At 39.3% G+C, this 922746-nt stretch carries 838 protein-coding genes, 8 tRNA genes, 13 pseudogenes, 4 riboswitches and 4 other annotated features (1 of these 867 cut by a window edge); of the genes and pseudogenes, 186 read left to right on the top strand and 673 right to left on the bottom strand.

The window, feature by feature from the left end:
• The 4 genes from AC1TO5_RS00350 to AC1TO5_RS00365 all read left to right on the top strand — a co-directional run.
• On the top strand, window positions 1-174 hold the final stretch of the coding sequence (locus AC1TO5_RS00350; RefSeq protein ID WP_482060805.1) for a hypothetical protein. The gene continues 402 nt to the left of window position 1, outside the view; the window shows 174 of its 576 coding nt (coding positions 403-576); its start codon lies off the left edge, out of view; its stop codon occupies window positions 172-174.
• Window positions 175-288: 114 nt separating this feature from the next.
• Window positions 289-2340, top strand: coding sequence for a catalase (locus tag AC1TO5_RS00355; protein ID WP_482060806.1), 2052 nt, complete (start codon window positions 289-291; stop codon window positions 2338-2340).
• A 117-nt stretch (window positions 2341-2457) separates the two neighbouring features.
• Window positions 2458-2889, top strand: coding sequence for a MarR family winged helix-turn-helix transcriptional regulator (locus AC1TO5_RS00360; RefSeq protein ID WP_482060807.1), 432 nt, complete (start codon window positions 2458-2460; stop codon window positions 2887-2889).
• A gap of 131 nt (window positions 2890-3020) precedes the next feature.
• Window positions 3021-4043: an NADH:flavin oxidoreductase/NADH oxidase gene (locus AC1TO5_RS00365; RefSeq protein ID WP_482060808.1), complete on the top strand. Its 1023-nt coding sequence runs from the start codon at window positions 3021-3023 to the stop codon at window positions 4041-4043.
• A gap of 192 nt (window positions 4044-4235) precedes the next feature.
• Here the strand turns inward: AC1TO5_RS00365 and AC1TO5_RS00370 are convergent, their stop codons facing one another.
• A complete protein-coding gene (locus AC1TO5_RS00370) occupies window positions 4236-4592 on the bottom strand; it encodes a nucleotide excision repair endonuclease (protein ID WP_482060809.1) in 357 nt (118 codons plus the stop codon).
• A gap of 126 nt (window positions 4593-4718) precedes the next feature.
• Between AC1TO5_RS00370 and AC1TO5_RS00375 the strand changes: the two genes are divergently transcribed.
• From AC1TO5_RS00375 to nadE, 15 genes are all read left to right on the top strand, one after another.
• Window positions 4719-5114, top strand: coding sequence for a DUF6985 domain-containing protein (locus AC1TO5_RS00375; RefSeq protein ID WP_482060810.1), 396 nt, complete (start codon window positions 4719-4721; stop codon window positions 5112-5114).
• Between the two features lie 318 nt (window positions 5115-5432).
• A complete protein-coding gene (locus tag AC1TO5_RS00380) occupies window positions 5433-6002 on the top strand; it encodes a hypothetical protein (protein WP_482060811.1) in 570 nt (189 codons plus the stop codon).
• A 76-nt stretch (window positions 6003-6078) separates the two neighbouring features.
• A complete protein-coding gene (locus AC1TO5_RS00385) occupies window positions 6079-7662 on the top strand; it encodes an alkaline phosphatase family protein (protein WP_482060812.1) in 1584 nt (527 codons plus the stop codon).
• Between the two features lie 115 nt (window positions 7663-7777).
• On the top strand, window positions 7778-8491 hold the full coding sequence (locus tag AC1TO5_RS00390) for a hypothetical protein (RefSeq protein WP_482060813.1): 714 nt from the start codon (window positions 7778-7780) through the stop codon (window positions 8489-8491).
• A gap of 102 nt (window positions 8492-8593) precedes the next feature.
• Complete coding sequence (locus tag AC1TO5_RS00395; RefSeq protein ID WP_482060814.1) at window positions 8594-9439, top strand: STM4015 family protein; 846 nt, start codon at window positions 8594-8596, stop codon at window positions 9437-9439.
• A 2-nt stretch (window positions 9440-9441) separates the two neighbouring features.
• The gene (locus tag AC1TO5_RS00400) at window positions 9442-10656 is read left to right on the top strand and encodes an STM4014 family protein (RefSeq protein WP_482060815.1); all 1215 of its coding nucleotides are present in this window, start codon (window positions 9442-9444) and stop codon (window positions 10654-10656) included.
• Window positions 10657-10675: 19 nt separating this feature from the next.
• Complete coding sequence (locus AC1TO5_RS00405; RefSeq protein WP_482061785.1) at window positions 10676-11461, top strand: STM4013/SEN3800 family hydrolase; 786 nt, start codon at window positions 10676-10678, stop codon at window positions 11459-11461.
• Window positions 11462-11548: 87 nt separating this feature from the next.
• Window positions 11549-12925, top strand: coding sequence for an STM4012 family radical SAM protein (locus AC1TO5_RS00410; RefSeq protein WP_482060816.1), 1377 nt, complete (start codon window positions 11549-11551; stop codon window positions 12923-12925).
• Window positions 12922-13770: an STM4011 family radical SAM protein gene (locus tag AC1TO5_RS00415; RefSeq protein WP_482060817.1), complete on the top strand. Its 849-nt coding sequence runs from the start codon at window positions 12922-12924 to the stop codon at window positions 13768-13770. The genes AC1TO5_RS00410 and AC1TO5_RS00415 overlap by 4 nt, the downstream gene beginning before the upstream one ends.
• 14 nt (window positions 13771-13784) lie before the next feature.
• Window positions 13785-14312 carry an adenylyl-sulfate kinase gene (gene cysC, locus AC1TO5_RS00420; RefSeq protein WP_482060818.1) on the top strand — a complete coding sequence of 176 codons (528 nt, stop codon included), beginning with the start codon at window positions 13785-13787 and terminating at the stop codon, window positions 14310-14312.
• A 199-nt stretch (window positions 14313-14511) separates the two neighbouring features.
• Window positions 14512-15294, top strand: a complete 783-nt coding sequence (locus AC1TO5_RS00425; protein ID WP_482060819.1) for an NUDIX hydrolase — start codon at window positions 14512-14514, stop codon at window positions 15292-15294.
• Window positions 15295-15370: 76 nt separating this feature from the next.
• Entirely contained in the window at window positions 15371-15919 is a 549-nt protein-coding gene (locus tag AC1TO5_RS00430) for a cysteine hydrolase family protein (RefSeq protein WP_482060820.1), read from the top strand.
• A 32-nt stretch (window positions 15920-15951) separates the two neighbouring features.
• Window positions 15952-17406 carry a nicotinate phosphoribosyltransferase gene (locus tag AC1TO5_RS00435; RefSeq protein WP_482060821.1) on the top strand — a complete coding sequence of 485 codons (1455 nt, stop codon included), beginning with the start codon at window positions 15952-15954 and terminating at the stop codon, window positions 17404-17406.
• Window positions 17407-17414: 8 nt separating this feature from the next.
• Window positions 17415-17786 (top strand): nicotinate-nicotinamide nucleotide adenylyltransferase, encoded by a 372-nt coding sequence (locus AC1TO5_RS00440; protein WP_482060822.1) that lies wholly within the window; start codon window positions 17415-17417, stop codon window positions 17784-17786.
• 32 nt (window positions 17787-17818) lie between these two features.
• Complete coding sequence (gene nadE / locus AC1TO5_RS00445) at window positions 17819-18637, top strand: ammonia-dependent NAD(+) synthetase (protein ID WP_482060823.1); 819 nt, start codon at window positions 17819-17821, stop codon at window positions 18635-18637.
• Between the two features lie 32 nt (window positions 18638-18669).
• On the opposite strand, the pseudogene AC1TO5_RS00450 reads toward nadE, so the two are convergent.
• Window positions 18670-18903 (bottom strand): annotated as a pseudogene (locus AC1TO5_RS00450) (catalase); the annotation flags it as partial.
• Between the two features lie 183 nt (window positions 18904-19086).
• Here AC1TO5_RS00450 and AC1TO5_RS00455 point away from each other — a divergent pair.
• The 3 genes from AC1TO5_RS00455 (at window position 19087) to AC1TO5_RS00465 (ending at window position 22633) form a co-directional block, all read left to right on the top strand.
• Window positions 19087-20400 carry a Spo0B domain-containing protein gene (locus tag AC1TO5_RS00455; RefSeq protein WP_482060824.1) on the top strand — a complete coding sequence of 438 codons (1314 nt, stop codon included), beginning with the start codon at window positions 19087-19089 and terminating at the stop codon, window positions 20398-20400.
• 167 nt (window positions 20401-20567) lie between these two features.
• The gene (locus tag AC1TO5_RS00460; RefSeq protein WP_482060825.1) at window positions 20568-21056 is read left to right on the top strand and encodes a hypothetical protein; all 489 of its coding nucleotides are present in this window, start codon (window positions 20568-20570) and stop codon (window positions 21054-21056) included.
• Window positions 21057-21388: 332 nt separating this feature from the next.
• The gene (locus AC1TO5_RS00465) at window positions 21389-22633 is read left to right on the top strand and encodes an MFS transporter (RefSeq protein ID WP_482061786.1); all 1245 of its coding nucleotides are present in this window, start codon (window positions 21389-21391) and stop codon (window positions 22631-22633) included.
• A gap of 133 nt (window positions 22634-22766) precedes the next feature.
• On the opposite strand, the gene AC1TO5_RS00470 is transcribed toward AC1TO5_RS00465, so the two are convergent.
• Both AC1TO5_RS00470 and AC1TO5_RS00475 read right to left on the bottom strand, forming a co-directional pair.
• A complete protein-coding gene (locus tag AC1TO5_RS00470) occupies window positions 22767-23003 on the bottom strand; it encodes a hypothetical protein (RefSeq protein WP_482060826.1) in 237 nt (78 codons plus the stop codon).
• 246 nt (window positions 23004-23249) lie between these two features.
• Window positions 23250-24443: an MFS transporter gene (locus tag AC1TO5_RS00475; RefSeq protein WP_482060827.1), complete on the bottom strand. Its 1194-nt coding sequence runs from the start codon at window positions 24441-24443 to the stop codon at window positions 23250-23252.
• Between the two features lie 274 nt (window positions 24444-24717).
• Between AC1TO5_RS00475 and AC1TO5_RS00480 the strand changes: the two genes are divergently transcribed.
• From AC1TO5_RS00480 to AC1TO5_RS00565, 18 genes and pseudogenes are all read left to right on the top strand, one after another.
• Entirely contained in the window at window positions 24718-26061 is a 1344-nt protein-coding gene (locus tag AC1TO5_RS00480) for an FAD-binding oxidoreductase (protein WP_482060828.1), read from the top strand.
• Window positions 26062-26511: 450 nt separating this feature from the next.
• The gene (gene ehuB / locus AC1TO5_RS00485) at window positions 26512-27405 is read left to right on the top strand and encodes an ectoine/hydroxyectoine ABC transporter substrate-binding protein EhuB (RefSeq protein ID WP_482060829.1); all 894 of its coding nucleotides are present in this window, start codon (window positions 26512-26514) and stop codon (window positions 27403-27405) included.
• Window positions 27405-28064 (top strand): ectoine/hydroxyectoine ABC transporter permease subunit EhuC, encoded by a 660-nt coding sequence (gene ehuC, locus AC1TO5_RS00490; RefSeq protein ID WP_482060830.1) that lies wholly within the window; start codon window positions 27405-27407, stop codon window positions 28062-28064. The genes ehuB and ehuC overlap by 1 nt, the downstream gene beginning before the upstream one ends.
• A complete protein-coding gene (ehuD, locus tag AC1TO5_RS00495; RefSeq protein WP_482060831.1) occupies window positions 28064-28738 on the top strand; it encodes an ectoine/hydroxyectoine ABC transporter permease subunit EhuD in 675 nt (224 codons plus the stop codon). Before ehuC ends, ehuD begins: the two co-directional genes overlap by 1 nt.
• Window positions 28735-29577 carry an ectoine/hydroxyectoine ABC transporter ATP-binding protein EhuA gene (ehuA, locus tag AC1TO5_RS00500; RefSeq protein WP_482060832.1) on the top strand — a complete coding sequence of 281 codons (843 nt, stop codon included), beginning with the start codon at window positions 28735-28737 and terminating at the stop codon, window positions 29575-29577. Before ehuD ends, ehuA begins: the two co-directional genes overlap by 4 nt.
• On the top strand, window positions 29574-30098 hold the full coding sequence (gene ectA, locus AC1TO5_RS00505; RefSeq protein WP_482060833.1) for a diaminobutyrate acetyltransferase: 525 nt from the start codon (window positions 29574-29576) through the stop codon (window positions 30096-30098). The genes ehuA and ectA overlap by 4 nt, the downstream gene beginning before the upstream one ends.
• Window positions 30099-30104: 6 nt before the next feature.
• On the top strand, window positions 30105-31394 hold the full coding sequence (gene ectB, locus AC1TO5_RS00510) for a diaminobutyrate--2-oxoglutarate transaminase (protein ID WP_482060834.1): 1290 nt from the start codon (window positions 30105-30107) through the stop codon (window positions 31392-31394).
• Window positions 31395-31408: 14 nt separating this feature from the next.
• A complete protein-coding gene (locus AC1TO5_RS00515; protein WP_482060835.1) occupies window positions 31409-31801 on the top strand; it encodes an ectoine synthase in 393 nt (130 codons plus the stop codon).
• A 21-nt stretch (window positions 31802-31822) separates the two neighbouring features.
• Complete coding sequence (gene thpD, locus AC1TO5_RS00520) at window positions 31823-32701, top strand: ectoine hydroxylase (protein ID WP_482060836.1); 879 nt, start codon at window positions 31823-31825, stop codon at window positions 32699-32701.
• Between the two features lie 193 nt (window positions 32702-32894).
• Entirely contained in the window at window positions 32895-34079 is a 1185-nt protein-coding gene (locus AC1TO5_RS00525; protein WP_482060837.1) for a cation:proton antiporter, read from the top strand.
• 146 nt (window positions 34080-34225) lie between these two features.
• A pseudogene (locus tag AC1TO5_RS00530) lies at window positions 34226-34297 on the top strand (23S rRNA pseudouridine synthase F); the annotation flags it as partial.
• Window positions 34298-34564: 267 nt separating this feature from the next.
• Complete coding sequence (locus AC1TO5_RS00535; protein WP_482060838.1) at window positions 34565-35374, top strand: hypothetical protein; 810 nt, start codon at window positions 34565-34567, stop codon at window positions 35372-35374.
• 197 nt (window positions 35375-35571) lie between these two features.
• Window positions 35572-36150 (top strand): TetR/AcrR family transcriptional regulator, encoded by a 579-nt coding sequence (locus AC1TO5_RS00540; protein ID WP_482060839.1) that lies wholly within the window; start codon window positions 35572-35574, stop codon window positions 36148-36150.
• 250 nt (window positions 36151-36400) lie between these two features.
• Window positions 36401-37099 (top strand): SDR family oxidoreductase, encoded by a 699-nt coding sequence (locus AC1TO5_RS00545; protein WP_482060840.1) that lies wholly within the window; start codon window positions 36401-36403, stop codon window positions 37097-37099.
• A 34-nt stretch (window positions 37100-37133) separates the two neighbouring features.
• The gene (locus AC1TO5_RS00550; RefSeq protein ID WP_482060841.1) at window positions 37134-38213 is read left to right on the top strand and encodes an alkene reductase; all 1080 of its coding nucleotides are present in this window, start codon (window positions 37134-37136) and stop codon (window positions 38211-38213) included.
• Window positions 38214-38329: 116 nt separating this feature from the next.
• Window positions 38330-39328 (top strand): NADP-dependent oxidoreductase, encoded by a 999-nt coding sequence (locus AC1TO5_RS00555; RefSeq protein WP_482060842.1) that lies wholly within the window; start codon window positions 38330-38332, stop codon window positions 39326-39328.
• 62 nt (window positions 39329-39390) lie between these two features.
• A pseudogene (locus AC1TO5_RS00560) lies at window positions 39391-39821 on the top strand (MFS transporter); the annotation flags it as partial.
• Between the two features lie 125 nt (window positions 39822-39946).
• A pseudogene (locus AC1TO5_RS00565) lies at window positions 39947-40276 on the top strand (S4 domain-containing protein); the annotation flags it as partial.
• Window positions 40277-40309: 33 nt separating this feature from the next.
• Here AC1TO5_RS00565 and AC1TO5_RS00570 read toward each other — a convergent pair.
• Both AC1TO5_RS00570 and AC1TO5_RS00575 read right to left on the bottom strand, forming a co-directional pair.
• Window positions 40310-41914: a hypothetical protein gene (locus AC1TO5_RS00570; protein ID WP_482060843.1), complete on the bottom strand. Its 1605-nt coding sequence runs from the start codon at window positions 41912-41914 to the stop codon at window positions 40310-40312.
• Window positions 41898-42605 carry an ABC transporter ATP-binding protein gene (locus AC1TO5_RS00575; RefSeq protein ID WP_482061787.1) on the bottom strand — a complete coding sequence of 236 codons (708 nt, stop codon included), beginning with the start codon at window positions 42603-42605 and terminating at the stop codon, window positions 41898-41900. Before AC1TO5_RS00575 ends, AC1TO5_RS00570 begins: the two co-directional genes overlap by 17 nt.
• A 388-nt stretch (window positions 42606-42993) precedes the next feature.
• On the opposite strand from AC1TO5_RS00575, the gene AC1TO5_RS00580 reads away from it, so the two are divergent.
• The 6 genes from AC1TO5_RS00580 to AC1TO5_RS00605 all read left to right on the top strand — a co-directional run bounded on the left by AC1TO5_RS00580 (window position 42994) and on the right by AC1TO5_RS00605 (window position 49732).
• Window positions 42994-44124: a DUF2515 family protein gene (locus tag AC1TO5_RS00580; protein WP_482061788.1), complete on the top strand. Its 1131-nt coding sequence runs from the start codon at window positions 42994-42996 to the stop codon at window positions 44122-44124.
• A 175-nt stretch (window positions 44125-44299) separates the two neighbouring features.
• Complete coding sequence (locus AC1TO5_RS00585; protein WP_482060844.1) at window positions 44300-45175, top strand: type II toxin-antitoxin system SpoIISA family toxin; 876 nt, start codon at window positions 44300-44302, stop codon at window positions 45173-45175.
• Window positions 45176-45880: 705 nt separating this feature from the next.
• Window positions 45881-46306 carry a MarR family winged helix-turn-helix transcriptional regulator gene (locus AC1TO5_RS00590; RefSeq protein ID WP_482060845.1) on the top strand — a complete coding sequence of 142 codons (426 nt, stop codon included), beginning with the start codon at window positions 45881-45883 and terminating at the stop codon, window positions 46304-46306.
• A gap of 106 nt (window positions 46307-46412) precedes the next feature.
• Complete coding sequence (locus tag AC1TO5_RS00595) at window positions 46413-47453, top strand: LLM class flavin-dependent oxidoreductase (RefSeq protein ID WP_482060846.1); 1041 nt, start codon at window positions 46413-46415, stop codon at window positions 47451-47453.
• Window positions 47443-48579: an NtaA/DmoA family FMN-dependent monooxygenase gene (locus AC1TO5_RS00600; protein ID WP_482060847.1), complete on the top strand. Its 1137-nt coding sequence runs from the start codon at window positions 47443-47445 to the stop codon at window positions 48577-48579. The genes AC1TO5_RS00595 and AC1TO5_RS00600 overlap by 11 nt, the downstream gene beginning before the upstream one ends.
• A gap of 43 nt (window positions 48580-48622) precedes the next feature.
• Window positions 48623-49732, top strand: a complete 1110-nt coding sequence (locus AC1TO5_RS00605) for a Gfo/Idh/MocA family protein (protein WP_482060848.1) — start codon at window positions 48623-48625, stop codon at window positions 49730-49732.
• Between the two features lie 198 nt (window positions 49733-49930).
• Here AC1TO5_RS00605 and AC1TO5_RS00610 read toward each other — a convergent pair whose 3' ends face one another.
• From AC1TO5_RS00610 to AC1TO5_RS00625, 4 genes are all read right to left on the bottom strand, one after another.
• Entirely contained in the window at window positions 49931-50362 is a 432-nt protein-coding gene (locus AC1TO5_RS00610; RefSeq protein ID WP_482060849.1) for a protein-tyrosine phosphatase family protein, read from the bottom strand.
• A gap of 28 nt (window positions 50363-50390) precedes the next feature.
• Window positions 50391-50813 (bottom strand): arsenate reductase (thioredoxin), encoded by a 423-nt coding sequence (gene arsC / locus AC1TO5_RS00615; RefSeq protein WP_482060850.1) that lies wholly within the window; start codon window positions 50811-50813, stop codon window positions 50391-50393.
• A 25-nt stretch (window positions 50814-50838) separates the two neighbouring features.
• The gene (locus AC1TO5_RS00620) at window positions 50839-52131 is read right to left on the bottom strand and encodes an arsenic transporter (RefSeq protein WP_482060851.1); all 1293 of its coding nucleotides are present in this window, start codon (window positions 52129-52131) and stop codon (window positions 50839-50841) included.
• A gap of 80 nt (window positions 52132-52211) precedes the next feature.
• The gene (locus AC1TO5_RS00625; protein WP_482061789.1) at window positions 52212-52496 is read right to left on the bottom strand and encodes an ArsR/SmtB family transcription factor; all 285 of its coding nucleotides are present in this window, start codon (window positions 52494-52496) and stop codon (window positions 52212-52214) included.
• Between the two features lie 978 nt (window positions 52497-53474).
• Between AC1TO5_RS00625 and AC1TO5_RS00630 the strand changes: the two genes are divergently transcribed.
• The 6 genes from AC1TO5_RS00630 (at window position 53475) to AC1TO5_RS00655 (ending at window position 59291) form a co-directional block, all read left to right on the top strand.
• Window positions 53475-53900 carry a MarR family winged helix-turn-helix transcriptional regulator gene (locus AC1TO5_RS00630; protein ID WP_482060852.1) on the top strand — a complete coding sequence of 142 codons (426 nt, stop codon included), beginning with the start codon at window positions 53475-53477 and terminating at the stop codon, window positions 53898-53900.
• Window positions 53901-54057: 157 nt separating this feature from the next.
• A complete protein-coding gene (locus tag AC1TO5_RS00635; protein ID WP_482060853.1) occupies window positions 54058-55404 on the top strand; it encodes an NtaA/DmoA family FMN-dependent monooxygenase in 1347 nt (448 codons plus the stop codon).
• A 14-nt stretch (window positions 55405-55418) separates the two neighbouring features.
• On the top strand, window positions 55419-56159 hold the full coding sequence (gene nfsA, locus AC1TO5_RS00640; RefSeq protein ID WP_482061790.1) for an oxygen-insensitive NADPH nitroreductase: 741 nt from the start codon (window positions 55419-55421) through the stop codon (window positions 56157-56159).
• Window positions 56160-56248: 89 nt separating this feature from the next.
• Window positions 56249-56980, top strand: a complete 732-nt coding sequence (locus tag AC1TO5_RS00645) for an NADPH-dependent F420 reductase (protein ID WP_482060854.1) — start codon at window positions 56249-56251, stop codon at window positions 56978-56980.
• A 219-nt stretch (window positions 56981-57199) separates the two neighbouring features.
• Complete coding sequence (locus AC1TO5_RS00650; RefSeq protein ID WP_482060855.1) at window positions 57200-57649, top strand: MarR family winged helix-turn-helix transcriptional regulator; 450 nt, start codon at window positions 57200-57202, stop codon at window positions 57647-57649.
• 238 nt (window positions 57650-57887) lie between these two features.
• A complete protein-coding gene (locus tag AC1TO5_RS00655; RefSeq protein WP_482060856.1) occupies window positions 57888-59291 on the top strand; it encodes an NAD(P)-binding domain-containing protein in 1404 nt (467 codons plus the stop codon).
• 236 nt (window positions 59292-59527) lie between these two features.
• Here the strand turns inward: AC1TO5_RS00655 and AC1TO5_RS00660 are convergent, their stop codons facing one another.
• Window positions 59528-60109, bottom strand: coding sequence for an HD domain-containing protein (locus tag AC1TO5_RS00660; RefSeq protein WP_482060857.1), 582 nt, complete (start codon window positions 60107-60109; stop codon window positions 59528-59530).
• 213 nt (window positions 60110-60322) lie between these two features.
• Entirely contained in the window at window positions 60323-60673 is a 351-nt protein-coding gene (locus tag AC1TO5_RS00665) for a winged helix-turn-helix transcriptional regulator (RefSeq protein WP_482060858.1), read from the bottom strand.
• A gap of 191 nt (window positions 60674-60864) precedes the next feature.
• Here AC1TO5_RS00665 and AC1TO5_RS00670 point away from each other — a divergent pair, with 191 nt between their 5' ends.
• The gene (locus AC1TO5_RS00670; protein ID WP_482060859.1) at window positions 60865-61740 is read left to right on the top strand and encodes an SIR2 family NAD-dependent protein deacylase; all 876 of its coding nucleotides are present in this window, start codon (window positions 60865-60867) and stop codon (window positions 61738-61740) included.
• Window positions 61741-61788: 48 nt separating this feature from the next.
• The gene (locus AC1TO5_RS00675) at window positions 61789-62640 is read left to right on the top strand and encodes a Sir2 family NAD-dependent protein deacetylase (RefSeq protein ID WP_482060860.1); all 852 of its coding nucleotides are present in this window, start codon (window positions 61789-61791) and stop codon (window positions 62638-62640) included.
• 83 nt (window positions 62641-62723) lie between these two features.
• On the opposite strand, the gene AC1TO5_RS00680 is transcribed toward AC1TO5_RS00675, so the two are convergent.
• Window positions 62724-63275, bottom strand: a complete 552-nt coding sequence (locus tag AC1TO5_RS00680; protein ID WP_482060861.1) for a cysteine hydrolase family protein — start codon at window positions 63273-63275, stop codon at window positions 62724-62726.
• Between the two features lie 131 nt (window positions 63276-63406).
• On the opposite strand from AC1TO5_RS00680, the gene AC1TO5_RS00685 reads away from it, so the two are divergent.
• The 4 genes from AC1TO5_RS00685 to AC1TO5_RS00700 all read left to right on the top strand — a co-directional run bounded on the left by AC1TO5_RS00685 (window position 63407) and on the right by AC1TO5_RS00700 (window position 66594).
• Window positions 63407-63856, top strand: coding sequence for an Lrp/AsnC family transcriptional regulator (locus tag AC1TO5_RS00685; RefSeq protein ID WP_482060862.1), 450 nt, complete (start codon window positions 63407-63409; stop codon window positions 63854-63856).
• A gap of 581 nt (window positions 63857-64437) precedes the next feature.
• Window positions 64438-64968, top strand: a complete 531-nt coding sequence (gene sigY, locus AC1TO5_RS00690) for an RNA polymerase sigma factor SigY (protein ID WP_482060863.1) — start codon at window positions 64438-64440, stop codon at window positions 64966-64968.
• A complete protein-coding gene (locus AC1TO5_RS00695) occupies window positions 64955-65299 on the top strand; it encodes a YxlC family protein (RefSeq protein WP_482060864.1) in 345 nt (114 codons plus the stop codon). Before sigY ends, AC1TO5_RS00695 begins: the two co-directional genes overlap by 14 nt.
• 305 nt (window positions 65300-65604) lie before the next feature.
• Window positions 65605-66594, top strand: coding sequence for an alpha/beta fold hydrolase (locus AC1TO5_RS00700; protein ID WP_482060865.1), 990 nt, complete (start codon window positions 65605-65607; stop codon window positions 66592-66594).
• A 1842-nt stretch (window positions 66595-68436) separates the two neighbouring features.
• Here the strand turns inward: AC1TO5_RS00700 and AC1TO5_RS00705 are convergent.
• The 4 genes from AC1TO5_RS00705 to aroC form a co-directional block, all read right to left on the bottom strand.
• A complete protein-coding gene (locus AC1TO5_RS00705) occupies window positions 68437-70296 on the bottom strand; it encodes an ABC transporter ATP-binding protein (RefSeq protein WP_482060866.1) in 1860 nt (619 codons plus the stop codon).
• A complete protein-coding gene (locus AC1TO5_RS00710) occupies window positions 70280-72034 on the bottom strand; it encodes an ABC transporter ATP-binding protein (protein WP_482060867.1) in 1755 nt (584 codons plus the stop codon). The genes AC1TO5_RS00705 and AC1TO5_RS00710 overlap by 17 nt, the downstream gene beginning before the upstream one ends.
• Before the next feature lie 118 nt (window positions 72035-72152).
• On the bottom strand, window positions 72153-73988 hold the full coding sequence (locus tag AC1TO5_RS00715) for a hypothetical protein (protein WP_482060868.1): 1836 nt from the start codon (window positions 73986-73988) through the stop codon (window positions 72153-72155).
• Between the two features lie 278 nt (window positions 73989-74266).
• On the bottom strand, window positions 74267-75322 hold the full coding sequence (gene aroC / locus AC1TO5_RS00720) for a chorismate synthase (protein ID WP_482060869.1): 1056 nt from the start codon (window positions 75320-75322) through the stop codon (window positions 74267-74269).
• A gap of 205 nt (window positions 75323-75527) precedes the next feature.
• Between aroC and AC1TO5_RS00725 the strand changes: the two genes are divergently transcribed.
• The gene (locus AC1TO5_RS00725) at window positions 75528-76424 is read left to right on the top strand and encodes a LysR family transcriptional regulator (protein ID WP_482060870.1); all 897 of its coding nucleotides are present in this window, start codon (window positions 75528-75530) and stop codon (window positions 76422-76424) included.
• Between the two features lie 127 nt (window positions 76425-76551).
• Here AC1TO5_RS00725 and AC1TO5_RS00730 read toward each other — a convergent pair whose 3' ends face one another.
• Together AC1TO5_RS00730 and AC1TO5_RS00735 are read right to left on the bottom strand one after the other, a co-directional pair.
• Window positions 76552-77166 carry a flavin reductase family protein gene (locus AC1TO5_RS00730; protein ID WP_482060871.1) on the bottom strand — a complete coding sequence of 205 codons (615 nt, stop codon included), beginning with the start codon at window positions 77164-77166 and terminating at the stop codon, window positions 76552-76554.
• 68 nt (window positions 77167-77234) lie between these two features.
• Entirely contained in the window at window positions 77235-78218 is a 984-nt protein-coding gene (locus tag AC1TO5_RS00735; protein WP_482060872.1) for a ring-cleaving dioxygenase, read from the bottom strand.
• Between the two features lie 411 nt (window positions 78219-78629).
• On the opposite strand from AC1TO5_RS00735, the gene AC1TO5_RS00740 reads away from it, so the two are divergent.
• Entirely contained in the window at window positions 78630-79205 is a 576-nt protein-coding gene (locus AC1TO5_RS00740) for a MepB family protein (protein ID WP_482060873.1), read from the top strand.
• A 284-nt stretch (window positions 79206-79489) separates the two neighbouring features.
• Here AC1TO5_RS00740 and larC2 read toward each other — a convergent pair whose 3' ends face one another.
• From larC2 to AC1TO5_RS00790, 10 genes are all read right to left on the bottom strand, one after another.
• On the bottom strand, window positions 79490-79960 hold the full coding sequence (larC2, locus tag AC1TO5_RS00745; protein ID WP_482060874.1) for a nickel pincer cofactor biosynthesis protein LarC2: 471 nt from the start codon (window positions 79958-79960) through the stop codon (window positions 79490-79492).
• A gap of 35 nt (window positions 79961-79995) precedes the next feature.
• Window positions 79996-80910, bottom strand: a complete 915-nt coding sequence (gene larC, locus AC1TO5_RS00750) for a nickel pincer cofactor biosynthesis protein LarC (protein WP_482060875.1) — start codon at window positions 80908-80910, stop codon at window positions 79996-79998.
• The gene (gene larB / locus AC1TO5_RS00755) at window positions 80891-81661 is read right to left on the bottom strand and encodes a nickel pincer cofactor biosynthesis protein LarB (protein ID WP_482061791.1); all 771 of its coding nucleotides are present in this window, start codon (window positions 81659-81661) and stop codon (window positions 80891-80893) included. Before larB ends, larC begins: the two co-directional genes overlap by 20 nt.
• Before the next feature lie 204 nt (window positions 81662-81865).
• The gene (locus AC1TO5_RS00760) at window positions 81866-83338 is read right to left on the bottom strand and encodes a gluconokinase (RefSeq protein WP_482060876.1); all 1473 of its coding nucleotides are present in this window, start codon (window positions 83336-83338) and stop codon (window positions 81866-81868) included.
• Between the two features lie 94 nt (window positions 83339-83432).
• Window positions 83433-84236: an ATP-dependent sacrificial sulfur transferase LarE gene (gene larE / locus AC1TO5_RS00765; protein ID WP_482061792.1), complete on the bottom strand. Its 804-nt coding sequence runs from the start codon at window positions 84234-84236 to the stop codon at window positions 83433-83435.
• Window positions 84237-84342: 106 nt separating this feature from the next.
• Window positions 84343-85113, bottom strand: coding sequence for an SDR family oxidoreductase (locus AC1TO5_RS00770; protein WP_482060877.1), 771 nt, complete (start codon window positions 85111-85113; stop codon window positions 84343-84345).
• A gap of 28 nt (window positions 85114-85141) precedes the next feature.
• The gene (locus AC1TO5_RS00775; RefSeq protein ID WP_482060878.1) at window positions 85142-86410 is read right to left on the bottom strand and encodes a nickel pincer cofactor-dependent isomerase, group 22; all 1269 of its coding nucleotides are present in this window, start codon (window positions 86408-86410) and stop codon (window positions 85142-85144) included.
• Between the two features lie 252 nt (window positions 86411-86662).
• Complete coding sequence (locus tag AC1TO5_RS00780; RefSeq protein WP_482060879.1) at window positions 86663-87523, bottom strand: sugar phosphate isomerase/epimerase family protein; 861 nt, start codon at window positions 87521-87523, stop codon at window positions 86663-86665.
• Window positions 87524-87544: 21 nt separating this feature from the next.
• Window positions 87545-88687: a Gfo/Idh/MocA family protein gene (locus AC1TO5_RS00785; RefSeq protein ID WP_482060880.1), complete on the bottom strand. Its 1143-nt coding sequence runs from the start codon at window positions 88685-88687 to the stop codon at window positions 87545-87547.
• Window position 88688: 1 nt separating this feature from the next.
• Window positions 88689-89579 (bottom strand): sugar phosphate isomerase/epimerase family protein, encoded by an 891-nt coding sequence (locus AC1TO5_RS00790; protein WP_482060881.1) that lies wholly within the window; start codon window positions 89577-89579, stop codon window positions 88689-88691.
• Between the two features lie 199 nt (window positions 89580-89778).
• Here AC1TO5_RS00790 and AC1TO5_RS00795 point away from each other — a divergent pair, with 199 nt between their 5' ends.
• Window positions 89779-91014 carry a helix-turn-helix domain-containing protein gene (locus AC1TO5_RS00795; RefSeq protein ID WP_482060882.1) on the top strand — a complete coding sequence of 412 codons (1236 nt, stop codon included), beginning with the start codon at window positions 89779-89781 and terminating at the stop codon, window positions 91012-91014.
• A gap of 151 nt (window positions 91015-91165) precedes the next feature.
• On the opposite strand, the gene gndA (AC1TO5_RS00800) is transcribed toward AC1TO5_RS00795, so the two are convergent.
• A complete protein-coding gene (gene gndA / locus AC1TO5_RS00800) occupies window positions 91166-92578 on the bottom strand; it encodes an NADP-dependent phosphogluconate dehydrogenase (RefSeq protein ID WP_482060883.1) in 1413 nt (470 codons plus the stop codon).
• 89 nt (window positions 92579-92667) lie between these two features.
• Window positions 92668-94071 carry a glucuronate isomerase gene (uxaC, locus tag AC1TO5_RS00805; RefSeq protein WP_482060884.1) on the bottom strand — a complete coding sequence of 468 codons (1404 nt, stop codon included), beginning with the start codon at window positions 94069-94071 and terminating at the stop codon, window positions 92668-92670.
• A 321-nt stretch (window positions 94072-94392) separates the two neighbouring features.
• Between uxaC and AC1TO5_RS00810 the strand changes: the two genes are divergently transcribed.
• The gene (locus AC1TO5_RS00810) at window positions 94393-95565 is read left to right on the top strand and encodes an ROK family protein (RefSeq protein ID WP_482060885.1); all 1173 of its coding nucleotides are present in this window, start codon (window positions 94393-94395) and stop codon (window positions 95563-95565) included.
• 61 nt (window positions 95566-95626) lie between these two features.
• On the opposite strand, the gene AC1TO5_RS00815 is transcribed toward AC1TO5_RS00810, so the two are convergent.
• The 6 genes from AC1TO5_RS00815 to AC1TO5_RS00840 form a co-directional block, all read right to left on the bottom strand.
• Complete coding sequence (locus AC1TO5_RS00815) at window positions 95627-97036, bottom strand: MFS transporter (protein ID WP_482060886.1); 1410 nt, start codon at window positions 97034-97036, stop codon at window positions 95627-95629.
• Window positions 97037-97483: 447 nt separating this feature from the next.
• Entirely contained in the window at window positions 97484-98215 is a 732-nt protein-coding gene (locus AC1TO5_RS00820) for a ZIP family metal transporter (protein ID WP_482060887.1), read from the bottom strand.
• A gap of 39 nt (window positions 98216-98254) precedes the next feature.
• Window positions 98255-100198, bottom strand: a complete 1944-nt coding sequence (locus tag AC1TO5_RS00825) for a GTP-binding protein (RefSeq protein ID WP_482060888.1) — start codon at window positions 100196-100198, stop codon at window positions 98255-98257.
• Window positions 100199-100341: 143 nt separating this feature from the next.
• Complete coding sequence (locus tag AC1TO5_RS00830) at window positions 100342-102057, bottom strand: hypothetical protein (protein WP_482060889.1); 1716 nt, start codon at window positions 102055-102057, stop codon at window positions 100342-100344.
• 106 nt (window positions 102058-102163) lie between these two features.
• Entirely contained in the window at window positions 102164-102907 is a 744-nt protein-coding gene (gene hisA / locus AC1TO5_RS00835; protein ID WP_482060890.1) for a phosphoribosylformimino-5-aminoimidazole carboxamide ribotide isomerase, read from the bottom strand.
• Between the two features lie 119 nt (window positions 102908-103026).
• Window positions 103027-104475, bottom strand: coding sequence for an MFS transporter (locus tag AC1TO5_RS00840; protein WP_482060891.1), 1449 nt, complete (start codon window positions 104473-104475; stop codon window positions 103027-103029).
• Window positions 104476-104579: 104 nt separating this feature from the next.
• Here AC1TO5_RS00840 and AC1TO5_RS00845 point away from each other — a divergent pair, with 104 nt between their 5' ends.
• On the top strand, window positions 104580-105200 hold the full coding sequence (locus AC1TO5_RS00845; RefSeq protein WP_482060892.1) for a DedA family protein: 621 nt from the start codon (window positions 104580-104582) through the stop codon (window positions 105198-105200).
• A 110-nt stretch (window positions 105201-105310) separates the two neighbouring features.
• Here AC1TO5_RS00845 and AC1TO5_RS00850 read toward each other — a convergent pair whose 3' ends face one another.
• The 5 genes from AC1TO5_RS00850 to AC1TO5_RS00870 form a co-directional block, all read right to left on the bottom strand.
• Window positions 105311-105580 (bottom strand): hypothetical protein, encoded by a 270-nt coding sequence (locus tag AC1TO5_RS00850; protein WP_482060893.1) that lies wholly within the window; start codon window positions 105578-105580, stop codon window positions 105311-105313.
• Window positions 105581-105823: 243 nt separating this feature from the next.
• Window positions 105824-106480, bottom strand: a complete 657-nt coding sequence (locus AC1TO5_RS00855; RefSeq protein WP_482060894.1) for a hypothetical protein — start codon at window positions 106478-106480, stop codon at window positions 105824-105826.
• A 79-nt stretch (window positions 106481-106559) separates the two neighbouring features.
• Window positions 106560-107294: a hypothetical protein gene (locus AC1TO5_RS00860; protein ID WP_482060895.1), complete on the bottom strand. Its 735-nt coding sequence runs from the start codon at window positions 107292-107294 to the stop codon at window positions 106560-106562.
• A gap of 79 nt (window positions 107295-107373) precedes the next feature.
• Window positions 107374-108054, bottom strand: coding sequence for a hypothetical protein (locus AC1TO5_RS00865; RefSeq protein WP_482060896.1), 681 nt, complete (start codon window positions 108052-108054; stop codon window positions 107374-107376).
• Between the two features lie 105 nt (window positions 108055-108159).
• A complete protein-coding gene (locus tag AC1TO5_RS00870; RefSeq protein WP_482060897.1) occupies window positions 108160-110316 on the bottom strand; it encodes an MMPL family transporter in 2157 nt (718 codons plus the stop codon).
• A 126-nt stretch (window positions 110317-110442) separates the two neighbouring features.
• On the opposite strand from AC1TO5_RS00870, the gene AC1TO5_RS00875 reads away from it, so the two are divergent.
• On the top strand, window positions 110443-111090 hold the full coding sequence (locus tag AC1TO5_RS00875) for a TetR/AcrR family transcriptional regulator (RefSeq protein WP_482060898.1): 648 nt from the start codon (window positions 110443-110445) through the stop codon (window positions 111088-111090).
• 35 nt (window positions 111091-111125) lie between these two features.
• On the opposite strand, the gene AC1TO5_RS00880 is transcribed toward AC1TO5_RS00875, so the two are convergent.
• The 4 genes from AC1TO5_RS00880 to AC1TO5_RS00895 all read right to left on the bottom strand — a co-directional run bounded on the left by AC1TO5_RS00880 (window position 111126) and on the right by AC1TO5_RS00895 (window position 114789).
• Window positions 111126-111908, bottom strand: a complete 783-nt coding sequence (locus AC1TO5_RS00880; protein ID WP_482060899.1) for an undecaprenyl-diphosphate phosphatase — start codon at window positions 111906-111908, stop codon at window positions 111126-111128.
• Window positions 111909-111975: 67 nt separating this feature from the next.
• Window positions 111976-113295: a hemolysin family protein gene (locus AC1TO5_RS00885; RefSeq protein ID WP_482060900.1), complete on the bottom strand. Its 1320-nt coding sequence runs from the start codon at window positions 113293-113295 to the stop codon at window positions 111976-111978.
• A 70-nt stretch (window positions 113296-113365) separates the two neighbouring features.
• On the bottom strand, window positions 113366-114511 hold the full coding sequence (locus tag AC1TO5_RS00890) for a DUF3900 domain-containing protein (protein WP_482060901.1): 1146 nt from the start codon (window positions 114509-114511) through the stop codon (window positions 113366-113368).
• Window positions 114511-114789, bottom strand: coding sequence for a DUF1294 domain-containing protein (locus tag AC1TO5_RS00895; RefSeq protein WP_482060902.1), 279 nt, complete (start codon window positions 114787-114789; stop codon window positions 114511-114513). The genes AC1TO5_RS00890 and AC1TO5_RS00895 overlap by 1 nt, the downstream gene beginning before the upstream one ends.
• A gap of 216 nt (window positions 114790-115005) precedes the next feature.
• Between AC1TO5_RS00895 and AC1TO5_RS00900 the strand changes: the two genes are divergently transcribed.
• Complete coding sequence (locus AC1TO5_RS00900; protein WP_482060903.1) at window positions 115006-115443, top strand: hypothetical protein; 438 nt, start codon at window positions 115006-115008, stop codon at window positions 115441-115443.
• A 12-nt stretch (window positions 115444-115455) separates the two neighbouring features.
• Here AC1TO5_RS00900 and AC1TO5_RS00905 read toward each other — a convergent pair whose 3' ends face one another.
• The 10 genes from AC1TO5_RS00905 to AC1TO5_RS00950 form a co-directional block, all read right to left on the bottom strand.
• On the bottom strand, window positions 115456-116793 hold the full coding sequence (locus AC1TO5_RS00905; RefSeq protein ID WP_482060904.1) for a copper amine oxidase N-terminal domain-containing protein: 1338 nt from the start codon (window positions 116791-116793) through the stop codon (window positions 115456-115458).
• 80 nt (window positions 116794-116873) lie between these two features.
• On the bottom strand, window positions 116874-117626 hold the full coding sequence (locus AC1TO5_RS00910; RefSeq protein WP_482060905.1) for an adenosylcobinamide amidohydrolase: 753 nt from the start codon (window positions 117624-117626) through the stop codon (window positions 116874-116876).
• Window positions 117613-118725: a threonine-phosphate decarboxylase CobD gene (gene cobD, locus AC1TO5_RS00915; protein WP_482060906.1), complete on the bottom strand. Its 1113-nt coding sequence runs from the start codon at window positions 118723-118725 to the stop codon at window positions 117613-117615. The genes AC1TO5_RS00910 and cobD overlap by 14 nt, the downstream gene beginning before the upstream one ends.
• Before the next feature lie 302 nt (window positions 118726-119027).
• Window positions 119028-119873, bottom strand: coding sequence for an adenosylcobinamide-GDP ribazoletransferase (gene cobS, locus AC1TO5_RS00920; RefSeq protein ID WP_482060907.1), 846 nt, complete (start codon window positions 119871-119873; stop codon window positions 119028-119030).
• On the bottom strand, window positions 119846-120832 hold the full coding sequence (gene cbiB / locus AC1TO5_RS00925) for an adenosylcobinamide-phosphate synthase CbiB (protein WP_482060908.1): 987 nt from the start codon (window positions 120830-120832) through the stop codon (window positions 119846-119848). The genes cobS and cbiB overlap by 28 nt, the downstream gene beginning before the upstream one ends.
• Complete coding sequence (cobU, locus tag AC1TO5_RS00930; protein ID WP_482060909.1) at window positions 120832-121416, bottom strand: bifunctional adenosylcobinamide kinase/adenosylcobinamide-phosphate guanylyltransferase; 585 nt, start codon at window positions 121414-121416, stop codon at window positions 120832-120834. The genes cbiB and cobU overlap by 1 nt, the downstream gene beginning before the upstream one ends.
• Before the next feature lie 4 nt (window positions 121417-121420).
• Window positions 121421-122491: a nicotinate-nucleotide--dimethylbenzimidazole phosphoribosyltransferase gene (gene cobT, locus AC1TO5_RS00935; RefSeq protein ID WP_482060910.1), complete on the bottom strand. Its 1071-nt coding sequence runs from the start codon at window positions 122489-122491 to the stop codon at window positions 121421-121423.
• Between the two features lie 21 nt (window positions 122492-122512).
• Entirely contained in the window at window positions 122513-123280 is a 768-nt protein-coding gene (locus AC1TO5_RS00940) for an ABC transporter ATP-binding protein (RefSeq protein ID WP_482060911.1), read from the bottom strand.
• Window positions 123277-124284, bottom strand: a complete 1008-nt coding sequence (locus AC1TO5_RS00945) for a FecCD family ABC transporter permease (protein WP_482060912.1) — start codon at window positions 124282-124284, stop codon at window positions 123277-123279. The genes AC1TO5_RS00940 and AC1TO5_RS00945 overlap by 4 nt, the downstream gene beginning before the upstream one ends.
• A gap of 38 nt (window positions 124285-124322) precedes the next feature.
• Entirely contained in the window at window positions 124323-125327 is a 1005-nt protein-coding gene (locus tag AC1TO5_RS00950; RefSeq protein ID WP_482060913.1) for an ABC transporter substrate-binding protein, read from the bottom strand.
• 144 nt (window positions 125328-125471) lie between these two features.
• Window positions 125472-125680: riboswitch (cobalamin riboswitch) on the bottom strand.
• 207 nt (window positions 125681-125887) lie between these two features.
• Here AC1TO5_RS00950 and AC1TO5_RS00955 point away from each other — a divergent pair.
• On the top strand, window positions 125888-126400 hold the full coding sequence (locus AC1TO5_RS00955) for a hypothetical protein (protein WP_482060914.1): 513 nt from the start codon (window positions 125888-125890) through the stop codon (window positions 126398-126400).
• A gap of 80 nt (window positions 126401-126480) precedes the next feature.
• On the opposite strand, the gene AC1TO5_RS00960 is transcribed toward AC1TO5_RS00955, so the two are convergent.
• Together AC1TO5_RS00960 and melA (AC1TO5_RS00965) are read right to left on the bottom strand one after the other, a co-directional pair.
• Window positions 126481-127539, bottom strand: a complete 1059-nt coding sequence (locus AC1TO5_RS00960) for a phosphotransferase (protein ID WP_482060915.1) — start codon at window positions 127537-127539, stop codon at window positions 126481-126483.
• 224 nt (window positions 127540-127763) lie between these two features.
• Window positions 127764-129062: an alpha-galactosidase gene (gene melA / locus AC1TO5_RS00965; RefSeq protein ID WP_482060916.1), complete on the bottom strand. Its 1299-nt coding sequence runs from the start codon at window positions 129060-129062 to the stop codon at window positions 127764-127766.
• A 199-nt stretch (window positions 129063-129261) separates the two neighbouring features.
• On the opposite strand from melA (AC1TO5_RS00965), the gene AC1TO5_RS00970 reads away from it, so the two are divergent.
• Together AC1TO5_RS00970 and AC1TO5_RS00975 are read left to right on the top strand one after the other, a co-directional pair.
• Window positions 129262-130104, top strand: coding sequence for an AraC family transcriptional regulator (locus AC1TO5_RS00970; protein ID WP_482060917.1), 843 nt, complete (start codon window positions 129262-129264; stop codon window positions 130102-130104).
• 91 nt (window positions 130105-130195) lie between these two features.
• The gene (locus AC1TO5_RS00975; RefSeq protein ID WP_482060918.1) at window positions 130196-130642 is read left to right on the top strand and encodes an AraC family transcriptional regulator; all 447 of its coding nucleotides are present in this window, start codon (window positions 130196-130198) and stop codon (window positions 130640-130642) included.
• A gap of 218 nt (window positions 130643-130860) precedes the next feature.
• Here AC1TO5_RS00975 and AC1TO5_RS00980 read toward each other — a convergent pair whose 3' ends face one another.
• On the bottom strand, window positions 130861-131724 hold the full coding sequence (locus AC1TO5_RS00980) for an alpha/beta fold hydrolase (protein WP_482060919.1): 864 nt from the start codon (window positions 131722-131724) through the stop codon (window positions 130861-130863).
• A 471-nt stretch (window positions 131725-132195) separates the two neighbouring features.
• On the opposite strand from AC1TO5_RS00980, the gene AC1TO5_RS00985 reads away from it, so the two are divergent.
• On the top strand, window positions 132196-132591 hold the full coding sequence (locus AC1TO5_RS00985) for a hypothetical protein (protein ID WP_482060920.1): 396 nt from the start codon (window positions 132196-132198) through the stop codon (window positions 132589-132591).
• A 107-nt stretch (window positions 132592-132698) separates the two neighbouring features.
• Here the strand turns inward: AC1TO5_RS00985 and AC1TO5_RS00990 are convergent, their stop codons facing one another.
• From AC1TO5_RS00990 to add, 4 genes are all read right to left on the bottom strand, one after another.
• Window positions 132699-133382 carry a sulfite exporter TauE/SafE family protein gene (locus tag AC1TO5_RS00990; RefSeq protein WP_482060921.1) on the bottom strand — a complete coding sequence of 228 codons (684 nt, stop codon included), beginning with the start codon at window positions 133380-133382 and terminating at the stop codon, window positions 132699-132701.
• Window positions 133376-135667, bottom strand: a complete 2292-nt coding sequence (locus AC1TO5_RS00995) for a heavy metal translocating P-type ATPase (RefSeq protein ID WP_482060922.1) — start codon at window positions 135665-135667, stop codon at window positions 133376-133378. The genes AC1TO5_RS00990 and AC1TO5_RS00995 overlap by 7 nt, the downstream gene beginning before the upstream one ends.
• Window positions 135668-135808: 141 nt before the next feature.
• Window positions 135809-137134 (bottom strand): deoxyguanosinetriphosphate triphosphohydrolase family protein, encoded by a 1326-nt coding sequence (locus tag AC1TO5_RS01000; RefSeq protein WP_482060923.1) that lies wholly within the window; start codon window positions 137132-137134, stop codon window positions 135809-135811.
• Between the two features lie 141 nt (window positions 137135-137275).
• Window positions 137276-138322, bottom strand: coding sequence for an adenosine deaminase (gene add, locus AC1TO5_RS01005; RefSeq protein ID WP_482060924.1), 1047 nt, complete (start codon window positions 138320-138322; stop codon window positions 137276-137278).
• A gap of 330 nt (window positions 138323-138652) precedes the next feature.
• Here add and AC1TO5_RS01010 point away from each other — a divergent pair, with 330 nt between their 5' ends.
• The gene (locus AC1TO5_RS01010; protein WP_482061793.1) at window positions 138653-138796 is read left to right on the top strand and encodes a DUF3953 domain-containing protein; all 144 of its coding nucleotides are present in this window, start codon (window positions 138653-138655) and stop codon (window positions 138794-138796) included.
• 135 nt (window positions 138797-138931) lie between these two features.
• Here AC1TO5_RS01010 and AC1TO5_RS01015 read toward each other — a convergent pair whose 3' ends face one another.
• The 12 genes from AC1TO5_RS01015 to AC1TO5_RS01070 form a co-directional block, all read right to left on the bottom strand.
• Window positions 138932-139243 carry a rhodanese-like domain-containing protein gene (locus tag AC1TO5_RS01015; RefSeq protein ID WP_482060925.1) on the bottom strand — a complete coding sequence of 104 codons (312 nt, stop codon included), beginning with the start codon at window positions 139241-139243 and terminating at the stop codon, window positions 138932-138934.
• Window positions 139244-139358: 115 nt separating this feature from the next.
• Window positions 139359-142385 (bottom strand): VWA domain-containing protein, encoded by a 3027-nt coding sequence (locus AC1TO5_RS01020; RefSeq protein ID WP_482060926.1) that lies wholly within the window; start codon window positions 142383-142385, stop codon window positions 139359-139361.
• Window positions 142375-144297 (bottom strand): vWA domain-containing protein, encoded by a 1923-nt coding sequence (locus tag AC1TO5_RS01025; protein ID WP_482060927.1) that lies wholly within the window; start codon window positions 144295-144297, stop codon window positions 142375-142377. Before AC1TO5_RS01025 ends, AC1TO5_RS01020 begins: the two co-directional genes overlap by 11 nt.
• Window positions 144298-144408: 111 nt before the next feature.
• The gene (locus AC1TO5_RS01030) at window positions 144409-145206 is read right to left on the bottom strand and encodes a phosphodiester glycosidase family protein (RefSeq protein WP_482060928.1); all 798 of its coding nucleotides are present in this window, start codon (window positions 145204-145206) and stop codon (window positions 144409-144411) included.
• Between the two features lie 74 nt (window positions 145207-145280).
• Window positions 145281-145784 carry an NUDIX hydrolase gene (locus tag AC1TO5_RS01035; RefSeq protein ID WP_482060929.1) on the bottom strand — a complete coding sequence of 168 codons (504 nt, stop codon included), beginning with the start codon at window positions 145782-145784 and terminating at the stop codon, window positions 145281-145283.
• 1 nt (window position 145785) lies between these two features.
• The gene (locus AC1TO5_RS01040) at window positions 145786-146514 is read right to left on the bottom strand and encodes a hypothetical protein (protein WP_482060930.1); all 729 of its coding nucleotides are present in this window, start codon (window positions 146512-146514) and stop codon (window positions 145786-145788) included.
• A 133-nt stretch (window positions 146515-146647) separates the two neighbouring features.
• Complete coding sequence (locus AC1TO5_RS01045; protein ID WP_482060931.1) at window positions 146648-147715, bottom strand: DUF58 domain-containing protein; 1068 nt, start codon at window positions 147713-147715, stop codon at window positions 146648-146650.
• Window positions 147716-147731: 16 nt separating this feature from the next.
• Window positions 147732-148694, bottom strand: a complete 963-nt coding sequence (locus tag AC1TO5_RS01050) for an AAA family ATPase (protein WP_482061794.1) — start codon at window positions 148692-148694, stop codon at window positions 147732-147734.
• Window positions 148695-149041: 347 nt separating this feature from the next.
• Entirely contained in the window at window positions 149042-150685 is a 1644-nt protein-coding gene (locus AC1TO5_RS01055; protein WP_482060932.1) for a hypothetical protein, read from the bottom strand.
• 127 nt (window positions 150686-150812) lie between these two features.
• Entirely contained in the window at window positions 150813-151724 is a 912-nt protein-coding gene (locus AC1TO5_RS01060; protein ID WP_482060933.1) for an ABC transporter permease, read from the bottom strand.
• On the bottom strand, window positions 151721-152653 hold the full coding sequence (locus tag AC1TO5_RS01065) for an ABC transporter ATP-binding protein (protein WP_482061795.1): 933 nt from the start codon (window positions 152651-152653) through the stop codon (window positions 151721-151723). Before AC1TO5_RS01065 ends, AC1TO5_RS01060 begins: the two co-directional genes overlap by 4 nt.
• A gap of 35 nt (window positions 152654-152688) precedes the next feature.
• Window positions 152689-155058 carry a DUF7408 domain-containing protein gene (locus AC1TO5_RS01070; RefSeq protein ID WP_482060934.1) on the bottom strand — a complete coding sequence of 790 codons (2370 nt, stop codon included), beginning with the start codon at window positions 155056-155058 and terminating at the stop codon, window positions 152689-152691.
• 241 nt (window positions 155059-155299) lie between these two features.
• Between AC1TO5_RS01070 and AC1TO5_RS01075 the strand changes: the two genes are divergently transcribed.
• The gene (locus tag AC1TO5_RS01075; protein ID WP_482060935.1) at window positions 155300-156481 is read left to right on the top strand and encodes an MFS transporter; all 1182 of its coding nucleotides are present in this window, start codon (window positions 155300-155302) and stop codon (window positions 156479-156481) included.
• A gap of 53 nt (window positions 156482-156534) precedes the next feature.
• On the top strand, window positions 156535-157137 hold the full coding sequence (locus tag AC1TO5_RS01080) for an HAD family hydrolase (RefSeq protein ID WP_482060936.1): 603 nt from the start codon (window positions 156535-156537) through the stop codon (window positions 157135-157137).
• Here AC1TO5_RS01080 and AC1TO5_RS01085 read toward each other — a convergent pair.
• Together AC1TO5_RS01085 and AC1TO5_RS01090 are read right to left on the bottom strand one after the other, a co-directional pair.
• Entirely contained in the window at window positions 157088-158725 is a 1638-nt protein-coding gene (locus tag AC1TO5_RS01085) for an ATP-binding cassette domain-containing protein (RefSeq protein ID WP_482060937.1), read from the bottom strand. The genes AC1TO5_RS01080 and AC1TO5_RS01085 overlap by 50 nt on opposite strands.
• On the bottom strand, window positions 158718-159560 hold the full coding sequence (locus tag AC1TO5_RS01090; protein ID WP_482060938.1) for an ATP-binding cassette domain-containing protein: 843 nt from the start codon (window positions 159558-159560) through the stop codon (window positions 158718-158720). Before AC1TO5_RS01090 ends, AC1TO5_RS01085 begins: the two co-directional genes overlap by 8 nt.
• Before the next feature lie 98 nt (window positions 159561-159658).
• On the opposite strand from AC1TO5_RS01090, the gene AC1TO5_RS01095 reads away from it, so the two are divergent.
• Entirely contained in the window at window positions 159659-160237 is a 579-nt protein-coding gene (locus AC1TO5_RS01095) for a biotin transporter BioY (protein ID WP_482060939.1), read from the top strand.
• Window positions 160238-160736: 499 nt separating this feature from the next.
• Here AC1TO5_RS01095 and AC1TO5_RS01100 read toward each other — a convergent pair whose 3' ends face one another.
• From AC1TO5_RS01100 to AC1TO5_RS01110, 3 genes are all read right to left on the bottom strand, one after another.
• A complete protein-coding gene (locus tag AC1TO5_RS01100; protein WP_482060940.1) occupies window positions 160737-161630 on the bottom strand; it encodes a response regulator in 894 nt (297 codons plus the stop codon).
• A gap of 357 nt (window positions 161631-161987) precedes the next feature.
• Entirely contained in the window at window positions 161988-162218 is a 231-nt protein-coding gene (locus AC1TO5_RS01105; RefSeq protein ID WP_482060941.1) for a DUF6199 family natural product biosynthesis protein, read from the bottom strand.
• A 76-nt stretch (window positions 162219-162294) separates the two neighbouring features.
• The gene (locus AC1TO5_RS01110; RefSeq protein WP_482060942.1) at window positions 162295-162630 is read right to left on the bottom strand and encodes a hypothetical protein; all 336 of its coding nucleotides are present in this window, start codon (window positions 162628-162630) and stop codon (window positions 162295-162297) included.
• Window positions 162631-163264: 634 nt separating this feature from the next.
• Between AC1TO5_RS01110 and AC1TO5_RS01115 the strand changes: the two genes are divergently transcribed.
• Entirely contained in the window at window positions 163265-164257 is a 993-nt protein-coding gene (locus AC1TO5_RS01115; protein WP_482060943.1) for a S41 family peptidase, read from the top strand.
• A 277-nt stretch (window positions 164258-164534) separates the two neighbouring features.
• Window positions 164535-165317, top strand: coding sequence for a DeoR/GlpR family DNA-binding transcription regulator (locus tag AC1TO5_RS01120; RefSeq protein ID WP_482060944.1), 783 nt, complete (start codon window positions 164535-164537; stop codon window positions 165315-165317).
• 152 nt (window positions 165318-165469) lie between these two features.
• Here the strand turns inward: AC1TO5_RS01120 and AC1TO5_RS01125 are convergent, their stop codons facing one another.
• The 106 genes from AC1TO5_RS01125 to sucC form a co-directional block, all read right to left on the bottom strand.
• Entirely contained in the window at window positions 165470-165814 is a 345-nt protein-coding gene (locus AC1TO5_RS01125) for a tyrosine-type recombinase/integrase (protein ID WP_482060945.1), read from the bottom strand.
• A 162-nt stretch (window positions 165815-165976) separates the two neighbouring features.
• Window positions 165977-166255 carry a hypothetical protein gene (locus AC1TO5_RS01130; RefSeq protein ID WP_482060946.1) on the bottom strand — a complete coding sequence of 93 codons (279 nt, stop codon included), beginning with the start codon at window positions 166253-166255 and terminating at the stop codon, window positions 165977-165979.
• Between the two features lie 105 nt (window positions 166256-166360).
• Window positions 166361-167167, bottom strand: a complete 807-nt coding sequence (locus tag AC1TO5_RS01135; protein WP_482060947.1) for a hypothetical protein — start codon at window positions 167165-167167, stop codon at window positions 166361-166363.
• Between the two features lie 143 nt (window positions 167168-167310).
• Window positions 167311-168894, bottom strand: coding sequence for a class I adenylate-forming enzyme family protein (locus AC1TO5_RS01140; protein ID WP_482060948.1), 1584 nt, complete (start codon window positions 168892-168894; stop codon window positions 167311-167313).
• A gap of 259 nt (window positions 168895-169153) precedes the next feature.
• A complete protein-coding gene (locus tag AC1TO5_RS01145; RefSeq protein WP_482060949.1) occupies window positions 169154-169324 on the bottom strand; it encodes a DUF3885 domain-containing protein in 171 nt (56 codons plus the stop codon).
• Between the two features lie 350 nt (window positions 169325-169674).
• Window positions 169675-170412 carry a type I methionyl aminopeptidase gene (map, locus tag AC1TO5_RS01150; RefSeq protein WP_482060950.1) on the bottom strand — a complete coding sequence of 246 codons (738 nt, stop codon included), beginning with the start codon at window positions 170410-170412 and terminating at the stop codon, window positions 169675-169677.
• Between the two features lie 90 nt (window positions 170413-170502).
• A complete protein-coding gene (locus tag AC1TO5_RS01155; RefSeq protein WP_482060951.1) occupies window positions 170503-171402 on the bottom strand; it encodes a phosphatase PAP2 family protein in 900 nt (299 codons plus the stop codon).
• A 22-nt stretch (window positions 171403-171424) separates the two neighbouring features.
• Window positions 171425-171625 carry a hypothetical protein gene (locus tag AC1TO5_RS01160; RefSeq protein WP_482060952.1) on the bottom strand — a complete coding sequence of 67 codons (201 nt, stop codon included), beginning with the start codon at window positions 171623-171625 and terminating at the stop codon, window positions 171425-171427.
• A gap of 166 nt (window positions 171626-171791) precedes the next feature.
• Window positions 171792-172301: a YlbF/YmcA family competence regulator gene (locus AC1TO5_RS01165; protein ID WP_482060953.1), complete on the bottom strand. Its 510-nt coding sequence runs from the start codon at window positions 172299-172301 to the stop codon at window positions 171792-171794.
• Between the two features lie 22 nt (window positions 172302-172323).
• Window positions 172324-173874: a tRNA (N6-isopentenyl adenosine(37)-C2)-methylthiotransferase MiaB gene (gene miaB, locus AC1TO5_RS01170; protein ID WP_482060954.1), complete on the bottom strand. Its 1551-nt coding sequence runs from the start codon at window positions 173872-173874 to the stop codon at window positions 172324-172326.
• A gap of 222 nt (window positions 173875-174096) precedes the next feature.
• Window positions 174097-174669, bottom strand: coding sequence for a phosphate propanoyltransferase (pduL, locus tag AC1TO5_RS01175; protein ID WP_482060955.1), 573 nt, complete (start codon window positions 174667-174669; stop codon window positions 174097-174099).
• Window positions 174670-174833: 164 nt separating this feature from the next.
• The gene (locus tag AC1TO5_RS01180) at window positions 174834-175769 is read right to left on the bottom strand and encodes a dipeptidase (RefSeq protein WP_482060956.1); all 936 of its coding nucleotides are present in this window, start codon (window positions 175767-175769) and stop codon (window positions 174834-174836) included.
• Between the two features lie 396 nt (window positions 175770-176165).
• A complete protein-coding gene (locus AC1TO5_RS01185; protein WP_068534754.1) occupies window positions 176166-176426 on the bottom strand; it encodes a stage V sporulation protein S in 261 nt (86 codons plus the stop codon).
• 248 nt (window positions 176427-176674) lie between these two features.
• Window positions 176675-177472, bottom strand: coding sequence for a TIGR00282 family metallophosphoesterase (locus tag AC1TO5_RS01190; RefSeq protein WP_482060957.1), 798 nt, complete (start codon window positions 177470-177472; stop codon window positions 176675-176677).
• A gap of 89 nt (window positions 177473-177561) precedes the next feature.
• Window positions 177562-179103 carry a ribonuclease Y gene (gene rny, locus AC1TO5_RS01195; protein ID WP_482060958.1) on the bottom strand — a complete coding sequence of 514 codons (1542 nt, stop codon included), beginning with the start codon at window positions 179101-179103 and terminating at the stop codon, window positions 177562-177564.
• A gap of 208 nt (window positions 179104-179311) precedes the next feature.
• Window positions 179312-179983, bottom strand: coding sequence for a regulatory protein RecX (locus AC1TO5_RS01200; protein ID WP_482060959.1), 672 nt, complete (start codon window positions 179981-179983; stop codon window positions 179312-179314).
• A 262-nt stretch (window positions 179984-180245) separates the two neighbouring features.
• Entirely contained in the window at window positions 180246-181295 is a 1050-nt protein-coding gene (recA, locus tag AC1TO5_RS01205) for a recombinase RecA (RefSeq protein WP_482060960.1), read from the bottom strand.
• 281 nt (window positions 181296-181576) lie between these two features.
• Window positions 181577-182824: a competence/damage-inducible protein A gene (locus tag AC1TO5_RS01210; protein ID WP_482060961.1), complete on the bottom strand. Its 1248-nt coding sequence runs from the start codon at window positions 182822-182824 to the stop codon at window positions 181577-181579.
• Between the two features lie 86 nt (window positions 182825-182910).
• A complete protein-coding gene (gene pgsA / locus AC1TO5_RS01215; RefSeq protein ID WP_482060962.1) occupies window positions 182911-183486 on the bottom strand; it encodes a CDP-diacylglycerol--glycerol-3-phosphate 3-phosphatidyltransferase in 576 nt (191 codons plus the stop codon).
• A gap of 83 nt (window positions 183487-183569) precedes the next feature.
• The gene (locus AC1TO5_RS01220) at window positions 183570-184061 is read right to left on the bottom strand and encodes a YajQ family cyclic di-GMP-binding protein (RefSeq protein ID WP_482060963.1); all 492 of its coding nucleotides are present in this window, start codon (window positions 184059-184061) and stop codon (window positions 183570-183572) included.
• A 34-nt stretch (window positions 184062-184095) separates the two neighbouring features.
• Entirely contained in the window at window positions 184096-184959 is an 864-nt protein-coding gene (locus tag AC1TO5_RS01225; RefSeq protein ID WP_482060964.1) for a helix-turn-helix domain-containing protein, read from the bottom strand.
• 20 nt (window positions 184960-184979) lie between these two features.
• Complete coding sequence (locus AC1TO5_RS01230) at window positions 184980-185747, bottom strand: DUF3388 domain-containing protein (protein WP_482060965.1); 768 nt, start codon at window positions 185745-185747, stop codon at window positions 184980-184982.
• 152 nt (window positions 185748-185899) lie between these two features.
• Window positions 185900-186151 carry a DUF3243 family protein gene (locus tag AC1TO5_RS01235; RefSeq protein ID WP_482060966.1) on the bottom strand — a complete coding sequence of 84 codons (252 nt, stop codon included), beginning with the start codon at window positions 186149-186151 and terminating at the stop codon, window positions 185900-185902.
• A gap of 106 nt (window positions 186152-186257) precedes the next feature.
• Window positions 186258-186986 carry an elongation factor P 5-aminopentanone reductase gene (gene ymfI, locus AC1TO5_RS01240; RefSeq protein ID WP_482060967.1) on the bottom strand — a complete coding sequence of 243 codons (729 nt, stop codon included), beginning with the start codon at window positions 186984-186986 and terminating at the stop codon, window positions 186258-186260.
• A gap of 20 nt (window positions 186987-187006) precedes the next feature.
• Window positions 187007-188293 (bottom strand): EF-P 5-aminopentanol modification-associated protein YfmH, encoded by a 1287-nt coding sequence (gene yfmH / locus AC1TO5_RS01245; RefSeq protein ID WP_482060968.1) that lies wholly within the window; start codon window positions 188291-188293, stop codon window positions 187007-187009.
• Window positions 188294-188295: 2 nt separating this feature from the next.
• On the bottom strand, window positions 188296-189567 hold the full coding sequence (gene yfmF, locus AC1TO5_RS01250; protein WP_482060969.1) for an EF-P 5-aminopentanol modification-associated protein YfmF: 1272 nt from the start codon (window positions 189565-189567) through the stop codon (window positions 188296-188298).
• A gap of 110 nt (window positions 189568-189677) precedes the next feature.
• Window positions 189678-190451 carry a spore cortex-lytic enzyme gene (sleB, locus tag AC1TO5_RS01255; RefSeq protein WP_482060970.1) on the bottom strand — a complete coding sequence of 258 codons (774 nt, stop codon included), beginning with the start codon at window positions 190449-190451 and terminating at the stop codon, window positions 189678-189680.
• Window positions 190452-190553: 102 nt separating this feature from the next.
• Entirely contained in the window at window positions 190554-193238 is a 2685-nt protein-coding gene (locus AC1TO5_RS01260; protein WP_482060971.1) for a DNA translocase FtsK, read from the bottom strand.
• Window positions 193239-193686: 448 nt separating this feature from the next.
• Window positions 193687-193893, bottom strand: a complete 207-nt coding sequence (locus tag AC1TO5_RS01265; RefSeq protein WP_482060972.1) for a YlzJ-like family protein — start codon at window positions 193891-193893, stop codon at window positions 193687-193689.
• Window positions 193894-194017: 124 nt separating this feature from the next.
• The gene (locus AC1TO5_RS01270) at window positions 194018-194764 is read right to left on the bottom strand and encodes a ClpP family protease (protein ID WP_482061796.1); all 747 of its coding nucleotides are present in this window, start codon (window positions 194762-194764) and stop codon (window positions 194018-194020) included.
• 297 nt (window positions 194765-195061) lie between these two features.
• Complete coding sequence (locus AC1TO5_RS01275; RefSeq protein ID WP_482060973.1) at window positions 195062-196486, bottom strand: CAP domain-containing protein; 1425 nt, start codon at window positions 196484-196486, stop codon at window positions 195062-195064.
• A gap of 226 nt (window positions 196487-196712) precedes the next feature.
• The gene (locus tag AC1TO5_RS01280; protein WP_482060974.1) at window positions 196713-198392 is read right to left on the bottom strand and encodes a ribonuclease J; all 1680 of its coding nucleotides are present in this window, start codon (window positions 198390-198392) and stop codon (window positions 196713-196715) included.
• 262 nt (window positions 198393-198654) lie between these two features.
• Complete coding sequence (gene dapA / locus AC1TO5_RS01285; RefSeq protein ID WP_482060975.1) at window positions 198655-199548, bottom strand: 4-hydroxy-tetrahydrodipicolinate synthase; 894 nt, start codon at window positions 199546-199548, stop codon at window positions 198655-198657.
• Window positions 199549-199634: 86 nt separating this feature from the next.
• Entirely contained in the window at window positions 199635-200849 is a 1215-nt protein-coding gene (gene dapG / locus AC1TO5_RS01290) for an aspartate kinase (RefSeq protein WP_482060976.1), read from the bottom strand.
• A 52-nt stretch (window positions 200850-200901) separates the two neighbouring features.
• On the bottom strand, window positions 200902-201936 hold the full coding sequence (locus AC1TO5_RS01295; protein ID WP_482060977.1) for an aspartate-semialdehyde dehydrogenase: 1035 nt from the start codon (window positions 201934-201936) through the stop codon (window positions 200902-200904).
• Window positions 201937-201972: 36 nt separating this feature from the next.
• The gene (locus tag AC1TO5_RS01300) at window positions 201973-202560 is read right to left on the bottom strand and encodes a dipicolinate synthase subunit B (protein WP_482060978.1); all 588 of its coding nucleotides are present in this window, start codon (window positions 202558-202560) and stop codon (window positions 201973-201975) included.
• Window positions 202557-203456, bottom strand: a complete 900-nt coding sequence (gene dpsA / locus AC1TO5_RS01305) for a dipicolinate synthase subunit DpsA (RefSeq protein WP_482060979.1) — start codon at window positions 203454-203456, stop codon at window positions 202557-202559. The genes AC1TO5_RS01300 and dpsA overlap by 4 nt, the downstream gene beginning before the upstream one ends.
• Window positions 203457-203794: 338 nt before the next feature.
• Window positions 203795-204238, bottom strand: a complete 444-nt coding sequence (gene dut / locus AC1TO5_RS01310; protein WP_482060980.1) for a dUTP diphosphatase — start codon at window positions 204236-204238, stop codon at window positions 203795-203797.
• Window positions 204219-205487 (bottom strand): M16 family metallopeptidase, encoded by a 1269-nt coding sequence (locus AC1TO5_RS01315; RefSeq protein WP_482060981.1) that lies wholly within the window; start codon window positions 205485-205487, stop codon window positions 204219-204221. Before AC1TO5_RS01315 ends, dut begins: the two co-directional genes overlap by 20 nt.
• 223 nt (window positions 205488-205710) lie before the next feature.
• The gene (locus AC1TO5_RS01320) at window positions 205711-206721 is read right to left on the bottom strand and encodes a polysaccharide deacetylase family protein (protein ID WP_482060982.1); all 1011 of its coding nucleotides are present in this window, start codon (window positions 206719-206721) and stop codon (window positions 205711-205713) included.
• Between the two features lie 153 nt (window positions 206722-206874).
• Complete coding sequence (pnp, locus tag AC1TO5_RS01325) at window positions 206875-208977, bottom strand: polyribonucleotide nucleotidyltransferase (RefSeq protein WP_482060983.1); 2103 nt, start codon at window positions 208975-208977, stop codon at window positions 206875-206877.
• A gap of 100 nt (window positions 208978-209077) precedes the next feature.
• On the bottom strand, window positions 209078-209347 hold the full coding sequence (rpsO, locus tag AC1TO5_RS01330; protein ID WP_482060984.1) for a 30S ribosomal protein S15: 270 nt from the start codon (window positions 209345-209347) through the stop codon (window positions 209078-209080).
• Window positions 209348-209489: 142 nt separating this feature from the next.
• Window positions 209490-210449, bottom strand: coding sequence for a bifunctional riboflavin kinase/FAD synthetase (locus AC1TO5_RS01335; protein WP_482060985.1), 960 nt, complete (start codon window positions 210447-210449; stop codon window positions 209490-209492).
• 37 nt (window positions 210450-210486) lie between these two features.
• A complete protein-coding gene (truB, locus tag AC1TO5_RS01340; protein ID WP_482060986.1) occupies window positions 210487-211395 on the bottom strand; it encodes a tRNA pseudouridine(55) synthase TruB in 909 nt (302 codons plus the stop codon).
• Window position 211396: 1 nt separating this feature from the next.
• On the bottom strand, window positions 211397-212386 hold the full coding sequence (locus AC1TO5_RS01345; RefSeq protein ID WP_482061797.1) for a DHH family phosphoesterase: 990 nt from the start codon (window positions 212384-212386) through the stop codon (window positions 211397-211399).
• Window positions 212386-212739 carry a 30S ribosome-binding factor RbfA gene (gene rbfA / locus AC1TO5_RS01350; RefSeq protein ID WP_482060987.1) on the bottom strand — a complete coding sequence of 118 codons (354 nt, stop codon included), beginning with the start codon at window positions 212737-212739 and terminating at the stop codon, window positions 212386-212388. The genes AC1TO5_RS01345 and rbfA overlap by 1 nt, the downstream gene beginning before the upstream one ends.
• 7 nt (window positions 212740-212746) lie before the next feature.
• Window positions 212747-215539 carry a translation initiation factor IF-2 gene (infB, locus tag AC1TO5_RS01355; protein WP_482060988.1) on the bottom strand — a complete coding sequence of 931 codons (2793 nt, stop codon included), beginning with the start codon at window positions 215537-215539 and terminating at the stop codon, window positions 212747-212749.
• Entirely contained in the window at window positions 215536-215862 is a 327-nt protein-coding gene (locus tag AC1TO5_RS01360; protein ID WP_482060989.1) for a L7Ae/L30e/S12e/Gadd45 family ribosomal protein, read from the bottom strand. The genes infB and AC1TO5_RS01360 overlap by 4 nt, the downstream gene beginning before the upstream one ends.
• The gene (rnpM, locus tag AC1TO5_RS01365; protein ID WP_482060990.1) at window positions 215859-216164 is read right to left on the bottom strand and encodes an RNase P modulator RnpM; all 306 of its coding nucleotides are present in this window, start codon (window positions 216162-216164) and stop codon (window positions 215859-215861) included. The genes AC1TO5_RS01360 and rnpM overlap by 4 nt, the downstream gene beginning before the upstream one ends.
• Window positions 216165-216192: 28 nt before the next feature.
• Complete coding sequence (gene nusA, locus AC1TO5_RS01370) at window positions 216193-217290, bottom strand: transcription termination factor NusA (RefSeq protein WP_482060991.1); 1098 nt, start codon at window positions 217288-217290, stop codon at window positions 216193-216195.
• Between the two features lie 33 nt (window positions 217291-217323).
• Window positions 217324-217785 (bottom strand): ribosome maturation factor RimP, encoded by a 462-nt coding sequence (gene rimP, locus AC1TO5_RS01375; protein WP_482060992.1) that lies wholly within the window; start codon window positions 217783-217785, stop codon window positions 217324-217326.
• A 451-nt stretch (window positions 217786-218236) separates the two neighbouring features.
• Complete coding sequence (locus tag AC1TO5_RS01380) at window positions 218237-222556, bottom strand: PolC-type DNA polymerase III (RefSeq protein ID WP_482061798.1); 4320 nt, start codon at window positions 222554-222556, stop codon at window positions 218237-218239.
• Window positions 222557-222590: 34 nt separating this feature from the next.
• A complete protein-coding gene (gene proS, locus AC1TO5_RS01385; protein ID WP_482060993.1) occupies window positions 222591-224039 on the bottom strand; it encodes a proline--tRNA ligase in 1449 nt (482 codons plus the stop codon).
• Between the two features lie 9 nt (window positions 224040-224048).
• Entirely contained in the window at window positions 224049-225314 is a 1266-nt protein-coding gene (gene rseP, locus AC1TO5_RS01390; RefSeq protein ID WP_482060994.1) for an RIP metalloprotease RseP, read from the bottom strand.
• Window positions 225315-225399: 85 nt separating this feature from the next.
• A complete protein-coding gene (locus AC1TO5_RS01395) occupies window positions 225400-226539 on the bottom strand; it encodes a 1-deoxy-D-xylulose-5-phosphate reductoisomerase (RefSeq protein WP_482060995.1) in 1140 nt (379 codons plus the stop codon).
• Between the two features lie 15 nt (window positions 226540-226554).
• Window positions 226555-227349, bottom strand: a complete 795-nt coding sequence (locus tag AC1TO5_RS01400; RefSeq protein ID WP_482060996.1) for a phosphatidate cytidylyltransferase — start codon at window positions 227347-227349, stop codon at window positions 226555-226557.
• Window positions 227350-227376: 27 nt separating this feature from the next.
• Window positions 227377-228141: an isoprenyl transferase gene (locus tag AC1TO5_RS01405; protein WP_482060997.1), complete on the bottom strand. Its 765-nt coding sequence runs from the start codon at window positions 228139-228141 to the stop codon at window positions 227377-227379.
• Window positions 228142-228219: 78 nt separating this feature from the next.
• Window positions 228220-228774 carry a ribosome recycling factor gene (frr, locus tag AC1TO5_RS01410; RefSeq protein ID WP_482060998.1) on the bottom strand — a complete coding sequence of 185 codons (555 nt, stop codon included), beginning with the start codon at window positions 228772-228774 and terminating at the stop codon, window positions 228220-228222.
• A complete protein-coding gene (gene pyrH, locus AC1TO5_RS01415; RefSeq protein WP_482060999.1) occupies window positions 228774-229502 on the bottom strand; it encodes a UMP kinase in 729 nt (242 codons plus the stop codon). The genes frr and pyrH overlap by 1 nt, the downstream gene beginning before the upstream one ends.
• Window positions 229503-229607: 105 nt before the next feature.
• Window positions 229608-230258 (bottom strand): translation elongation factor Ts, encoded by a 651-nt coding sequence (tsf, locus tag AC1TO5_RS01420; protein ID WP_482061000.1) that lies wholly within the window; start codon window positions 230256-230258, stop codon window positions 229608-229610.
• Between the two features lie 115 nt (window positions 230259-230373).
• Window positions 230374-231072 carry a 30S ribosomal protein S2 gene (gene rpsB / locus AC1TO5_RS01425; protein WP_482061001.1) on the bottom strand — a complete coding sequence of 233 codons (699 nt, stop codon included), beginning with the start codon at window positions 231070-231072 and terminating at the stop codon, window positions 230374-230376.
• Between the two features lie 180 nt (window positions 231073-231252).
• On the bottom strand, window positions 231253-231825 hold the full coding sequence (locus AC1TO5_RS01430) for a hypothetical protein (RefSeq protein WP_482061002.1): 573 nt from the start codon (window positions 231823-231825) through the stop codon (window positions 231253-231255).
• On the bottom strand, window positions 231818-232408 hold the full coding sequence (locus AC1TO5_RS01435) for a DUF6115 domain-containing protein (RefSeq protein WP_482061003.1): 591 nt from the start codon (window positions 232406-232408) through the stop codon (window positions 231818-231820). The genes AC1TO5_RS01430 and AC1TO5_RS01435 overlap by 8 nt, the downstream gene beginning before the upstream one ends.
• A gap of 27 nt (window positions 232409-232435) precedes the next feature.
• A complete protein-coding gene (locus AC1TO5_RS01440) occupies window positions 232436-232756 on the bottom strand; it encodes a hypothetical protein (protein WP_482061004.1) in 321 nt (106 codons plus the stop codon).
• Window positions 232757-232786: 30 nt separating this feature from the next.
• A complete protein-coding gene (locus tag AC1TO5_RS01445) occupies window positions 232787-234190 on the bottom strand; it encodes a DUF342 domain-containing protein (RefSeq protein ID WP_482061005.1) in 1404 nt (467 codons plus the stop codon).
• Between the two features lie 14 nt (window positions 234191-234204).
• Entirely contained in the window at window positions 234205-234990 is a 786-nt protein-coding gene (locus tag AC1TO5_RS01450) for a FliA/WhiG family RNA polymerase sigma factor (protein WP_482061006.1), read from the bottom strand.
• A gap of 4 nt (window positions 234991-234994) precedes the next feature.
• A complete protein-coding gene (locus AC1TO5_RS01455; protein ID WP_482061007.1) occupies window positions 234995-235450 on the bottom strand; it encodes a hypothetical protein in 456 nt (151 codons plus the stop codon).
• Window position 235451: 1 nt separating this feature from the next.
• Window positions 235452-235946: a chemotaxis protein CheD gene (locus AC1TO5_RS01460; protein WP_482061008.1), complete on the bottom strand. Its 495-nt coding sequence runs from the start codon at window positions 235944-235946 to the stop codon at window positions 235452-235454.
• Window positions 235943-236563, bottom strand: a complete 621-nt coding sequence (locus AC1TO5_RS01465) for a chemotaxis protein CheC (protein WP_482061009.1) — start codon at window positions 236561-236563, stop codon at window positions 235943-235945. The genes AC1TO5_RS01460 and AC1TO5_RS01465 overlap by 4 nt, the downstream gene beginning before the upstream one ends.
• A gap of 3 nt (window positions 236564-236566) precedes the next feature.
• Window positions 236567-237028 carry a chemotaxis protein CheW gene (locus tag AC1TO5_RS01470; protein WP_482061010.1) on the bottom strand — a complete coding sequence of 154 codons (462 nt, stop codon included), beginning with the start codon at window positions 237026-237028 and terminating at the stop codon, window positions 236567-236569.
• A 202-nt stretch (window positions 237029-237230) separates the two neighbouring features.
• Window positions 237231-239297 carry a chemotaxis protein CheW gene (locus AC1TO5_RS01475; protein ID WP_482061011.1) on the bottom strand — a complete coding sequence of 689 codons (2067 nt, stop codon included), beginning with the start codon at window positions 239295-239297 and terminating at the stop codon, window positions 237231-237233.
• Between the two features lie 40 nt (window positions 239298-239337).
• Complete coding sequence (locus AC1TO5_RS01480) at window positions 239338-240615, bottom strand: protein-glutamate methylesterase/protein-glutamine glutaminase (protein ID WP_482061012.1); 1278 nt, start codon at window positions 240613-240615, stop codon at window positions 239338-239340.
• A 23-nt stretch (window positions 240616-240638) separates the two neighbouring features.
• Entirely contained in the window at window positions 240639-241505 is an 867-nt protein-coding gene (locus tag AC1TO5_RS01485) for a MinD/ParA family protein (protein ID WP_482061013.1), read from the bottom strand.
• Entirely contained in the window at window positions 241498-242925 is a 1428-nt protein-coding gene (gene flhF / locus AC1TO5_RS01490) for a flagellar biosynthesis GTPase FlhF (protein WP_482061014.1), read from the bottom strand. The genes AC1TO5_RS01485 and flhF overlap by 8 nt, the downstream gene beginning before the upstream one ends.
• On the bottom strand, window positions 242922-244952 hold the full coding sequence (flhA, locus tag AC1TO5_RS01495; RefSeq protein ID WP_482061015.1) for a flagellar biosynthesis protein FlhA: 2031 nt from the start codon (window positions 244950-244952) through the stop codon (window positions 242922-242924). The genes flhF and flhA overlap by 4 nt, the downstream gene beginning before the upstream one ends.
• Window positions 244953-244970: 18 nt before the next feature.
• A complete protein-coding gene (flhB, locus tag AC1TO5_RS01500; protein ID WP_482061016.1) occupies window positions 244971-246071 on the bottom strand; it encodes a flagellar biosynthesis protein FlhB in 1101 nt (366 codons plus the stop codon).
• A gap of 15 nt (window positions 246072-246086) precedes the next feature.
• Entirely contained in the window at window positions 246087-246878 is a 792-nt protein-coding gene (fliR, locus tag AC1TO5_RS01505; RefSeq protein ID WP_482061017.1) for a flagellar biosynthetic protein FliR, read from the bottom strand.
• Window positions 246879-246890: 12 nt separating this feature from the next.
• Window positions 246891-247160, bottom strand: coding sequence for a flagellar biosynthesis protein FliQ (fliQ, locus tag AC1TO5_RS01510; protein ID WP_482061018.1), 270 nt, complete (start codon window positions 247158-247160; stop codon window positions 246891-246893).
• Window positions 247161-247181: 21 nt separating this feature from the next.
• Window positions 247182-247937: a flagellar type III secretion system pore protein FliP gene (gene fliP / locus AC1TO5_RS01515; protein ID WP_482061019.1), complete on the bottom strand. Its 756-nt coding sequence runs from the start codon at window positions 247935-247937 to the stop codon at window positions 247182-247184.
• Between the two features lie 14 nt (window positions 247938-247951).
• On the bottom strand, window positions 247952-248572 hold the full coding sequence (locus AC1TO5_RS01520) for a flagellar biosynthetic protein FliO (protein WP_482061020.1): 621 nt from the start codon (window positions 248570-248572) through the stop codon (window positions 247952-247954).
• Window positions 248573-248588: 16 nt separating this feature from the next.
• Window positions 248589-248951 carry a response regulator gene (locus tag AC1TO5_RS01525; RefSeq protein WP_482061021.1) on the bottom strand — a complete coding sequence of 121 codons (363 nt, stop codon included), beginning with the start codon at window positions 248949-248951 and terminating at the stop codon, window positions 248589-248591.
• A 21-nt stretch (window positions 248952-248972) separates the two neighbouring features.
• Window positions 248973-250214, bottom strand: coding sequence for a flagellar motor switch phosphatase FliY (fliY, locus tag AC1TO5_RS01530; protein ID WP_482061022.1), 1242 nt, complete (start codon window positions 250212-250214; stop codon window positions 248973-248975).
• Complete coding sequence (fliM, locus tag AC1TO5_RS01535; RefSeq protein ID WP_482061023.1) at window positions 250204-251205, bottom strand: flagellar motor switch protein FliM; 1002 nt, start codon at window positions 251203-251205, stop codon at window positions 250204-250206. Before fliM ends, fliY begins: the two co-directional genes overlap by 11 nt.
• A gap of 34 nt (window positions 251206-251239) precedes the next feature.
• Entirely contained in the window at window positions 251240-251704 is a 465-nt protein-coding gene (locus AC1TO5_RS01540; protein WP_482061024.1) for a flagellar basal body-associated FliL family protein, read from the bottom strand.
• On the bottom strand, window positions 251701-251928 hold the full coding sequence (locus AC1TO5_RS01545; protein WP_482061025.1) for a flagellar FlbD family protein: 228 nt from the start codon (window positions 251926-251928) through the stop codon (window positions 251701-251703). Before AC1TO5_RS01545 ends, AC1TO5_RS01540 begins: the two co-directional genes overlap by 4 nt.
• Window positions 251929-251985: 57 nt before the next feature.
• The gene (gene flgG, locus AC1TO5_RS01550) at window positions 251986-252798 is read right to left on the bottom strand and encodes a flagellar basal body rod protein FlgG (protein ID WP_482061026.1); all 813 of its coding nucleotides are present in this window, start codon (window positions 252796-252798) and stop codon (window positions 251986-251988) included.
• Between the two features lie 76 nt (window positions 252799-252874).
• A complete protein-coding gene (locus AC1TO5_RS01555) occupies window positions 252875-253255 on the bottom strand; it encodes a TIGR02530 family flagellar biosynthesis protein (RefSeq protein ID WP_482061027.1) in 381 nt (126 codons plus the stop codon).
• A complete protein-coding gene (locus AC1TO5_RS01560) occupies window positions 253255-253788 on the bottom strand; it encodes a flagellar hook capping FlgD N-terminal domain-containing protein (RefSeq protein ID WP_482061028.1) in 534 nt (177 codons plus the stop codon). Before AC1TO5_RS01560 ends, AC1TO5_RS01555 begins: the two co-directional genes overlap by 1 nt.
• Window positions 253789-253819: 31 nt before the next feature.
• The gene (locus AC1TO5_RS01565; RefSeq protein ID WP_482061029.1) at window positions 253820-255145 is read right to left on the bottom strand and encodes a flagellar hook-length control protein FliK; all 1326 of its coding nucleotides are present in this window, start codon (window positions 255143-255145) and stop codon (window positions 253820-253822) included.
• 27 nt (window positions 255146-255172) lie between these two features.
• Window positions 255173-256078 (bottom strand): MotE family protein, encoded by a 906-nt coding sequence (locus AC1TO5_RS01570; protein ID WP_482061030.1) that lies wholly within the window; start codon window positions 256076-256078, stop codon window positions 255173-255175.
• A gap of 32 nt (window positions 256079-256110) precedes the next feature.
• On the bottom strand, window positions 256111-256557 hold the full coding sequence (fliJ, locus tag AC1TO5_RS01575) for a flagellar export protein FliJ (protein ID WP_482061031.1): 447 nt from the start codon (window positions 256555-256557) through the stop codon (window positions 256111-256113).
• 7 nt (window positions 256558-256564) lie between these two features.
• Entirely contained in the window at window positions 256565-257890 is a 1326-nt protein-coding gene (fliI, locus tag AC1TO5_RS01580; RefSeq protein ID WP_482061032.1) for a flagellar protein export ATPase FliI, read from the bottom strand.
• Window positions 257877-258722 (bottom strand): FliH/SctL family protein, encoded by an 846-nt coding sequence (locus AC1TO5_RS01585; RefSeq protein ID WP_482061033.1) that lies wholly within the window; start codon window positions 258720-258722, stop codon window positions 257877-257879. Before AC1TO5_RS01585 ends, fliI begins: the two co-directional genes overlap by 14 nt.
• Entirely contained in the window at window positions 258715-259728 is a 1014-nt protein-coding gene (gene fliG / locus AC1TO5_RS01590; protein WP_482061034.1) for a flagellar motor switch protein FliG, read from the bottom strand. Before fliG ends, AC1TO5_RS01585 begins: the two co-directional genes overlap by 8 nt.
• A gap of 11 nt (window positions 259729-259739) precedes the next feature.
• Window positions 259740-261323: a flagellar basal-body MS-ring/collar protein FliF gene (gene fliF, locus AC1TO5_RS01595; protein WP_482061035.1), complete on the bottom strand. Its 1584-nt coding sequence runs from the start codon at window positions 261321-261323 to the stop codon at window positions 259740-259742.
• Between the two features lie 40 nt (window positions 261324-261363).
• The gene (gene fliE, locus AC1TO5_RS01600) at window positions 261364-261666 is read right to left on the bottom strand and encodes a flagellar hook-basal body complex protein FliE (protein WP_482061036.1); all 303 of its coding nucleotides are present in this window, start codon (window positions 261664-261666) and stop codon (window positions 261364-261366) included.
• 26 nt (window positions 261667-261692) lie between these two features.
• Window positions 261693-262151, bottom strand: a complete 459-nt coding sequence (flgC, locus tag AC1TO5_RS01605) for a flagellar basal body rod protein FlgC (protein ID WP_482061037.1) — start codon at window positions 262149-262151, stop codon at window positions 261693-261695.
• Window positions 262152-262154: 3 nt separating this feature from the next.
• On the bottom strand, window positions 262155-262574 hold the full coding sequence (gene flgB / locus AC1TO5_RS01610) for a flagellar basal body rod protein FlgB (RefSeq protein ID WP_482061038.1): 420 nt from the start codon (window positions 262572-262574) through the stop codon (window positions 262155-262157).
• Window positions 262575-262787: 213 nt separating this feature from the next.
• Window positions 262788-263555, bottom strand: coding sequence for a GTP-sensing pleiotropic transcriptional regulator CodY (gene codY, locus AC1TO5_RS01615; protein ID WP_482061039.1), 768 nt, complete (start codon window positions 263553-263555; stop codon window positions 262788-262790).
• 28 nt (window positions 263556-263583) lie between these two features.
• Window positions 263584-264987 carry an ATP-dependent protease ATPase subunit HslU gene (gene hslU / locus AC1TO5_RS01620; protein WP_482061040.1) on the bottom strand — a complete coding sequence of 468 codons (1404 nt, stop codon included), beginning with the start codon at window positions 264985-264987 and terminating at the stop codon, window positions 263584-263586.
• Between the two features lie 20 nt (window positions 264988-265007).
• Window positions 265008-265553 carry an ATP-dependent protease subunit HslV gene (gene hslV, locus AC1TO5_RS01625; RefSeq protein ID WP_482061041.1) on the bottom strand — a complete coding sequence of 182 codons (546 nt, stop codon included), beginning with the start codon at window positions 265551-265553 and terminating at the stop codon, window positions 265008-265010.
• Between the two features lie 84 nt (window positions 265554-265637).
• Window positions 265638-266957 (bottom strand): FADH(2)-oxidizing methylenetetrahydrofolate--tRNA-(uracil(54)-C(5))-methyltransferase TrmFO, encoded by a 1320-nt coding sequence (gene trmFO, locus AC1TO5_RS01630; RefSeq protein ID WP_482061042.1) that lies wholly within the window; start codon window positions 266955-266957, stop codon window positions 265638-265640.
• 117 nt (window positions 266958-267074) lie between these two features.
• A complete protein-coding gene (topA, locus tag AC1TO5_RS01635; RefSeq protein ID WP_482061043.1) occupies window positions 267075-269165 on the bottom strand; it encodes a type I DNA topoisomerase in 2091 nt (696 codons plus the stop codon).
• 28 nt (window positions 269166-269193) lie between these two features.
• The gene (dprA, locus tag AC1TO5_RS01640; RefSeq protein WP_482061044.1) at window positions 269194-270318 is read right to left on the bottom strand and encodes a DNA-processing protein DprA; all 1125 of its coding nucleotides are present in this window, start codon (window positions 270316-270318) and stop codon (window positions 269194-269196) included.
• 184 nt (window positions 270319-270502) lie between these two features.
• Window positions 270503-271435, bottom strand: coding sequence for a succinate--CoA ligase subunit alpha (gene sucD / locus AC1TO5_RS01645; RefSeq protein ID WP_482061045.1), 933 nt, complete (start codon window positions 271433-271435; stop codon window positions 270503-270505).
• 51 nt (window positions 271436-271486) lie between these two features.
• Window positions 271487-272647: an ADP-forming succinate--CoA ligase subunit beta gene (gene sucC / locus AC1TO5_RS01650; RefSeq protein WP_482061046.1), complete on the bottom strand. Its 1161-nt coding sequence runs from the start codon at window positions 272645-272647 to the stop codon at window positions 271487-271489.
• Window positions 272648-273018: 371 nt separating this feature from the next.
• On the opposite strand from sucC, the gene AC1TO5_RS01655 reads away from it, so the two are divergent.
• Window positions 273019-274566 (top strand): YifB family Mg chelatase-like AAA ATPase, encoded by a 1548-nt coding sequence (locus tag AC1TO5_RS01655; protein ID WP_482061047.1) that lies wholly within the window; start codon window positions 273019-273021, stop codon window positions 274564-274566.
• A 32-nt stretch (window positions 274567-274598) separates the two neighbouring features.
• On the opposite strand, the gene AC1TO5_RS01660 is transcribed toward AC1TO5_RS01655, so the two are convergent.
• The 6 genes from AC1TO5_RS01660 to AC1TO5_RS01685 form a co-directional block, all read right to left on the bottom strand.
• On the bottom strand, window positions 274599-275252 hold the full coding sequence (locus tag AC1TO5_RS01660; RefSeq protein WP_482061048.1) for a carboxylesterase family protein: 654 nt from the start codon (window positions 275250-275252) through the stop codon (window positions 274599-274601).
• Window positions 275249-275725, bottom strand: coding sequence for a hypothetical protein (locus AC1TO5_RS01665; RefSeq protein WP_482061049.1), 477 nt, complete (start codon window positions 275723-275725; stop codon window positions 275249-275251). The genes AC1TO5_RS01660 and AC1TO5_RS01665 overlap by 4 nt, the downstream gene beginning before the upstream one ends.
• A gap of 59 nt (window positions 275726-275784) precedes the next feature.
• Window positions 275785-276489 (bottom strand): class I SAM-dependent methyltransferase, encoded by a 705-nt coding sequence (locus tag AC1TO5_RS01670; protein WP_482061050.1) that lies wholly within the window; start codon window positions 276487-276489, stop codon window positions 275785-275787.
• 220 nt (window positions 276490-276709) lie between these two features.
• Window positions 276710-277102: a hypothetical protein gene (locus tag AC1TO5_RS01675; protein ID WP_482061051.1), complete on the bottom strand. Its 393-nt coding sequence runs from the start codon at window positions 277100-277102 to the stop codon at window positions 276710-276712.
• 213 nt (window positions 277103-277315) lie between these two features.
• The gene (locus AC1TO5_RS01680) at window positions 277316-277789 is read right to left on the bottom strand and encodes a VanZ family protein (protein ID WP_482061799.1); all 474 of its coding nucleotides are present in this window, start codon (window positions 277787-277789) and stop codon (window positions 277316-277318) included.
• Window positions 277790-278053: 264 nt separating this feature from the next.
• Window positions 278054-279184 (bottom strand): glycerate kinase family protein, encoded by a 1131-nt coding sequence (locus AC1TO5_RS01685; protein ID WP_482061052.1) that lies wholly within the window; start codon window positions 279182-279184, stop codon window positions 278054-278056.
• A gap of 120 nt (window positions 279185-279304) precedes the next feature.
• Here AC1TO5_RS01685 and AC1TO5_RS01690 point away from each other — a divergent pair, with 120 nt between their 5' ends.
• Complete coding sequence (locus AC1TO5_RS01690) at window positions 279305-281191, top strand: terpene cyclase/mutase family protein (protein ID WP_482061053.1); 1887 nt, start codon at window positions 279305-279307, stop codon at window positions 281189-281191.
• Between the two features lie 229 nt (window positions 281192-281420).
• Here AC1TO5_RS01690 and rbsB read toward each other — a convergent pair whose 3' ends face one another.
• The 10 genes from rbsB to AC1TO5_RS01740 all read right to left on the bottom strand — a co-directional run bounded on the left by rbsB (window position 281421) and on the right by AC1TO5_RS01740 (window position 289626).
• On the bottom strand, window positions 281421-282338 hold the full coding sequence (gene rbsB / locus AC1TO5_RS01695; RefSeq protein ID WP_482061054.1) for a ribose ABC transporter substrate-binding protein RbsB: 918 nt from the start codon (window positions 282336-282338) through the stop codon (window positions 281421-281423).
• A gap of 15 nt (window positions 282339-282353) precedes the next feature.
• On the bottom strand, window positions 282354-283322 hold the full coding sequence (locus tag AC1TO5_RS01700) for an ABC transporter permease subunit (RefSeq protein ID WP_482061055.1): 969 nt from the start codon (window positions 283320-283322) through the stop codon (window positions 282354-282356).
• A complete protein-coding gene (locus AC1TO5_RS01705) occupies window positions 283303-284805 on the bottom strand; it encodes a sugar ABC transporter ATP-binding protein (RefSeq protein WP_482061056.1) in 1503 nt (500 codons plus the stop codon). The genes AC1TO5_RS01700 and AC1TO5_RS01705 overlap by 20 nt, the downstream gene beginning before the upstream one ends.
• Window positions 284806-284823: 18 nt before the next feature.
• Complete coding sequence (gene rbsD / locus AC1TO5_RS01710; RefSeq protein ID WP_482061057.1) at window positions 284824-285222, bottom strand: D-ribose pyranase; 399 nt, start codon at window positions 285220-285222, stop codon at window positions 284824-284826.
• 2 nt (window positions 285223-285224) lie between these two features.
• Entirely contained in the window at window positions 285225-286103 is an 879-nt protein-coding gene (rbsK, locus tag AC1TO5_RS01715) for a ribokinase (RefSeq protein WP_482061800.1), read from the bottom strand.
• A gap of 371 nt (window positions 286104-286474) precedes the next feature.
• On the bottom strand, window positions 286475-286936 hold the full coding sequence (locus AC1TO5_RS01720) for a hypothetical protein (protein WP_482061058.1): 462 nt from the start codon (window positions 286934-286936) through the stop codon (window positions 286475-286477).
• Window positions 286937-286982: 46 nt separating this feature from the next.
• Window positions 286983-287246, bottom strand: coding sequence for a hypothetical protein (locus AC1TO5_RS01725; RefSeq protein ID WP_482061059.1), 264 nt, complete (start codon window positions 287244-287246; stop codon window positions 286983-286985).
• Between the two features lie 355 nt (window positions 287247-287601).
• Window positions 287602-288057, bottom strand: coding sequence for a hypothetical protein (locus tag AC1TO5_RS01730; RefSeq protein WP_482061060.1), 456 nt, complete (start codon window positions 288055-288057; stop codon window positions 287602-287604).
• 169 nt (window positions 288058-288226) lie between these two features.
• Window positions 288227-288793: a hypothetical protein gene (locus tag AC1TO5_RS01735; RefSeq protein ID WP_482061061.1), complete on the bottom strand. Its 567-nt coding sequence runs from the start codon at window positions 288791-288793 to the stop codon at window positions 288227-288229.
• A 365-nt stretch (window positions 288794-289158) separates the two neighbouring features.
• On the bottom strand, window positions 289159-289626 hold the full coding sequence (locus AC1TO5_RS01740; protein ID WP_482061062.1) for a GNAT family N-acetyltransferase: 468 nt from the start codon (window positions 289624-289626) through the stop codon (window positions 289159-289161).
• A gap of 269 nt (window positions 289627-289895) precedes the next feature.
• On the opposite strand from AC1TO5_RS01740, the gene AC1TO5_RS01745 reads away from it, so the two are divergent.
• Window positions 289896-290132, top strand: coding sequence for a hypothetical protein (locus AC1TO5_RS01745; RefSeq protein ID WP_482061063.1), 237 nt, complete (start codon window positions 289896-289898; stop codon window positions 290130-290132).
• Complete coding sequence (locus AC1TO5_RS01750) at window positions 290116-290379, top strand: type II toxin-antitoxin system RelE family toxin (protein ID WP_482061064.1); 264 nt, start codon at window positions 290116-290118, stop codon at window positions 290377-290379. The genes AC1TO5_RS01745 and AC1TO5_RS01750 overlap by 17 nt, the downstream gene beginning before the upstream one ends.
• Window positions 290380-290977: 598 nt before the next feature.
• Here the strand turns inward: AC1TO5_RS01750 and AC1TO5_RS01755 are convergent.
• The 26 genes from AC1TO5_RS01755 to AC1TO5_RS01880 form a co-directional block, all read right to left on the bottom strand.
• Window positions 290978-291355, bottom strand: a complete 378-nt coding sequence (locus AC1TO5_RS01755) for a YraN family protein (RefSeq protein WP_482061065.1) — start codon at window positions 291353-291355, stop codon at window positions 290978-290980.
• A complete protein-coding gene (locus tag AC1TO5_RS01760; protein ID WP_482061066.1) occupies window positions 291352-291645 on the bottom strand; it encodes an EscU/YscU/HrcU family type III secretion system export apparatus switch protein in 294 nt (97 codons plus the stop codon). The genes AC1TO5_RS01755 and AC1TO5_RS01760 overlap by 4 nt, the downstream gene beginning before the upstream one ends.
• Window positions 291642-293708 carry a hypothetical protein gene (locus tag AC1TO5_RS01765; protein WP_482061067.1) on the bottom strand — a complete coding sequence of 689 codons (2067 nt, stop codon included), beginning with the start codon at window positions 293706-293708 and terminating at the stop codon, window positions 291642-291644. Before AC1TO5_RS01765 ends, AC1TO5_RS01760 begins: the two co-directional genes overlap by 4 nt.
• A gap of 191 nt (window positions 293709-293899) precedes the next feature.
• Window positions 293900-294541 (bottom strand): ribonuclease HII, encoded by a 642-nt coding sequence (locus AC1TO5_RS01770; RefSeq protein ID WP_482061068.1) that lies wholly within the window; start codon window positions 294539-294541, stop codon window positions 293900-293902.
• The gene (gene ylqF, locus AC1TO5_RS01775) at window positions 294542-295438 is read right to left on the bottom strand and encodes a ribosome biogenesis GTPase YlqF (RefSeq protein ID WP_482061069.1); all 897 of its coding nucleotides are present in this window, start codon (window positions 295436-295438) and stop codon (window positions 294542-294544) included.
• Window positions 295439-295452: 14 nt separating this feature from the next.
• Window positions 295453-296166: a signal peptidase I gene (lepB, locus tag AC1TO5_RS01780; protein ID WP_482061070.1), complete on the bottom strand. Its 714-nt coding sequence runs from the start codon at window positions 296164-296166 to the stop codon at window positions 295453-295455.
• A gap of 82 nt (window positions 296167-296248) precedes the next feature.
• The gene (gene rplS / locus AC1TO5_RS01785) at window positions 296249-296590 is read right to left on the bottom strand and encodes a 50S ribosomal protein L19 (RefSeq protein WP_482061071.1); all 342 of its coding nucleotides are present in this window, start codon (window positions 296588-296590) and stop codon (window positions 296249-296251) included.
• A gap of 174 nt (window positions 296591-296764) precedes the next feature.
• Window positions 296765-297511, bottom strand: coding sequence for a tRNA (guanosine(37)-N1)-methyltransferase TrmD (gene trmD / locus AC1TO5_RS01790; protein ID WP_482061072.1), 747 nt, complete (start codon window positions 297509-297511; stop codon window positions 296765-296767).
• Window position 297512: 1 nt separating this feature from the next.
• On the bottom strand, window positions 297513-298037 hold the full coding sequence (rimM, locus tag AC1TO5_RS01795; protein WP_482061073.1) for a ribosome maturation factor RimM: 525 nt from the start codon (window positions 298035-298037) through the stop codon (window positions 297513-297515).
• 91 nt (window positions 298038-298128) lie between these two features.
• Window positions 298129-298356: a KH domain-containing protein gene (locus tag AC1TO5_RS01800; protein WP_258199625.1), complete on the bottom strand. Its 228-nt coding sequence runs from the start codon at window positions 298354-298356 to the stop codon at window positions 298129-298131.
• A gap of 42 nt (window positions 298357-298398) precedes the next feature.
• Entirely contained in the window at window positions 298399-298671 is a 273-nt protein-coding gene (gene rpsP / locus AC1TO5_RS01805) for a 30S ribosomal protein S16 (protein WP_482061074.1), read from the bottom strand.
• 57 nt (window positions 298672-298728) lie between these two features.
• Entirely contained in the window at window positions 298729-300126 is a 1398-nt protein-coding gene (ffh, locus tag AC1TO5_RS01810) for a signal recognition particle protein (protein ID WP_482061075.1), read from the bottom strand.
• Window positions 300113-300514, bottom strand: coding sequence for a YlxM family DNA-binding protein (ylxM, locus tag AC1TO5_RS01815; RefSeq protein ID WP_482061076.1), 402 nt, complete (start codon window positions 300512-300514; stop codon window positions 300113-300115). The genes ffh and ylxM overlap by 14 nt, the downstream gene beginning before the upstream one ends.
• Window positions 300515-300758: 244 nt before the next feature.
• Window positions 300759-301289 (bottom strand): hypothetical protein, encoded by a 531-nt coding sequence (locus AC1TO5_RS01820; RefSeq protein ID WP_482061077.1) that lies wholly within the window; start codon window positions 301287-301289, stop codon window positions 300759-300761.
• A gap of 164 nt (window positions 301290-301453) precedes the next feature.
• Window positions 301454-302452, bottom strand: a complete 999-nt coding sequence (gene ftsY, locus AC1TO5_RS01825; RefSeq protein WP_482061078.1) for a signal recognition particle-docking protein FtsY — start codon at window positions 302450-302452, stop codon at window positions 301454-301456.
• Between the two features lie 120 nt (window positions 302453-302572).
• Window positions 302573-306157, bottom strand: a complete 3585-nt coding sequence (gene smc / locus AC1TO5_RS01830; RefSeq protein ID WP_482061079.1) for a chromosome segregation protein SMC — start codon at window positions 306155-306157, stop codon at window positions 302573-302575.
• Between the two features lie 153 nt (window positions 306158-306310).
• Window positions 306311-307024, bottom strand: coding sequence for a ribonuclease III (gene rnc / locus AC1TO5_RS01835; protein WP_482061080.1), 714 nt, complete (start codon window positions 307022-307024; stop codon window positions 306311-306313).
• A complete protein-coding gene (gene fabF, locus AC1TO5_RS01840; protein WP_482061081.1) occupies window positions 307014-308255 on the bottom strand; it encodes a beta-ketoacyl-ACP synthase II in 1242 nt (413 codons plus the stop codon). Before fabF ends, rnc begins: the two co-directional genes overlap by 11 nt.
• A gap of 145 nt (window positions 308256-308400) precedes the next feature.
• A complete protein-coding gene (locus AC1TO5_RS01845) occupies window positions 308401-308634 on the bottom strand; it encodes an acyl carrier protein (RefSeq protein WP_482061082.1) in 234 nt (77 codons plus the stop codon).
• 420 nt (window positions 308635-309054) lie between these two features.
• On the bottom strand, window positions 309055-309804 hold the full coding sequence (gene fabG / locus AC1TO5_RS01850; protein WP_482061083.1) for a 3-oxoacyl-[acyl-carrier-protein] reductase: 750 nt from the start codon (window positions 309802-309804) through the stop codon (window positions 309055-309057).
• Between the two features lie 313 nt (window positions 309805-310117).
• The gene (fabD, locus tag AC1TO5_RS01855; protein ID WP_482061084.1) at window positions 310118-311062 is read right to left on the bottom strand and encodes an ACP S-malonyltransferase; all 945 of its coding nucleotides are present in this window, start codon (window positions 311060-311062) and stop codon (window positions 310118-310120) included.
• Between the two features lie 258 nt (window positions 311063-311320).
• Window positions 311321-312304, bottom strand: coding sequence for a beta-ketoacyl-ACP synthase III (locus tag AC1TO5_RS01860; RefSeq protein ID WP_482061085.1), 984 nt, complete (start codon window positions 312302-312304; stop codon window positions 311321-311323).
• Window positions 312305-312312: 8 nt separating this feature from the next.
• Window positions 312313-313302, bottom strand: coding sequence for a phosphate acyltransferase PlsX (gene plsX, locus AC1TO5_RS01865; protein WP_482061086.1), 990 nt, complete (start codon window positions 313300-313302; stop codon window positions 312313-312315).
• A gap of 14 nt (window positions 313303-313316) precedes the next feature.
• Window positions 313317-313889, bottom strand: a complete 573-nt coding sequence (gene fapR / locus AC1TO5_RS01870; RefSeq protein WP_482061087.1) for a transcription factor FapR — start codon at window positions 313887-313889, stop codon at window positions 313317-313319.
• 202 nt (window positions 313890-314091) lie between these two features.
• Entirely contained in the window at window positions 314092-314265 is a 174-nt protein-coding gene (gene rpmF, locus AC1TO5_RS01875) for a 50S ribosomal protein L32 (RefSeq protein WP_482061088.1), read from the bottom strand.
• A 32-nt stretch (window positions 314266-314297) separates the two neighbouring features.
• Complete coding sequence (locus AC1TO5_RS01880) at window positions 314298-314816, bottom strand: YceD family protein (RefSeq protein ID WP_482061089.1); 519 nt, start codon at window positions 314814-314816, stop codon at window positions 314298-314300.
• A 162-nt stretch (window positions 314817-314978) separates the two neighbouring features.
• Between AC1TO5_RS01880 and AC1TO5_RS01885 the strand changes: the two genes are divergently transcribed.
• A complete protein-coding gene (locus AC1TO5_RS01885) occupies window positions 314979-316232 on the top strand; it encodes a nucleotidyltransferase (protein ID WP_482061090.1) in 1254 nt (417 codons plus the stop codon).
• On the opposite strand, the gene AC1TO5_RS01890 is transcribed toward AC1TO5_RS01885, so the two are convergent.
• Window positions 316219-317328: a S16 family serine protease gene (locus tag AC1TO5_RS01890; RefSeq protein WP_482061091.1), complete on the bottom strand. Its 1110-nt coding sequence runs from the start codon at window positions 317326-317328 to the stop codon at window positions 316219-316221. The genes AC1TO5_RS01885 and AC1TO5_RS01890 overlap by 14 nt on opposite strands.
• Before the next feature lie 96 nt (window positions 317329-317424).
• Between AC1TO5_RS01890 and AC1TO5_RS01895 the strand changes: the two genes are divergently transcribed.
• The gene (locus tag AC1TO5_RS01895; RefSeq protein WP_482061092.1) at window positions 317425-318615 is read left to right on the top strand and encodes a hypothetical protein; all 1191 of its coding nucleotides are present in this window, start codon (window positions 317425-317427) and stop codon (window positions 318613-318615) included.
• 16 nt (window positions 318616-318631) lie between these two features.
• On the opposite strand, the gene coaD is transcribed toward AC1TO5_RS01895, so the two are convergent.
• Both coaD and rsmD read right to left on the bottom strand, forming a co-directional pair.
• On the bottom strand, window positions 318632-319144 hold the full coding sequence (coaD, locus tag AC1TO5_RS01900; protein WP_482061093.1) for a pantetheine-phosphate adenylyltransferase: 513 nt from the start codon (window positions 319142-319144) through the stop codon (window positions 318632-318634).
• An 86-nt stretch (window positions 319145-319230) separates the two neighbouring features.
• Window positions 319231-319848 (bottom strand): 16S rRNA (guanine(966)-N(2))-methyltransferase RsmD, encoded by a 618-nt coding sequence (gene rsmD, locus AC1TO5_RS01905; RefSeq protein ID WP_482061094.1) that lies wholly within the window; start codon window positions 319846-319848, stop codon window positions 319231-319233.
• A gap of 670 nt (window positions 319849-320518) precedes the next feature.
• Between rsmD and AC1TO5_RS01910 the strand changes: the two genes are divergently transcribed.
• Complete coding sequence (locus tag AC1TO5_RS01910) at window positions 320519-321181, top strand: HAD family hydrolase (protein ID WP_482061095.1); 663 nt, start codon at window positions 320519-320521, stop codon at window positions 321179-321181.
• 91 nt (window positions 321182-321272) lie between these two features.
• Here the strand turns inward: AC1TO5_RS01910 and AC1TO5_RS01915 are convergent, their stop codons facing one another.
• The 7 genes from AC1TO5_RS01915 to AC1TO5_RS01945 all read right to left on the bottom strand — a co-directional run bounded on the left by AC1TO5_RS01915 (window position 321273) and on the right by AC1TO5_RS01945 (window position 326801).
• Window positions 321273-322079, bottom strand: a complete 807-nt coding sequence (locus tag AC1TO5_RS01915) for a peptidoglycan recognition protein family protein (protein ID WP_482061096.1) — start codon at window positions 322077-322079, stop codon at window positions 321273-321275.
• Window positions 322054-322824 (bottom strand): glucosaminidase domain-containing protein, encoded by a 771-nt coding sequence (locus tag AC1TO5_RS01920; RefSeq protein ID WP_482061097.1) that lies wholly within the window; start codon window positions 322822-322824, stop codon window positions 322054-322056. Before AC1TO5_RS01920 ends, AC1TO5_RS01915 begins: the two co-directional genes overlap by 26 nt.
• 137 nt (window positions 322825-322961) lie before the next feature.
• Window positions 322962-323795 carry a TatD family hydrolase gene (locus AC1TO5_RS01925; RefSeq protein WP_482061098.1) on the bottom strand — a complete coding sequence of 278 codons (834 nt, stop codon included), beginning with the start codon at window positions 323793-323795 and terminating at the stop codon, window positions 322962-322964.
• Between the two features lie 135 nt (window positions 323796-323930).
• Entirely contained in the window at window positions 323931-324683 is a 753-nt protein-coding gene (locus tag AC1TO5_RS01930) for an ABC transporter ATP-binding protein (protein ID WP_482061099.1), read from the bottom strand.
• Window positions 324683-325459: an ABC transporter permease gene (locus AC1TO5_RS01935; protein WP_482061100.1), complete on the bottom strand. Its 777-nt coding sequence runs from the start codon at window positions 325457-325459 to the stop codon at window positions 324683-324685. The genes AC1TO5_RS01930 and AC1TO5_RS01935 overlap by 1 nt, the downstream gene beginning before the upstream one ends.
• Window positions 325449-325751: an MTH1187 family thiamine-binding protein gene (locus AC1TO5_RS01940; protein ID WP_482061101.1), complete on the bottom strand. Its 303-nt coding sequence runs from the start codon at window positions 325749-325751 to the stop codon at window positions 325449-325451. The genes AC1TO5_RS01935 and AC1TO5_RS01940 overlap by 11 nt, the downstream gene beginning before the upstream one ends.
• A 24-nt stretch (window positions 325752-325775) precedes the next feature.
• Window positions 325776-326801 carry an ABC transporter substrate-binding protein gene (locus tag AC1TO5_RS01945; RefSeq protein ID WP_482061102.1) on the bottom strand — a complete coding sequence of 342 codons (1026 nt, stop codon included), beginning with the start codon at window positions 326799-326801 and terminating at the stop codon, window positions 325776-325778.
• A gap of 171 nt (window positions 326802-326972) precedes the next feature.
• Window positions 326973-327079, bottom strand: a riboswitch (TPP riboswitch).
• 79 nt (window positions 327080-327158) lie between these two features.
• Between AC1TO5_RS01945 and AC1TO5_RS01950 the strand changes: the two genes are divergently transcribed.
• Complete coding sequence (locus tag AC1TO5_RS01950) at window positions 327159-328238, top strand: glycosyltransferase family 2 protein (protein ID WP_482061103.1); 1080 nt, start codon at window positions 327159-327161, stop codon at window positions 328236-328238.
• Here AC1TO5_RS01950 and AC1TO5_RS01955 read toward each other — a convergent pair.
• Together AC1TO5_RS01955 and AC1TO5_RS01960 are read right to left on the bottom strand one after the other, a co-directional pair.
• On the bottom strand, window positions 328214-329236 hold the full coding sequence (locus AC1TO5_RS01955; protein ID WP_482061104.1) for an NADPH:quinone oxidoreductase family protein: 1023 nt from the start codon (window positions 329234-329236) through the stop codon (window positions 328214-328216). The genes AC1TO5_RS01950 and AC1TO5_RS01955 overlap by 25 nt on opposite strands.
• A gap of 258 nt (window positions 329237-329494) precedes the next feature.
• Complete coding sequence (locus AC1TO5_RS01960; protein WP_482061105.1) at window positions 329495-331129, bottom strand: glycosyl hydrolase family 18 protein; 1635 nt, start codon at window positions 331127-331129, stop codon at window positions 329495-329497.
• A 272-nt stretch (window positions 331130-331401) separates the two neighbouring features.
• On the opposite strand from AC1TO5_RS01960, the gene AC1TO5_RS01965 reads away from it, so the two are divergent.
• Window positions 331402-331812, top strand: coding sequence for a hypothetical protein (locus AC1TO5_RS01965; protein ID WP_482061106.1), 411 nt, complete (start codon window positions 331402-331404; stop codon window positions 331810-331812).
• 121 nt (window positions 331813-331933) lie between these two features.
• Here AC1TO5_RS01965 and AC1TO5_RS01970 read toward each other — a convergent pair whose 3' ends face one another.
• The 3 genes from AC1TO5_RS01970 to AC1TO5_RS01980 form a co-directional block, all read right to left on the bottom strand.
• Window positions 331934-332950, bottom strand: coding sequence for an HAAS signaling domain-containing protein (locus tag AC1TO5_RS01970; protein WP_482061107.1), 1017 nt, complete (start codon window positions 332948-332950; stop codon window positions 331934-331936).
• 14 nt (window positions 332951-332964) lie between these two features.
• Window positions 332965-333300: a PadR family transcriptional regulator gene (locus AC1TO5_RS01975; RefSeq protein WP_482061108.1), complete on the bottom strand. Its 336-nt coding sequence runs from the start codon at window positions 333298-333300 to the stop codon at window positions 332965-332967.
• Between the two features lie 608 nt (window positions 333301-333908).
• A complete protein-coding gene (locus AC1TO5_RS01980) occupies window positions 333909-334058 on the bottom strand; it encodes a hypothetical protein (protein WP_482061109.1) in 150 nt (49 codons plus the stop codon).
• Between the two features lie 196 nt (window positions 334059-334254).
• Here AC1TO5_RS01980 and AC1TO5_RS01985 point away from each other — a divergent pair, with 196 nt between their 5' ends.
• Together AC1TO5_RS01985 and AC1TO5_RS01990 are read left to right on the top strand one after the other, a co-directional pair.
• Window positions 334255-334845: a TetR/AcrR family transcriptional regulator gene (locus tag AC1TO5_RS01985; RefSeq protein WP_482061110.1), complete on the top strand. Its 591-nt coding sequence runs from the start codon at window positions 334255-334257 to the stop codon at window positions 334843-334845.
• A gap of 25 nt (window positions 334846-334870) precedes the next feature.
• Window positions 334871-336073, top strand: coding sequence for an MFS transporter (locus tag AC1TO5_RS01990; RefSeq protein WP_482061111.1), 1203 nt, complete (start codon window positions 334871-334873; stop codon window positions 336071-336073).
• A 154-nt stretch (window positions 336074-336227) separates the two neighbouring features.
• On the opposite strand, the gene AC1TO5_RS01995 is transcribed toward AC1TO5_RS01990, so the two are convergent.
• Both AC1TO5_RS01995 and AC1TO5_RS02000 read right to left on the bottom strand, forming a co-directional pair.
• Window positions 336228-337004 carry a substrate-binding domain-containing protein gene (locus AC1TO5_RS01995; protein WP_482061801.1) on the bottom strand — a complete coding sequence of 259 codons (777 nt, stop codon included), beginning with the start codon at window positions 337002-337004 and terminating at the stop codon, window positions 336228-336230.
• 114 nt (window positions 337005-337118) lie between these two features.
• A pseudogene (locus tag AC1TO5_RS02000) lies at window positions 337119-337361 on the bottom strand (LacI family DNA-binding transcriptional regulator); the annotation flags it as partial.
• 173 nt (window positions 337362-337534) lie between these two features.
• Between AC1TO5_RS02000 and AC1TO5_RS02005 the strand changes: the two are divergent.
• The 5 genes from AC1TO5_RS02005 to AC1TO5_RS02025 all read left to right on the top strand — a co-directional run bounded on the left by AC1TO5_RS02005 (window position 337535) and on the right by AC1TO5_RS02025 (window position 345269).
• Window positions 337535-339607 (top strand): sugar-binding protein, encoded by a 2073-nt coding sequence (locus AC1TO5_RS02005; protein ID WP_482061112.1) that lies wholly within the window; start codon window positions 337535-337537, stop codon window positions 339605-339607.
• Between the two features lie 413 nt (window positions 339608-340020).
• Window positions 340021-340941 carry an ABC transporter permease subunit gene (locus tag AC1TO5_RS02010; RefSeq protein ID WP_482061113.1) on the top strand — a complete coding sequence of 307 codons (921 nt, stop codon included), beginning with the start codon at window positions 340021-340023 and terminating at the stop codon, window positions 340939-340941.
• The gene (locus AC1TO5_RS02015) at window positions 340938-341843 is read left to right on the top strand and encodes a carbohydrate ABC transporter permease (RefSeq protein ID WP_482061114.1); all 906 of its coding nucleotides are present in this window, start codon (window positions 340938-340940) and stop codon (window positions 341841-341843) included. Before AC1TO5_RS02010 ends, AC1TO5_RS02015 begins: the two co-directional genes overlap by 4 nt.
• Before the next feature lie 41 nt (window positions 341844-341884).
• Window positions 341885-343636, top strand: a complete 1752-nt coding sequence (locus AC1TO5_RS02020) for a type 2 periplasmic-binding domain-containing protein (protein WP_482061115.1) — start codon at window positions 341885-341887, stop codon at window positions 343634-343636.
• A gap of 115 nt (window positions 343637-343751) precedes the next feature.
• The gene (locus AC1TO5_RS02025; protein WP_482061116.1) at window positions 343752-345269 is read left to right on the top strand and encodes a carboxylesterase/lipase family protein; all 1518 of its coding nucleotides are present in this window, start codon (window positions 343752-343754) and stop codon (window positions 345267-345269) included.
• Window positions 345270-345320: 51 nt separating this feature from the next.
• Here the strand turns inward: AC1TO5_RS02025 and AC1TO5_RS02030 are convergent, their stop codons facing one another.
• From AC1TO5_RS02030 to AC1TO5_RS02075, 10 genes are all read right to left on the bottom strand, one after another.
• The gene (locus AC1TO5_RS02030; RefSeq protein ID WP_482061117.1) at window positions 345321-346097 is read right to left on the bottom strand and encodes a helix-turn-helix transcriptional regulator; all 777 of its coding nucleotides are present in this window, start codon (window positions 346095-346097) and stop codon (window positions 345321-345323) included.
• Between the two features lie 160 nt (window positions 346098-346257).
• Entirely contained in the window at window positions 346258-347124 is an 867-nt protein-coding gene (locus AC1TO5_RS02035; RefSeq protein ID WP_482061118.1) for a DUF6612 family protein, read from the bottom strand.
• Between the two features lie 348 nt (window positions 347125-347472).
• On the bottom strand, window positions 347473-348513 hold the full coding sequence (locus tag AC1TO5_RS02040) for an alpha/beta hydrolase (RefSeq protein WP_482061119.1): 1041 nt from the start codon (window positions 348511-348513) through the stop codon (window positions 347473-347475).
• A gap of 34 nt (window positions 348514-348547) precedes the next feature.
• Complete coding sequence (locus tag AC1TO5_RS02045) at window positions 348548-349621, bottom strand: protein-glutamate methylesterase/protein-glutamine glutaminase (protein WP_482061120.1); 1074 nt, start codon at window positions 349619-349621, stop codon at window positions 348548-348550.
• 13 nt (window positions 349622-349634) lie between these two features.
• Window positions 349635-351650, bottom strand: a complete 2016-nt coding sequence (locus tag AC1TO5_RS02050) for a chemotaxis protein CheW (protein ID WP_482061121.1) — start codon at window positions 351648-351650, stop codon at window positions 349635-349637.
• Between the two features lie 7 nt (window positions 351651-351657).
• Window positions 351658-352092, bottom strand: a complete 435-nt coding sequence (locus AC1TO5_RS02055) for a chemotaxis protein CheW (protein ID WP_482061122.1) — start codon at window positions 352090-352092, stop codon at window positions 351658-351660.
• A gap of 21 nt (window positions 352093-352113) precedes the next feature.
• Window positions 352114-353967 carry a methyl-accepting chemotaxis protein gene (locus tag AC1TO5_RS02060; protein ID WP_482061123.1) on the bottom strand — a complete coding sequence of 618 codons (1854 nt, stop codon included), beginning with the start codon at window positions 353965-353967 and terminating at the stop codon, window positions 352114-352116.
• A 40-nt stretch (window positions 353968-354007) separates the two neighbouring features.
• The gene (locus tag AC1TO5_RS02065; protein WP_482061124.1) at window positions 354008-355606 is read right to left on the bottom strand and encodes a methyl-accepting chemotaxis protein; all 1599 of its coding nucleotides are present in this window, start codon (window positions 355604-355606) and stop codon (window positions 354008-354010) included.
• A gap of 240 nt (window positions 355607-355846) precedes the next feature.
• Complete coding sequence (locus tag AC1TO5_RS02070) at window positions 355847-356503, bottom strand: response regulator (protein ID WP_482061125.1); 657 nt, start codon at window positions 356501-356503, stop codon at window positions 355847-355849.
• Window positions 356504-356553: 50 nt separating this feature from the next.
• Window positions 356554-359847 carry a PAS domain S-box protein gene (locus AC1TO5_RS02075; protein ID WP_482061126.1) on the bottom strand — a complete coding sequence of 1098 codons (3294 nt, stop codon included), beginning with the start codon at window positions 359845-359847 and terminating at the stop codon, window positions 356554-356556.
• A gap of 348 nt (window positions 359848-360195) precedes the next feature.
• On the opposite strand from AC1TO5_RS02075, the gene AC1TO5_RS02080 reads away from it, so the two are divergent.
• On the top strand, window positions 360196-360507 hold the full coding sequence (locus AC1TO5_RS02080; protein ID WP_482061127.1) for a hypothetical protein: 312 nt from the start codon (window positions 360196-360198) through the stop codon (window positions 360505-360507).
• 658 nt (window positions 360508-361165) lie between these two features.
• Here AC1TO5_RS02080 and AC1TO5_RS02085 read toward each other — a convergent pair.
• From AC1TO5_RS02085 to AC1TO5_RS02095, 3 genes are all read right to left on the bottom strand, one after another.
• Window positions 361166-367117 carry an endo-1,4-beta-xylanase gene (locus tag AC1TO5_RS02085; protein ID WP_482061128.1) on the bottom strand — a complete coding sequence of 1984 codons (5952 nt, stop codon included), beginning with the start codon at window positions 367115-367117 and terminating at the stop codon, window positions 361166-361168.
• Between the two features lie 139 nt (window positions 367118-367256).
• A complete protein-coding gene (locus tag AC1TO5_RS02090) occupies window positions 367257-368240 on the bottom strand; it encodes an S-layer homology domain-containing protein (RefSeq protein ID WP_482061129.1) in 984 nt (327 codons plus the stop codon).
• Between the two features lie 79 nt (window positions 368241-368319).
• Window positions 368320-372492: a carbohydrate-binding protein gene (locus AC1TO5_RS02095; protein ID WP_482061130.1), complete on the bottom strand. Its 4173-nt coding sequence runs from the start codon at window positions 372490-372492 to the stop codon at window positions 368320-368322.
• A gap of 222 nt (window positions 372493-372714) precedes the next feature.
• On the opposite strand from AC1TO5_RS02095, the gene AC1TO5_RS02100 reads away from it, so the two are divergent.
• A complete protein-coding gene (locus AC1TO5_RS02100; protein ID WP_482061131.1) occupies window positions 372715-373503 on the top strand; it encodes an AraC family transcriptional regulator in 789 nt (262 codons plus the stop codon).
• Between the two features lie 131 nt (window positions 373504-373634).
• Here AC1TO5_RS02100 and AC1TO5_RS02105 read toward each other — a convergent pair whose 3' ends face one another.
• From AC1TO5_RS02105 to AC1TO5_RS02145, 9 genes are all read right to left on the bottom strand, one after another.
• Window positions 373635-373817: a transposase gene (locus tag AC1TO5_RS02105; protein WP_482061132.1), complete on the bottom strand. Its 183-nt coding sequence runs from the start codon at window positions 373815-373817 to the stop codon at window positions 373635-373637.
• 60 nt (window positions 373818-373877) lie between these two features.
• Window positions 373878-374066 carry a hypothetical protein gene (locus AC1TO5_RS02110; protein WP_482061133.1) on the bottom strand — a complete coding sequence of 63 codons (189 nt, stop codon included), beginning with the start codon at window positions 374064-374066 and terminating at the stop codon, window positions 373878-373880.
• Between the two features lie 412 nt (window positions 374067-374478).
• Complete coding sequence (locus AC1TO5_RS02115; RefSeq protein WP_482061134.1) at window positions 374479-375000, bottom strand: LptM family lipoprotein; 522 nt, start codon at window positions 374998-375000, stop codon at window positions 374479-374481.
• Window positions 375001-375345: 345 nt separating this feature from the next.
• A complete protein-coding gene (locus tag AC1TO5_RS02120) occupies window positions 375346-376359 on the bottom strand; it encodes an SPFH domain-containing protein (protein WP_482061135.1) in 1014 nt (337 codons plus the stop codon).
• A 149-nt stretch (window positions 376360-376508) separates the two neighbouring features.
• Window positions 376509-377297 (bottom strand): TPM domain-containing protein, encoded by a 789-nt coding sequence (locus AC1TO5_RS02125; protein ID WP_482061136.1) that lies wholly within the window; start codon window positions 377295-377297, stop codon window positions 376509-376511.
• Window positions 377294-378325 carry a TFIIB-type zinc ribbon-containing protein gene (locus tag AC1TO5_RS02130; RefSeq protein ID WP_482061137.1) on the bottom strand — a complete coding sequence of 344 codons (1032 nt, stop codon included), beginning with the start codon at window positions 378323-378325 and terminating at the stop codon, window positions 377294-377296. The genes AC1TO5_RS02125 and AC1TO5_RS02130 overlap by 4 nt, the downstream gene beginning before the upstream one ends.
• 28 nt (window positions 378326-378353) lie before the next feature.
• Window positions 378354-379016, bottom strand: a complete 663-nt coding sequence (locus AC1TO5_RS02135) for a PspA/IM30 family protein (RefSeq protein ID WP_482061138.1) — start codon at window positions 379014-379016, stop codon at window positions 378354-378356.
• A 149-nt stretch (window positions 379017-379165) separates the two neighbouring features.
• Window positions 379166-379951 (bottom strand): sensor domain-containing protein, encoded by a 786-nt coding sequence (locus AC1TO5_RS02140; protein ID WP_482061139.1) that lies wholly within the window; start codon window positions 379949-379951, stop codon window positions 379166-379168.
• 179 nt (window positions 379952-380130) lie between these two features.
• Window positions 380131-380691 carry a TetR/AcrR family transcriptional regulator gene (locus AC1TO5_RS02145; protein ID WP_482061140.1) on the bottom strand — a complete coding sequence of 187 codons (561 nt, stop codon included), beginning with the start codon at window positions 380689-380691 and terminating at the stop codon, window positions 380131-380133.
• A gap of 141 nt (window positions 380692-380832) precedes the next feature.
• Between AC1TO5_RS02145 and AC1TO5_RS02150 the strand changes: the two genes are divergently transcribed.
• From AC1TO5_RS02150 to AC1TO5_RS02160, 3 genes are all read left to right on the top strand, one after another.
• Window positions 380833-381762: a DsbA family protein gene (locus AC1TO5_RS02150; RefSeq protein ID WP_482061141.1), complete on the top strand. Its 930-nt coding sequence runs from the start codon at window positions 380833-380835 to the stop codon at window positions 381760-381762.
• A 19-nt stretch (window positions 381763-381781) separates the two neighbouring features.
• Window positions 381782-381964, top strand: coding sequence for a YdhR family protein (locus tag AC1TO5_RS02155; protein ID WP_482061142.1), 183 nt, complete (start codon window positions 381782-381784; stop codon window positions 381962-381964).
• A gap of 134 nt (window positions 381965-382098) precedes the next feature.
• Window positions 382099-382368: a hypothetical protein gene (locus AC1TO5_RS02160; RefSeq protein WP_482061143.1), complete on the top strand. Its 270-nt coding sequence runs from the start codon at window positions 382099-382101 to the stop codon at window positions 382366-382368.
• On the opposite strand, the gene AC1TO5_RS02165 is transcribed toward AC1TO5_RS02160, so the two are convergent.
• From AC1TO5_RS02165 to AC1TO5_RS02220, 12 genes are all read right to left on the bottom strand, one after another.
• A complete protein-coding gene (locus AC1TO5_RS02165) occupies window positions 382329-382493 on the bottom strand; it encodes an MgtC/SapB family protein (RefSeq protein ID WP_482061144.1) in 165 nt (54 codons plus the stop codon). The two genes, AC1TO5_RS02160 and AC1TO5_RS02165, sit on opposite strands and share 40 nt — an antisense overlap.
• 35 nt (window positions 382494-382528) lie before the next feature.
• On the bottom strand, window positions 382529-383146 hold the full coding sequence (locus AC1TO5_RS02170; RefSeq protein ID WP_482061145.1) for a glycerol-3-phosphate responsive antiterminator: 618 nt from the start codon (window positions 383144-383146) through the stop codon (window positions 382529-382531).
• Window positions 383147-383179: 33 nt separating this feature from the next.
• A complete protein-coding gene (locus tag AC1TO5_RS02175; protein ID WP_482061146.1) occupies window positions 383180-383851 on the bottom strand; it encodes an HAD-IIA family hydrolase in 672 nt (223 codons plus the stop codon).
• A 36-nt stretch (window positions 383852-383887) separates the two neighbouring features.
• Window positions 383888-384646 carry an MBL fold metallo-hydrolase gene (locus tag AC1TO5_RS02180; RefSeq protein ID WP_482061147.1) on the bottom strand — a complete coding sequence of 253 codons (759 nt, stop codon included), beginning with the start codon at window positions 384644-384646 and terminating at the stop codon, window positions 383888-383890.
• A gap of 9 nt (window positions 384647-384655) precedes the next feature.
• Window positions 384656-385468 (bottom strand): carbohydrate ABC transporter permease, encoded by an 813-nt coding sequence (locus AC1TO5_RS02185; RefSeq protein WP_482061148.1) that lies wholly within the window; start codon window positions 385466-385468, stop codon window positions 384656-384658.
• Window positions 385469-385487: 19 nt separating this feature from the next.
• Window positions 385488-386384: a carbohydrate ABC transporter permease gene (locus AC1TO5_RS02190; protein ID WP_482061149.1), complete on the bottom strand. Its 897-nt coding sequence runs from the start codon at window positions 386382-386384 to the stop codon at window positions 385488-385490.
• Window positions 386385-386537: 153 nt separating this feature from the next.
• On the bottom strand, window positions 386538-387824 hold the full coding sequence (locus AC1TO5_RS02195; protein ID WP_482061802.1) for an ABC transporter substrate-binding protein: 1287 nt from the start codon (window positions 387822-387824) through the stop codon (window positions 386538-386540).
• A 495-nt stretch (window positions 387825-388319) separates the two neighbouring features.
• Entirely contained in the window at window positions 388320-388607 is a 288-nt protein-coding gene (locus tag AC1TO5_RS02200; protein ID WP_482061150.1) for a stage VI sporulation protein F, read from the bottom strand.
• 71 nt (window positions 388608-388678) lie between these two features.
• A complete protein-coding gene (recG, locus tag AC1TO5_RS02205; protein WP_482061151.1) occupies window positions 388679-390736 on the bottom strand; it encodes an ATP-dependent DNA helicase RecG in 2058 nt (685 codons plus the stop codon).
• 7 nt (window positions 390737-390743) lie between these two features.
• Window positions 390744-391601 (bottom strand): DegV family protein, encoded by an 858-nt coding sequence (locus AC1TO5_RS02210; protein WP_482061152.1) that lies wholly within the window; start codon window positions 391599-391601, stop codon window positions 390744-390746.
• 37 nt (window positions 391602-391638) lie between these two features.
• The gene (locus AC1TO5_RS02215; protein WP_482061803.1) at window positions 391639-393345 is read right to left on the bottom strand and encodes a DAK2 domain-containing protein; all 1707 of its coding nucleotides are present in this window, start codon (window positions 393343-393345) and stop codon (window positions 391639-391641) included.
• A gap of 56 nt (window positions 393346-393401) precedes the next feature.
• The gene (locus AC1TO5_RS02220) at window positions 393402-393761 is read right to left on the bottom strand and encodes an Asp23/Gls24 family envelope stress response protein (protein WP_482061153.1); all 360 of its coding nucleotides are present in this window, start codon (window positions 393759-393761) and stop codon (window positions 393402-393404) included.
• A gap of 266 nt (window positions 393762-394027) precedes the next feature.
• On the opposite strand from AC1TO5_RS02220, the gene rpmB reads away from it, so the two are divergent.
• On the top strand, window positions 394028-394216 hold the full coding sequence (gene rpmB / locus AC1TO5_RS02225) for a 50S ribosomal protein L28 (RefSeq protein WP_482061154.1): 189 nt from the start codon (window positions 394028-394030) through the stop codon (window positions 394214-394216).
• Between the two features lie 99 nt (window positions 394217-394315).
• Here rpmB and spoVM read toward each other — a convergent pair whose 3' ends face one another.
• The 19 genes from spoVM to AC1TO5_RS02320 all read right to left on the bottom strand — a co-directional run bounded on the left by spoVM (window position 394316) and on the right by AC1TO5_RS02320 (window position 415387).
• Window positions 394316-394396 carry a stage V sporulation protein SpoVM gene (gene spoVM, locus AC1TO5_RS02230; RefSeq protein WP_258200341.1) on the bottom strand — a complete coding sequence of 27 codons (81 nt, stop codon included), beginning with the start codon at window positions 394394-394396 and terminating at the stop codon, window positions 394316-394318.
• A 132-nt stretch (window positions 394397-394528) separates the two neighbouring features.
• Window positions 394529-394801 carry a hypothetical protein gene (locus AC1TO5_RS02235; protein WP_482061155.1) on the bottom strand — a complete coding sequence of 91 codons (273 nt, stop codon included), beginning with the start codon at window positions 394799-394801 and terminating at the stop codon, window positions 394529-394531.
• Between the two features lie 18 nt (window positions 394802-394819).
• A complete protein-coding gene (rpe, locus tag AC1TO5_RS02240) occupies window positions 394820-395464 on the bottom strand; it encodes a ribulose-phosphate 3-epimerase (RefSeq protein ID WP_482061156.1) in 645 nt (214 codons plus the stop codon).
• Window positions 395465-395469: 5 nt separating this feature from the next.
• Entirely contained in the window at window positions 395470-396462 is a 993-nt protein-coding gene (gene rsgA / locus AC1TO5_RS02245) for a ribosome small subunit-dependent GTPase A (protein ID WP_482061157.1), read from the bottom strand.
• Window positions 396419-398608 carry a Stk1 family PASTA domain-containing Ser/Thr kinase gene (gene pknB, locus AC1TO5_RS02250; RefSeq protein ID WP_482061158.1) on the bottom strand — a complete coding sequence of 730 codons (2190 nt, stop codon included), beginning with the start codon at window positions 398606-398608 and terminating at the stop codon, window positions 396419-396421. Before pknB ends, rsgA begins: the two co-directional genes overlap by 44 nt.
• On the bottom strand, window positions 398605-399366 hold the full coding sequence (locus AC1TO5_RS02255) for a Stp1/IreP family PP2C-type Ser/Thr phosphatase (protein ID WP_482061804.1): 762 nt from the start codon (window positions 399364-399366) through the stop codon (window positions 398605-398607). Before AC1TO5_RS02255 ends, pknB begins: the two co-directional genes overlap by 4 nt.
• A 12-nt stretch (window positions 399367-399378) precedes the next feature.
• Window positions 399379-400425, bottom strand: a complete 1047-nt coding sequence (gene rlmN, locus AC1TO5_RS02260) for a dual-specificity RNA methyltransferase RlmN (protein WP_482061159.1) — start codon at window positions 400423-400425, stop codon at window positions 399379-399381.
• A 147-nt stretch (window positions 400426-400572) separates the two neighbouring features.
• Window positions 400573-402045, bottom strand: a complete 1473-nt coding sequence (rsmB, locus tag AC1TO5_RS02265) for a 16S rRNA (cytosine(967)-C(5))-methyltransferase RsmB (protein ID WP_482061160.1) — start codon at window positions 402043-402045, stop codon at window positions 400573-400575.
• Between the two features lie 3 nt (window positions 402046-402048).
• Complete coding sequence (gene fmt, locus AC1TO5_RS02270; protein ID WP_482061161.1) at window positions 402049-402993, bottom strand: methionyl-tRNA formyltransferase; 945 nt, start codon at window positions 402991-402993, stop codon at window positions 402049-402051.
• Window position 402994: 1 nt separating this feature from the next.
• Window positions 402995-403483 (bottom strand): peptide deformylase, encoded by a 489-nt coding sequence (def, locus tag AC1TO5_RS02275; protein WP_482061162.1) that lies wholly within the window; start codon window positions 403481-403483, stop codon window positions 402995-402997.
• 66 nt (window positions 403484-403549) lie between these two features.
• Window positions 403550-406033, bottom strand: a complete 2484-nt coding sequence (gene priA, locus AC1TO5_RS02280) for a primosomal protein N' (RefSeq protein ID WP_482061163.1) — start codon at window positions 406031-406033, stop codon at window positions 403550-403552.
• On the bottom strand, window positions 406023-407243 hold the full coding sequence (coaBC, locus tag AC1TO5_RS02285) for a bifunctional phosphopantothenoylcysteine decarboxylase/phosphopantothenate--cysteine ligase CoaBC (RefSeq protein ID WP_482061164.1): 1221 nt from the start codon (window positions 407241-407243) through the stop codon (window positions 406023-406025). The genes priA and coaBC overlap by 11 nt, the downstream gene beginning before the upstream one ends.
• Before the next feature lie 404 nt (window positions 407244-407647).
• On the bottom strand, window positions 407648-408172 hold the full coding sequence (locus AC1TO5_RS02290; RefSeq protein ID WP_482061165.1) for a YfiT family bacillithiol transferase: 525 nt from the start codon (window positions 408170-408172) through the stop codon (window positions 407648-407650).
• Between the two features lie 207 nt (window positions 408173-408379).
• Window positions 408380-408637, bottom strand: coding sequence for a DNA-directed RNA polymerase subunit omega (gene rpoZ, locus AC1TO5_RS02295; RefSeq protein WP_482061166.1), 258 nt, complete (start codon window positions 408635-408637; stop codon window positions 408380-408382).
• 16 nt (window positions 408638-408653) lie between these two features.
• On the bottom strand, window positions 408654-409265 hold the full coding sequence (gene gmk, locus AC1TO5_RS02300) for a guanylate kinase (RefSeq protein WP_482061167.1): 612 nt from the start codon (window positions 409263-409265) through the stop codon (window positions 408654-408656).
• Between the two features lie 19 nt (window positions 409266-409284).
• Window positions 409285-409545, bottom strand: coding sequence for an extracellular matrix/biofilm regulator RemA (gene remA / locus AC1TO5_RS02305; protein ID WP_005548256.1), 261 nt, complete (start codon window positions 409543-409545; stop codon window positions 409285-409287).
• A gap of 257 nt (window positions 409546-409802) precedes the next feature.
• Window positions 409803-411662: a bifunctional homocysteine S-methyltransferase/methylenetetrahydrofolate reductase gene (locus AC1TO5_RS02310; protein ID WP_482061168.1), complete on the bottom strand. Its 1860-nt coding sequence runs from the start codon at window positions 411660-411662 to the stop codon at window positions 409803-409805.
• A gap of 24 nt (window positions 411663-411686) precedes the next feature.
• The gene (gene dapF / locus AC1TO5_RS02315; protein ID WP_482061169.1) at window positions 411687-412520 is read right to left on the bottom strand and encodes a diaminopimelate epimerase; all 834 of its coding nucleotides are present in this window, start codon (window positions 412518-412520) and stop codon (window positions 411687-411689) included.
• Window positions 412521-412627: 107 nt separating this feature from the next.
• Window positions 412628-415387, bottom strand: coding sequence for a calcium-translocating P-type ATPase, SERCA-type (locus AC1TO5_RS02320; RefSeq protein ID WP_482061170.1), 2760 nt, complete (start codon window positions 415385-415387; stop codon window positions 412628-412630).
• Between the two features lie 154 nt (window positions 415388-415541).
• Between AC1TO5_RS02320 and AC1TO5_RS02325 the strand changes: the two genes are divergently transcribed.
• Window positions 415542-417353 (top strand): Rqc2 family fibronectin-binding protein, encoded by a 1812-nt coding sequence (locus AC1TO5_RS02325; protein ID WP_482061171.1) that lies wholly within the window; start codon window positions 415542-415544, stop codon window positions 417351-417353.
• A 154-nt stretch (window positions 417354-417507) separates the two neighbouring features.
• Here the strand turns inward: AC1TO5_RS02325 and AC1TO5_RS02330 are convergent, their stop codons facing one another.
• Both AC1TO5_RS02330 and AC1TO5_RS02335 read right to left on the bottom strand, forming a co-directional pair.
• Window positions 417508-418380: a PHP domain-containing protein gene (locus AC1TO5_RS02330; RefSeq protein ID WP_482061172.1), complete on the bottom strand. Its 873-nt coding sequence runs from the start codon at window positions 418378-418380 to the stop codon at window positions 417508-417510.
• Window positions 418371-419282, bottom strand: coding sequence for a selenium metabolism-associated LysR family transcriptional regulator (locus tag AC1TO5_RS02335; RefSeq protein ID WP_482061173.1), 912 nt, complete (start codon window positions 419280-419282; stop codon window positions 418371-418373). Before AC1TO5_RS02335 ends, AC1TO5_RS02330 begins: the two co-directional genes overlap by 10 nt.
• Window positions 419283-419464: 182 nt before the next feature.
• Between AC1TO5_RS02335 and AC1TO5_RS02340 the strand changes: the two genes are divergently transcribed.
• Window positions 419465-419872 (top strand): hypothetical protein, encoded by a 408-nt coding sequence (locus AC1TO5_RS02340; RefSeq protein WP_482061174.1) that lies wholly within the window; start codon window positions 419465-419467, stop codon window positions 419870-419872.
• 234 nt (window positions 419873-420106) lie between these two features.
• On the opposite strand, the gene AC1TO5_RS02345 is transcribed toward AC1TO5_RS02340, so the two are convergent.
• The 4 genes from AC1TO5_RS02345 to AC1TO5_RS02360 all read right to left on the bottom strand — a co-directional run bounded on the left by AC1TO5_RS02345 (window position 420107) and on the right by AC1TO5_RS02360 (window position 424724).
• A complete protein-coding gene (locus AC1TO5_RS02345) occupies window positions 420107-420370 on the bottom strand; it encodes a YlbG family protein (protein ID WP_482061175.1) in 264 nt (87 codons plus the stop codon).
• Between the two features lie 272 nt (window positions 420371-420642).
• Window positions 420643-421128, bottom strand: coding sequence for a YlbF/YmcA family competence regulator (locus AC1TO5_RS02350; RefSeq protein ID WP_482061176.1), 486 nt, complete (start codon window positions 421126-421128; stop codon window positions 420643-420645).
• A gap of 111 nt (window positions 421129-421239) precedes the next feature.
• Window positions 421240-423057 carry a hypothetical protein gene (locus tag AC1TO5_RS02355; RefSeq protein WP_482061177.1) on the bottom strand — a complete coding sequence of 606 codons (1818 nt, stop codon included), beginning with the start codon at window positions 423055-423057 and terminating at the stop codon, window positions 421240-421242.
• Window positions 423054-424724, bottom strand: coding sequence for a DNA repair helicase XPB (locus tag AC1TO5_RS02360; RefSeq protein ID WP_482061178.1), 1671 nt, complete (start codon window positions 424722-424724; stop codon window positions 423054-423056). Before AC1TO5_RS02360 ends, AC1TO5_RS02355 begins: the two co-directional genes overlap by 4 nt.
• Window positions 424725-424903: 179 nt before the next feature.
• Here AC1TO5_RS02360 and AC1TO5_RS02365 point away from each other — a divergent pair, with 179 nt between their 5' ends.
• A complete protein-coding gene (locus AC1TO5_RS02365; protein WP_482061179.1) occupies window positions 424904-425734 on the top strand; it encodes a thermonuclease family protein in 831 nt (276 codons plus the stop codon).
• 24 nt (window positions 425735-425758) lie between these two features.
• On the opposite strand, the gene AC1TO5_RS02370 is transcribed toward AC1TO5_RS02365, so the two are convergent.
• Window positions 425759-426937 (bottom strand): amidohydrolase, encoded by a 1179-nt coding sequence (locus tag AC1TO5_RS02370; RefSeq protein ID WP_482061180.1) that lies wholly within the window; start codon window positions 426935-426937, stop codon window positions 425759-425761.
• 326 nt (window positions 426938-427263) lie between these two features.
• Here AC1TO5_RS02370 and AC1TO5_RS02375 point away from each other — a divergent pair, with 326 nt between their 5' ends.
• Window positions 427264-427608, top strand: coding sequence for a YugN family protein (locus AC1TO5_RS02375; protein ID WP_482061181.1), 345 nt, complete (start codon window positions 427264-427266; stop codon window positions 427606-427608).
• Window positions 427609-427624: 16 nt separating this feature from the next.
• Window positions 427625-428827: a putative lipid II flippase FtsW gene (gene ftsW, locus AC1TO5_RS02380; RefSeq protein ID WP_482061182.1), complete on the top strand. Its 1203-nt coding sequence runs from the start codon at window positions 427625-427627 to the stop codon at window positions 428825-428827.
• A 27-nt stretch (window positions 428828-428854) separates the two neighbouring features.
• On the opposite strand, the gene AC1TO5_RS02385 is transcribed toward ftsW, so the two are convergent.
• From AC1TO5_RS02385 to AC1TO5_RS02410, 6 genes are all read right to left on the bottom strand, one after another.
• On the bottom strand, window positions 428855-429235 hold the full coding sequence (locus AC1TO5_RS02385) for an Asp23/Gls24 family envelope stress response protein (protein ID WP_482061183.1): 381 nt from the start codon (window positions 429233-429235) through the stop codon (window positions 428855-428857).
• A 100-nt stretch (window positions 429236-429335) separates the two neighbouring features.
• Window positions 429336-429632 carry an Fpa/YlaN family protein gene (locus tag AC1TO5_RS02390; protein ID WP_482061184.1) on the bottom strand — a complete coding sequence of 99 codons (297 nt, stop codon included), beginning with the start codon at window positions 429630-429632 and terminating at the stop codon, window positions 429336-429338.
• A 136-nt stretch (window positions 429633-429768) separates the two neighbouring features.
• Window positions 429769-430011: an HPr family phosphocarrier protein gene (locus AC1TO5_RS02395; RefSeq protein ID WP_482061185.1), complete on the bottom strand. Its 243-nt coding sequence runs from the start codon at window positions 430009-430011 to the stop codon at window positions 429769-429771.
• A 100-nt stretch (window positions 430012-430111) separates the two neighbouring features.
• The gene (locus tag AC1TO5_RS02400; protein WP_482061186.1) at window positions 430112-431236 is read right to left on the bottom strand and encodes an aminopeptidase; all 1125 of its coding nucleotides are present in this window, start codon (window positions 431234-431236) and stop codon (window positions 430112-430114) included.
• A gap of 226 nt (window positions 431237-431462) precedes the next feature.
• The gene (locus AC1TO5_RS02405) at window positions 431463-432179 is read right to left on the bottom strand and encodes a hypothetical protein (protein WP_482061187.1); all 717 of its coding nucleotides are present in this window, start codon (window positions 432177-432179) and stop codon (window positions 431463-431465) included.
• Window positions 432180-432336: 157 nt separating this feature from the next.
• Window positions 432337-434235, bottom strand: a complete 1899-nt coding sequence (locus AC1TO5_RS02410) for a sensor domain-containing diguanylate cyclase (protein WP_482061188.1) — start codon at window positions 434233-434235, stop codon at window positions 432337-432339.
• A 375-nt stretch (window positions 434236-434610) separates the two neighbouring features.
• Here AC1TO5_RS02410 and rpsD point away from each other — a divergent pair, with 375 nt between their 5' ends.
• Window positions 434611-435210 (top strand): 30S ribosomal protein S4, encoded by a 600-nt coding sequence (rpsD, locus tag AC1TO5_RS02415; RefSeq protein WP_482061189.1) that lies wholly within the window; start codon window positions 434611-434613, stop codon window positions 435208-435210.
• 342 nt (window positions 435211-435552) lie between these two features.
• Here rpsD and AC1TO5_RS02420 read toward each other — a convergent pair whose 3' ends face one another.
• From AC1TO5_RS02420 to AC1TO5_RS02430, 3 genes are read right to left on the bottom strand one after another with little or no spacing between them, the layout of a single operon-like run.
• The gene (locus tag AC1TO5_RS02420; RefSeq protein WP_482061190.1) at window positions 435553-436122 is read right to left on the bottom strand and encodes a manganese catalase family protein; all 570 of its coding nucleotides are present in this window, start codon (window positions 436120-436122) and stop codon (window positions 435553-435555) included.
• Window positions 436123-436145: 23 nt separating this feature from the next.
• Window positions 436146-436409, bottom strand: coding sequence for a spore coat protein CotJB (locus AC1TO5_RS02425; RefSeq protein ID WP_482061191.1), 264 nt, complete (start codon window positions 436407-436409; stop codon window positions 436146-436148).
• On the bottom strand, window positions 436406-436627 hold the full coding sequence (locus AC1TO5_RS02430) for a spore coat associated protein CotJA (RefSeq protein ID WP_482061192.1): 222 nt from the start codon (window positions 436625-436627) through the stop codon (window positions 436406-436408). Before AC1TO5_RS02430 ends, AC1TO5_RS02425 begins: the two co-directional genes overlap by 4 nt.
• 243 nt (window positions 436628-436870) lie before the next feature.
• On the opposite strand from AC1TO5_RS02430, the gene AC1TO5_RS02435 reads away from it, so the two are divergent.
• Window positions 436871-437536, top strand: a complete 666-nt coding sequence (locus AC1TO5_RS02435; RefSeq protein ID WP_482061193.1) for a hypothetical protein — start codon at window positions 436871-436873, stop codon at window positions 437534-437536.
• Between the two features lie 176 nt (window positions 437537-437712).
• On the opposite strand, the gene AC1TO5_RS02440 is transcribed toward AC1TO5_RS02435, so the two are convergent.
• Both AC1TO5_RS02440 and AC1TO5_RS02445 read right to left on the bottom strand, forming a co-directional pair.
• Window positions 437713-439245: a flotillin family protein gene (locus AC1TO5_RS02440; RefSeq protein WP_482061194.1), complete on the bottom strand. Its 1533-nt coding sequence runs from the start codon at window positions 439243-439245 to the stop codon at window positions 437713-437715.
• Window positions 439246-439375: 130 nt separating this feature from the next.
• Entirely contained in the window at window positions 439376-439903 is a 528-nt protein-coding gene (locus AC1TO5_RS02445) for an NfeD family membrane protein (protein WP_482061195.1), read from the bottom strand.
• Between the two features lie 240 nt (window positions 439904-440143).
• Between AC1TO5_RS02445 and AC1TO5_RS02450 the strand changes: the two genes are divergently transcribed.
• Window positions 440144-443230 carry a transglycosylase domain-containing protein gene (locus tag AC1TO5_RS02450; protein WP_482061196.1) on the top strand — a complete coding sequence of 1029 codons (3087 nt, stop codon included), beginning with the start codon at window positions 440144-440146 and terminating at the stop codon, window positions 443228-443230.
• Window positions 443231-443302: 72 nt separating this feature from the next.
• On the opposite strand, the gene acsA is transcribed toward AC1TO5_RS02450, so the two are convergent.
• Window positions 443303-445027, bottom strand: coding sequence for an acetate--CoA ligase (gene acsA / locus AC1TO5_RS02455; RefSeq protein WP_482061197.1), 1725 nt, complete (start codon window positions 445025-445027; stop codon window positions 443303-443305).
• 178 nt (window positions 445028-445205) lie between these two features.
• Between acsA and AC1TO5_RS02460 the strand changes: the two genes are divergently transcribed.
• Together AC1TO5_RS02460 and AC1TO5_RS02465 are read left to right on the top strand one after the other, a co-directional pair.
• Window positions 445206-445844 (top strand): GNAT family N-acetyltransferase, encoded by a 639-nt coding sequence (locus AC1TO5_RS02460; RefSeq protein ID WP_482061198.1) that lies wholly within the window; start codon window positions 445206-445208, stop codon window positions 445842-445844.
• A gap of 39 nt (window positions 445845-445883) precedes the next feature.
• A complete protein-coding gene (locus AC1TO5_RS02465) occupies window positions 445884-447065 on the top strand; it encodes an acetoin utilization protein AcuC (protein ID WP_482061199.1) in 1182 nt (393 codons plus the stop codon).
• Window positions 447066-447146: 81 nt separating this feature from the next.
• Here AC1TO5_RS02465 and AC1TO5_RS02470 read toward each other — a convergent pair whose 3' ends face one another.
• From AC1TO5_RS02470 to AC1TO5_RS02485, 4 genes are all read right to left on the bottom strand, one after another.
• Entirely contained in the window at window positions 447147-447851 is a 705-nt protein-coding gene (locus AC1TO5_RS02470) for a 5'-methylthioadenosine/adenosylhomocysteine nucleosidase (RefSeq protein ID WP_482061200.1), read from the bottom strand.
• 4 nt (window positions 447852-447855) lie between these two features.
• Window positions 447856-448860, bottom strand: coding sequence for a catabolite control protein A (ccpA, locus tag AC1TO5_RS02475; protein WP_482061201.1), 1005 nt, complete (start codon window positions 448858-448860; stop codon window positions 447856-447858).
• A 94-nt stretch (window positions 448861-448954) separates the two neighbouring features.
• Window positions 448955-449374: a hypothetical protein gene (locus tag AC1TO5_RS02480; RefSeq protein WP_482061202.1), complete on the bottom strand. Its 420-nt coding sequence runs from the start codon at window positions 449372-449374 to the stop codon at window positions 448955-448957.
• 91 nt (window positions 449375-449465) lie between these two features.
• Window positions 449466-449870: a VanZ family protein gene (locus AC1TO5_RS02485; RefSeq protein ID WP_482061203.1), complete on the bottom strand. Its 405-nt coding sequence runs from the start codon at window positions 449868-449870 to the stop codon at window positions 449466-449468.
• Between the two features lie 288 nt (window positions 449871-450158).
• Between AC1TO5_RS02485 and AC1TO5_RS02490 the strand changes: the two genes are divergently transcribed.
• Window positions 450159-450689 carry a type 1 glutamine amidotransferase domain-containing protein gene (locus AC1TO5_RS02490; RefSeq protein WP_482061204.1) on the top strand — a complete coding sequence of 177 codons (531 nt, stop codon included), beginning with the start codon at window positions 450159-450161 and terminating at the stop codon, window positions 450687-450689.
• On the opposite strand, the gene ptsP is transcribed toward AC1TO5_RS02490, so the two are convergent.
• The 6 genes from ptsP to AC1TO5_RS02520 all read right to left on the bottom strand — a co-directional run bounded on the left by ptsP (window position 450686) and on the right by AC1TO5_RS02520 (window position 457733).
• The gene (ptsP, locus tag AC1TO5_RS02495; protein ID WP_482061205.1) at window positions 450686-452425 is read right to left on the bottom strand and encodes a phosphoenolpyruvate--protein phosphotransferase; all 1740 of its coding nucleotides are present in this window, start codon (window positions 452423-452425) and stop codon (window positions 450686-450688) included. The two genes, AC1TO5_RS02490 and ptsP, sit on opposite strands and share 4 nt — an antisense overlap.
• Window positions 452422-454308 carry a glucose PTS transporter subunit IIA gene (locus AC1TO5_RS02500; protein WP_482061206.1) on the bottom strand — a complete coding sequence of 629 codons (1887 nt, stop codon included), beginning with the start codon at window positions 454306-454308 and terminating at the stop codon, window positions 452422-452424. The genes ptsP and AC1TO5_RS02500 overlap by 4 nt, the downstream gene beginning before the upstream one ends.
• Before the next feature lie 141 nt (window positions 454309-454449).
• Complete coding sequence (locus AC1TO5_RS02505) at window positions 454450-455046, bottom strand: YdcF family protein (RefSeq protein WP_482061207.1); 597 nt, start codon at window positions 455044-455046, stop codon at window positions 454450-454452.
• A 279-nt stretch (window positions 455047-455325) separates the two neighbouring features.
• A complete protein-coding gene (locus tag AC1TO5_RS02510) occupies window positions 455326-455751 on the bottom strand; it encodes a CoA-binding protein (protein WP_482061208.1) in 426 nt (141 codons plus the stop codon).
• A 129-nt stretch (window positions 455752-455880) separates the two neighbouring features.
• Complete coding sequence (aroA, locus tag AC1TO5_RS02515; protein WP_482061209.1) at window positions 455881-457176, bottom strand: 3-phosphoshikimate 1-carboxyvinyltransferase; 1296 nt, start codon at window positions 457174-457176, stop codon at window positions 455881-455883.
• A gap of 23 nt (window positions 457177-457199) precedes the next feature.
• Window positions 457200-457733, bottom strand: coding sequence for a shikimate kinase (locus tag AC1TO5_RS02520; RefSeq protein ID WP_482061210.1), 534 nt, complete (start codon window positions 457731-457733; stop codon window positions 457200-457202).
• 154 nt (window positions 457734-457887) lie between these two features.
• Between AC1TO5_RS02520 and AC1TO5_RS02525 the strand changes: the two genes are divergently transcribed.
• The gene (locus AC1TO5_RS02525) at window positions 457888-458187 is read left to right on the top strand and encodes a hypothetical protein (protein WP_482061211.1); all 300 of its coding nucleotides are present in this window, start codon (window positions 457888-457890) and stop codon (window positions 458185-458187) included.
• A gap of 4 nt (window positions 458188-458191) precedes the next feature.
• Here the strand turns inward: AC1TO5_RS02525 and gndA (AC1TO5_RS02530) are convergent, their stop codons facing one another.
• Window positions 458192-459604 carry an NADP-dependent phosphogluconate dehydrogenase gene (gene gndA, locus AC1TO5_RS02530; RefSeq protein ID WP_482061212.1) on the bottom strand — a complete coding sequence of 471 codons (1413 nt, stop codon included), beginning with the start codon at window positions 459602-459604 and terminating at the stop codon, window positions 458192-458194.
• Between the two features lie 228 nt (window positions 459605-459832).
• Window positions 459833-460429, bottom strand: coding sequence for a hypothetical protein (locus AC1TO5_RS02535; protein ID WP_482061213.1), 597 nt, complete (start codon window positions 460427-460429; stop codon window positions 459833-459835).
• Between the two features lie 354 nt (window positions 460430-460783).
• Between AC1TO5_RS02535 and AC1TO5_RS02540 the strand changes: the two genes are divergently transcribed.
• Complete coding sequence (locus tag AC1TO5_RS02540) at window positions 460784-461425, top strand: YktB family protein (RefSeq protein WP_482061214.1); 642 nt, start codon at window positions 460784-460786, stop codon at window positions 461423-461425.
• Window positions 461426-461551: 126 nt separating this feature from the next.
• Here the strand turns inward: AC1TO5_RS02540 and AC1TO5_RS02545 are convergent, their stop codons facing one another.
• Window positions 461552-462727: an MFS transporter gene (locus tag AC1TO5_RS02545; protein WP_482061215.1), complete on the bottom strand. Its 1176-nt coding sequence runs from the start codon at window positions 462725-462727 to the stop codon at window positions 461552-461554.
• A gap of 187 nt (window positions 462728-462914) precedes the next feature.
• Between AC1TO5_RS02545 and AC1TO5_RS02550 the strand changes: the two genes are divergently transcribed.
• Entirely contained in the window at window positions 462915-464384 is a 1470-nt protein-coding gene (locus AC1TO5_RS02550; RefSeq protein WP_482061216.1) for an aminotransferase class I/II-fold pyridoxal phosphate-dependent enzyme, read from the top strand.
• 138 nt (window positions 464385-464522) lie between these two features.
• Here AC1TO5_RS02550 and AC1TO5_RS02555 read toward each other — a convergent pair whose 3' ends face one another.
• Entirely contained in the window at window positions 464523-464831 is a 309-nt protein-coding gene (locus tag AC1TO5_RS02555; RefSeq protein WP_482061217.1) for a DUF1292 domain-containing protein, read from the bottom strand.
• A 77-nt stretch (window positions 464832-464908) separates the two neighbouring features.
• Window positions 464909-465490: a stalk domain-containing protein gene (locus AC1TO5_RS02560; protein ID WP_482061218.1), complete on the bottom strand. Its 582-nt coding sequence runs from the start codon at window positions 465488-465490 to the stop codon at window positions 464909-464911.
• Between the two features lie 315 nt (window positions 465491-465805).
• Here AC1TO5_RS02560 and AC1TO5_RS02565 point away from each other — a divergent pair, with 315 nt between their 5' ends.
• Both AC1TO5_RS02565 and AC1TO5_RS02570 read left to right on the top strand, forming a co-directional pair.
• Window positions 465806-466519: an MBL fold metallo-hydrolase gene (locus AC1TO5_RS02565; RefSeq protein ID WP_482061805.1), complete on the top strand. Its 714-nt coding sequence runs from the start codon at window positions 465806-465808 to the stop codon at window positions 466517-466519.
• A gap of 17 nt (window positions 466520-466536) precedes the next feature.
• Window positions 466537-466767, top strand: a complete 231-nt coding sequence (locus AC1TO5_RS02570) for a DUF3892 domain-containing protein (protein WP_482061219.1) — start codon at window positions 466537-466539, stop codon at window positions 466765-466767.
• Window positions 466768-466837: 70 nt separating this feature from the next.
• Here AC1TO5_RS02570 and AC1TO5_RS02575 read toward each other — a convergent pair whose 3' ends face one another.
• Window positions 466838-468283, bottom strand: coding sequence for a nicotinate phosphoribosyltransferase (locus AC1TO5_RS02575; RefSeq protein WP_482061220.1), 1446 nt, complete (start codon window positions 468281-468283; stop codon window positions 466838-466840).
• A 204-nt stretch (window positions 468284-468487) separates the two neighbouring features.
• Complete coding sequence (locus tag AC1TO5_RS02580) at window positions 468488-469429, bottom strand: S-layer homology domain-containing protein (RefSeq protein ID WP_482061221.1); 942 nt, start codon at window positions 469427-469429, stop codon at window positions 468488-468490.
• Between the two features lie 235 nt (window positions 469430-469664).
• Here AC1TO5_RS02580 and AC1TO5_RS02585 point away from each other — a divergent pair.
• Together AC1TO5_RS02585 and AC1TO5_RS02590 are read left to right on the top strand one after the other, a co-directional pair.
• Window positions 469665-469739, top strand: a tRNA-Val gene (locus AC1TO5_RS02585).
• A 670-nt stretch (window positions 469740-470409) separates the two neighbouring features.
• Window positions 470410-471249, top strand: coding sequence for a malate synthase (locus AC1TO5_RS02590; protein WP_482061222.1), 840 nt, complete (start codon window positions 470410-470412; stop codon window positions 471247-471249).
• A gap of 434 nt (window positions 471250-471683) precedes the next feature.
• On the opposite strand, the gene AC1TO5_RS02595 is transcribed toward AC1TO5_RS02590, so the two are convergent.
• From AC1TO5_RS02595 to pyrR, 23 genes and pseudogenes are all read right to left on the bottom strand, one after another.
• Window positions 471684-471998: a type II toxin-antitoxin system PemK/MazF family toxin gene (locus AC1TO5_RS02595; protein ID WP_482061223.1), complete on the bottom strand. Its 315-nt coding sequence runs from the start codon at window positions 471996-471998 to the stop codon at window positions 471684-471686.
• A gap of 7 nt (window positions 471999-472005) precedes the next feature.
• Entirely contained in the window at window positions 472006-472212 is a 207-nt protein-coding gene (locus AC1TO5_RS02600; protein WP_482061224.1) for a DUF2281 domain-containing protein, read from the bottom strand.
• 247 nt (window positions 472213-472459) lie between these two features.
• Complete coding sequence (locus tag AC1TO5_RS02605) at window positions 472460-472609, bottom strand: hypothetical protein (protein WP_482061225.1); 150 nt, start codon at window positions 472607-472609, stop codon at window positions 472460-472462.
• A gap of 22 nt (window positions 472610-472631) precedes the next feature.
• Window positions 472632-472760 carry a hypothetical protein gene (locus AC1TO5_RS02610; RefSeq protein ID WP_482061226.1) on the bottom strand — a complete coding sequence of 43 codons (129 nt, stop codon included), beginning with the start codon at window positions 472758-472760 and terminating at the stop codon, window positions 472632-472634.
• Between the two features lie 317 nt (window positions 472761-473077).
• A complete protein-coding gene (locus AC1TO5_RS02615; protein ID WP_482061227.1) occupies window positions 473078-473458 on the bottom strand; it encodes an S-layer homology domain-containing protein in 381 nt (126 codons plus the stop codon).
• A gap of 33 nt (window positions 473459-473491) precedes the next feature.
• Window positions 473492-473566 (bottom strand): annotated as a pseudogene (locus AC1TO5_RS02620) (S-layer homology domain-containing protein); the annotation flags it as partial.
• Between the two features lie 11 nt (window positions 473567-473577).
• On the bottom strand, window positions 473578-474195 hold the full coding sequence (locus tag AC1TO5_RS02625) for a hypothetical protein (RefSeq protein WP_482061228.1): 618 nt from the start codon (window positions 474193-474195) through the stop codon (window positions 473578-473580).
• Window positions 474196-474616: 421 nt separating this feature from the next.
• Window positions 474617-474705: transfer RNA gene (locus AC1TO5_RS02630), tRNA-Leu, on the bottom strand.
• A 53-nt stretch (window positions 474706-474758) separates the two neighbouring features.
• Window positions 474759-474847 (bottom strand) — tRNA-Leu (locus AC1TO5_RS02635).
• Window positions 474848-474863: 16 nt separating this feature from the next.
• Window positions 474864-474940 (bottom strand) — tRNA-Ile (locus AC1TO5_RS02640).
• Window positions 474941-474976: 36 nt separating this feature from the next.
• Window positions 474977-475052: transfer RNA gene (locus AC1TO5_RS02645), tRNA-Met, on the bottom strand.
• Window positions 475053-475219: 167 nt separating this feature from the next.
• The gene (locus tag AC1TO5_RS02650) at window positions 475220-475402 is read right to left on the bottom strand and encodes a hypothetical protein (protein ID WP_482061229.1); all 183 of its coding nucleotides are present in this window, start codon (window positions 475400-475402) and stop codon (window positions 475220-475222) included.
• A gap of 230 nt (window positions 475403-475632) precedes the next feature.
• Window positions 475633-476526 (bottom strand): ABC transporter ATP-binding protein, encoded by an 894-nt coding sequence (locus tag AC1TO5_RS02655; protein ID WP_482061230.1) that lies wholly within the window; start codon window positions 476524-476526, stop codon window positions 475633-475635.
• A 3-nt stretch (window positions 476527-476529) separates the two neighbouring features.
• Window positions 476530-479439 carry an ABC transporter permease gene (locus AC1TO5_RS02660; RefSeq protein WP_482061231.1) on the bottom strand — a complete coding sequence of 970 codons (2910 nt, stop codon included), beginning with the start codon at window positions 479437-479439 and terminating at the stop codon, window positions 476530-476532.
• Window positions 479440-479442: 3 nt separating this feature from the next.
• A complete protein-coding gene (locus AC1TO5_RS02665) occupies window positions 479443-480513 on the bottom strand; it encodes an efflux RND transporter periplasmic adaptor subunit (RefSeq protein ID WP_482061232.1) in 1071 nt (356 codons plus the stop codon).
• The gene (locus tag AC1TO5_RS02670) at window positions 480476-481195 is read right to left on the bottom strand and encodes an ABC transporter ATP-binding protein (RefSeq protein WP_482061233.1); all 720 of its coding nucleotides are present in this window, start codon (window positions 481193-481195) and stop codon (window positions 480476-480478) included. Before AC1TO5_RS02670 ends, AC1TO5_RS02665 begins: the two co-directional genes overlap by 38 nt.
• A 229-nt stretch (window positions 481196-481424) precedes the next feature.
• Entirely contained in the window at window positions 481425-482072 is a 648-nt protein-coding gene (gene pyrE, locus AC1TO5_RS02675; protein ID WP_482061234.1) for an orotate phosphoribosyltransferase, read from the bottom strand.
• Complete coding sequence (gene pyrF, locus AC1TO5_RS02680; protein WP_482061235.1) at window positions 482065-482796, bottom strand: orotidine-5'-phosphate decarboxylase; 732 nt, start codon at window positions 482794-482796, stop codon at window positions 482065-482067. The genes pyrE and pyrF overlap by 8 nt, the downstream gene beginning before the upstream one ends.
• A gap of 153 nt (window positions 482797-482949) precedes the next feature.
• Window positions 482950-486171 carry a carbamoyl-phosphate synthase large subunit gene (gene carB / locus AC1TO5_RS02685; RefSeq protein ID WP_482061236.1) on the bottom strand — a complete coding sequence of 1074 codons (3222 nt, stop codon included), beginning with the start codon at window positions 486169-486171 and terminating at the stop codon, window positions 482950-482952.
• Window positions 486164-487303: a glutamine-hydrolyzing carbamoyl-phosphate synthase small subunit gene (gene carA / locus AC1TO5_RS02690; protein ID WP_482061237.1), complete on the bottom strand. Its 1140-nt coding sequence runs from the start codon at window positions 487301-487303 to the stop codon at window positions 486164-486166. The genes carB and carA overlap by 8 nt, the downstream gene beginning before the upstream one ends.
• A 28-nt stretch (window positions 487304-487331) precedes the next feature.
• Window positions 487332-488618 (bottom strand): dihydroorotase, encoded by a 1287-nt coding sequence (locus AC1TO5_RS02695; protein WP_482061238.1) that lies wholly within the window; start codon window positions 488616-488618, stop codon window positions 487332-487334.
• Window positions 488619-488767: 149 nt separating this feature from the next.
• Window positions 488768-489667 carry an aspartate carbamoyltransferase catalytic subunit gene (locus tag AC1TO5_RS02700; protein WP_482061239.1) on the bottom strand — a complete coding sequence of 300 codons (900 nt, stop codon included), beginning with the start codon at window positions 489665-489667 and terminating at the stop codon, window positions 488768-488770.
• A gap of 12 nt (window positions 489668-489679) precedes the next feature.
• Window positions 489680-490210 carry a bifunctional pyr operon transcriptional regulator/uracil phosphoribosyltransferase PyrR gene (gene pyrR, locus AC1TO5_RS02705; protein WP_482061806.1) on the bottom strand — a complete coding sequence of 177 codons (531 nt, stop codon included), beginning with the start codon at window positions 490208-490210 and terminating at the stop codon, window positions 489680-489682.
• A 395-nt stretch (window positions 490211-490605) separates the two neighbouring features.
• Between pyrR and AC1TO5_RS02710 the strand changes: the two genes are divergently transcribed.
• Window positions 490606-491040: an SRPBCC family protein gene (locus tag AC1TO5_RS02710; protein WP_482061240.1), complete on the top strand. Its 435-nt coding sequence runs from the start codon at window positions 490606-490608 to the stop codon at window positions 491038-491040.
• A 220-nt stretch (window positions 491041-491260) separates the two neighbouring features.
• Here the strand turns inward: AC1TO5_RS02710 and AC1TO5_RS02715 are convergent, their stop codons facing one another.
• The 3 genes from AC1TO5_RS02715 to lspA form a co-directional block, all read right to left on the bottom strand.
• Window positions 491261-492493, bottom strand: coding sequence for an LL-diaminopimelate aminotransferase (locus tag AC1TO5_RS02715; protein WP_482061241.1), 1233 nt, complete (start codon window positions 492491-492493; stop codon window positions 491261-491263).
• A gap of 256 nt (window positions 492494-492749) precedes the next feature.
• A complete protein-coding gene (locus tag AC1TO5_RS02720) occupies window positions 492750-493691 on the bottom strand; it encodes an RluA family pseudouridine synthase (RefSeq protein WP_482061242.1) in 942 nt (313 codons plus the stop codon).
• Window positions 493684-494175 (bottom strand): signal peptidase II, encoded by a 492-nt coding sequence (gene lspA, locus AC1TO5_RS02725; protein ID WP_482061243.1) that lies wholly within the window; start codon window positions 494173-494175, stop codon window positions 493684-493686. The genes AC1TO5_RS02720 and lspA overlap by 8 nt, the downstream gene beginning before the upstream one ends.
• A 258-nt stretch (window positions 494176-494433) precedes the next feature.
• Here lspA and AC1TO5_RS02730 point away from each other — a divergent pair, with 258 nt between their 5' ends.
• On the top strand, window positions 494434-495129 hold the full coding sequence (locus AC1TO5_RS02730) for a TraR/DksA C4-type zinc finger protein (RefSeq protein ID WP_482061244.1): 696 nt from the start codon (window positions 494434-494436) through the stop codon (window positions 495127-495129).
• A gap of 10 nt (window positions 495130-495139) precedes the next feature.
• Here AC1TO5_RS02730 and AC1TO5_RS02735 read toward each other — a convergent pair whose 3' ends face one another.
• The 33 genes from AC1TO5_RS02735 to AC1TO5_RS02895 all read right to left on the bottom strand — a co-directional run bounded on the left by AC1TO5_RS02735 (window position 495140) and on the right by AC1TO5_RS02895 (window position 532232).
• Entirely contained in the window at window positions 495140-495460 is a 321-nt protein-coding gene (locus AC1TO5_RS02735; protein ID WP_482061245.1) for a DUF5665 domain-containing protein, read from the bottom strand.
• A gap of 94 nt (window positions 495461-495554) precedes the next feature.
• Complete coding sequence (ileS, locus tag AC1TO5_RS02740) at window positions 495555-498647, bottom strand: isoleucine--tRNA ligase (RefSeq protein ID WP_482061246.1); 3093 nt, start codon at window positions 498645-498647, stop codon at window positions 495555-495557.
• A 56-nt stretch (window positions 498648-498703) separates the two neighbouring features.
• Window positions 498704-498977, bottom strand: a binding site (T-box leader).
• 98 nt (window positions 498978-499075) lie between these two features.
• Window positions 499076-499564, bottom strand: coding sequence for a DivIVA domain-containing protein (locus AC1TO5_RS02745; protein ID WP_482061247.1), 489 nt, complete (start codon window positions 499562-499564; stop codon window positions 499076-499078).
• A gap of 228 nt (window positions 499565-499792) precedes the next feature.
• Window positions 499793-500575 (bottom strand): YlmH family RNA-binding protein, encoded by a 783-nt coding sequence (locus AC1TO5_RS02750; protein ID WP_482061248.1) that lies wholly within the window; start codon window positions 500573-500575, stop codon window positions 499793-499795.
• Window positions 500576-500587: 12 nt separating this feature from the next.
• Complete coding sequence (locus AC1TO5_RS02755) at window positions 500588-500863, bottom strand: YggT family protein (RefSeq protein WP_482061249.1); 276 nt, start codon at window positions 500861-500863, stop codon at window positions 500588-500590.
• Window positions 500864-500890: 27 nt separating this feature from the next.
• Window positions 500891-501343: a cell division protein SepF gene (locus tag AC1TO5_RS02760; RefSeq protein ID WP_482061250.1), complete on the bottom strand. Its 453-nt coding sequence runs from the start codon at window positions 501341-501343 to the stop codon at window positions 500891-500893.
• 12 nt (window positions 501344-501355) lie between these two features.
• Window positions 501356-502057: a YggS family pyridoxal phosphate-dependent enzyme gene (locus AC1TO5_RS02765; RefSeq protein WP_482061251.1), complete on the bottom strand. Its 702-nt coding sequence runs from the start codon at window positions 502055-502057 to the stop codon at window positions 501356-501358.
• Window positions 502054-502908: a peptidoglycan editing factor PgeF gene (gene pgeF, locus AC1TO5_RS02770; RefSeq protein WP_482061252.1), complete on the bottom strand. Its 855-nt coding sequence runs from the start codon at window positions 502906-502908 to the stop codon at window positions 502054-502056. Before pgeF ends, AC1TO5_RS02765 begins: the two co-directional genes overlap by 4 nt.
• Before the next feature lie 301 nt (window positions 502909-503209).
• A complete protein-coding gene (locus tag AC1TO5_RS02775) occupies window positions 503210-503491 on the bottom strand; it encodes a YlmC/YmxH family sporulation protein (RefSeq protein WP_482061253.1) in 282 nt (93 codons plus the stop codon).
• A 240-nt stretch (window positions 503492-503731) separates the two neighbouring features.
• A complete protein-coding gene (gene sigG, locus AC1TO5_RS02780) occupies window positions 503732-504514 on the bottom strand; it encodes an RNA polymerase sporulation sigma factor SigG (RefSeq protein WP_482061254.1) in 783 nt (260 codons plus the stop codon).
• A 130-nt stretch (window positions 504515-504644) separates the two neighbouring features.
• Window positions 504645-505025: a hypothetical protein gene (locus AC1TO5_RS02785; RefSeq protein ID WP_482061255.1), complete on the bottom strand. Its 381-nt coding sequence runs from the start codon at window positions 505023-505025 to the stop codon at window positions 504645-504647.
• 150 nt (window positions 505026-505175) lie between these two features.
• The gene (gene sigE / locus AC1TO5_RS02790; RefSeq protein WP_482061256.1) at window positions 505176-505898 is read right to left on the bottom strand and encodes an RNA polymerase sporulation sigma factor SigE; all 723 of its coding nucleotides are present in this window, start codon (window positions 505896-505898) and stop codon (window positions 505176-505178) included.
• 285 nt (window positions 505899-506183) lie between these two features.
• Window positions 506184-507110, bottom strand: a complete 927-nt coding sequence (gene spoIIGA / locus AC1TO5_RS02795) for a sigma-E processing peptidase SpoIIGA (protein WP_482061257.1) — start codon at window positions 507108-507110, stop codon at window positions 506184-506186.
• 259 nt (window positions 507111-507369) lie between these two features.
• Complete coding sequence (ftsZ, locus tag AC1TO5_RS02800; RefSeq protein WP_482061258.1) at window positions 507370-508461, bottom strand: cell division protein FtsZ; 1092 nt, start codon at window positions 508459-508461, stop codon at window positions 507370-507372.
• Window positions 508462-508477: 16 nt separating this feature from the next.
• On the bottom strand, window positions 508478-509719 hold the full coding sequence (gene ftsA, locus AC1TO5_RS02805) for a cell division protein FtsA (protein ID WP_482061259.1): 1242 nt from the start codon (window positions 509717-509719) through the stop codon (window positions 508478-508480).
• A gap of 288 nt (window positions 509720-510007) precedes the next feature.
• A complete protein-coding gene (locus tag AC1TO5_RS02810; protein WP_482061260.1) occupies window positions 510008-510760 on the bottom strand; it encodes a cell division protein FtsQ/DivIB in 753 nt (250 codons plus the stop codon).
• A 71-nt stretch (window positions 510761-510831) separates the two neighbouring features.
• Entirely contained in the window at window positions 510832-512115 is a 1284-nt protein-coding gene (gene murA, locus AC1TO5_RS02815) for a UDP-N-acetylglucosamine 1-carboxyvinyltransferase (protein WP_482061261.1), read from the bottom strand.
• A 15-nt stretch (window positions 512116-512130) separates the two neighbouring features.
• Window positions 512131-513036, bottom strand: coding sequence for a UDP-N-acetylmuramate dehydrogenase (murB, locus tag AC1TO5_RS02820; RefSeq protein ID WP_482061262.1), 906 nt, complete (start codon window positions 513034-513036; stop codon window positions 512131-512133).
• A 154-nt stretch (window positions 513037-513190) separates the two neighbouring features.
• Entirely contained in the window at window positions 513191-514306 is a 1116-nt protein-coding gene (gene murG / locus AC1TO5_RS02825; RefSeq protein ID WP_482061263.1) for an undecaprenyldiphospho-muramoylpentapeptide beta-N-acetylglucosaminyltransferase, read from the bottom strand.
• Between the two features lie 5 nt (window positions 514307-514311).
• The gene (spoVE, locus tag AC1TO5_RS02830) at window positions 514312-515409 is read right to left on the bottom strand and encodes a stage V sporulation protein E (protein WP_482061264.1); all 1098 of its coding nucleotides are present in this window, start codon (window positions 515407-515409) and stop codon (window positions 514312-514314) included.
• 44 nt (window positions 515410-515453) lie between these two features.
• Entirely contained in the window at window positions 515454-516905 is a 1452-nt protein-coding gene (gene murD, locus AC1TO5_RS02835) for a UDP-N-acetylmuramoyl-L-alanine--D-glutamate ligase (protein WP_482061265.1), read from the bottom strand.
• Between the two features lie 435 nt (window positions 516906-517340).
• Window positions 517341-518297, bottom strand: a complete 957-nt coding sequence (gene mraY, locus AC1TO5_RS02840) for a phospho-N-acetylmuramoyl-pentapeptide-transferase (protein ID WP_482061266.1) — start codon at window positions 518295-518297, stop codon at window positions 517341-517343.
• A 4-nt stretch (window positions 518298-518301) separates the two neighbouring features.
• Window positions 518302-519702, bottom strand: coding sequence for a UDP-N-acetylmuramoyl-tripeptide--D-alanyl-D-alanine ligase (locus AC1TO5_RS02845; protein WP_482061267.1), 1401 nt, complete (start codon window positions 519700-519702; stop codon window positions 518302-518304).
• Window positions 519703-520269: 567 nt separating this feature from the next.
• On the bottom strand, window positions 520270-522222 hold the full coding sequence (locus tag AC1TO5_RS02850) for a stage V sporulation protein D (protein WP_482061268.1): 1953 nt from the start codon (window positions 522220-522222) through the stop codon (window positions 520270-520272).
• A gap of 169 nt (window positions 522223-522391) precedes the next feature.
• The gene (locus AC1TO5_RS02855; RefSeq protein ID WP_482061269.1) at window positions 522392-524683 is read right to left on the bottom strand and encodes a penicillin-binding protein; all 2292 of its coding nucleotides are present in this window, start codon (window positions 524681-524683) and stop codon (window positions 522392-522394) included.
• Between the two features lie 12 nt (window positions 524684-524695).
• Entirely contained in the window at window positions 524696-525097 is a 402-nt protein-coding gene (ftsL2, locus tag AC1TO5_RS02860; RefSeq protein ID WP_482061270.1) for a cell division protein FtsL, read from the bottom strand.
• A gap of 12 nt (window positions 525098-525109) precedes the next feature.
• On the bottom strand, window positions 525110-526060 hold the full coding sequence (rsmH, locus tag AC1TO5_RS02865) for a 16S rRNA (cytosine(1402)-N(4))-methyltransferase RsmH (RefSeq protein ID WP_482061271.1): 951 nt from the start codon (window positions 526058-526060) through the stop codon (window positions 525110-525112).
• A 28-nt stretch (window positions 526061-526088) separates the two neighbouring features.
• Entirely contained in the window at window positions 526089-526526 is a 438-nt protein-coding gene (mraZ, locus tag AC1TO5_RS02870; RefSeq protein ID WP_482061272.1) for a division/cell wall cluster transcriptional repressor MraZ, read from the bottom strand.
• A gap of 131 nt (window positions 526527-526657) precedes the next feature.
• Window positions 526658-527914, bottom strand: a complete 1257-nt coding sequence (locus AC1TO5_RS02875; RefSeq protein ID WP_482061273.1) for an adenosylhomocysteinase — start codon at window positions 527912-527914, stop codon at window positions 526658-526660.
• Window positions 527915-528313: 399 nt separating this feature from the next.
• Window positions 528314-529957, bottom strand: a complete 1644-nt coding sequence (bshC, locus tag AC1TO5_RS02880; protein ID WP_482061274.1) for a bacillithiol biosynthesis cysteine-adding enzyme BshC — start codon at window positions 529955-529957, stop codon at window positions 528314-528316.
• A gap of 148 nt (window positions 529958-530105) precedes the next feature.
• Window positions 530106-530495 carry a DUF3397 domain-containing protein gene (locus AC1TO5_RS02885; RefSeq protein WP_482061275.1) on the bottom strand — a complete coding sequence of 130 codons (390 nt, stop codon included), beginning with the start codon at window positions 530493-530495 and terminating at the stop codon, window positions 530106-530108.
• A gap of 21 nt (window positions 530496-530516) precedes the next feature.
• Window positions 530517-531476, bottom strand: coding sequence for a ketopantoate reductase family protein (locus tag AC1TO5_RS02890; RefSeq protein ID WP_482061276.1), 960 nt, complete (start codon window positions 531474-531476; stop codon window positions 530517-530519).
• Window positions 531477-531584: 108 nt separating this feature from the next.
• Window positions 531585-532232, bottom strand: coding sequence for an RsfA family transcriptional regulator (locus AC1TO5_RS02895; protein WP_482061277.1), 648 nt, complete (start codon window positions 532230-532232; stop codon window positions 531585-531587).
• 268 nt (window positions 532233-532500) lie between these two features.
• On the opposite strand from AC1TO5_RS02895, the gene AC1TO5_RS02900 reads away from it, so the two are divergent.
• On the top strand, window positions 532501-532737 hold the full coding sequence (locus AC1TO5_RS02900) for a DUF2626 family protein (protein ID WP_482061278.1): 237 nt from the start codon (window positions 532501-532503) through the stop codon (window positions 532735-532737).
• A gap of 522 nt (window positions 532738-533259) precedes the next feature.
• A complete protein-coding gene (locus AC1TO5_RS02905; protein WP_482061279.1) occupies window positions 533260-534381 on the top strand; it encodes a coiled-coil domain-containing protein in 1122 nt (373 codons plus the stop codon).
• A gap of 141 nt (window positions 534382-534522) precedes the next feature.
• On the opposite strand, the gene AC1TO5_RS02910 is transcribed toward AC1TO5_RS02905, so the two are convergent.
• Together AC1TO5_RS02910 and AC1TO5_RS02915 are read right to left on the bottom strand one after the other, a co-directional pair.
• Window positions 534523-535860 carry a hypothetical protein gene (locus AC1TO5_RS02910; protein ID WP_482061280.1) on the bottom strand — a complete coding sequence of 446 codons (1338 nt, stop codon included), beginning with the start codon at window positions 535858-535860 and terminating at the stop codon, window positions 534523-534525.
• A 532-nt stretch (window positions 535861-536392) separates the two neighbouring features.
• Complete coding sequence (locus tag AC1TO5_RS02915; protein WP_482061281.1) at window positions 536393-537730, bottom strand: PhoH family protein; 1338 nt, start codon at window positions 537728-537730, stop codon at window positions 536393-536395.
• Window positions 537731-537828: 98 nt separating this feature from the next.
• Here AC1TO5_RS02915 and AC1TO5_RS02920 point away from each other — a divergent pair, with 98 nt between their 5' ends.
• Window positions 537829-538419 (top strand): YhcN/YlaJ family sporulation lipoprotein, encoded by a 591-nt coding sequence (locus AC1TO5_RS02920; protein WP_482061282.1) that lies wholly within the window; start codon window positions 537829-537831, stop codon window positions 538417-538419.
• 165 nt (window positions 538420-538584) lie between these two features.
• On the opposite strand, the gene AC1TO5_RS02925 is transcribed toward AC1TO5_RS02920, so the two are convergent.
• The 5 genes from AC1TO5_RS02925 to AC1TO5_RS02945 all read right to left on the bottom strand — a co-directional run bounded on the left by AC1TO5_RS02925 (window position 538585) and on the right by AC1TO5_RS02945 (window position 543323).
• Window positions 538585-539655 carry an LCP family protein gene (locus tag AC1TO5_RS02925; protein WP_482061283.1) on the bottom strand — a complete coding sequence of 357 codons (1071 nt, stop codon included), beginning with the start codon at window positions 539653-539655 and terminating at the stop codon, window positions 538585-538587.
• Between the two features lie 101 nt (window positions 539656-539756).
• Window positions 539757-540065 (bottom strand): YlaH-like family protein, encoded by a 309-nt coding sequence (locus AC1TO5_RS02930; protein WP_482061284.1) that lies wholly within the window; start codon window positions 540063-540065, stop codon window positions 539757-539759.
• Window positions 540066-540132: 67 nt separating this feature from the next.
• Window positions 540133-541980, bottom strand: coding sequence for a translational GTPase TypA (typA, locus tag AC1TO5_RS02935; RefSeq protein WP_482061285.1), 1848 nt, complete (start codon window positions 541978-541980; stop codon window positions 540133-540135).
• Window positions 541981-542021: 41 nt separating this feature from the next.
• Window positions 542022-542501: a hypothetical protein gene (locus AC1TO5_RS02940; RefSeq protein ID WP_482061286.1), complete on the bottom strand. Its 480-nt coding sequence runs from the start codon at window positions 542499-542501 to the stop codon at window positions 542022-542024.
• 156 nt (window positions 542502-542657) lie between these two features.
• Window positions 542658-543323, bottom strand: coding sequence for a TerC family protein (locus AC1TO5_RS02945; protein WP_482061287.1), 666 nt, complete (start codon window positions 543321-543323; stop codon window positions 542658-542660).
• A 77-nt stretch (window positions 543324-543400) separates the two neighbouring features.
• On the opposite strand from AC1TO5_RS02945, the gene AC1TO5_RS02950 reads away from it, so the two are divergent.
• The gene (locus tag AC1TO5_RS02950) at window positions 543401-544087 is read left to right on the top strand and encodes a TerC family protein (RefSeq protein ID WP_482061288.1); all 687 of its coding nucleotides are present in this window, start codon (window positions 543401-543403) and stop codon (window positions 544085-544087) included.
• Between the two features lie 92 nt (window positions 544088-544179).
• Here the strand turns inward: AC1TO5_RS02950 and thiI are convergent, their stop codons facing one another.
• The 3 genes from thiI to AC1TO5_RS02965 form a co-directional block, all read right to left on the bottom strand.
• Entirely contained in the window at window positions 544180-545409 is a 1230-nt protein-coding gene (gene thiI / locus AC1TO5_RS02955) for a tRNA uracil 4-sulfurtransferase ThiI (RefSeq protein WP_482061289.1), read from the bottom strand.
• The gene (locus AC1TO5_RS02960) at window positions 545406-546557 is read right to left on the bottom strand and encodes a cysteine desulfurase family protein (protein WP_482061290.1); all 1152 of its coding nucleotides are present in this window, start codon (window positions 546555-546557) and stop codon (window positions 545406-545408) included. The genes thiI and AC1TO5_RS02960 overlap by 4 nt, the downstream gene beginning before the upstream one ends.
• 146 nt (window positions 546558-546703) lie before the next feature.
• The gene (locus AC1TO5_RS02965) at window positions 546704-547420 is read right to left on the bottom strand and encodes a lytic transglycosylase domain-containing protein (protein ID WP_482061291.1); all 717 of its coding nucleotides are present in this window, start codon (window positions 547418-547420) and stop codon (window positions 546704-546706) included.
• A gap of 395 nt (window positions 547421-547815) precedes the next feature.
• Here AC1TO5_RS02965 and AC1TO5_RS02970 point away from each other — a divergent pair, with 395 nt between their 5' ends.
• The 3 genes from AC1TO5_RS02970 (at window position 547816) to AC1TO5_RS02980 (ending at window position 549470) form a co-directional block, all read left to right on the top strand.
• The gene (locus tag AC1TO5_RS02970; protein ID WP_482061292.1) at window positions 547816-549135 is read left to right on the top strand and encodes a hemolysin family protein; all 1320 of its coding nucleotides are present in this window, start codon (window positions 547816-547818) and stop codon (window positions 549133-549135) included.
• Between the two features lie 153 nt (window positions 549136-549288).
• Window positions 549289-549364: transfer RNA gene (locus AC1TO5_RS02975), tRNA-Thr, on the top strand.
• Between the two features lie 30 nt (window positions 549365-549394).
• Window positions 549395-549470: transfer RNA gene (locus AC1TO5_RS02980), tRNA-Thr, on the top strand.
• A 106-nt stretch (window positions 549471-549576) separates the two neighbouring features.
• Here AC1TO5_RS02980 and AC1TO5_RS02985 read toward each other — a convergent pair.
• On the bottom strand, window positions 549577-549699 hold the full coding sequence (locus AC1TO5_RS02985; RefSeq protein WP_482061293.1) for a hypothetical protein: 123 nt from the start codon (window positions 549697-549699) through the stop codon (window positions 549577-549579).
• A gap of 181 nt (window positions 549700-549880) precedes the next feature.
• On the opposite strand from AC1TO5_RS02985, the gene AC1TO5_RS02990 reads away from it, so the two are divergent.
• The gene (locus AC1TO5_RS02990; protein ID WP_482061294.1) at window positions 549881-550090 is read left to right on the top strand and encodes a YrzA family protein; all 210 of its coding nucleotides are present in this window, start codon (window positions 549881-549883) and stop codon (window positions 550088-550090) included.
• A gap of 285 nt (window positions 550091-550375) precedes the next feature.
• Here AC1TO5_RS02990 and AC1TO5_RS02995 read toward each other — a convergent pair.
• The 7 genes and pseudogenes from AC1TO5_RS02995 to AC1TO5_RS03025 form a co-directional block, all read right to left on the bottom strand.
• Window positions 550376-551435 (bottom strand): annotated as a pseudogene (locus AC1TO5_RS02995) (MFS transporter).
• A 136-nt stretch (window positions 551436-551571) separates the two neighbouring features.
• Window positions 551572-551991, bottom strand: coding sequence for a riboflavin kinase (locus tag AC1TO5_RS03000; RefSeq protein WP_482061295.1), 420 nt, complete (start codon window positions 551989-551991; stop codon window positions 551572-551574).
• A gap of 212 nt (window positions 551992-552203) precedes the next feature.
• Entirely contained in the window at window positions 552204-552602 is a 399-nt protein-coding gene (locus tag AC1TO5_RS03005) for an RDD family protein (protein ID WP_482061296.1), read from the bottom strand.
• A gap of 62 nt (window positions 552603-552664) precedes the next feature.
• Window positions 552665-553558, bottom strand: coding sequence for a TIGR01777 family oxidoreductase (locus tag AC1TO5_RS03010; protein ID WP_482061297.1), 894 nt, complete (start codon window positions 553556-553558; stop codon window positions 552665-552667).
• A 192-nt stretch (window positions 553559-553750) separates the two neighbouring features.
• Entirely contained in the window at window positions 553751-554437 is a 687-nt protein-coding gene (locus AC1TO5_RS03015; protein ID WP_482061298.1) for a metal-dependent hydrolase, read from the bottom strand.
• A 224-nt stretch (window positions 554438-554661) separates the two neighbouring features.
• Window positions 554662-556206: an ABC-F family ATP-binding cassette domain-containing protein gene (locus AC1TO5_RS03020; protein ID WP_482061299.1), complete on the bottom strand. Its 1545-nt coding sequence runs from the start codon at window positions 556204-556206 to the stop codon at window positions 554662-554664.
• 215 nt (window positions 556207-556421) lie between these two features.
• Window positions 556422-556817, bottom strand: coding sequence for a hypothetical protein (locus AC1TO5_RS03025; RefSeq protein ID WP_482061300.1), 396 nt, complete (start codon window positions 556815-556817; stop codon window positions 556422-556424).
• Window positions 556818-557204: 387 nt separating this feature from the next.
• On the opposite strand from AC1TO5_RS03025, the gene AC1TO5_RS03030 reads away from it, so the two are divergent.
• Genes AC1TO5_RS03030 through AC1TO5_RS03040 form a run of 3 tightly spaced genes read left to right on the top strand, consistent with a single transcriptional unit; the run spans window position 557205 to window position 559857 of the window.
• Entirely contained in the window at window positions 557205-558212 is a 1008-nt protein-coding gene (locus AC1TO5_RS03030) for a methionine ABC transporter ATP-binding protein (protein ID WP_482061301.1), read from the top strand.
• Window positions 558209-558928 (top strand): methionine ABC transporter permease, encoded by a 720-nt coding sequence (locus AC1TO5_RS03035; protein WP_482061302.1) that lies wholly within the window; start codon window positions 558209-558211, stop codon window positions 558926-558928. Before AC1TO5_RS03030 ends, AC1TO5_RS03035 begins: the two co-directional genes overlap by 4 nt.
• Before the next feature lie 38 nt (window positions 558929-558966).
• Complete coding sequence (locus tag AC1TO5_RS03040; protein ID WP_482061303.1) at window positions 558967-559857, top strand: MetQ/NlpA family ABC transporter substrate-binding protein; 891 nt, start codon at window positions 558967-558969, stop codon at window positions 559855-559857.
• A gap of 218 nt (window positions 559858-560075) precedes the next feature.
• Here AC1TO5_RS03040 and AC1TO5_RS03045 read toward each other — a convergent pair whose 3' ends face one another.
• From AC1TO5_RS03045 to AC1TO5_RS03085, 9 genes are all read right to left on the bottom strand, one after another.
• The gene (locus tag AC1TO5_RS03045; RefSeq protein WP_482061304.1) at window positions 560076-561431 is read right to left on the bottom strand and encodes a hypothetical protein; all 1356 of its coding nucleotides are present in this window, start codon (window positions 561429-561431) and stop codon (window positions 560076-560078) included.
• A gap of 369 nt (window positions 561432-561800) precedes the next feature.
• Window positions 561801-562568 (bottom strand): hypothetical protein, encoded by a 768-nt coding sequence (locus tag AC1TO5_RS03050; RefSeq protein WP_482061305.1) that lies wholly within the window; start codon window positions 562566-562568, stop codon window positions 561801-561803.
• Between the two features lie 762 nt (window positions 562569-563330).
• Window positions 563331-563714: a hypothetical protein gene (locus AC1TO5_RS03055; protein WP_482061306.1), complete on the bottom strand. Its 384-nt coding sequence runs from the start codon at window positions 563712-563714 to the stop codon at window positions 563331-563333.
• Between the two features lie 237 nt (window positions 563715-563951).
• Window positions 563952-564506, bottom strand: coding sequence for a DUF4240 domain-containing protein (locus AC1TO5_RS03060; RefSeq protein WP_482061307.1), 555 nt, complete (start codon window positions 564504-564506; stop codon window positions 563952-563954).
• Between the two features lie 399 nt (window positions 564507-564905).
• On the bottom strand, window positions 564906-566414 hold the full coding sequence (melA, locus tag AC1TO5_RS03065) for an alpha-galactosidase (protein WP_482061308.1): 1509 nt from the start codon (window positions 566412-566414) through the stop codon (window positions 564906-564908).
• A 136-nt stretch (window positions 566415-566550) separates the two neighbouring features.
• Window positions 566551-567435 carry an AraC family transcriptional regulator gene (locus AC1TO5_RS03070; protein WP_482061309.1) on the bottom strand — a complete coding sequence of 295 codons (885 nt, stop codon included), beginning with the start codon at window positions 567433-567435 and terminating at the stop codon, window positions 566551-566553.
• A 40-nt stretch (window positions 567436-567475) separates the two neighbouring features.
• Window positions 567476-567565, bottom strand: a complete 90-nt coding sequence (locus AC1TO5_RS03075) for a DUF4180 domain-containing protein (RefSeq protein ID WP_482061310.1) — start codon at window positions 567563-567565, stop codon at window positions 567476-567478.
• Between the two features lie 772 nt (window positions 567566-568337).
• The gene (locus AC1TO5_RS03080) at window positions 568338-569459 is read right to left on the bottom strand and encodes a PQQ-dependent sugar dehydrogenase (RefSeq protein ID WP_482061311.1); all 1122 of its coding nucleotides are present in this window, start codon (window positions 569457-569459) and stop codon (window positions 568338-568340) included.
• Window positions 569460-569523: 64 nt separating this feature from the next.
• Window positions 569524-570105, bottom strand: coding sequence for a DapH/DapD/GlmU-related protein (locus AC1TO5_RS03085; protein WP_482061312.1), 582 nt, complete (start codon window positions 570103-570105; stop codon window positions 569524-569526).
• Between the two features lie 96 nt (window positions 570106-570201).
• Here AC1TO5_RS03085 and AC1TO5_RS03090 point away from each other — a divergent pair.
• Window positions 570202-570294 (top strand): annotated as a pseudogene (locus tag AC1TO5_RS03090) (LysR family transcriptional regulator); the annotation flags it as partial.
• A gap of 118 nt (window positions 570295-570412) precedes the next feature.
• Here the strand turns inward: AC1TO5_RS03090 and tnpB are convergent.
• From tnpB to AC1TO5_RS03150, 12 genes and pseudogenes are all read right to left on the bottom strand, one after another.
• Window positions 570413-571495 carry an IS200/IS605 family element RNA-guided endonuclease TnpB gene (tnpB, locus tag AC1TO5_RS03095; protein ID WP_482061313.1) on the bottom strand — a complete coding sequence of 361 codons (1083 nt, stop codon included), beginning with the start codon at window positions 571493-571495 and terminating at the stop codon, window positions 570413-570415.
• Window positions 571479-571820 (bottom strand): annotated as a pseudogene (gene tnpA / locus AC1TO5_RS03100) (IS200/IS605 family transposase). Before tnpA ends, tnpB begins: the two are co-directional and overlap by 17 nt.
• Before the next feature lie 44 nt (window positions 571821-571864).
• Complete coding sequence (locus AC1TO5_RS03105) at window positions 571865-572527, bottom strand: histidine kinase dimerization/phospho-acceptor domain-containing protein (protein ID WP_482061807.1); 663 nt, start codon at window positions 572525-572527, stop codon at window positions 571865-571867.
• Between the two features lie 39 nt (window positions 572528-572566).
• Window positions 572567-572683, bottom strand: a pseudogene (locus tag AC1TO5_RS03110) (DNA-binding response regulator); the annotation flags it as partial.
• 20 nt (window positions 572684-572703) lie between these two features.
• The gene (locus tag AC1TO5_RS03115; protein ID WP_482061314.1) at window positions 572704-573339 is read right to left on the bottom strand and encodes a DUF6944 family repetitive protein; all 636 of its coding nucleotides are present in this window, start codon (window positions 573337-573339) and stop codon (window positions 572704-572706) included.
• A 788-nt stretch (window positions 573340-574127) separates the two neighbouring features.
• Window positions 574128-576695 carry a DEAD/DEAH box helicase gene (locus tag AC1TO5_RS03120; protein WP_482061315.1) on the bottom strand — a complete coding sequence of 856 codons (2568 nt, stop codon included), beginning with the start codon at window positions 576693-576695 and terminating at the stop codon, window positions 574128-574130.
• A complete protein-coding gene (locus AC1TO5_RS03125) occupies window positions 576692-577603 on the bottom strand; it encodes a HamA C-terminal domain-containing protein (protein ID WP_482061316.1) in 912 nt (303 codons plus the stop codon). Before AC1TO5_RS03125 ends, AC1TO5_RS03120 begins: the two co-directional genes overlap by 4 nt.
• Before the next feature lie 241 nt (window positions 577604-577844).
• Complete coding sequence (locus AC1TO5_RS03130; protein WP_482061317.1) at window positions 577845-578561, bottom strand: GIY-YIG nuclease family protein; 717 nt, start codon at window positions 578559-578561, stop codon at window positions 577845-577847.
• A gap of 194 nt (window positions 578562-578755) precedes the next feature.
• A complete protein-coding gene (locus AC1TO5_RS03135) occupies window positions 578756-579460 on the bottom strand; it encodes a hypothetical protein (RefSeq protein WP_482061318.1) in 705 nt (234 codons plus the stop codon).
• 178 nt (window positions 579461-579638) lie between these two features.
• Complete coding sequence (locus AC1TO5_RS03140) at window positions 579639-580136, bottom strand: hypothetical protein (protein ID WP_482061319.1); 498 nt, start codon at window positions 580134-580136, stop codon at window positions 579639-579641.
• A gap of 189 nt (window positions 580137-580325) precedes the next feature.
• Window positions 580326-580856: a P-loop nucleotide/nucleoside kinase family protein gene (locus tag AC1TO5_RS03145; RefSeq protein ID WP_482061320.1), complete on the bottom strand. Its 531-nt coding sequence runs from the start codon at window positions 580854-580856 to the stop codon at window positions 580326-580328.
• 357 nt (window positions 580857-581213) lie between these two features.
• Window positions 581214-582953: a TniQ family protein gene (locus AC1TO5_RS03150; RefSeq protein ID WP_482061321.1), complete on the bottom strand. Its 1740-nt coding sequence runs from the start codon at window positions 582951-582953 to the stop codon at window positions 581214-581216.
• Window positions 582954-583171: 218 nt separating this feature from the next.
• Here AC1TO5_RS03150 and AC1TO5_RS03155 point away from each other — a divergent pair, with 218 nt between their 5' ends.
• Window positions 583172-583645, top strand: a complete 474-nt coding sequence (locus AC1TO5_RS03155; RefSeq protein ID WP_482061322.1) for a hypothetical protein — start codon at window positions 583172-583174, stop codon at window positions 583643-583645.
• 281 nt (window positions 583646-583926) lie between these two features.
• Here the strand turns inward: AC1TO5_RS03155 and AC1TO5_RS03160 are convergent, their stop codons facing one another.
• The 5 genes from AC1TO5_RS03160 to AC1TO5_RS03180 form a co-directional block, all read right to left on the bottom strand.
• Entirely contained in the window at window positions 583927-584931 is a 1005-nt protein-coding gene (locus AC1TO5_RS03160) for a TniB family NTP-binding protein (RefSeq protein WP_482061323.1), read from the bottom strand.
• Between the two features lie 17 nt (window positions 584932-584948).
• Window positions 584949-587042 (bottom strand): Mu transposase C-terminal domain-containing protein, encoded by a 2094-nt coding sequence (locus AC1TO5_RS03165; protein ID WP_482061324.1) that lies wholly within the window; start codon window positions 587040-587042, stop codon window positions 584949-584951.
• Between the two features lie 5 nt (window positions 587043-587047).
• The gene (locus tag AC1TO5_RS03170) at window positions 587048-587680 is read right to left on the bottom strand and encodes a TnsA endonuclease N-terminal domain-containing protein (protein WP_482061325.1); all 633 of its coding nucleotides are present in this window, start codon (window positions 587678-587680) and stop codon (window positions 587048-587050) included.
• Window positions 587670-589523 carry a TniQ family protein gene (locus AC1TO5_RS03175; protein WP_482061326.1) on the bottom strand — a complete coding sequence of 618 codons (1854 nt, stop codon included), beginning with the start codon at window positions 589521-589523 and terminating at the stop codon, window positions 587670-587672. The genes AC1TO5_RS03170 and AC1TO5_RS03175 overlap by 11 nt, the downstream gene beginning before the upstream one ends.
• A gap of 317 nt (window positions 589524-589840) precedes the next feature.
• Window positions 589841-592471, bottom strand: coding sequence for an adenosylcobalamin-dependent ribonucleoside-diphosphate reductase (locus tag AC1TO5_RS03180; RefSeq protein ID WP_482061327.1), 2631 nt, complete (start codon window positions 592469-592471; stop codon window positions 589841-589843).
• Window positions 592472-592700: 229 nt separating this feature from the next.
• On the opposite strand from AC1TO5_RS03180, the gene AC1TO5_RS03185 reads away from it, so the two are divergent.
• The 3 genes from AC1TO5_RS03185 (at window position 592701) to AC1TO5_RS03195 (ending at window position 596470) form a co-directional block, all read left to right on the top strand.
• On the top strand, window positions 592701-594425 hold the full coding sequence (locus AC1TO5_RS03185) for a DEAD/DEAH box helicase (RefSeq protein ID WP_482061328.1): 1725 nt from the start codon (window positions 592701-592703) through the stop codon (window positions 594423-594425).
• 144 nt (window positions 594426-594569) lie between these two features.
• A complete protein-coding gene (locus tag AC1TO5_RS03190; protein ID WP_482061329.1) occupies window positions 594570-595496 on the top strand; it encodes a YqhG family protein in 927 nt (308 codons plus the stop codon).
• Between the two features lie 122 nt (window positions 595497-595618).
• Window positions 595619-596470, top strand: coding sequence for a hypothetical protein (locus AC1TO5_RS03195; protein ID WP_482061330.1), 852 nt, complete (start codon window positions 595619-595621; stop codon window positions 596468-596470).
• An 8-nt stretch (window positions 596471-596478) separates the two neighbouring features.
• Here the strand turns inward: AC1TO5_RS03195 and AC1TO5_RS03200 are convergent, their stop codons facing one another.
• Window positions 596479-596670 carry a YqzE family protein gene (locus tag AC1TO5_RS03200; RefSeq protein ID WP_482061331.1) on the bottom strand — a complete coding sequence of 64 codons (192 nt, stop codon included), beginning with the start codon at window positions 596668-596670 and terminating at the stop codon, window positions 596479-596481.
• A gap of 137 nt (window positions 596671-596807) precedes the next feature.
• Between AC1TO5_RS03200 and AC1TO5_RS03205 the strand changes: the two genes are divergently transcribed.
• Complete coding sequence (locus AC1TO5_RS03205; protein WP_482061332.1) at window positions 596808-597512, top strand: N-acetylmuramoyl-L-alanine amidase family protein; 705 nt, start codon at window positions 596808-596810, stop codon at window positions 597510-597512.
• Here AC1TO5_RS03205 and AC1TO5_RS03210 read toward each other — a convergent pair.
• The 5 genes from AC1TO5_RS03210 to AC1TO5_RS03230 all read right to left on the bottom strand — a co-directional run bounded on the left by AC1TO5_RS03210 (window position 597489) and on the right by AC1TO5_RS03230 (window position 600370).
• Complete coding sequence (locus tag AC1TO5_RS03210; RefSeq protein ID WP_482061333.1) at window positions 597489-598292, bottom strand: divergent polysaccharide deacetylase family protein; 804 nt, start codon at window positions 598290-598292, stop codon at window positions 597489-597491. The two genes, AC1TO5_RS03205 and AC1TO5_RS03210, sit on opposite strands and share 24 nt — an antisense overlap.
• A 174-nt stretch (window positions 598293-598466) precedes the next feature.
• The gene (locus tag AC1TO5_RS03215) at window positions 598467-598931 is read right to left on the bottom strand and encodes a TFIIB-type zinc ribbon-containing protein (protein ID WP_482061334.1); all 465 of its coding nucleotides are present in this window, start codon (window positions 598929-598931) and stop codon (window positions 598467-598469) included.
• Between the two features lie 153 nt (window positions 598932-599084).
• Complete coding sequence (locus AC1TO5_RS03220; protein ID WP_482061335.1) at window positions 599085-599300, bottom strand: hypothetical protein; 216 nt, start codon at window positions 599298-599300, stop codon at window positions 599085-599087.
• A gap of 94 nt (window positions 599301-599394) precedes the next feature.
• The gene (locus AC1TO5_RS03225) at window positions 599395-599721 is read right to left on the bottom strand and encodes a hypothetical protein (RefSeq protein ID WP_482061336.1); all 327 of its coding nucleotides are present in this window, start codon (window positions 599719-599721) and stop codon (window positions 599395-599397) included.
• Between the two features lie 76 nt (window positions 599722-599797).
• A complete protein-coding gene (locus AC1TO5_RS03230) occupies window positions 599798-600370 on the bottom strand; it encodes a xanthine phosphoribosyltransferase (protein WP_482061337.1) in 573 nt (190 codons plus the stop codon).
• A gap of 211 nt (window positions 600371-600581) precedes the next feature.
• Here AC1TO5_RS03230 and AC1TO5_RS03235 point away from each other — a divergent pair, with 211 nt between their 5' ends.
• Window positions 600582-601619, top strand: a complete 1038-nt coding sequence (locus AC1TO5_RS03235; RefSeq protein WP_482061338.1) for a YkvI family membrane protein — start codon at window positions 600582-600584, stop codon at window positions 601617-601619.
• Between the two features lie 14 nt (window positions 601620-601633).
• Here the strand turns inward: AC1TO5_RS03235 and AC1TO5_RS03240 are convergent, their stop codons facing one another.
• The 3 genes from AC1TO5_RS03240 to AC1TO5_RS03250 are packed head-to-tail and all read right to left on the bottom strand — an operon-like array spanning window position 601634 to window position 607329.
• Window positions 601634-604879: an AAA family ATPase gene (locus AC1TO5_RS03240; RefSeq protein ID WP_482061339.1), complete on the bottom strand. Its 3246-nt coding sequence runs from the start codon at window positions 604877-604879 to the stop codon at window positions 601634-601636.
• Window positions 604876-606180 (bottom strand): metallophosphoesterase family protein, encoded by a 1305-nt coding sequence (locus AC1TO5_RS03245; protein ID WP_482061340.1) that lies wholly within the window; start codon window positions 606178-606180, stop codon window positions 604876-604878. The genes AC1TO5_RS03240 and AC1TO5_RS03245 overlap by 4 nt, the downstream gene beginning before the upstream one ends.
• A gap of 24 nt (window positions 606181-606204) precedes the next feature.
• The gene (locus tag AC1TO5_RS03250) at window positions 606205-607329 is read right to left on the bottom strand and encodes a glycosyltransferase family 4 protein (RefSeq protein WP_482061808.1); all 1125 of its coding nucleotides are present in this window, start codon (window positions 607327-607329) and stop codon (window positions 606205-606207) included.
• A 173-nt stretch (window positions 607330-607502) separates the two neighbouring features.
• Between AC1TO5_RS03250 and AC1TO5_RS03255 the strand changes: the two genes are divergently transcribed.
• Window positions 607503-608663: a GGDEF domain-containing protein gene (locus AC1TO5_RS03255; RefSeq protein WP_482061341.1), complete on the top strand. Its 1161-nt coding sequence runs from the start codon at window positions 607503-607505 to the stop codon at window positions 608661-608663.
• Between the two features lie 474 nt (window positions 608664-609137).
• Here the strand turns inward: AC1TO5_RS03255 and AC1TO5_RS03260 are convergent, their stop codons facing one another.
• The 6 genes from AC1TO5_RS03260 to nrdI form a co-directional block, all read right to left on the bottom strand.
• Window positions 609138-609941, bottom strand: coding sequence for a PhzF family phenazine biosynthesis protein (locus AC1TO5_RS03260; protein ID WP_482061342.1), 804 nt, complete (start codon window positions 609939-609941; stop codon window positions 609138-609140).
• Between the two features lie 35 nt (window positions 609942-609976).
• Window positions 609977-610438 carry an effector binding domain-containing protein gene (locus AC1TO5_RS03265; protein WP_482061343.1) on the bottom strand — a complete coding sequence of 154 codons (462 nt, stop codon included), beginning with the start codon at window positions 610436-610438 and terminating at the stop codon, window positions 609977-609979.
• A gap of 91 nt (window positions 610439-610529) precedes the next feature.
• Window positions 610530-611438, bottom strand: a complete 909-nt coding sequence (gene hprK, locus AC1TO5_RS03270; RefSeq protein ID WP_482061344.1) for an HPr(Ser) kinase/phosphatase — start codon at window positions 611436-611438, stop codon at window positions 610530-610532.
• Between the two features lie 114 nt (window positions 611439-611552).
• Window positions 611553-612509, bottom strand: coding sequence for a class 1b ribonucleoside-diphosphate reductase subunit beta (gene nrdF / locus AC1TO5_RS03275; protein ID WP_482061345.1), 957 nt, complete (start codon window positions 612507-612509; stop codon window positions 611553-611555).
• Window positions 612510-612552: 43 nt separating this feature from the next.
• Complete coding sequence (nrdE, locus tag AC1TO5_RS03280) at window positions 612553-614637, bottom strand: class 1b ribonucleoside-diphosphate reductase subunit alpha (RefSeq protein ID WP_482061346.1); 2085 nt, start codon at window positions 614635-614637, stop codon at window positions 612553-612555.
• Window positions 614624-614983 (bottom strand): class Ib ribonucleoside-diphosphate reductase assembly flavoprotein NrdI, encoded by a 360-nt coding sequence (gene nrdI / locus AC1TO5_RS03285; protein WP_482061347.1) that lies wholly within the window; start codon window positions 614981-614983, stop codon window positions 614624-614626. Before nrdI ends, nrdE begins: the two co-directional genes overlap by 14 nt.
• Before the next feature lie 332 nt (window positions 614984-615315).
• Here nrdI and AC1TO5_RS03290 point away from each other — a divergent pair, with 332 nt between their 5' ends.
• Window positions 615316-615537, top strand: coding sequence for a hypothetical protein (locus AC1TO5_RS03290; RefSeq protein ID WP_482061348.1), 222 nt, complete (start codon window positions 615316-615318; stop codon window positions 615535-615537).
• A gap of 459 nt (window positions 615538-615996) precedes the next feature.
• On the opposite strand, the gene AC1TO5_RS03295 is transcribed toward AC1TO5_RS03290, so the two are convergent.
• From AC1TO5_RS03295 to AC1TO5_RS03350, 12 genes are all read right to left on the bottom strand, one after another.
• Window positions 615997-616746 carry a class I SAM-dependent DNA methyltransferase gene (locus AC1TO5_RS03295; protein ID WP_482061809.1) on the bottom strand — a complete coding sequence of 250 codons (750 nt, stop codon included), beginning with the start codon at window positions 616744-616746 and terminating at the stop codon, window positions 615997-615999.
• A gap of 2 nt (window positions 616747-616748) precedes the next feature.
• The gene (locus AC1TO5_RS03300) at window positions 616749-617672 is read right to left on the bottom strand and encodes a CvfB family protein (RefSeq protein WP_482061349.1); all 924 of its coding nucleotides are present in this window, start codon (window positions 617670-617672) and stop codon (window positions 616749-616751) included.
• Entirely contained in the window at window positions 617669-618022 is a 354-nt protein-coding gene (gene rsfS / locus AC1TO5_RS03305) for a ribosome silencing factor (protein WP_482061350.1), read from the bottom strand. The genes AC1TO5_RS03300 and rsfS overlap by 4 nt, the downstream gene beginning before the upstream one ends.
• A 117-nt stretch (window positions 618023-618139) precedes the next feature.
• Window positions 618140-618709, bottom strand: a complete 570-nt coding sequence (gene yqeK, locus AC1TO5_RS03310; protein ID WP_482061351.1) for a bis(5'-nucleosyl)-tetraphosphatase (symmetrical) YqeK — start codon at window positions 618707-618709, stop codon at window positions 618140-618142.
• A complete protein-coding gene (nadD, locus tag AC1TO5_RS03315) occupies window positions 618702-619289 on the bottom strand; it encodes a nicotinate-nucleotide adenylyltransferase (RefSeq protein WP_482061352.1) in 588 nt (195 codons plus the stop codon). The genes yqeK and nadD overlap by 8 nt, the downstream gene beginning before the upstream one ends.
• 36 nt (window positions 619290-619325) lie before the next feature.
• Window positions 619326-619619 carry a ribosome assembly RNA-binding protein YhbY gene (yhbY, locus tag AC1TO5_RS03320; RefSeq protein WP_482061353.1) on the bottom strand — a complete coding sequence of 98 codons (294 nt, stop codon included), beginning with the start codon at window positions 619617-619619 and terminating at the stop codon, window positions 619326-619328.
• Between the two features lie 58 nt (window positions 619620-619677).
• Entirely contained in the window at window positions 619678-620553 is an 876-nt protein-coding gene (gene aroE, locus AC1TO5_RS03325) for a shikimate dehydrogenase (protein WP_482061354.1), read from the bottom strand.
• A 29-nt stretch (window positions 620554-620582) separates the two neighbouring features.
• Window positions 620583-621719, bottom strand: coding sequence for a ribosome biogenesis GTPase YqeH (yqeH, locus tag AC1TO5_RS03330; RefSeq protein ID WP_482061355.1), 1137 nt, complete (start codon window positions 621717-621719; stop codon window positions 620583-620585).
• On the bottom strand, window positions 621719-622243 hold the full coding sequence (locus tag AC1TO5_RS03335) for a YqeG family HAD IIIA-type phosphatase (protein WP_482061356.1): 525 nt from the start codon (window positions 622241-622243) through the stop codon (window positions 621719-621721). The genes yqeH and AC1TO5_RS03335 overlap by 1 nt, the downstream gene beginning before the upstream one ends.
• Window positions 622244-622420: 177 nt before the next feature.
• The gene (locus AC1TO5_RS03340; RefSeq protein WP_482061810.1) at window positions 622421-624745 is read right to left on the bottom strand and encodes a transglutaminase-like domain-containing protein; all 2325 of its coding nucleotides are present in this window, start codon (window positions 624743-624745) and stop codon (window positions 622421-622423) included.
• Entirely contained in the window at window positions 624745-625986 is a 1242-nt protein-coding gene (locus AC1TO5_RS03345) for a DUF58 domain-containing protein (RefSeq protein WP_482061357.1), read from the bottom strand. The genes AC1TO5_RS03340 and AC1TO5_RS03345 overlap by 1 nt, the downstream gene beginning before the upstream one ends.
• Before the next feature lie 11 nt (window positions 625987-625997).
• Window positions 625998-626954, bottom strand: a complete 957-nt coding sequence (locus AC1TO5_RS03350) for an AAA family ATPase (protein WP_482061358.1) — start codon at window positions 626952-626954, stop codon at window positions 625998-626000.
• 475 nt (window positions 626955-627429) lie between these two features.
• Here AC1TO5_RS03350 and AC1TO5_RS03355 point away from each other — a divergent pair, with 475 nt between their 5' ends.
• Window positions 627430-628533 carry a hypothetical protein gene (locus AC1TO5_RS03355; RefSeq protein WP_482061359.1) on the top strand — a complete coding sequence of 368 codons (1104 nt, stop codon included), beginning with the start codon at window positions 627430-627432 and terminating at the stop codon, window positions 628531-628533.
• Between the two features lie 72 nt (window positions 628534-628605).
• On the opposite strand, the gene spoVAE is transcribed toward AC1TO5_RS03355, so the two are convergent.
• The 10 genes from spoVAE to AC1TO5_RS03405 all read right to left on the bottom strand — a co-directional run bounded on the left by spoVAE (window position 628606) and on the right by AC1TO5_RS03405 (window position 643590).
• A complete protein-coding gene (gene spoVAE / locus AC1TO5_RS03360; protein ID WP_482061360.1) occupies window positions 628606-628956 on the bottom strand; it encodes a stage V sporulation protein AE in 351 nt (116 codons plus the stop codon).
• Window positions 628957-629973: a stage V sporulation protein AD gene (gene spoVAD, locus AC1TO5_RS03365; RefSeq protein ID WP_482061361.1), complete on the bottom strand. Its 1017-nt coding sequence runs from the start codon at window positions 629971-629973 to the stop codon at window positions 628957-628959.
• Between the two features lies 1 nt (window position 629974).
• The gene (gene spoVAC, locus AC1TO5_RS03370) at window positions 629975-630469 is read right to left on the bottom strand and encodes a stage V sporulation protein AC (RefSeq protein WP_482061362.1); all 495 of its coding nucleotides are present in this window, start codon (window positions 630467-630469) and stop codon (window positions 629975-629977) included.
• Window positions 630470-630938: 469 nt separating this feature from the next.
• Window positions 630939-632642 carry an ABC transporter substrate-binding protein gene (locus AC1TO5_RS03375; RefSeq protein WP_482061363.1) on the bottom strand — a complete coding sequence of 568 codons (1704 nt, stop codon included), beginning with the start codon at window positions 632640-632642 and terminating at the stop codon, window positions 630939-630941.
• 90 nt (window positions 632643-632732) lie between these two features.
• Window positions 632733-633638, bottom strand: coding sequence for a carbohydrate ABC transporter permease (locus tag AC1TO5_RS03380; protein ID WP_482061364.1), 906 nt, complete (start codon window positions 633636-633638; stop codon window positions 632733-632735).
• 15 nt (window positions 633639-633653) lie between these two features.
• On the bottom strand, window positions 633654-634547 hold the full coding sequence (locus tag AC1TO5_RS03385; RefSeq protein WP_482061811.1) for an ABC transporter permease: 894 nt from the start codon (window positions 634545-634547) through the stop codon (window positions 633654-633656).
• A 302-nt stretch (window positions 634548-634849) separates the two neighbouring features.
• Complete coding sequence (locus AC1TO5_RS03390) at window positions 634850-636424, bottom strand: response regulator transcription factor (RefSeq protein ID WP_482061365.1); 1575 nt, start codon at window positions 636422-636424, stop codon at window positions 634850-634852.
• On the bottom strand, window positions 636425-638209 hold the full coding sequence (locus AC1TO5_RS03395; RefSeq protein ID WP_482061366.1) for a cache domain-containing sensor histidine kinase: 1785 nt from the start codon (window positions 638207-638209) through the stop codon (window positions 636425-636427).
• 199 nt (window positions 638210-638408) lie between these two features.
• Complete coding sequence (locus tag AC1TO5_RS03400; RefSeq protein ID WP_482061367.1) at window positions 638409-641219, bottom strand: glycoside hydrolase family 3 C-terminal domain-containing protein; 2811 nt, start codon at window positions 641217-641219, stop codon at window positions 638409-638411.
• A gap of 28 nt (window positions 641220-641247) precedes the next feature.
• A complete protein-coding gene (locus AC1TO5_RS03405) occupies window positions 641248-643590 on the bottom strand; it encodes a glycoside hydrolase family 95 protein (protein ID WP_482061368.1) in 2343 nt (780 codons plus the stop codon).
• A 264-nt stretch (window positions 643591-643854) separates the two neighbouring features.
• On the opposite strand from AC1TO5_RS03405, the gene AC1TO5_RS03410 reads away from it, so the two are divergent.
• Window positions 643855-645060, top strand: coding sequence for an MFS transporter (locus AC1TO5_RS03410; RefSeq protein ID WP_482061369.1), 1206 nt, complete (start codon window positions 643855-643857; stop codon window positions 645058-645060).
• 89 nt (window positions 645061-645149) lie between these two features.
• Here AC1TO5_RS03410 and AC1TO5_RS03415 read toward each other — a convergent pair whose 3' ends face one another.
• The 9 genes from AC1TO5_RS03415 to AC1TO5_RS03455 form a co-directional block, all read right to left on the bottom strand.
• A complete protein-coding gene (locus tag AC1TO5_RS03415) occupies window positions 645150-645458 on the bottom strand; it encodes a phage holin family protein (protein WP_482061370.1) in 309 nt (102 codons plus the stop codon).
• Window positions 645459-645561: 103 nt separating this feature from the next.
• Window positions 645562-645810: a hypothetical protein gene (locus AC1TO5_RS03420; RefSeq protein WP_482061371.1), complete on the bottom strand. Its 249-nt coding sequence runs from the start codon at window positions 645808-645810 to the stop codon at window positions 645562-645564.
• A gap of 46 nt (window positions 645811-645856) precedes the next feature.
• Window positions 645857-648586 (bottom strand): glycoside hydrolase family 2 protein, encoded by a 2730-nt coding sequence (locus AC1TO5_RS03425; RefSeq protein ID WP_482061372.1) that lies wholly within the window; start codon window positions 648584-648586, stop codon window positions 645857-645859.
• Window positions 648587-648597: 11 nt separating this feature from the next.
• The gene (locus AC1TO5_RS03430; protein ID WP_482061373.1) at window positions 648598-649365 is read right to left on the bottom strand and encodes a carbohydrate ABC transporter permease; all 768 of its coding nucleotides are present in this window, start codon (window positions 649363-649365) and stop codon (window positions 648598-648600) included.
• Window positions 649366-649457: 92 nt separating this feature from the next.
• Entirely contained in the window at window positions 649458-650333 is an 876-nt protein-coding gene (locus AC1TO5_RS03435) for a carbohydrate ABC transporter permease (protein ID WP_482061374.1), read from the bottom strand.
• Between the two features lie 69 nt (window positions 650334-650402).
• Window positions 650403-651707 carry an ABC transporter substrate-binding protein gene (locus AC1TO5_RS03440; protein WP_482061375.1) on the bottom strand — a complete coding sequence of 435 codons (1305 nt, stop codon included), beginning with the start codon at window positions 651705-651707 and terminating at the stop codon, window positions 650403-650405.
• 231 nt (window positions 651708-651938) lie between these two features.
• A complete protein-coding gene (locus tag AC1TO5_RS03445; RefSeq protein ID WP_482061376.1) occupies window positions 651939-652853 on the bottom strand; it encodes an ArsR/SmtB family transcription factor in 915 nt (304 codons plus the stop codon).
• A gap of 176 nt (window positions 652854-653029) precedes the next feature.
• On the bottom strand, window positions 653030-653590 hold the full coding sequence (locus AC1TO5_RS03450; protein ID WP_482061377.1) for a YhcN/YlaJ family sporulation lipoprotein: 561 nt from the start codon (window positions 653588-653590) through the stop codon (window positions 653030-653032).
• Between the two features lie 217 nt (window positions 653591-653807).
• Window positions 653808-654149, bottom strand: a complete 342-nt coding sequence (locus AC1TO5_RS03455) for a hypothetical protein (RefSeq protein ID WP_482061378.1) — start codon at window positions 654147-654149, stop codon at window positions 653808-653810.
• Window positions 654150-654604: 455 nt separating this feature from the next.
• On the opposite strand from AC1TO5_RS03455, the pseudogene AC1TO5_RS03460 reads away from it, so the two are divergent.
• Window positions 654605-654808, top strand: a pseudogene (locus tag AC1TO5_RS03460) (RNA polymerase subunit sigma-70); the annotation flags it as partial.
• On the opposite strand, the gene AC1TO5_RS03465 reads toward AC1TO5_RS03460, so the two are convergent.
• The 15 genes from AC1TO5_RS03465 to AC1TO5_RS03535 all read right to left on the bottom strand — a co-directional run bounded on the left by AC1TO5_RS03465 (window position 654785) and on the right by AC1TO5_RS03535 (window position 671152).
• Complete coding sequence (locus AC1TO5_RS03465; RefSeq protein WP_482061379.1) at window positions 654785-656461, bottom strand: recombinase family protein; 1677 nt, start codon at window positions 656459-656461, stop codon at window positions 654785-654787. The pseudogene AC1TO5_RS03460 and the gene AC1TO5_RS03465 sit on opposite strands and share 24 nt — an antisense overlap.
• A gap of 76 nt (window positions 656462-656537) precedes the next feature.
• Window positions 656538-656801 (bottom strand): hypothetical protein, encoded by a 264-nt coding sequence (locus AC1TO5_RS03470; protein WP_482061380.1) that lies wholly within the window; start codon window positions 656799-656801, stop codon window positions 656538-656540.
• 233 nt (window positions 656802-657034) lie between these two features.
• A complete protein-coding gene (locus AC1TO5_RS03475) occupies window positions 657035-657478 on the bottom strand; it encodes a recombinase family protein (protein ID WP_482061381.1) in 444 nt (147 codons plus the stop codon).
• 723 nt (window positions 657479-658201) lie between these two features.
• Window positions 658202-658792 carry a recombinase family protein gene (locus AC1TO5_RS03480; RefSeq protein ID WP_482061382.1) on the bottom strand — a complete coding sequence of 197 codons (591 nt, stop codon included), beginning with the start codon at window positions 658790-658792 and terminating at the stop codon, window positions 658202-658204.
• A 511-nt stretch (window positions 658793-659303) separates the two neighbouring features.
• Window positions 659304-660080 carry a hypothetical protein gene (locus AC1TO5_RS03485; protein ID WP_482061383.1) on the bottom strand — a complete coding sequence of 259 codons (777 nt, stop codon included), beginning with the start codon at window positions 660078-660080 and terminating at the stop codon, window positions 659304-659306.
• Window positions 660081-660757: 677 nt separating this feature from the next.
• Window positions 660758-661684 (bottom strand): DNA adenine methylase, encoded by a 927-nt coding sequence (locus AC1TO5_RS03490; RefSeq protein WP_482061384.1) that lies wholly within the window; start codon window positions 661682-661684, stop codon window positions 660758-660760.
• Window positions 661671-662405, bottom strand: coding sequence for a hypothetical protein (locus AC1TO5_RS03495; RefSeq protein ID WP_482061385.1), 735 nt, complete (start codon window positions 662403-662405; stop codon window positions 661671-661673). Before AC1TO5_RS03495 ends, AC1TO5_RS03490 begins: the two co-directional genes overlap by 14 nt.
• A gap of 252 nt (window positions 662406-662657) precedes the next feature.
• The gene (locus AC1TO5_RS03500) at window positions 662658-662810 is read right to left on the bottom strand and encodes a hypothetical protein (RefSeq protein ID WP_482061386.1); all 153 of its coding nucleotides are present in this window, start codon (window positions 662808-662810) and stop codon (window positions 662658-662660) included.
• Window positions 662811-664005: 1195 nt separating this feature from the next.
• Window positions 664006-665244, bottom strand: a complete 1239-nt coding sequence (locus AC1TO5_RS03505) for a copper amine oxidase N-terminal domain-containing protein (RefSeq protein WP_482061387.1) — start codon at window positions 665242-665244, stop codon at window positions 664006-664008.
• A gap of 812 nt (window positions 665245-666056) precedes the next feature.
• On the bottom strand, window positions 666057-666350 hold the full coding sequence (locus tag AC1TO5_RS03510; RefSeq protein WP_482061388.1) for a hypothetical protein: 294 nt from the start codon (window positions 666348-666350) through the stop codon (window positions 666057-666059).
• Window positions 666351-667080: 730 nt separating this feature from the next.
• A complete protein-coding gene (locus AC1TO5_RS03515; protein WP_482061389.1) occupies window positions 667081-667572 on the bottom strand; it encodes a hypothetical protein in 492 nt (163 codons plus the stop codon).
• A complete protein-coding gene (locus AC1TO5_RS03520; protein WP_482061390.1) occupies window positions 667562-668449 on the bottom strand; it encodes a hypothetical protein in 888 nt (295 codons plus the stop codon). Before AC1TO5_RS03520 ends, AC1TO5_RS03515 begins: the two co-directional genes overlap by 11 nt.
• 33 nt (window positions 668450-668482) lie before the next feature.
• Complete coding sequence (locus AC1TO5_RS03525; protein ID WP_482061391.1) at window positions 668483-668857, bottom strand: hypothetical protein; 375 nt, start codon at window positions 668855-668857, stop codon at window positions 668483-668485.
• Between the two features lie 8 nt (window positions 668858-668865).
• On the bottom strand, window positions 668866-669636 hold the full coding sequence (locus tag AC1TO5_RS03530; RefSeq protein WP_482061392.1) for a DNA methyltransferase: 771 nt from the start codon (window positions 669634-669636) through the stop codon (window positions 668866-668868).
• Window positions 669629-671152 carry an Eco57I restriction-modification methylase domain-containing protein gene (locus AC1TO5_RS03535; RefSeq protein ID WP_482061393.1) on the bottom strand — a complete coding sequence of 508 codons (1524 nt, stop codon included), beginning with the start codon at window positions 671150-671152 and terminating at the stop codon, window positions 669629-669631. Before AC1TO5_RS03535 ends, AC1TO5_RS03530 begins: the two co-directional genes overlap by 8 nt.
• A gap of 121 nt (window positions 671153-671273) precedes the next feature.
• Between AC1TO5_RS03535 and AC1TO5_RS03540 the strand changes: the two genes are divergently transcribed.
• Both AC1TO5_RS03540 and sigK read left to right on the top strand, forming a co-directional pair.
• Complete coding sequence (locus tag AC1TO5_RS03540) at window positions 671274-671963, top strand: hypothetical protein (RefSeq protein WP_482061394.1); 690 nt, start codon at window positions 671274-671276, stop codon at window positions 671961-671963.
• A 78-nt stretch (window positions 671964-672041) separates the two neighbouring features.
• Entirely contained in the window at window positions 672042-672584 is a 543-nt protein-coding gene (gene sigK, locus AC1TO5_RS03545) for an RNA polymerase sporulation sigma factor SigK (protein WP_482061812.1), read from the top strand.
• 317 nt (window positions 672585-672901) lie between these two features.
• Here the strand turns inward: sigK and AC1TO5_RS03550 are convergent, their stop codons facing one another.
• Window positions 672902-674989: a transglycosylase domain-containing protein gene (locus AC1TO5_RS03550; protein WP_482061395.1), complete on the bottom strand. Its 2088-nt coding sequence runs from the start codon at window positions 674987-674989 to the stop codon at window positions 672902-672904.
• 279 nt (window positions 674990-675268) lie between these two features.
• Here AC1TO5_RS03550 and AC1TO5_RS03555 point away from each other — a divergent pair, with 279 nt between their 5' ends.
• The 5 genes from AC1TO5_RS03555 (at window position 675269) to AC1TO5_RS03575 (ending at window position 681572) form a co-directional block, all read left to right on the top strand.
• Window positions 675269-677770 carry a glycoside hydrolase family 9 protein gene (locus tag AC1TO5_RS03555; RefSeq protein WP_482061396.1) on the top strand — a complete coding sequence of 834 codons (2502 nt, stop codon included), beginning with the start codon at window positions 675269-675271 and terminating at the stop codon, window positions 677768-677770.
• A gap of 63 nt (window positions 677771-677833) precedes the next feature.
• Window positions 677834-678406, top strand: a complete 573-nt coding sequence (locus AC1TO5_RS03560) for an LOG family protein (RefSeq protein WP_482061397.1) — start codon at window positions 677834-677836, stop codon at window positions 678404-678406.
• A gap of 81 nt (window positions 678407-678487) precedes the next feature.
• Window positions 678488-678598, top strand: a riboswitch (TPP riboswitch).
• Window positions 678599-678673: 75 nt separating this feature from the next.
• A complete protein-coding gene (locus AC1TO5_RS03565; RefSeq protein WP_482061398.1) occupies window positions 678674-679246 on the top strand; it encodes an ECF transporter S component in 573 nt (190 codons plus the stop codon).
• A 39-nt stretch (window positions 679247-679285) separates the two neighbouring features.
• A complete protein-coding gene (locus tag AC1TO5_RS03570; RefSeq protein WP_482061399.1) occupies window positions 679286-680842 on the top strand; it encodes an ATP-binding cassette domain-containing protein in 1557 nt (518 codons plus the stop codon).
• Window positions 680808-681572 (top strand): energy-coupling factor transporter transmembrane component T family protein, encoded by a 765-nt coding sequence (locus tag AC1TO5_RS03575; RefSeq protein WP_482061400.1) that lies wholly within the window; start codon window positions 680808-680810, stop codon window positions 681570-681572. Before AC1TO5_RS03570 ends, AC1TO5_RS03575 begins: the two co-directional genes overlap by 35 nt.
• Here the strand turns inward: AC1TO5_RS03575 and AC1TO5_RS03580 are convergent.
• Both AC1TO5_RS03580 and AC1TO5_RS03585 read right to left on the bottom strand, forming a co-directional pair.
• Window positions 681565-682554 (bottom strand): TRM11 family SAM-dependent methyltransferase, encoded by a 990-nt coding sequence (locus AC1TO5_RS03580; protein WP_482061401.1) that lies wholly within the window; start codon window positions 682552-682554, stop codon window positions 681565-681567. The genes AC1TO5_RS03575 and AC1TO5_RS03580 overlap by 8 nt on opposite strands.
• A gap of 4 nt (window positions 682555-682558) precedes the next feature.
• Window positions 682559-682990 carry a zinc ribbon domain-containing protein gene (locus tag AC1TO5_RS03585; RefSeq protein ID WP_482061402.1) on the bottom strand — a complete coding sequence of 144 codons (432 nt, stop codon included), beginning with the start codon at window positions 682988-682990 and terminating at the stop codon, window positions 682559-682561.
• 173 nt (window positions 682991-683163) lie between these two features.
• Between AC1TO5_RS03585 and AC1TO5_RS03590 the strand changes: the two genes are divergently transcribed.
• Window positions 683164-683829, top strand: a complete 666-nt coding sequence (locus AC1TO5_RS03590; RefSeq protein ID WP_482061403.1) for a uracil-DNA glycosylase — start codon at window positions 683164-683166, stop codon at window positions 683827-683829.
• Here the strand turns inward: AC1TO5_RS03590 and AC1TO5_RS03595 are convergent, their stop codons facing one another.
• The 10 genes from AC1TO5_RS03595 to AC1TO5_RS03640 form a co-directional block, all read right to left on the bottom strand.
• Window positions 683830-684195: a response regulator gene (locus tag AC1TO5_RS03595; protein WP_482061404.1), complete on the bottom strand. Its 366-nt coding sequence runs from the start codon at window positions 684193-684195 to the stop codon at window positions 683830-683832. It abuts the gene before it with no gap.
• A 345-nt stretch (window positions 684196-684540) separates the two neighbouring features.
• Entirely contained in the window at window positions 684541-686175 is a 1635-nt protein-coding gene (locus AC1TO5_RS03600; RefSeq protein WP_482061405.1) for a type 2 periplasmic-binding domain-containing protein, read from the bottom strand.
• A gap of 5 nt (window positions 686176-686180) precedes the next feature.
• On the bottom strand, window positions 686181-687572 hold the full coding sequence (locus AC1TO5_RS03605) for a response regulator (protein WP_482061406.1): 1392 nt from the start codon (window positions 687570-687572) through the stop codon (window positions 686181-686183).
• A complete protein-coding gene (locus AC1TO5_RS03610; RefSeq protein ID WP_482061407.1) occupies window positions 687565-689316 on the bottom strand; it encodes a sensor histidine kinase in 1752 nt (583 codons plus the stop codon). Before AC1TO5_RS03610 ends, AC1TO5_RS03605 begins: the two co-directional genes overlap by 8 nt.
• Before the next feature lie 128 nt (window positions 689317-689444).
• On the bottom strand, window positions 689445-691232 hold the full coding sequence (locus AC1TO5_RS03615; protein WP_482061408.1) for a type 2 periplasmic-binding domain-containing protein: 1788 nt from the start codon (window positions 691230-691232) through the stop codon (window positions 689445-689447).
• A 128-nt stretch (window positions 691233-691360) separates the two neighbouring features.
• On the bottom strand, window positions 691361-692257 hold the full coding sequence (locus AC1TO5_RS03620) for a carbohydrate ABC transporter permease (protein ID WP_482061409.1): 897 nt from the start codon (window positions 692255-692257) through the stop codon (window positions 691361-691363).
• Window positions 692258-692287: 30 nt separating this feature from the next.
• On the bottom strand, window positions 692288-693232 hold the full coding sequence (locus tag AC1TO5_RS03625; protein ID WP_482061410.1) for an ABC transporter permease: 945 nt from the start codon (window positions 693230-693232) through the stop codon (window positions 692288-692290).
• Window positions 693233-693663: 431 nt separating this feature from the next.
• Window positions 693664-694011 (bottom strand): hypothetical protein, encoded by a 348-nt coding sequence (locus AC1TO5_RS03630; RefSeq protein ID WP_482061411.1) that lies wholly within the window; start codon window positions 694009-694011, stop codon window positions 693664-693666.
• Window positions 694012-694055: 44 nt separating this feature from the next.
• Window positions 694056-695387 (bottom strand): DUF445 domain-containing protein, encoded by a 1332-nt coding sequence (locus AC1TO5_RS03635; protein ID WP_482061412.1) that lies wholly within the window; start codon window positions 695385-695387, stop codon window positions 694056-694058.
• The gene (locus AC1TO5_RS03640) at window positions 695384-696673 is read right to left on the bottom strand and encodes a DUF445 family protein (protein ID WP_482061413.1); all 1290 of its coding nucleotides are present in this window, start codon (window positions 696671-696673) and stop codon (window positions 695384-695386) included. The genes AC1TO5_RS03635 and AC1TO5_RS03640 overlap by 4 nt, the downstream gene beginning before the upstream one ends.
• A 176-nt stretch (window positions 696674-696849) precedes the next feature.
• Between AC1TO5_RS03640 and AC1TO5_RS03645 the strand changes: the two genes are divergently transcribed.
• Both AC1TO5_RS03645 and AC1TO5_RS03650 read left to right on the top strand, forming a co-directional pair.
• On the top strand, window positions 696850-697533 hold the full coding sequence (locus AC1TO5_RS03645) for a response regulator transcription factor (RefSeq protein ID WP_482061414.1): 684 nt from the start codon (window positions 696850-696852) through the stop codon (window positions 697531-697533).
• Window positions 697533-699017, top strand: a complete 1485-nt coding sequence (locus tag AC1TO5_RS03650) for a sensor histidine kinase (protein WP_482061415.1) — start codon at window positions 697533-697535, stop codon at window positions 699015-699017. Before AC1TO5_RS03645 ends, AC1TO5_RS03650 begins: the two co-directional genes overlap by 1 nt.
• 171 nt (window positions 699018-699188) lie before the next feature.
• On the opposite strand, the gene AC1TO5_RS03655 is transcribed toward AC1TO5_RS03650, so the two are convergent.
• From AC1TO5_RS03655 to AC1TO5_RS03670, 4 genes are all read right to left on the bottom strand, one after another.
• Window positions 699189-699947 carry a helix-turn-helix domain-containing protein gene (locus AC1TO5_RS03655; RefSeq protein WP_482061416.1) on the bottom strand — a complete coding sequence of 253 codons (759 nt, stop codon included), beginning with the start codon at window positions 699945-699947 and terminating at the stop codon, window positions 699189-699191.
• Window positions 699948-700114: 167 nt separating this feature from the next.
• Entirely contained in the window at window positions 700115-700585 is a 471-nt protein-coding gene (locus AC1TO5_RS03660) for a GNAT family N-acetyltransferase (protein WP_482061417.1), read from the bottom strand.
• A 65-nt stretch (window positions 700586-700650) separates the two neighbouring features.
• Window positions 700651-701265 carry a DJ-1/PfpI family protein gene (locus AC1TO5_RS03665; RefSeq protein WP_482061418.1) on the bottom strand — a complete coding sequence of 205 codons (615 nt, stop codon included), beginning with the start codon at window positions 701263-701265 and terminating at the stop codon, window positions 700651-700653.
• 59 nt (window positions 701266-701324) lie between these two features.
• Window positions 701325-701403: riboswitch (ZMP/ZTP riboswitch) on the bottom strand.
• Window positions 701404-701601: 198 nt separating this feature from the next.
• Complete coding sequence (locus AC1TO5_RS03670) at window positions 701602-702819, bottom strand: purple acid phosphatase family protein (RefSeq protein ID WP_482061419.1); 1218 nt, start codon at window positions 702817-702819, stop codon at window positions 701602-701604.
• A gap of 158 nt (window positions 702820-702977) precedes the next feature.
• Between AC1TO5_RS03670 and AC1TO5_RS03675 the strand changes: the two genes are divergently transcribed.
• Genes AC1TO5_RS03675 through AC1TO5_RS03685 form a run of 3 tightly spaced genes read left to right on the top strand, consistent with a single transcriptional unit; the run spans window position 702978 to window position 705927 of the window.
• Window positions 702978-703691 (top strand): polyphosphate polymerase domain-containing protein, encoded by a 714-nt coding sequence (locus tag AC1TO5_RS03675; protein WP_482061420.1) that lies wholly within the window; start codon window positions 702978-702980, stop codon window positions 703689-703691.
• On the top strand, window positions 703691-704419 hold the full coding sequence (locus AC1TO5_RS03680) for a DUF4956 domain-containing protein (protein ID WP_482061421.1): 729 nt from the start codon (window positions 703691-703693) through the stop codon (window positions 704417-704419). Before AC1TO5_RS03675 ends, AC1TO5_RS03680 begins: the two co-directional genes overlap by 1 nt.
• 14 nt (window positions 704420-704433) lie before the next feature.
• Window positions 704434-705927: a CotH kinase family protein gene (locus AC1TO5_RS03685; protein WP_482061422.1), complete on the top strand. Its 1494-nt coding sequence runs from the start codon at window positions 704434-704436 to the stop codon at window positions 705925-705927.
• A gap of 74 nt (window positions 705928-706001) precedes the next feature.
• Here AC1TO5_RS03685 and AC1TO5_RS03690 read toward each other — a convergent pair whose 3' ends face one another.
• The 8 genes from AC1TO5_RS03690 to AC1TO5_RS03725 form a co-directional block, all read right to left on the bottom strand.
• Complete coding sequence (locus AC1TO5_RS03690; protein ID WP_482061423.1) at window positions 706002-707279, bottom strand: MFS transporter; 1278 nt, start codon at window positions 707277-707279, stop codon at window positions 706002-706004.
• 326 nt (window positions 707280-707605) lie between these two features.
• On the bottom strand, window positions 707606-708325 hold the full coding sequence (locus AC1TO5_RS03695) for a nucleoside phosphorylase (protein WP_482061424.1): 720 nt from the start codon (window positions 708323-708325) through the stop codon (window positions 707606-707608).
• Window positions 708326-709000 carry a sulfite oxidase-like oxidoreductase gene (locus tag AC1TO5_RS03700; protein ID WP_482061425.1) on the bottom strand — a complete coding sequence of 225 codons (675 nt, stop codon included), beginning with the start codon at window positions 708998-709000 and terminating at the stop codon, window positions 708326-708328. It lies immediately after the preceding gene.
• A 96-nt stretch (window positions 709001-709096) separates the two neighbouring features.
• Window positions 709097-710020 (bottom strand): ABC transporter permease, encoded by a 924-nt coding sequence (locus tag AC1TO5_RS03705; protein ID WP_482061426.1) that lies wholly within the window; start codon window positions 710018-710020, stop codon window positions 709097-709099.
• Window positions 710004-711071 carry an ABC transporter permease gene (locus AC1TO5_RS03710; protein ID WP_482061427.1) on the bottom strand — a complete coding sequence of 356 codons (1068 nt, stop codon included), beginning with the start codon at window positions 711069-711071 and terminating at the stop codon, window positions 710004-710006. Before AC1TO5_RS03710 ends, AC1TO5_RS03705 begins: the two co-directional genes overlap by 17 nt.
• Window positions 711064-712563 (bottom strand): ABC transporter ATP-binding protein, encoded by a 1500-nt coding sequence (locus AC1TO5_RS03715; RefSeq protein ID WP_482061428.1) that lies wholly within the window; start codon window positions 712561-712563, stop codon window positions 711064-711066. Before AC1TO5_RS03715 ends, AC1TO5_RS03710 begins: the two co-directional genes overlap by 8 nt.
• Window positions 712564-712633: 70 nt before the next feature.
• The gene (locus tag AC1TO5_RS03720) at window positions 712634-713689 is read right to left on the bottom strand and encodes a BMP family lipoprotein (RefSeq protein WP_482061429.1); all 1056 of its coding nucleotides are present in this window, start codon (window positions 713687-713689) and stop codon (window positions 712634-712636) included.
• Between the two features lie 207 nt (window positions 713690-713896).
• Window positions 713897-714361, bottom strand: coding sequence for a MarR family winged helix-turn-helix transcriptional regulator (locus tag AC1TO5_RS03725; protein ID WP_482061430.1), 465 nt, complete (start codon window positions 714359-714361; stop codon window positions 713897-713899).
• A 248-nt stretch (window positions 714362-714609) separates the two neighbouring features.
• Between AC1TO5_RS03725 and ilvD the strand changes: the two genes are divergently transcribed.
• Complete coding sequence (ilvD, locus tag AC1TO5_RS03730) at window positions 714610-716295, top strand: dihydroxy-acid dehydratase (RefSeq protein ID WP_482061431.1); 1686 nt, start codon at window positions 714610-714612, stop codon at window positions 716293-716295.
• A 266-nt stretch (window positions 716296-716561) separates the two neighbouring features.
• On the opposite strand, the gene AC1TO5_RS03735 is transcribed toward ilvD, so the two are convergent.
• Window positions 716562-717929, bottom strand: coding sequence for a polysaccharide deacetylase family protein (locus tag AC1TO5_RS03735; RefSeq protein WP_482061432.1), 1368 nt, complete (start codon window positions 717927-717929; stop codon window positions 716562-716564).
• 182 nt (window positions 717930-718111) lie between these two features.
• Between AC1TO5_RS03735 and ytvI the strand changes: the two genes are divergently transcribed.
• Window positions 718112-719236, top strand: a complete 1125-nt coding sequence (ytvI, locus tag AC1TO5_RS03740; protein ID WP_482061433.1) for a sporulation integral membrane protein YtvI — start codon at window positions 718112-718114, stop codon at window positions 719234-719236.
• A gap of 108 nt (window positions 719237-719344) precedes the next feature.
• On the opposite strand, the gene AC1TO5_RS03745 is transcribed toward ytvI, so the two are convergent.
• The 3 genes from AC1TO5_RS03745 to AC1TO5_RS03755 all read right to left on the bottom strand — a co-directional run bounded on the left by AC1TO5_RS03745 (window position 719345) and on the right by AC1TO5_RS03755 (window position 725845).
• Window positions 719345-721150 (bottom strand): peptidoglycan D,D-transpeptidase FtsI family protein, encoded by a 1806-nt coding sequence (locus AC1TO5_RS03745; RefSeq protein ID WP_482061434.1) that lies wholly within the window; start codon window positions 721148-721150, stop codon window positions 719345-719347.
• 134 nt (window positions 721151-721284) lie between these two features.
• Window positions 721285-723483, bottom strand: coding sequence for a methyl-accepting chemotaxis protein (locus AC1TO5_RS03750; protein WP_482061435.1), 2199 nt, complete (start codon window positions 723481-723483; stop codon window positions 721285-721287).
• Between the two features lie 262 nt (window positions 723484-723745).
• Complete coding sequence (locus AC1TO5_RS03755) at window positions 723746-725845, bottom strand: methyl-accepting chemotaxis protein (RefSeq protein ID WP_482061436.1); 2100 nt, start codon at window positions 725843-725845, stop codon at window positions 723746-723748.
• A gap of 307 nt (window positions 725846-726152) precedes the next feature.
• Between AC1TO5_RS03755 and AC1TO5_RS03760 the strand changes: the two genes are divergently transcribed.
• Window positions 726153-726425: a hypothetical protein gene (locus AC1TO5_RS03760; protein WP_482061437.1), complete on the top strand. Its 273-nt coding sequence runs from the start codon at window positions 726153-726155 to the stop codon at window positions 726423-726425.
• 99 nt (window positions 726426-726524) lie between these two features.
• Here the strand turns inward: AC1TO5_RS03760 and AC1TO5_RS03765 are convergent, their stop codons facing one another.
• The 15 genes from AC1TO5_RS03765 to cymR all read right to left on the bottom strand — a co-directional run bounded on the left by AC1TO5_RS03765 (window position 726525) and on the right by cymR (window position 740372).
• The gene (locus AC1TO5_RS03765) at window positions 726525-727781 is read right to left on the bottom strand and encodes a peptidase U32 family protein (RefSeq protein WP_482061438.1); all 1257 of its coding nucleotides are present in this window, start codon (window positions 727779-727781) and stop codon (window positions 726525-726527) included.
• Between the two features lie 14 nt (window positions 727782-727795).
• Window positions 727796-728728: a peptidase U32 family protein gene (locus tag AC1TO5_RS03770; protein ID WP_482061439.1), complete on the bottom strand. Its 933-nt coding sequence runs from the start codon at window positions 728726-728728 to the stop codon at window positions 727796-727798.
• Between the two features lie 31 nt (window positions 728729-728759).
• The gene (gene mltG / locus AC1TO5_RS03775; RefSeq protein ID WP_482061440.1) at window positions 728760-729887 is read right to left on the bottom strand and encodes an endolytic transglycosylase MltG; all 1128 of its coding nucleotides are present in this window, start codon (window positions 729885-729887) and stop codon (window positions 728760-728762) included.
• 108 nt (window positions 729888-729995) lie between these two features.
• Window positions 729996-730310: a DUF1292 domain-containing protein gene (locus AC1TO5_RS03780; protein ID WP_482061441.1), complete on the bottom strand. Its 315-nt coding sequence runs from the start codon at window positions 730308-730310 to the stop codon at window positions 729996-729998.
• A gap of 5 nt (window positions 730311-730315) precedes the next feature.
• On the bottom strand, window positions 730316-730606 hold the full coding sequence (locus AC1TO5_RS03785; RefSeq protein WP_482061442.1) for a DUF1292 domain-containing protein: 291 nt from the start codon (window positions 730604-730606) through the stop codon (window positions 730316-730318).
• A 16-nt stretch (window positions 730607-730622) separates the two neighbouring features.
• The gene (gene ruvX, locus AC1TO5_RS03790; RefSeq protein ID WP_482061443.1) at window positions 730623-731030 is read right to left on the bottom strand and encodes a Holliday junction resolvase RuvX; all 408 of its coding nucleotides are present in this window, start codon (window positions 731028-731030) and stop codon (window positions 730623-730625) included.
• Between the two features lie 18 nt (window positions 731031-731048).
• Complete coding sequence (locus AC1TO5_RS03795) at window positions 731049-731309, bottom strand: IreB family regulatory phosphoprotein (RefSeq protein ID WP_482061444.1); 261 nt, start codon at window positions 731307-731309, stop codon at window positions 731049-731051.
• Window positions 731310-731357: 48 nt separating this feature from the next.
• Entirely contained in the window at window positions 731358-733991 is a 2634-nt protein-coding gene (alaS, locus tag AC1TO5_RS03800; RefSeq protein WP_482061445.1) for an alanine--tRNA ligase, read from the bottom strand.
• A 460-nt stretch (window positions 733992-734451) separates the two neighbouring features.
• On the bottom strand, window positions 734452-735522 hold the full coding sequence (locus AC1TO5_RS03805) for an AI-2E family transporter (protein ID WP_482061446.1): 1071 nt from the start codon (window positions 735520-735522) through the stop codon (window positions 734452-734454).
• Window positions 735523-735685: 163 nt separating this feature from the next.
• The gene (locus AC1TO5_RS03810) at window positions 735686-736234 is read right to left on the bottom strand and encodes a hypothetical protein (protein WP_482061447.1); all 549 of its coding nucleotides are present in this window, start codon (window positions 736232-736234) and stop codon (window positions 735686-735688) included.
• Window positions 736235-736300: 66 nt separating this feature from the next.
• Window positions 736301-737671 (bottom strand): hypothetical protein, encoded by a 1371-nt coding sequence (locus AC1TO5_RS03815; RefSeq protein ID WP_482061448.1) that lies wholly within the window; start codon window positions 737669-737671, stop codon window positions 736301-736303.
• A gap of 225 nt (window positions 737672-737896) precedes the next feature.
• Entirely contained in the window at window positions 737897-738097 is a 201-nt protein-coding gene (locus AC1TO5_RS03820; RefSeq protein WP_482061449.1) for a hypothetical protein, read from the bottom strand.
• 12 nt (window positions 738098-738109) lie between these two features.
• Window positions 738110-738646: a PRC-barrel domain-containing protein gene (locus AC1TO5_RS03825; RefSeq protein ID WP_482061813.1), complete on the bottom strand. Its 537-nt coding sequence runs from the start codon at window positions 738644-738646 to the stop codon at window positions 738110-738112.
• Between the two features lie 125 nt (window positions 738647-738771).
• On the bottom strand, window positions 738772-739923 hold the full coding sequence (locus AC1TO5_RS03830; RefSeq protein WP_482061450.1) for a cysteine desulfurase family protein: 1152 nt from the start codon (window positions 739921-739923) through the stop codon (window positions 738772-738774).
• 20 nt (window positions 739924-739943) lie between these two features.
• Entirely contained in the window at window positions 739944-740372 is a 429-nt protein-coding gene (cymR, locus tag AC1TO5_RS03835) for a cysteine metabolism transcriptional regulator CymR (RefSeq protein ID WP_482061451.1), read from the bottom strand.
• Window positions 740373-740529: 157 nt separating this feature from the next.
• On the opposite strand from cymR, the gene mnmA reads away from it, so the two are divergent.
• Window positions 740530-741633 carry a tRNA 2-thiouridine(34) synthase MnmA gene (mnmA, locus tag AC1TO5_RS03840; RefSeq protein ID WP_482061452.1) on the top strand — a complete coding sequence of 368 codons (1104 nt, stop codon included), beginning with the start codon at window positions 740530-740532 and terminating at the stop codon, window positions 741631-741633.
• Between the two features lie 141 nt (window positions 741634-741774).
• Here mnmA and AC1TO5_RS03845 read toward each other — a convergent pair whose 3' ends face one another.
• Window positions 741775-742611: a hemolysin family protein gene (locus AC1TO5_RS03845; RefSeq protein ID WP_482061814.1), complete on the bottom strand. Its 837-nt coding sequence runs from the start codon at window positions 742609-742611 to the stop codon at window positions 741775-741777.
• A 370-nt stretch (window positions 742612-742981) separates the two neighbouring features.
• Here AC1TO5_RS03845 and AC1TO5_RS03850 point away from each other — a divergent pair, with 370 nt between their 5' ends.
• Complete coding sequence (locus AC1TO5_RS03850) at window positions 742982-743545, top strand: copper resistance CopC family protein (RefSeq protein ID WP_482061453.1); 564 nt, start codon at window positions 742982-742984, stop codon at window positions 743543-743545.
• A 64-nt stretch (window positions 743546-743609) separates the two neighbouring features.
• Entirely contained in the window at window positions 743610-744638 is a 1029-nt protein-coding gene (locus tag AC1TO5_RS03855) for a copper resistance D family protein (protein ID WP_482061454.1), read from the top strand.
• A gap of 124 nt (window positions 744639-744762) precedes the next feature.
• Here AC1TO5_RS03855 and AC1TO5_RS03860 read toward each other — a convergent pair whose 3' ends face one another.
• The 13 genes from AC1TO5_RS03860 to AC1TO5_RS03920 all read right to left on the bottom strand — a co-directional run bounded on the left by AC1TO5_RS03860 (window position 744763) and on the right by AC1TO5_RS03920 (window position 760781).
• The gene (locus AC1TO5_RS03860) at window positions 744763-746076 is read right to left on the bottom strand and encodes a replication-associated recombination protein A (RefSeq protein WP_482061455.1); all 1314 of its coding nucleotides are present in this window, start codon (window positions 746074-746076) and stop codon (window positions 744763-744765) included.
• Between the two features lie 35 nt (window positions 746077-746111).
• Window positions 746112-746942 (bottom strand): class I SAM-dependent methyltransferase, encoded by an 831-nt coding sequence (locus AC1TO5_RS03865; RefSeq protein WP_482061456.1) that lies wholly within the window; start codon window positions 746940-746942, stop codon window positions 746112-746114.
• A gap of 228 nt (window positions 746943-747170) precedes the next feature.
• Window positions 747171-747929, bottom strand: coding sequence for a tRNA threonylcarbamoyladenosine dehydratase (locus AC1TO5_RS03870; protein WP_482061457.1), 759 nt, complete (start codon window positions 747927-747929; stop codon window positions 747171-747173).
• Window positions 747930-747958: 29 nt separating this feature from the next.
• Complete coding sequence (gene aspS, locus AC1TO5_RS03875; RefSeq protein WP_482061815.1) at window positions 747959-749764, bottom strand: aspartate--tRNA ligase; 1806 nt, start codon at window positions 749762-749764, stop codon at window positions 747959-747961.
• Between the two features lie 45 nt (window positions 749765-749809).
• On the bottom strand, window positions 749810-751057 hold the full coding sequence (gene hisS / locus AC1TO5_RS03880) for a histidine--tRNA ligase (RefSeq protein WP_482061458.1): 1248 nt from the start codon (window positions 751055-751057) through the stop codon (window positions 749810-749812).
• A 142-nt stretch (window positions 751058-751199) separates the two neighbouring features.
• Window positions 751200-751474: a binding site (T-box leader), on the bottom strand.
• Window positions 751475-751746: 272 nt separating this feature from the next.
• A complete protein-coding gene (gene dtd / locus AC1TO5_RS03885) occupies window positions 751747-752193 on the bottom strand; it encodes a D-aminoacyl-tRNA deacylase (protein ID WP_482061459.1) in 447 nt (148 codons plus the stop codon).
• A 71-nt stretch (window positions 752194-752264) separates the two neighbouring features.
• On the bottom strand, window positions 752265-754451 hold the full coding sequence (locus AC1TO5_RS03890; protein WP_482061460.1) for a RelA/SpoT family protein: 2187 nt from the start codon (window positions 754449-754451) through the stop codon (window positions 752265-752267).
• 188 nt (window positions 754452-754639) lie between these two features.
• On the bottom strand, window positions 754640-755152 hold the full coding sequence (locus tag AC1TO5_RS03895) for an adenine phosphoribosyltransferase (RefSeq protein WP_482061816.1): 513 nt from the start codon (window positions 755150-755152) through the stop codon (window positions 754640-754642).
• Between the two features lie 53 nt (window positions 755153-755205).
• Complete coding sequence (recJ, locus tag AC1TO5_RS03900) at window positions 755206-757209, bottom strand: single-stranded-DNA-specific exonuclease RecJ (RefSeq protein WP_482061461.1); 2004 nt, start codon at window positions 757207-757209, stop codon at window positions 755206-755208.
• A 246-nt stretch (window positions 757210-757455) separates the two neighbouring features.
• Window positions 757456-757848 (bottom strand): cation transporter dimerization domain-containing protein, encoded by a 393-nt coding sequence (locus tag AC1TO5_RS03905; RefSeq protein WP_482061462.1) that lies wholly within the window; start codon window positions 757846-757848, stop codon window positions 757456-757458.
• Window positions 757849-758291: 443 nt separating this feature from the next.
• Window positions 758292-759227: a protein translocase subunit SecF gene (gene secF, locus AC1TO5_RS03910; RefSeq protein WP_482061463.1), complete on the bottom strand. Its 936-nt coding sequence runs from the start codon at window positions 759225-759227 to the stop codon at window positions 758292-758294.
• Window positions 759217-760452 (bottom strand): protein translocase subunit SecD, encoded by a 1236-nt coding sequence (gene secD, locus AC1TO5_RS03915; RefSeq protein WP_482061464.1) that lies wholly within the window; start codon window positions 760450-760452, stop codon window positions 759217-759219. Before secD ends, secF begins: the two co-directional genes overlap by 11 nt.
• Window positions 760453-760538: 86 nt before the next feature.
• Window positions 760539-760781 carry a post-transcriptional regulator gene (locus AC1TO5_RS03920; RefSeq protein ID WP_482061465.1) on the bottom strand — a complete coding sequence of 81 codons (243 nt, stop codon included), beginning with the start codon at window positions 760779-760781 and terminating at the stop codon, window positions 760539-760541.
• Between the two features lie 290 nt (window positions 760782-761071).
• Between AC1TO5_RS03920 and spoVB the strand changes: the two genes are divergently transcribed.
• On the top strand, window positions 761072-762673 hold the full coding sequence (gene spoVB / locus AC1TO5_RS03925) for a stage V sporulation protein B (RefSeq protein ID WP_482061466.1): 1602 nt from the start codon (window positions 761072-761074) through the stop codon (window positions 762671-762673).
• Between the two features lies 1 nt (window position 762674).
• On the opposite strand, the gene AC1TO5_RS03930 is transcribed toward spoVB, so the two are convergent.
• Window positions 762675-763445: a DUF421 domain-containing protein gene (locus AC1TO5_RS03930; protein ID WP_482061817.1), complete on the bottom strand. Its 771-nt coding sequence runs from the start codon at window positions 763443-763445 to the stop codon at window positions 762675-762677.
• Window positions 763446-763636: 191 nt separating this feature from the next.
• Here AC1TO5_RS03930 and AC1TO5_RS03935 point away from each other — a divergent pair, with 191 nt between their 5' ends.
• The gene (locus tag AC1TO5_RS03935; RefSeq protein WP_482061467.1) at window positions 763637-764017 is read left to right on the top strand and encodes a TIGR04086 family membrane protein; all 381 of its coding nucleotides are present in this window, start codon (window positions 763637-763639) and stop codon (window positions 764015-764017) included.
• Between the two features lie 51 nt (window positions 764018-764068).
• Here the strand turns inward: AC1TO5_RS03935 and yajC are convergent, their stop codons facing one another.
• The 55 genes from yajC to AC1TO5_RS04210 form a co-directional block, all read right to left on the bottom strand.
• Complete coding sequence (gene yajC / locus AC1TO5_RS03940) at window positions 764069-764380, bottom strand: preprotein translocase subunit YajC (protein WP_482061468.1); 312 nt, start codon at window positions 764378-764380, stop codon at window positions 764069-764071.
• A 14-nt stretch (window positions 764381-764394) separates the two neighbouring features.
• Window positions 764395-765531, bottom strand: a complete 1137-nt coding sequence (gene tgt / locus AC1TO5_RS03945; protein WP_482061469.1) for a tRNA guanosine(34) transglycosylase Tgt — start codon at window positions 765529-765531, stop codon at window positions 764395-764397.
• 38 nt (window positions 765532-765569) lie between these two features.
• A complete protein-coding gene (queA, locus tag AC1TO5_RS03950; RefSeq protein ID WP_482061470.1) occupies window positions 765570-766616 on the bottom strand; it encodes a tRNA preQ1(34) S-adenosylmethionine ribosyltransferase-isomerase QueA in 1047 nt (348 codons plus the stop codon).
• A gap of 3 nt (window positions 766617-766619) precedes the next feature.
• Entirely contained in the window at window positions 766620-768722 is a 2103-nt protein-coding gene (locus tag AC1TO5_RS03955) for a SpoIID/LytB domain-containing protein (RefSeq protein ID WP_482061471.1), read from the bottom strand.
• A gap of 354 nt (window positions 768723-769076) precedes the next feature.
• Complete coding sequence (gene ruvB / locus AC1TO5_RS03960; protein ID WP_482061472.1) at window positions 769077-770078, bottom strand: Holliday junction branch migration DNA helicase RuvB; 1002 nt, start codon at window positions 770076-770078, stop codon at window positions 769077-769079.
• Window positions 770079-770098: 20 nt separating this feature from the next.
• On the bottom strand, window positions 770099-770734 hold the full coding sequence (gene ruvA, locus AC1TO5_RS03965; RefSeq protein ID WP_482061473.1) for a Holliday junction branch migration protein RuvA: 636 nt from the start codon (window positions 770732-770734) through the stop codon (window positions 770099-770101).
• Complete coding sequence (gene ruvC / locus AC1TO5_RS03970) at window positions 770731-771234, bottom strand: crossover junction endodeoxyribonuclease RuvC (protein WP_482061474.1); 504 nt, start codon at window positions 771232-771234, stop codon at window positions 770731-770733. Before ruvC ends, ruvA begins: the two co-directional genes overlap by 4 nt.
• 189 nt (window positions 771235-771423) lie before the next feature.
• Window positions 771424-772104: a BofC C-terminal domain-containing protein gene (locus AC1TO5_RS03975; protein WP_482061475.1), complete on the bottom strand. Its 681-nt coding sequence runs from the start codon at window positions 772102-772104 to the stop codon at window positions 771424-771426.
• Between the two features lie 360 nt (window positions 772105-772464).
• The gene (locus AC1TO5_RS03980) at window positions 772465-775044 is read right to left on the bottom strand and encodes a LysM peptidoglycan-binding domain-containing protein (RefSeq protein ID WP_482061476.1); all 2580 of its coding nucleotides are present in this window, start codon (window positions 775042-775044) and stop codon (window positions 772465-772467) included.
• A 793-nt stretch (window positions 775045-775837) separates the two neighbouring features.
• Window positions 775838-776710 carry a prephenate dehydratase gene (pheA, locus tag AC1TO5_RS03985; protein WP_482061477.1) on the bottom strand — a complete coding sequence of 291 codons (873 nt, stop codon included), beginning with the start codon at window positions 776708-776710 and terminating at the stop codon, window positions 775838-775840.
• Window positions 776710-777693 (bottom strand): homoserine kinase, encoded by a 984-nt coding sequence (gene thrB, locus AC1TO5_RS03990; RefSeq protein ID WP_482061478.1) that lies wholly within the window; start codon window positions 777691-777693, stop codon window positions 776710-776712. Before thrB ends, pheA begins: the two co-directional genes overlap by 1 nt.
• Window positions 777694-777697: 4 nt before the next feature.
• Window positions 777698-778984: a homoserine dehydrogenase gene (locus AC1TO5_RS03995; RefSeq protein ID WP_482061479.1), complete on the bottom strand. Its 1287-nt coding sequence runs from the start codon at window positions 778982-778984 to the stop codon at window positions 777698-777700.
• A 49-nt stretch (window positions 778985-779033) separates the two neighbouring features.
• Window positions 779034-779471, bottom strand: coding sequence for an ACT domain-containing protein (locus AC1TO5_RS04000; RefSeq protein WP_482061818.1), 438 nt, complete (start codon window positions 779469-779471; stop codon window positions 779034-779036).
• Window positions 779472-779585: 114 nt separating this feature from the next.
• The gene (gene obgE / locus AC1TO5_RS04005) at window positions 779586-780926 is read right to left on the bottom strand and encodes a GTPase ObgE (protein ID WP_482061480.1); all 1341 of its coding nucleotides are present in this window, start codon (window positions 780924-780926) and stop codon (window positions 779586-779588) included.
• Window positions 780927-780939: 13 nt separating this feature from the next.
• On the bottom strand, window positions 780940-781674 hold the full coding sequence (locus AC1TO5_RS04010) for a Spo0B domain-containing protein (protein ID WP_482061481.1): 735 nt from the start codon (window positions 781672-781674) through the stop codon (window positions 780940-780942).
• A gap of 150 nt (window positions 781675-781824) precedes the next feature.
• The gene (rpmA, locus tag AC1TO5_RS04015; protein ID WP_482061482.1) at window positions 781825-782136 is read right to left on the bottom strand and encodes a 50S ribosomal protein L27; all 312 of its coding nucleotides are present in this window, start codon (window positions 782134-782136) and stop codon (window positions 781825-781827) included.
• 16 nt (window positions 782137-782152) lie between these two features.
• Window positions 782153-782497: a ribosomal-processing cysteine protease Prp gene (locus AC1TO5_RS04020; RefSeq protein ID WP_482061483.1), complete on the bottom strand. Its 345-nt coding sequence runs from the start codon at window positions 782495-782497 to the stop codon at window positions 782153-782155.
• A gap of 11 nt (window positions 782498-782508) precedes the next feature.
• On the bottom strand, window positions 782509-782820 hold the full coding sequence (gene rplU, locus AC1TO5_RS04025; RefSeq protein ID WP_482061484.1) for a 50S ribosomal protein L21: 312 nt from the start codon (window positions 782818-782820) through the stop codon (window positions 782509-782511).
• Window positions 782821-782836: 16 nt separating this feature from the next.
• Window positions 782837-782918: a sequence feature (ribosomal protein L21 leader region), on the bottom strand.
• Window positions 782919-782962: 44 nt separating this feature from the next.
• Complete coding sequence (locus AC1TO5_RS04030; RefSeq protein ID WP_482061485.1) at window positions 782963-784174, bottom strand: Rne/Rng family ribonuclease; 1212 nt, start codon at window positions 784172-784174, stop codon at window positions 782963-782965.
• Between the two features lie 33 nt (window positions 784175-784207).
• On the bottom strand, window positions 784208-785089 hold the full coding sequence (locus AC1TO5_RS04035; RefSeq protein WP_482061486.1) for a M50 family metallopeptidase: 882 nt from the start codon (window positions 785087-785089) through the stop codon (window positions 784208-784210).
• The gene (locus tag AC1TO5_RS04040; RefSeq protein ID WP_482061487.1) at window positions 785082-785831 is read right to left on the bottom strand and encodes a peptidoglycan DD-metalloendopeptidase family protein; all 750 of its coding nucleotides are present in this window, start codon (window positions 785829-785831) and stop codon (window positions 785082-785084) included. Before AC1TO5_RS04040 ends, AC1TO5_RS04035 begins: the two co-directional genes overlap by 8 nt.
• A gap of 664 nt (window positions 785832-786495) precedes the next feature.
• Window positions 786496-787641, bottom strand: a complete 1146-nt coding sequence (locus tag AC1TO5_RS04045) for an FtsW/RodA/SpoVE family cell cycle protein (RefSeq protein WP_482061488.1) — start codon at window positions 787639-787641, stop codon at window positions 786496-786498.
• 5 nt (window positions 787642-787646) lie between these two features.
• Entirely contained in the window at window positions 787647-788438 is a 792-nt protein-coding gene (gene minD / locus AC1TO5_RS04050) for a septum site-determining protein MinD (protein ID WP_482061489.1), read from the bottom strand.
• Between the two features lie 4 nt (window positions 788439-788442).
• A complete protein-coding gene (locus AC1TO5_RS04055) occupies window positions 788443-789105 on the bottom strand; it encodes a septum site-determining protein MinC (protein ID WP_482061490.1) in 663 nt (220 codons plus the stop codon).
• 58 nt (window positions 789106-789163) lie between these two features.
• Window positions 789164-789694, bottom strand: coding sequence for a rod shape-determining protein MreD (gene mreD / locus AC1TO5_RS04060; protein WP_482061491.1), 531 nt, complete (start codon window positions 789692-789694; stop codon window positions 789164-789166).
• Window positions 789691-790575, bottom strand: coding sequence for a rod shape-determining protein MreC (mreC, locus tag AC1TO5_RS04065; RefSeq protein ID WP_482061492.1), 885 nt, complete (start codon window positions 790573-790575; stop codon window positions 789691-789693). The genes mreD and mreC overlap by 4 nt, the downstream gene beginning before the upstream one ends.
• Before the next feature lie 39 nt (window positions 790576-790614).
• Window positions 790615-791640, bottom strand: coding sequence for a rod shape-determining protein (locus AC1TO5_RS04070; protein ID WP_482061493.1), 1026 nt, complete (start codon window positions 791638-791640; stop codon window positions 790615-790617).
• Between the two features lie 41 nt (window positions 791641-791681).
• The gene (radC, locus tag AC1TO5_RS04075; RefSeq protein ID WP_482061494.1) at window positions 791682-792371 is read right to left on the bottom strand and encodes a RadC family protein; all 690 of its coding nucleotides are present in this window, start codon (window positions 792369-792371) and stop codon (window positions 791682-791684) included.
• Window positions 792372-792401: 30 nt separating this feature from the next.
• A complete protein-coding gene (locus AC1TO5_RS04080; RefSeq protein WP_482061495.1) occupies window positions 792402-793055 on the bottom strand; it encodes a Maf family protein in 654 nt (217 codons plus the stop codon).
• A gap of 73 nt (window positions 793056-793128) precedes the next feature.
• Window positions 793129-793371, bottom strand: coding sequence for a DUF4321 domain-containing protein (locus tag AC1TO5_RS04085; protein ID WP_482061496.1), 243 nt, complete (start codon window positions 793369-793371; stop codon window positions 793129-793131).
• 58 nt (window positions 793372-793429) lie between these two features.
• Window positions 793430-794728, bottom strand: a complete 1299-nt coding sequence (locus AC1TO5_RS04090; RefSeq protein ID WP_482061497.1) for a hypothetical protein — start codon at window positions 794726-794728, stop codon at window positions 793430-793432.
• Window positions 794729-795222: 494 nt separating this feature from the next.
• Window positions 795223-796614, bottom strand: a complete 1392-nt coding sequence (gene murC, locus AC1TO5_RS04095) for a UDP-N-acetylmuramate--L-alanine ligase (protein WP_482061498.1) — start codon at window positions 796612-796614, stop codon at window positions 795223-795225.
• 7 nt (window positions 796615-796621) lie between these two features.
• Window positions 796622-798004: a bifunctional folylpolyglutamate synthase/dihydrofolate synthase gene (locus AC1TO5_RS04100; RefSeq protein ID WP_482061499.1), complete on the bottom strand. Its 1383-nt coding sequence runs from the start codon at window positions 798002-798004 to the stop codon at window positions 796622-796624.
• A gap of 23 nt (window positions 798005-798027) precedes the next feature.
• Window positions 798028-800673 carry a valine--tRNA ligase gene (locus AC1TO5_RS04105; protein ID WP_482061500.1) on the bottom strand — a complete coding sequence of 882 codons (2646 nt, stop codon included), beginning with the start codon at window positions 800671-800673 and terminating at the stop codon, window positions 798028-798030.
• Between the two features lie 117 nt (window positions 800674-800790).
• Window positions 800791-801027: a binding site (T-box leader), on the bottom strand.
• 60 nt (window positions 801028-801087) lie between these two features.
• Window positions 801088-802821 (bottom strand): methyl-accepting chemotaxis protein, encoded by a 1734-nt coding sequence (locus tag AC1TO5_RS04110; RefSeq protein ID WP_482061501.1) that lies wholly within the window; start codon window positions 802819-802821, stop codon window positions 801088-801090.
• A 197-nt stretch (window positions 802822-803018) separates the two neighbouring features.
• A complete protein-coding gene (locus AC1TO5_RS04115) occupies window positions 803019-804383 on the bottom strand; it encodes a LysM peptidoglycan-binding domain-containing protein (protein WP_482061502.1) in 1365 nt (454 codons plus the stop codon).
• Window positions 804384-804468: 85 nt separating this feature from the next.
• Window positions 804469-805434: an RluA family pseudouridine synthase gene (locus AC1TO5_RS04120; protein WP_482061503.1), complete on the bottom strand. Its 966-nt coding sequence runs from the start codon at window positions 805432-805434 to the stop codon at window positions 804469-804471.
• 206 nt (window positions 805435-805640) lie between these two features.
• A complete protein-coding gene (hemL, locus tag AC1TO5_RS04125; protein ID WP_482061504.1) occupies window positions 805641-806939 on the bottom strand; it encodes a glutamate-1-semialdehyde 2,1-aminomutase in 1299 nt (432 codons plus the stop codon).
• Window positions 806940-806944: 5 nt separating this feature from the next.
• Complete coding sequence (hemB, locus tag AC1TO5_RS04130) at window positions 806945-807940, bottom strand: porphobilinogen synthase (RefSeq protein ID WP_482061505.1); 996 nt, start codon at window positions 807938-807940, stop codon at window positions 806945-806947.
• Between the two features lie 14 nt (window positions 807941-807954).
• Window positions 807955-809505 carry a uroporphyrinogen-III C-methyltransferase gene (gene cobA / locus AC1TO5_RS04135; protein WP_482061506.1) on the bottom strand — a complete coding sequence of 517 codons (1551 nt, stop codon included), beginning with the start codon at window positions 809503-809505 and terminating at the stop codon, window positions 807955-807957.
• Between the two features lie 4 nt (window positions 809506-809509).
• Entirely contained in the window at window positions 809510-810457 is a 948-nt protein-coding gene (gene hemC, locus AC1TO5_RS04140) for a hydroxymethylbilane synthase (RefSeq protein WP_482061507.1), read from the bottom strand.
• Window positions 810458-810573: 116 nt separating this feature from the next.
• The gene (locus AC1TO5_RS04145) at window positions 810574-811203 is read right to left on the bottom strand and encodes a precorrin-2 dehydrogenase/sirohydrochlorin ferrochelatase family protein (protein ID WP_482061508.1); all 630 of its coding nucleotides are present in this window, start codon (window positions 811201-811203) and stop codon (window positions 810574-810576) included.
• A 20-nt stretch (window positions 811204-811223) separates the two neighbouring features.
• A complete protein-coding gene (locus AC1TO5_RS04150; protein WP_482061509.1) occupies window positions 811224-812042 on the bottom strand; it encodes a cytochrome C assembly family protein in 819 nt (272 codons plus the stop codon).
• Window positions 812043-812106: 64 nt separating this feature from the next.
• Complete coding sequence (gene hemA, locus AC1TO5_RS04155) at window positions 812107-813480, bottom strand: glutamyl-tRNA reductase (protein WP_482061510.1); 1374 nt, start codon at window positions 813478-813480, stop codon at window positions 812107-812109.
• 187 nt (window positions 813481-813667) lie between these two features.
• Window positions 813668-814066, bottom strand: a complete 399-nt coding sequence (speD, locus tag AC1TO5_RS04160) for an adenosylmethionine decarboxylase (protein ID WP_482061511.1) — start codon at window positions 814064-814066, stop codon at window positions 813668-813670.
• 405 nt (window positions 814067-814471) lie between these two features.
• On the bottom strand, window positions 814472-815065 hold the full coding sequence (locus AC1TO5_RS04165; protein WP_482061512.1) for a non-ribosomal peptide synthetase module: 594 nt from the start codon (window positions 815063-815065) through the stop codon (window positions 814472-814474).
• A gap of 285 nt (window positions 815066-815350) precedes the next feature.
• Complete coding sequence (gene yihA, locus AC1TO5_RS04170) at window positions 815351-816037, bottom strand: ribosome biogenesis GTP-binding protein YihA/YsxC (RefSeq protein ID WP_482061819.1); 687 nt, start codon at window positions 816035-816037, stop codon at window positions 815351-815353.
• Between the two features lie 4 nt (window positions 816038-816041).
• Complete coding sequence (lon, locus tag AC1TO5_RS04175; protein ID WP_482061513.1) at window positions 816042-818384, bottom strand: endopeptidase La; 2343 nt, start codon at window positions 818382-818384, stop codon at window positions 816042-816044.
• 37 nt (window positions 818385-818421) lie between these two features.
• Window positions 818422-820128 (bottom strand): ATP-dependent protease LonB, encoded by a 1707-nt coding sequence (lonB, locus tag AC1TO5_RS04180; RefSeq protein ID WP_482061514.1) that lies wholly within the window; start codon window positions 820126-820128, stop codon window positions 818422-818424.
• Window positions 820129-820378: 250 nt separating this feature from the next.
• The gene (locus AC1TO5_RS04185) at window positions 820379-820816 is read right to left on the bottom strand and encodes a hypothetical protein (protein WP_482061515.1); all 438 of its coding nucleotides are present in this window, start codon (window positions 820814-820816) and stop codon (window positions 820379-820381) included.
• A gap of 182 nt (window positions 820817-820998) precedes the next feature.
• Complete coding sequence (ispG, locus tag AC1TO5_RS04190) at window positions 820999-822108, bottom strand: flavodoxin-dependent (E)-4-hydroxy-3-methylbut-2-enyl-diphosphate synthase (RefSeq protein WP_482061516.1); 1110 nt, start codon at window positions 822106-822108, stop codon at window positions 820999-821001.
• 88 nt (window positions 822109-822196) lie between these two features.
• A complete protein-coding gene (gene clpX, locus AC1TO5_RS04195) occupies window positions 822197-823459 on the bottom strand; it encodes an ATP-dependent protease ATP-binding subunit ClpX (RefSeq protein ID WP_482061517.1) in 1263 nt (420 codons plus the stop codon).
• A gap of 23 nt (window positions 823460-823482) precedes the next feature.
• The gene (gene clpP, locus AC1TO5_RS04200; protein WP_482061518.1) at window positions 823483-824070 is read right to left on the bottom strand and encodes an ATP-dependent Clp endopeptidase proteolytic subunit ClpP; all 588 of its coding nucleotides are present in this window, start codon (window positions 824068-824070) and stop codon (window positions 823483-823485) included.
• Between the two features lie 248 nt (window positions 824071-824318).
• The gene (tig, locus tag AC1TO5_RS04205; RefSeq protein WP_482061519.1) at window positions 824319-825608 is read right to left on the bottom strand and encodes a trigger factor; all 1290 of its coding nucleotides are present in this window, start codon (window positions 825606-825608) and stop codon (window positions 824319-824321) included.
• A 99-nt stretch (window positions 825609-825707) separates the two neighbouring features.
• The gene (locus AC1TO5_RS04210) at window positions 825708-826568 is read right to left on the bottom strand and encodes a hypothetical protein (protein ID WP_482061520.1); all 861 of its coding nucleotides are present in this window, start codon (window positions 826566-826568) and stop codon (window positions 825708-825710) included.
• A 237-nt stretch (window positions 826569-826805) separates the two neighbouring features.
• Between AC1TO5_RS04210 and AC1TO5_RS04215 the strand changes: the two genes are divergently transcribed.
• The gene (locus AC1TO5_RS04215) at window positions 826806-827918 is read left to right on the top strand and encodes an HD domain-containing phosphohydrolase (protein WP_482061521.1); all 1113 of its coding nucleotides are present in this window, start codon (window positions 826806-826808) and stop codon (window positions 827916-827918) included.
• A gap of 141 nt (window positions 827919-828059) precedes the next feature.
• Here the strand turns inward: AC1TO5_RS04215 and AC1TO5_RS04220 are convergent.
• The 4 genes from AC1TO5_RS04220 to AC1TO5_RS04235 form a co-directional block, all read right to left on the bottom strand.
• Window positions 828060-828136 (bottom strand) — tRNA-Arg (locus tag AC1TO5_RS04220).
• Window positions 828137-828246: 110 nt separating this feature from the next.
• On the bottom strand, window positions 828247-828495 hold the full coding sequence (locus AC1TO5_RS04225) for a YolD-like family protein (RefSeq protein ID WP_482061522.1): 249 nt from the start codon (window positions 828493-828495) through the stop codon (window positions 828247-828249).
• A 15-nt stretch (window positions 828496-828510) separates the two neighbouring features.
• Window positions 828511-828984, bottom strand: coding sequence for a YhjD family protein (locus AC1TO5_RS04230; RefSeq protein WP_482061523.1), 474 nt, complete (start codon window positions 828982-828984; stop codon window positions 828511-828513).
• A complete protein-coding gene (locus AC1TO5_RS04235; protein WP_482061524.1) occupies window positions 828981-830243 on the bottom strand; it encodes a DNA polymerase IV in 1263 nt (420 codons plus the stop codon). Before AC1TO5_RS04235 ends, AC1TO5_RS04230 begins: the two co-directional genes overlap by 4 nt.
• A gap of 191 nt (window positions 830244-830434) precedes the next feature.
• Here AC1TO5_RS04235 and AC1TO5_RS04240 point away from each other — a divergent pair, with 191 nt between their 5' ends.
• Window positions 830435-831232 carry a DUF2935 domain-containing protein gene (locus AC1TO5_RS04240; RefSeq protein WP_482061525.1) on the top strand — a complete coding sequence of 266 codons (798 nt, stop codon included), beginning with the start codon at window positions 830435-830437 and terminating at the stop codon, window positions 831230-831232.
• 83 nt (window positions 831233-831315) lie between these two features.
• Here the strand turns inward: AC1TO5_RS04240 and pdxR are convergent, their stop codons facing one another.
• Window positions 831316-832812: a MocR-like pyridoxine biosynthesis transcription factor PdxR gene (gene pdxR / locus AC1TO5_RS04245; RefSeq protein ID WP_482061526.1), complete on the bottom strand. Its 1497-nt coding sequence runs from the start codon at window positions 832810-832812 to the stop codon at window positions 831316-831318.
• Window positions 832813-832922: 110 nt separating this feature from the next.
• Between pdxR and AC1TO5_RS04250 the strand changes: the two genes are divergently transcribed.
• Both AC1TO5_RS04250 and AC1TO5_RS04255 read left to right on the top strand, forming a co-directional pair.
• Complete coding sequence (locus AC1TO5_RS04250) at window positions 832923-833555, top strand: pyridoxamine 5'-phosphate oxidase family protein (protein ID WP_482061527.1); 633 nt, start codon at window positions 832923-832925, stop codon at window positions 833553-833555.
• Window positions 833556-833828: 273 nt separating this feature from the next.
• The gene (locus AC1TO5_RS04255; protein WP_482061528.1) at window positions 833829-834302 is read left to right on the top strand and encodes a hypothetical protein; all 474 of its coding nucleotides are present in this window, start codon (window positions 833829-833831) and stop codon (window positions 834300-834302) included.
• A gap of 103 nt (window positions 834303-834405) precedes the next feature.
• Here AC1TO5_RS04255 and AC1TO5_RS04260 read toward each other — a convergent pair whose 3' ends face one another.
• Window positions 834406-835242: a sugar phosphate isomerase/epimerase family protein gene (locus tag AC1TO5_RS04260; protein ID WP_482061529.1), complete on the bottom strand. Its 837-nt coding sequence runs from the start codon at window positions 835240-835242 to the stop codon at window positions 834406-834408.
• Window positions 835243-835266: 24 nt separating this feature from the next.
• Complete coding sequence (locus tag AC1TO5_RS04265) at window positions 835267-836346, bottom strand: Gfo/Idh/MocA family protein (RefSeq protein ID WP_482061530.1); 1080 nt, start codon at window positions 836344-836346, stop codon at window positions 835267-835269.
• Window positions 836347-836554: 208 nt separating this feature from the next.
• Here AC1TO5_RS04265 and AC1TO5_RS04270 point away from each other — a divergent pair, with 208 nt between their 5' ends.
• Window positions 836555-837421 (top strand): AraC family transcriptional regulator, encoded by an 867-nt coding sequence (locus tag AC1TO5_RS04270; protein WP_482061531.1) that lies wholly within the window; start codon window positions 836555-836557, stop codon window positions 837419-837421.
• Between the two features lie 203 nt (window positions 837422-837624).
• Here the strand turns inward: AC1TO5_RS04270 and AC1TO5_RS04275 are convergent, their stop codons facing one another.
• From AC1TO5_RS04275 to AC1TO5_RS04310, 8 genes and pseudogenes are all read right to left on the bottom strand, one after another.
• Window positions 837625-838224: a P-loop nucleotide/nucleoside kinase family protein gene (locus tag AC1TO5_RS04275; RefSeq protein ID WP_482061532.1), complete on the bottom strand. Its 600-nt coding sequence runs from the start codon at window positions 838222-838224 to the stop codon at window positions 837625-837627.
• 175 nt (window positions 838225-838399) lie between these two features.
• Complete coding sequence (locus tag AC1TO5_RS04280; protein WP_482061533.1) at window positions 838400-838741, bottom strand: hypothetical protein; 342 nt, start codon at window positions 838739-838741, stop codon at window positions 838400-838402.
• A 216-nt stretch (window positions 838742-838957) separates the two neighbouring features.
• Window positions 838958-841162: a stalk domain-containing protein gene (locus AC1TO5_RS04285; protein WP_482061534.1), complete on the bottom strand. Its 2205-nt coding sequence runs from the start codon at window positions 841160-841162 to the stop codon at window positions 838958-838960.
• 586 nt (window positions 841163-841748) lie between these two features.
• Window positions 841749-842549, bottom strand: a complete 801-nt coding sequence (locus AC1TO5_RS04290; RefSeq protein ID WP_482061535.1) for a hypothetical protein — start codon at window positions 842547-842549, stop codon at window positions 841749-841751.
• 274 nt (window positions 842550-842823) lie between these two features.
• Entirely contained in the window at window positions 842824-843519 is a 696-nt protein-coding gene (locus AC1TO5_RS04295) for a site-specific integrase (protein ID WP_482061536.1), read from the bottom strand.
• 81 nt (window positions 843520-843600) lie between these two features.
• A pseudogene (locus AC1TO5_RS04300) lies at window positions 843601-843690 on the bottom strand (tyrosine-type recombinase/integrase); the annotation flags it as partial.
• 221 nt (window positions 843691-843911) lie between these two features.
• Window positions 843912-845315, bottom strand: a complete 1404-nt coding sequence (locus AC1TO5_RS04305) for a stalk domain-containing protein (protein ID WP_482061537.1) — start codon at window positions 845313-845315, stop codon at window positions 843912-843914.
• Between the two features lie 1025 nt (window positions 845316-846340).
• Entirely contained in the window at window positions 846341-847213 is an 873-nt protein-coding gene (locus AC1TO5_RS04310; protein ID WP_482061538.1) for a GIY-YIG nuclease family protein, read from the bottom strand.
• 528 nt (window positions 847214-847741) lie between these two features.
• Here AC1TO5_RS04310 and asnB point away from each other — a divergent pair.
• Window positions 847742-849586: an asparagine synthase (glutamine-hydrolyzing) gene (gene asnB / locus AC1TO5_RS04315; RefSeq protein ID WP_482061539.1), complete on the top strand. Its 1845-nt coding sequence runs from the start codon at window positions 847742-847744 to the stop codon at window positions 849584-849586.
• A 94-nt stretch (window positions 849587-849680) separates the two neighbouring features.
• Here the strand turns inward: asnB and AC1TO5_RS04320 are convergent, their stop codons facing one another.
• Window positions 849681-850331 (bottom strand): XTP/dITP diphosphatase, encoded by a 651-nt coding sequence (locus tag AC1TO5_RS04320; RefSeq protein WP_482061540.1) that lies wholly within the window; start codon window positions 850329-850331, stop codon window positions 849681-849683.
• Window positions 850332-851072: a ribonuclease PH gene (rph, locus tag AC1TO5_RS04325; protein WP_482061541.1), complete on the bottom strand. Its 741-nt coding sequence runs from the start codon at window positions 851070-851072 to the stop codon at window positions 850332-850334. It abuts the gene before it with no gap.
• Window positions 851073-851390: 318 nt separating this feature from the next.
• Between rph and AC1TO5_RS04330 the strand changes: the two genes are divergently transcribed.
• A complete protein-coding gene (locus AC1TO5_RS04330; RefSeq protein ID WP_482061542.1) occupies window positions 851391-851831 on the top strand; it encodes an S-layer homology domain-containing protein in 441 nt (146 codons plus the stop codon).
• Window positions 851832-852019: 188 nt separating this feature from the next.
• Here the strand turns inward: AC1TO5_RS04330 and AC1TO5_RS04335 are convergent, their stop codons facing one another.
• Complete coding sequence (locus AC1TO5_RS04335; protein WP_482061543.1) at window positions 852020-853072, bottom strand: GerMN domain-containing protein; 1053 nt, start codon at window positions 853070-853072, stop codon at window positions 852020-852022.
• Window positions 853073-853378: 306 nt separating this feature from the next.
• Here AC1TO5_RS04335 and AC1TO5_RS04340 point away from each other — a divergent pair, with 306 nt between their 5' ends.
• A complete protein-coding gene (locus AC1TO5_RS04340; protein WP_482061544.1) occupies window positions 853379-853918 on the top strand; it encodes a phosphatidylglycerophosphatase A family protein in 540 nt (179 codons plus the stop codon).
• A 148-nt stretch (window positions 853919-854066) separates the two neighbouring features.
• On the opposite strand, the gene AC1TO5_RS04345 is transcribed toward AC1TO5_RS04340, so the two are convergent.
• Window positions 854067-855062 carry an MBL fold metallo-hydrolase gene (locus AC1TO5_RS04345; protein ID WP_482061545.1) on the bottom strand — a complete coding sequence of 332 codons (996 nt, stop codon included), beginning with the start codon at window positions 855060-855062 and terminating at the stop codon, window positions 854067-854069.
• A 117-nt stretch (window positions 855063-855179) separates the two neighbouring features.
• Here AC1TO5_RS04345 and AC1TO5_RS04350 point away from each other — a divergent pair, with 117 nt between their 5' ends.
• From AC1TO5_RS04350 to AC1TO5_RS04360, 3 genes are read left to right on the top strand one after another with little or no spacing between them, the layout of a single operon-like run.
• The gene (locus AC1TO5_RS04350) at window positions 855180-856517 is read left to right on the top strand and encodes a spore germination protein (RefSeq protein WP_482061546.1); all 1338 of its coding nucleotides are present in this window, start codon (window positions 855180-855182) and stop codon (window positions 856515-856517) included.
• Window positions 856517-857620 (top strand): GerAB/ArcD/ProY family transporter, encoded by a 1104-nt coding sequence (locus AC1TO5_RS04355; RefSeq protein WP_482061547.1) that lies wholly within the window; start codon window positions 856517-856519, stop codon window positions 857618-857620. Before AC1TO5_RS04350 ends, AC1TO5_RS04355 begins: the two co-directional genes overlap by 1 nt.
• On the top strand, window positions 857613-858710 hold the full coding sequence (locus AC1TO5_RS04360) for a Ger(x)C family spore germination protein (protein WP_482061548.1): 1098 nt from the start codon (window positions 857613-857615) through the stop codon (window positions 858708-858710). Before AC1TO5_RS04355 ends, AC1TO5_RS04360 begins: the two co-directional genes overlap by 8 nt.
• Window positions 858711-858737: 27 nt before the next feature.
• On the opposite strand, the gene fni is transcribed toward AC1TO5_RS04360, so the two are convergent.
• The 6 genes from fni to citZ form a co-directional block, all read right to left on the bottom strand.
• Window positions 858738-859820: a type 2 isopentenyl-diphosphate Delta-isomerase gene (gene fni / locus AC1TO5_RS04365; RefSeq protein ID WP_482061549.1), complete on the bottom strand. Its 1083-nt coding sequence runs from the start codon at window positions 859818-859820 to the stop codon at window positions 858738-858740.
• A gap of 519 nt (window positions 859821-860339) precedes the next feature.
• Complete coding sequence (locus tag AC1TO5_RS04370) at window positions 860340-861296, bottom strand: sugar kinase (protein WP_482061550.1); 957 nt, start codon at window positions 861294-861296, stop codon at window positions 860340-860342.
• A gap of 119 nt (window positions 861297-861415) precedes the next feature.
• Window positions 861416-863557, bottom strand: coding sequence for a DNA helicase RecQ (gene recQ, locus AC1TO5_RS04375; protein WP_482061551.1), 2142 nt, complete (start codon window positions 863555-863557; stop codon window positions 861416-861418).
• A gap of 132 nt (window positions 863558-863689) precedes the next feature.
• On the bottom strand, window positions 863690-864643 hold the full coding sequence (mdh, locus tag AC1TO5_RS04380; protein ID WP_482061552.1) for a malate dehydrogenase: 954 nt from the start codon (window positions 864641-864643) through the stop codon (window positions 863690-863692).
• Between the two features lie 371 nt (window positions 864644-865014).
• On the bottom strand, window positions 865015-866310 hold the full coding sequence (icd, locus tag AC1TO5_RS04385) for an NADP-dependent isocitrate dehydrogenase (RefSeq protein WP_482061553.1): 1296 nt from the start codon (window positions 866308-866310) through the stop codon (window positions 865015-865017).
• A 244-nt stretch (window positions 866311-866554) separates the two neighbouring features.
• The gene (citZ, locus tag AC1TO5_RS04390) at window positions 866555-867667 is read right to left on the bottom strand and encodes a citrate synthase (protein WP_482061554.1); all 1113 of its coding nucleotides are present in this window, start codon (window positions 867665-867667) and stop codon (window positions 866555-866557) included.
• Window positions 867668-867937: 270 nt separating this feature from the next.
• On the opposite strand from citZ, the gene AC1TO5_RS04395 reads away from it, so the two are divergent.
• Window positions 867938-869485 (top strand): Ppx/GppA phosphatase family protein, encoded by a 1548-nt coding sequence (locus AC1TO5_RS04395; protein ID WP_482061555.1) that lies wholly within the window; start codon window positions 867938-867940, stop codon window positions 869483-869485.
• Window positions 869486-869857: 372 nt separating this feature from the next.
• Here AC1TO5_RS04395 and ppk1 read toward each other — a convergent pair whose 3' ends face one another.
• From ppk1 to AC1TO5_RS04440, 9 genes are all read right to left on the bottom strand, one after another.
• The gene (gene ppk1, locus AC1TO5_RS04400; protein ID WP_482061556.1) at window positions 869858-871918 is read right to left on the bottom strand and encodes a polyphosphate kinase 1; all 2061 of its coding nucleotides are present in this window, start codon (window positions 871916-871918) and stop codon (window positions 869858-869860) included.
• Between the two features lie 117 nt (window positions 871919-872035).
• On the bottom strand, window positions 872036-872428 hold the full coding sequence (locus AC1TO5_RS04405) for an FxsA family protein (protein ID WP_482061557.1): 393 nt from the start codon (window positions 872426-872428) through the stop codon (window positions 872036-872038).
• 14 nt (window positions 872429-872442) lie between these two features.
• Window positions 872443-872904, bottom strand: a complete 462-nt coding sequence (locus tag AC1TO5_RS04410; protein ID WP_482061558.1) for an acyl-CoA thioesterase — start codon at window positions 872902-872904, stop codon at window positions 872443-872445.
• 165 nt (window positions 872905-873069) lie between these two features.
• Window positions 873070-874824, bottom strand: a complete 1755-nt coding sequence (gene pyk, locus AC1TO5_RS04415; RefSeq protein WP_482061559.1) for a pyruvate kinase — start codon at window positions 874822-874824, stop codon at window positions 873070-873072.
• Between the two features lie 188 nt (window positions 874825-875012).
• Entirely contained in the window at window positions 875013-875996 is a 984-nt protein-coding gene (locus tag AC1TO5_RS04420) for an acetyl-CoA carboxylase carboxyltransferase subunit alpha (RefSeq protein ID WP_482061820.1), read from the bottom strand.
• Complete coding sequence (gene accD / locus AC1TO5_RS04425; RefSeq protein WP_482061560.1) at window positions 875986-876852, bottom strand: acetyl-CoA carboxylase, carboxyltransferase subunit beta; 867 nt, start codon at window positions 876850-876852, stop codon at window positions 875986-875988. The genes AC1TO5_RS04420 and accD overlap by 11 nt, the downstream gene beginning before the upstream one ends.
• A 38-nt stretch (window positions 876853-876890) precedes the next feature.
• Entirely contained in the window at window positions 876891-877079 is a 189-nt protein-coding gene (locus tag AC1TO5_RS04430) for a glutamate decarboxylase (protein ID WP_482061561.1), read from the bottom strand.
• Window positions 877080-877174: 95 nt separating this feature from the next.
• Entirely contained in the window at window positions 877175-877666 is a 492-nt protein-coding gene (locus AC1TO5_RS04435; RefSeq protein WP_482061562.1) for a phosphatidylglycerophosphatase A family protein, read from the bottom strand.
• Window positions 877667-877734: 68 nt separating this feature from the next.
• The gene (locus AC1TO5_RS04440) at window positions 877735-881394 is read right to left on the bottom strand and encodes a DNA polymerase III subunit alpha (RefSeq protein ID WP_482061563.1); all 3660 of its coding nucleotides are present in this window, start codon (window positions 881392-881394) and stop codon (window positions 877735-877737) included.
• Between the two features lie 251 nt (window positions 881395-881645).
• On the opposite strand from AC1TO5_RS04440, the gene AC1TO5_RS04445 reads away from it, so the two are divergent.
• Together AC1TO5_RS04445 and AC1TO5_RS04450 are read left to right on the top strand one after the other, a co-directional pair.
• A complete protein-coding gene (locus AC1TO5_RS04445; RefSeq protein WP_482061564.1) occupies window positions 881646-881975 on the top strand; it encodes a YtrH family sporulation protein in 330 nt (109 codons plus the stop codon).
• Window positions 881975-882487, top strand: coding sequence for a sporulation membrane protein YtrI (locus tag AC1TO5_RS04450; RefSeq protein ID WP_482061565.1), 513 nt, complete (start codon window positions 881975-881977; stop codon window positions 882485-882487). The genes AC1TO5_RS04445 and AC1TO5_RS04450 overlap by 1 nt, the downstream gene beginning before the upstream one ends.
• A gap of 225 nt (window positions 882488-882712) precedes the next feature.
• Here the strand turns inward: AC1TO5_RS04450 and AC1TO5_RS04455 are convergent, their stop codons facing one another.
• Window positions 882713-882934 (bottom strand): hypothetical protein, encoded by a 222-nt coding sequence (locus AC1TO5_RS04455; protein WP_482061821.1) that lies wholly within the window; start codon window positions 882932-882934, stop codon window positions 882713-882715.
• Between the two features lie 30 nt (window positions 882935-882964).
• Window positions 882965-883081: pseudogene (locus AC1TO5_RS04460) on the bottom strand (hypothetical protein); the annotation flags it as partial.
• A gap of 333 nt (window positions 883082-883414) precedes the next feature.
• Here AC1TO5_RS04460 and AC1TO5_RS04465 point away from each other — a divergent pair.
• On the top strand, window positions 883415-883723 hold the full coding sequence (locus AC1TO5_RS04465) for a YtpI family protein (RefSeq protein ID WP_482061566.1): 309 nt from the start codon (window positions 883415-883417) through the stop codon (window positions 883721-883723).
• Window positions 883724-883729: 6 nt separating this feature from the next.
• On the opposite strand, the gene AC1TO5_RS04470 is transcribed toward AC1TO5_RS04465, so the two are convergent.
• Together AC1TO5_RS04470 and AC1TO5_RS04475 are read right to left on the bottom strand one after the other, a co-directional pair.
• On the bottom strand, window positions 883730-885106 hold the full coding sequence (locus tag AC1TO5_RS04470) for a DRTGG domain-containing protein (RefSeq protein WP_482061567.1): 1377 nt from the start codon (window positions 885104-885106) through the stop codon (window positions 883730-883732).
• Between the two features lie 134 nt (window positions 885107-885240).
• Entirely contained in the window at window positions 885241-885549 is a 309-nt protein-coding gene (locus AC1TO5_RS04475; protein ID WP_482061568.1) for a hypothetical protein, read from the bottom strand.
• 182 nt (window positions 885550-885731) lie between these two features.
• Here AC1TO5_RS04475 and AC1TO5_RS04480 point away from each other — a divergent pair, with 182 nt between their 5' ends.
• The 7 genes from AC1TO5_RS04480 to asd all read left to right on the top strand — a co-directional run bounded on the left by AC1TO5_RS04480 (window position 885732) and on the right by asd (window position 893484).
• Window positions 885732-887174: a YheC/YheD family endospore coat-associated protein gene (locus AC1TO5_RS04480; protein WP_482061569.1), complete on the top strand. Its 1443-nt coding sequence runs from the start codon at window positions 885732-885734 to the stop codon at window positions 887172-887174.
• Window positions 887134-888276 (top strand): YheC/YheD family endospore coat-associated protein, encoded by a 1143-nt coding sequence (locus AC1TO5_RS04485; RefSeq protein WP_482061570.1) that lies wholly within the window; start codon window positions 887134-887136, stop codon window positions 888274-888276. The genes AC1TO5_RS04480 and AC1TO5_RS04485 overlap by 41 nt, the downstream gene beginning before the upstream one ends.
• Window positions 888277-888432: 156 nt before the next feature.
• Complete coding sequence (locus AC1TO5_RS04490) at window positions 888433-889809, top strand: YheC/YheD family endospore coat-associated protein (protein WP_482061571.1); 1377 nt, start codon at window positions 888433-888435, stop codon at window positions 889807-889809.
• On the top strand, window positions 889806-890933 hold the full coding sequence (locus tag AC1TO5_RS04495) for a YheC/YheD family endospore coat-associated protein (RefSeq protein ID WP_482061572.1): 1128 nt from the start codon (window positions 889806-889808) through the stop codon (window positions 890931-890933). Before AC1TO5_RS04490 ends, AC1TO5_RS04495 begins: the two co-directional genes overlap by 4 nt.
• A gap of 24 nt (window positions 890934-890957) precedes the next feature.
• Complete coding sequence (locus tag AC1TO5_RS04500) at window positions 890958-891455, top strand: hypothetical protein (RefSeq protein ID WP_482061573.1); 498 nt, start codon at window positions 890958-890960, stop codon at window positions 891453-891455.
• On the top strand, window positions 891412-892512 hold the full coding sequence (locus AC1TO5_RS04505; RefSeq protein ID WP_482061574.1) for a YheC/YheD family endospore coat-associated protein: 1101 nt from the start codon (window positions 891412-891414) through the stop codon (window positions 892510-892512). Before AC1TO5_RS04500 ends, AC1TO5_RS04505 begins: the two co-directional genes overlap by 44 nt.
• A gap of 180 nt (window positions 892513-892692) precedes the next feature.
• Window positions 892693-893484, top strand: coding sequence for an archaetidylserine decarboxylase (gene asd, locus AC1TO5_RS04510; protein WP_482061575.1), 792 nt, complete (start codon window positions 892693-892695; stop codon window positions 893482-893484).
• A 61-nt stretch (window positions 893485-893545) separates the two neighbouring features.
• Here asd and AC1TO5_RS04515 read toward each other — a convergent pair whose 3' ends face one another.
• Window positions 893546-894331 (bottom strand): helix-turn-helix domain-containing protein, encoded by a 786-nt coding sequence (locus AC1TO5_RS04515; protein WP_482061576.1) that lies wholly within the window; start codon window positions 894329-894331, stop codon window positions 893546-893548.
• Window positions 894332-894588: 257 nt separating this feature from the next.
• Between AC1TO5_RS04515 and AC1TO5_RS04520 the strand changes: the two genes are divergently transcribed.
• Complete coding sequence (locus tag AC1TO5_RS04520; RefSeq protein ID WP_482061822.1) at window positions 894589-895896, top strand: aminotransferase class I/II-fold pyridoxal phosphate-dependent enzyme; 1308 nt, start codon at window positions 894589-894591, stop codon at window positions 895894-895896.
• Window positions 895897-895982: 86 nt separating this feature from the next.
• Here AC1TO5_RS04520 and AC1TO5_RS04525 read toward each other — a convergent pair whose 3' ends face one another.
• The 19 genes from AC1TO5_RS04525 to AC1TO5_RS04615 all read right to left on the bottom strand — a co-directional run bounded on the left by AC1TO5_RS04525 (window position 895983) and on the right by AC1TO5_RS04615 (window position 914835).
• Window positions 895983-897218 (bottom strand): ABC transporter permease, encoded by a 1236-nt coding sequence (locus AC1TO5_RS04525; protein ID WP_482061577.1) that lies wholly within the window; start codon window positions 897216-897218, stop codon window positions 895983-895985.
• Window positions 897218-897970, bottom strand: a complete 753-nt coding sequence (locus tag AC1TO5_RS04530; protein ID WP_482061578.1) for an ABC transporter ATP-binding protein — start codon at window positions 897968-897970, stop codon at window positions 897218-897220. The genes AC1TO5_RS04525 and AC1TO5_RS04530 overlap by 1 nt, the downstream gene beginning before the upstream one ends.
• A gap of 141 nt (window positions 897971-898111) precedes the next feature.
• Entirely contained in the window at window positions 898112-899626 is a 1515-nt protein-coding gene (locus tag AC1TO5_RS04535; RefSeq protein WP_482061579.1) for a DEAD/DEAH box helicase, read from the bottom strand.
• Between the two features lie 38 nt (window positions 899627-899664).
• Window positions 899665-900438 carry an SDR family NAD(P)-dependent oxidoreductase gene (locus tag AC1TO5_RS04540; RefSeq protein WP_482061580.1) on the bottom strand — a complete coding sequence of 258 codons (774 nt, stop codon included), beginning with the start codon at window positions 900436-900438 and terminating at the stop codon, window positions 899665-899667.
• 158 nt (window positions 900439-900596) lie between these two features.
• Complete coding sequence (locus AC1TO5_RS04545) at window positions 900597-901055, bottom strand: chemotaxis protein CheX (protein WP_482061581.1); 459 nt, start codon at window positions 901053-901055, stop codon at window positions 900597-900599.
• Between the two features lie 360 nt (window positions 901056-901415).
• Entirely contained in the window at window positions 901416-902309 is an 894-nt protein-coding gene (locus AC1TO5_RS04550; protein ID WP_482061582.1) for a 5'-3' exonuclease, read from the bottom strand.
• Window positions 902310-902374: 65 nt separating this feature from the next.
• Window positions 902375-903598, bottom strand: a complete 1224-nt coding sequence (locus AC1TO5_RS04555; protein WP_482061583.1) for an aminotransferase class I/II-fold pyridoxal phosphate-dependent enzyme — start codon at window positions 903596-903598, stop codon at window positions 902375-902377.
• A complete protein-coding gene (locus tag AC1TO5_RS04560; protein WP_482061584.1) occupies window positions 903598-903966 on the bottom strand; it encodes an arsenate reductase family protein in 369 nt (122 codons plus the stop codon). The genes AC1TO5_RS04555 and AC1TO5_RS04560 overlap by 1 nt, the downstream gene beginning before the upstream one ends.
• Window positions 903959-905113 carry an RluA family pseudouridine synthase gene (locus tag AC1TO5_RS04565; RefSeq protein ID WP_482061585.1) on the bottom strand — a complete coding sequence of 385 codons (1155 nt, stop codon included), beginning with the start codon at window positions 905111-905113 and terminating at the stop codon, window positions 903959-903961. The genes AC1TO5_RS04560 and AC1TO5_RS04565 overlap by 8 nt, the downstream gene beginning before the upstream one ends.
• Window positions 905113-905685: a cob(I)yrinic acid a,c-diamide adenosyltransferase gene (locus AC1TO5_RS04570; RefSeq protein ID WP_482061586.1), complete on the bottom strand. Its 573-nt coding sequence runs from the start codon at window positions 905683-905685 to the stop codon at window positions 905113-905115. The genes AC1TO5_RS04565 and AC1TO5_RS04570 overlap by 1 nt, the downstream gene beginning before the upstream one ends.
• A 273-nt stretch (window positions 905686-905958) precedes the next feature.
• Window positions 905959-907119, bottom strand: a complete 1161-nt coding sequence (locus tag AC1TO5_RS04575) for an aminotransferase class I/II-fold pyridoxal phosphate-dependent enzyme (protein ID WP_482061823.1) — start codon at window positions 907117-907119, stop codon at window positions 905959-905961.
• A gap of 65 nt (window positions 907120-907184) precedes the next feature.
• Complete coding sequence (locus AC1TO5_RS04580; RefSeq protein WP_482061587.1) at window positions 907185-907685, bottom strand: Lrp/AsnC family transcriptional regulator; 501 nt, start codon at window positions 907683-907685, stop codon at window positions 907185-907187.
• Window positions 907686-907834: 149 nt separating this feature from the next.
• Entirely contained in the window at window positions 907835-908194 is a 360-nt protein-coding gene (locus AC1TO5_RS04585) for a spore coat protein (protein WP_482061588.1), read from the bottom strand.
• A 40-nt stretch (window positions 908195-908234) separates the two neighbouring features.
• Window positions 908235-908453 carry a hypothetical protein gene (locus AC1TO5_RS04590; protein ID WP_482061589.1) on the bottom strand — a complete coding sequence of 73 codons (219 nt, stop codon included), beginning with the start codon at window positions 908451-908453 and terminating at the stop codon, window positions 908235-908237.
• A 314-nt stretch (window positions 908454-908767) separates the two neighbouring features.
• Window positions 908768-909685, bottom strand: a complete 918-nt coding sequence (gene cysK / locus AC1TO5_RS04595) for a cysteine synthase A (RefSeq protein ID WP_482061590.1) — start codon at window positions 909683-909685, stop codon at window positions 908768-908770.
• Window positions 909686-909723: 38 nt separating this feature from the next.
• Complete coding sequence (locus AC1TO5_RS04600) at window positions 909724-910941, bottom strand: MFS transporter (RefSeq protein ID WP_482061591.1); 1218 nt, start codon at window positions 910939-910941, stop codon at window positions 909724-909726.
• Window positions 910942-911038: 97 nt separating this feature from the next.
• Window positions 911039-911533, bottom strand: coding sequence for a hypothetical protein (locus AC1TO5_RS04605; protein ID WP_482061592.1), 495 nt, complete (start codon window positions 911531-911533; stop codon window positions 911039-911041).
• A gap of 128 nt (window positions 911534-911661) precedes the next feature.
• Complete coding sequence (locus AC1TO5_RS04610) at window positions 911662-912084, bottom strand: DUF350 domain-containing protein (protein ID WP_482061593.1); 423 nt, start codon at window positions 912082-912084, stop codon at window positions 911662-911664.
• 390 nt (window positions 912085-912474) lie between these two features.
• A complete protein-coding gene (locus AC1TO5_RS04615) occupies window positions 912475-914835 on the bottom strand; it encodes an endonuclease MutS2 (protein ID WP_482061594.1) in 2361 nt (786 codons plus the stop codon).
• 209 nt (window positions 914836-915044) lie between these two features.
• Between AC1TO5_RS04615 and AC1TO5_RS04620 the strand changes: the two genes are divergently transcribed.
• Both AC1TO5_RS04620 and AC1TO5_RS04625 read left to right on the top strand, forming a co-directional pair.
• Entirely contained in the window at window positions 915045-915404 is a 360-nt protein-coding gene (locus tag AC1TO5_RS04620; RefSeq protein WP_482061595.1) for a phage holin family protein, read from the top strand.
• 157 nt (window positions 915405-915561) lie between these two features.
• Complete coding sequence (locus AC1TO5_RS04625; RefSeq protein WP_482061596.1) at window positions 915562-915948, top strand: cupredoxin domain-containing protein; 387 nt, start codon at window positions 915562-915564, stop codon at window positions 915946-915948.
• Between the two features lie 67 nt (window positions 915949-916015).
• Here AC1TO5_RS04625 and zapA read toward each other — a convergent pair whose 3' ends face one another.
• The 3 genes from zapA to pheS form a co-directional block, all read right to left on the bottom strand.
• Window positions 916016-918994, bottom strand: coding sequence for a cell division protein ZapA (gene zapA, locus AC1TO5_RS04630; RefSeq protein WP_482061597.1), 2979 nt, complete (start codon window positions 918992-918994; stop codon window positions 916016-916018).
• 108 nt (window positions 918995-919102) lie between these two features.
• Window positions 919103-921544, bottom strand: a complete 2442-nt coding sequence (gene pheT, locus AC1TO5_RS04635; protein ID WP_482061598.1) for a phenylalanine--tRNA ligase subunit beta — start codon at window positions 921542-921544, stop codon at window positions 919103-919105.
• Between the two features lie 114 nt (window positions 921545-921658).
• Window positions 921659-922693, bottom strand: a complete 1035-nt coding sequence (gene pheS, locus AC1TO5_RS04640) for a phenylalanine--tRNA ligase subunit alpha (protein ID WP_482061599.1) — start codon at window positions 922691-922693, stop codon at window positions 921659-921661.
• Window positions 922694-922746 lie beyond the last annotated feature (53 nt).

Raw genomic sequence — 922746 nt, forward strand, 5'->3', positions numbered from 1 at the left:
AGATTAAGCATTAAGGAAGAATATAGTGGTGAGGACGAGAACTTAAAAGATTGGAACAGAGAATATATTTTCAATCAAAACGAAGAGGGAGAATGGGAATTCCATGGATTTTCTGGAATATTGAATTTCTTGGGAGAAGAATATAATATGCATTATTTACAGTTAAAACTTTAGTTAAATAGCTTTTAAGCAACCAGCTATCGAAAAATATTCGGTGGCTGGTTTTTTGTTATTCTAGTATATTCCTCTGGATATATTCATAAGTTTTATCGATAGGAGGGGTAACTTATGAATGATGATGAGCGTAATGTCAATGAAAATAGTAAGAATGAACAGCTAGAACCATTTCGAGTCGATGATGAAGGCACGTTCCTGACTACTAACCAGGGATTAAAGGTATCTGAAGATGAGTTTTCGTTAAAAGCTGGTGATCGTGGCCCTACATTAATGGAAGATTTTCATTTTCGTGAGAAATTAACGCATTTTGATCATGAACGTATACCAGAAAGAGTTGTTCATGCACGTGGTTTTGCTGCACATGGAGTGTTCGAGTTATACGAGGACATGAAGGATTTTACTAGAGCAAAATTTTTACAAGATACATCTGCAAAAACACCTGTATTTGTTCGATTTTCTACAGTGAATGGAGCACGAGGCTCGTCTGATTCCGTTCGAGATGCAAGAGGTTTTGCCACAAAGTTTTATACCGAAGAAGGAAATTACGACTTAGTCGGTAATAATATTCCAGTCTTTTTCATTCAAGATGCTATTAAGTTTCCAGATCTTGTTCACGCATTTAAACCAGAGCCTAATAATGATATTCCGCAAGCTTCAACTGCGCATGATACCTTTTGGGATTTCGTAGCGAACAACCAGGAATCTGCCCATATGATTATGTGGATTATGTCTGACCGAGCGATACCAAGAAGCTTTCGAATGATGGAAGGATTCGGTGTACATACGTTTAGATTTGTCAATGCTCAAGGGAAGGCACACTTTGTAAAATTCCATTGGAAGCCTTTACTAGGGGTACATTCACTTGTTTGGGATGAGTCTCATATTCTTGCAGGCATCGATCCTGATTTTCATCGTAATGATTTGTGGCATGCCATTGAGAACGGATTCTATCCTGAATACGAATTAGGGGTTCAAATTCTTGATGAGCAGGATGAATTTAACCTTGGCGTCGATATTTTGGACGCGACAAAACTATGGCCAGAGGAAATAGTCCCTGTTAGAATTATAGGAAAGATGACATTAAATCGTAATGTAGATAACTTTTTCGCAGAAACTGAGCAAGTTGCTTTCCATCTAGGTAATGTTGTCCCAGGAATCGATTTTACGAATGATCCATTACTACAAGGTCGATTATTTTCTTATCTCGATACACAGTTAATCCGTCTAGGCGGACCTAATTTTCATGAAATTCCAATCAATAGACCGGTTGTACCTTTCCATAATAATCAACGTGAAGGATATCATCGTCAAACGATTAATTTGGGTAAAGTAAGTTATCATCGAAATTCATTAGCAGGAAATACCCCTAGACCTGCCAGCCCAGCTGAAGGTGGATATGAAACCTATCAAGAAAAAGTGGAAGGCAAAAAAATCCGTGCTAGAAGCGAAAGCTTTAAGGATCATTTTTCTCAAGCAACTTTATTTTGGAATAGTATGAGCCCAACTGAGAAAAAACATATCGTTGATGCATTCAGCTTTGAGCTTTCTAATGTTAGGAGTCAATCTGTCAAACAGCAGGTTGTCGATATGTTTGCGAACGTAAGTCTAGAATTAGTTAATTCCTTCACCCATATTATAGGTGCAAATCCTCCAACATCAGGCGGTTCAAATGTCACACAATCTTCGCCAGCACTCAGTATGGAAAATACGATAGATAGTCCAAAAACACTTACAGTCGCTGTCATTGTTACAGATGGATTCAACGGACCGAATCTCAAATATGTGTTGAACCGTTTGACAGCAGAAGGGGTAATGCCTAAAATCATCAGTGAAAACATTGGTGTAGTGGAAGGGACCAACGGAATAGCATTAGAAGCAGAATATACATTTTTAACAGCAAAGTCAGTCCTATTTGACTCCGTTTATCTAGTAAGAGCTAGCAATGACAGCCAAAAATTCAATCAAAATGCTGCTAATTTTATTGATCAAGCATTTTCTCATTATAAACCGATTGGTGCAAATGCAGAGGTAAAGAATTGGATGGAGACAAACCATTTTGCAGGACAACCTGGAGTAGTCATAGAGGATGATATGACACAATTCACCAATGAATTTATTAATGCGATTTCAAAACAGCGCTTTTGGAAGAGGATTGTTATTTAATAAAAACGCTGGTTTCGCCACACAATAAAGGTTATACTATTTCTGAACAAAATATCGAAAGTTCAAGATAATCGACCAATCGACAAAATATTATATAACAGAACAGGTGAATACTTGATGCATAATAATAAACTTTTAAATAATTGGTTGTCTCTCACAGACATCCAAACAAGCATTAATAATAAATTGGAAACTGTTTTACAAGAGAAATATAGCTTATCATTAAAAGAATTTTATGTTCTTTATTTTCTATCTCAAACTAGTGAAAAAAAATTAAGGCTGCAGCAATTACAAGAAATGGTAGGTTTAAGCCAAAGTGCAATTTCAAGACTGGTGGGCAGGATGGAAGCCAACAATTGTGGTGCTCTGCAGCGTAGTATCTGTGAAGATGATCGAAGAGGTATTTATACCCGATTAACAGAGTTAGGCGAGGATAAATGTAAAATGGCATTAGTTACTGTTAACGAAATTTTCAAAGAAATTCAATTACAAGAGGGATTCCAAAAAGAACTCCAAACATTAATTCAACAATTTCAAAGTACAGAATAAGTCATGTCAAATTAGAAAAGCAACGCGATGGAGATTCCGCGTTGCTTTTCTAATTTGACAAATAAAAATTCATTGTGTTATTATAAATGCATGCGCAAGCATGTAATTATGAATTTAAAGGAGTTTTTACGATGATCAATTTATTTACCCCTTACAAGTATAAAGGTATGGAGTTGAAAAACCGTATTATTATGCCACCTATGTGCCAATATTCGGTCGATAAAAAAGACGGGATCGCAACGGAATGGCATTATTTGCATTATGTGAGTCGAGCTGTTGGTGGGACAGGTATGATTATAATTGAAATGACTGATGTTGAACCTGATGGCCGAATCTCTGATTATGATCTTGGATTATGGTCTGACGAGCAAATTCTTCCGCTAAAAAGAATAGTGGACGCTTGTCACGCATACGGTGCTAAAGTAGGAATTCAGATCGCTCATGCTGGACGTAAAGCAGAAGATGCTATTGTTCCTGTAGCTCCTTCTGCAATTCCTTTCGATGAAAATTCCAAAACACCAAGAGCACTTTCAACCGAAGAAGTAAAAGGAATGGTAGAGAAATTCCGTAGTGCAGCGAGAAGAGCTGTTGAAGCTGGATTTGATACCATTGAAATTCACGGGGCACATGGTTATCTGATCCATCAATTCCATTCACCACTTACCAATAAAAGGGATGATGAGTACGGTCAAGATTTAACTAAATTTGGTAAGGAAATTATCGAAGCAGTTAAATCAGAAATGCCTGAAGATATGCCTCTAATTATGCGAATCTCTGCAAAGGAATATGTAGATGGTGGCTATGGTATTGACGAAAGTATCCAATTTTCTCGAGTATATCAAGATGCTGGTGTTGACATGTTTGATGTTTCGTCCGGAGGAGAAGGCCAAATCGCCGCGTGGGGAAGACCAGGTACACATGTAGCTTACCAAGTACCATTAGCTAGACAGATCAAAGAAGCGCTACAAGTTCCAGTTATCGCAGTTGGTAGACTAGATGATCCGATGCTAGCTAATTCTATCGTTGGAAACGAGGATGCTGATCTTGTAGCTGTAGGAAGAGGTATGCTGAGAAATCCATACTGGTCATTAGAAGCTGCAAAGCAACTAAGAATTGAAAAGACTGTACCGAAACAATATACTTTTGGTTTTTAAGCGGAACACATTTAGTTAGAGCTTCATCTGAAAGGTCTATCTAGAATGATGTACGGGAGAAGAACATACACGATTTAGAAGTCGCCATCTGGCGACTTTTTTATTGTTATGAATTAAGTTCATATGAGATAGGAACTTATCAGAAATAGGGATTGAGGAGGTACTCTCAATCCCTGCGCGTCTTCTTGTCCCTTATTTGTAATATACTTTATCCATATTATATCTCGCTCTACGGCGATTGATAATGAATGTCTCATAGATTTCCCGTTCAACGGCATCCTCTACCAAGCAAACCTCGATTTTGAACACCTCGTCGCGTTTCTCTTTCATAACGGATACCGAGTCTTCGAAATGCTTCTTGATGCGAGGGCGTAGCTTACGTGCCTTTCCAACGAACAATAGCTCATCCTGCTCGTTGTAGAACATGAAAATGCCGCCTTGATCGCGCGAAATAAGATGGAAATCGGTAAACCCGTAAATATGGCTAAGCTCTGGATTTTCTTGTTTCGTAATGGTAACATCAGGACTTGGTACAGTAATCTGGATCAATCGTATTCACTTCCTCTTTTGGTATACATAAAATCCTATCATAAATCGGACAAGAATACATCCAATATCGCGCCTCCGCACAAAAAATAAACAAACTTAAATTTTAATAGAGAGGAGAGAACTAGTGTGACTGAAAGATTTCAATTAGAACGCGTTGGAGTAGATGAATCTTTAGATGAAAATGCTATGTCTGGATTTGGTTTGCTTGCGTTATTCCAATGTCATGTTGAATATCGCTTTAGTACCGAAGACATGAGTTTGGAGGAAGCGGAGTTTTATATTCAAAATATGTTGTATAATTTTCCGGATGAGACCATTAATGAAATATGCAATAAAGCATGTGAATGGAAAACCGACAAAATGTCCAGTGATACGGTAGACTATCCTAGCCGCTTGTCTCAAGCTCAAGGTAGAGATATTTTGGATTTTATGTCCGTAGGGGAAGTTGATCTTTACCGAAATCCTTATGATAGAAACGATAATACATTTGGAGTAATTCTGGGCGGAGGCACAGATACATAAATAATCCGCACGTTGTTCAAATCATAAAAATCTTTATCATAAATAAAGGATTCTAACATTAAATATATTGCACTTGGTAACCATATGGAAGACGTGTCCCCTGATGAAAGTTATGAATTAAGTTTGGAGGATGTGAAATAAAATATGGATAGTTATCAATTGAAAGAAGTCGTTAATCATTATGTTTTATTTGTTGTTGATGAGTATACAGAAGATACATGGACAATTAGGGGGTTTGACGAAAATGGAGCCTTAATTGCGGACCAAAGATACCTCGGACAACCCAGATATTTAAACTGACATAGGTAAGGAGTTAATATGAAAAAAATTATTATAATAGTTTTTGTAATAGCTTTAATGGCTTGGGCTCTATTTACTATAATCAATTTTTATCCCAAGGAAGTTAATGTCAATGCACAAGGCATAAAATATAGATTAGGAACTGAGCTTGTAGAGTCAGAAAAACTAGTACAAGTACAAATTGAAGGAAAGTTAAATAAAAGCATCACAGGTGAGAGGAAGTTTGAAGGTACGATCAACATAGAAGATGAAGATATACCTGTTCCATTAGATCAGAGAAAACTAACAATACTCATTTCAGATGATGGCTGGGGAGCTATTGTATTTCCTTATTATAAGTATCAAAAAAACAATGGTGCAATCAAAAGTGTTCACCATTTCCAGTATGGAACAATTGTGATAAATAATGATTTTACTAAAGCAACTATATTTGTTTTCGATCAAAATGAATTAGAGGATAATAACGGAATTGTATCGGATTCAGAAAGTGGTCAAATGATAACAGTGCCAGCTAATAGCAGAACAGAAGCAATTCAAATATCTAACGAGATTGCAGCAAAATTTCTAAGAGGAATTATATTAAAGTGAAACGACGGCATAAATACACAATATAATGGTAAAACTAACGATCTTAATGGAATCTATTAGGAGGATTAATTTACCCATGAGTAAAAAAATTACGCTGTTCATGCTAACCATTTCTCTATTGATCATGACAATAGGCTGCTCCGCTCAAAAAAATAATGATAAAGAACAAGATCTACTACAGGTAAAATCAATTCAAAGTAATCAGAAGAAAAAAGTTATTTATCTACTTGTCGACTCTTTAATGGCTCAATCCATAGATAGAGGAATTCAGCAAGACATCCTTCCCACCATGAAATATTTAATTGAACATGGTCAATATTATAAGAATATGGTCAGTTCTTTCCCTACGATGTCCGTTACCATTGATAGCTCACTTTTTACAGGGGCATATCCAGACGAACATCGTGTTCCTGGCTTAACATGGTATTCTACAAACGAAAAAAGACTAATTAATTACGGAACGGGGCCCATTGAGTCTATGAGGCTTGGAGTAGACTCCGTATTAGAAAACATTCTGCTGAATTTAAACGGTGTTCACTTAAACCGACAGTTACCAACCATTCATGAGGATTTACATGCATTAGGCTTGAAATCAAGCAGTATTAACGGTTTAATTTATCGCGGTAATATCGATCATGCTTTAACGATACCTCCACTTGTTGACGTTGCCACTTCCTTGCCAAGATCAATGACTGTACAAGGACCCGATTACTTAACTTTAGGTGCGTTATCCGATCCGCTAAAAGATAAAGAACTACTCCCTGATGGGATAACAGATCGTATAGGATTAAACAATGACTTTTCCATATTAAATATCAATTATTTAATAAGAGAAAATAAATTGCCTGATTTCTCTTTTGTTTATTTACCTGATTTAGATCAAAAGCTTCATAAAAATGGTCCAACCGATCTGGAAGGACTCAAAGATCTAGATCGTCAAATCGCCTCCGTATTAGAAAGCTTTGGGTCTGCGGATGAAGCTCTTGATAAGGCTGTTTTTATTATTACTGGAGATAGTGGAATGAGTCAGATTAAATCTGCTGAATATGAACCTACAATCGAGCTGACTTCCTTTTTCAATGACTATAATGTGTTAAAGCCAGACGAAGCAGTGAAGGATGACACTCAAATCGTCCTTGCAGTCAACGAAACGATGGCATATGTCTATTCATTACAAATGGACAAGTTAAGAGGCATAGCCAATTTATTAAGAGCTGATCCCCGTGTTGATATCATTTCATGGAAGGAAAATGATTGGATATACGTCATTCAATCATGCTCTACCAAAGAGCTAAGATTTCAGGCTAATGGAAAGATGCAAGATTATTACCAGCAAATATGGACGGTAGAAGGGGATCCAGATGTATTAGATTTGAAAATGGATAAACAGTCAATAGAATATGGTAAGTATCCTGATGGATTGCAACGATTGTCTGGTGCATTGCACTCACATCCCGGAAACTATTTAGTTGTGACTGCCAAGTCAGGCTATGAATTCTCTGGCAATAGTTCACCAACACATACAGGCGGAGGTGGGCACGGTTCTCTTGATCAAGAAGTGTCGCTTGTACCACTTATTATTAGTGGGTCAGATCAAAGACCACAATACTTACGTATTGTCGATTTAAAGTCGTTTATATTACAGGTACTTGCAGACTAAGCAAATTGTAATGGATGGAACTAAAGATATAGGCCATTGCTCATATTAGAGAGATGGCTTTTTTATGATATACTTAGAAAGTAATTATTATCCAATTAAGAAGAAGGGAGGAAGTATGAGAAAATTTATTTATATTATAAGTTTGCTTTCTATAGTAACCATGTTGACTGCTTGCGGTAATAATAAAATTAATAATAATGTATCAATGAATGAAGCAGAAGATGAAGCAGTTCATCAGCAAGCAGAAATTAAAGATTTAGAAGTAATAGAATACGGGTATGAGCGTAATTCAGATGGTTATTTGCAAGTAGCCGGCATATTTAAAAACCCAAATCGTGTACATACAGCTCAATATGCTAAAATTAATTGGACAATTGTCGATGATAATGGCGTAGTTATATCAGAACCAAATAGAGTTATAACTATACGACCTGGTGAAACCATTGTACATAGCTTTCCAGCAATTCAACATAAGGAATTTGCAGAAATTAGTGTGGAGCTTGAAATGAAAGAAGAAGACTGGATCATCGAGGAAAAATCTCCGGTTACTCAAGCTGACTTATCTTTAAGTGAGCTGACAGTGGAGAGAAATGCTTTACAATCTTATGTAGTCCAGGGATTTATCGAAAATACAAGTGCAGTTGATATAGCTTCATATACTATTGGAATTGTCTTTAGAAAAGATGGTAAAATTGTTGGAGGCTCTTCATTGGAATCTAGCTCAACATTGAGTGCTGGAAAAAAATATGAATATAAGCAGGGTTCAAGTATTGCATTTCCAGAGATGGACGATTTTGAACTTTATATTTATCGTGTTGAAGCACAATAAGTAGTCCTATATTTTCAAATATAAAGCAGATGTAGAAAAACTAATCCGAGGGCTGAAGCCTTGTTTCACACTAAATTTATTATAATAGGGGGAGGTATTTTTATGTCCGAATGTAAACTATCTGTCGATTATGATCAATACGAGAATGGAATCAAAATAGTAGATTTAATCGAGGAGCTTGCCGGCAAGGATGAGAGCTTACAGCTTGAAAGCCTTATCATCGGTGACTGGGGCGGCGCATACGAGAATGATTCAAGTGAAATTGTTGAAGCTCTTGTTCGCTTGAAAGACCGTTTTCCACAGCTGTGTAGCTTGTATATTGGCGATATGTCCTTTGAAGAATGTGAAGTCTCTTGGATTAATCAATCCAACCTGGGACCGATTCTTTCTGCTTATCCCGAGCTTAGATCATTGACGATTAAAGGAAGCACAGAGCTTAGTCTTGATCCCGCTCATCATGACAAGCTGAAGGAGCTTACTATTATTTGCGGCGGACTTGGAAAAGACGTCATTACTAGTATTAGCGAGGGCAGTTTTAAAAACCTGAAAAAGCTGGAGCTTTATTTAGGAGTTGAGGATTACGGATTTGATGGCAGTCTCGAAGATATTCTTCCGCTGATCGAGCCTGGAAAATTTCCTAAGCTTACCTATCTTGGTCTAAAAGATAGTGAAATTCAAGATGAAATTGCTATTGCTGTAGCTAATGCACCGATTGTTGATCAATTACATACATTGGATCTTTCTTTGGGAACGTTGACGGATGAGGGAGCTCAAGCACTTATTCAAAGTGAGAAGATAAAGAAACTGGAACTGCTTGATTTAAACTATCATTATATGTCGGATGAAATGATGAATCGTTGGAAGCAGTCAGGCTTGAAGGTAGATATCGGCGATCGGCAGGATTCTGATGATGACGACGATTATCGCTATCCTTCCTTGACGGAATAACGATGAAATCGATGATTATTATTGGTAATTCCGGTAACAGAAGAACAGCAGGACTGCAAGCGGCAAGAGCTGGGCTGGGGTTATCCCCAGCCCTTGTTTTGAATTATCTCGATGTGCTGCAGGGAAGAGCTTCCTTAAGTTCGATTATACAAAGCCTGGGGCAAGCAATGAATGAACCACCCTTGCTACGGATCGATGCACCAGGGGAGGATTTTGAAGTAGAACGCGAGCTTATTGCACTTGGCGCAGCTGATACAGCCAACACTCATATAGACGAGCGTTGGCTTAAGTATAACAACACCGCTCCGCCTATTTCGGCAAGGATGGCCCGAAGCATGAAGGAAGTCAACGGTAAGCTGTATCATCCTTCCCAGTGGTTTCACGGATATTGCAGACTGTTGTCGCAACTGGACCGGGAGGCCATTCAACTATGGAATACACCACGATGGATGAATGCTCCTGAGGATATAGCGGCTATGTTCGATAAAAGGTATACACACGAACTATTATCAGCAGCTGGATTGCCAGTCGCTAGAAGATTAGCAGCACCAGAGGCTATTCCTGATTATGAAACGCTCCGTGAAGCTATGGCTAGTGAGCGAACATACCGTCTATTTATTAAGTTAGCAGCAGGTTCTGGCGCATGCGGTGTCATTGCGTATCAAGTCAATCCCGTTACAGGAGCAGAATCGGCTGTAACTACAATAGGTGTGGAGAACTATCAAAACAGACCTCCATTATTTTATAACGTAAAAAAGCTAGTGAACTACAAAGAACACCGTACTATACGCCAAATCATCAACTGGTTATTAGGACATGGCGCTCATGTGGAGCAATGGATTCCGAAAGCTTCTTATGAGAATCGCACATTCGATATTCGTCAGCTAGTCGTAGCAGGCAAGGCTTGTCACAGCATTGCTAGAGCAAGCAGAACACCCATAACGAATCTGCATCTTGATAGCGACCGCTTGAGCATGAAGGAGATTGGCTTATCTGACAAGCTTCAAGCTGCCGTGCAACAATGTGCCGAACAAACGTTATCGGTCTTTCCGCGTTCTACCGTTGCCGGCATAGATGTATTATTGAGCAGCGGCTCCTATCGCCCTTATATATTGGATGTTAACCCGTTCGGAGATTTACTATATGATAGTCATTATGAAGGATATACCCCCTATGAATGGGAGATGAGAATGATCGAACGCCCTTCGACTATCTAAATGGAAGGGGAACACTATGTTGTTTAATATGAATGAAATTGTCGGAACTCATGACATTCTCATGATTACACTAGATACGCTGCGCTATGATGTCGCTGTAATGGAGGAAGAAAACTGCCCGAATTTATGCGGTGACGGACATTGGGAATTGCGGCACACGCCAGGTAGCTTCACTTATGCGGCACATCATGCTTTCTTTGGTGGATTTCTGCCGACGCCCGCTACAACAAACAAGTCAGAGCATGTTCGATTATTTCACTCGAAAAACACGGGATTCAAGACACATCCGTATACATGGCAATTTGATACAACAGATATAGTCTCTGGTCTTCAGGCTGAGGGCTACCGTACCATTTGTATTGGCGGAGTGATCTTTTTCACGAAAAAAGTTCCGCTGGCAAAAGTGCTTCCTAGCTATTTTCAGGAAAGCTATTGGAGAATGACCTTTGGTGTGACAAATCCACGCTCTACAGAGCATCAGGTAAACCATGCACTCAAGCTGCTGCAAAATGCAGATAAGTCGGAACGCCTCTTTCTGTTTATGAATGTCTCAGCGATTCATGGACCGAATCATTATTTCGTACCAGGAGCAAAGAAAGACTCAGTAGAGACGCAGCGTGCGGCACTTCGCTATGTAGACGGCGAGCTTGGACGATTGTTTGAGGCTTTCAGGGAACGGGAAAGACCCGTATTTTGTATGGTGTTCTCTGATCATGGCACCGCCTTCGGTGAAGATGGCTACGACGGACACCGCCTTGCACACGAGGTCGTATGGAATGTGCCTTATCGCGAATTTATTTTGTAAGATGCAGTGTATGCTTTCGATGTGACTTTTTTGTTTATCGTAAGGCGTATTCAATGATGTAGCAAAAAAGTTTAGGAGGAAATGATTATGAGTTATACGGTGGACAGTAATTATTTGGACATCATTCAAAATCCGGATAGTATGCGTAGTTGGAAGGACAGCCTAGCATCAGATCCTTACCGATCTTATCTGTACTCATATCCGCACAAAACTTCCTATCGAAAATTGGAGACGAAGCTGCCGCTTTCCGAGCTGTGGAGCAAGGAATTGGCAGACACATTCTTTTTATATATGCATATCCCATTTTGTGGGGCTCGCTGCGGATTTTGTAATTTATTTACATTGCCTGACAAGAGAGCTGATGTACATACCGAATATGTCGATGCTTTGGAAAGACAAGCCCAGCAGTGGGCTCCATTCATTCAGAATAAGCCGATTGCTAGATTTGCTATCGGAGGTGGAACGCCGACTTTACTTGCACCTGCTCAGCTTGATCGGTTATTTCAAATTGCGCACAATGTAATGGGTATGGATCCAGTCCAAGCTTCAATCTCGGTAGAGACCTCTCCCGAAACGATTAACTCCGAGCGGCTAGATATTTTAAAAAGCAGGCAAGTAGATCGGATTAGCATGGGGATTCAAAGCTTCATAGAAGCGGAAGCGGAAGCGATCTTCCGTCCGCAAAAACCGCAGGAAGTTGAGAGAGCGCTGAAACAGCTTAAGCAGTACCAATTTCCGATCCTTAATTTGGATTTAATTTATGGACTTCCCGGTCAAACTCTTGAATCATGGATATATTCGCTAGATAAGGCACTTTCTTATGAGCCAGAGGAGATATTTATTTATCCGCTATATACTCGTGAGCACACGATTGTAAAACCAGAGCAAATAAGGCAAAGTGGTGAGGATCAGAGACTAAAGCTTTATAGTGCAGCGCAGGAACGGTTGTTTGCCAATGGGTATACTCAGTATTCTATGCGTAGATTTGCCAAGGCGGAAGCCGGTTCGGAGAAACCATTGCTTCCTTATGGCTGTCACGATGAAGGCATGATCGGACTCGGCTGCGGCGCACGCTCTTATACTAACTCCGTCCATTATTCCTCACGCTACAGCGTAGGGCGTGCAGCTACAGCAAGCATCATTGCCGACTATGTAGCTACAACTGATTACACATTTGCAGATTACGGCATTGTGCTGAGTAAGGACGATCAGCAGCGCCGCTTTATTCTAAAATCGTTGCTGCATACGGAAGGATTGTCACTAGGTAGCTATGTGGAGCGGTTCGCAACGTCAGCTCTCGTCGACTATCCCGAGCTGAATCTACTGCTGCATACGGAGCTTGCTGTTATCGAAGATGAGGTGCTGCGCCTGACGAAAGAAGGGCTGATGTATTCGGATGCTGTTGGAGATTGGTTCATTTCTCCAGAGATACGGGCTCATATGGAAAGCTGTGTGATCTCATGAAGACAACGATCTATTTTCGCGGCAGCTTAAGCTCATGCAATTACGATTGCCCATACTGTCCTTTCAGCAAAAACACGGATAGCCTAGAGACATTGGCTAAAGATCAGCTGCAGGTGCGGAATTTTGTCGATTGGGTAAAGAATCAAGCGGACCAGCTGTCCGTGTTTTTTAATCCTTATGGTGAAGGACTTACGCATCGTTGGTATAGGGAAGCCTTGGTTGAGCTATCCCATATGCCACATGTAATTAAAGTAGCTATACAAACTAATTTATCCGTTAAGCTCGATTGGACAAGCGATTTAAATCCAGTGACGGCTGCCTTCTGGGCAACCTACCATCCTGGGCAGACGAAGGAAGAGCGATTTTTAGAGCAATGCGGCAAGCTCTATGCTCAAAAAATTCCGCTTAGTGTAGGCTGTGTCGGTGTCAAAAGTGCGTTCAACTCCATTGCTTCCCTCAGGAAGGCATTACCTGAAGATATTTATATGTGGGTGAACTCTTTCAAAGATAAACCGAATTACTATTCTGACGAGGATATAGAGTTTTTGACCAAAATGGACCCCCATTTTGTCCTTAATGCTAAAGATTATGACAGTATGGGTAAGCCATGTCGTGCTGGGCAAAATGTGTTTTATGTCCAAGGTGACGGCCGTGTTAAGCGCTGCTATAAGGATCGTCAAGTAATTGGAAACCTGTATAAGGATGGGCTGGAAGGAATTTCTCAAGAACGCCCATGCCGTATGAAGCAATGTGATTGTTATATCGGCTACATCCATATGGAGGAGCTGCAGTTAGAGCCTATTTATGGAGATCGCTTACTTGAACGAATCGCATTTATTCAGTAAAGGGGAACAGCATATTGAGTACATTGAGCGGAACCGCAATATGGTTAACAGGACTTCCAAGCTCCGGGAAAACGACAACAGCATTAGCACTGACAACTGCTCTTCGGGAAAGTGGAGTTAAGGTCGAATGCTTGGATGGCGATGAGCTTAGACGTGAAATAGGACGAGAGCTTGGGTTCAGTAAAGAAGATCGGCTGGAAAACATTCGCCGTGCTGTCTATATAAGCAATCTCTTGAACCGCAATGGTGTTACGACGGTCATCTCTATGATTGCGCCTTATTTGGAAATGCGAGACTATGCGCGAGCAGAACTGGAGTCATATATCGAAGTATATGTACATTGTCCATTGGAGGAATGTGTACGTAGAGATGTAAAAGGCTTATATGCAAAAGCGATAACAGGTGAGATCGCAGCATTTACTGGTATTTCTGATAACTATGAGACACCAGTACATCCAGAAATCACAATAAACACGCATATGAACAGTTTGGAGTCAAATGTGCGCCAGATTTTGGACTTTTTAACGACTTATTCTGTATAAACAGAACAAGTCGTTAAAAAACAGCAAGGTAGTAAATTAAGAGTTGACAAAAGATGAAAAGAATAGTTTAATTAGTTCAAGGATATTAATTAACAGTTTGTTAATTGTAAATATATAAGTTTAAGCGTATGCTTTCGATGCTACTTTTTATGACAAGCAGCATTTCGAGAAGTACACAAAAAGTTTTAGGAGGGTAGATATGAGCAGCAAGCAAAATAAAGCCGCACTTGAGCAATACAGTGTTAAAGATTATCGCACGCCTGATGGATATACAGCAGATATTGCGGTATTTACAATCGTTCCAATTGAGCAAAAGCCATTTTCTCCACCTATTATGGATTTGCAAATGATGCTAATTCAGCGCAGTATGCAGAACTCTGAAGGCAAACCGAATATCGAAGCAGGTAAATGGGCGATCGCAGGAGGATTTATCGATGAGTCAGAAACGAGTTATATGGCTGCACATCGAGAGCTGGAAGAAGAGACTGGTGTAAAGGATCTCCATATCGAGCATTTCAGTGTGTATGATAAGCCAGGACGTGATCCACGTGGTTGGATTATAAGTAATGCATTTTATGCAATTGTTCCCCATCATAAGCTTTCGAATCGAAAAGCAGGGGATGATGCTTCCGATGTTCGGATGTTTTCGGCGAAGGAAGTTCTTTCGTTGGATTTAGCCTTTGACCACAAGCAAATTATTCAAGATTCTATTGCTGTCATCTCGCAGAAGCTGCTACAAACGACAACGGCAAAAGAGTTTTTACCGGCAGAATTTACGTATTCTGAATTACAGGCAGTACTTGCAACGGTAACGGACGATCCAGTGATTATGTCTAATCCATCCTTTATTCGTAAGATGAAGCAACTTCCGTTCATTGAAGCGATAGAGGGCAAAACAGTTACACGGACTTCCAAAAGAAAGACACAATTGTACCGCTTTAAGGAAGTACCTATTAATTATTCGATTTACCACATGAGCTAATCAGGTGGTACTTTCTTTCAAATTAAATAGTTAACAGTTCAATAATTATAAATTATATTAATAAGAGGTGTTTACGATGAATAGAGCGTTATTGAATATTGATTATACGAATGATTTTGTTGCTACAAATGGGACTTTAAATTGTGGAGAAGCAGGTCAAAGCATCGAAGCCGCGGTTCTCACTATAACGAAGACATTTATCGAAAACGGTGAAGATATTATTTTTGCTATCGACGTACACGATGAAGGAGATGCTTACCACCCTGAAACGAAATTATTTCCACCGCATAACCTGCGGAATACGAATGGAAGATTGCTCTATGGACAATTGCAGGAGGTATATGAAGAAAGTCGAGACGAACCCAATGTACATTGGCTAGATAAGACGCGTTACAGTGCCTTTGCAGGAACAACTCTCGATATAATGCTTCGTGCGAGAGGAATTGAAGAGGTTTACTTAGTTGGAGTATGTACCGATATTTGTATTCTGCACACTGCTGTAGATCTGTACAATCTTGGTTATCGCATCGTTATTGTGAAGGATGCAGTCGCTTCATTTAATCAAGTGGGTCATGAATGGGCGTTAGCACATTTCCAGCATACATTAGGCGCAAAGATAATTTAATACAAGTTACGAGGGCAAAAGGAGCGATTATAATGAGATACAACATGCAGGACGATAGTTTAACACTTCACACTGATCGATACCAAATTAATATGGCAGAGGTGTACTGGAGAGAGAATGAACACCAAAAACGAGCGATTTTCGAAGTGTATTTCCGCAAGCTACCATTTGACAATGGTTATGCAGTTTTTGCTGGACTTGAGCGGGTTGTTCACTATTTACAAGACTTCAAATTTAGCGAAACGGATCTTCAATACTTGCGTGAAGAGGGCTATCAAGATGATTTCCTTACGTTTTTGGAAACGATTCGTTTTACTGGGAAGCTGCGAAGTGTTCATGAAGGTGAAGTAGTATTTGCCAATGAACCGTTAATGGTTATTGACGCGCCATTGGTGGAAGCTCAATTGATCGAAACAGCGATTCTCAATATTGTAAATTATCAAACATTGATCGCAACGAAGGCTAGTCGATTGAAAAATATAATAGGTAATCAAACTGCAATGGAGTTTGGTACACGTCGTGCACAAGAAATGGATGCAGCGATATGGGGAACTCGTGCAGCCTACCTTGCGGGCTTTGATGCAACTTCTAATGTAAGAGCGGGAAAGCTATTTGGTATTCCAATTGCTGGAACTCATGCTCATTCAATGGTTCAAGTGTACCGTGATGAATATATTGCGTTCAAGAAATATGCTCAGACGCATCGAGATTGCGTTTTCCTAGTAGATACGTACGATACACTCAAATCAGGTGTTCCTACTGCAATTAAAGTAGCCAATGAAATGAAGGAAAACATCAATTTTGTAGGTATTCGCTTAGATAGTGGAGACTTAGCATATTTATCCAAAGAAGCACGTAAAATGCTTGATGACGCAGGTTATAAGCAAACTAAGATTTACGCGTCTAATGATCTAGATGAAGTGACAATACTTTCTCTTAAGCGTGAAGGGGCTTGTATTGATGTGTGGGGAATTGGTACTAAGCTTATAACAGCTTATACGCAGCCTGCACTCGGAGCAGTTTATAAGCTTGTACAAATTGAAGACGATGGACAAATGATCGATACGATTAAAATTAGTAGCAATCCCGATAAGATTTCTAATCCTGGTAATAAGCAAATGTGGAGAATAATTAATAAGGAAACAGGCATCGCAGAGGGCGATTATATTACATTGCACAATGAAGATTTACCGCAGGATCAGATCCGATTAGTTCATCCACTGCATAGCCATATGATGAAAACGATCAAGAACTTTGAAGCCATTCAGCTGCAGGTAGATGTAATGGTTAAAGGACTATTAGTGTATGATCTTCCTACTCTAGACCATAATAGGAAATATGCAAAAGAGAGTCTAGCACTTTTCTGGGAGGAATATCGCCGTTTACTCAATCCACCTATCTATCCAGTAACGTTAAGCGATGCTTGCTGGAACAACAAACGACAGCTCATAGAAAGAGCATTAGATCAAGCACGTGAGGAGAGATAAGATGAAGATTGGAATCTACGGTTCTTCCTTTGATCCAGTTAGCTTTAGCGGGAAATGATAAATTTGAAGTTGATGATTACGAATTTCAGCAACTAGGCTGGGAGATAGCAACCTACCAAACACTTCGTCACTTTACAACGAAATATGCTGACGATGACATTTATTTCATCATGGGCGCAGATTTACTCGTTGATATTGGTCGCTCGCCAATATTGCGTCAGGTTGATGATGGTCAAACCTTTCATCTTGTTGATAAGGGCCTCACCATGGAGATTAGCTCAACGTATGTGCGGGAGGAATTTAAGCTAGGCGGTGAAGCGCGTTATCTTATTCCTGAAAGTGTGTACGCCTACTTGAAGAAACACCAATTGTACAGATAAAGGAGATTATATAGATAGGGGAGAGAAAAGATTTGAAAACTAAAGAAGAAATTATTACGGATCTCCATGTCAGTCCAACTATTGATATACAAGCTGAAATTCAAAAGCGCGTTAATTTCTTAGTAGAGTACAGTGTGAAAACAAACACAAATGGATTCGTGCTAGGCATTAGCGGAGGGGCAGATTCAACACTCGCCGGAAAGCTCGCACAGCTTGCCATAGATCAAATGAACGAGCGTGGTGATAACAAAAAGTTTATCGCTGTTCGCCTGCCTTATGGGGGACAAAAGGATGAAGAGGACGCCCAAAGAGCACTTGCCTTTATCAAGCCGACGGAAAATGTGACGTTCAATATTGCGGCTGGGGTAGATGAACTTACGGAAACCTATGAGCAGAGTGTAGGGAACGCTATTTCAGATTTTCATAAAGGTAATATAAAGGCACGGGTTAGAATGCTTACGCAATACGCCATTGCAGGAGAAAAAAACATGCTAGTCATTGGCTCAGATCATGCTGCCGAGGCTGTCACAGGATTTTTCACGAAATACGGAGACGGCGGTGCAGATATCTTGCCTTTGAGCGGCTTAGTTAAATCGCAAGTAAGAATGCTTCTACAAGCATTAGGTGCAGAAAAGATTGTTTATGAAAAGCCAGCTACAGCAGATTTGTTAGACGATAAGCCACAACAACTAGATGAATCTGAACTTGGAATAAGTTATGACATAATTGATCAATTCCTTACCAATCAGCCGATTTCTGAAACCACCGATCACCAAATTCGTGAGCGTTACATGACAACAGCTCACAAAAGAGAGCTACCTGTAACGATATTCGATACGTGGTGGAAGTAGAAGGGGTTCCCTTAGGTGCAGCACTCTCAAAGTTAGAGACTACAATCTAACTTTGGGAGTGTTTTTATTATCATGTAATTACAATTATCCTTGTTGAAGCATTTGAATTTGGTTAGCAACTCGTTCTGACCTCGAATGTGACGAAAACTCTTAACTGTACCGTAATCTGAATAAAGCCACACAAGAAAGTTTGTTGCTTCTGGTGCTCTGGCAATAAAGCTCCAGAACCGTTCTGGGTCTATTAAATTATTGACAGGGGATGGAAGGATGACTCATTATGACAATATAGAGTTCGAATTATAATAATCATGCAACTATATAAATTTTCTAATAAGCTAATAAAATATTATCTTATTCGGTTTTCCTAAATTATGTATACATTTTTTTCTCAACTATCTATATAATAAAATAGCAAACACATAATATATCAACGGAATAGGAACTGAACATTGAAACTTAGAATAAAGTATCCCACTAAAAGAATTATTATTTTTATGCTTATCTCCATTGTTATATTGAGCATTCTGACAGGTTCAAAATTACTTATTTCATACTATTCAACCGAAAATTCAGCGCGAATTACTTTGGCAAAACATTACATTAAAATCGCAAATAATATTGCAGATGAATTAGATAAAAAAGCTTATGAACAGTTTTTAGAAAATCCGCACGAAGACGATCTAAATCGAGTACAAATAAAACAGTATTTGGAACTGTATCACAAGAAAATAAATTCACTTTTTACTTACATTTTATTATTAGATGAAAGTAATATATCAAAAGTGATGATAGCAGCAATTCCAGATGGTATAGCTGAAATACCAATTGGAGCAGTATGTACTGTTCCTGAATTTCAGATTATACAAGCCAAGAACGGGCAGGAGTACTTCACAAAAATACTAGATGGTGAACATAACACTTCATATTTCTCGGTTGGTGTTCCATTTTATGACGATCATGGCGAAATTTTAGGTGTTGTTGGCATTGATATAGACGCCAAGGAGCTAGAGCAAGTCAGCCATCAAGTAGTAATAAATAATAAAATTACTTTCTTCATTGATATATTATTTGCTATCGTACTGATCATCGCTGTGTACCTATTACATAAATGGTATAAACACAAATTACAACAGGATCAAAGAGAAATTGAAAAAATGTATATATCCGAGCTAGGTAAAATAGTAGGTACGCTAAAATCAAGCCGACACGATCTCATGAATCATATTCAAGTTCTTAATGGACTGATTTATTTGAAACAATATGAAAAAGCTGGAGAGTATCTAAAACAGCTTACTGTTGACTCAAAAGCATTAGATGTATCCCTTCGGATTCAAAATCCAGCATTGATGGTCATATTGCAAAGCAAATGGGAACTGGCTCAATCCAAAGATATACATATTCAATTGGAAGTAGACCAAAGTAATTTCAGTCGAATTGAATCTATGGATGTTGTCAAAATCCTCTCCAATCTATTAGATAATGCCATTGAAGCTGTTGAAGTATATACAGGTACGGAACCCAAGATAATAAGCGTTATTTGTAAGACGATTGGTGAAAAGTATATATTCACTGTCGAAAATCCTACTCTGCTTTCCAGCAAGGAGTATAAGAGCCTATTTCAAAATGGATATACTTCAAAAGTGAATAATGATGGGTTAAGAGGAAATGGCTTAGGTATAATAAGAAGAGTAACGATGAAGTATCAAGGGGATATCTTTATTCATTATGAGCAAGAAAAACTTACTATCCAAATTACAATGTAGTTTAAACAGAAACTATTTGAGCAATGGACACATTCCTTAGTGGTGTGTCCATTTTTATTGATTTATACTGAACGTTTGTTCTATAATAATTATATCTTGTTATTACTGTCTATCCGTAATATTCAGATTAGAAAAACATATTCGATTGGATACTTGGAGGATGGGTTTTGTATCCGCAGCAATTGATGAGTTCGATGAAAGCACCATATTTCTTGGCACTAATTGTATTACTTGTTCTTGGGTTTGCTCTTTCAAACTTTGAAACAGTCTTCGGACTATTTTTGGATGTTGGGCATAATTCTGGCCCGAAAGATATCGTACTGATTATGACAGTCGGGGCAATTGCGGGAATAAGTATTCTTGCTATTCTGCTAGTCAATAGCTTCTGGTTACTACTAATAGTTACTATTGTTATATTCGCAGCATGTGATCTTTTACGACCTGCAGCAGGAACATTCTTGTCCAAATTAGCGGGTGAAGACCAGGGTTATGTAGCCGGACTTAATTCTGCGTATACTAGCCTTGGTACAATTTTGGGCGCCAGCTTAGCAGGAATGTTGTATGACGTTTTTTTGTTCGAGTTGTTTGTTGCTGCTTCTTATTCATCATATCACTCCAAAACTTTGCTCACGAACTGTCCGTATCCATTACACTAGTGTTAATTATACATGAAGCAACATCATTTTGCGAAAGAGAGTTGTGCACAATCGATGTAAAGAGATAGAGAAGAGAGAAATACTTATTCAGCAATTTTTCGTAAATTGAAGACGGCAGAAATGTCGTCTTTTTGTCGTTCACTGGTTGTGAAGTGTTTGAAATTATTCGGCTACAAAGATTGACTTTAACCATGTAGATAAGCTGTTATAATGAAGTTAGAACGTAAATGGTAAGAGCTTAATTGTATCTAGAAAGGTGGTTCTAAGTGATGACGCAGGAACCCGAGCGTACAATAAATAGTAGTAATCGTATTTCCCTCGATACCGCAGATATGCAACGGAAGCTATATAAAAGATCGTTACTCATAATAGTCCTTTCACAAATTTTTGGAGGAGCGGGATTAGCTGCCGGGGTTACGGTAGGTGCATTACTTGTTCAGGATATGTTGGGGTCGGAAAGCTATGCAGGTATACCAACCGCATTACTTACCTTTGGCTCTGCTGTGGCTTCTTTGCTAGTGGGACGACTTTCACAACGGCATGGGCGACGGTTCGGGCTTGCCGGTGGATTTTTAGTAGGTGGCCTTGGAGCGATCGGTGTCGTAATCGCAGCGCAATTGAATAGTATAATGCTATTGTTCGTATCGCTGCTTATCTATGGAGCAGGAACGGCAGCGAACTTGCAAGCGCGATATGCAGGAACAGATTTGGCAATGCCTAACCAGCGCGCCAAAGCGATTAGTATTGCGATGGTATCGACTACATTCGGAGCAGTTGCTGGTCCAAATACGGTTGAAGTTACGGGGCGATTTGCCACGGTAATTGGTTTTCCAGCACTTACTGGTCCGTTTCTTTTAGCTGCTTCGGCATTCATCTTGGCAGGTTTGATTTTATTGATTTTTCTCCGTCCCGATCCATTGCTTGTAGCAAGAGAACTAGCAAAGAAAACTGCACAGCGTGCGCCGGCATTCGACAATAAAAAAATGCATAATAACAACAGAGGACTCGTTGTAGGAGCAACAGTAATGGTATTGACACAAATCGTCATGGTCGCGATTATGACGATGACGCCGATACATATGAAACATCATGGTCATAGTCTAGGAGACATAGGACTAGTTATCGGCATCCATATAGGTTCGATGTATTTACCCTCACTTATAACAGGAATTTTAGTAGACAAGATTGGTCGTATTACCATGTCAATTGCTTCAGGAGTAGTTCTATTTTTTGCAGGTATTGTAGCTGCAATGGCTCCTCCAGATTCGATAATGGTACTGATTGTTGCACTTTCATTGCTGGGAATTGGTTGGAATTTCGGCTTAATTAGCGGTACCGCAATCATTGTAGATGCAACTGATCCAACAACCCGTGCCAAAACTCAGGGAACTATTGATGTGTTAATTGCATTAGCTGGGGCAGCAGGTGGAGCTCTATCCGGTATGGTTGTAGCACACTCAAGTTTTGCAACCCTTTCATTTGTTGGAGGTGGACTTGCACTGCTTCTTATTCCAGTAGTTATATGGTCACTAAGTAAACGGAATGTACCCGAATCACAAAATATTCCTTTTAACTAAGTGGTACGTATAATTTATATTAGCTAGTCCAAGTCATGTACATACTTGAAAGGTGGAGATGGTATGCATTAATATAGCTTCTTTCACTCAAGCTAGCGAACCTCATTCAGTTCCACAATCATTGGTAACTTAGCTACAACAAATCATTAGCAAACCTTTTATCACCATCGTAATTAAACCCTTTAGACAATGGTCTGTAGTAACCGATCGACTCAAACTGCGATTCCACCAAATTCCACAATTGACTTTTTACAATATTGCTCCAGGTATTTACATAGAAGATCACATTAATGAACGATTTAATCCACCACCAGTATTTGACACGAAATAACTTGTTGTACGGCGTTAGTAGCAATAGCAATCCTGCCATAAGTCCGTGCTCAGCAGTAACATTAATGATAAATTCTAAAGAGAGTGATATCGATTCAAATGACGATGAATGAAGGACCAAATAAATGGTGAACTAGTCATATCGAATGTAGACGGCATTAGTGCCGTCTTTTTGTCGTCCATACATATACTCTCTTAGTGTCCAACTTCGTTCGTGAATGAAATTATAACAAAAGGGTCATCCTGTTACATTAGAGGTAGTATTGTAAAGGTGGTTCGTTCAGGATCATTTTTCCTTATTAGCTATAAATGTTACCCTTTTCTTGCTCCCAATTAGATACAATAACAAAATAACAATCATAAAAACGGAAGAATAACTAAAAGTCATGCCGTACCCAACACTCTTTGCTAAAATTCCAAGTCCTACTGATCCAATGGCCAGACCAAAATCTATAAAAATAAGAAGCATAGAATTGACTGTTGCTTTTTTCTCGGGTTCAACAAGAGTTAATGCCCAAGCTTGGATAATTGGATGAATTATGGCAAAAGCTATTCCGAATAATACCCCTGATAACAAAACCAGCCCCATACTAGAAGAGAACCCTAATATGATCAAACCTCCAGCCCCTGAAATAGAACCTGGAATAATAAGGATTCTGTGACCGAATTTATCAAAAATTTTACCGGAGAAAGCCCGAATTGATACCATTGCAATCCCTTGCGCGATGAAAAACTGTGAAATACTACCACCAACATTGATCTCTTTACCAAACGCCCCCATAAAGTTAACAATTCCTGCAATTGCCATATAATTGAACGATACCAAAATACATGGGAGAAGGACACGCTTATCGAACATGTACTTATAGAAAGGTTCTTTAGTTGACTCCTGTGGTCTTTCTGCTTCTTTTTTAACCGTATTTTTCGTAAAAAAACTACACACAAATGAAAAAAACATAAGACTCAGTGTTAACATCATCATCGACCGGAATGAATATTTTGTAAGATAAGAAATAGCTATTAGTGGTCCCAAAGTTGTCCCAACGCTTGTAGACATTGCGAAAAAAACAATGCCTTCACCTAACCTAGATTTAGGAACAATATTACTTGATATCGTAAAGACTAAACTCGTAAGCATACAAAATCCAATACCTTGTAATGCTCTAATAAATATTAAAAATCCGACGGAATTGTTTAAAAAAGTAAGTCCGATTGTGCCCAAAAAATAAAGGAGGGAAATAATAAGGAGTAATTTCATATTAACTTTTTGGATAATTATACTTGCAAAGAAGCGCGTAATTAATGAGGCTAACATTAAGGTCGTCGTCATGATTCCTGCAATCGCAGGATTATCGCTAATGGTCGATACAAAAATTGGGAAACCTGCTGTAATCATATAAAAAGAAGAGAACATTACTAAAGACAATAATATAATAATTAAATATTGGTTTGTCCATAGTTTAACTTTTCCTTTATCCATGCTAAATAAGACCGCCTTTCAAGGCTATATCTAAAATTAGTGATGATTTATGCGTGAAATCTTTTCAAAATCATCACTAATTTATATTTACCATTTTATTTAAAAAATATGTAGATTTTTTAAATAAAAGAAATTAATTATAAAAATTTAGAAGGACCTGTAAGTTCAAATATATTTTACGCCCATACTCTATACAAGCATTCCTCATAGAATGTGATACATGTGTATTTTAATAATATGCAAATTGGTCATTTACTCATGAGGAGATGAATGTGTGAATTCGAAACTTAGACTTACTGGTCGAGTAATATTTAAAGGAGAACGCGGTTATGAAGCTGCACGTAGAAACTGGGATCCACATACGGACCGATATCCGAAAGTATTTGTATTTGCTAAATGTACTAAAGATGTAGTAAATGCTATAAGGTGGGCACGAAAAAATAGTGTTCCTATTCGACCAAGAAGTGGAAGACATGCTCTGGAAAGCAATCTTTCACAGGTTGACGGCGGACTAGTCATCGATGTAAGTCAAATGAAGAGCATAAAATTAAATAAAAAGCATGGAACTGCTGTTGTAGAAACAGGAAATAATGTGGGAGAAATCGTTTATACGTTAGCCAAACGAGGCTATATGGCACCTTTTGGAGACAGCCCTTCAGTAGGAATCGGTGGCATTACACTCGGGGGCGGAATTGGTCCGGTTCAGCGGACAACAGGACTCATTAGTGATAATCTACTAGAAGTCGAAATGGTTGATGCCAAAGGCAGAGTCATTCATGCTAGCAGAAAAAGAAACAACGATCTTCTATGGGCATCTCGTGGAGGCGGCGGCGGTAACTTCGGCGTTTATACGAAATACAAGTTTAAAGTACGACGAGCTCCAGAGAAAGCAACCGTATTTCAGATCACTTGGCCATGGAATCAATTTGAAAAGGTACTCAGAGTCTGGCAAAAATGGGCTCCGTCCGTTAATAACAAATTAGGTAGTGAACTGTCCATCGGTCCTAAAGTTGGCGGCAATGTTACGATGTTAGGGCTATACCTTGGGTCAAAAAGGGAAGCACTTCGTCTATTAGAGCCTATAATAAAGATCGGAACCCCTACACAAAAGATTGTTCGCTTACTACCTTATACCAAAGTGTTAGATTTTATGTTAGCTCCTGATCCAGTGCTTACTCAAAGATTCAGCAACCAGTTCTCAAGTGGTTTTGGTCGACGTCCATTTACTAAAAAGGCTATAAAAGCGATGCGTGAGTTTTTAGAAAAGGCGGAAGGGAATACTACTGCTGGTTTCTACTTCCTCAATTGGGGGGGTGCAGTGAGTCGCGTATCACCTACCGCTACTGCATTCTACTGGCGAAAAGCGAAATTTTATGTGGAGTGGAATAGCTCATGGACTAAGCAATCGAATGCTGCTAAAAATATAGCATTAGTTCGACAAACACGTCGAAAACTTCAACCCTATATCGTAGGTTCCTATATTAATGTGCCAGACCAAGGAATTAAAAATGCTGGACCGGTTTATTATGGGAAGAATTATGCTAGATTGCGTAAAGTAAAAGCGAAATATGATCCGAACAATGTATTTAACAACCCTCAAAGTATTCCACCTGCTTAAGTAAAACCTTTTCAAATTAATAGACCGGCACAATCACTATATAGTGATTGTGCCGGTCTATTAATTTATAGTCATATTCTTTTTATGATGTTCTTGTTGTATGCCTTAGTAATTCCACTATACAAACCGGAGCAGTATCAGCTCATCTTTTTGTCGTTTCTCGGCGAAAAATGGCAAAATACCCTCATTTAACACCATTTTATTAATAAAAATTAATGTTTTCTTTTATTTTCTTTCATTTGCTTAATAGGAAGCGATTTATCTGATTTTTCAATAGGGGAGCATAAGGGAGGAATTGGCAGGAAAAAGCTGGAAGGGGCAGGTCAACTTTCCTCATCCTTGCTTAGGGCAGGTGAGCCGCTGAGAGCGTCTATTATCGGGGGTGAGCTTAATTGGATAACTATGTTACGCTTATAACCGTGTTAATCAAATCGAAGGGAGTACGAGGAAATGAGAAAGTATATTCACGCTGGACTTTGCCTGATGTTATTTTGCTTGTTACTAATTGGATGTGGCAACAATGAGGAGACTGAATCCGATCAGACAAAAAGCACGAATTCTGAAACGACATTAGCCAAAGCTCAACGAGAGGGGTCCATAACGGTTGGATTTGCCAACGAGAGACCTTATGCGTATTCAACACCTGATGGAACAATAACAGGGGAAGCAGTTGAAATTGCTCGCACAATCTTATCTAATCTTGGTATTGAACAAATGGACGGTGTTCTAACAGAATTTGGATCACTTATACCAGGCTTGAATGCTGATCGATTTGATCTAATCACTGCAGGAATGTTCATTACAAAAGAACGCGCTGAACAGGTTGCCTTTGCTAACCCAGAATATAGTATCGGAGAAGCTATTGCAGTATTAGCGGGCAACCCGTTGGACCTGCATAGCTATGAAGATATTAAAGCGAATCCTAATGCAAAAGTAGCTGTTATGGTCGGTGCAATTGAAGTGGGTTATCTTGAAAGTGTAGGGGTCGAGGAATCTCAAATTGTAAAGGTACCAGATCAGCCTTCTGCTATTTCTGCGTTGCAATCAGGACGTGTTGATGCGATCACGATGACAGGTCCTTCACTACAGGCGATGCTGGAGTCCGCAAAGGATGATGAGATAGAAAGAGTTATGGACTTCGAACAGCCCGTCATCGATGGAGAAAGTGTTAGGGGCTATGGGGCAGCTGTTTTCAGACATGAAGATGACGATTTTAGAGAAGCCTTTAACTTAGAATTGAAAAAACTACAAGATTCAGGACAATTACTTGAAATTTTGCAATCATTCGGGTTCACAGAGCAAGAGCTTCCAGGTGACATAACGACGGAAGAGTTGTTAAAGTAATGGATTTTTTATCACTTGATTTATTACCGACCTTGTTCAAGGGATTTAAAATAACACTTCTCTTAACGGTGTACAGTATTGCAGTCGCGCTGTTCATCGCTTTGATTACAGGACTTGCCCGATTATCACCTTTTCGAGTAATACGAATTCTCGCTACCGTTTATGTTGAGATATTTCGAGGGACATCGCTTCTAGTACAGCTCGTCTGGATGTACTTTGCCTTACCAGTACTGCTAGACATTCATTTGTCAGCGATGAGTGCTGCTGTCATCGCGTTAGGGCTAAATTATGGAGCATATGGATCTGAAGTAGTTAGAAGTTCCATACTCGCTGTACCCAAAGGGCAAATTGAAGCGTCAATTGCGCTAAACTTAACGCCTTTTCAGCGCATGAGAAGAATAATTTTGCCTCAAGCATGGGTAATGATGCTACCTGGATTTGGAAATCTACAAATTGAATTATTAAAAGGGACTTCGCTTGCTTATTTGATTACATTAATGGATTTAACTTATCAGGGTATGATGCTGCGATCGTATGATATGTCGCAGACAACAGCGATATTTATCTGGCTTCTCATCCTTTACTTTGTAACGTCTTATCTGTTAACGCTCATTATTCGTTTTGCGGAACGCAGAGCCGTTGTAGGGAGGGGATTATAATGTGGGACTGGGAGTATACATGGTCAATTCTACCAAAGCTACTAGAAGCCATCCCCATTACTTTAGCGATTACTTTTGCTGGATTTATTATTGCTTGTCTGCTAGGATTACCTATCGCTCTAGCAAAACGATCCAAAAGTAAATGGATCACATTACCCGTTGGAGGCTTAACTGCATTTATTCGCAATACACCACTCATTATACAATTATTCGTATTGGTTTTCGTATTGCCAAAGGCTTTTGGAATAACGTTATCACCAATTGTAGCAGGTATTGTTGGACTGGGTATTCACTACAGTACCTATCTAGCAGAAGTGTATCGATCTGGCATTGAATCTGTTCCAAAAGGACAATGGGAAGCAGCCAAAGCTCTGAATTTTAGTAAAAAGACTACATGGCTCAGAATTGTGTTTCCGCAATCTATTCCGCCAACTATTCCTGTGATGGGAAATTATCTGATCATCATGTTCAAGGAAATACCAACGATGTCAGCGATTACGGTAGTAGAACTACTAATGACAGCAAAAGAACTCGGCTCTCAATCTTTCAATTATCTTGAGCCACTAACGCTAGTAGGTGTTATATTTTTAGCACTTAGTTATCCCTCTTCCCTTCTAGTCAGAGGCGTGGAGCGTCATATGAAACAAAAGGAAAGGAGTGGATTGGCTAAATGAGTCAGAATATTCCGTTAACTATAAGTGAACCAATTGTTAAATATCGAAGGGTAACAAAGTCATTCGGAGACCATACCGTCCTTAAAGAATTGGATTTAGATATTCTTCCAGGCGAGGTCATTGCTCTTATCGGCCCAAGTGGTTCTGGAAAAACGACAATAGCACGACTGTTAATGACGTTAGAAAAGCCTTCATCAGGCACGATTGAGGTCAATGGTGAAATGCTTTGGCATGAAGAGAAACATGGGAAATTGGTTTCAGCAAATGAAAAGCACTTACATCGAGTGCGAAGTAGTATTGGGATGGTCTTTCAACATTTCAACTTGTTCCCACATATGACGATACTGCGCAATGTTATGGAAGGACTTATTCAAGTTCATAAGATTCCTAAGGAGAAGGCTGAGCATCAAGCATTGGAAATGTTGAGTCGTGTAGGTTTGCAAGATCATATTCTGCATTTTCCTGTGCAGTTGTCAGGAGGACAAAAGCAGAGGGTTGCTATAGCAAGAGCGCTTGTTATGCAGCCACAAATTATGTTATTTGATGAAGTGACCTCGGCACTTGATCCTGAGTTAGTAGAAGAAGTGCTGGATGTAATAAAAGGTATAGCCGCGGAAGGAAACATGGCAATGATGCTTATTACTCATGAAATGGATTTTGCGAAGGATATAGCCGATCGCGTACTTTTCACCGATGGAGGTATCATTGTTGAGCAAGGGACACCCCAGCAAATATTTGAAGATCCTCAAAGTCCACGCCTTCAAGCATTTTTGACTCGATTCCTGAAAGGACGCACGGACATCGGCATGAATGATCAAGTTGCAGCGGGTGCCAAATGAAAGATACCTCTATCGTTACAGCTCTAGACATTCGTTCGCCTAACAGCTTAGATGGTGCAAAAATATGGGCATTGGTTAAAGACAGCAGAAAGCTAGACTTGAATTCATCGTATTTTTACGTAGCTATGAGTCATTGGTTCTCAGATAGCTGCAAGGTTGCATTTGATACAGAGAACAGTCAGTTAATTGGCGCAGTGATTGGATTTCGATTACCGTCGAATAAGGATACGCTCTTCATCTGGCAAATAGCTGTTGATGAACAATACAGAGGACAAAGCATTGCAATGAGATTATTAGAGGAAGTCGCTGCTAGCTCAGAAATCCGTTATGTAGAAGCAACCATTGCTCCTAGCAATCTTTCTTCTCAACGTTTATTCGACAAATGGTCTGCAACACATAAGACAAATATGATTGTATCGGACGGATTCGGGTTGAATTGTTTCCCTAATCAGCAGCATGAACAAGAAAATCTCTATCGGATCGGACCGTTAGATTGGAACAAAACGATCAAAGGAGAATGAATATATATGAATACAATGGATGAGTTACAGGTTTTCAAACAGTTAGAGTCGGATGTTAGAAGCTACAGTCGTTCTTTTCCCACTAAATTTCACAAAGCTTCAGGTTATCGATTATGGAATACTGAAGGTAAGTCTTATATTGATTTCTTTGCAGGGGCAGGAGCCTTGAATTACGGACATAATCATCCGACTATGAAGACTAAACTCATTGATTATCTTGTGAACGATGGAATTATTCACAGTTTAGATATGGCTACAGAGGCCAAAGAAAGATTCTTGACAAAGTTCCATGAAGTCATTCTCAAGCCTAGAAATATGGATTATAAGATTATGTTTCCTGGACCTACTGGAACGAATGCCGTTGAAAGCGCATTGAAGCTTGTCCGTAAGGCAACTGGACGTCAAACTGTGATGAGCTTTACAAATGCATTTCACGGTATGACTTTAGGGTCACTTGCTGTTACAGGCAATAAATTCAAAAGAAGTGGTGCTGGTGTCCCTTTACACCATGCCATATCAATGCCATTTGACGGGTACATGGGTAAGGATGTCAATACATTAGATTACATTGAAAACTTTTTGAAAGACAGCGGTAGCGGGATATCTCTTCCTGCAGCAGTAATTGTTGAGACCCTTCAAGGAGAAGGTGGAATAAATGTCGCTAGCACAGAGTGGTTAAACGGATTAGGGGAAGTGTGTAAACGATATAAAATGCTACTTATTGTCGACGATGTACAGATGGGCTGTGGAAGAACTGGACCATTTTTCAGCTTTGAACGAAGTGATCTGACACCAGACATCATATGCTTGTCTAAATCAATTGGTGGGTATGGACTACCGATGGCACTTACGTTAATAAAGCCAGAGCTCGATCTGTTTAGCCCAGGAGAGCATAATGGAACGTTCCGTGGCAATAATGCTGCTTTTATAACAGCTACAGAAGCACTCAATTATTGGGAGAATAATCGTTTTACTGAAGAAATCGAGAAAAAGTCTGTTATTGTACATCATGCACTTGAGGAGATTGTTCATCGATTCCCAAAATTAGAAGGGGAACGAAGAGGAATTGGCTTAATGCAAGGAATTGCTTTTGCACCTGGTATTGCCGAAAAAATATCGATGTTAGCTTTCCAACAAGGACTAATTATGGAAACTTCGGGAACTGATAGTGAAGTTATTAAATTAATGCCTCCACTTACGATCGATTTGGAAGGCTTGAATAAAGGACTCCAACTATTAAATGAATGTATAGATGATGTAGCAGCAGAATTAAAGACACCAGTAGCCCAATTGTAGAGGAGTGAATGTAGATGATCGTCAGGTATTTGGAGGAACGCATCGGTACCCCTAATGATGTGGATACCCCAACATGGAATAGTCGTAGATTGTTGTTAAAAGAGGATGGTGTCGGTTTTTCCTTACATGATACTCGGATTAAAGCAGGTACTGAGACAATGATCTGGTATAAGCACCATATCGAAGCTGTCTATTGCATTGAGGGAGAAGGGGAAATCGAATTAATTGACACGAAGGAAAAATTCCCTATTCGAGAAGGAATGCTGTATGTGCTTAATGGTCATGAGAAGCATTTGTTGCGAGGAACCACGGAAATGAGAATGGTGTGTATTTTCAATCCTCCTTGTACAGGGCAAGAGGTACATGATGAAGAGGGAGTATATGCGGATTATTCCGAAACAAACTAATAAAAAGGGAGTTTTTTTAATATGATTACAGATCAAAGATTGGATGATTATCCTACACGCAAGTATGCTGCCCCTCGGTTATTAGAACGAAAGGATCCTGTCGTGCACAATATGGTGCTTCAGCAAAAGGAGATTGGTGTTGCAGAGCTTGCTTCTTATGAAGAAAACGGCTATCTTTTCCTAGAGAATTTTTTTGGCGCAGATGAAGTGGAAAAAATCCAAGTGGAAATGAAACAACTACTACTTGATAGTCACGGCTCAAAAAAATCCGAAGTTATTCTTGAACCAGAGAGCGAAGAAGTGAGATCCATATTCGCGGTACATGAGAATAATGATTGTTTCAGGGAGTTAGCAGCTTCTCCACGATTATTGGCTATCATCGAACAAATTCTAGGTAGTGAGGTCTATATCCATCAATCAAGAATTAATTTCAAGCCAGGTTTCAAAGGTAAAGAGTTTTATTGGCATTCGGATTTTGAGACTTGGCATGCTGAAGATGGAATGCCGCGAATGCGGGCACTAAGCTGTTCCATCGCACTTGAAGATAATACGCTATACAATGGAGCGTTAATGGTTATTCCTGGTTCTCATCGTGTATTTGTTAGCTGTACAGGTGAAACGCCGGATGATCACTATAAAGACTCTCTCAGACGACAGGAATACGGGGTTCCCGATGAAGAGAGTTTAACTAAGCTTGTTAATCAATCCGGGATACAAATGCCAGTTGGTAAAGCCGGATCCGTTCTATTATTTGATTGTAACCTGATGCATGGTTCCAGCGGCAACATTTCCCCGTACCCACGAAGCAATGCATTCTATGTCTATAATAGTGTCGAGAATAGACTTCAAGATCCATATTCTACAGGTACACCAAGACCTGGCTTTATTGCTACTCGCTAAAAATGTATTAGAAGTTGCACATAAGCCGTTCTATACAGTATAATTGATTCAACTTAATAAATCACGATCTCGGAGGAGCCTGTCACCAAGGGTGTGCTATGCGGTTTTTTAGCAAAGCAACTGTTGGTATGACAGGCTCTTTTTGTGTTTTATTGATTCAGGTTAATTAATGACAAAAGAAGGGAAGAGTTAGATGGAGTTTATTTTATATTTAGTATTGATTCTATTTTTCACAAAGATTGCAGGAGATATATCCGTAAGACTAGGTCAACCATCTGTTCTAGGTAAGCTAATTGTAGGAATAATATTAGGTCCAGCGGTTCTAGGTTGGGTTGAAAGTAATGATTTCATTCATTATGTATCAGAGATAGGCGTAATACTACTTATGTTCATTGCAGGGCTAGAAACTGATTTGGAACAGTTGCGTAAAAATTGGAAATCAGCTTTTTCAGTTGCAGTAGCTGGAATTATACTTCCATTTATAGGTGGGTATGGTGTAGCAGTACTGTTCGGCTTGAATCATATTTCCGCCTTATTTATGGGTGTATTATTCAGTGCAACATCGGTAAGCATTTCTGTTCAAGTCTTAAAGGACATGGATCGACTGAATTCACGGGAAGGGACAACCATTTTAGGAGCAGCAGTAGTAGATGATGTATTAGTTGTTTTACTCTTGGCTATCATGATGAGCTTTCTTGGGACAGGTGAAGAGATATCATTAGGATTGATTATTGGGAAAAAGCTTATATTTTTTGTTGTGATTGTTGCAGTAGGATGGTTAGTAGTTCCAAGATTCTTGAAATTATTATCTAATCTTAAAGTAACGGAAGCTGTTATAACAATGGCGTTAATGATATGTTTTGCCTTTGCATATTTTGCTGACTTAATGGGTATGGCAGGTATTATAGGTGCTTTTGCAGCTGGTATTGCTATTTCTCAAACTTCATTTAAACATGCAGTTGAAACTAAGATCGAACCTATTGCATATTCCATTTTTGTTCCCGTATTTTTCGTGAGCATTGGGTTAAACGTATCCTTTGAAGGAATAGGACAACAGATTGCTTTTGTGATTGTACTAACAGTAGTCGCTATTCTTACCAAGTTAATTGGTGGTGCGTTGGGAGCGCGAATAACAGGATTCGATAATCGTTCTTCTTGGGCAATTGGCTCTGGAATGATATCTAGAGGGGAAGTTGCGTTAATCATTGCTTCCACGGGCTTACAAGCTGGATTACTAATGCCTGAATATTTCACTTCGGTTGTTCTTGTTGTAATTGCCACAACTCTAGTTGCTCCGCCAATGCTAAAAATATTTTTCAAGGAACCTGCTAAACCAATTTATAATAAATACGATAAAGAACTTGAACGAAGTTTTTAAAATTAGAATAATCTCCAACAACTTTGTTAAACGTAAAATGGAGCAGTTGTATTCAGCAGCTGCTCCTTTTAATGTTGAGTATAAAGACGCCGCTACAAAGAAAGCTTTGTAGTTTTCATAATAGTATGAAAGAAAGTAGGTTAAGCATGAGAATCAATAAGTACATAAGTGAAACTGGATGTTGTTCGAGGCGGGAAACTGATCATTTAATTGAAGCAAAAATAATATATGGTGACAGTGGAGAGAATTAGAAAACGATGAATTAAAAGCACTCTTTGCTCAGCTATAGTAAACATATCTAAGAGATTGCACCACTAACCGTTTTTTGCAGTAAACATTCCATCAGATTAGACGCAACTAACAGACAGAACATTTCCAATATGTGGTGTAGCTTATTTATACCACACTTGTGGATTTCGCAGATTCTGGCTACGCAAACGGAGTGCTGGACGGAATGCCCGGCGTGCAGAGAGAAGCAGACGGCGATGACCAATGAAATGGTGGAGGGCAGCCTGCTTCAACCTTCAGAAGATCAGCCCACCCTTATGAATCACGATCTCGCTGCGAAGAGAGTGTTAAAACGAATTAAGCGAAGATGGACTCTTAGCGCGGCGGTTCTTCTGTTACTCGTACCGTTCATATGGTTGGGCGTGAATCAGTATCGGGGTGAAGGGATTTCTTACAAGAATCTTTATGATCATTACAGCGCGTCCAGGTTTTTTCATACTATAAAAGAAGGAGACTATGAGGAAGCCTTTACTTATGTGTATGTGAAATATTATTACGAGGATTTGCAAGAAAGTTTGCCACTCGTTGCGAAGGAGCTCCGCAAGGAAGATTTCCAATACGAGAAGCTTAAGGATGATAAGTTTTATTATACGAACGAAAGTACGAAGATTTCCGAAGAGGACATCGATGAATGGTTGAGGGATCGGAATGAATACTATAACAAAAACAAAGATTTGACGTATGAGCAGTTCTATGAGATTAGTAAAAGAAATTTTATAAGGAATCTGCAGCAGTGGAAAGAAAACGGATACCAGATTACAAGATTTAGCTGGGATTCCTCCTATTCCACAGATGTAGTACACCGTGATGATCTCAATCATATTGATTTCAATGTCCATGTCCGGAATCGCGACCAAACGACGAGGACAGGCGAAATAAGTCTCGTTGGAAACGACAAAGGAAAATTTTTGTTCACTGGAGGTTCTTATAAATCTGGCGATGAGAAGAGAGAACTCCTAATCGGGAGCCTAATCTCGGCAATATCGATTTCGGATTCAGATAGTTGATAACGTATAAATAGATCACAATTCTTCGCTAGCGCGTTTTATTGTTTTATTGATTTATAGATATAAGTTCTTGTCTTTTTCTCCGAACAAGAACTTATATCTGTAGCCAATAATGGACAAGAACATATATAGTGAATTACGTTTCTTTACTGATCGTTCTCAATATGTTATATTATCGATGGGAGGAGGAGAACAGAGTGGCAAGAAGCAAAGAATTCGAAGAGAACGTAGTATTAGATAAGGCGATGAAACTCTTTTGGGAACAAGGTTATGAGAAGTCATCTATGACAGATCTGGTCGAGCATATGGGGATCCATCGCAGAAGTTTGTATGACACATTTGGCGACAAACATACGCTGTTTTTGAAGGCTATGGATCGATTCCGCGATAAGGTGAATGCTGAGATTGCAGGACAAGTTAAACGCTCTAAGACTGCAACAGAGGCACTAGAATTTATTTTTGATTTTATGATAAATGGTGAAGAGGATTCGCCTTCAGGCTGTTTAATGGTGAATTCAGCGGTGGAGTTGGCACTACGCGATGCCGATGTGGATTCAAAGTCAACTGAATCGTTCACATTATCAGAGCAGCTATTCACGGATATTATTCTGTGGGGGCAGCAAAATGGGGAATTTAACTCAGATTGCAATGCCAACGAACTTGCGGAACAATTGCATGCAGTATGTGTTGGGTTAAGGGTAATGACAAGAACCTCCATGCCGAAAGAAAAAATACAACGCATAGCAAGTTTTTCTATAAAACTATTAGATAAGTAACTATTTTATATTTAGGATGACTGTTCCTGTTCCTGTTCCTATTTTAGTAAGCCCGTAGTTACTTATCATAAGAAAGATGTAAGGGTAATGTTCACTATGTACATTTTAGAATGATCGTTCTCGAATTTGTTTCTAAGCTTGCTTGAAGTTTTCTCTATGTAACCCATTCTTATGCGTTTTCTAGAATGATCATTCCCGAATAGGTGCAGTACAAAAATGAAATAATACATGATAAAAGGAGTAGTTACTATTGAAAATTTCTGAACAAGTCGCATTTGTCACTGGAGCAAACCGCGGCTTAGGTCGCCAACTAGCTCTTGAACTTCTATCAAGAGGGGCTAAGGTTTATGCTGGTGCAAGAAATCCGGAAACCATTGACATTCCAGGTGTAATACCTGTGAAGCTGGACATTACGAACCCTCAAGAAGTAGCTGCTGCGGCTAAGGTCGCTAAGGATACTACACTTTTAATCAACAATGCTGGTTCGTCTACAGGAGCTTCCTTACTAGACGGGGATCTTGATAAAATACAATTGGAGTTTAATACACATTTCTTTGGCACGCTTTCCATGGTTCGTGCTTTCGCACCGATTATTACAAATAACGGAGGAGGATCGATTCTCAATATTCTTTCCGCCTTGTCTTGGGTTAGTTCCGGATCTGTTGGGGCATATACTGCTGCAAAAGCGGCTGAATGGGCATTAACGAACGACCTACGTTTAAATCTGTATCCTCAAAATGTGAAAGTAATAGGATTACATGTGGGGTATATGGACACAGATATGTTTAAAGGGTTAGAAGCTTCCAAATCCAATCCAAAGGATATTGCCAAAATAGCTATTGATGGTATAGAAGCCGACCACTTTGAAATTATTGCTGATGAAATAAGTCGAAACATACAAAGCGCACTTGCAGGTGGGGTTTCTGCGATATATCCACATTTATCTTAATACAAATGACAAATTTTAAATAGGAGTGTAATAAATGGATAAAATATGGAGCAAAACAAAAGTCGGGAATTTGGAATTATCTCATCGCCTAGCAATGGCACCAATGACACGTAGTAGATCGAATGAAGATGGTACACCGGGAGAATTAACAGCCCTTTACTATACTCAACGAGCGTCAATGGGACTCATAATTACAGAAGGTACACAACCTTCTGATGATGGTCAAGGATACTTATTGTCACCTGGAATATATACGGATAAGCATATTGAAGGATGGAAAAAGGTTACCAATGCAGTGCATGAAGCAGGTGGATATATATATATTCAATTAATGCATGCTGGTCGCATGTCGCACCCAGACAATACACCACATCATCGTCAACCTGTTGCGCCATCTGCAATCGCACCAGGTGCTGAAATGTTTACCGCTAAAGGTAAGCAGGACATCCCTGTTCCGCGTGAATTAAGTATAGGGGATATTCAAACGACCATTGCTGACTTCCGAAAAGCAGCAGCTGCGGCAATTAAAGCAGGTGCGGATGGCGTTGAAATTCACGGAGCAAATGGGTATCTGATTAATCAATTTATCGGTGAAAATTCAAATACACGGACAGATGAATATGGCGGATCTATAGAAAATCGTACTCGCTTCGCGATTGAAGTAACAAAAGCAATCGTCGAAGAAATTGGAGCAGAAAGAACAGGTTTCCGTATTTCGCCAGGAACACCTCTTGGTGGGATACAAGATGGTGAACATGGCCCTGAACTTTATCGTTATCTTGTAAAAGAATTAGCTCAATTGGATTTAGCTTATCTTCATATCATGCATCTCGGGAACGAAGAGTTGCTCCAAGACATTCGCTCAATCTGGACGAATCCTATGTTAGTCAATCGTGCCGGACGAGCTCTAGAAGATTTAAGTATCGATCTTGATAATGGTCTTGCTGACCTAGTACCCGTCGGTGCATGGTCATTAGCTAATCCGGATTTAGTAGAACGGCTGAAAAAAGGTACTCCATTAAATTCAGCAGACCCTACAACATTTTACGGTGGCGGAAGCAAAGGTTATACGGATTATCCAACGATGAAAGATTTGGAACAAGAGAGTAAATAGCTTGTATTGAAAAAATGGCGTACATCTAATGATTGTACGCCATAAATTTATCTGGAATAATCATTGCACTTTAATAAAGCGAGTGCTACAAGACTGCAGAGGAAGAGGATGAAAACATGAAAGCCGCTCAAATGTTGAAATATTCTAAAGAAATACAAGTGGTAATTAATGATGTTAAAATGCCGGAAATCAAAAACGATCAGGTTCTTATTAAAGTGAAAGCTGCTGGTGTAAATCCATTAGATATACTAATTCTAAATGGCAGTGTTCGCATGGTAACTGATTATAATTTCCCACTAACTTTAGGGAATGAACTTTCCGGTGTTATTGAGGCTGTTGGAAAAGATGTTGTAAACTTTCAAGTTGGTAACCACGTATATACGAGGTTACCAGTGAATCAAATAGGTGCTTTTGCTGAATATGCGGCGGTCAATGCAGATGCTATATCTATCATGCCTAAAAATCTATCGTTTAATGAAGCGGCAGCAGTACCTCTCACTGCTTTGACTGCGTATCAAGCATTAAATGAGGTACTCCATGCTCAACCTGACCAAAAGCTATTTATTCCTGGCGGTACTGGCGGATTTGGTGCCATGGCAATCCCTATCGCTAAATCAATGGGGTTATATGTCATTACAAGTGGAAGTGAACGAGGTAGATCACGTACATTGTCAATTGGCGCAGATCAATTCATCAATTATCATGAGGAAAACTATGCTGATATTTTATCTGATATAGATTATGTGATCGATACGTTGGGAACGCAAGAAATAAAAGCTGAACTAGGTATTTTAAAACCCCATGGAAAATTAGTCTCATTGAAAGCCGTACCTAATTATCGCTTTGCGGTTGACAATAATTTTCCCATGTGGAAAAAATTATTGTTTGGCTTGGTCGGTGCACGCATTGATGCTTTAGCACGTAAACATAACAATGAATATCATTTTTTATTTGTACAAGCCAATGGAAGTCAATTACAAGAAATCACTACACTTGTTGAAAAAGAAGATATTAAACCCTCTATAGACTCAACTTATTTGTTTGCTGACATAAACAAGGCATTAACAAAAGTTGCTACTGGTCACTCCCAAGGCAAAGTTATTGTAACCTTTTAAGTTATATACGATCATACTTATAATAGTCGAAATTATTACTTTTATTAAGTAAATAACATCGATGTGTACTACGCTTCATAGCTGGATTCTGCCTTGGCGGTGAACTGCCCGTCGCGACTAAGCTCGTATCAGAGTCGGTACCTATAAAAGATAGAGGACGTGCGGTTGTTCTACTTGAAAGTTTTTGGGCATTTGGTTGGATTGCTGCGGCACTGATCGCTTACTTTGTTATTCCTGAATATGGCTGGCGTATGGCCTTTGTAATCGGTGCATTTCCAGATTTCTACGCGTTATATCTTAGGAGAGCTATTCAAGACTCGCCAATCTTTAATAAACTGCAAAGTCGAAAGTTTACTTTTAAGGCTAGGATAGCGACTGTCTGGTCCGTAAAACACCGTAAGTCGACGATTACTTTGTGGATCTTATGGTGATCATAACACTGGCACAGATTCCGGGCTATTTTACTGCGGCATACTTTATTGAGAAATTCGGAGACGGAAGGAATATTAATTGCGTCTGGAATTTGTCTATCCTTCGACAGTACGCGCGACCGGTGTTGGACTGGCTGTAACAGAGATAGCTTAGTTGTCTTCATAATAGTAGGAAAGTAGGCTCATCATGAGAATCAATAAATACATAAGTGAAACTGGATTTTGTTCGAGACGGGAAACTGATCGTCTAATTGAAGCAAAAAGAATTACGATAAATGGTGTTATATGTGAGGCAGGGGCCGATGTAAATCCGAGTGATGTCGTACTTATAGATGGAGCTCCGATAGCTAGTAAAGCGGAGCCCGTCTATCTTGCACTCAATAAACCAATTGGGGTTACTTGCACGGCATCAAAAGAAGTGGCAGGGAATATTATCGACTTTGTAAATTTTCCTACTCGGATCTTTGCTATCGGCAGATTGGATAAAGCATCAATGGGTCTAATTCTATTAACGAGCTAAATGAACGATCGCCATGCTCTTTCTATAGATTTATTTGATACGGAATGTACGCAAACCATATTTTCTAACGAGAATAAGGGAAAGGATTAAATAAGCCAGTGTAGCAATAATTACGCTAGCTGTAAAAATATCAGCTGGAGCTCTTAAGAATAGACAGAATCCACTAATTGCCGAAATTAATATATTTATAACATAATACATCGGGTTTTTCATATTAAGTTCCGTAGAGTAAGGCTGAAAAATATAATACATAAATAAATGATGAATGGAGAAAAAGACTGACAAAAAGATGACAGATACCCACAGCAAGAGTAATTCCGTATTCCACCATTCAGCTCCAGCCACGATCATTAAAACCGTCAAACCTGTAGCTAATGTAGCTGCGATTAGTAAATTTAGACTGACAATTTTGATCAATCGTATACAAAAATGTTCAAATACCGAATTTCGATAGAAACTGTATCGCAGTAAACTTAAATCACAATTATAGAACATAGCTCTACTTATTGTTTCTCCAACAGACAAGAGAAACATAACTGCAAATAAAATCGGATAGATAGTTCCGAGTGCGGCAGTTATTAACTCTCCCTGTTCAGGGAGTGCAATAATAGTACCGAATCCTACAGCGATGAGTATACAGATAATCGCTATTCTTATGTATATCGGTTTTCTAATTAAGCTACGATGTCGAGAGAAGAAAATAGTGTTCAAATAGTTGTAACCTTGCTTAGATTCAACCATTTGCTGTTTGTCGTTTATGGAATAATCGCTTATCTTTGACTCAACGCTCGTTTTTTGCGCTTCAGACATCATACGTCCTATATCTAATAGAGGATCATCTTTCTTAGTTGCTGCATCAACAATTCCACTGTAATCGGAATATTGTGCAAGTTTAACGGCAGCGAAAATACCAGTTATGAAGAATATGATATAGGCAGGTACGCTTAGAATGAGAGAAGCGGTTATCGGTAGCACATCGAGAAGAAGTGGTAGATAAGCTAATGCATAGCCAATTCCGATTGTCATCCATACTATCACCATATTTTTTATTAAGACTATACCGGTTTTAGTAAAAAGTTTAAGGTGGAGATACTCTGTTAGAATCCGCCAAAGAGTTAGAGATAGTGTTAGTACAATTGCATCTAAGATAGAAGCTTCTAATAATGTAGAGAATATTATGATTGATGGTACTAAATACATCAAAAAAGTAATATAACGATAACCTAATGAAGCTAGCATATATGTTGCAGAAGATAACCTCATTAATTTTATTGCAACATATTTCTCACGTTTAGGCTCTAATATGGTGGCAACCCCGACAGCTCCGATAATAAAACTAAGAAAGAAAAAAATATGAATAAAATGTTGAAGTTGATCTGCTGTAGAGAGTGTTTTACCTAATATAATAACAGGTAAGAAGATAAACAATCCTACATAAGCAAATCTCAGCATAAAGCCCCACAGTAGACTTAAAATAAATACGACAATCGCAACAGCCTTTTTCATATTTAAATTGGCGTAAACGCGATCTGGTATGTGCTTGCCTAAAAATGGAAGATTCTGTATGTAATATAGAAATAAATTACTTAGAGTAGAAGTACGAATGTTAAGAAGCGTTTTAAGTGTTGTCAACATGACCATCATCCTTCAACAGATTTATAATACTTTGTTCGAATTCAGTACTATGTAGCAGCTCAGTTGATACAGAGGATAATTTACCATTGTTCAGTACGACTAGCTCATCACATAAATCGGATGCAAGCTGTAAAATATGGGTGGAGAAAATTAAAATATGATCGTTTTTCATTTCTCTGAGCATATTTTTCATTTCGATAGCAACAATAACATCAAAGGAAGTAAGTGGTTCATCGAGTAAAATGATAGGCGGTTTCGTTATTAAAAATAGTAGCATTTGAATTTTGTTCTTCATTCCATGTGAATAGCCTTTTATGAGTCGATGTTTATCCTCATTTGTAATAGTCATCATGTTAAAGTAATCATCAATACTTCGATCCATCTGTACTTTATTTTTATTAATATCCATAAAGAACTTTACAAATTCATAGCCAGTCAAGAACTCGGGCAGAATCGGAAGGGAGTATACATAACCAATATCCTCGTGATTTAACTCCCTAACAACTCCATTCTCATCAAGCAAAACTCGTCCGCCATCGAAAGACATTTCCCCGCTTAGGCAGTTAAACAATGTCGTCTTACCAACACCATTGCGCCCAAGAAGTCCGTAAATTTTCCCTTTTTCAAATGTAAAACTAGCTCCTTGGAGAACCTTTTTATCATCAAATTGTTTGACGATATCTTCGATCACCAGATGCAACTACAACTCCTCCATTCGTTGAAAACATTAGTTAATATGGTGTTACGTAATAGATAAACTAAATGTTTCAATTGATAAATTCGACAATACATAGAGTATTTTCTATTTAAGTTAGCAATGAGAATTAACACATACAGGGTAATCTCTTCGGACAGCGCAAAGCTTAGGGCGACTGGGGAGAATGAAATAAAAGGAATAGTAAAAATATTGGTTGTGGAAGATGATAATGAAATTAATAAATTACTGCACTGGCCCGGCCAACGAGCGGAGCAGTCAGCTTGTTTGGAGAAAGCAGGTGATTGATTCCCTGTCATTAATTTCTAAAGTCCTTAATAAAATAATCATATAGACATCGGTTTCCATAGGGGAGTGGGTTAATATCTTTTCCACCAGAAAACGCCAAACAACACCACTTGAAACGATTCGCAAGGAATTAAAGAAAAAAATGAAACACTCCACTTCCATTTCGAATAAGCTAACGTTTTCAGAGCAAGAGCTTTTGAATAAAATTAGACGGATGACCCAAGAGCACAATCTAAATAATGTGACCCGAACCAAGGCCTATCTCGAGGTTTATCTTCGGCATCCTGAAATCCACTGGGCATTTTTAGGACATATGGTATCACGGAACGGCGGATGGAATATGACCGATCTCAAGGGAGAGTTTCTATCCAAACTACTCTCACGGAAGGAGCAGGAATCATTTTTTCATTTTTTAGAACGCGGCAACTGGCTGATTTTCCAAGATATATACCCGCAATTTCTGCTTTACGATGAGAGTTTAAGGCATAATAGACCCATGTTTTATCTACTCCCTCAACTAAATATTTCTATGTTTATGGAGACGGTTTGGAACTATTTTTGGAGAGTTCGAGATACGTATATTCTTTGTATAGCGTTAGTCATCAATGAACAAAGCTACTTGGAACAAAGGGTCGTTCAAAATCCCCATTATCAAAAAGAAATATTCAACAACATCGGATTTCATCTTCAGAACTGGCTGCCACTGAATTACATTGTTTTCCCTTCGGAGGGTAACAATGTTAAGGGGCAGACTCTTCAACAATTCCAGTCTCTCCATGAGCGAATTTCACTTGGCAAAAGGCTGTATGCCGTTTTATTTAAAAATACAGATTTTCATAGACAGGCCCTTGGTTGGGCGAAATATCATCCGCATACTGGATCAAGGAAAGATTATTGGCCGCATTTATTCAATAATGTAAATGAAGCTATACCGGGAAAAACTTATCCATTAAGGTTAAAATCGTGCCGGCTTCGCAAGGGAGCCAGGAGAATTTACAGCCCAAAACTTGAACATTCTTGGAAAAATGTCAGCCCGCCGGAAGCAGAACCGGGTGATTGGTTTCAAGATGTAAGCGTGGTGGATTATTTAGAGGATGACCTAGATATGATAGACGGAGAGATTAAGAATGAATACTGTAAAACATTGGAACTGCTCGAGGTTGCCGCACTTGGCAAAAAAACAATTAACTTCTTTGAACTAAAATAATTTAATATGTGCAGTAATCAAAATTAACAAATAAGAATAAGTGGGTGTCAAAGGCTGATCATCAGATTATTGATGATCAGCCTTTGGCATATTCGGCAGCCCGATCTTGAGAAAAAATGAATAGTGAAGGAGTAAAGATTATGAAGTATAATGGAAAAAGAAAGGAGGTATACGATTGGTAGCAACTTGGTATATGGTTTTAATATTCATCATATTTTTGGTGGGGATCGCATTCAGCATAGGTCTATACATTTGGAATCGAGAGTTTTATCTGAAGCATCGCGTAGCTATTCGAAAGATATATTACGGTGTGGTTGTTGTCTCGTCCTTCTTTTTATGGTTATTTGGCGTATTTCCCGATGTGGGAGAAAACCTTCAGCATTTGATCACTCTAGTGATAAGTGTAGTTATCATTGATCTATTCGTCTTTCAAACACCTGATATTACGAAGTTCATGTCGAATGAATTAAAGCAAGAAGGGTTAGTTGATAGTATCAATAAAAATCGGGGAACGTTTATTGAGTTAAGTGAAAAACTCATTAAAGTAAATCAAATAGTGCCAAAAAATATGTCTGACTGGCATATGGATGAGTTTCAATTCACTTCTGAAAAATATGAAGAATCAGTTCTCGCATATTTAAGAAGCTTTGCATCATCGTTCCAGTTTGATGTCTATTCTTATATCGTAGAGTCTTCTCCTATTGAGAGGGAGTTTAAAGAGAATGTAACAGCTGCCTACAATGAAATTATGAAGGATCACAACCTCTCTTTAAGGGGAGTTGGCATGAGAAGTAGTCAGGGTATCAAGACGATTCTTGAAGGAGAAAACATCGAAATAATTGAAAGTGATTGCTCCTCTGTGTTATTCCCTTACTTTGGGGAGTATTACAATTTGATCTTTCTTGTTAGTTCGAGGAAAAAAAGTGAGGTAACAGGCGCAGATGCTTCTCTAATGTTAAATCTGTTATACACGTTCGATTTGTGGTTAAAAGCAAACGAAGATGATTTATTGTCTCATGATGTTGAAATCGATGATGAGTCAGAGTCATGAGAATAAGTTGGAAATCCATTGATACATATGATATGATAAGGTCAACAGTGAAAGGAGAGTGGAAGATATGTCAGTTGAGTCACCTTTAAAACCACAACGGAATAAACAAACAAACCAGGCTTCCCGTCACAGCACTGTGCCTCCTAGAAATCCAAATAAACGACCAACAACCATTAACATGGAACGCTCAATTGGACGAATGAAATCAAACGACATGGACGTAATTAGACAAGCTAAATAAAATAAATTAAAAAGAGAAAGCGATTGTATTATTGCTTTCTCTTTTTTTTGGTTACTTTTCCGATTTTTCGCATAAACTATTGAAAACAATCGGAAAAGGTGTGTTCTAAGTTATGGAGAAAAATCAAAAAAGATTAGCGCCTAAGAATCCAAATAAGCGAGCATGTGTAGCAAAAAATATCACTTTCACGGTTCAAAAGGAAAATGAGAACTGGATCCGTCTTCTGTCTAAAAAATCACCGCTTTAAAAATAATGCACCTGCTAAATATGATGATTAATAGCCAAGTGAAATAGAAGGTACTTTTCTCCGACAAATGTTTTTGGCTTTTTCTCAGGGATTTGTAATTTCTTTTTCAGATATTATACGGAGCTATAAGTTTAAATTCTGAAGTATGTTGACTCATAAATTTGACTGTGATATATTTAGCTTACTAAATAAATTATAACTATTTGAGGGTTGCCACATGAGCGATAAAGTTGATTGTGATATTCGTGAGTTGTTTGATAAAATATCAGCTCGCACGCGTCGAGATTATAGCGAAAGTCTTAGAGATCTTAATCTTTATGTAGGCCAGGATAATTTACTTTATCGATTGTGGTCAGGTGATGGCGTTACACAAATGCAGCTATGTGAACACTTAAAATGTGAACCACCTACTGTATCTAATATGGTTAAATCTCTTGAACAAAATGGATTTATTTATCGAAAACGTGATGAAAAAGACGCAAGGGTTGTGCGAATCTTTCTAACTCAACAGGGTAAAGAACTAGAAGAACCCATAGCTATCAAGTGGAGACAGCAGCAAGACAAATTACTTCAATCGATTTCACCAGATGAACGCTTATTACTAAGACGACTTATGCAGCAAATGGAGAGTAACTTATTTTAAGTTCTCTTTAATTGAAACTTATTTAGCAAGCTAACTAAATGTTTAGCAAGCTAAATAAATCTGAAAGTACCACTATCAATTAATTCGTTATAAAGGAGTAAATCCCATGAATCCAACTTTGAAAGAACCAACGTTAAGATTATCGATATTAGATTTCGTACATGTATACAAGCACTCTAACCCTAAGGAAAGTCTTGAAAATACTACTGAGGTAGTCAAGTTAGCTGATCAACTAGGTTATACGAGATATTGGTTTACTGAACATCACAATACATCAAGTCAAATCAGCACGTCGCCAGATTTGCTAAGTCTACATGCAGCATCCCATAGCCAACACATTCGTGTAGGTTCAGGAGGGATAATGTTGCCTAACTATAGTCCATTGAAAGTGGTTGAGAACTTTAGCCTACTTGAAGCTCTTCACCCAGGAAGGGTTGATCTTGGAATAGGTAGAGCTTCAGGAACAGATGGTCTAACAGCAAGGGCATTACAAGTATCACGTGATGATTTTTCAGTTCAATTAGACCAATTGCTTTCCTTCTTTTCGCGAAGTTTTCCTGACAATCATCCATATCGTAATATTAATCCTCCTGGAGATGCATCTTTGATCCCCGATCTATATATGTTGGGATCAAGTCAGGGAGGTGTGCAGTTTGCAATTGAAAAAGGGCTCGGGTTTGCATTTGCTGCACATATATCCCCAAAATTGGCAATACCAGTTTTGAGAGCGTATCGCGAGAATTTCACACCTTCATTGTATATGAATGAACCTAAAAGTATGTTGGCTATCGCAGTTATTACTGCGGAAACTGAAGAAGAAGCAAAATATTTGAGTGGTCCGGTAGAACTCATGTGGGCAAGAATGGTTACTGGGTCACCTAATTTAACCTTCCCTAGCTTAGAAGAAGCAGCAACACATGTCTATACTCCTGATGAAGAAAGAGCTAGAGAATATAATCGAGATAGATTTGTTATCGGAAGTATTGAAAGTGTAGCCGGCCAACTAAGAAAAATGGTAAAAGAAGCTTGGGTTGATGAAATTATGATCGCAGATTTTTATCCCGAACAGACTGCACGACTAAAAGCATATCAATTATTGGCTAAAGAATTTAACCTTAACAGAAAAGTGGGACATCATGCGAAATAAAAAACAACTTAAAATAGGCGCAATTGTCGATGGCCTAGGTTGGAGTCATACAGCATGGCGTCATCCTGATATGCCTACCAATGCAAGCGAGAATATAGAGTTTTATGTAACTAAAGCCCAAAGATTAGAAGCAGGTAAATTTGATATGATCTTTTTAGCTGATGTAAGTCATGTTGGACCTGGAATGATACCACACTATTTAAGCATGTTTGAAGGTATTTCGATTCTGTCGGCACTTAGTATGGTAACTAGTCATATTGGACTTGTCGCAACCATTGCAACGTCTTATGCAGACCCATTTACAGTAGCTAGACAAATAGCATCACTCGATAAAATAAGCAAAGGGAGAGCTGGTTGGAATGCCATTACTTCAAATCCAGGAGGGTTGGCTAACTATAGTAGGAGACATCTTTCGAAGTCTGATCTTTATCCGATGAAAGAGGAGTTTCTGGAAGTTGTTGAAGGACTCTGGGATTCTTATGAAGATGATGCTTTTATTCGGGATAAAAAAAGTGGGATCTTTTTGAATCCCAATAAGATGCATCCCTTGAATTATAGAGGAAAGTACTTTTCAGTTGATGGTCCATTAAATATTAGTCGTTCTGCTCAAGGTAGACCTGTGATCTTCCAAGCTGGAACTTCATACGAATTTATGGATATCGCTTCTAAACATGCGGAAGGCGTGCTTGTAAATGGGGATGATTTTCATTATGCCAAGCAATTCAGTCATGAGTTAAAAAGAAGAGTATCTACTGCAGGAAGAGCAACCGATGACTTCCTCATTATGCCTACGCAAAGTCCTATTGTAGGAAGAACAGAAGCAGAAGCAAATGAAAAATTTCAAGAGTTAGAACGTTTAATGCCCCCAGGCTATCGCTTACCGAAGCCATTATTTTTCGGGTCAGCGGACGATGTCGCTGATCAAATTGAACATTGGCATGAAGAGGGAGCAATGGATCTACTGTTACTTAGACAGGAGCATCCTTCAGGTTTTGATGACTTTATTGATTTAGTAATTCCTATACTACAGAAAAAAGGTATCTTCCGCACAGAGTATGAATCCTCTACATTACGCGGAAACTTAGAACTTCCCTACATTGCTAATAGATACGCTATGAAGAAGTAATTCTAACACAATCTTATAAATTGAAATTAAGGAGCTGTTTTTCATGAGTAAAAAATTACGAGTAGGTATTATAGGTGGTTCTATTAATAACGGATGGGCTAGAGGGACACACATTCCAGCAATTGAGCACCTGAATGAGCTTGAACTCACGGCAGTTGGGACGAGCAATATGGAGAGTGCCAAGCAAAGCGCTGATGCCTTCAAGGCAAGTCATGCTTTTGATACAGTGGAAGATTTGGCTCAACATTCCGATGTGGATATAGTGGTCGTCAGCATCAACGTAAAGGAACATTATGACGCAGTAAAAGCTATTATTCCTGCCGGAAAACCAATTTATTGTGAATGGCCTCTGGGATCTAATACGGCTGAAGCGCTCGAAATGAAGGAATGGGTGGAGTCCCGACAATTGCCAAATGCGATTGGATTGCAGTCAAGACAGGCCCCAGCAATCAATTATGTGAAAGATTTATTGGCGGAAGGCTATGTTGGAAAACTTCTGTCGGCCAATTTAAAGATCTCTATTGATGGAATGGGTGGAGTGGCTGACAAGGCTACTGCTTACCTATTTGATCGGAAGATAGGGGGGAACTTACTCACTATTGTAGGCGGACATAATCTTGATGCATTTACCTACATGCTTGGAGAGTTTAAAGAACTTTCAGCCGTCACTGCGCAACAATTCCCAGAAGTCGAATTGGTGGATATTCAAAAAGTCATTAAAAAAACGACAGATGATCAAATACTGATTACAGGAAAATTGACCAACGGCGCAACAGCCAGTGTTCATATACAAGGGGGAGTTAAGCACCACACCGGGCTTACTCTTGAAATTTTTGGAGACAAGGGAACCATCGTACTCAATGCGCCTGCTTCCATTCAATTTGGATCACACCAATTATGGGGTGCAGGTCATAATGATAAAGAGCTTCATGAATTAACAATCCCAGATTCTTATTATTGGGTACCAGATTCCCTTAAAAACGATGCAGGGTTTGTTCTGAATGTCGCTCAGGCGTACAGTAAGTTTGCTAAAGATATACAAGAAGCAACATCCCTAACACCTAGTTTTGCGGATGCGGTAAAACTGCATCAACTTCTTGATGCAGTGGAAAAAGCAGCACAAACTGGAGAACGTCAGTACCTTTTGAATTAATATCATGTGTTGTTGTGCTAACTGGAAACAGTATTTTAACAACACATGGGTAGCTGACAAGAGAATCAGCTCTTTCGTGTAAACTTATTAAGTTATTAAATTGTTGAACATGAAAATCAAGTATGATCACACTATTAATATAAGTTCATGTAGAAAAGGAACGTTTACCGGCAATCTGCCTTGCAAACGTTCCTTTTATTATGAATATATGGCTTCTAATGATTTTCGCTGCGCTGGCTTAATATTTAATATAGAGCGGATACTTTTGGCTTGCTGCTCAGCTTCTTCAATGGTATTGGCTAATCCTAACTCGAGGAGAGTTCCAAAAGCAACGGTCCCTGTACGACCTTTACCACCTCCGCAATGAAAAGCGACCTTTTTTCCTTCTCTGTAGGAATCTACTACAGCTTTAATGGCTGATCGTAGTAATTCAACCTGTGGAGCATTAGCTTCATCTCCCAATGGCACCTTGATCCATTCTAATCCTTCACGACTCGCAGCACACTGCTCAGCTTCTTCTCTTAAATCAACAACAACCTCAACATCTTCATTATTCACCATTGTTTGTACGTCTTGGGCACCGCCCATATATATTCGACCAGGTATTAATTCATGATATACTTTGTTCATTTTCCACTCCGCCTTTTACAAATATTTTCTATTTTCCTTCTTTCACAAAGGTTTCGATACGCGACTTAATTGCATCTCGAACGTTACGGAATTGTGCCATAATTTCTTCTTCTGTACCCGTAGCTTTGGCAGGGTCATCGAAGCCCCAATGCCATTTCACTACATTAGGATTAGAAACAACAGGACAATGCTCATCAGCATGACCACAAAGCGTGATGACATAATGAGCGCGATTCAAAACTTCCGGATCGATCACATTAGATGTGTTTTGGCTAATATCAACGCCTGCTTCAGCCATGACTTGAACTGCTCTTGGATTCAAACCGTGAGCTTCCAGACCAGCACTTTTCACTTCGTATTGATCACTTCCGAGAGCATTAAGAAATCCATCCGCAATTTGACTTCGACAAGAGTTACCCGTACATAAGAAATAAACCAGTTTCTTTTCCATTTTTAAGATCTCCTTTGAAATTCAATTAGTGTATAATACTAAGCCATAAGTAAAGGCCTAATAGTGTAATAAATAGTACAGGAAGTGTTAAAACGATTCCGATCTTAAAGTAATAACCCCAAGTAATTTTTACACCTTTTTTGGATAGTACATGAAGCCACAACAAGGTAGCTAATGAACCAATTGGAGTAATTTTAGGGCCTAAATCAGAACCAATCACATTCGCATAAATTAAAGCTTCTCTTATCACACCACTTGTATCGGTGCCTTGAATAGCCAGAGCATCAATCATAACCGTAGGCATATTGTTCATAAGTGAAGAGAGTATAGCGGCAATGAAGCCCGTTCCAATCGTTGCCACAAATAAACCTTGATCCGCTGTCCATTGAAATACTTTTCCAAGCTGATCCGTAAGACCAACATTACGAAGCCCATAAACCACAACATACATACCGATAGAAAAGACGACAACTGACCAAGGTGCTCCTTTGATCACTTTACCTGTTTGAACAATCGAACTTTTACGTGCTGCAATAATAAATATAATTGCTGCTATACCTGCAATAATGGATACAGGAATATGGATAAACTCACTTATTACATAAGCAATTAATAGAGCCGCTAATACAATCCATGATAGCTTAAACATGCGCATATCTTTAATCGCGTTACGAGGGAGTTTTAGCTGGTTTAGATCATAGGTTTTAGGAATACTCTTCCTGAATAGCAAGAATAAAACGAGTAAACTAGCACCAACAGCGAAGATATTCGGAACAATCATTCGACTTGCATACTCTGCAAATCCAATTCCGAAGAAATCGGATGAAACGATATTAACCAAGTTACTGACAACAAGTGGGAGAGAGGCAGTATCTGATATAAATCCACTGGCCATAATGAACGGCAGTATCATTCGATCGTCAAATTTTAATGCCCTAACCATAGCAAGCACGATGGGAGTTAAGATCAGTGCAGCTCCATCGTTCGCGAAGAAAGCTGCAACAGCTGCCCCCAGCAAAACCACATAAGTGAACATAAGATAGCCGTTCCCTTTAGCAAACCGTGCCATATGAAGAGCAGACCATTCAAAAAAACCAATCTCGTCAAGGATGAGTGAAATAAGAATAACTGCCACAAATGCAAGTGTTGCATTCCATACGATGCCGGTGACATCCCAAACGTCCTGAAGATCGACGACCCCAAATAGAAGGGCAAGGACGGCACCGCCAAGAGCAGAATAACCGATGTTTAGACCTTTAGGCTGCCAGATGACGAAAATGAGTGTAATAATAAATATAATAGCCGCAATAACTAACATACGAACCTCCTAAAACTTTTTGTAGCTTTCTTTTACACATCTTAGAAAACAAAAAGTAACTTCGAAAGCATAAGCTTCTTTTAATTACAACATTCCGGATTTAACTTATTTAATTGATTCTTCATGGAAGGAAGCTCTTCAATAATACCCTTTAGATAGGGCTTATCATCTACATTCAATGAATAATAAATCCATTGGCTACGCCTAGTTTCTGAGACAAGTCCACCTGTTTTTAATTTTCTTAAGTGCTGACTTATGTTTGGCTGCGTTGTTTCTAGAATGTCTACGATATCGCATACACACAATTCTTTCTCTTTAAGGAGAGCAAGTATGTTTAAGCGTGTTCTATCGGCTAGTAACTTCATTGTCTCTACAAGTGTTTCTGTGTTTTTCGTCAAAAAATTTCACTCCTTTACTTTATCTCGAGATTAGCTGTAGGAGTAACCACACTCCATACCGTTCCTTTACAGTTTTTATTATACACATTCTTGTATATAAGTAAACAGTTATATTAGTGTTTGATTATATACAAACCCCTCCTTCAAAAATACCTGCATATTGCAAGTATTGAAGTTATAACTAATTAAGATGTGAGTGTTGTGGTTTATAGATATTATTCAAAAGCTATCATTACCAGAGGATGAAGGGTGTATATTCTGCATTTACCAACTGAAGGAATAGATCAATAAAACAATCCTGTTATGAAACTGTTGAAAATCCGGCTAAAGAAAAAACAGCGAACATTGGCTGTCCACCTATATCAAGTACAACTGCAACATCATCGTGTTACGGATGAAAAAAATCAAAGCAAGCAAATAAATAGCCGTAGTAAGCCTGTCATCTTACTTGCGCTAATCGTATAGCATAATTGTTCTCCTTACTAATTGAAGGAACAACAAACATGCTATACGGATGGGCACAAGGCTTCGTTTTTCGGCTCATTTTAAGGTGCATCTGGGGGATAGCATGGTCAATACTTCGTCGATTCTTGTGGTTTTATTGGGAAAATAAAGTATTGGACTGAGAAATAACGTGTTAGACTGTCGCTACTTCGTTAAGCGGGGCGGGCAGTTTACGTTAATGACATTCAAAATAATACACTCACAAAATCGCTAGACTTAGAGTGTATTCTAGTCAATGATATCGAATTTCAGGCTTTAAAGAGAATAAAATCAGTGGGAATTTGAGACGTTAATTAAATGGAATATGCGAAACTTGGAAATAATGACTTCGCGCTGCCCTGACTGTATGAGCTTTGGTGTACCAAGTCATGTTGACACAAGGATATCACCGTGATATATTTAGTGGGCTAACTATAATTTGACTGCTGAGGAGATATATTAATGTCTAATACATTGGATTGCGATATTCGTCAGTCGTTAGATAGAATTTCCTCTCAAATGCGTCGAGATTATAGCGAATCTCTAAGAGAAATTAACCTTTATGTAGGCCAGGATAATTTACTTTCTCGTCTGTGGTTAGGCGATGGAGTAACGCAAATGCAACTATGTGAACATTTAAATTGCGAGCCGCCGACGGTAACAAATATGGTTAAATCATTGGAGCAAAACGGATTTATATACCGTAAACGCGATATACATGACGCAAGGGTTATGCGAATTTATCTGACGGAAAAAGGAAAAGAATCAGAGAAGCCGGTTGATTTCAAATGGAAACAGCAGCAAGAAAAATTACTGAATTCCATTTTACCAACAGAGCGCTTATTGTTAAGGCGGCTTTTGAAACAAATGGAGAGTAACTTATTATAAGTTTTCTCTTGCATCTTAGTTAGCATACTAACTAAAATACTTTACTTAGCATACTAACTTATTTTTAGTTATTTAGCTTGCTAAGTAAAGTATTTTGCATAGATATTATAAGTTTTTTGCTGAGTTGGCATATTTGAAAATAAAGGAGAAGACATATATGAAAAATGTAAAAGAGATGCAACTTGCATTACAAATGATTTCGGGATACGGAGCCGAATTCAGCGCTTGGAGAATGCCTGGCACTGACCCCAAAGCTTACACAAATATAGATAGTTATGTGGAACGCGCTAAATTAGCTGAAAAAGGGAAATTTCAAATGATCTTCATCGCAGATACACCTGCATTATACAATGACTTAGGTCCTCAGACTCCTATGTTCCCTATGGATCCTATGTTAGCACTAATGGCTGTAGCCAGAGAAACGAAACATATTGGGCTTGTTGCTACCCTCTCCACGACATTCAATTATCCTTATAACATCGCACGTCAGTTCAAAGCACTGGATGTTATAAGTCATGGCCGTGTAGGATGGAATGCTGTCACCTCATCTCAGCCGCTTGCGGCTGCAAACTTTGGTGCTGAGGTTGCCAATCGCAAAGAACGATATGACATGGCTCACGAATCCATACAAATTGTTCAAGCATTGTGGGGCAGTTGGGAATCAGACGCTTGGACATTAGATGTAGAAGGTGGAAAGTTTGCCGACATGGACAAACTTCGACCTATAAACCTTAAAGGGCGATATTATGCATCTCGTGGTCCTTTGCCCATCCCTCCCTCAGAGCAGGGTCAGCCCGTTATTTTCCAAGCAGGCGGAGGGGATGAAGGATTGGAATTGGCTGGGAGGTACGCTTCTGGTGTCTATGCAAATCCTTATGATATAGAGTCTGCTCGTCAACACAGGCAAGCGCTTCGACATAGTGCTGCTCGTTTTGGTAGAAATCCCGATGACATTAAGATGTATGCAGGTTTTATGTTTTCCATAGCTTCAACCGAAGAAGAAGCTTTGGAACGGCGAAGACAGCTAATGAGTTTTAATCCTGAAGAGATACCAAGTAGGGTTAGTTACCTTGGTTCTATGATCGGTTTACAGCTATCTGTTAACTCGGTCGACATTAATGAGCCTATAGCAACTAACTTGTTGAAGAATGCATACGCTAATCCACAGGATCCACGTTCACCTAGAGCTTTAAAGCTACTGAAACAAGGGCTATCGATTCGAGATGTTCTTGCCCATGGCGTCATTAACTATCATCCGGTAGTTGCAGGTACCCCCGTACAAGTTGCTGACTTTTTGGAAGAATGGTTTTTGGCCGGTGCATGTGACGGCTTCTCGGTAGTTCCGGATATATCTTATGATGGAGTTTCTGATTTTGTAGACTTAGTTATCCCAATTTTGCAGGAGCGTGGTTTGTTCCACAGGGAATATGAGGGGAAAACACTGCGCGAGAATATGGGGGTTCCTTATCAATACGGAAATGCTGAAATAGTAAATAACGAATAAAGGAGAAGATATAAATAAATAATACCCTTGAATTGCTTCATAATCATACATCTGTTCGTTCTTATACAAATCAACCACTGACAGAGGAACAAGTTAATGCAATCTTTAAAGCAGCTAATCAATCTTCATCTTTTAGCCTTCTTCAGGCAGTTTCTATTATTAGAATCACAGATCCGGATCTTCGAAAAAAAGTAATGCGACTCTCTGTCAATCAACCGTATATCGAAGAAGCAGCAGAGTTTTGGATTTTTTGTGCAGACTTTAACCGGAATCATCAAATTGCCCCAGATGTGGATATTGAATATATTGAATTTCTATTAATCGGTTCATTCGACGCTGGGCTGATGGCACAAAATGCGTTAACTGCGGCCGAATCCATGGGTCTTGGCGGTGTATTTATTGGTGGGGTTAGAGCAAATATTACCGAAATATCTGATGTATTGAATTTACCTAAATATGTGATTCCTTTAGTGGGATTATGTATTGGTATTCCAGTTGGAGATAAACCTGATCTCAAGCCGCGACTGCCCCAATCCATGGTTTTACTTGAAAACCAGTATCAATCATTGGATACAGAGAAATTAGCCATCTACGATGAAAACATGCTGAAATATTATGAAAGTCGCCCCATTAAAGCCCCGTTTACAGTGAAAAAAGTAAAAGGATGGAGTGACCATATCCAGGATCATCTCCAAAGAAGTATTCAGCCTCAAATGATGGACTATTTAAACAAACAAGGATTTGCTAAAAAATAAACTATTATTAATTAAATTGATTTACAAGGAGATATAGAAATAAAGAAGCAATAGCTCTCAGAATATGATCATAATTAGGTGGAAAGAAAATGAAAATTGGAATTATAGGTGCAGGACCAATCGGGTCAAATATTTCAAAAAAATTAACTGAAAATGGACATGATGTGAAAATTGCAGATGCTCGAGGAATTAGACATTTGGAAGGGAAAAATCTTACAGGAACACCTGTGAGTGTAGAAGACGTCATTACAAATATAGATGTTCTTATAACATCGATCCCTTTCCACGCGGTACCAAGCATTCGCAACATTATAGATAAAGTTGGGGAGGAAGTAGTCGTTGTAGACACTTCAAATTATTATCCTCAAATGAGCGGTAAAATCGATGAAATTGAGAACGGGATGGTTGAAAGTGTTTGGGTATCCAAACATTTAGGTAGACCTATCATTAAAGCTTTCAACAATTTCTTAGCCTATACGTTAGAACATCATGGAACTCCCGAAGGGACTCATGGACGCATTGCCATAGCGATTGCTGGTGATGACCTATCCCATAAACAAATAATTATGGGTGTCGCAAACGATCTAGGCTTCGACGCTGTAGATAGTGGTTCTTTAAGCGATTCGTGGAGACAACAGCCAGGAACCCCTGCGTACTGCACCGAACTTACAAAAGAGCAACTAACCATAGCCTTAACTAAAGCGAATAAAGAAAAAGCCCCATTTCTGCGCGATAAGGTGATGGAAAAGCTGGTAGCTTCAGGTGGTACATTTTCCATTCATGATGTTGTTAAAGCAAATAGAGAAGTATTCAATTCATAAATTACGAATCCATGTACCTTCATTGAACTAACGAGGAACGTTAGTTCAATAAAACAGCGACAGTCTAGGACTTTATTTTCTCGTCCTTTACTGCCGCTGTTTCAATTTCTAGGGTCAGTATAATATTACATTTTCTGCTGACAATTGAATTATCACTATTAGAAAAATACTTGCAAACTGCAAGTTTGTGTTTTACACTAATAGTAAGAGGTGAAGACGATGGAGAACAATCCTAGAGAATTGCTACAAATCATGGCTCGGCGCTTTGGTTTGCTTAATAAAAACTGTTGTAGCATAGGGAATAACGATATTTCATTAATTCAAAGTCATATTCTTTATGAGATTGATCGTCAGAGTCAACCATCCATGCAACAGGTCGCTGAGACACTAGGAATGGATATCACTACGTTCAGTAGACAAGTTCAAACTTTAATTAAAAAAAGCCTTGTTAAGAAGACAGCTCTACCTGAAGATAGAAGAGTCTATATATTAAACTTAACCGTTGAAGGTAAGTTTATTGCAGGTGCCATCGATCATATGATGGATGATTATTTAGAAGACGTATTTTCATTCATGAATGATAGTGATAAGGAAAACGTAATGCATTCCCTAAAACTACTCAACGAAAGTATGCTAAAGTCCAAAATGTGTTGTACACCAATGGGGTGATGTCGACATTACTCCATTTATTTTTCGATTTTACTTGCAAAATGCAAGTAAAAGTGCTTCTGCAACCATCCGAGGAACAGGGGGGGATGCTAAGATTATTGCAAAAAAAATCATTCGTAAAATTTGCAACTAAGTAATTGGAGATAGATACTTCATAAAAAAATATAACAACCTGTTATTATGGTACTTATATAAAGCTTATAACGAAAAATAACGATTATACTGGAGGAATAACAAAATGAAAAACATCGAACTTAAACAAACAGAATCTTGCTGTGCATCGCCTTCCATTAAGCAAGAGATTAATATACAACCTACAACAGAATCGAATCAATTACCCGTTGCAATCATTGGAGCAGGTCCAATTGGTTTAGCTGCAGCAGCGAATTTAGTGGAGCGCGGGGAGAAGTTCATCTTGTTAGAATCAGGCACACATGTAGGAAACAACATATCGGATTGGGGGCATGTACGTTTATTTTCTCCGTGGCAATACAATGTGGATAAAGCAGCAGCAAGGTTATTGTCCCAACAAGGTTGGAGTGCTCCTTCTCCTGATGAATTACCTACGGGGCAAGAATTATTGGAGCAATATTTGCTTCCTTTAGCTAATCTTGAGGAAATTAAGTCTCAACTTATTCTAAATACTAAAGTAATAGGCATAAGCAGAAAAGACACAGATAAAATGAAATCTCAACTTCGAGATAGCAATCCCTTCGTGATTTATGCTGATGAGAAGGGTACAATACAACGTTATGAAGCCAAAGCAGTAATCGATGCAACAGGCACGTGGGGACACTCCAATCCCCTCTATGCAAGTGGTATCTTGACGAATGAAGAACAATCTCTGAGTTCGAATATTTATTATGGCATCCCAAATGTACAAGGAAAAGATAAGGAAAGATTTATAGGGAAAAGCATAGCGGTAGTCGGTGGTGGTCATTCTGCTTTAAATACATTATTAGACCTTGCTCAGTTAAAAGAGACTAATCCAGAAATGAATATCATGTGGATTATGAGGAAGAACAGAGTAGAGGACGCATATGGTGGAGAAGCGAATGATCAACTTGAAGCAAGAGGGGAGCTAGGAAGTCGAATTCATCAATTGGTTAATTCCGAACAAATCCAGGTAGTTACACCATTTAAAATCCAAAAGCTAAGTCGAGAAGCTGGTAAAATGACTATTCATGGTGCATACAAAACAGAGAGTAGGGACTTACAAGGGATTGATGAGATTATTGTCAATACAGGTAGTCGACCGGACTTCTCATTCTTGCGAGAGCTTCGACTTAATATAGATCAAGCAACAGAAAGCATAGAGACTCTTGCGCCGCTTATTGATCCAAATGTTCATAGTTGTGGTACAGTTCGACCTCACGGTGAAAGAGAACTGCGACATTCAGAAAAGGACTTTTACATTGTAGGTATGAAAAGTTATGGTCGTGCTCCAACATTCCTTATGGCAACCGGTTATGAACAAGTAAGATCTGTTGTAGCATATCTTTCGGGGGATTATGAGGCTGCAGAGAAAGTCGAACTTGATTTACCAGAGACAGGTGTTTGTAGTATTAATAATTCACCAAAGAAAAAGGAAGAAAGCTGTTGTACGACTATTCCAACAACAACTTCTTCTTGCTGCAGTTAGTTATATATTTACGATTAGTAACCACACAGGACACAGCAATCATTTATTTGATGGCTGTGTCCTGTGACTATTTTTAGGACAGTTATTCTTTAATTAATTTCTTTTTTAAGCGTTAGTATATGTCGGAGGACAAGAACATATATCGATAACTATCCGCGCCTGAAGTGGAGGTTTTTACTTGATAATTAAACCATTAGAAAAGAGAGAGAGGAGTTCAGTAATCTTACTCTCAATATTTACGAATTATTCGTTTCATTACTTTTCTGTAAGAGATATTTTGAAAAGCTAACAAGTTGACGTGCTTCTTCAGTCCGAAGAAAATTTACATCCAAAGCATCAGGACCCAAACGGAAACGATCAAGTGCGTCAGCATCCTTGAAAATTTGATACAGCAGTATTCCCCGTTCATTGAGCGCAGGGGACTTTTGGATTTCTGACAAACCAAGCGTATCATCCTGGTCATGGTAATAAGTAATGTAATAGCTTTGTATATCATAGGACAAATCATGCGTATGACAATAATCTTTGTAATACTTTGCTGCACGACTACCATGACCTTTATCAATCCCATCATCAAGGCGTCGAGAATCATGGAACACTGCTGCCATTCCGAGTGCATCTTTTTCTTCGTTACTCAGACCTTTTTGATGTCCGATGAGAAGTGCCAGCAACAGCACCCTAGCACAATGGCTTTTCGTATGCCATTCGCTATCCGGCAACCAAAATTCTACATGTAGCTCCATGAACATATACCATCGTTCATAATGTTTTTTTATAGGTCGGTAATCAGAATCATCCAATACATTTGCTAGAAACATCTTCAAATCCTCCTTTTCTAAACAAAGGCTACATTAGTAAAGCATAAATTTCCAGTGCCAAAAATGACTTTTATTTTTGCTTTTCAATAGCTTCTAATTCTATCTCAATGAAGTATATATTCACATACATCATTAAACAAGTATGCACTTTAATGACGCATACTATCTAAGGGGATAGTATGCGTCATTCGATTCGTCTTAGTATCGTACCTTTTAGTCATGATTATGTTCGCCCCACTGGCACATTTCTTGAAGAATAGGCCAAAGAGTTTTTCCTTTATTCGTAAGGCTATATTCAACTTTTGGTGGGATTTGTGGATATTCTTTACGATATACTAATCCATCACTTTGCATCTCTTTTAACGTTGTGCTTAACGTTTTATAAGTGATTTTCCCAATCATTCGTTGTAATTCGTTATACCGTACTGCGACATTTTTAGATAAGTAATAAATGATTAGTAACTTCCATTTACCACTAATAATAGAAAGGGTGTAACCAAAATAAGGCTCTTGGTGATCAGCTGATTTGTCTTTTTCTTCAAGTAGATCATCGTTTAATTTCATAGTTACACTATCCTCCAAGATAGTATGCGTCAATAAAGTGCATACTTGTTTATAGATGTATGTAAATATATACTTCATTCAGTAAGAAGTAAAGGCTATTGAAAAACAGAACTAAAATTAGTTTACTAAAATTTTTAAGTAACGTTTTAATATAAGCCTTTTTTATAAATAAATTAAACCGGAGGAAAAATATGTTAAACCAACAATATCAAGATAATATAAATGAATTATTAACGAAAATAGAAGAAGCTGAGGTGATTGTAGTAGGTGGCGCTGCAGGTATGTCGGAAGCGGCGGGCTACAGCTTTTATCAAACAGGACCGTTATTTTTAAATTACTTCGGTAAATTTGCAGAGAAATACGGTATTACAAATATTTTTGATGGCTTTTATTATCCTTTTCCAACGAAAGAAGAGCGATGGGCGTATTTAGCTACTCAAATCAAATCTATTTACGATTTGGCTCCAGGTGCTCCTTACCTGGACCTTTCAAAAATCCTTAAGGATAAAGATTTTTTTGTGGTGACAACAAACCAAGACACACAATTTACTAAAGTTTTCCCTGAAGACCAAGTGGCCTCAATCCAAGGCGATTTACGTTATTTTCAATGTGCAGAGCGTTGTCATGATGAGGTTTATTATAATGAAAAACACATTAAAGATATGTATAGACAAATTGAGGGAACGGCTATTCCAACTGAATTAATTCCACAATGTCTGAAATGTGGAGGGGACATGGAGCCCTGGGTACGCTCTTATGTATTTTTAGAAGGGAAAGCGTTTAAGAAGGAATTGATGAAATACAATAAGTACCTTACGAATAATAAATTCAAGAAAATTCTATTTTTAGAGCTAGGTGTTGGTCAAATGACGCCAATGTTTATAAAAGAACCGTTTTGGAATATGACATATACTTTTCCAGATGCTTATTATATTACAGTTAACCCTAAAGACGCGCTACTTCCAAGAGAGCTAACTGGAAAAGGGTTGGCTATTCAAGAGGATATCGCACAATTTTTCCAAAATGTTGTAAATGAGAAAACTAAAAGAGATAGCAATCACAAATAAATCAAGAAAAATTGGGCTGACCGACATTTTTCGATTGAGAGGACTTTTATGAAAGACGAGTATCAAGAAATAATAAAACAGATGAATGAAGCAGATGCTGTTCTAATTGGTGCGAGTAATGGGCTTTCAATTTCTGAAGGTTTCCATATCTTCGCAGAAAATGATGTTTTTTTAGAGTACTTTAGTGAATTTCGTGATAAATATGGGATTTGTAATATTGTCCAAGGGGCCTTTTTCCGGTTTCCTACCATTGAAGAAAAATGGGCATTTTCTAGTAGCATCTATGCCTACTTTTCAAGAGAGAAGGAAATAAGTAATGTCATGAAGAGTCTTTATGAACTTCTGAAAGATAAAAATTATTTTATGGTTACATCTAATACAGATGGGCATTTAATGATGGCAGGATTCGAAAAGGAACGCCTTTTTGAAATAGAAGGAAATAGTAATCATCTGCAATGTAAACATGCCTGTCATGATCATATTTATGCAGGCGAAGAAGTATTAAGTGAAATGTATCAACAAAAGGAATGTGGACGTATCCCATCGGAACTTATACCGAAATGTCCAAAATGTGGTGGAGAGATGCAAGTCCATGTAGAAGTCGATCGGGATTTTCTAAAGGGCCAGGCATGGCAAGCTAGCTTTCAAGCTTATCAGGATTTTATCAAGCAGGCCAGTGGTAAGAAATTAATCCTACTGGAATTAGGTGTAGGGGCAAGAAATCAATTAATTAAAGCCCCATTTATGGAATTGGCATATCATGAGAAAAATGCGACTTATATTACATTGAATAAAGGACAAGTGTATATTCCTGAGATAATTTCATCTAAATCGATCGGTGTTGACGGAGATATGGCTGAGGTATTAGAGCAGCTTGTTCAAATTAGCAAAATAATGTAACAAAATAGAGCATTTGAAGATTAATTATAGGTAACAAGATAAAAAGACTGGAAGCTTAATCCCAGTCTTTTTATCTTGCAATATTAGTTTTGGTTTAAAAAGGCTTCTGTTGAAATAACCTGTGCAAAAATGTTATGAATGCCAGCTATATATGAAAAGTGAACTTGTTCAGCAGTTAGTTCGATATTGTTATAGCTTAAAGCTCTTGTTGTACATGCATCTTCTAGAAGTGTAACTTCAAAACCTAAATCAGCAGCAGCGCGAACTGTACTATCGATACACATATGTGTCATCATACCAACTACAACTAATTTTGTAATCTCTTTTTCTTTTAGCTTTATTTCTAAATCCGTATTAAAAAAACTATTCGGTGCATATTTAATTGTAATGTCTTCAGAATCTAAAGGTGCTACACTTGAATGAATTTCAGCACCATCTGTATCCGGTAGGAAGAAGCCTACAGAAGGGTCATGTGCAATATGTTGAATATGAAAAATATTGTCTTTATTATTTTGTCTGAACCAATTTAAAACTTTTGCAGCATTTGTTGCAGCTTGTTCAGGATTGTTTAACTCCATTTTCCCATTAGGAAAATAATCATTTTGAATATCAATGATAATTAATGCAGTATTCATCAAATCACCTCATTTTATTATTGTTATAGTAAACTATAACTGTAATGTAATTATACAAAATAATAGAATAAGTATCGATAAGTTCGTGAAAGTGTTTAAGACAACCCTGTTTCACAATGAAAGGAGTTACTATGAAATTAGATAATATTGATTTTCAAATCCTTCAACTACTTACGAAAAACGCTCGCATTCAGTGGAAAGATCTCGGCGAAATGATTCACATGTCAGGCCAAGCGGTAGGGAATCGGATCAAAAAGTTAGAAGATAGTGGTATTATTAAGAATTATACTATCATGGTAGATGAAATAGAGCTGGGACTCACTTATACCGCATTTATCATTATTTATATGAAAACTACGAACCATGAGGTATTTAAACAATTCATAAGTAGTCAAAAAGAAGTAATTGAAGCATATCGTATTTCAGGTGGGGGATGCTACCATCTAAAAGTAAAAGTAGCTGTGCAAGAATCATTAAATGCATTATTAGATAGAATTCTAGAATTTGGGAACTACGAATTATTCTTATCCATTAATGAAATCAAGCACACGCATCCAATTAATGCAATGCTAGAGGGTTAAATTACAACACTAAGGTAAACATAAAGAAACCTCGTACTGGATTAAGACTTCGGTATGAGGTCTGGTATATGTATTGATTATTATGGTGAGGGGAATTTGCTTGGCATTAAAACAAGGATCGGAGAAAGATAAAAAAGCAGTAGAAATACAACATATCAAATTAATAAGATATGTCGGAGGACAACAACATATATGGATAAGAAGTCTTGCATAGCAAGGCTTTTTTTATTTAACCATACAAGTTCTTGTCTTTTGCTCAGGACAAGAACTTGTATGGTTAGCTGCGTAGGGAGAACAACGTTCTCCCTTTCTTCAACTGACGGGGCAGGTCAGTTAAAGAAGACATACTTAAACAAATCATGTGAGTAGTTTGATATACTATAATAATTAAACAAGTATTTTGAACTCGTTGAATGAGCAACAATACTTTGGTTTTTGGTCAAATATATAACTTTCAAGTAAACTTAATAAATATTAATAGGTGGCTAAACGTTTTTGTTGCGATTCTTTATTTTGAAAATGAACGATTTTTCCCAGTTAGTCGTATTACATATAGATCATAATTGTATGGAGTAGATTTCATGGATGAAAAGGACTTAATTCGAAAGGCGAAAAAAGGAGATACATTGGCTCTTTCGAAACTGCTACAACAAAATTATTCGTTCCTTGTAAAGTATTTAATGAAAGTTACCCTTCATCCACAAATCGCAGAAGATTTAACACAAGAGACGATGATGAAGTGTATTGAAAAAATCCAACTATATAATGGTGAATCCAAGTTTTCCTCATGGCTCATCACAATCGCAACGAACCTTTTTATCGATCAACAGCGTAGAAAGAAGCTGGAGAGAAAATGGCTAGAGCAGGAACAAGCGCTCCGAAAAGTGAAATGGAATGCAGCCAATATGAACGAAGAATGGACTGATGTACTTGATGTACTTGCTCAAATTAATGAAGAAATACGTATGCCAATCGTGTTAAAGCATTATTACGGATATTCATATGAGGAAATTGGAAAAATGATGGGTATTGCAGAAGGAACAGTAAAATCTCGAGTTTCTAATGGTCTAAAACGTGTACGAAAGGAGATGGCTGAACTTGAAGGAGTATGATTCTAAAAATAGTAATTCTATGTTGGATGATGAAGACGAATTAACGGTTAAGCAATTAAGAGATGGATTAGAAAAACTGGATCAATGGAATCCAGTATCTACTCCAAACTTACAATGGTTTCAACAGAATGTTGAATTAGAGAAAAATAGAATACGAAAAAAACAATGGAAAGACCTCTTCGCTTTTATTTCTGTTGCAGTATTTGTGCTTTCGGTTTTGATAGCTGTCGTTTATCGTCAGCCAGTTATTTTTCTTTATTTTCAGCTTGTGGGAATTATCTTATTACCCTTAGCTCTTAACAAAAGCAGAAAGAAGGTCAGTAATGAATGAACTTAAACGAACTAAGTAGCACACCTCTTCCGTTATTTGTCGTGATTGCATTCATTCTGATTTGCCAGAGCTCATGGATGTTTTGGGATGCACGGAAGAGGGGACACAATGCTTGGCTATGGGGCTTTCTAGGCCTTATTCAATTTCCAACGTATCTTATTATCTATCTTATTTTTGTAAGAAAAATATTTAATAGAAAAATCTCAGGATCAAATTCCTGAGATTTTTTTTATTTATTTTTTTGTGAGTGAACGATTAGACGAACGTAATCGTATTAAGGGTAAATAAACAAAAGGAGTAATCATATGAGTAAAATTAAAAAGAAAAAAGGTAAAAAGATAATGTATGTTTTTGCATGGATCTTAGGAATAATTGTTTGTCTGAATATAATAGGATTTGCAATCAACAAAATATTCTTTTCAAATGAGCTAGAAGCGATCTCGCCTTACGGAGAAATGGTAGAAGTAAACAATCAGAACATGCATGTCTATTCAATGGGACAGGGAGAGAAAACCATTGTTTTGTTACCGGGTACCGGGGCGCCTTTGCCAAGTGCAGATTTTGGTCCTTTAATGAGAGAACTCTCGAAAGACTATACTGTAGTGACTGTTGAATATTTTGGAATTGGGTTTAGTGACGAAACAGATACACCGCGAACAAATGAAAATTATATGGAAGAAATCAGAACAGCATTATCACAGGCTGATATGAAGCCGCCGTATGTCTTAATGCCGCATTCTGCGTCCGGAGTTTATAGCGAATATTATGCATCAAAATATCCTGAAGAAGTCTCTGCAATTATTATGCTGGACACAACTCCAACAGTGAAAATGGAATCTAAATTATATTCTTTCGTATATGACCCCAAAACTTTAAAAATCATGTATGGTTTTAGTACGTTACTGCAAGAGACTGGATTAAGTCGAATCATCATTGGATTGCAACCTTCTACTCAAACAGTTGAAAATGGCTATACTGAAAAAGAAATCAGGGATCATCAATTATTTTCTTATCATGTACTCAACGATACGATCAATAATCAGATTCTGAGTTCAAATGACAACATCAATGAGGTAAACAGCATCGTCTTCCCTTCAGAAGTGCCTGTACTGAAACTAATATCCTCATACGCTCAAAAACAAGTGAAAAATGGAGAAGAGCTCCAAAAAGATCACTTGAATCGACTTGGTGCAAATGCTGAGTCCCAAATTATTGACGGCTCTCATGTATTCTATCAAACTCATGTTACAGATATCAGTGATGCCACAAGTAATTTCCTTAAAAAAATCAACTAAGGACTTGTTACAAACACAGACTAAAGGGAGCTAGAAATATAATCTCAGCTCCCTTTTTATCTTTAGATATGAATGTACTTCAACTAACGAAGCATTTAGGAGGAAATGTATGGAAACATTAAAAAAAACAATCGAATTCCTAAATAGAATGAAAGTCATCGACATATAGGGGACAGAAAGAGGGCTTATCCAATGATGACAAAGAATATATTGATGGAGAAACAACTCAAAACCCTTATGGTCTTATAGGATTGATGTTGGGTGGAATTGCGTTAACTATTGGACCTCAGTATGGCTTTATTCCTGTTATTACCCTTATCTTTTGCATAGTTAGTTGAAGATGAAAGGGCATAACATATTTTATATGACTAATGTACTAGGAGATATTAATGCGCAGTACGATGCTATCAGGCTACATAATGAATACTAAGTTGTATAAAGGAGAGACTAATAATGAGCATTAAATTAAATTAAATTGGGAACCAGAAAAGGGTAAGTGCTCTTTTTGCAAAATGAATTAATAGAGAATGAAATCGCACATAAAGAAAAATGTCCTGTAGATAGAAAGTATATTAAAAAACATGTTATTGACACTAAATGAAATTCTCTAAAAACCATATAAATCTTTATGTATAAAGGGATTAAGTTGATTCATATACATATGTACAAAATACGAGTTTTGTGCAAAAGTAGTGTCACTAAAAGATATAGCTTCATTAAATATGTTTTCTTGGTCTCGTTATATGTGTAAATGTCTCTATCACATTTCTTTTATCTATATATTTGATTGCTGTGTCTCACCTTACTTTATTCATTTCAATCAACGATATTTGTAATTGGATTTCGTTTAACTATTGTCTTTGTTCATTTAATTATTATTTTACTATTCAAATCCTTTAGTACAATGCTTTCAGAATTTCATATAGTTATTTTGTATTGAAATTTCATCGTAATTGTATTTCTCGTTAATTTAAATTTACAACCTTCACTGTAATCCATCGCTTTCTAAATATATTAATTACCAAATTTCAGAACTTAATACTGTGGACTATAGTCAATTTTAGATATCACATTACCACACTATTTCGCATTATGATTACATATTCGTTTTGTATGAGTTTGCCTATTCTACCCCAAACTATGTATCCGCTGCAGCATCGACTAATCCTTCTGATTCTGGCCAAAGTTCTGTCATTCAACCTTCTGTAACATTCGGTAATTTAACATTCTACGGAAAAAACGGTTATACTTTCGACACGTACTTCTGGTGAGCAGACTTAATGACTCGCTATATATCAGTTAATAGTTTTCTGCCACCTACCTCGGTACCTACATATAATAATCATAAATCATTCTTGGGTGCTAGTATGGTAGCTGGTTTCACTATCAAAAATCATCATTCCAATCATGTGCAATGCCGATAAGACTTGAAGTTATGCTTTTTATGCATGAATTAACTTTGGATATGATGAGCAAAATTATTACAAGCAACTTTAGATTAGTTTTTATCATTACTTTCCACAAAACAGAACAAATGTTCTTATAGATCCAAAATAATTTTTAATCGCATTACTTCCATATTAATGAAAATAAACTTAATACTACATCTTATTATACCTTTCAACGTATATTTTTCGTAATCTGACGATATTCACTCTATGAAAAATGCCCTTTTTAACGACACAGAACATATGTTCTGCGTCGAGACACAACAAATTATCATTACATCACATATACCTCTTCATAAAAAAATCCTTTCGTCAGTTAATTGGCGAAAGGATTCAGTATGTTAGTTTCTTTACTGCAAAGCTTAGCTTAGTTAGGGATAATGATGTACGGTCCTTATCTACTTGCATCTATCAAAACTTTAGCCGCTGGCTTAATTCCCTCTATCTTCGCATCATTTTGTGAATGACGATACAATTCCTCATAGAAACCTTGAATTTCAAGTAGTTCCTTATGTGTACCTGACTCGACGATCTCACCATGACGCATCACTATAATCCGATCGGCATGCATAATTGTCGATAACCGATGTGCAATGACCATCGTTGTTCTCCCTTCAGAGACTACATGTAATGCACGTTGAATAAGTTGCTCAGTCTGTGAATCAAGGTTTGCAGTTGCTTCATCCAGAATAAGGATCTTTGGACGGAAAACAATGATACGAGCAAATGACAATAGTTGCCGTTCGCCTGCTGACAACCCACTCCCCCGCTCTGACAATTTCGTATCGTAACCATCGCTCATTCGATGTATCATTGGATCAGCACCAACGAATTCACATGCCATTATTACCGCTTCTCGAGAGATGGTTTCGTCGAACATACGCACATTATCAATGATACTTCCGGCATACAAATAAGGCTCTTGTTGTACTAGACCGACAATTCGGTGTAGCTGCGCTTGTCGCATCCTTCGAATATCAATACCGTCAATGTGGATACTACCCTCTTGCACATCATAGAACCTGCACAATAGACTCATAAGCGAGCTTTTACCTGCACCAGTTGTACCAACGATGCCTATCATCTCGCTTGGACGGATATGTAGATCAAGTCCATGAAAGACCGGCGAACCGTTTCCATACGCAAAAGTGATATGGTTGAAATCAATGCGACCTTGTACTGATTCCATTTCAACTTGATTAGGCTGCGGATGATCCATGATATCTGGCTTCAGATCGAGCACTCCCCATATCCGATTCACTGCAACCGTTGCCGACTGTAATGTATTCCATTGTTGGGTAATCGCATTGATCGGCTGGAAGAACTGGCGAATATAGGTTATGAAAGCATATAGAACCCCAAATTCTAGTGTTTGGCCAAGGACTGCATTACCACCCATCCATGTCACGAATGCGATACTTAGGTTACTTAGAAGATCAAAAGTTTTATTGAAAACAACATGTGTACGTATCTCACGAATATTAGATTTGAAATACGCGTCATTTCGTTCCTCGAACTGCTCTGCCTGTGCTCTCTGTTGTTGAAATACTTGAATCAAGTTCATTCCTGATAAATTTTCTGCTACGAACGCAATCAGACGGGATAGTCGTGTGCGTGCCATCTGATACGTTTTGCGCATAAAGGAACGAAATGAAATCGCAATAATTGCAATGATCGGCAGCAAAACTAGACAATACATTGCTAGAGTTGCATCTAACTGAAACATCATAATCAAAATGAAAATCAACGTAAGACCGTCACGTAGCAATGTGTGCAACACTTGACTAAAAAATTGGTTCACGGCTTCGGTATCACTTGAGACATGTGTGATCAGACTGCCACTCGGCGTTTTATCGAAATAAGACATGGATAGCTTTGTAATATGTTCGAACAATTGCTTTCTAATCTTCGCGACAATACTTTGTCCTGCGAACTGTAATAGATTATTTTGCAAATAGGTGAATATAAATCCACATATCGACAATCCGAAGTAGATCAAGCAGATGACAAGTATACTACCCCATTCATTCTTACCTGACATCAGATTATCATCGATCACTACTTTAACTAAGTAAGGTTGGAATAATTCCGAAGCAATAGCAATTATGGTACAGATTACGACCAAGAAAAATGTGAACCTATGAGGTACCACATAGGAACCCAAAATCCGAAAGGCAGATCGATATTGTTGCTTTGGCTTCTTGCTTTGTTCCGAAATATGTTCCTTATCTCGCTGCTTAGATGAATGTGGCATGCGTACTTCCCTCCTCTTGAATCGCATGAAGCGTAGCGTATTGTCCTGGCTCCGCTAGTAGTTCTTCATGCTTGCCTCGTTGAATGATTCGCCCTTCTTCCATAACGATGATAAGGTCTGCATGCTTCAAAGAACTGATTCGGTTCGCAATAATAATGGTTGTCTTACCGTGGCGTTCTTCTTGAATCGTCTGTAAAATTTCATTCTCAGTGACTGAATCTACAGCACTGACACTATCATCTAATATGATGAGTGGAGCCTGTTTGATGAATCCTCGCGCAAGACTCGTTCTCTGACGTTGTCCACCCGACAAGGTAACACCACGTTCCCCTAACTTCGTCTCAAAGCGATCAGGAAACTCCATAATATTGTTATACATTTGTGCTTGTTGTGCGGCTACTTCTATCTCGGCTTGCTTGGCTTGTCGTTTGGCGAAAGCAATATTTTCTCCAATCGTTGTGCTGAAGAGAAATCCATCTTGTGGTACATAAGCTATTTGACTGCGCAAACTATTAAGCTTAATGTTGCGAATGTCCGTTCCTCCAATCTGGATTGAACGCTCAGTTGCTTCATAGGTTCTCAGCAGCAGCTTGACAAGCGTTGTCTTGCCACTACCAGTACGACCAACGATGCCAAGTGTCATACCAGGCTCAATGACAAGATTGATCTCCCGCAAAGCAGGCTGAGAAGCTGCTGGATATGAAAATGTGAGATCTTGGATCTGTACTGGGAATCGATCTAACTCGACATCTACAGCTTCTTCTGATTCAACAATATCCGGTTGAACAGCGACCAATTCGTTCAGCCGTTGCAATGACGCACGTGATCTTTGCACAACATTAATGACATTACCAATTTGCTGCAGTGGTGTCATCAGCATACGTACATATAGCGTTAAAGCAACAAAATTTCCGAGTGTGATCTTTCCAGTAATCGTTAAATAACCTCCGAGCATTAACGCAATAATTAAGGACATTGAGCCTAAAAAGGGTATGATCGCTTGGAAAAGTGAGGACATGCGTACAAGTGATAGTTGATTATCACGAATCCGGTCGACCGTTGCTTCAAAGCGCTTGATCATGAGAGGCTCAACCGCAAATTTCTTTGTAACCCGAATACCACCGAACTGCTCCTCGGCTGACTCCGTCATTGCAGCAAGCGATTGCTGCACTTTCAGTGATCGCTGGCGAATTGCGGGACCAATACGTGTCACAATCCATGGAATTAGAAATAATGGCCCGACAGTTGCTGCTATTAGATAGATCGGAATATCACTGAGGAGCATCGCACCTATACATGAAAATAAAAGCATTGTTCCCGTAGCAAGCTGGTTAACACCCATAGAGATAGATTCCCTAACTCCTGTAACATCATTCATAAAATAGCTCAGCATCTTGCCCGTACCATTTTTGGAATAATAGTGCTCGCTCAGCTCAGAGAAATGGGAGAACAGTCTACGCCTAGTCATATATTCAAACAGTCGGCCAACATACATGATGAGATATTGTCCGTAACCCCCGATGAGTACGTGACCTGCACCTATAAGCAGTAGTAATAAGCTATACCGCATAATATCATGTGATATTAAACCTCCTGACGATAGTTGATCCGCGAATTCTCCGAGTACTTTAGGGAAACAAGCGAATATGATACTAGCCATTGCATGTAATAAAACTGACGATAAGTAAATGCGCCACGTCTCTTTAAAATATGGTTTTAATATACTTTGTTCCTTCAACTTCAACATTTCCCCTTTGCAGTTTGTATACAAATGCATACACCAACAACCCTGTATACAGGGTTGTTGGTGTATGTCAAGAATATTATGTATTTTGATCATTTGGTTGGTCATTACTTTATCTCTTCTGTTTTTTAGTCGACTGATTCACCGATCTATAGCCTTCCATATAAGCTAAGTTATCACTCTGGGGTTCGTATCTGAACTCAGCATCTTCCTTACCCTGTTCGTTCATCTTGTGTCTCATATTTATAATTTTTTCATCAACATTTTCATAATCATCTAGCATCCGGTGAAGTAACATTCTATCATAACAGCCATATACATTTTTACATAGCCATTGTTTTTCACCCTCTTGAAAATCATTATACAAATCGATGACGCTCGTTAAGTTATCGAGCAAATCAGAAATTACATCTTTCTTTTTACTAAGCTCATTTGTAATATGGTTCCAAATACCGACCTTGCTAAAGTTGCTACCTTGTATATCCCCCGCCGTCTGCTTACCGTCACTAGAATCCAAAACGATCGCTTGAAAAACCAAACTCAGATTACTCGATGTAACTCTATTCAAGTTAGGTCCAATTAATTGAGCTAATTTAGAATAGATGATTTGATCCTTCGTAATATATTGCTTAAACTCTTCAAAAAATTCTATAATTCCATCTGCCACTTCTGGAATTACGGTATCATAACCTTTCTCACCCTTATCTTTCGTTACGGATAGCTCAACTAACCTTTTATCAACTATTTTTTTGTGAGAATTATCTGGATCATTAACTCCACGTAATGTTGTTTCTTGCTTATCTGCTACCACACTATGAACAGCATGCTCCGACTTAATAATACGATTAATATAACGCTTCGACTTAGAGCGACTACCGTCTACAGAAAGTACATATGCTTCGCAATGCAACTCAGCATCTACAAAGTTGTTTGCATCATCATATATTGATACATCCAAAGTTTCTCGGATATTTTTCACTTCGACATGGTAATATACAAAATATCCTAAGTTATTGACCCAATCTTTTACCTCACTCTCCACATAGGACTCATGATCCTTGTTCGCTCTTTCTGTAATTGGGAACATATTCTGTTCGAGACCTGGTCCACCAAGACTGTCATTAAGTAAATGACCGCGAATATATCTATTCTCAAGACCAGGATGGTTTTTACGGTTAGTAGGTAAATGCCGCATTAATGCACGTTGTTCCGTAGGACCGAAGCCTTGAGGATGATTAGGACCTAGTTGGTTAGCAATCATCTCAGTTGCCCATGTATGTCCTGAGGAGCTTACTCCAGTTTTGAACTTTACGTCCTGTTTCTCAGGCAAGTTATAAGATTCACCTTTATTCAAAACAATCTCACCAGCATTCGATAATATACAAGCCGCCTTAGGATTAATCTCCATAGCAACTTGTGCAACAGGTGTGCCTGCTCCTTGTAGCTCTATGTTTTTCAATCCAAACCGCAATTGCAGCAGCGGAAAATAGGAGCTAACCTCATCTAAACTCGTACTTTCTGCAATTACTTTGTCTACAGTTAACTGGGCAAGCCGAATATCTCGTTCCATTTCATCACGCGATCTAGTTGAAGAAGCAGGAGCCATCGCTAATATATCCGATATTGACTTAGCTTCCAAATGATTCTCTTGGCTCTCTTGGTCCTCTTCTTCTAACTTAGTTATTCTCCTCAGTACGTTCTCTGGAGTAGAATCCTGTTCATTCATCTCATCTAGTACTTTATCGGACTCTGTGTCATTACTTTCTGAGAACATACTTTGTAGCATATGCTGCATCGCCGTATTCCCCATACTTTGTTGCAGACGCATCATCATGTTAGTGTCAAATGATGGGGTGATTGTATGCTCTTGCTGCTCTTGAGAATGATATGGACTTGTTAGACTTTTCAAGTTACTTGCATCTTTGGATTGCAATTTTTCGTACATCATTGGATACTCCTCTTTATTGATACTTGTAGTTCAAAGGTATCTCGTATTGAAAAAGCAGTCATTATATCATCAAACAGCAATTACAGAGCATACGTCCCACGAACGGTGAATCATCATTCCATCTAATTATTACCATTTTATACTATATCATCACTTATTAACATTGTATTTTACGAATCAACTCTTTATTCTAGCCAGTTCAATGGACAAAAATGCCTATATCCGCAACGGGACATAGGCATTCAAAGAATATTACACAATCTTATACTTTGCGATTTCTAGTAGCGTACTGCCGCTTGACGCTTGTACAGATCCTCTACTACGAGACATGCCATTGCTTCAACGACAGGCACAATTCTCGGGCAAATACATGGATCATGTCTGCCCTCAGTTTTAATCTCAATTTCTTCGCCACGCTCGTTCATCGTTTGCTGTGTTACAGAAATTGATGAAGTTGGCTTAACGCTAATACGTAAAACGATTTCTTGACCAGTACTAATTCCTCCGACAATACCACCAGAATTGTTTGTTAAGAAACCATCTTTATTCATTGCATCATTATGCTCACTACCTAGCATACTAGCTGCAGCAAAGCCTGCGCCGAACTCGATTCCTTTAACCGCACCGATAGAAAGCATTGCCTTAGCTAATTCTGCATCTAATTTATCAAATGCTGGTTCACCAAGTCCTGCATCCACACCGCGAATACGGCATTCTACAATACCACCACAGCTATCACCAACTGAAGCGAGATGCTCGATTTTACTAATCATTTGCTGAGCTGCTTCAGGATCACAAGTACGTACCGGGTTTTGCTCGATAAACTCTTCATTGAATGAGTTTGCTTTAATATCACCGATCTGAATCGTATAGGCTACAACTTGTACACCACGATTTTCAAGCAACTTACGAGCAATTGCACCACCCGCTACACGACCAGCTGTTTCTCTACCCGACGCTCTCCCGCTTCCACGATGATCACGAATGCCGTACTTTTGTAAATATGTAAAGTCTGCGTGACCTGGTCGGAATGAATGTTGAATTTCGCTGTATGCTTCTGATTTCATATCATGATTGTGAAGCATAATTGCAAGCGGCGCTCCTGTTGTTTTACCTTCAAACACTCCCGATTGAATTTGAATGATATCATATTCTTTACGTGGAGTAGTAACAGAAGACTGACCTGGCTTTCTTCTGTCCATTTGTTTTTGAATATAAGCTTCATCTATTTCTACCCCAGGTGTTACGCCGTCAACGATAACCCCTACTGATTTACCATGTGATTCCCCAAATGTTGTAATTCTAAAATTTTCTCCAAATGTGTTCCCAGCCATTGTTTATTCCTCCCAAAAACTTTTTGTAACTTCCTCTGAATAAGCTTCTTTTGCAACAAAAAGTTACTTCGAAAGCATCTGCTCTACTTTTTGATTAGCTTCTTGATTGACTACTGTAATGTTGATATATCCTTATTATAATGAGATACTTGAAATAAGTGAAATCACAATTTAGCCATCCTGTCATAGAGGGGTTCTATATCAAATGATTAATTTAGAATGGTATCGAATTTTCATGTATACTGCGCAGCATAAAAATCTAACGAAGGCCGCACAGCAGCTTCATATTACACAGCCATCTGTAAGCTATGCTATTAAGCAGATGGAAGAAGCTTTAGATGTTAAATTATTTCATCGGCTTTCTAAAGGGGTAGAGTTAACCGAAGAAGGACAAGCTTTACTGAAATATGTCGAGCAATCGTTTGCAATGCTTGATTCTGGGCAGAAGCATCTTCAAAATCTCAAACAGCTTAATGTAGGTGAAATTCGAATTGGTGCAAGTGATTCGCTAATTAAGCATCTGCTCCTTCCACAGCTGAATACGTTTCATCATCAATATCCTACAATTAGAATTCGTTTATCACGTGGGAAAACTCCCGAAATTACGAAACGGGTAAAAGAAGGTGAAATTGATTTTGCACTAGTCCATATGCCGATTGATGATCCAGAATTGAATATTCAAACGCTGGTGGAGCTTGAAGATATTTTTGTCGTCGGCGAAGCTTATCAACAATGGTCCACTCGTTTAATTACGATACAAGAGCTTGCTGAGATCCCCTTAATTCTATTATCCCCTGGTAGCAGTACTAGAATTTTCATCGATCAGTGGTTTGCCGCTAAAGGGCTGTCTGTTACTCCTGATATTGAGTTAGGCAGTATCGAGTTATTATCAGAATTTGCGCGATTAGGCTATGGGGCTACCTTTATCAGTCGTTCATTTGTGCAGGAAGAATTGCAAAGAGGAACGTTATTCGAACTTAAAGTAAAGAGTTCATTGCCTTCTCGTAGTATTGGTTTTGCTGTCCGTGAACATACTAAGCTATCTATAGCTGCTGAGACTTTCATGCGGCATCTGCGTCTGCGTAATGAATCTACGAATTAGTATACGAAAGAAGCTCTTGCGATTAGCAAGAGCTTCTTAACTGTTATTATATTAATCCAGATGCGTTCAAAGTACATTTTAATATTTTCTCCATTTGAGCAGGATTAGTATAGATGTTGAATCTGATTCATTGGGGTCTTTCAATAGTGAAGATTTCACCAACTTTAGCATAATTAGCTCCTGCTAATCTACTCACAGCTTTCAATGAAGCGGCATCAATTCTACCTTCTTCAAAAATTCCTTCTGCAACGTGGAACATGACGACTTCACCGATGAATAGATCCGAACCTGCTATTCCTTCTTGATTACCCCCAAGTGGAATCGCTTGAACGAGCTTACACTCCATTCGAACTTTTGCTTCCTTAATACCCGGCACATTAACAACGCGACTAGCAACAACTGATAATCCAGCGAGCTCTATTTCACTTTCGTCTGGAGGTAGCGAAGCTGCAGTTGTATTAATCGTTGCAACATTGTCTTCATCAACGATATGAACAACGAACTCTTTGCGATCATAGATATTCCGAGCTGTATCCTTTAACCGTCCGTCTGGTCGTTGTACAGCAATAGACACCATAGGCGGATTAGATGAGACAATATTGAAATAGCTGAACGGAGCACCATTAACTATTCCTGCATCTGATAATGTCGTTACAAATGCGATTGGTCTTGGAATAATCGATCCAACTAACAGTTTATAATTATCTCGTTCACTTTGATCCTTTGGCTGAATAGTAATCATGAGCTCCACTCCTTTATACAATGAACACTAACTATCGTTGTCCCTCTAAACAAAGCGAATATATATTATCACTCGTATTCTTTCGTAAATTCGATCGTGCTTCTTATCGTATTAATCGGTCTTACTAACTTTTCAATCTGCTCACGGTTACCTTCAAGGAATGGCGGTAAAGAAAGTTTTTCTCCTACTGTTTCATATTCCTCATCACCCATAAAGCCTGGACCATCCGTTGCGAATTCGAACAAGATTTGCGGTGCTACACGTACATACAATGATTCGAAGAAATGACGATCGACATAACCAGATGTGTGGAAACCAAAATTAGCAAAACGTTCAGTCCATTCATCCAGTACTTCACGATCCGCTACACGGAATGCAGCATGATGGACCGTACCGAAACCTTGACGAGATGGTGGAAGTATTACATTATGCTCAATAATAACTTGAGCACCATTACCACCCTCACCAACTTCAAATAAGTGATTCGATCCTTCTGAAGCAATTTCCTCGAATAACATTACTTTTTCTAACATTTTTTTGAAGTGATCGAAATCGTTAATTCTTACGAAAACAGGTCCTAATCCGGTGATTGCAAATTCTAGAGGAATAGGTCCTTTTATCCAAGGAGTACCTGACTCTACTCCACTATTGTACTCATCTGAGATCAATTGATACTGTTGATCATCAAAGTCGACAAATGATAAAGTCTTTTTACCAAATTGTTCAGTAATTCCGGAATGCTTCACTTTCAACCGATCAAAACGTTTTATCCAATAATCGATAGCAGCATCTGTTGGCACACGGAATGAAGTTTTGAAGATTTCATTGTTACCGTGTACTCCCTTTTGAATGTTAGGAAAATCAAAGAAAGTCATGTCTGTACCAGCAGAACCTTTATCATCTGCGAAAAATAAATGGTAAGTTTTGATATCATCTTGGTTAACTGTTTTCTTAACAAGTCTCATTCCTAATACATAAGTGAAAAACTCGTAGTTTTTCTCTGCACTACTTGTTATTGCGGTTACGTGGTGAATACCTTTTAGTTGATTCATAATTAATTCCTCCAATATTTCTATTTTGTTTGTCTTGTGAATTATCAATTGCCTTAGTATAAGTAATGCTTTATAATCTTAAAATTAAGATATACATCCTGTAAAACGAATAATGCTGTTCTATCACTGATCTTAAAGTAATGATACTATTGAACAATCGTGTTAAAATGTGTATCTTTCATATCGCTGCTACAATGTTGTATTCTTCATCAAGTTATTATCTTAACTTTAAGATAATATTATACGATCTCTATTCGTTTGTCAATCCCTACTTAACAATCATCTGAATTTAGACAACGATGTTGAGTTTTATTATGATAGTTTGAAGAGTGCGAACTTATGTTCTATAATAAAAGTGTAATTATAAATAAGTAAATTATATTTGATATGATTATGTGGAGGAATGCATCAATGATAGAATTAGACTCAAGCTCTTCGAACCCCAACACCATCATTCATAACGAAATAACGCTTTCTACCACATTGCACAGTGATCTTATAGAAGTGATCGAACGTATCTACGTAACGCCTGAATTACGATGCACTCAACTTCTAGCAGAACCACATAACGCCGAGTATGGCTCGTATTACGTTAAACTTAACTCATTTAACATCAGATTTCGTATCGCAAAGATCACGCCTACCAAAGTCGGACAATTCGTAACGATTTGGGAGCGTAATGATAATGGAACAATACAGCCTTATGATATTTCTGAAGAGATTAGTTTCTATGTCATTTGTGCTCGCGAAGGCAACAACTTTGGTCAATTTGTTTTTCCATCTTCTGTATTACGTGATAAGGACATTTTATCACATCAAGGTGTTGGTGGAAAAAGAGCAATACGGATCTATCCCCCTTGGGTTGTTCCAACTAGTCGTCAAGCACAAAACACACAAAAATGGCAATTACCTTATTTCTTAAACTTATCTCTACATATTCCTATAGATGAAGAACGTGTTCGTCAATTGTATTCACCACAGCGTTAAAGCAACTTCGGTGAAACTAGATGAACCTAGATGATACGAACAATAAAAATAGATAGGCAAAGCACAGTTTTATGTCAACAAAATGATTAGAAGAACAATAAAAGGAGTTGTTAACTGCTAATAACAGCCTATTCACGCTTCGGGCATTTGTAGCAAAAACCACTAGTTCTAGCCCAGCATGCTGAGTTAGAACTAGTGGTTCACATCCATTACTATTGTTTGATACAGACAGCCTATCAAGGTCATTGCGATCGCTAATAATGATGACTACTCGCTTTCACCCTTTAACGGGTTTCATGCCTTCTAACAGCTGCATACACATCTTTTAGCGGGATTCGATATGATGCCGCAATCGCTCTACAATCTTCGTATTCAGGAGCCCACTGAACGAGTTGTCCGTTGTGAAATCCTTTCTTGACATTGATTGTACCCCACTCCGTTTCTACTTGTTCATACGCGCGTTCTAAGCGATGTACTGTTAACGGGTAATAGCGGATGCCAAGCGTTGTTGTTTCGCGAAACAATATATCTTTCATAGCTTCTAATTTATCTACAGCGCAAAGAAGTTGTAATAATGTACCTGGCCTATTTTTCTTCATAAATATCGGTGTGTAGTACACATCATTCGCTCCACTATTAAGAAGTAAATCCATCACATAGCCTAGCCATTCACCAGGAATATCATCTAGGTTGACTTCTAACTTATACATTTGGTCATCGACATGCTCATGCGATGGTGGATGATTATTATCCATCCTATTCACTCCCTTCATATACGACAAATGATCCACTACTCTCCAATAATTACTCTAAGTACATTAGGGTGCTTAGGGAATGTTTTTGTACCCGCACCATAACCAACGGTTTGAACCTTCATCGACGGTAGATTACAAAATTCATTAACAAGTACAGCAACAAAAGCAGCACCAGTCGGCGTCGTCAATTCCGAACGAATATCTGACTGCTCAATAGGAATGCCACGCATGATCTCTAGTGTAGCAGGAGCGGGAACTGGATATATACCATGATCAATATGAATCTTGCCGTTGCCAACTGGAACAGAGGACGATTTGATAACCTCAATCTGAAGTTGTTCTAGTAATATTGCTGCACCAACAATATCAATGATCGAATCTACAGCACCTACTTCATGGAAATGAACCTTGTCCAATGGAAGTCCGTGAATTAATCCTTCTGCCTCACCAATTTTGCGGAACAAACGTAAGGATGTATCTTTCACAACTTCAGACAATTGCGACTGTTCGATCATATGCACGATATCCTTGTAGGAGCGATGGTCATGACTGTGGTCGTGAGTATGTCCATGATCATGACCGTGATCATGATCATGTGAGTGCTCATGGGTGTGGCTATGTCCGTGGTCATGTGAGTGTTCATGCGTGTGACTATGTCCGTGGTCATGTGAGTGCTCATGCGTGTGACTATGTCCATGGTCATGTGAATTCTCATGCGTGTGACTATGTCCGTGATCATGTGTATGCTCATGTACCAAATTCACATTAAATTTGGTACCCGTAATACCATTTTTTATTACTTTTACCCAAGACAATGTATACTCGTCTTGTATATTAAGCTTTTTTAATTCTTCTTGCATGAATGCCGCGTCAGCGCCAGCATCAATTAACGCTCCAATAAACATATCTCCGCTGATGCCAGTTATACAATCAAGATAAAGTGTTTTCATTATGTTGACCTCTCTCGCTCAGTTTGTGAATTAAAGCGGCATTATATCCACCACCAAAACCGTTATCTATATTAACTACACTAATACCGGAAGCGCAAGAATTTAACATCGTTAACAATGCGGATAATCCATTAAAATTAGCACCATAACCAACACTAGTTGGTACGGCAATAACAGGATGTGATACTAATCCTCCAACAACACTGGGCAAAGCGCCTTCCATGCCAGCAACGACAACGGACGCTACCGCATTTTGAATCTCTTCCGCATGGAACAATAAGCGATGAATGCCAGCGACGCCAACATCGTATATCCGATGAACTGGGCAACCAAGCACCTCAGCTGTAACAGCAGCTTCTTCTGCTACAGCTATATCAGATGTACCTGCTGCAATAATGGCAATATATTGTTGCGACTGATCTTTTTTGTGGAAATCTTGCACCCAATATAGAATCCGTGCTTGCTCATGGTAGACCAACTGCGGAATGGAATGCTGCACTTCACTCGCTTTATCGACAGATATACGTGTAATAAGTACTTGATCATTGCGTTGTAGCATCGCATTAGCTATTGCAATAATCTGTTCGGACGATTTGCCTTCTCCGTAGATAACCTCAGGGAATCCTTGTCTTTTCTTGCGGTCATGGTCAACTTTAGCAAAACCCAAATCTTCGAAGGCACTTAATTGTTGCTTCGCTGCATCAACGGATAGTTCGCCATTCTGTACTTTTTTCAATATATCCTCTAGCAACATCATCACTCCTAAAACTTTTTATTAACTATTTAATAAAAAGTAGCTACGAAAGCATATACTAAAACTTTTCATATTGCTTTCAATTATACTTCGTGTTAATGAAAAGTACTTCGGAAGCATATACTAAAACTTTTCATATAGCTTTCAATTATACTTCGTGTTAATGAAAAGCACTTCGGAAGCATTAACATATTTCCCTTATTAAAATAGTTGTGCAACGACTTGCTGTACAGAAATGTACTTTTCATAAATCGCTTTATATTTCTCGCTATTCTCAGCAATCGGAACGACTGGTTCATTCATAGGTATATAGTTTTTAATATCCTCGAATGAAGAAGCATATCCCAGTGCAACTAAAGCTGTCCATGAAGCGCCCCAAGCAGCTCCATTATGACTTTCTGAAACATAAATATTGGCATTGAATATATCTGCTAGCATTTGCAGCCATACTGAAGAGCGTGCCAAACCACCATTAACAAACACTTTATGCGCAGGTCCAATCGATTGTTCAAGCGCATTACCTATTTGATATAGATTTAACGTAATTCCTTCTAATACAGCTCTAATGAGATGTTCACGACGATGGGAGATAGATAAGCCATAGAAATTACCTTTTGCATCCTGATTCCATACTGGCGCGCGTTCTCCATTGAGATAAGGTAGAAATACAAGACCCTCTGAACCGATCTCTGATTTTTCTGCTTCTGCAATAAATGCAGCAAACTCACCCTCATATTGCAATAAATCCTTTGTCCATTGCAATACTACACCGCCATTGTTTGTCGGTCCACCAACGATGTAAGTATCACTGCTGAAAGAATAGCAAAATGTAGATTGTGCCTCACTTACTTGGAAAGTTGAAGTGAATTGACGGATAGCACCACTCGTACCTACAGAAATAGCAACTTCACCTGGCAAAATTGCCCCACTGCCTAGATTGGCAAGTTGTCCATCTGCCGAACCAATGACGAACGGTACATCTCTAGAAATCCCAGCTTCTTGTGCTACTTCTGTACTTATTCCGGTAAGTATTGTAGTCGGTTCAACGATCGTTGATAATTGATCACTAGTGATATTCGTTAATTGTAGTAATGTAGGCTCCCATTGCAATGTAACAGGATTAAATAGCCCCGTAGCTGATGCCATTGCATAATCAATCAAACGTTTACCAAACCATTTATAAATAATAAATTCCTTTGCTGACATAAAATATTTCGCTTCATTATAAGGAGCATAGTTTGTTTCTTTCATCCACAGTAACTTCGTAAAAGGTGTCATCGGATGTATAGGTGTTCCAGTTAACTCATAATAATGTTGTTTGTCCTGTTCGGATAAAGCACGTACTTGTGCTACACTTCGACCATCTGCCCATGTTAGGAGCGGGGAAATCGCCTTACCTGAAGGATCGACGCATACTAGAGAATGCATCGCAGCAGAGAAGGAAACAGCCAGAAGCTCCCCATCGATAATATTAGCTTTTTCAATTAATCGCTTTAGTGCTAATACGGCAGAACGTTCAATATGTTCAACATCTTGCAGGGCATATCCTTGCTTGGGATATTCCGTCTTATTCATCTCTTCTACTTCAGCTATAGTATGACCGTCGGTCTGAAATGCACATGCTTTAACACTCGTGGTCCCTAGATCAATTCCTATTACTAGTTGCCTTACCATTGTTAATCTTCCTTTCAGATATGCATCTATGAACAAGAACAATACAAACCCTAGCTAATCGTGGTTTCTATCATTGCTCACAACGTTTTAAGCGTCAGAGAGCAAGCACTTTGTTCATACTGCCACTTTGGTAACCGAATAAATCCATTGTGACATATTTATATCCATAATGCTGCAATTGCGCAACGATTACCGCATGATTTTCGAGCAGAATAGGCATATCCGCTAATTCTACTTCAATTCTGGCAATCTCCTGATGGGTACGAACGCGTACTTGGCGAATACCCAATGACTTCAAATATCGTTCAGAAGCATCAACTTTTTGTAATTTCTCATTCGTAATCTGTTCACCGTATGCGATACGCGATGAGAGACAAGCGAAAGAAGGCTTAGACCAAGTGGGCAGATTAACAGATTGGGATAACTCCCTTATCTCTGTTTTGTAAAGATCAGCTTCCAGTAATGGACCTCTGACGCCACGTTCTTTAGCAGCTTGCATACCTGGGCGATGCTCATTCTGATCATCAGCAATGACACCGTAAATAATGTTTTTATAATTTTTTTCTTCAAGAATTGGTAATATATGATCAAATAAACTACTTTTACAGAAGTAACATCTATTTTTATTATTCTCTGAATATCCTGGAATTGCTAATTCGGAAGTTTCAATGACGATATGTGTAGCGCCAATAAGAGAAGCAAGCTCTCTCGCTTCTTCTAATTCACTCGAAGGATATGTTTCGGAATCCGCCGTAACAGCGATAACATGATCAGTACCTAATGTATCTATCGCTGCCTTTAACAAAAATGTACTATCTACTCCACCAGAAAATGCAACCACTACACTTTGCATTTCTCGCAAAATAGATTGTAACTTTTCATATTTCGCTGTCAGCATCATTTTTCCCCCTTAAACTTTTCATAATCTACTTGGTAAACCTCTCTTGTAATGAAAAGTACGTCGTAAGCATGATCTCGAACTTTTCATAATCAACTCTAACCATTTAGATGGTCATACTACCGAAACCGCCATCTACTCGAATCAGCGCACCTGTAACAAAGCTAGATGCTTGTTCTGAAGCAAGCCAGACCGCAGCACCTTGCAATTCCTCAGGAGTTCCAAAACGTTGCATTGGTGTATGCTTCATTATTGATTCTATGCGATCAGGGCTCAAAATTTTACGGTTTTGTTCCGCTGGGAAGAAACCAGGAATAATAGCATTAACACGAATACCATGAAGGGCAAACTCTCTCGCCAAATATTGTGTAACACTGTTCAATGCCGCTTTAGAAACGGAATACGTAAACACTTTAGAAAGTGGTGTTGTTGACGATACTGAAGATATATTAATAATACTACCTGAACGCTGTTGCTCAATATTTTTCTGAGCGAAAATTTGACAAGCTTGAACGATACCCTTCAAATTTACATCCATAATATCATCGAATTCTTCCATTTCAAGTTCAAGAAAAGGAGTACTGCTGTTTTTACCTGGTGCATTCAATAAAATATCCCAACCACCTGACCATGCTTCGATGTCAGATACTGCTTGTAGTAAAGATTCACGGTCACTAACATTCGCTTGAAAAGCTTTTGCTTCACCGCCATTAGCAATAATGGCTTGTACAACGTCTTCAGCCTTTTCCATATTACGTCCAACGATTGCAAGTTTGGCACCGTGCTCAGCTAATCCGTGAGCGATAGAAGACCCAAGCACACTATTTCCTCCAATAGCAACTGCTGTTTTACCTGTTAAGTCAAATAATTTACTCATATCCATCTCTCCTTAGTTGTAATATTTTCTACCACAAATTCCCGTTTTCAGCGAAAGGTATCTCATACAACGACGATACGATTTCCATCTGCGGATGTTGATTAACATATTCTATAAGTGCTTCTGACACTTCAATTTCGCTTAATACTAATGTGTTTTTAATGCGAACCATTTTCACTTCAGTAAAATCAAGAATATTACTTGTCTTAATCGCAGCTTGAATCGTTTCCTTATCATTAGCTAAAGTCGTAGCAATCTTGGTAGGAGCAACTACAGTCGAAGTCAGTCCATTCGCATAGGTTACTTCAAGATTCATCTTGTCCACTAGACGTTGTGTTGTGAAATCTGCGGTACCTACGCCATTGGCATTCCCTTCTGTTGCTTCAGTCAAATCTAGCACGACCATTTTATTAACATCTGGTCCGCCATGGGCATACGGAGTAGGATAGCGCCCTGTAATGTTAGGATCCATACCGTCACCGCTAATATTCTTTCCGATTTGATCAATCACTAGCACTTCTAATTGTTCGAAAAACAACTTCGGTAGCAATGATTTGGCTTGTGTTTGCAAACTAGCTTCTTTCTCAATAATTTCTACTGGAGTCAATGTTTCCACGACCGCGACTTTATCAAAAGCATTTTCAACTGTCGCAACACCGAATAAAATAGGCTTTTCAGCCATAATCATTTTCGCCATTGCGGGGACATTTTCAGCCATATACTTGAAACCAAGCTGATGACACGCTTCCGCACCTTTTTGCTTGCCAAGTCCAATACTGATCATTTTCATAATACCGCTTTCAACTGGACCACGGAAAGCGGTATGTGGCTTAATACGGTTAATAACAACGATTCCATCAGCACTTGCAGCATATTGATCTACATAGACAGGCAGACCATTGGGTAGTTCACCTAGCTTCACAACTTCCATGGATGAGCGGATTTCACAACCAACCGATTCCTCTGTTACGCCAAGATGTGCAAGCACTTCACGCTGTCCTTCAGCTGTAGCACCACCATGACTGCCCATGCTAGGCACGATAAATGGTTTAGCCCCAAGATCTTGCAAAAACCTCACAGTGCATTGCGTTAATTCAACAAGACGATCAAGTCCACGACTACCAACCGCAATAGCAATTTCCATGCCAGGCTTAATCTGTTGAACAATTTCATCACGATCTAATTTCAATAATAATTGTTCACTCAAATTTTCAATATGACTGTTATCAAAAGTAACCTTTACTTTTGCCATTTTTGGAACAGGAATATCTTTAACAAGCTCTTGAAGAATACCCATCAACATTCACTCCATTTCATATACGTTGTATATAATTTTACCAAATAAATTAGATTTCATGTGAGAAAGAAAAGAATAACTCTACCTTTAATTAGTATAGTAAACTAATTAATTAAATGATATCATTGCTCTACCTAAACGTCAACGCGATAATTCCCGTTTTCGGCATCATTATTTAGTTATGATAATAGCATAAAAGTATGTGAATGCTAACTTACTAGCTTCCACATACTTTATTTGCATTTTTATTAATTAGATCCAGTCACCATATCCTTGACGAACTAAATATTGCTTAGAATCTTCTAGACAATCAAACGGATCTCTTCCATTCGTATCATCCTGTTCTATGAAGAAGTGTTTCACACCACTTTCTAACCCTGCATCGATAATTGCCGGAATATCCAAAGACCCTTGTCCTAATTCTGCAAACTCAATAATATTAGTGAACTTCTGCATAAATTTAGACATATCCTTAAGATCATCTTCGCCTACAGTTAATCTGCCAACACGATAATCCTTCAAGTGTAATAATCCGATTCGACCTTTGAAGCGATTAATAACCGCAACAGGATTTTCTCCACCACGCTGAATCCAGTGAACATCAAGTTCAAAGCCTAGCTTAGTTGTATGATTACGCATCATATCAATTAGATACTCTCCATCATATTTCTCAAATTCTACATGATGATTATGATAATAAAGTTCTAATCCATGTTCAGCAAGTCGATTCGCCATAGCTTCAGCATCCGCAATATATTGCATCACTTGGTCTTTATGTCCCATAATCGCAAGAGGCATCATTCCAATGCGAATATATTGACAACTAAGCTGTTTGCAATCATCGACAATTTTATCAAAATGAGTCGTTAAAGACTCACCTGGATCGTTTTCACCTTTGCTTAATGGAGCAGATACCGCTGCGATTTGAATGCCAAAATCTTCACTAGCTTTTTTCAATTGTGCTACATTTTCTGCTGTCATCGCTATTTGTGTCACTTCAACGGAATGAAATCCCATTTCATGTAGCTTCTCTAGTGTCGCATATACACCTAGCTCTTCAACTTTTTGTTTCAAATTGAACATTTGAACGCCTATTTTTGATTGCTTCGTCATCTCTTATTCACTCCATTCGTTTTATTGTTCAGCTGCGATCTTCTTATTCAATTCAGACAAATACAACTCTGGATCTATTGGTAATTCCACTTCTTTGTTCAACCAACTAGACAGAAGAATCGCATTCGCTAATTCCACGCCATGAATACCGTCGCTGCCTGGAGCTAACAATGGCGCACCTTCAAGAATATGGGCTGCAAAGTTTTCGAATACTGCAATATGCTGTGCTCCCCATACGCTTTCAAATTCAATAACTTCCTCAGAGTAGATATCAGCTGTACTACCGCCCATAAAGATATTCATAACATCTGCCATACTCATCGTGTCACTCATCTCGCGCTCAGGTTTAGTTAGACGTTTAATTGTGATTTTCTTACTATCATCAACAACGATCTTACCTTTATCACCAAGAATTTCAAAACGATCTGTTCCGACAATATCATGCGTACATGTAACAAATACGCCCGTTGCCCCATTCGCATATTCCATCATTACCGTCACTTCATCTTCAACCGAGATGTTACGCTGGTAACCATATTTCACATTGGAATATACTTTTGTAGGCATGCCTGCAATCCATTGTAATAGATCAAGCTGATGTGGCGCTTGATTAACAAGTACTCCGCCGCCTTCACCTTTCCAAGTCGCTCTCCATTCACTTTGATCATAGTAGCCCTGCGGTCTCCACCATGTTGTAATCATCCAATTCGTACGACGAATATCTCCAATTTCGCCATCATCGATTAATTTTTTCAATGTTTGATAAAGAGGATTCGTCCGTTGATTGAACATAATGCCAAAAGCAACATTCGGCTTAGTTTGTGCAAACTCATTCAACTCTTTCACTTGCTTTGTATATACACCTGCCGGTTTTTCAAGTAATGCATGAATATCTCGTTGCAAAGCTGCAATACCCATCTCTGGGTGTAAGTAATGTGGTACACATGTAACGATTGCATCAACCGTTCCACTATCAAGCATCTCAATGTAATTATCGAAAAATGGTACTTCAGGAAAGTTTTCTTGTGCCCATTGCTTTTTAGCAGGATCTGTATCGCAAATTGCACCTAGCTCCGTATTTTTCACTTTACCTTCAGTAATAAATTTAACGTAAGCTCCACCTTGCGCACCGATACCGATAATTCCCATTTTTAGATTTGTCATCTTATTCAGCCTCTTTCTCAATAGATTGGAGTAAATCAACTAAAGCATGAAATTGTAACGCATAGGCTTCCTCACCTGTCATACCTTTGTCGTCTTTAATAATATCTTCAGCAGCTTCTAACTCGAGGTCTTTCAAGGAATCGAACAATACTAGATGCGGCTCTAATGTCAAATATCCTTCATAGCCATTAGCGATCACATCGGTTAATATTTCCTTGATCTTCCCCTCTCCTGTGCCACAAACAACATTTTGCTGGCTAGTAGAAACTGCATCTTTAATATGGATGTATTCAATATGAGGCTTCAGTAACTGATAGCATTCCCATGTATCTTCACCGCATTGTACAAAATTCGCAAAATCGAATATTGCTTTGAAATAAGGAGAATGAACAGCCTCTAGCATCTCGTGGCAACGTCTTGCGATATCACCAAAAATATCTTTTTCATTCTCATGAAGCAAGATCACATTATATTTAGCAGCGATTGCAGCAATTTGGCTTATTTGTGAGATAACTTTATTATGGTATTGATCTGCATCCTCGCCTTTAGGAATGTAAAAGCTAAAAATACGAATGTATTTACAATTCAACACATTTGAAATTTGACATAAACGATCTAGCATAGTAAGTTGCTGTGCAAAACCTTCATCATCAGTAATGAAGATTTTCCCAATCGGTGCTCCTATTGATGAGACAGCAATCTCATATTCATTTAACTTCGGCAACACTGTTTGTTGAATCTCTTCAAGTGTGTATTCTCCAATATTTCGTCCATCAATGCCACGTAATGATAAATATTTCATGCCAAGCTTACTAACAACTTGCAATTGAGTTACAAAATCAGATGAGATTTCATCCGAAAATCCAGATATGTGTAGTTTGTCATTGTACAACTCCATCTCTCCTATAACTTTTTATTTTAATGAAAAAGCAACTTGAAATATAACGAAAATTAAAAGTAGCTTCAAAAGCAAGATTTACTATCGAACAATTTCAGTTTACAAGAAAACGCTTTATTCATCTCGTATATTATTGCGATTAATAGTAAAATGTTGATATAATTATTACAACCTCTACAAAGGAATGAGTACAATGAACAATGCACAAGTGCAGCAATTAAATCAACTTCTAAAATTCACTTATACATTTTCCGGAGTCGAAACCATCTATATGGATGATCATCAAAAGATGGTATTTGCTTATGGACCAATGCATATTCCTGAAACATTGCAGTCTTTATTTGAAGCTATTCGCGCCAATATTTTAGAACATACGAACAAAACAAAACATCATATTCAAGTCCATGCCACCACACAGCAATTGATATATATTTCAGTCAATATTAAAGGGGATTATCGCAATGAGGGTACGGTAATCATTGGTCCTTTTCTGCAAATAGATCCTTCGACAATTCAAGTTCAAGATATATTATTTCAGCATCATTGGTCACTTTCGTTATTGCCAATCGTCCAACAATATTATTTATCCTTACCATTAATAAGCGATGAAAAGCTCAATCATATTATCGAGTTCATTCAATACATATTTCAGCATTCATCTCTTTCGTCTACTTCACATATAGCGATCGAGAGTAAAAACTATATTAGCGCACATCTCTCCTTATTTCCTCCTGTTGAGAATATTGAGAAAATACATATTGTGGAGGAGCGATATCGTAACGAGAATACATTAATGAACGCAGTCCAGCAAGGTAATTTATCATTAGTGGAGCAACTATTAATTACAGATGAGCATCCTAAATACCCCTTGGCTGATCGTTTTCCGCATGATCCATTGCGCTCTAGAAAAAATCTAACCTTTGTGAGAAATACGTTACTTCGTAAAGCAGTTGAAAACGGTGGAGTGCATCCCGTATATATTGATAGTATTTCCGAAAAATTTGCGATTCAAATCGAAAAGACTACCAATATTAAGCAGCTCGAAGCACTTCAAAATAAAATGTGTTTGGAATATTGTAAATTAGTACAACAGTTATCGCTGCTCTCCTACTCACCGTACATCCGTAAAGCTTTAGAGTTTATAAGATGGCATCTTGCCGAAGATATAACACTTGCAAAGGTTGCCCATGAAATAGGTATTAACAAATATGAGCTGTCTAGATCATTTAAAAAGGAAACAGGTTTAACCTTCCCAGACTATATTCACCATATACGACTGAAGGAAGCACTACAGCTGATGAACAATGAAAACCTCTCAATCACTGATATCTCATATATGGTTGGCTATAATGATGTGAATTACTTTATTAAGGTGTTTAAGAGGCACTATGATGTTACTCCCCATCAATATCGTCAACAAGAGAGGTAGTTCAAAATCACTGACTGTGATCACGCGGTAATGCGCTGGAGTTTAGTCTGCTTCGAATATATTGAACCTTATTTAAATAAGTAGAGCCAGTTCAAAAGTATTAAAACTTTGAACTGGCTCTAGGTAATGCTATCTAAACTCTACTTCATTTTTATTTCATCCATTGCGTATGGAAAGTACCTTCTTTATCTTTGCGCTCATACGTATGTGCGCCAAAGTAATCACGTTGTGCTTGAATTAAGTTTGCTGGCAACGTCTCTGCACGATAACTATCATAGTAGTTAATTGCACTAGCAAATCCAGGAACAGGAATACCTCTTTGGATTGCAATTGATACGACATTACGTAATGCTGCTTGATAATTCGCTGCGATTTCATTGAAATATGGATCAAGTAGCAAGTTTGCTAGTGCTGGCTCGGCATCATATGCATCTTTAATTTGTTGCAGGAATTGCGCGCGGATAATACATCCACCACGGAAGATCATTGCAATATCCCCGTAACGAAGATTCCAATCATATTCCTCAGAAGCAGTACGCATTTGAGCAAAACCTTGTGCATATGAACAAATTTTACTCAAGAACAGTGCTTTACGAACTTGTTCAATCAAAGCATCGCGCTCTCCGTCAAATGGAGTAACTTCTGGGCCAGTAAGTTTTTGACTAGCTATAATACGCTCATCTTTAAGTGCGGAGATGTAGCGGGCAAATACAGACTCCGTAATAATCGGAAGTGGCACCCCAAGGTCAAGTGCATTTTGACTTGTCCATTTCCCTGTTCCCTTTTGCCCCGCTTTATCAAGAATAACATCTACTAACGGTTGACCTGTTTCTTCGTCCTTTTTGCGGAAGATATCAGCTGTGATTTCAATAAGATAACTATCTAATTCACCTTTATTCCAATCATGGAATACATCCGCTAGCTCATCAGCATTCAAGTTCAACACGTTTTTCAAAATATAATAGGCTTCAGAGATTAGTTGCATATCGCCATATTCAATTCCGTTATGCACCATCTTCACGTAGTGGCCAGCGCCGTTTGGTCCAATATACGTGCAACAAGCATCAGAACCTACTTTAGCGGAAATGGCTTCTAATATTGGACGTACGAGTTCATATGCTTCCTCTTTACCACCTGGCATAATAGAAGGACCTTTCAATGCACCTTCCTCACCACCAGAAACACCTGTGCCGATGAAATTGAAGCCTAGTTCTTGTAATTCTGAATTACGTCTAATCGTATCCTGGAAATAAGTATTACCACCATCGATAATAATATCTCCTTGATCAAGTAATGGCTTCAATGCATCAATCGTTGCATCCGTTGCTTTTCCTGCTTGCACCATTAATAAAATTTTGCGTGGTGTTTCCAAGGAAGCTACGAATTGTTCCATCGTCTTGGCACCGACGAACGCTTTCCCTTTCGCTTCTTCCTGGAGAAATTGCTCTGTTTTACCGTAAGAGCGGTTGAATACGGCAACGGTGTACCCTCTACTCTCAATATTCAAAGCCAAGTTTTTCCCCATTACTGCCAAACCAATAACACCAATTTGTTGCTTCGACATGTTAGCACTCTCCTTTTTGCTGTTATTTTAATTAAAGTCAGAAATGTTGAACGGGATCTTATCCTCTAATATTCTCCACTGCTACGTAATTATCTATTTAAGAAATATTGATGAGCATTGTCATAACATATGGCTGCTACGATTTTATTATTGAAGTCAGCATTATCAGGAATTAACCCTTCTTCTACCCATTGACCGAGCATATTACACAATATTCTGCGGAAATACTCATGCCTGGTATAAGATAGGAAGCTACGAGAATCGGTTAACATTCCGACGAAGTGAGCTAGCAAGCCAACATTGGCGAGATCTCGCATCTGTTTCTCCATCCCATCAATATGATCGTTGAACCACCAACCTGAACCAAATTGTACTTTACCTGCAATACCTTCCTCATAGAAATTGCCTAACATTCCAGTTAGAACAGCATTATCTTTCGGATTCAAGTTATACAGTATCGTTCTAGGCAGTGCGTCATGCACATCTAATCCGTCTAGTAATTTGGAAACTCCTTCAGCGAAATTACTTTCACCAACAGAATCGAATCCAGCGTCTTTGCCTATTTGACGGAATAACTTCGTATTGTTGTTACGAATCGCCCCCATATGGAGCTGCATCACCCATTGCTTCTCAGCATACATTTTGCCTAATTCCGTTAACAAGTAAGCACGATATGAGATGATTTCTTCTTCTAGCAATGGTGATCCTTGCAGTCGTTTGATAAAAATAGCTTCTGCTTCAATCTCCTCTACCTTACGATAGATTAAGAATGGAATATCGTGATCGGATGCTCTTCCGCCATGCTCGTGAAAATAATTCACTCGTTCCTTTAATGCGCTTACAAAGTTAGCAAGTGACGTCATACTCTTTCCTGTTACTTGCTCTAACTGTTTCACCCATGTCGAGAATGTAGGCGCATCAATGTTCAGTGCACCATCAGGACGAAATGTTGGCGCAATAATCGTATCGAACGTGGAATCCTCAGCTAATAGAATATGATATTGCAAATCGGATAATGGGTCATCGGTTGTACCGATAAATTTCACATTAGACTTTTCTATAAATGATCTTGCTCTATATTGTTCTTGTTCAAGCTTCGCATTACATTCATTCCATATCTTTTCTGCAGTCTCTGGACTTAATAATTCTTCAATACCAAAGTAATTTTTCAATTCCAAATGAGTCCAATGATATAGTGGATTTCCTAGTAAATAGGGTACAGTCTGTGCCCACGCTTGAAATTTCTCCCAATCAGACGCATCACCTGTAATAAATCTTTCACCAATTCCATGCATGCGCATAGCACGCCATTTATAATGGTCTCCAGCTAGCCAAAGCTCTGTCATATTACGATACGATTTATTTTCCCAAACTTCCTGCGCATCTAAGTGACAATGAAAATCAAATATTGGAGCGTTTTTAGCTGCATTATGATACAACTGCTTGGCAGTTTCATTAGATAGCATGAAATGTTCATTCATAAAATTACTCACTGTTATATCCTCCTCAGTTGAATTATTGGTCCGTTGTTGAAATAAAAAACAATTAGTTTGTTTAGTAACCTAATTAATTATATAATAAATTTATCAATTCTATTTCTTTTTGTCAAATGAATCTTTCAACTGTATAATGATTGATAACTACAACGCTTAGGACGGATTTATGTTACACAAGAGATTATGCTTCCGAAGTAACTTTTCATTAACGAGAAGTAGAACGAGAAGTAATATGAAAAGTTTAGCTTATGCTTACGTTGTAACTTTTCATCGCAGGAAGTATAAATAGAAGATATGAAAAGTTTTAGGAGGTTTTCCATGATTACCGGTGATGCTTCATATATAAAAAAAATTAATCGCTCATTAATTATTAAAGAAATTGTTAATAAAGGAATGATTTCCCGAGCTGAACTTGCCAAAGAGGTCGATTTGACACGTGCCACGATATCGGTACAGGTTGCTGATTTATTAGAGGAAGGATTAGTTATTGAAACTCATCTTGAGCATAATGCTGTTGGACGCAAACCGATTATGCTCTCGCTTAATGCCGAGGCAGGTTATGCACTTGGTATTGACTTAGATTATAAACAAATCACATATACACTTACTAATTTATTAGGAACGATGATCGCCCATGAAAATGTTGCTTTACACACAAGCAACTATGAAGAAGTTATAGAGATTCTAGTTGCAAATATCAAGCGCTACTCAGAGCAATATAATAATACTCAACATGGAATTGTTGGCGTATGTATTGCGGTTCATGGTCTTGTAGGCAATGATGAGATTGTGCACTTCGTCCCTCAATTAGGTTGGAGTGACGTTAAGCTTAAGACTGATTTGGAGAAATATATTGACTTGACTATTCATATTGAAAACAATGCGAATCTAAGTGCTTTTTCCGAACGGATCTTTACACATCATGATACTGAAAATCTTTTGTCCGCAACTTTCTACTCAGGAATTGGTCTTGGCATGATTATGAATAACAAATTCGTAAGAGGCCATGACGGATTTGCTGGAGAAATCGGTCATATGATTCTGTTTCCAGGTGGTAAAGACTGTGCATGCGGTAACAAAGGCTGCTGGGAACGTTATGCTTCGGATCAGATCATTATGGATCACATTGCTGAAATTAAAGGTCAATCCGGTTTAACCTATGAGCAAGTAGCACAATGGATTACTAATGAAGATGAACAAGTTATGGAAATACTACATCAATTTATTTTCTATGTATCGATCGGATTGAACAATATGATTAACATCTATAATCCCGAGGTTATTGTCGTTGATAGTGAATTATTACAACTATATCCCGATGCTACGAAAGCCATTCATGAAAATCTACATTCTAAAATCAGTCACTATCGTGAATTATCTATTTCAATAATGGGTCGTAAATCATGTGTTCTTGGTGCTTGTGCACTTGCTATACAATCATTTTTAGATGTTTCTGTGTTGAATTTACCGTACGATATTAATCAAGATTAGATCTGATCACAGCAAAAAGGAGCGACTTCAACGTAAATGAAGTCGCTCCTTTTTTGTTACACTACATCGTATTCTTATTCTGTCTACGTGCTGCTAAATCTTCCGCTAATTTCTTTGTACGCTGCTTTGTTAGAGGGTACAAGGATAACATAACTAAAAAAATAATAAAGTAGATTATGGAAGGAACTATCGTTGCAAGATTGTGAATCCCTTTAAGTGCTTCCTCACTTTGAACAGCAGCATCAGATTGATAACCAACAAGCGTTAATGCAAATCCACCAATACCACCCGCAATCGCTTGACCGATTTTTCTCGAGAAGGAATAAACCGAATAAACCGTACCATCCTCCCTCATATCCATTAGATACTCATGATAATCAATAACATCTGTCACAAACGCCCAAACCACTAGGTTGAAGAAAGAATATCCGAACATACCAATTGCTGCAATTCCAATGTATTGCATAACAGATATGTCAGGCAACAGGAAGAGAATAAAATAGACGATAGATGCGAGTAACATCCCTACCGACGCTACTTCTTTCTTACCAAAACGATGGACTAACGGTTTAGATATAGGTATAGCTATAAACACCATCGCTACTTGCATAAATCCACTTATACTTAACGCCTTAGCCGCACTGCTGAAATAATCTTTGAATAAATATACGTTAACCGCGCCTAATAGCATCGTACACATCATGAAGAGTAATGAAGCAAGCAACATAGAAAGCAATGGTTTGTTTTTCAAGAAACTTTTCAATGTTTTGTTGATATCAGCTTTTACCTCTGTATTTTTCACTTGCGTAATACGTTCTGTGGAAAGACTGTAACACCCGATATAACAAGCTATTGATAATATTCCAAATAATATTGCAGCTAATGTGAACCGCCCTGCTACCGCTTGATTGTCTACGAAAATAATAAATGGTCCGCCTACTGTAATAATTAAGCTCGCAAGCATTGCTCCCATTGTACGATACGTTGATAGCGTTGTACGTTCCATAACATCGCTAGTAATGACGGATGCCATTGATCCGTATGGAATATTTACAGTACTGTATAGAGTTCCCCATAACAGATAAGTTACAAAAGCATATACCAGATAGAATGTATTGCCCATACCAGGGATATGAATAAACATTAATACGCCAGAAAAAACTAATGGAAATGACATTCTTAATATCCATGGCTTGAATTTACCATGCTTTCCTGCTTTTCGAGAATCAATAAATCTTCCCCAAGCTACATCAGCAAATGCATCCCATACTCTTGCAATAAGAAATAGAATACCTACATGGGCTGCATTAAGATGAAAAATATCCGTGTAATACACCATAAGAAATGATGATACTAATAGAAAAAAGAAATCGTTTCCGAAATCACCAAACATATAACCAAGTTTGTCTCTCATTCCAAAAGCTTTAGTTGGTCTGTTATCGTCAATGTTTTGTTCGTGCTGTGCAGACATTGTCATTCCCCCGTAAAATATAAAATTAATAACTTTTAATTAGTTAGTTTAGTATACTAATTAAAAATAATATATCATCATTCTTTGTAAGCGTCAACAAAATTAATGAATTCAATATGCCTTATGATTATATAACAATCAGCAATTTCTTATAGTATCCTTCCCCAAATAGAAAAAGATATATGATCGAATTCCCTGATAGCTTTGGCAATCTGTTTACTATAAAAACGTGATTCTCTGGTTATATTTGAGTTTTGATGTTGACTTTATTTTTTTGATTGTTATTTTCCGTTATACCATTTCTTTTCAAACCAATTAAGTTTACATAACTATATTTACGTATAGTACTAAAACCCAATAAAAATATCCTATAAGCTAGACTTTTATCGAGTCTAAACATTATAGGATACGTTGAAAGTTATTTTTCAATTAAGTTATCTTACTCTTCTAGCTAAAGAAATAACTAATGTAGATCATAATAAGCAGACCAATAATAAAGGAATATGTAGCCGGTCTTTCATATCCATGCCCATGTGTTTCAGGTATTAATTCTTTATATACGATAAATAACATGGCACCCGCTGCAAATGATAAACCAAAGCCAATTAATGATTCAATATAAGTCGCTGTGAAAAATCCAATAATAGCCGATACAACCTCTACTAAACCTGTAATGGTTACAATAGCTAATGCCTTTAACTTGCTAACATTAGATTGTAATAGAAACACTGCTAATATTAGTCCTTCAGGGACGTTCTGTGCTCCTATAGCGATTGCGATCATCGGGCCTAGACCTTCATTCACACTTGCATAACCAAATCCAGTACTCAGCCCTTCAGGGATGTTGTGAATAAATAACGCAATAATAACGAGTAATGATTTGGAGTCAAATGATTTGACACTTTTTCCACGCTCTACATCTATGTGAGGTATATTTTTTTCTAATACATCAAGAACGACAATACCGAATAACAAACCTAATGACATCACAAGTAAATTCGTTTCATTTAACGCCTGTGGTATTAAGCCAAACGTTGTTGCAGACACCATTATACCTGCTGTAAATGCAATAATTATATCTTTCCATTTTTCTGACAACCGTTTCATGAATAGTAACGGCACTGCCCCTAATACGGTAGCCATTGCTGATATAAAGCTTCCTATTATAGCACTGAGCATAATCGTGTAATCTCCTTTATGTTATCCAGATCATTTCAGTTACAAACAATGCATCATCTTCTCAGCTTCATCCCATTTTACAGTGAAGCCAGTCCCCTTCGCACAAAATACCGACGAAGAACTATATTCAGGATCAGCATTTTTATCGTAATTGATGCGCTCAATAATCTCTCGTTCATTGTGGCACGGATAATAACCTGCAAACGTTAGATTAATTCTTCCTTTACCTTGTGTAAACGAGGCAAGGGTGGAGCTATAGTCCATGAAAGTATCGACCGGAACCTTACCAACCAATATTGCTTTATCTCCATCCGTCATAGGTGGATCAAAGCTTCCATAAGCGGATTGAATATCAGATAATACTCTACCCATTTGCTCGATATGTACAATAATCTTAAATTGATAAAAAGGTTCAAGTAGTATATTGTCAACCTTTTCTAAGCCTTGTCGCAACGCACGTAAAGTCGCCTCACGAAAATCGCCACCATGCGTATGCTTATTATGATCTCTTCCTGTTAATAGCGTTATGTTCAGATCCGTAAGTGCAGAACCTGTTAATAAGCCATGATGTTCTTTTTCTAATAGATGCTGCCCGATTAAGTTTTGTATTCCGGACGTTAGATCATCAGCATGGCATCGACTTTCAAAGCTTAGTCCACTATTCCGCTTTGCAGGTTCTATTCTCAAATGTACCTCGGCATAATGACGAAGTGGCTCAAAATGACCATATCCTATCGTTTCCGCCGTAATTGTTTCCTTATAAATAATTTCTGGTTTTTCAAAAGTTACTTGAAGTCCAAATCTAGCCAATATAACTTGCTCCAACACTTCTAACTGAATATTCCCCATCACATGCAGCTGAATTTGTTGCAGCTTTTCTTCCCAGATGACATTAAGTGATGGATCCTCTGCTTCTAAAACCCGAAAATATTTCAATGACTCTTTGACATTAATCGCTGATTCAAACACTACTTTAGAACGTAATAGCGGAAACATTTCATAGATTGCCTTCTCCTGTAATACGCCTAATCCATCACCAACAACCGCTTTAGTCAATCCAGTAATAGCGACGATTTCTCCAGCAGCAGCTTGATTGATTTGTTGAAATTGCTTTCCATTATAACGACGTATTTGCGTAACTTTCTCTTGTTCTCCATCACCATAATCAATTTCATCTCGGACATTCAATACTCCACTTAATACTTTAATATAGGTTACTCTCGTTCCGCTCTCATCATAACGAATTTTATATACCCGACCAGCAAAAGCATGCTCCATACGATAGTCCGTAACCGTTAAAAATTCGAAGTTTTCTATAAACTCCTGGACTCCTATATCCTGTAGAGCTGAACCACTAAAGCATGGATAGATTTCACCAGATCGAATCTTCTGCCTTAAGTTATTCGTCCACGCTCCCCATTCATACCCTTGCTCCATATATCGGTCTAGTAAAGCTTCATCACGCTCAGCTATCCATTCAATAACATCTTCCGTCATCGTACCTGTTGCTATAGAGTCAGATATAACACATACATTTCCCGTTAAATGATGACGTATCTCATCGATGACATCTGCAACATTAGCACCTGTTCTATCAATTTTATTGATGAAGAAAAAGGTTGGAACTTTGTGCTTTTGCAGCAGCTCCCAAACAGTTTCCGTATGTGCTTCTATCCCTTCAACTGCACTGATAACGATAATTGCAGCATCCATCACTTGAATCGCTCTTTCCATTTCTGGGGAGAAGTCGACATGTCCAGGTGTATCAATGAGATAATAGGTTGAATCTTCATAATCTAAAATAGCTTGATCGGCAAAAATAGTGATCCCTCGCTGCTTTTCAAGTTCATGACTATCAAGAAAACTACTTTGATGATCGACTCGGCCACGCTCTTTAATGCTATTAGTATAATATAGTAACTGCTCTGAAAAGGTCGTCTTGCCAGCATCGACATGCGCTAGTACTCCAATTGTTTTGTTCATATGTAGTATACGACCTCCATTATGTAATATTCTCGAATATCATGCTCTAAACTCGTTTTCATTATTATAGCATGGGAATTGAAATAACCTTAGTTCGAAATAATATCGAACTAAGGTTATTCATAAGTAACTTACTATCTTATTTACTGAATAGGGATCGCGTAGAAGGTACGCTTATTATTATCATTGGTATACCAAACTACTTTATTATCAAATACTATAGGTTGAACGGTGGATTGATTAAAGTATTTCACAGACTGTACATCACCTAATTTATTACCTTCTCCATCGATGTAGACATATTTCAAATGCCCTCTTCCGAGATTTGAATATGTATCATCCGGAATGCCCTCATATTGCTGCCACATCACCATAAATTTATTATCCGTAACTTTAACAAGCTGTGGGATCGATGCCATCTTCTTCGTTCCAACGTAGCTACCTAATACAACTTGTTTGATCTTGCCAGTTTCAATATTAGATTTTGGAACGACTGCAATCATAACATCGCGCTGATCAATATCGATACCTTCTATGCCAAAGCTTGTATATCTCTTAGCTTTAGAATGATCAATCGTATTATAAGCGACGAGATAAGAGCTCGATGACATTTCAAATCCACCTATTGATACACCAGTCGCATTCGCACCAATTGAACCTGGAATATTAACAACATCTCTTTCTACATAGCTGAAGCCATCGCCTTTATTCAATACGATTGAGCGTGGAAAAGCATCGCCATGATCTAGTAGAACATGCTCATCTCCATCAAATAGCACATATTGATCGAAGGAGTGACTTACATGATTCCCTTGGAATCTTCCAGTATCGTTCACAATTTTCATTGTTGTTGTGTCAACAATTAATGTAAGCTGGGATTGATGATTCAATCCATCCTCTGTTAAGTAGCGTTCTCTGGAAGTATGATACACCAATGTGTCACCATGCTCTGCAATGCGACCAGCTGCTACATCAAACGGAGTAACCGTATAGCCAGCTCCACCTAGCAACGATGCACTAGAAATTTTGTTAAATTGCTTATCATATTTTACGATACGAATAATTTCTTTATTATCATTTTCCTCTTTATTCGTTTGCCCAAACGCAATATAGTTATATTTCTCTCCACTATAAAAAGCACCAAAAATAGGTAGCTCATATTTTACTATAGCTGAAGATACCAATTTGTAATTAGCATCATATGTAGCTATATTGATCGTTTCATTCGCTTCTAGCGCCGTCATTGTTTGATCGTTATTATGATAGAGATAGGAATCAACGGTTCTCTTCCATCTTGGAAAATATACAATCGATTTATGGTCGATCAACTTAGCAGAAGCTTTAGCAGAAAATGCATTACTCGGATTTGGTGAAGTAATGTGAATCTCATTCTGTTTACTAACAAATTGAACATCAAATCCAGCGAATTTACCCAAATCTCTTAATTGGAAATAATTGGCATCGTCAATCGTATATACTTTCGTATCCATTGATTGACCATCGACAATAATTTCGGATGATGATGCTACTGCATTTTGCGTTGTATAAAAATAGTTATAGTAATCATCTGTAACGCCACCAGTATACGTTACACCTTTTTTAAGTTCAATCGCATTCGACGCCTTATTCCACGCAACATTAAACTCACCAGCTGTTCCCGCTAAGCTCGCCGCAACATCACGTAATTTGAAATAATTAGAGCCATCAATGTTAAAGCCTGTTATTCTAACATCGCTACCATCTACGATGACATCACTTGCTGTCCAGGTCGCCTTCTTCTTATTCGTTGCCGCACCCGCAGTGCTAGCAATAGTTAATAGCAAAACAATAGATAAGATGTACACGATAATTTTTCTCAAATTATTTTCCCCAATCTTTATAAATTAATAAACAATGCATATCATAGACTCGAATGATATGCATTGCTTTCTAACAATTACTTGTTAACCTTATTTAAGTCTATTTTTACTTAAACGCAGCCAATGCCGTTTCATACGGCAAAGCACCACCAAAAATAGATAAGGCACTACCGATCGTCAAATCTAGTTTGGACTCGCTAATTTGCGCAAACAACTCGATATCTGCAAGCGATCTCGCCCCACCAGCATAGGTTGTTGGAATCGTCGTCCACTGGGCTAGATCACGAACTAAACTTTGTTGAATGCCTGACTGCTTACCTTCAACATCAACCGCATGTACCAAAAATTCATCACAATATTTCTCAAGCTCAGTAATATTTTGTTGATTCACTTCAAAGTCACTGAATTGCTCCCATTGATTCGTAACAACATACCACTTGCCATTTTTAGACTTACAGCTTAAATCGATCACTAATCGATCTTTACCTACTGTATCAACGATTGTATGTAAATGATCCCAATTCAAAGCTCCGTCTTTGAAAATATATGAAGTAACGATAATATGAGAAGCTCCTGCCTCCAAGTATTGAAGCGCATTACTTGCAGTAATACCTCCCCCCACTTGCAGTCCACCCGGATAAGCGCTTAAAGCTTCCTTAGCTGCAGCTTCATTATTAGGTCCTAGCATAATGACATGTCCCCCGCGCAACTTATCCTTCTGGAATAACTTTGCATAGTAGCTAGAAGAATATTCAGACACAAAATTTTCAACAAGTTGATGATTTAACGTTTCCCCTACAATTTGTTTCACTTTTCCATCGTGCAAATCAATACAAGGTCTGAATTTCAAGCTACATTCTCCTATTCTAATTGTAGTGACTGTTTTGAACTACCTCTTTAATTGTAGTGACTGTTTTGAACTACCTCTTTAACTGTTAGTTATCAGATTACCATATCAAACTATCTCTCTCAACCTCTATCTGCCGATACTTGAGCTGCATGCTTAACTTTAGTTGTTTTTGCTTCACCTGCAAAATTGTATAAAGCTAACAGTTCCTTGTTACGTAATACCCAACCAATGTATAGCGCCAATAGTAACGATATAATCGCAATTACACCAAAGATTTGCCGTATGCTTAGCTCTAATAGACTAATATAGTTTGGCGATTTAGTTTGACTATAAAGCAACATACCGAAGACTACTAGACCAACAGCTTGTCCGAGTGAACGGAATAATTGCAAAGCTGATAGCCCCGCTCCTCTAACTTTTTCACTTGCAACTGCCGATGCTAGAAACGAGAATGAAGATAATAAAATACCAAACGCCATTCCCGAAATTAATATATAGAGCATAATAAGAATTGGCGAAGTATCCGCTGTAATGGTTGCCATACATCCACTACCTATAACTAAAAATATAGAACCGATTAATCCCATTTTTTTCATACCATAACGAAACGCATATTGACCTGCAAGAATTGAACCTAATGGCCATGTAATCGAAAGCGGAATCATAATTAAACCTGAGCCGGTAGCTGAGAAGCCTTTCACATCCTGCATCAATAAAGGAATATAGAATATAATCGCAACCGTTATTGCAGATATTAGAAAACCTGATATTAACGTAAATCTAAACATTTTATTCGTAAAGATTACTAATGGGATAAATGGATCACTCACTTTTTTCTCTACCTTCACAAAAGTATAGAGACAGATCAATGCAATGAACATTAAAGTAGCATATATCCATTTAGCTGTAATCTCATCGTTTTCAACAAATCCATTTAAGCCATAGAGTAACAATAAAATTCCGACTGAGAATGTTGTAATCCCTTTTCCGTCAATACCACGCACTGTTTTCGTATAGTGATTGGGCAGAAATTTATGGATAAGTACTAAAGCAATACATGCAAACGGTACATTCAAATAGAAAATAGAATGCCATGATACATAATCCACTAATAAACCACCTGTTAATGGACCTAGTATGCCCGCTACTCCCCATATGCTTGAAAGCCAGCCTTGTATTTTATAACGTTGTTCATCTTGAAATAGATCCGTAATAATAACCAATGGTAATGTCAGTAAGCTTGCACCACCTAAACCTTGAATCGCTCGGAATAAAATTAGACTTGGCATGCTCCAAGCAACACCCGAAAGTACTGAACCGAGAATAAAAATAATAATACCGATACTGATTAATAACTTGCGACCATAGATATCTGAAAGTTTACCATAAAGTGGTGTTGCAACGACCATCGCTAACAAATAAATCGTATTAACCCAACTGAATAATGAAGCACCCTCCAAATCATCGATAATAATTGGCATTGCAGTAGACACGATTGTCCCTTCTATTGCAGCCAGAAAAGTAGTCATATATAAAGCGATTACTACTTTCAAACTAGACGGTTTCAAAAAACATACTCCCTTTCGTCCGAAACTTTAATGATAATTAAACTTTTTGGATGTTAGTTATGATACAATTAATTGATATAGATTTTGAATCAAGGAGAATGAATGTGGGGTATGATTTACTATTAGAGATTATCGAGACTATAGGTCCTATCGCACTTTTTCTCGTTCTTTGTCTCGGATTAATCGGTTTACCAATTCCAAATGAAGCTGTTGTGTTAACGGCAGGGGCGCTTTCTGAAGCAAATGTGATCGATACTGCGATTGCTTTTGCTATGGTTACTCTCGGTATTTGCTCAGCAATGACTTTCAACTATAGCTTAGGTCGCTTTACCAGCAGTAGACTTGCGAAATGGTTTTCTAAGAAACAACAATTCGAAAAGTTTATTAAGAAGTCTGATCATCTTATTGATAAATACGGTTTATATGCGATTCCAATTAGTGCATTTTTCCCATTTCTTAGACATGCAACACCTTATGTAATGGGAATGAACAACATGAAATTCTCGAAATTCTCACTTATTGCTTTTCCAGCTGCAACACTGTGGACTTCGATTTATTTCACTCTTGGTCACTTCGTAGGTGACCGTATCCCGGAAATCATTGTACTAACTAATCAATATGAAGCATTATTTCTTACACTAGGTGCCATTATTATTAGTATACTTTTCTTACGCGGAGTTCGTCGATATAAATTGAAGCATTCAAACAATAATCAAGCAAAATAAAGTTATCATATTCACTGTATCGCATACGATGCCTACTTTCGACAACAAGAAGCCGTATCAAAAGGTAATCCTTTGATACGGCTTCTTAATGTCTTATTGCTTATCAGCTATTATTGCTCCAATGTCGCCATCGCCGCTTCGACCAATTGATCGTACAATTCATCATTTTCTTCAAGTTCATCTTCGACTTCCAGTAATAGATCCTCATCACCTGAACCCGCTAAAAAGAACAATCCATAGCCCCACTCTTTAGCTTTTCTACTTTTATGTAATGCCATCTCATAAGGTTTCGGATGACCTTCCACTTGAAAATGAACAGCCCCTACATGACCATTGTCTTTCGTGAACGTCATTGTAGCATGTAATATTTGTACATTCATTATGTTTCCTCCTACAATTTTTCTGGGCTTCATAGCTAGGCTTCCTTGTACAGAAAAATACATCGGAAGCATAAGCTAAACTTTTTGTTGCTTCATGATTCACTTCTAGTTAACAAAAAGTCACTTCGGAAGCATAAGCTAAACTTTTTGTGTAAACAATAGCATACACTTAGTTCAATGTATATTTCAACTATTATATCTCTTCGCTAGTAGCATTAACAACAATATTCATTCATAACATCATTATTTTCTCATCATTCTACGAATAAGTATGAAAGCACCAACGATGAATAGTAATGCTACGCCTACGAACACAACCATTAACACCGTTTTTCGATCTTGAATACTTTGCTTCACTTCTTCCTCCGTAGCAATTTTCACGATAGAATCCGGCGAGCTAGGATCCATCGCTACATCCTCGCTGATATCAGCTGTAGGTGGAACATTAACCTCGAATTTATATGGTCCTAACTCGGTGAATATGTCTGAGTTATCAGCTATAATCGATGTTTTGCTGCATGAAGAGACTTCTATTGTGCCGTCCATATCTCTTGCAAATACTGCGTAACGACCTCCTACTTTAAATTCATAGCCACAGCTCTTAGAAGATTCAGCTGAATTGACCTTCACTACTTCAGTGACTTCACCTTTCCAGGAACCATTCACTTGAAAAGTCCATTCTACTGGACCTGATGAATTTTTGATTCCCAATAGTGAGCTTTTTTCTTTCTTATTGGTGACAACACCGTCAAATACATAGTCGCTCTTTTCTAATTCCTCTTCATAACTCCCAGGCTCTACACAAGTACAGGCATATGCGCTATTTTGTTCAGCTACCATTAACCCACTCAGTAGTAAAATGACAATAACAAACAGATGTACGACATTTTTTCGTTTCACGCTCAAGTAACTCCCCTCTATCTCTTACTCTTCGAATGAACAAGTAACGTAAGCATTATGTTGAAAAGCACTTATTATACTATTTCCTGTTTTTTCTGTACATTAGCATTCCAGCAAGCACAAGTAATAAAACAATTACAATCACAAATGTAATAATACCAATTTGGTTAACTTTTTCAATAGTATTTATTTGTGATATTCCGTCCGTATAAGCGGGATCTATCTGCTCAGTAGTTGTTTGTATCGCAACCGCATACGCTTCCCGTTCATGGAATACGTTCGAATTATGCTCGTCGGATGAATTGGGAAATATCCCGATATCATCTGCGAGATCACCTATAGATGGCACACCAAATTCATCTTTATATGGTCCTAATTCGCTGAAAATAGTAGAGTTAGCAGTTATCATCGAAGTTTTACTACAATAGGAGACCTCAATGGTATCGTCGATATTTCTTGCAAAAACTGCGTAACGCGTTCCTTTGTTAAATTCATACCCACAACTAATAGTAGATGCGGCTGAATAAACCGTCATTGCTTCAGTAACTTCACCCTTCCAAGAACCATTCACTTGGAACTTCCATTCTACTGGATAAGCGCTACTTTGCGTTTCTGATATCGAACTTTCTCCTATCATGTTCGTAACTACACCGTCAAATACATAATCACTATTTGCTAGCTCATCTTCAAAACTTCCTGAGCCCATAGCACAGCTACATGCATAGGCATATTTTTGTTCACCAACTATGACTCCACTTAACAGTAATACAACAATTACAAACAGATGTACAGCTTGTCTTCGTTTCTTGTTCATGTCCTCCATCTCCTACTTATCACATGATCAGCTATGGTCGAAGCAATAAAGCTATTTTTTTTGATCTGCACTTCGTATATTATTTCCTGATTTTTCTGAGAATTAATAGTCCGACTAGTACACTACATAGTGTAACCACAATCAATACAATAACGAATGTATTGATACCCGGTTGGTTTGCTTTCTCAATAGTGTTAGCTTTATCAATAGTATTTGTTGATGTTGTTCCGTTGTTTTCGGGTTGATCTATTTGAGTTGTTCCCTCAGCATGGGGTGATTCTACCTTATCTGTAACCGTTGTGAGCGTAACCGTATACTCGCCCAGTTCATCGAATATTTTGGAGTTGTCTGCAATTACTCTAGTTCCACTACATGAAGAGACACTAATATTGTCAATGTTACTTGTTGCAAATACTGCATAGCGCTTACCTAACTCGAATTCATAGCCGCAGCTTACAGAATGTGACTTAGACACAACCACAATTTCTTCAGTAACCTCGCCCTTCCATGCACCATTTACTTGAAATGTCCATTCAACTGGCTCGGCTGAGCTTATAATAGCTTGTGTATCCATGTTCTTATTCGTACCGATAACTACACCCTCGAAAACGACGTCGTACTTCTCAAGCCCTTCCGTAAAATTTCCCGGTATGTCACAATCGCAAGCATAGGTAGCTTTACGCTCACCGAGCATTAGCATACTAACCAACAATAAAAAGACGATCGAAACTTTACCAATGGAATTCATATTAATTCGCATAAAAAATCCCCCTAATATCGTTATCTAATAGATAGAACGGTATTAGGAGGAAAAATGTTACAATAAAGGTTCAAAATGCTGGCTTTCGCAAGTCGGGAGTCTGAACTACCTCTTGCTTGGCCAGAATGCCCACTTCCCACACACCACCGTCAGCGCTGGGACAAGAAACGGCCGAACGATAAATGTATCAAGCAATACACCAATCGCAGTAATGACTCCGAACTGCAGTAATATTGTAATCGGAACTTGAGTTAGGACAAAGAATGTGCCAGCTAGAATTAATCCAGCTGATGAAATAACTTCCCCCGTCTCTGCTACCCCTTCTTTAACGGCTTGCTTCAATGGCATTGTTTTCGCTTTTTTCCAAATGCCCGAGATCATAAAGATATTATAATCTTCACCTAGAGCAATTAAGAATACAAATGCGTATAACGGAATAGCAGCTTGTATCGCATCCACACCAAGACCATAGTGAAGTATAATCCACCCAAGTCCAAGTGCTGCTAGGAATGAAACTAGAACCGTAACAACGAGATATATTGTGGCAATGATGGAACGAAGGTAAGCTAATAGCAAGATAACAATTAACAATATGACAATTGGCATAACAACGCTATTATCTCGTGCATTAATTTGTTTGTTATCATATTGACCTGCTGTCTGACCTGCGATCCAGAAGCTTTCTGCGTTACCTAACTCCGCAGTTAACTGCTCTTCTAATACAGGAATATAAGCCATTGCCTCGGTAGAGTAAGGATCAATATCGAGCACAACTTCAAATGAGCTATATGTCGAATCTACTTCACTGATAACAGCTTCTGTAACATTGTTAACCAGTTCATGAGTTGCAACTTTATTTACAATGTCATTTACATCAGTATTATCCTTCACAATGACTGTAATTGGTGCAAGTTCACCTGGAGTATACGTCTGCCCGATAATTGTAAATCCTTCTCTTGATTCCATATCATCAGGGAACGAAGATAATAGATCATATTTATATTTCGTTTGTGTCGAGAATAGAGCAAATACAATTAACACGATCATTGTAATAGAAATAACTAACCAAGGTTTTTCAGTAACAAATGTACCGATCTTACCCCATAGTCTATGTTGAGTTTTTAGTTTTTTCACTGGTTTATTGCGTTTAATTGCTCTTTCTTGTTCCATTTCTTCAGTACGAGGAATGAATGGGAAGAATGACACTCGACCTAGAATGGCTAATATAGCTGGAACAAGTGTTAAGCTTGCGATTCCCATAATTAAGATTGAGAGCGAGAATGGAATTGCAAAACGGTGAGATGAGCCGTATTGAGCGAATAACAACGCAAGTAATGCAATCACTACAGTAAATCCACTCATTGCAATCGCACCAGACGCATTTTGAAACGCGTGAATTAATGCCGTTCTTGGATTTTTCTCATGTCGCAAATCATCACGATAGCGAGTAATTAAAAACAGACAATAATCCGTTCCTGCACCAAACAATAGCACAGTCATAATACTTATCGCTTGTGAATCTACCGTGATCCAACCATTTCCAGCTAACCAGCCCAGTATCGGACTTGTTACAAGGTAAGCAAAGCCTACTCCAACTAATGGAATGAGTGCCAGTATCGGAGAGCGATAAATAAGTAATAATAGAACTAGCACGAGCAACACTGTTGCGATTAGCAATATAATGTCCGCATTCAAGAATAGATCTGTCGCATCTACAGAAATCCCTACTGGACCTGTAAATCGTGCTGACAATCCATTTGTAATATCAGCTTCAAATATATCTGCTCCAGCTTGTTCATTAATGTATTCTCTCAACTGAATAAGATTTTCTTTCAACACGTCAGTCTCAGTCTCACCAGTAAATGTAATCGGTAAGATAAGAGTACTACCATCTTCTGACGTTAATACTTCAATTGGAATGCCCAAATGCAATGGAATAATTGCTTCTTGTGCAGGTAACGGGTTATTCGTTAATTCCTCAGATAAATTACGTACAATAGAGAAATCTTCTTCGGTTAATCCCGTGTCACGATGCCATACTAATAAGGCAGGTACGCCTGTTGAATTTGGAAAAAACTCTTGAATAACTTGAGCTGCTTGCACAGACTGCGCATCACTCGGTAAGTTAGCAGCATTATTTTGTACCTTGTCCCCTACACTAGGTAATGTTAAGGTTAAGATTAGCGCAAGTAATATCCATACTAGCACTGTAACCCACTTGCTGATCTTGCCTGTAAAGCAAGCTGCAATACGTTGAATCATAAATTCTTCCTCCATTTCGCATTTAACAATTAATTTACTATACCATTCGGTTAATTAATTATATATACTAGTTAGTAAATAAATCAATATATTATTTTATGAATTTTTGATGAAGGGAAGCTCGGTATGAACACAAACCAACCTAACTCTATACCAAAGCGTAAACCAGGTAGACCTAAAGTTGAACAATCACCTACGAAAATGAGCATTTTAAGAACTGGTGCTTTTTTATTTATGGAGGTCGGATATGAAAAAGTATCATTAGAATCCGTTGCGAAATCATGTGGAATTACGAAGGCTAGTGTCTATTACTACTTTAATAATAAATCAGAACTATTTACAGAATGTCTTGTTGCGGTTATGACCATCGCACATCAAGCAACAGCCAAAATATTAACTGAACAAATTACTTTGAAAGACAAATTAATAAAAATTGCCATTCGTCAAATGAGTAATACCAATCTTGATTTTGAATCTATGATGAGAGATGCCACTGCTGAATTATCTGATGAACAGACTATTACTATTCGAAAATCTGAAAAAAAATTACATGATGTTGTCCATAATGCTTTCCAAAATGCAATCGATAGTCGTGAAATATCAAATCACCACTCACCTATCATACTTGCACATACCTTTGTAGCATTATTGACGATGAAAAACCATCTTAATCTAAAGCAGCAAAAAATTCCTATCGAACAACTTGTAGAACAAATGATTGATATTTTGTGGACAGGTATACAAAAAGAGGGACAATCCGCTACGACTATATAATAGACGTAGTGATTGTCCCTCTTGTTATCACGAACTTATAAAATAATAATTGCAAATACTGCTGCCAGTACGAAACGATAGTAGGCAAACCATGATAATTTTAGCTTTTTCATCAAATTAACGAAGGTTACCACTGCCAACATCCCAACGATGAACGAAGCACATAATCCTACAAGGAATAATGGCAGATCAGTCGATGTTAATCCAGCACGATTGTCTATAAGATCAAGTAAGCTCGCTGCCCCCATAATCGGTACTGATACAATAAACGTAAATTCAGCAGCTGCTTTTTGACTTGTACCCGCTAAGATACCACCTGAGATTGTAGATCCAGAACGTGAAAATCCTGGCCATAACGCTAATATTTGAAAACAACCGATGATGAACGCTTGTTTGTAGCTAATATCATCTATTTCTTCAGCCGTCACCTCTCGCTTGCTTCTTTCTGCGACAATCATCAGAATACCACCAAGCACTAGACCGATCAATACAGTAGATGGTCCGAACAAATATTGTTTAATTACAGAATGTAGTAGCAAACCAATCATGCTTGCAGGTAACATAGCAATTAATATATGTATGAAGTTCAACCCTTGATTTAATTTGAATTGTAATACTTTCATAAATGTTTTGAAATATAATACGAGCACTGCTAGTACTGCACCAAATTGAATAACTACTTCAAACGTCTTAGCACGCTCACCTTCGAATCCTAACAAATGACCAACTAAAATCAAATGGCCTGTAGAGGAAACCGGTAAAAACTCTGTCAGCCCCTCCACAATACCCATAATCATTGCTTTGATTAAATCCAACACCTAGACACACTCCTTCTCGACTTTAGAATGAGAATCTGTACAAACCTTCTGCTTGTACATTACTATTCTATGCATGACCGAGTCCAGACATTTCTGGTTCTTGTGCCTCAACAATAATTTCTATACTGCGAATGCGATTTTCATCTCGCTCACGAATAATAAAAGTGGCATCGGCATATTCCCATTCTATATTTTCATCTAGATCTGGTTGCAATTGATACAACCAGCCTCCAATCGTATGCGTTTCACCAACATCCAAATCCAAGCCTGTCATCTCATTCACATCAGTAATTAGTGCGCGACCTTCAACAAGAAAGCGCCGTTCATCGATGCGATCTATTTCTTCTCGTTCATCTGTATCGAACTCATCGCGTATTTCCCCCACGATTTCTTCGATAATGTCTTCAATTGTAATTAATCCTGATGTACCGCCGTATTCATCAAGTAAAATTGCCATATGAATTTGTTCACGTTGCATTATGGTCAACAGCTTACGAATAGCTATCGTATCGGGTACTGACAACACATTTTGCATCATGTCCATAATATTAGGTTGCTCTTCTACGTTTGTAATATGCTGAAATAAAAATACTTTTGTATTAAGCAATCCGATAATATTATCTTTATCGCCTTGAGCGACAGGAAAGCGCGTATATCGTTCACTCATAATGGTATCCACATTGTCTTCTCTGCTGTTTTCTACAAAAATACATACCATATCTGTTCGTGGCACCATTATATCTCGTGCCAAAGTATCATCAAAATCAAAAATGTTGGTCATAAACCCTAATTCACTTTTATTGATTTTGCCATTCTCATAGCTATCATTCAATATTAGACGTATCTCTTCCTCACTGTGAGCTTCTGTTTCGTTCATTAATGAATAGCCCATCAGCTTCACTAGCGCATTGGCCGAACCATTGAGCACCCATATAAATGGGTATGCAATCTTATGAAACCAAATAATTGGCGGTGCAAGCTTCAACGCCATTGCTTCTGATTTAATGATGGCAACACTTTTCGGTGCAAGTTCACCAAATACGACATGGAGAAATGTTACAAACAGAAAGGCGATTATAAAAGTAATAATATCACTAATCTCAGTAGATAATGGCAATTGAACAAACAAGGGATGAAGTAGCTTTGCTACAGTTGGTTCACCTAACCAACCGAGCCCTAATGCAGTAATCGTAATACCAAGCTGGCATGCGGAAAGATAGCCATCAAGCTCCTTCGTTACGATTTCTACTGCTTTTGCATTTTTAATGTTTTCCGCGACCATTTGCTGAACTCGGCTAGGCCTAACCCGTATAATAGAAAATTCCGTCGCAACGAAAAAAGCCGTTAGTATTAATAACACAAGAAATACAATTAAGTTCAAAATCATCTCTGCAGAGCTCCCCTCGCGTACTATATACCGAGATAGATTCTCCTTAGAGATGAGTTATTATGCATTACTAGTACGGTATATCGTCAGTTGATTCCACCGACTGAACGTTTTCATCCGATGAATCAGTCTCATTGGCTGTATCCTTTACTTTCGTACCAATGATCTCCATTATGTCTTCCAAGGGCGGAGGTGCTAGCAGTTCAACAGGAGACATCCCTTTCTCAAATTGCAGTGCATCACCTTCAATGACCGCTACGTAACGATCATTATGTTTGGCGATATGTACCGTTACCCCATAATCTGCTAATAGCCCTTTAATAGACACATTACCTACTTTAAAAGCCATCGTTAAGTCTTCCTTCTGTTGGATAAGCGAATAATTGGCTTCCTCCACTTGCTGCGGTGTCCACCATTCCTGCAACTCCCGCTTCTCACTAGCAGCCCATACCTCTACTGCATTTTCTTCCTGCGACCGTTCACTACTTTCCGTGTCCTGCCATTTTTCCTCAATATACTGATGAACCATTTCAACCACTTGCTCACTAACAACTTCTGGTATCGGCTTTTCATAGCTTACATACTTCAGAAAATCTTCAAAGTACCTTGCATGTGATGCTTGATGGATTTTCAGTTCCCATCGCTCGAGAATGCCGTCTTGCTCCATATGAGGATATTGAATTGACTTAATACTCCGCGCACTAAATGCCATCTCTACTTGCGCAATTAAGCTTCTCTCATCCGAGATTCGTGCAATTTTCGGCTCAAAGTCACATTTTAAAATGAACAGAAAAGGCTCGTCAAAGAGCATATTCAACGTGCAAAGTGCAACGATAAATGCACCACCGCGAACAGCTGAAGTATCCATATAGACGCGTACTAATTCATCGCTTAAGCTATGAAATCGTTCCTTATCGCCTGCTTCACGAATACGTTGAAACAAATTATAATTCCCATTGCTGCCTAGCTCATAGCCTGGTTCCACCATAAACATCCCCACTTTAGTTGGAGCATTGGGAGTGTTAGGATGACGCTCGACTTTACGCTTAACAATTTTCACAAATTCTTCATCGAGAAATGATTTCAATGCGCTATCTGCGTACTCTTCACCATCCATCGTTTGATAATGCTTGAATGCTTTGTAGCTACCTACCGAGCCCTTTTCACTTTCCGATTGGATAACGAAAAATGATAAGTAGTTCATACGAAAGTCCATTAATTCAACGCTCCTACTAGTAATATAACAAGTATACTCTGAATGATAATAATAGCTGGAATACCAATCTTAAAGCTACGATGTTTTGTTTTATGACGGAAATGATACATCGCCATATAAGTGCCTACTGCTCCGCCTAATGCGCTAAATATAAAAATATGACGTTCAGGAATACGAGCTGTATTGCGACGTGCACTTTCTTTATCCTTACCCATTATCCAATACAGATACACATTTAGAAACAGTACATAACCTATCACCCAATATAAAGGCTCCATGCAATCGTCTCCCTCATCGATCTCAATTCTGTGCTATTTTTTTAGTCTAGTATATATTCTACTACAGTCCATCCCCACTTTGCACCTAAATTGAAATTCACTAGCTTATAGCTTGCTCTGTAATGAATATCGCCCGACTCACCATTCGTATCATTATGTTTATCGTTAGTATTACGGTATACTCTACTATACAACATAAAAGGAGGTTGATGATCTGTGAGAAACGCAAACAAGGAAGCAATCTATGCGTTATGTGACTTTATTAATCAGAATTTCAAGAAAGTGTTCAAGTCTCCTTATAGCAAAAGCTTCTATAATAAGGAAGTGGACTGGGGATACAAGCCTGAAGGTGTTATTCGTATATCTGATCATTGGAACTTCCTGAGCAATAACGAGATTCACTGCTCCACTCATCAAGAGATTGATAACCATTCACAATGTATTGGCATATTTGAAGGTGATAAATTCAATATTATAGAAAGCTATAATGCTGAATATGCTTCCTCTGCCACTGTAGGTGATCGAGTGTATAAGCTTTATATTGATGAGAATGGATCGTTCGTAACAGATGTAGTGATTGGGCAAGAGCCCCTCTATGCTCCAGGAATAGAAGACCGCAGAATTACTTCTTACTTTCTATTATCTGGATATTAATTTCCAATCAACCTACTTCATCAGATCTATTCTTGCATCTAACGGATAGAAGATAAGCTGCAGCGGGAATGAAGATCCTGCTGGAGGAATAAATTCAATCGTCAATTTCTTGTCTTTCTTCGATGTTTGTCCAAGTGATACGAACCCATCCATTGGTGCTAACACACCAGATATTGGAACTCGTACAAATTGTCCATTCATTTTGAACGCTCCTTTGAAGGAACCTCCTCTAGCCATTAATAGTACGGCCATATTATGAGGATTATGTATCGTTATATGGTAAACTGCGCCATAATTGCCCGATAGCTTCGTCGCTACATCACGCTGCACATCGTATCCATTAACGAATGGATCGGCATTACCATCACCGATAACAAGTCTTTGTAATTTCTTAGTGCCTACTTTTGACATATTCAATTCCCGATGAATAGCAGAAGCCTCAAATGTCCCTCTAACATGCCCTTCATATGCTAATTTCGAAAGTGAAAGCATATTCGTACTTGCTGCTGTATCTGCTGCAAATGTCATTTGTAATTGCCCCGTCGCTTCCACATCAAATATCGCATTAATGCCATACTCCGGAAAAAGTGTTGGGAACTGACGGTAGATGATCGTCTCTCCTGGTTGAACGACGAATTCTTCTGTAGTCTCGTTGTTCATTAAGAAATCGATAGCAGTTTCACTACCAAGTAGCATCGCATATTTCGATGGGAGTACTTCACCGACATTCTTCGTTGCCAATATAACTGGCTCAGATCCATTATTCGTCGCTAATATAGCCAACTGAATATTTCCACCTGATTTATTAACATGGTTCGCATAAAGACGTGCTTTCCCATTAATATGATCTTGATATAATATCCCTGATGTTCTAATATTTTCGGGGCTATCACTTACAAGTAGCTTACGAGTAGTATCGTATGTCGTTTTGTGGGCGGATTGGGGGATTTGTAACAGTTGCGAATTGAATACGGAATCTGACGCTTTAATATAAGAGCCCGCTTCCGCAAAATATACACCATATTCGAATTCAGTAAACATAACGCGATCAGTTACTTCGATTTCCTTAGTATACGCTTCACTTACATTACCATTTTTGTCAGTTGCAACGAGTGATACTTCATGCGTTCCCGCTTCAAAGAAAGCCTCTTGCTTCCCAGTCCATGATAAGAAAACAGACTCTGAATCTGGATCGTAGCTTAAATTCGTATACGTAATCGTTTCACCAATATGATACGTTTCCTTATCGACAGCAAACTTCGCAACAGGAGTTGAATCAACTTCTGTATCAAATGCCGTACAAGCTAGAATACAAGTACTACAAATAAGCGCTACCCATTTTTTATGCATTGTTAGCCTCCACATGCTTTCCATTATCTGCTCAATACGCTTCACTTTCCCGAAAGCCGTACTGGAGGTGGATATTGTAATTACTCATGTTGCGATGAAACAGCCTTGTATACTGCTTGATATACAAGCTCTGCAAGCTGGCAGCCTAATTCTGTCGCCGTTCCTGCGTACAAATGCTCGTGAATATAACATTCTCGTTGCGTTGAAGCGATGACCATTGCATCCGTCGTTGTTCCTGTTGCAATAAGTCCATTACTTTGCTCTGTTATGCCATAATCGGCAAGGGCCGCGCATTTGGCTTCTGTCGCTGTTATTAGACTATTAATAATCGCCGCTTCACTCAATCTCCCATCGATCATAACAAATATGTTAATCGTTCCTGCATGATATGCCGGATACGTCTGACGAGGCTGCCCGGCTCGCGCCGCATTAGATGTACCCGATGTAACGAGTACAAGTAAACTATAGTCCTCATGGTGGCACTCTCCGATAACTGCGTCACATAAGTTCGCCGCTGTCATTAGACCAACGGTTTTATTTTCCGCAAGCTGTTCCTTAGTAATAAGCTCAACCATGTCATGGATTGGGTCATTACTTTCATAATGAAGTGGCACTCGATAATTAATAAACGCCTGTGCAGTGCTTATACCACCGTTCCATACAGCGCTACTTATTACTTTTAAAGGCAGGTTACTTTCGATCACAATATAATGATGACGATATCTTATAGACAGATGCTGCTGAAACTGTGAAGTAAACGGGGTGATCTCAGATTGAAATGGCTGCGTGATCGAATATCGCGCTTGCTCACTTCCATTTTCATTGCAATTCATCACCAGCATCCTTTCTATACGATGCTAGATTAGCTGCTAATACACGTAGACATTCGATGTTTTGCTGGCGTGACTTTATTGCCAATCTTATATATGACGCCCCTAATCCTCTAAATGTACTCGCATCACGAATTAATACACCTTGCATACCCATTAGATGTTGCAAAGCTGCAGCTGTTATATTATAGCCATAAGAAAGATCAACTAATATATAATTGGTTACTGTGCGAAAAGGCTTTAGCTGTAGTCCCTGAAGCTGATCATACATCCACTGCGCTTCCTCAATTAACCACGCCTTTGTTTGACTAGCAAATGAATGCTCTTGCAACACAGCATGCCCAATAAATTGCGCTAATGAATTTACGCTCCATGGATACTGCATATGCTTCATTTCTTGTAGCGAATGAGCGGGGCCGACGATATAACCAAGTCGTATTCCTGGGATCGAATAAAATTTCGTCATCGACCGAATAACAAAGAGATTACTGTACGTATCAATGTTTGATATCCAGCTAAGCTCATCCTCGTCTTGATGAAAATCTAGAAATGCTTCATCTAGCACAACAATTGCCCCTGATTGCAGAAGATTAGTCACCGTCTGTTCACGAAGCAATTGCCCCGTAGGATTATTCGGATGTCCGAGCATATAGAGCTCGATAGATTGTTGCTTAATAAGTTCGTCTATCTGTTGTTCATTAGGCGTAAATCCATCTTCTGCGTTACTTTCAATATATGTAATTTCACAGCCAGCTTTTTGTAGCGCTTGCTCGTATTCAATAAAAGAAGGCGCGACAATTGCCGCAGTTTTCGGTTCGTAATAACGAACAATAAGATCGATTAATTCCGCTGCACCATTACCTACCAGTACCTCTTCCGAATGAATCTGGTGCCTACTCGCTATCGTTTCTCTTAACTGACGACTCGCTGGGTCAGGATACTTTGTAATATGCTGCATATATTGCGATAATATTTCCGCTACAACTTGTGGCGGACCTAATGGATTCATATTGGAGCTGAAGTCTAATAAGCGATCTTCTTCCATACCATATAATTCAGTGGCAGAACGCAAATCACCGCCATGTCCATATCTTTCAAGCAATTATATTCCTCCTCTCATTATTCCCATCCGAAGCAAAAGCGAAACATTTATATTTGATGTCGAATACGCAACGAAGCCAATCATCGTTATCAAAGTCCGCTTTTTGAACTTCCAATTCCAATAAAGGTTCAAAAAGCGGGCTTTCAGAATCGAGAAGATGAAGCGCTACTTGAGAAAGGCGGAAGCGCAAGTGTACGTGGTTGGTACACGCGAACCGTACTTTCCAAGTTCGTTTCATATTCGATGTCGAGTAAGCTCCTGCGTGTTACTTCGTTATCAAAGTCCGCTTTTTGAACTACCTCTTATAGGACAGTGTGGATAAACATGACGGCGATTACAAGAGTCACTGCTTCAATCAACTCTGTCATCGCACCATAAGTATCCCCGGTTAACCCACCTAATTTGGCTTTCATCCATTTCGCTGCAACCCAGCCAACGATTGCCGATAACATCGGAATAAGCAGTGCTAACCAGAAAAAATCGTTATTTAGCGGAACGTTAATGGCATAAATCATTAATGACATTAAATATATAAATAAAGTAGTCGTCGTTGCTGCACTTACATATTGGCGCCTTATTCCATGAAACATCGATGCTAGCCCATTACTTCGCGCTGGCTTCCAGCTCGAAACTGCAATAACCATCCACCATCTACTCCACATCGCTGTGCCTACAATAATTAATACTAACCAAGCGATAGATATTTGCTTAGTAGCAACTTCTTGTAGCAAATAGGCTAGCGCTGACCATTTCAGCGCTATAATTACAATCGCGCTAATAACACCAAAAGCTCCTACTCTACTATCCTTCATAATATCAAGCATTTGATCCTTGTTTCTCCGACTTAATAATCCATCCGTGCTATCCATCAGTCCATCTAGATGTAAACCGCCAGTTAGTACAATCCACACAATAACGAGTAATAACGCTCCGAGATTAGCCGGTACCGCATAGCTAACACCCCAGCCAAATAAACTAATGATTAATCCTAGTAATACACCTACAACAGGGAAAAAGATCACACTTTTATGTAGAATGTTTTTTTCAAACTCAATATGCATACGAATAGGCAATATCGTTAAAAACTGAATTGCTGCTACACATCCATATATATACTGTTTTATTTGTTGACGGTCATCATTATCCATGCTGCGCTCACCCCTATTAAAATCCAAATCCGTACACCGTTTAATACGTTAATACTCATCTTAATATGAAGCGCCTGTAATGGTTGCAGCGGCCATCCTAGTCGAGCGCGTTCATGCCACTCGCCAAAGTAACGATTGCGTCCTCCTAATTCAATATGAAGTGCTCCCGCAACTGCTGATTCGGGAATGCCACTGTTAGGACTAGGATGTCGCTTGGCAAAAGTGAACAAAGCTTGATAGCTTTTACGTCCATCAAGCTTTGGATGCAACCATGCGATCATCACAATAATGAAGCCAGTCAATCTCGCCGGAATATAATTAAGTATATCATCTAACCGAGCCGAACACTTTCCGTAATATTCATACTTTTCATTACGGTAACCAACCATAGAATCAAGTGTATTCGTTGCGCGATAGACCATCGCCAGTGGTGCACCACCAATAAACGCCCAAAATATTGGTGAGACGAATGCATCTACAATATTTTCGGCAATCGTTTCCACTGTAGCCCTCGTCATATCGCCCTCATCCATTACTTCACTGTCACGACTAACAATATAGCCAACATAACGGCGAGCGCTATCCATATCTCCACTAATTAATGGTTCGTAAACTAGATTACCAGCATCCTTCAACCCTTTAACAGCAATCGTTGTCGATAGCAACCAGGCCGAGACAATATAGGATAGCCATGGATGAATAGCATAGGTCAGTGCATGGATGCTGACCATCAGGACTCCAACAAGTACAATCGTACTTACTGTAAGGATCATTCCTCGATATAGTAGTGAGCGATCACTATAGCTTCGCTCCGCTTGATACAACTTCCCTTGTAGCCAACTAATCCATCGTCCCATCCAAATAACGGGGTGAGTTGGCCATTTCGGATCTCCAATTACCCAATCGATTAGAATCGCTGCAACGATAATAAGCAGCCATTCTTGCAAACTATACCACATCACTGTCCCTCCAGCTTGAAAGCGAGTGACTTCAATTCAAGCGGAATGCCAGCTGTAACAAGAAACACTTTATCTGCTAACATAGCAATACGCTGATTAAGACGACCTGCTTCATCGCGATACACTCTACTTAGCTTGTTCATCGGTACAATACCACTCCCGACCTCATTACTAACGATAACGACCGAGTATGGATACTGTTGCAAATATTGCAGAAATGTATTGATCACTTCAAGCAACTTATCAGTTCCCGAATGTTCCACATCTAACTCCATAAACCAATTACTTAACCATAATGTCATACAATCAATTAATAGGACTGGTTCTTCAAAGGCTTCTCGATCTAACATATGATTACGAATACTTTCAAGACATTGTGTAAGTTGTAATGGCGCTTCCCATGTTACCCATTGAAAAGTCTCATCGTCCCGTTGTTTGCGATGTAATGCGATCCGCTCATTCATCTCTTGGTCAAATGCTTGCGCAGTTGCAATATAGATGCCATGTGTTGCTAGCGAACTTGCAAACTTTTCCGCGAAATGACTTTTGCCACTACGGGCGCCGCCGGTAACGAGTGTAATCATCTACTTACTCCTCTCGACCATCAATACCAGCACTTGCAAAGGTCGCCATTTCTTGCATCAAACTTAATGCAGCATCGATGAAGTGGAAACATAATACTGCACCCGTTCCTTCACCCACACGTAAATCTAATTGAATCATCGGTTGTAGACCAATCGAAGCTAGCGCATGTACATGACCTTGCTCTTGCGATTGATGTGAAGCAATCATATATCGAGCTGCATTTGCACTTAACTTAGCAGCAATTAACGCAGCGGCCGTTGAAATATATCCATCAATAATAACTGGGCAACGATTTCTAGCTGCTCCGATCATTACACCAACTAGTCCTGCAATTTCTAGACCACCAATTTTAGCTAATACATCAAGCGGATCATCCTCATTAGGTGCATTCACTACGATTGAACGTTCAATAATATTAATTTTTTGCTGAAGCATCGCATCATTAATACCTGTCCCTCTACCTGCTGCTGCAGTTGCATCTAACTTAGCTAATACACTTACAATCGCAGCACTTGCCGTCGTATTACCAATTCCCATCTCACCAGTAGCAAACATGCGGACACCTTGTCCATATTGCTCTTCTACTACTTCGATTCCTACTTGAATAGCTTGAATTGCTTCCTCACGCGACATCGCTGCACCTATTGCCATGTTTGCTGTGCCGTACCTAATTTTGTGAGAACGTAATTGAGGATGTTCAAGATCAGCTGCTACGCCAATATCTACACAGACAACATCAGCATGAGCGCCTCTTGCCAGTACATTAACGGCAGCTCCACCACTTAAGAAATTAAGAACCATTTGCGGGGTTACCGATTGTGGAAATGCACTAATTCCTTCGTCGCATACGCCATGATCACCAGCCATAATGATGACCGTGCGTTTACTAAGATCTGGCCATAGTTTTCCAGTTATAGCCGCTAATTGTGCCGTAATAACTTCAAGCTTTCCTAGACTTCCAGGAGGTTTCGTTAATTGATCAGAATGTTCTCTTGCTTGCTGAGCAAATTGTTCTTCAGGTAACTGAATACGCGAAATGTATTGTTGTAATTGTTGTTCTGTCCACTTTTCCATAAATAATCATTCTCCTTTAGTTTACGATAACAATAACTGTGGTGATTGGTTGACTGGATGTTGAATGATAACAGTAGATGCATTATACATTTCTTTCATTCTATCTGCAGTAAGTACTTGCTCCGGTGTCCCTGAAGCGATGATTTGCCCATTATGCAAAGCTAGTAATTGATCGCAGTACAATGCAGATACATTCAGATCATGCATAACGGCGATAACTAACAATTGTTTTTGTTGCTGCCAGCTTTTCACTACATCCATAATAATTTGCTGATAGCCAATATCTAGATACGTTGTTGGCTCATCTAATAAAATAATTTCCGGTTGCTGTACAATTAATTTGGCTAAAGCGACTCGCTGACGTTCACCACCGCTTAATTGATCTAATTTACGATGAACTAGATTAGTTAACCCCGTTAATTGTATCGCTTCATTAATAATACCATCTATATTAGTCTTTTCACCACCGAGCCAACTCTGATAAGGAAATCGCCCCATCTCAATGACTTCACGCACCCTAAAACCAAGCGGCGGCAGACCCCCTTGTTGTAACACAGCAACCTTCTGAGCTATCATTTTACGTGGGAGACGATGAATAGGTTGCTCTTGAAACAGTACAGAACCGCTTGTTGGCTTTCTTACTCCAGCTAGCAGTTGAAGTAATGTTGATTTACCCGCTCCATTAGGACCAATAATGCCATAAAAGCGATTCATTTCGAAGGAAAAGTTCAAATCCCGAAAAATATCAATCGAGTCATACCGATAGCTTAATGACTGTGCTTCAATCATAAGGATTGAACACCGCCTTCCTTACGGTTTTTCTTTGTTAGTAAGTAAGCGAAGATTGGGGCGCCAATTAATGCCGTAATAACACCCAGTGGCAATTCCTTCGGACTTAGCGCTAATCTAGCGATCGTATCTGCCATGATCATATAGATTCCACCGCCGATAGCTGATAATGGGATAAGAATACGATAATCTGGACCTACTATCAATCTTATGAGATGAGGCACAACAAGTCCAACAAAACCTATGACGCCAGACACAGATACAGCCGCAGCTGTTAACAATGTGCAAACAATAAGTACGATAATTTTACTACGCTCAACATTGACGCCCATATAAGCAGCTTCGCGTTCGCCAAGTGCTAGTAAATTCAATATTTGACCAAAGTACATAAGAATCGGCACTGCAATAATTAAAAATGGGAAGAGCATATAGACATGTTCCCAACTTTTCATAGAAATTGAACCCATAATCCAGAACAATATTTCATTCACGACGCCGTTTGACATCGATACCATTAATGATACAAATGAACCTAGAAAAGATTGAATAATAACTCCAGCAAGCACAAGTGTCTGAATTTGCATCGATCCTTGAGATTTGGCTAATGCAATGACTCCGAACAATGTGACAATCCCTGTGCAAAAAGCAATCAGTGGGATCGTCCATAGACCTAGTAGCATCTGATAACCCATTAATATAATAAATGCTGCACCTACAGAACTTCCGGAAGCAACACCTAATGTATAGGGATCAGCTAATGGGTTACGAAGTACACCTTGGAAACCAACGCCCGCTAATGCTAAGCAAGCTCCTACTAAAGCTGCAAGTAGTACACGGGAAAGCCTAACTTGCGTTACGATTGCTATTTCACCTTTCGAATAGTAAGCTTGAGCATCATCATTAAAAGGCAGTGAATGCCACAATATCCCCCACACATCAGCTAATGTGATGCCTGATGAGCCGAGGGATATCGCTGTAATGATCGTTATTAAAAGAAGGAGCATTGCTGCTCCTCCATATCCAATTAGTTTTTTATTCATATTTATTGAAATAGCTCGGGATGAATGGCAGCTGCAATTTCAGATAATCCTTGCGCTAGGCGCGGACCTACACGAACTAGCGGATCATTAGTAACTTTAACCACTTCATTATTTTTCACAGCATCAATCGCATCCCAACCTGGGCGCGCCTGAATACTTGCTAGAATAGAGCTTTGCTCCTCTCCAAAATCAGGATAAATAATAACTGCTGGATTTTCAATAATAACCGCCTCAGCATTAACCTCATACCAACTTGGTTGGCTATTAGCTACATTAATACCACCTGCAATCGTTACAAGATCATCTAAAAATGTGCCAGAACCAACAGTGTATCCAACGTCAAACTCTAAGTAAACTTTACGAGCATCAACATTCGCTACTTTCGCCACAATGTCGTCTTTCACCTTATTCATCTCAGCTGCAACTTCACCAGCTTGAGCCTGTGCATCTAATAATACTCCTAGTTCATTCGTATGAGCAATTACTTCATCGTAAGTTAATGGATCGGATGCGTACACGACAATACCTAGCTCGCGTAACTTCGTGATCGCTTCACTATTCATACTAGATGAAGCGATCACGATATCTGGTTCCAGCGCCATTACTGCTTCTATATTAGTAGTGGAATCTCCTACTTTTTCAATCTCAGCTGTTTCTTCTGGATAATTACTATACCCATCCACACCTACAACTTTATTACCCAAACCGATTGCAAATAAAATTTCTGTTTCACTTGGTACGATTGACACGATTGCTTTAGGACTTTCTGTAAGCGTTACTTCTGTATTGCTTGCATCAGTCACTGTCATCGGATAGACAGATGCAGAAGCCCCAGTACCCGTTGTATCTTCAACGATAGTTTGATTTTGATTCGTAGCTCCTTGATTCTGATTGTTACCGTTTACTCCATTATTACCGCCACATGCAGTAAGTGCCAACATCATAGCTAGCATCATAATTAGTAAAACCTTATTACCTTGTATAGCTTTCTTGAAATTCGATAGCATTGTTCCAATCCCCTTTTTCTTTATTTAATTTCATATACATGTGCAACACAATAAAGCGTCCTCCGATGTTGGAGACGCCGTTACTTAAACGATAAGTTCATAAAGTTTAAGTTTATCCAACACCTCCTAAGTCCACGTAGGAATATGCTTGTATTTCCTTAGGCAGGTCTCCTGACTTGAATGAATTGTAATATTGTCTTCCCAGATTATTGTTATCCAGTGACATTTAATATTACTTTGATATACAACGTATATCCATTCTTACAGTGGCGGGTCCGCGCTGGAATTTCACCAGCTTCCCTTTTCATCTATCATGCGATATGCAGAATAGAACCTAAGTACACGCTATTCAATTAGTTTACTGTCTTACTATACACGATATTACTATATGATGTCACCTATGCATAAAGAGCAAGCATCTCTACATATAACATATTAGTTACAATATTGTCTCAACAAGAGTTATGTAACGAACGAATTATAAATTAGTACTGCCTACGCCGCTGTTCATCTCCATAGATGATATAAAAGAAAAAACGCAAATTATGGGAGGAAATCTTGTGACCAAATGGAAAACCAGACTATTCACCTTGCTCATACTCGTACTATTATTCGGTGTAGGGTATAGCTATATTGTGGCACAAGGGACTACTGTACGAGATCAATCACTCCTGAAACTAACCGCAACCAGTGCAACATCAATTGGGACATTACAATTTGAAATAGATCATGATAACGCTGTTGCTCTCACTAATAGTCCGTTCACATTACAGCTACTGCCAGGTTCAAATGTAGGTACAAATTCGGATTCAGAAGCAGATCTAAACAGATTGGATCAACTAAATACCGATAATTCGCTGCCATCACATACTAAAGTTACGGTTAATCTTAATATGTTGACGATGGATTGTGGTACGATCCAATTTACGATGACACCTGATGAGCACGGTATCTACCACGGCGAAGGAATTCCTGTGATGTCTGGACTTTGGGTGGCTACAGCAACAGTTACGTATGATGATCAACCCCAAGACGAAGCGATACAATTAGCTTTCACATTCGATGTATCTTAAACCGTACTTTCAATGATTATTAGCTTTCATATTCGATGTCCAGTAATCCTTGCTCGTATCAGATGAAGCTCACATAGTGGTTATCCCGCGTAAAGGCTCATATACTCTGAGTAGGCACGCAGATGAATCTCTTTAGCCCGCTTTTGAGTTATTTCTTTCAGTTCAGGTATTTCCTCTACTTCAATGTAGTCAGCAAGTACATCAATGACATCATCCAATAGTTTTGCACGGAAATAGTATTGTAACCTTTCGCAAAGTTCGCTACCTGCCAACGTTAAAACTAATTCGCTCCAATATGACCACTCTTTCTTATTATATTTCGGCCATAATAGGACGGAATAATCCATTGCAGCATCACCGCTTACCGTTAAGTCATCCCAATCAATAATCCAACAATTATTATTATTGTCTACTAATACATTCTCCCAATTAATATCGTTATGAACGATATCTGAAGCTTTATGCTGAAATGAAGGTGCAGAACGTACTAGTTGTTCTAATGCTTCTACTTCATTCTCGAACCAAGTGATTGAATCTGATGTCACGAAATCAAGCAAATGTTGCTGAGATCTAATGATATCTAGATCTTCTTGGAATCGAGTGATATATTCCTCTGTGAATGCATCTGCATAAGAGTAGACTTGCACATTGTCTTCTACAACGTCTTGTATATCGTTTTGCTCAAACTCTTGTACATTGTTTTGCTCATCGGTTCGAATCATTTGTTGAATCTGTTTATCTATATGTAATTGATGTAGTGAATGCAATACATTCTCAACGATTGGTTTTGAATTAGAAATGGAACTTAATGATTTCCCTTCAATAAATTGAAACACTAAACCATAAGTGTAGCCCTCTATTATTTCCTCTGTTATCTCTCCTATCAATCTAGGAGCCTTATATTGTGTAGACAAATGCTCGCTTATTGATGCCCACTGCTTGAGACGGTAGGCTTTTTCAGTTCGTGCTAGTTTAATATGTATAGTTGTTTCGCCATCAGATACACGGTAGGACTGATTAACAAAACCGCCTGGATTATAAATATAACGAACATCAAACTTTGAGCCGTCTAATCCTAATGATTGAACGTTTCTTGCGACCCATAGCTTGATCTGATTCTCATTGAAATTCAGCTCCATCGTCATTCATCCCCTTTTTATAATTGGTCTCGTAGATTGTACATTTCTGTTTATAGAATAACATTCTGCTCTATATAGATTCAAACTTATTGCACACAGGTAAAGACACCTCCAAGTAATACGAAGCGATATGCTAATCGTATATTTAGAGGTGTCTTCAATTTGCTATATTAATCTACTCCAAAGAGTTTGTTGTGTATATTAACTGAACTTCAAATTCAAACTTACTTATACGTCGGTAACCAGCTACCATGTGCTTCGATCAAATCATCACATAGCGCAACAATATGATCCATCGACAATTCCGCAGACGTATGAGGATCAAGTAAAGCTGCGTGATAAATATGTTCCCTCTTGCCAGTAATCGCTGCTTCAATCGTTAATAATTGTGTGTTAATATTCGTACGGTTCAATGCAGCAAGCTGTGGAGGAAGATCACCAATAAATGTTGGTTGAACGCCATTCGCATCAACTAGACATGGTACTTCTACACAAGCTTCTCTCGGTAAATTCGTAATTAGCCCCGTGTTCATGACGTTTCCACCAATTTTGATAGGAATATTCGTCTCAATTGCTTCCATAATATAGGATCCGTATTCATGTGTGCGAGAATGTTCTAGATGAGCATCATTCATAATCTCATCCCGCTTCTGCTTCCACTCATTAATCTGACCGATGCAACGTCGAGGATATTCATCCAATGGAATATTGAAGCGCTCAATTAGCTCAGGGTATTGCGACTTAATAAAGTAAGGATGATATTCAGCATTATGTTCACTTGATTCCGTAATGTAGTAACCAAACTTGTCCATCAGTTCATAACGTACCATATCATGATGTTTTTCTTCTTGTTTCAATCTAGCAAGTCGCTTTATTTCCGGATAAATATCTTGACCATCCTTCGTTATTTCTAGCAGCCACGCCATATGATTAATTCCAGCTATTTTAGATTTAATGCCGCTATTGTCTATTTCCAAATGCTTCAGCAAATCTTGTACACATACTTGTACACTATGGCAAAGACCTACTGTGTTAACTCCGCCTTGTGTAGTCATCACATTCGTTAATACTGCCATTGGATTAGTATAGTTTAAGAACAATGCATCTGGACAAACCTCATTAATATCTCTTGCAAAATCCATCATCACTGGAATGGTACGCAGATTTCTGAACAAGCCGCCGATGCCAATCGTATCCGCAATCGTTTGACGAAGACCATATTTCTTCGGAATTTCAAAGTCTGTAATTGTACATGGGTCGTAGCCGCCTACTTGAATCGCATTAACAATATAAGATGCACCCTTCAATGCTTCTTTACGATTAGAATACGCTACAATGCGGCATGAACTACCTGCCGTTTCACAGATGTTTTTCAATATAATTTCGGATTCTTTCAAACGAGTTGGATCAATATCGAATAACGCCAATTCAAAGCCTTGTAATGCAGGAGTTAACATGACATCACCTAGTACATTTCTTGCAAATATTGTGCTTCCCGCACCGAGAAAAGTAATTTTAGACATGGATAATTACCTACCTTTCAAATTGTAAATTAGCTGTTGTTATAAGCATTCTTCCTTTATAATATATCTATTAATTGTAATAACGCATATAGATTTTTCGAATCGTTATATGGACATTTGTAGTTTTTTTATTTTTCATCAAATATATTAGAGTCTGAATCTCGTAAGGAGATAACAATACAAATGTGGGGTGCTATCGATGAGTGAAACGATCGAGTTATTTGGAATTCATACAAGCTTCGATCCTCAGATTGACGATATACTTTTTGCTGGACAAGCTCAGACGAATGCCTTGCACAATATGGGTCCATTAATTCATCCGTACTATATAGTCCATTATGTTATAGCGGGTAAAGGTGAGTTGAAGGTTGGAGGAAATACCTACTCTTTATCTAGTGGCGATAGTTTTTTTATTTTTCCAGGGGAGTCTGTGCAATATACCGCTCATAAACATGAACCATGGAAATATTGCTGGATTGGATTCAAAGGTAACCGCTTCAAATACATTTTGCAGCGTAGTCGCATCTCAATTAATTATCCTGTCGTTCAAGCTTTAGCTACTGAGGAAATCTTTCCGTTCTTTGAACGCATTATTTCACTGCTCGCTTCTAATGAAAACTATTCTTCGCTTGAAGCTAGTGGTTATTTCCAATTGTTATTGGCTAAGTATTGCCAGGCCAATGCACCTTTCCAACTACGCCAATTCGATCATAAAAAAATTTCGCAACGACAAATTGAAGAAGCAATTGCTTATATCGATTTTCATTATCCACAGCCAATTACCATTGAAGAGCTTGCCGAGCGCGTCGGATACCACCGTAGCCATCTCTGTAAATTGTTCAGACAGACAATAGGCATATCACCATTAGCTTATCTTATTAAGGTGAGACTAGAACAAGCTCAGTTATTGCTTGCTCAGCATATTCCAGTGAAACAAGTTGCTCATGCAGTTGGTTTTAACGACGCCCTCTATTTCTCGAAGCTGTTCAAACGTCACAATGGCATGTCGCCAACAGAATATGAGAAGAAATATGGACATTAAGCATTTTCCAAAAAAAGTAATTGATTATATTTTTATATCATAATAGTATTCAATTTGTAGTAACAATTTACTGATAAGGGAGAAGATGACTATGAATCATACCGTAGAAACTCTGCCACAATCTCGCATTGCATATGTGCGACAAGTTGGTCCATATGGTCCTGCTAATATTCAAGCAATGGAGAAGTTGAAAAATTGGGCCAAGGAGAAAAATCTTTACACATCGGGAATTATATTTGGAATTTCGCTAGATAATCCAGAAACAACACTTCCAGAAATTTGTAGATATGATGCTTGTATTGTAATTTCAGAGGATGTTCAAATTGATGATTCCATTTGTGAAGGTGAGCTTTCCGGAGGGGATTATTTTATTTACAGAGTCAAACACACAACAGAGGATATTCAAAAAGCGTGGGCTGAAATCTTCCCTGCTTTGCATAACATTGGCTATCAGATTGATAATAGGCCGATATTAGAAAGATACATTAGTGAGATGACTGAAAATGATTATTGTGATATATGTATACCTGTAAAATAGTTCGAGTGTACAATTAGCTGCTACAATCGACTTTTGTTCAAGGATTTGTTGGAAGTCAATTTAAGTTGTAAATCCTTGAACAAGGTCGTATGCCATCGCTTATCCACATCAACTGTTAGTCCGCCGTCAATATTTCCTAATTAATTCTTATAAATCCTAACCTAAATATAAGAAGTTATCCTTCTTCCCTCCTTCTTAGAGCATTTTTCATATTAGTATTACGAGTAGCCTAGAAAGGTCAATGTTGCTTTATTAACGACATTAGGTTGCTCAAATATAAAGGAGTGGTTTGCTCCGGCAACTAGAAGTAACTGGGCATGAGGTAATACTTTACGTGCATAATCCATCGCTTTATTAGCAGGATAGAGTAATTCCGTCTCCCCGATCATAATTAGGACAGGAAGACTTAACTTTTCAAATTCCTCCTCGTCTATTTTCACAGGATACAAACGAAACAGCGGCATCGAATGTTGAAATCCAGCAATAATTTGCTGACGAAATACTTCATTGAGCGGCTTATTGTGCGAGGATAGTGAACCAAAGGCTCGATCAATCCATTTTTCAGTATGAAACAGAAAGCCTGGAAATGCATAATAAAAAAACTTCAAGCTTAGCCGATGAAAAGATGCTGCCGGGGCATAAAGCACTAATTTAATAATTCGAGACTGATGAGTTAGTGCATATCGCAATGCAATATAACCTCCAATAGAATGCCCTGCCAAGTACACTTTATCGAGCTGTAAATGATCCAGCACTTCATGCAGCCATGCTACAACTTGCTCTGTATGCAAGATTACTTGATTGGCGATGCTTTTACCAATATCTCCGATGATATCAATCGCATATACAGCATATTGCTTTGCAAAGGCAGGTACATTCGGGTACCATATCGCTGAGCTCATGGCATAACCATGAATAAGGACAAGTGGTGGTAGCTTCGGATCACCGAACTGCAACACATGTGTTTGCCCGTAAGTCGTCCCAATATTGAGCGAATTAGCAGGAATTCCAAAAAGCTTCAAACTCTCATCATAGCATTTCTCGTATTGCTCACGATTCTCTGCATCACTGAAAACATCCACCCTACCGCCTCCTCACTGTATTTTCATAGAATCCATAAACGAGACAATAATAAACAACGAGATAATGAAAACTATAGATGAAGAACTCCTTTAATAACAATAAGATTTAGCTCTCTATGTACATACAGGTAATATTAGATCTTCTCTATATGGTTATCGTTCCAAATATTTGAAACATTATTCAGCTTGGTTTCGTTATATAGTCATTAAGGAATTAAACATTTATCATAACTCTCATCCTGCAATTACAAATGCAATACAAACGGTTCAATTTTGGGATCAATACCAAGAACGTAATGTTAAGTGGGCTAAGGCTCTTGAAATTAACTGCGGTCGCTTTTCTATACTGAAAATATTATCTGTCCATATAATGAAGGAGTATAGTTGTGGACGATTGAGGTCAAATTCCATAAAGTTCTTGTGTATAAGCTTGATACTAAGTAAACTTTATATTAATAGAGGAGGTTTACTATGGAAAAAACATGGAGTATTCGCTTAATCCGTTTTGCTGCAATCTTTGGTGTTATCGGTACATTTATCGGATCACAAATGGCTGGTGAAATGGACTATACATTGCGCCCTATTCATGCGCATATCTTATTAGTTGGTTGGCTATCTGTGTTCGCATTTGGTATTTTCTATCAAGTGTTTACCGTGAAGTATAAGTGGATGGTTACTGCACAAAGCATTCTCGCTTTGACAGGTGCATTTGGATTAACGTTCGGGATGTGGATGTATAACTTAAATCCATTTAATCTAAATGATACTTTTGTTATGATTTTCTTTATTGTCGGAGGTTCGTTACTTCTACTAGCATTCTTCCTTTTTACTGTCATTACATTTTTTACAAATAAAAAAAACGCATAGCAGCAAAGAAAATCCTCACATGCTAAGATGTGAGGATTTTCTTTGTGTTCTTGAAAGGAATAATAACCTTTTAATCGAATATTTCACTTAAGGTTACAATTAATATATTACCATAACCAATGATGGATAGATGGCACAATTCCCCCAGCCGCCAAACCTCGCAGTATAGAGATAATACCAATAATAACAGCAGTCCAAGTTCCTAGTTGACGCATCACTTTGCGCCATTTCTTACTTGCAACGATAGAGACCGAAGCCGCTAGCAGAAGCGCTGGAAATGTCCCTACAGCAAATAACAACATTGTAAGTCCTCCCGTATACCAGTGACCAGTCGCAGCAGCTTCAATGCCCATCGCATACGTAAGTCCGCATGGTAAGAAACCGAATGCAACGCCTGTTGCCAGAACATACCACTGCTGCCCACCCCGCATATATTTAACACCATTAAATAAATTTTTATGTAGCTTTGCTGACAACTTGCTCATTCCGGGAATTTGAAATTTACGCCAAACCCATAATAATAGAAAGCAGCCTCCAACAATTGATGCGATCCCCTTTATTCCTGCTAATTGACCTGCTACTTCAACAAATGAACCGACTGTACCAAGTATAATCCCGAACAACGTATAGGAAAATGCCCGACCAGCATGATAGAGCAGTGTTGTCTTCGTCGCTGAAAGTGGCGATTGCAGCGTAACTGCTGTAACGATCCCCCCGCACATACCGATACAATGTGCAGCACTTAGTAGACCAGTCATCACGACTAAGATCATGCTACTCATCGTCAGCATACAGATTCCCCCGCTCTCTCGGCATGATTCAGACGAACATGCAATGACAGTGCGTTGAACACAACGCAAACTGAACTTAGTGCCATCGCAATACCTGCCATCCACGGCTGAAGAAATCCTAGTGCTGCAAAGGGAAGCATAATGCTATTATAAATTAATGCAAATCCAAGATTTTGCTTAATATTACGGACTGTCATCCGGCTCATCTCGATCGAGATCGGAATGCTCGTTAGCTGTGAATATAATAATGTCATATGCCCTGCATGCAGGGCTGCTTCCGTACTATTGCTCATCGCGATCCCAATATGCGCACTTGCTAGCGCAGGAGCATCATTCCATCCGTCACCAACCATTGCGATAGTCGAACCATTGGCTTGTAGCTTTTGTAGCAGCTCTAGCTTTTGTTCTGGTAACAGCTTCGCATTCACATCAGTGATGCCTACTTCTCTTGCAATCCGATATGCTGGCGCAGGATGATCGCCAGTCGCCATAATGGTATGAACACCTAGCTTCTGCAGAAGTAAAATACTTTTCTTAGCGGTCCGCTTCAGGCCATCCGATAGACCAATCAAGCCGACACAGCGCTCATTTTGGATACAATATATGAGTGTTTCACCGTGCATCAATCGTTCTGTAGCTATCTCAACAATATGGGCTGATAACTTAATATGGTGCTGCTCTAGTAAGCGCTCATTGCCAACGATGAATTGCTTGTTAGCAATATAGCCCGTCACACCTCTCCCTGGGTAAGATATTACTCGTTCAACATCTATTGCAAATTCAGTTTCCCAATTGTCTCGAACAGCTTGTGACCGCAATTCCATTTGAATAGCGTGGGCAATAGGATGTTCCTCCTTCTTCTCTAATGCACCTACGTAAGTTAACAGCTGACTCCGTGACATATTAAAGCTTTTCATATAACTAATACTTAGCTTTCCTTCCGTTAGCGTGCCTGTCTTGTCAAATATAACAGCATCGACCTCTGCAAGACGCTCTAACACGCTAGCATCTTTCACGATTAATCCATGCTTTACAAGTCTACTACTCGTAATCGACAGTGAGATCGGTGCAGCTAATCCTAGTGCACAAGGACATGCTACCAATAGTACAGCGAGCGCACTGAATACACCTTCACTTAATGTACCCGCTTCTCCCCAAATGACCCAGCAAAGCAATGTGCTTACAGCTAGTACAAGAATCGCCGGAACAAACCAACGTATCACTTTATCAACTTGACGTTGTATGCTTGTCTTTGAACGTTGCCCTTGCCTTACCAGTTCCCGGATTCGATTCAGCATCGTCTGATGCCCTGTTGCTGTAGTTAGCAAAACGAGATTGCCCTGCGCTTGGAATGTCCCTGCCCATAAGCGGTCGCCGACGCCTTTACTAATTAGCCCTTGTTCACCTGTAAGCAAAGCTTCTTCGACATAAGCCTCACCACGTTGTACAATACCATCGACAGGTATATATTGCTGCTCATGCACATGAACTAGATCATCGACTTTAACAAATTCAGTACGAATAGATTGTAGCTGACCGTCTCGTTCTACTAATGACTCATTAACCTCTAGCTTAGCAAATGCATCATGCTCCTGCTGTAGCTTAAGTGAAGCGTTCAATTCAATATATTTCCCTAATAAAACGGCGGTAATGACGACGGCGGAACTTTCAAAATAGAGCGCTGCCGTTTCATAGCTTGCATATTGCCAGATCCCATCAAGCCCATTACGCAATACCTCGTAATGACTATACAAATATGCCGATGTCGTGCCAATGACAACAAGTACATCCATATTCGCAAGCTTTTCTCTGATTGCATGATAAGCACTAATATAAAAAGGAACACCAATAATAAACTGTACGATCGTTGCCAAAATTAGCTGTAGCCACGGGGCGAAAAGCCAGTGTGGCAGCACATTTATCAAACTATGCAACGGAGCAAAATGTTGAATCATCGAACATATTAACGGCATAGTAAAAACGCCTGCCCACAATAATCTTCGCTGTAGCAAACGTTTCTCTTGTTTCATATCTTCAATCGTTGATAGATGAATATGTGCTATAAAACCAAGCTGCTCTATTAATTGCATCACCTGCTTGGCATCGATTTCTCTACTAGAAGATTGAATCCATGCGGTCCTAAGTGGATAACTAACGGCAACTTCTGCAACACCTGGCATACGTATCAATTTACGCTCTATTCGAGTTGCACAAGCGGAGCAACTCATCCCCTGAACCGATAATACGATTTCCTCTAAAAATTCATGGTCAAGCTTCTGCTCCATAAATGCGCCTCCGATCGGCAAGTAGTAAGACCTTCATTCGAAAGTTTGATTTTGGAACTTCCTCTTAAATGATGGTTGTCTTATACAGTATGATCGAAAGCTGCTATTCATGCTTCATTGGTGCGTTATTCATGCTTATAGTTAGTCCCGCTCATAGATGGAACCACTACGACTCGCAAATAATTCGGTATATACTTTCTCGGCGTAATGATCAGTCATTCCTGCAATATAGTCGGTAATTAATTTTTCCCACGGCCATTCTTGTTCTTGACGATCATAAGATTCTATCCAATCTGGCGGAAGAATAAGTCTTCCAGCAGCTTCATCCTCTAAGCTTTCCCAAAGCTTATGCAGCATATTTTCACTACGCTTTTGGAGGCGCTGTACACGAAAATCTTTGATCATCGTTACCCATGCTAGCTTCTTCAATATTTCCATCGTCCGGAGTGTATAGACATCCTCGACGCCATCCTTAACAAACGTTACTTTCTTCCAACCAATCGTATGCGGATCATCAATTATGCCTACGAGCGAAGCAAAGTGATTCACCCATTGTGCCTTCATCTCACGGCGGGAACGAGAAACTTCTCGACCATACTTGTCATAAATTCGTTTCCACTGCAAGTAGTATTCATCCAGAACATCGCTAACCATTTGACGAATATCGATATTAGCCCAATGGAATGCCGACATACTCGCAGGATCATTTACAATTTCTAGTACAACATTATCAATTAATCTTGCATCTAACAAAAAGTCTTCAGTTAATTGAATTTTCCCTGCTCGGATACCATCCTCAATATCATGCGTCGAATAGGCGATATCATCACATAGATCCATCAATTGCGCTTCAAGAGTACGGCATCCTTCAGGAATTTTCCATAAGTCTCGTAAGTAAGAAATACCTGCCCACTCCGCTTTGTATACTCCTTTTTGCTTACCGTTCTCGCCAATCAGATAAGGATATTTATTAATAGCGAGTAGTGCCGCAGCCGTTAGATCAAGTCCTTTATCGCTACCTGCTCGTTTCTCCAGAAACATTAGAATGCGAAAGTTCTGAGCATTACCTTCATATTGTGTCCCATACTTTGCTTGTAAAAGCTCATTCAACACTTCCTCACCTTTATGTCCGAACGGAGGATGACCAAGATCATGAGCAAGTGATGCTATTTCTACTACCTCTGGAACGAGCTTTAATCCTGGATGAATATCTTGATTGAGGAACGGATATAATTTACCCAATTTCCGCGAAACTTCACGCGCAATTTGCGATACTTCGATAGAATGGGTTAAACGAGTACGATAATAATCACCCGAACCAGCGCCAAAAACTTGCGATTTCCCTTGTAAGCGACGAAAAGCTGGAGATTGAATTAATCTTGCATAATCTTTTTCGTACTCTTCACGATCTTCACTAGATTTAATATGATCGACATCATTCAGACGATATTTACGAATACTTTTCATTGCTGTCCCTCCTTCTCTTGTTGTACAACAATTGTTATTTTACGATGACACTTCTGTGATCTAACATTATAGCTTAAAATTGGATGTCTATGATCGTAATGGTGGATCGCATATGCTATTACAACTTCGATCAGTGAATAATCAGCTCTCTATCTTCGTTTTCCAAGCGCTAAGCTCCGCATCCATTTTCTCGATAAATGTATCTTTCACCGATTTTTCTAAAAACACAGCATGTACAGCATTATATTGAAGCTGCAGTAGTTGTTCTAATGATAGTGATAATTTCTGCTGAAGCGTCCACAATTCTTTAGTCAGATTCGTATTCGAGACCGTAAGATTATCCGTATTGACCGTAACTATGATGCCTGCATCCAAGTATTGTACTAGCGGATATTGCTCCCAACTCTCAATGGCTTTCGTCTGTAAATTACTTATCGGACAAAATTCAAGTGGTATATGTAGATTGTTAATGTCATTAAATATATGCGAGTCTTCTTGTAAGCGAACGCCATGTCCAATACGCGATGCACCCAACTCATGAACAGATACATCAATATTTTGAGCGCCTCCAGCTTCTCCCGCATGAATCGTTATAGGGAGGTTAAGCTGCACCGCTCTAGCAAAAATATCACGATAGAGCGCTGGTGGATAAAGTGCCTCCGCCCCTGCAAGATCAACCGCAACGAGACCTTTGCCGATAAATGTGGCTGCTTCCTCAATTACCTCCATATTTTGCTCGGCACTATGACCTCGCAAGCAAATACCAATACAGCGTGCGACAACGCCAAACTGTTGTTCACCACGTTGTAGCCCAGCGATGACATGTCGATATGTATCAGCTACCGTTAACCCTTTGTTAACATGTAATTGCGGTGCAAAGCGCACTTCAACATATCGAACATTTTGCTCTGCACATTGCTGGAGAATTTCATACGCGATTCGTTCGAGTGCTTCGGCAGATTGAGTGAATGGTAACACAAAATCAAAAGTGCTTAAATATTGATTCAAATCTTCACATTGTTCAGGAACAGTCATATAGGATCGGAGCTCGGATATATCCGTCGTTGGCAATGACATATTCTGCTCGGCAGCTAATTCAATTAATGTTGCAGGCAATATGCTTCCATCAAGATGAAGATGGAGTTCTACTTTCGGCATTTGTTGTAATTGTTCATATGTTAATGTCATTGTTCACAGCTCACTTTCATTACGAATTAGATGATCAATACTATTTTTGTTAGCTAATATAACACGAAATGGCATGGAATACTATGGGGATACAACCATGATGTTACTTTCGTTAGGTTTCTACAACGAGCCATAAACTATTCTTTTCTACATATATACCAAAACTTAATATATAATGTATATATAGGAAAATAAGGAGGTAATATCATGTTGAGAATATTAAAATTTATATTTAGGTCAATTGCTCTTATTTTGGTAATATACAATCTAATCGTTCTTATTTTTTACTATGATAATAAAACCACATTTAAATTTGAAACAATTCCTTTTATGATTTTCTTCACGGGATTGTTCTACTTAGTCACAGGTTTTTCTGAACTCCAGTCAGAAAGAAAGAGAAATGCTTATATGTATTTTATTTTATCAGTAGGTTACATTTCCCTTTCAATTTACAGCTATCCTGTCTACTCCTAACGAGTTTCCGTAGAATCAAAAGCAAATCAAGTCAAGGACTACAACGTGGTATTATCCCCTTCAAGTAAACAATATAAAAAAACCGTTCAAATGTAGTCTTATCACCACATTTGAACGGTTTACTCATACTATTGATTATTGCCCTAGAACGACTGGACCATGCCAGCCAAGATTGCCATCACTTACATTTGTCACATCAAAACCTTGCAAACGCATAAATTCACATACACGTCCACTACGAGCTCCGCTACGACAGATAAAGATGACTTCACCTTCAACTGTATGAACCTCATCGGCACGCGCATTGAATTCGGATAATGGAATAAGACGAGCTTGCTCGATATGTCCTGCTTCCCATTCATCTGGTTCTCTAACATCTATAAGGTTAATCAATTCTCCCGCTTCAAGTTTCGCTTGTAATTCATCTGCTGTAATTTCATTCAACATACTTTTAAGTTCATCCTCTCAATACAATATTAGCTTATGATCAAATTTTACATAACGTAAGCGTCGATGTCCAATCTTTTGTGAACGGTATATACTTGATCATCTCATCAATCCATTACTTCTTGCGATTTTTCGCAGCTAATAGTCGATTCATATGATCTGTTCTTGACTGCTCCTTGGTCGCTTGATCTACAATTTTGCTTTGTTCTACCTTGCTTTGATCAACTTGATTGCTATTGGTAGCATTATTGGAAATTGGCGATGTAGATAGATCCGGCCGCTTATTGACCTTAATATCTTCGCTATTTTCCCTCGTTAATTTAGCAGTCGACACCTTAGTAGCATTGTGCTCAACATTCGAAGTCGTATGAACGGAATCGCGTTTCGCAGCACTAGAATCTGTAGCCTGCTGCTTATTAGTCTTCGGCTCATCATCCCAAGTTGACTGCTGCCCTTGACTTGTCTCCTTCATACTCGCATACCATTGCTCTTTGGAACTTTTTCGTTCCGATAGACGAGACATCGTCTCACTTTTCGTCGCTTGCAGCACCGATTGTGTCTTGCGTTGTATTTGAACAATAGCTAATCCACGATTGAACCAAAGCTTCCAAGGCAATGATAAGCGACGGTAACCAATATCAACTAGCCATAATAAGAGAATGATCATCAGAAGCATTTTATTCCAATCGATAATCTGCTTCACTTGTGTCGGTTCAAATTGGAATACATCAGCAGCATCCTCCGGAGATAGAACACGTCCTCCTGTAAGTTCTGCTAATGCTGTCAAAGACTCTACTCCAATCGTTGAATCCATATTCAATTGGTATTCTGCTGAGTAAGGAACGACAAAGCCAGTCGTCACACCATTTTGAATCGTATTGCTGCCATCAACTGAGGTTAATTCACCAATTTGCGTGAAGTAAACACCACTTGCTAATACGCCGGAATCGACCTCATACTGACCATTGCTTACAGGAATAAGTGGATACACCTGTTCACTTTCTCCATCGCGTACAACTATGCCTAGATCACCGCGAGACAAGCCATCATGACCAGTAACAAGTAATGAATCACTGTTACTACCATCAATCGTATAAGGCGCAGACACGAATTGCGGATAGGTCCATTTCACCCATTCAACAAATACATTGGGAAACTCACTCCAATTAATCCATGAGCTAGCCCATTCTCCATTGACATCAGTCGTCAGCGCAACCGTTTTTCCTGCACCGACATTCCATCTTGCTAGCAGTGGATCTTCCATATGAGTATATAAAGATACTTCAGCCAAATCTTTCGCACTTGTTGCTACGTATGCATCTACTTCTGGAACACCATTACGCCATAGTTGACTCCACGACCCAGCGTGACCAATAATCGGTTCAAATGTTTTGTCTACAATATAAGAACGTGTCATTAACGCTGTCTCTCTACTGAAAATAGCAGGGAGCGTAGATTGATCCTCCGTATAATAATAACGACCACCCGCATTAGTCGCCAAGCTTTCTAATAGTTGCGTAGCTGAATCACTACCAACTGCGACGGTAGATAATGTCATCATATTGCTAAGCATATCGTCTGTTAATTGCTTATAGTTATCGTTCGTTCCCGACTGTCCATCAGTAAGTAGAATAATATGTTTACGTTCACTATTAAGCGTCAGCATTTCTTGATACGCTGACTGAAGTGCAGGATAAATACTTGTACCACCTGCAGCGTTAATCGAACTTATCGACGAAATAATATCTTCCTTCTCGCTTACTTTCGTTGGAGATACAACCCAAGTTGGCATATCATCAAAGGCAATAACACCTACCGTATCCTCAGGACGCAGCAGCTCAACCGTACGAATTGCTGCTTCTTTCGCTAATTCAAGCTTATCGCCACTCATACTCCCTGAATGGTCGATTACTAGAATAAGACCTAACTTCGGTAGTTGTCGCTTACCGGTTAGCTCCATATCGACTGGTAAAATCCGCTCAATGGGCGTATCAAAGTATCCACCTAACCCGTAGCTGTTACTACCACCAAGCATCATAAAGCCAACACCATAGTTTCTTACAGCTGTTTCGATATATTCCATTTTAGTTTGCGGTAAATCAACCGCATTTACATTATTGAAAATAATGCTGTCATATTGTACGTATTCCGCTAGCTCATAGCTTAACTCATCGACAATAATCGTTCGATAACCAATATACGAAGCGGATAAAGCATTTTCAATATTAATAGAGCTGCCTTGTTTTCCTTCGACAATGAGTACGCCAGCAGGGCCATCTACTCTACTTAGACCATATGCCGTATTATTAATCGGTTCATGATCATTCGATGTTTGTACTACTGCACGATATTGATGTAACCCCGCTTCTGTCGCAAGCTGATCCAGCAAAAACGTATTCTCACCTTGTAGTAGTGACACATCATATTGATTCATCAATTCGTCATCTTCATAAATGTACAATACCGCATTCGTAGCTGACGTACTGTCAAGGGAGATCGATAGTTGATACTTCTCTCCAGCTTTAAGCTGACCGGGTACTTTGAAGGCAGATATGGCAACATCTTGCTCTTGCTGTGATGCTAGCGCAACGACATCAACTGCAATATTCAATGATTGCAATAACTGTGCTTCCCGCAGCATATTGCCGTTCGTTTCATTCCCATCACTTATTAGAACGATGCGACCGCCACCTTGCTGGCTTAACATTCCACTTGCTTGACGCAATGCATTAGATATTTGCGTGCCATCTTCGGCTACCGTCGTCCGAAATTGAGTTAACGATTGTAATGGCGTTAACGTTCGATCGATGGCAATGCCATTAGCAAAGGAAAGAATAGCTTGATAACTCTTATCATCCCCTGCAGCAATGGCATCATTAACAACGCTCCGTGCGATATCGTTATTACTAATTGAAGCAGAGCGGTCAACTGCAAACACAATATTTTTACGATCACTACTACGGTAAGGCATAATTTCTGCAATCAAACAAACAATCAGTAATAATATTAATGAGCGCACTGCAATCGCAGTAATTTTACGAGCTCCTACTAATCGAGTTGTGAATCTAATCATGAACCATATATACAATGGAATAAGCAACAGTAATACTAACCACCACGGCTGTTCTACATTAAAGCCCACGACGGTACACCTCCCATTCCAGCACAAGACAACCTAATAGAAGCATAGCAAGCCAAGGAATGATCGTCTGTAATCCTTTCGCTTCACCCACATCGCTTAATTGCAACTGCTCTTGTGATAGCTCCGAAAGCTGCTTATTCATAGAATAAGAGTACTCAGAAAGCTCCGCATGAACAACAGCCGTTCTCACTTGTACACGCTCATTGTTACGATCTAGCTCGACTAACTGATACACCCCTGGAATAGATGGCACTAATAAAGTTTGATCATAGCTAGTCGTATTACTTTTCTCCCGGGTGCCATTATCACTCATTGCTTGCCAATAGCTACTTGCAGTATTCGTTGATAGTGTAATAGCTGGTTCACTGCCAACTATATAATTACCCAATTGGTCAGCCGTTCCTTTAACCATATATTGCAGAGATTGCATCATCAGAATAGGAAATTCTGCACGTAATGGGAGATCCGTATCCTGCAATGAAAATGTAAACCGGATTCTAGGTTTTTGCATGTCATAGCCAGCTATAATAGCAGGTAAGCCACCATATTTCACAACGACAGTTCCGAAATTCAGCTCTGCATTCGTTAATTTCCTCATTTGCGAAATATACGTATCTTGGAAAGTAATATATTGTGTAATTTCATGATCGGTCACAATAACCTCTTGCGAAGCGGGTACTGATGAGCTTATGTCCGCTTTCTTCGGATGATCGATAATCCACAACGGTAGCTTGTCCATATAGTCACGCCAAGCGGGATCAGCTACTAATTGATCGTAGCTGCCATCTACAATGATTAATTGATAAGGATTAGACTTCGAATCTACAGGAGGCGCACTGTTTGGTGCAAGCTTAGTAATGTCAGCATTCATAAGCTGTAGCGCCTTTTCAAGAAATAGATTCCCATCAGCTATAAGGAGTACATCGTATTCAGATGGTTGTGCTAGCACTTGAAACATCAGATTATCACTCGCATTATGATCTCCAGCTGTTAGTTTTAATTCCGCTTTATAATAAGTACCTAGCGGGAGTTTATCCATTACAATCGTCGTATATTGTAAGGAACTCGCTACTTGTTGTTTCGTTACAGATGAGATAACTTTATTGTTATGATCGTATGCCGTAATCATTAAATCGAGCGACTGCCCAAAATGAAGTGGATGAGCAATCGTCACAAACCCTTCTGCTTCATCCTTGTCATCAGCATTAACTGTAAAGCTTCGAATATTCACATTACGTTGCACTTCGTCATTACCAATAATGTTCCAGTACTCTCTACTTGAACTCGCTTGACCCGCATCCTTCTGGATTGTGGTCGCCTTAAAGCTTTGATCCACATACAGACTAATGATTTGTTGTTCGTCCTCTGTAACTAAAGCTCTCGCTAACGATAATGTTGTTTCATCATCAGATACACCATAGTACGGTTGTAATTCATTAATGGCATTAACAACTTTATCAACCTGCTTTTCTCTACTTGTAATAATTTGTGGATATTCGCCATTTACAATAAGTGTAATTGGACTGCCAGCTAGCTCCGCTTTCAACCAATCTATCATTCGATCCTTAGCTAATTGGAAATAGCTCTCACCGCTCGCTGAAGTCGTCGCTACCATACTTGCCGAACGATCAAGTACAATAATGACATGTTCATCTTTCGCGATAAGCTTCTCGATAACCGGTTCCATAAGCGCAATTACGATACATAAAGCTATCAATAATTGCAGCCATAATAACAGGCGTTTCTTCAACTTTTGCCAAGGTTTGTTCGCTTCTTGTTCCTGTAGTGCTCGGCGCCATAAGATATGACTCGATATCATCCGCGGCTGATAACTCTTTTTCAAGATGTACATCGCAACAATAACGAGTAAAGAAATGCCAAACCAAGCTGATGATGCCGAAAGCCATTGCAAACAGAACCACCTCCTACTGTGATATATAATGGGAATGTCTTCTTTGATTATTTATTAACTAGTTCCGCGTTTGATCTTCTCTACATACATAAGACGCGACGATAAACATTTCTAGCGACTTGCCTCGTCTATCACGATCATCTGCACTATCGTTCGACCATCACCCTTCAGTTGGACATCACCAGCGAGTAGTTGTGAGGAACCGTCCCCATCTAGAAATATAGCCTCATCCAATTTCCCTACCGCAATTTGCTCCTTAATTGCAGTACGAAATTGTTCAGCCGTACATTTGTTAGAAGTTACGATCAGGTAGATCTCCCCAGAACTATCATAGGCCATTCCACTGCGAAGCCGATTTTCGTCTGGGTAGGGTAACGCTTCTTCTTTAACCGCTACATTATACCAATTACTATCATCTCTTAAATTCATACTGACTCCGCCCTGAGCCCAGAACATCGTACCATCTGTCATTTGCAAATCGTCGACACTTGCAGCTCGTTGCACATTAACAACCTTTAAAACTCGATCGTACACGATAGTCCCTCGTGCATACTTGGCGTTAAACCAACCTGAGCCATAATCATTAACATTTCCGTTTGTCGGCACACCATCCATAACCGCGATGCTTAGCAAGTTATTGTCCCAAAAGAATCCACCATTAATTCCGTTTATTCCTGATCGCACGACGTTGTCATTTATACTAGTAAGCGAAATGCTATTCGGTTCCGTCTGCAACACATGTAGAATAACCCCGTTGTCAGCAATTATTTGAGAGTAATTAACAGCTGCTGAACTATCGTCTTTACTTAATTGCCAAACAGTTACACTCCCCACAATTAGCATGAAAGCACATAAGTAAATCTGAAAATAACGTCTTAAAGTGGTGAATCTTTCATGTTCTTTTCCCACCACATCCATCCCATCTCACTACCTTCATTTTGGGAATTCGTTCCTTAATTTTCAAGAGAATTTTCTTTATACCACTATCTGAGTTGATTAATATGCGCCTGATTCTTGTTCTCATTCACGATCCAATCATCAAAGATCAAGCTTATCATTTCAAATTTATTAGTTACAATGTACTCTTTAGCTGCTACAACTAATGGTGAAGAGTTTTCTTTTGTAATATCTTCTAGATTAATCCACTCTGATCCGGAAGTATCATCAGATATTACTGAATTTTCAATGGACGACTCAATACTCACTTTAAGGAATATCGCTATATGTTGAACATGGGTACTTTCGCTTATGTTATATCTAACAATGAATTCTGAAGTACCGATATTGTGGTCTACATTAATGATTAATCCAGTTTCCTCTTGAAATTCACGATAAATGGCTTGAATAATTGATTCGTCAGGTTCTATAGTACCACCAGGTAAATCAAACCTATTCCTATATGGTCCTCTTGTTTTATGGACAACTAGTAATTGATTATCATGACAACAGATTCCATATACCCCCAAGTGCCGACGATACTTAGTCAATTTACATCATCCTCACTGAATCCACAGTTTCATTTACAATTCGCACCATTGCGTCCACGCCGTCGATCGGACAATGATACTCGATTCGGAAAATATGTTTATCAAACTCGTAGAAAAAAACGCCCGAAAAGACAGAATCATCTTTATATTGATTGTGATTCCCATTCAGTCCGCCTTTCGATATAGTCTCGATAAACTCACCGTTGAAAACACCATCGTGCTCTTGTTGCTCCTTAGCTACTGCTTCATTCAAAGTCGTATTGGCCATCACTCCATACGATATCGTTGCCACTATTGACAAATCTACCGACAAATCTTGCGAGAAAACGATTCTCTCTTCTTCAACAACAGGTTCCCCCATTGCAGTTGTCAACGCGAAGGTCACGCCATATGGCTCGATGGTGTATTCCGTTCCATCGGACGTCACTGGTACGTGCTCCAATAAAGTTTCCAACTTGACGGCGTTACCGACCACAATCGATAACTTCGGAGCTTCAGATGCAGGAGCACCGGACTCAAGCGAAGGTTTTTCTTCCTTAACCTCAGCATCCTCCCTATTGTTATCAACGCCCTCCGCGTCAATCACTTCATTGACTGTATCCTCATTCCCAACATTAGTTACAGGCCTATGTTGTAGCGTTTGTTCGGCTGAGTTTGTTGGCCCCATACAGCCGGCTACCACCATTACGATTACGCCAGCAAGCAGCGTCGTTACCCATCTATTTTCCATCGCTCATGTCTCCTCTTCGTCCATTAATTATTCAATAATAATCATATCCATAGACGTTGGAAACGGATGGAAAGTTTCTCCATTTGACTCTTCTTCAAAAATAGGCTTCGTTGAGCTGAATTAACCAAGCAATTTATTTGTAGCTGATCGTTTCTCCACTACTCAATAGTCCGATAAATTGCTCCATAAATGGAAGACTACTATTCATGCCATAATAGGCAATGCCGCGAGATTCGCATAGTTGCTTCAATGTTAGTTGGAATTGTGCCACACCTTGCTCATATTTACTTAAAATCGCTGGTGTAATTGCAACTTCTGTCTTGCGGTTCGTTTCAATATCGATGAGCTTCAATTCACCTTCTAAATGTGGAGTCCATTCTTCTGCATGTAAAATATGAACAAAAACAACCTCTTGACCTCTTGCTTGTAATTGACTGAGCAAGCTTTCAAGTCCTTCATCATACAATCCGTCACTAAACAGCCAAGTAACGCCTGCTCGTCTCGGTAATGACACGCCTGTTTGAAAAGCACGCATCATATCGCTCCAATCCGCTTGCATATCAGGGTCAGAAGCAGCTGAATTCATATCTACTCGTAACCCTTCACCATTTCTTCCTATAATATCAGCAATCGATTGACCATCTTCATTACGATAATGGTGTATGAGTTGACCGAGATGTTTGAATAATGTGAACTTGGCATGCTTGCCATACAACGAAGGAAGCGGATCAATCATTTCTAGTTCATTGAATAAATTAATTTGCACTCGATCTTCACATATTAATGACAAATATCCAACACTAGCAGCAAGTCGTAAAGAGAATAGCCACTTATTGCTATCTCCACGACCAAAACTACTCATTGATTTCGAGCTATCTACATATAGATTGAACGAACGTTCCTGTTCATCCCAATATTGACGAATATAAGCTTTGGACGTTCGACCGTATAAATTCCAATCAATTCTCCGCACATCATCGCCACTAACATAAGGACGGTAATCTGCAAATTCAAGAGAACTACCTAGTTGACTCGATCTCCGCTTGCCAGCTAGCATTCCTTTAACACGAGAATTAGAGCGAATAATCATCCCATCAAGCGTCGATAACCAACTCTGATCGGGAAACAATAATTGAAGTAACTGCATAGCGTCTTGTTGATGACTACCATTTCCTTGACTTTCTTGTAAGTCATTAGACATGATTATTCCTCACCTCTCACTTCATCCGATCCTTTTCCAATGAACTAATTACAGTTGCGACAATATCATCCCCAGCTATTCCTTGCGCTTGCGCCTCGTAGCTAAGTCCAATACGATGACGCAGTACTGGAGCCGCCACCGTAATTAGATCATTCCATGATACATGAGCTCTACCTTGCGATAAAGCTCTTACTCTACTTATTGCAACCAATGATTGCAGGGCACGTGGTCCCGCTCCGTATCTCACAAATTGCTTAACTTCTTGTGGAGCATCCTCTTCATGACGATGAGTTCGCATCGTAATACTAACAGCCGCATCAAGCATCTCCTCGGAAATAACGATCTGCTTAGCAAGTGCTTGTAATGCTTGTAATTGCTCGCCTGACATCACAACTTGCGCTTGTGGCGCTTTCATCCCTGTCGTTCTACGCACGATTTCTTTCAATTCATCACGATTCGGATATTCAATTCCGATTTTCAATAAAAAGCGGTCTAATTGCGCTTCTGGAAGTGGATATGTTCCTTCCTGCTCAATTGGATTTTGTGTCGCTAATACGAAAAACGGCTTAGGCAAGGCGTAGCTTTCTCCACCTGCCGTAACAGTACCTTCTTGCATAGCTTCGAGTAACGCACTTTGTGTTTTTGGTGTTGCACGGTTTATCTCATCTGCTAGCACCAAATTGCCGAAAATCGGACCTTTGCCAAATCTTTGCGACGTAATGCCTTGTACACCAAAATCTATTAATGTCGTCCCTGTAATATCTGCTGGCATTAGATCAGGTGTAAATTGTATACGAGAAAACTGTAGCGAAAGCACATCGGAAAGTGTGCGAACGAGCATCGTTTTACCTAGTCCTGGAATACCTTCTAGTAACACATGCCCACCCGCAATAACAGACCAGATTAACTGCTCGACAACCTGCTTCTGTCCTACAATAACTTTTCCGATCTCATCTTGTAGTTGTATAATTTGTTTCATTGCTTCATCTATTTGCTGCTTAGCTTCCAATTGAACCCCTCCTAAAACTTTTCATATACTTCCGACTAACTACCTCGAAAGCATAATTCCGTCCATATTCGATATTGAATATGTTATTTTGCACTTCAATATTTCGAACTTTAATCTTTTGAAATAACTTTAAATGAAGGTTCAAAAAGTGGGCTTTCGCAAGCCGAGAAGATGAAGTGCTACTTGAGAAAGGCGGAAGCGCAAATGTACGTTATTGGTACATGCGAACCGTACTTTCCAAGTTCGCTTCATATTCGATGCCGAGTAAGCTTCGATAGCATAATCATCGTTATCAAAGTCCACTTTTTGAACTTCCTCTAAGGCTGTATTGCGTCAAAGTATTGCTTTACCTTGCCTTGTACATGGTCAGGTAATGTCGTACGAGTTAAGGAGTCTTTCGCTTCTGTCTCATATTCACGAAACACTTCAGCATAATCTCCTTGAGCCCCTTCGATCGTAGGGGCTGTGCCGCCCGAGATAATATCCCCACCAGTTGTCGGTCCGCCATCAATGCTCGGCTCACTTGATCCTGCAAATTTACGCGGAGTCGTTATCGTCGAATGATTGCCAGAACCTGTTCCAGCTCCCCCACCGGTGCCACTTCCTTGACCTTGTCCTTGTCCTTGGCCTTGACCCTGTCCTTGGCCCTGTCCTTGACCTTGACCCTGACCTTGTCCTTGTCCTTGACCTTGACCTTGTCCTTGTCCTTGTCCTTGTCCTTGTCCTTGACCTTGTCCTTGTCCTTGGTTATTACCAGTAGGGGGTTGACCTTGAGATCCACTATTAGCATTATTTTGCGCGATAGCATTCGCTAATTGATCACTTATAGCTTGATTAGATGATCCAATATTTTCACTTAATGCACCCATGCCTTGTTGCATTTGCTGACTTAGCTGCGATGCTAATGCAGCTATTTGCTCCGCGGAAAGCTGCTCTGACAATTGTTCACTGAACTCATTCATCGCTTGCTCAGTCAACTCTCCACTTTGTGCTTGCTCTGCTAATTGCTGCATCGCTTCGGCAAGCTCATTATTTTGCTCTGCCAGCTGCGCCATTGCTTCTGCTAAAGCTTTAGCAGTTTCACTGTCAAGGCTTTGCATCGCTTGCTTCATGCCTTCCTCACGCTGAGCTTGAGGTTTATTGAGACTTTCATTGAATGCTTTCTGAAATTCTTCTAATTGAGGCTCATTAGCTAATGCTTGCTCTAGCTGATCAAGTTCCTCCATTTTCGCTAATGACTCTTGCTTCAGTTGCTCAAGTTCTTCCAGTGACTGTGCCAGTTCATCAGCATTTTCTAACGTTAAACCTTCCTTCATATCAAGCTCATTCAACAGTTCATCGAGCGAAGCGAGCAATTGCTCCTTCGTCGCTTCATCAATCTGGGATTGTTCTACTGTTTCTTTCATCTCGGTGATCTGCTCTTCAACCTGCTCAATCACTTTCTTATTACTTACGATTTGCTTTGCTTTATCATTTTGCATATTAGGAATTAGAGTCAATAATAATAGCACGACGATAGTTAATGACATTAAGGAAATCCATTTCCGAACATTCCAACCATACGACATTGGTAGTCTTAGCTTCAAATCTTGCTCATACTTCGTCGTTGCGTTCGTTGCTTGCTCTAAGATCACCGTTTGAAATAGATTCGGTTGTCTTGCTTCTTCCAGCTCCAAAGCAGTAATGACCGCATCCTGTCCTAGTTCAGCATCTACTAGTCTAGCAGCAGCCTTCACATTGCTCCGATGGCGCCATTTCATCGCCAGTACGATCATTATCGCTACTAGCCACAAGCCTATAGCAATCCATTCATTATATAAAATAGGTATGAACCGACTTACTATAAGCAGCAATAGCGGAAGGACGCTTCCTATCACAATACCTTTTACAAGTGAGGCAATTAGAAACACTTTATTCCATCTCGCTTGAATCCGTCTTAATAACGTAATGAGCGTAGTCATTTCTTCACTCCCCTCTATACGTAATAACAGAAATGGAGCCCCTAATTCAGACTCCATTTCTACCTAATAATAATTTCGTTCACTTCATATTCGCTGCCAAGTAACCTACGTTAGCCAATCATCGTTATCAAAGTCCGCGTCTTGAACGACCTCTAATAGGTCTGAGCTTCCTAATCGCCTGCCACAGACATACAACAAGAATAACAGTATAAATCAACATATACTCTAACCACATTGGTACATAATCATAAAAACCTTTTTGCGTTGTAGTTGTTCTATTAACCATCTCTTTAAACATTTCTGGTTCAAATATGCTAAGTAATGCACATGCCGGATTAAATGCAAGAATATGAATAATCCATTCAACAAAAGCAGGTGTATTAGTAGAGCCATTATAAATATATTCTTGTAGTGCAGTAAAGCAGATCAAAAATATGACGCCTGTCCCTGCGAACATGAACAAAACAATACCATACGTCACAATAACCGCTAGCATCGTACGTTTGAACAATGTTGAAAATAAAATTCCAAATCCACCGAATATAAGCATATTAAATAGGAAGAAACCGAACACAGCAAGTAGCTGTGAAGGTGATACTCCACCATATAGAAATACAATTCCATAGATCGGCAATGTACTAAACACGATGAGGAACATAAAACTTAAGCTAGAAACTAATTTACTAATAATAATGGATGAAGAACTTTGCTGTGTTGTTAGTAATAAGTTAAGTGTCTGTTTCTCGCGTTCTCCACTGATGACGCCAGCCGTTAGTCCAGGGGCCATAAATGCAATTAATCCTAGCTGAGCAAAACTCATCACAATAAATAGTATTTCATTATATTCGTTCGTATAAATACCTGCTCCATTAGAATCAATGCCGACAATAAAAAAGGTTGCTGTTGCAAACAAACCAATCGCAAGTAAATAACTTAGTAACGTCCACATCGATTTGGCTGAGCGCATTCTTAAGCGATATTCTTTATCAAGAACTGGATTAATAAACAACTGCTTCATATTTGCTATCATGTTACTCATTGTTCGGATGCTCCTCCTCTCGTAATAGCTAGGAATATATCTTCTAGATCTGTTTGTGCTTCATGGAACGAAACAACAGGATAGCCCGCTTCAATAATCGAACGCAGCAGATTAGTTTGATCCTCATCATTCCCGGAAAATTGCACTTGTACAGACGCTCCATCTACAAACATACCTTGTACTAGAGAATGATCACCCAAAAATGCTTTAAGTTGATCTTGACCGTTAGCTAGCTTTATTGTAATTAGACGCTTAGCCATTAATTGCTGCTGAATATTGCTAATATTACCAACCGCAATCATTTCCCCATGCTCGATAACGCCAATCTCATCAACCATCTCGGCAAGCTCAGGCAATATATGCGAGGAAATAATAATCGTCTTACCCATACTTTTCAATTCTTTCAATATTTCACGCATTTCTATACGAGCACGCGGGTCTAAGCCAGAAGCTGGCTCATCAAGAATAAGTAATTCTGGATCATGAACTAAGCTTCTTGCTAAGCAAAGTCTTTGCTTCATCCCACGCGACAATGAATCAACATAGGCCTCTCGCTTATCTGATAAATTAACTAGCTCTAGCAGCTGCGGAATAAGTGCATCTCGTTCCGGTTTCGTTAGCCCATAACTCGCACCATAGAAATGTAAGTACTCATTCGTTTTCAATTGATCGTATACACCGAAAAAGTCCGGCATATACCCTATTTTTTTTCTAACAAGATGTGGATGCTCTGTAACATCAAGCCCATCTACTTTTGCATATCCTGCTGATGGCAGCATTAAAGTAGCCAAAATCGACATCGTCGTTGATTTACCAGCTCCATTTGGACCAACAAATCCGAAGACTGTACCTTTCTTTATCGAAAGATCGATTCCTTTCAACGCTTGAAAGTTGCCGAATGATTTACTAAGACCTTTAATCTCGATCATTAACTGTTCTTGTTCATGTTCTTGTTCGATATTCATTAGCGTGATTCCCCTTCCACAAGCAGTGTTGGAATAACACTCTCTCCACCGTGTATCGTTTCCATTCTAAGGACAACAGCGTTATTGGCATTGATGTAGTCTGCTAAATTAATCGCTGATTCACCTTTATAGATATCCCAAGCTTGCGTAGACTCGTTAAACAATGACATATTAAAATTATTGAAGTAATACTGGTCATTCACCGGTTGGAACGAAGCGTTCGTCTGAGCTGACGCCATTTCTTTCAATGAATAGGTTAGCAGAATAGCTCCATTGTTCAGATAGAAATTATTTTTCCCTTGCATTTCAAGATGAGCATTCTCTTCAGTCGTTACGACAGGTTCGATTAGATATGACTCTGGCATTTGCTCAAGAATAAGATCTACAAGATTAACATTCCACATCGTTAATTGATCTGTTTTCACTTTTTTCTCGTTAACTTGATATAATGACTGCTCACTATAGCTAAATGCTACTAGTCTAAGTGAATCGCCTATTGAAGTTCGATTGTCAATTAGTGCAGCTTCACGTGCATATTCTTCCCAATAATTCGAACTCTGAGGGAATATTTGACCGCCGTAGGAATATCCATATTGATTACCGTTATTTGTAAATTGAAGTGTTGATGTCAATGGTAATTCTGTACTTTCACCATTAGCTAGTTGCCCAATAAGCTCCGCATTCCCACCATTTATGAACGCAAGATGAGAAATATCTACACCAGTATTATTCTGTATCATCAATATGAATTGGTCATTTCGTTTTTCGATAGAAACGTCGATTTGTTCGAATTCATCTTTTCCATATGCTGCAGGTGATTTCAAGAAACTACGTGTTGTCCAATATTTATTCGCGTTCCATTGTAGCTCTTTATGATCCCCATCATATCGAATCACAAATTCTTTATTACTTTTCAACGTATCATAATTACCATTGCTATTGTTCGGTGATAGCCGTACATACTGTTTGTTAGGAACATTAATCGATATATCTTTGTTACTTGCCAGAAACACCGATCCAATTCCACTTACGATCGTTGTATCTCCTGATTGCTGAACAATATCAACATTGTGAACATAATTTTCTGTTTTGTTCATGGCGCCTGCATAGATTACGATAATCGTTGTCAGCACTGCACTTGCTGGAATCATCCACCACGCCCATTCTCGCTTGTCCACACGCTTCAATATCATATATAAAATTGGCGCGACTAGAAAGACATAGATTGCGAAAACTAGCATTAGTAGCATTACAGGAGGAGCTTCTAGTCTTGGAAAATATTGAATTGCCTGCTGTAATGTCCAATTCATATCTTCATTATAGTAGTTTCCAGACATCGCTGCCGGCATCAAACTTTCAGATAAAAGTGTTTGGATAAAGGAAGTTCTGCCTTCCCATACCGAAAATGGTTTTAAGCCCAAATCAAATGCGGTATATATTACTTTGCCTAGCCCTACATTATGTTGAGCAATGATTGGCGTGTCATTACTCGTTAAGATCGACTGACCACGAATTAATGATCCTTGTGTAATTTGAATGGGATCAAGCGGGTTTTCTGATAGAGCAAATTGCTCAATTACCGAAGTATCTGTTAACGTCGTTGTGCCTTGACCACTTACCGGTACAATATCTGTAATAGCTTTCATCGTTTCGCCGTAGTTTGCACCACCGCCAACTAATAACGTTCCACCTTTGGCAACCCAATCTGTTAGAGCCTCTACTTTCTGCTCTGACCATGTACTTGTAATCACATCATTCAGTACGAGTACTTTGAACATATCGAGTGATTCCGCTGTTTCAGCAACAAAATCCTCTTCAATTATTACTGTCGTAAGATCATAGCCTTGGCCTTTGAGTAATAGCAGAAAATTCAAAGTATCAGGATCGGCTGCAATAATTCCAACCAATGCTGTTGATCCGACACTGTTCCCTACGAGGTTAATATCTCCTGTTACTGCCAGCTGATCTCCCTTTTCCATATGTCCTTCAAAAAATTGAAAAGAATTAAACTTAGCATTGAAATTGCCATCAACAACCATGTTCAATTGAATTTCACTACCACTGACAATTTCAACAGGAACGACATGCGAAACAGTGTTAGCTTGGTCAGTACTAATATTTAGCACCAATTCCCCTGTAATATCACGATCAAAGTTATTTTTCAACGTAACAAATACAGGTGTTGGCATACCCTCTTGATACTGTCCATCGTACCCAACCTTAGCTCCAATATGGATACTTTTTTTCTCCTTGTTGTCTACTGCTGCACCGAATACTACGGATGATGAGTTCATTAACGACCAGAGCGTTAACGGGATCAGCATAATGAGTACATATAGCAATATTTTTCGTTTATTTACATTCAACACAATGTTTCCCCTTTCGTTTCCACTAATTAATGATATTACTATGTACTATTGGGCACTATTTCGTCTAGCATATACATCATTAACGTCATATTTAATGAAATAGTTGCATTCGAGCTAGACAGCCTCGCCTCCTTCAAAACATCCATATTATATAGACGAACGAAACTAGGTTAACCACTGCAAAATAATAATGTGACAAAGTGAATGGTTTCAATTACATTATTGTAGGGAGGGATTTCTAATGAACCATCTACAATCTAGAAAAATTCAATCCGTTATCTTTCTATTCGTAACGCTATTTTTCTGGATATCCATGTACATCTATGTACCTATCTTAACACCACATTTATCCAATTTGAATTATTCTTTACAATTTATTGGAGTTGTTTTAGCTACATATGGATTAATCCAACTATTATTTCGCTTTCCACTAGGCATTCTATCTGACCATTTACAAAGAAGAAAACCGTTTATCATTATCGGTATGCTTTGCAGTGTGTGTAGCTGTCTCTTATTTCTAGTACCTGACATCTGGATCTTCCCAGTGCTTGGGCGAGCGTTAGCAGGAATATGTGCTTCGACTTGGGTAGCGTTTACAATTATGTATGCTAACAATTTCAAGCAGGAGGAAATGCCAAAGGCAATGGCGCAAATTAGCTTGTACACCGTCATTGGCCAATTTATCGGAATGATCGCTTCAGGCTGGTTATCCGATCTGTATCAATATCGCATAACATTTATCGTTGGCGCAATCATTGGTGCAATTGGCTTGTTGCTTTCCTTTCTATTATACGAACAGCCGCCAGCAAGTAAGCAAAAGGGAATGTCCTTTAAGCTCGTTGGATCGGTACTCCATTCACGGCGCGTCTTGTTTGCCTCGCTGCTCTCAATTCTCGCTCATGGCGTTCTTTTCATTACGATGTTCGGCTTCACGCCACTTAAAGCGATTGAGCTTGGAGCAACGGGTACTCAGCTGACCATTCTAATCGCTTGCTTTATGATTCCACATGCGATTGCTGCCACAGTAGCTTATCCAATTATGCTAAAGCTGCATCATCGCGGTACATTTGCCATTAGTTTTTTCATAAGTGGACTATGTACGTTAGCTTTAATATTCGTCGATTCATTACCACTCATGTATATAACGCAAATATTGAATGGCTTTGCACAAGGACTTCATCTACCATTATTGCTTTCGTTTGCTATATCCCGAGTGGAAAGTAATGTTAGAGCAACAGCGATGGGGCTCTATCAAGCATTGTATTCTGTAGGTATGTTCTCTGGCCCGCTAATTGCAGGTATGCTCAATGAAAGCTATGGGATCAATAGTGGCTTTCTGTTCGGAAGTATACTAGCCTTCATCGCACTACTCGTAATTCCATGGTCGCTTTATGTAGATTTCAAAAACAATAAGGTTCAATAAGCAGACTTTCAGAACCGAGAAGCTGGAGCGCTACTTGTTAAAGGGGGAGCATCATGAAAAACATTCTAGTACTCGACGTCGGCGGCGTCCTCGCAGCCAACCTTACGCCACAGCTTTGGCAGAACTTAGCCAATGTAGCGAATACATCTATCGATACGCTGTACACATCCTATAAAAAAGAAATTAGTAAGAGGCTTTGGATCGGAGAGTATACAGAGGGGCAGTTTTGGCAATGGTTAGAGCGATATGGCATTCAGCTCACGATTGATCGGCAACGTGAGCTCATTGCCCAAGCGTTACAGCCATTGCCTGCGCTCCAGTACCTTCAGCAATGGTCACAACTAGCAGAAATCCATATCATGAGCAATCATCTTAGCGATTGGCTTCAGCCTCTGCTAGCCCCTTATGAAATGTATATTGAACGTATTCATGTATCAGATCAAGTTCGTCTTAGCAAGCCGAATCCACAATGGTTTACGCTGCTTCATGAACAATTTAACGACGCTACATCGATCTGGTTCGTAGATGACAGCGACCATAATGTAGCAGCAGCCGATTTAATTGGCTGGAATACCCTCTTAGCCGATCAATCGCATAGCTGGATTGCTACATTAAGCGAACAACTGCAATTAGCAAGCAATAGCCTACCACAGTAATTAACAATATAGTATCCTGCTTTCGCCACTTTACTTTATAGACTACGCGCTGACCGAGCTTAGAGACGACGAAACCTCTAAGTTCAAGGCTTGTAGCAAGTTGGTCTGCAAGCTTTAAGCTGCCTCTCATAAATGGCATCATGAGCATAACGATGCCATTCCACGATATCGCTGCATGAATATTCAATTTCGCTCTTGCAATGACATTAGTTCTCTGCCATTTGGCCGCTAAATTAGGAATGAGTCGAAAGATTAATGATATTAGCATCGTGTATTGATAGATCGGTATGCGGATCAACGATAGCCACCCAAAGCTTTGCTCTAAAGCCCGCTGCAACCGAAACGGCGTTAGTAGCTCCATAATCGGTAGCGCTATGCCAATCATTACAATTAATTGCGTCATCCGCAGCATGACACCACTCGCTTTTTCTAGATCAAAGCCAAACGGTGCCAGTTGGAGCCCCCCTACTATTGTGAATAGTAGTGCCATCATGATGAACGGTAGCAATATAGACAACCACTTTTGCCACTGACGATGAAAGATACTAATGACGATGATCGCCATTATACCGAAAGCTAGCGTTGACAACCAATCATTCCATAGCACAATCGCTGAACTGCATAGCAATAGACTTACGAGAATCGTTCTCGGATCAAATATCTGATTCCAGAAGGGTCTACTACGTCCGCTAGCCTTGTCAAAGCTTCGATCAATGTCTGTTTCCCCATTAAATTTGTCAAAGCTTCGATCCATTCCAGGTTTTCCATCTAATATTTCCCCAGCTCTTTGCGTTTCGACTTTACTTACAACCGTGTCGCTTTCCGTTGTTTGCTTATCTATTAATTGTTCATACCAAAGCTGTTCAATGCTGTTCGCATGTAACTGCCATTGTGCTATTTGCTGCTCCACTAGTCCAGTTTCATCGAGTGTAATAAGGTGGTCTAATAACGGTAGCAATTCCCCCCATTGGTGGCTAATAATGATCGTACCGAGACCATGCTCATTACGTTGTTTAATGGCCGTTATTAATTGCTGTTGTCCTTCATAATCCAATGCCGCAAGCGGTTCATCCAATAGAAGCCACGGAGTTTCGCTTGTAAATGCGAGTGCTAATGCCGCTTTTTTCTGCTGTCCAATACTAAGCTGCTGTACATTAACGTGCAGCATATCTTCGCTCACACCAAATAATTGAAAATAATGTGTAGCTACTTGCCCCTTGCCCTTAGCCATTGTTTCAAGCTTATCCTTACGAATCGCTTTATTGATTAACGAAAGCTCTTGCGCTACCGTCTCACAAAGCCAACTCTCTTCCACATGCTGTATTTGGATCGTGGTCGCTTGAAGCGCCTGCTTATTCCACTTTTTCCGTCGTATTCGCACAAGCTGTAGCTGCTCTGTTCCGATCAATATATGTCCATCTACGACTGCTCTCATTCCAGCAATCGCTTCTAGTAAAGTCGTCTTGCCAGCTCCATTACTACCAGAAATCCCGTAGCATCGCCCCGCTGCAAACGTATAATCTAGCTGCTGCAGTTGATCCTCATAGAAGCGAACGCGCTCCAATCTAATATCAGCTCGCTCACTCAACAGTATGCACCTCCTTCACAAGCTGCTCAATATTGAAGGGCAGCTGTGTGATGGAATGACCTAATCCGATTAACTCCCTAGCTTTTTGCACAGCCCATGGAATTGGCAAATGAAGTCGCTCTGCTTCGCTAGTACCTGCCTCTTCTTCAAATAACTGCTGGGCACTCCCAACAAAACGGAGTGCCAGCTTGTCCATTACCCATACCGTATCGCTATGTTGTAATTCATCTAATTGCTGCGTAATCCAGATGACCGCAATATTTCGCTCTGCACAATAAGCTCTGATCTGCTTCATAACGATCTGCTTCGCACGAGGCGCTAGCATCGACGTAATCTCATCTAAAATGAGCAATGGTGTCTCCATCATTAAACAACCTGCGATCGCTACTAGCTGACGCTCACCGCCTGATAGCTGCTCGATCGGTAGATGTAGTAAATGATCGATATGTAAAGCAGAAGCAATCTGCTCAATCGCTTCTGCATATTCGATATGATGCGAACCGAATTGCTCATAGGAAATAACCAGATCCTCATACGGTGTTGATCCTAACAAATATTCACTTGTCGTCTGCGTAATAATAGGCAGTGTATCGGTAAAGTTTCGCTGCTCGAGCCCTTCAATATGTAGACGATCATGCTCATGTCCCGATATATATTTGGCTAATGTACTTTTGCCTGAACCATTATGACCTATTATGTTAATCCACTGCCCGCAACATATAGTAACCGTGAACGGCTGCAATAAAATATGCTGATCTAACTTTGATGTGACTGTTAATGCTTCCGCTTTATATATCATTTCACGAACTTGAATAATTTTATTTCCCCCCTTCACAACAATAATAATTTATGCTAAACTGCTGTTTGTTAACCTAAATAACATAATAATAGGTTTACAATGAATATGCAATACTATTTGAAAGGTGGACCACTATGAAAGTTGTATCTATGCGCTCGCTCGTCTACATCGCTTTATTCAGTGCACTCTTTATTGTTTTTACTACATTACAAATCAAGCTCTCATTCTCGCCCGTCCCGATTACATTGCAAACATTGGCGTTCGTTCTAGCCGGTATCTTTCTCAAGCCTAGAGCTGCTTTTCTCAGTATTTTTATCGTTATTATATTAGGAGCAATCGGCTTGCCTGTATTCGCTGGAAAAAGTGGATTAGCTTATATTTTCGGACCTACTGGCGGATTCCTCTTCTACTTCCCTGTTGGATCTCTTATTATTAGCTATCTCACTCAACTAGGTTTGAACTTTAATTTTAACAAACAAACAAAACTATTGTCGATTACATATTTCGCTGCTGTATTTATCGTCTTCGGCCTAATAATGCCTTACGCAATAGGTATTCCCTGGTTTATGGCGGTACTTGATATGAGCTTTACAAAAGCAATGACGCTAGCATGTTACCCTTATTTATTATTTGATTTCATAAAAATGGCCATTGCCGTAGCAATAGTGATGACGATGAAAAAAGGTATTCAGTATATGCGACTACAGCAATAGGCGCGCTCCGAGAACCAATTGATCTACTCTACGAAGATTGAGTTTACTATTCTTAATTCTTACTCAAAGGAGTAATCAGTACTTAAAGAGACAAAGCTTCACTTGAGCGGACACATAAGCCCTTATTTGTAGTTTCTTGGGCCGAATGGAAATCTGACGGACTCAGAATCCGCTATTTGTCCGAAATGGAGTCCGAATGCATCTATTGGTGTGGAATAAGTGCGTCTGTGTCCGGTAATGTTCGAAAATAGAGGCATGTACAGCAAATAAGGTTTCTTGTATCCGCTATCCATCGAATTCAAAATCAAAATCAACCTTGATTGATATTCAAGCACTGATTTTGGTTTTGAGCCATATTTTCGGTTTGCCCCCTCAATATGTTTCCACCCGAAAAAATCCACCTTTTGAAAAGGAGGATTTTTAACTATAGTTATCCGTTAGTTGAGCAAATAATCAATTGAAGGAAGTCCCCCTACTCGATAGAATAGAGGATTGTTATTTAGGACTGATACTGCATTATCTCTATTATTTCTTCACGAGTGCGTTCGTCATACTCCCGAGTGCAAAGATGAAGCACTTTTGAAATCATTTCTTGTGACATTGCTTCTTTATTTATGTTGTCTTCTCCGAATTCTTTTTTTATTGCTTTGAATGTTTGTTTGTTAAAAGTAACATTACCATCATCTATTTTAATTAAGGCATCAAGAATGTTTTCTTCTTGGAATGGTTTTACTACAAAGTCCCTCGCTCCTTGTTCGAGAATCTCAAAGATTACAGGCAAGAAGCCTTTAGCGGATAAAACTAGAATCTTTGCGTCTTTGTCGATCTCCTTTATTTTTTCCGTTGCAGTTATACCATCCATTACAGGCATATTAATATCCATGATAATAAAATCTGGTTTTTCATCAGAAAACTTCTCAATAGCTTGTAGACCGTTCTCCGCCGTCAGAACGAGATAACCATGCTTTACTAGGATTTCACCCAGAATTTGTCGCATAAAAGCCACATCATCAACTATCAAAATCTTTTTCACACTCATTCCCTTTTCATCCCTTTCTATCTCGTTTATTCTTCGATGAACAGAAGCGATTTTTTTCTCAATAGTATTTTTATCAATCTCAAGTTGTTGGAGCCTTGCACTTAGGGCTATTTTTAACCTTTGTTTGTCCAAATACGCCTCTGTATGTAGCAGTTCCCTAATGGCATCTAAACTGAACCCGTATTGTTTAAGTTCAATTATTAATAATAAATGGCTAACTTGTTCTTTCGAATAATACCTGTAACGGTTGCTCTCTTCAACGTGTATCGGCTTTAGCAAGCTAATTTCGTCGTAATACCTTAGTGCATCGACTGATGTTTTAACGATTTTCGATATTTCTCCAATGGTATACACAAAGCCCCTCCTTTTCAGATGTTCCTCATTAACCATGATAAACCCTCGGGTAACTCCAAGGTCAAGTTCATATTTCTTGATATTCTTAGAAGGTTTTTTTTCGTATCAATTCTTCCTAAAGGCGACTTAATAAGTGTCACCATCCTACGTTCAACTGCCCGTTACTTCAATGTTCAAGTGATATTAAGCTCGGTGATTGCCATATCTTATTCCCATATCTAACCCAATACTTCTCTCCAACTGCAATTACACCACTAATATTCAAGGATGTTGATACGCTGGTTATCCTCCTACTTTCATTTTCTAAGGAAATTGAGGTATCACGAGAATCAAAAAAAGTAAAATTGGATGTTAATGCTAACTAAAAGTTACGACCCCCAATATAATAGTCAGCACCACAATAGCTACCAATGAGGATACTTTCGTATAACGAATTGCCCCTTCAGATAGTTCAGGTTCTTCTTTATACATCCATCGTTTCCCCCATAATAAACTTTCCTCAGGACAAAAATAAGTCCATATTAATATTCCGTATAAAGGAATAATAAAAACAATAAACATTACAATAATTTCAGCTATATTTTCCACTGCATCAGCTCCCTTTACCATGCCCCAGTTCAATCAACCTTTTTTTATTTATAATATCGGGATATGTATTATTCAACTATCGTTCTCGGTTTGATTTTCCTTGTGTAGAAATATAGATAATAAGATTGATTATCCCAATACCTGTAATTGCTAAAAATAAAAAAAACGATACAGGGTCTCCACCTAATCCAATCTCATCAACGATGATTCCACTATAGTATAATAGTTGACCAGAAACTAAAATAGCGATAGCTGACAAACTAAGGACAGTAAAACCGTTAATCAGTTCATTTTTTAATTTAGGGATTATAATTATAAAAAATAAAAGTAGAGATATCACCAAAATAGTGATGAAGATAGGTCTTAGCAAAATGAAGGCACCTAAAGTTTCAAAAGATTTTTCTGTGTACAATTCTACTTCTCCTCCAATGTATATTCTTATAATTCTATATGCTCTTATTAATCTATACTGCCCATTAGTGGAATACCGAAAACTAGCTAATATATTGAAGAATTAACTGATATAGTGCTATGCAGAGCCCTAAAATACTCGCTTTCATTTTAGATAGATGGTATCTTTTACTGCCAAACAAGTAGAAGAAAACTACTATAAAACCCAACGGAATCCATAGTTGAAAGACCCCTTCTTTTTTATAGAGTTAATTTTCACAGTCCCAATATACAATTTTCATTTACACCCTATACGGAAACCCTAAGAGATTTGTTGCACATAACTACTCGTTAGTGCGGAACATCTTTTACAATTTTTTCTTCCATCCACGTAACTTAATGTAATAGTAGGTCGGTAATACTGCGCACAAAATTATTAGGACTGCCATAAGGAATTTCATATAGCTACACCCCTCCAGTTGGTGATTATTCTGAACAAAATACAACACTACATATACACTAATAACATAAATATTTCCAATCGTTATTACTCAACTATCGTTCCCAGTTAGCTCAATGAATAGCTGGACAAAATTTACATTAACACTTATTCTATAACTGATATTGAAACTTGATGTGTAGAGAGGATGTTCTTATTGTCCCATTCCGAACTGAGCAACGATTTAATAAAAGACACGATTGAATCTCTAGCAAACCTGTTGGAGGAATTTTATGTTTTTCCAGAGACAGCAGTAAAAATTCGAGTCGATCTTTTTGAAAAGCTTTCTGAAGGTGAATATAGAGAAGCAGTTAATGGGCATGCCCTATCCGAAGTCATAACAAATCAAATGCAGAAAATAAGCAATGACCTCCATTTAAATTTATCCTTTAGTGAAGACGTATTACCCTCAAAGTCCAATGATTTTGGGAGCAGTGAGTATACGGAACTACGACTAAAACTAAATAACTACGGGTTTGAGAGGGTGGAGAGATTACCAGGAAATATCGGATATCTAGTATTAAATGAGTTTGCACCTCCTGAGCTTGCAGGTGAAACAGCAGCAAACGCTATGAGTTTTGTGGGAAATACAAGTGGATTAATAGTAGATCTTAGAAATAATTCAGGTGGAACCTCTTTTATGGTCGCATTCATCTCCAGTTATCTGTTGGATAATTCTTCACCCGTGCATTTGAACGATCTTTATTGGCGCTCTTTTAATGTCACACAATCATTTTGGAGTTTACCTTTCGTCCCTGGAAAACGATTTGGTGGAGACAAGCCTATTTGCATATTGACTAGTAACATAACCTGTTCGGCGGCTGAGGAGTTCGCCTATAGTTTACAAGCCCTTGATAGAGCACAAATTATCGGAGAAAAAACTAGAGGGGGTGCAAATCCAGGTGGCATCCATCGAATTAACGACCATTTTCAAGCATTTATTCCGAATGGTCGTGCGATTAATCCAATTACAAAAGATAATTGGGAAGGGAGCGGCGTTATTCCCGACTTAAAGGTTGCTAGTGAAGAGGCTTTTGATATAGCCTATAAGACACTTCTTAATAAAGTTCTAGAGAACTATTCAAAACATCCGTATCAGGGAGAAGAGCAACTAATAGCAGAGATCAAAACCAAATTAACATTGCTTTAATCGTTACTTCAAGCCATTTAAATAAAATCAATTCACAGATCAAAAAGCTGCCGTTGTAATTCGGCAGCTTTTTGAGTTCAGCTAATGTATCTCGTTAGTTGAATAAATGCTTTGATATGCACCCTAAAATAGTGTTGTAATAAGGACAATAATCACAAACCTTCACACAACAGAATAAAACGGAATAAACACGAAATAAATCATTGACAAAGCTGAACAAACGCGAATATAATGAAGTCATCACCGGTTAAATTTTTCCATTTTGGAGGCGACTAAATTGTTCTCAGAAGAAAGGCGCGACAAAATCATTGAGCTTCTTAACAACGATGGGCGAGTATTGGCAAAAGATTTAGCGGATATGTTTGACTTATCGATCGATTCGATCCGCAGGGATTTATCCATCATGGAAGAGAAAGGATTACTGAAGAGAACACATGGCGGAGCAATACCTGCTTCTAAAGTGCGTAGCACTCCTTTACCTACGTCGGAACGGTACCAGGAAAGCGCACCACATCAAGATGCCATTTCAAAATTAGCGGCATCTTTTATTAAAGAAAAAGATACAGTTTTTATTGGTGGAGCAGGTATTCATTACGGCATGTTAAGGTTTCTTCCCGAAATCCCCTTAACAATTCTCACTAATTCAATGAATATTGCTGAATCTTTGAAGGAAAGGAAACTAATTGATACGTATCTTATTGGCGGTAAAGTAAAGCCATCCGGTAATATAACTGATACACTGGCTAACGACTTCATACGGCAATTTTCAATTGATATTTGCTTTATGACTGGTGGAGGAGTTTCAAAGAATGGGATAAGTACCTCGACTCCTGAAGTAGCTAGCTTTGGCAGAGCTGTTAGTGAAGTTTCTAGAAGAACAATATGTTTAGCCCCTCATGAGAAACTGGGTGTTGACTTCTTTGCTAAGCAATGTCCAATCACACAAATTGATGTTCTTATCACTGACGATCAAGGTAGTATTGACGTAATTGAAGAAATTGAAAGTAAAGGTATCAAAGTGTTGATCGCTAGCACAATTACAACAGAAATAAAGGAATAGATCAGTCCATTTGCACTGGTGATCTATTCCCTCTTATGAGAGTCGCTTATGGGCGACTCTTTTTATTATAATCTAATACTGATTTTTCAACTATCCTGCCCGTTCGTTGAATAGCGGAGGATCACTAAAGGCGAGTCCACCGCTATTTCGTGCTAAAAAAATCGCCGATAAAGTTCTCTCCGGCGCTCACCACGGAGCTGAGCATAGATTTGCGTGGTTGATGCTTTTTCATGCCCCAGCATACCTTGGATGAAATCAAATGGTGCACCGTTATCAAGTAGTTGGCATGCATAGGTATGTCTACTAGGCTTTAATCGATCTGCTTGTTTGGCCAAGTACTCCTTCAGCATTGTTAACGTGATCTCTGATATTTCGAGATCGCCAAGTTCCAACATCAGCATTTTGTGCTGGAGGACATAAGCTTTTAATGTTTTCGGACTAAATCCTTGAATACGTTTGTCAGCCTCGTACAACCGCCACAAAACACTCAAGTTCATAACAAAACCTCCCTTTAGAAGCTATTAATCTAGTTTGCTTCTAAGTAGAGGTTTTAAACTACGTACCTTTTGAACTAGCGAACGTTAGCTTAATAGTTTAATCAAGAACAAAGAAGTCATCAAAAGATTGACCCTCTAATGTATAAAGCATTTTATAAATACCTAGTCTTCGTCCTTGTAGACAATCGGTATATAGGATACTACATAATCGAAACCATAAGAGATGTATTCATACTCTTTGGTCTCATCCCACTTGTCTATAAATAACGCTATACTTTTCATTTCAACCGTTAGTAGCTTAGCATTAAAATCATCACCAAATACTTGTAGAAACTCCTCCGGGTCTTCTTGTATGTAATTATTAAAGCAAAACCAAAAACCAGAAATGGATGTTTTTTCAATATCTTTTTTTACAGCCCATAGTCGTAATTCTTTGTCCATCAATCAGTCACCTCTATGCTATTACCCTTTAGTTGATAAAAGGTTGCCTTTATAGCATTGAACGATCGTTCCCCTTTAGCGCAATCCCGACAGATACGGAAAGCTTTACTCACTAACCTCACCCGCTTTCTTTTTAAGATCGTTAATCCAGTGATAAATATCCATCTTCCATACCTTATCTTCTTTTTGCAAGCCTAATAGCAGGGAATGTGTCATGATTCCTACTCCCGCTGTAACAACTAAGGTGACTTTATTCTCCTCTGCGGTATTTTCATCAATTTCTATGGATTCATAATATCGGTAATGAACTGCTATGTCTGAATCATGATTCGACGCATATTCAAAATATTCATTGCGGAACGTATCCTTATCTGGCAACAGACCCACATTATAAGTGATCGCATAGATCACATCAGGATCACCAATGGAGAGGGAATGTAGATAAACCAGTATCATGTCCTCTGGGGTAAAATCGTAAAGATAATGCAACTCTCTATCCGCTCTAAATTTCACAAATGCTTCCTGCTTCGCCACTGACAACTGTTCCAAATAAGAAAACCTTTCACCGTTCTCATCATTAATACTTTCGATGTTACCATTAGTATCAAATAGTTCCTCGTCAAAGTGAGAGTCTGAAGGTTTGATGCTTTTTAAAAAAGGAGATCGAAGTTTATTACTATAAGAAGTAATAAAATAACGCTTACCCACTTCAATTAATGGTAGTCCTAATTCTGTTGTTTTAATTTTTTCTATTGTTCCATTTCCCTTCTCAATCATGATAAAACTATTTCCTTTTTCTGTAACGGTGGCAACTGAAATACTTCGGGCAAATATATTATAATAATAAAATATTCCAGCTATACATATGATGATTGCCAAGGATAACACTATCCCTGTTGATATTTTTGACACTATGAATACCTCCTTATATTTCTTATCCATGAAATTAACCTTCATACCTTAATCACCAATTTGATTTATTTTCCGTTTCCCCTCAATTATCCTGCCCGTTACTTCAATGGAAAAGCTGAGCTCCCATGTTGCAAGCCCCTCCACTATCTTTCTCCGTTAGCTGAACTCTTAGAAATTAAAGATAATTGCATGCGCAGACTTTTTTTATCAACCTTATCTACTGCAGTTCGAGGGAGAGTATCGAGAATAAAAATCTTAGTAGGCCATTTATATCGTGCAAGGTTAGGTTCACAAAACTCCCACAACTGTTCCAGTTCTAAGTTACCGTCTTCTCGAAGAACTATACAAGCAACGAGTTCCTCTCCTTCACTAGGTAGAGGAAGCCCAATAACAGCTGCTTCCGCAACCTGTTCATTGGTCACTATCACTTGTTCCACTTCAGGACAGAATACGTTAGAACCACCTACAATGACCATATCCTTGAGACGGTCTAATACATATAGATATCCTTCCGCATCCAGACAACCCCCGTCGCCTGTTCGAATCCACCCTTCGCTCATTGTTTCAATAGAAGTCTCTGGTTGGCGCCAATACCCTAACATCATTTGAGCACCTCGAACAACTATTTCACCAGGCTCATTTTCCGCTGCCTCCCGTCCCTCAGAGGTGATAACTCGAACCTGGAAGGCTTGTTCTCCCTGAACGGCTAGGTCGGCGGGACGTCCTACTGATCGAAGACGAATCGGATCATCTAAATGATGTATTGGTAGTAGTCGACTGATTGCCATCCCACATTCTGCTTGTGAATAGTTGTTGACGATCAACGCTCCTGGAAACTGTGCAACCGCGTTCTCTAGAGTAGCCGGTGAGATGACGGAGCCACCACAACCTATTATCTTAAGGCTTTGCAAATCTTTACCGGTAGCGGAAACCTCGTTTGTCAGGTCACGAAGAATTTGTCCGACCGTGCTGAGGTGCGTAATTTGTTCGCGTTCGACTGCAGCAACTATACGCTGAACGTTAGCCGGATATTCGTCGAGAAAGACCAGACACCCCCCAGCCGCCATAGTCGCCCATAGTTGAAATTGCCCGACAAGGTGCGATAGGTTAAGCACTAGCACTCGACGTCCAATATCGTATCCGAACCCCGCGGAAGGAGTAAATTGATTCCAGGCTGCCATTCCACGATGTGAATGCATTACCCCCTTCGGTCTGCCTGTCGTTCCTCCTGTATAAATAAGTACGGCTGTATCATCAATTTTACGGTCACTCTTGCCAATTGGAGGTGATGCAAGATCCTTTTGTAAAAGGGATCTCAACGAATTAGAACTCGAACCTTCTTCAGTGGTAAATATTTTCAGAGAGCTCGAGAGAAGTTTTACAGCGGAGTAAGTGGTTTCGGCGTGACGATTGTCATGGATTAGAAAGTTCGGTTCAGCGTCATCAAGAATAGCTGCAATTTCTGGAGGGCTTAGCAACGGTGATATCGTAATTGGTATGACACCAATCCCAACAGCAGCGTAGAGAGCAACAACCATTTGGGGATCAGGATCCCCAAGAATCGCGAGTCGATCACCTGGCCGGAGACCCTCCATATAAAGGGCACTCCCGAGCTTTTCAGCGAGATGATGAAGCTCCCCATATGTAATAGTCTGCCCATATCGTAAAAGTGCTGGCGCATCAGAAAACAAACTTGCTGCCAATGGTAGTCGTTCAAAGAGAAACAATGCATTACCCCCTTAATCTGATTTGAAAACTAGGATTAGGGAGAGTATACCATATTATTGGAAATACTAGGAATAACACTTTTCAATTACCTTCATTAGCTTACCTAATAATTCACTGAATTAATCTGCCTGTTAGTTCAATGTTCAATTGATATTAAGCTCGGTGATTGACAAAGCGGTATAACTCCAATCCGTCATTTTCCTCATCATAAAGATGCAGTTTTTTTGCAGCTTAGATTGCGAATAACCTTAGTATTTTTCAATGAATGATCAAATGCTTTTTTTCTGACAGGACAGATATATTTTTATTTAGGTATTGGTAAAGAACTATTAAAATACCATCATTCTCCTGATGCGTCTCTTTGAATAATTTAGTTGCTCGATGATGAACTTGTTCGTTATATTCTTCGAGATACTTATCTAGCGACAATTTCGAATTTATTTTTTCCAGTTCAAATCATCCCGATCCACCTAATATTCCCGTTAGTTTTTTTGAACCCATTTGTAATGTACGCCTTCCATTTATGTTATTGCTTAGTTTTTATTTAATAGGGTAGCGTCAGAAAAATGCGTATTTACAACGATAAGGGTATTTCTATACATAAAAATCCCGACTTATCTATGAAATAAAGAGATAAGTCGGGATTTATTTTGAAAGGTAAAAAAGTATATTCCTTGATTATAGTCGGAAAGACTGTTAATGAATTCTATATGTACAAGTTGTTATAAACGTTATGAAAACACCTTTTAATTAAGCTGCTTTCATTATTATTAGTGCTCTTACAATGTAGTAATAATCGGTCCATCCTTCGTAACAATAATCGTATGTTCGTATTGAGCTACAAAACTTTTTTCTGTAACAAAGGTCCCGTCTTCTTTTCGGGATACTTCTTCTTCAAAGGTCGAGATAAATGGTTCGAATGCGATAACCATCCCCTCCTTTAATAATTCATCGTCCCCTGTTTCATTATAATTATAAATGTGATCAGGTGCTTCGTGTATTGTACGTCCAATACCATGCCCTGTAAGATTTTTAATAACAGTTAATCCATTCTCTCTCGCTGTTTGGAATACTGCTTTTCCGATTCTACTTTTTTTTGAACCAGGTTTTGCTTTCTTAAGCCCTGCTTCAAAGGCTTTTTTAGCTACATCGCATATTTTAGTTAATACTTCTTCTCCTTCGCCTACTACAATCGAGATTCCTGTATCTGCGAAATACCCGTTTTTGGAACCAGAAACATCTATATTTACTAAATCCCCTTCTTCAATAACCCGATGACCCGGAATACCATGTGCTACTTCTTCATTAACACTAATGCAAGTATAGCCAGGAAAATCATATTCACTTTTTGGGGCTGAAATTGCACCTACTTTTTCTAAAAGCTCTCCGGCTATATCATCAAGTTCTTTCGTCGTTATGCCAGGAATGGTTCTTTGTACCAATTCATCTCTAATGGAAGCAACAATTTTCCCTATTTCCTTCAAACCATTAAAATCTTCTTCTGTTTTTGCAATCATCGTATATCCTCACTTTTTAACGTATCTTATGATTAGTAATCCATTTAGAGTATAGCATAAACGGAACGGCTATTTCTTCAACTATCATGCCTACCGTTTCACAGTAGCGAGTCGGAATTTCACGAAAACAAGTGGGGCAATGGCTATTGTCCATAATCCGATCATTCCGTATCTGAAAAAGTCAGCGATCACCGACTCTGGTAAAAACAGCTTGAAGCCTTCTTTAATAGCAATGACCCCAATCAAACCAATAACGCAGGCAATGATCTTTGGTCCCCATGACTTAGCTATTATAAATTTAATCTGCTCACGTTCCCATACATATCCCAGTATCGAGAAGGCCAATAGTCCGCAAGCCTGATAAGCCCCTTCTTCATCTAATCTACCGTTAGTAATTCCATGATATAGCGGAAGTAGCACAATCGGAATGATAATCGCTATCGCAACGCATATTAGACTTGAAAGTCTAGTTAGCCATTGCTTCCGTATTACAATTAACGTAACGAGCACGATAATAGCTCCTAACAGCCAGCCGAACATAACATCCTTTGGAAAATGAACGCCAGAATACAGTCTCGCAAAACCTACAGCGATAATAGCAACGATTGCAAATAGATAAAATGCTCGCCTCCGTATAACAGCAGCTAGAAATGTCCACACCGCGAAGCTATGCTGCGAATGACCACTAGGAAAAGAATATCCACCTTGATCAACTAACGAATTAATGCGATCAGCATGCAGCTGAAAAGGGCGCAACCATTCCAACAGATCCTTCATTAATACATTCACATAATAACTAACGAAAAGCACGATAGCTAGCTGGAATCCGACTCGTTTGGACACTAGCCAATAAATAATTGGCAGCAATATAGAAAAGAATGTCACATCTCCAGTAAAGTTAATGATTTTAACGATACTATCTACCAATGATCCGCGTAGTTCCATAAGCCTTTCTAACAACTCAACTTCCCATTCTAAAAACGTCGACACGAAGTTAATTCCCCCCTTCAAACTATTGATTAATCTTCGAATACAACAAAGTAACAACCCCGATTGTTGCAACGATAGCACATATTACAAATACAATATAACCAAACTTTGTCTTGGTCACAGTGTGTTTATCGTAAAAATTAGAGTTTCGACTGAAAAATCCAGTCCATAGCTCTCCGACTAAATTCAGAACAACAAGAGTGAAGCTTTTAAGAAGTTTCATAATTTGAACACCTCATTTTCTCCCTATTCTATTCAAATTACAGCGTGAATACCTAGATGATTTTACAATAATCGTACCGTTACAGTTAAAACCGTCTAATACAAAAAAAAGCACATAAAGTTGACGGTCTCCTGTCATCACCTTATGTGCTAATCTATGTCCTATATTAATCCATACAGTCTTCTGCTTCTTCTGCAGGTTTGGCATCTTCCATGTTGATTTTGTCTGTTAATGAATCCCTAACAATTGAAATCACAAGTTGCAGTAAATAGTTGATGTCTGATTGGCTTTGTTGGAATACATTCACAACAGGTATGCCATCTAATTCATCTTGTAAACTAGCTATTTCCGCTTCAATTTTCGCCACCATATCTGCGTTTTTGAACGATTCAAAGGCAACTGCTTCTTTTTGCTTCTTCTTAACTGTAGTTATGATTTGTTGCACACGCTCATGATTTTGAATTTTCGCTTCTGCTTGACGATATTGTGTAACCTCTTCTGATTGAGCTAATAAGTCAGCAAGCTCTCTAGCCTTTGCTTGAATATCTTCCTTCACTCGTAAATCTGTAATCGTGTGAGTTGGAATATCCCCTTTAGGTCCATTATGACTACATGATCCACCTGCGTCACCGCCGTGCTGGAACATTTTTGCATCGAATTGTTTATCAAAATTCATTGTGTAAATTCTCTCCTATCGGTTATTGTATAAGTTGCGGTTCAGCTATTGGCTCTGCCTTAATATAATACGTTTGGGCTACGGTAACTTTTGCCTCAATAAGTGATCCAATCCATGCCCTCGGACCTTCTATATGTACTAGCTTATTCGATCTTGTGCGACCAGACAAGACATTTTCATTATTTTTACTTACACCTTCGATTAAAACTTCGATTTGCTGCCCTAATAATTGCTCATGACGTTCAAGTGAGATCAATCCCAGCAACTCATTCAGCTTATATAACCGACGTTTTTTCTCTTCCATCGGAACATTATCTTCCATCGACGCGGCAGGCGTACCCTCTCTTGCTGAATAAATAAAACTATAAGCAAAATCAAATCCGACTTCTTTCACTAATGAATAGGTATCTTGAAACTGTTCTTCCGTTTCTCCTGGAAAACCAACAATAATGTCCGTCGTCAATACAACATTAGGGATCGCTTGCTTAATTTTACGAACGAGCTCCAAATATTGTTCGCGAGTATATTTACGACTCATTAATTTCAACATAGCAGTACTTCCCGATTGAACTGGCAAATGAATATGCTCAACTAGATTTCCACCTTTGGCAAGTACAGCAATAAGATGATCGTCAAAATCTCGTGGATGACTCGTTGTAAAACGAATGCGAGGAATATCAATTTTTGAAATATCATCCATCAAATCGCCAAAGCGGTAATTCAGATCGTCAAAATCTTTACCATAGGCGTTGACATTTTGCCCTAATAACGTCACTTCTTTATAGCCTTCAGCAGCAAGCTGTCGAACTTCAGCAATAACATCCGCAGGGCGTCTACTCCGTTCCTTACCTCTTGTAAATGGTACGATGCAGTACGTACAAAATTTATCACAACCATACATAATGTTAACCCAAGCTCGCATACCATCACGTTTTTTAGGCATATTTTCAATAATATCGCCTTCTTTAGACCATACCTCTACGACTAACTCTTTGCTAAAATAAGCTTCTTGTAATAATTGAGGCAAGCGATGAATATTATGTGTGCCAAATACGAGATCAACAAATGAGTGCTTTTGCAGTATACGATTAACAACAGATTCTTCTTGCGACATACAACCACAAACACCTAATATAAGTTCTGGATTTTTAAGTTTTAATGACTTCAAATGACCGAGCTCACCAAATACCTTATCCTCAGCATTTTCACGAATTGCACAAGTATTAAGGAGAATAACATCTGCTTCAGCACGGCTTTCTGTAGCAGTATACCCCATTTGCTCGAACATACCCTTCATCACTTCTGTATCATGTTCATTCATCTGACATCCATATGTATAAATAAGATAATGCCTACCAGCACCGATTGACTTCAATTCATCGGGAATTGAAAAGTCATAATGTACTTTAATATCTTCTTTACCTCGTTTTTTACCATCTGTGTACACTGGAGCTGCATGTAATTGAATATTGCGTCCTTTTATACGGATCGTTTGTGTTCCGTCTTTTTCGCTGATGAGTTTTGCATTAGAAAAGTCAAAATACTGTGAGTAATCCTTCGGTTCTTTGGACATTAACAATCACTCCCTCTTCGCCATCAGAATTTCAAATAGATATAAATCCTTAATTATAGATTATATCACTTTAATAGATAGGAAGCTATTTTGTGCGGCATTATGAGATAATAAAAACACCTTCAAGCAAGGCGAGTAGATACGCCACTTGAAGGTGCTCCTTGGATGATCGGCATTCATTGACAATGCCGATCTTCTGTCTATTCCTAATACTTTATAATGTTAGTCAATAATATCAGCAATATCTCCGTTATTAACAGCTGCTGCATTAGCTTCATCAGTATCAATATGCATATCTAGTGCAAAGTCAGGTGATACTCGAGCAATGACGTTTTCAAATATAACGCCACGGTCTCCACCAACGCGAACACGTAGCTTTTGTTTGTCAGCGATGCCCCATTTTTCAGCATCCGATGTATGGAAGTGAATATGACGTGCAGCAATAATTACGCCTTCTTCAATGGTTACTTCACCAGCAGGTCCTTGAATTGTAATTCCTGCAGAACCAGCAGTATCTCCCGATTCACGTAATGGAGCTTTTACTCCAAGTGCGAAAGAATCTGTACGAGAAACTTCCAATTGTGTTGCTTTACGAGCAGGTCCTAATATTCTTACCTTTGGAAATGATCCTTTTGCTCCAACTACTGCAACTGTCTCATTCGCAGCAAATTGTCCAGGTTGAGATAATGGTTTAAACTCAGTTAGCTGATAACCTTTACCGAATAACACCTCTACGTGTTCTTGGGATAGATGAATATGTCTTGCTGATACGCCTACAGATATTTTTTTTTCCATTTCTCTTGCACACTCCAATATTATGTTTTTCTCTCTCATGCTCTACGCAATAAGAAAGACATACGACTATTACCGTACGCCTTTATCATAACACTTATCCGTTTAACGGAACAAGTCATAGCAGCAATCTGTTGAAAATTTGTAAATATTGGATCATTATGCGATTACCATATCTTCATCAAAAATTGATATGCATTTCTCCACATCATCTTTTCAACTAATTCATGATCGTAATGCTGATGAAGCAACTCCTCAAGATGAACCATATGTGACGGATTCATTAGACCATCGATATATTTATCAATACCATCGAAATCAGAGCCAAACATCAGATGATTTGCACCGCCAAGCTGTAAAATATGATCAATATGAGGAATGAGATCTTCGATCGTAGCCATCTCGTCTTCAATAACAAACCACGGCACAAAGGTTAAGCCAATTAGTCCGTCCCGCTCAATAATCGCTTTAATTTGTTCATCGGTTAAATTACGTGGATGATTACAGATCGCCCTTACATTAGAATGCGATGCAATGATTGGCTCTGTACTCGTGCGATAAACATCCCAAAAACTTTTCTCAGAAAGATGCGACACATCAATCGTTATCCCTATTTGATTACATTTGCTCACAAAATCACGACCTAAGCTGGAAAGTCCTGACCCTTGCGGCTCTAATACTCCATCTGCAGCCCAGTTCATAGCATTCCATGTAAGACCAGCAAAGCGCACGCCTAGACGTTGGAGAATGGGAGCTAGATAGATATGCCCCTGCAAGCCGTCTACGCCCTCTATCGACAGTATAGCGCCTACTTTATTAGTAGCCTTACATCGCTCTACATCAATGGCCGAATCCACAAAAATAACATTAGGATGACTAATAATTTTCTCGTAAAATATTTCCACACATTTAAGTATCGTTAATATATCTTTATTTCGTTCAGATGGAATATAGATTGCAAAAACTTGAAGCATATAGTCTGATTGCAGTAGTCGATCCAATGTCACATCTATTTTTGCTGAGAAATCATTCTCGTCAAATTCAATCGTCTGATCCAGCAGCATTTTACTAAGTACATCACAATGAAAATCAATCTTCCTCACATCGCGCCCTCCTAAAACTTTTCATATACGTCTTGATTTCACTTCTTAGCTATGGAAAGTTACTTCGGAAGCATACCTTAACTTTTCATTTACGTCTTGATTCCACTTCCCAATATCGCCTCTATAATAGCAAATAACCTGTTTACATAGTAAACAGGTCCAATTACAATGAAGGTTCAAAAAGTGGACTTTCGAAAGCCGAGCAGGTGGAGCGTTACTTGAGAACGGCGGAAGCGCAAGTGTACGTTATTGGTACACGCGAACCGTACTTTCCAAGTTCGCTTCAGATGCGACGCCGAATACGCTACGTTAGCCTAATCATCGTTATCAAAGTGCACTTCTTTGAACTACCTTAATAGCTCATAAGTATTTTCCGTATGGACCGTTACAACTGTACTATCTCGGTTCTACAATAAGTTTAATAGCGGTACGGTCCTCTCCATCAATTACAATATCTGTAAAAGCAGGTATGCAAATTAAGTCAACTCCACTTGGAGCTACGAACCCTCTAGCAATTGCTACAGCTTTTACTGCCTGGTTCAACGCACCAGCACCAATCGCTTGTAGCTCGGCTACACCACGTTCTCTTAATACACCAGCAAGCGCACCTGCCACTGAATTAGGATTAGATTTCGCTGATACTTTTAATACATCCATGATAAGTACCTCCCCTAGAATGTTTGAAAGACTCTACTTTATTAATACTATTCGAGTATGAGCGAATAATACCTCCCTAAATAATTTTATCATTCTAAATATTCAGACTTTTCATTAAGGGTTTAAGTTGCTATTGAACTACTTCTTCCTATAAGGGTTCAAAAAGCGGGCTTTCGAATAACCTACGTTAGCCTAATCATCGTTATCAAAGTCCGCTTTTTGAACTTCCTTTAAAGGGAAAAAGCTGCTTATTGCATAAGCAGCCATGATTCTTCTGTTAAGCGAATCTTCTCGATTTTGATAGCTTTCCCCGTTTGATCATCAAGCTCAGCGATGATCCCATGCAGATGCCACTTTCCTTCATCTACAACAAAACGAGTAGGCATTTGCGTTAAGAAACGATGCAAGACAGCTTCCTTCTCCATGCCTAGTACCCCTTCTTTGGATCCTACCATACCAACATCTGTTAAATAAGCTGTACCTTGCGGTAAGATCGTATCGTCGTTTGTTTGAACATGAGTATGCGTACCAACGACAATGGAAGCTTGACCATCTAAATACCAGCCCATTGCAATTTTTTCAGACGTTACTTCAGCATGGAAATCGACGAGTATATGGGGAGTAATTTCTTTTGCTTCTTCAATTAATGCATCTGCCGTACGGAATGGACAATCGATTGGCGGTAAGAATGTACGTCCTTGGATATTTATAATTGCAAGCTTTTTGCCATGTACATTGATAATTGTCATCCCTCTACCTGGAGCTACTTCTGAAAAGTTAGCTGGTCGTACAATACGAGGCTCATCATCAATCCACTCAAAAATATTTTTATTATCCCAAGTGTGATTACCCATCGTAATGCCATGAATTCCCCAATTAAAGAAGTCATTCGCAATAGGGCGAGTAATCCCTCTGCCTGCAGCAGCATTTTCACCATTAGCGATGATAATATGGGGATTGTACTTATCTCTTAGCGCAGGTAACACTTGTCTTACCGCTTCTCTTCCTACACTTCCTACTATGTCGCCGATAAATAAAACTTTCATTGTGTACCTACCTTTGTTGTTCATTTTAATAATAAGCTGAAAAATAGAGAAGTGGCTGGAATCAGCCACTTCTCTATTACAATTCATCGTTATTTTGCATATTCAACGGCACGTGTTTCACGAATAACCGTTACTTTAATATGTCCTGGATAATCTAGCTCACTCTCGATCTTTTTCGTTATATCGCGAGCAAGACGGAATGCTTCTGTATCATCAATCTTCTCAGGCTGTACCATGACACGAACTTCACGACCAGCTTGAATTGCGTAAGATTTCTCAACACCTTCGAAGGATTCAGTAATATCTTCTAGTTTTTCCAAACGCTTAATATACGTTTCTAATGTTTCACGACGTGCACCTGGTCTTGCAGCTGATAATGCATCTGCAGCACCAACTAGCATTGCAATTACGGATGTCGCTTCAGTATCTCCATGATGAGAAGCAATACTGTTAATAACAACTGGATGCTCTTTGTACTTCTTAGCTAACTCAACACCAATTTCAACGTGTGAGCCTTCTACTTCATGGTCAAGCGCTTTACCGATATCATGTAATAGTCCAGCACGTTTCGCAAGCGTAATGTCTTCACCTAACTCAGCAGCCATTAGACCAGCTAAGTAAGCAACTTCCATTGAATGCTTCAGTACATTTTGACCATAGCTTGTACGATATTTCAAGCGACCAAGAATTTTGATCAAATCAGGGTGTAAGCCATGAACACCAACTTCAAATGTAGCTTGTTCACCGTATTCGCGAACACGATCGTCGATTTCTTTACGAGATTTTTCGACCATTTCTTCGATACGAGCAGGATGGATACGACCATCTGCGACAAGTTTCTCAAGAGCAGTGCGAGCAATTTCACGTCTGATAGGGTCAAAGCCAGACAAAATGACCGCTTCCGGTGTATCGTCGATAATTAGATCGATACCAGTCAATGTTTCTAGTGCACGGATATTACGACCTTCTCGACCGATAATCCGCCCCTTCATTTCCTCATTCGGAAGTGTTACTACAGATACCGTCGTTTCAGCGACGTGATCGGCAGCACAACGTTGAATAGCAAGAGAAATGATGTTACGAGCTTTCTTATCTGCTTCGTCTTTAGCCTGTTGTTCAATATCCTTAATCATTTGTGCTGTTTCATGTCGTACCTCTTGTTCAACATTAGATAGAATAATTGCTTTCGCATCTTCCATCGTTAAGTTGGAAATACGTTCTAATTCACTGAGCTGTTGCTTGTAGAGCGAATCGATTTGTTCCTGTGTTTCCTCAATTCGTTTCTCCTTGCTGACTACAGTTTCTTCTTTGCGTTCAAGTGCTTCTAACTTTTTATCAAGAGATTCTTCTTTTTGAAGTAATCTTCTTTCTAAACGTTGTGTTTCGTTACGACGCTCACGAATGTCCTTATCAGCCTCTGAACGCACCTTATGGACTTCATCTTTTGCTTCTAGCACCGTTTCTTTTTTGACAGCTTCCGCATCTTTTTTAGCTTGTTCGACAATTTGAACTGCGGCTTGCTCTGCACTAGAAATTTTAGCTTCAGCAATCGACTTTCGTAACTTGTAACCAATCCCAAAGAAAATTGCGCCAACAAGGATAACAATCAAGATCCAGATGATCTCATTCATCTTGTTCACCTCCTTGTTGCATACACCAAGGCATTGCTTGGGATGTTATTGTGTTTTAATCGGTTCCATACCGTCTCAATTACGTCATTTGACGAATAAATAAACATTTTGCATCAACTCTTGGAAGTTAGATTGAAACAAAATTTGAAGGAATACTACTTCATTTTATCTGTTCGCAAATTCAATTGTCAAGCAATTCCCTATTAATCTATTCTTCACTATTACTTTTCTGCTCAATTTCTACGAAGTTCATCACTTTTCTGATTAATGTACTCGTATTTCCTTTGCGTAGAAGAAAAAGTTGCAGCTTTCTTCTTACTTCGCGTTCCTCACCCGACAAACTTCGAAGTTTCTTAACTGCTACGCGACATGCAGCTTCAAATTCTTCCTCTTCATCAAGCTCAGACAATGCCATTTGGATAGCACTTTGTGAAATTCCTCTATTTTTCAAATCATGAGCAATTTTAACTCGTCCACTGCCCTGAATTCTAGTTTTCGATTGTACGTAAGCAATAGCATATTGCTCATCATTCACATAGCCGTCCTTTTGCAAACGTTCTAGTGCATGCGAAATATGTTCGTCGTTAAATTCTTGTCGTTTCAAATAGTCTGCAATTTGTCTACTTGATCGTGCTTTTATTCCAAGATAACGAATAGCTTTAATATATGCCATATATTTTCCATTCACTTCTATAATCTCGGCAATTAATGAAGATGTTAAACATTGTCCCTTCATTAATCGATACTTTATGAACATATCCTCGTGTACGACAATTGGTTCCTCTATATGTTCTATGGAGAGTATATACTCTTTATTCTTTTTACGATCTACTTTCACAGCAGTAATAATATGCTCCAGAGCAGAATGTATTTCGCTCATCTATAACAAAACCTCCTAAAACTTTTCATTTGCTACTTGATTTATCTTCTCGCTAATGAAAAGTTACTTCGTAAGCATATACCAAACTTTTCATTTGCTACTTGATTTATCTTCTCGCTAATGAAAAGTTACTTCGTAAGCATATACCAAACTTTTCATTTGCTACTTGATTCATCTTCTCGCTAATGAAAAGTTACTTCGTAAGCTCATTCAATATAAAAATCGCCGCTCTATATTAGAACGGCGATTCCATTAATTATGGTTAAATTTCCTCATCAAAATCGTCGTCTTCATTTTTACCGTGAGCTAAATCCATATTAGGATTTTTATTAAGATCGTACGTTGCACGGATTTGAGTTTCAATCGTTTGCGATACTTCAGGATGATCCTTCAAATATTGCTTCGCATTTTCACGACCTTGTCCCAAGCGTTCCCCACTATAAGAGAACCATGCTCCACTCTTCTGTACAATATCCATATCTACACCGATATCGATAATACTTCCTACTTTAGAGATACCTTCACCATACATAATATCAACTTCTGCTTGTTTGAACGGTGGAGCTACTTTGTTTTTAACAACTTTTATACGAGTACGGTTACCAACGATATCGTTACCTTGTTTCAATGATTCGACACGACGAACTTCAAGACGAACACTGGAATAGAACTTCAAGGCACGTCCACCAGGAGTTGTCTCTGGGTTACCGAACATTACGCCAATTTTCTCACGAACTTGGTTAATGAAAATAGCAATTGTTTTGGATTTAGAAATTGCACCTGAAAGCTTACGAAGAGCCTGTGACATTAAACGCGCTTGTAAACCCATATGTGAATCACCCATATCGCCTTCGATCTCTGCTTTCGGTACTAGCGCAGCTACCGAGTCGATAACGATAATATCAACTGCACCACTGCGAACAAGCGCTTCAGCAATTTCTAACGCTTGCTCACCAGTGTCTGGTTGGGAAAGTAATAGCTCATCAATGTTAACACCAAGTTTGCTAGCATATAAAGGGTCAAGAGCATGCTCAGCATCGATAAATGCTGCTTGTCCACCAACTTTTTGCACTTCTGCAATCGCGTGTAGTGCAACCGTTGTTTTACCAGAAGACTCAGGACCGTAAACTTCAATAACACGACCACGAGGATAACCACCGATTCCTAAAGCAATATCAAGAGCAAGTGCACCACTTGATATAGTCTCTACTTGCATATGTGTAGATTCACCTAACTTCATAATAGAGCCTTTGCCAAATTGCTTTTCAATTTGACGTAAAGCGTTATCTAACGCTGCACGACGATCACTCACTAGATCCACATCCTTCAATATTTATAATATTATGATACCCTTTTTCTGCTCGCTTGCCAACACTTTTTTTCGAACATACATTCGTGTTTTTCCCACCTCGCTTTCTAAAGCCACTTCTTCTGCTCCGAATAACGAAAAAGAACCGTGGCAAAGAGTGATCTTTGCTACGGTTCTTCCATAACTAACTTCATTATAATCGTTAACAGATTTTGGAACAAGCTAATTTTCACAATAACTTTTAATTATATTGCATGTTCAAAAAACGGGCTGTTTGAACTACCCTATTCCTTAATCGCTTGCCATAGTCGGTACTGTAAGCTCTTCACCGTTTTCAATTGAATGGAGCTTCGATCACCACTCAAAGATAATTGAAACACCTTCGTTTCCTTGCCTCGTGCCGCTATCCCAATGAAAACCATACCGACAGGCTTGCCTTCCGCAGTTCCAGGACCCGCTACGCCCGTCGTAGACACGCCGTAATCACTATCCAACAGTTCGCGTACACGCTCCGCCATTAGTTGCGCAGTCGAAGTACTAACCGCTCCTGGTGCAGACTCTCCTTCTAGATGTTCCATTGGTATCCCTAACAATCTTTGCTTCATATCATTCGTATACGTTACAATGCCACCATCAAAACAATCGGAGCTTGTTGGCACTTTCGTCATCAGTAAAGAGAATAATCCACCTGTACAGCTTTCAGCAGAAGCAATCGTCAACTTCTTAGATTGCAGAAGATGTACGATTTCTACTTCCATCGGAATATCCTCTTGTGCGTATAGATGCGCCCCTACGAGTTTATCAATTGCGACAACGGTCTCATCGATTTTACGGTTTGCTTCATCCAAGCTATTAGCCTTAGTTGATACGCGAATAGAAACTTCGCCTTCTTTCGCATATGGGGCAAGCGTGGGATCAACTTGAGTCTCAATTAAAGGCAACAGTACTGCTTCAAGATTAGATTCGCCAATACCTGCGAATTTCAGAAGGCGACTATATAAAGGCTTCTCATCGGTCATAACGGTACGTAACCAATCGACAACAGGACCATTCAACATTGTCCGCATTTCTTTAGGCGGACCTGGCAACAACACATACAGCGTATGATCTTGAGCTAAAGCATTGCCGACAGCAAGACCCGCTGCATTATGCAATGGCGTCGCTCCAATGATGGAATGCGCTTGGCGCACATTACTTTGTACCATATCTAGACCACGCGATGAAAACAAATGTTCAATCGTTTCCATTGATGGAGAATGTATTTCAAGCTCTCTACCTAAATATTGTGCGAGGATATCCTTCGTAATATCATCCTGAGTAGGACCAAGCCCCCCTGTAAACAGTAGTAGATCAGCACGCGAGCGACCGATTTCTATTGCTGCACGAATTCTGTCGGCATTATCTCCTACAACCGTTTGATAATACACATCTATTCCCAATTCCGCTAATTTCAACGAAATATCTCTCGCATTCGTATTTACAATTTGCCCCATTAACATTTCCGTGCCTACTGCAATAATTTCAGCCTTCATCAATACACCTCTTCATCTGTTTGTTCGGATAATCGTACACAAATCTAATAATGCACCCCTTCTATATTCCGAAGAGGTGCATTACATTATTCCACTGGAATTAATGATTTGTTTTTTATAAAATAGTCGATACCTGAATAGAGCGTAATTGCAGCTGCAACCCATGAAATAATAACATCAAATGGGAAGTCTATAAGTGCAAATGGGAAGTTATTCAAAAGAATGGAAATAATCATTGTAATTTGAATGGCCGTTTTCCATTTACCCCACGTACTTGCAGCAACAACTTTACCTTCCAGTAAAGCAATTTGTCTGAGACCAGTAACCGCAAATTCACGACTTATAATAATAATAGCAATTAGGGCGCTTAACTTATCCATTTCAACTAAAGCAATTAATACAGAGGCAACTAATAGTTTATCAGCTAAAGGATCAAGCAACTTACCCAAATTAGTAACGATCTTGTTTTTGCGGGCAATGTAACCATCTACGCCATCCGTACTTGCTGCAATAATAAAGATGAGCACAGCAATAACTTGCGCATACGTAATCGTGAAATCCGATAAAACAAAGGATCCAAAATTAACATTAACTAACAAGAAAAACAGAATGATAGGCACCAAAAATATTCTAGCTATCGTAATTTTATTAGCTAAATTCAAAAAAATTCCTCCCATCGGCGCCACGTAGTTCTCATATCGTAGGCCAAGCTTCATGATGACTACTATGTATGTGGTTTTATTATCTATCGAAAATTAGTAAATTGCAAATCTATAGGCAATTCAGCACCACGTAATAAATTCATTACAGCTTGCAGATCATTTTTGCTTTTTCCGGTAATACGTAGTTGATCACCTTGAATTTGACTCTTCACTTTAAGCTTCGAATCTTTAATTAAATTGTTGATCTTTTTGGAAATATCTTGTTCAATACCTTGACGAATTTTAATCGTTTGACGAACAGCTCCACCAGATGCACCTTCTACTTTACCATAGTCCATATTTTTCGTCGGTACACTACGTTTCACCATTTTGTCGATTAAAATATCGATCGTATTTTTAAGTCTATTGTCATCATCACTCAAAATCGATAATTCTTCTTTTTCGATCGTAATTTTCGTTTTACTGCCTTTGAAGTCAAAACGTGTTCCAATCTCACGCTCAGCTTGTGTCACTGCATTATTCAATTCTTGTAAATCAACTTTGGATACGATATCAAATGAACTTTCGTTACTCATAATAATCCCCTCTCATTATCAAGCAAGACGACAGCTACTGAGCTGTCGTCGTATTTTCTACAGCAGCTGTGTCTAATTTTAATAGTATGCGTGTATTTCCACTGTTCCCATCGCCATCTTCGATCAAGACGTCATCCATCGTCGCTTCAATATAGCTCGCATAACGCATTACGATATAAACATCTTTGGAAACATTATAGTTAACGGTGTCTCCATCTGCCATTGTAGCGTAATGAATTCGCGTTCCATTTTTTCCGCCTTCATATATTTCGATCCAGCTAGCACCACCGGATGCGACTAGTTGTAAGGAGTATGCGTCTTTCATAGGACTGATCTTAAACACATCATCTTTACCAACTTTTTCAACAAACGATATCGTTACTGGTTCAACAGTAGGAATAGGCGTTGGTGTTAACGTAGGCACTATAGTTGGTGTCGGTGTAATTTTAGCAATATCAGAATCTTCGGTAATCCCCTTAAGATTGTTATTATCGGCAGGTTCACTTTCCTTATTAAAAGCATAATACCAAATGACGAAAACAATTAATCCAAGAAAACACCACATCAACGCTGTAAATCCGATTTTTCCGAACTTTTCCGATGAGGCAGAACGCATTCTCTTCGGCTTACGTGCAGGGATCGGTTCATTAACAACCTCATCTGTCGTAGGCACTTCATCGTGATAATATTTTAATACTTCCTCGGCATCTAATTCAACGACATCAGCATAATTTTTAATAAATGCGCGAATATAGAACTTTCCGGGTAATACATTATAATCTCCTGATTCTAATGCTTCTAAATAACGCTTTCTGATTTTGGTTACATCTTGTAAATCATCAAGCGACAATCCCTTTTCTAATCTAGCCTTTTTTAATACTTCACCTAATTCAGACACATGTTATCCTCCCTTCAAAATTAATATTCTTCTGTATAATGTGTAGTAAATGTTTCATACGTTATTTCTTCATCTGGAGTACTTCTTAATTCAACAATAATATCGAAATGACTATAATCGTAATTGGATTCCCGTATAAAAATGTCTGGATGCTCAATCACTTTCGTGGATGGCAATGACATAATTTCCTGAATTAAAGAATAATGACGTTCATTAGATCGAATGGTCGAGACGATCCCATCAATAATAAATATATTGTTAGGGTCCATTTCTTGTTCCGAAAGTTGGCTGCGCACCGTTTGCCTTAATAGTGTAGAGGACACAAACGTCCATCGTTTATTAGAGCAAACACTTCCTGCAATAATTGATTCTGTCTTCCCCACTCGAGGCATACCGCGTAATCCGATGACATAATTTCCATCTCGCTTGAATACTTCTCCTAGAAAATCAACTAATAAACCTAACTCATTGCGAGTAAATCTAAATGTTTTGCGATCATCTGAATCTCGTTCAATATATCGCCCATGACGAACTGCCAAAATGTCAACAATGGTTGGAGCTCTTAATTTATTAACAGTGATGTCATCGACCTTCGTTAATAGCTTACCCAAAAGCTCGATTTTTTCCTCATCGTCTGTTTGTAGAAGTAAGCCTCGAGTATGATGATCTACACCGTTAATTGTTAAAATATTCACTTCGAGCATCCCTAACAAAGAAGCAATATCACCGAGTAAACCTGGTCTGTTCTTATGTATTGTATACTCCATATACCATTGTTTGTGTTCCAAAACTGTCACCACCCTATACCTATAAGAAAAAATATTTACAACCTATTATTTATTCTACAAAATTCAACACTTTCCTGCAAACTTTATTACAACATCACAGAAAAGCCTCCAATTGGGGAGGCTTTTCGCAAATCTTAACTGTGAAGTTAACGTTAGGATTTTTCTGCTAATTTGACCATCAATTTGGCGATAGAATGACGATCAGATTCGTCACCGACATCCCATAATTGCTTCAGCACCGCTTGTTCATCATTTTTGGGATCGACACGTTCATCGAGAAATGAACCAATCTCATAAGCAAGATTAGAAATCGTTTCTTCAGACAATCCTAAAGTTTTACCTTGTGCTACGCGATCCTTCAAAAAATCTTTCCAAGACTCAAACTGATCAAGTACTGATGACATTCAATCGCCTCCTAAATTCATTGATTGTTCTCTAGCTGTATTATTGTGTGTAATTGCACAATAAGTATGCTGATCAAACAATGTCAACATAGGAAGTTATAAACAGTTACGTTAACCAGCCACCGTTAGGGCTAATAATTTGGCCTGTAATATAAGAAGATTCAGGTAAGGAAAGGAAATATACAAGGGAAGCAATTTCATCGGTCGATCCAAAACGACCAATCGGTATTTCTTGCTCCAATGCTTCTTTTTCCTCGATATTGAAATCCTTCATCATGTCAGTCTCTACTACTCCAGGTGCAACCGCATTAACCGTAATTCCCGAAGGTGCAAGCTCTTTCGCTAATGCTTTAGTAAAGGCATTCATGCCACCTTTTGTTGTGGAGTATAGCACTTCACAAGCTGCACCCGTCATCCCCCATACAGAAGAAACATTAATAACGCGACCGTATTTATTAGCAATCATATGTGGCATGAAGAGCTGCGTACAAAGAAACATCCCTTTCAAATTCACATTCATGACGTAATCCCATTGCTCCTCCGTTACATCCATTAACATTCCATAATGAGATATACCGCCATTATTGACAATAATATCGGGCAAGACATTCATGCTGTCTAACTTCTCTTTCATGCGTTGCAACTGCTCTTTGGAGCTAAGATCAGCTGCTATCGTGACAACTTTTGCTCCGAGCGCCATACATTCACGTGCTGTTTCATTGGCTTGTTCATGTGAATTAAGATAATGGATAACGATCTGATAACCTTCCTTAGCAAAGCGCTTCGCAATAGCGGCGCCAATACCACGGCTTCCCCCGGTTATCATCACTGTCATTTCTTGAAATGCTCGATTCATTAAGCCTTAGGAGATTCCACGATTGAAACAGCCAATTGATCAAAGTCAAAATGATCAACTAAACGTTGATTAACGTCAGCTAACGTGCATTCCTCATAATATTTAAGCACATTAAACATATCACAATTACGGAAGCGGAATTTAGTAAATTCACTAGCAATTGCTTCAGGGGAATTGAGCATTCTTAAATAGCTACCGATTTTTTTCCGTTTAATTCGATTGAAGTTCTGTTCATTGATACCTGTTTTCAATGTTTCTTTCACATATTGTGAAATTTCTTCGATTAGTATATCTGGCTTCGGTGTGTCTCCGCCAATGACCGAAAATGCATATTGTTCGGAGCAGTTATATTCAAAACCGAACGAATCATAGATCAGCTGTTGATCATACAATCGTTGGTAAAATGCTGAACTGCTACCAAAAAGTACATCAAGCATTACTTTACTAACTACTTCTTGCTTCACAAGCTCTTCACCTGATAATGTCACTTGAGGTTCTTTGAAGCCTAACATTACTTTTGGTAATGAAACGGGCAATTGAATAATTTTTTTACGCTCTTTGATTGGACCTGGCTCGGGCTCAAAGAAGCGATTAATCGGTTCAATAGGCGTGAAGCTTTTACTTGCTTGATTAGATCGAACTAATTCCATCATTTGCTCCGCATCCACCCCACCGACAATAAATAATAGCATATTAGACGGATGGTAAAATGTGTTATAGCAACGATATAATGTATCTTTATCGATTTTGTAGATGGATTCGACCGTTCCAGCAATATCTATCGCAATCGGATGTGTTTGATACAACGCTTCAAATAGTCCGTAATAGACACGCCAATCCGCGTTATCACTATACATATTAATTTCCTGTTCAATAATTCCTTTTTCTTTATCTACATTTTGCTCTGTAAAATAAGGATTTTGTACGAAATCAATTAATGTCGTTAAATTCTCATTAATTTGCTCTGTCGCTGAGAACAAATAAACCGTTCTATCGAATGATGTAAAGGCATTTGCGGAAGCCCCTTGTTTAGCAAAGGTCGCAAATACATCCCCTTCTGGTTCTTCGAACATTTTATGTTCAAGGAAATGAGCGATGCCGTCTGGCACTTTAAGTGGCGGCTCGCTGCCAACTGAGAAATGGTTATCAATCGAACCATATTTCGTAGCAAAGGTCGCATACGTTTTCTGAAAGCCCGGCTTAGGCAGTACAATGACTTCTAATCCATTAGGAAGTATTTCACGGTATAATGTTTCCTCAACTGCATCGTATTGTAATATATCCATTCCTACACCCCCTGACGATCTCTTAAGAAGTAGATCGTATCCAGTTCAACTTGCTGCGCAACAGCTTGCACATCACTAATCGAGATCGCTTGCACTTCCGTTAACAATTGATCAATGGTCCGGTTCGTATTAGCATAGCGATTATTAAAGTCAAAGCCAAGCATCTCATTCGCATTATCAAACATTTCACGTAGTGAATTTGAAAGCATCGCAATCGTCTGCGACAATTCAACATCTGTAATGTTACCAGCTCTCATCTCCGCTAATTGCTGCTCAATAATATTCAATGCTTTCTCATAATTGGCAAATTCAATACCTGATTGAATCGACAGGATGCCTTTATGTCCATCTAATCGGGAAGCGCAATAGTAAGCCAAGCTTTCCTTCTCACGCACATTAACAAATAATTTAGAATGAGGGTAGCCACCGAATATTCCATTGTATACTAATGCCGCTGCATAATTAGATGATGCATAGCCAGTGTTCATGCGAAGTCCGAGATTCAACTTTCCTTGATTCACATCTAGCTGTTCAACTATTGTTTTCACGGCATCTACACTGTGAACAACATCAGCACGCTCATACGGCTTCGGTGAACGCTCTGGCAATACGAAGCTTTGCTCAATATAGCCCATCACTTCCTCAAGCGTAGTATCACCTACGACATACAAATCAAGTTGTGCTTCAGATAACCACTGCTGATAACGCTCATATAATGTTAGTGCATCGACCTGCGGCAAATCTTCTAGACGACCGGCTGCATTAAGACGATATGGTTCATTCGCACACATTTCCTCCATACAACGTTCAGATGCATAGCGAATTTTATCGTTAATGACCGATTCCAATTGCTTTTGTAATGTCTGTTTTTCTGCCTCTACATAAGCTGGACGGAATTCACCATTTTCGATTAATGGCTGTGTAACCATTTGACCGATATATTTGATCGCTTCCGACAATAAAGAAACCTCGCTCTTCACAAAGCGGTCATTAATGACATCCATCCGAAATTGTACAAATTGTGTGTTGCCACGCTTCGTAATATTGAAACCAAAGCCCGCACCATACAATTCATCTAACTGCTCCCGTAGCGCAATCGTTTCTGGCTTAATAGCCGTTCCTCTACGTAATACATATGGAATAAGTGCAGTTGACGTTACCGTCTCTTCCTGCAATGGTGTACCTGCAAATAACGTAATCGTAAACGTTTTGAATCGATTGGTTGGCAATACATGCACATTGAAACTTTGCACTGTTCCTTTTTGAAAATTCATAATTATTATGGCTCCTTTCTATAGTAGCCTTCCTTATTATTCTAACTTATGCGAAATGGAAGAAGCAACCACCAGACAAGCTCTGAATGATTGCTTCTTTTTTCCCATAATTATTTACAAAAAATATGTTTCCCGATCGTCATAATCTGCTGTCTAGTCCAAATCCAAGCTGAAGTTGCAGTATCAGGGTTAAAATAATAAATACAACCATATGTAGGGTCCCAGCCATTAATGGCCTCCCTAACAGCTTTCTTTGCATTTTCATTAGGCGTAAGATAGATCTGACCATCAGCTACTGCGGTAAATGCTCTCGGTTCAAAAATGACGCCATAAACCGTATCAGGAAAATCCGGATGCTTTACACGATTCAAAATAACAGCGGCTACTGCAACTTGACCCTCGTAAGACTCTCCTCGAGCTTCACCATATACAGCATTCGCCATCAACTGTATATCATTCTCTGATAATCCCAATAAATTTGATTGCCCTGTACTGTTTGAATTAGAATTATCACTATTACTTGAACCTGATCCTGATTCTGGTCTGGTAGTCATAGATGCATTCCATTTCGCTGTTGCTTTGACGAGTTTTTGCTTCGTACTTTTGCCAACAACTCCATCAGATGTTAGACCGAATTCCCATTGAAACCATGTTACAGCACTTTTCGTCTGTGACCCGAATGCTCCATCAACTTCACCGTTAAAGTAACCCAAATACTTCAATCGACCTTGTAGCTCACTTACATCCGAGCCGTATGATCCGACCTTCAATGTTGCAGAACTGAAAGTCGGTACAGTACTCTCATCCGTAAACTTGTTATACATGTAAAGAGTCGAAAAAAGCATTACTACAATAACAAATACAGTTAGTTTACGTAATCTCATGTTAATTGCGCCTTTCTCCTACTGCGTAATCAATAGTCATTGTTGACCTGCACATAGTATGAGAAAAGGAGTTGATTAATATACACATTTAACATTTTCCTATTATTTAGCATTCCATTGCTCAATAGAAACGAGCACAATACGCGGCTTACTGCCTTCATATGGACCAATAATTGACTTTCCTTCTAGCTGATCAATGATTCTAGCGGCACGTGTGTAACCAATTCGCATACGCCGCTGTAACAACGAGACTGACGCCTGTCCACTCTCTATTACAATTTTGGCAGCATCATCGAATAAATCATCATATACTTCATCATAATCATTTAATTCATCGTCAAGCTCTGGTACGATATCTTCATTATATTTAACTTCCCCTTGACTACTTACATAAGCAACAAGCGCTTCAACCTCTTCATCTGACAAAAATGCACCTTGTACACGAATCGGTTTGTTCATACCCATTGGCAAGAAGAGCATATCGCCACGGCCGAGTAACTTCTCAGCACCCGCAACGTCAAGAATGGTACGTGAATCTACTTGCGATGATACCCCAAAAGCTATTCTTGATGGAATATTCGCTTTAATAACACCAGTAATAACATCTACAGAAGGTCTCTGCGTTGCAATAATTAAGTGAATACCTGCTGCACGAGCCATTTGCGCAAGCCTAGCAATGGCATCCTCGACATCATTGGAAGCAACCATCATCAAATCAGCCAATTCATCGACAATAACGACGATATACGGTAAAAATAACGTAGGATCATCCTTTACAAGTTGATTATATCCTTCGATATTACGTGTACCAGATTTCGAGAATAGCTCATACCGTTTTTCCATTTCCACTACGATTTTCTTTAACGCAAGTGAAGCACGCTTTGGATTGGTCACTACAGGAGCAAGCAGATGTGGTATACCATTGTACATATTTAATTCAACCATTTTCGGGTCAATCATAAGAAATTTCACTTCATCAGGATTCGCTTTGTACAAAATACTTGCAATAATCCCGTTAATACAAACTGATTTACCAGAGCCCGTTGCACCAGCAACGAGTAAATGCGGCATTTTCGCTAAATTACCGACAATACTTTGTCCAGAAATATCACGACCGAATGCAATCGACAATTTCGATGCCGCATTCATAAATACTGGAGTTTCCATTACTTCACGCATCGTAACGACAGAAACCTCGCCATTAGGTACTTCAATTCCAATCGCAGACTTACCCGGAATTGGAGCTTCCATTCTGACATCTTTAGCTGCCAAAGCAAGTGCGATATCATCTGTTAAGCCAACAATGCGACTAACCTTCACACCAGTAGCGGGCTGAACTTCGTATCTTGTGACCGCTGGACCTCTCACGACATCTAATACCTTCGCACGCACACCAAAGCTCTCTAATGTAGCTTCTAGCTTACGACGCGAGTCATACATTTCTACCCCGTCTGATCCCTTTTGTGTATTAACTGGTTTATTAAGTATTGTGAATGGTGGCATCTGGTATGGAATCGCAGTAGGCTGTACATTGGCCTCGATTTTCCCCGCTTCATCTCCATTGTTATGCTCCGTTATGAATACATCTGAAGTGACGGCTTGTCCCTCAGGATAATCGTAATCATCATTGCTTTCATTGCTGACATTACTATCACTATTTTCATTATGTTCATTGCTGTTGATCGTATGTAATGGTTCATCTTGCTCAGCTTGCTCTTCAGATTCGTCTAATATCGCTGAGCCTACTTCAGCTTGAGAATGGTCTCCATTAAGAACTGGCGGCTCCGTCTGCTCTGTTAATTGCCATTCCGTATCCTCATGTTGTAACAGTTGCTCCTGATGCTGCTCCAAAGAATCTTGGTCAGCTCTATCGTTAAACGGTAGCTGTGAATGCTGCGCAACAACCTCAGTTTGCTCTTCGACAATCTCTTCATAATGCTCAAGGACATGATCATTAGCGGCAAGTGATTCTTGATGATTCAACTCCCATTCATCATCTGGTTCCTCTGTACGATCATGATTCCATTGGAAGAAATAAGATTTACGCTTAGGCTTTGTAATCTCAACTTGTACATCTTCATGATCTTCATCATCATCAATGTAATGAACATCTTTGCTGACTTTTGCCAAAGCTTTCCGTCTAGCTTGAATGATACCGACCTTCGCAACGACTAATTTAATAAGACGAGATAACTTCACTTTCAGGAAACGAAGCATCTCCACATATGATTTACCGGTTATTAACAATATCGAGATGAGATACATTACAATATTAACAATTAAAGCACCATAATAGCCAAATAGCATAAATAATAGCGAATATTGAATCGCCCCTACATAGCCACCACTGATCGAGAGATCACGAATGGAACTATCTTGAGACAATTGTGTATCAAATAACTGAGAACGAATCTCCTTATCCAACGTTTTCATAATAACCGATCCAGTAATTGAACTATTATCAAGGCCCATATACCTTGCATTAATATGAGAGATCGAACTGCTTAACGTTAGTGCTAATATCGCTATAATTAGACCAGTTTTTCTTGTACTCCATCCACTCGGCCATGCACGCTTAATCATAACGGTTAATCCAACGACGATACCTGCAATCGCAAGTGCAAAGTAAAATTTCCCTAGAATAACACCGAACAATTTCGATAGAGCTTGACCAACAGTCGCTTCCCCTGAGAGAGCAATCATCGATATTGTAATAATAAGAATACCATATACTTCATATTTCAATTGAGATCCAAACGATCTCTTCTTTTTACGTCTTTTGGCCAATAAGCTCCCCTCCGACTTCCATTATATCACATGAAAATATTGTGATCTACGAGCAAAGAGGGAGAAGCTTAATAAGATATTCTAATTATCAGCAATTTTCGCACGCAAAAAAGACTGAGCCATCCATTCTCAGTCTTTAAAAGGTTTATCCTATAACTAAAAGTTCGTCCATATTCGACGTCGAATATGTTGTTTTGAACTAAAATCCTTTGAACTTTAATCCTTTGAACTTTAATCTTTCGAACTTCAATCTTTTGAAATAACTTCAAATAGAAGTTCAAAAAGCGGGCTTTCGAAAGCCGAGAAGATGGAGCGCTACTTGAGAAAGGCGGAAGCGCAAATGTACGTTATTGGTACATGCGAACCGTACTTTCCAAGTTCGCTTCATATTCGACGTCGAATAACCTACGTCAGCATCCCCATCGTTATCAAAGCCCGCTTTTTGAAGTTACCTATAAGGGATGATGCTGCCTGGCGCGTAGTTCTCGTCTAAGTAACAATCCAGCGGTGGATTAATTAGACGAACGATCATAGCGTTGCCTGATACTAACGGCTTAACCTCCATTAACATCCCTTGATACACATAATCTTGACAATGATCGTCACGCTTTTGTTCCCCATAAACGTATTCAACAGGTACAACGGAATATAACATTACACTTGGTCCTCCTAAAATTTTTTATGATACATTCTGGAATTACTCTCTGCGAATAAAAAATCACTTCGGAAGCATACGATAACTTTTTGAGCTTCATATGTCGCTTCTTAGTGACAAGAAGTCACTTCGGAAGCATATCCTTATGATCGTTAATTAGATTACGTAGTTGTTGTAGAGCATCCCCTATTCCACCCACTTTATCAATAAGACCGTGACTTACTGCATCCGCACCAATGACGGTAGTACCAATATCTCTTGCTAGCTCCCCGGTTTTAAACATTAGTCCTTTGAACGTTTCTTCCGTAATTCGCGAATGTGCGATAACGAAGCGAGTTACTCTTTCCTGCATCTTGTCCAAATATTCAAATGACTGTGGCACACCAATAACTAGTCCATTCATCCGAATCGGATGAATCGTCATCGTAGCTGTCTCAGCAATAAAGCTTACATCACCAGAAACAGCTATTGGAACTCCTATAGAATGTCCACCGCCTAATACAAGCGTAACCTTTGGCTTAGACATTGTGCTGATCATCTCTGCAATAGCAAGACCTGCCTCAACATCTCCACCTACTGTATTAAGAATAATAAGCAAACCTTCAATTTTACTATTTTGCTCAGCAGCAACGAGCTGAGGAATAATATGCTCATACTTCGTCGTTTTATTTTGTGGTGGTAAGATCATATGACCTTCAATCTGCCCGATAATCGTTATACAATGAATATTACTTTCTTGAGTGCTCGGTACGCTGGCCACCCCTAATTGTTGTATAGCCTGCAAGGTTTGATCGACTGTTGACCTTGTTTCTTCTGACTTATTCGGTTCATTAGGTAATTGATCACCAGTCAAATTCGGATAAGAATCCATCATATGCCTCCTAAACTTTTTGTAGCTTCGTGTAATAACTTCTCATGTAGACAAAAAGTCACTTCGAAAGCATAGACTAACTTTTTGTAGCTTCGTGTAATAACTTCTCCTGTAGACAAAAAGTCACTTCGAGAGATTAACTTTATTATTTATATGATTAGTATGGAGTATTATGCTCAACTTATCCGAAAACTACTTAATAACAAAAAATACCCATAGCCGAAACACCATTTTCAAAGTGTCCAGTCTATGGGTACCTTACTCTTATCTCTCATTTCAGAAAACTATGACCTATTACTAGTTATAGGGCAGTACAAAATCTTGCGTGTAATAGGTTTTATAAGCACCTACTCCAAGCTCCTTATATTCGGGATACAGCATATTTTCTCGATGTCCCAATGAATTAATCCAGCCTACATAAACAGCAAATCCATTTTCATAGCCGTAAGCGATATTTTCACCACCGCCAAAATTAGTTAGTCCCGCCGCCTTCATCCGAGCTTGTGGATCTAATCCTGCTTTATTAATATGATCAAGATATTTGTGCGTATACATATCTTTACTATGCAAATACGCTGCCTTCGCTGCTTTCTCATTCCAAGATAACATATTTTCAAGATTATGTTTGTTACGGAAAACATTAGTGAAATCTAGAATTTGCTGTTCATAACTTGAATCGATTTGTTCTTGTCCAGCTGTACCTTTCCCGCTGTATGTTGCATCATATTGCAAGATTCCATCTACAGCATTATCGGAAAACTTATCTACGTAATAATTTGTTATGATTCCATCTTGTTTAGATTGATAATAACTAAATAGGTTTAATGTAACTTCCTTGCCGATATATTTGTTTAAACTAGTGTAGCTAGAACCTACTAATATATCATTTTGTTGTCCCCATACATTTCTAGCATTCGAATATAGTGCAACAACTTTATTTTCATTAGAAATACCATACATTGCAAAGCTATTATAATCTTTATTATAAATGTACCATGTAAAATTAAATTCAGAAGCGTCTTTACGATTGGGCTTACCTAGCTTACTAACTAACGCTGCCTCCGTATCACCGAGAACTACATCACGCAAACCGGTAGAATAGCTTACACTTTTGCCAATATATTGTTTCACAGAAGGATATTGCTGCTTCAAGCGTTTAATAAAGACGATCGCTTCCGCTCTATTCAAATTCTCATATGGCGCGTATCCTTCAATAGTAGCACTGACTTTACCTGTTGATAACTTGGTGTCTAATAAAAACTGAATAGATACTACATCACTTTCATAACTACCTTGCAGCATTGAATAAACAATATTGGCTACTTGACTTCTTTGATAAACCGAGTTTTGTCCACTAAAGTGCCAAAAATTATCGGTAGCAAGATCAAAGTAGGGAATATACCATTTTTCGCCTGACTCTGCTTTACGAACCACGAAATCGTTATTATATGAACGCATAACCATCGCTAGAAATTCTGGTTCGGTAACATTATCATTAGGATTAAAGTTACCATTAGCATCGCCTTTAACAATACCTTCTTTGTAGCCCCAATGAATAGCTTCCATCGCCCAATGACTATTAGCGACATCCTTAAAAATAACACCGTTTTTACTTGTCGTTGCTGCATTCACATATTGAGCACTTACTGGAATAACAGTACAGAATAAAACAATTACTGCAACAAAAATATTAAGCAGTTTATTTCCCCTCATTGTCTCCATGTCTCCACCTCGATTGTAATAGTTTTGAGTCAATAAACTAACAGGTCTACTCTTATCGTTTTATTGATTGGATAATACTCCCTGTCCATACTCTATTATATGCAATACAAGTAGATATTCAATTCAATAATGAACAATTGGGGCTAAAGACATAAAAAAAACTAGCTAATACCTACTCACATATGAGTAATATTAGCTAGTTAATTTAGGTGAATGGAATATAAAATTATACTTCCATAATAATTGGTAAAATCATCGGGCGACGACGAGTTTGTTCGTATAGGAATCTACCTAGAGAGTCTTTCACATTTGTTTTCAATGAAGCCCACTCATTAACTTTATCGTTCATTAGTTTAGTAAGTGTAGAAGTTACGATACGGTTTGCTTCGTCAAGAAGTCCTTCGGACTCACGAACGTAGACAAAACCACGAGAAATAATATCTGGGCCAGATAGAATCGTGCCATCAGCCTTGCTAAGTGTTACAACAACAACGAGAATACCATCTTGGGAAAGCAGCTTACGATCACGTAGTACAATATTACCTACGTCGCCAACTCCTAGTCCGTCGATTAGTACACGACCTGCTTGAACTTTAGGTCCACGAGCGGCTTGACCACCTTGGAACTCAACAGTGTCACCATTGTCTAGTACAAAAATATTTTCTGGAGCAATACCAACCTCTTCACCTAGACCAGCATGAAGACGAAGCATACGATATTCACCGTGAATAGGAATAAAGTATTTAGGCTTAACAAGGTTAAGCATAAGTTTTAATTCTTCTTGACTACCATGACCAGATACGTGAACACCAGATACTGATCCTGGTCCGTAGATCACATGTGCTCCAAGACGGAACAACTCATCTACTGTTCTACCTACATAGCGTTCATTACCAGGGATAGGCGTCGCGGCAATGATCACCGTATCACCAGGCAATATATCTACTTTACGATGTGTTGAACGTGCCATACGAGTAAGTGCGGACATTGGTTCGCCTTGACTACCCGTACATAAAATAACGACACGATCAGCTGTCATACGATTAACTTCTTCTGGCTCAATAATCATTCCTTCTGGAATATTCAAGTAGCCAAGTTCACTAGCAATCGTAACGACATTGACCATACTACGTCCTACGACTGCAATTTTGCGGCGTGTTGCAATCGAAGCATTAATTACTTGCTGAATACGATGTACATTTGAAGCAAATGTAGCTACAACAACACGCTGCGTTGATTTACGGAAAATATCTTCAAGTTCATTACCAACATTACTTTCAGATGGTGTATATCCTGGACGTTCAGCATTTGTCGAATCAGATAGAAGTGCTAATACACCTTTGCTACCGATTGCTGCAATACGCTGCAAGTCTGCAAATTGATCATTAACAGGTGTATGATCGAATTTGAAATCACCTGTATGAACAATTGTACCTTCTGGTGTATCTAAACATACACCGACAGAATCTGGAATACTATGATTCGTTTTGAAGAAGCTTGCAGTAATTGTTCCCAGTTGGATTTCACTATCGGCACTAATAAGAATACGTTTCGTATCTCCTAGTATGCCTGCTTCTTTCAATTTTACTTCGATTAATCCTAATGTTAGCTTAGTAGCATACACAGGAACATTTAAGCTTTTCAATACATAGGATAAGCCGCCGATATGATCTTCATGTCCGTGAGTAATGATGATTCCGCGCACTTTATCTTTGTTTTCAACGAGATAGCCCACATCTGGAATGACGATGTCAATTCCAAGCATGTCCTCCTCAGGGAATTTCAAGCCTGCATCTACAACTACAATATCGTCGTTATATTGAACGACATACATATTTTTACCGATTTCGCCGACTCCGCCTAATGCAAAGACCAGCAACTTATCTTGGTTATTCTTTTTAGACAAGTGAATCTATACCTCCTAAAGGTTATACCTTATTTAATTTTTGTTCTACTCAAACAATCTATTAACAAAAAACGTCAGATGCCGCTCTGACGGAATGTTCAAATTCAATATTTAATTGCCGCACCCATTCACTTAATTCCATTATACATGATTAAAAAGCGATTACACAAGTCAAAGGCAATATTTTCGCTTTGTTTTCAAAATATATGTAGTAACAACAAAAGCCGATGCCTATTTCGCAACGGCTTCCGCAGGTTTTCTATTACGAAATTATATTTTTAATTTGTTTCAAATTTCGTACGAATTCAGCCTCAGAATCTGTAATCGGTGCTAAAGGCAAACGAACTGAGCCTACAGCAATACCGATTGCTTCTAGCGCATATTTCACTGGAACTGGATTAGACATCGGATGTGGACAGGCAAACATGCCTTTGAAGAATGGTAATAATTCACCATGATACTTAGCCGCTGTTGTTACATCACCAGCCAAATATGATTGAATCATTGTTCTCATTTCTTGTCCTATGATATGAGCAGAAACGCTGATAACCCCATATGCTCCTACTGCAAGCGCCGGTAACGTCACACTATCATCACCTGTGTACACTCTGAAGCCTTCAGGTGCACTACTAATAATTGCAGTAAGTTGGTCAAGATTAGCACAATCCTTTGTTGCAACTACATTAGTAATTTGCGCTAGTCTAAGTGTCGTATCAACAGACAAATTAGTGCCCGTGCGGCCTTCAACATTATATAAAAATACCGGAAGCGTAGTACTTTCTGCAATCGCTTTGAAATGCAAATATAGACCTTCTTGGCTTGGTTTATTGTAATAAGGTACAACAAGCAATAAGCCATCAACTCCGCATTGCTGCGCGCGCTGTGATAAGTTAATTGAAGATTTTGTATTATTACTGCCTGTTCCTGCAATAATACGTGCTCTACCTGCAGATTTCTGAACAGCAAACGTAAACAATTGTAATTTTTCTTCTTCTGATAAGGTTGGTGACTCCCCAGTAGTCCCGGCAATAACAATGCTATCATTTTGCTGATCAACAATTAAATGTTCGATAAGCTGTTCAGCAATTGCCCAATCAATATTACCTTCTGCATCGAAAGGGGTTACCATTGCGGTAATCAATCTTCCGAACTCCATCCGAAACTCCTCCTACCATTTCAGTAATATTTTTATTTATCAATCTATTTATTTGTAAAATAAAATACTTTGTTTTTGTAAAACGTTTAACGATTCAGGTCAAACGTTGAATGTAATGCGATAATTCCCTTTACCATATGCTGCTCCTTCACTAATACCCATATTGCCGCATTAGAGTCTGCTGATTGCAGAATAGGAACATCATGATCTGATAATGCTGTAATAATATTAGCCATCACACCAGGCTGCCCATTCATGCCGCCGCCAATAATTGAAATTTTCGCACAGCTTGATTCAAGCTTCACTACTAATTCTTGAGCTTCAAGCAATTGTTTTGCCTCATTTGCCTGCTCGGAATGAACAGTAAAAACTGCACCATTTAGCGTTACATTAATAAAATCCACACTAATGCCATGGTGAGCTAGTGTCTGAAACAATAATTGCGGAGCACGATGATCCGCATCTGAACTATGGACAGTAAGCTGCGTAATTCCTGCTACGTGGGCAATTCCTGTTACATGCCGATCAAGAACGGCATGTTCATTATGTTCCCATGCTGCATCTTTCACAAGAGTACCTTCTTCATCGGAAAAAGTAGAACGAACACGGACGGGTATACGAGCTTGTTGCGCAATTTCAACAGCACGAGGATGAACAACTTTAGCGCCTTCTCTTGCCATATGACAAATTTCAGCGTAGCTCAATGTAGCGATTGGTTTCGCATCAGTAACAACTCTAGGATCAGCAGTTAATACACCATTAACATCGGTATATATATCAACGGACTCGGCATGTAGCGCTGCACCAAGTGCCGTTGCCGTCGTATCACTGCCACCTCTTCCTAATGTCGTAACATCACTGTTACGAGTTCTACCTTGAAACCCAGTTACAACTACCACTTTACTTTGCATCAATGCTTGGATTATTTTCTCCGGTTTGATCGAAGTGATTTTCGCAGAGCCAAATTGTTCATCCGTCTCTATTCCCGCTTCTGCCGCAGTATATACAATTGCTGGGATACCCGCAGCACGCACTTGAGCGGCTAACAGCGTGGCAGAAATAACTTCGCCACAACTTATTAACAAATCCTTCTCACGCGCGTCTACGCCGCCCTGATGAGCGCCTAACAATTCTAATAAGGTGTCAGTTGCATATGGTTCACCACGTCTACCTATCGCAGATACAACGATGACAACGGCATAGCCGTTGTCTCGTTCGCGCTTGATATGATGAATCACACGTTCAGTTGCTTTTGTTGTCGCTAATGAAGTGCCGCCGAATTTTTGAACTAATATTCGCATAGCTTCGCCTCCGAAATACATCAAGCCTGACTAAGATGTTGAGAGAGATAGCTTAACCTTTTGCAATATACTCAGCAATTTGTACTGCATTCCATGCAGCACCTTTTAGTAGATTATCAGAAACAATCCACATATTAAGACCTTTTTCACCTGTAATATCGCGTCTAATGCGACCTACAAATACATCTGGTTTACCAGCTGAATCTGTAGCAAGTGGGTATAGTTGATTCGTTGGATCATCTACTAATGTAATGCCTGGAGCATTAGCAAGTAATGATTTCACTTCTTCAACATCAAATTCATTGTTGAATTCTACATAAACAGACTCAGAATGTCCGTAAATTACCGGGACACGAACGCAAGTAGCAGATACTTCAATTGACTCGTCGCCCATAATTTTTTTCGTTTCATTCGTCATTTTCATTTCTTCATAGGTGTAACCATTGTCAGTGAATTTATCAATTTGCGGAATCGCATTAAAAGCAATTTGATGCTTAACTGGTAGTCCGCCTACTGGCAATACGTCTGGATTAACTTCCACTTGGTCAAGCACTGCTTTTGTTTGACGAAGCGTTTCTTTAATTGCGCTAACACCAGCACCTGAAACGGCTTGGTAAGTAGACACAATAACGCGTTTAATGCTATAGCGATCGTGTAATGGTTTCAATGCTACAACCATTTGCGTTGTAGAACAGTTTGGATTAGCAATAATACCATTATGCGCCTTAATTTGTTCAGGATTAACCTCAGGAACAACAAGTGGCGTATTTGGGTCCATACGGAATGCACTCGTATTATCGATACAAACAACGCCGCGTTTTGCAGCTTCTGGAGCTAATACTCTAGATACATCGCCACCAGCACTGAACAAAGCGATTTCTACACCATCAAAGCTATCTGGTGTTGCCTCTTCAATAACATATTCATGACCTTTAAACGTTAGTTTCTTACCAGCCGAACGAGCTGAAGATAGAAATTTGATTTCATTGATAGGGAAGTCTCTTGTCTCTAACAACTTAATAATTTGTTCCCCTACTGCTCCCGTTGCTCCGACTACTGCTAAATTATACAATTTTTGGTTTGACATATGATGTCTTCTCCCCTCTATACTGTGGCTAATATATTAATGCCGTTCGATTAGCATTGGTTGTAATTGCTTACCTTGTAAGGCTGACTCACAAGCTTCCATAACCAGATCCATTCTAGCAACTAATGAATTAGGTTTATTAATAGGATCATCTTGACCGAACGGCACAAAATAAATATTTTTCGTAACTAACAGCTTCGCTATGTTTGCGGCATTCAATCCTAGACCATCGTTAGTAGAGACAGCAATGACGATTGGACGACCGTTACGCATTTGCGACTTTGCTGCCATAAGCACTGCACTATCCGTAATCGCGTTCGCTAAGCGACTTGTCGTATTACCTGTGCATGGTGCAATAGTTAGCACATCGATTTTTTTCGATGGTCCCAGTGGCTCTGCTTGCACAATCGTTGAAATAATCTCATTACCGGTAATCCGGATCAATTCACTGCGCCACTTCTCCGCTGTACCAAAACGTGTATCCGTTGTTAGCAATGTATTGGAAACAATCGGTATTACGTTAGCACCAGCATCGATAAATCGCTGTATTTGAGGCATTATTTCTTCTAATGTACAATGTGAACCAGATAAAGCATAACCTACTGTTAATCCATCCCAATTCATCGTAAATCCCTCCGCATCGTCAATTCCGTGTGAATCAATTGACTTAAGCAATCTGCTAGTAGTAAACCTGCAGTTCTGGGGGCTACGATGCCAGGCAAGCCTGGTGCAAGTATAGCTTTCAGGCCTCGTTCTTCTGCAAAGTGGAAATCCGTTCCACCTGGCTTAGTCGCGAGATCAATAATAACCGTACTTTTTTGTAGTTTTTCGATTATTTGCGCTGTGATTATCATAGTCGGAATTGTGTTAAAAAGCAAGTCAATATTACCTACAAACTGCTCAAGATCCTTTGTATAAAAAGGATTGAAGCCCATTTCATACGCTCTTGCATATTGCTCAGAACGCCTTACACCCAAATAAACATTTGACCCTAATGCTTGTAATGTTCTTGCCATTGTGACCCCAGTCCGACCAAATCCTAACACCATCGAGTTCGATCGATGAATCGTAATATCCGTATGCTGAATCGCCATCATTAGAGCACCTTCAGCTGTAGGAATAGAGTTATATATAGCTACATCATCACGTTCAAACAACTCTACTAGCCGGTAATTACTATCATTACATAATTGTTTCAAGTAGCTTTTGGCTATTCCAGTATAAATGGTGCAATGATTAGGTAACGCTAGCAAATACTCCTTCGTTAGCTGCAAGTTCTCACTACTGAAAACAGTATGAATAAAGCCATCATCATCCGTACCAACTGCTGGCAGGATTAATGCATCAAGATCCTCGAACGATCTAATATCTAATTCTACAGCAACTGCACGTGGATGTAGTTCTTTCTTCTGATCAAATCCACAAATGGTAACTTGAGCATTCAGTTCACAAAGCTTATGAATCACTTCAAGTTGCCTAGCATCGCCGCCAAGTAGAAGTACTTTTACGCCTGTTAACATCAGGCACACTCCTTTCTGGCTCAAAAATATAAGTTATTGTATGCTTCGACTCGCTAATGGGTGATTATCCATGCCCGATCGTTTTCTAGGGTTTTATAATTTAAGCGGACACCAAAGACTTTATTATCACGTTTACGTACCATTCCTACCCGAAAACTAGTGATTAAGAGCTTAATTTCGGAGCGAAGCTTACACAATTCCCCTAATCATATAAAAGTGAAATTCCAGCCACCTAACGTCACAATATTCCATTAAAACCAAAAAAAGCATCTCCACGCTACTAGTTAAGTAGCATAGAGATGCTTAGAAAGCTTTACATTATAAGTCCGATTAATAATTTAGACACCAGTATGTCCGAAACCGCCAGCTCCACGCAATGTATCAGGAAGCTCGTCCGCTTCAATGATCGTTACGTTAGGGACAACTTGGAATAGCATCTGCGCGATGCGTTCGCCACGTTCAATTGTGAACGGAGCTTGACCATGATTGATCAATAATACTTTAACCTCACCGCGGTAGTCGGCATCGATCGTACCAGGTGAATTAAGGCATGTAATACCATGCTTATAAGCTAGTCCACTGCGTGGACGAATTTGTGCTTCTAACTCAATGGGCATCGCCATCGCAAAGCCGGTCGGAATAAGTTGGCGCTCACCTGGAGCTAGAACAACTGGCTCCGCTACTGCAGCTTGCAGGTCAAAACCTGCCGAGCCTTCTGTCATCCGTTTTGGAATAAGCAAATCTTCATTACCTTCTAGTCGTTTAAATAACACTTGAAACAAGCTGATCCCTCCTAAGTTTCGCAATTGCTTTATCATCAGTACCTACCATCGACACCGCAAACGGAGTTGACAACATAATCTTTGTTACTTCTCTAATCTCGTCCATTGTAATATTATCAATGTGAGTCAGTAAAGTATCTAATGAATTATGCTTACCCTGCATCAGCTCATGTTTACCATTACGATTCATACGACTGCTTGTACTTTCAAGATTCAAAATTAATGAACCTTTCAATTGTTCTTTTCCTCTGGCAACCTCTGCATCAGTTAATCCCTTTTGACCTACCTCGTGCATCAGTTCCATCGTAAGATCAAGAACATCCTTTGTTTGCTTCGGCGCTGTACCTGCATAGATCGTGAATAAACCAGAATCAGCAGCAGAACTATGATAGGAATATACAGAGTATGCTAATCCTTTTTCCTCACGAATAACTTGGAACAATCTTGAACTCATGCCGCCGCCTAATGCGTTATTAAGCAGGATCATTGCATTTTGCAATGGGTCACCTAATGCACAGCCAGGGAATGACATACAAATATGATTCTGTTCTGTTTTCTTTTGGAAGAACGAGTATTCACCAATAAATTGAGGAACGACGATGCTATCTGTTAACGGCTCATTATTTTGATAATGACCGAAATATGTTTCTAATAAATCCAGTAACGCTTTTTCCTCTACATTACCCGCTACACTAAGGACAATATTGTCAATCGCATAACGTTCCTTCATAAAGTCTCGCAATGTTTGCGAGTTCATACTTGCTAATGTTTGCTGTGTTCCAAGTATAGAATAAGCTAATGGATCATTGCCGTATGCAGCTTTAGCAGCTTCATCGTGAACACGATCGTCCGGCGTATCCTCATACATTGATATTTCTTCTAAAATAACATTACGTTCCTTCGCAAGTTCTTCTTCATCCATTTGCGAATGGAAGAACATATCTGAAAGCGCGTCTACAGCTAACGGTAGATGCTGATCCAAAACTTTAGCGAAATAGCAAGTATATTCTCGTGAAGTGAATGCATTTACGTTACCACCAATTCCGTCGAATAAATCAGCAATATCGCGCGCACTTCTTTGCTCCGTACCTTTGAACATCATATGTTCGATAAAATGTGAAATTCCGTTATTAAGTTCTGTCTCATTACGCGAACCATTTTTTACCCAAATACCAATTGAGACGGATCTAACCGTAGGAATTTTTTCGACAACGACACGCATGCCGTTGCTAAGCTTGAACTTTTCCACCAAGCAACCTCCTAAAACTTTTCGTATCTTCTTGATTGACTTTCTAGTAACGAAAAGTCACTTCGAAAGCATGAACTAAAACTTTTCGTATCTTCTTGATTGACTTACCAGTAACGAAAAGTTACTTCGTAAGCATTATCCAACTTTTCGTATCTTCTTGATTGACTTTCCAGTAACGAAAAGTTACTAGGAAGCACATAAATTATTGAATCATTCAACTATATCAGAATAAATCTACTCCCTCAACTGTATCCTTTAATCGTTCGGAAGATAATGTATTACTCACTGTGCCGATAGAGTAGCCTTGTTCTTTAATAATTTTGATCATTTCAGGCATTGCTTTAGCTGTTGAGATCGTTGGATGCATTAATATTAATGCGCCTGGCTCTAATTTCGTCGTCACACGTGTTACAACCGTTGCTGCCGGTGGTCGCCTCCAATCAATCGTATCAATCGTCCATAGTACCGTCAATAAACCTTGATCTCGCGCAACTTGTATCGTTGCCTGATTGAAAGAACCAGATGGTGGTGCGAACCATTTGTTCTCTACATTCAGTTCTTTCAATAATTGTTCTGTGCGTGTAATTTGTCTCTCTTGTTCAGAGCGAGATAGCTTCGCCATATCTGGATGAGAATATGCATGATTGGATAACTCATGACCAGCATTTTGAATCTTTATAGCTAATTCTTTATTGTCACGAAGCCATGTTCCATCCAGAAAAAATGTAGCATATACTTGCTCTTGCTCTAGCGTACTAAGTATAGATTCTATATATTCATTGCCCCATGCGACATTGATCATGAACCCAATTATTTTCTTATTAGCATTACCTTTGTAGATCGGATGGTTCCCCAAATCTTCAAGCTTAACCACAGGTTCTGTATTTTTGTAGATGAACCTTATTTTCTCTCCACGTACCATCTGCAAATTATATTCATATGTTTTCTCGATATCTACTTCTATTCCATTGTAGCCAGGGATCGCATGAAAAACTCTATCTATTCTTGCATTGATCGGTTCAATCTTATGCTTACCCACTTCTGCTTCGATTTGAGCATATAATTCCTTTTTCTCAGCCTCTGAACGATTCACTTGCATGAAGGTATATACCGCATCCTGTTCTTGAACATGATGAATGAAGCTAGACAGATTTCCATTAAATTTTATGAATACGACAAGCGCTAATGTACTTGCCACGATAAAGGAAGCTTTTTTCCACCATTGGATTCTCACGTTTCTCACTCCTGCACCATTTACTGCATACACCTGTACAAGCGTATCTGTAGTACATGTTATGAGTGAACGCCTTCAATTATGTGTGAAACGCAAAAAAAGAGACAGATCTAATCTGACTCTTCATCGCATTGCTATTCAACTATCATTCAATTAAGCTTTTGGAGTTTCTTCAGCAACGAGTACCGCTTTACGAGATAGGTTAATACGACCTTGTTGGTCGATTTCTGTTACTTTAACAGTGATTTGATCACCAATAGCAACAACATCTTCGCATTTCGCTACACGGTCAGATGACAGTTGTGAAATATGAACTAGTCCATCTTTACCAGGTAGAATTTCTACGAAGCAACCAAATTTCTCGATACGTTTCACTGTACCTAAGTAAATTTCGCCAATAACGACAACTTTGACAATACCTTCGATAATCTCTTTTGCTTTTTGGATCATTTCTTCATCAGATGAAGCGATGAATACTGAACCATCTTGCTCAATATCGATTTTCACGCCAGTATCTTCAATGATTTTGTTGATGATTTTACCACCAGCACCAATAACATCACGAATTTTGTCAGGATTGATTTTCATACTAATAATTTTCGGAGCATATTTAGACAATTTTGGACGAGAGGCAGTGATAACTTCCGCCATTTTACCTAAAATAAATAATCGTCCTTCTTTAGCTTGATCAAGTGCTTGAGTTAAAATCTCACGATTGATACCAGAAATTTTGATATCCATTTGGATAGCCGTAATTCCTTCAGCAGTACCCGCAACTTTGAAGTCCATATCGCCAAGATGATCTTCCATCCCTTGAATATCAGAAAGAACTGAGAAGTGATCTCCGTCTTTGATCAGACCCATTGCAATTCCTGCAACTGGAGCTTTTATCGGCACGCCTGCATCCATCATCGCTAACGTACTTGCACAAATACTTGCTTGCGAAGATGAACCATTAGATTCAAGAACTTCGGATACAAGACGAATTGTGTAAGGGAATTCTGCTTCAGAAGGAATAACTTTAGCTAATGCACGTTCTCCTAATGCACCGTGACCGATTTCGCGACGTCCTGGAGGACGAAGTGGTCTAGCTTCACCAACACTGAATGGCGGGAAGTTATAGTGATGCATGAAACGTTTTGTTGTTTCAACTGAGATACCATCTAAAATTTGAATATCACCCATCGCACCTAGCGTACAAACACTTAATGCTTGAGTTTGCCCACGAGTAAATAGTCCAGTACCGTGCGTACGAGGCAATATCGCAACATCACACTCGATTGGACGAATCTCACCTAAAGCACGACCATCTGGACGAACTTTATCATGAGTAATTAGACGACGAACTTCTTCCTTCACGATATCGTAAAGAATTTCTTTCACGTCAGCAATTAATTCTGGAGTTTCAGCATATACTTCTTCGAAGTGAGCAACGGTTTCGCTGTTAACTACATCGATTGCCTCTTGACGAGCATGCTTCTCAACAGTTTTCACCGCTTCAACAAGACGTGCACTTGCATAGGCACGAACAGCTTCGTTGGCTTTCTCATCAACAGCATGAAGAACAACTTCCATTTTTTCTTTACCTGCAAGAACGCGGAACTCTTCGATTGCTTTAATAAGTTCTTTGATTGCATCATGACCGAACATGATTGCTTCAAGAATAACCGTCTCAGACACTTCATTAGCTTCAGCTTCTACCATCATAATTGCATCTTTTGTACCGGATACAACAAGATAAATATCAGATTCTTCTGATTGAGCAATCGTCGGGTTAATAATGAATTCACCATTAATTCTACCAACGATGACTCCACCAACTGGACCATCAAATGGTACATCTGATATCGTTAATGCCGCTGAAGTACCAATCATAGCTGCAATTTCAGGTGCGTTATCTTGGTCTACAGACATAACAATATTAGCAACTTGTACATCATTACGGAAACCTTCTGGGAATAATGGACGAATTGGACGGTCAGTTAGACGGCTAGATAGTATAGCTTTCTCACTTGGTCTACCTTCACGCTTAATAAATCCTCCAGGGATTTTACCTACTGCATACATACGTTCTTCATAGTTTACCGTCAGTGGGAAGAAATCCAAATCCTTTGGTCCAGTTGAAGCCGTTACAGTACAAAGTACTGCAGTATCTCCGTATGTTACCATTACAGCAGCATTGGCTTGCTTCGCCAAACGACCTGTTTCTAGCACTAGCGTTCTTCCACCTAGCGTCGTTTCAACACGATGTTGCATTCAAACCCTCCTTTTCTATTACAAAAAGCAACCCGTAGCCTCAACGATCCAATAATGGACCTGCTAAAGGACTGTCAGGTTGCTTTTCATTACACTGATCTTAACGGCGTAAGCCTAGTTTTTCAATCAATGCGCTATAACGTCTAACATCTTTGTTTTTAAGGTATGCAAGTAATTTACGACGTTGACCTACCATTTTCAACAAACCACGACGTGAGTGATGATCTTTCTTGTGAGTACGAAGATGATCTGTCAAAGTCACGATGTTTTCCGTTAGGATAGCTACTTGTACTTCTGGAGACCCCGTATCACTTGCGTGAGTTTTGTGCGCCTCAATAATTTCATTTTTACGTTCTTGTGTAATTGCCATCCATGTTCACCTCCTTATCATAATCGCCATTAGCCTCGTTATCGGCGGTGAGCTCGATAACCATGCCAAGGTTCAGTTACTGCTGCTTGTACACGCTAAATGTGCAAGTGCAATATCAGTACATAGTATAGCATAGATGAATTTAGTTTGTCGAGATTATGTTTGCAGTAACAGCTGTAGCTTGCTTAGCATCAAGCTTCAACTGTTCAATCAAAGCAGCAATCCCCTCAAATTTACGCTCTGAACGTAAATATTGGACAAGCTCAATCGTCATCGTCTCACCGTAAATATCTTCTGAAAAATTGAACAAGTGTGCTTCCATAACTGGAACAATATCTTGTTCATAGAACGTCGGCTTCATTCCATGATTCATAACACCATAATACGTTTTATTGCCGAGATGCGCGATAATCGCATATACACCTAAGCGGACCGTAACGTATGGAGCATGAAGCCGAAGATTTGCTGTAGGAAAACCAATCGTACGTCCGCGCTGATCGCCTTGAACGACCGTTCCCTCAACTTCAAAATAACGACCTAATAAATGGTTAGCTCGCTTAATATCTCCACTTTCCAACCACTCTCTTATTGCAGTACTACTAACTTTCACTTCATCAATAAGATAAGCCTCAATAACGTCCACTTGAATCGCTGGTTCGCATAATTTCTTCATAATATCCGGATTTCCGGAACCACCTACACCAAAGCGGAAGTCGAAACCGATCACAACATTGACGACATGAAGTGTTTGTAAAATGTTAGTAACAAATTCATAAGGAGTAATCTTTGAAAAATTACTATCAAATTTGACGATAAACACATAATCAACGCCAAGTTTTTCAAACAATCTAGTTTTCGTGAATAATGGAGTAATGCATTGAACGTATTGTTCACCTTGACCTAAAATCGCTTTGGGATGAGGATCAAATGTCATGACTGCCGACGCTTGCCCATTAGCTTTTGCAGTAGAAACTGCTTTAGAAATAACTTGCTGATGCCCTTTGTGAACACCATCAAAATGTCCTATTGCAATCGATAATGATTGATCATTCAACTCTATCTCACTAAGTGATATAGGGTAAGTCAAAGTTATGATTTTCAAAGTTGACACACCTACATTTCATCATTAACATTTTCGATCAAGAAAATACTTTAATTGGTTTCACAACATGATTTTGTTTATCAAGTTCGAAAATACCCAAAAAAACATCTTCTTCATCAAAGACACGAACCAAGGAATGATCCGCTAACAACTGATGTCCTGTTATATCCGTCCAATAAAGCTTTTGGCCTTGGATCGCATATCTCCGCTTGATGCTTTGTACTGTCGTAGCAGGAAGATGATCAATAGCAAGCTCTGGCGCAACAAGTAGCTGCTGGAGTGTACCATTGTTCATATGTTCTTCCACTTGCTCTAGTGTTAAGCATTGAGACTTCGTTATGCCTCCTGACATCGTACGAATTAATGATGCCATCGTAGCAGGTACACCTAATGCCTTTCCAATATCAACACATAATGTACGAATATATGTACCTTTTGAGCATTGTACGGAAAAGCTGAATTGTGGATGCTCCCCATCTAGATCAAGATGAAGTAGGTCAATCGAGTAGATCGTCACTTTACGTGATTTACGCTCTACCGTCTTGCCTTCACGAGCAAGCTCGTACAAACGTTTTCCATCTACTTTGAGAGCAGAAAACATAGGCGGAATTTGATCTATTTCACCAAGAAAGCTATGGAGCACCTCATGTATTTGTTGTTCCTTTATAACAGATACTTCAGCAGTTTCAATGACTACGCCTGTAATATCTTCCGTATCCGTCGCTACTCCCAAACGAATTGTTGCTTCATAAGCCTTCGGACGTTCTTGAATATATTCAACCACTCGAGTGCCTCTGCCTAAACATAACGGAAGTACACCCGTCACCATAGGATCAAGTGTACCCGCATGCCCAATTCGTTTCATTCCAAGTAGGCGGCGAGCTTTCGCCACTACATCATGTGATGTCCAACCTTCAGCCTTCCAAATGGCTAGTACGCCGTCCATCTTATGTCAACGCCTTTCGTATCGCTCCAACTAAATCTTCAATACTACTATTCATATCAGCATTCAATTTACAGCCAGCAGCTCTAACATGACCACCGCCACCAAAGCTATGTGCTACAGCTGCAACATCAACTTTTCCAGCAGAACGAATACTTGCTTTCACAAACCCTGATTCCGATTCCTTGAAGAGAATCCCAACCTCAACACTATCGACATTCAAAACATAGTTGACAATACCTTCAAGATCTTCTGGAACAGCACCACAAGTAGCTAAGTCATCATGCATAACAGATACCCAGCCAATTCGATGATCTTCACTGAAGGAAATTCGCGCTAATAATGTTTGAAGTAAGCGAAGTCTTGCATACGTCATTTTTTCTAGTAAATGATCTGCAAGCTCATAAGCAGAAACACCAAGAGCTAGAAGCTCTGATGCCATTGCCATCACTTCTGGAGATGTGTTGGAATATCGAAATCCGCCAGTATCCGTCAATAACCCCGTATACAGCGCAATGGCGCAAGGTAAGTTCGGAGTTAGGTTAGCGTATTTAATAAGATCATATATTATTTCAACTGTTGCTGCGGCATGTGAACGTACAATATTCAATGTACCAAATTCATTATTAGTAGGATGATGATCAATATTGAGCAGTGGAGTAATTCCAGTAGTAAACAATGTTCTTACTTCACCAAGACGAGAATAATCTGCACAATCAAGGGCAATCACCGCATCAAATTGCAACGAGGCTTCACGATTGAATCGCTTTATATTATCGTATTGATACAAATAGCTAAGGCGACCAGGTAATTCGCTCTCATTAATAATAATTACCTGCTTGTTATATTGCTCAAGCAACCAAGTCATTGCTGAACATGAACTAATCGCATCACCATCTGGTTGTTCATGAGCAATAACTAGAAAGGAATTATAGCGTTCTATAAACGCTATAGCTCCTTCTAGTTGCTCATTATAAGAATGAGATGTAATCATCACTCTTTTGAATCCTGATTAATTTCTGTAAGAAGATTTTCGATACGACTTCCATACTCAATGCTGTTGTCAAACTTAAAGTGTAATTCTGGAGTATGTCGGAACTTAATTCGCTTACCTAGCTCAGAGCGAAGATAGCCGGTAGCTTTAGAAAGTGCTTTTAGAGTTTCTTCTTTCTGTTCATCGTTACCCAGTACACTCAAGTAGATTTTAGCTTGTGAAAGATCATTTGTCGTTTCAACACCAGTGACTGTAATAAAGCCAATACGAGGGTCTTTTAATTCAGTCTGTATTAAATGACTAATTTCTTTCTTGATTTGCTCACTAACACGACCTACACGAATTTTAGCCATTACTTATTCACCTCTCAACTGTCTCCATAACAAATGACTCGATAATGTCTGATTCTTTAATATCGTTAAAGCGATCAAGTGTAATACCACATTCGAAGCCTTGTGTAACTTCTTTGGCATCATCTTTGAATCGTTTCAAAGTATCGATTTTACCAGTGTAGACTACAATACCGTCACGAATAACGCGTGCTTCTCCGTTACGAACCATTTTACCATCAACAACCATACAACCAGCAATTGATCCTACTTTTGTAACTTTGAAGATATTACGAACTTCTGCATGACCAGTAATAACTTCTTTGTAGATTGGATCTAGAAGACCCTTCATCGCTTGCTCGATTTCATCGATAATTTTATAGATAACTGAGTGTAAACGAACATCTACTTTTTCTTGTTCAATCGCATATTCAGCTTGTGGTTCTGGACGAACGTTAAAACCGATTACGATAGCATTAGAAGCAGATGCCAAGTTAACATCAGATTCAGTGATCGCACCTGCGCCACTATGAATGATTTTAACGCGAACACCTTCAACGTCAATTTTCGCAAGAGAACCTTTCAATGCTTCTCCAGAACCTTGAACATCGGATTTAATGATAACGTGAAGATCTTTCATCTCGCCATCTTTAATTTGGTTGTACAAATCATCAAGTGTTACACGAGTGTTTGCACCGATTTCAGACTGACGATGTTTGATCGAACGACGATCAGCGATTGCACGTGCTTTACGCTCATCTTCGAACACCATAAACGGATCACCAGCAAGTGGAACTTCCGTTAAACCTGTAATTTCAACAGGAGTAGAAGGACCCGCTTCTTTTAAGCGACGACCACGGTCATTGACCATTGCTCTTACACGACCGAAACAGTTACCTGCAACGAATGCATCCCCTACTCTTAACGTACCATGTTGGACTAGAATACGTACAACTGGACCTTTACCTTTATCAAGTTCAGCCTCAATGACAGTAGCACGAGCACGTTTGTTAGGGTTTGCTTTAAATTCATTCATTTCTGCAACTAATAAAATCATTTCAAGCAGATTTTCAATACCCATACGTTGTTTCGCAGAAACTTCTACGAAGATTGTATCGCCGCCCCATTCTTCTGGAACTAGCTCATATTCAGTCATTTCTTGCTTGATTTTATCAATATTTGCTTCAGGTTTATCGATTTTGTTAACAGCAACGATAATTGGCACACCAGCAGCTTTCGCATGGCTGATTGCTTCAACAGTTTGAGGCATAATACCGTCATCTGCTGCAACAACGATAATCGTAATATCAGTTACTTGTGCTCCACGAGCACGCATTAATGTAAACGCTTCGTGACCTGGTGTATCAAGGAATGTAATTTTCTTGTTGTTGATTTCAACTTGGTAAGCACCGATATGTTGGGTAATACCGCCTGCTTCGCCTGTCGTAACATTCGTTTTGCGGATAGAGTCAAGTAGTGTTGTTTTACCATGGTCAACGTGACCCATAATCGTAACAACTGCCGGACGAGTTACTAGATCAGCAGCTTCATCTACTTCATCAACCGTTTCGAAGTTATCTTCTTCAACTGGAATTTTCACTTCTACTTCAATGCCGTATTCTGTTGCAATTAGCATAATCGCGTCCATATCAACCTCTTGGTTAATCGTAGCCATTACACCTAAGAATAGAAGCTTTTTGATAACTTCCGAAGCATCTTTATGAAGTATCTTAGCCAGTTCACCAACTGTTAATGTACCGCGAACGATAATTTTCTTCGGTGTATTATCAATTTTTTCACGAGGTGGTTGGTTTTGATAATTATTTCTGCCACCGCGACCTTTATTATTGCGATTATTTCTGGAGTTAGATCCGGATTTCCCATCCTCAAAACGATTGCTGCTATTTCTACCTTTGTAATTTGAATTTGAATTCGAATTCGAATTACGATCACCAGTAGTTGTACGTGCACTGTCAAAACGAGACTCAAATGCACGAGATGGTGCAGGTGAAGTCGAGCTAGTTGAACGATTTTGACCACCGCTAGTAGGACGGTTAGATGAAGATTGACCACCTTGACCGCCACCTTGTGGACGACCTCCAGAAGATTGACCACCGGAATTATTGTAAGGACGAGATTGGCCGCCTTGACCACTACCTTGTGGACGATTGAATCCGCCTGATTGACCTTGTGGACGACTTTGGCTACTTCCTTGACCCTGTGGACGAGATTGACCGCCACCTTGGCCTTGCGGACGACTACTAGATTGACCTTGTGGACGACTTGAACTGCTACCTTGTCCTTGAGGGCGAGACTGACCGCTACTTTGTGGACGACTTCCACTTTGACTACTTTGTGGTCTACTTTGGCTAGAGCTTTGCGTTCTTGGTTGTTGCTCTCTAGCCCCTTGACTACTTGCAGTTGTTGATTGTGTTGAACGTGTAGGAGTATTCGTTACTTCCTGTTTTTCCTCACGGTTCTGATTTTCGTTAGTATTAATAGAATTCCTTGTCTCCTGTCTGTTCTCTTGCGAGATTTCCTTTTTCTCTTGTGTTGCTTCCGTACTTGTAGTAGCTGATTTTACCTTCGTAGCTGATGATTCAGCATTCGATCGTTTCACTGCTGCATTTTCTTTGATTTCACGGAAGAAACCTTCAACTTTAGAAACCATTTGGTTTTCCATTACACTCATATGGTTGTTCACAGGTAAATCCAGCCTCTTAAGAATGGTGATAACTTCCTTGCTGCTCATATCTACCGATTTTGCATATTCGTATACGCGCAGCTTGTCTTTATTTTCCTTACCCTCTATATTATTACTCAAGTAAGATCCACCTCCGTTTTTTGGCTTAAATGACCCACAATTAATTTAGCAAATTGCACGTCAGTAACTGCAATAATTACACGATCTGGCTTTCCAATTGCTCTGCCTAAGCTTTCTCGATCATAAGCTTCGACAAGTTTCACATTGTAAGTGCCACACTTATCTGAAAATTTCTTTTTCGTGTTTTCGGAAGCATCTCCAGCAACAATAACTAGCTTTGCTTTTCCAGCACGAACGGCCTTCAGAACAATTTCATCGCCAGTCGCTAACTTTCCGGCTCTCATCGCCATTCCTAGCGCAGATAAGGCTTTATTTATTTTCATTCAATTGTTAGCTCCTTATTCGCAAAGAACTCATCTTCTAGCTTAATAAAATCTTGTTCTAATTGATCGTATATTTCTTCTCCAACCGGCTGCTTTAATGCACGATCAAGCGCTTTGCTCTTTTTAGCTAGCTTAAAGCAAGTTACTTTCCCGCATAGATAAGCACCTCGGCCTGATTTTTTACCGCTTAGGTCAATCAGAACTTCATCATTCGGTGTCCGTACGACCCGAATCAGTTCCTTCTTCGACATCATCTCTTGACAAGCAACGCATTTGCGAAGCGGTACTTTTCTTGGTCTCATCGCACACCCTCCATTCATTCTGATTCAATTAATCGATAGAAACCGAATCTTGATGCATAACGTCTTGTGTCGTTTTTGGACGTCCGTATTCTTGCTCTGCTTGAGTTTCTGACTTAATGTCAATTTTCCAACCAGTTAGTTTTGCTGCAAGACGAGCGTTCTGACCTTTAATTCCTATTGCCAATGACAACTGGTAATCTGGTACGATAACACGTGCCATTTTTTCTTGTTCAAATACGTTAACTTCAATGACTTTCGATGGACTAAGTGCATTCGCAACATATTCCGCAACATCATCGGACCAACGTACAATATCGATTTTCTCACCTTTTAGCTCGTTCACGATCGTTTGAACACGTAGACCTTTAGGTCCTACACAAGATCCTACAGGATCTACTTCATGATTGCGTGAGAACACAGCAATTTTGGATCTAAAGCCTGCTTCGCGAGCCACAGAGCGAATTTCAACAACACCATCATATATTTCTGGCACTTCAAGTTCGAACAGACGCTTCAGAAGACCTGGATGTGTACGAGAAAGAATAATTTGCGGACCCTTAGTCGTATTTTCCACCTTCGTAATAAAAGCCTTCACACGATCAAGATGCTTGAATTTATCTGTCGGCATTAATTCTGTCAGCGGCAATACTGCCTCAACTTTACCTAAATCAACAAATAAATTACGTGTATCTTGTCTCTGTACAAGGCCCGTTACGATATCTTCCTCTTTATCAATAAATGCGTTATAGATTAGTCCACGCTCAGCTTCACGAATACGTTGGGTAACGACTTGTTTGGCTGTTTGGGCAGCAATACGACCAAAATCACGAGGCGTAACCTCGATCTCAGCAATATCATCTAATTGATAATGCGGGTTAACTTCACGCGCTGCATCTATTGCAATTTCTAATCTAGAGTCAAGTACATCCTCTACTACATTTTTACGAGCATATACTTTAATAATACCATTATGACGATTGATTTCTACTCTAACGTTCTGTGCCGTGTTAAAGTTTCGTTTATAACTTGAAATAAGTGCTGCTTCAATTGCATCTAAAAGCACTTCTTGGGAGATACCTTTATCTCTTGCAATCTCTTGTAGCGCCTCAATAAAATCCATACTCATTGGAAACTTGTTCCCCCTTTCATCTAATAAACGTTAGAATATAATAGCAAGACGTGCGCTTGCAACTTTAGCATAAGGTACTGTGTACTCTTTCGTGCCTACACGCACTGTAACTTCTTCACCATCAAATGCAGTAAGTTCACCTTCAAATTCCTTCATACCGTTAAGCGATTCATAGGTTGTTATGAAGACATTTTTACCTACTGATTTTTGTATATCCTCAGGTTTCTTAAGTGGTCTCTCCGCACCAGGAGAAGATACTTCAAGGAAATAAGCGCCTGATATTGGTTCTTTCGCATCAAGTTGCTCACTTACATATTCGCTAATTCGAACGCATTCATCAATATCAATGCCGCCCTCTTTATCTACAAATATGCGCAGAAACCAATTACTACCTTCCTTTATGTATTCAATATCGACCAATTCAAATCCATGTTCATTGAGAAAAGGTGATATCATAGCCTCAATTGCGGTGTTGATCGCTGATGTACTCAAATTGTGTTCCTCCTAAAACTTTTCATATCTACTGTGATATACATTCCTGCAATGAAAAGTACATCGTAAGACTAAATTTAACTTTTCATATCTACTGTGAAATGCTTCTTGCAATGAAAAGTACTTCGTAAGTTAATACTTAACTTTTCATATCTACTGTGATATACATTCCTGCAATGAAAAGTACATCGTAAGCTTATTTTCATCTATAATCTAATATGACTTCCGAAAATACAGCATGTCGAAAGTTATACTACAATTACGCGAATAAATGATTTTTGGGTTAAACAACACATAAAGAGTGGGTTTCCCCACTCTTTGATCATTAAAGCCCTATCAACATCATTGCCACAAAAATTATATCATAATCGTATACTAGTGACAAGAAATGATTTCTAGTTGCTTACAGTGCATGTCCAAAACATTCGCTTTGCGACCGATGAATGGCAGCTTAAAATAGTGAAAGTTGGTTGGATTCTGGCATCCCTCTAAAACATCCCATCGCAGTTAATAGCTCGATAATCGTCTTAGAAGCTTTTGTTCTCATCTGAAAATCTTCAATAGATAAGTACTCCCCATCATCTTTTGCTGCTGCAATATTACGTGCAGCATTTATGCCAATACCGCCTACCGCCGCAAAAGGAGGGATTAATGCTTCACCCTCTATTTGGAATTTTTCCGCGTCTGAACGATAAATGTCGATCGGTTTGTACGTAAAGCCACGTGCAGTCATTTCAAGAGACATTTCTAGCTGAGACAGCATACTTTTCTCTTTTGGTGTTGCACTGAAGCCCTTACCTTCAATCTCTTCAATCTTCTTGTAGATAGCCTCATAACCTTGACATAGCAGCTCAAGATCAAAATCATCCGCACGAACTGTAAAGTATGTCGCATAAAATTCAGCAGGGTAATAAAGCTTGAAAAATGCAGTACGAACTGCAGATATAACATATGCTGCCGCATGTGCTTTCGGGAACATGTATTCAATACGTAGACAAGAATCGATATACCACTGTGGCACCTTACAATCCTTCATATCTTGAATCCATTCAGGTGTTAATCCTTTACCTTTACGTACGCTTTCCGTAATTTTGAACGCCAATGACGCATCCATATCTGCTTTATATATTAAGTATAACATAATATCATCACGACATCCGATAACCGTCTTAATGTTACATGTGCCATTTTTAATTAATTCTTGAGCATTCCCTAACCAAACCCCAGTACCGTGAGATAAGCCTGAGATTTGCAGCAGATCGGCAAAGCTTGATGGTTGTGTCTCATGAAGCATTTGACGAACGAACTTCGTTCCCATTTCCGGTACACCATAAGTAGCAACCGCAGAACGTATTTGTTTTGCGGTTACGCCCAGTGCATCCGTCGAGTTGAATAGACTCATAACCTTCTGATCATTCATCGGAATCGTCGTCGGATCAACACCGGTAAGATCTTGCAGCATCCGCATCATTGTAGGATCATCATGACCCAAAATATCGAGCTTCAATAAGTTTTCATCAAACGCATGATAATCGAAATGAGTAGTTTTCCATTCCGCATTCACATCATCTGCTGGGAATTGTACCGGTGTAACATCCTCAACTTCCATATAATCAGGAACAACGACGATTCCCCCTGGATGCTGACCAGTACTTCGCTTAACTCCAGTGCAACCACTAGCTAATCGAACAATTTCCGCATTGCGCCATTTTTTACCATGCTCTTCTTCATATTTCTTTGCAAAACCATAGGCTGTTTTATCGGCAACTGTACCAATTGTGCCCGCACGAAACACATTTTTTTCGCCAAACAGCTCTTTTGTATAGTTATGAGCAATAGGCTGGTAATCACCTGAGAAGTTAAGATCGATATCGGGTACTTTATCCCCTTTAAATCCTAAAAACGTTTCAAACGGGATATCATGGCCTTCACCTTTCATCGGTTTACCGCATTGAGGACAGTCCTTATTAATCAAGTCAAAACCACTCGGTATGCTGCCATCTAAAAACCAATCGCTATGTCTACAGTCTGAATTCAAACATAAATAGTGCGATGGCAATGGATTAACCTCGGAAATACCAAGGAACATCGCAACGACTGATGAACCAACTGAACCTCGTGATCCTACAAGATAGCCATCTGCATTTGATTTTTTAACTAATTTCATCGAAATTAAATAGTTGGCCGAAAATTTAAATTTGATAATTGGAACAAGCTCTTTCTCAAGGCGATCAATGACAACTTGCGGCAGCTGCTCACCGTACATTGATTTGGCAGTATCGTAGCATATATTACGAATATCCTCATCTGCACCTTCAAGAATCGGTGTAAACAACTCACTAGGAAACATATCATATGCTTCAAAGCGCTCAGCCAATTCATTCGTATTCGTAATGACGACTTCATAAGCAATTTCTTCACCTAGAAAAGCAAATTCCTTCAGCATTTCATCGGTTGTTCGGAAATGTGCATCTGGCTTGCGCATACTTTTCAGTGGACTAAATCCAGTAATACCTAGTATTGTAATCTCGCGATATATTTTATCCATTGGGTTAAGATAATGAACGTTGCCGGTAGCAATAACTGGTTTATTCAATTTAATACCAATTTGATACACTCTTCTCAGTGCCTGTTCTATATCCGCACGCGAGCCAACTAATCCTTTATCAACTAAATGCATATAGAAATCTATCGGTTGAATTTCTAACACATCATAGAACTGTGCAACCTCTTCCGCTTCCTCTTGCGATTTATTGAGCACCGTCTCAAAAAACTCACCCTTTTCACAGCCAGATATAACTAGTAGCCCTTCACGATGAGCCATTAGTTTACTTTTGGGAATGGTAGCTACTTTTTTGAAATGCTCTGTATGAGAAAGTGAAATTAGCTTGAACAAATTTTTCTTCCCTACTGCATTAAGCGCGTAGACGGAGGAATGGAATGGTCTTGCATTAGAAAGATCAAGACCTACGTAATCATTAAGCTGAGTTAGTTTAATAATATTTCGCTCTGTTGCATCTTTTATTAGCCCATTCAATATTCCACCAAGTGCAATCGTATCGTCGATGGCACGGTGATGATTATCAAGACTAACTTTATATTTATCAGCTAACGTATTCAACCGATGATTTTTCATAGTTGGGTAAATTAAACGGGCTAGTTCAAGCGTGTCTAGCACAGGATTTTTCACTTCTGGAAAACCTAATGTTTTACAATTCGCTTGAATAAATCCAATATCGAAGCGAGCATTATGGGCAACTAGCACATCATCGCCTATATATTCAATAAACGCCTTCAATGTAGGTTCAAGCTCTGGAGCATCAACAACCATGTCATCGGTTATATTGGTTAATTGCTGAATATTGTATGGAATTCTCTGATGGGGATTTATGAACGATGTAAAACGATCAATTTCTTCTCCATCTTTCATTCGTATACCAGCAATTTCAATGATTTTATTGTTAATGACAGATAGCCCAGTAGTCTCGAGATCGAATACGACGTAAGTTGTATCTACTAATGATAATGGTTGTGCATTAAGGACAATCGGAACTGCATCATTAACTAAGTTCGCTTCCAAGCCGAACATGACTTTCATATCATGTTTCTTAGCTGCTTTCACAGCGTCTGGGTAGCATTGTATATTGCTATGATCTGTTACAGCGATCGCTTTATGACCCCATTTGGCAGCCATCGCTACATAATCGCTAATATGTGTGACCGCATCCATCGTACTCATCGTCGTATGAAGATGGAATTCCACACGTTTTTCCTTCGCATAGTCCATCCGACTTGGCGGAGCATTTACTTCATGAAGATCATTAGGAATCATGACAAGCTCAGGCTCTTGCATAAAGCGATCGTACTCTACTTTTCCGCGAGCTTTGATCCACTTACCATTTTTCAGTTTACTTAAAATCTTAACATCATCTTTCGTCTTAGCAAAAACTTTCATCGACAAAGAGTCCGTAAAATCAGTCAAATAAAACGTAAATAATGTACTTCCGTTACGTAATTCTTTCTTATCCAGTGAGAAAACTGAGCCTTGTACAGCAATTTTCTTTTCTTCATCGACAATATTCATAAGTGGAATAGCTTCATCACGAATATCATAGCCAATCGCAAGACGGATGACTTCTTCATTGCTCGGAGTCTCTTCTTCATCAACTTCAACAGGCACTTCAGCCATAAGTTGTGATATCGCTTCGCTATCTTCTTGCTGAATTTCATCGCGGAATTGCTCATAAATTTCTTGCTTACTTTCAGAAAGAATAAGTTTAACCGTGATGTCTCGTGAGAAATAATTTTGATAGAAATTACTCACTTCTTCATCTATTTTTTTCTTCTTTGCTAGCTCTAATCCTGTATGATCCATTAATCCAATCGTTAGTAACTTGTCGGCAACTACAATATCCGCTCTTTGCATCCAACCATTAACTGATGCAACATTTTTCTGGGCCCACTCGAGAAACACCGGCCAATATTGCATCACAATATTTTCAGTTTCTACGATCGACTCATAATTAAATCTAAACGATGTGCTCGCGATATGAGCAAACTTTTTACGAACTTGATGTGTTAAGCCATTATATGCCTGTAAAGGAACTAAAGACGTCTTGCGTATGCAAAACGTCCAGTCATTGTTGAGCTTATTGACGATGACTTGATCAATGTACCCATCTTCAAAATAAGCTTGAATGAGTTCCTGCGGCAGCCCTGACTGTTCTAACAACATCTCAAAGCGCTGACGCTTACCGTCGGCATGGTTCATCATTATCCACTCCTGACGTTAGATCATTTTATTACTAATAAGCTCTGGCGAAGATTACTGTATGTTTCGCTTCATCATTACACACAAGGCAACTAGATTTCGGAGTATCCGGCTCGAATGGAATGTTACGACTCGTCGCACCCGTCTCATCTTTTACCGTTTTCTCACAAGCGGCAGAACCACACCAGCCAGCTTCAACAAATCCACGTTTTTTCTCCATAGCTGCTTTCATCTCATCTAGCGTATCTACTGAATAAGAATTTTCTTGACGGAATGCTAGCGCACGATCGTACATCTCTTGTTGTGTTTCTGCAAGAAGCTTCTCTACTTCAGCAACTAGATCTGTTTGAAGTACTGCACGTTTCTCACCAGTTATACGGGAAACAAGCATAACTTGTCCATTATCCATATCGCGAGGACCAAGTTCAAGACGAACTGGGATTCCACGCATTTCATATTCATTGAATTTCCAGCCTGGACTAACATCAGAACGATCATCTACACGAACGCGAATTCCTGCTTTTTTCAGTTCAGTATACAATTCATCAACACGTCCAACGACAGCATCTCTCGTTTTGGCAGGTCCAATTGGAAGCATAATAACTTGAGTCGGAGCAATCTTAGGCGGCAATGCAAGACCACGATCATCACCGTGAACCATAATTAATGCACCAATCAACCTTGTACTTACACCCCAAGATGTTGTATGACAATATTGCAATTCATTGTTGCGATCCAAATATTTAATATCAAAGGCAACAGCGAACTTTTCACCAAGATAATGCGATGTACCTGCTTGTACTGCTTTACCATCCTTCATCATTGCCTCTATGGAATAAGTATCCACAGCACCAGCAAAGCGCTCAGATGGCGTTTTTTCGCCTTTAATAACAGGAATCGCTAGAAATTCCTCTACAAAATCTGTATAAATATCAAGCATTTGGCGTGTTTCTTGACGTGCTTCTTCTTCGTTTTCATGCGCAGTATGTCCTTCTTGCCATAGGAACTCACTTGTACGAAGAAATGGAAGTGTTCTTTTCTCCCAACGAACAACGTTTGCCCACTGGTTAATTAGAACAGGTAGATCACGATAAGATTGAATCCATTTGGAATACATATGTCCGAACATCGTTTCAGAAGTAGGGCGAATCGCTAGACGTTCCTCTAGCACTTCACCTGCCGCTTCTGTTACCCATGGCAATTCAGGGTTGAAGCCTTCAACATGTTCCTTCTCCTTTTGGAAGAAGCTCTCTGGAATGAACAATGGAAAATAAGCATTTCTATGTCCTGTTTCTTTGAAACGACGGTCAAGATCCTTCTGGATATTTTCCCATATCTCATAACCCTCAGGTCTGAAAATGATACAACCACGGACTGGAGAATAATCCATTAATTCCGCCTTTTTAATTACATCGATATACCATTTAGAAAAGTCCTCAGATTGAGGTGTAATCTCTGTTACAAATTGTTTATCCTTAGCCATATGCTAGAATTACTCCCCTCTAATTAATCTCAAAATATCATTATATGTGACGACAAGCATTAATAACATGAGCATTGCAAAACCAATAAAGTGAACAAATGCTTCTTTGTTCGGGTTAATCGGCTTACGACGAATCGCTTCAAGTCCGATAAATAACAATCTACTACCGTCTAGTGCTGGGACAGGCAATAAATTAAATATTCCTAAGTATAGACTAAGCACTGCAGTCCAACTCGTCAACTGTACAATACCTTGGCGAGCAATTTGACTCGTAATTTCAGCAGTACGAACTGGTCCACCAAGATCATCTAGCTTAAACTGACCTGTAACTAGCATTTTTAAGCCGTCAAAGATCATTATTGTCATATCCTTCATTAATGTACCAGCCTCGGTAAATGTCTCCGCAAAACCTGCTGTGCGTGTACCATAACTTGCTGCAACACCGATTTTACCGTCTCCTGCATCATCAGGAAGCGGAGTGACGCTAATGCTTTGTGCTACACCTTCACGCTCAATATTAATTTCGATCGATTTATCAGGATTTTCAGCAATGATATCAATCATTCTTCCAAAATCAGTACCGATTGCTTCACCATTAACAGTTACGATTTTATCTCCGACCTGCAAATTCGCCACAGCGGCTGGCGATTGTTGATTAGGAATTTCACCAACTAAAATACTATCCTTAATTCCAGCCATCTGAATATAGACTAGGAACAAGACAAAAGCCAATATAAAGTTCATTAGCGGACCAGCAAAAATTGCCATTGCCCGTTTGCCAACCGATTTACTAGAAAAATGACGATCGATTGGAGCGATCTGAGTTTCATTCCCTCTAGCTATAACTAAAGCCTGTGGATGAATACTATATTTTTCCACTTCACCATCGATATCAAGATCGATATGTAATTGGCGTTCTAAATCTACGGAGACCACTTCACCACGGATCGATTCACTACGTTCATCGAGACGATCCAAATAGATCCGATGTACAACCCCATCCTTTAACCTTACAGCTATCGTCTGTCCCGTCTGTACTTCGACGATTTCTGGATCTTCGCCAGCCATCCGCACGTAACCACCTGCTGGAACTAAACGAAGCGTAAACTTCGTCTCACCACGCTTGAACGAGAACAGTTTGGGTCCAAAACCAATTGCGAATTCCCTTACAAGAATACCCGCTCGCTTGGCGAAGTAATAATGACCCCATTCATGGATCGTAACAATTACGAAGAATACTAATACCGTTAATAGCACTGTTTGAATCATTTGCATACTTTCTCATAGCCTCCCGTTGTTACGGCCTGTACATAGATTATCATTATTCTACTGCGAGACACAAGAGAACTACCCTTTACAATTAAATTCGAGCGGCAATTGTTCTTGCTTCTTGATCGACAGCAATGATGGCCTCAATACTATCAACTTTGCAGCTATGATGTTGCGAGAGAACAGACTCTACAACATTTTCGATGGCTAAAAATGATATTTCACCACGTAAAAATCGTTCAACAGCAATTTCATTGGCAGCATTGAACACTGTAGGAGCAGACAAACCTACTCTTCCACATTCAAAAGCCAATCTCAACATTGGATATCGCTCGAAATCCATATGACGGAAATTAAGTTTGCTAATAGAAGCTAAATCTAATCGATCCGTACGTGTTGCAATTCGCTCAGGATATGTTAATGCGTATTGAATCGGCACTCTCATATCAGGCATTCCAAGCTGAGCAATTACACTACGATCGTTGAATTCAACATACGAATGAATAATACTTTCCGGATGTATAATCACTTTGATCTGATCATAGCTGAGATTGAACAACCAATGAGCTTCGATTACTTCAAGACCTTTATTCGCCATAGTAGCCGAATCTATCGTTATCTTCGCGCCCATCGACCAATTGGGATGGTTCAATGCTTGCTCTACCGTAACATTCGCTAATTGCTCTCTAGAATAATCACGGAACGAACCGCCCGAGGCAGTTAATGTAATATGATCAATGCTACTTATCGATTCACCGTTAAGGCATTGAAAAATAGCAGAATGTTCGCTATCGATCGGTAAGATCGCAACTTGTTTCTTTCTAGCTCGCTCCATAACGATATGTCCTGCCGTTACAAGCGTTTCTTTGTTAGCTAGTCCGATTGTCTTACCTTCGTCGATCGCTGCTAATGTAGCAGGCAACCCACGGCTTCCTAGTATTGCGGTAACAACGATGTCGGCATCTGAAACAGTCGCCACTTCGATTAAGCCTTCTTCTCCATATACAACATTAATATCAGGAGGAATATGTAATTTTAATTGCTCTGCAAGTTCTTTTGTTGCAACGCTTATGACTTGAGGTTTATACTTTTGCGCTTGCTGTATTAATCTTTCAATATTACTACCAGCGGAAAGTGCAACTACTTCAAATTTATCAGGATGCTGATCAACGACATCTAATGTTTGCGTACCTATTGATCCTGTTGACCCTAGCAGTGAAATTTTTTTCAAGATATACCCTCCACCTTAGACAGGAATAAGCCCAGTTAACACTAATATTGGAAAAACAATGATCCAACTATCTGTGCGATCAATTATCCCGCCATGACCAGGCATTATATTACCCATGTCTTTAATTCCACGTACGCGCTTGTAAGCGGATTGAATTAAATCACCGAATTGTCCTGCTACAGCAGCAACCATACCAATCACGATTGCACGCCACATTTCAATTAGATCAGGAGCAAATAGTGCAAAAATGACAGCAACAATAACGGAACTAACAACCCCGCCAATTGCACCTTCTATCGTCTTGTTAGGACTTATTAATGGCCATAGTTTATGTTTTCCAAATGCACGCCCAGAGAAATACGCACCAATATCCGATGCCCATATGACACAAAATGCTAGTATACTCCACCATAAACCATGCTGTTCAAGTAGGCGAACATCGATCATCGACGCAAAGCCGATACCTATATACACTGTGCCCAAATAACTTACAGCTACTTCATCAATCGTATACTTATTTTTGGATAATACCGTAAACGCAAATAGCACAAACATAAGTAACCATATCATCGTTTGATCAGTAATCCACTTCAAGCCATAATGCTCATAAGGAAATACAAGCGCTAATAATCCGACGACCGAAATGATATGTATCGGATTACTCCAGCTTAATTTATTCATACGAGTAAATTCAAACAATCCAATAATCGCCATTAGAAGTACTAATACTGAATATAGTGGACCCCCGACAATTAATAAACCAATAAAAAAAGCACCAAATAATAGACCAGTAACCATTCTTTGCTTCATTACAAAATTTCACCTCGAATGATGAGACTATACACCGCCGAAACGGCGAGCTCGCCGCTGATATTCTTCTATCGCTGCAGTGAAATGCTCTTCAGAGAATTCAGGCCAGTATACATCTGTGAAATAAAATTCGCTGTACGCTAATTGCCAGAGCATAAAGTTACTTAATCTAACCTCACCACTAGTACGAATTAGCAAATCTGGATCTGGCATTTGCTCTGATTGCATATATGAGGATAGTAATTCCTCATCGATATCGTCTAATTGAATTTGCTGTTGTGCGACTTGAGATGCAATAAGTTTAACGGCTTCAATAATTTCCAATCTTCCCCCATAATTCAAGGCGAAATTCAGAACAAGCCCAGTGTTTTTAGCTGTTTTTCTCATCGCTACTTCTACAGCAGCTCTAGTATGAGCAGGAAGGTTTTCAATGTCGCCCATCATACGTACTTGAACATTATTTTCCATTAACTCATCAATTTCCATTTCGAGAAATTGTTGCGGTAACTTCATTAGAAAGTCAACTTCTTCTTTTGGGCGTTTCCAATTTTCAGTTGAAAAAGCATACATTGTTAAATACTTCACACCTAGATGACTAGCAGCCATCGTAATTCTCTTCACTGTTTTCATACCGGAACGATGTCCCGCAATCCGAGGAAGCCCCTTTTTCTTAGCCCATCGTCCATTACCATCCATTATAATTGCAATATGAACTGGAATGTTGTCAGATTTCAAGGTTTGTTCTGAAACAGATAATTTCTCATTTTTTCTGGACCAAAGACGCTTAATCAATTAGCTCTCCCCCCGACAAAATCAAAGAATATTGTCCATTTATTGAAAGAACCCCACCTTATGGAGGGGCACTAATCATTAAACTTCCAATATTTCTTTTTCTTTTGTAGCTAATACTTTATCGCTTTCAGCAATGAATTTATCAGTTAGTTTCTGAACATCATCTTGAAAACGTTTGGATTCATCTTCAGAAATCTCAGATTTCTCAAGTTTTTTAATGCTATCATTAGCATCGCGACGAACATTACGAATGGCTACTTTTGCTTCTTCAGCAATTTTTTTCGCTGTTTTCACAAGCTCCATACGACGTTCTTCCGTAAGCATTGGTACAGACAAACGAATCGTACCACCATCATTAGATGGTGTCATGCCTACATCCGATTTCATAATCGCACGTTCTATCTCACTTACAGAGGATTTATCCCATGGTTGAATAATTATTGTTCTAGAATCCGGAGTTGTAATATTTGCTAATTGATTCAACGGTGTTGTTGCACCATAGTATTCAACTTGAATACGATCCAAAAGAGCTGGACTAGCTTTACCAGCACGTAGCGTAGCAAATTCACGCTTCAATGAACTGATCGCTTTTTCCATTCTCTCTTCAGCAGATGTCTTAATTTCTTGTGACATTACTTCCCACTCCCTTTTACAATAGTACCAATCTTTTCACCTAATACGACACGTTTAATATTGCCGTTTTCGGTGATCGAAAATACGATAAGAGGAATATTATTATCCATACATAAAGATGTTGAAGTAGAATCCATAACACCTAGATTACGATTCAACACTTCCATGTACGTCAATTCTTCAAATTTCTCAGCTGTTTCATCTATGAATGGATCAGCAGAGTATACACCATCAACTTTATTTTTCGCCATTAGGATAACTTCTGCTTCAATTTCAGCAGCACGAAGCGCAGCTGTTGTATCTGTAGAGAAGAATGGGTTACCTGTACCAGCTGCGAAAATAACGACGCGGCCTTTTTCAAGGTGACGAATAGCGCGGCGGCGAATGTAAGGCTCAGCAATTTGTTGCATTGCGATTGAGGTTTGTACACGTGTTGGCACATCAATTTGTTCTAATGCGTCTTGAAGAGCTAAGGAATTCATAACTGTCGCTAACATTCCCATATAATCAGCTGTTGCACGATCAATACCTTTCGCAGTACCAGCGATACCACGCCAAATATTTCCACCACCAACTACGATTGCTACTTCTACACCAAGTGCGATTACTTCTTTAACTTGGCTTGCAATAGAAGAAATGACTGTTGCTTCAATTCCATATCCTTCTTGACCTGCTAGTGACTCACCACTAACTTTCAATACGATGCGTTTAAATACTGGATGCTCCAACTTTTATACCTCCATCTTACACCTCTTTAACGAGGTCTTCAATTATATTGCGATGATACAAGTAAGGCGGGGCAGACGCCCCGCCCCTCTATCCTTGAGTTCGGATTAATTATTGATTTGAGCCATTACTTCTTCAGCGAAGTTTTCAACTTTTTTCTCTAAACCTTCACCTAGTTCGAAACGAACGAAACGACGGATTGAGATATTTTCACCGATTGTGTTAATTTTTTCATTAACAAGCGCCGCGATCGTTTTGTCTGGATCTTTGATGAATGACTGTTCAAGCAAACAGAATTCCTCATAGTATTTAGAAATACGACCTTCAACCATTTTTTCAACGATTTTAGCAGGTTTGCCTTCATTAAGAGCTTGAGCAGTAAGAATTTCTTTTTCTTTCTCAATTTCTTCCGCAGAAACTTCTTCACGGCTTACGAATTTCGGGTTAGAAGCAGCAATGTGCAATGCAATATCTCTTACGAATTCCTTGAACTGATCTGTTTTTGCAACGAAGTCAGTTTCACAGTTAACTTCAACTAGAACACCGATACGACCATTACTGTGGATATAAGACTCAACTAGACCGTCAGAAGCAAGACGACCTGCTTTGTTTGCTGCAGCTGAAAGCCCTTTCTCACGTAGGAAATCAATCGCTTTATCGATATTATTGTCTGTTGCTTCTAGGGCTTTCTTGCAATCAAGCATTCCTGCCCCTGTTCTTTCACGTAATTCTTTAACTGCCTTCGCATCTACTGCCATCTAAAAAACCTCCTAAAGTTGTTTATCATATTTTAGTTCAAAAAAAAGGATGGTGAGAGGTTTTCACCATCTGACCACCCTTTGTTGTTTATATGGTTATACCCAAAACCTGCAATTAAGCAGTTGTTTGCTCACCTTGGTTAGCTTCAACGATAGCATCAGCCATTTTAGCAGTAAGCAATTTAACAGCGCGAATTGCATCGTCATTACCAGGAATAACGTAGTCAATTTCGTCTGGATCACAGTTTGTATCAACGATACCAACAATTGGGATACCCAATTTGCGAGCTTCTGCAACAGCAATACGCTCTTTACGTGGATCGATTACAAACAATGCGCTTGGTAGTTTTTTCATGTTTTTGATACCGCCAAGGAACTTCTCTAGACGATCTTGCTCTTTCTTAAGAAGAATAACTTCTTTCTTAGGAAGAACATCATAAGTACCATCTTGCTCCCACTTCTCAAGCTGTTTCAAACGATCAATACGTTTTTGAATAGTTTGGAAGTTAGTAAGTGTACCACCCAACCAACGTTGGTTGATAAAGAAGTTACCACAACGCTCAGCTTCTTCTTTAACAGAATCTTGAGCTTGTTTCTTAGTACCTACGAAAAGAACAGTACCGCCATCAGCAGCGATTGATTTGACAAAGTTATAAGCTTCATCAACTTTTTTCACTGTTTTTTGTAAATCGATAATGTAAATCCCGTTTCTTTCTGTGAAGATATAACGATCCATCTTAGGGTTCCAACGACGAGTTTGGTGACCAAAGTGCACACCAGCTTCTAGTAGTTGTTTCATGGAAATAACCGCCATATTCAACACCTCCTGTTTGGTTTTTTTATTGTGTCCGCCGCTAATCGCATTTCTCATTATCACTTTTGCATAGCAAAAGCACCAATAACAAGATTGATAAGCGTGTGTTTTTAACACCGAAAATTAATATACCATATCGTGGTTACAGAATCAACCTAAATTGTACAGCAATCGTTGATTTTATTCGATTAACGTTAATTTTTCGACATTAATTAAGTTTTTGCTCTCTTTTTCAGTTAATGGAATGCCCGATAGCAGCTTACGAATTTGCTCATCAGTACTCCCTTCCTCTACTAAAAAGAAACCAGCTCTAATTCCCGTATCACGATCTTTCAAATGTGCAGCAAAAGAAGTTGCACTTTCAATAATACTATAGCTTACAAGCAATTTCGCTGTTTTGTTCACCGATGCACCTGGATGAACACGCAATACATACCGCTTAGCAGGCTCAACAGCTACGATAGGCGGCTCTGATGACTCAATGGTATCGTCCAGTCCTGCTTGCCCCTCAACAACGGCTGCAGCAGTTGTACTAGGTGTCTGGGCCTCTAGATCAGTTTCATCATCCATCTCTAGTTCAATCTTATTCGAAGGGGTTGGTTCAATCAGGTCTCCGCCTGTCGTATTATTGATTTCATTGCTTATCTGATTAAGCTGCTTTTGACTATCTGAACCTAGATTATAAAGCTGGAGTAGCAAAGCGCCAATAATTATTCCAATTCCTACGCCGATTAATAAAGAACGCTTATGCATGACGAGCATTCTCCTCTTGCTTCGCGAGCTGTAATATTAATTGTACTTCACCTTTGTTTTTCCCAAGTTTTTTGGCAATAGCTTCTACCGATTTTCCATTTTCATACAATTCAAACAATTCTGTATATCTGCTATGTATACTGTTTTCCGGCACAATACTTTGCTTCAATTGTTCAATCTGTACGTCAAATGAAGATTGTTGCATAACATGTGTCGAACTTTCACCTGAAAAAGCAGAATTTCCAGCCAATATTGATACTTTTGCATCAAAAGCTGCATTGGCATGCGAAAGGGAAGATAGTCGCTCTTCTAATTCTGAGCACTTCTTCTCCAGTCGCATCATTTGATCTGTCTTCAAGCGATCTTCTTCGCGCATTGTTTGCAAAGAGTTTGTGAGCATTTTGACCAATCCATCATGCTCTTTCTCCATATTTTCCATAAACTGTTCGAATGACATTTCTAGTTGTTCGAATTGGGCATGATTTGAACTAGAAGTCGCTTGATTCTTCTTGTTCTTTGGTAATATCGCTGCTGTAACCGCAATAACTGCCCCTAATAAAGCGATATATTGCCAAGATTGCATAGAGTATCCCGCCTTGATTAATCTGAATTATAGTCGAATATCAAATCTATGCCCTTTATATGGATGCTTGCTGTCATCATTAAGCTCCTGGTCAAGAGCGTTATCGGTTTGTGTGCGCTTCTTAGATTTTTGTTCTTGTTGATTACCATTTTCCTGATCACGAATAAGTGCTTTATCCGTTTCCTCAACCGATTGGGCTACAGATCTTAATTCGTCAGTATGCTTCAATGCATTTGAAGCTAATATTGTCTGTTCAGTTACTGGTCTTTGCATTGCCTGCTGTTGAAGAGAACTCATCTCAGGAGTTCGCGGAACAGATAGCTGGAGATTTAATGGATTAATGCCCATATCTTGCCCCCCCAATTCATATCGTTCTAATTAATAAATTGGTACCATAACAATTTCGCCGTCTTCATACTTGAATATGATATTCGATGTGCTATCTTTGATATACCTAGTATATCGTCCAATAACGATCTTGACACCACCATATACCGTGTTTTTAACACTTACACTAGCATTTTCACTATTTTCTAGCTGCTTCTCTATTTCAAATAAGCGGTCCTTGAACTCAGTAATTGAAGTAACCGTCTGTTGCTTCGTATTAATTAGCTTTTGTCTCATAGCTAAGCGATCAGGCGTTAATTTTCCTGCTGCTGCCATTTGATCTAGAATAACAAGTGCTTTCTCGGTCCGATCCAAGTTTTCTGTATGCTCTTTCATTCCATGACGCAGTTGAACTTGTTCTTCACGCAAAGTCGGATTAACACCTACTTCAATAACTGTGTTTGTAGACATAGAATTACCTATTGTTCTTGCCGATACGCCTTCTCCTGCTTGAATCGTTCCGCCGACGATGAGTCCTTTGGAGCTACTGCATTCTACGGAATGTCCAGCTCGTACGATAGAATGCATAATGCTTTGAGATACAATAATATTATTACCTGCAATAAGAGTAGCATCTTGAATAAAGGAACACTTAATATTATTTTTGGCTTTAACCTGTCCTTTACCTGAAGCCATTATTCCGCTAGTCACTTCAATAGAGCCCTCTGACTCCAAGTCTGCACCCTCTACTCCACCAATAACGCGAATATCACCTACTGCTTTAATCTTGAAGCCTGTAAGTACATTACCACGTATTACAACTGTTCCGACAAAATCAATATTTCCAACGCGATAATCAACGTCACCATTTACTTCAAACACTGGAAACACATTAATTCTTTCTTGGTCGGTAATCGAGATCAATCCATCAATTGCAGCATATAATGCATTTCCTTCAACGTTCTTCACTACATTTTTGCCTACTTTAAATCGTGCAGACTTTCCAAGTGTAGCAGTTATTGGATCATCGGTTACACTAATACCTGCTGTTCCGTAAGTTGGAGCAATTAATTGTGCAATAAGTTGACCTCTATTAACATTATCAAGTTTCGAAATTTGTTTGAAATCAATCGTTTCTGATTCATTCGTTTCACCGATTGACACTTTGTTACTTATTTTACTTACAAAATCGACCTTACCATCTATGCCTTTACCAGGAGGAGTTCCCTTTGCGATCTCTATCTTTTGTTTCATATAAACAAGGGGATCTTTAGCTATTAATCGTAAATTGTCGTACAGTATTCCATGGACAATACCTTTTGATCTAATATATTCGTCTAGGTCTGCCACTTCATAGGATACTTGATCGGAAATATAATGAAAATTAAACAAAGCGGTTAGCTTATCAGCAGAAATTTCGATATTAATGTTGGAATCAAAAATTTGTTTGTCCATATCTATTCACCTCTCTACGATTGAAATAATTGATCTTTGTACTGCTCTAGCACTCCACGTAATCTTTGTATAGCTTTTGAATGGAGCTGAGAGATCCGTGAAGGCGACAAAGACATTACTTCAGCAATTTCACTTAACGACAAATCCTCGAAGTAAAACAACGAAACAACCGTTCGTTCTTTCTCCGTTAGTCGATCAATACCCTTCACCAAGCTTTGTTCTAAAAAGACATCATCAACTGTTGATTCCGGTCTTTTAGCGGCTGGATCTATTAAAAGAGACATTCGAGTCTCTGACTCTTCTTCGCGAAGTGGTTCCTCTAGTGAAAATATCGTAGTTACAGAAATATCCTGAACCATACTGGAAAACTCTTTTTCACTAATATCTAGATACTCACATACTTCCATATCAGTAATCGAACGCATATGACGTTGTTCTAATACTTGATACGCTTCTTCAATCTTTTTGGCCTTTTCTCTAACTGAACGAGGGACCCAATCCGCTTGACGTAATCCATCAATAATTGAACCTCGAATACGCCATGAGGCATAGGTTTCAAATTGCAAACCTCTTAAATAATCAAACTTCTCAATCGCATCAATTAAGCCCATTATACCATGACTTGCCAAATCTTCCTTAATAACATTTTTCGGCAAACCAATTGCCATTCTATTCGTAACATATTCTACTAACGGTAAATATTGTTCAATCAAATCTTTTTTGGCGTCTATCTCACCTTGTTCTCGCCATGCTCGCCACAATTCAATGTTAGTCAAATGAGGCACTTTTTGCTCGTTCATCGACTCACTCTCCTGTTAGATGACGTATTACTTTTGTCAATTCCTCAGATTCCATACTATCAGTATTTACAAGCTGAGTGGGTTTCAATGGTTGAAATTGTTCACTCAGATCTTGTGAAACTTTTACTTCATCCTTTGGAGTAGACGATTTTGTTTGTGTGATTTGTGCTCTCAAAACTTCGTTCAAGTCCTCATCTTCATCAGGTGTAACGAAATTAACATTTGTTCCTTTAAGTGATTGATCTGCTTCCGCTTCCGTAACAGCCTCCACTTCCTGACTCGGATTGATGATTACACCACATACAAAACGCACAGGAAAAGCTAGTAGAAAAAAAGTAATAAAAGCATAGGTACCTCTAATAAGAGATGTGATAAGTGGATTATTAGTTAGAGAGAACAGCATTATCAAGAAAAAACCAAATATCCCAAAACTGAGATTCCAACGCCAAGTACCAAACATTTTAAAGCTCCTTTGTTCCAAACTGTACACTACGGACGGAAAGAATACCGTTATCACTGTTAATTTCGATTGTACGTCCAAAATTACCACCAGTATCTTGTGCCAGCAATGGGATTTTATATTCCTCTAATAATAGTAAACAAGATTCTACATTACGAGGACCAATTCTTAACGTATCATTCTGTCCAGGTAAAGTAAACATTTGAGAGCCTCCAGCCATTTTCGCTCGAAGTGCATTCATACTTGCACCATTTTTCAATAGTAGCTCAATCAATCTAGGAATTGCAGTATCCGCGTATTTTGCAATATTCATGGGATTTTCTCTGGCAATGCTTGAGGAAGGCAGCATGACATGTGCCATACCAGCAAGATGCTTTCTCGGATCATAAAGTGTTAACCCTACACATGAACCAAGTCCAGTAGTCTTTAACACTTCGCCATGACTTGCGATATTCAAATCTGCCATACCGACTTTGATTAGTTTATCGCTTATCATGAACTACCTACCCCTAGAGATTGAAAGATTTTCTGGAACGAATCTGGATCTGGAATTAGAAAAAATTGACCTTCCATCGTTTTACAATCTTCAATAAATTTAGTTTCAATGAGTAATGCTGAGTCGCCCATCTGACCATAATGCATAATCCCATAGCTTAGAATAGCACCCGCCATGTCATGAGCGACAATTGGAACTGATGGCATCATTTGTAGTTTTGTGAAATCTGCCAATGATGATAAATACGATCCCACAAGAATATTACCAATTTCACATAATACAGATAACTCCATTTCGGAATACACACCATCGTTAACATGCTGTAATGGTATAAGTTGTTCCATTAAATGCTGCGCATATTCCTCTTGAATAATAAAAAACATATTACTAGGAACATCGCCTTCAACACGCAAAAACACAGCAACGACAACTTGTTCAGATCCGCCTACACGATCAGCAATTTCTTCAAAAGGCATGAGTCTTACACTTGGAACAGACATATCGACCGGCTTGTTCAATAACGTAGACAAGGCTGTAGCCGCATTACCTGCTCCTATATTGCCTACCTCCTTCAATACATCTAGTTCAAATGCTTCAAACCGGTTAAAATTTGTCACTCTCTACACCTCTAGCTGTTCAAGTTGAACAAGCTCTGAACGATTCAAAACTTCTGATAGATTCAACATAATAAGTAGTCTATCTTCCCCTATTTTTGCGATACCGTCTAAATATTTTGCTTGAATGCCCCCAACAATTTCAGGTGGCGAATTAATAGTATCTGTATCGATATCAATAACATCATTCGCGGAATCTACAATAAAGCCAACTTCCATTTCATTAACAGCTACTACAATAATACGAGTATGCTCTGTTATTTCAGTTTCCGGAAGATTGAATCGACCACTAAGGTTAAGAACTGGAACAACAATTCCACGTAAATTAATTACGCCTTTAATAAATGGAGGAGTTTTGGGAACCCTTGTGATCGGTGACATTCTTTCAATCGTTTTTACTTTGTCAACCTCAATCCCATACTCCTCGTTACCTAGACCAAATACGATTACTTTCAATTCCTCTGCCATATTTACCCCTCCTAAAACTTTTCATAATTCTCGATACACTTCCCAGTAATGAAAAGTAACATCGGAAGCATCAACTAAAACTTTTCATAAGTCTCGATATACTTCCCAGTAATGAAAAGTAACATCGGAAGCATCAACTAAAACTTTTCATAATTCTCGATACACTCCCATTAAATTGAAAATTAGCATCGGAAGCTTAAGCTTATTTAATTAAAGCGTTTGGATCGATAATAAGTGCAACTTGACCATCACCAAGAATAGTTGCGCCGGAAATACCTGAAATATTTTTCATATATTTGCCGAGTGACTTCAATACGATTTCACTTTGCCCGATAAATTCATCAATAATAATAGCTGCCCATTTCTCGCCTTTATGAATGACGATAATTTCATGTTCATTCTCAAGTTGCTCATCGAAACTAGTAGAATCAAACAAATTTGATAGAGAAATAAGTGGAATAACAGCATTCCTGAATTTAATCATTGGATTACCGTGAACAGTTAAGACGCTAGATTTGGGAATGATTGCTGTCTCCACGATTGAGCTTAGTGGAACCGCATATTTCTCGTCCCCTAGCTTAATAAGCATCGCAGAAATAATCGAAAGTGTTAATGGTAACTGAACCGAGAACTTCGTCCCTTTTCCTTGGACGGATGTAACAGAGACATTACCACCTAATGAAGTAATCTTCGTACGCACAACATCTAAGCCCACACCACGACCAGAAATATCTGAAATCGAATCAGCAGTACTGAAACCAGCTGCAAAAATTAACATATGAATTTCATCATCTGATAGTTTGCTAGCATCCTCTGGCTTCACAACACCTTTGCTAATTGCTTTTTCTAATATTTTTTGTTTATTAATTCCTTTACCATCTTCTTCAACTTCAATAAACACATGGTTTCCACTATGGAATGCACGTAAATGTACAGTACCCATTTCTGACTTACCAGCTGCGATACGTTCACTTACTGTTTCGATACCATGGTCTGCTGAATTACGTAATAAATGTACGAGTGGATCCCCAATTTCATCAATAACCGTACGGTCAAGTTCCGTTTCCGCACCAGTAATAATGAGATCAATCTTTTTATCAAGTGATTTGGCAATATCACGGATCATACGTGGGAAACGGTTAAATACGGTGTCAACGGGAACCATTCTTAGTTTCAACACAATATTTTGCAAATCAGAACTAACACGAGCCATATGCTCGACAGTTTCCGACAAATCACTACGTTTAATCTCACTAGCTAATTGTTCCAAACGTACACGGTCAATTAACATTTCACTGAATAAATTCATCAATGAATCCAATCGATCAATATCAACACGAATGGTACGATTTGCTACAGCCGCTTGTGAACTTGGCTTCGCATTTTTCTTCTCTTCTAAGTGTGCTACTTGCGCTTCCGCTGGACTAGTAGTTGCTCCAGTAGATTCAGATGCTAGATTTTTATTAGTAGGTGTATCAGAATATGAAAGCGATGTTAGTGATTCTTCATCAATTATAGATACTTCTACACTCTCTATTTCCGAAATTTTATTAATTTTAGCTACAATTTCCTCTGAGCTTACTTGTGAAATTATAAATACTACAAAGGATCTATCGAATTTTTCTTGTTCCAGTGCTTCTACAGATGGCTCCGACTTTACGATTTCTCCGGAACTTTCTAGTACATCGAATACCATGTATGAACGAGCTGCTTTCAGCACACAACTCTCCGTTAAAGTAATCTTCACATGAAATACTTGATGACCACTTTCAATCGATTGCTTCAATACTGATGACTGAAACTGGTCTAGCATTGCATTACTATTATTCGTTGTTACTGAAGAAGTTTGAGCGGTTGCAGAAATATCTGCTGCACCATCTATTTTATGATCACCTTTGACGATTTTCACAAGATCGGCTACAATCGCAGACACATCTGCCTTACCCGTTCCACCTTGTACAATATCCTGCACCATCGTTTCAAGTGCATCTAAACCTTTGAATAAAGTATCAAAAATAAAACTGTCCATTTTCAGTTTAACGTTACGAACCAGATCAAGGACATTTTCCATCTCATGAGTTAACGATGCAAGATCTTCGTACCCCATCGTTGCAGACATTCCCTTAAGTGTATGCGCAGAGCGGAAAATATCTTGTACAATTGATATATCCTCAGGGTCGCTTTCTAGTTTCATTAAGTTATCATTTAACGCTTGCAGGTGATCATTCGATTCGTCAATAAACATTGATAAATAAGCATTCATATCCATTACATGACACCTCCTATTAGTTTGCACTGCACTTTGGAGCTTACCTCATTACAGCATTAACAATTTCAGGTGCAATCTGTGTCAATGGAAGCACCTTAGTCGCAGCTCCTAGCTCCACTGCTGATCTTGGCATGCCGTACACGATACAGCTTTCCTCTGCCTCAGCAATTGTCGAGGTTACTCCATGCTCAAAGAGTTGCTTCATCCCTTGAGCTCCATCACTCCCCATACCTGTCATAATAACAATATGTCTCTCCAATTCATCAAATGGTAGCAATGAATCAAATAAAGTATCAACAGAAGGGCGATGACCATTTCTTGCAGGAGCACTCGTTAAATTAATTTCATAATGATGATTAACCATAACAACTTCCATATGGTATCCGCCTGGAGCAACATAGGCTTTACCATTTTCCAGCCTAACACCATGAATCGCTTCCATGACGGTTAGTTCACTAAAACTATCAAGTCTTTGTGCCAATGAATTCGTAAATCGTGGCGGCATATGCTGAACGATGACAACGGGAGCTTTTAAGTTGCCAGGTAAAGCAGTCAACACTTCGTGTAATGCCCTCGGACCCCCAGTGGATGTCCCAATTGCAACAATCTGCGTAACCACCTGATCGTTTTTACGCACACGTGAAACTACTTCACGAACCGCAACAGGTTCAACGATACGTTTGGGCTTTATCGTCGGCTTAAGAGACATGTCAGTTAAAGGATTCGTAACGATTGGTTTCTTTTTCTTGTCTACTATATTCGACTGACTAGTTACTAGTGAGCTACTCTTTTGTATACGACTAATGTTATCATTTTTTAATAGATTTGACGTTGTTTCTAGACGATTTTGTAATAATTTATTACTTTCCTTCAAAGACTCTGTTACCGGTTTGAAAACATCCAACTTTCGGCGAGTAAGAACAGCTATTTTCAGCTTTTCTACAATCATTTCTCCAACGGCAATAATATCCTGTGACTGGGAACCTACGCCTGTTGGCTTCCGAATAAAGTCAAAGGCACCAAACTGCAAAGCTTTAATTGTGTCACGGGTATTCGCTTCACTTATTCCAGATAACATGATAATTGGAATCTTATGCTTTTTCAAAATATGCTGAAGCGCATCAATACCATTCATAAGCGGCATTTCTAGATCTAATGTGATAACATCGGGATTGAGTCTATTTGCACTAGCAACTGCCTCAATACCATTAACAGCAGTCCCGATAACCGTAAATTGCGGGTCTTTTTCAATAAGATCGGTTATTATTTTACGCATAAAGGCTGAATCATCAACGACTAATACACGATAAGGGTCCATTACTGTTCCTCCATTCTCAAGGATTATCTAGTACGTCTAAATAATTTATGTAAAAATCCTTTCACACCAGAAGAAGTGCCTGTATGTGGTATATTCAAAAAATCTTTAGCAATCAGCATAATTCCTTTTGCTGCTTCCGAATCTGGAAATAGCATTAATAATGGAACTTGCTTCTTCACCGATTTCGATACATGCACATCGTCAGAAATATAACCTAGCACTGGTAATTCAATATTAAGAAATCGCTTAGTAACGCTACTAATATTATTAGCTGTCATTTCACCTTCTTGTCGATCCATCGAGCGATTAACAACAAGTCTGAATTTAACATCTGAATCTAAAGAGTTAACCATTTTAATTAAAGCATATCCATCGGTGATCGAAGTCGGTTCAGGAGTGGTAACGACAATCGTTTCATCAGACGATGTAATAAATTGTGCTGTTTCTTTCGAAAGTCCTGCTCCAGTATCAAAAATAATGTAATCGTACTGACCTTGAAGCTTTAATATTTCGCGCCCAAAACGTTCAATCTCTAGCTCTGTTAAGCGTATTAGATCTAATAACCCGGAACCGCCTGCTATATAATGCAATCCTTCAGGTCCTACACTAATAATATCCCAAATTGTTTTTTCGTTTTTGATTAGATGATATAGATTATACTGAGAAGAGGTTCCCATAAGCACATCGATATTTGCCATCCCGATATCAGCATCCAGTACTAGTACTTTCATCCCTAGCCTTTGCAGCGCTAGACTAAAATTCAAGCTGAAATTAGATTTACCAACTCCACCTTTTCCACTAGTAACAGAAAGAAATCTCGTCTCCTTCTGTTTTTGCGTATCGGAATGTTGCTTTACTAATTGTCGCAGCGCTTCTGCTTGGTCATTCATGATGTGGATCTCCTAGCAATAGTTCTATATAACCTTCTACAGAAAATACTTCAATATCATCTGGTACATTTTGACCACTTGTTACAAAGAGAGGCTGCAAGCCATACATCATAATCATATTAAAGATCGAGCCATATACATTAGCTTCATCAAGCTTCGTGAAGACGACTTTTCTAACACCATATTTACTGAATTTCTCTGCAACGATATTCATATCTTGCGTTCTACTCGTTAGACTAAGAACTAGAATAGCCTCACTTGTTTCATCATTTTGTAGTAAACTATTCACTTCTGATACATGAATATCACTCTTAAAGTTTCGTCCAGCAGTATCCATGAAAATAAGTTCAGCCTGCTCTAACTGACCGTAAGCACGCTGCAAATCTAAAGGAGAAAATACAACTTCTAAAGGAATATTCAAAATATTAGCATACGTTCGGAGCTGCTCGACTGCTGCAATACGATAAGTATCCGCTGTAATTAGACCGAGCTTCTTCCCCTCTTTTATGGAATAATTGGCCGAAAGCTTTGCGATTGTCGTTGTCTTTCCAACACCTGTAGGACCTACAAATTGGACAACTCTCGAGCTTTGATTGATTTCTGCCAATTGATATGGAGATAGCCATTCAAGAAATTTTTGTTTTGAAAAATCCCAAACGGCATCAGTAGATAATAACTCATTATTTTGAAGTTCTAGTTCATTCAGCTCATCACTGATGACTTCGATCCATTGCTTAAATATTTCTTGTTCACCTAATCTTTGCTTCATCGCTTCGATAGCTGGAGATTCCAAGCTAAGATCACTAGAATCAGTTGATAATCTTTGCATCTCGTGACGCAAGCTTTTTAATTCATTTACAATAAATAACTCCGTTTTCGAAAATTCATTCGATCGCGATTGTACTGGTGCTTCGACTGAATGATGAGCCCCATTAGATGTGCTCACCGCATCAGTTATCACAGTATCACTCCCCTGTGATGAATTCGCACGAATCGGTTCTTTTGCAGATTCTCGCTCGGTATTAGAATCACCTGAAGATGATCCACCGTATAATTTCGAAGCGAATGATGCAGCATTAGGTGTATCTAATAATTTATTAATATTTGCTTGAATATCTAGTGGAGACGATGAACGTAGCCCATCTTCCTCCTCTTTAGCTGATTCTTTACCACGTTGACTTGCCTTTAATATTTGTTCAACAACATAATCAACCTGATCGCTAGATATCTTTTTCGACTTTTTTTGAGCATCTGGCTCAACTGCTGCCATCACTTCTATTTTACGCTTACGAAACATACCAAGAAATCCACCTATTTTTATCTCTTTCGTTTCTAAAATGACTGCGTCCGTTCCCATCTCGTCACGGATGAGAGCAACGGCATCAGGTAATGTATCGACTACATATCGTTTGACTCTCATAGATTAACCACCCCAACGCTTTGAACTTCTACACTCGGTTCTAATTCACTATATGACAAAATAGGAATATCCTGCAATGTACGAGCAACAATTTGGCGCAAATACATCCGAATCGTAGGTGAAGTAAGAATGATCGGTTGCTGTCCCGATTGTAGTAAACGATTCACTTGCTCTGTTAATCGCTGATAAATTTGTTGTGAAGACACTGGGTCGAGTGATACATAGCTTCCTTGATCATTTTGTTGAACAGAATCGATAATTTTCTTCTCCAGCTGTGCGCCTAAAGTAATAACACGTAACGATTGACCAGCTGCTGAATATTGCAATGTAATTTGACGAGATAATGATTGTCGAACATATTCCGTTAATATATCTGGATCTTTAGAATATTGACCATAATCAGCCAATGTTTCAAATATTGTCACGAGGTCGCGAATCGATACCTTCTCTTGCAGTAATTTCGTTAATACTTTTTGAACATCACCTATTGACATGATACTAGGAATAAGTTCATCCACAAGTGCCGGATAGCTCGTCTTAACATTTTCAACAAGTGCCTTTGTTTCTTGACGACCAAGTAATTCATGTGCGTGTCGCTTCACAATTTCTGTTAAATGTGTAGCAACAACAGATGGGGGATCGACAACCGTGTAGCCGGATAGTTCAGCACGTTCTTTGGTCATCTCATCAATCCAGATTGCAGGTAAACCAAATGCCGGCTCGGTTGTTTCAATACCATGAATCGTATCATCTTCAAAGCCTGGACTCATAGCGAGATAATGATTCAATAATAACTCTCCGCCTGCGACCGTATTACCTTTAATTTTAATGACATATTCATTGGGCTTAAGTTGAATATTATCTCGTATTCGAATAACTGGAACGACTAGACCTAATTCTAGAGCGCATTGCCGGCGAATCATAATAATTCGATCTAGTAAATCTCCACCTTGCTGTGTATCAGCTAGCGGTATTAAACCATAACCAAATTCAAACTCAATCGGATCGACCTGTAATAAACTAATGACACTTTCTGGACTCCGTACCTCTTCTATCTGTTGCTCTTCTACAAGTAATTCATCTTGAGCAGCTTTCTTCGTTTGTGAATTTTGAATTAAGTACGCACCAATCCCAATACCAATTGCAAACGGCCATGTACGCATAATTCCAATTGGAGTTAATCCCAAAAGTGCAATTGTACCAGCAGCTACATATAGTAATTTCGGATATTTGAACAATTGAGCAGTAATATCTTCTGCTAGATTTCCATCAGAAGCAGAACGAGTTACAATTAGACCCGATGCAGTAGAGATTAGTAATGCTGGAATCTGGGCAACTAGTCCGTCACCAATCGTAAGAATCGTAAACTTATTAAGTGATTCTCCGAAAGATAAATCCCAGTTCACCATACCAATAATGAAACCACCAACTAGATTGATAATCATCATCACGATTGTGGCAATCGCATCACCTTTAATGAACTTACTTGCACCATCCATCGCTCCGAAGAAATTCGATTCGCGTTCGATGGTAGAACGTCGTTCTTTCGCTTCAAATTCATTTATAATGCCAGAGTTTAAGTCAGCATCAATACTCATCTGTTTACCTGGCATTGCATCTAGTGTAAATCTCGCTGCAACCTCTGCCACACGCTCAGAACCTTTAGTAATAACGATAAATTGAACGACTACTAAGATTAAGAAGACGACAAAGCCGATAATTACGTCTCCGCCACCAACCCATTGACCAAATGTTTCAATTACTTCTCCGCCTTCAGCCTTAGATAAAATACTTCTTGTCGTAGAAATACTTAGTGCTAGCCTAAATATTGTCGTGACCAACAATATTGCTGGGAATATAGCGAAATCAAGTGCTGACCTCGTATTCATCGCAACGAGCAGAATCGTAAGTGCTATCGTAATATTCACAATTAAAAGTAAGTCAATAAGCAATGTAGGGATTGGCACGATCATCATGAGAATAATTCCGATGATTCCGCAAGTAATAATGAGCTCTTTCAGCTTCATGATGGTCCCACCCCCTAGTTACTTCTTATTTGGTTTGTTGCCTTTAAGCTTATATACATATGCCAATACTTCAGCTACAGCTTGGAATAAGTCAGCTGGTACAGAGTCTCCTATTTCAGCTTGACTGTACAGTGCTCTAGCTAGCGGCTTATTTTCCATTGTAATAACACCATGCTCGTTTGCAATCTCACGAATTTTGAGAGCGAGATGATCCATTCCTTTAGCGATAACCTTTGGTGCATCCATATTGGAAGAATCATATTTGAGTACAACGGCAAAGTGTGTCGGGTTGGTAATAACAACGTCAGCATTGGGAATTTCTTGCATCATACGAGAAATTGCCATTCTTAATTGCTTCTCTCGAATTTTACTTTTAATTAAAGGGTCACCTTCTGATTTTTTGTGTTCCTCTTTAATATCTTGCTTGGACATTTTCAAACTTTTTGCATGTTCGTACTTTTGATACATGAAATCTAGTAATGCTAGCACGATAAGTATTGAACCGATTGTAATACCTAGACGAAGTACTAGTGAAGCAGCATATGAAAAGACCATATCAAGCGGCTGCAATGCCAAACCTTGAATTGTTGTCCATTCCCCTATAACAATAGTGTAAACCATTACCCCAATAATTGTTACTTTCAATAAACTTTTCGCAAACTCAACAAGACTTCGCATTGAAAAAATCCGTTTGAATCCTTCAATCGGATTCAATTTACTAAATTTCGGCTTTAGAGGCTCTCCTGTCAACAGAAAACCGAATTGCACGACATTACCGACAACGCCAACGATCAGCACAATGGCGAATACTGGTGCTAATAGAATTAATATTTCTAACATAATGGATACAAAGAAATCTCCCAAATTACCAGCTGTTAACTCTAGCATTAACCAATTTTCAAATAGATTAGTGAATAAACCTATAAAATGTGTTTTATAATAGCCACCGATCATCATAAACGATGCAAATACTAAAGTAAGAATTAGTGCCGCCGGTAATTCCTGTGATTTGGCAACTTGACCTTTCTTACGTTCATCAAAAACTTTCTTGGGAGTAGCTTTCTCTGTTTTCTCTTGATTGAATAATTGTAAGTCAAGCTGTAATGCATATTTTCGCACGAAATTGCCTCCAATCTATGCAGGCGGACCGCTAACTATTCCGAAGAATTGTTCTAAATTATTAAACATAATCGAGAATACTTTTTCGAAAATAAGACTCATACCAGGTAGCATTAACATAACTAACAGCAACCCCAGCATAATTTTAACTGGAAAACCAATAACAAAAACATTGAATTGAGGTGCTGTCTTTGCTAAAAATCCAAGCCCAACATCCGTCAAGAACATCGCGACCATAATCGGTATAGCAATTTGAATTCCAATGATAATACTCAGTACCACTGCATTGGTCATAAATTCAGCTATACTACCATCTGCCATTTTAGCAAACCAGTTATTTTCGATCGGCATCCATTGATAGCTATCCATTAGTCCCGTTAGTAAGTAATGGTGTCCATTCATCATTAGAAATACGACTAGCATCAATAAATATTTGAAATTACCTAGCAAAGGAACAGATGTACCCGATACAGGATCAATAATATTCGCCATGGCAAAACCTATTTGCATGTCAATAATACCACCTGCTGTGTGCATCAAAGCAAAAAATAAATAGACGATAAATCCCATCATTAATCCAATTAATACTTCGCGAATAATGAGCATTACATATTGTAAGTCTAGCACCATCGCTTGATTATCAGCATGCATTGAAAAGACAAACACTGAGATAAAAAAGGCTAATCCAATCTTAAACGTCGCTGGCACATTACTATGAGAAAAAATCGGCGTTACGACGAAAAACGCTGTTACTCGACAAAATATAAGCAAAAAAATAGGAACTGCATTCATAAATACTTCTGTCATCGAATTCACAGCCTAACCGATATATTGATGTAGATTGCTAAATATCGTATACGTGAAGTCAACAACCGTATTCAGTATCCATGGTCCAAAGACAATAACAGCCAATAGTACCGCAACAATTTTCGGTACAAAGGCTAACGTCTGTTCTTGAATTTGGGTTGTTGCCTGAAAGACACTCACTATTAATCCTGTGACTAATGCTAGCACTAGCATGGGTGCGGCGGCTTTCAAGACAGTGAATACGGCTTCTCCTGCAAGACCAATTATGAAGTCTGCACTCAATGTCTTCCCTCCTCACAAGCTTTATGGGCTAAAGCTTAGTAGTAGTGATCGAACGATCAAATACCACCCATCAACTAATATGAATAATAAAATTTTAAATGGTAAAGAAATCATAATCGGTGGTAGCATCATCATCCCCATTGCCATCAACGTACTTGCTACAATCATATCAATGACGAGGAACGGAATGAAAATCATAAATCCCATCTGAAATGCCGTTTTTAGTTCACTTATCGCATAGGCTGGAATTAATGTTGTAATAGGAATATCATCATATGTAGCTGGTTTCTCAGTTTGAGTATAGTTCAAAAACAACAACAAATCCTTCTCGCGAGTATGCTTGAACATAAATTCTTTCATAGGTTTACCTGCTTCTTCAAGCGCTACTTCTTGTGTTATTTCACCTTGAAGATAAGGTTGCAACGCTACTTCATTGATCTGATTAAATGTTGGAGCCATAATAAAGAAGGTTAGAAACAGTGCTAAACCAACTAAAACTTGCGACGGCGGCACAGTATTTGTACCCATTGAGGTTTTTACGAAACCTAGTACAATGACAATTCTAGTAAAACTCGTCATAAGAACTAATATTGCTGGTGCAATACTCAAAACCGTAATTAATAGTAGTATCGTCATTGTGCCTGTACCTGAACTTTCACCATCAGAACCACCAACGTTAATGGAGATATCAGGAAGTGTTTCAGCGTGAGCATACGGTACCAGCGTTATGAATAGAAACAGTAACAGCGGTACGATAAGCATCCACTTTTTTTTCATTGTCCATCAACCATTCATTTATTATTATCTTTCAAAAGTGACTCTAACTCCTGCTTACGTTCCGCTTGTTTATCGAGCTTACTTTGCAGCAAGTCTTCAAAAGAACTAGACTCATTCCACATGTTAGTTTCTGTTTCTTGGAAGCCCTTTTTCGAACGTTTATTAGAATTAGATGATAGCCAATCCTTCATCGTAGCAAAAGTAATCATCGGTTGTTCTTTCAGTTCGAGCGCTGCAATGATCTGCTCTACTGTGTCCGGATCATCCATTTTGTCGAGTAGTGTTACTTGCTCACCAACACCAACAACATAGATTCGATTAGCTATCTCAATAATTTGCATAGAGGAATTCTGACCAAGACTGATACCACCTAATGAACGAAGACCGCGCCCAGTCCCCCATGCACGATTACGCTTTGAAAGAAATTTAATTGTGAAAATTAATAGAGTAAGTACAATAGCAAGAGCTACGAATACCCAGATAACCTCGCCCATAAATCCTGTATCCATTTTTTCAATTTCATTACTCAAGCCAACCCCTGACTCGCTGTTACCATCAGTAGCAACAGCGATATAAGGAAGAGACATTGTAAGTAAAGTTGTTAATGCCGATATTTTCCAACCTAACTTCAACATGTTAAGCCTTCTCTCATTAACCAAGCGTCTTTTTAATTGCTTCAATAACACGATCAGCTTGGAATGGTTTTACGATAAAGTCTTTTGCACCTGCTTGAATGGCATCAATAACCATTGCTTGTTGCCCCATAGCGGAGCACATAATTACTTTAGCGTTTGGATCAATTTTACGAATTTCTTTCAATGCAGATATACCATCCATCTCAGGCATTGTAATATCCATTGTTACTAAATCAGGTTTTACTTCTTTAAATTTCTCAATAGCTTGGGCACCATCTGGTGCTTCCCCTACTACTTCATAACCATTTTTGCTTAAAATATCTCGGATCATCATTCTCATAAATGCAGCATCATCAACAATTAGAATACGGTTTGCCATGTTTCTTCCTCCTAGAGATCACTATTGTAGTTTTTGAATTCTGTCCCATTGACTTACGATATCCGTTACGCGCACACCAAAGTTTTCATCGATGACAACGACTTCACCCTTAGCGATTAGTTTGTTATTCACAAGAATATCAACTGGCTCACCGGCTAGCTTGTCCAACTCGATGATAGAACCTTGAGATAACTCAAGAATATCTTTAATTTGCTTTTGGGTTCTTCCTAATTCTACAGTGACCTTCAATGGTATGTCGAGTAGTAAATTTAGATTAGTTCCATCAACCTGCGGTAAATTATCTTGATTAAAGTTTGCGAATTGCACGGGCTGAACATTAACATTACGATTTAAGTTCATGTTATTATTCGACATATCATACCCCATCGCTGGCTGACCGTACATATCTTGAGATTGCGGTGAAGCAATCGGCGGTACGTTCGCCATAGGCTGTTGTTGCACTTCCTGATATTGCGGAGCTGGTGCAACCGGTGGCGCAACATGCTCGACTTGTGCCGGAGCAGTAGGTGCTGAAGGTACTGGTGCAGCTACTTCCTCAGTCGTATCTCCCATAAGCGTCGCTACCATTTCTTTGGCAAATGAGATCGGCAACAATTGCATAATCGTTGAATCAATAAGATCACCAATTCTTAGATGGAATGCAATTTTGATAAACATATCATCTGATGGAAGATGATCCAAACCATCGCCACTTGCTACATCTAATATATCAATACCAGGTGGTGAAATATTAACTAATCGATTGAAAATCGTCGACATGGACGTTGCAGATGAACCCATCATCTGGTTCATCGCCTCTTGAACTGCAGAAATATGAATATCATTCAATTCCTCATTTAGTACATTTCCTTCACCACCAAGCATCAGATCAGCAATGACTTGAGCATCTTTCGTGTGAATAACCAATGAGTTAATACCTTCAAAACCATCAACATATTCAACACTTACTGCAACATGAGGTTTAGGGAAAATATCTCCAAGTTCGCTTTTGCGCACTAGTGATACTGTAGGTGTCGTAATATCCACTTTGCGACCAAGTAATGTAGAGAGAGCTGTTGCCGCACTACCAAATGTAATATTTCCAATTTCACCCAGCGCATCCTGTTCCATCGCCGTAAGGAAACTTTCCAGAGCTACCTCTGAAGTTGCTTCTGTTACTACTGCCGTTTCTTCAGGTTCGCTTGAGGATTGACGAAGCAACGCATCGATTTCCTCTTGAGACAAATAATCTTTACTCGTCATAATCTTCTTCCGCTCCTTCATTCAAAATCTCATCAATTTGAATCGCTATACGATCTTTAATTGACCCTGGACTTCCGATGAATTTAATCTTTTCTCCAACTCTTATTTTAAGCCCTTCATCAACAGGTTTATTTAATGTTAGAACATCACCTTGAGCAAGACCTAAAAATTCTTGTATTGTAATCGATGCTTCACCAAGCTCAGCAATTATTGGCAACTTAGTTTTCTTAACTCGATGCTCAAGCATCTCAACTTCCTCTGGTATACGTTCTTTTTTCTGTGACACAAACCAATGATGTACAGACAATCTTGGCATAATTGGTTCCAATACGACATGCGGTATACATAAGTTAATCATCCCAGTTGTATCCCCAATTTTCGTACTGAATGAAATTAATGCAATAGTTTCATTGGGTGAAACCACTTGCATAAATTGTGGATTAGTCTCAAGCGCTTCTAGTCTTGGCTTAATATCAATAATTGTTTTCCAAGCCTCTTGTAAGCTATCGAATGCTCTTGAAAAAACTTTTTCCATAACAATAGTTTCAATTTCAGTGAGAGAATTCATTTTCGCTGGTGCTGTACCTGGTCCACCGAGCAAACGATCAAGCATTGCATACGCTACATTTGGATTTACTTCTAGAACCATACGACCTTCCAATGGATCAGCCTCAAAAATATTCAGTATTGTCATTTTTGGGATAGATCGAATGAACTCGTCATAAGGTAATTGTTCTACGTCAACTACATTAATTTGAACAAAAGTTCTAAGTTGAGCAGAGAAGTAAGTTGTCAAGTATCTTGCAAAGTTTTCATGAATTCTTGTTAAACTTCTAATGTGATCCTTCGAGAATCGAACGGCACGCTTAAAATCATACACACGTACTTTTTTCGTTACTTCTTCTTTTTTCAAGTCCTCTGCATCCATCTCACCTGATGATAATGCTGCTAATAATGCATCAATCTCATTTTGAGATAAAATATCAACCATGTCTCTCACCTCCTTAGAGGAAATTCTCTAGTAGCTAGATTTTGGCAATCATAAAGTCAGTAATTTCAACTTTTACTAGTTTTCCTTTTGGTAAAATCGGATTAATAAGATTTAATAACTTAGCTTCTAGGTTATCTTCACCTTGTGAACCATTCAGATCTTCGGCAGTCATATCAGCCAAAGTTCTACTGATAATTGGTTTAATTTCAATTTCTAATAGTTGATCGAAGCTCTCTTTTGTCTTCTTATCATCTAATTGGAAAGCAAAACTAATAATTACCATATCCTTCGGTTCTTTCAGATTCCTTCTAAATTCAGTTAACGTAGATGTTACTTCAACACGTTTTTCTGCACTTAACACTTGAACTTCCACTGGTTCATTTTCAGCAGTTTTAGTAGAGTCATCTACAAACATTGTTTTGTATACAACTACACCAACAACTGCAATTAATGTAATGGACAAAAGTATGGTAATTAACCATGGCAGCATCTTTTTCATCGCAAAGGCTCCTTTGTATGTTCAATCTTTTGGGCCGCAGCAACAAGGCCAATTGTTTGAAGAAACTGCTGATTAAGACTGACAATGTCAGCTGTCTTTTCTTTCACTACGATTTTATTACCCGTTGTTAACGTAATAACGCTATCAGCAGCCTCTTCAACCAACTCAATAAGTAGCGCGTTAACCGTCACTTTTTGACCATTAATTCGCGTCAATGTAATCATATGCACCCCTCCTGTAGATAGGGAGATCGTTAGACCCCCCTATTAACTATTAAGTGATTATCGTTTCAAGTTAACGACCTCTTGTAAGATTTCATCGGAAGTAGTGATGATTCTTGAGTTAGCCTGGAAACCACGTTGTGCTATAATCATTTCTGCAAATTCAGATGTTAGATCGACGTTAGACATTTCTAATTGACCTGCAATAATTGCACCTGTACCTAGCTCAGCATCATTAGGTGCGATAATTTCCATCTCACCGTCTGGGTTAGCATTCACTGTCATACGGTACAAACTACCACCAAGCTTCTCTAAGCCACCTGGATTCACTACTTTAACAACACCAATCTGAGCAACTTCTACTTGACCATCAGCAGTTACACCGATAACAGTACCATCTTGAGCAATAGAGAAAGCTGTAATTTCTTCATCTAGAACAATTGGCGCGCCATCTGATCCAAGCACGAATAGTCCATCGCCATTAACAAGTTGACGATTACCATCAAGTACGAAGTTACCTGCACGAGTTAGCATCTGCTCTGTTCCATCGCCAGCAGAAACAACGAAGAACCCATCGCCATCAATCCGCAAATCTGTTGGTTGATTCGTCGTCATCGCACTACCAGGACTATGAATCGTGTCGATAGCAGAGATCGTAACGCCTAGACCGACCTGCTTCGCATTAACACCACCACTTGCTCCTTCTTCCGGAGCGGTAACACCACTAATTGATTGACTCAAAATATCTGAGAACATGACGCGACCAGCTTTGAATCCTACAGTATTTACGTTAGCAATATTGTTACCAATGACATCAAGTTTTGTTTGAAAGCCTTTCATTCCTGAAACACCAGAGTACATCGATCTTAGCATTTTTATAATCCTCCCAAGTTCTTATTATTAGCTGTATCAATCGGTCAACAGCTAGAGGCTCCCTTATCGGTCCAGCCTAGTTCAAGATGATCGCACTATCTATCTGGGTAAACACATTGCTTTTAAGTTGTCCGCCATCTAGCGCCGTCACAACCGTTCTAGTTGGCACATTCACGATCATCGCGATATCGCGATAGACGATCAATGAATCTTTGGCACCTTTTTGAGCTGCCGAATCTACTGCTTGGCTAATTTGCGTTAAACCTTCACTTGGCAGTTTAATGCCTCTTTGTGCCATTCGTAGTTCAGCATGATGACTGAACTTCAACATCGCACCATCCAATACATCAGAAAACTTCGTCGTATCAGCGGATTGTTGTCCACGAGCACTATTTGATAATGCAGTTGGATTAACCTGCATCGGGTATAAATGACCTACTTTAATAACATCACTCATTATGGTGTCACCTCTCCGTTAGAAGAGTCATCCTCAGGTGTTTCAATAGAACCGTCTTCAGGAACTTCAGGAGTTTCTTCTGTAGATTCATCGGGCTCAACTGTATCAGGTTTTGTCTCTGAAATTTGACCGACAAAGTCGATACCAATACGTGCACCACCGACTTCAACATACAGTAAACTATCTTGTGAAATAATCGAATCTACTACGCCACTCCTTTGAATTACTTTGCCTGTTTCATCAAATTCATTCCAAGTAACTGTTTTTCCAATTAAGCTAGAAGCAGATCCAATGTTCTGACGGATCAACGCAAGTTCGCCTGCCATATTCGATAGCTGCTCAACAGATGTAAATTGAGCCATCTGGGCAATAAAATCTGTATCACTCATCGGATTCATAGGATCTTGGTTGCGTAGTTGTGCAACTAGAATACTTAGAAACTGATCTTTACCCATTTCATTCGATTTTGCAGCCGCTTTACTTACATTAGATTTATCATAGTTTGGCCATACTGACGTAACTGAACTTGTCATTATTTTCACCTCCATTCAACAATTGGGTGTATTACACCATTTCATTGACTGCACGACCGTAGCCTAGTTCTCGATGTGACGCATTCGTAACCAACTCTTCTTCAAAGTTTTCATCGCCATGATTACGTTGCTGACTACTCTGATCTTGTAAATGCTGTTGACTACCTTGCTTCTGCTGTTGCGATAGCTGCGCTGCAAATGCCCCTTGCGTTACTTCAATTTTCTCAACCGCAATTCCTTGAGACGCTAGAGAAGCACGTAATTGCACCATTTGATTTTCCAATGCATCTTTACCCATCGCTGTTTCAGCCTGGAATATTGCCGTCAAAATACCATTTTGCATAGATATTCTAACATCAACATGACCTAAATTTTCAGGCGTTAGCATTAGTCTAGCTTCTGTCACACCATTCAACGAAGAGATGTTAAACTTCTCTACAATAAGACCTTTCATCGTGTCAGTAAACTCACTAGCTAGTACGAATGCAGATGGTGTTGATGCTCCAGTTTTCGCTAACTGAGGCAAGAATTCTTTCACATTATCAGCTTTCAACATCGCTAATGCTGTTGTTGGTTGACTTTGTACTTCATCGCCCTCAGCTTGAGTAGTTACCTCCGTCTGATTCGTTACAGATGTCGTTATATTTGTATATCCGACTTCCTGTGACAATCGCTGTAGATGAGATAATGCACTGTCCGCTTTCACTGCAGCTACGAATGGAGAAGTAATGGCTTGGCTAGCTTCGCCTTGCTTCGCGTTCAATTGCTTGACTAGGTCATCAAGAGATGTTTTCAACTGCTGAAGTTGATTCGTAATAACAACCTCTGGTTGCTTCCCTTGAAGCATCTTCGTCGAACCTTCTTGCAATGCTTGCTGCAACAATAATAGCTGATCTTGAAGCTTTGTAATTGCATCATATTGCATAGTAGATTGAGTAGTTGCAATAAGCGTTGAATTTACATTCGCATCGAATGATATCGCAGGCTGCTCATTTTGAAGCGTAATAACTTGTAAAAGCGCTGCAAGCTGTTGCATTAACCCGTCCAACATATTAAGTTGATCGCCAGTTAGCTCGGCATCTTTCAATGTCTCCAACTGATCTAACAAATTTTCAACAAGCTGATCTAACTCTTGCGTCGTTAATGTCTCTTCTACTAGTACAGGCACGCTACTTACTAATTGAGTTAATGGTCCAGTGGTCATTGCTCCTTCAGTCGCTCCAGCATTTGCAGCTTGACCGTTAACGATTTGCACTAGTTGATTTTGAAAGGTTGTTCCCTCTACTGACGTTGCTGCCTGAGAAGGATTAACCGTCCCCATCACTGCGCCCGTAGTAAGTACATTTAACAGTTCCAATTTTTCACCTCCTTCCACATAAAAGGATTATGAATCTTGCATAAGTTTGGTTGCGAGATTTGCTGCTGTGTTTTTATTCACTGCCGATATTTCCTCTAAAATAGCAGATCGAGCACTACTACTGCTTGCCTTCAAAATACGTAGCACTTTGCTTGAGCTAATATCCATCATTTTCACTAGCATATCAGCTGCAGCTTTAGGCTCCATTGCTGAGAATGTAGCAGCAAGCTCGGCATCAGTTACTTGTGAATCTGTCGCCGTCGATGCTGTCGATGCTTGAAGTTTCTTCACTTGTGACTGAAGTGCCGCAAGTTCCATATTCAACACAGAATCATTGTCTTTCAGCCTTAATGTAACATCAGCTGCGATTTGTGGCGTCATTTTCTCCATAATACGAACGCGATCCTCTGCACGCATTTGACTGAATAACAATGCCATTTCATCAAGTGACATACTTTGCATAATTGGTGCTGCTTTACTAGGTGTCATCTTAGCAAACATACTAGCTAGCTCAACAATACGGGCAGTATAATCTTCATCCGTAAGCTTTGATTCTGCTACGCTTTGCTTCAAAAGATCATTTTCCGCTTGTAACGATGTAATTGTACTTTCTTGTGATGTCTGCTCAGTTGTAGTCTCAGCAAATTGTGTTCTTGCTGTAGCAAGTTCCGCTTCTAGCGCAGTAATCTTTTCAGTTAACTTATCATTACGTACGCTATTATCTGATCCAGTAGATCCCTCTGTTGGTTCAGGTAAGAAATTACGTATAATCGGAATATCCTGACCTACTTTAATTGCACCATTACGAAAATCAATATTAAATAACGTCAACACTACACCTATTAGCACAATTAAAAATATAATTGGAAGTAAGAAAAACATTAATCGTTCGATAAAACTAGTTTCTTGCTTTTCCTCATCTATGGCTGCCAATTCCATTCACTCCCTTTACAGGCGTTTCTCTCTTATGAGGTTGGTGACATAAAACGGATGGAAGCCATCTCGTCTAATTCATTTTGTTCCTTCAACTGAGTTTCGTACTTAAACTTGTCGAAAGCATGTTCTTTTGCTTTATCCCAAACCTTTTCTTCCTTCATCTTTGATGCAAGTTCTTGACGTTTCTGGAATACTTTCCGTTCGGCATTCATAATATCTTGTTGCTTAAGCTTAATACTTTCCGCGCAGTACTCAATATATTGATTTATAATAAGTACTTCTGATAAAGGTATAGCTGTGAGCACAGATTGCTCTAACTTCAATTCCCAACTTTTTTTCTCTTGCAAGTATTGTTCAAGAAGTGCTTGCTGGGCTCTAAGTTCTGCTAGCGCGTCTGACAAAATCCATTCAGCCTGCGTTTTTTCACTACTTTTCAAATCTACTATCTTTTGAAAAGTATATTTAAAGAATGCCATTGATTAATCAACTCCTACCAAAGTTAGCAATTAATTTCTCTTGAGTTTCTTCTAACGTAATTTTGTCATTCGTACGTTGTCTCGTAAACTCGTTGATTGAATCAATATATTCAATGGCCATATCAATATTTTGATTTGAGCCTTTTTGGTACGCACCAATATTTATTAAATCCTCTGATTCACGATAGATTGCTAGAAGCCTCTTCAACTCATTCGCAGCATCTAACTGTTCATCTGTAACAATTTCATTCATAACACGACTGACAGATTGTAAGACATCTAAAGCAGGATAATGCCCCTTATGAGCAAGTTGACGACTTAATACGATATGACCATCTAAAATTCCACGTACGGCATCGGCAATTGGTTCATTCATATCATCACCATCTACTAGAACAGTGTAGAAGGCGGTAATAGAACCCTTCTTACCTGTCCCTGCTCGTTCCAACAACTTAGGTAATGCGGCAAATACAGAAGGTGTATAGCCCCTTGTAGCTGGCGGTTCACCTATTGCTAGACCGACTTCACGCATAGCCATTGCATAACGTGTTACAGAGTCCATCATCAACATCACGTTCAAACCACGATCACGGAAATATTCAGCTATTGATGTAGCAATCATTGCACCCTTCATTCGAATCAATGCAGGTTGATCAGATGTCGCCACAATAACAACCGAACGTGCTAGCCCTTCTGGACCTAGATCCTTCTCTATGAACTCTAGCACTTCACGTCCACGCTCACCGATTAAGGCGATTACATTGACATCGGCTGTAGTATTTCTAGCAATCATACCAAGTAGTGTACTTTTCCCTACTCCTGAACCAGCAAATATACCAACACGTTGTCCTACACCAACGGTCAACAAACCGTCAATTGCCTTAACACCGATACCAAGTGGCTTAGATACACGAGGTCTCGCTAGTGGATTATTAGGCGGACTATGCGTGGAATAGTTAGGCATTCTACTAGGCAAAAAACTACCATCCAATGGATTACCTAAGCCATCTAACACTTTCCCTAATAGTTCTGAGCCGACTTTAACGGTAAGCGGCTTACCGGTTCCTACCACATCGCAGCCAGGACTAATCGCATGTAATTCACCTAAAGGCATAAGAATAACCTTATTTTCTCTAAATCCAACGACCTCTGCCTTCAACGGCTTCGATGATTTTGTAGGATAGATATAACATAGATCTCCAATACTAGCGTCGGGACCTTGTGATTCTACTGTGAGGCCGATAACTTGAGTAACTTTACCGTTAATACGAACTGGATCGATATTTTTCAGATGATCTCGATACTTATCCATTTCCAAATTAATCGGTGTCATTAGTTTGACCTCTTTCTTCAATGCTCTGATGTGCGACCAAAAGTAATTCTCTCTTAATCTCTGAAAGTTGAGTATCGATTCTAGCATCTATACTACCGAACTTAGAACGTATAACACAGCCTTCATCTTTTACCGATGAATCTGGAATAATGACTAATTCTGCTTGAGAATCAATTGTTGCATTCAGTTCTTCACGCGCTGCTTGCACAAAAGATAAGTTCGCAGGCGATACACATAATGTAATTTCACCCTGCTCACGTCTACGTGAAAGTGTTCTCGTTATAATCTCTAATACCATCTCTGGTTCTAGCGTAAGCTGTTTGCCAATGATTTTCTCAGCAATACTACAACTTAATTCAACGATAAATGGTTCGGCCTCTTGGATAATTTGCTCTCTCGTTCGATAAGCATCCTTCAATATCGTAGAAGCTTCTTCAAGATTCTGTTCCCATTCTGTTCTCACTTCTTGCTGTGCTTGTACCATACCGGACTGATAACCTTGTTGATGTCCTTCTGCCTGATGCTGCTCTTTAATTGCTTCATCCTCATTGCGTTTCTCAAGCCACCATACTTCGATCTGTGCATTAGCATCCTCAAGCAACTTTTCACATTCAACAGCTGCTTCACTTATGCGTGCTTCTGCTGTAGCCATGGCATCAGAAACGATTTGATCACGCAAAGATATCGTAGCCTCATCTGGTCCCTCTTCAACTGGTTCAATTGTCTCTTCTCTATCAGTTTCTTCATGTTGCGGAAAATGTTGATTATTCCAGCGCAACTTTTTAAGTTCATCCAACGTCATAACATGAGAAGACTTGATTAGATTAGACAATGATATCATCCCCTCCGCCGCGAGCAATAATAATTTCACCAGATTCCTCTAGTCTTCTTATAATTGCAACGATGCGTGTTTGTGCTTCTTCAACGTCACGCAAACGAACAGGTCCCATGAATTCCATTTCTTCTTGGAAGGTCTCAGCCATACGTTTGGACATATTGCGGAAAATTGCTTCACGTACTTCTTCACTAGATACTTTAAGTGCAAGTTGTAGGTCTCCATTTTCCACATCACGAATAATTCTTTGAATGGAACGATTGTCGATACTAACAATATCTTCAAATACAAACATACGTTTTTTGATATCTTCAGCAAGTTCAGGATCTTGAATTTCAAGCGCATCAAGAATAGTACGTTCGGTACCACGGTCAACACCATTCAATATTTGAACAATAGAATCGATACCACCGGCATTTGTATAATCCTGAGTAACTGTTGAAGATAGTTTTTGCTCTAATATATGTTCAATTTGAGTAATCACTTCAGGTGAAGTACTATCCATCATCGCAATTCGTTTCGCTACATCCGCTTGCTTGTCTTGCGGTAGTGACGATAGAATCGTTGATGCTTGTTCAGACTGAAGATACGATAGCACTAAGGCAATCGTCTGTGTATTCTCATTTTGAATAAAGTTTAAAATTTGAGCCGGATCAGCTTTTCGTGCAAAGTCGAAAGGTCTAACTTGAAGTGTCGCTGTTAAGCGTGTCAATACTTCTTTCGCTTTGTCTTCGCCTAATGCCTTGTCCAAAATTTCCTTCGCATATGCGATACCGCCTTGAGAAATATACTCTTGAGCCATGCATATTTGATTAAATTCGGTCAATATATTATCTCTATCAGTACTATCAACTTTCCTAACATTAGCGATTTCAAGCGTTAATTGCTCAATTTCATCATCACGTAGATGCTTGAAAATTTGTGCGGACACTTCTGGTCCTAGTGTGATTAATAAAATCGCTGCCTTTTGACGACCAGACAATCCTTGAGAAAATTTCGACAATTACAGCACCTCTATTCATCTACTAGCCAGGTACGAAGCAAGTTGACGAAATCGTCAGGTTTGCGTTTGGCAAGTGTCTCTAGATTTTTACGAGCTTGACTATCATTTTGTAACGTATCAAAATCAATGGCTTCAAATGCAGGTCTTTCTGGAATGTCGTCGAATACTTGTTCTTCTTCTCTAGCCGCTTTACGACGACGAGAAACTACGACTACTAAAGCAACAATAGCAGCTAACGCAAGCAAACCAATACCGATCAACCAACCAAGAGATATTCCAGCCCCTGAAGTTTCAACTTCCGTGGTAGTGAAATTACGTGCAATAAGCGTCACTTTTTTGTTCAAAATTTCATCATTTTCCACGTTTTGGCCTGAATTCGCTAATTGACTTCTTACAAAGCTAGTTAAATAGCTTGTAATTGCAGCTTGTTCCGCTGCGTCAGCTAACTCTGAAGTCTCAAAGCCTACACTAATGGATAGATCTTTAACGACATAAGGCGCAGACTCTATAATACTATCTACTCTATTAACTTCATAATTTGTAATGCTAGAGTTAGATTCCGAACTACTTTCACCATCATTGGTAGATGTTTGATAAGTTGGAACATCCGTTTCACCCGTACCAACTACTCCACCTGATGTACCACTTGTGTTAGTAGAAGAACTTGAATTATTTTCTTCGCTAATAATAATACCGTTATTATTATTGTTCTCAAGAGGTAAAACAAGACTTTCTTGACTAGATTTCTTATCGAAATTCAAGCTACTAGAAATACTAACAACAATATTGTCTACTCCGTAAATTTGGCTTAAGTATTGCTGAACGCTAGTTTTCACATCTTGCTCATACATTTTTTGCACTTTAAATTGTGTTTCTATTAAATTCGAGCTGCTACTTAACAAGTCATTAGTAGCTGATGACGTCAGCTCTCCTAATTGTTGACTATTGATATTAATAGCACTTACTTCAAGTCCTGCTACTGATGACTTTACCAAATTGAAATATCCATCGATTTCAGCTTGTGTAGGGCGGTAGCCAGTTGCAAAATTAAGTACGATCGCTGCTGAAGGCTTACTTTGCTCATCCGTAGTCAGGAAAACACTCTCTTTCGGTACATTAATGAGTACTTTAGAGCTTTGAACACCTTGAAGTCCATTTAATAACTTTTGAACTTCTCCATTAACCGCATTTTGATATTTTACATTAAATTCATTTTCCGTTGTGCCAAGTGTAGAGCTACCAATTCCGAACGATTCAGTAAATCCAATTGATCCATTTTGAATCATACCTTCAGAACCAATTGCAATTTTTGCTTTAACAGCATCTTTCGTAGGAACAGAGATGGACGTTCCCATCGCATCTAGCTTATAAGGGATAGCTGCTGATTCCAAATATGTAATAATTGCAGCTGAATCCGTTGCATCCAAGTTATTGAAAGCAACCTCGTATTCAGTCCTCGTGAAAATAACAGTCGCAAGCACGATCGCTACGACCAAACCGGCTAGCGAAGCACCTAGCCATATTTTTTGTTTTCTACCCATTTGTTGAAAAGCACTTTTAGCCTTATTAATATACTGGGCGATTCTTTCGTTCACGTTTTCACCTCATCTGAGTTCTATGCTAGTCTCAACAAACTTAGATTTGGATCCGCATAATTTCTTGATACGCAGTTACTGCTTTATCGCGGATCTGTGAGGTTAATTGTAAACTTAGCTGAGCTTGACTCGCAGAAATCAATACTTCAGTAGCATCCACTTTACCCGCTAGATACAAATCATTTTTAGCATGTACTTCTGCTTCTTGCGCAGACACACTTTCTAATGCATCATTCAGAAACTGTCCAAAAGACTTCGTAATTTCAGCAGTACTCTTTTCAGTAGGCGCTGCATTTATACTTTTAATTTGTTGCAAACTTATACTGGAAATTGAATCAATCATGTTTTGCCTCCATTCTTAGTGTGAACCTATCTTCCAATTTCAAGAGCTTTCATAAACATTGATTTCGTAGCATTAAGAGCAGTTACGTTCGATTCATAAGCCCGATAAGCAGCTATCATATCAACCATCTCCGTCGCTGTATCAACATTAGGCATATTAACATAGCCATCTGCATTAGCATCAGGATGTGTCGGATTATAAACTAACTTAGTTGGCGAAGAGTCTTCTATGATTTTTGTCACAGTTACACCACTTAACATTTTGCTTGCTTGCTTTCCATTCAATGTATTATTAAGGACGGACGCAAATGATGACGCATTTGAATCCATAACCACCATTTTCCTCTTGTATGGAACATATTCACCATTTACAAAGCTACCTCTTGTTGTTTGTGCATTAGCAACATTTGATGAAATAACATCCATTCTCATGCGGTTTGCTGTTAAAGCGGACGCACTAATGTCAAAGCCATTAGAGATTTTCACCTATTATCTCCCCCCTGTGATCGCAATTCTCATCATTGAAAACTGATGATTAAGCTGCTGAACGTACATATTATAATTTAATTGATTTTTGGCAAGTAAAGTCATTTCCGCATCATGATCAACATTATTATTCGTGGTTGCATTCATTGCTGTAGTCGTATCTGTTACGAGCTTAGGAGTTGGTAAACCAAGCTTCCCACCGTTAATGGCAATATGACGTTCGTTAGTTGTTTGACCTTGCAAGGATCGTCCAGTGTCAGTACCCATTGCATCTGCAATTAACTCTTCGAAAAGAAGCTCTGATCTTTTGAAGTTTGGAGTTTCTGAATTGGCGATGTTATTAGAAATTACACGTTGCCTTGCTTCAGCAGAATATAGTGCTGATTCCATTCTTTGAAAGGAGGTACTATTCAATAATTTCATTCATTTCACCACTTTCCTAATTGCTCATCCTCTTCTCATTCCACGCACATATGTCAAATTCCTCTATTTAACAACAAAAAATATTAAAATTTTATAATATTTCGTCGAAAGATGTATCTATAATAATCTAGAATTATTCATTATTTTTCAATAAGAAAAAAGCCCTATTTTATAAATTCAGTAGGGCTTTTGGAATGGTTAATACACAAATCATTATTTATTCTTTTTTAGTTCCTGTAACAATTGTATATTTAATATTTTAATGTAAGTACCTTTCATTCCCAAAGAGCGGGTTTCAATAACTCCTGCACTTTCTAACTTGCGGAGTGCATTGACAATAACAGAGCGTGTAATGCCTACGCGGTCAGCTATTTTGGATGCTACAAGTAGCCCTTCTTTCCCGTCAAGCTCTTCAAAAATATGTTCAACAGCTTCCAATTCGCTATAGGATAATGAACCAATTGCAACAGCAACAACTGCTCTGCTACGTGCTTCTTGTTCAATTTCTTCACTTCGTTCTCGCAATATTTCCATTCCAACTATTGTACTACCATACTCCGCAAGAACTAGATCATCGTCTGTAAACTGCGCACTCACTCGCGTGAGCAATAATGTACCGAGACGATCCCCTCCACCAATAATAGGGACAATAGTCATGTTTTCTTGCTCGCCGATTCTGAGAATTATCTCAGAATCCATTTTTTCCATTGAAGCATTGGTGTTTGTTTCTTCGACTTTTAAGAACAATTTATTCATTTCATTAGAAAATCTTAGTTCATCAGAGTTAAGCGCTCTTAAATAATCATGGGCATAAATATCCAATGCAGCACAACCAAGCACTTTACCGCGACGACTAACAACGAACACGTTAGACTGAATCGTTGTGCAAAGCACTTCAGCCATCTCTCTAAAATTAACTGATTTACCAGCTGCACGTTGTAATAACCGATTCAAGGTTCGTGTCTTATTCAATAAACTCATTACTGATTGCCTCCCAAATCTATTACTGCTACAAAATGTATTGACTCAAATCACGATCTTTTGCAATATCCCCTAGCTTGGCTCTAACATATTCAGGAGTAATCTGCATATGCTCCAACGTTAATTCTGGAGCTTCAAATGAAAGATCTTCCAATAACTTCTCCAGAATAGTATGCAATCTTCTAGCACCAATATTTTCCATATTACGATTGACATCTGCCGCGATTTTAGCTATTTCTTTAATCGCATCTTCTGTAAAATCAATTTTAATACCTTCAGTTTCCAACAGCGCTGTATACTGCTTTGTTAAAGCATTTTTCGGTTCCGTCAAAATGTTAACGAAATCTTCTTCCGTCAGTGAAGTTAATTCGACACGAATCGGGAAACGTCCTTGTAGCTCCGGAATTAGATCTGAAGGTTTGGCAATATGGAATGCACCAGCTGCAACAAACAGCACATAGTCCGTTCTAACAGGGCCATACTTCGTCATAATCGTTGAACCTTCCACGATTGGAAGTATATCCCTTTGAACGCCTTCGCGTGACACATCCGGTCCTGAGCCACGGGACGGCGCAGCAATTTTATCAATTTCATCGATAAAAATAATACCACTTTGCTCTGCGCGAATAACGGATTCTGAAATAACTTCATCCATATCGATCAGCTTAGTAGCCTCTTCTTGAATGAGTACTTTTCTTGCTTCCTTTACAGGTAGCTTTCGCTTTTTAGGTTTCTTCGGCATTAATGAACCTAAAATATCTTGCATATTCATTCCTGAGTTCTCCAACCCTTGACCATTTAACATATCCATCATATTAGGCGAATTATCTTCAACTTCAATTGTAATTTGCTCATTCTCAAGCTTGCCTGCTGCAAGATCAGCTTTTACATTGGCACGTCGTTCTGCCAATCCATGATCGACCTCTGAATCGTTGTCATTGGCAGAATCATCAGAATTATTACCACCGAACAACATTTCAAATGGATTTTTGTTAGCCTTAGGCTTTGCTTGTGAAGGAGCCAACAGTTCGACGATACGCTCATTAGCAAGTTTTTCAGCTTCCGCTTTAACAACTTCTGTTTTTTCAACTTTCACCATACGAATGGCAACTTCAACCAAATCACGGACCATCGACTCAACATCACGACCAACATACCCAACTTCAGTAAATTTAGTCGCTTCCACTTTTACGAACGGTGCCTTCACTAATTTCGCAAGACGTCTTGCGATTTCTGTCTTACCTACTCCTGTTGGACCGATCATTAGAATGTTTTTCGGCACAATCTCATCTCGCAGACTTTCATCTAACATACTTCTGCGATATCGATTACGCAATGCTACCGCTACTGAACGTTTTGCATCCTTCTGAGCTACAATATACTTATCTAGTTCCGCAACAATTTGACGCGGTGTCAGAGCTTGTGTTTCCATACCTCATCGCCTCCGCTACTCTATAATATTTCTTCTACCACAATATTGTGATTAGTATACACACATATTTCTGCTGCAATCTCTAAAGCTCCATGAGCAATATCCTTCGCTTCCATATCAGGAGCATGACGTTTCATCGCTCTTGCAGCCGATAACGCAAAGGATCCTCCTGATCCAATAGCAATGACATCGTCATCAGGTTCAATGATCTCACCATTCCCTGAAATCAATAACATTCCACTTTTGTCCATTACGATCATCATCGCTTCCAATTTGCGAAGGACACGATCTGAACGCCATTCTTTAGCAAGTTCAACCGCTGCACGCTGCAAATTACCATGATGTTCTTCCAGCTTAGCTTCAAACTTCTCAAACAATGTAATCGCATCTGCAACAGAACCAGCAAAACCTGATACCACTTGACCACGATACAAACGACGAACCTTCTTTGCCGTTCCCTTCATGATCATAGAATTACCAAATGTCACCTGACCATCACCTGCAATAGCGCCTTTGCCATTGTGTCTTACCGCACAAATCGTTGTCGCATGAAATTGCATTTCCATCTTTTACGCCTCCTTCAAACTTTTTGTGTGCTTCCAGAATATCTTCTCGATTACGAAAAGTTACTTCGAAAGCATTGACTGGGATTATCTACCTAAATGCTCATCCTTAAACTGTTGAATATACTCTAATGCACGATTTGCAATCGCCTCATTTTTTTCCTTCTTATTTCGAATTTTATTCTCAAGTGGTGGAAACAGACCAAAGTTTGCGTTCATTGGTTGAAAATGTTTGAAATCTGCCGTTGTAATGTACTCGGCCATGCTTCCAAGTGCAGATTGGACAGGCAATTGAACTAATGGTTCGCCTTTTGCTAGCTTAGCCGCATTAATTCCGGCGATTAATCCTGATGCTGCAGATTCAACATATCCTTCGACACCAGTCATCTGACCTGCAAAGAATAAATTTTCTCTTTGCTTCGTTTGGTATGTAGCTTTCATAAGACTCGGTGAATTAATAAATGTATTTCGGTGCATAACACCAAAGCGGACAAACTCCGCATTTTCAAGTCCTGGGATCATGGAGAAGACGCGTTTTTGCTCTCCCCATTTCAAATGCGTTTGGAAGCCAACCATATTATATAATGTTCCTGCTGCATTATCTTGACGAAGTTGAATAACAGCATGTGGTAATTTACCTGTATGAGGATTTACAAGACCTACTGGCTTAAGTGCTCCAAATAACAATGTTTGTCTACCACGAGTCGCCAATACCTCGACAGGCATACAACCTTCGAAGTATACTTCTTTCTCAAATTCCTTTAACTCAGCAACTTCAGCCGTTATCAATGCATCATAGAAAGCATTGAACTCATCCTCCGTCATCGGACAATTCAGATACGCTGCTTCACCTTTATCATAGCGCGACGCCAAATATACTTTATCCATATCAATCGAATCTTTGTCAATGATTGGAGCTGCCGCATCATAAAAGTAGAAGTATTCCTCACCAAGTAATCCTTGGATTTGCTTAGACAATGATTCTGCTGTTAATGGCCCCGTAGCGATAACAACGATTCCATCTTCAGGAATTTCTGTCACTTCTTCATTACGAACTTCGATAAGCGGATGATTACGTAGACGATTCGTAATTTCACCAGAAAAACCATCACGGTCAACAGCTAATGCACCACCAGCTGGTACTGCATGTTGATCAGCACTACTTATAATAATGGAATCAAGCATACGCATTTCTTCCTTCAATACACCAACCGCATTGCTTAATCCATTCGCACGCAAACTATTACTACATACTAACTCTGCAAATTGATTGGTATGGTGCGCAGGAGTTTTTGTTACTGGGCGCATCTCGTATAAAATCACTTCAACACCTTGCTCCGCGATTTGCCAAGCCGCTTCACTACCTGCAAGACCTGCACCCACAACAATGACTTTCTGATTACTCAATCTATTTCATCCTCTCAGATCACATTTTCAAATTTCAAGTGTAGAAAGACAATATCCTCCCAATACATGGGAGGACAATGACGTTACATATAGATCTTATATATAACGATATTATAGTTAGTCGTTATCATCCTCGATAATTTCTTCCGAGAAATCACAACTGACGCATTTCAATTTAGCGCCGCTTCGGTTGCGTTTTTCGACAACCACCTCGTTGCAATTGGGACAAGGTTTATTCGTTGGTTTATCCCAAGAAACATAATCGCACTCTGGATAGGTGACACAACCGAAGAAGATTCTTCCCTTTTTGCTCCGTCTCTCGACAATATGTCCTTTATTACATTTCGGACATGTAATCCCTATATCTTTCACGATTGGTTTAGTATTTCTACAATCTGGGAATCCAGAACAAGCTAAAAATCGTCCAAATCGTCCCATTTTATATACTAAAAACTTACCACATTTCTCACATATTTCTTCGGATACTTCATCTTGAATTTCTATTTCTTTCATTTCTTCTTCTGCCACTTCTAATCGCTTCTCAAAAGTTTCATAAAAGTCAGCTAATATTTTGATCCAATCTTCCGTTCCTTCTTCTACATGGTCAAGATTACCTTCCATATTGGCAGTGAACTCGACATTCAAAATTTCAGGGAAAAACTCTTCCATCAATTGAATGACTAATTCGCCTAGTTCCGTAGGGAAGAACTTTTTCTCCTCCATTACCACGTAGCCACGCTTTTGGACTGTTTCTAATGTAGGAGCGTACGTACTAGGACGACCAATTCCCAATTCTTCCAGCGTTTTAACCAATCGCGCTTCCGTATATCTTGGAGGTGGTTGCGTAAAATGCTGCTTCGGATCAATCACTTCTGGTGCAAGCTTGTCTCCAACAGCTAGAGCAGGTAGAAAAGTGTACTCTTCTACCGTATCATCATCATTACCTTCCACATATACTTTCATAAAGCCTGCGAATTTAATTTTAGAGCCTGTTGCACGGAACGTTGCTGAACCACTATTAAAATCAACGGTCATCGTATCTAACACAGCTGAAGACATCTGACTTGCAGCAAAACGATCCCATACGAGTTTGTATAATCTAAATTGATCACGTGACAAGAAAGGCTTCATCGTCTCTGGATCACGAAGGATCGAAGTAGGTCGAATCGCTTCATGGGCATCTTGGGCATTGCTATTTTTCTTCAAATATTGCCTTGGCTCATCCGGCATGAATGTAGCACCGTATTTGTTAGTCACGTATTCGCGAGCCTCTTCTTGAGCGATTGGAGAGATACGAGTAGAATCCGTTCTCATATACGTAATCAAACCGACTGTACCTTCCTTACCAAGCTCCACACCTTCGTAAAGCTGTTGTGCAACACTCATCGTCTTAGAAGCTCGGAAACCAAGCTTACGGGCCGCTTCCTGTTGCAATGAACTCGTGATGAAAGGTGGCGAAGGATTTCTTAAGCGCTCTTTCTCTTTCACTTCAGCTACAGTAAACTGATCAGCTGTCATCACATTCAGCACTTCATCTACATCATCCCGATTGGCAAGTTCTTTCTTCTTACCGTTCAAACCATAGAACTTCGCTTCGAATTTTTGCTTCTGATGTTCAAGCTTTGCCGTAATCGACCAATATTCTTCAGGAATAAAAGCATCAATCTCATGCTCTCGATCGAGAATCATCTTCACTGTAACGGATTGCACACGTCCAGCTGAAAGCCCTTTTTTTACTTTTTTCCACAATAGCGGACTAATTTTGTAACCTACTAATCTGTCAAGAATACGTCTAGCCTGCTGTGCATTCACTAAGTCCATATTAATAGCGCGTGGCGTCTTGAAAGCATCCTTGACTGCCTGCTTTGTAATTTCATTGAATACTACACGACAAGGTTCCGTCTCATCGATATTCAAATAATGAGCCAAATGCCATGCAATCGCTTCTCCTTCGCGATCGGGATCGGCTGCGAGATAGACTTTTTTCACTTTTTTACTTGCATCTTTCAATTCCTTCAATACACTACCTTTACCGCGAATCGTAATGTATTTCGGGTTAAAATCATTCTCCACTTCAACACCAATTTGACTTTTAGGTAAGTCACGAATATGTCCCATAGACGCTTTTACAATATATTTACTACCTAAATACTTACCAATCGTTTTGGCTTTGGCGGGTGATTCTACAATGACTAACGAATCTGCCATACGAGGTGCCTCCTCTGTTAGATACAAATTACAGTGCAATATATATTGAACCTGGATGTTGTTCTATCAATTGTTTTATACATAAATTTAGCAGAAGAACGTTCAAATGTCCAAACGGAATGTTAGTAAGGTTAGAAATTTCATTAATCGAGAGCGAATTTTCTCTCAGCAATGTAACAATTTTAACTTCATCCTCGGACAATTCATCTAATAATTTGCTCTTCGTAAGTTGCTTCATTTCATTTGCATTTTGACTATTCACATTATCTTTCAACCATGATAGCTCCTCAAACAATTGTTGTGAGGACAATAGCATTCTAGCATATCCATTCTGAATAAGAAAGTTTGGCCCTTCACTTTTAGCTGAATGAATAGGTCCAGGTACAGCAAATAATTCTCGATCCATATCAAGTGCATGCCTCGCTGTAATCATCGAGCCACTTTTACGTTCTCCTTCTATTATAATAGAAGCGAGACTTAATCCGGCTATAATTCGATTACGCTGATGAAACTGACCAGGATGAATAGGTGAAGCATGTACACTTTCAGAAATAAGCAAGCCTTCTTCTCCAACTCGCTCATATAGTTCATAATTATTAGCAGGATAGCATTGTGTTATTGCTGTCGGTAATATGGCAATCGTTGAACTACTGTAAGACAAAGCTGCTTTATGGGCAATCGTATCTACACCATTGGCAAAACCACTTACAATCGTTAAACCTTGCTCTGCAAACTGTCCACTGAAAAGCTTTGTACACTGCTTTCCATAGCTCGTAGGATATCTAGTGCCAACAATAGCTAATGATCGCCTCTGAAGCAATTCTAGCCGTCCACGTACATATAGAATCCAAGGTGGCTGTGCAATTTGTTTCAAAGCTTCAGGATATTGTTCATCCCAGTACGTAATACAATAATAACGATGCTTTTGTTGATGAACTTCACGCTCTGCAATTTCCCCATACGTATAGCCACTCCGAAATTGCTGTAATCGCTCCGCTATTTGTGCCTTTACGCCAAGCTTCCGTAATTGTTCAATAGACCATTCATCTTCCGCATGGAGATCATTATCTATAATTAGCTTCATAGTATGCCAACCAACACCTACGATTTCAGAAAGCTCGATCATAAAGTGCTTATATTGATCATTGTTCATATAAATACTCCTCTTCTATGAACAAGATCTTGCACTAGTACTCTCATATTGTGCCTTAATATAGAGGCAGATTGCAAGTCTTGCTCGATAAATTGCTTAAATTTTCTAAAAACTTCATTAAAAAAGCAGCCTTACCCCTTTCAATTGAAAGAGATAAGGCTGCTTGCCTTACAGATTTATATGTTTATTTCACAGTTGTACATTTTTCAAGTAGACCTTGTTCTTCTAGTACAGATACTAGAGTTGAACCCATCTCCGATGGTGTAGGAGCTACTTTAACTCCACATGCTTCAAGCGTAGTGATTTTTTCAGCAGCAGTTCCTTTACCACCTGAAATAATCGCACCTGCATGTCCCATACGCTTCCCTGGAGGAGCAGTTGCACCACCAATGAAACCAACTACTGGCTTCGTCATATTCGCTTTGATCCACTCAGCCGCTTCTTCTTCTGCAGTTCCACCGATCTCACCGATCATAATAACTGCATAAGTGTCAGGATCATCGTTAAAGCGACTCAAAATATCGATAAATTCAGATCCTTTAACAGGGTCTCCACCGATACCAATCGCGGAGGATTGACCAATACCGCGAGTCGTTAATTGATGAACAGCCTCATAAGTAAGTGTTCCAGAACGAGACACTACACCTACATGACCAGGAGTATGAATATAACCTGGCATAATGCCGATTTTGCACTCGCCTGGAGTAATAACGCCTGGGCAGTTAGGACCGATCAATACGGAATCCTTACCTTCCATATAACGTTTTACATTAACCATATCAAGTACAGGAATACCTTCTGTAATACAGATAACAAGCTCAACACCTGCATCAACAGCCTCAATAATCGCTTCGGCAGCGAAAGCAGGCGGTACGTAGATAACTGATGCTGTAGCACCAGTAGCTTCAACCGCTTGTGATACCGTATTGAATACAGGCAATGTAGCTACATCACCATTCTCAAGTGTTATCTCAACTGATGTGCCACCTTTACCAGGTGTAACGCCACCAACCATTTGTGTGCCATAGTCTAATGCACCTTTTGCATGGAATAGACCAGTAGCACCAGTGATACCTTGAGTAATAACTTTTGTATCTTTATTAACCAAAATAGCCACTTATCTCACATCCTCTGAATGTTTTCGTGTAATTTATCGAGAAATGTAGTTCTATTTCACTAGAGCTACAATTTTTTGCGCGCCATCTGCCATCGAATCAGCCGCAACAATATTCAGACCAGACTCATTAAGAATCTGCTTTCCTAGTTCCACATTCGTTCCTTCTAAGCGAACAACAAGTGGACGATCTAGGCCGATTTGCTTAGCCGCTTCAACCACACCGTTTGCGATAACATCACAACGCATAATGCCGCCAAAAATGTTCACGAAAATACCTTTAACTTTTTCATCAGACAGAATGATTTTGAACGCTTCTGTTACTTTTTCAGTAGTCGCACCGCCCCCTACATCTAGGAAGTTAGCCGGGTCTCCACCGTAATGTTTAATAATATCCATTGTCGCCATCGCAAGACCTGCGCCATTAACCATACAACCGATGTCGCCATCAAGTGCAATATAGCTAAGGTCATACTTGGAAGCTTCAATTTCCTTAGAATCTTCTTCTTCAAGATCACGAAGTTCTAAAATGTCTTTATGACGGTACAAAGCGTTGGAATCGAAATTCAATTTCGCATCCAATGCCATTACGTTACCATCACCTGTAACAACTAGAGGGTTTATTTCAGCAATAGAGCAATCTTTTTCCACGAAAGCGCTGTATAAACTAAGCATGAATTTCGCCGCTTTGTTAACTAGCTCGTTCGGAATATTGATTGCATATGCTAATTTACGAGCTTGGAAAGCTTGTAAACCAATTGCTGGATCAACCACTTCTTTGAAAATCTTCTCTGGATTACTGGCAGCAACCTCTTCAATCTCAGTACCGCCTTCTTCTGAAGCCATAAATGTTACGCGACCTGTCGTATTATCAAGAACTACACCAATATAGTACTCTTTCTTGATGTCACAGCCTTCTTCAATTAGAAGACGCTTAACTTCTTTACCTTCTGGACCAGTTTGATGAGTAACTAGCACCTTGCCTAAAATTTCACTTGCATAAGCTCTAACTTCGTCAAGATTTTTTGCTACTTTAACTCCACCGGCTTTACCGCGGCCACCTGCATGAATTTGGGCTTTAACGACAATTACCGAAGTCCCTAGCTCTTGCGCAGCTTGTACAGCTTCATCAACTGTGAAAGCTACTTTCCCTTTGGGAACGGATACGCCATATTGTTGAAGCAGAGCTTTACCTTGATACTCATGGATATTCATGTTGAAATCCTCCATTTCACTGACTATGACAGTAATATGTACAAAGAAACTGCTTACATTGTAACATCTTTCTCCATGATAAGCTCTCATTTATAAAAAAATAGTAAGCTTATTTTGCTATCAATATGATCTCTTTTTGATATCATTGTATTTTTATTACTGTTATATCCTTTTTTTCAGTTAATTCCCATGATTTAATTGCATTTTAAGTAAGGTGCTTTAACTTCGTAAGTTTTCCATTCAGACAACCATTGATCTTGAGCAATTCCCCCTTTCAACCTTTAATTGACAAACTCTGTTGTGCTATTTATTATTATGTTAATAGATAACTTGAGGAAGCACCTCCAATCTAACCATTGGGGGTGCTTTTTATGTATACATCGCTTGCTAGTGCTATTGTTATCGGGGTCAATGGACGCGGTATAACGGTCGAGGTCGATATTACGAGCGGGATCCCGCAAATCAGCGTGGTCGGATTGCCAGACTCCGCGATCCGCGAATCGGTCGAGCGCGTTAGATCCGCGATTCGAAATAGTAATTATCAGTTTCCATTAGAAAGAATAACGATCAATCTCGCACCTGCTGATCTTAGAAAAGAAGGTGCCGGGCTAGATCTGGCTATTGCAGCGGGCATACTGAAAGCATCAAAGCAAATTAAATGCGAACTAGTAGCAACATTAGTTGTCGGTGAGTTATCTCTCGATGGTCATATTAGACCAGTTCAAGGCATTCTTGCCATGCTTGAATATGCTAAGGCAGCAGGTATTACACAAATCATACTACCTCATGTCAATACCTATGAAGCTTCACTTATTTCTGGGCTGTTGCTATGTCCTATTACTAATTTACGAGAATTAGAGAATATTAATTATATACCATCAACGGAATTACTAGCTTTGCATGAGCAAGAACGAGGTCTCGCTTCATCTACTAGAACCTATAGGCAAGATATTGATATTAGTGATGTGGTGGGACAACAAGAAGCAAAGCGCGCATTATTAATTGCAGCTGCGGGTCGCCATAATATTATTATATCGGGCCCTCCAGGCGTTGGTAAAACGATGTTGATCCGGCGATTACCAAGTATTATGCCACCGCTACAAGAAGCTGAAGCACTTGAAGTTACCAAAATCTACAGTGTTGCAGGTAAATTATTACCGAACACCGCTGCCTTCATTAGCGCTCCACCATTCCGTTCTCCGCATCATTCTATTTCAGTCGGAGGTCTCATCGGAGGCGGCAGTATTCCAAAGCCTGGCGAGGTGACTCTCTCTCATCATGGTGTGCTCTTTCTTGATGAGCTACCCGAGTTTTCCAGGCAGGTACTTGAGTTGCTTCGCCAGCCGATGGAGGAGCATACAGTCTCGATCTCTAGAGCAAGAAATCATGTTACCTTTCCCGCTTCATTTCTGTTAGCAGCTTCATATAATCCGTGTCCTTGTGGGTTTTATGGATTTGAACGTGAAGGAAAAAGCTGCACTTGCACACAGGCGATGATTCATCGCTATCGAGCCAAGCTATCTGGACCACTGCTTGATCGGATCGATCTACAGATCGACGTTGCGCGCCCTACTTCGCTCATCCCATCGAAAGAAGATCTTGCTATGACCTCGCTGCAAATGAGAGAGCTAGTCGAGCAAGCAGTTAAGCTACAGCAGCATCGTTATCGTAAATACGCATTTAACTATAATAGTGAGTTGACGACGCAAGGAATTAAGCAATTAGTAAAGTTGCCTAAGGAAGCTCATGAATTGATTGAAAATGCCTTTCAAGCACTAGGGATGAGTATGCGCGGTTATGATCGAATTATAAAAATCGCTCGTACGATCGCTGATCTTGTAAATAGCGAGGAAGTGCAGTTAGAGCATGTTGCGGAGGCTATTCAGTATAGAAAACTGGACATTCAGCTACAACTGTAGATGAATGTCCAGTTTGAGGTGGTCTTATCATTTTATTTTCTGTTTTTTCTATGAGTTAGTAACCACTCGTACAGCTCTCTATTTTCTAATACTCTATACATAACATCATGTTTGACGTCTTTATATCTACTGAACTTAACGTCGGATTTACTTGTTGTAAGTTGACTCATTATTGTTTCAGATCCACTGATAGATACCACTTCATCATCTTCACCGTGGAAATTCCAAATCGGCATATCGTTCAACTTATTAATATCTGTGCCTTCATACCAACCAGCTATCGGTGCTATGGCTGCAAATAAGTCAGGCTCAGTCACCGCTATTTCCCATGTTCCATTGCCACCCATACTGAAACCAGATAGATATACTCTGTTTTCATCGATTGGGAATGTAGCTCTTAACTGTTTCAACATTCGAATTACAAGCTTTTTTTCTTCATTCCAAGAGCTATCATTTCGACATTGTGGGGTAATTACGATGAATTTCATATCTTTAATCATTTCGCAATACCTATTAATCCCATACTCATCTAAGATGGATAAGTCTGTTCCTCTTCTTCCGGTTCCATGCAAAAAAAGTATCGTTGGGTATTTTTGCATGGAATGCGCATCATAATCTTCTGGAATTAGAATTTGATAACCTATATCCGATAATTCATCTGTAAATTCCCCATAAGTTCTTTTCATTTTATCCCCTCTATGATCATTCTAGCTATCTCTTTTGCTTCAATTGCAGTACTAGCTGGACCCGCTACATAACCATAACCTTCTGACAAAGAGTATCGCTCATTTATATCATCCAATTGGATCCATATCTTATCTAAATCATGAGAAACATCAACTGAACCAATGGTTATAGTATTTTTATTTGAATCCTTCGTAATAATAGTGCCTGCGTAACGATTACCGTCCTCGGTCAGTTTGACATTGTACTTCAAATCTTCATCTACGCTCAATTCACCTAGAAACATACCGTTCCCTATTCGACTGTTATATCGATCTCCTTTCATAGAGGCCACAATCGATTTTTCGAAATTACTGTCAATTGAATAGATAACACTGTTGAAACTTAACTCTACATATCGCGGACGATGATAATCATATAAAGCGGATATCAATACAATTACGATAATGCTACTCACTATCCATTTTTTCTTCATATTATCATCCTGTCATTTCTAGTTGATATCACTTACTTATTCCATACTCTGATATTCAATCAGCTTTTACTGACGATCCACGTTACAACATCACCTTTCAACAAAACCTGATCGTCGTTTCGATTAATTTCAACTTCGTAAGGCTTAATATCATGTCTAATCACATTCCAACTTGCATATTTGCCATTTAAAATGTCTAGTAGTTGTTGTGTTTCAAATAAAATCTCATAGCTTGGTTCTAGAAAAGTATTGGTTGTTAAAGAATACTCCGTTATATTGGTGCTTATTATAAATGCATTTATTCCTTTAGTTCTTGTTCCTTCGATAATACGGTCTATAACCTCTTCAAATACTTCTATACTTTCAATATGTTCAAGACTTGATACTGCAAAAATATAATTATAATCATCTTTAACTATATCGAAATTACTTATATCTGACACAACCGTTTCGATCTTATCTTCCACAGAGTATAGCTTTGCATATTGATCTGCAAAATGTTTCGCTGATTCTATTAAATCTACACCAATTATTTTCTCAATCTGATGACCATAATATTGTGCAATAGGTATACTATTTCTTCCTACACCACTACCCAAATCTAATATTTTCAGATGATCTTGTCCTTCAAAGGAATCCATTACATCAATCACATTTTTAGCGGGTTTACCTAACCATGATCCTTCTTCAAAAAGTTTGTTTTGACTGTAACAATGATCATGATAAACCTTCTCATTCAATCTTATCTCTTCAAGCTGCTTCATTATATTCAGCTCCATCATATTATTCTTTTAATCTCTGTCACAAACTAATATGAAACGATATCAATGAAATCTTCTTCATGTTTAATAATCCACTTATTCATTAGATCAATTGTATTCTCGGACAGTACTCTGTATCTATCGAAATACACTTTAACTTTTGATACATTTCCAACTCAATTGAATGTTTTGAAGTTCTTCTTTTTTTGAATTACTACTTAAATCAATCTCTTTGTTTATACATAAATTCTTTAACACTACTTGAAAACATTAAAACAATACTTGTAATAATAGAGACACATAACATAATTATTGTCGCAATATTAAGAAATGCTGGAGCTTTAGATAATACTTGACCAAACATTAAAGCACCGAATAAAGAAATTATGTTTAATGAATTAATAACTATATATATCCACTTCGCTATACTGCCACCTTTATAAATAAACAGACAAAGAATTATCATTATGATTAAACCTATCATGTTCTTAAAAATGCCATTCATCATACTCAGTACTAGAATTAAAGAGAACAAAATCAAGTTAATTACAATTAGAGATTGAAGAATTTTCTTTCCCTTATTCTCCTGTTTTTGAATATAATCTTCGATTTTCATCTTTATGACATCCCCTTTTCACATCGACATTGCAAAACGTTCTCCTATTCATGAACCAGAAATCATTATGTGTAACGTTCAGGCTTACATGAACTTGCGTAGCAAGTTGTCACATAAATCCGCTACCTCTGCCCAAAGCATTAACGTGACCAAGTGCGGCTGCCCGCCGTGTAAATACTGTGTTAGATGATGCGTGACTTTTATATGAATTACTTACATTGACTCTGTAAATTTCTTTACGAACTTCAATGATAATAGGACCCTCAGAATAATATATGCGATCATAGCACCTGAACTATTCAAGATTAGATCATCCACATCAAAGCTACCAAATCCGGAGAAGTATTGAAACACTTCAATTCCAAGATTAAACACTAATAAGCACACTATAAATATTTTTGTCTTTCTAAGCATTGAAAATAACAACGGCATTAATATACTAAAAGGAACCAACATAATCATATTCCCAAATAAATTCAATGCCCAAGTATTAAAATTATAATTATCCTTATGTAATAAATAAGCTCCTATTGACTTTAATGGGTACAAATTGAAATTTCTTCCTACGTGATTTTGGTATATCATTCTATCTAATATTAAAAATTTAATTAGTACAAAGCCATATGCAATTAATAGAATCCATAATATAATTTTAGATACTTTCGATATGATATTAGTCCCCTCCAGTTAAAGCTAGACCTAACCAATTATCACCTAATTTATCGTAGTAATTCATCAAAAAAATTACATATAAAATAAAGGTATCCATTATGAAATTTATGAAACAGAATGCTTCTATAAACTCTCTTCCATAAACATACTATCTAGCAACATACAATTCAACCACTATTTACCTTCATTCACTATCCGACTACTATGTAAAGTGAGAATTATTCTTAATATAAATATCCTCTTTATCGGCTTGAAATCTATTCGATAATAATAGAAATCTTACTTGCAGTATCTAATCCGCATCAATTGCTCTGTCGTTTGCTCCAGCAATTCCTGCGCGCGCAACATTGCTTCTTCCAGTGACATCGGACCATTTACGATACTATGTATGCTTTGGATTCCAATCTCGTTCAGTTGTTCAATTCCTTCTCCAATAGAACCTGCTAATGCAATAACAGGTACTTTCCATCGATTTGCTACCTCCGCAATACCCATCACTGTTTTGCCTGAAGCTGTCTGATAATCAACGCACCCCTCACCTGTAATAACCAAGTCTGCATCATGTAAATGATCAAGTAGCGACGAATGCTCAATCACGACATGAATACCTCGTTGCATTTCAACTGGGAAAAATGCGAGAAATGCTCCGCCAACTCCACCTGCTGCACCCGCTCCTGCTTGATCATGTAGATGTATCCCATTATACTTTTCGATTATATTAGCCCAATGAACCATATTATCGTCCAATTGCTTCACCATTTGAGGTGTCGCACCTTTTTGCGGTCCGTAAACATATGATGCTCCATTAGATCCGACGAATGGATTTTGCACATCTGTGGCAAGTATAAACTCTGATTGTGCGATTTTCGTATTCCACTTGCTATCTTCGATCGCTACAATCTTATGTAAAAAGCCCCCTCCATAAGGTACGTCATTACCATCCTCATCGAGTAACCGCATCCCCAGCGCCTGCAACATTCCCGCCCCACCATCATTCGTTGCACTTCCACCAATTGCAATAATAAATTTACGATAACCGGCATCTAGTGCATGTGCAATTAACTGTCCAGTTCCAAATGTTGTTGTAATAAGCGGATTTCTATCTGCTTCACCTAGTAATTCAATTCCCGAAGCTCTTGCCATTTCTATGATAGCAAGTTGATCTGATGCGATTACACCGTATTCCGCTACTAGCTCGTTGCCAAGCGGATTTGTCACGGTAGCAGTCACAATCTCCCCACCTCTTGAAGCTATAAGACAGTCTAATGTTCCTTCTCCTCCATCAGCTAATGGGATCACAATCGTTTCAGCTTCTGGCATATAGTTGTGAACCCCTTTTTGAATCGCACGCGATGCCTCAATAGCGGATACACTTCCTTTAAATGAATCCGGTGCAATAATAATTTTCAAACCGTCCACCTACTTTCTAAAAATTGGAAACAATGAATAATAACAGTCAATTTACAAAAACGATCATGATTACTTTTTCACTTCTATATACTAATAAAAAGGTATTGGAGGTGACGATTCATGCCATCACGTAATGAAAAGGTGACGACTGAAATTTCTAATCTTGCAAACTATCTAATAAATGAGCAAAAATCAGATGGTTCCTGGCGATATTGTTTTGAAAATGGAACAATCATCGATTCCTATATGATTATACTGTTACGATCTTTAGGTTCTGCTAATGAGATCATTATACAACAATTGTATAATCGCATTGTAGCACAGCAGCATCCTAATGGTTATTGGTGTTTGTATAGAGATGAAGAGCAGGGAAATTTATCTGCAACGATCGATGCCTATTATGCTCTACTGTATTCAGGCTACAGTCAATCAACAGATAAATCACTACGCCTTGCTAAGCAATATATTATCGCACAAGGTGGGCTGAACGCTTCGAAGGGTGTATTAAGTAACGCTATTCTTGCTGCAACAGGTCAGATCAAATGGCCAAAACCCATCAAATCTATCCCACTAGAAATCATTCTTCTACCTAACATACTACCTATAAACTTATTTGAATTCTCGGGTTATTCCAGAGTTCATCTACTCCCCATGCTCATTATGGCAAATCGAAATTTTTCGATTAAAACGGATAACATGCCTGATCTCAATGATCTTTACACTAGTCGAATGGATGAGGGTGAACCCGATTCTGAGGAATTTTCACAAATGATCGAGATGATTGAACTAGGACGTAATAGATTGATTGGTAGCGCTCGTTCTCTTCATGATATAGCTACTTCAAAGATCGAGCAGTTTATGCTAGATCGAATCGAAGCAGATGGTACATTATATAGCTACGCTAGTAGTACTATTTTAATGGTGTTTTCTTTACTTGCACTTGGATACGACAAGCAACATCCAACAATTATGAGAGCTGTGCAGGGCTTGCTTAATATGCAATGTAATAGTAACGGTATAACAACGATACAAAATTCACCGTCCACCGTTTGGGATACGGCATTAATTTCCTATGCGCTACAAGAAGCGGGAATAAGGGATGACCATCTTTCGATTCATAGAGCCGGACAATATTTACTTTCAAAACAGCAGCATAACAAAGCCGATTGGAGCGTTCATAATGCAAACACAACTCCTGGAGGTTGGGGGTTCTCAGAGACAAATACTCTGAATCCAGATGTTGACGATACTACTGCTGCTCTTCGCGTAATTGAGAGCTTGGGTCGGAATAACACCACCTACAAAAAATCTATTGATCTCGGACTTGATTGGACATTATCGATGCAAAATAATGACGGTGGCTGGCCAGCATTTGAGAAAAATACGAATAATAAAATGCTAACATGGCTTGCACTAGATGGTGCGAAATCAGCAGCTATTGATCCTTCAGAGGCTGATCTTACTGGGCGAACGTTAGAGTATCTCGGTAATTTTAGAGGGCTTAATTATAAGAATAGCAGTGTTAAGAAGGGCGTAGATTGGCTTTTAGCACATCAAGAGCATAACGGATCTTGGTATGGCAGATGGGGTATTTGCTACATTTATGGTACATGGGCAGCATTAACAGGATTAATGGCTACGGGCTCGTCTGCGAATCATAAAGCAATCCAAAAAGGAGTGAAATGGCTTTTGAGTATTCAAAACAGTGATGGCGGCTGGGGCGAATCTTGTAGCAGCGATATTGTTCGCTTCTATGTTCCACTCCGCGAAAGCACACCCTCACAAACGGCTTGGGCATTAGATGCTCTAATCGCCGTACATGATCAGCCAATTCCCGCAATTAAGAGAGGGATCGATAGACTGCTTACATCGGTACAGGAAAATAACTGGCTTACTACTTATCCGACGGGCGCAGGTCTGCCAGGGAATTTCTATAATCACTATCATAGCTATCGGTACATCTGGCCTCTTGCGACGTTAGCTCATTATAAGAGGAAGTTTGGATAGGATAACGATGAACACGCTCTCGAAGCTTAGTCGACATCGAAACTGAAGCGAACTTGGGAAGTTTAGCATAAGCTTCCGATGTCTGTTTCTTGCAGAAGCATCGTAGGTACGCGTGTATCAATTACGTACACTTGCGTTTCCTCCGTCCTCAAGTAGCGCTCCATCTTCTCGACTTGCGAAAGCTCACTTTTTGAACCGTTGTAGACTTAACATTCAAATTGCTATGTTCTTATTCTTTAATAACCAGTTTAAGTGGTGCTGCAATTAATTTTTCCACCGTTTTTCCATCTAACACATCTTTTGCAGCTCGGACAGCTAGTTGTCCGATTAAATTTGGTTGTTGGGCAATTGTTCCTGTCAATTTTCCCGCTTCGATAGAATTAAGTGCATCTTCATTTCCATCAAAACCTATTATAGGAATGTTTTTTCCTGAGCTTTGAATCGCTTCTATAGCTCCAAGTGCCATCTCATCATTGTGAGCAAAAACAGCTTGTACGCCTGGATTTCCTTGTAAGAGGTTCTCCATAACCGTTAAGCCTTTCGTTCGATCGAAATCGGCAGTTTGCTTAGCAATAACATTTAGCTGAGTATCTGCAATTTCATGGAAACCTTTACCGCGTTCACGAGTGGCAGAAGCTCCTGGTGAACCTTCCAGCTCAATTACTTTTGCACCTTTTCCAATTTGTTCTACAATATATTGCGCCGCCATAGATCCGCCTTTTACGTTATCAGATGCTACTAACGCTTGCACATCACCTTTCTCAGCGGAACGATCCAAGGTTACCACTGGAATAGCTAAACTATTGGCAGTCTGTACTACAGTCGAGATCGCAGATGAATCTACAGGGTTAATTAATAGCGCGTTAACACCTTTTTGCATTAAATCTTCCACATCATTACTTTGTTTCGCTGAATCATTCTGAGCATCAATAACAATCACTTCTATTCCCAGCTTCTTAGCCTCAGCTACTACACCATCTTTGATAGAAACAAAAAACGGATTATTCAATGTAGATATCGACAACCCAACTTTTATATTACCCAATTCCCCACTCCTGTTGGGCTTTGCCCAAGCTGGTGGCTCTAATGAACAGCCTGTCATGAGTACTACTAAGATGGAAATCAGAATTAACGTTATTTTTTTCATGTTAGTATCCCCCTCTTATACGGATTTCTTACGGTCTAATAGTACAGCAATTGCAATAACAATCCCTTTTACTACCATTTGGTAAAAAGAAGATACTCCTAGCAAGTTCAGACCATTATTCAATATTCCGATGATGAGCGCTCCAATTAATGTACCTACAATACGTCCACGTCCACCAGTTAAGCTTGTCCCTCCAAGTACTACTGCGGCTATAGCATCTAACTCATATGAAGTTCCCGCTGTTGGTTGTGCCGAGTTCAATCTTGAGGTCAGGATTGCTCCTGCTAAAGCCGATAACATCCCTACTAATGAATAAATCATAATTTTGACTCGATCTACTTTAATACCAGAAATAATCGATGCTTTTTCATTACCACCTATAGCATAGGTTTTTCGGCCAAATGGTGTTTTGTGAAGTACAACCCACAAAACTGCAAATACGATGATCATTGAAATAGCAGGAACAGGAATACCTAGAAAATAACCGCGCCCAAATAATTGAAACATTAAGCTATCTCCAAGACCTGTGATTGGATTACCGTTCGTATATACAAGCGTTAATCCTCGATAAATAGTCATTGTCGCTAATGTCGCAATAAAGGGAGCCATTCTTCCCTTAGTAATTAGAACACCGTTAACAGCCCCCATTACTCCACCTAATATACAACCTGCAATGATTGCTAATATCGGGTCCCATCCAGATAGCATCAGGTTTGCCATGATCGCACTCGAGAGTGCAAGAATTGATCCGACTGATAAATCAATCCCACCTGTCAAAATAACAAAAGTCATTCCGAAAGCAATTAGCGCATTAATCGCTACTTGCCTAAGCAAATTGAGTATATTAAGTGGCTCCATAAAACTTGGATTTAGTACAGTTACAATAATAATTAGGATAATCAACCCTAGTAATGGTCCAAGTTTCTGTGTAAATTGTCCAAGTTGTAACCCTTTCGGTTCTCTCTCATCCTTGATTGTCGTCATCACTATTACCCCCTGTAGCTAACCTCATAATGTGCTCTTGCGATGCTTCCTGCTTAGAAAGTTCTCCACTAATTTTCCCTTCATGAACAACGAAGATACGATCACTCATTCCTAATACTTCAGGAAGTTCTGAAGATACCATAATAATCGCTACACCTCGCTCAGTTAATTCATTCATAAGCTGATATATTTCTCTTTTTGCTCCTACGTCGACGCCACGTGTAGGTTCATCTAATATGAGAACACTCAGACCGATGCTAATCCATTTGGCAATGACGACTTTCTGTTGATTACCACCAGATAAATTACGAACTAAAGTTGAAGAGGAGTGTGTTTTAATGTGCAGTCGTTTAATAAGGAGGTCGACAAATTCTTGTTCTTTCTTCCTATTGATTATGCCCCTAGGTGCGAAACTATATAAATTGGTTAGTACCATATTGTCTTTGACCGAGAAATCAAGCACCAAACCTTCATCTTTTCGATCCTCCGTAACAAACCCAATGCCCGCTTTCATCGCATCATTCGGATTGCGAATGATAACTTTTTTTCCCTTCACCCAAATCTCACCACGGTCTAGAGCATCTAGTCCGAAAATCGTTCGCATCATTTCGGTACGTCCAGCCCCCATTAATCCTGAGAAGCCAATAATTTCACCTGATCGGACAGAAAAATTAACATCTCGGAACTGTCCTTTCTTCATTGCATTTTTAACCTCAAGCACAACTTCCCCTGGTTCAGCTTGACTAGTAGGGAAGCGATCTGTTAATTCTCGTCCAACCATCTTTCTTACCACATCATCAAAATTCGTTTCTGAAATTGGTTTTGTATCTACTGTTTTCCCATCACGCATGACGGTTATTCGATCACATATCGCGAAGATTTCTTCCATGCGATGTGAAATATAGACGATCGATACTCCTTCTTTTTTTAGTGACGCGATAACTTCAAACAACTTCTCTATTTCACGCTCTGTTAATGCCGCTGTTGGCTCATCCATAACGATCACCTTAGCATTGGTCATAAGAGCTTTGGCAATTTCAATCATCTGTTTTTCTCCAACAGAACATTCTCCTGCATCTTGGTTCAACGGTATTGTTACCGAAAGCTTTCGAAATTGTTCATTCGCGAGCTTTCTCATCTCTTTTATATTAAGTAAACCGATACTTGAAGACAGTTCTTTGCCAATAAAAAGATTAGCTAGCACAGTCAAATCCCGCCATACATTCAACTCTTGATGGATAAAAGTAATGCCGCTGTCTTCTGCTTCTTTCGGGTTTGCAAAGTATGTTTCCTGACCATCTATAATTATTGTTCCTTGATCACGCTTGTGTAAACCAATCAAAATATTCATCAAAGTAGATTTACCAGCACCATTCTCTCCCATAAGTGCATGGACCTCACCTTCACGAAGTTCAAAATTCACACCTTCTAATACACGGTTAGCACCAAATGACTTATAAATATCATTCATTTCAACGTGCATATTGTTAGAACCCCCTCATTATCCAAAATTAACTCCTGATTGAAGTATGCAGTTTGCATATGGCTTTGCCTCACCCGTTCGAATAATGACTTTAGCATGCTGAGTTAGTAACTTAAATTGTTCATGTGAAATCTCTTCTATATCAATTTCCTTAAATCGATCGTTTAAGTATTGGGATGTTTCTTTATTATTTGCTGCAAGTTCTTCAGCTATCATTATTTTTTCTATCACCATATCTTCTGCGATAGTGTTTACTACATCTTGGAAGCTTGGAACACCTAATTTAAGAGCTAAGTCAATCTTAGGAATATCTTTCGGAATAGGTAGCCCTACATCTGCAATAACAATCGTATCCGTATGACCCAAGTCAGCAAGGATTTTACTAATATGACTGTTTAATATTCCTTGTTTTTTCATAATTATAAGTTCACCTCTACTTCAGATCTTGTTGGCATGCCACCTTGAGCACCAAATTTTGTTACAGATAAAGAAGCAGCACGATTAGCAAACTTCAGACTTGCTTGAATTGAGTTTCCTTCGGCCAATGCAACGGCTAGTGCTGCATTGAACGTATCTCCCGCTCCAGTCGTATCTATAGCATCCACTTTATACGTTGGAACAAGTATTTCTTGATTCCCATCGTAATATCGAACCCCACTACTCCCCTCAGTAATAAATAACTTATTGGGGTATTTTCGTAATGCTTCGCTTGTCGTGTACTGGGGAAATAGAATTGCACATTCATGTTCATTCGGTGTTAAATAATTAGCATTTTCAATAATTGTTTCACTAATAAAGCGAGCCGGTGCTGGATTAAGTAACAACGGCACTTCGAATTTATGGCAAATGTCACTTACGTAAGATACCGTCTCCTCTGGTATTTCTTGCTGTACTAGAACGATATCAACCGACCTTATCGTATCCAGTGCTTGTTCAACTAAAGATGGGTTAACATGATCATTCGCTCCTTTGACAACGATAATACTATTGTCACCTTCAGCTAAAATGATATGCGCTGTTCCACTATCCACATCTGATTTTGAGTCTACAAACGTAACATTAACGTTATTACTTATTAAATTATCAATAATTGCTTTACCATAGATATCCTTTCCAATACAGCCAATCATCGTAACATCTGCACCTAGTCGTGCCGCCGCGATAGCTTGATTCGCACCTTTCCCCCCCGGAACAGTTGAGAAATGTTCCCCAAGAACGGTTTCACCTGCACGAGGCCGTTTCGTTGACGTTACCACCAAATCCATAGCACAACTTCCGATGACACAAACTTTAACCATTTTCATCAACCTTTCTACTGGCTTTATCTGATTTTCTTCACATTTTTTCTAAACTCTAAGTACAAAAAAAAATCTGAAAGTTATTTTCTTTCACCTTATCTTGTTCAATTTACTTACTAAGTAATCAAAAACTATACTAAAATGTTGTAACTCAATTTACTGATGGCAAAGCATAAAAAGATCCCATCGCTTTTCGTTAATTCAACGTTAGCGAAAAGTGACGAAATTCTTTACAACACAAAAAAGCACACCACAACTTCGGCGCGCTTTATACTATTGATCGTATAAATTACGTTCATTCTATGGGCCACTGTTTCAAAATTATTAGTTAGTGTATGTACTTTATTGTTTCTAGCATCCTCTCAAATTCATTACAGCCATCTCGAGAATGAACCTTTTTTTATCTTAATTTGTTTTTGTTGTGCCCAGTTTTCTAATTCATCTATCCCGGTATCCTGATCATCCAAGTAACGATAACATAGATGCAGAGGTACAATTAGTTTTCCTTTTGGTTTAATTCCAATGACCTGTTTTTTATGTAAACTTATCATAATCACCTTTATCTCATCTGCTCTAATAACTCTACCTCTAATATGTATACTTTCATTATCAATTCGCATCTTGCTAGGTTTCAATATATACGTTCTTACAATTATAACGATCAATACAACAAAAGCGAAGACTGATATTACTATTACACAATAAAATAAGATGTCTCTATCGTCTTTCTGGTAGATAAGCTTAAAGGTCTGGGAAGCTATAATTAAAAGCATTGCCACTATAGTATTGATTGCGGATGGATTTACGACTGCATATGTCTTATTATTGTTCATCTGATCTCCTATCGACTTAATTGTAGTTTCTTGATCGTAATTTCCTCTAACTATTAAAGAGATTAACTAAAGAAAAGATCTGAAGTACCATGAATGATGCTACCCCGACAATAATAATGATTTTTACAATCTTTCTTAACCTTTTAGGCAACTGCTCTAGCCTCTTTGGTGATTGATGTCCATTAACTGCATCATAATGGTTAATTACATCGTTGAATCCTTTCCTTTCATCTATTGATTTTGGAAGGTCTTGTTGATTAGAGTGTAATGTATCGTCATCGTAGGGATTATATTTATCACTTTTGTTCATCGTAACACCTGCTTTCGAGGCTTTGATTATTTCACCTAACGTGTAACAATCTACGAACTTGTGCTGTACTACATTTTCCCTTGCTTAATCCAACTGTAAATTCGGTATGAACCAAATAATGCTATACTTAACAACAGAAACAACATGAATGACCACATACCCAGCCGATTTATTTCCCTAAGTCCATCTACATTAACAAATACAAAAGCTCCAAACCCTATGAACATTAAATATAAGGATATGTTTGGAATGATAAAAGCTAATCTAAGCTTCATATTTTTATTATTCAATAATCCCACCGCCGCACGAATACAATCTTATCAAATGCCTGTTACTTCTTGTTTTATCTATATGTTTATATCCTACTATAAACTGTTCCTTTCACTACTTTAATTCCATTATCCTCTGCCCATCGTTCCCATTCTTTCAACTGTCTTTCTTCATTTTCCTTAAATCTAAAATGCAGGTTTGTTGGCACAAATCTTTGCCCTTTCCGTTTAATTCCAATACTTTGTCTAAAGTATCCTTCTATTGTTATTTTCTCTATTTCCTTTAAAGGAAGTTCAATATTTTTCGCTTTAATACTATTGTCTGTAATCTCTATTTCATCTCCAAATCGTGTAAATAGAATTGCTTGGAGTACAATGATAAATAAAACAATTATCGAAGTAACCCATGACAATAAACTAACTAAATACGATGGGTTGCCTAAGCTCAAATTAGTGGTTACATGAAAAATAAGAAGTATTAATATAAATATAATTTGAGGGTGACTTCTATGTGGTAATCTAATTTCATATCTTTTACTCATTCTAAATATCACCTCATCTACTGGTTTCCGATATCGTTCAGGTTTTCACGAATCTTGCGTATTCAAGGTTATCAACAGCAATTATATCCTTGAATTTCCACTTCTAATGATGTCTTGATTTGTGCTTCTTATGATGAATATAAGCTTAAGCTCTGTTAGATTAGGGTATTTATTGAAACATAACCAATCTATACGATGGAACACTTTGTTTGTATTCCATACTACTGGAGAGTAATGATTTCATAACTACATTGAAAGTTAAAGCATTGTCGTTGGTTAAAACAACAACTCGACTATTTTTTGCTGGGCTTCCAAATTGCCCTTCTAATATTAATAAATACGAAAAAGGTTGCATATTTTGCTTGTCAGAACTGCTGTCAAAAAGATAGTAATAACCGTCTTTGAAAAAGATATCACTAAAATATGGACTGGTGTTGTCTTCTGTTGAGAAACTAGCTATACGAACGCTTGAATTGTTGTCTAGTGTTGCGGTTTCCACAAAATTAACCCAAGCTTCATTGTTAGCAATTACTACTGAATCTTGCTTAACAACATATCCATTTTCCTTTGCATCTTCAACAGTATCAGTCATGTGCAGATTTGAAAATCCTGTGTAGTTCCGATCAGTATCAAATGAAAATGCTAACTTTGCTGTATTGTTACTCTTTTCACTGCACGCTGTTAGCAATCCAACAATACAAGCAACTGTTAAAAGTAATACAATAATATTCTTCATAGATACCCCCAATTAATCCATTGTCCTTCTCAAGCTAAGTGACCAGATCATAATGCAAAAACTTGGTTGTAACGCCTTAGAAGTGGTCAATGTAAACTATTAAACTTAACATAGCCTAATCTTAATTTCTCTTCTAACATTGCCTTTGATTTTTTTCACTTCCAATGTTGCTTTTATTTGCACTTGAACTCGGAAGTTTCAGCTAACGTTCTTGTGTTCACGACGTCCATTCCCCTTAGATAGCTCTTATCTTAGGGGATTTGATCCGCTTCATCGAAACTCTTCGGGCAGACCGAGCGGCGATAGTCGCGAAGCTGGAACACGTTGTTATACGCTGCCCTTGCCCTCTACGAATAGCCCCACGATTATAATGTTAATACTGCGCGAACTTCACCACACGCCCATTTTTCACCTGTTTCCATAAAACCAAGAGAGTCATAAATCCTCTTCGCAACAACATTCTCGGGTTTATATGTAAGTTCAATAACTTTAGCTTCCCCGCGAGGAAGAGTCCTCGCATATTCAATCGCTTTTACCACCATCTCTTTACCATACCCCTTACCCTGGTAATGCTTATCGATCATCATCTTAAATATGCCGTAACTATTGTAATCAAAGTTTCCATCCCCGTCATCATAGTACATTGAAATGAAGCCTACCATGCTATTTTCTTTATAGACTGCAAATGTATTAATTACCTGACCCTCATCGGAGGCAATATATGCTTCGGCAAGAGCATGTTGATTTGAGGAGATAAATCTTTGTTGTTCATTAGCCACACGTAGCTCAATGCATTCAATAAAATTATCCCAAGTTATTTTTCTGAATTCCATTAAGACGACCTCCTTTTGAATTTGTATATTTTCTTGCTAGGGTTGCGTATAACGTTCAGGTATTCACGAACTTCCGTAGGAAGTTGTCACTTGAATCTACTACTCTGCCAATAGCATCTAATTGACCAAGGCGTAGCCGCCGCGTGAATACTGTGTTATGGGATGTTGCTGCCTTCTTCGAATAAACATACAATTTCTACAAACCGCTTAATACTAATTTAGTTTCGTGTTATAATGATAAATAAAGTCTTTTTAGGAGTTGATCTTGAATGGCAGTTTCAAAAGATCATTTGAATAAATTAATTCAACTATTACCTGATGATGCCCTTCCAACCGCAGCTGATTTCCTGCAAAAATTGGCAGCTAATCACAACTACAGATATATTCCATGGGACGATGAACCTACTACAAAAGAAGATCTTGATGACATAGCCCAAGCAAAAAAATCGATCGCTCGGAGTGAAGGTATTAAATTAAAGGATATTGTCGATGACCTACTCAATTGAATTCTATAAGGATGCATTAAAATATTTACAAAGACTTGACAAGCCAACACGAACTCGAATTGTACAACATTTAGAAACTTTATCTGAGAATCCCTACCATCCTGAACTTGATATTAAAAGGATGAAAGGTACTTTAGAAGATTTTAGATTACGAGTTGGCTCTTATAGAATTATTTACACAGTTGAAAACACTCGATTAATCATTTATGTCTTAAAAGTCGGTTCTCGTGGTGATGACTATAAATAATTAGTTACCAAACCATCTATAAGTAGATGGTTTTTTTCGGCTTGTAGCAATTTCCCATAACGCATTATTTACGAACTACTCTTCCCTCTAACACAAATTAATAAATCCACGCATAATTTGTTCATTTCACATTTTTCCGACTCCTACTACAACCTAACTCAAATATAACAACCAACTCCACATTTTTCAACCAAATAATCCATATTAATCCAACTTAAAACAATTAAGAAAAACCGTCATGAAAATTAATTCGCCTGACGGTCCTTTTTAGGTTTTGCGTATGTCCGTAATTTTTCACTCGTATCCACGAGACGATTTTCCTGTTTTTTCGCACTATAAACTATAATTTTATAGTCCATGAGCGAATTTAAGTGCTTTCAATTCTATCCACTCTTTTACTTTACTTACCTTATTCATCGTCTCGTTATTATTGCACTTTCATACGCTTTATACCATTCGCTTTTCCATTTAATTATTACTAGCTACCCGTCTTATAAAGCGAACTTGAAAAGGGGAAAGCCTTCGTCCCCTCCAAAAACTTATTCTTTCTATTATGTCAAAAAGCTAGTCCGTCCTACTTTCGTAGTCTGATCTAGCTTCAAAATGCATGCTTAATATGATTGATCGTGTAATGTTCGCCACTGCGCTCGACTAGCACGACATCGAAGCGGAGCGAGATGTTGCGCAACTTCTTCTGATAGAGATAGATCTCTGCTAGACGACGTAGCTGCATTTGCTTACGCGGAGTGATCGCTTCTAGCACTGAGCCGTAACGATTCACTCCTGTCCCTTGTGCATACACCGTTCTTGTTCGTACTTCGATGAATACAAGTTGCTCATCTTCGCGTGCTATAATGTCTAATTCTCCTGAACTACAGCGCCAGTTTCGTTCAACAATGATGTAGCCTTGCTCTTGTAAATATAAACTTGCACGCTCTTCACCTTCTGCACCTAGCTGCTTACGATTCAGGGTCATAGTGGCCATTCCCTCGCTTTTCGATCCGCCCGATATACAAAGCTCAATATTTCCGCAACTACGGCAAATAGCTCTGGTGGAATCTCTTGATCGACATCTAATTTAGACAACACTTCGACTAATGACTGATCCTCTTGTATCGGCACTCCATTTTCTTTTGCTGTAGCTAGTATCCGGTCCGCCAACTCACCCTGCCCTTTCGCTATTAACGTAGGAGCGGTAGTGTTCAGCGGATCATATTTCATAGCAACTGCTTTGCGCAATTTCGTAACTGGTTGTTGTTCATTCATACTTTAAAGTCGACTCCTTTATAGCGCGTCGAATTAATCTGTTCGACATCTGGCGGAAGCATTCTCTGCTTCAAATCCTCTAGCTGTTCATTCTCTACCTCTGCTGTTGGTATCGGAGTAGTTCTTACGGAAGATAGCATATAGCCTGTTGAATATAATGCTTCGCTTATTTCTGGCTTCATCGCATCGATAACTGTACTAATCGCGGGATGATCGTTCCATAGATTCAAGCTAACGATTTTATTCGTAATATTAACATCAACCATCGTCGGTCCAATCGCATTCATATTAAGATCGAATACAATCCGACAATTTTCTGAATCTAGCTCACCTTTACGATCTCGACGAGTTTGGATATGAACAGCAGCCGTTTGACCACCGTCTTGATCCTGCAGTGGAATAAACATCGTCACATGTGAGAATACAGAGTGATTACGCTCAGTAGATAACATCAATTGCTGACCCGTTATCGCATTCAATAGCTGCTGAGCAGTTTCTTTCACCGCTGGCGGCGTATCCGCACTTTGCACCAATTGCATAATGGTAGATTTCAAGCTTTCCTGATTGATTGACGCTTGATTAGATTGTGCCGCTGCTGCATTTGCTTGTGGCTGCAAAACATCAGATTGCTGACTTGCTGTCAATGGATTTTGATGAACGGTTGCTTGATTATGAACGATATCACTTTGGACATTCGCTTGTATTGCCCCTTGTAAATGAACAGCTTGTTGAACCGGAACATGTTGCTGTGTAGCTGGTTGCGCTGACTGAGCATTACTTGCATTCACTAGTTGTGAGCTTGCTTGATTGCTAGTCACTTCTGCACTTTGACTCGATACTACTGATTGCTGGAAAGCCGTTACAGATGCCGGCGCTGCTGCTGTAGTCGGTGTTGGAACGACATTCGCACTTAAATTACCCGCTGTATTCACTGCTGCAGGTTGAGCTTGGCTACCTACAATCGGCTGCTGCCCTGCAGTTGGCCCTGCACCATTTCCTAATACAACAGATGAGTTCGTTATATTACCTTGTGCCGTATTCATATTTCCACTTTGTAGATTAGTATTTGCTGGATTTATCTGTGTTGCTTGCACCGAAGATTGATTCGTCTGCGGCTGAGCATTAACTGGCTGCTGAGTTAACAACTGTTTACCGAGTACTGTTTCATGATTGACACCGAGCCATTTCATGAGCAGTCCAAGGTTTCCTTGTGAAACTGTGGAGCTAGCTCCACCTTGTGATTGCGCAGCCGCTTGCGTTTGTCCTTGTTGCGCTACCATCTGTCCATCTTTAGCTACTTCTGCGCCCCCATTTAATACGTTAGCGGCTGGATTACTCGCTCCAGTTGATGCTGGATTTTGCGTTGTTGCCCCATTTGTTGCCAGAGAACGTAATAATGTTGAACCTTCATCTAATAACGTTGCAAGCTGATTCATTAGTACCGTTGTTTGAGCACTTGTAGATGTACCCCCAGTATTAGCTTGCAATAGCGTGGACAACTGACTTTTCAACTGATCGATTAATCCATGTAAAGGCGTTCCCGATTGCAACTGATGGAAAGCAGAAATCGTTGCTTGTGTCATCGGTAATCCACGTTTAAATGCGCTAGCCGCCGCTTGCATCCATTGCTCTGGGTTAACTCCTGCTGGTATTAACTGCGCTGCCTTCTGAAACGCTGCCGCAGTTTCCTTATTCAACGGAAAGCCTTCTTTACGCAAGTCCTTAATAATATCATTCGCCCATGCTTTATCTGGCATGTTGAGTGCTTTCAATATATCCTTCATTGGGTCATTCATCCCAAGTGTCGTAGGATCAACTTGCTTTAGTAAAATATATGCACCTTTTGAATCTGGCTGAACTTGTAGTAATGAAGCTTGACCCTCCATTAGCGGAATATCTAGCTTTGCTCTTACTTGCACTCCATTTATATTAACTAATGCTTCATTATTAGCATATTGTTGTAAAACAACGCCACGAACAACTTGACCGATCTTCAATTCCATTGTTCTTACATCATTGCTTACTGCATCGCCCAGCATACCTTTAATATTTCCGATACTCATGCGCGCTGTCCACCTCATTTCATTCACATATAGTATTTATCGGTTATTGCGCGCTTTTATTTGACTACTTATCGTATGATCTATGAAATTTTCATACTTCTCATATAAAAAGCGACCTGCATCCCATCCATTAAGTTAGGGCACACGTCGCTTCTATTATTTATACTATACATTTAATCATTGCTAGTTAATTATTGCTTGGGCCATACGCTTTCTAATTGCTCACCAAGTAGCTTCTTCAAAAATGTTTTACGATGCATTATTGTAGGTCCATATTGCAAAATTGCGGCATTATGTACTTTCGTACCATAGCCTTTATGCTTCGCTAGTTCATATTGCGGATATAAGTCATTCCACTCTTGTTCACAAAGACGATCACGAGTTACTTTCGCTAATATCGATGCGGCTCCGATCGATTGACTACGAGCATCACCTTTCACAATACCTTCTTGCGGAATATCGAGATCAATGACCTCGGCATCGACGAGTAAAAATTGCGCGGCAACCTGTAGACCTTCAATTGCTTGCTTCATCGCTAGACGCGAAGCTTGCTTAATATTCAGTTCATCAATGATTGGTGCTGGAATGCGCGCGATGCAATAAGCTACTGCTTGTTCAGTAATCTCTGAATATAACATCTCACGTTTCTTTTCCGTAAGTTTTTTGGAATCATTGATCCCCTCGATGATGCAACCAGGCGGTAAGATGACCGCTGCAGCAACGACATCACCGAACAGACAGCCCCTGCCTACCTCGTCCACACCAGCAATATGTTCAATCCCTTGTGACCATAACGCCTTTTCAAAGTCTAACAAATCGATGACATCAGACATCTATTTCTTGACCTCTCTAATCGGCATATCATCAAATGGAGCTTCTAACGTAATCCGTCCTAGCTTAGCAGCACGAAGATCACGTAATATAATGCCTGATGCTTTATCAAGATCAACTCGATTACCACTCATCAAGCAACCACGTTTGCGGCCGATTTCCTCCATAACACGAACGATCTCTTCGTTGTCATTAAGATCTTTCGGAGCTTCGATCGTTAAGCTGTAACGTTCAGCAATCGTATCCCAATATCTTCCTGCCAATGTTTTGATCGCATAATAGCCGACCTCATCAATATTCAATATTTGCTCACGAATCGCACCAGTCATCGCTAGACGATATCCGACAACTTGATCATCAAATCTCGGCCATAATATCCCTGGTGTATCTAGTAGTTCTAGCTCGCCACCTGCTTTAATCCATTGTTGACCTTTTGTAACCCCTGGCTTGTCACCAGTGATCGCAATATTACGGCCAGCAAGACGATTAATTAGTGTCGATTTCCCTACGTTCGGAATACCGACAATGAGCCCTCGATTCGGTCGTGGATTCATGCCTTTAGCAATTTGACGATCGATCTTATCTTTCAATATTTGCTTCGTCAAAATTGGTATTTCATTGACACGCGTACCTGTATTAGAATCTACAATGGCAACGGTATGACCTTCGTTCTCAAAATATTTCTTCCATTGTTCATTCATGACAGGATCAGCCAAATCAGATTTATTCAAAATAATGAGTCTTGGCTTACCTTGTAAAACATCATCGATCATTGGATTACGACTAGAAATTGGCACTCGTGCATCTAGCAGTTCAATCGCAATATCAATTAATTTCAGCTTTTCTTGTATTTGACGCTTGGCACGGGTCATATGCCCTGGGAACCATTGAATCGCCATATAAGTCACCTCATCTAGTTGTAATGCTTAACCAACTCTAATTTATTTAATGGCCACATCACGACATCAGCACGTCCGATAATTTCGTCTTCTGATACGTAACCTATAGCTCTACTATCCTTACTATAACCTCGATTGTCGCCCATCACATAATACATTCCTTCAGGGACAACATTATCTGGGTATCTTTCATTAGGGAAACTGAACGAATCTCCAATCCCATTATATGTTAATCCGTCAGCCATGCTCTCTCCAATAACTTTTGTAAGATAAGGCTCAATAATCAATTGATCATTAATATACAATTGATCACCTTCAACTTTTATAGTGTCACCTGGTACACCAATAATACGCTTAATGAAACGTCTATCCTCTTCAGGTACATCGAATACGACAACATCACCATATTCAGGCTTGCTAATATTATATATAAGTAAATTTACAATGACACGTTCATGAGTATGGAAGTTTGGTTCCATTGAATCACCATCAACAATAAACGGTGAAAACAGAAAAATACGTACAATGGCAACAAGTACAATAGCGATCGCAATCGATTTAATCCAATCGATAATCTCTTTGTACGTCTTTTCTTTTTGTTGTTTCCTACTTGATCTTGTAGAGCCGGATGCCAATACACTATCTTCATTTTGAGAGCTTCCATTCTGCTCAGCTACATTTTCTTTCGAAGCTTTTTGTTGATCGGGTAACTCATCTTTAGGTTCCATTGTACAGCCCTCCTCTTGACTCTGCAGATGTAAAAAAAACGAAAAGGAGCTTGATAGAACAAGCTCCTCTTGATGATTCATTTTAGCGAATTTCTTTAATTCTCGCAGCTTTACCACGAAGGTCACGAAGGTAGTACAACTTAGCGCGGCGAACTTTACCACGACGAGCTACTTCGATTTTTTCAAGCTTTGGTGAATTAAGAGGGAAAGTTCTTTCCACACCAACACCATAAGAAATTTTACGTACAGTAAAAGTTTCACTAATTCCGCCACCGCGACGTTTAATTACTACGCCTTCGAATAACTGAACACGTTCACGAGTTCCCTCGATTACTTTTACATATACTTTTAGCGTGTCACCAGGACGGAAATTAGGTGTGTCTTGGCGAAGATTTTCCTGAGCAATTGCTTGTAGGATATTCAAAATATTCAACTCCTTTCACCATAGATGTTCTTATAAACTTCCTATTCCTTTGAATAGATCATCATTTATAGCGGACCACCCGTTATACGAACAACATTTACTATTTTATCATATAAAGAGTACCAATACAATGATAACTTATAGGCTTGTCCTAATTGTTGAGCAACAACCCGCTTATGGATTGTTGCTCAACAATTCGCGTTGCTGGGCTAGCCATTGCTTCTCTTTCTTGGACAACTCAATATGCTCAAGCAGATCCGGCCGACGTTGTAGTGTACGTAATAGCGATTGTTCACGTCTCCACTTCTCGATATTAGCATGATGCCCAGATAACAATTCATCTGGAACCGACCATTCGCGGAATTGAGCGGGTCTTGTATAGTGAGGATATTCCAGTAATCCAGTACTGAAAGAATCCGTAATTGCACTTGTCTCATTGCCAAGTACACCTGGCAATAGCCTTACCACACTATCGATCACCGTCATCGCAGGAATTTCTCCACCTGTGAGCACATAATCGCCTACAGATATTTCATCTGTAACTAGATGCTGACGAATACGCTCATCATACCCCTCATAATGACCGCAAATGAAAACGAGATGACTAGACGTACTTAATTCCTCTGCTTTACGCTGTGTGAAACTTTCCCCTTGCGGACACATCAATATGACACGTGGCGGTTCTATCGCCTGAGCTTGTAATTCCTCGACAGCAGCAAATACAGGTTCAGCCTTCAAGATCATACCACCGCCACCGCCGTAAGGATAATCGTCTACTGTATTATGCTTATTATTGGCATATTTACGAAAATTAATCGCGTTAAGCTCAACAATTCCTTTTTGGTGAGCTTTCCCCAAAATGCTACTATTAAATACACCAGTAAACATCTCGGGAAATAAAGTTAACACATCAATTTTCATATTAGACCAATCCTTCTAGCAAATGAACAGTAATTCGCTTACTTGCCACATCAACATTAAGCACGACAGGATCAATAACTGGCAATAAAATCTGCTTGCCTTTGCCTTTTTCCGGTTCTACAACCCACACATCATTCGCACCTGGAGATAGAATTTCTGTTACTACGCCAAGCATTTCATTCTCATCGCTGTATACTTCACAGCCGATAATTTGATGATAAAAATATTCGCCATCATCTAATGAGCCTTGATCTTCAGCAGCTACTTTAATAAGCCAGCCCTTAAATTTCTCGACTTCATTAATGTCGTTATAACCTTTTAACTTAATAAAGTACATTCCCTTTTGCTCACGTGAGTTGACAACCTCAATGTTTAGTGACTGCCCTGTTTCTTCATTGAACATAACGAGCTTGCTACCTACAGCAAAGCGCTCCTCTGGGAAGTCTGTACGTGACATTACTTTCAGGTCACCTTTTAGCCCGTGTGTATTCACAATTTGACCAACGTTATACCAAGTTCCACTCATTTTATCATCCCTTACTTAGCAATCTTTTTCGCATTTCCATGCCAAAAGAGGGTCAGGATTTTCATCCTAACCCTCCTGACGGCGCATTCACTTATGATTGAATGTTAACGATCACACGCTCGTTAGACTTAGTTGCAGCCGAGTTCACCACAGTCCGTATCGCTTTCGCAATACGACCTTGCTTACCGATAATTTTACCGACATCAGATGGATGAACCGAAAGCTCGTAAATCGTACTGCGTTCATCTTTAACATGAACGCGCACATCTTCCGGATGATCCACTAAAGCCTTCGCTATGACAAGAATTAATTCCTTCATCAACAAAGCCCTCCGCTTCTCAACAGTAATAACTAAAAGCTATTACTTCTGTTGTTTAAGCTCATGGAATTTTTTCATTACACCCGCTCTTGAAAGCAAGTCACGAACTGTATCAGATGCTTGAGCACCTGTTTGTAGCCATTTCAACGCTTTTTCTTCGTTGATAGTTACTACTGCAGGTTGCGCAATTGGATTATAAGTACCGATTTCTTCAATAAAACGACCATCACGTGGAGAACGAGAATCAGATACTACTACACGGTAGAATGGAGCTTTATGAGCACCCACACGTTTCAAACGAATACGAACTGCCATTAGAAATTCACCTCCTTCGATAAATTAAACTATGTTTTGCTTTAGTACTACTTATAGTTAGAATGGAAACTTCATGTTCTTGCCTAGAAGTCCTTTCATGCCCTTCATTCCTTTTTTACCACCTTTAAGACCTTTAGGTCCATTCGGGCCCATCATCGAACTAAATTGTTTCATCATTTTACGCATATCATCAAACTGCTTGATTAGTCGATTAACTTCAACAATAGAAGCACCACTACCAGTAGCAATACGCTTACGACGGCTATGGTTAAGCAATTCTGGCTTTTGTTTCTCTGCCTTTGTCATCGATTTGACAATGGCTTCCACGCGATCCAGTTGCTTTTCATCAACCTTCATATCTTTCATATTACCTTTCATCTTACCCATGCCTGGCAACATATCCATAATTTGATCCAAAGGACCCATTTTCTTGACTTGCTCCATTTGCTCTAGGAAATCATCAAAGGTAAATTCCGCATTACGCATTTTACGTTCCATCTCAGCAGCTTTATCTGCATCGATTCCCGATTGCGCCTTCTCGATTAGAGAAAGCATATCACCCATACCAAGGATACGAGAGGCCATACGTTCAGGATGGAATGGCTCCAAAGAATCAATCTTCTCGCCCATTGCCGCAAACTTGATAGGTTGTCCAGTTACAGCTTTTACAGAAAGCGCCGCACCACCACGTGTATCCCCATCGAGCTTAGTTAGAACGACACCTGTAAGCTCCAATTGTTCATGGAAGCTTTGTGCGACGTTAACTGCGTCCTGTCCAGTCATTGCATCAACGACTAAGAGCACTTCATCAGGCTTAACAATGGCATGAATATCTTTCAACTCACCCATTAAAGCTTCATCGATATGTAATCGACCAGCTGTATCGAAAATAACATAATCATTACCGTTATCTTTGGCTTGTTGCAAACCGTTACGAGCAATTTCAACAGGAGATACTTGATCACCCATTGCAAATACTGGCGCATTGATCTGCTCACCTAGAACTTGAAGTTGTTTAATCGCCGCAGGACGGTAAATATCACAAGCAACAAGTAATGGTTTATGGTTTCCCTTTTGCAATAACCTTGCAAGCTTACCAGAGGATGTTGTTTTACCTGCCCCCTGTAAACCGACCATCATAATAACTGTTGGAGGTTTATTAGCTTTTGCAAGCTTCGCTTGAGTTCCACCCATAAGCTCAGTAAGTTCTTTATTAACAATATCAATAATGACCATGCCTGGCGTAAAGCTTTTTGATACATCGAGTCCAATAGCTTGCTCTTTCACCTTGGCTATAAAGTCTTTCACGACTTTGAAGTTAACGTCCGCCTCAAGTAGAGCAAGTCGTACTTCACGCATCGCTTCAGCGACATCATTTTCTGAAACTTTTCCTTTGCCCTTCAGCTTGCTGAAAACATTCTGCAGCCGACTCGACAAACTCTCAAATGCTGCCATCCTTTATCGCCTCCATTTGTGTCATAATTTCTATAGAACGTAGCTGTTCAACGACAGTTTGTAAATGTTGTCGTTGCGCGAGCGGAAGCTGTAGTTGATCTAGCTGATCCTCTAATTGCTCCGTTAGGAGAACTGTTTGCTCATGTCGAGTTAGCAGTCCCAGCTTTCGTTCATACGATTCCAGCGACTGCTGGGCACGTTTTATATTATCATACACTGCTTGGCGACTAATGCCAAATTCAGTAGCGATTTCACCCAATGAAAAATCATCATGGTAATAATAGATTACAATAGTACGTTGCTTATCTGTTAATAACTCTTCATAGAAATCTAACAGCAAATTAATGCGTGTTGTTTTGGCTAGGGCATCTGGCTCTATATGTTGCATTCCATTCCCCTCCATTACTTCCTTTGAAGCATGTACCAATAGGCTTTCACTGTAAAGTAGATTACCTTTACACCTGGCAACGAATATTATCATAACGCAATCACATTCATGTGTCAAGTAGTTTTACTTGTCACTATTTCACTTTTGCAATAATGGCCACCGTTGCGAAATATTGCCCATTCTCAGCTGCAATAAATTCTCGATCACCAACACATACACTATCACCCCATATTTGTATTTAATTTCATATAGAAATGCTCTCTAGTTGATCAATGCCCCGCTTCGCACGAATATTAAGTGACCTCTTATCCGTTAATTGATGAAGATTCAATTCATGACCAGGGTCAACGACTAATTGCCCCTTCATTACATTATCAAATAGTAGTAGCGTCTTCTTGATCGCATCAATCAGCTGCTCCTTCATTAATACATCTTTCATTACAATAATAATATGACTCATATATTCTGCATATTTGAGCTTAACAATACTATCAGCGCTGTTCAAATGTTTCGAAGAAAACAACAAAATATTTGTAATAATAGTACTATCCTTATAATTGTTTGCGATTACGTCTAGATGATGCACAGCATTCCAATCTCGAATAGATAATTGAGCCGAATAGTGCTCAATTAATTGTTTAATCCACTCAGTCTCTTGCTCTAGTGCAATATTGTAATCTTTGTATTCATCAAGTTGACCTTCACGGAACATTTGTAGCTTATTCCCATAATGATGATCAAACAGTTCTTTCGCTCGTAACTGTTCTTCTAGCATAACATCACCTTCTATTTCTCATTACTGTATGCAGCTTTGTAATCAACCAACCATATTGTGTTCGTCGTATGAAGAAAAGCCACCTAGCAGAACATGTAATCCGGAATCCCAGACAACACCTCTTCTAGGTGGCTTTCTATCTTATATAGTAGTTAATTAATTTTCTACGCTTCTTCTAGATCTGCTTCCTTCTGAATGAGACCAGCGAATAACGCATGTACAAACTGATCGGAATCGAATTCTTGAAGATCGCCCATTTTCTCACCTAATCCAACAAGCTTTACTGGAATATTCAATTCATTGCGAATCGCAATAACGATACCACCTTTAGCTGTACCATCAAGCTTCGTTAGGACAAGTCCCGTTACGCCACTTTTTTCACCGAACAATTTTGCTTGGCTAAGCGCATTTTGACCCGTCGTTGCATCAAGCACTAGTAGTACTTCATGAGGAGCTGTCGGCAATTCACGCTGAATAACACGGAATATTTTATTCAATTCTTCCATTAAATTCGATTTATTTTGCAAGCGACCAGCAGTATCACAGATCAACACATCTACTTGACGTTGCTTTGCAGCTTTAACGGCATCAAAGATTACAGCAGCAGGATCAGAACCAGAAGATTGCTTGATCACATCAACACCAACACGTTCTCCCCATACTTCAAGCTGTTCAATCGCCCCAGCACGGAATGTATCGCCGGCAGCTAGTAGTACGTTTTTACCTTCGCTTTTCAGCTTATGTGCTAGCTTACCGATCGTCGTTGTTTTACCTACTCCATTGACACCGACAAATAGGTAGACCGTAATTTCGCCAGCAGGTGCAACGTTTAGATATGAAATCCCATCACCTTTTAGCATTCCCACAAGCTTCTCAGATAATATAGGTTGCAACTCTACAGCACTTTCAATTTTACGTTTTTTCACTTCCGCACGTAGCTCATCGATTAATTGCATAACTGTAGTTACACCTACATCAGCGCCGATTAGAATCTCTTCAAGCTCCTCATAGAACTCTTCATCGATTTTTTTGCGGCGAGTAATTAGTTCTTCAACCTTCTCCACAAGAGCTGTTCTAGTTTTAGCCAGCCCTTCCTTAAATACATTAGTTACCGCTTCTGTTTTCGAAGCAATCGTTTCTTTCAACTTTTTGAAAAAACTCATAATTGTATACATCCTCTCAAAACTTTTCATTACATACTCGATTGACTTCCTCGCTGATGAAAAGTTGCGTTAGCATACCCATCGCTATCAAAGTCCGCTGTTTGAAGCATCCTCTCAAGCCTATGCCGTTACGCCGTCTAGCTCGCGACTCTCTTCAAGACGGACAGACACTAGCTTAGATACGCCGCCTTCCTCCATCGTCACACCATACAGCACATCAGCTTCTTCCATTGTACCTTTACGATGTGTTACGACAATGAATTGCGTCAGCTCAGAAAATTCACGTAAGTACTGAGCAAAGCGCGTTACGTTAGCTTCATCAAGCGCTGCTTCTACCTCATCCAATACACAGAATGGAACAGGCTTCACTTGTAAAATTGCGAACAAAAGTGCAATAGCAGTTAAAGCACGCTCTCCACCGGAAAGCAATTGTAAATTTTGCAGCTTTTTACCTGGTGGCTGAGCAACGATATCGATCCCTGTCTCCAAAATATTGCTAGTGTCAACTAGAATGAGATCCGCGCGACCGCCGCCGAATAATTTACTAAACACAACGATAAAATGTTTACGAATTTCATCAAATGTCGATTTGAACCGTTTCGACATTTCATCATCCATCTCTTTAATAACTTCATATAATGTAGTTTTGGCTTCCATCAGATCATCCTTTTGTTCCGATAAGAAGTCAAAACGCTCTTTTACTCGCTCATATTCTTCGATTGCACCTAGATTAATATCACCTAATGAGCTAATTTGACGTTTCAGATCTTTCACATCAAGCTGCATCGGCGCGATCTCTTCTGGTGGAGGATATTGTTCTTTCGCCATTTCATAGCTATAGCTATATTCCTCACTTAGCTTACGAATCGTATGATCTAATTCAACATCTTGGCGGTTAAGCACGATTTCTGTTTGACGCATTTGCTCTTCAATATTACGAAGACTGATGCGTTGATCCTTCGTCTCGCTTTCCCCTTGTTCCAAGCCTGTTGATTTCTGAGATCGTTGCATACGATAATGATCGGTCTTATCGCTACATTGCAGCTTAGCATCTTTCAAATTAACAAGTTGCTCTGCCTGTTCAATAGCTTCATGATCCAAATTAGCTCGAGCTTCAGTTAGTTGAGTCTCCTGTTGTTGCTGTTGACGAAGCTCATGCTTAGTCCGAGCGATCTCATCTCTAAGACGACCAGCTTGATCCTCATAATTACTATACTCTTGATCAAGCTTAGCAACAGCAATTTTCAGATCAGTCAGTTGAACTTGCAGTTCTTCTTTCTGACTTTCATTCACTTTACGCGTCTGTTCAGCAAGTCTAATCGCTTCTTGCAGTATTTTATCCCGCATCGATAATTGCTCTAACTGTTGCTCTGCAACCTTAATTGACTGCTCGGCAGCTACACTCTCGGAAGTTTGAGAATTTTTATCGGAGGAAGATAATGCTTGCTGCTCATTCAAAAACTTCATCTCTTGCTGAAGCTGTTGAAGTTCACCTTTAAACTGCTGCTCTTCGACTCGTTTCTGCTCAAGCTTCTCACGCGCTTGCTCAGCATTTTGTGTGCGAATTGATATTTCTTTGCGATTGTCTACGATTTGTGCGCGCAATTGCTCTATTTGTTGTTTCGTTTGTGCAATGACTTCATCGAGCTGTTCGATCTGACGATGTCTACCGAGTAAGCTTGCGCCTTTCTTCTGCTGACTACCACCTGTCATCGAACCACCAGCATTAACAACATCGCCTTCGAGCGTTACGATACGATAGCGATACTGACAGCGCGAAGCAATACGGTTAGCTTGTTCCAAATTCTCAGCTAAAAGCACATTACCCAATAGGCTATAGACAATCTCCTCATACTGCCCCTCACTTTTTACTAGATCAGCAGCAATACCAACAAATCCTTCGAGTTCATTGATCATACGCTTATCAGATTCATTCAAGCGTCGACCACGAATAACATCAAGTGGTAAAAATGTTGCACGACCTAATTGACGCTGCTTCAAATATGAAATAGCAGTACGCGCACTTCGCTCATCTTGCATAACGATATGTTGCAGCGCTCCACCTAATGCTGTTTCTATAGCTGTTTCAATGCGCTGTGGTACTTGAATCAGCTCTGCAACAGCACCATGTACGCCGCCCACACCTGATTGCTGACTGCGAGATGCTTTCAAAATTTCTTTGACACCATGCATGAATCCGTCCATCGCATCTTGCATTTCTTTCATCGTATCTCTACGAGACAGGTCACTATCTATTTTTTGTTCTAATTTTCGTAAATTAGCACTTTCTTGCTCAAGTGAAACATTCAGCTTGCGAGCTTCGTCAGCTTCCGTAAGCATTTTCGTACGCAGCTTATTAATATCAGCAACAACAACTGCTAATGACTGATTCAGCTCGTACTCCTTCGCTACTAACGTACGTTGCTGCCCAGTCCATTTCACTTCATCTTCTTGGATACGTTCCATACGACGCTGTAATGATTGTTGTTGTTGCTGTGTATAACGCACTTCATTACGAAGCTGTGCCATTGAGCTGAAAACGTCCAGTAATTCACCTTTCAAACGTTCTTCTTCATCTTGGGCACTACCACTCGTCACGCCTTGCATCCGAATTTCTTCAGCAGCAAGCTTAATCCGATACTCATTCAATTGTTCTTCGATTTCCGCTGCCTTACTGCGAAGAGAAACTTCCTCTTGCGATAAAGACATAATTTTCGCATCCGTTACCTGAATAGATTGAGTTACCGTCAGCTTTGTTGCCTCGTTATGAAGAATACGTTCTTTAATAATCTCGCCATAGCTTTCGCATTTTTCAACATCTTCACTAATTTGTAGCATCCCTTGATGTAGTTCATCGAGCTGAGCTTCTATTTCACGTAATTGCAAGCGATCACTTTCTAATACAGCGTCATGCTTACTTACGACAGATGACAGTTTAAGTTGTTCTTCTTGTAGCTTTTCTAACTTATTTGTCGATTCAGACCATGCACTATGTAGCGTTTCAATCTGATGCACATAAAGCGAAATCTCTTTGGATTTCAATTGTTCCTTAAGCTGCTTAAAATGAATAGCTACTTCAGATTGCTTGCGCAGAGGCTCTACTTGATCCTCGAGCTCCGTAACTAGATCGTGAATACGTAACAAGTTTTGCTCCGTATCGTCTAACTTGCGTTTTGCTTCTTTCTTGCGAGACTTATACTTAACAATACCCGCTGCTTCTTCAAATATCCCCCGTCGATCTTCAGAACGAGTACTTAATATTTCTTCAATACGGCCTTGTCCAATAATCGAGTAAGCTTCTTTACCGATTCCTGTGTCCATGAACAACTCTGTAATATCCTTTAAGCGACAAGCTTGCTTGTTGATCATATACTCGCTATCACCACTACGATGAACACGACGAGTAACGGTTACTTCACTATATTCGAGCGGCAAGGCACCATCGGAGTTATCCAACGTTAAGCTGACTTCTCCATAGTTCACTGCACGCCTGGCATCGCTACCCGCAAAGATGATATCTTCCATCTTGCCGCCACGGAGACTTTTCGCGCTTTGCTCCCCAAGAACCCAACGGATTCCGTCTGATATATTACTTTTACCAGATCCATTAGGTCCAACAACGGCTGTAATACCGTTCACAAATTCTAACTCAGTTTTGTCAGCGAAAGATTTAAATCCCGCTAATTCGATTCTTTTCAAGAACATAGTTTGGCTTTCACCTCCCGAATATTGTACCACATTTTAAGTTGTCTCGATATGACATTGCTAGAAATTCACCACATACAAAAAGCATCCCTTTGGACAATCCAGTCCACCGGAATGCTTTTTGTATGTACGAGCTCTAAGATGCTACCAGCCTTACGCGTTTCTCATTTCCTGCTCAGCTAGTTTACTCCATGCCTCTGCAGCTGCACGTTGTTCGGCCTCTTTCTTAGAACGCCCAACACCTACACCATAACATGTATCATCTAGTACAACTTCGATTACAAATTCACGATCATGCGCTGGTCCACGTTCTTCGATAATGCGATAATCGATTGCTCCAAGACCAATATGTTGTGCACGCTCTTGTAATTTCGATTTTGCATCTTTCATTAGCAAACCATAATTATTCGAATCAATGTAAGGGAACATATACTGTTCTAGAAATTGCTTTGTCACTTCAATTCCTGCATCCAAATACAATGAACCAACAAATGATTCAAATAGATCAGCTAGTAACGCTTGACGCTGACGACCACCAAGCTGTTCTTCCCCGCGTCCCAACAATACATATCTACCAAAATCTAATCGTTCTGCAAAATGAGCTAATGACGGCTCACAAACAACGGAGGCACGCATACGCGTTAATTCGCCTTCAGGTCGTTTGGTGTACGTTTTGTACAAGTATTCCGATACGAGTAATTGCAATACCGCATCACCCAAAAATTCAAGCCGCTCATTATCCTGGACTGAGCCGCGCTTGTGTTCGTTCACATAAGAAGTATGTGTAAATGCTTGGCGTAGAAGTTTCACCCTTGTAAAATTGAGCTGCAGCTTAAGCTGCAGCTCATCAAATAAATCATGCTTCATATTTTCTCATCATGATGGATGCATTATGTCCACCAAAACCGAATGAGTTAGATAATGCGACCTTAACATCCGCTTTACGAGGCGTATTAGGCACATAATCCAGATCAAGTTCTGGATCTAGGTTGTCAAGGTTGATTGTTGGGATAATTATTCCATTTTGCAGGATTAGGGCTAATATTACGGCTTCTACACCGCCAGCTGCACCAAGTAAATGACCAGTCATTGACTTCGTAGAGCTTACTGCTAATTTATAAGCGTGATCACCAAATGTCATTTTCACAGCTGTTGATTCAGAAATATCACCAACTGGAGTAGACGTACCGTGTGCGTTAATATAATCCACTTCAGAGGGATCAATACCAGCATCTTTCACCGCATTCGTCATACAACGAGAGGCACCAGATGGATCTGGCTCAGTCATATGATGAGCATCTCCACTCATACCATAACCGATCACTTCTGCATAAATTTTCGCACCACGCGCTTGTGCATGTTCAAGCGATTCAAGAACTAGAATGCCTGATCCTTCGCCCATTACAAATCCATCACGATCCACATCGAAAGGACGACTTGCTTTTTCAGGCTCGTCGTTACGAGTAGACATTGCTCTCATCGAGCAGAAACCTGCCATACCAGTCGGACGAATCGTTGCTTCTGCTCCACCAGCGATCATAACTTCAGCATCGCCTTGTTGAATTAGTCGGAACGAATCACCAATCGAATGTGTTCCTGAAGCACACGCTGTCACTGATGTTGAGTTAGGTCCTTTTGCTCCAGTAATCATAGAAACTTGACCAGAAGCCATATTGGCAATCATCATCGGAATAAAGAATGGATTAACACGTTTTGGTCCTTTTTCTAGAAGTATCTTATGCTGATCCTCAAAAGTTCCAAGACCACCGATACCAGAACCGACAATTACACCCATGCGCTCTGCATCTACATTTTCACCGATTTTCAAGCCGGAATCTTCAATTGCTTTCAAGGTTGCTGCCACAGCGAATTGTACGAAACGATCCATACGACGAGCTTCTTTCTTTTCTATACCATAGGTTTCAAGATCAAAGTCTTTGACCTCAGCAGCAATACGCGTTGGATATTCCGAGCAATCAAATTGCTCAACTAACGACACACCTGACTTTCCTTCCATCAGGTTGCCCCAGAACTGATCTAATTCGGAACCTAATGAAGTTAAAATACCCATTCCAGTTACTACAACTCTGCGTTTCATATTGTTCACCCCTACTACTATTGAATTACCTTTATCTATATCAAAAAGAATTGATTGTCATCAGTTCTCATTTTCATCTGTTAAGATCACACTTGTGTGGGGGATTGAGTCAAGTCCCGTTAATACTAACGGGACTCGTCCAAACCTAGGTATGAGATTGTATGTAACTTAATACATCTCCAACCGTAGAAATTTTTTCAGCATCTTCATCAGAAATTTCAATGTTGAACTCGTCTTCAAGCTCCATAATAAGTTCAACTACATCTAGTGAGTCAGCATTCAAATCTTCTTTGAAAGAAGCTTCAGCTACTACTTTATCTTGCTCTACACCCAAGCGATCAACAATAATGTTGGTTACACGTTCTTGTACATCGGACATCCGATTCACCTCCTTATCGTATTATACGAAAACCGATACTAAAATGCTATCTTTCCGAAAAAGTTATTACAATTTTCTCACGCCAAACGATGAAACAAAGCCCAGCAACGTGTACGGTACGAGTACACAAGCGGTCATACGCACGAAGCTTAAAATAAAGGTTCAAAACATTCGCTTTTTGAGCTACTAATTCCAATAAAAGTTCAAAAAGCGGGCTTTCGCAAGCCGAGCAGGTGAAGCGCTACTTGAGAAAGGCGGAAGCGCAAGTGTACGTTACTGGTACATGCGATCCTACAATGTTTCTGCAAGAAACATACATCGGAAGCTTAAGCTATACTTTCCAAGTTCGTTTCAGATACGATGCCGACTAAGCTTCGTTAGTATATCCATCGTTATCAAAGTCCACTTTTTGAAGTTACCTCACATGTACATGCCGCCATCTACGTGGATAGTTTGGCCCGTCATATACGACGCTTCGTTTGAAGCCAAGAAGCGAACGGCATTGGCAATATCTTCGACATTTCCAAGCTTAGCAAGTGGTATTTGAACTTCCAATGCTTGCTTCATTTCTTCTGGTAATTTATCCGTCATTTCTGTTTGGATAAATCCTGGTGCGATGCAGTTAACTGTAATGTTACGAGACGCTAGTTCTTTGGCACTTGCCTTCGTTAAGCCGATAACACCAGCTTTCGCCGCAACATAATTGGCTTGACCAGGGTTACCTAACACACCCACTACAGATGAAATATTAATTATCCGACCAAAACGTTGTTTCATCATTGGACGAGTCACCGCTTTAATCCCATTGAACACGCCTTTTAGATTCGTTTCGATGACTTGATCAAATTCTTCTTCCTTCATGCGCATAATTAGATTATCACGAGTAATGCCTGCATTATTGACTAAAATATCGATAGTACCAAATTGTTCAACAACTTGCTTCACCATATTGTCAAATTCAGCAACAATACCAACATTTGCTTTAATCAAAATCGCTTCACGACCAAGCGCGCGAACTGCTTCTGCCGTTTGTGTTGCAGCCTCTTCGCTACCTGAGTAGTTAATCGCAACATCCGCGCCAGCTTCCGCTAAAGAAATAGCGATTGCACGCCCAATACCACGAGATGCACCAGTAACTAATGCTTTCTTACCTTCTAAGCTAGCAAACATAGTATACCTCCTACAACTTTTTGTAGCTTCGAGATTGACTTCTTAGTAACAAAAAGTCACTTCGGAAGCATAATCCAAACTTTTCATTAGCTTCTTGATACACTCCTTGGAAATGAAAAGTATATCGAAAGCATATTTTCTACGAAGAAACTGTTAAAGTGTACGTTCAAAAAGTGGGCTTTCAGAACCGAGAAGATGAAACGCTACTTGTGAAAGGTGGAAGCGCAAGTGTACGTTATTGGTACACGCGAACCGCACTTTCCAAGTTCGTTTCATATTCGATGTCGACTCTGCTTCATGCATGACTTCGTTATCAAAGTCCACTTTTTGAACATCCCCTAATTGACTCTAATGCCTCTAACTTGTTAATCGTAATTATTTGAACACTACGATCAATTTTCTTAATTAAACCTGTTAGCACAGAACCTGAACCTATTTCAACAAATGTATCTACACCAAGGTCAATTAGTTTCAACACCGTATCTTCCCAGAGAACTGGAGCGCATACTTGACGTTCAAGTAGTGACTTAATCTCCGCTGCATCAACAACAGGCTCAGCCGTTACATTTGCAATAACTGGAATTTTCGCGTCTTGCATCGCTACATTAGCAAGTTCAGCTGCAAGCATCGTTGCTGCATTACCCATTAAAGAAGAATGGAATGGACCACTCACTTCAAGAGGAATAACACGTTTCGCGCCAATCTCTTTGCCACGAGCAACCACTTCATTCACACCAGCAACTGAACCAGATACAACAATTTGTCCTGGGCAGTTAACGTTAGCAAGCTCAACCGCATGACCTTCAGCAGTAACAGCTTCACATAGCCGTTGAAGCGCTACACGTTCCGCACCTAACACCGCTGCCATAGCACCTTGACCACTTGGTACAGCTTGTTCCATATATTGACCACGTGAACGAACCGTACGTACAGCATCTTCAAAGGTAATTGCGCCAGCAGCTACAAGAGCGCTATATTCACCAAGGCTATGCCCTGCAACATAATCAGCTTTCAATCCTGCTTTCTCAACTAATTTCAAGAACGCTGTGCTAACCGTTAACAGTGCTGGCTGCGTATTTACCGTTTGTTTCAGGTCACTATCTGGACCCTCAAAGATTAAATTGCTTAACGAAAAACCAAGCGCCGCATCCGCTTGCTCAAAAATCAAGCGTGCATCTGCATCATGCTCATAAATATCTTTCCCCATTCCAACAACCTGAGCACCTTGCCCAGGAAACACGAAAGCTATTTTGCCCACCTAATAACCTCCTAAAACTTTTTGTTAACTTCTCGATTAGCCTCTTAGCAACAAAAAGTCACATCGAAAGCATATACAGTCAATTTATTACTTATCCAATTAGCTCCAAGGATATCGCAGAAGACATCCAGCGAGTAGCACAACGTACATGAAATGTACGTAAGCACGATACTAATCAATGAATGTGATCTTTAACGTCGACTAAGCTACGATAGCATACTCATCGTTATCACAGTCGGACATTTTGAATCTCCTCTATTACCAGACGATTACAGTGGCTCCCCATGTGAGCCCCCCACCAAACCCAACCAAACAAAGTTTGTCGCCCTCTTTCACTCTACCTTGCTCAACTGCTTCTGCTAAAGCGACTGGAATCGACGCTGCAGACATATTACCGTATTTATCTAAGTTGATCATCGCTTTGTCTTCTGACAATTCCAATCGATTAAGTGATGATTGAATAATACGAATGTTCGCTTGATGCGGAACAAGTAGATCGATATCAGCCTTCGTCAATCCAGCTTTCGCAATCGCTTCTTCAGCTGCATTCCCCATAATACGAACTGCAAACTTAAACACTTCATTGCCCGCCATATAGATAGAATGCTCTTTATTCGCAATAGTCTCAGCAGATGCTGGGTTGCGAGAACCACCAGCGCTTACTTTCAACAATTCGCCACCAGTGCCATCTGCTCCAATTTCAAACGATTGGAAGCCACGACCCGCCGGAACTTCGCCGATAACTACTGCACCCGCTCCATCTCCGAATAAAATACAAGTGTTGCGATCGGTATAATCTGTAATGCGAGACAATGTCTCTGCTCCAACAATAAGTATACGACGATACATTCCACTTTGAATTAATGCATTCCCTGTTACTAAGCTATAAATGAATCCTGAGCAAGCAGCTGATAAGTCAAATGCTGGACATTTCGCACCGAGTCTCGCTTGTACTAGACACGCCGTTGATGGAAATGACATATCAGGAGTAACCGTTGCTATAATAATTAGATCAATATCGTCCACTGTAAGCCCTGCATTAGCAATAGCTTGCTCTGCTGCTTTGAAGGCAAGATCAGAAGTAGCCTCGTCGCTCGCAGCAATGCGACGTTCTTTAATACCTGTACGCGTTACAATCCATTCATCATTTGTATCGACCATTTGTTCTAATTGCTGATTTGTTAATACTTGTTCAGGTACATATTTACCCGTACCAAGAATACCTACTGGAATAGCATTCATAACTACGATCACTCCTTATTGATTTCTGCTTTTATTGATGTAATAAGCCCACTGCTTACTGCTGTTTTCGCTTGCTTTACCGCTGCTTGAACTGCTCTTGAATCCGAAGATCCATGAATTTTCAGCACTAACCCATTAAGGCCCAACAACGGTGCACCACCAAATTCATTCGGATCAAGTGTCTTTTTCAAGCCTTTAAGCTTAGGTAACATAATAGCCGCTGCTAGTTTCGTTAAAAAATTCAATTTAAATGCCTTTTTCAATTCATCAAAAATGGTAGATGCTGCACCTTCATACGACTTCAACATAATATTTCCTGAAAAACCATCACATACAAGCACGTCGCATTCACGATTAAGGATCGCCTTCGATTCTACATTACCAATAAAGTTCAGATTGCTCTCTTTAATAAGTGAGTATGCAGCCTTCGTGACTTCATTCCCCTTCATTTCTTCCGAACCAATGTTCAACAAGCCAATTCGAGGATTTTTCAGTCCTTCTACTTTTTCGCGATAGATGCTGCCCATCACAGCATACTGCCTAAGCTGCTCAGCAGTAGCATCCATATTCGCACCGAGATCTAGAGCTAGCATTCCAACTTTATCAAGTGTCGGTAATAGCGGTGCTAAGGCAGGACGTTCAATACCAGCAATTCTACCTACAACAAGTAGTCCTGTTGTCATTAACGCTCCCGTATTTCCAGCTGATAGCATCGCATCAGCTTCACCATCTTTCACTAGCTTCCCTGCCATAACCATCGAAGAATTCTTCTTACGACGAACAGCTTTTACAGGTTCGTCATCAGCTTCAATGACTTCATCAGCATGAATAACTGACAGATTACTTAGTTTTAGATCACCAATTAGAGCGTTAATGACTTGCTCATTACCCACTAGAACAAGTTCAATATCTTGATTGTCTTGTGCTGCTGCAATAGCACCCGCAACAATTTCTTTCGGGGCATTGTCACCGCCCATAGCATCAATTGCAATTTTCATAATCATTCTCCTCCTCAGCTGCTTGTCACATCTGAACGATAGATCACGAAGGTACCTTGAAACACCAATTCATCGCTCACATAGGTGTTAAGTTCTACTTTTGACTTGCTTCGTTCTTCATTATTTAAGCGAACATATGCCTTCGCTATACATTTTTCCCCAAGCTTCACTGGTCTAACAAATCGTATGTCTGATGTAGCAGTAAGTGCGATTGGACAATCAATAACTGCAACAGCTAATGAATTAGCTTGTGCGAATAAGTGATGTCCCCTAGCAATTCCTGTTCGAGAAAATACGTGCTCTTCTCGAATTTCAAAAATAGATATTCCACTACGATCAAGCTGCAGATCTACGATATCGCCAATAACTTCATCAAGTGGTAAAGATCGAATTGAATCATGGGAACGTTCAGCCATTTCTTTCATACGCTCACGCAATTCCGGAATTCCTAATTCCAAACGATCAAGTCGAATCGTCTGAATACTAACTTTCAACACCTTCGTTAATTCACGATCAGTCACAAACGGATTATCCACTATATATTGAGTCAGCAGTTGATGCCGTTCACGTTTTGTTAACTTCGCCATGTCGGCACCACTCTCCTGTCATATTGATTCATTACGTAAAACTCTTTTTACCTTTAGTATCAAATTTTAATACCTGGTACTAAAATAGTATAATTGAGATTTATGCGAAGTGCAATCTATTTATTCACAGCCAAATTCTTGGACCATCCTTTAAAAACAAAATAGCACCTTATCCGAAGATAAGATGCTATTAGGAAAAAAATTATTGAGAAATAATCTCTTTTGTTTTGTAATATCCACAAACTTTACATACGTGGTGACCTAGTTTTAGCTCTCCACATTGCTCACATTTCACCATACCTGGAACAACTAGTTTAAAATGCGTACGACGTTTATCACGGCGAGTCTTAGATGTTCTACGTTGAGGTACTGCCATATTTCCCACCTCCTTCACAAGTTCAAGGAATATTATTCCTTAAAGAAATCTTTCAACGACTCTAGTCGAGGATCGATTCTCTCTTTACTACATGTACATTGATTTTCATTAAGATTACTACCACATTGCGCACATAAGCCTTGACATTCGGTTTTACATAACGGAGCAAAAGGCATAAATAATTGCAAATACTCCTCCACAAATGGCTGCAAATCTAAACGTTCAGTGGCAATCTCAATAAGATCACTTTCTTCGTCTTCACCTGCACTGTTCTTGTCATCAGGTGAAACGGGCTTGAATTGCTCAGCGAATGGAATACTTGAGTGAGTATGAGTCGACTCAAGACAACGAGAGCAAGCTAATTCCATATCTATTTCAAGATTTCCCTCAACGCTAACGATTTCACCTTCCGGTTTAACTGTTAATTGAATATGTAAAGGGTCAGTAGAAATTACATCCTGACGATTACGAAATAGCTCTGTTACATCTAGTTGTGTATTCACGATCTCAGTTTGATCTTTTGCTAACAATTCTTTCAAACGAAACTGCATAATATCACCCCAAACAGACAAAGTTTATTATATCCATCTAGCTCATGTTTTGTCAAGAATATCACGATCTATTTCTTCTGTCGAATGTCAACTTTGTCCACTAGTTCACCATTGTGCTATATTAACATTATAAGAGATCATTTTAGAAAGGAAATTTAAGCCATGAATGCAGTCGGCCTAATCGTTGAATACAATCCTTTTCATAATGGACATCTGCATCACCTACAACAATCTAAGCAGATCGCGCAGCGTGACGCTGTCGTAGCTGTGATGAGCGGACATTTTTTACAGCGCGGTGAACCTGCACTACTCGATAAATGGACACGCACCAAAATGGCATTAGAAGGCGGTTGTGACCTCGTAATCGAGTTACCTGTTGCCTATGCTACATCATCCGCAGAATGGTTTGCACATGGTGCTATCGCTTTGCTACAAGCTACAGGAGTAGTAGACAGCTTCTGCTTCGGCACAGAGAGTGGTCAACTGGCACCTCTATTGCAAGCAGCTAAGCTTGTCTCAGAAGAATCGCCACAATTCAAACAACAGCTCGAATCCTATCTTACGCTTGGATTAAGTTATCCGCAAGCCTATAGCTCTGCGCTCCATCAGTTATATGATCAACAGTCGTCTGTCGATGATGCTCACCAAGATGAGCCATTTCGCTTCGACTTACCTAATCATACACTAGGTCTTCATTATCTGATTGCCAAGGAACGTATGAAAAGTTCAATGACTCCTTATACAATCACTCGTGAAAAAGCACAATATCATGATCAGCTACCTACTGACCTTGCCATTGCTAGCGCTACAGCGATTCGCAAACTATTATTGGAGCATTCCTCGCTGGATATGATTAAGCCATATATGCCAAGCAGTACATACGAGCTACTAATAGAGCAGCAACAACAAGGTATTTCACCTATGCACTGGGAGTCTTTCGCTACACCATTATTCCATACGCTTGCCGTTAGCTCTAGCGATAACTTAGCGACTCATCGTGAAATTGAAGAAGGATTACAACATCGCATTAAATATTGTTTACGTTCATTGCCACACTATACTTTAGAGCAGTTACTCTTGCAATTGAAAACAAAGCGTTACACGAGAACTAAGCTACAAAGAGCGTTATTAGCTATCTTACTGCAACACCAGAAGCAGCATTTTCAGCGTGATCAGCTTGCAAGCGGTATTCAATATATCCGTGTATTAGGTTTTACGGAGCGTGGCCAATCCTTACTCAAGCAGATGAAACAAACAGCAACCGTTCCTGTCATTCACTCCCCCGCTGCTGTCGCTAAGCCTTCTACTTATCTTGAACTGGATATTGCAGCTACTGCTGCTTACATGCTTGCAAGATCACCAGACCAACCAGAACTAAGTCTTCTCGATTACACACAGCCACCTATTCGGTTATAGAAGCGATGACATCCATCGCTTCTTCTAATGTTGAAACTGCGATAATTTCCATCTCACTTCGTAATTTACTTACTTTCTCGCTGGCCTCATCTTTGTTTCCTTGTGGGACGATAAAAATTTCGGCATCTTGCTCATCTGTGGAGAATACCTTTTGCTTAATCCCCCCAATTGCGCCAACATAACCTTCAGCATCAATTGTACCTGTTACAGCAATTGTACGCCCTTTCGTTAGATCACCGTCTGTCAGCTGATCGATAATCGTCAACGTCAGGACAAGCCCTGCTGACGGCCCTCCGATCGAACTTGAGTCAAACTCTATTTTATACTTGTCCTCTTCAGGAACAATATTGCGTATTTGCATAAAACCATCGATAGCTAGCTGCTTAGCAATGGTTACGTCATCCCAATTGTGTCCATTATTATCTAATGTTATAACTATCCGAAGCAACTCAGATATTCGCTCAACCTGTAACTCGATCGATGCAGCTTCTTCATGTTCATTCAACCATACAGCTATATCCTCAACTGACTTTACTGGCAGAATACCCTCATCACTAAATATGCCATCGATACGATCACCCGATAGGAGCTGATCACCCGAATTGGATTCTATTAAAGATGATGCTGTATTGACAAAAAGTTGTTGAGGTTCATTGTGGTAAGCAATATTTAAGTAACGATAAGCTGCTTCTAATGCCTGATCATACGATCCTTGCATCATTGTCATCGCGCGCTTTGCATATTGCCCAGCAGACTCTCCACCTAACACTTCATACTTCCACATTACAGTTCTATTCGCTTGAAAAACGGATAACAATGAATCCCATATATTAGGTGTTTGCATCAAAACCGCAGTCAACAGAAATGTACCTCGCTTCTGCTGCTCTAACTCCGACGAAGAATCCATTGGGACTGAATTGGTATCATTACTTCCATCTATAACGGTTACAAATGAATGTGATGAAACGGCAAGTCCTGGCTTAATTACGACGAAAGGTGATGGTGCGTATAGTAAAATCGCCATCGCTACAATCGTAATAAGTGCTGTTTTCACCATCGTTTTATATTGCATTTCAAAATTGTTCTTCTTCAACATAACATCTCCTTACATATAAAGGTCTATTCTGACAAGCTATCGCGTAAAAATAAGTGATGAATAAACCATTCACATGTTTGTAAAGGAGGGATTCGCTTGCATAAAACATTCATTATCGCTGGATTATTATTAACTATTGTACTCTCAGTCGTGTTATCTCCCCATATTGCACTACAAGCTTCACTTGGTGGATTGAATATATGGTGGAAATTAGTTTTCCCTGGTTTACTACCATTTTTAATATTATACGAAATCATATTAGCATTCGGCTTAATTCACGGTATTCAAGCAGTGTTATCACCATTCACTTCAAAACTATTGAAAATGCCACGAGTAGCAAGTCTGCCATTCATTATGAGTCTGCTAAGTGGATTTCCTGCCGGTGTAGAACCTACATTGAAGCTATTACAAGATAATCAATTATCCAAACAACAAGCACAACGTCTACTAGGCTATATGCATTTTCCTAATCCCATTTTCGTTACCGTAATTATAGGCGCTGGCTTTTTCCGCGCACCAATTATTGGACTAATTATAATTAGCACTATCTGGATTTCAGCATTTATTCTGATGACCGCACATAGTTATCTTGCTACGCGAAAATCCAAAGCTCAGTCTGATGTCAACAACTACCAGCATGCTCAAGTTAACTTCGCAGCTAGTATGGAGCTTGGTCGTAAGCTTGATGGGCGCGGACTAGGAAAAGTGCTCGGTGATAGTGTAGCTGTAAGTGTGCAAAAGCTTTTTATGATCGGAGGCTTCATCATTTTCGCTTCTGTCATTGCCGCTTTCGCCACTTCTTTGCTCGACGTGATTCGTTTACAGCTGCCATTCTTGTCACAAGCAATACTTGAATTACATATTGGAAGTTACGCCATTAGTTCATGGACGATGAGCCAACAGTCCGTCTTACTCGGCTGCGCGCTGCTCGTTGCTTGTCTTACCTTCAGTGGACTTAGCGGCATTTTGCAAGTTAGTTTCTATACTGCTGGTCAGGCACTACATATGTTTCCATTCATTAAATACCGATTCATCCATGCCATCTTCGGTTTTTTCATGACGTATATATTATGGAAGCCACTTAGCTGGGTATTTAGCAAGTGGCTTCGTATCGAATATCAAACTGTTTTTTTTACTTCAGGAGAAAGTTACGTCCCTGCATCATATCAAGCACAACAGCTTCCATTTATATGGAAGGAAAGTCTCGTAATATGTAGTCTGTTCATTATCGTCATAACAGTTATTACGTTATGGAGAAAGCTTTATGTGAAGGATCACTTGTTCTAATCTGGAGTTGGAGAAACTATGGGCGCTGTGGACCACATTTTTCGCGTAATCGTTGCTCCACCTTTGGCGGTACCAATTGTGAAACATCACCTTGGAATTGGGCAATTTCTTTGACAATGCTTGAACTAAGATACGAGTATTTCGGATTAGTCATCATAAATACCGTATCGATACCATCATCAAGCATATAGTTCGTTGACGCTAGCTGTAACTCATATTCAAAATCAGTTACGGAACGAATGCCACGTACGATAACACTTGCTTGCTTCAAGCGCATAAATCTAACGAGCAGATCACGGAAGCTATCTATCTCGACATTTGGAAAATCCTTGGTCGCTTCAGCTAGTAGTTCTTTGCGTTCATCGACTGTAAATAATGGGTTTTTACTTGAATTATTAAGTACCGCCACAATTAGACGATCATATTGACGTGCTGATCGTTGAATGATATCTAAGTGACCATATGTAACAGGATCGAAAGTTCCGGGATATACGGCAACTCTTTCGGGACGCTGTAGTGTATTGCTCATCCTTTTCACTCCTAAAACTTTTTGTTAGCTTCTTGATTTTCCACTTTCCAACAAAAAGTAGCTTCGTAAGCATTATATTGTATAAATTATTCGGTAGTATTCATTGCAGCTACATGTCGATAAATCGTTACAGCGATATCGCCATACTGATTTGTACGAAGTTGTTCAAAGCCATTCAATTGATGTGGATATTGCATTTTGACATCATGCTCCACAACGATCGTTGCATCTTCCGCCACTAAGCCCAGCTCCATCATTTGTAACATCCATGCATCCATATCAACGATGCGATAAGGCGGGTCGAGAAATATTAGATCAAATTGTATGTTGCGTTTTGCTAGTACCTTCATCGCTCTAGCTGCATCATTACGATAGATTTCGATCGCTTCACCGGCACCAACTAGTTGAACATTACTACGAATAATATCAACGCTTACCTTTTCTTTATCAACACATATAACCTGTTCAATACCTCGACTCCACGCTTCAATCCCTAGTCCGCCAGTTCCTGCGAATAAATCAAGCGCTTTACCTCCGTCAAAGTATGGTCCGATCATACTGAATATTGCTTCCTTCACCTTATCGGTAGTCGGTCTAGTACCTTGGCCTGGTACGGCCTGCAATGCTCTTCCCTTTGCTTTACCAGCAATTACTCTCACCGTATGTCCCTCCCTAATGCAAGTCTTATTAATCGTACCATACAACGATTATCGATGAAAGATTACTCTTCCGTATTTTTTTTGAATCATAAGTATATTTTCGGATGATCTTGTCCACAATATAATTATCGGCGTCTAAGATGTCGTAGACAACCGCGGAGAAGGCTTACGTTTCCCCATAAGTTCTTCATCCGGTTTCTCCTCTCCCATTTTTTTGGATAGAGGCCCTATTTATAGGGCCTCGCTATTTTTATTTTAAAAACCTTCACATCACTCATGCCATTAACATCCAATTAAATAACTATATATTTTTGAACAAAAGAAATATACTAATGGTATCATTATTATTCGCTTGCATTATGCTTGGGGTAGCAACAACGATCACTCTACCTGAAGCAAAGAACGTTCTTTTATTAGCTGGAGTTTCCATTACAATTTTCGCCGCTGTTATGGTTTGGCGAAAACTGTTCATTCCTTACATTATGTAGATTGTGGCAATCGGTCTAAGCTTATTGGCCTTTTTCTTTATAAGTGCAAGTGCTGAAATCCAACAAAATCATGTTAGTGATATCGTTACTAATATCAATCAATTAACCGAATTAACGAAGAAATTAGATAGCTTAACTAGCGAAAACAGTCATTCCGAACTATAGAATAATCTGCTAATACGAGGAATCTGATCTATAATGATCATCGATAATAAGGAGAGAAACAATTGGTAAAATCACTGATTTTCGATATGGATGGGACTCTATTTCAAACGGATAAAATACTAGAACTAGCTCTTAACGATACTTTTGACCACTTACGACAACTAAACAAATGGGATACTGAAACCCCAATTGATAAATATCGTGAAATTATGGGTGTACCTTTACCAAAAGTATGGGAATCGTTGTTACCTCAGCATTCCAATGAAGTAAGAGAACAAACTGATGCCTATTTCTTAGACAAATTAGTTAAAAATATACGAAGTGGGAACGGTGCTTTATATCCAAATGTAAAGGAAGTTTTCAGTTACTTAAAAGAGAATAATTACTCAATCTACATAGCTAGCAATGGTCTAAAAGAATATTTACAAGCCATCGTTAGTTATTATCATTTGGATAATTGGGTCACTGAGACATTTAGTATTCAACAAATAGATACGCTTAATAAAGGTGATTTGGTTAAATCAATTATTAATAAATATAATATTAATACCGCAGCAGTAGTTGGAGATCGTTTATCAGATATAAATGCAGCTAAAGAAAATGGGTTAATTGCAATTGGATGTAATTTTGATTTTGCACAAGCAGATGAAATGGCTCAGGCAGATATCATTATTGAAGACTTACTAGAACTAAAAACGATATTACATAATATAGACTTAAAATAAATTGAAGTTTTTAAAAATAGGCTGTCTTTCAATCATTGGTTCAATGACTGAAGACAGCCTATTATCTATCCTACTAGCGAATTTTGCTAGCTTAACTACTAGCAGGTTTTTGACCACTAGCTTTACGTAGCTCATTGGCTAATCGATTAAACTCACTACGCGCTTCTTTGTTTTCAGTAGCGAAATACGCTGCGCTTAAAAACTTTATTACTTTATTTGCATCTTCAATACTCATCTTGTGAGCCTCTCTTTCTACTGACCCATTTCCATGTTCATCGTTATCCGTATCAGTACCTTTGGGTGGTCCGCTACTATTTTCTTGCTTCAACAATTGTAGCTTTTCATTAACTTTATTAACAAATGTCGACCAACCAGACCATTTACCATCTGCATTCATCAGTCTTGGACAGTTTTTCCCGCTCCAATCATAATGACGGCGTAAGCGATCTATCCCCCAGCTACGCTCATATAACATTTTGGCTACTAGCCCGGCGGCATGATTAAGCGTTAAGCTATAGTTACCACTTTCACAGATCTCGATTCCAATGGATGTACGATTCCCACTTTTCACATCACTGCCATCGCCAGCATGCCAACCTACTTCATTCAGCGGCAACACTTCAATCGTTTCCTTCTCATCAATAACAATATGAAAAGATGCTACCCGAGTATTTGAAGTATTTGTAAGCCATGCACGTTCATTTTTCGCCGTGCTGGATGGATTTCCTGTGTTGTGAATCGTAATGGTCGTTGGCTCTAATACTAGTGATGGTCGTCGATTATAAGGAGTAGTTTTCGGTATATGATCCTGTCTGTACTCGTTACTCATTAACATATCACTATCCTCATCCCACTTTTTGAACTCCACATAATTAATTGATAAATAGAACTTTTGCATAGTTGTCCCACTCTAATCTGATTTTTAGTAGATTCATAATATCCCTCGGCTTAACAAAGCTAGTTGAGCCACCAAGCCGTGTTTCTACAAGCACTCCGTTAACATACACTTTCTTACTTTTCCAATCTACTTTAGCACCATATAATTCAGCAATTTTACGAACAGGGATATACGTAATTCCTCTGTCCAAATAAGCAGCACAATATAATAGCTGATCGACCATTACAGGTACAAGACTAGCCCTTTCAAACCCGCTTTCAGGCTTGAATTTGACCGTAGCCGTATCAAACGTACCCAAATTGTATTTTGTTATAAGCGACATAATTTTCGAGGAATAGTTAGGGTCTGTTGCGTAGCCAGCTAATCGAATTTGCTCTGCTTGTTCTATTGCAGTTTTGGCCTCCAGCACTTTAGCGTACCTCGTATTGTTGAACAACTCATCTTGATCCTTATAATAATGATATAACGTGCGATATGCTCGAAATGCAGCTTTCTCCTTCACTTCTTGACCGCTGATAAATTCCCATGTCCCTTTTGTTACTGCATCTCCGCGCCAATATGGAGTTAGCTTTCCACCACCTACTTTAATACCGCCAAGATTATTCCAGGCGTGAAGAACTCCACCCGTTTCTAATAAGCTTTGTGCTAATCTAACCGAAGGTAATATGGGAGAACCTTGCTGACGAATCAATACAATTGTAGGTACTATTGCAGCAAAAAACTGTTGTCTCGTTAACTCGCTCAAGTTCTCATTCACTCCCTTTTTGCTCATAGTTTGAATTCTAGTAATTCTATTATTTATGCTTTAAATGAGTAGAAGGAAACGGCTATTTATCCAATGGACAAATATTCGTTTCCTTCTATTGATTCTAGCTATTGCTTCTAAAGATATAATCGTAATGTATTGTTGTAAACAGCCTCTGCCACGATCTGCGGAGAAATCCCTTTCAGATGAGCAATCTCATTAACTACATCAATAACCATCGTTGGTTCCGTCATCTTCCCTGCAAATGGACCTTCGAACGGCCATGGTCCATCGGTCTCTACCATCATTTGACCCAATGGGTATGTGCGAACAAGTTCGCGAATTTCCGCTTCAACAAAAACATCAGGTGTAATCGAGATATAATAACCATTCTCAATCATTCTATGAACCGTCTCAGTCGGCCCTTTAAACCAATGAAAATGAGCCTTTTCGATTTGATGCTTTTCTAATAGATCACAGACAATACTAGCATCTTCATATACCGCATGCAGCGCTACTGGTCGATCTACTACTTTCGCAAAGGCAAGTATTCGATCAAGAAATGCAATGTAAGGTTCTGTTGCAAATTCCCTTCCCTGTTCCCTTGCTTCAAGCGCACTATAATAAGGCAAGCCAATTTCACCAATCGCAAACGATTGCTTAGCCATATGACATTCCGTTATCCAATCTATCAGTTGCTGCTCTTCTAGTTCACTAGGTAATGGCTGCTCGGGGTGATATCCATAAGCCGGAAAGATAACCTCGCCATACTTTTGAACAAGCTCATACGTCCGTTTAGATGAGAAGAGATCCATCGAAACCGCTACAATATGGTTGACCGATTGATGCAACGAACGTTCAATGATCGCTTCACATTGTTGTTCATTATATTGCTCTAAATGAATATGCGCATCGATATACTTCAAATTTCCATTAGCCATCGTAACGTCTCCCCAAACTTTTTGTAACATCTCGAAGAACTTCTTGTAAACAAAAAGTAGCATCGAAAGCATAAGCTATTGCTTTCGAATATAACAAAAACAGTATATTAACGGAAGTACGCCCCAATAGTTAGTGGAACCTAACCATTGGGGCGCACTGCCTAACTAACTGTTCGTATGAAGTTGCTCATAAATACGCTGCTTCAATTCATTAAAAGTCGGCGTACTCCATAAGTCACTTGCTCTAGGTCTGGCAAATGGCACGATGATCTCATCAACAATTGTAGCAGGCGAAGCTGACAACACTATAATGCGATCTGACAGCAATAAAGCTTCCTCGATACTATGCGTGACGAGCAATACCGAGCGACGATTTTCTTCCCAGATGGAAAGTAACCATTGCTGCATATGTAGTCTAGTTAAGGCATCCAATGCACCAAACGGTTCATCAAGTAGCATTAGAGTCTGAGGTGATAACAATGCCCGTAGAAACGAGACACGTTGGCTCATTCCACCTGAAAGCATATGAGGATACGCGTCCGCATACTCCGCTAGTCCGACTTTTTGCAGCCATTCATTCGCTTGTGTCTGAGCTTGTTGCTTACTAACGCCTGCTACCTGTAGCGCCAGTGCAATATTACGTTTCACACTATACCACGGCATTAACGATGCTTGCTGCGGCATATAGGCAACATGACCACGTTGCCCCGTTGTCTGCTGCCCATTGATCCAAACTTCACCTTCATTAATAGGCTCTAACCCACCAATAATTTGAAATAGCGTTGTTTTCCCGCTTCCCGAAGGACCAATAACAGATACAAACTCCCCTTCGTCTACACGCAGACTAATGTTTTGCAGAATTTGTTTGTCTTGTTTCTTATGTGTAAATGACTTAGAAACCCCGTTCAATTCAAGCATTAGCCTTCACTTCCTTTCTTCGGACGCCAATGAACAAAGCGCGACTCAATAAAGGAGATAATCCAAAATAGGAAAAGGCTTAGTAGTACAATTAAGAGCACCGAAGCGAACACTCGATCCGGCATATATCCTCTGGAAGATAAGATCAAGTAACTACCTAAACCAACTTTTGGTGATAACCATTCCGCTACGACTGCACTTAGTACACTATACGAAACAGCAATTCTCAAGCCACTGAATAAATTAGTAAGCGCACTCGGTAGCTCCAAATGAATAAACAGATGCCATTTCGATGCTCCGATCATACTCAAATAATTTTTAAGCTGATGATCTGCTTGAGCGAGTCCTCCCAGTGTAGCAATACATATTGGGAAGAAACAAACTAAAATAATAAGAAATATTTTCGGCATCATTCCGTATCCAAGTAGCATCGTAAGAATAGGAGCAATAACAATGACAGGAATCGTTTGTGATAAGATCAATACCGGATAAAACCCTTTCCTAACAATAGGAAGAAAATGTAGCACTGCTGCAAGGACGAACCCGGCGATAGCTCCACCTGCAAAGCCAATAAGCGATAACTTAGTTGTAGCAGCAAAATGCTCCATCAAGCGTGGCCAATCCGCGATCATACCTTGAAATACACCAATTGGAGAAGGAATAAGCCAACTATAGACAAGCTCCATCCTTACAATTAACTCCCAGACAATGCCAATAAATAAAAGTGTCACCACTGGGGGCCATATATTACTCCAACGAGATTGCTTATTTTCCATCCGGATATTTCTCCAACAATTTATCCATCGATGCTCCGGCAATTGGATTATATGAAATTTTGATTTGTGATAAAGCACCTGGACAACCAACTTCAATCATTGCTTCATGCATCTGTTGGACAACCTGCAATAGCTCTGGAAGATCACCCTCCATTGTCGTTTCCATTGGTGCAACGCGGTACGGTAGACCAGATTGTTTAATAATTGCAATCGCTTGATCTACATATGGAATGACACTTTCGCCATTATGTGTTTTCGGAATCATCTGAATACTTAATAATGCATTAGCCATTTGTAATATCCCCTTAGTATTGGTTTATTGTGGTAAAAACTCATTTGTAAATGCTGCTTCTGCATCTAGCTCGCCGTTTAACAATTCATTGCTAAACATCCAATCGGCATAACCTTTCCATACCGACAACTTCTGTTCACCAAAGCGGGGTGCATCATCCTGATATTTCGGGCTTAACCATTGTTGACTCGCTCTTACAAGCTCCGCATTCAAATCTGGCTCAGCAGCAATTAATACTTCCGCCGCATCCGCTGGATTGTCAATGCTATATTGATAACCTTTCGCAACTGCCGCGAGGAATGAACGAACTAGCTCAGGATCTTCTTTAACGAGTTTTTCACCTGTTACAACAACTGGCGTATAGTAATCTAAGTTCTCATTGTATTCGTTCATATACACCATATTCAAATCGACACCACGTAGCTCAGCTTCAATTCCTGTCCAAGCATAGAAAATCCATGCGAAATCAACATCGCGCTCAACTGCTGTGAAGAAGTCGCTATCACCCATGTTTACAATTTCTAATTTATCAAAATCTGCATTATCCGTTCTCATTAAAGAATCAATGATTGACGTTTCAATAGGGGAACCCCAACCGCCATAACGCATACCTTCGAATTTATTAGGTGAATCAATGCCCTTGTCCTTTTTAGAGGCAAATCCCGATGTATTATGTTGAATGATCGCCGCCAATGATACAACAGGAACACCCGCTACTCTTGCTACCGTTACATTTTCTTGATAACTAATACCAAATTCAACATTGTTAGAGCCTACTGCTGCATCTGCTCCGCCTTGTACTGGAGAAATAATGTCAACTTCAAGACCTTGTTCAGCAAAATAGCCTTTATCACGCGCCACATATAACCCGGTATGATTCGTGTTCGGTGTGTAATCAAGTACGAGCTGAACCTTTCGAAGCGTCTCTGTTATGTCGCCTGCGCCAGTCGTCCCAGCTTGATTACCTTGCTTCACCTGTTCATTGCCACATGCCGTTACTACATACAATAATGCGATAACTAATAACCATTTCAATCCTTTTACTTTCATGTCTTCCTCTCCCATTCATCTCTCTAATTATGATCGTCCAAGAAGAACACGCTGATTTACATAGGTAAATAAAAAGACGCCCTTCTATAAATTAGGAAGGGCGCCGTCAATTTCGGCTGTTACTTCGCATAGAATAGATTAGGTATAGTTTTCCACTATAACTTCATCTCATGCAAAAGTATGCTCTCATTCCTACGCTGGCATTATCCAGATCAGGTCACGGGTCGGAATTGGTTCATTCCCTCTCAGCCAGCTTACTAGCTCCCCAAAGCGTATTCACTTGGTCAATCTATTGGTCATTATAGCAAAGTCATTTCTCTTTGACTACCCTTTTTCATAAAATCATAAAAAGGATGGATGAATGTGTTTACAATAAGTCTATGTATGATTGTCAAAAATGAGGAAGATGTACTTGCTCGTTGTCTTGCTAGCGTGCAACAAGCAGTAGATGAAATCATCATCGTTGATACAGGATCAACAGATCGCACAAAGGAAATTGCCGCTAGTTTTGATGCAAAAGTATATGATTTTCCATGGATTAATCACTTTGCAGATGCACGTAATTATAGCTTTGAGCAAGCAACCTCTAATTATATTATGTGGCTTGATGCCGATGATGTTATTCAACCAGCAGATCTAGAACGTCTACTGCAATTAAAACAAACATCAGATTTCAATTACGATACGGTAACGATGAAATACCATCTTTCTTTTGACGATAATGGTAACCCAACATACAGTTACCGTCGCAATCGTCTTGTAAAACGAAGTAATAACTTTCGCTGGATCGGTGCCGTTCATGAGTACTTGGCAGTATCAGGTGCAAGTTTTAACTCCGAAGTTGCCGTTACGCACCGCAAAGAGCGTCAATCTAGTGATCGTAACTTGAATATTTATTTGGCACGACATGAAGCTAGGGAACAGTTTTCTCCACGCGATCAATTCTATTTCGCTAACGAATTGCGTGATCATCAAAGATACGAGGAAGCGATTCAATGGTATGACACTTTCCTTGAAGATAATGGGGGTTGGGTTGAAGACAATGTTGCCGCTTGCTCACGTAAAGCTCATTGTTATGAAGCACTTGGTCAACCTAATCTAGCTATTATTCATCTGCTTCGTACATTGCAATATATTCCACCTCGCCCGGACTTCTGCTGCCAGCTTGGTGCGCTTTTTGTTAATGATAGCAAATTTCAACAAGCGATTTACTGGTACGAGCAAGCGCTCTTAACTTCCCAGTATACATCCGATATGAGCTTCCATAATCCAGCAACTGCGACATGGTTACCTCAACTACAATTAACGGTATGTTATGATCGTCTAGGGAATTTGCAAAAGGCAGTTGAACATCATCGACTTGCTATGGCTATTAATCCGAATCATCCAAGTATGAAATATAATGAGAACTACTACAAGGGCAAAGGCTTATTATAGTCACTCATTAGCTTCACCAGTGTTCTGCCTCGTGCCTGTCCCTTAAGTAAAGTAGGTAGAACATCTGGCAGTTGCTCCAGTGTAACTTCTTGCTGGATTAACTCTTCTAAATTTGCTAATTTGAAGTCTGTCGCCAAGCGATTCCACACACTAAGTCGGGTGTCCATCGGGCAATATACAGAGTCGATACCAAGTAAATTAATGCCTCTTAGTATGAATGGGAGTACGGTTGTTGGTATTTTCACTCCACCAGTTAATCCACTAACAGCTACGGCTCCTCCATACTGAAGTTTACTTAGGAGCGCTGCAAGTTGCTCGCCTCCAACTGGATCGATAGCTGCTGCCCACTTCTGTTTGTCTAATGTTCTCACTTCTCCATTATAAACATCTGTACGCGATACAATTGTAGTTGCTCCGATTTTTTTCAAATATTCATGTTCCGATTCTTTACCAGTACTAGCTTCAACCTCGTAACCAAGTTTAGACAAAATAGCGACGGCAAAGCTTCCAACACCACCTGTTGCCCCTGTGACAAGTACTTTACCATTCTCAGGTGATACGTTATTATCTTCTAGTCGTTGAATGGATAATGCTGCAGTAAAACCAGCAGTACCAATAATCATTGCTTCTTTCAGCGTAAGACCGGTCGGAAGTGGCACAATCCAATCGGCTGAGATACGAGCATATTCACTGTAACCTCCAAAATGTGAAACACCGATAGCATAACTAGTGGCGATCACTTCATCCCCTATTTGAAATCTATCATCTTCAGATGAAACAACTACTCCCGCCAGGTCAATGCCAGGAACAAATGGATAAGTATTCACAATGTTACCGTTAGGAATAGTGGCTAAGCTATCTTTATAATTAACTCCAGAATAGTGAACGCGAATCAGCACTTCTCCTTGTGGTAAATCATCAAATGTTAGCGTTTTAATGTCTATAGAAAATTGATCCTCTTGCTTACTCACAACTAATGCATTGAATGATTGTGTCATCGTTGTACTCCTTTTAATATGTAGTCAGCAGGGGCAGTGAACAGTCTCTCTTGTCACTTCACTTAGCATGCAGTTTTTCTTATAAGCATAACAAAAAAATACACGAAATAGTACTAACAACCGTTCAAAACCTTTGAGCTTACGACATGAACAAGGGAGAAGCATGCATAATTTTTATGCACACTTCTCCCTCTATTAGGCTTGCTGTTTGAACTTCATATTCGATGTCGACTAAACTACGTTAGCATAACTTCGTTATCAAAGTCCGCTGTTTGAACTTCCCTTACTTGATTGCTCACCAATTAACTCCCAATCTGTTGCAGTATAACTCCCCATTTGCCATAAAGAAACGCCCTTCAATTCATAAAACTTAGCAAGCCATATTTTTTTGTCAATGCTTTGCGTATCCTCATAGTACATTACATGACTGCCACGCTCATCTGCAAACTCAGCTTTCGTTAGAAAATACGGCATCGTCCATGTCTTAACGACGCTTTGCATCGCTAATCTTTTCTCCACATCTGCAATCGCTGGAATAACTGGAGATGCGGTTACGCCATTGGAAGTAATCCATTGATTAGCCTGCTTCGAAATACCTAGTACTAGCTTTTCTTTGGGAATCACTTGAAGTGCCGTTACAATCGTATCGTTCACAAGCGGCAATGGAGCTGACGGAAGCTGGCTATCGGTAAAGTCATGGGCCATCAGAATAACTGTATCCGCAAGTTTACCTATTTCCTTCAAATCATAACCTTTATAGTAATAAATCGGCGGAACAGCAACTGACAATGTATACGCACCTAGCTGCTTCTTCAAATCTTGCAGAAATGCAACATAATCAGCGGAACTGTCCTCTTTCAACAATCCTTCAAAATCTATACTTACCCCCGTGAACGAGTAAGTTGGATCATTTAAAGTAGATACTAACGACTCGATAAATGCAGTCTGAGCTATTTTATCTTTAAGAAAGTCTTTCAAATTGCTATTGTCGTAAAATACCATCAGTTCCTTCGTTAATTGAGCAGAGTCGGCAGCAGTAAGAGCCTCCACATAACCACTTGGAATGACATTTACTGTTTTACTAGTCTTTGAATTTGTTTTCAAAGTTGCAACTCCAGCGCTACTATATTCCAAATGAGACCATCCGAGGATAACATCGGTAAGCTTATTCATCTGATTGATCGCACCATAGGATGAAATGGCATAAAAACCTGTAAAATCAACTTTTTCTTCAGAAACTCGCTTATCAATTAAGCGATAAATAACGGCTGCAGCCTGTTTGCGAATTAACGACTCTTTCGGCTTAAAGCCCGCTTGATCGCCTTCCATAATACCGCGACTAGCTGCGTAGTAAACATATGGTTGCATATCTACATCAATTGCAGATTGATCCTTGAAAGCCCGAATATCCCGCTCCTTCTTCCAATCTGTTGCAAGCCATTGCTGACGTACTTCATCCTTTTCCGAATCTAGTAACGCTTTCCCTACTAGCATTGCAACCTCTTGTCTAGTAATCGTTTGCGCTGGATTGAATGATCCCTTCTGATCTAGTAAACTATCAATCCACTTATGTTCATAGGCAACAGAAATAAACTTCGCTGACCAGCGATCCTTGGCAACCCCTGCAGGAATAGTTCCAATGGTTGCTGTTTCTAGCTGACTCGCCATAACAAGTAGCTTAATAAATGCCTCTCGTGATAGGTCAGCATTTGGACGATATGTTCTATCCTCGTATCCATTTATAATACCTAATGCAGATAACGAATAAATTGGTTCTCGCGAATAATCGTTCTCCTCATCCTTAAATGGTTGGAGCTGAACATTATACGCAAAAGCACTACTTGCAAATAACATAGATAGTATTATTACCAGAAAGCTCACTTTTTTCAACATAATAACCTCTTCACACTTCCTTCCTTTTTGTCCAATAGAGTTCATTCCATCTTTATTCATCCAAAATAATAGACGCAGAAAGGTAGCTCTTTGTTTCAGAAATGCTAGACCTATATTGAGTTGATAGGCTACAAGCTACATTTTCGCAACTTTACATATGATGGGATTGGTTACTTAACACCGTAGAAATCACTTTTTCTGGTGTGTTAGCAACATAATATGATGAGAATGCGTCACTTAGAATGAAGGATTATGAATAGGAGGTTAATAGTATGAAACGTTATTTATCGGTATGCTTATTCGTTGTCATCATGACTCTGGTTGGATGCTCAAATAGTACCGTCACAACACCTGACGCCGGCATGTTCAACATTATTGTTGATACATCTACAGATTTACAAGCAGGGGAGTCCATCTTACTAACTGGGAAGCTGTTAATCATTCCGACAGTTGATGGGAATAAAGTTCGCATGGTTAACGATATTGGATTTATGAAATCATTACAGCCAAAGGAGCAATATAGCAATGACGGTGAAGGTCATGTTTACCCCAAAAACAATGAATATATATTACCCGCCGGAAACTACACTATCGTTTCAAAAGCAAAGTTCAGAATCAAACATGATGGTACAGGCTATGAGTTTGAGATTGAATCCGAGCCGCTTAGTATCAAAGTTACATAATCAAAAACCCAGTCACCGAAAAAAAATCGGCAACTGGGTTTTTTGATTGCGTATGGATCCCTTCCTCATTATCTAGAGGTCAGTTTCTAACCTACTTATTCAATTATTGCATCTGTTATCACTAATTATTTCTCACACCGTACGCCTTCATACCAATGACGACTGTTTCAATGATTACCACGATCGCCGCAATATAAATTAGTATCTCAGTCCAATATTGCCACATTTCACTACTCGTCTGGAACATATCACTTCCAACGAACACAAGACCAGCTTGCATCAATTCATCAAGGAATGTCATATTCCATAACGATTGGTCCATCAACATAATCAATGCTAAAAGGAACCACAATAGATTGAATAGAATCTGCATTAATATTATCATCTTTGTCCATCTGCCCGTTACGAGTTTAATACCCTCTTTCAATAAACTGAACACTGCAAGAATCCACATAAAAGGTAGGTAACTTTGAAGGACCTCAACATTGAAGAAAGAAATTACTTTCGTCGTCTCATCGTTCAGTCTGATAATGCCAATGTATTGAGCCGAAAACGTAAACAACAACACAAACAAAATTGTAAAAATAATTGCTACAATCGGTTGACTGCGCTTAATTCGAGTTTTCTCAGTCGGAAGTGGCGGTAGATCCTCTAGCTTCCACTCTTTCTTAACTCCAGCAAGCTTCTTATGCCCATCTTTATTGCCTTTATGTTCAATGAAGAGGAAGATTAACGTGACCCCGGCAAAACCTTGTGCATATGCTGAGCTCAAAGAAGCAAAAAAGCTAATAAATGTCTCCAACCCTTCAAATGGATCCATAAAAATCTCGATAGCGAGCACACACGTCAAGCCAATCGTAATCGCGAACAATACGACTTTAAGCACAACCAGATATGATTCAATCCATTCTGGGCCAATTAAATATCTCTTGTAGCCTCTATACCCTGCTGCGAGTTCATATGGCGAACCAAGCTCATTAAGTACAGCCTCAATAATCTCCTTTTCCGTTTGTCCCTCCGACGCATGATCCTCCCGCATATCTTCAATTAATCCACGCAACTCTTTCTCAATTTCAACCCTTTGCTGCTGTGGCACCCGTTGGATAACCGCGTAAACATAGCGATCAATAATCTCCATCTTCCATCTCTCCCTTACGACTCAATTAAGCTATGCATGCTTTGTGTCAAGTTTTTCCACTCCATACATAACTGCTCGTAAACTTCCTTACCAGCCTGACTAAGAAGATAGTACTTACGGGGACGAGATTCATTCGTGTCCCATTTACTTACAAGTAGTTCTTGCTTTTCCAATCTGCGTAGGAGGGGATACAATGTTCCGGGATCAATGCTGATACCTTTCTCGTCCAATACAGAAACGAGCGAGTAACCATATTGCGGCTCAGATAATTGGCTTAATACACTAATAATGAGCGTGCCGCGTCTTAGTTCATGCGTTAATCCATTTATTGTTTCTTGAATATTCACCATGCGATCAACTCCTAATTTCATTATACTGTATGAGGCACACTATTGTGAATACCTTATTATTAAATTTTGTAAAATATATTCAAAATGAATACAACTCTAGTTATACCCTTAACGCAGAAAAACCCCTTGCATTCAATTCGTTTCTTTAATTTTTCCAGGTTACCCGCCATCAATATGACTGAAGTTTAAAGTATTGATTGAACTCAGCGACTACGGATTTCGCGTTTTCTTTTGATGTTGCATGAAATACGGTTATGTCGACTATATTACAATCTAAGATTTCCTCTAACCCATTTAGTCTAGATGCATCTACTCCAATCTCAATATGTGATTATTTAAACCAGAAGACAAACTAAATCGCGAAGAATTGGCTACCTTATACTTGTCAGAGCATTCGACCTAAGTGACGGCAGCAGCTATTACGAAAGCTGAATTCTCTACAATGGTGGCAAAAGTATTAGAAAACTGAAATCATACTATGAAATAAGTGTTTAAACGTCAAGCTGGCGTCGGTACTCTACCGACGCTAGCTTCTTTCGTTTACTAATCACACTTGGAGTTATTGAAAGATGCTTATAACAAAAAGATCGGCTCACAGCCCCTCTTTACTATGCGGACAAATACCTAATCAAACCTAGAATTGCGAAACCAAACAGAACCGCACCAGACCCAATTCCCGTAATTGCGCTACTCGCAACCTGAAGTTTCGGTGCGACAAAAACCGCAGCAAACATTGCATAATCACGTACATAGTCCATCATAATCCTCCAATCAGATAAGATATGGGCCTTGTGAGAATGAAATTTACATATTGTAGCATTTATATTATATATTCTCACACTTTAGTTAGCTACCTCGTATTGGCTTGTGTGAACACAAACATTTTTTTATTTTACAGTTGCAATAAAAAATAAAACTTGATAAAATAACTGACGAACGTTCGTTAATATTGAGGTGATTTTATTGAAAAGTAAAGAGATTAAAGAAGTCGCTTTAAGATTTTTCACAATTCATGGCTATGAGGGAGCATCGCTGTCTCAAATTGCCGAGCATGTCGGTTTGAGAAAACAGTCTCTCTATGCTCATTTCAAAGGGAAAGATGATCTATTTCTACAGGTTTTACAAGATGCCAAAGAGACCGAAATCTCATCGAAACTAGAATTTTTGAGTACAGTGGATACCCAAAATCCGAAAGCAGATTTATCAAGATATCTGCGATTGGTCATTGATTTATTTCAACAGAGTGAACAGTTAAAGTTTTGGCTACGTATGTCCTTTTTTCCACCTCTCCATCTTGCAGCAGCGATTGATGAGGAAGTCATCGATACGGAGGAAAAAATTCAAACCGTACTTGAAAGCAAATTTCAAGATTGGATCGATGCCAACGCCATCATGAATGATACAGCCTCCATACCTACGCTTGCCTTCTTAGGTATCGTTGATTCGATCATGCTAGAGCTTGTTTATGGAAATAATGAACAACGTTTAAATGATAAACTAAATGCCTCATGGACCGTATTTTGGAGAGGTATTTCACAGCTATGATTTTACAAAAGAGAGGTATTTCTTCATGACGAAACCATTAAATCAACAAAAAACAGTTTTACTCATCCTATTAAGTAATATATTCATTGTTTTTCTAGGAGTCGGACTTATCGTCCCTGTTATGCCATCCTTTATGAATATGATGAATTTATCAGGTCAATCGATGGGGTATCTTATGGCGGCCTTTGCGTTCGCACAATTACTTATGTCTCCCCTCGCAGGACGATGGATTGACACTTATGGTAGAAAGAAAATGATCATCATCGGCTTATTCCTCTTTGCTATTTCGGAGGTGATTTTTGGTATAGGTACACATGTATCTGTTCTTTATTTTTCCAGAATTCTAGGAGGTATTAGTGGTGCATTTATTATGCCTGCCGTAACTGCCTTTGTTGCAGATATTACTTCAGTAGAGGAAAGACCGAAAGCGATGGGCTATATTTCTGCAGCCATTAGTACCGGTTTTATTATTGGCCCAGGTATTGGAGGATTTATTGCTGAGCTAGGTGTACGTGCCCCATTCTACTTTGCTGCTGGCTTCGCATTAATAACAGGTATTTCATCGCTATTTATTCTCAAAGAGCCACTAACTAAACAGCAGCTTTTGGAAATCAGTCGGCTTAAAAAAGATACAAACTTGGTAGGTGATCTCAAACGTTCACTTCAACCACTATACATTATTGCCTTTATTATTGTATTTGTACTAGCCTTTGGTTTATCTGCATATGAAACTGTGTTCAGCCTATATTCTGATCATAAATTCGGTTTTACTGCACAAGATATTGCTACCATTATTACAATAAGCGCAATCTTCGGCGTTGCCGTTCAGGTGTTTATGTTCGGTAAAATGGTCGATAAACTCGGCGAAAAGAAACTCATCCAAATATGCTTAATTGCTGGTGTAGTATTAGCAGTGGCATCCACGATGGTCTCTAGCTATTTAGCCGTTTTGCTAATTACTTGTTTCATCTTTCTCGCATTTGACCTGCTACGCCCAGCGTTGACGACCTATTTATCAAAATCTGCCGAACAAGAACAAGGATTTATCGCTGGAATGAACTCAACATATACAAGCCTCGGCACAATCGTCGGGCCCGCGTCAGCCGGTATATTATTTGATGTCAACATCAACTATCCGTATCTCTTTTCAGCTGTCATTTTGTTCATTGGTCTTGTCATTACGATGATGTGGAAAGAAAAAAAAATGGTTAATCACTTGGGAAAATAATATGAAGAACAACCTACTTAAGCTGTCGAGAAATTCTCGACAGCTTTTTTATACCTTATTATTTAACATGACACTGTATTAATACACAAAATATTTCAATAAGTTGTCCAATGGAGGACGGGTTGGCTAGAGCGGGTTTCGGCGGAAATACTTGTCATAACTCGTTCCCAAATCCTCCGCAGGACTCACGAAAGATGAACGGCGTCTCGAACACGAGTGATTTCGGTTCGGACGAAGGATCGTGAATCCTCTCCATGACCAAGCGGATACATGCGGCAGCCATTTCCTCAACGGGTAGCTTCACCGTCGAAAGGGAAGGAACGCTGTATTTCTCTGCATCATGATCACCATACGTTAAGATTTCCATCATGTCAGGCATTCGGACCCCTGCACGATGGAATTCAGGAAGTGCTCCGACAGCCATGAGCCCTAGCGGGAAGAATATCGCTGTTGGTAGGTCACCGCCTCCCTTCACAATCTTTTTGGCTGCCGAATTCCCGCCCTCCATCGTCATCGGAGCAATTTGGATATGCCGCTCCTCCAGTTCGAGTCCATACTTCATGCACGACTCGACGAATCCTGTGAAGCGTAAATTGTTTTCCGAATTCACAAGATGATCTGGCACAATCGTACCGACCTTTTTATGCCCGCGGACCGCGAATAGTTCAGCTGATTTGCGACCAATCTCGTACGTATCTACATGTGCGCAGCTATAGCTACTGCTCTGGCGATTAAACATTACGGTCGGCAAGCTTAAAGGATGTTCTTCCAGGTAACGTTGCTCCTCTGCAGAGATACCTGTCAATATCGCTCCATGATAGCTGCCTTGATCGCAAATCTCCTTAATTCTGTGAATCTGCTTCCGCTTGTATGGCTGGATTGTCATCTCGAATTCAAATTCTTGTTCCAGAATCGAACTCTGAGCTCCCACAAAGAACCGCCCCAACAACTCCGACGAAAGATCGGAAGGCCAAAAGGTGGCAATGGCCGGAATGTTCCGGGCATTCGATTGTCTCAGTCTTCTTGCCGAGACGTTGGGCAAATACCCGATTCCCCGTGCAGCTTCCACAATCCGCTGTTGCGTTTTTTTCGAGATCCTCATTTCATCACCGCGACCGTTAAGCACGATGGAAACCGTCCCTATAGAGAGGTTCGTTCGTTCTGCTATTTCTTTAATCGTTGACATTTTCATCCGTCCCATTCCAACTAGTAATACTTTATTAATACGGAATAGAACCGATATTGTCAAGCTTACGATTATTACTAATAATATATTGACTTTTTTCATAATTGGCGTTACGATTCACGCGAAAGCTAAAACGAAATTGCAAATCTGAGAATACTACTATGAAAGGTGTGATTGATGGCAGAGAGAATCCGATCTAATATCGTTTGTGGGAAGATAAGATGAGATTTTGAAGAATGGTGTCTGACTCTGAAATTAATAAGGAGGAGAGCATTTTGAAAAAAGAAACAAGACAATTACTTAAACCCATTATGATGATGTTAACTGTTGTATCCTTGGTATTCATGAATTCACTTGGTTCAATCCCTGAGGTCTCTGCCGCTCCAGCCAAGGCCAAGCCGGCATTCAAACAGAAGGGCACTATCTCACTGTCAGTCGGCGAAACCTATACGTTCGATGTCGTAAACAAGCCAACTAGTTCCGAGTATCAATGGAGCAGCGACAAAAAGTCAGTCGCTGTTGTGGATGACAGCGGACGCGTTGAAGCTGTTGGAGCCGGTTCGGCAACGATTACCTATGTTTATACAGTCAACAAAAAGAAGGAAGTCATCGCAGCAAAAGTCAATGTTAAGGAGAGACCTATGAAACATGATCCTAAAAAAATAATCGTGGATAAGAATGGTTTCGATTCCAGCGGAAGAATGGTAGCCTATTTCGGTTCACCGACCATTGACGGTAATGTAGATCCTATGTGGAATGAGGCACAGGTAGTCTTACCGCAGCATATATCAAGCAATATCGATACATCGGCTACGTTCAAAGCGTTATGGGATGATCGTGCGCTTTATATTCTTACAGAAGTCAAAGATAAAAGCCTATCCGTCCAATCCGGGACACCGTACATGCAAGATTCGGTGGAAATATTCCTTGACGAGAACAACGACAAGACTAAAGAATATGGTGCAGACGATTTGCATTTCCGCGTTAATTACGAAAATGCCTTATCCGTGGACAACGGAGATGCCGACATGTATTATACGTCCGCAAGAAGAGTGAAAGACGGTTATGTTATCGAATCGAGAATTGCTCTGAAAACTACACCGGCAAATGGCACGGTACTTGGCATCGAATTGCAGATTAACGAAGCCATAGGAACGGAGCGATTGGGTAGCATTAATGTGTTTGACGCAACAGGTAACGCATGGAATGATCCTACCAAATTCGGCGAAGTCTTGCTTACCGGAAAGTCAAAAGGTGATGTCAGTGGTCTGAATCCCTATGATCTCATGAACTTGATCAAGAGTACGCTGAAGCTTGATTTCAAACTTTATAAAAATGCCAATATCGTAACGGATGCCATTGTTAGCGTTGTTTCTGAAAGCGTACTCAACGGCAATAAAGTCAATCAGAAGCAAATTGATAAACATTATGCCACGATTAAAGCTGCAATCAGCAAGTTAGAAATGACGGAAGAAGCGGCGAATGAGAAATACTTTAAGCCCCTTCCCAATGAATATCGAATGGAAAGCGACAAACCAGGTAAAATTGAAAGTTTATATTACCAAACGCCTAATTTGACGGAAGGAATAGATGACAAAAAATTACACGTCTACCTCCCTTACGGTTATGACCCCTCCGCAACGAATAAGAAATACAATGTTCTCTATCTGATGCATGGCGGCGGCGAGAACGAGGATCTGATCTTCGGCGGACCCGGACAGAGCAAAGAAATGATGAAAATCTTGGACAATATGATTGCAGCAGGCGACATTGAACCGCTTATCGTCGTGACGCCTACCGTCAATGGCGGCAAAAATGATGTCGCTCTCTTCCACGAGGAACTAATCGATACCATTGTTCCATTGGTGGAAAAAAAGTACAATACTTACGCTAAATCCGGAAGTTTGGAAGATTTACAAGCGTCTAGAGAGCATCGGGCTTTCGGCGGATTCTCAATGGGGTCGGTCACAACGTGGTATACCTTTATCCATGCCCTAGACTATTTCAAATATTATATACCGTTAAGTGGCGACAGCTGGGTAATCGAGCAGGGGGGTGGCGGACATCAGCCGAAGAAAACGGCGGAATACCTTGCAAACGTTGCAAGAGAGTCCGGATACAAGCCACAGGACTATTACATCTTTAGTGCTACTGGTAACTTGGATATCGCGTATCCGAACTTGAAGCCTCAGGTCGATGCGATGAAACAGTTAACGGATGTCTTTATCTATTCGTCAGATACGAAGAAGGGGAATTTCTACTTCCTTGATGCTGATGGCGGTACACATGCTTGGAATTGGCAGAACCAGTATATTTACAATATTTTGCCGGACCTGTTCAGTAACTAGGCAACCGAAATCTCATATGGTTCATGCAAAACTTACTAACATTAGTAGCACAGACCAAGCCCTTGGTTTGTGCTGCTTTTTTCATAGTAGAAGTATTCCATTCCACCACAGCCATTTCCGCCAAAAAGATGAACAAACTTCCGTTCCCCCCTCTTTCTTCTTCAGCATTATATAAGCCCTATTGCAGACTTTTCTCCACTTTTTCAACACTCTATATTAAGTCCATTTTCAATATGCGTATAGGTCAATTATACATTTGTATATATCATTGTTTTACACTGATTATTGACCTATGATTTTATTACTGGATCTGGGGTATATATTCTTGACCTTTCTAAAATCCGGACTGATATAAATATCAATCAACGACTTATTGGAAGCGCTATCTTAATTGAGAAATGGGTGATCGTACTTTGAATGTTAAAGCAAACAACATGAGAAGAACTTCTTTTATCAAATTCTTATATGTCCTACCATTTATGTTGCTGCTCGCTACCTTTGCTTATTACCCGTTATATGGATGGGTTTATGCATTTTTTGATTTTAGTCCACCAATCCCCCTATCCCAATCAGAGTTTGTAGGACTAAAGTGGTTTCGGTCTTTAGTTGAAAACCAAGTAAAGATTGATCAATTACTCCAGGTCATCAAGAACACGTTCGCAATGAGTGGCTTGCTTCTCATGTTCTCATGGCTCCCTATGATTTTTGCAATTTTCCTAAATGAGATTAAAGCAATCCGCTTTCGCAAGATCATTCAAACAGTAACCACACTTCCTAACTTTATTAGCTGGGTTTTGGTCTATTCACTCGCATTCTCCATGTTCTCTAGTGAAGGTATCATTAATGGTCTATTGAGGCAGCTCTCGTTAATCGATTCTCCGATTCTATTCCTTCAAAATACGGATAATGTCTGGATCACGATGTGGCTCTGGACAACTTGGAAAGTTCTAGGCTGGTCGGCCATCTTGTATATTGCAGCTATTATGGGAATTGATGATTCGTTATATGAAGCGGCCCGTGTAGATGGGGCGACACGAATCCAGATTATACGCCATATCATATTGCCAAGTCTGATACCTACCTACTTTGTACTGCTGTTGTTGCAAATTGCAAGCTTCTTGAACAATGGACTAGAACAATATTTTGTATTTCAGAATGCATTTAACAAGGATTACATACAGGTACTGGATCTCTATGTATATAACCTTGCTATGGGTGGCGGCAGTTATTCCGTTTCTGTTGCAATCAGCATGCTAAAGAGCTTGATTAGTGTAGTACTTCTCTTCTCTGTTAATGGTCTATCTAAATTACTGAGAGGAGAGAGCATTGTATGATGAAGGTCCAGCTCACTCTCACTGATAAGTTGATTTCAGTTCTGATTTATACCCTATTTATCTTATTTTCTCTAGTCTGTGTCTTCCCTTTCTATTCCATCATCATTAATACGATAAGCGCCAATGACATAAGTGCTAGAGGAGATATTATATTTTTTCCGAAGCAGATTCATTTTCAAAACTACATTGATGTGTTCAAAATCCCTGGATTAGGGAATGCAGCGATGATTTCAATCGGCAGAACCTTGATTGGAACTAGCTTGACAGTAGGTGCCTCAGCCTTTTTGGGATACATGTTCTCTCAGGAAGATATGTGGAAACGGAAATTTTGGTATCGCTTTACGATTATTACGATGTATTTTAATGCCGGCATTATCCCATGGTACCTGACCATGCGATCCTTGAATCTGACCAACAATTTCTTGGCTTATATTTTTCCAACCATTGTAGCACCATTTTTCATCATTCTAGTTAAGACCTTCATTGAATCAACGCCAAAGGAATTGCAGCATGCGGCAAGCATCGATGGTGCTGGGATCATGACGATTTTCCTTCAGGTTATCTTGCCGATTAGTAGGCCTATATTAGCTACAGTGGCGATATTCGCAGCGGTGGATCAGTGGAACGCCTTTCAGGATACGTTATTACTGGTCACTGACAACAGGTTATATAGTTTGCAGTTCATTCTCTACAACTATATTAATCAGGCGAGTTCACTATCAACGATGGTGAATCTGCAGAACTCAGGTTCACTAACGATGGCGACACTGGCGACAAAGCAAACGTCGACCTCGATCCGCATGACAGTGACAATGATCGTTGTTGCGCCGATTCTACTAGTGTATCCGTTTTTCCAAAGGTTCTTTGTAAAAGGAATTATGATCGGTGCAGTGAAAGGCTAACTAGCACCATTATAATATATTCATTTATTAAGGGGGTACTTATGAATAAACCTATTAAGGCAATTAAAAAAACTTCAGCAGTATTGTTTACATTAATGTTGACGATTTCAGTCGTTCTATCAGGTTGTACAGGTGCAACTAACAAGCAAGTGAATTCTAGCTTAACAAATGCTGGTACTAACCAAGATCCACTTACGATTACTGTCTTTAGCAACGCTGCAAATTATCAAGGAGAACAGACAGGTTGGTATGGCAAGCTTCTTACAGAAAAGTTCAATATTACACTGAATATTTTATCTCCGCAGGTTGCTGGTGACCAGCTATACAAGACTAGAACTGCGGCTGGAGATTTGGGAGACTTGCTGGTCATCGATAACAGCCAATTTGAGGAATTAATACCTGCTGGTCTTATAATGGATATTACCGATATGGTACAAGATACGAAATATCTATCCACCTATGTAAATGATCACTTTAAGCCGTTTAATGACGCATTTGCTGAGGTGAATCCAGATAAAAAAATTTATGGCATGCCGACATTTGTTGCGGGTACCTCTCCTACTACTTTCTCAGAGGATCTCCCCTATTCAAGCCCTATTTTGCCATGGGATTATTACAAGGGAGTGGGATCTCCAGAGCTGAAAAATTTGGATGATCTATTGAACGTACTAAAAGAGATGCAAGAGCAATACCCACAGACACCAGATGGAAAGTCGATTGTTCCAATCACCCTATGGAAGGATTGGGATGGCGGCGGCATGGAAAATGTACGGTGGATAAGCAACTGGTACGGGTATGAACAGCCGGATGGTACTTCTACAATCCAGTTGAATGCTAAAGGCGATATCGTACCGCTCACCGACGACAACAGTATGTACAAGAAAATTTTGCAATTCTTGTTTAATGCTAATCAAATGGGGCTAGTTGATCCTGACTCTGCTTCGCAGGATTGGAATAAGGTAGCTGAGAAGCTGACCAACAAACAGGTTCTACTCTTATGGTATACATGGCAAAGAGGCTTCTATAACAGTATCGAACGAGGTAAGAACGGTGATGGGAATGTTGCAGTTCCGATTGCTGACACTCGAATCATACAGACTAGTGATGCTTATTATGGTAACGGAAGAGTATTTGCTATTGGTTCAAAGGCAAAGGATCCCGCTAGAATAATAGAATTCCTGGATTGGTATGTTTCACCTGAAGGTCTTCGTCATTACACGAATGGATTTGAAGGCTTCAATTATGAGAAGTCCGCAGACGGCAAGTTTAAGCTGACCGAAGTAGGGCAAACTGCCTTCCAGCAAAACACCCCAGTTCCGGATGAATATGGAGGCGGCGGATACCAGGACGGGCAAAGCAAGATCAATAGTATGATTATGAGCGATTTTGTCATCGATCCAGATTCAGGAGAATTCTATAATTCCAATTACTGGAGCACTACGATTGAGGCGAATAAGACTACACTCACAAATGAGTGGCAGAATGCGTATGGCGCTAAGGATGCAACAGAATATTATCTTAAGCACGATATGATCGATATTGTACCGAATATCAACACAAGCTTAGGAAACGATTCATCTGACATCAAGAACAAACGAAGTCAAATATCGGATTACGTTAAGAACACTTCCTGGAAGCTGGTATTTGCAAAGAATCAAGCAGATTTTGATGAGTTATGGGTTAAGATGCAAAGCGATGTGGTTGGCCTCGGCTGGAATGATGTCGTTGAGTCAGATTCTATAAAAGCACAGAAAATTGTTCAATTGCGTGCAGATGCATTAGCTAGTAATTAAATATTACATTTTATAAGTTCTGAACAATGAGGGATATTATGTTTAAGTATATATCCCTCATTTTAACAATTATCCGATAAGCACCAAATCGACAAACAGAAGGGAGAAATGTAAGATGCTAAGAGTTGTACAGGTTGAAAATGGGACGATTAAAGGGCTGCCAGCAGCCGACCCACGGATTACAAGCTTCAAGGGAATACCTTTTGCGGCACCACCCATAGGAGAATATCGTTGGCGTGCTCCACAGCCCGCAATCGACTGGGAGGGTGTGCTCAAAGCTTACGAATTCGCACCTATTTCGATGCAGGTGAAACAAGAGATTAACGACAACAACATTTATACTCGGGAGTGGGCCGTAGAGCCCGATATCGCAATGGATGAGGATTGTCTCTACCTAAATATATGGACACCGGCCAAGATTGTTGATGAGCAATTGCCGGTATTTGTATGGTATTTTGGCGGCGGCTTGCAGGTTGGTCATACGGCCGAAATGGAGTTCGACGGCGAACGTATTGCTCGACGTGGCATTGTGGTCGTTACGATCAACTATCGTCTCAATGTCTTCGGATTTATGTGTCATCCTGAAATTACTGCTGAAACTCCTGAAGCGCCTGCTAATTTCGGACATCTTGATCAACAGGCGGCTACTAGATGGGTTAAGAAAAATATAGCTTCCTTCGGGGGTGACCCGAACAATATCACCATCGGCGGACAATCTGCTGGCGGCGGAAGCGTGTTGAGTCAGCTCACTTCACCTCAGAATGAAGGGTTGTTCCAGAAGGCTATTATCCAAAGTGGGATTCACACGCAGCTTTACCCATCAGGGAGCATGCACAGATTTCATAGTATATTGGAGGATGCTGAACAGGAAGGCGTGAAGTTTCTGGAATATCTCGGCGTTTCCTCGCTTACGGAGGCCAGACAGCTTGATGCAAGCTATCTACGCGACAAGGCGGTGGAATACCGAGGCTTCTGGGCAACTGTTCGTGATCAAGCATTCAATGTAGGGCATCCATTTGAATTGTTCCTTCAAAATAAACGCTGTATGGTTCCAGTCATGCTGGGTCATACCTCCACTGAATTTTTCAGCACCCCGAATGTAGACACGCTTGATGCTTTCAATGAGATGGCAGTGGAATTGTTCGGTAGTGATGCAGATGAGTTTTTGGCGTTATGCGGTGCTCAAGTGGGCAACCTTGAGGAAATGAAGATGAAGGCTTCAGTCAGCAGTATTGAATATGCAATACGCATTGTAGCACAAGCGAATGCTAATACGAACGCTAACACTCCTCTCTACTATTATAATTTCGATGCAGAGATTCCAGGCTGGGATAATCCTGGCACCTTTCATTCGGTAGATTTATGGTTCTTCTTTGAAACGCTCGCCAAATGTTGGAGGCCGTTTGTCGGCAAGCATTACGATTTGGCCAGCCAAATGTGTAATTACTGGTCAAATTTCATTCGCTCAGGAGATCCGAACGGATTACATTCTACAGAAGTACCGCTACCTCGATGGGATGCTTATTCGTCCGAAGCTCCATATGGTATGTTGTTCGCAGATGACTCTGAATTTTCTAGAGAGCAATCGAGTGAGCTGATGAAGTTTTTAGTGCAACAATATTTTACAAAGTGAATTAAGTTGGTTACGCAACTAGAATGAAAGATGGAAAGAATCCTTTCTTAGCTAAATTGAAGCATCAACCTTCAATTTGATTTGATATTGTCTTGGGGTACTTCCTGTAATCTGTTTAAATTGCCTATGGAAGTGCTCAACATTTTGATAGCCGCATTTAGAAGCAATTTCTGCAATGCCTTGGGTACTGTGAAACAAATACTCTTTTGCCAATCGAATACGGTAGCAGATAACGTCATCTATACAGGATACCCCAAAGGTTTTTTTGTAGATAATCTGAAGATAGCCTGGACTAATGTGAAGATAGTCTGCCATCTTCGAAACTGTCCAATAATCGGTTGGATTATTGTGAATGGCGGTGCGAAGCCGCAATAGATTATAGTACTGGGGGGTGATTTCACCTTCGAAATGGGACTCCATTAGCTTATTGAATAGCGTGCGGAGCAACCCGTCGATGGATAAAGTTTTGTAAGCCCGATTGTAACGATGTTCGATAACTAGCAGTTCCATTAGCTTGTGACAATAATCAGGATCGCTTAAGGATAGAGGAAACCCATGAGGTAGAGGTGATTCCGTAATGTAGGGTTCATTCGACTCGAACCGAAGCCAATCATTGGTAAAAGAATCTATGCAAGCTCGATAATAGACCTTCTGCTGTGGGCGGTATAGGATGGCGCTGTGAGCGGGATATTCTTTGAGTTCTCCATTGACCCAGAAGTGTGCTGGAGTCTTGGTTATGACGAGGAGCCAGTGAGAGCCCACGGGAACATCGATTTCAAAATTACTTGCGTGCGAAATATTGCATTCTGCGAAGTGAATATGTGTCATCAATGCCACCTCCTACAATAATGATGATATTATAACATATAGCACGGTCGAGAACTCGATCTTGCAAGCAACTGGCATCTAAGCAAAATAATATGAACAAAGAGACGTCAAAACTCTACCATTAAGAGTAATGACGTCTCTTTCTCAAATCCATTCATTATTACATACTAGGAGCATCCAACGCCTCTTGAGGTACATTAATTTCCCCAACCTCATTGTACTTGCCGATCGTGCTAGTTATGTCCATATCTAATGTAAACTTCATACCTTCTTGCTCCATGTCCGCCTGCATTACAACATCGGATCTCGTAGGCAAGAAAGTTTCTTTATTCATTGCTGACAACACTTTAATACTTTTAATGTTCATAGCATCTATCATAGCTGCCACTTCTTCGCTATTACCGCCACCTTGACCCATCAACGATTTGGCAAGATCTTTTACGCTGTCCCCGGACAATTCTGCGGTCATAATATAATCGCTGCCCTCTTCAGTAATCTTTGTGTCCTGAGCGATCGATTTAAAGTTTTCCAATTGCTTTTCTGGCTTCACAGATTCCTCTAAGCTCGCGATCATTTCTGCCAAAGCTGCATCTGGTTGCTTATACCAAGTTCCATCAACTTGAGTGAAAATGCCTTCTTCTGTAACATATTGTGTCATCAGTTGATTACCTTCTGGCATTTCCATAACAATTTCCTGAACCATTTTCAAAGGATCTTTAATGAAATCTGATTTAATCGCCATATCAACTTTTTGTTCTGTTGTATCTTCGCCTTGACTAATTATAATATTTTGTTTCATTTTCATGTCCATGGAGAAGCTTTGCAGGTCGGCACTTGCAACCGTTGATTTCTCAATCAGTTCCTCAACAGTCGGAACTGCTTCTTTTTCTTTATTTCCAGAACCTTGAGGTTGTTCTACATTGTTCCCCTGTTTATTTCCATTACTACCACCAGTATTCTCCGCTCCACACGCAGTCAATCCTAAAACCAACATTGCTGACACTACGAAAATCGCTATTTTATTCAATTATTTTCCTCCTACAAACTTTTTGTTGCTACCTGACATAACTTCTATGATACAAAAAGTTACCTCGAAAGCATAAACTAAGAAATTTATCTCCTTAAAAGGATACCTAATAATCAGGGGGGAGCAACAGGGTATAACGACCTAAATAGATACTATAAAACACCTGTTTATACGATTGTTCAGTAGGCATTTACAACTGTTTCCAAGTGTATGCGCTTCCTTTATATGTATATTAAACAAGGGTACCTCTAAGCTATTGATCAGCTTTTGAGTTACCCTCATAATTATTGAATGCTTTTTATTAATTTTCGTATAGCGCCCTACTGGGCAGTAGCCGATGGAGAGTAATTACGAGACATACCATTCACTCGCCATCTTCAATATTTCATCTATTCGATGTGTGCAGCAATGGCCTTCATCTTTATATTGGATTAATTGTTTTTTCATAGGAAGTTTATCGTATAACTCATACATATTATCATCCTTGACGAGATGATCCTGCTCACCGTGAACTAACAGTATCGAACCTTTATCGTCAAAGCTCTCTATGTCCGCTAATAGACTCTCTTGATCACCGTCAATAATATATGAAAGACGTTCTTTAAGATAGTCAGGTAATTTGAATTTGTGTCCTACGATAACAATAGGACTTAGAACTGCTGTTTTACCTATCTTAGGGTGGCTACTGCCTTGAATCGCCCAATTCCCCCCTAGACTTTTACCAAATAATACGAGCGGAAGCTCCGGATATTGCGATGCCGCGAAATCGATGACTTGATTCACAAAGAGATCCCAGTTCAGACGGGTCGCTTTATATCCATTCATAGCATACGTCTCGCCTTGCCCCGGTCCATCGAAGCTGATCGAAACAAAATCCATTTTTGAAAAATGATCCTCATACTGGGTTAACTCTTCCTTCGAGGCATCGATCGGATTGAAAATAATAACACAGCCCTTAGCATTTGCAGGGACACGTATTCTACCATAACATTCCTTACCTTCGATCTGTATAACCATATTGATGATTTGATCTGCTACAAGCTTATCTGCTTGCCCATGCATTTCCTTGCATCGCTTATACCATTGTCGCTTCTCCGTGCCACTCTCAGGCAGCATCCACTGGATAAGACTGTAGTGTATGCCCGCCATTCGATAAAAACGCTTTGCTTCGTCCGCTGAATGCTGACCAAGTGCGCTAAGCGCATGCTGCTCGCAAATTTCTGCTTGCCGCTGCACAATTTGAATCCACTCTTCCAAACGATATACCCGCTGGCACAGTTCTTCCACCGTCGCTTTTGGAATACCATGAATAATCCATCTATCCCAAAATCCTCGAAACAGGAAACCCATCATCATTGTTTTTTCTATCGTACTACCATTAAAAAACAAGTATAGAACCCCCCGCTCTTAGATCATTTACAAACTAATGTTTCTGGACTCCTGTAATTCTCAATAGCTTTGAAGTTATTTGATGCACAGGAATTATATAATCTACACAGCCTAGCTCGACGGCTGATTTCGGCATACCATATACAATACAGGATTCTTTGGATTCCGCGATTGTTGAATAGGCGCCTGATTTTTTGGCCGCATGCATCCCATCCGCACCATCGCTCCCCATTCCTGTCATAAGAATAAAATGACGCTTCGGAATCTTTAGCTCCGCAACAGAATGAAACAACACATCAACCGAAGGACGGTGGCCACTAACAAGCGATCCTTTGTTAAGCCTAATTCTATATTCCCTAGCAGATTGCACAACTGTCATATGAGAATCACCTGGAGCAATATAAACGGTTCCGCCAACTACCAGCTGATTATCCTCCGCCTCTACCACATGAACATTAGATATGCGATTTAATCGATCAGCTAATGACTTAGTGAACTTGGGCGGCATATGCTGCACGACTAGAAGCGGATATGGGAAATTTGCAGGCAAAGCAGTAATAACCGTTTCAAGCGCCCTTGGCCCTCCCGTAGATGTCCCTAATGCTACAATCTGATCAAATTGCTTAGGCAGACCATTCAGCGCATCAATCTTTGGCACTAAGGCTACTCTTGCAGTCATCCTTTTGCTAGCAAGTACTTGTCTGATTGGCACTTGAGCAGCCTGTTTAATTTTGGAGATCAGCTCTTCCTTCACCTTGATTAAATCAAGCGAAAGCGGACCTGATGGCTTCGAGATAAAGTCTACGGCTCCATTTTGCAGTGCTGTAATCGTTGCGCTCGCTCCATCTTGAGTAAGCGAGCTCAGCATCAGTACCGGTGTCGGCTGTTGATCCATAATGATCGTTAAAGCCTGGAGTCCAGTCATTTCAGGCATCTCAATATCCATCGTCACAACATCTGGCCGAAGCTCCTTAACAAGCTGAACACCCTCTTTTCCATTGCGGGCTGTGCCCACCACTTCCAATGTCGGATCTTCTTCAATTAAACGTGAAATCAACTTACGCATAAATACTGAATCATCCACAACGAGCACCTTTATTTTAATCACTACATCTCTTCCTTTATCGTTGATTAATAATCCCCGACACCTCAAGAATTAAAGCGACTTTACCATCGCCTAATATAGTCGAGCCGGCGATACCTTCCACCTTGCCTATATAGGAGCCTAGTGACTTAATAACAATTTCTTGATTGCCGATCAGTTCATCAACAGCCAGTGCCATTCTTTTCTCGGCAGAACCGACAATAACTAACTGAATATGGCCCTTTCTCTGCTCCGCTCGCGGCATATTGAAATGATCATGCAGCCACACAATCGGAATGATCTGATTACGTAATAAAATAACCGGTTGTCCGCGCACCATCGTTATGTCATCATGCGATATTCTAACAATCTCAGCAATATTGCCCATCGGAATGATAAAGGTCTGATCATTCAGCTTAACAAGCAGTCCAATAATAATGGCTAGCGTTAATGGCAGCTTTATCTTGAAGCGTGTTCCTTCTCCGAGCTTTGTCTCAATATCAATCAAGCCGTTCAGTTTCTGAATATGACTTCTAACAATGTCCATTCCTACACCGCGCCCAGAAACATCACTGACACTGCTGGCGGTAGAGAAACCTGGTCTAAAAATCAATTCAATCGCTTCTCGATCACTTAGCAACTCCGCTTCTTCGACAGTAATAATCCCTTTTCTCAATGCGGACTGCTTCATTTTCTCAGGATCGATACCTGCGCCGTCATCTTCTACATAGATCACGACTAAATTATCCTCATGTGCGGCTCTAATCTGCAGGCTCCCCTTGCGTGCTTTTCCTGACAGCACCCTCTGCTGGGGCATTTCTATCCCATGATCAACAGCATTCCGAATTAAATGAATAAGCGGATCAGCAATTTCCTCAATAATCGTCCGATCTAGTTCCGTATCTTTGCCTCCGATTGTCAGTTCAATATCCTTACCCAAATCACGAGTTAGATCACGTATCATACGTGGAAAACGATTAAACAATTGCTCAATCGGCAGCATCCTTGCCTTCATTACGCTATCCTGCAAATCAGCAATAATGCGGGATAGATGATCAGACACCTGACTAAGTCCTTCTACCGATTCATCCACATTTTTACTTCTTAGCATCCGCTCCACCTGATCGATGCGCGTATGGTCAATGACAAGCTCTCCGACCAAATTCATTAGATGGTCCAGCCGTTCGACGCTTACTCGAATGGTCGGCGACTTAGATGAGCTCATATTCGTTTGCGTTGCAGCCGCAGCTCCTGCGTTTCCTTGTCTGCTCGAATAGCTAGCGTTGACATGATCCTCAGCAATGTTAGCTTCATCTGGCAACAGAATCGTATGCACGTAATCTACTTCGGTTAGTCTGGCTGTGAGCTCCTGTAGCTCCTCGCCGCTCTGTGTGCCCGCATATAGAGATTGGAATTCAACTTGAGCATCATCAACTTTCTCCTCAAGTCCTTCAATATTAGGTGAAGTATAATAAACCTCGCCCCAGCTGCTCAGATTGGAATGGATCACATAAACGCGTGCTCCTTTAATAACACAATCAGGAGACAGCTTAACACGAATCCAGTGTACAAGTAGCCCATCATCCTGAGCTTCCTGCACTTTCAGCCTTTGCTGCAGGCTCAATTCAGGTAGGCTAGAGAAGCTAACTTCCTGCGGCAATGCCACTGACTCAATTGGAGCAGCTACAAAAGCCCGCAAATTTTGCACACATTGGGAAATATCTGTCTCCGAGGCATCATTGCGCAATATATCTTCTTTGAGCTCCTTCAGACAGTCCAGCGATTGAAAAAGAAGATCAATTAAGGGTGCTGTCACAGCCAATACATTGCATCTAACCTGATCAAGCAAATGCTCCATCTCATGGGTTAATTGCTTCATATCCTCATAGCCCATCGCAGCTGACGATCCTTTTAACGTATGCGCGGCCCGAAATAAGCTTTGCACGACCTGTTCCGTTTCACCATCTTGCTCTAGCTGCATAATAACCTCATCCATCACCTGCAACTGTTCCTCGAGCTCCTCTAGAAAGACCTCTTTATATTCTGACAACATCGGTCAATCACTCCCGTTCATGAAGTAACACTTCATTTAGCTTTAAGACAGCTACAAGACCATCGATCGTCAAACCGATGCCGACGAAATAATTTCCGTCGATACCGCCAACTCGCTCTGGAGGCGGCTGAATATCCGTGAACGTCGTCACTTTATTGACCCGATCGACAATAATTCCTACAGTATCCTCCTGATGATGAACCACGATCACACGGGTCGTTCTCGAATAATCCTTTACTTCCAGTCCAAAAAATTTCCGAAGACTAATGACAGGTACAATTTTCCCCCTGAGATTGATGACTCCTTCTACATAATGCTTCACGTTAGGAATTTGCGTAATATCCTGCATCTTAATAATTTCATGAATATCCTGTATTGAAATGCCGTATTGCTCTTTATCAATAGCAAACTCGATATATTGCTCCTGGCCTATAGTCTGCATAGTCGTCCTAATCCCCCTTACTTATTTATTCACTTTAAAAATAGAGATCGAATCATTCAAGTCTTCAGCAAGCTGAGCCAATGAGTATGAGGTCGCTGCCGTTTCCTCTGCTGCTGCCGCAGCTTCTTCACTAGCAGCCGAAATACTTTCTATCGATCGCATAACCTCTTCCGCCTGCGCTGCTTGTTCTTCGCTCGCCGCTGCAATCTCATTAACCTTCTGCTCGGTATCACTAATCATCGCCATAATTTCCTTGAAGGCTTGGCCTGTCTCCTGGGATTGACTAACGCCGCTTGCTACTGCCAATACACTATTATGCGTGTTTGTTTGCATACCCTTTATAATTTTTGTAATCTCCGTCGCAGCTTTTCCGCTTCGTTCCGCTAGCTTGCGCACTTCATCAGCGACGACAGCAAAGCCTCTCCCTTGTTCTCCAGCACGTGCTGCTTCAATAGCAGCATTCAAAGCAAGTAAATTCGTTTGTTCCGAAATATCATTAATGACTTCAATAATTTCACCAATTTTAACGGAATCCTCTTCCAGCCGCTCCATTTGTGAGCTGACCTGCTCCATGCTCTTCACAGAGTGACTGACCTGCTCGCCGCCTGCATGGGCAATTAACGTTGTACTGGCTGCTAATCCCGCCGCATCCTCTGCGCTTCTTGCAACCGAATGAATCGCAAGCGTCAGCTCACTGAACTGTTCTTGTATAATTTGTGCTGCTTCAGCCTCCACAGCGCTACCTTTCGCAATTTCTTCCGTCGTTGCTGAAATTTGTTCAGATGCTGAGGCGACATTTTGCGAGCTACCAGATACTCCCCCGATCAGTTCACGCAAATTATGAATCATATGGTTGACGGACTCCGCTAAATGCCCGATTTCATCCTGGGAACGAATCGTCACTTCCTCCGTCAAATCACCTTCAGCCATTTTCCCTGTCGCCTGCATTAATTGCTTCAATGGCAGCGTGATTGAACGGATAATACTGTAAATAATGGCGGCGCCTAGTAAAAGTGCGATCATAATAACGTTAAGCGCTGTATACATGATGCTGCGCGTCGCTTGGCTAATTTCTGCCAACTCAATACTGCCGACTATTTTCCAACCAGTCAATTCATTTGTCATGAATACCGCTCTTTTTTTCGCACCATCAAACGTATAATTGACAACACCAGCGTCCGACTTATAAAATTCAGCGATAAACTCATCCGTTCCTTTTGTGCCCGGCTCTCTTGTTGGATGAATCAGAAAGTTCTGCTCTTGGTCAAAAATAGTTACATAGCCAGCCGTGCCAATCTTCATCTGACTGACGAGCTCACCTAACGCCTTAAGACTAATATTGGCTGCTATAACTCCAGATTTATCGCTTACTGCCTTTGAAGAAACAACTACAATTTCATTCGCAGCAACCGATACAGATGGCTTGTTAATGATTGCCTTCGTTGTATCAGCCATCGCTTTGGTGTACCAATCTCTTACCCGCGGATCATAGCCTTTCTCCATTTGCTGATTCGGAGAACGAAGCATAAGTCCGTCCTCCGTTCCTAGATAGACAGATATGAAACCTGGATGGAGAGCCATATATTGATCTAATATTTTACGAATTTGTGGACTTTTCTGGCCTTCAACCATTTCTGATTGAATCCTGTCAGCAAGATAATCCATATCTGATGCAGCTGAAGTAATTAGATCTGTAATCTGATTATTCGATATTTGAATACCTTGCAGTGCATTCGACATAATTTGGTCAGTTACCTCGTCCGCGGCCTTCTGATAGGAAAACCAACCGATAGCCGCACAAGGCAGTACGAGAATAGACATAAAGGCTATAATCAATCGCGCTTTAATCGTTATCCTTGACTTTTTTCTGATCATACGAACAATCCTCCTTCTATTCCTCTTCTTGCAATCCAAATTACTTAATTCGGAAAATAGATACGGAGTTATTCAATTCCTCAGCAAGATGAGCCAAAGATTGTGCTGTCGATGCTGTTTCCTCGCTGCTTGCTGCCGATTCCTCAGTAGCCGCAGAAATACTATCGATGGATTGCAGAACCTCTACCGATTGAGCCGCTTGTTCCTCACTCGCTGCAGCAATCTCCATGACTTTCTCTGCCGTCTCATTGACAACTCTCATAATTTGCTCCAGCGCTTCACCCGTTTTCTGTGATGAGGCAACCCCTTCTTCTACCGCAATTACGCTATCATGCGTATTATTTTGCATCCCTTTAATAATCGTCGTAATTTGCTTTGTTGCTTCACTACTTCGCTCAGCAAGTTTTCTTACTTCATCCGCAACTACTGCAAATCCGCGACCTTGATCTCCGGCGCGAGCTGCCTCAATTGCCGCATTGAGCGCGAGAAGATTAGTCTGTTCCGCAATCTCATCGATAACATCAATGATCTCTCCAATTTTTTGTGAATCCTCTTCCAAGTGAGACATTTGATCACTAACTCTAGTCATTCCTTGAATAGAACTGTCAACGACTCTACCACCGTCTTCTGCAATACGCATCGCTGTATCCGAAAGTTCAGATGCCTGCTCCGCCCCTTGCGCTACCGAATTAATAGCTACTGACAACTCTCGGAACAACTCGCTCATCGTATGAGATGCGTTAGCTTGGCTCATGCTGCCGCTGGCAACCTCTTCCGTACTTGCCGAAATTTGCTGTGCTGCCGCTGAGACGCTTTCCGCAGATACAAGAATCCCACCTATCGTCTTTCTTAAAGTCAAAATCATATTATTGACTGAACTCGCCAGTACACCAGTCTCATCTTTGGTATCAATATCCGATGTTTCACTTAAATCTCCGTCTGCTACTTTACCTACCAGCTCTACCACACGACGTAATGGTCTTACTATAATTTGTGAGATCAAAACTCCAAACCCGATACTAGCAATTGATGCAATGATCACAATTAAAATTGTAACGTTGCGCGTCGATTGATAGAGCTCGGACGCACCCGTGTTTGCCTCATCAGCTTGCTTCTGGTTGATTGCAATCAAAGCTCCCATTATGTCAACTACTTTTTCAGTAGCATCCTGCAATCCATCTGTAAGCAAATGATCCGTGTATTCAGCCGGACTGATATCGGTATCATTCAATGTAATCGCTGTATCTAAGCCTGCCCGATAGTTCAGCCATAGCGCCTCATAGTCTTTAAGCATTTCTCTTTCCTCTGTATGCAGTTCTGTCTTGCCGTATTTCACAAGCAGTTCTTCGACTTTTTGAAGGTTACTATTTATCATTTCTTTGAATTCGTTCTTATTTGCTGCTGTTTTTGCTGTTGTGTTAATATCACGAATATAGACTCTGTTTTCGATAAGATATTGGTGTGCAGCGTTTAAATCCGCAATCGGTGTTAAGCGATTTTCATACATATCCTCGATTGTTTTATTCATTTTACCTAAATTACCGATACCGTAAATTCCCACCACACATAAAATAATAGCAATAATTACAAATGCAGAAACTAATTTTACAGCCATTTTCAGATTATAGATCCATTTCATGTTTCGACACCTCATCTTTATATTTATAATTCTTAAGTACTATAATAATCATAAGCTACTCGTTCTTTTTGGTAACCGAAAAAATATGGCGTGATCACGCAAATAAATATGCGCTGTCTCGCAAACGGCATAATTATTAGCTAAAGCAGCTAGATTAGTCCTCTGTAGCACGCAAAAACTCCCGCTCACATTATTGTGAGCGGGAGTTTTTAGCGAAGCTAATCCTTCATTCCAATTCAACTAAGCATCGAAGTCGGAATCCTTCAATATACCTAGTTGCTTAGCCTTTAGAACAGCTTCCATTCTTGATTTCACATTAAGCTTCTGAAATAACGTTGTTAAGCTGTATTCCAATGATCGTTGGCCCATCAGTACAATCTCAGCAATTTCTCTGTTACTCTTGCCTTTGGAGATTTGCTTCAATATTTCACATTCATTGCTACTAATTTGAGTTGCTGCCTGTTCTTCAGTAGCCGCTGTTTCGCTCAGCATCGTTCTTCTCAGCTGTTTAACCAAGGCGAATGGAAGTATAACTTCCCCTCTCAAGGCACAGCGAACGGAGGTAACCAACTGTTCTCTAGTCGTTGTTTTAGAGATAAATCCAAAAATACCCGTTTCGACCATTAAATTAAAATGATTATTGAATTCAAAGCCTGTATAAATGAGTATAATAGCTTCCTCATTCATTCGCAGCACCTGCTCGGCTAGATCAATCCCATTAACATCTGCAATATGAAGGTCGAATAGCATAACATGAAAAGACTGTGTGGCTACCATTTCTAGCACTTCCTCAGCGGAATTCGCTAAGGAAACCTTCATATCTCCTTCATGTTCGAGAATCATTTTGGTACCTTCCATAACAGAAGGATGATCATCAACCAGCAAAATATGAATCACAATACCTGCCCCTTATCTATTTTTGATCAACCTCTTTTTAGTACGCACCACTACTGTGCCGGTATAGATATATAAACAGCCAAGCCTTCATTTGCGGACGAACGAAATTGAATCGTTCCTTCCATGCTGCGAACCCGTTCCCTCATACCATGCATACCCATGCTATCAAGTGAATTCCCATTTTGGGTAAGATCCATGCCGACTCCATTATCCTCATACACTAGGCTAATTTGCTCATCCGAGCTGGATATAGCAATACGAACCTCCGTAGCCGAGGAATGCTTGGAAGCATTGGCCAGTAGCTCTTGTACGAGACGATATAAGTTAATTAGGATATCGTCTGTCAGCTTATATTGGAAGTACTCAGCATCCAAATGGATACGATAGTCTGAACGCAATTGTGTAAACGCAAATAACGCTTCCAGAGAAGAGATAAGTCCATCCTTTATGAGCATAGGCGGCCTGAGCTCATTACATGTAATGCGCAATTGATAGACGACATCGAGTAACCCTTCCGAAATTAAGCTAAGCTGACCTTTAATGTCCTCATCCAGCGATTTATCAGTTATAAGCAGATCGAGCTTGCGATACCAAATAATTTGCTCCTGAAGCGCTGAATCATGTAAATCCTGCGCAAGACGCTTTCGCTCATTTTCGGACAATTGAAACATAAAGCGCAGAAGCCATGTTGGAGCAACCTGCTCCGAGACTGCCTGCTCTAACTGTTGCGTTAAATCCTCGATTAATAGAAAATTATCGTATAGCACGCTAACATAGCGAGTAAGCGTTTCAAGCCACACTTTTTTAGATGTTATCATTAATGTTATCGGCTTTTCATGTATATAAAGTAAGCAGCTTTTACCTTTAATTTCACCTATTTTAATAGAGTAGCCTTTGTCAGTTTCAATAATTTCGCATAGCTTATCCCCGCAATGTTCTACGTCTATTAGGTCAACATCGGAAACGTCCAATACAGATCTTACTTCCTGCAGTAGCCGCTGCTTCATCTGACTAATTTTCATAACACCGAATAGATCATGGGAGAACTGATCCAGGCTCGTTTGTAATTGAAAATACCGTTCTTCGCTTTCACGAATGATTCGCTCCACATGTTGCCGATCCTCTTCTGCCTTTTTCCAGTCCCTAATATCACGGAACAATGAAATCCCGGCAATTTCCCCTTTATAAGGCACGCTGCTAGCAATCACTTCCACATCAATTTCAGTACCATCTGAACGTATAATCTTTTGTTCCACATGAGAGGAAACAGCGGAGCGCTGCTTGTAAATTCCCTCCAATCGTTCAGTTACCGGCACCCCATATTCGGGAGGAATCGTATCGAATATCGATTTTCCGATCAATTCGCTTGGACTTGATACACCGAATAGCTGCAGACCCGCCATATTTACATCAATAAATTTATAGTCCTTATGAAGGATGATGGCCTCCGGCGATAATTCAATAAGCTGCCTGCTCAGTTCCTCACTCTCTAATAAATCCCGCTCAACCTGCTTCTTTTCCGTAATATCCTGAAGCATAAGCTGTATAGAGGAAGATTGAGAATCATAAATAGATAGCATAGATGTTGTAATAACCTGCCCATCAGCACGATTAAATTGATATTCAGCAGGGATGGAATAGCCGTTCAACGCCGTATGCTCCATTGCCGCACTCGCGTACTCACGATATTCTGGAAGAATCATATCAATAATATTCAGCGCGGATGTCCCTCTATTAAACTCTAATCCTAGCATACTCTCTCCAGCTGGATTGATATACGTAATTTCACTATCTTTATACACAGCAATTGCGATCGGAGACAGCTCCACCAACCGGCGATACCGTTCCTCACTTTCTTGCAGAGCCCTCTCCATCTTCAATCGTTCAGTAATATCTACTAATATAATGAGCGTCAGCTCTGTTTCATCATCATAAATGCCAATAGCTTCCGTCTCAATTACACGATCATCGATGCGAATGATTTTATACCCTTCTACTTCTATATTACTATTGTCTATTAATTTCTGACTCTTATTTTTTACAGTTTCTAGATAATCCGAGTGAATAAAATCGTAAATCGACTTTCCAATTAACTGCTCCATACTCTCAGCTCCCAGCAGATTCAAGCCCTCGGGATTGCTATAGACGATTTTCCCCTTATAAGCTGAAATCATCGGCTGCGGCGACAGTTCAATCAGTCTGCGGTAGCGTTCCTCGCTTGCCCCAAGCTCCTTTACTATCTTTTTATGTTCTGTCACATTTTTAGCAATAACAAAAACGCCCTCAATGCGATTATTTACAAAAATCGGGATATTTTTCATCTCCCAGCGCAATTGTTGTCCACTCTCACTGCTGGTCGTCATATCATAATGCAAGGACTGCCCTTCAATCGCCCTCTCAAAATAATCTTTCATCCGCCCCGTTTGTTGTTTGCCTAAGACCGGAATAAACGGCTCACTATCCTGAGCCGATTCGAATCGTTTCCCTTCCATAGTTTTCACTGCTGAATTAAGAGCGATCACATTACCTAATATATCTAATTCCCAAATTTCATCCAAATTATATTCGAACAACGAGCGATAACGCTGCTCGCTTCTATGTATATTTTCTTCTAAGGTCTTCCTCGCAGTAATATCAGTTACAATACCGTCAAGCCGAGTGACAGATCGAGAGCCATCCAGATAAGGAATAACTTTGACTTGAAGCCATCTGATTTCACCATTAGCATGAATCACACGATGCTCGCTACTATAATCACTGCCGCCTAGTCCCACCGTGGCTTTTGCCTGCTCGAGAAAAGACTTGTCCTCCTCATGCGCGATGTCGAGCCAAAAACTATGCTCCTTCACTCTCTCAATCTCATATCCTGTAATAGTAGTAATTGCTTCCGATATAAAAAGCGTTTTTCCTGCAGCCATATCATAAGACCAAACAGCGACATCAAGCGTATCCATAACCTTCTGATAGGTAGACAACTTATCTGCTATTCGCTCTTGCTCGGCTTTCTGCTCCGAAATATCCAAAACTACTCCTTCGATGCATTGCACATCACCATCTCGCCCGCGCAGCGGTATCGCAATACTTTGAACCCATTTAAGCTCATTAGGAGCAATGACTATGCGATGCTCTAAGCTACTGGTCTCGCCAGAATTCAGCTTTGCCATATGCTCATTAAACATTGGCCGATCCGGCTCATATACGACATCATATAGAAAACTCGGTCTCGCAGTAGACTCCAAGCTTGCACAGCCAATCCATTCCTTGAAGCTATCCGACATCAACAAGCTATTTGCTTCACTATCAATCGACCAAGTACCCGCATCCTTATTACCAGGTATATTCATAGCAAGACCGCCTTCCCTTTCATAGTCTATCCTCTTAAAATTATCAGATTATTGCGAGTAGGTCTACTATTCCTTAGAAGCAAACGTATTTTAAGCCAATTACTCTTTTCAAAAAAGAATAATTATCTTTAATTTTATTTTTTAGCAGAAATGAAGTAGGACTTTCGGATCAAAATAATATAAAATACAAATTAAGTAGGACTTTTAGTCTAAAATAACATAAAACATAATGGAATACATTAGTAAAAATAAGTAATAGTATATTTTCGATCTATACAGTGAATGTTTCTGCAGTTGAGTGGGTCGGAACTTATACCTTAAAATCGTTTTAAGCATGGGAGCTCTATTATGAACAATAAAAGCACTTTAAATCGTATATTTTATAGAACAGCAGTTATCCTAGTTGCTGTAGAGATTATTGCCTATTCGTTTATTTTTTACACGACAAATAAGGAAATACAAAGTAATCGTGACAAACAAATGCAGTCACTAACACAAATTATTGAAAAAGCAATTTATGCATCTGATATGTATTCAACAGATATTGAAAAAGCAATAGGAGAGAAACTTTATTCCATCTCTCTTGGTATAGCAGATGAGTTAAAAAATAAAAGCTTAGACGATATGAGCACTAGCTACATGAAAATGCTAAGCAAATAATGGAGTGTTTCAGATGTAAGTATCTTTGAAAGAAAATCAGACTACTCAGATATTGTTGCAACCCATAGTTCCGATTCGGATTAAATCGGATTAACTTCAAAATAATAGGGAGAGTGGTACAGTATATTTAATCGAATTTTAGATCATAAGACTCCTCATACTAGCTTTGGGAATGTTATAGGAGATAGATATTGGTTTGGACCTATTTCCATTTCTGCTGTAGATTATGAAAACTATTATAAATATTCTTACTACAGAGCTATCGATAAAAACGGAAATGAATTCTTACTCAATCTATATGTAAATGCGAATGAGGTCTATAATCTTTCTCAACAGTCAGGATAAAGAGATTTTGGATAACCTTCTAACAACCGAAAAGACCTACACAGCGGATATTACATATAAAGAAAAAAAAGCCCCTCAGCATATATTTTCACACTTTCTTATCTGTTGTTCATCAATTGTTCAAGAAAACTAGCCTAGGGAAGTAATTTACATCCTCATATCCGTGCGGTTTATTGGATTTTGTCTTGTGTTGCCTAGCTATGCGCCATGCGTGGTCCACAACTAAACGGCCTCAGTCCAAATGAATTCAGGACTAAGGCCGTTTAATTAATGCTTATTTTTTACTGTCTACTTGACTGGTTGCAGTTCAGTTTTATTGTTTCAGCCAATCGCCAATAATCATTCTTGCGACTGCTGCAAGCTCACGAATCGTGATTTCGCCTTTGTCGAACAAGTCTGCTGCCTCAACTTCACTCCAGTTCGAATCGGAAGAAGTCGTTCCAAAGTACTTGGCTAACAACGACAAGTCTTTGATCGTTACCGATGTTTCGCCTGGTATTAAAGTAATCATCTTACCGCTGAACGAACTTACCGCTGCATTTAAGCTGTCTACCTCTGCATCCACAGTACCTTGAGATGCAGATGAGTTATTCTTAGTTGCATTCGCAGTTTGAATGGCTATTCGCAGATCAGCTATCGCCGCAATCGGATATTGTCCGATCTTCATTCCTTCCTTCGCTTGATCTAGCTTTGCTTGTGCTTCTGTGATCGCCGTGTTCAGTGCGGTCTTATTTGCACTTGGAGAGGAGGTCTTATTGACTTTGCTCAGGAACAGCTTGATTTGCGCGTCAAGCGCCAAAATTGCTGTTTCAATCTCTGCTTCTGTTGAAGAGGTGTTATCTCCTACAAGAATTGCCGAGTTAACCGCCGATTGCAGTTGTCCCTTAGAACCAATTGGGTATTGACCTGGATAAGCGCCTTCCACAGATGCTGCAAGTAATTGTGCGGCTTGATGAATCTTCGCATTCAACGCCGATACGTCGGCCATCGTGATCATAATGTTGATAGGATCTGCCGTCGTATTAGCTGGTTGGGAAACACCGCTCTCCAATACATTGATATCGCTGACCGAAACCGCTGTATTTCCAACTTTTGAGTCCGCTCTTACTTTCCCTTGCAAAGTAACGATATCGCCATTGACTGTGACTAATTTACCGCTTGTGGATAGGATGATGAAGATTTGTCCTTTATCTTCTTTCACACCCGCACCGAGCACTTTAATGTCGGAATGTGTAGATATAATGGCTTTCTCATCCAGCAGGAGTAAGCCGTCTTCATCTTGATTTGTCGCGAATTCCAACCGAGACGGATCATAGTTCAATACAAAGGTGATCGTGTTTAAGTTATAAACACCGCTGTCTACTTTAACAGATAAATTTACGGATTGGCCTACTAATGCAGATGCAGGACCTGTTAAGCTTGAATTTATTGGTGTGACTGGATCAGTTTCTATCGCTCTGAACGTTGCAGTAATCGAATGATCGCTTGTAACATCGTCGAACGTATAGCTGCTTACCGCGCCTACACTTGCTCCATTGACGATGACATCAGAAATCTCGAAGTTATTGTTGGCGGAAATCGTGAAAGTTTGGCTCTCACCTGCAACCACATTGACAATACCAGATGGGCTGATTGTACCGCCACCATCCGCTACTGCAGTAATATTATGCTTTGTTACTTCTTGCGACGTGTTTGGCCAATTGACCAAAAGTTCGTCAGGTTCGCCGTTAGCGCCAACCTTCTCCACCTTAATCCAATTGATTGAGAAAGCATTGCCGCCCCCGCCACCACGGATACCGATGTTGCCAATTAAACCATTGGCAGCTTCGTTACCATCCAATTTGATTTCAGTTGTTAAAGTGTAGCTACCGCTATTGACCATTCCGCTGTTGAAATATGCAGGTATTTTGGTCGCAATTTGGTTGGCGGAATATGGATTCGCGTTAACAATTGCACCGTCACCATCTGTGTAGTTTCCGTTTTCAGCATCTTTAATCCAACGTACGCGAATGGATGTGGTTCCCACTGCAGTGTAGTTGAAGGAAAGGCGATATGTCGCATCCTTTTCAGGGACAAAGGCTACCTTGTTGTCTGCGCCCGCCTTTGACCAAGGCCACTGGGTGGCGTCATTGCCAAGTAAGATATTCGCGCCAGACCAAGCGTCTCCCTTGGCAGCGTCATAAACATGTACACCGTCAACAGGCGGCAGTTCCTGCTCTGGCTCTGGCTCAATATATTCGTGCGACGCAAGATATGCTTCAGGATTTAGAACAGCTATCAATGCTTCTTTAGCTAATCCAATCGAATCGAACAACAGGGCAAATTCTCCTGCTCGCCATCCGGAAGTTGCGTCCCTTACGCCACTGATGCTAATACGTTCGATAACTTTCGGATTGTCCGTCTTGTTAGCTGGACCCGCCGCATACCTCTTGTAGATTTCGAATAATTCTGCATATTTCATCGCCTGGTTGTTCTCATTCTCGGGTGTCAAAGTACCGACTGGCGGTGTGCCAATATCCATCTCAGTAACACTAATGTGTACACCTGGGAGTGTCGCAAATAACTTGATAGAGTTCTCGACATTTTGTGAACTCGTTGTCAAATTGTAGTGACCCTGCATTCCGATCACTTCAATTAAAGGTTTGCCGTTCGGACGAATATCTTTGTAACGTTCGTTAATGTCTTTAACCATCTCGTAGACAACGCGTGCCTTGTTCGGTGAGTCAAGACCAAAGTCGTTGTAAATCAACTTAACGTCCCAATCCGGGTGACTGTCAACTACCTCGGCCGCTTTCAGGAATGCACGTTCAACCCACTCCCAGCCAAGTGCCATATACCAACCTTCACCTTTGGCAAGCGAGGCTTTCCAGTCATTCGGGTTCGCCGTGCCGATGGCTTCATTGACTACGTCCATCCCTTCAAGACTTCCTCCAAAATGTTCGAAAACCGTTTCAATATGAGTATTGAGATTTTCTAGAGCGACATCTCGATTGAAGCTAGGTGCATCCCACATCCACGTAGGTGTCTGAGAATGCCAAGCGAGTGTGTGCCCGTAGAAATTCATATTCGGGTTTCTGCTTAATAAATTGTTAAATGCATTGTCCGCACTACCGAATGTAAATGTACCCTTAACCCTTTGCGTGCTTTCTGGCTTCATCTCATTGCCAGGCGAATAGGCGGCGAAATTATGTATGAGAGCATTGTTTTCGCCTGCACCGAAGATACCCATCGTAAAGTAATCCCGATAGACGTCCTTCAGTGGGCGATACTTATCGTAAGTCTGTCCCGAAGGAGGGATTGGATCTGACGATGATGTAATCAGACTGAACGAATGGTGAATTGGAGCCGCGATCAAATTACCAGCCGCATCGCTAAGGCGCATGATGTATATGTTGCCAACTTCATCCTCAGTTTTGGTTACATCGTTGAATGTTACTTGAACCGACTCATTGTCATCTGCCCATTGCAGTGTGAAGTCATCGGAGAAGTCAAACCCGATTCCAAAATCATTTTTATACATTGGCTCGCTGAATGTAACTTCCAGTTTATCGCCAGCAGCTAGTTCAACTGCATCATTCAGACTAAAAGCAACGTCCGCTTTAAAATTCGTTGTAGTTGCTGGAAGCAATGGACGGGTTCCATCGTCCGTACTGCTGTTCGGTGCCTGCGGCCAGTATAACTCGGGACCGATCTTCTGTACCGCTTGCGATGCTGTCCAACTGACTGTTTCCTGATTGTTGGCCAACTTGGACTTGTCGATGGATATTTCAAATGTGCTTCCCGGCATAGCCTCCATTTGCAACTTTTTCAAGGTGATTACATTAAAAGCATTATTGGGTATGCTGTTATTCTCATTAGGGTTGGTCGTTACGCCATAATTAAGAATCCACGCTTGTTCGGTATCTTCTTGGAAGGATTGTGTCAACCTACTCTCATTCGTATATACCTCGACAAGATTTTTATTAATTTTGCTGGTGAAACCATACATAACAGCCGCGCCGTTATCATTTCTGGCAGTACCGTGACGAAGTGTGGTTGCCAAGTCGATACCTTGGAAGTACACTGTCTTGTTGTCCTTGATGTTACCTACCGTCGTAATCTCATAACGACCAATCTTTACTTGCTCAGCAGTCAGTTTAAACTCTGCAATTCCGCTGACAACATCCGCAGTCCATGTGTCTTCCGTCGGCTTGTTTTCCGCATCTAGAATCGTTAGTTTAACCTTCGTGTCGTCAGATTGAACTTTAATTGTAGTTGCAATCCCTTCGGTGACAATCTCATTCTCTGTCCACAGCGTGTACTTGCCTGGACGAGACCAACGAATATATGAACTATCAATATCGTATGGATAAATCGTCATATCCGAGATTTTGTTGTAGTTGCCTAATCCATAGCTTGGTGGATTGCTGCTCGGATAAAGATCTTTAACTTCCAGCGATTTATTGCTGAATTCCTTATCCATGACTGCAATCATGAACGGCACGTCTCTGTCCTGAATTGCATGAGCGCCATCGCGCACACGTACGGCAATATTGTCACTGTCTAGAAACTCGTAAACTTCCTTCGCGGCACTCATTGCCATGATGGAAGACGGCGGAGTCGTCCAGTCAAAGTTGTTGTCTGCGACAAACGCGATGAGCGGTCTTGGCGCCAACAGTGATTCAACAGCATGTGAATCAAATGGTAAATAATCCATATCTGTCTGTTGGTGGAATCCAGCTGCTGTTCCTAGGCCCATCCAGAAGGATTCGCCAGAGTACTGGATGCTGTTTAGACCTTTTTGGTTTCTCCGATAGATTTTGTCCAATGGCGAATTGTAGTAGAACAGTTTGCCTTCCGTGACGTAACGAAAGCTGGATATGCCGGACTGTCCGCTATCTACAGGTGCAGCACCGCCGACACGATCATCCATAGCAGCCGACATCAGAGCGTATTTACCATTGATGGATACACCTGTTGTAATGGACTTATATGGGTTGATATTCCATTGGTTTACCCCTTCGTTAGCTTCAGCGCTAATTTCCATTGCATCAATAATACGGGAGACTGTCCAAGCCGCAGTCATGATCGACCCTGTATTAAAATCATACTCATACGGGTCAAACGGATACAGATTGTAGTAATTTCCAGTTCTGCTTCCGCCCCAGTTAGAAACACTGATTACGGCGTAACCGTTTGCAGTCGCCATTGACGTCTGGCCAAAACCAAAGGCGAAGATGACCGGCCAGCCACCTTCAGGGGCGACGCCCGTAGGTACAGTAACATTGGCTAGGCTCCCAGTAACCGATCTGTCGTTGTCCTTTATAGTGACATTGACTTGATTAATCTGGGTATTTACTGTAATAGCGCTCTTAGGTGTGGGGTACTTTCTGCCATAGTAGTAGTACTGAATTAGGTCCCTAAGTTCTTCCTTTCGATCCAACCAATCAGCTTCGGATTCTACCCGGCCGTCTGTGCCCGCTTCGGGACTCAGGAATTTAAACAGGTCATTTAGCCCTGGTGAATTAGGTAGGTCGGTAATATTCTGCGGGAAATAGCTACGAGGTGGTGTGGATTGCAGAGCTGTCTTATCGACCTTTGCGTTAACGATCACATTTTTCTTTGTGACTTCAACCCCGGCCTTGGCAATTTCTACACCAAGTGTACCTGTTTTATTAATGTCGATAAGCTCAAGCTCATATACCGTATCACTTGTTTTTCTCAATGCACCCTTGCTCGCCATGGAAGCAGCATAGTTAGACACCGAACTTGGCGTGCTGAGGCTGAGAATAATGTCGTCCACCGACAGATCTGGTACCGCCCCGTTGAATGTTAGTTTTATGCCGTTGCTATCGCGCAAAAACGCGGTACCGCCAATGTTAGCTACAGTTACAGTAATCGGTGATTTGTGGACAACAACGATTTTCACTGCAACGTCTACACCTTCCTTGGCAATCTTAAGGTTGATAGTGCCCTCTTTAGTAACACCGCTGATTTCCAGGGTGTATTGAGTGGCGGACACCGCCTTCAAGATTCCGATTGTTGCACTAGCGGTGCCATCAGTAATCGTGATGTCATTGGCCAACAATCCTGAAACTGCTTCATCAAAATCCAGCGTAATGGAATTTGATGTGGTCTTATTGGCTTCTCCATTAGCCACCGCGGTATAACCCGTACTTTCCGGCGAACCCTCGGCTGCGGATGCGAAGCTCATATCAAACATAGTAAGTAACATGATTGCAACTAGGAACGATGAGATAATACGATTAGCAGATCTTAAGCTCATGCTTCAATCTCCTTTAACTTATCATTTTTAATCCCAAATAGATTTTAACGCCCCAACTTTTGAAACGCTTTCATTGATCAGATCAAGCAATCCCCCCCTCCTTTCAATGTCTTATAGATTATTCTTTTTTCATACAAGATTACTTCAAACGATCTAGAACCGCTAAAATGATAGAAACGGCTTCCGCCCTTGTAGCAGACGTCTTTGGGGCGAATAAGTTATTGCCCTTCCCTTGAATAATCCCCAAATCTTTGGCCGCGGCTACGTATGGCTTAGCCCAAACAGCGGTCTGACTGGCATCCGCGAACGTTAATTCCGCATCAGCCTGTATGTCAATATTCAATGCTCTAACGACGATTGACGCCATTTCTTCCCTAGTTATGACTTCATTAGGCCGGAACGTCTGATCTGGATAGCCAGATATAAGTAGATGCTGGGTTGCCGCTTCAATGGAAGGCTCCGCCCAAGCTGGTATCGCATCTTTAAATGCAGTTTGCTTGCCGCTGCTTTCGATCCCTAATGCTTTGGCGAGCATAACTGAAAATTCAGCTCGAGTAGCTTCTCGCTGCGGCTTAAATGTCGCGTCCGTGTAACCCGAGACAAAACCAAGCGAGACAGCTTTACGAATGTTCGCTTCTGCCCAATGCCCGTTTATATCGGTCAGATCAACAGAAATCACCTTAACATTCGTCTGGATAATAGTTTCATCCAGACTCGAATTAATTAGCACGATATCCGTCAGCGTAATGTTCGCACTTCCAGCGGATATGTGATCAAACGTGAATGTCGCTAATTCCTTATCTCCATCGATACCCGCAATTTTGCCTATCATTGTATGCGCAGCCCTAATTGAATTGTCTTTTATAATAGGATCGATTGAGAAGCCAGATATGGGCGTGGAGTACTCTTTAAATTTCAACCTTTTTTCATCATATTGCAATGTTAAATCAAAGGCGTACAAATCAGTCAAGTGACGGCCTATTACTGTTATCTTAATGCCACTATTCGTCTGAACTGTCTTAAGTTCGAAATTTGGATCTTGTGCCGCTGTTACCATTGACGCAAGTGTAAATAATCCGAAAAGCAACGTCAAAATGCCGATAAAGTATTTTTTTCTTGTCATTTCCTTTCCACCCTTTCCTGACACCGTGTGTATTTCCGCTCTGTTCGGGAAACCGAGCAGAGCGGTGTTGCATCTTCTTTTATTGATCAAACCAGTTGCTAATAATCATCCTAGCCACTGCAGCAAGTTCCCGAATCGAAATTTCCCCGCTACCAAATATGTCAGCGATTTCGATCTCACTCCAGTTCGAATCCGAGTTGCTTGTTCCGAAATATTTAACCAAGAACGACAAATCTTTAATTGACACAGCTGTTTGACCAGGTATTAGTGTAATAACTTTCGCAAGGAATGAAGAAACTGCTGCATTCAAATTGTTTACCTCCGCATAGATACTGCTCTGTGTTGCCGATGGATCACTCATTGCAACATCTGCTGCTGCAATCGCTGCACCCAGATCCGCCAGGGCCGATGTAGAATATTGCCCAATCTTCGTCCCTTCTTTCGCTTGACTTAGTCTCGTTTGCGCAGCTGTAACTGCTGCATCTAAAGCAGTTTTATCAACAACCGGATCTGGCCGAATGATCACTTGACCAAGGAATACCTCTAGCTTAGCATTAAGAACGATAACAATCGCATCAATCTCTTCTTGCGTGCTTGCAGAGTTATCTCTTACCGAAACAGCCTGCTCTATCGCTAATTGAAGCAGCAGCTTGGAACCGACTGGATATTGGCCAGATGATGTACCCTCAACCGAGGTGTTCAGTACATTTTGCGCCGTAGTAATGCTCGCATTCAGCGCTGACAAATCAGGAACGATAACCGTGTCTTTAAAGGCATGAACAGATGCGTCCAGCGCCGCGACAGCTTGAGCGATTTCCTCTTCGGAAGCTGTAGCATCATTTACAATTGTTTTCGCGTTCTCAACCGCGGATTGAAGGATCGTCTTCGTGCCAATCGGGTATTGGCCGATCTCGCTACCTTCTTCAGACATCAAAAGTAATGATTCCGCTTGCATTATCAATGTACTTAAGGCCGTCTTGTCTGCAGCTGTAACTTGGATGAATACAGGAGCAGCAGTACTTGTATCCACAAGTTGCGATGTGCCATCAAGCAGCACTTCTAGCTTACCGATTGATACTTCCGCGATCCCCACTGCAGCATCCGCCCTCACCTTACCGCGCAAGGTAAAAGCTTCTCCATCGAATGTAATTTGCTTCCCAGTGGCGGACAGAAGGAGGAAAATCTCACCTTCATCTTCCTTCACCGCGCCACCGAGTACCTTAATGCTGGAGTTTACTTCCAAAACGGCTTTATCATCCAGTAGAACTATATTGTCTTCATCAAGGATCGTTGTAAATTCCAGTTTTGAAGAATCATAGTTTACGGTCATGCTAATAGTGTCGAAGCTTTGCTTTCCGCTATTGATGTCAAACGTAAAATCTATGATTTGGTTGGCCGCCGCAGTTACGGGCCCAGTAATGCTGGCACTTGCAGGGCTAGACGGTGACGGTAATTCATTGTTATATAAGCCGGTTAATTCCGTAACCATGGCATCCACTTCAGTCTGGATTGCCGCTATGTCTGTCACAGTCACCCATCCTTCTTCACGTAAGACGATAATGGATAGCCATTTTTCTTCCGAATATTCACCTTGATCGAGTACAACGGAAAGTACATCGATTAATTCGTTTTTATCCACGTAAGGAACGAGACCAACTTCTTCTACATATAGGGTGTCTGTTGTAGAATCGGTAAATACGATCTTCATCGTTGCGAAATCGGCAGTAGGTGCTTCATACGTATATATGGCATCCACTTGTGACCAAACCATTGCTTCTAAGTTACTTCGTTCTGCTATTGTCGTCGAATAAACAACTTCTCCAGCTGCATTCAAAGCAATTATGTTAATTCGACCCGTTGCACCTTGCACCGAAGGCATAAAGAATCCATTCACTTTATATGTTGCGCCTTCGACAAGCTTATCCGTAATGTCTTGGGACAAGCCATTTTCTGCTTCATCGCGATTCGTAACCACCGCTGAATATGCGACCGTGGAATTAGACGCAGTTGGTGGCGCGGAATAGTTTTGGTTCGTCGTGCGATCGATAGTCGCACCCGAGGCCCCATACGCTCTTCCCCAAGCGCCCATCGCCGATTCAAAGCTGCCATTCGTTAGAATCAATCCAGAAGGGAGTACTTGTTCACCGAACTCAAACCGATCAATGTTAAATAATTCGTTGCCATTACCGCGGAATACCATGTATACGTCATGGTAACCGTTGGCCGCATTATCACCTGTATCAACTTGAATTGTGTAGGATTTATATGTATCTCCATCGTTATTCCTAGGAATCATATATGTGCCCACTACTCTGCCCGTTTCGTGATCGTCGATACGCATTTCGATCATTCCGCCGTTAATAGAAGCTAAAATCGTATTCATGCTTAATATGTGGCGTCGAACGATACCTCCATTCGCGGAACCGTCTGCGAAGTTAACGTTAGCAAACTTCACATAATCACCGTTGCCCATGCCGGACAAAGCGCCGCCCGTACCCACAGGGATGACTGCAAAATCTCCTGATGCTCCGTCATTATTCTCCGCTTCAAACGTCGAGAAGATATCGCGTTTAGACGTCAATCCTGGCAGATTATGATCGGTTGTGGGAACAAATGTAATGACACTGTTCGCGGGAACTGTCGCCGTGAACAATCCATTCGAAACTGCAATCGGTTCCATCAGCTTCTGATTCTCGCTGGCGGTTGTTCGATAACCGACCACGGCAGTTGTGCCTGCTGGGAAGTTGTTTAATTCAAATGTCAATATCTGATCTTCCTTGCCGCTGTTGACAGCTACGATCGAAAATTCGTTGTTATCTGGCTTTTTGTATGCAGAAATATTCATTCCTGCAACAGGAACGCGTGTTGCTTCGATTCGGATATCGCCCGTTTTAATAAAACGAGAGAAATTCCCAAAGGTGTACAGCCGTTTAAACACTCTGTACTTGCCAGTAACGGTGGAGCCGTTGCCTTGCGGCGAACCCGTCGTCATTAGGCGGATCAGGTCGGAACCGTCAGCGCCGTTATTGCCCACAGGCCACCACCATAAGTAAGCATTGAAACCTGGATCGCTGGTGAACATATTCGTAAGCAAGTTCGCCCAATATACTCCGTCAGTTATGGTTTGATTTGCGTAAACTTGCGTATTGGCGCTAGCAGCCGAACTACCGTTATTCTGTGTCATGTATTCCGTTTGCCACAGTTTATAGTTGCGTAAGAAATCAGGGTATACACCAGTTGCGCCAGTAGAACTTAGAGGTCCGTTATTAAAGCTTGAAGTACCATATAAGTGTGTAGAAAATACATCCACATATTTACTGGATTCTGGATCTTCGAGCATGGAACGTCCCATGTTAATTGAAGCATTCAGGTTCGTTCCTTCTGGCGCGACAATTTTCGGCGGGTCCACGCTTAAGGCAGCAAACTTGCCTTTATCAATCGCATCTTGCAATGTAGGGCCCAAATAATTTTGTATAAAATCTTTATATTCCGCAGCAGTAATTACAAACCCTGAGTACGAAGCGTGCGCTGCTTCGGATTCGTTAGCTGGGCCGATATGAGTAATAGGGATGTCGAATTCCCGCTTATATCCAAGCGCATATTGAACGAGATAATCCGCATAATCTTGGTAACTTTCTGGCTTCAACTTTGCCCCGTTTTGTCCTAGAACACTGTTGTTTGTTTTCATCCAATATGGCGGGGACCAAGCGTTGGCATAGAATGTATTGACGCCGTACGACATCGCTTCCTTCATAATCCATATTTGTGCCTCGTCGAACGAAGCTTTCTTGGAATCCCAGTCAGGTTGATCCCAAACAAATCCGTCTGCCTTGTTTGGCCATACTGTATCGCTTGGGCCATCGTAAAATCGATTGCCCCACTCAGCCCCAGTACTGGGATTCGTAATTCCCCCGTCGCCGATAATAACACGAACAATGTCAAGACCAATCCCTTTGTCATGGCTGAACATTAAATCCAGTAGCTCGCGTCCACTGATCGGATCCGCATCATAAATTTGTTTAATGCCATCCGCTTTATTAAATGCGAACGCACCGCCAAGTCCATCGATTACTTGCTTGGTTTCATTCCAATCAACCTCGACAATTGGAGCGTTATCTGTGTTCAACATTTCGCCCCCGTTCATCGATTCGGTCCCCGATTCGCCGTATACTGTCTGTGAAGACAATACCAACATGAATACTATCAAGCCTAAAGTTAATTGCCTAAATACTTTTGTCCGTCTTTTCCACATTTACACAAACCACCTCTCAAAAGTCTTGTCGGTTATCATTAGAAACCCTCGAAAACATAAAAATAAAAAAAGTGAAATTCTAGAATGTAACCGCATACATATATCTTGACTTTATTCCTAAAAGTTGTTTTGATTGTATCATGGTAGCTACGTTATACTCCATGTAAAAAGAAACTACTATTTGTACTTATTAAAGTTCATTTGGAGGGGAAGTATATACAAATGATAGACTATAACGAAATCTTTCCGAATATGGGATACTTTATTTGCCGTCGCTGCACCCCTAGCTGGTTTATTGGAGAATCCGAGATCCATTTCATTGATCTAACCTATGTATTCGAAGGATCATCCTCTTATACGATTGATGGCCATACTTACAATGTTGAAAAAGGCGACCTTCTGTGCATTCCAAAAAAAAGCCGCCGTTACGCCACAAGCGACTCCGAACATCTCATGAAGAACTATGCCGCTAATTTTCAACTTTTTAACTTGAACGGCGGGGAAGCAGTGCTTCCATTTCCGATCGTCTCGAAAATCGGAATTCGACCAGATTTACTAGATTTATACGAAAAATTAACTTTAGAATGGCTGCAAAAAAAACCAGGCTACAAATTAAAAGTCCATGCCATTTTTCTAACCATACTTCATTACTATTTCAGCCTTCTGCATTACCAAGGATCTCTTCAACTCCTTGATCCCCGTATTCAAAAAGCGACTAAGTTTATTATAAAAAATTTCACTGAACAAATAGATGTCAGTGACCTTGCGAAGCTGACGAAACTAAATCCAGTATACTTTGGCACCTTGTTCAAAAAAAACACTGGTGTGTCTGTAAAAGAATATATCAATCGAACACGAATTAATTATGCGGAAAATATGCTGTCCAGCGGCGAGTTTACCGTTTATGAGGCGTCTATGAAGTGTGGATTTAAAGATGTTTTCTATTTCAGCAAAGTATTTAAAAACATCAAAGGATACTCTCCATCCAAGACAATCTTACCCAGGCATTGACTGCGCTTTATTTCATCACTAATCGAAAAGGGACTGTCCAATAAGCTCTTAAAATGAAAGCAGATCGGAAAATAAGACGTATTTTCCGATCTGCTTTTGTAGGAATGTAGCGAGGCGGAAGCCTGCTACTTTCAGGAGACTGTGGCTAAGGTCACGATCCAAAACTCCACATGAACCTTGTCCAAGCCCCGCAAAGAAAACTTACGGAACGATCGATTGCCCTTGATGTGACCAAATCCGCCCTCTACCTCGATTTTTCGTCGAGCATAGGTTGCGGATTTTTCTTCACATTCAAGGGCTGTCCAGCATATCATGTTACAATGATATGCTGGACAGCCCCACAACTGCTTACTTATTTAGAAGTGAATTTGTGTCTATTTGCGGCGCTGTCTGGAAAACCGGGAATACATGACAAATGCGGCGATTATCATCGCAAAGAAACCTAAATTGCTTGCAGGCTCTTGCTCCATACCTAGTATAATGCAAATGTTGGTGACAATGCTTTTCGTCAGTAGCGCAACCGCAATGAGTAATATCGGGCGCATCATATTGTATTTTTTCATGAATTACAGCACTCCTGCCTTCAAATGAAATCAGCCTGCCCGTTATCTTCTATCACCTGCCGCGCTACGCGCATAGTCCATGGGAGCAGCCTCAGCATGCCTTAAGGGAAACGGATTCCGCTAGTCTTCCATTCAGTATAACAGAAACTATGAGAAAAACGGTTTTCATATAAAACAATTAATTCTACTCTACCTGGGAACAAACCGTAGGATATTGAAGAAGTTTGGTATTAGATATGGATCCTCTATCGAACCGTTCGCTTTAAGATAGCAAAAAGCAAATGGAGATAAACGTTTATCTCCATTTGCTTTTACTTTTTAGTGACGTATTAGACAGCCACTAAATAGAGGCTATTATTTAATTTATGTATCATACTAATGGGGTATCTCAAACAGGTCAATAAGTCAGCGATTAATTTACTTCTTTAAAACTGTTGGTCAAATTCGTATATTCATCTTTATTTTCATCCCAGTTGCTCTTAAGCGTCCAAGCCATCATTTGACCATAATGTGTAGGCGTTTCGATAATAGTAACTAAATAAACAATATTTAAATTGTCTACAGCACCTTCAAGCGTATATTGCAGCGCCTTATTACCATTAATCGTAACTTCTTTTACATCTCCTTGGTTAGGATTGTCTAAAGAAGAAAGGAATGGTTCAGTAACTATATCATAATATTCTTGTAGTGAAAAATCAGTGAAATCCTCTTTGGATTCAAGTAGTGTCATGAAATATTTTTCTTTTGAAGGAACATAGATTTGAATGTCACCATCTGGATGTAGCGAGCCTTTTGCATCTTTCCAACTATTAGAGGCACTTACTTGATACTTATCATCCTCACTCTTAAAATCTATTACCTTGTCTTCCCCACCACATGCTGCAAGGATAGTAACCATAGAAATAGCTAATACAAATAATAATATCTTTTTCATTGTTAGATGTTTCTCTCCCTTTGATTCATTATGAAGCTTCAGTCGCTGCTATTATTCGAATATTTCCGAATTGAATAACCTTATGAATGAAAATTCCCCCCTAAATAATAGCCACCTACTATATTAAGCTATTCACCACTTAATTTCCACATTTTTGGAAAAACATTTATAACAGTCGCCAAAAATCGGCTGATCTGGATTGATCGAATCTACAATGAACCTTTTTCATCAATATCACACCTATGAATGTATTAAATTACCAGTTTTGTTCCATAGAAAAAGAACAGCCTAGTTTGCTCGGCTGCTCTTACAAATGTATTAATCTCATTCCACTCTAATCGTCAGCTAATTCAGCTTATGACCACAATTAGGGCAGAAGTTAGCACCTTCGTTCTTTGTACCGCAGTTCGGACAGAAGTTATGTTTCATGCTGCCTTGAGAAGCATCTGGTTGCACTTGTGCTGATTCTGAAGCTTTCGGAGCTGAAGTCTGCTGATTGGGACTTTGGCTCTGATTCGAGTTCATATTTTTCATCATTTCATTAGCCATGTTCATTCCCATCATCATACCTGCCATATCCGATGCCGCACCGCCGCCTTGAACATTGCCCGATGCGATCCCGTCCGTCATACTAACCTGCTGATACTTCTGCAAATTGCCGATCATTTCATGAGAAGCTGTCTTCGTAATCATATCTTGGATTTCTTTCGGATAATTGAAGCTCATCACTTGAAATCCTGTAATCGTCATCCCGTTATCCATCACTTCCATGTCCAGGTCCTCGCGAATACCTCTTGCGATATCAGAAGCATTTGCCTGCAGATTGAACATATCCTTCCCTTCTCTGCTGATCCATTTCATAAGCAGTTGATCCAGCACCGAAGTAATTCGAAGTTTAACATCCTCTACAAGATAACTGTTCTTAATGCCTGCAATTTTATCAATAAGTGTCACATAGTCATTGACCTTAAAGTTAAACGTACCATTGGCACGAATCGGCATACCTCCTGGAAGCTGCGCTGTTGGGATAAGAACGGGATTTTGAGTTCCCCATTTGACGGTAAATTCCTTTGTGTTAACGAACAACACTTCCACACGCATTCCGCTATTAAAACCAAACTTGAAGCCTTTTAGAGTAGATAAGAAAGGAATAATATCGGAATCAATATTATAATCCCCCTCATCCTCAAACAATCCCTCTATCTTGCCGTTATTAATAAATATCGCATCCTGACCAGAGCGAATAATGAGCTTACTCCCCTTCTTAATCTCACGATTGCTCCACTTCCAAAAAATCATATCATCTCTAAACTCTTCCCATTCCACCACATTAGAAAATTGATTTTTGAAAAATACCATACCTATAGTCCTCCTCAAACTTTTCATATACTTTCAATTTAACTTTCGGATTTGAAAAGTTACTTCTATAGCATTAACTAAAACTTTTTATAAGTCTCCAGAATTACTTCTTTGTAAAAAAAGTAGCATCGAAAGCATAAACTTATTAATTAAAATTTCCCTCTGCTTCCACTATGTGAATGGCCGCCGCCCGTAATGCCACCTCCGCCGCCTCCACCACCACTACTTTTGTTCTTCTCGATTTTAGTTTTAATTACAGTTGTTCGAATGTAATGATCCTTGCGATCGATCATTCCTGAGGTGCTTGCATCCTCATAAGTGTTCCGATTTACCGTTACTCGACCGCCAGAGTTGTAAGCCATCATAATAACGACAATCGCTCCAATTACTGCAGCTGCCCCTAACTGGAACCAACTATTAAATAAAATATTATCTGGGTTCACACCAGGCTTGAAACTCATATATCGATGTACTGTCGCTATATACTTTTCAAATCCGTCCGCATAAGCTCCATCCGATAAATAAGGCGTAATCTTATTGCGTATTTTATCCAATCTTTCATCATCCAAATATTGCTTTGCTTTATAGAAGCCAGCCAAGTATACATCCCGATTCCTCATATCCATCGTCAAAATCACGGCGTTGCCATGAGGTTTATCGTACCCTGGTCCATAATCATCATAGAAATTATCGGTCAATTTTACGACATCTATGTTGTTGGAATTGGTAGACGTTAAAATAATGATATCAGTTTCTCGCTCAGCTCCCAATTCATTCGCAAGCTTATTCAGCGTATCATATTCTTCTTGACTGAGCAGCTCGGCTTCATCATAGATTAAGATTTTACCTTCCGCTGATTCCGCCATTACCGTAATGACAGGTCCCACAAGCAGCATAACTATGAAGGACAGAAGAATAAGAACTATATGCTTCTTCATAGAAATCCTCCCCCCATCATCCATGAAATGCATTTTAATGACAATAAAGAGATGCCGAAAATTCCCGCGAACCATGCCAAAACCTTTGCCTTGCTGATCGGAGGCTTACCTACTACTTTGCCCGTCTGACCATTCATAGCAAATGTATACTCTAATTTATTGAAGTCGTAGTGAACGACCCACACAGGAAGCAAACAGTAGTCTGCATTTGTAAATGTATTTTTAATATTTTTATTACTGAAATTAACTGTAGCATATCCTGACACGGATGATGAAATGGAAGCTTCGATATATTGCTTAATTTTATCGTTTGCCCGAGGAAGTAGCTGACCGTTATCATAGCTGTACTTCTCTGCAATATAACCAGCGAGATATGGCGTTTTGAAATCCTTCAGCTGCTGGTAAGGAAATGGCTCCAGCCTATCCATCAACTGATCATTCATTTTCTCCGATGCATCTACGGGCACCATCTTATAATTCAAACGAAGCTTACGGTAAATATCAAAGTGCTGTGTTTCCGTATAGCGATAATTACCGCTTACATAGGTTCTTACTTTGGTTGCACGGCCTTGTGCCTCGACTAGATTATGTAGCTCATAGAGCCAGAAAGGCACATACAATCCGGTAATTCCTTTAATACGATCCGCTGTAACAAATCCTTTAGGCGTGAGCAAACCCCTTTTGCACCACTTCTGAAAAGCCTTCATTGCTTCCTCTTTGCTAATTGCGAACGGAATGACCATTGCAGGCGCCAGCTTCCCTGTCAGCCTATCACCCAAAACAACAGCGGAGCCGCAAAAGCTGCATACGGTAGCAGCCGTTTCTGATTCAGTCATAATAACTGCGCCACAGCTATTACAATGATACTCGTTAGCTTCATTCTCAGAAAATGCTTGCTTTTTAAGGGGATCAGGAATTTGCTCAATATCTTCTTTTCTTCCGCAGCTGCTACAAGACAACGATCCAGTTGCGCTATCAAAGGTCATCCCACTGCCACAGCTTGGGCATTTATAATCAACTACTTGCATCTGCTCACCTCAATAGCTAAAGAAATTATTATTGCTTATTCTCATGTTTTTCTTTCATTGCACCTAACTCATCTTTGGCACTTGTAGATCTATCTGCTTGTGAGTCCAAATTCTTCTCTAATTGTGCGAATCGTCGGTCTAGATCATCGTTCTCATCATCTGCTTGCAGTTCAGCAAGGGCCGCCGCTTTATCCAAAGCAAAATTCACCTTTTCCTCCATTGCTTCGAATGAGGAATCGAATTTGGATTGAGCAGCAACGGCCAGCTTTCCTTTCAACTCATAATAGCTTGCTTCCAGCTGACCTATATCAGATACAAGCTTATCCTGCATTTGCTTCATGCATTCTGCGTTTTTCGCAGCATGCTCGTATGCCGATTGTAGCTCATTTAACCGCTCAGCCTGATTTGCTTTTTTCTCCAAAAATTTTAGTGCATCAATCTCGTTACCCGCTTCTACGGATTTCTCTGTATATCGTTGTAGCTTCCTAATATCTGCATTACACTCATCGAGCTGAGCCTTAGACCTCCGCTCATTCAAAGCTACCGCTGCGGTTTCTGCCTTCACTGCCCCTAGATCTTGATTAGCCTTTCGCATATAATCCTCAATGACCTTCATTGGATCTTCTGCTCGATCCATTAATGAATGGATATTAGCCTTCATAATATCATTAAATCTTGATAAAATCCCCATATTGACTGCCCTCCTTATACTTTTAACCTAGTCTATTCCTATATTACTTTATTTTTGTGGAAAAGGATTCAACTTCTTGAAACGAAAAGAACACTCATCACTTTTGCTGAGTGTTCTTTTCGAATTTACATTTCAAAAACAGAGAAATTTTAAAGCTCTCTATAGGCTGGCTGCATCATCCCTTGAGGGGCTTGATCCTCGGGAAAATCATAATATGGCGTCTGAACCGCTACTTCAGATTGCACTGGCGTCTGTGTTTCCTGATATGGCTCATCTACATACATAATTCTGCGTTGAATTTGCATAAGCCCATTCACGATACGTAGCGCGATCCAGAAGAGCACTAGACCAAAGCCTACATACAGCATATATTGCTGATTTAACGTCCAATCGATATGGAAATAACTGAACAAACTATGCTCCAAAATATCAACCTGGATTTCATTCATCAAAATGATATGCACGGCTGGCAAAGTAATAAATCCAAGTGCTAGTGAAATCGCCGTTACCATAATAACAAAAAATACGATGCTTGTTACAAATCTTAGTAACACTAGCAGCAGATTGCGAATGAATAACTTACCATCAAAACTTCTCACCATTTGCATAAACCAATTCTGCCCCGTCTCAGACTGCTGATTATTAGTATACGGTACATTAGGAGTCGGTAAACCCAAAATTTGTCGTATCATATTTTGTTCAAAATTCACTATCCCATTCAACAGCTTTGCTACCCCAAAAAACAGCGGTATTCCGATAAATATTGGAGCAAGCCCGATTGATATAACAATTCCAGTTATCGCTATTGTAAAGTAGATAATCCCTAAGGGGAGAGACAGCAAAAAATAGAGAATCGTTGCATAGGTTTTTGGATTAAACAGTACCCAGTTCACTTTACCTGTAGGCGTTTTGTCAGTCGCTTCAATTGCCTTCATATCCGTACACTTCCTTCGGTTTCATAAGCTCACGCTCTAAGTTATAAATCCATTATAGCTTCATAATTTGCATGATATAACCGACTTAGGAAGTGTTTGAGCCTAGTCTTTAGACTAGGGTTTGTCTAGTTCAGTTTTCCATCTGTCCTTTTCCTTACTACTACGAATAGATATCCCACTTAGGTTCTATCAATCCCAGTCCGTATGTAAGGGATTGCTAATTGGATAAATTGTTCCGGCAGCATCTTCTGACTGTCTCTTCTCCATTCTACAGAAGCCCCATAGATTCCCCAGCTTAGTAGGACAGCTGTAATTTTCAGAGCTTCATCCTCTTCAGTTTTATTTTGTTTTAACAACATTTTATGAAAAATAACTTCGAGCTGTTCCCTGATAATGCGGGCAATAGTATCTTCGTAACCTCTATGGCAACGATTGGATAGTGACTTTTGAAAATCTGTTATAGCTTTGAAAATACTAACGAAGACTTCTTCATTTAGCTCATTATTTTGGTAGAAATCATAATTCAAATTAACTAACAATACTTCTGATAACACCTTTTCCAATAAGTCGTATATATCCTCAAAATGATAATAAAAAGTTGCACGATTAATCATCGCTTCTGTAGTTATATCCTTTATAGTAATATCCTTAAATTCCTTTTTTCCTGAAAGTTCAATGAAAGAATCCATAATTAGTTTGCGGGTACGTAGAACTCGGGGGTCCGTCTTTGATTCGGTCATTTTGTTAACCTCCTACTTTTCAAACAAATTCTTAAATGTGTTGTATAAACGACAAATCCACAGATTTATTGGTGTTAATGATTTTTATTATGATCTAAAATTCAATTACAGGCAAATTAAATTAGAAATGAGGAAAATATAATGACCAACAATAATAATATGGTTTGTGATCTAAAAACAGGTGTATGCGGAGTAGCTGGAGAGGAGGATATGGAGGTTATTGATTTTAATCAACCCCCAAAAATGGTTAATCTTTATTATGTGACCGACCCTATTTGTTCACATTGCTGGGCACTTGAACCTGTTCTTCGACGTTTTGTAGAGCAGTATGGAGGTTATTTTAACTTTCATACGGTTATGGGTGGTTTGCTGGAAAAATGGCATGACGGACCAATTGATCCTGCTAATGGAATTAATAAACCAGCCGATGTTGCTGTTCACTGGAGAGAAGTTGGACAATATTCGAGAATGCCAATTGACGGGACTTTAATGATTGATAATCCAGTTCGATCATCCTACCCGCCCTCTCGTGTATTTAAGGTGATTCAAAAAAATCATACTGAAGTAGCAGCATCCGAATATTTACGCCGTTCAAGAGAAGCACTTTTCGCATTTAATCAAAATATTTCAGATAAATCCGTTATGATTGAAATCGTAAATAAACTCGGCCTTGATGGAGAAGCTATTGTTAATGAAGCTGAACAACCCGTCGGTCTACAATTGCTACATGAAGATTTTGATCTAGTTAGAAGCTTGGGTGTTAGTGGTTTTCCGACTATTATTATGACCAATGAAGAAAACAAAGGCGTAAAAATTGTTGGCGCCCGTTCGTTGGAATACTATGTAGACGGATTGAAAAAAGTTCTAAATCTCGATGAATTACAACCCAAACCAATCCCTTCCCTTTCTAGCTTGCTTGAAAAAGAACAACTTCTTTTCTCCAAAGAAATTGAAGTAATGTATGATGTTGAACAAGCAAATGTTAAATCTTTTATTGAACAAGAGCTTTCAACAGATCGTTATCAAGTGAACGAAATTTTAGGGGAATTGTATTTTTCTACTACTAAATAAACAAAGGTGAGTGACCTTCATGGCGTACGTATTACAAGTGGATTTTAAAATGAATGGACCGTTCGAAACAAAAGAAACGGCTGAAAAATATATCGTTATGCACACTAGCAGATTAGCTAGTTTTGGTATAACAGATATCAATGCAAAAATCTTTTCCGTCAATTCCAAGCTTACTGAAATCAATAAAGGACCTGTAATGTAAATAAAAACCTACAGAATGCGTAGATCCAGTTTTAACACCCTTATTTGGGGTATCCGCGCGCACCGATCAAATATCGATGTGCGCTAGAAGCTTTGTTTCTTTTAGCTGTCTTCTTGATAGGGATATGACCAAATTTGAATTCTAATGAATTGGAATCAAAGTCGTTATGTTATTATCAGACTCGATCCAGTTATAAAATAACTTCAGGCTGGAATCATATTATTACAGACTCGGTTATTTTACCAGCAGGCGAGACTTTAGTGTTCTGGACAAGAAGAGCAGAGATTGCTGAACTGACACGCGAAGGTTTTAATAGCTATTATTATTCCTCCTACACAAGTAAGTATCTTTCTGAGGAGCAAATTTACATTATTGATGCCGATCCTACAGAGACAAGCAGATGAATTTTCAAGCCGGTTTGTTTATTTTTCTGCTCTCGTTCCCAACCAATAACTCCTCCCAAAAGCGCAGCTAATAATAATCGGAATATGACAACTTCTATGCCTATTTCAATATTGACATGATTCATTGTCCTCCATTGGACCTGCTCAAATACTTCGGCTACTAGTTGTTAACCTTTTGCACATTGGCATCCTGCCAATCCCAAAGCTCCTTACTCGATGTTGAAATACCAATTACACCATTGCTTAGAGCTGTCTCAAGATCGTTAAGATCAACCATTAAGCCGCCAGCTATGACAGGTACGTTTACTTCACTACGTATTCGCTTCATAATTTTCGAACAAACCATACCAGGTAAAACTTCAATTGCATCAGGCCCAGATACTTTCGTCATTTTCATCCCATTATCAAGCGAAACAGAATCGAAAACGAACAACCGCTGTACAGTCATCAAACCGTATTTCTTCGCTTCTGTAATAATGGTGCTTTTCGTTGTAACGATCCCATCTACCCCAATTTTCTCCGCCGCATAGGCAACGCCCATCTTATCCTTACCAAGCCCATCAATTAAATCAAAATGAATAAAAGAAAGTTTACCTGCATCTCGAATTTTCTCTACAATTGCTTCTATCGCAATAATATCGGATTTCAAAATAAACACAATATTGGATGTCGATTTTAAAATATTCGGTAATTCATCCTTATTCACTAACGATGTAATAACAGGCTTACGCTTCAAACAATAGTCAAGTCGATCAAAGCTTTCAGTTGTTTTCTTCATTAATATCACCTCTAAATTGGTATCAATAGCAAATTAATCTGTATTGCTAGCCTTTAGAATATCATAGATGGATTGCATAATATAGGAGGGTTTATAGACTGTTGCATCTACATCATCTTGCCCAGTAATTCCTGTTAGAACTAAGCCGGTGCTCATCCCCGCATCACGCCCCATTCTAATATCTGTTTCAAGTCGATCTCCCACCATTAAGCATTGGTCCGCATTTAGCTGCAAAATGTTTAACGCCGTAGTGGCACTCAGTATCGATGGCTTCCCCATAATGATCGATATTTTTTCACCAGTAATCCCTTCGATAGCACCTATCATACCAGCGACATCCGGAATATCGCCACCTGGCATTGGACATGTACGATCTGGATGAGTCGCAATGACAGCTGCTCCTCGTTTAATAGATTGATAGGTAAAATCAAGATGATCATAGTGGAAATCCCGATCCCAAGAGACAACGACGGCATCTGTTTCTTCTGGTGAGTTCGCTAATTGAATACCATTGCTAATGAGCTCTTGTTTTAATATTTCTTCACCGATAATATAAACCTTCGCCCCTGGATGATTCTCCTGGAGATAGTGGATCGTAACGAGTGCTGGATTCAATAAATTTTCAAGACCTACATGAATACCTAGCTTAGCCAGTTTATCAACATAGTTTTCCCGAGATTCAATCGTCTTGTTCGTTAGAAACACTGCACCATATCATTCCCCTTCCCGATCCCTGCTCATTTACTCTAAGCTAATCGATAACAAATCCTGACCCATCGTAATTTTTGACAATGTGCCCTCAGGCAACTGATCCAATACTTCATCATATGGCTCATCATCCATTAGATGTACGAGTACTAGCTTCTCTATCGCATCCATATTGTAAAATTCCACAATATCCTCTAAGCTGCTATGAGTAGGCATTGCGTTACGTGCCGTTGTTGCTTCATGTATAAGCAGATCAATCTTCTCATATCGAGTGATCGCGGGATTCAAAATAGTATCTGCGGAATAAATAACGACTTTATTATGATATATAGCCTCCACACCTACAGTAGGAACATTACCATGGCTGGCAGGAAATATTGAAAGTGAGCAATCATTGTTGCTCCAAATTAGTGATGGCTCCTTCCAGTTAAACGAATGGATGCGAATTTCGAATAAACATGGCCACTCATTCAGCTCCATTAAGTTTAGCCAATTTTCTAGCCATTCTCGTCTTTCCTCGACACAATAAATATCGAATGGCTCTGTTCGCCCATCAATCCACATTCCCCACAATAAGGAAGGTAGTCCGTAAATATGATCATTATGAAAATGAGTAAATAATAAGCGCTTAATATGATTCGTCGGAATTGCTAAGTTTTTAAGCTTGCCTAATGGATTTCCACCAACATCAATTAATGTACATGACTCAAATTCTCGAAGTAGGAGATACGTATTGTCTCGATCGATTCCAGATGCTGCACATGCTGTTCCCATTAAAATAATTTCCATCATAAGCACCTCCTACTTTATGCCTGAATGCATGAAGCTTTCTACGAACTGTCTTTGGAAAAGGAAAAACGCTGCCAGTAGCGGTGTAATAACAAGCACGGTCGCTGCCGTTACAGTTCCCCACTGTGCACCTGTTTCGAAGGATTGGGCAAATATCGCGATCCCTACCGTTAACGGACGAGATTCGACCGAGTTGGTAACAACGAGCGGCCACATGAAGTTACTCCAGTGGGCACTGACGGAAATCAAGCCAAAAGCAACAAAGGTCGGTCTAGCTGAAGGTAAATAAACATACCATAGCGTTTGATACCATCTACATCCGTCCACTTTAGTTGCATCATCAAGCTCCACCGGTATTTGCTTGAACGTTTGTCGCAGTAAAAACACCCCGAATGCAGAAGCCCAATAAGGCAGCATAATCGCTAGCTTTGAATCTACTAATCCTAATTCCTTCATAATGGCGTAGTTCGGGAAAATAAGAATATCTGGTGGAATCATAATTTGTACTAAGAACAAGATGAAGATGAAACCTTGCCCAATAAAATTCAATCTAGCGAAAGCGTAAGCCGCTAACGTAACTGTAAATAATTGTACAGCTAAAATCCCAACGACAATAATAATCGTATTAAAGTAATATCTCATAAAGGGAATCGTATCCCACGCGGATATATAGTTGAAAAAAGTTGGATTTTTAATTGAAAATGGATTTGCTCTCGTTATGACCTCAACCGAAGGTGTGAATGATGTAACGACTGTCCATACGAGTGGGACGAGAAAGATAAGCCCGATAATCCAAATAATGACTCTGTTTATAATATTATTCATAACGTGAAGACTCCCCCTCCTAGTAATGGATCCGCTTATCTAAATATGCGTAATTAAAGATCGATATTGAAAGTAAAATGACGAGTAGAATAACGGTTAGCACTGAGGCTCTCCCCATATCCCAGAAGCTAAATGCCGTTTCATAAATATGGAATAATAGCAGATTACTCGCATTATTTGGACCGCCCTTCGTCATAATATAGAGATGATCTACCATCTTAAATGCATTCGTAGTTGCAATAACCATGACGAACAACGTTGTAGGCATTAGTAATGGGAATGTAATCGTACGGAATATGCGGAAAGGACGCGCGCCCTCCATTTTGGCTGCTTCATAAACTTCCCCTGGCAGGTTCTGTAATCCCGCTAAGTAGAAGAGCATAAAGAAACCAGCTTCCTTCCAGATCAACATAACGATCATGGAGAACATAACCCATGTTGAGCTACCTAACCAATTGGCACCATTGATTCCGAAAACGCTTAGAAACTTATCAAGTAATCCAAAATCAGGTGTGTAAATGAACAACCAAATATTAGCAATCGCAATCATTGGGATTAATGTAGGGTAGAAAAATGCCGCTCTCAGCAATCCTATACCTTTTGTCTTGTTATTCACCCATATTGCAAAATAAATAGCAAAGAAAATACTTACGGGAACTGTACCAATCGCGAGTAACATATTGTTAGTAAGTACTTTGTAAAATACTTCATCCTGAAACACATGCTTATATTGATCGAATCCTACAAAGGTTGCATTCTTGAATGAAGAGCTTAGAAAGCTTGAATAAATAGATTTAATAATCGGATAAAATGTAAACATAACAAGAAATATAAGTGAAGGAAAAAGTAGCGCATACGCAAAAATATTTTCTTTCCAGTTGATTTTCCTTCTTAAACTTAAGCTGCGGTTTGTCAATGCAATACCCCATTTCTACAATTCTCACACGAAAAAACCACGTTGCATATTAAACCCACAACTAATACATAGAGTTTAATATACAATCGTGGCTTCTCATGGGCTCTAGCCAATTAATATATCAATATGAAGTTATAGACTGATTTTCTGAGTCTATTTAAAGCCTTTAAGAATTTCATCAGCCTGTGTTTGTGATTTCTCCAATGCTTCCTTAGCAGTCATATCACCTTGTAATGCAGCCTGAATATTATCATTGAATAACTTCGTAACTTGACCATTCTGGTAAGTAGACAATTCACTCTGCGCATATTCCAGTTGATCTCTGGCAATTTTCGCCTGAGGGAACTCTTCTACATATGCTTTCAAAACATCTGTTTCATAAGCTGCCTTAGTCGTTCCAACATAGCCAGTCTCCATCGACCATTGTGCAACACGCTCAGGCTGCGTTAAGAACTCAATGAACTTCGCTGCTGCCTGCTTGTTTTCTTCCGGAATATCTTTGAACACATATAGATTTCCGCCGCCAGTTGGTGAACCGTATTGCTTGTTAGCAGGCAAGAAAGCTACACCAAAATCAAATGCTGCTTCGTTTTTCACCTTCGTTAGATTACCTGTTGTATGATACATCATTGCTGTTTTTCCGCTAATAAAATCAGATGGGACAGTCGCCCACTCAATGATGCCTTCAGGCATAACTTTATCTGTTTGACCTAAGTCCATATACATTTGCAAGCCTTCTTCAACATGTGGTTGATTGAAAAACACTTGTTTTCCATCCGTAGACATAATGTTGTCTCCACCTTGGAGAGCCAATGCTTGCAGCATCCAGTATTGGTAACCTGTGCTTGGTATTTCAATACCCCATTGCGATACGTTACCTCCTGTATCCTTGGTCGTTAATGCTTTGGCATATTCTCTCATTTCAGTCCAATTCGTAGGTGCATTTTCTGGGTCTAGACCAGCCTCCTTAAATGCATCTTTGTTGTAATAAAGTACGATCGTGCTGCGTTGGAATGGAATACTCCATACCGTATCACCTGATTTGGTATTACCCATGAAAGCATCATAGAAGCCATTGAAATATTCTGGAGTAAATCTCGGTGTCAGATCTTCAAGTGCATCCATAGAAAGAAGTGAATAGAGATCTGTTGATAGAAGTACAGCAATGTCTGGTGCATTATTACCTTGTACGGCAGTCATGACCTTCGTTACAGTATCTTGATAACTTCCACCATAAATCGGCTTTATTATAATATTTTCATTTTCTTTTTCAAAGTCTTTCGCCAAATTGTCAATAATTGTAGTAATAGGCCCCCCTACAGCAACTGGGAAATAAAATTCTAACTCAACTGCTTTGTCACTGCTTCCACCAGGCTTCTGGCTTGATCCAGGATTGTTAGACTCCCCATTACTACATGCTGAAATAATTAATGCAAACATAGCTAATAAAACAATAATCTTCTTCACTTAAATCCCCCCAAAATAATTATTATATTATAATAATGGCAATACCTGTCTAACTATAATACATTTTTGTAAATAACAATCACGATTTATATGATTATTTTGTAAAGCACCATGCTAATCATACGTTAGGATATTCTAAATAATGTCCATGAAAATATTAAAAACCCCGCGCAGGAACCACTTTCATTTCTGAAAGTGTTCTTTGCGCAGGGTTCTCATTATCTCTACCGCACTATTAAATTCGATTATTTTCATACTACATGCATTTCACAAATTTGACAATTTTCATTTATTAACCTGTTGAAAGTTTCATTTGCTCTTGCACTAGCATACGCTGTCGATCTACTTCCTTTACATCAACAATGCATACCGATAGTGGTATGATGTTCTGCAAAAGGGTTCTCCATTTTCTCGCCCGTTTCAGCAAAGTTATTTAATTAGTGATTTTCGTGCATACTTAACACTAGTTTAGCGGAACATACTCCACAACTTTAGCAAATGAAGTGTATTGTTCGGATCGATTTTTTGCGCTAATACGAAATTAACAATTTGCTCTTCCTGTGTTTCAGTTAGTTTTTCCTGCAAAATAGTTGCTGCTGATTTGGTAAGCTTACGAACCTTTACTCGATTCTGCAAATCGTATTTGGTAGCATCACCAAGTAATTTGCGCAGACGTTCCTTTGTCGCTGGATTTTTCGACTTGAACTTCACTCTTTCTACTAACTGTGGACTAATACCGAACTTTTGATAACTCATTAACCAGACACCTCCGTATAGGCAACTACCTCTAATGAATTAACTATATGCAGGCAATCACCAATAATTGCCTAATCTATTTGTTCTCCTTGAAATAAAGGATCATTCCGCAGCCATTCTATTAATCGAGCATACGCTGAATCATGCCAAAAACTATCCTGAGCAACAAGATCAGAGGCATCTTCCCTCGCTTGCTCAAGTAATTCATAGTCAGCAACCATATCGGCAAGCTTAAACTCTGGTAGACCGCTTTGCTTCGTCCCGAAGAAGTCTCCTGGACCGCGCAGTTCAAGATCACGGCGCGCCACTTCGAAACCATCATTAGTATCGGTCATAACCTTCATTCGTTCTCGACCGACGTCTGACTTAGGATCAGCAAGTAATATACAATACGATTGATGCTCGCCACGCCCTACTCGACCACGTAGCTGATGCAATTGCGATAGTCCAAAACGCTCAGCATCCATAATCATAATAATCGTTGCATTAGGCACATCGACGCCTACTTCAACAACGGTTGTTGCAACTAACACTTGTGACTCATTCCTGGCAAAAGCACTCATCGATGCTTCTTTCTCAACTGCACTCATCCGACCATGCAGCAATCCGACTTGTAGATCAGGAAATGCCTGTTGCATCGTAATATGAACGTCAATGACATTCTGTACTTCGAGCTTCTCTGACTCTTCAATTAGCGGGCATATAACATAGGCTTGACACCCAAGCGCTACCTGCTTACGAATAAAGCCATGTGCGCGATCTAATGAACTATGTTTAACCCAAAATGTATCGATCGGCTTACGCCCTTGTGGGCGCTCACGAATCGTCGATACATCCATATCACCAAATGCAGTAATCGCAAGCGTCCGCGGAATCGGAGTCGCTGTCATTGTAAGTACATCCGGATGAATGCCCTTCTGACGTAATATACTGCGCTGATTAACACCAAAGCGATGCTGCTCATCGACGATAACAAGACCTAATTTTCTGAAGAAAACATCCTCTTGAATAAGTGCGTGAGTACCAACAACAACATCAATAAGCCCCATCTGCAAGGAGGCCAGCATATCACGTCGCTTACGCTCACCTAAGCTTCCAGTTAACAGCCCTACTTGAATGTTCGTATGCTCAAATAGACGCGTCAAGCTCTTCAGATGTTGTTCTGCTAATATTTCCGTAGGAACCATTAATGCACCTTGGTAACCTGCTTTCACTGCGCTATAAAGTGCGATCGCAGCGACTACCGTTTTCCCTGAACCAACGTCACCTTGCAGTAAACGGTTCATCCCATAGTTACGTCGCATATCTACGGAAATCTCATTAATTGCTTTCTTCTGACCATCCGTTAGCTCGAAAGGTAACGTCATAGCAAATTCGCGAATCCATTGACTTTCAATCGGCATAGCGATGCCTGCTTGTCTGCGATGAGAAAGTGCACGATATGCCTGCAATCGAAGCTGGAATAAAAATAATTCCTCATACACCATCCGTCGTCGTGCTTCTTGTCCCGCAGCAAAATCTCCAGGATGATGGATGTGCGTAATAGCTTCTGTTCGATTCATCAAATTATATTTTTGAACGAGTGCATACGGTAAAACTTCTTCTACCATACTGCTATATTGTTCAAGTGTTGCTGTAATTAATTTGCGAATCCACGGTTGCGTAATCTTTCCACCTACCGAATAAACAGGCTGCAATGTATCCATCTTGGCAGATGGCTTCACCGCATCAACAAACTCTGATTCTGACACGGTCAATTGCATACGGGACTGTTCCCACTTACCAGTTAACATAATTTCTCGATCGGGAATTAATCCTTCACGTAGAAATTGACGATTGAACCACGTTGCATTAATTAACTGAATACCAACTTGTATTTTACACGTTAGACGAGATTTGGACTTACCATAACGTTGCAGCACAGGAACGCCACGTACCGTTCCAATAACAGTAGCTTTTTCCCCGCTTTTTATTTCAGTTAAGTCACGCACACGATAATCTTCATATCGAAACGGAAAATATAATATAATATCATTCACAGTATATAAGCCAAAGGCGTGAAGCTCCTGTTCCTTAAGAGCACTCACGCCTTTCAACTGTTTAACTGGAATTTGATCAAGTTTGATCATCCCAAGCTCACACCTTATATAAGAATACAGCGGAAGTACCAGGACCAGTATGAGTACCGATAACGGTACCAACAGCTGTATAATGGATTTCCTTAACATTAAGTTCAGCAGTAACACGTGTTTCCAGCTCTTGTGCGATCATTACATCATCTGTCTTCGCGACAACAAGACCAATCTCAGCATCACCATAAGCTTCTTTCAATAGCTCGACAATTTTGGACATAGCTTTTTTACTACCTCTTGCTTTATCAGCAGAGTATACTGCGCCTACTTCATCTAGCGACAGAATCGGCTTAATATTAAGCAAAGAACCGATAAGTGCAGCTGCTCTGCCTATACGTCCGCCTTTTTGTAAATATTCAAGTGTATCCACTAAGAAAAAGATTTCTGCACTTTTCTGTCTTTCTTCAATTGCCGCTAAGATTTCTTCAACAGAAGCACCTGCTTCCGCCATTTTTGCCGCAAGAATAACTTGCATGCCATTACCATAGGATGCTGACTTGGAATCAATAACTGTAATATTCGCAGTTTCATCTTCAATCATAGAGCGGGCAATCGAAGCCGATTGATACGTTCCACTTAGAACCGAAGCAAGATGAATGGAGATAATTGGACCGGTAGGGTCCTCTGCTAGTAGACGCTCATACACATCAATGAATTCAGCAGGTGATGGCTGAGATGTTGTCGGCATTACTGATGATGATTTCAGACGCGCATAGAAATCATCCGTTGTCATATCAATAGCATCTCGATAGGTTTCCTCACCGAACAATACTTTAAGTGAAACCATCGTAATTCCGTATTTCTCACGTACATCTGCTGGAATGTCCGCAGTACTATCCGTAACAATTCGAATATTTCCCATCTAACGATATTCCCCTTTCCTTATCGCTTTATTGATCTTACTCGACTGCAAAAATATATGGATATAGCGGCTGACCACCATACTGCAATTCAATTTCTAGATCGCTGTAATGCTCGCCAATCCACTCGCTAAGCGAAGCTGAAATATCATCCGTGGAGCCTTCACCAGTAAGAATGGTAACAATGTCCCCTTCTTCTTCAAGCATACTTGCCAGTAGTGCTTTACATGCATCTAGCAGTTCCGCCTCAGAAGTAACAATTGCTTTTTCCTTAATACCGATATAATGTCCTTCAGTAATTTCTATACCGTCAATACTTGTATCACGAACAGCTTTCGTAATCTGACCTGATACGACCGTACTAGCAGCAGAAATCATCCATTCTTTGTTGCGTTCTGCTGTTTCATCTTCTTTGAAAGCAAGTACCGCTGCAATCCCCTGTGGAATTGTTTTCGTTGGTATTACAGTAACCGAGCGCTCTGTTAATTCCACCGCCTGCTCAGCAGCTAATATAATATTGCTATTATTCGGGAAGATGAAAATATGATTAGCAGATAATGCTTCAATTGCTTTCACAAAATCTTCTGTACTTGGATTCATCGTCTGTCCACCAGATAATACGATATCGACATCACTACTGCTGAACAATTCCGCAACACCATCACCAAGCGCTACTGTAATCATACCGTACGGTGCACGCTCGAACGCTTGCTCCGTTGGACGATTATCAATAGCCTGTCCTGCCAACAGCACTGCAGCAGATAAATTCACAGTTGATTGGTGAACCTCTTCTTCAAGCAATTCACGATGCTGTTCACGCATATTAAGAATATGCATATCTGTAAGCTCACCATATGGAACAGACAAATTGAATACATCGCCTGGTTTACGAGAATGAACATGAACTTTAATAAGGTCATCATCTGTAATTACTAGAATTGAATCCCCGTCTTTAGATAATGCTTTCTTGTAAGCGGATTCATCAAAAAAAGATACGGAAGCTCCCGATATATTACGTTTGATGAAAAATTCCATGTCATAGAAGAATTCAATATCTAAAGTCTCTAGTTTTGCTTGAGCGGAGAGCAGATCCGTGTGACGTACAAGTTCTGGAACATATACATCTGCTGGTGCAGCTTCAGATATGAAGTGATCTACTATTTCTGAATTGCCGGATAATGATTGCACAAAACCTTCATAAATATAGACTAGACCTTGACCACCAGAGTCTACAACGCCAACTTGCTTCAATATTGGCAAAAGGTCAGGTGTTTTTTGCAATGCTTCATAAGCTCTTTGATGTACTTCTTTCATTAATTCAAGTACTTCAGTATTGCGACGAGCAAATTGCACGGCATGACGTGCTGCTTCTTTTGCTACAGTAAGTATCGTTCCCTCTACTGGCTTCACCACAGCCTTATATGCCATATCCACACCATGTTGCAGTGCAACAGCAATATCGATAGCTGTAGCTTCTTCAGCATGAGCTAATGACTTAGAGAAGCCTCTAAATAGTTGAGAGAGAATAACTCCTGAGTTACCTCGCGCCCCCATCAATAACCCTTTAGATAATGCTTCTGCTGTTTTTCCCAGATGAGCAGATTGTTTGTTTTTCAATTCAGTTATTCCTGAAGTCATTGTTAGATTCATATTTGTTCCAGTATCGCCATCTGGCACTGGAAACACGTTAAGTGCATTAACTTGTTCAGCATTACGCTTTAGTAAGTCAGCTCCTAATAATGCCATTCCAGCAAAATCGGAACCGTTAATAGCTCGCTTACCCAATGAAATTCCCCTTCCTGCTAGGTAGATACCCTTACATCTTGTACAAAAATATTAACTTCGTTAACTGCAAGGCCGATTACATCATTCAACACATAAGTCACTTTTGACCGAATATTACTTGCTACTTCGGATATTTTCGTTCCATAACTCACAATAATATACAAATCAATATATACACCTTGTTGATCCTGTCTTATTTCAACACCCTTAGTCCAATTATCTCGACCGAGAAGAACTGCGAGTCCATCCTTAAGTCCATTTCGTGAAGCCATTCCTACGAGTCCATAACATTCCATAGCGGCAGAACCAGCAATTGTTGCAATACAACTATCAGATACATTAATCTGACCATAATCATTATCTAATTGTATCGGCATAACTTTTCACTCCTCGCCATATATTATGGACTAATTTCCATTGTACTATAAACATCAATTTTATTGAAGTGCGTAGTGAAAATTTGCAACATTTCAATTAGAATTAGGTTGAACAGAGACCGACTTTGTGTTACGATATTTAGGTCTGTTTATATTAGAAGTAATATGCATGATTAATTATTCAAGAAGCATAGTCTTTACATAGCTGTAGAGGCAATGAGCTGTTAAAGCAAGAACACTTGATATTTGGTGAAGGAGGTGTACTTATGTCCCGCAAATGTTTCGTAACTGGCAAAGCGCCTGGAAGTGGTAACAACAAATCTCACGCGAACAACACAACTCGTCGTACTTGGGGAGTTAACGTTCAAAAGGTTCGTATCCTAGTGGATGGTAAACCAAAACGTGTATACATCAGCGCTCGCGCGTTGAAGAATGGTAAAATTACTCGTGTGTAATTTACCATAGACAAAAGCACCTGAATCTTCAGGTGCTTTTTTTGTTGTAATGTTGTACGTTATCACGAAGTTTATGATTGCGTCAGCCAGCATTATGTTTTAGCTTTTTTGGAATGTATTAAGCACTGCTTTTACAAAACCACCCAAAAATTTAGGTAATTTAATGGTATAGAACTTCATGTCCACCCCTCCTCGAAACACGCGGTTACATTTTCCGTGTGAACTCCACTCTTGTAATCATAATATGCAAAAAGAGCGCAACGTATACCACCACATGCTTCAAAGAAAGATTATTTCACGCCCATTTTTAAATTACTGTCCTGATAAAAATTCAGGATTCGTTAGGCTTTGATAGACGACAAACATAACTACGCCAAAAAAGTACATGAAAATAGCTAGTAGAACAAATGTAATTCGTAAACCAATCGTTTCAAAACGTCTGAAAAAGCGAATACCGATATAAATCGTTAACAAAGAAAAAAGATACTTAATAAATGAATCTATCGATGAAAATATCGCTAACGTTCCGCCAGCCATTACTGCATAGAGGAGGACCCAAAGCGTCGTTTTTATGTTGAATTTCATCCGTATCCATTCCTCCTATTATCGTAATGAAGCAATAGCTTCAGCACGATTAGAAGCATTGAATATAGCATTACCCGCTACAAGGACATTCGCGCCAGCATCACGCACAAGCTGCGCTGTCTGCGCATTAATACCACCATCTACTTGCACGTCGATATGAGATAGCTCGTGTTGGTGTAAGAGCGCCTGTAGCTCACGAAGCTTAGCTACAGAATAAGGAATAAACGATTGTCCACCAAATCCAGGATTAACGGTCATAATAAGTACCATATCAATATCTTCAAGAATTGGTATTAACGAAGCAACAGGCGTAGCTGGATTAAGCGCAACACCTACAGGCAGACCTTTTTCCTTAATAGAATAAATCGTTCGATGTAGATGAGCACACGCTTCAAGATGAACCGTAATCCGATCAGCGCCAGCAGCAATGTAATCAGCAATATACTGTTCTGGACGTTCAATCATAAGATGAACATCAAAAGGAAGCTTCGTTTTCGAACGAACTGCCGCAATAACTGGAGGGCCAAATGTAAGGTTAGGCACAAAGTGACCGTCCATTACATCGATATGAACCCAATCAGCGCCTGCTGCTTCAATTGATTGAATTTCTTGACCTAATAGTGAAAAATCAGCCGATAAAATCGATGGTGCAATAATAGTCATGAGTGTTAGTACCTCCGTTTTTGGTCTTTGAGTTCTGCAAGAAAAGTTATATAATGCTCGTGTCTGCTTGCTTCAATCTTTCCTGCTGCAAGTTGTTCAAGTACGGCACAACCAGGCTCCTGAACATGTGAACACCCTCTAAATTTACAGTCTGGAGCAAGCTCACGCATTTCGATAAAACCATAGGCAAGATCAGAAATACCAAGCTCCGTAAAATCAAGCTGACTGAAACCTGGAGTGTCTGCGACATAGCCCCCACCAATATCGATAAGCTCAACATGACGAGTCGTATGTTTACCACGACCAAGCCGATTACTTATCTCATTGGTTTCAAGTGTTAATCCTGGAACGAGCGCATTCAATAGCGAAGATTTCCCCACTCCTGATTGCCCAGCAAACACTGATACATGTCCTTTCAAGCGTTCATGTAACGGGGATATGCCTTCTTGTTCCACAGAACTCGTCCCATAAATTTCATAACCCAAATTACTGTAGATACGAGTGACTTCCTCGATACTTTTGAGTGCCTCTTCCTGCAATGATTCCTTACTATTGGCATCATGAGTTAAATCTTGCTTACTTAAGCAAAGAACAGGCTGAATACCTGCATGCTCGATATGAAGCAAAAACTTATCCAATAATTGCAAATTAAGTGCAGGTTCATGAACAGAAAAGACGAGAATAGCAAGATCAACATTGACGACAGCCGGGCGAATTAATTCTGAACGTCTAGGTAGTAATTCGACAACCGTTCCTTCCCCGTTTTCGGTGAGCACATAATGAACATCATCACCTACTAAAGGAGTAAGGCCTCTGTTTTTAAACACTCCTCTAGCACGGCATTGTACCGTGCTAGAATGAGTTCGATCATGCCTGGGTTGAACGTAATAATAACCACTTAGCGCTTTAACGATCACTCCCTGGAGACTAGCGGAAGAATCTGTAGTTGTCTCATTATTCTTCTGACCATGCTTCCGTGGATTGCTCGGTTTGCTCATTATTGTCGTTACCCTCCGTTTTATGATCTGGCTTACCATTGGAATTAGAATTAGGGTTAGCATTAGGATTAGTATTGGTTTCTGTATCTGCAGGTGTTTCCGTAGGCACGATTTCATTGCCGGGAATTTCTAATCCTGTTGTTGAACCCTTTGAAATATCTTTATATCTAATATCCTTAGTATCCATGAATGCACCATCTCTATATACAGATACTCTCGCAACCGTATCTGGATCAAGCACAAGCGTTACTGGAATATCAACCGTACTTGTTATGGTAATAGGAGCAAGCTCCACATTTTCACCACGAGCATCGGAATATTGAATTTCCACTTCACTTGCCGAGCCACTATTAGCTGGTGAAATTCGCACATTAAATTGATACGTTTTGGCATCTGCAGGTTGCCCTGTACTTACAACAATAAAAACTTTACTACCTTTAACAACTTCTTCATTCGGCATGATATCTTGGCTTATAACCTCGTCTTTATCGAACAAATAACTAGCCTCATATTTAATATTACTGTCTTCAAGTATTAGACCGTAAGCTTTCAAAATATCTTTAGCATCAGCTAATTTTTTGCCCTCCAGAGTTGGCATAACGACTGTCTCTGGGCCAGCACTCACTGTAAATGTAATTTTCACATCATCAGGATTAATTTCTAAGCCTGAATTTGGTGTTTGCTCTAAGATAGTTCCAACCTCTGAATCATCGTTCACTTCGATAAATTCGAGTTGCGCTTCCTTAATGCCAAGCTCAACTAAGGCATTAATGGTAGCTATTTTCATTCCACCAACATAGTTAGGCAGTTCTTTCAGCTCAGGTCCACTACTTATCGTCAATTCGATAAACGAGCCGACTTTCACCTTCATACTCATCTTCGATTGCTCCATAACTACACCTAATGGAACAATTTTACTTGGTTCACGCGTAACTTGTTCGTGAACTCTTAAGCCTACCAAAGCAATCTCTTCGCGCGCTTTTTCCTCTGTCAATCCAACAACGTACGGTAATTTTACGTCATCAATTTGCAATGTATCTAATAACTTGAAAAACCCCCATATTAACGCCGCTAAAAACACTAACGTAACAAGCACGACGATTAATGGCTTTTTCCAATTCATAGTTTTCGTAGCTAATTCGTTGTCTTCCAGTTGTACCGTGTTCATCGTCTCAGTAAATCGAGTAGTCTGACCAATCGGTCCCGTCGCCTGCTGCGTACGAGCAGGATTCGTATCAAACATTTGCGAAGATCGAATAGCAGGCATGACTTTTGTTTCCTGCAACTCATCCACATGCTTAAATACAATTTTCGGTTCGTACAAGCGGTGCGGCTGAAGACAAGTTTCCAAATCCTCTATCATTTTCTTTGCCGAAAGATATCGTTCGTCCGGATTTTTTCGCATCGATTTCAAGATAATATTTTCTACCGATTGAGGAATATGCGAATTGGCAACTCTCGGTTCCACAAAATCATCCTGCAAATGTTTCAGTGCAATACTTATCGGGCTTTCTCCGAAAAATGGAAGTTCTCCCGTTAACATTTGATATAACACAATACCTAAAGAATATAAGTCCGATTTTTCACCTGTATTCACACCTTTGGCGTGTTCAGGTGAAAAATAATGTACAGAACCAACAACGGAGCCCGTATGTGTAATCGTTGAAGACGTTACCGCTCTAGCGATACCGAAATCCGTCACTTTCGCTCGACCGTTATTGCCAATAAGAATATTATGCGGTTTAATATCGCGGTGAATAATATGGTTCGTATGTGCATGATCAAGAGCTTCACATATTTGCTGGGCGATATGTACTGCTTCTTCAATTTGAAGAGGAGCACGTTCGATAATAACTTCATTCAAGTTATGGCCTTCTACATATTCCATAACAATATAGTGAATATCTTCTTCTTGACCAACGTCATATATGCTAACAACATTAGGATGAGAAAGTGCCGCTGCTGATTGACCTTCACGACGAAAACGACGAATAAACTCTTCATCGTGAACAAATTGTTGTCGCAATACTTTAACCGCTACTTTCCGATTAAGTAGGACGTCATGTGCTTTGTATACTAAAGCCATGCCGCCTCCACCTATACGGGAAATAATTTCATAGCGGCCAGCAAGATCGTGTCCAATCATAGTGTCTCCTCCTTTCCTTGCGCATGACCACTTGGATCACACAGAACAAGCGTAATGTTATCTTCTCCACCCGCCTCATTGGCTAATGCAATTAATTGATCTGCACTTGTTTCTAGTGGTTGCTGATTCATTACGATTTGCTGAAGTTGAGACTCACTAACACGATTAGATAAGCCGTCACTACATAATAGTAAAGTATCTACGCTATTCCATTCCATAATACGCACATCAACCTCGACATCATCGTCAGTACCAATCGCACGTGTTAATACATTTTTACGAGGATGATGTTCAGCCTCTTCCGCTGTTAATTGCCCTGATTGTACTAACGCATTGACTAAGGAATGATCCGCGGTTAGCTGCTCAATGCCTTGTTCATTAATGCGATAAGCTCGGCTATCGCCTACATGCCCAATGATCATCATATGATCCCATATTAAGGAAGCAACAATCGTAGTACCCATATTATGATACTGTTCCATATGTTTCGCTAATTGAAATATTTCATCGTTCGCTTGACGAATAGCAATACGCATAAGACGTTTCCCGTCTTCTGCACTCCAATTCGTTATTTCCTCATGCTGCGCAAGAATTCGTTGAAAGGCTGATACTGCGATTTGACTCGCAACATCACCAGCCTGATGACCGCCCATACCGTCTGCTACAATAGCAAACGATAGCTGAGCATTAATATTACCAGTTAACGCAGAATCCTCATTCACTTGACGAATTCTACCAATATCACTGCGACTAACCATTAACAAACGTAATCACCTCGTCGTAGATTCCATATGTTTGGCTCTTAATTGACCGCAAGCCGCTGCAATATCATGACCTTGCTCTCTACGTATCGTAACATTGATGTTATTCTTTTCTAATACTCTTGCAAATTCAAAAATATCATCACGTGGTGTACGCACATAATCTCGCTCGGGTACGTGGTTAACTGGAATTAAGTTAACATGACATAACATATCTTTGATTACACTAGCTAGTTCTTCTGCATGTTCCACTTGATCGTTCACTCCGCCGATAAGCGCATATTCAAAAGAAATACGACGGCCTGTTTTCGCTTGGTAATAACGAATCGATTCAATAACATCATCAAATGGGAAGCGACGGTTAACTGGCATCAGCTTAGAACGTAGCTTATCATTCGGAGCATGAATGGACAGCGCCAAATTAATTTGCGTGTTTTCATCAGCGAATTTGTAAATACTTGGCACAATTCCACTTGTCGAAACGGTAATATGACGTTGACCAATATTCAGGCCTTTCTCATGAATCATATTACGTAAAAACGTCATAGTTGCATCATAGTTTTCAAATGGTTCACCAGAACCCATAATAACAATGCTGGATACGCGTTCTCCCGTAGCATCAAGCATCATTTGTGCGGTAACCACTTGAGCAACAATTTCTCCAGCTGTTAAGTTACGCTTTAACCCGCCCAGTGTAGATGCGCAGAAGGTACAGCCAATCCGACAACCTACTTGCGTCGTTACACATACGCTATTGCCATAGCTATGACGCATAATAACTGTTTCAATCCCATGATTATCTTGTAGTCCAAACAAAAACTTGACAGTACCGTCGCGGGATTCGAATTTCGTAATTTCTGTCAACGTTAGGAATTCGAATTTATCCGTTAAAGCTTGACGAAGACTTTTTGATAAATTCGTCATTTGTTCGAAGCTTGTTACACGTTTCACATAAATCCAATCAAATACTTGATCAGCACGGAAAACCGGCTCACCAATCTCTTTCAGCCACTCTTGCAACTCATCATGTCTATAGTCATAAATAAATGGTTTCATCTCATCACACCTGTATAGTTTATAGGTACTTCATTTTCGCTAAGCGAAAGTAAAGTATGTTTCAGTATATTTTAGCATAAACGCCGCTTTGGAGCTATCTGTCAATGTTATGTCACCTTAGCACCCATTATAACAAACTAATTTTGCTTATTGGTGACGAACGAGACGAGCAATGAAAAACCCATCGCTATTGGCATATTGCGGTAGTAACTGTAATTGTCCATCGAATGAATCGTCGATAATATGTTGCGCTCGTAGAGATTCTAATAGTGGCTCTGGCCAATGCGCGTCTAGCTTATACTGCGGATGTTTAGCAAGAAACTGAGCAATCTGCAGTTCGTTCTCTTCCTTGGCAATTGTACATGTGCTATATACCAATGTACCGCCTAACTTCACCAGATCACTCATAGCATCAAGCAGTTTACTTTGAATGGCTGCTATCGCTGTGACATCACTATTCTCTTTCGTCCACTTAATCTCAGGTTTACGGCGAATAACGCCAAACCCACTGCATGGAGCATCAAGTAGGATCGCATCAAAGCTTTGTTTCTGCAGTCGATCAGCAAGCAAGGTCGCATCTCCGCTCATCGTCTCAATATGTGAAAGCCCCAGTCGCTTCGCTTGATCTTCAATTAATTGGCGCTTATGCTCATGCAAATCGTTAGAAATAAGTTTTCCTTTACCTTGCATCAATTCGCCGATGTGCATACTTTTCCCGCCTGGTGCGGCGCAGGCATCCAGAACGACCATCCCTGGCTTAGGCTGTAACACTTCCGCTACGAGCATAGAGCTTTCATCTTGTAGAGACCACTGGCCACTAGCAAAACCTGCTAAGCCGGCAAGATGACCACCACGATGTACATTAATGCCCGCTGGTGCAAGTGGAGACGCCGTTGCATTCAGGCCTTCTGATTCAAGTGCTTGCAATACTTCAGCTACCGATGCTTTCATCGTGTTGACTCGAATCGAGCTATGCGGCACTTCGTTGCTGCTACTTAAAATTTGCTCGGTTGTCTCAAAGCCATACTCATCTAGCCAACGCTTTACTAGCCACTCAGGGAATGAATAGCGAACTGACAGCATCTCTACTTTACTTGGCAAATGGATCCCACTAATGACAAGTTCCTCTTGGCCACGAATGGCGCTACGTAATACACCATTAACCATACTAGAAATTCCTTGATGACCTTTACGCTTGGCGATATTAACCGCTTCGTTCACAACAGCATGCGGCGGAATACGATCCAGCCATACTAGCTGATAAATACTAAGTCTTAACAATTGATGCACCCAAGGTTGCAGCTTATGCAAGCCTTTAGCAACAAACTTCGTTAACCAATAGTCGATCGTTAGCTTGCGACTAATCGTACCGTAGACGATTTCCGTTGCAAGCGCAGCATCTTGCCGAGATAGTTGTTGTTCTTGTAACGTCTTATTCAATTGCAAATTACTATAAGCTCCCGCTTCCTCTACTTTAACTAGCACCTCTAAAGCGATTAGACGCGCTGACTTCGGTTTTGGTTGCGCAGATTGTCCCTGACTTGTTCCTGGAGCTCCATTACTAAACTTAGCTTTGTTAGTAGATGGAGCTTGTCTATTTGTTGAAGGTTTCTTATTCATAGTCTACTCCTGTACGGCTGAAACGAGTTCAACACCAATAATTGCTCTAGCACCTTGCAGCCAATCTGCGACATCCATCATTCGCTTGCCTGCAGGCTGAACTTGTGTAAGTAATAATTGCCCATCGCCAGTTTGCACCGCAATGCCTTCAGCACTAGCAGCAATAATCGTGCCAGCTGTTGCATCTGCATGTGAAGATAGTGGCTTACATGTCCAAATTTTGAAAGGCTCATTATTCAAATAAGTGAATGCACCAGCCATCGGTGACAAACCTCGCACTTGATTGAATATCGCTCTCGCAGACTGCGTCCAATCGATACGTTCATCTTCTCGTGTCAAATTAGAAGCATAAGTAGCTTCATCCTCATTTTGCGCCACGGCAGGAAGCTCACCCGCAAGCAGCGGCGGTAACGTTTCGATGAGCAATTGCGCACCAGCAACACTAAGTTTGTCAAACATCGTACCCGAATTATCTTCGTCGGTTATAGGAAGCGCAACACGGCTAAGCATATCGCCAGTATCAAGACCTACTGCCATATACATAATCGTAACGCCCGTCTCAGCTTCACCGTTAATGATCGAGCGCTGGATTGGAGCACCTCCACGATAACGTGGAAGTAAAGAGCCATGCACATTAATGCAACCATGCTTTGGCAAATCAAGCACAGCTTTAGGTAGAATTTGACCATAAGCTGCTGTAATAATAAGATCTGGCTTATAGCTTGCTACTTCAGCTACGGCCTCTTCATTACGCATACGTTCAGGTTGAATGACCGGCAGTCCAAGCTCTAGCGCAGCTTCTTTCAATGGTGGTGCTGTTAGTACTTTCTTGCGACCTTTCGGGCGATCTGGCTGCGATACGACTGCGACTACGTTATAGCCTGCTTCCATCAATGCACGTAGAGAAGGGACAGCGAAAGTCGGTGTCCCCATGAAAACGATACGCATATTATTTTTCGCCACCTTTTCTTACCTGATCAGAAATATCATACGTATTCAGTGCAATATCTGTGAACAATATACCATTCAAATGATCAACTTCATGTTGAAAAGCACGCGAAAAATAGCCTGTCGCTTCAACGGTAAATGTCTCACCATCACTATTTTGACCTTCAACAACAATATGATCTGCACGAAGCACTTCACCATTAATATTAGGAATACTTAAGCAGCCTTCTGGACCTAGCTGTTCACCATCACGTTCAATAATGACAGGATTAACCATTTCAATCAGACCATTCTCATCACCAACATCTACAACAATAACACGTTTCGATATACCTATTTGCGGCGCTGCAAGTCCTACTCCATCCGCATCGTACATCGTTTCAGCCATATCTTTCAATATTTTCTTTAAATTAGCATTGAATTTCGTTACTTCCTTCGCAACTTCACGCAACACTGAATCTGGTTCTTTAACAATTAGACGAATACTCATACTATGACCTCACTTTATCTTCTAAATATTAATTTTACAGTTTACTATCTGCTTTTTGAATACCTCTTATAGAATTACTTGCGGATCGACATCCACACTGAACAACACCTTATTTTTTGAGTTTCCTACAAGAAATGGACTAATTGCTCGCTGCACAAGACTTCCCGCATCAATACTACCACGATATTTTATCACACATTGATATCTGTAGCGATCCTTGATTCTCGCAAGTGGTGACGCAACAGGTCCTAATATTTCAAGCGCACGCATCATTCGGCTCCGTAATGGGACAAGCACACCTTCATATTCCGCTAACTCTCTCAGTTCGGTCACAAACCGTTGACTTACATCCGAAAGCAATGGTAGCTGTTCATGTGACATTGTAATTAGTATTAATCTACAATATGGCGGATATGCCATTATAGCACGCAATGACAGTTCTTCCTCAATAAATTGTTCATAATTATGATATTGCGCTGCAGTAATCGCATAATGATCGGGGTTATACGTCTGAATAACAACTTCTCCGCTTAGATGATGGCGACCTGCTCTACCTGCAACTTGCGTTAATAATTGAAACGTTCGCTCTCCTGCACGAAAATCTGGTAAATTCAACGTCGTATCAGCGGCGATGACACCAACCAAAGTCACGTAAGGGAAATCTAGACCTTTCGCAACCATTTGCGTTCCTAACAGCACATCTGCTTGACGATCGCCAAATGCTTTCAATAACTTTTCATGTGAATTCTTTTCAGTTGTTGTATCTACATCCATCCGAATGACACGGATACCTGGAAATAACTTCGCGAGTTCTTCCTCCACCTTTTGCGTGCCCGTGCCGAAAAAGCGAATATGCTCTGATTCGCATGAGGGACATTGCTTAGGTGATGCTTCGGTATGTCCGCAATAATGACAACGAAGTGATCTTGTTTTCTGATGATAGGTTAATGAAATATCACAATGCGGACATGTTGCCGTGTGACCACAGGATCTACACATAACGAAAGTAGAATAACCTCTTCGGTTAAGTAGCAACACCGTTTGCTCTTGTCTTTCTAGTCGCTCTTTCAACGCATCATAAAGTGATCCACTGAACATCGAGCGATTACCCCGTTGCAGCTCCTCACGCATATCAACAATTTCAACTTTAGGCATCTCTTGTCCTGAGACTCGTTCTGGCAAACGAAGAATTGGAGCTTCGCTGCCATCGGCAGGGATTCGACTTGCAGCAACATACGTTTCTATAGATGGCGTAGCTGAGCCTAGTACAACAACTGCACCATGTTGTCTTGCCCGCTTCACCGCTACATCCCTTGCGTGATACTTCGGGGTGTCTTCTTGCTTATAGGAGGACTCATGCTCTTCATCAATAATGATAAGTCCAATCGATTGAAATGGAGCAAAAATAGCGGATCGTGCCCCTACGACAACTTGCGCCTGCTCATTACGAATTTTCCGCCATTCGTCAAAACGCTCTCCTACTGATAAACGACTATGCATTACAGCAACAGCTTCACCAAAGCGAGATTTGAAACGCTCAACCATTTGCGGCGTAAGTGCAATTTCAGGAACAAGTACAATCGCTTGCTTCCCAATTTGAAGACACTGCGCAATACTTTGCAAATATACCTCTGTCTTACCACTACCTGTAACGCCGTACAAAAGCATTGTTTGTCCTGTTTCAGCAATCATGCTCGTAACGATACGTTCATAGACGCTATGCTGTGAGGATGTCAATGGTAATGCTGAGCTAGCTGCAAACTGACGATCCTTATAAGGATCACGCCCTTGCTCTCTTTCTTCCAAAAGCAATAGCCCTTTATCTACTAAGCCGTGAACAACACTCGAACTAGTATGTAATGCTGCCACTAACTGTTGCATCGGAATCGGTTCAGGATGTTCAATCATGTAAGTAAGGACCTCATACTGCTTGCGCGCTTTTTTCATAAGTACAGGTAGCTGCTCATTAGCGATATCAAGCTGATCCGGTAACAATACTGTTAATACTTTTTTGATCCCAATGCGATCCTTCACGGATGCCCGCACAGACAATATATTTTGCTGCAATGCTGCTTTAATATGTTTATGAGCATCGGGATAAGCGGATAGTAATTTTTCGAAGGTAACTACTCCACCTTCCGCAGCAATGTATTGCAACCACGGCTTATCTGAGTGCTCTGCCTGATCAAAGAATTCAGATAAACCGATATATTTTTCTTCTTTACCTTTTAACGCTGATGGAAGCATCACTTGTAGAGATGCAATTCTAGAACAACAATATTTATGACTAAGCCATTCCGAAAGGTCGATAAGATCGGGCAATAATGGCGGTACTGGATCAAGCAATTGAGACACACTTTTCAGCTTACTTCGATCATAATCTGTGTCCGTCGAAAGTGAGATTACAAACCCTTGAAGTACACGACTACCAAAAGGAACGCCAACTCGACTACCAACCTCAATCCATGACTGCATGTCAAATGGCACTTCATAATCAAAAGGCCGATCCGTCTGTCGGCTCGGCACATCTACAATAATATTAGCGATCATGACTATCATCCTTAATCTGTTGTAATCGGGCTGCTACAATATTCATAAGTCTTTCCGCAGCTTGAGTTTTGCTCAATAACGGAAGTCGCTCCACAATTCCCTGCTTATTATAGATTGTAATAATATTAGTATCACCGTTAAATCCTGCTCCCTCAGCAGAAACATCATTGGCGACGATAAAATCACAGTGCTTACGTTCTAATTTATCCAATGCATATTTTTCGACATGCTCAGTTTCAGCAGCAAAGCCTACTAAAATTTGAGATCTCTTCTGCTCACCTAGCGTTTGCAATATATCAGTCGTACGCTCTAGTTCAAGATGTAGCACATCTCCACTCTTCTTGATCTTCTGTACATTACGTTGTACGGGACGATAATCTGCTACAGCTGCTGATTTGATGACGATATTAGATTGCTCATAGCGAACTAGCACTTCCTCTAGCATTTGCGCTGCGGATTCCACTCGAACTAATCGAATACCTGGAGGTGGTTCCGCACTCGTTCTACCTGCTACAATCGTAACATCTGCACCTAATGCTCTAGCTGCTTCAGCAACAGCAAATCCCATTTTCCCAGAAGAATCATTCGTCAAATACCGAACTGGATCAAGTCGTTCGATTGTACCTCCCGCCGTAACGAGTACGGATTGACCTTGTAGTAGCTGTGGCTTACTAAACCATCGACTTAAAGCGTCTACAATTTCCTCTGGCTCTGCTAGACGCCCCTTCGCTACATAGCCACAGGCAAGCTGACCAGTACCTGGATCAATAAACATTGCCCCACGCTCTGCAAGCAACTTCATATTGTGAACGACAGCAGGATGCTCATACATATGAACATTCATTGCAGGAGCGATCACAATCGGACAAGTTGCTGCAAGTAGCGTCGTACTTAGCATATCATCTGCGATACCATTGGCTAATTTACCAATAATGTTCGCTGTTGCCGGTGCGATAACGATAAGATCCGCATGATCTGCCAGATTAATATGGTTAACCACCTGCGGATTATTTTCGTCAAATGTATCAATATGGACTTCATTTTTGGAAAGTGTCTGTAATGTTAATGGCGTAATGAACTTTGTAGCAGACGTTGTCATAATAACATGCACATCAGCACCAGCTCCTACAAGCTTACTACAAATGGTAGCCCCTTTGTAGGCTGCAATGCCTCCACTAATTCCGAGCAAAATAGTCTTGCCTCGTAACACTATGCCAACTCCCTTAGTAAGGTAGTTCAAAAAGTGAGCTTTGATAACGATGAATATGCTAGCGTAGCATACTCGGCGTCGCATCTGAAGCGAACTTGGAAAGTACGGTTCGCGTGTACTTACTGATGTACACTTGCGCTTCCGCCTTTCTCAAGTAGCGCTTCACCTGCTCGGCTTGCGAAAGCTCACTTTTTGAACCTTCATTGTAATATAGTTCAAAAAGTGAGCTTTGATAGCGATGATTAAGCTAACGTAGCTTAGTCGATAACAAGGATCAAATTCTTCGATTGTTATCGTGCTTACGTACATTTCATGTACGTTATGCCACTCGCGAGATGATATTATGTGCTTGCGCCTTTCGAAAACTCACTTTTTGAACCTTTATTTAAATTAAAATGATATTATTACCATTCATTGCGTTGTTTCAATGCTTCGATATGAGCTAAATGATGATACGAATGCCATCTTGAATAACTCAAAAAAAACTTCAATGATATTTGCACACCTTTTTCCGGATGATAAAACTGCCGTTCAAATTCAGCTATACTCATTGATTTTAGTAAAACGAGTAAACGCGCATACGTACCATCAATAATACTTAAGCTTGGCTGGATGGGCATGGAACGAGTATCAGGTAATAGTACCCATTTTTCTTCCAAGAAAGGTTTGATCGTTGGATTGTTTTCCGTTAAAGCAAGCTTGAACCGAGTAAGTACATTTATTGAGAAATCTGCAACATGATGCACAGCCTGCCTTACCGTCCAACCACTAGTGCGATATGGGGTATCTAGTTGTTCCTGAGAAAAACCTTCAACTGTCGCTCTTAGTAATGCTGGATACTGCTGGATTTGTTCAATCCATTCTTGTTTTTGCATAGCTGTCATGCCTTCAAACACAAATCTTCCGATTGGATAAGTAACTTTTTCCATCTCAATCCCTCCTAGAAAATAGGTTGATGTCATCGCTTTCGCATAGAAATAATAAGCTTATTCCGTCGTACACTACCTATCTTATCATATTTCCATATAGGTGTAGTAATTCAACATTAAACTTATTTTAACCTTCTTTTGTGCAAATAAAAATAAAAAAGATGTACGCATTACTTATGCGCACATCTTCTCACCTAAAGCAATAGACTATCCACGTTCTTCGCGGCGCTCGTCTTTGCGTTCGTCTTTTTGTTCATCCTTCTCTTTACCAGGAATATGCTCAACTTTAATCATATCAGCATAAATTTCCTCTAGCGCAAAGCCAACTGCTTTGTGAGAACGTGCACCAATTAGTTCAGACTTCTCACCATTTCGTAGCATTCTTGCACGTTTGGAAGCAGCAACTACTAAAGTGTATTTGCTATCAACTTTTTTAACTAGTTCGTCAATAGATGGATATAACATTGGACATTCTCCTCACTCATGCTTTCTCTGTTGCAGCACCCATCGCTAAAATATGGGCAGGAAGACGTTCTCGTCTACAGTTTTCCGAAAGAATGATGCTGCGGATTTTATCGCAAGCAATGTCTATCTCATCATTCATTACCGCATAATCATACTGACTAAGAAGACTTAACTCTTCTACTGCAACATTCATTCTAGTATTAATCGTATCAAGGGTTTCCGTTCCACGACCGGTAATTCTTGATTTCAACTCAGCTAATGATGGTGGAAGCAAAAATACCATAACTGCTTCAGGAAACTTTTCCTTCACCTTCATCGCACCTTGAACTTCGATTTCCAAAATGACATTTTTCCCATTAGCTAATGTCTCATCAACGAAGTCACGCGGCGTTCCGTAGAAATTACCTACGTATTCTGCATGCTCAAGCATAGCATCTTGGTCAATCATTTGCAAAAATTGTTCTCTCGTTCTAAAGAAATAATTCACACCATCAATTTCGCCTGGTCGCGGTTGTCTAGTCGTAGCTGATACTGAGTATACTAGCTCAGGCATACGTGAACGTAACGCCGTACATACAGTTCCTTTGCCTACTCCTGCAGGACCTGACAAAACAATTAACAATCCCATTTGTTTCAAACTCCTCGTACTATTCGTCGTTATCGTCATCCTTAGTGGACAAGCGGTGCGCAACAGTTTCTGGCTGCACAGCAGATAAAATAACGTGATCGCTATCCGTAATAATTACGGCACGCGTACGACGTCCGTATGTCGCATCAATTAGCATATGTCGATCACGCGCTTCTTGAATAATGCGTTTAATCGGAGCCGATTCAGGACTCACGATCGAAATAATACGATTCGCCGAAACAATATTTCCGAAACCGATATTAATAAGCTTTATTGCCAAGCTAGATCCTCCTCCACATGCATCTTTCAACTAGATCAGATACAATTGCATCACGCAGTTCATAATCAATAGATGTATAGAAAAAGATTCCTCATTCTAGTGTTGACGAAAAAATAAAGGTACATACTATACAGAGCTATCATAACATAAGCTTCATTTTAATTGATTTTTCTATTATGAACAAGCTTTTCGTCGATAATTGCATTAATAATGAATAAATTGCACAAAGATCGGTTGATTTTTGTAGGCCAAACTGATTACGATGTTTTATTTTTCACGTACTCCGTCAACTGCACCGCCATATTATAATGTAAAAATGGTGTCATCAAATAAATACCTTTGAAATGCAAAATAGCACAATCTAATAGTTCCTTGGCAATTTTCACACCTTCTGCCCGGCCCTCTTCCCCTTCAAGCCCTGCCATACGAGCTCGCACTTCATCGGAAAGCTTAATACCTGGTACTTCATTATGAAGATATTCAGCATTACGACCGTTTGCTAACGGCATAATACCAAGGAAGATCGGTACTGACAAATGCTTCGTTGACTCGGCAATTCGTTCAATTAAGCCAGTATCATAGACCGGCTGCGTCATAATATAATCGGCACCCGCTGCGATCTTCTTCTCCAAACGTTGTACGGCTTTGTCTAAATGCTTCACGTTAGGATTGAAAGCAGCACCAACGATAAAATTAGCCTTTTGCTTGAGTGGCTTTCCTGAAAACGCAATACCGTCATTAAGCTGCTTTGTCATCCGTATTAATTCAAATGAAGTCATATCAAAAACGGAGCTAGAATCTGGCAAATCACCAAAACGAGCAGGATCTCCAGTTACCGCAAGTACATGATCAATCCCTAATGCGTCTAAGCCCATTAGATGTGATTGCGTACCGATAAGATTACGATCACGACATGCAATATGAATGAGTGGAGTAATTCCGATCTGCTCTTGAACTAATGCAGCTAGCGCAAGATTACTCATCCGAGTAACAGCAAGTGAGTTATCTGCCATCGTAATAGCATCAACTTGGATATCGTTCAACGCTGCGGCACCATCCATAAATTTCGAAATATCAAGATCACGAGGTGGATCAAGCTCAACGATTACAGTATGACGCGCTTTCACTTTATCGAGAATCGTCTGTTCATTACGTCGAGCAGTCCCCCACTTAAACCTTGATACAGCATCCGAAGAAGCTGCCTGGCTTGATTTATTCGCCTTGACATTCCGTGCTTCAACCGGGACTGGTTCATAACCTGCGAGTGCTTCCGCCATTGCTTTTACATGTTTTGGCGTAGTCCCACAGCAACCACCAATAATATGAGCACCACGATCAGCAAACTTTGTAGCCATAGACGCGAAATACTCTGGTCCAGCCGTATATTCGTATTTCCCATCAACAAAGCTTGCTGCCCCTGCATTGGGATATATGGAATAAGGTAGGTCCGTCTTATTATCAATACCATCTAATAATTTAAGAATGCCGTTCGGTCCTGTTCTACAATTGAAACCAATGACATCTGCACCCTCTTGTTTCAATTGCGAGAAAGCATCTTCCAATGTATAACCATCAACCGTTCTGCCAGAATCCTCTGCAGCAAATTGACATATAATTGGAATATTGCTTTCTTCTCTTGCGATACGTACAGCAAGCTTCATTTCCTCTAGATCATAAAAAGTTTCAAATAGTAGTCCGTCCACGTCTTCTGATAGCAGTGCATGAATTTGCTCATGTAGAGCGTTAGTCAACGTTAATGTTCTAACATTCCCTCGTTTACCATCACGAATAGAACCAACGGTACCTACTACGAAAGCTTTATCTCCTGCAGCTTGTCTAGCGAGACGAACAGCTGCACGATTAATCTCATCTACTTGCTCCTCGATGCCATAACGTGCGAATTTCACACTATTAGCTTGATATGTATTCGTCTGAATCACTTGTGCACCCGCATCAACATATTGCTGGTGTACAGAAAGAACAACCTCTGGCTTCAGCACATTATATTGTTCATATGGAACGCCAATAGGGAACCCCATTTTGTATAAAAAGGTTCCCATTGCTCCATCGCCGACTAAAATACGCTGTTTCAGCGCATCCCTGAAATTCAAATCCATTTCTGCAACGCCACCTATATCACTCTACTCGAACGTACCGCGGAACACTTCCTGGGCAAGTCCTGTCATATATACATGATTATCGCTTGAATTCCATTCAATGTAAAGGTCTCCTCCCTTCAAAGAAACGGTAGCCTCACGATCAGTGACACCACATAGAGCAGAAGCTACGAGTGTAGCACAAGCACCCGTACCACACGCTAGCGTTGGTCCAGCACCACGTTCCCACACTCGCATTTCAATATGCGAACGATTATAAACCGTTATAAATTCAACATTAATTTTTTTGGGAAACAGCTCATGTGTTTCAATAATCGCTCCAATTGTCGAATAATCTAGCGTAGCAGCATCCTCAACGGGAATAACACAATGTGGATTACCCATAGACACCGCTGTAAATGTGAACCGCTGTCCATCCACTTCAATCGGTTGTTCGACGATGCAATCTTTATCAATAATAGTAGGAATCATTAGACCGTGTAAGATCGGAGCTCCCATATCCACACGTACTTTTTCAACGATACCATCATGAATCATTAACTGCACATTTTGTACACCTGCGCCCAAAGTCTCAATTGTGAGTTCCTTAGTTTGTATTAGCCGCTTGTCATACACATATTTGGATACGCAACGAATCGCATTGCCACATTGCTCTGCCTCTGTTCCGTCCGAATTTATAATCCGCATGCGGAAATCCGCTTTATCTGAAGGTAATATATATACAAGACCATCCGCCCCTATACCGAAGAAACGGTTACATACTTGTAGAGCTAATTGTGAGGCATTAGCAGGCAATTCCTGCTCCCCATATACGATGACGAAATCATTTCCTAATCCTTGCATCTTTGTAAATTCCATATTTCTCTCTCCCCGCCATCGTGTTATTCTATGTTGTCATTAAGCATAACGAATGGCGAGCGAGATGAGAATTAATGATCTGATCTATTATTTGCACAATTATTCAATTAAGCAGCATTGGCAGCCGAGTTCCATTTATTACTTTTCTTCTTAGATTTGTTACTGCTGAGTACACTTCCGATTCCAAAAAACACCGATGGAACGGCAGCGGCTACAACGACAAGACTCCATTCACGCAAACCGATAGCTACAGTATTGAAGATTGGTTGCAGTGGTGTAATATACATAACACCAAGCATTAATACTAACGATGAGAATACTGCTAGCAATAAATATTTATTTTGCAGTATATTACGGTGAAAAATCGAGCGCGAGCTTCGGCAATCAAAGACGTGAATAAGCTGGGCAATTACAAGTGTAGCAAAAGCAACCGTTTGTGCCTTAACAAGATCCCCCTCTTGCAATGTGATCCAAAATGCTGCAAGTGTACAGACTCCGATTAAAATACCGCGGCTAATAATTTTCCAGCCCAAACGACGTGAAAATATACTTTCCTTCGCTTTACGTGGACGATGCTTCATCAGATCATTTTCCGCTTGGTCTACACCAAGTGCCATCGCTGGCAATCCATCCGTCACGAGATTAACCCATAGGATTTGAATTGGCACTAAAGGTAACGGTAAGCCTGCCATCATTGCTAAAAACATAACGAGTATTTCACCGACATTAGATGCTAGTAAATAACGAATGAATTTTCGAATGTTTTCATAAATGCCTCGGCCTTCTTCAATCGCAGCAACGATTGTTGAGAAATTATCGTCGCTTAAAATAAGCGACGATGCTTCCTTCGTAACATCTGTCCCATTTATACCCATTGCAATGCCGATATCTGCAGCTTTAATTGCTGGCGCATCGTTTACCCCATCACCGGTCATCGCTACGACATGCCCTTTACGCTGCAACGCTCGTACAATTCGTAGCTTATGTTCAGGCGAGACACGGGCATACACATAAATATTTTCAACACGCTTGTCAAGCTCATCATCGCTTAATACTTCCAGTTGACGTCCAGAGATAGATTCGCCGCCTCGCGGAATTATCCCTAACGATCCCGCTATTGCTTCAGCAGTGAGCTGATGATCGCCTGTAATCATTACAGTCTTAATACCAGCTGCACGACATGTTGCGATCGCATCCTTCACCTCCGCACGCGGCGGATCAATCATCCCCGTTAACCCGACGAAAACAAGGCTACGCTCTGCATCTTCCACTTGTTCGCATCTATCGTAGCTCGATAGGTCTCGGTAAGCCATCGCCAGTACGCGAAGTGCTGATTGCGCCATTTGTTCAGATGCAGATGCGCATTTCTTACGTAAGGCGGGCGTCAAGCTAATCACTTTTCCTTGCCACAAAATATGCGAGCATTGTTCTAGTAATACATCCGGTGCACCTTTCGTTGCAATAATTCTACCACCCTGATGTGAAAGTATAACAGACATAAGCTTTCGTTCGGAATCGAACGGAAATTCCTTTATTCTCGTATATAATGCTTCGAGCATTTTGGCAGGCGATCCCAATTTCGTAGATAGAACAGACAGTGCACCTTCCGTAGGGTCTCCATTAAGTACCCATTCTTCTTGTTCTATTTGTTTTTTTCCCCTTCGATCGATAATTTCATTTTGAACGAGCTTAGCATTATTACATAACGCACTAATTTGCAGCAATCGTTTAATTGAATTATCATGACGGGTATCGATTTCCCGCCCATTTTCAAATAGCCCGCCATTGGGAACATGACCATGACCTGTTACCGAGAGTGCGCGATCACTTAACCATATATTTGTGACGGTCATTTTATTTTGTGTCAGCGTGCCTGTTTTATCAGAGCAAATAACAGAAGCACAACCGAGTGTCTCTACAGATGGTAATTTGCGAACGATCGCTTTACGCTTAATCATCCGTTGTACACCAAGCGCTAGTGCTACAGTTACAATGGCGGGTAGACCTTCTGGAATTGCTGCAACCGCTAAGCTAACCCCTGCGAGGAACATACCGTAAGCTGGCTGGCCGTGCATAATCCCTGCAACGACAACCATCACAGTCAGTGCAATCGCTACTGCAATTAATATTTTCCCTAACTGCTCCAAGCGATGCTGCAATGGCGTTTGCATTTCTTCTGTCGACTGAATTAAATTCGCTATTTTCCCCATTTCAGTCGCCATCCCGGTACGAATAACGATACCGATCGCAGTGCCGCGAGTAATTAATGTGCCCATAAAGCCAATATTGCGTTGATCACCTAATGGAAGATCAGCTTCATGTAGCGAACTTTCATGCTTGGAAACTGGAATCGACTCACCGGTCAGTGCAGATTCTTCTACATAACAGTTGTTGGCCACGAGAAAACGAATATCTGCTGGAATGCGATCTCCACTTTCTATGAGCACAATATCGCCAACAACAACTTCTTTCGCCGCTATTGATATTTGCTTGCCATCACGCAATACTTTCGCCATTGGCGCAGACATTTCTTTCAATGCTAATAAAGAACGCTCTGCACGATACTCTTGAACAAAACCGAGCACAGCATTAATAACAATAATCGCCAGAATTGTTATTGCGTCCAAATATTCGCCAAGAAGGCCTGATATTAACGTCGCTCCCATCAGTACGAGCACCATAAAATCTTTGAATTGGTTCAAGAACAGATGAATTGGCGATACTTTTTCCGCTTCTGTTAGTTCATTCCACCCATGTTGTGACAATCGCTCAGTGACAGTATCCTGATTTAATCCGCGTGCTTCCGAGCTTTCTAATGCTTCAGTAAGCTCTTCACGATTTAATTGATGCCATAGAATTTGACTCATTCTCTGCTTCCCTCCTGTATTTGTCCATTTTGCTAGACAACCTTTCTAACGTAAATGTATTCGGACAACATATAAAATATCCCTAAAGCACTTAAGTTTTCACAAAAGTTATGGCATGATAGAGATATGAAATAGTAAAGTGAGGTTTACAGCTATGGCTTTGGATGGATTAGTAACAAAATCAATTGTCGATGAGCTACAGGCTTGTGTCGGCGCAAGAATCTTGAAAATACATCAACCTACGAGCCATGAACTTGTATTCAGCGTGCGTGGTAACGGTATACAAGGCAAGCTGTTGCTATCAGCTAACCCAACTTACCCTCGTGTACATTGGACAACAGCGCAGTATAGCAACCCTCTAGAAGCACCTATGTTCTGTATGCTTATGCGCAAATACTGCGAAGGTGGCGTGATCGAAGCCGTTACTCAGATTACTCGTGAGCGGGTTATTCATCTTGATGTTCGCCATCGGGATGAGATAGGTGATACTTCTTTCAAACGGATCATTATTGAGATTATGGGGCGACATAGCAATATTATTCTTGTTGATCCAAATACAGGAATTATTCATGATGGTATTCATCATGTTACACCAATGCTAAGTAGTTATCGTATCGTGATGCCAGGCTGTGCCTATACGTCACCTCCAGAGCAACATAAAATCGATCCACTTACTGTGAGCAACTACTCCGAGTTCGCAGACATTATAGTGTCACATAATGAGGATATAACGACAGAGAGTTTCCTAACGAGTAAGCATCTCGTTAATAGCTTCAGTGGATTAAGTCCATTGCTCGCTAACGAACTCATTTATCGCGGCTTAACAGGTGAATATGAGCAGTGGCTACCCGCTGAACAGCGTCCAATGCTGCTTGCAGGTTCACTGGAAATTGAAGATTGGCAGTCATTATGGCAAAGCTTCAACCAATTACAGCAGCAAGTGCAAAACAAGCAGTATCAACCGCTCATTATTAGGAACGAGCAAACAAGTAAGCCCGCCTTCTCGATCACTGCACTTACACATATCGCTGGCGAACATGCTGTATACAGCACGATAAGTGAATGTCTTGAAGCTTTTTATGGTGATAAAGCAGAACGCGATACTGTTAAGCAGCGTGCTAGTGATCTCATTCGCTTTGTCCAGAACGAAAAAGCAAAAAACATTACGAAATTATCGAAGCTTGAATCCACATTAACAGAAGCAAAGGATGCTGATCGCTTCCGGATTATTGGAGAGCTATTAACGACCTATATGCATCAGATTAAGCGCGGTGATACTTTCATCGAGGTAGCCAATTATTACGATGAAACTCAAGCCATCGTTAAAATCGAGCTAGATCCACAACAAACGCCATCGGAAAATGCTCAGCGTTACTTCAAACGCTATAGCAAACAAAAAAACAGCCAAATCGTCGTCGTTGAGCAATTGGAGCTTGCGCAATTAGAAGTTGAATATCTCAACAATATTTTGCAGCAGTTGGAAATTGCCATGATAGGTGATATTGAAGAGATTCGCGAAGAACTTGTTGCTGGCGGTTATTTACGCGAGCGTGTCCGTAGAGGTCCTAAGAAAAAGAAAAATGCGAAGCCAAAACTACTTTGCTATACTTCCTCAGATGGTATTGAAATCTTTGTCGGCAAGAACAATTTGCAAAATGAGTATGTTACGAACAAGCTAGCCAACTCCAATGATACATGGCTTCATACGAAAGATATTCCTGGTTCGCATGTCGTCATTCGCAGTACCGAATTTGGAGATGCAACATTGGAAGAAGCCGCTATGCTATCTGCACATTATTCACAAGCAAAATCTTCTAGTCTTGTACCAGTGGACTACACGCTCATTCGACATGTCAAAAAACCGAATGGCTCAAAGCCTGGTTTCGTCATCTATGATCATCAGAAAACAATATTTATTACTCCTGATGAAGCAAGATTAAAGGCATTACCACAAGTCGTTAAATAATGAATTGAACATAAAACAGGCATGTATAAACTCACCCTCGTGAGTTTATACATGCCTGTTTTGATCATTTTCTTCCAATCGAAGTTCAAAAAGCGGGCTTTCCAAGTTCGCTTCATATTCGATGTCGACTAAGCTACAACGCTTTACATCGTTATCAAAGTCCGCTTTTTGAACTTCCTCTAGAGCGATGCAGGGAATAGATCTCATTATAGACATCCATCGACGTACTTACACTACCTAGATGGCCATGAATTTGCGCACCTTGTTCATCGATTCCATGAAAATCTGATCCTGCTGTCGCAAGTAAGCTATATCGCTTAGCTAAAGATTCGTAGTATTGTACTTGCTCTGGCGTATGATCAGAATGATTCACTTCCACTCCGTCAACCCCCGCTTGAAGCAATTGTTCCACTAGCAGATCATTATGATAGATTCCGGGATGAGCTAGGACAGACACACCGCCTGCTTCCTTAATCCATTGATAAGCGTCCGACGGATGAATACGTAATGGTTGTACAAATGCCTTTCCATGTTCCCCGAGATAGAGATCGAATGCCTCTTGCTTACTATTCACATAGCCTTTGTTAATAAGAATTTGCGCAAAATGTGGTCTGCCAATCGAACCGTGCGAATCACCCGCTATCTCAATGACTTCTTGCCATGTTATCACTATCCCAAGTTCATTCAACTTTGCAATTAACATCTCATTACGGCTTTCCCGCGTTGCACCCAACTGGATAAGTCGCTTCTGCCAAAGCTCATCGTCATTATTCGTAAAATAGCCTAGCACATGAATGTCTTGACCGTCAGCGACAGTACTAATTTCTATTCCAGGCAGTAGCTTAATCCGATGATGCAAAGCAGCAAGCTGTGCTTCCTGAACACCCGCTGTCGTGTCATGATCGGTTATCGCTACACCAGCGAGCCCTAATTGCGCAGCCATTGCCACCATTTCTGTAGGCGAATACATTCCGTCTGATGCTGTCGTATGAACATGCATATCTATAGAAGCTTGTCTTATAGCCATTGACTAAGATCCCTCTCTCTTAAAAACTTCAAAAATGTGACAGCAGAAATAGGCAATAAAGATGATTTCAAATAGACAGAATAAAACTTACGCTTAAACGTTACTTGCTCAATCGGCAATGTCTTGATAAGTCCTAGCGCAACTTCATGCTTCACAGAGGAAATAGATAAGAAAGAAATGCCTAATCCCGCTTCAACAGCTGACTTAATTGCGCCTGTGCTGCCTAGCTCCATCACAATTTTCAATTGCCGAGGATCAAAGCCATTAGCAATCAGTTTGTCTTCCATCACTTGTCTTGTACCAGAACCTTGTTCACGCAATACAAATGGATATTGCAGCACATCTTCAAGTTTCAACTTTTCTAAATGTGTCAGTGGGTGCTCACTTGGTACAACAAGCACCAATTCATCTTCCATTACCGCTTCGATATGCATATCAGGATGCTCAATTGGCGCCTCGATAATTGCGAAATTAAGCTGATGAGTCTCAATTTCTTCAATAAGATGAGTCGTATTCATTACCTTCATACTAATCCCAACGTCTGGAAATTCCTTACCGAAAGGTCCTAACCAGCGTGGAAGAATAGATTCACCAATCGTTAAGCTTGCACCTAGCAGCAAGCGACCTTTCAGCTGTTCCGTAAAGCTAGACATAACCATATCTGTATCTCTAATTAGATCAATACTCTTCTTCGCAAATGGTAGCAGCACTTTACCCGCTTCAGTCAACTCAATCTTCTTCGTAGAACGCATAAATAATTTGGTACCAAAATATTCTTCTAGCGATTGAATTTGCATCGTTACCGCAGGCTGAGTCATATATAAAGTTTGAGCTGCAGCAGAGAAGCTAGCTCTCTCAGCAACAGTATGGAAAATATGTAATTGGTGAAAATTCAAAGCCATGTTGTTCCCATCCCTTCTATTGATGCTATTATACAACAACTCCCAAAGTATTATAATAGAAAATGACGGTTCAGGGAGTTCCTCCTCGAACTAGGTCTTAAAGCCTATTTTCGCGACGGGCTGGATAGTTCAATCACATCGCGAATATTAATAAGAATTCATTTTGGGGAGAGGAATGCTCAATGAAAAAATTATCGATATTTATACTTATTCCCATTTTACTACTAGCTCTTGTATGTGTATGGTGGCTTATTCCGAGTAAAATAATCAAGATCAATCCACAAAAAGTGTTAAAAATTGAGATATTTAATGGGAACAACGGTAAAGAAATATTGATTACAGAACGATCAGAAATTGAACATATTGTAAATAATATTAATTCCATTTCATTTAGGAAAGGTAAAATTTCGATTGGCTATATGGGATACTCTTTTAGAACGACAATTTATAAATTAAATGGAAATGTATACAAGACTTTTATCATTAACTCAGAAGATACCATTCGAAAAGATCCATTTTTTTATAGAGACAGTACAGGAAGCATTGATTACAATTTCATTAAAGATTTGTTTGAGCATAATATAAAGTAAGTTCTAGATAATCTTTCGAAACTGTAGACTACTTATAACGCCGTATATACGACCGTGCCATTTGTCCCTCGGTTAACTATCGTTTACGAGCAGTTACATTCACCGCCTTTTCCAAGGAAGTTTTTCTTATAGTGTAAACACAACATTAAGATCTAGCTAAGTCTTAAATAAAGAAGGAGCTGCTCCGCAGTAGTTAATACTACTTTGGAACAGCTCCTTGAACACCTTCACATACTAAACGCTGTATGCTCGTGTTTTGTCTTCTACATCTTTGCTATATTCTGTTGGAATCTCATTACGATAGGATCGTTCAATTTTTTTAACATAAGCAAGACGCTGAAGTTGCTTATGCTGCTCTTCCGCTTTGTCTGCGTTCATATATAATACAACATAATGTAGCTTACGAGACATATAATGAACAGTACCAAAACGCTCCAACCCTCTTGCCGACTTCAAATCGCTAACCCATATAATAAAACCTGTACGCTCTGGTAACATCGGTTATTATTCCTCCCACAACTTTTCATTGCCTTCTCGATCTACTACTAGAGCAAATGAAAAGCACATCGAAAGCATTCACATTCCAATAACATTTCAATATATTCGGCTGTCAGAACCGAGAAGATGGAGCTAATTTTCGAAAGACGGAAGCGCAAGTGTACATCATTACGTACACGCGAACCGTACTTTCCAAATTCGCTTCATATTCGACGCGACTATGCTACGTTAGCATAATCATCGTTATCACAGTCGGATATTTTGAATTACATCTAGCCGCAACCACCGCTACCACAGCCACAAGATCCACCACTTCCGCAGCCACCGCCTGAGCCTTTTTCATTGCTTGGTACTTTTATCGTTTCCGAAACAGCTCTTGCAATTGTCAAAGCTACTTCATGCAATAATTCATCCAACTGCTGTTCTTGCTCTTTGAATTGTCTTACACAAGTAATAGCTTGCAACCTTTGTTCGACATCCTTCATTTTATCTTTTGCTTCATGATAGTTAGGATGAAATCTTCCAAAACGTTGACATTCTTCAAAAAGTTCTTTAGCTTTGTCGAACTCACGTTGTATTTCTTTCACTTCTGTATTGTTAGCTACTTCAGATTGCCAATATAAATAATCAGCTACTGGAGCGGAATCAATAATCGTGTCACCAAGCTCATATGCTTTCAGAAGTAACGACGCCATATCTAACGTTGCTGCTCCTGGTTCAGTCGCAACTGCTTGTTCTTGACTATACACCGGCATCATACCACCTTTTCACATCGCTATTAGAGGTTGTTCAAAAAGTAGACTTTTTGAACTTGAACATAACTATAACTATAGATTATCATAATCAGCAATGTACGCCAATAGAAATCATCAAACAGTAGCGATATGCAATTTAATTCCTTGCCAGTCATTAAGCTGTACCCATTGGATTTCATCCGTTTGTTGGCGGTCAAACACACCTTCGACTAGCCATTTATTACCGGCTTCAACTATTCTTTGCGGATGAAAACATAACGAATGGTCTGCTTTTTTAATGTACAAAGATAATTGATGATCTATTGCACATTGTACAATTTGTTTGCTAGTCGAATCATGATATTGACGACATTCTGTCTGCCAGCTTGTCGTAATGGGGCTGTATTGCGAGGCAGCTTGCAATTCATATAACTCCTCATGCTCTAGCACTGGTTCAGCGAATAACGGATTAGTTGCTGCCAACCATTTTCCCCATTGTTCGATCGGGCGCAGCAGATGCAAAGCTGTTTGGCACTCCACTTTCATTGGTAGTAAAGAAGAGCTTTGCTGCTTTTCTACATAAGCACTTGCTATTCCTTTAGCTGTTGGCCCTTTGTGGCGATCGTCTTCAATTAATTGACTGGAAATTCTAGCTTGCTGCCTTGACTCCTCATAGGTCATTTGTGCAGCCTCTAGCAGATGTTGAACAATTTGCGGTACATCATGGTCACAGCTTTGCTGGAGCCATTGCTTGATTTGATTCAATGTATAACCATTTTTCATCGCATGTACTAATCCGCGAACCGTTAATTTGTAGATGATAGTCTCTTGTTCACTTAACCGCTCAGCAATTTGTTCAAGTAACCATAGCTGGCGATAGGAAGCTCCAGTCAAGACAATAATTTCACCGTTATCTTGAATAGCCAGTTGCGATTGACTGTGCAGAGCGAAAACTTGTCGTTGTACAACGATATGCTTCCCACAGTCCATATTTTTCTCAGATAGACTTGTCAGCCATCCACAAGATCGCCACATCGACAACCACATCTGTAACGGCTTCGATGGCTCAATTCCTTCATACCAGACACCCGCATCACATGTTATCAGCTCGCTAACGATTCCAGCGATAGATTCATAATAGGGCAGAACGCCGGAAAACTCACACATCCATTGCATATGCAATACTTCTCGTTGCCATTCATGCAATAGAAGCCAGTCATTAATATGCTCCATATTCAATTTCAAACCATGATCTGTTTCTTCAATTAATTGTAGCGCATGCGCTAACTCCAACAAAAAGTTCAGACTAGCACCATAAGATTCCTTGAAAAGTTGAGGGAAATGTTCTTGAAAAAACTCATTATTTATCGAGGCACTGTGTGATATTAACTTATCTCTCGTTAGCTTCGCCAGCTCGCCTTTCTTCGTATACCTTAGATCCAAATTACTCATCTCAAGTAGTACATACATCAACGTTTTTCCAAGTGGTATGTTATTACCTTGATCAATCACATAATGAGCAATATTCATATGTTGAGCTTGTTGCCAATATTGTCGTTCTCGCTTCATAACGAGCCGCCAATTATGGAAAATCGGGTACGGTATTTGCCATATCTGTCCTCTCCATGGGTGTTTAATACATTGTATTACTCCAAGCCCCGCTAAGTTTAGCAATGAGCATAATACTTGCTGTCCTGATATATGCAACTGTGCTTTCATCGCTTTAATGAGCTGCTCTTGCTCGGTAATGGCGCTCCCCTTGCCTTGCAATAACCATTGAAGCACGAGTTCATCATACTCTTTCAACTGTTCGCGCACAGCCTGAATGATTTTAGGCTCAACAATAGCATGCTCCCAAATCCATTCCTCACTGCACGGCTTAAGTAGCTTATGGCTCATATATTTTCGCTGAACACCAAACCTTAGCCTTTCTCGCCAAGTGTGCATATTCATTCACTTAACACCTCATGCTGTGATATACATTGATACTGATAGCCTTGCTCAAGCATAAACATCCCTCTCTTTAATGCGAACTCCGTTTCCTTCGTTTCTTCCGTCACTAATGTATAGAACCATGCTTCATTCAACGTTTGCTTTGGTCGCAATAGACGTCCGATTCGCTGCGCTTCCTCTTGTCTTGAGCCAAAGCTTCCAGAAACCTGGATAGCGACGCATGCGTCGGGCAAGTCGACAGCTAGATTAGCAATTCGCGATACGATAAGTATTGGGTATTCTCCACTCCGAAATTTCGCATACATCTCCTCCCGCTCCGCTTGCCTTGTACTGCCGCTCAGCATAGGAATATTAAGTTGTGTGGAAATTTCCTCCAATTGAGAAATATATTGACCAATAATTAATGTTGGCTTACCCCTATGCAGTTGCAGTAACGACTTTACTATCGTTAGCTTATTGCGATTGACTGCTGCTATTCTAAGCCGGGTTCGAGGTTGTGCATCACGATATGGCTCACGAAGTTCTTCGGCTAGTGAAACTCTAATTTCCGTACAATGTACTTTCGCGATGTAGGACTGTTCTTCAGCTTTCTTCCATTGCATATCGAAGAGCTTCGGGCCTACTAATGAAAATACGTCATGAGCACAACCATCCTCACGTATTAGTGTAGCAGTCAGACCGAGCCTTCTCGTTGCTTGTATCGTCGCAGTCATACGAAATATCGGAGCAGGTAATAATTGCACCTCATCGTAAATAATGAGCCCCCAGTCGCGCTCAGAAAATAATTTCATATGTAAATATTGATCTGATGATCGTTGTCGATGAGTAAGGATCGTATAGGTCGCTATCGTTATTTCAGATACATCTCTTTGCTTTCCACCATATATCCCAATTCGGTTAGCCTCAATCGTTGTCTTCTCCATTAATTCTTGTCGCCATTGATTAGCTGAAGTGACACTTGACGTAACAATAAGTGTCGCAGCTTGTAAACTGGCTATAATACCAATTCCTGTTATCGTCTTCCCCGTTCCACAAGGAAGTACAATGATACCACTTCCACCTAATTTATCGCGATGAAATGCTGCGATCGCTTTACGCTGATAATCTCGCAATTGAAAGGTTTTTCCACTCGGCATTTTTTCTCGCAATTGGAGTGAAACTGTTTCACCTTCATGGTAGCCAACTAGATCCGTCACTGCATAGCCCACGCGAGCTAGCTCCTGCTTAACAAATCCACGACTCTCGCGCTTTAATACCCACTCTGTATCGCTTAACTTAGCTACAATCCAATCTGTCATGTAGCTATATTGCTGAATTTCATTCATAATTTCCCTATCACCTTGCAGTATCAGCTGCTGATCGATAACTTGTAGTTGTAATCTACCAAAACGATTCATCCAAAGTTGCAGCTTCTGCTGTGCCGTAATAGGAATATTACCCTTTACATACAAATGAAGAATATCAACAATCCGTTCGCTCTTCATTCCTAAAGTCAGTGCGTTCCATAGTGTAATCGCAGTCACTTCATAAACTTCATATTGTCCCATTACTTTGATAAGCTCGGTAAACGGCTGTATTTGTTGCTGTGCTTCAACTGCATAAAGTGAACGACGATCTAGTAAGATCGAAAGGTCACTTTGTACAATGATTGTCTCTCTAGTATGCAAATCAAACCCTCCTCGTAGCTAGCTGTATAGCTACAGTATGAAAGATTGTGACGCTTTTTATGCTATATGACCTATTCATTTATTAGAAACATATATTAATTGCTATTAATTATGTTATAATAGATAAAATTATTGTTAAATTATTTACGATTTTCTACATTTCGGAGGATATTCTTTATATGAGAAATTTGAAACACGTTGGGCTTTGCCTAGTCCTTTTACTATTGGCAGCATGCTCTACACTTCCGACTTCGACTTCAAATGTAATAAAAGAGAATACTTGGTATCCAATCGGCAAAATTCTAAACAACGACTCCTTTGAGATTATAGTAGGCGATCATATTGAGCAGGTAACGTTTCTTTCTCTTGATGTTACCGATATTAATGATGAATTATTCGGTTCGGATACCCATCAATATATTTCTGATCAACTACTCGCTTCCGAAAAAGTGATGTTAAGCTTCGATAAAGAAATGCGAAAAGAGAATGGACAGCTCCAAGCGCTTGTCCAATTACAAGATGAAACGAATTTGAATGAAAAATTATTGAAACTGGGTTATGCTAAATTACTTATTATCGAACCCAATATTAAGATGGAAAACATTTACAAGAAGATCGAGCAGCAAGCTAAAGGAAATCACATCGGAGTCTGGAGTAATGCGAAGGAAACGAGTAATGAAGATGTTGCCATCAAAGAAACACGTTATACTGGCATCTCATTAACAATAAATAAACGGGAACAAAAAGCAACAATTACGAATAATACATTAACAGAAATTGATTTAAGCCATTGGAAGCTTTTAAGTGTGACAGGTAATCAAACTTACATTTTTGAAGATGTTATCTTAGAACCGGGAGATCGAATTACGATCTATGCCAAAGAAACCGCAGCATCGAAAGATCTCTTCTCGTATTATTGGGGAAGTGAAAATGTGTGGGATCTTAGCCAAGAAGAAAGTGCAGAATTATATAATACAAAAAATGAGCTGATTGCAGAATGGGAAGAATAAACTTCCCGCTACAATCAGCTTTTTTTACTGTGCATATTGTTCAGCGACATGAACTAGCATCCTTATCGCATTTTTCATCGCACGTTCATCAATATCAAACTTCGGATGATGATGTGCATAAGTAGCTTGGCAATCTGCATTACCTGCACCTACGAACATAAAGCAACCAGGTACTTCTTGCAAATAATATGAGAAATCTTCAGCAATCATGATCGGCTGGGCAACGATAACATTATCTGCACCAATAACGTCGCTAGCAACGGACAACACACGACTGGCTTCCGTTTCATCATTAATAACAGATGGATATCCTTTTTTGAGATTATAGAAGCTTGTTGCTCCATACATTTGACATGTCGTCGTCAATACATTTTCTAATTTCTCTTGAATTAATACTCTCGTCTGCTCGTCAAATGTTCGGATGGTTCCTTTAATGACACAGCGCTCTGCAATAATATTATTGGCATGACCCGCTTGGAAAGAACCGACCGTTACAACGGCAGGATTCATCGGATTGACATTACGGCTAACAATCGTTTGTAATGATTGAATAAATTGCGATCCGACAACAATTGTATCTATGGTGTCATGCGGCATACCACCATGACCTCCAAGCCCTTGAATCTCGATGTGGAAATCATCGACTGCACTCATGAAATTACCTGCCCGAGTAGATACTTTACCATACGGTAGCGGAGTCCACAGATGCACTCCGTATACAACATCTACACCCTGCAATGCACCTTCGGCAATCATTGGCACTGCTCCGCCTGGCGCAACCTCTTCAGCGGGCTGGAATAGTAATCTTCGTTCACCCTTTAATTCTTCTTTATGATTGGTGTAAAATTCAGCAATAGCTAATAAAGTTGCCGTATGACCATCATGACCGCATGCATGCATGACATTGGCGACTTTTGAAGCGTAAGAAACTGATTTCTCATCTTGAATAGGTAGACCATCCATATCAGCACGGAGAGCGATTACAGGACCGTTGTGAGCGCCGACAATCGATACAATTAGTCCATTGTTTTGCGAACATCTCTCTACTTGACAACCTATCTCTTCAAGCTGTTGTTGTATCCATCTGGAAGTTTTCGACTCTTGAAATGAAAGCTCTGGATTTTCATGAAGATAACGACGCCAGTACACTAATTTTTCATATATATATTCAATATGTGGCTCCAAATGTGTAATTATGTTCATGGTGTACCTCCTGAATTTACTGCGTGTAACTGTCAAATATCTTATCATACAGTGTAACAGAAAACAGCAATTTAGGATAACCGCTTCAGTAGGCTACGTCTAGTGAAACTTGAGTTATTATAAATAATCCAGTGTAGAAGTCGGCATCTGTTGCTTTTTGTCTATCAGTAATACTTGCACTAGAACTAGAAACATACTATCATTATGGAAGATAACAACAGTGCTTTATAATGAAGTAAACTATTCAACGCCAATCTAACTTTGCTGTTTCTCCATTGTGGGAAGTTGCATCGAAATATTATGAAAAATTTGTAGGAGGAAATTATATGATTATCGAAAACTCCGGTCTTAATGGACTAACTAGCGAACTAGGGTATTTAGATGAAGCTGCTGAGAAAATTGGATTTGTACGCTGGCAATGGGAATATACTCGCGCTACATACGATTTGAAAATTTCTGACAAAGAAACTGCAGCAGATTACTATGTGCGCGTTAACACTCGTGCAATCGAAGGAAAACTAGAAAATCCGCATGCTGTACTTAATATTGAGGCTGTATATATCGGACGAGGTACATTCCCACACGGTCTTGATTATGAGTCTCCGATTCCGAAAAACGTGCTTACTCTTGCCGATAAAGGTCTTAGTCAATTGAAAGCATCACTAAGCTAATAATGAGGTAATTATTATGAAAGCTCCGCAAAAAAACAGCAAGGGTAGACCCGATTTTCTACTTCTTATTATGACCTTAATTCTAGTCGGATTTGGACTAGTTATGGTGTTTAGCGCGAGCTCAGGGATTGCTGTCGTCGCTCCTAGATATGACAACGACGCACTCTATTTCACTAAGCGCCAACTTGTTTTTGCTTTAATTGGTTTATTCTCGATGTTTTTCCTCATGAATATTCCGTTTCGTAAATTGGGGAAGCTACAAATATTGCTATTCATCCCTGTAATTTTAATGCTTGCTATTGTTCCATTCGTAAGTGAAGAAGTAAATGGTGCAAGAAGTTGGTTATATTTGGGTGGCTTTGGAATACAGCCAACGGAATTCGCCAAGTTCGCACTTATTCTCTATCTTGGTACACTTATTGCGAAGAAGGGCGAAAAATTTCGTTCTTTCAAGCGTGGATTAGTACCCGTGCTTATTATAGTTGCATTGATATGCGCTCTTATTATGATGCAGCCTGACTTAGGAGGGTGTATTATCATCGTTTGCTGCGCAGCCATGATGATTTGGGCCGGAGGAGCAAACTTAAAGCAAATCTTCTTTACAGGTGTTATTGGAGTCGCAGTTCTAACGCCAATGGTTCTAATCTCGTATGCGATTAATCCCAAAAGTTGGCAATACCGTATTGCACGATTCACCTCTTACAAAGATCCGCTTACTTATGCCCAAGGTGATTCATTTCAGCTTGTTTCTTCCCTTCAAGCATTAGGGCATGGTGGTATTACAGGTGCTGGATTTGGTGAAAGTGTACAGAAGCTACACTATTTAAAATTTGCTTATAACGATTTCATCTTTTCGATTATTGCCGAGGAACTAGGGTTTATTGGTGCTTCAATATTTATATTATTCTACCTTGTATTTATATGGAGAGGGCTAATTGTTGCTGTTCGCTGCCCAGATACATTCGGAATGGTTACCGGTGTTGGAATCGTAGGATTACTTGCTTTCCAAGCATTTATTCATATCGGTGGAGTTACTGGGGCAATTCCACTTACTGGGGTTACATTGCCATTTATTAGTTATGGTGGATCTTCCTTGCTCGTTACTTTAATGTGTATGGGCGTATTGCTCAGTATTTCAAGAGAATATTATCGCGTGCTCCATAAAACTACGATTACTTCTACAACAACGAAAAAAACGACTGCTCCGTCCTTTGATTAAAGGGCAGGCAGTCGTTTTTTTCATCTATTATTTCAAACGCATAATTACTTCTTCTTGTTCTTCCTCTTTGAAGGCTACGCCTTCAACTTTGACATTCACTTCAACAACTTGAAGTCCTGTCATATTAGAAACCGCTTCTCGAACATTCAGCTGCAGTTGACGACTTACCTCTTGAATAGGAATGCCATAATGAACAATAATACGCAAATCAATGGCCGCTTCTAGCTGCCCCACTTCTACACTTACGCCCTTTTGAACATTCTTACCACTAAGACGTTTCGCAAGGCCTTCAGAGATCCCACCAGACATCGCTGCGATTCCAGGAGTCTCCAGCGCCGCAAGTCCCGCTATTGTAGCTACTACATCATCAGAAATACGAATTACACCAGTTTGAAGTTCTTCGGTCATGTCATTCACTCCTCAATATGCCATATATGTACATTGTAAAGGAAATACATCTCTTTATCAAGGCAATTCATTTGAAAAAAAGATATAAAAAAGACAATCTCTACAGAGATTGTCCCTTCTGATCTAATGCCTCATATAATACCGCCAAATTGCGTTCAAGTCGGCTTAATATGTTTTTACCATCCATATTATTAACTAAGCCAATACGAACTGCAAAGTCAACTTCACGAGAGAAGCCATACATTTGAGTGTCAAGCACTTCTTCATATAATGGACACTGACGGGTAGTAAGATTCGCCATCTGAACTTCTATTAGCTTTTCTATTTTAGCTGCATCTTCTTGCAGAAGACGTAGTGCTCGTTCATTTAAAAATTCAGTATTCTCTAGTGCAGACATTGAATCCCTCCTTCACTGCTTATCGAACAACTTATACTCTCTTTATATTAGTCGAAAATCAATTATAGTACAAGGATAAAGTCATTTTATATAAAAAAAACACCTCTTCATCTGAAGAAGTGCTTTTCCCGTTTTATTACTCTGAAATAATTTTTACATTCAAGCTATGTTTTGCAAACACTTCTGCCATAGCTGCTTTTGCTTCAGTTGCATCAGGACCATGAACATGTAGTTCATATGCGTGACCACCAACTAAAGTTGTAAATAGACCTAAAATGCTTTTAACATCGATATATTTGCTATCTGCTTGTAGTACGATTGAAGATGTAAATTTACCTGCTGCTTGAGAAATTTCGACAATTGCTGCGTTATTAGACATGGGAGATCCCTCCATATTATTAATAAGGTTTTTCAGTTATAATCATACCTTGAAAAACAATTTCATTCAAGTAGTTTCCATAATAAATCAAATGAACTTATTATGAAATTAATTGTTTCGCATTTAATGCCAGTAAATCATCTACAACGAATTGTCCATCTTTCCTAATCAACTCACCGTCAAAGTAGATTTCTCCACCACCGTATTCTGGTCGTTGGATCAATACAAGATCCCAATGTATAGAACTATTATTGTTCCCATTATTACATTCTTCATAACATTGTCCAGGTGTGAAATGTAAGCTTCCCGCAATCTTCTCATCGAACAAAATATCATTCATTGGATTCAAAATATATGGGTTAAATCCGATTGCAAATTCTCCGATATAACGCGCATCCTCATCTGAATCAAGTATTTCATTCAGCTTAACTGTCTGATCACCCGCTTCTGCTTCAACGATTTTCCCATTTTCAAAAGTTAGTTTAATATTTTGGAATGTTGTCCCTGAGTATACGGTCGGCGTATTATAATGTATTGTCCCTTGCACTGAATCTCTAACTGGTGCAGAGAACACCTCTCCATCAGGTATATTTCGATGTCCGGAACACTTTTTCGCGCCAATATCTTTGATAGAAAATGTAAGATCAGTGCCTGGTGATACGATCCGTACTTGATCAGCAGTTTTCATCCGCTCGAATAACGGCTCCATCGCTTGTTCCATTTTAGCATAATCAAGATTACATACATTGAAATAGAAATCTTCAAACGCTTCTGTACTCATTTGCGCCAATTGTGCCATCGAGGCGTTTGGATACCTTAATATGACCCATTTCGTTTTCTTAACTCGCTGTTCCATATGTACCTTTGTTCGATGAATTTGTTCATACCATTGCATCTTTTCAGCGGGTACATCTTGAAGTTCATTGACATTATTCCCTGCACGAATGCCAATATATCCATCCATTTTTTTCATACGAGCTAGATCAAGCTCTGACCAAAGTGTTATTTGTTCTTCCGATGCATGCTGTAATAGCGTACGCAAAATAGACCGATCGCTTAGTTCAACAAATGGACGCCCGCCACAAGCTGCTACCTCTTCAATTAAACATTTCACAAGTTCAGTCTCTTCACCAATCATTTCTATCAAAATATTTTCGCCTTGCTGCACATTAATCGAATATTGCACCAAGTTTTGCGCAAGACGTTTCAGTCTTGGATCTCGCATAGAAAAAACCTCCTAAAACTTTTTATTAATTACTAATAACTTTACATTGACTACTTGAGTAACTTTTTGTGAAGAATGAAAAGTTACTTCGGAAGCATCTGCTTACACTTCTTACAAATAAAAAGTAACTTCGTAAGCATATATGAACTTTTCAGCTACTACAATATAACTAATTTCAACTATTACTTTATCATTTTAGCAGTTTTTCGCAGTAATGGTGTTAATGTTATTCGGCATATGCTCCATTCAAATCAAATTTTATTATCGTTTTGCGATATTCATGGAGTACTGATCCATTTTTTTGGTATTGCAAATCTACATACTCCTCCATCTTTACCGGCTTTGCTTTCAACTTATCAATCGTTATCGCATACTTCATACTTACGTTCAGCTCCTTCAGCATTTCATCAAGCGTAGCCTGAGCAGCACGAGCCTCCGCTTGCACAAGCTTCACACTAGCGCTACCCTCTTCTGCTGCCCCAATGGCTCGCAGGGTGACATTAGATAGCTCCTGTCGCAATTGTTCGCGCAAACGGGCTGTAGCTGCCGCTTCATCTGCTACGACATGAAGTACAACGATACTTTGTTGTTGATCCTGGACCAAACCTTCATATACAATTTCAACATCGTTATAGTTCGATGCAATGAAATCGAAGTCATTAATCGGATTACGAACAAGACTATTACTTTGCTCCACATATAGTGCAATTTGTTTATGTCCTTGTATTTCTCCTTCAAATGCGTACGGCGTTAACGCAACCCCATCTGTAAAACCCATCGCAACTGACCCATCAAAACGGAAATCGTCTTCTGCCGTAATTCCCGCATGTACAAGCTTTAGCCACTCATCCCCAGATCTATTACTAGAGAGAACGCTACATCCTTGTAATATTGCTGCACAGAGTATTATCTTTGCACTCATACGCCAATTGAACCCGCTCATCTACTTCCCATCCTTTCTTCTAAGCTACTTTATTAGAGTAACTCTTTCCCTCCATTCTTATTCGAGAGTAAAAACCAAAAAGTGGCTGAATGTGGACTGCATATTGCAGTTCACATTCAGCCACTCCATAAATTCAGCGTAATTAAGATGACCTTTGCTATCCAATATTAATCCGGTTTCTACCGTTCTTCTTCGACTCATACAATGCCATATCCGCACGATAAAATAGTGATTCAACACTGATCTTATCTTGACCTGCTTCCCACTCTGAAATCCCGCATGATACAGTAACTTTCGGATCCGTTTCATTTTCTACTCTCATTCTTATTCGCTCGGCAATTTGAATCGCGCGCGAGGCATGAACATTAGGCAAATAGATTGCTAACTCTTCCCCACCCCATCTTGCCGCGATATCGCCATTTCGAATAGATGAACGAATAATGGCACTTACTTGAATAAGAATACGATCCCCGACTTGGTGACCATACGTATCATTGACATTTTTGAAAAAATCTATATCTACAAGTATCAATGAGCCTTGTGTGTCTGAACGTTGTCGAAGCTGAATTTGTTCATTCAAATAATGACGTGCATGTAAATTTGTTAAATTGTCAGTAATGATCATTTTACGCATTTCCGCATGTAATGACGCATTCGTTACAGCTAAACCAATATGAGAGCTCATAACTTGAAGTAATTTGTAGTTATCATAAGAGAAATGATTAGCCCCTTGATGCGTAACAAGAATAACTCCCTCAACTTCACCTTCGACAAAAATCGGTGCTGCAATCAAAGAGCGAGAACTTGTATCATCCATCAATTCTGAGGATGCAGGCTGCAGATTCCAATAATCCGAAATGATTAAAGCTTCTCTCGTACGATGTACAATACCTGTGAATCCATAATTAACAGAATAGGTCTTTCCTACTAATACTTCATGGTTACTTGCTTTCACCTTGAACATATCGCTCTTACGGTCAATTTGTAATACACAGCAGTAATCCGCTCCAAATATTTTCATCAACTCTGATGTTGCAAATTGGAATATTTCTTTGGAACGTAATGATTGATTCAAACGCTTTGTCATATCATTAATGATCTTCAATTCATTAATAAGCAAATTAGATTGCTCATATAACTTTGCATTCTCAAATGCTGAACCAGCAGTATCTGCAATTAACATAAATGCTGGCAAATCAGATTCATCCCAATGAAAATCTTTGATTTCAATACAAAGCACACCATATGCAGCCTGCTTACCATTCATTGGAATCGCTAATTTGATATATCCATCTTGCTCTCGGTCGATGCAACATCTGCCTTCCAAAAATGCTTCCGTCACAATATCATTCGCAGAGTTGCGGAATTCAAGTGGACGAATACGAGCATCACCTTCTAAGTGATCTTGCGAAAGATACAAATAAATTTCGGAATCTTGATAAAGATCCTCAAGACTAGACAGCACCTCACGAACGACGCTTTCAGCACTTATCTGGTCATACAGTCGCTTCGAAATTAGAAATAATCGCTCACGATGACTAGCTTCTTTGTCGATTAATGTTTTCTGTATCATAATTTCTTTCACAAATACACTTTCAAAAACACGATAAAAATGCGTTCGAAAATGCTTCATATATGCTTCAAGTGAAATATCGGTAATCGCTTGCTCCACTTTCGTTGCATATACAAATGCTGCAAAAGCAACAGAATCTCTACGACGTTTAATGAGTATTGCGCTATATTGAATGTTCTCATAGTTGAATTGAATAAATTGACCTTGCTTCAAACACAATTCTGCTGCACGACTCATTTGAGTATCTAATTGCAGCACGCTCACGGGCAACGATAACTCCGAATGATTACCAAAACAACGTCCCGCCTTAGTATACAATCTAAATATTCCCGACAGGCATAATTTCATATCCCCAGCATCAGCGTACCAAGAATTATAACTTTCCGTTAATAGTTCTGGAAGATACGGTTCATCAGCATCATGGAAATCTTCATCTGTAAACCAAATGGTTGGTTTATTTAATTCAATAGTTCCGTCCATCATTACATACCCAACCCTTTCCTTCAAATTCCTAAGGAGATGAGCTTTCTCTTCCTTATTATACTCTATTCTTAAGGATTTTGCACTAACAACCTTTATCATATTAGGACTTTAGACACTTATAGATTAAAGTCCATAAAAACATTTAATTGTGTTATTTTGTTTCATTTCTTGACTTTTGACATTAAAACTTTATAATATTAATGATGGTATTAAGGGCGTACGGTTTTGTGTCACCCTCAGGATATGTAAGGACTGTCAAGCCTGCGGCTGATGTGCGGGGCAGTGTAAGAATGAATTCTTACTTTATAACCTTCTTATCCGCGAAACACAACCCCATCCTCAATAATTTCATTTGATGAAGGAGTTAATAAACATATGTCACGTTATACTGGTCCTAAATTTAAACTAAGCCGTCGCCTTGGAATTTCTCTAAGCGGTACAGGTAAAGACTTGAAAAGAGCTTTCCCTCCAGGCCAACACGGCCCTAACTCTCGTCGCAAGATCAGTGGTTATGGTCTACAACTTATGGAAAAACAAAAGCTTCGCCATATGTATGGTTTGAGCGAAAAGCAATTCCACAATCTTTATGTTAAAGCTACGAAAATGAAAGGTATCGCTGGTGATAACTTCATCGTGCTTCTTGAAAGCCGCCTAGATAACCTTGTTTACCGTCTAGCTTTTGCTAACACTCGTGCTGGTGCTCGTCAGCTTGTTGCTCACGGTCACATCACAGTAAACGGTAAAAAAGTTGACATCGCATCATATGCAGTTTCTGTTGGTGATGTAATTGGTCTTCGTGAGCGTAGCCGCAGCATGAAGTCACTTAAGGAAGCTATTGAATCTCGTGTACACCTTCCTGGTTACGTTGAGTTCAACGAACAAGCAGTTGAGGGTAAATACACTCGTCTTGCTGAGCGTGCTGAGCTTTCTCAAGAAATCGACTTGCAACAAATCGTTGAGTTCTACAGCCGTTAATAACTTTTCGGCGTAGGAAACAGTGTTAAAAGCCCAAGAGCCCGTAGTATCAAGGCTCTTGGGCTTTTTTTATTTTATTCAAAAACGCAAGATAATGCATTAAACTGCACCCAATTGGGGCTAATTGGGGACTGCTATAAATTGAGTGGGTAGACGCTTTTGGAGGAAAATTATTACTTGTTAAGAACGATTAACTGATGTACTCTTTTAATTAGTATTGTCAGATTAATAATGTATGTACGACGATTCATCATACTTTCTAAACAAAGATGACTTCCCCAACCACAATAAAAGTCCACTCTGACATTATATTAGAGTGGATTTTTTCATTATGTTTCTACATTAAAATATCTTTTGTTGATCACGATCTGATTTTACGATTTCAACAGCCTCGCGAAAACGCTGAGAGTGAACGACTTCACGCTCCCTCAAAAATTTTAAGCTGTCCTGTAAATCAACATCATCCGTCATATCGATTAACCATTGATAAGTCGCTCTAGCTTTTTCCTCAGCAGCTATATCCTCATATAAATCTGCGATTGGATCTCCTTTAGCTTGTATATAGGAAGCAGTCCAAGGTACTCCTGATGCATTCTGATAAAATAATGCATGGTCATGTGCTGCATAATGGGCACCCAGACCAGCAGCTTTCATCTGATCTGGAGTTGCATCCTTCGTTAATTTGTATATCATCGTAGCTATCATTTCAAGATGAGCAAACTCTTCTGTTCCAATATCGGTAAGCAAACCAATTACTTTGGTAGGTATAGTATATCGTTGATTTAAGTAGCGAAGTGCAGCAGCTAATTCACCATCAGCACCACCATATTGCTCCATTAAATACTTAGCCATCATTGGATCGCATTTGCTGACTCTGACAGGATATTGTAGTTTCTTTTCATACACCCACATTAATATTGTCCCCTTTCAGAAGGTTAAACTTGCCAAGGCCAAGGAGTATTTGCCCATTCCCATGTATCAGGTGAGAGGCTATGCCCAAATTGCATCAGTGGACCGTACCTTGATTCGAATAATGTAACTATATTCTTTCGCTCATTCGCATAATGGTTAAATTGATGGATGGCATCAACATCTTCCGGATGGGTGTCAAGATAAAGGGTTAGTTCTACTAAGACAAAGTCTATCGCTTGCAAATTGTGAAGAATTTGATAATACTGATCATCTATTACAACATTCATACATCAGCCCCCTCCCAACCCTTTGGATCATAGGGGCTAAATAAAGCCGGCCATAATGTTCCATATCTTAGAGCATCGTAGGGATTAAATTGTGGTAAATTAGGCGGTTGAAATCCCATAAATAAATTTGGGGGTGTACTATAGCATTTGACTGTTACAGGGGGACAAGGGTCAAATGGTCCTATAAATGGTTTGAAGCAATTGTACTGAGGATGCAAAATAATTACCTCGCTCTCTATACCTTTTTGATACTATATGCAAAGAATGCTTGGCATACATCTTTGTTTCTTAAATATAATAAGTAGGATATAAATTGAAATTAAGGGAAGAAGACTTAAGGCTCTTTAATTTCTTTAGCATCTCGTTTAGTTTGCTAGGTATGTTTTTTTATGTTTAATTGGACAATTATATACAAGTGGTTAGAAATAACTTCTATAATTAAAAGCTGAGGTGCTGATATAATGAATATTAATTCAAAGAAAGCTAGTCTCTTTATAACATCAACAATTATTATCGCAGCTTTACTAGTAGCCATCATCTACTCTATACCATCTAAACCAAATAACGACTTTCTTAGTATCGAGGAAATTACTGAATTAAGGAATGAATATCCAACCTACAATAATAGTCCAGCTTTAGTTTCATCAAAACCCTTGTCATTTCAAGAGGCGATGGAGGGTATGGACTCCGTTATCATTGCTCAAGTAGAAGAACAACTTCCTAATTATGAAATTACCCTTCTTGTAACAAGTGAAGCAGAGGAAGCTATAAAAAAGAAAAACGGTTACGATCAAAAAGAACAATTTGTACAATATAAGTTATCCGTCGATAAAGTTATTGCAGGCGACGCTGTTGATCGTGAGATTATATTAGCTCATAACACCCTTTTAATTGGCTCAGAACCAGAATTAAAACCAGGTATGAAATTAATTCTCGGAGTAGTTAAAGGCGTGGGTAGTCATGAAGGGAAATATTTTTACGCTAAATCGGGTACTTATTATATCGTCAACGACTCATATGTCCTTTCAACATTTGATGACGAAACTTCTAAAATAATGTCTGGCGGAACCTTAGATCAGTTGATCGCAATAATTAAAACATACAGAAAAAATTCGTCTCAAAATTAACAATACTCGGCTTTAAGAAATCGTATAACTAAGCCCCTCCTCACAACGAGATCAACTAGATATGACAAAAGGCATGGGGAACACTTACATTCCATATGCCTTTTGTCAACAATCAAAAAGGACTGCATTTCGATGCAGTCCTTTTTATTGTACTTATTCAGTTATTAGTCAATCGATTACAAGTTTGAGTCACTTTCGTTAACTTTATTTTCGTTGTTAACGACTGCAGCAAGTGTCTGCTCGATGATATTTGGTTGCTTCTTGTCTCCAGAAACAAATTTTTGAATAAGCTCATTCACATTAACACCTGTTACATTTTCAAGCATTTCTGGTGCTGTCGCCATTAACGAAGTAACATAATTACTTAAGCGCGCTGCTCCTTCACCATTTCCTGTATCTACGACCGATAGTTTATCGATTGCACCAATTGGTTCCGCGATTTTCCCTGCCAATTCAGGAAGCATTTTCATTACAAGATCTAATACAGCCGCTTCGCCAAATTTTTCGAAAGCCAACGCTAATTTTTCCTTCGCTTCCGCTTCCGCTAATCCTTTCAGACGGATAACTTCTGCTATTGCAGTACCTTGAGCGCGTTCAACATCAGCAATCGCAATACCTTTCAATCGTACTTGTTCAGCATTCGCTCTCGCTTCAGCCTCAATACGATATTGAATCGCATCTGCTTCTTTCAATTGCTTCACTTTATTCGCTTCAGCAGCCTGCTCAACAGCATAACGATCAGCATCTGCTTTCTTCTTCACTTCAGCATCAAATTGCTTCTCACGTCTAAGTATTTCTTTTCCTTCTAGATCGATCTCACGTTCCTTACGAACCAATTCAACACGCATCTGTTCTTCTACTACAGTCTGCTTCGCTTTTGCTTCTTGAATCGCATACGCTTGATCCGCTTCGGCTTTCGCTGTATCTTGATCCTTTTTAAAGGAAGCAATTTTCATTTCTTTATCACGCTCTGCTTCAGAAATATTTGTATCTTTCATAAGTTCAGCTTTTTGTGCTGCTTCCGTTGCAAGTGCCTTTTTAATCGTAGCATCACGTGCTGCTTCCGCTTCTGCTATTTCCGCATCACGCTTAACTGCCGCAATTCTTGGCTTACCAAGTGCATCTAAATATCCATGCTTATCGCGTACATCTTTAATTGTAAATGAAACAATAACTAGACCCATTTTTTTCAAATCACGTGCAGCGACACCTTGTACTTCTTGAGCGAATTTATCACGATTACGATAAATCTCTTCAACAGTCATCATCCCAAGAATGGCACGCAAGTGACCTTCCAATACTTCTTGCGCTTCACCTTTTAAAGCTTCAGTAGGCTTGCCTAGAAACTGTTCCGCAGCTGTCGCAATATCTTCCACAGCGCCGCCAATTTTAATTATAGCTACACCATTCGAGAATACCGGTACCCCTTGTGCGGAATAAACTTCTGGTGTTGCAATATCTAATTTATGAGACAAAAGAGATAAAAATTGTGCCTGTTGAAATATTGGCAAAATAAATGCTCCGCCACCACGAATAATTTTCACCTTACGACCTGATTCATCAACCAATGTATTACGTGTGCCTAGAAATGATCCGGTAATTAACATCGCCTCATCAGGGCTAACCGTTTTGTATCTTGCCCAAAAAGCTATACCAATAATTACAATAATTCCAACTACAATTGCAGGGATTATATACATTTCGTTCATTCAATATTACCTCCTAAACTTTTTGTCGCTACTCGATTGACTTCTACTTGTTAAAAAAGTCATATCGGAAGCATGAGCCAATTTTTATTAACTATTTGGAAATAAAATTACTTGGAAGCATCACATAACATTACAAATGAATTTCTGCCACATACAGTATACCGTCATGGACTTCTACAACGACGACTTGACTGTTACCTGCAATAGACTGCTTATTATAGCTAGCTGCGATATGACTCGTAATACCTGCGATCGTCTTCACGATCACTTCTCCGAATCCTTCTACTGGAACAGGAGTAGTTACAAGAGCTTCCTTACCTACTAATTCGTTGATTGAATAGCTTGTTGACATTTCAGCTTGTTCCATTGGCTTCACATATACAAAGTATAAGGAAACTATACCAATGATTCCGATGCCTATCGATATTAATACGACCAATACTGTTACCAAATCCGTGTAATGTGCTAGTAAGATTCCGGCTCCACCAAAAATAGCTAACCCTCCGACTAGAGTGATCGGCTGAATAAATGGTAGGTTGTCAAATTGCAGCCATTCCAGCGTAGCATCAACTGCTCCCGCAAGAATATCTCCAAATATAACGACAACAATGGTATACAAAATACCGAATATGAGACATCCCCAATATAAGTTTTCCATTCCCCTCCTCCTTTACTTATACTATCCATCCACTTTATATTACATGATTACAATCAGTAATACATCATTTTCCAATATTGGTTTCATTTTTATTACAAATATGTATATCGATTCATCGTAAGGATTAACTATTCTATTATTAAATACAACATTCGACAGTAGCTTCTGCGCGAAAAATATACTTATCTAACACTTTTATGGTATAATATTTCCGTTATGCTAGAGGAGGAATGTGAAAATATGCATGAGGAACAACAATCACAGCCACTTCCTTATGGAAAATGGCGTTGGTTTGTACTTATTAGTTTCTTAACATTAAAATGGATTCTATTATTCGTCATATTTGGCGGTTTATTAGCAGGCGGTGTTGTTGCAGGCTATGTTGCAGCCAATGTGAAGGGTGAAGATATAAGATCACAATCTTATATTCAAAGCAAAGTTGCTGAGTATTCTATGACAGGTTATGTATATTTCAATGATGAAACACTTGTCGGTCAGTTACGGACAGATGAAGATCGCATCGTAATTACATATGATGACATCCCTCAAATCGCAATTGATGCATTAGTAGCGACTGAAGACAGTCATTTCTTTACACATCCAGGAATAGATGCATGGGGCCTTGGTCGTGCCGTCAAAGAAAAACTGTTTAATGAGGACAATCAAACTGGTGGGAGCACACTGACACAGCAGCTTGCCAGGCGGGTATTCCTTAATTTGGATCGTACAGATAGTAGAAAAATCAAAGAAATTTTCCTTTCCCTGCGGATGGAAAGATATTTGGGCAAAAAAGAAATTATTACAGCTTATTTGAATAAAATGCCTTTCGGTAATGGTTCTAACGGTTATCAAGTATTTGGTATTCAAGCAGCTGCTAAAGGGATTTTTGGCATTGAAGATTTGAGCACGCTTAATATTGCTCAAGCTGCTTATCTCGCAGGCTTACCACAATTACCATCAACGTATACTGCCTTTACTGGCTCTGGGCAACATAATGAAAAAGGTATTGCCAATGCCATTAAGCGTCAACACGTAGTATTAAGTCGTATGCTTGAAACCGGGAAAATTGATGAAGTCCAATATAAGTCAGCACTTGCATTCGATATTCGAGCTTCGATTGCTGAGCCAACTGAGAAAGCTTACAATACGTATCCATTCCTTATGTTAGAGGCTGAGCGTGAAGCTGCAAAAGTATTACTATTACAAAAGAATAAAGAGCTAACAGCTGCAGATTTGAATTTACCCGAAAATGCTAATTTAATTGAAGATGCCCGTGAAGAACTACTTCGTGGTGGCTATCATGTTCATACGACGATCAACAAAGAAATATACGATATTATGCGAGAAATTGGTAGCAACCCTGACAACTTTACTGCTGATAGTACAGAAAAAGGTGTAGAGCAGACTGGTGCAATTCTAATCGATCATACAACAGGTGCTATATTAGGAATGATTGAAGGTCGTGACTTCTATCAAGAACAGCTTAATCACGCCACTCAAATGATTCGTCAACCTGGTTCTACAATGAAAACAATAGCAGCCTACTTACCTGCTATTGATAAAGGATTAATTCAACCAGCAAGTATTATTGATGATGCACCGTTAATTTTGAAAGATGGTCAAAAGGGATTCCATATTCCAATGAACGCTAATCGTAGATTCGCTGGACTAGTGACTGCACGAACTGCACTTAATCGATCATTGAATATTCCAGCACTAAAAATTTATAATGAAGTGTTGACTATACCTGTTGCACTTGATTTCGTTAAAGAATTGGGTATTACTACGATTTCCGAAAGTGATTACTCCGCAAAAACTGGTGTAATTGGCGGTCTGCTTAACGGAACAACAGTAGAAGAACTTACGAATGCCTACGGTGCGATACCTAATAAAGGGGTATTCCATGATGCGTTCATGATCGCAAAAATTACAAATACAGATGGAAAAATTGTCTATGAGCATCAGGATACACCGAAGCGTGTCGTTTCCGAGCAAAGTGCATTTTTGATGGCTGATATGCTAAGAACGACTATTGCTGACGGTTCAGGAACCGCACATGCGCTTACTAGCCAATTGAAAGGTTATCGCGATATTCAATTCGGTGGTAAAACGGGATCCACACAAAGCTATGGTGATGTTTGGTTTGTTGGTTTCTCACCAGACGTTACATTAGGAGTATGGGCTGGGTACGAGAAGCCCACTCATACATTAACGACAGCAGGTCGTACAAGGGCTCGCTCACTTTGGGCACTTATTATGAATCAATTAACAGAGCAGCAACCACAATTATTCGAAAACAAAAAATTTGTTCAACCTGATAATCTTGTAAAAGCGACGGTATCTTCAACGAGCGGTTTGCTCCCATCTGCGCTTAACAAGCAAGGAGGACTTGTCGTTACGGATTGGTTCAACAAACCGTTCATTCCGAAAAAGGTTGACGATACATTAGTCAATATGAAGGTTGTTGAATATAACGGTATTAACTATGTTCCCAATAAATTGACACCAGAAGATATGTTAGCAGAAAAGCTTGTTATCATTCGTAAAATGCCTTTAGATCAACTTATGCTCGATCTAAAAGCAGCTCAAGCGAAAATAGCTGCAAGCAGTCGTCGTGATCTGTCCGTATACGTTCCTGCTGATGCTGGGCGAGACGCTCCATCGGTTACAGACCCTCGTGAAGATGATGGATCTCTACCTGATGCTCCCCCGAACGTTCGCTTGAACAACGGCGTATTGACATTCACTAACAGTAAAGCCAATGATATCGTAGGATATCGTGTATTCCGTTCCGTTAACAATGGAGAATTCGAGAAGTACGGTGACTCTATCATTTTCAGTAAAGATAGCTATTCTATGACAGTGAGTGCCAATGCTGCGGACTTCACGAGCTTTTATGTCGTGTCTGTCGATGTTGTCGGAAAGCAATCCAGTCCAAGCTTAACCGTAACATTAGGAATCGCGAATCCATTCCCTGAAATCGGTGAGGAAACGGATCTTCCAACTGATCCAACGAACCCAGATAATAACAGCGGGAATGGAGACGGTTCTACAACGATTGCACTTCCAGCCGCTCCTTCTGGATTGAGTGCCGAATACTCAGGTCTCAATCTCATTATTAGTTGGGCTCCAAGTCCGTTATCTGAACAAGTATCGCTTTATCATCTGTATTATAGTGCTGCTAACGATGGGAATTATCAATTACTTAGTTCCTCCAATGGAACTAGTATTGAACATAGCGGTGTTCAACCTGGTGGCGCATATGTCGTCACAGCTGAAAATCAAACCGGTGAGTCTTCTCAATCGATTAAACTAGTCGTGCAATAATATGTAACCAACGAAAAGGGACATCGCTCAGTCTTTAGACTGAACGATGTCCCTTTTCTTTCTGTCAGGTGATTAGTCTTCTATCGTAGACAAATCACCTGTAGGTAGATTAAGCTCCCATGCTTTCAGCACACGGCGCATAATTTTACCACTTCTCGTCTTCGGTAATTTATCCTTAAATTCAATTTCACGTGGTGCAGCATGAGCTGACAATCCAACTTTAACGAATTGCGAAATTTCTGCTTTTAACTCCTCTGATGCTGTATAACCTTCTCGCAAAGCAATAAATGCTTTAATAATTTCTCCACGAATCGGATCAGGCTTACCGATGACTCCGGCTTCTAGAACAGCTGGATGCTCAATCAGCTTAGATTCAACTTCAAATGGACCTACACGCTCACCAGCCGTGTTAATCACATCATCAACACGCCCTTGGAACCAGAAGTAGCCATCCTCATCGCGATATGCAGAGTCACCTGACACATACCATCCTTCAATTCGGAAATATTCCTCATACTTCGCATCGTTATTCCACACTTTGCGCATCATAGACGGCCATGGTGTACTAATCGCTAAATTACCCATACGATAAGGTGGTAACTCATTACCGTAATCATCCAATATGGTCGCATCCACACCTGGGATCGGCTTACCCATTGAGCCTGGTTTAATATCCATACTAGGATAATTACAAATTAATTGTGCTCCTGTTTCTGTCATCCACCATGTATCATGAATTCGATGCTCATAAACTTTCATCCCCCAACGGACAACCTCTGGATTCAGTGGTTCTCCTACACTAAGAACATGACGCAAGCTACTTAGATCGAATTGATTAACGATTTCATCGCCGGCACCCATCAGCATCCGGAATGCAGTAGGAGCACTGTACCATACCGTTACTTTATATTTCTCAATAATGCTGTACCAGTCACTTGGACTAAAGCGTCCACCTCGAATCACATTTGTGACACCGCTGAGCCAAGGAGCAAAAATTCCGTATGCAGTACCCGTCACCCAGCCTGGATCAGCAGTACACCAATATATATCGTCCTCTTTCAAATCTAGTACAATTTGACCTGTGTAAAGATGTTGAACCATTGCATTATGTACATGATAAATACCTTTCGGTCTACCTGTCGAGCCCGATGTATAGTGAAGAATTAGACCATCTTCTCTATCAACCCATTCTATATTTTGTTCATCGCTAGCTTCAGACATTAATCTTTCATAGGATAAAATACCGTCGTCTTCTACCACATCATTGCCAAATACAATAATATGCTTCAAATCAGGTAGTTCATCACGCTTTATGCGAGATAATAACGCAGGTGTCGTCACGATAGCAACTGCTTCACTATCCGCTAAACGATCTTTCACTGCCGTTTCCATAAATGCTTCAAATAACGGACCAACAATGGCTCCGACCTTAATAATGCCAAGTGCACTCATATATAATTCTGGTGTGCGCGGCATAAATATAAATACTCGCTCACCTTTATGAATACCAAGTTTTCGTAGTGCATTTGCGAATTGATTGCTTCCCTTGCTTAATTGTGAATAGGTATAGCTCTCTTCCCGCTGTTGATCACTATAAATTAACGCAACTTTATCCCCCTTACCATTCTCCACATGACGATCCATTACTTCATATGCCATATTAACTTTACCTGTAGTTGACCAACTTAGCTGTTGTTCAATTTGTTCCCATGAAAAATTCTCACGTGCTTGTTCATAGCTTTGTAAGTTCCCATTAGTTACCGTTGCAGCAATACGCTCTTGATGTAATTCGTTCATTGGATCACTCTCCTAATTTCAAACATATATAATAAAGGTATGCGCTTTCATGGAAATTATTATATCATAACTATATTACTTTGCACTACCTAATTCCAATCTAGTAATAATTAGTATATAGTTATATTATATACAGTTATTCATAAATAATATTATTTCATATAAAAGGAGATTGGCAATGGAGCATCGAAAGCGTTTTCAATCGATTGAGAAATATATCCCTTCCTTGCAGAAAAACATTATAATCTCCGGTCCTATTGCTCCTGAGCAACTACGTAATATGACTATGGATACAGCGCTTGATGCATTCAGACGTCCATTAGAGCAGCATGAAGCATTAGTTGAAATCGCTTCCTTGCCTGAAGGTAGAATTATTGCCGCTTCAATCGATCAGCATATTATCGGCTATGTAACGTTTCATTATCCAGACGAATACGAACGCTGGTCTAAAGGTAAAATGATTGATCTTGTGGAACTCGGAGCTATTGAAGTCGCTGATAACTTTCGTGGACTCGGCTTAGCAAAAGATCTCGTTCAACTTTCTTTCGCCGAGCAGCAGCTAGACAATATGATCGTCTATACGACTGAATATTATTGGCACTGGGATCTAGAAGGTAGTGGATTAAATGTATGGGATTATCGTAAAATGATGGAAAAATTAATGCAGACGGTCGATATGATCTGGTACGCAACTGATGATGAAGAAATCTGTGCTCATCCAGCAAATTGCTTAATGGTCAAAATCGGATCAGAAGTACCTCTTTCCTCGATTGAAAGATTTGATCGCGTTCGTTTCCGCAGTCGCTTCATGTATTAAGTAAACTGATTAGCATACAGAAAGGAATGGATTGTATTTATGTTGAAGTCAAAACCTGTCTTCATTCATTCTACATTAGCGAATGCCTATCAATTTCAAAGCGATCATCCCTTCCATCCGATTCGCTATCAGTTAACGATAAGCTTGTTAGAGCATATTGGAGCGCTTCGGCCTCATCAAATACAAGAACCTGCGATAACTGATGTAGAGCATCTACTGTCACTTGCTCATAGTAAAGATTATATCGAAGTCATTAAAGCGCTGAGCAGCAGCGAGCCAGATCATGTAGTAATTGATATAGCTGAGCAATATGGATTGCATGGGGACGATACACCTTATTTCCAAGGGATGCATGAAGCCGCCTGTTCTATTGTAGCTGGCACTGTAAGCGCCTTAGAAGCCGTTATGTCAGGGAAAACAGATCATGCCTACCATTTGGCTGGGGGATTGCATCACGCCTTCGAAAATCGCGCAGCAGGATTTTGCATTTATAATGATGCGGTTATTGCGATCAAACATATTCAGCAGCAGCATCAAGTTAAAATTCTCTATATCGATACGGATGTACACCACGGTGACGGAGTACAATTCAGTTTTTATGCTGATCCCAATGTATGCACCTATTCGATTCATGAGACGGGAAAATTTCTATTTCCAGGTACTGGGTACCACTATGAAAAGGGGCTAGATCATGGCTACGGCGCTTGCTTTAATATGCCTCTCGATCCTTATACAGAAGATGACTCCTGGCTCGAATGTTTTCAACTTACGCTAACAAAGGTGATTGAACATTATAAACCCGACCTTATCGTCAGCCAGCATGGCTGTGATGCTCATACATATGATCCACTTTCACATCTTCATTGTTCAATGCGTATTTATGAACAAATCCCTACGATTATCCATCAGTTTGCCCATCAACATTGTCAAGGTAAATGGGTAGCGATCGGAGGCGGTGGCTATGATTTATGGCGTGTTGTTCCGCGAGCATGGTCGCATGTATGGTTAGCGATGAATGATCATGAATTAGTAGAACAATTCAAGAAGCAAGAGCTTCACCCGCTCCCTGAAGCATGGAGAAGTTATTGGAGTAGCTATGCTACCGATGAACTACCATTATATTGGCAGGATGAGCCTCATATCATGTCAGCTATGCCAAGGCGAGCAGAAATAACACAACGCAATCGAATGGTAGCTGACATATTGATTCAAGATATTTGAGGTTGCGCTCATCATAAAAAGCCCTCAAGAGCCGAAAAAATCGGTTTTTGAGGACTTTAGCTTTTATCATACTACTTTAGACTATGACTGTAAATTTGAGACCATATAATCAATGATTGCATATGAATTATTGGCTGCTTCTACAACGAAGTCCGTATAAGTCACATCGGCAGAACCATCCGCTTTATCCGACATAGAACGAATAATAATGAACGGAATGTTATTCGCATAACAAACTTGTGCTACAGATGAACCTTCCATCTCCGCGCATGCCCCGCCAAATTGTTCATGTAATTCTTGCACTTTATCAACACTAGCGATAAACTGATCGCCAGAAACAATTCTACCTACCACAGTACGGTTTTGGAACAACGCTTCACTAGCTTGAACAGCGAGCTTAATTAATGCTTCATCAGCAACAAACTCAGACACTTCCTGGAATGGAATAACACCTTTAGCATAGCCAAGTGGCGAGACGTCTATATCATGCTGCAATGCGCTGCTAGAGATAACGATATCTCCTACATTTAATCTAGGATCAAGAGCTCCTGCCACACCAGTGAACCATACGCAATCTACATCCATCGACAATAACACCTGTGTACAAATGGCAGCATTTACTTTACCTACGCCAGATTTGCAATAAATCACCGCTTGTCCATGCAATGTACCTTCATAATAAGTTATGCCGGCAATTGTCGATTGCTCAACATTTTTCACATTTTGATGAAGCAATTCAATTTCTTCAACCATCGCTCCAATAATGCCAATCTTGTTGTATGCCATTACTCTAGTTGCCTCCTACAGATTCGCGAACAATTAACTCATGCGGCAAAATAACTTGCGCTTGTTCGACATTTTCCTTCTTCATTAGCTTCGTTAATAAACGCATAGAAACCGCTCCGATATCATACATCGGTTGGGCAACTGTCGTCAGCAATGGTCTAACCATAGATGCCATACGTGAGTTATCAACACTAATTACAGATATATCTGCAGGTACTTGTAGCCCTTTATCTTGAATCGCATGAATCGCACCAATTGCCATTTCATCAGTTGCTGAGAATACAGCAGATGGACGATTAGCAAGCTCTAAAAAGTAACGCATTGCATCTGATCCTGATTCATAGCGATAATTACCAATACGAACTAATGTATCGTCATAGGTTAAGCCAGCCTCAACTAAAGCTTTTTTGTAACCACTAAAACGAGCAAATCCATTCGATGGATCTTCAAGTGTTCCACTAATCATCGCAATACGACGATGACCATGCTTAATTAATGATTGTACCGCATCATATGCAGCTGTTTCATGATCAATATCAACAGAAGGCATTTCTCTTGATTCATCCGAAGTTGCACATAGTACAATCGGAATATTCGCGGTTCTAAAAGCTTGTTGATGATCTTCCGTGACTGCACCACCCATAAACAATAGACCATCTACTTGTTTTTCCAACAATGTATTAATTACGCGAATTTCTTTATCTTTCTTCTTGTCAGCATTACACAAAATAATATTGTAATGATACATATTGGCGATATCTTCAATTCCACGAGCTACCTCAGCAAAAATAGCATTTGATATATCAGGAATAACAACGCCAACTGTTGTAGTTTTCTTACTAGCTAATCCACGTGCAACTGCATTAGGTCGATAACCTAAACGATCAATAGCTTCAAATACTTTTTTACGAGTGGCCGGCTTCACGTTAGGGTTATTATTTACAACCCTGGAAACCGTTGCCATTGAAACACCTGCTTCTCTTGCTACATCATATATTGTTACCGTCACGAGCACTCTCTCCATTTGCTATAAATTAATTGAAACGTTCGACACATATTGGAATTATGATACTGTAAAACTACAAATTTCGCAATGTTTTGCTTTATGCAGGCTTAGTTTGAGCTCCAAGCTGGGTTAATTTTTTCACTATTGAATCTAACCAGTCTTGATCCTGTAGGCTTTGTGCTAATAAATACAGATCAAGAAGTTCATTGGTACGACTCTTCATTAATTGCTCTAATTGATCCTTAGCTGTTTGGGCAGTCTTTTTTGTAAGTTTATACTCTACTAATAAATTTGCCCATTCATTGCGTTCGTTAAACAAAATGTTCATCTTTTTAGGCTGTTCACCTAATTCTTCAATAAATCCTGTAAGATCCGCTTTGATTTCAGGAATTACTTCACTTCTACTACATGTTTCACAAGTATATATCGGAACATTATCAATCTCTACTTTTCCAGAAAAAATAACTGTTCGAAGTTTTAGAGACATACTTTCCCCACAAAGACATAACTTTTGCATCAGGGTCACTCCTTACATGTACTCATTTCAGCCTTCTAAAAGCATCTATGTATCCATATAAGTGGTTCGACATTTTTCACCCATTTTCCTGCTATAACGATAAACTTAATTTTTTCCATAGCTTTTGAAAATACGGAATTTTAATAAACAATACCCAAAGCGTAGCACCAATACAGTCATTTCGCAGATCAAGCCAGTCCATCATTCTACCACCAACATAATATTGATGAATTTCGTCTGTCGCACCGTAAAGCGTGCATATCAAAATGATCATAAGTTTATAGCGCCATTGCAATGATTTGCGACCAAATGCAAAATCAACTGTCATTGCAAGTATAAAGTAGCTTACAAAATGTCCCCAGTTAAAATCTTGAATAAAAGGTAAATATTTTTGAAAGAACGGTAATACTGTATTAAGCTCATCACCTGTTCGCGAAGATAAATAATAAATGATAGCCATCCACAGGATAGATGGTAACCAGCGTAGCCACTTCATTACAATTTCACCTCAAAACTTTTGATTAACTACCTAGATCAGCTTCTACGCAAATGAAAAGTTACTTCGAAAGCATAACCTCAAAACTATTTATTAACTATCTAGATCAGCTTCTCGCAAATAAAAAGTTGCTTCGAAAGCATAATCTACAATCTTTCACTCCTATTTGCTCAAATGAGCAAGCTTCGTTACAATGAATACATAAAACATCGAGTTTTGTTAGCTATATATTTTTCATTAGCTAACAGTCTATTGTCTTGCATTATAAAAAGTTGGGAGAAAAACACAATGTCATTACATAATCAAACGGTTATTTGCTTGTTGCACGATGAATTTGAAGATTTGGAATTATGGTATCCTGTGTACCGTACTCGTGAAGCAGGAGCTACTGTACTTTTTGCTGGTCCTGAAAAAGGAAAAAAACATATTGGAAAATACGGCGTACCTGCCATCTCAGACCTTTCTTTTGATGAAGTGAACAGTGATGAAATTAGCGGCCTACTCGTGCCAGGTGGCTGGGCGCCTGATCAACTCCGTCGCTATCCAAAGGTGCTGCAACTTGTACAAGAAATGAATGAACAGAACAAGCCAATCGGTCAAATCTGCCATGCAGGCTGGGTACTGATCTCAGCAAAAATATTACAGGATCGCAAAGTTACGTCTACTCCAGGTATACGTGATGATATGGAAAATGCTGGTGCAATATGGTTCGATGAGGCTGTCGTTGTCGATGGAAATCTCATCTCAGCACGTAGACCGCCTGACCTTCCCCCATATGCACATGCTTTTGTCCAAGCATTAGAACAGCGAATGGTTTAACCATTCGCTGTTTCTTCAAATACATCCATATATTCAGTCAGGATGGCTTTAATCTCTTCACTAGTAACACTTCGACTTACTTCATTGAATACTTGTATACATTCTAATTGAGAGGAATGAATTAATCGCTCCTTCAATGGTAGAATCGAATGTGCCGACATACTTAATGAATCTACTCCAAGACTTAACCAGATAGGCAATGCACGAATATCCCCAGCCAACTCGCCACATACACTGATTGGAATTTCATGACGTTTCGCCGCATCGACTACGAAAGATAGCATTTGAATAATAGCTGGATGATATGGATCATACAAATCTGCTATTCTTTCATTCATCCGATCGACCGCCAATGTAAACTGCACAAGATCATTCGTACCAATACTGAAGAAATCTACTTCCTTCGCCAAATGATTGGCAATCATTACTGCTGCAGGAACTTCGATCATAATACCAACTGCAAGGTGATCATCGAATGCAATGCCTTCTTGCATAAGTTCATCCTTCGCCTCTTCAAGTAATGCATTCGCTGCTCTAACTTCATTAACAGACGTAATGAACGGATACATCAATTTAATTGTTCCGTAAGTACTTGCGCGCAGAATCGCTCTTAATTGAGTTTTGAAAAGCTGCTTCTGATCTAAGGAGACTCGAATAGCCCGATAGCCCATAAATGGATTTTCTTCTTCTTCCATATCATAATAATCAAGGTGCTTATCTCCACCAATGTCTAATGTACGAATAACAACTGAACCACCATGCAGCTTTTCTACTACTTTACGATAGACAAGAAATTGCTCTTCCTCAGTGGGAAATTCTTGGCGATCCATATACAGAAACTCAGTGCGGAATAAGCCTACGTCTTGCGCACCGCCTTTCAACGCTATCTCTAATTCTTTCACAGAACTAATATTAGCAGCAAGCTTAATGAATTGACCATCAGTGGTCACCGCCTCATGATCCGCTAGATGATGCAATTGCTCCTGCGCCATGATTAATTTATATTGCATATCTCTATATCGTTTAATAAGATGTTCAGCAGGATCAAGATACACTGTCCCATCACTACCGTCAATGAGTATCGTCTGACCTGTAACCAATGATTCCGCGATCTTGCCTTCCATTCCGACAACAAGCGGGATCCCTAATGCTCTGGCCATAATAGCAGAATGAGATGAAGTGCTACCAGACAATGTAACAATACCTAGTACATTTTCAGGATTAAGATGAACCAATTGAGATGGCGATATTTCTTTGGCAACGAGAATAAACGGCTGCGTATCACTTGGTAATTGAATTTCGGGAACACCTAGTAAATGCTTCAAAAGGCGATTTCCAACGTCTTTAATATCAAGTGCACGCTCACGCATATAATCATCTTCTAGCAAATCAAACATCGTTACAAAATGATCAATAGCTTCCTTCACAGCTACTTCAGCAGCTTTATATTGTCTTTGAATAATACCTTGAATTTCATTCATAAATACGGGATCGTCTAATATTGCAAGATGAGCATCAAAGATTTGCGTTTCTTCCTCACCAACTGTTTCTTTTAGCTCGTCTTTAATTTGGTTAATTTCATCTTTTGAAGTGCGAATCCCCTCATATACTCGTTCAAATTCGCGTGCAAAGTCTGCTACATCAATTCGTTGTTCTGGCACTTCAAATTCCCAATTGGGAAGGACAAAAGATTTCCCAATTGCGATACCTGATGATGCTCCGATTCCTTGAGTCATTGTATATCCCCCTCATCCTTGCTCTCATGAAGCACAACCGACATTACTGAAGACTGACCTTTTTTCACGCCTTTGAACGGGGCATATCGCCAAGCTTTGACGCGCTCTGAATTCGTAATGACCATTGGAGAAGCAAGTGACTTACTATCCTTTTTAACCTTCTGTATATTAAAACGAATAAGTAATTGACCTGGCAATACTTCTTCGCCTTCCTTAACGACTGCTGTAAAGTAATCTTTACCGACCAACTTCGAAGTATCAATACCGATATGCATCAACACTTCAAGACCATCGTCTGTCAGAATACCAATAGCATGCATCGTCGGATAAATGTGGATAACTTTCCCTTTTACCGGAGAAACTAATTCTCCACGATCAGGTATAAATGCTACACCGTTCCCAACAAGTAGTGCCGAAAATATCGGATCGGGAACTTCTGATAATGGGATCATCTTTCCTTGCATTGGCGAATGGAACGATATTTGCTGCTGATCGCGATGAATCGTCTTGATCATTTCCTCTCGGATAAGCTCAGAATATGTCCCAAAGACAACTTGAACATGTCCACCCCCAAGGCGAATCACTCCAGCAGCACCGAGATTACGAAGTGCATTAATGTCCATATCCTTCTCATTCGTTACTTTCAAGCGCAGACGGGTAATACAAGACTCCATCTGTATGATATTCTTCTTACCACCAATGGCTTGTAATATAAGCGGAGCACGGTACGGGATATCACCAACCCACTCGTCAAGTTGCGAGCCTTCTTCTCGTCCAGGGGTTGGAATCTGAAAGCGAGTAATCGCCCAGCGGAAGAGAAAGTAATATAAAATCCCAGTCACTATACCAATCGGAATAATTAACCAACCTTTAGTAGAGAGATGCATATTGATAACATAATCAATCGCACCAGCAGAGAATGAGAAGCCGTGTAATATACCGAGCTCATACGTAATCCACATAATAAGCCCTGATAGTAGTGCATGTACGACATACAAATAAGGCGCCACGAATAGAAATGCGAATTCAATCGGTTCAGTTACGCCCGTTAGAAACGATGCAAGCGCTGCTAACGTAAAGGTACGACGAATTTTTGGTTTCAAATCTTCTCGTGCCTCGTGAATAATGGCTAATGCAATAGCAGGTAAAGCAAACATCATCGTCGGATATAACCCGCCCATAAATACACCAGCCGTTGGATCACCTGCAAAGTATCGCGGTAAATCTCCATATACCATATAGCCAGTGTCCGTCTCATAGCCGCCAACTTGAAACCAGAAAATATGGCTGACAAGATGATGCAAGCCGAAAATAACTAAAATTCGATGAACAAACCCATACAAGAAAACGCCAAATCCACCAGCGAGCGAAATCACTTCACCTAATTCTACTAATAGCCATTCCAACTGCTGCGATAAATTAACCATCGCTATCGAAAACAGTAATGTGAAGCAGCTCACAAAAAATGGTACGAACCGTGGACCACCAAAAAACTGAATATATTCTGGCAAACGTAAATCCTTGAATCTTAGATACGACACACCCGCTACAATCCCGATAAATGTTCCGATTAAGACGGTCGGCTCAGTGCCAGGTGCATACTTTGTTGTAATCCCTGTATAGATGAACATCCCTACAAGTGCGGCCATTCCTGCGCTTAGACCATTACTTGTTAAACCTAGTGCAATACCTAACGCAAATATATAGGGTAGAAAATGGAATATCGATTGACTTGCAAGCATTAAAAATTCGTTCATACCAGGCAAACCTATGTATTCCCAAGGTAATTGGGCCAAGCTTTGGAATACTGCCGCTGCAGGCAGAATGATCATTGGAAGCATAACAGAGCGTCCTAATTGCTGTAAATTACCAACGAAAGCCATATCGACCCTCCTTTGCGACCATAGTTATATAAAAAACCAAATAATTTAATAGTAAGTAAACACCTATTAAGATGTTACGTGTTATATTCGTTTTTGTCAAAAAGATTGTTGTAGAAAACAAGCAGTTGGACCTTGTAAAATTCACCTAAATGGCAGACTAAAAATATAACCGACATAGAAAAAAAGCTCTCGCATGAAAAATGGTACTTTACTATTTAGTGACTTATATGCAGAACTTTGTGTAGGAGATGAATAAGCATCCATTCCAGTTTGTTCGGCCATTAACAATGCCCTTTTCATATGTAGTGGATCACTTACAATCGTGAATGATGTAAATTTGTTCGCTGTTGCAATTTCGAATGCGTATTTGAGATTTTCTTCCGTAATTTTTGATTTCGTTTCTATGAAAATATGCTCAGGATTAACATTATGTTGAATCGCATATTCCCTCGCTACCTCTGATTCTGCGTACTTATCGCCATTTCCTTTGCCGCCAGTAAATATTATGTTATCCACGTAACCATTCTCATACAGCCAAATAGAGTGATTTATCCGTTCACGTAAAACAGGTGATGGTTCACTATCCCAAGCAGCAGCACCAAGCACCACAGCCACATCAGTTTTAACTAATTGAACTTTATTACTGAAAGACCAAATGCTACACGCTGAATAACCTATAAAGACAAAGAAAATAGCTACTATAGTGATGGCTAACCTAAGCCTTAATTTTTTCAACACTGCAAATCAGTCCTTTTTCAAAATTACATTAGTACTCAACAATGTAAGTAAAAACACTGAAACTTACACTAGTCTAAGATTACCACAATTTTTATTTGTAGATAACGATTACTATCTGAAATTTCCTATTCGCCATTAGAAATCACTTTTAATTGTTATTTCAAATGAAGATTAGCTGAATATGTACAAGTATTAATAGAATATCTAAAAAAGGTATTCCGCATCTACATTTCTGTAGTACGAAATACCTTTATCTCATAAATCAAGAGTGGGTCAACTTCATTTACCTTGAGGAAGTAGAATGGAGTCTTCTACCTTAATACAACGATCCATTACAACCGTTAAACCGCCCTCTGTTGCAATATCTGCAGCCTCTTGATTAAATACACCAAGCTGCAACCATAACGCCTTAGCACCGATTTTAACGACTTCTTCCGCAATCTCTGCAGTATATTCACTGCGACGAAACACATTGACTAAGTCAACAGGAAACGGAATGTCAGACAAAGATGGATAGCATGTCTCATCTAGTATTTCTGTAGCTTTAGGATTTACGGGTACAATCGTGTATCCCTTCTTCTTCATCGCCTCAGATACCATATAAGAAATTCGCTCACGATTATCAGATAGACCAACGACGGCAATTACTTTAGTATTAGACAATAATTTTTTAATGTCATCTCGCGATGGATTTTCAAATGCCATTGCTTAACACCTCCACAGAATTAAAAGTTGACCAACCTCTTGTCATAGTATGGGTACTTTTGTAATATATATGATTGGAACATATATATTGCAAATCGAGATCATTGGCTATGATTTTGAACTACCGCTTTAAGATTCTACCCATTCTACCTGCGCACCTAATGCCTTCAAATGATCAAAATAATTCGGGTAAGATTTCGCAACATGATGAGCATCTTTAATGCGTAATGGTTCTTTTGAACGCAAGCCAACAATCGTCAATGCCATAATAACGCGATGGTCATAATGCGCATTAATCTCGACGCCACCAGGAAGTCCTTCAGGTGAACCATGAACGATAATTTCAGCTTGACGCTCCTCTACATTAGCACCTGCTTTACGAAGCTCATTCAAGTAATCGGTAATTCGATCACATTCTTTGTAGCGCAAGTTTTCAACGTTATAGAAACGAGAGGTTCCTTCCGCAAATACCGCTGCTGCTACCATCGCCAGTACAGCATCCGTTGCATGGTCACCATCGAACTCCACAGCTTTTAATACACCATTGCCTTGAACATGGACAATATTATTTTCATGGGTAAGCGGCACTTCCATCATCTTAAGTACATCAATGATTGCACGCTCTCCCTGCTTACTATTTTCCATTAATCGGTGTACAATAACATTAGAGTTAGTTACTGCTGCAGCAGCTAAAATTGCCGCAGATCCAGGGTAATCGCCTTGAACAGTATACTCTCTCGCTTGATAAGATTGGTTGCCTGGCACTTTAAAGCGCATATAATCTTCATCAGCATGAATAACAATACCTGCTTGCTCAAGCACTTCAAGTGTTTGACCTACTACTACTTTTGATTTCAAATCATGCAGCACTTCAATTTCGCTATCCTCTTCAAGTAATGGTGTAAGGAATAGTAAAGCACTTAGAAACTGAGAGCTAATATTTCCAGATACTTGGATATGACCGCCACGAGGCTTGCCGCCTTGAATGCGAATTGGTAGTTTTCCTTCATTGTGCTCAATCTCAACGCCCATTGCTGTAAGAGAATCAATCAAATCCTGATGTGGACGCTTACCTAGTGAATCTGGATAACGGTTAACAAACGTAACATCGGGACATATTGATGCTATTGCCATTAAGAAGCGAAGTACTGCACCCGCATTACCAACGTCAAGCTCTTTAATATCTTTTGGCTTAGAACCGAAGCCAGTAATAACGATTTTCTGCTCATCTTCTTCTAGAACTGCTCCAAGATCGCGAATACAACGGCGCATAGCATCACTATCTTCACTATGTGCAGGGAAATGAATGGTGCTTGTACCTTCTGCTAATGCAGCAACTAGCAAATAACGAGTTGTATAATTTTTTGAAGATAAAGCTCCGATTTCACCTTGCAAATTAGGGGTTGGGGTAACGATTACATCCATGATTGATATCTCCTTTTCATTATCTATGCTAAATTGGCTTGTTGCCATACTTCAACGATTTTGTTAACGACTTCAGGTAAAGTTAGATCAGATGTATCAATCGAATAATGTGCAAAGTCATAAGCACCAGCACGAGCAGTCATAAGTTGATGGACACGCTCGGTAACATCCCCTTGCAATAACGGACGACCAGTATCATGCTTCACACGAGAAATGATAACATCGCTACTCGCAATCAAATGTATAACAAAGCCATGCTCTAGCATGCTTTCTCGATTACTTTGCTTAAGAACTGCTCCACCACCAGTTGCAATAATTGATGCTTCTGGAGAGCTTAGTCGTTCATTAAGCACTTCCGTCTCTATATTACGGAACGCTTCTTCACCCGCTTGTGCGAAGATTTCGGGAATTTCTTGACCAGCATGCTTAACAATTTCCACATCAACGTCATACTTATGTAGCTGTAATTCACTTGCTAATCCATCGGCTACTGCAGACTTACCAGTACCCATAAAGCCGATTAATATAATCTTATTACGTAATGAATTAATTTGCATAGTATTCATCCTTTACAAGTGTTCATCTACACTATCATATCATCTTTGGCAAGCGTTAGGGTAGAAAAAAGTTAGTTCATGCTTTCGAAGCGACTTTTCATTTTCAATGAAGATTATCGAGATGCCTATGAAAAAAATTTAGGAGGGATTAATAATGAAAGAACTACACCAGCATTCATTTCAAGATCAAACAAAGCAAAAAATCGAACGTATTCTCGATTCCACATATCCATTATCTCGTGAGGATGTCGTCTGGATGCTTGGTTATATTACAAAAAAAGTGGCTGACGAAGACCCAGCTATTACGGGTCTGTCGCAGCCACAGTTGTTACAAAATTTTCATGCTTATGCTGATGTAGCTATGGCGCTAATTAGCCGCCGCAACAGTAGTGACCAGGAAGCAGAACGATTACGCCAATGGCTTCGTCAAGCTTCGCAAGGTTTACTGTCTTAACTAATTAAGATTGCATCCAGTTGAAGTGGAATGAACCTTCTTTGTCCACACGTTGGAATGTGTGAGCACCGAAATAGTCACGTTGAGCTTGAAGCAAGTTTGCAGGAAGACGCTCAGAACGGTAGCTGTCGAAGTATGCAAGTGCACTAGAGAATGCTGGTACAGGCACACCGAATTTCACAGCTGTCGCAATAACTTCACGCCATGCAGATTGATAAGTCTCAACGATGTTTTTGAAATATTGATCAAGTAATAGGTTACGAAGTTCTGGATTAAGATCGTAAGCATCTTTGATGTTTTGTAGGAATGCAGCACGGATAATGCAACCCCCACGGAAGATCATTGCGATTTCGCCGTATTTAAGATCCCAACCATACTCATCTGATGCAGCACGCATTTGAGCAAAACCTTGTGCATAAGAACAAATTTTACTTGCATAAAGTGCTTTACGGATTGATTCAATGAACTCACCTTTATCAGCAGTAAATTCAGGACGCACAGGGCCGCTAAGTACTTTACTTGCAGCTACGCGTTCTTCTTTCATTGCAGACAAGAAACGAGTGAATACAGATTCCGTAATGATGGACAACGGTACACCAAGATCTAGTGAGCTTTGGCTCGTCCATTTACCAGTACCTTTTTGACCAGCAGAGTCAAGAATAACATCGACCATTGGCTTTCCAGTTTCTGGATCGTATTTAGAGAAAATATCACGAGTGATTTCAATTAGGTAGCTATCAAGCTCACCTTTATTCCACTCTGTGAAGATTTCATGAAGGTCTTCAGTAGAAACATTAAGAACATTTTTCAATAGATCGTAAGCTTCACAAATTAATTGCATATCGCCATACTCGATACCATTGTGCACCATTTTCACGTAGTGACCAGCACCACCAGGACCGATATAAGTACAACAAGCATCATCGCCAACTTTAGCAGAAATTGCAGTAAGAATTGGTTCAACTAGCTCGTAAGCTGATTTTTGACCACCAGGCATAATAGAAGGACCTTTAAGAGCTCCCTCTTCACCACCAGAAACACCAGTACCGATAAAGCGGAAACCTTGTGCTTCAAGCTCTTTGCTGCGACGTTCTGTGTCAGGGAAGTAAGCATTACCACCATCGATAATAATATCGCCTTCAGCAAGATGTGGAACTAGAGAGTTAATTGTTGCATCAGTACCAGCACCAGCTTGTACCATAATAAGAATTTTGCGAGGAACTTCAAGTGATTGAACAAACTCTTCAATTGTGTAAGTTGGCAAAAGGTTTTTACCTTGAGACTCAGCCATTAATTCATCTGTTTTTTCTTTTGAACGGTTAAACACAGAAACTGTGAAACCTCTGCTTTCAATATTAAGGGCAAGATTACGACCCATTACAGCCATACCGATAACGCCAATTTGTTGTTTAGACATATGGTTTATTCCATCCTTTATCTTTAATTTTTCTCACAATAGCTTTATTCTACTCCTTTTGCGCAAAGAAGAAAACAGTTTACGATGAAATTGTGATGAATTCTCTTTAATTTTATCAATTTCGGACTAAAGTTCAGTTTATATTCTCCCATTGTTGAACAAAAAAAACGGTCGGCCACTAAATTTCTTAGAGGTCAGACCGTTTTATGATCGTTATCTTTTATGAAACTACATTTCGAGTTGTAACATCTCAAGACGTAACAGCTCCAATTGACCAATGATTTCCTGAGACTTTAGTTCATCTTGTTCAATGGTCGCTTCATGCAAGCAGCTGAGTTCATAATCTAGTTCCATGCGTAGCACAGCAATACGTTGCTCGGCCCGCTTGTTCTGAAAAGCTTGAATCATATCCTCGAAAGTTACATATGGCTTTTTCTGATAAATAATACGATGCTCCATACCAGACACCTCCACCAGTCGAATAATTTCACCGAACATAATGTTTTCAATGACAATTTGTCGATCTTTGATTCGCTTAACTACAGCATGCCCACGCGTGTCGTTAATAAGTTTTTCAATAAGCTCTGATAACCTCTCGTCTTTAATTATATAATCTCCAACAATACGGTAGCTTTGATTCACTTTCTCGAAATGAAGCTTAACTAACTTCCTACCCGTTCGGATCGAAACTAGAAATTTCCCCTCCGTTTCATTCCAATAAAGCGAATACCCCTCCTGGATCAGCTCTCTGATGAGAGTTTGGATTTGGCGCCGCTCGAAACGAAGTTCGAGATTACAATATTCTACTTCATAGTTTCTATTCACGGCATTCCCTCCTAAAACTTTTCTATGCTTCTTAAGCATAACTTCCCATTTCAGAAAAGTCGCTTCGGAAGCATATACTATAAACTTTTCAACAAAAAATCATGTAAGCAAATGAATCAAGACAATAGCCTAAATCTTCTGACTATTTACTTTTACCATTATCTTATACTTCATCTTATGTATTGGCAACTTGGTTTATTGACTATTTTTCGCGTGTTTTGATAATGTTTCAATTGAGCTTAGTTTAACCATCAATCTAGAAATTGAAACAGGACAGATAAATCATTATATGTTACAATCATTATTAAATGATAAAGTTTCTCATCGTTGATGATAAGCGAAAAGGAGTACGCAATGACCCAACAATTAATTCAAGCTGGATTTACTACTGAGGATTTCGATATTTTTCATATTGCAGGACTTGATGAGCGAATGAGCGCCATTATTGAACATATTAGACCCAAATTCCAAGTGATGGGACAACAATTAACTACGGAATTAAGTATCCACGCCAGTAATGAAATGTTTCTGCATATTGCTAAGCATGCCCGCCGTACAGTTAATCCTCCAAAGGATACTTGGCTGGCGATTTGTAACAATAAGCGCGGCTACAAAGCACACCCCCACTTTCAACTAGGACTGTTCGACGATCACCTATTTATCTGGTTTGCATTGATCTATGAAGTTCCAAACAAAAAAAATATTGCGAATACATTTCTAGCCAACCTCGAGCAAGTGATCGAGCAAGTTCCCAGTGACTATGTCATTTCACAAGATCATATGAAAAATAATGCTCAGGCTGTGAGTGAACTTAACGAAGAGGATTGGTCCTCCATCCTTACTCGTTTCCGCGATGTAGGAAAAGCAGAGTTACTTATCGGTCGTCATCTGGCACCCAATAGTGCTATCGTTCAGGATCAGCAGAAGCTTATCGAGTATGCATCTGAAACTTATTTGCAATTACTTCCATTATATAAATTAGCTTATGAAGCATAATCGAATAATTAGCAAGGATATTAGCAGTCGCACAATCGTTACTGCTCATAACATAAAAAAAGGAACTTCAACATTGTCGAAGTTCCTTTTTTGCACGGATTAGAAGCATACATCGCTATCATATTATTAGTTTTTGGATACGTTCATCTTTTCAACCCGATCTGCAAGCTTAAAGCCATATACAAGCAGCAATGCTAATAAACTTAACAAGCCCGCAATGAGATATGGTAACCCAATAGCAACTGTAAATAATAGTGTACCGATAATCGGACCAGCGATACGTCCAAGACTATCCATAGAATTACTTAAGCCAGATGCAACACCGATACTAACTTTTGTTTTCAACGTAATTAATGATGTAATACATGGTCTAGTTAAGGAGTTGCCAATACCGAACACCGTAACTGAAATCGTTGCCCAAAGGAATGTGTCTGCACCAAGTAGCATAAAGAATCCGATTGCTGAAATAATGGAGCCCATGACAATAAATTTCGGTTCATCTCCAGGCTTCACCATGCGACGCACAATTCCACCTTGCACCAATGCCCCAGCCAAACCACTAATTAAGAACATCGTACCTACTTGAGATGGAGTAACATCAAATTTCGCAATCCCGAATAGTTGTAGCGTAGCCTCCAAAAATGCCAGTGTAAATGTAACGAAGAAGGCTAGTACATATAAATATTTGGAAGTGCCTTGAAAAGCGCTCCATCTAGATACTTTAGGTTCATTCGTATCCACTCTATTATTAGTATCCTGCAAAATTAATATGGCAAAGACCGCAGTAATTAATGACAATCCCGCTGCCACAAAGAACGGTGTCGTTAGATTAATAACGCTCAACATCCCACCAACCGCAGGTCCAATCATAAATCCGAAGCCGATTGAAATACCAACAAAAGCCATTCCTTTTGTGCGATTTTCTGCACTCGTAATATCTGCTACGTACGCTACAATAACGGATGTTACTGCACCTGAGAATAAGCCACCTAATGCACGAGCAATATACATTAAAGTAAGATGATGAGCTGCTAACCCAAACATCAAGAAGCTAATTGAAAATCCAATCAAACCAATAATTATTATTTTCTTTCTACCTACCCGATCGGATAAAGCACCCCAAATAGGTGAAAGTAGAAACGATACGAGCGAGTAAATAGCAAGGATTGCTCCGTTATGTAATTCTGCATTACTCGTAGCCGTATCCAAAATAATTTCAGGCATAACTGGAATTATAATGCCGAAGCCAATAAATGTAGTCATAAGGATTGCCATGACCACTAACATTCTTTTATCCATCATTTTCTAATCCCTCCGCATCTAACAATATTATCATATCTCAATGATGTTAAACTATGAACATTTCGTCACAACTTGTCTTCCGAGTTCAAGCAATATATTAATTTTATAAAAAACGTATTGCATTCCACCTTGTTTTTGTTATACTCAACTTTGTTTGTACACCTAATGAAAGGCAGGGATGTCAACGATGGACCATCGTCGTACTCCATTATTTACTGCGCTACGCAACCATGCGGAGCAAGATCCCGTCCAGTTCCACATACCAGGACATAAAAAAGGCATCGGAAGTGACCCAGAATTTCGTTCTTTTATCGGTGATAATGCCTTGTCCATAGATCTAATTAATATTGCGCCGCTTGATGATTTACATCAGCCAACTGGCGTCATTGAGGAAGCGCAGCAATTAGCAGCAGATGCTTTTGGAGCAGATTATACTTATTTCTCTGTCCAAGGGACAAGCGGTGCGATTATTGCGATGATTTTATCAGTTTGTGTACCCGGCGATAAAATTATTATTCCACGTAACATTCATAAATCTGTACTGTCTGCTATTATTTTTGCGGGTGCTAGACCAATATTTATCTCACCTGCTCGAGACAAAAACTTAGGTATTGATCATGGGATTACGACTAGTTCAGTAAAACGTGCCCTGCAGCGTCATCCTGACGCTAAAGCCGTACTAGTTATTAACCCGACTTATTTCGGTATTTGTGCGAATTTAAAAGAGATTGTAGATCTTGTTCATAGTTATCATATCCCTGTCCTTGTCGATGAGGCTCACGGCGTTCTTATTCACTTTAATGAGAAGCTACCGATGTCTGCTATGGAAGCAGGCGCAGATATAGCTGCAACGAGCGTACACAAGCTTGGAGGCTCTATGACACAAAGTTCTGTACTTAATGTCAAAAAAGGACTTGTGAACCCACAACGTATTCAAACGATTCTTAGTATGCTAACAACAACATCCACTTCATATATTTTATTGGCATCGCTTGATACTTCACGAAGAAATCTAGCGTTGCACGGTGAAACGATTGCTGATCAAGCGATCGAACTTGCAGAACATGCACGTGCAGCAATTAATCAAATTCCAGGACTATACAGCTTCGGCAAAGAAATTCTTGGTGATGAAGCCACTTACGATTTCGATCCAACAAAAGTAACGATTCACGTCAGACATCTTGGCATTACTGGTTATGATACGGAAAACTGGTTACGTGAGCATTTCAACTTAGAAATTGAAATGAGTGATATGTACAATATTTTGTGTCTAGTTACTCCCGGTGACACTTCTGAATCTGTACAAAAACTTATTGTTGCCTTGAAAACTCTTTCTGAAACCTACTTTGAAGGAGCAGAGGCTCGTGAGCTTGTCGTGAAAATACCTGACATCCCTCAGCTTTCATTGACACCACGTGATGCTTTCTATGGGGAAACAGAGACGATTCCTTTCAAAGAGTCTGCAGGACGTATTATTGCTGAATTTATCTATGTGTATCCGCCTGGTATACCAATTCTACTACCTGGTGAAGTTATTTCACAAAAAAATATTGACTATATTATCGAGCATGTTGAGGTTGGTCTACCTGTTAAAGGTCCCGAGGATCGCAACATTGAATTCGTCAAAGTTATTTTTGAAGAAACAGCGATTTCGTAATAATAAAGTAGTTACTACAAAAAACTGCACCGCCGCTTGTTAGACATAACTAACAAGTTGGCGGTGCAGTTTTATATATATAAGGACAGAAAAAAAAGCAGCGATAAGGAACCCCCATCTCTGCTTTACTTGCTTCTATTATTGTTCGCCGTTTTCAGTGTTGGCGATTTCTTCATAGATAGCTTGAACGCGATTCCACTCTTCGTCATCTTCAATACCGACTAAGAAAGCTTCCTCATTTTCTTCTTCAACACGGAAAATCACTCCGTCTTGCTCTGGATCTTGACGATCAAGTAGTACGGCATACATCATGTCTTCATTCTCAAATGTATATACCATTACCATTTCACGTTCTTCGCCTTCATCATTTGCTATGATAAACACATGGTCTTCATGCTCATGGTCTTCGCCACAACCACAATTTTCATCATGTTGATGTTCAGTCACAGTAGTTACCCCATTTCGGTTAAATATAATTTATACGTTATTATGTTAACAGAATGTTATGCTATGGTCAAACAGATTTAGTTCGCGGATGAAGTAATTAACTTCTCTGATGTAATGGTCCATTCATCACTGTTCTCAGGCTTCATATAGCAACGAATCGTATATTTTCCACTTAATGAAAAACGATAGCTCGTCTCTTCTGTGACGAACCAATAATTATCGCGATCTTTTTCTACTTTAATTTCTTGAATTAACGTTTCTTTTCCATTGGGATCAACGATCGTGAATTTTGTAGAGTTTAATTTTAAGCCTACATTGTCTACTTGTGCAAACACTTTAATCTTTCCACTAAACCCTTTTTTCACTTCACCAAATGTAGTCTCTTCCCCATTACTGCTATTATAAATAAACATATGCACATTAGGTGAGTAAATCGTTGCAGTCTTTGTGTTCGAGTTCCAATCGACAATAGCATGCAGTGATTCACCAATTTTACGAAGTGGTAAATAAGTACTATTATCAATCAGTTCACCTATTTCGCCTAGATCGGCATCATTAATAATCACTTTAATTTTCGAGCTAGATGCATTTGCAAGTACAACTGTTGCACTCCAAATCATAACGATACTTAATAGAATGAAAATTTTCTTATGTTTCATCGCTTGTCTTAACCTCCAATTTATCATCATTCCTAAGAAGTTAGACTCCATGGTAAATAAAAAGTTGCGTTAAAATGAAAAAGATTTAATGTAGAAAACTAGTAGTAACTGATTAACTTATCAAAATTTTTCAGCAAGACATCTTGAATAAGATTTACAGTTTCGTTACAATGCAAGAAAACGGTTAGCAATATCCATTAATAATAGCTGAAATTTCGTTATATCTGTGAGCTGGATTACAGAGTTAATGATCATTATCTGATATAATATAAAAACTTAGCTCATGTATAAGGAGGTTTCTATGTGATAATTACTATGATAGGCACTGGTAATGCGTTTGCGAAACAGCATTATAATAACAATGGATTAATACAACAACATTCGTTCAACCTGCTAGTAGACTGTGGCATTACATTACCCCATGCCCTTTATGAGCAAGGCTATAGCTTCGATCAATTAGATGGTGTGCTTATAAGTCATATCCATTCTGATCATGTTGGTGGCTTGGAATTATATGCTTTTCAGATGATGTTTAAGTACAAGAAAAAGGCCACCTTATATGTTGCTGAGTCCTTGGTGGAGCCTTTATGGGAAACTTGTCTCAAGGGCGGGCTTGTACAAGGGGATCTCATAAGCATAGATGACTTCTTCCATGTCGTGCCATTAGTACCGAATACTAACTATGAATTAGCTCCCGATTTGAATATTAAGTTGATTCAAACGCAGCATATTCCGAATAAAGATAGTTATTCTATCTTGTTCAATGATAGATTTTTCTACTCAGCAGATATGACCTTCAATCCACAACTATTACAGCAATTAGTTGAAGACGGAGTGCAAACGGTCTATCATGATTGTCAGCTTGAAAGCCCTGGCTTAGTACATACCACATTAGAAGAATTATTATCATTACCTGATCACTTGCAACAAAAAATAAAATTAATGCATTATGGCGACACAATTGGGGACTATATAGGTAAGACGGGCTTGATGGAAATTGTTCAACAAGGTCTACCGTCTACTATCTAGCGAGGAAGTGTATGTCAATGTCAGAGCAGCAGGAAGTTGTCGCAGTAAGACGTAATGCAGCAGGAAGTATAGTAGAATTCAAGCTTTCTTCCGGTGAAATTGTTGATTATATGCAAGCTCAAGAAATGGTTAGTAATCAGGAAATTAAAAATTTAGAACTGTTCAAAGGTAGAGATCATGAACAGCATATTCGTTCAGAGCCTGACGATACCGTTGCAAATAACTTAGATCAATTACCTTCATTCTAATAACAGAGCAAGATAAAGGGGCTGTCCAGATAGTCAGTGAAAACTGACTCAAGGAAGCCCCATTCTTCTATTATTTATTATGTTGACTCAATAGATCTTTACGAATATTCCAAACTTTATCACTTAGCACTACAGCATACTTTTCAGGATTCAGCTTACGCAATGTTTCTGGCCAAAACAAATCAAGCTGTAATTGATGGTATTGGGCAATTTCTTGCACAGTAGGGAGCTTATAGACACACTCCCCCGCCACGTATATAGGGTGTAGCAATGGTAAAGCTGTGTAACGGCTTACTTCGCGACGTATGTACGGGTGAGCTGGATCGTATAGCATTAACGGCTGTTCTGAATTAGAATCAAGCACTTCATCATCCATCGTAATATAATCAGCTTCCGCTTTTCCAGTGTCTAAGTTCACAATGCGATATACATTTTTCTTTCCGGGAGTCGTTATTTTCTCAGGATTTCCGGAAATTTTGATGACGGGCTCGTATTGCCCATTACATTCCTTAGCAACTAGCTTATATACACCACCGAGTGCGGGATTATCGGAAGCTGTAATTAGCTTTGTACCAATTCCCCAACTATCAATCCGCGCTCCTTGTGCCTTCAATTCTACAATAATATTTTCATCTAGATCATTAGAAGCTACAATTTTTACATCGGGGAAACCCGCTTCATCGAGCATTTCACGAGCACGCTTAGATAAATAGGCTAGATCTCCACTATCAAGACGAATCGCCTTCATACGCTTACCTTTGGCAGCAAGCTTACGTGCTGTTTCAATGGCATGAGGTACGCCTTCACGCAATGTATCATACGTATCTACGAGTAAAGTTACATCATCAGGTAACGCCTCAGCGTAACGATCAAACGCCTGCTGCTCACTATCATGAATTTGTACCCAAGCATGAGCATGAGTCCCTTTTGCTGGTAAATTAAACAGCATTGCCGCTCTCAAGTTAGACGTTGCATGAAAGCCAACTAGACAAGCTGCTCTCGCCCCCCAAATAGCTGCATCTGCTTCTTGTGCTCGGCGCGTACCGAATTCCATTAATATATCATGTGGCGCTACTTGCTTAATTCTCGCCGCTTTCGTTGCGATTAGTGATTGATAATTCATGAAGTTCAATATTGCTGTCTCAATAATTTGAGCTTCAAAAATCGATGCCTCCACTCTTAATATTGGCTCATTAGGGAAAACCAATGTACCTTCAATGGCAGCATAAATATGACCTGTAAACTTAAATTGTCTAAGCTCCTCTAGAAATGGAAGGTCATAGTTTTCCTCTTGCGAAGCTAGAAATGTAATTTCTTCTTCAGAAAATTTTAGCCCCTTAATATAATGAATAATTCTTTCCAGACCAGCGGCAACGGCAAAGCCGTTGCCGAATGGCAATTTTCTAAAATACAAATCAAAAACCGCTTTTTGATGATGCGTATGATGCTTCCAGTGAGCATACATCATATTAATTTGATATTTATCGGTATGTAGTATAAAATGCTCCGATGTCATAGTTACACCTGCTCCCCATTACTAACGATTTGTGCCCCTCTGTACCTCTAATATTAGGAGGATAGATAGTATCATTATGATGTTTTTTTCATAGAAGTCAATTCAATACGATGCCAAGCAAGGTCATTACGAGCGCTCTACATAAAGAAAACGCTGAATAGCTAGTCAACGTTACGACTACTACACAGCGTTCTCATACCATTATTATTGAGCTACAGATTCATCATTATATTGTGCTTCTACAAATTCAACTTTATATTGTTTATCTACATATACAGATGTAGACACGTTTGTAATCACTTGAGGATACATCATATCTGGTAGAGGCTCAACAATCTGAATATCTACATAAGCGATGTCACCAACAAATTTAATATTAGCTACCTTTATGCCATAGCCTGGATGTGGTACGTCTGCAGAAATTGTTACTTTATTAACTGTATCCGTTAATGCTTCTGTCGTCAGCTTTACATTGTCAAGTTGGCTTGATGGTTCAACTTCTTCATTAACATTAAGCGTATCTACAAAAAGAAGTGCTTTATCTAACCAAATCGCTGCTTCACCACGAGTAACGCTTTGTGTAGGATTAAACTTGTTGTCTTCCGTAAGCTCTGCAAACTTTAGAATTAGAAGCTTTTGAATCGCATTGCTATAGTCTGGTTGAACTTCCTTAGCATCAAGATAGTCAATATAGATTGCAATTAGTGGGTATTCACCTTTTCGATCTACCTGATCCATTAAGATAGATGCAAATTCCTCACGACTAATGGAATCGTTAGGATTCACATCAGCAGCAAATTCCACGCCATTGTAATATCCTTCTACAAATGCTTCAGAATACCATTGATCATTAGCTACATTTTCATACATATCACTAGCTACAGGTAGTTTTGCAAAACGGAAACGACTAAGGTCCAGTTCAAAAGCTCTATCAAGCAAAGAGACAGCTTGAGCGTATGTCAATTCATTATCTGGATTGAATGCATCTGATTTAACACCGTTAATAACTCCTCGCTCCTTCAAACTTAAAATATGGCTTTCTGCTTTGTGACCTGATACATCCGAAAACGCATGTAAAACTGGTGTTAATGCTAGTAAAAGAACCAGCGAGAGTGCTACAGTAAATAAACTTTTCTTCTTCATCATATTTCCCCCTAATTTGTTGGACTTCTTGTTGGACTTCTATGTAACAAAAAGTCATTCTCGAAGCATAACGCTTTAATTATTAACTATATCTATAAACGTCATATTTACTCATAATGTTGCAACAATAATTAGAGGTTTTTATGAATTAATGAAAATTAGAATATTTACCTTCTAAAATTACTAGATTATAGCTTGAATATATCGTTAGCCTATGCTATTATATTTTGTATTGCATAGGACGGTAACTCAGCGGGAGAGTGCTACCTTGACAGGGTAGAAGTCGCGGGTTCGATCCCCGCCCGTCCTACCAGAATATAAACGTTCAGCCCCCTTACGGTGTAAGGGGGCTTTTTTTTTTGGCGTATTGGGATGAGTTTGTGAAGCTCTCTTTTTGGTGCTTTTGGTCAAGAATAGATTTTAGGTCATAATATTATGCTTCAAGACTATTACTTAATTAAGGAAAATGGTCTTTTTACTAACTCTTCTCTTATTCGTTTTTTTCACAATAAATCTCTTCTAAAAAAACAACCCTCACACCCACATTCACCTTTGTTCGTATAAATAGAGTAATATTACTAATTTTTAAGTTCCTCATTTTTTTGCACGATTGTATTAGCAATATCATGGGTTTATCGGGATTACAATTTCCTTACCATCAATATCACGCACTCCACATGTGTTGAGTGCCGATATCCGACAAAGATGATAGTTTCACAAAAAAAAATAAATTATACGATAAAAATACACCATTGTCAATTCATTATTTGAAATATGTTTGGATATATGGTAATATATATTTATAAGAATATTTAGACAATACACGATAATCGTACGCAACTTCTTTTCGACAGAATTTGAGTGCGGTTTTTTGATGTAAAAAACCATTTTCTCATTCTATTTCGTCAATCGAAAGCAAGCTAGTCAGAAAATAATAGGTGTTAATTTAATACCTAAATATTTATACGAGGAGAGTGGGCTTAGTGAACTTAATCAATGAAAAAATAACTCATATAGTCTTTGGTATTGGAAATATCGTGGATCATGATGAGTCTGTCATCACTATTGATTTTAATAATTATACTAAAAAATTCGTTTACCCTGATGCCTTTGAGAAGTTTATCAAACTAAATGACAGAAATATCGCAAAATCTTTGCAGAAAATTATTGCAAAAGAGGAAATTAAAAAAGAAGCACTTGAAAGAGAACGTGAAGAAGTAGAGGCGCAGCAGGCGCTTGAACAGCAGCGTAGAGAAAAAATAAAAAACCTTAAAATTCATGAGAGCTCACAAATTGTTTTCTGGCTGGACGAGGAAGAGCAACAAAATGTATTTACCGACTGGCGAGCGTCTACTGGCAAGGTTCAAAATGGAAAAAATAAAGGCCAACCAAATAGAGTAGCTCGTTTGCTTCCGAACAGTGCATGTCTTCTGACTGCAAGAGGATCCGATCAATCAGAAACAGAAAGACGTATTTTCGGCCTCTATATGGTAAACGAAACGTTTTTCGGCGATCTTAGCAATGATGGAATGGTCCCGGCCCATACGGAATTTAGAATTAAGCTCACAGATCAAGAAGCAGAAAATATGCTTTTCTGGAATTATTATATCAACAAAAACTTTCCTGAACGCTTGACATGGAATTCTGGTAAATACCGTTACTTCGATAACGTTTGGACTGCTCAAATCTTAAAAGATATCATAGCATTAAGAACAGATGAAGAAAAAATCAAAGAAGCTAAAAACTTCTTAGAATACTTCTGTCAAATGAATCTCCTTGACATGGATAACATCCCACAGGCGCACGGAGCTTCAAAACAATAATACCCAGGTGACATATAGGGACGGTTCATATGCCCGTATGCGGGAATCACGGTTAGTTTGTTCTCTTTGGTTACCTTATATTCAATACTAATCGATTTCGTCCCCACTATTATTTCATGTTACTATAACATGAGATTGATTCAATACGTTTTTGGTGTTATTTAAAGCACTTTTTGCAATCAAGGTTCTCACTTACCCTGGGGGGAGTTGAACTCTTCTCCCTCATTTCCTGCGTTGTACCCACACGTTTTATATGATCCCGGGAAGTCGTGTAGCAACGCTCCTCGGGTTTTTGTGTTGTTATACTGTAGCTGTTAGTTTTATAGCTTTCGGCTACAGTATGGCTACAAATACGGACAGGGTTTTTGGGTAACGTTGGGTGTGTATTAGTATGTGTTACTTAATATCTTGCAAGATAATATTCAATAATAAATCTATTCTGAGATTAACCTATCAATTTGCTCCTTAACCTCTAACAAACGATCAGATGTCAAATGACCAAATTTCTTATTAACAATTCGACTAGACAACGTATATATTTTGTCTGCACGAATGCCCGATTCCACTTTCAGTTGACCAACATCTAAATCATCCGTTGTGATACGAATAAAGAAATCACGACTTGCTAAGTTAGATGTAATCGCCGCTACGACAATATCTTGATTAACAAGATTATAACTTGTATTGGATAGAACTAATACTGGACGCTGCTTCGTAGCAGATAGATCACTGTATGGAAATGGTATCAATAGTATGTCACCTTGCTTCTACAAAGTTCCAAACCTCGTCATCTACAGTATTATCCCAAAAATCCATACTTGTCTTAGTCGCTTCTCCAAGATTTTTCAAAGTATCCTTTTCACGCTTCATTTTTAGATATCCAATAAAATCATGTACTTCTGCTGCATCTTGATCTGTGATTTTGTCAATCAAGCGTTTTAATTCTTCACGGTTCACACTCATGGACAACACCACCTTTCAATTCATATTACTATTATACCATTTAGGGCTTGTTTGAAGCACAGGATATTAAGTTTCTTGCAGAAATTAGTGATAGTTTGATTGGTTACATCCTGTATCCCATTACGTGGCACTCTTTGGACGGGTTTCAATATATCCTTGGTTACGATAGATGTCAGAAAAGCAGTAAACCATTCAGTTAGTTTAATCGGCGCAGAACGCTGTTTTGTCATATGAGCACGTTATACCATTACAATGTGTAGATAGATTTTACAATTCCGTTCGTAAAGCTGACATACTGTGTTCCGTATCTCCATACTTCAACTGAAATATTGTTTGAAGTTAACTTAGATGTATCGGAAGGATGTCCCCATGATAGTTCAACTTGTGCTTTGCTCATGCCTATGTTGACCTTTTCAGCTTTAATAAGATTTATTAATAAATTTCGCTAGCGTGCCTTGCTGTTCTTTTTTCACCGTGGCGGCTGTTTCTGCTGAATTAACGAACAGCGTAGCTTTGCCGACGGATATTTTCAATTTATTATTGGACATGAAACATTTCAAAGCAAGTAATCTATAAAGCACATTTAATTTCAAATCACTATATCTGTCTAGGGCAAATTAAATAAACTTACATACATTAGTTTATCTTGATATAAGGTGGTGTTCTTGATGAAACACAAAAAGACTTTAGTTGTGCGCCTGAGACCTGGCCAAAGATTACTTGTAATTGCGAAAAGACATCGTCGCCATCATTCCTAGATAGTATTAAATTCTGCATACAAAAAACTTGACGCCAACATAACGTCAAGTTTTTTTGTTTGAGTGCATCACTTAAAATACGCTCAACTCCATTATTTATGGCTTACCTAGTAATCAAGCACACGAAGTGCTAACGTAATAGCATCCGCACGAGTAGCTACTTTATCAGGACCAAATGTATTATTGCTGTATCCTACCACCAAACCATACTTAACTGCTGTAGCAACATAAGCTCTTGCATAAGCAGGAATGTTAGATGCATCGGCGAAAGTTAACTCATCCTCTGAGACAAGCTCTAGACCCAATGCTTTAACAATCATTACTGCTGCTTCTGTACGTGTAATGTCACCAGTTGGACGGAATGTGTTATCGTTATAGCCTGTTAGTATACCCGCCTCTACTGCTTGCTGAATATACTCTTTAGCCCATCCTTGAATTTTATCTGCATCAGTAAATTTCACTTCACCTTTTGCAGCTTCAAGTTTCATTGCGCGAACTAGAATAGCTGTGAACTCAGCACGATTAACTTCTTGATTCGGCTTGAATGAACCATCACTATAACCATTTACAAGTTTTAATGATACAGCGCGTTCGATCGCCGCTTTTGTTAAGGCTCAGGTGCTGTAGGATTGTTATGCTCATGAATTGCAGCTTGCAAAGCTGTCAAAGTAGTTTGCATTGTCGCTAACTTAGTAATATATGTATTAGCAGCTTCTGCATTTGCAATCGCTGACTCAAACGCCGTTGAGCGATCCGTTAGCGTCTCTGCTGCTGCAATAGCACTAATCAATTGAGCTTTCGTATTATCAATATCATTGCCAATAACTACTGTTACTTCATGAGAAGATAACGATCCTCCAGGAGTAATTTTATATTTTGTTGTTGCTGTAAATTGATCAGTAAGATCTTTCAACTCATATCTTTTCACAATTGTGTCAGCATTTTCAATAACCATTGTTTCTGGATCGTTATTAATAATAAACTCTAATGCAAAAGACTTAGTCATTTCTACTTCTAAAAATTGTGTACCATTATTTACAACAATGTAAGGATTCTTGAAAAATTCGTGTGCTGCTGATAATGTAGCATCTTCACCCTCTTTTACAAAATGAATAACTGTTGCTGTTTTGGTTTCTGTCGGTTCCTCTGCATACACAGGCATTGCAGATACCAATAAAGCAATGATAAGTACCGCTGATAAATGTTTATACCATCTGAATTTCATAATTAACCTTCTCCTTTAAATTCCTAATCTCGAAATAATGATTATCATTCTCAATATGATCTCAAAAAAATATTAGCAGTGAGCGCTGCTAATTCGGTGTATTGATAATAATTATCATCCTCAGTGAATATATCCCATAAGCTCCCCTCTCGTCAATAGTATTTTTAATAAAAATAGGTAACGCTATCATTTGTCAACCTTTATACATATTTTGATATTTTTCTTTTACTTCCATATAAACTCCACTGACAAATTCATTTATCTCTATTAAATGCCACTCTACAAGGAATAATTCATTTCTAATCCATGCCCTTGAATCTAAAACATCGAAATAACAAAAAACCCCCTTCAAGCTTAGCTTGAAGGGGGTTGGATTATTCAATGAATTTGCTACATAATAGAGTGAATCTAATAAATTAAATGGTGCCGAGAACCGGAATCGAACCGGTACGGTAGTCACCTACCGCAGGATTTTAAGTCCTGTGCGTCTGCCAGTTCCGCCACCCCGGCGTAGTACTATGTATACAATATTCAATTGAAAAATCAGTTAACCTAGGAAATAATGGTGCCGAGAACCGGAATCGAACCGGTACGGTAGTCACCTACCGCAGGATTTTAAGTCCTGTGCGTCTGCCAATTCCGCCACCCCGGCAAGGGTATGTAGCTAATGGTGGGCCCTGAGGGACTCGAACCCCCGACAAATCGGTTATGAGCCGACTGCTCTAACCAGCTGAACTAAGGGCCCTTAATAATATAATGATAACTCATTATGTCCAAAGGTTGGTTGCGGGGACAGGACTTGAACCTGTGACCTTCGGGTTATGAGCCCGACGAGCTGCCAACTGCTCCACCCCGCGTCATTGCTATTTCAAACGTTATCGCAACGGCGACATGTATTAATATACAACATTCAAACATATTACGTCAAGCATTTTTTAATATTTTTATTTATTTTTTATTTTCACCACTTTTATTCATAAAAATTACCAGTATTAATAGGTTTACACTACTATATACCTATGCACTATATTAATCCCCTTGAATTATTCAATAAATATTTCACTCCATATCTTCCCTTTAACGATTTGAATATTTCTATTTCCTGAGGGCAATCAAGACCATACATCCAATAATCATTTTCCATTCGCTGTACAACACAACTTGCTTGAAACTTTGATTCATATAATCTAATCCAATATATCCACATCTATTGTTACCTCCCAAAACTTTTCGTAACTCCTTGATAGACTTCCTAGTAACGAAAAGTTACTTCGGAAGCATTAGCCAAAGATAACGATAGATTACCCATTTTACACAAAATCATTCCAATTAATAAAAATAATGTAACAAGATAAGAAAAAATCCCCTTATCGCTAACAATGTTAAGTTCTAAGTATCGAACTTTCTACACATCGTCGACGATAAGGGGATTACTCTTTATTCTTCCTTTAGCTGAATCTGCGGTGATCTAATCGTAATCTTCTCACCATCAAACTCCATTAATACTTTATCTTTAATATCCATTGCCTTCAAATATTCTTTTGGAACTTGAAGACGACCAACTTTATCAACAACCACATAAGCAACATGCTCATTTTGTGAGGTATGCGCTGATAACGATACAAAGCCTTCACCATGCGATCCGATCTCTGGGTTATGCTTCACAAATTCCGTACTCGTTAAGCCGTCTCTAATCGCAACAACGCGGTCAACTTGACTGGCTAAGGTCATATCATGGGTAACGATAACGATCGTGACACCGATCTCCTTATTCAGCCTACGAAAAATATTCATAATCATATCAGATGTCGCAGTGTCAACCGATCCTGTAGGCTCATCTGCTAGTAGCAGCTCTGGACGATTAGATAACGATATCGCAATCGCCACACGCTGCTGCTCACCGCCTGAGAGCTGATGCAATTTATTATGCATCCGGTGCTTCAAACCAACCCATTCTAGAAGCTGCGTCGCATACGTACGATCCAACTTTCCAGAAAGCATCATTGGCATTTCAACGTTTTCAAGAGCTGTCAAATACGGCAATAGGTTTCGAGCATTGTTTTGCCAAATAAAACCTACCGTATCCCGCTTATAGCTTACACGCTCTTCCTCAGTCATTTTCAACAGATCCCAAGGACCCACTTTAACTTGCCCTGCAGAAGGACGATCTAAGCCACCTAGCGTATTTAAGAGCGTTGATTTACCACTACCACTATTACCGATAATAGCCATCAATTCGCCCTTCTCAACGGTTAGGTTCAAGCCTTGTAGAGCGACAACTTCCAAATCGTCAGTTTTATATATTTTTACTAATCCTTCACAATAGATCATGAATTATCGCTCCTCTCCCATTTTCACAGCTTGATGTACTTTAAGCTTTTTGATATGAAGGAGTAAGAACCCGGCACCAATTAACATCATCACAAGCACGACTAGCATTAATTGATTCGTATCGCTAGCTTGGAAGATAACACGGAATGGTGGAACCATTTCCGAGGCGTTGTCCGCCGATTGTAAAAATGGTAAGAAGATGTAGCTGACAACTTTACCAATACCAAAACCGAGTCCAATTGCAAGTCCTGCCGTTAATATTTGCTCAATCAGCAACATACTAGTTAACTGTGACTTCGAAAGCCCCATCGCACGTAACACACCAAATTGAACGACACGACCAGACAAATTGAAGAACCAGTATAATAGATAGCCTGCTAAAGTAACCGCAATCGTAACGAGGAATCCAAGACTTAATATACCGAATACGCCACCTCTAGTCGGTAACTTCGATTGAATAATTAGATCATTACGTACATCTTTAACGGTAACTACGTCTAATTTCGAAGCGGCTAGATGATCAAGCAACGGAGCAACAAGCGCATCCGGCTCCATCTTCACCCATACTTCATAAGGAATTAGCGGTAATTGATCATATATATAGTCCAAGTTAGCAATTAAGAACGGTTCACTATCTGGATATAAATTAGGCCAGAATGGAACGATGCCTTGCACTGTAAAATCTAATGTTCCATCTGTGAAACTTACTGAAATGAGATCGCCTAATTTCAATTGATATTTTTCAGCAATGTTTTCTGGTATTAGAGCACCATGCTCAGCCAATCCAAGGTATGACAAGTAATACGCCGGATCATAATCATACAAATCGTCTCCGAACCAAGCTACATCATAGAAATCTTTATTATCAATTCCCATAATTGTACCTTTCCCAACCGTCTTACCTGATACAATAATATTATTTTTGGACTGAAGTACTCTTGTAGCAGCTTCTACGCCAGGACTAGTTCGGAATACTTCGAACGGTGGTTCTGTATAGAGTAACTTCTGTGGTTGGTTATTATTTCCATTACCTCCACCATTTCCTCCGTTGCTGCCACCGCCGCCATTGCCTCCACCGTTTCCGCCGTTATTACCACCATTATTCCCGCCATTGTTATTGCCATCATCAGGTTTCTTCGTAGGAATCTTTTCAGGAATTCCGCCCCAATTCGTATGAACAATAACATCAGCACCATTTTTATACAGCGTTCGCTCCGTTGAGTTCAAGTCTATCGTACGAGCAGCCGAAGCATTATACACACCTAAGCCGATCGTTAAAATAAGCAATGTCATCAATGGATAGTAGCCTTTAGAAGAACGAGATAATTGTGTTAACGTCAAGTAAGATGATACAGGTAAATACCTTTTACCTAGCCAATTGCATAGTGCTATTATCCACGGGAAAATTCGCAGACATAGCAATCCAAGCGCAAAAATTGCTATTGCAGGTACAAAGAATAAAAACGGTTGAATTTGCATTTGATCACTTGATACGCCTGAATTAACAGTAAGTAATTGACGTTCATTGAACAAATACCAACCATAGATTGTAACGAGTACTAATATAATATCCAAATACCATTTTTGCCAAAATGGCTTTTTGTCAGATCGAGCCAAATCTTGTTTGTAACTAACGATGGAGGCTCTTGCGTACTGTACCGCTGGAATAATTGTTGCTAAAAGAGCGATAACAACAGCTATAACTCCGGCAATAATCGTTTCTACAGAGAATCCAATCGTAATCGACTTACGATTGACAAAGGATAAAAATCCATCTGCTGATCCAATACTTTTGGACATAAACCATCCAATCAATGGACCGATAACAAGAGCGATCAAACCAAGCATTATACTCTCGACGACATACATGCCGACAATTTGCCTTGTTCCTGCACCTCTACTACGAAGGACAGCAATATCACTGCGTTGTTTATCTAGCGATTGTCTTGCATTCATCATAATGAAATAAATAACCATTGCTAGCATTGGCGCAGCTAAAGTAAATAGCATCGTTTGTAATTCATTACTTTGCGCTCGGAAAGCTTTCAATGTTTCGGCGAATGATTGCTCTACTTTCGTATCTTTAAGTCGTTGGTACAACTCAATATCTAGACGATTTAAAGTAGAAGCCAGTTCATTAATTTGACTACTTTTAATTTGTGAAAGATCGAATGAATAATACCAAGATGCAGACTGCAAGAAAATATTTTGTTTTTTCAGTAGTTCTTCTTGAAACAACGTTTCATTAACAAACAGTGTTCCAAATTGCGATTCTACCCCTTGAGCCCAGTACGCATCAGAAATGTCTGTTGGCGATACAATACCAACAATTTGCACAACGATTTGTTTACTATTATCAGCACGATAATAGAATAGATCGCCAACATGCACATCATTACGATACATGCCTTCTTCAATCATTACCGCTTCCAGTACGCCTTTATCGGTAAGCTTGTCACTGAACCATTGTCCTTGTACAAGTTCATTATGTTCCTGTAAACCACTCATCGATTGAATATTTAAGGAACGTGTGCGACTCGCATCTACTTTATCAGGAAAGACTGGAGTAACATTACTTGGACGTATTCCATATTGTTGCACGAAGGTATCAAACGGGAAACCTATCGTTTTGGGAATATCATCCTTAATATATTGCTCTACAGAGAGCAATCCATCCATATTATTGCCATTTGCAGGTACGCCTTGATATTTCATCATTAAAGATCCTGCAGGCTTACTTTCACTATCTACCTTCAATTGTTGTGCAATGACGCGTTTCAAAGCTCCATCTGCATACATTGGAATACTTGTGGCAAATGCGACAGCAACAATAAGTCCTAACAAAGTACTTAATGTTAGCCAACGAGTATTCCACATTTTACGGAAAATAAAGCGAAAGAAGGGTACACCCATATCTTATCTCCCTACTACTTTCTGACCAGGCGTTAAGCCTTGTAAAATTTCGACATCAGTAGCAGTCTGCTGTCCGACTTCTACATCTACTTCACTTTTTTGCCCTTTTTCATCCACTACTTGAACATAAGTACGGTTACCTATGCTTCTTAGTGTAGATGGTGGGATGACAATAGCATTTTCTGTACGACTAGTGATGACGTTAATAGAAGCAGTTAGACCGCGAGCCGCTCCCGCAGGTAATTTATCAATCTGTACAATCATATAATCCTCGATACGATCAATTTCACCTGCTGCACCGCCTGATCCGTTCCCACCACCAGATGAATCAGTAGCTTTAGTAGGAAGTTGTTTCACTTTTCCTTTAATTGAACCACCGTTACTAATAGAAACCGTAGCTTCCATACCAATAGCAACTTTTTCTTGCTCTGTTTTTGTTAATTTCGCGCCTGGAACAAGCATTGTTGTATTGGCTACAATGGCAATCGGAGCATAAGCTTTAATAAGATCGCCTTTTTTTGCAGTTAGCGATACGATCGTGCCTGAGAATGGTGCTGTAATGACACCTTTTTCAATTTCCACCGCCATATCGTCTAGCTTTTGTCTTTTTTCTTCAAATGCAATACGTTGCGCCTCATACTCTGATTGATCCATCTCATCTCTTGAACGTAGCAATTCCTTCATCGCTAGTTCATCGCGTTGAAAAGCGAGTTTATCTAGACGTAAAGTTTTTTGCAGTTCACTTACATCAAGCTCTGCAATGACTTGTCCAGCAGTAACTGTATCACCTGTCTTCACGTGCACATCTTTTACATTAAGATCACCTTTAGTGAAATACATCGTTTCTTCTTCTAATGAAATAATTCTACCAATAACTGTTACCTTTGTTTCTAATGTTTTCGTAGCAACTGTATGCTCTGGCTTTTGCGAGATTTTCGGAGGAATAATATCAGGTATAACTTCCTCTTCTTTTTCATTCGGTAATAGACTACAACCACTTAATAATAGTGCTAAAATAACCATTGATATACTTGCTTTACGAGATAAATTTGCCATCCACCATTTCATAAACATGGTCTGCAACCTCCAAAATTGTAGGATCATGTGTCGTCATACATATCGAAATTTGTTCATACTTAATAATGCTTTGAAATAACGCCATTACTTGTGCGGACATCGCAGTATCCAATTCAGCAGTAGGCTCATCTGCAAGTAATAGAATCGGACGATGTGCAATAGATTTTGCTATAGCAACACGTTGTTGTTCACCACCCGATAATTCATACGGGCGGTGATGCATACGTTTTTCAAGTCCAACAAGTGTTAAGCATTCTTCAACGCGCTCTTTCCATTCTTTTTTGGGCCGATTCGCCATCCGCAAAGAAAGTTCAACATTTTCATAAGCAGATAATAAAGGCATTAATGCAAACGCTTGAAAAATAAACCCCATTTCATTGCGTCGTATTAATGTCCTTGCCTTATCGCTTAGCGTATCGAACGGTTTACCATTGAAATCAATACTCCCTTTGCTTGGCGTATCTAATCCGCCAAGACTGTTCAACAAAGTCGTTTTACCTGAGCCTGATCTTCCTTTTAACATAACAAGCTGTTGACGTTCAACTGTCATATTAAGTCCCTTTAACACATGAAGATCTTTGCCACCCACTTGAAAGATCCGTTCCATCTCTCGCACTTGTAATAGTGGAGTGTGACTAGGCTCGACATCATTTTCTTGAATATGTAACTGTTCATTCATATAATCTCATGACACCCCTCACACTTATTCTATATTAGAGACGTTTAATAGTTGGAAAAGGTTACAACTTTTAAATTATTTTCTGAAAATTTTCTAATAACATTGAAATATCATTATAACATTCATTGCTCTCATGTAATCAACTAAAATAGACATTATCATTTCATTACTGCTGAAACGATAATGTCTACTATATATTCGCTTTATGTTCAAACATCATTGCTGTCGTTTAATTGTTGTAAGCTTGAGGATTAGCTCTCCATGATTGAAGTGCTGCTACATCATCTTGAGCAATTTCACCAGTGGCAACAGCTTGTTCAATTAATGCAGAATAATTGGAAATGGTTTGCAGTGGAATCCCTGCTTCCGCAAACGCATCAATAGCCGATTGGAACTGATACGTAAAGATAGCCAATACTGCAAGTGGCACTGCTCCAGCTTCACGAACAGCAAGTGCTGCTTTCAATGAGCTACCACCAGTAGAAATCAAATCCTCGATAACGACGACCTTTTGGCCCGGTAGTACGCGACCTTCGATTTGATTTTGCTTACCATGTCCTTTAGCTTTATCACGAATATAAGCCATTGGTAAGTTCATTTTTTGTGCGACCCATGCAGCATGCGGAATACCTGCTGTTGAAGTACCAGCAATCACTTCAGCGTCAGGGTACATTTCATTAATTAATGCTACAAAACCATCTGCTACTTTTTCACGAATTTCAGGATAAGTCATCGTAAGACGATTATCGCAATAAATAGGTGACTTTATGCCAGACGTCCATGTGAATGGATCATTCGGACGAAGCGCTACTGCTTTTATTTCTAATAATGATGCAGCAATATCTTTTGCAAGCTGTTCCAATGATACTTTACTCATATGAGATTAACTCCTCAATAATAGATTCAATTGCTAACCGCGGATCAGTTGCAGCTGTTATCGGACGACCGATAACCATGTAGTCAGTCCCTTGTCGTAATGCTTCACTAGGCGTCATAATGCGAGATTGATCATTCAGTGCTGCTCCTAATGGACGAATACCAGGTGTAATCGTTTGGAATGCTTGTCCACAAGCATTTTTAATCGCAATAACTTCTGATGGTGATGCAACAACGCCATCTAACCCTGCTAATTGTGTTAACTTCGCATATGAAAGTACTGCAGCTTCAACCGTACCAGTAATTCCGATCTCACCATTCATAACTTGCTGACTAGTACTAGTTAAATGTGTTACGGCGATTACCGTTGGACGGTTCTGACTAGAGCTTGCTTGCTGTACACCTTCAAGCGCAGCCTCCATCATAGCGCGACCACCTGCAGCATGTACGTTGAACATATCAACGCCTAGCGCAGTAATACTCGTTGCTCCACCTTTGACAGTGTTAGGAATATCATGCATTTTCAAGTCTAAAAATACGCGGAAGCCACGATTTTTAAGCCCTTCTACAAAAGTGGGGCCTGCAGCGTAGTATAGCTGCATGCCCACTTTCATATAGCAAGGAATTCCGTTCAATTGCTGAATTAACTGCTCCGCAGCAGTTGCACTTGAATAATCAAGTGCAACCATAATTTTCGAAGCCGCCTCTGCTTTTGTAAGTGACATACCTTGCCCTCCTAAAACTTTTTGTTTACTTCATGAAAATACTACTTAGTAACAAAAAGTTACTTCGGAAGCATAAAAATTTATTGTTATCTACTTGATGATGCTTCCTGATAACAAAAAGTTACTTCGGAAGCATCATCTAAAATTTTTCGTTTACTTCTGTGGAGATACTGGCATAGCACTAGAAGTGAAGTTAATAGTTTGCATCATTGTAAGTAATGCTCTTACTGTATCAAGTGACGTCATACATACTACCCCATTCTCAACTGCTTCACGACGAATACGGAAGCCGTCACGTTCTGGAGTTTTGCCCTTCGTAAGTGTATTTACTACGAATTGAGCATGTCCTTCACGGATATGGTCAAGAATATTTGGAGCACCTTCACTTAATTTATTAACTCGCTCTACATATAACCCTGCTGCTTCTAGCGCATCTGCAGTACCACCAGTTGCCATTAATTTGTAGCCTATATTTGCAAAACCACGCATTAATTCAACTGTTTCTTGCTTATCTTTATCCGCTACTGTTACAAGAATTGTACCAGAGTTAGGAATTTTCATACCTGCACCAATAAGTCCTTTGTACAATGCTTTTGCAAATTGTACGTCGCGCCCCATTACTTCACCTGTAGATTTCATCTCAGGCGTTAATGTAGGGTCAACACGACGAAGTTTCGCGAATGAGAATACTGGAACTTTAACCGATACATGATCATCTTCAGGCCATAAACCATCTACATAACCAAGATCAGCAAGTCTTTCATTCAAGATTGCACGAGTTGCCAGATTCGCCATCGGCAGATTTGTTACTTTACTTAAGAATGGTACTGTACGAGAAGAACGTGGGTTAACCTCGATTACATATACTTTCTCTTCGTGAATAACAAACTGGATGTTAACAAGTCCGATAACTTTAAGCGCTTTTGAGATTTTAATCGTAATATCTACGATTTGTTGCTTAATATCGTCAGATAATGATTGCGGAGGATATACAGCAATCGAGTCACCGGAGTGAACACCTGCGCGCTCCACATGCTCCATAATACCTGGGATAAGTACCGTTTCGCCATCACAGATTGCATCAACTTCAGCTTCTTTACCAAGCATATAACGGTCGATCAATACTGGATGTTCAGGGTTGATCTTCACAGCTACTTCCATATAGCTTAACAGTTCTGCATCAGAATATACGATTTCCATTGCACGTCCACCAAGTACATACGATGGTCTTACAAGAACCGGGTAACCGATAACTTGAGCTGTAGCTACTGCTTCACCAACAGTCGTAACCGTTTTACCATCTGGTTGCGCAATATCTAAGCTACGAAGTAACGCTTCGAATTTCTTACGATCTTCCGCTGCATCGATACTTTCAAGGCTAGAACCAAGAATTTTCACGCCAGCTTTAGAAAGTGGAGCAGCAAGGTTAATCGCTGTTTGACCACCGAACTGAACGATTACACCGATTGGTTGCTCTTGTTCGATAACGTTCATTACGTCCTCGAAGAATAATGGCTCAAAGTATAGACGATCAGATGTACTGAAGTCAGTCGATACCGTTTCAGGGTTGTTATTAATAATAACTGCTTCGTAGCCTGCATTTTGAATAGCCCATACAGCATGAACAGTTGAGTAATCGAACTCAATACCTTGACCGATACGAATTGGTCCAGAACCTAGTACAAGGATTTTTTCTTTCGTTGTATCCGTTACTTCATTTTCTACCTCGTATGTGGAGTAGTAATATGGTGTAACTGCTTCAAATTCTGCAGCACAAGTGTCCACCATTTTATAAACTGGAATCATACCTTGCGACTTACGATATGCACGAATATCATCTTCATTCGTGTAAGCAGCATTTGGGAATCCTTCTTGACGAATTTCAGCAATTGAGCGGTCAGAGAAACCTTTACGTTTCGCTTCATATAATAACTCTTCTGTAAGTTCAGCTGATGTACGAATGATATCTTCAAATTTCACGATACCTTCGATTTTATCAAGGAACCACCAGTCGATACTAGTTAGATCTTGAATTTCTTGCAGTGCATAACCACGACGGAATGCTTCAGCAACTAGGAACATACGCTCATCATCAGGCTTATTAAGGCGAGTACGTAATACATCTTCAGAAAGATCAACTGATTCTTTCAAATGAATACGGTGCGCACCGATTTCCAATGAACGTACTGCTTTATGAATAGATTCTTCGAATGTACGACCAATCGCCATGACTTCGCCAGTTGCTTTCATTTGCGTACCAAGTTTGCGGTTCGCATCAACGAATTTATCAAATGGCCAACGAGGAATTTTTGATACGATATAGTCAAGAGCAGGCTCGAACATTGCATAAGTTTGACCAGTAACTGGGTTAACGAGTTCATCAAGAGTATAACCAACCGCAATTTTCGCAGCCATTTTTGCAATGGGGTAGCCCGTTGCCTTAGAAGCAAGCGCTGATGAACGAGATACACGCGGGTTAACCTCAATTACATAATATTGATAACTGAACGGATCAAGCGCAAACTGTACGTTACAGCCACCTTCGATATTCAAAGCGCGAATGATTTTCAATGATGCTGAACGAAGCATTTGATATTCGCGATCAGACAATGTTTGAGACGGCGCAACTACGATAGAGTCACCAGTATGAACACCAACTGGATCGAAGTTTTCCATGTTGCAGACAACGATACAGTTATCGTTAGCATCACGCATAACCTCGTATTCTACTTCCTTCATACCAGCAATTGATTTCTCAATTAGACATTGATTGATTGGAGAGTAACGAATACCTGAAGCAACAATTTCACGAAGTTCTTCTTCATCATCACAAATTCCGCCGCCTGTACCACCTAATGTGTAAGCAGGACGAACGATAATCGGATAGCCAATGGAGTTAGCAAAAGTAACTGCAGCCTCAACTGTCGTTACAATATCACTATCTGGAACCGGTTGGTCAAGCTCACGCATTAAATCACGGAACAAGTCACGATCTTCTGCTTTTTCAATGGCTGAAAGCTGAGTTCCAAGCAATTGAACATTTTCTTGCTCAAGCACGCCAGCACGAGCCAGCTCAACTGCCATATTTAGTCCCGTTTGTCCGCCAAGTGTTGGCAGCAAACCATCTGGACGTTCTTGACGAATAATTTGAGATACAAAGTCAAGCGTAATTGGTTCGATGTAAACTTTATCAGCCATATTTGTATCAGTCATAATTGTTGCAGGGTTACTGTTGATTAAAACAACTTCATAACCCTCTTCTTTCAATGCTTGACATGCTTGGGTACCCGCATAGTCAAATTCCGCCGCTTGTCCGATAACGATAGGACCAGAGCCAATTACAAGGATTTTTTTAAGTTTATTATTTTTAGGCATTTTGTAATTCTCCTCTCAACATTTCCGACAATATAGCTTGACGAGGTTTTTGCGGATTTTCTTGCTTATGGTTGCGAATCATTTCAATAAATTGATCAAATAGGTAACCGGAATCCTCTGGACCTGGAGCCGCCTCTGGGTGATACTGTACTGAGAATGCTGGGAACGTTTTATGTTTCAAGCCTTCAATTGTTTTATCGTTGTTGTTGATATGTGTCACGATTAGATCAGTAGCTTTGATTGATTCATCCGTTACTGTATAACCATGGTTTTGCGATGTAATATAGCAACGATTTGTTGCTAATTCTTTCACTGGATGATTACCACCACGGTGACCAAATTTCAATTTTTCTGTATCTGCACCGCATGCAAGAGCAAACAGTTGATGACCAAGACAAATTCCGAACATCGGGAATTCACCAAGTAGTTGTTTAATTGTTTCCGCAATATGAAGATTATCTTTCGGATCCCCAGGACCATTCGACAATTGAATGCCATCTGGTGCAAGGCGACGGATTTCATCAGCCGTTGTGTCGTGAGGAACAACTACGATATCGCAATTACGTTTGGACAATTCGCGAATAATTCCACTTTTAGAACCACAGTCAATTAACACAATACGCTCTTTATTACCTGGATTTGTGTACACATATTCTGTGGAAGTACGCGCTACCTGATCTTGGATTGATGGTGTTGCTTTCAAACGTTCTAGAAGTTCTTCAACATGCTCATTACCCGTTGTAATAACACCCTTCATCGATCCCAATTGACGAATTTTACGAGTCAACATACGAGTATCGATATCAGAGATACCAGGAATTTCATATTCTTTCAAAAGATCACCTAAAGAATATTGTGCACGCCAGTTACTTGGAATTGGTTCATAACGACGAACTGCTAAGCCGTGAATAAAGGGGCGAATTCCTTCGAAATCATCACGAGTAATACCGTAGTTACCAATTAATGGGTAAGTCATTGTGACAATTTGTCCACAGTAAGACGGGTCAGTAATAAGCTCCTGATATCCTGTCATTCCTGTACTAAATACGACCTCACCAATCGTTTGAGTTTCAGCACCGAATGATAATCCTTTAAATAAAGTTCCATCTTCTAATAATAATCTTGCTTGCATCCGTTTCACTCCTCAAAAGTTGTACTTTCTATTCAGTCCAAACAATATTACCATTAACAATTGTTGCTACAGGCCATCCTTTAAGTTTCCAACCACCAAACGGTGTGTTGTTACTCTTAGATAGGAATGTACTAGTGTCAACCACTTGTTCATTTTCGATATCAACAATTGTAATATCAGCAGGCTTACCAATTTCAAGGCTACCTTCTTCAAGGCGGAACACTCTAGCAGGATCTTGTGTCAATCGTTTCAAGAGGAAGCCTAAAGTCCAGCGACCTGTTTCTACAAAATGTGTATAAAGTAATGGGAATGCTGTTTCCAGCCCAACAATTCCAAATGGTGCAAGGTCAACACCTTTTGCTTTTTCCTCTGCGCTATGAGGCGCATGATCCGTTACGATAATATCTATAGTACCATCCTCTAATCCTTCAAGAACAGCTGCTACATCTCGTGGTGTACGAAGTGGAGGATTCATTTTCCAATTTGCATCATCAAGCCCAGGAATGTTCTCATCAGATAAAATTAAGTGATGGGGACAAACTTCAGCAGTCACTTTAATACCAACTTGCTTCGCAAGGCGAATGAGTCGTACAGATTGTTCCGTACTTACATGACAAACATGATAATGTACGCCAGTAGCTTCTGCAAGTAATACATCTCTACCTACATGGATCGCTTCAGATTCATTTGGAATACCTTTAAGTCCATGCTTACGTGAAAACTCACCTTCAGATGCCCAAGCACCTACTACCAATGAATCATCTTCACAGTGCGCGATAACTGGCATATCAAGAGATTTTGCAAGTGCCATTGCGTCTTTCATCATTTGCGCATTTTGTACGCCTACACCATCATCTGTAAAACCGATAGCTCCAGCTTCTTTTAATGAAGCAAAGTCAGTAAGCTCACGACCAAGCTCATTTTTTGTAATAGCAGCATAAGGTAGCACTTTAACTAATTGTGCTTCTTCTGACTTGTCGATAATGTATCTCACCGTCTCAGCAGTATCAGTAACTGGTCTTGTATTAGGCATACAAGCGATCGTTGTAAAGCCGCCCTTTGCAGCTGAACGAGAACCTGTAATAATATCTTCTTTATGTGTGAAGCCTGGATCACGTAAATGTACATGCATATCGATAAAGCCTGGGGATACTAATTTACCTTGTGCATCGATAACTTCTGCACCATCAGTATTAACCGTTTCCGTTGCATCGACAATCGCTGCAATTTTACCATCGACTACTTGAATATGTTTGCTTTCCAAAGTAGCACTCGACTCATTCCAAACATTACCGTTCAAAATCCACAAAGACATTTTCATCCTCCTAAAAACTTTTCTGTTACATCTTGAGTAACTTCTTGTTAAGAAAAGTTACTTCGTAAGCATAATTCTTTTCGTTATCTCCACGATATTTCTTCTCGTAAACGAAAAGTACATCGGAAGCATAATCTACAACTTTTCTGTTATACAAGTGCGCGCTCGATAACTGCCATTCGAATCGGAACTCCATTTGACATTTGCGAGAATATTTTCGAATTTGCAGCTTCTACTAGTTCACTGTCAATCTCCACGTCTCTGTTAACTGGTGCAGGGTGCATAATAATCGCATGACTTGCCATTTGACGTGCTCGCTCAACTGTTAAACCATAGCTTTGCCGATAAGCATCCGCTGATTTCAATATTCCAGATGAATGACGTTCAAGTTGAACTCTTAGCATCATCACTACATCTGCTTTTATCGCTTCTTCCATACTTACATATTGCACATCAAGATCTTTTGCTTGCATATCGTTAGGAGCACAGAACATAACATTTGCTCCAAATTGGCGAAGTGCATACAAATTACTTCTTGCCACTCGACTGTGCAAAACATCTCCGATAATCGCTACATTCAAGCCCTTTAATGAACCGAAATGCTTTTGCATTGTATATAGATCAAGCAAAGCTTGAGTTGGATGTTCGTTGTTACCATCACCAGCGTTAATTAGCGGTACTTTAATTTTGGGTGCCATTTCTGCTAGCAAGCCAATTGGTTTCAAGCGAATAATACCCACATCGATCCCCATTGACTCTAACGTTCTAACTGTATCGTAAATGGATTCACCTTTTTCGACACTTGAAGCCGCTGCACTAAAGTTAATAACTTCCGCACCTAGTCGTTTCTCGGCAACCTCGAATGAAGTTCTAGTACGCGTACTGTTCTCAAAGAACATGTTTGCAACAAATTTTCCGTTAAGTAAGTTGTGTGTCTTATTTGCATGTTGTTCCCAGAAGGCAGCTCTGTCAAGAATAGATTGAATCTCATTTTGACTAAGATCCTTCAAACCGAGTAAACTTCGTGTTTGAGTTTGCGTAATCGTCATTAAATGGCCTCCCTAGTGAATAATCGTAACTTGATCAATACTATCAATTTCAGTAAATTGAACTTGTATCTCTTCTTGTTTAGATGTGGGAACATTTTTACCGATGAAATCTGGTCGAATAGGCAGCTCACGATGACCACGATCTACTAGCACAGCAAGCTGTACATTTTGTGGTCTACCGAAGTCCATAATGGCATCCATGGCAGCTCTGATCGTACGACCTGTGTATAGAACATCATCAAACAAAATGACTTTTTTGTTCTTAACGAGTGTTGAATCCAGCTCAGTATCACTAGGCGTATTGGAAAGCTCCACCATTATATCTACTGTTTCACTTCGATCATCACGATACTTCGTAATATCAAGCTCTCGCACTGGAACAGTTGTGCCTTCAATTTCCGAAATTCTCGCAGCTACTCGATTGGCAAGATACACACCTCTAGTCCGAATACCAACGATAATGCAATCTTCGATTCCTTTATTCTTCTCCACAATCTCATGTGCAATTCTAATTAATGCACGTCTGATTGCAGTTTCATCCATAATTACAAGACGTCCTCCTTCTGACAAGAGCATCTCACCTCCACTTTTCATTAATATGTCCATCATCTATACCGGATTGTCGCAAAGGAATAAAAAAACTCCTTGCGTCAGTCCGCAAGGAGTTGTGAGAGCAGTATCGTCCGTTAGGTTGTCTGTACCAAATAGTGCTTCCATATACAAGGAGCCTATCTTGGACACAATTCACCTATTGGCTTAACTTCACGTTACCTTGCCAACCTCACGGGGCTGAATTAAAGGTACATCTGTATTGAAAAAATTATCCCACGTTCGACATGTTTTGTCAAGAGAATCAGTGCATCAAATTTCATATCTCATTTAATAAATGATATAATATCCATGGATCTAAATTTTGTATAGTAAGGTGGGTAATTATAATGGAAGAAGATAAAAATGTAACATTAACGGTAGAGACCATCGTTCATTCACCGATTGAAAAAGTATGGAAATATTGGACGGAGCCTCAGCATATAACAAAATGGAGCTTTGCTTCCGATGACTGGCATGCACCCCATGCCGAAAATGATTTAAGGGTGGGCGGAAGTTTCCTTACAAGAATGGAAGCTAAAGATGGTAGCTTTGGATTTGATTTTGGTGGTGTTTATGATGAAGTGAAAATAAACGAGCTTATTTCTTATACTATTGGAGATGGAAGAAAAGTTACGATTACTTTTATTAGCCAAGAAAACGACACTAAAGTCATTGAAACTTTTGAAGCAGAAACGACCAATCCCCCAGAAATGCAAAAAGCCGGGTTTCAAGCTATACTAGATAACTTCAAAAGATATAGCGAAATTTCTAAAGAAGATTAGGTTCATTTGAATCAGAGACGGCTACGAGAATAATTCACCGTTCCAATCGCCGTTGTCCTCGGATTTATTGTAAAACTCATGGTACATGGTTGAAGACGGTTATTGTATGAAAGTGAGTATCGTTCAAGAAAAAGATGCTAACCGTCTGACCATGCTTCCAACCATAAATTGAGCGTAATATTCCCTTTATGCAGTTTAAACTGCATAAGTGCTACCATGATCAACGAAGCTGTTTAATACGTTCGATGGCACGTTCCGTGTTCTCACGACTACCAAAAGCAGTTAAGCGGAAATACCCTTCGCCACATTGACCAAATCCAACTCCTGGTGTTCCCACAATATTCGCTTCACTCAATAAGTAATCGAAGAAACTCCATGAATTGTAGCCTTCCGGTGTTTTCAACCAGATGTAAGGAGCATTAACTCCGCCAAATACGGAGAATCCCGCTTCACGCAGACCATCGCGAATCATTACCGCATTAGACATATAGTAATTCACTAATTCTTTAATTTGCAGTTTACCTTCTGGAGAGTAAATCGCCTCTGCACCTTTTTGCGTTACGTAGGAAACACCATTGAATTTCGTAGTGTGACGTCTATTCCATAGTTCGTTCATACTTACTGCATTGCCCAATACATCGCGACCTTGTAATTGTTGCGGTACAACCGTGTATGCACAACGGATACCAGTAAATCCAGCCGTTTTGGAGAAGCTACGGAATTCAATCGCAACTTGTTTGGCTCCTTCGATCTCATAAATACTGTGAGGAACATTATCTTCTGTAATAAAAGCTTCATAAGCAGAATCGAATAATATAATACAACCATTCTCAATCGCATAATCCACCCATACTTTAAGCTCTTCTTTGGTTAATGTCATACCTGTAGGATTATTAGGATAACATAAGTAGATCAAATCGACCTTTTCTGTAGGAAGGCTTGGCTTAAAATCATTATCAGCCGCGCAATCAAGGTAAACTATTTTTTCATAACGACCGATATCGGTAATAAATGCTCCAGCGCGACCAGCCATTACGTTTGTATCTACATAAACAGGATAGACAGGATCTTGCACCGCTACAATGCTATCCCTACTAAATATCTCTTGAATATTACCGACATCACATTTTGAACCATCACTCAAAAATACTTCATCACTATTCAACTCAACTCCGCGAACTTTGTAATCATTCGCAATGATTTCATTAATTAAGAAGGAATATCCTTGCTCTGGACCATATCCTTTGAACGTCGCTACATTAACCATATCATCAACAGCAGCATGCATTGCTTTAATAACCGCTTGCGGCAATCCTCTCGTAACATCACCAATACCAAGACTAATGACATCCGCTTGTGGATGTTGTTCCATATATTTCATTCTACGTTTTGCTATCTCTGAAAATAAATAGCTACCTTGTAGTTCAAGAAAATGCTGATTCATCGTTGTCATCTTCGTTCACCGACCCTTTACATATTATCTCTTACTGTATAAGGATAGCGTAAATTAGTCAGAAACATCATGTAGAATGTAATCAATTGTTTGTACATATTGTAGTATTTAATTTTAAAGCATCGAATAGCTATCCATGGTGAAAGTACATTTATATATGAATTTTATCAACAATCTCTTCAAGGTATTCTAATAAAAAAACTGTAGACAAACTAGAATTTCTTCTAGTTTGTCTACAGCCCTCGAAACTTGCGATCTATCGAGATCGCAAGTTTTTTAATACTTCATTAAAGTCTTCAGGTAATGGTACTTCAAACTGCAAACGCTCGCCCGTGCGAGGATGCGTGAAGCCTAAAATACCAGCATGTAATGCTTGTCCCTTTAACGGAATCGTTTTATTACGTCCATATACTGGATCACCAGCTAATGGATAGCCAATATATTTCATATGCACACGAATTTGATGCGTACGGCCAGTCTCAAGCTGTAACTCAACAATCGTATAGTCGCCGCCAATACGCTCAATAACTGAGAAGTGAGTCATCGCTTCCTTCGCGTTGACATCCGTTACAACGTATAATTTACGATCATTGGTATCTCGTCCTATTGGAGCGTCAATTGATCCTGAATCATGTGGCATATTTCCGTGGACAAGTGCAGTATAGCGTCTTGTTACAGAATGTTCTTTCAATTGTTCTGCAAGTGATACATGCGCCAAATCATTTTTGGCAACCATCAATAATCCTGTCGTATCACGGTCAATACGATGAACAATACCAGGACGCATTACCCCATTAATTCCCGATAGATCTTTACAATGATACATTAGCGCATTAACTAAGGTCCCCTTCGGATGACCTGGTGCAGGATGTACAACCATTCCTCGCGGTTTATTAATGACAATAACATCACTGTCTTCATAAATTACGTCTAACGGAATGTTTTCAGCAATAATTTCTAATACTTCTGGTTCTGGCACTTGTATAGTAATCGTATCATTTTCTTGTACTTTATAATTACTTTTGATGATCGTACCATTCACTTGGACATAGGCAGTTTTTATCCATTCTTGTACTTGAGTACGTGAAATTGCTGCATTCCCAATCGCATCCGTAATAAATTTATCAATACGTGTTCCTTGCGCCTCTTCATTAGCGATAAACTCGTAATTCTCTTGTTGTCCTGTAATATTACTCATTGTCTATAACTACCTTGCCTTTCTTCTCTTCTTTCATGCTTAGAAGTGTATCTAGCATAATAAGAATTACACCTACTACAATTGCAGAATCTGCAATATTGAATATCGGGAATGTATAGCTTCCGAAATTAAATTTGAAGAAGTCAACAACTTCACCAAAGCGTGCACGATCGATAAAGTTACCGATTGCTCCACCTAGGACAAGTCCTAAGCCTGACAATATATACACAGTTCCTGTTTTACGAACAGAGTGAGCATACCAAATAATTGCTCCAACAATAATAATGGTAATAATAATGAAAAATAGACGTTGATCTTGCAATATTCCGAACGCTGCACCGCGGTTACGATGTGATGTTATGAGAAAAAAGTCTCCAATAACGCTAAATTGATCGCCAATCTTCATATTATTAACTATCCATTTTTTGGTAATAAAATCCAAAATTAATACGACTACCGCAATAACATAATAATAAAATCGCATTCTCCCACTCCTAAAACTTTTCATTAACTTTTTTGAATTAGACTTCTTGCAAATGAAAAGTAACTTCGAAAGCATAAGCTAAAACTTTTCGTTTACTGAACAAAATAAGTGTAGCACATCCAACTTTTACAATCTAGTTTTACATTTCTTCTTCAAGATGGCGTTAATGATCTCTTATCCCAAAGATTGCTCGTACTGAAATGCACACAATTAGCAAACAATATAACCATTCCATAAAACGAAATGGTGGTGCAATACGTGAAATCAACCTTTACTTCGCAACAACTTCAGCATTTCCGTTCTATTCTTCTCGAAGATAAAAACAGTATTATACAGCAGCAACAGACTTACGCTGAAACATCTCCAATAAGTAGTCAGAGCAATATAGATGCTGAATTATCGATGTACGACAACCATCCAGCAGATCAAGCAACTGAATTATACGAACAAGAACGTGATCTTGCTATTGCTCAAGGACAATTACGTCAACTTACGCAAATCGATGATGCGTTGAATCGAATTGAAACAAGAAATTACGGAAGTTGTGTGACCTGTCAAACTGCGATAGATATCGAAAGATTAGAAGCTATACCCGAAACACTTTACTGTCAGAATCATGCTAATGTCAATCAAGTTGTTGCACCTCAATACGAATACGAACCACTATCATTCACCCAGCTCAACTATGACGACGCAGACTACACCGGATTCGATGGTGAAGACATGAGTCAAGCTTTGTGGGACTATGGAAATAGTAATCTGGCTCAGAACTCACAGATGCTTGATACTGAATTCGCAGCTGAAATCAATGAAGAGCTTCACGGTTATGTAGAACCATTAGAAAGTTTTATAGCTACAGATATAACTGGGTCACATGTTCATATCGTGCGTAATGCCGCTTATCAAGAGTATATGAAAGCTCATGAAGGCGATGAAGATTTGGAATTATTATAATTTTTTTGATTTATTCTATTTGCTTCTGTACAATTCTTACAATATCAGCGATATAATCACCGATAATTGGTAAATTAAGTGCACCTAACGCTTGCAACAACCAAACAATAAAAGTAGCAAAAAATGCCAATCCTACGGCTGAGCCTACACCTCTAGCGATGCCACCAATAAAATTGCGCCACATTAATTTCAGTGGGCGATTCATAAGCGTTACGTAATCCGCTATTTGAGTGCGCTCAAGGTCATTCGTAACTTTGACTAAGCGTTCCTCAATTGCGTCAAGAGATTGCTTTAACTTGGAGAGCTCGTCATCATCATCCGGTTTCGTCATCGTTACTCCTCCTCACCGTATCGTTCAGTTAGTTTGAATTACATCTAATAAGCCCGCTTGCCACCTAGGCAAGCGGGCTTATATTAATATAACCTTATTTGTTAATGAAAATGCTTATCGATTTATCGCCAAGCTGAATTGTCTCCATACCTTCTTTTTCAGCAAATGAAACCGATTGAACAAGCAGGTTATCTTGCAGTAGCTGATCAAATTTCTGTAGAGCCGATTGCAATTCATGATCAACATGCAATACAAGATCGATTCGTTTTTCAATTGGCAGGTCTAATTTCTTACGAGTATCCTGCACTGCGCGAATAACTTCACGAACCCAACCCTCTTGTTCTAACTCTTCCGTAATATCGGTATTAAGCGCTACAGTCACACCATTACCAGATGCTGAAGCGAAGCCTGATTTTGCTTTCTTCTCAACAAGCAACTCATCAAGTGTAACTTCTAATGCCTCACCTTCATCGGTCGTGAATGTATAGTTACCATTATTAACGATGGCACGCGTTTCTTCAGCAGACATATCCTTCAACGCATTTTGAATCGGAGAAACCTGCTTACCAAATTTACGACCAGCTACTTTAAGATTCAACTTCAAGCTGAAATCTACAAAGCCACTGTCAGAATTTTGCACAACAATTGTTTTAACGTTAATCTCGTCTTTTATAATGTCTTCATAGGATGCAACTTCAAATTCACGATCTAAAGACACGATTAGCTCTGAAAGTGGTTGACGAGTTTTGATCGCTGTCTCGTTACGTACATTACGTGCAAGCTCAACAATCACTTTCGAGCTTTCCATGTCGCGCTCAAGTTCAGCATCAATTAGATTTTCATCTGCAACCGGATAATCTCCCAGATGGACACTTTCTCCGCCACCAAGATTGCCCCATACATCATCAGCAAGCAATGGCGTATATGGCGCGATCAATTGAGACAGCGTCAGCAGTACATGACGTAATGTTTGATATGCTGCTACTTTATCTTCAGAAAGTCCACTGCCCCAGAAACGATCACGCGAGCGACGGATATACCAGTTACTTAATTCATCAACAAATACTTCGATAGATTTCGCTGGGTTCAAGAAGTCGTTCACTTCAAGACCTTTTGCCACCGTTTGAATTAGTGTATTAAGACGAGAAATAACCCAACGATCTAATTTATTAGTAGAGGCTACAGTTGCATGCTCTTCATAATTAAATCCATCTATTGAAGCATATAGCGCGTAAAATGCATGTGTATTCACGATGGTATCAATAACTTTAGATTTCGCGTCAGCTACAATACTTTTCGAGAAACGTTTACTGTTCCAAGGTGCGCTATCCGCAAGCAAAGCCCAACGGAATGCATCAGTACCGAACTCTTCGATAATTTCCCACGGATCAATAACATTCCCTTTGGATTTGGACATTTTTTGTCCGTTCTCATCAAGAATATGACCTGTAGAAAGCACTGCTTTATATGGCGCTTTACCATTGAACAGCGTAGAAACCGCAAGTAGACTATAGAACCAGCCACGAGTTTGATCGATTCCTTCGCATATGATATCAGCAGGATATTGATCCTCGAATGTAGCATGATCACCAAATGGATAATGCTGTTGCGCAAATGGCATAGAACCACTATCGAACCATACATCGATAACTTCTGAAGTACGTCTCATGACCGCACCTTCAGCAAATGGGCTTTTCAGTAAAATATCATCTACATATGGCTTGTGCAGCTCTATATCTTCTGCAACAAAGTCTACCGCACGTTCACGTAGATCAGCGATGCTGCTTGGCGCATATTGCTTGCCAGTCTCTTCGCAGATCCATACGTTAAGCGGTGTACCCCAATAACGATTACGGCTAATATTCCAATCTACTAGATCCTCAAGGAATTTACCGAAGCGTCCCTCACGGATATGACCTGGATACCATTCTACTCCCGCATTGTTGGCGATTAGTTGATCCTTCACCGCAGTTGTTTCGATAAACCAGCTTTCTGTTGCATAATACAATAGCGGTGACTTACAACGCCAGCAGAATGGATAGCTATGTTCATAACGTTCTTTATGGAACAATAGTCCTTTTTCACTCAACATCTTCACGATGTCTACATCGCAGTCCTTAACGAAGCGACCAGCCAGATCAGTAATCTCGTCGATATAGCACCCAGCATTGTTCACAACAGTTAACATACTGATGCCATTAGCACGTGCAACACGATAATCATCCTCACCATGAGCAGGTGCGATATGAACGATACCTGTACCACTAGAATCACTTACAAAGTCACCAGCAATAACGATATGACCCTTCTCGATTGATACATAGTTAAACGGAGGCTCGTAGCTACGTCCTACCAACTCACTACCCTTTAATGTGCTTTGCACTTCAAAGTTCTCTTTCATAACAGACTCAACAAGATTGGCAGCAACGATATATACTTCGCCATCTTTGGCAACACGAACATACTCTAGCTCAGCATTAACTGCTAATGCCGCGTTTGCTGGTAATGTCCAAGGTGTTGTTGTCCAAGCAAGAATATACTCGTCACCATCTGTCAATTTGAACTTAGCAGTAGCGCTTAAGTCCTTCACATCTTCATACCCTTGTGCAACTTCATGAGAGCTTAATGTCGTTTGGCAACATGGGCAATAAGGACTTACACGATGTCCGCGATACAATAGCCCCTTCTCATGAATTTTGGAAAGGATATGCCATACACTTTCGATATATTTGTTATCTAGTGTAATGTATGGATTTTCCATATCAGTCCAATAACCAATTGCTTCGGTTAATTCGCGCCACTGCTTCTCATATTCAAATACGCTATCTTTACATTTCGTAATAAATTTCTCTACACCGTATTCTTCAATCTCTTGTTTCCCAGATATACCAAGTTGTTTTTCAACGCCAAGTTCTACAGGAAGTCCATGTGTATCCCAGCCTGCTTTACGAATAACGCGGTAACCTGACATCGTACGATAACGACAAATAAAGTCTTTGATTACACGACCAAGCACATGACCAATATGCGGCTTACCATTCGCTGTTGGGGGACCTTCATAAAATACGAAATTCGGTTTACCTTCACGATTTTCGATTGATTTTTTAAATGTGTCTTGTTCTTGCCATTGTGCTAATACACGTAACTCACGAGTACGTGCACGTTCTTTAACGTCTACGCGTTGCATAGTTGAACAGCTCCTCTCATTCTTAAAAAACAAAAAAATAAACCTCGCCCCCTATGGAAAGGGACGAGGTTAGTCGCGTTACCACCCTTGTTCCGCACTGAGTCGATATGCGTTAGCATATATGATCAGAACGACACTTTGGTACGAATGCTTAATTCGTATTCCTTATATCGGAGGAAAAACCGTCTTTCCTTATTACTTATCCTACAGATAAGGTTCAGGATAGCTTCTCGGAGATGATATTTCATCTATGCCCTTGCACCGAATTTCACCAAGCATCGGCTCTCTGAGGCAGTACATACATGAACGTGTTCTCGTCATCGAATTGCAAATATCAATGATTATAACAATATTTATAGCTGATTCGTAGCACAAAGTCAATTGAAATATGTACTGACTATTTTAAGTATGATCTTTTCTAGCTACATTTATTCGTGAACTACTGCTTCTGCACGTTCCGTTCTCAACGTATCCCATGAATCTTCCGCCAATAATTCTAGTTGCGCTTCGACAAGAGTACGGAATCTCGCTCGATAGACTGACGCTTGTTTTTTCAGTTCATCCACTTCAAGTGAAACTTTACGGGATTTGTTCAAAGACTCATTAACGATTCGGTCAGCATTTTTCTCCGCTTCCTTCACGATCAATTGCGCTTCTTTCTTGGCATTGCTTCGAACTTCATCTGCAGCTTCTTGCGCGACAATAATTGCCTTGCTTAACGTATCCTCAATATTAGAGAAATGATTCAAACGCTCTTGTAATGATAGCATTTGATTTTGCATTTCTTTATTTTCACGGATAAGTGCTTCATAATCTTTAATAACTAAGTCCAAGAATTCATTTACATCATCCTCGTCATAGCCGCGAAGTCTACGTGAAAATTCTTTATTATGTATGTCCAATGGTGTCAACGGCATTGGAGCACCTCCCAAAACTTTTTGTTGCTTCTTGATTGACTTCCACAATGCAAAAAGTCTCTTCGGAAGCATTATCCTACAACTTTTTGTTGCCTCTTGATTAACTTCTACATTGCAAAAAGTCTCTTCGAAAGCATTATCCTATGGTCATTTCTAATCATACCAAAAATTGTCTAACTACGATATCAATCCATATTCGACAACGATAAGCAATATCCTGCAAAATGTCTAAATATATTTACTGATCTTTACACGGATTCTTCCTTTTTTCGTAACCCCGTCGATTTCTGTCACCTTGAACCGACCCAAACCTTTAATAGAAACAACGTCTCCTTCTTTCAATTGCTTGGAAGGATCTTCTTCTGCTTTCCAATTCACGCGACAACGACCTGCCTTAATTGGATCAACGATTTTAGCTCGACTTACACGGTATGCATCACTAGAAATACCATCTAATCTTAAAGAAGCAACAGTAAAGCTCAATTCCTCGAACTTAGCCACGACAGGTTGTAGCTGCTCAATCGAGATAATATCAGTTAACACGTTCAAACGATGTACTTGTCTAAATCCAATATCAAGAAATTGAGCCATTTCTGAAGTGACAACGATATGACAGAAATCATCATGCTGATGTATATCGCCAACTCGATCTCGCTTAATTCCGAGTCCGATTAATGCTCCGAGGAAATCACCATGATCTAATTCATGGAACTTCTCGCTTTGACTAGTTACTTGAAGCACTTTCAAATCTGATTCTTCATATTCAACACCACGATAGTCTGGGACGATAATCGCACGTTTGCGTTCGGCCGTCTCATGACCACCATCGAATTTCACATTAACCGAACCGATCCGATTAGCTATCGTCGTCACAATAAATTGTTGTCTCGGGTCCAAAAAATCGGTCCGTCTAAGCTCATGGAGCTCAGCGGACCGTTCTATCCATTCTTGTACACGATCAACAAAGGGCTTCTCTTCAGAATGAAAATGACTATAAAATCCGTCCTTCATATGCACTCACCTTTAATTTAATCCAGCAATTGCTTTAAGTATGAATTCAACTCCAGAATGAATGAAGCGTAATGCGATAAATGCTACGATTGGCGAAATATCAAGCATTCCTCCGATCGGCGGAATAAATCTACGGAAAATAGAAAGATAAGGCTCAACAACTTTCCCTAGAATTTGACCAACCGCGCTACCTCGTGCATTAGGAAACCACGACAATAGTATATACGCAATAATTGCGTAATTATATATCGTAAACAATATACCTACCAAACTAATAAATTCTAACAAGCTTATGTCACCTCATTCTGCTTTCAATTATCTATCAAATTGTGCATATTCTGTTATAGAACCTTGCACTTCAACTGACTCAGGAGCACATAAATAGATATTAGGACCTAACTTAGAGATCGAACCACTAAGCGCGTATACAGTACCTGATAAGAAATCTACAATACGTAACCCAAGATCACTTTGCACACGTTGCAAATTAACGACAACGGATTTGCGATTACGGATTTCATCGGCAATTGCTTGTGCCTCATCATAGCTCTTCGGCTCACATAATACCATCCGCGTATTTTTCTGAGTATGCAGACTTACAACATTGTTACCAACATTAGAGAACTGTTGATTTCTTGATTGTTTACGTGATTCAAAAGGATTCGTTTCAACTTCTTGATCATCATTTGTAGCAACACGTTCACGTTCTGTAATTTCTTCTTCCTCTTGTAAACCAAAGTAATTCATAAACTTATTAATAACACTCATTGGTCATCCTCCTTAAGTTCCAATCAGTACAGTTCCCAGTCGTACAAAAGTAGCGCCTTCTTCAATTGCGATTTCATAATCATTGGACATGCCCATCGATAGCTCCGTTACGGTACACTCGCCATTTGCCTTTGCCATCAGCTCATCACGCAATTGTCTTAATCGGCGGAAAACGGTTCTCGTTTCCTCTTTCTCTAGCTCAAAAGGAGCCATTGTCATTAAGCCAATCGGTACTATACGTGGTAGCTCTTTCAGCTGCTCTAAAAATAGCGCTACTTCAGCAGCACTCATTCCTTGCTTCGACTGCTCACCAGATACATTGACCTGAATAAAGCATTTGACAGTGATATCTAACTTTTCTGCCTGCTCTTGAATAGCTTTCGCTAACGAAAGTCGATCTAATGAATGAATGTACTCAAACTTTCCAACAATATCTTTCACTTTGTTACGTTGCAATGATCCAATAAAATGCCAAGTTGGAGTTGCTTGTCCTACTCCTGTATGTTCATGTATGTAATCCCATTTGTCTTTTGCAGTTTGCCAGCGGTTTTCGCCGATATGCAGCACGCCCGCTTCAACCGCTTCAACGGTTCTAGCTACGGAAACATACTTTGTTACCCCAATGACATTGACAGTGTCTGATTGTCTGCCAGCTCGAGAAGTGGCTTGAACAATTGTCTGCTGCACATGATGTATTCGATCCTGTATACTCATTCATTGCACACCTTTCTCGCTAGACCGATCCAGCTAGCCATTCTACCAGTTAATCCATTTTCTACACGATGACTAAAGAACAGATCAGTCCTACAGCCAGTGCATAAATTACTTAATTCGATATGAGTCGGCAATATTCCTGCTTTTATCATAATATGTCGGTTCATTTCTTTCAAGTTAATATAAGCCTTTTGCGGAGAAATAGTATTAATTACCTTGTCCAATGATTGTTTCGGTAGTTCCAGTCTAGTCCATAATGTTTCAAATTGCTCTACAACATAGCGATCCACTTCGTAGCAGCATTGATCAATCGATGGTCCAATCGCCACCAAAAGCTGCTCTGGCTCTGTTCCATAATGTAACTTCATTGCTTCAATGACCTCAATTGCGATCGCAGAAGCTGTTCCCTTCCAGCCAGCATGAGCTACTCCAATCGCTCCATGAACAGGGTCCCAGAACAATAACGGAACGCAATCTGCATAAAATGACGTTAACAATATATCGGGTTCATTCGTGATCATACCATCTGCACCTTGCAATGAATCCGACATCGCTATTCTGCCTCGCCCACGATGTTCAGCTGTCACTTTAACGACAACATTTCCGTGTACTTGCTCCGCATTCGTCCAAGCTTCGAATTCCCAGCCGATACTTTGCGTTAATAATTGACGATTGGCAATGACCGCTTCTACCTTATCATTAACATGTAATCCTATATTAAAAGAGGCATATGGCTGCTTGCTAGTGCCCCCTAATCTTGTCGTAAATCCCGTTGTTAACTGCTCACATTGTGACATCCATTTATCGAGCATTAATTGATGCGATGCTTGACCTGTAACAAATGGTTCCATCTCACTCACCTCACACTATTTCCTAGCTTCATATTCGATGCGAATATGCTACGTTAGCTCATTCATCGTTATCAAAGTTCACTTTTTGAACTACCTATTCCAATCAAAGTTCAAAAAGTGGGCTTTCAGAACCGAGCAGTTGAGACGCTACTTGAGAAAGGCGGAAGCGCAAGTGTACGTGTTTGGTACACGCGAACCGTACTTTCCAAGTTCGTTTCAAATGCGATGTCGACTAAGCTACATTAGCCTAAACATCGTTATCAAAGTTCACTTTTTGAACTCTCCCTTTAAGTGTAACGTGTTAGATGCGCGCATGCAAATCCTCCTCCTCCGTGCGAACCGACCTCGTCTCTTCCATGCGGACCAACACGACATCTGTACCGATTTTCACAATATTACGCCAGGGAATGACAATCTCAGAGCCAGCTGTCCCAAATATGCCGAACATACGCTGAACTTGAGGAATAACAATAGAATCAATCTTCCCTTGCCGTAAATCTAATTCGATATCACTAATATGCCCAAGTTTTTTACCATCTACAATATTAATAACATCTTTGGATTGGAAATCAGATATTTTCATATTACTCATCCGCCCCTTTTACAAGCTATGATCGTTTAGTATATGTATGAAAAAGTTAAAGTATATCTGACTCTAAAGCAAACCCAAATAGAATTTCAATCACCTTATGCAAAAATAGAAAAAGCTGTTTCAAGAACCATTTATGAAGGAAGCAAAACAACATGTATCTTACAATTACATATTGTAACTAATCCATTCACGAACAGTCTCAAAACAGCTATTGATGTCAATTTTTAGATTTTAAGCATTCACATATTTCTGCATTTGTTGAATCGCCGACTTTTCGAGGCGTGATACTTGTGCCTGTGAAATCCCTATTTCGTCTGCCACTTCCATCTGAGTTTTCCCCTCAAAAAACCGCATAGATAAGATCATTTTTTCACGATCATTCAAACGATGCATCGCTTCACGTAGTGCAATCTCTTCGATCCAAGTAACATCTTTATTTTTCTCGTCACTAATTTGATCAAGAACATAGATTGGATCACCGCCATCATTGAAAATAGGCTCGTACAACGACACGGGGTCTTGAATGGCATCTAGTGCAAACACTACATCTTCCTTTGGAACATTAAGTAACTGCGAAATTTCCATAACAGTCGGTTCGCGCGCAAATTTATTCGTCAAGCTATCACGAGCCTGCAAAGCTTTATACGCGATATCACGTAAGCTTCGTGAAACTCTAATTGGATTATTATCACGTAAATATCTGCGAATTTCTCCAATAATCATTGGGACAGCGTAAGTAGAGAATTTTACATTTTGACCTAGATCAAAATTATCAATAGCTTTCATTAAACCAATACAACCAACTTGAAATAAGTCATCTACAAATTCGCCTCTGTTATTAAAACGTTGTATGACACTTAGCACTAATCTTAAATTTCCGTTAACTAATTTTTCTCTCGCTCCCCACTCTTCGCGAGTTTGCAAACCAGTGAATAATTCGCGCATTTCAACGTTTGTTAGGACTGGCAGCTTAGCAGTATCTACGCCACAGATTTCAACTTTATTACGGGTCAATATCATTACCTCCCAAGGAGAAACATTAATGCTCATTATCTCCTTGGGAAATGATTTTATTCCTGTTTTGACATTTTGCGACAAGAACATTTGGTGATTTCAAGAAGTAAAAAGTACTTTATTCATTGTCTTAATGCGTTTGAAAACGCTTAATAAGTTGTGGGATTTTCTTATAATTATATTTAAACTCATAGTCAGATAAATTCGGGTCTATATGGAACTTCAAGATTACTGTGCAGATTTCTCCTGGTTTCAAGCGCTTCCACGCCCATATCATCCCATGCTTACGTTCTTCACTAATATAACTAACATTAGGTAGCGCTTCTCGCACATTGGAAGCAAGAATGAAGTGATTACTCGATATTGACTCTTCATATTTTCCAGTATTTTGTATATTAGTTTTTATTACAACTGATTGTCGATCTCGTTGCAATTCAATACACGAAAAAGTTAGTTGAAAGCTCAAATAGCTTAGCGTGATTGGCTCTGTCGATGTCATGATAGTAGGCATAAGCTGAATTACACACCCTCCCTGCAACATCTTTTTGGAATGCACATACTCGATTAAGCGTTCGCAACATTTATATGCGAATGGTTTGAATTTCTTCCTAATATCGTATGTTATGCCTCCAAATAGTTGTCTAGGTTATTATCATGTACTTTAGAGCATTTTATTAAATTCTTTTCGTAACCGTTTAATAATTCGTTTCTCTAGTCGAGAAATATAGGATTGCGAAATGCCTAACATATCTGCAACATCTTTTTGTGTTTTCTCATCCCCATCTGCAAGCCCAAAACGTAATTGCATAATAATTCTCTCACGATCGGATAGCTTTTCAAGCGCTTTTTGCAATAACTTCCGATCTACTTGCTCTTCGATATTACGATAAATCGTATCATTATCGGTACCTAGCACATCAGATAACAATAATTCATTACCATCCCAATCAATGTTCAAAGGTTCATCGAAGGATACTTCTGATCTTGTCTTAGAATTTCTTCTAAGATACATTAAAATTTCATTTTCAATACAACGAGAAGCATAGGTAGCTAACTTAATTTTCTTTTCTGGATCAAATGTATTTACTGCCTTAATTAGACCTATCGTACCGATCGATACAAGATCTTCAATATTAATGCCAGTGTTTTCAAATTTACGAGCAATGTATACGACTAGCCGTAAATTACGTTCGATTAGAATTGTGCGAATGCTGCTATCACCTGAAGGTAATTTGATAAGAAGATATTCTTCTTCTTCACGCGTTAATGGTGGCGGCAATGCTTCACTTCCACCAATATAATAGATCCTCTCATCTTTAAGACCTAGCTTTAACATCAACCGATAAAAAGAAATTTGCGCTAACAACTTATACTTCAGCATCATCGTTTGTTCCTCCCAAAACTTTTCGTTGGCTTCTTTGCTTTTCTTGAGTTACTTATTACCTACCTGCGTTACCCTCAGCATCGAAGTCCACTTTTCGAACTACCTTATAATAAAGGTTCAAAAAGCGGGCTTTCGAAAGCCGAGAAGATGACGCGCTACTTGAGAAAGGCGGAAGCGCAAGTGTACGTGTTTGGTACACGCGAACCGTACTTTCCAAGTTCGCTTCATATTCGATGTCGAATAACCTACGAAGCCAATCATCGTTATCAAAGTCCGTTTTTCGAACTACCCCTGCAAGACCATTGATGGGTGGATGATCGCTTGATACGACCCATCCCCACTCAACTGACCTCCATCGAAACCGATGAGCACCTTGATACTTTCAAAGCTCTTTCCGCCATGATTGACCTTCACACAATCAGGTTTGACTGCTAATAGAAATTGTGAACCTTTATTCACACCCCGAAAGGGGATTATTCTAATTCGATCTTGCCACTCGAATTGAACTTGTTCGTCGGACAATAACATTAGAGCATCATTCGTTTCACCTTGCTTCAATGCCTTCAAAAACTTCTCTGGTAACGCATCTTGCAGCCTTGATACTTCGATAATCATAACGGGACATTTCGTCAGCGGATCATATAATTGATTTCCAGTATCAATTAAGCCAGTGCACGTGAAAATTTGACCATCAATATCAACTTCCACATCTGCAAGATGTGACTCCACTAATTGATGCTTCTTCTTACTTCTGATAAAGCTAGTAAATAGAAAGAGTACAATGGAAAAACTAGCAAATAAATAAAAAATTCCAATATGTAGCTTCGTTGTTACCGTCCCACCAATAAATAGTACATTTGCCCATACCTCTTGCGAACTTCTCATAAGTAGAAAGTACAGTGCCATCATCCCACCAGCTGCTACGAAACTCACGATGTAGAAGCTAACAATATCTCGTAAAAAAGTTTGTAATGAATAATAGCCGAATGTAATGTATATCATGAGTATAGAGACAAATAATTTAATTGAAATATGATATAGAGACGATAGACTCGGAAAAACCATTGCCATCGTGTATAATGCACCGACAGAACTAGCGAGCAACACACGCCAAGCCTTCGGCTTAAAACCTCTTATCCACCCCGTCGTTAACAAAAGCACTCCATCTACTAACAGTTCACGTAGCAGCAGCACGTCTAGATATACCTTCATGCCATACCTTCCTTCTACTACAATGAGAAAACCTCGAAAATTAATAAATTCTATTTCGGTAAACACAGTATATGGGATATCTATTCCAAAGTCTGTCTGTTTATGTCAGTAGTGGAGTTCTATTTTTGTCGGAAAAAGCCGTCATTACTAGATTAAAAAACAAAAAAAAGAGCAAGATACTTACGAGATGTAAGTATCTTGCTCTTCCATATGTTAATTCTAAGGGGTTGTTCAAAATATGAACTTGTACTATACATTATTATTTGCGACGTAGAAAAGCAGGAATTTCTAAATCATTAGAAAGGTTTGTACCAATCGACTTTGTCACTGGAGGTTTTCCAGCTTCAGCTACATCATTGTCTTGACCTGCTTGACGTCGAGGTGCTGCTTCCATAGGTTTTGCTTCAAAACCAGTCGCAATAACCGTTACTTTAATTTCTTCTTTAAGATCTTCATCAATAATCGCACCGAAGATCATATTCACATCTGGATCAGATGCAGAAATAACAATTTCTGCAGCTTCATTGACTTCATATAGAGATAGATTACTGCCACCAGTAATATTCATAATAACACCGCGAGCTCCATCAATAGAAGTTTCTAGCAATGGACTTTGAATTGCCTTACGAGCAGCTTCAGCAGCACGGTTCTCACCAGAAGCGATACCAATACCCATAAGTGCAGATCCACGCTCCGTCATAATTGTTTTCACGTCTGCAAAGTCAAGGTTAATTAGACCAGGAACCATGATTAGATCAGAGATACCTTGGACTGCTTGACGTAGTACGTTATCTGCTTCACGGAATGCTTCAAGCATTGGAGTTTTCTTATCTACGATTTCTAATAGACGATCATTAGGGATGACGATTAGTGTGTCTACTTTTTCTTTTAACGAATCGATTCCATGTTCCGCTTGTCCAGAACGTTTGCGTCCTTCAAAAGTAAATGGACGAGTAACTACACCAACAGTTAAAGCACCGCACTCGCGAGCAATTTCAGCGATAACAGGTGCTGCACCAGTACCTGTACCACCGCCCATACCAGCTGTAACGAATACCAAATCGGCACCTTTAAGCTGATTAGCAATTAGATCGCGAGACTCTTCAGCCGCTTTTTTACCTACTTCAGGGTTTGCGCCAGCACCAAGACCACGAGTAAGCTTATCACCGATTTGCAGTTTGTTCTCAGATTTTGCTAGGTGTAATGCTTGCGCATCCGTATTTACGGTTATAAAATCTACACCTTTTACACCATTCTCAATCATACGGTTAACTGCGTTACTACCGCCGCCACCTACACCAATTACTTTTATTTGCGCTAGCGATTCTAGTTCTAAGTCAAATTCCAACATCTACACGACTCCCCCGTCAAATAAATTCCTGAAACATATTTTTAATACGTTCTAACATACGGGGTTTTGACGAAGCCGGAGAATTCCCTTTACGACTTACCGCCTTCTTCGTAGTGCTAGCTCCTCGTACACCCATGTACTTTGATACGTATTGTATCATTCCTACTCCACTGCTATAAGAAGGATCTTTTACTCCAATATAATCTGGCAAAGCGATTCTTACATTGTTTTCAAGTTCTAATTGTGCCAATGAAAGTGTACCTGGAAGTGATACTGAACCTCCTGTTAATACATATCCATCAACTTTATCACCATAACCAAGTGCATGAACTTCCGCTTTAATTAGCTGGAAAATTTCTTGCATACGTGGTTCGATAATACTTGCTAAATCTCTTTGTGAAAATTCTTTTTCAACATTGCTGCCCATGCGCGTAACTTTGAACTTTACTTCGTCAGCAGCATCAGCAGCAATAGCACAACCAAATTTAAGTTTTATTTTCTCAGCATGCTCAGTTTGTGAACGTAAGCCATAAGCAATATCGTTCGTAACAAATTGACCACCAATCGGCAATGATGAAATCGCACATATGCCACCATCCTCATAGACAGCAATTGTGGTCGAACCACCACCGATATCTACTAGAACAGTTCCAGTTGCCTTCTCATCTTTAGATAATGTCATGACGCCTGATGCAAGCGTTAATAGAATAACTCCGTTGATTTTCAAACCCGCTTTGTCGACACATCTAACAAGATTATGTACAGATGATTTGGCACCAGTAATAACGGTAGCTTCTACTTCCAAGCGAACACCGATCATTCCACGCGGATCAGAAATTCCCTCTAAACCGTCTACTACATACTGTTTAGGAACAAGATTAATTATTTCACGATCTGGAGGTAAGGTTACTACCTTCGCTGCTTGAAGTACGCGGTCAATATCTTCTTCACCGATTTCGCGATCTTCATTAGAAACTGCAACTACACCATGATTCGTTTGTACTCCAATATGATTTCCTTGAATACCAACATATACCTCTGAAATTTCAATATCTACCATACGTTCGGCATGCTCAATCGCATTTTTAATCGATTGAACCGTTTGATCAATATCTACAATTGCACCTTTACGGATGCCCTCAGAGTCTGCTGTACCAACACCAATGATATTAATGGCTCCATCATTTACTTCGCCAATTATTGCTCGTACTTTGGATGTACCGATGTCCAAACTGACAATTATGTCACCGTTGCTCATTGCGCGGCACCTCCGTTTCAATAAAAATTTATAGTTGTAACGAATGAGTTATGTTATTCGTTTTTACACTAATAGTTAAATAGTCTACTTACAATCTATTCAACACTATTTGCACTTTCCCTCTTTTTTCAACAATTTTTTCAGATATTTTTCATAAAAAACAAAAACTTTATGAAAATATGAAAATAAAATCTAATTTAACTAGATTCTAAGGCTACAATATTTTCAAGAAAATAAAATCGCCAACTAAAATTTTACCACTCTTTATGCTACTTGAGTAGAGTCTTTTTACTCAGTTTGTACATTTTCTGCATCTTCACTATGAAATGGCTCATAAGTGTCTGCCAATAACAGAGTCAATTTCCCTGGCGCTTGCGTTTCTATTACGCCATTCATCGCTTCAACCTTCTCGCGAATCAAACTGACAGCTGTAATCACTTCAAATTTGGTACGTGTATAAATTAGAATTCGATCTGAAAAAGCAACCGAAGGAATCGGTGTGATCTCCGAGATATCAGCTAGAAACGTTGAATCAATAGACGCAAGCTGCTTCATAAGCTCATTTTTGAATGGATCATCTTTACTCCATCCAGTCAATACGGGCTTGTCCATAATTTGCAAACGATCATTATTCGTCTTAATACTTGCACCACTAGCTAGCAATGCAAAAAGTTCACCATTAACATCAAACTCAAACGCTACGACGCTGTATTCCGTAACGGCAATTTTTATGATGCCTGGAAAATGCTTAGTAACTACCGCTTTATTGATCGTGTTTAACGTTGTGATTTTCTTCTCAATTTCTTCTGCAGAACTGAAAACGAAAGAATCACCTACTTTTAGACCTGCAGCACTCATCACTTCCGCACTACTTGCAAATTGAGTACCGGTAATTTGCACTTCAGTAATTTTACTCAATGTAGAATTAAAAAACACAATTGAGAAGATCGCAAGAAATAAAATAACTATAATGAAAATTAATTTTTTATTTCCCTTTTTTTTCGGTTCCGGCTCCTTGAGCACTGGCATTTGAACTTGCATACACTTGTCCACTCCTTAACACAACGCGGCCTCCTCACCGATGATGAGGAAGCCGATTATCATTCCAACGATTACTGCGCATAGGATTCATTTTTGGATAATGCCGTTAATCTTGTAATTCTAGCCCCTAACAACGTTAACATATCTTCAATTCGATCATAGCCACGATCAATATGATGTATTCGCTCTACGATCGTCCTCCCTTGTGCCGCAAGACCAGCAATAACAAGTGCTGCACCTGCTCGAAGATCGGTCGCCTCTACGGTAGCACCATAAAGCCGAGGCACGCCTCTGATATATGCAGTGTTCATATCTACTCTAATATCAGCACCCATGCGAGCCAATTCATCTACATGCTTTAATCTGCCTTCAAAGATATTTTCCTTCACTACACTAACACCATCTGAAAGTGCAAGCATAACCATCATCTGTGATTGCAAATCAGTTGGGAAAGCAGGGTATGGTGCAGTAACAATTTTCTCGACTGCTTTACTTCTTACTCTACTATCAACTTTTATTATATCACCGTCTACTTGGATTTGAACACCTGCCCGGCGCATAACATGAATTAAAGAAGTTAAATGACTTGGTTGTGTTTTGTGTAATGTAATTAGTCCACGTGTCGCGGCAGCCGCGATCATTAAGGTCCCTGTAACAATTCGATCTGGAATGATACGATGCTCACATGACTGTAACCGCTCTACACCATCGATTGTAATCGTATCTGTACCTGCTCCGAGTACTTTAGCCCCCATCGCATTGAGGAAATGTTGTAAGTCTTGAATCTCAGGCTCTCTTGCAGCATTCGTAATCGTTGTTCGACCATCCGCTAGCACCGCAGCCATCATAATATTCTCAGTTGCACCAACACTTGGAAAGTTCAGATAGACATCTGCACCCGTTAGCTTTTGGGCACTACAAATAATAGAATTACCTTTTTCTTCAATCGTTGCACCTAGTGCCTTTAAGCCATCTAGATGAATATCGATCTTCCGTTCTCCAATCGCACAGCCACCTGGTTGATAAACTTGAGTCCTTCTGTACTTTGCAAGTAATGGGCCCATAAGAAAAATTGATGATCGCATTTGTTTCATCAACGATTCTGGTACGTGTGAAGCAGATGTCTGCTCCGTGTCAATGATAATCGTACTTCCCTTATGCTCAACTCGACATCCTAACTCTCGCAAAATATGAATCATCACTTCAATGTCAAGTAAATGAGGAACATTTTCGAGCACGGTCGTTCCTTCAGCCAGCAGACTGGCAGCCATAATCGGCAGCACCGCATTTTTTGCGCCTTGGATTACAACAGTTCCTGACAGAGGTTTGCCGCCCTCAATCACCAATCTGTCCAATGTATCACCTCCGAGTTACCGCTCGCCCATTACCAATACTTCAGGTATCAATTCAATACCATAGCGTTCTTTCACAACACCTTGAATATGGGTAATTAAAGCGAGAACGTCTTTAGCTGTCGCCTGTCCTGTGTTGATAATAAAATTGGCGTGAAGCTCTGATACTTGTGCTCCTCCACATCGGAACCCTTTCAAACCTGCTTCCTCAATCAACCTTGCCGAAAAATCACCAGGTGGGTTACGGAATACACTCCCACAGGTTGCACTCTTCAGTGGTTGAGTTAGCAATCTGCGTTCCCTATGCTTAGCCATTTCTGCAGTAATCACTTGTCGCTCACCAGCATCTAATTCAAAGCAAGCCTCAACGACAAATCCGTTCATTTCCTGCAATACAGAATGACGATATGAGAAGTTCATATCATCGCCTTTATACTTCACCAATTCACCATTAGATAGAACTATTTCGGCCGACTTAAAAATACGTGACACATCAGACCCATGCGCACCTGCATTCATGTAGACAGCACCGCCTACCGTCCCTGGAATCCCACCTGCAAATTCTAAGCCTGTTAAGCTTTGTTTGCCAGCCATAACAGCAAGCTTAATAAATGAATAAGCTGCACCTGCAATGATGGTATTTCCTTCGAAGCGCACATAATCTAAGCCTACACCTGGCTTAATCACAACACCACGAATTCCTTTATCACTTACGAGCATATTAGAGCCACGTCCGATACTCGTCCACGGAATACTATGCTTCTGAAGTAGCTTCATTAGTGATATAAGTTGCTCCTTGCCTTGAGGAAGGATCATCAGATCAGCCGTTCCACCGATCTTCCACGTTGTATGCTTTGACAGTGGTTCATTAAAGAGACATTCCCCAATTGCTAGCTCTTCAAGTTCCTCTATAAATAGATTCAATTGTATATCCTCCTTCCATAAATGACAGTTGCTATCGTTGTGGGCATTCCCACCCGAACATGTGATCAACTCCTAGACTCTCTAGTCACGAATTATAAAGTATCTTATGCCTTAGCACTTCGTTGTGTGACAATCGCCTAGTGATCACGTTCGTTTATCGTTTCGTTATTCTTGCTATTGCTAAAGCAATTCTACTTACTGAGTCAGGTACCGCTAGAAAATATGAGGCAGCGGACATTTTGACAAGTTTATGATCATCTAACAATAAAGCACTTAATTTCTCTAATAAATGTTTACCACTAAGTTCACCTTCAAGAATAATCTCTGCAGCTCCAACAGATTCCAGACTACGTGCATTTGCTTCTTGATGATTATTCGTTACATTTGGTGAAGGGATAAGAATAGACGGTTTCCCGAGTGCATTAATTTCCGCTAACGAAGATGCACCAGAGCGACTAATGACGATCGATGCATCGCTTAATACTTCCGCCATATTATTAATGTACGGAAGCAGTATAATCTGTCCACTTCGATAAGCAGCATGATCCTTCAGCGCTTCCACTGTATCATCATAATAAATTTCACCTGTCGCGAATACAATTCGATATTGTGAAATTCTTTCTAATTGCTGCTGTTCATCGGCTAACTCAATAACGGCTCTATTAAGTGCCCTCGCACCTCTACTACCACCAACGATTAATGCATAACGTTGATTAGAATCGAGATCTAATGATGTTCTTCCACGACCTGGTATTGCTTCAATCACTTGAGACGCACAGGGATTCCCGGTAAAGCTAACTTGCTTTGCTTTGGCGAAATAAGCTAACGAATCTTCAAAGCTAACCCCAACATGAGACACGAAGGACGTCAAAAATTTATTTGTCAAACCAGGAATTGCATTCTGTTCATGAATAAATGTAGGTATGCCTAAACGGGCTGCCGCATAAACGACAGGCCCGCATACATAACCACCCGTACCGATAACGACGTCTGGCTTAAATTGTTTAATTAATTGCTTAGAGCGCGCAACACCCCGTAAAAAACGCATAACTGTCCGTACATTATCGTAGGACAGTTTTCGTTTAAAGCCTGTTATTTCAATACTTTCAAAAGGGACGTTTGCTCGTCTCACGATTTTGCTTTCCATCCCACGCTCCGTACCAATGTATAGTAATTCAGTAGAGTCGTCTTGCTGCTGAATATATTTCCCAATGGCTAATGCTGGGTATATATGTCCACCAGTTCCTCCACCTGTTAGTAATATTTTCATCACTTTCACCTCGAGTATCGAGAAATATTCAACAAGATACCTAATCCTGTTAATAATAAAGTTAAAGAAGAACCTCCATAGCTGACTAATGGCAACGTAATTCCCGTCACTGGCATCATCCCAATAACAACACCAATGTTAATTAGCACCTGTACGCCAATAATGCTTGTAATCCCGATTGCCAGTAAGCTACCGAACGTGTCTGGAGCTGCAATCGCAGTACGTATCCCCCGCCATACAATGACAAGAAATAATAAAATCAATGTAAAGCCACCGATGAAACCTAACTCTTCAGCTAATATCGAAAATATAAAATCGGTCTGTGGCTCTGGCAAGTAACTAAATTTCTGTCTACTCATCCCTAGTCCAAGTCCAACTAGACCTCCTGGTCCAATCGCAAATAAAGATTGAATGATCTGATAACCACCATCAAGCGGATCAGCCCACGGATCTAGAAAACTAGTAATCCGTTTCAAGCGATAAGGGGCTGCAATAATAAGCCCAACAAAACCGATCACGCCCACAAGCGCTAGACCACCAAGATGGCGCATGCTCGCACCAGCAGTATAGATTAGAATCATCGAGGCTCCGACCATTACTGCTCCAGTTCCTAGATCGGGCTGTAACATAATTAAGCCGAAAGCTAGAAACACAAGACCTAAGGGTGGTAATAAGCCTTTCGTGAATTGAGTGATTTTTTGTTGTTCCGCCGACAACCATTTCGCCAGAAATAAGATCATTCCTAATTTCATAAATTCAGATGGTTGAATCCCGAATGAACCAATGCCTAGCCAACTTCGCGCACCACCACGAACAACACCGATCCCTGGAATTAATACAAGAAGCAGGAGTCCGAAGCAGATAATAACAAGCGTTGGTGCCCATTTCTTCCATACTGAATAATTCACATTCATCATGAAAAACATCGACAATAATCCTAATCCGGCAAATATCGATTGACGCTTCAAAAAGTAGAACTTATCACCAAATTCATGAAAAGCTAATACCGCACTCGCACTATATACCATCATTAGTCCAATAAATAATATAAGGAGTATGGAAATTAATAGCCATATATCTGGAGCAGATCGTGCTTTAACCATAGTTTACACACCTCTATGAATTGAAGTAGGGACAACCCCCCTACTTACAAGGTATGCACCGATTTCTTAAACATGCTTCCTCTTTCTTCATAGGAAGAAAACATATCCCAGCTTGCGCATGCAGGTGACAGTAATACTATATCCCCTGATTCCGCTAACTCACTAGCAAGCTTCACAGCTTCATCTAGTGTTTCTTCGGCACTAGCTTTAGGTTCGACGATCTTGATGTGATCTAAACCTGCTAGCTTAGCAATATGTTCAAGTTTATGACGAGTTTCACCAACAACCACAATGCCTTTCAGACGTTCTGTGAAAATCGGCAGCAGTTCCATATAATCCGATCCGCGATCCAATCCTCCAGCAATAAGCACTAATGGAGCAGAAAGAGAGCGAATCGTCATTGTCGTCGCTGTTGCATTTGTCGCTTTGGAATCATTGTAGTAGGATACACCGTTACTGGTTCTCACAAACTCTAGTCGATGCTCTACACCGCGGAAGCTAGTTAATGGCTCTATAAGCTCGGCAGGCTTGGCACCCGCCTTCAAACACGCAGCAATAGCGGCAATGGCGTTAGCGGCATTATGACGCCCTGGAAGAGCTAGACTATGTAGCGGCATAAGAACTTGTTGCTCAGAATGGTTATCCATCCGATATACGATAGAACGAATCGAAGCTTCCTCTGCTGCATTCGGCAACGGATCACCAGCAGTAATTGGTGCAAATGGTGGATCAATGTATACACCTTGCTCTAACTTTTCGTAAATCGAGAAGGGGAACAATTGACCTTTACAATAAGGAATCAATTGACGCGTAATATCATCATCCCAATTCAAGATAGCGATATCTTCATCGGATTGATTACTTAATATTTTCGCTTTTGACGCCACATAATCCTGCATATCACCATGATAATCAAGATGGGTTTCTGCTAAATTCAACAGAAGTGCTATTTTGGGCGCAAAAGTAATCGTACCTTTTAGTTGAAAGCTACTCAATTCAGCTATAATCCAGTTTTCACTTGATACATCTTCTGCAATCTCACATAATGGCAAGCCAATATTCCCACCAACGACAGGTTGCAAATTAGCTGCCGTTAATAATTCTCCAATTAAAGTTGTCGTCGTCGTCTTGCCATTAGATCCTGTAATCCCGATAATCGGTGCTTTGCTAAGCCAATAAGCAATTTCAACCTCGGTAACCACATCTACACTAGCAGCTTGCGCCTCAATAATAGGTGGTGCATTATAGGGAATACCTGGATTTTTAATTAGTAGCGCCGTCGAATTATCGACAAGCTTTTCAGGATGATAGCCGCATATAACTTCAATGCCCAGTTGTTCTAATTGGGCAGCTTCAGGAGACTGCTCGCGAGGCTTCCGATCATTAACCGTCACCTTTGCCCCCAGCTTATGAAATAACTTTGCTACACTAACACCGCTTCTCGCAAGTCCTAGCACGACTACTTTTTCATTTTTATACTGTGATGGATGCTTCATATAGATTCCTCTCTTTTTTGCTGGAGTTCACGATATACTTTCCGAGCTCTATAGACAGTAATTTTGCGGTCTATGAGCTGGTTTTGTTACTATTTGGTCCACAGACTATAATTTTATAGTCTATCCTACTCTTTAAACTTCACTTCCGCCCAACGATGAAACAACCCCTAGCAACGTGTACGGCTCGAGTACACAAGCGGCAATGCTCGAAGCTTCAAATGAAGGTTCAAAAAGTGTGCTTTCGTAAGCCGAACAGTTGGAACGCTACTTGAGAAAGGCGGAAGCGCAAATGTACGTGTTTGGTACATGCGAACCTACAATGTTTCTGCAAGAAACATACCTCGGAAGCTTATGCTATACTTTCCAAGTTCGTTTCAAATGCGACGTTGAATATGCTCCAGCGCGTTACATCGTTATCAAAGTCCGCTTTTTGAACTACATAACAAGTAGGAGACCTATTATTGCTAGTACTAGGCCTACTGCCCAAAACACAGCATCTACTTTCCATTCTGACCAACCAGAAAGCTCAAAGTGATGATGAATTGGACTCATACGGAAGACGCGTTTTTTTCTAATTTTGAATGATGTTACTTGAATTATAACAGATAACATTTCTAAGACGAATACTCCTCCAATAATAACTAAGAGCAGCTCCGTTTTTGTTATAATGGCTACCGCCGCAATACCACCACCGATACCAAGCGAGCCCATATCACCCATAAACACTTTAGCAGGATGTGCGTTATAAACAAGAAATCCTAAAACAGCTCCAACCATTGCCGCAGAGAAGATTGCAGCATCATAAGAATCTGCTAACAATGCAACAATTGTAAAAGCACCAAATGCGATCGCGCTTGTTCCCGCTAATAATCCATCAATACCATCTGTAAAGTTAACCGAGTTGCTTGCTGCAAAAAGAATAATGATAACAAAAGGATAATAGAACCAACCAAGATCAAAACCAATTTCTGTACCAGGGATAGACAGTACTGTACTATGACCCATATTGTATAGCTGGGCACAGACGATAATAGAAAATAATAGTTGTCCCGCAAGCTTTTGCTTTGCCGTTAGACCAAGCGAACGTTTAAATACAATTTTAATATAATCATCAAGAAATCCGACAATACCAAAACCGAGTGATGCCGTTAATAGCACCCAAAACTCACTAGAAATCTCAGCAAATTTTACGAATGAAATTAACAGTGCAAGCATGATAATAACTCCACCCATTGTTGGAGTACCACTCTTTTTCAAATGTGACTGTGGACCGTCTGTCCGTATCTGCTGTCCGAATTTCAATCGTTTCAGTAACGGTATGAACAGTGGTCCAAGTAAAACTGCTAGTATGAATGAAACTCCTAATGATAATAGAATGACCATCATGTCCATACACTCACCCCTTTTCTAAAGCTTCCACAACCTGCTCCATCTTCATACTTCTTGATCCCTTTACAAGCACAAGATCATCAGGTGAAATATGAGGCAATAGCCAGTCGATCAGCTCTTCTTTTGTTGTAAAATATTGTAGTTGGTCAACTTGGAAATGATCTTTCGCACCTTCAATAATATGAGCCGAAAGCTTTCCATAAGCAATAACGGCATCTACTTTATCATTTGTCGCATATTGACCCATATTAAAATGCATTGAAATTTCATCAGGACCAAGCTCTAGCATGTCGCTTAGCACTAACCATTTTTTGCGGAAGCCAGTTAAGCTCCCAAGTAGATCAATGGCTGCTTTAGTTGCTGTTGGATTAGCATTGTACGCGTCATTGAGGACAACAGCTCCATTATATGCTTTTGTAGGCGCAATACGCATCCCTGTTAATTGCAGACGATTAAAACCGTCTTGAATAAGATTAGCAGCTACTCCGAGCAAGCGAGCGACTGCAATAGCTGCCAAAGCATTACTTACATTATGACGACCTGGCGTCGTAATATGTTGCTGCCCAATCTGACATGACTCGCCCAAATATAACACGTCAAAGCGACTACCAAATGGATCTAGCTCAATGTTTGCCGCTGACCAATCGTTACCCGCTTCAAGTCCAAATCGTTTTTTCTCCAAAGACAATACATTCGGTAGTTTGTGCATTGCTTCTTCGATCAAAGGCTCATCACCATTGTAGATAAATACACCCTCGTCTCCAAGTCCTTGCACAATTTCAAGCTTCGCCTGAGCGATTCCGTTGCGACTACCAAGCTGCAACATATGTGCATCGCCAATATTAGTAATTACTGCAACATCAGGCTGGGCGATTTTCGTTAGTAACTCAATTTCCCCAAAGCCACTCATACCTAATTCCACAACAACAATATCTGTATCCTCTTCTAATGCCAATATGGTCAATGGCAAGCCGATATGATTATTGAAATTCCCTTGAGTTTTGCTTACCTTATACACTGTTGATAGTAAAGCAGCCGTCATATCCTTCGTCGTTGTTTTACCATTACTCCCTGTAATTGCGACTACTCTTGTAAATAATTCACTTCGATAACTCATAGCTAGCTTTTGCAGCGCTGCTAGTGGGTCACGAACAAGCAAGAAAGGAATATGAGGCAAATCTTCAGGAACAGGTACACCTTTTTTCCAAAGTGCTGCTATTGCGCCCTTTTCTACAGCATGATAAATATGTTGATGACCATCGGAGTGCTCCCCTACAAGCGGAACGAACAATTGTCCACCTACAGTTCGCGAGTCCGTCATAACACCTTGCACGATCAACTCTTTATTATCACTCTTTAGAATAGCACCGCTCATCTGAGCAAGCTGCGCAACTGTTCTAGTAATCAATGTCATTATCTCCTTCTTGAAAAAACTATGTAGCTAACTTTAGTTCTTTCCAAATATTTATACCCGTCAACTATACTACAACTGAATAGCTTGACAATTCAATAGCTATTTTTAACAAATATGTATGGCAAGTTCGAAACATACCAAATATGTATTAATTATTAGCTGAGATCGTATCCTCTCAAGACACTCCCTCAGTGAATCTACTAGCAACTTGTGCGGTTTGAGTACACAAGCGATCCATCCTGTTCATTGCAACTTCCTGTGAAATTTCTAATGAAGTCAACATCCGAATTCCCGCCCATCAAGCACTTTGCAACGATACCCAGCAACGTGTACGGTTCAAGTACACAAGCGGCGAATCTATAGCACGAAGCTTCAAATGGAAGTTCAAAATCGTGGGCTGTCAGCACCAAGAAGATGACATTCAGCGAAAACGAGTAGCACAGTGTACGTTATTGGTACACGAGCACACACAGGCTTTCGATGGAGGGCATATTCGCCGCCGACTACGCTACAGCGCGTTACCGCGTGATCACAGTCCGCGATTTTGAATTACCTCTACAGTCAGTGATTATGAATATCCTCTAAGGAGAGATCCCCCTCATCCCCAAGATAAATACGAATAGTCGCCCCCCGCTCCACACGCTCTCCAGCAGCAGGTGCTTGCTTAATGACAACCTTACCGGTCCCTGAACTTGTGAGCATGAAATTCATATTCATATCTTCATATATTTCAGATACAGTTTTCCCGATTAGACTAGGAACTTCAACGATAGGTGTTTCACCGTATTTATATAGTCGATCGATTTGACTGGTACGTTTCGGCACCTCTAATATTTGTAGAGCATCTTCCATAATATTACGAACAATAGGTGCAGCTACAACTCCACCGAATTGAATTCCTTCGGGATTATCAACCGCAACGTATATAACAATTTGCGGATCATCCGCTGGAGCTACCCCAATAAATGAAACAATATGCTCACTGGTCGAGTATCTACCGTCAATCACCTTCTGAGCCGTCCCTGTCTTGCCCCCAACACGATAGCCGTCTATAAACGCATTACGCCCTGTCCCTTTCGCCACAACACTTTCTAACGCCTCACGAACTTCCTTAGATGTCTCTTCTGAAATCACTTGCCTTACAACAGTCGGCTCATTCGCTTGAACAGTTTCCCCGGTATCACGATTAATCCAGGCTTTGGCGACATATGGCTTGTAAAGCGTGCCACCATTGACCGCGGCTGATACGGCAGCAATTTGCTGGATTGGCGTAACCGATACACCCTGCCCAAATGCCGTTGTTGCTAGCTCAACAGGACCTACTTGGCTTAATTTGAACAAAATCCCGTTACCTTCGCCGCCAATATCAATACCCGTTTTCTTACCGAAACCGAAGTTTCTAATATATTCAAATAGTGTATCCTTGCCTAGACGATTGCCTAGTTCAACAAATCCAGGGTTACATGAGTTCTCCACTACTTGTAAAAAACTTTGACTACCATGTCCGCCTTTTTTCCAGCAACGAAGTCTCGCTCCACCAATCTCTACAGCGCCTCCATCATAAAAACTATCGGTCTGCAAATTAACTTTCTTCTCTTCCAGTGCAGCAGCCAACGTAATTATTTTGAATGTCGAACCTGGTTCATATGTCATCCATATCGGCAAATTACGGTTATAGACTGTTGGATCAACCTCTTGGTAGTTATTAGGACTATAACCTGGACGACTAGCCATCGCCAATATTTCTCCTGTATTCGGATCCATTGCTATGGCCATCACTGCGTTAGCATTCAAACCGGTCATCGCCTGATCAAGTTCGCGTTCCATCACAGTCTGAATTTGCTGATCAATCGTCAATTGCAGTGTCAATCCTTCTCTTGGCTTTACATAAGTATCTGAAGAGTTAGGCATCTGCCTACCAGCAGCATCAGATAGATATGAAACCATACCTTGAGTGCCTGTTAATCGATCGTTGTAGGTAAGCTCCATTCCCGTTAAACCTTGATTATCAATTCCCGTAAATCCTAATATATGAGCGGCAAGTCCATCATAAGGGTAATATCGCTTATTATCCTCTGCCACTACAATTCCTGGAATATTTAATTCTCGAATGGAGGTAGCCTGCTCGGACGTCATCTTACGACCTCCAGGTCCAAGCTGAATAATTCTTTCCTTCTTGGAAACTTTCGCTAACACTTCTTCCACCGTCATATTAAGTAATGGTGCTAATGTCTGTGCTGTTTTTTCTTTTTCCTTCACTTGCACGGGAATAGCCCATACCGTCGGTGTACTTACGTTGTATGCTAATCGCACACCACTACGATCCCATATTTCACCACGATTTGCGACATATGGAATATCACGGCGCCAAGAATTTTCCGCTTTCTCCGATAACTCCGCACCTTGAACAAGCTGCACATAGCTTAACCTAATACTTAAGCCGATAAAAGCGACAATCGCAAACATGAGAATGGTGAACAGTCTTCTTCTAACCGTCACATTAGAAACTTTCATAATCTATCCCCCTAAACCTTTCACGCCTTACTCCAACATAAGCTTGGAAATATAAGTACATGATAAGTATGAACTAATAACATATGCAGCAGAAACGTTATTCCGCTCTTTACATGCTATTCATCATTCGGACAAGATAGAACCTGTACCAACCGGACTCACTATAGCGTTAAGAAGAGGCTTGCTCTCCTGATGACGATTGCTCCTCAGAACCTGTGTCAGACTCTTCATCAGAACTAGTAGCTTCATCCTCTTCACCACTTGGGTCTAACGTTCCTGGCACGTAATATTGTGACGCCTTCAATGGCGATAGTTTAACTTGCAATTTTTTCGATTTCCCATCTTCAACAAGCTGTTGCGAATAGACATAACCTGTTCCTTCTATTTTCAACTGTACACCGAGTAACGCGGCAATTTCTACAGCATCGCGCAAGGAGACTCCCGTTAGATCCGGCACACTCAAGTTTTCCTTCTGCTCAGTAATGAGATAGACCGTTTGCGTAGGATGAACTAATGAGCCTGCTGTAGGAATCTGCTGTTCGACAATCGAGCCGTCACCAACAAATTCAAATTGCAAACCTACATTTTTCAATTTTTCTTTCGCAAGTGCACCCTTCATTCCAGTTACATCGGGGGTAGAGATCATAACTTCTGTCGGTGTATCGCTTTCCTCCACAGCAATGCTTTCGTAGTTAGGAGCGATATCAAGCTTTCTTAAGCTTTTCAGCATAATTTCTCGGAATACTGGAGCAGCTACTTTACTACCACCAGCATACTTATCGTTAGGCTCATCGACGATAACCAAAACAATTAATTGCGGATCATCTACAGGGGCATAGCCAATGAATGATACGACGTATTTATCAGATGAATACGTAGTACCTACAACTTTTTGTGCAGTACCTGTCTTACCTGCCACACGATAGCCTTCAATATAAGCATTACGACCAGTACCTTCCTTTAGATCAGATACAACCTGCTCTAAATACTCATTTGCAAGCTTAGATGATTGCTCAGAAATAACTCTACGCACTACTGTAGGCTCTTTTACAGTCGTCGTTTTCGTAGCCGAGTCCGTTACACTTTTCACAATATACGGCTTCATTAATTCTCCGCCATTTGCCACAGCCGCAACAGCTGCAACCTGTTGGATTGGTGTTACTAGGACAACGCCTTGTCCAAATGAAGCAGCAGCAATATCACGATTATATTGGAAGCGAATGGTACCAACTGCTTCGTTTGGAATTTCGATTCCTGTTTTTTGGGCAAAGCCGAAATTAGTAAAATACTCTTTCAGCTTCTCTCCACCCAGTCGCTCAAAGCCTAATTTAACAAAAGCAACGTTACTGGAAAATTTCAGTCCATCGAGAAATGAAATCATACCCCACCCATATCTATTATGATCACTAATCGGAGTCGGGTCACCAGGAACATAGATTGTACCTGATTGATACAGTTCATCAGGGTCAAATACCCCCTCTTCAATCGCCGCAGCTAATGTTGCAATTTTGAAAGTAGAACCTGGCTCATACAGCGAACCTACCGCATGATTGTACATTGCAGCATAGTCATTTTCCAAACCTTCCCAATATGTATTCGGATTAAACTCCGGCATATTCGCCATTGCTAATATTTCCATCGTATTCGGATTTGCCACAATAGCTGTTGCACTTTTCGGGTTCCACTCTTCAACGACACTACGTAATGCTTCTTCCGCATAACCTTGAATATCACCATCTATAGTCAACTCAATCTTCTGTCCATCTTTCGGAGCAACATATTCAACCTCACTACCAGCAATTTGAACTTTCTGTCCATCCTTTTGGTAGGAAATATGACCATCGGAGCCTGATAGTATATCATTAAAGGTCGATTCAACCCCCATCATATTTTCACCATCTATGCTAATATAACCCAATAGTTGAGAAGCTAATTTATTTTGCGGATAGAGCCGCTCATAGGTCTCCTGAATATAAATTCCTGAATCCGTACCTTTTTTCTCTATCGCTATTTTTTCTTTCAACGCTTTAGAAAATTCCTTCAATTGATCGGCAACGTTTTTCTCAATCTGCCAACCACCTTGGCGCAATTCACGATTCGAGTAATATGTTCCATCTTCACGTTTCACAAAATGACCGTCAATCGTATCATCTGACATACCTAGTATGGACTTTAACGCTTCTGTTACTTCATCTTTTATTCCAGCATTTTGAATAACTTTAGGATTAATAGACACGTTATACGCTAATGCATCCATCGCTAGTACATTACCTTCGCGGTCTGTAATCGTACCGCGCTTTGCATTGAAGGTTTCAGTAGTTGACCAACGTTTTTGTGCTAACTCTAACCACATTGATCCTTCTACCACCTGTACTTTATAGATGTGAAAAATAAGAAAGAGAAAAAGGAGGGTGATTACCCCTCCAAGTAGTAGTGTGCGTAATTTAATTCGTTTAATCATCTCTATCACTTCCTATTCAAGCTTTGCCGTTTCTCCAGAGGAGCTCGACTTCTTGACAATTATTCCTGTTTCCAAGCTGCTCACCATACCTTGAGATTCTGCAAATTCACGAATACGTTCAGGATCACTTAATGTTTGAACTTCTCGCTGTAGTTGTTCTACCTCAATCGTCATTGCTTGCATTTCACTATTAATTTGCTTTACTTGCAAACTCGTATAGTAAATATCAGCATACCTAAATATGATAACTCCCAAGATGATAACTCCCATTAATACAGCAGTCAGATATAATACCTTTTCTCCTGCTGGGATAGGTTTTTTGCGAACGACTTTTTTCTTCGTTTCGCGTATGATGTACTCTTCCTGCTCTTGACGCTTAGGTTTCACTGCTAAATTACCATAATGATAGGCCACGATTAATCCCCCCTACAGCTTTTCTGCTATTCTTAATTTTGCCGATCTTGCCCGTAAGTTTTGTTCTATTTCAAATTCACTCGGAACAATCGGCTTACGTGTTATTAATTTCAATTTACCTTTTGTACCACAAACGCACATCGGAAAATCTGGTGGACAAGTGCATTTCTCCACATACTTCACAAATGTTTGTTTGCAAATCCGATCTTCTAATGAATGGAACGTAATAACCGAGATTCTTCCTTCAGAAGCAGTACAACGAACGGCCGCCTCCAAAGCTTCTTCCTCAGAACCAAGTTCATCATTCACCGCGATACGCAATGCTTGGAATGAGCGTTTTGCTGGATGGCCACCTGTACGACGTGTAGCCGCAGGAATCGCATTTTTCACAATTTCAGCTAATTGTTCTGTTGTTTCAATTGCCTGAGTCTGGCGGATTTTCACAATGGAGCGAGCGATGTTACGCGCAAACTTTTCCTCTCCATATCGATCAAGAATGCGAGCAATATCTCGTTCATCCCACTCGTTCACAATATGATAAGCCGTCAATTCCTCATCACGATCCATACGCATATCCAGTGGTGCGTCTTGGTTGTAGCTGAATCCACGTTCAGCATCATCAAGCTGCGGACTAGAAACACCTAAATCGAATAGAATACCATCCACTTGTGGAACACCATTTAACATCGGTACATCACAATGCATTAACTCCTGTTCAAGATAGCGGAAATTGCTACGTACAAGTGTTACTTTATCCATATAAGGGGCAAGCTTAACCTTTGCATTCTCATGTGCCCAGTCATCCTGGTCGAAAGCAATTAGGCGCCCCTGCTCCCCTAGTGATGCGGCAATTAGCTGGCTATGTCCCGCTCCACCAAGCGTGCAGTCAACATATATACCATTCGGCTTAATATTAAGCCCCTTGACTGCTTCCTCCAATAAAACTGTTGTATGCAAAAACACGTTAAATCCCCCAATTCATGTTGTTATGCTAGAAGTTGAAATCAAAGTCTACAAGTTTCTCAGCAATCTCATTAAATGTTTGCTCAGATTCTTCATAATAGCCTTCCCAAGATGCCTTACTCCATACCTCTACCCGATTTGAAACTCCTAGTACCATACAATCCTTTTCAAGCTTGGCATATTCTCTTAGATGCTGTGGTAAATTAATTCGTCCTTGCTTATCCAGATCACATTCTATTGCACCAGAGAAGAAAAAGCGCGTGAAGGCACGTGCATCTGATTTCATTAAAGGTAAAGTTTTTAACTTTTGCTCTAATATTTCCCACTCACTAGCAGGATATATAAATAAACAATTGTCTAGGCCGCGTGTAGCTACGAAAGTTGAACCAAGTTGGTCACGAAATTTAGCTGGGATAATAATACGTCCTTTATCGTCAATGCTATGTTGATATTCTCCCATAAACATAATTTCGCTCCACCCCTTCCCCTTTTTGCCCCACTTCTCACCACTTTACACCACTAAGTAAGACTATTTCGCCACACAAAAGAAAAATCCTGCTTTTATAAGCAGGATTCTCTAAATATTTTATTTAATTTTTATTCCCAGCTATCAAGATAAGCCACTTGCTCTTGCGTTAAGGAATCAATTTCCATGCCAAGCGCTTCTAATTTCAAATTAGCAACTTGTTGATCAATGTCGTAAGGAACATTAACAACTTGCTTACCAATTGTTTTGTACTCATCATTCACATATTTCAAGCTTAATGCTTGAAGAGCAAAGGTCATATCCATAATTTCCGCAGGATGACCATCTCCAGCAGCTAGATTTACAAGACGACCTTCTGCTAGAAGATAGAATTTGCGACCATCTGCTAATTTGTATTCCTCGATATTACGACGAACAGTACGTATACTCACACTCATCGCTTCAAGATCAACTTTGTTCACTTCAATATCGAAATGACCAGCGTTCGATAGAATTGCTCCGTCCTTCATCACTTCATAGTGTTCTTTACGAATAACATCACGATTTCCTGTAACGGTTACAAACATATCACCAATTTTCGCTGCCTCTACCATCGGCATAACATGGAATCCGTCCATGTAAGCTTCAACAGCTTTAATCGGATCAATTTCTGTGACAACAACATTAGCGCCAAGACCTTTAGCACGCATCGCAACACCTTTACCACACCATCCATAACCAGCAACGACTACTGTTTTACCGGCAACAACTAGGTTAGTCGTGCGGTTAATACCGTCAAATACAGATTGACCTGTACCGTAGCGATTATCAAACAAATATTTGCAATAAGCATCATTAACAGCAACCATTGGGAAAGAAAGTGTACCTTCTTTTTCCAATGCCTTCAAACGAATAATGCCCGTTGTTGTTTCTTCAGCTCCACCGCGCACGTTAATGGCATGTTGCTTACTTTCCGTATGCAATAACGTTACAAGGTCGCCACCATCATCAATGATTAGATCAGGATTATTTTCTAGCGCCTTCATATTAAGCATTTTAAATTCTTCTGGCGATGGATTATATTTACCGTAAACTGTAATTCCATCCTCCACTAACGCTGCACAAATATCGTCCTGTGTGGAAAGTGGGTTACTTCCTGTAATCGTAACCTCCGCTCCGCCTGCTTGTACAACTTTAGCTAAATATGCTGTTTTCGCTTCTAGATGCAAAGAAATTGAAACCTTCAATCCTTTAAATGGTTGTTCTTTTTCAAACTGCGCACGAACTTCATTCAAGACAGGCATATGGCTACTCGCCCAATCAATTTTCAAATGTCCTTCTGGAGCAAGTGAAATATCAGTAATAATACTTTTTTCTAAAACCTTCATATTAACCCTCCAATAACTATTCATATTTTATTTAAGCCAACAACTTATTATATGTAATACAAGATAACTTGTCTGTACGCTAGACTTCCCAAGTTCGCTTCATATTCGATGTCGAATACGCTACGAAGCCAGTCATCGTTATCAAAGTCCGCTTTTTGAACTTCATCGTCCAATTAAAGGTTCAAAAAGCGGACTTTCAGAATCGAGCAGGTGAAACGTTACTTGAGAAAGGCGGAAGCGCAAGTGTACGTAGTTGGTACACGCGAACCTACAATGTTTCTGCAAGAAACATACATCGGAAGTTTATGCCGTACTTTCCAAGTTCGTTTCAGATGCGATGTCGAATACGCTACGTTAGCATCACTTCGTTATCAAAGTCCGCTTTTTGAACATCCTCTATTACAAGTGTACTATCTCATGTCCACCCGTCCTACTATACCCTGTCGCAAAAATAGCATCTAGCCATACTTTATCGTAACGATTCCAATATGTAATCATCGACAGCACTCGCTCCTGCGGTTTACCACTAGGCTTCAATGTAAGCTCAACCCGATCCAATTGACGAATAGCTGCTTCAAATTGCTTCTGCTGAGCATCCACCGTTTTAGCTTCCATATAAGTCATTTGTTCTATAATTTTGTTCATATTCGTATCGCCAAGCTTAGCCAAGCCGCTTTGAATCGAGCCAGCAAGTTCGATTAATGGAGCGTACATCGCCGTGAACTGCTCGCGTACATGCCCAAATTGATCAGCGACATGTAATTCATCTTGATCGTGTAGCCATTGTTGCTTACGCTCTTGGAAATGATCCATCACATCAGCGAACGACAATTCATATTTAGCCATATTTTTTGCAATGATACCTTCTACTAGCGTATAAGACATGCGAGGCACAATAATAGGCATTTCCATTCCAAGAACTTCAAACGCTTGTTTGGTTAAACCCCAATAGGAAATTTCACCCGAGCCAAGCACAGTCGCCAATACTGGGAATAAATGATCCTGCATTAGTGGACGTGTCAGCACATTATTGCTAAAGCTTTGTGGCTCATGTTGAAGCAGTTGCTCTAGCTGCTCCATTGTCCAATGATACTGACTTTTGCGATCACGGAATCCACCGTTCTCTTTATAGAGCAACACCCGATCACTCTGACTTTCTTCTACAAATACGAATAGGTTAGCACTATTAGCCGTTACATCTGCCTGTAAGGAATAGCCCATATCACGTACTGCTTGTGCTGTTTGTAGATAAGCCTGTTCTAATTCATCATTATGCTTCAACAACCGTGCAAACATGCTACTTTCAATGGCCCGCAACGCAGCATCATCTGAATCAATGAGTACTAAGCCGTACTGGGCAAATAACGTACTCAACATATGTCCAAAGAAGTCCGATAATGAATTTGATTTCTCTGCCATTTGTTGAAGTTCTTGAACTAGTTGTTCTTTGAATTCAGATCCAGGTAGTTGCTCAGATAACTCTTCTAGTGCTTCTTGCCATTGTTCCGCACTAATCGCCGTTCGGCTGACCGATGTTTTTAATGAAGCATCTCGACCTATACTTAGTTTTTTCAATTGTTGCTCTGGTGAGATCACATAAGTATGATTCACTTCATCCCAATCATGATCTTCGCCAGCAATCCAAAAAACAGGAACGATTTTCTCTTGTAGTTGCTCACTTGCTGATAATGCGGCTTGAATAATAGATACTGCCTTATGGACAACCAGTAATGGTCCCGTCCAAATACCAGCCTGTTGACCACCAATAACTACTTTCGCCCCTTGAGCAATATGAGCGATATTAGCTAATGTTGCTTCGCTAGCGGACAAACGCTCATTGTAAGCTTTAAGTACATTTGCCAACGACTCACTGTTAGCGCGAGTATGCTGCAATTGCGTTAATTTCGATGCGCGTTTGACCCAATCTGCATCATTACCAGCATAGTAGCCGTAAAGCTTCTCGACAACCTGCTGCTTACCATTTATATAATCCGCTGATAATGCTTGAGCTATAGGTAATTCATATTTATGTAGATCGACCACTGCCGCACTACCTCCTCGAACTTCAATTAGTTATAGTTACTATACAATATAAAGATAACTCATTACTTCGACATTGTACAGAATAGTGAACTTTCAAGTCAAAAGAAAAACGTCCCTAGCAAAGTAGAGACGCATGGTGTTTCTTCTATTAGGAAACAGTAAATGCCAATTGCAACAATATAATAGCAATAAAAATAATATAGAGAAATGCTGTAACGAAAAACGCAATCCGCCATACGACGCGAATAATTTTTTTCCATGGAATAACGCCATCTTTACGATAGTGCGCATTTCCAAGCAATCCTCCACCGATAATCATGGCTAACAATATTCCATAAATACCAAATTTACTACTAAATAATTCATTAAATAAGGCCCCTACACAAGGTATAAAGAATATGGTAGAAACGTCCATAGCTAGCCGAATCGATTTTTTACGATCTTTCACAAATACGTTGTAGCCTAGATACACAATAAAAAACGGAAAAATTGGTATAGTTGCAATTGCTGAAAAGACAGTTCTAATGAAATCCCACATAAGCTACTATTGTTCACTCCCCTATTTTTCAGGATGTAGTGCTAATATTAATTGTACTAGAGCGTTATTAAGAGGTGCTTCATATCCACGATGCGAAGCCATTTCCACGATAGCTCCATTAATCGTTACTATTTCCGTCTCGCGATCAGCCAAAACATCACTTAACATCGAAGAAGTGTTGCTAGATGTTGCTTCACAAATATGTAGAACTTGATCAAACCTAACAGCGGCAATTTCCGCTTCTTCAAAAGCTAGAATCGTTCTAGTCTCTTCAAACAACTGTTCCATTATCTGCAATCTTGTACAATCAGCTGGCAATTGACCATTTTTCACACCGAAGAGAGCGGTTAAAGGATTAATAACTACATTTACAATTAATTTGCGATAGATTGCTTCTCTGATGTTTTTCGACACTAATGTCTTAAATCCTGCCTTAAATAATGCTTCTTCCAATATTTTCTGACGAATACCTTCACAATCACGACCCAATTGATCGCCTAATGTAGTTAGACCAGTTCCTGTATGGTTCACGTAATGAGCTTGTATGGTTAGCGATGCCTCGCTTGTCACTACAGTAATGATTGGTTTTGTAGTTAGTTCAGCTAATCTTTCGATATGACCAATACCATTTTGAAAGGCTATTAATGTACAGTTCGGATACTGAGCTAAAAGCAACTTAATGTGATTGAGTAAGTCATTACTTAATTGTGTTTGCTTCACGGTAAGTAAAATGTACACTTCCTCTGTTGCCTTGTAATCTAATAAATGCAATGCGAATTCTCGCTCTTGGAGTTGTCTATATGTACCATTCATCGATGTGCTTCTCTGACCTGCTCTATCTTGCAGCGTAATCCCTTCTATTTGTAATAAATGAGCTCGTTCCATCGTTCTTGTCCAGAAGTGCACAACATAACCTGCTTGCAAAAGCTTTGCTCCATATAGATTACCTATTGCGCCATTACCAATGATTTCAAATCTCATTCATAACCACATACCTTTCAACATCATTACAACAGTTATAAGTTATCGTCCTACTTAAAGCAACAAAAAAAGTGCTACTATATAGTAACACTTTTTGTCCCTCTTACTCTATTCAATTCTCTCAAGGTTACCATTTGCATCCATCTTGAATCGAGGTTTCTTTTCTTCCTCAGTTGAAAGCACTGTTAATCGCCTTGCACGATCCATGATCTGAATTAATGTTTTGTAATCATCATTCACAGCATGATAATCGGTTTGCACGATATTAACTTCCTTAGCTAATCTTTCATTTTCTTGACGAAGACGATATAGTTCATCTTCACGATCTTTCAATGATTTCTCATAGCTACGAAGTTGGCGTGATAAATCTTGATACGTCATTTTCCATTCGCGTAAAAAACGAATGACCGAATCAATAGATAGACTTTCTTCTATTGAACTTTGTTCCATTCTAATAGGTCTTTCTTCTGTTTCAAACATCGTTATAGATGATACTTGTGGAAGAGAGGCCACTTGTTTCTTCATATAATTACGTTTATGTCTTTGTTGTTTGGCAATCTGAATAGCTTCATCATACTGTTTTCTAACAAAACTATTCCAACGGAACCCACAAGCAGCTGATGTACGACCAATACGTTCACCAACTTCCTCAAAGGCTGAAAGCTGTGTACTACCTTCTCTAATATGGCGCAGTGTTACTTCTGCGAGCATTAGGTCATCATCCTGACTCCATGCATCTTGTCTTATAGCTGTCATGCTATTATAACCTCCTAACGTAAAGGCACTTACTTAGATTCTATGTGCTTAGTAGAGTTCATAGAATCTATTGGTTACTATTTTGTATAACCAATTTCAAAAAAACTCATACATTTTTTCTAATAATCATGTACATACTATGAACAAGTTCACATAAATGATGAAATATTTTCGGAATTTCGACATAGAGTATGTTTACAGTTGTTACCGCTAGCGATATAATGGGATTTAGGAAATTAGGTCGTTCACTATGAAAGGGGGTTGCTGTATGGCACGTATGTATAGAGTACTAGGTTTCTTTTGCTTAGTAATCGCATTGATGGCTTTTGCTGGACATATGTATGAGTTTTCTCTACTATTCTTTGCACAAGCAGTTGCTTTTGCTTTCCTAGGTTATTTGAATTTCTCAGAAAAAGCTTACATAACGATGTTCTGGGGATATATGGTAATCTCGTTTGTCGGATTCACCTATTGGTCAGTATTCCAAATGAGTATTCCTTTCTAAGAACAACAATGATGAAGCAGGTCGTACAAGCTAATTACTTGTACGACCTGTTTGCATTATTAGAGGTAATTCAAACCATCCACTTGTGATCACGATGACTATGCTAACGTAGCTTAGTCGGCGGCGAATATGCCCCCCATCGAAAGCCTGTGTGTGCTCACGTACACAATACGTACGCTGTGCTACTCGTTTCCGCTGGAGGGCATCTTCTTGATGCTGACAAGCGAATGTTTTGAACTTTCATTGAAATAGGTAATTCAAAAAACAGACTTTCATTATATATAGTTGCAAGAAATATTAGGTCATGCTATTGCATACAATGATGGATAAGGATATGTACTTTTCTTGCAGAGAAGTATCTCATGAAGTAACGAAAAGTTTTAGCCTATGCTTTCGATGTACTTTTCTTGCAGAGAAGTATTTCATGAAGTAACGAAAAGTTTTAGCCTATGCTTTCGATGTACTTTTCTTGCAGAGAAGTATCTCATGAAGTAACGAAAAGTTTTAGGAGGGAAGGTAGCATTGAATCTAATTGTGATGAAACCACGTATCATCATATGCTTGCTAGCGGTACTCATGTTTTATACAATGACGATTCCTTCCGCAATTGCTGAGCCAACTGTTGAAACGGTAGCCCCCATACAAACTGAAGATGACGAAGATCTTCAACAAATATTACAATCCAGTCTCTCTATCGTTGAATTAGACAAAGAAATAGAACGAATTGGACAAAAGTTAGAAGGTTTGCAACAAACGTTAACGATAACAGCGGAACAAATCGAACAGCAAGAAGAGCAAATTTCCAACAAACGTGAGCAAGCAGGTAAAGTTCTACTCGCTTACTATATGGGTGAACGCGATGGAATCATTTTTAATTTGTTAAAAAGCGACTCATTTGAAGGTTTTCTACTAGCTATCGAATTTGTCGAATTAATCTTGTCAAACGACAAACAAATATTAACTTCTTATGTCGATGAATATCGCGTGTTACAATCAAGTTACGATGCTTATAAAGATGAACAGAATAAATTAACAACACTCCACGAACAGCTTCAATTACAACGGAATCGTGTAAGTGCATTGGAACAACAAATCGACCAACAATTGACTGGCAGGTCTGATGCTGAACGAATTCAAATACTCATTGAACAATTAACTGCTTTTTGGGAAGAAAAAGGGCTTGTCGAAGTACAAACATATTTTCAAGAGTTAGCGAAGTCAATGAATGAACTACCTGGTTGGTTACAGGAAAATCAACAATATATTTCCATGAAGGGCTTCAAATACAAGATTGAATTACCTGATGATGCACTTAATAGCTTTTTAAGAGGTCAGAACGAGATGTTCAATGATTTCGCCTTTACTTTCGAGGAAAATTCGATTATTGCAAAGGGACAACGGGATAATATTGAAATTGAACTTAAAGGTCATTATTCACTTGTGGAAAAACCAACAAATTATATTGAATTTACGGTTGATGAGCTTTATTTCAATGGATTTATATTACCAGATTCAACAAAAAATGAGCTCGAGGCTCAATTCAATTTGAACTTCTATCCTTCATATATTCTCTCTATGCTCCGAGCCAAGTCGGTTACTGTAACTGATGGTACATTGACCATTGAACTTCAATTAGTGATCTAATATATAAATTTGTTTACTTACAAAACGTGGACCGTCTGCTCGAGACGGTCCACGTTTTTCGTATATATTCTAACTAATAATGGATATAACTAATGAATCGTACAATTAACTAATGGATAAGTCTGGATTATGACTCACCCTTCATCGTAATACTTTGAGCTTGTCCGATAATGTGTCAACTACATCCCACTGCCGCTTCATACTAGCATATTGCTGTGGCCAATTCGGTGATACTTCCATCATTTGCGCTTGAATTAGCTTCTGATTCAACGTAATACCTATATTGGATACAACAGAATTACTACTTAATCCGAATTCCATATTTCTAGTTGGAGGTTCTTCATATTGATATGCATTTGCACTAGCACGTTGCGTAACCTGCTCAATCCACTCAATTGCCGCTATCGCTTGTTTACTATTCGCTTGAATTACAAAGCTATATCCATTAAGCCAAGGGACTGGAATGAGTACTTTATTAGCGTCATAATTTTCGAATAGTTCTTCTTTATTTATCAAATAATCATCCCATGAAGTCATATAGTAAAGCGGCCAGTTGACATGATCTGCACTTGATTTGTTGGTATTAGTATCTAGCTGGATGTTATCCTCATGCTCAAGTAACCATTGTACAATCGTTAGTTGCTCTTCGCTTAACTCACTATTCGATATGCCACTTTGTCTAGCAAGATCGCCATAAGTTAACCAGACTAGCATGGAGTTATAGCTATTATCAGCGATATTAAGTAAATCTATCTCAATATCAGTAGCCTCTACATGGGCAAGCATTTCCAGCATATGATCCCAATTACTGCTTGTTGCTACATCAACTTGCTCTTCAGCTTCAACTGAATTGTTAGGTGTACTATTATGTAAAGGGTCCTCAGTTGGTTTTATTGCAGCATCAATAGGATCGTCAACAGCATCATCGACCAACTCGGGTAGTAATCTATTAGGGAATATTAGATAGGGGTTACTAGAGTATGGGACACCCCAAAGATAACCGTTCCATTTCAAGGCATCTGTATAACCAGGTAAGTGACTTGTTAATGAATCACTATTCATAAGACGATCTACGGGCTGTAACAACCCTTTCGTAGCAAGTGGTAATATCCATTCATTAGGTATAAGCTGTACATCACCAAGCTCATCTAGCTTAGATCGTTGTTCCCATTGTGGATATTCAAATTGTTCATTATAGACATTCGTCATCGTCACTTCAATATGAGGATACGAATCATCCATTAAAAGACGTAGTTGATCTAACCGTTCAAATTGTTCTTCATCTAGTGATACAAATATTTGTATTTGCTCGGTTGCAATAACTTGTTCTCGATCAATAACGATAGCCGCCGGCTCAGCTTTGTTCCTATATAGATCACTTACATAAGTCCAATTCAATTCGCGCGTCAAAAAAATAAAAGCTATTACTATTATTAGTATAGAACCTAGCATCAACAAAATGTATCGTTTATTGAACACAATTGATCTCCTTTACGACACAGAATACTTCTAGTATAGCAATTTACTGGCAGAAAGTATATCGCTTTCATTACTTCAACCTCAATGAAAAAGAGTTTATCCGGCAATAACCCCCTTTACTGACGTGTGTGAAATTAGATAAAAAAAGAGTATACCAAAGTGGTGGTTTCAAGCTAATTAGTGTACCCTATGTCCGTCCCTCGCCTAACGAAAAAAACACCAGTTGAACATTCTACTTTCAAATGTTCAACTGGTGTTTTCCGTATAAGCACATCGTGATCACAAGTGACTGTTTTGAACTACATTACAATGAAAGTTCAAAAAGTGGGCTTTCAGAATCGAGCAGGTGAAGCGTTACTTGAGAACGGCGGAAGCGCAAATATACGTTATTGGTACATGCGATCCTACAATGTTTCTGCAAGAAACATACATCGGAAGCTTATGCTATACTTTCCAAGTTCGCTTCAGATGCGACGTCGAATATGCTACTTTAGCATACGCATCGTTATCAAAGTCCATTTTTTGAACTACCTCACAACAAATCTGCGGCTAACTGTGCTAACTTAGATCGCTCACCTTTTTCCAATGTAATATGTCCACTTAGCTGCTCTTGTTTAAACTTCTCTACAATATTTGTTAAGCCATTACTCATAGAATCTAAGTATGGATGATCAATTTGCTCGGGATCGCCCACTAAAACTATTTTGCTGCCTTCGCCAACTCTTGATACAATCGTCTTAATTTCATGACTTGTTAAATTTTGTGCTTCATCAATAATAATAAACTGTCCAGGTATGGATCGACCGCGAATATACGTCAATGCCTCAACGTGAATACTGCCAAGCCCCATCAAAATTTTATCAATATCACCTGATTTTTTTGTATCAAATAAAAATTCAAGATTATCATAGATTGGCTGCATCCAAGGACGCAATTTTTCTTCCTTTTCGCCAGGCAAGTAACCAATATCTTTCCCCATCGGAACAACTGGCCTTGCAATAAGCAGTTTTTTATACTTTCGCTCATCTTCCACCTTCATAAGACCTGCAGCAAGCGCTAGGAGCGTCTTACCCGTGCCTGCTTTGCCAGTCAATGTTACGAGTGGTATATCATCATTCAATAGCAATTCAAGCGCCATTCGCTGCTGTGCATTACGCGGGGTCATCCCCCATGCAGGATCATTACTTAAATATAATGGCTCTAGCTTTGTTGCTTGGGCATTCACCTTTAATAACGCAGATTTGGTAGTCCCCATCTCATCCTTCAATATAACAAACTCATGAGGGTTAAATCGTTGCTTTAATTGCAAATTACTTAATGTTAGAAATCGTTGATTATAAAATTCATCGATAATCGAAGGATGTACCTGCATATTGAAAAAACCTAGATAACGATCATTTTCCTGAATATTCGGGTCACTCATATAATCTTTTGCTTCCAGGCCAAGGACATCCGCTTTAATTCTCATTAGTACATCTTTACTGACGAGTACAACACTTTGTTGCTCATCTTCTGGAAGTAATGCTTGTTCCTTATGATAATTTAACGCAACAGCAATAATACGATGATCATTCGTAATTTCCCCAAACATCTCTTGAATCTGAGCAAAATTACGATGATTTAATTCCACGCGAACGATGCCACCTGTATCCAGCAAAATACCTGAGTGTAATTTTCCATCTTCTTTTATTTTATCTAACAAACGAGAAACTGATCTCGCATTACGACCTAATTCATCGGCAAGCCTTTTTTTCGAATCGATTTCTTCAAGTACGATTGCCGGAATAACAACCTCATCATTAGGAAATGCAAAAATCGCTCTCGGATCATGTAATAATACGTTCGTATCAAGCACAATTATTTTCCCCATAATAGTTCCTCCCTATCTTCATCGTTAGCATACATAGCTAACAGCCATTACGGTTACACTATGTAGGTACAATCACGTTATATACAGAGGTGAAACAAATGAAAAAGAAATTAGTCATGATAACAGCTCTGATTCTGTTGTTATCAGGCTGCGGTAGTATGAACAGTAGTAATCAATCACCCTCCACCAATCATAATGAGAATATTAATGCTCAATCAGTTAAGCAACAGAATATCTCTAGCAGCCACAAGGATGCTATTACGCATCTTGAAGCGCTAGCCAAAAGTATTGAAGGAGTTAATGATGCACATGTCGTTATTATGGGAAACAATGCGATAGTCGGTATTGATGTTAACGCAGATCTAGAGAGATCACGCGTTGGGGTAATCAAATATTCCGTTGCCGAAGCGTTTCGCCATGATACATATGGTATCAATGCAATCGTCACAGCCGATATGGATCTTGGTGAACGGATCAAAGAAATTGGTTCCGATATTTCCGCAGGACATCCTATAATAGGCATCGCTGAAGAGCTATCAGATATCGTCGGACGGATCATCCCACAAGTTCCCGCAGATCTTATGCCATCACAAAAAGATCTTCAGTATAAAGCAGCAAACAAAGAGAAAACATACAATACTCCCGACGAATTAGTTAACGATTATGAACAGAACTTAAAAGGAAAATAAATGCACAAAAAGCCTAGCATAATCACTAGGCTTTTTTCGTTTCATATAGAAATAAAGCTATACATTGTAGCTCACATAATACGACCATAGCTCTACCCCCTTCATTTCACTTTAATGTGATAATAGAAGCTTAACTTATGATAGTATATGATATGTTCATGCTACTCATTCTGCTAATATTGATTGTAATAATTGCTGCGCTTCCGCAAGTGATTCGTCACTTGCTATTACGTAAGGATTATTCCATTTCCCTTGTAAACTCATAAACGTAATATTGTCCATACTAATATTATAATAGGTCGTAATCATACGTTCTAATTCTGAAGTAGGCATATCTGTATACACATCATCACTTACTTCGTCAATGACATTACCAATTTTCGTAATTCCACCGAGCGATAACATTTTTTTCGAAAGAGCTTTAAGAACTACGCTTTGTCTATTGTTTCGCTCAAAGTCACTTGAAGCATTTGAATTTCCTTTAGATTGACGGAAACGTACAAAATCTAACGTCTGCTTTCCATCTAACGGTTGCATACCTGGTTGCAAATCAATATTGGTATTATCATGTGAATCCGTCCATTTCATGCGCATATCTACATCAACGTTAATGCCACCAAGTACATCAACAACATCTCTAAACCCCTGGAAATTAACAGATATAGCATACTGAATAGGGATATCATAAAATTCCCCCAGCATTTCCTTCACTGCAGTTTTCCCTCTAAGCATTGCTTCGTTTTTGTCAGCGCCGTCTTTTTGTGCTTTCACATAATAATTTGCATAAAATGCGTTAGCTTTACGAACTGCATTGTTATAAGAAATTCGAGTATCACGAGGCATCGCAATAACGGCACCCTTTTTCGTAATCGGATTAAGTGCAGCCACTAGCATGACATCTGTATTCAAGCCGCCAGCGCCTTTTCGCTGATCAACTCCTAATAACACCATCGTTACTGGCTTTTCTTTCACCGATTCGCCTTGTGGTACTGGTGTAACACTATTCGGCTTACCTTCTACATCCGTCACAATACTCATTCCAGGCAAGGCATTACTTGCCTTATTAACTATGTATGCACCGTATAATACTACTACCGCGATAATTATTAAAATAATTGCTAAGATTGACATCATAATAATTTTTGTTTTGCTCTTTTTTCTTTTATGTGCCCCTTTTGAAGCGACCCTACTTTGCGTTGGGCGTGAAGGAGCATCGGTTTTACTGGGCTTACTCATATATTCACCTGCTCTTATTTTCGTTATAATATAAAACAAAAAAGCAGCACCCGTTTCCAAACGTAAAGACGGATGGTGTGAGTGCTGCTCTCATTAGATCATTACTTTGTCTCGGTGTTGGCATTGCTATCTGCTGAAGATTTTTGCTTCCAGCCATCATATAACTGACGCAAACGAAGTGTAATCATCATAACAATTGCAATAGCCATACATTGAATAATCGGTAGCTTATCTATTTGCATAATAAGCAGAATCGCTGATCCAAAAATCATTGTTGCGTACATAAGAATCTCACGAATTAATGGTAGTCTAGCCTGTTGAGGACGGAATACCTTCTGAAAGATAAACAAAGTCATTCCAAGAATGAGTAGATATGAAATGAGCATATGCTCACTTAGCCATGCTTGCATTCTTAAAACCTCCCACATGCAATACTATAGTGAATGTTCAAAAAGCAAGCTTTTTGAACATCCTATATTATAAGTTTGCGTTCGCTAGAGCTGTTTTGCGATGCTTCTCAGCACGTTCACGTTCACTCTTATTCAGAATTTTTTTACGAAGACGAATCGTTTTAGGAGTAATCTCACAATATTCATCATCATTCAAATATTCAAGTGCTTGCTCAAGCGAGAATAATAGTGGTGTTTTCAATTTAACCGTATCATCTTTACCTGATGAACGAACGTTTGATAATTGTTTTTCTTTACAAATATTTACGATGATATCATTATCGCGGTTATGTTCACCAACGATCATACCTTCGTAAACTTCGGCACCTGGCTCTAGGAACAGATGACCACGATCTTCAACACCCATCATACCATAGAATGTTGTTGATCCGTTTTCACTACTTACTAGAACGCCTGTGTGACGACCACCTACGTTTGAAGGTACATATTCGCCATAGCTATCAAATGCATGGTTCATAATACCATATCCACGAGTTAGTGTTAGGAATGAAGTACGGTAGCCAATCAATCCACGAGCAGGAATAACGAATTCAAGACGAACTTGACCAGAGCCATCATTCACCATATTCATCATCTCAGCTTTACGAGTTCCTAGACTTTCCATAACAGAACCCATGCTCTCTTCTGGCACATCGATAAGAAGACGCTCATAAGGCTCAGATCTCACGCCGTCAATATCTTTAACAATAACTTCTGGTTTGGAAACTTGTAGTTCAAATCCTTCACGACGCATAGTCTCGATAAGAATACTTAAGTGAAGCTCACCACGACCAGATACGACAAATGCATCAGGGCTATCCGTTTCGTCAACACGTAACGCTACATCTGTCTCAAGTTCTTTGAATAGACGCTCACGAAGCTTACGAGAAGTAACCCATTTACCTTCACGACCTGCAAATGGAGAGTTGTTAACAAGGAACGTCATTTGCAATGTTGGCTCATCGATTTTCAATACTGGCAATGCTTCTGGATGCGTTGGATCAGCAATCGTTTCACCAATATTAATTTCACGAATACCTGCAATCGCAACGATATCACCAGCGCCTGCTTCTTCGATTTCTAGACGTTTTAATCCTTGGAAACCAAATAGTTTTTCAATTCGAGCTTGCTTTGTAACGCCCTCACGGTTAATAACTGCTACCGTTTGGCCTTGTTTAATAACACCACGGTTTACACGACCAACCGCAATACGACCAAGATATTCGTTGAAATCAAGCAACGTAACTAGGAATTGAAGAGGATCAACCGTGCTCTCAGTAGGAGACGGGATATTTTCAATAATTGTTTCGTAAAGTGCTTGCATATTCTCATCTTGCTTTTCAAGAGTTAAGCTAGAAGTTCCCATTAATGCAGAAGCATATACAACTGGGAATTCTAATTGCTTATCATTAGCACCTAATTCAATGAATAGGTCTAATACTTCATCAATAACTTGAGTCGGACTAGCATTAGGACGGTCAATTTTGTTAACAACAACAATTGGCGTCAAGTTAGACTCAAGCGCTTTACGAAGCACAAACTTCGTTTGCGGCATACAACCTTCGAATGCATCAACAACAAGTAATACACCGTCAACCATTTTCATAATACGTTCTACTTCGCCACCGAAGTCAGCATGCCCAGGAGTATCTACAATGTTAATCAAATAATCCTTGTAGTTAATGGCTGTATTTTTCGCCAAAATAGTAATACCACGCTCACGCTCGATATCCCCTGAATCCATTGCACGTTCTTGTACAGATTCGTGTTCCTTATACGTTCCTGATTGTTGAAGCAACTTATCAACCAATGTCGTTTTACCATGGTCTACGTGCGCAATAATTGCTATGTTACGTAAATTTTCTCTTGCCTTCATTAACTGTTACCACTCCATTTTCTTTAGTTAAACTCTGTTGTCTACCTGCGCTTACGTGAACCAAAAATCAAGTAAAGACCGCTACCTACACATAATAGCGCTACGACATAAATACCCCAGCCCCACAATGCAATAAGCAACAAACCAATAATTGACGCCACGCCAAGCCCAATAGCAGCTGTCTTTATATAACGCTGTCTCGGTGATCCAAACAGGTAGTACTCATACATACCTAGCGCTACACCAAAAATAAACAGCGGCCAAAGATATTGCAATTTACTCCATCCCAGTGCATTACAGAAAATAAAAAGTATGGCATACACAACCAACATGCCGCCTGGAACTAATGTTATTGCTGGAAGTACTCGCCCGAAGTAAAGGACATGAATAAGAATCCCTGAAATGAGAACTAATATCGGCCAGAATATCGAGCTGAGAAAACCAAACACTCCCCATTTACCTAGAAGAATGACTGACCCCGCTAGCAATAAAATTATCCCCGCGGAATACTTATTATTCATTATGCGTTCCGCTCCTTAATTCTATAATTACCTGTTACTGTATCTATATCTTTATTAGTTTAACGGAATTGCGACAAAAAAACTAGGGTTCTGAGTGTGTTTGCATAAAAAAACATATTCCTAGCTCAAAAAAAGCTGAAAACATGTCTGTTTTTTTCATTTTAGTCTCGGTTTTTGTCTTAAGATTGCTGCGATGATCACGATCGGAATACATAATAATGGAACTAATGTAATCGAACCTGCCATTTTATAAAAGAAGATATTATATAAACCTTGATCTCTTATTAGCATTTCTCCAGCAGCAAACGCAAGCAACGCCGAACCGATGTAAGCAAGAAAAGGAAATCTTTTCATTAAATGATCTAACAGTTTACTTCCCCAAATAATCATCGGAATGCTAAGCGCAATTCCGAGCATAATAAGAACAAAATCACCTTTGGCAATTGCCGCTATTGCTAATACATTATCTAAGCTCATCACGAAATCTGCCGTAATTATGGTCCAGATTCCACTTATTAATGTCAATTTTTTAACATCCATTGCTTGATGCTCTGCCCGTTGCATATCAATTAGCAATTTAACTGCAATATACAACAAGAGCAATCCACCGACCGCCTGAAGATAAGGAATTTGAAGCAATGGTAAGGCAAGCAGTACAAGGAAACATCTTAGTAACACTGCGATTAACGTCCCCCACCATATCGCTTTATTTCTTTGATGTGTTGGAAGTTGATTACTTACCATGGCAATAACGATGGCATTATCACCACTTAATAACAAGTTTATTAATACGATTTCAATGAACATAATTAAGCTATCCACAAATTCCCCTCCTCATTACTAGAGGTATGAATAAGCTTGTATCAATATGACATAAATTTCAAAAGGAGAGACTCACCATGAACGTTTTATCAGCAGAATTTTGGCTTGCCTTGATCAACATTATATTTATCGATCTCATTCTTGCAGGAGATAATGCTATTGTCATCGCTCTTGCTGCTCGCAATTTACCGAAGGAGCAACAGAAGAAAGCAATTATTTGGGGTACAGTCGGTGCCATTGCTATTCGAATAGTCGCAACTTTACTTGTTGTGAAATTACTTGATCTACCGTGGTTGCACTTAGTAGGCGGATTACTGCTTATATGGATCGCATTTAAGCTACTCGTTCAGGAAGATCAGCATGATAATATCAAGGCAGGAAGCACATTATGGAAATCGATTCAAACGATCATTATTGCAGATGCAGCAATGGGTATTGACAATGTTATCGCAGTTGCAGGTGCCTCTAAAGGGCATATGCCGTTAGTTGTGATTGGGTTACTAATTAGTGTTCCAGTCATTGTATGGGGCAGTACATTGTTTATCAAGCTAGTCGATCGTTACAAATGGATCATCTATGTTGGTGCTGCAGTATTAGCATACACTGCCGCTAATATGTTTATAGGTGAGCATAAATTCGGTAGCCTTTTCACTGAAAATGTATGGCTACAATGGACAGTGAAAATTGTTCTAATCTGCGGAGTTTTGGGACTAGGCTATATCGTGAATAAGCGCAATGCAAAGAAAGCAACATTAATTTCATAAATCGAACTATTTGCTGTAAGACAAAAGAAGCGCTAAGAGAATTACTCCTAACGCTTCTTTTGTTTTTACCTATTTTCAATCGAACGTGAACATTAGAACCAGTCTTCTTCCGACTTCTCTACTTGTCCATGCTCATGGTGGCCTTCAGTCATATTGAGCAGCACACTTTCTGTCTGCTCTACTGCTTGATTAATTAATTCATCAAGATCCGTTATCTGTTGCTCGACACGCTCGACAATACGCAAATTCGGATTCGTACTTGGCGATTTCGGTAAGAACAACGTACAACAATCTTCAAATGGCAAGATCGATGTTTCAAACGTACCAATCTTGCGAGCAATCGTAATAATTTCTTGCTTATCCATCATAATACATGGCTTAATCATTGGTAATACAGTGGCACGACCGATTACATTCATACTAGACAATGTTTGGCTTGCTACTTGTCCAAGACTTTCCCCCGTAACAATTCCGCCTGCTTTCACGTTTAGCGCTAGATGCTCCGTAATACGCAGCATCGCGCGTCGCATTAATGTAATCGTTAAGTTTTCTTGATCACTATGCGAAATACGAGTTTGAATTTCTGTAAACGGTACAAGATGTAATCGAATGGGAACGCCACTATAATAAGACAATCGTCTTGCAAGTGTAATAACTTTATCGGTCGCTTGTTGAGTTGTGAACGGGTAGCTATGGAAATGTACCGCTTCAATCTCAAGACCTTTACGAAGCGCCATCCAGCCCGCTACAGGACTGTCGATCCCGCCAGAAAGGAGCAGCATCGCTTTGCCATTGGACCCATATGGGAAGCCACCAGCTGCTGCAATGTTTTCCCAATACAAGTACGTTGCTTCTTCTTGAATTTCGACCCTCAATTCCAATTCAGGATGATGAACATCTACTTTCATATCAGGATATTGCGGTAATATATGAGAACCGATCAAATGGTTCATCTCATGAGAACCATGCACAAACTTTTTCCATGCCCGACGCGCATTAATTTTGAACGTAGCCGGAATATTGTCTAACGATTTCATTACCTCATCTGCTGCTGCTTTAATCGCTTCAAGCTCTGAAGGTACAGACAGGACTGGACTAACTGAAATAATTCCGAATAGATCTTTCAGACGTTCAATGACAGGCTGATGTGGAATTCCATTCAGAATGACATACAGTCTTCCGTACGTTCTCCAATACGTTACTTCAGGAAATTCTTTCATTGCTCGCTTCACTGATTTCAGCATTTTATCTTCAAATAGTTTACGATTGCGACCTTTCATCGTTAAGTCGCCATATCGTAATACAATACGGTCGTAGATCAATGGGTGTTGCCCCTCTCAAGATGTTTTAGTGACTGAATGATTTCATAAAGTGCATCGATTAATGTATCGATATGTGCCGTTGTATGTTCTTGTCCAAAGCTAATCCGAATCCCTCCGGTTGCCTCTCCTCTTGTTGCTCCTATCGCCATCAATACACGACTTGGTTTATCGTCTTTGGAAGAGCAAGCCGAACGAGTCGATGCTAAAATGTTACGTTGCTCCAACATATGAATAACGACTTCTGGCTTCATTCCCGGATATGAGAAATGAACAATATACGGGGATTGTGGTGCACCACCATTAAGCTTTAATTCTGGTATCAATTCAATCCGTTCACGCAAATATGTCGCTAATACGGATGCTTCATTATAATGTTGCTCCAGTGACTCAATAGCTAATCGTAATGCTTTCGCACTAGCAACCATTGCAGCAACATTTTCAGTTCCTGCTCGCAAGTTATATTCTTGTGATCCACCTACTTGAAGTGGAGCTAATTGTATACCGTTACGGATATAGAGAAAACCTACGCCGCGAGGACCTCGCAATTTATGTGCTGAGGCACTTAATAAATCTATACCCCAGTCTTCAATATCAATATTGAGTTTACCAACACTTTGTACGGCATCAACATGGAATACTATTTTCGGATATCGCTTTAGCAATTGTCCAATCTGCGCAATCGGCTGTTCTGAGCCTAGCTCATTATTAACATGCATAATACTTACTAGAATAGTATCATCCGTGATCTGTTGTTTCAATTGATCGACAGATACATGGCCAGTAGCATCAACCGGTAGCTCCGTAATTGTGAAGCCCTCTTGCCCGAGCTGTTGCATCGCTGCATGAACAGATGCATGCTCTACTGCTGACGTAATAATATGTTTTCCACGATTCGCATATTGACGAGCGACACCTTTAATCGCTAAATTATTAGATTCTGTGCCACCAGAAGTAAATAGCCATTTGCCTTGCTTCGTATGCATTAAGCTAGTCAGTTGCTCACGTGCTTTTTCAATAAGTTTTGCCGCTGCTACGCCACCACTATGCAACGAAGACGGATTGGCATAATGTTTCGTCATGACCTCCATCATCGTACGCACAACATCCTCATGTGGAGGAGTAGATGCGCAATGGTCAAAATAAAGCATATGATGTAAACCTTCTTCCACTGTAATTAATTGTACAACTTACAATATACGATAAAAACGGGATATACGAAAGTGCCACTTTAGTTTCCTTAAAGTGGAATACGTATTCCCGTTTCTTATTATACTCACTGTTCATGAGCATCATATTACGCTTTAGCTGACAATACTTTTCCGATATAACGTTGTGTTTCTTGCGGCAATAAAGACAATTTCTGCTGCAATTCAGCATCCGTAGCAATACCAAGACGATCGATGCGACCAGGCCCAGCATTATAAGCTGAAAGCGCAACCTGCTCATTGCCACTGTATTTTTTAAGTAACATCGCAAGGTAGCGAGTGCCACCTTCAACGTTTTGCTGTGGATCATAAGAGTTCGTAACACCAAGCCCTCTTGCCGTTCCATCCATCAATTGCATCAACCCTTTAGCTCCCGCTGATGATACTGCGCTAGCATTAAAGTTGGACTCTGTTGCTATAACCGCTTCAATTAAAGAAGCATCAACACCATACTTTTGCGATGCAGCTCCAATTAAAGAAGCATATTGAGAACTGCCATAGCTGCCTCCACCACTTACCGCATTGGACGATGTCGAAGAAACTACACCGAGTACCGCACGAGCTTCTTGTTCGCCATATTGCTGAATATGACTCACACCTGTTTGTGCTAAATACCCCCATATAAGATCATGATCTGCTTCCTCTGAAGCTTTACCAAGTGCAGGGTCCCAAATTTTCGCTTCTTGCAATAATTCATCGAATTGTGATTTATTGTTAGCGTCCGTTTGAACCTTTTTACCTGTATAGAAATTAAGCTGTGTATTTATTTGCTGTTGCATTGTAGCTTTTGTAGTATTAATCTCCATAACTATTTTTATCCTCCACTCTAAGACTCATAATTATTATATCGGCAGACCATTACATTCATTACATAGTGAAAACATAACAACTTAATTTATTATATCACAAACTACTTCATAGCATTTCCACTTCCTGTAAATTGAGAGTAATGTGTTGTGCGTCTACTAATAATACCCAAAATAAAATTCAATATTACAGCAAAATGGCGAAAAACATAGCTATTCATACTGAAATGGTTTGATTTCTTGCCTTTAATCAGACATTGGCGTTCCATACCCCCTAATAACTGCATTATTGAGCCTTTTCTTACTTGCTATCAATACCGCTTATTTTATATGATATAGTTTAAGATGTAGTTCAATAATAAAATATAATAGAAAAAGGATTGTGAACATTAGAAATGGACATAGGTCTCAAATTATTCATGATTGCATTACTGATTTTTTTAACTGCTTTCTTTGTAGCTGCAGAGTTTGCTATTGTGCGCTTACGTTCAAGCCGCATTGATCAGTTAGTACTCGAAGGTAAGAAAGGAATTGCTTCAGTACAAAAAATTTCAAGCAATCTGGATGCATATTTATCTGCCTGTCAGCTAGGTATAACTTGTACCGCTTTAGGTCTGGGTTTTCTAGGTGAACCGACAGTAGCTGCCATCCTGTTACCGTTGTTCCATGATTGGGGTATTAGTGAATCTATTAGTCATGCCGTATCAATTGCAATTGCATTTATCGTTATTACATTTTTCCATGTTGTCGTAGGTGAATTAGCACCTAAAACTTGGGCTATTCAAAGAGCTGAACAAATTTCATTATTAACAGCTAAGCCACTTATTATTTTCTATAAAGTATTGTATCCGTTCATCTGGACTCTAAATGGTTCAGCTAACGCCCTTACTCGTCTATTCGGCTTACATTCCGCGAATGATCATGAAGATGCTCATAGTGAGGAAGAAATTCAAATCATTTTGAACGAAAGCTATCAAAGTGGAAAAATTAATAATACCGAGTATGGGTATGTTAGTCGTATTTTCGCTTTCGATGAATTGCTAGCAAAAGAAATTATGGTGCCACGTACAGATATGGTATGTTTGTATACAAATAACTCGCTTGAAAAGAACTTTGAAGTGATTGAGCGTGAACAATATACTCGCTTCCCTGTAGCTATGGAAAGCAAAGATAATATCGTAGGTTTGATTAATACAAAGCAATTATTTCTTGAACATCAAAAAACAAATCAATTTGATCTGAAATCATTAATTCATCCTGTACTAAGCGTATCAGAAGTAACGCCAATCAAAATACTGTTGAAGCGTATGCAGTTAGAACGTGTTCATATCGCTATCTTAGTTGATGAGTACGGTGGTACATCAGGACTTATTACAATTGAAGATATTATTGAAGAAATTGTCGGTGAAATTCGTGACGAATTCGATGCCGATGAGCGTAAAGAAATTGAGCAGCTTGATGAAAACTGTTATCTATTAGATGGCAAAGTACTGCTTGACGAAATTCATGAGCTTACCGGAGTAAGTTTTGAAGATGAAGAAGTAGAAACAATCGGCGGCTGGGTATATAGCAAGATGCAAGATCCAAAGCTAGGTAAGTCACTTGAATTCGAAAACTTGAAATTCATCGTACGTGAAACAAGTAAAAATCGTATTCGTAAAATTGAAATGCAAATCGCAGTAACTCAGGAGCAATCTGAAGAACATACTGCATAATATAAAGAGCTTATTGGTATACTTATGTATACGCGATAAGCTCTTTTTGCATCTATTATCAGATTGAATTTTCGGAATACTTAATCTTTTTCATAAGGGTTGATTTATGCCGTTAATTATGTGATAATACATTTTGTGTTTGAAAAACGATATGCCGTTGTAGCTCAACTGGTAGAGCAACTGACTTGTAATCAGTAGGTTGGGGGTTCAAGTCCTCTCGACGGCACCATCTTTTCTCAATTTCATATGTTACATATTCGCCGTTGTAGCTCAACTGGTAGAGCAACTGACTTGTAATCAGTAGGTTGGGGGTTCAAGTCCTCTCGACGGCACCATTTTATGACATCGACTTCTTCTACTCCAACGAGTGAAGAAGTTTTTTTGTATCGACAGTGGAACAATAAAAAAACTGCCACAATAGTTGCAGCAGTCCATTATCCGTTATTCATCAGCTTGATCCCATTTTTTCGAGTAAGCCTTTTTCGTAATCCATAATGTCGCCCAAGTGACAAGTATAATGATTACTACACTGAAAAACCATACAGAGCCTGGTACGCCGCCCATTATTACCCCTCCTTAAGTTCAATATATTTCTCTACTATCACTTAAACTCTTCTATACCAACCACTTTTACGGAAATCGCAACACAATTTCACAATATTGTTTACATTTTAGTGTACACTAATTATAATACCATATTTATAGTTATTATCGACAAATTTGCAACAAAAGGAGCCTACATATTATGAATTTTCGTCTTGACCTGATGGAAACTAAAATTGAATTTTTCGAGGCGCTATCGCTGAAAGAGCTTGAAACTGCTATCGCGGGGCAAATCGATAATAATAAAGCGCTTATGCTAGAACCTCATTCGATCTCCCATCAAACGACATTTCACCCGATTCGCGAGAAAATGATATACACCGCAGTCGTTCACTTCAAGATTAAACGATAATGAGTTGACGTCTGTTTTTTATACGGTGTCTTCCCAGAAAGACTCCTTTCTGGTGGTGGCCGTTAGGCCATGTTAGTTTTGAACAACCTCTTTCAATGAAAGTTCAAAAAGCGGGCTTTCAGAATCGAGTAGGTGAAGCGCTACTTGAGAAAGGCGGAAGCGCAAGTGTACATGATTACGTACACGCGAACCGTACTTTCCAAGTTCGTTTCAGATGCGACGTCGAATATGCTACGTTAGCATACCACATCGTTATCAAAGCCCGCTTTTTGAACTACCTCTCGATTAGATTAGTTCATTGCGTTTCTTTAAGTACCTATACATAACCACCGCTAATAGCGAACAGAGTAGCGCACAGACTCCGATGAAGAGATAACCGGCCTGTAACCCTCTCATTAACGCCAGGCTCGAATCAGCGCCGTAAGCGTTCTTGACGCCTTTAATAATAATTCCAATGAGATAATTCCCAATAACTGATCCTACCCCCATAATCGTTGCTACAAAGCCGATGACTACGTCGCTATCATTAGGATAACGCTTTGAGATAAATGCCATAACAGTAGGATAGATCGGCACTACGCCAAAACCTGCAATTGCAAAGAAAATCGCATAATTCTCTCCTCCTAATGTTGCAATAAACGTACTAATAGCAGCAATCATAGAAACCCCAATAATCGATAAGGTAAAGTCAACCCGATCAATGATCGGACCGAGAAACAATCTAGCTAATGAGAAGCCAATAAAGAAAGAAGAAAGCATACCGGAAGCTGCAATAGTCGTCCATCCATAGCTTTTTTCCAAGAAATTGACTAGCCATCCCCCTACAGAAAGCTCCGAAACAACACCGAATGTCAATATTGCGATTAATAACCAAAGTGATTTATCCTTCATTAATGTTTTGAACGATTTGCGGTCCTCCGCTTTAATCTCATCACCTGGAAAACGACTTAGCAAAGCTGGAATAATCGGAATTAATGAAAGCGCGAGTACAATAAGATACATCATTCTCCAATCGATCGCATAGCCAAGTATACGAATAAGAAAGCGCCACAAGTATAGCCGACACAAACATAATAACGAATGTCATAACCGTAACGACCTTCATTCCAAACTTGCGCACGAGTAACCCTGTAAAGGAACAAGCAAGTAAGTAGCCTAATGAATTCAACGATAATAGCGTGCCGAGCTGCCCTTCATCCAAATGAAATTGCAGTTGTATTCTTGGAATTGCAGGTCCTTTAATATTTTCAGATAAACCGAAAATAACGAAGCCGATAAAAATCGTAAGCAGCTGCCATGTATAATTACGTTTTACTGCTTTTGTCTCTTGCTGTAATGCGGTCATATCGTAATGTCTCCTGTATGTATATTTCAATCACACAAATAACGCTCATTCAGAATCGATGACACGCGAATGAATGAGCGTAACTACGGTCTTGCTCTAAGTCTAGATTTGATCGTTTATTGCTAATGCAGATTTGTTAAGATGGCAACGCTGCGATCTCTCCTTGCACAATCATCGCTCTCCCATTCTGCTCATCTAGTTTCATTTGCACAATGAGATCATCCAAATTGTCAAATTTAATCTCTTCGCGTAAATAGGTTGAAAAGATTACTTTTACTTGTTCTCCATATAAATCACCTGAAAAATCAAGTAAATAAGCTTCGATTTTATAGGAGTCACCATTTACCGTTGGACGATATCCAGCACTAATAAGAGTATAATACGATTGATTCGCGAATGCTCCCGTAATAATCTCAGCAATTCCGAGATATATCCCCGCTTTAGGTGAAGCATATTGATCCACATTTCCACCAAGATTAATTGTCGGAAACATCAATTCTCGCCCGAGTGCATTACCATGTACAACTTCTCCAATAACATAAGATGATCCGCTCATTCGTTGTTGCACCTCTTTCAATTTCAATGAAACGCTCTAATTAATAAAGATCATTAAATTCTGTATCGTTATTATACATGAAGGTTGAAAAAGTGTGAAGGTTATTGATTATCGCTTGATTTCCCATGAATTCTGCTAATTAGTTCTCTAATGAATCGCAAATACAAATAGCACTGCCCTATGTAATAACACTAGGCAGTGCTTCATCTATACTAATCATGAATAACTTCAGTCCCTGCAATAAAATCATGTAAGGAACGCTTATCTTCTCGCATACAAACCATACAAATGCTTACGATAATACCAATTCCAAAAGTGAACACATAGACTAGCCCACTTACAACATCACGCAATAACATATTCAAAAACGTTGGAGGCATATGATCATTCACGTTTCTAATTCTGATGTTACATATACGCTTTCCTACCGTATAACCATTCCATAATATAGGTAAAAGCATTGAATAGAGTAGGTTCACAGTGTTTCTAAATAGATCAGCGCCATGCTCCCCAACAATGAATACGGCTAGAATACTTACTGGAATTCCAATTATTATTCCATCTAACAATTTAGCACCCAGTCGTATCCAAAACCCCGCTTCTTCTTCCATCACCAACCACTCCCTATACTAGTTAATGGAAAACCATCTGATTTGAATCAAAAAAAATCTAACTAGTATTTTTGTATTATTTGCCGAAGTGCCTTATCAATGGTGCGGTATGTAAACTTGTATCCTGCTTTCTCTAGTCGGTCCGGAATAACCCAGCGGCTCTTCAAAATCAATTCTGTTTCCGTTTTGATGAATACAGCACCAAATTCAAGCATCCATTTTGGAGAAGGCAATCCGAATTTAACGTTCATCGTTTTCCGCAAATTATCCATCAATTCACGATTTGTAACCGGATGAGGCGCTGAACAATTGATCGCTCCGCTAATGTCTTTGTTATCTCTCAGGAAGAGCGTAATATCGAATAAATCTTCAATATGAATCCAGCTAAATTTCTGATTGCCAGATCCTTGTGCGCCACCAAGGCCAAATCTAACTAAGTTTTTGAAGGCAGTCATCACACCTCCATGTTCACCTAGTACAATCGCAAGTCTTAAGGCAATCTTTCTAGTAGCAGGTAAGTCGAAATCAAAGAATGTCTTTTCCCACTCTGTCGCTACATCAACGGAAAATCCAGAACCAATGTCTCCCGTTTCCTCAGTCATTGGACGATCTTCAGCATGCCGATAAATAGTGGCAGTACTTGAATTAATCCATAGTGAAGGTGGATTGTCGCACTGTAATACTGATTGACCAAGTATGCGAGTTGTATCTACTCTCGATGCCATAATCTCTCGCTTATTCTGCTCATTGTAGCGACAATCTACTGACTTCCCTGCCAGATTGATTAGTAGCTCCGAATTATTAATTGCCTCTAGTATTCCTATTTCATTATCCCAAGATATATGACCTTCCTGTCTTGAGATAATTTTCACAACATAGCCCATATTACGAAACTTATCATTGAAGTATTTCCCGACAAAACCAGTCCCACCAGCTAAAACAACTTTTTTCTTCATGGAATCACTCATTTCTCATTGAGATTAGGTTTGTTATTGTATATCCTAACATACATAACCTAAAATTTACCTGTTAATTGTTACAAAAAAAAGAAATGGTGCCTGTGAAAGCACACCATCTCATGAAAAGTAAAACCTATATGCATCCAAAACAATATCACCCGTTTGAGTTATCTTAGCGCATTGATATAATTAAATTTCAACAAATTCCCCGGGCTTCAATTCATGCCCCTGCTGATCCTGTGCTGCTAATTGTTTTATAAACTGCTCTCCATTTTGACGAATAGGTGGAAAGGTATTGAAATGTATGGGGATGATATGTTTGGCATCAGTCCACTTCGCTGCAATGAGAGCTTCCCTTGGCCCCATCGTAAAATGATCTCCTATTGGCACTGCAGCAATATCTATCTTATGAAGTTCGCCAATTAATTTAATATCTGAAAATAAAGCAGTATCTCCCATATGGTATAAGGTTTGATCGCCCATTGTTAGAATAACTCCTTGTGGTTGACCAGCATAGTGAGCGACCCCATCTACTTCAAAAGATGAACTATGGAATGCTTGAGTCAGCTTTACTGAAATATGTTCATCGATGATATAAGTACCGCCTGTATTCATACCTACCGTTGTAGCACCAGTTTGACTAAGCAATGAAGCTAATTCAACTACTGCCAAAATAGGGCAACCGTTCGCTAATGCAATCGAAGCAGCATCGCTAGAATGATCGCTATGTCCATGGGTCAATACAATCGCATCTACTTTCAAGTCTTTCGCTTCCATCGCAGCCATCGGATTTCCACTCAAAAAAGGATCAATTGCAATTTTTTTGCCTGCTCCTTCAACTAGTAATCCAGCATGTCCCAAAAATGTAACTTTCATAATAATCCTTCCCCTCAATAAATTATTCCTCGTAACTTACTAACTACTTAATCCATCTGTAACATTGCCACAGTATTATCGTTATTGCAAATTGGACGATGCTAACCATTTTCGTCGAGATCTAGTGTTGTTGTACTTAATATAATACTAGATCAAACGCAAAGAGGACATGGAATTATCCATGTCCCCTTTATATTGATCATTATATCCACGACAATGTCTTATTACAGAGCCCAATCTTCACAATTCCACACATCTGTTACGATATCTTTGTAGAATTCTGGTTCATGACACACTAGAATGATGCTGCCCTTGTACTCTTGTAAAGCACGCTTAAGCTCTTCCTTCGCATGTACGTCCAAATGGTTAGTTGGTTCATCTAAAACTAATATATTAGAAGGTTTATTAATTAGCTTACATAATCTTACCTTTGCTTGCTCGCCACCGCTTAATATATGAACAGGACTTTCAATATTTTTTCTTGTTAAGCCCGCTCTAGATAATTGACCCATAATTTCTTTATTCGTTGAGTTAGGAAACTCATTCCATACATCGTCCATGACCACTGTTGTATTAACTTCTAACACTTCTTGTTCAAAGTACCCTATTTCCTGATAATTTCCTAAATTAATTTCTCCACTTATCGGCGTTAATACACCAAGTAAGCTTTTGAGAAGGGTGGATTTCCCTAAACCGTTTGTACCAACGATGGCAATCTTTTGATCTCGTTTCATTTTTAGGTTTAATGGTTTACTTAATGGCTTGTTATAGCCAACGACCAAATTTTCAACCTCGAAAATAATTTCACCAGATGTTCTTGCTTTCTTAAAGTTGAAGTTGGGTTTAAGGTTTTCGCTCTTAATCTCGATTACTTCTATTTTATCAAGTTTTTTCTCTCTTGATTTTGCTTGTTTTGAAGTGGATGCTCTCGCTTTATTTCTGGCGATATAGTCCTCTAATTTAGCAATTTCTTTCTTTTGCTCTCTAAATTCAATTTCTAGCTGTTCCTTCTTAATTTCATACACCTTAAGGAATGCCTCATAATCGCCAACATACCTTGTTAACATTTTATGCTCCAGATGCTGAACGATATTAATAACACTATTTACAAAATCAATATCATGAGAAATTAATACAAATGCATTTTCATAATTATTCAAATAAGCTTTCAACCAATCGATATGCTCGACATCTAGATAGTTTGTTGGCTCATCTAGTAATAAAATATCAGGTGTTTCTAGCAGTAGCTTAGCAAGTAATATTTTAGTTCTTTGTCCACCACTTAATGTAGAAGCGTCTCTTTCTAATAGCTCTAGAATTCCAAGACCTAAGGCAGTCGTTTGTATTTTTGAATTAATATTATAAAAATCATTAGTATCTAATAACTCTTGCATATCACCAATTTTAGCAAGCGCAATATCCATATCTTCCGCATTCATATCACCTAGCTTGCCGTATAAATCGTTGATTTCTTGTTCAGCATCAAATAAAGTGGAAAATGCTTCTTTCAATATGTCTTCCACCGTTTTCCCTTTGTTAAGATCAGCATATTGGTCCATATACCCTACACTAATTTTGCTGCCCCATGTCACTTTTCCATTGTCAGGTAATAATTGATTAGTAATTATTTTCATTAAAGTAGATTTGCCTTGACCGTTTGCCCCTACTAATGCAATATGTTCACCTTTCAATATTCTGAAGGATACTTTATCAAATATTACTCTTTCGCCAAATGAATGGCTCATTTCTTCGACTGTCAAAATACTCATTAATTTTCTACGTCCTTTTCTATGCAATCTTCTAAATTTTGTGAAATCGTCTTCCAAAACTAATTTTTCATAATATATGACCATAAAAAGGCAGTGGCGGCTTAGAAAAATGCTAATTCTAAGCTATCACTGCTTTATATTAACTATTATTATTTAGTAATTCTTAAACAACGCTATTAAGTATAGCATAAACTTCACGAACGTGAAATAATTAACTACTCGTTTGAATCCCTTTTTAATGACCTTACGTAATCATTATATTCTAGCTCCACAATAAAGTAATAATCCCCATCTTCCTCGTCACCTAAAGTAGGTTGAATATCATAGCGACCTACGAATATCGCCTCTAATGCCGTATCAGCATTGCGATATGGTTCACTTGCTGCAAATCCTGCCTTGGAAAGCGAACGAACTTCTTCATCAGATAATGTACGATCATCAAAATTAGCTAATATCCGTAATTCTCCATCGTTCAGTTCTTCTCCTTCAATCTTCACAGATAATTGAACTTGAATAGCTTTATAGATAAGTTCCTCTGCAATGGATTGTAATTGTTTAAACGGTACAATTAACGATATAGATGAGGTTTCAAGCTGTTTAATATAAGACATGATTGGTGTTTCCTCCCGAAGTAAACGAATTAAATCAGGGTTGTTGTTAATTATTAACCCTACTGTTCATTATACTCTCTAAACTCCGATCTATAAAACTTATTCTTTATGGCACTTACTACGATTTTCAGCTAAAAATTTTGAAAGTAACTTTAGAACGATCTTCGAACCTAAATTACCTGCTGTACCAGTTACTAATATGTTCGTAGTTACACCCTTATTAAACACTATGATGTTGAAAACAAAAAGCCCCGAATAGTACACCATTAAAAATTTAACAAGTTATTGCGTAACTACAAAATTTATATTATACTATTCCTACCCGATAACTATGGATTGATCGTATTACTTTTATTAGTTTTTTAGTAGTACTTAAGGAGTGTTAGTGTGATTGAGTTATTAGATATCAATAAAGAATACAGACAGAAAAAGAAAAGTATCACTGCACTTAATAATGTGAGCCTAAAAGTAGAAAAGGGCGAAATTTTCGGCATTATTGGTAGATCGGGCGCAGGCAAAAGTACATTACTGCGCTGCGTAAATTTACTCGAGATCCCTACTAGTGGGAAGGTGTTAGTTGACCATAGAGATTTGACAGCCATGAAGGAAAAAGAATTACAGGAGCAGCGAAGACAGATTGGTATGATCTTTCAGCATTTTAATTTAATGTCTACTATGACCGTATCTCAAAACATCGCATTTCCACTGAAGCTATCTCGTCTATCCAAGCAGGCAGTTTCAGAGCGTGTCGAGCAATTGTTAGAGCTTGTCGGACTTTCTGGTCATAAAGATCATTATCCTAGTCAATTATCAGGCGGGCAAAAGCAACGAGTTGGTATAGCTAGATCATTGGCTACTAATCCTCAAGTGCTTCTCTGTGATGAAGCAACATCAGCGCTAGATCCACAAACCACAGAAAGTATATTAATGCTATTGAAGGATATTAATGCTCAGCTAGGAATTACAATATTGCTAATTACCCATGAGATGGGAGTCATTCGCAAAATCTGTGATCGTGTTGCTGTTATGGATGAAGGCAATATTGTAGAGATGGGCAACGTAATTGACGTTTTTTTGTATCCAAAGCAATCGATTACGAAGCAATTTTTACATGAATCTGAGGACAGTATAGAGCTGGTTATTGATCGTAACGGGCCAGTTACAGGACGTCTTATTTATATCCAGTATAGTGGTCATTTAACCTATGAGCCGATTATCTACGAAACGGTTAATCGTACGAGTGCGAAATTAGCTATTCTCCAAGGTAAGATTTCCAAAATGAAGCATGTACCATATGGACAGCTGCTTATCGAACTGCAAGGTACAGACAACGATGTAGACTATATTATTACGAACTTGCGTTCACAAGGATTGGAGGTAAGTGAAATACAATGACGATCCTTTCATTTGTTTCCAATTCATCACTCTTTATTAATGATCTAACCTCTTATTTTGATAATGTCAAATGGGATGAAGTATATAAGGCAATGAAGCAAACGTTAATTATGCTAGGATTTTCAATACCGTATATTGTTGCTATAGGCTTTGTCATAGGGCTTCTACTTTTCCTGACATCTAGTAAGCAGATGCTAGAAAACAAGGTTGTATACGTCATAGTATCCTTTGTTGTTAATGTCATGCGTTCCGTTCCCTTCGTTATATTAATAATAGTGCTGCTCCCACTAACCAAGATCATAGCAGGTAGCACCATTGGAGTTAAAGGGGCAATACCACCACTCGTAATAGCTGCGGCTCCATTTTTTTCTAGATTAGTAGAATCAGCGCTTAGAGAAGTTGACCATGGCGTTGTAGAGGCTGCACAAGCCATGGGAGCTACTAAGTGGCAAATTGTTTGGCGAGTGATGCTGCGAGAATCAAGATCAGGGCTCATTACAGCAATAACGATTACTATGGTTACGCTAGTATCATATACCGCAATGTCGGGGATAGTAGGTGGCGGAGGCATCGGTGATTTGGCCATTCGTTACGGATTTCATCGCAATAGAATGGATATAGCAATTGTAAGTGTTGTACTGATTGTCGTGTTAGTTCAGCTTATGCAGATGTTTGGTGACAGACTAGTCCGTTATTTCAGTAAAAAGCAGTTGTAATGAAACAACAAATAGATAGATAAAATGGAGGAATTAAGATGAGAAAAACAAAGTTAACTTCAATTATTTTACTTACATTAGTATTACTACTTGCTGCTTGCGGAAATCAAGGTGGAAATACAGTGAACACAAGCAATAGTGCAAATGAAGCAACGGGCTCAAACAATTCGAGTAATGCTGAAACAGAGGCTACAGATGTAGTTGAAGAAGTGACTATTAAGGTAGGGGCATCGCCAATTCCACATGCGGAAATTTTGAATTCGTTAGTTCCAATATTAAAAGAGCAAGGAATTAATCTTGAGGTTATTGAATTTACTGATTATGTATTACCTAATACAACATTGTATGAAAAAGAACTTGATGCTAACTTTTTCCAACATGTACCGTACCTAGATCAATTCAATGCGGACAAAGGTTATGATCTAGTTAAAGTAGCTGGTGTACATGTTGAGCCATTTGGAGTGTATTCCAATAGTCTTACTAATATTTCTGAACTTAAGGATGGCGCCAAAATTGCAATACCAAATGACCCGTCTAATGGCGGTCGCTCACTACTTCTTCTAGCACAAAATGGCTTGATTGAACTAGATGAGAGCGCTGGACTAGAAGTTACGGTTGCTGATATTAAAAATAATCCAAGAGGCTTTGAATTTGTTGAGTTGGAAGCAGCAATAATTCCTCGTGTTCTTGATGAAGTAGATATTGCAGCTATAAATACTAACTATGCGTTGGAAGCAGGCTTGAACCCAGTTGAAGATGCATTGGTTATTGAAGATAAAAACTCTCCATACGTAAATATTTTGGTTACTCGTCCAGATAACCAAAACGATGAAGCCATTGTTAAGCTTATTGAAGCTCTACAATCGCCCGAGGTAGAGAGTTTTATTAATGAGACTTATAAAGGCGCTGTTGTTCCAACTTTTGATTAATTGCTAGAATTATATTAATTGTGTTATTACAGAAAAGTGCAAGCATAAAGCTTGCACTTTTCTATTTCTGACAAGGTGTAGGTTCGATCCAAAGACTTATTCCAGTAAATCCTGTATGTCCAAAACTGCCTTTTGGCCAAATTAAGCCGCATGCTAACGGCGATGATGTAAAGTCTTGTACCTGCCTAATTTAAGCTGCGAAAGTTGAGTTCTAAACTCTATAACTTAATATTTTGTAAATAAACTTCTAGCTTTTGCACTTCATCATTGGAAAGTTTCAACGAGAACCCGTCATAAAAATCCATTATAAAGTAATACTTTTCTTCTAAATTCATTTGCGATAAGGCATACTCAGTTGAATTCAAAGATTTTCTCTTTTGGGGGGACGAGGTAGGAAATATCAATACAGATATCCCCGATCTTTCTATAGTTAATGCATCGTTATATTTTGTAATAACCTCTGTCAAAAGCGGATCTCCTTCTAAAAGCCCTTCTTTAAAGTAGACTACGGAAGAGGTCTCATCTTCACGAAGCTTCCTATACTGATCTATATAACGTAACAATCTGTCAATGTATTTGTAATCTATGAGGATACACTTTACTTCATTACGGATAGAAAAGTCCGATGTCTCAAACGAATCACCAAGAAACAATAGATCATAATAGTTTTTATGTAATACTTCAATTACAATTTTCTCGGTCTCAGGGATGGTTGCAAATTCTACATCCTCGATTGATGTTACAAACTCATACAAATTATCTACCTTCAATCTGAATTCTTCATCACTAATATCTTTCATTCTTGAACGATTTATGTTTAATTCAGCTCCATAATAAGCTGTTATCGTTATAGCTTCCTCTCTAACAAAATCAAGCTGATTGAATACATAGTTCTTATTAAGATATTGTGTGTAAAACTGATAAAAGTCACTGTATGTATGATTTAATAACATCTCAATTTGATCTTGTGTAAGAGAAAAGTCTAGGGATGCTAGGACATTACTATCTTTAATATCAATTAAGGTATATGGAAGATTTTTATGTTCACCGAAAGGGCTTTCAATCTCATAGATCAGAAAATGATCATCATATCCATTTTGCAACACAAAATAAAGGATATTACTGTTATATAGAAAAGCACTCCTCGGTTCATTTCTCGATGAAAAAGACCGAAAATCCAATGGAGTTTCTAATCTATATTCAAAAGGTATCCCATCGATTTCCATAGCCAGAATATTCTCGCTAGTATAATCCTCAAAATATGGATTTACCTGAATCAATTGGTATCTAATATTTCCCACTTTAACTACTGACTCGAGATATTCTGTTTTATCAACAGGCTGCTGAAATAAGAAGTGTGGGTCAGAGATAAACCCTCCAAATATAGGAAATATTCCAGACCATATAAAATTTCGCAAATGATATTTATCCCTTTGGATTTCAACATTGCTACTATTATATTCCTTAGTGGATACTGAATTTAATGTAAATATATCTTTTTCATAAGCTCGTACAATAATAAAAGAAAACACCACCAAAGTAACTAAAGCAATTAGCAGGTACAGCCGTTTCACAATCACCACTCCTAATCAACAATAAACCCCAGCCTGCTAAAGACTGGGTTACAGCTCATAAATAGATAGAATCCCATTCTTGCAACCATAGGGAAGAAATACGACCAATACCACTTCCTCCCCCCGTCACAACGATCATTTCACCTGTAAATCGCATTCCCCTCACTCCTCTATCATCATTTCTTCTATTAAAAATCAGTCATGCTTTTCTTACTATTCAAGTGGTTCATTCTCTTAACGCTATCCAAACAAATCGCAAGCTCTACCTGGTTTGTCTGGGATTGCATATTCCTTATGTCCCAATAGTTCTGCTTTAGTTTGCTGTCCGCCAGCAACCTCACCAATGAAATCAAACAATTGCTGACCGATTTAATCGACGGAATGTATGTCTTCTATAATACCTCCAGCGTTAATATCCATGTTGTCAGCCATCCGTCTTGCTGTAATCGGGTTGCCACATATTTTAATTACAGGTGCAAGTACAGACCCTATGACGTTGCCTCTTACCGTAGTAAATAATAATATATGCGCACCCGAAGCTAGTAAGGTTACCAATCCATCGCTATCATTTTCTTCATATATAGTTAATTGATTCGTGTCTAACAAACCTACTTTGTCCAATAGATAAAGTCCTGGCTCTTCTGGATGTTGGCCTGGTTTCAATATATCTACAATGGGTTTTGTCCCTGCTTTACACAATGCCCCGAGAGACTTTTCTACTATTGTAGTTAGACCACCTGCTTCATTGCCTACGGAAACTGCAAAAGTTTTCAGTAGATTCCCTAGACCTTGTGCCCGCTCCAAACCGTCTAGCAATCTAGTTTTCACTGTATCATTAGCGGCGCGATCTAGTAAATAATCATTACATCCTAATAACTCGGGCAGCTCACTAAAAATAACACGAGCACCTTGTTCTACCAAACGATCCACTGCCCATCCCGTAGCAGGATTTGCAGATAACCCTGAAGTAGCATCAGAACCACCGCATTCAACGCCAATAATCAAATCATCTAAACCGATTTCCTGAAGCTCCGTTTTTTCTGCTATTTCTATCACTTCGAATGCGTATTTCTTACCAAATGAAATCGAAGCAATAGCTCCATACAAGATGCTTGGGTTATCGTCGTATGGATCCATTGCTTGAACAATGACTGTTTTGTCAATTCCATTGGCTTATAGATGCGGCTCTACTTTCATCACTCGATCACACTTATACTAAATAAATTAATAAAACCTTTCTATAAGTATACTCCTACCTGAATCTTGAGGATAAAACACAACCGCCAAAACCATTGTTATAACGATAATTTTGATTAATGTGTTTAATTTACTTTGTTTAATACCAATGACAATTAAGAAGCTGTTTATCACATAAATAAATGGTAGGTATACAATTCTACCTAAGCCAGTCTGAGGAAACAAAATGATTAATAACGTGATCAGAATAGTTGAAGGACCCAGTACGATCAAATACTTGCTTACTATACTATTCAACCCTATTAAGCCTGCCTTACTGAAGTTCGGTATTACTCTAAAGCTAATACGTTTACAATTCATACATAGGATACTATATGGAATTACAAATGGAATAAAAAGTAATACGACTGGAATTTCCATAGTTCCAGTAAAAAACCAATACATTAAAAACATATATGTAGAAATAATTACTCTTGTTAAAACTGAATTAACTTGCTTCAAATTATTTGAATTGCATGATTTACAAGTTCTTATGGTTTTCAACCCCAATCCAGTAATGGCACATAACGTTCTTGTATTCAAGAACTTTCGCAGCAAGTTGTCACATGAGCATACTGCTCTGTCAACAGCATCACCAGTGACCAAGGCGTAGCCGCTGCGTGAATACGGTGTTATGTAACGTACTCGACTTCAGTGCATTACTTACGAAATCTCATTAACTATAATCTCATTAATCTTATTTTCACATTGGTCTATGTAAGCCCCAAGATCAAAGAGAAAATATTTAATCTCATCATATCTTTTGCTCTTTCGAATGGTTACAAATTTCAAATATATATACTTACCGAAAATCTTCTGATCTTCCAAATTAAATGCTTTAATTTCTCTGTCTTCTCCCCATGTCCAGTCTTTACCGAGTAATATTATAAATTTAGAATCAAATTCATTAATTTTCTTATCTAAAGTTATTTCAATACTAAAGGTTGTACTCTTTCTATGTATAAAGTGAGGACTTTGATAGTGATCAAGTATTCCTGTCCATGCAAATTCATCGTCTTTATAATAATCAAAGTTATCAGTTGTCATAACGTTATCCTCTATTTTTCTAAAGAATTTGTGGTCTATAAGTTTGATAAAATGATTTCGAGTATGTCACATAACGTTCCTTGGATTCATGACGTTGAATTCCCTTAGATAGCTCTTATCTTAGGGAATTCAATGTGTTGGTGAGACACTTCATTGCCATTTATCATCTTCCAATCAAGGGCGCAGCCCGTAGCCTGAATCTGGTGTTATAAGATGTCTCCGCCTTCGAAGCGTTACCTATGTAAGTGGATTGTCTCCGAATCTTTCCCACAAAAATGGATATCTTTCCTCTAGGTCTTCTTCCCAATCTAATTCAATTTCTATTGGTTCAAATTTATATCCTCTAGCTTCTAATTCATCTAAAAACTCTGTATTAATTTCGTCATCATACTCAATTTCACCGGTCTTTTGAAAAGTGTACGCATCTGATGCCACTGACAAAATCGCTTCCAATTGGGGTGCAAATACATCTTCTTGTAAATTATCTTCCGTGAGATATTCAGCCAAATATTCAGGTTTCTTTAATGCCTTATTGAATAGTTCTTCTCCTCTAGAAATTAACCAACCTCTAAAGTAATCAAATCCATCATCGGAACACCCACCCATTATTACGAAAGCTGCTCCCCATAATGAAGGTGTATAAGACTGATCCATCTTGTTCTTAAACTCTATTTCAAAATTAAATATTTCATCAGTTTTTTGTTTAACTAATTCTTTGGTTAACCATTCTACCTGTTCTTCACCGTGTTCTTTGGAACGATTTATCAATTCCCAAAAGTTATTATTATTCATTAGAATTAACCACCTTTTTTATAATATTATTTTCTCTTTGCGGGGATTTCTTATAACATATTATTTCTGCACTTCATCAAATCAATTGACATTAGTACAATTCCTATTCGACAATAAAACCAAATAATCTCCCCTTAATCTTACTCTATACAACTAAAATTTTCTATAATTTACCTATTAATAAATGAGAGATATTCCTAACTATAATAAGTAATTAGTATTCCCGCTAATATATCTAATCCTCTGTTTTATCGATTTATAACCGAAAGAATGGCTTCATCAAACACCAATTAGCCCACACCTTATTATCAAGATGTGGGCTAATATTGAGTACAACTAAGAAGATCTTAATGATTCCTGTAGTTGCGTAATTCCTGCTGTTCTTTCAGCTTAGATCACTTACTCAGCCAGCTTCTCCCGATCTTTCCCTTTGTCAGCTTCACTAGCGTTTTTTCTCGCAGCATCGCGGTCCAAACTCATCTCCTCCACCGACTTCACCTTCAGACGAGCAGCTCCCGTATAATTTTCCTTTGTCGCTACCCGATGACCAGATTCAAGTCTCAACTTAGCCTCACCGATGCTATCCTTGTATTGCGGTAGCCATTCCGCCTGCGCCACCAGCATCTCATCCACCATTTGCCAGATTTCATTCGGATTACATACCGCTCCAACGAGCGGATCCATCATAAAAGCTTGGCGTAAATAGTTGAGATCTCCGTGTACCGCCGCTTCAACAGCAAGTCGCTGCACTGAAATACTTGCTTGGCACACCGCTGCTGCTCCAAGTGGTAGCGCTCCTACTATTGGAATCGAGATTCCATTAGCATCAACATATCCTGGCACCTCAACAATCGCATCAGCTGGTAGATTAGTAATAGCACCCTGATTAATCACATTGAAATGCCCCCGGTAGACGCGTCCTGTCTCCAAACTTTCAACAATATAACCGCCATGCTCTTGACTACGTTCTTCTGCAGCATACACAAAGGCAGGCTCCTTCATCCAGTTAGGGAAATCCGTCTCAAACCAACTACGTCCCTCGGTACATACGCGCAGATAACCACCTGTTTCGCCATTAATCCAGCTGCCCAGATCAATCCAATCCTGAATCTCATCTGCCCGCTTCCGATACCAAGGTAAATATTCGCTTAAGTGACCATTGGATTCTGTACTGTAGTATCCAAAGCGACGTAGCATATCGATTCTGACTTTTTCTGTACGTGAGAAGTCAGGATGCTGCTCAAATGCTTCCAACAGTTTACCCGTCAGATCTTCTCCCTGGTGCCTGATCTGTATGTACCAGGTTTGATGATTAATACCAGCACAGATGATGTCGACCTCTTCACTCTTCAGCCCAAACACTTCTGCAATCTGAGCATGACCACCTTGCACCCCATGACATAGTCCAATCGTACGTACACCACCATATAGATTGCAGGCCCAAGTCATCATCGCCATCGGATTCGCATAGTTAAATAGCATCGCATCCTTAGCAGCAACTTCACGAATATCTTTGCAGATGTCCAGCATAACGGCGATGCCCCGTTGACCGTACATGATACCCCCAGCAGATAGCGTATCACCTACACACTGATCTACACCGTATTTTAGCGGGATATCAATGTCGGTTTGAAAAGCTTCTAGTCCGCCAACACGTACGGTACAAAAGACATATTTCGCATCCTTCAAGGCAACCCGTCGATCTGTTGTTGCTTCTATCTTAATAGATAGCCCGTTCTCATCAATATCACGTTGACACAGCTTTGTGACCATTTCCAGATTATGCTCATTGATATCCATAAGGGAAACTTGAATATCCTTGAATTCTGGTACAGCTAATAAATCTCTTAATAAACCGCGAGTAAAACCAATACTTCCTGCACCAATGAATGTAATCTTAAATGACATATATACAACCTCCACTAAGAATAATAAGTTGGAATAATCTTAACTCCAACTATAGCAGAAGCCCATTGTTAGCGTTATCAGAATCGTTACTTATTTAGAATCAAAATGTATAAAATCACAGCTTTTATTAGCAGCTTCAACTTTGACGTCTGATATGTTTCCGATACTCGGATGGTGTCTTTTGAGTATGTTTTTTGAATAATGCATGGAAATAAGGACGGCTTCCCACACCCACATACTCTGGAATATCGTTAATCGGTATATCCGTCTGGCTGAGCAACATCATCGCTTTGTCCATTCGGAGAATATTTAAGTATTCCATTAGCGTCTGCCCCGTTTGAAGCTTAAAGATACGCTGCATATAGCTCGGATGGAGATTAGCAGCGGCCGCCACATCCTTCACCTGAATGTTCTGATCGTAGTGATGATGCAGGTAGGCCACAATCTGTTTGATATAATAATCTTTATGCTGCCGCTCACCATCCTCCTGCTCAGTGTAGATCCGAGCAATCTGAATCAACAGTTGGGAGAAGAGCATTTGCATGATCATACTAGAATCCGACTTGCCACGATCTAGTTCGAATATAAGACTGCGTAGTCGATAATAGACCTCCTCCGAATCACGTAGAACTACATAATCAGCAGGTAGAGACCAAAGCGCCTGCAGAGCTGTTTCTTCAACAGTCAACTGCTTCAGATTAATTAAAGGCAGCTCTACAGGAGTAAATGAAAACTCTACATTTAACATTCGACAAGACTGCTCTACAATAAGTCGATGACTAGTTCTGCCGTTCAATAGAATGAACTCTCCCTTTTTTAGAAAAAAGGACTGCAGCTTGTCAGCTTGCTTTGCAGGCTCAATATCTACTCGACAAGCTCCATTCATCATATACATAATTTCGATAGAATTATGCTGATGATAATTCATCTTGAACTGTGACCACTCTTTATAGTAGTAGGCATGTACTTGAGGTATATAATTTCCCTCAAGCAGATTTGAATTAAATATACCCCGTTCCATTAGCAACCCTTCCCTATTGTTATAATCAATCTATGCATTACTATACCCTGCTTAGTTTTTCACTAGCCTGGTCTTCATTGGACAAGAAAAATATATCCCTTCCATTATTGCTCTCATATATAAAATCCAAAGCAGACTGGACATTGGTAATGAGTTTTCATTGCTAGTAACAAAAGCAATTTCTACTCCATTCTGTTCAATTTTTCTTATATTCATAGTCATCCTCCAGCTTCTCTATTCCGTATTCAAAATAATTCCCAAATTCTTTCTCCAGAATCTTGAGGATAAAAATATATTGCAATTATAATTGTTAATAGTATGATTACAATTACTTTAATATACTGTTGTCTTTTTGTCTTTAATATATAATTCGAGCTTAGACTTATTGTAATTATTATTGTGTTTACAAGAAACACCATTGGCAAATATATAATTCTACCTAATCCAGTATTTGGATATAAACTAATTAGTATCACTATAGTGATACAATAGGGAAAAGTTTCGAGAATAAATTTATCTAAGATATTTCTCTCACCAAGAACCTTTACTCTTTTAAATTTCATTACTCTATAAAATGTAGCATTACAATTAGAACAAACATTTTTATAATGGATAATAAGAGGTATTATTGCAATTAATGACTGAATCATAACTGATCCTGTAAATAAATAAAAACACATAAATATATAGAAACTTAGTAGTATTCTTGTTATTAGTGAACTTGTCTGAATTACACTGTTACTTTGACATTTTCGACAGTTTTCCAATTCCATACCTCTTTGGTTTACAAATATGAAAAATATCTCCCATCAATCTTACTCTATCGTACTATATTTTCCATAATCAACACACAAAAAGGCCACAGAATTTATCTATGGCCTCTTAATCTGTTCATTGAGAAATTATGAATCATCGTCTTCTGAAAGTAAGACTTTGTATAGCTTATCCTCGTTCCCTTGTGGCACACCACGACCGTCTGTATTATTACTAATGAAATACAGGATGTTATCTTCAATTTGTACGTCCCGAACTCTACCAAGTCCGCTGATGACTTCACGTTGTTCGCCTGTTTCAAGATCAAATTCTAATACTGCGCTTCCTCTTAAGGCTGCGACATATAATTTGCCATCGAAGTAATCCATTCCAGAGGGTGCCCAAGTAGCTCCATCTCCAGAGGTAAATAGAGGTGAAACCATACCTTCTTGTACCTCTTTCCCCTCAATAATTGGCCAGCCATAATTTAAACCAGCATCTATCTCATTCACTTCATCGTTAGCACTGTTACCGTGCTCGCTCGTATATAGCGTATCTTCAGGCGACCAGGCTATCCCTTGAGGATTTCGATGTCCATAACTAAATACATAAGAATTCGGAAATGGATTATCACTTGGTATGGAGCCATCAAGATTCATTCTTAATATTTTTCCACCTAATGAATTAGGATCTTGTGCTATTGCCGAATTAGATGCGTCACCCGTTGTTGCATAAAGCTTTCCATCCGGTCCAATCTTTAGTCTTCCCCCATCATGCCAGGGAGCGCTTGGGATTTGATCAAGAAGCAAGTTCCCTTCTCTCCAGACACCGTCTTCGAGATGGAGGGTTACAATTCTGTTAAATTGACCAGAGTTATCTTCATAAGAATAATATGAATAAGCGACATTCGATTCCGAAAAATCTGGGGCTAGAACAAATCCTAGCAGCCCTGCCTCTGACGCTGTCGAAAGTTCTTTCTCAAGCTCCACGCTTTGCCGTTCAAATTCTCCATTTTCTATTTTTACGATGTTTCCCGGTCTTTCTGTTATATAGAAGGTATTCCCCAATTTTGCGATAGACCAAGGAACGATCAGATTTTCTGCTATCACTTCCATGCTTGTCTCTTCTTGCCCATCAGTTTCCTGCCCATTCAGAGTGTTCTCCTGTTCGGCTATAGTAGGCTGCTGATCGTTTGTGGGACCTTCCTGTTCATTGATAGAACAACCAGAAATTAATAATATTACAAATAACATGGATACGACTTGTTTCAACCGAAACCCTCTCCCTTTAATCCATCACCCCTGATAAATTGATGATTTAAAATTTATCAGATCATTACTTTGCAGTATCGTTAATTGATTTTACTACTTTTGCTGGTACTCCTACAACGACAGTATTTTCTGGGACATCCTTAGTGACAACTGCTCCCGCTGCAACAACTGAATTATCTCCAATCGTTACGCCAGGTAATATTGTTGCACTTGATCCAATCCAGACATTTTTGCCAATGATAACTGGAGAGGAATATGTTGTATTTCTCGTTTCCAAAGGTAACCCATGATTAAGTGTAGCAATTGTGACATTCATACCTATCATTGAACCGTCTCCTATACTAATTCCACCTCTATCTTGGAAGGAGCAGCCTGTGTTAAGAAACACATTTTTTCCAATCGTAATATTTTTCCCGAAATCTGTATAAAACGGTGGAAAACACATAAAAGATGAATCGACTTTATTACCTGTTAGTTCACTAAAAATCTCCACAATCTCCTCTTTTGAATGATAGGAGGTGTTTAATTCCATTGTGATCCTTTGGGCTTCATAACTAACTTGAGTCAATAGTCCATGTAATTCTTTATCCTCGCCCGATATGGGGTTGCCTACTTTACAAAAATCTATAAATTCCTTCATTTCCATTTTTATTAATCCCCTCTCTACCTTTTAATATCAATTATTACTTATTTCAAATACATTCTTATGCCTTTGAAGCATACGTGCAACAAGGAGACTATTATGGAAATCCGTGAGTTGCGCTATTTCATTGCTGTAGCGAATGAAGAGAATATTTCAGCTACCGCAAAACAGCTACATTTGTCTCAACCTACATTTTGAACCTCTCATGACTAAAGTCACGAGATTCTTGGGTAGTAGATGCTTTTATTAGCCATCTAAATGTACCAAGCTATCCCTGTAGTTCCTACAGTTAACTATACCTTCTCATATCTTACACGGCATTTTGCAGTATATTCATTGCAGCATTTATATCTCGATCATGGAGTGCACCACAGCTATCGCATGTCCATTCTCTAACGTTCAATTTCATCTCTTCTTTTTTATATCCACAACATGAACACAACTTACTACTAGGAAACCATCGGTCTACCGTTTTTATCTCTCTGCCATACCAACCTGCTTTATAGGTTAACATCGTAATAAATTGGCTCCAAGAGGCGTCTGCAATTGACTTTGATAGTTTTCTGTTTTTTATCATATTTTCCACTTTCAAACTTTCTAAAGCAATCGTTTGGTTTTCACGAATTAACTTTGTAGAAAGCTTATGAAAAAAATCTGATCTTGTATTTGTTATTTTCTCATGTAGTCTTGCTACCTTTATTCTTGCTTTATTTCTATTGTTACTACCTTTTTTCTTACGCGATAATGAACGCTGAAGTTTGGCAAGCTTCTCCTCATATTTACGATAATATTTAGGTTTATCTATTTTGTTGCCATTTGAGCCAATCATAAAATGAGATAATCCCATATCTATTCCAATAGACTGATCTATTGGAATCTCCGGACGATATGCTTCTGTTTCAAAACAAACGCTAATAAAATACTTACCACTTGGGTTTTTGGAAATGGTAACATTCAGGATTCTTCCGTCAATCTCTCTACTTTTGGAAAATTTGATCCATTTTAACTTTGGAAGTTTGATTCGATGATCTTTCATCTCAATATTGTTATTCGTAACATTCGTGCGATAAGATTGTCTATTGTTATACTTGCTTTTAAAAGTAGGGTATCCCGTCTTCTCTTTGAAGAATTTTTGATACGCTTTGTCTAAATCTTTTAATGCATTTTGTAATGAAAATTTATCACACTCTTGTAACCATTCTAATTCTTTCTTTAGTCCAGTTAAGAGAGAGGAGCATTTCCCATAGGTCAGAGTTTCTTGGCTTTCTTCATATGCTTTCATCCGCTTATCTAAGAAATGATTATAAACAAATCTAGTGCAGCCAAATGTTTTGTTCAGTTGAATTTGCTGCTCTTTGTTTAGATATAATCTAAATTTATAAGCCTTTTGCAAAATGCTCACCTCTCTTTCTGAGTATGGATGTAATTGACTTTAAAGATGGGAATTCCTTGAACAGAAATCTTGCGGTATTTCCTTTTAAAGCTTTCATCATATCCGGGATATAATGCTGCGGAGTACAATCTATTAATAAATGAATATGATCTGGCATCGTTTCTTGAGATATAATGACAAAGTTATTTGTATCTGCGATTTCTCTAATCATTTCTTAGAGCCTGTGTTCAATATCTCCTAAAATAACTTGTTTTCTATATTTTGTACACCATACGATATGATATTGAATCGAGTAAACGTATCCTCTACCTTTATTTACTTCCATAATTTATCATCTATATAAAATTTAACATATGTATTGTAAATCATTCAATGCTTTATATATATTTGGTGTGTTTTTTTCTTCATATATGTATCGCCTTGCTCACCACTGAAGTCACGAGTTTGCGGCTCTGCAATTCCATCAACTTTAATTCGACAATCATTCTCTATTTCATTGATTAGAACACAGGGTATTCCCTGTAAAGCTACATCTATCCCATACGTTTCGTATAATTCTTCTAGAAAGTCCTTTGCATGGATTTCTTCACCCTTCACAGATAGCTGATCTTCTTCAGATTCATTGAATACCTTTAATTGCCCGATCAAAGTATCCAGTTCTTTCACTTTTTTATCAATAACTTTCAGGTATTTTTGAAAGTTTTCTTCGTCAACAGCCATCCCATCCCCTAAGCCCTCAACATATCCACTGATACAGGATAAAGGAGTCTTTAAATCATGGGTAATGTTCGTAATGAACTGTTTACGTTTTTGTTCAAATGACATTTGCTCCGTCTTATTTTCCTTTAAACTCAATCGCATTTTTTCAAAATGAGCAGCAAATCTACTAATTTCATCATTCCCATCATAAGCAATGGAGCAATCAAGGTTTCCTGAAAGAATTTCGTTCGAAACTTGTGTTAATTCCTCCAAAGGTTTAACTACTCTTTTTTTATAAAACGAACTAAAACTAACATCGCAAAATCTAAAGATTGATTTTTCATCAGTTTGTAAGTTCGTGAATGTCGTCGCTCTTCTTAGTTGGGCTTTGACTCTTGCTACAAGTTCCTTTATCGAAAATGGCTTCACCACATAATCATCTGCGCCTAATTCTAACCCTAAGATACGATCTAGTTCCGTTTGCTTGGCAACACGGATTCGAAAGTATCTTAATCATTGTAATCTGCAGCAAGTGCCGAAATAACCGTACCTACCGCTTGAGTCCAACTACCAATAGCATTCACACGTATTCCTTCTTCCGTATTAGGATTTGCATAGACTTGAAGTGCATTTCCAATTACTTGAATCACATTACCAACATTGTCTAATGATTGGCTAAAGGTTAGATTTTCTTGTGTATTTATAGATACGCCTGCGCCTAATAATTGCAGTTCATTACCTATTGTTTCTAAACGTTGACTCGATTGTTCATTTTTGTCCAATATCCCTATTACAACCGTTACATTACCGGCAGACTGAAGAATATCTCCTACTATATCAATAAATATCGGCTCATTATCAGAAGTTAAGGCACTTCCTACAGCTTGTAGAACATTTCCGACTATCCGTAGATCCGTTTTAATCGTTTCGGGCATGTTTTTAATGGGTGTATCACCAATTGCTGCCACAATATTACCTACTGCCTCAACCCAACCGCCTATAATCGCAATAGTGTTTGAGTTACTTGATTCTGTTGAACTTTTTGAGTCATCGGAGATGCGTAAATGTGTAGTTCTATTTTCTCTTTTTTTCTTCTGTTTTAACTTGTGGCTATGTCGTTTACTTTTACGTTTAGAACTACTCACACTTTTTCACCTACTGACGATTAAATCGACTTATTTCAGTATATGATAGTTAATCAAATAAGTTAGATAAGTGTTTCTTCCCTTCAACTTTAAAAAACAAATATAGGGTGTCATAATTGTGACACCCTATATTTGTTTTAATCGAGCATATTCCCGCCACTTTATACGTTGATGTTTCTGAACAAGAAAGCTTTATTGGGCTATGCTTCGTCTATTTATTCTGTGATGTCTCATTTACGGTGAGAAAAAACGCTATAAAAATCACTCTTTTTAAGGTAATTTGTCTCATTTATAGTGAGACAAATTATTAAGAAAACCACTTTAAACAAAAAAATCTCACTTAAAGTGAGTAAAAACGCTTGTTGATTGATAACAAAAAAATGTATAAACATACAACAATTAATTCAAACAAATAAAAACATTATTGTTTTCTCTTGGCTTTATAAAATTCTTCAGTCAAGTAATTAATCCACTACAATACATAATTTCTCATGTTTCATCCCAGCACATTACAGTCATGTTTATCAATTTCCTATGTTAACAATGTAATAGAACTAAACCCTAACCATTTTTTTACTTCACGGTTTCAATTATCCCTAATATCTATTTAAAATCTATAATTTTGAAATTCATCTTATTTAAGAATAACCGTAAATATTAGCCATCATTTAAAAGGTTCTTTTTTAATGACAGCTAATATTTTCACTTATGAAAGAATCGCGATCGTTTGCATGAGTAGATTAATAATACGCTAATTACTGAATCACTTTTCCTCAAATTTATTGTATTTAGTCCCACCCTAAAGTTTTAGATATCTCATCTAGCTCTTCTTTATATTTTGGATTTTGAAGGCGAATTTTCAATTCACTTTCTAGGAATTCAATTATTTCTCCGTTTTCAATAATAAATACGTCCAGGAAATTATTTTTCAGAAAACTAGCTATATGCCTTGGGAAACCTAAATTTTGCAAATCTATAATTATTAAATCGGTAGTTCCATATTCTAGATAATTATCCCAGTTAGGAATACCTACCGACTCTTTGCTTTCTTGATATTCTATGCTTATCAAGTCAATATAATTTTTTACATAGATCTTTATTTTAAAACGAAGAACATTTTCTATATCTGATACAACATTGTTAACTATATGATTAATATGAGCTTTATTGTTTTTGTCGAAAACAATAAAATCTCTATTATTAATAGAAATTTCTTTATCATTTTCGTCAAAGTATTTAATCGTTTTCTTAATAATAAACTGCAATGGTTGAGAATTAATCCACGAGCTCATTAAAACTGCATAGTAACCTAAAACAGTTTTATTTTTTACTAAAGGATTCCTCCCTCCACTTTCCTCTTTCCCCCAATTGTATAAAACATACAGGTTATTAAGTAAATCTAAACACTCTTGATAACCTGTGTTATTAGGCAAATTAATCATGTTTATTGATTTTGAAAGAATTTGATTTTGATACACTAACTTAATTGTTGAACTCTGAGAAAGAATTTTATCTGGAACTTTATTGATTTTATCTAAATAACTAATTATTTCTTTAGACTGTGAATTACTATCAATAAATTTGCTTCTAAGAATTGAATCTGTTTTACTTAAAGCATGATAGGCTAGAATGTTACCATATGAGTCTAACATTCTTTTTTCATTTTCTGTAACCTGCTTTCTAGTAAATGGCTCGTTTTTTATTGATTGCCCAATGTTTATATAAAACTTCGCCTTATTTGTCATAAGAACAGATGTAACATCATTAATGGACTTTTCTCGAACTACTTGGAGATCTTTTTCTGGATTGTCCCATCGATTTTTTTTATTAATTATACGTAAGCAGATAATATTACCACTTAAATCTTCAGTTAATCTCCCTGCTCTACCAGCTAAATTCCAAAAATCTATTTTAGATAATTTGGTTAATCCAATAGCATTACTCAAAATGAAGATGTTTTTTGCTGGAAGATTTACTCCTTCTAATAAAGTAGAGGTACAAAATATATTCTTAATTATCTTTTTTTGAAAAAGTAATTCAATCTTTTCTCTAATACGTTGCGGTAGTCCGCCAAAATGATAAGCAATACCTTTTTGTAAACAGTCCACTAAGTAATATTCTTCGTGCATAGTATCTTTTACAAGATTAATTAATTGTTTTAGTTCATTATCATCTCTAACAGGTAAAAATTGAGAATATTCAAGTGCATATTGAATGGTATCATTTTTTGTATTGCAGTATATAATATTTTGATTATCTTTACCCAGTATATTGATTGCATTTTTTAGGTTTGTTAATGGATCACTGGCGTAACCACTATACTCTAGAACTTGTTCCTTACCATATTCTGAAAAATATAGCGCACGCCTTTCGATACAATCAATAAAAAATCGATTCTGTGCAACTGAATTTTCTTTTATACTTAAAGTTTCTTCCAAACTATTTCCCACTAACTGCAAAAATATATTAGTATTAGGAATGTTAGGAGATGAAAAGTAGAGATTTATACTTTTTCGTTTCGCAATCATTAAGGCATGATAAAATAGTGGAGCACGTGTGTCTGTTTCAGATAATAGCTTATGAGCCTCATCAACTAACAAGTAATTTATTACTGGATTCGATTCAGAAAGATATGAAATTAGTCTTTCAGGAGTAAATACGAAAATAAACCTCGTGTCACTCTTTCTGTATAGTAACGGAACTAACGGTTTTGATAGTATTTTGTAGTTTTTGTCATTTATAACATTTTTCAACTTCGTAGAAACTTGATTAATTAAAGCTCGTGTAGGTACAAGAAGAGCAATATTATCAGATCCATTCCTCTTTTCGATCAAGTATTTAATAAATGATTCAAAAATGAATGATTTTCCAAAAGACGTCGGACCAGAAAAGCTAAAATGGTTACTATCTTTCATCTTTTCAAATAATTTATATTGAGTATCAGTAAAAATATTAGATGAATCTGGTGCCGCTTGATAAGTTTCTTTAACAATTCGATCTATTGCAATTTCATCTGATTCAACCTCTGTTTTGCCCAACACAATCTTAATAGATGGAAAATTTCCCAATTTTATCAATACATTATAAGCATGTAATTTGAACAATTGGTCTTCACTATAAAAAGTATGGAGTAAACTGATTATTTTATAAGCCATATTTCTAGCTTCATATTCTTCAGAACGACAAAGAATATCAGCGAATCGAAGTAAGTCTGTATATTCTTTCTCTAAAAGAACATCTGTTTCTATACTGCTACAAATAAAATAATCTGCATATCTTTTTTCTAATTTTACTAATAAGCCCAACAAATATGGATCTTCAAACGCTTTATTTACTAATTTATCTAAAAATGTCATTTTATTAGTTTCTCCAATATTTTTGTTCTAGATAATTCAATATCAATGAAAGGCATTAGATATATATAAAAATTATATCCGAATAAATTATGTTGTGATATGTAAGTTTCAATATTAGATATCTTTTGTTCTACAATTTTATTTATATATGAGTCTATCATATTTCTAAACTGATCATTAGGTAACCTACGTTGTTCTTCACTAAGAGTAATTTCAAACCCTACAAAAATACCAAACGCATCATCCACCTCAAAAGAATTCTTATTAGTTGGGTAAATAAGTTTCTCAATAAAAGCTTCTTCTTCAATTGTCCAAGTTTCTCTAAATACACTCGAGGAGATTAATGATTTTTCATAACTGATTCCGCTTTTCTCTTCACCTTTTTTATTCTCTTCCTTTAAAAAGTCATTTATTGACTGAAAAGCATCTCTAAGTCCAGTTGTTAAATCTTCATATAATTTAGACTCACCAAAGATTAATTGATAATTCCCATTGGGTAATTCTAAAAAATGTATTCCATCAGATCCATTAACATACATATTTGTTGAGGTTTTCAGTTCTAATTTTGATAGTATTTTTGGAGCATTTAAGTGTCCTTCTAAAAAACAAAACAACAAAAACTCTCCTAATTCCCCTTTATTTTCCTTGTAATCACGAAATTTCTCCCTAGCCTTTAGTGATAGTGTCATTGGAGAACCAATATAATTTTCTTTAGTTTTTCTTGAGATAGAAAAGTCAGCAACCGATTCAATTAGACTTTCTATCATTCTTGAGTAATCAAATTGATTTGCATTAATAGGACAAGTATAAAGTTCTAAGTTGTTCATTTGATTATTTATTTTGTAAGTCTTACTGTGTTTCAAAACATCTAACAGCTTCTTTGAAAATGGACTAGTATCAATTAACACGGCAAGATCTCCCCATAAATAAATTTCAAATAAAATAAACGAGTTTATTAACACTAAGCAAAAAAATTCAAGTTATGTCTAAGTGCCTCTAGCGTCACATTTCTAACTCGAATCCTAGATAGATATTATTAGAATTCTAGGATATCGAATACCAGCGTAAATTTTTACTAAATAGCGTGAAATTGTGTCATATGATGGAGTCGTCGCCATTCATGAAATTCGTTCAAAATCCGATATTTGCTTAATAAAGATATTCTTTATTAATGAGTACTGCTCTTATTATTCGCATTGCATCATAAAAGTCCATCTTAAAAAACTCTCTATCTTTTCTTATACGAAATTGATCTAGTGCTTCAAATAGTTCACGTTCAGCCTCAGAAGGATTCTTCACTTTAAATATCCCTCGGGCTGAATATGGAAATAGCACACCTGTTGCAGAATTGATTTCTTTAACTCGCTGTTCTACGTTCCTAGTAGTCATTCCAATTTTTAATATCTCGCGTTCCTCTCTTCTTGAAAGTATGTATATGTATCCTCCACCAGTAGAACAAATTAATGGATCCCGTCGCTTCAGAAAGAATTCACATAATTCTATTGTTTTGTATTCTAACAATTTATCACAAACGTCTTTAAGCAATAAAGAATCTGCAGTCACTATTGCTTTACGCAAGTTTGTAAGCAAGTTTGCTATTAAACGTAGCGTTCTTGTGTTTGGTTCACCAAACCGTGTATAAACAGTAAACCAATCCCATTGATCTTGCCTTACACATCTGTTCACCATGCCCTTAAAATTACTTATATCATCAGCAATGCTTTCAATTTTTTTATCATTAATCGATTCTTTTAATGTAAGTATTTGATATACAGTGAATGATGCTTTTTTATATGCATGTTCAGCTTTAGGTTTAAATGGAGCCATTCCAAATCCCCATTTTTGAATACTACAATTACTATCCAATGCTCTTTACCTCCTTCTATTATAATTCGAAGTTTTTTGTTGCACTTCGACGATTCCATATAACATTCAAGTATTCACAAACTTCCACAGGAAGTTGTCACACAAATCTACTTTTCTGTCATAAGCATCCCCGTGCCCAGGGTAACTACCCACCGCGTGAATACTGTGTTAGGTGATGTTACCACCAGCTTAAGTTACGTCCAATTATATTTTTTTAATGCCTTATTCGTTGTTTGTACAAATTGAAATAGACTATTAACAACATTTGTCATGTTCTTATATTCAATAGTTAGAGTAGCACCTACTCTAAATTCATTTTGAATACTATAACTTTCTAAAAATTTTAGATCAATTATACAGTTCTTATGAACGATTAAGTTTCTAAGAGCATAAATATCTTTAACCTTGACTCTATAACTCTTAATCTCACTTAAATCAATATCAAAAGGTTTTATAATAGCAATTAATGAATCATACATACTTTTGTTTGAAGTTATTTCAGTTATGCTTGATTTGATATATCCTTCTTTTAATTTTTCAATGTCACCATCAAAAAGTTGGTTAACTTTTATTGTCTTATCCCCTATATACTTCGTTGGATAGTGCTTTACCAACAAATTTGCTAACTTAAAAATATATAACTCGAGCACTCCATAGGCTCTTACGATAACATTCTCATACAGTTTTGTCGTTATTGTATCATTCATTACCAATTCTATTATATCTTCTACTTTCACTTCATATTTTATTTTTGTTAACGGTTTATCACTAATGATATTTTCGGCACTAGTCGAAAAGTGATTGTAAATATATTTTGAAGCTTCAGCAAATATTACAAGATTTTTTATTTCATTATTAGTTTCTATACCTATCTCCTGCAAACTCAACCTAATACTCATTTTATTTCCACCTCCATATTTTTAGGAATTTCATCTAACGTTCGGATATTCACGAACTTGCACACCAGGTTGTCAAATGAATCTGCTACTCTGCCAAAATTCATCAAAGTGACCAAGGCGTAGCCGCGTGAATACTGTGTTATACGATGGGACTAAGACATAACAGACAAAAAAACTTTTATATTAAGTTCGTAATTATTAATGTAACTATTGCTCCTAGCATTGAACTTAAGATTAATTTGATTATATCCCATCTCTTCATTACACTCTTTTCAACTAACAACTGTTGAATCGTCATCAATTCAATTTCTTTAAGTAATTTACTTTCATTAATATTTAATTCAATATGTTCAGTTAAATTTAGTCTCTCCACTGTAAATCCTGTTCGTTCAGAACAAATCTTGATAATACTTTCTTTTTCACCTTCTATAAATCTATCTAATTCTTCCGTCAAATATGTAATGTCTTTTTTAGTAAAGGCACTTGATGTTTTTTTCAATAATTCATTAATTTCATAATTTAATTGTTCAATACCTACATGAAATCCATCTGTGAATGCAAATGAACTATGTAGTGTATTCTTTTCATTAAAACTTGCTAGTTTATTTACTATCTCTTTTTTTATTCTATATCTAATACCATCATATGATTTTTGTATCACTTCTTTTAATTTCATAGAACACCTCAATTCAAATATATTTCCACTTCGTTCTGTCATATAACGTTCTTGTATTCACGAACTTGCGTAGCAAGTTGTCACTGAATCTGCTACTTCTGCATAAGACATCAAAGTGACCAAGGCGCAGCCGCTGCTTGAATACTGTGTTATCCGATGGACTTGCCTTCTTGATTCTTCTTTCAGTTTTCATTCGTTTATGTATTCTAGGACTTTTGGCAAATATTCTTCGATTGATTTCGATGAATCTACCACTATATACTTCTCTTCTTCTGGTTTTTTACTGTTTTTTATAGTTCTATAAAATCCTTCTTCTGATGACGGTGCTTCGATTTGACTTAGAAGTTTTTCTCGATTTTTTAATCGATTTCGAATTAATTCAATGTCTTCAATATAACATTCCACATACTTATACTTCTTTTTGTGTTTTTTCGCTAATTCAAGTCCGGTTTCTAATAAATTGCTGTATAAACAAGGACTATCCATGATCACACTGTGTCCATTCGATAAGTAATAATCCACCAACGACCAATCTACATCATAGGACATTTGTCCTATTACTTTACTTTCCATCGTGTATTCTTGTGATGATAGCGATTTTATGATTGCTGTTTTGGAAATGTCATGATCAACAATGACAGCTCCAGTTGTTTGGCTAATCCGTCTTGCTAATGTCGACTTTCCTGAACCTGGGAATCCTGACATTTGTAAAAAAAACATACATACACCTCTAACTTCATAATAGTATTTGCGAGTCTTTCGGATAACGTCTTATTTACGAAATTTAATATTATCGATCCAATAGCAGAGTATAAATGAACTATAATGAAGTAAAAAAACCTCTTCCCATATCATAACAAAATAAAATTAATTTGTAAGTTGTTATCTTAAATTATCAATAGATTCACGTAAATAGTAAATAGCTTGACAGAATGCAGAAGACTTTCGCTTATAAAATTGAGTTGCAACGAAAAATCTACAGAGAAAATCCTTCCCTAAGATCATTCACCTTGCATCTTTTTTATCCCCAAGACCTTTATAGAATATTTACATTGTAAACTCGTCTAAATCCATATATTAAGTATTAATTGTATCCTTGGTACTTTTGAAGGGGGCAATCAGCATCCTTCTCACATTCTCTTCATAGAAAACCAACTTTTTCTTTCCACCTTTATCCATTACAATCCTATTGGGCACGATAACACCTTCTTGAACTAGCCTATAAAACCTTCTCTCGCCCATTCTAAGACGTTTCATCAATTCATTAGCATAGATGCCTTCCCATTGTTCTCGGTTTCGTTTAAGGACCTTTATACACTTATCTATCTCATTCAAATTGTAATATACTTCATTAAGCTTAGCTTTAGCTGTATCATGTAATGGTTGTAGCATTCCATTATAAGTAAATTGAATAATATCAATAAGCGTTAATCGATTTATGGTATGTTTCTGTAAAATCTCATGTAGCCTCTTTGCCTCGCCAAGATGCACCACTGATTTACCTCGAGCTTTACTTAGAAACTCATCCACCTTATTTACCAAAATTAATGGATAATCTTGATAGTGTGTAATCATTTCCTCTAAGTATCCAGCCTGAATTAAGCCTTTAACTAATGTAACAGATACACCTAGCTTTCTAGCTGCTTCTGATTTACTTATATATATCCTTCTATCTTTTATTTGGTCCTGAATCTTTCGATCATCAACAAAATATTTATTCCCTTGCTCTTCACTAACAACGCATTCCAATACTTCTTCAATTGCATCATATTTACGAATGCCATCATAACTTATTTTATATCTTTTCTTGATTTCTTCTCGTCTCAATCGATTCCTTGATTCTAGTAATTCAGGAGTTTCTTTGAATACAGAGAAATCTCGCCTTACTTCGCCATGTTCTAATTTGTCAAACCAAAACTTACGGTAAACTTCTTTAATTAGGGGAGGATTTAATTCATTCAACATTAATTCATAACGTTGCTTTTGCATGTAAAAGAGATTTTTTTTTTTATTCTTAAGGATATGCTCTAAGAAGGTATAATAATTGGAAGGGAAGTCGATGAGAATAAAATATACATTCGTCCACATTTCTAGGAGATCTCTTATAATTAATATTCTCTCTTTTTTGTTGCTGTAACACATGACGTAAGATACATCGGCTGTTATTAATGAAGGAGTTCCATTTAGTAAATAGAAAGTATTCCTAGCTAAAGTGAGAAAAGTGTTTATATCATTTATTCCTAATTGATGTAGATGATCGAGGTTATTGGATAGAATCGATTGAATCCATTTCTGAGATAAAACCGATTGACTAGTCAGCTGAAAGAAATTAATCGGAGAAAGTTTATATTCGAAATTACATGAGCTGCAGTGTCCACCCATGAATTCAGTAATTAATATGGTCTTAGAGCATGAGGGACATTGATCTACCAATGAGCATAAATGCTGTAAGCAAATAGTCGTTGGCTGGTAACACCATATTAATTGATGATAGTTTATTTCCTGAATACAAATTGGACAGTACTTAGTTTTGTTACGTAAAAGCAATAGATGTTGATTTTCTCTATCTATTCCTTTAAACAATTCTAGTGCATTATTTTGTTTAACTACATCAATTTCTTGTAGTGTAACACGACACAAACAATTGACATCCTCATCATGAAATAAATTACATAGTAAGTCTTTATTTTGGCTCTTTAAGCGACTTAATAAATACGATACACTTGCATATCCGTTATCCTGTGCTAATCGATGAATGTAGCTAACCACGCTCTCATTCTCTATAATTCTAGGACGCACTAAAAATAAATCATTCATAGTAATCACCTCAAAAGATTATTACTATTATTATTCTCTTTTAGTCTAGCATTCATACAAAAATAGTTAAGGTAGAAAAAAATACTGGAACAAAGTCTAATACCCCAAACGTGAATCCCTTGTTATCTAAAGCGACTTGGCCTCTTGAATATTCCATCAAATTCCATTATCATTTATCTATTGAAAAATCTAATTCAATAGATAAAAAGGAGACAAAAATGACCTTACAATCTTTTCTCAGTCCATCAAAAATGTCTGTATATCAAGAGAAACTAATAGAGCACTTATTTATATCAGAACTAATGCAAGCACTAGGAAGAAGAGGTAAGAAACTAGAATGCCTTACTACAACAGTTGGTGATTCATTCGGTTATGATTTAGTTCTTATGTGTGATGGACATACAAAATTTGTACAACTGAAAACAAAAACGGGTAAAGGAAAGCGAAATTGGAAATTAAACTGTGATTTAGTGAATAACTCACCAAATGAAATGGAACTGATCGTCGTTCATATCAGGTACGGTAAAAATGATCCCAATCAAATGAAAATTCAATATAAAATCATTGATAAAAGTAACATTACACCTAGTATTTTACTTCCGATTTCTAATAATTATTATAAAATTAATCCTATTCATTTAGAGAAACTAATGTACGATATTAACAATTTGTCTATCCGCTTGTTTCCTTAAACGATCATTTCGAGATATCATTTAGAGGTTGACGAACGTACGCAGGAAGTTATCAGACAACTTTACTTCCCTAATTTCTTGCTGACCGAGGCGGAGCCGCCGCGAGATACAATAATTCCATTGATGGAAAGTTGTTGATCCAAGTAAGGATTAAGCAATTGAATAGCGCTACTAAAATGGTCAGTTTAGTTAAGTATGAAGTAATTTTGAGAGTAGGTTATACCAATTATTTACGCAGACTATTCTAGAATAGTCTGCGTAAATAAGCTTAAATTCAATCTTTACTCACTATTCTTACGTCTACGTTTTTTCGATTGCTCTGGTAACAAACTGTTGTTCTCTATTTCAAGGAACTCTTCTAAATTAAAATTTGGGTTCATAAATGGATTTACAGCATATGGACGAGTTACGCGTTTGATTCTATGATAACCATCCCTCAAAGATTCTTCAGTAATACTATCTCTACCGCTTTTCAATGATATTTTGGTTGCTTGTTTTAATAATACCATTAAGTATCTAGGAACACCTTTTGAGTAATAAAATAGTTTTTCTGCCATCTTAGTATCTGCTATGTTGGATGGATTTGCAAATGGTAATTCAGTATCAATCGCCTTTAAGAATCTTCGAAACAATAAACGTTCCTCAGCACTATTATAATCAAATGGAGCCAAGTACATTCGGTTAGGATATCTTCCATCTAACTGCTCGTTTCGTTGAAATATACGTTCTGATTCAGGCAACCCTACTAAAATAACAGGTATATTCACTTCGTCTATGAAAGTTTTCAACCAATCCGAAGCAGCTGCCAATACCACTTCAGTATCGCGGTCGATTAAGTGTTGAAATTCGTCTAATATAATCATTTCTGTTTTGCAAGCCTTTACTAATTTTTTAATTCGATTAGTCATACTTACTTCCGTCCCTGAATTAAAAAATGGATCTTTCATAATCTCTAAAATAGTTGATGCTAGTGCTTTAGGAGATTTAGCTCTTGCAGGAACTTTCACGTATAATACAGGGATAAATGTTTGTTCTGTTTCTACTACTCTGGGATAATTAGCAGCATATATTTCAACCAGTGTAGATTTACCTGCACCCGTTGGACCAATAATACATAATTGTTCAGCAAAATCATTTAATTTAGAAAGTTCATGAACCTCTTCTAACTCATAGTAAGCCTCTTCAAATGCTGGATGCCGTACAACGATGTTCTTTACAGCATCTACTCGCCTTGCATATTCTTTTATACTTGTTGATTTTCCATTTAATGCTTTATACGTTGCCATAAATTCACCTTTATAATTTATTTTTTTCTAAGGATCGTTTCAAACCCTTCTATTTCAATCTCTTCATCTGCTCGATTATATTGACTAACTTCTTGCTTTATATCATTAATGAATTCATCATTCATATTTTCAATCTCAATATAATTTTCTTCTTCAGATATGTCATCAATGTCCTTATCCTCTGAATCATCTAGATGTAATTCTAGGCTATCTACTAAAGTAGGCGCCATTTGCAATTCGTAAATTTTACCTATATCAGTTAAATCCTGGGCTTGTTTTTCAGCTCTCTTGCTTTTCGGAGCATTTTTATAGGATTGAATCTCACTTTTACTCAATCTCAAAATATCTGAAACATTAGAATAAGCTTCTGCGATTTGAGAAGTATCAAAGTCATAATATGCCTTCCTGTTCAGGTATGATGCTGCTGCCACTTGTTCATAGTGAAGTGGATATTGTTCATCAAAACCTTTTTTTCTAAGACTATTTCTTACCGGGTAAGCCTTTATATACCGACCAAAATGAGGTGCCCACACATAAATTTGTCGCATATCCGATGCATCAAAACGAATCTTAAGTTTATCTTTTTCTCTATGTTTTTTCTTGTGTGTAGCAACTTCTCTCAACTCATCACTTTGATAAAATAATGTTTGAATCTCTATTCCTTTATTAGTTACTGTTCGAAATGCTAAACCAGTGGATAATAAGACCTTCATATCATCTATACTATAAGGAATTCGTCTGTGAACTTTAGCATTTTCAAGTCCTTCTTTCCACAAATGGGCTGGGGTCCCACCTCTGTGAACACTATAATCATTAGCAATAATATCTACTAACGTAATATGAATGATTTCATATAAGTATTTCATAGTCACAATAGCTTTTCCTTCTGAATTGTACTGTGACTTTTCTTGTACATTTGAGAAAGTTGAACCTGGTGTAGAATGAAACATCTTCACATTTAATGTCCGAAAAAACCTTTCAATTACACCTTTATAATTTCCCGACTTCACAGGACAATATTGAATTTCTATACCTAACAAACCACATACTTCTTCTAACTCATGTGATTCATTTACCATTGCATTGTCTACAACAATCACTTCTGGCACACCATATGCATCCCAATCGTGTTGTAATCTTGGGTATAATTCTTTCAATCCTATTTTTGGAAGTATTGTATGCATGATACATTGTTTAACAGCATGAATATCGGGTTCATTGGGAGATATATAAAATCCTAAGGGATAACCAGAACATTTATCTATGGACATAAGCAGATGATATCGTTTCGGTTTTAAGGTATATAAATCAACGATCATTAAATCGATAGGGGTCGAATCTATTTCAACACGCTGCAAAGGTCTTAGAATATGAACAACAGCTCGTGATCCGTTTTTATTTAATTTCGCTTGCACAATTCCATGTCTTTGCTTATCCATCTCGTAAATATCTTTTAATGCATCAACAAGCCGATAAAAGGTCGCTCTACTACACATTTTCACTAGATCATCCTGATTCCGAAATTTATTAATGCTATCCACCTGATATTTCACATGAATTATTAATTCTCGAACATTTATTTTCAATCCACTTTTTCCTCTTTCTCTTAACTCAGATTCAATAATTTCTAAAACAATGGGATCAATGACTTTACTTCTTTTTCGGTGGCGATTGTTTTGAATCAATGCTCTCTTATCCTTCGTTTGTTCCCATCTTTTTTTCCATCGATATAAGGATTGGACTGAACCAATAAATTTCTTTTCATATTCAGATAATGATTGAATATACTGAAGGTACTGAGAGCTTTGAATTTTCTGTCCAATAACAGGTAATAATACTTTGTATCTCACATTCATTTCATTCTTCTCTTCTTCAGAAATCGAGTCAAAATCCGCCTTTATTATCGCCTGTGAAACTCCTTGATCTTCTCTAAAAGTCAATTCATTATTGAACCATGCAGTTAGTAATTCTGATAACAATAAAAACTCTACAGTATTATTATGCGATAGATTTGTAACTTCGATATCATCGCCATCAACTAGTCTTCGAATTTTATATAGAGTATCATTCCAATTAAATATGAGTCCCGGAGTAAATGATAACTGTAACACTTTAATCAATCCTCCCAATACATTGTAAAATCTTGTGTTAAATCTTCACGTACTAAATCTACATAGAGTACATCTGTATAAATAAAATTTAGTATGATTCCATAGATAATACCCTCATCTTCTTCCCCATACTTCTGAACTACTTCACTGAATTTCATACTCCCTTGTTCTTGCATCAAGGTCCTAAAAAAAACTTCCATATCAGGCTCAATTTCTCGTAAGCTTAATGCATCCAATGTATCTAAATTAGGTATTAACAATCCCTTTCTAATATCAAATTCAGTAACAATTCGATATTCCCATCCTTTTAATTGGGCGTAGTTCTTACCAACCAAAAACTTCACAGCATTTCTTTCTGACTTCACATATGCCTCAGGTTTCACTTCTACAAGAATCATTTCTCCATTTTCCTTTTCAACTAGAAAATCCGGATAATATCTTCGTTTTCTTCCTCTGTATGAATATTTGATTTCAAAAGGTTGGTAAATTATATCTATAGTGGAAGAGTCGAATTGCTGAACTTTAACGTAATCTCTTTCCAAAGTACTTTCACAATGAATCATTTTTTGCAATTTAGTATTAGGTACTTTATGACGGTTATGTTTACCTTTTGATGGTTTTATTTTTCTAGATCCCATAGTATCTGACTCCTACCCGATATTTCATATTTAAATATGATTCAACATCATTTCTATAAAATAATTTTTTTGTACGTTTCTCTTTTTGAATTACTGGTTCAATACCATCATGTATTAGATTCTGAGCAAACTGTCGAGTATTATGAATATTTGTATCCCATAATGGAAAACCATTCGCCCAATAGTCACGTCTAAATTTCTTTATTGTTTCATAATCAATAAAATTTCTTGAATTGAGAAAAACTGTGTTTAACAATCCCGTTTCAATCCATTTATTTATATCGTATATAGTCACGCTTAAATACTTGGCAGCATTTGTCGCACTGTATACTATTTTATTATCATGAAATTCCCTTTCTACTTTAAGAGTTTTTAATTTGTGAATCGTTAGCTTCTCATAAAAATCTATAATTCTATTAGAATCATATATAAATCTATTAAAACTCTTATCAGTATGGTCAATTCTTACCGGTCTTATTACACAATTTATGACATTATCGATTAACCACTTAACATTATAACTTCGAACATTAAAGTAACTATAAATCTCGTTGAAAGTACTATATTTAGCATTTTGATCATCATCTGTATCTATACGATCCTCTATTGTACTATTAAAATGATTCACATCCGACTTCCAAAATATTTTCTCCTTGTTTTCATTGTTTCTAGTTCCTATCATGTGATGATCAAGCAAGTATCGTATGACTGCCATTGGTAATTGTAGATATTGCTGAAGTTCCTCTACTCCTTGAATCAGATTACTTATTTGTATATAATCTGATAGATTTTGAGACAGGATATTGAATAATCGCATATGAGTTACATCTTCTTTATTTCCAATTCGAAATTTCATATCCTCGAATACAGTTACTGGTATCCTAAGAGATGACAAAATTTCTTTTGCCGTCAAGTGATTACTAAAAAACATTTTTGGATCATCGATCATATTATTCACATATTCTTTTATACTGTTGTTCAGGTAATTTTCAATTTCGATTTGAACAAATAAAAATTGATTCAAAGTACATTCATTATAAATCCCCCAAATATAATGGTAAAAATAAGTGATTCTATTTATCAAATTTCCATAGTTGTTTTTCGCCATATCATCTAAAAATGGTAGATATTCTTTAGGGAAATTATGAAACACATGAAATGAATTACTAACATTAAGATGTAATTTAAGATTATTATCGGAAACACGTTCCTGATCTTCTATTAATTCAAAATATTTCAAAGTTAACATAATTAGAATTAGAAATCCTGAAAAGTCCAGTTTGTCTAACGGATTATTTGTGATTTCAGTTGGCTTGTCGTTATACTTCGTATATATCACTTGCGATACTTTCGCATCAATCTCAGATTCATGTTCGCTTTCCAAATCGCAATTTGTTAAATCTTGATTACAATAAACACATTTAAATAAATAAATTTCTGACAGGTGAAGAAGACTTTCGCAATTAGGACAGATATTAGTCAGCAATTTATGATGTACATGACAACTTGTATAGAATTTATAATCCCATATTTTTCTTAAGTATGACTTTTCCTTAAAGCAAGGCAAACAAATATTTATATAGTTACCTATGAATATATCGCTCTTGAATTTAAGCATTTTATTTTCATAGCTCATTAGTTTCATAACATCAATACCACATAATCTTGATATATCAGATATGATTAAATTACTTTTGTATATCAAATTTTCTTTATTCAATGGAAAACGTACTCCTATATGTTTTTCAATCATTAGTAATGTAACTGAATTAGCATTCGCTACTCGGCATATATAACTATACAAACTTTCATCTGGTTCAGGTTTTGGTCGTATTAAAAACATAACTTCCTTTCTAATTAGATACAGAGGTACTCAAATGTATCCTCTTCCTAATCACAGAACAAAATATTTTTTTATTAAGCAATATAAAATGACAGTTCTTGCCCAATACATAAAAAGAGGACATCGAAAATTCGATGTCCTCTTACTTTTAACATTACGAATAAAATCTTAAACATTTGTATATTTATTCAATATCATGAATAAATATATCACAGGTGCTAAAATAAATAAACATTTTTCTCACTTTATTGAGATTTTTCTCACTGTAAATGAGACATCACATATTCAATTACTTTCTTTAGAGATTCTGACACATCTCAATTACATCTACTATAGCCACAAGAGTTACATTGCTTACATCCCTCAATATTGATCAAGGCTGCTGATCCACAAGATGGACAAAGATCGATACCATCGTTTACACCATGCTGATGTCCAATAGTTGTTGCAGCATGAGGCACGAGATCCTCAGCTAGAAACTCTCCTGCAAGCTCCATTTGCTCGTATTCAGGCTCATCAACCTTCGCTTGCAAATGCATTTCTAATGCCTTCGCTACAGCATCAGCAATCGATTCAACACGATTGTTACCAAAGCCAATTGCTCCAGTCCCGCCGATCCCTTTCAAATGCTTAATGAGTAATGCAACTTTATTACCATGATCACCATAACGCAAGAACAATGAACAAACTCGACCAAGCGCCTCAGCCATCGCAAATACATCTGATCCAGCTTTACCAACAATTAAGAATATCTCTGACGGAACATCATCGAGATCATTAATCGTGATATACGCCATACCAAGCGGCGTATTCATGCGATAGGTTGCCCCTTTCAACACTTGCGGGCGTCGTTTATATTGACGATCTTCATTAATCGATTCTACTACTTTTCCACTTACATCGATTGGTCCAGCAGAAAGCGACGTTACTGAAGCTGTAGAAACATTACTTTCTTGTTGCTCGACATCTATAACTGCTACAGCTTCCTTCTTCGGCTCTACATTAACAATCGTTTCCTTCTTCACTTCTTCTTTACTCGGTACCGTAGATAGAACTTGTACATCACGACTACCGTCACGATAGATTGTTACCCCTTTGCAGCCTAATTCATAAGCTAACTCATACAGTTTTTCTGTTTCTTCAACAGTAAAATCACTTGGGCAGTTCGCCGTCTTAGAGATTGAACTATCTACCCAGCGCTGAATGGCTGCCTGCACTCGAATATGATCCTCCGCAGTTAATGTCATTGCCGTAACAAAGTAGTCAGGCAATTGCTCATTCGGATGAGCATCAAGCCATTGCTGTGCGATTGGAACATACTGTACATCGAATCCGAGACGACTTTGACGATAATATTCGAATGCAAAATAAGGCTCTATTCCAGTAGAAGTGCCTACCATTGTTCCGGTACTGCCTGTAGGTGCCTGCGTAATAACCGTTACATTACGCATCCCCGTCGCTTCAATTGCTGCCTGCACTTCTGGGAATTCAGCAATAATCTCTTTCATAAATCCGCTTTGCAAATACAATTCGCTATCAAATGCGGTAAAGCTCCCTTTCTCACCTGCTATTTCAGCAGAAGCCAGATAAGCCTCTCTTGCCATAAAACCGTATAATTTATCAAGGAAAACTAAAGATTCCGGCGATCCATAACGAACCTTCAGCTTAATCATCAATTCCGCAAGTCCCATCGTTCCAAGCCCGATACGACGTTCTTTCTTCTGATTACTTTCATTCTCAGGGAAATGATACGGCGTTTTGTCGATCACATTATCAAGGAAGCGTACCGACCAATTGGTCACTTTCGCAAGCTCATCCCAAGCAACATCATCACTTTCTTCATCATAAAACTTGGACAGATTAATAGCAGATAAGTTACATACACCCCATGCAGGTAATCCTTGTTCTCCGCACGGATTAGTCGCAATAATCGGGTTGAAATACCAGCTGTTAGACATATTATTGTAGCGTTCCAAAAATACAACGCCTGGCTCTGCTGATTTCCATGCCGATTCAATAATGATCGACCAGATTTCACGTGCTTTAACTGTCTTATGAACGATAACTTTCTTCCCTAACGCCTTCCATGCAGCTAGATCGCCAGTCCATAGCTCATCATATCCATCTTCTGTCGTGTCAGGGAATACAAGCTCCCAGTCGCTATCTAGCTTAACAGCCTCCATAAAACCATCGCTCACACATACGGAGAGATTCGCATTCGTAATCTTGCCCGCAGACTGCTTTACCGTAATAAATTCTAATACATCTGGATGCCAGTCATTAATCATTAGCATTAATGCGCCGCGGCGACTACCACCTTGTTCGATTAATCCAGTTGTGTAACTGAATAATCCGCCCCATGATACCGCTCCGCTTGATGAACCATTGACGCCCACAACAACCGCTCTCTTCGGACGTAGTGAAGATAAATTAATACCTACTCCGCCACCGCGTGCCATAATTTCCGTCATTTCCGCCAGTGTCGCCATAATTCCACCACGACTATCTTCTGGAGATGGAATAACATAGCAGTTGAATAATGTTAATTCATCACTTGCACCCGCCCCTGCAGCAATACGTCCACCAGGCACTAGCTTCCAATCATCTAATATATATTGAAATCTCTCTTGCCAAAGTGCTTTCTTATCCGCATCTTCAACAGATGACATCGCCTCGGCAAGTCTAGACCACATTTCTTCGGGAGTTTTCTCTAGCGTATGTGTCAGTTTACTGACCGTTGATTGCACAATGTCACCACTACGCATTTTCACTTCAACTTGCTCACCTTGACGTGATAATACTTCCCCTGCCTCCTTGACAGGAAATGCAAGATCATCCTTTAACAATACTAGAACCGTATCACCAACTTCTACCTTTGACGCTTCTGCATTTTTGCGAGCATATCTATCTAAAAATATTTTTTCACTTAATCCTGTTAAACCACTCATATTAGTCGCTCCTCTTCAATATAACCATATGTAGTAACAAAATTATTATATCACACTATATATAGTTTTATTAATTAAATTATGAAGTTTTTATTACATTATTTTTATCTGAGCAAATCGTGAAAATTGATACTCCTTTAGCTACTTGTAAGCAACCTCTCAGCGAGAGATTATGTCGCTGCCATTTAGGGAATAATAGAAATTATTATCTCATATTAAAGGAGAAACTATGAACAATCACCTCATACAACCAGAAGATTTCGTACATAAGCTTATTCATCCTGCCGTTCAAACAACGTTCGAGCGCCAATGGTTTCAACAATTACAGCAGCGTATCGAGCATAATGGACCATGGGATCAATGGGCAATGTATCAATTAGCGATAGAAGCCAAGCAAGCAACCGTTATCGATAGTTTTGAAGAGCTACAATGTTTACGTTCACTTCCCGCACTAGAACCGATGCCACATCAACTGGATACAGCACAGCGAGTGTTACATGAAATGGGCGGAAGAGCGATTCTAGCTGATGAAGTTGGATTAGGGAAAACGATTGAAGCTGGTCTTATATTGAAGGAATATATTGTGCGAGGGTTAGTTAAGCGTGCATTAATTCTTGTACCTGCCTCCTTAGTTTTACAATGGGTTCGAGAACTTAATCAGAAATTCGGTATCACTGCTGTCGCGCAAAAAAAAGCACATAGTTGGGGCTATGATATCGTTGTCGCTTCCATTGATACTGCCAAGCGTGATCCACATCGCGCAGCGGTTCTTGCTACCGATTATGATCTAATCATTATTGATGAAGCCCATAAATTGAAAAACAAAAAAACGACCAACTATCAATTTGCTACTCAATTAAGTAAAAAATATTGTCTATTGCTTACGGCAACGCCAATTCAAAATAATCTTGATGAGCTATTTAACCTTATTTCTCTGTTAAAACCAGGTCAGCTAGGTGCGCAAAGCGATTTTACTAGCAATTATGTTGTTGATAAACGTATTCCGAAAAATGAAGACCAGCTGCAAGATGTTCTCTCATCCATTATGATTCGTAATCGGCGTGGTGATGGCGGTATTCATTTTACAAAACGAATTGTAAAAAACATTACGCTCCAGCTTTCTACCGAAGAACAAGCACTATATGACGCCGTGACGAGCTTTGTGAAGCAACGCGCTCAGGAAGACAGCATCGATATGAGCAGTATGCTTTCCCTTATCACGCTACAACGAGAAGTTTGTAGTAGTCGCGATGCCGTATTTCTCACGCTCGTCAATATGTTCAAGAAGACTAGCGAAGAATCGCCGATGCGCGCGCAGATTTGGGATATTGTTGAAAAAATTCGTGGCATTACATCCAATTCGAAGGCTGAGAAAGCTCTGGAAATTATTCAAAAATGCGATGAAAAAGTTATCTTGTTCACGGAATATCGTGCGACACAAGAATATTTATTGCAATTTCTCCAATCACATGGCATCTCCGCTGTTCCTTATCGGGGTGGTATGAATCGTGGCAAAAAGGATTGGATGATGGATCTTTTCCGTGGTAAGGCAAAAGTTCTCATCGCAACGGAAGCAGGCGGTGAAGGAATTAATCTGCAATTCTGTCACCATATGATTAACTTTGATCTACCGTGGAATCCGATGCGCGTGGAACAACGAATTGGGCGTGTTCATCGCCTTGGACAAACCCATGATGTTCATATTTTCAATCTATGTACACAAGGAACCATCGAGGAGCATATTCTGCATCTATTACATGAAAAGATCAACCTATTCGAGCTTGTAATCGGTGGATTAGATGATATTCTTGAAAAACTAGAAAGTCGTGACGGCTCGATTGAGCAGCGTCTCGCTAAAGCTATTCTGCAATCAGAAAGTAATAAACAGCTAGAAGAAGAGCTTGATGTCATAGGTAGCACCATTCACAAGATGAAAGATAAAACTAAGCGATAACCTATGTAAATCATGTTATTAGTTATTGCTAAGAAGTTACTCATAGTCGTTACATGAAAAGTTTTAGTTTATGCTTCCGATGCAACTTTTCATTGCTAAGAAGTTACTCATAGATGTTACATGAAAAGTTTTAGGAGGGTCACTATGAACAGCAAAGAGATTCATCGCTTTGTGCAGCGATATTTAGATGCAACGCAATGCTCTATTCTTGAGAAGTCACCTTATCATTTCAAAGTTAAGCTATCTCCAGCAGCAGATCGTGAATTAACGAACCGGCATTATTACTGGAGTTTTATCGATCGTGTCAATGAAACCCCTGAGACGATGAGCTTTTTGTTCGTAACTGATGATGATAAATATAATGAACTAGTAGAATCTACTCCGGTGATAGAGCCAGTTGCAAAAACGGCTGCTGATTCTAGCTTTGAAAGAGCATACGGACTTGTTCCGAAACCAATCGCACGCGTACCAAGGGAACATCTGCACTATGGCTCCGGTCGACTTGATCAGCTCTTTCAGTCCACTCAAAACAATGGCAGTTATGTTTGCCTATTTCAAGAGCCCAGCGCGAAGGCACTTCATCCTTATGCATCTAGACCATATACGGTATGGCTTGGCATTAATTTCTGTGTAGAATTCAGCTCCGATCGCAAGCGAGAAGAAATTCATAGTCTCGGTATATCACTCGTCACTGGTCACTGCGTAGAGCAATTTCATGAGCAGCTAGAGCAGCTTAAGCTATCTCCTCGTATTCCGCCCAATATTCATATTGCCAAAAACGGCATAGCGTATGCAAAAGCTTTAACCATTGCCGAGCAGACGATTGAACGTAAATTAAAAAGTTATGACTATCGTTGGGCAGAGGATGCACAAACAAGATTGATCGAGGAGCTTGCAAGATTAGCTAGCTATTATGAACCAATGCTGGAACATGCAGAAGATGAGGAGCATCGTGACAATGTTCGTGGCTTACTTCAAAAACGTGAAGAAGAAATTCGTTGGCAATACGAGCCGAGAATAACGGTATCCGTCATAAACTGCGGATTATTTCATCTCGATGGTATTGATTAGTGAACATATGACGACTTGTGCATCTTATCGGCAAAAAAAGAACTTCATGATGCTGTTTATGGATGACAATATATAACAGTCTTCTTAAAGCATGTCCACTATACTACTAATGAGGTGATGTAATGCATATAAAACCATTGTCAAAAATGATCATTCGATTAGTGATCGCTACTGTGCTCTGCGTGAATTTTTCAATAATGACTTCGGAAACTATTCACGCTAATGTTCAATCGCTAACCGTTAAAGAACAAGGGGAATTATGGGTCGATGAATTAACGAATCAACCTGATTTTGCAAATTGGAAAAATGCGGAGCTTACGATATCTCCACTTGGTCCAGGAACACATAGTTGGTTAATGTTAATTCAGCATCACAAACTAGGTACAATCGGATATATGGTCATACACAGTGATGGTTATGGTGGTTATGTACTAGGGGAGTACGGTGTAGGCTCGGACGACTCCCTTCAATATTTATCTACCAATAGATATAAATTACGTTATTACGATCCGCTACATATGGTCGTATCTCAGCAAGTGAACAATTCTAATCAATATTTCGAACCATTTACATCAGAACAATATGATCTAAGCTCTAAACATTTAATTGAAGCTAAAGTTTCCATACAAAATCAAATAAGGCATGGATTAGTATTCTCTCATGCCTTATTGACTGGTTATGACTATCAATCATATTTTGCCCCTTATGATGTTATGCCTTGGCTAACAACGACTGCCTTGAATTCCGAATTTGAAGATTGTACCTCAATTGAAAACTTAATTGAATTTGGCAGTCAATTACGCTATACAAGCTCGATATGGAGTGATCAAATCGAAGCTATCTACTCCGTAACAGGCTATCAGGAGTGGGAATTATTTGATTTGTATGTTGAACTACAACAAGATGATGAACATTTGAAGAGATATATACCATACGATTTCCTGCTAGACTATGGTAATTTCTATAAACCATAATACTGAAATTATTTTTCCTTTTTCTTAATCCACATTAACAGAGATTCTCCACCAACACCAAACCATTTCGGTAGCCATTGCTCTTTCGTAGCTTTGGCTGCTTTTTTTGCTTGTCTACGTTCAGCAACGGGCGTCTCCATATATTCTACAAGCTGTTCTGTAATATATTGCACATATTCTTGACCTGATATTTTAGCCATTATTAATTACCTCCTCTTGAACTACCTCTATAGAGTATTCCCCTCTTCCTCTCCACTCCATTCATGCATGAAAACAATGTCCGAAAGCCATCCTAAATCAATATTCACTTCATAAGTTAAAGAGAGGCTGGAATAGAATGAAAAACCATTACGTTCAACTAAAGATTTTACTTTGTACTCTCATTGCGATTATCATTTTCTCGCCAATTACAATTCAAGCATCAAACACAGAAGATGAAATTTCCACAGATATTATGTTTCCTTCCACTGCGGTAATCATTGACGTAGGTCATGGAGGTATTGATGGTGGTGCCTCTTACGAAAATATAATGGAAAAAGATATTAATTTGGCTATTGCCAAAAAATTATACGTGATCTTACAAAGTAACGGTATTCCGACGATACTTAATCGAACAGATGACTATGCTTTGAGTGAGGATAATCAGTGGCATAAAACCTCATCTCGTCATCTTAAAGACTTGTCACAACGAATGGGGTTAACTCGTGAAATTGAACATGTCGTATTCATTAGCTTACATGTTAATGCCACAACTAATGCTAGAGCACACGGTCCACTTGTGTTGCATCAGCACACTGGAGAAAGTGCATTATTAGCAACTAACATTCAAGCATCTATGAATGATTTATTTGACACTTCCAAAAATGTCGTTCCAGTAAAAACTTTCTATTTACTCAAACATATTAAGTCACCCGCAGTGCTCGTGGAGCTAGGATTTATTAGTAATGCTACTGATCGTGAGCGTCTTATCACAAGCAATGAACAAACAAAAATTGCTTCAGCAATTGCAAACGGAGTGCTACATTATCTCTGGATCAATTAAGCTATTGCGAATTAACTCACTTATGTGAACGAGTTGACCGCGTCGGAACAGTTCAGGTATAGCCCGTAATATTTCACTCGATGTGTATTTTCCTGGAGCACCAACATGTCCAATCATAATTGTATTTTGTTGGCGTTCCATAAGCTCAAATGCTTTCTGCATTTGTTTGTGAACATGCTCTGCACTATAAACATCGTCTAGAAATAACTGATTTTCCACATAAGGGACTCCTAACTCAGTCGCTACCTTTGCCACAACAGATCGCGATGTCGTTTTACTATCCAAGTAATAGAAATTTCGTTCTTTACACACTTGTAGTACAATTCGCATAATACGTTCATCAGAAGTAATTTTTGAGCCCATATGATTATTCATACCAACTGCATGTGGGACATTATCAATAGCTTGTTCAACTTTTTGACGAATTTCCGCATCGGTAAGATCAGCCGTTAATGCTCCAGGACCTAACCACTTTTTTAAACCTTTATTCGGTTCCATCGGCATATGAACGATGACCTCATGACCTGTCTTATATGCATCTTCGGCATCCTTTGTTGTCGAAGGTAGAAAAGGCATTACAGCTACTGTTATAGGGATATCTAGTTTTAAGATCGCCTCTGTTCCATCCATACTATTGCCTAGATCATCAATGACAATTGCCATCAGATGAGTATTCGTTTTCATTGTCTCACTATATACTTTATCTTGTCCTTCCATGAAGCATGTCACAGCGATCATAAGTGCAGTTATACCGATCGATATTTTTTTGGTTTTCATCATTTCAACACCTTCCATATTCGGAAAATCTGTCATTATATTACCCTATTTCCAGTAACTTATGTATTCAGACAAAAAGAAGCACGATCCAAAGATTATCCATCTTTTGTAGATCGTACTTCTTTTTTTATTATCGATATCGAAGTAGACTTAGCTCATGCAAGTAATAACATATATTTAATCGAACAAATCTTCAAACACACTAAATACTGTTTTTTTCTTTTTCTTATATGGACGACCGTATTTATCGTATCCATACTTATCGTCTGATTGCTTATGACCGTCTTTATAATATGGCTGCTGTTGCTGCTGATAGTTCGGTTGTTGATAATTCTGTTGTTGGTAGTTGGGTTGTTGATAGTTTGGTTGCTCGTGCCCATAAGATTGTTGACTATATGGGGCTTGATTAGCTCTTTGTTCATTGGGATTATAGGATTGATCGTTTGGAGTTCTAAGATTCTGTGCAGCTGCTTGTGTTTGCAATTGTTCAAATTCTGCGTGCGTCTCATTAAGACTTTGCATTAATTTCTCTAGTTCTCCACGATCAAGCCATACTCCTTTGCAACTAGGACAAACATCAATTAATACTCCACTTTTCTCAACTTCACGTAACGTTACTTGATCACATACTGGACATTTCATACCATCACTCCTAAAACTTTTTGTTAGCTTCCCGACTTACTACTTATAAACAAAAAGTAGCTTCGAAAGCATTTACTAAAACTTTTTGTTAGCTTCCCGACTTACTACTTGTAAACAAAAAGTAGCTTCAAAAGCATTTACTAAAACTTTTTGTTAGTTTACGATAATTGGTCTTTCCTCCGTCGCAGCAATATATACATAGTCTCGATTTAACTTAACCACTCGTCTACTCTTCTTACGTACCATGACAGTGCTGTCATCCCAAGCTACAACAATACCTTGCACATCATTACTTTCAAGATTATCACGAACTACTCGAACCATTTCACCTGAAACACGGTATTCATTCAATTGATCGTCAGATATCATTTCAATCGCTCCTAAAACTTTTTATAGCTAGATGGTTTACAAAAAAATCTCAATGGACGCTTGCAAGCGAATCATTAAGATTTTTGCGATCTATTTATTCATTAATGGCATGCTCTTTGGAATCATTCGTTTCGTACCATTCATCTAATACACGAGAAGACATAACTTGCTTCTCAATATAATTAATTTGCTTATCTGTAAACTGATCTTTCCATTCACTGGATAACTCGTTGCATAGCTTAACGATCGTAAGTAATTCGGACCATGCCACATAACGTTTATACCAGAAAAATTGAGGATGCTCAAGCATGTATGGATATAGATCATCAAATTCTGTATGCTTACAATCTAGTGCACGTTCAAAGGATACCTTTGCACTAGTGATCTTTTCATTGAAGAATTGTTCTGTAATATGTTCCATAGCTTACGCCTCCTCTCAGTATTACTTCTATTATATAAGATGAACTAACGTAATCACAACTACATTTACTGGAAAGCTAGTCTTTGAAAATAACTTCTCCAGAATTCAGGGAAGCAATTTTCACAAGTGATTCTACACGTACCCCTTGCTCACGGAAATAATCTCCGCCAGCTTGGAAAGATTTTTCTACTACAATGCCCATCCCAATCAGTTTAGCACCTGATTGCTCGATAATTTTCGCGATACCACGAGCTCCGTCACCATTTGCAATAATATCATCAATGAACAAAATTCTATCCGTCTCACTTAAAAATTGCTTAGATATAACAAGATCAGATACCATGCCTTTTGTGAAAGAAGGAACTCTTTCAATATATGAATCAGGATCATTAATAACGGTTTGCTTACGTCTAGCAAACACTAATGGTACACTCAGTTGTAATGCTGTCGCAAAAGCAGCTGGAATCCCTGAAGCTTCAATGGTTAACACCTTCGTAATTCCTTCATCAGCGAAACGTGCTGCAAGTTCCTTACCCATATCCATAATTAGCGAAGGATCAACTTGCTGATTAATAATTGAATCCAATCTTAAAATATCATTTGATACAATAGCAGATTCCTCTAAAATTCTTTGTTTTAACTGTTCCATATATATCCCTCCGCCAATTTCTCTTTTTACGTAAAATAACACAGGTTCGCACTTCTAGCAAGCAATGTAGTCATATCTCCAAATATTTGGCTACTTTCTGCAAGTCAAATCGCATAAGCTTTGCACAAAAATCCAATGCTTGTCATGCTTGTCTATTTCCCTTCATACAATAATAAAAGTGAACTACCTATTGTTGAAGTGAGGGAAGCTTATGAACAGACAAGACTGGATCAAATCGCTACAAATCGCGGCAATTTACATGGGCACGATCGTTGGAGCCGGATTTGCGACTGGTCAAGAAATATTACAATTTTTCACAAAGTATGGCCAATGGGGTACAATCGCAATTATAGCCTCTACTTTTTTATTTATATGGCTTGGCAATAAAGTCATGCTATTAGCTCAACAGATTAAAGCTAAGTCATATGAAGATTTGAACATTGCTTTATTTGGACAACGATTTGGCTCTTTGATTAGTATTTTCATGATTGTCGTCCTGCTCGGTGTATCTGCTGTTATGCTAGCTGGAGCCGGGACTGTTTTTTATGAAAATTGGAATTTGCCTTATCAGCTAGGCTTGATCGCCACTTGTCTTGTCTGCTATTTCTTACTCCGAAAAGGACTAACAGCTATTATCGCAGTTAATTCAATCGTCGTTCCTATTATGCTTGTGTTCACATTTATTATTTTTTTCGATACATTAGAGTCGCCGTATACAAGCAACTTTCTACGCGCGCATACCGATTTCCCACTGTGGACAGTCGTTAGTACACCATTCCTCTATACGGCATTCAATCTGTCACTCGCTCAGGCTGTTCTTGTACCTATCGGTGCACAAACATCAAAGCCGATCATTATTAGGTGGGGCTCGATCATTGGAGGTATCGGAATTGGCTTTATGCTAATGGTTGGTCATATCGCATTATCAGCCCATATGCCAGGTATTACCCAATTCGCTATCCCTATGGGAGGAATTGCGAGAAGTTTAAGCCCCTACATCTATGTCATCTATATTTGTATTATATTTGCTGAAGTATTCACAACATTACTCGCTGATGTGTACGGATTAGCGTTACAAATTCATGAGAGATCGAAGCTATCTATTAATTTGATCGTTATGTTTGTACTGATTCTGTGCTATTTGTTAAGTCAGATCGGTTTTGGTGTACTACTTTCAACGCTCTATCCGTTATTTGGTTTTATTAGTCTAGGTTGGTTTCTGCTTATCGCTCGCAAAAAACTAGACTGAATTTACATACCATACTATCGCTCAAGCATAATAGTAACTGCATTGTCGCATACGGATTGTAATTGATCCCTCGTATGGGGATGACAAGTAAAGTACAATAGCTGGCGATCAGTAGATATTTCGCTTAATAGTTCCATCGCCGATTGCATACGCAACATATCAAAATTCACACAAGGGTCGTCTAGCACTAATGGTAAATTAATATGATTGACCGCTGCCTCATGAATAGCAAGTCGAATACATAAATAAAGTAGTTCAGAGGCACCTCTACTTAGTAATTCACTTTCAACTAACGCTCCATTGGCAGCACGTAATTGCAATGTTCCACGCTCTGCATTGCCAATAATTTGCGTATAAGAACCATTTGTCAGTTTGGCAAAATAGTATGCTGCTTTAAGAAGTACAGCAGGTTGGCGTTGCTGTTCGTACTTCTCCTTCGTGTTTTTAATAAGCAATTTACTAAGCGAAAGCTTCATATATTGAGCAATATAAGTGTCAATTTGCGTCATGATCGCTTCCTTTTTCATCTGAAGCTGTTGATGCTCATCAGAACTGACTAATCGTTCTCGCTGCTGCAGCATTCTCCCCTTCTGCTCTAATAGCTGCTGCTGCGCTATTCGCAAATCATCTAAGACTTGCCGCTCGGATACTGCTTTCTCACGTATTCCATCTCCATCATACTGGGTGAACATATGATCCAAATCATCAACTTCTTCAGCAGTAAGACCAGCCTTTCGTTGTAATGATAATCGCTCGTATTTCACTTGCCATAATTCATATGACTTTACTTGCTCTACAATAACTAATAGTTCACCAATCGTCGTAGCTTGGCACTGCTCATAGCATTGCGCTAATTGTTGATGCCATTGCTGCAACTCCTGCTGCTTAACCAATTGTTGCTTCTGCAATTGCTGTAATTGTTGTTGTAGCGATTCACGCTCCGCCAATCTTTCCTTTTGCTGCTGAATTTGGCTGCGCATATTGGACAATTGAAGCTGTTGTGTGCCTTCTGGCAGTGGATGAAGCCATACAAGCTGCGTTAAGCCATATACATCATCTACATATTGATCAATTTGCCCTTCATATTGAGCAATCATCAACCTTTGTTTGTCACAGCTCGAATAGTGATGCTGTATATTTCGATACAGCTTCGTAACCTCTTGAAAATGTTCACATTGGCAGGATGAAGGCAACTGGAGTTGCTCGGCAAATTGTATCCATTGTTGATCAACTTGATCAAGCTGAGCTTGTAGCTGCTCTAGCTGATGATTGATCTTATGTTGATCTAATTCCAATTGCTCGGCCTGTTGTGCAAGCTTTGCAGCCTGTTGCTCTAATTGTTCCCTCCGATTCAACAATAATTGCAGCGATCCGATCTGTTCTTTCAACGCTCTGCGAAAATCGTAGTAATTGCTTTCATTGATCGGTTGATTAAGTTCTATAATAAGTGATAACGCTCGATATAAACCTTTTAATCCTTCAACTTGCTCGCCGCTTTGCTTTTTTTCTCCGTATCGTTGTCTATTGCGCTGACTAGGCCAAGCCATCCCTGTCATTAATACAACGATCAAGGTCATTATAATAAGTACCGGAGATAACCAGCTACTCCATTGACTAAGGAAAACTTTACTTGCTACTAAAAGCGTGAAAATCGCAATGATACTTGATAAGGTAGTTAGCAGAACAACCGACATCAAGCCAAATTCCTTGTGGTGAGACCTTCCACCTTTGCCTCTACTAATGTCACGGGCTGCATTGGCACCACCGTTAATCGCATGAACAGTATTATTGTCCACCAATATACTTCGCTCTGTCGATTGCTCATTCATTCTTTCATAGTCATATTGACGATATGCTTCTTCTAAAATAATCGTTGCTTCATGTAGCTCGGATATTGTTTGTGGTAATAATTGATATTGTTGCTGAACGATTTTCAGTTGTTGTGCGACTTGCTCTAGATCCGTTTTCGTTACTGTCATTTGCTGATCGAGTGTCAGTAATTGCTGATCGTAATGATGCTGGCTTTGAACGAACTGCTGCTGCTTAAGCTGTAACTGCTGCTTTGTTAATCTTAGTTGTTCATACTGCGTAAGTTGCTCCATTGACGGATTAAGCTGTCTTAACTGTTGCTCGGTCCAATAATTAGGTAATTGTAATTGTAGCTCCCGAGCGACCTGCTCAAGCTGCTCTAGCTCATCCTGGCGAACCGTTAATTGTAGTTGCTGCTCCATAATGGCGTTGCCTAATTGTATATAATGTTCTACCGTCGCTGCCCGCTCGATCATAGCTTCATCAACGCTAATAACTGCGATTTCCTGCTCCAATTGCTCTTGTGCGACTTGCCATTGTCTAAGCTCATCTGCAATCTGTTGCTCACCAGCTATGATTTGCGCTACTTGCTGCGAAAAACCATGCGGTAGCTCTCGGACATATTGTAACTGCTCAAGCTGCCAACGAACCTCTTGCTGCTCTAACCACCATTCTCGCTGAGACATTGCTCGGTTCATTAGCTGCACCGTACTCTGCTGCAAGGCAAGCTGTAACTGTAGCTCTTCATGGCGCCGATCACATTGCTCAAGCTCTAATTGAACAGCATAATATTGTTCAAGCTCCATTTCCACTTGCTTATATTGCTGCTGCAGCTGTTCATATTGTTTCAGCTCCTTAATAAGAGGCTGATTTTGTCCTCTTGGCTTAAAAAGCTTGTCCTGTTCTGCTACTAACTGCTTCTCTAACTCGGCAAGCTGCTTACCACTTTCCCAGCTCGCGTTATACAAATATTGACTTAATTCACTCTCTGTCATAACACTTGTTGCTTGTAATTCATTCAAAGTAATCGCGCTTAGCTGTTGAAATAATCGAGCGTTAATACCCGATAAGTAATTACGTTCTAAAGCAGCTTGCTCCACTATCGATGAGGTCGTTATCGGGATGTATCTTTCTTGACGATGATCCTTCTCAGCTCGCGCAAGCTGTGCTTTACCTTGATGCTGTTCTCGATAACGCGTTAGCTGGTAGATTTCATCGTTATCCGTCTTAAAAACAATACTACCACCGTGGCTTCCTCCGTATACGGGTTCCAGAAAGCGAGCTACTTGATTTTTTCTAGAAAATCCGAATAGCATCGTGTGGATAAATTGAAACAATGTACTTTTTCCTGCTTCATTATGTCCGTAGACAACAACAAGTGGCGCATCAAGTTGCATGGTTACATTTTGCAGCTGACCAAACCCATTAATATTCAGTTCTAATAGCTTCATAGGCTCACTCCTTGATCTTGATGGAGAAGTAGCCATTCTAATACGAATTGTTTTGCATCGGCTAGCTGAGCCTGTTGCAGCATCTCATCTACTTCCGATTCCGTTTGCCGAACATAACGATTCAATCCTTGATGGAGCAGTAACGCTTGTTTTGCCTCAACAAATAACTGCTGAACCTGCTCTGGTTGCAGCAATAACTGTTCACAATACGTTAAGAAATCTCCGATAAAGCTCTGTTCCTGACGAAGCGCCGCTTCATCATATTGCATTTGCGTATGTAGTTGTAATTGATAAATGTATAACCATTCACCACTTGTATCGCCTTCGTTCAATCCTTGAATATGCTCTAACATTTGTGCAGCATTGCCCGCTTGCTGAAGCAGCTCATGAATGTAGCCACTACCCGTTAGCTCGATTGAAAGTAGTATGCTACTACGTGATTGCTCTACTAATAATGCTGCCAGATGCTGCTCAATAGCAGTAATAAATTGGGCTTCATTCTCAATTGATGAAATATCTAATGAAATCTGCAGCCATCTGATCGGCGCTAATGAGAGAAATTGTAGGCTTGTCTCATGCTGGTCATTGACCGTAACGAGATAACAACCTTTGTCGCCACTTTCTTTGCGATGTCGTCCTTGCGTATTGCCTGGATAGACGACATAAGGGGATTGATGCAGCACTTGACGCTTATGAATATGACCTAGCGCCCAATAATTGAATTGATGCATTAATAAATCAGACAGCTGGCAAGGTGCGTATGGATCATGCTCACTAACATTTCCGACATTACCATGATATAGCCCAATATGATAACCATGCTCTGGCTCGCGCGCATACTGCAGAGCTAGATTATCTAGCACATGTCTAGTGGGATAAGATATGCCGTGTATATAAGCTAGTATGGCTCCATCCGCATTCGTCGCCGCCATTGTTGAAACGGAAGAACTCGAAAATACATGGACATGATCTGGATAAGGGAATGGGATCTGCTGAGCAGCCAGATGATCATGATTGCCATGGATAATATAGATCTCAATATGATGCTGGCTTAATCGCTCATACTGCTGCAAAAGGAATAGCTGTGCTTTCAAGGAACGATCACTTTCATCGAACAAATCGCCACTTACGACGATAAATTGCACCTGCTCAGCGATCGCAGTATCAATAAGCCGCTTAAATGCAAGGAAGGTCGCTTCGAGAAGCGACTCCCGCACATAGGCTGGTACAGTTGTTAATCCTTTGAACGGACTGTCGATATGCAAATCGGCCGCATGAATAAAGCGAAACGGAATTGCCATTACAGCACCACCTATTCATTATTATTACTGGGAAACTTCGTGATATACTTTGTTCAGTTGTGCGATAACACGCTGCAGCGAATAATCTCGCTTTGCTTTATCTGCTGCTGCTCTAGCAAGCTGATATCTATAATCTGGATCAATAATGACCGTTTCTAACGCATCTGCTAGCGCAGCATCATCCTCCACAGGCACTAATAATCCATTAACTCCATGTTCAATTTGTTCGGAGATACCACCTACATCTGACCCTATTAATGCAAGTTGGCAAAGCGCTGCTTCGGCAAATACAGAACCAAATGCCTCTGCCCGAGACGGCAGTACAAATATATCAAAGAAAGGCATAAACTCTTCAGGATGAAGCATATAACCATAGAAAATAATATCATCGTATAATCCAAGTTCTTGGGCCATCGTTTCTAATTGTTTACGGATCGGACCGTCACCAATGAGATGTAAGACGAACGGATGCCCTCTTTCTTTTAGCCTCGCACAAGCTTTGAGCAATACATCGAGTCCTTTGGCTGGAACAAGACGACAAACAGATATTAATTGCGCTACTTCATTCTCATGAGCAATTGGACGGAAGCGCTTCTCATCAAAACCATTTGGAATAATTTTAATGCTGTTCACATCATCTAAATAGCCGGTGAGATATTTTTGAAATGCTTGCGATACGGTCAAAATCCGATCTGCTCGATCTTCCAATTCACGATATATATTTGTTAGAAATCGATGCTCAATACCATCGACCTTTATTTTCTTATTCAAAATAAGCTCTCGTTCATAGCTAGAATGGAGTGTCAATATAAGCTTCGTGTCGGGAAATACTGCTTTCATAGCTAGTGCAGCAATCGGATGATGTGCATGAATAAGATCATACGACTTTTTGATACGCAATTTAACCCACCATAAATAATCACGATACGTTTGGATATATTTATCTACGAGTGCATTCCCGAGAAACGGTGTCACATCGAAGGTTGTAAATACGACGTCATCTGTTCCTTTATTTCTAATTCGCTTCGGCAAAGAGAATAATTCCATCTCATATTCCAGCTGATTGAATCGCTCTTGAATATAAGGCACCATTGAAGATACTCCACCTGGTTGCTCAGGTGGGAAAAACATTGCTTGTAAAATTTGCATAGCTACCAACTCCTTAAACTTTTCATTCCAATCATATTCATCATCCTGCAGATGAAAAGTAGCATCGGAAGCATAGGCTAATAATAATTCATACATTATTTCGCCAATTTATGATATATTAGAACATATGTTTCACTTATGACATACTACTACTATACATTGAGGATATATGAATGAACAACATTTCAATTAATACGACGCTTATTGAGCTTTTTTCCATTACAACTTGTAGTATTATTATTGCGCTTATGATCGTGATGGCGATCCGAATTATGTCCAACTATCGAAATAAACTAATTTACATCATCCTAATTATTACACTTGCATGTGATCTCATCCGGCAGTTCATTGTTGGCTTTGATGTATGGAACGCCGAGCCGATACCGACTTACTTATATATTATTTCGACAAGTATACAACTAATCTCCTTTATCATCTTAAATTTTGTGCTGATGAAGATGTATGCGGTTGGAACAAATATTAAAATCCTACCGATTATTGTGCTTTTAGTAGGGGCTATTGCCGTTACGATCGTGAACTGGATCGTGGAGCCTTACTCTATCATTTATAATAATGTGGAGTACTTTGCCTTTCCGATTATGGATTTTTATATGTTCATCTTAATTATTACTATGCTTGTCGTAACTCGTCATATTCAAATGACCACGCCATATTATATTAGCCTACTAGTGATGTTCATGTACGAGCTTGCGTATCTTCTTCATATGTACGTATTTGAAATGGAGCAGCGCTGGTTATTTTACTTAGTTATCTCATTACCTGTTCTCTATTACGTATTTATCTTTTTCTTATTATTTGAATGGGTGCTTGAACGATTACTGTCGACATATCAATCTTCGATCGTCGATGGTCTAACAGGGCTATATATAAGGCGCTATTTCCAGAAAACATTAACACCAATGATTGCCCGCCAGCAAGTCGCTATTATTTTTTGTGATATCGATAACTTTAAGCGGCTCAATGATACTCAAGGACATCAAGTAGCTGACAAAGCATTACAGCAGGTTTCTTCTATCTTAAAGGAAGAAGTATCTCCTTTCGGTATTGCTGGCCGATACGGCGGTGAAGAATTACTAGGTGGTATTGTCATTGACCGTATTAAGCCGATGCAGATTGCTGAACGGATTCGCGCTAGAATCGAGCAAGAAACGATTGTTACCGTTAGTATTGGATTCAGCACGACTAAGGAAGCCGATAATCTTGCCTTGTTAATCAAACAATCCGATGAAGCGATGTATTACTCGAAAGCGACAGGAAAAAATAAAGTGTCGGCGTACCGCTCCCTACCAGCAGCCGTCAAAAATAAATTGTAAGGTAGTTCAAAAAGCGGACTTTGATAACGATGATTGGCTAACGAAGGTTATTCGACATCGAATATGAAGCGAACTTGGAAAGTCTAGCATAAGCTTCCGATGTATGTTTCTTGCAGAAACATTGAAGGTCCGCGTGTACCAATAACGTACACTTGCGCTTCCGCCTTTCTCAAGTAGCGTTTCACCTGCTCGGTTCTGAAAGCCCACTTTTTGAACTTTCATTGAAAGCTTCGAACATTTGACCGCTCGTGTACTCGTACCGTACACGTTGCTGGGTGTTGTTACAATGCCTTTGATAACGATGTTTGGCTCCGTAGTATGTTCGACATCGAATAGGAAGCGAACTTTCATTGGAAATATACAAAGGGCATCTAATCGACTCTACTTGAGTCTTTAGATGCCCTTTGTATATTAGGTAATATTGATGCAAATATGGCTGCCATCAGCTCTTGAAGTTAGTATGGCTCTCTCTAGCTATATATGTAGACTACCTTCAGCCCAGAGAAAACAACTTCCCTCTTGAATGACATAATCGTCTTCAAGCCATAATGTCGCAGATCCACCCCGTGAAGATAATTGTAAGACTCGGAGTAATGATTGGCCTCTAAGCCGTTTACTCCAATAGGGAGCCAGCGCACAAAACGCTGATCCAGTGACTGGATCTTCTTCAATTCCAATACGCGGATAGAACGTACGGCACACAATATCGTATGCTGGATCCGTTGCACGACTTGTTACAACAATACCTCGCGCATCTAAACCAGCAATCAATGATAACTCCACTTGTAATTCACGAACGTCTTGCTCATCCGCTAACTCCACAATATAATCCAAACGATTTTTACTAACTACTCGCGGAATTACACCTAATGCGGTAATGAGATCCGATGGTGCCATGCAAGCTACAGGTCTCTCCAGTGGCAGCCTCATCCTCAGAACTCCATTGTGCTGGCTAATAACAAGCTCCCCACTTAATGTATGAAAGTGGATTGTTACATCTGTTGGTACTATACCCAAATGATACACATAGTATGCTGATGCAAGCGTAGCGTGACCACATAAATCCACTTCAACCTGCGGCGTAAACCATCTCAGTTGAAAGTGATTACGCTTTTCACTTCTATATATAAATGCCGTTTCTGAAACGTTCATTTCTGTAGCAATCTGCTGTAGTTGTGGATCTGTTAATTGATCTTGTTCTATGACAAGCACTGCCGCAGGGTTACCTGTGAATGGTCCATCTCCGTACGCATTAATCATCGCATATGGAATGCTCATCTCTAGCAACTCCTTATCATTACTATTACTCGATATTACGCTTCATCCTCGATCGGTATAAGAATATCAACAATTTCTTCTTTCCAATGTTGGCCTTCTAGATAGCAAATCTCTAATGAGACTGCCTGATCTAGCTTCTTATAGCCATGCTCCCCCATCCATGCTTTGAGCATTTCATAGCCTTCGCCCATCCGTTGCGATGAACTACTAACTGAAGCATAACGATGCATAGGTATCGTTATCGCAACCATGCCTGGTGGCAAGGGATCTTCACTGTACTGGGATTCAAAACAAGCCCAATACGTAGCATATGCCTCGTTACCAAAGTACGGACAATACATCACATTTGACTGTATAACATGATTCAGTTCATGCTTTCTTGCAAGAAAATCGGTCTGCAGGCGAATCGCTTCATCAGGAAAAGATGAATATGGTCCACAATAAGGAACTCCAACAAGATGCAGCGTTGATTTATTAACAATTGAGCAAGTATCCATGTTATACTCCTCCTCGTTTGTGAACACCAAGATCTATATGATAAAGCTAGTCTCGGTCAATATTGTAGCATACATCGTTCATGAAGGATAGCTATTCACTTTCTAGTCTTTTCATAAAGTCTTCCATTGCATTATAGCCTTGCTGCTTCAAGTACCAATTGTTCGCAGCTGCCTCGATTAATCCCGCAACATCCCGTCCAGGCTGTAATTGAATTTCTAAATGTGGAATTTTCACTCCCATATACTCTACAAAGGTTGGCTCGAGATCAAGATCATTATTAAGATCATTTTCTCGCCAACGCGTCAATTCAATATCAAGTGAAATTCTTGTCTCATCTTGGAATGCCTTACGACCATATAAGCGCACAACATTGACTAATCCTACACTGCGAAGTGCTAGAAATTCTTTTGTCTTCTCATTGTGCGAACCTAGCAGTGTGTGCTGGCTAAGTTTTTTCAATACAATAATGTCATCTGCTACAAGGCGATGCCCACGACGAATTAATGTATGGGCCGTTTCACTTTTTCCTATGCCTGATTTACCACGAATAATAATTCCAATCCCAGATACATTCATACATATGCCGTGTATCGATTGCTCTGGTGCTAATTGCTTCAACAAATAATGATCTAATTTCCCAATAAATGAAGCCGAATCATCGCTTGTCCGAAGTAAAGGAATGCCTTCTTCATCACAATATTTCTTCAAATATTTCAAGCCATCTTGACCTGCTGTAACGATAAAGCACGGTGGATGATATTTGACAATATTACCAATATGATGATTGCGCTCGTCCTCGGTTAACCCATGTAAATATGTAATTTCTTTGCGTCCTAATATTTGAATATGCTTTTGTGGGAAAAATTCAAAATAACCAACAAATTCAAGCCCTGGTCGATATGCTCTTGCTTTCGTAATTGGGCGATGCAGTTCATTAGCACCAGCGATCACTTCCAAGGAAAACTGATTAATTAGCTCATTGACCTCTATTACCTTCATCACCTATACCTCCATCGTGGCAAAAAACGCCCTCGTATAAGTCTACGAGAGCGAATTTCTTTTTATCTATTATATACTTTCTACGACTTATAATCTAGTTATCATATACAATAATTAGAAGTTAAATACAAAGTCATCATCCGTTAATGGCTCTATATTCAATGTACGAACATAACCATTACCTTTTTTGGAGAAGAAATCATGCTGCTTTGTATGCGTACTAATCCCGTTAAATACGATTGGATTAATTGGTTCTTCTTCAAAATGAGGCTCCAAACCAAGATTCATTAATGCTTTATTCGCATTATAACGAACATAGGCTTTAACTTCTTCTTGTAATCCAAGTGTGGAATATAATGAATCCGTATAGACGACTTCATTATCATATAGCTCCAACAATAGATCAAGCACTTCCTGTGCAAGCTTGTCTTGCTCTTCTTGTGAGAATGTCGCAGCGATTTCTTGCGCAAGAACACCGATGTATAGGCCATGAATACTTTCATCACGTAAGATTAAGTCAATAACCTCGCCACTACTTGTCATTCTGCCTTGTCCAGCTAGATATAGAGGATAGAAGAAGCCACTGTAGAACAAGTAACTCTCCAGTAGAACGGAAGCTGCCATCGCTCGATAAAGATCACGATCGTTCTCAATACCATTATACCAATCCGCAATAATTCCAGCTTTCTTCTGCAGCTGAGGATTCGTTTCTATCCATTTGAAAATCTCATCAATTTCCTCAGTAGAAGCTAGTGTCGTGAAAATACTACTATATGATTTCGCATGAATTTGCTCCATCATTCCCATAAAGCCTAGTACTGCTTTACGTTGTAAACCTTCCACATGCTCCAAAATTTTCGGCATGCCAACACCGCCTTGAACGGTATCAAGCAGCGTCAATCCACCAAGCACTTGCTTATATAAAGAACGCTCGTCCTGTGTCATTAATTCCCAATCCATCTTATCATCCGATAAAGGAATCTCTTCATCCGTCCAGAATTGCATTACATTTTGTTGCCAGAACGTTTGAGTAAAATCATCGTCCGGACGATTCCAGTTTACTGCTTTCATGTTCAGTGTACTCCCTCACAATATAATGAAATACAGCTGCGCGTTATACTGCGCAGCTTGTACATTCCTCGACAGTTAGTCGTTTTGTTCTTGTATAATATAAGGATTTCAATCCTTTTTGCGCAGCGTAAATATAGAAACGTGAAAGTTCACGCGTCGTAACGTTACTGTTAACATGAAGTACAGTAGAAACGCCTTGGTCAATATGCTGTCCTAGTTCAGCGATAAGATCAATTAATTTGAACTGATCGATATTGTAGGCAGATTTATAGAAGAAGAAGTTATCCTGTGATAAATAAGGCATTGGATAATACGTTGTTGAGTTCGCATACGTACGAGTCTCAATATGTTCAACAATTGGCATTACACTTGACGTTGCGTTTTGAATATAAGAAATACTTTGCGTCGGTGCAATCGCTAGACGGTAAGCGTGGAATAGTCCATGCTCTTGTACTTTACCTTTAAGCTCTGCCCAATCAGCAGGACCTGGGATATACATACCATCGAATAGTTCTTGTACTCTTGCTAGCCCCGGACGGAAATCCGTTTCAACATAGCGATCGAAATAAGTACCTTTTGCATATTCAGAACGATCAAAATCTTTGAATGTTGCTTTGCGTTCTTTCGCAATTTCCATACTTTTCTCAAGGGAATAGTAATTCATCATCATGAAAAATACGCCTGCAAATTCACGAGCTTCTGGACTTTCATAAGATATCTTATTTTTCGCAAGATAGCCATTAAGGTTCATTGCGCCAAGACCTACTGAGTGAAGCTCTTCATTCGCTTTACGAACACCAGGTGCGTTATCGATTTGCGAAAGATCACTTACTGTAGTTAATGCTTCAATACCAACATGAACGGAATCTTTAATCGCTTTACTTTCCATCACATTGACAATGTTCAAGGAAGCAAGGTTACAGCTTATATCACGACGAATGATATCTTCATATCCATAGTCGTTAATTTCCGAAGTTTCTTGCAATTGGAAAATCTCAGTACATAGATTAGACATTTTTACTGAACCAATGTCTTTCAAAGCATGCCATTTGTTCGCATTGCTCTTGTTCATAATGTATGGATATCCAGATTCAAGCTGAATTGATGCGATTTTTGTAAGCATATCACGAGCACTCATGACTACTTTTTTCTTCACATTGTCATTAGCAAGTAATTCATCATACATCGCATCAATGTCAATATCATCAAGATGTTGACCATACTCTTTGTATACAGAATACGGACCGAATACATGAAGTGGTTTGTTTTGTGCTGCTAGTTCATAGAATTTATTTGGAATAATTAGTCCAATCGATAATGTCTTAATACGAGATTTCTCATCCGCATTAATCTTTTTGCAGTCTAGGAATTCGATAATATCCCAGCCGAAAATATTGTAATATCCAGCACCAGAACCTTTACGTTGACCCATCTGATCCGCATAAGAGAATGCATCCTCCATCAGCTTCAGAACAGGCATAATCCCTTTTGCTGCACCTTCTACACCTTTAATTGGTTCACCACGGCCGCGTAGCTTAGAAAGGTTAACAGCGACACCACCGCCGATTTTGGAAAGTTGCATACATGTGCCAATCACATAGTTAATGGAGTTCAAGGAGTCATCCATTTCTAACAAGAAGCATGATACCATCTCGCCACGTCGACTTTTACCAGCATTAAGGAATGTTGGAGTCGCAGGCTGTAGACGCTGGTCGATCATTGCCGATGCAATGCGAGTCGCTCTTTCGATGTCGCCCTCACCAAGATGCAAAGCTACAATAGCAACACGCTCATGGTACGCCTCAAGATATTGTGCTTTATCATTCGTTTTCATAGCATAGTCTTTATAAAATTTCGAAGCAGCCATATAAGATTGGAATTCAAATTTTGCCGCTTCTGTAAGATCAAAGATTGCCTTCACTTGATCATATGTATATTTATCATATACGTTGTCATAAAAATCATTCTCAATAAGGTAGTTCAATTTATCTTCCAAAGACGCAAACTTGACACTCTTCTCGTCAACCTCCGCCATAAACGCTGCAACTGCTTCTTTATCTTTTTCTAGCTGGTAGAAACCGTCAGCTCCACGTTGCATAAGCTCATTATTCAGTTCAATATGTTTCAATGGTTTGCACCCTTTCCATAAATTGTAGCATATCTTGATTTGTGCCAGAAAGTTCGAACTTAGTAATGACAGGTACATTGTACGTCTCAGCTATTGTATCGGCACTTTTTGCAAAGCCAGTACCCCAGTTACGGTTACCACTTGCTGAAACGCCTCTCAACATGTTGTGGTTCTCTTGCAAAAAATCATTGACCTTCTGAGGGACTTGTCCAAAGCCCGTTGTATATGTAATAAGAACGTACGGCTCGTCCACCTTGGGCATCTCATCAATAGAGACGACTGGCATATTTAATTTTTTCACAAAGCGTTTGACATTGCCTGTCTTAGAATCATATACAACTAACATTTTCCACTCTCTCCTCATACCATTTATTCCAATCAAAAAGCGCTCTACCCCCTATACGTGACAGGCAGATGCGCTTGTAGTCAGAACCTTGGTGTCCGCAGTTTAACTGCTAGATTGCTATACCCACAACTAGATATAGTCGATGAATAGAATCATACCTCAATATATAGGTCGAGTCAATGCGATTTCGTCATATTCTTTGTATTTTGGGCTATGAAAATATTTTCATAACGCTCGTCCCAATAGGGGCTTGAGATTTCGCCGCTCGACTATTTTATCAGATCACGTTATGATGTGATAGTGACATTTTACAGATCGTTTTGGAGGCGCTTATGAAACCTATATTATCAACCGAAGAAGCTCTTAACAGACTTGCACATTTATGCCAAGTAAGTCATATACAAGATGTTGAATTGAAAAACTACATCGCACAGCTTGCAGCTGAAAATGAGCAGTTAAAGCTTAATTTGCATAAATTACGTACAACAATCGCCCAAAAGGGGAACACTATATCTAGTATGCACAGTAAATTGACTGACGCACTCAGAGAATAGTAGAGGGTGCTTCAAAAGCGGACTTTGATAACGATGGGATTGCTTCGAAGGTTACTCGACGTCGAATAAGAAGCCAATTTCCGAAAATACGGTTCGCATGTACCAATAACGTACACTTGCGCTTCCGCTTTTCAAAAATTTGCTCCATCTTCTCGGTTCTGAAAGCCCGCTTCTTGAACATTCATTGGAAGCTTCATGCTGAATAACCTCATGCTTTTGACCGCTCGTGTACTCGTACCGTACACGTTGCTGGGTATTGCTTTGTAGCTTGGTTTGGGGCCACTATTGAAAGCTTCGTGTAGAGTCCGCTTCTTGAACCTTCATTGGAAGCTTCATGCTGAATAACCTCGTGCTTTTGACCGCTTGTGTACTCGTACCGTACACGTTGCTGGGTTTCGTTACAATGTAGGCAATTTGGCCCTTCATTTGATGTTAGTTCAAATGAAGGGCCAAAAACATTTATTTTATAGCCACGAAGAACAAACGAGTTGTATCGTCGTCAGCAGCCTTCAACTGGAAATCACTATACAAATGTATATGAGTAAAGCCGACTGAGCGCAATGCCCCTTCTAACCACTTAGAGCTATATGCTCGTTGGATATGCTCTTCATCAATTCTGCTATAGCGACCATCTGGTTCTTCGACAAATATGGAGAGAAAATGTTCGATAATATGTTCATCCTCATCATATTCACTACTCCACATATAAGATATTCCGTTCTCATCATAGACAAATGGCTGATCCGCCGCATATTGCTCAAAGCGCGTAATCGGATGAACATCGAATATAAAGCTTCCGCCTGGCTTCAATTGGTCATACGTAGCCGATAATGTGGCTAGTAGATCATCTTCATCGACAATGTAGTTCAAGCAATCACAGAAAGAAATGACCGAGTCTACTTGTTCTGAAATTTCCCACTGACACATATTTTGCTCAAGCAATGTAAGATCACCACTCGTCGCACCTTGTTGTACCCACTTCTGCTGGGCAACAGCTAGCATATCACTCGATAGATCAATACCTACAACCTTATACCCCTGTAATGCTAACGGAATCGCAATACTCCCGGTACCACATCCAAGATCCACCACTTTTTGCGGCTGACCGTGTTCCTGCCATACGGCTTCAGCGAAAGCGATCCATTCTTCATAGGGCATATCTGCCATAAGTCGATCGTACACTGTAGCAAACTGACCGTATGCTTCCATCATTATTGTTCAACCTCATCCGTGCTTTCAGGTTGCGACTGTGGCGCATTTTCCGTGAGATACGTCCAGCTACCTTGCTGCACAACAATACCTTCACGCATAAGCTTGCCTAATGCACGCTTGAAAGCACCCTTGCTCACACCAAAGCGACTGCGAATCAGTTCTGCTTCCGTCGCATCAGAATACGGCATACCGCCACTTGGACGTTCTTTAAGAAATGCTAATATCCGATCAGCATCTTCAACACGACCAAATTCCTTCTGCTGTGTCATCGATAAATTGACGCGTCCATCTTCACGAACAAACGTTACACGTGCTTTGACACGTTGACCTAGACGCAAGCTTTCGATACGATCAGTGCTCGGGATTAGTCCGTATGCTCCGAACCCTACCACGCCACCATCAATAACAACGAAGGAGCCCATTTGTAAGCTTTTCGTAACCCAACCTTCAACCCACTGATTTCTCCAAGCTGCCGGAGCCGGGAACGTAAGTGGAGCAAGCTCTGGCTCTTGCGCAAGCTTAGCAATTTGTCGGCCGCTCTTATCATGAGTCATGAATACGAATACTTCGTCACCAACAATAGGACGATACTCGATCATTTCTGGCAATTCACTTAATGGTAGCAATAGTTGACGTCCTAAGCCCATCTCTAGAAAACAACCTAGTCTTGGATGAACATCAGCTACAACCAATCGCGCCATTTCTCCAAATGAGATGAACGGCTTGTTCATTGTCGCGCAAATACGATCTTCTGAATCAAAGAAGATGAACACTTCAATCTCATCACCAACATGTGGCTTAGATCCTACTAGTTCCGTATAGGGCAGCAATACATCCTCTTCACCATTGTTCAGAAAATAACCATAAGGAGAAACTTCACGAGAAATCTGTAATCGCTCAGTCGTTCCTGCTACATAACTCATACAGATTCCACAACCTTCGCATCGGACCAAATTTTCTCGATGTTGTAATACTCTCTTTCTTCACGATGGAAAATGTGTACAACAACATCTCCAATATCAATTAATACCCAACGCGCTGTATTTTCACCTTCTATACCACGGATCGTATAACCTTCCTTAGCCGCCATTTTACGGATTTCAGTTGAAATTGCCAATACTTGAGTATCTGAGTTACCAGTACAAATAACGAAATAATCGGCCACTAATGACAAACCATTCAAATCTAAAGTAATTAGATCATGTGCTTTCTTGTCCTCTGCTGCATCTACCACTGCTGTTAATAATTGTTTTACTAGATCTTGTCCCTTCATTATAACCCTCCTAATATTTTTCATAACTGCTTCGAATAACTTCCTAGCAATGAAAAATCGCTTCGGAAGCATAAACCAAATTTTACATATCATTCTTGACTAGCTTTTGCGTAATATTCACTTCATGTTCAATTGTTGTACGATACTATTTCTCGCTTCTATAGTGACAGGGTAGACTATTTTCCCTTTTTCAATTAGAAATACGATCGTTTGATCGAGGCCGAATAAGATCGCTCTTTCCAAGCTCGCCATAGCCAGCGCACGCGCTTCATTAACACCTGGAAAATCACGATTTGGCTCAATATAATCGGCAAGCCAAACAATTTTCTCTATTAGAGTCATATTAGCTCTACCAGAAGTATGATAACGGATCGCATCACATATCTCGCTATCATGCACCCCATACTTTTCTTTGGCAACAGATGCCCCTACTTCAGCATGCCATAATTCCTTATTATATAGTAACACTTGCTCATCGAGCGAGTATTGCTTAATATAAGCTGCTTGCTCTGCGACGGGCCAATATTTGGCAACGTCATGGATAATCGCGGCTAATTCTGCTCGTTCTGGGTTTTCACCGTAACGCTCAGCTAGCTCAATCGCTGTACTCATCACACCTTGTGTATGAATCCAACGACGTTCTGGCATTTGCACACTCACAGACTCGATAATCTGTGCTCTATTCATAAATTCGATTCCCCCTTATATACTGCGCAACGGAATCGGGGACATAATACTGCAAAGATAATCCCTGCTGCGCACGCAAACGGAGCTCTGTAGATGATATACCGATAAGCGGCATAGCTGCAATCGTTAGTTTACTTCTCCACTCACTAGAAAGTAAGTCAAGTTGCAACGGATCAGAAGGTCGATTAAGACCAATAAATGAAATTAATGATCTTAGTTCTTCTGCTCGATGCCATGTCGGCAAATCATGAATACGGTCAGAACCAATAATATAGCTAAACTGATGATGAGGATACTGACTCATTAATCTAGTTACTGTATCGAATGAGTAACTAACGCCACTACGGCTTAACTCAATATCTAGTGCGCGGAAAGCCGCTTGGCCTGTAATAGCTAACTTAACCATCTGTAATCGTTGCTCCGCTGTTGCAATCGGGGCATTCGGCTTTAATGGAGGAGTGGCAGTAGGGATAAACCATACTTCATCTAAGGACGCCGCTTCCATAGCTGAGCTTGCTGCAATCAGATGACCATTATGAATGGGGTCAAATGTCCCACCCATTATGCCAACTTTACGCATTATGCCACCTCCGATCACTTTGTTAACGTAATATCACTATCTTGGAAGAACAATTGTTTTGTAATCAACTGATTCCTTGTATAGCACTATCGTTTTACCGATAACTTGTACTAGTTCAGTACCTGAAGCTGCTGAAATCTCTTGACCGATTTCTTTGGCATCATCATCACAGTTATTCAATACTGAGATTTTAATTAACTCTCTCTTTTCAATCGCTTCTTCAATATGGCGAACAAGATTTTCATTCGTTCCACCTTTACCGATTTGGAAGATTGGAGTTAGATGATGCGCTAATGAACGTAAATGACGCTTTTGTTTTCCTGTTAACATAAATAATAACCTCTTTCGTAATGTAAATGTTCAAAAAGCGGGCTTTCAGAACTACCTATTATTGTAATACAGCGAGTACTTCTTCTCTCATCGCTTTGACTGGCGCTACCTGACCCGTCCAATATTCAAATGCAAATGCACCTTGATAGAGGAACATGCCTAGACCACCATGAGCGACACAACCACGCTGCTCTGCTTCAAGTAGAAATTGAGTTTTCAACGGGTTATAAATAAGATCGCTCGCTACTGCTCCTGACTTCATCCATTGTCCTGCAATGGGCGTTTCATCAGGATGCGGATACATGCCAACAGACGTCGTATTAATTACAATATCTGCATCATTGCATAACTGTTCCAGCTCAGCTTGTCCAGCTGCTAGCAACGGTACATTGCTTTGCAATGAAGCAACTAATTCCTCCGCTTTTGCAACAGTACGATTGATAACATATATAGATGAAGGATTTTCTTGAAGTAGTGCATATATAATACCTCTGGCTGCACCGCCCGCTCCAACTACAACGATCTTCTTATTTGTAATATTAGCTACTGCTTCTTCCTTCAACGATCGAACATAGCCGATTCCATCGGTATTATAACCGATCAATCGACCATTGCGATTAACCACGGTATTAACAGCACCTAAGCCCAACGCATCGGCATCGATCTCATCGATCAATTCCATCACATGCAGCTTGTGCGGGATCGTTACATTCATACCTAATATACCAAGCTCTCGAACAGCCTGTACGAATTGAGGCAATTGGTCTGGTGCAACTTGAAATGCACCATAAGTGGCATCAATCGAACATTCTTCAAATGCTCGATTGAGCATGAGCGGAGACTTCGATTGCTTTATAGGATCACCGATTACACAATATAACGCCTTACTACTATGAGCCTGCTGCCATTGCAATAATTGTTGTACAACGTCCATACTGATCACCTCATCCGCATCTGTTACTGCTAGATCATTGAATCACGTAAAATCACTTTAATTCCTTTAGGAGCATAAATATCAAGTAACGCACCGCTATCGCTATTAACTTGAATCCAGCCTAACCCAGAAATATAGACATCATTATACTGTCCGCGTTTAACACGTAAAGTATGTCTTGTCCATGCCGGAATATCAGCGAGTTCCTCTCGACTTGGACCACCTAGCAATTCACCTTGATGTTGTTCATATAATTCATCAGCACGCTCCAGCTTAGTACGATGAATGTTAAGGGCATTAGATATATAGAAAGTAAATGATTGACGCTCACCTTCCACAAAGTCAAAACGAACAATACTCCCCATGAACAAAGTTTGTCCTTCATTCAATTGATACACAAGCGGCTTGATCGGCTTGTCCGGTAATAACGTTCCTAAGAAGCTACGCGGAACGATTTCAGTTATCCGACTAGCATATACAATTCCTGGCGTATCAACGATCGCATGACCATCATCTAACGGAATTCGAACAGCATCAAGCGTTGTACCTGGATAACGAGAAGTCGTCAATTCTTGAGTTAGATCACTATAATCGGAAATCAGACGATTAATAAGCGTAGACTTACCTACATTCGTTGCACCAACAACGTAGACATCTCGCCCATTGCGATAATTTTCAATTTCTTCAATAACGCGTTCAAATCCGATATTACGCTTCGCACTACACAGTACAACGTCTACCGTACGTAGTCCTTGTTGCTTTGCTTGCTGTTGCACCCAGTTACGAATACGATTCATATTCATCACTTTAGGCAGAAGATCAATTTTGTTAACCACTAACAACACTTCATTATTGCCAACAAAACGTTGTAATCCAGAAATTAAGCTGCCTTCAAAATCAAAAATATCAACAATATGCACAACTAATGAATTTGTGCTGCCGATACCGCTTAATAAACGTAAAAATTCATCTTGATCGAGTGCTACCGACGATGCTTCATTATAGTTTTTAATACGGAAACAACGCTGACAAATAATTGGTTGCTTCTCTATCGCTGATGCCGGAACAAACCCGATTAATTCTTTATTTTCTGATTGTATAGCTACACCACAACCAGCACAATGAATACGACCATCAGACTCATGCTTATTACTTTTTTGACTCACTAGTTTATTTCCTCCTCATGCCACAATCTACGTTTGCGTAATTTCGAGATAACAATTCGTTCAAGCCGGCGATTCACTTTCGTCATGACGCCTTCTTCAAGGGGCGCAATTGGTGCAACGAGTACCGTATGCATCCCCATCCGATTTCCACCGAACACATCTGTCATCATCTGATCACCAATCATTAACGTTTGAGCTGGCTCTAGTTTTAATAGGTTTAATGCTTTAACAAACGCGCGTTGCGCTGGTTTTCTCGCTGCATGAATATAGGGAAGCTGCAATGGGGCAGCAAATGTACCGACACGACTATCATTATTATTGGATACAATTACAACCTCGAAACCTTTAGCAGCTACTGCCGCAAGCCAACTAACAAGCTCTTTCGTTGCTTGTGGAGACTTCGCTCCAACTAAAGTGTTATCTAGATCAGTAACTATCCCTCTAATCCCTTGTTCGTAGAGCAGATCCAAAGGAATATCATATATCGATTGTACCTTCATTTTAGGTAGAAATAATTCAATCACTAAACCTACTCCTCCTGCTTCATGCTTTATTACGAAACTATAACATACAACGTCATTTTGTTGCAAAACAAAACCCCGCCCGCAAGGAAAAACTTGCGGACGGGTGCAAAAGTCAGCATTCATTTGTTACTGCTTCTATTATAATAGAAGAAATATAGTGAAATGACTACTAAAATTTCAATATTTCATATTATTTTTTAATTGTTTCACGAGACTTTGCACTTCAGATAACTGCTTTCCGCCCATTAGCTCACCACTATAATGGGCTCGTTCATAATATTGTAGTAATTGCTGTAAATCATTACGCCAAGTTGCTGATCCAAAGTTCCAGCTTGCTACTGTTTCGCGAAGTGTACTATTACTAGCTTTGTCTAATCCATTTCGATAGCAGTAAGCGAAGAAACTTGTCGTTTCCACAATAATTCTTTCGTTTATCGAATACTTCCGATATCGAATGCTGTTCATGAATGCAAAGAACTCTACTCGATATTTCACAGCCAATATAATCGCTATAGTCGCTGTAAGTGCCAACAACACATAGGCGATCCATGCAAGGGATGAACTAGCGTCACCATCTTGTTGTGAAGCGATATCGTCTGAAAGTAATGATGCCGGAGTTGGAGCAAGTACATTGTCTAGCGGATTAATCTCATCATCTACATAAGTATATGGAAAAGCAAAGCCAGGTGTAGGTTCAAAGGCAATCCAGCCATAGCCCTCGAAATAAACCTCTACCCATGAATGTGCATCAGCATTACGAACCGTATAAGTACCTGATGTATCTGAATTTTTCATATATTGCGAACTAGCTAGCTGTTCATAATTCGGTATTGCTTGATCGCTTATTCCTGAGGAGAAGCCTTTCACCCAGCGCGCAGGAATATCTAATGTGCGAGCCATCATAACCATTGCCGTCGAAAAGTAGTCGCAATACCCTTCCTGTAATTCAAATAAAAATTGATCTACAAAGTCAGAACTTAACCCAGTCAATTTCGTCTCATCTGGCGTATTCGTATAGTTGTACGATAATTTCAGATGCTGTTCCAGCAGTAATACCTTCTCGTAATCATTATTCGCTGTCGCGGTCACTTCTTCAGCTAATTGCTTAACTCGCTCAGGAAATAACTCTGGGATAGAAGTATAGGCTTGCATCGCTCGCTCATCAGCTATCTTGGCCGTCGCTTCCGTTAATGCTTCATGGTCAATTACAATAACTTCGGACTCCACCTCATAAGTAGCGATATTTGACGCTGCAGTACCTTCTCCATATTGTTCAATGCGCCAATCGTAAGGATGCCATAATGCACCTTTAAGTAACTCCCCCGGTGCGACCGTCGTAATTTCCGTTACATCAGTTAATTGGACACTGAGGTTTACCGTATCCTTATATACAACCTCTAATATCTTTGAAGCTTGACCTGCAGCAAATAATACAGGCAGTGGAACCTGCCTAGCAAAGTTATATTGTTGTTCTACAATAACTGTTTGTGCAAGTGAACGTTCTTCCGCATTAAACTCTTCATCAATCCGGATAATTTCCGTCATACCATCGCCCTCTGACAAATAGGACATGTCGTACCAGCCTGTACCATCGTAATAAAAACGAGACTCACCACGCCAGTAGCTTTTTTGAGTCGTCTTAACGGTCATCACTGGCGAATAATCAAATTCAAAGCTGCCACCAAGCTCTTTATCTGTTCTACTGTAGCCTGACGTCATCGAAGTTAATGGCGAGCTATCCATATTCGTACTCGTACTCGTACTTCCATTATTGCGATTACCCAAACCATTGCCTATCTCTACTTTTTCACCGCGCGATTGCTTCCAAAGCGCATAAGGATCTTCTAGTAATGGTGGTTTAGCAGGCAAATTCATCCCAATGACAAGTAACATCCCGATGACGGTAACTATCGGTACAATAATTGCTAATGGTCGGTGTAATAATAGTTTGAAACTATTCGAATTTTTCTGCTGTAAATGATGAAAATGCAGTAATGTATGCCATATAAGAAACAAGACAATAATAACGACAATATGCGTCCATAATTTTAAGGGAGAGAATGAATCTTTCACACATAAAATTAACAGTGAAAATAAAAAAAATACATACAGTCGTTTTTTTGTAATGACCCAGCTACTCAAGATCAGTTGGGCAACAACAACAGCTAGTGCAATTTCAATAAATGGATGTAAGCTTTGCATATAGTGCCAAATACGTGGCAATAGCGTTATACCTTCTACAATCGGTACAAAGCGATGCTTCGTAATGAGCAACGTGATCGTAATTATTACTAAGAGATCCAGTACATACAGTACGAATATTGGTAATCTTGAACTCCCCAAAAAGTGAATTAAACTAATTAATGCTAGTGATAGCCATATAATATCATAGGTATCCCCCCACCAATAACCACGAAAAACAGTAAGCACATTCGCAATCATAATCGCAACGAGTAGCGGAGTCAGACGTTGTAGCCATTCATAATGACCCTTCACATTCATCACGCTCCACTTCCTTCTAAGCTTTCAAATCTTTGCTCCGATTCATTCATTTCAATAACTCGATATCCTTCTATGCGAAAAGCTCGTATCGCCGCAATCGCTTCTACTTGTTCTGTTGCCGTAGTATAACTTGCAATATAGAATAACGTACAATCAGAGCGTATTTGTTTCAGTGTAGCTAATAACGCCTTACTTAATTCGAATGTAACGATAAACAGTACATGATTATCTTGCAAATCTCTCATCTGAGTATGTAGTAACTGACTAAGTGGTTTCGATGCATCCCCATCTACTGTCATCAGATGATTCATCATCCCAACATGATGAGTCATACCAGTGCGAGGACTACTATAGAAGTGATTGTCTCCTACTGACAATAAACCAATAGCCGAATCACTCTTCATACTGTACTCCAATATGGAAGCAACCGTAGAGACCGAAATTTCAAATCGTTGCTGCATTCGCTCCAGTTCATTAGATAAGAGGGCTGGTACATAACGGTCTAATACGACAACTGATTTTTTCATCGCTTCTCGCTCAAAATCTTTTGATTTCCATGAACCCGTGCGAGCGGTGGCACTCCAATGAATTTTACTTAATCGATCACCATGCATATATTCTCGGACACCATTTTGCCCAGTAGATTCTTTCGCAGATTTAGAAAATGTATTAGATGAATAGATGCCATGATGAGCACGAAGTAATTCTGTCCATTGCTTCGCTGATAATGTTTGTGGAAATACTTGAATCGTGCTGTCAATCTGAATTTCTCTACCATGTGATTTTAATCCGAATGCATCGTAGCTTAAACATGTCGTCGAAGCAAACGAATATTGTCCCCGCTTCAAATGAGGAATACTATATTTCCAATGACTTTCCTTGCGAAAGCTTGGAACCATCGTCCCTTCATACACTTGCTTCGTACCATCATGTCGAATTAAGCATTCTCTTACTAGCACATAAGGCATAAGCATGAAACGAGGAAATTTGGTGCTAAATGTAATTTGTAAGGAATGACCTGCCACAACCTGCGTCTGTTGTCGATGATGTCCTTCATAGCCGATAATGCGGTATCCTTGAACATTTCGAATCCCACTCCAATAACCAATGGACAAATAGAGCAGCAATATATTCAATATGCCAAACAGCATAAGTGAAGTTTTTCCACCTTGAAATAAAAAATAGAACAGACTACATAAATAGAGCACGATTAAACCGATCCAGTTACGTTTATTATTCATCTTATTGCCCCCTATCTTTGGACAAAAAGTGGTACATCAACAGTAGCTAGTATTTGCTCAAGCACTTGATTAACATTTACCCCTTGTAGGCGTGCTTCCATACTTAATAACACGCGGTGACCAATAATATGAGGGAATAATAGCTTGATGTCATCAGGAATTACATAATTTCGTTGGTTGAGAAATGCTCTAGCTTTCACGGCTTTTGCAAAAGATATGGAGGCTCTTGGACTTGCTCCAAGCATCAAATAAGGATGATTTCTTGTCGTACCAATAAGTTTGATTATATATTGGGCAACAATATCATCTAGATGCACCTGCTGAACTAATTCACGAATCGCTATAAGCTGTTCAATATCCATTAATGGCTCTAAATGATCAGCAGGATGAATGCGCTTTGTATGTTGAATCATTTTTTGCTCATCTTGTGGCAATGGATAACCAAGACGTAGCTTCAGCATAAATCGATCTAGCTGTGCTTCAGGTAATGTATATGTTCCTTCAAATTCAATTGGATTTTGCGTAGCGAGCAAAATAAATGGTTCAGGCAGTTTATGTCCTTCACCGTCAACGGTTACATAACCTTCTTCCATTGCTTCTAATAATGCAGATTGAGTTTTCGTTGTCGCTCTATTAATCTCATCCGCAAGCAGTACATTCGTATGAACTGGACCGCTGCGGAAAATAAATCGCTGCTCGGCAGGATGGAAAATAGAAAAACCTGTGATGTCTGAAGGTAGTAAGTCGGGGTTACATTGAATTCTGCGGAATTCGCCGCCTATCGTATTCGCAAGTGATTTTACAAGTTGGGTTTTTCCTGTGCCAGGTACATCTTCCAGCAATATATGTCCTCCAGCAAGCACTGCAATAAGCAATCTTTCAATTTCCGCTTCTTTTCCTACGATTGCTGAACATAATTGATGAAACACTTTATGACATAATTGCATCGCAATTGACGAATTGTCCATAATCTAGCCTCCTAAAACTTTTTGTGAGTTTTTACGAGAAAAAAGTTACTTCATAAGCATAAACTTAACTTTTTGTGAGTTTTTACGAGAAAAAAGTTACTTCGTAAGCTACAACTTTTCATGATACCTCTTGTTATTCATCAAGTGAATGAAAAGTAACTTCGTAAGCATTAGCATTAAAAAACTTTTATTATCGACTTGGAGTGGTAGACTATGATGTTATTTCCATTATAAATGAAGCCAATAAAGAATCCTATTACTATTAAGCAAAAGTACATAAGATTGTAAAAGTTTACAAAAAATATATAATATATTTGGATATTTTTCTTGTTTCTTCTATATAAATGTAGACGCTCGCCTCTTTATAAAAGTTTCAAGCTTTCGGCATATTCGTAAAATCATTATAAGGCACACATTTGGGCCTTCGGTAATAAACTACATCATCAGACGGTTGCCTAGAAAGGTGCGTGAAATTTTGACTCAGCTACATTATTTTTTATCAGGAAATACTTCTCAAGGTTATATTAGTCTCATTCCAGAAACGATGAAACAATTACAATACTTAATAGTAATCGATGGTCCGTTCAGCTCCGAAAATGGTGAGCTTATGGATCGGCTCCATGAACAATTATCGGGCAAGGAACAGCTTGAATTACAGCTGATTCATCACCCATCATCACCTCAGCAATTACAAGCTATTTTATTACCACACTATCGACTTGGTATTATTAGTTCTGCTCCCTCGGCATTATTAGAAACAGCAGAATTCAAAGGGTCCGTCATCACTTTGAATATGTACGACTTTTATAATTTAGCAATGATTGATCAGCATCAAGCAGCCATCGATGCACTCGGGGAACAAATCTACAAAAACCATCTGCAAGCTTATCGTAGCTATGAGCAAGCATTAGTCATTCACGATGAATGGGAAAAAATATATATCGATGCAATGGATTATGAAATCGCTAATCAATTCGCCGAGCAATTAGCAGATCAATTGTTTCCTACATTAGGAGATCAGCCTTCGTCAACTCCGATTCATCGTTTTCTTGGGGCAGCAACGCCCGCTGGCGCCATTGACTATGTACCTAATTTAACAGCAGGCTTAGAACGCTATTTCATTAAAGGCAGACCTGGTTCAGGCAAATCAACATTACTTCGTAAACTTGTACAAAAAGGAATCGATCAGCATTACCAGCTTGAAGTGTATCAATGTGGGCTGGACCCTAATAGCTTAGATATGGTTATTTGCCGCCAATTAGGCTTTGCAATTTTCGATAGTACCGCACCACATGAATATTTTCCAACAGAACAAAACGACCATATTATTGATATGTATAAGCTTTGTATCTCTTCAGGTACGGATGAAAAGTTTGCAGCTGAGCTACAAGAAATTTCAACTCGTTATAAGCTCCAAATGGCCGAAGGTAATGCTGCTTTAACTTTAGCAAAGCAATTTCAAACTGAGCTAGCAGCATTAACTAAGCCTGCGCTTAACACGGATGAGCTACTGCAGCTAGAACAAATCATCCTGAAAAACATTGAAACTGTCATTACTGTCGTTGGCGAAGATCAGTAAGTAAAAAGGCTTCCTCCAACGTTCGCGTGCTTACGCGTATGTTAGAGGAAGCCTTCTACTATGTTGTGACGATTATCCTTTGGGACGGACAAATAATGCCGCTAAGAAGGAAAATATAATCGCTGCCGAAATACCTGCGCTCGTTACTTTGAATATTCCTGATATAACACCAATCCAGCCTACATCATACAACTCTGTTAATGCACCATGAACAAGTGCATTACCAAAGCTCGTTATTGGAACCGTCGCTCCTGCTCCTGCGAACTCAACTAATGGTTCATACCACCCAAAACCATCTACAATTGCCCCTATGACAACTAGTGTTGCCATTGTATGAGCCGGTGTTAATTTCATAACATCAAACATCAATTGCCCTATGACGCATATCGCCCCACCAACTACAAATGCCCACAAATAAATCATCTACTCTACCCCCATTCCTTTCAACGCTACAGCATGAGCAATACAAGGGATCGTATCGCCTTGTTGGAAGGAAATCGGTGACATTAACGCCCCTGTTGCGACCATTAACACTCGTTTTAATTTGCCTTCTGTAAGTTGCTGCATAATTTGACCGTACGTAACTACAGCAGAACACCCAGCACCAGAACCCCCTGCTTGGACATCCTGTTGCTCAATATCATAAATGCGAAGTCCACAATCATCAAAGCATGTTTGATTAATCGGTACACCATTTTTCAGCAATAACTCTTTGGCAATCGGATGTCCGACACTAGCCAGATCACCTGTAATAATAAGGTCATAATCTAGCGGAGAACGATTCAAATCGTTGAAATGAGCAATAATGGTGTCTACTGCAGCTGGAGCCATCGCCGCTCCCATATTAAATGGGTCTGTAATTCCAAGATCGATCACTTTGCCAATGGTCGCCGCTTCAATCATTGGTCCCTCACCTTGCAGACTAACAACGGCTGCCGCTGATCCAGTAATTGTATTTTGCGAAGTTGGCGGCTTCTGTGCACCATATTCCGTAGGATAGCGGAATTGTTTCTCAGCGGTAGCATTATGACTGCTTGTAGCTGCCATTCCATAGTTCACAGCACCACTGCTTACTAGCTGAGCCACGATCGCTAACGATTCCATCGACGTAGAGCATGCACCGAATACACCCAGATAAGGGATCGCTAACTCCCTTGCAACAAAGCTATTTGTAATAATTTGATTCAATAAATCTCCACCAACATAGATTTGTAGATCAGAAGCATGCAAGTTCGCTTTCGATAACGCTTTTTGCGTCGCTTGATTAAGCATTAATCGTTCTGCTTTTTCCCATGTTTTCTCATTCATATCCAATTCGGGATGGATAACATCGAAAGTATCAGCAAGCGGACCTAACCCTTCCAATGGTCCTACCACTGTTGCTGTACTAATAATCTTTGGTGCCTTCTCGAACCACCAAGACTGCTGTCCTCGCAACATATTAATGTCCCCCTATACCTAGTACAATGTAGGCAATTCCCACGAAAAATGCTGCTACTGTTCCGAATACAATGACCGAACCAGCAAGCTTGAACATATTACTGCCGACTCCTAGTACAAGACCTTCACTGCGATGCTCGATTGCCGCTGAAGCCATTGAATTCGCAAAGCCTGTAACGGGAACGGCTGAGCCTGCACCGGCGATTTGTGCAAATTTGTCATATACGCCTAGTGAAGTCAAAATAACGGATGCGAGAATTAATGTAGCTACGGTAGGGTTACTTGCTTCTTCTGAAGTCATTTTGAAGAAGTGCATATATAGCTCTGTAATGCCTTGACCTACCATACAGATCGCTCCGCCGATGAAGAACGCCATCAAACAATTTTTCAGTATTTTTCGTGGTGGTTCTTGTGTTTTAGCGAAGCTTTGGTACTCTTTCGAGCTCATATTTGACTTTGGATAGTTTGTAGCACTGCGTTTTCGTTGCTTGCTCATATTGTTCCTCCTAAAACTTTTCATATCACTTCTTGGCACAACTTCTTCGCATTGAAAAGTTGCTTCGGAAGCATACGCTAAACTTTTCATATCGCTTCTTAGAATAACTTCATTGCATTGAAAAGTTACTACGGAAGCATACGCTAAAACTTTTCATATCGCTTCTTAGAATAACTTCATTGCATTGAAAAGTTGTGCCGAGAAGCAATCATTTACGATTAGTTATATTGTTCACAAAATTTCAAGTTCTATGTAAATTAATTTGACTAATTTACCAGAGGCACTAAAGTTTCACTACAATCAAAAAACTGCTGCCCTGTACTAATGGATTACCCATTAATACATGACAGCAGTTTTTCAAGCTAGACGACATGCTCATTACGTTCGTAATACGACAAAGAGCCCATTGCTGGGCTCCCTTGTCTATGAAAGTTAGTTTTGAACACGCATTATAAGTAAAGTGTTCGTACTAGTTAGACCACATCTCAACACGCTCTTTAATTAGTTTAGAATATTCCTCGTTCATTTTGCTTACGCCGATTTTATCAAGCTCAGCCATAAATTCATCATAAACTTTGTCGAAATCAGCTGGACTTGCAAGGATTGCTTTAGGAATATATTTCTTCATCAAATCTTGAGATTTTTGGAAGATGACATTTGCATCAGACGCTGTATCGAAGTTAATTGTCCAACCAGCACCGTATTTACGCTCTGGAAATGCATCATCAGCAGGCCATAGATCTTTGTAAGTTGTCGCACCATAAGCCGCTAAAGTTTTCTGATCTGCTTCAGAGTAGCGTGCTACGATTTGTTCTGGGAAGTTCGTCGTATAGTAGTTGCCAGATGGATCTAGAACGCCATCACCATAACGTGCAGACAACCAGTAGTTAGCAATACCTGTTTCTTTTTTGAAGTTGTTAGCATCGTTAATTTTACGCTCCTGTACATCTGCTGGAATTGAACGTTTGCCGTCAGCATCTACTGTATAGTGAACACCTTCGATACCCCAGTTAACAAGCACTTGACCTTCATCAGAAGCTAAGTAATCAAGGAATTTAATAATACGAACTGGATCTTTTGCATCAACAGTAATACCGACACCGTAACCCGCTAAGTAGCCAGTACCTTGGAATGCTGCACTTTGATACGTTTCATCTAAAGTTACAGGGAAACGTGCATACGTTGCACCGAATTTACCTTCAGCCTTCAACGCATTTTCAGCTTCAGCATAGTCCCAATCTTGATCGATAATACCTAGAACACGACCAGAAGCTATTTTAGATTTGTATTGATCATATTTTTGAATGAAAGATTCCGGATCAAGCAGACCAATATCGTTCATATGATTCAACCAGCGGAAATATTCTCTTTCTTCAGCACGTTGATAGTGCATTATAACTTCATAGTTTTCTTGGTTAACGTAGTACTCACCATCATCTGGTGCGCCTGTTGCATAAAATGCAGGGTTAGTTACAGAAATAAGAATTTGCCATTCTCCACCGTTCAAGGAAAGACCAAGACGAGGTTGACCATCTTCAGTTGTTGGATTTTGCTCGATATATGTTATAATTGCGTTTTCATAATCTTTAACCGTTTTAATTTCTGGATAGCCAAGAGATTCTAATACTTGATGTTGTAGTTGGAAACCACCACCAGATTCAAAATATGTTTGACCTACACCATCAAGCGGCAATGTGTAAATGGAATCATCCGATGCACTGTATACAAGACGATTAATATATTCTCCATATACTTTCATCAAGTTAGGAGCATGCTCTTCAAGTAATGGACGAAGGTCAAGAAGCGCACCAGCATCAACCAATTTATTCGTGTTACCTTTTGGCATAACTAGATCAGGATACTCATCACTAGCAACCATCAACGCGAACATATCTGCATCAGAACCACCTACTGGAAAGTCTACTTCTAAAGTCATGCCTGTTTTTTCTTGAATAACTTTACCAATTTCACTTTGCATTTTGTCCCAGTCTGGGTTCACGTCACCAGATATAAGACGAATCGTCATTGGCTCAATAGTTTCTTCACCGGAACCAGTAGCGGCGTTGTTCGTAGCGTTAGGAGTATTCGTGCTGTTACCATTACTACCACAAGCTGCTAAAAATAACATCGTCATCATTAGCAATAAGCTAAGACCCATTTTAACTTTCTTCATTAATAACTGCCTCCCTTTATCTATCTGTGTGTATTATATTACGAGATGCTTGAACATTTGTAAAAGCATCTCGACAATATCAAGCAAAAACTAGCTTTTTACTGCACCTAATGTCATCCCTTTGATGAAATAACGCTGTAAGAATGGATAGATGAACAAAATGGGTAAAGTTACGACGATTGTAATTGCCATTTTAATCGACTCTGGTGATACCGCGGCAATCGCTTGTTGTGCATTCGGATCACGATAATTTGTCGATGCCTGCGTTGATTGAAGCACTTTCATCAATTCGTATTGCAATGTTGTGAATTGCGGCTTCTGACTGTTATAAAGATAAGTATCAAACCATGCATTCCAGTGACCAACTGCAATGAATAACGCGATCGTTGCAAGTACTGGGGTACATAGTGGTAAAATGATTTTCCAGAAAATTGTTAAGTCATTAGCACCATCGATTTTTGCTGATTCTTGCAGCGCTAACGGCAGTCCATCAATGTAAGAACGAACGATAAATACGTTCCATACACTTAGTAATGCTGGTAATAAGTACACTTCAAATGTACCAATTAGACCAAGGTGACGCATTAGCATATACCCCGGAATTAGGCCACCAGAGAAGTACATCGTCATTGCGAACATCGGTGACAACCATTTTCTAGCTTGGAAATCAATACGACTTAGTGTGTAGGCAAGCATCGAAGCGGTAAGTACACCAATTCCAGTACCTGCTATCGTTCTAATTAGCGTATTGCGTAGACCAATACCTAGTGAATCATATGAAAAAATAGTTATATAGTTTTCCCATGTGAACTCGCGTGGGAAGATCGTAATGCCACCACGAACCGTATCTACTGAGTCATTCAATGAAATCGCTAGCACATTTAGGAACGGGTACAGTGTAATGATTCCTGCCAATAACATAATAACAACGTTGACTGTTTCAAATACTTTGTCACCGATACTTGTTTTCATTAGCTTGCTTGTTTTTGAACTCATCTCATATTCCCTCCTCTAGATGATAGATTCTTTCGTAACCCTTTTGTAAATAAAGTTTGCAAGGAATACGAGAATGATACTAACTACAGAGTTGAAAATACCAATCGCAGTACCGTAAGAATATCTACTCAAATTAATACCGTAATTCAAGGCGTATAAGTCGATGACTTCCGCATAATCATTGACGAGCGGATTGCCGAGTAAGAACTGCTTCTCGAAGCCAATACTAACAAGATGACCGATAGAAAGAATGAATAGTACCATAAATGTCGTTCTAATACCTGGCAATGTAATATGCCACATTTTTCTAAAGCGTCCTGCTCCATCAACTGTTGATGCTTCGTACAACTCCTGATCGATACCAGACATTGCCGCTAAAAATATAATAGAGTTCCAGCCTGTTTCTTTCCAAGCATCTGCAAAGGTTACAATAGACCAGAACCATTCTCCTTTGGCCATAAATTGAATCGGTTGATCTATAATGTGTAAACTCATTAGAACATCATTAATTGCTCCGCCATCCGTAGATAGCATTTTTGTAACGATACCTGATACGACTACCCATGATACAAAGTGAGGTAAGTAGGCAATCGTTTGAATCGTTCTTTTGAAAAATTGTTGGCGTAATTCATTAAGTAATAGTGCAAAGATAACAGGCACTGTAAAACTAACGATCAAACCCATTGAACTCATGGCTAATGTATTACGTAATACTAAGTAGAAGCGCTCATCTGTGAACAGTTCAATAAAATGTTTAAGTCCGACCCAATCTTGATTCATAATTGAATTTCGAGGTCGATAATTTTGGAAGGCCATCAGCCATCCCCAAATTGGAACGTAACTGAATATAACGACCCATATAACAAATGGCATAGACATTAGATACAAATATTTTTGTTGAAGCATCATTTGCCAAAACTTTTTCCCTTTGCTTACACCAATAACGTTCACTGTATCTGTTGCTTGTTCTTTCATTCGGCTTCCTCCTACTACAATAATCCTTCTGACTGCTTCTTTGATAGTTTTATAATAGCCGATATAAAATAGTGATAACACCATACAAATTTGCTATAAAATCATATCAAAAACCGACTTTTACATTAATAATTAGTGTTTTTATATAAATCAAAGCGTTTTCAACACAAAAAAATAGAGCTAACTATGTGTTAGCCCTAAAATAATTATTACTCACTTGATTTTTTACTTATATATCAAAGCCCGCTTTTTGAACTACCTTTAATAGTGCTGGGTTTATATGCCGATGGAGAGACACCCTTATACTTCTTGAATTTACTATGGAAATAATCTACATTAGCGTAGCCTACACGCTCAGCCACCTGATGTACTTTGTAGCCTTCCTGCAGCATCGTAATCGCTTGCTCAATTCTCACATTGTCCAAATAAGTATTAAAGCTATCCCCTGTATGGCTTTTGAACATTTTCCCCAAGTACCCACTATTATAATTGAACAGCTCAGCCATCGTCTCTAAGCGCAAAGGATCGGCAAAATTCCGATCAATAAAATCGATCATTTGCTTCATAACATTTGTATTCGTGCTTTCTGTAATCGTTAAACGGTTCATTAACGAAGTGAGTTGGAGCTTCAATTGATCTAACATAAGATGATAATGATGAGTCAAATAAAGCTGAGTGACAAGCTTTAAATCATCCTCCAGCGCCAATTGCGGATGCATTGCCGAGATTCGATTCATGACCATCGTTAACAACTGTGCCCAGCTCGATTTCATTTGTTGTTCTGTTTCGCAATATTTTCTCAACGTATTAGCCATTTGATCCAGCAACTCATCTAACATTATTTTGTTGCCAACATCGATAACATAGAACAATTTCTGCGACATTTGATCAATATATTCCGACAATGGGAGCTCTGAATGACCACTCTTATCGAAACGAACGATTTCAGAAAGCTCAAACAAGGCATTAGCATGCATAAAGAAGCGGTTTTTCAATGTAGCTTTTAATTCAACAAGCTCCTCGTACAATGGCATTAATTCCGTGTAGGCTCCACTCATTATCGCAACATATTGCGTTTTTTGCTCGCAAGCTCGTTCAATAATATAATTCAAACGCTCTTTTTTCGACTGATTCATCGACACCTGATGTATTAAAATACCGATATAAGCATCTGTCGAAAACACTAAGCCCCACTGCTGCTCTTCAACAAAGGTGACAAGCTGCTGCTTAACGACGTTTCGAGCCGTTAATGAATGTTCCCGACTATACGTATCAAGTAAAATAATATTCGCTTCTGTAAATGGAGCCGTAAATAGACGTTGCCAATTTTCTGTACTTAATTCAACTTCATGTAGCTGATGTTCCGCAAAACTTTTCAACCACTCTTCGCGCAGTAATGTTAAGGTTTGCGTACTAATAACGGCTTCATGCTGCGATTTTTTCAGTTCTTTACTAACTTTTTCAATATAAAGCGTTAGCTCATTCTCATCAATTGGCTTTAATACATAACCATCTACTTTATAACGAATCGCTTGCTGAGCATATTGGAATTCTCCATAACCACTCAAAATTAAAATTCGTGATTTGGCTCCTAATTGCCGCAACTCGCCAATTGTCCGAATGCCATCCATTAACGGCATCCGAATATCAATTAGAATAAGATCAGGTGTATGTTCCTTATATCGTTCAAGCGCTTCTACTCCATTGCTAGCAACGGCAACTACGCTAAAGTCATATTGTTCCCACTCAATTAATGTTTGTAACCCTTGTCTAATCATTGGTTCATCATCAACAATCATTACTTTATACATCTAACTCTCCTCCATATTGATTGCAAATGAAACGGAAGTCCCTTCATCTAGCTTAGAATCTATGTGTAATCCAGCTCCAACTCCGTATGTCATAACTAATCTTTGATGTACGTTTCTTAGCCCAATACGAGACCCGTTTTCTTCCTCTGGTTCACTTATTGCTCTCATAACCTGCTGTAATCTATCGATATTCATACCTTGTCCATTATCGGTAATAACCACTCTCAATAGCGGTGCATTATACTGAATTGAAATATTAATTTTCCCGTCTACAACAACTTGATCCAATCCATGTACAACAGCATTTTCTACTATCGGTTGAATTAATAAAGGCTGTATTTTTTGTTCTAATGCACTTTCAGCAACATCAAATGTAAACGCTAGACGCTCAGAGCCGAAGCGGAACTTTTGAATTTCAAGATAACAACGAATGACTTCAAGCTCATCTGCCATCGAGATTGAACCAGTTCCTACCTCTAAGTTTTTCCGAATCATTCTGCCTAGCATTCTAACTATACTTGCAAGTTCCTTTTCGCCCTTCATATGGGCGTTCATCCGAATTGACTCTAGCGCATTGAATAGAAAATGCGGATTGATTTGGCTTGCCATCATTTTCAGTTTAATTTCTCGTTGTCTCAGCTCTAGTTGAGATTTCTGATTCTCACTATCACGAACACGATCCATTAGCGTCCGTATATTACTAACCATATTATTAAACTGACGAGATAGCAAACCTATTTCATCATTTCCGGAAATGTCAGAGTTAACACTTAGATCACCTGTACCTACTTTATTCATATGACGATTCAACGCCATAATTCGTTTGGATAGCAGTGAAGACGTAGCATAGATTAAAATCATCGAAATAAGAATACTAATTAGCATAACGCTTAACCCTTGGTAGGAAATACGATTCGCCCCACTAACTATACTATCAATTTTGAAAATCGACATGATCTTCAAACTATTCTGACTATACTGTGGTAACAGCTCCTCCACAATAATTTTTGACGGTTGCCCGTCTACTTTCATCTCGTATTGCCCAACCCCCCAATTGATGCGTTCACTTGCAAAGTCTAATTCAGATATTTCCTGACCTACGAGCCGATTATCCTTTGCTGCCACGATTGTATCTGAACTATCAATAATATACGTATCGAATGTTTCCTGACGTACAATCTTGTTCAACACTTCAGGTGATATCGTCATAACAAGAACACCATTCGTGCGGTATAACGGAAATTCTACCTTTCTTATTAGAGAAAGATAAGACTGATGTTTCTTTGTTTCGTCAGAAATGAATTCCCAATAAATATGTCCACTATGAGTCGTATAGTTATACCACGAACTTTCGGTAATGGGATCAGTAAGTCGAATAAATTCCCAGTTATCTAGCAATGAATTATTGCTTGTATAAAATTTAATGTTCACTATTTCATTATAAAGCTTCAAATATTCACGGAAATCATTGTATCCTTGAACCGCTTTAAATACTTCATAAGTATTTTCATATTGCGTGTTAATGACGTTAGTAAGATTCGTATCACTCATCAATATGCCAGATATATCAATGGGTCGTTGAATCGTACTTTCCAATTGCAGCTTAATACGTTCAACATTTTTATTCGATTGCTCTGTTGCTTGCTCAAGTACATGCTGGCGAAATTGTGATGTAAGATAGACACCGACAATAATAATTGGTACAAAGGCAACAACAATAAATGAAATAAATATCTTTTGTTTGATACGTACATTATCTAGCCGAGTAAGAAACTTTGATAGCATGATTTCTAATCCTCACTTGATGAAGTATATAATATGATCCTATACAAACACTATCGTATCATAACATAATAACCCATGGTACAACGAAGATGCTTCGTTACATCATGGGTTACTGTAGGGTAGTTCAAAAAGCGGACTTTGATAACGATGATTATGCTGACGTAGCATAATCGGCATCATGTAGACAGCGAACTTGAGTTTATTTTAACTTGAAGCCACTTATTTTCACGGAGCCTAGCAACTCAATTTCCAAATCATCATTCATTGCTTGTAGCTCTAATACAACATCAGACCATTGTTGCTCGCCCGAAGGAGCTACAGTAACAGAACCAACGACTGCACCTTTAGATTTCACTTGAAGCTGACCTCCAGCTTCACCGCCCACAACTCTTGCTTGAAGCTGAGCATGAGGTAAACTGCTATCTACATTTTCAAATACAATCGAACCTTGTTCACCTACTGCTCTTACACAAGTTGTCCCTTCCTTGGATTCATCCAAGTATACACTTGTATATTGATCATAATTTTCAGCACGTGTCCACACCGTAAGATTACGAGCAGGAATCACTTCACCTGCCAGTTTATGCGATTGCTCAACACGAATATCGGCAGAGGTAGAACCAACTTGGAAGTTGTAGCTTGCTTGTTCAAGTACAAAACGATCTCTAGTGACATCCCACATCTGCAATTGATCGATATGAATCGGTAATGTCAGTACTTTAGTCTCGCCAGGCTGTAATGTAACTCGCTCGAAAGCAACTAGCTTCTTAATAGGACGCTTCACACGTGAGCCTGTTACTGACACATAGATTTGTACAACTTCGTCAGCGGTAATAGATGAAGTATTGCTAACTGCAACGGTAGCATCCAATTGCCCCACTGCATCGAATGTCGTTGCTACATTGAAGTCACTATAAACAAAGCTTGCATAGCTTAGACCATGTCCAAATGGATATAACGGCTTATCTTCAAGATATAGGTACGTACGCTTGCTCTTCATAATATCGTAATCAAGCAAATCTGTAAGCTGCTCCTCACCTGTATACCATGTCATATTCAAGCGACCTGCTGGAGAAAAATCACCGAACAATACATCCGCTACAGCATTACCTAGCTCTTGTCCTGCATGAGAAAGATAGATGATTGCTGGAATTTTATCTGCTAAGTCTCCTAAGACGAATGGATATCCACCCACAATAACGACAACCGTATTCGGATTAACCGCAAGCACTTCTTCAATTAACTTCACTTGATCTGCCGCAAGCTCTAAGCTAGGACGATCAATCTCTTCTTTACCGTTAATAAGCGGATTGTTACCGACAACGACTATCGCTTGCTCAGCGTTGGCAGCAAGTGTCTTCGCTTCCTTCATACCATCCTTCACTACTGCAATAAGTAACTGGTCATCCGCTGTCGATACTGCTTCTTCATCAACAGTAATAACTTCACCGATGCTTTGTGGTAATTTAATCGCTTTATTATTCCAAGATTGAATGCTGTATAATTGATCCTGCTCTTCCTTCAAACGAATAACTTCCTTAACAAACCAACCGAATGCTTCATCTGCATTGGCTGCTAGATGCTTATCATCAGCTGTTGTTAATAGTTTATTCGTTGCTGTGCTAAGTAGCGTATAGCTACCACAATCCCAGTTCGTCATTTCAAATTGTTCAGCCGTTTCATTAACTGCCACAAGTTTCAATCTATTTTCATTGTCCGCATCAATGACAAAGCCTTGTTGCGTGGATGCTTTCGCCAAAGTAACGATATTATTACTAGAAGCAAAGCTAACAGATTTCCCTGCCAGTTTACGTTCAACCGCCTCTAGCACAGTTACTTTGTATGGTAATGTTCCTGCATACCAGTCACGGAACACGATATTAGCAAGAGGCCCAACTACTGCAACCGATTGAAGCTTGTCCGCTTGTAATGGTAAGATGTTACGCTCATTTTTCAATAGTACAACGGATGCTTTGGCAGCACGTAAAGCTAGCTCAGCATGCTCAGGTGCCATTAATTTAGACTCCGGTACATTCGCATATGGATTAAGCTCAGCAGGGTCAAATTCACCTAGCTTGAAACGAACTCTAAACGTATTGAAAAGTGCTGTATCAAGATCCTGCTCTGTCAGCAACCCTTCTGCTAAAGCTTCACGAATTGCATTGCAAGATTTTTCTTTGTCATCGGTAATACTATCGATACCTGCTTTAATCGAATGAGCAACCGCTTCTTTATAGTTATCATAATAATGATGATCATTCACAATTCCTAGTAAATCACCCGCATCACTTACAATAAAACCATCCATATTCCATTCTTCTTTGACAACTTTTTTCACATCATCAAGCAGAATAGTAGGCGTACCATTGACGGAATTATACGACGTCATCATCGACTTCGCCCCGCCTTTAACAAATGCTGGCTTGAATGCCGCTTGATAATATTCCTTCATATTACGAGGGTCAATACTCGCTGAACAGCTGCCACGATCAACTTCATTATTGTTACCAATAAAATGCTTCAATGTCGCAATAGATTTGTAATAGGTTGGATGATCGCCTTGCATACCTTGCACTAGACCAGAAGTTAGTTCTCCCGTAAGCACTGGATCTTCACCATAAGCTTCTTCTGTACGTCCCCATCTCGGGTCACGCTCCATATCAACAGTCGGCGCCCATAGAGTTAGCCCATTAACTTCTGGATTACGTTGGTAAAATATACGCGCTTCATCGCCAATAACAGCGCCGATTTCTTTCATTAATGGTGCATCCCATGTACAGCCAAGTCCAATCGGCTGTGGGAAAGATGTAGCTTCGCCTAGCCAAGCTAGGCCATGCGCTGCTTCAGTACCATGTTTGTAAGCAGCAACTCCCAAACGCTCGATTGCTGGCTGGTATTGCACCATCGATTCGATTTTTTCCTCAAGTGTAAATCTTGATACAAGATCTTTCACTCGATCATTAAGTGCTATTGTATGATTTTGAAACGGATATTGATTAGTTGTTGTCATTGGAGTCGCTCCCTTATCATCTATTAAACTAGTTTATTTGAACGATATATCGACTACCTGCTGTAGTAGATATAATTTGATCTGCTGCAAAGACTTGACCTGTCGTTTCATCAGTAATTGTAATGGGTTCGTTGTACGCTATTTGTAACGGTTGTCCATATAATGACTCTATCGTTGCAGTCATTAATAATCCATCGGTCCACTGCAAATCCACTTTAAATCCGCCCCGCGCCGTTAATCCATTAATTTCCCCAGCAGGCCACTCTCTCGGCAGTGTAGGAAGCAGCTCAATAATACCCCTATGACTTTGCACTAATGCCTCAACCATCCCCGCAATGCCACCAAAATTACCATCAATTTGAAACGGCGGATGTGCATCAAATAAATTCGGATACGTTGAACGAGCCAATAATGTACGGATGAATGAGTAGCATTGCTCTGGCATACGAAGTCGTGCATATAAATTAATGAGCCAAGCACAACTCCAGCCAGTATGACCGCCACCTTGTGAAATCCGACTCGCTAACGACTGCTTGGCCGCTTCGGTAAACTCAGCTGTATTAATCGTTGTGCCTGGATATAAACCGTATAAATGTGACACATGACGATGGCCTGGCTCTTGCTCAGCGAAATCGGTTGACCATTCTTGAATCCGCCTTGCTTCATTAATATGTAGCTTTGGCATTTTCGCTAATGCTTGTTCAACTTTCGCTCGGAAATGTTGATCGATGTCAAGAATCTGCGATGCTTCAATAATATGCTCGAACAATTCAGTGACTAACGTAACATCCATTGCCGAATTTTCGGCAACACTACTAATATCGTTATTACCATATATAAATTTGTTCTCTGGCGATGTTGATGGGCTGAGCTTCAAATTCCCTTGCTCGTCCTCTATAAGCCAATCAAGACAGAACTCGGCTGCACCCTTCATCACAGGATAAGCGCGCTCGGCTAAGTATGTCTGATCGGGATGGAATAGATAACGTTCCCATAAATGCTGCGTTAACCATACACCGCCCATTGGCCAAAATGCCCAGCTTGGATGACCTGCTGTTGGAGAAGACATTCTCCAAACATCTACATTATGATGAGCTACCCAGCCCGCTGCATTGTAGTGGACACGTGCTGTACGAGCACCAGTCACCGTTAAATCCTCGATCATCTGTAGCAGTGGCTCATGACATTCGCTCAAGGAAGTTAACTCTGCTGGCCAATAATTCATCTGAGTATTAATATTCGTTGTATAATCACTATTCCACGGTGATTGGATGCGATGATTCCATATTCCTTGTAAATTAGCTGGCTGTGTACCAGGTCTTGAACTTGTAATTAATAAATATCTTCCATAATGGAAATATAAGCTTTCTAGCGCCAAATCCTGCTCACCCTGCTTATATAGCTCTAAGCGCTCATCGGTAGGTAGATGATGCATCGGTTCGCTTTCTTTCAACTGAAATTGAACTCGCTCAAATAATCGTTTATGCTCAGCAATATGCGCTTGCTGAAGCTGTTCATAATTCATATCAGATATAGCCGCTAATTTGTCCATATTACTATGTGAAAGCTGTTCGTAGTTTTGATGAGGCTGCTTATCAAATCCATTAAAGCTCGTTGCAATTGAAATAACAAACACAATATTTGAACCATTTTCTACTGTAATTCCATTATCATCTACGGAAATTTCCCCATCTGAGAAAGCTTGTAGTTGCGCTTGGAATATAATCCCGCTTCCCGCTTCATATTGCACAGCAAATGGATGATCTCCCAAGTAATTATCAGCAATATGCGTTGGACATTTACTATTGACGATATGGCGATCATGCTCAACTGTTCGCTGCGATGGGTGAGGCAGATCAAAACTCGCTTGCAATGAAAGGGCTGCTCCGCCTTGAGTACGATAAGCTATAAAAAGTACATCATCAGTTGCACTTACCCAAGCTTCACGAGTATAAGTATCATTCCCATGAACCGCTACCGTTGTGGCAACGGCTGTTGATAGCTCTAAGCTGCGCTCATATTGCGCTACTTCATTAGGTGCATTCAACCATTCAATATTGAGGTCGCCAAAAGGCTGATAGGCTTGTCCATTTACTGCAAGCATCTTATTTTCGATCAATGTCTCGGCCTCAGCATACTTTCCTTGTGCTAGCAGCTCGCGCGTTGATTGCAAATGTCGAAGCGCCTCATAATTGTTCGTATCTCTGGGAAAGCCTGACCATAACGTATCTTCATTCAATTGGTACCGATCTTTGTTCACATTTCCAAATACCATTGCACCGATGCGACCATTTCCGATCGGAAGAGCTTCTTCCCATTCGGCTGCAGCCTGTCCATAATATAATTTAGTTGGTGATATATTTGTTGTCATAATGATCAATAACTCCTATAACTTTTCATGTACTCCTCGAACAGCTACTTAGTGATGAAAAGTAGCATCGGAAGCCAGTACTAAAATATATTGTATTCATATTAGCGCAGTTTCTTCCTCACAAACACCCAACACTTTATTGCAGTTTTCATATAGAAATTAGCTTTATTACTCGATTATGTGGAAAATTAACATTTTACGTGACAACCAATTTATGCGACAATGAAGAGATGAATATTTGTTACATCATGTGGAGGTTTATTAATGTCGTTACTACTTCGTAATCGTGGATCAATTTTATTATTAATGATCAATATTTTTATCATATTTGTCGGAATCGGTTTAGTGATTCCGATACTTCCTAAATATATGGAATTATTGCATATTAACGGTAGTCAAATCGGGTTAATGGTCGCAGCTTTTTCTATTGCTCAACTTATATTCTCACCTATTGCTGGTCGAATTTCAGATCGTCTAGGTAGAAAACCAGTAATTATTACGGGAATGATCATTTTTGCAATGTCAGAATGGATGTTTGGAGCATCTAACTCTATTCCTTTACTTTTTATTGCTCGCGCGCTCGGAGGAGTTGGTGCTGCTTTAATTATGCCAGCAGTACTTGCCTATGCAGCTGATATTACAACGAAGCAAGAACGCGCCCAAGGAATGGGCTTTATTAATGCAGCGATAACTACTGGCTTCATTATCGGCCCAGGTATTGGTGGGTTTGTAGCTCAATATGGCGTCAGAATCCCATTCTATGGTGCTGCAGTGGCTGGATTGCTCGCTGCGTTAGTTACATTTATATTTTTGCCTGCTCGTGTAGAAGTCGCCGACAAAGATGCGAATGAATCATTGCAGGATGACAAGTCTTCCATACCGCTTTGGAAACAGCTTGCACTTTCAGTGAAAGAACCTTACTTTATGAGTTTAATTATTATTTTCATTGCCTCATTCGGATTAGCGAATTTCGAGACAGTCTTTACCCTTTATATGAATGACAAATTCGGATTTAGTACCATTGATATCGCTTATATTATTACATTCGGTTCGATCGCTGGTGCGGTCATTCAAGCTACCGCGTTTGGCACAATATTGAACAAATTTGGTGAATTCAAAGTAATTACAGCTTGTCTATTAGCCTCGGCTTTATTTATCGTATTAACGATATTTGTCCATAAGTACTGGTTAATCTTCGCTGTCACTTTCCTTGTATTTTTGGCGATGGATATACTTAGACCTGCATTAGGTACATTAATGTCCAAGATGACAACAACAGAGCAAGGCTACGTCGCTGGATTGAATTCGGCGTATACAAGTCTTGGTAATATTATTGGACCAATCATTGCTGGTATGCTATACGATATTAATATCGATTATCCGTATTTATTAGCCGGTGTCGTTCTATTTCTATGCTTTGTCCTTTCAGCGGCAACAGGCCGTAAACATTTGACTGCGCCTTCGAATTAATCGTTATGTAAGTACTATATGAGAAATAGCCTTTATTACGAATGAGTATGCTAACATCGTAACTAAGGCTATTCCTTCTTCTATCTAGACTAATCACATTTACTTTTACTGTCAATTTCTTTTTTTCGATTCCACTGCCGATATAAATTATACACAAGAACAGACATTGCAGAAACGAGAATACCTTGAATGATACCATCAACAACTTTAGACGTTATCGCGATTCCAGCAATAATGCCTGCCCCTGTATTCACATATGGAATTAGCCAATCAGGTACCTTCGGCGTCGATTTCATCATCCATCCTAGAAATAATAAGACTGGGACAAGAATTAGCATTTCCGGTTCAATGTATTGCTTCACTAGAAGGTACAACTCATTATTGAAAATAAATTCCATTGCGCTCACTCCCTATGAAAAAATTATGCATTGATCACACATAATACTATATTCATAGATTGTAAGAATGAACGGGAATATACCTAGCTTGTCTGAATAAATATTACGGTTGTAGCAAAGCCCAAATTTCTTGGAACGTATCGCCTTCTAGCTTAAAATAGACGCTAGTATTACCATATATAACATAGCCTTCTCGTATAATAAACAAATTCACTTCTGTTCCATCGGATAATTCGAGTGTTAGCCGTCGATATTGTTCATTATTTCTGAAATCACCTAACTCTTCACCGACAATTTGACGATCATATGGCTTCGCTTCATAAAAAAAACAGTTGCCGAATATTATCGGCAACTGTTTTTTAGATATTTACTACATATTCATCATGTAAGTTCAATCGTTAAGCTTGAATCCCTTTATTAATAAGTTCATGAACAATTTGTGTAGCAATTGGCTGTTGTCCATACGTATTTAATAGTTTCCATGTTGTTAAGATAAGATTGCCTTCTCCACTTTTCTTAGCAATCATCGAACCACCGGCTTGACCGATCCAACCTTGGAAATATCCAGAAATAACTTGAGTAGATCTAGGGATATGCTCGTTACCAAACATATATACAATTCGGCCCATCGTGCCACCCAATTTGTTGTAGTTACTAAATGGAATGATGTAATCTGGATATAATCCTTCTACTTCCCAACCCATCTCTGGCTGCAAGGGAACATTTTCAAAGAAATCTACATCTACATAGTTAAAGGAAGAGGTACGATCCCAGCTTTCACCTTTATTCAATTCACGGAAAGTAAATTGACCTTTATCAGAAATATTATCTCCTTCCTCAGCTAAGAAGATAACTTTACCACCATTGTTGTAGTACGTCTGAATCGTAGCATCGTAACTAGTCGATAAAACAATTTGGGCAGATTCAATAGAATCTACTAATATCGCACCATGATTAACAAGCGATTGACTAAAGGCAGCTGGTAATCGATAAGCATGCACCTTAACATGCGATAGCTTTTGAACTGGTGAAATTGTTAATTCCTCTTCATTTTTCGCTACTACGACTCCATTAATAACTAATTTCAATTGTAATGCGTAGAAACCTGCAGCTTCTACTTCTGGAGTAGTAAACTTAATGACGTTATCTAGTTTCACATACGTATTATTTCCAGCTTGAATGATCATAGAGCCTGCAATGTCAGTTCCCGGAATTTCCCAATGCAGTATTCCATCCAAATTCACTTGATCATGATTGGAAATTATAACGTCAATGATCTGTTCCTTACCAACTTCTAGGTTATGATCCAAACCGTCTGCCATAACGATTAATCCACCATTAAAGTCCGCGGCATGATCCATTCCATACTTTAAGTTACGAGTATAATCTAACCAACCATTCGTCTCCCACTCTACATCGGTAAATTCAGTTACTACGTAACCATTAATCCCCGGATGCTTACGCATTTCTTCAATTAGTGATTTGACAGCACGATACATTCGTTTCTGTGATGATATCGATAAATTCTCCATATCTCCAAATACGCGATCCAACTGATATTTCTCGAAGTTAGCAAATGCATTAGGTGGTGATTTGAAATCTTCTCGATGCGTATCATCACCTTGGTTGTTAAACCAGAATGGTTCTTCGCCATAATGTTCTATCAATTTCTCAACGCTAGGTAGTCCCCATACGCCGAACTCAGAAATGATAATAGGTTGTCCATCGGGCTTATAACCGTCTACATAGTTTTTCTCAGGGTTTCCAGCCATATAATCATGAATATCTTCTTTCCATTCATTAATTTGTTCCGGCAAAGAGAAATATCGATGATAATCGTTCACATCTGTTTTCACATGAATCCAACCTGAGTTATCACAGATTAGACGAGTTGGGTCAAGGCGCTTAATATCATCGTACATTTGTTGTACATGAGCTTGTTTGGCAACGTCGTTGGCCAAATCCCATTCCAATCCCCATTCTTCATTATATAATGACCAAATAATGATAGAAGGATGATTCATATCACGCTTAATCATGCCATTCAGTTCACTAGAAAACCGCGCCTTACTTTGATCGCTCCACTTCACCGTATTTGGCGGTTCAGCCCAAATTAACATGCCCATAGCATCTGCCCAATATAAATATTGGGGTATTTCTATTTTGATATGTTTACGTAGTAAGTTAAAGCCCATCTCTTTTGCAAGTTTAATCTCATTCTGAATCCATTCATCTGATGGAGCGACATATATTGTATCTGGATAGTATGCTTGATCTAAAGCTCCACGAACAAATAGAGGTTTATGATTCAATAGTAATTGACCATCTTTGAAATCAATTTTACGCATTCCAAAATAGGTGTCAAATTCATCTATAACTGCACCGGACTGATTGTCGATAATTTTCACTACAAGGTCATACAAATTCGGTTGTTCAGGACACCATAGCTTCGCTTGCGGAATCGTTATTGCTATTTCACTATTAGCTTGCTGAATCTTATGGCTTGCTGTTGCTACACTATTTGTACGATCTTGATGTGTGTATACTTCATATTCAACACTAATATCTGCTACAGAATGGTTATTGATCAATGTATGAACTTCTATTTCTTGCACATCGATATTTGGATGAACATGTACTTGCTCGATATACTGCTCATGACGGAGTTCTATATATACTTCCTGCCAAATTCCACTTATACGTGTGTACCAGCTTCCCTGTTTCCCAATTGGAATCTCCGCATTATCTTGAGGATCATATACTCGAACCGTAATCGTATTATCTGAACCCAATTGAATCGCTTCAGTAATATCAAATGAGAACGGTGTGAAGCCACCTTCGTGATCACCAATATAAATATCATTGATCCATACTCTAGCTTGGAAATCTACTGCACCGAAGTATAAATGTGTACGTTTTTGATTACCGAGCTCTTCGATTTGAAACTTCCGTTGATACCAAGCTACCCCGCAATATTGAATATTCTCGATATCTGTTTGCCAGATATGAGGCACTTCTACTTCCGTAGCTTTCGGTAATCCACTACTTTGCCATTTGTAGCTTTCACCTTCATCTTTACGATCAATTTGAAATTCCCAGAAACCGTTTAAATTATATTGTTGTCTCATAATACCCTCCGCTATTTAATTCCTGTCATGGAAATTCCTTTAATAATATTTCGTTGGAACAATAAAAATACAATTAATGCCGGTAAACTTGCTAACACATTGGAAGCCATAGGAACTGCCAAATCTGTTGCAAACGTGCTTTGGAATGTCGGTACACCAACAGGCAATGTCATCATTGCTGTTTCTTGAGCGACTAACATCGGCCATAACAAGTTATTCCAAGAAGAGATGAAAATGAATATACTTACCGCAGCCATTGAACTTGTAGATAGCGGCCACACAATGGACCACCAAATACGGAATGTTCCTGCACCATCAATTCTCGCTGCTTCAAGCAGTTCATTCGGTAATTGATCAATGAACTGTTTCAGAATCAGAAAGGCAAGGGGGAGCATCATTCCTGGCCAGATCAAGGCGTTATAACTATTAACCCATCCAAGATTAGCGATCATCTCAAACAGTGGAACGACGATTGATTCCATCGGTACCATCATGCCAGCTAGAATAAGCGCAAACACAAATGTTTTCCCTTTGAATGGGATACGAGATACTGCATACGCTGCCCACGAACTTAATATTATAGTATTCGCCGTTTGTACTAATCCGACTAATACACTGTTGAGTGTCCAACGCCACATCATAGCTGTTCCATCTGGTTTCAGTACTCGTGCGAAACTTTCCAAAGTAAAGGGTGGTGCGATCAAGTTTTTAACTACCGTAACGGTAGATCCAGGTTCTTTAAAAGCAGATAGTATCATCCAAATTAATGGTAATAACATAATAATCATCAAGAAATACGCTAAGAAATATGACAGAATTCTATTTATCTTGCTTCGTTGAATTATTAACACAGCTATTCAACCTCTTTTCCTTAATCTTTCATCAAAAACTTAAATTGTACCAATGAAATAAATGCTATCGTTAAGAACAGTACAAATGATACCGCTGATGCATAACCCATATCCCATTGTCTAAAAGCAATTTGATAAATATAGTGCACAAGTGGAGTAGTCGTCGTACCTGGTCCACCCTTCGTAATTAACCATGTTTGACCAAATAATTTAAAGGATGATATCGATTGCAAAATAACAACTAGAGCAGTTACCCCTTTTAATGAAGGCACTGTAATATACCAGAACTTTTTCCAGCCGCTAGCACCATCAATATCAGATGCTTCATAAATATCTTCCGAAATTTCTTGCAACCCTGCTAAAAATAGAATCATATTAAATCCAACAGTCCACCAGATGGTAGCAATTAGAATGGATAACCAACCCATTTCCCAGCTTCCAAGGAAAGATATTTCCTTCATACCCAGTGATCTTGTAATTTCTGCGATTAGACCTGTACGAGATTGTAATATAAACAACCAGATACTACCCATTACCGATACGGATAACATATAAGGCATAAAATACATCGTTCGTAAAAACGTCGTACCTTTTAATTTCATATTGACTAATAAAGCAAGAATCAGACCAAGAATAACTGCCGCTGGTGTTGATATAATAATGAAGTAAATAGTATTACCAAACGAAGTCCAGAACTTAGGATCGACCATCATAAATGAATAGTTATCTAAACCAACAAATTTCTGTTCGCCGCCAAAAACACCGCTTTGGAAACTAGAAATAAAACCTTTAAATATCGGATAAATCCAAAACCATACATACAAAATCATAAATGGTGCCAAAAACAGAAGGGCAGCCACAAGCGTTTTATAGGAACGGAGTCTTGTAAGTTTCAATGATATCTCACTCCTTTAAAGGAATGGTGTGAATCATTTTAGCGGTTCACACCATTCATATCAACATAATTATTTATTCATTAATGTCTCTGCATTTTTCTGAGCTTTAACAAGACCTTCTTCAACTGATGACATACCATAGTTGATTTCTACTAGAGATTCTAAAATCGTATCTTCAATTGATCCAAGGTTTTGTAATTTCGGACCATATACAACATCATTAATTACATCAGCATAAGAAGAACGGTACGGTAAAGATGTGTAAGCTTCTGATTCTAGTACAGAAGTTTTAACTGGAACGTGACCAGCAACTGCCCACATATGACCATTAGCAGCTAACCAATCTGCAAATTTAACCGCTGCAACTTGTTTTTCTTTATTATCTTGTACAGGAACGAATACAGTATGTGAATCCCCCCATGCCGCAGGTTGAGCAAACAATTGCGGGAATGGAACTGCTGCGAAATCAAGATCCTTATTCGTTTCAAAGTTACCAGTAGCCCAAACACCAGAGAATGTTACTGCTGCGTTACCAGTTTTGAAAATATCATAACTTTGATCACCGATATCTGGAAGTGCCAAACCTTCATCAATCCAAGATTTAATAAGTTCCATAGCAACTTTTGCTTCAGGTGTATTAATTGTTGGTTGACTATCTTTGAATACGCTACCACCTTGTTGATTAACAAGTGCATACCAAATCCAGTACGTAAAGACATTGTTACTACCAATAATTAGTGGTGATACATCAGCCGGAAGTGTTTTTTTCAATGCTCTAAGCATTTCTGTAAAACCTTCTGCACTTTGATCCATTTTGATTGATCCATCTTCATTAAGAAGTGCTGCATCATTCAAATATTTCTTATTAAAGTACATAATAACTGCATGCGTGTCTAATGGAACAGCATAATGTTTACCATCAATCACTGTTGCTTGTAATTGGTTTTCACTGAATGTAGTCCAATCAAGTCCTGCTTCAGTTGCCAATTCATCAAGCTCTGCAACTTTACCAGTTGGCATCAAGCTAGCTAGCTTAGATACGTGAGCGACAGCCACATCTGGTGCAGAATTAGATACTAATGAAGTTTGTAATTTCGGGTAATAGTTCTCCCAGTTGCTATTCATAAATTTCACTTTCACTTCAGCTTGTGATTCGTTATAAGCTTTAACCATTCCTTCCATGTACTCTCCATCAGTACCGCTAAAAGGTACCCAGAAGTTTAACTCTACAACTTTACCATTTGAATTCGTTGCACCTTCTCCTGAATTGGAAGTGCTTCCATTTTTGTCGTTGCCAGTATTTCCTGATGAACAAGCAACTAATGTTAAGCAAAGTACCAATAACAATGCTACTGTCTTATTATACTTTCTCATTCTTACTATTCCCCCTAGAAATAATCAGTTTTAAGTACAAAAATATTGTATCATGAAATATTGTTTTATATCAAGTAAAATTGTAATGAAACATAAACATCCATTATTATACTGTAATCATAGGGTTTTCAACAAAAAAATATGAAACAACAATGATTGTAAGCATTTCCAAACAATTATTATTGTTTCATTACCATAAAACGTGTAACAAAAGATGTGAAGAAATTAAAACTAGTCACTGTGACGTAAATTCATAATAATTCCTTGACTATAGTTTCCAAAGCTATGACCAAACAAATTCAAGCCGCCCATATTTACAGCGTTTTGTTTCACACCAATTCGAAATGAAACATAGGGCTTCACATTGAGATTCAAATCTTCAACCGTAACATTTGAAATCAACGTACCATCAATAAAACTGCCTCTTTCATTGATTTTCCAATGTTTCAAAAGACCATACTGAGTAAAATAGGTTTGCCACCAGTCAGGTGTATTAAACCCTCGAAGACCACCAAAATCACTTGGAGATGTCCATGTACCTATCTCAATGTCATTAATCCAAACTGTAATATCAGATGGCCAGTCCAGTTTATGATAAGGTGCTTCAGAACATATTTCTGCGCTAAATTCAATCTCTTCAGAAATTTTCCCATATGGAATGCGGTTAGGAAAGCGATATTCCACAAACCCTTGTCTAAAGTATAATAGTTGCGATTCTTTTCTACCTGGTTCATAGAATGATCTTGGGTCATCTTGCAAACCAATATAATCATTAACTCCAACCAAACCACAGCTTGGCTCGGCTTGGCATTCCACATATTCCCCAATTGGCATATCTATCGAGATTTTATTTTTCCCTGCTAATTTATCTTCTTCAAATAAATCAATAACTATACGATCAAAAATTTTCGTGTTTACTTTTTGAGTTCCTCTACCAGGTACAAGTTCAGTAGCAATTAGTCCTACATCTTCTAACTTTTTCACATTTACCGCCGTCGATGAGAACGGTATACCTAGCTTTTCAGATAATTCATTAACGTTATGAGGCCCCGTGCTAAGAATTTTTAATATATTCATACGATGCTCATTACTTATTACTTTTGCAAATTGGACAGCTTCATCCATATTAAGTTGAAGAATTTTCAAACAAATATCCTCCTTCTATCATTTCATGATTATTCTCATTTAAATAAATAAGTAAGTATATTTCAAAGATCAATTATGTATCGATTATATCATATTATATTCAGAATTAATAAATAACGAAATAACCCGCTCAACTAAACGTTTAGTTAGCAGGTTATTTCGTCTATAAGTTAGGTTTAACGAATAGGAGCAGTAATTGCTTTACCTATATCTTCAATTAGAATACCAACGTCTTCTGCCATATCACGTATTGGATGACCGTCCATTGGAACCATTTGAGTCTTCATATCTTGAATACGAGTGTGCATGTTTTTATCGCTAGTAACATGAACTTTGTATCCTTTATGCGACTTCTCAACAACTTTTTTGACTTGTTTTTCTACTTCTGCTTTGTTTGCATTGTCATTCAAGTCAACACCTACGACTACATCGTTGTTATTAATAAATAACGTCGCTGCTGATACGCCTTTTACTTTCAAAATCGAGTTTTTAATTTTTTCGGCTGCATCATTTGTACCCATGTTGTTTTCATTCAAGTTACCATTCATATTGCCGTTCATGTTGCCATTCATATTGCCGTTCATGTTCCTATCCCTATTAGCATCAATTATGGATTTACTTTCCATTGAATGGTCTCTCGGCTCATTTGTTTTTACGTTCTTTGCATCCATTCCACATCCAGACATTGTCAACACAATGCTTGCAGAAATAAGTGCAATCGCTATGCGTTTATACATATTTTTTCACCCCCTGAACTTATATTGCGCTAACGATAGTTGTTTTATGTGAGCGTGAAAACATACAAAATTTTCATGCTCTCTAATATGCTCTTCACAATTAGCTTGAATGTTGAGGTGAATATATACCGTTTTGCTTGCAAAGCACAAAAAGAAATGACCGCTCTACCTGTAAGGTGGCGATCATTTCTTTTATTGGATAAATCGCAACTTTAATCTATTGTTTCCTTTTTCTTAAATATTGCGCAAATTCGCTAATTAAATTGATATTATGATTCTGCTTAAAACGAAGTAATAAAATAGGGATTGATACTAATATCGTTATTACCAAGCACATAATAATAGATTCTAGGACCACAGACGGTAATGCTTCATCATATTGTTTATTTATTTGATCTTGAGGCATTCCTGGATATTCTCCAGCTTTAATACTGTTTAGTTTGCTAGTTGCAATCCACAAGGGAACCGAAAAACCTATGGAGAAAGCAGAGACAATAGAAGCCACTATTGTTTTTACATACTGTCTAAAAAAACTAACTTTCTTTTCTTCATTTTTCACCGTTGCCCTCCTCAATGCTGAACTGAATCTACAGCTAAATAAAATCTATTTCAAGCATAGGAAGCTAAGTACAAATATAATAAATTCTGATGATTATTAGCTACGTTTAGATCAATACTCGATTGTTCAAAAAATCTGCAAAGTGGCCTTTGAGACTACATCCAATCTCAAAAATAGATGCCCCTAGATATGATTTGATTCTACATTAATTAAATATAAATGTAAATAGTTGGATATTTTTAGATCGAATCCGTACAAATTTCCTCGTTGTTTTGTTCAAGTACTTCAATGAATTTATGTAATAAGATTATTACACCTTTGAATTTATAAAAAGAAGCATGAGATTTAAACCCGGTACATGCACATCTAGGCTTACGCCCACATACATTAGAGAACAGACTATATAGGCTAAGTACGATTAGTCTTGGCCCTTACTTGCATGTGGAGGTGGATGTATGCCAGGTTTATTCTCATCAATTGCGTTGTTCATTAAGCAACTCACATTATTAGTATCGTATGTTAAAAACAATGCGTTTCCCCAGCCATTGAAAGAAGACGAAGAACAATATCATCTAGCGCAAATGGCACTTGGTGATGCTAACTCCCGCAACATACTTATCGAGCATAATCTTCGACTAGTTGCACATATCGTCAAGAGGTTGTGAACGAAGTCCAGTGTTCTGTGATTTTTGATATAGCTTATCAAAAAGTCCCACAGATGTAATATTTAGCTTCATGCTGTCATTCGGATTACTGCTGCCATCAGCAATATTATTAATGGTAACGATGATTTCATCATACAACATCTCGATAATATTTCTCTTAATTTCAAATGTTAATTCCTCTTGCCCCGATAGGCGTTCTTTAAGATTATTAACCATGAAAGTAATCTGCCCCACTGACAATTCTTCCTTACGGTGAGCATTAATTTTCACTTGATAATTTTCAATTTCTTCTTCAAGTTTGGAAATTTCAAAACGATAATTGCTCTTATGTTTTTCATAGCGTTTCCGATCAGAGTCAGTTTCAGCTTCGAAGAATGATCTCTCAACATTTTCCAAAGCCTTTTCTTTCTTTTTCAACTCTTTTTCTAGTACCCCCAATTTATCAATAACCCCAGTTATGGAACTGTCTCCTCTTCCACTGATTCTGTCAATGAACTTATTAGGATCAGTTATTACTTGAATAACCTGCCCCCATATATAACCCTCAATCTGTTCAGCATTTAGGGAAGGAACAATGCATTTTTCAATCTCTGGTCCATATTTTTTGGGAACGGTACTTGGACAGCGATACCTTCTACTCTTCATAATTTCACCAGTTTCCTTATTTTTGGCTCCTTTCACAGTAATAGAATCGTAAGTTCTTCCACAATGACCGCACTTCAATAATGACTTCAATAGATACTCATATTTCTTGTTGCCAACATGCTTATTAGTATTATTTTGAACTCGTTGCGATTGAGCCAACTTCCACATTTCTATATCAACCAACGGCGTAACATCAACTGAAAGCCATTCTGACTTATCACGCATGCTAATTGTCTTTTTTGGATTACCCCCTGAAGTAAGTTCACCACGTACCTTTTTCGTTTCTCTACGATTATAATAATACTTACCAATATAAATTTCCGAAGTTAATATTCTACTTATACTTGAAGCACCCCAGTTAGAACTTTCACCACGCTTAGGTTTTACTTTGCCATAAAGTCTTTCGCCAATTTGACGTAATGTTAACTTTTCAACTACATACCATTCGTATATCATCTGTACAAACTGACGTTCTACTGGATTCGGGACAAGCTGACCATTCTCATCCTTGTCGTAACCAAATGGTGCAACTCGCATGGGCATTATTTTTCCTTGTTCCTTAACCTTGTTAATACGCCCTCTAACTGTCCTCTTCCTGATCAATGCCATCTCATATGAAGCAATTGACGAAATCATGTTAAAAAACAACTGACCTTCAGGTGTATCTGAGAACTCCGTATCTGTAAAATGTAATGCAGCTTTGTTCTTTTGAAACTCACGACAAGCAATCAATTTATCAGTTAAATCACGACTAAAACGGTCTGGATGCGTGCAGATAACTGCAGATACCAAACCATTAGCAACATCTTGTCGAAGCTTCGTCAACTCAACTCGGGTATCGATATCCTCTCCACTTCTACCTTCTTCAGGATAAAGTCGGATATTTGATTCATAATACCCCAGCTCTTTTGCTTTCTTTTTACATAGCTGAATCTGCCCCTCAATACTGGTATTTTCCATTTGCCCCTCAGTAGATACTCGAACATATATTCCAACAGCCATTTTTACCCCTCTTGTCCATAATGATTTTTGTCAATTGTAAACAAAGTACAGAGTATTGTAAAGTAAAAAAAAAACCTCATTTCTGAAGGTTTTTTTTGAGCAGTAGGTTTTCAATTAAATAGTCTACAAGCTGTTGTTCTTTATTAGAATAATTCGCTTCTTGTTGTTCTGTATATATTGTTTCACTAGGAATATATCGATAGGTCAGTTGAATGTTTTTCTTTCGCTTCATCTTAGTGACCACACTCCCGTCACCTGATTCTATGCTGCTACCGTTTTGTCCTATACTTATATTATTTCTATCGGATAAATGTAATAAATTACCATTTATATGTTTCATGTTGACCCACCTCATAAAAATACTAGACACGCTAATTGCGAATCCGTATCCTTGATGCAGGATATCACCACTACAATCACCAAAAAGTATGTTGCACGGTTTTAATAATAAACTATCGAAAAACACAGTATAATCGCCCCCTATATCAAGCGAGAATACATTTAGCGAATAAAATAAAAGGGCAGCTGATCCGAGGATCAACTGCCCTTGTTAGTGCCAGTTCGTACTTATTTCTAGTTGTTCATAGCTTTACGAACTGCACGATGATATCCTTCGACTACAGCATGGCAAAATAAAAACAATTCCCCATCATCATTTGTTAAATCCTCATCATTTGCGCCGATGATTAACTTCTTATTTAATGGGTAGAAGTAACCATGTAGCAAATCCCAAATTTCATGATTTTTACGAGATAGCTGCTCCAACGATAAACAAATAACCATATCAAAATCGTCTGTCTGTAACTGCGTTAACATCTTCACCAAGGAAGGTCGATCAAGATTCTTACCCGAATAGCCATCATCTACGAAAACATGAGTGACATCATACCCCTTATCTAAGCAGTACTTCCGTAGCGATGCTTCTTGTGAACTCAGGATCGATGACCCCATCTCCTTATTAGTTTGGGGATTACGAATGTATAACGCTACCTTTGCCTGTTCATTTGTCTTTGTCATGTTTATTTCTCCTCATATTTATATTTTCTTTTGTAAGAAAACCTTTACCTAAGTACGATACAAAATCTGACCCGTAAAGTGCTGCATTAAACTAACTAACTGCCTATAAAAAACGTATCAGATAATGCTACATAGAGCAGATGCCATAACACTTCCGCCTCCCTATTAGTCAGCCTCCAAGCTAACTGGCTACCTATATAAAACGTCAGAGATAATACTTCGTAGAGCAGATGCCGTATCAGAGTGGGAATACTTAATAACTACAATTCTTTTGGTACCCCCAGCTGATTGCAGCTATTCTAGCAACTACTACGTTTTCTGCTTACCCCCTATACCAATACTCCCCAGACTATCCTTAGTTTTGAAATATATTATAAGTAACAGAGTAGCGTCCGAGTGTATAGGAATGGGAGAGTCGTTACGGCTATTTCCAAGACTCCTGTTTACTTCCTTCTATGCAGTTCTAAATTCTCTACTTTCCAACGAAGCAAACCAACATTTAGTCACAACCGCCAATCTTAACTCCAAGTTTTCAATCCATATGAAGCGCACAAAACAACGGATGAAGTGTTATTACACCCTATTCGAACGGATTTGATGACCACCACCAACTTTCTAAGTATTCATCTATCCTCTACCTGAACAAAGATAGCAGCGTAATCAAGGAGTACATCCCCGATCACGCTGCTATTGTCTTAGAGAGCCATTGTATATATTATTGACCTAGTTTTTCTTTACGGATTGTTCGCGTTCTGTTCGCAGCGCCCTGTATAAAACTGAAGAACTAATTTGAGCCATTTGACATATCTCCTTAACTGCATGATTCTGAGAATGATATAAGGTTAATGCCTGTTTTATTTTTTTATCATCGGTTCTTGGTCGCCCCCCTACTCTTCCCCTTGCCCGCGCTGAAGCAATTCCTTCTCGGACACGATCACGAATCGTCTCACGCTCAAACTGTGATATCGCACTTAGAACAGTAAGTATGAACTTCCCAGTAGGTGTCGAAAAGTCAATGTTCTCTTTGAAGGAAATGAAAACAATTCCACGTTTATCCCAATCCTCAAGGATTTTAAGCAAATCCATCGTTGAACGTGATAACCGATTCAAGCTCTCTACAACTACTCGATCGCCTGCCCTAATCACCTTCTGCAATTCTTGTAGCTGTGTACGATCCATATGCTCGCCAGTAATCTTATCTATAAATATATCTTCAGGAGCAATGCCATACTGTTGAGTCAAAAGATCGATCTGACGATCTTCGTTCTGCTGAATTGTACTGATTCTCACATAACCTACTGTTATGTTAGACATATTTTTTTCATCTCCCTTTGATTGTGATACTTAATTTACTTAGAGATCGAACATAGCATCAGCAAAGATGGGATACTCACCCAAAACATTGTTTGTGGGCGGTTGATTTTGACGTAGGTTTTGGCATAATAATATCTACCTTTGAGCAATGAAATGAACAACTGCTCGTCACTACCAAAAGCTATAGTTAAAGAGAAGAAAAGGCAGAGCTGCTCGCTCTGCCTTAACCCCTGCCAATTCATTTTTTTATGCTCACTGAGTTTATATATTTCATAAAAATGAAAATGTGCCGATTTCAATTCGAATTTCAAAAAAAATTTTAAAATTTTAAATACAAATGATGAAATCTTAATAACACAGGAAAAATAGTAAGTAATTTTACTGAGTCGGAAGATGATATAACTAGGTTGGAAAGTGGGATAACTGAGTTTTCGGGGCTGAAACCTCCCAAAAACCACACCAAAACTGCTGCAAGAAAAGAAGTAGAATACCCCTATTCGCTTAGAAAACACTAGGTGAGAGGTTTAATCGTTTTCATTTGAAACACTGGAAGCATAGCCTCTTGCAGCGTCCCCTCAGACGTTAATTCTACTACCCACAGATACCCAAGGCGCTGCTGCACGAACCAATCGACATCCAATCGATACCCTAGCTCAGCAGCGGAAAGGTTTGTACACTTCTCGAAATCACCAAACTGCATGCTAAACTTGCCTGTCCGTACGGTTTTCATATCCGTACCATCAACGTATTCAATCTCCACTCGATGCTGCTTTAATACAGTTACTACTCGTTCGGCATACGCATTGATAAAAGGATAAGGTAGGAGCATTTTCAGCGATGTGCGATGTATCTTTTGCTTACTTATTCTCTTAGTACGCATATCTAATACGGCTACAGTAAATGTTCCAGATTCTAACTCCGCATAAGTTGGTCGTATCGCATCGAGCAGGTTCTGGCATTGAGAACGTGAATAGTTATTAGGAGATTCACGCATGAACTTCACAACGACTTGCGGATTTTTAGTAACAAAATTGTAAGCCATTGGCTCACCACGCCCCTTTGTACCCACCATGCATGAATACCGTAGTAAGAAGCGCATGTGAAGCAGCTGCAAGGGGTATTTCAGTTCATCTTGCGGAGAGATAGGCACTCCAATTTCTTGTAGTTCACGTAAGCAGCTCTGCACCTCATCACGAGCAGATTCAAACTCAAGGATATTCGGTAACGTCACATCATTAATCATTGAACGACTTGCAATCCATTGCTTCATATCTTGTTCTAAACCCATATTAACGCCTCCACTAGTTTGATAATGAATATAAAACTAGATCCGAAAAACTTTCAAGATAGAAGGCTTTATCAAGAAATAATGTGAATCTTTTAGCTACCAGTAGCAAGATGATACTTTTATAAAACTTGAGCCAAACTTTTATAATACTTGTGACGAGCTTTTATAAAATAATGCTCTGCTGATACCCCCACAATGAAGGTATTAAAGGAGAGCGCAGCACAGTAGTGATTTGAGCGCATACCCCTTGTATGAAAACGAGCGAAGCATATTCAACTGTTACAGCAGAGAACTCGAGATCGAGCTATTAATATGTAGTATTCATTTTGAAATTCTGCCCATGACAAACAGGCTACGTATTAATAGTCATACGGCTATGGCTTTAATCCTGTTTTCCTGCAATATCACTGAAGATAAGAAAAAAGAGCAATATCCGAAGATATTGCTCTCAATAGAAGTGATACGAAGATGAATAGGCTTTACAGGGTTTCATTGGTTTTACATCCGTTCACAGGCATTTATAGGTGTTAAACTATGACATTTCGATGTGTAAAGCCAATGTCATTGGTTTTACACGATTCACAGAACCAGTCCGCTGCTTATGCGAGTAGGGAATCGATACCCCTATCTGTGCATCTTTATTCAAGCGATTCTGTACAATGTTAGACTGGCACGCATTAATATCTCTCCATCATTTCATCGCTGCAGATCTGTTCTCTTAATGACGATGGGATCGGGAAGTTGACCCATATATATTCCCTCGCATGCCTAGCACCGACTGAGCTTGCTACATGAACCTTACCTAGATAGTGCTTAGACCAATTCCCCTCCTGTACTAGACGCTCGTACAACCCGTTGTCGTAACCGCTAAGAACGATCCTATTCTCCTGTTCTAATAGAAGCTGAACCAACCTTTCATGCTGATCCGTACCCCATGAATGCTCACCGTAATGATCCTGCATGACCATGCTAGATGGAACATATGGGGGATCTAAATAGATCAAACCCTTGGACTCAGAGCCTAGCTCGCCTGAGAGCCATTCAAATACATCACGTTGATACGTCTCTACCCCTTGGAGAGTTGGGTAGAAGCTCGGTAATTCATTAACCCGTCTAAGGTAAGACGCTTTACTACGCTTATTCTCCATTGAGCCACTAAAGGACTGCATACTAGCAGCACGACTCTGGCGAGTCACAATATAAGCATAAGTCGCTGCCGTTACTTGATCGATTAGAACACCATCCGACTTATAGCCGAGATCTCGAGCGTTCATAGCTACTTGAAAGACCTCTATGCCTACCCCTAAGCGTTCCAATCTACTCATTAATTCATATGTACTACTTTTAGCCGTTAGGCAAGTAAAGAGACTTACCATGCCGTAATCGACATCGTTATATACTCTGCGCTTGAAAAGGCTAGAGGGCATATTTAATAACATCCTTGCGCCTCCGCCTGTGAGTTCATAATACGAATCAAGTTGAAAGGCTTCTGCTGCGTATACTAATAGGGGTACAAGCTTTGAGATCAACCCGTGTTTACCTCCAATGTAGCTAACGAGTGAAGGAGAATGATTATTGAACTTTTTAGGGCTAGATGCCATCATGTACCTTTAAGTTCGGAGCTAAGCGGATCAAGTAGAAACGCTTTACATCCTTAGAATCTTCCAATGGCTTTATACTTTCTTGGAGCCTCGCCTGCTTGCTATGCTTCACAAGTGAACCGACCTTATGGAGTCCTCTTGCTATCTCCAATAAACGCTTAGCGTTATTCGAGTTAGGCTCTAGATCAAGCATATCCAATAGCGCCTCTGTCGTTACCCCTACAACGTTATGACCGTACTTTTCGATGTATTGAGCCGTGTCTAGTCGTACACCAGCTGAAACACCGTGAACATAGCTATTGCTCGTAATAGTCGGGTAGGACTCAAGGTCATTCATTATACTTTCTACGATGACCTCATAAAACTCATTAGTCTGTTCGGAATCTGCTTGACCTAATAACTCCTTGTTGAGTGAGGATACCTCACGGTAGATTCCGTGAATCTTTAATTCAGTAATATAGTCGATTGTTTGATGTAGCTGTGAGCGGCTCATTACCCCTGCGATATTCAACTCTCGGAGTATCGAGTCAAATTGGTCTACCATATCGATGACCAAATAAGTCTTACTATTCGCACCTATCAATCGAGTTGTTAGCCTAACCGCATATGTAAGACCGTAGTCCGTATGCTTACCTAGTAAAAGCTCCACGATCCATAATTGTGCTACTGGATTCACTAGTTTAGGTTCAATATATTCAATCTTACCTCTTTGCTGTGTTGTCATTTTTATATTCTCCTTTTATTAATAACATAGATCACATTATTATTCCGTATAGATGGGAATGGATCAGCCAAGCTTATAGTTCTATTCTATCTATTTTCTTGCTGTTTGCCTATCCCTAAATGAAAAAAGAGCAGGAAGCATCAGTATACGAATACTAATGCAGCCTACTCTATATTAAGTCTAAAATTTTTAGTAATGTCGGTATCTTGCCGTCTTCTGATTACCCCTAATAACAAGATCGGTATACCCTGCTTATACTAATAGGGTTGCTTGGTCGATTGTATTTACATCGTCCGCTAATATACAGGCTGTATAAAGTGATAGTGAACTCATTCGAGTATCTCCTTCACGCTGAACAACTATCGCTTTAGAACCCCTTACTAGACCGTGACTTACTATTTTCATATGAACCCAACCCCTCTAAGGGAAGTGTAAGTTTATTGGTAATAGTTGTCAACGGTGAAGCGTGGTTTTAGTTGTTAGCACGTTTATTTATTGGTTATACAGGAGATCAGAGGAATGATGAGAAAAAAAGAAAAGCAGACTCGGTGAAAGAGTCTGCTTTTTTCAATGTAGGTAATTAATGGTACAATTGCCATACGCACTCTATAAGGAAGGAGTGATTGCATATGGCAATGACCGTTCTCTTTTGGTGCGTTGGTTATGCTTACCTATGGTTCCTGTTTACTAAGGTAGGAATCAAAGCATATCGACACTTCCAAAAGTAAATGGCGGTACGTATTCTCCTTGTTTCACCATACGTGTCGGGCAAAACCTCGGACTGTTCTATAGTTCGGGGTTTTCTGTTTGTCTGTCATTTGGTGTCTGACAGATACTTATACTTGATTGTTGTCAGGTTAATAGTCGTGAGGGAAAGAAAAAGAGCAGTACCCACAAAGGATTCTACTCAGAGAGATTTCTTTTCCGGCCTAGTTCTTTCTCAAATTCGATGTACGCTCGTATACTTGCAAGAAGGTATAAGGCTAGTATAATTAACCACATAAATAACAGGTAGGTAAGTACCCCTCTCATAGCCAATACCTCATGGTCATAAAAAACATATACAATAAGACAGATCAAGAATGAAATATGTACAAGTATATCTGTCACTACGAATAGGATTAAAGTTGGTTTCCTTTCTCGTAGATTTGGCAATGTTCTGTACCTTACAGAAATATAAACCGCTGTCAAAATGACGAATAAGGCTACTATTCCTGACCTTAATAAGTTTAATTCAAGGTTAGTATAAGAACCACTCAGAGTATATATTATACCCCAAACTCCTTCGGAATAAGCTAATCTTAATCCCGAATACAGACCTGTAGACACTAAGAACGTAATGAGGTAACTCCAAAACAAATACCGTTGAATCTGTGTTGGTTCACTTTTGTGATGGTTCGTAAGCTTTTCAATTATCATGGGTATTAGTAGACCCGAAACAAATATGATATATTCCATAAATACTGTTTTATAGAAAATCTGTTGTCGAGTCAACCTCCTTTTATACCTATAAAGTAGATCGAGAGGTTGATGAGAAATAAAAAGAGCAGAGTCTCCTTAGAGAGTCTGCTCTGTATATGATTGGTGTACGTTGGTTAGATTATTTCAGAGTTCCTGCGATTGTTGGGGCGGTGTAGATGTAGAAAGGTGATTTGACGCTTTCTCCTTTTTTCACTGCAACCCCAAATTTACCTCCTACATAGTTGTACCAGTTGTCCCCTACTTTGACAACTACAGATGCATGAGTCTTAGTTGCTGTGACTGCGGTGTTCATGCCGATGGAATCGAAGTAGGCAGAATATGACCATGCTATTCCTACACAATCGGCTAGTTTCTTGGTCATCATATCGTAAGCGGAATTTGCCGAGAATCCATTATCAGTGGAGCCTGATTTCTGGAGTTGCTGTTGTGCCATGTCGCCTACTAACATCAGTTTGAGGATATCCTTATTGGCTACTCCTGCGTCGCGGAGAGCTTGAGTTGACTTCTCAACTGCGATCATCTCGTTCTTCATGCCGCCTGTGTAGTCTTTGGATGACTTTCCGTTGTTTAAGTGGTCTCGTAATAATGTGTCTCGGATTGAGTCGTTGGCGTAGATGTGGTTGTCTATGTTGGTAATATCTTTTTTGACAATGTCCATCACGTAGTCGTATTCCTTCTGAGTCTTGGAGCCGTAGGTGTGAGTGCCGTGGTTCACTTTGATGCCTTGCGTTGCTTGTGAGTTGGTGGCGCTTTTTATCGTTACGGTCTTTGTTGTTTGGTTCCAGTTGACGCTCGCGCCTAGAGCTTCGCTCACGAATCTCAAGGGTACAAGGGTCGCTCCGTTGAGGACGATTGGTTTGGTGGTTAGGGTGACCTTCTGAGCACCTACGTATGCTGTTGTGGAGCCTATGGTGATTTTGATGGTCTTGCCGTCTTTGGTGGCTGTGACTACTTGGGTCTTTTGGTTCCAGTCTATCTTGGCTCCCAGTTTCTCAAAAATAGCTCGCATTGGAACCAATGTTGAGCCTGATTGGATGATTGCTCCGTTTGTGCCGTAGTTCTGAGTGATGCCGTCTATGATGACTGTTACCCCTGTTGTGTAGGCGGATTCTACGTTGACGTGGGATGCGGATAAGGCTTGGACTGCTGATGAGACACTTCCGTGTAAACCCAACGATGACTGGATTCTTGATACGGTGTCGATGGCTACTACTCTGCTGTCTTCGATAGAGGAAGGGACTTGTAATCCTGTCATGTAATCTGATTCTATATTTGAATTGGCTAATGCCATTGGTATCGATGATCCCAGTAACAGACTGCTTGCTATTACAGATACTATTAATTTTCTCGTCTTCATTTCGTACCCTCCGATAGATAACAATTCTAGTAACTCCTTCTCTTGTTACTATATACTAGCTTACCATGTTTCTACCTCTATTTTCCATAGAATTTCAATTTTTTACAATCTTCTAGAATTTATTAAACTCATCGAGTCTAGGACGCATTGACGAGCAGCTGTCGTATTTCTTACGTTGAAAATACAATAACCTGCATAAGTTAAGCATTAAAATCTTCGATGATGATTTTTTACCCTCTCAGCTACTGACTAGGCAGATGCCGTGTTACCAGTAAAGAGACTAAAGCGAATCAGGTGGCATCAGTGGGTTCTGATGGTATTCATTATCTGTTCACTGGTTCTAGAGCCAGTAGACTGGCATTGGAACCAATAGAGCAATGAAGATACTAAGTTGAAGGCTTGGTGCAATGAAGAGCAGAAACGACAGGCTGTGGACTATGGAAAGCGCAAAAGAAACCCCTGTGCGCAACTTGGCTACTATCGATTCAACCTCAATTGACCAATGTATGTTCAATTCTTTTAATCTATGTCTTTGCAGGTCTCCACTATCTATATATCTGTTCTCATAGTGATACTCATGCTATTTTATAACATCGAATACCAACCGATATTATCGCGCGATCGTTACAAACCAACGAGGGAGTGTTACAACGAAGAAAGGACAGGAAAACACTTCAAGAAGGTACGTGGAAATGTGAGAGGGTCATGTCGTGGTGTAGCTAGGCGCAATGAATATAGATCTTCTTAATTATACATTTAATTACATGTATGTAATTAAATGGTTTTTACTCAAACGTCTTATCTGCGGTTGATTATTCCGAAACAAAATCACTAATTTCTTTCATACACTTCATCCCATCCTTGAGCCCAGCTATATACATCCATTCTTTCTCAAGAACATTCCAATGATTCATGGACTCCTCCCATTCAAGTAAAATCTGATACAATCGAGGAGCTAGTTCCTGCTTTAACTGATCATCGAGTTCAGATAGCTTTAGTCGCAACTTTTCAATCTCAGGTTGTTTTCTAGCCAACTTTGCCTGTTCATTAAAGCAGTCATCGAATAAAGGCTTCACCCAAATAGGTAATTGAATTTCTTTCAACATTTTTCCCCTCCAGTGGTAAAATTTTGTTGATCTTACCGTGAAATGAAGGTTTATTCAATAGTTGTTTTCAGTGCAGACATGATAAGTACTTTATTAAACTAAAATGGCTCATGCTGAATGAGCATGAACCATTTTAGGATATATTGATTTCTCGAATAACAGTTTAGGTATTCCCCACTATTTGTCATAGCGATGTAATGATTCTACTATAACGATATGTGTTGTTCCTCTGTCCAGTACCTTACTTCAGCGAATGTGTTACTTCTATTTTCTTACTGTCAATATTACGCACTCTACATGTGTTGTTGATGTTAATTTAAGATTAATCTTCGAATATAAAATACTTCATCAGGGGTTTAAATTTAATTATGAATATAAGGTTTATGTTGTTGGGAACAAAATTGAAAAATTCTATTTTTAAGCCATAAAGAAATATGAAAAGCGATTGAGCAGATATTGTAAGATAAAGTTGATCCTTCTCAAAAGTGAAGAACGCTCACAAAAAGAACTTAACGAAAATTTTTATTCAATACTAATAGACGCAAAAGGTAAAACCACTGCTGCATAAGACCTATAGTTGGAAATCAAGTATTAGAAAAAGAATTGGAACAAAAGTATATTAGCTAACTAAAAAACCGAACTATAGCAAAATTCATTTTAGAATTCGTTGTATAGTTCGGATTTTATAAATTAATTATTAGTTTTGTCCTATTCTTTTTTTATCACTAAATTAATTTTTAGGAAACATTGACAATAACTCAGGAGCATTAGTATTTAAATTCCATTTAGCTATTTTCATTTTTTTCAAAATCTTTCCGCTACCAAAATCCAATAAATCTACTCTCTTAAAAACATTAAATATCTTGTTTAAACTTCCTAAATCAGCAGATGTTAATAAAAATGCTTCTTCAGGATCAATCAACTTACAGTACGACCACAATTGTCCAACATCCTTAAGTGTTAAATTTGTTTTTTTTGCCTCTATGAAGAATAATTTATTATGCTTCCCTTTTATTGCAATTCCTAACACATCAATTTGAATGTCTATTCCAACGGCTAAATCATTATAAATAGCGTTTTTTTTCAGTACTGTATCTAATCTTTCACTGTGAGTGTCAAAAGTTAGAATCTGATATCCTTTATACTTATCTTCTAAATATGAGTGTAGCCAAGATCGCATAGGTTCGTATAATTCAAATTCAGATTTCACATTATTCGCCATAACCTAAATCCCTTGCAATGTTTTTCCATGAGTTATATTGAATACCTCTAATTTCAACAGGTATAAATTCATCTGTAACTCCTGGATGTGAAGGATTATTCTTCTTTACACTTCTACCTTCCCAGTAAAATTTATGGGTAGTATTTACAATATTCCTAGATTTATGATTTAAATTATCTTTTAACTCTTTTGAAAACTCATACAAGGCCTCATTCTTATGAATAACTGCAAAACCAATTGCCTCAAATTCATTAACGAATATTTTGATTTGATGCTCTTTTTTCCAAAAATTAACTTTTCCATCATTGTACTTATTTAACTTTGGATCACGTGTATTTGGATGTGCCCAATCAATATTCTGTACAGGAATATCAATGTCTTTCAGTAGATTGCAAATATCAATTACTAAATACCAATTTTTTGGAATTTCCAAATATACACGATGCATGTACTTTTCAAAAAAGTAATTACTTTTTCTCACGTAACCAGTAACATCTGAAAAACCACGTAAAAAATTAATTTTTTCGTCTCTTGAAAAATTGAATACATCAGGATGTAGTCTGATGTCATCATGAGTTAAAGCATTACCAACATAACGCATAACTTCTCGCATTAAGTAATCATCATTAGCTTTATTAAAAGACAGTATAGTAACATTTTTATTTTGTACAAATTCTATACCTGTTCCTAGTAATGGTTCAAGAATACTTCTAATATCAGCAATACTTGCTTTTATATAAACTCTCACATCATTATAATTTTCAGTTTCTAACTTTTTATGTGGGATTTCAATAGAAACGATAGTATGTGAAGTTCTTCGTTGGATTTCACCATTGCCAGAAATCATACCAATTAGATAAGCCATTTCATTATTCATAAATTCCTCCCATTTAATTTATATACTATTAGGTTATAAATTAAATCCTCTGTCAAAATCAGTTGCGAATTTATTATAATGTGAATTTACAATTTTACGTATATTCATGTGGTTTTGAGTTGATCCTTGAACAAACCCAAATAAATTTATTAACGTTTCAACATACTCATTACAATTTAATCTAGCAACATAACTGTTTGCCCCTGCACTTATAACACAATTTAAATCTGATGGAATATTAACTATACTCTTCAACCATATTCTGTACTCAGCGCCCCATCTGTTAGAAGATGTTTCACTAGAAATATATATATTTCTAACAGGACTTGCCAAATAGCCTAATGCCAAAAAAAAGTTCATATCACTTTTAAAAGTAACTATGTTTCTTTCACCATAAACCAATTTCATAGTACACCTCATTTTTTCAAAAATATTAATAAATACTCATGAACTTTATTTATTCTAAACCTATAAGGATATCCTAAAGTTTTCATATTGTTATATTCGTGCTGTCTATCCCAAATAATAATATCATCATAAATAAATCCAATTTTTTTCATTCTCTCAGCTAAATCACTATGCAGTGGAAAGAACTTATCCTTTTTTCGAATATCCATCACATTTACAATACAATACTTGTCTGACTTAAGTGTACGATGTACTTCAGTAAAAACAACTTCTAATAAATTCAAAAACTCCTCATAATTTGAGATATTCCCTAAATCTTCATTATTATCAGAATATCCCATTATGGTTTTTTTGTCTACACTTCGTTTCATATTTAAGATATCCCAATATGGCGGTGAAGTAATACACAGATCAAAGTGATTCTCATCAAAGTCCTTTAATACTTTAACACTATCACCATTAATGATTTTTACATTATCAGATTTACAACGTTCAGTTGCAATAGTACAATATTCTTTAGATAAATCAATACCGATACCTTTTGAGCCAGCTTTTAGGCAACCTTCCATTGTGGAACCAACACCATTGAATGGATCTAATACTAAACTTCCATTGCGAGAGAATGAGCGAATAAGTTTTTCAACTAAGTCCGAAGGATATGAAGCAGGATGACCTAATTTTTTTTCCACGGATGTTTTTTTCAAATCCCGCCAAATACTAAACGAATTTTGTAACCACTCTTTTCCTAATAAGTCATTTCTTCTTTTGTCATTATTCATGTTTTACCCACCTAGCTGATTGTATTTTCTTCATATAATTATCGATAAAATCTATTTCGTTTTTTTCCAACATATAACATTCGTAAACCTTATTATTTAATCTTTCATATAGTCCATACCATTCATCACTTAAATATTCAATCATCTGCAATTTGTCAACTAAATTTACTATTTCATTAAACTCGTCAATTTTCGGCATTTTTATAGGGATTTGTGAGAGATATTTTTTATCTGTATGAGCAGTCAACTTTGAAGAATTAAAACTAAACTTAAATAAATAATAGTTAATTAATCTTGAATGCAATACTCCCACCAAGAATTTACACACATTTGGATTACTATCTGTAATAACTGTAACAGTTTCTTTAGCTTCTAATTCCCCAGCAAAAGTTCCGATAATTCCAGACTCTGCACTGTATATGTTTTGAATAAAAATTTTATTTCCATCAGTTGGCACATCTATAGATTTAAAGCCGAATTTTTTGATATCTTTGCCACTTATTGCATCTTCACTTTTTGACCTTCCACGTCCAATATATCCACTACAGTACTTTTCTAATGTATCGTAGTTTCTTGTTAATTTTTCAAACACTGAATACTCATACTCAGAGGCGTAAATTCTGATGATATCATCAAAAACGTTTTGAAAAATACTAACATGCTCGACAAACTCATTGTTTTCAATAGTTTTAAATGCAATTTTCGAATCAACATTTGGAGTAGCTTTCTTTATTGTTAATACAATTTGTTCTCCTCTAACATCCTTGAAATAAGTTCCTATATCAACAATTGAAAGAATTTGATATTGCCCCAATATTAATTTTCTTAAATCACTATAAGTGGAAACATGTAAGAAATTTTTTGGTATTACATACGATAACGTACCATTTTCAACGAGCATATCTAAACTACGAATAATTGATCCGACAAATAAATTCCCAAAAATACTGCCATGAGGAACATATGGTGGATTTCCAACAATACAATCTGCCTTTTCTATGCCTAATACAGCTAATGTAGATTCAGCTGAATTATTTATACTATCGTAAACAACAATATTCTCAGAATCTATTAATGTCTTTAAGTATTTAATTGTATTATCGTCATTGTCAATTCCGTAAACATGAGTAAATCCTGCATTAATTGCACCAAATAAAAAACTGCCCATACCACAACAAGGATCAACTACTACTGAGTTGTTAGGGATTTTTAAATCCCTATAGATCATATCTACAAGATTATATGAAGTATAATATATTCCATTTTTTTTCTTGAATTCTTTATCAATTGTTGATTCATATTCTCTTTGAATTTCACTAAATTGATTATAGTTAACCATAATCTTATTTAGAACATTCTTTCTTTCATCCATAGGTTTTTTCGCGTTTTTCGGAATTTTCCACATCAATCCAACTTTTTCTGCCCCATGAATTCTTCCAGTTTTACAAAGCAAATTCACTCTTCTATTTGATATTCCCCATAACTCTGAAGCTTGTTTAGAAGTTAAAAAATTCATATAAATACATCCTCCCTGTTTGATTTTATTCCTACTTTGGAATAAAATCAAGTTGATTTCTACTCTTTGCTCATTGTATAATTTATCCATCTACAATACCTATCTGAAATGAGGCGATTGCATGTCCTTCTTTAATATAACTAAGACATCTTCTAGATTAATTGAAATACTAATAGACCAATTTTGGACAAACATCAAAGACATTACACATTTCGAATACGGATATGAGACACATATAACTGGAAATACCCAAACCTTGTTAAAAACACGCAATTCAATAACAGCAAAACACATTAGATTTGCACCTGACTTCTTAGTTTTTAATAACAATGTACCGAATACAGACTTTTTACTTGAATATAAAGTCACATTAACCCCTAGATATACATTAAAAGAGAGGCAATGGAATATAGGTCAAATAGAAGCCGATGCATTTGATAACTATTTGAATTTAGTTAACTCTAGAATACAAACAGCGATTGTTTTCTATTGTCCTTATCATTCAAGACCACTGCTATGTGGTATCCCAAATTTAAATTGGCTTGTGAATTCATATCGACAAAAAACAAACAATTCTACTGGAAGTGGTACTGATTTTTATAATATTGACCTAACTAAACTAGATACATTCGATAATTTTGTAGCTAATTTCCTTCAGATTAATCAAAACTCCATTTCTAATTTACTTACCAAATCTTTTTATTCAAACATAAGAGTTGACAATATACTTCAAACCACTCATGCCCAAAATAGCCAATATAATAATCAACAATTTATAACAGGATTTAACTGGCTAGACGAGTATAAGTAAACTTTATTTCAATAATTCATCCTTTTCTCTTCTCAAAGAGTATCCTATACCTGACCAAACAAGAGAAACTAGCTCTGAATAAATAATAACTTTACGCTGTACTTTGTTCATATCGTCAAAAAGTTTGACAATACAGGCGAGGATCAAGAGGATCTTATTTCCATCGGAACAATCGGCTTAATTAAAGCGATTGAAAGCTTTCAAACTGGTAAAGGTACAAAGTTAGCTACCTTTGCCGCAAGATGTATTGAGAACGAGATACTTATGCACCTTAGATCATTGAAAAAAACTCGTAAAGATGTTTCATTGCATGATCCGATTGGAACGGATAAAGAAGGAAACGAGATCACTTTAATAGATATACTCGGCAATGATGTGGATGACATCGCTGATCAGGTACAGCTTGAAATGGAAAAAAGTAAAATATATAAAAATCTAAGTATTCTTGATGATCGAGAAAAGGAAGTTGTTATTACAAGGTTCGGGTTGTTAAATGGCGGAGATGAACGTACCCAGCGTGAAATTGCGAAGGATCTTGGGATTAGTCGGAGTTATGTTTCTCGGATTGAGAAGCGTGCGCTGATGAAGCTTTATCATGAGTTTTATAAGGGGAAAAGGTAAAAAAAAGGCTAACGCTTGAGGATGGAGAAGTAATCTATATTGTAGATAAACAAAAGCACCTTATGTTGGAAATACGATTAAGTAACACAAATCGTACCCACTTTGAGGTGCTTTTTCATGCAGAGATAATATGCTGGGGCAGGTATTAATCTATATTTTCTAATTTGGAATAAACACATATAATAATAGTAGGGCGATGCCTAACCTGTTGTTGAGCTTGCATAGAAAAAAAGACTGATCCCGTCAAATGAATGGTCAGTTGGCAAGAAACTACCGTAGTACTGCACGAACATAGCAGTCACATTAGCTATTCTTCTTTATTCTTTATTCTTTTTCCCTTCTTCTTGCTTCCTTTTCTCTTCTTCTTTCTTCTTTTTATCTTCTTTTTTCTTCTCTTTTTTTCCTTCCTCCTCTTTTTTATTTCCCTGATTTGTTTTATTCACAATAGTAGTATTCTCTTTTTCTTTCGCTTGTTCGAGTATAGGACGTTTAAACTCAGATGTAGGAACATCCTTTAAGGCTAAGGACATCATTTCGCTGAATATTAAAGCAGGGTATTGCCCACCGGATGTTGTCAAATAATGATTGCTATCCGTGTGATCGTAGCCTAGCCAAACTGCCCCTACTAGCTCTGGCGTATAGCCGACAAACCATGCATCTTTAACACCTCCGGTGATCCCTTCGAACTGTTTGTTCTGTGGTAGCTGCGTCGATCCCGTTTTCCCAGCCACAGGACGATCGATTGCCGCATTCTTTCCTGTACCTTCCCTTACAACATCTCGCAGTATTTCGGTCATCGCATAAGCATTCTTTGGAGACATAATTTCAACCGGTTGGTGCTCTGCCTCAGCTAAAACCTGTCCGTCCACCGTTGAAATTTTCGTAATGGTATGCGCTTGAACCTGCACTCCAAGATTAGGGAACACACTATAGCCTTGCGCAATTTGAAGCGGTGACACTCCTTGGGACAACCCACCCAGTGCCACACTTAAATTACGATCTTCCTCTACTAGCGGAATACCGAGTTTCTCTACAAACTCTATGCCAGTATTAAGTCCAATTTCGTTCAACAGCCATACCGCTGGAATATTTCTGGATTGGATAACTGCCTCTTGAAGCGATACTTGCCCTAAAGTCAGGTGATCCACATTATTAGGTCGGTAACCCTGAATATCCAATGGACCATCATATAGTGTCGAATTTTCGTCGTACCCTCTTTCCAAAGCAGGTGCGTAGACGATTAATGGCTTGAATACCGATCCGGGTTGCCTGACAAGCTGTGTAGCATGATTGAAACCTCGGAATACATGCTCTCCTCGCTGGCCCACAATTCCGCGTATACCACCAGTTGACGGATCCATGATGACTGCCCCGCTCTGCAGCAACTGGTCGGATGCGCTTTCTGGGAACAAAGATTCATTGCGGTATGTTTCTTCCATTGCGTTCTGAACCACCGGATCCAGCTCTGTGTAGATGAGTAGATTTCCAGCAAGCAGTTGACGCTCGGTAAATCCATATACACGAATGGCCTCTTCGATTACTTCATCCATATATGAAGCATATTGACCTAACAAATGGTTGACCTGTTCCTGAGGAATTTCCTTCAGCACTTTAATCGGTTCTGCTTTGGCGTGTAGATAATCTGTTTCGGAGATAAAACCCTCATCTTTCATTAATCCTAGAACGAGGTTGCGACGCTCCAATGCAATCTCCTTATTTTTAAGGGGTGAATATCGACTTGGCGCTTTCGGTAATGCGGCAAGCAAAGCGCTCTCGGCCAATGTCAAATCATTCGTTTGTTTGCCGAAATACCGCTTGGCTGCCCTTTGCACTCCCCATTGGCCTTCTCCAAAATAAATTTGATTCAAATACATTTCGAGAATTTGGTCCTTATTATAAAGTGTCTCGATCTTGAGTGCATAAGCAGCTTCCGTCAGCTTGCGTGAAAATGTTTTTTCACCCGTTAGAAATACGTTCTTGGCAAGCTGCTGAGTAATCGTGCTTCCGCCTTGTACTGCACCGCCTTCCTTTGCATTACGGAAAGCTGCGCGAACAATTCCAAAGATGTCCACTCCGGTGTGATCATAATATCTCTTATCTTCGACCGCGACGATCGCCTGTTGGAGATGCAGCGGTACTTGATCGATCGAAACATATTCAATTTTTGCAGATGTGACCTCGGAACTAACCTCGCCGTACCGATCTATAAATTGGGTCGGAGCAGATATAGGAACGACTAGTTTGGCGATATCAAGAGTATGGATCCAATAGACCCCGATTGCTAATAGCGATAAAAGTAGAAGCATAATCCCGATGATCCATATTCGGAATCGCTTCACCAACTTAAAGATGCCGGAGAGCCTCCAGCGGGTTTCTTGGTTTTTATGTAAATGATGTTTATTCATAGATGCCTCCCACTATAGAAAAGAACGAACTTAGAGCGATCGATATTCTATAATAATGGGGAGCAATCGAGTGATAGTCAAATTAATATTTTGCCATAAAGATTGCTGATATATATTTACATATGTAATTCCATTCTTGATTTTGCTAATTGTTGTATACGAAATTGACACTACATACTCCACATGGTTTGGTTAATAAAAGCTAACGATAGAGCGAGTTATCAGCTATAATATATTGTATGATTATACCAAATAATAGAATAGAGGAGGAGAACAATAGTGGAAAAAGAAATGGATAACATTGCTCGTAACAAGCAGGGATTTAAGTTAAGCACCTTGTCAGGTTATTTTCAAAATATTGGTGTAGATATTATGGCCTTCGACGATATTTATCCGGAAGGGCATCAATCAGGTGTCAGCATCATCATGCATGGAAATCGCGTTGCTACGAACGGCGATATACGTTTTGAACAGACGCCTGGACAGTGGCAACCCGTACCAAAGCAAGGTAAGCGAGAACTGGATGAAGAGTTGAATACGATTACCACTTCGTTAAGTTTTCCGGACACATCAAGGCACCTTAAAGGTTTCAATCCGATGATCTATCCAGATTTTGAGTTCAATTACAAAGTGGTTGTTAAAGGTGAAGGCTCGTCGATCAAAGTGTCTGTAGATCTAGATAGACCGATACCTGACAAGTTTGTCGGTAAAATATGCTTTAACATGGAACTGTTTCCTGGCGTACTATTCGGAAAACCTTGGATTATGGACGACAGGCATGGAATTTTTCCGCAGCAGCCCAACGGACCGGTTCTATCGGTACCGCCCAATTATGTACATACTGGTAATTTTAGCGAACCCGATGCAAAGGCTGACACAAAGCGACTGTCTGGCGACAACAAGGGCTACAATCCGATCATTGCCGATGACCTCATCGCCGATCCGTATGCCGTTGGTAAACGCTTTACCTCACGGCCCGACGATCCGTACAACCGCTTTACTGTCGAAAGTAAGGGTGCAGAGCTTAAACTGTACGATGGCCGCATGAACCATAACAACGGCTGGTTTGTACTTAGTAGCGAAGTACCTAAAGGGGCGACCAACAATGCGATTCAATGGGTAATTACACCGAATGTTATAGAAGATTGGATGAATCCAGCAGTCGTTCAAACATCACAAGTAGGCTACCATCCGAAACAGACGAAAACGGCCATCATTGAACTTGATAAACGTGAAAATATACGCGAAAAACCAGTCCTTCTTAAAATAATCGAGACAGGCGAGAACAAGGTACTCTCGGCTCAAGGATTGGAATGGGGACAATTTCTCCGCTATCGCTATTTGAAATTCGACTTTACGGATATAAGGGAAGATGGTCTGTACAAAGTTCGTTACGGCTCGTCGGAATCGTCCGTATTCCGTATCGCCAGCGATGTTTATGACCGAGGCGTCTGGCAGCCGGTGCTGGAGTATTTTCTTCCGGTACAGATGTGTCATATGCGAGTGAGTGAAAAATACCGCGTATGGCATGGCCATTGTCATGATGACGACGCTCGGATGGCCCCGGTAAATTATAATCACTTCGATGGATACGAACAAGGGCCATCCACACTGACCCAATACAAACCAGGCGACGTCGTTCCAGGGCTGAATGTTGGGGGCTGGCACGATGCTGGTGATTTTGACCTTCGTGTCGAGTCACAATCTGCCGAATTTTACACCTTAGCCCTAGCGTATGAAGCCTTCGATGTCAATTATGATGTGACGACGATCGATCAAGACGAACGCATCGTTGAAATCCACCAACCAGACGGAAAGAACGACATCTTACAGCAAATCGAGCATGGTGTCTTGTCCGTCGTAGGTAGTTATCGTGCATTGGGGCGGCTGTATCGTGGGATTATCGAAAACGACCTGCGGCAGTATGTACATCTTGGCGACAGCGCGACGATGACTGACGGTATTAAAGGAAATGATGACGACCGCTGGGTGTTCACCGAGAATAATCCGCCGCGCGAATTGACGACCGCTGCTCATCTGGCTGCCGCTTCCCGCGCATTGCAAGATTTCAACCATATATTAAGTGCTCAAGCATTGCAGGCCGCCTCCGAGATCTTTAAAGTGACAGATGGATCCAGTCCCGCCAAGGAGGCAAAATTACTTGCCGCTGTAGAATTATTCCTCACCACCGGCGAACAACAATATAAAGACTTTCTACTATCAGAATCCGATTATATCGTCGACTCCATTGACAAGGTGGGCTGGTTTACCGCAAGAGCCGAGAAAGTGCTGAATGACGCTAGTTTCACCAAAAAGATTCGCGATGCATTACCTGCTTTGAAAGAACAGTTTGCGCAGCAGAGCGCCGAAACACCTTATGGAATACCGTATCGCCCGCATATATGGGGTGCTGGATGGGGGATCCAAAGACTGGGATTTGAGTACTATTTCCTACATAATACATATCCTGATATTTTCGATCCCGAATTAGCTCTTAATGCGCTTAACTTTGTTCTTGGATGTCACCCTGGATCCAATACGGCGTCGTTCGCGTCGGGTGTCGGGGCTATATCGGCAACAGTAGGGTATGGACTTAATCGCGCTGATTGGTCGTATATTCCCGGCGGCGTCATCTCTGGCACTGCATTGATTCGCCCCGACTTTCCCGAACTGTTGGTCTTCCCTTATTTGTGGCAACAAGTGGAATATGTAATGGGAGGCGGTTCTACACATTTTATGTTCTTAGCATTAGCGGTGCAGCAAATTACGGCCGATAAATAAATAATAAGTGTAGTATGATTACGCTAGATATAGATACACAATTAATTAGAATTGAGGACTATTATGAAAACCATTGCAGTATATTGCGGCTCCAGTATGGGCGCATCCGAGGTATATCGTGAAGCAGCGATAAAGCTTGGCAAAGAATTAGTTAGACGTAAGCTGACACTTGTATACGGTGGAGCAAGCGTTGGAATTATGGGTATCATTGCTGATACGGTACTACAAGAAGGTGGAGAAGTTATCGGAGTCATTCCTGCCTTATTAGAGCAACGCGAAATTTCGCATCATGGACTTACCAAGCTTATTAAAGTAGACAATATGCATGAGCGTAAACATAAGATGATCGAATTAGCCGATGGCTTTATTGCATTACCGGGCGGACCTGGTACGATGGAAGAGTTTTTTGAAGTATTCACTTGGAGTCAGATTGGTCTACATCAGAAGCCTTGTGGATTATTGAATGTAAATGGCTACTATGACCATCTACTCTCCTTCTTCGATCATATGCAGCAGGAGCAATTTTTGAAGCCAATGTATAACGAGATGAACCTTGTAGCTAATGATGCTGCCGAATTACTTAATCAGTTCTCAAGCTTCACTCACCCAGGCTTGAAAACATATGAAAAAATTTAGATTACTGCTACAACCGAAACTTTCCTTCCAAAAGTTATTGTATAATATAGGAAACTGTAGTAAGTTATAAGACAGTTGCATATGAAACCGTCCGGGTGCTTGAGGAATCAGGCTGAGATAGTAGCTAGTACCGCTACTGACCGTTGATCTGAACTGGATAATACCAGCGTAGAGAATGGGGTTCTAGAAGAAATTTTTCTGACCGTCTGCGTATTACCAGACGGTCTTTTTATGCTTCCATCACAAAAAATGTTGGAGGTTAGCAGTATGAACAAATTAAAGCTTACAGATGTTGTCGTCATTATTATGATTGGTATTGTTTTCGGAGTTATTATGCATTTCTGGGATAATCTTTACAGTGTAGTGAAACCGATACTCCCAACTTTTAGACAATTGATTTATGGCATGTGGTTCATGGTTGGTCCCTTTGCCTATCTAGTTGTCCGCAAACCTGGTGCCGCTCTAATCGCTAGTGTTGCAGCTTCTGCCCTATCCTCGATTATGGCATCAGCAGGCTTAGAAGTATTAATGTATGGATTTGTACAAGGACTTGCTGCTGAGCTTGTATTTGCTAGTTTCCGCTACAAAAAATATAATTTAGTCGTTGCTGGCTTGGCGGGAGTTCTGTCATGTCTAGGTAGTTTTATGCTAGATCTTGGCTATGGCTATGCCGATCTTGAAACTTGGGCTTTAATCGTGAAATACGGCTTACGCGTCATTAGTGCATTTATCTTTACAGGTATTTTTGCTTACTATATTGTTCGTGCATTAGAGAAAACAAAAGTGACGTCGTTAGTACGACCGATTGATCAAAAAGAATTCGAGCAATTGCAAAAATAATGAAGTAATGCTGGAAGCATACGAATGGAGGGATAGCGTTTGGCTAATATCGCAGTAAGTGTGGAGCAATTACGGCTCAAATTCAGTGGAGAGCAAAGATTAGTCTTCCAAGATTTCAACTTACATATCGCTGAAGGAGAGAAGATTCTTATTCTCGGTCCTAGCGGCTCGGGAAAATCTACATTGCTACAAGTACTAAGTGGTATTATCCCTACCTACTCCTCTGTTCCGATGCACTGTACATCGATTCAGACGCCAGAACATTGGGGATTTGTCTTTCAAGATCCTGACACCCAATTTTGTATGCGCTATGTTGATGAGGAGCTTGCCTTCGTCTTAGAAAATCGACAAATGGCTCGCGAGTTAATGGAGCCAGCGATGCGTCATGTCCTTGATGTAGTTGGGCTTCAACTTCCATCACTGCATACGCCGATTGGAAGACTCTCCCAAGGGATGAAGCAGCGACTTGCTTTGGCAGCAGTACTGCTGTTAGAGCCTCATACCGTTTTCCTTGATGAGCCTTCCGCTCTACTTGACCCCGAAGGGAAACAGCTTATTTGGGAAAGTTTGCGTAACAGTTTACAGCAGCATACTGTCATTGTTGTCGAACATCATGTAGATGGTATACTCGATTGGTTTGATCGAGTTGTTATATTGAATGAATCAGGCGTAATTGTTGCTGATGATACCCCCTCTTCTATCTTTGAAACTCAGCAGCAATTACTGCTTCAATATGGCATTTGGTATCCGAATGTATGGCAAACCTATTTATCTGGGCAGAAGCATATTTCTTATCATACTGCTACTCCCACTAGTACTAATATCATCATCGAACTTGAGCAGTTCAGTGGTTCGCGAGGCAATCGTACACTTATCGAAGTCGAGCATGCTACGATTACAGAAGGTTCATGGATTGCTATTACAGGTGCGAATGGCGCAGGAAAAAGCTCATTACTGCTTGCGTTAGCTCGTCTAATCGATAGCAGCGGACAATATAAAATATACGACCAAGCGATCGCAACTGGTAAATCAAGAAAGTTAACAGTACCGCTAGAAATCTCTTATGTATTTCAAAGTCCTGAACTACAATTCATCGCGGATACTATTTATGAGGAGTTACTCCATTCCTACAAGCAGGACATATCTCAACCCGATTACAAAAGCAGCAAAGCTCATAAGAAGCAGCAGGGGCATAAACCGCAGAATGATTACATGGAGACCATTCAAAACTTATTTGCTCAATTCAGATTACATATGCCATTAGATCGACATCCCTTTGAATGTTCCGTTGGTCAAAAACGCCGACTTAGTATATTAACAGCGATGGTAGAGCAACGACCGATTCTATTGTTAGATGAACCTACCTTCGGTCAGGATGCTGCCAACACATTTACCATTATTGAGAAGCTTCAGCAAATGAACGCACAAGGTGTTACGATTATGATGATTACGCATGACCCTATTATTGCTTCACATATTGCTAGTGAGGAGTGGCATATTGCAGATGGTCGTCTACATTCGATAACAATCAACAATCAACACAGAGAAAGAGGTGATGCTAGTGGACAATGTATGGAATTGGTTCATACCAACTAAGACAACATGGCTTCATGATGTCAATCCAGCATTCAAATTCGTGGTCCTGATGGCAATTATGATCTTTCTCTTTTTCAGTCGCAATGCCGAGCAGTACATTTTACTATTTATTAGCTTTAGTATGTTGTTATGGACGATGAGCGGCTTCCCTATTCGTAAATTAGCCCTGCTGCATATTCCGATAATAATTTCAGCTATCTCCTCAGCGTTTACGCTTTTGTTGTTCGGAAGAGGTCAAGAAGTTTTGTGGCAGTGGGGAATTATGAAGATTTCAGAAGAAAGCATTGCTTCGGCAACGCTTATTGGTAGTAAGTCTGTCCTTATTGGAATCGTTAGTCTGATCCTCTTGTTAACGACATCTCCAACATTATTACTCTACTCTCTGATGCAACAATTACGTTTACCTGCTAAATACGTATATGCATTTATGGCTGGTATTCGCTTAATTCCAATCATTATTGAAGAATTTCATATTCGTACACAAGCACTTAACGTACGGCGCATGCAATTAGGAAATGGGGTTCGTTCACTATTTGTACGAATGAAACTTTATTTCATCCCGCTCCTCGCTCAAAGCATTCGTCGTGCACACCGCATTGGGATTTCCATGGAAGCGAAGCAATTTCAAGCGAAAAGAACTTATTATTATGTAACGAAATATAGCATCAACGATATGATTCTATTGATTTATGTTAGCTTTAGCATCATTATTACGTTTTCCTTCAGCTAGTACTACATAGAAATACATCACGCTTGAAATGTGCTTTTTCGATACATGCTTCATCTTCAATCCGAAAGCCAAGCTCCATTAATTCCGTTCTAATTGGCTCCACCGATACAATAATTACTCGGCTAGCCATGGAACTTAATGATCGTAGCATTTCATACCGCTCATCCGCTGGAAGAACTGAGCAATGATTATAAGGGAGATCGACTATCGCGACATCATATGTTGTTTCTATTTCAATCATATTATGAATACGTAATTCACAATGGTAATCGAATGCTGCCATATTTTCTCGCGCGCCAACTACAGCAAGTGGATTGATATCGCCGCCCGATGCTTTGATCCCTTGCGAGCATGCTTCCATCAATACTGTACCGATTCCACAGCATGGATCGAAGAATTGAATGCTTTCATTCAATGATGGTACAGCAATATTGACTAATGACCGAGCTACCTTTGTACTTAATGCAGTCGAATAATGCCGCGGTTTATCATTATGCCGTTGCCAGATTGGATCATGCCACTCCAGCTCGCCAAACACCCAAGCTTCCTCGAGCTGTATTACTCCTAGCAGTAGTTCAGGCTGCTTCAAATCCACTTCGCCCTTCACTTGTCCGCCAAGCTGCTGCTCGATTATTCGTCGCTCTTGGAAAGCGATCCGCTCTACTTGTTCGCCTCGCATTTGATCGAGTGCAACTACTTTATAGGTTCGTGTAACTTGAGGCAATAGTGATACTTTATCCAGTAAAGTGTCCAGATCAGAGCCTTCGCACCAGATGGCAAGCCGGTATTTGACGAACGGACTCCGATCGACATGTTGCTGTATTTCACTGCGCAACAGTATGGTGGAATAATCTACATCAAAGCTTGCGCCCCATAATGCTCTCATCTCCATACTGCATAGCGATCTCTCCTGCTCATGACAAGTAATCCGATATATATAATCCGTTATACTTGTTGTATTTGCTACGTTTTGCTGGCTCATATAACTATTCCTTTGTATCTAGCTTATTATTCTGAACAAGTAATTGTACCGTATTGTTGTCATCCTCAATATTAGCGATCTCATGAATCGGAAACGGCTCATGACATTTGCTACATTCTCTAGCATCAAAGGCATTATGATGTTGGCAATGAGGACATGACTTCTCGTCGTTAAGATTATGAATCTGATGTGTATTTTGTTCCATTTCAAATTTCAGTATATTAACTTGTTCTAATTCACTTGCAAACAAAGCCGGTTCTAGTGCAATGCTTTGATCCACATATTGAGATACCTTTTCCCCAATTTGCTTATAGAGCGAATTAATTTCCGATTGCTTTGAAACATTAATAAGTCGTAACTTATTCACTTCCACAACGATTTTTGCTTTCTGACCTGCTTCAGAGACACCGCTCTTGATTTTATCCATTAAGCTCATATGTCATACTCCTCAACTTTTTATTAGCTTCCTGATACTACTACTTGGAATAAAAAGTAACATCGGAAGCATTAACTAATTTTTTATTAATTTCTCGAAACATTGGGCTGAAGGTTGATTCTAGCAAATTCTTATAGTATTGTTCACCTTATAGTATGAGAGAGGGAGAATGAATGATGCAATTACCTAACAATCAGTGGGGACAAATACTGCAAGCAGAATATAATACATCCTATTTTGAGCAACTATCACAATTTATCGAATTAGAATATGAACAGCATATAATATATCCATCGAAGAATCAAATATTTCATGCACTACATTTGACAGATTACGATAGAACAAGAGTAGTAATATTAGGGCAGGATCCTTATCACGGAGAAGGTCAGGCTGAAGGATTAGCATTTTCTGTTGCTAATTCGATGCCCTTGCCGCCATCATTGCGCAATATTATGAAGGAACGATTTAATGATCTAGCAATTGCTGAGTCTGGAAACGGTTCATTAGAAAAGTGGGCCAGACAAGGGGTATTACTGCTCAACACGGTGCTTACCGTACGAGCAGGTGCAGCAAATTCTCATCAGAAAAAGGGCTGGGAATTGTTCACTGATGCTATTATTACTAAGTTAAGCAGTAAAGAGGAGCCTCTTATTTTCGTCCTATGGGGTAAGCCCGCGCAGCATAAAAAACGACTTATCGCTTCTCATCACATTATTGTGGAGTCTGTACATCCTAGTCCACTAGCAGCCTATCGCGGCTTTTTTGGAAGCAAACCATTCTCCAAAGTTAATGAGCATCTTAGCTCATTAGGTCATCCGCCTATCGATTGGAATAACTAACTAGACACGCTCATATAGCCTTTCAACGGCAGCTATAATACGATCCTCCTGGAAGGGCTTCACGATGAAGTCCTTCACGCCAATATCAATCATATGCATAATTAGATCATGTTGACTCATCGCAGAACAAATAATAATTTGAGCATTAGGATGCTGACCTATTATAGTCTCCGTTGCTTCTAATCCATCCATAATCGGTAATGTTACATCCATCGTTACAATATCAGGTTTATGTATATCGTACAAACGAATAGCTTCTTCTCCATTTGACGCTTCTGCTACAATCTCGCATCCGTTAGCTTCAAGTATCTCCCTCAATATTAAGCGCATAAAAGCAGCAGCATCAACAATCATAACCCGTTTCATTGAACACGCACACATCCTTTGACAGTTATTACTATAGTGTATTCAATTGTACTGAACAATAACTGAAAGAATCCGAAATCATACTTTCGATGGGGTCATGATGAAACGAAACCCAGCAATGTGTACGGTTCAAGTACACGAGCGGGCATTCTCTTGCACGAGGCTTAAAATAAAGGTTCAAAACATTCGCTTGTCAGCATCAAGAAGATGACCCACAGCGGAAACGAGTAGCACAGTGTACGTTATTGGTACACGAGCACACGCAGGCTTTCGATGGGGAGGCATATTCGCCGTCGAATAAGCTACGTTAGCATAATCATCGTGATCACAAGTGGATGTTTTGAACTACCTCTCCTCATATGCTTGACTAGCTTCCTTTAATAGATGTATCCCCCCCGAACTCAACCACTCTTCGACGAATTGATCGAATGCCTCAATAGGTAATTCACCAGTTATTATTTTCAAGAAATAATCCATTTCAAGCGCAATTAACGCATCCCAATATTGCTCATAAGCCTCGATATGCTCGACATTATAGCTTTCCACCATCACCATTGGTTTCTTTGATATCTTTCCACCTAGTAAATAAGATTGCGCATTACTCCACGCCTCCATATCTTTTTTCGGTTGCTCCTGTTCCCGCATAACATACTCATATAATTTTGCTTGTTCAGAATTCAGTGTCTCTACATCTATTTCATCATTCATCGTTTGCATTAGTGTATCGTATCGCTTCGTTACCCCGTCGGGATCATCTAATAATAGGTCGAATGGGAAGTAATTGCGAAGCTGAGTTCCCAATTGCTGAGCTGTAGCTCGAATCGCTTTGCTACTCTCATCATCCATCCCTTCATGTCTTTCTAATGTAGTTGTTAAGTTTAATAGCTCGACAGCTACTTCTGGATTATTATAATTTTTACGTACAACAAGATATCGATCAGTAATCGGTGATGTTTTTGTAATAAATTGCCCTTGCTCACTTAAGGGTGCGGCAAAAACATTCCATTCCGCTTTCGTATCTTGAGACACCGAGGCACTTAGTGGCCAGAAAGGAGCCCACCACGGAGCAAACAGAATACCCATCTGATTTTCTGCAACATATATATTAGAGTCCTTTCTAAGCATAAAGTCTCGATCGATAATCCCCTTTTCATACCACTGTGCTAAACGAATCAACGCCTGCTTCGTCGCCTCTTGAATCGACCCATATACGAGAATTCCTTCCGAGTTAACAATCCAATTTTGCGGGAAAGAATGATGGGCCGAGAAAAAAGAATTTAAGCCAAACACACCTGTTTTATCTTGATATACCAATGATTTTTCGACAGGTATTCCAAGCGTATCATCTTCACCATTGTCATCCGGATCATCATGAACGAATGCATATGAGATTTGCTCAATATCTTCAAGCGTTCGCGGCATAGGAAGCTTTAATTTGTCCAACCAATCTTGGCGTACCCACAAATAAGTAGGAGCATCTGCTTCTATCCCTACATTAGGCAATGCATATAATTTCTGATCAATAGTAGCTTCCTCAAGTGCTTTACCATTCGTTGCATTATAGATCGACTTTACTAGATCTGAGCTGTGGATTTCATACACTTCTGTAAGATCTGCAATCATATCTTGCTGTACTAAATAATTTAACTGCTTGCGATTAACTATGAACAGATCAGGCAAATCATTACTACGAATGGCTAGATCCATCTTCGTGCTGTATTGCTCTTCACCACTTGCATCCCAACTATATTGAATAATAATTCCTGTTTTTTCGTAAATGTAGCGCGACATGAAATTCTCTTCCCCTACATCACCTTCCGGCAGCTCAATCTCTGAATAAGAATATGGAATACGTAAAATAACAGGTTCAGTGTATTTATCTTCATTAGCAATCGCAGCTTCGTTATTGGGTGCTAACGCACAGCTTGTCATAAGCAACGAGCATACTAATCCGAACCAAAGTAGTCTAACTGTTTTCATTGTGCTCACCTCACCTCATAATGCAACGAACGATATTCTGTTGGATATACCCCGAGCTGTGCTCTAAACGTACGACTAAAATATTTATGATCATCCAAACCAATTTTATTCGCTATTTCAGAAATCGTGAGCTGTGTACTTAATAGTAGTTCTTTAGCTGTTTCAATACGTAAATGACGCAATACCTCTCCAAATGAAACGCCAAAAAATCGTTTGAAGCATTGACTAAAATAACTTCTACTCATCCCTACTTGATGTGCGATATCATTCTGGTTCAACTCAGAACCAATTTGATTATACATACTTTGAATCGCTTTGATCATACAGATCACGACATCATGAGACAACGTTAAGTCAGTCATTCTACCACGTAAATGTAAAGATAATTGTAATAGCCACTGCTCTAATTTTGCCCATTGTGATATATCCGGTGCGGACAGTGGTGATTGGGAATCATCATCATGCCATTTTATTGTTAACACAAGCTGTGTATATAGTTGCTCTATTAATGGAATAACATATTGGGGATCTGGTTGGATAGCTAACGTAGCTCGCTGCCATCGTTGCCACTCTTGAGGAAATAGTAACCATCTATATTGTAGCTTTTCATCGTTCCATTGCTTTAGCTGCTGTTCCACTACCTTTTCATCTCTTTGGGATAACGCTTGAACGAGTTCGTTCTCTGTAATCGTCAACGTATCATCATGTGCATAATAAAAAAAATAGTTCAGTAACTCATGCTTCAACCATTGTTCAACTTCATGATGTCCTGCCCGTTCACTGCGCTCAATATAGATTACATCACCATATTGCACTATATCGCCTTGCTCTAATTGTACGATCTGCCCGGCATGCTCACCATCAAGCCGCAACAAGTGCTTACTAATCTGGCTATACGTTAAACTAGCTGGTAGCTGCTCCTGCATATAGTTGCTATCTACCTTTGTCATTCCTCTCAACAAAAAGTATACTCCACCCTTATAAAAAGCTGGTTGCTCTTGCATCTTCTTTTCTTTATCACGCTTTAAACGCGAAATAATTCTTGTTACGATTTCATCTACATTATCCCGATTCAATAATGTTTTTACGATATAATCAATAGCTCCGATTTGAAGTGCCTCCTGGACATAATCAAATTCATGATGACAGGTTAGTACTACAAATTGCACTTCAGGATATCGCTCTTGTACCCGCTTCATTAGCTCGAATCCGTTCATAATTGGCATCGTTATATCAACAAACATAACATCGACAGATTGCTCGGCTAGAAATTGAAGTGCTTGTATGCCATCTTTCGCTTCACCAACAAATGAGATACCGTATTTTTGCCAATTCGTTAAAGATAGTAACCCTTTACGTACCATTCTTTCATCATCAACGACAAGTGCGTTAATCATAACGTTCCTCCTCTAGCGTTAATGGAATAATGACGGATAAACAAGTTCCTACTCCTACTTCACTCTCAATTTCTAGATGACTTGAGTTGCCATAAAAGCGTTCTAATAAACGCTGCACATAACTAAGCCCGATCCCCATTCCGATACTGGAACTTTCATATCTGCGTTCTAATATTTGTTGTCGCGTCAATTCGTCTACACCTGGACCATTATCTCTAACTTCTAATTTCAAAGTGAGCTCAGTATGTTGAACGATAGAAATAGCTATTAGACTAGTGCCATCACTTCTACCATGATAAATTGCGTTCTCTACCATCGGTTGCAGTAAAAATCTCGGAACTGAAATAGATTTCAAGCTATCATCGACATCGATTTCAAACTGTAACTCATCTTCATAACGAATATAATGAAGATCTATATAGTTTTGCAATGCAGCTAATTCATCCGAAATCGTCACAATCAAACTACCTTTTCCCATATTGTAATGCAGAACTTTAACGAGCAACGTAACAATTCGATCAATACTATCCTGTTCATTCGCCCGCGCTAGCCACTGCACTGTATTCAATGTATTATGTAGAAAATGAGGATTGATCTGACTTAGTAGCTTCTCTATTTCTAATTGCAATTTTTTACGCTCATTCGAGGAAACCTCTTCGATTAGTTCATTGACCGTCCGCTTCATCACTTGAAAATTACTGAGTAATGTATCAAATTCTTCAATCCCAATATTTTTTACAGGCGCTTCCCGATCACCAGTCATTCGTACGATTTCTAGATTAACGCGGCGTAAAGAGCCATATACTTTGCGCCATATGATCATCGCTATAATAAATGCTAACACGAGTGACCCGAGCACTAAAATAACCATGCGCCATACCCATTCATTAATTTCATGATTGTACGCACTCTTTTTCACCGCTATAACAAGCTTCCAGCCCTGAATACTTTCATAGCCAAATACATAATTGCCTTCTAGCTGTTCGAGTCCATTGTCGACCATTTGCCAATTCAATGATTCAGGTGCAAATGGCGGATCACCAACATCTGCATATAGCACTTCATTTTGCTCAGAGATTAAATAATGATGAACGGGCATAGCGTACCAATTACTATTCATCATCTTGCGGAACATATTATAATTAGATTCTAAGTAAATGTAGATCGAATCATCACTGCTCGTCTTCACTTCTCGGATCGAGGAAAATACGATATTATCATTATTTTTATATTGAGTCGTATGAGGTCCGAAGTAAGCGGTTCCATTATATCGAATAAATAACGGTAAATGATCGATATTAAAATCATCGCGAACCGTTAAATTGTTAAACAATATCGATTGTTCCGTATTTTCATGATAGTACACCATCAAACCTATATTAGGATTTGTAAAATTAACGACATTGAACGTATCATCTATATATTGAATAAGGTTGGCTTTTTCAGTTTGCTTCTCTGATTGGATATATTCATTGACACGAGTAGCTGTTTGACCATCTAACGCAAACTGCTTTGACACGAAATCCATATTACTAAGTAAATTTTCTATGCCCATCGCTTCTTGTTTCAAACCCGCTTCAATACCTGCTGATATTTTATGCTTCAATATAGAGTGCATAGCAGTATAGGTATAACCTGCTAATAAAGCAGGTGGGCACAAACAAGCAATTAACAAATAAATAATGAGTGTTCTTCGCAACGTACTCCGTTTGAACAATTGCTGGATTCTATTTATAATCTTCATACGTAAGCAACCTCATTTGTAGGCTTTATTAATATTGTAATCAAAATAGTTAATAATGGAAACAGTTTAAAATAAAGTAAGGAAACTATGCGCTAGTTTCCTTACTTTATTAATACTTTACGTACGAATTATGAATTTTTACGGAAATCAAACACTACTTTATGCTGTTCATTATTGAATTCAACAACCTCATCATAGCCAAGACCTTTTGCTTTATTGATCATCTCTTCCTTTAACGTATTAAAGTGAGCTTCATCGTTAGCATAGATCAATTTCCATGAATACTCTTTAATTACTGAAGCAACTTGACCTTGTTTTTGCTTCAGATCGTCACTCATTTCTACATATGGCTTACCTGTAAAGATAGCTTTTTCTACAGCTAGTTTATTGTTTTTCACAAACCATTCTACAGGCGTATTAGCACCCATTGCCGCTCTCCAATTTTCATCTAATTTGGTAGGGCTCTTTGCAAGAGTAGATGTCCATAACTGATAATCATATGGGTCACCGGTCTCTGGGTTAATCATACTTAATTTGAATGTTGTATTATTGATTTGGTTGCGTCCATCATCCCAAACACCGCCACCAAATTCTGCAGGAATAGCTGTTTTGTTAGCAGGGAATGCCTCTTCACCAAGTGCAGTTAATACTGGTTTCCCATCGACAAGCTCCCACGCCATTCCTTCTGGACCATAGTTAGCTGTCATCGTCCCTTCCGGAGTATACAGCCAATCAATCAGTTCCATTACACGATCAGGATGTTTCGTTTTGGAGCCAATTGCATATACTCGACCACCACCATATGGATTAAAGCCATATGAATAAGATCTTGCTTCATTGAACGGTACAAGGTGGAAGCCTTTACCTTCTGCAGTACGTTCAGGTGTATTGTAAGCATCATCAAACCATGAGAACCATGAGAATAAAACTTGACCATCCGTCATTTTATTAATGGCATCACCAAAGTTTTGTGTAATAGAATCAGGATCAACTAAACCCATTTGATTGGCATCAAAGTAAAGTTTTAATCCTCTCATATAATAGCTATCTTCATCAAGAATAGCTTGAACATCTTCTGTATCTGCTGATACTAAAGTGAAGCCACCTGGGTTGAAGCCGTCAGCTTCTTCATAACCATGCATACCTGCCCAAGCTTTATTATTCATCATCATATTGCCATCCCAGTCAGCCCACATAGAGAATGCATATGTTGGCTTGCCGCTATCACTTTTTGGTTCAAGCTCTTGCATTGCTTTAAGTACTGAAAGGTAATCCTCCATTTTATTGATTTCTGGTCTACCTAGTGCTTCATATAGATCCCAACGTAGGTTAGGATGATAGTTAAGCTCTTGAGCTTCAGAAGGACCATCACTATCTGGACCAATTTCATTACCAACACTATAAAGTCCAGTACCGCCACCAAATTGTGCTATGTTTTTCTCTAGCGCTTTCGGGGCATTAGCTAGCAGATTTTTACCGTATTGATCAATTAAGCCATCCTTGTTCCAGTCAAGAAGCATGCCAGCTGCAATCGCATCAGTATATTTGGCATCAGTATCACCGAATACAACTAGATCACCAAGGTCGCCACCTGCCATCATCGTTTGGAATTTTGTATCGCCTCCACCTTCAAGGTTAGATGCGATAATATTGATGTTAATATTGAACTTTTCTTTCACCGTATGGGCAAACCAACCTGTTTGCTCACCAGAGAAATTCGAAAGCATAGAGAAAATATCAATAGTAATTTCCTCACGTGTAGCAGGCTCAACGACATCAGTACCTGCATCGCTAGTCTTCGGAGCTGGAGTAGCGGTAGTTTTCGGGTCATTGCCTTTAGAGCCACATGCTGCTAATAATGAAATACACATCACCAATACTAATAGCGTTACTAACGACCTCTTTGTTTTAACCATTTTTATTACTCCCTTCTTATAGTAAACTTTGAACACATACTTTAAGAAAACCACCTCCTACAAACTTTTTGTTAAAAAAGTTACATCGAAAGCATTAGCTACAAACTTTTCAAGTACTTCATGTTGAGTTAGCCTTTCACTGCACCGATCATAATTCCTTTTACAAAATAACGTTGGAAGAATGGATACACTGCTAGAATTGGAGTAACGACAATCATCGCTACAGTTGTTCTAACCGATGTAGACGTTTGCAATTTTGACAAATCAATATTTTCCAATCCTTGACCCGATTTAATAATTGCTGCCAATGAGTTCGATTCATTCAAATATTTATATAGTACAAATTGCAATGTGTAGTATTTATCTTTCGTCATAAGAAAGACCGTATCCATAAATGAATTCCACTGATTGACTGCTGAGAAAATTGCAATCGTAGCAACGATTGGCATAATAAGTGGAAATACGATACGTGTGAACAATGTAAATGTACCGGCTCCATCCATCTCAGCTGATTCTTCAAGTGCTTCAGGTAATGATTCAACAAAGGTTTTTACTAGAATGACGTTAAAGGGTGATATAATTGCCGGGAGAATATACGCCCAAAAATTATTTGTTAAGTTCAAATTCATCATAACGATAAACCAAGGTATGATTCCTGCATTAAAGTACATCGTTACAATAACGAAGCGGTACCAAAATACACGGCCGGCCATTTTACGTTTTGTGAACAAATAACCGAGAAATGCTGAACCAATTACAGTACCTATTGTTCCAAGTACCGTTCTGCCCACTGATACTAATGCAGCTTGTGACAGGCCCTTTACTTTCAATACTTCTACATAATTCGAGAAATGTATGCCCTTCGGGTAAAAAGTTACACTCCCCGCAGCACTTAGAGCATTATTACTTATCGTTTGTATGAACAAATAGTAAAATGGAAATATACAGATCAGCGTTAATATAGCGAAGCCTAAGTAATTCAAAATCGAAAATAATTGATCAGTAAAGCTACGTCGTTGCGTCATACGATGTTCTCCTCCCGTACAGTGATTGAACTAAATAACAGATTCCCCTCTTACCCATTTCGAAAGTTGATTCGCGACAAAGAGTAAGAATATACTTACAAATGATTTCAGCATACTAACAGCAGTAGCAAAGGAGAAGTTATAACCGACAAGTCCTGTGTTGTATACGTACAAATCGAGAACCTCTATCGAGTCCTTATTCAAACTGTTTTGGAAGACAAAGTATTGTTCTAGACCGTTATTCATAAAGTTTGCAATCGATAGCAATAGCAGTACGAAGAACGTTGACATAACACCAGGTAACGTGATGTGCCACATTAAGCGGAAACGTCCCGCACCATCAACCTTCGCAGCATCGTATAATTCTTGATCTATTGAAGTAATGGCAGCAATGTAGAGAATTGCACTCCATCCTAGCGTTTTCCATATATTCCATAGTGTCATTTTGATCCAAATGAAATCTGGCGAAGCTAAGTAATTAACAGCTTTTTCTTGAAAGCCTAGCTCAATCATTAACTTATTAACAATTCCGTTATCGACTGAAAACAACATGAATGCAATCGCGTATACAAGTACCCAGCTAATAAAGTTAGGTAATGTGGTTAACGTCTGTACCATTCGCTTATACCAATTCGTCTTAACTTCAACGAGTAATACTGCGAATATAACGGGCAAAACTGATGTTAAAATCCCTAATATACTAATACCGAATGTATTCTTTATAACTCTAGTAACTTCTTTTACTTGAACTTCATTGTTTATGATTGAAGTAAACCATTTAAATCCAACAAATTCAGTTTCCAATAACGGGAATCCAACGCGATAATTGAAGAACGCGTACGTCCACCCATATAACGGGAAGTAACTAAATACAAAAACTAATATTAAAAATGGTGAAGCATACAGCAATAAGCGATATTTCGTACTTATTGTAAACTTTTTTCGAATCGGTTTACTTTCAAGTGCAGGATTCATAGTTACCCTCCTAAAACTTTTCATGAGCTACTTATCATACTTCCTTGGTGATGAAAAGTAACTTCGGAAGCATACACTAAAACTTTTCATAACTTACTGCTATACTTCCTTGGTGATGAAAAGTAGCATCGGAAGCATATGCTACAACAATTCGTAAGCGCTTACTATTCTTGTGTAAATTCATTTTATGCTTTATTTGATTGATAGAGGGATGGAAAGTTGTCTGTGAAATAGTAAAAAAAGTGTGTAATTAACCAACATATTTCATCGCCTATCACACATTTTTCTACCCCAGCTCGTGGAAAGAACATTAAAAAAGCGAGTACAGAACGGTTTTCACCATTCTGTACTCGCTTTTAATTGTAGTAGCCGGAACAACCAATGAAACGAAATAATCATCGTGATCACAAGTGGATGTTTTGAACTTCCTCTCATTTCTTATCAATGATCAACGCAATTTGTTGACGAACCGTATACGTCTCCTTAAGTTGATCTTCTTGAAGAGCTCCAACTTTAATGAGACCCGTTATTTTTCCTTGATCAGGCTTGGATAACATACGCCAAAGTTCGGGATCAGGTAGCGCATCATATAGTAAATTTTCCTGATATTCTTTACGCTCAGACGTCACCAATTTCACTTTATAGCTACCGATAATCTGCTCTTTGCTATCTTCCTCCACCATCTTCGCCATTATCTGTTCCTTCAATTGAGCCAATTCTTGTTCAATTAACTTTTGCTTTTTCTTCAATTGATAATAACGGCTAACTTCAATTTTCATATTATCATCCCCTTACAGAACATAATATGAAAATAGTGCAGAGCCTATGACAATGAAATAAACCCCATATAGTTAAGAATTGGTTCATACACACCGTGTAACAGCATGTATAGCAACGCCCCTACGAAAGCACCAATTAATGCACCATTAACACGGATTCGTTGTAAATCGATGTCAACTTTACCTTCCACAAATTCAACCAGACGCTCTTCCGAAAATGTATTTAACGTTGCGCGTACAATTTTACCTATAACAGCATGCTCATGCTCAATCAAATGACTTAGAAAATGCTTTAGCTTCGCTTCAACTAATTGTTGTGATTGTATATCGGATTTGAACCAGTCCCAATATGATCTCACTAACCTGATCAACCATTTTTGCAATTGTGGATATGGCACGCTATTTGGTTCATTCCCACCACTTAATTGACCTTGAACATATTCAATCAATTGCTGTAGCAAAGGAGAAATCGTTATTTCCTCTAATAATTGTTGTTTCCATTGTTCTATAACTGTTGCGACATCTTGATCGGCTTCTTGAAGCTGCTGAGCTAGATTCTGCAATTGTTCAGACAGCATAATACGAAGCTCATGCTGTGGATTTTTCAATTGTACGAGCAATAATACGATATCGCGATATAGTACATCAGCGGCATCGTCAAAATTAACTGCATTGGCTGCTTGAGCGAAAGAAAACAATGTTTTGGCTAGCCAGCCACCACCGGTTTTTTCTAATGCTTTGTCTTTTTCTTGCTCTAGTAAAGCTTTAATAGCTGGTATTACATCAGGTTGTTGAACTCTTTCTTGCGCTAGCTCAAGTAGTTTTTCAATCAAATATTGATCATATTGCTTCTCAAGGGCATAGGAAAGTCCTTTACCAATATGAGTTGATGCTGAATTACGCCCCAGCTGATCATGAATTTTTGCCGAAACGGCTACTGCCAGCTGCTCACTTTGTATAGAATTAACCACTTTAGACAGCAACCGTTGAATCCATCGTTCTGAACTTTTACTATTCCATTGACTATCAACCAATGAAATCACCAGTTCTGACAGCTTCAACTTGTTCAGTTGTTGTTCAATCATTTCTTTATTCAAGAGCTGAGCTTCTACTAGATAGACTACTCCATCAATTAATTTATCGCGATTTTTGGGAACAATCGCTGTATGCGGAATCCATTTCATACCAAGCGGATGACGGAATAATGCCGAAACAGCAAACCAATCTGCTAAAGCACCTACCATACCCGCTTCTGCGATAAATAGCAATGCATCACACCACCATGGATGATCGAGCGTCCATTTCAAACTAAGAGATATAACGAATAGAATCGCTAATAACAATAAGCTAATATTGGCACGACGACGCATATTCATGATAGTATTCCTCCAACAGTGTATTGAATTAGATATAGGAGAACACCGATTAATGACCCTACTGCTGTACCATTCAAGCGAATATATTGTAGATCCTTTGCCGTCTTCTCCTGTACGAGCTCAATCAATTGCTCTACATCGAACTGTTCTAATTTGTTACGAACTAATTGTCCAACATAAGCATGATTACGCTCCACAAATTGCATTAGAGCATTCCGTACATAATGATTGAACTGTTCCAATATATCGCTCTGCAATTGCAAAGAAAGAAGTAATTCATCAATCTTACTATCAAGCCAAGTTGCTAGCGAACCTTCTGCTTGCCCATGTTCGGAACGATCAAGCTGCTCGTGCAACTGCGTTAGAAAATTGGAGATCGTTGCCTTCGTTAACAGTGACGATGTTAACTTTTCAAATAATCGCTCAATTTTTCGCGATATGTCTGCGGCATAAGCTGAATCTTCTTGTAGTCTATCGCTAAATTGTATGATGTATGATTGAAGCTTTATTTGCAGTGGATGATTATGATCTTGAATAGCAAGGAGTAGCTCATCAGCTATTTTCAGCAACTTTTCAGTTAGCTCATCTGCATTCAATCCCGCTATCCCATTTACAAATTGTCTGCCCTTCTTATTCTGCTCGTAGGAACGCAATGCAGTAGCAATAAACTCCTGTAAAAACTGCTTAATACCAGGCTTTTCAAGCAATTTCCGCAGTTGTTTGGAAACGGCAGAAATTAGTAGATGATCGTACTTCTCTTTCACACTCCACATTATAAATTGCTGTAGTATCGGAGTTAATTGACTATGTTGCAGCCCTTGATTAATAAGGCGCTTTAAGGATAAGCTTAATACCGCAGGATTACTTACTTTCAACAAATCAGCTAGCAATTGACGAGACAGATCTTTGATCGCTTGTTGTCCTTCATCACTTTCAACATAATGGACGATAACTGTAGCCGCATTATAATGCTTAAGCTGCTTTACAATCATTTCTGTTGATAGTAGCTCATGCTCTACCATGTCAACGAGTTCATCTATTAATCGATCTCGATTTCGAGCTATAATATTAGTACCTAACCAGTTTGGCCAACGTATTTTTAAGGGCTGACCGAATATCGCACTAACCGCAAAAGAATCAGCTAATCCACCAATCGTTGCAGCACAAAAAGCTGCAAAAAGTAGTCCTCCGAAAAAAGTTTGTTGAAATGGAAACACAACTAACAATCCAATAAATGATAAACCAATTGATAAATTAACACTTTGACGTAAACCCCATGTTCTCATAGCAGGACTCCTTAAAGTTTTCGATCATTGTAACGTCTAGTTGTACTTTCTTAGATCAAAAGTACTTTGGAAGCTTATGCAAACGATCATTGATCTTATTATTTTATCCTTTTTCCGACAAATCAGCCACCCTATCTTAATAAACATACTATATGAGCCTAGAAAGGAAGTTATTTATGAGCAATTTGAACGGAATTAGAATATTGTTAGTTGATGACGAGGAAAGTATTCTCGAATTTTTAGAATTAGGTTTGATGAATGAAGGTGCTATCATCGAAACTGCGATCAACGGTATGCTCGCAATTGAAAAAGCTGAACAATTTAACCCCCATGTCGTTATCCTTGATGTAATGATGCCTATGCTCAATGGTTTTGATGTGTGTAAATCGTTAAAGGAAAAGGGAAATGAAATTGCAATTATTATGCTGACTGCCAAAGATGATATTGCGGATCGTGTGAACGGCTTTACATTAGGGGCTGATGATTATTTAATTAAACCATTTAGTTTCAGTGAATTGATCGCTCGTATTCATGCACGAATTCGTAATCAGTTTCCTAATCTATTAGGGGAAGTTCGTTATGGACTATTCATCCTTGACGACCGTCGTAAAGAGATCACCTTCGATGAACAAGTGTTGGAGCTGTCTCCAACGGAATATGAATTACTTAGATTACTACTTTTGCATAACGGTGCTGTACTAAGTAAAACCATTATATTAGAGAAGGTATGGGGCTACGATTTTGGAGGAGAACAAAACATAGTCGAAGTGTATGTTCGTTCTATTCGTGAGAAACTAGGAGACAAAGAACATCGAATCATTCGTACCCTTCGAGGCGCTGGCTATAGGATGGATGTGTAATGCAAACAAAAAAGTGTTTTTTACATTCTTTGCGTGGACAACTAATTACAACTACATTAATTATAATTGCAATTCTATTTCTTCTTATCGGTATATTACAATACACCTTTATGAAGGATTTCCTATATGAGAATCGAGCTGAGGCCATTCACTCACAAATGATGGCCTGGCCACCGGATCCGTCGTTCCTCAAGCAGAATGGCGAATTAACAAGACGTAGAGATGATAGTGAACGAACACCTAATGGACCGATTATGTTTCAGCCAGGAATGGAAGTTAGCTATATTCAATCCGATGGTAGTGTAACGATTATATCTGACGATCAAGATGAACTATCTCCAATCATTACTACAGAAGATTACGCCCATATCTTAGAAGCTAGCAAATTGTATCAACTCAAAAAATATTACATTTTTTCTGACGGTGAAGGCGCAGATAAGATGGTTGTGTTTCATCATAATAATGCTAATCGTGATAATGGTATTTTGCAAGTAAGTATCGAGCTAGACTCTTTACACAAACAACTGTATACACAGTTAACCATTTATATCATCGTTGCTCTTGTGGCATTGTTAACTGGATTTCTACTATTACTACCAAGTCTGCGAAAGACGTTAAACCCATTAACGAATGTTATCGATGTTGTAGAACGTACGTACGCTGGTAACCTCTCTGAGAAATTACCTGTCAATCAAAAACAATACGAGATTGATCAATTATCCTTTGCATATAACAATATGCTTGAAAGAATTGATCATGCTTTCGAGCTTGAACGACAAAGCAATGAACGAATGAGACAATTTATCGCTGATGCTTCACATGAACTTCGGACACCTATAACTTCTATATTCGGGTTTATTGAGGTGCTTCAAAGAGGAGCGAAGAATAACAAAACGCATCTAGAGGCTTCCTTGAAAACTATGGGACAAGAGTCCAAGCGAATGGCTGTGTTAGTTGAGAACTTATTACAACTTGCTAAGCTAGATATTACTACTGAGCAAACCAATTTTCATGTTGAAAAATTCAGTTTAACTGGGCTGCTCGACAGTATGAAGACGCAACTTGAAATAATGGCAGAAGATCGAAAAGTAACGATAACGACGATAAATAGTTCACACTGCTCCATAAAGGGCAATAAACATCAAGTTAGGCAAGTCATCCTTAATCTTGTGCAAAATGCTATTCAACATACTGACAAACAAGATGGTGTAATTACGGCAACGTTATCCGAGCTGGAACAGCAGGTTAAGTTCGTTATTACTGATAATGGTATTGGAATAGCGAAAGAACATCTCCCGCAGCTATTCGAACGCTTTTTCCGTATTGATCAAGCACGATCTCGCTCATCAGGCGGCGCTGGATTAGGGCTCTCTATTTCTAAATCTATAATAGATGGTCATAAGGGTACTATTCATGTAGAGAGTAAACTTGGGATCGGGACAAGCTTTATTATTTTGTTCCCGAAGGTAGACGATAATGAATAATTCGATATATGCTTGCTAGTTCAAGATGTTCAACCAGCTGCATATGAAAATTGTCAAAAAAAAAAACGTATTAGATTGGCTCCAAGAAAAAAACAGCGGCAAGTCTTAGACTACCGCTGTCTTTAATCTAATGTTGAGCATCTAATTCAAATCAAGTCAACGATTACTATTTCAAGAAAAATCTAAAGAAAACGAACCAGGTTTACTTACAACTCTATGAACGATTGAAAACAGACGAGTTGCAATATCACCTTTAACATTAAGTCTATACCCACCTTGAACTCTATCCACAAAGCCGAGTTCAATGCACTCTATTATTACTTTGTCAAAATTCATGTCCATGGGTAGACGTGAGCGTAGTATCGAATCTCCTATTGGAGTAAAGTCTGGCTGTAAGTTTTCATTATCATGCAGTAACTCATATAGAACTGTAATAATATTCACAGGTAAAATATTCATTGGAAATTCTACCGATTCATGCATTGCTTCTGTAGCTTCGTTTAAGAAAAGTGATGTTGCGATACAAACTAATCTATCTTTTGCCCACAAACCCAATCCAGTTGGACCTAGCTGGATTTGAGTTAGCGCTGGATGGGATGCCGGTGTCTGCATATTGTGAGATGTTGCAGCAATCACCTCGCCCAGAAAGTTAATTTTTTGCTCTTGGGTCGTCTTCTGAAGTTCGATTCTTATTTGAGGCAACATAGCTTGCAAATTGCTAGTTCTTCCTAGCAAGTAGTCTGTTGTGCAGTCAAAAATGTTTGCCAATTCCGTTAAGAGTGAAATATCGGGCAAGGAATCTCCTTTTTCCCATTTCGAAACTGCTTGTGCGGAAACATTAAGAAACTGCCCTAATTTTTCTTGTGTCATACCTTTGTCATGACGCAGCTGACTGATTCTTTCACCAAAATTATTAGTATCCGTTAGCATAGTTTAAGCACCTCCTTCAATTTATAAATTGATTATAGCTTATCTGTATCTTGATGGTATCGAGGCGTAATTTTACAACTAAATCATTGGTTGAAATTCTAAAACATTGGTTGAACACAAAATCATTTTGAATGTTGAGTTATAGTTTCCGGTTAGTTCAATAACTGTTAGCCCCACTTTTTCACAAAAGTAACTCTATGATAGTCTGTTTCAAAGAAATCCTTTTCAAAATCAACTTGCTCATAACCAATATTGCGGTAGAAAGTTAACGTATTTTCATTTCCAACATGCCCCAGAGTTTGTAGAATCACCTTGTTCCCACCAAGTAAGTGAACTTGATTACATATGGTATCAAGCAGTCCTTTTCCGATTCCCTTACGTTGACTTTCCTTATGAACTGCTACCCCAACTATTTCATAAAGTCTTTTTTCGACATCGAAAATATATCCAGCATGACCGAGAACATTATCGGTATGTGCCACGTAATAACCGCAAATCTTATGATCCTGTTTCTCCAGAAAATCAGACCACCTCAATGGGTATTTCTCAATGATGAATTTTGGAAATTGAAGAGGGTGACTTGCCATAATATTTTCAACATGACTTCGGTCATTATCTTCCAATAAACGTATAATCAAGCCTTCACCCCCCTGAATTACTGGAAGCTATTGATAAGTACAACTTCCAGTCGTAATCCTTAAGTTTAACAGTATTCATCACTCGTGTGCGGCATGAAAATATTTGACAATTTTCCCGCCTGATAGTAAGGGTAATCCATCATCTTTTGGACCTTCTTCACCACATCCTTATTCGTTAGTGATTCAACAAGGTACAACCCTAAATCAATTGAAGCTGAAACACCTCCGCCGGTTAAAATATTCCCATCGCGTACAATCCGAGCCTTAACAACCTCTGTGCAATAAGGAATCAACAATTCATAAGCAGCTGGATTCGTTGTCGCTATTTTATCAGTTAAGAACCCTGCAGCACCTAAAAGCAAAGACCCCGTACAAACAGACACTTTGTATTCCACATCTCGAGCAGTTTGTATCCAAGATATAAACTCTGTATCGTATCTCAATTCTCTGGTAGACATGCCGCCGGGAATAAATATTAAATCATACTTAGACAGATCTGGGCTAATATGCTTTATCTGTATTGTCATACCACGGTCGTCTGTAATTTCCTCGCGTTTTGCACAGAGATCCCAAGACACATTTTCTTTAGCATTTAGAATTTGTAGCCAAGATACCGCTTCATAAAAGCCGACAAAGTCCAATGTTGTCATCTTGTCAAAAAGAATATAAGCCACTTTCACCCCATAACACCGTCCCTTTCATGGATAGAAACACAAAAAAGCATCTGATCTTAGATCAAATACTTTGCCCAGGCGAACGGCGTATGAAATATGTGCTTCCTCGTGGTACTCCACGTTTCGCCAGTCACACATACCAAATATTTACTTTATTATAGTCTGGAATATCTATTACATCAAGTTAATTTTTACGTTATCCTGCCTGTCAGTTTAACGAGGACAAGACAGACTTACACTTTATTTTCAGTGCCTACAATTTTATCATCCGAGTCCACTACTTTATTTTATTTGGACAAAAAGAGCAAGATGTCATCATCTTGCTCTTTTTGCTTATTATTATTATTGCTTAATCGTAAAGGAATCCAGTAAATCCCCGTTAACATCGTAAGCGTTGTAGTTCAGCTCAGTTGCGGAGACGGTTACAGTTCCAAACATTTGCAATCCATTTTGGAAATGAACGGCTTGATATTTCTTATCCCTTTTCTTTTCATTAAACTTCGTACCCGAAGCGTTCATCGTAACGTAAACCGTACCTTCAGTAATCGGATTGGATTGCCCCTCAACAACCTTACCATCAATCAACGGATAACTTCTCGAATATTCGTGGTTATGGCCTTGCAGCACTAGTTGAACACCATACTTATCAAATAATTGTACCCAATCATCTGCTTCATTAAAGCGACTACCGCCGTATACGCCGCGATGCATAGAAACGATAATCCACTTCTGCGGATGTTCCTCCAACACTTGTTCTAACCAACTCGTCTGTTCATTAATATCCCCTTCGGTATTCATACTAATATAGAGCATATTACTATACTCAAAATAATAACTTGTCTCTGCAATAAGCTTATTCGCCCCATTTAACGGCATCTTAAAATGTGAATGATAACTACTCGCCATTCCTTTCAGTTGTTCATGATTACCTGTTGTCGGCATAAATGGCTGACTCTTAAGTGATTTACTATATTGGAAGAACCATTTCCACTGTTTTTCAACATTTGGATCTTCAGTCATATCACCGCTATGCACAATAAATTGAGCTTCTGGCAATGTGTTTATCGCTTTTGCCAATGTTTGTCCCCACACTTGATAATCATTTTCAGTCTCACCTTGTGAATCTGTTACGTGAATAAATGAAAACTGCTCCTGGTCAGCACTGTAGATTTTAAATATTGCATTGTCACTACGTAACTTTTTGTTCTCTCCACCTACACGATATGTGTAGCTTATGTTCTCTTGCAGATGATCTAATCTCACAGAATAGCGATAATAAGTCTCGTCATTGCTATTCCTGTATTCCTTTACGGATGCTGCCGTTGTTATCACATGATCAGAATTCCATGAGTCGTATTCCGTACTACTAACCCACTCTATATAAGGTTGAACTTCTAACTGTGTAGAACTCCAACTTATAATACGCTTTGTATTATCTACAATCGAGATCGTTACTCCGTAAGGCTTCTCATTGTTATGTTTTTTCCAATACTCTACTATACCAATACCTATCAGCAATATTGCGATAATGATCACTATTATTAATTTATCTTTCTGCATGTAATCTCACCTGCTCTCATCCCTTTTACAAAATTTTAACACGAAATTCTATTGACAACCATTCAGCGTACTTTCAGTTACTATTCATTTTCGTATAAGCATTCGACTTTACAATATAACTATACATTGATTACTACGAAATAGAAATGAGGTGTACTATGAGCCAATCGTTAAAATATCGCAATGAGTTCAAATATTATATTAGTCCTCATCAACGTTCCATTATTACTCAGAAATTAAATAGTATTCTACAATTAGACCAACATGTATCTGAGGAAGGAGAATATCATATTCGCAGTCTGTACTTTGATGACGTTCAAAATACAGCGTTACATGAGAAATTAGGAGGCATTCGAGACCGTGCCAAATACCGAATACGGATATACAACAAAAGCGATGACATCATTTACTTTGAGAAAAAAATTAAATTTCGTGATTATATCGCCAAATTAAAAGAACCGATTTCACGAGCAATGTACGATCAAATTATTGCAGGAAATTATGAAGTATTAAAAGAGTGTGATAAACCATTACTACTTGAGATCTATAATCAGATGAAAAACCAATTGCTTCGCCCCGTTGTCATTGTCGATTATGTCCGCGAACCCTATGTATCTCGACATGGAAATGTTCGCATTACATTTGACAAGCAATTACGAACCGGATTGAACAATATTGATATTTTTGACCCTAACTTAAAGCCAATACCAGTGCTAGACGACGAAAAAATCATTTTAGAAATTAAGTATGATGAGTATTTACCACAAGCTATACAAGCAGCGCTACAGCTTGAAGGCGTTCATCGAACGTCAGCATCAAAATATGTTATTTGTCGCAAATATAATAAAGAGAACAATTGGGAGGATTATTAATGGAAACAACAAACACAGTAACTTCGGCAGCAGCAGCTACTGAGGCGACAAGCAACTCATTTACAGATATTATTAAAAATTCGGTGCTAGATAGCTTTGGTACTGACATTGCAATTAGTCAAATTATTATTTCACTAGCTATTTCTTTCATCGTCGGATTATTTATTTATTTCTTATATCGCCGAATATTTAGCGGCATTTTGTACTCGAAAAGCTTTAATGTAGCCCTTATCGGAATGACGATGATTACAGCCACTGTTATTATTGCAATTAACTCTAATCTAGTGCTATCACTCGGTATGGTTGGTGCTTTGTCCATTGTGCGTTTTAGAACACCAATCAAAGACCCGACTGATCTGATCTTCTTATTCTGGGCAGCAGTAGCAGGTATCGTTACAGGTGCTGGTTTCTATAATTTAGCTATTATCGGCTCACTAATTATTGGATTGATCTTGTTCTTCTTTATTAAAGGTGGATCTACAGAAACTCCTTATTTACTAGTTGTTAATTGTGATCATGATACAGCAGAACAACTAGCGCAAGGTCTGATTTCAAAAGAAGTCAAAAAATTCAATGTCAAACAAAAAACAGTTACTCCAGGTAATATTGAAGTTACTTTTGAAATCCGCCTCAAAGAAAAAACTGGTTCATTCGTTAACAATTTAGCAGCTATTCCTGGTGTTCAAACGGCCGTATTAATTAGCTATAATGGCGATTATGTATCTTAATCTAGGAGGACGATATGAAATTAACATCATTAAATTCATCGTTAATCGTCGTTAGTCTAATCCTTATGCTTAGTCTTATTAGCGGGTGTTCCTATTGGGATACCTCTAATAAGGTTAATGGCAAAGCTACTACTAGTAAATTAGACTCGATCTACTTTCCTAAAGACGAAATCATTTCTGTTGAAATAACGATTGATGAAACTGCATTTCAAGAAATACTTGATAATCCAACAGCAGAAGCTTATCATTCTGCCAATATTACGTATAACGGCAAACAGTTAGATAATGTTGGATTTCGGACGAAAGGAAATTCCAGTCTATCATCCGTAGCTAGAATGACGGAGTCAGAGCGCTATAGTTTCAAGTTATCACTTGATGAATACGTATCACAAAATATTGAAGGAATGACAACGATCAATCTCAATAATAATTTCAGCGATGCATCGTATATGAGAGAATTTCTTGCTTATGAAATTGCTGAAAATATGGGCATCGCTACTCCTAAATACTCTTTCGTAAATGTGTATATTAACGGAGAACTTTGGGGATTATATACAGCCGTCGAGCAAATGAGTGGTGCATTTATCGAGCGAGAGTTTGAGGATAGTTCAGGTACATTGTATAAATCTAATGGTGCTACCGGCGCAGATTTAACTAATCTGGCTACTTTTGCTGAATACACAGGTCTTGATGTAAAGTATGGCAAAGCCGATGAAGAAGCACTCCTTCATATGACGGATGTGCTTAACAATGGTGGTCGTTATGAAGAGGTGCTTGATGTTACATCTGCATTGAAATTTATAGCGCTCAATACGGTTATCTCTAATCTCGATAGCTATGCAGGTATGTTAAAGCATAATTATTATTTATATGAGACAAGTGGCATATTTACCGTTATTCCTTGGGATATGAATTTGGCATTTGGCGGTTTTGGTGGTTCCGGTATACTTATTGATGAGCCTACCGGTGTTTCGCTTAGTACTAGACCACTAATCGCTAATCTCATTGCGAACGACACGTATCGTGAGCAATATCATACTATTATTAGCGAACTAGTAGAGACTGAATTCACTAGTGGACAATTTGCTACGAGAGTGCAACAAATCCAAGCGTTAATTAGTGATGCAGTTGCTGCTGATCCTACTGCTTTTGTTACTTACGATGAGTATGAAAAAGGTGTTACATCATTATTAACTTTCGTCGACACACAAATAGATTCTATTGCAAAACAATTAAGCGGTGAAATTGAATCTGCTGGTGATGGTTCAGGTTCAGCTACTAATGGACCAGGCAATGGTGGAGGCGGGATGATGAACTTTGGCGGTCGTGGCGATAATGCTGATGGCGCAATGGTTCTTCCCGATGGCATGAATTTTACCCCCTCATCTGTAGTCCCTACTATTTCAACGGAAGTGAAACAAGAGCATGCTATAACCACATTATTCAGTGTGATTGCGATATTAATTGGTGCATGCATCATTGTACTGTTCCGACGTAACCATCTTTAAATTAGAAAGCTGAATGATTATGACATGTTATTCCATGTCGTAATACATTCAGCTTTTCAAATGATAGCAATCTACTATTTTGCGACTCCACTAATCGTAAATTCTTTCGCACTAGGCTTTTTTCGAATACACAGAAGAATGGTGAATTGAGAAGCAGCCATCGTTACAATAATGATTGGCAGCCAGAATGATTCAAGGTCTCTCGCAAAAATTATTAATAAAGTTATGGAAGATACCCTGCCAAAGTTAACAAAAAACTCACGCATTACAACCGCTTCAACCTTTAATTGCCCTTTAAGTGGTAGTTCTTTTATGGAACGGTAGAAATAAGATGTTAGTGAATTCATTAACAAGGGATTACAGATTGAGTACACTGCCATGAAAAGCACTACTGTCCAAAGCTTAACACCGATAAATAACAAGGTTGCACCAACGACAACACCCATTGTCGAAAATAATATATATTTATATGCTAGTTGTTCCTTGGCCTTCTTGGAAATTACATATCCAGTTGCTACTGTAATCGCAGCAAATAATACTCCGAAATAACCGACCCAGTCCTCTCTATCCAATGCTCGAAACAATAAAATATTAGGAAGGAATAACATGATTCCTTGAAATAATCCAACAAAATAAAAACTATATAAACCGTACATCCATCTACTATGCTTTTTCATTAGCAATCCAACATACTTCAAATAATAGGTGCGATGATGATTAACAGTCGCTTTGATTCTCATACTGATAATCGCCGCAGTGACAAACATAATAAATGCAAGCATGAAAATAATGATGTAACCCTGTAATTCATCCATCTGGTGAATAATTAATCCTGCCAATGCCGGTCCTGCCAAACCTGCAGTATTAAAGGTAATCATATTAATCGCCAAATACCGAATTCGATTACGATCTGTGGATACATCATACTGAAGTACTAAATATCCTGTCCAATAAAATCCTGAAGCAATACCGTTGAGAACAGCAAAGACGATGAAATATTGCGGCACAGCTTCCCCTGCCAGAATAACCAGTAAATAAAAAATAGCATTAAGTGTTATTCCTAGCCGATAAACCACCATACGATCCATCTTCTTAGCTACCCAACCACCTACAGCAAAGGCAATTGGAGTTAATGCAAAGGCAATCATGTTGTACAAAGCATTAATTGTAAAATCACCTGTCAGACGCCACAAATACAAATTGAGGAATAGACCTGACATAGATGCACCAAACTGAAAGAAGGCATGAATCATTAACGAAATAATAGCTTCTTTGCTCAGTTTAAGATCCGGTGGTAGTGTATCACTCGTGAATTGCTGTTTTACACGAGTAATGAGGCTACCTTGCGACATGTAGCTTCTCTCCCTCTTATGTAGTGATCTTCGAACAAGTTTAGTGTATCATACATCATCATTGTAGAGCCGTAAAAATAATTAATCATCGATATGAAAAATGGCTAATTCATACAATAAGCTATACCATGATTAGAACAATTACATATTCACGAACGAAATCATACAAGGGGATCTTCCACAGCAGTTTACTTTTTCAAGTTCTGTGGAAGATCCCCTTTTGGGGTTAACAAATTTGCAAAAAAAAAAAAAAGTTATTCCAATAATAGGTGACTCCCTACCATTGGAATAACTTCATCCGTATATTATAGATAAAATAATTTACATTAAGCCAGTTTCACCATAGCTTCAAGCGCTGCTTTAATTTCACGTTCAACAGCATCACTTACTACGTTTGTATGTGGGTCATAACCTTCAGCTAGATCAGAATCTGCATAGCCATCAAGTGCTACAATTGCTCCAGCACGAATACCGCGAAGAGAAGCGATCACATACAATGCTGAAATCTCCATCTCTACTGCTAGTGCACCTGAAGCTTTATATAGTTTGTGAGGTATTTCTACTGGACCATTGAAGAATACATCAAGCGTTACAGTAATACCTTTCTTCACAATACCACCTTGCTCTTCTGCAGAAGCAAATAGCGCATTAACAACTTCGCTATCGCCAATCGCCGGGAAACCATCAGGTACTAATTGTTTAGTTAATCCATCTGTACGAATGGTGCCCGTACTTACGACCAAACTTCCTGCAGGATGATCAGCAGAGTAAGAACCTGCTGTACCTACACGAATAATCGTATGGACGCCACCTTTAATGAGCTCCTCGAAACATACCGCAGCACCAGGGCAACCTACACCATGGCTTACAACAGCTAATTGTACACCTTTATACGAACCAACAAATGTACGGTACTCACGAGCATAAGCCAGCTCAACCGTATCAGTTAGCATATCTGCAATTTTCTTCGCACGACGTGGATCTCCACATACGATAGCAAGACCTGGCAGTTGCTCTGAATTAACTTCAAGAATAGATAAAAACATTTAGTCAAACTCCTTCCCATGCCACTCATCTTCTGGTAGATCAAATCCATCTCCAGAGAAACGTTGTTCGGCAAATGGTTCTCCATAATTATGAAATCCATTTTGTTCCCAAAATCCTGGATGATCCTCAACCATAAATTCCAATCCAGTAATCCACTTCGCGCTCTTCCAAAAATAAAGATGTGGAATGACCATACGCAGTGGTCCACCATGCTTTTCAGTAAGTGGCTCACCATCAAAAGTATGTGCTAACAATATATTGTCACGCAGTAAATCCACCAAAGGTACATTAGCTGAATAATCACTATCCCCATGGATCATCACATATTTCGCTTCGGGCTTAACGCCGAGCAATGGTAACAAATCTGTAAACTTAATACCAACCCAAGTTGTATCAAGCTTAGACCAACGCGTTACACAATGAATATCACAAGTAATTTTCGTTTGAGGCAGCTTCATTAAGTCATCAAAGCTAAAGCTACGAATGCTGTCTACTTCACCAAACGCTTTAATACTCCATGTAGACATATCATAATACGGTACTTCACCTTCAGTAAGAATTGGAAAGCGATCAGTAACGGTTTGTCCAGGAGGTACACGATGCTGAAGCTCAGGTGGTACTTTAGCAGCTAATGGTGCCTTTACTTTTTTCAAACGTTCAGCTTTCTTATGCATGTCGACGACCTCCTAAAACTTTTCTGCGCATCTTGGATTAACTTCCTTGTATAGAAAAGTACTTCGGAAGCATAAACTTCAACTTTTCTGCTCTTCCTAGCGTGAACTTCCGTTAGACTTTTTCGCTTCGTCTTTGTATCCATTGTTTTTGAAGAAGATCATCGCAATAATCGTTACAACAAACGGAAGCATAGCTGAAAGATTTGACGGAATAGAGAAGTTTTGCAGTCTATAGCTCAATGCTTCCATAAACCCAAATAATATACTCGCTCCGGCTACACCAATCGGATTAGATTGACCTAGCATCGTTGCTACTAACGCGATAAAACCACGACCGCTAGTCATGCCCTCAGTAAACATCGTTACATTACCAAGTGACAGCTGTGCACCTGCAAGTCCACAAAGTGCACCAGAAAGTAATACCGCAAAGTATTGGATTTTACGCACCGGTAAGCCAATACTTCGAGCCGCTGTAGGATTTTCACCTGCTGCCAGTAATCGGAAACCTGATACCGTTTTATATAAGTAAAGTTGTAATAAAATTACGATCGCAATCGATACATACACAAGAATCGATTGACCAGAAATAACATCACCGATCCATGGGATATCCTTTATTAATGGAATATCAATCTTAGGTAGGCCCTGCATATCTTTGTCGTAATAGGCTCCCTTTACATTGAATATCGCACGAAGGGCAAACGTTGTTAGTCCAGCAGCTAAGAAGTTAATAGCGATACCTACGACAATGACATTCGCCTGTAAATTAATACTCATATAGGCAAAGAGTAGTGCGAACAACAGTGAACAACCAATAGCGAACAAGATCGCCATTGTAATACTACCTGTTAAGTAATTACCAAGAATAGCGGAAAATGCACCGACTAAGATTAGACCTTCCAAACCAACATTAAATAGTCCAACTCGTGCGCATATTGCTCCACCTAAAGCTGCAAGCAAAATCGGTGTAATCATACGTAAAGCTGCAGCGAATAAGGAGACATCAATTAGTTGATCCATCTTTCGCCCCCGCTTTCTTGCGTTTAATGAATGAAATTGTAAACTTCGCTGTTATAAACAAAATTAATACAGCTTGGATAATGCTAGATACTTCTAGTGGAACATCGGTATTACGCTCCATTCCCATTCCACCAGTTTGCAATGCAGCGAGGAAAATAGCTGCAATGGCTGTACCAATAGGATTCGAGCTTGCTAGTAATGTAGCCATAATCCCCGTCCAAGCATAATTGGCAGATACTAATGAACCATCAAGAAAACGGTACGAAGTACCTAGCACATCAGATGCACCAGCAAGACCTGCAAAAGCACCACTGATCAGCATACTAACCACCATCAATCGGCCGCGATTGACACCACCATAGCTTGCAAACAGAGGATTACCGCCCAACATCCGAATTTGGTATCCTTTTTTCGTATATTTAATAAATAAAAACAATCCAATTGTCGCAACAATTGCGATGATAAAGCCGATATGAAGTGTCATCCCTGAAAAGAGCTTGGGAAACCATATTGTTTTATCAATCATTTGCGTCTGGGACAATGCTGAATTCGTTGTACTATCTTTGAACGGATAGGCAACCATATACCCCGCAAAAAGTGATGCGATATAGTTAAGTAAAAGCGTTGTAATTAATAAGTTCATGCCGAATCTAGAATCTAACCAGCCTGCAAGAGCAGACCAAAGACCAGCTACAACCATAGCTGCCATAATAGCTGCGATCGCTTTAAACCAAGCTGGACCTGGTACGTAAAGTGCTGTTATTGCAGCACTTAAAGCTCCTAGAACCATTTGACCCTCTGAACCCATATTGAAAAATCCTGCTTTGAATGCTAATGATGCACCAAGACCAACTAAAATAATCGGAGTGGCACGAGCTAATGTACTCGTTAAGAAATAAAAATTTCCGAAAGCACCGTTCCACATTTCTTTATACGTTTCAATAATATTTCCATCAACGACCAGAATTGCGATCGCACCGATCACAAGACCTGCAACTATTGCAATTAGCGGCTGTAATAGCGACTGTAAAGTACTTTTCATCTTATCCAACAGCTTTTCCTCCCGCCATTAGTAGACTAATTTGCTCTTCAGTAGCTATAGCAGCATCTAATTCGCCAGCAATTTTACCTTCATACATAACTAAGATACGATCTGAAAGCTTCATAATTTCTGTCAATTCACTTGATACTAGCAAAATACCCGCTTTTTCATCACGACGTTTTAATAACTCTCCGTGAATAATTTCCATTGCACCGACATCTACACCTCGAGTAGGCTCAGCAGCAATAAGAAACGGCGTTTGCTGGGCAACCTCACGTGCAACAATCAGCTTTTGTAAATTACCACCGGATAAATATTGAGCCTTAGTGCTCAGTGAACCTGTTTTAATTCCATATCTTTGAACCCACTCAGACACGAGTTTTTTAATTTTATTGCCTTGAAGAATTCCATATTTACTCGTTGATTCCAAATGTCCCATTATTCCATTATCAGAAACGGTTGCATCTTTGGACACTCCCCAAAGGTATCGATCCTCAGGAATATGTGCAAGTCCACTTTCACGAATTTGCTTCACAGAAGCACCGGTTACATTCATACCTTGTATTGTAATCGTTCCTTCATCATAAGGCATCAATCCGGAAATTGCTTGTAGTAGCTCTGACTGACCATTCCCAGATATGCCAGCTATACCTACGATTTCACCTTCACGCACGTTGAAATTAATATCGTCTAGTAATGGCTTGGTTTTAGCACCTTTAATAGAGAGGGATTGTACATTAATAACTGGTTGTCCATATTCAAGTTTTCTACGTTCAAGCTTAACAAGCTCCCGTCCAACCATCATTTTAGACAGCTCTTCTTCATTCGTATCAGCAGCATTCACTGTGCCAGTAATATGACCATCACGAAGTACTGTAATACGATCAGCTACTTCCATAATTTCACCGAGTTTATGACTAATAATAATAAAACTTTTACCAGTGGCAGCAAGTTTTTTGATCGAAATCAAAAATTCTTTGACTTCTAGAGGTGTTAACACACCTGTCGGTTCATCAAGAATAATGATTTCAGCACCTTGATACAATACTTTCAATATTTCTACTCGTTGTTGCATTCCTAGTGAACAATCTGCAATTTTTTGCTTAGCATTAACTGGCATTCCGTATTGCTGGGATAATTGCAGTGTTTCTTCAATTGCTGTTTTACGATCAAACTTCAAACCTTTACTTGGCTCACGACCAATAACGATATTCTCTGCAATCGTAAATGCCGGGAACAACATAAAATGCTGATGTACCATCCCGATGTTTTGCCCGATAGCGTCCGTTGGATCATGAAATGCTACAGCTTTGCCATTAATTCTAATTTCACCACTTGTTGGGCGTTCCATGCCATACAAAATGCGCATCAACGTCGTTTTGCCTGCACCATTTTCACCGATAAGCGCATGAACTTCACCTTTACGCAAATTAAAATTAACACTATGATTAGCAGTTACAGAGCCATACGACTTTGTTATACTGTCCATCTCAAGCAGCATATAGACGCTCCTTTCAAACAATTAAGCCGGCTGCAGTTACTGCAGCCGGCAAACTACTTATTAAAATATATTATTTTGTAATAGAAGTGTCGATAGTACCGGCTTTGATACCTTCAGCAATTTCTTGTAGCTGAGCGATATCTTCATCAGTAAGTTTTTCACTACGTGGAGATTCACTTTCTGTTGTTACGAAAGTAAGACCTACACCGCCTTCAGCTAAACCATAATAGCTAGTTCCGAAGTCAAATGTATTTTCAACGAAAAGTTTAACTGTATCATAAGTAACAGTATCAACTTCTTTAAGTTGAGATAGGATAACATGCTCAGGATCGATTACCGTACGGTCAACGTCTTGTCCAGAAGCATAGAAGCCTTTATCTTTTGCAGCTTCAAATATACCAAAGTCACCAACTGCAGCCAAACCAGCGATAAAGTCAGCACCTTGTGCGTTTTGTTGAAGTGCAAGTTCTTTTGCTTTTGCTGAATCCACATAACTACCTACATAAGCAGTTAAAACTTTTGCATCAGGATTCGTATGAGCAAGACCTTTTGCAAAACCAATTGTATACTTGTCCATTTGTGCGCCTTCAACAGCAACAACATTACCTACAATGTTGGACTCTGTTACAAGACCTGCAGCAGCACCTAATAGGAAGGATGCTTGATTTTCAATGAATGCAGCACTTCTAACATTAGGAATGCCTTCAATGACATGGTCAATAATTGCAATCGGAAGATCTGGGTTTTCAGCTGCGATTATTCTTAATGCATCTTCAGCTTGGTAAGTTGCAGTAATAATCATGTCATACCCTTCAGCAACTGCAGCGCGAAAGTGTTGTTCAAACATATTAGCATCTGAAGCTTCCATCGTTCTAATTGTAACTCCAAAGTCTTCACCAGCTTTTTTGAAACCTTTATCCATTAGTTCGAAGAATGGGTTAACACCAATTTGTTCAGGAAGAACCATAGCAATTTTAATATCTTTGTTTGCTCCATCAGTTGTACCCTCTGTGTTAGTACCGCTGTTGTTAGTACCATTTGAACCTTGATTTGCATTGTTACCACATGCAGCCAATAGGCCAATAACTAGAACCATTGTCAATAATAAAGTAAGTCTCTTTTTCACTGTGTGTTTCTCTCCTCATCCAAATTAGAAATTCGACAAATTACTACCTTATCTTACACAATTATAGCTACAATTTAAGTATTAATTAATAAACGTCACGAAAACGACACACTTAATAGCGTTTACACTGTCATTCTGCGACAAAATGAGGCTATTTGATATTAACTTTACTTAATTACATAGTAATTTGTGTCTAACGAGCAGTTTTCATTCTTTATCTGTAGAATTAAAATTCACCATATTTTGCTTCATTTTATTAAATAGATACATTCCATTCTCCATTTCTTCGCTAGTAAGGTCCGCGAATAAATGAATCATTAAGTTTTTCCGCACCGCTTTAATTTGCTCTACATGCTTTTCTCCGACTTCTGACAGCTTCAACAATACAACTCGTCGATCATGCATATCTTTTTCTCTCGTAACAAATCCTAATTCGATTAGTCGATCTGATAAGCCTGTTACCGCTCCACATGTAATATATAACTTGTCTGCAATATGTGATGCTTTCGTTGGACCATTTTCTGATAATTGTGTCATCATTCTAGCATGAGTGATACCGAGTCCCGATATACTGTATTTCCCCCAGTATGTATTAATTATGCTTCTGATCTCACGAAAGGATTCATCTAATCTATTCATTAACTCCTTATTATCTTCAAAATGATTATCCATTTCGGTCCCCTTTTCAAAATGCTTTATTTACTACGTTGATATAGAGTCTAGTATTCATTTTAATGACCACTTCGTATTATAGTATATCAAATAATACGCAACAATGGCGCAGTTCGGTTCACATTACGGTTATTACTTTGTAGCCAAGCACTATTGAGTATGCTAAAATTACAACTATAATCATTTATCATGATCATAACAATTTAACTATTTCACTATAGTGTATACGTACAAGGAGGAACTTCCACATGGCAAAGAAAAGAATGCGTTCTGATATGATTAAAAAAGGTTTTGACCGTGCGCCACATCGTAGCTTACTACGAGCTGCTGGAGTAAAAGAAGAGGATTTTGACAAACCATTTATCGCGGTATGTAACTCATACATTGATATTGTTCCAGGTCATGTTCATCTTCAGGAATTTGGTAAATTAGTTAAAGAAGCGATTCGTGAAGCTGGCGGTGTTCCTTTTGAATTTAATACAATTGGCGTAGATGATGGTATCGCAATGGGTCATATCGGTATGCGTTATTCCCTTGCTAGCCGTGAAATTATCGCTGACTCTGTGGAGACAGTAGTTAATGCTCACTGGTTCGATGGTATGATCTGTATTCCGAACTGTGACAAGATTACACCTGGTATGATTATGGGTGCGCTTCGCGTTAATATCCCAACGATGCTAGTTAGCGGTGGACCAATGAAAGCTGGTAGAACTTCAGATGGTCGTGCCATCTCACTTACTAGCGTATTTGAAGGTGTTGGTGCTCACCAATCTGGTATTATCAATGATGAACAGCTTTACGAACTAGAAGCATATGGCTGTCCTACTTGTGGTTCATGTTCAGGTATGTTTACAGCTAACTCAATGAACTGCTTAGCTGAAGGTCTTGGACTTGCACTACCTGGTAATGGTACTATCCTTGCCGTTGCTCCCGAACGTAAAGAGTTCGTGAAACAAGCAGCACGTCAATTAATGGAACTTATCGAAATGGACCGTAAACCTCGTGATATCGTTACAAAAGCAGCAATCGACAATGCTTTTGCCCTTGATATGGCGATGGGTGGTTCTACAAATACAGTACTTCATACACTTGCTATCGCACATGAAGCAGGCATTGAATATTCAATCGAAGAAATCAATGAAATTGCTGAACGTGTTCCTCATTTAGCAAAAATCGCTCCAGCATCTGATTATCATATTGAAGATGTGCACAATGCTGGTGGTGTTAGTGCTATCATTCATGAGTTATTGAAAAAAGACGGCGCATTCGACGGCGATTGCTTATCTGTATCTGGTAAAACAATTCGCGAAAATGTTGAAGGCTGTGAAATTCAAGATACGGATGTTATCCATACAATCGACAATCCACATACTGCTCGTGGTGGACTAGCTATCCTATTCGGTAACATTGCTCCTAACGGTTCCGTTATCAAAACTGGTGCAGTCGACAAATCAGTAGGCGGCTATCATAAAGGTCCTGCTATTTGCTTCGATTCTCAAGATGAATGTCTTGAAGCTCTAGCTCAAGGTAAAATCAAAGAAGGTCATGTCGTAGTAATTCGCTATGAAGGACCTCGTGGCGGCCCAGGTATGCCTGAAATGCTTGCTCCAACTTCGGCAATCGTTGGTATGGGTCTAGGTGCTAAAGTTGCTCTTATCACTGATGGTCGCTTCTCTGGTGCCTCTCGCGGTATTTCCATTGGTCACGTTTCTCCAGAAGCTGCTGATGGCGGTCCAATCGCTTTTGTTAACGATGGCGATGAAATCGAAATCGATATGAATAATCGTACGATGAACCTGCTAATTAGTGATGAAGAGTTTGAAGCTCGTAAAGCCGCATGGCCTGGTTTTGAATTGAAAATCAAACGCGGTTATCTAGCACGTTACGCGCATTTGGTGACTAGCGCCAACACAGGCGCAGTAATGAAAATGTAACTCTAGAGGTAAGTTAAAAATCGGACTTTGATAACGATGGGTATGCTGACGTAGCGTATTCGACGTCGCATCTGAAGCGAACTTGGAAAGTACGGTTCGCGTGTACCAACTACGTACACTTGCGCTTCCGCCTTTCTCAAGTAGCGCTTCACCTGCTCGGTTCTGAAAGCCCGATTTTTGAACTCTCATTGTAAGTTAGTTCAAATATACAAAAAAGCATGCTGATTGATCAGCATGCTTTTTGTGTATATATACACATACATATATTAGTTCGTAGATAACACTTCTTGCTGTGTACTGATCATTTCTTGTTGCTTCGTTGCACTATAAGTATGATCCAGTGGCATATATTGCTGCAGACGTTCGAGCGTCATTAGCAAGATTTTAGGTTCCTCTTGAACCTGCTCACGAACACGACGAGTAGCGGTAAAGGTCTGAGTTGGAGTTAATATTTTCATCAACCATTTCAAATAAATTTTAGTGCTCGATAGAAATAACCCCTTAGGCATCTCATGTATTGAAAAACCCAATTTATCCGCGCCACGATTAATCATAGTAATCCCTTGAATCGCTTTAATTGGCGTATTCTTTGCCTCATCCGTAATTCGTAATGCTAATGCCGGCAATGCTCGCTCTACTTCACGAATTGTTTTCACTGCAACGACTAAAGGATTTTTCGATGTGAATGCAATATGTGATAGCTTCCTGTTGTCAAAGTGCAGCTCTACGATTCGGTCACCTTGTGAAAGAGTCTGCCCATCATTCATCATAAGCGATTTGCCTTTATATTTGATCAAACGATAATGGAACATCGGCCCGTTATGTGATTCGATATCTTTCAATCTCATAATCTGGTGAAATACTTTCTCCCAAGTTAGCCATAATGATATCATTATTTTTTTACTGCGCGAAAATTTTTTCTTACTATTTTGTTCGGTCACTTTAATCATGCTTTCAATGTTAACTAGCTTCATTTGCTGCATGGTTGCTGCTTCGAGAAATACTTCTAAAGCAATAAGCATACTACGCGGTGCGTTTACATCTGCACCAAAGGTTCTTCCACAGTCATGTAGTAATAGCACTTCACCTGGCTGTAGTTTCTTCATTAATCGAGCTTCTAACTTTTCCGCCGATATTTTTTTAAGCCAATCACCGAAAAGCGATGACCATAAAATAATATTAAGTCGTGACACATTGCCATAGTCGAACAAATTAACGATCCCCCATGGTGGTCGATAGTAAATGGAACGTTGTCCCGTTACCTCTTCAATAATATCATTGGTCATTTCAATATGTTTACGAACCGTTTTCGGTCTCATAAACCAATTCGTCTTATGCTCATAATTATGAACACCAATTGTATGCCCTTCATCTCTCATTCGTTTCAATAATTCAGGATTTTGTTTCGCATGTACTCCTACAACAAAGAAGGTTGCTTTTGCATCATATCTTTGTAATAAGTCTAGTAGCTGTGCAGTATAGTTAGGATCCGGTCCATCATCAAATGTTAATGCTATTTCATGATTCGCTTTCCCCTTTTTGAATACTTGATACCCAAATACTCTACTTAAAATTCCCGGAATAAATGCGTAGAAGGTCATGAAATAAAATCCCAATGTTAATATGCTCTCCATGATTGTCTTCCTCACTATAATAATGATATAGTCAATATATAATACATAATAAGACCTAACGCACTAACTTTAATTGTATCATAATTGCATTAAATTCTCACTAGTAAGATCAGTAAGATTATTTTTTTCGGGGTATGAACCTATTACTTGCCTTATTAAGCTATTGAAAGGATGATTGCTACTTGTTATCTTTCTACAAAAAATATTGGAGAACAGCTTTTGATATTGCGCTCATTATTGTAACAGTCCTTCTTATTATGTGGCTATTTAGTGTCGTGTACAATATTGCAAAGCCCATTTTTTACTCCTTTATTATTTTTATGTGTATTGAACCTCTTGCCAAACGTCTTAATAAATGGGGATTGAAAAAGAGCATTGCTTCTGCAATTTCAGCTGTACTATTCGTTCTCATTGCCCTTGGATTAATCGGCGCACTCATTATTGTTGCAACGATGCAAGGTATTGAATTAGTTAATTTACTCCCGCAATATCAGGAGCAGTTCACTACAGAAGTGAATAGATGGCTACATTATTTCCAAGACAAGATGAATCAACTACCAATCGACTTTAGCTTAACTGATAAGCTTACAAATACACTAGAACAAGCATCTACGAAAATACAAGGATGGTTAATGGCTGGATTGACATTTGTTATCGGCTCGATCACTTCATTCACTTCATTTTTAGTCAATGCCGCTGTCGGTCTAATCTTAGCCTATTTCTTAAGTATTGAAATTGTAGATTGGAAAAAGCTAGCATCCGATAAAACACCTAATACATTCAAAACTGCATTTTTCTTCTTAAGAGACAATGTATTAAAAGGGATTTGGATATACATTAAAGCGCAAAGTAAACTAATTAGTGTTACTTTTGTCGTTATTCTTATATCTTTATTACTACTGGATGTTAATCATGCTTTCATTATTTCATTAGTTGCTGCTATCTTTGACGTATTGCCTTTACTCGGTGTAAGTACAATCTTTATTCCATGGATTACGTATTTATTTGTAGTTGGTGATACTGAATTAGCTATTTGGATTACTGTGCTATGGCTTGTTGTTGTGCTAGCTAGACAAATGCTTGAACCCAAAATTACTGGTGATTCTTTAGGCGTATCAGCATTTACAATGTTAGCATTTATGATGATTTCCTTATCATTATTTGGTGTAGCCGGATTGATTCTATCACCTATTCTACTTATTCTGATTAAAGCGTTGCTCGATCAAGGATACTTAGAACAATGGATCAGAAAGCCCATTGGTGAATACGATAAGCCCGAAAAAACCATTATAAATGAAGAAGACTAACGTCATCGCGCAAGTTCAGAACAATCATGAATAAACTAGAACGAATCCATAAAGGGACAGTATCAAAGTAATCGCCAATAGCGACCTTTGATACTGCCCCTTCTTTAACTACTCATGCTCCGCTACAATATCCATAATTCCGCGAAATGTTTTCGTAGCATGATTTCGCGAACCACTAGGCTGCTCTTGTACAAGCACCGATAGTGCATACTTTGGCTCTTCAGTCGGTCCATAGCCGATAAACCATTGATCATTATGCCCTACATGTTTGCCGCTTAATTGTGCAGTACCTGACTTTCCTGCTACATGCCATTTCCCGCTAGCAATCGACATTCCCGTTCCTTGCTGAACAACTACTTGCATGTAATGCAAGATTTTTTCAGCCGTTGCTGGATGAATATTGTATTTATTTTCATGCCCTAGATGAACTGGCAGCTGCGCTAATGCTTGACCGTCAGCATAGTTTATTTGTGACACAATTCTATTCTCGTATTGTCTCCCACGATTAAGTAAAGTTACAATCATATTGGCAGCCTGCAAAGGCGTTAGGTGAACATCCCGCTGACCAATACTTGACTGTGCAATGACCCCTCCATCCTTCGTGTTCAAATCATGAAATACAACACCATTCTCTTCCTCCGCTAATAAGCGTAGAGGGGATGAGATCGGAGCGTTCCCTTCATCTTGATGCCAGCCTACTTTTTGGACGACGCCAAGTGCATTTGCCGTTTCATATAGTTGATTAGCTGTTAGCCGTTCTGCTAATGTGGCAAATACAACATTACAGGAGTTAGCGAACGCTTCTTCTAATGTTTGATCACCATGTCCGCCTTCCTTCCAACAAGATAGGCCATATTTACCATACTCACCATTACAATAAAAGTGTTCAGCATCGTCGACCACATTATATTCAATAGCAGCGGCTGCAGTTACAATTTTATAAATGGATCCAGGTGAATATGCTGTAAGCGCATGATTTCTAAGAACGCGATCATTACCTTGTCGTAATTGCCCAGGTAATAATTGTGGCCTGGATACCATTGCTTTCACATCACCATTGTTAACATCTAGTAAAACTACCGCCCCTTCTATAACATGCTGCTCATCCAAATATCGTTCAATTTTATTTTGAAGTTCAAGATCTATTGTCGTAACGATAGTCAGTGGATAATACGGATTCGTTGACTCGATACGTCTCGTTCCAATTCCAGCCAATTGATCATATCTGCCATCCAATGTGTATGTGAGATAGGACGGTCCTAGCCCATGTAAATATCGATCAAGAGAATATTCCAACCCTACTATGCCAACTTTACTATCTCTGCTCCAATTCGTTAACTGATTGATCTCAGAGCTATATACCTTTTCTGTCCATTCAGGAAACTCAGCAACAGTCCCAATAAAATGTTTCTGTTCATATTGTTTTGGGTAACGATCGCGATATGCAACGATCTCTAGACCATAGAGATGCAGCTCTTGTATGTCGTCTACTTGTTGCTTAGTTAGTCTGACCGGATCATTAGACATATCTTCTAGAAACGCCGCATTGTCCAATACACGAACGAATTGCTGTAGCTGCTCGGGCGATTTCCCTAGAATAGTAGCTAACTTAGCAAAATGAGTAACATCAATTTCTTTCCATGCATGGACTGGATAAAATGCAACTGTATTATATTGTTGACTTGTAATTGAGCGTCCATGTTCATCTACGAAATGTCCTCTTCCATCATCAATCATTAGCTTCTTCATTCGTTGATTCACTGCACCTTGCCGCCAATCATAATATTTATACTTACTACCATTTTGTTGAAACATGGTCGTCGTTGGACTAATCTGCAAGTAGATAAGTCGACATGTATACATAAACATTACGCTAGTAAATATAATAGCTAACCAAATTGCTCTACGCTGCATTGTTTTATTCTCCATGCTCATCATAATAACTCTAGTATGACTACTTACTATGCAGATTAAACAAGATCAACATTAGAAAACAGTAAAAAGAGCTAACGACGCGCAAATATCACATCGTTAGCCCTTATATAATATTAGATTCTGAACTTAGAAATCGAATCCTTCAAACCATTCGATACAGTTTCAAGTTTTCCTGACAAGTCAACCAAGTTTTGACTAATACTTAATTGTTCTGTACTTAGTGATGCTACTTCTTCAGAAGTTGCCGAGGACTGTTGTGCTACTGCACTAACATTATTCATAGAATCACTTAATATTTCTTGTGACTTATTAAGCTCAACAAAGGCATCCGTCACTTGATTCATACTTTGTTTAAATGTATCCATCTGAGCTTGCACCGTTAAAAACAGTTGATTTGCCTCTTTAACAGAGACAATTTGCTCTTGGAACAATGGATATGCTTCCGATAGCACCCCCACGGTTTCTTCAATCTCACTAGTGATGGTACGCGTAATTTGTGCTACAACCTCAATTGAATTTTTCGATTGATCGGCTAGCTGTCTAATTTCATCAGCTACGACCATAAATCCTTTACCTGCAGCACCGGCACGAGCAGCTTCAATCGTTGCATTCAATGATAATATATTTGTTTGCTTCGTTACAGCATTCAATACATCAAGAATCTTCACAATCGATGTTGTACTTACTTTTAAAGCATTAACTTTATCTACCATTGCACGAGTCATTTGTTCAGTTGTACCAGTTTTATCAATTAGGACGCCCATATAACTAGTACCTTGAAGGCTCGCTTGTTCAACTTCATTCGCTGAAATTGACATTTGTACGTTATATTCATTAACTTGTATCATCTGATCATTCAAAGTATTCGTATGATCTGTACCTTTTTCCGCTTCCATAGCCAGACTTGACGCACCACCTGCAATTTCTTCGGTAGCAATGGCAATTTCTTTAGCTGCTAATGAAGTCTTTTGAGAGGCATCAGTTAATTCAGCTGCCGTTTTCAGTACTTCAGCAGCAGAATATGTGGTTTGCGTAGCTAGCAATGAGATTTGTTCCATCATCTCATTGAAATTAACGGAAAGCAGTCCGATCTCATCCATTCTTCTATTCAATGTTGATCGTACAGTCAAATCACCCTTAGCACCTTTTTGCATTAAACCTGATAAAGCATTTAACGGTCTTCCAATGAATCTAATAATAATAATACCAATTGCTACTGCTAACAAACATGCAATAATCGCAGTAATAATCGTTATATTACGAATCGGTGCAGCTTGTGAAATCAAATTTTCGGTTGGAATAGAAGCCACTACTTTCCAATCTTCGTTACCTTGTAGAACTTCGTATATTGCCAAATACTGTTTATTGTTTTCACCTTTAAGCTTCAAGCTATCTGACATTTCTGCTTGATCTTCTTTCTGGGGAATCACAATATTAGGAGTTTGACCGTATTGACTAGCGTCAGACGCCTTTATATATTGATTATTACTATTGACTATCACAATTTCACTACCATTACCGAAATCCACTTTCGCTAGAGACTCAAAGAAACTATCTACATTGAATTCCATCACTAACATAAATGATAATTCAGCATTATTCAAATTACGAACGACACGAGCTAGTCCAACTGTTTCGTAAGCGTTCGACTGGCTAATACCGTCTGCTTGAGGCTCAATCCAATTAGGACTACCCGCTTTTACTATAGTTGACTTGTACCATTCCGTATTTCGATACGTTTCTGCATCTTTTTTCGTATTTTCAAGATCTTCATTCGTGCCAGTAATAATCGGTTCTAAAGCGTCGTTAAATGGTATTACCGTAATATTTGTTATCACTGTATTCGTTACCATAAAAGTAGATAATTTATCGGTCACTGCTTTGGACGCTTGAATTTGCTCATATGTATTATCTGTTAATTGTAATGTATTCATATTTTCAAGAAAATCTTTGTCAAACATAATTTGAAACGACGTCTCATTATAGCTATTTAGTACTGTATCCGTACTATAACTAACTTGTTTGATTGTTTGTATACTGGAGTTGGATACATTGCTCTCAATTAATCCTTTTGACTTTTGATATGAAATTGTTCCGATAGTAATAACACAAACAAAAATACTAATAAAGATAAGTACAAATAATTGTACTCCAATACTGTTCAAGATCCCGATATTCCCTTTATTATTCAGATCTTTGATCTTATTCTTAGCAGTATCACTTAATATTTTCAAATTTCCCATCATAGAACTGCTTTTCTTATGAGAATCATCTTGTTTAACAGTACTGTCTTCGTTAAGAGATTTCTTCATGCTGACGAGCACCACCTTATTTTATTGTAAAACATTATCATTTTCTTCGAACGTACAGACCTATTTTACCATCTAGATTGTACTAATTCTATATAAATATTAGATTTTTTATGAAGTAGGTATAAAGCAGTTATAAAATAGGTATGAAGTGATCTAGCATATTTTTCATAATTACCAATAATGGATCCAAAGAACTAATTACACAAAAAAACTGTAAAGGATTGCTTTGAAAGCACAATCCTTTACAGCACTTATATTGTCGTTATTCTACTTTGAATTGGGATAATGCATCTTTTAATTTAGTAGAGACTTCGTTAAGTTCAGCAGATAATGTTACAAGATTATCACTAATACTTAATTGTTCACTACTCAAGCTTGCAACTTCCTCCGAAGTTGCAGAAGATTGCTCCGCCACCGCGCTGACATTCGTCATTGCATCATTCAAGACTGTTTGAGATGCTTCAAGTTTATTAACAGACTGTGTTACATCTTCAAGACGAATAATTAGTTGATTCATCTGACTTTGAACACTTACAAATATACTATTCGCTTCTTTCACAGAGTTGATCTGCTCTTGGAACATTGGATATGCTTTTGATAACACATCAACCGTCTCTACAATCTCTGATTGAATACGATCAGTGATTTGTGCAACAACATCAATCGATTGTGTTGATTGATCAGCTAGTCCTCGAATTTCATTAGCTACAACCATAAATCCGCGCCCAGCAGTACCAGCTCTTGCCGCTTCAATCGTTGCATTTAATGATAAAATATTCGTTTGCTTAGTTACTGCATTAAGTACATCTAAAATCTTTACAATCGAACGTGTGCTATCTTTCAAGGAGTCCACCTTTTCAACCATCTCACGTGTCATTTCCTCGGTCATTCCTGTTTTCTCGATTAATTCAGCCATATAAGCAGTACCTTTGCCACTCGCACTTTCCACTTCATATGCGGATTGCACCATTTCTAGATTAGCAGTTAGCACTTGTTTCATCTGATCGTTAATCATAATCGTTAGATCATTGCCTCTTTCTGCTTCAACAGCAAGACTTGTTGATCCGTTTGCAATTTCCTCAGTAGCTACAGCAATTTCTTTAGCAGATATTGCTGTCTTACTAGAAGCGTTCGTTAATGTTTTCGCGGTTACCATTACAGCTTCTGCTGAATTTTTAGTTTGACTAGCTAACGCTGTAATTTGGATCATCATCGAATTAAAGCTTTTATTCAGCTGTCCAATTTCATCCTTGCGATTGTTATTTTTCGAACGAACCGTTAGATTTCCCTTTGCACCTTCAGTCATAAGATTTCTTAACTGAACGAGAGGTCTACTTATCGTGAGCATTACAACGATTGAAATAAGAATAGCAATAATTGCAGCAGCTATTGCTACAGTGACAGTTAAGCCACGAATAACTTCAGCATCTTTTACTAATTCCTTAACAGGAATTTGCCCAGTTAATGACCAATCAGCATATTCTAATTTTTTGTGCATTAATAGTACTTCTCCAATATTGTCTAGCGTAACACGTGCACTATTTCCATCCGATCCGTCTAATTCAAATGGAGCAGCATTAGCAATTAGACCTGTATCATAATTAATCATATATTCATTTTCACTATTCACGACCGTTATTATACTTTCAGATCCTAAAGATACATTGTTAATTTGTTCTTGTATGCCTGTAGTAGATATATCTACTACTAGAATATAATTTGCAACACTTGAAGTTGTATTTTTGATTACTCTAGCAATACCAAAGCTAGGTGTATCACTGTTATGTGTAATCGCTTCTTGACGAGAAGATAACCAAACTACTCTTCCTTGAGCATCAATCGTTTGTTGAACCCATTCTTCCTTCGCTTCACTTTCCACCTTAGCTTGTTGGGAGGTCCCAGCCGTAATAACACTAAGCTTATCATTAAGTGGAATAAGTGCCATCCCTGTAATATTAGCATTGCTAAATATAAAACTTTGGAGCTTCGTCGATAATAGCTTCGTCGCTTCAAATTTCGAATACTCATCTTCATTTACAAGGATAGCATCTGTATATTTGTGAAATTCATTATCAATCATAATTTGTAATGTGAGTTCTTCATAACTCTTCAATATATTATTGAGGTTAGCACCCAATTGATTGACAGTTTGTTGACTTGACTCCGATATTTTTCGTTCAATAATTGCTTTAGATTGATTATAAGCCAACATCCCCATCGTTATAACGCAGGCCAGAATCCCCCCCATAATATAGAGGAATAACTTGATCCCTACCGATTGAAACGGATTCGTTTTAATCTTCAATAATATTTCAGATTTCTCTAATTCTTTTTTATTTTCGACCTTTTTCGCATTATTCATATGACCGCACCTTCCTTTAACCTCAACGTAAGAGCGCTTACAAAAAAGTGGTTACGTTTTCTTTTATTTTATGTATACTATTCCCTATTATTTTCTATATGCGTTTGATTGTCAATCTTTAAAAAGAAAAAGACCCCTTTATGCATTCTAAAGAGAGTCTCTACATATGTTCACGAGCATCAAAGACATTGATGGCATTGTAACGAAACCCAGCAACGTGTACGGTACGAGTACACAAGCGGTCAATGTTCAGCACGAGGTTTGTAAATAAGGTTCAAAGCCCGCTATTTTGAAAGGGCCTCTTCCAATGAAGGTTCAAAAAGCGGGCTTTCAGAACCAAGCAGTTGGGACACTACTTGAGAAAGGCGGAAGCGCAAGTGTACGTTATTGGTACACGAGTCCCACACTTCCCAAGTTCGCTTCATACTCGATGTCGAATATGCTACGTCAGCATACGCATCGTTATCAAAGCCCGCTCTTTGAACTACCCCTTCTAATGAAGGTTCAAAAAGCGGGCTTTCAGAACCGAGAAGATGGAGCGCTACTTGAGAAAGACGGAAGCGCAAGTGTACATTATTAGTACACGCGAACCGTACTTTCCAAGTTCGCTTCATATTCGATGTCGAATACGCTACATCTGCATACGCATCGTTATCAAAGCCCGATTTTTGAACTTCCCCTAACGGATCTTTTTACGCATCATGTCCATCGGTTCTACTGGTTTCAAGGTCCGGATGCGAATTTTTTGTAGTGGATGGCGCGCGACATCTAGCGTGTTGCCATCAAGATCAGTAATTTCAGTTACCGTTTGTTTGAAGAAGCGACCTTTCGGACCAACAAATTCTACTTCTTGACCTACTTTAAAATGATTGCGTTGTTCGATTATGGCAAACTGTGTAGCTGCATCATAATCATGTACAACTGCAGCAAAATCATAAGGTGCTGCTTTTTCCTCAGCAGTGTAAATATGATCTTCAGCTCCCGGAACATCAAGGAAGAAACCAGTATTAAGCGGGCGATTAGCTGCTTTATGAATTTCATCAACCCACGCTTGCTTAATCTCATAATGATCTGGATCAGCCATATAAGCATCGATTGCTTGACGATAAGCATTAACTACAGTAGCTACATAATGAATACTTTTCATTCTACCTTCAATCTTAAAGCTATCTATTCCTACATCAATAAGATCTGGAATATGCTCTAGCATTCCTAAGTCTTTTGAGCCCATTGTGAAAGGATCTTCTTCCCCTTCATTAACCGGAGCTCCCTCAAGAAAGAGATCATATTTCCAGCGACACGATTGACAGCAACCACCACGATTAGAATCACGATCCGTAAAGTGATTGGAAAGCACACAACGACCTGAGAATGACGAACACATCGCTCCATGAATGAAGGCTTCTAGCTCAACATCAACATTCTTTTTGATTTGTTCAATTTCCTCGAAGCTTGTCTCCCGAGCAAGCACAACGCGCGGCAGACCTTCACCCTTCCAAAATTGAACGGTTTTCCAGTTCAAGACAGACTGCTGTGTACTTAAGTGAACTTCCATTTTAGGCGCAACCCGTTGTGCAGTTTCAACAATAATTGGATCAGCAGCTATAATCGCGGCAATGCCAGCCGCTTCAAGATTACGCAAATATTGCTCGATACCAGCAATGTCTTCATTATGTACATAGATATTAGTCGCAACAAATACTTTAGCTCCATATCGCGCAGCAAATTCCACGCCTTCCTTCATTTCTTCGAATGTGAAGTTATCGGCGTTAGATCTCAATCCGTATGACTGACCACCGATGTAGACAGCATCTGCTCCATAATGCACTGCAAATCTTAGCTTTTCAAGATTACCTGCTGGTGCTAATAATTCCGGTCGCTCTAATCGATTACGTTCACCATAATAACGACGCTCGCGTTTCATAGTAGTACTCATCTATTGTGTTCCTCCTAATATACTTGCTCTTTGAAGAAGAAGCCGAAGCTTAGTTCGCGGTTGGGATCTTGAAGCTCTCGAATGGTATCCAACAATTGCTCATCAAATTCATAGGTTTCAGGATCAGTCAAATATTGATCAATCGCCATGCGATATGCTTTAACAACGGCTACGTTATATTCGGTAGATTTGAGGATACCCTCAATCTTCAAACTATCTACTTTACAATCTAGCAATTCATGTAAATTTTCTAGCATACAAATATCATCAGAACTCATAATATGGGTGCCATATTCATCTTCGAAGATCGGATAACGTTCGTCTGGGCGATCATTTTCCATAAGATATAATCCAGCAGCTTTTTGAATATTAGCATATCTCTCTTGTTCACCATGATAGTCTGTATAACTTTGAATTAGTGATCTTTTGGAATGATACATTGCCGTCATACCATGAACTTGTACTTGAATTTGTAGCGTGCTTTTTTCTTTCGTATCTACTACTTGTTCCATATTCAACTCACGTGCTAATACATAGCGTGATGTCCCACGACGTGCCCAATATTCAGCGGTTGCATAATTCGTAGAGGTCATCTCAGCATTCCAATGAAGACTTACATTAGGTGCATACTCTTTAGCGGCTACAAGCACTGCAGGATCGCCATACACGATCGCGTCGACCTCATACTGTGCTAAAGTCGTCAAATAAGCTGGTAACAGTTCTACCGTCCTGTTATCCATTAGATTATTCATCGAAACATAAAGTTTACCATTTTTAGCATGTGCCATAACAACAGCTTCTTTGATCATAGCTAGATCAAATTGACCCGCTAATCTACTACCAAACTTCGCTTCCCCTACTACTAACGCAGTAGCTCCAGCATCTAACAATTGTGCACATTCATCCAAATTAGCAGCTGTACACAACAATTCCGGATTATAAGACATTAACGCTCACCTCACCAAAGTAAACGGCTCATTACTGAGCCGTCGCCTTACTCTTTTCAATATTTTTCAAATGCTGATTATAAGTTTCAGCAAATAAATGTGACTGTGTTCCATCTTTTTTCGTTACATAATAATAGTAGTTATGCTCTTCCGGATATAGTACAGCCTTAATAGATTCTAAGCTTGGCGTTGCAATTGGTCCAGGCGGAATTCCATCAATAACATAAGTGTTATAAGGGCTATCTAGCTTCGTATCCTCTATTGATAATAATTCCTTTTGTTCAACTAAAGCGTATTGAATCGTCGCATCTATTTGTAAACGCATTGGTTTCTTCAATCGGTTATAAATAACACCAGCAACTGTAGCACGTTCACTATCCACAACAACTTCACGCTCAATTAATGAAGCTATCGTTAACATTTCATGCATCGATATCCCTAACTCATCTAGCTCATCTGACCAATTCTCTGGTAATGTAGCGAGTTTACGATCCTGCTCCTTCAACATACGGATAATAACATCTTCTTCCGTACTATCCTTGACAATTTCATACGTATCTGGGAAAAGATATCCTTCTAATCGATTGATTAATTGAGTGGTTTCCTGTGGGATATTAAGTATATTTTCTGCACCTGACCAACTACGAGACTCTTTCGTTAACGTAATGAACTTTTCTTTATCTACAAGTCCCTCAGTCGCTAGCTTGTCCGCCATTTGAGCAATCGTGAACCCTTCTGGAATGGTAAATGTGATCGTTTCCTGGGCAATGACGTCACCTGCATTCAGCTTTGCAATTACTTCTGCTTTATCCATACCAGGTTTTAATTCATACTTCCCTGCTTTGAAGTTATCGCCCTCGTCTTTCAACACTAGGTAGTAACCAAAAATAAATCCATTTTTAATAATTCCATTTTCTTCAAGGAGCTTTGCTACACTATTAGCAGAGCTGCCTTTAGGAATCGTTACTTCAAGAGACGTTCCAGATTTGGTCGGTTCAAGCTGATTCCATAAATAGAACAAGCCACCCGCTGCAACGAGCACCATAAAGAAAAACAATGAGAAACATACCCAAAAAGAAACAACCCATTTCTTAGGTTTATTACGTTTCCTCTTTGGCTTCTTTTTATTTTCTTCTATAGATTTTTCTATATTCTCCAAGAATCTAACACCTCAATATCTATCCGTTCTTCGGACATTTGATTATATTTTGAATATCCTCGTCAAAAAGAGCGGTGATATGCCGCTCTCTCTATAAAACATTTTCAATTAAGGTCGTTCATCGCTGACAAATTGAAGATCATCGTATGCTTCAGAAACAGCTTCCCATTCCTCTTCATCAACGATACTCTCTAATTCAACTTCGTCATTTTGTTTATACACTCGAAGAAATTCAAACTCATCTTCAGCTTTCATCACCTCTGTTTGTAACACTACATATGTAATGTCTCCCCAAACAAATTCTTGTATAATGAAGAAAGCTTCAACACTTCCATCATCTGTAACAAGTTCGATTTCTAGACCAAAATGATCTTTAAGTGTGTCTCCAACAATTGGAGCTGTATTTGGATGCTCAAAAGCCATTACAATTATTCCTCCAACTCACCAAGTAAAGTGTTGAACGTTTCTTCAACAATTGCCCACTCTTCTTCATCATCAATTGTAAACAATTGAAGATCATCGCCTTCTTCTTCATAACGGAAAGCATAGACTTCGTCTTCTTCCTCATTTTCAGAAATAAGAGGAACAACCATCATATATTTTTTATCGGAATCATCTACTTCAAATTTCATAATGACTTCAAACTCTTCCTCGTTGCCATCTTCATCTGGAATATAGATAATTTCTGGTTCTTCATAGTTTTGCTCGTTATTTGTCATTTTTACCCTCACCTTTTCATTTAGAATCAAGATAATTTTGCAAAATAAGTGTAGCCGCTAACTTATCTACCACTAGTTTGCGCTTCTTTAGACTGATCTCAGCTTCTTTTAACGTTCTTTCTGCAGCAACTGTGGTCAATCTTTCATCCCAAAGGTGAACAGGTAATCCAAGCTTCTCCCCAATTTGCTGGGCAAATGCCATACAAATCTCACCGCGTGGACCGATCGTACCGTTCATGTTCTTTGGAAGTCCAACCACGACCTCAGAAACCTCATTTTCCAGTGCAATTTCCGCAAGTCTGTCGAGTTCTCCACCGTCTCGTCGTGTCTCAACAACGGTTAGCCCTTGTGCCGTCCAACGAAAAGCATCGCTTACCGCAACGCCAATGCGACGATCACCATAATCCAAACCCATGACTCTCATATTTGTTCGGCCCCTCAATTACTCTTTCTTATGCAAGAGATAAAAGCGAACTAACTCTTCAATAAGCTCATCACGCTCTTTCTTGCCGATCATACTTCTAGCATTATTATGACGCGGGATGTAAGCCGGGTCTCCTGATAACAAATAGCCGACGATCTGGTTAATCGGATTATAGTCTTTCTCAAGTAAGGCATCATATACCTTAAGCAGAACATCTTCTGAGGAATCATCACCCTCAATTTTCACGTTAAACTTCATCGTCTGATCCATTGAATTCATCAGCTACACCCCCTAATACGTATACCATACAAGTATGGCTTAGTTCTACTATATCACATTTGCTTGACTAACAACTAGTTCCTGTGCAAGTTTCAATGCATCATTAAGTTTTTCTACATCTTTACCGCCGGCTTGTGCCATATCAGGACGACCGCCGCCATTACCACCACATAACAACGCAGCTTCCTTAATGATTTTCCCTGCATGGAATCCTTTTTTCACAAGATCTTGTGATACTGCTGCTGCCAAATTAACTTTATCTTCTGCTGCTGCACCAAGTACGATAACGCTAGTTGGTAGCTTCGTTTTTAATTCATCTACAATACTACGTAAAGATTCCATATTGGATGCATTTACTTTCGCAGTTAAAATAGAAACTTCCCCTACTTTAACAACGGCATCTAACAACGAACCCGCTTCAATATGACTTAGCTTATGCTGCAGAGATTCGTTGTCGCGAATTAATTCCTTCACTTGACCATTTAATGCATCAATACGTTTTGGCACATCAGTTACATTACTTTTCAGTTGTACTGCCGCTTGTTTCAACAAATCAAGCTGAGATTCATAGTATAAATAAGCTTGTTTTCCAGTTACCGCTTCAATTCGACGTACACCAGAGCCGATACCACTTTCGCCTAATAGCTTGAACAGACCGATTTCTGATGTGTTGTTAACATGACAGCCACCGCATAGCTCGATAGAATATTGGCCAACTTGTACGACACGTACAACGTCACCGTATTTCTCACCGAACAATGCCATCGCACCCATTGCTTTCGCTTCGTCAATTTTCTTTTGCTGGATAACAACAGGCGTACCTAACCAAATTTGCTCATTTACTCTTCTTTCAATATCTACTAGCTCTTCAGCTGTAATAGAACCGAAATGCGAGAAGTCAAATCGTAAACGTTCGCCTTCTACTAAAGAACCCGCTTGATTAACATGCTCACCTAATACTTCTTTCAATGCTTTGTGTAGTAAATGTGTAGCCGTATGGTTTTTCACAACATCTTCACGAACCGCTTTGTTCACTTCCGCTGTTACGGCAGCATTCACTTTTGCTACACCTTCAACAACGATAGCATGATGAAGCGTTTGACCATGAGGTGCTTTCGTCACATTCTCAACTTCGATAACGAAGCCTTCACCAGTAATTGTACCTCTGTCGCCAATTTGACCGCCACTTTCCGCATAGAAAGGAGTCTCATCAAGCAATAGCAATACTTGCGTACCAGCCACAGCTTCTTCTAGCAACAGTTCTTCGCCTACTAATGCTGTTATTGTGGATTTTACTACCAATTCAGTATAGCCAACAAATTCACTTTTAATCGTAAGATCAGCAAGCGGTCCACCTTGAATCTTCATAGAAGCAGTATCTTGACGAGCAGAACGAGCACGCTCACGTTGTGCTTGCATTGCAGCATCAAAGCCATCGCGATCGACTGTCATACCTTGCTCCATCGCAAAGTCTTCTGTTAAGTCAAACGGGAAACCATACGTATCATATAATTTGAAAGCATCATCACCATTAATAACCGTAATTTTGCTCGCTTTAGCTTGATCAACAAGATTAGACAGTAATACTAGTCCATCTGACAATGTTTCGTGGAAACGTTCTTCCTCTGTACGAATAACCTTCTCAATAAATTCACGTTTTTCCACTACTTCAGGATAGTAGACGCCCATTACATCACCTACAATGCCAGTAAGACCATATAGGAATGGCTTGTCTACACCTAGTGCTTTACCGTAACGTACTGCACGACGAAGCAAACGACGAATGATGTAACCGCGCCCTTCATTAGATGGCATAACGCCATCACCAACTGAAAATACAACGGTTCGAACATGGTCAGCGATAACTTTCAATGCGACGTCTTGTTCTTCGGATACTTTATACGATACACCTGCAATTTCGCATGTGCGATTAATAATCGGCATAAATAGGTCTGTATCAAAGTTAGAATCTACATCTTGCAAAATAGAAGTTAAACGTTCTAGACCAGCACCAGTATCGATGTTTTTATTCGGAAGCGGAGTATAGCTACCATCTTTATTATGGTTAAATTGTGAGAATACAAGGTTCCATACTTCTAAGAAACGCTCGTTTTCACCACCTGGCCAACATTCTGGATCATTAAGATCACCGTATTTGTCGCCGCGATCATAGAAAATTTCTGTACAAGGACCACAAGGACCTTCACCGATATCCCAGAAGTTTTCTTCTAGCTTATAAATACGCTCTGCTGGCAAACCGATTTTCTCGTTCCAATAACGATAAGCTTCCTCATCCTCTGGATAAACGGTAACAGAAAGACGTTCAGGATCAAATCCAATCCACTTCTTGTCCGTTAAAAATTCCCATGCCCAAGTAATAACTTCTTCTTTGAAATAATCTCCGATTGAGAAGTTACCAAGCATTTCGAAAAATGTGTGATGACGACGAGTTTTACCAACATTCTCAATATCATTTGTACGAATACATTTTTGAGAGTTCGTAATACGTGGATTTGCTGGAATTTCACGACCATCGAAATATGATTTCAATGGAACCATACCTGCGTTAATCCATAGTAAAGATGGATCATTATGTGGAACTAGAGAAGCACTTGGTTCAACAGCATGTCCTTTACTTTCAAAAAAAGCTAACCATTTTGCGCGAATTTCACTTGCTTTCATTATTTAGCCTCCCAAAACTTTTCATATTATACTCGATATACTTCTCTGTGATGAAAAGTTACATCGATAGCTTAACCTATTTTTCATAACTACTTGTTATACTTCTACGTTATATTGCTGCATATTTTTGTGAACAAAGACAAAAAAGCCCCTGTTATGACAGGGACGAATGTTATTTCGCGGTACCACCCTGGTTATTGTGTGCATAGCAACACAATCGCCTTCAAGGACAATAACGGGTCCACCCGATGAGTTTCACTCACACTCAGAAAATAGCTTTCTGTTATCCTTCATTAGAAGCGTTCTTCCAACCAATTCACTATGAATCGGAACGCTATCTCTGGCTAATGGGCTATAACATAATTGTTTTCGTCAACGCTTTGTTGTTATTGTATGTTCAACTTTTTGAACGACCCTTACAATAGTTCTGTTCAAATTATAGCTAGTGGATTTAGCACTGTCAAATAATCTTTCTGCGAACGTAGTAGGCAAACATATGCTGGACAATCACTTTACACGTAGCAAAGATCGGAATAGCTAAAATCATTCCTACAATCCCAGCAATTTGACCTCCAACTATAAGCGCAAAAATGATCAATAGTGGATGTAAATGTAACGTACGACCTACTACTTGTGGAGAAATAATGTTCCCTTCAAGAATTTGACATATCGTATTAACGATCACAACAAGCAACATCATTTTCAATGATACTGTCGATGCCATTAGTAAAGCTGGAGCAGCGCCGATAAACGGTCCTACATACGGAATAACATTAGTAATTGCAACGATGCTGGCGAGTAGCAATGCATAAGGCATGCCAACTAACAAATAACCGACATATGCTAACGTTCCAACAATAATACAGACTAATAGTTGTCCGCGTATATAACTTCCTAACGCATCATCAATATCCTTTAACAAACGAATCGTGTTTTTACGGTGTGACTTAGGAACATACTTAATTACGGCACGTTCAAACACATCAAAATCTTTCAGTATATAGAAAGCCAGAAACGGTACAACAAAAACTACGAATAATGTGCCAACCATCTCACCGATATTATTAACAAATGTAAGCAATGTTTCAGAGATGCGTCGCTCCATTAATACTAATGATTTGTTGACACCTTCGCGCAAACTTTCTGGGAATAGTGCATTGTTATTAAAATCTATAACTAATCCCTGTGCTCGCATCGTTAGCTCGGGTAAATGTTTATTCAACTCCTGCATCTGATCGATGAACATAGGAATGAAATTAACGATAATGACCGTTAAAATCGCACAAAACACAGCATAAATTAATAACACTGCCATCGTTCGTGGTACTTTCCGTTCATGTAACATCGTAACAACAGGATTAAGTATGTACGAAATGATCATTGCCACAATAAACGGACCAAGAACAGCCTTCAAAAATGAAAAGATGGTTGCAAGAATCGGCTTAAGCAAAAGCAGAAAATAAATAACTACTAATAGCAATATCGCATAAATTAAAATAACAAAAAATCTATTTTTTGTAAATCGCTCCAATCGGCACACCACCTTCATTCTAACTATTCTTTGCCATTATATGTACAAGTATTCCTATTCAGCACAAAAAGCAGTAACTCATCAGGAGAAAGAGTTACTGCTCGGGTAAAACTAAAAACACTCTATAGATAACCGACTTCTACAATTCCGCCTGCCGATACAATTATTCTTCTAGTTGCAGAATAGTTTCATTTATAGTTATATTGTCTGGAATATCTTCCTTCAAAAGACTAACAAGTGCAGTTACATATACAGCTTCATTCATTCCTGAAACCCCAGTTATTTCATTACTTACCCGCTTCGCATTAATATATAATATTGGATCTCTGTCATGCTCGTCATCAGGTAAATAGACCGATTTAATCTCGAAACCCTCCGTTATATTTTCAACTCCACCAATACTTACACATATGAAATACTCTGTCGGTGTTTCTCCTACTATAAACCCACCGGGCGCAAAATGTTCTAGTCTTGTATATTTGTCGATAATATCTTGTTGAAGACCTTTAATACTTCCATCCTCCCAAGAAAAATCTGCTGCTTGTTTCAAATAAATATACTGTGTAAACGGTATATTTAATTTGCTAACTTCAGTGTAAACTGCGTCCGTACTAGATACCAACTTTTGCTCCTTGGCAGTCAAATTCCCGCTACAACCTAACTGCAACCCTAAAATAAATACGATAATTAAGAAACTTCGTATTCTCTTCACCACCGCTAACCTCCTTGGCACTGCAATTCATTCTTGTCGTTTCACCATTAGAGATATCCATTTTTCTCAAAATATGATGACCTGATCCTGTGAGTTCAAATAAACAAGGTTGCCATCCGATAACCACCCTAATATTTTACCAGCCCCGATAAATTCAAATGTTCGTTGCTTAGAATCGTAAACCCATATTTGATCAGAAGCAGCCTGAAAAGCTGCCAACTTGTCATCTAGCGACCAGCGTATAGAAGCAATATACATATAATCAAGCTCATTAACATGGATAAAAATATCATCGATCAGTTGATCCGTTATCCGATCATCCTCGTTGATCGTCAATTGTTGGTCATTAATATTATATATTACTTTTCCAGTTGGATTACTTTCTTTGTAATCTGCTGGGAGAATAAGATGCGAATTATCCTGCCAACTTAGCGGATATTCGAAAAGAAAGCCATCACTATGAGATACATATGCAGCATTTTCATAGGTATGAATAATGGTACCTTTGCTGTCTACAATAACTAAATCCGCGGAAGGACCTATATAATCATCATGTGCTAGTAATATCGCAATTTTTTCACCATCAGGTGATGAGGATATGCCGTAAACCGGTTGATCAAAATCATATAGCTCGTCTAATTTAAATGGATTAAGATCGACACGGTATAACGTCTTGCTTCCCAGTACCATGTAGGTATATCCATTATAAATTCTATCCGAGAACATCTCTTGATAGCCGCCATCATTTGCATTCATATCCTTCTTCTCTTGTGAAGGTAGGTTGACAATCGTATTTGCTGTAATATCGAAGAGATGGTGCTCATCACTACTATTGAATTGAAACAAACGATCTTTCTGTCCACTTACTGTAATAGCTTTGATCGTAGGCCCTTCCCAAGCTGGCAATACTTTTGATTCACCAGTAAGTGGATTTTTTAAAGTTAGGCTTGGTTGTTCTCCCTCATAGAGTACGACAAGCTTATTACGATGAGGTTGATCCTCGTTTTTGTAATTTTCCCCGTCACTCGTAGTGGCTTCATCTAGATTGAACATAAAGGAAAAGACATTCTCATCAATCAAACGAAAGCGAATAAGCAGAAAGCGGGGTGATTCCCATTCTAAAGTGTAACGTAAATCGGCATCGGGATTACTCTTTATCAAAGTTTGCTCAAGTGTTAGTTTGAATGAATTCTGGTTCATATCCATATTGGATTTCACTATAACTATCCGTTCATAGCCATCCCTATTCTCAAAATCCTCCATATAAAGAAGTGGTTTTTCATTATCTATCATAGGAATCGGAGATTCCCTTATTACTTCTGCTGGTAATTCCTTCGAGACAAATGGTGTATTCAACTCGTTAGTCGAGATCCTTTCACCACTCTTACAACCGGTAAGCACAATGATTACTATCGAGATTAATATAAGGTAACGCACCTTAACACTCCCTTATTCCAAAAATAATTGATTAGAAGCTATATATATTACATTTTAACCCATAATAACACAAGACGAATTCCCCACATTAAAGTTGCATGAATAGACATACAAAAAAAGAAGGCCCCGCAGCACATATGCGAATCACGACTACTTGCGAGTCATCATTCTATGCTACAAGACCTTCTATCATTGATACATGCCAATTAAAAAAATAATCGCATGTTAATTTAAGTGTATTTCTGGTTGTTCCACGGATTCATCATAAAATAAATCATCCAATGAACTAAGTGTACCATCTTCTTCAACTTGAAAAACAGACATTTTATCACCGTTGACTGTAAGTTCTATGTAGCAACCCCAGCAATAAAATTGATGTGATCCGATTTTACCTATATCTTTCGAGTTACAGTTCGGACATCTCATAAATATTACTCCCTATACTCTGACATTGGAAGCTGCGACTGGCTCCAATTCTGATTCACTAACAGCAGGAACGATAATCGCATCTTCACCAAGTAATACTTCATTGAGATCACTCGGCGTTCTGAGCCATTTTCGTCCTTCAATTAGATCCGAAACAAAACCATCTGTAAGCTCATAACCTACTATCTGTGTATCCTGAAATGGGTAAAAATATACATCGGAGATGCGACCAAGTTGCGAACCTGTCACTGTTATGACAGGCATGTCCTTCAAATGAACGACTCCCATACAATAAGCACGCTGCAGTAACTGCTTTTTGCCTGTTAAAACTTGCGCTTCATCAGCGATAAAAACCGCATCATCTCCACAAGTTAACACCGCGCTCCATTGCACTGTACGCACCTTCACAGCAAACCATTTTGCATATTCAAGCACTAGACCTTTCAACTTCCAATGCTCATCGAACCAAGCATCCTTCACGACTCCAACTTTTTTGCCATTGTTAATCGTTAGGACAGGTAATCCAATTAATTGCTGAAGTCTGATCATCACTTGTGCTGCCTCCTTCAAACTTTTCATTCAATGAAAAGTTACTTCGTAAGCATATTACTTAACTTTTCATATACTTCTTGAAGTACTACTTTTAATATGAAAAGTGCTTCGGAAGCATATTACTAAGAGTGGATTCGTTTTACGATACTTGCAACTATTGTCGCAGCATCTTCGATTTCATCCATAGTATTGCCCATTCCAAAGCTAAATCTTACAGCACTATTTAATCGATCAGCACTTAGCCCCATTGCTTTCAACACATGTGAACGTTCTAACGATCCAGAAGTACAAGCCGAACCGCTTGCAACTGCAATTCCTGCTATATCTAAATTCATCAACATGCTTTCGGTATCAACACCAATAAAGCTAATGTTTACGATATGAGATAATCCATGATCAAGATCACTATTCACGATGATCGGATACTTTTCTAATTGTTGTTGTAACAGCTCTACCCATCTATTACGAAGATTTTTCACAAAAGGTTGCCATTTTTTGCGCTTGTTCACACAAATGTCAAGAGCTGTTGCAAAACCAACGATGCCAGCAAGATTTTCCGTTCCTGCTCTTCGCTTTCTTTCTTGGGAGCCACCTTGTTGTAATGCTTCAATCGGAGTGCCTGTCGCTATATATAAACCACCAATGCCTTGAGGACCATTAATTTTGTGTGAGGAGAAACTCATGAGATCAATCGGTAATTGTTGAAGAGAATACGGAATTTGTCCAAGTGTTTGTACAGCATCAACATGAAATAGCGCCCCTACTTGATGAACAAGTTCACCTATTTGCTCAATAGGTTGAATAGTGCCCACTTCATTATTGCCATGCATAATACTTACTACAGCCGTTTGTTCGCTTAATGCCTCTTGCAGTTCCGCTATATTCACATAGCCTTGCTCGTCAACAGAGACAATCGTTAAATCGAATCCTTCATTGTTAGCAAGCCATTCCATCGAGTGGATAACCGCATGATGTTCAATTGCAGACGTAATAAGCTGCTTTCTCCCCTTCAATGCTTGTGCTCTTGCCACTCCAATAATTGCCAAGTTATCACTTTCGGTTCCACCAGAGGTGAACGTAAATTCATTAGGTTTGCACCCGATTATTGAAGCAATCATGTCTCGGGACTGATTAAGGCTATGTTTAGCGTTTCTTCCAAAACGATGAATACTTGAAGCATTTCCTGGACCTTGTTGCATTGTTGCAATCATTGCCGCAATAACGTCTGGATGAATCGGAGTTGTTGCTGCATGATCAAAGTAGTATGACTTCATATGCTCACTTCACTCCAATATTAAATATAGAACATATAGCTATCTTTGCTATCTTTGCTCTGATCTTCTGTATAATTAATTAGATCGTCCAAAGTTGTAGAATCCATAACATTAGCAATACTATCACGAATACGTAGCCATAGATTACGTTTCGCAGGATCATCTTCTTCCGTAAAGTCCACTGGAGATATTGGACCTTCGAGAATTCGAATGATATCACCTGTTGTAATATCTGCTGGTTCTTTGGCCAGTATATAACCACCATATGCCCCACGAATACTTTTCACATAACCTGCATTACGTAGCGGTGCAATCAGTTGCTCCAAATAATGCTCTGATAAATTATTTTTTTCAGCAATACTTTTCAAGGATATTGGACCTTCTCCAAACTTCAAAGCCAATTCCATCATTATCGTTAATCCATAACGACCTTTAGTAGAAATTTTCATATTTCTATACACCTCTTTTAATTCATTGTATTCCAATTATTCTTATATGGTATCATAACTATCTACAATCGTCTCCATTTTCACAATAGTTATTCGTGAAATACTATAATAATTATGTTACAATATAAAATGCTTGAATGAACAAGGTGGTGTAATTATGTCAAATCCTAATCAGAACACTAGAGTCGTTATCGGTATGTCGGGCGGCGTTGACTCTTCTGTTGCTGCATTATTATTGAAAGAGCAAGGCTATGAAGTTATCGGTATTTTCATGAAAAACTGGGATGATACAGATGAGTTTGGGCATTGTACAGCTGAAGAAGATGCTGAGGATGTTCGTCGTGTCTGCGACCAGATCGGCATTCCATATTATACAGTTAATTTTGAGAAGCAATATTTCGATAAAGTATTCTCTTATTTCTTAGATGAGTACAAGCGTGGAAGAACGCCTAATCCTGATGTTATGTGCAATCGTGAAATCAAATTTGGCGATTTCCTCAAAAAGGCAGAAGAACTGAATGCTGATTTTCTTGCTACAGGTCATTATGCCCAAGTTGAGCGTGATGAAAATGGTGTAACGAAATTGTTACGCGGCATAGATTCTAATAAAGATCAAACTTATTTCTTAAATGCCCTTAATCAACAGCAGCTAGCGAAAGCGATGTTCCCGATCGGTCATCTACCTAAGCCAGAAGTCCGTAAAATTGCTGAAGCTGCAGGACTTTATACTGCTAAGAAAAAAGATAGCACAGGCGTTTGCTTCATCGGTGAACGTAATTTCAAACAATTTTTAAGTCAGTACTTGCCTGCCAAGCCCGGCGATATGATCGATATTAATACCGGCGAGAAAAAAGGGCGTCATGACGGATTAATGTATTACACATTAGGTCAAAGACAAGGTCTTGGTATCGGTGGCAATGGTAATGGCAATCCATGGTTCGTTGCTGAAAAAGATTTGGAAGCTAATATATTGTATGTCGTTCAAGGTGATACTCATGAAAGCTTGTATTCTGCAAGCTTAGTGGCAACGAATATGAACTGGATTGTTACAGATGCTCAGACAGAAACGTTCGAGTGTACGGCCAAATTCCGCTATCGCCAACCCGATCAGCAAGTAACGGTGCAAAAGCTGCCTAATGGTGAAGCTTTTATCACCTTCGCAAAGCAACAAAAAGCGATTACACCTGGACAAGCTGTCGTATTATATGACGGCGATGTATGTCTTGGTGGCGGTACGATCGATAAGGTGAACAAGATTTAATTTAATCATGTAAAACTTTATTAGTATACATGCAAAAAACAAGACCTTATTGAGCTGAGTTTTATCTCGCTTCATAAGGTCTCGTTATTTACTCCCAGTTCCCATCGTCGTTAATCTAAATTATTTTCAACAAATGAACAGTTAACATGATCTCTCGTCGCATTTAGTAGTTGCTTGTAACCGCTTTACTCCGATAGATGTAATTCTCAGCTGATCCATTTGTTCAATCGTAAAAATATATTTTTCATCTTCTTGTTCATACACTACAGATTGACCGATATGTGGCGGAAATTGAATGTTGGCATACATATATCCACCGATGGAATCCATATCGTCTACTTCAAGTCCGATATTGAAATATCCGTTCACTTCTTCAACAAGCAGCATTGCACTTAACATATAATGATCATGCTGTAGTCGAATAATCTCATGCTCATCTTCATCAAATTCATCCTGAATATCTCCTACAATTTCTTCTAATATATCTTCAAGTGTCGCCATTCCTGAAGTTCCACCATATTCATCAATAAGCAATGCAATCTGCGTCTTCTTCTTTTGCATCATCGTTAATAAAGTAGATATAGCTATCGTATCGGATACCGTAATAATTGGCCTAATCCATTGCTGCCATTGGTATTCCGTTGTTTTATGATCATACTTTGCAAGTAAGTCCTTAATATGGACAAATCCGATAATATCATCTTTATCATAATTAACGACAGGATATCTCGTTCTCATATGACTAATCGCGGTTTCAATATTGACGGATAATGACTGGTTACACTCTAAGCAAATCATATCAAGTCGGGGAGTCATCACCTCTCTAGCTGTTTTTTCACCGAAGTCGTATTTTGGATACCCTCCCATATTAAATTTATTCACACGACTACCATTATCTTTGCGCTTTAGTTTCCAAGGTGCAATCCAAGTTTCATTAATGAATACGCAACCACAATAAACAACGAAGAGTATACTCATCTGCAAAACCGTCCATCCTATTGACGCTGGATCTTCCAAGTAAGTTTATGCCATCCGGAAAAATTCAGATGACATACACCTCCCTTCATTATTTTCTAGAAGCTAGCCTTCTTGATTGATAAAGTATATATATTCGTGCATAGCAAGTTTTTATTACTTCCAACCAAAAACGTTACCCTTTATATTTTCATAGTTACTATATTTTCTATTGTTCATAACTTGTTCTTACTCTTGATGGTTAACAAGCAACTTTATGTTGTTTCATTTGCTATAATGCTAGTGTGTGCTAATAATCATTGGCTTTTCGATGCTACTTTTTATTACGAAGTAACTACTCGAGAAGTACATAAAAGTTTTAGGGGGATTTACATTGAAGAAGACTGTCTGGTTACTATGTTTATTATTACTATTGGTTCCAACGCAAATATTTGCGCACTCGAAGGTTACTGAATCATCTCCTGCTGCTGAAGCAACAGTAGATTCAACTCCAGAGAAAATTACGATTGCATTTAATACAACGATTGCAACGATGAGTACATTCAAATTATTCAACGAAAACAACGAAGTACAAGTTGTTGACAATATTAGTGTATCTGATCATGAATTAACTGGTGATATACCTTCAACTCTAGAAAATGGTGTGTACACTGTGAATTACAATATTATTGGTGCCGATGGTCATGCGATTGATGGAAGCTATTCGTTCACGATCAATGCTCCTGAAGCAACACCGACCCCAACTGAAGATGCTACTGATCCTGAAGCAACGATTGAACCTACGGTAGAACCAACAGTAGCGCCAACAGTGAGTCCAAGCGTTGAAGCTGAGCCAGCTACTGAACCTGAAGCAAAGAAAAATCAAATATGGCCTTATATTGTGATCGGCTTAATTATCGGTGCAGCTGTTGCGTTTGCAGCGAAAAAACGCAAATAATATGGCTTATGTTTCTGAGAGTTTATTATATATCTGCTTTTCACTAGTAATGGGATACTTTATTTTGCAGCTAATTCCTGTTGCTTATAAGCCAACCATTGTATTTCCTAAGTGGTTACTGCTGTTATGTGTCATTAGTATTCCCATCATGTCGTATATTCCTTTGCACCTTATCGTGCTTCAATATGCGGATGCATTTCAATTAGGCTATATCCCGATGATCCGTAGCATTTTACTCGATCTACCGGTAGGCGAGGCATGGCTCTGGACACTATTAGGCTCTGTTGGATTGGCGCTCATGGTTGGAATTCCTGCCTTCGCCAAAGATCGACATATGCCTAAAGTGGGGCTGCTACTTACGTTATTACTTTCTGTCTGGTTGGGATTCGCTAGTCATGCATCTTCGTTAAGCTCACTCCGAGGGCTAATCGTCCATACTGGTCATTTTACATCAGTTATTATATGGCTAGGTATTTTGTTCATCGTGAGCTGGTTCGCAACTGACTATAGTCAATGGGCGAAGTTTCTTCGCTGGTTTTCACCACTTGCTATCGTATGTGTACTTATGTCATTAATTGCTGGTATAACGTTGATGTCGTTTACTACAAACCAATATAATAATGGGTTAATGCTCAATTTTGGTCAATATTTGCTCATAAAGCATATTACGATTTTGCCATTATTATGGCTAGCTTTCAGTAATGCTTATCTATATCCAAGAAGAGTGAAAAAAGAACCCACACTATCACCAAAAGGCTTTTTACGTGCTGAAAGCATATTAGCATTAGTTGTGCTTATTATTACAGCGATGATGGGGCAACAAGCACCTCCGCATAATGTCGTTGAAACATTACGAACAGAATCACCATCTCGATTGTTCACGTCATTATATCAAGGCTCATTCAGCCCTGATATGGAGCTACTATGGCAGTTCAATCTCAATAGTGTAATGTTATGGCTTGCGGCGCTGCTCATGCTCTATGTATCTTATATCGCCTTTAAGCAGCGTAAAATATGGGTGATGGTCATCGTCTGTCTACTATTCATCTTACTCGCATATCTAGGCTATATGTTCGGCATAGTTGTAAAATAGCTTTTATACGAAGGGGCATCCCGCAATCATTGAATATAATGACTGCAGGATGCCCCTTCTTTCTTCTCTTCAGATAGCATCATTTCGATGAACCTATCCTATTCCTTTGGGATTATCCCGTTCACTACTTACTACGCTTTCGACGCTCTTGGTTTTGACGGATTTTATCTTCCATTCCTTGTTCCGTTGCTTCATAGATCGTTGCATGGGCAATTTGATCGGGCAAATATTGCTGCTTCACATAGTGATTAGGGTAATCATGTGGATACTGATACCCTTTATGACCAAGCTTTTCTGCACCTTTATAATGTGTATCGCATAAATGCAAAGGTACCTCTGTCATCCCTACTTGTTCAATCAATGACGTTGCTTTACCTAAAGCAATAGCAATGGCATTAGACTTCGGACTTTCAACCGCAAATAATATTGCTTGGGCGATATTATACTTTGCCTCTGGAAACCCAATTTTATGATAAGCATCCATCGCATTAACCGCCTGCACCATCGCTTGTGGATTGGCGAGTCCAATATCCTCACTACAGGCCACAATTAGTCTTCGTAAAAACGTCATCGGGTCCATGCCTAGCTTCTCCACCGCATATAAAAACCAATAAAGTGCAGCGTCACTAGAGCCACGTATACTTTTGTGAAATGCCGATAGTACATCATATTGTGTAGAAGTATCTGCTCGTACAGTACGCTTTCTAATCGATTCCTGTGCTACCTCAATGGTAATATGTACGGTACCATCTTGCGCTGAACTAGTCGTTAATGCAGCCAGCTCCAGCGCATTGAGCGCACGGCGAATATCTCCTCCAGCCATCTGAGCCAAATGCTCTAATGCATCATCGTCAACGACAAGCTTCATAAAGCCTAGCCCGCGCTGTTCATTGACAATAGCCCGCTCCATTGCAATTTTAGCATGCTTTGCTGACAGTGGCTCAAGCTGAAATAACGTCGAACGAGACATTAATGCACCATTCACATGATGAAATGGATTTTCCGTCGTCGCACCGATAAAAATAATAATCCCCTGTTCGACAGCCGGTAATAATGCATCTTGACGTGATGTGTTGAAACGATGTACTTCATCGAGAAAGAGTATCGTTTTGCGTCCATATAATACTTTGTTCGTTTTCGCAGACTCAATTACTTCACGAACTTCTTTAACCGAAGCTTCTACTGCGTTTAAACGAACAAATTGTGCCTCGGTTGATTGCGATATAATATGAGCAAGCGTCGTTTTGCCACAGCCAGGCGGACCATAGAGTAAGATCGAGCTAATCTGATCGCCTTCGATTGCTCTACGTAATAATTTCCCTTCACCGACAATATGCTCTTGTCCAATATATTCGTCCAGCTGCTGAGGTCGCATTCGATCTGCTAATAATTTATGCTGAGCAGTTGGTTGCTCCTCATCTAATGTAAATAAGTCCATTATCTCACTTCCAAATTCATAATCTCTACCTTTGATTATAACATTTGTCCCCAATATATATCAGTCCGATATAACATATTCACAACGCCATTTTGCTCGTGCTTGGAAAATATCTGCTCAATGTGAGCGATATATTCATCATAACGAGCATCCGTTTCCTGTAGTGAAAAAGATGACGATTGAATTCTTCCAAATAACCCTTCGCGATCGAGCTGCTGCGCATATTGATAGCTAGTGAGCTGCGGTTCATAACCACCATAGAACGGCTTCAAGAAAGCTTGACTTATATGCTTATGCTTCACTTCATCGTATTGCTTACCATACTTTAAAAATAACTGATCGTAGTCGTACATAAATGCGGATGCTCCAACATCTCTCTGATTCCAAAGCAGCACAACCTGCCCACCTTGCTTTAATATTCGCTTAAATTCTGTGCGCGCTAGTTCAGCATCGAACCAATGAAAGGCTTGCGCACAAACGATTTGATTAACGCTACTATTAGCAAGTTCCGTTCGTTCTGCACTTCCACTGCTTACACTTAAACTTTGCTCACTCTGAGTATTTTCTACATTTCCATCGCCTGTTCTCAATCGTTGTTCATTCAAGCTGTTTACTGTTAAATAGGTGTGTAAATAATCGATTAACGCAAAGCGCATATCATCATTCGGTTCGACAGCAACGACATGGAGATGTTGATCCAACAATTTTTTCGTAAAAATACCCGTCCCCGCTCCGATATCTGCTACAACATCACTGCCTGTAATCCCTATTTCCTGAAGTAAATGCTGAATAACCTCTTGTGAATAGCTTGGACGATACTGCATATATTGATTGGATCGTCCAGAAAAACGTTCTGTAGAATTCATTGCGACCATCCTTTTAAATATGATATTTTCCATCATACAGGAGTGTATTATTATACGTCTATGAGTGGGCTTTGTTTCGCGAATGAATGGTACTTTTACCTTTCATTCCCTCTTCTGAAGAATAGAAAGAGGTTACCTTCAACGATTGAAGATAACCTCTCAACTATTTTGCCATCTGCGATGACTTATTTACTAACTACATTTTTGAACTTACCTTACAATGAGAGTTCAAAAGTGGGCTTTCGAACTTACAGCTAATAAATCCTTCACAACTTCGCTCGCCGCTACAAGTCCTGCTACGTTAGGAACGAAAGCATTACTAGAAGGCGGCTGTTGTGCTTTGCGGATTTCTGGCGCATTGTCAGGTACGATGCGCTGTGTAACGTCTTCACGCGGCTTAATTGGATCCTCATCGGAGAAGACCACCTTAACCCCTTTTTTGATTCCATCCTTGCGTAGCTTCGTTCTTACGATGCGAGCAACAGGGTCGGTGTGCGTTTTGGAAATATCAGTAATTCTAAGTCGAGTAGGGTCCCATTTATTAGCAACACCCATACTTGAAATAATTGGGATATTACGAGTTAAGCACTCTTTAATAAGATGTACTTTATAAATAATCGTATCCGATGCATCGACGACATAATCAAGATCATAAGCAAATAATTGCTCATATGTCTCTTCTGTGTAGAACATCCGCAGCGAAATAGCATCACAGTCAGGATTAATTAATTTAATACGATCACGCATTAGATCAACTTTCGGCTGTCCAACGGTTGTCGTAAGCGCATGAATTTGACGGTTAATGTTTGTAATATCTACAACATCTTTGTCAATAAGAATCAATCTGCCTATACCTGTTCTTGCTAAAGCTTCAGCGGCAATTCCACCAACACCACCGATACCGAGCACAGCAACCGTACTGCCTTTAAGCTTTTCTAATCCTTCTGGACCCATCGCAAGCTCGTTACGAGAAAATTGATGAAGCATGTTGCTAATCCCCTTTCGCACCCTACTGATTATTCAGTTTTGTCAGCGTTAGCTACCGCTTCTGCAACTGGCTTAGGTTTCACAACTGTGCGAATATGAAGCTGCTCAAGTTGAGACAATTCAACTTCAGATGGCGCATCACATAATAGATCTGTTGCATTAGCTGTTTTCGGGAATGCAATCGTTTCACGAAGATTAGTACGACCAGTTAGTAACATTACAAGACGGTCGAAGCCGAATGCAATACCGCCATGTGGAGGTGTACCATATTCAAATGCATCTAGTAGGAAGCCGAATTTTTCTTGCGCTTCTTCCATAGAGAATCCAAGTGCAGCAAACATTTTTTCTTGTACATCACGTTTGTAGATACGCATAGAACCGCCACCAACTTCATAGCCGTTCAAGACGATATCGTAAGCTTGCGCACGAATTTGTCCTGGATCAGTATCGAAATACTGTACATCATCTTCATTAGGACGAGTGAACGGGTGATGTTCTGCTACATAACGTTTCGCGTCTTCATCGTAGCCAAGTAATGGGAAGTCAACAACCCATACAAATTTGAATGCTTTTTCATCGATCAGTTTCAAATCTTTACCTAATTTCAGACGAAGGTTACCAAGTACGTCAGCAACAACTTTTGGCTTGTCGGCTGAGAATGTTAGTAGATCGCCATCTTCTACATTCAAACGTTCAGTAAGTGCAGCAATTTCTTCAGGTTTCAAGAACTTAACGATTGGACCTTTCCAGTCGCCATCTTTAATTTGAATCCATGCAAGACCTTTACCGCCATAGCGTGCAGCAAACGGTTGTAGATCATCAAGTTCTTTACGGCTCCAGCTTGCACAGCCTTTAGCGTTAAGTGCTTTAACAACACCGCCACCAGCAGCAATAGAAGCAAATACTTTAACGTCACTTGTTGATACGATATCTGTAATATCTTCAATTTCAAGACCGAAACGAAGATCTGGTTTATCTGAACCGTATTTATTCATCGCGTCTTTATGCGTAATACGTTGGAATGGAAGTTGCAGTTCAACACCAACTGTTTCACGAAGCAATTTCGCCATAAGATCTTCCATCATGCCCAGCAATTGATCTTGAGACAAGAAAGAAGTCTCAATGTCGACTTGAGTAAACTCAGGTTGACGGTCAGAACGTAAATCTTCATCACGGAAACAACGAGCGATTTGGTAGTAACGCTCGATACCACCAACCATTAGCAATTGCTTAAAGATTTGTGGAGATTGTGGTAGGGCGAAAAATTCACCTTCATGTACACGAGATGGAACGAGATAGTCACGTGCACCTTCTGGAGTACTCTTCGTAAGAATTGGTGTTTCAACATCTATAAAACCATTACCGTCTAAGAAGTCACGGAAAATTTTCGCTGCTTTCGAACGAAGCAACAATGTTTTTTGCATTTCCGGACGACGAAGGTCAAGATAACGGTATTTCAAACGAATAGACTCATCAACCTCAACACCATCTTCGATTGGGAATGGAGGAGTTTTCGCAGTATTCATAACTTCGATTTCAGTAACACGAACTTCAATCTCACCAGTTGCAAGATTGGCATTAACTGTTTCTGGATCACGCTCAACAACCGTACCTTTCATAGCAAGAACATACTCATTACGAGCACGATCAGCGATTTCTAGTGCTTGACCAGAGAAATCTGGGTTGAATACCGTTTGCACGATACCTGTACGATCACGTAAATCAATAAACAATACGCCACCAAGGTCACGACGACGTTGTACCCAGCCGTTCAATGTTACTTCAGTGCCTACATCAGCTTTAGTTAAAGTACCGCAGTTTACGGTTTTTAGCATAGACATTTCATTTCCTCATTTCATTAATATATAGTATTTTCGTTACTAACCTTGAATGACTTGTGCTAGCTCAGCAAAAGCTACTTGACGTTGTTCCCCTGTCGCCATCTCTTTCAGTGTAATCTCACCATTGGCAAGTTCATCATCACCGAGAATAGCCGTGTAACGAGCCTGTAAGCGATCTGCAGACTTCATCTGAGCCTTCATCTTGCGACCTTGATAGTCACGTTCAGCACGTACGCCCGCTTTGCGTAACTGATACACAAGCTTAGTTACTTCGCGATCAGCTTCTTCACCAAGCGCGATGAGATATACATCTAGTTCATTGAGATTTGGAATTTCAGTCTCTTGATGCTCAAGCAATAGAACAGTACGTTCTAATCCAAGACCAAAACCTACACCTGGTTGATCAGGACCACCAACATCAGCAACTAGTCCGTTATAGCGACCGCCACCGCCAACAGTATCAATTGCCCCAATACCTTCAGCTTTAAACTCGAACGCAGTATGTGTATAGTAATCGAGACCACGCACAAGACGGTGATTAATTTGGAATGGAATTTCCATATCCGTTAGATGCTGCTTCACCTTTTCAAAGTGAATTTGACATTCTTCGTCCAAACTGTCGAGAATCGATGGCGCATCTGTAAAGTGTTTTTGATCTACTTTACAATCCAATACACGTAGTGGATTACGATCAATACGAGACTGACAATCCTTACAAAGAATTTCACGTTTCGGTTCCAAATAAGTAAGTAGCTTCTCGCGGAATGCAGTACGGACAGCTGGAGTTCCAACCGAATTAAGCTCAACACCAACACCTCTAAGTCCAACCTCCGTATAGAAGGTATATCCTAATGCGATCACTTCTGCATCTAGCGCAGGATCAACTGCACCGATGGCCTCAATCCCAAACTGATGGAATTGACGGTAACGACCTGCTTGAGGACGCTCATAGCGGAACATAGGACCCATATAGTACAGCTTAGTCAGATCTGGCTCTCCGAATAACTTGTTCTCTACAAAAGAGCGTACAACGCCTGCTGTACCTTCTGGACGAAGTGTTAAGCTGCGCTCTCCACGATCGATGAACGTATACATCTCTTTCTCAACGATATCCGTTGTTTCACCAACACCACGCTGATAAAGTTCGGTAGATTCAAAGATCGGTGTACGTATTTCCCTGAAATTATAGCGACTACAAATTTCACGAGCTTTCTGCTCGACGAACTGCCATTTTTCTACACTGCCTGGCAGTATATCTTGCGTACCAGGTGATTTCTTGAATGACATAGTGTTTAACCTCCTTAAACTTTTCATCTCATCTCTGTAAGGTCAATTTTGACACTACAGCTGCACATATTGAGCCTAGTGTACCTTTTGAACTACCTCTAAGGAAACACAAAAAAACTCTCGCTCCTTCTGACTAATAGCCAAAAGGGACGAGAGTATTATCTCCCGTGGTACCACCCACATTTCGAATATCTAGCAACTAACAAGTTGATCTTGCAAAGTCGCAGCTATTCGCTCCATACGATTATCGTCCGTAACACGCATAAAACTAATGTCGTACTTATGTAAATAAGTACCGTTCATCTTATGTTCTCGGGGATGTTATTCACTCAATACATATAAAGGTGCTTTCAGCCAATGGACACCTATCTCTGGGTATAGTGGAGTTGAGTTACTTCTTCCCGTCTAGGAATAAAATATTTAGTTGTTACTGATATCACATTTTACTTGTCTTACCGACGAAAGTCAATATAGAACTACATCAACCGAAAAAAGACAGAAAAAAACCTGCGGCATATCCGCAGGCCATAATAATATATTATTAAAAAGGGGGTCGAGATTTATTATAGGTTAATGATGTTAAAGGAACATTATCATTATATTACAAATTGATTACAAAAAAGAAAGCGTTTCAATTGCCTGTCTATCCGTTTTTGCGGAGGGCAAACTCACTTCTATAAGGGAAGTGTCTACTTCTCTTCCGTATCAACAATAATTGTAATTGGGCCATCATTAACCAAACTTACATCCATCTCTGCGCCAAATTGACCTGTTTCAACACGAAGCCCTTTGGCACGCAGCAAATCATTAAACATAAGATACATTGGCTCTGCATGCTCTGGCCTTGCCGCCTTCATAAAGCTAGGGCGCCGACCTTTGCGACAATCTCCAAATAGCGTAAATTGTGAGACAGACAATATGCTCCCGCCAGCCTCCGCAATATCTAAGTTCATCTTACCCGATTCATCTTCAAATATTCGCAGTCCAGCTAGCTTGTCCGCCATCCACTTAAGTTCTTGCTCTGTATCCTCATGGGTAATACCAACAAGTAGAACTAGCCCTTTATCAATCGCACCAACTTGCTCCCCAGCTATCGTAACATTGGCTGCTTTACTACGCTGTACAACTACTCTCACTTGCGCTTCCGCCTTTCTCAAGTAACGCTCCATCTTCTTGGCTTGCGAAAGCCCTCTTATCGAACTTACCTTTATTGCATAATCCGTTGCACAGAATAAATATCTTGAATTTTTTTAATCTTCTCGACGACATTTGTCAGATGCTCTGTATGACTAATCAGAACCGTCATATGGATAATCGCCACCTTATCTTTCCCTGTTCGTCCAGATACCGCACTAATATTAGTTTTCGCCTCGGATACAGCTTGAAGCACTTCATTCAATAATCCACGACGATCGCTACCAGTAATTTCAATATCGACACTATAGTTGGCATTCGCCGAAGCTACCCACTCTACTTCAATGACACGATCTGCTTCTTCATTATCTGTACCGAATGGAATATTCAAACAATCCATGCGATGCACAGACACACCTCTACCGCGTGTAATATAACCGATAATGAGATCGCCTGGAACAGGGTTGCAGCATCTTGCAAAACGAACAAGTAAATTATCTACCCCTTTAACTCTGACACCATTATTGTTATTTCTCACACGCTTGCTAGCCGAGCTGCCTTTTATTTCAGTAATTTCCTTCGTCAGCTCTATCTGATTCGCTTCTTCTTGTTCCCGACGAAGTTTTTCAGTAAGCTTCGTTACGATTTGTGCAGCAGTTATGCCCCCAAATCCAATCCCAGCCATCATATCTTCAATATCATTAAATGAGAATTTGGTCGCCGCTTCCTGTAGCTTATCATCAGTCATCCATAGATGTGGCTCAAGACCAAGACGTTTCAGCTCGCGTTCAATTAAATCGCGACCCTTTGCGACATTTTCCTCACGCTTTTCCTTCTTGAACCATTGCTTAATTTTACTTCTTGCATGTGAAGATTGAGCAATTTTCAACCAATCGGAGCTAGGTCCATAGGAATGTTTACTCGTCAATATTTCAACGATATCGCCTGTTTTCAATTTATGATCAAGCGGTACAATTCGACCATTTACTTTAGCGCCAATCGTACGATTACCGACCTCAGTATGAATACGGAATGCAAAATCTAAAGGTACAGAACCCGCTGGCAGCTCGATAACTTCACCATTTGGCGTAAACACAAATACAAGATCAGAGAAGAAGTCCATTTTCAGCGATTCCATAAACTCTGCCGCATCTTGTGTTTCATTCTGCAATTCAAGAATTTCGCGGAACCATGTCATCTTATCGCCAAACGTACCATCAGGAACGACATTACCTTCCTTATACGCCCAGTGCGCAGCAATACCATACTCAGAAGTAAGATGCATATCCCAAGTACGAATTTGCACTTCCGTCGGTTCACCATTCGGACCAATAACCGTCGTATGTAGCGATTGGTACATATTTGCTTTAGGCATGGCAATATAGTCTTTGAAACGACCTGGCATCGGTTTCCAAAGCGTATGAATAATACCTAACGTAGCGTAACAATCTTTAATATTCTCAACGATGACTCGAATAGCAAATAAATCATAGATCTCGCTGAATTGTTTATTGCGCGTCGTCATTTTTTGATAAATACTATACAAATGCTTCGGACGTCCTGAGATATCACCTTCGATACCCATTTCAGCTATCTTTTCACGAATGCGACCAACGACATCTTCAATAAACGCTTCACGTTCAACCCGTTTTTTCTTCATCAAATTTGCAATACGATAATATTGCTGGGAATTCAAATAACGTAGTGCAATATCTTCCATTTCCCATTTAATCGCCGAAATACCGAGACGATGAGCAATTGGACAGAAAATTTCAAGTGTTTCATAGGCAATTCTACGCTGTGATTCCTCTGATTGATATTTCAACGTACGCATATTATGCAAACGATCAGCTAATTTAATAAGAATAACTCGAATGTCTTGCGCCATCGCAACAAACATTTTTCGGTAATTTTCATTTTGCTGTTCTTCACGTGATTGGAACCTTATTTTTTCTAATTTCGTCAAACCATCTACAAGCATCGCGCAAGTTTCGCCAAATTTCTCGCGAACCGTCTCAAGATCGACCGTTGTATCTTCAACGACATCATGAAGCAGAGCCGTCACAATGGACAGCACGTCCATACCCATATCTAATACGATATCTGCAACCGTTAAAGGATGCAGTATATAGGCCTCACCTGATTTACGTACTTGCCCTTTATGGGCTTGATCTGCAAAATCATAGGCCTCCCTAATCAGCTTGAGATCTTGCTCTTTCATATTGATTGATGCTTTCTCAATTAATTGCTCTATGCCCATGATAAGATCCCTTCCCAAGCTAGTCCATCTAAAGTCCGAGCTACTTTTTTTCTATTTCTAATTATTATGCCTGTTTTATACCTATTACGTCAATGTACCGTTACAAAAACAGACCGCTACCTTATGCAAGATCAACATAATCGCTCTGCAAGGGTAGTCGGCCTATCTCCAAATGTTAACTATTTTTATTAATAAGTCATTAAGGTTTGAACCTCAACGCCTTCCATTTTGTTTCTTCCGTCAAGATATGAAAGCTCGATCAAAAACGCTGCTCCAACTACCTCGCCACCGCACTGTCTAATCAGATCAATAACCGTTGCAATCGTACCGCCCGTCGCTAACAAATCATCAGCTATAAGTACACGTTGTCCTGGCACAATTGCATCCTTGTGCATAGCTAGCTGGTCAGTACCATACTCTAGTGAATAACTGGCACTAATCGTTTCACCAGGTAATTTACCACTTTTACGAATCGGTACAAAGCCTACGCCAAGCTCAAGCGCAAGTGGAGCGCCAACAACAAAACCACGTGCTTCAGGTCCAGCAATAACATCGATTTGCAGATGCTCTACTAATTTCCGAAGCTCAACGATCGAAGCTTTATAAGCCGCTCCATCTTTCAATAACGTTGTAATATCTTTGAACCGAATTCCTGGTTTTGGATAATCTTCAATGACACGAATATAATCCTTAAAGTTAATCGTTGAATTTGACACCATTCGTCAACCCTTTCTGTGACTGCCTGAACTTGCATTCATTGCGTTTCAAATTGCAACTTAGCATTATTATAACGAGCTGAGCTCGCTAAATCTTTTTTCTGTGGAGAAGCTAACGCTTCAATCTGATGAGCATGATTAATAATAAACCCAAGCTCTTCAAAAACTGCTACGATCAAATCAATTTCAACGCTTTGTAACCCACTGAGCTTACTAAGTTTTTCGTATAAACTATGTTTGGGTACGATCCCTTGCTTACGAATATACTGATAAATGATACCAAATTGTTCTCGTGTTGGGAATACTTTTATCACTTCTTTTGGTACATGTATATCTTGTAATTGAAGCTGTGGCTTCCTGATCGAGTTCCATTCATTGATAGAAAGCTCTCCTACGACTTCAATCGACTCGAGAACGATTAATTGCTTCGCATAATCCCCCATACCAAATCCAATAACATCGAGCGTCAGTTGTTGATCTTTGAGCAACAGCTTAAGATGTTTACCTTCTTTGCCAATCGCTCTACGTTCAGCAAGATTAGTATGCTTTACGAGTACACGCGGCGAAGGATTACTCATGCCAAACGGCTCTAATAAAGATAATTGCTTAATCGTATCGAGTGTAATATCTTGTACATCGCAGGAAAGATCAATTTTCAGCTTCGGTATCCAGTCCTCTTCCGTTAACCATTGTACTGCTAAAGAGTCAAGTTCTGCTTCCAATCGAGGTAAATTCTCAATGCGTACCGTCATTCCCGCAGCGGCCTGATGACCACCATAATGCTCTAACAATGAATCGCACTCTGTTAATGCAGCATGGAGATCATAACCTTCAATCGATCTAGCTGAACCTTTTGCTGTTCCTTTCTCAGCATCAATTCCAAACACAATAACAGGCTTATAGTAACGTTCTAACATTTTCGAAGCAACGATGCCTATAACGCCAACATTCCATCCCTCTTGCGCGAGTACAATAACATTAGGCGCTGATTGCCCTGATTGCCCCGCTACTTGAAGCTTGCTCTGCCACTGTGCTTCCGCTTCTTGAACCATCGTTTCAACAATCAGTTGACGTTCCTTATTCAAATAATCTAGCTCGGTCGCAAGTTGAATCGCTTCCTGCTGACTAGATGAAGTAATCAATTCCACAGCTTGCTTCGCATGTTTCAGTCTGCCCGCTGCATTAATTTTTGGAGCAATTCCAAAGCCAATATTCGCAGCGCTCAATTCACTGATATTAATACCACAAACTTCAGCTAGAGCACTAAAACCAATCTGCTCGCCTTTTCGCAGTTCCGCTAGTCCATAACTTACAATAATACGATTCTCGTCTTGTAGCGGCATAAGGTCGGCAATGGTGCCAAGTGCCACGATACCAGACCATTGCATTGGTGCACCCTTTAATAACGCCGTTGCCAGCTTAAATGCTACACCAACACCTGCTAATCCTTTGAATGGATAAGAGCAATGCAACTGCTTCGGATTCACAACTGCAGCTGCTTGAGGCAATTGTTCTGGCGGTTCATGATGGTCTGTAATAACAACGTCGATACCTAGTAGTTTAGCGTATTCTACCTCTTCATATGCACTAATACCAGTATCCACAGTTACCATAAGTGTGACACCTGCTTGATGAGCTTTATCAATTGCCCCTTTATTCAACCCATAACCTTCTAACATTCGGTGTGGGATATAATAGTCAAACTGCATTTCTAGTTCAGCAAATGTAAAATAGAGCAATGATGTACTTGATACACCATCCGCGTCGTAATCTCCATAAATCCAAACTTTTTCACTTTGTTCTTTCGCCAACAATATCCGCTGGACAGCTTCATTCATCCCTGCTAGCAAGTATGGATCATGCATTTGGGCAGGTGTCCCATATAAAAATGCCTCTATAGAGTCAGCGTTATTATACCCACGCTGAATTAATAATTTAGTTACAAGAGTGGGAATAGTTAGTTGCTTACTTAATTGTGTCGCAAGTTTTTCATCCTCTTGAGACCAAGTAGCTAACTGCCAACGATTTTTACGTTGAATCATCTCACCAACTCCTTTCAATGTTATCAAAGTCCACGTTTTTGAACTACTTCTTCCAATCAAGGTTCAAAAAGTGGGATTTCAGAATCGAGCAGGTGAAGCGTTACTTGAGAAAGGCGGAAGCGCAAGTGTACATCATTACGTACACGCGAACCGTACTTTCCAAGTTCGCTTCAGATGCGATGTCGAATAAGCTACGGCAGAATAATCATCGTTATCAAAGTCTACGTTTTTGAATTACATATATAGCTACTGCAATATTGTCGGCACTTCATCGTAAGCAGTGGAGTGGTTTGATTTGTACGGATAATCAGGTGCAAACGGCTTCACATGAACGATGACATCAGTAAGATGAGTAAAACGATGCATCAAGAGCCAGCGTACACGTTTGGCAATATCATGCCCTTCCTGCACTGTAATCTTCGGATTAACATTAATCGTTAATGTCGCAACAACATAATGTCCTTGTTCCTTCGCATCACAATTCTCAATCGCGACCACGCCATTAATGCGTTGTACTACTTGTAAAATACGCTCTGAGCTATCGGAGTCGTTAGTGCATTCATCTGTAAGATGAGACTTAGAGAAAAGCTTCTTTAGCTTACTCAATAAGCTCTTTTGTTTTTCAACATCTGCTGACATCTGATCCTCCTAAAACTTTTCATGGCTTTCTCATGAAAAGTACTTCGTAAGCATTAGCAACATTTCATGGCTTTCTCATGAAATGTACTTCGTAAGCATTCACATCGTTTCTACGTCTTTCAACATCTCATTATACCATAACTATTCAAAAATTCTTCACAAAAAACAATCCTCCAATTGCTAGTCTTTACTAACAATTGGAGGATACTATTAGAGCTGATTCTGAGAGCTCGCTGTTTGAACTTCCGCTTCCAATCAAGGTTCAAAATGCGGACTTTCAGAATCGAGCAGGTGAAACGTTACTTGAGAAAGACGGAAGCGCAAGTGTACGTGGTTGGTACACGCGAACCGTACTTTCCAAGTTCGTTTCAGATGCGATGTCGAGTATGCTACGTTAGCATACTCATCGTTATCAAAGTCCGCTTTTTGAACTTCCTCTTCAACTAAATTACTGGTTCCTTCTTCGGTGAAGGCCCCGCAACTTTCGGTTTCTTAGTCTTTTCCCTCTTCTTCAAATCAAACCAAAGTGGGCTCGCCAAGCAAACTGTTGAGTATGCACCACTTACAAGTCCAATTAGAATAGCTAGTGAGAATAGACGAATCGACTCACTGCCGAATAGGAAGATTAAGAACGTAACAATAAACACAGTTAACACAGTATACAAGTTACGAGCCATCGTTTGCCAAATACTCGCATTAACAATTTCTTGTAGCTGTTCTGCATTTTTATGAGGTTGAAAGCGTAAATTCTCACGAATACGATCAAATATTACGATTTTATCGTTAATAGAATATCCAAGAACAGTCAGAACGGCTGCAATGAATGGAAGATCAACTTCTAAACGGAAGATCGAAAACATTGTAATTACGACAAAACAGTCATACAAAATTGTAAGATTAGCGGCTAAGGCAAATCTCCATTCAAAACGAACCATTACATACAACATAATTAATACAGAAGCAGCAAGAATTGCCCAAATGGTTTTCACAGCAAGCTCTCGCGCTAATTCAGCAGAAACAACGTTCACTTCAAAGTCCATTTGATCGCCAAACTTACTCATTAATGCTGTTTGAATCTCTTTAACTGCATCTGCCGCAAGTTCCTCACCAAAACGAACAGAAATACGTTCATTATTCGTTCCACCTACTGTCGGTATTTCATCATAGTCCAGTCCCGTTAGTACATCAATGACTTCAGCTTGTGTTACGCCATGATCGGCTACTGCGTCCATCGTTGTTCCGGACTTAAAGTCAATACCTAAGTTCATCTGGAAAATTAGCAGCGATACGATTCCAATTATAACTAGCAAGATCGAACCTGTTAAAAATTTCTTACGATTTTTCACAAAGTCATATCGAATTTTATAATCAAAGTGCACGGATATCTTCCTCCTTCACACCATAATATTTCGGTTTCATAAATGCATTACTGCTTACTAATAACGTAAGAAGGAATCTTGAAAAGTAAATATTTGTAAGCATACTAACAATAATACTGAATATCATCGTTAAGGCGAAGCCTTTAATTGCCCCATCTCCGATTACATATAATGCAATGCTCGCAATAATAGATGTAATGTTCGCATCCATAATCGTACGGAATGAGCTCTTAGAGCCTGCTTTCAAGCTTGAATACATACTTTTACCTGAACGAATTTCCTCTTTAATACGTTCAGCAGTAATAATATTAGCATCGACCGCCATTCCGACACCAAGTACAAACGCGGCTATACCTGGAAGCGTCAATGTTGCCCCCATCCAATTGTGAACTAATAGCAGTAGCCATGCGTACGTAATAATGGAAATTCCGGCAACAAAACCTGGTACACGGAAAATAATAACCATAAACACTAATACAATTAACGAACCGATCACACCAGCAGTTACAGTACTCTTTAAGGAATCTAGTCCTAATTTGGCACCAACGCTTTGCGTGTATTTCTCAGTAAGCTTCAACGGCAACGATCCCATATTAATAAGGTCACGTAATTCTTCAGCTTCAGAACGCTCTGCATTACCAAGTGAAATTTGTGCTGACCCACCAGTAATTGGGAAATTAACAGCAGGAGTTGAAATTTCTACATCATCTAGATAAATAGCTAAGTAGGAACCTACTAGCGCAGTCGTTACATCAGTAAACTTCTGAGCGTCCTTCAATTCGATTGTCACGACAGGACGATTCAAATCATCGGAAACTACACCCGCACTGTTTTCTTTGAAATCTGTACCATCTAACATAATCGTACCATCTGGAGCACGGAAAGTAAGATTAATTGGCTTAGCCAATAGTTCTCTAATCTCTTCTTCATTCGTTACACCAGCAATGCGAACACGAATACGGTTGGTTCCTTCTGGTAACACCTCTGGTTCTGTTACACCCGAAGCATTGATCCGTTTCTCTAAACTTTTCGCAGTTTGTTTCAAAGCTTCTGGTGTTACGGTGCCACCTTCTTCAAATGGTGTAGCCTCATAAAGCACTTCAAAGCCGCCTTTAAGATCAAGTCCTAGCTTTACATCTTTCAGTATAGCGGGGCTTGTCCAAGCGATCATGCCAAATAGCACAACAACCACTACGACAAAGGCAAGCAATCTTTTCATAACCATACGTCAATAATCCCCCTTAGATCTCAATATTCCTATTATACAGATGTCGAAATACGGCGTCAAAAAAAAAAAAAAAGAAACTCCTCCTATTCGAAAGAGTCCCCTTTGTATGCACTTAACATTAAATAGTTCATAAATTGAGTTGCTCTTAAAGATAAAATATCATTTACAAGCTGATGAAGCTGGGGTTGTCCACTTTTCACATAGCGAGAACTAACACATGCCCATACTTCCTTTGCCTTAACATGTTCATATCCAAGAAGATGTAGTTCCTCCGCTTTGCTTGTGCAAAGCTCCTCCATCGAATCATTCCACTCTATATTAGACAATTGCTGCACCCCCAAACTTTTTGTCGCTTCTTGATTAACTTCTAAAGTTGACAAAAAGTCACTTCGAAAGCATATGACCAACTTTTCATTAGCTGCTAATATTACTTCTCGAAAATGAAAAGTACTTCGGAAGCAAAAGTTGCACCTAAGATCCCCACATCTACTAGTAGTTCTTAGTACAATTCGCTGCCCATTCACTTTTTCCTGCTTGTATCTATTATTTTCAGACATGTAACGGTATAGGTCAAGCATAGTCTGTAAAGTAGGGTCAATTAAGTGAGGTGTAGCAAATGACGAAGCAGAGCTTTATTAAGGGAGCTATGATACTGCTTATTGCAGGTGTATTAAATCGTATTCTTGGTTTTATTCCTCGCATTACATTACCACGTATTATCGGAGCTGAGGGCGTTGGAATCTATCAACTAAGCTACCCTTTCCTCATTGTGTTGTTAACATTTATAACAGGCGGTATTCCACTTGCAATCGCCAAATGGATTGCCGAAGCACAATCGATAGGTGATGAAAGAAGAGTAAAGCAAATTTTCAGAACGGCAATGATTTTAAGTGTATCGATCGCCTTATTTCTAACAAGTATTATGCTGCTGTTTGCACCAATCTTTATTAAGTATGTTATTCCTGATCCAAGGGTGTATCAATCCTTTCTCATGATGTCACCAATGCTGCTTATTGTAGGAATATCCGCTGTATATCGCGGTTATTTCCAAGGAAAACAAAATATGATTCCAAGTGCGCTATCGCAAACGATTGAAACGCTACTTCGGATAGTATTTTCATTAGTATTAGCTTATCTATTACTTCCATATGGATTAGCTTGGGGTGCAGCAGGAGCTATGTTAGGAGTAGTGATCGGAGAAATTGGTGGACTTGCTGTCATGTTGCTTAGCCATGTACGAGATAAGAAAAAGCAAACAGCTATCGTTGAACATTTACCAATATTGCTAGAAAACGAACAGACTGCTCCAGTTATTGCTCAAGCGATGAAATCCCGATCTATTCTTGCTAAGCTGTTAGCACTTTCTATTCCAGTGACAGGCAGTAAATTAGTCGGTTCATTGAGTTATTTATTAGAATCTATTTTTACAGCTCGAAGCCTCGTCGCTGCTGGTATTATTACGGGTGTCGCAACTGCACAATATGGTGCGCTACAAGGGATGATTATGCCTTTAATATTGCTACCTACAGCGTTAACTTATTCACTGGCTGTATCACTTGTTCCATCACTCTCAGAGGCTGCTGCGCAAAAACAATACCATTTAATCCAAAAAAGGCTTCATCAATCGATGCGTATTTCATTAGTCGCGGGCGCACCGTTCACAATCATTATGTTTTTGTTCGCGGCACCAATTTGTGAGCTTTTGTACGCACATGGTGAATATGCACCGATGCTACAGCTCATTGCACCTATAGGCATTTTTATTTATTTACAAGCTCCATTACAAGCTACCCTGCAAGCTTTAGATAAACCTGGCGTTGCGTTAATGAATACTTTTATTGGAGCAACGATCAAAATTGCACTTATCATTATTTTGGGATCAAATCCTCAGCTTGGCATTCAAGGGGTTTTAATCGCCATTGCCATCAATACAGTGCTAGTCACTTTATTACATAGCTACAGCGTGAAGCGCTATGTCGGCTTTACAATGCACGCGATGGATTTTATTAAGGTAGGTGGTGCAATCATCATTACAGGTGCATTTGCCCAATATGTGATGTCTTTACTCGCAAATCAACCGCTAGGTATTAGTTTACCTACCGCTTGTATCGTTGCGATGATTGTCTATATCTTTCTAATGTTTGTAACGAAAATTATTGATAAAGATGATCTCGTCAGAATTCCATACATTGGAAAATGGTTCACCCCAGATCATTAGTTTATTTTTTGTTATTTCCAGCATCGATATAAATGCGCTCTTTATGATCAATCGTGCAGAGCAATACTTCTTTAAAATGATGAGCGCCTTTTTCTTGAATAATATTTTTAAGCCAAAAACGCGTTTTATTAATTTTATCCAAATTTTCATCCTGTACCTTTCCATCCATAATTAATGGGATAGGTAACATTTCATAACGAAAACCTGGAGGAATTATTCTCTGAGAAGATTGATTAGGCTCTACATTATTCGATTCATTAGTTGATTTTTCATTTTCATCAAAATTTTCTGAACTAAGAGAACCACCGACTATTACATCATCATTACTTTTCGGAATAACAGATAGCTTTCCACTTGTTTCGAGAATCGCAAAGTCAATTTCTGATATTGATGTTACACCATTTTCCCGCAGCTGCAACATAAGATCATCTAGATTATAGCGTTGCTTTTTCAGTTCATCACGATATATTTCACCATTGGCGACAACAACGGTAGGCTTGCCATCTAATAGCAACCTAACTTTACGACTTTTCATGGAAAGAAATGCAGATATGATTTGAATAATAAGAAGGATCACAATCGGTACAATACCATGCATCAAATTATCGTCAACTTGTTCAATCTCAATGACCGCAATCTCAGCAATCATGACTGAAATAACAAGATCCAATACGGAAAGTTTACCTATTTCACGTTTTCCCATAATACGTAATACAAGAAATATGATCACATACATACAGAACGTACGTAATGCTAACGAATACCATTCCATCATCTGTAGCTCCTCCAGTCACTCAACGCTTTATGTATGTACTATTGTGATCGCTTAGCGATTAGATCATGCACCTATGATTCGTATAGATAATGGGAATCACATTTAACAAATATATTGAGATAGAACTTGTACTAAAATTGCCCATTTTCCCATATGGTTAAATGAGCTACATTTTAAGGAGGTATGTGATGAGTACTGGAACAAGAAAATTATTTGCAATGCCACTGCTAGCAGGCATAACATACGCATTATTATGGCTAGCTGCAGGAGCTCTTATCGTTTCACTCTTCTTACACTTTACTGAAATGAAAGAAAGCAGCCTAGCAACAATGGCTTATGTCATTCACGGCGTTGCGGCATTAATTGGAGGATTGAGTTCAGGTAAGCGTGCGCAATCAAGAGGCTGGTACTATGGAAGTACATTAGGTATTCTATATGGAATTATTATTATCATTGTTAGTTTCTTAGCTTCCGATATTGCCTTAAGTCTGCATAGTCTTCTACTATTACTTACTGTCATTGGCACTGGCGCTTTCGGAGGTATGGTTGGCGTAAATTTACGAAAATGAAAAAAAGGATGAGCGCATCATAACGATACGCTCATCCTTTTTATTATGTATCTAGTCTGTAGAAGGTGCAGATTGCGATACAGTGCTAACTGCACTGCGATCAAATGTAAGCTTTGTAGTATCATTGACGCGTAGTACAACAGAATCGTCAGTGATTTCAGCGATCGTTCCATGAAGGCCACCAATCGTTACGACTTTATCGCCTTTTTTCACTTGATTAAGCATCAAATTACGGGCTTTTTGTTTCTTCTGTTGTGGACGAATTAATAAGAAATAGAATACCACAAACATTAGAATAAATGGACCAATAATCGTCCAAATATTACTTCCTCCTGTAGCTGCAGCTGCTAAAAAGATTGACATAGTTTTCACCCCTTTCAAAATCCTCTAGTATTGGCATTATTAAGACCATATTGCTCAAAGAATTGATCTCTAAAATCAAGTAGAGAATCATTCATTATTGCTTCTCTTACATTCTTCATCAAATTAATTAGGAAATGAAGGTTATGATTCGTTGTCAAACGAATACCGAATGTTTCGTCTGCCTTCAACAAATGTCTAATATATGCTCTTGAGTAGTTTTTACATGTGTAGCAATCACAATTCGGATCTAACGGTCCAAAATCTTCAGCATACTTTGCATTACGTACAACAAGACGACCTTGACTAGTCATTAATGTACCATTGCGGGCAATACGAGTCGGTAATACACAGTCAAACATATCAATTCCGCGAATCGAACCTTCAATTAGAGCATCAGGTGAGCCAACCCCCATAAGATAACGAGGCTTGTCAAACGGTAAATGCGGCACAGTATAGTCAAGTACCTCATACATGATTTCCTTGGATTCACCTACACTTAGTCCACCTATAGCATAACCCGGGAAATCCATGGAAGTCAAATCTTTGGCGCTCTGTACACGCAAATCTTCGAACATACCACCTTGAACAATGCCGAACAAAGCTTGATCATGCTTGCGTTCATGAGCAGCTAGACAGCGTTCTGCCCATCTTGATGTACGTTCCGTCGATAGCTTCACATAATCATAAGTTGCTGGATACGGTGGGCATTCATCAAATGCCATCATAATATCCGGTCCTAGTGCATTTTGAATTTCCATCGCTTTCTCGGGACTAAGGAATAGTTTTTCACCACTCAGATGTGAACGAAACTCTACACCTTCCTCCGAAATTTTGCGACGTTCACTTAGACTGAACACTTGGAATCCACCACTATCAGTCAGAATTGGACGATCCCAATTCATAAACTTATGAAGTCCGCCTGCTTTTTTCACAATGTCATGCCCTGGTCGCAAAAACAGATGGTATGTGTTGCTCAATATAATTTGCGCATCCATCGTTTTCAATTCTTCTGGACTCATCGTCTTAACCGTTGCTTGTGTACCTACAGGCATAAAGGTAGGTGTTTCGATAATACCGTGTGGCGTATGTATCCGACCTAATCTTGCTCCTGATTGTTTGCACTGCTTAATAAATTCATATCTAATCGCCAAGTTGTTCACGCGTCCTATTCTCTCATTTATCATTCATTTTAATATATAAACATGGCATCTCCGAAGCTGAAGAATCGATATTGCTCCTGCACCGCTTCATTATAAGCATGCATAATATGCTCACGACTTGCTAGCGCACTAACTAGCATAACTAAAGTAGATTTCGGCAGATGGAAATTCGTTAATAATGCGCTCACGAGCTGAAATTGATAGCCCGGAAAAATAAATATAGACGTCCATCCATTACATGCTTCTAGCTTGTCCTCTTTGAAACGTTGCCCTATCGTCTCTAGCGTTCGTGCTGAAGTTGTACCTACCGCTACTATTCTACGGTTTTCATCTCTTGCACGTTGCACAATTTGTGCAGTTTCTTCACTTAATTCATAATATTCCGCATGCATCTCATGTTCTTCAATCGTATCACTAGACATCGGTCTAAAGGTTCCAAGCCCTACATGTAACGTGATGTAAGCTAATTGTACACCTTTAGCTTGAATCTGTTCTAGAAACTCCTTCGTAAAGTGTAGACCTGCTGTAGGAGCTGCCGCCGATCCATCATGCTTAGAATAGACAGTCTGATAACGTTCCTTCTCGTCTAACTTTTCTTTAATATAAGGTGGCAAAGGCATTTCACCTAATTGATCAAGCAATTCGTTGAAAATCCCATTATAGTTGAACTTTACCGTTCGTCCACCCATATCAGCTTCTTCTTCAACTGTAGCTGTTAAGATCGGTTCGCCCTGCTCATTCTCACCAAAGCAAAGTACGGTGCCTACCTTAATACGTTTGGCAGGCTTAGCGAGTACTTCCCATTTATCACCTTCAAGCTGTTTCAATAATAACAATTCAACTTTAGCACCCGTGTCTAGCTTTTTACCAAGTAATCTTGCTGGTAATACTCTTGTATCATTAAGTACAAGCACATCACCAGCTTGTAATTTGTCTGCCAAATCCGTAAAGACACCATGCTCCACTTGACCGCTGTCTTTGCTTAGCATTAGAAGGCGAGATGACGTACGCTCTAACAATGGCGTTTGTGCAATAAGCGCTTCTGGTAAATTAAAATCAAATAAGTCTACATTCATCGTCTATTCATCCTTAGTAACAGTTGTACCTGTATAATAGTATTTCAATATATATCGATAGTCATACCCTTGTTCAGCAAGACTATATGCACCATATTGAGACATCCCAACACCATGCCCATTGCCTGTTCCATCATATTGATAGCCTGCCTCATAAGTAGCAGCTCGTACATTACCACTACCATCAAGTACATACATATACTCTCCACTTACCGTTGCAGTATTTCCATTAGCGCCAATAACTTGCAATGTTTTCGCACCATCTGTTTTCGTGCGACCGTTTTGATTAGCACCGAGAATAACTATTTTCCCAGTCTCTTCAATGCTGAATAATGTACTTTGCAGCGAACCACCTACTCCTAAAACTGCTCGGAAATCAATTGGTTTAGCTATTGGTAAGGTCTTCCCATTAACCGACACCTCTAATGCTCGACCGGATACCCCTACTTTACTAACAGTAAAAGAAGAAATATTGCCAGATACCGTATTAGGCAACTTCGCATTAATCGCTGTAGCTATTTCAGTGCTACTATATGGTCCTCTACGCCAGTTCATTGAATTGGATTGGATAACCTTCTCAAGTGCAATTAATTGTACCCCACTATTAATTTGAGTGACGGCTGGAATCTCCGCTTGCACAAGTGGATTACGACGAATATTTGTCGCATCTGTATTAGATAATAAAATTGGTTTACCCGCTTCATTGGTCTTACCTGTATTTTCAACTAAGTCATCGCGAATATATCCTACTTTTCCATTCGGTAGTACAACACGATACCAATAATTCAAGCCTTTTTCTGCGATCGCATCGGGGCTAGAAACACTTTTCAAGTAAGCAACCTCATTATTCCAAATTTCTTTGGCATCGGCTGTTACTCCCCCTGCATTTGCAGAATATAATGTTTCGATTAATTTACCATTATAAGTAATAACTTCACCTTTCGTCTCATCAACTGCCTTCGTCGTATTGGCAGATTCAGAGTTAGCACCATAGTATGCTTGACTCGTCGTCGTATCAACGACATGAGCTACAACAAAGCCCATACCTGAATATAACGCATAAGTACGTGCAGCAACTGCTTGTGATTTCAATGCTTCTAGTGGCCATGACGGATACATTTCAATCGCAACTACGGAATATAAATATTGCTCAAATGGCAATTCATTCACGACATACATAGCGTTGTTTAACGAACCTAACTCCATAGTACCGCGATAAGATCGCTCACTACGCTCTATTACTTTAATTAGACCTTCTTTATCCGCTTTTACCGATACCGTCAACTGTGGATTATATAAATATAATTCATTAGACGAAGCTGCAGCATCTGTTGCCGAATGATCAACTCTCAAAAGTAGCATATCTTCGCTACCTTTCAGCTCTTTCAACGAACTACTTACTTTACTAGCAGCTGCCTTTACTAACCCAATCTCAGCAACCGTGCCAACCATTCCTACAACTACGGAATATTCTAGTTTGCCTGTACTGTTTAATTTCATACCAATAGCAGTATTTAAGCCTTGAGCGCCGAATTTCGCAGCTGCAGCTTGTGCATCCGCTTTAGCAGGATAGCTACCACTTTCAAGTGCGTACGGACCGTATACCATAGGCGCTGACTTCAACAGAGCAGATAGTGTTACATTGCTTTTCCACTTCGTAGCTGCCGTAGTCGCATCGCTATTACTAGCATACCCACCTTCAAGAACTTGGTACGTTACTTTATTGTTTTTACTTAATGATGTTAGAAATGGCGTACCACCAGCAGTTTTCACAGCCTTAAACACTTGTTGTGCTGCGGTGAAATCCGTTGATTCAAACAAATTAACCTTATAATCATTCATTGCCAATCTCAGCCCAGTATTAGCAGGGAAGCTTAACCATTCTGTAGAATTCGCAGCTGATTTCACCGTTAATTTCATCGCAGCAGCCGAAGATAACGTCGCCACCTTCGTTATGCTTGAGTATTTTTTTGGAATATCAACAAACAACGCTACCCGAATTTGATCAAGTGACGGAACTGCCGCCTTCGTCGGCGCTGAAACTGATAGCGATAGTAACAATGTAATTACGATACTTAACATTAAGCTTTGCTTAGCTATTTTCATCCTATTATCACTTCCTTATCATTCAATAAACGTTCATAATTACTCCCCTCAGCGTTACCCAGCAACGTGAACGTTTCTAGTACACGAGCGGGCAAGCCTTTAACCATCCCCGGAGTACCCAGCAACGTGTACGGTACTAGTTACACGAGCGGGCAATGTTTAGCTCGAGGCTTCAAATGGAGGTTCAAAATCGTGGGCTGTCAGAATCGAGAAGATGGAGCGCTACTTGAGAAAGGCGGAAGCGCAAGTGTACGTTATTGGTACACGCGAACCGTACTTTCCAAGTTCGCTTCATATTCGATGTCGAATAAGCTACGTTAGCCAATCATCGTTATCACAGTCCGCGATTTTAAACTACCTCTCAGGGATGGGAATGCCTAGATGGTGATAGGCCTGGTCTGTCGCCACCCTCCCACGAGGAGTACGCTGCAAAAATCCGATCTGCATTAAGTATGGCTCGTAAACATCTTCAATCGTTATCGATTCTTCACCAATCGTAGCAGCTATAGTATCTAAGCCTACAGGGCGACCAGAGAAATTATTAATCATCGCATGTAACATTTTATGATCGATATGGTCTAAGCCCATCGGGTCTACTTGTAACAATTCAAGCGCTGCATTAGCAATATCATAAGTAATGATGCCATCACCACGAACTTGTGCAAAATCTCGAACACGCTTTAACAATCGATTTGCGATACGAGGTGTTCCTCTAGAACGTAATGCAATTTCGTGGGATGCTTCACCAACAATAGCTACATCAAGAATTTCAGCAGTGCGCGATACGATAAATGCTAGCTCATCTACATTATAATATTCTAGTCTACTTACTACGCCAAAGCGATCTCTTAGCGGGGCAGAAAGTTGTCCTGCTCTTGTCGTTGCACCAATCAATGTAAATGGCGGGAGATCTAGTCGAACGGAGCGTGCACTTGGCCCTTTACCAATCATAATATCAAGCGCAAAGTCCTCCATTGCAGGATACAATACTTCTTCTACTGTACGATGCAACCGATGAATTTCATCAATAAATAGCACATCGCCTTCTTGTAAATTAGTAAGCAGCGCAGCAAGATCACCTGGGCGTTCAATCGCAGGCCCAGACGTTATTCGTAAGCTAACACCTAGCTCATTAGCAATAATATTAGAAAGCGTCGTTTTCCCTAAGCCTGGTGGTCCGTATAGTAGAACATGATCCAAAGCTTCCTTACGTAGCTTAGCCGCTTCAATATATATACTTAATGTTTCTTTTGCTTTAGATTGTCCAATATATTCATTCAAATAACGAGGACGCAAGCTAAGCTCCACCGCTTGTTCTTCCATCATTAGATTGGCGGATATGATACGATCATCCATTTCAGCTTGACCCCTTTCCGTCATCCTTTAAATAGCTGTTGTAATGCCTTCTTCATCAATTGATCAACCTGCTCGTCCGCAGCAACTTCATGCTGTAACACTTGCCATGCACGATCTAGTTCTGTCTCCGTATAACCTAGAGCCTTCAAACCATCCTTCGCTTCTTTCCACGCTCTTCCTTCAGCAATTGCTTCATGCGGAGCGTCTTCATATTGTAAAGTAAAGCTACTAAGCGCTCCACCATGCAGATCGATTCCGATACTATCTAACTTATCCTTTAAGTCAAGCACAATACGTTGCGCTGTTTTTTTACCAACCCCTGGTAATTTCATAAGATAAGTAAGATTATCTTGCTGAATAGCAGCTACCAATTGCTCTGGCTTGCCTGCTGATAGCATACCAAGCGCTACCTTTGGTCCAATGCCTGAAACATCAAGCAATTTACGGAATAACGCCTTTTGCTGCCTCGACTCAAAACCAAACAATAATGTTGCATCTTCACGAGTGTGGTAATGAATATGTACCGTTGCTGGTTGCGGCATCGCTTGAAGTGCATATGGATTAGGCGAAAACACACGATAACCAATATCATTTACTTCGATTACTGCATAATCAGCTTCAATAAAAGCAATTTGGCCCTTAAGATAATCGATCATTGATGCTTCACCCCATTAATTTTTTGTGTTAACACTACCGAATGCGCATGACATATGGCCACTGCTAATGCATCTGCTACATCATCAGGCTTAGGAATAGCGCTAAGCTTTAATAACATTTTCACCATCTCTTGCACCTGTCTCTTCTCAGCTTTACCATAGCCAACAACAGCCTGTTTAATTTGCAGTGGAGTATATTCTCCAATAGATAAGCCGCGCTGTGCAGCCGCTAATGTAATAACACCTCTAGCTTCACTTACCGCAAAAGCATTTGTAACATTTCGATTGAAAAATAGTTTCTCTATCGCAACAGTATCAGGCTTATATTTATCCATTAATGCGCCTGCTGACTCATATACTTGTAACAATCGCTCCGCTTGTGGCGTATGGGCTTCCGTCTGGATTGCACCATATTGCACAGGAGTTAATTTATGACCTTCTTTATCAACAAATCCAAAACCGACGATTGCAATCCCTGGATCAATTCCTAGCACTCGCATTCCATCACCTCTAATAATCTGCTAGACAATCGCATATCCAGTAAATAATAATACTATCATTTCTTATGAAAGCTTGTCTAACGTACATTATAGCAAATGTTAGTTGCTATGAGAACAAATGTTTCAGTTTTCAATAGTATAGTCTACAAAAAAAAGACTTATCGGCATTTAATCCGATAAATCTTTTAACTATTGCTCTATCGCTTCTGACATCACATTCTCATGTTGCGAAAAACGTTCCATACTATATTCACTATACGTGGACAGCACGCTGTCATATTCATCAATATCTCTAATTCGAATACCTGTCATTAAATGTTCGAGCTCTTGATCAGGTAAACTACTTTCTAAGTAAGGGACATTCAGTTGAAAAAATGTTTTCATTATTTTTTCTTCAGATGGCAGCCCGTCAAACAATGAAAATTCGCCTTCACTATTCATTCCAAAGAAAGCATTTTTCTTACAATAAGGAGATAAATCATCTATTTTTTCTACGAAACGAATTAAGGTATAAGATTGATCGACCGTTAGCTCCCAATTAGGATTTTGCTCAGCCATGATGACAACCTGTTCATAATTCAGTTGATCCAATTGCTCTATTTCCTCTCCACATACATAGACACGGTGTAAAATGGTCTGGATTTTCTTATCGCCATTAAGCCATGTAGATAGATCATCAATTGCATAATTTACAATATAGCTTTGTTGCAGTTGAGCATTAACCGTTCCAACACTCATTGCAATGAAGCAGAGAAGTACTAGACTACTTAATAAAGTTTTCATATGCAATGCAAGGAACAATTTTCTACGCATGCTACCATTCTGCTTAAGCTTTCGCTTTATCCGTTTCCACATCGAAGTATATCTCATGCTGTCTCCTCCAAAAACTTTTTGTAGCTTCTTGATGGACTTCTACGATACAAAAAGCACATCGAAAGCACAAGCTTAATCATATTGTATAGTGTTGTCATAAAATATTATTTTAGTCTTTCTTTTTCTAACTTCCCCCATAACACAAAAAAACTTAGAACAACGATATATCATCGCGTTCTAAGTCTTTTCGGTTTGGCTGTCAGCACCAAGAAGATGCACTCCAGCGGAAACGAGTAGCACAGTGTACGTTTTGGGCACACGAGCACACGCAGGGTTTCGATGGAGGGCATATTCGACGCCGACTACGCTACTCCGAGGTACATCGTGATCACAGTCGGATGTTTTGATCTACCTCTCCTAAACGTTGAGCCAAGGCTTGTTGCCTTGGGGTTTCTTCTGCGACTCCTTCGTCGCTTGAATGGTTACTTTTTTGCCTGTTTTTTTCACCTTTGTTGCTGGACCAAACTTACTAGCTTTGTTCGCAGCTTCCTGAACGTATGGTTGGGGCGTTCCACCACAGCCACAGTCCGTATTCCATGGATTTTGGTAGCCTTGGTTCTGATAGCCTTGGTTCTGGTAGCCTTGGTTTTGGTAGCTTTGTGTGTTTGGCGCGTAATGCGTTGGCGGATACATAGCTGATTGAGCTGTTATTGTTGCCCCGTTCGGATTCATATTATTGCCGTAATTCATCGGTTGAACATACCCCCAGTTCCCTTGAGTTGAAGGCGCCTGGCAGCCACATGGATTGTAATACTGCATTGGTGCATAAGATGGATATGGTGATACTGGCACTTTATAACTCGGATTCATCATTGACTTGAATTTCCCCATATTAGGTTGGATCACGGAGTTAGGCGTTTGGTACTGATGCAACATTTCTGCATTTGGGAAATACGGATGCTGTTCCAAGTCAGCAGGCAAAGGCTTATATCCAGAGTAGACTTTATTGGCGACTGGTGCCATTTTGGAGTTAGCTACCGGCATCATTTTTGTTGCCATGGGCTCTAGTTTCGAATTAGCTACTGGCATCATTTTTGTTGCCATGGGCTCTAGCTTCGAATTAGCTATTGGCATCATTTTTGTTGCCATGGGCTCTAGCTTCGAATTAGCTACTGGCATCATTTTTGTTGCCATGGGCTCTAGCTTCGAATTAGCTATTGGCATCATTTTTGTTGCCATGGGCTCTAGCTTCGAATTAGCTATTGGCATCATTTTTGTTGCCATGGGCTCTAGCTTCGAATTAGCTACTGGCATCATTTTTGTTGCCATGGGCTCTAGCTTCGAATTAGCTACTGGCATCATTTTTGTTGCCATTGGTGCCATTTTGGCGTTTGCGACCGGCATTACTTTTGCTGCCATTGATTGTACATTCGCATTTGCATTGGATAATGGCATAACTTTCGTTGCCATTGATTCTACATTCGCATTTGCATTAGCTAATGGCGCGACTTTCGTTGCCATCGATTGTACATTCGCATTTGCATTGGATAATGGCATGACTTTCGTTGCCATTGATTCTACTTTTGCATTTGCATTGGATAATGGCATAACTTTCGTTGCCATTGATTCTACTTTTGCATTTGCATTGGATAATGGCATAACTTTCGTTGCCATTGATTCTACTTTCGCATTTGCATTGGATAATGGCATAACTTTCGTTGCCATTGATTCTACTTTCGCATTCGCATTAGCGATTGGCATTACTTTTGTTACGACCGATTGTACCTTCGCATTTGCATTAGCGATTGGCATTACTTTTGTTACTACAGCCTCTGCTTTCGCTGCCGTGATTGGTTCTGTTTTCACCTTAATTGGGGCGACTGTTTGTGCAGCTATTACTTGCTGCTTAGGTACAGCAGTAGTTTTCGTTACATTTATAGTTGGAGCAACATTAATAGTTGGCGATATTTGAATCGGAGTTGGCTGCTTCGCCGGCGCTGCTTGTGTAGGCATCATTTGATTATTAGCTTTTTTCAGGGGCATCATTTGATTGTTGGCTTTCTTTGGATTAATCATGTGTTGATTTGCTGCATTCTGATTAGCGGACATATTTGTTGCTTGCTGAGCATGAAATTGACCAGATAAGTCTACGGAATAGGATTTTGGGATATTAATAATCTCTCCGACCTGCAATACATTCGGATTAGCAAGCTGCTTGTTAGCTGCAACAAGTTCATTCAGTGGAATATTCCAAGCATTAGCAAGCTTCCACATCGTGTCGCCTGACTGTACAATATATTTCTGTTGTGTAGAAATGCCAACATTTGGAATGCCTGATGGAGGCATTGCTCCTTTAGGAATTAGTACCTTCATACCGACAGTTAATTGATTCGGATTCGTAATATTAGGATTCAGTGCAATAATGTCATTAAGTGCTACACCGTATTTTTTTGAAATATGATATAACGTATCACCAGACACTACTTTATGCATTTGAAACCCAGGCAATAATTGCTGTAATATTGATGGAATAGTAGGCAAGGATACTGAAACATCAGGAGTAGTAAAATGAGGTGGCGTCGATGCTGCTTGAGCAGTTACTTGCTGTTGAGTTGCTTGGTGCATTCCATCGTGAGCGGCAGTTGTGGCTGTTTTTGGTATGTTAATGACATCACCAGTTTTCAGCACATTTGGATTATGAATATGCTTATTAACTGCAATAAGACCAGCTAATGAAACTCCCCATTCTTGAGATAATTTCCACATCGTATCCCCTGGTGTTACAACATGTTGATGTATAATTCCCATATGCATCCCTCCACTTCCCCCACTTCCCACCGACGTTGAAATAGATGGGATTCTAAGCTTGGATCCAATTTCAAGATTATAAGGATCCTTAATGTTTGAATTATGATTCAATAACTCTTCAACAGTGACATGATATTTTTGAGCAAGATGAAATAACGTATCACCTTGCTTAATGATGTGTATCTTCACTACATATTCCTCCTATACACAATGATAATCTTAATACGGGCATTATTCCGTATGCAGTCTATACATCGTATGCAGAAACTAGGCAGTCGTCACAATTCCACACAAAAAAAACCTAATAAAATTTCATTAGGTTTCTTTGGCTTGTACTATTTCGTATTTTAAAATTGAAGATTCAAGTACTCATTCAACCAAATGCTATGAAACAAAACCCAGCAACGTGTACAGTTCAAGTACACGAGCGGACATTGCCCAGCACGAGGCTTCTCCAATGAAAGCTCAAAATCGCGGGCTGTCAGCATAATCCGCGTGATCACAGTCCACGATTTTGAGCCACCTATTACAATAAGAGTTCAAAAAATGGGCTTTCGCAAGCCGAGCAGGTGAAACGTTACTTGAGAAAGGCGGAAGCGCAAATGTACGTAATTGGTACATGTGAACCTGCAATGTTTCTGCAAGAAACATACATCGGAAGCATACGCTAACTTTCCAAGTTCGTTTCAGATGCGATGTCGAATATGCTACGTTAGCATACTCGTCGTTATTAAAGTCAATTTTTTGAACTACCTACTACAATAAGAGTTCAAAAAATGGGCTTTCAGAATCGAGCAGGTGAAACGTTACTTGAGAAAGGCGGAAGCGCAAATGTACGTAATTGGTACATGTGAACCTGCAATGTTTCTGCAAGAAACATACATCGGAAGCATACGCTAACTTTCCAAGTTCGTTTCAGATGCGATGTCGAATACGCTACGTTAGCATCCTCATCGTTATCAAAGTCCGCTTTTTGAACCACCTATAAAAGTTGTTCGTATTTGTAGCTTGGGTAGCATCCTAACACCCTCACCTGACACCCAATCGCTTCCACTTCCTGCAAGGCAGATTGTAATAAATACTCCTCAAGCGAAAAGTTAATTTCAATATAAAAATAATAACTACCTAGCTTTTTCTTCGTCGGACGTGATTCGATTCGTGATAAGTTAATTCTTCTCCACGCAAACGCTGATAACACTTGATGCAACGCACCAGCATAATCTTCAGGTAGTGTAACAAGAATACTTGTTTTCACATTACTACTCTCACGAGCTGTATATGGCTGATCGCCAACTAAGAAAAAGCGCGTGTAGTTGTTATTATGATCGGTTACTGATTCCACTAATATATCTAATTGATTATTAATGGAAGCCGTCTTTGTTCCAATCGCAACAATACCTTCACCAGGATGATCTGCTACGATCTTCACTGACTCCGCCGTACTACTTACATGCTCCGTTGCAGCATGTGGAATATTTTCGCGAATAAAGTTAAGACATTGCGACATCGCGACAGGATGGCTAATCACTTTTTTTACTTTCGAATAATCTAACTGCCCCGAATCAGTTAATAACTCTGAACGACGACCGATAAGATTTTGATTCGAAGGATATACCCATTCCGCTTGGATAGGTAGATCGACCTCATGAACAAGCCAATCTAAATGTAAACTTACTGAACCATCAATCGTGTTTTCTATCGGAATAACGCTATAATTGCTAATACTATCCACAGTTGAGCGAAACACATCGGCAATCATGCGATGATGCTTCCATTGCACCGAGTCCTCATTGAAAAATAACTTGGCTGCTTCGTCTGATACTGATCCTGCTGGCAATAGGGCTACAGTGTTCATTAGTGTCCTTCTCCTTTAACCAAATCCATAAACGCGATTGTTTCACCTTGCGTAGTAGATTCGTAAATGACTCGCGCGCCATAAATATCAGGAGATAGCCACATCGTAGTAGCTGTAATGCCCTCCTTCTTCATGCACTCAAGTAAAAATTGTTCAAGTTCCTCTTGCTTCGTACTTTGTGAATCAACAAATGCAATTAAAGTAGGCCCTGCACCACTAAGCGCCACTCCTAGTGCACCTTTGTTTGTAGCATGCTCCAAAATATATTCCATTCCAGGAATTAATGCTGCACGATATGGCTGATGCACGCGATCTTGCATTGCAAAGCGAATTAATTCTAGCTGACCTGACGCTAATGCTGCGACAAGTAGCGAGCTACGACCTATATTGAAGACAACATCAGCTTTACTATATTGAGCTGGCAAAGCATGTCTTGCTTTTTCAGTTGAAAGTTGAAAATCCGGTACAATGACTAACGTTTCAAGCGTACTAGGAGGTGTAAGCTTCACGTATGGGGCTGTTACTTCATCCCATGAAGATATGACAATACCACCAAAGATTGACGCTCCTACATTGTCTGGGTGTCCTTCTAGCTCAGTTGCCATATGAAATAGCTCGTCCTGCGTTAATTTGTTTCCAAGCAACGCATTGGCAGCTACTAGTGCACCAACGATTGCTGATGCACTGCTTCCTAAGCCACGAGTTAACGGAATCTCGCTATACATACTTATTTTCAGCGCTTGCTCTGGTATCCCCACCTTAGCGAACACCGATTGCGCTACTTTATATACCAAATTATTGTGATCTGTCGGAATACCTTCCATACCATCACCATATAAATGAATCTCTGTTTGCTCCGCTACAGTAAGCTCTAACCATGCATATAATGATAAAGCCATACCTAATGCATCAAAGCCTGGACCCAAATTAGCAGTGCTGGCTGGAATTTTCACAACTACCGATTGTTTTTCTATTTTGTTCATACACTTATCCCTCTACTCGATATACGCTCTTCACTTCATGAATAACATCAATTGCATTGAATGATGAAAGTACATTTTGAATAGCGGCTTTGCTAGCATCATGTGTAATGACGATAATCTCAGCATCAGTTTGATTTTCATTAGGCTGTTGCAATACAGATTCTAAGCTTACTTCATGATTAGCAAATTCCTGCGTAATACGAGCAAGTACTCCCGCACGATCGGCAACTTTAAGCAGCAAGAAATATTTAGAAGAAATTTGATCATCTGTTTTCAGCACCGTTTGTTTATACGCTGTATTTACTCGTTTACCACTAATACCAAGCTTAATATTTTTACTTACTGCAACAAGGTCAGCAACTACCGATGTTGCTGTTGGCATTTCACCTGCACCTGCGCCATAGAACATCGTTTCACCTACAGCTTCACCGTATACTAGCACCGCATTGAATACACTGTTAACTGACGCGATAGGATGAGAATTTCTCACCATAGTAGGCTGAACGGATACGCTCACTTGATTTTCATCACATTCAGCGATACCTAGTAATTTCAATTGATAACCAAGTTGCTTCGCATATTGAATATCATCTTTTGTAACAGAAGATATTCCTTTAACAGACACATCGTCCAAAGAAACAGCTGTATGGAAACCAAGACGCGCTAAAATCGTCATTTTACGCGCTGCATCAAGTCCTTCAACATCACTTGTAGGATCCGCTTCCGCATAACCTAATGCTTGTGCTTCTTTTAGTACATCGTCATAAGATGCACCTTCTTGCGTCATTTTAGTTAATATAAAGTTTGTTGTACCATTGACGATACCCATTATTTTTGTAACGCGATCTGAGGAGAAACCATCAATAAGTGTTCTAATGATTGGAATTCCACCAGCTACACTCGCTTCATAGTACACATCACAGCCATTGCGTTGTGCAATTTCTAATAATTCCGCTCCGTATAGCGCCATTAAGTCTTTATTGGCAGTAACAACGTTTTTACCAAGATTAAGTGCTTCAACGATATAATCCTTTGTATCTGTCGTTCCACCCATCACTTCGATTATTACATCGATTTCGGGATGACGAACAATCTCCCAAGCGTCTTCTGTTAATTTTTCACGATCAACTTCAATACTGCGGGCTTTGTTCACATTGGAAACGAGTATTTTTACAATCTCGATAGAGCTTCCAACTTGATTATGCAAATCCTCTTGGTGATTTTCCACGATACGAACAACACCAGTACCTACAGTACCTAGACCTAACAGTCCTACTTTAATTGGTTTCATCTATATCCCTCCAGAGTTAAATTTATTACCGTGGTTGTTGTTAAACTACCTACCCCTGACCGATTACTGCCGCATGACGTACCCCAGCCTGCCCCTTCAACAACTGTACAAATGGTTCTATATCCTTTGATAAGCCAGAAACATCTATAGAAAGTACTACATTGGCATAGCCTTGTAATGGAATACTTTGATTCATAGTAAGTAAATTACCACCATGTGTAGCAATAATACTAAGCACGCTAGACAATATACCCGATCGGTGTTCTAAGTCCATCGCTATCGTAATAATTTGCTCCCTAGCCATTTCAGCTAAGGCATACACACCATCTTTGTATTTATAGAAAGCACTTCTACTCAATCCCACTTGTTCAACTGCTTCATTGATCGTATGTGCTTTTCCACTTTTCAATATTTCCTTTACCTGAATCGTCTTTATGATCGCCTCGGGCAAAATATCCTCTCGGACGACAAAAAATCGAGTAGTCATCATTGTCCTCCTAGAAAAGACATTTGTTCTCTTATAGTGGACATTATATCGAATATACGATTTAATTACAATAGGCTGTACAAAAAAAAGACGACCTCAGTCGCCTTTTCATCGTTAGCTATTTGGATTATAATCTGAACCTTCGAAGAATTCAAAAGAGAATTCGCCAATACGAACCGTATCGCCATCTTTCGCCCCGCGTTTACGAAGCTCTTCATCAACGCCCATATTACGTAACATACGTGCAAATTTCATAACAGCATCATAGCTCGTCATATTAAAGCGTTTCATAAAGCGATCCACTGCTTCACTTTCAAGCACAAAATCTTCATTCTCACGAGAAATTTTGAAGCTCGCTTCTTGTTTACGCTCGAATTTGAACACTTTACGTTGCTCTCCTTCTTCAGCTACAATGTCTTGTGCTTGCTCTTCAGCAAGTTGCTTCTCAACAATATCAAGTACATCCGCAGCTTTATAAAGAAGATCTTTAATACCCTCTTGAGTTAATGAAGATATTGGAACGATAACATGCTCTTTTTCACCGTCATACTCTTTCAATTGCTCTAAGAAAATTTCCATGTTATCCGCAGATTGTGGCATGTCCATTTTATTAGCTGCAATAATTTGCAAACGGTCAGCTAGCTTCTCATTGTAAAGACTTAATTCATTATTAATTTTAATCCAGTCATCAAATGGATCACGACCATCTGTCGCTGACATATCAATAACATGAATGATAACACGAGTACGTTCTACATGACGTAAAAATTCATGACCAAGTCCAATTCCTTCATGAGCACCTTCAATTAGTCCAGGAAGGTCAGCCATAACAAAGCTTCTTCCGTCACCAACTTCAACTACACCTAGATTGGGTGAAATTGTTGTAAAGTGATACGCACCAATTTTCGGTCTCGCTCCAGAAACGACGGAAAGCAATGTTGACTTACCTACGCTTGGGAAACCAACCAATCCAATATCTGCCATTACCTTCATCTCAAGAACTACCCAGCGTTCTTCACCAGTCTCACCATTCTCCGCGATATATGGAGCTGGATTAGTTGGCGTCGCAAATCGCATATTACCACGACCACCACGACCACCTTTACCAATAATAACTTGTTGCCCGTGTCTCGTAAGATCGGCAATAATTTCCCCTGTATCATCGTCAGTAACGGTTGTACCAGGAGGAATACGTACAATGGTATCTTCTGCACTTGCTCCGTGCATTCCTTTAACTTTACCGCGTTCACCACGGTCAGCTTTAAAGTGTTTTTGATAACGGAAATCCATAAGCGTTCTTAAACCTTCATCTACACGGAAGATTAAATTACCGCCATTACCACCGTCACCACCATAAGGTCCACCATTTTCAACGTATTTTTCACGTCGGAATGAGATTAGACCATTACCACCGTCGCCGCCTTTTACAAATATCTTAGCCTTATCGACAAACATGACTTGCCCCCGTTCACGCTCTAGTTATCTGCAAATCAATTTGCTCGACTGATAATGCACCAATGATTTGTACAGATCTAGCGCCATTCAACTGCTGTTCTATTTTTTGTTGCCACAACTCTTTATTACGCATGATACCATTAAATATAAAATGTATATTCAAATGATCTTGATTGTTCTCAAATTGTAATTGGAGAATCGGCTCTGATGACATATCCATATCTGCATACAATCGATACGCCGATATCATAGATATAATAATCTCGCTTACTTGCTCATTCTCTATAGTCATCGATCGTTGTTCTTCATTAGAGACAAAACTAACTTCTAAAATGAAATTACTCGGAATCGTTCGAAAGCCAATTAGATAACTAACAAGATAAGGTTCCTCTAGCTTTGAGATTGAACTCTCCGCTAACATCTTCCCCTTTATTCGTTCTACATATTCAGTAATACGCTCTTGCTTGCCAAGTCGAATATAACCAAATAGTACTTGTAGATCATTCATCCAATCATGACGATGATGATTCATCGTTGAAATCCATTGCTTATGTGTTGATTTTAACGTCAACGATAGCTGTTCCTTGTGTATCTTCTGCTCCACATAATAATAAATAGCACCAATAGCTGCTACCCAAATTAATGCAAGTAGATTCATCCAACTGTGACTAGGCCAAACGAAGATTAATATTGCAGGTATAAAAGCAGTAAGCCATAGCCAACGTCGCCATACGTACCATTGCTCCATCTAGCAAATCCACCTCTTTAATTCACATGACTACTTCTAATGAAAATTCAAAATCGTGATCACAGTCAGCAATTTTAAACTACCTATTATACCATTATTGAAAAATAGCCCCGACCAAGCGATGCTGGAAGGGGCTACTTACGTTCGTTATTAAGCTTCTACTGCTGCAGCAACTGGTGCTAGTTCAACTGGGTATACGCTCACTTTTTTGCGTTCACGACCCCAACGTTCAAACTTAACCACGCCGTCAATCATAGCATATAACGTATCATCTTTACCGATACCTACGTTAGTTCCAGGGTGAATTTTTGTACCACGTTGACGGTACAAAATGCTACCACCAGAAACGACTTGACCGTCTGCACGTTTAGCGCCAAGACGCTTAGAATGAGAATCACGACCGTTTCGAGTAGAACCTACACCTTTTTTGGATGCGAACAACTGAAGATTTAATTTCAACATCTAGTGTCCCTCCTTCTTAACTGTTATTTGAATTGCGATCATGTACCGATACATGATCACCATATGATTGAGCGATCGAATCAAGCATCACAATCATAGATTCAAGCAATAACTGAAGCTTATCTTCCACTACTTGATCCGCGATTCGCGGAATAGGAGAAGATAACCAGCCATTCTTCATCTTAACTGGAAGCTCAACTCCCGCTAACGCTTCGATCGCATTCACTGTACCAACCGATACAGCAGATACACCTGCACAGACAATGTCTTTACCGTGTTTCGCATAATTAGCATGTCCTTCAACAGCGAATGATGCAATACGATTGTTATCGTTTTCTCGTACAATAGTGATCGTAATCATCTTAGCTCCTATTAAGCTTCGATTTTTTCGATTGTTACTTTAGTGTACGGTTGACGATGACCTTGTTTGCGTTTGTAGTTCTTTTTCGCTTTGTATTTGTATACAATGATTTTTTGACCTCTGCCGTGTTTCTCCACTTTTCCTGACACTTTAGCGCCAGATACAGTTGGAGTACCTGCAACAAAACCGTTGCTACCTGATACAGCTAGAACTTGGTCAAAAACAATGTTTTCTCCCTCGTTACCATCAAGCTTTTCGATGTAAATTACATCGCCTTCTTGAACTTTATACTGTTTACCACCAGTTACGATAATTGCGAACATAGTTGGTGCACCTCCTTATTTGTCGAAGACTCGCCTAATCAAGGTGTCATTGTTTCCAATGAGCTTAAACCCGACTCGTGCGGTACTTGCATCATTCACATTTGTGAACAATACACCAAAACATTGTATCATAAGTAGCCTATTACTTCAACTGAATTTCTTGTAATAGTTTTGAAGTATAACTATCTCGTGTTTTTTTACGTGTTAATTCCATTAATCCAAGTCTTGTCCAACCAAAGACAACACATTTCGCTCCATCGAATTTAACAGAATCATATAAAATTTTGTAGATACGATTACGATTTTCTTCATGCTCCATATCTATAAAATCAATAATTACAATACCACCTGTATCTCGTAAACGTAGCAATCTAACGATTAGCTGTGCTGCTTCAGCGTTGGTCTGATACAATGTATCTTCTAAATTATTATGACCAACGAATTTGCCAGTATTCACATCGATAACCGTTAACGCTTCGGTCTCTTCCCATATAATATAGCCCCCGTTTTCAAGCGGGATTTTACGTCCAAAAGCTGTCATCAATTGTTTGTGCACGCCATGCTCTGAAATAACTTTATGCTGTTGCTGTACAAAGCTCCGTATATTCGGTAATTGTTGCGGTGCAATCAGTTTCATAATAAGTTGAACTTCAGCTTGAAGCTCGGGTGAACTTACCCAAATCTCATCAACATCTGATTGATATAGATCACGAAAGATACGCTGTAGCAATTGTTCTTCACTGTGAAGCAAGTACGGTCCCTGCACCTTTTCGGACGTTTCAGAAATCTCTTTCCATAAATGACGAAGAGTCGATACGTCTGACTGTAATGATTCCTTCGTTTCACCAATAGCCGCCGTTCGCATAACAATTCCTTCATTATTAGCGATTAGCTGAGCTGCCATTTGCCGCAAACGCTCCTTTTCATGCTCATCTACAACTTTTTTGGATATACCAATATAATTTGCATAGGGCATATAAGCTAGCCATCTTCCTGCCAAATTATAATGAGTCGTTACACGTGCACCTTTATTGCCAAAAGGATCTTTCACTACTTGCACTATAAGCTCTTGACCGGGATAGGTAACCTGAGAAATGGTTGGCTTTTCTTGAGGTTGTTTATCCATATTAGGATCAAGCATATCATTTACATAAATAAATGCATTTTTCATAATACCAATGTCAATAAATGCAGCCTGCATACCAGGCAATACATTTTGCACGATACCCTTATAAAAATTTCCTACTAAGCTACGTCCTACTGTTTGCTCCACGAAGAATTCCGTCAGTTGTCCATCCACTAATAGCGCTGCTTGAGTATGATCTTTGTCCCTATGGATAAGCAATTGCTTCATTTCTCGTCACCACCTTTATCCGTTTCTTTCATTTTAACGGAAAAGTTCTCCAACTGCACGATGAAGATTAATCCCATCTGAGCTATATTGCAAAGTCTCTTGCTCAGAGTATAATTTCACTCCTTGTGTGGTGCTATCGACAACACATAAAAGATGCAGCTGTTCTCGTTTAAATCTTTTGAACACATCATACAAGCTTTGCTCTGATTGCGCTAAAATTGGCACAACTCGTGCTCCCGTAGCTTCAAGCTCATGTACACGCTTCAAACGAAATAGTAGAAATCTATAAAATAAAAAAGGAACATGTCGATGATAGGTCAGGTTAGAGTATAGTAAAAATATTCCGATCATTAATTCATTCAATTTAATTCCTTGAACATTCAAGAAAACAGGAAGAATAGCATATCCAATGAGAATAATGCTACAAACAATACTCATTCTAGCCGTCCACAGGAGAACATTAAAAAATTGAAAGCGATAACTTAACATAGCTAGTACTATTTTGCCACCATCAAGCGGCAGTATCGGAAGCATATTGAACGCCGCTAGCCATAAATTAGCTTGAATAAGATAGTTTGTCCATTCTAATGACCATAATCCCAAGTCTCCCATGATCCAAGCAAAGGCAGCCATCCAAATATTTTGCAACGGCCCTGCAATAGCAACAAGCCATTCATCTTTCGCTGATGCACCATTTCCCTCGTCAACTTCAACTACGCCCCCAAAAGGTAATAATCTAACTGCCTTTACACGCCAGCCAATCGCAAGTGCCATAACAATATGCCCTAATTCATGCACAATAACGAGTAAAAACAAAATAATTAACTCAAGAAAATATCCTGTCAGCATAGATGCTAACAATATCATAATAAATAGTGGATGAAGACTCCATTTGATTTGCAGCCATTTATTCAACTGAAATCACTTCCAACGGATCAATATACTGTTCCCCCTGCTTCATCGCTAGAAATAACACACTATAATCTTCATCTGCAATAGGTGCGAGCTTACCGATGCTTGCTCCAGCTTCTACCCAGTCACTAACTTCCACATTAACTTCATTCAACCTTGTATATATAGACATACGATTATCAGCATGCTGAATAATTACACTATCCTGCTGTTCCCTTACAAGAATTACTCTCCCTTTTGCTACAGCATGAACTACCGCATTCGAATCGCCCACAATTTCCACACCATTAAGCAATTGTGCAAATGAATGCAGAAGAATGCCATTTTGGATTGGTGCAATCGCTTCAACATTCTGGTTATGTTTAGCCAATGCTAGCTCGCTTTTATTACCGAAGCTAGGAATAAAAGATGGGGAGCCCGAGAAAATATCTTCATACCAGCCAGCTACCGCTACAAAGTTGATTGATGTTTGTAATTCATGATTCAACCAAACCTTCCCTTTATCAATATAAGAATTTGAAAACTGCGATGCAGCAAAAATAACAACGAGCAATACCAATGCAATGATTGTCTGTATTTTCAAATGTCTGAAAAAACTATACGTTTTTGAGGAATCACCTTCTGCTAGCACAGAGTGATCTTCTGGGGTGTTACTTTGGTTGCCACCATGCTCCCATGGATTTGCATTCAACTTCCAAAACTTTTCAGGATCATTCTCTACATTTGATGGCCGTTTACTCAACATAATCAACTCCATTTCCATTCATCTTCCTAATACGTATGAATGGAAGCGGACAAGTATGCACTACAAGGCGAGAAAAATGGACAGGTTCAGCGTTGTAGCTACACTGCAAGTGAAATTAGTTCTAGCATAGTCGTTCCGTTGTCTCCGTAACACCAAATTTGACACTACAGCATCACGTATCGCGCAACTTTCACTCTGTAACACCAAATTTGACGCTACAGCATCACGTATCACGCAACATTCACTCTGTAACACCAAATTTGACGCTACAGCATCACGTATCACGCAACATTCACTCTGTAACACCAAATTTGACACTACAGCATCACGTACCGTGAAACATTCACTCTGTAACACCAAATTTGACACTACAGCATCACGTACCGCGAAACTTTCACTCTGTAACACCAAATTTGACACTACAGCATCACGTATCGCGAAAATTTCACTCTGTAACACCAAATTTGACACTACAGCATCACGTAATAAAAAAAGCCCACCAATAAATATTGTGACTAGCACACATTTATTGGTGGACTACTATGAAATACTTAGCAACGTGTACGGTGCTTGTGCTTGGCTTTCGATAGAGGGCATATTCGCCGTCGACTACGCTACGTTAGCATAATCATCGTGATCACAGTCCGCGATTTTGAACTTCCCCTCAGTCGGGTAGCTCATACATATGCTGATGCGAGCGTATACTCAACACCAACCCAATACAGAACATATTGATCAGCAAGGAAGTACCACCGTAGCTAATGAACGGAAGTGTAATCCCAGTAATCGGCATTAATCCGATCATCATGCCGATGTTTTGGAAAATTTGAAACACGAACATGGAGGAAATCCCGATAATGATATACGAGGCTCGCCTATCTTTACAATTGAAGGAGGCGATAATCATCCGATAAATAAGCAAGAAATAAAGTAATAATAGTACAGCTGCACCTTGGAATCCAAATTCTTCACCGATAACTGCGAAGATGGAATCCGAATATGGATAAGGTATGAAACCACCATTTTTCATACCGCCTTGAAGATAACCTTGCCCTGATAACCCACCAGAACCGACAGCTTGTATCGCATTTTCCGATTGATGCTTCGCATCTTTGGATGCTTCATCAGGATTTAAGAAGGTATTAATACGTTGATACCAATGTTCTTTACCCTTATCATCAAGATATTTCTCAATATCTTCATTAAACGTATTAAATAGAAACAACACTCCCGCTATCGCGATTGCTAAAGCTCCTATACCGATTAGTACATGCAAATGCTTTACATTACCTATCCATAACATTCCGACAACAATTACGAAGTAAATTATTGCATTACCAAGATCGGGCTGGGCCATAACAAGTCCGAATGGTATAATCGAAAAAATTCCGATCGGAATAATATCTCTGCGGAATCGTAGCTGTTCACCTTGTCGTCTGCCCATGAGATATGCAATACCTATAATAAGAAATAATTTTACTACTTCAGCAGGTTGAACGGACATACCACCAATATCAAACCACCCAATAGCTCCATTAATCTCTTTACCTAAAGGGAAAATAAGTATTAGTGAAGCAATCCCAATAATATAGATGATCCACCAAGATTTCAGAAAGATTCTGTAATCGATAAATACTAACAAGATGACAACTACAAATCCGATAATATAGTACATTAATTGCTTATTTTCAAAGCCATGATACAATATCGTATTTTCGGTAGCACTTCGGATAATAAAATAACTGAAGAACATTAATCCAACAAGAATGATTAAGATCATCCAGTCAATTTTTTTGAGCTTATTAAGCAACTATATCATCCCATTCCAAAAAGCTTTCTGATCTTTTTGAAAGTGCCTACTTTTTCATCAAGCACCATCAAAGGAACCATATCTCCAAGCATACGTCTAGCGATATTACGATAGGCAATCGCCGCTTTGTAAGCAGGATTCAAAGCAACTGGCTCTCCATGATTGGCACTAGCAATTACTTTTTCATCATCCGGTACAATACCTAACAAATCAATTGCCAGCACTTGGCAAATATCATTAACATCAAGAATATCACCTGATTTCAACATACCAGGACGTATACGATTAACAATTAATTTTGAAGGTATTTTGTTCTGCTCAAGCAACCCGATTACGCGATCAGCATCACGAACTGCTGTCGCTTCTGGTGTAGTTACGATAATCGCACGGTCAGCACCTGCAATCGCATTACGGAAGCCTTGTTCAATGCCTGCTGGGCAATCGATAATAACAAAATCATGAGTTTGCTTCAATTCATTCACAATTTTACCCACTTGATCTGGTTTAATCGCATCTTTATCTTTCGTTTGGGCTGCTGGTAGCATATACAGCTCATCGAAACGTTTATCTTTAATAATCGCTTGCTCTAAGCGACAACGATTTTCTGCAACGTCACAAATATCGTAAATAATCCGGTTTTCTAGTCCCATAATAACATCCAAATTACGAAGACCAATATCGGTATCCACGAGTATTACTTTCTTCCCTAACAATGCAAGCGACGTACCTACGTTAGCAGATGTTGTTGATTTACCAACTCCACCTTTTCCAGATGTAACAACTATGGCTTCTCCCATTCTCTTACACTCCCCTCATCATAATTGGCAGTCTATTCTCTCGATGTAGTAGCGTTAGCTTCTGTATAATCATCGCATTATCTTGTATATATGCATATTCCATAAAACCATCTGTTGCTTCCCACTCTTCCAGTGGTCTACTAATAATTTCATGGATTTTCAATTGAGTCGGTTTAAGATACGAGGCAACAATAATCGCATCCTCTCGTCCATTAGCACCTGCATATGCTTGTCCTTTAAGCGATCCCATAATATAAATATCACCACTACAGCGGACTACTCCACCTGGATGCACATCACCTATGAGCAATAAATCTCCGTCAAACTCAATAACTTGGCCAGATCTAACGATCATTGACATAACCTTCATTTCAGCATGGGCCTTATTTTTATCTTCGGGAGGTATATCGCTTTCAAATGCTTGGATCATAAGATTACCTTGCGAACGAATAATATCCGAAATTGACTTCGATTGTTCTTCCGTAATAACTCTTCGTCCAAGCTTAATAGTAATATGAATTAAAGGACCAGATAATAATTGTTGATGGGTTTTTTCGATTTTATACTTTAACTCGGAAATGAGCACCTCGAATTCACACTTATCGTCGAGAAGGAAAAGCAGACCATCCTTGACACCCTTTATCATAATATGCTGTTTTTCAGTCATCTAAGTCCCTCCCAACGTAATGTATTCTCGATATGTTCAAGCTATTCCTTCTTAGCGGCTATAATTCCTCAGCTGAATCTGAAGAACGTCTTTGCTTTCCTAGCTCAAACATTTTACGTACTGGTATGTATATGCATAGTGCAAAAACAAGCTGCAAAAATAAACTTGGTAAAATATATTGAATTAATGCCCACGGATAGGAACCCGTCGTAAGCTTAAATACTTTATTAACAAAGTATAACGCTGAATCATATCCAATCGTTGCAAAACCAATAGTCGAAATGGCAAGCATAAGTGTAGCTTTTTTACGTTCTAGTAAAATACCACTCAAATAGCCTATCAATCCCATGAAGAAGAAATGAGTGCCTATAACATGACCGTAATACATAATATCCTGTAGCAGTCCAAAGCCCATACCTAATGCAAGCGCTTGATGACGACTACCATACATGGAAGCGAAAATTACCATTACAAATGTAAAATGAGGAATAATTCGATCACCATAACTGCTAGGTATTATCCAAGGCATTAAAGCTCCTTCTAATACAAAAACAATAAGTATGATCAGAACGATTCGATTCAAGCTCATGGCGTAAGCTCCTCATCTTCGGTAATTTGCGGAATTTTCACAACGAATACTTCTGTTAATTGATTTAAGTCAACAAAAGGCTTAATCGTTGCCTCATATGTTAATCCGAAATCACCAACCTTCAATGATTCAACCGTACCAATTTGCAAGCCTCTAGGATAAATATTACCAAGTCCAGATGTAATGACGATATCATCCTTAGCAATCGGATCACTCTCACCAATTTTCGTCATCATAATGCGCTCTAATTCAGCGTCATAATCTGTAAGAACACCGAATGAATCTTTTTCTTTATTCATAACCGTAGCTGAAATCGCATTAAATGCTGTCGATAAAGAATTAAGCTCCGTGTATGGCGTAACAGATGCTGTAAAAGGAGTTACAGCATTAACTAGACCGACTAAACCATCAACGGTCACAACTGCCATATCTTTTTGCACACCTTGTTTGGAGCCTAGATTAATATTGATCGTCCGATTATTCGCATCATTACTGACAGAGATAACTTGTGCGATCATGTATGTATAATCATACATCTCCTTCTGGTGTGCAGTGAAATAAAGTTCATCTTGTAACCGTTCATTCTCATTTTTCACAAAATTATATTCAACTTTATCTCTTGCATACTGAGCAGCAAGCTTACGAAGTTGCTCATTTTCCTCATAGATTGACGAAAGATTCTTCATATCTTGAAAGAAGCCCGCTACTGCACCAGCGGGCCGATAAATAACTTGTTGAATACTACCTATGGCATCTTTCAAAAACTTCTCAGGCCATGTAAGGGATTGTCTACCACCAATAGACAATCCAATCATAATAATAAATATTAGAAAACCGATCATCAACAAAAAAAGTCGCTTATTCTTTAATAAATTGAACAAAAGTTTTCACCTGCCATGTGTGAGATTCCAGGCATAAGCTTAGCGCTTAGATTTGAGTGAAGTTTTTGATCTGAACAAATCAAGATGCTCTAACGCAAGTCCTGTTCCAATCGCTACACAATCCAAAGCATTGTCCGCTACAATAACCGGCATTCCCGTCTCTTTTTTTAATAGTTGATCCAAATTAGCAAGTAGTGCTCCACCACCTGTTAATACAATGCCACGATCTATAATATCTGCTGATAATTCAGGAGGACATTTTTCAAGTGTAACTTTCACTGCGTCTACAATTGCAGTAACTGTATCCATTAATGCTTCCGTCACTTCATCAGAGGAAATCGTTAATGTTTTCGGCAATCCAGTTAACATATCGCGGCCACGAATATCCATTGTTTTCGGCTGAGATAATTTTGTTGCTGAACCAATTTCAATCTTCAGCTGTTCAGAAGTCCGTTCACCAATTAATAAATTATAATGCTTTTTAATAAACTGGATTATCGATTCATCCATATTGTCACCTGCAACACGGACAGAACGGCTAGTTACAATACCACCAAGTGAAATAACGGCAACTTCCGTTGATCCACCACCAATATCTACTACCATGCTACCCGTTGGTTCCCATACAGGTAGATTTGCTCCAATAGCAGCTGCAAATGGCTCTTCGATCGTTTGTGCTTCTCTTGCACCTGCCTGCTTAGCTGCATCCTCCACAGCACGTTTCTCAACTGCTGTAATTCCGGAAGGGACACAGATCATAATATTCGGATGATTCCCGAATAAAGAACGGCTTTTCTGAGCCTTTTTAATAAAATATTTAATCATTGCAGAAGTAATATCAAAATCAGCAATAACTCCATCTCTCATTGGACGAATCGCACTAATATTACCTGGCGTACGTCCAATCATTAGCTTTGCATGTTCCCCTACTTCTACAATTTCCTTTGTATCATTACGAATCGCGACCACAGATGGTTCGCGCACGACAACACCTTTTCCTTTAATATACACTAAAGTATTAGCTGTGCCTAAATCAATTCCTAAATCTTTCGAACTTCCAAACATGATGTAACTCCCTTCTAGTCGGTCAATCCCTATACATTATATTATAGATAGCCCTGCTCCTTCAAACTAACGAATTTTCCATCGCCAATAACAAGGTGATCAAGTACCTCTATACCAATTAGGGAGCCCGCTTCAACCAGTCTCTTCGTAATCTTAATATCCTCTGGACTTGGTGTAGGGTCACCGCTAGGATGATTATGAGCACATACTATGGAAGCACTACTATTACGTATTGCTGCACGAAATACTTCTCTTGGATGAACCAATGATGCATTCAATGTTCCAACAGATAATGTTTCCTTCGCAATAATCCCGTTCTTCGTATTCAAAAACAGACATATAAAATGCTCTTTCTTCAAATATCGCAGTTCCTCCATAATGTACATTGCTGCATCATTAGGACTTTTCACAATTACAGTATCTCCAAGCCTGCTGCGTGCAACACGCTTGCCGAGCTCAATTCCTGCATGTAATTGTAATGCTTTTGCTTGTCCAATTCCTTTAATAGCGGTAAGCTCATCTACACTCATATCTACCAGTTGTCGCAAACTTCCGCAATGCTGTAGTACCGTTGTTGCCAATGCTACAACTGATTGGTTTTTCGTGCCTGTTCTAAGCAATATCGCTAATAACTCTGCATGACTTAATGCATCGGCCCCATATGTCATCATGCGCTCTCTAGGACGTTCGTTATGGGGGACATTACGCAAGCTAGACCCACTGTCTGCCATGTCCATTTCCCACCATTCCTTATCAATTAGTTATTGTAATACCATTACATCAAAATGCATTAGCATTTCTGCCACAAGCGAAACTGGCAAACCGACAACATTAAAATAGCAGCCTGTAATAGAATCAACGAGGATAGAACCTTTCCCTTGAATGCCATAGGAACCGGCTTTGTCAGCACTTTCTCCAGTTGCAACATAGGAACGAATCATTTCTACAGAGAGAGGACGCATCTTTACATGAGTCACCCGATGTTGTACAAGCGTCTCACCAGTACGTGAATGAAGTAATGTTACTCCGGTTAGCACCTGATGTTCTCTGCCTTGTAAACGCATCAGCGTCGTGACAGCATCTTCGATGGAAGTAGGCTTCCCTAATATATCATTATCCAACACAACAATCGTATCTGCAGCTAATATTAATGAATTCTCATCAAAAGAAAATTCTAATACTTCTCTAGCAAGAATAGCTTCCCTAACTGCAGTCGCTTTAGCCAAGCTTAACTGTTCCACCGTTTCACTTGGCGACCAATCTGCTTGAATAGTTTCGTCCGTATCCAAAGAAAAAACAGACACCGGCAAGGAAAGGTCGAGTGTGGCGACCAGTTCCTTCCGGCGCGGTGACGATGAAGCCAGTACTAACCGACTAATCGATTTATGTTCATATGACATTATGCAATCATCCATCTGCTTACTACTCCTTTTTAACGCTCACTTCCATGCAAGACATCGCAGTCACAGTCAAGCATTTGAACTCCAATTATAGCTTACGATACCACCATATCGCTACTAGCATTCCTATAATGCTCAGTAGACTAATATTAATCTCTATCGATAAGTCAACGACAATGACATGAAGATCAAAGAATGGTGACCATTCCGTCGTGAGTCCTTTTGTTAGAAAGGTTAGTCCTGGTACCGCATCAAGCCAGTAGCCGATAAGTGAACCTGCAAGTAAACCTAGTAGAATGAGCAATAACAATATCCACTTACTTTTCTTCAACAGTCCAATTCCCTCCCTGACTACATCTTACTGTTTCTATTATACGCACCAATATAGTCTATGACAATCCGTTAACTTGCTCAAACCATTCTTTTTGTGCAAGTACCGCTTTTATAATTGCTGCTTCTACTCCCCAAATGTTTTTTGCACTTGGTTTTTCTTGGTATTTCAGTAGCTGTTGTTGTGCTAGTTGTAACGATTGTTGTAATTGTGTTGCTTGCAATTCATTCGCAGTACCTTTGAATCCATCTATCGCTTCTTGTGCAATAATTTCCCATTTGTCGTATTGCATTTGCGATGCTTGTTGCGCAGATGAACCTATAACGCTAAGTGTAGGCTGCTCTAATTGTGCAGCTACAAGATCAGCATACATTCCGATAAGCTGATTACTACTTTGAACATACGATTCTAATTGCGTTGCTTCACCACCGTATTGTACTTTTTCTGGTAATTGCAATACTATTTCTTTACGATATAATTCAAATCCTGATACTGCAGTTTTGAACGGCTCTATATTATTCAGTGAAGTAGCGATAGCTGCATAAACAAAATATTTACCATTATTTACTTGCGTATATTCCGCAGCATAACCTGCTTTTTGCAAAGCGGCAATCACTTCATCTCTTGTATCTTCTTTACTGAATACCCCTGCCTGTAACAATTGATAGCTATACTGGGCTTCAGACATATTAAGAAATACCGTCGGAACATTGTCAACTGTAGATGGCAATACTTCTGCTTGATCAACTACTGCATCACCTATTGCGGTAGGTTCCGTTGACTTACTACTTGGCCAAAGCACAGACCCAAATACTTGGACAAGCAACAAATAACCGAGTAAAGTACCCGTTAATACTGCGCACAGTACAGCAACTAATCCATTCGTCCAACTAAACTTCCCTTTGCGTCTACTTACTTGCACCTCGTGTAACAGTGGCTCGCCATGCAATGTCGGTGCTGTCCAGTCTGGTTGATGTGAATCATCATACAAATGCGACGCTCCCCGATCAGATTGATGTGAATCATCACGCAATTTCGGCGCTGTCCAGTCTGGTTGATATGCATCATACATGGAACGCGATGCCTCAAGGTCATAGCTGTCTAGATCGATATGTTGATGTTGATGCTGATGCTGTTCCTGTTCTGCCAGAGAAAGCCGCCCCTCATTTAAAGACGCTCGTACTTCTCCAGTATCTGCAAGGACACCATCACTATTACGAATTAATTGCTCTAATTGCTCAATATTCAACTCTTGTGTAGAATCAACCTCGCTCACTATTGGATGTTGCTGCTGTAAAGAATCTATTTTATTTCCATTACGATCAAATCGATAAGTAATTCGGTTTTGATGTTGCATTTCTATCACTCTCCTTCTTTTATCTCTATAAGTCTATGAAACTTTCAGACATAATATGATAGAAGATTGCGGAGAGAACTAATCAAAGTGGTTGTGGGTAGCGCTCCGAGAACTAATCGCTATTCTGATCGCCGTTGTACTCGGATTTATTGTAATAGGGATAGCGGTATAAATCCGAGTACAAAAACGACCGCTATCGCTTCTCCACCAGCGATTGGTTCTCTCCGCTACGGCGTAGGTGAAGGGATTAGTTCACTTTGCTACGGTGGAGGTGGATGAAAGGATGCATAGCTGTAGCGTCGTTTTTGGCGTTACAGAGCGAAAGTAGCAATGTATGAAGGAGCTAACAAAGTAACTTTTTCACTTATTTCGACTCGCAGTGTAAATGCTGGGAAGATTTCCGAAAATAAAACAGCATCCAAGTAGGGTCATATAGACGACCAAACTTAGATGCTATTTGAAGACTAATGCTAATCGAAAGCTAATGCAAAGTTTTATCCTTTTATAAATTCGCCTAGCGCATGAGAAACTTTCCAAACATCTCCAGCACCCATCGTAATGACTAGATCACCCGGCCCAATTGTTGCTTTCAATTGCTCAAGCACTTCTTCATTCGTAGCGATATATTGTACATTGTGTTGACCACTGGCTTTAATCAATTCAACTAATTTTTGCGACGATACGCCCTCTATTGCTTCCTCACCAGCAGGCGAATAAATGTCTGTAATAATAACAGCATCTGCTTCAGGGAATGCTTTACTAAATTCATCTAGTAAGAAGAATGTACGTGTAAAGCGCTGCGGTTGGAATACGACAGTAATACGCTTCCCTGTTGCTTTTGAGGCATTAATCGTTGCCACAATTTCCGTTGGATGATGAGCATAGTCATCAACAATAAGCATGTCACGTACGTCTGCCATCACTTGGAAGCGACGCTTTGCACCTACGAATAATGTGATTGCTTTACGTAGCGCTTCAAGCTCAACACCAGCCTCTAAGCATGTAGTGATTGTTGCTATGGCATTGTACACATTGTGTATACCTGGTACTGATAGCACGAATTGACCTAATGATGTTCCATGATAAGACAATTCAAAGCTAACCGTACGGTCACCTTCGATAATATTACTTGCCATATAATCTGCTTGCTCATAAATGCTATAAGTAATAAGTTGCTGTTCACGTAATGTAGCATCCTCATATACACGAGGCAATAACTCTCTAACATTATGATCATCAAAACATACAATTACTTTGCCATCAGTCTTCACTTGCTTCAAAAACTGTACGTAGGCCTTTTTAATATTTTCAAAATCACCATCATAATTTTCAAGATGATCAGCTTCAATATTTGTAATAACAGCGATTTCCGGGAAATAATGAAGAAATGACCCATCACTTTCATCAGCTTCTGCTACAAGGTATGATCCTTTGCCAGCTTTAGCATTTGTTCCTAGATTGACGATTTCACCGCCAATAATATAAGTAGGGTCCTGCTTTGTCATTTCCATCACAAGTGCAATCATAGAAGATGTTGTCGTCTTGCCATGTGCACCAGCAACAGCTATACCTGAAGTAGCATTAAGTAGTTTAGCTAACATTTCCGCACGATGTAGCACCGTAATACCCGCTTCTTTAGCTGCCACAAGCTCGATATCTTCTTGACTTATCGCTGTAGAATATACAACGATCGTAGCCCCTTGCATATGAGAGACATCGTGTCCGATCACAATCGATGCGCCTTGTTCACATAATTTTTGAGATAATGCTGAATGTGCAACATCAGATCCTGTTACTTTATAGCCCATTTCCATAACGACTTTAGCGATAGCACTCATGCCGTATCCACCAATTCCAATGAAATGAACATGTTCATTTGCTTTCAAAGAGAATTCACCAGCCTTTTTCTGCATCCTTGTTGTGTAGCATATACGAGCGTACGTCTCCTATCAAATACAATGTACCAGTAACAACTGCAAGATCTGATTCATTTGTTTCTTCAAGTAATAGCTGTATTGCTTGCTTCCAATCCTTCTCTACAATAACTCGCGGAGGGTTGGAAAGATTAAGTTCAACTACAAGATCTTGCACCAGAGTAGCTAATTCATTGGCATCTTTCGCCATCCGATAATTAGGCTCTGTTAAGATCAATGTATCCGCTAATGGTAATATATGCTTCAACGTGTCATGGTGACTCTTATTCTCAATCATTCCCATAACAAGATGCAATTTTTCATATTTATAAGTTGTCTTAAGTGCGCTTGCCAGTGCTGCAGCACCTTCTGGATTATGTGCACCATCAATAAGTAGACGTGGTTGCTGCTGAATCATCTCCAAACGTCCAGGCCAAGTTGTCATTTTCATACCTTCAAGTAAATCTTCATCACTAACAATAAGTGCTTGGTACTGACGTAAAATTTCAATTCCCATCATCGCTACCGCAGCATTTTGACGCTGATGCGCCCCGCTTAACGTAATCGTAACCTCTTCTATATTACGGAAAAGACCTTCAAATCGGAATTGCTGCTCAAATTCATCAACATATAATGGCATTTGATCAAATTGCTGCTGATATAAATAGATTGTGCTTTTTTTCTCTTTGGCATACTGCGCAATCACTTCAATCGCTTCGGGTTGCGTGACACCTACAATAACTGGCACACCAGCTTTAATAATCCCTGCTTTTTCAAGTGCAATCGCTTCAAGCGTATCGCCTAATCTGTCCATATGATCATGACCAATATTCGTAATGATCGACAATGCTGGCGTAACAACGTTAGTTACATCCAATCTACCACCAAGCCCAGTTTCCCACACTACATAGTCAGGATACGTTACTGTTGCGTAGAATAGAATAGCAATCGCCGTTGTCACTTCAAACATTGTTGGAGAACCTAGTTCAGTTGCTGCCATTGCTTCAGCAAGTGGACGAACTTTATTCGCCAATTCCAACAATACATCCTCTTCAATATCTTCACCATTATACTGTAAACGATTCGTAAACTTTGTAATATAAGGTGATGTGAATGTACCTACATCATATCCGCTTTTTTGAATAACATGAGTAAGATATGAGCATACAGAACCTTTACCATTCGTACCTGCAACGTGAATAAATTTCAAACGACGATGAGGATTACCTAGACTCTCCAGCAATTGTTCAATGCGTTCAAGACCAGGGCGAATGCCGAATGGAATCAACGAATTGATCCACTCGGTAGCCTCCACATAAGATTCCATTGAGCTTACTTGTTGTTGGTTCATTTCTACGCTCATGAGAATACCCCTTTTCTAATCACCTAATTAGTACGCAATTCAGCAATACGGGCAACAACTTTATTACGTTTTTCTGCATAATCATTCATCTTCGCACGTTCTTCGTCAATAACTTTTGCAGGAGCCTTCGCTACAAAACCTTCATTCGAAAGTTTTTTCTCAACGCGCTCTACTTCTTTGTTCAAATGATCAACTTCTTTTTCTAAACGAGTAATTTCCTGAGCAATATCAAGTAGACCTGCTAGTGGCAAGTACAGATCTGCACCTGTAATAATAGCAGACATTGCTTTTTCAGGAGCTGAAATTTCAGTAGAAATTTCAAGCGAAGACGTCCCACAAAAACGTTTAATAAACTCTTCGTTGGAAACTAGAATACGATACTCAGCATCAGAAGCTGGTTTCACAAGCAATTCTACCTTTTTACTCATCGGTACATTTAATTCCGCACGAATGTTGCGGATAGCACGGATCATTTCCATTAGCAGTTCCATTTCTTTCACTGCTTCTGGAGCTTCCAGCGCAGCATCATATACAGGCCATGCAGCAAGTGTAATCGTCTCGCCATCATGTGGTAGATGCTGCCATATTTCTTCAGATATGAAAGGCATGAATGGATGAATCAAACGCTGTGTACGATCAAGCACATAAGCAAGTACTGATTGCGTACCAGCTTTTGCTTCTGCATCGTCGCCATTCAAACTTAATTTGGAGAATTCGATATACCAGTCACACAGATCATCCCAAATAAAGTTATAAAGCACGCGGCCTGTTTCACCAAACTCATAGCTATCAACTAGTCGTGTCACATCACGAACGGCTTCATTCAAGCGATGCAAGATCCAGCGATCTGCTGTTCCGAGCTTGCCGGTAATATTAATGTCTTCATAAGTGAAACCTTCAAGATTCATCAACGCGAAGCGAGAAGCATTCCATATTTTGTTAGCAAAGTTACGAGCTTGTTCTACCTTCTCATAACGGAAGCGCAAATCTTGACCAGGCGTACTACCTGTTGAGATCATAAAGCGCATAGCATCGGCACCATATTGCTCGATAACTTCAAGTGGATTAACACCATTGCCTAGTGATTTAGACATTTTTTGACCATCTTTATCACGTACAAGTCCATGCAATAGCACATCTTGGAATGGCATTTCATCTGTAAATTCAAGTGCTGTAAAGATCATCCGTGATACCCAGAAGTAAATAATATCGTAGCCAGTTACAAGTACATTCGTTGGATAGTAACGTGCTAAATCATCAGTCTGTTCTGGCCAGCCTAATGTTGAGAAAGGCCATAATGCAGAACTGAACCATGTATCTAGTACATCATTATCTTGACGAAGATTAGCATCGGTCTGATCTTCAGCAGATACGATAATCTCGCCATTTTCATCATTATAAAATGCCGGAATACGATGTCCCCACCATAATTGACGAGAAATACACCAATCACGCACATTTTCGATCCAGTTCAAATAGATCTTTTCAAAACGATCTGGCACGAAACGTACGCCTTTACCAGACTTTTGAGCAGCAATAGCCGCTTCTGCAAGTGGTTTCATCGCTACAAACCATTGTGTAGATAGATACGGCTCTACAACTGCTCCACTGCGCTCACTATGACCAACTTGATGTAAGTGATCTTCGATTAATACACACACGCCCTGCTCTTGTAGATCACTTACGAGCTGCTTACGGCAATCGAAACGATCCAACCCTTTATATGGACCTGCCTCATCGTTCATCGTACCTGTTTCGTCCATCACAATAATTTGCGGAAGGCTATGACGCTCACCAACTTCAAAGTCATTCGGATCATGTGCGGGCGTAATCTTCACTGCGCCAGAACCAAAATCCTTCTCTACATATTCATCTGCAATAATTGGAATTTCACGATTAACAATCGGAAGGACAATCATCTGTCCGATCAAATGTTTATAGCGATCATCTTCGGGATGTACTGCTACTGCTGAATCACCTAACATCGTCTCCGGACGTGTAGTTGCCACTGTAATAAAGCCGGTTCCGTCTTTCAATGGATAACGTAAATGATACAAGTGACCGTTAACCTCTTTATGCTCCACTTCAATATCAGACAACGCAGTACGAGCTACAGGGTCCCAGTTAATAATTTTTTTACCACGATAAATTAATCCTTTTTCGTATAGACGCACAAACACTTCACGAACTGCTTTATTCAGACCATCGTCAAGTGTAAAGCGTTCACGTGAGTAATCAAGAGATAGCCCCATTTTTGCCCATTGGTCGTGGATTGTCTCAGCATATTGATCTTTCCATTCCCATACTTGCTCAAGAAATTTTTCACGTCCAAGATCATGTCTAGAAATACCTTGCTCACGTAGTTTTTGTTCTACTCTTGTTTGCGTTGCGATACCTGCATGGTCAGTACCAGGCAGCCACAATGCATCATACCCCTGCATACGCTTAACACGGATAAGAATATCTTGAAGTGTAAAATCTAACGCATGACCAATATGCAACATTCCTGTTACGTTCGGGGGTGGAATTACGATTGTATATGGTTCTGCCTCGGGACGTTGACCTGCTTGAAAGTAATTACCTTTTACCCAGAAGTCATACCATTTCTGTTCCGCTGCCTTCGGATCATAAGTCGTTGGCATCGTTAAATTAGATTGATTATCTGACATTTGTTCATCCTCCTAAAACTTTTCATTAGCTGCTTGATTGAACTTCACTGTAAAGAAAAGTTACATCGAAAGCGTGGGCATACCAAAATTATGCAACAAAAAAAGCCTTTCATCCTACAAAAGGACGAAAGGCTAGCTTCCGTGGTACCACCTTAATTCCACACTACAAAACCGTAGCGTGGCTCTCATAACAGATAACGGCTGTGACCGGCCTAACCTACATCATAGCTACGCTATGCTCAGCAAGGCAATTCAGAGGTGACCCATATACCTGTTATCCTGCAGAACCTTTCAGCGAACAGTTCTACTCTCTGAAGGTAACGTAAGTATATTATTCCTCATCAACATTATTACACATATATCAATATAATAACGTATGATCAGGCTGTCGTCAATTTCTAACGATGATATACGCTATTTGATTTTGAAATAGGCTACGGATTCATTCAATGTATCCACGACAGCCCCTAGTTGTTCGGACGCAGCAGCTATATTTTGCATCATCGCTAATTGCTCTTCAGTAGCGGCTGCGACCGATTGAGATCTCACGAAAATTTGAGATGTGCTTGCCGCCGCATGATCCATTGTCGCGGAAATTTCCTCGGAGCTCGCTGACATTTGCTCTGTAATCGCCGATGTTTCATGAATTTGAGTTACAATGTGGGCGACAGACTCCATAATCGTAGCAAAGCTTTGATTAACTTCATCCATCATACTTGAGCCTGATCTAGCTACCTGCTTCGTCGTATTCATCGACTCGGATACACTAGAGATCTCAATTCTCGTTTCTTGAATCAAACGGTTGATGCCCTCCGCTGATTCATGTGATTGCGAAGCCAAGAGGCGAATTTCATTAGCTACAACACTAAACCCTTTGCCGTGCTCACCCGCTCTTGCAGCTTCAATAGAAGCGTTTAAAGAAAGTAAATTGGTTTGCTTTGCGAATGTTGTAATGCTCGATGCAATCTCCCCAATCTCATTAGATTTATGTGTTAAAGACTGCACTGTTTCAGATAACTGCTCCACTGAAGCAAGCATATTTACAATTTGCTGCTGAAGATTGATCAGTAACTTATTGCCAACTTCCGCATGACGCGAAGTTAGCGATGAATGTTCCGCCATTACGCCTGAATTATCAGCCACTCTTTGAATTCCAATCGCCATCTCTTCAACCGCTCGGCTCGTCTCTTCACTGCTTTTCGCTTGTACTTCCACATCCTGATTCATCTCTTGAATATCCATAGTTACATGCTCAGCCGCTTTGGCAGATTCCTTGGAACTATCCGATAGCTCAATAGAAGCCTCACGAACAAATAAGGTATTAGAAGCAATCGTTCCAATAAGCTCTTTCATTTTGACTAGCATTATATCGACGGCTTCCGTTATTTTACCAAGCTCGTCGTTGTCATACTTGGTCTGCGGCTCATGGCGTAGATCTCCCGCTGCAACGTCACTAGAAACGCTAATGATTTTCCGAAGCGTTTTCATGATCTTCCTAATTGATGCTACACCTGCTATCGACAGAATAACGAGAATGATCGTCATACCAATATAAAGCTTTGTAGCTGTATTACTATTTTGTTCATTAATATCTACAATACTTTTCAGGGCGTAATCATCCAGAATTTCGCCAATTTGATCCAAGCTCGAGCGAGCTTCTTCAAAGCTTGCTAACAATTGTATATCATCAATGCCATCATTCGCTGATTTCAAAGCGGCATTCGTATCCATAACCCACTGATCGAAAAAGGTTTGAAAATTCGTTGCATTTTGTTCAATCGTTTCCGTCGTCTCCGCATGAGCAGTTTCCATAAGCTCTTTCTTTTGCAAAACATCCAATGTTTGTCCGACTCTTTCATTCGCTTGCTCAATATTTTCTGTCAAAACTTGCAGCTGAGCTGATTGCTCATCCCCACTTAATGTACCCAGCGTCAGCAGCTGAAAAGCTGTTAATGCTTGATACATATCGCGATCAGCATTCAGTATAAGTGAGGTACTTTGACCAGTCGTTTCATACAAAGAAGAAGTCAACTGATCTACAATGAGTTTGTTTTGTTGCACAAAATATACACTTGAACCCATATACATCATTGATGGAATCAATATCAGCAAAATGAGGCGCGTACGTATCGATAGTCTTTTAGCCAATGATAATTCCTCCATATTCATTCTTTTCTCACAACTATATCGGATAATCGTTTAGTGGATGTTAGCAAACTGTTCGTTTTTCGAAAAATAGCAAAAAAAAGGTCCAACGGCATAGTAGCCACTGAACCTATTTACCTATATGGTTGAATACTTTTCTTGGAAAGTAATGTAATTATCGACGAGTTAGCATAATATTTCTAGGGTAAATATAATAATTGCCCTTCAGAAATCGCTGACTCATGCAAATTATTACGCACTAACAACTCTCTCGGATTGATACTATAACGACTTGCAATTTGTTCTAATGTATCTGTTTTTTGCACAATGCACATCCGAATCCGACGGAACTCGTTCTGATCAGGGCGCTTGCTTAAAAATAATTGTTGCCATTCAATTTCCTCATCTACAACATGAGGCTTAGAAGCTTCCTCAAGCTGCCTCTCTGTTTCCAATTGTAAAAGAGTAGCTTGATGAGCAGCTTGTTCGCGCAAACTAGAAGTTAGAACAGAACGAATACCTAATGTTTCATTCTGATTTGAACTACTATTTAAAGCGATATGAACGGAGTGTTCTTGGCTTGTTGGCTCGCTAGTGCCTTCCACTGCTTCGACGTAAGCGGACTCCTCAAACTCTTGCTCCGTTTGCAGATCTCGTTCTGCTTCGTGCATTTCATACTCTTGCTGTTCTCTTCCTTGCTCTAGCGGCGCTTCACTCACAAATTGACCCCAAGGATTCGATGCTGCTTCATGAGCTGCATCGGTTGGTCCCTCTACATAAGCATCAGCAGTATATTGTTGAGCCTCCGCTTCTCGCTTAAGATCCTCATCATTGTATGCGTACAAGACCGCTTGCTCTTCTTCATGCTGGGCGACTTCGTATTGATCTTCATTTTCAATGACTTCATACTGCTCATCTTGCCCGGCAGCTTCGTATTGCTCGGTACGTAGCTCTTCATGTGTTTGCGCAAACACATGCTCTGAAGTTTGCTCTTCTTGCAAATAGCTTGCATAATAGGATTCGCTCTCAACCACTTTTTCTTGAACAATTTGTCTTTGCGCTTCAGCTGTTTCATACTGCTCACTTTGCTGCGCTTCCGTTAGCTCCGTAGCCCACTCAACAGCCTCTTCTTCCGATTCACTACGTTCATGGGATACTGTAAATGCTTCCGTCTCCCACTCACTCACTTCTTCCTCATGCTCAAGCGTAATCCCACGCAATGAAAGGATACCTGTAATATTGAGTGCCCGAGACGATAACAAGACGACATCAAACGTATCGATATCGACCGTAATCTCCTCTATTCTTGACACTCGATTCATTGGTAGCGATATTTCTACAGGTATCCAATGCTCTAACGCGACTTGCTCTTCCTCCGCTCCTTGTGCGCGATAAATCCCGTTCAAGACAAGCTGACCTTGCAATACAGCCTGATCTCCTTGTTCTATCACTTGAATGCGTGGAACAAGCTCAATTTCTTCAAGCTCATCAATCGCTGCGACATTGTCTGGCAAATGTACACGTTCATAAATATCAAAGCGCAGACCATTATTTACTTCAGACATTTGAATGCCTCCCTTCACATAATGAATGCTTGTTTTATTCTAGCTTTCACTATTTATCTATATGGTGAAGGGAGCTTTAGCATGACTATCTTTTTGTTATATATTGCTTTATTTCTGCATACCATGCTGGCAGCTTTGCTTGTACATACACTTGTTCAGATGTTAAAGGATGAATAAAGGTTAGACTTGCTCCATGCAACGCTTGATGGTTAATCCATTTGGTGTCGCCACCATATAATTTATCACCTACTAACGGATGACCTAGATGCTTCATATGAACACGAATTTGATGCGTTCTACCCGTCACCAGTTTTAACGCAACCTCCGTATAATGCTCATATTTCGCAACAACATGATAGTGTGTAAGCGCTGATTCTCCACTTGCTGTTACAACTCTGCGCTTAGGCTCATGTCGATCTTTGCCAATCGGAGCATTTACTGTCCCTGCACCCTGCGACAATACACCGTGAACAATCGCTATATACTGTCGATCCACTTCTTTGTTACGCATTTGCTCATCTAGTTTTAGCTGTGCAAGTTGATGCTTGGCATAAAGGACAGGGCCCGATGTCTCATCATCTAATCGATGGATATGTCTAACGAGAATTGGATCTTGCTTATTAAGCATATAGGCAGCTACAGCTACGTCGAGTGTGTTTTGCTGACCTTTAACCGATCCATGGACTGGCATTCCTGCCGCCTTATAAACGACTAAGCAATGTTCATCCTCGTAAAGCATTTGAACCATATCGTGACCTGAGCTCAACAATTGCCCAGCGCTTCGATACACTTCGTCACGGGTTATATCAACTTCTTGATAAGCTAATAAATGTAACAGATCGCCATTCCACTTCATCCCACCAACAGAAAAAATCTGATTCAACCATTTGGTCGGGAAAAAGGAATAGGCTAGTAGCCATTGTCGCACTTCATGCGGATGACTACCAGCCCTTGGCTGTGTATATGCTTGCTCGTCATCTAACATCTCACCTAACCGTTCCCAGTTCAATACGAGATCCATGCCTTGACGAGTTATAAGCTGATGAAACACAGCATTCACCCCTTCCAATAGAAGTTCAAAAAGCGGGATTTCGAAAGCCGAGAAGATGGAGCGCTACTTGAGAAAGGCGGAAGCGCAAGTGTACGTTATTGGTACACGCGAACCGTACTTTCCAAGTTCGCTTCATATTCGATGTCGACTAAGCTTCGATAGCATAATCATCGTTATCAAAGTCCGCTGTTTTGAACTACCTCTTTTTATTTATTGACTAGCGTTGATAGTGCAATATCATGTGCCGCAATCGTGTTGGCGATATCCTCATCAGAATGCACAATCGATAAAAATAATCCTTCGAATTGAGAAGGTGGAACACTCACACCTTGATTGAGCATCTCTGCAAAATACGCTTTGAAATGATCTAGATTCGCTAACTTAGCCGTCTCGAAGTTAGTAACTTGCTCATTGGTGAAGAATGGACATACCATGGAGCCAATCCGATTAACCGTTAATGGAATGCCATGCTTCGCCGCATTCGCTTCGATACCAGCCTGCAATGCTGCACCTTTTGTTTCAAGCTGAGCATACGCTTCTTTGGTCATTAATTGCAACGTCGCATAACCTGCAGCCATCGCAAGTGGATTTCCTGATAATGTACCTGCTTGATAAATCGGTCCACTTGGGGCAATTTGCTCCATAATGTCACGACGACCACCATATGCGCCCACTGGCAAGCCACCGCCAATAACTTTACCGAAGCAAGTTAAGTCAGGAGTAACGCCTAAGCGCCCTTGTGCACAGTTGTAATCTACACGGAAGCCTGTCATAACTTCATCGAATATAAGCAGACTGCCATATTGTGTTGTTAGCTCACGCAGTCCTTCTAGGAAGCCAGGCTGAGGAAGGACTACGCCCATATTACCAGCAATCGGTTCAACGATGACACAAGCAAGCTCTTCACCATAACGAGAGAATGCCAGCTTCACGCCTTCAAGATCATTGTAAGGGACTGTAATCGTGTTCGCCGCTACTTGCTCAGGAACACCAGGAGAGTCAGGCAGACCTAGTGTCGCAACGCCTGAGCCTGCTTTAATAAGTAGACTATCCGCATGGCCGTGGTATGAGCCTTCAAATTTCAATATTTTAGTACGGTTTGTAAAGCCACGTGCTAAGCGAATCGCACTCATCGTAGCTTCTGTACCGGAATTGACCATCCGTACAATATCTACAGAAGGTACACGCTCACATACTAATTCTGCCATCAATGTCTCAATTTCAGTCGGCGCACCGAAGCTCGTACCTTTCACTGCAGTCGCAGTAATCGCTTCAATCACTTTAGGATGAGCATGACCAGCAATAAGCGGTCCCCATGAAAGGATGTAATCGATATAATTATTTCCGTCGATATCATAGATGCGACTTCCTGCACCGCGTTCAACATAGACAGGTGTTAGCCCTACTGATTTATAAGCACGAACAGGACTATTCACACCGCCAGGAATAACTTTCTTGGCACGTTCAAATGCTTGCTTCGATAATGTATCTATTCTTTGAGCCATTACTTCTACTCCTCCTTCAACCATTTCGCTACATCTTTGGCATGATAAGTAATAATAATTGATGCTCCTGCACGTTTCATGCTTAGCAGTGTTTCCAATACAATTGATCTTTCATCAACCCAACCATTGCTAGATGCTGCTTTCACCATCGAATATTCAGCACTTACGTTGTAAGCAACAACTGGTAGATCAAATTGTTCACGCAATGTTCGCACAATATCAAGATAGGCTAGCGCTGGCTTCACCATCAGGAAATCAGCCCCTTCTGCTACATCACTTTCAGCCTCTCGCAATGCTTCCAAAGCATTAGCAGGGTCCATCTGATACGTTTTGCGATCACCGAATTGTGGCGCTGAATGAGCGGCATCGCGGAACGGACCATAAAATGCCGAAGCATATTTTACGGAGTAGGACATAATCGCAATATCTTCATAACCCGCTTCATCAAGCCCTTGACGAATAGCAGTAACAAAGCCGTCCATCATATTAGATGGGGCAATAATATCAGCTCCTGCTTTCGCTTGTGATACGGCCGTCTTCACTAGCAAATCAAGCGATGCGTCATTATCGACTGTTGCTATTTGCGTCGCTTGATCAAGATGAACAACACCACAATGACCATGATCTGTAAATTGGCAAAGACATGTATCGGCTACAACAACGAGTCCAGGAGCCCATACTTTAATCGCTTTGATCGCCTGCTGAACAATTTCATTATCATCATATGCCGAACTACCGACAGCATCTTTATAGTTAGGGACACCAAACACTAGCACGGATTTGATTCCGAGTGTCACAACTTCCTCGATTTCCAGCTTCAATTGATCCATCGATAGATGATAAACGCCTGGCATAGATGGTATTTCTTCACGAACATTTTGACCATGTGTAACAAATATAGGATAGATAAGATCTTCAACATGCAATCTATTTTCTCGTACCATACTACGCAATGCAGTAGAACGACGTAATCTGCGATTTCTGATTATTGGAAATGTCATCTTGCTCGCCTCCATTATTGTTGAGTTAATCGTCCACGATATTGTACGAGTGCGGCAGTTAACGATTCAACAGTCGCTTCCTCAGCTTCTAGTGTAACCTCAAGACCATATTCACGAATGGTAGCTGAAGTAATCGGTCCTATACTTGCAAGCGGATATTGCTTCAGCAACGCTATAGGATCGTCAATTCCCCCTTGCTTCAATACCGTTATTAGATTTTTCACCGTTGAGGAACTTGTGAACGTGATCATATGAATATGTTTTTCTTTCAACCATTCAAACACAAGTGGCTCCTGCTGCGCTGCCACGACTGTCTCATATATGCTAATCTCATCAGCAATAATACCTTTAGCACGTAACTGCTCGGGTAGAACGGAACGTGCAAGATCACCTCTAGGCAATAACATTCGTTGTCCCGCTGATGCAAATTGCTCTAATGTCTCGACCAAACCTTCAGCATCATAACGAGCTGCCTGATGATCAACAATCAAGCCACGTTCGTAAAGCGCTTCGCTAGTTTTAGGTCCAACAGCCGCTATCTTCGCAGCACTGAAGCGACGTATATCTACTTTATATTGCTTCAACCATTCGAAGAAATAGTGAACACCATTCTCACTTGTAAATACAAGCCAATCATATCGCTGGGCTTGCAATAAGTTTTGTTCTATAGCTTCAACTTGCTCAGGTAGTGAGCTTTTCTTCACTTGGATGACAGGGAATTCGCAAGGTTCGCCACCAAGATCCTCAATAAGTGAAGCAAATTCACTAGCTTGCGACCTAGCACGAGTAACAAGTATACGCATCCCGAATAATGGCATGCGTTCATACCATTGCAATTGCTCGCGTTGTTTTACGACATCACCAACAATGATGATAGCTGGAGATTTGAAGCCCGCATCAGCAACCTGCTCGGCAATTGTACTTAGCGTACCGACGATGGTCTCTTGCTCAGGCGTTGTCCCCCAGCGCACTAAAGCTATTGGTGTATCGCTACTACGACCATGCTTCATCAATTGACTAGCAATATATTCAAGCTTAGCAACACCCATTAGAAATAATAACGTACCCGTAGCATTCGTAACTTTATCCCAGTAAATTGAAACATCTAGCTTATCAGCACTTTCATGCCCAGTAATAATCGATAATGATGAAGCGTGATCTCGATGCGTAACAGGAATACCTGCATATGCAGGAACTGAGATCGCAGAAGTAATACCTGGAATGATCTCAAACGGAATATTATGCTGGCGGAGCAATCCTGCCTCTTCCCCAACACGACCAAAAATAGTTGGGTCGCCACCTTTCAATCTCGTTACCGTATGACCTTCAAGTGCAAGATCAACGAGTAATTGATTAATATCTTCCTGCTTCATCGTATGTCGATCCGGCAGCTTACCTACATATACTCGCTTCACATGATCCGGTGCATATCTAAGCAATCTCGGACTTGCTAAGCGATCGTATACAATTGCCGTACACTGCTCTATACATTGCATACCACGGACGGTAATTAGTCTGGGATCTCCCGGCCCAGCACCGACCAAATATACTTTCCCCTTATTCATCGCATTAAACCTCAATTTCTGCTAAGATTTCACGTGCCCCACCATCTAACAGCAACTGGGCAACTTCTGCTCCCAATTGTATAGCATCCGTACCACGACGAATTTCTTTCAACAATACTTTACCATCTGGTGAACCGACAATACCTGTCAATTCTAGCACTACCGCATCTGCTGAACGTTCAACAATGGTTGCATGTGCACCTAACGGTACTTGACAACCACCTTCTAGCGTGCCCAGAAAACTGCGTTCAGCAGCAACCGTTAGAGCAGAATCAGCATCATTCAATATTTGTAACAATTTCACAACGATATCGTCTTTCTGGCGGCACTGAATCCCTAATGCTCCTTGCCCAACGGCAGGTACACATACATCTAGCGGTAGCAGCGTTGATATTTTATCTTGCCAGCCCATTCTTGTTAGTCCTGCAGCTGCAAGAACAATCGCGTCGAAGTTTTCCGTTTCTAATTTGCGAATACGAGAATCAATATTTCCGCGTATCCATTGCAGATCAAGATCTGGTCTTGCATGCTTTAACTGACTACTGCGACGTAAACTACTTGTACCAACTTTTGCACCTTGCGGCAGGTCCTCAAACGTATCAACACCACGCATAACAAGGCAGTCCTGTGGAGATAGACGTTTCGGCACAGCTCCGTTAATAAGCCCTTCTGGAAGCTTATAAGGCATATCCTTCATACTATGTATCGCCATGTCGATTACGCCATCAAGTAGCGCTTGCTCGATTTCCTTAACAAACAATCCTTTACCGCCAACTTTAGATAATGTGACATCAAGAATTTGATCACCTTTTGTAATAATTTTATGTATTTCAAATGTGTACGGTAAATCATGTACCCTACAGATTTCTTCAAGCTGCTTAATGACTTGTCCTGATTGCGTTAACGCCAACTGACTTTGACGTGTACCAACTTTAATAATTCTAGCTTCCATCGCTAATTCCTCGCCTTCACTATGTATGACTTCATTCGCTTCATATTCGATGTCGACTAAGCTACGTTAGCATAGTCATCGTGATCACAAGTGAATGTTTTGAACCACCTCTATGATCACTGTCGTAGTTTTCTATACCACATCTCATACTCTGTTGGAGAAACTTGAAGCACCTCTTGCAATGCCTGCTCGGTAATTCGAGCCCTGATCGTTAAGTCAATATTATCCCGCTCCAGATCAACTCTAAGGCGTGACATTAATTGTAAAGCGTTCGCATACGGTTTAGCAAATTGAGCCTCTAGCTCACGCTTCAAATGCTTCGTTAAGGCAGGACTCGTTCCTGAAGTTGAAATTGCTAATGTGAGTTGACCTTCACGAATGATCGCTGGTGTTATAAAGCTTCCTTGCTCGCCTGCACTGACATTACACACCAATTTCCCTTTATTCAAGGCATCCGTAGTAATAGTGCGATTCAGTTCATCTTGATCCGTTGCTGCAAACACGATAGTGAACTGTTGTACTAATACTTCATTATACATCGACGGAATCCAAGTTAATGATTCGTGAAGAAGTAATAACTCTTGCAATGGCTCACTAATATATGGTGCGACAACAGTAACTGAGCTAGCATTTCCTGCAAGTAATCCTGTAACTTTACGAGTAGCAATCACACCCCCACCAACGACGAGGCATTGATGATGATGCAAATTAACCATTATGGGATAGTACAGAGAGTTTTGCTCCATAACCATCTCCTCCTGCACATTTAGTGGAATGACGAAAACTCACTCGAAAACATATTAATAAGTTGAAATGCGTACGCTAGTAAATACAACTTGGCAATCTTTTGTCCCGATCGCTGATTAACAGAACGCTGATAAATAAAATATCCATAAATAGCAAGCGCACAAAGTGAAGTGACAATCTGAATATCTAACAGCATATATGCCCTACCTTCCACGACTAATGAAATCGTTGCAATTGCCAACGACATAATCAATAGTGGAACTCCGATAATAACCATTCTTTCACTCGAACGATCCATAACTTCTAGACTCGGAAATCTACGCAACCATTTGGTCCATTTTTTACGTTTCAAGCTATGATGCACCACCAGATACATGATCGATAGCAAAGCCCCGATCGTCAACACTGCGTAAGCGCTAATAACAAGACTAATATGTACATAAAGCAATTCTTGGGTAGCTTGCCATAGTTCAAGCGAACGCCCTTCTTTCGGAGAACTATACATATTAAGGGCAAACACTGAAAACCCAATAACATTGACGAAAAACACAATCAAATCGATCTTATAATATCTGCTAATAATAAATGATACCGTAATTAATATCCACGAAAACAATTGCAATATATCAAAGGTAGTAAATTGAAACAGCGGTAGTCTTAATTCCGTTAGTAACCGGAAGATTAGAAATGCTCCAGAAAGCAACCACACAAAAACAAGTAGCCCTGTGCCTAGTTGTTTTGCCTTCCGATTCTCAGAAACAAAATCAGAAAAATAAAACAATAGACTCAGGGCATAAATATATATAAAAATATCATATATCCATAGATCCATATCCATCACTGCACCACCCTGTGTTCTACTTCATTGTGTTGTTCGAAACGATAGGGCAATAAACCTTTTGTTAAGAGCGTACAAGCGCAGCAAGTTTTTTGGCAGAACGGACAAACTGTGAGCGATCCTGTATAGCTGGCTCTTGTACTTTCTGCTCTGCTTTTTCTAGCTCGTCTAATTGCTCTTTCAAATCAAATAACTGTACGAATAAATCCATTGCTTCATCTGCTTTTTTGGTTCCAGCTAATTCCTTCACGCGTAGTATAGGATCCTGAACCATCTGATTGACCATACTCTTCGTCAATTTACGAATAACTTTCAGCTCTTGTTCAGACAGATTAGGCAACTTATTAGACAAGCTTACCATTGTTTCTTCATGCACTTTAGCTGCTTTCGTTTGTAGACCGCGAATAAGCGGAACAACACCTAGTGTCTTGTACCAGCTATCGAACAAGGCAATTTCTTCTTGAATCATCACATTAATCTTCGTCGCTTCCTGCTCACGTTGCGCTAGATTACTTTCGACAATCCCATGCAAATCATCAATATCATATAGGAAAACATTATCTATTGTTGCGATGTTCGGATCAAAATCTCGAGGCACAGCAATATCAATCATAAATAATGGCTTAGAACGACGCTTCGCCATAATAGCTTGTACATCTACAGTCGTCAGCACGAATTGCTTAGCAGCCGTTGAGCTAATCATAATATCGACATGCTGCATCTGCTCATTCGCTTGTTCAAAGTTATAAGCAATACCATCGAATTGAGCAGCCAATTGCTTCGCTTTCTCCAATGTTCGATTGACGACATTAATCTGAGATGCACCATTGGCATGCAAATGCTTCGCCGTTAACTCTCCAGTTTCACCAGCGCCAAAAATCATCACTCGCTTATTAGCGAAGTTACCAAAAATTTGTTTGCCTAGCTCTACCGCAGCATAACTAACAGATACAGCAAGCTCACCAACTCTCGTTTCAGAATGAGCACGTTTGGCTAGCGTGACCGCTTGCTTAAACAGCATATTAAACACAGTCCCCGTTGTTTTCAACTGCTGCGCTTCAAGAAATGCTTGCTTCACTTGTCCAAGTATTTGCGTTTCACCAATAATCATCGAATCAAGACCACTTGTTACTTTGAACAAATGTTCGATTGCTTCATGATCCTCATACATATATAAACTGTTTGTGAACTGCTCACGTGGCAGACCAAACCATTGTTCCATAAATAATCTAACATAATGACCACAGATTTGTGCACGATCAACGATCGCATAAATCTCAGTACGGTTACAAGTTGCGACAATCACACATTCCATAATACTCGTTGTGCTTTTCAACTTTATAAGTGCTTCTGTTAATTGTTCTTCAGCCAATGCGAAGCGTTCTCTAACTTCGACAGCTGCGGTCCGATAGTTCAAGCCGACAACAATAATATGCATGGTGATCCCCTTCCCGAAATGTAAAGCCAATAATTTATAATAAGTATAGCATAATAATATTTCGCAAATTCCTCTATATTTGACTATTATTCGAATTATATCGATGTATTATACCTATTGTTCTCAATATCACAATCGCTCCATAGGAAAAGGCCATAGACTTTCGTCCATGGCCATATCTGCAATCTTATACTAGTTCAATTTGTTTTAGTTCAGGTTCAACGATTTGAAGCTCACCCATACCACGAACTAGTTTCTTAGCATGTGTTGTTTGTGGCTTAAGCACTGAAAGCATATAATCGATTGCTACCTGTGGATCTACTGTTTCGCCACAAGTATAACAATCCAGTGCAGCAAATCCTCTTTCAGGATACGTATGAATCGAGAGATGGCTCTCTGACAACAGCACAAGTACCGTTGCGCCTTGAGGTTCAAATTGTTTTGATTGAACAGATAGCACTGTAGCTCCACAAGCCTCCGCTGCCTCAACCATGTGAGATTGTAATACCTCTGCACTGTTTAGCAAATCAAAATCGACACCCCATGCATCAACAGCAACGTGTCTTCCGAAAGTAGAATATTCCATCCTTCGGTTCCCCCTTCCTAGGAATAAAATGTTTGAAAAATTTCATCCGCTAGGACCTACGTCATTCACTTCTCGAGGGTATAATCTCTCGTAACATTACAATGTCCTGAGTGAATCCTGGTTCCTAATTTTGAACAACCAATTTGTTTTCAACGAGAATAAAAATAACATCTTATAGAGATAATTGCAATAGTTTTTTTGTAAAAATTCTGTAAGTTTTAATAATATTTCTAGTCTCTCTCTAATTTACTCAAGATAGCTAAATATTGCTACTCATTTCTCAATATTCGTTCATTTTTTTCCATTCTTTACTTTTAACAAAACATTATCATGCACTACTAATTTGTTGACTGATAAGAAAAAACGAGCAGGTTATTACCCCGCTCGTTTTTACGTGTACTATGCTCAGTTTGCTTCCAACGTGAATAATTTGAACGTTAATGCTTTCAACTGCTCATCAATATTGTTCAACTCTAGATCGTTGCTTACTTGATTTCGAAGCTCTAGCCACTCATCAATCGCTTGATAAATAAGCTTAATTTCTCTTTCAATTAAACGACTATCAAATACACGTTGTAGCTTTTGAACGGTATTCTTTTTCTCGAATACCGTGCGCTCACCTTTATCATTCTTCTCAATGATACGGTGAACACTGCCACTCTTATAATGATATTCCATCGTATAATGACTATAAATCCGATTGACAATCGCACTGCCACGGAATGCGGATACCGCTTTTCGCATTGCATTAGTCAGCTTTAGTTCGACAATTCGGCATGTAAGTTCACATACATATTCATCATAATGACGTTCAAACGTCATACGAATCGCCTCGTGTCCAGCTACATCTTCTAGTACCAGTGATTGGTTACCATTCTCAAGAATGAGTACCTGAAGGCGCAATTGTTGCTCCTCCATAAAAATAATAAACTTCGATAATTCAGAACTACTTAACTCAAACCTTGCATTAACATACTCTGTGGCTATCCGCTTAGCCATAAAAATCTCCTCAATTCTTCGCTTTCCAAGTAGATGAAGAATATCTTAGAACTCAGAAAGGCCGAATACATGCTTATATGTTATATTATACGAGATTTGCGTTCTATATTCCTGCTCCCCATACATGAAATTCCATCATATTTCACGAAATAACGGAATTATCGCAAAATTTCTTGAACAATCACTCATAATGCTTACTAATTATTAAGAAGTTCTCGTGAATCCTACCCTGTTTGCCGAAAAATATAAATCTACTAAATTAATATTGCGAAAAACACTACTACATTATTGTTGATCTTCAATCGTTTCAACAATTGATACAGAATCTTTTATTTCCGCTTCCGTTGGCTCTACTACCCCATCTTCCACAGGTAAAGACATTCCAGCATCTTCGATCGCTTGCATAATATGACCCCATAGCTCATCACGACCAAGCCCAGTATCCGAAGAAAATAGTACAACTCGATCCTTCGAGCTAGCGCCAAGCGTAGTTTTGATCATTTTCATATGTTTGTCCCATTTGGAGCGCGGTATTTTATCAGCTTTCGTACAAACGATACAGGTGGGGATCTCATAATGCTTCAGCCATTGATACATCAACTGATCATCTTTAGATGGTTCATGACGAATATCGATAACTAGAAGCTGCAATACTAGCGGCTCACGAGATTGTAAATATCTTTCGATCATAATACCAAATTCTTCACGCTGCTTCTTGGATACTTTCGCATAACCATAACCAGGAAAGTCAACAATATAAATATCTTCGTTTACTCGGTAATAGTTCAGTTGTTGCGTTTTACCAGGCTGTGAACTCGTACGCGCTAAGTTTTTACGCATAATCATCTTATTAATTAATGAGGACTTCCCGACATTAGAACGACCTGCCAGAGCAATTTCTGGCAAGCCATTATCTGGGTATTGTTCAGGGCGTACGGCACTAATTATAAATTGAGTATCTTTAATTTTTATCATGTTATTGCTCCTCATTCTCGTTTGCTACTAAAGCATGCGCAAGCACTTCATCTAGATGAGCGACAGGAACAAACTCTACCTCTTGCTTTATACTTTCTGGAATATCATCAAGATCTCTTATATTATCGATAGGTATAAGCACCTTTTTAATACCAGCTCGATGTGCTGCTAATGATTTTTCTTTCAAACCACCGATTGGCAATACTCTACCTCTTAATGTTATTTCCCCTGTCATTGCAACTTCTTTGGATACATAGCGACCACTAAGTGCTGATATAAGTGCTGTTGCCATTGTTATCCCAGCTGAAGGTCCATCCTTAGGTATTGCACCTTCCGGAATATGAATGTGAATATCTAGCTTTTCATGGAAATCCGGTGCTACTCCAAGCTCTTTGGCATGCGCTCTGATGTAGCTGAATGCTGCTTGCGCAGATTCCTTCATCACATCACCAAGCTTACCCGTTAGATTAAGCTTACCGCTACCAGTCATTGTTGAAACTTCGATCACAAGTGTATCGCCACCAACTTCCGTCCATGCTAGCCCTGTAACCGCCCCAATCTGATTCTGAGCATCAACCATACCATATCGGAACCTCGGTTGTCCAAGCGATAGCTTCACCTTCTCACGATCAATATGGATGGTTTGCAGTTGCTCATCAGAGACGAAAGCTTTCGCCGCCTTACGAGATAATGCGGCAATCTGTTGCTCAAGGTTTCGCACACCAGCCTCACGAGTGTACTCACGAATAATGAAACTAATCGCTTCATCATCGATCGTCAACTGTTCCTCCTGCAATCCATGATCAGCACGTTGCTTACGGAATAGATAGCGCTTGGCAATCTCTAGCTTCTCTAGCTCGGTATAGCCAGGCACTTGTAAAATTTCCATACGATCAAGCAATGGACGTGGTATGGTCTGTAAGGAATTAGCTGTCGTTACGAACATAACGGATGACAAATCAAACGGAACCTCTACAAAGTGATCGCTGAACGTAGAGTTCTGCTCTGGATCTAGCACCTCTAGTAATGCGGAAGAAGGGTCACCACGGAAATCGGATGCCATCTTGTCAATTTCATCGAGTAGAAATACTGGATTTTTCGTTCCAGCAGACTTCATTCCTTGCATAATTCTACCTGGCATAGCACCAACATATGTACGACGATGCCCGCGAATTTCCGCTTCATCACGCACGCCGCCTAGAGAAATACGGACAAATTTACGACCAAGCGACTTCGCAATAGATTTCGCTAGAGAAGTTTTACCTACCCCTGGCGGTCCTACAAGACAAAGGATTGGTCCCTTCAGCTTTTTCACCAGCTTTTGCACAGCCAAATACTCTAGCACACGTTCCTTCGCTTTTTCAAGCCCGTAATGATCGTCATTCAAAATTTGCTCAGCATGAACAATGTCCAGATCATCATCCGTTAACTTATGCCACGGCAAAGCAAGCAACCAGTCGATATAATTACGAATGATTCCCCCTTCTGCTGAAGATTGTGGCATTTTCTCAAGACGATCTATTTCTTTATTAACCCTCTCGGCAATCGATTCAGGAAGCTGAGCCTCTTCTAACTGAATACGCAGCTCTTCAGTTTCACCAAGGCGACCTTCTTTCTCACCAAGCTCCTTCTGAATCGCCTTCATCTGTTCGCGCAAATAATATTCCTTTTGCGTTTTTTCCATCTGTTTTTTCACACGCTGATTGATCTGACGTTCCATCTCAAGTACTTCGCGCTCATTGTTAAGGAGATCAAGTAATGCTTCAAGACGTTTTTCTACATCAGTCGTTTCAAGAATTTTTTGCTTATCTTTAATCTTCAGAGTTAGATGACTTGTAATCACATCGGCAAGACGTCCCGCTTCTTCAATATCAGATACTGCTGCATAGGTTTCAGGCGTTACTTTCTTGGAGAGTGAAACATAATTTTCAAATTGGCTCAGCACCGAACGCATTAATGCATCCACCTGCGGCGTTTGCTCTGTTGGTTCAGGCAATTCCTTCACGACAACCTCATAATATTGTTCATTATCAAGATAATCTTGAATTTCGGCACGAACCAATCCTTCCGCTAGCACTCGAATAGTTCCATTAGGAAGCTTCAGCATTTGCTTCACTTTTGCAATCGTACCTATTCTGAAAATATCTTCTTCAAGCGGGTTTTCAATATTCACCTCAGCTTGAGATACTAGTAAAATATTTTGATCATCAAGCATCGCCTTTTCAAGCGCGCGGATAGATTTATCCCTTCCCACATCTAAGTGAAGCACCATGCTGGGATAGACAAGTAAGCCCCTAAGAGGGAGCAAAGGAATTCGGCGTGTTTTTGTTTTGCTAGAACCCATTCCAGCACCTCCATTCTACATACTCTCTAACATCTTATCACTCATATGATTCCGCCTGCAAATATGGATATGTTGGAGCACTGAACAAATTCAACTTCCATTGCTCTGTTTGATCCTCATCATTCCATTGTGCTAATTCTGGAAATACATGCGAAAGCACTTCCTCAATGCGAGAAACCGGAATAACTTGCAAGCCATTCAGGTCAGCAAATATTTCTTGCCAGTTTTCTCTAGGAATAATAACACGAACTGCGCCAGCTTGGAAGGCTGCTTCCACCTTAGCTAGCACACCACCAACTGGCTTTACATTGCCATGTATCCCAATTTCACCAGTCATCGCTAGGCGATTATCGATTGGCGCATTCAATATTGCTGACGTAATCGCTGTGGCCATAGCAATTCCTGCTGATGGTCCGTCAACTGGTGAACCGCCAGGGAAATTAATATGTAGATCGTAGTCCTGTGGATTAAGACCTTTCAAACGAAGCACGGTCATTACATTTTCGATAGATCCTTTGGCCATACTTTTTCTTCTTAACGTACGAGAGCCACCACCCAGCTCCTCTTCATCAACGACACCTGTAATAATATATTGGCCTTTCCCTTTAGCGACCGGAATAGCACTTACTTCAATTTCAAGCAACGCCCCCATACTTGGACCATATACCGCTAGCCCATTTACAAAGCCAATTTGCGGAACTAATGGAACTTTACGTTCTGGTCTTGGTGGTATTTGACTACTATTAACAACCCATTCAATATCCATCGCCGTAATTTTATCTCTTTTTTCAGATAATGCAAGCCCTGCCGAAAGCTGAATAATATTAACAGCTTCACGTCCATTCGTTGCATACTGCTTTACAACATCAATCGCTTCAGGACAAGGTGCAAAACCAATTTTCACAACAGCATTCTCAGCAACTTCCGCCACCTCATCAGCAAGTAACGGACGGAAATATACTTCCATACATCTCGAGCGAATAGCAGGTGGAATTTCTTGCGGCGAACGAGTTGTCGCTCCGACTAAGCGGAAGTCCGCAGGCAATCCATTTTGAAATATATCATGAATATAGCTAGGAATATGACTATCTTCTGAATTGTAATAGGCACTTTCCAGAAAGACTTTGCGATCTTCTAGTACCTTTAATAACTTATTCATCTGGACAGGATGTAATTCACCTATTTCATCAATAAATAGAATTCCACCATGCGCCTTCGTAACCGCACCAGCTTTTGGCTGTGGTATACCTGCTACACCCATTGCCCCAGCCCCTTGATAAATTGGATCATGGACTGAGCCAATTAGAGGATCTGCAATACCTCTTTCATCAAAGCGTGCAGTCGTAGCATCTATTTCTGTAAATTTGGCAGTTGGTAAAAATGGTGACGATGGATTACGTTTCGCTTCTTCTAGCACAACCCGTGCCGCTGCTGTTTTGCCTACTCCTGGAGGACCGTAGATGATGACATGCTGCGGATTAGCACTGCATAGCGCAGCTTTAAGAGCCTTTAGACCATCCTTTTGTCCCACAATATCATTCAGCGATTGCGGTCTTGTTTTCTCAGCTAAGGGCTTCGTTAACGAAATTGAACGAAGCTTGCGAAGTTTGTCCATTTCCTTACGTGATTCCTTATCTACTGCTACTTTACTCATCTTCTGATTACGTAATAGATTGAAGAAATATAATCCAATTACGACAGCAAAAAACACTTGAATAATCATTAACAATACGCTCATATTCATTATTAACCCCACTCCTCTTATTATTAAACTTTCCCGTATTCCATAGTATTACCTTCTAGCAGATGGAATAATCTTGGTTGGGAAGAGAAAACGTATTTTTGTTACTTTAAGCGGAGAGACAACAAAAAAAGCGTTACTTAATTGCATTATGCATGCAATTAAGTAACGCCCTCTATTAATGCAAGTTCACAAAATGAGCTTGTGCTTGATAACTGATAAATGGTAGCTCCGATGCCGATTACGCTTCGCTTCAAATGAACACAGCGCCTACAAAAGCACTCACGAAAATAGCTAAATAAATTAATGTTATCCACGGCTGATAATCTACGTACATCTCTTTCCAAGTCATAGCCCAAGGATGACGAATAAGTACCCATCCAATTAGATCAATAATGATCGTCAGAAGCATCCATGATATCCCTATAATTAAGGCTTCTAACCATAGATTATCTGGTTGTACTTTGACGAAATAATAATATGCGGCAATTGGCCATAACACAATATTATAAAGTGCATGATACTTTACTGTAGCAGCATAAGACTTAATATCGTACATCGAGTTAATCGGTTTAGTATTATCTTTATCCATCTTGAGCACATATCCATTGAAGCAAGTATGTAATATACCAACAAGCGTAACTACGATATAAGCAATCAAATACCAAAATATAGACAATCCGAAATCCATCTTATCTCTCCTTTCCAATGCATAAGCATTTTATCGAGATCTATCTAAGATGTCCTTTTATAAACGTATATTCACTATTGTACCGTGAAATACCATTTAACTATAACTAATTACGCGCTTTGTACGGCGCACATATAAAAATACCCTAGCGACTTTGCAGTCACTAGGGCTCATATTTATTATTAGTGCTTTATATGCTCTTTACGACCAGGTATTTCTCCTGTTTCTTCGAACACACGTACAATTTCATCGATTTCCTTCTTCAGTTCTGATAGCAATTCTGCCTCAGGTACTTTACGAATCATCTCTCCATAACGGAACAGCATGCCTTCACCACGCGCACCTGCAATGCCGATATCAGCCTCACGAGCCTCACCAGGACCGTTAACCGCACAGCCTAGTACAGACACTTTGATAGGTACCTTTATCTTAGATATATACTCTTCTACCTCGTTGGCAACTGAGAACAGATCAATATCAAGACGACCGCATGTCGGACAAGATACAAGCGTTGCTGCATTCGTAATTAAGCCAAATGTTTTCAGTAGCTCACGAGCAACTTTAACTTCTTCGACAGGGTCCGCAGATAAGCTAATACGCAATGTATTACCAATACCTAGCGCTAACAATGCACCAATACCTGCTGAGCTTTTGATCGTTCCAGCATTCAATGTACCCGCTTCGGTAATACCAAGATGAAGTGGATATTTGATAACTTCCGCAGCCATAGTATACGCTTTGATTGCCATCGGAACATCTGAAGCTTTCAAAGATACGATAATATCATGGAAGTCTAATTCTTCTAGAATACCAATATGATACATCGCACTTTCTACCATTGCTTCTGGAGTAGGATAACCATACTTTTCTAGCAAATGATTTTCGAGTGATCCCGCATTAACCCCGATTCGAATCGGGATACCCTTTTCTTTACAAGCTGCAACAACTGCTTCTACCTTCTCGCGGCGACCAATATTACCTGGATTAATACGTACTTTATCAATCCCATTTTCAATGGCACGTAAAGCAAGACGATAATCAAAATGTATATCAGCAACTAGAGGAATATTAATCTGTTTCTTAATTTCCTTGATCGCATCTGCCGCTTCCATATTGTTAACGGTAACACGAACTAATTGACATCCAGCTTCCTCAAGACGTAATATTTCTGCAACGGTAGCTTCCACATTAGCCGTCTTTGTTGTACACATACTTTGAATAAGAACCTCATTACTTCCACCAATTGTTAGATTACCAACTTTGACAGGTACGGTGTTCTGACGTAAGTACATAGTTATCTCTCCCATAAATGGCAAAGTCCACCTCTTGCTCTGATAATGCACAGCATGAGGTGGTTACTTTGTCTGTATTCAAGTAACGTTAAGCACTTTCTTCCTTCTTATTATCCTTTTTTTCAGGTTGGCTAAGTTCCGGAACAATTTTACTCGTTACTGTATCTTCAGTTATGACGCAAGTCGTTACATCTTCACGAGATGGAACTTCATACATCAAATCAAGCATGATCCCTTCAATGATCGCTCGAAGACCACGAGCACCTGTATTACGCTTAATTGCTTCTTTCGCAATCGCATCAAGTGCCTCTGCTTGGAACTCCAACTTCACATTGTCAAGCTCAAGCAATTTTTGATATTGCTTCACTAGTGCATTTTTCGGTTCGGAAAGAATACGCACCAATGCTGGCTCATCTAGCGGCTCTAGAGTTGAAATAACAGGGAGACGCCCAACAAACTCAGGAATCAAGCCGAATCTCAATAGATCCTCAGGCAACACCATAGACAAATACTCACCTGGTTTCAGATCCTTCTGAACTTCACCAGTAGAGTTAAAACCAATCACTTTTTTACCAATTCTACGTTTAATGATTGATTCAAGACCGTCAAATGCACCACCACAGATGAACAAGATATTCGTCGTATCAATTTGAATAAATTCTTGATGTGGATGTTTACGTCCACCTTGTGGAGGAACAGAAGCTACTGTACCTTCAAGAATTTTAAGCAACGCTTGCTGAACACCTTCACCAGATACATCACGTGTAATCGATGGGTTTTCAGATTTACGTGCTACTTTATCAATCTCATCGATGTAAATAATACCGCGCTCAGCTTTTTCCACATCATAATCAGCAGCTTGGATTAATTTCAGAAGAATGTTCTCAACATCCTCACCTACATAACCAGCTTCAGTTAGAGACGTAGCATCAGCGATAGCAAATGGTACATTCAAAATACGAGCCATCGTTTGCGCTAGTAATGTTTTACCAGAACCTGTAGGTCCTAATAGTAAAATATTACTCTTCTGCAACTCAACATCCTCAATTTTACTGCCTGTATTCACACGTTTGTAGTGATTATACACCGCTACGGATAATGATTTTTTGGCAAAATCTTGACCAATAACATATGAATCAAGTGTCGAACGAATTTCCATTGGTTTCGGAATATTCTTCAGATCCACTTCTTCTTCTTGTCCAAGCTCTTCCTCTACGATTTCAGAGCAAAGATCGATACATTCATCACATATATAAACGCTAGGGCCTGCAACTAACTTGCGTACCTGCTCTTGCGATTTACCACAGAAAGAACATTTCAATTGAGCTTTCTCATCATTGAACTTAAACATGCATTCACCCCTTCATTCCAATATTAAACTATAGGTGAAGTAATCACCTTATCTATCAATCCATATTCCAAAGCTTCTTGAGCACTCATGAAGTAATCACGATCGGTATCACGATCAATCTTCTCATATGGTTGACCAGTACGGTCTACATAGATTTGATTGAGCTTATGCTTCGTTTTAAGTATCCAATCCGCATGAATCTTAATATCTGTAGCTTGACCACTAATACCACCAAGCGGCTGATGAATCATCACTTCCGCATTAGGAAGCGCAAAACGTTTGCCTTTTGCACCTGCTGTAAGTAGTAGAGAGCCCATGCTTGCAGCCATCCCCATACAGATTGTGCTCACCTCTGGCTTGATATATTGCATAGTGTCAAATATACCCATACCTGCTGTCACTGAACCACCAGGTGAATTGATATAGAGATGGATATCCTTTTCAGGATCATCCGCAGCTAGGAATAACAATTGAGCAATTACTGCATTCGCAACATCATCATCAATCGCACTACCAAGAAAAATAATACGATCTTTAAGCAAGCGAGAATAAATATCGTAAGATCTTTCCCCACGATTCGTCTGTTCTACAACGATTGGAACTAAGTTCATGCGATCAACCTTCTTTCATCTTAGACTTAATGTGAACACTTTTATTGTATCACGTTGGAGAAGTGATGTCATTTTTTCAATCAATTCCGTCACTACTTTTAATCTTATTACTCATATGTATACGGTCATTCAAAAGCTATATGTATATTATGTAAGCAGAAACTTCATTAGCAAGTCCATCGTTCAAAAATAAGGCACGTATACTTACGTGCCTTATCTCTTATGTTCTGCTTTATATGTTGTACAAATTAAACAGCTACACTATTGCTAACTAGGAATTTAATTGCTTTACGAAGCAATAGATCCTCAGTCAAGTTTTCTATGTTGCCATTTTTCGTGAAGATTTCACGAATTTCTTCAGCTGGACGGTTGTAAGCTGTAGAAAGGCTAGCTAGTTCCTCGTTAATATCCTCTTCAGATACTTCAATAGATTCAGCTTTAGCTATTGCTTCTAATACAAGATTGTTAAGTACGCGTTTTTCTGCGTCACCCTTCATTTGGTCACGAAGCACTTGTTCGTTTTGACCAGAGAATTGGTAGTACAGATCTAGAGTCATACCTTGAGAGCTTAGACGGTTTTCGAAATCTTGTAGCATATAGTTTTGCTCAGTTTCTACCATTGCTGCAGGAATTTCTACAGTAGCTGCTTCCGCAACTTTAGCGATAATTTCTGCTTCTTGAGCTTGAGCTGCTTCTTTTACTTTGTTTTCTTGTAGCTTGCTTGCAAGATCTTTTTTGTACTCTTCTAGAGTATCAAATTCACTTACGTCTTTTGCAAACTCATCATCAAGAGCCGGAAGCGTTTTGCGTTTAAGCTCATGCAACTTAACTTTGAAAATTGCTACTTTACCAGCTAGACTTTCTTCTTGGTAACCTTCTGGGAATGTTACTTCAACATCTTTGAAATCACCAAGTTGCATACCTACTACTTGTTCTTCGAATCCAGGAATGAATGAACCTGAACCTAGTTCAAGAGAATGACGTTCAGCTTTACCACCTTCAAATGCAACGCCATCTACATAACCATCAAAATCGATTACAGTAACGTCACCATTCTCAGCAGCACCTTCTTCAACAACATTAAGCTCAGCATGACGTTGTTGTAGACGCTCTAATTCAGCAGCGATTTCTTCTTCTGTAACTTCAGCAGAAACTTTAGCAACTTCTACGCCATTGTAAGCACCTAGAGTTACTTCTGGTTTAACTGTAACTTTTGCAGTAAAGATGAATACTTGTCCTTTTGCAAATTGAGTTACATCGATTTCTGGACGATCAACTGGTTGAATGCCAGTTTCTTCGATAGCTGCAGAATATGCGCCAGGAAGAATAATATCAATTGCATCCTGATACAAGCTTTCAATTCCGAATTTTGATTCGAAGATTGAACGAGGTACTTTACCTTTACGGAATCCAGGTACATTTACTTGTGCTGCAACTTTCTTGAAAGCTTGATCTAATGATTCTGATACTTTCTCAGCATCCACTTCTACGTTGATTGATACTGTATTTGATTCTATTTTTTCCCAAGTTGCTTTCATTTTATGCTTTCCCCTCCAAAATGCTCATGCATTGTATGTTTTCACGTCTAATAAACCACTCTATTATATACAAGTTAATCATTATTTTCAAGGTAATAATTAATCGATATCTTGCAAGTATAGAGCTACCTCACGAATTACTCGACTAGCTTGCTCATATCGGAAGCGATATTCATTCGTAATTCCATATGTTTCACGGATATCGTCATCCACGGCATACCCATAAACAATGAGTTGCATCGTATGATGTAATCCAGCAGCAAAGCAATCTTCAATGTACTCTTCTTCATTCAACATCCATCCATAACTACGCGTACCATATATGCATTGTAAACATTCTAACCATAGCTCAGTAACTAATATTGGCATTGTTACATCCACTTGTTCGAGTGCTAACATCGCTTTGTCTAATATAGCATTGACAGAATCCGGAAATTCATTCATTGATAATGGAGTTTCTTCAATGAGAAGATGTACTGTTTCATCCATGCGATTCAGTTGTACGGTACCAGAGCAACCTCTTTTTTTCAAGCATTGTAATGCTTTAAATTGTACCGCAGAGGTTAGTGTAGCCTCTTGGAGCCAATTAATCAACTGTTCATTTAATTCAGGAGCGTCCAAATACGTTGCACGCTCAAGCGTGAGCATTTGCTGATCCATCGGTATTGACGACTTTAGAGTTTCCATAAGTTTAGCCGCAGCTTCTGTAGAATTAGTAGAACCATAATCACTTAACGCAGCTCTTCTAAATTGTTCCTCTAAGTCTTCATGCTCAAGTCCATCTGCCTCATCGACAGACGGAAACGATTCTTCTAGCCAATTAAGAAGATTTCCCCACTCGATAGCATGTTGACGTTCATCACCTTGACAGCGCAATAAAAACTTCAATAAATCTTTGGCTTCTTCAAACTGCTCACCTTCCAGCAGCTTAGTCAATTGAATTTGATGTTGGTCAAGCATCGCTGGAAATAAAAATATATTTTCAGAAAAGTTCTGTTCTTTATTACTATTATCGGAAATATTAACACCACCTAATGATTAGCTGAGAAACGACTTTTATTTTTCTTTCGTCAAATTATACCATGAACACTGACCTGGCAACTGTCTTTTCTTTAGTAATAAACAGGATTTTATCACTTTTTGGAGAATTATTGTAGTATGTAGTCGAAAAAAATGCAGAAGATAGGGGAACGCATTGTGATCACTGAACATACACCTGAACGTTTACTGCGGATTATTTTCAGCTATGTGGAAAAAATCCCTGCATCCCACAATCTCCAAGACCTGCTTATGCTAATGGCTAATATGGGAAAAGAAATGATTCTTGCTGATCGCTGCTCCGTTTGGCTCATTGATCATGACAACAATGAACTCTATACAACCGTAGCACACGGCGTTAATGAAATTAGAATTATGTCCGGATCAGGTATTGTCGGCTCGGCAGTCGCACAAGGCATTCCTATCGTTATTGAAGATGCTTATCTTGATTCGCGGCACAACATAGAAAATGATTTGCGTACTGGCTATCGCACAACATCAATGATTACAGTTCCTTTTCGCAACAGTGACAATATAATTATCGGCGCCTATCAAGCAATTAATAAAATGACGGAAGCCGCTGTTTTTTCCGATCAAGACTTAGAATATTTGACGCTTGCAGCTTCTTATGCTGGTAAGTCGTTAGAAACGTTTCTATTGCATCAAGAAATTATCGATACACAACGCGAAATGATTTCCGTCATGGGAGAAATTAGCGAGCTGCGTTCACGCGAAACCGCTAATCACGTTAAGCGTGTTGCTGCATATTCCTATATTTTAGCGCTTGGCTGCGGACTGAGTCAAGCTGAGGCAGAGTTGCTTCGTGACGTATCGCCTATGCACGATATTGGCAAAATAGCTATTCCAGATAATATCTTGAACAAGCCTGATCAGCTCACAGTAGATGAATATACGATTATGAAAACCCACACTTTAATCGGTCAGCAGCTACTCGGATCATCACAGCGCAAGCTGCTTCATACCGCCGCTATTATCTCAGAGCAGCATCATGAAAAATGGAATGGGACAGGTTATCCTCACGGCCTAACAGGAGAAGAAATTCACCTCTTCGGAAGAATTACAGCAGTCGCTGATGTGTTTGATGCATTAAGTACTGCACGAGTGTACAAGCCTGCTTGGGATATCGATAGAATAATAGCATTATTCCGTGAAGAACGCGGTAAGCATTTCGATCCAGCGATCGTTGATATATTTTTCGATAAGTTGCCTGAGTTACTTAACATTAAAGAGAGCTTAGCTGACTTTGTGTAGTAAATGGGCAAGAAAACTCCGAAAAGCATCGTGTTCGAACGTATTTTTCGCTTATTCTCACAAAATAAAAAACGCCCAAACCGTTGCTATTGCTAAGGTTTAGGCGTTTTTTCTATATGATAATCTTTAATGGAATAGTAATGGCGTCCCAGGCAGGATTCGAACCTGCGACAACTCGCTTAGAAGGCGAGTGCTCTATCCGACTGAGCTACTGAGACGCGGCACAAGAAATAATATATCACAACGCCGCGCCCTACGCAAGACTTTTTTTATTTTTCTCTTAAACTCGCTACCATATGGTCAACAAGCTCATCTATATTGTTTCAAACTAGTTAGCATTATTGATCTCCATAATATCCATGAAGGGCACTTTCGTTAGCTTGCCATCTCCTTCAACGTGGACAAGTCTTGTTCGTGAATCTAATTTTACTATTTTCCCTATGACCGATTCGTCCCAATTCCAAACCTCCAGCTGCAGCTCTACTTCTTCTTGATAGGCTTCGACTAGGCGCTCGCCCATATCCTCCAAAATCATTTCATCCCTAGTAGGTCGTTTCGTCCCCTTATACTTTGCCATACTATCTCCTCCATGTTACTCTTTCCCCGTTCTCAGTTTGATTCCAAGCTCCTCTGTATATTTGGTCATCCTAATGCTTATCGCAGAACGCATTGCTTCTCTAACAATGCCAAACCTTTCTTCATATCCTCTACAATAATATCGAAAATAAAGGATACCATCATTCGTCTCTTCACTAACTACTTCTATGTTTTGTTTTTTCAATTCTCTCTTTAGCACATAGTAATCGTCGGAAACGCGGAACATGATGGTCTCTAAGCATCTCATAACTACTCCCTTTAAAGCAATATGTGAGAGTGCCATATCGTCCATACACTTTTTGATCATCGTAATCATATGTGGCAGTATAATATAGTCTCGAATCTTCGTCAGCTCTTCTGGCGTAGGTCTGCCCGTTAATTTATTATTGTCCCGTTGATCATATTGTTCCTTGTGCTCGGTCAGAAGCATTTTCGACTTCCACCGCTCATTACCATCCAATTTACTCATTTAAAATGCCCTCCGATCTGTCCTGCTCTTTCACGAGCTACCCCTGCGTCTAATAAAGACGATGCACGCATAATCGCAGTTTCTCCGAAACGATCTTTGATATGGTCTGCAGCCTTCTCCAGCTCATATACTTTAGCACGATCATTGAATAGATCGAGTTGCTGCGCATCGTCTCCCGTTAACTGCGTAAGCGATATCGCAATATGGCTCACTGCAAAACCTCTCCAATTTTCATTAAATAACCGCGATACAACTGTGATAAGCTCATGCGTAATGGATGTAAAATGACATAAAGTCACTTGACGATTAAATGTATATCTCCGGTTATCATCTGTCTCGCCTACAGCAAGGGTTACGACTCTTCCTTGATATCCAAGTCTCCGCGCTCGACTACATACTTCAATGCAGAGTTCGAGTAATACAACCTCGATATCCTCCTTTTGGCTGTACAACGAAGCTTTGAGCGTCTTGCCATGACCTATTGACTTAGGTTTTCCATATATTGATGAAACGACTGGACTAGGATCAATCCCTCTAGCCGTTTGCCAGTAATATTCAGCTTGAATGTCGCTTTGCTTGCCCATAATTTTAGACATGATCCGTTTGAAATCAGGTAGTTCCATTGTTGCAATGTCGCCAATTGTATGAATCCCACGCCTTACAAATCGCTTGGTCATACGTGATGCTACCATAAACATTTTATCGATTGGCAAAGGCCATAGCTGCTGCTCAATATTGCTTTGATCCAAACGAAATATCCCTTCGCTCATCTGTTTGGCAAAATTATCTGTTGCCATCTTAGCTAAAATTTTCGTAGGACCAATTCCAACCCTAGACCATACTCCGGTTGATAACATAACTTTATGCTGTATTTGTCGTGCAATCTCTTCGGCAGACCCATACATCCCCATAGACCCGGTAACATCTAAAAATTGCTCATCGATAGAATATGGTTCCACCAAATCAGTGAAAGTCTCAAATATTCTCGTAATTAACAATGAAATTGTAATATAACGTTGCATACGTGGTTTGATGATAACAAGCTCAGGACATAAAGCTAGCGCTTCACTCGCCCTCATAGTCGTCGATACACCACGTGCTTTAGCAATCGGACATGCCGCTAATATTATGCCTGATCGACGTTCTGGATTGCCTACAGCAATTGGCTTCGTCAAGTATTCGGGGTGGGCAGATTTTTCAATACTCGCATAAAATGATTGGCCGTCTACAAGGAGTATAGAGCGCTCATGAGTTGACATCCCTAACACCATCCTCCATTTACGAACACTTGTTCTTATTTTATTATACACCAAACAAACGTTATATATGCAACTTTTAAAAAATTCCAATTTCGTTATCTTCACTTCGAATCGTTAATGATGACAGACATAGGACGAAATCCCTTTACATATAGTCTTAAATGATTGAACTTACAAAGGAGATGTTGTCATTGGCCGATCAGTTTGTCGTTCGTTCCTTGGAAGAAATAAGGTTTTGGTCACGGATCATGAAGGAACATTCGCTCTTTCTTAGATTAGGTTTCAGATGTGACGATACTCAATTGATTAATGAAGCGAACCAATTTTACTCCACGTTCGAGGCTATCGAAAATAAAGCTAATGCTCTTACATTCGGAACAGATCCTAATGTAATTAGAAAATTCAATGAAGACGTCCATACTGCCGTTTCTTATATTTGGGCCTTCAAAAGAAAAGTACTTGGTCTAATCGTTACATGTCAGTTACCTGGTGCCAATAACTTCCCGCTACTCGTTGATCATGTTAGTAGGGAAGCTAATTATTTCCGAAACCGCTTATCAGAATTAAATGCAGGACGATTAGAGCCTTTACCTGATGCGATCATCAATGAAAATGTGTTCTTCCTCAAAATCATGGCCGATCACGCCAAATTCATTAGTCACTTACTCGATCCTTCTGAGCGTCAGCTCGTAGAACAAGCTAATAACTTCAGTCAGGAATTTGACCAATTACTATTTCAAGCACAGGATTTAAGCTCGATGCGTCCGCAAGCGCAAACAGTGCCGCTGCTTGATCAATTCCTTGATCAAAATAGAGTGTCCGTTACATCGCTTCGTGACTTCAAAAAGACTGCTAAAGACTTAATTGAAGCCTGCCGCATTAAAAGCATTATTCATCCACTACTAGCAGATCATGTGTTTCGCGAAGCAGAACATTTCCTCGTTATTATTGATACGTTTGAAACTAGCTTGAACAGTAATCTTGCTTAGTTTTCGCATTTTTGATTGGATATAAATAAAACCCAAGAATGCTGTTAAACCAACATTCTTGGGTTTTAAGTTTGGTTGGACTTTTATTTGGATTGGACATTCTGGACAACCCCAACATTGCTCCGCGCCTCTACCATGCGCATGACACCATCCGTAATTTGCTGCTCATCTAGATGAGCAAAACCTAGACAAAACGCTTGTTCACTATCCCCTAGATAAGACCCTCTTACATCTGCTACCTGCACATTCAATTGTTCACAACGTCTTAGAAACGGCTCAAACTCCACTTCCGTCCCTTTCCATCTTGCATAAATATGTAAGCCTGCATCGATTGGATAAAGCTCTAAAATATCTTGCATCTGCTCCATTAGAAGTTTTAATAATAGCTCCGCTTTTTTACGATATATCCGCTTCATCCGTCTAATATGTCGATCATATAACCCCGTATTCATAAAGTCCGCAAGTGCACGTTGTTCAATAATGGAACTAGGATGTCTTTCGTACACCTTCTTAGCAATCGTGAACCAATTTTTCAATGCATCTGGTAATACAGCATAGCCAAGTCTAATATTTTGCATCATAGTTTTTGAAAATGTGCCGATATAGATGACTCTTCCATTCCGATCTAAAGACTTTAACGGTTCATTCGCTCTTCCATAATGGCGAAATTCACTGTCATAATCGTCCTCAATAATGTATGCATTATTTTCCTCAGCCCACTGCAAAAGCTGTTGTCTTCTCTCCATACTAAGAACAACACCTTTCGGGAATTGACGGCTGGGTGTAACAATTAATAGTTTGTATGAGCAAGCTGTACTAGTAGTAAATACAATCCCTTCATTATCTACAGGAAAAGCATGAACCTTCCCTCCAACAGAGTGCACAGCATTGCGTAACCCAACGTAATGAGGATTTTCCATTGCTACAGCATCACCTTCATTAATTAGCAATTGGATGATTAAAGCGATCGCTTGCTGAGAACCATTAACAATAACAACATTGTCAACATTAACGTTTATCCCTCTAAATGTATGTAAATGCTGCGCGATACTTTCTCGCAATGGCGCATGTCCCTCTGAAGAATAGGCATCGATACTTTCCTTCTTATATTGTTCTCGCACTTGCCCAAACATTAGTCGATTCCATTCATGAACTGGAAAATGTCTTACGTCTACTTGTCCTAAAGTGAAGGATATAGGATCAGCACTTCCACGTTGAACTTGCGAAACTTCTCCTCGATGAAGTTCAATTTCTACTAAACGTTTGCCCCAATCTGACAATTCAGCATCATTTACAGGCAACTTAAGTGAACTATCGTTAACATCAAGTTGATGATAGATAACGAATGTCCCGCTTCCCATTACACTTCGAACAAACCCTTGCGAATGCAATCGCTCATAAACTACATTAACGGTGCCACGAGATAATTCGTATGTCGAAGCCAATTGTCTACTCGAAGGGAGTTTCGTCCCCGCTGAAATAGTGCCACTCAATATCCCTGCTTTCAACGCATGAAATAAAGCATCACTTTTGTGACCATACTGCTCAAAATATTTATAATAAGGCAAATATAGCTCCAACTTGCTCACTCCTCTAAAGTGGTACAGTAAAAAGATTATAAATTGGACCTTTTTAATTGTCTCTTCTAGTTATACAATAAATCTCATTACTAATGTAGAGGTGATTGTTCGTGAGAAGAAAAGAGTTTGCTATGGGTGATGAAAATATCGAGGACGTCATTGCTTTTCTTGAAGAAATGACTTTTGGTTTCCTGGGGACGATCGGAGAAGACGGCTATCCCAACATTACACCGCTTAACTATGTATATTACAACGGAGATATTTATTTTCATGGAAGTAAAATCGGTGAGAAAATGTCTACTCTTGCAGCCAATTCAAAGGTCAGCTTCTCTGTGGCCAAAGAATACGCGATCATCCCCTCTTATATGAATGATCCAAAATATGCTTGTCCTGCAACCGCATTTTTCAAATCCGTACTATTTAGAGGTCAAGCTGAAGTTGTTCATGATCTTCAAGTGAAATGTGATGTATTTACTGCATTTATGGAAAAGCTACAGCCAGAAGGCGGCTACGATGCAATTATTCCTTCCGATCAAGGATATGCAAAACAGGTCACGGCTGCTGCCATCGTTAAAATTCGTGTGGAAACGATGACGAGTAAGTTCAAATTCGGACAAAACTGGTCTGAGAAAAAAATCAAAAAAGTAAGTGAGCAATTAGTTGATAGAGATCAAAATCTGGATCAAGAAACGGTAAGACTTATGGATCTTTACTGTCCTCATATGAAAGATCAAACTACTTGATTAGATATCATATAAATAGAAAGGTCCATTCTGATTCATGGAATGAACCTTTCTTCTTAGCTATAATACACAAGCTACATTTATTCAACCCCCTCAACTAATTAGCATAATCATATCTCAATATAAGTTACTAATTGTATTTTTTCTAATATTTTGCAGGAGTTTAACGATCATATACTGAATAATTCTAACATTAGCAATTAATAAGATTCGTACTGTAGCAACAATGAGAAGGTTAGGGATTAGATTAAAAATATTTAAGGAGAATTAAATATGAACCTTCCAACATTCAGTGAGAGAGATTTTTATAATAGATTTGTTAGATTGCGTAAATCTAACTCAACAACTCTAAAGGAAATTTTCTTTCAAGCATTTTGCAATGTTAAGTCTCATAGATATGAAAGATACTTAGCAAACAAAAATTGGCCAGTCTGGTCAGCAATGCCCTATGAGTGGGATATTGTCACAAAAGATGACTTATTACATTCCCCTCCCTTCACGGGTAATGTTTATGTAGGGTGGGATTATGAAGATCCTTACGTAGGTATGTATGGACTTGGAAGTTACTATTTGTTTCAATTGCCTTTCACAAAATTTATGAATCATTATGAATCTTTTCCGGAGAATACTTATGTATTTGACGATAAATTAGAACTCGCATTAGTGTCGACCAGTTTGGAATTTAGTAACTATATACCAAAAATGCGACTTTACACTAGAACTAATGATGAGAGATTGTATATATAGAAGAAACGTCTAAACCTTAGTAAATACAAGGGTTTAGGCGTTTTTTTCTACTACTGTATGAAAATACGATTAATTTCGATTATGCGAATCTTTCCTATATCTGTTATATTCCTGCTTCAGCGAAAACTTTGTCAAAGCCCCGCTTAGAGCGAAGTACAAGTGCTTCTACAGACTCCGTTGGAGCTTCTGCCGTCAATACTTCCTGAGAAATCGCCCCTTGATAGCCAATAGCTTGAAGCCCCTTCAGAAAGCCTACCAAATCAATAACGCCTTCACCCGGATATAGTCGCCCGTTATCAAGTGCCTCCGATACCGGTACATTGTCCGCATCATTAATGTGAACATGCACAATCTGTTCAGACCTTAGCGACTTAATATCCGCCACCGTCATTTCATTGGTGTACCAGTGATAAGAATCAAACAAGAGGCCGACATTTTTTTCATCTATCGCTTCGATTAAAGCCAGTGTCTCCTCCATTGTCCAAATGAAAGGATTAGCCCAGTTTGTACGTAGATGGTGTGGACCGACGAATTCCAGCCCTAGTCTAATACCATATGCGCCAAGTATTTGTGCACATGTACGTAAACGGCGGATAGCAGTCGTCATAAATGCCGCAGCCTTTATGTCCGTCGAAGGAAGAATATAGGTGCAACAGCTATAGCAGCCTAGTGTAGACGCTGCTTCTGCTGCTTTTGCTAGCTTAAGTATCCCCTGTACAAACAGCTCCTCTGTTGATCTCCACTCTACAGGCAAACCAATTGAACCGATGCCAACACCATTCTGAGTCAATAGCTCCCTTGACTTGTCTACTCCATATTGCTGAATCAATGACTCCGCCTCGATATCTACAACATCAAAGCCATATGTTCCTGCTAATTGGATCAACTGCTCAGTACTTTCCAACGCTCCTAGTCCTGCACTTGATAAGCCTCTAAGCATAATTTGAAATCTCCCTTTGTAAATTTAGTCAAGTTCCCAATTCAATTTCACTTCATTGCCTGTTCGCGATGATTCATAGATCGCATCTAGTACAAGATTATTCGTAAATCCACTCCATACTGATGTAATTGGTTGCTTACCTTCACGAATACAGGCTAAGAAGTGGCGGCTCATACGAGCACGTTCGCCTTCATCATTGTCAGGCTTAATCAGATCTGTCTCGATTGGAGTATCGAATTTCTCAGTTAAAAACTTGCCTTTAGCACCTTGATAGCTAGCTCCACCCTCAGAGCCCATCAGATGGATAAATGGACTATTATCCGTGTCCATATGCACCGCCCAGCTCACTTCAAGTGATAGCGTGCTGCCATCTTCCATCTTAATCAACGCTGTTGCCAAATCCTCTACATCATAGGTTCCATTCCAATTGGGGGTACCCCATGTTCCAATCCCCTTACGCACTGGACCAAACTCCGCATAGGTTGCGCCATATACTGAAACCGGCTTCGGATTACCCATTAGATATAGTGCCAAATCAAGCATATGAACACCAATATCGATAAGCGGTCCGCCCCCTGACTGATTCATTTGTGTGAACCAAGTCCCCCAACCTGGAATACCTTTTCGACGGAACCAGCCAGTTTTTGCTGTATAAATTCTTCCTAGCTCACCGCGATCTATTTGCTGTTTAATTTGCATAGGTATCGATTCCCAGCGCATTTGATGACTAACCATAACAATACGGTCGGACTTCTGACTTGCTTTTACAATTTGTCGAGCGGATTCAGCATTAATAGCCATTGGTTTTTCGATAAGAACATGCTTACCCGCTTCAAGCGCAAGTAGCACCAAATCCGTATGATATTGATTCGGCACACCAATAACTACAGCATCAATATCATCACGTTGGATTAAAGCTTCGGCACTTTCAGCTACATGTGGTATGCCATATTGCTTAGCCTTATCATTAGCAGCCGCTAGATAGACATCGGTAATCGCTATAACTTCACATTCATTAACCAGCTCTGTAAATTCTTTGGCATGAACACCACCAATATTTCCTCCACCAATAATACCTATTCTAATTTTATTTTGTTCAGACAAGATAATACCTCCTCAAATTTTTCATTAGCTACTTGATTTACTTTCCTGGAAATGAAAAGTACATCGGAAGCATAACGTAAGGTTTCATGTGGTAAGCGCTTTATTATTATAATATATGCATTGATTCCTTCTATCATCTTAGAATATACTTCAATAGAAAGATTGCTGTTTTTTCGAAATAAGTCTCATATCTTCGGAGGATTGAATCATGACTTACTTTCCCGACTACCTGAAAACGTATCCCAATATGAATACTGCTTCTCCACTACATATTAGTATAAATAAGCTGGAACATGGTTTTCGACCACATCGCCATGACTTTTTGGAATTTTCTTATGTATTTGCAGGGAGCGGCTTAGAATCCATCAACGATACTACACATCGTATGGCTTCAGGTACGTTTACTTTCTTACTCCCTTATCAAGTACATGAAATCATTACAGATAAAGGAAGCAAGCTGCAACTATACAATTGCTCCTTCAGTATGGATTTACTTATGGAGACTAGACAAGAGCAAACATTGCTCGATGTACTAGATCACAGTATACTCCCACCTTTTATTCAATTAGAGGGTGACGACCTTGCACATATGCAGCAGCTTATCGAGGACATGTATCGCGAATACCATAGTGAGGAACCTTGGCGTGAATTGATGCTGCAAATGAGATTGAAGGAGATTTTAATATATTTTGATCGCTATCGACGCAAGCATGCTAATCAACCGATCATTACCAATTACGGTAACAAGACAAGAGCAGCAGTCTGGCCAATCATTCACTATATCCATCGGCACTATCAGGACAATTTGACACTGGCAGAACTAGCTAGTACTTTTGCACTTAGCATGTCGCGAATTAGTGAAGTAATTAAGCATACAACAGGCCAAACCTTTGTTCATTTCCTGCATGACTTAAGATTACGTCATGCCTGTAGTCTACTAATCTCAACAGACTTAAGTGTATCTGAGATTGCGCTTGAAGTAGGCTATGGCTCCTACACTACCTTCTCACGAATTTTCAAACAATCCAAAGGCATTGTACCAAAAGATTATCGCAAGCTGAAACAGCTTAGCTAATATATGCGTTATAGCATCTACAAAAGCATAAAAAATTGATAAGTGCTTATCGCCTCATCATAAATTAGCTAGCATAGCCAAAACAATTAAGTTACAAAACAAAAAAGCAGCGATCGTTTGCATAAACGATGCTGCCCTGTTGTTTGTAGATTCAATGATTATCGTATTTAATAGTAAACAAATTTCCATCTTTAAAGTCATTACTACTTGGTAACATAATTCATTACAAAATCAATCAATTGCCGTTCTTTCTCTTTCGTCAATTCTCCACTGTTGTCAAACACTAATATCGAATGATCTGGCAGTTTCCAGTTAATTTCCGGAACAAAGTTAACGCGTTTTTCGAAGTCACCCCAGTTATCCAGCTTCCAACGATCACGTTCCGTTTGACGGTCAACAATACGATTGTGTTGAAGCTCGATATCTTGCAGTGTTACCACAATAACCTTCACATCCACTTGCTCTTTCGTCAGCCCTGCTGCTCCAATAACATCTTCAATCCATTGTTGATTACGAAGCTCCGCTGTAAATGGCGAGATCATGAAAACGTTTTGTCCTGCTGCCAAATTTTCGATACAAATATCTTTGGTTGTATCATATTCAAGATCACGAAGATTCTCTTTATAGAACTGAGAATCACGATCATTGACATCCAAACCTTTCAGTTTAAGAAACGCTTCGACAAATCGACCACCTACTGTATCGCGATCTAGAAACGCTGCTGGTAGATGCTTACTTAAGATTTTTGCTACCGTTGTTTTTCCTGTACCTGCTACTCCTACGAAGAAAACTAATTTTTGCAAGATGAAATCCTCCATTATGTTGTGTAAATACTCTTCTTAATCTCTCACAAAGTATAGAAAAATGTCAACCGCATTACAAAGGAATAGCTGAAATACTTAACATTCATTTCTCACATTGTGTCATATTCTCTAACTAGATATGCTCGTCTATGTACGTTCACAACAAATTTATTGTCTAAAGTATTCTCATTTGTTCAATATGCCGCCTTGTTTCGTCAGTACCGAGCTTGTATAATTCTTGGTAAAGCTGCTGCAGTCGATCATCATGCATATCGTTGACCATACTCATGTCAGGACTGTTGTTATGCAATTGAAACATCGTCTCTAGTGTGCCCTCATCACTATTTTCCACCTTATGAAACTGTTCAATGACCCCATCCCGCTCGCTAGCATTAGCTATAATGACCAGATGATAAGGAGCAATGTCTGGCTGCTCATAAAGCTGTCTTGATTGCACATTTACGTAATAAATTTTACGGTTATCCTCTGTATGATCAATCCCATTATTATCCATCATTTTCCTCCAACGCTGTATATAATAAAAGCTTATCGTTAGCTTCTCTTATCGATGGACGTTTTATTCCTACTAAGCATTAGGGTAAACAAAAGCTCCTATCTCTTTGGCCTAATGGACCAGATAGGAGCTTTGTACAGTTTGTTCTAATCAATAGTGAGCAACACTCAACATACACGGTATGCGGGACACTTCCTAGACAAACCTGTTTTATTCAGCTTATCTACTATATATTAAATTTGGAACAGTTGTATCACGATCAACAACGGAGAATAATACCTTAGACGAAATGCCATCATTTCCGTCCACATAGATCTCTCCTTGAGTTGGTTGAGCGAAATAAAATACATAGTCTCCGCTACTATTTGTCTTTACCATCATGTATCTCATCTGATCATTCACTATCTGTTCCGTCTCTACCCGTACTCCTGCTATCGGATCACCATTGTTGTCAACGACTTTACCTCTTACAGCCATTAACATTCCGGACGACGTTGCATCAATATCAAACACGATATTATCAAAACGTGTCATCGATGGTTGATAGACAAACGTATGCGAATATAGTTTAGGTAATTTGGGTGAATTATCCACACTAGTCGCTGAATTATTTATTCGAGAGATGACCAATTCTAAACGATAGCTTTGCCTTGCTATCATCCCTCCAACTGCAAATTGACGATCCAATCTTTGAGTGAATTCCGAAATCAATGTCCCATTTGCATCATACAGTCGACTATATGCATTCAACAAGGTGCCATTAGGTTCAATGACCTGCCCTATCATCTGAACTTTTGGTGTAATGAATGTCGGGATCGTAGTCATCGTTGGATCATATACAAATTCATATTTAGGTGGCCTTACATAATCATTATATGTAATCGGCAAATGAATGCTCGTATCATTATTAACCGTTACCTCATACCGATGTCCCGGCTGAAGATTGTTCAGTGTAAATTTCCCATTAGAGTCACTCCAATTCCATCCAAATAGTTCATTCGTAGTTAAGTCATAAATATCGATAGTAAAACGATCAATTGCTTTGCCCTGATCGTCTAGAACCATTCCTGAAATTTGTGGTGGCGCCTGACCCAGAAGCTGGATTTCACCTAAATTTAATTTACCCGATTGGTAGGTGACTGTAATTGGAGCAGGAGCTTTATATTTATTCCCACCGTTGGTTTGAACACTAATGGTAACAGATATACCTGGCTTCAGATCAAAAATAGTATACTTTCCATTCTCTGTAGCTTGAGTTGAATAGAACTTTCCAGAGTCATCTGTAGCATGTACCCTAATCTCCCCATCCTTCACACTTATTCCTTCAGGCGCGAGTAACCGGATATACGGGTTTTCCGCTGGCTTGGACAATCTAAGTTCAAGCTTCGAAAGACCTCCCTCATCATATACAAAGCGATTATTACTAGAGATAACGTCGAGAACTGTATATTTATAAGTACTTTTATTGTAAAGTTGTGTACTAATAACATACTCTTTCCCCACAGTTAACCCACTTAATTTAAATTTGTAATCTTCATCAACAAACTCACTAGAGATCTTGAGATGACTACCATCGGATTGTATTTCAAGCAGTGCAATATATACCATACTATCAATAACATCATTCGGATTCAGGATGACTTTACCCGTCATTTGCACTGCTTTTAAGGATAGGGAAGGAAGCTGTAATTCCTTACCCTCATAACGGAAACTATAATCTTCTGAATCATTGTCTGGATGCCCCTTCGGAGGATTAGCCCTGACCATATATTCTGTGCCAGAATGCAACTTCGAATTTGCAAATGTTCCATCCTGTAAAGTTGTCGAAGTATAGTCTTTAGTAACACCATTTAAATATATAAAACGAACCGTTGCACCGCTAACTGGTTTACCTGTAGAATCCATAACTCTACCCTTTACTTCGGGCTGATTTTTCGTATCAGCTTGTGTAGGCAGCTCTGCTAATTGATCAGCTTCATTAATCGTTGTGTTAGAAGACTTGGGAGTACTTAGACTTACTGTCTTCGACTTCTGATCCCAATTAACAAGAAATCCTGAATGCGTAATTAAAAAACGAAGCGGAACGTAAGTTGAATTGTTCTTAATAATCGGAGGGCTATTAAGGGAGAACTCTTTGCCGTTTACATACCCTGTTTTACTACCAATCTTCAGCACAATCTTTTGATTGGTTGAAGTTGCTGTAACGGTTTGATCTTTACCACCCCATTGTACCTTAATCCCCACTTGCTCAAAAACTCCACGTAATGGGACCATGACACTTCCATTGTCAATATACGGAGCTTGCTTTAGTTCTAATATGCGACCATCGAATGTAATGACAACGCTTTGAGCGGCAGCAGCGCTAGCAACTGCGAAAAACAAACCTACTAAACCAAAAATGATACTAACAATTTTCATCTTCATTGGAATTCTCCTGTTCTACCTAATAATAAGTTCAGATGTCGTCCCCAAGATCTTACAGCTACTGTGCTTACGATATGTTGATAGTTTAACAATCTCGTTATTTATTTGATACCATAAATTAAGCATACTTACAATACTTAACTAAAGGTGATATATAATATGAAATTTGTACTAACACGATTAATAAACGTTGCTATATTGGCTACGTCCCCCCCTTCTCCGCCCCATAATTCCCACGGTTATAGGCTTTTCCAACTTCATGGACAGACATTTTATGCCTGCCAAACATATCCCTTCTCGTACCTTCGTTTGTTATTATGTCCCTTTTCGTCCCGCTGTTACGGGCTTCTATCGTTTATCTTATATCCTCTTGTACCACTTCATATTATTGCGTGTTATCTCTTCTTGGCTACTAGTTGGCAACGAGAACGGACAGACATCGCTTCTTTGTAGGTTATGTGTTATCTAGTCCCATCTTCTGAAATACATTTAAATCGTAAAAAAGGTGAATCCTTCTAATAGAAAGATTCACCTTTTCTCCTACTAATCCAGTATTCTGCTCATCGAGCACAGATCTTCTTCATTATTACTCAAATAATTCAATTATTTTTGCATCAATACTTGGGATAGTAAGTTCACTTCCAAGTACTGTATTATATGTAAGTAAACCAGAAAATTCCCCATATAGGACAATTAGATCTTCTTCTAATATCCTGCCTTCTTTTTCACCTCGTTCATAGAAAACATAGATAGTATCCTCGAGATATCCAAAATATTCATCTTCCTTAGTATTTACACGAAGTTCTACTCGGTTTCCATTTTCTAGAACTTGTATGACTTCGCCAACAAAAACAACTTGTCTCCCAGTATAATCATCAGGATTACGAGCCAGTGCTTTATAATCAATCGAAACGGCGCTTTCTCTTAAGTTTTCTAATTCAAGCTTTAATTTCCCTTGTTCCTCTTCTAAACGAAGTTGCTCTTGTTCGGCTTTAATTTTAGCTTCTTCTTCGGATTTCTCTGCTGCTACACGTTTCTCCTCAGCTTTCTTTTCTTCTGCTACACGTTTCTCCTCAGCTTTCTTTTCTTCTGCTACATGTTTCTCCTCAGCTTTCTTTTCTTCTGCTACATGTTTCTCCTCAGCTTTCTTTTCTTCTGCTTCTAAGCTTTCTTGTGCTATAACCGCTTTTTCCTCTGGAGTTGGTTCTGGTGCTGTAGCACCTACTAAAATAAATAATGCGATACAACCCAAACCATAATAAAGCAGCACTCTCTTCCTAGTTCTTTTCTCCTTGACTCCCCAATAAATTGCTGCCTTTGGATAGATTAATCCTAAAACTAATAGTATAAATGAAACAAGTAAAAGCAATGCAAATAAAGTATCCATTACTTACCTCCCAAAAAAATAGTAAATATCACCTATAATTCTATCATACATCTTTCTTTTTTGTGAGTTTTTGCTATAAACAATAAATTATGAAAAGAGTACCTTGTACCCATATTATTGTGTGTTTTCTCGTCTTGGCTACCAGTTGGCTACGAGAACGGATAGACATTGGTTCTTTGTAGGTTATCTGTTATCTAGTACTGTCTCCTGAAATACGTTTAAATCGTAAAAAAACGGTGAATCTCTCTAATAGAAAGTTTCACCGTTGCTCCTACTAACCCAACATTCCGCTCATCGAGCTAAGATCTTGTTCAAATGTAGTATCTAAAATATGTGTGTAAATCTTAGTCGTGGTCAGTATATCCGAGTGTCCCATCATTCTTGAAACCGTATAATTTTTTTTTGTTTTCTCATATGCAAAAGAGCAGAACGTATGGCGTAAATCGTGTAATCTCATGGACGGAAATCCGTTGACTTTCAAAAATTCAGCAAACATCTCAGATGTATAATTCACTCTGTAGAATCCACCATCATCTTTGACAAATACATATCCCTCTTTATTTTCATATAGCTTGCCCAATACTTTCTTTTGATTGTCTTGCCATTGTTTTTGTGCTTTCAACACTTCTAACACTTCGTCAACAAGATATAATTTCCTTATACTTTTCTCTGTCTTCGGCTCTTTAACAATATTATTGTTATCACCCGATGCCGTTCGAATGACTTTGATATATACTATTCTTTTCTCGAAATCTATGTTCTCCCACCGCAAGCCAGCGATCTCACCACGGCGCAGTCCTAAATATACCCCTAAATTTAGAATAAGTTCTAGTTTTGTTCCTTTTGCACGTTTCATCAATTCCTTCATCTCATCAACCGTAAAGCTTTTTCCTATACCATTATTTACTTCAATAGGCTTTTCTACGCTGTCAGCAACATTTCGAGCTACATGCTGTTGTTTCAATACCATATCTAAAGACTTCCGAATGATTGCATGATGACGAACACATGTATTCTGTGATAATTCTTTTTCGTCAGCTAGATAGGTATAGTAATTTTGTATATGCTCTGCTTTTAACTCTTGTAATAGAATATGCCCTATACGAGGGATGATGTGCTTCCTCATAATCATTTTATAGCTACTTACCGTGGTTTATTGACATTTTTTTGTAACATAAGTATTCAACCAATACTCTAAATGTTCGGCAAATGTTTTGTTGTTTACTTCTACAAGTAACCCTCGCTGTTCATCGTTACTTTTTAGCAGAGCATAGAAGACCATGTAAGAGAGTTATAGAATGTCAAAGAGCCTGTACCCCAGTTAAGGAGTATAGGCTCATACTAAAGTGATATTCGGATAGACTAGACTCCACCAGTGTCGATGCCAACTGTGTAGGTCGTTTGATCCCATACCACTTTTGCTCCTAGTGATTCTGAAATGAAGCGTAGTGGAACGAACGTTACACCCTTTTCTGTGAATGGTGCTTTCGACAAGATTATAGACTTCTCAACTACCCCATCATTTAGAACATCTACATATGGTAAGTCTACATACATGGAGATTAACTTCTTGCCCTTTGTGATGACGATATTTTTATTTGATTGAGTCCACTTCACATTTGCACCCATCGATTCAAGTACCCCACGTAAAGGAATGTATGTTACACCGTTGATTACTTTTGCCGATGGCTTTAGCGTTAGGTACTTACCGTCTAAGTTGATTCCTGCGTTGTTAGCTGTGTTACCACGATTCTCAAACTTCTTAGGGAGATTATCGTATACTGGTTTCTTTGATGGCTCCTCAACTGGTGGCTTAGGTTTGTTTTCGTCTAGTTTTGAGTAAGGAATGTACTCAGTCTCACGACCAGTTGTTGATGTATCGTGACCGTTCTGTGAGATAGTTGTAAACGTGCTTGTTGAACCGTTGACCGTTAGTGTGTACTTTGATGATGGTTTGAATTTCTCGTGTGGAATGATTGCAAAAAACCCACCTACATCATCTGAAACATCCGCAGTTCTAACTGTAACCTTAAGTTCTTTCCCACTTGAGTCTTTTAAGGAGATTTTTAGTTTGGACTTATTTACCCACTCACCCACTGTTGCGGATAAGACGAAACCTGAGCTATCCTGTTTTAATGGTATGCCTTTAAACGGATCGGGATCTTCAGAGAGTTTCATACTCAGTAGTACATCTTTCTGACCATCATAAGGGTATAGAATTGGTTTCTCTAAGTAGTCGCCAATATAGGTACTAGCTAAATTGATAACTGTATTATGGTAACCATGTGTTCCGACTCCAATTACTAACGTATCGGGATGAAGCATAGCCTCTCTATGGAAAGGTACTTGAATTAAATCAGCTACCGCAAATCTTGGTGAACGATAATCTACAATTTCAGATAAACCTCCCCACTCCTTACATTCAAAGAAGTCATCCCCTGCTTGGGCTTTGATTCGAGCCATCATATCGGCTTGTGTTTTGAATAGTGTCTTTGTTTGGGTATGACCGATTTCGTTGTTTGCAAATAGGTATTTGGAATGTCCCATCGCTGCGTTTGTTAAGTCAATGTCCATTGTTACCTGTGAAAGACCCATCTCCTTGCGAACTGCGTTGATGTCGTCAATTACCTTGACCTGATCGTCTGTGTACGTGTAACCGTTGATCTGCTTCGATGCCTCAACCTTCGTGATTGGTGCAAATACCCCAAGCGATAATGCTAACGTTAGTGTTAATGCTAGAATTGACCTACTTAGTTTCCTTATCAAACTAATTACTTCCCTTTAATGTATTGTTGTGGTGGGAGATAGCATATTTTTTTACTCATCTGTTCGGTTAAAATACTATATTTTAAGTAGTAGTGTCACTCGCATATAAGAAATAATTCCCAAGCCACATCAATCCAATTATAATGCATAGGTCATCCATTTAGAAGGTAATAACAATTTTAGTAGATAGAGTATGCTGAGTTGATAAAATTGAATCTTGCAGATAAAACTCGTGCATCTCTTATTGCGAGAATGATAACTGAACAGCCCCTTATATAACCATAGACCCGTCTCCTATGTAAGAACTGACTGAGTAAGCCAGCGAGGGCGGTATAAAGGTGAGAATTAAAATAATCGGGGACCCCCTATTAAAGAGTGTCAATGTATTCAATCGTTGTTCTGCTATTGATGTTTCGTACTAAATCTTTACTCAAACATTTTATCTTTAAGATACATTTTTTTCTCAATCATCCACTTATCCTGAATCAGTATTAGTCAGATGATTTTGTTACTCCGCTCTCTTTTTATGTAACTAAAGAATAATCCGAATGACTTCTCTTCCAAACTACCAATCATTTAGATTAATAGATTTTCCCCACAGATGAATGAGCCACAACAATGTATGTCCTGCAATTATTCATTAGTAACCAAACGGAATACTTCTCGGTGACTTGATAAAATACACTTACCGTTTCGAAATTTACAGACCCTTAAACAGAACATATGTTCTTATTTCATTGGTAAATGTAACGTAATACTGTAGTTTATTGTATATTAACTCGATTGAATGAATTATTCAGGTAGCTTCTACGTATAAAGAAAAACCCAAGCTTTATCATACACTTGGGCTTTGTCTTGCAATATTATCGGTAAATGCGACTCTTTAAATGTTCTCTCTCACCAGTAACGCACAGCACTCTACATGTGTTGTCTACCTGTCATTCTTCTTTTTCAAGCGAAACCGTCACATCTCATTTTTTCATTTTCGTACCATCAGTATTAGACACTCCACATGTGTGGAGTTTTCAATTTTCGTTCATTCCACATTTAATACTCATCAACTTCTTCTTATACAGACTCTCGATTCCGATTACTTCTTCTGGTATAATGTTTTTTGGTAAAATCTGTAGTATGCTAAACTGAAAATTCCTATATTGATCTGGGGAAATATCCAATATTGCCTTTATCCCCTTATTATCACCATGTTGTGTGCGGACATAATTTTTCCACCTGCCTAATAAACCACCAGTCCCATAAGCTGAACCTACATACAATTTGCCAGTAGTTTGATCAGTAATCAAGTAGATCGCATAAATTGAAGACAATGCAGTATGCCAGTTTTCATATAATGTTGGGTCAGTAACAATCTCTTTTAGCTCATCATAATTTATAACAATATTCTCAAATCCAGTAAAAGCCAATCTTGGACTTGCTTGAATTGCAACAATTGCTTTTTCATTAGTTGCCCATTGTTGCCAAGAAATCGCCGCTCTTCCCCAATCAATAATAAGTTTGCCATCCAAATCGTCCAGTATATCGACTTTCTGCAGATCATAGTATTGATAAGGTCCGTTAAACATCTCTACCGCTGGGAAGTTCGATGGCATCATAGTTGGTTTCACTACTTTACCTGATCCAACTTTATAACAACCCATGAACTTCGCACTCGTTCCTGGTTCGCTTATAAACGTTAAGATGTAATCGCATCCCTGAAAGAAATTCTCTTTTTGAATTTTTTGATATTCATTCATAAAGCCATTCTGAAAGCATTTCAAAAAAACTTTGTCTCTTAATGAATGTCTTATCAACTTAACTCTTTTGGGATCTAGATCATTTCTTTTCATTATGTCAGATAAGTATAGGGAAGCCATTTTATTCCTCCTGTAAGGTATACTCATTAATTAATCCTACCAGCTTTTATCTGAACCATCAATATTAAGCACTCAACATGTGTTGTCCATCTGTCCAGTGCCTTACTTCAGCGAATGAGACACTACTTTCTTCGTTTCATCAACTTATACCACTTCCACATGACTGGTGTGCTACACAATAATACAAACGGCATTTCTATCGTTTCTGATAATAGTGTGTTTAAGATTAAAGAGTTCGAACCCTGACCACTTCGTTGCTAGCGAAACGCACTCCCAACCACGCTAATTCCCTCACATTTAATCTCACAACGGTATCTCCGCTATCCCATTTGCACTAACAAGATCAATTAACGTTGCCATCTTGGCTACGTTTTTAACTCTTTTTTTCGTTGTCTTTTCTTTATGGCTACGTTTTGGCTACGTTTTCCCTTTCTTCGCCCGACAAACCCTACGGTTATAGGCTTTTCCATCTTTATGGACAGACATTTTATTCTCATTTGCACATATACGTTATAGTATGTAAGGTTAGTGTCAAGATAGAGAGGATTGAAGCCTATGTGTGGTATGACAGGATGGATAGACTGGCAGAACAACTTACTGCATAGCAGTGAACTACTTGAAGCCATGACAGATACACTCACAACGCGAGGTCCAGACGCCGCTGGAACTTGGTTATCTGTACATTGTGCATTCGGACATCGTCGACTTGCAGTAATGGACCCCAATAATGGTGCTCAGCCAATGGTGAGATATCGAGAAAACGATCAATTTATCATCGTATATAATGGTGAAATATACAATACGCAAGAGCTTACTGAGCAATTACTTTCCTATGGTTGGCGATTTACAACAACTTGCGATACGGAAGTATTGTTAACAGCGTACATGCATTGGGGAAAAGACTGCTTGGAGCATTTGAATGGTATATTTGCATTTGCTGTATGGGATGTTCAGCAAGAAGAATTATTTCTAGCGAGAGATCGGCTCGGTGTGAAGCCACTCTTTTTCGCTGACCAAGGCACCCGCTTCATATTCGGTTCTGAATTGAAAGCATTACTAGCTCATCCAGAAGTCAAACCTGAAGTTAGTCGCGAGGGATTGGCAGAAATATTTATCGTAGGACCAGCCCGTACTCCCGGCCATGGTGTATATGAAGGAATATCAGAGCTTAAAGCAGGACAATGTATGACGATTAATAAATCGGGGACGAGGTTACAAACTTATTGGAAGCTTGAAAGCAAAGAGCATGAACATACTATGGAGCAGACCGTAGATCATGTTCAAGAGCTTCTATTAGATACAATGAACCGACAAATGATTAGTGATGTTCCGATTTGCACTTTGTTATCTGGAGGTCTAGATTCAAGCGCGTTAACCGCAATGGCAGTACAATTTTATCGCGATAAAGATGATAGTCCTCTTCATACGTACTCTGTTGATTACGTCGACAACGATAAACACTTCAAGGCACATTCATTCCAACCTAATAATGACACTCCGTACATCGAATTAATGACCTCCCATCTGTCTACCGTTCATCATTATGTGCAGTTCGATACACCCGATCTCATCTCCGCATTATATGACGCTACGATTGCAAGAGATTTACCAGGTATGGCTGATATCGACTCCTCCCTACTTCTATTTTGCCGTGAAATTAAAAAGGATGCTACCGTTGCAATTTCTGGCGAAGCAGCTGATGAAATTTTCGGAGGTTATCCATGGTTTCATAAGGATGAAACGTTATATGCAAGGCAATTTCCTTGGTCACTTGCCACACAATTCCGCAGTACTATTATTTCGCCTGAACTAATTGATTGGATTAAGCCGCAGCAGTATGCAGCGCAAAGATTTGAAGAAGCTACTTATGAAGTTCCTCACTTGCAAGGTGAAGATGCTCATCTGCGCGCAGTAAGGCAAATGTCCTATATGAATATTTCTAGATTTATGCCAACGTTGTTAGATCGTAAAGATCGGATGAGTATGGCCGCTGGTCTTGAAGTACGAGTCCCTTTCTGTGACCATCGCTTAGTTGATTATGTATTCAATATTCCATGGGAGTTCAAAACATCAGGAGATCGTGAGAAGGGAATTTTGCGCCAATCATTACGAGGAATATTGCCCGAAGAGATTATTACAAGAAAGAAAAGTCCTTATCCTAAGACGCATAATCCTGCCTACTTGGCTGCCGTTACCGGATTAATGAATGATATTTTGCATGATGATAGCTCTCCGATATTGCAACTCATTAACAAAGACGTTATTGAAAATGTATTGAAGTCCGATCAATCCTCTTCCTTAATACCTTGGTTTGGACAATTAATGTCGGGTCCGCAACTCTACGCTTATCTGTATCAAATTAATGTGTGGATGAAGGAAAACAAAGTTAGTATCGTGTAAAATTCAGGGCTGTTGCTGGTAAACAAAAATAAGGATGAATCATCTTACAGAACATTCCTGTAATGATGCATTCATCCTTATTTCATAATATAAGCTATTGTAGGTCAAACATTGTCCGAAGTTGGGGCATTAATTGCTTCAATGCTTCGCCTCTGTGACTAATCTTGCCTTTTTCGTCTTTGCTTAGCTGTGCCATACTACAGTCCAGCTGAGGAACGTAGAAATATGGATCATAACCAAATCCTCCATCACCATGTGGACGATCTGTAATAATACCAGGTACAAGCCCTTCAGCTACGATAAATTGCTCAGTATCTGGAATATACAATGCTAATGCACAACGAAACTGTGCATGACTTAACAATTTCGAGCCATCTGTAAGCGGATCAAGCGCTAACTGCGCATCCAATTGCTGAAGCACTTGGATCAGCTTCGCATTATTGCTTGAATCCGTCGCTCCTTCTCCAGAAAACCGTGCAGAGTATACACCTGGCGCACCATCTAATGCATCAACAGACAAACCGGAGTCATCAGCTAACACCGGAACTCCAATGGCATCGCCAGTCACTTTTGCTTTAATCTTGGCATTAGCGATAAACGTATCCCCATCTTCGACGATATCGGGAATAGACGGGTAATCGAATAAGCTTTTCACTTCAATGCCTAGTTTGGCAAAAGCATGTGCGAATTCTTTCACCTTACCTTCATTTTTCGTCGCAATGACGATTGTCGTAATGGCGCTCATCTACTCACCTCTAATTTTATCAGCAGCAGCACCGATCGCTTCTTTCTGCTTTTCAATCAGATCTTCAATTCCTGCCTCGGCTAACTCTAACAAGTCATTAAGCTCTAATCTTGTAAATGGAGCCTCTTCGCCTGTTCCTTGAACTTCAACGAATTTGCCACTACCGGTCATTACAACGTTCATATCTACTTTTGCTTTAGAATCTTCTTCATAGTTCAAATCAAGCATCGGTATCTCATTAATAACGCCTACACTTACTGAAGCAAGAAAATCATTAATCGGATACGTAGCAAAATTATGCTGTTTTGCTAGATGTTCAATTGCTAAGCAAAGGGCAACAAATGCACCTGTAATTGAAGTTGTTCTCGTACCGCCATCAGCTTGCAGAACATCACAATCTAATGTAATCGTACGTTCGCCTAACGCCTGTAAATTAACAACGGAACGAAGGGCGCGTCCGATTAAACGTTGAATTTCCATCGTACGTCCTGTTAATTTACCACGATTCGCTTCACGATGATTTCTAGTATGTGTTGCTCTTGGAAGCATGGAATATTCTGCTGTTACCCAGCCTTTACCTTGACCTTTCATAAATGGCGGTACGCGCTCCTCAACAGAAGCTGTGCAAAGCACCTTCGTATCACCAAATTGGATTAGTACTGAACCTTCAGCATGCTTGTTAACATTTGTTGTTATAATAACGGGCCGAAGCTCATTAGGCTGACGACTGTCAATTCTCATATTAATATGCCTCCCAAAACTTTTCATTTTCATCCGTAATACATCTCATAGCAGAAAAGTATTGGATAAGAAAATTCTATCTTATTGTAATCTATATGTACATGTTCAAGAAACGAACTTCAGATATGTACAACATTTCTTATTGTAACAAAGCATCTATGTAAATGCACCAGTAAATTGTATCTAGCTCTTCATATTTCCCTACAATTCCCTCCTTTAAACTACCCCCTCAAACAATCTTAACCTACTTTATTTTGGGAAAGCGATGTAGTCATGTGAATTATCATAAAAAATATCCAATATGTGTTAAAATATATAATGTCGCAAAAAATAGTTATTATGACTTTACAAGTAAACATAGTAGTTTTATACATTCTATTATATGAAAATGAATTGGCAGGTAGATCATATTGTAGTGCAATACTATATGATGGACGTGAAGATAATGTTGAGACTATCGACTGTTTAAATGCGAATGAAATGGAAATATTCCCTAGCTATAAGCGTTATTTAGACTTTGCTAAACGTTTCTTGATGACAACCAGAATAATACAAAAGAACGTTGATAAATATTTCGAAGCAATGGATTCAGATCAAAAGTTGTTTGAGGTTATTCGACGTGGGTTGATGTCAGGTACAGGTAAAGGTAATCTTTCACTAAATGATGTGACAACAAGAGCTCAAGCAGTAGTCGTTATTGAGAGAGTTCAAAAATACCTAGCAGGAGATGTGTTACCTATCGACAAATACGCCACATGATTCGAGTCATCGGGAATTCTACTCTATTTCTGAATTGAAATAGCACAAAAAGTATATTGGTATCTATTAATTACTTTACTTGAATAATTACAAAAAGCCTTCCAAAATGAATTGGAAGGCTTTTCGTTACCATGAGAAAGGCTAGAACCTACACGGGCGCGCCAGCTCAAAATCCTTAGCGAGCCTAATTACATTTTCAATGCATTCACATTTACAGGAATTGATACCGGCTCACTATAGGAGTTGTTATTTTCGTCAAAAATATTAATGTCACCATTCATACGTACTTGAACGGATTGTACACCAGTATTTTCAGCTACAGATAGAATCACTGCTTTCAGCATTTCTGAAGGTACGAATTGTCCCGCTTCATAGGCAACATCTTGAAGATCAATATGAACAACGCCATCATACTCTTCGATTCCAGTTACAGCTACATCTGGCAGAATGACTGAAGTTAATGTTTTCGCGTTTTGCGGACCTACGATAAGCTGTTCAATCGCCGCTACCGCTTGAGATTCGGTACGATTAATCATACGAGTAACTGGAACGAAATACTGTTCTTCATTCACAGTTTCTGCTGAGAAGTAGATCGTTACTGGAGATGCTTGTGAATAATTCACACCTTCAGCTAGCTCAATATTAATTCCGATCGAGCGATCTATTACCGTTGCAAGTGGATATTGTGCGACGGGCATTTCACCTAGAGCCTCGCCATCGACTTGAATCGATACACCTTCAACACCTTCTAGAGAGGTTAGTGTCCATGTAATCGCCTCAACTATTGCACGCTCATCACCTGCATTATAATCAATAAATGGCTCTGAGAAGTTAACCGTTACGATGCCTGTCTCTTCGTTCTGCTCATAAGATAACACTTCAGTCCCTTGTGGTACTAGTGCCCGAAAATTAGCTGGTAATGCTGTAGAGTACATCCCTTGATCGACCATAATTTCTAGCAATTTGCTACCTACTACTTCAGCTTCAGCCAACGCCATCGGTAATGAGATCGGAGCAAGGTAACCATTCTGATCTTGCAAATAAACTGTGTATTGTGTAGTACCCTCAATAGTATTGAACCAACTGCTTGTCTGTTCATCTTGACCTTCAATAACTTCTGTCTGTGGTGGATCTATCGCCTCAGAAGCAGATTTCGAGAATAATCCACATCCTGTAACTAACATCGGAACCACCATCAAACTTAATAGTGCTGTTGAACGCAACCATCTTTTCATTTCCATTGTATAAATCCTCCCCTATTTTCATCAAAAACTTTGTACAACTTGTCTTTTATAGTAATATGTATACGAGCCTTACAATTTTTAGACCAGTTTTGTCCAAAAAAACATCTGCTTTCATGTATTTTTCTTTGATGTGAAGTAAAGCAAGTAAAAAACGAGAGTTTAGCTTATGCTTCCGTTGCTACTTTTTGTTCCAATGAAGCAACCCAGAAGGCTACAAAAAGTTTATTTAATGCTTACGAAGTGACTTTTTATTAACATGAAGTATATCAAGTAGGCCAATTAAAAGTTTTAGGAGGTTTTGATATGTTATACACAGGAAAATATAGTTTGAATAGTAATGCTGTTGCGCAGGCGACATATAAACTATTAGAAGAACGAGGAATAACGACAGCTCATATTGCTGAGCTCGTCCATTTTCTGCAAAAAGACTATTCAACTGACTTAACCGTGGAGGATTGTATTGTTCATGTTGAAGCTGTACTGTCCAAGCGCGAAGTGCAAAATGCTGTTTTAACAGGAATTCAATTGGACATTTTAGCAGAAGAAGGAAAACTAATTTCCCCGCTTCAAGAAATGATTGAGCATGACGAGGGCCTTTATGGCTGTGATGAAATTTTAGCTTTATCAATTGTCAATGTGTACGGAAGTATCGGATTCACTAACTTTGGCTATGTTGATAAATTAAAACCTGGTATTCTAAAAACGCTTAACGAAAAGAACGGCAAAGATGTTCATACATTCCTTGACGATATTGTTGGTGCAATTGCTGCTTCTGCTGCGAGTCGTTATGCACATCGCAAACAAGCCGAACGTGAAGGTGCAACAACACCTCCGTTAGACTAACTACTTACTTAGGCTCATGCAATAGATAAATAACTATAAAAAAGAAGGGATCGATTCATATCGATTCCTTCTTTTTTACAGGAAAAATCCCTTTTCATTACTATGAAGCTATTCCACAGTATTAATATTGGTATAACAATCCATACAGCTAATCAGCCATGCTCATATAAATTATTTTATGGTCTTTCAATAAAGACTTAATCCGACATTGTCGCACTAATTCCTCCAAATGGGCAATGATTTCAGTTAAAGCAAAACGCATATTATGAGCATTTTGACGAAGTTGAGTACCAAATATCCATTCGCAGCATGTGTAAGCATCTACTGCCTGTTGCTCGATCACATATTGCTCGATTTTTTCAAGACGACGTTCATGATGAGCAATAATTTCATAAATTCTTTGCGAAAATTGCTCAAAGGGCTCGCGATGTCCTGGCAGTGCAAGCTTTACGTCAAGCTCAGCGATTTGCTGCAAATTTATAATAAATTCATGTAGCACATCTTTGTCCTCTCCTGGAATGACACCAACATGCGGCGTAATTCGTGGTAGCACCTGATCCCCGCAGATAATGATTTGTTGTCCTCGTTCATAGAACATAACTTGTCCATAAGCGTGACCTTTTGTTTCAATAATCTCCCATTTGCTATTACCTAGCTCAATCTGATAACCTGCTACAATATATGTAACTGCCGGAAATGGCTCTACTCTAGATTGAAACTGTTGTAAATTGAGCAATATTGCTTGTTCAACAGGTACAGGTACACTATGCATCTGCAAGAGCGCTGACATAGCACGCTCATAATGCGCACGATCATCGCCCCATAGCTTCAGCGTATATTGATAGGCTTCCTCCGTCATATAAACAGGCGCCCCGCTTAGCTGCTGAACAAACCCTGCTAATCCAAAATGATCTGGATGCTGATGTGTTATAACGATTTTCACACAATCTTCCCACTCCAACTCCAACTCAGAAAGCACTTGCATCCATACAGCAATACTCTCATCCGTTTTTAAGCCTGGATCAATAATCGTATAGCCCGTTTGTTCTAATATAATATAGCTATTAACCCATTTCAAAGAAAATGGGACAGACACTTTTATTTGAATAATATATTCGGTTTGTCGTTGCCACAATTGTTCCATCCTACTCTCTCCAATCCTCTACATCCGTTTTTACGTAGCTTATATAATCACGGTCATTTTAGCATAGTTTTGAAAATATAGCGCATACTACCTCTAACTATTTGGAAAAGGGTGAGTATGATGCTCGAACGATTAAAAATTATATTATCTCCATCGGAAGATCTTATTCAGAAGGAACTAACTCATCCGATTAATAAGCAGAAGATCGAACTTGCATTCTACTTGCCGCTAGTTGATGAAGGAAAGATTCATAATTTTATTACCGTCCCGTTCTCCAAAAATGAATACCCTATCGCCAGCTTATTTCAATCTAATTCCAACTTCTATATTGTCGAAGACCCTGCTAGCTGGGTCGATCTCATGTTAAGAGGCCAGGCTTTAATTGAACATCAAAACATTATTTATGCATTTGACGCAATGCAATATAAATATAATGAAGCACCCCCAACCCAAGTGGAAAGTAGTATTCGTGCTCCACAACATTCCATTAGCGAAGACCCTACCATTGCGCTTAATCTTATACGCAATGCCTATATGTCGCCTGAGCTTACTATTAATCAAATGCAAATTGGTACAATATCTCAAACTAGTCTCTATATTTTGTATGACCAAAGAAAAGCAAATCAGAATACTTTAAAAGATGTTATGAGTAAGCTTGATGCTATTCACTTGGATCTCATTAATTCAACTGGAGAACTGGAACGTTTACTTTCCAGCAAAAAATATCAGTTATTCCCTACATTACTTATGACTGAGAGAGTAGATCGTATTTCGCGAGCATTGTCACTTGGAAAAATTATTCTTGTTCTAAAAGGTTCGCAATACGCGCTCATATTACCAGTAACCTTCTTCGACTTTATTCACGCCGTTGAAGATCATTATGAGTCCTTTTGGATGACTCGATTGCTTATTATAATACGGTATATTGCGCTGTTCATTACAGTGTCGCTACCAGGACTCTACATTGCTGTCTTATCATATAACCCTGAAATATTCCGGCTCCAATTAGCCTTCTCGCTTGTTGCCAGTCGATCAGTTGTGCCTTATCCTTCGTTCATTGAAGTATTTATTATGCTGATTATGATTGAAATGCTATTGGAATCAAGTATTCGTATTCCAAGATTCATCGGACCAGCATCTACAACTGTCGGTGGTCTTATACTCGGAAGTGCGATTCAACAAGCAGGATTAGTCAGTAGCGTAATGATTATTGTCACTTCATTAATGGCGATTAGTAATTTTGTACTCCCTGTATATTCCATGACATTGGCGGTTAGATTTTTGAAATATCCGATTATTATTATTGCCATATTCTTCGGATTGTCTGGAGTGTGTGTCGGGCTATACTTCTACATTGTATATTTGTGTAGCATGAGAAGCTTTGGCGAGTATTATTTTAGATTTCGAGGTAAATTCACTCCGCAAGAAGGAGATATTGGACAGGCAGGTGCATAATGAACCGTTACTTTTTCTACAACTACTTTATCGTTTGCTTTACAAACTTGATATTACTTATACCATATTATCTGACTATGGATCGCTACAACGGTGCGGTTATGTCGATTATTCTTAGTCCGATTTTTGGTTATCTCTTTCTATATATGTTCACTTCGAGCTTATCCAAATTCCCCGGAAAAGGATTGCCAGAAATATTTGCTCTCTTTTATCCTAAATGGGTTGTTAATATTACTATCGCCTATAAAGCAATACTCATTGGGATCGCAGGAGCTATTGCTATTTCCATATATGCGGTAATCATCACTAGCTTTTTGAATCCCGATGCTAATCAGTACGTCATGCTTATGCTATTAATGATTATTTGTGCATATGCGGCAACTCGTTCAACGGTAAGCATTGCTTTTATATTAGAGATATCATTGCTCCTAAGTATTCCAGTTATAGCTTTCGTTATGTACAAAACAATCAAAAATCCGTTAATGAATTGGGATGCTGTCCACGTTATTGTCAACCATATTGGTCATTTCCCTACGATGCTCTCGTTTGCTGCCGCTAGCTTTGTATTTACCGGATATTTGAATATGGGATTATTCAACCGAATATTACCGCCTAATTTCAAATTCAAATATATTTGGTCGTATCCTATTATCGCGTTTATTATACTGTTAATATCCTATTTCGTTCCTATTGGGATACATGGAACGGAAACGGTAGCCGACTATATCTTTCTATGGAGTGCAACTACCGATTCAACGCGAATGATGTATGGCTTTATCGAACGGATGTTATTTGTTTTCTTAATTGTGCTTATTAATCTCTCATTGACGTTTACAATGGTTGGCTGGCATATGGTTATAGAGTACATAAGAACAATAATCCCTAACAATGTCGTTAACCCTAACGAATCAAAGACACCGCTGCGCAGCTATATTATAGCGGGTTGTATTATCATTGTAACCTTTTTTGCAGCGTTAAAAATAAACGATGACACTATGGTGAAATTCACAGCTTATTTTCTAATCTATAGAATGTTCTCTGAAATGATAACAACGACTTGGATCTTTGTTCTAAGCAGGAAAAAGGTGAGAAAGTATGAGTAAAAAGCTACTTCTTAGCACGCTAATGATCAATCTACTTTGTATATTATTACTGAGTGGATGTGGATTCAAAGATATTGATAAACGGTATTTTGTTGTCGGTACAGGCATTGACTATTCAGGTGATGATGAGAAACCTTATCGGATTACTATTAAATTAGCTGTACCCTCGGTTAGCATCGATCCCGGTAATTCCAAAACGCAAGTGGAGACAATTAATAGTGAAACCATTGCTGAAGGCGTACGCTTACTGAAGTCACAAGTCGATAAGGAAATAGATTTTGGACACTGTAATGTATTTCTAATTGGGGAAGAAATGGCTAATCGAAATATACAGAACGTTGTCTACTGGATGTCAAGACGGAGAGACATTCAAAATGTTGCCGCGCTTGGCATTGGTACGCCTAGCGCTGAGGAAGTCATTTCCAAACAGCCTATGGTCGAACGTTTTCCTGGTAATTCCTTGAACCTATTTTTCAGTCATGATGCGACCGAATCATCATACACCTACGTTGAACTTTTGACCGATCTATTCCGCAGAATCAACGAAAAGGGACTTGATCCGATACTGCCCATGGTTGAAATTCAAAACGATACGACTTATATCATCAACCGAATTGCTTTATTGAACAAAGAGAAGATTATGCTTATTTTAACACCCGAGGAATCACAGCTCTTCAACCAATTGTCAGGGCATCTCAAAATTACAAAGGTGTACGGTTCATTTCCAAGCCCGCCATATGTGATCGCCTTAAATAGTATGAAAACTAAATATACCATTTCCAATGAGGAGCAGCCTACCGTTAAAATGAAAATTAAGCAGGCTGTTACTTTCGAGGAAATTCCTATTCAAGAAGATGCTACAAACCACAAGAAAATACTTATCGAGCTACAAGATGCCTATTCAGATAAAAGTGAACAACTACTTTCAAAAATACAAGCAGCAGGCATCGATCCCTTTGGCTTCGGGCTAAGATATCGGGCAATATATGATCTCGACGATTTTGATGAAAATTGGCCGAGCATTTACGAAAAGTTAACATTCGAAATTGATACGACAATGAAAACTCGAGGAGCTGGTTTATTAAGATAATAACTGGTACAAAAAAGCATGACTAACTTATTGGCGGATAAGTCGGTCATGCTTTTCTAATTGTGAGATCGTACTAGCACCAATGCCAAACATCGCTACTTTCAATTCATATTCTAGCTTCTCCATCTGTTCCAATAACGAGAGCTGCTTGGCATTACTTATATGCTGAATAGGGAGATGATCATCATCGATCGGCTGAACAGCATGATGAAGCAAGGTACGACCAAAACCTGCCATACGTGCTCCTAAAGCTATTACTTTAGCTGCATCAACTCCCGTATGCAAGCCCCCACTTCCAATAATAAGGCATTGACTTGCCTCCGCTGATACCTCTCTAATGCTGTCTGCTGTACTCAAGCCCCAGTCAGCAAAGCTACTTGCAGCAGCATATTGGATTTTGGATGATGTGCGATACCGCTCAACTTGGCTCCATGAAGTGCCACCCGCTCCGGCAACATCGATAAATTGTACTCCAATGTTTTGGAGTGCTTTCGCTGTCTCTCCATCTATCCCCCAGCCTACTTCTTTCACACCAATCGCTATGTCAGTTTGCTTTATTAACTTCTCCAACTTCCCTAGAAGATTAGAGAAATTCGTATCGCCTTCAGGCTGAAACACTTCTTGCATACTATTCATATGGAATACTAGCGCATCAGCTTCAGCCAATTCTACTAAGCGAAGACATTGCTCACTTGTAACTCCATAATTCAATTGTACTAATCCAATATTAGCGATAATCGGAATTGATGGGGCGTATTTCCGCATCTGAAAGCTATATGCGAGCTCCTCATTCTCAATCGCAGCACGCATCGAGCCTAGCGCAAGTGACCAGCCTCGCTCCTGGGCAGCAGCTGCTAGCTGCATATTAATTCGAGCTGCAAGCTCTGTACCGCCTGTCATCGAGCTTATTAACAATGGTGTTGCTACTTTTTTGTTGAATACCGTTGTAGCGAGATCGATCGTTTGAAAATCTATATTAGGAAGCGGATTATGTTTGAATCTCCATTGCTCTAGTCCAGTACTAATTCCTGCTGCCTGAACATCTTCTTGCAGACAAATCGATATATGCTCATCTTTTCTTTTGGATGTAGTAGAATGTTCATTCCCCATAGAATTTCGCCTCCTAAAACTTTTTGTAGCTACTTGCGATACTTCTTCGTGATAAAAAGTCACTTCGTAAGCATCAACCTGATGTAGTTTGTTCAACTTGCACTTGGCTAAACAACATTTAGGTACAAGCTACACTTTACTATATATGAAACTGCTATAGATTGAAAGGCAGCAGCTAGGGGATGCCACGTAATCGTTGTTCCAAGCTCGAAAGCGACTAGCTACAGCTGCCAAAAAGGCCCAATTCCTTATTGTGGAATTGAGCCTTTTTGCACGGTGTCTTCCCATAAAGACTCATTTCTGGTGGTGGCCGTTAGGTCATGTTAGTTTTGAACTACCCTTCCAATAGAGGTTCAAAAAGCGGGCTTTCAGAACCGAGAAGATGGAGTTAATTTTCGAAAGGCGGAAGCGCAAGTGTACGTAGTTGGTACATGCGAACCGTACTTTCCAAATTAACTTCATATTCGACGCGACTAAGCTACGAAGCCTAATCATCGTTATCAAAGTCCGCTTTTTGAACTACCTCTCAATCCATTCCTGTGCGGACAGACGACGCTCCACATCTCTCCAAGTCGGAAGTGCTTCCCAATCTCCATGTGTTTGGACGACGATCGAGCCAGTAACACTTGCAATCCGAACGGCTTCCAATGACGAGAGACCTTTCGCTATGCCCGCTAGGAAGCCAGCACAGAACGCGTCCCCTGCCCCCACCGTATCAACAACTTGTTCAGCAGGATAGAACGGAACTTCAACCTGCTCCCCATTCTCATAGATCACATTGCCGTCACCTTTACCTTTAACGATACTAATACCATTCAATGCATGTAGCTTCTGATCAATAAAAGTAGCATCTGCTGTATTGTATAGTAGTTTCAGCTCATCCCAGCCAGGTAGGAAATAATCTGCCTGCTCTGCTAAAGGTAGAATGACCTCTCTTGCTTCTTCAATACTCCATAGCTTTAATCTCAAGTTAGGATCAAAGCTCACCTTCACTCCCGCTTGCTTCGCGATAGTTACAGCATGGAAAACAGCTTGCTTACAGTTCTCGCTAAGTGCCGGTGTAATACCGGTAACATGAAGGATTTGCGCACCACGAATATACTCTTCGTCAAGATCATCAACAGATATCGTACTTGCAGCCGAATGTTTACGGAAATAATGAACAGCTACTTTCCCGCATATTAATTCGCGAAGCATCATCCCTGTCGACGCCTCGTCAGAGTATGCTACACGCGATACATCGACCCCTTCACCACGAATCGTTTTCACGATACGTGAAGCAAATGGATCTTCTCCCAGCTTACTAAACCAGCCTACATCGACACCTAATCTTGCTAGTCCGATGGCAACATTACTTTCAGCTCCACCGAAGCCTTGCTGTAGCTTCTCAGCTCTTTCAATAGAATGATTCTGCTCTGGCATAAATAATGCCATCGTTTCTCCAAATGTAATAATTTGTGGTGTATGCCCCTTCATGTACGTTACCCCCGAATCTAATCTTTAACTACATGATGCCGCACTTCTTTCACTAAGCAGCAATTATAATGCTAGTGTACCAAAATGTATACCGCTTTCATATCCCATATAGCTATAATTTATTGCAAACTCCGTTTCGTCAACGCTACTTGAATTTGGAAGTAATTAATCCGATCAGGTAATGCTTCCTTAATATTTCTAAGCAAACTAGCATCTACCTCGGGAAGCACTGCTATAATGAGCGCTTCGTCCTCGGAAGATAGCATGGTCTCCCAATCTAATGGGTGACCTTCCTCAGCTGCCCGTAATATATGCTTCTCAACAGTTTGCTGCGAGAGCTCACGATCAATAGCAATTTGTTCAATTGAGCTTCCCGCTACAAAGTTTTCATAGCTAACAAGATGACTAGACTCCGTAGATGCTTGACGAGCTACGCGTTGATGCTGCAAGGCAAGCTCGGCAAGATCAAGCTCCTCGACCGCTTCTGCTTCCTGCTTACTATACTGCGTCATTACAGCTTCGCCATATTTTGCAGCTTTAGCTTGTCCTATACCTTTTACATCCAATAGCTGTTCGATATTCAGTGGCTGTGCTTCGGCAATAAGGCGTAATGTTGCATCGGAGAAAATCATAAATGGTGGAATGTTCTCCTTCGTCGCCTGCTCCTTACGCCATGCTTTTAGCTTTGCAAAAATAGGTGAGGCATCTTGTGACGAGTTCGCTAGCAATTGCTTCACTTTACCTCTACGACGCTGCCACACTTCTTCTGTACCATTTAGAACAGATAATGCTCGCTCGGTCACATTAACAACGGGATATTGGCCGTCACTTAGCACTAAGTATTGCTCGGCAACTAGCCAGTTCAACCAATCTGCAATTTCTTTCTCTGCATAATGACGCATTAATCCATACGTAGTTAATTGATCTAATCTTGAAGCGAGTAATCGTTTATCTTGCGAGCCTTTCAATACTTTTGCAGCCATCGTTACACCAAAGCGACCTTTCATTCTTCCAACACAGGACAAAGCCATTTTAGCATCTAATGAACGATCAATCTTCTCACTCGTATCGAGACAACTACTACATTTACCACATGGAGTAACTGATCTTTCACCGAAATAGTCAACAATATATTGTTGCAAGCATTGATCGGTACGACAGTAGTTCATCATCGTATGGAGCTTGGCTGCTTGTACTGATTTTCGCGATTCATCCCCCATACCTTGCTCAATCAAAAAGCGTTGAATATGAAGATCACTCGCTTCGAACAGCAAAATACATTCACTCTCTTCACCGTCACGTCCTGCTCTGCCTGCTTCTTGATAATAGGACTCAACATCGCCAGGCATCTGCCAGTGCAACACATAGCGCACATTCGGCTTATCTATCCCCATCCCAAATGCGTTTGTCGCAACGATAATTTTACTATCATCAAAACGATATTTCTCTTGTGCTTGCATCCGAGCTTGATCAGACAAACCGCCATGGTATAGCTCAGCACTAAAACCAGTCTCTACGAGCCGTTCATGTACAGCCTCAGCTTCTTTACGGGTTGCCGTATAGACAATACCCGATTGCTGCTCACGCTCTTTGAGGAAGTCACCCAAGAAGCTATACTTATTCACACCTGTTACTACCGACAACGATAGATTAGGTCTAGCGAAGCCAGTCACATATTGCGCAGGATTTTGTAACGCCAGCATTTGAACGATATCTTCAGCAACTTCTGTTGTCGCTGTTGCCGTAAAGCCCGCTACAATCGGTCGATCCTTCATGCTTGAGATCGCTAATGCCAGCTGACGATAACTCGGTCTAAAATCATGACCCCACTGGGATACACAGTGCGCTTCATCAATCGCGATAAGTGGAATCGTAAGATGCTCGGTTAATTGCTGGAACATCGGTGCGTCAAATCGCTCTGGCGCAATATATAATAACTGATACTCCCCGTTAAATGCATTACGCAACGTATTTCTATATTGCTCGGCACTTAAAGAACTATTCAAATAAGCAGCAGCTACACCAAGGCGGTGTAACGCATCCACTTGATCCTTCATCAACGATATTAAAGGAGAAATGACAAGTGTTGTTCCAGGCAGTATCATTGCTGGAATCTGGTAGCAGATCGACTTACCGCCACCTGTTGGAAGAATAGCTAATGTATCTTGTCCATTCAATATGCTATGTAAAATATCTTCTTGTCCAGGTCGAAACTCATCAAAACCATATACTTTTTTGAGCACAGCTTGTACTTGATTCATTCTTTCGTTCACCTCATATTTATTGCTATTTATCTATATTAACACAATAAAAGGCCTTGCCGATGTAGAAATGATAGAGATTCATTCTCTATGTTTTCTATACCATCGATAAGACCTTATTCATTGCAGTAATTAGATATCTAGACCTGATTTCACAACCTCGATAACAGCTGCTACAGAGTCGGCAGATTTATTTAGCGCAGCTTGTTCTTCTGCAGTAAGCTCAAGTTCAATAATTTTCTCAATCCCGTCGCCACCAAGAACAGCTGGAACACCGATGAATAAGTCGTTATAACCATACTCACCTTCTAAGTAAGCAATGACTGGAATGATTCGTTTCTTATCTTTCAAAATAGCTTCCGCCATTTGAACAAGCGCTGCAGCAGGTGCGTAGTAAGCACTACCGTTACCAAGTAGGTTAACGATTTCGCCACCACCAACACGAGCGCGTTGCACAATGGCTGCGATACGATCAGCAGGGATCAATTTCTCGATTGGAATACCTGCAACGTTAGAATAACGAACAAGAGGTACCATATCGTCACCATGACCGCCAAGCACGAAGCCACGAACATCTTCAACCGATACATTAAGCTCCTGGGCGATAAATGTGCAATAACGAGCTGTGTCAAGCACACCAGATTGACCAATTACGCGATTTTTCGGGAAACCAAGTGTTTGGTAAGCAGTGTAGGTCATTGCATCAACAGGATTGCTTAAAATAAGTACGTAAGCATTAGGGCTAGTCGCTTTAATGTTCTCACATACAGACTTCACAATAGCTGCATTGGTGTTAACTAGATCATCACGGCTCATCCCAGGCTTACGAGCAATACCGGCAGTAATAATAACGATATCCGAATCTTTCGTATCTTCATAGTTAGCAGTGCCTGTAATATTAGCATCCACGCCCATAACAGGAGTCGCTTCAAGCATATCTAGCGCTTTGCCTTTTGTAGGGTTTTCAAGAGGTGCAATATCAACTAATACGATATCTCCAAGTTCTTTTTGAGCGAGCATTAATGCTGCCGTAGCGCCTGTAAAGCCAGCACCAACAACCGAGATTTTTTTACGTGTAATGGCCATTGTCATTAAACCTCCTAAAATTTTTTATATACTTCACGAGTTACTACTGTGTATTTGAAAAATCTCATCGAAAGCATACACTTAGTTTTTCATATGTAATGATTTATGTAAACAAAGAGAGCCCAAATGGCTCTCTCTGTTTGAATGCTATTCAAGCAATATATTATAGTTTTGAACTACCTATTCCAATAAAGGTTCAAAAAGCGGGCTTTCAGAACCGAGAAGATGGAGAAAATTTTTGAAAGGTGGAAGCGCAAGTGTACGTTATTGGTACATGCGAACCGCACTTTCCAAAATTAGCTTCATATTCGACGCCGACTAAGCTACAACGCATACTCATCGTTATCAAAGTCTGCTTTTTGAACTACCTTTTAGAGGTTGCTAATGATTTGGTTAGCGAACTCAGAACACTTCACTTCTGTAGCGCCTTCCATTAGACGTGCAAAGTCATAAGTAACTGTTTTGTTATTAATTGATGTTTCCATACCTTTGTAGATAAGGTCAGCAGCTTCCTGCCAGCCTAGGTGCTCAAGCAGCATTACGCCAGAAAGAATAACAGAACCTGGGTTAACTACGTCTTTATCCGCATACTTCGGAGCAGTACCGTGAGTTGCTTCGAAAATTGCATGACCTGTCAAGTAATTAATGTTCGCTCCTGGAGCGATACCGATACCACCAACTTGTGCAGCAAGTGCATCGGATAGGTAGTCACCATTCAAGTTAAGCGTTGCGATAACATCAAAGTCAGTTGGACGAGTTAGAACTTGTTGAAGTGCAATATCAGCAATCGCATCTTTAACAATAATTTTACCAGCCGCTTCAGCTGCTGATTGAGCAGCATTAGCCGCATCTACGCCTTCAGCTGCTTTGATACGATCATATTGATCCCAAGTGAATGTTTGCTCAGCAAATTCTTGCTCAGCTACTTCATAGCCCCAAGTTTTGAACGCACCCTCAGTGAATTTCATGATATTACCTTTATGAACTAGTGTTACTGTTTTACGGTCATGTTTAATTGCATACTCAATCGCAGCGCGAACAAGACGTTTTGAACCTTCAGCAGATACTGGCTTAATACCGATACCAGAAGTTTCAGGGAAACGAATATTTTTAACATTCATTTCTTTTTGTAGGAATTCGATTACTTTCTTAACTTCAGCCGAACCTTCTTGGTACTCGATGCCTGCATAGATATCTTCTGTATTTTCACGGAAAATAACCATATCTACAAGCTCAGGGCGTTTAACTGGTGAAGGAACACCATCAAAGTAACGAACAGGGCGGATACAAGTGTATAGGTCAAGCTCTTGACGAAGTGCAACGTTCAATGAACGGATACCGCCACCTATTGGTGTAGTAAGAGGTCCTTTGATCGCTACGATGTATTCGCGAATTGCAGTTAGTGTATCAGCAGGTAGCCATTCTCCATAACCGTTGAATGCTTTTTCACCAGCAAATACTTCGTACCAAGCGATTTTTTTGTCGCCGTTATATGCTTTTGCAACAGCTGCATCAAGTACACGTTTGGACGCTGCCCAAATGTCACGACCAGTTCCGTCACCTTCGATGAATGGAATAATCGGTTGATTTGGAACTTGAAGTGTACCGTTCTCGATTGTAATTTTCTCGCCCTCAGTAGGCATAGCGAATTTTTCAAATAGTGACATGTAATAAAATCCTCCTTAAAATTGGTTAAATCTATATTTTAGTGCTGGTTGAACTACCTCATTATAATAAAGGTTCAAAAAGCGGGCTTTCGAAAGCCAAGAAGATGACGCGCTACTTGAGAAAGGCGGAAGCGCAAGTGTACGTTATTGGTACACGCGAACCGTACTTTCCAAGTTCGCTTCATATTCGATGTCGAATATGCTACGTCAGCATACGCATCGTTATCAAAGTCCGCTTTTTGAACTACCTCTTATCGATGCTAATATATGTTGCGCCAACAGGCCCAACATACTCTGCACGAGGACGAATTAAACGGTTATTCTCGTACTGCTCAAGAATGTGAGCACTCCAACCAGATACACGGCTAATTGCGAATATCGGCGTGAACAAATCACGGGGAATTTGTAAAGCTGTATAGACGGAAGCTGAATAGAAGTCTACATTCGGCTTTAAGCCTTTTTGACCTGTAACAAGCTCCTCGATTTGTACTGACATTTCATATAGTTCCATATTTCCTGTAAGTTTACCAAGCTCATAAGACATTTTTTGTAAATGTTTTGCACGAGGATCACCATTTTTGTATACACGATGACCAAAGCCCATAATTTTCACTTTATTTGCTAGAGCTTTTTCAATATAAGCATTCACATTTTGTTTGGAGCCGATTTCCTCTAGCATAACCATTACAGCCTCGTTGGCACCACCATGAAGTGGTCCTTTCAAAGCTCCAATAGCAGAAGTAACACCAGAATAAATATCAGATAGAGTCGCAACAGTTACACGTGCAGCAAAGGTAGAAGCATTCAATTCATGATCGGCATGAAGAACTAGCGCTTGGTCTAGTGCTCTCACGGCAACGTCTGCAGGCTCTTCACCAGTTAACATATATAAGAAATTGTGAGCGATAGAAACACCTTGCTTGGGAGCAATAGGTTCTTTCCCTTCACGAATACGAGCAAAAGCGGCTACAATTGTAGGTAGCTGTGCTTGTAATTTAATCGCTTTCAGTATGTTCGCTGATGGAGACATTTCATTACTTGACGTATCATAAAGTGCAAGACTTGAAACTGCAGTACGAAGTGCTGCCATTGAATTTGTATCTTTAGGATATAACTTAATTCCTTCAATGACTTCCGCTGGAATAGCTGCATACTTATCTAGGTTTTGTTGCAAATCTGCTAGTTCTGCACGATTTGGCAATTTACCGTACCATAGTAAGTAGGCAACTTCTTCAAATGATGCATGCTCAGCGAGATCATCGATATTAATTCCACGGTATGTCAAAATCCCATCAATAATAGAACTGATGGATGATTGTGCTGCTACAATACCTTCAAGACCTTTTGTTGCTGTCATCGTTCCCTCTCCTTTATTATTGAATGAGTGCTAGAAAATCGGACTAACCTATAACCACTAAATTCAATGATATAGGATTTTGTCAGAAAAGTGAACAATAACGAGGATAAAAATGCTTTATCGCTATCATTGATATATTGAATCAGTATGTATTTTCATAGCTTGTACATTATATCACACTTCGTATTAATTCTTAAAGAAATGTGAACATTTATAATAAAGAAAATAAAAAGCTTCGTCATATTGTGATAAACTTATGAGCAAGTAATAATGATGGTTACGTGGGAGGAAATTATGACACAACGTTATGGCATTATCGATATCGGATCGAATTCCATTCGACTTGTAATATATGAAAAGACAGACAATGGTGCACACCGCGTCGTTGATGGTAATAAGCGCTCCGCACGACTAAGCAGTAAAGTCAACGAGCACGGCGAGCTTAATGATGCTGGAATCAATGATCTCATTGAAACACTGCAAATATTCACATTACTTTCTTCACAGCATAAGCTCGTTTCACTTGTTCCAATCGCAACAGCGGCTATTCGTAATGCGACCAATCAGCAGGTGATCATTGAGCGGATATATGACGCTACTGGACTGCAAATTCGAATACTTACTGGTGAAGAGGAAGCGGAATATGGCTTCCTCGGTATGGCCAATTCATTAACTATCCAAGACGGCTTTTTACTTGATATTGGAGGTGGCTCCTCCGAGCTCACATTATTTCTTAACCGAAAAATCGTTCACTCGTTCTCCTTTTCGTTCGGCTGTGTAAGCTTCAATAAAAAGTACGATAGTCAGCAAGGATTAAGTGATCAACAGCTACAATCTATGCAGCAAGATGTTATAACTGAGTTGAATAAACATCACTGGATTTCACAGTATGCAGAGCTACCACTTATCGCAGTTGGTGGAACTGCACGTTCATTATGTAAAATTCATCAAGCAGCTGAACATTACCCATTCACGAAAACACATAACTATCCTATTCCAACCCAGCAAGTTGAAGAGCTCTTTCAACATTTAAGTCAACTGCCACAGGACAAACGTAAAAAGGAAGCTGGATTAAGTAAGGATAGAGCTGATGTCATCGTTCCAGGAATTGCTGTACTGTCTACAATCTTTCAATATATTCAAGGTTCACACTATATTATTTGCGGTGCCGGCTTACGAGATGGCTTATTTCATAAACTATTTTTCCCTGAACAGCCTCTATTACAGCATCCACTGCAATATAGTGTACAAAACCTAATCGCCTTACATACAGCTGTCCCTCGTGCTCATGTTGAGCTTGTTAGCACATTAGCAGGTCAGTTATTGCAGCAGCTTCACAATGATACGTATACTTTAGAACAGTTTTCCTTATATCTTGATGCAGCTGCAAAGCTTTATCGCATCGGCGCTACAATCGACTACTATGATTATAGCAAGCATACCTTCTATCTTATCATCCATTCGCATCTGAACGGATTATCCCATAAGGAAATATTACTTGTTGCAGCGATTGCATCTTACCGAAGCAAAAACAAAACACGTAACGAACTCAAGGATTATAGCGAGCTCATTGGCAATGAGGATCTTGAGCTCATCTGTAAATTAGGAATGCTGCTACAGCTTGCCGCTGCACTCGATCATAGTGAAACCCAAAGCATTAACCATATAGATCTAGAAATAACGGAAGATAAAATGATAATACAAGCCAATGCCGATACATCTGAATTATCGATTGAACAGCTTAAAGTGAAAGAGCTAGTTCATGATTTCAAAAAGCAATGGAATGTGGAGCCCGAATTAATAGTTGCACCGCTCTAATGCGAACCGATCCGCGAAACGAGCGGACCGTATGTCCGCTCACTCGCCTAACAAAAAAAGCTGCACGAGCTCACCACTTACAATGCGGTGAGCTCGTACAGCTTTTTTCGTGATCCCAGGCAATGAAACGAAACCGAGCAACGTGTACGGTACGAGTACACAAGCAGCCAATTGCTCGAAGCTTCCAATTGAAGTTCAAAACAACGAGCTTTCGCAAGCCGAGAAGATGGAACGTTACTTGAGAAAGGCGGAAGCGCAAATGTACGTTATGGGTACATGCGAACCGTACTTTCCAAGTTCGTTTCATATTCGACGTCGACTATGCTACAACGCTTCACATCGTTATCAAAGTCCGCTGTTTTGAACATCCTCTCAGCCCTTCCATCTTGACACCTGCTGCGCAACATACTGACTCCGAAACGGTTCTTCATGTTCTCGCTCAACAACTTCGTATTGACCAGTCATTCTCAGCTGTCTAGCTTTTATATTATCGCTAAGACTCATTTTAAGCAGTTCGATTAGTGTGTTTTTCAGCTCATCGTCAAATACTGGGCATAGTAACTCTACCCGCTTTTCAAGGTTTCTCGTCATCCAATCAGCACTTGATAAGTATACTTCTTCGGCACCGTCATTATAGAAATACACAATTCGAGAATGTTCAAGATAACGATCAACAATACTAATTACTTTAATATTTTCACTTAGACCTGGCACCTCAGGCTTTAAGCAGCAAACCCCGCGAATAATCAATTCAATGTTCACACCTGCAATCGATGCTTCATATAGCTTATTGATCATTTCTTGGTTCGATAAACTGTTCATTTTTGCAATGATTTTTGCCTCTTTGCCTGCATGTGCATGTTCAATTTCCCGATCAATTAACTTAATTAGCTTTTGCTTCAAACCGTTAGGAGCGACGGCAAATGCCTCCCAGTTACGCGGCACGGAATACCCTGTTACCTCATTGAAGAGCGCTGAAGCATCTGCACCAATCGTATCATTACTTGTCATTAGCCCTATATCTGTATATGTTTTTGCGGTAGCTTCATTGTAATTACCTGTTCCAACATGAATATAACGTTTCAATCCATGTTGCTCTCGACGTACGACTAGCAATATTTTTACATGTATTTTCAAGCCGACTAATCCATATACAACGTGACAGCCCGCTTTTTCTAATTGCTTTGCCCAAGCAATATTTCTTTCCTCATCAAATCTCGCCTTTAACTCGACGACCACAGTAACTTGTTTGCCCTCTGCTGCCGCATACTCCAGTGCTTTGACAAGCGATGATTGCCCGTTGACACGGTACATCGTCATCTTAATCGCCAACACTTCAGGATCACGTGCCGCTTGCCATACAAACTCATTGACCGGCTCAAACGATTCATAGGGATGATACAATAACACATCTCTATGAGCGATAACGCTCATAATATCTTCTGTATCTTCAAATTCTTGAGCGTACTGTGGCTCAAACCTCTCATGACGAAGCTGATCATGACCTGGAACAGAGCCAGAGAATTTCATCAAAAAGCTTAGATCAAGCGGTCCGTCGATCATAAACAGACCATCATTGATTTCGAGTTCATCCTTTAACATCGTTAGCGCAAATGGTTCAATATCTCGCTCAACTTCAAGACGAACTGGAACTCCCCATTTCCGACGACGAAGCTCCTTCTCTATTTCCTCTAATAAATCCTCCGCGCCTTCTTCATCAAGTGTAAAATCCGCATTACGCGTTAAGCGGAATGTACTTACTGCAAATGGTGTATACCCATTAAATAATGTATGTATATAAGATTTCAATACATCTTCTAGTAAAATGAATTCTTGTTTTTTACTATTTCCGCGACCTGGAATGTTAATAAATCTCGGTAAAATACTCGGAACTTGAAGGATCGCAAATAAAGGTTCTTCATGATTTCCTTCATGTTCATGTCGCAAAGATACAGCAAGATAGAGCTCTTTCGTATGAACATGCGGGAAAGGTCTACTTTGATCTACAGCCATTGGCGTCAATACAGGAAACACAATATTATAATAATAATCCTCTATCCACTTCTGTTGCGTACCATTCAAATCCGCCATGCTACGAATGAAAATGCTTTCCTTATTCATGCATTTCACAATATCACGGTAAGTACGATATTGCTCAAGTACGATGCCCTTTGTTCGATTTTGCAATCTTTTCCATAAACCTTCAGGTGAATATCCTGTAAAGTCCATTTTCGTTAACCCTGCTCGAATCTGTTCTTGAATCCCTGCAACACGTACACTCATAAACTCATCCAAATTAGATGTTACAATAGCTAGAAATTTCGCTCTCTCTAATAATGGATTGGTTGAATTTTGCGCCTCTTGCAGCACGCGACGATTAAATTCAATCCAACTTAGATCTCGGTTAAGATACGGTGATATTTGCTTCGACATGAGCCTTCCCCCAATGCAGTAACGTTCTATACTAATGGTCCAGCAATACTGCAATAGCTTAACTATATGACAGAATCATTAAAATTAATGCAAACAATTGTAAAGTAATTGTTAACTTTAAAACCGATTGATTGTAAATTTACCGTTTCGCATATTTTTTTCTATCCATTTCAATATAAATCCCTCAAGAATTGGACGTGTAAATGGTAATAGTAAAATCAAACCAACGATATCACTTAAAAAACCTGGGATAAGCAATAAAATCCCGCCTGCTAATATGCATACTCCATTAATAAATGAGCGACCTGGAATTTGTCCCGTGCTCATCTGACGCTGTGCCTCCAACCATACTTTCTTACCTTCCAGCAGGGTGGCAACTGCGCCAAATAGGCTCATACATAATAGAAGTACAAAAGTATTCCAGCCACCAATCCAATCTCCCACTTGTAATATTCCCCAAATTTCAATAATAGGTAACAAAATAATTAACCCTAAAATCCATTTTCTCATATGACTCACCTCCGTTAATTATTGGTTATCACTTCATATAATTCGGGCATCACTTTAGATATACGAGTAGGTTGAAAGCTCGTGTTCACCCATACATGCTTCGTACCACCATTAACGAGCAAATCCCCTGGTAGATCGGCTTCATTAGTATATTCGGCAGAGATGAATTTATCGTGAGTAACTTTACGCACCTGTGACTCAAACGCTATTCGCAGTGGTGTACATTGTTCCATGCGCGTACATACGATGACCATATCATCATACTTCGCGGGTGAGACGTATTTCACAGCAAGATCAATCACAGGCAACAATAAACCTTTGGCTTCGATATCACGATAATCATACCCCATACTTCTTATCCATTCAGTACGTCCAATTTCGAACCAGGTTACATAATTCCCATGAAAAACTACACTCATCTGATCTGTTTCTTGATATCTTACTCTAATTGGATGTGCGTACCAGAAATCCTTCATATTTCATCCTCCAAAACTTTTCAATAACTTCTTGTATTACTTCATTGCAATTGAAAAGTTGCTTCGTAAGCATAAACTAAACTTTTTAACACTTCCTATATTATGGTAGAAAAAAAGCGACGGTAAAAATCACCATCGCTCTTAATTTTATAATTATTGATTAAATTAAAGTACTTTAGATTGTCCGGAGTAGATGTATCCTGTTTCAGAATAAATCGTAACTTCCATACCATCTTTCAAAATTTCAGTTGCATTTGTAACACCTAGAACAACAGGTGTGCTTAAGTTAATGCCGCAAACAGCTGCATGGCTAGTGATGCCGCCTTGCTCTGTAATTACTGCACTAGCTAATTCAAAAGCAGGAATGAAATCTTTATCAGTAGATACTGTTACTAGCACATCACCTTTTTGCATTTTAGCATTAGCTTCAGCAGGTGTACGTGCGATCACAATTTTACCTGTTACATTTTGACTACCGATACCTTGTCCAGTAGCTAATAGTTCGCCAATATGATGAATTTTCATCAAATTAGTTGTACCAGCTCGTCCAACAGGAACACCTGCCGTAATAACAATCGTATCGCCAGCAGATAATAGCCCAGTGTTCATTGCGCCTTTAACAGCGTTTTCGAACATTTCATCTGTTGTATCAGCTTCAATACCTTTAACAGGGAATACACCCCAATTTAGAGCTAGTCCACACATCACTTGTTCTACAGGTGTAACCGCGATGATAAGAGCTTTTGGACGATATTTAGAAACTACACGAGCAGTGAAACCACTTTGTGTAGAGGTTACAATCGCTTTTGCATTTAGATCAAGCGCTGAGTTAGCTACCGCTTGGCTAATTGCTTCTGTTACTGATTTTTGTTGGGCGCTAGCTTGTTTCATGAAAATCTCACGATATTCAAGCGCTTGCTCAGCACGCTCAGCAATACGAGACATTGTCTCAACAGATTCAGTTGGGTATTTACCAGCAGCTGTTTCACCTGAAAGCATAATTGCATCTGTTCCATCGAAAATCGCATTCGCTACGTCACTTGCTTCAGCGCGAGTTGGACGTGGATTACGTTGCATGGAATCAAGCATTTGCGTTGCTGTAATAACTGGTTTACCAGCTACATTACATTTTTTGATCATCATTTTTTGAACTAGTGGAACTTCCTCAGCAGGAATTTCTACTCCTAGATCACCACGAGCAACCATTAGACCGTCAGATACTTCTAGAATTGAATCTAGGTTGTCCACGCCTTCTTGGTTTTCGATTTTAGAAATGATTTGAATATGACTTCCATTATGCTGTTCTAGTAATTCACGAATTTCTAATACATCACTAGCTTTACGCACGAATGAAGCTGCAATGAAATCAACGCCTTGTTCAACACCGAAAATGATATCATTTCTATCTTTTTCAGTAATACCTGGAAGTGAAATTTTCACTCCTGGAACGTTAACTCCTTTTTTCCCTTTAATAGGACCACTGTTAATGATACGGCAATGAATTTCTGTTCCTTCGATACTTTCAACCTTCAAGCCAATTAAACCATCATCGATTAGAACAGTTGAACCAACAGACAAATCATTAGGAAGATTTTCATATGTTACTGGAATACGATTAATATCTCCTAATATTTCCTCTGTTGTTAATGTAATTGCATCACCTTGTATAAGCTCGATAGGTTCTTCCTTAAGCTTACCTAGACGAATTTCCGGACCTTTAGTATCTAACAAAATTGCAACTGAAGTACCAAGCTCCTTATTCGCAGCACGAATGTTAATAATACGATTTCCGTGTTCCTCAAAATCTCCATGAGAGAAGTTAAGACGTCCTACGTTCATTCCTGCTTTAATTAGTTTCTTCGTATTTTCCAACGATTCGCTGGATGGTCCAATGGTACAAACGATTTTAGTTTTACGCATGATAGGTTCCTCCGATATATTGCCTGAAATTCATTATTAATAGTATCACCAAAGTGTCATAATTCCAATAAAAATTATGACACTTTATAACATCTTCATAATATCTTAAATTTCGGCTTCCGATCTAGTATTTCATCTAATTTCCATGTCAATTGCAACTTACATATATTGGTTGGTTGCAACAGTAGTTATTCGATAGCTTGACTAGCTTCTTGCTGAGCCATCGTATAGTAACCAATTTTCCGGAATTTCAAATATCGATCTTCGATCAACTCATCTGAAGTCATCTCTAATAACTCTGTCAAATGCTTGTCGATTGCCAACTTTATATACCCGACTTGCTCGTCCATATCGCGATGTGCTCCGCCCTGCGGTTCACTAATAATATCTTCGATAATTTCAAGTTCTAATAAATCTTTTGCAGTTATTTTCATCGCTTCAGCAGCTTCATCTGCTCGGGTTGCATCTTTCCATAGAATAGATGCTGCACCGTTTGGTGAAATAGCTGAATAAATTGCATTTTCTAACATAAGCACCCGATTACCTACACCTAGAGCTAGCGCACCGCCACTACCGCCTTCGCCAATGACGACGCAAATAATTGGCACACCAAAGCTGGCCATTTCTCTTAGATTTCGTGCGATCGCTTCGGACTGACCACGCTCTTCGGCAGTATTACCAGGATAAGCACCCTTTGTATCGATAAATGTTATAATTGGACGTTTGAATTTGTTAGCTTGTTGCATGAAACGTAGCGCTTTTCGGAAACCTTCAGGGTGAGGACTTCCAAAAAATCTGGCAATGTTGTCACGTGTATCCTTACCACGTTGATGACCAACAACCGTTACTGGTATTCCATTGAACTTAGCTAGTCCACCAACAATCGCTAGATCATCAGCAAATAGACGATCACCATGCAATTCAATAAAGTCAGTGAAAATAGCTTGAATGAAATCAAGCGAAGTGGGACGCTGATGATGACGAGCAAGCTGCATTTTTTGCGCAGCCGTTAGCTCGCGATACATTGTATCTTCAATCTCCTTACAACGATCCTCAAGCCTTGCAATCTCTTCCGAGAAATCAATGCCTTTTCCATCACTCAAACTTTTCAACTCTTTAATTTTATTACGCATATCATTTAATGGTTTTTCAAAAGGTAACTCACTCACCAGTAGTAACCTCCTTAACGCAGTGCATATCAAGCAACTTAGTGATCAGCGAACGCATATCTTTACGATGAACAACTTTATCTAATTGACCATGTTGCAAATTGAATTCAGCAGTTTGGAAGTTATCTGGTAACTTTTGACGAATCGTTTGTTCAATAACAATACGTCCTGCAAATCCAATTAATGCACCAGGCTCAGCTAGATTGTAATCACCAAGGCTCGCAAAGCTTGCAGATACGCCACCCGTTGTTGGATCTGTAAATACAGATATGTACAAGCCACCGTCACCTTGGAATTTCGCTAGTGCAGCACTTGTTTTGGCCATCTGCATTAAGCTAAGAATACTTTCTTGCATTCTCGCACCACTAGAGGTAGAGAATATAATCATCGGAAGCTTCTTCAAGTGTGCGCTTTCAATGGCTCTCGTTATTTTCTCTCCCGCAACTGACCCCATACTTCCTGTAAAGAAGTCAAAGCTCATCGCTGCGACAATAACAGGGAATCCACCAATTGTGCCTTCACCAGTAATAACAGAATCATGTAAGTTAGACTTTTCTTTTTGCTGCTCTAACTTCAGCTTGTAGCCTGGGAAATTCAATGGATCAACAGACTCCATCGTTTCATCGTATTCAACACGAAGACCTTCATCTAAAGTCATAGCAATACGCTCTCTCGCATTTAAACGACCGTGATAGCCACAAGTAGAACATACCTTCAAATTCTTTTCTAATTCTTTACTGTACTGGATATTTCCACATTTTGAACATTTGTTCATTAATCCTTCTGGGACTTCACGTTTAGGACGTTCAGATGGTATTGTGGCATATTTTTTCTTCGAAAATAAATCTTTAATTTGCACGTTTCACACCTCTTTGGGCGCAATTGAAACTACGAATCCTACGGGCGAATAATGGTGTCGAAAACTTCACGAATCTCTTCTACTTCACCTGATGGGACAAGAATTTCAAATTGCTGTTTGGACAAATTGACAGGACGGATCTTAACTAGAAATCCTTCTTGTGTAAGTTTATCTTTAATGTTTTCTGCTGCTTTCTCAGTAGGCGCAATATAGAATACCGTCCACATGGGAATACCTCCTACAACTCCATGTTAGTAGGTGTATACCACTATACATCTACTATTCCCGTCAAAGGCCGTATAATGAACCAATGATAACATAACTACTCACAATCGGGCAAATCATATTGATTCGCTTTGGCATCGCCATGTGCAATTCTTGCAGACGCTGCAGCTGCTAGTCCAGCTACGAGATCATCAAGAAAAACATGGATACCATTTGCTTTATTATTCAACTGATGTAAAATCGCCGGCTTAACTTTGTCTAAGTAACCAAAACTGGTTAGACCGATCATTCCGTATACATTAGTAATGCCGAGTGCAAGTGTTTCATCTACACCAAACAGAGGTTCATCTCTCTCCATAATGGACTGTAGCGGCTCCGGCAATAACTTCCTCTCTGCCAGGTCATCTAAAGCAATACCTGTATAAAGCGCATATTGAACTTCCCGCTTCGACAATACTGCGCGTACACTGACAATACATTCATCCATAGTCAAAACTGGGTTATATTTTATCTGCAATAAAAATGCGATTTCAGCAATATCAGAAATCTTGACGCCTCGTTGTAAAAGTAATTTTTCAATTGGGATCATCACATCCACTCCTCACATTATGCTGTATCGATATGCATATGCGATTAAAGCCGTAAATGTGCCTATTATTACTTAATGACAATGGAACCTTTCCCAAGTAAGTGCTCTACCTCTAGTATAAATTGCTCGTTAGGAGATACACGATATTGCTCGCTTAATGCAACAATTTGACCGGTTCGTTCATAGAACAACACAATAACTAAATTACCTTGATGCTGCAATATTTTATTTTGAAGTAGCGCTAATATTGTAGGCTGTTCAAACTTTTCGTTAATTTTAATGAATACTTTTTGGGATGTTGCTTGTTTTGGTTGATTAGCTCCTTGTGTCTTCACTTTAGCATCAGATGACCTGTTTATATGAGAAGCAGCACCAGTCAATATTGCCTCAACCGTTGTCGGCTCTGCATCCGTAACTTCTCGTCGCGGGGATGAAGACGATTTCGTCGTCCCCTTATTCTTACTCCGTTGCCATCTGTCTGCTTGCCCTCTTAAGCGATCTACATGTTTAGCCATTTCTGCAATTGGTTCATCACCAACAATGACAACATCATCCACAATTAATTTGATCTCATCCTCTTGCTTTTGGACAGAAGCAAGCATAAGCACTAAGCTGTCCTTCACTAAGGAAGCACTACATTTACGCCATGTACTCGCAAACACAACAGCCTCGATACGTACGATTCGATCTTCAACTTCTGCAAATGCCATTGCTTGTCCATTTTTACTTGTGTAAGGACGAACAGAAGCAATACGTACTGGAACTACAGCCTTGTAGCCTTCTTCTCGATCATAAAGTTCAATTAAAGAATCGATATTTGTGCCTTGTAGTCCAGTCAACAAATCGTCAAGCGGATGTCCTGACAAATACATACCGAGCAATTCATATTCATGCTCTAGCTGCTCTGTCATCGTAAAGCTTCGAATATTGGGTAATTCTACGTCCCAGTTTTGAATTTCTTCAAAGCCAAATAGTTCAATTTGTAAATCATCGCGTTGTTTCTTCCACTTCGTTACAGCTTCTAGCATATCATCTAGTGCTGCTAATAATTGCGCACGATGTCCTTCAAACTGATCGAAGGCTCCGGCAAGCACAAGTGATTCTAATACTCGCTTGTTCACAACTCGCAAATCTACTCGTTTGCAGAAATCAAGCATAGAAAGATACGGTTTCTCACTTCTACCTGACACAATAGAGTCAATGGCTTGTGTACCTACATTTTTGATTGCAGCTAGACCGAAGCGTATCCCTTCATGCGTTGGTGCAAAGTTCAAGCCACTATTGTTCACACAAGGCGGTAATACAGAAATCCCCATTCGTGAGCACTCGTCCACATATTGCGCAGCCTTTCTCATATTGCCAGTCACTGACGCAAGCATTGAGGCCATAAAAATAATTGGATAATGCGCTTTGAACCAAGCTGTACGAAAAGCTAATACGCCATAGGCAACAGCATGCGCTCGCGGGAATCCATAATCTGCAAAGCGAACAATCATATCATACACTCCATTGGCACTTTGCTCATCGTATCCCATGCCAATGCTACCTTGCACAAAATGTGTCCGCTCTTCATCAAGCACTTCACGCTTTTTCTTAGAAACCGCTCTTCTTAATAAGTCTGCTTCTCCTAGCGAAAAGCCTGCCATATGAGATGCAATCTGCATAATTTGCTCTTGGTATACAATGATACCGTAAGTATCTTGCAAAATATGGCGAAGTGAGTCGTGAGGATATTCGACAATAATTTCGCCATGCTTACCATCGATATACTTTGGAATAAACTCCATTGGACCCGGTCTGTAGAGTGCTAACACAGAGACAATATCTTCGAAGTTGGATGGTTTCATGTCACGTAATACACGTCTTACACCCGTTGATTCTAACTGAAATATCCCGGTCGTTTCTCCTTTACTTAGCATTTTATAGGTTAGTGGATCATCATCAGCAATTTTCTGAAAATTAACTTGTTGCTTATGAAGCTCCTCAACCCAGCGATGTGCTCTTCCCAAAATCGACAATGTTCGAAGTCCTAGAAAATCCATTTTCAACAATCCGACGGCTTCTAAATGCTCCATAGAATATTGCGTCAGCAGCATATCCTCGCTACCAATTTGAAGCGGTGTATATTCCGTTAATGGCTGTGCTGCAATAACAACGCCTGCAGCATGCGTAGATGAATGTCGTGGCATACCTTCTACTTTAATAGCCATATCAATTAATCTTCTAGTGCTCGCACTTCCATCGTAAGCAGCACGTAGCTCCTTGCTTTGTACTAATGCTTGCTCGAGCGTAATCCCCAGCTGATTCGGAATAAGCTTAGCTGCTCGATCAACTTCTTGAAATGCAATATTCATCGCCCTACCAACATCGCGTATTGCAGCCTTCGCAGCCATCGTACCGAATGTAATAATTTGCGCGACATGCTTATCGCCGTACTTTGCTCCTACATATTGAATCACTTCGTCACGGCGCTCATCATCAAAGTCAATATCGATATCAGGCATACTTACCCGCTGCGGATTAAGAAAACGCTCAAAGAGCAGCTTGTACTTAATTGGGTCTACATCTGTAATATGAAGGCTGTAGGCAACGAGACTCCCAGCACTTGAGCCACGACCAGGTCCTACTGCAATATGGCTTTCTTTTGCAAACCGAATGAAATCCCAAACGATGAGAAAATAATCCTCATACCCCATCTTCTCAATGACAGCGAGCTCGTAATGTAGTCGCTCCGTAACCGTTTGACGGAATGTGGCATCATTATGCCATTGCTGGCTATCGCCATATCTTAAATTCATCCCGTCGATACATAGTTCTTGAAGATATGAATTAGAAGTATGCTGCTCTGGAATCGGCCAAAACTGCGGCAAATTCGCTCTACCTAGCTGTAATTCAACATTGCAACGTGCAGCAATTTCCGCAGTATTTCGAATCGCTTCTGGTACATGTTGAAAACGTTCTACCATTTCAGCGCCTGTTCTTAAATACAACTGATCTGTTTCCATCTTAAGTCGATCTTCATCTTGTAGTGATTTCCCTGTACCGATACAGATCAATACCTCTTGCATCGCTGCATCATGCGGGTCAATATAGTGCACATCATTCGTCGCAACTAAAGGTATATCTAGTTCTTCTGCCAGTTGAATCATCAGCGTCTCAGCTTGCTTCTGCTCTAGCATGCCGTGGTTTTGTATCTCTAGATAATAACGATCTCCAAATATCTCTTTATGGCGCAAGGCAGCAGCTCTTGCTTCATCGATACGTTGATGTAGCAAATGCTGATTAACTTCACCGCCAAGACATGCACTTAAGCATATAATCCCTTCGGAATGTTGACGTAACAGCTCATAATCAGCACGTGGCTTATAATGCATCCCTTCAACTTGTGCGGTCGAAACGATTTTCATCAAGTTACGATACCCTTGTTCATTCTCAGCTAATAAGATGAGATGATAGATTGGATTATCTTTGCGATTCCCCTTTTCAAAACGAGAGCCCGTAGTAAAATATATTTCACAGCCAATAATCGGCTTAATATTATATTCCAGACATGCTTTATAGAAGGCAATAGCCCCATACATAACACCATGATCAGTGAGTGCTAAAGCTTTCATCCCTTTGCTTGCAGCAGCCTTAACGAGCTCCTTAATTCTGGCTGCGCCATCTAACAAGCTGTATTCACTATGAACGTGAAGATGTACAAATTGCTCTGCCATTGTTGTGCTCATCAATTCTCACCCCTTCTACTACAAGTTCAGGTTTTATTCCTCTCATTTTATCATATTAAGTAGGGACACGCCCATATAATGATATATAGCCATTTGCGTCATCGAAGTTTATGCTTCCGAAGCTACTTTTCATGATTAGGAAGTAATACAGGTAGAACATAAAAAGTTTGGTATATGCTTCCGAAGTACTTTTTAATTTCTAAGAAGTATTTCATGGGGTAAAATAAAAAAGTTTAAGGAGGTATTTTAACTTGAATGAGTTCCTTTCAAAAGCAGGACTTGATTTCTTTGTCGCCTTTGGTATTGTATTAGGCGGGTCGCTCCTTGCAGGTGTCGGTGCAGTATTTATGCTAATGCCTCCGGCAACAGTGATACTAGATACTGCTTCTCGACTTAAAATATGGGCAATTGTCGCAGCAATTGGAGGATCTATTGATCCAGTACGTGTCATTGAGAGCAATATTAGTGCTGGGCAAATCTCACCAGCCATTCAACAAATATGCTTTATCTTGTTCGCTTTTCTCGGAGCACATACTGCTACCGAGCTTATTAAGCTAGCATGTAAGGGGGCAATCACGTAATGCGTTTACCACCCTTTGAGCGTTACTTCCGTTTGCTGCAACTTATAGGGGTATTCATTATTGGGTTATTGGTGGGAGCTATCATATTGAACACATTGCATACCGCACAATTTGAAGCATTCTACAACTCAAGATCCGAACTAGAGGAAAAATTAATTCAGTATGAAGAGGACATTCAAAACCTATCACAATATAAGTCACAGCATTCTGTCATCAAAAGCTTAAAGCTACGTATAGAGGAAGAAAATAACGTAACTGAAAAACCAAAGCTAGACACATTAACTCAAAGTGAACTACTCAAGCAGGTGCGTGAAGATCTGTCGATATTTATCGGACAAAGTATATACGATATCGATTCCAACGCGCAATTTGCACGAAAAATATTGGAGAAGAAAGTATACTCCGGTGTATTAGACAATGATTACACCATTGAGATGAAAACAGTATTACTAGTCGATAATACGCTGCAAGTATGGATGATTGTTAGAAAATACACACCACCACCCTCATAGAAATAAGATATCTCCACTCACAAAAGCCCGCAGTTTGAACCGATACTATTAGGAGAAATCTAGAAATAAATATGATACAATAAGCAACATATGAATACTCCCGCCACTTACCAAAGCTGTCGCTTCGATTGAAGTGGGGGTTTCTGATGGTTCATCCCATTTATTTCAGGATGCTTAACACCAGTGGAGTTGACACGTTGATGGTCTGGTTACCATCCAACCCCTCTATCCCATTCGCATCTTTGACCGATACGTTTGGGAATACTTTCGCATAATATTGGCTGCACCGTTGACATCAGCATGAATCAAACCCTTCGTGTTCTGATACAGACCACGACACATCCGTTTGCCTGAGAAGATCCATGTCCCTTCTTCACCATAACTCGGTAACGGATCTTGATCTACAAAGCTGGCTTTCGAAGTATACGCCTCTTCGGTCAGGATCACGATGATTCCCTGCTCAGCTGCCTTATACTCGATCATCTTGATGAGCATGTGATGGGGAATATGATGGAAGGACTGATTATTTCGCCGTCCAATTCCGGATGCTTGTTTCCATCCATCGTTATGGGAAAGTGACGAGAGAACTTCCAATTAAATTATAGAAGTGGAAGTTCTCTCGGCGAAAACGGATAGAAAATGTGGTTCAATATGCTACATAGCATCACCCAGCAACGTGAACGCCTGCGTACACAAGCGGTCAATCTTTAGCACGAGGCTTTAAACGAAAGTTCAAAATCGTGGGCTGTCAGCACCAAGAAGATGACTTTCAGCGAAAACGAGTAGCACAGTGTACGTAATTGGTACACGAGCACACGCAGGCTTTCGATGGAGGGCATATTCGCCGCCGACTAAGCTTCGTCAGCATTCTCATCGTGATCACAGTCCACGATTTTGAACTACATCTTAAGAAAGGAGTTGATGATTGTGACATTGTTAATACAGTGGTTCCTCTCCCCCGTCATCTTCATAAGTGCCTTATTCGCTATCTACTTTAGCGTGAAGTCTAGACAAGCAAAGGAGCCAATTAAGAAAGGTATCCTTGGCGGGAAGCTTAATATAAGTATGGGAATTATGCTTATATTCATCTCATTCGTACAGCTCTTTCTATCGAATGAATCCACACTACGTATTGTGCTAGGGGCGGTGTTCTTAGTACTCGGTATTTTCAACCTATTCGCCGGAATGCGTAATTTGAGTTTTTATCAAAGAAAAGTTGCTCAGCATGAACAATAATTTCGTTTAATATGGGTCGATCATTTGAGCCGCCAAAATTGCTTTGGCGGCTAAGCCTTGTTTGTCTGTTACTGTAATTTCTATTTTAGTAACCATCCGACTTAGCTCTAAAGGCTTGGCTGAAATCGAGATATCGGTTTCGATCGGCAACGGGCGAAAGAAATACGTATTTACACTATCCAATAGAAAATCCCGTTTAATCGTTTCTCTAATCATATTACGAGCAGCCTGTGCCATTAATGTACTTAGTAAGCCCTCTGATGCCATTCCGAGAGCACCTGACATTTGAGGTGTAATCTTCCCTCTAAACACCATACTTGCATCCTCACTAACAATATCTGATTCCAGTACAAACCCCGTCCATATTAAATTTTCAAATGTCTCTCCAGTTTCAGGCTGTTTCCCAGCAAAGCGCATAGCATCAAGTACTTCTTTTCTAGTTATAACCGCTAATAATTTCCGATGTCGGTCGACAATTGGTAGCAAATCTATACCTTCTAATGCCATCGTATGGACGGCGGACGTTACTGTAATATTAGGTGCTGCAGTAATTGGATGCTTCGACATTATTTTGTCTACCTGCATACTGTCCTCTGCTCCTGCTGCATCCTTTGCCGTCATCATCCCAACTACTCTACCACGATCATCCAGTACAGGAAATCGTGCAGATCCCGTCGTTTTGAATAACTCATAATACTCGGCAATAGTCTGCCTCGTATACATCACATCTGCTGGTTTCGTAAATGTTACGATATCTTCAAGTAGAATGATCTTTCTACGAATGAGTCGATCATACATTGCTCTATTAATCATTGAAGCAACTGTAAATGTATCGTGACGAGTAGAGAGTATTGGCAATGCTAGCTCATTCGCTAGATCAATGACTTCTTGTTCAGGCTCAAAACCACCCGTTAACAATATACCCGCGCCTTGCTCTAACGCTCGTCTATGTACATTTTTGCGGTTACCTACAATAAGTAGTGATGCCTCGTTAATATAGCGCAGCATCGCTTCTAGCTCCATTGCTCCAATTACAAATTTCTGGAGTGTTTTTTCAAGCCCTTCTAATCCACCGTGTAATCGCCCCTCAACGATTTCAGCTACTTCTCGAAACGATAATTGATCCAGCGCTTCTCTTCGTTTACGATCTATACGAACAGTTCCAATTCTTTCCTTCGTTGAGACCAATCCAGTAATTTCGGCATCCTTGAACGCTTTATAGGCCGTTCCTTCGCTAACCTTCAACTCCTTAGCAATTGCTCGAACGGAGATGCGCGTACCTACAGCTAGGCTTTGTATGTGATTGATAATTATTTCATGCTTTGTCATCGTTGATGATTGATTATTCTGATCATTAGATATTCCGTAATGTTTGGTGGTCATCCTCTTCACCCTTTCATTACTATTGTAGCATCTTCATACAATTTAGCTACATCGGAACGGTCTCCATAAATGCTGACACAAAAAATCCCTATCCAGATAAACACTGATTAGGGATTGTATAGTATTACGCGAAATTAAGATGCCGTTCCTTTGACTTTTTTCTTATTCCCTTCATTCTTGCCTCTGCCTTTCATGATAGCGATCAGTTTCTTCTCGAAACGAAGTGAGCGCTGGCGCTTGATCTGCTTAAGTCTCTCACGCTTATTCTCACTCATTAAAATAATATTGCCGTTGGCAGCGATGACAAGTGCCGAAAAAGCTACCCATATGATCCAAAATGCATTTGCTAAGGGATCAGCTGACATTCCCATTTTAGGTAATGCAAAAAATAACATAACGACAGCTAGTCCCAAATTTATAAATGGTAATAATTTAAGCTTCATATATAATCTTCCCCTCTCTCATAATTAATTACTTACTAGAGCATATGAGAAAGATTCAGCTTGTATGCTATTTTTTGCGAATCACCAACAAGTCTTTGCCTACATACTATACTCTAACCCTATTACCGAAATATTCCATCAAAGTTGTAACGTTCTAACGGAAGTCCGAAAGGAGCGCAAGTATGTGGAAATCCAAATTTATCGTTCCTCTTCATATTGTCGATAGCATCGCTCATGACACTATCCATATTAGTGAAACGATTATGAAGAAGCAGAACATTCCCAATGCACAGCATATTACAATTCAATTTGGAGTTCATACCCATGCTGTCAAAGTATTGCCAAATCCGAAAAACCAAGGGCTATATATGCACCCAAAAATGGCTCAGCAATTAGGTATTCCACTATTAACAAGTAAAACTATGCAATTTGATATTCAATATTTAAGTAAGCTTTCTACGATTAAATTAGGACCACTACTTTCAGTCCTCATTAACAAAGAAACACCAGAGGATATGAATAAACCTTTCGGTGTTATTAGTTCTTTTTGTCGTGAGTTGGCTGAATTTTGCCATGCTACGGGCGCAACTGTTTATTTTTTCACCCCAACCTCTATTCCTTTAACAGGTACGATCATTAACGGTTGGATATTGGATGGAGAATGGAAGAAACGTCCAATGCCATTAGCTGAGATTATTTATAATCGATTACCGACACGCACAATTGAGAATCAAGCTCATGTACAGCAACTATTCACGCAAACCGCTAAAAAACACAATCTATTTGTTTTTAACGAACGGTTTCTTGATAAGCATGATGTCTTTCATGCACTTGGGGACGATGAAAGCGTCAAGCACTATTTGCCAGAATCATTACTACTGGAAGAGTATTCCACATTGAAATATATGCTTAGCAAATATGATGTGCTTTATGTGAAACCCGTTCAAGGTAGTCTAGGTAGAGGGATTTATCGTATTACAGCATTAGATAATCAGAAAATGATCACGTTAGAAAAAGCAAGTTCAACTTCGCAAAAACCACTCAAATTCCCAACAGTATCTAGCTTATATCGCGTATTCAAACCGAAACTAGCGCAAAAAAAATATCAAATTCAACAAGGTTTATCTGTATTACAAGTAGGCCGGAGTCCTGTAGATTTCCGAGCGCTTGTGCAGAAAAATGCTAACGGAGCTTGGAGCATTACATCAATCGTAGCAAGAACAGCTGGGAATGAACGATTTGTCGCTAACCTAGCACGTGGTGGAACAATCGATACCGTCACTAATACGTTATCGCGAACAAATCTATTACAACATCTAGATGCTGCTGCTATGCTCGTCGCTTTAAAACAAGCAGCTATTGCGATAGCACAGTCGATCGATAATAATATCGATGCACATTTTGGTGAATTAGGAGTAGACCTAGCTATCGACATTCACGGCAAAGTATGGCTATTAGAAGTTAATTCTAAGCCATCCAAAAATGATAACACCCCGTTGCATAATAATAAGATACGACCTTCAGTCAGAATGGTAGTTTCTTATGCGAAATATCTAACTGGTTTTGAGGAAGGGAGAAATTCCCATGGAAGTCATAGAATTAGGAATAGCCGTCGCAAAAATTGAATACTTGGAAGATAGCACTAGGACCGATGTGTTACTGCCCGAGCCTAAGTTTTATCAACAATTAAGTCAATTAGGTGAGCTGCATAATATAGCTGTATTTATTTTTTCTGCTAATGAATGGCAGCAGCATGATCAGTTACTTTTTGGCTTTCGTTACACACAGCAAGGCTGGAAGCGCCAATCTGTGCCTTTTCCCGATGTCGTGTTCGATCGTTGTTTTTACGCAAGTTCCAAGGAACGTATAAAGATGGAATCCGTACTTGCTGCTCTACGGCGCCAAAAACCTTATCATCTCATTAATAATTATCTACCAACTAAATTACAAGTTTACGATCAACTTAACACCGAAGAATTGTTAATTCCTTATTTGCCTCATACTGATTCTATTCAAACACTACCCGAAATTTCACAATGGCTAAAGCTATATCCGCAAGGCATTATTCTCAAACCAGCTGCAGGTATGCATGGCAAAGGCGTTGTTCATATATACTACAATCCAGAGCTACAACTCTATCAAGTAAGTGGACGTAATCTTCGTAATGATAGCTTTGAAACTAGCTTCTCACGTGAACTTTCTTTGTTGAAATGGCTCTACAAATTCAAGAAGCATTTACACTATGTTGTTCAGCCTTACTTCTATTTACGCGATGATAAAGGGCAGCCTTTCGATATTCGAGTACTACTACAAAAAGATGATCATGGCCAATGGCAACAGACAGGCAGTATTGCAAGGGTAGGTAGACAAGATGGATTAACATCAAATTTACACGGCGGTGGTGAGGCACAATTGCCATTACCACTATTGTCGAAAAATTTGGGCAGCTATAAAGCAGAACGTTTACTACAGGAAATCCATATAATAAGTGGGCAAACAGCTATTGCCATCGAGCAGCATTTCGGACGCTTTGGAGAGCTTGCATTAGACTTTGGTGTCACTCCACAAGGACGCATATGGTTATTAGAATGTAATAGTAAGCCAGGTCGCCAAGCTTTCAGTATTGGCTTAGATCGTAACGATGCACAACTTGCAATCGAGCGACCACTCCAATATGCAAAATTTTTGTATGATCATTATCGCTATAAGCAATATGCCGTCAGGTAAGTTAAATAAGTTAAGCAAGATAAGTAATGGCGAGCAAGCAGCTACATTTTTCAAGCCTGGTTCAAAAAGATCGCTCGTACGTCCCCAAAAATGTCATGTGATCGATTTGAACTTCTATGTAGATTAACTTTGCTCCAACAATCAGGAGGTACATTGATGAGTCTTACCATTTGCAACATACACTTCTCACAGCAGCCTGAGCAGGTCGTATATGCTTCCAAATCGCTCATCCAAGAGCTGCAACTTAATACGTCTAAGCCCCTTATTATACGACTAGGGCAGAAGGAAATAAAAGCATTAATAAAGCCATTAAAGCGTGCGGGTAAACATCTATATTTATCATCCGGTATTCGCGAAATCATTAAAGTTCCAAGTAGCGGTACTATTCATCTGTTCCCCCGTGATACTAATGATATCCAATTAGGACCTCTCATCGGCATATTAACCGATGTTATCAAACCTGGCGAAGGCTCACCCTTCAACTCCCGCTCTTCATTCGTTAAACAAGTCATTAAAGCGGGTCATAACAAAGCGTATACGTTCGGCTTTACACCAGCTGATATTAATTGGCAAAATAAAACAATACACGGCTATTTTCTCAATGCACAAGGGACTTGGTTTCGCCGCGAAGTAGCTTTTCCAGATGTTATCTACAACAGATTACCCAATCGAAAGACTGAAATTGGACCATCGATGACCGCATTACGAGAACGTTTTGTAAAAATCGGTATTCCCTTTTTCAATTGGAGTTTCTTGAACAAAGCTGATGTATACGAATTTCTCGACAATGACCCTGAGGCGCTACTTCATTTACCCGAATCAGTGACAAATCCTTCGCAAGAAAAAATGAAATCGATGCTTCATCAATATAAATTTATCTACTTTAAGCCCGGTACCGGCAGCCTAGGCTATGGCATCTACAGAATTACGTATCACCAACAAAATGGCTATTTCGTTCGATATCGTAACAATCGTACGAATACGCTATTGAAATTTACAAGCTTCGAAAAAATGTATCGCACACTATCGTTAAAGCATGGGGAAGGAATAAAAAACTATGTTGCTCAACAAGGTATCCGCTTAATTGAATTAGATAAATGCCCTGTCGACTTTAGATTTCATATGCATAAAGATATTAATAACGAATGGCAGCCTGTCGGTATCGGAGCAAAAAAAGCGGGTCGTGGTAGCGTAACAACTCATATGAAAAGCGGAGGTACATTACTCACACCTCAGCAAGCTCTCCAATATTCGTTCGGCAATCGAACACATGAGATTCTAGAAAAAGCAAAGAATATTTCTGTTAAAATTTCCGAAGCGATTGAGCGGAACTATTCACACCGACTTGGTGAACTTGGATTAGATATCGGAATAGATCAAAATGGTGATGTGTGGATGTTCGAAGCTAATGCAAAACCAGGCAGATCTATTTTTAAACATCCCGAGCTTCGAATCGCAGGCAGAGAATCATTGAATCATATTGTGGAGCATTGCTTATATCTTAGTCAGTTTCAAGGGGGCGGAGTATCTTGAATAGTCCCTCAATAGAAGAAACCCCCGATCTTAATCAATTTGTAAACAATGTATTTGCGATCTTAACCTCTAACGATGCGCAAGGAAAAATGCGCGGTAATCGAAGTAATTTTATCGATATTATTCAAGCAGGACGAGAAATGGGATTTACCGTCTATGTACTTCCCGTCGAGCACCTAACGTTGAATCGCGAGCAATTAAGGGGTTATGTGTATGTTAATAATACCAAACGTTGGATACAAAAATGGATGCCTTTTCCGAACATTATATATAATCGCATCCCTCTTCGTTCCTATGAAGAAACCGCTGCCGTGAAAACAAAGTTGGCAGCTTGCCAAAAAAATTCAGATCTAATTTTATTCAATCCAACGTTTTTCAATAAATGGGAATTACATCGCTGGTTACGCCGTTCAAAAATTACAAAAGCCTATATTCCACTTACTCGTAGACTCAGTAGCGCTGCTACACTTGAAGATATACTACAACAGCACTCCTATTTGTATTTGAAGCCAGAAAGCGGAAAAGCTGGAAAAGGTATTATGACCATTGTCAAAAAAGACAATAATACTTTACCATATCGACTGAACATTCAAGAGAAAACGTACAGTACCACCTTCAATTGTGCAACGTTCAAAAAACTTTGGGCACGTATTCAACAAGAATGTGGTACTGTTCCATATATTGTGCAACAAGGGATTCCATTAGCGACGTATCGTAACCGCAAATTCGATCTACGCACATTGATCCAGAAAAACGGAAGTGGAAACTGGGAAATTACAGGTCTTGGAGCACGAATAGCAGGAAGTACAAGTATTACAACCCATGTACCTCGTGGTGGTAGTATTGATGAGCCGCTGAAATTGCTAACCCATGCATTCGATACGACAGAAGCTCAGAATATTATAGATAAAGCATCTAAAGCTGCTATTAAAATTGCTAATCAAATTGAGCGCAGTGCAAATTATCGACTAGGTGAAATGTCTATGGATATTGGAGTGGATCAACTCGGGAATGTTTGGTTCTTCGAAGCAAATTCTAAACCGATGAAATTCGATGAACCACATATTCGTAAAGCATCATTACAACGCATTTTTCAATATAGTCAGCATCTACTCAAACAATAGCTGAAAACAGGAGGTGCAACATTCATGCTAACCCGTCACACTTCCAGATCTTGGAATAAACAGAGAGCAAAAATTTTGAACTTTATTAGCCACTATGGAGAGAAAAGAATTACGCTTGCCACACTTCACAGTTTACGTGCGCTCTCTGATGAACAACTAAACTACCAATCATCACCTGATATTGTTCCAGCTTCTGTTGTTACTTTCAGCGATCAAGGTAAATTAACAGGAGTAGGATATGCCATTGGAGATGGTAGTGGACATTGTCTCATCGTAGTGCGACCAGAGGACCGAAAAAGCGGTATCGGCTTTCAAATTATGAAGGAACTTATCGATAATCTAGACTGTTTTTCATGTCATGTTGCGATAGATAATATTTCTAGTTTGACACTTTGTTTCAAAAATGGACTGCATGCTGTATCCATGTTCAAAGGTCCGACCGGAAAGGCAACCTTACGTTTTGAAAGGAGTTCAGTTCATGGCGCGGCTACTGTTAGGAATACTAACACTATATCTCAATGACAACAGAATATTAGAAGAACGAAAAATATATGAGCAAATGACGATTGAAGCCGCACAGCTTGGCATTAATATCATTGTGTTCACGCCCGAAGATATGTCGACACATCAGGCGAAGGTTAGAGCTCATTATTTCGATACCACTCAAAAACGTTGGGCGCGGAAATGGGCGAATATTCCGAAGTACGTCTTCGATCGTTGTCGCTTTCAGAAATCACATCGCATGAAATCATTACAAACATTTAAAGCGCAATATCCCAACATTCATTATTTGAATAAACCCATTGGGCATAAATGGATTGTTCATCAGAAACTAGAGGAACATCTCCCTATTCGCCCTTATCTCCCTCATACGATCCACTATTCAAATGTAGCGGATATTGCCTATATGTTAAATCTATATAAAGTAATTTATCTTAAGCCTGTTAACGGCACAGGTGGTCGTGGCATTCTACGTATCGAAAAATCATCCAATGAGATGGTTTTTATTGAAGGAAGAGATCATGACCGTAATATTATATCTCCACAAAAATTAAGTCTATCATCACTACGTACTTTTGTGCAGAGATGGAACGGGGTTAACTCTAATTATTTGATTCAGCAAGGTATTCCCTTACAGCTTGCTAGTGGGAGAGTACATGATTACCGCGTACTCGTTCAAAAGGATGGAAATGGACAATGGAATGTAACGGGGTGTGCAGGAAGGATAGGAGCTAAGCGCAGTATTACGGCAAATCTTCATGGTGGCGGATCTGCAGTTCCGATGGAAAAATTAATGCGTAGCTTTATCGATAACAATATTAATATAGCTGCTGTACAAAATCAGGTAAATGATCTTTCCATCGAGATCGCTTCATATCTAGAAATGTGTTATTTTACATTGTATGAGTTAGCGATTGACATTGCAATTGATCGCGAAGGTCAAATATGGATTATTGAAATCAACCCTAAGCCTGCACGTGAAGTTTTCAAAGAGATAGGTCTTCTTGATGTTTATAAAAGTGCAATTCGCAAACCACTTGAGTATGCTAAATATCAATATTTGAAAAATGAAAGTTAATAAGCAATATGCCAGCTGCCTGACAGCTGGCATTTTCTGTTCCTTACTGGAATCTACAGATAACTATTGCATCAAATGCAGTAGCCGTTTACTATTATAGTTTAATCATACATTATGTATCATCGGTATCAATTAGTGCTTTCTATATTATTCAGAATAAAAAAGGAGTTACAACCTATTATGTTGAAGTCGCTATTACGCGCAATGACTGAGCTAACCTCTCAAAAATGGATTTCTCGTATTACAGGCGCATTCGCACAGTCTCGTGGAAGCCGTATTTTCATCCGAAAATTCGCTTCAATATATGGGATAAAAGTTGCAGATGCAGAAAAACCAATTGAGCAGTATCGAACGTTAAATGAGTTTTTCACCAGACGACTAAAACAAAACCTTCGTCACATCGATACGACAGCTTCTGCACTTATATCACCTGTTGACGCTCTTATTACTAGTTGTGGCGTCATTCATAACGGAACGATTGTAAATGTGAAGGGACAAGACTATTCCGTCTCAGAATTGCTAGCAGATGATGTGCTAGCCAAAAAGTTTCTTAACGGCTATTATTATGTGCTGTACTTAAGCCCAACTGACTATCATCGTATTCATACTCCAATCGAAGGAACGATTATTGGCCGAGTACATTTGCCAGGTAAAGTATACCCTGTTAATAACTTTGGACTGACTCATATGAAGCGAGTACTTAGTCGAAACGAACGTTTAATTACATATATTAAAAGTAATATGAATACAGTAGCCGCTGTTAAAGTTGGTGCAATGAATGTAAGCAGCATTCATTATGTACATGATCATAAAGTTCAAGTTGAGCGTGGTGAAGAGCTTGCATACTTTGCGTTCGGCTCCACTGTAGTATTACTGACGGAAACTAACTCATATGAAGCTGACCCTGCTGTTCAATTGAATAGCAAAGTGTTGATGGGACAAAAACTTGGGACAATGGTTGAAAAATCATAAAGACAGATACAAAACGCGTAGTTATCTGAATTTCTCGTTCAGTTAGCTACGCGTTCTTTTGTTATCTTATTTCAGATGGGTTTTTTCCAGTGTATTGTTTGAACTGACGGCTAAAGAAAAATATATCTCGGTAGCCCAGTGCATCTGCTACTTCCGTCACATTCATCCCCGCATGAGTTAGTAAATATTGCGCTCGATCTATTCTCGTTCGAATCATATACGTTTGAACAGACATACCTAATACTTCTCTAAACTTCATTGAAAAATATCGAGGTGATAACTGTGCGCGCGTCGCAAGATCTTCAACGCGGTGAGCAACACTAGGATTTTGTCGAATAAAGTTAGCCACCTCATGAATAGCTTCGGTTAACTGATTACTTGCTTTTTTCTCTGTTGGCGTCTGGAAATCCGCACGAAGCAGATGAATCATTATTTGTTTCAAAACAAGCTTAGCTTCTTCCTCCGCAGCAAAAGTTTGAATAAGAAATAATCGAACATAACGAGATAATAAAAATTCAAAGTCTATCGTATCTTTTAGTACACGATAGCGCTTTGGAATGACCTCTACGTCTTCTTCCGTAGCAAAGTGAATATATGTTAGCACTAATGGCTTTTGTGGATTATGTGTAGCACTCGTATAATCTCCTGGGCGGAATAAGAAGCAGCTTCCAGGACCTACCTCGTGATGTACGCCGTTAACTTCAACATCTCCTTCTCCGCTCCATACGTAGAATAGATCAAAATTCGGCATAGGTTTTTCTCGTCTTGCCCATCTCCAACCTGGCTCACAAACAATTTTTGCAAATGCAGGCTTTAGCACTAGCTTCTCTGGCGATATGTCTAGCATAATTGACCACTCCTACTACTTTATTTCTTATAATCAAATGTAATCTATTAAAGTCTCTATACAAATTGTGCAAAAAATAATACCCCTATACTCCATTATAATTAAACTTGCGAAAGGTTCAACAGAAAATTAATGCAAATTGCTTGATTGAAACTTTTTTCAGTTGTTCATGGTCTAGTTGCAGTAATAATGTTATAATATGTGCGACTGCACTAACCTATAAATATGATTGATTTCGGAAGGATGGAATGAAGTCCATGAACCCATTAGCTCAGCAACTTAATGAGACGCTGCAACAAGAAAGTCCCGCTGTCTATGACATGTTATCTAATCTAGGGAAAGCAATTTACTTCCCGAAAGAAGGTATTCTTAGCCAATCTGCAGAAGCAAAGGCTAAAGCAAAAAAGTATAATGCTACAATTGGTATTGCAACTGAAGGTGGCAAGCCAATGCACCTTAAAGTTATCCAAGATACTTTAAGCGCTTATGATCCTAAAGATATTTACGAATATGCTCCTCCTGCAGGTAAGCCGGAACTTCGTACTGCTTGGCGTGAAAAAATGGTAAAAGATAATCCTTCATTAGCTGCTGTACAAGCTGAGATTAGCAATCCAATCGTAACGAATGCATTAACGCATGGTCTAAGTATTGTTGCTGATCTATTTGCCGATACAGGGGACGCTGTTATTATCCCGAATAAAAATTGGGAGAACTATGAATTAACTTTCGGTGTTCGTCGTAATGCTGAAATCGTGGAGTATCCACTATATAATGAAGATCAACGATTCAATAGTGATGGTTTACGCGAAGCATTGCTTGCTCAAAAGGGCAAAGGTAAAGCTATCGTCATCTTAAACTTCCCTAATAATCCAACTGGTTATACGCCAGATGATCGAGACGGCGCTGCTATTGTTGCTGCAATTCAAGCGGCAGCTGAAGAAGGTATTAAAGTTGTTGCAGTAACTGATGATGCTTACTTCGGATTGTTCTTCGAGGATTCAATGAAAGAATCTTTGTTCAGCAAATTAGCTGATCTTCATCCTAATGTACTTGCAGTTAAAATTGATGGTGCTACAAAAGAAGAATATGTATGGGGCTTCCGTGTAGGCTTTATTACTTATGCATCATCTTCCAAAACAACACTTGCAGCACTTGAACAAAAAACGATGGGCATTATTCGCTCTACAATTTCAAGTGGTCCTCATCCATCTCAAACTTTTGTCTTGCATGCACTTAAATCTCCTGAATTCGAAGCTCAAAAAGCCGAAAAATTCGAGATTATGAAAAATCGTGCGAACATTGTAAAAGGCTTGCTAGATAGCGATCGCTATGGCGATGCATTGCAATACTATCCGTTTAACTCTGGATACTTTATGTGCTTGAAGCTTTCCAATGTAACTGCTGACGCTGTTCGTCTATTACTTCTAGACAAATACGGTATCGGAACGATTGCACTTGGAGATACCGATCTTCGTGTTGCCTTCTCTTGCATCGAAGGCGAACAGCTAGAAGACTTATTTGATTGTATCTACAAAGCAGTTGTTGAACTGACAGAACAAGCTTAATCATATTTTTATACGATGAACGTTCATCTTACAACAAAAAATCGACGCTTGGATTTTACCAGGCGTCGATTTTTTAATTGTATCTATTAATCGAGATCATCGACTTCTTTTTCGAGCTTGCGTTTCATATTGAAAGCACGAACGATCGGATATAGTATGGCGAACGCAATCATTACAATAACTTGTGAACCATGTCCACTCCACATCGGAGTCGTCGTCATTAGTAGAACAAAAAGCAACATATAGCTTAATATTCGATCGATCATAATGATCTGTTGTTGCTGAAGCTTTAACTGCATCGGGAATATATCTTTCCAAATCGCGTAGCGATGTACTTTGCGTAATGAGCCTATTTGCAATGTTATAATTATACCAAACAGTATATAACTAATAACTGTTCCCCATCCATCGATGCCATTACCTGTAGCCGCTAAGTAGTTAACAAGTCCACCGAGAATAAGTAATCTTATACAAATACCACCGATTTCAGTACGTACGAACGTTATCAAATGTAAATATACGAATGTATATTGCTTCCGATATGGTACGAATGGAATAATCCAGCTCAAATATTTTCTTTGCTTCACAATAGGTGGACCAACACGTACATCAATGAACCAACTAAAAAATGAATAGAGGCGTCGCATCGTGATTTGTTCTTCTGTAATTAAGCGATCCCATGGAAATTGTTGCTTACTCGTCACTCTATAGAGAGTAGCTAGCATAGCGATTACAATAACCGTAAGACATAACATACCCCAGTGACTTGAAAGTAGCCAACCCAGCAATAACATAAACATTAACAGCCAACGGAATAATCGCATAATGTTCCGATTCATTGACCAGACCAACTGGCGTTCCTGCCAAGCCAGTACATGATTCACAGCTTTCATCAATACGAGTACCGTTATAAATATTATCGGTTGATAAGCATCGGTTTGACGATATAACGGCCAATATATCAATGTAACAATTAACAGATAAATGAAGCCATTTCGCAATGAGCGAATATGAGACTTTTTCATATACGAATGCAAGCGATGCTCCATCGGCATAAGAAATATCGTATCTGCTTCTTTCAACCATGTACGCAGAGGACTATAGCTTATTAATGGTGTGAGCACGAGCGCACCAATGAGTTCCAACGGGAAATTTTCCGGTACATTATTGATTAAATTAACATATTGAATAATGCTCACAATACCAATGAGCGAAAGAAAAGCCGGAAATCCACTCCGCATCATATAATTAATATATGGAAAAACTTCTTTCATGAAAGCATGCTTTCGTTTCTGCCATAAATGTACCACATCAGATGACATCAGACTTCCCCTCCATTTAACAATTCATAGAAGGCTTCCTCTAGGTTTCTCGCTTGACCTCCCCCTTGATTAGCTTGATCAAGCATTTGCTGTAATGTTCCTTGTGCCACCACTTGACCACCATCTAGCATGAGAAATCTATCACAATAGTGTTCAATTGTTGCAAGTATATGTGAGCTCATTAAAATCGATGAACCATTTTTCTTCACTTCCTCAAGCTCCTGAAGCAAGGAACGAATCCCTAGTGGGTCAAGACCGAGAAAAGGCTCATCAATGATGAATAAAGACGGTTTTGCTAATAAAGCACTCATAATCATTACCTTTTGTTTCATCCCTTTGGATAGATGGGCTGTAACTGCTTTACGCTTTTTCTCCATATGGTAACGTTGAAGTAATTGTTCAACCTGTTGTTCATATTGTTTCTGCGGGACACTATATGCCATCGCTGTTAAGCGCAAATGTTCCTCTACCGTTAACTCTTCGAAAAGAACAGGTGTTTCCGGTACATAGGTGTAACCACTTCTATACTTTTCAACATCATCCTGCAAGGTCGTCCCATTAATCATAATGGTTCCTTTATGAGGAGTCATTAATCCAAGAATATGTTTAATTGTGGTGCTTTTTCCAGCCCCGTTAACTCCGATAAGACCAATCATCTCACCTGACTCAATATGTAAATTAATATTTTGAATGATCGCTTTACGTGGACTGTATCCTCCACTTAATTGTTCAACACTTAATACTGTACTCATTCGTTCACCTCATTCTTTTCTTCATATAAGCATACCTAATTTCTACATGAATATCAAAAAAAGAGTAAAAGCAAATTGCTTTTACTCTTTAACCTTACATGTCTTAGGTAGTTTAATAGCAGAGTAAATCCACCGTATTACTTAGTTATCAGTAGATTGTCGCTTTTCTTTCAACCACTTAGGAGCACCTTTATTTTTACCGCTATTTGCTTTTTTCTTTGATTTAGCTTTTGCAATTGGACCAGTTTTTTTGTCTTTTTTCACACTACCATTATTGCTAATAAAGGAATTGCTCGAAGTGGAAATTTGACGTTCTTCACTTGATTGGTTTGTTTCTTGAGCTTTGTTAATTCCACTGTTATCGTTAGCAGTCGAACTTCCTTTTAATGGAGTAGACTTGATCGTATCCGTTTGTTTCCCCTTGCTAACACTCGCTTGTGGTCGATCCAAAGCTGCTGCCTGCTTACGAGGAATCGACTTCTCCGCTGGCTTGTATTTCGTTGCTTCAGCTACTTGAGCTTCATTCAACAATTTACCACGGAACAATATTCTTTCTTCAATCTTAATATTCAATTGCTTCATGAATTTGTCCATAATGAACTTTTCATGTGGCGTAATAATAGATATAACTAGACCTGATTTCCCCATACGACCTGTTCTACCTGCTCGGTGAACATAATGATCAGCATCGACAGCTGGCTCAATCTGAATAACTAAAGGTAGATCAATAATATCGATACCACGAGCAGCAACATCAGTAGATAATATCGCATCAAGCTTGCCTTCGCGGAACGCAGTTAATGTCGCTGATCTACGTTGTTTATCAGCTTCACCAAATAACGATTCGATCTTGAATCCTTCATATTTCATCTTCGTTTCCCAATTGGAAATTTGATTCGTATCATTGACGAATAACAGTGCGGAAGAAGCATTCACGGTGCGAAGCAATCGTCTTGCTGTATCTAGCTTAGAACGTTGATCACATACTACATAGAAATGTTCGATGGAGCTTGCTACTTTTTCTGCTGGTGTAATCATAATATGATGAGGTTGTTTCATCCAACGACCTTCATATCTGGACATTGTTGTTTCTGGATACGTAGCAGAGAAAAATGCAGTTTGACGAAACTTATTAACACTGAATAGTAAATTCTCAGTATCTGTAGGTGTGCCTAGCTCAAATGTTTGGTCTGCTTCATCGATAACTAGATACTTAACTTGATGAAGCTTCAGACGTTTACTCTTAACTAATTCATTCATACGACCAGGTGTACCAATAACGATATGCGGATTGAGCTTCAATTTTTCAATTTGACGCTTTGTAGCAGCCCCTCCAATTAATTGTTGAGCCTTAACACCTAGCAGCTCTCCATAACTCTCAGCCACACGGAAAATTTGCATCGCTAGCTCTTGAGTAGGTGCAAGTACTACAGCTTGAATCGCTTTTGAGTCAACATTAATAGTTTGCAAAATAGGCAGCAAAAATGCCAATGTCTTACCACTACCCGTTTGCGATTTGACTGAAATATCTTTGCCTTCTAACAATAATTGAATCGCTTGTTGTTGCACCTCGGTCGGGTCAACAATACCTTGCTTTATTAACTCTGAACTTAGTACTTCATTAATTCCAAGTTCTGTCCACTTCGTACTAGACATATTAAAATCCTCTCTTTGCCCATTAGGGCCCTTTGATGTTATTTTTTATTGAGCCATTTACCTGCTACCTTGTCGATGACTCTTGGAAAAAGCTGATACAACTTTAATCCAAAGGCCGGAATACGTGGTAGACTCAGCTCTGCACGCTGCGAATAGAGAAGTTTAATGATTTGCTTAACTACATATTCAGGCTGCATAATAAGCCATGAAATATTTTTAACGTAATTGCCATCAGGATCAGCAATATGGAAAAACTCGGTGTTTATCGGACCAGGATTAACTGCAGAAACTTTGATTGGTTTGCCCCTTAGTTCCATTCGTAATGAATTAGTGAACCCTAGTACCGCATGTTTCGTTGCAGCATAGGAGGTTGATTTGGCATTCCCGATCATTCCTGCTAATGATGCTATATTAACAATATGCCCGCTACCAGCACGTTCCATAATCGGAAGTACAGCTTTTGTGCATCGTACAATTCCCATATAGTTTGTGTCCATCATTTGTTCATATTCTGCAACTGATAAATCTTCAATACTATCAAATTTTCCATAACCTGCATTGTTAATCAATATATCAATTTTTCCATAAGTAGCAACAATATGATCTACTGTCGATTCAATATTAGCTAGATTCTGCACATCCATGACGTAGATCGCAGCTCGCCCTGATATTTTTTCTAACGCGAGAGTTAGACGTTGTTCATTTCTTCCTGTCAGTATCGTTATTGCACCTAAAGCAGATACTTGCTCGGCAAGAAGTGAACCAATGCCGCTTGAGGCACCAGTAATGAGTATTACTTTATCATTAAGCATCTATATCACCCACCAACAGTGTACTTCATAATAATTGAGAAAGCAAAATTGAAAACTGCTAGATTGCAATTTTCATATATACAATATGCTGCAGATGATATCGTCTATCTAGCCTCATCGCAAGCATGAAAAAAGCTCCCTCTCAGGGAGCTAATATATTATTGAACTACAACTTGAATATCCAATTCTCCAATGCCTTCAATGATTAATGGTACCGTTAAAGCTTTAGTACCACCAAATCCAGCTGCTTGTGCCATTTCCACAATTTTTGGAGGCGTAATATCTACTGACATTCCCTGATTGGATAAAATAGTACTTGCATTTCCACTAATCATATTACTTAGTTCCGAAATTGCACTTCTTCCCATTTCATCAAGTTCCGATATGACGTAACCGCCCATCATTGCAGAGATTATCTTCAAAGCAACAACTTCTTTTAGGCCAAATATAATATTGCCATTCATTTGACCATTTAGTCCGATATGAATCCAAATGTACTCTTCTATAAACTTAATATCCTTAACAGATACTTGACCAGTAGAAGGACGTACCTGTATCACTTGTTCAATAACCATTTTGGCTGAATCCAAAAAGGGGTTAATAAATTCCACTTTCACTATTCAGTCGCTCCCCTCTGTATAAAATATCTCAAGTGGTTAACTAATGCCTATTATACAAGATCATCTAGGTCAAGTATACTAAAATTTCGCAACTTTACTACTAGTATTAACCTTCCACCTATAACTACCAGCATCTAACTTCCTAATTATGAGGTATTCGTTACGAGGGTTGGTCTGGGTAATCTACAATTTTCTACTATTCTCTACCTCTTACAGTGAGTTGGATATATCTTTATACCTAGTGGAGCAATAAAAGGGCGCTCCGAGAACTAGTCAAAGTGCGAAGGCGATTCGATGCCGAGTACACTACTGCACGTTACTGCGTGATCACAGTTGGCGATTTTGAACTTCCGCTAGCTAAACTTCAGCTAGTGTTACTCCGTCTACTAACTTAGCTAGACTCCCAAACTCTAACTCTTCGAACTTGTCGTAAACATTTTGCTTATCAAAGCACCACACACATTGCTCTTCAACTAATGGTTCAAGCGGAGTTTCACAATGAATCGTTGCTAATTGGCGAGACAAATGAAGCATATCAAGATCCGCTTCTATTTTACGACTAATCGTTGCCGATACTTTATCTAATGATTCTAGTAATTGATCAATAGACCCAAACTCCTGTATTAGCTTATGAGCCGTCTTTTCTCCAATACCTTTAACGCCAGGATAATTATCAGCTGTATCGCCCATTAATCCTTTAACATCAATAATTTGCGCCGGAGTCAATTGCTTCTCCTCTAGCAAACTAGCAATTGTATATAGCTGATAGTTTCCGATACCTTTTTTCATAATTGCAACATAAACAGACTCGTCGATCAATTGCAGCATATCATGATCGCCCGTTACAATAATAACTTCATGATCTTGTCCAAGCGTTTTTGCTAATGTGCCGATACAATCATCAGCCTCATAGCCTACAATACCGATATTAGGTACATCAAAACTACTCACAACTTCCTTCACAAGATCAAATTGCGGAATAAGATCTTCTGGAGCTGGTGGACGATTTCCTTTATATTCCGTGTACTGCTCACTACGGAACGTTTTTGATCCCATATCCCAACAGCATATCACATGGGTAGGCTTGTACGTTTGAATGGCATCTAGAAAATATCGAACAAATCCGTGAACGGCGTTCACTGGTACACCTTGACTTGTTCTTCTTATTTTCCCGGTAAATGATGTTGCAAAATAAGCACGAAATAATATTGCCATTCCGTCAACGAGTAAATATTTTTGCTTCTGTGACATAGTACAGCCAACCTCTTTCTATCATTCATTTCAAATAAAGTTTAATTACACTTCCAATAAAGGCTCTACTTCCTCTTCTGTTTTATAAATGAGCCCAGTCTTATTGCAGCTTCCACCAAGCGCTGTTCATTCTCTACTAACGCTATTCTAACATAGCCTTCACCTTGAGTACCAAAGGCATCTCCTGGAATAACGACGACACCAGTCTCTGCTAGCAGTTGCTTGGCAAAGCGACGTGAGCTCCAGCTCGTATTCGTCATATCTCCATTAGCTAGTTCTGGTAGTTTTGCCCATACAAACATCGTCGCCTGCGGTGAGGTCACTTGCCAACCAGCTTCATGTAAACTTCTTATAAACTGATCTCTTCTGCGCTGATATACATCACCCGAACGAACAAAATCAGTACTATACATCGCTTCATCAAGTGCGACAATTCCAGCTTCCTGCACAGGGTCGAAAACACCATAGTCAATATTAGCTTTCAATTCTGATAGCGCACCAACTGCATCTGCATTTCCAACCATAAAGCCAATACGACAGCCTGCCATATTGAAGCTTTTTGATAAAGAGTGGAATTCCACAGCAATATCTTTAGCACCATCTATTTGCATAATACTAGGAGCCATAAATCCATCGTATCCCATTTCTGAGTAAGCAAGATCGTGAACAACAAGTACATTATGTTGCTTAGCAAACGTAATTAATGATTCGTAAAATGCTAGATTTGCAACAGCTGTAATCGGATTGTTCGGATAATTTAATAGAATGAACGCCGCGCGATCCCATACTTCTTGCGGAATAGTTTCAAGCTGTGGTAAATATTGATGTTCTTCTACTAAAGGTATGAAATAGGGTTCTACCCCTGCAAGTGCAAGTGATGCTGTATAGATTGGATATCCTGGATCTGGCACGATAGCAATGGAGCCTCGCGGGGCAATTGCCATCGCTAAATGTGCTAGACCATCTTGTGAACCTGCAATCGTACAAACTTCTGTTGCGGCGTCTAATGCTACGCCAAAACGGTGCTTCATCCATTCTGCTGCTTTCTCGCGAAACGGTAAGCCCGACTTCAATGCAGGGTAGGCGTACATATCTTCTTGTAGCGCAAATTGTGATAATGCTTGGCGAACCTTCAATGAAGGAGCTCGATCTGGACTACCGATTCCAAGATCGATAACGTCGATACCTTGAGCTACTGCTTCACGTTTCCACGCGGCAACTTCTGAGAATATAGAAGATCCCAGTTCTGATAATAACTGTGTTTTTCTACTCTTGATGTTGTCACCCATTACTTCAAGCCCCAAACATTTTCATAGTTCTCTTGCTTATAGCCGATGGTTACTGTTTCACCATCCGTTACAATCGGTCGTTTAATGAGCATGCCGTTCGAAGCTAGTAATGCTAGCTTTTCATCCTCACTAAGCAATGGGAGCTTGTCCTTCAATCCTTGCTCACGATATACATCCCCTGAAGTATTGAAAAACTTCTTCAAGTCTACACCACTAATCTCAAGTAATTGCTTGAGCTCATCTACGGTAGGTGTCGCTTCTACAATATGACGTTGTTCTAGTTCTCTACCTAATGCTTTCAAAGATTTTACTGCACTGCGGCAAGTTCCACATTTCGGATATTCATAAATCGTTAATCGCTTAGTCATAGTTATTCCCTTTCTTCATCATAATCTGTAGCTGTTCAAAGTCTGCCGGCATAGCTGCCGTCCATTCCATGTACTGCTTCGTTATCGGATGAGTAAACGCTAATTTTTCTGCATGCAATGCATGTCTTGTAATAAGTTGTTCGATCTGCTCTATTTGCACGGTCGGATCACAATAAAATTTATCACCAACTAGCGGATGGCCAATGCTACTCATATGAACACGAATTTGATGAGTTCTACCTGTATATAGCTTCATACGAACAAGCGAAAGCGCATCATTCTGATGATCATTTCGCTGTTCGATAGACAGTAACTCTGACTCTCCGAACTTCACAAAAGATGATTCAGACTTCAAAGATGACAATTTAGATGTTACCCGAGACAATTCTACGCTTTCTAAGACAGTATATTTAGTCTGCGATGGATATCCGTCCCCATCCTTACAAACAACTCTCAGATGAGGCTGAGCCTTATCACGATCAATTGGCGCATCAATCAAGGCTGTTGCTGGCGAAGGAACCCCATATACAAATGCTACATATTGCTTATCGAAGTCATCCTGCTGCATTTGCTCCGAAAGCTGCTGATGGATAAAACCATTTTTCGCTATAGCAACAATGCCCGATGTTTCTTCATCTAATCGATGAATAGGTCTAAAGCGAAAGCGTTCACCTTTACTTTTCCAATAATGAACGACACCGTTAGCTAACGTATTCGTATAGTGTCCATGAGTGGGGTGAACAACGATTCCAGCAGGTTTATTGACAATAAGCAAGTAGTCATCTTCATAAATGATCTCGAGCGGCATCTCCTGCGGTAAAATATCAGTCGATTCCTCACGCTGCATTCTTAGCCTCACGACCTCCCCTGCCTGAACAGGTGCTGAAGTATAAACTCTTTCTTCATTGATCGTTAAGCCATATTCCGTTAGACGAACTTGTGCAAGTAATTTTCCGGATACTTTATAATATTTCTCAAGTACTTCTCGGATCTTTTTCCCTTCATCCTCTTGACGTACAACGACAGATAAAGGAGCATAATATTGATCTAGTAATTCTAAATTTTCAGTTGTTCCATATATAACAGAGGTCGCAGTAGCATCAGCAAGATGTTTCACAACTCGCCCTGTCCATCTTGGTGTTGTCATTATTTTTTCTTCCCTTGGAATACGTTCGCGCTACGTACATATTCCGTATCTTTAGTTCCACATTGCATATTAGCAATTCTTGCCGCCGCGAAAAAATAATCAGACAAACGATTCAAGTAAGCAAGAGCTTGCTCATTAATTTCACTCTGCTCTGCTAGCGCAACAACACGCCTTTCTGCACGTCTACATACCGTTCTGCATATATGTAACGTCGCTGCAAGCTGAGAGCCACCAGGTAGGATGAACTTCGTTAATGCCGGTGCTGCTGCACTATGTGCATCAATCCATTGCTCTAACCGTTCAATCGGTTCTACTGTCATCTTATATGTTTGACCTTCAATCGCATAAGCAAGATCAGAACCAGTATCAAATAGCTCTTGCATAATCTCATACAGCTCTATGCCCAAAGCTTGTGTAGGCTCAAAGATTTCAGCCTGAGCCGCTGCAAGACCTACAAAACTATTCAACTCATCAATCGTACCATACGCTTCAACTTTAGCATCAGTTTTCGACACGCGACCACCGATTAAACTTGTCAACCCTTTGTCTCCACCTCTAGTGTACAGCTTCATATGACCCCTCCTACAACTTTTCATGATACTTCTTGATTTACATCTTGCGAATGAAAAGTCGCTTCGTAAGCTCCAGCTCAACTTTTCATGATACTTCTTGATATACTACTAGCGAATGAAAAGTCGCTTCGTAAGCATCTACTCAACTTTTCATGATACTTCTTGATATACTACTAGCGAATGAAAAGTCGCTTCGTAAGCTCCAGCTCAACTTTTCATTTACGTAAATAATAGGCTCGACATATATGTCGAGCCTACTTGTACATTTAGCTATTACTTCAGTTTGTGTACAAAATTACCGATACGTTCAATCGCTTCTGTTAATGAAGCTACTGATGTTGCATAAGAGCAACGAAGATGGCCTTCACCACCAAGGCCGAATACATCACCAGGAACAGCAGCAACATTCGCTTCTTCAAGCAAACGCTGAGCAAATTGTTCACTCGTTAATCCTGTAGAAGCAATCGATGGGAATGCATAGAATGCACCTTGAGGCTCGTGACATTGAAGTCCAATTTCGCGGAACCCTTGCACAACAAGACGACGACGCTGATTGTATGACTCAATCATCTTATCTTTTTCCTCAAGCCCATTTGTTAACGCCTCTAATGCAGCATATTGTGACATGACCGGCGCACACATTACAGTGTATTGATGAATTTTCAGCATCGCTGAAATAATTTCTGTATGACCACAAGCATAACCAATACGCCAGCCTGTCATCGCAAATGCTTTCGCAAATCCACTAACAAGAATAGTACGATCCTTCATACCAGGTATCGCTGCAAAACTAACATGTTTTGAACCATATGTTAATTCTGCATAAATTTCATCGCTAATGACAATAAGATCATTCTCTTCCACTACCTTCGCAATCGGCAACCAATCTTCATAAGTCATAATACCACCGGTTGGATTGCTTGGATAACAAAGAATAAGAACTTTAGATTTTGGAGTAATTGACTTTTTCAACGATTCTGCCGTCAATTTGAATTGATCCTTCGCAAAAGTTTCAATCCCTACAGAAACTCCTCCGCTAAGAACCGTTATTGGCGAATACGAAATATAACAAGGTTCAGGAATTAAAATTTCATCTCCTGGAGATATTAACGCACGCAAGGCAAGATCAATTGCCTCACTACCACCCACCGTAACTAAAATCTCATCCGCTGGATTATATTCCACTTGAAAACTATTATCTAAATAAGCGCCGATTGCATCCCTTAATTCTGGCATACCAGCATTTGAAGTATATTGAGTTTTCCCTCGTTCTAGAGACATAACTGCAGCCTCACGAACATGCCAAGGTGTTACAAAATCAGGTTCCCCTACACCAAGTGTAATGACATCCTTACGCGTACTAACCAGATCAAAAAAACGACGAATACCTGAAGGCTTAATATCTCTTACGGATGGATTCAAGAAATCTTTCATTGATCTAGCTTGTACTGGCACGGATGATACTTGCGATGCTTCGTTTGTCATCACGTTCACCCTTCTTATGGGGACACCATCATACGATGATCACTTTCATGCTCCTCGAAGATAATGCCGTCCTGTTTATATTTTTTAAGTATAAAGTATGTTTTAGTAGATAAAACTGCTTCAATTGTTGATAATTTATTTGAAACGAAGGAAGCAACTTCCTTCAAACTATTTCCTTCAATCTCAACTTGTAAATCATAAGCCCCTGACATTAGATACAGCGACTTAACTTCTGGATACAAGTATATCGTTTCGGCAATACGATCAAAACCACGTCCACGCTCTGGTGTAATTTGTACTTCGATTAAAGCCGTAACTTTCTCGTCATTCATCTTACTCCAATTCACAATCGTTGCATATTTCACGATGACATGGTCTTGCTCAAGGGCGGCGATGGCCTCACGAACTTCCTCAACGGCAACGTCAAGCATCGTCGCAATTAATTCCGGCTTGATTCTGGCGTCCTCATGCAAAAGCTCAAGCACCTTTAATTGAAACTCACTAATTCCTAACATGAATTTACTCCTTCCCACTTACCTGTGGTGTATAGCAACAAAGCTATGTACGTTATTTTACACTGAATAGATACGTTCTGCAAAGATAAAAAAGACCCTATTAGGGTCTTTTTTACTGCAAATCGTATTTTACTGCCGTTTTCACACTATTAATGCATTGAAGTGTACAATGGCGCCGTCTGATGTTGATTAGCTAAGCTATTCATCTGTAACCAACTTTGAGTTTGCTGTTGTTGCGTAGAATAGGATTGCAACTGCTTGTCTAACTCCTTTTTCGGAGCAACAGAAGGTGCTTGATACATATTTACTTGAGACATTACGGTATAAAGTTGACCTTGCATCGTTAACGTTTTATTCAAAAGCTCAGTAAACATTTGTCGAATCGTCGGGCAATTTGATTCCGTTGCCGCAGTTGCATATTCACGAACGACTCGTTTTAAATCCGCTAGTACTGTACCCGCAAGATCTTCCTCAGTTAGCATAGACTTTTGATTGGTATTTGTAGTCATTGATTTCCCTCCGTTACATCATAAATGATCGTAATGAAAATTAATTCATGCCGATAGGTGCTACTGCCTGATGCTGCTCAATCGATTTCATCAACGTATTATAATGATCTTGATGAGTTTGCACCATCGCTTCACAACAACTTTTCAACGCTGGGTGAGTTGATGCTGCAACAACTGCAGCAGTTTGACGTAACAACAAATCCTCATTCGATATGGAATCAATCACATACTCAAGTTCTTTGCTCGACATCGGTTGCATTCACTTCATCCTCCTAACATATTCGCAAATAACTGCAAACTTAGCATGAGCCATTATGCCGCCTGCTATACGAACTAATAGTTAGAAAAAAAGGGAAATACATTTAAAAGTTTTAAAAGCGGGCTTTCAGAACCAAGAAGATGGAACGCTACTTGAGAAAGGCGGAAGCACAAGTGTACGTTATTGGTACACGCGGACCTACAATGTTTCTGAAAGAAACATACATCGGAAGTTTATGCTATACTTTCCAAGTTCGTTTCCTATTCGACGCGAATAAGCTACGTTAGCATAATCATCGTTATCAAAGTCCGCTTTTAAAACAACCCCATGCTTAGGTAGCGTTCCCCGGTGTCCGGCGCAACACAAAGCACCCGCTTCCCAGTTCCCAACTTGCGCGCAATTTGCATAGCAGCCCACACTGTAGCGCCTGATGATGGTCCGACAAGAATCCCTTCTTGCCTAGCAAGCAGTTTCATTGTGGCAATCGCATCCTCATCAGCAACTTGAATAATTTCATCATAGATCGATGTATTCAAAATAGCAGGAACAAAGCCAGGACTTGTACCCACTAGCTTATGAGTGCCCGGCTGACCCCCTGAAAGTACAGGTGAGCCTTTCGGTTCTACAACAGCAATATGAATATGAGGCAATTTTTCTTTGAGTACTTCACTCGTTCCGGTAATCGTACCTCCTGTCCCAGCAGAAGCTACAAATGCGTCTAATCGTCCTTCCGTCTGCTCCAAAATTTCTAGTGCTGTCGTTTTACGGTGAATATCGGGGTTAGCTTCGTTTTCAAATTGATTAGGCATAAATGAGTTCGGTATAGCCCTCTGTAGCTCTAACGCCTTTGTAATCGCTCCTGACATGCGATTTGCTGCTGGTGTCAGCACAACCTCTGCTCCATAAGCTTTTAACATGGAAATTCGTTCTTTCGTCATATTATCGGGCATAACAAGTATGATGGGATACCCTTTTGCAGCCGCATTCATCGCGAGACCAATACCTGTATTTCCACTAGTTGGTTCAATAATCGTCGCACCTGGCTGCAGCGTTCCAGTCAACTCCGCCTGGGCAATGAGATTGTAAGCAGCACGGTCTTTGACACTGCCACTGGGATTAAAGTATTCCAGCTTCACAATAACTTCTGCGCTATTCGGTTCTGCTATACGATTCAATACAACAGCTGGAGTATTTCCGATCAAGTCCATCACACTGTTAACTATTTTCGGCATCGTTAATTCCCCCTAAAACTTTTCATTGCAATTACAGACTATTTCAAAATTTCAGTTCTGCCATAGTCATCACGAAATAATTTGCGCATCCAAAACCATCCTAATATCGGAACTGAACCTACAATTAATAACATCCATACTAAACCTTGCTCAGTATTATTCCACAGCAAATAAGCAAAGAAAGGAATCAAACCAATCATTCGTCCCGTCGTTAGACCAAGCTCTCGAAATACGATCAGTTCTTCTCGTTTTTCAACCGATTGTTGTGATGCGCCAATCAAGTCAAAAATTCGCGAAGTAATCGGAATGATATACAAAGGGTATAACATCGCTGTTCCTACACCAAACCATATTAATGAATGGTAGTGTATCCCCCAGAATAGCGGAATAATTATGATCGCTAATGAAATAACACCAATAAACATCGACCATATTCTCCACTTTGGCTTCATATAACGACCGACAATCCAGTAACTTATTAAAGCGGTAACGGATGCGAATAAACTATACATTCCAACCTTAGCTTCATCGTTTGTAGCTATAAAAACAACTAATCCTATTAAAAACATAAATACACCTTCACGAACACCTTGCGCAACGATAACGGCAAATGCCCTACGCCAACTTGTATCTGAGCTCCTTAATTGCTTGAGGGGATGACTCCAATCATATTTACCTTGAACTGGACGTTTCTTAATATAAAAACTTAATATGCCGCAACAAGCAAAAATAACTAAAGAACTTGTAAAAATAAGCTGATAACCTCGCAAATCAGCTAGCATACTTATTAACAAGCCAGATGACCACGGTGCGACTATTCCAGCAAATGCGATAAGTAATCCTTGCCAACCATTAAAACGATCGCGTGTATTAGGTTCTGTAATTTCGAAATAAACGACGTTATAAGCAATCCAGAAGAGGCCCAAGCCCATTCCACTAATTATGCCAAGCACAATCGGAATGTCACTAGCGCCTTGCTTCACCCATAGTACAATACTATAAAAAACGCCCGAGAGCAGACACCCCGCTCGCAGGCAATTTAATTTATTTCCTTCTTTCACCCATTTACCGGCGAGATAGAATGTTATTCCTCCTACGCTATATTGGGCTAACGCATAAAGTGCAACAGTAAAGTAAGATTGACTCGCTTTCCACAAATAAACGGGAACAAATGTACCTGACAGTAAAGTAGCAAAGCCAAATGAAGTATAAATCGCAAGCAATATCATTGCTTGTTTGTCTAATACTTTCGCCATCTAATCACTTCTCCAAAAAATAGGATTAAGCTATATTAGCTCGATGATAAGATACCCTTAGGCTAAAGACGACATACTAGTACTTTTGTTCCAACTACTATATATCCGGCGTTAATGCGTCAAGTAGCTGCTTACGATCAAGTAAATCTAGATAGCTGTCCGTACGATAACAAGTTGGGCAGACGTACCAGATAACTTTGAATGATTTATTAACTAACGGTAAACCATTAGCCGGTGAAACTTTAGATTCGAATTGTCCATCCTCACCAACAACTTGCAATCCTGCTTCAATCATATATTCACGACAGTTCGTGCATTCAGGCATTTCAAATTGCTCATTAAGAATAGCTTGAAGCGAACTATTCGCTGCTATTTCACGTGTAGTTCGTAAAACCCCACGGTCATCATCATCCCAATCAGAATCATTAGGATCAGCGTGTTCATCTTCCATCTCTTCATCATCTAAATCTATCTCTAACGTTCTATAACCGCTAATTTCATTTTCACAGTGCGGACATTTTTTTTCAGGACCGATCTCCGCATCCCAAATAATATCCGATTCACACCATGGACAAGTTGTTTGTGATTCCATTATTAACTCCCTCTCTAAACACATCTAATTGGATTACAGGTTTGCTACATAAATTATGCCAATAACAAAAAATAAAACTGCAACTACAGCAAGTATTCTTGACAAATTTTTCATACGAAACACCTACCTTAGATAAGGATAGTCGCACCGATTACATAGGATAGCGAAATGGAAATAATCATAGCTATCAATCCTACCGCACGATTATCATTGGCTAGCTCCTCATCTATTTTAAATATCGGTGTCAAAAATTCAAATAGGAAATATGCAACAAGCAAAATAATAAAGCCATAGGTTCCCCAAAGTAAATTCTCATAGATTGAGCTATTCATTGAAATAGAAAATCGGAAAATATTACAAATCCCAAAAATTTTCCCTCCTGTTGCCATTGCAACAGCCACATTACCATGCTTAATTTCATGCCAGCAACGGTATTTTGTTACTAACTCAAACAATGATAGAAATACGATCAATGAGAATATGGTCACAGAAATATACACAATCGAAGCGAGATATTCATTTTCTAATAACCAATCAATCTTAGGATTCATCCTATACTCCTCACTTTACAACTTTCTAAATTTGCAAGCAAATGACCACGCCATCGGCCTTGATGCATTTCCCTACCAAGCAGATGGCAACGCCAACGGTCTTATTGAAATCTCCAACAAGCAGCTGGCAGATGGCCAGCGACCTTTATGAAACAACATTCAAATCTTCAAAGCATAACCATCAAGTCTTTTGAACTAACTTCAAATGAAAGCTCTAAACGTTCGGCTGTCAGCACCAAGAAGATGCACTTCAGCAAAAACGAGTAGCACAGTGTACGTTATTGGTACACGAGCACACACAGGCTTTTGATGGAGGGCATATTCGCCGCCGAATACGCTACGTTAGCATAATCCGCGTGATCACAGTCGGACGTTTAGAGTTACCTCTCTCTATTTGAGTTCGGCTATGGTGACTCCGATGCCACCCTCCCCATAATTCCCATTACGATAAGCCTTCACATGGCTGTGACGGCGTAAATACTCTTGAATACCCGAACGAAGCACTCCAGTACCTTTACCATGAATAATATATACTTGCCCCATTCCTGCTAGGAATGATTCATCAAGAAATCTGTCCACTTCAAGGATAGCTTCATCAAGTGACTCACCACGTAAATCAAGTTCCATTCGAACGGAATCTTCTTTGGTCCGTTTAAGTGTGGCTGTCTGCTTTTGTGGTTGCGCTGGTGTATTAGATTGAGACTGTAACAATTCCAGATCATCTAGCTTGACCTTCATTTTCATAATTCCAAGCTGTACTGTTGCTTCTTGACCGTGAATATCAACGACATGCCCTTTAGAATTAAGACTATATACTTTAACTTCATCGCCAGTATGTATTTTTTGTTTTTTACCATCACGAGCGGGCTTTGTTTTCACTTTTAATTCGGGCTCTGCATCATCTAAGCGACGACGAGCTTCAATTAGCTTATGCTCCTTGATCGACGCTCCTTCTTCCATCGCTAATTTACGAAGTTCAGAAATAATGACTTCCGCCTCTTTACGAGCTTTCGCGATAGCAGCAGTCGCTTCAATTTGCGCCTTGATAAGTAGGTTTTCTTTTTGTTCTTCAAATTTCAATTTATCTTGTTCATGCTTTATACGTAACTGCTCCATCTCAAGTCGCAACTTTTGCGCAATATCACGATCGGATTCTGCTGAAAGACGATTTTGTTCCAATGAAGCAATCATACTTTCAACCTTCATATCCTCATCGCTAACTTCGCCCTTAGCTACATCAATAATATTTGAAGATAAACCTAATCGTTCCGCTATCGCAAATGCATTACTTCGACCAGGAACCCCTACGAGCAGTCGATAAGTTGGACTTAGCGTAGCAATATCGAACTCCATACTCGCATTGATTACACCTTTTCGGTTAAATGCGTATGCTTTCAATTCAGAGTAATGTGTTGTTGCAATTACTCTACATTCTTTGGCATGAATATGTTCAAGAATTGCAATAGCTAATGCAGATCCTTCAGCCGGATCAGTACCCGCTCCAAGTTCATCCAGTAACACTAAGCTTTTCGACGTCATGTCTTGCAAAATTCGAATAATGTTCGTCATATGACTGGAGAACGTACTCAAATTTTGTTCGATACTTTGCTCGTCACCAATATCAGCGAAAATGGCATCAAATACACAGAGTTGGCTTCCGTCCTCTGCAGGTACAAACATGCCAGACATTGCCATTAAACTAAGTAAACCAACCGTTTTTAAGGATACCGTTTTACCGCCCGTATTAGGCCCCGTCACAATAATGGAGTGATACTGATTACCAAGCTCAAGCTCCAACGGTACAACTTGACTTGGATCGATTAATGGATGCCGTCCCTTTTTCAACTTAATATATCCACGATCATTCATACGTGGGCAAATAGCTTTCAATATATGAGCATACCTTGCTTTAGCAAATGTTACATCAAGCTTAGCAATGAGCTCCTGATCATATAGAAAATCTTCTACACAATCGGCGACTTGAGCAGTAAGCTTCTGCAGTATTTTCTCGATTTCTTTAATTTCTTGAACTCGCATCTCTCGAAGTTTGTTATTCAACGTCACAATAACTTCTGGTTCAATAAATAATGTCGCACCAGATCCTGATTGATCATGAACGATACCGCCAAAGCTAGAACGATACTCAGATTTTACTGGAATAACAAAGCGATCATTCCGCAATGTAATAATCGCTTCCTGCAGCATTTTCTGCACAGAAGATGATCGAATCATATTTTCAAGTTTTTCCCTTACTCTACTTTCACCTAATCTAATTTCCCGGCGAGCCGTTGCTAGCTCTGAGCTAGCTTGATCGAGTACTTCACCTTGTTCATTGATACATGTCCAAATTGCTTCTTCAAGCTCACGATGCTCACTTATTAGCTCAGTGATGTTCAGTAACGAAGGAACTGGATATTCTTCATTAACCGTTGAAATATGTCTCTTCACACGACGACTTCCTCGCGATGTAGATGCAATCTCAATCAGTTCCGAAGCATTCAAAGTACCACTAATTCTTGCTCGATGTAATGAAGCACTAATATTAAAAATACCGCCAAATGGAGCAGATCCCTTCAATCGATCTGCAGCAAAGGCTTCATCTGTTAATTGCAACAAATCTTTGACAATTTCTATATTAGTAGATGGTTCTATTTGTTCAACCATTTCTTTACCAATTGAAGTCGCTGCATGCTCCTTCAATTTCACAATTATTTTTGAATACTCCAATGTTTTCAATATTTTGGCGTTCAATAATAACACCCCTTAAACTTTTCATTCACCTTCGATATCATTTCACCAAAATGAAAAATATATCGCAAGCATTGTCTTGCATTACTTATTATAGCTTAAAGTTGTAATTCTTGTACTACCTATACATATTATTTTGTAATATGGTAACACTTATTAGAGGATCATCGTTCATGCATCATCATAAACCATTTTTACATGGAGGAATGGAAATGAATTTTCTAGGACATGTTGTTAGATTTATCGTTTCAGCATTAGTGTTAATGCTTGTGAGCTGGATTGTTCCACAATTTTCAGTAGGTGGCTTCTGGAGCGCATTATTATTAGCGCTAGTCATTGCCGCTCTAGGCTGGATCGTCGAAGGTGTCTTCGGTAAAAAAGTCACTCCTTTTGGCAGAGGTATCGTAGGTTTTCTAATTAGTGCTCTCGTCATTTGGATCGCTCAATTCATTGTCGGTGGAGTGAGCGTAACGATTCTTGGTGCTGTCCTTGCAGCTCTTGCTATCGGTATTATCGATTTATTCATACCGATTGCTAATCCATATGAAGCTGGAGAACGCCATAAATCATAACATTTATTTAGGTCCTTCATCTATGATGAAGGACCTAAATATGTTTAATCCAGCTCGCGTTGCAATATTGTCATCAGGTTGTCACTTGAATTAATGCCATTCAGCCTAATACTGGTATACAATGGATATGGTTATTATATTACAGGGGGTAAATGTCATGAAAAAATGGTTAGTGTTAACGTTGGTTACAGTATTAATGGTAGTATTGGCAGCTTGCGGCTCAGCTTCAAATAGTAATGGCAAAGCTGATTCAATCAAAGTCAGTGAAGATGAAATTGCAGCTGGTTCACTTGTAATCACAGCCGAAAACTGGGAATTCGATAAAGAGTATTACGCTATTCGTGCAGGTGAGTCCGTAGAATTAACTGTTGATTCAATCGATGGTGTTCATGGAATCGAAATTATGAATACGGAGTACGCTAATATTATTAACAATAAAGCGACTGCTGTTACAATTACAGAACCTGGTACATACGAGGTTCGTTGCTCCATTCCTTGCGGAAACGGTCACCGTACGATGGTTACAAAACTTGTAGTAGTATAATTATTATAGTGAATTGAAAAGTCGCTTCTTCATTAATTTGAAGAAGCGACTTTTTTATCGTGTAGAACTAACTTTGTTCGATTAATTCAATCCATTCATTATACTCCGTTTGTAGCTTAGAATATTCACGCTTCAATTTTTCATGTACCCCAGTTAATTGTTCCAACTTTTGCTCGACAAGCTCGACTTGTTCTAGAGATTGATTTTCCATCATGCTGGCTGCAGCTACTTCTTGTAGCTCAAGCTGTTGTTCATACTGCGTAGCTTGTTGTTGGAATTGCTCTGTCTGCTGCTGTAAATCCAGCAACTCGGACTCTAACTTAGTCAACTGCTGCCGCAATTGATGCTCAGCCTCACTTTGAATAGATAATTGATCTTCTAGTGACTTAATATTTTCCTCGGTTATCAACATCTTGTTGGTCGCTAATCGTTCCTTCGTTGCAGCTACTTCTAGATATTGTAGCAACTCCTCTGACTTATCAGCATCCTTCTGATGAAGAATTTCAAGATCGGCATATAACTTCGATACATGATTATAATTGTTCTGAAGTTCTCCTAATTGCTGCTCAAGCTGTTTCACTTGAGGAAGCAAAAGATTGTCTTCCGACTTCACGTTGGCTAGTTCTTGTTCTAGCTCGCTGCGGTACGCTAATTCTTCTGCATGAGATGACTTCGCGTTTGCTATTTCTTGCTCTAGCTCACTTCGATATGCTAATTCTTCTACATTAGCAGACTTCACGTTTGCTAGTTCTTGCTCTAGCTCACTGCGGTAATCTACTTCTTCTGCATGAGATGACTTCACACTTGCTAGTTCTTGTTCTAACTTATTACGGTATGCAACTTCTTCTGCATTAGACGACTTCACGCTTGCTAGTTCTTGTTCAAGCTCGCTGCGGTATTCCACTTCTTCTGAATTAGCAGACTTCACGCTTGCTAGTTCTTGTTCAAGCTCGCTTCGATATGCTATCTCTTCTGATTTAGCAGACTTCATGTTGGCTAGTTCTTGTTCTAGCTCGCTGCGGTATGCCACTTCTTCTACTTTCGATGCTTTTACGTTTGCAAGATCTTGTTCTAGCTCACTGCGATATGCTAATTCTTCTACATTAGCATACTTCACGCTTGCTAGTTCTTGTTCTAGCTCACTGCGATATGTTTTCTCTTCGGCATTAGCAGACTTCATATTTGTCAGTTCTTGCTCTAGCTCACTGCGATATGCTAATTCTTCTGCATTAGATGACTTCACGCTTGCTAGTTCTTGTTCTAGCTTGCTGCGATATGCTAATTCTTCTACATTAGCAGACTTCATGCTTGCTAGTTCTTGTTCTAGCTCGCTTCGATATGCTATCTCTTCTGATTTAGCAGACTTCATGTTGGCTAGTTCTTGTTCTAGCTCGCTGCGGTATGCCACTTCTTCTGCTTTCGATGCTTTCACGTTTGCAAGATCTTGCTCTAATTCTTCGATCAATAAAATCGTTAGTTCTTGTTCATTCATTTGCTCTATATTTTGTTTCTTCAATTGTTCCTGTTCTACTTGCAGCTGCTCATTGCGCTCACCTAATCGAACTACCTCAGTAGTAGTCGCTTCCAGCTGAGTAGATAATTGACTTGATTGCGACGAGCTATCTAATAATTGCGCGGATAATTGATCTCTTTCCGCTATAATCCCTTCGATCTGCTCTTCTTGTGCTAGTTGCTTTAAGCCTTCCTCAAGCAATTGTTCATTTAATTGCTCGATTTCGCTATGTAAAGCAAGCTTTTGTTCTTCTAGCTGCCCAGTTTTTCGTTTGTAGTCTTCTGTTTGATTATGACTTGATGTTAAGTATTTCTCTAAGCTAGCAACTTCACTTTGCAGTGCTTCAACCTGAGCTTTCTCTGATGCGATAACGGTCTCTAACGTTTGTTGTGTCTCTTCTAATTCACGCGCAAGGGATGCCTTCTCCATCTGCGCTAGTTCTTGCTCAGAAGATAGTTGTTGTGCTAACAATTGCTTGGCATCTTCTATAATCACTCGAGCACGTTCTGCTTGATCTAATTCTGATCGCAAAACTTCTTCCTGCTCCATAGCGAGGAGAATTTGCTCATCGGCTTGAGCTAGACGTAACTCAAAACCTTCTTTTTCTGATTTACTCGCAGCTTGAAGTTCATTCAATTGCTCTGAAAGCTGCTGCTTATCCTGATCCCATTCCGATTGAAGTTCAACATTGCGTCGTTCAAATTCAATACGTAATGACTCTAATTCATCTTCTAGCCGGGTTTTAACTGCACTCGCCTGCTCGGAAGACTCTATTAATAACTTTTCCGCAGCTGCTAGCTGATCATTGAAACTAGCAGCTGCATTCTCTTTTTCAGCGGCTAACTCTGTATTTTGAGTAATAAGTTTTTCTGCATCGACTTTTAATTTTGCTAATTCTGTCTCAAATCGACCTTTTTGCTGTAATAATGCTAGCTTTTGCTCAAGCACCGCATTTTCCGTTAATTCCTGAATTTGCTTATGATGCTCTTCTTGTAGCGCAGTAACATTTTGCTCAAGTTCAAGTTTTATCGCTTCTGATGTTGCTATAATTGACTCTAATTCTGTTAAATGAGTAAGTTGAACTTGTTCCTGCTCTTGTGCGAAAGTTACTTTCAATTGCGACTGTTGCTCATCGCTTACTGTTTGTTGCTCTATAAGTTGCTGGGCATGTAATTGCTTCAACACAGTAAGTTCTTCGCTAGCTTGAACTTTATATTGTTCATATTGAGCTAACAATTGTTCAATACGCTCTTGTTCTAATTGCAGTTCCTTCTCCGTTATTAGTAATCGTGCCTCTTCAGCTTGCAGTCTACTATTTTCACGACGTACACGGAATATTTCCTCGGTAATTTGAACAGCTGCTAAAACTGCTAATTTATGTGTATCAAGAACAGGGTAGTTTTTCGCGAGCTTTTGCATGCTTTCATCTATTGATGCTGCTACCTTTTTCATATATTCTACGCTTGAATGACCTTTTAATTTATACTGACTACCAAATATATCAACATGTACTACGATTGCTTCGTTTTCCATGTGTATCAACTCCTAATCCATGAAGTGCAATAAGGCTATGAACGACAAAAAAAAGCCGCATCTAAGCTCACTTGGAACTTATTCGATGCGACTTAAGCAATTTCCTGCCTACTTACGTAATTCTGCTGCAAAAGATTGTTCTAATGTAGCCACAACCTGTTCATGAACAGTCGTTACTTCTTCATCTGTTAATGTACGCTCTTTATGGCGATATACTAGTGCAATAGCAACACTCTTCTTATTCGCCCCTAGTCGCTCACCAGTGAAGATATCAAATACTTGAACAGATTCCAACAATTCACCTGCAGTATTGGAAATAGATGTTAGCATATCACCGACTGCAATATTCTGCTCTACGACAACAGCAATATCTCGACCAATTGCTGGATAACGAGGTAACACCTTATAAACAATATCAGCATTCGCAAGCTCATATAGCGGAGTTAGGTCAAACTCAACAACATAAGCATCAGCCAAATCAGATGTACGTTGCAGTTCTGGATGCAATTGACCGACATAACCAAGCACCTCTTTGTTCCCCTCTATATTCAACATAATTGCCGCTGTTCTACCTGGGTGGAAGTTTGTTGGCTGTGCGGACTCATAGCTAATATATTCACTAACACCAAGTGCATTAGTAATCGTTTCAACAATACCTTTGGCATCATAGAAATCATAAGCAATCGATTTGGAATTCCAACCAGCTTCCGTACGATTTCCTGTTAATAATGCGCCAAACCGTTGTTTTTCTTCAGGAAGATTCGTTAATACTTCTTCATCACTGTGGAATACACTACCGATTTCAAATAAAGCTACCGATTCATTTTTACGATTACGATTATAGGCTGTAATATCGATTAATTGCGCGATCAGACTAGTACGAAGAACACTGCGATCTTCACTCATCGGCATTAATAGCTTAACAGCTTTCGTGTTTTGCGCTAATTCTGGGAACAATGTCGTATGCGTTGGGCTAGTGAAGGAATAACTAATAACTTCAAGCATCCCTGAATCAGATAGACGTTTACGTAGTTCACGACGAATCGCTTGCGGTTTCGTAAGCGCACCTGGAATAACTTCACCGTGAATTGGTGTAGTTGGTATATTATCGTATCCGTAAATACGTGCAATCTCTTCAATTAGATCGACATCTAATGTAATATCGCCACGACGCGTTGGCACTTGTACTGTGTATTGCTCATCGCTTGAAATTTCATAAGGGAACTCAAGACGATTGAAAATAGTTCTAACTTCAAGTCCAGACAATGAAGTTCCTAGAAAAGTATTAACTTTGTCCAAAGCTACTGTAATGGAAAGTGGCCCAGCTACTTTACCAACAGCTTCTACTACTCCATCAAGCACTAACCCTTCACCTAGTTCAGCGATTAAAGCGGCTGCGCGATCAAGTGCTGGAATAACACGTGCTGGATCAACTTCTTTTTCGAAGCGAAGGCTTGATTCAGATCGAAGACCAAGTCCGCGAGAAGTTTTGCGAATCGTGCTACCTGCGAATTTGGCAGATTCAAGTAAGATATTAACTGTTTCAGATGTAACCTCTGTCGAAGCGCCACCCATAACACCAGCAAGACCGATTGGCTGCGCGCGATCAGCGATAACAAGCATATGAGACTCTAACTTGCGTTCTTGATCATCAAGAGTAACTAGCACTTCTCCCTCTTTCGCTAAGCGAACAACCATTTCACCACCTGAAACTTTATCCGCATCAAAAGCATGCAGTGGTTGACCGAATTCCAACATAACAAAATTTGTAATATCAACGATATTGTTAATTGGGCGAATACCAGCAGCAATTAATTTGTTTTGCAACCACAACGGTGAAGTTGCTACTTTTACACTTTTAATATATCGAGCTGAATAGTGCGAACATAATTCGCTATTTTCAATCGTTACTTTAATATGATCAGCAGCTTTTTCAGCTGTATCGATAACATTAGCTTGTGGAAGCTTCACTTCGCGACCAGTAAGTGCCGCAACCTCGTAGGCAACACCAATCATGCTAAGTGCATCAGAACGATTTGGCGTAAGATCAAGCTCAAGCACATGATCATTAAGATCAAGAACATTCTCAATAGGTGTTCCAAGTGTAAGCGTAGAAGGCAATACAAGAATTCCTTCTTGTTGCTCTTTAGGAAGAAGCTTATCATTAATTCCTAACTCTTTCGCAGAACAGATCATACCTTGTGATTCAACACCACGTAGCTTTGCACGTTTGATTTTGAAATCTCCTGGCATTTTCGCTCCCACTACTGCAACGGGTACGTATTGACCTGCATCAACATTAGATGCACCACATACGATTTGTAGCTCTTCTCCAGTGCCTACATCTACTTTACATACATTCAGCTTATCTGCGTCTGGATGTTTTTCCTTCGATTTCACATAACCAACAACGACACCTGAAACTCCTTGATTTCTAGCCTCAACGATATCGATCTCAATACCGCCGCGCGTCATCATTTCTGCTAAATCAGCAGCCGTTATATTTGATAGGTCCACATATTGCTCTAACCATTTATAGGATACTTTCATTATTTTCCGTCCCTTCCTTCACCGACAACCGATCTTTTTACCATAATGGATAGCCTCGATAGAGGTTTTCTCACTTTCAATGGAATTGCATAACAACCGTTATGAGCGCTCGCTTTACATTCGAGCAAATTGAGATAAGAATCTTGTATCATTTGTGTAGAAATGACGGATATCATCGATACCATATTTCAATAGTGCGATACGTTCGACTCCCATTCCAAAAGCGAAGCCCGTAACTTCATTCGGATCGTAGCCACTCATTTCAAGGACACGTGGATGAACCATACCGCAACCAAGAATTTCAAGCCAACCTGTTCCTTTACACATACGACAACCGCTGCCACCGCATTGTGCACATGTTACATCAACCTCAGCACTTGGCTCTGTGAATGGGAAGAAACTTGGACGCAAACGAATTTGTGATTTTTCACCAAACATTTGTTGTGCGAACTGTAGCAAAGTCCCTTTCAAATCGCTCATCCGAATATTTTTACCAACTACCAATCCTTCAATTTGATTAAATTGGAAGGAATGCGTTGCATCGTCATCATCACGACGATATACTTTACCCGGGCAAATAATACGGATTGGAGTTTCTCCACGACTTTCTTGCATCGTTCGCACCTGTACAGGGGATGTTTGTGTACGCATAAGAATTTCTTCCGTAATATAGAACGTATCTTGCATATCACGAGCAGGATGGTCCTTTGGTAAGTTAAGAGCTTCAAAGTTATAGTAATCAGTCTCAACTTCTGGTCCTTCAGCAACAGAATAACCTAACCCAATGAAAATATCTTCAATCTCTTGGGCAACTTTGTTCAAAGGATGAATCGAGCCTGTTGCTAAATTACGACCAGGTAACGAAACATCAATCGTTTCCTCGCTAAGCCGTTTATTCGTTTCTGCCTGTTGGAAGAAGTTTTGTTTCTCATCCATGACCGACTCAATCGCTGCACGAACATCATTGACCACTTGCCCAATAACAGGTCTTTCTTCGGCACTCAGACCGCCCATACCACGCAATACTTCTGTAAGTGCACCTTTCTTACCAAGATACTTTACACGCAGCTCCTGCAATGCATTAACATGCTCAACATGCTGTAATGCAGCTAGCGCTTCAATGCGCAATGCCTCTAATCTTTCCTTCATTGATCTCGCCTCCATTGTTTTTGTAATACAAAATAAATGTCATTAGAATTAAT

The sequence above is a fragment of the Paenibacillus sp. Y930 genome, from assembly GCF_056786375.1.

Coding starts and splice junctions, on each gene's coding strand:
- AC1TO5_RS02170 (WP_482061145.1), bottom strand. CDS start 383,146: ATGAAGAAAACAACTGAAAGCTTTGATCGACTTGACTATTGTTTGAAG.
- AC1TO5_RS03245 (WP_482061340.1), bottom strand. CDS start 606,180: ATGGCAATTCCGTTTCGCTTTATTCATGCGGCCGATTTGCATATCGAC.
- AC1TO5_RS01885 (WP_482061090.1), top strand. CDS start 314,979: ATGAATGCAGTCGGCCTAATCGTTGAATACAATCCTTTTCATAATGGA.
- AC1TO5_RS03640 (WP_482061413.1), bottom strand. CDS start 696,673: ATGAGAACATGGGGTTTACGTCAAAGTGTTAATTTATCAATTGGTTTA.
- hisS (WP_482061458.1), bottom strand. CDS start 751,057: ATGTCATTCAAGAAATCACCTGGTACGCAAGATATACTGCCAGGCAGT.
- AC1TO5_RS00470 (WP_482060826.1), bottom strand. CDS start 23,003: ATGGCAGGATTGCTATTGCTACTAACGCCGTACAACAAGTTATTTCGT.
- AC1TO5_RS00685 (WP_482060862.1), top strand. CDS start 63,407: ATGAAATTAGATAATATTGATTTTCAAATCCTTCAACTACTTACGAAA.
- AC1TO5_RS01545 (WP_482061025.1), bottom strand. CDS start 251,928: ATGATTACATTGACGCGAATTAATGGTCAAAAAGTGACGGTTAACGCG.
- dprA (WP_482061044.1), bottom strand. CDS start 270,318: ATGAACAATGATCAATATAAGCACTTTATGATCGAGCTTTCTGAAATC.
- AC1TO5_RS01095 (WP_482060939.1), top strand. CDS start 159,659: ATGAAAGTTGTATCTATGCGCTCGCTCGTCTACATCGCTTTATTCAGT.
- AC1TO5_RS02760 (WP_482061250.1), bottom strand. CDS start 501,343: ATGAGTGTTATTAATAAGTTTATGAATTACTTTGGTTTACAAGAGGAA.
- aroA (WP_482061209.1), bottom strand. CDS start 457,176: ATGGATGTAATCGTTACCCCAACCCCTAATTTGCAAGGTGAAATCGGA.
- AC1TO5_RS00810 (WP_482060885.1), top strand. CDS start 94,393: ATGATTACCGGTGATGCTTCATATATAAAAAAAATTAATCGCTCATTA.
- AC1TO5_RS01380 (WP_482061798.1), bottom strand. CDS start 222,556: ATGAACCATGCCGACGGTAAGCGTCAGCGCTTTGAGATGTTGTTAGAA.
- AC1TO5_RS03185 (WP_482061328.1), top strand. CDS start 592,701: ATGAACAATCACCTCATACAACCAGAAGATTTCGTACATAAGCTTATT.
- AC1TO5_RS03595 (WP_482061404.1), bottom strand. CDS start 684,195: ATGAAACGGGTTATGATTGTTGATGCTGCTGCTTTTATGCGCTTAATA.
- AC1TO5_RS04470 (WP_482061567.1), bottom strand. CDS start 885,106: ATGACCACCAAACATTACGGAATATCTAATGATCAGAATAATCAATCA.
- AC1TO5_RS02510 (WP_482061208.1), bottom strand. CDS start 455,751: ATGGCATTTGAAAATCCATCGCGAGATGACATTAAAAAATTATTGTCT.
- AC1TO5_RS03260 (WP_482061342.1), bottom strand. CDS start 609,941: ATGAGCATTCCATATGCGATGATTAATGCGTACGGAGATGGACCATTC.
- AC1TO5_RS04395 (WP_482061555.1), top strand. CDS start 867,938: ATGATGGTTACGTGGGAGGAAATTATGACACAACGTTATGGCATTATC.
- AC1TO5_RS04225 (WP_482061522.1), bottom strand. CDS start 828,495: ATGGCAAAGTATAAGGGGACGAAACGACCTACTAGGGATGAAATGATT.
- AC1TO5_RS02385 (WP_482061183.1), bottom strand. CDS start 429,235: ATGACCGAAGAACTTCAAACTGGTGTAATTCGTATTTCTGATGATGTA.
- AC1TO5_RS04515 (WP_482061576.1), bottom strand. CDS start 894,331: ATGCTAGACATATCGCCAGAGAAGCTAGTGCTAAAGCCTGCATTTGCA.
- yfmF (WP_482060969.1), bottom strand. CDS start 189,567: ATGAATTTTCAAAAAGGAACAGTGCAAAGTTTCAATGTGCATGTATTG.
- rbsK (WP_482061800.1), bottom strand. CDS start 286,103: ATGGTTAAAGTTTGTGTCATCGGAAGTTGTGCTATGGATTTGGTGGTA.
- AC1TO5_RS01480 (WP_482061012.1), bottom strand. CDS start 240,615: ATGGACCCTTATCGTGTATTAGTCGTTGATGATTCAGCCTTTATGCGT.
- AC1TO5_RS00365 (WP_482060808.1), top strand. CDS start 3,021: ATGATCAATTTATTTACCCCTTACAAGTATAAAGGTATGGAGTTGAAA.
- melA (WP_482061308.1), bottom strand. CDS start 566,414: ATGTCATTTAAGATTACATTCATTGGTGCAGGAAGTATTGGTTTTACT.
- ruvX (WP_482061443.1), bottom strand. CDS start 731,030: ATGAGAGTCATGGGTTTGGATTATGGTGATCGTCGCATTGGCGTTGCG.
- AC1TO5_RS03870 (WP_482061457.1), bottom strand. CDS start 747,929: ATGCTTCATCAATTTTCTCGTAACGAGCTTGCGATGGGTCCAGAAGGA.
- AC1TO5_RS03450 (WP_482061377.1), bottom strand. CDS start 653,590: ATGTATAAACGCATAGCGATTGCACTTATTTCTGCAAGCATTGTGTTG.
- AC1TO5_RS04090 (WP_482061497.1), bottom strand. CDS start 794,728: ATGCAACATCAAAACCGAATTACTTATCGATTTGATCGTAATGGAAAT.
- AC1TO5_RS01160 (WP_482060952.1), bottom strand. CDS start 171,625: ATGAAACTTCTTAAAAGCTTCACTCTTGTTGTTCTGAATTTAGTCGGA.
- AC1TO5_RS03400 (WP_482061367.1), bottom strand. CDS start 641,219: ATGACAACAACTAATCAATATCCGTTTCAAAATCATACAATAGCACTT.
- cobU (WP_482060909.1), bottom strand. CDS start 121,416: ATGATTACACTCGTTACCGGCGGCGCCCGTAGTGGCAAAAGTCATTTC.
- AC1TO5_RS00525 (WP_482060837.1), top strand. CDS start 32,895: ATGGAGTTTATTTTATATTTAGTATTGATTCTATTTTTCACAAAGATT.
- AC1TO5_RS04235 (WP_482061524.1), bottom strand. CDS start 830,243: ATGTCAACTCATGAGCGCTCTATACTCCTTGTAGACGGCCAATCATTT.
- pheS (WP_482061599.1), bottom strand. CDS start 922,693: ATGAAGGAAAGATTAGAGGCATTGCGCATTGAAGCGCTAGCTGCATTA.
- AC1TO5_RS00410 (WP_482060816.1), top strand. CDS start 11,549: ATGAGTTATACGGTGGACAGTAATTATTTGGACATCATTCAAAATCCG.
- AC1TO5_RS03140 (WP_482061319.1), bottom strand. CDS start 580,136: ATGAAATTAAAAGAAGTGATACAAAAATCATATGATGGTATTAGATAT.
- AC1TO5_RS04535 (WP_482061579.1), bottom strand. CDS start 899,626: ATGTCTAGTACGAAGTGGACAGAACTTGGAATTAATGAAGTACTAAGT.
- sigE (WP_482061256.1), bottom strand. CDS start 505,898: ATGATGCTGAAGTATAAGTTGTTAGCGCAAATTTCTTTTTATCGGTTG.
- AC1TO5_RS01555 (WP_482061027.1), bottom strand. CDS start 253,255: ATGAGTGATGTTATTAAAGTAGGTCATTTATACCCGATGCAGGTTAAT.
- AC1TO5_RS01655 (WP_482061047.1), top strand. CDS start 273,019: ATGTATACATCGCTTGCTAGTGCTATTGTTATCGGGGTCAATGGACGC.
- AC1TO5_RS04080 (WP_482061495.1), bottom strand. CDS start 793,055: ATGGATGATTGCATAATGTCATATGAACATAAATCGATTAGTCGGTTA.
- AC1TO5_RS04335 (WP_482061543.1), bottom strand. CDS start 853,072: ATGGAAATGAAAAGATGGTTGCGTTCAACAGCACTATTAAGTTTGATG.
- AC1TO5_RS00860 (WP_482060895.1), bottom strand. CDS start 107,294: ATGAACAAGAAACGAAGACAAGCTGTACATCTGTTTGTAATTGTTGTA.
- larC (WP_482060875.1), bottom strand. CDS start 80,910: ATGAAAACACTTTATCTTGATTGTATAACTGGCATCAGCGGAGATATG.
- AC1TO5_RS01945 (WP_482061102.1), bottom strand. CDS start 326,801: ATGAAAGTAAAAGGATTGAAATGGTTATTAGTTATCGCATTATTGTAT.
- AC1TO5_RS01075 (WP_482060935.1), top strand. CDS start 155,300: ATGAACCATCTACAATCTAGAAAAATTCAATCCGTTATCTTTCTATTC.
- AC1TO5_RS03795 (WP_482061444.1), bottom strand. CDS start 731,309: ATGAATTCAATGGATCAGACGATGAAGTTTAACGTGAAAATTGAGGGT.
- truB (WP_482060986.1), bottom strand. CDS start 211,395: ATGGACGGCGTACTAGCCATTTGGAAGGCTGAAGGTTGGACATCACAT.
- AC1TO5_RS03860 (WP_482061455.1), bottom strand. CDS start 746,076: ATGGACTTATTTACATTAGATGAGGAGCAACCAACTGCTCAGCATAAA.
- speD (WP_482061511.1), bottom strand. CDS start 814,066: ATGGAATATTCTACTTTCGGAAGACACGTTGCTGTTGATGCATGGGGT.
- AC1TO5_RS03975 (WP_482061475.1), bottom strand. CDS start 772,104: ATGAGATATACTTCGATGTGGAAACGGATAAAGCGAAAGCTTAAGCAG.
- AC1TO5_RS04480 (WP_482061569.1), top strand. CDS start 885,732: ATGTGGAAATCCAAATTTATCGTTCCTCTTCATATTGTCGATAGCATC.
- AC1TO5_RS04020 (WP_482061483.1), bottom strand. CDS start 782,497: ATGATTACGATCACTATTGTACGAGAAAACGATAACAATCGTATTGCA.
- AC1TO5_RS01400 (WP_482060996.1), bottom strand. CDS start 227,349: ATGAAGCAAAGAATGGTTACTGGTCTATTATTTGGTGCTTTTTTTATT.
- AC1TO5_RS03380 (WP_482061364.1), bottom strand. CDS start 633,638: ATGAGTTCAAAAACAAGCAAGCTAATGAAAACAAGTATCGGTGACAAA.
- spoVE (WP_482061264.1), bottom strand. CDS start 515,409: ATGGTTAAAGCACGATCTGCTCCAGATATATGGCTATTAATTTCCATA.
- AC1TO5_RS03930 (WP_482061817.1), bottom strand. CDS start 763,445: ATGGAATGGTATTCGTTAGCATTACGTACGTTCTGTATGTATGTGATC.
- fliI (WP_482061032.1), bottom strand. CDS start 257,890: ATGACACCGATTAATTTGGAAATGGATAAGTATCGAGATCATCTGAAA.
- zapA (WP_482061597.1), bottom strand. CDS start 918,994: ATGGAAAACGAAGCAATCGTAGTACATGTTGATATATTTGGTAGTCAG.
- AC1TO5_RS04530 (WP_482061578.1), bottom strand. CDS start 897,970: ATGAGTACAGTATTAAGTGTTGAACAATTAAGTGGAGGATACAGTCCA.
- AC1TO5_RS03255 (WP_482061341.1), top strand. CDS start 607,503: ATGAACAACATTTCAATTAATACGACGCTTATTGAGCTTTTTTCCATT.
- AC1TO5_RS02115 (WP_482061134.1), bottom strand. CDS start 375,000: ATGAAAAAGATATTATTATTTGTATTAGCTATTTCTATGGTTACTATC.
- ftsY (WP_482061078.1), bottom strand. CDS start 302,452: ATGAGTTTTTTCAAAAAGTTGAAAGAAACGATTGCTTCGAAAACAGAA.
- fni (WP_482061549.1), bottom strand. CDS start 859,820: ATGGGGAATGAACATTCTACTACATCCAAAAGAAAAGATGAGCATATA.
- spoVM (WP_258200341.1), bottom strand. CDS start 394,396: ATGAAGTTCTATACCATTAAATTACCTAAATTTTTGGGTGGTTTTGTA.
- AC1TO5_RS01010 (WP_482061793.1), top strand. CDS start 138,653: ATGATTTTCTTCACGGGATTGTTCTACTTAGTCACAGGTTTTTCTGAA.
- pknB (WP_482061158.1), bottom strand. CDS start 398,608: ATGATTGGACACGATCTTGCTGGCCGCTATGAAATTATTTCCCGTATA.
- spoVAD (WP_482061361.1), bottom strand. CDS start 629,973: ATGTTGCGAGGACAGCAGTCTTGGTGGTTCGAGAAGGCACCAAAGATT.
- rnpM (WP_482060990.1), bottom strand. CDS start 216,164: ATGAGACCAAGAAAAGTACCGCTTCGCAAATGCGTTGCTTGTCAAGAG.
- AC1TO5_RS02990 (WP_482061294.1), top strand. CDS start 549,881: ATGAATTTTCGTCTTGACCTGATGGAAACTAAAATTGAATTTTTCGAG.
- AC1TO5_RS01980 (WP_482061109.1), bottom strand. CDS start 334,058: ATGGACTATGTACGTGATTATGCAATGTTTGCTGCGGTTTTTGTCGCA.
- AC1TO5_RS04575 (WP_482061823.1), bottom strand. CDS start 907,119: ATGAAAGATTTCTTGAATCCATCCGTAAGAGATATTAAGCCTTCAGGT.
- cobT (WP_482060910.1), bottom strand. CDS start 122,491: ATGGAAAAGTGGACAGAACAACAATTACAACAATACATTTCGCGTATT.
- aroC (WP_482060869.1), bottom strand. CDS start 75,322: ATGGCTGGGAACACATTTGGAGAAAATTTTAGAATTACAACATTTGGG.
- AC1TO5_RS00795 (WP_482060882.1), top strand. CDS start 89,779: ATGAACAATGCACAAGTGCAGCAATTAAATCAACTTCTAAAATTCACT.
- AC1TO5_RS04030 (WP_482061485.1), bottom strand. CDS start 784,174: ATGAAGCAATTGCTTATCCATAGGGACAAAGATCATACTCAAGCAGCG.
- AC1TO5_RS02655 (WP_482061230.1), bottom strand. CDS start 476,526: ATGATCTATTGTGAAGGATTAGTAAAAATATATAAAACTGACGATTTG.
- AC1TO5_RS03230 (WP_482061337.1), bottom strand. CDS start 600,370: ATGGAACAGTTAAAACAAAGAATTTTAGAGGAATCTGCTATTGTATCA.
- AC1TO5_RS02060 (WP_482061123.1), bottom strand. CDS start 353,967: ATGATCAGAAAAAAGTCAAGGATAACGATTAAAGCGCGATTGATTATA.
- AC1TO5_RS04370 (WP_482061550.1), bottom strand. CDS start 861,296: ATGAAGGGGCATACACCACAAATTATTACATTTGGAGAAACGATGGCA.
- ruvA (WP_482061473.1), bottom strand. CDS start 770,734: ATGATCGATTATCTTAAGGGCCAAATTGCTTTTATTGAAGCTGATTAT.
- AC1TO5_RS00665 (WP_482060858.1), bottom strand. CDS start 60,673: ATGAAATTAAACGATGATCTACTTGAAGAAAAAGACAAATCAGCTGAT.
- AC1TO5_RS03705 (WP_482061426.1), bottom strand. CDS start 710,020: ATGGATCAACTAATTGATGTCTCCTTATTCGCTGCAGCTTTACGTATG.
- AC1TO5_RS02400 (WP_482061186.1), bottom strand. CDS start 431,236: ATGCGAGATCCAAGACTGAAACGTCTTGCGCAAAACTTGGTGCAATAT.
- dpsA (WP_482060979.1), bottom strand. CDS start 203,456: ATGTTAACAGGCGTAAAAGTACTTCTACTTGGCGGCGATGCTAGGCAA.
- ehuC (WP_482060830.1), top strand. CDS start 27,405: ATGGATTTTTTATCACTTGATTTATTACCGACCTTGTTCAAGGGATTT.
- AC1TO5_RS03070 (WP_482061309.1), bottom strand. CDS start 567,435: ATGGAACGGGGTATATTTAATTCAAATCTGCTTGAGGGAAATTATATA.
- AC1TO5_RS02435 (WP_482061193.1), top strand. CDS start 436,871: ATGAATATTAATTCAAAGAAAGCTAGTCTCTTTATAACATCAACAATT.
- recG (WP_482061151.1), bottom strand. CDS start 390,736: ATGATCAAACTTGATCAAATTCCAGTTAAACAGTTGAAAGGCGTGAGT.
- cysK (WP_482061590.1), bottom strand. CDS start 909,685: ATGCCGAAAATAGTTAACAGTGTGATGGACTTGATCGGAAATACTCCA.
- AC1TO5_RS00435 (WP_482060821.1), top strand. CDS start 15,952: ATGAGATACAACATGCAGGACGATAGTTTAACACTTCACACTGATCGA.
- AC1TO5_RS01935 (WP_482061100.1), bottom strand. CDS start 325,459: ATGGAAAATAAGCAATCTCGTTGGAGTAATATATGGCCCCCAGTGGTG.
- mraZ (WP_482061272.1), bottom strand. CDS start 526,526: ATGTTTATGGGAGAATATCAACATAGCATTGACGATAAAGGACGTATT.
- AC1TO5_RS03560 (WP_482061397.1), top strand. CDS start 677,834: ATGAAAACCATTGCAGTATATTGCGGCTCCAGTATGGGCGCATCCGAG.
- AC1TO5_RS02540 (WP_482061214.1), top strand. CDS start 460,784: ATGACCCAACAATTAATTCAAGCTGGATTTACTACTGAGGATTTCGAT.
- AC1TO5_RS04295 (WP_482061536.1), bottom strand. CDS start 843,519: ATGGTATTGAAACAACAGCATGTAGCTCGAAATGTTGCTGACAGCGTA.
- AC1TO5_RS03510 (WP_482061388.1), bottom strand. CDS start 666,350: ATGTTGAAAGAAATTCAATTACCTATTTGGGTGAAGCCTTTATTCGAT.
- AC1TO5_RS01745 (WP_482061063.1), top strand. CDS start 289,896: ATGGCAGTTTCAAAAGATCATTTGAATAAATTAATTCAACTATTACCT.
- AC1TO5_RS00770 (WP_482060877.1), bottom strand. CDS start 85,113: ATGAGTAAATTATTTGACTTAACAGGTAAAACAGCAGTTGCTATTGGA.
- AC1TO5_RS04260 (WP_482061529.1), bottom strand. CDS start 835,242: ATGCTTAGAGGCTTATCAAGTGCAGGACTAGGAGCGTTGGAAAGTACT.
- AC1TO5_RS04610 (WP_482061593.1), bottom strand. CDS start 912,084: ATGAATCCTAAGATTGATTGGTTATTAGAAAATGAATATCTCGCTTCG.
- AC1TO5_RS04185 (WP_482061515.1), bottom strand. CDS start 820,816: ATGGATTTCGGATTGTCTATATTTTGGTATTTGATTGCTTATATCGTA.
- AC1TO5_RS02965 (WP_482061291.1), bottom strand. CDS start 547,420: ATGGAGATTAATACTACAAAAGCTACAATGCAACAGCAAATAAATACA.
- AC1TO5_RS02150 (WP_482061141.1), top strand. CDS start 380,833: ATGACCAACAATAATAATATGGTTTGTGATCTAAAAACAGGTGTATGC.
- AC1TO5_RS04430 (WP_482061561.1), bottom strand. CDS start 877,079: ATGTGGACGGTATTCTATATTGCGCCTACTGAGAAAGCAGCAGAAAAC.
- AC1TO5_RS03415 (WP_482061370.1), bottom strand. CDS start 645,458: ATGGAATTTATTTTCAATAATGAGTTGTACCTTCTAGTGAAGCAATAC.
- AC1TO5_RS04290 (WP_482061535.1), bottom strand. CDS start 842,549: ATGGATACTTTATTTGCATTGCTTTTACTTGTTTCATTTATACTATTA.
- AC1TO5_RS03200 (WP_482061331.1), bottom strand. CDS start 596,670: ATGGCTAAAATATCAGGTCAAGAATATGTGCAATATATTACAGAACAG.
- murD (WP_482061265.1), bottom strand. CDS start 516,905: ATGAAGCATCCATCACAGTATAAAAATGAAAAAGTAGTCGTGCTAGGA.
- AC1TO5_RS02020 (WP_482061115.1), top strand. CDS start 341,885: ATGAATAAACCTATTAAGGCAATTAAAAAAACTTCAGCAGTATTGTTT.
- AC1TO5_RS04450 (WP_482061565.1), top strand. CDS start 881,975: ATGCGTTTACCACCCTTTGAGCGTTACTTCCGTTTGCTGCAACTTATA.
- ehuD (WP_482060831.1), top strand. CDS start 28,064: ATGTGGGACTGGGAGTATACATGGTCAATTCTACCAAAGCTACTAGAA.
- AC1TO5_RS03490 (WP_482061384.1), bottom strand. CDS start 661,684: ATGATGGCATCTAGCCCTAAAAAGTTCAATAATCATTCTCCTTCACTC.
- AC1TO5_RS03470 (WP_482061380.1), bottom strand. CDS start 656,801: ATGAAACATATAAATGGTAATTTATTACATTTATCCGATAGAAATAAT.
- AC1TO5_RS02785 (WP_482061255.1), bottom strand. CDS start 505,025: ATGCCTACTATCATGACATCGACAGAGCCAATCACGCTAAGCTATTTG.
- AC1TO5_RS00775 (WP_482060878.1), bottom strand. CDS start 86,410: ATGGGTATTCTTCAAGAGCTTGTTAAAGATATTCCTGTTCCAAAAATG.
- pgeF (WP_482061252.1), bottom strand. CDS start 502,908: ATGGAACCATTTGTTACAGGTCAAGCATCGCATCAATTAATGCTCGAT.
- rplU (WP_482061484.1), bottom strand. CDS start 782,820: ATGTTCGCAATTATCGTAACTGGTGGTAAACAGTATAAAGTTCAAGAA.
- asnB (WP_482061539.1), top strand. CDS start 847,742: ATGTGTGGTATGACAGGATGGATAGACTGGCAGAACAACTTACTGCAT.
- AC1TO5_RS03150 (WP_482061321.1), bottom strand. CDS start 582,953: ATGAATGATTTATTTTTAGTGCGTCCTAGAATTATAGAGAATGAGAGC.
- AC1TO5_RS04040 (WP_482061487.1), bottom strand. CDS start 785,831: ATGTTGAGTAAACGGCCATCAAATGTAGAGAATGATCCTGAAAAGTTT.
- AC1TO5_RS02565 (WP_482061805.1), top strand. CDS start 465,806: ATGATAGGCACTGGTAATGCGTTTGCGAAACAGCATTATAATAACAAT.
- pduL (WP_482060955.1), bottom strand. CDS start 174,669: ATGGAAAAAAAAATATCTGTAGGCGTATCAGCAAGACATATTCATCTA.
- AC1TO5_RS02220 (WP_482061153.1), bottom strand. CDS start 393,761: ATGCCGATACAATTAGATAATGATTATGGTCAGATTAATGTATCTGAT.
- AC1TO5_RS02650 (WP_482061229.1), bottom strand. CDS start 475,402: ATGTGGATATATTGGATTAGATTATATGAATCAAAGTTTCAAGCAAGT.
- AC1TO5_RS04505 (WP_482061574.1), top strand. CDS start 891,412: ATGGCGCGGCTACTGTTAGGAATACTAACACTATATCTCAATGACAAC.
- thrB (WP_482061478.1), bottom strand. CDS start 777,693: ATGAACAAAATAGAAAAACAATCGGTAGTTGTGAAAATTCCAGCCAGC.
- AC1TO5_RS02605 (WP_482061225.1), bottom strand. CDS start 472,609: ATGAGCAAAGCACAAGTTGAACTATCATGGGGACATCCTTCCGATACA.
- mnmA (WP_482061452.1), top strand. CDS start 740,530: ATGTCAAATCCTAATCAGAACACTAGAGTCGTTATCGGTATGTCGGGC.
- AC1TO5_RS00780 (WP_482060879.1), bottom strand. CDS start 87,523: ATGACGAAGCAATCAAAAATAGGCGTTCAAATGTTCAATTTGAAACAA.
- rny (WP_482060958.1), bottom strand. CDS start 179,103: ATGAATGAGATCATCTGGATCTTGATTGTTATCCTTGTTGGCGCAATT.
- AC1TO5_RS03830 (WP_482061450.1), bottom strand. CDS start 739,923: ATGAAGTCATACTACTTTGATCATGCAGCAACAACTCCGATTCATCCA.
- ptsP (WP_482061205.1), bottom strand. CDS start 452,425: ATGACTCAAGGAATCGGAGCATCATCAGGTATCGCAATTGGGAAATCT.
- AC1TO5_RS04550 (WP_482061582.1), bottom strand. CDS start 902,309: ATGTCACAGAAGCAAAAATATTTACTCGTTGACGGAATGGCAATATTA.
- AC1TO5_RS00715 (WP_482060868.1), bottom strand. CDS start 73,988: ATGATGTACGAAAAATTGCAATCCAAAGATGCAAGTAACTTGAAAAGT.
- AC1TO5_RS03430 (WP_482061373.1), bottom strand. CDS start 649,365: ATGTTATTACCATTAATTTGGATGATACTATCTGCTTTTAAAGAACCT.
- fabG (WP_482061083.1), bottom strand. CDS start 309,804: ATGTTTGCTAGCTTAGAAGGTAAGAAAGCATTAGTTACTGGTGCATCT.
- icd (WP_482061553.1), bottom strand. CDS start 866,310: ATGTCACTATTTGAAAAATTCGCTATGCCTACTGAGGGCGAGAAAATT.
- AC1TO5_RS01730 (WP_482061060.1), bottom strand. CDS start 288,057: ATGAGTAAAAGATATGAAATTAGATTACCACATAGAAGTCACCCTCAA.
- AC1TO5_RS02750 (WP_482061248.1), bottom strand. CDS start 500,575: ATGAAGGACGGATTTTATAGTCATTTTCATTCTGAAGAGAAGCCCTTT.
- AC1TO5_RS04145 (WP_482061508.1), bottom strand. CDS start 811,203: ATGGAGCAAAACTCTCTGTACTATCCCATAATGGTTAATTTGCATCAT.
- ftsZ (WP_482061258.1), bottom strand. CDS start 508,461: ATGTTGGAATTTGACTTAGAACTAGAATCGCTAGCGCAAATAAAAGTA.
- AC1TO5_RS02340 (WP_482061174.1), top strand. CDS start 419,465: ATGAAAAAATTATCGATATTTATACTTATTCCCATTTTACTACTAGCT.
- AC1TO5_RS03005 (WP_482061296.1), bottom strand. CDS start 552,602: ATGGAAGAAGAAGCGGGGTTTTGGATACGACTGGGTGCTAAATTGTTA.
- yfmH (WP_482060968.1), bottom strand. CDS start 188,293: ATGGATATATTACAATACGATGCAGTTGAGGAAACATTATACCGTGAA.
- AC1TO5_RS02890 (WP_482061276.1), bottom strand. CDS start 531,476: ATGAGATTTGAAATCATTGGTAATGGCGCAATAGGTAATCTATATGGA.
- pnp (WP_482060983.1), bottom strand. CDS start 208,977: ATGCAACATCGTGTTGAAACGACGCTAGGTGGAAGAACGCTAGTGCTA.
- ehuA (WP_482060832.1), top strand. CDS start 28,735: ATGAGTCAGAATATTCCGTTAACTATAAGTGAACCAATTGTTAAATAT.
- rpoZ (WP_482061166.1), bottom strand. CDS start 408,637: ATGTTATATCCATCTATTGACGAACTAGTTAAAAAAGTTGATAGCAAA.
- AC1TO5_RS03505 (WP_482061387.1), bottom strand. CDS start 665,244: ATGAAGACGAGAAAATTAATAGTATCTGTAATAGCAAGCAGTCTGTTA.
- AC1TO5_RS03935 (WP_482061467.1), top strand. CDS start 763,637: ATGAGTACTGGAACAAGAAAATTATTTGCAATGCCACTGCTAGCAGGC.
- rsfS (WP_482061350.1), bottom strand. CDS start 618,022: ATGAAGGGACAAGATCTAGTAAAACAATTATTAACAGCAGTGGTAGAT.
- AC1TO5_RS01890 (WP_482061091.1), bottom strand. CDS start 317,328: ATGTTGAAGAAGAACAATTTTGAAATGCAATATAAAACGATGGTGAAA.
- rpsB (WP_482061001.1), bottom strand. CDS start 231,072: ATGGCGGTTATTTCCATGAAACAACTACTAGAAGCTGGTGTGCACTTT.
- AC1TO5_RS00940 (WP_482060911.1), bottom strand. CDS start 123,280: ATGATTGAAGCACAGTCATTAAGCTATCGGTATGACTCGATTGATATT.
- AC1TO5_RS02095 (WP_482061130.1), bottom strand. CDS start 372,492: ATGTGGAAAAGACGGACAAAAGTATTTAGGCAATTAACTTTAGGCTTG.
- AC1TO5_RS04435 (WP_482061562.1), bottom strand. CDS start 877,666: ATGATCCCAATTGAAAAATTACTTTTACAACGAGGCGTCAAGATTTCT.
- AC1TO5_RS00680 (WP_482060861.1), bottom strand. CDS start 63,275: ATGAATACTGCATTAATTATCATTGATATTCAAAATGATTATTTTCCT.
- AC1TO5_RS02855 (WP_482061269.1), bottom strand. CDS start 524,683: ATGATTAAACGAATTAAATTACGCACACTACTACTTGGAGGGGTAATC.
- AC1TO5_RS03590 (WP_482061403.1), top strand. CDS start 683,164: ATGATGCAATTACCTAACAATCAGTGGGGACAAATACTGCAAGCAGAA.
- AC1TO5_RS01475 (WP_482061011.1), bottom strand. CDS start 239,297: ATGGATATGAATGCTTATTTATCAATGTTTATTGACGAATCGAATGAT.
- AC1TO5_RS03745 (WP_482061434.1), bottom strand. CDS start 721,150: ATGCAGCGTAGAGCAATTTGGTTAGCTATTATATTTACTAGCGTAATG.
- AC1TO5_RS03135 (WP_482061318.1), bottom strand. CDS start 579,460: ATGAGTATTAGGTTGAGTTTGCAGGAGATAGGTATAGAAACTAATAAT.
- AC1TO5_RS01295 (WP_482060977.1), bottom strand. CDS start 201,936: ATGTCAAACCAAAAATTGTATAATTTAGCAGTAGTCGGAGCAACGGGA.
- AC1TO5_RS01820 (WP_482061077.1), bottom strand. CDS start 301,289: ATGCTAGAAGAACAGTTACGAGCGAAAGAACTGTTTGATCATCATTAT.
- spoVB (WP_482061466.1), top strand. CDS start 761,072: ATGACGAAGCAGAGCTTTATTAAGGGAGCTATGATACTGCTTATTGCA.
- AC1TO5_RS00620 (WP_482060851.1), bottom strand. CDS start 52,131: ATGTTAGTTATTGCGGCTATTATATTTATTATTACACTCATTTTCGTC.
- pyrR (WP_482061806.1), bottom strand. CDS start 490,210: ATGGATGAAACTGCAATCAGACGTGCATTAATTAGAATTGCACATGAG.
- AC1TO5_RS01185 (WP_068534754.1), bottom strand. CDS start 176,426: ATGGATGTATTAAAAGTATCAGCGAAATCTAATCCTAATTCAGTGGCA.
- AC1TO5_RS02970 (WP_482061292.1), top strand. CDS start 547,816: ATGGACATAGGTCTCAAATTATTCATGATTGCATTACTGATTTTTTTA.
- AC1TO5_RS01690 (WP_482061053.1), top strand. CDS start 279,305: ATGCCATCACGTAATGAAAAGGTGACGACTGAAATTTCTAATCTTGCA.
- AC1TO5_RS00990 (WP_482060921.1), bottom strand. CDS start 133,382: ATGCTGACGATGAGTAGCATGATCTTAGTCGTGATGACTGGTCTACTA.
- AC1TO5_RS04360 (WP_482061548.1), top strand. CDS start 857,613: ATGAGTAAAAAGCTACTTCTTAGCACGCTAATGATCAATCTACTTTGT.
- dapG (WP_482060976.1), bottom strand. CDS start 200,849: ATGCGAATATTAGTTCAAAAATTCGGCGGCACTTCATTAGCGACAACA.
- AC1TO5_RS03060 (WP_482061307.1), bottom strand. CDS start 564,506: ATGAATAATAATAACTTTTGGGAATTGATAAATCGTTCCAAAGAACAC.
- AC1TO5_RS02325 (WP_482061171.1), top strand. CDS start 415,542: ATGGCTTTGGATGGATTAGTAACAAAATCAATTGTCGATGAGCTACAG.
- AC1TO5_RS03540 (WP_482061394.1), top strand. CDS start 671,274: ATGTCCTTCTTTAATATAACTAAGACATCTTCTAGATTAATTGAAATA.
- AC1TO5_RS02085 (WP_482061128.1), bottom strand. CDS start 367,117: ATGAGCTTAAGATCTGCTAATCGTATTATCTCATCGTTCCTAGTTGCA.
- frr (WP_482060998.1), bottom strand. CDS start 228,774: ATGTCACAAGAAATTAAGACATCTGCTGAAGAGAGAATGGAAAAAGCG.
- AC1TO5_RS02610 (WP_482061226.1), bottom strand. CDS start 472,760: ATGTCCAATAATAAATTGAAAATATCCGTCGGCAAAGCTACGCTGTTC.
- AC1TO5_RS04600 (WP_482061591.1), bottom strand. CDS start 910,941: ATGGCGAAAGTATTAGACAAACAAGCAATGATATTGCTTGCGATTTAT.
- AC1TO5_RS02320 (WP_482061170.1), bottom strand. CDS start 415,387: ATGAGTCAAATTCTATGGCATCAATTAAATCGTGAAGAGCTTACTGAA.
- AC1TO5_RS03010 (WP_482061297.1), bottom strand. CDS start 553,558: ATGAAGAAAAAAGTTGTTTTAGCTGGTGGGACTGGTTTTGTCGGGAAA.
- fabF (WP_482061081.1), bottom strand. CDS start 308,255: ATGAAACGCAGAGTTGTAGTAACTGGAATGGGTATTTTAACTTCATTA.
- flgG (WP_482061026.1), bottom strand. CDS start 252,798: ATGCTAAGATCGATGTACTCTGGTGTTTCAGGAATGAAAGGCTTTCAA.
- gndA (WP_482061212.1), bottom strand. CDS start 459,604: ATGTCTAAACAACAAATTGGCGTTATCGGTATGGCTGTAATGGGTCGT.
- AC1TO5_RS04520 (WP_482061822.1), top strand. CDS start 894,589: ATGAACCCATTAGCTCAGCAACTTAATGAGACGCTGCAACAAGAAAGT.
- obgE (WP_482061480.1), bottom strand. CDS start 780,926: ATGTTTGTCGATAAGGCTAAGATATTTGTAAAAGGCGGCGACGGTGGT.
- AC1TO5_RS01540 (WP_482061024.1), bottom strand. CDS start 251,704: ATGAAAAAGATGCTGCCATGGTTAATTACCATACTTTTGTCCATTACA.
- miaB (WP_482060954.1), bottom strand. CDS start 173,874: ATGTCCAAAGAACCGAAGGATTACTCACAGTATTTTGACTTTTCTAAT.
- AC1TO5_RS02355 (WP_482061177.1), bottom strand. CDS start 423,057: ATGAATATGCACACTTGGCGAGAAAGGCTAAGGTTTGGTGTTCAGCGA.
- AC1TO5_RS04280 (WP_482061533.1), bottom strand. CDS start 838,741: ATGATGGATAATAATGGGATTGATCATACAGAGGATAACCGTAAAATT.
- pyrF (WP_482061235.1), bottom strand. CDS start 482,796: ATGTCACTTACAAAAGCAGAGGCGGCTTCGAAAATTATGGTTGCACTT.
- flhA (WP_482061015.1), bottom strand. CDS start 244,952: ATGAAGCTGAAAGAGCTCATTATTACTTGCGGAATCATCGGAATTATT.
- AC1TO5_RS00360 (WP_482060807.1), top strand. CDS start 2,458: ATGCATAATAATAAACTTTTAAATAATTGGTTGTCTCTCACAGACATC.
- AC1TO5_RS02745 (WP_482061247.1), bottom strand. CDS start 499,564: ATGCCGTTGACACCATTGGACATACATAATAAAGAATTTTCACGTAGA.
- AC1TO5_RS02695 (WP_482061238.1), bottom strand. CDS start 488,618: ATGTCTTTGTGGATTTTGAACGGTAATGTTTGGAATGAGTCGAGTGCT.
- AC1TO5_RS04580 (WP_482061587.1), bottom strand. CDS start 907,685: ATGTTAGGAATTAGTGAGTTTCAATTAAAGGTGCTTGAGCTTTTGCAT.
- ftsA (WP_482061259.1), bottom strand. CDS start 509,719: ATGAGCAACGGTGACATAATTGTCAGTTTGGACATCGGTACATCCAAA.
- AC1TO5_RS01080 (WP_482060936.1), top strand. CDS start 156,535: ATGAAAAACATTCTAGTACTCGACGTCGGCGGCGTCCTCGCAGCCAAC.
- rsmB (WP_482061160.1), bottom strand. CDS start 402,045: ATGAATAAGAAACCTTCAACAAATAGACAAGCTCCATCTACTAACAAA.
- AC1TO5_RS03495 (WP_482061385.1), bottom strand. CDS start 662,405: ATGACAACACAGCAAAGAGGTAAGATTGAATATATTGAACCTAAACTA.
- AC1TO5_RS00950 (WP_482060913.1), bottom strand. CDS start 125,327: ATGCTATCGAATTTCAAGAAAGCTATACAAGGTAATAAGGTTTTACTA.
- AC1TO5_RS04055 (WP_482061490.1), bottom strand. CDS start 789,105: ATGACTGAAAAACAGCATATTATGATAAAGGGTGTCAAGGATGGTCTG.
- AC1TO5_RS03055 (WP_482061306.1), bottom strand. CDS start 563,714: ATGACAACTGATAACTTTGATTATTATAAAGACGATGAATTTGCATGG.
- AC1TO5_RS00905 (WP_482060904.1), bottom strand. CDS start 116,793: ATGCATAAAAAATGGGTAGCGCTTATTTGTAGTACTTGTATTCTAGCT.
- AC1TO5_RS03955 (WP_482061471.1), bottom strand. CDS start 768,722: ATGAAAATAGCTAAGCAAAGCTTAATGTTAAGTATCGTAATTACATTG.
- AC1TO5_RS00605 (WP_482060848.1), top strand. CDS start 48,623: ATGAGTAAAAAATTACGAGTAGGTATTATAGGTGGTTCTATTAATAAC.
- hslV (WP_482061041.1), bottom strand. CDS start 265,553: ATGGAAATGCAATTTCATGCGACAACGATTTGTGCGGTAAGACACAAT.
- ftsW (WP_482061182.1), top strand. CDS start 427,625: ATGAAAGCTCCGCAAAAAAACAGCAAGGGTAGACCCGATTTTCTACTT.
- radC (WP_482061494.1), bottom strand. CDS start 792,371: ATGGCAGACAGTGGGTCTAGCTTGCGTAATGTCCCCCATAACGAACGT.
- AC1TO5_RS01760 (WP_482061066.1), bottom strand. CDS start 291,645: ATGAATGAACAACAACCAGTTACGAAATTGCGCAAAGCAGTTGCTATG.
- AC1TO5_RS02255 (WP_482061804.1), bottom strand. CDS start 399,366: ATGGTTAGTCGCAGTGATATTGGTAGAATTCGTCAAGTGAATGAGGAT.
- cobS (WP_482060907.1), bottom strand. CDS start 119,873: ATGGATAATGATGACCGTCAACAAATAAAACAGTATATATATGGATGT.
- AC1TO5_RS01235 (WP_482060966.1), bottom strand. CDS start 186,151: ATGTCATCAGTACTTGATCAGTTTGAGTCTTGGAAAGATTTTTTGAAG.
- AC1TO5_RS01430 (WP_482061002.1), bottom strand. CDS start 231,825: ATGCATAAGCGTTCTTTATTAATCGGCGTAGGAATTGGAATAATTATT.
- AC1TO5_RS01520 (WP_482061020.1), bottom strand. CDS start 248,572: ATGTTGAAGTTAGGTTGGAAAATATCGGCATTAACAACTTTACTTACA.
- AC1TO5_RS03565 (WP_482061398.1), top strand. CDS start 678,674: ATGAACAAATTAAAGCTTACAGATGTTGTCGTCATTATTATGATTGGT.
- AC1TO5_RS03015 (WP_482061298.1), bottom strand. CDS start 554,437: ATGAAAGTTACATTTTTGGGACATGCTGGATTACTAGTTGAAGGAGCA.
- AC1TO5_RS02560 (WP_482061218.1), bottom strand. CDS start 465,490: ATGAAACATAAGAAAATTTTCATTCTATTAAGTATCGTTATGATTTGG.
- AC1TO5_RS02235 (WP_482061155.1), bottom strand. CDS start 394,801: ATGAAATTCAACATAAAAACGACGCTTTGGGTCCTCCTCTATGCAGTA.
- AC1TO5_RS04270 (WP_482061531.1), top strand. CDS start 836,555: ATGACTTACTTTCCCGACTACCTGAAAACGTATCCCAATATGAATACT.
- ylqF (WP_482061069.1), bottom strand. CDS start 295,438: ATGGCGATTCAATGGTTCCCAGGGCATATGACCCGTGCCAAGCGTCAA.
- rbfA (WP_482060987.1), bottom strand. CDS start 212,739: ATGGCTAAAATTCGTGTAGGTCGTGTTAGTGAGCAAATCAAGAAAGAA.
- AC1TO5_RS01740 (WP_482061062.1), bottom strand. CDS start 289,626: ATGGAATTCAGAAAAATAACTTGGGATAATTTTATTGAATGCATTGAG.
- AC1TO5_RS02195 (WP_482061802.1), bottom strand. CDS start 387,824: ATGTTTGCATTAATTATTTCAGCATGTAGTAATGGGGAGTCTAACAAT.
- AC1TO5_RS03770 (WP_482061439.1), bottom strand. CDS start 728,728: ATGTCTTATAATCCGGAATTGTTGTGTACAGCTGCTAATTTGGATGAA.
- AC1TO5_RS02575 (WP_482061220.1), bottom strand. CDS start 468,283: ATGACATCGGAGCATTTTATACTACATACCGATAAATATCAAATTAAT.
- AC1TO5_RS03785 (WP_482061442.1), bottom strand. CDS start 730,606: ATGACAAATAACGAGCAAAACTATGAAGAACCAGAAATTATCTATATT.
- AC1TO5_RS01665 (WP_482061049.1), bottom strand. CDS start 275,725: ATGAAGAAAAAATGGATAGTGAGTAGCATTATCGTAATTGTATTGATA.
- AC1TO5_RS01915 (WP_482061096.1), bottom strand. CDS start 322,079: ATGCAAAAGTTCTATTTATCAATTAATTATGTGGAGTTCAAAAAGTGG.
- nrdI (WP_482061347.1), bottom strand. CDS start 614,983: ATGTTAGTTGTATATGATTCTAAGACAGGCAATGTCAAACGCTTTGTG.
- AC1TO5_RS01770 (WP_482061068.1), bottom strand. CDS start 294,541: ATGTCTGATGTCATCGATTTGTTAGACTTTGAAAAGGCGTTATGGTCA.
- AC1TO5_RS00960 (WP_482060915.1), bottom strand. CDS start 127,539: ATGGAGCTGAATTTCAATGAGAATCAGATCAAGCTATGGGTCGCAAGA.
- ylxM (WP_482061076.1), bottom strand. CDS start 300,514: ATGCAACATATAGAGCCAGATGCCCTAGCCAAAACAACACGCATTAAT.
- AC1TO5_RS00430 (WP_482060820.1), top strand. CDS start 15,371: ATGAATAGAGCGTTATTGAATATTGATTATACGAATGATTTTGTTGCT.
- AC1TO5_RS02350 (WP_482061176.1), bottom strand. CDS start 421,128: ATGATGCCGGTGTATAGTCAAGAACAAGCAGTTGCGACTGAACCAGGA.
- AC1TO5_RS03000 (WP_482061295.1), bottom strand. CDS start 551,991: ATGAGCGGATCATCTTATGTTATTGGAGAAGTTGTACATGGTAATGCA.
- AC1TO5_RS01055 (WP_482060932.1), bottom strand. CDS start 150,685: ATGACTACGCTCATTACGTTATTAAGACGGATTCAAGCGAGATGGAAT.
- AC1TO5_RS03615 (WP_482061408.1), bottom strand. CDS start 691,232: ATGGTTAAAACAAAGAGGTCGTTAGTAACGCTATTAGTATTGGTGATG.
- AC1TO5_RS02450 (WP_482061196.1), top strand. CDS start 440,144: ATGCATGAGGAACAACAATCACAGCCACTTCCTTATGGAAAATGGCGT.
- priA (WP_482061163.1), bottom strand. CDS start 406,033: ATGATCGCTAATATTATTGTAGATGTGCCGAGCCGACAGACGGATCGG.
- AC1TO5_RS02440 (WP_482061194.1), bottom strand. CDS start 439,245: ATGAACGAAATGTATATAATCCCTGCAATTGTAGTTGGAATTATTGTA.
- AC1TO5_RS03825 (WP_482061813.1), bottom strand. CDS start 738,646: ATGATCAGACTTCAGCAATTAATTGGATTACCTGTCCTAACGATTAAC.
- AC1TO5_RS03760 (WP_482061437.1), top strand. CDS start 726,153: ATGAAGGTTCAAAAAGCGGGCTTTCAGAACCAAGCAGTTGGGACACTA.
- AC1TO5_RS03580 (WP_482061401.1), bottom strand. CDS start 682,554: ATGAGCCAGCAAAACGTAGCAAATACAACAAGTATAACGGATTATATA.
- AC1TO5_RS00700 (WP_482060865.1), top strand. CDS start 65,605: ATGAGTAAAATTAAAAAGAAAAAAGGTAAAAAGATAATGTATGTTTTT.
- fliY (WP_482061022.1), bottom strand. CDS start 250,214: ATGACGAGTAAAGATTATTTGTCTCAAGAGGAAATCGATGCGTTGCTT.
- AC1TO5_RS03170 (WP_482061325.1), bottom strand. CDS start 587,680: ATGGGATCTAGAAAAATAAAACCATCAAAAGGTAAACATAACCGTCAT.
- AC1TO5_RS03215 (WP_482061334.1), bottom strand. CDS start 598,931: ATGAAATGTCCAGTATGTGATCAAGTAACGTTACGTGAAGTTGAGAAA.
- AC1TO5_RS02050 (WP_482061121.1), bottom strand. CDS start 351,650: ATGTTGTCAGAATATAAAGAGGTCTTTCTAGAGGAGCTCGAGGAACAG.
- AC1TO5_RS02090 (WP_482061129.1), bottom strand. CDS start 368,240: ATGACAAGAAAAAAATACTTTATCGGCATTTTGACGTTGCTTTTCGGA.
- AC1TO5_RS00815 (WP_482060886.1), bottom strand. CDS start 97,036: ATGTCTGCACAGCACGAACAAAACATTGACGATAACAGACCAACTAAA.
- AC1TO5_RS03385 (WP_482061811.1), bottom strand. CDS start 634,547: ATGATGCTTCAACAAAAATATTTGTATCTAATGTCTATGCCATTTGTT.
- lepB (WP_482061070.1), bottom strand. CDS start 296,166: ATGGAACCTAAAGATGAGTTACCCGATCAACAAAAAGCTTCGAAAGAA.
- recQ (WP_482061551.1), bottom strand. CDS start 863,557: ATGAATCAAGTACAAGCTGTGCTCAAAAAAGTATATGGTTTTGATGAG.
- AC1TO5_RS02765 (WP_482061251.1), bottom strand. CDS start 502,057: ATGAGTATACAGGATCGAATACATCATGTGCAGCAGACAATTGTTCAA.
- hslU (WP_482061040.1), bottom strand. CDS start 264,987: ATGGAAACACAAGCTCTGACACCGCGTCAAATTGTTGCGGAACTAGAT.
- trmD (WP_482061072.1), bottom strand. CDS start 297,511: ATGAAAATTGATGTGTTAACTTTATTTCCCGAGATGTTTACTGGTGTA.
- AC1TO5_RS01965 (WP_482061106.1), top strand. CDS start 331,402: ATGAAACGTTATTTATCGGTATGCTTATTCGTTGTCATCATGACTCTG.
- AC1TO5_RS04410 (WP_482061558.1), bottom strand. CDS start 872,904: ATGAAGGATTTCTGGTACGCACATCCAATTAGAGTAAGATATCAAGAA.
- AC1TO5_RS00735 (WP_482060872.1), bottom strand. CDS start 78,218: ATGAATCAACTAAAAGGTATTCACCACGTAACCGCAATAACAAGTAGT.
- AC1TO5_RS03190 (WP_482061329.1), top strand. CDS start 594,570: ATGAACAGCAAAGAGATTCATCGCTTTGTGCAGCGATATTTAGATGCA.
- mreD (WP_482061491.1), bottom strand. CDS start 789,694: ATGAGCTTGAATCGAATCGTTCTGATCATACTTATTGTTTTTGTATTA.
- AC1TO5_RS01450 (WP_482061006.1), bottom strand. CDS start 234,990: ATGAACGAGCAAAAAGTGCCTCATTTGACTAACATTGAATTGTGGCGA.
- rsgA (WP_482061157.1), bottom strand. CDS start 396,462: ATGAGCAAACCGAGCAATCCACGGAAGCATGGTCAGAAGAATAATGAG.
- AC1TO5_RS04605 (WP_482061592.1), bottom strand. CDS start 911,533: ATGGAATCACAAACAACTTGTCCATGGTGTGAATCGGATATTATTTGG.
- AC1TO5_RS02365 (WP_482061179.1), top strand. CDS start 424,904: ATGAGAAATTTGAAACACGTTGGGCTTTGCCTAGTCCTTTTACTATTG.
- AC1TO5_RS01360 (WP_482060989.1), bottom strand. CDS start 215,862: ATGAAAATAAATAAAGCCTTATCTGCGCTAGGAATGGCGATGAGAGCC.
- AC1TO5_RS01750 (WP_482061064.1), top strand. CDS start 290,116: ATGACCTACTCAATTGAATTCTATAAGGATGCATTAAAATATTTACAA.
- AC1TO5_RS02210 (WP_482061152.1), bottom strand. CDS start 391,601: ATGGGAAATATTCGAATTGTTACGGATAGTACTGCGGACATTCCAGCA.
- carB (WP_482061236.1), bottom strand. CDS start 486,171: ATGCCTAAAAATAATAAACTTAAAAAAATCCTTGTAATTGGCTCTGGT.
- AC1TO5_RS02140 (WP_482061139.1), bottom strand. CDS start 379,951: ATGAAGGCAATTGAAGCGACTGACAAAACGCCTACAGGTAAAGTGAAC.
- AC1TO5_RS02130 (WP_482061137.1), bottom strand. CDS start 378,325: ATGCAAGTAGTTGATTATAAATGCCCAAGCTGTGGCAGTGGGATGACC.
- def (WP_482061162.1), bottom strand. CDS start 403,483: ATGAGTATTCGTCTAATTGTTAAAGAACCAGATTCAGTGTTGCGTGAA.
- AC1TO5_RS00515 (WP_482060835.1), top strand. CDS start 31,409: ATGATCGTCAGGTATTTGGAGGAACGCATCGGTACCCCTAATGATGTG.
- AC1TO5_RS03440 (WP_482061375.1), bottom strand. CDS start 651,707: ATGAGAAAGTATAATAAGACAGTAGCATTGTTATTGGTACTTTGCTTA.
- recJ (WP_482061461.1), bottom strand. CDS start 757,209: ATGATTCAACGTAAAAATCGTTGGCAGTTAGCTACTTGGTCTCAAGAG.
- AC1TO5_RS01455 (WP_482061007.1), bottom strand. CDS start 235,450: ATGTTTGGTACTTGGCGTTGGAATCTCAGTTTTGGGATATTTGGTTTT.
- AC1TO5_RS02330 (WP_482061172.1), bottom strand. CDS start 418,380: ATGGCTATAAGACAAGCTTCTATAGATATGCATGTTCATACGACAGCA.
- hemA (WP_482061510.1), bottom strand. CDS start 813,480: ATGCATATTATTGTTGTCGGCTTGAACTATCGGACCGCAGCTGTCGAA.
- AC1TO5_RS04330 (WP_482061542.1), top strand. CDS start 851,391: ATGTCGCAAAAAATAGTTATTATGACTTTACAAGTAAACATAGTAGTT.
- AC1TO5_RS01265 (WP_482060972.1), bottom strand. CDS start 193,893: ATGTTATATTCCGTTGTACCTGTTGAATACGTTTATGGGGAACAAAAG.
- fliR (WP_482061017.1), bottom strand. CDS start 246,878: ATGACAGAAGTATTTATGAATGCAGTTCCTATTTTTTTGCTTATATTT.
- fliJ (WP_482061031.1), bottom strand. CDS start 256,557: ATGGCATTCTTTAAATATACTTTTCAAAAGATAGTAGATTTGAAAAGT.
- AC1TO5_RS02165 (WP_482061144.1), bottom strand. CDS start 382,493: ATGAATCATGTCAATATTGAAATAGGCATAGAAGTTGTCATATTCCGA.
- AC1TO5_RS02065 (WP_482061124.1), bottom strand. CDS start 355,606: ATGAAATGGATCTATAATCTGAAAATGGCTGTAAAATTAGTTTCTGCA.
- AC1TO5_RS00625 (WP_482061789.1), bottom strand. CDS start 52,496: ATGAAGTTACTAGCCGATAGAACACGCTTAAACATACTTGCTCTCCTT.
- AC1TO5_RS00570 (WP_482060843.1), bottom strand. CDS start 41,914: ATGTTGACAACACTTAAAACGCTTCTTAACATTCGTACTTCTACTCTA.
- AC1TO5_RS03220 (WP_482061335.1), bottom strand. CDS start 599,300: ATGATATCTGACGATCAATTGAATGAATACCGTGTTTCAGGTGAAATG.
- AC1TO5_RS04345 (WP_482061545.1), bottom strand. CDS start 855,062: ATGGAACAATTGTGGCAACGACAAACCGAATATATTATTCAAATAAAA.
- AC1TO5_RS02135 (WP_482061138.1), bottom strand. CDS start 379,016: ATGGGGATTTTATCAAGATTTAATGATATTATGAAGGCTAATATCCAT.
- AC1TO5_RS02425 (WP_482061191.1), bottom strand. CDS start 436,409: ATGAATGTTGTAATAGATGATCAGTATTATCAAATTCTTCACAATTTG.
- AC1TO5_RS03425 (WP_482061372.1), bottom strand. CDS start 648,586: ATGAGACAACAATATAATTTAAACGGTTTCTGGGAATTTCAAATTGAT.
- nadD (WP_482061352.1), bottom strand. CDS start 619,289: ATGCGTAAAGTTGGCATAATGGGTGGGACATTTGACCCCATTCATAAT.
- rpsP (WP_482061074.1), bottom strand. CDS start 298,671: ATGGCAGTTCGTATTCGTTTGAAACGTGTGGGTGCTCATAAAGCTCCA.
- AC1TO5_RS01930 (WP_482061099.1), bottom strand. CDS start 324,683: ATGCTTGAATTGAACGGGGTTTCTAAGTCATTTACACATAAGAAACAA.
- ectA (WP_482060833.1), top strand. CDS start 29,574: ATGAAAGATACCTCTATCGTTACAGCTCTAGACATTCGTTCGCCTAAC.
- AC1TO5_RS02920 (WP_482061282.1), top strand. CDS start 537,829: ATGAAAAAGAAATTAGTCATGATAACAGCTCTGATTCTGTTGTTATCA.
- AC1TO5_RS00890 (WP_482060901.1), bottom strand. CDS start 114,511: ATGGACTTTCGTATGAACTACTTATCATTTTTCGTTATCCAATCGGAA.
- AC1TO5_RS02525 (WP_482061211.1), top strand. CDS start 457,888: ATGAAAGAACTACACCAGCATTCATTTCAAGATCAAACAAAGCAAAAA.
- AC1TO5_RS02015 (WP_482061114.1), top strand. CDS start 340,938: ATGATGAAGGTCCAGCTCACTCTCACTGATAAGTTGATTTCAGTTCTG.
- rbsB (WP_482061054.1), bottom strand. CDS start 282,338: ATGAAAAAAATAACGTTAATTCTGATTTCCATCTTAGTAGTACTCATG.
- ispG (WP_482061516.1), bottom strand. CDS start 822,108: ATGTACTTACGTCAGAACACCGTACCTGTCAAAGTTGGTAATCTAACA.
- AC1TO5_RS00400 (WP_482060815.1), top strand. CDS start 9,442: ATGAAATCGATGATTATTATTGGTAATTCCGGTAACAGAAGAACAGCA.
- ffh (WP_482061075.1), bottom strand. CDS start 300,126: ATGGCAGCATTTGAGAGTTTGTCGAGTCGGCTGCAGAATGTTTTCAGC.
- AC1TO5_RS00380 (WP_482060811.1), top strand. CDS start 5,433: ATGAAAAAAATTATTATAATAGTTTTTGTAATAGCTTTAATGGCTTGG.
- AC1TO5_RS01725 (WP_482061059.1), bottom strand. CDS start 287,246: ATGAACAAAAGTGATAAATATAATCCCTACGATGACGATACATTACAC.
- AC1TO5_RS02290 (WP_482061165.1), bottom strand. CDS start 408,172: ATGGAAAAAGTTACTTATCCAATCGGAAGATTTGTGTTTGAAGGCATG.
- AC1TO5_RS03690 (WP_482061423.1), bottom strand. CDS start 707,279: ATGTCGCAAGGTAGCCTCATTACTCGTGTAAAACAGCAATTCACGAGT.
- AC1TO5_RS03715 (WP_482061428.1), bottom strand. CDS start 712,563: ATGCTGCTTGAGATGGACAGTATAACAAAGTCGTATGGCTCTGTAACT.
- AC1TO5_RS01300 (WP_482060978.1), bottom strand. CDS start 202,560: ATGAATTGGGATGGATTAACAGTAGGTTATGCTTTATCTGGTTCACAT.
- AC1TO5_RS04560 (WP_482061584.1), bottom strand. CDS start 903,966: ATGACTAAGCGATTAACGATTTATGAATATCCGAAATGTGGAACTTGC.
- AC1TO5_RS00555 (WP_482060842.1), top strand. CDS start 38,330: ATGAAAGCCGCTCAAATGTTGAAATATTCTAAAGAAATACAAGTGGTA.
- AC1TO5_RS02500 (WP_482061206.1), bottom strand. CDS start 454,308: ATGGCTTTCGTTGGTAATTTACAGCAATTAGGACGCTCTGTTATGCTT.
- AC1TO5_RS00425 (WP_482060819.1), top strand. CDS start 14,512: ATGAGCAGCAAGCAAAATAAAGCCGCACTTGAGCAATACAGTGTTAAA.
- spoVAE (WP_482061360.1), bottom strand. CDS start 628,956: ATGATTTATTTGTGGGCATTTGTAGTTGGTGGGGCGATATGCGTCATA.
- AC1TO5_RS04485 (WP_482061570.1), top strand. CDS start 887,134: ATGGAAGTCATAGAATTAGGAATAGCCGTCGCAAAAATTGAATACTTG.
- AC1TO5_RS04340 (WP_482061544.1), top strand. CDS start 853,379: ATGTTATACACAGGAAAATATAGTTTGAATAGTAATGCTGTTGCGCAG.
- AC1TO5_RS01445 (WP_482061005.1), bottom strand. CDS start 234,190: ATGGACAAACAAATTTTTGATTCCAACATTAATATCGAAATTTCTGCT.
- AC1TO5_RS03250 (WP_482061808.1), bottom strand. CDS start 607,329: ATGCAAATTTTACAAGCAATGTTTTTCCCACCTGAGCAACCAGGTGGA.
- AC1TO5_RS02960 (WP_482061290.1), bottom strand. CDS start 546,557: ATGCTTTATTTTGACCATTGCGCATCTACTCCTCCACATGAGGATGTT.
- fmt (WP_482061161.1), bottom strand. CDS start 402,993: ATGCGTATCGTTTTCATGGGGACACCGACTTTCGCTGTCCCTTCTCTA.
- lon (WP_482061513.1), bottom strand. CDS start 818,384: ATGGGTTCTAGCAAAACAAAAACACGCCGAATTCCTTTGCTCCCTCTT.
- AC1TO5_RS01975 (WP_482061108.1), bottom strand. CDS start 333,300: ATGGTGAATATTCAAGAAACAATAAATGGATTAACGCATGAACTAAGA.
- AC1TO5_RS01190 (WP_482060957.1), bottom strand. CDS start 177,472: ATGAAAGTTTTATTTATCGGCGACATAGTAGGAAGTGTAGGAAGAGAA.
- rpe (WP_482061156.1), bottom strand. CDS start 395,464: ATGACTATTATTGCACCATCGATTTTATCGGCTGATTTTTCACTATTA.
- AC1TO5_RS01800 (WP_258199625.1), bottom strand. CDS start 298,356: ATGAAGGAATTAATTCTTGTCATAGCGAAGGCTTTAGTGGATCATCCG.
- AC1TO5_RS01050 (WP_482061794.1), bottom strand. CDS start 148,694: ATGAAACAAATTATACAACTACAAGATGAGATCGGAAAAGTTATTGTA.
- AC1TO5_RS02985 (WP_482061293.1), bottom strand. CDS start 549,699: ATGGGCGGCGTACCAGGCTCTGTATGGTTTTTCAGTGTAGTAATCATT.
- ileS (WP_482061246.1), bottom strand. CDS start 498,647: ATGCAACGCGTAGACGTTAAAGAACGTGCACGTACTCGTGAGTTACGT.
- AC1TO5_RS00600 (WP_482060847.1), top strand. CDS start 47,443: ATGCGAAATAAAAAACAACTTAAAATAGGCGCAATTGTCGATGGCCTA.
- AC1TO5_RS00785 (WP_482060880.1), bottom strand. CDS start 88,687: ATGACAAATCTAAAAATGGGAATTATCGGTATCGGTGCGCAAGGTGGA.
- rimM (WP_482061073.1), bottom strand. CDS start 298,037: ATGAGTGGAACTTGGTATAACGTTGGTCAAATTGTGAATACACACGGG.
- AC1TO5_RS01720 (WP_482061058.1), bottom strand. CDS start 286,936: ATGAACAATAATAAGACATATGCAGTCGTAAATCCATCCGCAATCAAT.
- AC1TO5_RS00910 (WP_482060905.1), bottom strand. CDS start 117,626: ATGAATTGCAATGAAAATGGAAGTGAGCAAGCGCGATATTCGATCACG.
- AC1TO5_RS03025 (WP_482061300.1), bottom strand. CDS start 556,817: ATGTCTTATATTAAACAGCTTGAAACCTCATCTATATCGTTAATTGTA.
- larE (WP_482061792.1), bottom strand. CDS start 84,236: ATGCTGACAGCGAAATATGAAAAGTTACAATCTATTTTGCGAGAAATG.
- AC1TO5_RS02810 (WP_482061260.1), bottom strand. CDS start 510,760: ATGCAAGTTCAAATGCCAGTGCTCAAGGAGCCGGAACCGAAAAAAAAG.
- asd (WP_482061575.1), top strand. CDS start 892,693: ATGTTGAAGTCGCTATTACGCGCAATGACTGAGCTAACCTCTCAAAAA.
- AC1TO5_RS04165 (WP_482061512.1), bottom strand. CDS start 815,065: ATGGCTAAGCGGATAGCCACAGAGTATGTTAATGCAAGGTTTGAGTTA.
- spoVAC (WP_482061362.1), bottom strand. CDS start 630,469: ATGAGCAAGCAACGAAAACGCAGTGCTACAAACTATCCAAAGTCAAAT.
- AC1TO5_RS00975 (WP_482060918.1), top strand. CDS start 130,196: ATGAATCATACCGTAGAAACTCTGCCACAATCTCGCATTGCATATGTG.
- AC1TO5_RS01860 (WP_482061085.1), bottom strand. CDS start 312,304: ATGAATGCTATTCCAGTAGGTATTCTTGGTACGGGTAAATATGTACCT.
- AC1TO5_RS03905 (WP_482061462.1), bottom strand. CDS start 757,848: ATGTCAGCAGATGTTGAAAAACAAAAGAGCTTATTGAGTAAGCTAAAG.
- AC1TO5_RS04255 (WP_482061528.1), top strand. CDS start 833,829: ATGAACCTTCCAACATTCAGTGAGAGAGATTTTTATAATAGATTTGTT.
- melA (WP_482060916.1), bottom strand. CDS start 129,062: ATGTCTAAAATTACTTTTCTCGGTGCGGGAAGCACAATATTTGCAAGA.
- AC1TO5_RS01990 (WP_482061111.1), top strand. CDS start 334,871: ATGACGAAACCATTAAATCAACAAAAAACAGTTTTACTCATCCTATTA.
- AC1TO5_RS01165 (WP_482060953.1), bottom strand. CDS start 172,301: ATGAATTTTGATAAACAATTCGATGCAAAAATGTTCCAGCACGGCGGT.
- AC1TO5_RS02950 (WP_482061288.1), top strand. CDS start 543,401: ATGAACGTTTTATCAGCAGAATTTTGGCTTGCCTTGATCAACATTATA.
- AC1TO5_RS00675 (WP_482060860.1), top strand. CDS start 61,789: ATGAAAGACGAGTATCAAGAAATAATAAAACAGATGAATGAAGCAGAT.
- AC1TO5_RS00385 (WP_482060812.1), top strand. CDS start 6,079: ATGAGTAAAAAAATTACGCTGTTCATGCTAACCATTTCTCTATTGATC.
- AC1TO5_RS02145 (WP_482061140.1), bottom strand. CDS start 380,691: ATGACCGAATCAAAGACGGACCCCCGAGTTCTACGTACCCGCAAACTA.
- pyk (WP_482061559.1), bottom strand. CDS start 874,824: ATGCGTAAAACTAAAATCGTTTGTACCATTGGACCATCCAGCGAATCG.
- AC1TO5_RS02885 (WP_482061275.1), bottom strand. CDS start 530,495: ATGTGGGATTTCATTAGAACTGTCTTTTCAGCAATTGCAACTATACCA.
- spoIIGA (WP_482061257.1), bottom strand. CDS start 507,110: ATGAAGGTATATCTAGACGTGCTGCTGCTACGTGAACTGTTAGTAGAT.
- AC1TO5_RS02405 (WP_482061187.1), bottom strand. CDS start 432,179: ATGAGCGGGTTCAATTGGCGTATGAGTGCAAAGATAATACTCTGTGCA.
- AC1TO5_RS03755 (WP_482061436.1), bottom strand. CDS start 725,845: ATGAATAATGCGAAAAAGGTCGAAAATAAAAAAGAATTAGAGAAATCT.
- AC1TO5_RS04540 (WP_482061580.1), bottom strand. CDS start 900,438: ATGCTTAATGATAAAGTAATACTCATTACTGGTGCCTCAAGCGGCATT.
- ehuB (WP_482060829.1), top strand. CDS start 26,512: ATGAGAAAGTATATTCACGCTGGACTTTGCCTGATGTTATTTTGCTTG.
- AC1TO5_RS04010 (WP_482061481.1), bottom strand. CDS start 781,674: ATGGAGCAATGGTACGTATGGCGACGTTGGCTATGGCTTACTGCTTTT.
- AC1TO5_RS03550 (WP_482061395.1), bottom strand. CDS start 674,989: ATGAATAAACATCATTTACATAAAAACCAAGAAACCCGCTGGAGGCTC.
- AC1TO5_RS04320 (WP_482061540.1), bottom strand. CDS start 850,331: ATGAGCGCCATTACGACAATCGTCATTGCGACGAAAAATGAAGGTAAG.
- AC1TO5_RS02915 (WP_482061281.1), bottom strand. CDS start 537,730: ATGGGGAAAATAATTGTGCTTGATACGAACGTATTATTACATGATCCG.
- mraY (WP_482061266.1), bottom strand. CDS start 518,297: ATGGACATGATGGTCATTCTATTATCATTAGGAGTTTCATTCATACTA.
- AC1TO5_RS03345 (WP_482061357.1), bottom strand. CDS start 625,986: ATGAATAATAAACGTAACTGGATCGGTTTAATCGTGCTCTATTTATGT.
- AC1TO5_RS01755 (WP_482061065.1), bottom strand. CDS start 291,355: ATGACCCTGAATCGTAAGCAGCTAGGTGCAGAAGGTGAAGAGCGTGCA.
- AC1TO5_RS03675 (WP_482061420.1), top strand. CDS start 702,978: ATGAGCCAATCGTTAAAATATCGCAATGAGTTCAAATATTATATTAGT.
- AC1TO5_RS03995 (WP_482061479.1), bottom strand. CDS start 778,984: ATGAAACCAATTAAAGTAGGACTGTTAGGTCTAGGTACTGTAGGTACT.
- AC1TO5_RS00985 (WP_482060920.1), top strand. CDS start 132,196: ATGGAAAAAACATGGAGTATTCGCTTAATCCGTTTTGCTGCAATCTTT.
- ilvD (WP_482061431.1), top strand. CDS start 714,610: ATGGCAAAGAAAAGAATGCGTTCTGATATGATTAAAAAAGGTTTTGAC.
- AC1TO5_RS03635 (WP_482061412.1), bottom strand. CDS start 695,387: ATGAATATGCGTCGTCGTGCCAATATTAGCTTATTGTTATTAGCGATT.
- AC1TO5_RS02125 (WP_482061136.1), bottom strand. CDS start 377,297: ATGAAGAAGCATATAGTTCTTATTCTTCTGTCCTTCATAGTTATGCTG.
- AC1TO5_RS04350 (WP_482061546.1), top strand. CDS start 855,180: ATGATGCTCGAACGATTAAAAATTATATTATCTCCATCGGAAGATCTT.
- AC1TO5_RS02660 (WP_482061231.1), bottom strand. CDS start 479,439: ATGGGTGTACCCTTCTTTCGCTTTATTTTCCGTAAAATGTGGAATACT.
- AC1TO5_RS01670 (WP_482061050.1), bottom strand. CDS start 276,489: ATGAAGCAGCTTGAAGAGATAAGATTGAATGAGAAGGTTTATCATGAT.
- AC1TO5_RS03405 (WP_482061368.1), bottom strand. CDS start 643,590: ATGACAACAAATATATCACCAACTAAATTATATTATGGACAGGCTGCA.
- AC1TO5_RS02615 (WP_482061227.1), bottom strand. CDS start 473,458: ATGAAACTTGAAGCTGCAAAAGGTGAAGTGAAATTTACTGATGCAGAT.
- AC1TO5_RS03650 (WP_482061415.1), top strand. CDS start 697,533: ATGCAAACAAAAAAGTGTTTTTTACATTCTTTGCGTGGACAACTAATT.
- cbiB (WP_482060908.1), bottom strand. CDS start 120,832: ATGTGGTATAGTTTGCAAGAATGGCTGCTTATTATCGTTGCAGCGATT.
- AC1TO5_RS02490 (WP_482061204.1), top strand. CDS start 450,159: ATGTCATTACATAATCAAACGGTTATTTGCTTGTTGCACGATGAATTT.
- AC1TO5_RS03605 (WP_482061406.1), bottom strand. CDS start 687,572: ATGATTAACGCACTTGTCGTTGATGATGAAAGAATGGTACGTAAAGGG.
- AC1TO5_RS01210 (WP_482060961.1), bottom strand. CDS start 182,824: ATGAAGGCTGAAATTATTGCAGTAGGCACGGAAATGTTAATGGGGCAA.
- AC1TO5_RS00820 (WP_482060887.1), bottom strand. CDS start 98,215: ATGCTCAGTGCTATAATAGGAAGCTTTATATCAGCAATGGCTACCGTA.
- AC1TO5_RS03625 (WP_482061410.1), bottom strand. CDS start 693,232: ATGAATCCTGCACTTGAAAGTAAACCGATTCGAAAAAAGTTTACAATA.
- gmk (WP_482061167.1), bottom strand. CDS start 409,265: ATGGGATTGTTAATTGTTTTGTCAGGTCCTGCAGGAGTAGGCAAAGGA.
- cobA (WP_482061506.1), bottom strand. CDS start 809,505: ATGAATAAGGGGAAAGTATATTTGGTCGGTGCTGGGCCGGGAGATCCC.
- clpX (WP_482061517.1), bottom strand. CDS start 823,459: ATGTTTAAGTTCAATGATGAGAAAGCTCAATTGAAATGTTCTTTCTGT.
- AC1TO5_RS00895 (WP_482060902.1), bottom strand. CDS start 114,789: ATGGAGCCTTTATATTGGGTGATAGGTTATGTACTGTTTCTAAATGTG.
- AC1TO5_RS04585 (WP_482061588.1), bottom strand. CDS start 908,194: ATGACTACAAATACCAATCAAAAGTCTATGCTAACTGAGGAAGATCTT.
- ruvB (WP_482061472.1), bottom strand. CDS start 770,078: ATGGATGATCGTATCATATCCGCCAATCTAATGATGGAAGAACAAGCG.
- fliP (WP_482061019.1), bottom strand. CDS start 247,937: ATGAAAAAAAAGTGGATGCTTATCGTACCGCTGTTACTGTTTCTATTC.
- rpmB (WP_482061154.1), top strand. CDS start 394,028: ATGTCCCGCAAATGTTTCGTAACTGGCAAAGCGCCTGGAAGTGGTAAC.
- yqeK (WP_482061351.1), bottom strand. CDS start 618,709: ATGAATAGAGCACAGATTATCGAGTCTGTGAGTGTGCAAATGCCAGAA.
- rph (WP_482061541.1), bottom strand. CDS start 851,072: ATGAGAATTGACAGTCGTCAGCCTAATGAGCTTCGGCCCGTTATTATA.
- AC1TO5_RS01060 (WP_482060933.1), bottom strand. CDS start 151,724: ATGAGTAACATGATAGCAAATATGAAGCAGTTGTTTATTAATCCAGTT.
- AC1TO5_RS03525 (WP_482061391.1), bottom strand. CDS start 668,857: ATGAAATTGGTTTATGGTGAAAGAAACATAGTTACTTTTAAAAGTGAT.
- rpsD (WP_482061189.1), top strand. CDS start 434,611: ATGTCACGTTATACTGGTCCTAAATTTAAACTAAGCCGTCGCCTTGGA.
- AC1TO5_RS01960 (WP_482061105.1), bottom strand. CDS start 331,129: ATGTTGAAAAAAGTGAGCTTTCTGGTAATAATACTATCTATGTTATTT.
- yhbY (WP_482061353.1), bottom strand. CDS start 619,619: ATGTTAACAGGAAAACAAAAGCGTCATTTACGTTCATTAGCGCATCAT.
- AC1TO5_RS03845 (WP_482061814.1), bottom strand. CDS start 742,611: ATGAGTATACTCTTCGTTGTTTATTGTGGTTGCGTATTCATTAATGAA.
- ymfI (WP_482060967.1), bottom strand. CDS start 186,986: ATGACAGTGATGATAACCGGGGGAAGCCGTGGTATTGGCGCCGCTATT.
- AC1TO5_RS02390 (WP_482061184.1), bottom strand. CDS start 429,632: ATGTCTGCACTAGAGAATACTGAATTTTTAAATGAACGAGCACTACGT.
- rnc (WP_482061080.1), bottom strand. CDS start 307,024: ATGAAGCATGATTTATTTGATGAGCTGCAGCTTAAGCTGCAGCTCAAT.
- rpmF (WP_482061088.1), bottom strand. CDS start 314,265: ATGGCAGTACCTCAACGTAGAACATCTAAGACTCGCCGTGATAAACGT.
- AC1TO5_RS02110 (WP_482061133.1), bottom strand. CDS start 374,066: ATGAAAAAATACAATATGATGCGCCCGATATTACTCATTGCGGTTGCG.
- rseP (WP_482060994.1), bottom strand. CDS start 225,314: ATGCAAATGATTCAAACAGTGCTATTAACGGTATTAGTATTCTTCGTA.
- fliM (WP_482061023.1), bottom strand. CDS start 251,205: ATGGTTGATATTTTATCTCAAAATGAGATTGATGCATTATTAGCAGCA.
- AC1TO5_RS02420 (WP_482061190.1), bottom strand. CDS start 436,122: ATGTGGGTGTATGAAAAGAAACTACAATATCCTGTCAGAGTCAGCAAA.
- AC1TO5_RS03375 (WP_482061363.1), bottom strand. CDS start 632,642: ATGAAGAAAGTTAAAATGGGTCTTAGCTTATTGCTAATGATGACGATG.
- AC1TO5_RS04625 (WP_482061596.1), top strand. CDS start 915,562: ATGAAAAAATGGTTAGTGTTAACGTTGGTTACAGTATTAATGGTAGTA.
- AC1TO5_RS02180 (WP_482061147.1), bottom strand. CDS start 384,646: ATGATGGAAATTATTTTAATGGGAACAGCATGTGCAGCATCTGGAATC.
- AC1TO5_RS01470 (WP_482061010.1), bottom strand. CDS start 237,028: ATGGCAGAGGAATTGAAAGTAATCGTATTTGGTCTAGGTAACGAGGAG.
- AC1TO5_RS02200 (WP_482061150.1), bottom strand. CDS start 388,607: ATGAGTTATCAAAAGTTCGGTATTAGTCCACAGTTAGTAGAAAGAGTG.
- AC1TO5_RS01435 (WP_482061003.1), bottom strand. CDS start 232,408: ATGCAATCTTGGCAATATATCGCTTTATTAGGGGCAGTTATTGCGGTT.
- AC1TO5_RS03890 (WP_482061460.1), bottom strand. CDS start 754,451: ATGGGCATAGAGCAATTAATTGAGAAAGCATCAATCAATATGAAAGAG.
- AC1TO5_RS01845 (WP_482061082.1), bottom strand. CDS start 308,634: ATGTCCGATGTACAAGAACGTGTAACCAACATTATTGTTGATCGCTTG.
- AC1TO5_RS02480 (WP_482061202.1), bottom strand. CDS start 449,374: ATGCAAAAGTTATGTCTTTGTGGGGAAAGTATGTCTCTAAAACTTCGA.
- hemL (WP_482061504.1), bottom strand. CDS start 806,939: ATGGCTCAAAGAATAGATACATTATCGAAGCAAGCATTTGAACGTGCC.
- queA (WP_482061470.1), bottom strand. CDS start 766,616: ATGAATGTAGACTTATTTGATTTTAATTTACCAGAAGCGCTTATTGCA.
- AC1TO5_RS04285 (WP_482061534.1), bottom strand. CDS start 841,162: ATGAAGATGAAAATTGTTAGTATCATTTTTGGTTTAGTAGGTTTGTTT.
- acsA (WP_482061197.1), bottom strand. CDS start 445,027: ATGAACGAATTACATCAAGAGCGTATTGCTGCAACGGTAACTAATGGG.
- AC1TO5_RS01970 (WP_482061107.1), bottom strand. CDS start 332,950: ATGGAGATTATTGATCGCTATGTTTACGCGGTTATCCAACGGGTGCCA.
- AC1TO5_RS03175 (WP_482061326.1), bottom strand. CDS start 589,523: ATGTTTTTAATACGACCAAAACCTGAACCAGATGAAAGTTTGTATAGT.
- AC1TO5_RS03180 (WP_482061327.1), bottom strand. CDS start 592,471: ATGAGTGGTTTAACAGGATTAAGTGAAAAAATATTTTTAGATAGATAT.
- AC1TO5_RS04230 (WP_482061523.1), bottom strand. CDS start 828,984: ATGAGTAAATTGGATGGTAATGAGCGGTGGAAGTCGAAAATGCTTCTG.
- AC1TO5_RS03155 (WP_482061322.1), top strand. CDS start 583,172: ATGACCTTACAATCTTTTCTCAGTCCATCAAAAATGTCTGTATATCAA.
- AC1TO5_RS03670 (WP_482061419.1), bottom strand. CDS start 702,819: ATGCAGAAAGATAAATTAATAATAGTGATCATTATCGCAATATTGCTG.
- AC1TO5_RS02460 (WP_482061198.1), top strand. CDS start 445,206: ATGGAGCATCGAAAGCGTTTTCAATCGATTGAGAAATATATCCCTTCC.
- AC1TO5_RS02735 (WP_482061245.1), bottom strand. CDS start 495,460: ATGACGAAACCGGATGATGATGACGAGCTCTCCAAGTTAAAGCAATCT.
- fapR (WP_482061087.1), bottom strand. CDS start 313,889: ATGGCGAAGTTAACAAAACGTGAACGGCATCAACTGCTGACTCAATAT.
- add (WP_482060924.1), bottom strand. CDS start 138,322: ATGACATTAACATATGAACAATTACAACAAATGCCGAAAGTAGAACTC.
- AC1TO5_RS03040 (WP_482061303.1), top strand. CDS start 558,967: ATGAGAAAAACAAAGTTAACTTCAATTATTTTACTTACATTAGTATTA.
- AC1TO5_RS03295 (WP_482061809.1), bottom strand. CDS start 616,746: ATGGAAGCATACGGTCAGTTTGCTACAGTGTACGATCGACTTATGGCA.
- AC1TO5_RS04100 (WP_482061499.1), bottom strand. CDS start 798,004: ATGAGCGTAGAAATGAACCAACAACAAGTAAGCTCAATGGAATCTTAT.
- flgB (WP_482061038.1), bottom strand. CDS start 262,574: ATGAAATTATTGAATAGTACCTCCTTTCAAAGAATGGAATCAGCACTA.
- AC1TO5_RS01700 (WP_482061055.1), bottom strand. CDS start 283,322: ATGACGACAATCAAGGATGAGAGAGAACCGAAAGGGTTACAACTTGGA.
- AC1TO5_RS04620 (WP_482061595.1), top strand. CDS start 915,045: ATGAATTTTCTAGGACATGTTGTTAGATTTATCGTTTCAGCATTAGTG.
- AC1TO5_RS02895 (WP_482061277.1), bottom strand. CDS start 532,232: ATGACAGCTATAAGACAAGATGCATGGAGTCAGGATGATGACCTAATG.
- AC1TO5_RS01040 (WP_482060930.1), bottom strand. CDS start 146,514: ATGGAAAATAGATGGGTAACGACGCTGCTTGCTGGCGTAATCGTAATG.
- AC1TO5_RS03390 (WP_482061365.1), bottom strand. CDS start 636,424: ATGTATAAAGTAATGATTGTTGATGATGAACCAATGATTAGACAAGGG.
- AC1TO5_RS04210 (WP_482061520.1), bottom strand. CDS start 826,568: ATGCTTGACCAACATCAAATTCAATTGACTAAGCTGCTGGAAGGTGAG.
- AC1TO5_RS00740 (WP_482060873.1), top strand. CDS start 78,630: ATGATAGAATTAGACTCAAGCTCTTCGAACCCCAACACCATCATTCAT.
- AC1TO5_RS03160 (WP_482061323.1), bottom strand. CDS start 584,931: ATGGCAACGTATAAAGCATTAAATGGAAAATCAACAAGTATAAAAGAA.
- AC1TO5_RS02055 (WP_482061122.1), bottom strand. CDS start 352,092: ATGCAGACTATAGGCCAGGAGCAATATATCGAGTTTGCTATTGATAAA.
- AC1TO5_RS02775 (WP_482061253.1), bottom strand. CDS start 503,491: ATGAAAATATCTGATTTCCAATCCAAAGATGTTATTAATATTGTAGAT.
- AC1TO5_RS00395 (WP_482060814.1), top strand. CDS start 8,594: ATGTCCGAATGTAAACTATCTGTCGATTATGATCAATACGAGAATGGA.
- AC1TO5_RS02570 (WP_482061219.1), top strand. CDS start 466,537: ATGTCAGAGCAGCAGGAAGTTGTCGCAGTAAGACGTAATGCAGCAGGA.
- AC1TO5_RS00590 (WP_482060845.1), top strand. CDS start 45,881: ATGAGCGATAAAGTTGATTGTGATATTCGTGAGTTGTTTGATAAAATA.
- AC1TO5_RS00970 (WP_482060917.1), top strand. CDS start 129,262: ATGAGTGAAACGATCGAGTTATTTGGAATTCATACAAGCTTCGATCCT.
- AC1TO5_RS00635 (WP_482060853.1), top strand. CDS start 54,058: ATGAAAAATGTAAAAGAGATGCAACTTGCATTACAAATGATTTCGGGA.
- AC1TO5_RS00825 (WP_482060888.1), bottom strand. CDS start 100,198: ATGAACAAAACAATTGGAGTACTAGCGCATGTCGATGCTGGCAAGACG.
- pheA (WP_482061477.1), bottom strand. CDS start 776,710: ATGAACACTGTAGCCCTATTGCCAGCAGGATCAGTATCAGACGAAGCA.
- citZ (WP_482061554.1), bottom strand. CDS start 867,667: ATGACAGCAACAAAAGGTCTTGAAGGTATTGTAGCAGCACAATCATCC.
- AC1TO5_RS00760 (WP_482060876.1), bottom strand. CDS start 83,338: ATGGTAAGGCAACTAGTAATAGGAATTGATCTAGGGACCACGAGTGTT.
- AC1TO5_RS03300 (WP_482061349.1), bottom strand. CDS start 617,672: ATGAGTTATGTAGCAGGAACGACTGAGCGATTACAGATTTCTCGTGAA.
- AC1TO5_RS03725 (WP_482061430.1), bottom strand. CDS start 714,361: ATGGATAATCATTTTGAAGATAATAAGGAGTTAATGAATAGATTAGAT.
- AC1TO5_RS02445 (WP_482061195.1), bottom strand. CDS start 439,903: ATGGAAAACTTATATTGGGGATGTCTCATATTCGGTATTTTGTATACC.
- AC1TO5_RS01440 (WP_482061004.1), bottom strand. CDS start 232,756: ATGGGCATTAATCCATTAAATCTCCAGCTATCTGTTCCGCGAACTCCT.
- AC1TO5_RS04570 (WP_482061586.1), bottom strand. CDS start 905,685: ATGAAGCTGTACACTAGAGGTGGAGACAAAGGGTTGACAAGTTTAATC.
- dapA (WP_482060975.1), bottom strand. CDS start 199,548: ATGGAGTTCGGAAGATTGATTACCGCAATGGTAACCCCTTTCGATGCA.
- AC1TO5_RS02930 (WP_482061284.1), bottom strand. CDS start 540,065: ATGCAAGCATGGCTAAGTGAGCATATGCTCATTTCATATCTACTCATT.
- AC1TO5_RS03240 (WP_482061339.1), bottom strand. CDS start 604,879: ATGAAGCTATTAGAACTGAATATTAATGGGTTTGGTCAGCTGCAAAAT.
- AC1TO5_RS02850 (WP_482061268.1), bottom strand. CDS start 522,222: ATGAAAGTTTCTAATGTGACGGTTAGAAGAAGACTGTTCACCATTCTC.
- AC1TO5_RS00390 (WP_482060813.1), top strand. CDS start 7,778: ATGAGAAAATTTATTTATATTATAAGTTTGCTTTCTATAGTAACCATG.
- AC1TO5_RS04555 (WP_482061583.1), bottom strand. CDS start 903,598: ATGGGTGACAACATCAAGAGTAGAAAAACACAGTTATTATCAGAACTG.
- AC1TO5_RS02520 (WP_482061210.1), bottom strand. CDS start 457,733: ATGCAAATTAATTCATTACGTAATAAGATTATATTAATCGGCTTTATG.
- rpmA (WP_482061482.1), bottom strand. CDS start 782,136: ATGTTGAAATTAAATCTTCAGTTGTTCGCATCCAAAAAAGGTGTAGGT.
- secD (WP_482061464.1), bottom strand. CDS start 760,452: ATGGTTATGAAAAGATTGCTTGCCTTTGTCGTAGTGGTTGTTGTGCTA.
- AC1TO5_RS03050 (WP_482061305.1), bottom strand. CDS start 562,568: ATGGATCCATACGACGATAACCCAAGCATCTTGTATGGAGCTATTGCT.
- AC1TO5_RS02485 (WP_482061203.1), bottom strand. CDS start 449,870: ATGAAGTGGCTACGCTGGTTACCATCTATCCTGTGGATGGCTATCATT.
- AC1TO5_RS03530 (WP_482061392.1), bottom strand. CDS start 669,636: ATGAATAATGACAAAAGAAGAAATGACTTATTAGGAAAAGAGTGGTTA.
- AC1TO5_RS04440 (WP_482061563.1), bottom strand. CDS start 881,394: ATGAGCACAACAATGGCAGAGCAATTTGTACATCTTCACGTTCATAGT.
- AC1TO5_RS02030 (WP_482061117.1), bottom strand. CDS start 346,097: ATGACACATATTCACTTCGCAGAATGCAATATTTCGCACGCAAGTAAT.
- tsf (WP_482061000.1), bottom strand. CDS start 230,258: ATGGCAGTAGATGCGAAGGCAGTTAAAGAATTACGTGAAAGAACAGGG.
- AC1TO5_RS03035 (WP_482061302.1), top strand. CDS start 558,209: ATGACGATCCTTTCATTTGTTTCCAATTCATCACTCTTTATTAATGAT.
- AC1TO5_RS02900 (WP_482061278.1), top strand. CDS start 532,501: ATGGCACGTATGTATAGAGTACTAGGTTTCTTTTGCTTAGTAATCGCA.
- AC1TO5_RS00630 (WP_482060852.1), top strand. CDS start 53,475: ATGTCTAATACATTGGATTGCGATATTCGTCAGTCGTTAGATAGAATT.
- minD (WP_482061489.1), bottom strand. CDS start 788,438: ATGGGAGAAGCCATAGTTGTTACATCTGGAAAAGGTGGAGTTGGTAAA.
- hemB (WP_482061505.1), bottom strand. CDS start 807,940: ATGACATTTCCAATAATCAGAAATCGCAGATTACGTCGTTCTACTGCA.
- larC2 (WP_482060874.1), bottom strand. CDS start 79,960: ATGGATAATAATCATCCACCATCGCATGAGCATGTCGATGACCAAATG.
- AC1TO5_RS04115 (WP_482061502.1), bottom strand. CDS start 804,383: ATGTCTGAAGTAAATAATGGTCTGCGCTTTGATATTTATGAACGTGTA.
- AC1TO5_RS03685 (WP_482061422.1), top strand. CDS start 704,434: ATGAAATTAACATCATTAAATTCATCGTTAATCGTCGTTAGTCTAATC.
- AC1TO5_RS04565 (WP_482061585.1), bottom strand. CDS start 905,113: ATGACAACACCAAGATGGACAGGGCGAGTTGTGAAACATCTTGCTGAT.
- AC1TO5_RS03655 (WP_482061416.1), bottom strand. CDS start 699,947: ATGCTAACGGATACTAATAATTTTGGTGAAAGAATCAGTCAGCTGCGT.
- mdh (WP_482061552.1), bottom strand. CDS start 864,643: ATGGCCATTACACGTAAAAAAATCTCGGTTGTTGGTGCTGGCTTTACA.
- AC1TO5_RS03780 (WP_482061441.1), bottom strand. CDS start 730,310: ATGGCTTTTGAGCATCCAAATACAGCTCCAATTGTTGGAGACACACTT.
- coaD (WP_482061093.1), bottom strand. CDS start 319,144: ATGAGCAATACACTACAGCGTCCCGAAAGAGTTGCCGTATATCCCGGA.
- clpP (WP_482061518.1), bottom strand. CDS start 824,070: ATGAACTTAGTTCCAATCGTTGTAGAACAGACGAATCGTGGGGAAAGA.
- AC1TO5_RS03735 (WP_482061432.1), bottom strand. CDS start 717,929: ATGGAGAGCATATTAACATTGGGATTTTATTTCATGACCTTCTACGCA.
- AC1TO5_RS02940 (WP_482061286.1), bottom strand. CDS start 542,501: ATGAATAATAAGTATTCCGCGGGGATAATTTTATTGCTAGCGGGGTCA.
- AC1TO5_RS02700 (WP_482061239.1), bottom strand. CDS start 489,667: ATGACGATTACGCAAACTCAAACACGAAGTTTACTCGGTTTGAAGGAT.
- AC1TO5_RS03865 (WP_482061456.1), bottom strand. CDS start 746,942: ATGAATTCTACAGAACGTTTTTCTGGACGATCCAATCAATATATGCAG.
- AC1TO5_RS02720 (WP_482061242.1), bottom strand. CDS start 493,691: ATGAGTAATATTACAGGACAACAAGAGAATTACGAGTTTATCGCTAAT.
- nrdF (WP_482061345.1), bottom strand. CDS start 612,509: ATGAAAGCAGTAAACTGGAATCGTCCGGACGATGATTTTACTCAAACG.
- AC1TO5_RS03085 (WP_482061312.1), bottom strand. CDS start 570,105: ATGGAAATGAAGGAATTTATAGATTTTTGTAAAGTAGGCAACCCCATA.
- AC1TO5_RS03620 (WP_482061409.1), bottom strand. CDS start 692,257: ATGACGCAACGACGTAGCTTTACTGATCAATTATTTTCGATTTTGAAT.
- AC1TO5_RS01460 (WP_482061008.1), bottom strand. CDS start 235,946: ATGATAAGCGATAAACTAATCAAAGTCGGTATGGCAGATTTGAATATC.
- cymR (WP_482061451.1), bottom strand. CDS start 740,372: ATGAAAATTTCTACTAAAGGTCGTTATGGATTAACGATAATGATGGAA.
- AC1TO5_RS03475 (WP_482061381.1), bottom strand. CDS start 657,478: ATGACAAAGACAAATGAACAGGCAAAGGTAGCGTTATACATTCGTAAT.
- AC1TO5_RS00730 (WP_482060871.1), bottom strand. CDS start 77,166: ATGATTACTATTCAGCCAAAGGATCAAAGTGAACGAGATAATTATAAA.
- AC1TO5_RS03535 (WP_482061393.1), bottom strand. CDS start 671,152: ATGAATTTTTTAACTTCTAAACAAGCTTCAGAGTTATGGGGAATATCA.
- AC1TO5_RS03210 (WP_482061333.1), bottom strand. CDS start 598,292: ATGATGAAAACCAAAAAAATATCGATCGGTATAACTGCACTTATGATC.
- AC1TO5_RS01125 (WP_482060945.1), bottom strand. CDS start 165,814: ATGAACTTGAGTGTTTTGTGGCGGTTGTACGAGGCTGACAAACGTATT.
- aroE (WP_482061354.1), bottom strand. CDS start 620,553: ATGGACGTTGTACAACAATTATTGCAATGGCAGCAGGCTCATAGTAGT.
- AC1TO5_RS02580 (WP_482061221.1), bottom strand. CDS start 469,429: ATGATGAAGAAGAAAAGTTTATTTACTGTAGCACTCTCGCTGGTTCTT.
- AC1TO5_RS03520 (WP_482061390.1), bottom strand. CDS start 668,449: ATGAATAATGAAATGGCTTATCTAATTGGTATGATTTCTGGCAATGGT.
- AC1TO5_RS04310 (WP_482061538.1), bottom strand. CDS start 847,213: ATGAGTATACCTTACAGGAGGAATAAAATGGCTTCCCTATACTTATCT.
- topA (WP_482061043.1), bottom strand. CDS start 269,165: ATGGCAGATTCGTTAGTCATTGTAGAATCACCCGCCAAAGCCAAAACG.
- AC1TO5_RS03225 (WP_482061336.1), bottom strand. CDS start 599,721: ATGGAACATATTACAGAACAATTCTTCAATGAAAAGATCACTAGTGCA.
- AC1TO5_RS00875 (WP_482060898.1), top strand. CDS start 110,443: ATGAACACAAACCAACCTAACTCTATACCAAAGCGTAAACCAGGTAGA.
- AC1TO5_RS03480 (WP_482061382.1), bottom strand. CDS start 658,792: ATGTCTAACATAACAGTAGGTTATGTGAGAATCAGTACAATTCAGCAG.
- AC1TO5_RS00650 (WP_482060855.1), top strand. CDS start 57,200: ATGGAGAACAATCCTAGAGAATTGCTACAAATCATGGCTCGGCGCTTT.
- AC1TO5_RS01270 (WP_482061796.1), bottom strand. CDS start 194,764: ATGGATTCTTATCCGAATTTGACTGGTGATCAATTACCTAATGAACCG.
- AC1TO5_RS01220 (WP_482060963.1), bottom strand. CDS start 184,061: ATGAGTAACGAAAGTTCATTTGATATCGTATCCAAAGTTGATTTACAA.
- AC1TO5_RS00850 (WP_482060893.1), bottom strand. CDS start 105,580: ATGAATGTACAAATATTACATGCTACAATGACGTTCACGAAAGACAAT.
- AC1TO5_RS01660 (WP_482061048.1), bottom strand. CDS start 275,252: ATGAAAAGAACTTATGGGGAATTTACAGATGAATTATCGGATATAGGT.
- AC1TO5_RS01200 (WP_482060959.1), bottom strand. CDS start 179,983: ATGAGCGAAATACATTCTGCTCTGGAGCATATTATTACTGCTGTGAAA.
- sleB (WP_482060970.1), bottom strand. CDS start 190,451: ATGAGATTACGTAAACTAACTGTATTTGTTATTGTAGTAATGCTTTTT.
- AC1TO5_RS04475 (WP_482061568.1), bottom strand. CDS start 885,549: ATGAAGCTTAAATTATTACCATTTATAAATTTGGGACTAGCTGTCGTT.
- AC1TO5_RS03515 (WP_482061389.1), bottom strand. CDS start 667,572: ATGGCGAATAATGTGAAATCTGAATTTGAATTATACGAACCTATGCGA.
- AC1TO5_RS03820 (WP_482061449.1), bottom strand. CDS start 738,097: ATGAGATGTCCGAACTGTAACTCGAAAGATATAGGTAAAATCGGATCA.
- AC1TO5_RS03020 (WP_482061299.1), bottom strand. CDS start 556,206: ATGAGTATTTTGACAGTCGAAGAAATGAGCCATTCATTTGGCGAAAGA.
- murG (WP_482061263.1), bottom strand. CDS start 514,306: ATGAAAATATTACTAACAGGTGGAGGAACTGGTGGACATATATACCCA.
- AC1TO5_RS01880 (WP_482061089.1), bottom strand. CDS start 314,816: ATGCAGTTTCGTTTGAAAGAATTGTTAGCAAAAGATCAAACTGAGATC.
- AC1TO5_RS03695 (WP_482061424.1), bottom strand. CDS start 708,325: ATGTTTTTATCTATTCTTGAAGTTAATTCAGAGCAACTGCCAGGTCTT.
- AC1TO5_RS00865 (WP_482060896.1), bottom strand. CDS start 108,054: ATGCGAATTAATATGAATTCCATTGGTAAAGTTTCGATCGTCTTTTTA.
- aspS (WP_482061815.1), bottom strand. CDS start 749,764: ATGCTAAAAACCGTAAACTGCGGTACTTTAACTAAAGCTGATGTAGGC.
- AC1TO5_RS03290 (WP_482061348.1), top strand. CDS start 615,316: ATGAAACCTATATTATCAACCGAAGAAGCTCTTAACAGACTTGCACAT.
- AC1TO5_RS04105 (WP_482061500.1), bottom strand. CDS start 800,673: ATGTCAGATAATCAATCTAATTTAACGATGCCAACGACTTATGATCCG.
- AC1TO5_RS00550 (WP_482060841.1), top strand. CDS start 37,134: ATGGATAAAATATGGAGCAAAACAAAAGTCGGGAATTTGGAATTATCT.
- arsC (WP_482060850.1), bottom strand. CDS start 50,813: ATGGAAAAGAAACTGGTTTATTTCTTATGTACGGGTAACTCTTGTCGA.
- alaS (WP_482061445.1), bottom strand. CDS start 733,991: ATGAAAGCAAGTGAAATTCGCGCAAAATGGTTAGCTTTTTTTGAAAGT.
- AC1TO5_RS00705 (WP_482060866.1), bottom strand. CDS start 70,296: ATGCCACATTCATCTAAGCAGCGAGATAAGGAACATATTTCGGAACAA.
- AC1TO5_RS01000 (WP_482060923.1), bottom strand. CDS start 137,134: ATGAAAAGTATTCGTAAATATCGTCTGAATGATGTCGATCATATTAAA.
- AC1TO5_RS02375 (WP_482061181.1), top strand. CDS start 427,264: ATGATTATCGAAAACTCCGGTCTTAATGGACTAACTAGCGAACTAGGG.
- AC1TO5_RS03750 (WP_482061435.1), bottom strand. CDS start 723,483: ATGAAGAAATCTCTTAACGAAGACAGTACTGTTAAACAAGATGATTCT.
- AC1TO5_RS01065 (WP_482061795.1), bottom strand. CDS start 152,653: ATGATCGAGATTAAAGGTCTTAGTAAATCATTCGGCAACTTTCAAGCG.
- AC1TO5_RS00670 (WP_482060859.1), top strand. CDS start 60,865: ATGTTAAACCAACAATATCAAGATAATATAAATGAATTATTAACGAAA.
- AC1TO5_RS03645 (WP_482061414.1), top strand. CDS start 696,850: ATGAGCAATTTGAACGGAATTAGAATATTGTTAGTTGATGACGAGGAA.
- thpD (WP_482060836.1), top strand. CDS start 31,823: ATGATTACAGATCAAAGATTGGATGATTATCCTACACGCAAGTATGCT.
- AC1TO5_RS00355 (WP_482060806.1), top strand. CDS start 289: ATGAATGATGATGAGCGTAATGTCAATGAAAATAGTAAGAATGAACAG.
- AC1TO5_RS01735 (WP_482061061.1), bottom strand. CDS start 288,793: ATGAAGAATATTATTGTATTACTTTTAACAGTTGCTTGTATTGTTGGA.
- AC1TO5_RS02310 (WP_482061168.1), bottom strand. CDS start 411,662: ATGGATTTGAATTTCAGGGATGCGCTGAAACAGCGTATTTTAGTCGGC.
- AC1TO5_RS02665 (WP_482061232.1), bottom strand. CDS start 480,513: ATGTTTATGAAATGGTGGATGGCAAATTTATCTCGTAAAGCAAGTATA.
- AC1TO5_RS02550 (WP_482061216.1), top strand. CDS start 462,915: ATGGACCATCGTCGTACTCCATTATTTACTGCGCTACGCAACCATGCG.
- AC1TO5_RS03500 (WP_482061386.1), bottom strand. CDS start 662,810: ATGAAAATAGTAAGTCACGGTCTAGTAAGGGGTTCTAAAGCGATAGTT.
- AC1TO5_RS03585 (WP_482061402.1), bottom strand. CDS start 682,990: ATGAGCTTAATGGATAAAATCAAGAGCGGTGTCTCTGAAGCAGGTCAG.
- AC1TO5_RS03195 (WP_482061330.1), top strand. CDS start 595,619: ATGCATATAAAACCATTGTCAAAAATGATCATTCGATTAGTGATCGCT.
- AC1TO5_RS02925 (WP_482061283.1), bottom strand. CDS start 539,655: ATGAGTAAGCCCAGTAAAACCGATGCTCCTTCACGCCCAACGCAAAGT.
- sigY (WP_482060863.1), top strand. CDS start 64,438: ATGGATGAAAAGGACTTAATTCGAAAGGCGAAAAAAGGAGATACATTG.
- AC1TO5_RS02185 (WP_482061148.1), bottom strand. CDS start 385,468: ATGAATAATATTATAAACAGAGTCATTATTTGGATTATCGGGCTTATC.
- AC1TO5_RS02710 (WP_482061240.1), top strand. CDS start 490,606: ATGGAAGAAGATAAAAATGTAACATTAACGGTAGAGACCATCGTTCAT.
- AC1TO5_RS00660 (WP_482060857.1), bottom strand. CDS start 60,109: ATGTTTCTAGCAAATGTATTGGATGATTCTGATTACCGACCTATAAAA.
- AC1TO5_RS01045 (WP_482060931.1), bottom strand. CDS start 147,715: ATGTCTAATGACTTACAAGAAAGTCAAGGAAATGGTAGTCATCAACAA.
- AC1TO5_RS03395 (WP_482061366.1), bottom strand. CDS start 638,209: ATGCTATCAAAGTTTCTTACTCGGCTAGATAATGTACGTATCAAACAA.
- AC1TO5_RS00655 (WP_482060856.1), top strand. CDS start 57,888: ATGAAAAACATCGAACTTAAACAAACAGAATCTTGCTGTGCATCGCCT.
- yajC (WP_482061468.1), bottom strand. CDS start 764,380: ATGTCAATCTTTTTAGCAGCTGCAGCTACAGGAGGAAGTAATATTTGG.
- AC1TO5_RS03680 (WP_482061421.1), top strand. CDS start 703,691: ATGGAAACAACAAACACAGTAACTTCGGCAGCAGCAGCTACTGAGGCG.
- AC1TO5_RS02465 (WP_482061199.1), top strand. CDS start 445,884: ATGTTGAAGTCAAAACCTGTCTTCATTCATTCTACATTAGCGAATGCC.
- AC1TO5_RS02105 (WP_482061132.1), bottom strand. CDS start 373,817: ATGATATGCTGGACAGCCCTTGAATGTGAAGAAAAATCCGCAACCTAT.
- carA (WP_482061237.1), bottom strand. CDS start 487,303: ATGCAAGCAAGATTATTATTAGAAGATGGAACTTTATTTAAAGGATTA.
- proS (WP_482060993.1), bottom strand. CDS start 224,039: ATGGCTAAGGATAAACAATTTGTAACAGAGATTACACCTCAATCTGAG.
- AC1TO5_RS04490 (WP_482061571.1), top strand. CDS start 888,433: ATGAGTCTTACCATTTGCAACATACACTTCTCACAGCAGCCTGAGCAG.
- AC1TO5_RS00535 (WP_482060838.1), top strand. CDS start 34,565: ATGACCAATGAAATGGTGGAGGGCAGCCTGCTTCAACCTTCAGAAGAT.
- AC1TO5_RS00870 (WP_482060897.1), bottom strand. CDS start 110,316: ATGATTCAACGTATTGCAGCTTGCTTTACAGGCAAGATCAGCAAGTGG.
- AC1TO5_RS01925 (WP_482061098.1), bottom strand. CDS start 323,795: ATGTTACAAAAAGTTTGGGGAGACGTTACGATGGCTAATGGAAATTTG.
- smc (WP_482061079.1), bottom strand. CDS start 306,157: ATGTTCTTGAAAAGAATCGAATTAGCGGGATTTAAATCTTTCGCTGAC.
- typA (WP_482061285.1), bottom strand. CDS start 541,980: ATGAAGGCAAGAGAAAATTTACGTAACATAGCAATTATTGCGCACGTA.
- AC1TO5_RS03610 (WP_482061407.1), bottom strand. CDS start 689,316: ATGAAGATTATAAATAGAATCCAGCAATTGTTCAAACGGAGTACGTTG.
- AC1TO5_RS04070 (WP_482061493.1), bottom strand. CDS start 791,640: ATGTTTGGAAGTTCGAAAGATTTAGGAATTGATTTAGGCACAGCTAAT.
- AC1TO5_RS01015 (WP_482060925.1), bottom strand. CDS start 139,243: ATGTTGAATGAAATTACAGCAGATGAATTACAAGCGAAACTTGAAGCG.
- AC1TO5_RS00465 (WP_482061786.1), top strand. CDS start 21,389: ATGCAACGGAAGCTATATAAAAGATCGTTACTCATAATAGTCCTTTCA.
- hprK (WP_482061344.1), bottom strand. CDS start 611,438: ATGAAGGTAATAGAGGTCAATGAGCTAATTAATCAGTTTTCCTTGGAA.
- AC1TO5_RS03700 (WP_482061425.1), bottom strand. CDS start 709,000: ATGCATAAGAAAGCTGAACGTTTGAAAAAAGTAAAGGCACCATTAGCT.
- lonB (WP_482061514.1), bottom strand. CDS start 820,128: ATGAATATGAGCGTATTGTTAATGATTATTCAAGTGTTTTTTGCTGTC.
- AC1TO5_RS03410 (WP_482061369.1), top strand. CDS start 643,855: ATGTCGTTACTACTTCGTAATCGTGGATCAATTTTATTATTAATGATC.
- rpsO (WP_482060984.1), bottom strand. CDS start 209,347: ATGGCAATTACACAAGAACGTAAAAATGAAATTATTGAGGCGCACAAA.
- pheT (WP_482061598.1), bottom strand. CDS start 921,544: ATGAAAGTATCCTATAAATGGTTAGAGCAATATGTGGACCTATCAAAT.
- AC1TO5_RS00415 (WP_482060817.1), top strand. CDS start 12,922: ATGAAGACAACGATCTATTTTCGCGGCAGCTTAAGCTCATGCAATTAC.
- AC1TO5_RS00475 (WP_482060827.1), bottom strand. CDS start 24,443: ATGGATAAAGGAAAAGTTAAACTATGGACAAACCAATATTTAATTATT.
- codY (WP_482061039.1), bottom strand. CDS start 263,555: ATGAGTTTATTGAATAAGACACGAACCTTGAATCGGTTATTACAACGT.
- AC1TO5_RS01955 (WP_482061104.1), bottom strand. CDS start 329,236: ATGACACAATCATTCAATGCATTAGTTGTGAGTAAGCAAGAGGATCAA.
- plsX (WP_482061086.1), bottom strand. CDS start 313,302: ATGAAAATTGCAATTGATGCTATGGGCGGTGACAATGCCCCGAAAGAA.
- AC1TO5_RS02075 (WP_482061126.1), bottom strand. CDS start 359,847: ATGAATATACCTGGTAATAAGGATGCGGGTACTTGGTCGATTGATAGT.
- ectB (WP_482060834.1), top strand. CDS start 30,105: ATGAATACAATGGATGAGTTACAGGTTTTCAAACAGTTAGAGTCGGAT.
- AC1TO5_RS00885 (WP_482060900.1), bottom strand. CDS start 113,295: ATGATTTTGAACTTAATTGTATTTCTTGTGTTATTAATACTAACGGCT.
- AC1TO5_RS02335 (WP_482061173.1), bottom strand. CDS start 419,282: ATGGCTTTGAATTTTCACCAATTACATATTTTCCATACTGTTGCTGAG.
- AC1TO5_RS02025 (WP_482061116.1), top strand. CDS start 343,752: ATGCTAAGAGTTGTACAGGTTGAAAATGGGACGATTAAAGGGCTGCCA.
- AC1TO5_RS02370 (WP_482061180.1), bottom strand. CDS start 426,937: ATGAACATAATTACACATTTGGAGCCACATATTGAATATATATATGAA.
- AC1TO5_RS03340 (WP_482061810.1), bottom strand. CDS start 624,745: ATGAATGTGAAGGGTCATTATGAATGGCTACAACGTCTGACTCCGCTA.
- rbsD (WP_482061057.1), bottom strand. CDS start 285,222: ATGAAAAAACAAGGAATATTAAACAGTCATATTAGTAAAATCCTTGCT.
- AC1TO5_RS01130 (WP_482060946.1), bottom strand. CDS start 166,255: ATGGACAAAGAATTACGACTATGGGCTGTAAAAAAAGATATTGAAAAA.
- pyrE (WP_482061234.1), bottom strand. CDS start 482,072: ATGAGTAAAGTATCATTGGAACAGCTTGCAAAAGATATTGCTGCATCA.
- AC1TO5_RS01560 (WP_482061028.1), bottom strand. CDS start 253,788: ATGACAAGTTCAGTTACGTCAGTATGGCCAAACTATGATAAATCTAAT.
- flhF (WP_482061014.1), bottom strand. CDS start 242,925: ATGAGAGTCAAACGATATGTAGTCGATACATTACCTGATGCCGTTGCT.
- AC1TO5_RS01485 (WP_482061013.1), bottom strand. CDS start 241,505: ATGAATGACCAAGCAGAAGCGCTGCGACAATTAGTAAAGCAACATTCC.
- AC1TO5_RS02715 (WP_482061241.1), bottom strand. CDS start 492,493: ATGACAACGATGAATCAGCATTTTCTTGAACTACAAGGTAGCTATTTA.
- AC1TO5_RS02410 (WP_482061188.1), bottom strand. CDS start 434,235: ATGATGGACGGAACTATTGAATTAAATAAACCAACCATTTGGTTTACA.
- AC1TO5_RS03600 (WP_482061405.1), bottom strand. CDS start 686,175: ATGAAAACAGTTAGACTACTTTGGTTCGGATTAGTATGCTCGTTGCTT.
- AC1TO5_RS01765 (WP_482061067.1), bottom strand. CDS start 293,708: ATGAGTATCGGAAATATTAAAGGTATGCTGGGCGATGCAGTAAGCAAT.
- AC1TO5_RS02215 (WP_482061803.1), bottom strand. CDS start 393,345: ATGGCATTATTAGGAGCTGACTTACTAAAGCGTAATGCTGAACAAGTT.
- AC1TO5_RS02670 (WP_482061233.1), bottom strand. CDS start 481,195: ATGAATGAACAGTTACATATTCAAGAAAATGATGTCGAGCCTAGTCAC.
- AC1TO5_RS04000 (WP_482061818.1), bottom strand. CDS start 779,471: ATGACTACTCGATTTTTTGTCGTCCGAGAGGATATTTTGCCCGAGGCG.
- sucC (WP_482061046.1), bottom strand. CDS start 272,647: ATGAATATCCATGAGTATCAAGGTAAAGCTCTGCTTCAACAATATGGC.
- fliE (WP_482061036.1), bottom strand. CDS start 261,666: ATGATTGATTCAATTTCCAGTATAAGTTTGCAACAAATTAAAAGTATA.
- AC1TO5_RS02625 (WP_482061228.1), bottom strand. CDS start 474,195: ATGAAATTCAGATGGTATAAACATTTATCAGCGGTACTTATCATTGCT.
- AC1TO5_RS02600 (WP_482061224.1), bottom strand. CDS start 472,212: ATGAGTGTGAACCGTGAAGAATTAAAACGCTTGATTGACAAAATCACA.
- AC1TO5_RS03465 (WP_482061379.1), bottom strand. CDS start 656,461: ATGGCTGTTGGAATATATGTTCGAGTATCTACTGAGGGGCAAATGGAA.
- AC1TO5_RS03145 (WP_482061320.1), bottom strand. CDS start 580,856: ATGTTTTTTTTACAAATGTCAGGATTCCCAGGTTCAGGAAAGTCGACA.
- AC1TO5_RS03205 (WP_482061332.1), top strand. CDS start 596,808: ATGAAAAACCATTACGTTCAACTAAAGATTTTACTTTGTACTCTCATT.
- AC1TO5_RS01345 (WP_482061797.1), bottom strand. CDS start 212,386: ATGATTACATCTCATTCTTATAATGAGCAACTAGAAGGAGCTATAGCG.
- gndA (WP_482060883.1), bottom strand. CDS start 92,578: ATGTCGAAGCAACAAATTGGTGTTATTGGTTTGGCAGTAATGGGGAAA.
- AC1TO5_RS02120 (WP_482061135.1), bottom strand. CDS start 376,359: ATGGTATTTTTCAAAAATCAATTTTCTAATGTGGTGGAATGGGAAGAG.
- AC1TO5_RS04525 (WP_482061577.1), bottom strand. CDS start 897,218: ATGTCATCTGATGTGGTACATTTATGGCAGAAACGAAAGCATGCTTTC.
- lspA (WP_482061243.1), bottom strand. CDS start 494,175: ATGCGATTTTATTATTATGTTATTGCGGTAGTCGTATTAATTTTGGAT.
- AC1TO5_RS03630 (WP_482061411.1), bottom strand. CDS start 694,011: ATGAAAATTGAAGTTAGCCGTTATTATCAATTGAAGAAAAAGCAAAAG.
- AC1TO5_RS03350 (WP_482061358.1), bottom strand. CDS start 626,954: ATGGACAATTCGTCAATTGCGATGCAATTATGTCATAAAGTGTTTCAT.
- AC1TO5_RS03235 (WP_482061338.1), top strand. CDS start 600,582: ATGAACAGACAAGACTGGATCAAATCGCTACAAATCGCGGCAATTTAC.
- AC1TO5_RS04590 (WP_482061589.1), bottom strand. CDS start 908,453: ATGCAACCGATGTCGAGCAAAGAACTTGAGTATGTGATTGATTCCATA.
- AC1TO5_RS04500 (WP_482061573.1), top strand. CDS start 890,958: ATGCTAACCCGTCACACTTCCAGATCTTGGAATAAACAGAGAGCAAAA.
- AC1TO5_RS02080 (WP_482061127.1), top strand. CDS start 360,196: ATGAACAATAAAAGCACTTTAAATCGTATATTTTATAGAACAGCAGTT.
- map (WP_482060950.1), bottom strand. CDS start 170,412: ATGATTGCAAAAACAGAAGAAGATTTTAATGGTTTGAAGGAAATAGGG.
- AC1TO5_RS01275 (WP_482060973.1), bottom strand. CDS start 196,486: ATGGAGACAATGAGGGGAAATAAACTGCTTAATATTTTTGTTGCAGTA.
- AC1TO5_RS03485 (WP_482061383.1), bottom strand. CDS start 660,080: ATGGGTTTAGAACAAGATATGAAGCAATGGATTGCAAGTCGTTCAATG.
- hemC (WP_482061507.1), bottom strand. CDS start 810,457: ATGGAAGCTAGAATTATTAAAGTTGGTACACGTCAAAGTCAGTTGGCG.
- AC1TO5_RS02100 (WP_482061131.1), top strand. CDS start 372,715: ATGATAGACTATAACGAAATCTTTCCGAATATGGGATACTTTATTTGC.
- AC1TO5_RS03265 (WP_482061343.1), bottom strand. CDS start 610,438: ATGGATACTTGCTCAATTGTTAATAAATCAACGCTGCATCTTGTTGGA.
- AC1TO5_RS00645 (WP_482060854.1), top strand. CDS start 56,249: ATGAAAATTGGAATTATAGGTGCAGGACCAATCGGGTCAAATATTTCA.
- AC1TO5_RS00725 (WP_482060870.1), top strand. CDS start 75,528: ATGATTAATTTAGAATGGTATCGAATTTTCATGTATACTGCGCAGCAT.
- AC1TO5_RS00595 (WP_482060846.1), top strand. CDS start 46,413: ATGAATCCAACTTTGAAAGAACCAACGTTAAGATTATCGATATTAGAT.
- dapF (WP_482061169.1), bottom strand. CDS start 412,520: ATGGAATTTACAAAGATGCAAGGATTAGGAAATGATTTCGTCATCGTA.
- AC1TO5_RS02545 (WP_482061215.1), bottom strand. CDS start 462,727: ATGATGGATAAAAGAATGTTAGTGGTCATGGCAATCCTTATGACTACA.
- AC1TO5_RS03765 (WP_482061438.1), bottom strand. CDS start 727,781: ATGAGTACTACTATGAAACGCGAGCGTCGTTATTATGGTGAACGTAAT.
- nusA (WP_482060991.1), bottom strand. CDS start 217,290: ATGAGTATGGATTTTATTGAGGCGCTACAAGAGATTGCAAGAGATAAA.
- rlmN (WP_482061159.1), bottom strand. CDS start 400,425: ATGAAACCATTTATTTATGACTATAGACATGATGAGTTGCAAGAGTGG.
- AC1TO5_RS02155 (WP_482061142.1), top strand. CDS start 381,782: ATGGCGTACGTATTACAAGTGGATTTTAAAATGAATGGACCGTTCGAA.
- AC1TO5_RS01675 (WP_482061051.1), bottom strand. CDS start 277,102: ATGAAAATCGAAGATTATATTCAAAAACAGGAGAATAAGGGAAAGAAA.
- AC1TO5_RS01525 (WP_482061021.1), bottom strand. CDS start 248,951: ATGGCAAACCGTATTCTAATTGTTGATGATGCTGCATTTATGAGAATG.
- AC1TO5_RS04405 (WP_482061557.1), bottom strand. CDS start 872,428: ATGAGAAAATGGATTTTAGGGTTAATTATTTTGTTACCTATTATTGAA.
- ruvC (WP_482061474.1), bottom strand. CDS start 771,234: ATGCGAGTGCTAGGAATTGATCCAGGGATTGCAATCGTCGGTTTTGGA.
- AC1TO5_RS02875 (WP_482061273.1), bottom strand. CDS start 527,914: ATGAAGGTTTTAGAAAAAAGTATTATTACTGATATTTCACTTGCTCCA.
- tig (WP_482061519.1), bottom strand. CDS start 825,608: ATGAAAGCAACTTGGGAAAAAATAGAATCAAATACAGTATCAATCAAC.
- ppk1 (WP_482061556.1), bottom strand. CDS start 871,918: ATGTCGAAGCAAATATCACCGTATCTTAACCGAGATCTAAGTTGGATT.
- AC1TO5_RS04150 (WP_482061509.1), bottom strand. CDS start 812,042: ATGGATATGGATCTATGGATATATGATATTTTTATATATATTTATGCC.
- AC1TO5_RS01940 (WP_482061101.1), bottom strand. CDS start 325,751: ATGGCTAATGCATTATTAAGTATTCAGATGATTCCGAAAACACATAAT.
- AC1TO5_RS02345 (WP_482061175.1), bottom strand. CDS start 420,370: ATGTTACCAGAGCGTACAGGTTTTATTATATGGGTTAGCGATTTGAAG.
- AC1TO5_RS00610 (WP_482060849.1), bottom strand. CDS start 50,362: ATGAACAAAGTATATCATGAATTAATACCTGGTCGAATATATATGGGC.
- AC1TO5_RS01705 (WP_482061056.1), bottom strand. CDS start 284,805: ATGCACGTTGAAATGAATGATATTTATAAGTCATTTGGTGCTAACCGT.
- AC1TO5_RS00945 (WP_482060912.1), bottom strand. CDS start 124,284: ATGCTCCTTCTTTTAATAACGATCATTACAGCGATATCCCTCGGCTCA.
- AC1TO5_RS00995 (WP_482060922.1), bottom strand. CDS start 135,667: ATGGAGCAGAAGCTTGACCATGAATTTTTAGAGGAAATCGTATTATCG.
- AC1TO5_RS01950 (WP_482061103.1), top strand. CDS start 327,159: ATGAATGTGTTTACAATAAGTCTATGTATGATTGTCAAAAATGAGGAA.
- AC1TO5_RS03120 (WP_482061315.1), bottom strand. CDS start 576,695: ATGACATTTTTAGATAAATTAGTAAATAAAGCGTTTGAAGATCCATAT.
- AC1TO5_RS04355 (WP_482061547.1), top strand. CDS start 856,517: ATGAACCGTTACTTTTTCTACAACTACTTTATCGTTTGCTTTACAAAC.
- AC1TO5_RS02470 (WP_482061200.1), bottom strand. CDS start 447,851: ATGGCATACAACAAGATTGGCATTATTGGAGCGATGGTTGAAGAAATT.
- AC1TO5_RS02395 (WP_482061185.1), bottom strand. CDS start 430,011: ATGTCTAATAACGCAGCAATTGTCGAAATTTCTCAAGCAGCAGGTAAA.